The organism is Kibdelosporangium philippinense, assembly GCF_021390435.2.
In the GTDB taxonomy this organism is placed as follows: domain Bacteria; phylum Actinomycetota; class Actinomycetes; order Mycobacteriales; family Pseudonocardiaceae; genus Kibdelosporangium; species Kibdelosporangium philippinense.
The window spans coordinates 285,690-1,208,435 of record NZ_JAJVCN010000001.1; the positions used below are offsets into that span (position 1 = coordinate 285,690).

The window sequence follows — 922,746 nt, forward strand, 5'->3', positions numbered from 1 at the left end:
GATCCAGCCGGGCCACTCGCGGATCTACCATTACCCGAACGACCAGCGCGCCTCAACATTGTGGTACCACGACCACGCCCATCACTTGGAAGCCGAACAGATCTACAAAGGACTCTGCGGCCTCTACCTGATCGAGGACAAGCAAGCGGCGCCGATGTTGCCGCGTGGGCAATTCGACATCCCGCTGATGTTCCGTGACGTGGCGCTCGACGACCACGGCCAACTGCTGTGGGCGATGTTCGACGCCCAGCGCCGCAGCACAGTTCTGGTGAACGGTGTGCCCCAACCAGTTCTGCGAGTCCGGCGCCGCAAGTACCGGCTGCGTTTGGTGAACACGTCGAACGAGCGCATGTTCTCGTTCCGGCTGAGCAACGGCGGCGAATTCGTCCAGGTCGCCACGGACGGAGGCCTGCTCGCCAGGCCGATACGTCGGACGGAGATCTCGCTGTGGCCAGCGGAGCGCGTCGAGGTCGTCGTCGACTTCGCCAAAGCGCAAGGCGGCAGCGAGATCATGCTGCTCAACGCCCAAGGAACGGCGCCGGAGAACACCGAGATCATGCGGTTCGAGGTGATCGACAGCATCCGTAAGGACATGCCGGACTCCGACGACAGCTCGGTGCCGCAGCAGCTCAGCATCCTGCCCGCGATCGGCGCGCCGGTGATGATGACCAGGAAGGTCGTGCTGAGCTTCGACTTCAAGAACCTGGTCTTCCTGATCAACGGCAAAGCCTACGACCCATATCGCACGGACTTCACGGTCAAACGGGGAAGTACGGAAATATGGGAGGTCACCAACGCCGATCCCGATCCGATCCCGCACTCGCTGCACGTGCACGTCGTGCAGTTCCGCGTGCTCGACCGCAACGGCAGGTCGGTGGAGCCGTGGGAGGCGTACCCGAAGGACACGGTGTCGATCGCGTCCGGCGAGACCGTCCGGCTGCTGATCAAGTTCGACGCGCCGTACACCGGCGTCTTCCCGTTCCATTGCCATTTCGTCGACCACTCGTCAGTGGCGATGATGGCGCAGATGAAGATCGTCGCGTGACGGGGTCCAACATGGACTAGGGTTGGGGTGCATGGCGAGGTATTTCGATGTGCACCCCGACAATCCCCAGCGGCGATCCATCCAGCAGGTCGTCGAGTTGTTGCGGCAGGACGGGCTGATCGCCTACCCGACGGACTCCTGTTTCGCCCTCGGCTGCCAGCTGGGAAACAGGGACGGGATCGACCGGATCAGGCAGATAAGGCACCTTGACGACCGCCACCACTTCACCCTGGTGTGCCAGGACTTCGCCCAGCTCGGCCAGTTCGTGTACGTCGACAACGACGTATTCCGCGCGATCAAAGCAGTGACCCCAGGCAGCTACACGTTCATCCTGCCCGCGACGAAGGAAGTCCCGCGCCGCATGCAGCACCCGAAGAAGAAAACGGTCGGAGTGCGCATCCCAGACCACACGGTGGCGCAAGCGCTGCTCGCGGAACTCGGCGAGCCCCTGCTGTCCAGCACGCTCCTGCTGCCCGACCAGGAAGAACCAATGACTCAGGGCTGGGAAATCAAAGAACGCCTTGACAACGTGATCGACGCGGTGATCGACTCCGGCGAATGCGGCACGGTGCCGACAACGGTGATCGACTTCTCGCAGGGTGAGCCGGAGATCATCCGAGAAGGCGCAGGCGACGTCTCCCGCTTCGTGTGAAGCATCACTGACCGAGGAGCTGGTCCAGCTTGTGAGGCCAGTCGGCGTCGGCCAGGTCGGTCGCGACCAGCAGATCCCGCCAGTCGGTCTCGGCGAGCTCGATGGCGCGGTGCGGTGAGCCGCCACCGGCAAGCAGGACGACAGCCGCCTGCAGCCGTTCGCTGCTGAACATCGCATCGCCAGGGTGCCGCGCGGCGAGTTCGGCCAGCAGCTTGAGCACGTGATCGGCGGACGCCCCGAAGTCGCGCCGGATAAGCCTGGTCAACCGCGGTTCGGAAATTGCCACGAGAAGATTCTGGGGCAGAATGTCGAAGGCTGTCAGCGGGCTCCGACTCATCCGTGAAGGTGCCGCAGCCGCGACACCGCCGAGAGGAGTGACCACGTGAAGTACCTGCTGATCATGAACATCAACCCGGCGACGATGGCGACTCTCACCGAGGAGGAGCGCGAGGCGATCGGGGCAGGCCACCAGAAATTCATGGACACGATCACCGAAACCGGCGAGATGATCGTGACCCAAGCCCTGGCGGACCCGTCGAACACCTTGACGGTCCAGACCAAGAATGGCGTCCAGGTCGTCACCGACGGACCGTACATCGAGGCCAAGGAGTTCATGGGTGGCTTCTACCTGGTCGAATGCGAGTCCAAGGAGCGCGCGGTCGAGCTCGCGAAAATGATCCCGGACACCAAGCATGATGGGTTCGGTGTCGAGGTACGCCCGGTGATGTTCTCCCACGGGCTGGAGATGTGACGACAAAGCACGAGGACCTGCTGCGTCAACTGGCGCCGCAGGTCCTCGGCGTGCTTGTGCGCAAATATGCCCAGTTCGACGCGTGCGAGGACGCTGTGCAGGAAGCGTTGCTTGCGGCGAGCGTGCAGTGGAATGAGGTGCCGGACAACCCGAAGGCGTGGTTGATCACAGTCGCTTCCCGCAGGTTGACCGACCAGTGGCGCAGTGAGCAGGCGAGGCGCAAACGCGAGACGCTCGCGGTCACGCAGGAGCCGAGCACGCCGAGCGAAACCCAAGATCAGGATGACACCCTCAAGCTGCTCTTCCTCTGCTGCCACCCGGATCTGTCGCCGTCGTCCCAGGTCGCGTTGACCCTCAGAGCCGTCGGCGGCTTGACCACGGGACAGATCGCGACGGCGTTCATGGTTCCCGAGCCCACGATGGGCCAACGGATCAGTAGGGCCAAACAGAAGATCAAGGACATTCCGGAGCCGGAGTGGACTGAGCGGCTGCCGGTGGTCCTGCACGTGCTCTACCTGATCTTCAACGAGGGCTACACCGCCTCATCCGGCCCTGACCTGCAGAGTGTCGAGCTCACGAGCGAAGCGATCCGGCTGACCAGGACCGTGCACGCGCTCACCAACGACGGCGAAGTAGCGGGGCTGTTGGCGCTGATGCTGCTCACCGATGCCCGCCGCAAAGCCAGGACGGGGCCGGACGGCGAGCTCATCCCGCTGGCCGAGCAGGACCGGGAGCTCTGGAACCAGCAAGAGATCGCCGAGGGCACGAAGCTGATCGACGACGCCATGGCGCAGCACCCGATTGGTCCGTACCAGCTGCAAGCCGCCATCGCCGCGTTGCACGACGAGGCTAAGTCCCCTGAGGACACTGACTGGCCGCAAATCCTTGTCCTCTACAAGATCCTGTCACGGATGCAGCCCAACCCGATGGTCACCTTGAACCACGCGATTGCGTTGTCCATGGTGGACGGACCGGACGAAGCTCTCGCCATGCTGGCTACATTGGACGGAGACACGCGACTGTCCAAACACCACCGACTGGACGCGGTCAAGGCACACCTCAACGAGATGGCAGGCGACCTGGACGCCGCCCACGCGGCATACCTACGGGCCGCCAAGCGCACCAGCAGCATCCCCGAGCAGCGCTACTTGTCAGCCAAAGCCGCGAACTGCTTGAGCAAATCGGCTGTCCTGAAAGGCTCGTCGAACCAGAACAAGTGACTGGCGTCCTGCAACAGTTCCAACCGGGCGCCTGGGATCAGTGAAGCGATGTGCTCCCCGTTGCGCACGGGCATTCCCGCGTCCCCTGTGCCGTGGATGACCTGCACCTTCGCATTCAACGAGGGCAAGCGAGCGCTAGTGTCGTGACGCTGGGCAGCCTCCCATTGCATCAGCACGACAGGAACCGGCACACGCTGCGACAAACTGATCGATACGTAGTCCTCGTACGGCATGACGAACCGTGGCGAGAGATTCATCTCATAGGCGGTCTTCAGCGCGTGGTCCGCGTCCCTTGTGGACATCGCCGCGATGGCGCGCCGGACCGTTTCGCCCAGCGACACGTCTGGACCACCCGCCCAACTACACCCGATCGTGGCGGTACGCACGAGCGCGCCGTGCCGCAGCAGGAGTTCCTGGGTGACCATGCCGCCCATCGAAATGCCGAAGACATGCGCGCTTGACCAGCCGACACCCCTGATCACACCCGCCGCGTCGTCGGCGAGGTCGGACATCGTGAACTGCCCGTCCGCCCAGCTGCTCTCGCCGATCCCTCTGTGGTTGTACGCCACAACATCGAAATGCGGCTCGAGCAGGGAAAGGAACTCCTCGCCCCACATCCCGTTGTGCCCGCTCATCCCTTGGATCAGCAGCAACGGCTCGCCTTGACCGCGCCGGATGTACGAGAACCGGCGCCCGTCGAATTCCACCTTCTGCATAAGCCCACTATGACCGAGCAACCATACAAGTCGCTTGCAACGCGCCCCTTCAGCCAAGCAATGCGGCCATTTCGGTGATGCCCAATCGGGCACCGGCGGTCTGCGCCGCGACACGTTCGGCTGGCGGCAGGATGTCGGCAAGCGGGTCGTCGACCCAGTCGAAACCCTGGCTGAGCATGGCCGACGGTAGCGTCCCGAACAGTGTGGCCTGGTGCAGCACGGCCGACTGCAACTGGATCGCGTCATGTGGACGGCCGAGCCGTGCAAGGGCGAGCGCGCCGAACCTGAAAGCGATCAACGCGTTCGGGATGTCACGTTCCCGCAGCATCACGGTTGCCGCGTGCCGCAACGCATCGAGGACCTCGTCGAGATGCTCGTCGGTGACCCGCAGCCGCACCTCGGCCATGACCAAACTGGACCATCCGGCCGTGAAGGACTGCCCGCCCTTTCTGGCCAAACTGGCCGCTTCGAGCATGGCGGGGAAGTCGCCCAAAGCGTAAGCACGAACAACAAAAGCGACCGCGCGGACTGTTTCGCAAGCCCGAACAAGCCCGGTCAGACCGTGTTCCTCAGCGATCGCAATGCCTTGCGTGGCCGCGTCAGCAGCAAGGTCGTGCTCACCCACCTCGACACCGCAGAACGCCAGATTGCAATACAACTCCGCGACATCAACCGGATCATCGACCGGCATTCGGCCCGACAGTTCGAATGCCTCGGTGACGATCTGGATCGCGCCGTCACGGTCGCCGCCGATGGCGACCAGCGCGGTCTGCGTGACCATCGCGCGCACCCGGTCGAACAGGGGAGCGCCGGGCGCCGCTCGCAACAACTCCCATGCCAGCGCGATGGCTTCCTTCTTGTGGACATATCGGGTGAACAGCAAGGCAAACAAGCCAAAAGTCCGCAACGCGGCATCAGGACAGTGTGTGCTTCCCCTCGTAGCGTGGAGACCTGAACCAAGAGAGATGATCAGGTCGTGGGAGATAAGAGGCGCCGGTTTGATCCGGAGTTTCGGGCGGGTGCGGTGCGCATCGTGTCCGAGACCGGCAAGTCGGTGGCGCAGGTCGCACGGGATCTGGGGATCAGCGCGTACACCCTGCACAACTGGGTACAGGCCGACCGGCGCCAGACCGGGCAGCCCGCAGACGGGTTGAACGAGGCCGAGCGTGCGGAGTTGGCCCGGCTGCGGGCCGAACGAGCACAGTGGGCGAAGGAGAAGGCCGAGTTGGAGATGGAGCGTGATGTGCTCAAGCGCTCCGTGGTCCTGTGGGTGAAGGACGCGATGAACCAGTGATCGTGGCGGAGTTCATCGCGTCCCAGAGGACCAAGCACGGTGTCCCGCATGCGATCGCCTGCCGGGCCTTGGAGGTCTCGCAGTCCTGGTTCTACAAGTGGATCAACCGCAAGCCCACTGCCCGTGATCAGCGGCGGGAGCAGTTGGATGAGCAGATCAGGAGGTTGTTCACTGTTTCGGGTGAGACCTATGGCAGTCCCCGGATCACCCGTGACCTGCGGGAGGCCGGCTGGAAGGTCTCGGAGAACACCGTGGCGGCGCGGATGGTCGAGCTCGGTCTGGCCGGACGACCGCCGAAACGCCGGCGGTCGCTGACCCGGCCGGGGAAACGGCCAGTGGCTCGCGATCTGGTTCGGCGGAACTTCACCGCGGTGGCACCGGATGTGTTGTGGTGCGGGGATGTCACGCAGATCGACACCGATGAGGGGCCGCTGTATCTCGCGACCACTGAGGATCTGTTCTCCCGCCGGATGCTGGGTTACGCGATGTCCGCCCACCATGACGCGGCTGTGGTGGTGGCGTCGCTGCGGATGGCCGCGACCACCCGGGGCGGGGACGTGGACGGGGTGATCTTCCATACCGACCGCGGATCGGAATACACCGCCGCAGCGACCGCGGCGGCCTGCCGGACGCTGGGTGTGGTGCAGTCGATGGGCCGGGTCGGGTCCGCATTGGACAACGCCGCGGCCGAGGCGTTCAACAGCACACTCAAGGTCGAATTCGTACACCGACACCGGTTCACTACCCGAGCTGAGGCGCGGATCAAGGTCGCGACCTGGATCGCGGACTTCTACAACACCACCCGCCGGCACAGCGCCAACGACGGCCTGGCCCCGATCCCGTTCGAGCATCAGATGGCACACGCACGAGCAGTATCAGCGACGCAGGTCAGAACCGAAGTGGCATAAACCGTCTCCACGATCTGAGGGGATTGACAAGTGCTCACGCAGATACGCCAAACCCGCGCGAATGTTCGGCAACTCGCGGCTGACGGCAGGCATGATCTGGCCCGCGCGCCTTGCGCGGACCGCGATCACCCAACGTCCGCCCAAATCCCTGACCCAACGAGCGTGTTCCTGTTGTGCCACAGCAGGATCCGGGTCGATCGACTGGCAGTAGGCACGCACGCTTTGCAACATCAGATACCGAGTGGGCATCTCCCGGGTATCGGCGACCACAACGGACCGAGTGACCAAAGAGGACAATAGCTCCAATGTCGTTTCGCTCTGCCCGGCAGGCCGGACCGCGTCAGCGGCCTCAAGCGTGAACCCGCCTTCGAAGGGCCACAGGCGAAGCAGCAACGAACGGTCCGAATCGGACAGCAGATCCACGCTCCACCCGATCGCCGCCTCAAGGGTCGCGTGCGCGGTCAACGACCCCCGAGGCACCGAACCGAGCACGGCGAACCGATCGTCGAGACGTTCAGCGATCTCGCCAAGTCCGAACATCCGCGCCCGCGCAGCGGCAAGTTCGATCGCCAGCGGCAGCCCGTCCAGCGCCACACTGATCCGGCTCGCCTGCGTCCGTTCGTCGTCGGTCGGCTGCCACCCTGGCCGAACCGCCTGCACCCGATCCACCAGCAACGCCTCGGCAAACTCCAGCGGCAACGGCTGAACCGCGACCGTGACCTCGCCATCCACCCCGAGCGGCGCACGACTCGTCGCCAAAACCCGCAGCTCAGGACAGTGCGGAAGCAACGCGACGACGAGATCGGCCACCGCCTCGACAATGTGCTCGCAGTTGTCCAGAACTAGCAGGCCAGAGCGGTCGCCGATGGCCCGGATGACCGCGGAGACGGGATCGTCCCGAACAGCGACCAGGCCGATCGCATCGGCCACGACACTGGGCAACTCACCAGATTGACGCACATCGGCCAGCCGTGCGAACCACGGATCGTCGGCATATTCGACGGCGAGCCGAGTCTTGCCGACCCCGGCCGGGCCAACCAGGCTGATCAGCCGTTGAGTGTGGAACAGGCCGTCGATGGTGTCGATTTCGGAGTGACGGCCGAGGAAAGAAGTCAGCGGCCGCCCGCTCGGCCGCTTCCGCAGAGATGGATCTTGAGCGAGCACCTGCCGTTCCAAATCCTGCAGCTCAGCGCCCAGATCAACGCCCAATTCCTCGGCAAGCACGGCCCGAGCACGCCGTAGGGCGGCCAACGCATCGCCCTGCCGTCCAACGCGGTACAAAGCGAGCACCAGCAATGCCCACCGCCGCTCCCGCAAAGGCGCCGCGCGCACGAGTTCCTCCAGGTCAGGCACGGCGCCCGTGGCATCACCGCTGGACAATCGAGCCGCAGCGCGCTCCTCAAGTGCCACCTCACGCAACTCAGTCAGGCGACCGCGGGCAGCATCAACCTCGTCCGAATCGGCAAGATCGGCATACGGTTGACCCCGCCACAGCTCCAAAGCCTCGCTCAACCCATGCATCGCCTCACCAGGCGACAACCCACGACTGACCTCGATCAACTCAGCGAACCGGGAAGCATCGACCGAACCGCGCGCGGCGTCGAACCGATAGCCCAAGCCGTCCCGTTCCAGCAGGTCACGGCCCTCAGGACCCAACGAACGACGAAGGCGGGAAACGTAGACCTGAAGTGTCGCGGCAGCTTTCGCCGGAGGCTTCGCACCCCACACCAGCTCAGCCAGCCGATCGTCGGCAACCACCTGCCCACCAGCGGAAACGAGCGCGGCGAGCAGCCTGCGCGGCAGCGAGCCGCCAAGATCCACCCTGGTATCCCCGGCGACGACCTCGATCGGTCCCAGCACCCGAACGGCGAGCACATCAGTAGCTTACGAGGCTGCCCCAATCGGTCTAATCGGTAGTTCCACTGAGTTCTACGCGGATCGCAGGGAACTAAAGTCTGCTGCCAGCCGACTACCTCAGGCGTGAAGGGCCACCACATGTTCAAGCGCATGTCCGCCGCACTGCTGCTCAGCGCGACAGCGCTACTGAGCACCGCCGCCCCTGCGCTCGCGCACACGTCGCTGAAGAGCAGCGATCCGCAGAAGAACTCGTCGATCAATACGGTGCCGTCCCAAATCCAGCTCACGTTCAGCGAGCCGGTCCAGGTCGAACCTGGCGCGGTGTCGGTCGCGGGCCCAGGCGGCGAGCAGTGGACGGTAGGGCAGGTGACGGTCGACAAAGCGGTGGTCACGGCACCAGTCACGCCAATTGGACCGGCAGGCCAGTACACGATCAATTGGCGGGTTATTTCCGGAGACGGTCATCCCCTGACCGGAAAGGTGCCATTCACCCTAACGGTGCCCGCGGCAGCGCCCACTACGACGACCCCGACCACCACCACTTCGCCACCCACGGAGACATCGGCGACCCAACCGGGCCAGAACGGATCAGCGGTAGCAACCGCGACACCAACCCCAGCTGCCCAGGAAAACGAAGACAGCGGTGGAATTCCGGCCTGGGTCTGGATTGTCGGCGCGATTGTGATTATCGGACTGGGTGTATTCGCGGGCATGAGGTTCGGAAAAGGGAAAACGGCGAAGTCCTGAGCGGCCAAGCGCTTGCTCGACACCCCTGTCGAAGGACTGAGTTGACGTTTGGGAGCAACCAAGGCTGCGTTGGCCAGCGGAAACCCGCCGAAGACCGGCCAGGGAGCTGGCCCCCGAACGGCGTGAAAAGCCCAGTCACCCCAAGCGGAGGTGCGGCCGCGGCCGCAGGCCCTGCCCGTATTTTTGGTTCTGCTTTGCGGCTGCTCGAAAAATGGACGCAGTCTCCATCGGGACCACAATGGCAGTAGCCAGGCTGTGTGCTTCACATCAAATCGCATTGTGGGGAGCGGCGCCGGGCCCGGGAATTTCGCCACCGTAGGATTCCGGTCGATGAATCTACGGGGTGAAAAACTCATATAGGGGCACACAATCCCTCATTTTGGCCTCATGGCCCGCTCACTGGTGCGCGCTCCAGCACACTGCGAATCTGGTTCCCATCTGCGGATTACCGGGTTCGTTCGAGTACTGGAGGTCGAGGTGACCAACTTCGCTGCTGTCAGCCTTCCGCGGGAAGATTTCGACTGCCTCGACAGTAACGTGAGCGCTTCCGCGGTGGTGCGGATTCCGATCAGGGCGCTGCGTGTGGCCGGGTCGCCCAGGATCGCGGGTGAGAACCTGGAACACGTCCGCGTCCTCGCCGACACGCCGGACGAACTCCCGCCGATCATCGTGCACCGGCAGACGATGCGCGTGATTGACGGGGTGCATCGCTTGCGGGCAGCCAAACTCCGCAATCAGCACGACATCGCGGTCCGCTTCTTCGACGGCGACGAAGCCGACGCGTTCGTCCTCGCGGTACGCGCGAACGTCTCGCACGGGCTGCCACTGTCCTTAGCGGAACGCAAATCTGCCGCGAAGAACATCGTGCTGAGCCATCCACATTGGTCAGACCGGTTGATCGCGAGTGTGACTGGCTTGTCTGCCAAGACAATCGGCGAGGTGCGGCGCGGTGCCAAGGTTCCGCAGCCGGATAGCCGGATTGGCCAGGATGGCAGGGTCCGCCCGATCAACAGCCTGGAGAAGCGCAGGCAGGCGATGAACCTCATGCGGCAGAACCCAAATCTGTCGCTCCGCCAAGTCGCCAAGGCCGCGGGCATCTCGCCGGAAACGGCACGAGCTGTCCGAGCCAGGTTGTTGCGCGGCGAGGATCCGACGATCCGCAAGCCGAGCAACGTCAAGAAGGTCGAAGAAAAGCGTCAGCCGCAAACCCGTGCGCCGCAACCATTGCCGCTACCGGACCGTGTGACGATCATGCGGTACCTGCGCACCGATCCGACGCTCCGGTTCTCCGAAACCGGTCGGACTTTGCTGCGCCTGCTTGACGTGCACGCGATGAGCAACGACCGATGGGCTTTGCTGGTCCGCAATGTGCCGCCGCACGCCAGGGGAACGATCGCCCAAGCGGCGCTGGAATGCGCGAGGGTCTGGCGCACGGTCGCTGAGCAGTTGGAAAGAACGGCGCCCTAGCAAGGAGAAAACACAATGGTGGGGATTCCCGCGATCGCGCCGTACCCGATGCCTGCGATCGCCGATCTGCCCCCGAACACCGCGACCTGGCTCACCGACCCCGCACGTGCGGTGTTGTTGATCCACGACATGCAGCGCTACTTCCTCCGGCCCTTCCCGGACAGCCTTGCCCACCAACTCGTCGGCAACATCGCGACGCTCGTCGACCGCTGCCGTGAGCTCCAAGTTCCGGTGGCGTACACGGCTCAACCCGGTGGCATGACGCCGCAACAACGCGGGCTGCTCAAGGACTTTTGGGGACCTGGCATGCGGGTCGAGCCGGTCGACCGTGAAGTCGTCGAACCCTTGACGCCGCAACCGGAAGACTGGGTCTTCACCAAGTGGCGCTATAGCGCGTTCCACCGCTCGAACCTGCTGGCCAGAATGCGGGAACAGCGCCGGGATCAGCTGATCATCTGCGGTGTCTACGCGCACGTCGGCGTGTTGATGAGCGCGGTCGACGCCTTCACCAACGACATCCAGGCTTTCATGGTCGCGGACGCGGTCGCTGACTTCAACGAGGACTACCACCGGATGGCCATCACGTACGCCGCCGAGCGGTGCGCGGTCGTGTTGACGACCAAGGAGGTCCTGCCGTAATGGACCTGCTCGACCGGGTACTGGCCGCCGAGCCACCGCCATTCGCTTTGCTGCACCGGCCGTCGACCATCGGCCACGACCGGCTGGACGTCTTGGTCGGCGAGGTGTCCACACCGGACAAACTAGGCGACATCCCACTCGAACCAGCCTCTGAACCCGGCCACGAAGTCCTTGTCGTAGTGCCATACCGGCAGCTGGCCGAGCGTGGATTCGACTTCCTTGACGACGGTTCGCCGTTGATCGCATTGCGGGTGACCGAGCAGGCCGTCATTCCGATGCACGAAGTGCTCGCGCGGATTCCGGTTGTCCCGATCAAGCTCGCCGGTGGACACTTCGACGTTGGCGATGAGACCTACGCCAACACTGTCCGTGCCATTGTCGAGGACGAGATCGGCGAGGGAACCGGCGCGAACTTCGTCATCAAACGTTCCTACATCGCCAACATCACCGGATACCGTGCAGCCAGCGCGCTGACCTTCTTCCGGCGGCTCTGTGAACACGAGTCGGGCGCCTACTGGACGTTCATCGTCCACACTGGAACCCACACTTTCATCGGCGCCACACCGGAAAGGCACGTCAGCTTACATGACGGCGTCGCGGTGATGAACCCGATCAGTGGCACTTATCGTTACCCGCCGACTGGGCCGACACTCGCCGGTTTGATGGAGTTCCTCAGCGATACCAAGGAAAACGACGAACTGCACATGGTCGTCGACGAGGAACTCAAGATGATGGCCCGAATCTGCGACGGTGGTGGCCGGGTCGTCGGCCCGTTCCTCAAGGAAATGGCCCGGCTCGCGCACACCGAGTACTTCATCTCCGGGAAGTCCACACGCGACCCGCGGCAGATCCTGTGGGAGACGATGTTCGCGCCAACTGTGACCGGTAGTCCACTGGAGAGCGCGTGCCGTGTGATCAGCCGGTATGAGCAGCGTGGCCGCGGTTACTACAGCGGTGTGCTCGCGTTGATCGGCCGCAATCCCGGCGGATCAAGGGCGATGGACTCCGCGATCATGATCAGGACCGCGGACATCGAGCACACCGGTCGTGTCAAGATCAGCGTAGGCGCGACGCTTGTCCGGCACTCGGATCCATTGTCCGAAGTGGAGGAAACGCGCGCGAAGGCTGCTGGGCTGCTTGCCGCGTTCGATGTCGGGAAACGTAACCAGTTCAGCGACGATCCCGATGTGCAGGCAGCCTTACAGCAGCGAACCACCGGCCTGGCGGACTTCTGGCTCGACGGAACCCTCGCGGCACTGCCGGATCCAGGTCTGCATGGCCTGGAAGTGCTGGTTGTCGACGCCGAGGACACATTCACCGCGATGATCGCGCACCAGCTGCGCTCGCTCGGCCTTTGTGTGCGGGTCAAACGTTTCGACGAACCGTACACATGGGACAACGCCGACCTCGTCGTGATGGGTCCCGGCCCAGGAGATCCGTTGGACATGGCGCATCCGCGGATCGCTCACCTGCACAACGCGATCGGCCAGCTGCTGACCGAGCGCCGCAAGTTCGTCGCGGTCTGCTTGAGCCATCAGGTACTCAGCCGCCAGCTCGGGCTGAACGTGTATCGCTGTGACGTGTCCAATCAGGGCACTCAGAAGGAGATCGACCTGTTCGGTGACCACGAGGTTGTCGGCTTCTACAACGCCTTCGCTGCCCGAAGCGATGAGGACAAGGTCGGCGAGGTCGAGATCTGCCGCGATGTCAGCACGGGCGAGGTCCATGCCTTGCGCGGACCGCACTTCGCGTCGATGCAGTTCCACGCCGAGTCCGTGCTGACCCTCGACGGGCCGCGCATCCTGGCCACCCGGATCAAGGAGGTGCTCGACCGATGAAAGCGACAATCGCCTGGTGGGACCTGACCCATTCGACCCAGACCATCGACTCCTTGCGGGATTACCTGCGCAACGAAGGCGTCAAACCCTGGGCGGACGTGCCCGGCCTGCGTCTGAAGGTCTGGATCGCCGACCACGCGGGCAACAGGTGGGGCGCGGTGATGTTGTGGGACACCCCACCCGCCCCTGACCAGCAATTACCCCCGCACAAAGCAGCCGAGTTGATCGGCTACCCGCCGACCGAGCGAATCCGGTTCGACGTCGAGGCCAGCGTCGACGGCGGGGTGGTGGAGCTGCCGTGACTGAGTTCGATCACCCACCCGCCGACCCGATGGAGTTGTTCGCCGCCTGGTTCGCAGCGGCGAAGGAGGCAGTCCGCGAGCCGGGCGTGGTGGCCCTGGCCACGGCAAATGCCGACGGCGTGGTGTCCAACCGAATCGTGCAAACGATCAAGCTCACGGACACCGGCTGGGTGTTCACGAGCCACGCAGGCAGCCAAAAAGGCCAGGACATCGCGGCGACCGGGTGGGCATCGGGGGTGTTCTACTGGCGCGAGACGAGCCAGCAACTGATCATTGCCGGGCAGGTGGCCCGACTGTCCGATGAGGACTGCGACGAGCTGTGGTTCGCCCGCGATCCCAGCACGCACCCGATGTCCGTCGCCGCTTCCCAGAGCGCCTTGCTTGAGGACGAGGAGGCCTTGCGGGCCCGCGCCCAGCAGCTGGCCGACAGCGCGCAAACGCTTGCGCGCCCGGTCGAGTGGCTGGGCTACGAGCTGGTCCCATCCATCGTCGAGTTCTGGAAAGGCAGCAAGGACAGGCTGCACCGACGGCTGAGATACGACCGAAACGGCCACGGCTGGACAAGCCGCCGCCTACAGCCCTAGAAGTACCGGCACGTGGCGAACTTCGAACCGCCGTGTCCACCGTTCCGGAACACCGTGTCGACCGTTGCGGAACACCGTGTCGACCATTCCGGAACACCGTGTCGACCATTCCTGCACAGGTCAGCTGATGGCTCCAACTCCGGAGGGAGGGAGCCCGTGCATCGGCGTCACGTCGGCGTCTAGATCAGCATTGTCCCCCGCGCGATCACGACGGCCTGGCCTGACACTTCGACAAGGCCAATCTCGTTCGCGGCGCCAGTTACCTGCGCGTACATCTTCGACGTCCGACCCATCTCAACCCCTTGCTGGACCTCGATCCTCGTCCCGAACGGCACAAGGCCGTGCCTGCCGAGGTGGATCGCGAGCGGTCCGGCGGCCGATCCGGTCGCCGCGTCCTCCGCGACACCGTAAGCGGGGGAGAACATCCGCATCCGCCACTCGGATCCCGCGCCCGCGAAGCAGTTCGCGGCCATGTCCAAGTGGTCGGCCAGCATCAGCAGATCTGGCCGGAGCGCCGACAACGCCCGAACATTGGGCAGACCGACGAATACGTGCCGGGGCCCGTTCCGGTATACCTCAATCGGCAGGGTTGAGGTTTCCAAGCCGAGGGCTTCGAGTAAATGCGGGGCTTTCTCGTACGGCTGCCATTCTGGAATCGGCTGCCGCATTCGTGCCCATTGCACTTTTCCGTCGACTCGATCCAATTCGAACGGGACGAGACCCATGCCGGTTTCCATGATTATGCTGATCTTGTCGGTCAGCTCGCCGATGACGAACGCCGTGCCCATCGTCGGGTGTCCGGCGAACGGCAGCTCGTTGACCGGCGTGAAGATCCGAAGCCGCACGTCGCCGCCACTTTCTGGCGGCATCACGAACACCGTCTCCGACAGGTTCAGCTCGCGTGCGATCCGCTGCATCCGCTCGGCCGGGATATCGGCTGCGTCCAGGAAAACGGCGAGCGGGTTGCCTTCGAGCATGGTGTCGGTGAATACGTCAGCGACCACGTAGTCATGCATTCTTCGACGCTAGCTTCGCGGTCCGGCGCATGTCCAACTCCGTGGTTGGACATGGTTTGACAATTTTACCGGCCAGTCGTTACCAATAGTCCGGAGGTCCGAAATGAATGACACTGAGCTGCGGCGAATCCATCGCGCGGTCGTCGAGGACTACCTGGGCAGGCAGGGCGAGAACCGGCTGACCCGCTACCTGCTCTTCACACCGGACGGCAGCGCCGGACTGTACACAGGGGACACCGGGCAGCCGATCGTGTCGGTCGGCCACGAGAAACTCAAGGCGCACGGCGAATGGTCGCTGCGGATGTTCCCCGACTGGGTCTGGTTCAACATCGAGATCTTCGAAACCCAGGACCCGAACCGGTTCTGGGCCGAATGCGACGGCGAAGGCAAGATCCTCTACCCGGCCTACCCGCCCGGCCACTACCGCAACCACTTCATCCACTCCTTCGACCTGCGTGACGGCAAAATCGCCGTCCAGCGCGAGTTCATGAACCCGTTCAACCAGCTCAGGGCGCTTGGCATCGAGGTACCGGTGATCAACCGCGGCGGCATCCCGACATAGGAGTCTGTTGTGCAGGTCGACTTGAAGGCGGCCACCGAGGCCGTCGAACTGATCACCGGCGGCTGGCGCGCGCAGTGCCTGCACACGGCCGTCAAACTCGGCATCCCTGACCTGATCGAAGACGGCAAGACCACGAATGCCCAGCTCGCCGAGGCCACCGGCGCGGTCGAAGAAGGCATCCACCGGCTGATGCGCCTGCTGGTCGCGGTCGGGGTCTTCGAAGGCGATAGCGTGCAGGGATACCGCAACACTCCGGTGAGCTCGGTGCTGTTGAACAATCCTGACTCGTTGCGGGACATGTGCCTGTTGTATGGCGAGGAGTTCTACACCGCCTGGGGGCATGCCGTTGAGTGCATCAAGACGCTCACTGCCGGGTTCGAGATCGCTTACGGTTCACCGCTTTATACGTATCTCGGCGAGGATCCGGGAGCTACAAAGCGTTTTCAGCTCGCGATGAAGGCCGGGAACCTGTTCTTCGACTACGTCCCAGATGTCGTCGATCTTTCTGGGAAGACCTTTGTGGACGTTGGTGGCGGCCCTGGTCAGCTGACCGCGGCGATTCTGTCCGCGGTTTCGAGCGCGCGGGCGAAGTTGCTGGATCGTGAGCACGTGATTCCGGTGGCACGGCAGAACTTGGCAGCTTTCGACCGGGTCGAGTTGTTCTCCGGCGACATGTTCGCGGCGGTGCCGGAGGGCGGGGACGTGTACTTCCTGTGCCGCGTGCTGGCTGGGTGGAGTGACGACTCGATTGTCGGGGTCTTCGAGAACTGTCGCAAGGTGATGAACCCTGATGGACGGTTGATCATCTTGGAACGGGTCGTTGTGGACTCGGGTTCCACGATGTTGCCCGCTTTGTGGGACTTGCATTTGCTGATGACCAACGGCGGCAGGCATCGGACGGTCGAGAAGTTCACGTCCCTTTTGCAGCGTGCAGGTCTTGAGGTCGAGCGGGTCGCGGACCTGCCGGTGGAGACCACCGCCATCATCGCAAGGCCGCGTTGACATGTGCGGCATCGCGGGCTGGGTTTCCTACACGGCCGACCTCACGACTCGGCGGTCCGTTGTGGACGACATGACGGCCACGATGTCCTGTCGCGGGCCTGATGCATCTGGGACTTGGATTCGGCGGCATGTGGGTCTCGGGCACTGTCGGCTGGCGATCATTGACCTTCCCGGCGGCCAGCAACCGATGACTGTGGACACTCCTCGCGGCGCTGTGACATTGGTGTACAGCGGGGAGACGTACAACTTCACCGAGCTGCGGCGCGCTTTGGAAGGCTTGGGGCACAAGTTCCGGACTTCCAGCGATACCGAGGTTGTGCTGCATGCGTACCTTGAGTGGGACGCTGGTCTGGCGTCGCGGTTGAATGGGATGTACGCGTTCGCCATCTGGGACGAGCGGGATCAGAAGCTGGTGATGGTCCGGGATCGGCTGGGTATCAAGCCGTTCTACTACTATCCGACGCCGGATGGCGTCCTTTTTGGATCCGAACCGAAGGCGATCCTCGCCAACCCGGATGTTCCCCGGATTGTGGACATGGATGGCTTGCGTGAACTCGTTGCTTTCACTCAGGCGCCGCGTTGGGCGCTGTGGAAGGGCATGTACGAGGTCGAGCCTGGCCAGATTCTGACGGTGTCTCGTGCTGGTATCACGGCGCGGACATACTGGCGGCTGGAACCCAAGCCGCACAGTGACTCCCTTGAGGACACTGTCGGGAATGTTCGAGAGCTGCTGACTGACATTGTTGAACGGCAGTTGGTCGCTGACGTGCCGCGGTGTGTCTTGTTGTCAGGTGGTTTGGATTCCAGTGCCATCACCGGTTTGGCTTCGTCCTTTTTGGGCTCCGAACTCCGCACCTTCTCGGTCGACTTCATCGGCAGGGAGGAGACGTTCCGGGCTGATGAGGCTCGTGACACCCCGGACACGCCGTTCATCCGTGACGTCGTTTCGATGGTCAACTCTCAGCACAAGTTCGTCACGCTGTCGTCGGCTTTGCTCTGCGATCCCGGGCTGCGCCGCAAGGTCATCGCGGCAAGGGACATGCCCATCGGTTTCGGCGAGATGGACACTTCGCTGTACCTGCTGTTCGAGTCGATCAGGGCTGAGTCCACTGTGGCCTTGTCTGGCGAGTCGGCTGATGAGGTCTTCGGCGGTTACCGCTGGTTCCACGATCCGTTCGTGGTGGGTACGGACAACTTCCCGTGGCTGGTCTACCAAAGCGCCATGAGTGGCGATCGTGCGGCGCTGATGTGCCCGCATCTCCGCGGTCACCTGGACATTCCCGGCTACATGGCCGCGCAGTACTCGGATGCCGTCGCCGCCGTCGAGCACCTTGACTCGGACTCCGACTTCGAGCGTCGCATGCGGACCATCTCGTACCTGCATCTCACGCGGTTTGTCCGGATGATGCTCGACCGCAAGGACCGGATCTCGATGGCCGTTGGCCTGGAAGTCCGCGTGCCGTTCTGCGATCACCGGCTCGTCGAATACGTCTACAATGCACCGTGGGCGCTGAAGTCCTTCGACGGCAGGGAGAAGAGCCTGCTGCGACACGCCACCTCGCACGTCGTGCCCGGATCGGTCCAGAACAGACTGAAGGCGTCGTACCCGTCCACTCAGGACCCTCGGTACAACACCGAACTGCAGTCCCAGGTCAAGGAAGTGCTCGCTGATCGTGACCACCTGGCGATGTCCTTGATCGACTGGGACTGGCTGACCGACGCGATCGCCATGGACCCTGCTTCGATGCCGAGCAATGTCCGTAGGGGCATCGATCGGATCCTTGATCTGTACCACTGGGCCGACATGTACAACCCGATAATCGATCGCCCCGATTAGTACGCTGGGGGACGTGACCGATCAACTCGAACACATTGAGGACGTTCCGGTATTCGTACTCGGCTCGGACGGCCCACCCGTGGCAGGAGAGAACGACGCGATGGATCTTATCGTCGCCGCTGGGCACTACGGCGCCGACGCCAAGTGGGCGGTCGTGCCGACCAGTCGGCTGTGTTCGGATTTCTTCACCCTGAGCTCCGGGTTCGCCGGGATGATCGCCCAGAAGTTCACCAGCTACGGCGTGGGCCTCGCGATCCTCGGCGACGTGTCGGGGTACGAAAGCAAGCCCTTCCAGGACTGGGTCCGTGAGACCAACAAAGGGCGGCATGTCTGGTTCGTTCGGGACATGGACGAGCTCGCGGGCCTGTTGCGCCGCTGAGGCGACCAGAGGCAGAGTAAGGCGTGGCCCAATGGCACGAGTTCGTCGACCCGGCGGACGTCACCGAACAACAGAGACTGGCGCTGCTCGAGCAGGTCTTCGACCCGATCAGCATCCGTAACCTCGATCGGATCGGAATCCAGCCTTCGTGGTCTTGCCTTGAGGTAGGGGCGGGCGCGGGTTCTATTGCCCGCGCCTTGGCTTCACGTGCCGGTTCGGTCGTGGTGACCGATCTGACCATCGAGTTGTTGACGCCTTTGACGTCGCTGGGGGTCACGGTGCTTCGCCATGACGTGCTGGTCGACGATGCTCCTGGCGAGTTCGACTTCATTCATTGCCGGTATGTGCTTGAGCATCTGCCAGCTCGGCAGAGGGCTTTGGAGCGCATGGTCTCCTGGCTGAAGCCTGGTGGGACGTTGCTGGTTGAGGGTGGCGCTCCGACGCCGTCGTTGTCCAGTCGCACTGTGGTTGGCCGTGCCATGTCCGCAGGGCTGGCCATTTATGGCCGGGGTTTGGGCTCGGAGCCTGAATGGGTTCGTACGCTCCCGCAGCCTTTGATTGCCGCAGGGCTGGTTGATTGCGGCGCTGAACTCTGTGCCCCGCCGGTGTTGGGCGGTACGGCGATGGCCAATTGGGTAAGCGCCACAATGCAACTCACGGACTCGCGAGCCGTCGAGGCTGGGCTGATCACGTGGGAAGAGCTGACTGAAGCTCATGCGGCCTACCGTGACCCATCCTTTGTGGACTACACGTGGCTCGGGATCGCCGCCTGGGGTCAGAAGGGCGGGACGTCGTAGCGCGCCGGACCGGAGATGACGGTCCGATTGGCAGGCGTACGAAAGACAAGGGTGCCGGGTAGCGGTTGGTCTAGTTGCCAGCCGCTGCGCACCCGCATCAGGTTGTGCCGCTTGCAGTGGGTGGCAAGGTTGCCTTCGCCCGTAATTCCTCCGCTGGCGTAGCTTTTCGTGTGGTCGGCTTCGCAGTGTTCAGCGGGGACTTCACAGCCAGGTTGACGGCAGACCTTGTCCCTGGCCTGGATGTGCCGCCGTAGCCCCGGCGTCGGGACACGTTTGCGGCTGACTTCAAGCACTTGCCCGACCGGATCGGTGATGACACGCCGCCATGTGGCATTTTTGGCGAGTTCGCGCGCGTACTCAGCGGAACGAGGACGTTGACGTTGACCGCCGCCCGTTTGCCCGACTTGCCCATGACGAGATCCATGAAAACATCGGCCCGACACTGAGCAAGACTGCGCTCAGGAGTTTTCGCTTGGTTGGCCAGAAGATTGATCTGGTCGTAGGCAGCCTGTGCCTCGTGCGGCTCAAGAATGACGTCCAAGCACGCCATACCGTCCGGTCGGTCGGTACCGATGACGTTGCGATCGGCCTTGGCGAACTGGCGACGTTGCTCGGCATCGGGATCGGCTCGAAGAACCTCGCGCTTGATGCCCAGTTTGAACCGCAGGAGGCTCTCCTGCCTCCCATCATCCAGAACACGCTTTTCAACCTCGCTTGCCTGGTGCAGCTCCAGTTCGGCGGTTGCATCATGCATGGCCTTGGCGCGCATGTAATCGATCTCGCCAGCGGCCAATGCGTCGACAGTGTTGGGTAGCCGAGCCGCCATTGTCTTCGCCTGGCAGAGTTTCCTGGCTGCTGTAGTTGGGCTCATGCACAACTCAAGGGCTATTTCTTCGGCAGCGCCATCGCCTATGTGAATCCCGGGACGCTTTGGTAGCCGAAGTTCGGTGAAGCGGGCCAGGCCCTGGATTAGTTTGCCCTGGGAGCTACATTCGGCTTGATAGTGGTAATTGATGAAATTGAGCAGTTGCTCGTCGTTCATTTCGGCTAGTGGGATGTCTGGAGGTTCTTCCGGTTTTCGAACAAACATCAGAAGTTGTTCGCTCATGTGTTCAGTTTACCGGAAGTTCTGTCAAGAAACGTCGCCAGATTGGGTGAATGCTGGTGGTTGCTTTGCGCTGTTTATCGAATATGACTGTTTGCTTTAGCGCTGCTGGTTACGTTGGAGTTCGGCTTCCAGCTCGATGCTTCGGTTTCAGCGCTGGTTGCCCTGTGTTGGTTACGTTCCAGCCAGGTCAAGGTTGATTTCCAGCGCGAAGAAGTAGGCCGGAAAAAGGAACGTCGAAAAAGGTGGGCACAGAGCGGCGCCGATTTTACATGGGGTAGCGGCGTGCTCAAACTTGCGGTGAGGGGAGGCCCCTCGCGCCACAAAGAAGGGCAGCGGCATTCGGTTGGGGGTCTACACCTTTCCTCCCCGCGCACGCCGCGAGGGGGTCCCGTGTCAAATCGGCGCCGCCCCAGCCAGCTGTACTAGGTACCTGTCGTTACCCGCGCCGCCCGCAAAAGCGAGATCGGCCCACTGTGCCCGTGGCCCCAGCCACTACGTACACAGTGGACCGATCGTGGAATCGCTCCCAGACCTCACTGCCCGGAAAGGTCCAGCACCACCCGGTCACCCCGAGCAAGCACCCGTGTCCGCTCCAAAGGCGTATCCTGATCATCCAAAGCTATCTTGTGCCACGCGAGCATTGGCTGAACCTGGCTCAAGTCCAGCAACCGGGCCTCGGCTGGCGTGGCTGTCGAGAGCTGGATCCGGGTGTCCACCCTGGACGTACGCTCGGAGAACCACCGCAGGGCACTTGGCGCCCCTGGGGTTTCGGACAGCCTGGCGACCGGGATATGCCGCGAAACCAGGCCAAATGGCCTGTGGTCCACCAGCAACAGCCTGCCGATGTTCAGTACCAGATCCCCGGTGTCGATCCCGAGGTCCGCGGCGACGTCTTCTTCCGCTTCGACCACATCCCTGACCACGTGCACGTGCCCGAAGCCCGCTCCAGGGGTCGTTGGATCAAGGTCAAGGCCATCCGGGGTGATCCGGCAGAGCAGCTTCGACTCCGCCACGTACGTCCCGCTTCCCCTTCGGCGCGAGACCTTTCCGGCGAGGGTCAGCTCGTCCACGGCGTGCCGCAACGTCATTCGCGCGATCTCGAGGCGCTCTGACAGGACTCGCTCCGATGGCAGCGCTGATCCTGGTTCAAGGTTGTCGATCAGCGTGACCAGTTCTTTCTTCGCGCGCTCGGCCGCCGACTCCTGTGCGTCTTCGCCTCCGGCCGGGACTGCCTGCAGCAGGGGAACGCGGGCACCATCCCAGGTCATGGCGAGTCTGCGGTTGCCGAGTGGTGCCGAGAGTTTCACGGTTCGGGTCGAACGGACCAGCCGGGCGTCACCTTCTCGTTGCACGCCTATCCGGATCACTTCGACGAGGACTGACCGCGAGTTCTCAGTCACTGAGATATCGGCGATCCGCTCGTTCTGCTTGTGCGGGACGTGCACGACGAGTGTGCGGCCACGGTCGGCGGTCGACCACAGGCCGAGCGCGGGCGGCTGGCCGTGGCCTGTCTGTACCGCACCAGCTGCTTCGGAGAGAGTGAGCGACACGGGGAACTCCTTGGGGGACCTGACGGCTACTCAGGACAGGATTACCTGACCGGTCGGTCTACTGGAATCAGTCTTGCCCGAAAGACTCCCGAGCCGTGCGCGAATCAACGAACTTGTCCACTATGGACTAACAGAACGAGTAAAGCCGGGGTCAAATTGAAATGATCTTGTTGGAGTGAAACGCTTTAAAGGTGCTTCACCTGTGCCATTGAAACTGCGAAAAGTATGGCGCGATCAACCTGCGGTAGGGTTGACCTTGTGCCTCTCGGGATGGAAACGAGTGCACTGGGGGAGCAAGGTCGGTCAACCGGGCCGAGGGTCGAGTTGCTTGGCCCGGTCAGAGTGGTCGACGCCGATACGGAGATCGGGCTTGGGCCCGCTCGGCAACGCGCGGTTTTCGTTGTCCTCGCGATGCGGTCCGGGCAGACGGTGTCCCGTGCTGAGCTGGTCGAAGCGGTGTGGGGCCGCTCCGCGCCTGCCAGCGCCGACGGCAGCGTCTACACGTACATGTCCGGGTTGCGGCGCACCCTTGCTCAGCTTGGCCGCGAACTCATTGTGTCCTCTGGAAACGGTTATTCGTTGCGAGTGGACTCCCATCAGGTCGACGTCACGCTGTTCGACGAGCTCTGCGAGCAGGCGAACACGTTGGCGGCACGGGCAGACCACCGCGGTGTCACCGAAAAGCTCGCTGACGCACTGAAGTTGTGGCGCGGCGAGGCTTTCGCCGGTGTGCCGGGGCCGTTCGCCGAGCAGGAGCGCGCACGCCTGGAACAGGCCAGGTTGCGGGCCGTTGAGACGCTGGCAAGGGCGCGGCTGGAACTGGGCGATCACGTCGAGCTCGCCGCGGACCTCGAAGTCCTGGTTCGTGACCATCCACTGCGGGAGTCGTTGCGGGAACTGCTGATGATCGCGCTGGCTCGCAGCGGGCGACACGCCGAGGCGCTCGACGTCTTCGCCGACGCGCGAGCGACCCTGTTGCGGGAACTGGGAGCGCATCCAGGACCGGACCTGTGCCAGGTGCACGCCGATGTGTTGGCGGGCAATGAGATGTATACGGCCGAGCCGGACGTGCCACGGCTCGATGTCCGGCCATGCACCGTCACACGGGTTGGCAGCCAGCCGTTCGTCGGCAGGCGTGCGGAACTCGAGCAGGTCCGTGAGCGGCTTGCCGGTGTGCGTGAAGGTGTCGGCGGCGCGGTCTGGATCGAAGGTGAGCCGGGGATTGGCAAGTCCGATCTGCTCGGTGCCGCGCTGTGCGACATCGAACCAAGCGACCTGCAGATCGGCTGGGCCGTCGCCGACGAGCTGGCCGGCCGGTTCCCGCTGCAGATCATGCTGGAATGCCTCGGCTTGGACCGCAAGCTGCCCGCTGGTGAGTCCATTGGTTCGATGGTCGAACGAATTTGCGCGACCGGGCCGCTTGTTCTTGTCCTCGATGACATGCAGTGGGCGGACGAAGACACCGTGCAAACATGGCGGCGGCTCTGCGAGGCCACGAACCGGCTGCCGCTGCTGCTGATCTGCGCCGCGAACACCGGCCACGGCCGTGACGATCTGACCGAGCTGCGCCACTACATCGAAAGTGGCGTGGAACGAGGTGGCGCGATCAACGTGCGGCCGCTCTCCTTTGTGGAGAGTGAGACTCTGCTGACCCAACTGGTCGGCGCGCGCCCAGGTCGAGTGCTGCGCCGGATCACCGCCCGTGCCGACGGCAACCCGTTGTACATGCGGCAAGTCGTGAACGCATTGGTGCTCGACGGCGCGGTGGAGATAGTGGACGGCGTCGCCTACATAGACGAGTCCAAAGCGGAGGACGCGCCGCGTTCGCTCGTCGCCGCGGTCGAACGGTCCTCGAAGTCGTTGTCCGACAGTACGAAGGAAATGCTCGTCTGGGTCGCCGTGCTCGGCCCCGAGGCCACGATCGGCAACATCGCCGCGGTCTCCGAGCGTCCAGTGTGGTATCTCGTTCGCGCGGTGACCGATGCGGTGAACGCCAACGTCCTGCTCGAGGACGGTCCAAAGTTGACTTTCCGGCACCAGCTGATGCGCGACACCGTGTACGGCGGCGTCGCCGGGCCGACCCGAGGTGTGCTGCATCGGCAGGCTGCCAAGGTTCTCGCTGACGCCGGCGCGCCACCGCATCGCGTGTCCGAGCAACTGGTTGCTTCGGGTGGGGACGTCGAACCGTGGGTGGCCGGGTGGCTGGCCGAACACGTCAACGAGCTGTCCGGCCGCGCCCCACAGGTCGCCGCCGATCTGATCGAGCAGGTGATCGACACCCTGGACATCGGCGATGCGCACCGGGAAGTGTTGCAGGCAGCGGAAATCCGGGTGCTGTTCCAGCTTTCCCGTGACCCGGAGGCGAAAGCACGGCACGCGCTGGCGATCTGCACGAATCCGGTGCTGGCCGCGGAGGTCCGGCAGTTGCTCGCCGCGATCGTGTACCGGCAAGGCAGGCGGGTCGAGGCGGTCGCGATTCTGACCGAAGTGCCGGTTGATCCACGGTTGCCGGAAGCGTGGCAGTTGCGATACCGGGCTTTGCTGGCATACCTGCGGCGCGACATGAGCAATATCGACACCGCGGAGGTTGCCGCCAAGGACGCGTACGAGGAAGCACTCAGCGCGGGCGACAACTTCTATGCGGCGCACGCGTTGCAGACCAGGTGGCTCGTCGACTCCATGCGACGGGATCACGTCGCGGCGCTGCGGCACGTCGACGAGGCGATCGATCTGATCACCGACCGCAAGGAGTTCGTCGGTCTGCAGTACGACTTGCTGGACAACAAGATCTACACCTTGCAGAACCTTGACCGGCTCGACGAAGCCGACGCGATGCTTGGCATGGCAGCCAGTCTGTCCCCGGTGAACGGATTGCCGATCGGACTGCACGTGACCGCGGCGGTGCACCACTATTGGCGCGGCCGGTGGGACGAGGCGTTGCAGGCGCTCAACACGGTTTCGGGCGACGGGCCATCGATCACGTACGCCGGTCTGATCGACGCGGGCCCGGCGCGGTTGTTGCTGCACGGGCTGTTCTCGTTGATCTCGGGACGCCGTGGCGATCACATCGCCGCGACCGCACACCTTGACGTGGCCGAGCACTATCTGGTGACCACCAAGGCGGAGCTGGAGAATTTCGACTTCGTCCTTGCCGCACGCGCGCTCGTCGCGGTCCAGGTGGGGGACATACGACGGGGGTACGAGGAACTCGCGCCTATCCTGCAGTCGACGTTCGCCGGAATGATGCTGCGCCACCAGTGGTTGCCCGCATTGGTCCGGATCGCCGTCAAGATGGGCGACTGGGAACGGGTCGAGCAGGCCGTCGACGTGCTCGAGCTCGAGGCTGCCAAGGAACCGGTGCCCGCGCGCGGTTTCTGCGCGTTGAACCGATGTACCGCGCTGCTCACGCGAGATCCTGAGCCTGGCCTGGTCGCAGCCGATCACTATCGGCGCGTCGGCAGGCCGGTCGAGCTGGCGTCGACGCTCGGCGACGTTGCCGAGCTGTTCGCCGAACGCGGGCTGATGGCCGATGCCCGCACCGCTTTTGCCGAGGCCGCGGCGATCTTCGCGGAAGTCGGGGCCCACTGGGACCTGGACTTCACGTCGGCCAGACTGGCCGAGCTGGGCATGTAACGCCACGGCCCTTCTGTCCTAGATGACGCCCGCTCGCAGGGCGTACGCCACCGCGTGTGCCCTGTTGCGCAGGTGCAGCCTGCTGGTCATGTTGAAGATGACGTTCTTCACGGTCCGCTCGGAGTACGCCAGTTCCTTGGCGATCTCCTCAGTGCCCCAGCCTTCCGCGATCAGCCGCAACACGTCCACCTCACGAGGTTCGAGGCCGGACGCGCTCAACCCGTTGGGCGCCAGTACTTCCTGCTGCAGGACCTTGATCCGGCGCAGCAGGCTGCCGAGCACATCGCGGGGCATGACGCCGTTGCCTGCGGCAGCGGCCACGATGCAGTCGACAAGCTGGTCTCCGGTGACGGAGTTCTTCGGCAGAATCGCGACGACGTGGCACTCGACCAGAGTCAGCAGTGGCGCGTCACCGAGTTCGCCGGTCATCAGGACGGTCGGCAGCCCCCCGTCGGCTGCCGAATTCCTCAACCGCGCCAACGCTTCCGGCCCCACCCGCTCGGTTGACAGCACCTGGACGTCGGCCTGATCCCGACTCTCCACCACTACGACCTCCGGTCTCTGCTGGAGGTAGCTGGATAGCCCAACGTAGGTGATGGGATCGGTGGCTTGTATGACGACCTTTACCCGTTCCATCGCGCCTTCCCGACATGCTCGCCTGTGGAATGGGATTAAGTCTTGGCCAAAGGCCTTCATAAACTCTTGCCGCGATTTGAACGAACCCGCAAGTAACCTTGACGGCGGTGGTGACAGGGGTCACCCACACGGCGGAATGTCCGGATACATCCGGTTTGGCCTCACACCTGGCTGACGTATTCAAGCTCATCGACGGTCGAAGCAGAAGACGTTTCACCTGTTCGGCGTCTTTTGGACAGCGAGATCTGCCCTCTTGGTCAGGGGGTTGAACCGTCACGCAGCGTCATAAAGTAGTGTGAAAGGCATCACACTAGGGAATTTCACAGGAATCTCATAAAAACTTTCGCATATGCGCCGGGTGTTCCTTTCACGACTTCCGGACTGTGCTGGAATGGGCTACCGCGCGGTATCCTCATGGGTAGATGTCGGGGGTGAGAGATGGCGGCGGAGCCGGTTGAGCCCCTGCGTGTCCAGGTGCTCGGGACAGTGAGTGCGTGGCGGGGCGACGAGCAGCTCGACCTTGGTTCTGGCAGGCAGCGTGCGGTGTTCGCGGCGCTGGCGATGCGCGCGAACCGTGTTGTCTCACGCGAAGATCTGGTCTCGTCGGTGTGGGGGGACAACCCGCCGACCGGTGCCAGCGGCAGTCTCTATACATACGTCTCCCGTCTGCGTCGCGTGCTGGAGCCCGACCGGTCACGGTGGTCCGGCGGTCAGACGCTGGTTTCCGCAGGTTCCGGGTATTCCTTGCAACTGGGCGACGGTCAGCTTGACGTCATTGAGTTCGACCGGCTCAGGGAATCTGCCAACGAGCTGTGGAACCGCCGCGACTTGACCGCGGCGAAGGCCGCGATGGACTCGGCGCTCGCGCTCTGGCACGGCGAGGCGTTGGCCGGCATTCAAGGACCGTCCGCTGCCTTGCACCGCAAGAGGTTGGCCGAGCTCAGGCTGGCCGCGCTTGAGCGCAGGGCCGAGATCATGCTCGGCGCGGGCGATATCAATGGTGCGGTAACAGAGCTTTATCGCCTCGCCAGCGCGCATCCCTTGCGGGAAAGCCTGCGTGGCCTGCTGATGACCGCTTTGCACCGAGGTGGGCGGGATCCCGAGGCGCTGGAGGTCTACGAAGAGACCAAACAAATCTTGATCGAGCAGCTCGGTATCGAGCCAGGTGCCAATCTGCGCCGCGTATATAACGACATCGTCGCCCGGCCGACGGCCAGTGCGCCCGCGACGCGGACACCTTCATTGGCCAAGGTCGCGATGCCGGATGTGTTCGTCGGTCGCGGCAATGAGCTTTCGGTGTTGCGTAATCGGCTTGCTGATGTGCTCCACGGAACAGGAGCCGCGGTATGGGTCGAAGGTGAGTCGGGTATTGGCAAGTCCGCTTTGTTGTCAGCGGCCTTGGGGGACGCGGCCGACCGTGGCGGGCAGCTGCTGTGGGCCGCGGGTGACGAGGTCGGCCGGCGATTCCCGTTGGGCCTGATCACCTCTTGTCTTGGTGTCGAGATCCGGTCGGCCGATCCGCGCCGGGTAGCCGTCGCGGAGTCGTTGCGGGCTGGCGAATCCGGCGCTTCGCAGCAGTGGCATCCCGAGGACTTGCTGCTCGCCGCGGTCGAGCAGCTGATCGACCTCGTCGACCAGCTGTGCGGGGACGGACCGGTAGTCCTGGTTCTTGACGATCTGCAGTGGGCCGACGACGCGAGCCTTTTGGTGTGGCACCGGCTGGTCCGGTTGACTCGTCAACTTCCGTTACTACTTGTCGGGTCCGCGCGGCCGCTGCCGCGCCGTGCCGAGCTTGACCAGCTTCGGTCCGTTGTGTCCACTTGGGGCGGCGACCTGCATTTGCTCGAGCCGCTCGACGAAGCGGGCACGGCCGAGCTGGCTGGCCGGCTGATCGGCGCTGAACCGGGTCCGACTTTGCTTGGACTGACCGACAGCGCCGCGGGCAATCCGGCCTTCATCCGCGAGATCGTGCACGCTTTGGTGCGGGACAAGGCCATTACGATCTCCGACGGCGTCGCCGATGTCGACGATATAGATGCAGAAGGACTGACCACGGCCCAGCCGACGCTGGCGTCGGTCGTCACTCGCCGGACCGGTCACCTCGCGAACCTCACCAAGGACGCGTTGCGGTGGGCCGCGTTGCTCGGTGTCGAGTTCGACCTCGGTGATCTCGCGACAGTGATGACGCGTCCGGCGTCCGAGTTGATCAGGGCGATCGAGGAGGCGACGGCCGCTGGCGTGCTGCGTGAAGCCGGTCAGCGCTTCGCGTTCCGGCACCCGTTGGTGCGTCGCGCTTTGTACGAGGCGATGCCCGAGGCTGTCCGAATCGCCCTACACCGCCAGGCAGCCGAGACACTCGACGAAGCTGGGGCCCAAGTTTCGTTGGTGGCAGCCCAGTTGCAAGGTGCGGGTGTCCCGGTCGACGCGTGGGTCACGCGGTGGCTGCTCGCGAACACGAATGCGGTCGCTCGTCGATCGCCGACCAGTGCGGCTGAACTGCTCGAACGTGCCATCACCAGCCCGGGGCTGCGCGACGAGGCAAGGGAAACGCTCACCGCGCGGCTGGCCAGGGTCAAGTTCTGGCTCGGCCGTAGCCCCGAGGTCGAGGCCCGATCGGTGCTCGCGATGACAAGCGACCCCGAGCGTGCCGCGGAGATGCGCCTGGTTTTGGCCTATTTGGACTATCTCAATCACGACAACGCCCGCGCGATCGAGGCGCTCGACCAAGTGGTCGGCGACCCGGACGTGCCGGAGCACTGGCGAGCCCGGCACCAGGCGCTGCGCTGGATGGTGGTCCGCAGTGGACTCGACGACCCGGCCTCGGCCGAGCAGGACGCGGCGGCCGATTTGGAGGAAGCGCTCAAAGAGAAGGACGCCTTCTCCATCGCGCAGTGGTCGCAGTACATGTGGCTGACAGCTTCCATGTTGCGCAAGCACCCGGAAGCGCTCGAACACATCAACGCGTCGATCGCGGCCATCTCCGGCCAGACCGAACTGGCGGATCTGCTGATCAGCTTCCTCGACAACAAGATGTTCACCCTGCAGAACCTCGACCGGCTCGACGACGCGGGCCAGACGCTGGACGCGGCGCGGCATCTGGTCAGCCGGGTCAATTTGCCGAGCGGCCCGCACATCGCCGCGGCCGTGCACTACTTCTGGCTCGGCCGGTGGGATGAAGCACTGGCTGATTTGGACTCCGTGATGCGGGACGGCCCGGAGATCACGTTCTACGGTCTGCGTCAGCACGGCGTGATCCGGTTGCTGCACGGCACGGCCGCGTTGATCGCCGTACACCGGGATGATTCGGTCAGCCTCGAGCGGCACCTGAAGATGGCGGCGGACCTGACGGATCCGACGCCGGAAGCCAAGGATAACATCGACTTCCTGATGATGGCCCAGGCGCTGGCCGCCGAGCAGCGCGGTAGACCGAGCGAGGCGCTGCAGATCCTGACGCCGGCGCTCAACCACGGCTACTCCCGGATGATGTTGCGCCACCAGTGGTTGCCCAAACTTGTCCGGCTCGCGATCGATTTTGGTGAGCGCGATCTGGCCCAGCAGGCGTTGCAGGTGTGTGAAGCCGAGGCAGAGCTGGAGGTCCGTCCGGCCAGGGCGGCGGCCGCGGTGCAGTGGTGCCGCGGGCTGATCGAACAGGACCCGGGCGCGCTGCTGACCGTGGCGAAGCACTTCTCCGTCGTTGGTCGCAAGGTCGAACACGGCATGGCCGCGGAGGATGCCGCGATCCTGCTGGCCGCCGACCGCAGGCTGGAAGAGGCCCGCGAAGCCTTGCACGACGCCATCATTGTCTACACGGAACTCGGCGCGGCATGGGATATCCGCCGCGCCGAGTCCAGGTTGGCGCCGTTCGGCCTGCGACCGACCACTGTCCCGGTCGGACCGTTGTCCAAAGTGGAGATCAGGATCGCCAGGCTGGTCGCGGCTGGTTGGCCGAACGCGGACATCGCGACCCAGCTTTCCCTGTCCCGCGGCACAGTGCAGATGCACGTGTCACGGATCCTGCGTAAACTGGGCGTGGACTCCAGGCTGGCCATCACCAACGACCTCATTGGACAGAGCTAGGGACGTTGTCCGACTTTGTCCACAATGGCGTAGTTGACCAGTGCGACCGCTGTGCGGTAGCCGAGGTATTGGTACGACTTGGCGTCGACGATGAAGCTGCCGGAGTGCACGTCGGTCTTCCACTCGATCTGGATGCCCCGTCGTCCGACCGCGTCCTTGACACCAGTGACCGCACGCAGGCCAGGGATCTTGCTGACAGCGCCGAACAACGCGGCCCTCGACTCCGGCGCCATGACGGTGCTCTGCAGCAGCCATGAGATGTCCTTGCCGATCGAGTTGATGCTGTCGCCGTTGTTCGCCTTCAGATAGCCGACCATGCCGTCGACGTCCTTGGGCAGATCCGGCCGGTAGGCGGGATCGGGCACGCACTTCTCGGTCTCGCCGGGAAGTGGTTCCTTGCCTTTGACCACCGCCTTGCGGCCGTCGCGGCATCCAGGTATGAGCATCGGGTCCGGCATCAGAATCAGCCCGTCGTGCGTGCCGTCGATGGATGCCCACATTTCCCTTGCGCCGTCGGGCTCCTGCACCTTGGTGTACAGATACTGGTTCGGTGCCGGCGTGATGTCGTACGCCTGCAACGCCGCGGCCGAGGCGTTCCGCAGGACCTGAATGGGATCGGCGGTCGCGGTGTTGTTCTCTTCTGGCGTGATCAAGGTGAACGCGGCGAAAATCGCTGCTGCCATCCCGATCACAGCGCCGCCGTACACGGTGTATCGCTTTGCCCGACGCGGTCTGCGGGCGGCGAGCAGACGGGCACGGGCGGGTGCTAGCTCCTCTGCGGTCGCCAGTGGGATCTCGTCGCCGAGTTCGCGAATCAGCTGCAACTCATCCATGGGGTCTTGATCTCCTCCTCCGCTTGCTGGTCAGGGACTTCCAGTACCGCGCGGACCTGCTTGCGGGCCCGATTCAGTCGTGATCGGACAGTGCCGACCGGAATCCTCAGCGCCACGGCGACTTCGTCGTAGGTGAGCCCTTCCCACGCGATGAGGAGCAGCACATCTCGATCCCCAGTGGACAGTTCTGCGAGCGCGATCCCCAGCAAATTCCCCATTGCCTGTGCGGCCACTTGAGCCACTACACGTTCGGCGTGCGACACTTCATCGGGTTCCGGCGTGACGGCGTTGCGTAGCTTGAACTGTTTCACCTCGTCTCGCCGGTGCTGGCTGACCAGGTTTGTCGCGATCCCGTACAGCCAAGGCCTGGCGTCGGGTCGAGTCGTGTCGTATCGCTTGCGTTTGCCGAATGCGGCCAGGAATGTCTCGGCCACAAGATCGTCCGCGGCCTCGCGGCCCAGCCGTCTGGTGAGGTAGCGGTGCACGTACGGCGCGTGCCGGTCGAAGATCACGGCGAACAGGTCGGGATCCCGCAGCGATGCGAAGATGATCGCCGCGTCATCCCAGTCCTCCCTCTGGTTCAAACGAACCACCCTTCCCGGTATGGACGCTTCACCTGTTATCCGTAGGACGCGCGAAAAGAGTTCACGATGCCCTGCGGAGCAGAACGAAACCGTCTTGTTCCGCCACCGTCCGGTAGTCGGTCTGCCGGAGTCGTTCCAGGTCAGCCGACTGTGCGGCGGATGACTTCGGCCAGTCCGCGTAGTTCGTGTCCACGATCACCCAGTCCGCGTCCGTGCTGATGCGTGGCCGTATGACGGGGAAGAACTGCACGGTGGTGCGGTTGGTGAGATGAGGCGCCAATGTGTTCGACGCGGCGACGGTCACGCCATCCGGGATCATGTCCATCAAGCGATGTGCGGCCGTGATCCGGGAGGTTGTCTGCCATGTCTTCGCATCGGTCAGTTTCCCCAGCGGAAGCGTGGTGAGCCCAAGGACCGACGACACCACGCAGACCGCGACGACCAACCTGGTTGTGTTGCGATAGGCGTGGGCGGGCAGGTTCAGCTTCCCCCTCGCGAGCGCGTCGACCATGGCGATAAAGACGATCGGCATCAGCACGGCGCCGTAGTGGAAACCGGTCTCCCAGTGGGACGGGTTGGTCGACAGCAGTCGCCACAGCAGGGTCGGTACGGCGATCAGGCTCACTGGCGAGAGCAACGCAAGCAGCGCGGTCGGCGCGAACACGGCGACCAGCAGCACAAGTTTCTTGTCGTTGTCGAACAGCCTCCCGGGCAGCTCCGACAAGCTGAAGCCGGTGCCGAGGTCGCCCGTGAAGCCGTACACCCCCGCCGGGTTCATCGCCGGGATCAGGACCTTCAGGATCACCAGGAAACTCAGGACGCTCGCGACCATCACCCACCCGCCCAGCCGCCGTTGGCCCTTGAGGAACAGGTATCCGCCGATCACCGTGACGGTCAACGGCAAGTCCTCCTTGACCAGGATCAGTGGCGCCGCTAAGCACACCGCGGCGGTCCACTGTTCACGCAACAGTCGTTCGATCGCGAACGCCAGCAACGGCACAGCGAAGACGACTTCGTGGAAGTCGAAGTCCACAGTGGTCTGCAGGCCCCACGAGAGCCCGTACGCCACCCCGATCAGCAGGCCGATCCGGCGGTCCACGAGCCTGATCGCGATCCGGGTGACCGGCACGACCGACACCGCGAGCAGACCTGCCTGGGCGAAAAGCAGCGTGATCGGGCTGGGGAAGATCCAGTACAGCGGTGCCAGGGTGGCCAGGATGGGGTGGAAGTGGTCACCCAGCATCACGAAGCCCGGCCCCTTCAGCTCGGACACCGGGGCACGGAACTCGGCGTAAGACCGGACGATCTGCTCGAAAATCCCCAGGTCAAACCCTGTCGTCCGGAGATGGAGGTGGTTGGTCAGGGACAACAGGCCGTAGAGCGTGAAGAATACGAAAGCCAACGGCCAGACACGAAGGGTTACTGAGGTGGGACGAGTGATCAGCACGTCGCCACCCTGGAAACACCGCGCTGAAGCAAACCTGAAGCTCGCTGAAGACGTCTTCAGCGAATCGATCACGGGATGGTTGAGTGGACGGCGATGCGAATACTGGTAGTCGAGGATGAGCGGCGGCTGGCCGCGGCGCTCAAACGCGGCCTTGAGGCGAACGCGTTCACCGTCGACATCGTCCACAATGGCCCGGACGCGGTGTGGATGGCCGAGCAGCGGCCGTATTCCGCGATCGTGCTGGACATCATGCTGCCCGGGATGAACGGCTACCGCGTCTGCGCCGAGTTGCGGCGATCTGGCGTGACCACACCGATCCTGATGCTGACCGCGAAGGACGGTGAGTACGACGAGGCAGAGGGCCTGGACACGGGCGCGGACGACTACCTGACCAAGCCGTTCTCGTACGTCGTGCTGATCGCGCGGATCAGGGCGCTGCTGCGGCGTGGTCACGCGGCACCGGCGAAGTTGTGTGTGGACGATCTCGTCGTCGACCCGGGATCGGGCACGGTTCGCCGTGGCGGCAAGGAGATCAGCCTGACCGCGCGGGAGTTCGCGATCCTGGAATGCCTTGCCCGCAGGCCGAACCTGGTGCTGAGCAAGGACGAGATCCTGCAGCACGTCTGGGACGAACACTATGAGGGGGACGTGAACGTCGTCGAGGTCCACGTCAGCGCGCTACGCAGGAAGATCGACCAGCCATTCGGCCTGCGCACGATCGAGACCGTGCGTGGCATGGGATACCGGTTGGCTGGTCGTGCGATTTAGGAACTGGCCAACGGGTGTGCGCTCGGCGGTCGCCGCCGGGCTGATCGCGCTCGTGCTGTTCACCGCGGGCGCGTTGTGGCTGCGGCTCTCGATCTCAGGTCTGGACGACGACCGGCACACCGCCCAACTCGCGGGTGCACAAGCGATCGCGGACTCGGTGATTCCGATCCTGCGCGCGGGCAAGGACATCGCGACAGGTGAAGGCCAGTACGAAGTCGTGCACAGCGACGGGAGGGTACTGGGCGCGGGTCGCGAGATCAGATCCGTCGAGGACGCGCTCGGGCGCTCAGTGTTCCCGCCGCCGACCTCGGATGCCAGCGGCGGCCAGGTTTTTCGTTTCCCTGGCGTTGTCGCGCAGGACGCATCGACGCCGTACTCCTCGTGGCCGCCGGGGGAGGTCTATCTCAAGACGATCGATGATGACACCGGCAGGATCGCAGTCTACGTCTACCTTGGATACTCCGATCCGGGCATGGCGCTGGACCTGGACACGTGGCTGTGGCCGGGGGTGCCCGCGGGTGCGCTGCTCGTTGCCCTTGTCGCGTGGGCTTCGGCGGCTAGTGCGTTGCGACCGGTGGAGTGGATCCGGGTACAGGCCGCCGACATCAGCACGCACTCGTTGGAACAGCGAGTCGACGTACCGGTCCGGTGGATGGGGATGAGCCGGTTGTCGATCGGCGTGCGCGCTGGGATCGCGGCTGCGCTCATGTCCGCAGGGCCGCTTGTCGCAGGGGTCGTGTGGCTGCGGCATGCCGTTGACGACGTGAACACCGCCAGGTTCATGGCCGAGTCCTCCGCGGCTTACGGAGCCCTTGACGGGATCGAGCTCGGCTTGCGCGCGGACGTTCCGATCGTGCCGACGATCCGGGATTCGAAGGCATACCTGTACGAAGTGGTGTACTCGGACGGGCACACCGATTCCAGCCCGGCCGTCACGTGGGCCGAATCCATCATCGGACGGCCGTTGCTTGCCGCGCCGCTGCCGAACGCGACCGCCATGTACGCCACTGACATCGTCAACTTGACGGAGGAAAACAGGCTCTGGCTCCGGTCGCTGCTGCCGGACGTGGGTGCGCCGGTGAACGTGTGGAAACGTGAGGTGGGTACCGCGCGTGGCACGGCAGCCATCTACACCTTCGAGGTCAACTCGGTCGAAGGAAATCCAGCGGTGGCAATGGATCGCGTGCTGTTCCCAGCAGTCCCGGCATCGATGGCACTGATCGGACTCGCCGCGTGGTCGGGAACCACGCGCTCCTTGCGGCCGGTGGAACGGATCAGGGAACAAGCCGGGGAGATCAGCACCAGCGCGTTGGATCTGCGGGTGCCCGTTCCGGCCACACGCGACGCGATCTCCCGGCTTGCCTTGACGTTGAACGAAATGCTCGACCGTCTGGAGAACTCGGTCAAGGTGCAGCGGCAGTTCATCGCTGACGCCGCGCATGAGCTGCGCAGCCCGATCGCCAGCCTTCGGACAGTGCTTGAGGTGGCACGTGACCACCCCGATCAGGCGGACTGGTTGTCGGTCATCGGCGACGCGGTGACCGACACTCGCCGCCTCGAAGTTCTCGCTGAGGATCTGTTGTTGTTGGCCCGTTTGGACTCTGCGCTGCCTCTGCCGACTGCCTCGGTTGATCTGTCCGAAGTGGCTGATGGCTATCGTGACCGTGCTGAGTTGACTGTGGACGGTTCTGCGTTCGTCAAGGGTGACGTCAAGCAGCTGGATCGACTGCTGCGTAACCTGGTTGACAACGCTGCGAGGCACGCGGTCTCGCGCGTATCGGTGGCGGTCAGGTCTACTGAGGACAAGGAGATCCTCGAAGTGGCCGATGACGGGCCGGGAATCCCGGCGGCGGACCGTGAGCGTGTCTTCGACCGGTTCACCCGGCTCGACGAAGCACGGGACAGTGATGCCGGTGGGGCAGGGTTGGGTCTGGCGATCGCCAGGGAGATCGCTGTCCGGCACGGCGGCACGCTCACGGTCGGCGATCACGCGGTCTTCACGGCTTCCTTCCCCAAGGCCGCATCGAGTTGATCCCGATCAAGCAACCCTTCCCAACGCGCGACCACGAACGTGGCCACACAGTTGCCGAGCAGGTTCGTGAACACGCGCATCGAATCCATGATCCGGTCGGCGCCAAGCAGCAATGACACCGCGGCAGCGGGAATCGACCCGACCGCGGCCAATGTCGCCGACAGGGCGAGGAAAGCCGAACCAGGAACACCGGCCATGCCTTTGGACGTCAGCATGAGCACAAGCACGATGACGATCTGATCACCCAGCGATAGCGGAACACCGACCGCCTGCGCGAGGAAAACAGTTGCTAGAGAAAGATAGATCGAGGCTCCGTCGAGGTTGAAGGAGTAGCCGGTCGGCAGGACAAGCCCGACCGCGGCCTTCTGACAGCCCGCTTGCTCCAATTTGGCCATCATCCTCGGCATCACGGATTCAGAGGACGCGGTGGCCAGCGCCAGTGCGAATTCCTCGCGCGTGAACTGGATGAACTTCCACAGGTTGACGCCAGCGCCCACCTTGGCGATGACGACAAGGACCAGGCAGAACAGAACCGCGGCGCCGTAACACGCGGCGATCAACAACCCGAAAGCGCTCAAAGAGGACAGACCGTATTGCCCGACGATGAACGCCATCGCGCCAAGCGCGCCGAGGGGTGCGAGCTTCATGACGTAGCCGACGATCCGGAAGATGATCTGCGTCAGCTCGTCCAGCATCTTGAGCACAAGCGACGGTCCAGAATGGTCGGCGAACGCGGCCAGCGCGACCCCGAAGAGTACGGAGAAGAGCAGGACCTGCAGCAAACTGTTGGTAGCGAACGCGTTCACCACACTCGACGGAATGATGTTGAGCAGGAACTCGACCGTGCCCGGCAGGTGCGCGCCGCCGGTCTTCTGGTCGATGGCGTTCGGGTCGAGCGTGCTCGGATCGATGTTCATGCCGGTGCCCGGGCCGACGATGTTGGCCACGAGCAGGCCGAGCGCGAGCGCGGCGGTCGTGACGACTTCGAAGTAGATGATCGCCTTCAACCCGATCCTGCCGACCGCCTTGAGGTCGCCGACCTTGGCGATCCCCGTGACGACAACGCAGAAGATGAGGGGAGCGATGATCATCTTGATCAGCTTGATGAACCCGTCGCCGAGAGGTTTGAGATCGGCGCCGAAGCCCGGCCAGATCGCGCCGATCGCCAGCCCGATCACGACCGCGACGAGGACCTGGAAGAACATCGAGCGGTGCAGTCCGCGCATACAGGGTCCTGCCTTTCGTGGAAACTTTCTTCCACGAAAGGGAAACCTGACGGTGTTTCACCGCGGTAACGCGATTGCTACAGGTCGGGCTGGGTACCTGTGATCCATGAGGGTGCTTGGCATCGCCGAAGACCGGTTCGCGGTGGAGATCAGGGCGGGTTCGCAGGTCAGGAGCATCATGGTGACGGTGCCCGACTCGCTGCTCGATGACCTGGTGATCGCTGGTGTTGATCGCGAGGCTGTGGTGGTCGAGGCGGTGAAGTATTTGATCGAGGGCGGTGGCGAGTTACCCGCCGAGGTCGATCTGGTGGCGGTGGAGCACGAGGATCCGGCGTTTGTGGAGGAGTTGAGGTTGAGGATGGGGGCTCGGCCGGTGCCGCCTGAGATCTAGGCCGCTGTGCCCGCTTCGACCTCTGTGTGCGTGGTTCGATCATGCTGTGAAGGTCACCCTCGCGGCGTTAGACGCGCGAGGGTCTCCCTTGACGCGTTGAACGTCAATGCCAGGAATTTGGGGTTCGGAGTTTGATCGAGACTGTGGATGGGCGCGGGCGGTTGACCTGTGCTGATGTGTGGCTGGCGCGGGTGGGACTGGCCGCGCGGGCGAGGAGTGGGCATGACGTGACGTTCAGGGTGCGAAGGCCGAGTTTGGTGCGTTGAACGCCGCCAAGGTGACCTTCACGGCATCCTATCCCGTGCTAGGTGGGGCTGGTGTGGCACGTGTGACTGACGAGGCGATTTCCTGTCCTTAGTGGACCTTGAGGTGCTCGGCAGCGGTCAGCCCGCGGACTTGGTCGAGTTCCTGGCATTGGCGGTAGACGCCGTGAAGGTAAGAAGACCTTCACGGCACATGATCGAGGGAATGGAGCTGGTCCTGAGCGCGTGGCTGGCCGAGGCCATCTCCATCACCCTTCTCCTGCTGGTGTTGGCTTGTGCGGTGGTGCGGCCGTGGGGGTGGCCGGAAGCACTGGTCGCCGTCCCCGCAGCCGCCCTCACCATCGCGATAGGGGCTATCTCCCTGCCAGCGGCCGTCGACGAAACCGAACGCCTGGCCTCAGTCGTCGGGTTTCTAGCCGCAGTCCTGGTCCTGGCACAACTCTGCGCTGACGAAGGACTCTTTCAAGCCTGCGGTGCCTGGCTGGCCCGGGCCGCGGCCGCACGCCCGAAAAGGCTTCTCAAAGGAGTCTTCCTCCTAGCCTCTCTCATCACAGCAGTTCTCAGAGGGCATCTGATCTTAGTTAGGCAAGAATGTCTGCTTTGGGTGGATCGTTTCGCCAGGTTTGGGTGGATTCCCCGGTCAGGGTGCGGCTCATTATGTTAGTCATCGCCCAGTGGACCATCGTGCGCGACCGCTGGGGCAGGGCTTCGTAGTCGCGCGCGAGTCGGCGGTGTTGCATCAGCCAGCCCAGACTGCGCTCCACTACCCACCGCCGGGGCAACACGTGGAATCCCTTGGCAGAAGGGCGTTTGACGACCTCAACCCGGATACCCCGCTGGGCTCCATGACGGATGACTGTGTTGTTGTAGCCACCGTCCACCCATGCCGCCGACACGGTCGGATGCGCAGCGGCGAGATGATCGAGAACCTGTTGCCCGCCAGCGGAATCCTGCACCGACGCCGCGGTCACGATTACCGCCAGCAGCAGGCCGAGCACATCGGTGGCGATGTGCCGTTTGCGGCCCTTGATCTTCTTGCCCGCGTCGATACCCTGACTGGATTCGCTGACATTGCAGGAGGTTTTCACGCTCTGCGAGTCGATGATCGCCGCCGTCGGGGCAGCAGCGCGGCCTTTCGCGACGCGGACTTGGTCACGCAACAGGTCATGCAGCGTTTCCGTTGTGCCATCGGCTTCCCACTTGGCGTAGTAGTCATAAACCGTCTTGCAGGGCGGGAAGTCGTGCGGCAGATACTCCCAGGCGATCCCGGTCCGGCACACGTACAGGATCGCGTTCACGATCTCCCGCAAGTCATGCACGCGCATCACGGTTCCCGGCCCACGCCGGGCAGCACGCCACGCCGTCAGCGTTGGCTCGATCAACGCCCAGCGAGCATCGGACAAGTCGCTGCGGTACGCACGCCGGGACCCCACAAGTTGATCAAGGTATCAGCCGTCACCCGACACAGACATATCGCCCCAACCAAGATCAGATGCCCTCTCAGCCTCGACGCGACGGTTGTCCTGCTGACCCCAGTGGTGTTCGCGACCGCAGCCCGAGCGGGAGTCCGCCCCAAACCCCAGGTGTACGCCTGCACCCACCTCTCCAACACCGCCTCACTCCTACTTCCGGTCTCCAACCTCACCAACCTCTTGGCTTTCGCGGCCAGTGGCCTCAGCTTCACCCGCTTCGCTGGGCTCATGGTGTTGCCATGGCTGGTGGCCATCGCGGTCGAATACCTCGTCTTCCGGAGGTTCTTCGCGGCCGACCTGGAGGCGGGCACGACAGCCCCGCAGAACCCGAACCCACCGAAAATGCCGGTATTCGCCCTGGTCACGGTAGCTCTGACGCTCGTGGGCTTCGTGGTCACGTCGGCCATCGGAATCGACCCGGCCTTCGCCGCCGCGGCCGGAGCCCTAGTCCTCGCCATCAAAACCCGGGCCACCCCGAAAACCATAGTGCGGGCGGCAGCACTGCCGTTTCTGGCGTTCGTGCTTGCCTTGGGGATCGTGGTCCGGGCAGTCGTCGACCACGGCCTCGGGGACTGGCTCGGCCAATTGATCCCCGACGGCACCGGCCTGCTAGCCCTGCTGGCCATCGCGGCCCTGGCCGCCGTCTTGGCGAACGTGATCAACAACCTGCCCGCGGTACTCGTGCTCCTGCCGTTGACAGTCGCGGCCGGGCCAGGAGCCGTGCTCGCAGTCTTGCTCGGCGTGAACATCGGGCCCAACCTCACCTATGCCGGGTCGCTCGCAACCCTGCTCTGGCGGCGGATCGTGCATCAGCACGACCATGATGTCGACCTTGGTGAGTTCACCCGCCTTGGCCTGTTGACTGTTCCGTTGAGCCTGATCTTGTCCGTAGTGGCACTGTGGGGGTCGTTGCACCTGATCGGAGGCTAGGCGATGGCTGTTGTCGTCTGGATTGTCGAAGGAACCTGGCCCGCATGTGTCGACGCCGCCCGCGCGTACGACGACATCACCTTGCTGCACGTGAGCGGCACTGATGTACCAGGCGCGGCGCATGGGGCCTTTGCTGGTTTGTTCGGACGTCAGCCGCCGGAACGTGACCCTGGCACGGCGATGGAGAGCCTCGCCACCACCACGGCCACGGAACTCATGGACGCAGCCGCCGAGCGGCTTGGTAGATCGTGTACCAGGGTTGAACGGACCGGGCGGACCGAACACGAAGTTGTCGCTGCCGCCGAGAATGCCGACCTGTTGGTGCTGGCTAGGGATGGCGACCACGTGGGGCCGCGAAGCCTCGGCCCAGCAAGCCGGTTCGTTGTCGACCACGCGCCCTGCGCGGTGCTGCTTGTCTGGCCATAGTCCACTATGTACATCGTGGATTGCCGACTAATGGCGGAGGGCACGCGCCCGCGGGATCGTTAGAGTCGGCTTGTGGCAACGAGTCTGCGTGACAAGGTCGAGGATGTTCTGGTTGCATGGAACGCCCATGAGATCTCCGTGGGGGCGCCGCCGGTCATCGACTACGACTGCCGTCACAGCAAAGGCGAGGTCGGCAAGCTGAACGGCCGCGTCCATGCGTATCAAGAGTTGTTACGCCTGAAGGCCGAAGCCACCGATGCCCTTGCCGACAGGATCGACTGCCATCTCGCCTATCTTGGTGCTCTGCTTGGCGAACGGATGTCGTTGAATGAGTTCGTCAGACGTACTCAGGGCGTCGAAGTCGCTGCCTGGAGCGGCGAATATGTTACGTGGCGCGGCGAGCAGGCCCGCAAGGCCATGGCGGACTTAGGAATTCCATGGGGCGCGCGGACAAGGCGCGATCTGCTTGACTCCGAAGAAAACCTGACGGCCAGCGAAGTCCCGGAAGCCTTACGCGCCGCGGCGGCCAAGTTCGAGCCGTTGGTCCGAAAGGTAACCGGGACCACAGCGCCGTACAACCTCACCATCGAGACCGCGGACGCTGACGCATATTGGTCCTACTGGCTGGATGGTGAAGGCCAGAACGCCCGGCTGCGCTTGAACATGCGCAACGCCCGGTTCACGGATGTGCAAGCGCGCCAGTTTTCACTACACGAAATCCTGGGGCACGCCTTGCAAAGCGCGAGTTACTCCGCGCGGTGCTGCGTCGAAGATGTGCCGTGGGTGCGGATTCTGTCCGTTCACGCGAACCATCAGGTGTTGCTGGAAGGTCTGGCGCAGGCACTTCCGTTGTTCGTCGCGCCGGATGATGAGGCGCTCATCGCGCACCTCCGGTTGGACTACTACCTTCAGCTGGTCAGTGCCGAGCTGCATCTGGCGATCAACGATGGCGCGAGCGTCTCCGATTGTCTGGACCACGCCAAGCTCCGCGCGCCTTTCCTGCCTGAGGAGACCGTCGGGCGGATGCTCAGCGACCGCAGCACGGACGTCCTCTTGCGGTCGTATCAATGGGCTTATCCAGCGGGAGCGGACTGGTTCATCAAGCTCGCCGAGACCGCCGACAGCCAGACCATCTCGGATGTTTTGCATGCAGCGTACCGCAGTCCGTTGACACCGCAGGACCTCGGGCGTTACGCAGCGGCAATGGAGTGATGTGTGTACGTGCGGTCCGCGAGGTGGGCCGCGACTATGCGGTCGATCATCACGCGCCGGCTGCGCGTGCCAATGCGGACGGCAAGTCCGTTAGCGCCAGGGATGACGCGCCGCAGTGTTTCCCCGACCGAATTCACGGCGGCTGCCGCGATCACGGCTGCCTGGAAGGGTTTACTGCGAGGCGCGCCGAGCTGGTCACCGTTGTGCCCGCCGAGCACCAGCCGGGTGTACGACGTCTGGAAGCGGACCAGAGCGTGGCTGCTCACCCGGAAGACCAGTCCGTCGCGACGCATCCATGGCCCAAGGATCGTTTCGGCTGAGCCGTTGAACAGCGCCTGTGCCAGTCGGCGGGAATCGTTGTCCGGGAAGAACTCCGTGGCCGCCTCCAGCCAGAACAGCCGCCAGTTGTCGACTTCGTCCGATGGCAACAGCCGGGGATCGACCCCGAGCAGCCAGCCGACGTAACGCCAAAGGTGGTACACCGAATGCCGTTCACGCTTGGTGAACCGCAGGCCGATTGCCTGGGATCCGACCAGGAGCCCCAGCGAGAACAGCATCAAGGTGCCGACCGTCTGCACCTGGTTCACGGGGTGATCCCACGTGCTGTAGTCCCAGTCGCGCCGGCGGTTCATCGCGGCACGGACATGCGCGTGCATCACCCGGACCCGCAAAGTGTTGTGGAAGCCGGTGGCGGAGCGTGCCAAGCCGCCTTCGTCCGTGACGTCGACCCACCATTTTGCCGTCTCGGCCAGCCGCCGAGGTGCCATCTGGTCCAGATTTCCCGTACCGACAAGGGTTTTGTCCGCGCGGGATGCCAAGTAACCGCCTGCGAGGGATAGGAACGGCAGCACCAGCAGCATTCCCCACAGCCCGGTTCGCCGGACGACCTTGCTGCCCAACGTCAGCAGATCGCGGTCGAGCCAGTACGGCACCTCCTCGACCGAGGCGAAGAACGCGCGCAACGGCTCCGGCGTGGTCGCGGAGACGCCGTGCTGAATCGCGTGCTCGAAGAGCTCACGGCCGTCCTCGGTCTGACGCATCCACGCGACCAGGGCGTCGGTCAGTGGATCGCCCTGTGTGGCGAACTGGCGGAACTGGTCGAGCTGCTGCTGGGTCGCCGGCGCGTCGCCGGGTGCCAGCAGACGCAGTCCCGCGCCGATTGGGAACCCGCTGAGCTGCGGCGGATGCGGCAGGCGCTGGTCGTCGACGCTCATCGAACCTCCCAATGTGGTGAACCGGTACACCAGAATTACTGGTGAAAGTGTTCACCAGATATCATCGATGGTCAAGTCGGAAAGGTGGTGTGATGGCGCGGGGCTACGGCGGCGTCTCAGCTGAGCAGCGCAGGAGCGAGCGGCGAACGGCTTTGCTGGAAGCCGCGATGGATGTGCTGCCCGACGGGCTCACTGTCCGGGGCGTCTGCGGTCATGCCAAGCTCAATGACCGCTACTTCTACGAGCACTTCCGCGACTGTGCGGAGCTTCTCAAGGCGTTGGCTGAACGAGAGGGTGCGGGAGCGGTCGCTGTGGTGATGGATGTCGCCGCGACGCCGGTACCGGACATGCGGGCCCAGGTCAGACGTATGGTCGAAGCCGCGATCGGGTTCGTCTGTGACGATCCGCGCCGGGGGCGGGTATGGCTGGCGGTGCAGGTCACCGAATCGCTGTATCCGATGCGGTACCAGATGATCCGGCGGCTGGCCGACATCATGGCGGCACACGCGTACGAGCGGCTCGGCGAGCGTGCGCCCGCCGAGCCGGATACCACCATGGCGGCGTTTACGCTGGTCAGTGGCGGGTTCGACCTGTTCTGCTCGTGGCTTCGCGGCGATCTGGACGTCAGCCGCGCGCGACTCACCGACTTCCTCGTCGCCATGATCCTGGCGACCGCCGACCTCACCGACGCGCTGACCGGGTCTGATTAGGCTGGAAGCGTGGTGGCGAATCTGCGGGCCGATGCGGCACGCAACCGTGAGCGGTTGCTCGAGGTTGCGCGGGCCGAGGTCGCCGAGGGCAATGTTTCTTTTCAGCTCAACGAGATCGCGCGGAAAGCGGGCGTCGGCGTCGGCACGGTCTACCGGCATTTCCCGACCCCACATGCGCTGCTCGAAGCCGTCGTCGGGCAGGAGTTGGCGACGATGGTGCAGATCGCCGCGGAGGCGGCGGCGGCCGAGGACATCCGTGAGGGGACGGAGTTCCTCCTGCGCCGCACCCTTGATCTGCAAACGTGCACAGCGGGCGGCTTGGCCGCGGTGATGGCGGCGATCGAGGACGCGGACGAACAGACCACACATGCCAAAGCCGAGCTGCAGCGCCTCGCTGATCTGTTGCTTGAGCGGGCGCGGGCAGAGGGCGTGATCCGGCCGGAGATCACCGGCGAGGATGTCCGCAACCTGATGATCGGCCTGCAGTACGCCGTCCGGCAAGACCCCGGTAGGGCCGATGTCTACCTGTCTGTGCTGCTCAGAGGTCTAAACGGATAGATCATCCGGTTCTGTTACCCTGGCGGATACGCTATCCGTTTAGGGGGCTTCATGGACGGCAAAATCGTCGTGGTGACCGGCGCGAGTGCCGGTATCGGTGCGGCAGGGGCTCGGAAACTGGCTGCTTTGGGCGCGAACGTGGCCGTCGTCGGCCGCTCGAAGGAGAAGACCACCAAGATCGCCAAAGAGATCGGCGGCACCCCGTACTTCGCCGACTTCGCCAAGCTCGACGACGTCCGCAGGGTCGCTGACCAACTGGATTACCCACACATCGACATCCTCGCGAACAACGCGGGGTTGATGAGCGAGAGCAGGGTGCTCACGCCGGATGGCATGGAGATCACGTTCCAGGTCAACCATGTGGCGCCGTTCCTGCTCACGCACCTGCTGACAGACCGGCTCGTGGCCGCGCCCGCGGCACGCGTGATCACCACAGCCAGCGCGGCGCATGGCTGGGCCCGCCTGGACCTCGACGACCTCGCATTCGAGAGCCGCAAGTTCACCACCCAGCGCGCGTACGGCAGCAGTAAGCTCGCCAACATCCTGTTCACGCAAGAACTTGCGCGCCGTCTCGCCGACACGAACGTGACCGCGAGCTCGTTCCACCCAGGTCCGGTCGGCTCAGAGTTCTTCCGTGACAGCAGAATGTACAAGCTGGTGCTGCACTCGCCGATCGGCAAACTCGCGCTGACGCCCGAGCAAGGCGCACAACCGTTGGTGCACTTGGCGACGGTCGCGGACGCGGAGTCGGTCAACGGCAAGTACTTCAGCCGGATGAAACCGCGTAAGCCCAAGGGAACCAGCCCTGAGCTGGCCGCCCGGCTGTGGCGGAAAACCGAGCAGCTACTGGGGATTGGCGACCAGGCGAACCGCTAGCGCGCCGAAGATCGCCGCGGAGGCCCGGTCCATCCAGCGCCGGATGGCCGGGCGCCGCACCAAGAACTCGGACAACGCGCCAGAGGTGAAGCCAACCGTCGCGTCCACCATCAGTCCGACGCAGATCAGGATCGCGCCGAGGACAAGGAACTGCACCCACGCCGGCCAACCGTCCTGGTGGATGAACTGCGGGAAGAACGCGAGGTAGAACAGGATCACCTTCGGGTTCGACAGGTTCGTCAGCACGGCCATCGCGTACATCTTGCGCAAGGAGCGTTGCGGTACAGGAGTTTCAGCCGCTTCAGCCGCTTTACGCGACGCGCGCAGTGTCGCGATGGCCAAGTACACCAGGAACACCGCGCCGAGGATCCGCATGATGTCCAAGGCAACGGGCGCGGCGGCCAGCAAGGCGCCGAGACCGGCGGCGGCAGCCACCGTATGGATCGCGATGCCGGTGGACATGCCCAGTGCGGCGATCACCCCGGCCTTACGGCCCCTGGCGATCCCGTTGGCGATGATGAACATCATGTCGGGGCCCGGTGCGAGGCTGATCAGGGCCGATGCGACGGTGAACGCCAGCAGGACAGACAACTCCATGCTGGCATCCCAGCATCCTCATCTTGTGCTCTGCAAACTCTTTACCCGTGGCTGTTGTGGCGGTGTGTCCTGCGGCACCATCCGGGTCACGCCATGCAGACCATATTCCAGCGGTCCACGCCGGAATCCGATCAGCCACACCGTGGCGAACAGGGCGGAGACCGCGATGAACAACACCAGCACGGTCATCGACACGGTCGGAATTCCTTCTGCTGTCAGGAAAGCGATCGCGAACAGATGTGCCGTGTAGAGCGTCAGCGACATCGTGCCGACCGCCATGATCGGCCGGACGAGCGTGGGTATCCATTCGGCTACGTACAACGAGAACGACAGTACGAACATCGCGACACCGAGCGCGCCGACGATCTCGAACGTCGTGTTGCTGTGCGGCGAGGCTTCCAGTAGCCATTCGAACGAAAGTGGTTGCGGCGCAAAACGGCTGCCGAATTGCCGGATGGCGATCGCTGAACCGCCGTAGCCAGCGATGGCCATCACCGGCCCAAGGGTCAGCAGTGTCATCCGCAGTTTGGCTGAGGTGAGGTCGAGCCTGCCGAGCGCGATTCCGGCGAGGACGTAAGGCATCCATGTCACGGCCGGGTAGTAGCCGGTGAGCAGGAACTGCAGCACCCCTTGGCCGCTGATCTGTTCGAGCGGATCGCCTGCCCATGTCGTCCATGTCTGTTTGGACAAAATGGCGACAAAGGGCCCAATGAGCGCAAGCGCGCCCGCGATACCGAACAGCCAGGACGCGCGCAGTCGCAGGAATGGCATCGCCAGAACGAAAAACGTGCCGTAGTACGCGAGGATCACCGCGATGTTGGTGCCGAGCAATGTCAGATATGTGCCGAGAGCTATCAGGATGACCGCTCTGATCGCGATCTTGAAATAGTCACGGCTGGTGACGTTCGGCTGTTGCCGCCCGGTGATCAAAGCGAGCGAAAGCCCGGCGAGTGTGGCGAAGAGCACGGACGAGCGGCCGTGCGTCGCCTGCATCACATCGCCAAGCAGACCGGACGTTCGGGCGGGGTCCGGTCCGACGTGCACGGCGAACATTCCGAACACCGCGAGACCGCGTGCCAGGTCGATCCCGGCGATCCGTTTGTTCACGCGTTCCAGGCTGACCGACGAACCTGAAAGTTAGCTGGGTGTCACGCTGTCGATCCCGACAGGGTTTGCTTCGCCCGGCGCAGGTGGTCACGTTCCGGTGCGTTCGCGGCACGCTCGATCGCCTGCTCGTAGGCCACTTCGGCCTCAGCGATACGACCGAGCCGGGTGAGCAGATTCGCCCGTATCGCGTGGAAGAGGTGGAACTTGTCCAGTTCGAGTTCGTCCACCAAGGACAGCGCGGCCGCCGGACCGTCCACTTCGGCCACTGCGACGGCCCGGTTCAACGCGACGACCGGAGTCGGCGTGAACGTCAGAAGATGGTCGTACAGCTGGACGATCTGCGTCCAGTCGGTCGGCTCCTCGCTGTGCACGGCATTGATCGCGGCCTGGATCTGGTACGGCCCAGGTTCGTTGCGCCGCAGGCATTCCCGTACGATCTCCCGGCCTTCGGCAAGAAGGTTCTCGTCCCACAACGCCCGGTTCTGGTCGGCGAGAAGGACAAGGTCGCCGTCCGGTGTCGTCCGCGCGGTCCGGCGTGCCTCGATGAACAGCATCAGGGCGAGCAGTCCGCGGACTTCGGGCTCATCTGGCATCAGTTCGCCAAGCACGCGGCCGAGCCGGATGGCTTCGGCGCACAGGTCCTCGCGGACGAGCTGCTCGCCTGAACTGGCCGTGTAGCCCTCGTTGAAGATCAGGTAGACGACCGCGAGCACGGATTTCAGCCGCTCAGGCAGGTTCGCTTCGGACGGTACGCGGTAGGGGATGCCTGCGTCCCGGATCTTGCCCTTGGCCCTGACCAGGCGTTGCGCCATGGTCGCCTCGGGCACGAGGAACGCGTGCGCGATTTCCGGCGTGGTCAGGCCGCCGAGCAGGCGAAGTGTCAACGCGACCTGGGCGGGTTTGGCCAGGGATGGGTGGCAGCAGGTGAAGATCAGCCGTAGCCGGTCGTCTTGAACTGGGCCTTCGTCGAGCGGTTCGTCCTGCGCGTGCAGCAAGGCGGCCTGGGCGTGCTTGTCTTCGCGATAGGACTCACGGCGGAGACGGTCGATTGCCCGGTTGCGGGCCGTGGTGATGATCCATCCGGCCGGGCTGGGTGGCGTGCCCGCGTCCGGCCAGCGCTTGACGGCCTCGGCGAACGCCTCCTGGACCGCTTCCTCGGCGATGTCGATGTCACCGAAAACCCTGACGAGCACCGCGACCGCGCGCCCGTACTCCTCGGCGAAGACCCGCTCGATCTCGGTCACGTGACCAAGTTAGCGCGGCGCGTTCAGGATCCCGTCGAGCATGCCCGGGTACAGCGCGTCGAGGTCGTCGCGACGCAGCCTGGAGATCCGGCTGGTGCCTTCGGGACGCACGTTGATCACGCCAGCCTCGCGCAGCGTACGGACGTGGTGAGTGGTCGTCGACTTGCTGATTGTCAGGTCGAGCGAGCCGCACGCGACGCCTTCGTCGGGAGGGAGCGCGGCGAGTACGCGGACCATCTGCAGGCGCACCGGGTCGGCAAGCGCATGCAGCACCGCCTCGATGCGGATCTCGTCACGCGATGGGTGTGGCAGGTCGGTCATGACCTCAATGGTAATGGAAGTTCGACGAACATCGTAGTTCGATGGATGTCGTAGTACGGTGGTTATCGAACTAGAGCCCACTTGGGGAGAGTCATGTCGCCACGCACCTATCTGCTCGCCGCAGGTGCCTTCGCCGTCGGGACGAGCGGATACATCGTTTCTGGCGTGCTACCTGCGGTCAGCCGGGATCTGAACGTTTCGTCCGCGACGGCGGGGCAGCTCGTGACTGCCTTCGCCATCGCCTACGCGATCGCCTCGCCGCTGATGGCCGCAGCCATGGGACGCTGGGAGCGGCGACGTCTCCTGGTGGTCGCGCTGTTGATCAGCACCCTCGGCAACGCCCTGGCCGCGATCGCGCCCACCTACGAGCTCCTGCTCGCATCTCGCGTGGTCAGCGCGCTGGGCGCGGCCGTGTACACACCGGCTGCCACGGCGGTCGCGACGATGTTGAACCCGCCGGACCACCGTGGCCGGGAGGTCGCGATCGTGTTCGGGGGACTGACGTTCGCTCTGATTCTCGGGGTTCCCGCAGGCAGCCTGATCGGGGCGAGCCTGGGGTACAAGGGCGTCTTCGCACTGGTGGCGGCGGCTTCTTTGCTCGGCGCAGTGGCCGTGCGGCTGGGGATTCCGGCTGTTGCCGCGCCGCCCGCGGTTCGTTTGCGGGACCGGTTCACCATCGCGGCTGACCGTCGGGTGCAGTACGTGCTCGGGATGACCGTGTTCGGGTGCTTGGCTGCGTTCAGCGTGTTCACGTTCATCGCGCCGATCCTTGGCGAGATCGCGGGCGTGCACGGCACGACGATCAGCATCTTGCTGCTGATCTACGGCGTCGGTGGCGCGATCGGGAACAACGTTGGTGGCCGGGTGACCGACAAGTTCGGCAGCCAGAAGCCGTTGTTCGCGATCTTCGTGGTGTTCATCGGAGTGCTTGCGACGCTGCCGTTCACCGCGACTTCGACTGTGGCCGCGGGAATCGTGTTGTTCGTGTGGGGTCTGTTCACGTGGTCGGTCAACCCGCCGATCCAGAACTGGCTGATCGAGCTCTCGCCCGCGAACAGCAGCTTGTTGTTGTCGCTCAACGGATCTGCGATCTACTTGGGTGTCGGGTTGTCCGGCATCTTCGGCGGAGTCGTGATCAACTCGGCTGGGCTGACCGCCTTGCCGCCGATCGCCGCGATCGTCGCCGCCGTGGCGCTGGTGTTCCTGCTGCTGGCCAGTCGTCCGTCCAAATCGGAACGGACGAAGGCGCCGGAGTTCGCGCTGGCCGACTGACTGGCTCCCTTTTCAAGGACCACCTGGTGGCTGGCACGCTGCCAGACTGGCGGGATGGGAGCACCTTCGGTCGGGTTCATCGGGTTGGGCGTCATGGGCACCCCCATGGCGCGCAACCTTGTCAAGGCAGGGTCACCGCTGCTCGTCTGGAGCCGCACACCTGGCAAAGACCTGCCGGGAGCGGAGTTCGCGCCCGATGCGGCGACGCTCTTCAAGCGGTCGGACGTGATCATCCTCATGCTGGCCAACGCTTCGGCTATCGACGCGGTCCTCACCCGGGGCACGCCAGACTTCGCCGACAAGGTTGCCGGACGGATCATCGTCCATATGGGTACGACGGAAACGTCTTATTCCCAAGGGCTTGAGGCTGACATTCGGGCAGCCGGTGGCAGGTATGTCGAGGCGCCGGTTTCGGGATCCCGTGTCCCAGCTGAGAATGGCGAGCTTGTCGCGATGGTTGCGGGTGACCCTGAGGCCGTTGATGTTGTGCGGCAGGTGATCGCGCCCATGTGCCGGGACACTGTGGTCTGTGGGGCGGTGCCCAATGGGCTTCGGATGAAGTTGTCGGTGAACGTGTTCCTGATCGCGACGGTGACTGGGCTGGCGGAGTCCTTCCAGTTCGCCAAGCGGCTTGGGCTCGACCTTGACACGTTCGTCGAAGTGTTGGCCGGTGGGCAGATGTCCAGCCCGATCATGCGGGTCAAAGGGCCAAAGCTGGTGGCTGAGGACTATTCGGTGCAGGCGGCCATCGACGACGTGTGGATGAACACGCGGCTGATCACCGAGGCTGCCAAGGCATCGGGCATTCCCGCGCCGCTGATGGACGTCTGCGAGGAGTTGTTCAGCGAGACATCGGCGCTCGGCTACGCGGACGCCGACATGGCCGCGGTGGTCAAGGCAATCGAGGCGAGATCAGTCGTCGGGGTGGTTGAGCAGCCTTAGATCCGGCGGCACCAATGTCGTGCTTGTCAACAACTCCCGAATCAAATTGTGGTTCAACGAGTTGCCGACCGGCTCGTCCATCTCCTCACGGGTCAAGCCAGCCACACCATCCTTCGACAGCCGGGCACGCACCTTCACCACCAAATGCTCGACCTTCTTCGACGTCCAGTTCGCGTTGGGCTGCAGGTGCGCCAACTGATTCGCGGCCTGCGTCCACGACAACGGCTGCGGCCGAGCCTCATGCAACAGGTATCGCTGGCCCAAAACCACCAGGGCAAGACGTTCGGTCGGCTCAAGGCGCCACGTCTTCGGCGGGTGCGTCGGGTCGAGGTGCCTGGACGCCGGAGTCTGCACGTCCGAGCCGGTCACGTACAGCTCAAGCAGGTGCTCGCGGCCGCCCGATCCGCCGACGAACACCGGTGTGTAGCCCTCGATCAGCGGGATTGGCTCTTCGTTCGTGAACAACAACCGCGAGTTCGGCAGGCGGATCGGGAGCCTGCCCGTATTGCTCACCCACCACTGGTTGTGCTGATGCGTCAGCTGCCCGTGCTGCCTGCTCACCCGGCGGTCGTCCTCGCCGATGCACACGTGCACCTCTGGGCGGTTACGGCCAAACAGGATTGTGCGGCCTTCCCGGGGACCGAACACGATGCCACCGGCGATCGCCAGCGCATAGATCGTGCCGGGGGTCGCGGGCGGGACACCCAAGGCGAGGCTGCTGTGCCCAGGTGCGAGCGTTTCGGTCATGGGTTTGCTCCTTCCAATGACCACAGCTAACCCCTTCCTCGCGGGAGCCCTCCCGAATGCTCAACCAGGCAGTTTGGCCGCGAGCGGTTCGGAGATGTCGTTGACGAGCCGGCACAGCCTGCCGTCCGAAGTTTGCTGGCCGAACACGACCACCAGCAATGCCTCGATGGCTGGACGCGCGTCATCGTTGGTGTACGCGCGGTGCTGGATGTACGACACACACGAGTTGTCGCCATAGCCGTTTTCCTCGACGGCGGCAGGGCGGCCCGCGAAGGTCGTTTGTTTGCCGTCCCTGGCGTTGAGCGGGTCGCGCTGGTCGAAGATGATCATCAGCGTGCTGTTGCTTGTCGTGCTGCGCCAGCGGCATTCCCAGTCGCCGAACGCGGGCTCCGGATTGTTCGCGTCGATGCCGGGAAACAAGGCCAGGATGTCGGCGTTCGGCATGGCGCACGCGTCGACGTTGATCAACGAGTCCGGTGCGGGTGGCAGCATCCGGCGCGGAACGGTGCCCCGAAGCCTGCTCAACGCGGTGCTCACAGCCGACTCAGCGGCCGCGCAGAGATCGACGGGGAACCGGGTCCGGTTGAACTTCGCGGTGATCGAGATGGCGTGACGCTTGTCCGGCATCACCAACGTGCGCATGCACTGGGAGTTGTTGTACGTCGGGTGCCGCACCACTTGAACCAAGCCGACCTGAGAGGTCTGGCCCGGCGGGACCTCGCCGGTCTTGGGCACGAGCTCGAACGTCAGCCGGACGTCGACCTCGCCGGCGCCTTCACGCGGCCGGATGAGCACGTCACAGCGGTTGAAGTTGCCGTAATCCGGATCAAGGTCGGTATTTCCGAAGCGCTTCAGCTCGGCCGAGTCGAGCAAGGAACACGGGTCAGCGGTCCGCGGATCCCCGATGCTAGGACCGGCGGAGGCGGCGGCACTCCCGGACTCGGCCGGAAGACTCAGCACGACCCACGTGGCCACGAGCACGAGCAGGATCGCCGCCCGCGCGAGAATCGGCGGCCGATGGCGGATACCGGTGGCCGCGTTCTGAAGCATCTGTTTCGCCTCGGCGGCGGTTGGACGTTTCCGCGGATCAGGCCGCAACAATGCCGACAACACCGGCCGCAGCGGACTGTGCGATTCGGCGATATCGCCACGAGCCGCACGCCAGACCAAAACCTGTGGATTCGGCGCTTTGCCAACGGGAGAAACGCCTTCGACGGCCGCGAACAATGTGGCACCGAGCGAGAAAATGTCGGACGCACTCGTCGCGTCCTCACCCCTGGCGACCTCGGGTGCGAGATATCCGGGCGTGCCATCAAGTCCGCCGGTACGACTGAGCGTGACATCGTTATGGACACTGCGGGAAACCCCGAAATCACTGAGCTTCGGCCTACCGTCATGCGTCATCAACACATTGCTCGGCTTGACATCCCGATGCAGCACGCCGGCCGCGTGAATGGTGTCCAATGCGTCGGCCAACTGCACGCCGATCCGCGCGACTTGGGCGGCTGGCAATACGCCCTGCTTGGCCAAGGTGTTGGCGGGCAGGTATTCCATCACCAGCCACACTTCGTCGTCCGACGTGACGACGTCGTACACAGTCACCACGTTCGGGTGATTCACGCGGGCAGCCGCTTTGGCTTCGCGTTTCAGCAGCTTCGCGTGCTCACCAAACAGCGGAAGCGCCCGTTTGACCGCGACAACGCGGCCGAGCTCTTCGTCGGTTGCCCGCCAGACCATGCCCATTCCACCGGAACCGAGCTGCTCTTCCAGCCGATAACGACCGGCGATCAACCGACGAGAGCGCACGCGTCAACCATAGGCCACACGGCCTAACACACATCCGCTGTATCAGGAGGCTTCGTCCAGCCTCCTATTTACGTGACACTCGTTGACCAGCAGTGCCGCGATACCTGGGCTTTTGCGCACTCGCGCGAGGCAGCGCTGTCTGGTCGGCCCGATCGCCCCAATTGGCATGCCGAGCCGGACACTGATCTCGGCATACGGAATCGGTGGATCAGCGAACAACAACGACAACAACTGCTGGTCCCGACCGGACAGTCCGTCAATCGCTTCACGCAGCGCGTCGCGCCGCTCGTCCACCAGCAACCGGCTGTCCGGCCCGGGCGCGAGGATGTCTGCCATCTCCTCGGTCTCCCGAGCCACCTGCCGAGTCCGATCGCGCAGCAGCTGCAAGCATTCCCGCCGCGTGGTCGTCACGATCCATCCCGGCAAGGCTTCCGGATCGCGAATCGCCGTCACGTTCGCCACCAGACGAAGCCACACCGTCCCAGCCACGTCGTCGGCGTCGACGCCCATGATGCCGAAATTTCGGCAAATCGCGGACACCAACGGCCGATATCGCCGGACAAGCGTCGTCCACGCCGACGCCTGTCCTCGCGACGCCCCAGCCACCAAAGCCGTCAGAACCATCGTGTCCCCCTGCTCGGCACTTTCCCCGTCGGCTTCACGATTTCGCCACGCCCTGCTCGCGGACCTTGCAGCAACCTTGCGGACCGACAAGCATCGAGAAACATGGAGTTTCGGCTGTTCGGGGAGGTACAGCTGAGGGCGGGAGACTGGCTCGCCGACGTGGGAACGCCGCGCCAGCAAGCCGTGCTCGCCGCCCTGCTTGTCGACGTGGGCAAACCCGTCCCGATCGAGACCCTGATCGACCGCGTCTGGGACGCCGACCCGCCGGTCGAGGCCCGCAACGTGCTCTACTCGCACCTCAGCCGAATCCGGCGGTTGCTCAAAGGAACGGCCACTCTGGAGCGCAGACCTGCTGGCTACGTCCTTGACGTGCCGCCAGACGCGGTGGACATGCACCGGTTCTGGCAGCTGGTCGAGCAGAGTAAGGAACTGCGTGACGCCGACAAGGCCGCGATGCTCACGGACGCGTTGGCGCTGTGGCAGGGCACGCCCCTTGCGGGCATCCCCGGCGAATGGGTCGAGCAGGTCAGGGATCGCTGGTCACGCCGACGCCTCGACGCGATCGTCCAATGGGGTGACACCGAGCTGAAACTCGGGCGCTCGGCCGACGTGATCGACGTTTTCCGGGATCTCGCGACCGAATACCCGCTGGCTGAGCAGTTCGAGCACGTCCTGATCCGGGCATTGCACACGGCAGGCCGGGACGCGGAAGCACTCGACCGGTACACCCTCATCCGGCAGCGGCTCGCCGACGAACTCGGCACGGATCCCGGACCGGAGTTGCAGGCCCTGCACAGCTCGCTGCTGCGCGGTGAACTGCCGAAACCGCTGAAGCCGACCGCGCTGGCACCCGCGCAATTGCCGCCTGACGTCTACGGATTCGCTGGCCGGGAAGAGCAACTAGGACAGTTGGGCAAGCTCGAACGGGCCCGGACCGTCGTGGTCGCGGGGACCGCGGGCGTTGGCAAGACGTCCCTTGTCGTGCACTGGGCGCACCAGGTCCGCGCCGATTTCCCTGATGGCCAGCTGTATTTGAACCTGCGCGGGTTCGATCCAACCGGGACACCGGTCACCCCAGCCGAGGCCGTACGTGGGTTTCTCGATGCCTTCTACGTGCCCCGCGAACGTGTCCCGACCGGATTCGAGGCTCAGGTTGGGTTGTATCGCAGCCTGCTGGCCGACCGGCGCGTGCTGATCGTGCTGGACAACGCACGCGATGCCGAGCAGGTTCGGCCGCTGCTGCCGGGTTCGTCGCAGTGCCTTGTGCTCGTGACCAGCCGGGATCAGCTTGCCGGGCTGGTGGCCGAAGGCGCGTATCCGATGCTGCTCGAACTGCTCGATGCCGCCGAAGCAAGAAGCCTGCTTGCCCAAAGGGTCGGCGCTGAGCGAGTCGAGGCCGAGTCCGCAGCGGTCGACGACATCATCCAGCTCTGCGCGCGCCTTCCGCTGGCGCTGGCAGTGGTTGCCGCACGGGCCGCGACGCACCCCAAGTTCAGCCTTGCCGCGTTGGCTGACGAACTGCGTGACGGCCTTGACGAGTTATCCGGCGCCGATCCAGCCACCGACCCCAGGGCCGTGTTTTCCTGGTCCTACCTGCAGTTGACCGAGACCAGCGCGCGGTTGTTCCGGTTGCTTGGCCTGCATCCCGGCCCTGACTTCAGTGTTCGTGCCGCGGCGAGCATGAGCGGGTTGCCGGTCGCGCAGGTTCGTTCACCGCTGGCGGAGCTGGCTGGTGCGCACCTGGTCGCTGAGGAAACCCCTGGGCGCTACGAGTTCCATGACCTGCTTCGGGCTTACGCCGCCGAACTCGCCCAAGCCGACAGCGACCGGCACGCGGCGAAGCGACGCATGCTTGGCTATTACGTCCACAGTGGAAATATCGCTGACGGCCTGCTCGATCCCTTCAGGGAAGAACCGCCCGAGTTTCCGAAGCTGCCTGCCGGTGTTGCCGTCGAGTCCATTATGGATAAGGCGCGGGCGTTGCGGTGGTTCAATACTGAGCACCGAGTGATGCTCGCGGCGATCAACCAGACCCAGGGCTTCGACGAGGAAGTCTGGTCGCTGGCGTGGACATTGCGCCGGTACTTCACGCGCAGAGGACTGCGGCACGAACAACTCAGTGCGCTGCTGCCCGCGCGTGAAGCGGCCAAGCGGCTGGGCGACCCGGCGAAAGAGGCCTACGCGCAATGCTTCATCGGATCGTCGCACATCCTTTTCGGACGGGTTGACGAGGGCGCGGAGCTGCTTCGACTGGCGCTCGACCTCTACCGCAAGGCCGGTGATCGGTTGGGCGAAGGTCTTGTGCTGCAATGCTTCTGCTGGATGCTGGAACGGGAGAACCGGCATGCGGAGGCGTTGAAGTACGCGCAACACTGCCTTGACGTGTTCCGAGGCGCTGGGCACAAGCCGGGGGAAGGTCGGGCGCTCAACGCCGTCGGATTCCTGTACGCACTGCTCGGTGCGCATGTGGACGCGCTCAACTATTGCCAGAAAGCCATTGACCTGCAACTGAAACTGGGCGACAGTGTGGGCGCGGCGCAGACGTGGGACAGCCTCGGTCTCGCGTACAGCCGTCTCGGCGATCACGAGCGTGCGATCGTGTGCCACCAGTCGTCGGTCGACGTCAACCATGAGCTGGGCAACCGGCATTCCGAAGCCATCGCGCTCACCTCGTTGGGGGATGCGTACGAGAACGCGGGCGACATCGAGTCGGCCCACGTCGCCTGGCAGCGTGCGGTCGAGAGGTTCGAGCAGATCGGGCTTCGGGAAGCTGACGAGGTCAGAGTCAAACTGGGATGAGACAACACACTTTAAGGGGAGAAATGGACGACGTCACCAGCGCGCGGGACTTCACCGAGATGCTGCCGAGAATCGACAAGTTCGCGAGTGGACTGTCCGCTGAGGATCGTGAGCTGTTCGACCGGATGCTCTGCGGGATGGCCGACGCCATCATGACTGGTTTCCGCGCGTACTCGTCGGAGTTCGGCGACGCCTTCGCGCAGGGCAGGACCCAGCTGACGGTCAGCTATGACGCCAATTCGCCTGGTATCACCGGTAAATACAGCTCGCGGTACATCAAGCCGCGGTACATCAAGCCGTAGTCATGCGAACGGTTCTCGTCTCGATGCCGTTCATGCACGCCGATCGCCCGTCCATCCAGTTGGGACTGTTGCGGGCGATCGCCGAGGCGAACGGTTTCCCGGTGCGTACGGTGCATGCCAACCTGGACTTCGCCGCACGTATCGGGATCGAGTACTACCAGCAGCTCGCGGACATGCGCGGCCGGATGATCGGCGACTGGCTGTTCTCTGTGGAGGCGTTCGGCGCGGCCGCGCCAGATCCGGACGCTTTGTTCGCTGAGGAGTTCGAAGCCGAACTGTCCTATTTGGCCGACTCAGGGCGTCGGCTGACGCACACGAGGGATCATGATGTGCCAGCGTTCCTCGACTCCTTGGTTGACGGGTTTCCTTGGCACGAAGCCGAAGTTGTCGGGTTCAGCTGTACGTTCCAGCAGAACACCGCGTCGTTCGCGCTGGCTCGCCGGTTGAAGGAACGGTATCCAGGCATTGTCACGATCTTCGGCGGCGCCAACTTCGACGGGGAGATGGGCCTTGAGCTGGTGCGGTCGGTCGACTGTATCGACTTCGCGGTGATCGGCGAAGGTGACACCGCGTTTCCCCGGCTGCTCAAGGCTTTGTCGGAGGGCACCGATCCGTTGGCGGTACCGGGAGTCGCGAGCCGCAATGGCGCGGCTGCGGCGCAACCGCCACTTGAAGCGCTCGACGACACGCCGGTTCCGGTGTACGACGAGTACTTCGAACGTGCCTCGGCAGTGGGTCTGCTGCCGGAGACCGTGTGGCTTCCGTTCGAATCCGCCCGTGGCTGTTGGTGGGGCGCCAAACACCATTGCACGTTCTGCGGTCTCAACGGCACGACCATGAAGTTCCGCGCCAAGTCCGCGGACCGTGTGCTCGCCGAACTGGCCGGACTGGCGAGGCGATACGGCGTGTTCCGGTTCGAGGCCGTCGACAACATCATGGAACCGCGCTACCTCAAGGAACTCTTTCCTGCTCTGCTTGAAAGCGACTACGAACTGTTCTACGAAGTCAAAGCCAACCTGAGTCGCGCGCAGCTCAAACTCCTCGTCTCGGCCGGCGTCACGCATCTGCAACCAGGCCTGGAATCCTTGAGCTCCAATGTTCTCCGGCTGATGGACAAAGGAGTCCGGGCCGCGCAGAACGTCAATCTCCTGCGCTGGGCGCGGTATTACGGCATCGATGTCGGCTGGAACATCCTGTGGGGCTTCCCCGGTGAAACCGAGGCGGACTACGCTGCGCAAGCAGCCGTCATCCCGCACCTGGTTCACCTGCAACCGCCCGGCAGCGCGGCACGGGTCTGGTTGGAGCGGTTCAGTCCGATGTACACCCGGTTCAAGATGCGGCACCGGGCGCCGGAACGCAGCTATCAGTACGTGTACCCGAAGACGGTCGACCTCGACAAGGTCGCGTACTTCTTCGAGTACGAAATGGACGACACCCTGCCCGCCGAGACTTACACCGACCTGGCTGGTGAAGTGGCTGCGTGGAACACCCTCTGGGAGTCGCCACAACGCCCCATCCTGACCTATTGGTCCTCACCGGGCTACCTGCGGATCTACGACGGCAGGCACGAAGGCCGCGAGGGCACGTACACGTTCCGCGACACGCTCGCCCGCATCTACCTGGCCTGTAGCGACCGTCCGACGACTGCGTCGGTTGTCCGGGACAAACTTGGCCTCGATGTGCCGGTCCGGGCGATCGAGGACGCGTTTGCCCAGTTCCAGGAGCGCGGACTGATGTTCCTTGACGAGTCACTGGCCCTTTCGCTCGCCCTTCCAGCGACGCGTGGGCGTTAATGTGTCGGAGTGACTACCCTGTCCGACGACGAACAGTTCATGGTTCGGACCGTGAAGGAGTTCGTCGACAAAGACGTCAAACCGGTCGTCCGCGAGCTCGAACACGCCAATACCTACCCCGAGGCGCTGATCGAGCGGATGAAGGAACTCGGCATCTTCGGTCTCGCGGTTCCCGAGGAATACGGCGGCACCCCGGTCTCGATGCCCTGCTACGTGCTGATCACCGAGGAACTGGCTCGCGGCTGGATGAGCCTGGCCGGTGCGATGGGCGGGCATACGGTCGTCTGCAAGCTCCTGCTCAAATTCGGGACACCAGAGCAGAAACAGCACTATCTGCCCCGCATGGCCACCGGCTCGGTCCGTGCCACGATGGCACTGACCGAGCCAGGTGGTGGCTCGGATCTGCAGGCCATGCGCACTGTGGCTCGTAAAACCGAAGACGGGTATGTGGTCAACGGGTCGAAGACGTGGATCACGAACTCACGCCGTTCCCAACTCATTGCCTTGCTGTGCAAGACAGATCCTGATGCTCAGCCGGTCCATCACGGCATCTCGATCCTGCTGGCCGAACACGGTCCAGGCCTCACGGTGTCCCGGGACCTGCCCAAGCTCGGCTACAAGGGCGTGGAAAGCTGCGAACTGTCCTTTGAGGACTACCAGGCGCCGTGGGACGCGATTCTCGGTGGCGTCGAGGGCGATGGGTTCGCGCAGATGATGACGGGACTGGAGACCGGCAGGCTGCAGGTCGCGGCGAGGGCCCTTGGTGTCGGCCGGGCGGCGCTGGAGGATTCCCTTGCGTACGCGCAAAGCCGGGAGTCGTTCGGCAAACCGATCTGGCAGCACCAGTCCATCGGCAACTACCTGGCCGACATGGCCACCTCGCTGTCCGCGGCCCGGCAATTGACCTTGCACGCGGCCCGAGAGGCCGACGCGGGGCGCAGGGTGGACATGGAAGCCGGGATGGCGAAGCTATTCGCTTCGGAGACCGCGATGCAGATCGCGTTGACCGCGGTCCGGATTCACGGCGGCTACGGGTACTCGACAGAGTTCGACGTTGAGCGGTATTTCCGGGACGCGCCACTGATGATCGTCGGCGAGGGCACCAACGAGATCCAGCGGAACGTGATCGTGCGTCAGCTCATCGCGCGCGGAGGGCTCGATTCCTGACCTGGTCGGGGCTCGTGAGTGGTTATGCGGGTTAGAACACGGCTAACCACTCACGAGGAGGTTTTCGCCAGCTCTTCCCTTAATCGCCGGACTTCTTCACGCAAGGTCACCAGCTCCACGTGCAGCTCGTCGGTTTCCTGGTGCACTGTCGCCTCGGCCTGCTGAATTCGCTCAAGCAGCCAGGACGCGATCATTCCGGTGATCACACCGAGCAACGCGATGCCGCCGACCATCAGCGTCGCCGCGACGAGCCTGCCTTCCCACGTCGTCGGATAGACATCGCCATAACCAACCGTGGAGATCGTGGTCAGCGTCCACCACAGGGCTTTCGGGAACGAGTCGATTCCGGCATCCGGATTCGCCCGCTCGGCATCCAGGACCGCGATCGCCGACGCGAAACTCACCAGCACGGTCACAATGCCGACATAAATCGCCACCCGGCCACGGAATGCCGTCGACGCCTTACGGTTGAGCACCCGCAACAGCGTGACCACGCGCAACGCGCGCAATTGCCGGACCATCGGCAGCGCCACCGCGAGCAAATCGAACAGGTGCCGCCAGATGAAACGCAGTTTCCGCTCGGCAAGGATCAACCGGGTCACATAGTCGACAGCGAATACCGACCAGATCACCCACAGCGTGATCTCCAGACCGAGATGCACGCCAGCGGGTGCACTGACATGCAGTACCTGCCAGGCATATGCCACAAGGAACGCCATGGCGAGCACACTCAGTGGCCATTCCGTTCGGCGTTCCCAATTGGACAGTCGCTGCTCGTTCACCGCGACACTCTAACCGCGATCAGGCGTCAAACGACCTGGCCAAGAGGGCACAATCAAAGCACGTCCGGCTCAGCGTCCTGGTCGGCAGCGCACAATCAAACCGAGACCGAGCACGATCGCGGCCGGGCCGGTGACCAACGCGTAGACGTAGTCGACCTTGCCGTCCAGCGCGGTGAAGAAGATCGCGACCGTGTAGATGAAGCACAGCACGGCCGACAGCGTGAGTGCCTCTTTCAGCCGTGACCTGGTCTGCATGGTTTGAGAGTAACCCAGCGAACCGCAAACTCATGTTAACTCTTGTTCCCAGAGTTAACATCGGATCATGAGCCGGATCAACGACGTCGGCGGTGTGCAGGGGTTCGGCAAGATCGAACTCGAGCAGGAGGAGCCGCCTTTTCACGCGGACTGGGAGGCGCACGTCTTCGCCCTCAACGGCGCGATGCTCCGGCACGGGATCTATCAGCTCGACGAGTTCCGTGACGCGATCGAACGGCTGTCACCCAGTCAATACCTGGCCGCGTCGTACTACGAGCGGTGGTTTCTGGCGATTCGCACACTCCTGATCGAAAAGGGCGTTTTCTCCGCGGAGGAGCTGGATGACGTTCACCACGGGTGATCAGGTTCGGGCCAAAGCCGTCGACCCGCCGCACCACACCAGGCTGCCGTCCTACATCCGCGGCGCGGTCGGCACGGTCGTCGGAACACAGGGCGCGCATCCGGTTCCTGACGACGTCGCACAGGGAATTTCCGCCCAAGAAGAGCCGGTTTACGCGGTCCGGTTCACCGCGACCGAACTGTTCGGCACAGGCGATCACACGGTGACCGTGAGCCTGTGGGAGAGGTACATGGAGCAGCTGTGAGTGGTGATCATTCCGACGCGCCGATCGCGGCCCGTGTCCGCCAGATGGAACGCCTGCTCGAAGAGCGCGGCTTGGTGATTCCGGGTGCGCTCGACGAAACATTGGCGGCCTTTCTCAACCGTTCGTCACCGGCGAATGGTGCCCGGATCGTGGCAAGGGCATGGGTGGATCCCGAATTCCGGGACCGGCTGCTCGCGGACGCCCCTGCGGCCATCAACGAGCTCGACTTGTCGATGAGCGGCGGATTGCACGTGCAGGACCTGCACGCGGTGGCGAATTCGGACCGTGAGCACAACGTTGTCGTGTGCACGCTGTGCTCTTGTTACCCGCTTGCCCTGCTGGGCCCTTCACCCACTTGGTACAAAAGCGAGAGCTACCGGTCGAGGGTGGTCCGAACCCCACGGGAAGTGTTGCGGGAATTCGGCTTGGACCTGCGCCCCGAAGTCGAAGTCACAGTATGGGACGCCAACGCGGAAACCCGGTACATCGTCATTCCCGTCCGTCCGGCTGGCACCGAGAACCTCACCGAGGAACAGTTGGCCGACCTGGTGACCCGCAACGGACTCATTGGCACGGCACCGGTTTAAAGCTCATCCTCATGCTGCAGCGCCCATTGCGCGAGCCGTAGCCGTGAAGGGATGTCCAGCTTGCGGTAGCTGTTGCGCAGATGGGTCTCGACCGTGCGGGCGCTGAGAAACAGTCGTGTTGCAATGTCTGCATTGGACAGTCCAGTGCCGACAAGGCGGACGATCTCGGCTTCCCGTGCGGTGAGCACGCTTTCGCTCCGCTCGACCCGATGCGTGCGGGCCAACTTGCGTGCCCGCTCGAACCACGGCTGGACGTGTTGGAGCCGTTCCAGGCACTGGAGGATGGTGTCGCGGTCGGGATCGAGCTCTGCCGCTTCCAACAAGGTCTGTGCGGCAAGCAAGGGCGCACCCATTTCCTCGAATTGGCGTGCGGCGGCACGGAGAAGTTCCGCGTCACCCTGCATCAAGCCGTCGTGCCGGTCGGACAGCGCCACGAGCATCGGCGCGTTCGCCTTGGTGGAGTACAGGACCTGCTGAACCCCGGCGGCTGACGCGGCGTCCTTGGCGGCGATCGAGGCTTGGCTCGCGCTGAGCAACCGAAGACAACAGATGGTCGGGTCGCTGAACGGGAAAGCTTCCGCAACGAACTTGGGCGCCTGCGATGGATGGCCGGAGTAGCACGCGATCGCGGCTTCAGCGGTGGCCCAGCCCATGTCCAGCGCGTTGTCACTGACGGCTGGACGGCTCCTGGCGAGCCGCATGCTCTGGTTGGCCTCGTCCAGCCTGCCGAGCTCGGCGAGCAGACAGGCCCGGAACACGTAGAAACGCGCGGTCAGCCGGTACAACCCGGTCTGTGTGCTGCCGTCGATGTCCTCTTCGACCGCGGCCAGGGTGCTGGCGAGATCGCCGCCGAAGTACTGCACGGTCCGCTGCAGCATCCGGATCGAGTAGACCGCGGATGGCAGCATGAAGGCCGCGCTCGCCACCCTCGCGATGTCCGCCTGCCGGGTGGCTGCTGGGAGATCGCCGAGCAACAGTGACACGCCCGGGTGGATCCGGCGTGGCACGAAGGACAACGACGGGAACTTGCTCATGCTGTCCGCGCCTACCTCTTCGGCAGTACGCAAATGCCAGTCCGCGGCCACGAAGTCGCGGTCGAGCATGGCGGGGAAAGACTTGGCGATGTGGAACATCGCTTGCGACGCGGGGTCCGGCCGGCCCTCGAACGCGGTCACCAGCTGCTGATAGGCAACGCGGGCGCTGTCGATCGGCAGGTGCCGGGCGACCATCGCGATCCGCATGCTGGCGTACTCGATGTCATCCTCGCCGCGTAGCCGTGAGATCGCGTCGACGTGGCTGTGCGCGGCGGCGCCGTTCCCGCGTTCGGACTCCAGCATCGCCAGCTGCACGAGCAGCTGGATCTGCCTGGCCTCCTCGACGTTGTTCCGCGCGATCTGCAGACGTTCGTGCCAGACCTCGGCGGCCTCGGCCAGCCGCCCGGTTCCCTGATACGCCAGACCAAGGCAATCCAGCAGCTCCGGCACGATTTCCGGCCGTGCGTCCCTGGCCAGAGCCAGTGCCCGGTCGAGGTACTCGACGGCCTCCTGCGTCGCGACCACGTCCAACGCGCGTTTGCCCGCGGCGGTGAAGATGTCGATGGCTCGTTGGGTGTCGACGAGTTCGCCCGCGCCTCGGTAGTGCGGCGCCGCCGCGAGGATGGTCTCGGATGTGCCGGTGTCGATCGCCGCCGCGAGCTTGGCGTGGAGTTTCCGGCGTTCGCTTTCGGTGAGTTCAGCGTAGGCGACTTCGGCGTAGAGCGGGTGGGTGACGCGGTAGGTGAGTTGGCGTCCGGTCACGTGCTCTTCGATATGGCCTTGCCGCAACAGGTTACGCAGCGCCGGATCGCCTGGCGGCAACGCGAGAACCTCTGCTGTGGCTGCCGTTCCGGCGACCGCGATGAGGTCGAGGATGGCGCGCTCGGGTTCGTCCAGCGCGTGCAGGCGGCTGAGCACGACGTCCCGGACGATCGCGGGCAGCGGTCCTTGGCCTTGTAGCGAAGCCAGTGCCGTGACGAACAAGGGGACGCCCCTCGTACGCGAGGACATCTCCTGCAGCAGGTCCTGTTTCGGCGGCTCACCGAGCAGATCCGCCAGCAGGCTGGCCAGATCCGTGTCGTTGAGTGGCTGCAATGCCAGTTCTGTGCCGTTTCGGCGGACCAGCGTGGCCAAATCGGTCAATCTTCGGCCCGCGGTCGGCGTCCGGCATGTCCCGATCACCACCAGCTGGCTGGTGGCGGTGCCGCGGCCGAGGTAGTGGATGAGTTCGATGGTGCCGTCGTCGGCCCAGTGCAGGTCGTCGATGATCAGCAGCAGGGGAGCACTCATTTTCAGGAGCCGCAGCACTGCTTCGAACATGTGAGTCCGGTTGAGTGCCGGATCGCCGCCGGGCGCGGGCTGCGGTAGCCGTGGGTCGGTGATCAACCTGCCGAGGTCGGGCAGCATTTCGGGGCTAGCAAGCGTGTCCAGGTGCGACCGGAGCGCGGAGACGATCGGGGCGTACGCGAGACCGGCTTGCAGCGGATCTGCTTGGCCGGTCAGGACTGTGAAACCACGATCCCGCGCGACGCCGGCCGCGTACTCGGCGAGCCGGGTTTTGCCGATGCCCGGTTCGCCGGACAGCAGCACGAGCGTCCCCTGTCCGCGCTCGGCTGTCGCCAGCATTTCGGCGATCGCGGCCTGTTCCCGGTCGCGCCCGATCACAGCTCGTCCTCGTGCTGGAGGACCCATTGCGCCAGGCGCACTCGCGACGTGATGTCGAGCTTGCGATAGCTGTTGCGCAGATGAGTTTCCACGGTCCGTGTGCTGAGAAACAGCCGAGTGGCAATGTCCGCATTGGACAGTCCATGGCCGACGAAGCGAACGATCTCGGCTTCCCTTTTCGACAACACTCCATCGGTTTTACCAGCTGGCTGGGTGATGCCGTTGGCACGAGCAAGGCGGCGTGCGCGGTCGATCCACGGCGTCACGCCCGATCGTTGGAACTGGTCAAGGCTTGCCTTGATCGCCTCGCGGTCCGGCACGATCTCCGCAGCTTCCAGCGAAGTCTGGGCGGCGAGCAGCGGCGCGCCCATCTCCTCGAACCGGCGTGCCGCCTGGACAAGGATTTCGTTGTCGGACGTCAGCAAACCGGTGAATCGGTCAGCAAGGACATCGAGCAGCGGGGCCGTCCGGCCGCTCGTCCGCAGCGAGTCCGTGATCGTCTGCGCGGTGGTGACATCCTTCGCGGCGATGGCTGTCTGGCCCGCGACCAGGTTGCGCAACGTGCTGATCAACGGTTCCCGGATCGCGTAGCCCTCGGTGCTCATGTCCGGAGCGTGCTCGGGATGGCCGGATACCAAGGCAATCGCGGCTTTTGCCGTCTGCAGCCCGTGCTCCAGCGCGTTCTCGTGCGTCTTACGCCATTGCGCGGCCTGCTTGACGCACTGCGTGGCCTCGTCGGTCCGGCCCATCTCGGCCAGCAGGTGCGCTTTGTGCGCGAGCATCCTGGCGTGCAGCCGGTTCAGGCCGAGCTCGGCAACGTTCGCGAGGTCGTCGTCCAACGCGGCCAAAGCGCCAGGAAGGTCGCCGGTGAAATACAGCAAGGTGGTGCGGGCCAGCCGTAGCGAGTAGGTCGCAGACGGGAGCACGAAAGCCGCGCTGGTCCTGGTGCCGAACGTGGCCAGTTCCACGGCCTTCGGGATCTGGCCGATCAGCACACAGATCCCGATGTGCACGCGCAACGGGTTGAACGGAACGATCATGCCGACGTCGTCGGCCGACTGCCTGCCGTGCCGTTCGGCGATCAGCAGATCGCGGTGTGCCGCGCTGAAATCACCCTGGTACGCCGCCCGGAAACCGGTTACGCAGTACCTCAGGGCTTGTGCTTGCGGCCTCGGATCGTCCTTGACCGTTGCCTCGGTTTCGTCGAGCAGGCGGCCGATGTCCGCGGGATTCCAGTGCCTTGCCGCGATCGTCACGCGCAACGCGGCCGACTGGACATCGTCGGTCAACCCCATTCGTGCGGTCACGTGCTTGTCCGCGCTTTGCGGGTTGCCGCGCTCGGACTCCAGGACGGCCAATTGCACGCGAAGCGCTGCCTGACGGTCCATGTCACCGTCGGCCTCGGCGATCGCCAGCCGTTTCAGCCAGATGTCCGTGGCCGCGTCGAGATCACCGATGCCCTGGTACGCAAGACCGAGGTTGTCCAGCAGTCCCGGCACCTTGTCGGTTGCGCTGGCCAGGTGCAGGGCGCGGGAGAAGTACTCGACTGCTTCGGGCGCGGCGACCACGTCCAGTGCGCGTTTGCCCGCGGCGGTGAAGATGTCGATGGCTTGTTCGGTGTCGACGAGTTCGCCCGCGCCTCGATAGTGCGGTGCGGCTGCGAGGACGTCGTCGGATCCGATTGCCGCGGCCAGTTTGGCGTGGAGTTTCCGGCGTTCGCTTTCGGTGAGTTCGGCGTAGGCGACTTCGGCGTAGAGCGGGTGGGTGACGCGGTAGGTGAGCTGACGGCCCGTTATGTGCTCTTCGATATGGCCCTGTCTCAGCAAATTGTGCAGAGCAGGGTCGGTCGGGCTGATACCGAGGACTTCTGCCGTTGCCGCGGTCGCGGCGACCGCGATGAGGTCGAGGATGGCGCGCTCGGGTTCGTCGAGTGCGTGCAGGCGGCTGAGCACGACGTCTCGCACGATCGCCGGAAGCGGGCCGCCGTCCGGGAGCACGGGCGCGAGGGCACGGACGAACAACGGCACGCCTTTGGTGCGTGCGGACATTTCCTGGAGCAGATGCTCGTGCGGCCGACTGCCCAGCAGGTCATGCAGGAGGTCCGCGAGGTCGGAGTCGTTGAGCGGCTGGAGAACCAGCTCTGTCCCGTTGCGACGGACGAGCGTCGCCAAGTCTGTCAGGCGTTGCCCGGATTGCGGCGTCCGGCAGGTGCCGAGCACGACGAACTGGCCGTTGCTGGTCCCGCGACCCAGGTAATGGACGAGTTCGATGGTGCCGTCGTCGGCCCAGTGCAGGTCGTCGATGATCAGCAGCAGAGGAGCACTCAGGTGCAGGAGCCTGAGTACCGCTTCGAACATGTGGGTTCGGTTGAGCGCGGGATCACCGCCAGGCGCGGGTTGGGGAAGTCGCGGGTCGGTGATCAGGCGACCGAGATCGGGCAGGCCGCGCAGCATTTCGGTGCTTTCAAGCGAGTCCAGGTGGTTGCGCAGTGCCGAGACGATCGGGGCGTACGCGAGACCGGTCTGCAACGGGTCAGCCTGGCCGGTGAGCACAGCGAAGCCAAGATCACGGGCCGTGTCGGCCGCGTGGTCGGCCAGCCGGGTCTTGCCGATGCCCGCTTCGCCGGAAATCAGCACGAGCTGGCCGTTGCCCTGCTCGGCCTCGGCCAAAATCCCCGCCAATGTGGCTGTTTCCCGGTCCCGGCCGGTCAGCCGTGGCTTCATCCCCTGCGCACCCCCTCACCCGGATGGTAGAGAACTCCCGCGGCCGATCGGCGGCGGGCCAGCAGGTAGTGCACTATCCACAGTGGTGGGTGGAACTGACTAGGAGTGACTATGCGTTACCTGGCGTTGGCCGCGATCGTCCCGGCGGTGGTGCTGCTCGGTGGCAGCGGCTCGGCGGCTGAGATCCCGTCCATGCGGGTGACCACGGCATCCTCGAAGATCTACGCCTACAAACCCAACGCGGGCGGCGTCACCTACAACCCGAAGCTCGCCCCGGCGGGCGCGACCTTGTCCGTGCTGAGCGTCTCCACGCCGCAGGGGTCGACGGTGCTGCTGTCGGTGCAGAGCTTGCTGCCCAAGCGTCAGTACGGCGCGCACGTGCACGTCAAGCCATGTGGCCCGGCGCCCGCGGACTCCGGACCGCACTTCCAGAACAAGAAGGACCCGGTACAGCCGTCGGTCGACCCGGCGTACGCCAATCCCCGCAACGAGGTCTGGCTGGACTTCACCACTGACCGGTTCGGCAACGCTGTCGCGGTCGCGCGCGTGAAGTGGGGCTTCGGCGATCGGGACGCGTCGTCGATCGTGATCCACGAGACCCACACGCACACCGACCCTGGCCACGCGGGCACGGCAGGAGCCCGGCTTGCCTGCCTCAGTGTTGATTTCTAGTGGGCTAAAGTTCTAGCCAGCCTGACGAGTTCCCGGCGGAAGTTGGGACATTCGGTGATGTCCTCGTGGGCGCAGTTCAACGCGGTTTCGACCATTGTGAGTGACGCCTGCAGCTCGGCGATTCGTTCGATCAGCGCTTGCTGATGGTGTCGCATGATCTCCTTGCGCATGGCCGGGTCGGCGACCACGAACATCTCCCGGATCTCCGCGAGACTGAAGCCCGCCTCTTTCGCCTTGCGGATCAGCGCGACCCGGTCAAGATCGCCCTGCCGGTAGCGGCGCCGGTCGCCGTCCCGCTCCGGCTGGAGCAGGCCCTCCGACTCCCAGTGCCGCAGGACATGGGCGGCTAGGCCGAACCGCTCGGCGACCTGCCCGACTCCGAACGTCTCGCTTGACTTCATGTCGACATCAAGTCCCAGCATGGCTGGCATGTCCACTTCCCTCATCGACATCCTTGACGTCTTCGACCAGTTGCCCGAAGCCACCGCACTGCGCGCCCGTACCTATGAACTGCTTGCCTTGCCACCGGGTGCCGCTGTCGTTGACGTCGGGTGCGGAACCGGTCGTGCCGTGGCGGAACTGGCATCGCAGGGTGCGGAGCCCGTCGGTGTCGACCTTGATCCAGAGATGATCGCGGCGGCGAAGACCCGATGGCCGCACGATTTCCGTGTTGGTGACGCGTACGCGCTCCCGGTCGAGAACGTCATGGGATACCGGGCGGACAAGGTGTTGCACGCCGTGCAAGATCCCGCACGGGCACTGGCCGAGGCGCGTCGTGTGCTCGCTCCAGGCGGCCGGATCGTCCTGGTCGGACAGGACTGGGAACACTTCCTGATCGACTCGTCCGACCCGGACCGGACACGGCGGATTCTGCTGGACCGGGCGGCGGCACTGCCCAATCCGTACGTTGCCCGCAGCTATCGGAATCTTCTACTGGACAACGGCTTTGTCAATGCCGCGGTGGAGGTGCATACGATTGCACTCACCGATCCCCGTTTGCTCCCAACAGTCTCCACGTTCACCGACGATCCAGCGTGGCTCGCCGACCAGACCGCACGGGCCCGTGCGGGCAGATTCTTTGTTGCGGTATCTATGTTTCTCGCCAGCGCCACGCGCGGTGGACTGGACACATCGGACAGCATGGCCGGGTGAGTGCGAAGGGGAACCCATCGGTGGTGCGCACGGGCAGGTTTCTTGTTCTCGCGTTGGCTGGCTCGTTTACTGCTCGTGAGTGGTTATCCGTGTTCTAACCCTGATAACCACTCACGAGGGTTTTCCCACCGATGCGAGGAGAGCCTGCATGTCTCCTTCTCTCCAAGACATGGCCGCCGTGCGTAGACGCGTTGCTGAGATCTCGGTCTCGGTGACCGCGCCGCGCAAGGTCGTGACGATCACCGTCGGGCAGCACGGTCAGATCACCGACTTGCAGTTCCCCACGAGCGCCTACCTCGGCCTCTCACCAGCCGACCTCGCCACGACGGTCATGCGGACGTTGCGGCAGGCCCAGGCACAGGCCCGCGAGCGGGTCGCGACCCTGATGGCACCGGTCGTTCCGCCGCACTTCGACCTGTCCGGCCCGCAGCCCGTTGAGGCAGAGGAACCTGATGAAAGTGGCATCTTTCGGAAACTGATCCGCTGACAGTTGGTGTACGCGCTCTCACACCTTGTAGCCTGTCGCTGTGTCGCGGTTACGTGTGCAGTTATTGGGCCAGGTAAGCGCCATCGACGACGAGGTCGAGCTCAAGCTTGGACCGCCACGGCAACGCGCGGTACTCGCGGTCTTGGCTGTTCGCGCTGGTCAGGTGGTGTCACGGGCGGAGCTGATCGAAGCGGTCTGGGGACAGACCGCGCCGCACAGTGCCGCGAGCGCGGTCTACCTGTACGTCTCGAACTTGCGCAAACTCTTGGGCAAGGACGTGCTCGCGTCGGCCGACAACGGTTACACACTGCGACTGCCGCAGGAAGCCGTCGACGTCAAGGTGTACGACGAGCTGGTCGCGCAGGCGAGCAAGCAGTCCGCGGCCGCCGCTACTGTCGCAACGCTCAGTGAAGCTCTCGGGCTGTGGCACGGCGAGGCGCTTGCCGGGATCCCCGGCCCTTTTGCCACAGCCGAACGCACGCGGCTCGAGGAGTCACGGCTTCGTGCGATCGAAGCGGCCGCGCGGGCGCAGCTAGAGCTTGGTCGGTACGCGGAGCTCGCGGCTGAACTCGCCACTTTGGTCCAGGAGCACCCGTTGCGTGAGCCGCTGCGGGAGTTGCTGATGATGGCGCTTGCTCGCAGTGGACGGCACGCCGAGGCCTTGGACGTTTTTCAGGAAACCCGCGAAACGCTGTTGCGGGAGCTTGGGGCCGAGCCTGGCCAAGCTTTGCGTGCCGTGCATGCGCAGATCCTGGCGGGCGAGGACCGTGCCGTGGTGCCGCTGGACGTCATGCCCGCGCACGTCGCGGCCATCGCGCGCAGCGATACGCGGCTGTTCGTCGGTCGTGCCGCGGAAGTGGCGAAGGTCCGTGACCGGGTCACGGATGTGCTCGCCGGCCGTGGTGGCATGCTCTGGATCGAGGGCGACCCGGGGATCGGCAAGTCGGAGCTGCTGATCGAGGCGCTTGGGGGCGTCCGGGACCAGGGCTGCCAGCTCGGCTGGGCGGTCGCGGACGAACCGGACATCCGGTTCCCGCTCCGGCTGATCATGGAATGCCTTGGCATCACGCCGAAATCCCCGGACGCGGATCGTGCCGAGCTGGCCAGGCAGCTGCAGGTGCACACCGGCCGTGACGACGACGACCCGATCTCCGACGCGGTCGACCGAATGCTTGCACTGGTCGACCGGATGTGTGCGCATGGGCCTGTTGTCCTGGTGATTGACGACTTGCAATGGGCCGATGAAGCGAGCGTGCACGTCTGGCGCCGGTTGTCCGCGGCCGTCAAGCAATTGCCTTTGCTGCTCGTGACGTGCTCGCGGACCGGTCATGGTCGTCCCGAGCTTGATCAGTTGCGCTCGCGTGCCTTGCTGGTTTCGGTGGAACCCTTGCTGCCCAGTGATGTTGAGTCATTGACCGGCACTCTGGTCGGCGGCAGACCTGGCAAGCTGCTGCGCCGGGTCACTGATCGGGCTGGCGGAAACCCTTTGTACCTGCGGGAAATGGTCCGCGGATTGGTGCGTGACTCGGCGGTCGACTTGATCGACGGTGTGGCGCACATCGATCAGGCTCAGGTCGAGACCGCGCCTCGCTCGCTTGCCGATGCCGTCGAACGCACCTGTGGCGCGTTGCCACAAAGGACGCATGAGGTTCTGCGGTGGATGGCTGTGCTGGGTCCTGAGGCCACAATGGACAACGTGGTCGCGTTGACCGGGCGCTCGGCGATGGATCTGCGCGTGGCGCTGACCGAAGCGGTCGACGCCAATGTGGTCTTCGGCGAAGGACCTCGACTGGTGTTCAGACATCCGTTGATGCGCGAGGCGATCCTCAGTGGAATCTCCCCGGCCGTTCGGATCGTGCTACATCGTGCCGCCGCGAAAGCCTTGGCGGGCACGGACGCGCCCGCGATCCGGGTGGCCGAACAGCTGGTGGCCGCTGTGTCCAGTGTGGAACCGTGGGTGTCTGGCTGGCTTGTCGATCACGTCACGGAAGTCGCCAACCATGGCCCGTTGATCGCCGCCGACCTGCTGGCTGGCGTGCTCAAGACACTCGATCCGGCCGATCGAGCGCGGGAAATCCTGCTCGCCGCCCAGGTCAAGGTGCTTTTCCGGCTGACAAGGGTCACCGCGGATCAGGTCGAACAAGCACTTGCTGCGTCCACCGACCCGATCCGTACCGAGGAACTGCGCCAGCTGCTCGCCGCGATCATCTACCGCAGCGGTCGCCGTGACGAGTCGATACTGACCCTCACCGCGTCCGAAATGGACGAATCGGTCCCTGACGAATGGCGCCAGCGACGCAAGTTCTTGCTTGCCCACTTGGTCCGTGACGTCAGGGACGTCGACGTCGCCGAAACCATGGCGAAATCGGCATACGAGGAAGCCGTGGCGGACGGCGAAGTCGGTCTGATGGCGCACGCGTTGCAGACACAGTGGATAGTCGACTCTGTCCGCCGGGACCACGAGGCAGCGCTCGACCACATCGACGAGGCCATCGATGTCGTGCGTGGCCAAGCGGAGCTCGCAGGTATGCACTTCAACCTGCTGGACAACCGGCTTTTCACATTGCAGAATCTCGACCGGATGGCTGACGCGGACGAAAACCTGCGTGCCGCCAACGAACTCGTGGTCGAGCACCGGCTGCCGGTCGGCCCTCAAGTTGCCGCGGCTGTGCACTACTACTGGACCGGTCGTTGGGACGAAGCGCTCTACGAGCTGGACGCGATCACTGAAGACGGTCCAGCCATCACGTACGCGGGCTTGATGGACGCCGGTCCCGCGGGATTGTTGCTGCACGGCGTTTCAGCGTTGATCGCGGGCCGCCGGGATGACCGTGCCGCGCTCGCCGCGAACCTCGACGCGGCCGAGCGATACCTGGTGATCACCGACTCGGAACGGGAAAGCCAGGACTTCCTGCTGGCAGCCCGTGCGCTGGCCGCGACCCAACGCGGCGACATCCCTGGCGCGTTGGCTGAGTTCGCGCCCGTGCTCAACCCCGCGTACGCCGAGATGATGCTGCGTCACCAATGGCTGCCGGAGATCATCCGCCTGTCCCAGGCGCTCGACTCGGCCCTGGTGGAGGACGCCATGGCGGTGGCCGAGATGGAGGCAAGCCGCGAACTCGTGCCTGCCCGTGCGTACGCGGCTTTGCACCGCTGCCAGGCCTTGGCGACCGGCGACCCGGAGCCTGCGCGCGTGGCCGTCGACCACTACCGCAAGGTCGGGCGTCCCGTTGAACTAGCGGTTGCTTTGGAAGATATGGCCGTGCTGCTCGCCGTGCGCGGTGCGCGTCCACAAGCGACAACCGCGTACGGCGAAGCACTCAGGATCTACGTGGAACTCGGCGCCAACTGGGACCGCGCCCGCGCGAAAGCCCGGATGAGCGAGTTCGGCATCCGTGAGCCCATGCACGCCGTGCCCGGTGTCGGCGGCAGCGACTGGGACACCCTGTCCGCAGCGGAGCAACAGATCGCGGCGATGGTCTCGAATGGACTGTCCAATCCGGAGATCGCGACCCGGATGTCGTTGCCCCGGCGGATCGTGCAGGCCCACGTCGTGCAGATCATGGCAAAACTCGGCGTGGGCTCGCGGTCGGAGATCCGGCAGGCGTCCTAGATCACGCCAGCGCGCAAGGCGTACGCCACGGCGTGCGCCCGGTTACGCAGGTGCAAACGTGCGGTCATGTTGTAGATGACGTTCTTGACGGTCCGTTCCGAGTACCGCAACTCCTGCGCGATCTCCTCGGTGTCCCACCCGTCAGCGATCAACCGGAGCACGTCAACCTCGCGCGGCTGCAGACCGGACGCGTTCAGACCGTTAGGCGCGAGCACCTCACGCTGCAGCACCTCGACCCGCCGTAAAAGCTTGCCAAGCACGTCACGGGGCATGACCCCGTTGCCCTCGGCGGCGGCGACAACGCTGTCGACAAGCTGCGTACCGGTCGCCGTCTTCTTCGGCAAGATCGCTACGACATGGCACTCGACCACGGTCAACAGCGGAGCCTCGCCAAGGTCGCCGGTCATCAACACGGTCGGCTTGCCGATGTCCGTCGCGGTCTGCCGCAGCCTGGCCATCGCGTCACTGGTCAGATGGTCAGTCGAGAAGACCACCACATCGGGACGGTCCTCGGCGCCGTCGACAACAGTCAGTTCGCGACGAGATCCGAGAAAGCTGGTCAGCCCCACGTGGGTCATCGGGTCCGTTGACTGGACAGCCACGCGCACCTGTTCCATGGACTCCTCCACACGCTGGATCGGTGGGGAGAGTCTGCGCGAGCGGTCTTAACGAAGTCTTGTCGGCGAGAGACCTCGACTCAATGTTTGCCGAACGCTCGCTTGACCACCAGGGGAAAGCCTGGTTAGGAGCACTTTGTCGGGCAAAACTTGCCCGGAAGCACCCAGTACGATCCCCGGGTGTCACAATCCCTGCGCGTCCGGTTGCTGGGTGTGGTCACCGCCAGGCGCGGTGAGACGGAAATAGACCTCGGGCCAGGAAGGCAACGGGCGGTCTTCGCGGTCCTGGCCATGCGTGCGAATCAGATGGTGTCCCGAGAAGCCCTGATGGACGGGGTCTGGGGAGACGACGTGCCCGCGGGAGCGGCGAACAGTCTCTACAGCTACATCTCCCGGTTGCGGTTGGCCCTTGGGCGTTCCAACCAGGTCCTGGTCTCGGAGCGTTCGGGTTATTCGTTGCGGCTCGGGCCCGGAGAGCTGGACGTTCATACATTCGACGACCTGCGGGAGACGGCTCAGGCGGCTTGGAACCGCCGGGATGTCGCAGGGACCCGGGAAGCGTTGGATGCGGCGTTGGCTTTGTGGGACGGGGAGGCGTTGGGTGGGATCGACTCACCCTTTGCTGTGGTTCAGAGGCAGAGGTTGGGGGAGTTGCGGCTGGCGGCTTTGGAGCTGCGTGCGGAAACCTTGATCGCGGCTTCGGACCCGTCGGCCGTGTCCGAGCTGCAGCGGTTGGTCAGGGCGTATCCGCTCCGGGAGTCGTTGACTGGACTGTTGATGTCGGCTTTGGTGCGATTTGGGCGTTCCTCAGAAGCTGTAGCTGTGTTTACGGACATTCAGCAGCGCCTCGTGGACACCTTGGGGATCGAGCCGGGGGCGGCTCTTCGGCGCTTGTATTCCGAGATCGCCGGTGAACGTCGAGCTTCTTCTGCTCCCGCGCGGCCTGCCGTGTTCGTGGGGCGTTCGCGGGAGCTGTCGGTTTTGCGGGGGCGATTGGCGGCTTTGGACCGTGGGGTTGGCGGGACGGTGTGGGTTGAGGGCGGGCCGGGGGTGGGGAAATCCGCGCTGCTGGCAGAGGCTTTTGCGGATGCCGGGGTTCCCGTGGTGTGGGGGTCGCCTTCGGAGGCGGCTGGGGTTAGCGGGCCCGCGGTGGTTGTGGTTGACGACTTGCAGGATTTGGACGAAGCCGGGTTGCTGGCTTGGCACCGGTTGAGCAAGCAGGCCCAGAGCGAGGCGCTGCTTGTGGTTGGGGCTTGTCGGCCGCTTCCCCGGAGGACCGAGGTTGATCGGCTTCGCGCTGGCGTCGGTCCAGGTGGGGGCGACGTTCTTCGGCTCTCTGGCTTGTCCGCTTCGGACGTTGTCGCCTTGGTCGGGTGTGCCGGGAGTTCGTCGGTTGCGCAGGTGACGGCCGGGAATCCTGGGTTTGTGCTCGAGGTTGTCAGTGCCATCCAGGATTCCGGTGCGGCGGGGGATGGAGTTGAGGCCACTGACGCCATTCAGCGTTCTTCGGCTGTGCAGGATGTTGTTCGGCGGTGGTTGGGGTTTCTGTCTGATGAGGCTCAGGTGTTGCTTCGGCAGGGGGCTTTGGTTGGGGAGAGCTTTGACCTTGGTGCGGTCGCGTCGGCTATGGGTGTTCCCGTAACTTCTCTTGTCGGTCCTGTTGAGGAAGCCGTTGACTTCGGGTTCCTTGTGGAGGCTGGGCATCTTTTTCGGTTCCCACATCCGGTGGTCTTCTCGGCTCTTCGCGGATAGGTTTTGCTTCGCCGTCTTTTCTTCCAGCGTGGTTGCTGTGGCTTTGTTCCTGTTCCAGCGTGGTCGCCTGTGGCCCGCCGTGAGGGGCAATGCCATTGACTTGAGAGAGTTTTCGCACTTCAGAGGTGGCCTGCGGGCGTGGGGTGCGAGGTTGATCTTGAGAGGTGCGGAACGCGAGTGGCCGGGCCCGCGAGCACGGCGTACCCGCGCCACCGATGGACGGGACTGTCCACAGTGGCCTTCATGTAGGCCCGGCATGGTCCGTGAGGGGAACCTTTGGCGCGTTGGACGCCGCGAAGGTGACCTTCACGGCACCAACCTGGTTAACAGGAGTGACGTGCGGGGTAAGTGAGACTGATGTGACGATTAATCGTCCATTGTGGACACCAACGCCACCGGCAATCGACCCTGCGCCGGTTGCGACCAGCCAGAATGCTTAAGTCGGTGGCATTGCCGCGAGGGGTTCCCATGTCGAATCGAGCCGCGGTGACCACCGAAACGCTGGAACAGGAACAAAGCCAAGCAACCAGGCTGGAAGCCGAAGCCGAACCGGGTGCCAACCAGGCTGGAAGCCCCAGAACCATCGAGAGCTGAAGCGATAATTCGCTGGCGCGACCTGCTTTCATGAACGTGTGAACGTCACAGCGCTCTGGGTGCGGACCGCGTGGACCAAGAAGTCCCGAGGAGCTGAAGCCGCTACACGCCGAAACGCGGCCCCGGTGACCTTCCCCATGCCAAGCGCAGGCATCCATGAAGTACGGATGGCCGAATGGAACGACTACAAGCCACAGTGGCACGCCGTCGAGTTGTCCAAGGATGAGCTCACGCTCACCGAGGAGGATTCCGGTCGCCTGCGCATCCACCTGATCGACGACAAGTGGGGTATGCCCCATCGCCGCCGCCGCCACCCAGCCGTCCGGATCGCGCCTGGCGAATGGATCCGTTGGCAGATCAACTACCGGTTCCTGCATTTTTCCATAAACAACTGGTGGTATCGCCTGGACACGCTCAACCTCGCATACGGCAACCACGATACGAACGTCTTCCTCGGCACCCCAACTCGGTTTATCGACGAGCGGGCCAGCCTCTTCTAAGGTTTCCGATCCTCGATTAGGTAGCTGCGATCTAATCCTCACCGAGGAGTGATTGCATGTACAGCGCGCGTTTCTCGTCCAGTCGCTGGTGGCGTTCTCGGGCCAGGCTGATGGCGTTGCTGATGTACAGCTTCGCTGCCTCTCGGCGGTCAAGGGCGAGGTGGGCGTACGCCAGCTCTGTCAATGCTTTGGCCTCAAGCAGCAACTGGCCGCCTGCGCGCAACTTGGTCAACGCCTGTTCGCTGTACGTCAGTGCCAACTCGGCGTCGCCGAGCCCTCGATGTGCCGCAGCTAGTCCGATGAGGACAGACATTTCGCCGTAGCGGAAGCCGATTTGCCTGCACAGCCTCAATGCTTCAGTATATCCGGTGATCGCGCGGTGGAACTCGTTGTTTCTGCTGTGGACGGTCGCGATTATTTCTCGTGCGCCTGCTTCACTTCGGCGCTCGCTCAGCTTTGTGCTTAAGGCTATGGCTTTGTGGGCGTGGCTCAGTGCTGTTTCGTAGTTTTCCAGGTCGCATTGGATTTCGGCTAGGCAGACCAGCGTGATTAGTTCGCCGAAGCGTTCGCCGATTTCGTGGCAGTAGTTCAGCACTTCTTGCTGCAGTGCCACCGCTTTGTCTAGTTCGCCTAGGTTCCAGTATGCGATCCCGAGTCCGTTGGTTGCGCGGAAAGCCGCCGTACGGTTTCCGCTCGAATGGCTCAGCGCCAACGATTGCTCGTGCCAACCCAACGCCTTGGCAGGTTGGCCCGCGGATGTCTGCGCGATGCCGATGTAGTTCAGGGCGAGGATCTCAGTGGCCAGGTTTCCGGTCTTACGCGCGGCTTCCAACGCCTGGCGATGATAGTCCTCCGCCAGCTTCGGTTGTCCTTGCTGCATATGGATCCGGCCGAGATTGTGCAGTGCCTGCGCGGCGGCGTCGAGGTCGTTGATTTGCGCGGCGACCGCGAGCGCTCGGTTGTGATAGTCGATCGCTTCCTGATAGTCCGCGAGGTTGTACGACATCAGGCCGAGGACGTCCAGGATCGAGATTTGCGCGGCCGGTTCGCCCGCGTCCTCCGCGGCACGCAAGGCGGCTTCGAAGCCTGTGAGCGCTTCCCGGTCATACCCGCGCGCCTGCAGATACCCTCGCAACACATCGACAAGGCGCCATGCGTAAGGCCGAAGTACGGGATGAGTCGCGGCCCATGTCACGACAGCGACCAAGTTGTGGCGTTCTTCGTCCAACCATCGCAAAGCGGAAGCGTCGGTGAGCGATACCGCGGCGACGCGCGATACGGGCAGCGGCAGCCGGGGCGTTGCCGGATACAACAGGCGTGCGGCGGCATTCGCGGTGTGCAGGTAATAGTCCGCGAGCCGCGTCAACGCGGTGATCGAATCCGTTGGTGTGTCTTGGGAAATGGCGTATTCACGGATCAGGTCGTGGAAGTGGTACCGGCCACCGAATTCCCGGTACATCAAGGCCGCCGCGGTCAGACGGTCGAGCGCACGGTTTGTTTCGCCGAGCGAATCCCCGGCCAGCGCGGCCGCCGCGCCCACGCTGACGTCCGGGCCCGGTGCGGATCCGAGCAACCGGAACAGTTTCTGGTCGCTTTCCCTTAGTCGCAAATAGGAATTGTCGAACGCCACTCGGACGGCCGATGTCTCGTCGCCGTCGATCGCGAGTTCGGCAAGGCGCCCTGATTGCTTCATTTCCGCGACGTAGTCCGCGATCAGGCGGTGTGGGTTGGCCGCGAGGTTCGCACCCGCGATCCGCAACGCCAGCGGCAGGTGTGCGCACGCGTTTGTCAACTCCGCCAACGCATCCGGCTCTGCCTCGGCACGTTCCTCGCCGATCAGCTCGGTCAGTACCGCTTGCGATTCCGGCGCGGTCAGCACGTTCAGCCGCAGATGGTCGGCGCCTGGATTCACCGCGAGGCCACGCAAGTCGCTGCGGCTCGTGATCAACACGCGACAGCCAGCCTCAGCGGGCAACAACGGCCGCACCTGTTCGGCGTCGACAGCGTTGTCAAGCACGACCAGCATCTGCTTACCCGTCAACACACTGCGGAACAGCGCCGCCTGGCCTTCCAGATCGGCCGGGATCTCCTCGCGCGCCACACCGAGCGTTCGCAGGAACCGGTTCAACACCGTCGCCGGAACCAATGGCGGGTCGGAGGCGTAGCCCTGCAGGTTCACGTACAACTGGCCATCCGGGAAATGGTCCCGCAGCCTGTGCGCGACGTGCAGCGTGAACGCCGTCTTGCCGACACCGGGCGGGCCGGACACCACAGTGATCGGGCCGCGCATTGCGCTGAGCGTCTGGACGAGTTCCTCGCGACCCACGAAGTCACGCAGCGCCGCTGGCAGTTGGTTGATCGGCGCGGCCATCATCGGCAGCACTTCACCGCTGAGGTCCGGGCGTTCGGCCAGGAGCGTGCTGTGCACTTGCTGCATCTGTGGACCCGGGTCGATGCCCAGTTCGTCACGAAACTTCCGGTGCACCGTTCGGTACGTGTCCAGCGCGTCCGCGAGCCGGTCCGAACGGTGCAGGGCCTGGATCAGCTGGACCCAGAACTGCTCCTGCCAAGGGTGGTCCTTGGTCAGCTGGACGAGCTCGCTGATCACCTCACGGTGTCTGCCGAGGTCAAGGTGTACCTGGATCCGCCGTTCCTCGGTGCGCAGCTTGTCCTCGGCCAGCTCGGCTACGGCCTCACGCTGCAACGACTCGGATGGCACGTCGCTCAGCGCCGGGCCGCGCCAGCACGCCAGCGCGTCGTTCAGCTTGTTCAGCTCTTCGAGCAGGTCACCGGTTCGGGCGGCTTCCCTGGCGTCGATCGTCAATCGCCGGAACCGCAGGAGATCGACTTGGTCGGCGTCGGCGTTGAGCAAGTAGCCGTCCGGGCGGGTTTCGATCACCGAGTCGTCGCCGATGGCCCGGCGCAGGCGCATCACGTACAGCTGGACGCTCTTGCGCGCGGTCGATGGCGGGCGTTCGCCCCACATCCGCTCGCCGAGCTGGTCCATCGAGACCGTGGCGTTGGCTTGTAGTAGCAGTGTCGCCAGCAGGACGCGCAGTTTGGGGCCGTTGATCGCGACGCGTTTGCCGTCGCGGACGACCTCAAGTGGACCCAGTACCCCATACCGAAGGTCGGTCATCTTCCCCAATATCGTCCTTGACCCGGAAAACCATTCACCACACAGCGTGTTCCTGCATTCGGATGCTAACGGGCGATCACGATGCCGTGCTGTTGCCAGGCTGAAACCGTGATCAGTTCAGCACCGCTCATTCTCAGGTGGTTACGGCAGCCAGCCAGTCCGCTGGAGTCGTCGCTGCCAGTTCGGCCAACTCGCGCGCTTCGGTCCCGTCGATCAGGTGCCGTGCACGCGCCCACTGTTCTTGTGCGGCGGCCGGGTCACCGGTGACGGTCGCGGCTGCGAGGTCTCGCAGGGTCCGCGCCTGCCAGAGCGGCAGATCCAACGCGGCCCACTGGTCCAGCGCCGAGGTCAGCGTGTTCTTCGCGGCAGCCAGATTGCCGGACGCCAGGTGCAGCTCGCCGAGAGTCCGGGTCATCAGCGCCATCCCGAACCGGTCGTGCCTGCTCGTGCACGTTTCCAAGCACGCGTCCAGCACTTCGGCGGTTTCGACGTGATTGCCCATACGCAGCGCGGCCTTCGCCCACGACTGACGCGCGTACGCGGCGCCGAGGTCGTCGCCGAGTCCTTCGAGGATGGTCGCCGCCTGCGTGGCCAACTCCGCGGCTGGCGCGTACTCACCGACGGCACGGTGGCAGAGGCTTAGGCCGCGCAACGACAACGCGGCGCCTCGTTGGTCACCTGCCTTCTGATACACCTCGATGCAGCGCTGGAACTGGGCGGTCGCCGCGGCGATGTCGCCCTTGTCACGGCTGATCGCGCCAAGACCGTAGTTCGCGACCGCGACCACGCCGAGGTGGTTGATCTCCTCGCCGAGGGCAGCCGCGACGGTCAGGTCTATGACGGCAGCGCCCGTGACGGCGAACTCGCGGTGGACTGTTCCCATGCCAACCAACGACGCCGCGAGCGTTGCGTCGTCGCCGATGATCGCGGCGAGCTTGGCGGCCTTACGGAAGTGCTCAAGCGCCGTGGCGAAGTCGTCTTTCTCCGCGTGCAACTGGCCGAGCCCGGCGAGGACGACCGCTTCGGCGTTCTGGTCGCCAACCGCGCTGGTCACTTCGAGCGCGACCTCTTGAGTGCGTTGCCACGCGTCGAACTCGTTGCGTGCCGAGAACGGTGTTGTCAGCACCGACGCCAGGGAGACGATCGTGTTGTAGTTGATCCGCAGCTCGTAGGCACGTTCGACCATGCGCACGACCGCCGCGGACTCCGACTTCAGCCATTCTTCGGGATCGGTGCGGACGTCCTCGATCAACTCGGGGGCGACCGTGATGTCGGGCAATGTCGGCGGGCGCAGAGCCACGGTCACGCGCGGCATGTCGCGGCTGCTCTCGTTGATCAGCAGCATCCACGTGTTCATCGTGCGGGTGACCGCGGCGGGCATGCCGACGCCGGACTCGTGCTGCTCCGCACCGAACAGTTGCACCAGGTCGTGCAGGCGGTACCGGACCCGGCCGATCGCGTCGACGCCCGCGACTTCGAGCAGCCGCAGGTCGACGAGGTGCTCGACGATGTCCTCGGCCTCCTGCGCGGAGACGTCCAGCAGCGGCACAACCGGCCACCACCCGAAGTCCGGCAGGTCGAGGACGGAAAGAAGGTGGAACGCGCGCCGCTGTTTCTCGTCGAGCTCGGCGTAGTTCAGCCCGAGGCTCGACCGGATCGCCAGATCGCCGACCGTCAGCTCGTCCAGCCGCCTGTGCTCGTCGGACAGGCGTACGACCAGCGATTTCAGCGGCCAATGCGGCCTGGCCAGCAGCTTTGCGCCCGCCGCGCGGACCGCGAGCGGCAGCCCGCCGCAAAGTTCGACGATCTGCTCGGCCTCGGCGCGCTGGTTCTGGATCCGCTCGGGCCCGATGATGCGGCTGAGCAGCTCGATCGCCGCATCCATCGCCAGGAAGTTCAGCTCGATCGACTCGGCGTTGTCCAGCCCGGTCAGCCTCGACCGGCTCGTGACCACGACAAGGCTGCTGTGATCGCCGGGCAGCAGGGGCCGCACTTGGTGCTCGCCGCGGGCGTTGTCCAGCACGATGATCATCCGGCGGCCGGCGATGCGGGACCGGTACTGCTCGATCCGCTCGTCCGTGCTGACCGGGACAGCGGGGGCGGGGACACCCAATGCCTGCAGGAACCGGCCGAGGACCTCGTGCGCGTCGACCTCACGGCCCGTCGCACCACGCAGATCGGCGAAGAGCTGGCCGTCCGGGAAGACGTCGGTCAACTTGTGCGCGGCGTGCACCGCGAGCGCGGACTTGCCGACGCCACCGAAGCCGGAGACGACGACCGTTCGCTTGTATGGCTGGGTACCGACCCGCAGGATCGCGGCCACATCCGCGTCGCGACCGGTGAACTCACCGACATCAGGCGGCAGGTTGCGCGGCAGGAGGTTGTCGTCCGGCCGGGTGTCAGTCGGGGTCCCCACTGTGCGTTACCTCAGCCCGTGCTGACTGGTCGAGCGTGTGGACACGGCACTCACGATAGCCCTCCACCGTTCTCGTCGAGCGTGGCGGCTTCATCGAAGATGTGCACGTTGTCATTCCCCCAAGCACGGACCTAACGAAGGATTGTCCCATATCTGCCTGCCACGGCAAGTTCTCGGCAGCCAAGGCCCGGCCCGGTGTGTCCACCTTTCCCGCACATCGTGTCCACCGTTCCGGAACACCGTGTCCACCGTTGCTTGCGACCGTGTCCACCGTTGCTGAAGGTTTTCTTGCTTTCCAGCGGGGCTGGCCACAGTCAGCGGGAGGTGGGCGAACCCCGAGCATCTTCGGCGACGGGCGCGTTTCCCGCGCGTAAACATTGACATTGCGGCTGACGAACCTGCTCCTGTGAGAGCGCTCTCACCGTCCTGACGGGAAAAGCGCACGTCGGCGCCTGGAAGTACCTGCCCCGGTGTTCATGCACCGCCCCTGCAGAGGGCGTCGACGCTCCACGAGGGACCACCCTGAGGAGGAACAGCAGGTGCGCTCAAAACTCGCGGTCTTCGTGGCCGCGGCATCCGTTGCGGCGGGTCTGGTCGCCGTTCCCGCGGCACAGGCCGTGCCCGCGACCATCCCGCTCGTGATCAAGAACAGTTCGGGACGCAGCGGTCCGGTCTACATCTACAACCTCGGCACGCAGCTTTCGTCTGGCAGGCAAGGATGGGCCGATGCCAACGGCACTTTCCACGCATGGCCAGCCGGTGGCAATCCGCCGACGCCGGCGCCGGACGCGTCCATTGTGGGCCCGGCCAACGGCCAGTCACGGACCATCCAGATCCCGAAGTTCTCCGGCCGGATCTACTTCTCGTACGGCCAGAAGCTCGTGTTCAAGCTGACCACCGGCGGTCTTGTCCAGCCGGCTGTGCAGAACCCCAGTGATCCCAACGTGAACATCCTGTTCAACTGGTCGGAGTACACGCTCAACGACTCCGGTATCTGGATCAACAGCACGCAGGTGGACATGTTCTCGGCTCCGTACGCGGTCGGCGTGCGTACAGCCAGCGGGCAGGTCCGCGAGACGGGCCACCTGAAGCCCGGCGGTTACACGGCGGTGTTCAACGGACTGCGTTCCCAGGGTTGGGGAAACCTGATCCGCAACAACGGAATCCGTGCTTTGTCGCCGGGGCACGGTGTGCTTGCCGGTGCGTTGCCGGGCAACGTGATGAGCAACTACATCGACCGCGTCTGGTCGCACTATTCGTCACGGACGTTGACCGTCACGCCGTTCTCCAACCAGCCGAAGGTCAAGTACTTCGGCCGGGTGTCGGGCAACACGATGACGTTCACCAACGCGTCCGGCGGCGTGGCGACGTCGTTCCAGAAACCGGATTCTGACAGCGTTTTCGGTTGTTACAAGCTCCTTGACGCGCCGAACGACCTGGTTCGCGGGCCGATCTCGCGGACGTTGTGCGCCGGGTTCAACCGGTCGACGCTGATCACGAACCCGAACCAGCCGGACGCGAACAACGCCAATTTCTACCGTGACTCCGTGACCAACCACTACTCACGGTTGATCCACGCGCAAATGGTCGATGGCAAGGCTTACGGCTTCGCCTTCGACGATGTCGGCGCGCACGAATCCCTTGTGCACGACGGCAACCCGCAGCAGGCGACGATGACGCTTGATCCGCTGAGCTAATCTGAGGCCATGGATCACTGCTCGGAGTGTGGCTTCACGTACGACCTGACCGAGTACCCAGCGGCGGCGCAGACGATCAGCGCGGGTGTCGCGGACTTCGTGGAGATTCTGCGAAGCGACGCGAACCTGCGCAACCGGCCGAGCCCGGACGTCTGGTCGCCGCTGGAGTACGCCTGTCACGTCCGCGATGTTCTTCTTGTGCAACGGGAACGCGTGCTGCTGGCGCGTCGCACCGAGACTCCGGTCTGCGTCCCAATGGGACGGGACGAGCGGGCCGAGCACGAGGGCTACAACGATCAGGAGCCCGAATCCGTCGCCCGGCAACTCGTCGACTCCGCGGACCTGTTCTGCAACGTTCTCAACCGTTTGGCCGAAGCTGACTGGCAGCGGACGCTCATTTACAGCTATCCAGAACCGGAAACGAAGTCGTTGCAATGGGTTGCCGTGCATACGGTGCACGAGGTCCACCATCACCTATTGGACGTCCGCCGTCAGCTTGCTTAGCGCGTCATTGATCGACTTGACCGCGTCGCGCGGTTCGTCGGCACGGAACCGGATCGTCGTCACTTCGCCGCCGGGAACGGCGATCGGTTCCGACAGCACGAGTACGATATCGGTTTGGTTGCCGATCACGATGCTCAACATGTCGTCATCGAGTTCGATCGTCTTTCCACTGTGGTCTTTGCGATGCACACGAGCCGACGAGATAATCCCAAGTGGAACGCGGACCTCGTACGTCGATCCTTCCCGCAGTACCAACGTTTCCTCGGTCAGATAGTGCGGCCAGGTGACCATCAGCGCGCCGATGCCAAGCACCTGAAGCAATGCGATCACGTCGAGGATGTGGATCCACCACGACGGAATCAGCATGCCGACGACGACCGTCTCGACGGCGAAAATGCCGGTCAGTACGAAGATCATCGGCAGTTGGTCGCGGGCGTAGCCGATCAGCGTGCCGGATCCTTGCCTACGGCCCCTGATCCATAACCACAATGCCGTGAAACCGTGCCACTGCATGACAAGCAGCTTCTTCATGTCGCCCCCTTTCGTATTGCCTGTCTGATCATCTCGGCCTGCGCCGGCTTCAATGACTCGAGGACGGCCTCCGCGAACGAGTTGTCCATGTCGATGTCCGTTGGCATCAGGTCGACGGGGATGCTCCGGGCGATTTCGTGTGCCAGCGGCGTGATTCTCGGGTCGTCGACCGGTGCGTCGCTGAGTTCTTCCAGTCGCCTGGCCAGGTCCGCGCTGACCCCGGGATCGATTGGGTTGGCGCGCAACATGGCCACGACCTCGTCCCGGCCCGGCGTGATGTCCAGCAATGCGAGCAATTCCCGGTCCAGGGTGCCGATTTCTCCGTGCGGTGCGGGCAGATCGGCCAGCAGGCCGGCGAGTTCGACGGAGATCGTCGAGTCGGGCCGCAGTTCGACCTGCGCGATCAGGTCAGCCAGCCTTGCCCTGCGGGCCCGGATGACCTCTTCCTGCTTTTCCAGGTCGCTGTCCAGCGCGATCAGTGCTTCGCGTAGATCGTTGCCATGCTCGTCGGACAGGGCGCCCCGAACCTCGTCGAGGCTCAGGCCGAGCTCGGTCAGCCTGCGGATGCGGGCAAGCAGGATCACGTCACGCAGGCCGTACTCGCGGTAGCCGTTGGCCAGCCGATCAGGCTCGGGCAGCAGGCCACGATGGTGGTAGTGCCTGATCGCCCTTGTCGACAGGCCGATCATGCCGGCGAGTTCCCCGATCCGCATACGTCCAGTTAAAACGTTGACGCCACGTCAAGGTCAAGGGGTTTTGTGGCTGCTGATCTTTGTCTCAAGGCACTAGTGTGATGGGCGTCCATGCACCAACGGAGGTGCCCATGGGATTCTGGCGGCGGAAGGCCAGGGCAGGCGAGTCACGTGCCGAGCTGGCCGGCAGGCTGGCGGCCTTGATCGATCTGGTCGACGAAGGCATCAGGGCCCAGCCGAACGCGGAAGAAGCCATCGCCGAGTGCTGCCGGGCCGGTGCACCGCCCGCGGACGTCGCGCGCCGAGGCGGCCGGATCGTCAGCGAATACGCCAGGCTGCACCAAGCTGCCGTTGATCTCGGCTGCGAACCGGGGTCACTGCGGGAACGCGTCGCGGAGTTGTTGCTCTACCACGCGACCACGGTCGAGGATTGCCTCAAGCTCGCGTTTTCCAAGTTCTGGAGCCCCAACGCGCCTCGGCACGGCCACTCGCATTCGGGCCTCGGCGAGCACGCTCGAACATTGCGTGAATGCCGTGTCGCGCTACAGATGTGGCTCGACGACGTGCGATCCGGTTGACCGCCGGAACTTCGCTGGTGTCTGGCCGGTTGATTCGCGGAAGGCCCGGCTGAACGCGGACTCGGACTTGTATCCGACCCGTCCGGCTACAGTGGCCACCGTGAGGTCAGTGGTGCTGAGCAGTTCCGCCGCCGTCATCAGGCGCACATGCGTGAGAAACGCACCGACCGTCATTCCGGTGGTGCGGGTGAAATGCCGGATGAAGGTCGCACGGGACATCGAAGCGGTCTCCGAGAGCCGGGCGATCGGCCAGTCTTCGCCCGGTGCCGTCACGACTTCGTCGATCGCCGTGCGGATTCGCGGATCGTCCACTGCCGTCCACAGTGGAACAGAATGGTCCGACTGGCGCAGCATCATCGCCAGCAGTGCGCTGGACAGCGCGCCGAGAATGACCGCGGTGCCCGCTCCGGATTCCCTGGCTTCCCTGCGCATGATCGTGGTCAGCATCGCCACGGAGTCGGAAGTGGACAGATTCACGTGCAGTGGATCCGGCAAGGTGCGGAACAGGATCGCGCCAGCACCGGAACCATAGGTGTAGCGACCACAGAACAGATCGATGACATCGTCTTCGGTGTGGCTGCTGCGGATAGTGTCGTACGACTCGCCTGCCGTCTCGACCGTCCCATGTAGACGGCCAGGTCCGTTGGTGCGGACCCGATGCCGCTCACCGTTCGGCACCACAAGCGCCTCGCCCGCTTTGAGGGCAAGCTGACCGCTTGGCAGGTCCACAGTGCACTCGCCATCGAGCAGGACGTGGAACCATGCTTCGCCGTCGCCAGCGTCGGGAACGTCCATCACGGTCGTGCGGCCGAGCAGGCAGCGCTTGTCCACGCTCGCCGCGAGACGAGCGAGGCCGATGAGGCGGCTGACTGTATCCATAGTGAGACGCTCGGGTTGAAAAGTGAGATGGAATAGCCTTGTCGGCTCAATTGTAGCCGACTGAGATGTCTGATCATGGACACTGACGTGCTCGTGATCGGATTCGGCAAGGGCGGCAAGACGGCGGCAGCGGCGTTGGGGCGCCGCCGCAGGCGGGTCGTGCTGGTCGAACAGTCCGACCAGATGTACGGCGGCACATGCCCGAACGTCGGCTGTGTCCCGACGAAAGCCCTCGTGCACCATTCGCGCAACCGTCGGCCGCTCGACTCGGCGCCGGAATGGTACGAGCACGCGGTCGGCGAGGTCCAGGCGTTGACGAGCACATTCCGGGCAGGCAACTACGACGCCCTCAACAACGCCGACACGGTCACTGTGATCACCGGCAAGGCAAGGTTTGTCGACGCCCACACGGTCACGGTCGGCGGAGTCCCGATCACCGCGGAACACATCCTGATCAACACCGGTTCCACACCGGTCATACCGGATATTCCTGGCCTTGCTGCCAGCAAGTACACCGTGACCAGCACGGAGCTCATTCACGAACCCAGCCTGCCGAAGCGGCTGGCGATCGTCGGCGGTGGCTACCTCGGCATCGAGTTCGCCTCGATCTACCGTCAGTTCGGCGCACAGGTGACCATGTTCGAGAGCCAGCCGAGGATCCTGCGGCACGAGGACGACGACATCGCCGCTGTGGCCGAGTCGATCCTGGTCGGCGAAGGTATCGACATCATCGCTGGCGCATCGGTGCGGGAGATCCGCGACGCGACCGTTGTGTACGAAAAGGACGGTCAGGAGTTCACGACCGAAGCCGACGCGATTCTGGCAGCGGCCGGACGTGTCCCGGCGACGGAAGGCCTTGGCCTTGAAGCGGCAGGGGTTCGCGTCACCGAACGCGGTGCTGTTGTGGTAGACGAGTACCTTCGCACGAGCCAGCCGCATATTTTCGCGCTCGGCGATGTGAACGGCGGTCCGCAGTTCACGTACATCTCCTTGGACGACAGTCGAATCGTGCTCGACCAACTCCTCGGTGATGGCAAACGGTCGACGGCCGACCGGGTCGCGATCCCGCATACGCTCTTCATGACGCCGCCGCTCGCGACCGTCGGCCTGACCGAGCGGGAAGCCCGTGCTGCCGGGTATCGGCTGAAGATCGCCAGACAGCCCGTGGCCGAGATTGTCGCGATGCCTCGGGCCTATGTCGTCGAGGAGACGCGCGGCGTGATGAAGTTCGTGCTGGACGCGGACACTGACGAGGTCTTGGGCGCGGCGTTGCTGAGTGTGGACGCGCAGGAACTGATCAACACGGTCGCGCTGGCGATGCGCAACGGCGTACCGGCGAGCCAATTGCGGGATGCGGTTTACACGCACCCGAGTTCGACCGAGGCGTTCAACGAGGTGTTGTTCACGATCGTCCGGGAAGACTGAGGAATTCCGCAGTGCGTGCGGTCCATGTCTGGATCTCTGGCACCGATGACGCCACGTGCAGCTGCGATCCCGGGATCAGCTTGTGCAGTCGTTGTGCGGTGTCGACCGGGTGCAGGGGATCGGTTTCCCACGTCGTGATCAACGTCGGCATGCGGAGTTCCGCAATGAGCTCTTGCGGTGGCAGGTCGGACTGACCGATTCCCCGCAATACCGACGGCAGTAGGTCGTCGGGCACTTCGGGCGTCAGATCGAACTTGGGGTAATCCGCGAAGATCGGCAGCGGATCGGCGTCCGCCCATGCTTTACGCCACGCCGGTCCACCCATCCGTTCGATCTCATCGGCGGTGTCGGAGTACCACTGTCGCGCCTGTTTCGGACCGTCTTCCCAGGCCACCGGCGGGATAATCAGCACGAGACTGCGGAAGCGTTCCGGTTCGATCACCGCGGCGTGCAGCGCCATCGCCGCGCCCAACGACGATCCAGCGAAGTCGATTGGCTCGTCGATTCCGGCTGCGTCCAGCACGCCGAGCAGGTCCAGTGCGACGTTGGCGAAGGTGTAGTCGGTTGTCAGCGGACGTCCGGTCGATTGGCCGTGGCCGCGTTGATCGAAGGTCAGCAGGCTGCGGCCGGCCGACAACGTGTCGAAGTCGAATAATTCCATGCGGCGCACGGCATCCCGGCTCAGGAAGACTCCGTGCGCGTAGCCGAGGGGTGTGCCGGTGCCGGTGTACTCGTAGGCGATTGTGGCGCCGTCTCGGGTGAAGTAACGGTCATCGGACATCGGTTCCTCCCGTATATACCCCGTACCGGTATATGAGCAACATACGGGTAGGGGGTACCGAGGTCAAGTGAGCGAACATCGGTCGAGGCTGGCCATCGCCATCGCTACCACGGCTTCCTTGTCGTGTCGCCACAAACATCCGATGATCATCACGAGGTTTCAGGTATTCATGAAAGGTGATGCGGGCAAAGAGTTGATCATGGGATGGTTGCGGCGCGCGGCTACGCGATGAATATCCACTTGGCGACAGCGAACTTGTCGCCAAGTGGATATCCACGGCCAGGTGTCGATCGCTATCGTTTTCCTTGGCCGGCGCGGGGGATGCCGGTCAACAACTCGGTTTGCGGGGGGACGAGTGCTGCGCATCCATTTCACGGCGGACGATCTGGCCCGGATTCGCGTCCGGGCCGAACCGCATCCGCTGTGGGAAGTGCTCTTGAGCATGCATTTGCTGCAGAGCGGTCACGGTTCGCTGATGTTCGACAACTGGCGCCGCCAGGCACGGTCGTCGATGCGGTCGTCAGCGACCGTGCTCGCGACATTGGCGCCGCCGAAGGGGTATTCACCGGATTTCCTGACGCCCACAGTGGACTCCGCTGACCTCGAAACAGCACTGGAAACCTTGCTCAGTACGGCCAAAACCGTGCTGCGTAGCGACATTGAGCTGCTGGCGGCCGAGACCCGGCTGCCGACGTGGGTCGTCGGCATCGCCGACGGCGACGCGAACGCGATGCGCCAGTTGGCGAACAGCATCAGGCGTTATCACGAAGACGTTCTGCAGCCGCACTGGCAGACGATTCGCGCGCACGTCCGCGCCGACCGCAACAAGCGCGCGGAGCTGACCACAGACTGCGGGATCGAGAGCATGCTCACGATGTTGCATCCGACGATGAAGTGGCGGGCGCCGATTCTGGAGATCGACTACCCGGTCGAGCACGACATCTACCTGCAGGGCCGTGGCCTGACGCTGATGCCGTCGTTCTTCTGCTGGCAGAGCCCGGTCAGCCTGGCCGATCCGGAACGCCAGCCGATTCTCGTCTATCCCGTTGAGCGGGAACTCGGTTGGTGCGGACCGGTCGGCGGCAGCACACAGCGTTCCGCGCCACGGCCGGAGTCGTTGATCGCGCTGCTTGGCCGGACCAGGGCGAACGTGTTGCGCACGATCGCCGAAGCGCCGCGGGTCAACACTTCCGAGCTGGCCAAGGCGATCGGCATTTCCGTTGCGGGCGCGTCACAGCACGCCACTGTGTTGCGCGACGCCGGACTCGTGATCACCCATCGTGCAAACGGGGCCGCGGTACACAAATTGTCCTCGCGTGGCGCCAGCTTGCTGGCCGTGAGCTGACCGACGGACGGATTCACTGGGGGTGTGTCCGTAGGACTTGCGGTACAGCGCGGAGAACCGGCCGAGGTGCGTGAAGCCCCAGCGCATCGCCACCTCGGCCACGGTTCCACGTAGTGCCACGAGGTCCTGGTGCGCGCGGTCGAGGCGGACCCGCTGCAGGTACTCCAGTGGGCTCATCTCCAGCCGGGTCTTGAACAACCGCTGCAACGATCGGACGCCGGTGTGCGCGGCGATGGCGATGTCGGCGATGGAGATCGGGTCGCCCGCCCGTTCCTCGCAGAACGCCATCGCCCGCCGCAGCACCGCGGGCAGGTCCATAGTGCCCGGTTCGGTCAGGTGATCGGTCAACGTGTGCGGCTGGCTGTCCAGCAGGCCTTGGACAAGCAGTTGCTCGAAATGCCCTGCGGCCAAGGGGGACTGGGCGAGCAGTCCGGCTCCGGCGCTCTCACCGAAGATCCGCGCGGCCGCCAGCCATGAGCCGGTCGCGGCGTGGTGCAAGTCGGCGTCGAAGTGGATTGGCGCCGCTGGAATATCGCCGAGTCGCTTGCCGAGCGCCTCATCGACCGCCGCACGGGCGATGCGCAGGATCAGCGTGTCGCTGTCCGCGCTCCACCGCATGTCCAGGCGCTGGCCCGGGCCGATCATGCTGTCCTCGGTCGCGACTTGGCGCCCGTCCACCCAGATGGTGCCGTGCCCGGTGAGCGGGATATGGATGTTGTAGATGTCCGGCAGTTCGCCAGGCCGGATTTCGACGGTCGCGCCGTAACCGAGCGTGAACGCTGAGACCGGGCCGACGTGCGAGGTGACGAACCGGCCGTTGAGTTCACGGTCCTCGATGACCCTCAGCCGGTGCGGGGCGACGTGGGGTGCTCACCACCTCGTGCACTTCCTCGACGTCTTGGCCTTCGAACAGGATCATGGTCACCCCCAGTCGGTTTACGTATATCACCCGATAGGACCAGCGCCTAGTCGTGGGATCTTCGGCCGATTCCAACCGATAGTAAATAGTCCTTACCGAGTTACCCACTTGTGACTGAATACGCCTAGTAGTCGAGTTTTACGGAAACGGCCGTAATGGCACTCCGCCAGCAGGGGCCGGAGACTGCGACAACTCACGTAACCGCCATGCCAGCCGTTGGGGAGTTGCCATCGGAACGGGGACAACGCGGTTTCTCGGAGACCGATCACGATTCCGATGAATGTGCCATCGTCTGATGAACCGAAACCGTCGATTCCGGGCTCGCCGGGACCGCCGCCCACCCCTTACGGCGGTCACCGCGATCCACCTGGCAACCGAGCAGTTCAGCCAACCGGACGGTGTCACGGGCGTGCGGGCGGCGCACTGGTGTCCTGTGAACGACTCCGGCGCTATACGCGTGGCACCATTGACATCTAGGCAGGTATGTCCACTGTGGAGAATAGTTCGAGTTCACTCGCCGACGTCCTTGAACGGGTGCTGGACAAAGGCGTCGTCATCGTCGGGGACATCGCGGTCAACGTCGTCGACATCGAACTGCTGACGCTGCGGGTACGTCTGTTCATCGCGTCCGCGTCCACCGCGAAGGAGCTGGGCATGGACTGGTGGACAGGCGATCCGTTCTTCGCGCCGCGAACCGTCCAGCCAATCGGCGAGCTTGAGCAACTGCGCGGCCGGGTCGCCGAGTTGGAGCGCGCGGCGGCGGAGGGTGCGGCGTGAGCGCTGAGATCGACCTACTCGCCCGGCAACACGCGCCACAGGTTCTCGCCGAAGCCTTGCGGCTGGCCAGGTCCAAGGCGGTCGAAGTATTGTCCGAACGGCTCGTCAACGCGATCATCGCCGAGGCGCTCAAGCCCTACCGGCCACCGCAGCTGGAAAGCGCCGACAAAGGCCTGTGCGTCTACGCGATCACCCGCGAGTGCGAGATCAAACTTCCGGCGCTGCGTACTGCCGTGTCGCCGAGGCTGATCGCCCATGATGGGGTTGGCGCCGTTGTGGCTGACGTGGACCTCGCGCAGTTCACCAATCTCGAAGCCGATCCTGTGGAGGACAGTGCGCTGGCGACGCTCGCTCGTGAACACGACGCCGTTGTGCGGGCTGTGTTCGAGCACGAACCCGTGCTGCCGTTGCGGTTCGGCACGGTCGTGACGGGTGAGCAGGCGGCGTTGGATCTGCTTCGGGAACGTCGGGAGGAGGCGTTGACCTGGCTCGATCGTGTCGCTGGGCATTGCGAGTGGGGTGTGCGGGTCGAGTCGCCTGTCCCTCCGGAGACTTCGTCCGAGGGCCTTTCTGGCACGGAATACCTGCGGCATCGGCAAAGCGCGCTTTCTCGTGACCAGGATCAGGCGAAAGCCGCGCAGTCGATGCACGACAAGCTCCAGCGGCAGGCCACCGACGCGGCTTGTCGTGAGCAGCGGCCGCATACCTTGCTCGATGCCGCGTACCTTGTGCCGCAGGACAACGAGACGTCGTTTCGGGACAGCGTGACTCGGCTTTCCGAGCCGCTGGAACGACTTGGTGCGACCGTGCACACGACCGGGCCGTGGCCACCGTATTCGTTCACCCGGATCGAACTGGCGGTTCAACAGTGAACCAACCTTCCCTGGCGGACTTGCTCGACCGGATCGTCGGCGCGGGCGCGGTGATCACCGGTGACGTGATCATCTCGCTGGCCGGGATCGATGAGTGACGCCGGATCCCAGCCGACGCGGGCCAAGGCCTCGGCAAGCTGGTGGTCGCCGCGCTCGAAGTCATCGCCGAGTTACTCGAACGTCAGGCCATCCGCCGAGTGGCCGCCGGTTCGCTGACCGACGACGACATCGAACGGCCGGGCCAGGCCCTGATGGCGGTGCGTGAACAGCTCGCTGAGCTCCGGTCGGTGCTCGGCGTGTGCGAGTATGTGCTCGCGTCGGTCGCGGATCTGGCCAGGGAGCCGGTCAGTTTACCGGGGACTGCGCGTCGGACCTTCTTGATTCCGTTGGCGGACGTGGAGAAAGCTCGTGCTCTTGTTGCCGGGCTTTCTGCCGAGTTCGTGGCGCCGTTACCCGCGTACAGTTTTCTTACACCTGTCGCCGCGTCGCGGTGGGGCTGGTAGTTCTTTCGAAACCTGCTTTCGAGTCCGCTGTCACCCACAAGTCTCGCGGGTACGCGTTGTAGTGTCGGGTCCTTACCCGCGCTTCGCGTGGGTAAACCACTCGCCTTGATGGTCGTGTTCTTGCTGAGGGTGTCCGTTTTCGTTGTGGTTCTTGGTTGCCGGGTGCCACTCGGTTTGCGGGCGTTGGGTACTCAGTGGACTGTGGACTTCCGAATGATGTCCTTTATAGACACGGAAGGTGAAGGCATGGGACCGCAGGAACTCGTTGGCAGCGACGTGTACGACACCACGGGCGAGCGCGTCGGCCGGGTCGCGACGGTGTACGTGAGCGAGGAATCGCAGCAGCCGGAGTGGGTTACGGTCCACACTGGCCTGTTTGGTCACAAGGAAAGCTTCGTCCCGCTGATGGGTGCGACATCAGGGAACGACGGCCTGCACGTCAACTGGGGCAAGGACAAGATCAAAGATGCCCCGCGGATAGAAGCGGACGGAAGGCTGTCGCCAAAGGAAAGCATGGGTTTGTACGAGTACTACGGCATGCCCACGCAGCGAACCGGCGAGAACGCTCCGCGCCAGGGCGAGCAGGTGATGACCCGGTCGGAAGAGCAGTTGAACGTCGGCACACAGCGGGTCGAGTCAGGCCGGGTGCGGCTGCGCAAGCACGTGGTGACCGAGGAGCAGCAGGTCACGGTACCCGTGTCGCACGAAGAGATCAGGATCGAGCGCGAACCGGTCGACGCCAGCCACGCGGGCAAGGCCAAAATCTCCGAAGAAGAACAGGAAGTCGTGCTGCACGCGGAGAAACCGGTGGTGGCGAAGGAAGCGGTGCCGGTGGAGCAGGTCCGGATGAGGACCGAGGAAGTGACCGAGCAGCAACAGATCCGCGAGAAGGTCCGCAAGGAGCGGATAGACGTGGACAACGACGCGAAACGCCGCGACACGAAGCGCTGACCCAACCCAGCCGTGTCCACCGTTCCAGCACAGTGTGTCCACCGTTCCGACACAATGAAATGCACGTTCCAGAACCATGAAATGCCTGCTCGGCCGCATGGTTGGCCCGTTGCGCCACCATGGATTCGCAGCCTGGGTGCTCCGCCGCAGATGCCGAGTGGTGGACGCGGGGTCAGGCAAAGGTGGACACGGTGTGCTGGAACGGTGGACACGGTGTGTCGGAACGGTGGACACGGTGTGTCGGAATGGTGGACACGGTGTGCCGGAACGGTGGACACGGTGTGCTGGAAGGTGCATTTCTGTGTGTCGGAGTGGTGGACACGGTGTGTTGGAGTGGTGGACACGGCGGGTGGAGTGGTGGGGGTGGGGGTTGGGGTGGTGATATGTCGCTTATTGCAAATGACTGGTTACTAGGCTGAGATGGCCGTATGCGAACGGTCATCGGGTTGGTCTTGCTTGGTGCGCTGGTGGGGACGGGGTGCTCGGTTGCTCGGCAGGGGCCGGCTGGGCCGCCTTCCATTGTCATCGGTGCAGGTCAGGAGCCGGACAACCTCAACCCGATCCTGGGATACGCGCCCGATGGCGCCGCCAAGATCTTCGATGGCCTCCTCGACAGGGACGCCAAGCTCAAACTGACGCCAGGCCTGGCCGTCGAGCTCCCCGAAACATCGGCGGACGGCCTGACATGGACGGCGAAACTCCGGCAAGGAGTCAAGTTCTCCGACGGCGCACCGTTGTCCGCGCAAGACGTGGCGTTCACCTACAAGTCGGTCCTCGACCCCAAGGTCAACTCGACCATCGCCTCCCGTTACGACGCCCTCGCCGATGTCCAGGCAACCGACGACAGCACAGTCGTCTTCAAACTGAAGTACCCCTATGCGCCCTTCGACCAGACGTTGACCCTGGGCATCGTGCCGCGTAAGGCTTTTGATGGCGTGGACATCAATGCGGCGCCGTTCAACACCGCTCCCATCGGGACCGGTCCGTACACGGTGAACCAGTGGCGCAAGGGCGACCGGATGGTCCTCAAGGCCAACGAAACCCACTGGGACACCAAACCGAACATCAAGACCGTCACCTTCGTCTACATCACCGACGACAACGCGCGCGCAACCCGCATGGCCTCCGGCGAGTTCGACGCCACCGTCCTGCCGCCGAGGTTGGCGCAGACCTATCGGGACAAGGCCGGGTACAAGATCGTGCAGAACCCGTCCGCGGATTACCGGGGGCTGGGGATTCCGTCGGAGTTGCCGTTCACGAAGGACCCGAACGTCCGCGTCGCCATCAACACCGGCATCAACCGGCAGGCGATGATCGACACCGTCCTCGCGGGCGCCGGAAAGCCCGCCGCCACACCGATCTCGCCATACCTCGCCGAATGGTACGACCCGGCAGCCAAGTTCGACTTCGACCCGCAGAAAGCTGGCGCGATACTGGACCTGGCCGGGTGGGTAATCGGATCGGACGGCAAGCGCGCCAAGGACGGCCAGCCCGCACGGCTGCCGATCCTGTACCCGGCCGAGGACTCGCTGCGCAAAGACCTCGCGCTCGCGGTCGGCAGTGACCTGGCCAAGCTTGGAATCGACGCACCCGTCGAAGCGACCACGTTCGAGCTGATGTTGCAACGCCAGAAGGAAACCGCGGCTATCTGGGGCGGCGGCGACCCCTATGACCCGGACACGGCGGCCTACACCCTGCTGCACTCGCGCTACAGTGGACAGTCCGGCTATGTCAACATGACGCTATATAAGAACTCTCAGGTGGACACGGCTCTCGACGAAGCCCGGAAGAACCTGGATCGCGCTGCCCGCAAGCAGGCGTACAAGGACTTCCAGAAGGCGTTCGTCGCGGATCCTGGCTGGGCGTTCCTGGTTTTCCTCGACCACACGTATGTCATGCGGGACAAGTGGACCGGGCTCGAAGAGCAGGTCGAACCGCATGACCACGGCATGGTTCACGCGGTCTGGTGGAACATTGAACACTGGTCACCGAAATGAAAACCGGCATGGGCAAGCTGGTTCTGAGGCGCCTTTTGTTCGCTGTCCCGGTTCTGTTGATCGTCAGCTTCGGGCTGTTCCTGCTGGCCAAGGCGTCGCCGTTCGACCCGGTCGAGCGGTATTTCGGGGTACGGATCATCGGCGCCGACCCCGAGCGGGTCGCGCAGATCCGGGAGAACTGGGGCGTCGACAAACCTGTTGTCGAGCAGTACACGGCCTGGCTCGGCAACGCGATCACCGGCGACTTCGGCGACTCCTTGTCCTTGCAGCAACCTGTTTCCCAGGTGATCGGTGACCGTCTTGGCTGGTCAACGCTGCTCTTAGCGGTCGGGTTCGGGATGGCCCTCGTGCTCGGGCTGGTCCTGGGAACGCTCGCCGCGTGGCGGCAGGGCGGCTGGCTGGACCGGGCGATCACGTCCGGCTCCTACGTCCTGGAAGCCGCGCCGGTCTTCTGGCTCGGTCTCGGCGCGTTGTTCATCTTCGCCCAGCAACTGCAGTGGTTACCGGGCGGTGGACTCACCGACGGCGACCAAGCGCTTGATCTCGGCCAGTTGGTCCGGCACATCATCCTTCCTGCCGCGGTACTGGCCATCTCGCAGGCGCCGTGGTTCGCGTTGTTCATCCGGCAGAACCTGATGGAATCGTTGACGCAGGATTACGTGATCGGCGCGCGGGCGCGAGGATTGCCTGACCGGACCGTGGTTCTCGGGCACGCGCTGCGCACATCGCTGTTGCCATTCCTGACCTTGCTTGGCTCACGGTTGCCGGAACTGATCAGTGGCGCCTTGTTGGTGGAGACGGTGTTCTCGTGGCCGGGGATCGCGAAGGCCACTGTGGACGCTGCGTTGAACGTCGACTTCGCGTTGCTCGGCGCGCTGACACTGCTTGCCACTGCGGCGGTGTTGCTGGGCAATCTGATCGCTGACGTGCTCTACGCGTTGACTGACCCGAGGGTGGGGTTCGATGGTTGACACTTCATGGCGCCGGGTTACGCGATCACGCGTCGCGGTCGCCGCGGCGCCGAAATCGCCACGCGTTCGGCTGCTGTCGTCGACCATCATCCTTGGCGTCCTGGCCATCACGGTCATTGTGGTGCCGTTGGTGGTCAACCTGAACGAGCAGTTCGTCGATCTGGCCATCGCCAACCAGGCACCGAGTTTCGCGCACCCGTTCGGCACCGACGAAATGGGCCGGGACGTGTTGCTGCGCGTGATCTACGGACTGCGCGTCTCGTTGATGGTCGGCATCGTGGCCGCGTTGGTGTCGACGGTCCTGGGCACGTTGATCGGCGCGCTTGCCGGGGCTGCGGGCGGCTGGGTGGATCGGCTGCTGATGCGATTGGTCGACACGGTCGCGTCCGTGCCGCACCTGTTGCTAGGCATAGTGATCGTCGCAGTGCTTGGTCCGAGCCTGACGTCCGTTATCATCTCAATTGGACTGACGCACTGGCTTTCGTCGGCACGAATCGTGCGATCGGAGATCCTTTCGTTGCGCGGCAGGCCGTTCATCGACGCCGCGATCGCCGGAGGATCGTCACGGCTGCGCGTGATGGGCAAGCATCTGCTGCCTAACGTGGCTCCGCAGGTTCTGCTGGCCACGACATTGATGATCCCGCATGCGGTGTGGCACGAGACCGCGTTGTCCTTCCTCGGCCTTGGCATGCCGCCGCATATGGCCAGCATTGGCAATATGATCAACGATGCCAAGCGGTCGTTGCTGACCGGCGGCTGGTGGATGTCCTTGGCGCCAGGGCTGATTCTGGTGATCGCGACGCTGGCGATCTCAGGGCTCAGCGGCGTGTGGCGGGACCGGCTCAACCCTCGGCGTCGCTCGGAGTTGTCATGGTAGATCTGGTCGTCGACTCGCTTTCGGTCCGGTTCACGTTGCCGGAGGCCAAGGTTTCCGCGGTCAGCGATGTGTCGTTTTCCATCTCTCCCGGCGAATGCGTGGCATTCGTCGGCGAAAGTGGGTGCGGCAAGTCGGTGCTGGCGAGTGCGCTGCTCGGGTTCCTGCCTGGGAATGCGGAGGTCGCCGGGAGCGCGATGCTCGGCTGCATCGACCTGTTGTCCGCGCCTGATCATGTGCTGAGCCAGCAGGTCCGTGGCAGGCAGATCGGGCTTGTGCCACAGAGCCCGGCCGCGCATCTCACGCCCGTCCGTACGGCCCGTGCGCAACTGGATGAGGCGCTGCGTTTCCTGCATCCGGCGGCGTCGCGGCCGTCCGCGGATTCCATTGCGGCTCGCGCCGGTCTCAAACCCGCTGATTTGGACTTGTATCCGCACCAGCTGTCCGGTGGCATGGCGCAACGGGTGGCTACCGCGTTGGCCTTGGCTGGCGATCCGTGGTTGATCATCGCTGACGAGCCAACGACCGGCCTGGACAGGGCTTTGGTCGACGCCTTGGTGGCCGAATTGCGTGCGCTTGTGGCCGACGGCCGGGCCGTTCTGCTCATCACGCACGACTTGGCGGCTGCCCGGCGCGTGGCCGACCGGATCGCCGTGATGTACGCCGGTCGTTTCATTGAGGTCGGGCCAGCCTCGGAAGTCCTTGACGCACCACGCCATCCGTACGCCCGAGGCCTGGTCGATTCCTTGCCTGACCGGGCTTTCACACCGATCCCAGGACTGCCGCCTGTGCTTACCGACTTGCCGCCTGGCTGCGCGTTCACCCCTCGATGTGACCGCGTGACCGACGAATGCGCCGACCGTCCACAGTTGACCGGAGTCAACGGTCACCTCGTCGCGTGTCACCAGCCATGCTGAGCGCCACGGCCATCACCGCCGGTTATCGCCCTCGCCAGCCGGTGATCGCGGACATTTCGCTGGCAATCTCGCCGGGTGCGACCATTGGTCTCGCTGGGCCGAGCGGTAGCGGCAAATCCACTCTGGCCAGGGTGGTGTCGTTGCTGCACAAGCCTTTCTCGGGAACTGTGACCATTGATGGGTCTGTGGTTGACGGGTTTCGGTATCGCGCGCCACGGGAGTTCCGGACTCGGATAGGCGTGTTGTTCCAGCAGCCTCGGTTGTCCGTCGATCCACGGATGACATTGCGGCAAGTCATCGCCGAGCCTTCTCGTGCCAACGGCAAACCCGATCGGGTGGACGAACTCGCAGACTTTGTGGCGCTGACTCCGGATTTGCTGAACCGGCGTGCCCACGAGGTCAGTGACGGGCAACTGCAGCGCGCTTGTTTGGCGCGTGCTTTGGCTTTGCGGCCAGCATATCTCGTCTGTGACGAGATGACCACGATGCTCGACGCGTCGACAACGGCAGCGTTGGTCGCGGTGATTCGGGACTATCAAAAGGATTCAGCGGCTGGTGTGCTGGCGATCTCGCATGACATGCGGCTGCTTGATCGTTGGGCGGATGAAGTCAGGCAGCTGAATCCGTAATGTGGATTCATGCGCTTGCTGTTCGTCACGCTGACGGGTCAAGGCCATATCACTCCGACGTTGCCGCTTGTCACTGAGCTCGTCCGGCGCGGCCACCAGGTCGAATATGCGACGGAAGAGCCCGTCGGTGCCGGTTCCACGCACGTTCAACTGCCGAAGATGCAGCCGGATTTCCCGGTGGGCGACAACATCCTGGCTGCGTGGCTGAAGCATTTCTTCACTTCGCTGAGCCGGACGTATCCGATCCTGCTGGACCACTGCACGAACCGGAGACCGGACGCGATCATCTACGACACGACCAACTGGCCCGCCCGGTTGGTCGCCGAGAAACTCGGCATTCCGGCCGTGCGGACCGTCCCGCACTTCGCTGCCAACGATGCGTTTCCGTTGCATGAAACAATGATCACGGGCCTGGACACCACGGAAATCGAAGCCATGTGTGACCGGTTCTCGGCCGAACACGGTGTGCCGCTTGACTTCGCAGGCACGTGGGAGGTTCCGCAGCGGCTGAACCTCGTGTTCCTACCACGCGATTTCCAGCCTGCCGTCGACTCGTTCGACGACAGGTTCCGGTTCATCGGACCGCTTCTCGGTGATCGTGCTCAGGAAGAGTGGGCGCCACGCGGGAAACCGTTGCTGTACATCTCACTTGGCTCGGTGTTCACCGATATCGCCTTCTACCGAAGGTGCATCGAGATGTTCGGGGACACCGATTGGCACGTGGCGATGACCGTCGGCGACGCGGAACTTGGCGCTGTTCCGTCGAATTTCGACATCCGGCCACGGTTTCCGCAGGTCGCGGTGCTCAAGCAGGCCAGCGCGTTCGTCACGCATGGCGGCATGAACTCGGTGATGGAGGCCCTGAGCCACGCGGTGCCACTGGTCGTGGTGCCGATGACACCCGAGCAGAAGTCGAACGCGGACCGAGTGGTCGAAATGGGCCTGGGAGCACAGCGCGGCAACGACCTGAAGGCCGCAGTGGCCAAGGTGAGCACAGACCCAGACGTCCGCGCGAATCTGGACCGGATGCGAGCGGTGATAGCCAAAAGCGGAGGGGCCGTAAGAGGCGCTGACGAGATCGAAAGCTACCTCAAAACCCCAGGTCATCCGTCGTGAGTGGTTAGCCGTGTTCTAACCTTGCTAACCACTCACGAGGGGGATCAGCGGGCGTTGTAGTTGGGTGCTTCGACGGTCATCGTGATGTCGTGTGGGTGGCTTTCCTTCAGCCCGGCCGCGGTGATCCGGATCAGCTGCGCGTCCTGCAGCTCCGCGATCGTGTGCGACCCCGTGTAGCCCATGGCCGCACGCAGGCCGCCAACAAGCTGGTGCACCACGTTCTTCAGCGGCCCACGGTAAGGCGTGCGGCCTTCGATGCCCTCAGGCACGAGCTTGTCCTCGGACAGCACGTCATCCTGCGAGTAGCGGTCCTTGGAGTACGACTTCGCCTCACCCCTGGACTGCATCGCGCCCAGCGAACCCATGCCCCGGTAGGTCTTGTACTGCTGGCCGTTGACCAGGATCAGCTCGCCGGGGGACTCGGCCGTGCCCGCGAGCAGGCTGCCGATCATCACTGAGCTGGCGCCAGCTGCGATGGCCTTGGCGATGTCGCCCGAATACTGGATGCCGCCGTCTCCGATCACCGGGATCCCGGCCGGACGGCAAGCCAGCGAGGCCTCGTAAATCGCCGTGATCTGCGGGACGCCGACGCCTGCGACCACACGGGTCGTACAGATCGAGCCGGGCCCGACACCGACCTTCACGCCGTCCGCGCCCGCGTCGACCAGGGCCTGGGCGCCCGCGCGGGTCGCGACGTTGCCGCCGACGATGTCCACGGTGTCGCCGAGTTCCTTCTTCAGGCGGGCGACGGTCTCGGTCACGTTGCGGCCGTGTCCATGCGCGGTGTCGACCATGATCACGTCAACGCCCGCGTCAGCCAGGGCCATGGCGCGCTTCACGCCGTCCTCGCCGACACCGACCGCCGCTCCGCACAGCAGGCGGCCGTCGGGGTCCTTGGTGGACAACGGGTACTGCTCGGTCTTGACGAAGTCCTTCACGGTGATCAGGCCGTGCAGCCTGCCGTCCGCGTCCACGATCGGCAGCTTCTCGATCTTGTGGCGGCGCAGCAACCCCAGCGCCGCGTCGGCCGAGACGCCGACCTGGGCCGTGACCAGCGGGCCCTGCGTCATCACCTCGCGCACCGGGCGGGTGTGGTCCACCTCGAAGCGCATGTCGCGGTTGGTGATGATGCCGATCAGCTTGCCGTTCTCGTCGGTGACCGGCAGGCCGGAAATGCGGTAGCGGGCGCACATCGCGTCCACTTCGGACAGTGTGGCGTCCGGTGAGCACGTCACCGGGTCCGTGACCATGCCGGCTTCCGACCGCTTGACCGTTTCGGCCTGCCTGGCTTGATCTTCGATGGAGAGGTTGCGCTGGAGGATGCCGATGCCGCCCTGGCGGGCCATGGCGATCGCCATCCGTGCCTCGGTCACGGTGTCCATCGCCGCGGACAGCAGCGGGACACGCAGTCGGATGTTGCGCGAGACCTGGGTGGAGGTGTCCACACCGCTCGGCACAACGTCGGATTCGGCGGGCAGTAGCAGAACGTCGTCGAAGGTGAGCCCAAGCGTGGTGAACTTGGCCGGCGCAGCGTCGAAATCGCTGGTCATGGAGCTATGACGCCTTTCTCAGGACGGTGACCCCCATCTTAGCCGCCACGCAGAGCAACCAAGAAAGTGTCAGTGCCCCCAGTGGCGGGCGCCACGCTGCAAACCGATCATTCCGGACACCAGGCGCATCTGTTCGACGTCGCGGATGTCCGCCTGCACGAGCCGCGGCGAACAGATGAGCACAGCAAGCGCCTGCGCACGCGACAAAGCGACGTTCAGCCGGTTGCGCGACAGCAGAAAGTCCAGTCCACGCGGCAGATCGACCGCTGCGGACGACGTCATTGTGACAAGCACCACGGGCGCTTCCTGGCCTTGGAACTTGTCCACCGTGCCGATCCTCGTCTCGGTGAACCCGGCCTCGTCCAGTGCCCGCCGAACGATCCTGACCTGCAAGTTGTACGGCGCCACGACCAGAATGTCGCCGTCGGTCAGCGGCATGCTCTCGCTGCCGTCCACCCAAGTCCGGCCGACCAGCGACTTCACCGCGGTCACCACGGCTTCGGCTTCCTCGGGCGAGCTCGTGATGTTGTGGCTGTGATCGACATACTGCGTGTACAGGCCAGGTTCGATGCCGTCGACGCGTCGCTCCGCGGCCGTCGGGTGCGCGTGCAGCAATCCGGCATACGAAAGTAGGGAAACCGGGTCACACACCCCCGGATGCATACGCCGGGTCTGGTCCATGAAGTAACCGAGATTCGGCGGAATCACGTCAGCGTCACCGAGAAGATGCCCCAGCGCCGACGCGTCCGCGCCCGCCGGATGCGTGCCCTGCACCACCTGCGGCAACTGCTGCGGGTCGCCGAGCAGCACGAGGTTACGGGTGCACGCCGACACCGCGAGCGCGTCAGCGAGGGCGAACTGCCCGGCCTCGTCGATGATCAACACGTCGAACCGCTGTTCCCGCATGGCCGCGTTGGCGAACGTCCACGCCGTGCCGCCGACCAGATGCCCGCTGCCCTGGTCAGACCGCCAGCGCACCAGCGAGTTGTTGTCCTTCGGCTGATCCCATTCGCAATCCTTGGCAGGCATGCCTTTCGCTCGCTTGGCGCACGGAATCGGCACGCCAAGCGCCCGTCCGGCGGCCAGTGCCGAGCTGAGCACGTTCTCGACGGCCTTGTGGCTGTTGGACGTGACCGCGACCGACTTGCCCTTGCGGACCAGGTGCGCGATCAACCGCCCGGCCAGGTACGTCTTGCCAGCGCCCGGCGGGCCCTGCACGGCCAAGGTGGAGCCGTCCAGCGCGTCGACCGCGGAAATCACTGTGGCGACAAGGTCTTCGCCTTGTGGGAGGGCACCGCTGATGGTCTGCGGTGGCAGCCTGCGCAACAGGTCGATGCCCGGATGCGCGGGCAGCATCGGCAGGATCTCGACCACGCCTTCGGCAAGCGAGTAGACCGCTTCGTCTTTCGGCTGCGGCTTCACCGGGTCGCCGGGCAGGACCGCGATCGGCACATCGTTGCTGGTCTCGTCCGGTTTTGCGCTCTCCTCAAGGGTGATCTGCTCGGCCGTCTCCTCGATCACCTTCGCGTTGCGCGTCCAGTTGACCGGAGTTCCCGAGTACAGCACACGCACCTGCTCGTTGGGTGCGAACGGGTGCGGCCGATCCGGGTCGCATCGCGCGTGCAAGAGGCGTTTGGCGTTGCGTACGCGGCCTTTTGGCGCCGTCCAGTCCTCGGCTCTGACGGTAACCGGGACTGTGCAAGCGGTATCGGACTCCAGGTCGGACAAAGGAGCGCCGACTTGACGGAAGAAGTCCCACCAGGCTGGGTTGGTTTCGCGCCGGTGATACCCGACGGCTGCGGCAAGCAATGCCCGTGCCTGCTCGTCTTCCGTTGCCTGGCTTGGGTCTTCGGGCAAGTCGGCCATCAACGGGTCGACCACGGCCGCGATCCGTGCCGCGCGTTCGGCCCGGCGTTCCGCGGCTTCGGCCTCGGCCGTCTCGTTGATCAGAACGTCCATTTCGGACTCTTCTGGCTTGTGCGGATCGATGCCCGCCTCGGTCCGAACCTGGAGTAGGAAGCGATACAACCGGTGCGTGGACACGCAGTCGTACTCGTTGTAGTCCTTGATCCCGTCCAACACCGCTTCGGCTTCCGGGATGTCATTGGCCGCGAGCAGCGTCAGGTATTCCTCGTACGCCTCGATGCTGGACACGGCGTTGACCACGTCACCGTCACGCTTGTCCGGCATGTACAAGGGTTCCAGATATTTGATCGAGTACGACCGCTGCGAGACCCGGAGTCCTTTGCGTACCACGGCATACAGGTCGATCAGTGCGCCCGTCCGCAGCAGCGTGTCCACGGCTTCCTCACGCGTGCCGTGCAAGGCGGCCAAGCGCTTGAGCGCGTTCACTTCGTAGGGCGCGTAATGGTAGATGTGCGAACCGGGATGCTTCACCGTGCGCTCGAGTGCGAAATCGACGAAGTCCTCGAACGCCTGCTTTTCCTGCATCCGGCTGTGCGCCCAGAACGGCCGGAACTCTTCTTGCTCGCCGGTCACGGTCACTGCGCCGAAGAGGTATTCAAGTCCTTGGCCTGCCAAGGCGAACGGGTCGCCTTCCATGTCGAAGAACACATCGCCTTGGGCCGGTTCCGGCAGGGCGGCGAGCACTTCGGGCGAAAGGACCTCGTAGGCCACCTTGCCGACCGGATCGTCCGGTGTGCGTGAAGCGTCCTGGATGACCTGGATCGCGGCCTGTGACCGCAACCCGTTGTAGGTGGCCGCCGACATGGTCGCTGGCCGGTCCATCGCGGTCGCGTTGGCCAGATCGTCGATCGTCGACATGCCCGCCGCGGCAAGCTTGCGGCGCTGATCAGCCCGGATGTTGGCGACCAGTGACAGGTCACGGTCGTTTTCCCTGCCGGACGCGCAGTGCGTGCCGAACTTGCACGTGGCACACGCTGCGCGTTCGTCGGCCCAGAGCTGCTGGGGCAGATGCGCGGGCTTCGCCAGCCGCTCGGCCAGCCTCGCCCGCAGATCGTGCGCCAACGGCAGGAAATCGTTGACACGATAGGAATGCGTGGTCCCGTCACCCAGGATCAGGTGCATATCCGGGCCTGCCGGATATGCCGCGTCCCTGATCGCAGCCGCATAGGTGGTCAGCTGAAGCACAGCCGAAGGCTTCGCGTGCCGGGTGAGTTTCGTGTCGTGCGGCTCGTAACCGCCGTTCTTGTCGCGGATCAGGAAGTCCGCGCGGCCGTAGAACGAGCCGTCGTAGAAAACGGCCTGGTAGATCACGGGTGCACCGGCTTCGACCGCCTGCCGTGTCTGCTCAGCCGCCTTGATCAGGGCGTCCGGCTGCGGCGCGGGCAAATCGATCTTGGTGACCTCGTAGCGGGCTTCGAGTTGCTCGAGAACCGCCTGCTCATGGGCCAAGCCGTGCTTGGCGACCAGGAGATTCTGCGGTTCCGCCGGTTGCGGCGCGCCGTCGAGTTTCATCGCCAGCGCGTGGTCGAGAACGCTGCGATGCTCACATTCCAGCAGGTCGACGAGGTCTCCGGGGGAGATCACCAAACCGGTCGGAGTGACGAGCACCGACGAAGTATTACGCCATTAGTGGCCAAAACCCGGGAGCCCGTGTTCCCCGCGCGTGTCCACCATTCCAGCACACCGTGTCCACCGTTGCTGAAGGCCGTGTCCACCGTTCCGGCACCGCGAGTTGGCCTCCGCGGCACCGGAAGGGCTCACGCGTCAGCGCAAGATGTCGCAGAACCCTGGCAGCGCCTTGGTGATGTCGAAGCTGCCTTCCATCTGCCTGCGGATCGGGTGCGGCCCGGCGGCGAACAGGATCTTGCCAGTCTGCCCGTCGAGCACGATCGGACCGCGATCAACGAGGTGCTGGTCGCCACGCCGGACATTCACGGACGTGCCGGTGATGTAGATCTTCTCGCGGACACCGGTGTCCGGGTTGAAGGTCGACGTCTGCATGAAGTCGACCGGGCTGTCCTTGAGCGTCAAACCAGTGACAGTGTTGCGGATGGTGTTGTCCTCGGTGACATGCTGAACGAGCTTGACGCGTTTTCCATTGTCGTCAAAGAAGGTCCAGTTGACCGCGTGCAGGTCGATGTTCCATTCGACGCCATAGTCACCGCAGGCCACCGGATCGGCCACGGTTCGCTTGACGTCGGTCTCGGTGCGGGTCGGCGGCGTCGCGGCGGCCGCTGGCATGGCAACGGCGGCCAAAGCGGCCGCCGTCAACGCTGTAATCAGTAATCCCCTCATGGGACGAGGATATTGGCTACGTCCAGACCTGCTGCGGGATTCGGTCCATGATGTCGTTACGAAGGTCCAACGCGGGCACCAGTTGGGCCGGGTCGCGGTGGTCGCCGACGACGTCGCCGATCACTTCCAGCTGCTGTCCACGAATCCAGAACCCTTGGAACGACCGGGAATCGTTCAGCATCAGGTCAATCAACTGCGGGCTGAGGACGTCACGAGCGAACTGCTCGTTCTGCGCGGTCACCTGGTAGCGGGCATCGAACTCCGGATGGCCGATCTTCAGGTCGCCCATGCCAAGCGCGGAGCCGACCGCGCTCTGCATCCTTGGCACCGAACGAACATCCAGCGTCGGCCGAGGCGCAGGCGTGTGCACCCAGATCGCGTGGAACCACTTCTCGCCGCCGACTTCGCGGCTGTCCGCTGGTTTGGACGTCCAGAACTTCGCCGCGAGGAACTGCCTGCCGCGGTGCTCGCCGGTCAGGACTTCGTGTGCCTGCAAAGCCGTTGGCGACGCGGCATGCCCGACGATCGGCTCCGAAAGCTTCGGGTAGCGCTCAACATCGTTGAACACGTCGACGTAATCGTCGGCGCGTTCAACGTAATTCCAGCCTCTCCGAGGCGCTTCCTCATTGAGACGGCCGAACGTACCCGCTTCCTCTCTGTCGTTGGTCTTCTTGATCCAGATGAACAGCCAGGCGAGCAGGCCGCCGACCACTATCAGGCCACCGACCACGACCGCGATGATCAGTATCGGGCTTGGGCTCAACGACGCATCCCTTGGTAGATGTCGAATCCGTCCTCGTAGTCGTCGTAACCCGGCCGGGTCGGCGCTGGCGCGGGCGCCGGTGCTCGCCGCAAAGATCCTGGGCCGGGATCCGGGGTCGGCCGGTCGCCGAACACGGTTTCCTCCTCGGCCAAGACCCGGTCGAGCAGCTCTGAACCACCCAGCCCGCGCCGGACCACTTCGGCCTGCGCACGGGCCGCGTTCGCCTGTGCCCTGGCGATGGTGTGCATCACCGTCTTGGACAGCAGGGCCGGGTCCGTCGACCTTGTCGCGTCGCTGAACGTGATGGACTGGACCGACCCGCCAGCTCCGGCGACGACGGTCACCATACCGTCAGGTGACGTCGCGGTGCCGTCGACGCCTTTGAGTTCCTCGGTCATCTGCCGGTACGCCTCGGCGCGCATCCGGTTGTCCGCTGCCGCCTGGTCAATGGATTCGATCCGGCGCGCGAGGCGCTCCGACCACTCGGTCATGCTCACCAGCCCCCGTTGGTGTTCTGTGCCGCCGGATCCGGCCGGACGGTCGTCAGGAACTGCTGGAAGTCGCTGATCACGCGCTCGAACTCGTCGGAGTCCGCGGACAGCACGATGTGCAGCACGGCTTGGCGCCCCGGGTTACGGACGTCGTCCATCCCGATGAACACCTGCAGCTGGGCGACGTCCATCTGCCGCCCGCCCGCCTGGATCAGCACCCGGACGGCCTGGGTCAGGCCAGGGTTTTCGGCAGTACCGTGCTGGCTGCGGTTGCCCACCTTCATCTGTACGACCTGCGCGCGCAGCTTGGCCAGCGCCTCGTCGGCCAGCTGGTCGAGCGGCACGTCCGGCCTGATGTCGCCGGAAATCGTGATGTTCGAGGTGAATCCGTTGACCGCGGGCGGTTTCAGCGCGACGAACGCGACGTGCGGCGAACCGACCTCGTCAGGTGGTGCGGCACGCCATCCGTCCGGCAGCGCGAACTCGATCGGCACCGGGATCGTGGTTGCCATTCGCTTGAATCTCCATCCGCTTTACAGTCCGAAGAAGTCCTTGGCCGCGTTGGCCGCGTTGCTGACCCCCTGGTTGACGGCCTTGCCCGCGCTCTCGACGGTGTTGCCGACGGCGCCCGCGACGTCGCCGACCGTGTCGACGACTTTGCCGGGGTCGACCGAGACGTCGAAGCCGAGCTTGGCGCCGTACCCGAGGCCGACACCGAACGAGCCGCCGACGTGGAACTTGCCGTCGTCGCCCATGCCCAACTGGGCGTCGGCTTCGACGCCCGCACCGGCCCAGGCCTCGCCCTTGACACCAGCGCCGATCCCGCCGACCTCCGCACCGACCTCGCCTTCGACGCGCGCACCGGCGAACGCGCCGACGCTCGCCTCCGCGCCGCCCCAGCCGATGTTGGCCTCTGCCTCGGCTTTCGCGCCGACGAAGACCTCGGCCTTGCCGGACACGCTCGAGTATTCGCTGAGGTTGAGCGTCCCTTCGGCACCTGCCTTGGCAAGATACGCCTCCGCGCTGGCGCCCGCAGTCAGGCCGTCAGGGCCCCACTTGGCGTTGGCCTGCGCCTCGGCGCCGAGCACGTCGACACTCGCCTTACCGGTGCCGCTGAAGAAGCCGGAGTCGAATTTGCCCTCGGCTTCCGTGCCCCACCACTTGGCCGCCGCGTCGGCTTTCCACTCGCCCTCGGGGATCTCGATGCCGAGCCCCTTCAGCACGCCCTGCATGACGCCGCTGAAGATGTCGCCGAGGTTGCCCTGGTTCTGGCTGCCGAACTCGCGAGCGTAACTGCGGTTGATCCCCTTGCCGTGCCAGCCGCGGTTCTGCTGGTGGGCATCGGTGCCGAACGTCTTCTCGTTGCCGACGTCCTTTGTGTACTTGCCTTCGCCGTCCGGCTGGAAGCCGAACATCTCCGCGATCGTGCCGCCTGCCGACGCGAGCTGGTCACGCGCGTTCTGCAGGACCGTTTGCGCATTGCGGAACGCGTCCGCGGCGGGGTCGGTGACCTGCGTGACGAAGTTGCCGTTCGCGACGGCTTCCAAGGCCTGTGCGGCGTGCGCACGGGACGCTGCCATCGCCGAGGTGTACATCTCGATGGCCTTCTGGGCCTCGCCCTGCGCCCAGGTCAGCGTGTCGCCGAAGTCCGCGAGGGCCTCGCCGCCGATGCCCATGTCCTCGACGGCCTGCAGCCATTTCGGCGGTTCCTGGCCGAACATCTCAAGGAACGAGGACGCGGCGTCACCGGTCCACTGCACAACGTCGACGCCGCCGAGGTCACGGCCTACCGAACCGACCTGTTTGATGTTCTCCACAAGGGCTTTGAGGTCGCTGGAGATCGCCTCCGGCATTCCTGGGATGAGCGCCCGCGGATCCATCGTCTGCCCGAGTTCCGCTGCCATCAGAACGCCATCCTTCCTGGCGGAGGCGCGTCAGACGCCAAGCTTGGATTCAACCGCGAGGAGATGCTCGGCGCGATGCCGACCGCGCCGCCGGTCAGGCCGGTGCCGGTGCCCTCGCCTGGCAGGGCCTCGCCGACCTTGCTGAGCAGGCTGCCTGCCTGCGCTTCGGTCTCCACATAGGACTTGGACGCGGTGACAAGGCCGTGGCCGTGGCCGTCTGCCTTGTCTTTCAACGCCTCGATGTTCTTCTTCATCTCCTCGATGAACGCCGACCATCCCTGTTGGACGCCAGGATGGCCGTAATCACCGCTAGGAGGTTGCCAGACCGCGCCGACCACCTTGCCGACAACGTCCCCGATCTTGGTCGCGGCGTTCCGCAGTTCCTCGGGAACGGTTCCAAACCCGTTGGGCATAACGCCCCTCACCCCAGTCGAATCGAATGCCCCAGTGCGTGTGCTCCGACGCGCGCCGCGTGCCCGCGGTTCCATCGAAGTTCCGCCAGTGACGCGTGTTGTTCTACCAGATGGCAGGGGGTGACGATGCTCCTACTGACCGGTAGGCAACCGCCGAATGGGTGCTGACCAGCGGGTTTCAACAGTGCCTGAACCCACTGTCGGCGAATTGTCAGAGGCCTGGTGTAGCAAGAAGAAGTGACGATTCAGCAGGAAAAAGCCGAGAAGTTCGCCGAACTGCACGCCCGTGACCAGGCCTTCATCATCCCCAACCCCTGGGACGTCGGAACCAGCAGAATCCTGGCGCACGTCGGCTTCGAAGCGCTGGCAACCACCGGCGCGGGCTTTGCCTTCTCGGTAGGACGCCGAGACGGAGCGACAAGCAAAGAAGAAATGCTGGCCTACGTGCGGTCCATCGCGCAAGCCACAGACCTGCCGGTCAGCGCGGACCTGGAAGAAGGCTTCGCCGACGACCCGGACGAAGTCGGCGAGTTCATCGTGGAAGCTGCAGGAACCGGCATTGTCGGCGGCTCCATTGAGGACCGAGGCTACGGCCGCGAAAAGGTCGCGCTGGGTGACCGCTACTCCGTCGACGTCGCTGTGGCCAGGATCCAGGCCGCAGTGGACGCGGCGCGCAGCCTGCCGTTCAAGTTCCTGCTCACCGCCCGATGCGACAACTACCTGATGGGCCATCCCGACCTTGACGACACGATTCGCAGGTTGCAGGCGTACCAGGAAGCAGGCGCTGACTGCCTCTACGCACCAGGTCTGACCACAAAGGACGAGATCCGCGCGGTGGTCAGCGCGGTCGACCGGCCCGTGAACGTGGTCATAGGGCTTTCGGGTGAACCGATCTCACTGTCTGAATTGGAGGAAATAGGCGTTCGGCGCGTCAGCCTCGGCAGCACGCTGTCGCGCACCGCGCTCGGCAGCTTCATTACCGCCGCCCGTGAACTCAAGGAGCACGGCACATTCGGCTTCACGAAGGACGCGATCGCCTACGCCGACATCACCGCTATGTTCACCGGATGATCGGAACCGTTGCGGAAGACCTGGGCGGTGGCCTGGATATCGCCTGTGCGTTCCGCGCGGAAGGACTCCGGACGCTGTTTCTGTTCGATGTGCCAGCGAAATCTGTCGAGCTAAGTGACGCGGTTGTGATCGCGGCTGCTGACGCTGTGGAGGCTGTGGACTGGCTGCGCCGCAACGGTTGTAGCCAGATCTACGTCGAATTTGGTTCGGCTTCCGTCCTTGGCGCGGTTGCCGAGGCGATGTCCGTGGATACCGTCCCGATCGTGCCGAGTGCTCCGCATCGACGGCGAGCTGTGTACATGGGGCACTTGTTCGACGGGTCGACCTTGGTGGCGGACCTGCCTCGGGTTCTGCGGGCTTCGCTCGCGGCTTGGGGGCCGCCAAGCCAGGACCATTGAGCCTGTCGTCGAATCCGCCGCTGTCCGGCAAGGCGGCAGTGTTGGCCTGCGGTCCATCCGAGCAGGTCACCGCCATGATCAATGCGGGCAGACCGGATGTCCCGCTGATTCGCTCAACCCCCGAGCGGGTTCCCGAACTCGCGTTGGACCTCGTGGAGCGCGGCTGCCGCCGGTTGGTCGTCGCCGGGACCGAGGCGTCGCACGCGGTCGTAAGTGCACTGGGCATCACCAGCGGAACCATCGGGGAACTGGAAGACGCCGGTGTGCCGTGGATCCATACGCGGGACCTGGCGCTGCTGCTGGTCCCAGATGGCTTCGGGGAACCCGAGTTGTTTGTGGACGCGACGGCTACGTAGTCGTGCGGATCTCGATCTCGGAGTGCAGGGTGCGGTGAACCGGGCACTTGTCGGCGATCTCGAGCAGGCGTTGGCGTTGTTCGGCGGAAAGGTCGCCCTCGATGCGGATTCGCCGGTCGATGCGATCGAGCATGCCTGCCTTGGTCTCGCAGTCCGCGCAGTCCTCGGCGTGGATACGGGTGTGATGCAAGTGCACCGAGACGTTCTTCAGCGGCCATTGCTTGCGGTCTGCGTACATCCGGATCGTCATCGAGGTGCACGCGCCGAGTGCGGCTAGCAACAGGTCGTACGGGGTCGGCCCGCTGTCGTTGCCGACGGGGACCGGCTCGTCGGCGGTGAGGACATGGCGGCCGACCTTGACACGTTGGCCGAACGGGCCGTCGCCGTTCTCGGACACCACAACGCGGCCTTCCTCCGGTTCTGGGGCCTTGACGGCGTAGCGGGCGACCCAGGTGGCGAGGACGTTGGCGACGTAGTCGGCGTCTTCTCGCTTCGTGAGCAGGTGGTTGGCGCCGTCGAGGGCGACGAAGGACTTGGGGTGGTGTGCGGCGTCGAAGATGCGCCGGGCGTTCTCGATTCCCACGTACTCGTCGATTGGCGAGTGCATTACCAACAGTGCTGCTTTGAGCTTGCTGATTCGTTCGGTCTGTGGTTGTTCGGCGATGTCGTCGAGGAACTGCTTGCGGATGCAGAAGGTCCGGCCTGCCAGCACCACGTCGGCTTGGCCCTTGCCGACGATCTCCTCGTGCGAGTCGCCGAGCAGGTGCAGGACGTGGGCGGGGTCGGCTGGCGCGCCAATCGTTGCCACCGCGCGTACTTCGGGAATTCGATGGGCCGCTGCGATTACCGCGGCGCCGCCGAGTGAGTGTCCGATGAGGACCGTCGGTGGTCCGTACGAGGACCGTAGGTGGTCTGCGGCGAGGACCAGGTCTTCGATGTTGGACGAGAAGTTCGTGTTGCCGAAGTCGCCTGCCGAGCCGCCGAGGCCGGTGAAGTCGAACCGCAGCACCGCGATGCCGAACTCGGTGAGCGCACGCGAGATCCGGCTGGCCGCGACCACGTCCTTGCCACACGTGAAGCAGTGCGCGAACAAGGCGTACGTCCAGATGTCGCCGTCGGGCAGCTCCAGCCGGGCGGCCAACTTCTCACCCTGCGACCCGGTGAACTCGATCTTCTGGCTCCGCATAACAACGAATGTACTGCTAAGTCAGCTCAACGTCGGCAGCCCGGGGCGGTGGTGGCGCGTCCTCTCGCTGCTCCGCCGGGCCAGGGCGCCAGCCGCGGCGAAGCCCCCGGCGGACGGCGATTCCACCCAGGGCGGCGACCACGGCGGCGACCGTTATCCCGCCTGCCCAACTCAACGCGGTCAGCAGCACTCCGGCTGGCCCGGTGTTCTCCGGTGGAAGTGGCACAATCTCGACAGATCCGGCAGCCGTCGAGGGCACACGAGCGGGGATCGCCGCGGTCAGCGCCGCGAACGGATCGATCACCCCGGCGCCGATCCGATCTGTGCGTTGGCCTGCGACAGGTGTTGCGGTCGCGGTGATCCGGCGGACCACTTCGGTGACCGGCATGTCTGGATACTTCGACCGGACGAGGGCGGCGACACCAGAGGCCAACGCTGTCGCGAAGCTCGTGCCACTCACCGCGACGTAGCCGCGTCCACCGGACGACGCCGTGGTCAGTTCCTTGCCCGGTGCGGCCACGTCGATCCACTGGCCTTGGTTGGACTCCTTCAACGGCTGGCCGCGCTCGTCCACTGCCGCCACCGCGAGCACACCGTCATACGCGGCCGGATACCACGTCACGCCCGGCTGGTCCTGCTGTTCGTTGCCCGCCGCAGCCACGACCACGGCGCCGCGAGCGATCGCCGCGGCGACGGCGTCCTTGATCACGGGTTTGTCCACAGGGAGCGCGAAGGACAGGTTGAGTACCTGCGCGCGTTCAGCGCCCAGCCGGATTGCCTCGGCAACCATCGCGTCGGTCGCCTGCTGGAAAGGCACGGTGAAACGGATCGGCACGATCTTGGCGCCGGGAGCCACTCCGATGACACGGTCGTCATCGGCATCGCTCCCGGCAATGAGTGCAGCCACTGACGTGCCATGGTTTTCGCAGTCTTCCATGCTGCTGGGCGCTGTGGTGAACCCGCGTGGATCGCCAACGGGGGAGAGTTCGACACCGGGCAGCATCGCGCCGCTCAGTTTGGGATGTCGACCGTCCACACCGGAATCAATCACGGCGACGGTCACGCCAGCGCCGGTCGAGATCTCCCACACCCGTTCAAGACCAAGCCGATCCAGCATCGGATCACGTGGCGCGGTCTTCGGAAGCGAAGGCCCAGGAACGGGATCCTGCCTGCACGCTGCCTGCGCCGTGCCAGGAAACACAGCGAGAGTGGTCAGCAAGGCCACGATGAAAGCCAACCGGGTGACCATCATCCGCCCAAATCCAGCAGCAGGCGGTAGATTCCCCAGACGGCCAGCGCGAGTGGGACGACCGTCAGCAGCAACGTGGTTTCGATGATGTCGAGCAACCGGGACGTACGAGGGTTCGGCGCGTGCCGTCCACTTGCGATACCGACCAAAGTCGCAATGGCCGCGCCGACAAGGAGAATCGGCAGCACGACGCCGAGCAGCATGGTGTTGTTGCCCGCAGCCTGTGCCACGGCGACACCGGCACCCGCGGGCAACGCAAGGACCGCAGCGAGAATCGGGGACGCCACTTGAGGAATTTCCCGGAAAAGCCTGGCACGCAACAGCATCAGCAAGAACAAGACACCCGCCAACGACCACGCCCACGCGTCACCGGCGGCTGCGAGAATGGCGATGCCGACTGCGATAGTCGCGTGACAACCCGCAACCAGGCCGGACAACATGAGCCGCGCGCGACGAACCCGTTGCAGCACAGTGTCGAACTCGACCTGTCCTGGCGTGTTGGCCAGATCGTCCACAGTGCGCGGCAGCTGAGGCCTGGGAAATCTCGAAATCCGCAACGCCAGCACGGGCATCAGTGTCGTCATCGCGAGCGCGAGCGGCGCGACGACCGCGGCGGCGGCAGCTGGGGATCCCGCGTCGAGCACCACGATCAGACTGCCCAAGCAGCCGAACACACCAATCATCGTGAACGCGGCGAACACCGCGTCACCGCCGCCGACAACGACCGGCCCGAGCGCGGACACCAACAGCACCACCGCGAACGCCAGCAGCGCGTGCCCGGCTCCCCACGTCCCACCAAGCAAGCTCGCCGCTGCCACCGCACCCGCCGGGATCGCCAGTGTGGCACCGAGAATTCCCGCCGGAACATCGCCCAAAGCCCTCGACAGCGCACCTCCGCCGAGCAGAAGCAGCACGCACGCCACCGCGGCGAGAATCCCCGGAAGAATTCCCTTCCCGGCAGCCACTGCGGCCAGTCCCCCGAGGACAGACGCGGTGATCAGAACCGCGCACGCTGCCCGGGTTTGCTTTGTCCCCCACGCGGAATCGATGGAGTTCTCGCCGATCACCTCGACCACGTCGTCGTACAGCGGCGGCGGATTGCGGTCGTTGGCCGGGTGCAGGACAAGCAGGTCGCCTTCACGCACACCGGACGCGGTCAGGCTGGCCGCGGGATCGAGTGCGCCGCCGTCGATGGTGCTCAGCGTCCAGCCGCCGGCCTCGCCTTCGTCCTTCTCGTCAACCGCGTGTTTGAGCAACGTCGGCAGCAGTGCCGCCAGTGGAACACCCGACGGAACTGCGAGATCGACGCGTGTACGCGGGCCTGCCAACCTGATCCGGCAGTATCCGCCAGTCGAGTGGTGTGTGGTCGTCACGGTGCTCCCCATCGTCTGCGCCTACCCTAAGGTTATGACCAGTCGCGCACTGTAAGCCTGGTGAACCGGGGAGATCAGCCGTGTCCACGACCTTGTTCCGCCGTCCACCCAGGACGCCACGGCCGGCCGTACCGGAGAACGTCGTCGCTCTCCAACCCCCGCCTGAGCTGGTCAAAGTGGACACTGGGAACACCTGGCTGACGGCGTTGCCGGCGTTGAGCGGTTTGGGATCGGTCGCCTACCTGTTCGCGGGCCCGCCGAACCCGATCACCTACGTCGCCGGATCGTTCTTCCTGTTCTCGTCGCTGGCGATGGTCGGCGGCTCGCTGCTGCGGGCGAGATCCACCCAAAAGGGTGACGCTCAACAGCAGCGTCGCGACTACTTGCGCTACCTGGAGCGGACCCGTGCGCAGGTCCGGCGCGCTGCTGAGGCCCAACGCGCGGCCGCGACCTGGAATTCGCCACCGCCCGACCAGCTGTGGTCGGTCGCAGCCGGACCGCGGCTGTGGGAACGCCGGATCATCGATCCCGACTTCGGCGTTGTGCGCATCGCACTGGGCGCGAAATACCTGGCGACCAAGCTCCAACCGGGAGAGTCAGGTCCGGTCGAGGATCTCGATTCGCTGTGTGTGCTGGCGCTCAAGCGTTTCCTGGTGACCCACTCGGTTGTTCCCGACCTTCCGGTCGAGTTGTCGCTGCGCCGGTTCGCCGCGATCGGTATCAGCGGCGACCGTGACCAAGCGCGTTCGTTGGTGCGCGCATTGATCGCACACGCGGCTACTTTCCAAGCACCACACGACTTGCGAGTCGTCATCTGCACGGATCAACCCGACGGCGAACGATGGTCGTGGGCGAAGTGGTTGCCACACGCCCAACACCCGGACCAGGTCGATCACGCCGGACGGCTGCGGCTCATCCACCCGATGCTCGGCACGCTCGAAGAATGGCTAGGCGCTCAGCTGACCGGGCGCCCGCGGTTCAACCGTTCCGCAGAACCAGATCCCGAAGTTCCGCATATGGTCGTGGTGCTGGACGGCAGCATCGTGCTCGGCAGCGAACTGGTCCTTGATGGATTGCAGGCCGTGACTGTCATCGATCTTGACGGCCGGGCGGCAGACCTGGTCACGCAGCATGGCATGCAGCTCACGGTGGACGACGGCAGGCTTGATGTCCGTGTCGGATCGCAACAGGACCATCTCGGCACGGCCGCGAAGATGGCCGTCCCGGTGGCTGAGGCGCTGGCCCGGCAACTGTCCGGCTACCGCCTCGACGTCGCCACCGCGCAGAGCGAAGATCTGTCCACGGTGGACCAGACGCTGCCCGGTCTGCTCAATGTGGACGACCCCGGCACGCTTGACCTTGAGACGCTGTGGAAACCGCGGCCGTTGAAAGACCGGCTGCGGGTGCCGATCGGCATCTCGGCTGACGGAACCGTGCTGCACCTGGACATCAAGGAGTCCTCGGACGAGGGAATGGGCCCGCACGGCCTGATCATCGGCGCCACCGGCTCCGGTAAGTCCGAACTGCTGCGCACCCTGGTGCTCGGCATGGCGGCCACCCACCCGCCGGTCCAGCTCAACATGGTGCTCGTGGACTTCAAGGGCGGCGTCACGTTCGCGGAGATGGAACGCCTGCCGCACGTCGCCGCCGTGATCTCCAACCTGGAACGCGACCTCAGCATGGTCGACCGCATGCAGGAAGCCCTGTCCGGCGAGCTCAACCGCAGGCAAGAAGTACTGCGCTCGGCCGGAAACCTGGTCTCGGTGCGTGACTACGAGCAGGCACGGCTGCGCGGCGTCCCGCTGGCGCCATTGCCCACATTGTTCATTGTGGTCGACGAGTTTTCGGAGCTGTTGAGCCAGAAACCCGACTTCGCCGACCTGTTCGCCCAGATCGGCCGCCTCGGCCGAGCGCTAGGTGTGCACCTCTTGCTTGCCTCGCAACGCCTTGACGAGGGACGGCTGCGTGGCCTGGAATCCCATCTGTCGTACCGAATCGGCCTGCGCACGTTCTCGGAACAGGAAAGCCGGGCGGTGCTCGGTGTGACTGATGCGGCCGCGTTGCCGAACGCGCCAGGACACGGGTTCTTGAAGGACGACGCCTCGGATCTCAAAAGGTTCCGCGCCGCCTATGTTTCCGGCGCCTATCGTGGCAACGAAGCGGAGGCGGCCTACGTCCTGGCCGGTGCGGCCGACATCAGGCGCTTCCCGGCTGGCTTGCTTCCAGTGCCGGCCCAAATCGAGGTCCCCTCACCAGAACCCGAGGACACCGACGGGACCGAGCTTCCCACGTTGCTGACCGTGATGGTGGAACAGTTGGCGGGCAAGGGGTCTCCCGCGAGGCAGGTGTGGTTGCCGCCGTTGGATGAGCCGGACACATTGGACATTCTGTTCCCTGACCTGCAAGTGCGCGAAGGCAGAGGGCTCGGTGCGGACCCCGACTCGCCGCCGTTGCGCGTGCGGTTGGGCACCGTCGACCGGCCGTATCACCAGCGCCGCGACCCGTTGACCGTCGCACTCGACGGCGCCGGGGGACACGTTGCGATCGTGGGAAGGCCAGGGTCTGGAAAGTCCACTTTGCTCAGAACCTTGATCTCGGCGCTTGCCTTGCGCCACACGCCAGCCGAGGTCCAGTTCTACGCGTTGGACTTCAGCGGCACGCTGTTCGGGATGGCCGGATTGCCGCACGTCGGGCGAGTCGCCGGGCGGCAGGAGGCAGAGGTCGTCCGCCGGGTCATCGGCGAGATCAGCGGTGTCGTGCAGGACCGCGAAGTCCGGTTCCGCGAGCTCGGCGTGGATTCGATGGCCGACTACCGGCGTATGCGGGCGCAGGGCGACGTCACCGACGACAAGTTCGGCGACGTGTTCCTGGTGATCGACGGCTGGTCGACGTTGTGCCGCGAGTACGAGGACCTGGAAACCGGGATCACCGCGCTGATGGGGCGTTCGCTCAGCTATGGCGTGCACGTGATCGTGACCGCCAACCGCTACCTCGATCTGCGGCTTGGCCTGCGTGACCTGGTGGGCACGAAACTGGAGCTCAAGCTCGGCGACTCGCTGGATTCCGAAGTGGACCGCAAGCTGCAGGCGGCTGTGCCCGCGGACCGGCCGGGACGCGGTGTCAGCGCGGCGAAGTACCACTACCTTGCCGCCGTTCCGCGCATCGACGGGCGGCGGAGCGCGGCAGACCTGTCCGTCGGGGTCGCTGACCTGGTCCGACGCGTGTCCGAGGCCTGGAGTGGGCCGCCCGCGCCGCCTGTACGGCTGCTGCCGCAACTGCTGGAGTTCGCCGATCTGCCTGCCGCTGACCAGGGCATCGCGCTCGGCGTGGAAGGGCAGCGGCTCGAGCCGCTGGTCTTCGACCTGCGGCAGGACCGGGGACTGCTGCTGATCGGGGACGCCGAGTCCGGCAAGACCTCGACGTTGCGCATGGTCGCGCGCCAGGTCGTGCAGAACTTCGAGCCGCACGAGGCCAAGCTGATCATCATCGACCACAAGCACACCATGGTCGCCGAGTTCAGCGGCGACTCGGTGCTTGGCTACGCGGCCACCGCGCAGCAGACCAACGAGGTCATCGCCGGCCTGGCCAAGGGCATCACGGACAAACGTTTGCCTGGGCCGGACGTCACCCCCGAACAGCTGCGCAGCCGCAGCTGGTGGACCGGGCCGGAGATCTTCGTCCTCGTCGACGACTACGACCGGGTCGCCACGGGGTCGAATCCGCTGCTCCAGCTCGTCGATTTCCTGCCACAGGCACGGGAGATCGGGCTGCACCTCTACATCGCGCGCCGGGCCGGTGGCGCCGGCAAGGCGATGATGATGGATCCGGTGCTCGGTGCCATGCGTGAACTCGCATTTCCTGGCGTGTTGTTGAGCGCGTCACGGGAGGAAGGCGCGCTTTACGGCGTCCAGCCGCGCAAACAACCTCCTGGTCGCGGCACACTTATCCATCACCGGCTCGGAATGGTCCCCGTGCAGCTGGCCAGAATGGATCCGGTCACATTGGGTAACTGACAACCACGGTTTGGTGAAAACTTCTATCGCATCGGATTTTGGCGATTACAGTGGGACCGAAATCGACTAGGAGGGGAATGTCGTGGGCAGTCCTGGAATGAAGATCGATCTGGCCCAGGTCCAGGCCGCCGAGCAGGTGGTTGCCACCGCGCTGACCGAGATGGAGGGGATTACCAAGCGCATTCTCGCCCAGGCCGGAATGAGCGAGGTCGCGATGAAGGCGCCGGCCGGGCAGATCACCTCGACCACGTTCAACGACCTCGGTGGCGGCGGGCGCGCGCTGGCCGAGACGCTCGACCAGCTCAAGGCTGACCTGGTCAAACTCAGGCACGTGGCGATGGAGGGGTCCGACCAGGCCACGCAGGCGGCCCGAGGTGGCGCGTCCGGCAGCCCGTCCGGCGCGGTATACGACGGAATGTGAGGGGAGCGATTATGACGTACATCGAATTCAAGGACGGCGACATCGCCCGTATCGCCCAGGCGACGCAGGGAAGTCAGCAGGAATGGGACCGCGTCTGGGAAGGTGTGCGCGGCAAACTGACGGCGACTGTTTCCGAGGCGCTCGACGCGCTGACCGGATCGTCGCTTGAGGAGCGCAGCACCCAGTACCACCAGAAAACCCAGCAGTACACCGCCCAGTTGCAGAGCCAGATGAACGCGGTCCGCAACGTCGGGAATATCGCGGTCGACACCAACCAGCAGATGAGCAGGGTAATCCGCGGCTGAGTCGCCAAGGGGGCACGATGGCGAAGTACTCCTATTCCGAGGCCTGCGAAATTCTGGAGAGCGGCCAGCCATATTCGTTGCGCGCGGTTGGCAATGCGTGGCGCAACTTCGCGGCGGCGTGCCGGACGGCGGCGTCCCACACCAAGGGCACCGCCGACGAGGTCACGGCGCAGTACGGCGCGCCGTACCAGAACTTCGGTGCCAGAGCCGTGCCGATCGCGACCTGGCTGGAGACCATCGCGAAACAGGCCGACACGGTGGCTGCCGGGCTGTCCAACGCCGGTGACGTGGGGACCGCCGCGCAGTGGACGAAATCCAAGCAGGAACACGAGTTCAACGCGCGCGTCGACCAGATCGTCGGCCCGGAGGACGCGTTGAGCGGCTCCCGGATGGCCGCGATCAAGCGTGCCGAGGAGCAGGCGGCCGAGGTGCTCAGCGTCGAGATCGACAAGTGGTCGCAGGCGTATGCCGCGTTCAATCCCGGTGATGTGCCGCCGGTTCCCGCGACCAACGGCGGAACGGGCACCACGACGTCCACGGGCTCAACGGGAACCGCTGATTCGACCGGTTCGACTGACGCCGTGCGACCAGTCGTCGGCGATCCGCCGCCGGGATCCACCGACCGGCCGGGCACCGACAACAAGGAACTGCCGGGAAAGACCGACTTTCCTGAGTCCTCTGTGGTCGGCAAGGACGGCGGTGACTTCCAGGGCTGGGTGAAGGACCCGACAACCGGATTCCTCGTGGATCCGGGCAGTGGCAGGGAATTCGACCCGGTCAGCGGGAAATGGATCGACCCGGTCACCGGCAAACCGTTCGGCGACGTGACCCAGTACGCCTCACGCCTGGAAGGACTGGAGGGCGGCGTGAGCACCACCGGTGGCCTGCTTGGCGGTTTCGGCGGCGTGACACCGGCCCTGATGACCAGCGGCGCGGTGGGCAGCCTGTACGGGGGAGTGGTTCCGCCCAGCCTTGCCGCGATGAACCCGGCCGTCGCCCAGCTCGGTGCCAAGGCAGCCAACGACATGGCCGCCAAAGCATTTGCCGCGCAACAGCTTGGCTTGCGGGAGGCCGCGCAAGGTGGCCGTCCGTTCTTCCCGCCGATGCAGGCTGGTGGTGCAGGGGCGGAAGGCGGTGGCGCACGCCGGACACGTGCGCGTTACCTCACCGAGCCGTCGAGCACGTGGGGCGGTCAGGGGAAAGAGGAAGAGAAGCGCAAGATGGTCGAGCGTCCAGAGTGGATGGTCGAGGACGACGTGTGGTCGAGCGGCCAGCCAGCCACCCGGGGCATCCTGGGGGAGGACTAGCCGTGGCCGACATGAAGTACGACACCGGCGAGCTCCGCAACGGAGCCAGACGCAGCAGGCAGTCGGGCGACTCGGCCGAGGAGGTGTCGAACAAGCTGCGTGGAGCCAGCGTCTCCGCGAGCCCGTTCGGTGACGTCCCGATCGCCTCGTCGTTCGCCGGTGCGCTGTCCCAAGCCCAGCAGGATCAGGCGAAAGGAGCCCGTTCAGCGGGACAGGGGCGTGACAACAAGGCCGCGCGTGCCGACTCGGTGGCCAACGCCGGTGACGACCTCACGGTCACCACGACCCAAGTGGCGAATCAGGCAGTGGTGAACGACATCGCCGACCGGATGTGAGTCACCTGACATGCTGGGGGCTATGACCAACCGGGCGACCAAGATCATCGCTGTGCTGTCGGCATGCGTGCTCGCCGGCTGCACCTCAGAGCCGCAGGCCGGACAGCCTGCGCCGGTGTCCACACCGACCACAACAACGAGCACTCCGCCGCCAACGACGACAAAGAGCCGAGTGCCCCGGCAGATCGAACCGCTGCCCGGCGGTAAGAAGATCGCGCCAACGCTGTGTCACCAGGCGCAGTTCTCGATGCATGGCGCGGTCGTTGGCTGGTACGGCGTCGCCACGTCGTTTGTCGAGGCCAACAAGCCGGTTCCGGAGCGGAGCTGGGAAGAGACCTTGCGCGTCGCCCCCACCTTCAAAGAGACCCCGACACGCCAGCGACCGCTGTTGATCCAGGCAGGTGTGCCGGAGACCCACGTGGTGATCAAAGACCTCGACGCCTTCCTTGCCGCCGTTGACGAGGAGCTCGACGTCGCCAGGACCAAAGACGAATCCAGGGTGACGGAGGTCAACCGCAAACTGACCGACGCGCGCGACAACTTCGTCGAGTCGTGCGGCGCGATCCGCAGTTGAAAGGACACGAGAATGGGTGACGCGTACGGCTGGGGTGCCGGAGACCGCCAGGTGTTCGACGCCGAGTTGCTCGAGAAGGCCGCGAGCCGCCTGCGTGAGCAGAAGAAGGACCAGCTCGTGATGGAGCTGCAGCAAGGACTCATGCCCACGGGCGCGTTCGGCCAGATCGCCGGCGCCCAGGAAGCCTCCGGCAGGCTCATCAAGCTGTTCGAGGGGATGGGCAGTGAGCTGACCAAGGCCGGAATCGACCTGGACGACCTGGCCAGCAGGTCCCTCGCCGCCGCCGAGCTTGCCCGTCAGGCAGACGTGCAGACCCAGTCCGCGGCGCGGAACATGCCGCGATAGCTCAACTTCGGTAGTACTCGTAAAAACGACCGGTCTCCGTCGGCACCCGTTCCTCACGCATACCGCTGACCTTGCCGTCCTTGGGCACGTTGTCGCCGTAGAGCAGCACGCGGGCTTGTTCCTCGTTGCTCCACGGCGAGTTTCGAGGCGTGTCCACGTCTTGAGTGCCCGTGGCCCGGTTGCCCCGCTCGACGTCGTAGGCCAGCGTGTCGACGTCCGCGCTGTCGGTGGGAGTCCGATGCGCTGCCTCGTAGGCGTTGACCGCCCGGTGTGACGCCATGCTGAGGTTCTTCTTCTCCTCGCTGCCGTCGATGTCCCCAGGCGCTTGCAGGGTGTAGTTCCCCTGGGCGTCGCGTGAAACGAGTCCTGGCGGCAAATCGGCCGGATCGACGACACCCGCGTTGAGGGCAGCTGAGGTGATCAACAGATCCCGGCGGGTGACGTACTCGGCGCGATCCTGGCGGAACAGTTCGTCCCTCTTACCGGGAAGCTGGGGCTGTGGTGCGGGGTCGTCCATGAAGGCGAAGTTCGCGCCGCCGTTGACCAGCGCGTTGGTCAGGCTGACCGCGGGGCCGACGAGCACAGCGCCCGTACCGGCCGTTCCCACCGTCACGCCAGCCGCCACCAGGGTGGTCGCTACCGAGATGCCGCTCTTGATCGCCGTGTTGCGCATGGATTCCGCTCGGTGCGCGGCTGCCGCTTCCTTGTCCGCTTCCTTGGTGACGTCGAAGGTGTAGTCGAAATTGGCCTGGGTGACCGCGCCGTCCAGCCTGCCCGCCTCGATCAGTGCCTGGTTGACCTTCGTGGCGTCGCCGTGTTTGAACGCCTCGGTGAGCATGACCTGGTTGTACGCGGTGGCTTTGGTGTGGAAGTCCGTCGCGTCGTCGTCGCCGGTGCCGGAAATGAACTGTAGGAACAGGTCCCGGTCACGGGTGGTCAGCTCGAAGCCAGGGCCGACCTTGCGGCCCAGTACGTCGGTGAGGCCGTCCTTGTACTCTGATTTCGGTCCCTCGCGGGTGAACGAGTCCATGTACTGCACGCCGACGTCTTTCACCGCGTCTTCCACACCTTCGCCCATCCGGTGCAGGTAGCCGTCGCGGTCGCTGGCCACTTCCTTGACTACTTCCACCGCTGCCCGCGCTTGCGCTTCGCCGCCACCGCCGTCCTTCGGGTCACGGTCGGTGCCTCCGTGGATCACGGCGGCCGCGCCGCCCTCGTCACGCCAGTTCAAGCCCATCAGGGCTTGACGGGAGTTCTTGTCCAGCAACAGTTGCGCCGAGGCGTCCTCGTTGCGGCCGACCACTTTGAGCATGTCGCTGACACCGCTGTCGGACGTCTGCTCCTTGAGCTTCGCGAACGCCTCCGGACCGCCTTCTCCGCCCGTGGCGTACCGCAAGCCCTCGGTGGTGTTGCCGGAGATCGCGTTGAGTTCCTGCTTGACCCGGATCGCTTCGTTGCCGAGCTGCTTGGTGAACTCCGTTCCACCGTCTATTGTGGACGTCTCCATCAGGTCGGCGAACCCGTTCCACCGGTTCAGCCCCTCGACGTGCATGTCCTTGGTGTTGTTGAGATCCTTGTTCGGCCACAGCAGGCCGGTGTCCTCGTCGCGGTGGCCGACCTTGGTGCCCATCAGGTCCTGGACGGCCTTGGGCATCTGGTCCTTGCCGGGGACCACGTTGTGACCGGCAGAATCTGTGTACGGTTTGGACAGATTCATGATGCCGTCGGCGATCGGGCTGACTACTTCGCGGGTGCGCCCTGGCGCGGCATCGGTGACGTACTTGGGGATCTTCGACAGGTCGTCCGCGCCGACCTTGTCGTACCACGCGTTCATGTACGCGCGTTCCGCCTCGGTGAGCTGATGTCCTGCGGCTACCTTGGCGTTCAGCAGGGCGATCGTGCCCGAACCGTCCTGAATGGCGTCAACGCCTTCGGCACTCGGTGGCTGCTCGCCGAGGCCGTCCTTGGTCTGCTGGCCGTCGGCGTTGGCCGCGTCGACGCTGATATTGACGTCGCCAGGGCCTTCGTCCACATTGTCCGGTGGGATGTAGCCGAGGTCCGCCATAGACTTCAGATGCGTGGCCAGCGTGGTCTCGTAGGAGTCGACCGAGGTCTTGATGGCGTTGCCGTGTTCCCTGACCCGGCCGACGGCCTGCTCGATGTAGGTGTTCAGAGTGGACTGACGGTCGTTGGGATCCATCATGTTGTGGTTCTTGCGCCAGAACTCGCCCCACTGGCCCTCGATGGTCTTGATCTCGCCCTCGAGTGTGGACACCCCGGTCTTCGCGTGGCTGATCCGGCCTTCCAGCTCGTCGGAGATGGAGTCGAGGATCCTGGCGATCTTGCCCATCTTCTCGCCGCCGTCGCCAAGGAGCTTCTTGGTGTCCTGCACGTGCTTCGCCGGGTCGTGCACGGGACTGTTGTCCACTGTGTAGCCCTGAGCGGTGAGCTCGGACGCCTCTTTGGCCAGATCGGTCGACAGCTGCGCCTCGCCACTGGCGTCGGCGAACGTCTTGGCGAGATTGGTGATCTCAGCCGGGTTTCCCGCGGTCAGCTTGTCGCGCAGCTTCCATGGGTCGACGCCTGCCTTAGCGGCGAGCTGTTCGTGTGAAAAACTCATATGTCGCCCCCTGACGATGAATCCAATGGCAGGATAGGCACACCCGACGAAAGGCGGCCAGGTGCGATCACGGCAATTAACCTGTTCGGTGGTTTCGATCGCACTGGTGCTCGCTGCGTGTACATCGGCTGACGAGTCCGGTTCGGAAGGCTGCGCCTGGCCTGCGGATTTGACGTCGATCGGGGTTTTGCAAGCACCCGATGAGGTGATTGCCGTCGACGTCCACTCCGGACAGATCAAGGTCCGCTGCAAGGTGACCGCCACGACGGCGGGCAGTTCGGACGTGCCCTTGGAGGCGGATGGAGTGCGGTACAACCAGTCGACGGCACCCGTCGACTCCATCGTGATGCCGGACCTGTCGCCTGATCTGCGGTCGATCGTCGTCGAGGACGGCGTGGTCGAGCTGGCCGGCCTGCGCCTGACCAAAGTAGGCAACGCGGACTGGAAGCCGGCGTCCCTGCCTGGCAACGGCCGCGTCCTGATGTCCAAGCGGCCGAATGGTGTGCCGAACGCCGCTGACTACATCGTGGCATCCGGATGGTGTCTCCTGCCTGCGTTGGACGCTCCTGCCGAACGGTGTGCGCCGATCAGCGACTCGACCGCGCAAGGCACGCCGGTGATCCACACCGATGGGACGGTCGGCTGGGCAACGTCCACGGGCGTACCTTTCCGCGCCGGCGCGTTGTCCGCCTGGGCGCAGACCGATGGCAAGCGCCTGGTCCGGGCTGAGGTGCTGCCACCGGCCAAGAAGCCCGGGGGTAGTGGCATCTTGCTGGACGCGTCGGGCATGGCCGGGTGGATTGATCCCAGCGATGTCGCCCTCGCGTTCAACGAACGCGTGTCGGACCAGCGTACGAAGCGCATCAGCTGGTTCGTCACGAAGTCCATCGCAGCCGACGGTGTGACGGCGGAGCTGTACCGCTCGCCAGTGACAGACATGCAGCTGGCGGGCGATATTGATAGTGCGTACGGCAACAGCATGGGCCGCGTTTACGGTGTTCGTGTGATGGGTGAGGCGATCGTGCTGACTGTGCAGGTCTCCTCGGACGTCGTGGCGGTCGTCAGAGTCGGTATGGACGGAGCTGTACGCAAGCTCGCCACCCTGCCCGGCAGCGCTCAGGCCAAAATCATCAGCTGGCCAGTGGCCTAACCCGTCCCGCCGAACTCCTTCGCAGCTTCGACCGGATCCAGAACCGGGCCAGTGGGAAGAAGCGACACGAACGGCCAAGGCACGTTCTTCGCGGCAGCCGGGTCGTATCGAAGCCTGCGGACAGCGTCCTCTGTAGGCACTGGATAACGCTGACCAGCGTCCGTCACGAGCGTGTAGACCCCATCCTGACCCGCCGCGGACGCCCCTTTGACCAACGCTCCTGCCCCTGGCGGAATGACCACTTCGGACACAATGCCAGGCACGTCCCCGCTCTTGCTGCCGACAGCGGCGCGACGGGCCACAGTAGACGGAGTGCTGACCCTGACCTGCCACGCCGCATCGCCAGCGGGCTCACCAGGAGTCGTGCTGATACACAACGGATGATCCCGTTCCAGGTCGGTGATCTCAGGCACCTCACCAGGCCAGCCCCGCTGATCCGGAACCGGCCGCCTCGACTGCGGCGCGGAGAAAACAGCGGCGGTCGGCAACGTCAACTTGCGACTGCCACCCGCGGCCAGCAAAAGAAAAGCCGGTTCCGAGATGGGACTCAACCCATCGGACTGCACAACGAAATGCTGCCGATCAGCCTCAGCGACATCACCAATCGCTGCACTCACGGGCAACGTGAAGGAAGGCGCACGATCCCGACCATCCGGCAATCTCGGCTCAGCCAGCTCAGGCCCTTCAGGAATGGTGTTGAGCACCTCGGCGGGAACGCGTGCCGCGGAAGCCCGTTGCAGGCCAAGGACAACCTGGCTGTTGCCAGTGAACTTGAACCTCCGGCCGTGAGCGATGAGCCAATGCTGCCCGTCAGGATCCTGCACGATCGTGCCCGCGTTCTTGCCAAGAACCCCTTCCGCGGGAGCGGAATCCCCAACAGTGAGGGTGACAGCAGGCGGGACCGAAGTGGACTGTGACGGAACAACACACACGGTCCACGCGCCATTGGTCAACTGATCCTTGGTAGGCAAGGCATCCGGTGCGCCAGGAATACCCACCGGCAACCCACGGGGTTTGGTGTCGAGCGCGCGCTGCCGTACCTCGGTGAGATTCCCGCCGCCAACAAGAAGCGCCGAAGCCAGGTTCAGCGCCGGATGAACGCGACCGTCCACAACGACATAGCGATCACCAGAACCCTTGAGAATGACGGCGCCAGCCTCCGGAAGCTCAGGACCGCGCCCACCACCAAGGAATCCAGCGATCCCAAACCCAGCCATCACCAGCACCGCGATGACAATGCTGCCAATCGTGACCCGGTTGATCCGACGCCTCGGGTCGGCGATGGCTTCGTCGGAGCCGACCATCAGGCTGGTGACCTGCCGGCGTCCCTCGTACGTGTAGGCCTCGAGCTGATCCCGCGTGCTTGCCACGGCGTCCGGGTTCCTTCCCTGCGATACTGGCTTCACCTTAGCGGCCCACTTGGTGGTGAGCAGATGAAAGCCCTAGGTCGGGTACTCGCGATAGAAGCGGGAATCGGCGCGATGGTGGCAGGTGCGCTGATGCGTAACCCATTCGGGTGGACCCTGCTAGCTCTTGGCCTGCTCGTCGTAGCTTTTTCGGTGCTCAAAGTGGACAAACGCGCAATAGCGTGGCTGGAAGCGGAAGAACCACTGGCCAAGCCCCAAGTGATCAACGCCCCGAACCGCAACGGCCCACCCGTTGGAGTGATAGGAGACGGCCAAGGCTTCACGGCGGTGTTGGAAATAGACACCGGCACCCCAATCCGCCTGCCCGACCTCACCACATTCGCAGCCACTGACCCCTCAGGCCTAGCGGGAACCCAAGTCCTCATCGAACAGTTCCGCGGCCTAACCCGTCGCGTGTGGATAGTCCTGCGCCACGAACCAATGTGGGCGCAGGAAGCGGTGTTCGAAAGAGGCGGCGGAGCCGAAGGCGCCCGTGCAGCGCTGGTGGCGGCCGCAGCCCGCCTCCAAGTCCTTCTGGGCGACCAAAACCTGAAAGCTTCCCCCTTGAGCAGCGCCGAGCTGTCCACAATGTTCACTGTGAACTCGGCAAGTCATTGCTGCCTGCGTTCGAGTACAGCCGACTGGCAACGTCTATTGCAGGTGACGGCAAGCGCAGCGGAAATCTCCTACATCTCAGTCATCGCAGACGAAGTCACAGTGCGCCTCGTATCGACAGACCCCAGAAGAGCCCGAGACGAACTGCTGGCAAGCGGCATAGCGACAGAAATGGGCCAGCGACTTGGACTAGTGGCGACGCTGCCCTTGGGCGGAGGAGCCCGAAACCTGGTGGGAGCAATAGGATTGGTGCGCCAATGACCCTGGAAATACCGGTGTCCGGTGTCCAACTAGGCTTCGACCAACATGGAGCTGAGATTTTGGTGCCCATGGTCCGTCGTGCGCCAGTCCGCATCGGACTGCTCGGCCCACCACCCCCGGCCCGCCTGCTGGCCCATCGCCTAGCGTCCGCAGGGGTACAGGTCATGGTGGTGACCCGCCGTCAACCAACTTGGAAAGCCTTGCGCACCAACACCCGCTTGACCATCGTCGACAACCCACCACCCTGGCCAGCCAAACCATCAACCCAACCAGGCGGAACCCCAGGCCCACAAGCATTCATCGCAGACCTCCCCAGCCCACCACCCCTATGGCTAGGAGACATGCCCTGGACAACCGTCCTGCACGTCGCAGACCGCATCCCTGCAGGCTCTGATTTCTGGTCTCATGTCGAAGCCGTAGTGGTTAACGCCCCAGGCCACGGCCGCGCCCTAGCCGATCTCTTCGCCCGCCCCGACATAGCCCGCACCGTCGACACCCTTCCACCCGGCCACCTCGCCCTCGTCGACCGCTGGCGCGTCGCCCTCTTCCGCGTATCCCTAACACCAGCAGAAAAAGACCTCATGGCCTGACATCTACCGGTTGCTGTAGTGATCCCGGTGGTAGTCAGCTGGTCGTCATCAATAGCATGCCGCCCATCGACGATGAGTTCCTGAACCTTCTCACCGTTCACCCACACGTGCCGATCACTGTCAATGATCACAGTGTATTCACGGATGTGATGTCGGTGGTGATATGCCGCTGGCTTCGTGGATTTGACTGCGCTCATACGAGAGCCTCGCTCAGCTTCCACAGGCGCTCGACCGACTCGGGGTCGACGGCGTACGGCATCACGCCCCGTTTGGTGAGGGAATCGGCCAGGGTGACACTATCCGCTTGGTCATCGGGCGCGAGCGGCGCGACCTCGACGTCCTCACAGTAGACGCCGCCGAGGCCTTCGAGCCTGGGACTCGTCGCGCACCACACGCTCGTGGCCGCGCCCTGCAGGAGTGTCTTAAGGCCGTGCTGGGGGTCGATGATGGGCGCTCCGTTCTCGTCGATGATGCCGCCGGTCCGCAACGCATCAACAGGGACGTGCTTGCCGAGTCCGGTATTCACGATGCCGCCAGGGTGCAGCGCGAACGCGCGGATGCCGTCGCGCCGGCCACGTTCGTCGACGCCGAGGGCAAAGAGGATATTGGCGCTCCTCGATTGACCGTAGGCCGAGAACGGGGCGTATTTCCGGCGCTCGAAGTTCGGGTCGTCGAAATGCACGTCGGAGTACCGATGCCCCCACGAAGACACCGACACCACCCGGGCACCGTCGGCCCGACGCAGCGCAGGCCAGAGCCGACTCACCAGTTGGAAGTGGCCGAGGTGGTTGGTGGCGAACTGTGACTCGTAGCCGCGAGCATCGAACGTCAGCGGGTTGGCCATGATCCCCGCGCTGTTGACCAGAATGTGCAGCGGACTGCCGGTAGCCAGGAAGGTGCGGGCGAACTCGTCGATGGAGGCTGGGTCGAGCAGATCCATAGTCTCGACCTGGATGCCCTCCATTCCCGCCAATGTCTCGGCGGCCTTCTCGTGGTTGCGAGTCGGCACAATGACGTGAGCGCCGGCAGCGCGCAGGACCCGGACAGTCTCCGTGCCGATGCCTGAGTAGCCGCCAGTAACGATTGCCGTTTTGCCGGTCAGATCGATGCCCTTGATGACGTCTTCGGTGGTGGACGCGGCGGTGAAGCCGGAGCCGATCGGACCTTGCTCTGTAGCCATGGATTCAACGTAGGGCAGCGCCGCCAGGCGTTGATGTCTGCAAATTCGCTTTACTTGTGCGAGCGTACGAACACTCGCCCAAGTACGATGAAGTGGCTATGAGCACTACTTTGTTGCGTCAGAGTTTCGAGGATTTGTTGTCGGCGAGCCTGGAGCGCGTGTCAGCTCGATGCATATTCACCGGCGGGTACCGGGTCGGCGGGGACTGGGCTTTGCGCTTCCCCACTCCGGGGCGGCTCAAAATTGCGGCGCAGGTATCAGGCTCGTGCGTGCTGCGGTGTCAGGGCACAGCCGCTGCGGTGCGTCTCGAGCCCGGCGACATCGCGATACTTGACGGCCGTCACCCGCTCGTCGTCGGCAACCAGGAAGGAATGACGCCTCGGGGCGCCTCGCTCTTGCTCACCGGCCACGACGACCCGATGGTCGATCTGGGCGGGGAGGACACTGTCCAGATCGGGGGACACATTGAGGCCAACTGGGCTGGTACCGCGATGCTGCGCGAGGTGCTGCCGCCGATCCTGCACGTCGGTGCGGACGCGCGGAGCGCGACGGTCCTGCGAGGCCTGGTGGAACAGCTCTTCGCCGAGATGTCCCATCCGAGCGCGGGTTGGATGTACGCGGGAGAGCGGCTGGCCCAGCTCGTGCTCGTCCACGTACTGCGAGAGTTCCTCGCCAGTGCCCCAGACCTGCCGCCGGGCCAGCTGCGGGTGCTTGTGGACCAGCCGCTGGCGCCTGCTGTCCAGCGCATGCACGAAGATCCGGGCCGCCCTGGCGACTCGAGGATCTCGCGCGGTCGGCGGCAATGTCCCGAACTGCTTTCGCGACGCGGTTCCGAGCGGTCGCCGGGCAACCGCCGCTGGCCTACCTAGCCGAGCTGCGGATGCAGCTGGCCGCGCAGCGCCTGCGGGACAGGCAGCTCTCAGTGTCGGAGTCGGCGATAGCCAGCGGCTACTCCTCGGTGAGCGCGTTCAGCACAGCATTCAAGCGAGTCACCGGAAAGTCGCCCAGTCAGGCCCGTGCCGCCACGCTCGACTCAGCCTGAACTAGATAGAGCGACACTATCGCCAACGTTGCGCTTGCCGGAAATGTCATCCATGAACGTCAAGGTGCATGGTGGTATTCGTTGAGGATGCTTGTTGGCGCTCTCTGAAATTCCCCACTCCTGCTCTCTGAAATTCCCCAGTCGGGTGTCCTGTCGGCGCGTCGTTTGCACTGGTCAGCGACCTTCGGGTGACGGTCGCGGTGGTGATCACCGCGTTCGTCGCTGGAGGGTGGATGCTCTCGCTGGAGGAAGACGTGGAGGCGCAGGCGCTGCGCGATCAGGGCTGGTCGATCTCGGCCATCGCCCGGCATTTGGGACGTGACCGCAAGACAATCCGCAGCTACGTATTTGTCCGGCGAACGCGAGCCCGGCCGGCGAAAACCCGCGGGTCCGGACCCGTTCAAGCCGTTTGTCGCCTACTGCCGGGCCCGGTTGGCCGACGATCCGCATCTGTGGGCCTCGACCCTGCTCGAAATCGGCGCACCGTAAGAAGAATCGAGACCGGACGACCGCTCACCGGCCGATCGTCCAATCGACGCTGATAGCGACTATGCACCGTGGACGAACCAGTTCCGCAATCCGGGCAAGCGGCGTCCACCTGCCGTGACCGTGCTCGGATCAGCACCTCGCTGCCGTCTCCGGCAACCTCCTCAACCACCATCCCCGCCAGATGGGGGACACACCACCTTGACCAGCTTCGCCGCAGACACAGCAGAGCATGATCAACAACTGGGATCACCCGCTGTCACCGGGTTCACGCTTTCCGTGCCAGAGCCCCCGTCAGGACGGCAACCGACATCGTGTAGAACGGCACCCGCGCACAAATCGCGGGCACCAGGAGCAACAACACGAGGAACACGACATCGCCGGTCCACCACGAACGAAGAAGAAGCGTCATACCCGGCTGACCTCCGCCCGCCAGTGCAGCAACCCGCCCGACCGAATCAGCAACACCACCAACAACAGCCCATATGTCAGTGTGTCCCTGTACTCACTGGACAGATAGCCGGTTGCGTACGCCTCGACCAAGCCGATCACCACACCGCCTGCAGCCGCGCCCGCCCGTGAGGCCAATCCGCCGATGACCGCCGCCGTGAACCCCTTAAGCCCCAATGCGACCCCGATCGTCGCGTCTGGCAGCCGCAACGGAGCCAGCACGGAACCGGCGGCCGCAGCGAGCGCGGCGGCAATGCTGAAGACAAGCAACCCCATTTGTTCGGCGAGGTACCCGTCAGCTGTGCCGCACCCGGGTCCATCGCACTGGCACACATCGCGGTGCCTGTCGCCGCCCGCGTTAAGAACATCCACAACAACACCATGAGGACAACCGTCACCCCGGCACATCAAGCGTACTGACGCGCCACCGCGACGCCTAATAGCTGGGAGGATCCACCAGGGCTGAACTCCAGCGCGAAGTGCGCGTCCGCGCCGAAGACCAGCAACGCGGCACCTTGAAGCACAATCGAAACGCCAATGGTCAGAATCATCAACCGATGGTGTCCCGCGCGGTGCACCGGAGCGATCACCAGCAGATGGGTCAGCGCCCCGATCACGGTCGTGACACCCACTGCGATCAGCGCGGCGAACGGCGTACCGAAGCCGTTGGCCCGCAACGTGGCGAACATCAAGCCGCTGACCATCACGAAGTCGCCCTGCGCAAAGTTGATCACACCGGTGACCTGGAAGATCAACCCGATGCCCAGGCCGACCAGGGCATAAGTCGTGCCGGTCGCCAACCGGTGAACAGCTCAGCCACGCGTTTCCCAGATACGCCTCGTGCACGCGCGACTGGCGCGGTTAGTTCCTCGTACGCTGGATCTCTCGGCCGATCGCCCTCGCGGCGCTCGCCACGGCGGGCCGCATTGCCGATGTGCACAGTGAACCCACTGGCACGATGACTGACACGGCGGCGACAACTTCTTCCCTGGAACCGACGATCGGCGCCGCAATGGATGCCGTGGGGTCGGACCCCATTCGTTTGTTGAGAGCCACTCCTTCGCGCCGTATCTTCGCAGTGAGGCGGCGGAGATCAACGGTGGCCTCTCTGGCGAATAGCGCCTCTTGTACCTCTGCCGGGGCGTAGGCGAGCAGCACGAGACCGACACCGGTTTGTGGCAAGGGCATCCGGCCACCGATGCGGTATGCCACGTGTACCGCGCCATGCGCCGACAGACGTTCGACTGCCACAGCCTCGGATCCGTCGCGTACCGCGAGCAGTACGTGATGCCCTGTCTCGCGGAGCAGGTCGTCCATGTACGGCAGGGCCACAGCGCGCAATCCGTGCCCTCTGGGAGCCAGTGCGGCGATTTCGAACAGCCGCAAGCCGATGGCATATGTGCCGTCCTCGGCGCGTTCGAGTGCGCCCCACTCGACCAAGCGACGGATCAGCCGGAGCGTCGTGCTCTTCGGCAGTCCGGCTTGTGCGCTGAGAGACGTCAACGACAGACCGGTTTCGTGCCGTTCGAACGAGGACAGAATCCGGAACACGCGGTCGACGACCGGTTCCCCCGTTGCCGGTTTCATTTATGTGAATCTGCCATGTGAACGAGTCCTCAAGGGATCACTTTCCTGAACGTCCTGACACACCCCTGGCGCTGCTGCCGAGATCGGCGGATGTGTTCTACCAGCGTCCTGAGGTTCGCTGTTCCTATTTCATCCACAGCGTCCGAAATGGATGCACGCTTCGCCGAGCGGGCCGGTCGTGCCTTGAAACGGTCGGTGATGGAACTGGGCGGCTACACCCGCTGGTGATCCTCACGGACGCGACTGCGCCTTAAGGATCGCCAAATACACCGCGTTCGGTACAGCCGTCGGTCTGGCCGTCGGCGGTACCACGACGCAGAGCTTCGAACGCGAGGCATAGCCACACGATCGCCGCCATGTGACCGCCGTCGGCGAGCCTGAACGCGCGATCGCGACTTCGGGTGAAGTCAGTACGTTTACTCGATCTTCGGTTTGCCGCCGGAGTAGTAGACCTGAACCGAGTAGGTTCCTTCGTTCAGCAGCCAGAGCCGCACCGTGTAGCTACGTGCCCCGCTGATGTGCATCGGATCGGCCGCGGCCAGTTCAACCGCTGCCGCCATCGAGTTGGCGCGATACATGAAGATTCCCTCACCATCCCATTCAGTGAGGTCATGGTTGGCCAACGGGCCGGCCGCGAACATGATCCCGTCACGCTCGAGCTTGCGTTGGTACTCGACGTGTGTGTCCAGGTTCTCCAGGATCGGGCCGATCCCGTTGGTCGGGTTCGAAAATACGATGAACAACTGTTTGCCGAGCAAGCCCTGTTCCTCACCGTACTTGACCAAGTCGCTCCACAGCATCTTCGCCTGGGACATGGAAATCCTCCTGTCAGTGGTTCTGATTCGCCCGGATCTGAGCTGCCAGCGCGGTCATCATGCTGCGCAGCAGGTCGATGGTGACTTCGTCGACGAGGTGTCCGGCGTCGTCGAAACGCTGGTGTGAGCTGAACATGAACAGCTCCGGTCGTTGCAAGACGCGGCTGTCGGTCGCGACCAACACCTGCCGCAGTGCCAGCTGGGCCCGGATCGTGCCGAAGTTTCCCGGTGACGAACCGGCGACCGCGATGTCCTTGTGCAGCAGGCAAGAGCCGGTGGCGGGGCGCGATGCCCAGTCGAGAGCGTTCTTCAACACCCCCGGCAGCGAGTAGTTGTACTCGGGTGTCACGATCAGCAGGCCGTCCGCTGCCTCGATGCGGGCACGAAGGTCACGCACCGTCGTCGGCAGTACCGCCTCGTCGTCGGCAGTACCGCCTCGTCGTCAAGATCACCGTTGTAGGGAGGCACATCGGCCAACCCCTCGTACTCGGTGATCCTGATCCCCGCGGGGGCGTGTTTGGCTGTCGCCCGCAGCAGCGCCGTGTTCAACGACCTGGCGCGCAGGCTGCCCGAGATTCCCAATATCCTCAAGTCGTCCATCACGGACATTCCTATCTCGCGGACCCAGCTCAGATGCTTCGACTACTACGCGAAGCTAGCATGTTCTATCATACTTTCGAAAGTCGATGATACTATCGAACACTATCGGTTGCGCTTTTGTCAGGAAAATGAACGGTGAACTGGACGGCGGCAGTGTTTCACACGGGGATGATCAGTCGGACCGCGAGTCAACGATGGTCCGCACCGGTGGCCTCACTCCACCGATCTGACTTCCGCTGTCGACGAACCACAGTGCGACGACAGCGATCACCGGCAAGAGTGTGAACTGCCAGAGTGCGGCGTCAGCCCATCCGATCCATTCGACCAGTTCGGCGAACAGGAGCCCGGACGTTGCGGCAGCCGTGTAGTAACTGCCGAGGAACAGGCCGCCACCCCGACCGATGTGGTGTGGCCTTACTGCCCGGGTCATCGCGCTGTTGCAGTTGGGAAAGAGCGCGCCGGAGCCGAACGAGCCCATGAGGAAGGCCAGCAAGTACTGCCATCCAGGCGAGACGGGTCCGTGATAGACGAACCATGCGACCACCGCGACCGTCGTGTACGTGCCGATGAGCAGCGTGCGCTGATCGAAGCGGTCACCAAGCCAACCGAACAGAACGCCCATCGCCGCACCGGCACCGATCAACCCGGTTGCCAGTGCGGTCTGTCCTGGAGTGAATGCCAGTTCGCTCCGCAGGTACGTCGGATATAGGCCCAAGAAGCCGTAGAAGACCAGGCCTCCCATGGCTGAAGCGATGCCCAGCATCAGCGTGTTGCGGTTATACGGGGACTCCGGCACATGCTCGACGTCAGGCGCGGGCTCGCCCGCGCCGCCCGCCGTAGCCTCGGTCAGTCCTCGGTGCACACCGAACACCATCACCAGCATGATCAGCAGGCCGCCGAGTCCGAAGGCGATGAAGGGTGCTCGCCAGTCGTCCCAGGTCGACGCCAGTTGAGAACCGATCAAGGGGCCGAGAAACACGCCGGCACCGAACGCCGCACTCAGTACCCCGAAGGCCAACGTCCTGCGCCGGAAGAAGAAACTCCCCGCAGCGGCGTAGATCGCGGCAGCCTGCAGGCCTTCACCGATGCCGGACACGATTCGGTAGGCCGCCATGTCCGGGAATCCCACCGACAGCGGCAGCAGCAGCGTGCCGACCGAGAAGATCCCGATGCTGACCAGTAGCACCGATTTGCGGGAAGTCCGGTCGACCAGATGACCGCCGAGGATGCCCGCCAACGCCAAGCCGAGAGTGAATCCGGTCGCGAGCAGCCCGCCTTGTCCGAGCGAGAAGCCGAACTCGGTACGGATCTCGGGTAACAACGGGTAGAAGACCTGCCGGTCCATCGCGTTGATCGTGAAGGACACAGCGGTGAACAGGCAGCCCACGATGATGGCGCCCATCGCTGTGGGCCGGGCGTCGGACATCGTTGTCTGGTGCACATCAACCTCTTTCGTCGGTGGTACGCGGAGCGCTGTCGGGAGGAGTTGCGGCGCGCGAGAAGCGGTCGATCTCTCACTTGTAGGCCTCAATGTTCGACAAGTCAAGTAACTTTCGAAAGTTACTTGACTTGCCGAACATTGGGGGTTTACAAAGGAGAGATCGAGTGACAATCGAGGAGACCAGCGTGAGCGAGACCGAGACGACGTCTGCTATCCACTACGGACACTTTGTCGGCGGCGACTGGCGGGCAACGGCCGATGGCACGACTTTCGAAGTTCACGAGCCTTACACGGGTAAGGTGTTTGGCGAGGTGGCCGCGTGTGGTCAAGCCGAAGCCAAGGCGGCGATCGAAGCTGCGAGCGTGGCTTTCCAAGGCTGGGCCGAACTAGCGCCCGCCCGCAAGGCAGCGCTGTTCCTGCGAGCCGCGGAGATCGTCGAGCGGCGTCGCGAGCGCATCGCGGACTTGCTCGCCAGGGAGACCGGCTGCACGGTCTTCTTCGCCAACTTCCAGCAGGACCTGGTCAAGCAGACGCTGCAACATGCGGCAAGCTGGGTTTACCAGCGTAAAGGCGATATCCTGCAGTCCGACGTTCCGGGCACGTACTCCACCGCGGTCCGCAGGCCTCTTGGCGTCGTGGCAAGCTTCACCCCCTGGAACGGGGCCAGCGTCCTGGCGTGGCGCGCGGTGCTGCAGCCGATTGCTGCAGGCAACACCGTGGTGGTCAAGCCGTCCGAACTCGCACCGGTGTCCGCTGGATTGATCGTGGCCGAGATCGCCGCAGAGGCTGGGTTCCCGCCTGGTGTCGTGAACGTGGTGACCCACGCACCCGGCGAGGCCAAGGTGATCGCCGACGAGTTCTTTGAAAATCCCGAGGTTCGGTGCATCAACTTCATCGGCAGCGTGCAGACCGCCCGGATGCTCAGCGAGCGCGCGGGCCGTGTTCTCAAGCGTACGGTGATGGAGTTGGGCGGGTACAACCCGATGATTGTGTTGGAGGATGTCGATATCGACTACGCGGTACGGTGCGCGACGTTCAGCGCGTTCTTCCACCAGGGTCAGATTTGTATGAATGCTCGCAAGATCCTTGTTCAACGCGGCATTTACGACGAGTTCCTGCGCCGGTTCGTCGAGAAAACCAAGACCTTGAGGCGTGGAGATCCGCAGAACCCGGAGACCGTGATCGGGCCGTTGATCACTCCACAAGCGCTTGCTTCGGTCAAGGAACGTGTGGCAGAGGCCATCGAGCTCGGCGGGAAGGCGCTGACCGGCGGCAATCACCAAGGTCAGGTATATGAGCCGACCATCCTTGTCGACGTTCCGCCGGAAGCGACGGTGTGTAACGAGGAGACGTTCGGCCCGGTCACGATCGTCCAGCCGGTCGACACGGTCGAAGAGGCCATCGCGCAGGCCAATCGGACCATGTACGGGCTGACGTCGGCCATCCTGACCGGCGACACCTACCGGGGCTTCGAACTCGCCGCGCAGGTGAAGTCCGGGGCCGTGCACGTGAACATGCCGACGATCGACGACGAGATCCAGGCGCCGATCGGCGGCGTGCGGGACAGCGGCTGGGGCCGCACCGGCCCTTACTCCATCGATGATTTCACCGATCTGATCTGGGTGAACGTCCAGAGTGGACAGCGTAAGCTGCCGATCGCATGACCGACGCGCGTGCGGCGATCACCGAGGTCGTCGACAACTGGGTGATCTGGCGGGATGCCGGGCTCTGGGACGAGCTGCTCTGCGCGTGGCACGAAGGTGGCCGCATGCACACCAGCTGGTTCCGGGGCCCGGCCCCGGAGTTCGTGGAGCGCTGCCGGACAGCCTTCGACACGGGCGTCACCGTCCATCACACGCTCGGCGGGACGTGGACGAAACTCCATGGCACACGGGCGATCGCACAATCCAAAGTCACCATCTCGCAGCGGGTGATGATCCACAACGTGCTCTGCGATGTCGTAGGTATCGGGCGGTTCTACGACTTCTTCGAAGCCCGGGATGGCAACTGGCGGCTGGTGTCGCGGCAGCCGATCTACGAGAAGGATCGGCTCGACTCGGTAGACGGCAGACAATACCCGGATATGGACCACGAATTGCTGGCTGCGTATCCAGCCGGCTGTCGCCATATGCTGTACGCACAGAAGTGCAATGGCGTGCCGGTACTGACCGATCTGCCTGAGCTACGTGGCCCAATCGTGGAAAAGCTCTACAGCGCTGGCCATACGTGGCTGGAGAACGGACCGCTTGCCTTTCACTGAACGTCAGAAACTGGCCTCCACGATACGATCGCGGAGGCCAGTTTGTGACGCTCAGCCAGGTTGGTGGCTGCCGGTCATCAGTGCGGCGAGGTCCTCGGGGTGCAGGAACGAGGGTGGCGGCGGTGGTCCCCAGTTGAACAGGCCCTTCGCGCCTTCGAGTACTTCCGGCGTCCACAACTGGTCGTCGGCGATGCAGTCCATGTCGGAGTAGTACTCCGAGAAGTTGCCTGCCGGGTCTTTGAGGTACCAGAAGAAATTCGAACCCGCGTGATGCCTGCCGAGTCCCCACACGTGCCGTTCCGGATGGCCTTCGAGCATCGCCGAAGCCCCGCGCCCGACCTCGTCGATGTCGTCGACCTGCCAGGAGGTGTGGTGCAGGTAGTTGATCGGCTGGTTGAGCACGAGCAGGTTGTGGTGGTCGGTGGAGCAGCGCAGAAACGCGCCCTCGCCTTTGATCTCGTCACTGACCTTGAAACCTACGCCCTCGGTGAAGAACCGGATTGTGGCCGGGCCGTCGACCGAACCGATGACGGCGTGCCCCAGTTTGCGTGGCTGGACCGGCTCGGTGCGCATGACGCCCGGCGCGCGGCCAACCCGTTCCACACGGCCTGGGCCATTGTACGGCGTAGCTGGAACCGGCAGTTGGACGATTCGCGGCGCGATCTCGACAACCGCTCGAATCCGCGATGCCGGTTCGAACGCGGTGACCGATCGCTCGTCGCCAGTGGTCGCCAACCCGAGACGGTTGATCCGTGAACGGACGGCGGAAAGGTCGTCCGGATGGTCGGCAGCGATCCTGATCTCGACAAGACGCCGGGTCGGTGTTCGGGTGATCAGCAGCTGCCCGCCGCCATCCCGGGTACGCAGCCGGCCGACTTCGCCGTCCGACAGACCGAAGTCCCGGTAGTACGCGATCGTCTCGGCGACGTTCGGCACGCCGATCGTGATCGAAGACAGCCCATGCAGTGACATCTTCGCGGCTCCTGCGCGATCAGGAAGCGACCATGACGTGCCGCATCTCGCCGATGCCGGTGATGTAGCTGACCAGCTCGTCGCCGGGCTTGAGGAAACGCGGTGGTGTGCGGCCTATGCCCACACCGGCTGGAGTGCCCGTGAAGATCACGTCCCCTGGCAGCAACGGTGTGACCGCGGACAGGCGCTCGACCAGTTCAGGCACACTGAAAACCAGGTCGGTCGTCGAACCAGCCTGTACCTTTTCGCCATTGACCAGACAGCCGAGTTCCAATGCGTCCGGGTCCTCCAGCTCGTCCGGCGTGACGACCACCGGCCCCATCGGGCCGAATCCGGGATATGACTTCGCCAAGCTGAACTGTGGTGCCGGTCCCACGCGCTGCAGTACACGTTCCGAAATGTCCTGACCGACGGTGACGCCTGCGATGTGGTCCCATGCTTGTGCGGCGTTGACGCCTTCAGCCCGGCGCCCGATCACCACCACCAGCTCGACCTCCCAGTCGACATCGCCGGCAGGCAGCTTGATCTCGCCGGTCGGACCGGTCAACGAGGTGACGTACTTGGTGAACACCGCGGGACTCTCCGGTACGGCGAACGAGGACTCGGCAGCGTGATCAGCGTAGTTGAGCCCGATCGCGAACACTTGCCGCGGAGCGGGAACCGGGTTGCCGAACTCTTCGCGGCTCACCTGTCGCGTTGGCACCGTGGCGAGGTCCAACGACCGCACGAAATCCAGTAGTCGTGGCCACTGCTCGTAGCCGGACTGCGGATTCGGCCCGAACTGTCCACCACTCGCTTCGGCGAGGTCCACCACCGTCGACGACCAAGTGACCAGGCTCAACCGGCCGCAAATGTTCGCGAAACGCATCAGCCAACTCCCGCTCTTGGCGGACGCTGGGGCGGTCCGCCACTACCCCAGTACACGCGCCTATATTCGGTACGTCAACATACTTTCGAAAGTTTGCTAAGATCTGACCATCTTGGGGTCGTAACACGAGACGCTGTTGAAGACAAGGAGGTACCGTGTGGTGCCTTACATTCGTGAATCAGCCTATGATTCGAAAATGGCAAAACGCACTGGGGGGCCCACCCGTACCGATGCTGTGTACGAACAGCTGCGCTCCGACATCCTCGGCGGTGTGCTGGAGTCCGGCACTCGGTTAAAGTTCCCGGAGCTCTGCGCGAAATACGACACGAGCGTGGGCGTGGCCCGTGAGGCGCTGACCAAGCTCGTATCCGCCGGGCTGGTGCAGTCCGAGCCGCACCTGGGCTTCGTTGTCACCCAGCTCACCCTCGAGGACCTGGCTGAGCTGACCCAGGCTCGCATCGAATTGGAGACGCTGGTCCTCCGGCTGTCCATTCAGGAGGGTGACGTGGACTGGGAGGCGCAGGTGGTCGCCGCTCACCATGTGCTTGAACGGACACCTTTCGTCGACAGTACCTCTGCCACGCAGTCCACCCGCGGCTGGGCTGAAGCGCATGCGGCGTTCCACCTCGCTCTTCTCAACGGGTGCAAGAACCGGCGCCTGGTCGAGATCGCCAGGACGCTGCGCGACGAAGCTGAACTCTACCGGCAGTGGTCGGTCGCGCCTGGTCGCGGCAAAGGCCGTGACGTAGCCAAGGAACATCGCGAGATCATGCAGGCGACTGTCGCCAGGGACGCGGACCGTGCAGTCGAACGGTTGCGCGATCACATCGTCTTGACCACGCAACTGCTCCAACCTCAGGCCGAGCAGGAGCCGAAACCGAAGCGCCGCAAGCGGACCGTGAACAGCGCTTAAGGCGCCTTGGGCCCACTGGCGAGGACGGCAACTGCGCCTCACGTGTGCCATTGAATGAAACTCTTGCGGCGCAAGGGTGTGCTCGGCATTCATAGTCGATGCCATGACAGAGCCACACGTAGTCCTCATCGCGGGAGCCGGTCCAGCCGGCCTGGCCGCGGCCGCCGAGTTGAGTCATCACGGCGTGCCCTGTCTCGTTGTAGAACCACGGGAGACGGTGTCACACAGCAGGCCGCGGGCCAAAACGACTCATGTCCGGACCATGGAGCACTTCCGCCGGTGGGGAATCGCGGAGGACATTCGTTCGGCCGCGCCAGTGCCGGTGTCATGGTCGGACCGGATCCTCTTCTGCGACTCACTCGCGGGTTGCGAGATCGCCAGTTTCCCTGGCGCTCTTGGACTGTCCACCGAACGGGCCGGAACACACGCTGAGAGCGGCCAGTACATCCCACAGCCGGTTGTGGAGGACGTGCTGCGGCAACACCTGAGCCGTCAGGCGAGCGTCAAGTTCGCCTTGGGGTGGTCAGTGACTGACGTCCAGGAACAACCCGGCCACGTCGCCGTGACCATTACCGGCCATAATGGACGGACAAGGCAAGTCGTTGCCGACTATTTGCTCGGCTGCGACGGACCGAACAGTGTGGTGCGCAAGTCGATGGGCATCCGGATGGCAGGACGCTCGGATTCCCGGCCCAACTTCAACGTCGTCTTCCACGCCCCGGATCTGCGGACTGATCTGCCCACGGCGGTGCAGTACTGGGTGGTCGACGGACCGACGCCCGGCTCGATCGGGCGGCTCGACTTGAACGGTATGTGGTGGGCGGTCATCCCGGGTGTCGACGCGGAATACGGCAACGCCAACACCGCACAGCTAATCGCCAACCTGACGGGCCAGACCGTCGATCACACGGTGGTTGCCACCGACCCGTGGACGGCTCGAATGCTAGTGGCAGAACGTTTCCAAACCGAGCGAGTCTTCCTTGTCGGGGAAGCGGCGCATATGAACCCGCCGTGGGGTGGCCACGGCTACAACACGTGTATCGGTGACGGCGTCAACATCGGCTGGAAAATCGCTGCGGTGCACCAGGGGTGGGCCGAATCGGCCCTGCTGGAGAGCTACGAGCCGGAGCGCAGGCCGGTGGTCGAGTGGACGGTGGCGGCGTCGGAGACGAACATGGCGACGCTCGCGGGTGATCTCCCCAATCGAGCTTCCGAGATACTGCGGCTCAAACGGCCGGAGTTTTACAGTCTTGGCCTGGTGATCGGCTACCGCTACACCGATCCGGTCGTCGAGGGGGATCCGGCCACGTACACGCCCTCGGTGTCACCCGGGAGTCGCTTGCCGCACATGTGGCTCGATGACGGCTCGTCGCTGTATGACCACTTGGGACGTGGGTTCACGTTGCTCGGTCCACGGGCAAGTATCGCTACCGTGCGTCCTCCGCACACGGTGTTGGACACACCGCGGGGATACCCATGGCCAGACATGTACTTCCTGGTCCGTCCTGACCAACACATCGCCTGGAGTGGCGCATCGGCCGATGCCGCATACCGGGAATTGGCACGCGGTTGATCCTGTGGGGCGATGGCAGAATGTCGCCTACCTGTGGCTATGTGCATGACGCCGGTTGACAATCGCACTTACTGTAAGGACGTCTTTGAGATCTTGGCCGCTCCCCAGTGCCGCTGATCTCCGGCAAAGTCGGGCGGATGGCACGGGACCGGCGATACCCCTCGGACCTGACCGACGCCGAGTGGGCAGTGGTAGAGCCCTTGCTACCGCCACCGACAGCGCATCCCCGAGGCGGACGCCGGGAGAAGCACCCGCGCCGGGCCATCGTGGACGCGATCTTGTACGTGGTCCGCTCGGGCTGCTCCTGGCGGCAACTGCCGGTCGACTTCCCACCCTGGGAGACCGTGTACTGGTACTTCACCCGCTGGGAACAGCGACGCCTGACCTTCCGTCTGCTCGACGCCCTACGGGCGCAGATCCGCACCGACGCCGGCCGCGATCCCGATCCCAGCGCCGGGCTGATGGACTCCCAGACCGTCAAGGGCGCCGACACCGTCGGCACGGACACCCGCGGCTATGACGCGGGCAAGAAACTCAACGGCCGCAAGCGGTTCATCGTCACCGACACCCTCGGGCTCCTGCTGACCGTAGTGGTACTGCCGGCGTATGTGCAGGACCGGGACGGTGCCAAGCGCCTGCTACTGGAGTTGCACCACCGCCAACACCCGCTGCTGTCGGCCACCCGCCGCCGGACCCGGTACCTGTTCGCCGACGGTGGCTTCGCCGGGGCCTTGGTGGAATGGGCCCATACCACGCTGCGCACCACCATCGAGATCGTCCGCAAACCCGCTGGCCAGAAGGGGTTTGCTGTGATCCCGCGCAGGTGGGCGGTGGAACGCACGCTGGCCTGGCTGACCGGATACCGCCGGCTGGCACGAGACTACGAACGTCATCCCGCCACGTCCGAGGCTTTCATCCGATGGGCCTCGATCGCGACCATGCTTCGCCGCATCGTCCGCCGCGCACCAGCCATCCGCCCAGCCGTCGTCACTTCGGCATCGCAACCTGAAGATCTCAAACATCTTCTTAGCTTGATCTTTAACCTCGATGCGGTGATACCCGCACCCAGTTGATCATGAACGCAGCCCTTGGTTGATCATTCGTCTTGCGACAGTACGAAGATCGATCCAAGGGCTGCGGTGATCAGTGTGCACGATCCCGATCGGGAAGCGGCGTTCGGGGAGTTGGTCAGATTCCGGCAGGAGTTCTACGAGTGTTTGACCGGCCGGGCGGATGCGTTGTTCGAGCTTGCCGACGCGGTGTTGTGCACCGACGGTCCGATCCGGTCGCTGGTGGGTTTGTCACTGGCGCCGGAGCACCGGCGTGGACACGGAGCGCTGTATGACGCGGTGAACTGCGGGCGGATAGATATCGCACGCTTACGGAACCTTGTTGCCGCACAACGGTTACCCAGAGCGGCGGACGACCGCATCGTGCTGGCGGTGGATGTGACGCCGTGGCTGCGGCCGGATGCCAACACCTCACCGGAGCGATCGTTCTGCCATACCTACGGCCGCGGCAAGGACCAGCACCACATGGTCCCCGGCTGGCCATACTCGATCGTGGCGGCCCTGGAGACCGGCCGCGCGTTCGCCACCCTGGCTGCAATGGGAGCTGTCGAGGATTCGGGAGACTTTCCGCCGTTCTGTACCGTAAAGCCGGGCGAACTGCTCGGCAGATCACGTCCCAATGAACTCGAACTGGCCCTCATTGAACAGGTGCTGTCATCCCCGACGCGAGCCAAGCTAGACATCACACAGCTCGACAACCAAGCGGCCGCCGCGATTCCTGATTATCGCGAACTTGCTGAAAACCCGGCTGTCACTTGGCAAACGTTGGCTGACTTGCACGACCGCGGACTGCTTGATGTCTCCGCAGCACCGAGTCGCCGACTCGTGACCGGTCTGCGTGTCATCCAGTCGACGTTGCCGAGAGGATTCCACAAGGAGGTGACTGGCAAGGTGGCTCGCGCGGCCGAAGAGATCCGGCTGCTGTGGGATTTCTTCCAGGACACGACCGTATGTGCCAACCGGAAGTTTGCCGATTACTTCGGCGTCGGCGAGCTACCCGATGAATGCTGTTCGAACGCTGGCAACCGATGCTCGGCGTGCTGGAACGATCCGACATGGCCACCCAGAGAGTCCAGGCCAACAGTCGCTGACGCGTTCGAGACATCACATCCGAAGTCAGCCGGTAGTCCCGTGGATTCCACTCTTCACCGGCGCAGGCTTGACGATCAGGTGCATCGAATGATTTGGGACGTGCGCGCCGGGTTGCACCCGACCGACCTCTACAATGCTCTTCGGGGCGAAGATTCCTACTACCTGGCGAAGAGCCGTCGCCGTGTTACGTTGCGACGGGCGCTGGTCAACAGCCGTTACTTCGGGGCGAATCCGGCTGTGCGAATCGAGGATGTGCATGACTCCGTGGCACGCCTGGCTGACAAGAACCTTGTTGTCCAAGTTGGAAAGGTCTGGCGCAACGTGATGTACGTCCAGCAGGAGCAAGGCGGGACGGGGCGCCAGTGACGGACGATGTGTGGCAGCCGTACGCGGATGAGCCGTTGCTGACCCCAGAGATGACTCTTGGGCCGCACGCGGTTCATCCCATGGATCTCAAGCGGCTTGGGAATTACCTGTCAGCTCTGCTCGAGGTGAGACGAGCGCCGATTCATGTCAACGTCGCGTTCAACGCCGTCTACTTCGGCTACGACCTGTCGAAAGGCGGATACGTCGGCGGCCCGCTCGACCTAGATGCGTTTCCTGTTGTCGCTTTTGGGAAAGCGGCCGATGCCCTACCTGTCGGTGCCATGGTCAACATCGCGACAGGCTCGGAGCCGTTGTTCGCGGAGGTGATCTACAAGGAAGGCAAGCACGACCTATTGAATGACGATGGAACGCTGCCTTCCTGGATATCCGGTGCCCCAGTAGGCGCGACCGGTCCTGGTGAGGCCAGCGACACGGGAACGCCAGCACGAACCGAACGGCTTGTCATCGACGTGGATGCCTTCGGACAAGGGCTGTCTACGACAACATCTCAGTTGGATCGGTTGCGGCGGCGCGGAAAGTGGCTGGACGCGTACGGGCATCTGGTGCTGACAGCAACCTACGCTTCGCCGAGCGATGCGAAACTCGACGACGTCACCTGCTATGCGCGGTACCTGCTCACCAGGGGCAGAAACCAGCTGTTGTCAGCGGCGGCGCCCGCTCCGTTGTCGATGCTCTTGATAGAGACCGCTGGCGAGGAACAGCTCGCGATCGCGCTTACAGGTATTCAACGCACCCTTGCCGCGGTACTGGCATCCGCCGAGGAACTCCGGACGTGGCGCGGATACACATTCACCCGGCGCTCCTTGGCCAGACGGCTACATGACCAGGGCCCTCTGGGGGGAGCCGACATGTCGTCCATCGCGGTTCAGTTGTCCCGCAGCGCTGTTCCGTCCTGCGTCAGCCGATGGAGGTCAAATCCAAGTCCCGCGTATACGGCTATCGGCCCTCGACTGCGCGAAGTCAACGGCGCCCGGGAATCCCTGGCAGGGCTCGGTTACGCCGAGGCGGTCTGTCATGCCAATGCGATCATCAGCGACTACGCGTGCCGCGAAACGAATGAGGAAACCGGGTTGCTATCAGGCAACGTGCATTTGCGCCTGGACGATCCCTGGGAAGGCGGGGGAGTGTGGCGCGCGGAACATCCCACTAGTGATTATCTGGCCGTTGATGTCACCGAGCCGCTTGGGTTGGGCTGGCTGGCGACCCTGCCTGAGCCCGACCTCATCGTCGATCGTCACCACGAGAACGACCCGGTTGACCTCTCGGTGACTGACAGCCAGATCTCTTGGACGCAGCCGCTACGGCTATCCCACATGCTCGACCGCCACACGCCGCTACCTGACAGAGTTGTCTCCCATATCCGTGCGGCTGGGCTCGACAGCGCGCGGATGCGCCTTCTGCTGACCCACGACGGGCGCGAACTTGATCCGTCTGAGACTGTCCAATGTGTTCAGACGCGGTTGGCGGGAAAGCCTCGGCTAGAGGGAATTGACTGGCCGATCGAGTTCTTCCCCGGAATCCTCCTGACATACACGTGGTCCTACGGCGCTGGTGTGCTGCGGGCGACGACGACATTGCTCGACTATCCAGTAACCGTTGACGGGAAACAGATCGAGCATCGGTATGCTCCAGGAATCCTGACCAGGGAGGCAGCCCCTGGATTGGACAGACGTGGGAAGGCTGCGACGTTGGCACAACGGTGCGCTTGCCGAAAATGTCGTCCGTGCAGGTCAAGCGGCGTGGTGGTACTCGTTGAGGATGCCGCCCAAACATGGGTGTCGGCGGATGTCGAGTTGACTGGTCTGAGCCTGCGTGGTGATCGGCATCGGCAGTGGTTGTAGTGGTCGGGCGTTGGCGATGCCTTGGTGTGGCCTGTGGTTGTTGTAGAACTGCTCATACTGACGGAGGGCGTGGAGCAGGTGTCGCTGGTTCCAGATCAAGGTGCGGTCGAGTAGCTCGTGGCGGCAGGTCTGGATCCAGCGTTCCACGATAGAGTTCATCCTCGGCATCTGAACACCGCTGAGGACGACCTGGATACCGGCGTCGGCGAGGATGACATCGAATAGGTGGGGGAATTTGCCGTCTCTGTCGCGGATCAGGAATCGTGCGCTGCAGCCGGCGTGCTCCAGATCCATGACAAGGTTCCGGGCGGCTTGGGTTACCCACTCCGCGGTTGGATGTGGTGTGGTGCCGAGGATGCGGATCCGGCGCTGCGCGTGTTCGATGACCGCCAGTACGTACATGCGGGCGCCGGTGAGGGTGACGGTTTCGAAGAAGTCACAGGCCAGCAGGGCGTCGGATTGGGAGCGGAGGAATTGGGCCCAGGTGCTGGATGCGCGTTGGGGTGCGGGGTCGATGCGTGCGTCAGTGAGGATCTGCCATACTGTGGATGCGGCGATCTTGATGCCGAGGACGAGGAGTTCGCCGTGGATGCGGCGGTAGCCCCAGCTCGGGTTCTCCTTGGCCAGACGCAGAACCAGCACTCGGATGGACAGGATAGTGCGCGGTCGGCCTGGGCGTTTAGGTCGGGATGCCCTGGCGTGGCGTCGGCGGAGTAGATCGCGATGCCAGCGCAGGATCGTATCCGGGCGTACCAGCAGGCGGAGCTGGTGCAAGGTCTGGCGTGGTAGTCGATGTAGGAGCGCCGCGAGTAATGCTCTGTCGGCCGGGCTGAATCGCACCTGCGTGTCGCCGAGTTGTCGTTGCAGCACGGCGATCTGGTGCCGCAACACCAAGATCTCAACGTCTCTGTCCCGGTTGCTCATCGGAAGCAGACGAAGCAGGGCGAAGGTATTGGTCAGACCGAGATAGGTCAGTCGCAGCAGCACGGCCGATCATCCTGCCGTGAGACGCCAGCCGTGAGTGGACGGCGTCGACCTTGCAGGCCTCTATTGAGTGGCAGCACGGTCGAGCACCTTGCTGTGGTGATCGCCAGCCCTGAAACTGGAGGGAGCCCCACGCCGTAGGAAAGGGCGTTGACCGGCACGGATGAGGTTTTCGACAAGCGCAAGGTCAGAAACACGCCGACCTGACAGTTGTCGATCTTGCCCGAGGTGCCGGTGTACTGGCGTTGCACACCCGCGGATTTGGTGCCCTTCTTGATGAATCCGGTCTCGTCGCCGACGAACACCCCACTCGGGTCATCCAGATGCGCCAGCACGTAGCCACGCACATCGTCGCGCACCGCCTCGGCGTCCCAGCGGTAGAAGTTCAGCAGGCGCTGCATGCCGTCCGGGCTGCTCTCCCCGGCGAGCTCCGCCAACGACCAGGAGTTCTTGCGCTCCACACCAGACAGCAGCCCTAGTAGGTACTTCTGAGCACGGGCACGCGAATCGGCCTGCGCGAACCGGCCAGCCACCAGCGCGAACATGTCGTCAAACCCGGCCCGCCAGCGGGCGAAACCCTCGTCTACTACAGTCTCCGACGCGGCCACCGCGTCTTCCTCGAGTCCAATCACACCTCGAAGTTGATCACGCGGTGGCCGCACCCATGATCACGACCCCGCACCAAGATCACACTGTGCTGCTGTCGTATTAGTCGCACTGCGGAGCTGAAACCGGCTTACGCCATCTCCGATGGTGCGATGGTATGAATGCGGCCTCTCGCACTTCGGGTACTGAGCGGCTGACGTGCTGTCACTTGAATTACTTGTTGAGTGACCAGTCTGCGTCGCCGTCTTTGACGCTGGCGTCGTTGTAGCTGCCGGTGGTCGCGTCCGGCCAGTGGCCGCCGGGGAAGGTGCTGTTGTCGATCGCCTCACCGTGCAGGCTGATCATCTGCTGTGCCTGGGTGCCCAGCGCCGCGGTCAATGCGCCGATCGCGCCCCAGATCAGTCCACTGTTGACTGCGGCTTCTTCGACGACGATCGCCGCGCCCGTCCATGAGAACACCGCCGAGCCGAACGCCGCTATCGCGACGACCATTGCGGCGATGAACTTGAGTAGGATTATCCCGATCGCTACGTAGAAGGTCAGCCCGACGCCCGCGCAGATTTGCAGTGCGGTCGACGTCTTGTCCGATACTGTGGCGATCTTGTTCGCGGCGTCGCCTTGCGGCTTGATGACTCCCTTGTAGGCAGTGGCCGCCGAGCCGGTCCAACTGTTGGCCGCCGGCATCGCTTCCGGTTTCAACTGACCGGTCACGCCGTTGGTGATGCCTCGAATGTCTTGCCAGTCAAACGCGTACTTGAAGAAGTAGACCGGTGCGGCGATGCCCCGCATCACTTCTTGGATCTTGTTCCAGATCCAGTTCGCTAGCTCGCAGATCTTCTCGGCACACCACATGATCGCGTCCTTGATGAAGCCCGGGATGTACCAGTGGTCAACCGCCGCGTTCGCGGCTTGCGGCACCTCGCCGATCTTCTTGGACAGGTCGCTCATGCCCTGATTGAGCTTGTTGATCGTCTCGTTGAACTGCGCCTCGCTGAAACCCATGGTCGTTCCCCTAGTAGATGTTCTTCAGCTTGTGCACGTTCGCGGCCTCTTCCTGCTCATAGGTGTCCGCGACCGACCGGAGTGTGTCGGCTACTTCGGTCATCTGCGTCTTTCCCTCGTTCGCCCGGGCGATGACCTGATCGATCACCTGGCTGTAGGTGTCGAAGATGACCTGGAAGAGACCGGCCTCGATGCGATTAAGGCGCAACTCTTCAGCTGCGGTCGCGATGTTGCCTGTCGTATCGGCTTCCTGGTCCCACACGCCGGCTTCTTGCCGGAGCGCTTCGATTGCGACCTTGACTTGGTCCGCGGTAGGGGGTGCCATAGCTGGATGCCTTTCAGTCGGCGAGCCGGCGAGGATCGTGGAGCAATGCCATGGCCTCGGCGAACAGGCGGTCTACGCCGCTCATTGGCTGCGGCTTCTGCGATTTCCGCGACAGGTCCTCTTTGGCCGCGGTCAGTGCCTGACTGAGTGCGTTCATCAACTGTGCCGCGGTTTGTCTGGCGGCCCAGTGTTCGTCCACAGTGCACGATGTCAGTCCGGATGAGGACAAGCTGATCGTGATCTTGCCGGTCCGGTCGGTGCCGCTTGCCCCATCGGACTTCGGTACTGCGGCCAACGCGTCCACGGTGTCGAATGCCTTGAACATGTCTTCGGCGATGTCGCCGATCGGGCGCGGGTTCACCTCTTCGACTGGCTTGCGGAACGCCGCTGGTATCCGTCCCTCGGTCGCCGTGGCCGGGCCTTTGACTTGGTCGACGCGGTCCCGCCAGCCATCCTCGGCGAGCGCGCGGGTCCATGTCTCCATTCGGTCGTTGATCGCGACTTGGAACGCCTCCATCACCGCGCCACCGAATGCGGCGGGGGTGATCTTTCGATCCCAGTCGTTGTCGACCCGGAAAGATGCGGGCAGCCCGTCGGGGCCAAGCGTGATTCGCACGGCACCTGACTTGTCCGCACCTGCGGACTGCCGGGGCGCATGGCTCTGGGCGGCGGTCATCAGGCTGTGCAGGGTTGCCGTGTATTTCTGCATCTGAGCGAACTGCACCGCCAACTCATCGGTCACGATCTACCTCTTCCTGCGTCCATCAGCGCTGGCACGGGTGATTCCCAGAGCAATGGGAATGATCAACGCCCAGCCGGAAACCAGCAGAATTCCTATCCCGGGGTCCTGAAACAACGCCGCCAGCGCCACGACCCCAAGCCCTGCGAACCCCATGACCGTGGCCGCGACAGCCACCTGTAGTGCCGCCCGGCTCAGCCGCCTCGCGACGGCTAGCGCCAGCATCGCTCCCGCGAGCAGCACCATCGCGGCGGTGACAACGGCGAAGGAACCACTGCGGCCCAACGCTTCCCGGCCCAGTGGCTGGGCGCTACCGCCAGACCAGATCACCAGCGTGGTGCCCAGCAGGACTTCCGACATCAGTCCCAAGGTCAACGCGGTAGTGCGTTGGCCACGAGACTTCCGATCTGGTGCGGTCAACATCGACTCCGCTCATTACTCGCCACGACAATCACCTGTTCGACGCACCGAGCGTGATTGCCGTTCCCGCAGGTTCGGCAAGTCGCGTACGCGCTGTGCTGCGCTTGTAAGGCAACGTGATCCCGAATTTGGAGAACGACTGGCCGGGTGATCAGGGACAGGGGTCTCTCCGGCATTTCTACCTTGGTTTTCTTGCTATATGGGAGGATTTCGCTGCTGTGAGCACGGCGCACGCGGACTATCGAACGCGCGCTGGGCGCCGTTCAACGCGTGGGTTCTGCCCAACTTGCGCACATCGTGATGCGCCTCGTCGGCCCCGGCTATGACCTCGTCAGCCACCGACCGCAAGTCCTCCGGTCTGACGCGCACGTGGTCTGCTGGTCCTGACATGTCCACCCCTCTTGCCTGTTACTCCCCGTGAGGCACCGCTCACGATAGGGCTGCACGCATTGCGCCGGGGTGAAACGGCGATGGCTCACTCGTTCGGGCTAGACAAACTCGACGAGCATCGCGTTCATGGCTGGTCGCCAGACTTGAGGGTTCGAAGGAGTAGAGCGCGGGCCTGGTCACCCTCGACCGCGGCCGTCCACAGCCGGTCAGTGAGCTTGTTGTAGAGGGCGATCTCGTCCGGGTCCGTAATGCGGTGCTCGCCGCTCACGCTCTCGAAATGCACTTCGTCGTCCATGATCCAGAAGCCATGGGGAAGCAGGTGCGGGATCGGCCGCCGCATCGGCAGGATGCCGATGCGGACATGAGCCAAACCAATGCTGGAGACCAGCCGGTCGACCTGGCCAGCCAACTCTTCGAATGTGCAGACCGGGTGGCTCAGCGCCGCCTCGGCGAGCAGGATCTCGATGTGCTTGGACCGGTCATAAAGCACCTGCTGACGTGCCATCCGCGCCGCCACTGCGTCCTCAATGTCGTCGTCTGGCACGCCAAGAAGATCCGCCTGCGTTCGAAAGATCGCCCGCGCGTAATCGGGCGTCTGGAGAAGACCTGGCACAGCCATGATGTCTACGGCCCGGATCGTTGTCGCCGACTGAGCGTCGCGGACACCCTGTTGTTGCCGTTCGAGATGGCCTTCGCGGATTTGTCGTCGCCACGTCAGTTGCGCCACCTGAAGGTCGCGCAACTCCGTACGCATCTGCTCAAGCAGCGATTCCGGTGTGTTGGTCGCGCCAAGCCATGCCACGACGTCAGAGTCGCTCGCCGTCTGACGGCCACGCTCGATCTTGCTGACCTTCGACTGCTGCCAGCCCAGGACATTGGCCAGGTCTGTTCCGTTGAGGCCAGCGCTTTCCCGGATCTCGCGCAGCTTGTTTCCGAACGCCAGACGCCGATGCTCGAAGGTGGTCACGGTCTCCTCGTCGTCAGGTCAGCGACGCGAAGGGCACGGCTTCACGTGTCGCCACATCCTGCCAGTCGGCGTACGGGCGTACGCTCGTCGCGTCGGTAATGAGTTCCGCGCCGCTTACGCCGTGATCATCGAACGTCATCAGCACGACCGTATTGTCATCGAACATCCAGAAGTCCTTGTCAGGCGCGCCGAGTTCGGCCGCACGAGCGTGGTGCAGGAACCGGATGTCCTCACCTGCGTCGAGTGCAGGCGGGGTGATCGACAACTCGAATCGTAGGTAGTCGGTGAGCGGGTCGGTGAGCATGCGCACCCGGCCGATCTTCCGACCCGTCGAAACCCATGCTCGTACCCTCTTCGGCCACGCGAACCACGCGTGGTCATCCGCCTCGCCAGCAAGGAATCGCCGGAGCGGCTCCTGTTCCTGCGGCTCGTGATATGTCCCTTGGCATTCCCACCGCCAGGCTGAAGACCAGTCACTGGCGAACAGGCCCTGAAACTCCTGTCGCGACAACATCAGGAAGCTCCCGGGAAGTGGCGCAGCAACTCGGCTGGAATCTCAACCACGGTCTCGTACTCGGGCATGCCGCGACGCCGAAGTTCGGCGAGTGCTTCCGGATCGCTGACCTTCCACCCTTGGACGAGGAACGTGCCGCGGTCGGTGGCGAACGCGCTTGGGCAGCCGGTGTCACCGGACTCGGTGCCGAGATGGGTCAGTTTCATCGTGGTGCTACCTCCTGGATCGGGCGTTGTGTTAGGCGTCGAGACCATCTCATCTCAGGCTAAGCATGGCACGCGCTTGTAGCGCCCATCCGGGTGACATTCAGACATGGTGCTCCATTTATGCTTGCTCTATGCTCAATGTAGGCGCAGGCTATCACTGTGTAGCCCTGTTTCTCCAGGAAGGTGCCGTGACGATGATCTGCCGAGCCCTTCCACGTGACCGTGTACCGATCCTGCGAAGGGATGTGACATGTCGTGTCTGAGCGAGCGCGAGGAGCTCGACGGTTGGCTGGTCTGTTGAGCCGCGCCAGTGGTGTGCACGTAGAAGTCCGTTATGAGCGCGACCTTCGCGCGTATCGAGTGGTCTGGACCGCCGGGCCGGAAGAGCCGGACATGTACACGCAGGCCGCTGCCCACATCGAGAGCTCCCCGTACTTGAGCTGTCCGAACTTCGGTGGTCGCGTCGACTTGCCGTCCATCACTGCGATCAGCGGACGGGACGGGCGTCGTGACGTTCCCGGAGATCGAGGCTGCCCTGCTGGCGTTGGCCGACTCGCGTAACCGGGTCGACACCGACGCAGCTACGCCCGAACAAGTCGACCTTGCCGCAGCGATCCTGCAGTTGGCCAAGCACGCTCCGGCCACCGGGATGCGGATTCATGCCCGCCAGATGACCAACCAGGATTGGCAGCAGGTAGCCACTCGGTACCTGGCGGTCGCCGAGCAGGCGGCGCGGCAAACCCGGACAGTCGAGTCGTCACCCGACATCAGAGACCACGGGGTTTGATGTCATGCTCGGCACGGGTGTGTTTCGGTGTTTGGTGCACGTTGTCGACGACGCGGTCTGTATTCAGTTCGATGGGATTCCGCTGTGGTTTGCTCGGTGTGGCGCCGCATGCGTGCCCCTCGATGGCGAACTCAACCCACACCGAGACCGGTGCATCGCCTGTGCGTCCTACCAGAATCCCGTTGGCACTCCTAGAAAGACCGAAAGTACGCAGCTTATGACCGAGGACTTGCCGCCGGACGTCCCGGTGTTCTGGGGACGCGGCATCATTGAACCCGACCGCGTGCACGTGCGGGAAACTCGTGGCGGGCAACCGGTCGCCGACATCGCGGAGGACGGCGCGATGACCGGGTTTGCGATCTGCGGGTGTCTGCTCATCGCTGATGTCGCCGAAGCAGAACTCTCGTCCGGCTCGTTCCGCCGATGCTCACGGTGCCTGTCATTGTTGTCCGAACGGGAACCTGGCATCGACTATCCACTATGGACCCCGTGACCAGTGGCTACCGGCCGAGTGAACTGTGCGCCTGGTGAAGCCTGGCGACGAGATCACCAGCATTTGCAGGTGCTACAAGCATCTCAGCCTCGCGGCCAACCGTAGTTGCCGCTGTGACGTACCGGCCGACGGCCGTGTCCACGTAGCAGATCGGATCGTTGATGACGTAGTGGCGCCCTACACCGTCGCGAATGGCAACGTACAACTCACCCGCACCGGTCCGTCCCATCCCAGCTATGTGGTGGAAGCGGCGCACTTCCAACGGCACCGGACGCACCGCCACGCCACCATGCGCCCGTTGCCCAGGAGCGAACGCGAGAAGGTCCGACTGCCGGACGGTGAAGGGCTGACCCTGCCCGGCTGGGATGTCCGGCAACTGTGCCACCAACATTCGCGCCAGGTTCTCCAAACGAGTCGAGCGCACCGTCACCCAGCCATCCAGGCAGACCGCCACGACGGCCTGACGGCCAATCGCGCCAGCCAGCACTCCAGCTGTACTGTCGCCGGAAGTAACCCATCCGAAGTACTCGATGGTGGGGCGGCACAACACCGCTAACCCCGCAGCCACATCGACATCCAGCCGCCCGCGCCGATCTAGCCATCCCAGGCGGGAGCATTCCTCGCGTAGCTGGCTGTCCACGGCCGTGTTCTCAGTCTGCGGACGCCATCCGGCGACTGGTGCCAGTACCTTGGACAACTCGCCGAGACCCTCGGTACGCACCAGCCACATAAGCATGTCCAGCGCGATCCGCTTTGGCCGTGGCCACAGCACCCGATCAACCCTTCTCGTGTACGGAATGTGGCCCCAGAATTCGATTTATGGCTGTCCACCGATCACAGGTGGCGCAGTGACTTCGTCCGTGCCGAATACGCTGTCGGGATCAGGCTCCTGCAGGAACGACGCGCGCTGATGCTCCTCATCCTCGCCGCCACTTCCTTTGCCCGCTCCGGCACCCACCGGCATCCCACCGGGACCGCCGCCGCGCCCGGCCACGCCGCCACCTCGTGTGGCGGCATTCTGTCCGGCCACTGGCTCCGCGACTGGACTAGCACCGGGCCGCCCACCAGCGCCACCAGGACCCTGGCCCGCGCCGGAACCTGGGCCACCACTCACACCTGGACCGCGGCCGCCCGCGCCACCGCTCCCGCCAGCTTCGCCACCGGCCCCACCCAGCGGGAAACTCACCCCAGGCAGGCCACCACCGAACCCGGTTGCTTGACCACCCTGAGGTAGACCACCGCCTCCAGGGATGCCCGGACCGATCGGCAGGCCACCACCGAACCCGGTTGCTTGACCACCCTGAGGTAGACCACCGCCTCCAGGGATGCCCGGACCGATCGGCAGGCCACCACCTTGCGTTGGCGGTGGCACGTACCCGCCTGGATTCGTGCCATGTTGGGGCGGAGTGACGCCTTGACCACCGCCGCCACCTGCATCATTGCCGCCACCGAGACCACCAGGTCCCCCTGGGGCGGACGAACCGCCGCCACCCGAGCCAGACTGAACGCTTCCACCTCCACGTCCAGGAAGACGGGGCGGGACAACCGGGCCGGAACCTGGACCAGGTCCCTGGCCACCGCCCCCGCTTCCGCCGCCTTCCCCAGGACCGGGTGGCGGCGTAGGGCTGGCAACGCGGATCTCTGCCTGGTCGCTCACGATCTGCCCATAGGACTGCGGCATGCTCATGTTGTAGACCGACGCGTTCTCGTAGCCGCGCATCACATCCACGTTGTGCTGAGCCGCTGCCTTGTGCGCGTCGAGCTGCTGGCTGTAGGTCACCAGCGCGCCTGGGACCATGAACGCAGCCAACGGATCGACTTTCTCCGGAGCGGGCGGGACCGGAATCACGGCGTTCTTCGCGTCACCGAACGAGCCTGCTTGCCGCGTGGCGAGATCCTGCGCGGTGTGCATCGCGGGCGCCGCCAAGCCATGCTCGACCGCCAACGGCCCAGCGCCGCGCTGCGCAGCCCCGGCAGCGTCGCCTTTCCACACAGCATCCATTCGGGCAACGATCTTCTTAATCCGGTCGCCACGCTCGTGGTAAGCCTTGACCACCTCGTTCATCGTGGCCGCCCCGTCGGCCAAACCCTGAGCGCCGGTCGCGCTGGTGAAGTTGTCGTAGATCGCCTGCCCACCCATGAACATGGTCAGCCTCCCGATCTGATCGTCTGAATCACCATGGAAGCAACCTGCTTCGCCCGATCACACGACGTCAAACCAGCACGACCTTCATCCCATGAGACCCGGAATGTCAGTGTGTCGGAAATGCCTACAGTGATGTTGCATGATCCCTTAGCGCGAAAATCGCTCGGATCGTTGAAGACGGCCGGATATCCTTCGACATTGGTCGGCTCGAAATATCCCTTGAACCTATCGCGACCACGGTAGGTGTCTGACAAACCATTCTTGTTGCCTGACAGAAAACCGAACCCGATTCCAGTTCCCGTGTCGACATTGCTCCATGTACATCCGGGGCCTGATGACCTTGCCAGAGGGCTATCGGTGTCCGGCTTCCCAGAAGCAGGGACATTAAGTGGTTGCAGTTGGGTGACTGTGAGCACGGCGCATGGTTTAGTGAGGAATGGAGTTCCATCCAGCGGGCTGGTCACCCTTGGCGCGCCGTAGTCGTTAGTCGAACTGGGTGTTGTCTCCGACGACGTCTGACCTGTCGCATCCGCAGTCGCGCTGGGGGTACCAGGCTGGGTGTTCGTGCAGCCTGAAGCCACTGCCGTCACTACGCCGACGCCAACCATCGTCTTGAAGAGAACGTTCCGCATCCGCTCAGCCCTGATTCTTCATTTTCGCGGTGTTCACGTCCTCGGTGTGTGAGTACGCCTTGCGTGCAGCCTCCAACTTGTCAATCTCAGCGTTGGCCGCATGCCACATCCGTTGGTTGTGGTCGAGGGCGAGTTGCCACGAGTTGATCGTTGCCTGTGCTTGTAGCTGGCTCATGATGTCCCGCGCCGGTGGCTCGACCAACCCGATCGCTTGCCGGATCTTGTTACCGTCACTGAAGATTCCGTCAAGTTCGAACTTCAGGTCGGCGATGATGCCGTCCAGCTCGGCGAGGCTTGTGAACTCATAGTGACCGCCAGCGCCGCCACCGCCTGATTGGTGTTGGTATTCGCCGCCGAACGTACCCACGATGATCTGGCCGACTTGTGCCACCGCGATCTCTGCGTCCACCTGTTCGGCAGCCGAGCCTGGCTGCTCTCGTTCAAACCCCTCCGCCATAGCGTCTACTCCCCTCGACGGCTACTGTCGCGCAGCGTACCAACCGTTACCGGGCCACTACGACCAGTTCGTCAGACGCGCGAGGCGTCGGAGCCGTTCCTTCAGTGGATGCCATCACTCGAACGGGCTACTGCTTCGCCAGCGCTGCGCCTCAGCCGTCGCTGCCTTGCTTGCTCTGAGTGTGTTGACGTTCTGTCCACAGCTTGCGGACCGCAGGTTGGAAGATGGCCATGAGTAGGTCGCGCTGCCGGGGAGTGAATGGTGGTGCCCCAGCTGCCACCGCTCTGGCTGCTTCCAGCTCGGCATCCGTTAGGACGGTGCGCGGGTCGGTAACCGGCAAGATCTCGGATTCCATGTCCGGCATCGTTTCTTGCGCTTTCGGCGGCGCACTACCCCTGCCAACCGATCGAGTGACCCCTGTTGCCGTGGGACGACGCATACCCGAACTGAACCCACATGGGCCGCAACCAGTCGTCCTGATCTTCGCCGGTTGGATGGGGCTGAAGAACCTCGAATCCTTCGAGATCATCTTCAAGCGCACGCTATATGGGGCACAACAGCGAGTCGCGCGTTGCTCCGATTGGGCACAGTCGTCGTGGATCGTCTCGCTGTCTTTCTCCGCTGGCCTACGTTCCAGAGGGACGCTTGTGCAGGGGATGGGAGTGGCGTGGCGTAGCGATCGGGGCGGTCGTCTGGAGGCGATTGGAAGCGACAGCAGCAGCGGACTGCGGCGTGGGAGGCTGCGGAGCGCAAGCGTGCGGCAAAGGAGAGGGAACGGCAGGCGCAGCAAAATTATTTCGCCGAGCAACAGGAGCGGGCGGCGAGCCTAACGCGCGAAGCGGCCGAGCGGGTGGCTGAGCTGACCGGGATTCTTCATGCTGCGCTGGACGTCAAGGTCGTGTCGTTGGATCTGACTGCAGGCAAGGTCACACCGGATGAGCCGGTGCTCGATCTTGGTACGAATGCGATTCCGTTGCGTGCTCCCGTGTGGGCGGACTTCGAGCCGCGGGAACCAGGCGCGATCGGTCGGATGTTCGGGCGGCACAAGCGGATAGATGAACTGACGGCACTTCGCCGCGAGGAATTCGAGGCGGCTGTCCTGCAGCACCAGGAGGTCGAGCACGCACGCCGGCAGTGGGTGGCCAATGCTCAGGCTCGCCATGCCGAGCAGGTTGCTGCGGCCGAGCGTGACGCGGCGGAGCACAACGCGGCGATCGACCTGCGGCGGGAGCGGGTCTTAGCCGGTGACAGGCTTGCGACCAGCGGTTACTTCCAGCAGGTGCTCGACTCGGTCCGGCTCCCGGACGGCTTTTCGACTGCTCGCCAGGCTGGTTATGTCCCTGAGTCGACGATGCTGGTGGTCGAATGGGATTTTTTCTAGTTCGAGGTTGTGCCCAAGGACAAGGAGTTCCAGTACGTCAAGACCCGTGACGTGGTCGAGCTGGCTCGCGCCCGGCCCATCACCGAGCTGCGCCAGGTCTATCAGGAGCTCACCTCCCAGGTCGCGCTTATGGTGTTGCACACGGTGTTCCGGTCGGATCCCGCTGATCTCGTGCACACTGTCGTGGTGAATGGTGTGGTCGACACCATCAATCCTGCTACCGGTCAGCCGGAACGCACCCACAAGATCACGCTGCGTGCGACCCGGGAACACTTCGAGCGGGTGAACCTACGCCAGGTTAAGCCGATCGCCTGTGTGCGGGAACACTTCGCCGCGCTGATCAGTGGGCACCCTGACGAACTCCAAGCCGTCACACCCATCATCGACTTCGGCATGGCCGACCCGCGCATCGTGGACTCGATCGACGTGATTAGCGATCTGGACCGGCGGCCCAACCTGATCGACTTGACTGCCGAGGAGTTCGAGCACTTCGTGCAGAACCTGTTCACGCGTATGCGTTTCGAGACGCACAAGCTCAAGGCCAGTGGTGATGGCGGTGTTGATGTGATCGCCTACGACCACGATCCGGTCCGCGGCGCAAAGTACGTGATTCAGGCAAAGAAGTACACCCACAAGGTGCAACCCAGCGCGGTACGCGAACTGCACGGCATTGTCCAGCATGAGGGCGCCAACAAGGGAATCCTGGTCACCACCCACGGCTTCACCTCGGGGTGCCATGAATGGGCCAACGGCAAGCCGCTCCAGCTGTACGACGGCACACACCTGCTGGCCCTGTGCCGCCAATTCGGCATCGAAGCGCGAATCGTTCTGCCACCCAAGTAGAAGGACGGGGTAGCCAGGCAGTTGGCGCCTCGCCTTTCACACCCCGTCCGCACCGCTCACGGCTGGTATGGAGGGTTCAGTGTTCCCAGCGGCTCAGCGCGTCGCGGACGTCTTCGTTATGTCCCTTGATCGCTTTGCCCAGTTCCTCCAGGCCGCGCGTAACCGGCAAGGGTTGCTCCGTGGTCAGCCATACTGCCCGCGTGGTCGGGCCAAAGCCTCGTCGTGAGCGTCGATCTGGGCGGCGAATTGCTGCTGACGGCGAGCCAGCAGTTCCTGATGGTCGCCGATCGCGCGCAGCTGGTGATACACCGCGAGCGACGCTTGTACCTGTGCCCGAGCCAGCAGTTGCGACGCGTTCTCGGTTTCTCGGTCGGCTGTTCTGGCCAGCTTCTCGGCGGTCTTGGCCTTGCCGTCGGCGGTTTCCCGATGTTCCCACCATGTCATTTCGTCCGGATCAGGTGGAGCGGGATGTGGGATCGGCCACGGCGCCAGGCTAGGGCACGCCGCCGACGTCGTGCCGTTGGGAATCCGATCTGGTTGGCCTCGGTGTTGCCGCCACGGCAGAAGACCTATGTCACGGGGTCGCGGTTCTCGATTTTGGCGATGAACGCGCGGATGTCGCCGCCCTCGCCGCAGCCGAAACAGTAGAAGGTGTCGAAGGCGGGCCGTACACGAAACGCGGTGGAGCCGCAGAACGGGCACACACCGCGCAGATCATGGCCGCTCAGGGGACGTAGCGCGGTGTGGCGGCTGATGACGTTAGTGATGGTGTCGGGGTCTGGTGACTGCGGATTGGGCACCGCCGCGCGCTAACGCCCGGCACCGACGGTCGCCGTGGTGTGGCGGTTTCGGCGCGTTCAGGTTAGTGCGGATTCGGGGATGTGCAGTAGCAGGCGCTCATTGCCACCGATGTCGACAGGCTCGTCCACAATGGTGTCCGCGTAGCTGGGGCGTCCTTGTTTGAGTTCACGCCAGGGTTGATCGAGCAACCGGCCGAGCGACCACTCGCGCTCCTCATCGTTGTCGAGCACCAGAACCCGGTCGGGCCGGTTGTTCTCGCCGGCGAGTGTGCGCCACCGGACACCGTTGTCCGGTCCGCAGCGAGCCACGTCCTTCCAGAACCGTCTCCACGCCGTCGGTCGCGTGGCCAGCTTCCGGCCGAACAGGCTGGCCCAGACCGGCACCCTGCCGACCATGTGAGAGCCGTTCAGGGCGAACAGCCGCGCCCTCCTCCTGCTCGGCATATTCCAGGCGGACGGTAGCGCCGCAGCTAGAGATCGCGCGGACATCACGTAGAGCCAGTCAAAAAACATGCCGGCCCGACACGTCGTCGCCACCATTCCGGAGGTGCCGTAGCTGCGCCTGTAGGAGCAGTCGGGGCTGTTCCCGACAACGACGTCAGTGGCCGGTCCAGTGTGGGGTCGGGAACACGTAGTAGACCGGCAACGGCGGCCCGAACGGTGGGGTGAGGTACCGGGTCAGCGGGTGGGTGTCGATCTCCAGCACGTGATCGGCGCCGTCCGCCTCGGTCGTTTTCAGCTCCAGTGCAAGCGTCTTGCCCGGTCCGGACGCGGCCAGCCGAGGCAGTTCAGCCAGGACATCCTCACCAGATGCGGGCCACCACAACGCTGCGTTGGGAAACCGGTTCGACAGATAGATGCTTGTCCAGTGCTCCAGCGTCTTCTCCGGGATGGAACGCATACGACCCCCAGTCACGGTTCGAACGACCGGCCGGTGCTGGTCGACATCGGTCACGCCCCGGCCGACCCCGCCGCAGCCGCAGGCGGTGCCACAGCTGAAGCCGCGCCACCGGCACCAGCACCTGTGACTCGGCCGAATACTGACCAGCCAGTCACGCCGCACCCACAACGGCGGCCAGCACCGCAACCGGAGCCAGCGCCGGTGTCGGTGGCGGTCACCGACGTGCAGCGTCGCCAATGGCAGGAGCTGCGGCAGCGGTCCATCGCAGCACGCCGTGCGGGTGACCAGGACGCCTCCCGGGCCGTTGCGGCGGAGCGGCAGGCGCTGGCCCGGCAGCTCGGCCCGGAGCGGGTCGAGGTGCTGCGGCAAGAGACGCGGGCGGCGTTGCGGCGACAGGTCCGGGGACACCAACCAGCGTCTAGAGCGGCAGCGGCTGGTGGCGCAGTGGCAGGCCCGGTCCACGCCAGGTTCGCCGACAGCGACCTCGCCCGTGCCATCTGCCACGCGCAACAGCGGCAGGCCGACCACCAGGCCGCGGCCGACCGCGCCCGCCAGCAGTTGGCCCAGCGGGAACCGGCGGTGACTGCCGGGCGCGGTCCGCGTGTGGCGTGGCTGTACGCCGAGCTGCACCGGCTGCGTGTCAACGCCGAGTTGCAGGGCACGATCGAGGCGCTCGAACGCCGCTGGCAGGACAGCATGACCCAGATCGGCGAGGCGGCCGAGCAGGCGGCGGACAAGCAGTCCGAGGCCGAGCGGACCCGGTGGTGGCAGCCCGGCCGCCGCGAGCGGTTGCAGGCCGAGGCCACCGCCCACCAAGCCCGTGTCGAACGAGCCCAGACCGAGGCAGCCGACCTGGCCCGGCACGCCGCCGACCTTCAGCAGCAGCTCGGCGGCCCTCAGGTGTGGCGGCAGGCCCGTCTGCAGGCCGAACGCGCGGAGGCCAGCTACGCGCGGGACCGCGAGCGCGCCCACGAAGACGACCAGCACGATCTCACGCTGCTGCGTGACCGGGCGGCCAGTCACGAAACCGCCGCGTTCGACGCGGGCACCCGAGGGGACGAGTTGCTGGCCGAGCAGACCTGCGGACCAGCATGCCTGACGGCCAATGCAGCCTCGAACACCAGCTCCGTGCCCCGCCGCCCAACAGCAGCTCGAACAGGCCGCCCTCGAACGGGCTGTCCCTGCAGAAGTCGACTACCTCCAGCGCTCCATCCGCCCCGATATCGACCGGGGCGGCCCCAGTCTCGGCCTCTGATCAAGCAGCGAAGGCGATATGGGATTGGTCTCCATCGCTCTCGCGGTGGTTCACCCGCTCGGTATTAGGTGCCCTCAGCCAGGTTGAGAAACCGTCTAGGTTCCCCCATCAACGTAGAGGCTCCACGGATGTCCATGAGGCGTTCCGCCACGGTGCGTTGCGCGAGATCATCGGGCAGGGCCGCCGAGAACTTGAGGCCGGCTACTGCCCCTCGGTCGACACGCGGTGGGATCAGTTCACACCGGCAGAGCCTCGATGAGATTTCACTAAAGTCGAGGTCTGGAAGCAGCCGCACGAACTGGTCGTTGCTTCGCTGCCGGGGATCTGCGATGCCCGGAAGAGACGTTTGCATGGTGCGGTTAGCTGCCGTACCGGCCCACGTCCACCAGCGAAAGGTGCCAGCAGTGTCTCTCGTGATCAGAGTTGCGTCTGTGGACGCGTACGGCCGAAGGCGCTCTCGTATGTCAGCGAGCGTGGCCTTGGCGCGCTTGGTCAGAGTCACGTCGCGTGGCATGGTGCCCAGCAAGATCGACCGGACGCCTCTGGTGATGTCGAACGAAAGCCCGCCGCCGCGGCTGCTCCACTTAGCCCTGAGTATTCATGGCGATCTTGATTCGGGCGCCGTGTCGGAACAGGGAAAAGTGCTCCTGAGCTGGGAAGATGAGGTTGCTAATGCCTGTTCTTACCCATGAAGCTCTGGAGCACTTTCGACGTGGATGTTACTGGGTGGTCGCGGGATCTGGCGGTAGAAGTCGGTGGGCGTGGCGTGGTCAGTCATGCCGGGACCGCGGCGGTGCGGTTGCTGGCCGACCGCACCGGGTTGACGGAAGGCTTGTCGCGGGCGATGGCGCGGCGTGGGTTCATGCCGGTGCATGACCGTGGCCGGGTGTTCGCCGACACCGCGGTGTTGATCGCTGACGGCGGGCGGGTCCTGTCGGATCTGGCTGTCCTGCGCGATCAGGCCGAACTGTTCGGGCCGGTCGCCTCAGATCCGACGTTGTGGCGCACGTTGGACGCGGTCGGTCAGGTGCAGCGCAACAAGATCGCCCGTGTGCGTGCCCGGATCCGCGAGCATGTGTGGTCGTTGATCGAGCGACGGCACGGCCGGATTCCGCCGTCGCGGGTGGCCGACCGTGATCTGGGCACGACCGTGGTGGTCCGGTTGGATGGTTCGCTGGTGATCGCGCACTCGGACAAACAACTCGCCGCGGGAACCTACAAGGGCAGCTTCGGTCATCATCCGCTGCTGGCCATGTGTGACAACACCGGCGAATCGCTGGCCCTGTTGCTGCGCACAGGAAGCGCCGGATCCAACACGACAGCTGATCACCTCGAGGTCCTCGACGCCGCGATCGCCCAGATCCCGGCGAAACATCGAAGGAACCTTCTAGTCACCGTGGACGGCGCGGGCGCCTCCCACGGTCTCATCAAGTACATCACCGCGCTGAACGCCAAGCCAGGCAGGCAGGCGCACTACAGCGTCGGCTGGGAACTCGGTGCGCGGGAACGAGCCGCGATCGGCCGTGTCCCCGCGAAGGCATGGCAGGCAGTGCTCGATCACCACGGCGATCCTCGGCCGCTGGACAAAGCCGGCGTGGTGGAACTGACCGCGCTACTACGTCACCACCCCGACGGGGACCAACTGGAGAACTGGCCGGCCGATCTGCGGATCATCTGTCGTCGTGAGAAACCCCACCCCGGCGCACAGTTGTCCCTGTTCGAAGAAGCCGACGGCTGGCGCTACCAACTGGTGGCCACCAACACCCCGGGCAGCGGTTCGGGCGCCACCGTCCAGTTCCTGGAAGCCCGTCACCGCCCGCACGCCCGAGTCGAGGACCACGTCCGCTGCGGCAAGCAAACCGGCCTCGGTCACCTGCCCTCCACCAAGATCGAGATCAACCGGGCCTGGTGTCTGGCCGCCACCATCGCCATCGACCTGCTCGCCTGGCTGCGCCTGCTCTGCCTTGAGGGCACCCTCGCCAAAGCCGAACCCAAAACCCTGCGCTACCGGCTACTGCACACCGCCGCCCGCATCGTCCGCGGCCAACGCAAACGCAAGATCAAAATCCCGGAAACCTGGCCCTGGGCCGACCCTCTCGCCGCCTGCCTCCGGGCAGCGCTGGCCCTGCCACCACCAACTCGATGACCCCTGTCCCTGCCCCTCGACCTGAAAGGCCCGCCCCCCAACCCGGCGCCCAGCCAACACCGGCGGCCGGGCTCGAACCCTGACCATCACCACACAGCAACCAACTCAAGATCAACATCCGAACCGGCACAGGCGGACACGTCACCCACGTGAATGATCAAGGCTAGTGTCTGATCGGTCGCGGAGAACCGCGCCGCGGCGACGGCGGAGATGAGATCGACGGGATTCGTCGCATGCAGGACCGTCGTGATAAACCGTGCTGCTTCCTCGGCCACAGTGAGGCGGCCAGGGGCCTGCTGGGGCAGCTTCAGTCGGGTGTAGACGTTCCGAAGCTCGTTGACCAGGGGCGTCACCGATGACGCGGCGACTTTCGCTTGCTCGCGCACCTTCTCGGCAAAGGCGGCGACGTTCGCGCCGGTGAGGTAATTGTTCGCGGCCACACCTAGCAGGTGACCGGCCCGGTCAAGGGCCTTGTTCCAGGCGTCCGGTGTGGGCAGCGGTTCCGGACGCAGCTCGAAGTGATCCTTGAGCTTGCCGATCGCGGGAGTGGGGACCGCGGATCCGGATTCGTACCATGCTCGCTTGCTGTGCAGAGCCCATGCACTGATCACCAGGTCGCATACCTCGGGGCGCAAGCCCCAGTCCTCCTTCACCGCGCGGCGCAACACGGCGACCATGACCGGAGCATGCGGATCGCCCGCTTCGCGGACCACGGCACGGTCGAACTCGCGCGCCCAGTAGGCAAAGGTGTCGTCCCCGAAGAGGAAATGTGTTTCCGTCGGTCTGCCCACCCGTAGCGGGGTGCAGATCCGGCGCAAGGTCTGCCGGTGCTCCGGGCTTACCGGCACCCGCCCATCCGGGTGAGTGGTGGCCTGCTCGACGTAGTCACGCACAACCGTGAGCTGCCGTACGGTCACCTCGGTGTCCCCAGGCTCGAAGTCCGGGTGGGCGGGGTAGCTGGACCGGAACACCTGGTCGATCAGGTTGTCGAAGGCCTGTCCGAGGTTCGCGCCCACGGGTTCGGCCAGGCTGAAATCCCGGGACAGAGTCATCAACACGTCGTGAGGGGAGCTGGTGTCGAGCCCCCCTGGTTCGGGCGCAGCCGCGCCATAGGCCTGTTGCATGACGCGGGTAATGCGCTCTTTGAGCCCCGCGTACTGGCTTTCTAGGATGCCGCGGGCCTGTGCCCGATCGGTCTCGGACAGATGATCGGCGTTGTTCTGCCAGCGCTCGCCGGGTCCGCTGAACAACCAGTGCAGCTTCACCAAGCGAATGAGTTCACGCTGAACCTCCGCGGTGAAGAAATGCGGCAACCACACAACGGTGTGGTAATGCTGCCCGCTGGCCAGCATTCGCTCTACGCGCTGGATGTCCTCGGCGACCGAGTGGTTCTCCTCGTCGAACGGGTAGTCGATGACGAACCGCCAGGTGCCAGGCCGGTGCTTGAAGTGATTGTCAGACAGAAACGTCGTGTCACGGACGTTGCCGAACACCACGTCGATCTCGCGGCGCGAGCCCTTCCAAATGACGGTGCGGGTGACCGCACCGCTGAGATCAGTAGCGCCCATACCGACGCCCAGCGCTTCGTGCACCAGTTCCTTGATGAGCTGACGGCGCCGGCCCGGGTTGTCCTCCCCGCGGATACGGTCGACCACCGACTCATAGTCCACATTGGACAATTGGACGCGGATGACCGGGTCGATGGCGTCAGCGGACGTCTGGATCTCCGGAACATCTCGCTTCCAGGTGTTGATGGCGGCCATCACCATCCGCGCCTCGTTGCCCGGCAGTGGTGACTTGATCGACCCGTGGTTGAGTGACGCCAGCCGCGAGGCGGTCAGCTCTTTCAGCGCCGGCACATTCGGCGCCACCGCCGACAGCAGCAGCGTCTTGGCCAGCCGCTCATGCCCCCGAAAGCCCTGCGGCACGGAGGCAGGGTTGCTCGCCAACTGCTCCTCGGTGACACGATGCTCCCGCAACAGCACCGGCTTGATTTTGTCCTGGTACAGCACCGTGGCGGCGCGGAAGAGATTGGCAGCGTGTGTGTCGAGCGCCTGCTTGCCGTTGACCACGTAGTCGAAGCAGTCACCGACCGGGATTGCGTCGTCGACCGTCAGCGAGTCGCGGCGGTCGACGAGCATCTGCAGCATGACCTTCAGCGCTGTGCGCTCTCGCTGCATCACGCTCGCCAGTGCCCGCAGCGTAGACACCAGTGCCGGTGAGAAGGGGTAGGTCTTGCGGAACTCCGCTTCGGAGGCGCCACGGTGGTCGTCGCTGGTGTTGACACCGTCGAGCAGCACATCCCACACCTGCGGACGCCGATCGAGGCCGTTGAACGCGTCAGCCAACGCAAGTTTGGCCCGGTCGTCGACGGGCTCCAGCAGTCGCTTGTGCGCGACCTCCGCGAGGTTGTCGTCGCCGAGTTCGATGGTGGCGAAACGACCCTCCTGGTGGCGGAACGCCCGGTCAAGGGCTTCCTGTTCCGCGCCTGATGCCCCGGCGTCGGCGAACCACTTGCGCAGGTCCATCTGCCGGGAGATGAACGAGATGATCGGGATCGGCCGTGCGGTGGCCGCAGACTCGACTAGTTTGGTGATCTTCTGGGTCTCGCGGCGGAAGAACTCCGCGTCACGAACACCGAAAGCCAGCCACAGCACCAGCTCGTCGAGAAAGAGCACGACGCCGTCGTAGCCGAGTTCCTTGGCGTGCCGGGAGATCGCCAGCAATCCGGTGTCAATGTCCACATAGGCGGCAAACCTGGTGTATGAGGTGAAGTACTTCTCGGTCAGCGCGGTGACGAGCTGTTGGCGCTCCGGGCTGTCCGGGCTGGCGGCGCGAGCGGCGGCGTAGGTCTCTGCGTTCCAGGTGCCTGCGCCGAGCAGGCCGGACCAGGCGTCCAACGCGCCACCGTCGTCGCCGTTCAAACCACGGAAGAACTCCTCGTCGCCGACCTGGGCACGCCGGTTCTCCGCGTCGACCAGCAGCTGGTCGCTCGTGTGCACAGCGGGAAGCGGTGCATTCGGGTAGTGCTCGCGGATGTGGTCGACATAGCCACGGAAAATGGCTTCCTCAAGGGTGTTGGCACCGAGCAAGTGGTAGGACAGCCGCGTCAGCTTGCGGTCGCTGAGAGCATTGTCGTGTCGGGCGATCACGGGTTGCAGCTCGTCGATCGCCCGCGCGGCAGGTTCGTGGCCAAGCAAAGCGTGCAGCACGGCCATGAAGTGACTCTTACCGGACCCGAACGAGCCGGACAGGAACGCACCGCGACTCTTGTTGTTGCGCAACGCGTCGACGACCAGGCTCAGCGCGGCATCGAAGTTGTCCGCCAGCGAAGGGGTGACGACGTAGTCGGCGAGGGTCTGCGGGATGTGCTCAGCGTCAGTACTCTCGGTGAGCCGGAGCACGTAGTCCTCGGTGCCCGCGCGCTCCGGAATCCGGAAAATGTCGCGGAACAACGTGCTCATCTAGGCTCCCCCTCCGTTCTTCGTGGTGCTACGCCGACTGCGGCCGGTAGCTGCCGGCCGCCAGGCAGCGAGGTCGTCGAGCGTCTTGCCGGCCCGCTGGGCCCGGCCAGCCAGCTCCTCGTCGATGATCGCGGCGAGGCTCACGCCGTAGGTCGGATCGACCTCACCATGCCACTGCCGCACCCACGGCTGCAGCTCGGCAAGACCAGCGATGAGCGGCACTATACGCTCATCGGTCCAGCCTTCCGTCTCGCGCTCATTCATGATGGCGGCCAGAGCCAGGGCCTGCTGCGCGTGGTCCCAGCCAGCCCAGCCGAGCAACGGCGTCGGGTCGGTCTCCCGGTTGGCGTCTGGGTACAGGATGAACCGCTCCTTGGGCACGTCCAGCTTGCCACGGTGCTCCCAGTATGCGGGCTTGGCAAAGTCAGCAGGCTTGTACTTCGGTGGCACCGGAATCGGCGGGTCTGGCAACTTGGTCTTCGGGTCAAGCGGCAGCTCGCCAGCGTCCTCCTTGCGTTGCAGCTCCCAGGTGTGCACCCAGGCCTTGCGCTTCTCCAACCCAGATGGCTTGTACCGGTGGGCGGCGAGGAACGGTACGGCTTGATCAGCCAGCAGGTCCTGAAGTGCGGTAACAGTCGGAACGTCCGGACGCCTAGCCCACAGCTCCAGGACGATCCGAAAGTCCTCATTCCGGGCGAGAACATCGGCGAGCTGGCTGACGCTGCGCGGCTGGGGCCGGCCTTCCCGGTCGAACCACAGCGCCCGGTCTTCGACCCGGTCGAGCAGCCAGTCCTTGAGCGCGGCCTGCACTCGCTTCTCCCACGGCTGGATCGCCCACCGGCGCTTGTACTCCGGCTGTTCTAGGAGGCGAATCTTGTTGTTGCTCGCGATGACGCTGAGGCGGCGCTGTACCAGCTCGCGGTAATCAGTTGGCCAGTGCTCAGGAATCTCACTGGTTGGTGTGGAGTCGTGACGCTCGAACCAGGCCGTCTCCTTACCGCTTTCCGTGGCCCGCGCCAGCACGATTTCGAAAGCCCGCTCGCCGAGCTTGATGCAGGGCAGCACGCCGGAGTAGGTGAGATCCTCGTCGATCAGTCCGTAGAGCCGGTAGATCTCCCAATCCAGTTCTTCCTGATGCGCGATCATCATCGATCGGGTGCACTCGTGCTCAGCCTGGGCAGCATCGAGGGCCTCGTGGGTCGGTACCTCGTTCTGGGCAACAGTCTGAGGGAGGTAGTCGACAAGCCGTTTTGCGAGGGAATCGAGTGCCCGAGAACGATGAGATGGAAGCCTCATCGGCAAAGGGAAATTTTTAAGAGTTGTGCCCGTAAATTCGTAAGTTCGCGCCCAGCGTGCATCAGCCGCGCCTCCTTTCTCCTGACTCTTCTCTTTAAGCCAGAAACACGCAGCTGAAGAATTTAGCAGCCCTAGAAGCGCGAGGTGATCTTCCTCGGAGGCGTCAATACGCAACTTTATGAGTGGCGCCGCGTGATTGAATAGCCTCACCTCCCGATCGAGGATGAAATGGTTGTGCGTGGCAACGAATGCGTAAGCTATTGACATAGGAGAGGTGTCAACATCGCGCGGCAACTGGTGCCACCCATACCAAGGACGCCCTTCAGAGAAGTATGTCCCACCGCTAAAGGTCGCCCGGTTTCCAAGCTCGGTGCGGATCGCCCAGAGTCGTTTCTTAATCGTCGGGTGCAACTCCAAGCTTTCAAGCTTGCGGTCTGTCGAGTACGGAAAGAAGACACGAAGCGATGCAATGAGGTGATCTCAGCGACTTTCACGCGATCTTGCCGTGTTCGAAATGCGTGAGGACAAGGGCGGCTTTGACGATGTCGCCGATCTTGCTGGGGCTGGCGGTGAGATGCCGCAGGCTGCGCCAGCGTCCGGTGAGCAGGGCGAAACCACGTTCGCCCAGACACCGCAGGCCACGCAGCAGAGCGTTGCGTGTGCGGGTGTCCACGTCGAGGACCTGGCCATCGGCAGGCTGTTTGACCGGGGTGTGCACGCCGATGCCGGCACCGTCGTAGCCGCCATCGGCCAGCGTCGGCAGATCAAGGTGCGAGGCGGCCCAGTACAGCGCACCCAGCACATGCTCGCGCGCCACGGTCAAGTCATGGAGTGAACCGGGCTCGACATCCGAGACCCACCACGGAAAACCGTCCGGCGCGCACAGCGCTTGGATGTTGCCGCCGTGCTCGCGGGCTTTGCCGGAGTACCACAGGTCGATCGGCTCGCCTTTCACGCTCAACGTTTTCTCGCTACAGCGATCGGCGGAGAAGACCTTTCCATCGAGGATCACGTAGGCCGTGCCCTCATCCTTGGCCCGCTGCAGGGCCTCATGCAGGTCCGGCGCCTGCTCGGCGAGCACGATGACGACCTCATCCAAGTAGCGGTAGCCGGTGGCGCGGGAGATGCCGTGATCGCGAGCCAGGGCGGGGACGTCGGTGTTCTGCCGGAACCAGCGCAGGCCCAGCACCGCGTGGCGAAAGCAGGTCAACGCCCTGCTGTTCTTGCGGGTGCCGCGTCGGCGGCGTTCGGCGTGCAGCAGCCGGCTGAGGTAGAGGGCCAGTTCACGCGGGACATCGAGCATGGCACGATACGCAATCACGGGGAGCCTTCTGGTCCGGACTTGATCTTCGCAATCCAGTTCTACCAAGGGCTCCCCGCCCATCTTTCCCCGGGTCTCACCACTCCCCAGCACATCGACCAGCGCTCGTCCGAGCAGCTTCGCGGCTCAACAAACGAACCAGAATCTTGGTGAGATTACCTCAATGGCTACATAATGAGGTGATCTCAGCGACTTTCACGCGATCTTGCCGTGTTCGAAATGCGTGAGGACAAGGGCGGCTTTGATGATGTCGCCGATCTTGCTGGGGTTGGCGGTGAGATGCCGCAGGCTGCGCCAGCGTTCGGTGAGTAGGGCGAAACCACGTTCGCCCAGACACCGTAGGCCACGCAGCAGAGCGTTGCGTGTGCGGGTGTCCACGTCGAGGACCTGGCCATCGGCAGGCTGTTTGACCGGGGTGTGCACGCCGATGCCGGCACCGTCGTAGCCGCCATCGGCCAGCGTCGGCAGATCAAGGTGCGAGGCGGCCCAGTACAGCGCACCCAGCACATGCTCGCGCGCCACGGTCAAGTCATGGAGTGAACCGGGCTCGACATCCGAGACCCACCACGGAAAACCGTCCGGCGCGCACAGCGCTTGGATGTTGCCGCCGTGCTCGCGGGCTTTGCCGGAGTACCACAGGTCGATCGGCTCGCCTTTCACGCTCAACGTTTTCTCGCTACAGCGATCGGCGGAGAAGACCTTTCCATCGAGGATCACGTAGGCCGTGCCCTCATCCTTGGCCCGCTGCAGGGCCTCATGCAGGTCCGGCGCCTGCTCGGCGAGCACGATGACGACCTCATCCAAGTAGCGGTAGCCGGTGGCGCGGGAGATGCCGTGATCGCGAGCCAGGGCGGGGACGTCGGTGTTCTGCCGGAACCAGCGCAGGCCCAGCACCGCGTGGCGAAAGCAGGTCAACGCCCTGCTGTTCTTGCGGGTGCCGCGTCGGCGGCGTTCGGCGTGCAGCAGCCGGCTGAGGTAGAGGGCCAGTTCACGCGGGACATCGAGCATGGCACGATACGCAATCACGGGGAGCCTTCTGGTCCGGACTTGATCTTCGCAATCCAGTTCTACCAAGGGCTCCCCGCCCATCTTTCCCCGGGTCTCACCACTCCCCAGCACATCGACCAGCGCTCGTCCGAGCAGCTTCGCGGCTCAACAAACGAACCAGAATCTTGGTGAGATTACCTCAATCCCTCACGTCATCACCGATAATGAAAGGCCTGTAGTCGCAGTCGGCATATCGTATCGAGTCGGCTGTTGGCGCTGGAATCGTCACAGCGTCATCATTTCCGGTTACCCCGAAAAATCCTATTCGAGCCACTCGATCCCCTAGTCTTGATGGCGATATCGACTCCATCGCCTCAGACACCTCGGCAGCCCCGCCGCCTGTCAGACTCCATGGATGCACTGTCAACGAGGTACGATTCAGGTCGGCAACGCTGACCCAGTCGTTTTCGAAGCCCGGATCTTCAATTCGCTCTACGATACTGCGCCAGTAGGGGCCATCGCCCAGGGCTAAAGCAAAGTCGGTTGATCTTGGGAGTGGTGGGGCGGGGTGAGGTTTTCCCTGGTGGGTAAGGAGATGCGGCCCTTCGATGGGACGATGTGAGTTCTCACGCTCTTGATCGTCTGTCGAAAGGCCGCTGGTGTCAGTGTCGCATGCCGTCTGCGTACCCGTCGATGCGTCGGTCATGATGGGCTCGGCTGAGCTAGCCGACTTGGTCGCGTTGCTGGGCAAGGTCGCCGATCCCCGTAAACGCCGGGGGATTCGGCATCACATCGCCACGGTGCTGGCCGTGACGGTGCTGGCGGTATTGGCGGGGGCGAAGAACTACCGGGAGGCCGGTGACCGGGCCGAGGACTTGCCGCAGGAGTTGCTGGAGCTGGTCGGGGCGCGGCGGAGCGTCCTATCGGGACGGCGTGTGGCGCCGAGCGCGGACACGATCCGCCGGGTGGTCGAGTCGGTGGACGCCGAGGCCGCCGACAGGCTGGTGTGCCACTGGCTGGCTGATCGAGCGATGGCCCTGGCCGGCGACGACGGCTGTGCTGGCTTCGACGGGGTGGCCATCGACGGCAAGGCCGTGCGTAATTCCGGTGGTGTGCGCCTGTTCTCGGCGATGCGTCACGGCCAGGCGGTGGTCATCTCGCAGATCCGGGTCCCCGACGAGACGACCGAGACCACGCAGGTCAAGTCGTTGCTCACGGGTATGGATCTGGCGGGTGCGGTGGTCACGGCCGATGCCGCGCACACCCAGCGCGACACCGCGCGGCACCTGGTGTCCGACAAGCAGGCGGACTACGTGCTTGCTGTCAAAGGCAACCAGCCGACCCTGTTGGCCCAGGTCCAAGCCCTGCTGCCGCCTGCTGCCCCAGGGTCGGAGGACCATGTGGACGACGAGCGCAGCCACGGGCGGATCACCCGCCGGGCCATCTGGGCGACCGTCGCCGAGGGCGTCGATTTCCCTCATGCCGCCCAGGTCTTCCGCATCCGCCGGGACGTGTTCAACCTCGCCGGGCAACGCGTCCACAAAGAGATCGCATACGGCGTGACCAGCCTGAACACCGAGCGAGCGTCCGCTCGGGACATTGGTGGCCTGGTACGGGGTCAGTGGGGCATCGAGAACAAAATCCACTGGGTCCGCGACGTCGTGTTCGCTGAGGACCACCAGCACGCCTACACCGGCAACGGTGCTCACGCCATGGCCATGCTCCGCAATCTGGCCATCGGCCTGATCCGCCTGGCTGGACTCACCGAGATCAAACGCACCCTGGAATGGATCGCCGCCGACCGCATGAGAATCCTCCCGCTCCTGGCCGCATCTACCCCCTGAACAGCAACAACGACTTTGCTATTGCCCTGGGCCATCGCCCTCGTTTCCAACATCTCTATTCTCGCGTAGCCCTTTGTTGAGGATCGCTCGGATCGTACTTCCATTGGGGCTGCCGTTTCTAGCAACAAGGATGACCGTCGGTGTGCCATCCATGTTGTGCCCAGGAATCCATGCACCCTCGGAATTGATGACGACCCTCAGGTTGCACCTCGCCAAAAACTCCTCGATCAGCGGTTTCCCAAACTCGCGCTTCATGAAGGAATTGGAAGTGATCTGGGCAACCCAACCCGGCCGTTCGCCACGCGTCGCAAGCCCAAAGAAAAGCTCCATAAAGGGCGCAGTAAGTGAATAGTTTCTGTGACACGTCTTGTATAGCGTCCGGTACGCCGCATTTAGCGCCTTGTCCTTGACCGTAATATATGGAGGGTTCCCGACCACGACGTCATAGGCGACGGGCTCACCGTCGCGCGTCTGAAGCAGACGCTCCAGGGCCTTGCGGTCCTCCGTCGAGTAGGCAAACACGACTTGGTCGAAGCTGAACATGTCGTCCCCTAGGGCCTGCTGGGGGGCGCCGAACAGCAGGGAATCCCCTGCGGCTACGTTGAGCAGGAAGTCAGGCGCCTTTTCCAGCGACCGCTCACTAGTGGCTTTGAGCGCGCCTACGATCAAACGGAAGCGGGCTATGGCGACCGCGAAAGGGTTGATGTCCACGCCGTGCACGCCGTCCAGCGCCCTTTGGACGAGGGTGCGTGAATCCAGATTCGGCGCGTGCTTGGACCAGCGGTCGAGTAGCCGTCGGAACGCGCCCAATAGGAAGTGCCCGGAGCCGCAGGTAGGGTCGATGAGCCGGAAGCCGTCCAGCGGGCGCTCCTTCAGCGCCGGCTCCATGGTTTGGTCGAGAATGAACTCCTCGACGAACTCGGGTGTCTGCAGCAGCGCGTAGGTCTTCTTCGCGTGTTCGGACAGGTCCTGATACAGGTCACCAAGGAACCGAGTGTTGAGCTTGGGGTCATCGAACCGGCGAAGGAGCTGCTCGCCCTCCGCATCCGTTTCCCACCAGAACTCCAGCAGCCGCTGGGCCGCGTCACCGGATGGTGCCACCTGGTGCAGTGGGGAGTACTCGTCAACCAGGCCCGCGGTGGCGCCCATGCCGGCGAAGTAGTCGACGATTGTCGATAGCCAGTGTCGGTCGTTGTGTTCCGGGTTCTCCTGGAAATAGGCACGCCGGGCGTCCAGGGCGAGCTGCCTACGGTCCTTCGTGTGCCCGGCAATCCACACCGGGCGGACCAGCTCGTTGTCTTCGCAGAAGCGGGCGAACACGGCCAGCAACACCCAGGCGACCGCCGCCTGAACCACTCGGTCGTCGCGCCACTCCTGCCACGACGCCGCGGAACGTTCCGCCTTGAGAGCCGCCTCCCATTCGGCGTGCCACCGCTCGTAGACGCCCTCCTGGCGGCCGTGAAGATCGGGTCCGTCCACGCGGGCGCGCAGGTCCTCCTCCAGTGCCTTGACCTGCGCCCGCAGCTCACCGACCAACCTATTCAGCTTTGCCACCAGTCGCCCCTCACACCGTCCGTGTCTCGTTCGCGAAAACCAGGAGGCAACTCTGCCACGGCATACTCCTGGCCAGCAGTCGTTCCATCGACGTTCGCCCACAGCGCGTCACCGTCTGTTACAGCATTGTGAGCGACCTGCTCAGGCCAGGCGCCGAACACTAGCCGGTCACAGCCTCGTGCTGCTCCTGAGCGGCCAGCCATCCCGCGTCTAGTTGGACGAACTGGCCGTTGGACCCGAGCTGCAACGGCTTTCCATCCACGGCGGCGCCACGCATCCATGGCACCTGGGGAACCACCAGCCACACCGGTCGGCTGCGCCGTGCCGCCAGGTCGCTCCAGCGGGCTACCACGCCGAGGTGCCCGTAGCGGGCCAGTGGCGACAGCTCAGTCAGGATCACTGGCTTGCGCTCGTCAGCCTTCGCCTCACCGAGAACTAGGCTGTCAATGTGCTCGGCAACCCGCGGCATGACGCGTTCGACGAGAGCCCGCAGGCCGCGCGCGTCCCGACTGCCCGCAGCCGCCGCGTCCGCGGAACGAACCAGGTTCCATGGCAGGCCCGCCTGCTCGGCTACCGCTCTCATCTCGTCGATTACCACTCCGGTGATGTCGACGACCTGCGCCTCGAATCGCCGGGACAGCGTCGTAACCGCCCTGTCCACCTCGTCCGAGCGCCGAACAGCGACGCCAAGGGCGAGGAAGGACCGCGCGGTGAGACTCTCCGCCAGTAGGCGGTCCAGGTGGTCGCTCCGGCTCAGCGCGAACTCGGTCACTTCCGGCACCACACTCGCCACCCGGCTGGGCAGACCACTTGTGGCTGGCGGAGCGCTCACCTCCGGTCCGTACACACCGTCGGCGAAGCGCAGCCCGATACCGGCTCGCTCGACGATCGCGTCCAGGGCCGGCCGGGCCGGTAGAGGCTCCAGGTCAGGGAATCTGGCCCGCACGCGGTTGACCAGTTCGCCAGGCTTGAGCTTCTCGTGGTGGCCGACACCAGCGAGAGCCAACCGGACGGCGACGTGCTGTGCCAGCCCGAGGGAGTGCAGTTCGCCTCGGGTGGACAAGCCCACATCCGTCGCCGCTTGGGCGGCCAGTCGCACCAGCCGCAGGTCTGTCATCGCCGGTGGCCCGTCGGCGCTACCGCTCGCCGCCCGAAAAGCCGAGTCGAACTGGGTGCGGATCTCCCGCGCGGCGCGCTGCTGCGGCACGACGTCGTCACCGCCAGCAGCTACCAGCTTGCTGGCGACCTCCGCGACCGCGTCGGCCGCGTCCAGCAGCGCTGGATGGGTCGCGACCAGCGCGAGCCTGCCCCCATGCCGACGTTTCGCCAGTGGAGCATGTGACTCCGCTTGCTCGAACTCGACGTAACGGTCCAGGGCGAGCCGCAGCAGGCCAGCGGCCACCCGCCTCGCCTGGTCTCTTTGGCTCGGCGGAACGTCGGGAAGCGTGGCCAGGATCTCGTCTGTGAGCGTCTTGATGGTGGCCACGCCACCGAGTGTGTCCAGCGAAGCGGTGACTACCCGAACCAGCTGATCGAGCAGGTCGCGGCACTGGTCGTTGCGTGCCCAGGCGTCCTGCAGTTCCTTGACCAGTTGGTGCCCCCGAGGGCCGGATCGGCCAACGGCCACTGCGAGCTCCTGCTGGCTGGCGAACGGGTCTAGGCCCTCCGCCAAACCGAGGATCAACTCTGCGGCCTTCTGCCGAGTTTCCGAGCGGGGGTAGCGCGCGGCCTTGGCCAACTCCACGGCGGCACGCACCGGGTCAGGCAGCGTAGTCGGCATTTCCGGTCGCGCCGAATCCCGCCCACGCCTGGCAGCCAACTGGTCAGCGAAGGTTTTTCGCCATTCCCGTACACGGTCGCGAACCTCCGTGCGTGTCGCCTTGGCCTCCTTGCCCACCAGGCGGTTCAGCCGTACCGGATCCAGCATGAGCAGGTCGACAACGGTGGTCACCTCAGATTCGAGAGCCGACACCGCTCTCGCCGACAGACCAGCCTCACCGAGTGTACTGTCCAGCGTGGCCGTGGCTGCGCGTTCCAGATCACCAGACGACTGGCGGCCCAACCGCTCGAAGATGTTCGTCCACGCTCGGCGCATGTCTTCGGCGGTGTCGTGCCGTCTGCTCGCATGGCGCGACAGTGCGGTCGCGAAGAAGGCTTCGAGGTCTTCCCGCACGGCTGGATCGAACGACTCCCCGTCGATCGAGACATCATCCGGCACGCTCGCCGGATCGGCATCAGGATCACGCCCGTAGTGGGGGAGCTTGGCGGTGGCCATCTCGTATAGCACCACCGCCGCGCCGTACAACTCCGCGGCACTGTCATAGGTCAGACGGTCGTCCTGGCCGAGGAACGGGTCGCGGTAGTGCGGCGTGCCAGCCGCGAGCGCACGCAGGTCCGTGCCTGACATGGAGAAGTCAAACAACACCAGGCGGGAGTCCGCCGTTCGGCGGGAACGCCTGTCGTGCGCCTTAATACCCAGGTTTGACGGCTTGATGTCCCGATGGAAGATCCCCACACGGTCGAGCTCGACCAGCGCCGACAGCAGATCGGCCCCCCACCGTTCCAGCAGGTCAAGAGACAGGCGTCCGCGCTTGCGAGCCAGCTCTTCAGCCAGAGTGGCGTCGCCCGCGTACGCGAGCACGAGTACCTGCCGTCCTCCGATCTGGGTGATGTCCAGGAAGTCGACGATGTGATCGTGGTCGAGCGAGCCGAGCGCCTTCGCCTCGGTCTCCAGCCGTGCCTCGGCTGCCGCATCCTTGGCGACCTTGAGCACCCGCTGCTTACCACCGGCGGCCTCGTCAGCCACCAGCAGGCCGACGGCGGTCGACCCGGAGCCGAGCCGACGGAGGAACTTATATCTGCCGCCCAACAGCGCGCCCGGCCCTGCGTCGAGCGGATCCACGTCCTCGCGCAGGGTCGGCGCGAACAACCTCTCCTCGGCGGCGGCCAGCTGCTCAAGGAAGTCTGCGACGCTGGCCGTGCGCTCCGAGGGGCGCGGACTGCTGGCGTCCAGCACGAGCTGGCGGATCGCCGACGGCACCTGGGGCAGCTCGGCAGCCACGTCCAGACCACCGTCCCGACGCAGCCGCTCGACGAGCGCACCGCGGTCCTGGGCGGGAAGCGTCTGGTTGGTCAGGACATAGTAGGCCAGTGCCCCTAGGGCGAACACGTCGAGGCGAATACGGTCGGCGCCCGCGATCCACCTGCCCTCCGGGGCCGCGAACAACTCGTCCTCGTCGGCGAAGTTCCCGGGAAGGCCAGGCGTGACCTCCTCGCTGACAACGGAGGCTGACAGCTGCGTCGCGCTCATGGCGGGTACCGTTCCGGCCGCTTCCCAGTTGCTGACCACGACCGCCAGTCCGCCACCGCTGCGCTCACGCACGGCAACCGCAGACGGTGCCAGCCCTCGGTGTACGACACGGTGTCGGTGCGCGTAGTGCAGTGCCTCGGCGACCTGCCTGATGATGTCGAGCTGCTCGCGCAGCGGCAGTCCGTCTTCCTGCTCGGCGAACCACAGATCAAGCCGACGCAGCCGATGGTCATCGGTATAGACGAGGCCGGTGCCCAGTTCAGCCTTGACCAGGTCACGTGGAGTGAGGACACCGTCGTGCCGCAGCCGTGACAGCAGCCGGTACTCGTACTCAGCACGCCGTTCCACCTTCCGCTCGGCTGCCGACCCGCTGCCCGGTTCCGGGATGTAGAAGCGGATGCGGCACCGGTCGGTCGTCGTGACGCGATGGAATGCAGGCCAGTCCTGCCATCCGTCCCCGTCAGCGAGCGGCTCGTCGTCGATGACCCACGAACCGACTTCACGCTGGCGCCTGGGCACTAGACCGATCTGCTTCATCAGAGCGGCAAAGATCGCCGACTGCCTCGCGCTGATCGGCTCGTGCCGGGCTGGAGCCAACAGCAGCTCAGACAGCGGTTGCAGGCCGGATACGTGTTGCTGGCCTTCGAGTCCGTAGATGCCTCGGCGGGCGTACTCGGGCAGTTCGCACCGCAGGTTGGGGTGGTGCAGGAAAACGGCCTCCTGCACGAACGGGATGTAGTCGCGGAGATCGACGTTGTGCTCTCCCTTCGACCTCAGGTACTCCCGGAACCGCTCCTTGAGGAGGCTGGCGAGGTACTGGGCCTTGCGGTGAGCGAGCTTGAGTGGAGAGTCTTCGGCTGGATGGCCGTCACGCCGCCAGCGGTGGTCGTCGCCGCGCAGGCGTCCGGAGTAGTACTTCAGCTCGATCAAGTACAGCGTATCGCGGCCGAGGACCGCCAGGTCGACCTCATGCCAGCGGCCACGAACGTCACGGAACTCGAAGTTCGACCACGCACGGAACGGTTCGACATCCGGGAGGAGATCCCTGATCAGCCGCAACCCCTCGGCTTCGTGGGTGAACTGGGACGGGCTCACCTCTACCCAGCGGTCCGAGTCCACCTCGCCGTCCTTTCGATCTCATGGCCGATCCACTCTGCCATGACCACCAGCAGATCGCCCCATAGCCTCCCAGCCAAGAGGTACACATGCTTGGAAGCTCTGCGCAATCGCATTAGTCATGCTCTCACTCCTTCCTCGCCGCCCGACCGATGGATGGCGTGCCGCCGCAAACCTGAACAGCGGCGTCACCAGCAGCTCACGGGCGGATGCAAGCTTCGTGCAGATGACTGAACGAGCCGCGTCTCTGAACCCCTGCCCCGTGGCCATCGCGTCTGGTGACGGTGTGTGTACACGGGCGACAGTGTCCAATGTGGTGCTACTGTCGATGATCCAGCGTGTGTACTGGTCGCGGGGTTGCCCGCGCCCCCTGAGGTTCGTGATTGGCCATCACGCTGCGTGAAGGCCGGGTGCCTTCACTGCATTGGAGACACACAGCGAAACAGGGGGGAACATCTCATGGGGGGCCGATCTCGCATCGGACAACGACCCAGACAACCAGTGGGGCGGCGACGCGTCCCTTCTGGGTATTCCGTCGCCGCGTCCCGCACCCGACGACCTCGGGAGTGTGCCGGACATCGGTTCCGGCGACGCGGCATGGTGGTACGACCAACCACAGAAACGCGGACACCACCGCCGCTACACCGGGCACGTCGACCGCATCAGCGGCCCCGAGGGGGACCAGTTGCGCGAGGACCTCGCCGCCGTGATTCGGGACCTGCTCGACTGGGCGAAACAACAAACCGGGACATCCGACACGGATACCGGTGAGGGCGGTACAGCCGATGACACACCCGCGTGACCCGGCCGATCGGCCCCCGCTAACCTGGCCGGGTCAGCAAGTCGGCGGGGCGGTGCCGGAGTCGGGTCCATCGGGCTTGTCGGACTACGCGGTGTCGCCGCTGGGCATGCCGGCCGCGCTGTTGCGCGACGAGGTCCAGGTCCGGGTTGCCGTGCTGGCCCGCACCTCCACCGAGGACCAGCAAGACCCCCGGCAGTCGGTCATGCGGCAGATGAGCACCTGCCGAAGCGCGTTACCCGAGTCCTGGGTGATCGTCGCGGTCTTCTACGACGTCGAGTCCGGCCGGATGGAACTGGACCAGCGCGGCCAGGGCACCAGGTATGAGCGGTTCGGCATTCCGATCGCCCGCGACGGCGGCATCGCCGACCTGCTCGCGGAAGCGCAGCATCCGGGGCGGCGGTTCGATGTGGTGCTCTGCGAATCGATCCCGCGGGTGGCCCGGCGGGCCTTCGAAGGGCTCTCGGTGGAGCGGGCGGAGGTGCCGTTGTTCGCCGCGAACGAGCCGATCACGCTGTCCGGGTCGCGGGCGCAGCGGGTGTTGCAGCGGCGGATCAACCAGTCCGTCGCGGAGTACGAGGTGCTCAACACTCTGGAACAGTCCTGGGGCGGGCTGTGCACCCATGTGCGGGAGGGTGGGAACATCGGCAAACCGCCGTACGGGTACAAGGCCAAGGCCTTTCGGCATCCCGACCCGGCGAAGGCCGCGAAGGGGGCAGACCAAGACCCGGCTGGAGCCGGACGGGGGTGCGCGCGGAGACGGTCAGGCAGATCGCGCTGTGGCGCTACCACGACGGGCTCGGCTGTGACACCATCGCTGACCGCCTCAACCAGGATCTCGTGAAGTACCCGCCGCCGGAGCCGCCAGGGAAACAGCGGGCGCGGGGCGCGTGGGGCAAGTCCAGCGTGTATGAGATCCTGCGGAATCCGAAGTACACCGGGTATCAGGTGTTCAACCGGCGCGCTTCCCGCTCCCGCCACGGGAAGGTCAACGACCCGGTGAAATGGGTGTGGTCACCGCAACCGGTGCATGAGCCGTTGATTCCGAAGTGGATGTACGACGAACTCAACGCCCGCCGACAGGCCAACCGTGGCTCCCGGGACGGCAATGATCCCAACACCCACCCGGAGACGCGGCGGACGTATGTGTTGCGGGGGCTGGTGTTTCACGGGTGTGGGCGGCGGATGTTCGGCAGCCACCGCCACCACTCCGCCTACTACAGCTGTCAGCCGCGCGCCAACAACCGTGGACGGCTGGACAAGTACGCCGGGCACGAGAAGGCCGCCTACATCCGCGAAGACCTGATCCTGCAAGCGGTCTCAGCCTTCTACGCCGACCGCGTCTTCGCCCCCGACCGTCGAGATCTTCTGGCCGCCGATCTCGCCACCGTCGAGGACCACGAGACGAGACGGCGAGACGCCGACCGAGACCGGCTGCAGCGTACTCTCGCCGATCTCGCCCGCAGGCAGAACAACCTCATGCGCCAGGCCCAGGACTGCGAGCCGGACGACCCGTTCGGCCAACAGTTGCGGCAGACTTACAACGACCTCGACGCTGAACGCCGCGCGACTCTCGCCGCGCTGGCAGACTTGGACGCCGCCGAGACCGACGTGCCCGTCCGGCCCACCGGGCAGGACGCCGGGCTGCTGGACGCCCTGCCCTACCTCATCGACAACCTCACCGAGGCACCCGAACAGTTACTCCGGGGCCTGTTGGACACCACCCACCTCGCTGTCCGCCTGCACGCCGACGGTAACGACGTCACCCTCACCATCCGGCTTCCCGCCGACGACCTGCCCCTCATCGCCCCCAACGGTGGGATAACGGCCTGATCACGACTGGTCGGGACGGTGTCCAAAATCGACCGAAAAATCGGCTTTCAGTAGTGCAAGGCTTTTCCCTGGCACAATGGAAGGGATGGTCGATCATGGTCAGCGTTCGCCGAGGATCGACAGCGTGTAGTGGCGTCACCCACAGGGACACACTTTGGTCACGGTTCGGTAACCGCCCGGGATTTTGGGGTCGAAATCCGGAGTTAAGGGGTGCCGGGATCTCCTGGCTCCTCCGGGTGGAAGGCGGTGGTGATCATGACGGGTGGTGCTGACCGCGCTGGTGGTCGTGACGTAGTAGCTGCGGATGGACCGGCGTTTGGCAGCGCGTCTGGCTCGGCGCAGCCCCGGCGTTCTGAATCCGCCAGCCCACACGCCGACGACGCTATCGCTGAAACTGCTGGTCAACGGTGGTATCGGCGGGAGCGGGCGGAAGGCCGACTGAGGAGTAATCCTCACCAATCCACACATCATCGGGGGCGCGCGGGGCGCGGCGGCCGGCGGGTCGGGGAGCCGAACTCGTCGCTGTGGTTCCGACTGGTCGGCCGGGACCGGCGACTGCTGGCGCTGCTGGCCGAGCACAAGGTGCTGACCACCAACCAGATCGCCGCGATCGAGTTCACCTCGGTGCGGCGCGCGCAGGACCGGCTGCGGCAGTTGCGCGAGCTGGGTGTGGTGTTTGCCTTCCGCGAGTCTTATCTGCGCGGCGGGACGAGCCAGACCCGCTACGCGCTGGGCTACCTCGGCGCCCGGCTGATCGCCGCGCAGCGCGCGGAGAAACCGTCCGCGCCCAAGGCGTACACCGAGCGCCTGGAACGACTCGGGCTGTGGCCCAAGCTGGATCACCAGCTCGGCGTCAATGACTTCTTCTGCGCGCTGGCCACGCACCGCAACCCGGCCCGGCTGCGGGAGATGGGCCGCGAGGGTGAGGTGAGCGGGCTGACGCAGTGGTGGCCGGAGAAGCGGTGCACGGAGTTCTTCGTGAAGTACCAGGGCGGCGGGCCTGATATCCGGTTGCGTCCGGATGGCTATGGCTGCTGGGAGGAACACGGCCACGCGGTGCGGTTCTTCCTCGAACACGACACCGGCACCGAATCCCTCACGAAGGTCACGAACAAGATCGACGACTACACGGCCTTCCCAACCGACGCCTTCGGTGTCCTGCTGTTCTCGGTGCACTCCACAAGGCGGGAGATCGCCCTGCGGGCGGCGCTGCGCCGCGACCTGGGCGGCTATGACCCCGGCTTGGTGATCGCGACAGCGGCCCGCGACCACAGCCATGCCAACGGCCCGGCCGGGCCGATCTGGGGCGTGTGGACGCCCCACAGCGGTGACACTGTGCCTCGCCGGTACCGATTGGCCGAACTGCCGGTGCGTGGTCCTTCTGTCGAACACCGCGCCACCAACACCATCCAGCCGTTCAGCGAGGCGGCGTTCGACCCGAACGACCGGGAGATACTGCGCCGCATCGACACACCGCCCGAGCCCGCGGACTCGGCAGGCTGCCCGGACGACGATCACGACCTCGACGAGGTGACGCTCTACGACGACACCGACGCCGATGACGACGCGTACTGCGCGCCGGTAGCTCCCGCGTGGCCGAACACCCAGCAGCCTCGGCGCTGGGCCGCCTGAATCCCTCTATGTGCACCGGCTTCCGCACGCTCCCAGGTACCGGAGGGGATGAACGACGATGACGTGATCCGCCACACGACACCGACGACGGCCCGCCAGGATCGCTCGCCTCGGCCCGCCGTCATTACACAGCGAGGAAATCTGGACCCGCGTGCGCGTCGAACTGTCCACCGTGGTCTCGCTTGCGACGAGACCGCGCCGGGACGCCAACCCGAGACTCCGAGACACCAGCGAGACCACCGAGACACGGAGTCTCGCCCCTGTCTCGCCCCTGTCTCGCCGGTCTCGGCGGCAGTCTCGCCCGGTGTCTCGGGTGGACAGTGATGAGGGTTCAGTCAACCGGTGATCGCTGGCCCCGGCGGTGCTACGGCAGTCGGGGAGTCGAAGCGGCACGGGTTGCGCAGCGTTGACGCCGCCCAGCCTGGAATCGCGCGTGACGGCGCGGCCAAGCGCCCTGATCACGGACCCTCCATGCCGGAGGTGTCAAGGGGATGCTGGTGACCACGGGCTGGCGGGTCTGGCTGATCGACGGTTGCCCTGTGACCGCGACGGCACCCGCGACCTCCCGCCGATGAGCGGGCTCGCGGGTAGGCGGAGGTACCCCATGCACGCCCACAACAACACCCCGGACAACCCAGGCGATGATGACCGGGACGCGGTAGTGGTTCCACTGACGCGAAAACCCTTTGACGGAACAGAGAATCGGCCGGAAACCGGCTCTGGTCAGCCGGTCTGGTGGTATGATCAGAAGCGGAAACGCGGCAGTGACCGCACGTATTCCGGTCAGGTCAACCACATTCACGGCGTCGGAGCCGAACGGTTGCGCGGTGAACTCGCCGACGTGATCCGCGATCTTCTGGACTGGGCTGCTGCTCAACAACAAACCGATGCTGATCAATCCATTGAGGATGGTGAAGCCGCATGACACCTGACCGCGCACCCGATGAGGTGACGGTCAACCCGCCCGCGCCCGCGTTGACCCGGCGGGCCGCGTCGCTGTCGGCGACCGTGCCCGTGTCAGGGCCGTCCGGCCTGTCGGACTATGCCGTCTCGCCGTTGGGAATGTCAGTGGCGTTGCTGCGGGACGAAGTCCGGGTGGCGTTCCTTGGCCGTACGTCCACGGAGGACCAGCAGGACCCACGGCAATCCCTGTTGCGGCAGTTGGGAAACTCCAAGACCGCGATTCCCGAGTCGTGGGTGATCGTGGTCCACTTCTACGACGTCGAATCCGGGCGGATGGAACTGGAGGCACGCGGCCACGGGGACAACTACGAGCGGTTCGACATCCCGATCGCCCGCGACGGCGGAATCGCCGACTTGCTCGACGAAGCCCGGCATCCCGGCCGCCGATTCGACGTGGTGATCTGCGAATCCGTCTCCCGCGTCAGCCGCCGCACCTTCGAAGGCCTGTCGATTGAGCGCGAGCTGGAGCGCGCCGAGGTGCCGCTGTTCGCCGCCAACGAACCCATCACCCTGACCGGAAGCCGGGCACAGCGGATCTTGCAACGGCGGATCAACCAGTCGGTCGCCGAGTACGAAGTCCTCAACACCCTCGAACAGTCCTGGGGCGGCCTGTGCACCCATGTGCGGGAAGGCTGGAACATCGGCAAACCGCCCTACGGCTACAAGGCCAAGACCTTCCGGCACCCCAACCCGACCAAAGCCGCCAAAGGGCAGACCAAGACCCGGCTGGAGCCGGACGGCGTGCGCGGCGAGACCGTCACCCAGATCGCGCTGTGGCGTTACCACGAAGGGCTCGGCTACGACACCATCGCCGAGCGACTCAACGCCGACCCGGTCAAGTACCCGCCCCCAGTGCCGCCCGGCAAGAAACGAGCGCGCGGCGCGTGGGGCAAGACCAGCGTGTACGAGGTGCTGAAGAACCCGAAGTACACCGGCTATCAGGTGTTCAACCGCCGCGCCACCCGCTCCCGGCACGGCAAGGTCAACGACCCGGTGAAGTGGGTGTGGTCCACCGAACCCGCGCACGAGCCACTGATTCCCAAGTGGATGTATGACGAGATGTCCGCCCGCCGCCAAGCCAAACGCGGCTCCCGGGACGGCAACAACAAGAACGCTCACCCCGAGACGCGGCGGACGTATGTGTTGCGGGGGACGGTGTTCTGCGGATGTGGTCGGCGGATGTTCGGCAACCACCGGCACAACCGCGCCTACTACATGTGCTGGCCCCGCAACAACAACCGCGGACGGCCCGACAAATACGTCGGCCACCCCAAAGCCGTCTACATCCGAGAAGACGCCCTGCTGGACGCGGTGTCCCGGTTCTTCGCCGACCGAGTGTTCGGCCCTCACCGCCGCGAGATCCTCGCGGCCGACCTCGCCGGGCTCGACGACCGGGCTGCCCGCGAACGCCAGGCGGAGCGGGAACGGCTGCAACGAGTGATTGCCGACGTGGCGCGGCGCCAGAACTCGATCGTGCGCCAGGCCCAGGAGGGCGACCCCAACGACCCGTTCACCAAGGCCCTACGCGGCACCTACAACGACCTGGACGCCGAGAAGACCGCCGCGCTCGTGGCCATTGCCCAGCTCGACGCCGCCGACGAGGCCGAGCCAGGCCGCCCGAACGCTGCGGACATGGAGCTGCTGGATGCGCTGCCCTACATGGCGCTCAATCTCGCTGAGGCGCCCGAGCTGCTGCTCCGGAAGCTGTTCGAGATCACCCAACTCGCCGTCCACCTGCACGACGACAGAGACCACGTCACCATCACCATTAAGCTGCCCGCAGACCAACTACCCCAGATCGCCCACGCGGCGGAGAGGATCACCGAAACCATGATAACTACACAAGAAACGCCTGCTCAGGCAGCAGGTGCTTGTGTAGATGCTGTACGTGCCCCCGGTGCGACTCGAACGCACACTGGACGGATTTTGAGTCCGCTGCCTCTGCCGATTGGGCTACGGGGGCTGACAGGGGAGAACTTTACGCGATCAGCTTCGGTGGGGTTGGGGGTGGGTGTGTGTCGGATAACTCTCCTGGTTACGGCGCCGTCGGCCGCACCCCGGTACGCTGCTGTTTCGGCTTTCGTACCCCTACAGCGACAGGAGGACCCCGGTGACCGAAGTGGCTACCGAGGCCCGTGTGCAGCGACGCGTGCTCGTCGCTGAGGATGAGGCGCTCATCCGGCTTGATCTCGTCGAGATGCTGAACGAAGAGGGCTACGAGGTCGCGGGCCAGGCCGCGGACGGCGAAGAGGCTGTGCGGATGGCTACCGAGCTCAAGCCTGACCTTGTCATCCTCGACGTCAAGATGCCCAAGATGGACGGCATCGAGGCAGCCTCGAGCATCGTTGGCGACCGCGTTGCCCCCGTTGTCATCCTCACCGCTTTCTCCCAGCGGGAGCTCATCGAACGGGCGCGGGACGCTGGCGCTATGGCTTACCTTGTCAAGCCGTTCGCCAAGCATGATCTTGTTCCGGCTATCGAGCTGGCCGTGAGCCGGTTCTCTGAGATGCAGGCTCTCGAGAATGAGGTCGCCGGACTCACCGACCGACTCGAGACCCGCAAGGTTGTCGAGCGGGCCAAGGGGCTTCTGATGAGCAAGCAGAGCCTGACTGAGCCTGAGGCGTTCCGGTGGATCCAGCGGACCGCCATGGACCGGCGCACCACTATGAAGGCTGTTGCCGAGGCGGTTGTGGAAAACCTCAGTTGAGTAGCTGCACGTCGAAGCGGGCCGAGTAAGGCTGCCTTGTCTGATCTGCCGGGTGCACTCTGACCTCAAGGGTCTGGTCACCCGGCAATTCTTCCGTCGAGCGCACCGTCAGGTGATAGGTTCCGCCGGTCGCTGCTCCTTGAATATCCGTCGGGACCGCTGCTATTCGCCTCTCATTCAGGTAGACCTCGAATCCTCGCATCGGCATCACGTCGTCCGCTTCTCGCTGCGCCAGTTTTGGATCCAGGGTGATTTCCAACTGGAATGGCTTATTCGCCGACGCCGTTTTTCCGAGATCGATTCCGTTCGCGTCCCGTAGCCTTACGGTTACTGTCGGCAGCGCCGCGAACCGGGGCGTCAGCCGGGCGTCGGGCACCCTCCGTTCCGGCGTCGTCCCCGATATCTCCAAATAGGACTCGAGCACCGCTCCTGTCCCTTGGCCTCTGATCACCAAGGGGCTCAACGAAGGCGCTTCACCACCGAACAACTCCGGCGGCAGCGTCGCTTCCAGTGTCACGTCCGAGCCTGGATTCGTTGGTGATCCTGGTGTCGCTGGATGCATTGGCACGGTTCGATCACCGATCTGCAACGACATCCCGTTCGGGTCCGCGCCCGCTCCCAGCGTCACGGTTGTCCGCAGTCGCGCGCTTGTCGCACCGATCAACGGTTGGCGGCTGACGCCCAGACCGGGGGCGTTCTCCTGCGGCCGCAGGACTCGCTGTGTCCCCAGCACAGCACCGAATTCCACCACTTTCTCCTGCGTCGGCACGACCGATGACATCCCCACCGCGTCCAGGTGCAGGCGGGTGCGGCGACCCGGTGGTCCGATCATCCCCACAAGCATCGTCGAGGTCGTCCACTTCGGTACGACCTCGCTCATCGTCACCAGCGAATCGTCTTGGAACACCTGGATTCCCGCCGGTGAGAACACCACGTCGAACTTGTGCAGCACACCGCTTCCACGCTTGGCCGGCTGCACCGTGGCCGGTTCGAACGTGCCGCTGGCGTTGTCCGGTCCGCTGATGACGCGGACGCCACTGTCTGAAATGGATACTCGGATCGCGCCGGGCGGCAGCGGCGGCGAGGGGGTGTTCCTGGCGCCAACCCTGTCTGGATTGCCTGGTACGAAGTCGAAATTCAGGCCTCCGTACGGCCCGGCCGCGTCCGTCACCACCGTTGCCCTGCCCGCACCCCGTACCAACTGGAACGCGGAGCGCGACCGCAGTACGACATCGTCGGCGCCGCACCCCAGTTGCACGATCAACTGGCTTTCTTTGGCGCCTTTTCGCTCCCCATGTCGATACAGCCTTTGTATCCAGACACATGCCATTGCGAACCCTGGACTTCCGTGTGCACGGTGTCGGTGGTGTCGAACTCGTCAACGTAATCAAGGGCGAATCTTGCTTCCCTGGAAGGCATTCCAGTCACCCGGGCGGGCTCCGATCGCCTGCCGAACGGATCGACTGACCGCACTTCGATGTCGTGGTTTCGCATGGACAGCCCGTCCAGTTGGACAGTGGGCTCACTGACCACACGAACTTGGTCGCCCCACCGAACTTCGTAGCCCGTGACGCCGTCAATCGGCTGTCCGCCAGGCAACCCGTCGGCCCACGCGAGTCGCAGCCGGTTCGGCCCTGGCGACAATCGGACTGGTCCAGGCGGCGGTACGGACTGCGCCGGGCGCGGTGGATCTACTGCGTCGACAGTAAAACTGGGAAACCTGTCCGGCTGCGGGTCGTCGGTATCGTTGCGTAACAGGATGATTGCGCCGAGGACAAGACACATACCTAGGACCCCTGCGCTAATGCGGGCGCGTCGAGTCACCTCGGGCAGTCTATGCTAAGCCAACGCCAGCGGTTAGCAGGAACGGCGGAAGTGTCCGCTCAACGTACGCCAACGTTGCGTTCTGGTTACGCTCTCGCAGGGATTGCTGACTGTCGGCTGGTCCATCGCCTAAGTTCCGCCCAGCGCTCCTCGCAGGCGGGGGCGAAATGCGGGTTGCGGATATTACGTAACCCGGCACCGAGGAGGATTGTCTCGTGCGTAAGAAGGTAGCTACAGCTGCTGTACTCGCGGCTGGCGCACTGTTGATTGCGTCGTGCAGCACTAATAAAACGGAAACCCCGGGTGGTAATGCTGCCGGTGGAAATCAGTGCGACACCAGCAAAGGTACTCTGACCATCGGTGTTGTCGTTCCGCTCAGTGGCGAATTGACTGCGCTGGGTGTCGGTATCCGAAACTCCGCGGATCTTGCCGTTAACCAGGCTAACGAAAAGTGCACCGTCAAGGGCTACAAGCTGGTCCTCGACCCGCAGGACGACGAGAAGAACCCGGCAAAGGGCGCGCAGGCCGCGACCAAGCTGTCCTCGGAGCCGAGCGTGGTCGGCGTGATCGGCACCCTGAACTCCTCAGTCGCCCAGACTGTCCAGCCGATCCTCGCCAACAAGAAGATCGCCATGATGTCCCCGGCGAACACCAACCCGTCGCTGACCCGCGGTGAGAACTACAAGACCGCGCCGTCGCGCCAGTTCCAGAACTACTTCCGCGTCTGCACCACCGACGACGCGCAGGGCCCGTTCGCGGCCAACTACCTCGTCAGCAAGGCAGGCAAGAAGAAGATCGCCGTCGTCGCCGACGGTAAGACCTACGGCGAGGGCCTCGCCAACGAGTTCACCGAGAAGGCCAAGGCGCTCGGTGCCGAGATCGTCACCCGCGAGAAGGTCCAGGAGAAGGACACCGACTTCTCCGGCGTGATCGCCAAGATCAAGCCGTTCGCTCCCGACGCTGTCTACTACGGCGGCGAGTACGGCGCCGCTGGTCCGTTCTCCAAGCAGCTCAAGGAAGCCGGTCTGCGGATTCCGCTGATGGGCGGCGACGGCATCGTCGACGACACCTACGGCAAGCTGGCCGGTGCCGCAGCCGAGGGCGACCTGGCCACCTCCGTCGGTGCCCCGGCTGACAAGCTGGCCGAGGCCAAGGCCTTCATCGACGCCTACAACGCCAAGTACCCTAAGGACCAGGGCTACAGCGCATATGGTGCGATGTCCTTCGACGCGACCAACGCCCTGATCGATGGTCTTGCCCGCACGGTCGCCGCTGGTGACTGGAGCGAGTCGCAGCGTGAAGCACTGCTCAAGAACATCGGCAGCACGAAGATCAAGGGTGCCAACGGCGACATCGCGTTCGACCAGTACGGTGACAGCACCAACAAGCTGCTGACCGTTTACCAGATCAGTGGCGGCAAGTTCCAGCCAGTGGAGACCGGAACGCTCACCAACTGAGCTGACAATCGCATAGCGGACTAGCAAGCTCCGCCCGATCGGCGGGGTGGTCTGGCGGGGGTAGGTCAAGAAAAGACCTGCCCCCGCCTTGTTGGAGGTAGATTGTGTCAACGCTGCTACAGCAGCTGGTCTACGGTGTGATCCTTGGTGGGACCGTCGGTCTGATCGCACTCGGGTACACCATGGTGTACGGCATCGTGCAGTTGATCAACTTCGCCCACGGCGAGATCTTCATGGTCGGGGCCTTCGGCGCGCTCGCGACGTTCACCTGGGCCATACCGGAGGGCGTCAAGGGCACGTGGTACATCACGCTGCCACTGATGGTGATCGCTGGTGCGGTCGTCTCCATGGTGCTCGCCCTGATCATCGAGCGGTTGGCGTACAAACCGCTGCGAAACGCCCCGAGGCTCGCACCCCTGATCACCGCACTCGGTGTGTCGGTCGCCCTGAAAGAGGCCGTCCGGATCTTCTACCCGGGTGCCACGGCGCCGTTGCCCTTCCCGAGGGTGTTCCTCGAGGGAAGCGTCGACATCGGCACGCTGGTGATCCCGAAGACCGGGATTCTGCTCGTCGTGGTGACGATCGTGCTCACCGCGCTGCTGCAGATGTACATCAACAAGTCGCGCATGGGCCGGGCCATGCGAGCGACCGCGCAGGACCCGGACATCGCCCGGTTGATGGGTATCAACCCAGACCGCACGATTGTCCTCACGTTCGGAATCGGTGCCGTGCTCGCCGGTGTCGCAGGCGTGCTCTACGGCGTGCACTTCACCAACATCAGCATCGACATCGGTTTCCAGAACGGCATCTTCGCGTTCACCGCCGCCGTGCTCGGCGGTATCGGCAGTATCCGTGGCGCGGTCATCGGCGGGTTCATCATCGGTCTTGTCAAGACCATTGCCGGCCAGTACCTGCCAGGTGGCACGCAATATGACTACGTCTGGATCTTCGTTGTGCTGATCGCAGTGCTGGTCTTCCGGCCGCAGGGCCTGTTCGGTGAGACCGAAAGGGTACGCGCATGAGCGAGACGAAAGCCCTCTTCAGCCCGTCGGTCGCCCGTGTGGTCGGCATCGTCGGCGCGGTACTCGCGATCGTCGGCGCGCTGCTTCCCTGGTCCACGTTCGTGCTCAACAAGGGCGCGTGGCCGGACAAGGCGACACTGCAGTTCTTCGACGCTCCCTTCGAGGTCACCGGCTTCCGGTGGGAGCTGCTGCTCGTCGGCATCGTGGCGGTGCTGTGCGCGGTCATCAAGGTGCCAGGACAGCTTCGTGTCCTTCGTGGACTCGGCATCGGCATCTTCGTCATCGGCCTTGTGCACTTCGCTTTCATCTCAAGCGAAGGCGGCGGCCTCGGTGCTGTCACGGCCGCGGACGGCAGTACGGCCTTCGGTAGCGTCGCCACGATCATCGCCGGTGTCCTGCTGGCGCTCAGCACGAGCGGCCAGCAGCTCGGCGAAGTCCCGAGCTGGAACACCAAGCTGCCGCTGCCGGTGGCCTACCTCGGTCTGCTGGTCTCGTTCGGCGTGCTGCTCTACCTCGTGTCGCTCACGCTGACCGCCGGTGGCCAGGGCGGTGCGGCCAACCCGTACTCGGGCCCGATCTTCCTGTCGTTCCTCGGCTTCGGTGGCGCGTTGATCGCCGCCGCGTCGGGTCTCGGCATCCTGAAGTGGATCTCCAAGCTGTCCGAGCAGCACCGCGCGTTCAGCATCGTCGTGCTGCTGCTGTGCGCGTTCCTGTTGCCGTTCACCGACGCCGGTACCGAGTACTGGATGACGGTCGCGGCCAACATCGGTGTGTACGCGGCGACCGCGATCGGCCTGAACATCGTGGTCGGCCTCGCGGGTCTGCTCGACCTCGGATACGTCGCCTTCCTCGGCATCGGCGCGTTCGTCGCGGCGAACCTGTCCGGTGCCGCCGCGTCGGCACTTGGCGTGCACCTGCCGTTCTACCTCGTGGTGATCATCTCCGCGGCGATCGCGGGTATCTTCGGCGCCATCGTCGGTTCGCCGACGCTGCGGGTGCGTGGTGACTACCTGGCGATCGTGACGCTGGCGTTCGGTGAGATCTTCCAGATCGCCGCGCGCAACAACATCGGCGGGCTGACCGGCGGATCGAACGCGATCCCGAACATCCCGCCGCTGCAGTGGTTCGACGGGACCGCGTACAACGAGTCGATCGTCCTGTTCGGCGTTCAGCTGCCGTCCGGCGTGCTGTACTACTTCCTGATCATCCTGCTGATCGCGGCGGTCATGACCGTGTTTGCGAACCTGAAGAACAGCCGGATGGGCCGGGCGTGGATCGCCATCAGGGAGGACGAAGACGCGGCCCGCGCGATGGGCATCAAGACCGGCAAGGCCAAGATCCTCGCGTTCCTCTGCGGCGCGGTGCTCGCCGGTATCGCCGGTGCGGTGTTCGCGCACAAGACCAGCACGGTCGGCTACGAGAGCTTCCTGTTCATGGAGTCGGTGACGCTGCTCGCGGCGGTCATCCTCGGTGGCATGGGCTCCATCCCAGGCGCCGTGCTCGGTGCGTCGTTGCTGTTCGTGCTGCCTGAGAAGCTGCGGGCGTTCTCCGAATACCGCCTGCTGCTGTTCGGTCTCGCGCTGATCCTGATCATGCGGTTCCGGCCGCAGGGCCTCATTCCAGACCGGCACCGCCGAGCGGAGCTGGCCGGTGAGGACGCCGAAGGCCATGCCATCGACGAGGCAGGACCGCCGGGAGAAGAACCGGAACAGCCTAGGCCGCAGGAGGTACCGGCGCGATGACTGCTCCCATTCTCAGGGCAGAGGGCGTCACGATGATCTTCGGCGGTCTGACCGCGCTGTCGGACGTCTCGCTGACGCTTGACCGTGGCCAGATCGTCGGCCTGATCGGGCCGAACGGCGCGGGCAAGACCACGTTCTTCAACTGCCTAACCGGCCTGTACACCCCGTCAAAGGGCCAGGTGCTGCTGGACGGCAAGCAGTTGCCGAGCGACCCGGCCGCGGTGACCATCTCGGGTATCGCCAGGACGTTCCAGAACATCCGGCTGTTCCCGAACATGACCGCGATCGAGAACGTCATGGTCGGACGGCACGCCCGGATGAAGCAGGGCCCGATCGCCACGATCTTCCGTGGCCCGAGGTTCCGCAAGGGCGAGGCCGATGCCCGCAAGCGGGCACAGGAGTTGCTGGACTTCGCTGGGATCGGGCGCACGGGCGACGAGCTCGCCCGTAACCTGCCCTACGGTGACCAGCGGCGGCTGGAGATCGCCCGCGCGCTGGCGACCGACCCGCAGGTGCTGTTGCTCGACGAGCCGACGGCAGGCATGAACCCGCAGGAGACCGAGGCGACAAGGCAGCTGATCTTCAAGATCCGCGACCTCGGCATCTCGGTCGTGGTGATCGAGCACGACACGAAGTTCATCTTTGGTCTCTGCGACCACGTGTCCGTGCTGGTGCAGGGCAAGCTGCTGGTCGAAGGGCGGCCCGAGGTCGTGCGGGCCGACCCGCACGTGATCGAGGCCTACCTCGGCAAGCCGCCGGAGGAAGTGCAGGCCGAAGTGCAGCACGCGGCCGAGCTGGTCGGCGAGCACGACAAGGGAGTGAACCAGTGAGCCCGTTGCTGGAGGTTCGCAACCTCAGCGTCGCCTACGGTGCCATCGAAGCCGTCCGTGACGTGTCGTTCTTCGTGGAGGAAGGCCAGATCGTCAGCCTCATCGGGGCGAACGGCGCTGGCAAGACCACCACGCTGCGGACCATTTCCGGTCTGCTGCGCCCGACTCGCGGCGACATCCTGTTCAACGGCGAGCCGATCCACCGCAAGGCGGCGCACGAGATCCTGGCCAGCGGGATCGCGCACTGCCCGGAGGGCCGCAGGCTGTTCGGCCGGATGACAGTCGAGGAGAACCTGCAGCTCGGCGCGTACGTGCGGGACGACGAGGCCGGGATCCAAGCGGACATGCAGCGCGTGTACGAGCTGTTCCCGGTGCTCGGCGAGCGGCGGCACAACAAGGCAGGCCTGTTCTCCGGTGGTGAGCAGCAGATGCTGGCGATCGGCCGGGCGATGATGTCCAAGCCGAAGCTGCTGATGCTCGACGAGCCGTCGATGGGCCTTTCGCCGATCATGACCCAGCGGATCTTCGACACCATCAAGGAACTGCAGGCTGGCGGCACGACCATTCTGCTGGTCGAGCAGAACGCGCTGGCGGCATTGGCGTTGTCGGACCGCGGTTACGTGATCGACCTTGGTTCAACCACCCTTGAGGGACCCGGTATCGACCTGCTGGCCGACCAGCGGGTGCGGGCCGCCTACCTCGGCGAGGGATAGCCGATCACAACCGGCGGTTGTGTCCGATCACAACCGCCGGTTGTGCTCACGGCCGTTATGGCTGTTGGACGTACCCCTGACCAGGCTGTTTGCTATAGGCATCAGCCAATCAGGAGGTCGAAGTGAGTGTTGTCGGTTTCGCGGCGGGTGTTCCATTTGTTGCTCTTGAGCCAGCAGGCGTCGATGGACCCGCACCGCTCGTGGTGACGTGGCACTTGATGGACGAACCGCGCACCGATGTGGCGATGGCCGAAGCGGTGCCGATGAACGAGTTGCCCGCGTGGCGCGTCTACTTCGGACTTCCGATGTCCGGCAGGCGGGCTTTGTCTGGTGGCGACGAGGAATTCTACGCGCTGTCGGCGCAGGACGTTGTGCTCAACGTGTTCGGTCCGGTGACCAAGCAAGCCGCTGACGAATTCCCTGCCGCCGTGGCTGAACTGCGTAAGCAACTGTCCATTTCGGATGGACCGGTGTATGTTGCCGGCGGTTCGGCTGGATCGATGGTTGCGTACGAAGTCATTGCCAGGGGCGAGATTCCGATCGCTGCGGGTGCTGTGGTGAGCCCGGTTACCCAACTGTCGCCGGTGATCGCGGCCAACGAACGGCACATGGGGATCACGTACAACTGGTCGGCGGAGTCGCGTCAGGTCGCCCAGTACTACGACTACGTGCAGCGTGCGAACGAGATCGACGTGCCGTTGCTGATTGTGGTCGGTTCGGACGATGACATCGCGGTTCGTGAACCGGCTGCGTTGGGGCACAAGGAAATTCCGGGCTCGGAGCTCGTCACGATCTCGGGCATGCGGCACGAGGTGATCGGTGCGGACGCCAAGCGCGTGGACGCCGAGTTCACGCGCTGGTTCCAGTCGTACATCCAAGGTTGATCGCGGGTCACAACTCCTGGGGGACGTGCCCGCGGTGACCTACTCCCTAGTTTGACAGCATGACTGGGAGAAAGTTCGCCGCAGTGGTCGGCGCAATGGTTGTGGCACTGGGGATTGGCACTTCGGCCAATGCTTCCGGGGATGACTTCGCTCGTATTCTCAAGCAGCAGTACGACGCTTGGTACGAGCAGGACGGGGCCAAGTTCGCGGCCACCTTCCACGAGGACGCGGACATGGTCACGTTCAACGGCGAGCACCTTTCGACCAGGAAAGGGATTGCCGAAGGGATGCAGTACTTCTTCGACAACCACATCCCGAAATCGCGGTTGAAGGTACTCGACTCGCATGTCAGGTACGTGCGCAGGGACTTGGCCGTCATCGTGCGTACCACCTGCATTGTCGAGACGGTGGAATGTCGCGAGGGATCGTTGTCCCGCAACACGAACGTTCTGTCCAAACGGGACGGGAAGTGGTTGCAGGAGTCGTTCCAGAACACCAGGGTCGAGCCGCTCGCGCCTGGTGTCGTGCCGGTTTCGGAGCCCAAGGGCTACCCGGGCTCAATTGAACAGATCCGGCAGCGTCAGGAAGATTCGTGGTACGAGGAGGATGGTGCGAAGTTCGCGTCAACTTTCAGCAAGGACGCCGACGTTGTGACGTTCAACGCCGATCACCTGCGGACCCGCAAGGGGATTGCCGAGCGGATGCAGTTCTACTTCGACAATTACATCAACAAGACGCGATTGAAGACCCTTGGCGAGCGGATTCGGTTCGTCGGCCGTGACTTGGTTTTTGTGGTCCGAACCGGATGTCAGCTGGTTCCACCGGACACAGAATGCCGCCCGGATTCCGTGTCGCGCAACATCAACGTCCTGGTCAAACGGGATGGCAAGTGGACGCAGGAGTCCTTCCAGAACACGCGCTATGTCCCGATCCAGGAGGTTTCCGGGTCGTAGTCGCACCAGCCCTCCGCGCGGCTTGTCCTGCCTGCCAAGGCAAGCAGCTCGCGGAGGGCTGGCCCCTTGTTTTGCCTGTGCCACACGATCGACCACGGGAACAACGGCAAAGGCTTGAACGGCAGGACAATCAGGTTCAGGTCACGCGGAAGTTCCATGTCCGCGCCGACCAACGTGACCCGGGGTTTGCCGTAGCGGGCCTGTTCCAACGTGTGCCGCAGGTCGTAGCTGTTTCCGCTGTCGTCGATCTTCAGCCCGAGATCCTTGCCCAGCTGGTGGATGAAATAGCCCCACTCCGCTGGACCTTTCCGGGAGGGCAGCCACAGACCTTCTTGCGCGAGGTCCTCGATCCGGATCGCGTCTTGACTCGCGAGCGGGTGCTCGGGCGGGAGCAACGCGAGGATCGGTTCCAGCCGGACCAGGCGATGATCGAGTTCTTCCGGCAGCGGCCTGTGCACGAAGCCGAACGCCACGTCGAGCTCGCCGTTTCGTAGCGGCTCGATGGAGTTGTCGATGCCTTGCCGTGCGCTGCGTTCGACCAGCAGGCCTGGATCCTGCTCAGCGAGTTTGCGCAGGATGAACGCGGGCGCGAGCCGGAAGTCGATCAGATCGAGCTTCAGCGGCTGCTCTTGGAAAACAGCCACGGCCGCGTCGGCGACCCTGATCAGTTCACGCGCGTGCGGCAGGAACTTCTGGCCGTCTTCAGTCAGTTCGACCGCGCGGTTGGTGCGCGAGAACAATTGCGTGTTCAGCGATTCCTCAAGCCGCTTGATCCGCTTGGACAACGCCTGCTGGGTCAGGAACAACGCGTCGGCCGCCCGGCTGAAATGCTGCTGGTCAGCCGTGACGACGAATGCCCTGACCTGGGCGAGGTCGAGATCCAACTCAGGAGCCGGGGACGTTCTGCAACACCATGCAAGTAAGCCTGGCCGTGCAGGTGCGGCGGTCAGATTCGTCGGTGATCACGATCTCGACCGTGACCGTGCTGCGGCCCACGTGCAGCGGCGTTGCCACGGCCGTGACCAGTCCTTCACGCACGCCGCGGTGGTGCGTGCACGAGAGCTCCAAACCGACCGTCGGCTTGCCATCTGATTTCAACGCCGCGCAGACCGAACCGACGGCCTCCGCCAGCACCGCGTTGGCTCCGCCGTGCAGCAGTCCGTACGGCTGACGGTTGCCCTTCACAGGCATGGTCGCGACGACGCGATCGGGGGTCCAGTCGGTGACCTCGATACCCATCTTCTCGTTGAGCTGCTCGACTAGCTCCCCCATGAGCGGAACCTCCACTTAAAAGTTTCTGTACGCAACCAGTAGAGGGTATGCAAGGCCGGAGCAAAGTTGTCGGTGGGTCGGCCTAGACTCGCTGGCGTGGCAGACCACCAGCATCGACTCCTCCTGATAGATGGCCACTCGATGGCCTACCGAGCCTTCTACGCCCTGCCGAAGGAGAATTTCCAGACCGGCACAGGGCAGCACACGAATGCCGTTTTCGGCTTCACGTCGATGCTGATCAATCTGCTGCGTGACGAGAAACCAACGCATATCGCGGTCGCGTTCGACCTGTCGCGCAAGACGTTCCGCAGTGAGAAGTACACGGAGTACAAGGCCAACCGGAGCGCCACACCGGACGAGTTCAAAGGCCAGGTCAGCCTGATCGAGGACGTGCTCGGCGCGTTGAAGATCCCGATGCTGACCAAGGAGAACTACGAGGCCGACGACATCATCGCGACCCTCGCCACCCAGGCGGAGGCCGAAGGCGATTTCGACGTATTGATCTGTACGGGCGACCGTGACGCACTGCAGTTGGTTACGCAGCACACGACCGTGCTGTACCCGTCGCGCGGCGTCTCCGAGATGACGCGGTTCACGCCTTCCGCGGTCGAGGCCAAATACGGACTGACCCCCACCCAATACCCGGACTTCGCGGCACTGCGCGGCGACCCCTCGGACAACTTGCCGAAGATCCCCGGTGTGGGTGAGAAGACGATCACCAAGTGGATCCAGGAGTACGGCTCGCTCGACAACCTGATCGACCAGGTCGACAAGGTCAAGGGCAAGGTCGGCGACAACCTCAGGGCGAACCTGTCGTCCGTGGTGCTCAACCGTGAACTCACCCAGTTGGTGCGCGACCTCGACCTGCCAGCCACCCCCGTCGACCTCGCCGCGCAGGCTTGGGACCGGGATGCGGTGCACCGGCTGTTCGACGAGCTGGAATTCCGGGTTCTGCGGGACCGGTTGTTCCAGAGCCTGCAGGCCGCTGAGCCCGAAGCAGAAGCGGGCTTCGAAGTCAAGGCGTCGAACGTGAATGAGGGCGGACTGGGTGCGTGGCTGGCCGAGCACGCACCCGCCGGCAAGCGCACTGGCCTGGCATTTCGCCACACCGGCGGTCCCGGAGCCGTCGATCTTTTGTCCATCACAGTGGCCGGTGTCGACGGGGACGGAACCTTCATCGACGTTGTGTCGTTGCGTGAAGAGGATGAGCGCGCGCTGACCGCCTGGCTCGCAGATCCCGCGGTGCCCAAGGTCGCCCATGCAGTGAAGTTGGCCCTGCACGGCCTCGCCCAACGCGGCTGGACACTCGGCGGCCTCGTGATGGACACCGAGCTCGCCGCCTACCTCGTCCGGCCAGGCCAACGCTCGTTCTCCCTCGACGACCTCGTCCTGCGGCACCTCAAGCGCGAGCTGCGGGTCGAGGAGGTCGAGGGCGAGCAGCAGCTGTCCATGTTCGACGAGGCCGACGAGGGCGAGAAGCTCGCCGCCACCGAGGTCGTCCGCGCCCGAGCCGTCGCCGAACTGGCCGAGGCACTGGCCACCGAGGTCGAATCGACCGGCGGCGCCAAGCTCCTCGCCGAGATGGAGCTGCCCCTGCTCCAAGTGCTCGCCGAGATCGAGGGCATCGGCATCTGCATCGACATGGAGCACCTCGCCTCACTCGAGGCCCACTTCGCCGCCCGGGTCAAGCAGGCGGCGCAGGACGCGTACGGCGTGATCGGCAAGGAGATCAACCTCGGCTCGCCCAAGCAGCTGCAGGTCGTGCTGTTCGACGAGCTGCAGATGCCGAAGACGAAGAAGACCAAGACCGGCTACACGACGGACGCCGACGCGCTGACCACGTTGTTCGAGCAGACCTCGCACCCGTTCCTGCAGCACCTGCTCGAGCACAGGGACGCGACCCGCCTGAAGACCACTGTGGACGGTTTGATCAAGTCGGTCGCCGACGACGGCCGGATCCACACCACGTACAACCAGACCATCGCGGCCACCGGCCGGTTGTCGTCCCAAGAGCCCAACCTGCAGAACATCCCGATCAGGACAGAGGAAGGCCGCCGGATCCGGGACGCGTTCGTCGTTGGCGCGGGGTACTCCGAACTGATGACGGCGGACTACTCACAGATCGAGATGCGCATCATGGCCCACCTCTCGCACGACGAGGGCCTTGTCGAAGCGTTCAACTCCGGCTTCGACTTCCACGCCGCGACCGCCGCCCGCGTGTTCTCCGTCGAACCAACCGAGGTCAGCGGTTCCCAGCGGGCCAAGGTCAAGGCGATGAACTACGGCCTGGCGTACGGCCTGTCCGCCTTCGGCCTCTCGCAACAGCTTCGAATCTCCACCGAAGAAGCGCGTGGCCTGATGGAGGAATATTTCGAGCGCTTCGGCGGGATCCGCGACTACCTCACGTCCGTTGTGGACAAAGCACGCCGCGAGGGCTACACCGAGACGATCTTCGGCCGCCGCCGCTACCTGCCGGACCTCAACTCGGACAACCGCCAGCGCCGCGAGATGGCCGAGCGGATGGCCCTCAACGCACCGATCCAAGGCAGCGCGGCCGACATCATCAAGGTCGCCATGCTCAACGTCCACTCCAAGCTCAAAGATGCCGGCCTGAAATCCCGGATGCTGCTGCAGGTGCACGACGAACTCGTGCTCGAAGTCGTCGCCGACGAGAAGGCGACCGTCGAGGAACTCGTCCGCGACGGCATGGGCAGCGCCTACCACCTGGACGTCCCTCTGGACGTCTCGGTCGGCTTCGGTCGTTCCTGGAACGACGCCGCGCACTGACCCGGCGCCTTGCCCGCCGGGACTTGGTTCACGGCGGGCAAGGTTTGTCAGTGGGGAGCGCCGCGTGACGGCTCTACGGCGAAAGTCCGTGGCGAGATCCTGTGGTGGCGCATGGCCAAGCGGATTGCTATGAACACGCCGATCCAGCTCTGGAAGAGTGGGGACGTCGACCGGCCTCTGCCGCATTCGTGGCGCGGCCAACATCACCATGCTCGCCGCGGGGTTTCGAGGCGCCCTCGTGCCCGAAACCCCGCGGCTACTTCTTCGCCTTGACGAGCACGATGACGAGCAGCACCGAGAAGCTGGCGACGTAGCGGCCTTGTCGAACCGGCGGTACAGAAGGACCACGCCACTGGCCGCCGAAGAACAAAGTCAGCGTCAGCAACACCCCGGACCACCTCCAGCGTCAGGATTTCCGACACTGGTGCCTCCGAAACCGCGCTGAATGGCCAGTTGGACTGTCCGGCCTAGTCAGGCATGGCGCGAGCGTGGACAGCGGCTAGCTCGATCAGCCGCGTCACGCCCGCCGCTGGAATCCCGGAAAGCCGTTGTGCCGGACCGGCTAGCGCGGGAAGTTCGCCGCCTGACCGTTGAACCATGACGATGCTGGTCGCGACGAATCTGTCCATTATGGACAGAATGATCGGGTGGTTCGAGATCAGTGGGCCGATTCCTGATGGGACGCCGGTGAAATCGCTCATCGCCTTGGCGCAGTGAACGTAGAGCCGTGCGGCACCGTTCGACCGGTTCCACAGGGTCTTGCCCTCAGCCGCGAAATACTGGCTCATTTCCTTGAGTTGATCAGGAGTTCGAGGCCGTCGAGGACGCGATCCAATCCGTAGTCGAACGATGTGGCGATGGCCTCCTCGAACGTGCCGGGGGCCATGCTGACCATGTTCGGGTAGTCGCCGGTCGCCAGGATTTGTTCCAGGAATGGCCGGTGCGCTTCCCAATAATCCTCGTCGCTGACGCCGGTTCGCTCGGCTGCTTGTGCTGCTTCGATCACCGATTTGGTCGCGCTGATGACGTACCCGTCGATGAGACCGATCGTGTTGATCTTCTCCGCGTCGGTCAGTGTCGTTTCCGCCATCACGTCGAGGAAATACTCGAAACTGGCCAGCGCGCCCGGACCGAGCAGGCGGCGCACCGGGGACACGTGCAGCAACCAGTTGTGCCGGAGGTAGAGCTCGCGGGAGGCGTGCGCGATCGCGTGCATCTTCTCGCGCCAGCCTTTTCCTTCAAGGCCGGACATGTGGTTGAACGTGTCCTCCGACGCGATCGCCCGGTCGAGCATCACGTCGATCAGTTCGGCCTTGCTCGGTACGTAGCGGTACAGCGACATCGTGCCCACGCCGAGCTTGGCCGCGACGCGTCGCATCGACAGCGCGTCAAGGCCTTCCTCGTCGGCCAGCTCGATGCCGGCGGCGGCGATCTTGTCGACGGTCAGTGACGGCTTCGGGCCGCGGCTCGGCCGTTCGTCCAGTCCCCAGAGCAGCCTGAGGCTGACCGTCACGTCGCCGCCGCTGTATTCGGTGCTCATCTTGCGTAAATAATAGAACTGGGTACAGTGTACGACGTTTAGGGTACGCTGTACCCAGTTAGGGGGTAAGCGAATGAGTCCTGCGGTTCTCGCCGAAGGTCTACGGAAGAACTACAAGAACACGACGGCGCTGGACGGGTTTGACCTGGTCGTTCCCGATGGCACGGTGTGCGGGCTGCTCGGCCCGAACGGTGCGGGCAAGACAACCGCGGTCCGCATATTGAGCACCTTGCTGAAGTTCGACGCCGGGCGTGCCGAAGTCGCCGGGTTCGACGTGGTCAAGCAGTCGGCCGAGGTGCGCTACCGGATCGGCCTCAACAGCCAGGAGGCCGCGGTCGACGAGATCCTCACCGGGCGCGACAACCTGGTGATGTTCGGGCGCCTGTATCACCTCAGCGCGAAGGTCGCTCGTGCTCGCGCGGACGAGCTGCTCGAGCAGTTCAACCTCACGGACGCCGCGAACAAGGCACCGAAGCATTACTCCGGCGGCATGCGTCGCCGGCTGGACCTGGCGGCGAGCTTGATCATGGCGCCACCGGTGCTGTTCCTGGACGAACCGACGACCGGCCTGGATCCGCGTAACCGCAACGAAGTCTGGCGCGCATTGCGGACCCTCGTCGACGGCGGCATGACGCTGCTGCTGACCACACAGTACCTCGACGAGGCCGACCAACTCGCCGATCAGATCGCGGTGATCGACAGCGGCAAGGTGATCGCCGAGGGAACGCCGACGCAGCTGAAGTCCGAGATCGGCGGTGACCAGATCGACGTCGTCCTGCACAACTTCGCCGATATGGCCAAAGCAGCCGAGATACTCGAGCGGATCACCGGCCAGACAGTCGAGATGGACGAGGACGACCGCCGGATCTCCTCGCCGGTGGTCCGTCGCGTACACGCGTTGACCGAGCTGGTCAGCGTGCTGGCTTCGGTCGACATCGAAGCCGAGGACATCTCGATCCGCAGGCCGACGCTCGACGAGGTCTTCCTGCGGCTCACCGGTCATAAGGCGGAGGTGGCGGCATGATTCTGACGCCGGTCATCCCAATGTCGCCGTGGGAACGCATGCGCTGGGGCACGTCGGACGCCTGGGTGATCACGAAACGCGACCTGATGCAGCGGGTCCGTCAGCCCGGGTTGCTGATCGGCGGGTTGACCTTTCCGATCGTGTCGGTGCTGCTGTTCGGTTACGTGTTCGGCAGCGCGATGTCGGTGCCGGGTGGCGGAGACTACCGCGAGTTCCTGATGCCAGGCATGTTCGCGCAGTCGATGATGTTCGGCATCGGCGTCACCATGAGTGCGGTCGTCGCTGACACTGAGCGCGGCATCACCAACAGGTTCCGGTCGATGCCGATGGCGCGCTCGGGCGTGGTTGTCGGCCGCAGTGCCGCGGACATGCTGAACTCGCTGCTGGACCTTGTCGTGCTGGTGCTGTGCGGCCTGGCCGTTGGCTGGACGTGGCGTGGCAGCTTCGGCGCGATGCTTGGCGCACTGGCGCTGTTGTTGCTGCTGCGGTTCGCGGTGATCTGGTTGGGCATCTACATCGGCCTGCTGTTGCCGAACTCGGAGAGCGCGGCGGGTGTCTATGGCCTGCTGTTTCCGATCACGATGATCGCGAACACCTTCGTGGCGCCGGAGATGATGCCGGGCTGGCTCGGCACGATCGCGGAATGGAACCCGTTGTCCGCGACTGTCGGCGCGACGCGTGAGCTCTTCGCCAATCCGGGCTTCGGCGGCGACAGTTGGGCCTCGCAGAACTCGATCCTGCTCGCGCTGGTCTGGCCTGTGGTGTTGATCGCCATCTTCCTGCCGTTGTCGGTCCGCCGATACCGCAAGCTGGGTCGTTAGTGTCCGGACGTGGATTTCTATGAGGTGATCAACCGGCGCCGGGACGTACGGGCCGAGTTCACGGGGGAGCCGGTCGACGACGACGTCCTCCGGCGAGTGCTGGGCGCCGCGCACGCGGCGCCCAGCGTTGGGCTGAGTCAACCATGGGACTTCGTGATCGTGCGCGATCCTGTGACTCGTAAGGCTTTCCAGCATCACGTGGCGTCGGAGCGGGAGACGTTCGCCGATCAGCTCAGCGGAGAACGGGCATCGACCTTCAGTCGTATCAAGATCGAAGGGATTCTTGAATCGACGCTGTCGGTGGTAGTGACGTACAACCCGGCGAAGGGCGCGCCCGCGGTGCTCGGCAGGCACGCGATCGCCGACGCAGGTCTGTACTCGGTGTGCCTGGCGATCCAGAATCTGTGGCTCGCGGCGACCGTGGAAGGACTCGGCGTCGGCTGGGTGAGTTTCTATCGCGAGGATTTCCTGCGTGACCTGCTGAACATTCCCGCGTCGATCCGGCCAGTCGCCTGGCTGTGCCTCGGACCGGTGTCGCGCGTGCACGACGTCCCGGACTTGGAACGGCATGGCTGGCGAAGTCGGCTACCGCTCGAAGCCGTTGTGCACCAAGAGCGTTTTGTCTGATGTTGCCTTTTCATGTCAGCTCGGTAGATTGGGATGATGCCGTCGCAACGTCGCGCGCTGGTCCTGGGTGGGACGGGGATGCTCGCTGGTTGCGTGGAGGCGTTGACCAGCGAGGGCTGGTATGTGGTCTCTCCGAGCCGGCGGCGGCCGTTGGACACCCACGGCGCGGTATGGGTTCAAGCTGACTGGGCTCAGCCGAACGAACTGGCTGAGCGGGCGCACATCGCACTGGGCGGACCGGCGAGTCTGCTGGTCGCCTGGATCCACGGAAGCTTCCGGGTGCCAGTCCTGCGGGCGGTGAGTCCGCTGCTGGAAGAGGACAGCCCGGTGGTCGAGGTGCACGGGAGCGCTTCGGCCAACCCGCTGCAGGGCTGCCCGGAGCCTGTGCTGTCCGGCAACCCGACGCAGCAGGTGGTCCTGGGATTCCGCCGCAACGCGGGCCGGACTCGCTGGCTCACCCACCGCGAGACCGCGGAGGGCGTGATGGCCGGGGTCCGCAGGGCGCTGGATGGCCGGCAGCACGCCGTCCACCAGGTGGGTGAATTCCGGCCCTGGACCGCGCTGCACTGAAGCAAAGGGATCATCGGCAAATCCAGTTATCCACAACCGCCAAGAACCCCACTGTCGATCAACCCCCGCCGATAGACTGGCCTCGGGGTCGCCCCCCCGGGAGTGGCGGGGGCTGCCCGGGGTCGGATGCGGTAGAGGTTCTTTACGTGAGTAAGGCGTCCGTTGCTTCGGTGGCTGGCTAGCCGGTGATCTGCTCTAACCTTGTGCCGCGGCGTTGGCGTAGGACGGTCAAGGTCCACTCGGCTTTTTCCTCGCCGCTGCGGTCTTTGAGGCGGCGGAAGGCGGCCAGGGCTTGGCGTACTTCGACTTCCGCGCGGCCGAAGTCTCCGGATGTTGTGTGCAGGTCGGCCAACCAGTGCAACGCGTACGCTGAGCAAAGGTCGTCGCCGAGGCCGCGCAGGATGTCCAGGGACATTTCCAAGTATCGCACGGCTTTCTTCGTAAACCCTGCGCCGCCGTGCAATCTGCCCAGTTCGCTCAGGACGCGGCCTTCTCGGTGATGGTCGCCTGCCTCGCGCGACAGTGCCAATGCCCGCTCGAGCCAGTTCGCTGCCTCCGTCTGGTTTCCGATGGCCATTTGGGCTTTGCCGATTGCTTGCCGCGCGTAGGCTTCCGCGTGTACGTCGGCTTTGTCGACGAAGATGTTCAGTCCTTTGTGGAAGTACGGCAGTGCTGCCAGTGGTCGGCCGCGGAAATAACGTGTTGCGCCGACGCCGCAGCTCGCGAAGCCTTCGCCCATTGAGTCGCCTGCTTCGATGAACAGGGCGCGCGCCTTGGCGAACATTGCTTCAGCCGTGCTGTACGAATCGCGGTACAGGTGTACCTGGGCCAAGCCGCGCAGCAATGCGGCTTGGCTCAAGGTGTCCTTTGCCGACTTCAATGCTGTTTCGTGCACGCGTTGCCATGAGTCGAAGTGGCAGCGGTGGTCGAAGTAGGGGACCAACGATGTCGCTAGGACGCATGCGAGGGTGTCGAGGCCTTCGCTCGCTGCCAGTTCGATGATCGAGATCAGGGTTTCGTGTTCCGCGTCAAGCCATTGCAAGGGATCCGCTGTGATCGCGTCTACTATGGACTGACTGACCTTGTGTCGTTGTCCGTTGTAGGGCAGTGGGCGGAAGATGCTCACCGGCATTGTGGACAGTGCGGTTTCCACCAGTCCGAGCCAGCCGGAGATCACCCTGCTCAGCTGCTCGCGGGCGTCCGATTCCGCTGCTTCCCGCGCGTATACGCGGATCAGGTCGTGCATCAGGTAACGCGGCTGGTCGATCACGTCCATGCCCGCTATTTCCAGCATGTTCGCGTCAACGAGGACGTCGACCAGATCCGCGCTGTCCTGACGGTCGAGCAGTGCTCCCACTGCCCATTCCGGAATCGTGCTTGAACCGAGCCTGCCCAACAGCCGGAACGCCGCCGCCGCGTCCTCGGGGAGTTGGCGGTAACTCAGATCGAAACTTGCTCGCACCGCCAGTTCGCCGGTTTTCAGTTCGCTCAACCGCTGGGTTTCGTCGGCAAGGCGTCGTTCGAGGACGTTCAGTGTCCAGCCGCGCCTTCCGGCGATACGAGCGCCTGCGATTCGGATCGCCAATGGCAGGTAGCCGCAGGACTGCAGGATCGCTTCGGCCGCTTCGGGTTCGCGGTTCACGCGGTCAAGCCCAGCGATTTTGCCGAGTAGTTCACCGGCTTCCGCGGTAGGCAGCACGTCGAGCTCGATCTGGTGCGACGCGGGCAGCTCCGCCATCCGCTGGCGGCTTGTCACCAGCACGCCCCAGTTGTCCGCGGGCAGCAGACCTTGCACCTGGGCGGCATTGGCTGCGTCGTCGAACAGCACGAGCATCCGGGTTTCCGACGCCAGCGAGCGGTACAGCGTCGCCCGGTCGTGCGCAGTGTCTGGCAACGCGGCGCCAGTCACTCCGAGCGAACGCAGCAAGCTGCCAAGGACTTCCTTGTCGGTCCGCGGCCTGCTGGTGGTTCCGGCTAGGTCCACGTAGAGCTGACCGTCCGGGAATTCGTCCTTCAGCAGATGCGCCACGTGCACGGCCAGCGACGTCTTGCCGACGCCTGGCGAGCCGACGATAGTCGCGACCGATGCGCTGTCGTCGGCTGATGTGAAGACCGCGCGCAGTGCCGCAATGTGCCTGCCGCGTCCGGTGAAATCCGGGACGTCCTGCGGCAACTGGCGGGGCACCGCGCGGACGATGACCGGTTCCTGCTGTGGCGCCTCGCCTTTGAGGATCGCCGCGTGCACTTTCCGCAGTTCCGGCCCTGGCTCCACGCCCAGTTCGTTGACCAGGCGCTTGCGGATCTCGCCATACGTTCGCAGCGCCTCGGCTTGCTGCCCGCTGGCGTTGAGTGCCAGCAGCAGTTGCTGCCAGCCGGATTCGCGGAACGGATGCTCGGCTAGGAACGGGCGTAGTTCGGCGATCGCGTCCTGATAGCGCCCTTCCGCCACGCGCAGGCCGAGCAGATCCTCCGTCGCCACCACTCTGGCCTCGGCCAATGCCGCGAGGCGGTCGCCCCAGGCGTGTACTCCGGGCAGGTCGGCCAGTGGGTCGCCGCGCCACAACGCCAATGCGTGTTCGAGCTGCTCGGCGGCTTCCGCCAGCGCTCCGGCGGCCCGGAACTGACGGGCTCTCGCGACGTGCTCGGTGAATTCGATCAGGTCGAGCTCGCCTTGACCGACCACGATCGAATATCCGAGCCGGTCGGTCCGCATCCGGGAGCTGATCTCCGGTGAGCTGGCGCGCAACGAACTCACGTACGTCCGCAGATTCGCCGCGACCGATCGCGGTCTTCGATTCGGCCACAGCGCGTCGGTCAGCATGTCGTAGGTGACCGTTTGGTTGGCGTTGAGCAGCAACGTCGCCAACAACACCCGCGGCTTCGTACCCCCGAGCTCGGCGTCACCGGCCACCAAAGAGCCGAGCACGCGAAACTTCAACCCCGTTGTCACATCGACCCCCAGTCGGCAACGAACTGGCGCTCAGTTTCGTGCCGCTTAACCGCGCGCACAAGTCCTGGGCTTCTGTGATTCATAACAGGGATGGCGTATGTGACCGTGACCACGCCCGGTCGGCACGCGCGGCGAGGCCGCACACAACCACGCCGGGATGTCTAGGGGAATTGCAGCTTTATCTCCTTCCAGCCGATTCCGTCGTACGAGACCAGGTACTGGCCGCTGGTCGAGCTGTCCGCGCGGATGCCCAGGTAGCCGGTCCGAATCCAGCGCATCTCGGCGGCATGGGCGCTCGGTTCGGCGACGAAGCTCTTCCCGCCGTCGGCACTGGTCCATACCTCGTCCATGACCTTCGGATATTGCGAAATACGCAGCTTTCCATCGGTTCCGGCGACGGGAACGCCCGAGATAATCGTCGGCTGGATGCCGCCGGCCGCCTGCCAGGTCTGTTGCCATGTCCGGCCCGAATCCGTGCTTCGGAAGATCACGACCAGGTTGGCGGGGGAGTCAGGGTTGGTGATTGTCGCGTAGACGGCCGTGGGGGCCGTGATGATCGAAATCGACGGGTAATCCGCGGACGTGATCTGCGACGCCGGTGGTGGTGTGAACGCAGGCAACTCGCTCTGCGTCCATTTCTCGCCGTCCTTGGTCGAGGCGACCGTGGGCTTGCCGGTCGCCGGATCCACCCCTGCGACCCACCAGACCTTGTGCGAATCCGGGTACGGCTGGCACGACCGCACCTCGAACGGCGGCTGATTGGCCAGGTCGACGCTGTGGCCGTTGCCGGTGAGCACCGCACTCACCTTGCCGTTGCGGCATTCCAAGATCGTCGAGACGCCGAACTTGGTGTACGGCATCCGCCCGCTCTGGATCGGCACTTCCTGCCACGTCCTGGCGCCATCGCTGGAGAAGAAGCGCTTGACGGTGTCGTCGGACCGGTAGTCGTCGATGATCAACGTCGAGATGCCGAGCGCGACCAGCCGGTCCGGATGTCTGCTGAAACCCGTCTCGATTGGCGGTGCCGTGCGTTCTTCCCATTCCTTGGCGTTGCCTGTGGCGATGACCAACGGCTCGCAGACTGATTCCTTCTCACACGAGACGCCGAGCGCGAAACCATTCGTCAGATCGTAGAAATCCACCGAGACAACGGAGTTCTGGCCAGTCCGGCTGGTCGGCGTGGCCCCGTCATATTGCATTCCCAGCCGTAGCAACGGGACAGCAGCGACGACGAGCACGACCGTTGCGGCGCTAAGGATCTGGAGGCGCCGACGGCTCGACCGTCGCTCCGCGCGTGTGATCACGTCGCTCACGGGCGGTTGCTGGACGGCGTTGCGCAGGGTGTCGCGCAACCCGTCGAAGTCAGGATCAGGCATTCTCCACCTCCCGGTGCACGCCGAGCGTGGTGGCGAGCGCCGCCCGCGCCCGGGCGAGCCGGGATTTCACTGTGCCCACAGGGATGTCCAGTGTCGCGGCCACCTCGTCGACCGGCATGTCGGCCAGGTAGTGCAACACGACAACCGCCCTGTGCTCGTAGGACAATTTCTTGATCGCCGCGTGCAGCTCAAGGTGTTCACCGGCCCAGCTGTCCGGCGGTTCCGCATGCGGTAGCGGTGTTTCCCGACGTAGCAACCGGTCCAGCGTGTTACGTCGGCGCCAACGCCGCCGCGCGAGGTTGATAGCCACCGTGTACAACCACGCTTCCGGGTTGTCGGTGGCACGCACACGGCGGCGCCGGCTGTAGGCGATAGCGAAGGCTTCCTGCGCCAGTTCCTCCGCCTCACCAAGGTCTCCGACCAGGCCATACGTCGCTACGACGATGCGCCGGTACGACGCCTCGTACAGTTCGGCGAACCACTGGTCGGACAATTCGCCCCCTCTCCTCACCAGACACGAGGCGCGGGTGGGCCGTCAGGTTCCTCCGAGTTTCACTGATTCTGGCCGAGACCCCTGACCAGCAACATCACCGATTCGCGGACTTCGTCGCGAGTGCGTTGCGGCTGGAACACCTGCCAATCGAGCGCGACCACGAGCAACGTGCCGAACAACGCCGATGCGGCCGTGCCGGTTTGCACGCCGTCTGGCAGCCTGCCGCCTTCGGCCAGGCGCTGCATGTGCTGCTTGACGATCGACACGATGTCGTCACGCAGCAGCGTCAACGTGTCGTGCCACTGGCCTGGCGTCCGCCACAGCTCGCTGACCAGCAACTGCGCGAACGCCGGATAGTCGGCGAAGTACGACAGCGCCGCGTCGACGAGATCCTCGACCTCTTCGGCCTTACGCAGCCGGTCGGCCAGCAGGTCGACGCCATAGCGCAGCAGCGCGTCGATCAGGCCGTCCTTGCTGCCGAAGTTGTAGTAGACCGTGCCTTTCGCGACACCGGCCTCGGCCGCGATGTCGTCGACGGTCAGGCCGACCATGCCCTTGGTGTTCGCCAGCCGAAGGGTCGCGTCGAACAACTTCTGTTTCGTTGCCTGGGTTCGCGGGCTCACAACACCAGCTCCGGCTTGAGGCGCGACGGCGTCCACATCCGCTGGCGCCGCGCGGCCAATGTGGACACGAGCAGCCCGCCGGCAAGGTAGGCCACCAGCACGAGCACGTCCTCACCGACGCTGACCATCGATCCACCGTAGAGCAGGTGCCGCATCCCGTCGACCACGTATCCCATGGGCAGCACGGAATGCAACGGGTACAACACGTCCGGCAACGTCTGCCACGGGAACGTGCCACCCGAGCTGATCAGCTGCAGGATCAGCAACACCAGGCCGAGGAACTTGCCGACCGCGCCGAAGAACGCGTTGAGCGCGTGCAGGATCGCGGTGAACGACAGCGATGCCAACGCCAGCAGGCCGAACGCCGCCAGCGGCCGGTGCGCGTCGATCCCGACGATCGTGGTGACCACCGTGAACAGCAGGACGACCTGGAGCAGGCCGAGACCGGCCGCGGGCAGCCAGCCGGCGATCGCCACTCGCCACGCGGGTTGACCGGCCGCGATCGCCCGGCTGGACAACGGTTTGAGCAGCAGGAACAGTACGAAGGCGCCGATCCACGTTGCCAGGCTGAAGAAGAACGGCGCGAGACCGGCGCCATAGCTTCCGGCTTTCACGTTGCTGACCGTGCTGATCGACACGGGGTTGCCGATGGTCTGCGCGGTCGCGGTGCGGGTCGGGTCGTCCGGATGCGGGATCTGGCCAAGGCCTTGGTGCAAGCCGTCGCTGAGCTTGGCCGCGCCGTCGGCGATCTGCTTGTTGCCGTCGGCCAGCTTGACCTGGCCGTCGTAGGCCGTCTTCTCGCCGTTGGCCAGCTCGGCTGCACCGGTGTTGAGTTTCGTGCCGCCCGCGGCGGCCTTGGCGATGCCGTCGGCCAGAGCGGGCGACTGAGCGGCCAGTTGCGCGGCGCCGTCGGACACCTGCTTGGCGCCCGTGGCGAGCTTGTTCAGCTGGGACGCCGCGTTCTGGACCTTGCCGTTGGCGTCGTCGATTGGCTGGCGTGCTTGGCTCAACGCGGTCATCACACGTTGCACCTGCTCCTCGGTGAAGCCCGCGGCTCGCAGTTTCGCCGCGATGTCCCCGTTCAGCTGGTCAAGGCCGCCTACGAACTGCTTGGCCACGTCCGCGATGTGCTGGCCTTGCGTCGCGACCTGCGCGTTCCCGGCCGCTACCTGCGCGGCTCCGTCGGCGAGCTTCTGCGCGTTGGCCGGCAGATCCTTTGTCTTGTCGTGCAACGTGTTCAGGCCAGTGCTGAGCTCACCGAGCCCGCCGGAGATCTGCGTCGCGCCGTCGAGAAGTTTGCGCTGGCCGTCGACCAGCTGTGCGGAGCCGTCACGGGCTTTGCCGGTCGCGTCCGCCAGTTGACCCGCGCCGCCCGCGGCTTTCTGGGTCTCGGAGTAGATCGTGCCGAAGCCGAGCAGGAACTTGTCCGCCGCGGTCTGGCCGACCTCGGAGGTGATCGACTGGCGCACCTCGCTGGACACCTTGTCGGCGATCGTGCCGACCAGGTAGTTGTTGGCGTCGTTGGTGGTCACCGTGATCAGGCCCTGGCGCGGGTGGAAGGCGCTGCTGGAGCTCAGTGCGGCGGAGAAGTCCTTCGGGATCGTCATCGAGAACGAGTACTTGCCGTCCCGCACGCCGGTCTCCGCGTCCTGCGCGCTGACCCGGTTCCATTGGAACGCACCGGAATCCTGCAGCTTCGTGGCGACCTTGTCGCCCGCGTTGCCCAGCTCCGGCGTGCCTTCGTCCGCCATTACCAGCGCGGCCGGGATGTGGTCGAGCCTGCCGTACGGATCGTGGTTGGCGAACAGGTACAACGAGCCGTACAGCAACGGCACGAGGACGAGCGCGAGCACGGCCAGCCTCGGCAGTTTGCCCGCGGTGATGCGGCGGATTTCGTTGCCCGCCAGGCGAAGGGCGCTCATTCTTCGATCACTCCGATGTGGGCGGCCGGGGTGGGCAACGTCTGCGCTGTCGCCGGAGCGCACAGCACGACGACCGCGAGGCCGCGTTCGGCTTGGGAAACGGCTTGTGGCCACCAGTTCTGGGCGTCGCTGACATGCCGGTCCGGCTGGTCGAGCAGCAAAGCCCGCACACCCGGCTTCGAGCTCGCGACCTCGACCAGCAGGCGCGTACGGACCTGTGGCGGGACGTTCTCGACGCGCGCGCCGACGTACTGCTCGGCGTCGTGGGTTCGCAGCCATTGCTGGACGGCTTTGCGGTTCACCCGCTGGCCCGCGTGCATCAGCTCCTCGGCGATCGCGTCGCCGAGTTTCAGGCCGTCTTCCGGCTCGTTGACGCCGGGCGCGTCGACAAGGACGACGTGCTTACGCAGCTTCGTGGCGTCCTGCTCGCCGTTGAGCGTGACCGTGCCGTGGGAGGGGCGGATCCGCCCAGCCAGGGCGAGGGCGAGAGTGGTGTGACCGGCGCCGGGTTCGCCCGTGACGAGCGTGACTTCCCCTTCGCGCACGCTCAGCGAGGTCGGGCGCAGCAACGGCCCGTGCGGACCGTCTACCCCGACTCGCTCGGCTCGGATCTCCACAGCCCTGACCCTTCATTTGAACTGACTGGTCAGTTCAAATACTGGCCCGTGTGTGATCGCCTCGCAAGTCGTGACGGTGTGATACTGGCCGCTCAGACCCGGTACAGCGTGGACCAGATGACGTCGGTGAGCGTGTCGGCGATCTTGACGTGGCTGCTCGGGTCGGTCTGTCGAAGCAGCTGATGCCCGACTCGTTCGATCATCCAGGTGAGTACGGCCGCGGTCTCCTTGGGCTCGACCGGACGCATCACGCCTGCGGCCTGGCCGAGTTCGATCGCCTCCTTGGTCGCCACGATGAGCCGCTGCATGAGGCCGCGAAGCTCCTCGGCGACTGTCGTGTCATAGGCGGCCGCTTGGGAGACGGTCGTGAAGGCGGCGCCACGTCGCTGGTAGACGTTGATGATCGCGTTCACGGCAGTCCGGAGCTGCTCGCGGTCGGCTCGATCGGCCGTCGACCACCAGTCGTTGGACACGCCTTCCAGCTCGGCGATGACGCCCTTGGTCATCCGGCGAGCGAGATCGCCCTTGTCCTCGAAGTGCACGTAGAAGGTCGATCGCGAGATGCCCGCGGCGCTGGCGAGCTGCTCGACGCTCAGTTCGGCGAAGCTCTCGCCCTCCCTGACCAGCTCCTCGGTCGCGACTATGACGCGCTGCTCCATCGCGTCGCGGCGTTCCTTGCGAGCAGTTTTGTTCGACCGGGTCATGGACGGCATGGCTGCATCCTACTTTGCCGGACATGATGTCCGGACTTTATGTCTTGACATTCTGTCCGATTCGGGTTGATGCTTGTGCCCATGGAGAACGTGTTGAAGGGTCTGATCTGGCTGGCGATCGTCGTCAACATCGGCACGATCGCGGGGATGCGCCTGCTTGCCGGGCTGCGCAGACGGAACCGTTCGCCGACAGGGTCCGAGTTCCTGATGATCCTGCCGATCGGGCTGTCGGTGCTGCTCGGTGTTCTCGGCGGGGTGGCCGGTTTCGTGCTGGCAGCCGGAGTCCTGAGCGACGCGCGCGAAGCCCCGTTGTACGCGGCGCTCGGCCTGGGGCTGTGGGCCTATCTCGGTGTGGCCGTGTACCTGACGCGCGTCAAAGCGTGACTACTGGAGGTGTCAGATGAAGGTTTTCAACTTCGGCCTGCGGATCCTGTTGTGGCTGGCGGTGTTCTTCCGGTTCGGCACGATGGCGGGAGTGCTCGCGGCGCGGATCATGGGCAAGAACGACGACAGTGGCGACGGCGAAGAGATCGCCTTGCTGATGTTGATGGTGCCCGCGGAGGTGGCTCATCGGTTAGAACCGCTCGGTATCGCGGCCGGTGCCGTTCTTGCGGCCACAGAGGACAAGTTCGACGATCGCGTCCTGGCTGGCGGACTGAGTGGCGCGATGATGGTCTTGGCTGCCGATCGTGCGATCGCTGAGCGTCGGCGCTATGGCTGACGTGCTCTGGGTTCTACTGTGGACCGGGGTTGCCGCCGTCGCGTGCGTCCTGATCACGGTGGTGGTCGTCGGGTATCGCAGCCGGAACTCGAACAACTGGGCCAAGGCCACGCCGGCTTATCTGGCGCTCTACCTCGCATTGCCTTTGATGGGCGTCGGCGGCGTGGCCGGTCTCGTTCTCGCCGTCGGTTGGGCCGAAGGTGTCGGGGACGGGAGTTTCGCCGCGTGCGTGGGGATTCTGTTGCTGTTTCCCGTTTTCGTCGTTGTCGACAGCAGGCTCCCGCGGTGACTCCGCGGCCAAGGAATAGCAGGTGTCGTGGCTGTTGTGCTGGGGTTCTGATGTTGGTCGGGGTAGGGGGCGCTGTCGCCGTCGGACTCCTGACGAGTCTTGGTTACTGCGAATCCGGATCGTTCGGCCGAGATCAGGGCTGGACGAGAAGCTGGTCCTTCTCTTCGGTGTTGATCTCGGTCGTTGGATTCCTGGTTGTACTTGCCGGTGGCGTGGCTGCTGTCGTGTTCGCCTTGTCGCCGATGGTTCAGCCAACAGCACGCTCGCCGCGTGCATCGGTGCTCCCCTATTGGTGCCTATTCTGATCCTCTTGGTCAACTGGTTCGCACGATGACTGAGTGTTTGCCGCGCGCCTACTGACATGTGCCCGAAATAATGTTGACGGCGCGATGACGATCGGATCGTGCGAATCACCTCTGTGTCGGTGGCTGAGGCCACACCGCTGCTGCGCGACTACTACTTCGACATTGTCGGCAGGTACTACGGCAGGCCGATGACCTCGGCCGAGGTTGACGAGATCATGCTCGATGAACCGAGCGACGATCTGCTGATGCTTGTGGCCACTGTGGACGGTGAGCAGGTTGGTTGTGTCGCCCTGAGACTGTCGGTCAAGCCCTTCGCCGAACTCAAGCGGGTCTATGTGGCTCCTGCCGCACGTGGCCGCGGAGTGGCGCTAGCGCTGCTGGCCCAAGCGGAACTCGTGGCCCGCCAGCATGACGCGGTGACCATGCGCCTCGACGTCCGTGAGGACCTGGTTGAGGCGCGTTCGCTGTACGCCAAGTGCGGCTACGTCGAGGTCGAGCCGTTCAACGACGACGACTACGTGGCCTATTGGCTCGCGAAAGACCTGCTGCACGTCGTTGCGGTCGAGCCGGACGATGTGCGCCTCAAGACCCTCATCGCCGAGTTGGACCGTGACCTCTGGGGCCGGTACAGCGACGAGGCGATCGGCCCGATGCCGATTACGCCGGACGTCCGTTTCATGATCGCGTGCCGTGGCCAGGAACCAGTCGGATGTGTTGCTGTGCAACCGAAGGGCGATGACTTCGAACTCAAGCGCATGTTCGTGATGCCCACCGCGCGTGGCACGGGTGTCGCGCAGCTGTTGATCGAAGCGGCCCATTCGACTGTCCTTGAGGCAGGCGGCCGCCGAGTCATTCTGGAGACCGGGATCCGGCAGCCGGAGGCGATCCGGCTGTATGAGAAGTCCGGGTACACGCGCATCCCGAACTTCCCGCCTTACGACCAGGACCCGCTGTCGGTCTGCTACGCCAGGGAGCTGTCGGCGACCTGATTTCAGCAGCCAGGTCCATCCCCGCTCAGCGGTCGGCTGAGGCCGCCCTAGTTGTCGCGCAGGTGGCGCAGGATCAGCGCGAGTTGCAGACGAAACCGGCCGCTGGGTGTGTCGATCGGAAAGCCCAAGGCGGGCTCCGCCTGAGCGATACGGGCCGGGATCGTGCTGTGGTGGCGGTGGACGGCCGCTGCCGCCTTGCGGTTGGAGTTGGTGCGAACCAGGGCGGTGAGCACAGTCAGCAGTTGCGGATCCAATCCGTCCAATGCGATCACATCCGGCAACGTGGCGATGTGCTCACGGGATAACGACGCGAGCGCGATCTGGCTGCCCAGTTCATCCGCGTGCCCGACCGGACACGCCTGCGACGTGAACCGCAGCACGGTCCGTGCTTCGGCCCATGCGGCTGGGGCGTTGATCGCAGGCACCTGCGCACTGATGCCTACTTCGCCGTCCTGGTCGGGAATTTCGTTCGGCGCCAGTACTGCGTGCAACGAGCCCAGCGCGGCGGACAGGCCCGTCGGCGTGCCTCTCACGGCCAGGACACGCAGCGGGGTCGTCGGCTTCAGTCCGAGCAGGTGCAGCGCGCGGGAACGTTCAGCCTCGCCCGCGCTGTCTGACAGGACAAGCTCCACCAGCGCCGGGTCACCCAACGCGGGCAAGGGAACCCGGCTGAGCTCCAGCGACAGCGCGACCGCGATGGAAAAGCGTTCCAACACCATTTCGTCCAACGGCAACGGCTTGCCGTCACGAGCCAACCAGACCACCGTGCCGTCTTCGAGTTCACGCCTGGTCGCGTGCGCCGGGATTGGACCGCCGACCTGAAGGCCACGGGCCGAGGAGGACACCCCGAGCGGACATTCGGCCAGTGCGCGCGCCTTGCTCACGATCGTGTCGAGGCTGGCGCGGGTGGCGATCAGCCGGTCGAAGAAGCCGATCACCCGCACCGCGTTCTCGGCGTCGGCGTCCAATGACGACAGCCGCAGCAGCAGGCCCTCCATTCTGGCGAGGTTACGCCACCGCCATCTGTCGGGGGAGAATGTCCGAATCGCCGCCAGATGGCTGGTGCGTCACGATATGGCCGTGGCAGAGCCTTGGGATATGAGCAAGTACGCCATCGATCCTGAATTGCTCCCCTGGCTGGACATGTTGCCCCTGTTCGAGGTCCGGGACGCCACATCGCTCGCCGAGGTACGCGCCGGTCTTGACCAGATGCGTGACAAGGTGACTCCCTACGAGCCCACGCACCCGATCGACATTCGAGACGAGGTGGTGCCTGGCCCAGCGGGCGCGCCGGACGTCGCTGTCCGCATATACCGGCGCGCGGACCGGGAAGGCCCCCAGCCGGCGCTGTTCTACATCCACGGCGGCGGATTCATCATGGGCGGGCTGGAGATGGCCGACCTCTACGCCATACCCATCGTGGACAAACTCGGGATCGTCGTGGTGGCGGTGGACTACCGGCTGGCGCCCGAGACGCCGTTCCCCGGCCCGGTCGAGGATTGCTACGCGGCGCTGCTGTGGACCGCCGCCAAGGCCTCGGAGCTTGGCATCGACCCGGCCCGCCTCGCGATCGGCGGGGAGAGCGCGGGCGGTGGGCTGACGGCCGGGACGACTCTGCTTGCCCGAGACCGCGGCGGTCCCGCGCTGTGCTACCAGTACCTGTGGATCCCGGAACTGGACGACCGGCTGGCGACCGAGTGCATGCGGGAATACGTCGACACGCCAATGTGGAACTATCCGAACGCCGTCTTCAGCTGGGATTCGTATCTCGGTGAGGGCAAGCGAGGGACCGAGGATGTTTCACCCTATGCCGCTCCCGCCCGTGCCGCGGATCTGGCGGGTTTGCCGCCGACCGTGGTGACGGTGTGTCAGTTCGACCCGTTGCGCGATGAGGGGTTGGAGTACGCCCGGCGGCTGTCACAGGCCAATGTGCCGACCGAACTGCGGGGCTACGCTGGGAGTTTCCACGGCTCAACGCTGATCGGTGACGCCGCCGTGACCCAGCGGGCCGCCGCTGATCAGCTGGCGGACCTGAGCCGAGGACTGGGGATCTGAGCCAATGACTGAATACGCCATCGACCCAGAAATCGTTCCGTGGCTCGAAGTGTTGCCGAGCCACCCGTTGCGCACGTATGAGGACCTGCTCGCGGCCCGCCCTCGGATATCCGAGATCCGTGCCCGGATGCCGGTATATGAGCCCAGCCAGCCGATCGATGTCCGGGACGAACTCATCCCCGGGGCGGCGGGCGAGCCTGACGTGCGGGTCCGGATTTATGCGCCACCGAATACGCGCGGTACTCGGCCGGGCCTCGTGTACATCCATGGCGGTGGATTCGTGGCCGGCGATGTCGACATGTCCGACAGCGCGTGCCTGAAATACGCCGACGTGCTCGGCATTGTCGTGCTCTCCGTGGACTATCGGTTGGCTCCGGAGACGCCGTTCCCTGGGCCGGTTGAGGACTGCTACGCGGCACTCGTGTGGACTGCCGCCAAGGCGACCGAGCTGGGAATCGACCCAGTGCGGATTGGTGTCGCGGGTGGCAGCGCGGGCGGCGGGCTCGCCGCGGGAACCGTTCTACTGGCTCGTGACCGCGGTGGCCCGGCGGTCGTCTTCCAGCATCTCGGTGTGCCCGAACTGGACGACCGGCTCGAGACCGAATCCATGCGGACGTACGTTGATACTCCGATGTGGAGTCGGCCGTCGGCGGTGTTCAGCTGGGATTCGTATCTCGGTGAAGGAAAACGCGGTACTGCGGGTGTTTCACCGTATGCCGCGCCTGCGCGTGCCGCGGACCTCTCGGGCCTTCCCTCAACGGTTGTGATGGTGTGTCAGTTCGACCCGTTGCGCGACGAGGGGATCGAGTACGCTCGGCGGCTGTCACAAGCCAATGTGCCGACCGAACTGCGCGGTTACCCGGGTACCTTTCACGGCTCCGGGATGGTCACCGATGCCTCGGTGTCCAAGCGGATGGCCGTCGACGAGCTCGAAGACCTGCGCCGCGGTTTGCGGATCACGTCGATATAGGCAGATGCCGTCGTGCGAACCCGACAGGACGGCTGACATGCCTGAGCTTGTAGTTTCGAAGGCATGCGAGCGGGGGTTGTTGTCGAGGTGGCCGTCTGGGCCTGTGTCACCGCGCTGCTCGTGTTCGAAAGCTCGCGCAGCCGCACTCCATGGGAATTGATCGGAGGCCTGGTGGCCATCGCCCTCGTGGTGACGGCCACCAGGCGTTTTCCGCTGGTCGCGGTGAGCGTGGCGGTGGCGTCCGGTGTCGCGATGCTGTTCGACTATGGCGGCCGGGTGCCGATCTGGCCGTTGGCCGTGATGGCGGGCACCGTGTACCTCACGCGACGCCAGTACGTCCTGCGTCGCGCGCAGGAGAACGCCGTACAAGCGCGGTTGAAGGAACGTGCGCGGATCGCCGCCGACATGCATGACTCGCTTGGCCACGAGCTTGCCCTCATTGCCGTGCGGGCGGGGGTTTTGCAGGTGTCGGGTGGGCTCGATGAACTGCAGCGTCAAGCCGTTGCTGAGCTGCGGGAAAGTGCTGCGGCTGAGACCGACAGGCTTCGCGAGATCATCGAAGTCCTGCGCGAACCGGAGAGCATCACTGATCTTGTCGCGCGCAGCGCGGCCTCCGGACTGGCCATCAAGTCCACTGTGGACTCTGTACCAGTGGAGGTCGAGCCGATCGCGTACCGGGTGGTGCAGGAGGCGCTGACCAACGCGGCCAAGCACGCACCCGGAGCGGCGATCGTTGTGGCGGTCACTCCGAATCATGTTTCAGTTTTCAATGAACAGCCCACCGAACCCGCCGGACTCGCCTCCGGCGGTAGTGGTCTCGCGAGTTTGCGAAAACGGGTCGAACAGTTCGGCGGTCACTTCGAAGCCGGGCCACGGCACGGTGGTTTCGCGGTGACAGCGATATTCAAGGGGGAATCGTGATCCGAGTTGTCCTCGCCGATGACGAGACGATGATCCGGGCAGGCATCGCGGCCATCCTGAGCAGCGACGCGGGCATCGAGGTCGTCGCACAGGCCGATGACGGTCGCCAAGCCGTGGATCACGTTCTCAGCACTCGCCCGGACATCGCTGTGCTCGACATCCAGATGCCGGTGCTCGACGGTCTCGCCGCGGCCGAGGAGATCTGGCGTCTTCGGCCGCAGACCGGTGTGGTCATGCTGACCACGTTCGGCGAGGACGAGTACATCGAGCGGGCTCTTGCCGTGGGAGCCAACGGTTTCCTCCTCAAAACAGGTGATCCGGACGAGCTCATCGCCGGGATCAAGGCGGTCGCGGACGGCGCCGCGTTTCTCTCCCCGAAGGTCGCCAAACGGGTCATCGACCAACTGCCCCGCAAGAGCGTCGGTGCTCGCGCCAAAGTCACCACTCTCACTCCCAAGGAAACTGAAGTACTGGCACTAGTGGGTTCTGGGCTGTCCAACGCGGACATCGCCGCCACACTCTTCATCGTCGAGGGGACCGTCAAGGCGCACGTGACCGCGATCCTTGGCAGGCTCGGCGTACGCAACCGCGTTCAGGCCGCGATCCTCGCCTACGAGGCCGGACTCGTTCAGAGCCTCGACTGAAAGAACTCGGTGAGATAGGTGCGGAAGAATCGAACCCATTCGACGGTGTCTCCGGTGCCGTACAGGCGCGACCACGTGTTGGCCGGGATTTTGTCCTTCTGGCCCAACGCGATCGCCAGGTAACCGTTGTCGTTCGACGACGAGTGCCCGCTTTCCGCCAGGTACCTGCGTTCCTTCCAGCCCGTCAGCTGTGGCCATGCGGCATCCCACTCGGTGCCGAACTCCTCCTCACCGACCGGACTGGTGAACAGCGCCAGCGGCTTGGGGATGTCGACGACTGGATAGAACGGCCCGTCCATGTTCACGCCCGCCTTGATCCGTGCGTCCGTGGCTAACGCGTGCACGGTCGCGCCGCCGCCCATGGAGTGCCCAGCCATTCCGATCCGGGACGCGTCCACGCGCGGTGAGTGCCGCTTGAGCACCTCGTCGAGCACGAATTTGACGTCTTGCGCACGGTTGTCCATTGCCGCCTGGTACGGCTTGCCGGCGCTCTGGCAAGCCTGACACTGCAGCAACCGGCCACCAGGGAACTCGACGTTGTACGCCTCATAGGCATGGTCGATCCCTGCGACCACGAATCCCTTCGACGCCAACTGTTCGGCCAGAGTCGTCAACGTGGCACGGGTGTTGCCCATACCAGGGGAGAGCACGACGAGCGGCCAACCGCGGCCAGAGGGTAATGCCGGAGCAGCCTGGCGCGAGTGCACCTTGAGCCGCTGCAAAGCATCATCCGGGAGGTCAAGTTTGAGACCTTTCACGGTGGCGGCCGACTCGGCGGCGGTCATGTATTGAGCGGGCGTGCCTAACGGGAAAGCGGGATACCACAAGGAAACCATGAGTTCTCGGCGTTGATCGGGCATCCAGTGATCGGCTCGGCTGGTGTCGGTCAGGTGCAGAGTTCGTTGCCCGACAGGAAATGTCCCGTCAGGCTTGAGCAGTCCTATGCGTTCCACAGCGGTGGCGGGCACCGCCAGGGCTAGGAGAAGCGTTGTGATCAGGAGGAAGATTCGCATGCTGCCATTTTTCTTGGCGGCTGCGGTTCGCGCATCGGACTACGGTCCAGGGTTGTCTATGACTTTAGGTGGGGGGGTACGTCACCGAAGGGCAGACGCTGGTCTGACTTCCCAGATTGTCCATAGTGGACGGTAGCCCTGGCGTGCCCAGAACACCGTCGACAACGGGTTCGGCGGGTTGAAGTAGAGGAAGGTGCCGATCGTGCCAGCCGCGGCGAGCTCGCGATGCACGACGGAGGCCATCTCCCTGCCGACGCCAGCACCACGGAACGACGGAGCAACTGAGAAGGAGTTGATATAGCCCCAAAGGCCGTGCCGAACACGGGTCTCGCTCCAAGATCCGGTGGTCGACTCGTTGTACCAGCACTCGGCGAGCGCGACCGCGATCCCGTCGCGCTCACCGATCCAGATGGGGTCGTTCTGGTCGATGTGCCTGCTCAGCGCGGCTCGCTTCACCTGCGCCGCGCCAGGACGTAAGACAGTGCTGCCGACCATCGCCGAGTACTCAAGCTCGGCCATTGCGAGCGGCAGGATCGTGTCGATGTCTCGTAACGTCGCGCGGCGCACCTTCAGCGCGCCTGGCGACGGCAGGATCGGCGCGCCGGTCCGGATGGCTAATGTGGACAGTGGGATCAGGCCGTGGTCAAGGAACACCCGTGCCGCGCCGACGTCCCGGCTCGGCCAGGTGATCAGGCAGGACGAGTCGGGGCCGGTTGGCTGGCGGGCCATCGTCCTGCGCCACTGGTCCAGCAACTGGGGCATCCCGTGCTCACCGAGCATCGGGTGTAACTCCCACACCTCCAGCGCGGACCACAGGGTGGGCATCGCGTTCGGAGCCAGCCTCGTCGGTACGAGAACGCCAGCCACTCGAGTGCCGTCCGGTAAAGCAGCGGTGATCACGTTGCCGTCGGGCGGGTGGACCGCGGGCGGCAGCATCGGATCCAGACGGGCGTACCACGCGCTCTGCGTGTCCAGCGCTCCGTCGGTGAACCTCACGTAGCCCTCCGGCAGCAGAAGATCGCTGTGCCAGGGAACAGCTCGCCACGCAGCGGGCTCCACTGGCCCCACTCGCGGGTCTGCTCCTCCGGCCACTCCGGTTCGATCATGTCCTCGATGACGAAACCAGATCCGGTCAGCGCGCGCACGTAGTCGCCGAGCGTCCGGTGGTGTTCGACGTAGGTCGCGCGGCCGTTGCCGTCGACCTCGACGTACGGGGTGCGGTCGAAGTACGAGTTGATCACCCGCAGGCCGTTCGGCCCGGGATCGTCGGGGAAGATCCACCTGATCGGGTGAGTCACGGCGAAGACCCACTTGCCGCCCGGCCGCAGCACCCTGGCGACCTCCTGGAACACCGGCCGCACGTCAGCGACGAAGGGCACCGCACCGAAAGCCGAGCATGCGATGTCGAAGCTTTCGGTGGCGAAAGGCAGCCGTTCGGCGTTCGCCCTGATCAACATGGGAGTGATCCCGGTCACATCGTTGGCGTGCTTCGCGTGCCGCAGCATCCCGGCAGACAGATCGAGCGCGGCCACCCGGGCACCCTGGCTCGTCAGCCACCGCGCGCACGGCGCGGAGCCGCAGCCGACCTCGACGATGTCCTTGCCCTTGACGTCGCCGAGCAGTTCTATGTCGCGTTCCCGCAGGCCCTCGGGGCACCAGAGGAAATTGACGTCGCCGAGGAAGTCGCCGTGCTCGGCGATGTAGTCGTCCGCGTCAGCGTCCCACCACGCGATGTTCGCGCTGATCGACTCGGCCGCGCCAGCGCTTCGGCGAGCGGGACCGACCGTGCCGAGGGTAGTTTGAGCGCCGGCGTACCGGGTGTCGTTGCTGTCCACGCCTGCTCCTTATGGGCATCCGGTTTGCCCGACGATCGCGCGGGCGCGTACGATACCGCCCGCGCGGTGAATTTCGCGCTGCCTGCGGTTCAGGTGAGGAATCTGGGAATCGGGTTGCGCGTATCGGTGTTGAACCCTGTGCATGATCACACACAGCTCAGGGCGCTCGTCGTCACACCGTGCGCCAGAACTCAAGACAACCCAACTACTCCCAATCCGTACCGGAGCAACCCACCTAATGTCCACCGACACCACCATTGTCCCGGCTTCCAACGCGCCCAAGCAGCAGGTCGCAATCAACGACGTCGGGACGGCGGAGGACTTCCTCGCCGCGATCGACGCGACGATCAAGTACTTCAACGACGGCGATATCGTCGAAGGCGTCATCGTCAAGGTCGACCGTGACGAGGTTCTTCTCGACATCGGCTACAAGACCGAGGGTGTCATCCCCTCGCGTGAGCTCTCGATCAAGCACGACGTCGACCCCAATGAGGTCGTCAAGGTCGGCGATGAGGTCGAGGCGCTTGTTCTCCAGAAGGAGGACAAGGAAGGTCGCCTGATCCTGTCCAAGAAGCGCGCTCAGTACGAGCGGGCGTGGGGCACGATCGAGGGTCTCAAGGAGGCCGACGAGCCGGTCCGCGGCACCGTCATCGAGGTGGTCAAGGGTGGTCTGATCCTGGACATCGGCCTGCGGGGCTTCCTGCCGGCGTCCTTGGTCGAGATGCGCCGGGTCCGCGACCTGCAGCCGTACGTCGGCCGCGAGCTCGAGGCCAAGATCATCGAGCTGGACAAGAACCGCAACAACGTGGTCCTTTCCCGCCGTGCGTGGCTGGAGCAGACCCAGTCCGAGGTCCGCAGCGAGTTCCTCAACCAGCTGCAGAAGGGCCAGGTCCGCAAGGGCGTCGTGTCCTCGATCGTCAACTTCGGTGCGTTCGTGGACCTCGGCGGCGTCGACGGCCTCGTGCACGTCTCGGAGCTGTCCTGGAAGCACATCGACCACCCGTCCGAGGTCGTCGAGGTCGGCCAGGAGGTCACGGTCGAGGTCCTGGACGTCGACATGGACCGCGAGCGCGTGTCCCTGTCGCTCAAGGCGACCCAGGAAGACCCGTGGCGCCAGTTCGCCCGTACCCACGCGATCGGCCAGATCGTGCCGGGCAAGGTCACCAAGCTGGTTCCGTTCGGTGCGTTCGTCCGCGTGGACGAGGGCATCGAGGGCCTGGTCCACATCTCCGAGCTGGCCGAGCGCCACGTCGAGATCCCGGAGCAGGTCGTCCAGGTCGGCAACGACGTGATGGTCAAGGTCATCGACATCGACCTCGAGCGTCGCCGGATCTCGCTGTCGCTCAAGCAGGCGAACGAAGGCTTCACGCCGGACACCGAGTTCGACCCGACTCAGTACGGCATGGCCGCTGAGTACGACAACGAGGGTAACTACATCTACCCCGAGGGCTTCGACCCGGACACCCAGGAATGGCAGGAAGGCTTCGACAAGCAGCGTGAGGAGTGGGAGCGCCAGTACGCCGAGGCGCACACCCGCTACGAGCAGCACATGTCGCAGATCCGCAAGGCCGCCGAGGCCGACGCTGCCGCAGCCGCGGGCGAAGGTGCCGAGGCCGCCAGTGGCGACCAGAGCTACTCCTCCGCCGGGTCGGAGACCCAGGCCAAGAGTGGCGGCACGCTTGCCAGCGACGAGCAGCTCGCAGCGCTGCGCGAGAAGCTGTCCGGCGGCGTCTGATCTGATCAGGCTCGCTAGCTAGTTACTTCAGAAGCCCCGCACTTCGGTGTGGGGCTTCTGTGTTGCCCAGCAGTATTTGCGGAGGGCGTTCAATGAGAGTGCCCTGAGGCGAAAGTGTCCGAGCGCAATCAAACCCGCAAGCAATGGTCAACACGGTGTGCCGCAATGGTGGACACGGCCTTCAGGAACGGTGGACACGGCCTTCAGGAACGGTGGACACGGTCGCAAGGAACGGTGGACACGGTGTGCTGGAACGGTGGACACGCGCGGGGGTCGGGTGGGGGACTGGTTGGGTTGATTGAGGTTCAGTGATGGGTTGGGTGTCCTGCGGATGTTGGTAGAGGTGTTGGGGCGATCGGAGTAGTTCGGGCGGCCGAAAGGTTCGTGTTCGTGGCCTTGGGGGTGGGCGACTCGCGAGGGGTGGCGAAAGTTTTCGATGCAATCATCTGGCCGTCGATGATCAAGAAACCGCTGATCATCGCCTCGCGTCCGGGGTACGCGGGGGTAGTTCGCGTTGTGCGTTTGTGACTTTTTGGGGGATCGCGTGTCGTTCACCCATCAGGGGGACTACGGTCTACACCTTGTGAGTGCTAAGGCATGGACACGCAGCGCGTCCGCCGTGGTGCTGATCGCCGGTTTGGCGGGCTGCGCATCCGAGAAACGCACACCCCTCGTAGTCCCCATTCCTACCTTCACCCCGTCGGCGAGTGCTGGCACGTCCGCGCCCGCGCGGATTGTTGGCGCGTTGCCGACCGGGTGCGGGGCGATCGGCTCGGCAGAAGAGATCTCTGAGGCAGTCGGCAAGTCGTTGCCGGGGCAGGCCAAGCCGGTCGACGGTGCCGCCGATACGACCATCGGCCGCACCGACCGCATCGACTGCTACTACGGCCTTGGCGACAGTGAACAGGTCGCCAACGCCCCGGTACGCGTCGGGCTGGCGAGCTACACCGACGCCAGAACGGCGACCGAACGGGTCGGGAAGACCATTGCCGACGAAAAGGCCGCAGGCGCCAAATCCAGCGACGTCACGGTCGGCGTCGACAAAGGCACGCTGCTGGTCGGCAAGAACTCTTCCACCCTCGTCGCCACCCACCAGGCCACGACGGTCGTCGTGATCGCCGCGATCGACACGGTGCCTGCAGCACAGGCGCCGACGGTCCTGGCCAAGATTGCGGATCGCGCGCTCAGCCCGCGCTGACCCGCAACGTCATCCTGATCGTCGTCGGCCCGCCAACCGGGCTGTGCACGGTCATCACGCCGTCAAAGGCGCTCAGCCGTCGCGCGACGCCACGTAGACCCGTCCCGCGTGACACGTCGGCGCCACCGCGTCCGTCATCCCGCACGGTCAGTTCGAGCGTGTCCTCGACAAGGCGGACATCCACTCCCACCGAGGCTGCCTCGGCGTGCTTGCTGACGTTGGTCAGCGCTTCGCTGATCGCGAAGTACGCGGCCGTCTCGATTGGCGGGTCGAGGCGACGGGGTAAGTCCACCTGGACTTTGACGGGTAATGGCGTGTCCAAGGCCAGGGCTCGGACCGCGTCGCCGAGCCCACGGTCGGCAAGGACCGGCGGGTGGATTCCCCGCACGAGGTCACGCAGTTCGGCCAATGCCTGCGCCGAGTTGGATCGCACTTTCGACAGCACCTGTTTGGCACGGTCCGGATCTTGGTCGATCAGGTGCTCAAGCGCGCCCAAACCAAGCCCCATAGCCACGAGGCGAGCCTGGGCGCCGTCATGCAGGTCCTGTTCGATACGTCTGAGCTCGGCCGCTGCAGCGTCGGTCGCATCGGCTCGAGTCTTGGCCAGCTCAAGCACACGCTGTGTCAGGTCATCGGCGGGCGCCAGCATCGTGCGCACCCACTGTCCGTTGAGACGGATCAACGGCGGCGTGATCCACAGCGCCACCGCCGACAGGCCGACGGCGGCGGGAATCGCGAGCCAGTCCGAGCCAGCGAATTGGCCGTACCAGCCGAAGGCCCAGTCGGGTTCGGTTGGCGGTACGAACCAGCGCCAGGTCTGTGGCACCGCCAATCCCCACCCGGCGTAGAGCAACAGCACGAACGGCACGACCGTGGTGAGCACGCCGACAATCGGGTCGAGCGCGAAGAACCGCAGATCACGCCAGGTCGTGCGGGTAGCGGTTGACTGCGCGACCGGAACCCCTGACCACTCGCTCGCGAGCTTGCGACGCGTATTTGCCACCTTCCACGCGCGCGGAAACACGATCAGCATGAACACACTGTTCAGCGACAAGGCGAAGAGCCCGAAACTGTAGCCCCACTTCGTGAAGCGCTTGCTCATCGCGCGCGGCCCAGTCCGAAGCGGCAGGCCGAGTAGTACCCGGCTGCCCGCCGTGTGCAGCCGCAGGAACATCGGCCCGAGCAGGAAACCGAGCATGATCAACAAACCGCCCCACGGCAGTGTCAGAGCACCGTAAATGATCAAGGCGGCTGGTGCCAGCGCGAGCACGTTGCCGATGCTCGCGTTGAGCAGCAGCCAGGCCAGGTCACGCCACGTCGCCCGGTCGTCGAGCATCCAGTCGACTTTCCGGTACAGCATGGGTGTTCGCGGCGAGTTGTACAGGTGCTCCTCGTACAGGTACAGGCCTTCTTCGTCCGGCTCTGGTGGCTCGGGCGCGGGCGAGTAGGGCCACGGGATGTACACGCCGTCCCAGCGCGCGGCGAGCTTGCGCCTTGCCCCCGTCACCCGGCGGCCGAGGCCAATGGCCCATGGCATCAGCATGGCCAGGCCGACTGAGATGGTCAGCAGCAGGACGAGCGCATGCGCCAGCACGGCGACAAGGCCGAGTATCGACAGCCCGGCCAGGACCAGTCCCCTGACCGGTGCGATGGCGATGGTGCTGAACACGCCTCCCAGTCTGCCCGCAGGGTACGACAATCCACATTGCTCGCAGGCCCACTGCGCAGGTGGGCCTAGGCCTACCTACGATCAAGACCATGCTGCGAGTGGGGCTCACGGGCGGGATCGGATCGGGCAAGTCGACGGTGGCCGGCCGGCTGGCCGAACACGGCGCGGTCCTGATCGACGCGGACAAGCTGGCACGCGAGGTCGTCGAGCCGGGCACGCCCGGTCTCAAGGCCATCGCCGAGGCGTTTGGTGAGGAAGTACTGGCCGAGGACGGCTCGCTCGACCGCCCGAAGCTCGCTGCGGTCGTGTTCAACTCCGCTGAGCAGCGGGAACGGCTGAACGGGATCGTGCATCCCTTGGTAGGTCAGCGAACCGCCGAGATGCTCGCCGAAGCCGCGGACGATGCCGTGGTCATCCACGATGTGCCGTTGCTGGTCGAGAAGAACTACGCGCCGATGTACCACCTCGTGGTCGTTGTCGACGCCGACATCGAGGAGCGCGTCCGGCGGCTCACTGAAACACGCGGCATGCCCGAAGCCGACGCCCGCGCCCGCATCGCCGCGCAGGCAACCACTGAGCAGCGTCGTGCGGTCGCTGATGTCTGGCTGGACAACTCCGGAACGCCTGACCGGGTGCTCGCGCAGGCCGACGCTTTGTGGGCGGATCGCCTGGTTCCCTTCGAAGCCAACGTCCGGCTGCATCGCTCGGTCGACTACGGAAACGCCCGCCTGTACGACTACAACCCGGAATGGCCCTTGCAGGCGGCGAGGTTGGCGGCCCGGATCAAGCTCATCACCGGCGGTCTGCGGGTCGACCACGTCGGCTCGACCGCGGTGCCTGGCTTGCCTGCCAAGGACATCATCGACCTGCAGGTCACTGTGTCCTCTTTGGAGCAGGGCGATGCTTTCGCCGAACCGCTGGCCGAAGCGGGATTCCCTGGCGACCGGCGGCACCACTCGGCGGATCCCGGGCGGCTGGCCAACATCCAGTTGCGCCTGGAAGGCAGCACGGACTGGCGGCATGCCTTGTTGTTCCGGGACTGGTTGCGCGCGTCCGAACAGGAGCGTGCGAGTTACCTCGAATTCAAGCAGGGGATAGCGAAGCAGTACACGTCCGGCAGCGCGCCGGAGAACGTCAAGGACGCATGGTTCGACAAAGCCCTGCCCCGCGCCGAATCCTGGGCCCAGCAAACTGCCTGGTCACCCTCGTGAGTGTTTTCGCCGGTCTGGTGTTTTAACGTTCCGGGTGGTTGATCTTTGACATGGAGGCGGCCACCGCTCGATGATCTTGGTTCCTTCCACAGAACTTTGATCACGAAAGCGGTGGCCGTGTCTGGCAGTGTGCCTGATGGATCCCTTGTAGGCCAACTCCGGCGGCTGCGGCGGTTCCGCCGGGCGGTGTATGAGTCGTTCACGAGGTGGCCGGATGTGTTGTTCGAGATGGTGGACGCGTTGTTGTGTCATCCGGGCCGGTTGGAGTCGTTGCCGTATCTAAGCTTGGAGCCGGTGTTGCGGCGTGGGCATGGCAGTGTGTATGCCGCGTTGGATCGGGGCCGGATCGACGCCGCGGTGTTGGCGGGTGTGTTGGCGGGTGTGGTGGATCGGTCCTCGGGGCTGGTGTTCGCGTTGGATTGTTCGCAGTGGCCGCGTCCGGATGCGCCGACCAGCCCGGACCGGACGTTGAACTACGACGCGGGCAAGGATGTTGGCGGTGGCAGCGGGGTGGTGACTCCGGGCTGGTGGTTTCAGTGGCTGGCCGCGACCGGGACGAGCGGTTCGTCGTGGGCGTCGCCGGTGGCGGTGGCGCGTATCGCGGTGGGTGAGAACCACAATGTGGTTGCTGTCGGGCAGATCGAGGCGTTGCTGAAGCAGGTGGCTGCCGACCGGGACCCGGACGGTGGTGATGATGGTGGTGGTCTGGTTCCGATTGTGTGTGCTGACGGGGACTACAGCCCGGTGTATCTGGGTGGCCGGTTGACCGGCGAGCGGGTGCAGATCGTGGTCCGGTTGCGTAAGGACGCGGTGGTGATGGCCGATCCGCCGCCGCGGGAACCAGGCACGATCGGGCGGCCGCGAGTGCACGGGCCAAAGATGAAACTGTCCGATCGCCGTAGCTGGCGTGACCCGGACGAATACCTCGCGGTGCCCGCCGAGCCTGGGCGGGCCGCGGTGAGTGTGTCGGTGTGGCATGGGATGCACCCGCGTGCCTCGGAATCGGCGGCACTGCGGGAACCTGGCTACCGGCCCGGGTACTCCCGCCCGGTGACCCGGGGCAGTGTGGTCTGGGTGTGTTCGGCCGACCCGGCGTACCCGCCGATGTGGTTGTTCTGGACCGGGCCTGAGGGCTCGTTCGATCTTGACCGGGTGTGGCGGGCGTATCTGCGCCGTTACGGCATCGAGCACCTCTTCCGGTTCCTCAAGCAATACCTGGCTTGGACCCGCCCTCGAGTGCGTGGCCCCGAGCAAGCCGAGCGGTGGAGTTGGCTGGTGGCTGTGGCTTATGTTCACCTGGTCCTGGCGCGTGGGCTCATCGCCGATCAGCGACTGTCCTGGGAACGACGCCGGGGACCGCTCAGCCCGCTACGGGTCAAACGCGGGTTTCGTGGGCTTCATCCGCGCCTGGGATCTCCGGCGAAACCGCGAAAACCTTCACGGCCCGGTCCGGGCCGCCCGACAGGGCGTACATCCATCCCCGCGACGCGGCATCGCATCGTCCGTCCAGTGACAAAAACCTAAACCCAGCAACGAAAGCAGGGCCGCCGCTCCGCGACGGCCCTGCCCACCATGCCCTCACAACGTTAAAACACCAGACCGGCGAAAACACTCACGAGGGGGTTTCAGCCGGCGAGGTATTCGGCTGCGGCGATCATGCTCACCTTCGAGCCGCTGAAGGTGTCGATCCGCGGCCGGGAACCCACCTCGACACCAGGGGTGCCGGTTTCGACGTGGATGAAGTCCAGGTCGCCCAACGATTCCAGCAACGCACGGACGTGTGCGTGCCGGTGCGCTTCCCTTGTCACGATCACGACCTGGTCGAATTCCTTCGCCGCGGCAAGGATTTCCTCGGCCGTGGCGTTACGCAGGGACTTGCTGCCCGGCACCCGGTCGACGAGGTATTGGCCTACGCCCCAAGGCATCGGGCCTGCGGCGATGGTCGGCGTCGATTCGACGTCGACCACGAGCGCAGGGCCGGTCAGCCGGGGTTCCCCGTTGACACGGATGGCTTGCCGGGCCGCACGCAGCCCCAACGTCAGATCCACCGGCTTGATCTCGGTGGCAACCGGTGGTTTACGCATCTCGAACGCCCGCGCCGACGCCTCGGCCAGCCGCGACTCCGGCAGTGAGCCGTCACGGACCGCCGCGACGACAGCCGCGGTGATCGCGTCCATCAGTGCCGCGTCGAACTCCTGCCCGCCGATGCACAGCAGGTCGGCTCCGGCGATCAACGCACCGACCGAAGCGGCCGGGATTCCCGCGTTGTTGCCGAAACTGCCGACCACACCGGCCATGTCCAGCGCGTCGGTGACGATCGCGCCCGTGAAACCGAGCTCGCCACGCAGGATGTCCACCAGCGCCTTGGAGTTCAGGGTCGCTGGCTTGTCACCCCATGGGGGCACGACCAGGTGGCCGGACATGATCGCGCGGGTGCCAGCCTTGATCGCAGCGGCGAACGGCACCAGCTCGATGGTCCGCAGCTCCTCCTCGGTTCGCCGCAGCACCGGAAGACTCTTGTGCGAGTCCTCGCCGGCCGCGCCATGCCCGGGGAAGTGCTTGACACACGTGGCCACGCCGAACTTCTGCATGCCCGTCACATAGGCCGCCACGTGTTCGGCGACCTCATTGGGCGACGAGCCGAACGCACGCACACCGATGATCGGGTCGTCCGGTACGAGCGTGAGATCCGCGCACGGCGCCAGGTTCAGCGTGACGCCTGTTGCCGCGAGCCGTTCGCCGAGCGCGGCCGCGACCGACGTCGTCAATGCCGGGTCCCCAGCCGCACCCAGCGCGAGCGGGCCCGGAACGAAGGAGCCGGTGTTGACGTCGAGCCGGGTGACGTCACCGCCTTCCTCGTCGATCGCGATGACCACGTCCTCGCGTTCCGCCCGCAGCTGTGCGGTCAGTGCGCGGACCTGCTCGTCGTCGACCACGTTGCGGCCGAACAGAGTCACACCGCCGAGGCCCTCGCCGAGTCTGCGGAGGATCCAGTCCGGCGCGGTCGTACCGCCGAACGCGGGCAGCAGAACAGATTCGGCCAGTTTTTCCAGTGTGGACACGCGTTATCCCTTCACCGCGCCAGCGGTCAGTCCGGACACCAGCTTGCGTTGCACGATCAGGAAGAAGATCAGCGCGGGCACCGCGTAGAGCACCGACGCGGCCATGATGCCGCCCCAGTCCACGGCGAACGCCGTACGGAACGTCGACAGCCACACCGGGATCGTCTGCTTGTCCTGGTCACGCATGAGCACAAGGGCGAAAAGAAACTCGTTCCACGCGGTGATGAAGCTGAACACCGACGTGGCGACAAGGCCCGGTCCGAGCAGCGGCAGCGTGACCCGGCGGAACGCCTCCCACCGGCCGCAGCCGTCGATCATCGCGGCTTCTTCCAGCTCGATCGGGATGCCGTTGACGAAGCCGTACAACATCCAGCAGGTGAACGGCAGCGTCAGTGCCATGTAGACGAACAGCAGTGACGGCAGCTGGTTGAGCAGCCCCGCGTCCCGCATCAGCAGGTACAGCGGGATCAGCAGCGCCTCGATCGGGGCAAGCTGCGCGATCAAGATCAGGAACAGGAAACCCTTGCGGCCACGGAACTTCATTCTGGCCAATGGAACCGCGGCGAGCACACCCGCGATCAACGCGGTGAGCACCGCGCCGAGCGTGACGATCAGGCTGTTGGTCAGGAATGTGGTGAAACCCGGTTTGCTCAGCGCCGACGCGAAGTTCTCGAACGTGATCGAGAGCGGGATCAGGTCGTAGCGCGGGGAAAGCACCTCGCCCGGTGTCTTGAACGAGGTCGTGATCAGCCAGTAGGTCGGGAACCCGATCAGGATCGCCCCGATGACGCCGATTGTGTTGAGTGCGATCCGCTGGGGCAGGGACTTCCTCACTTCAGGTCCACCTCCTTGGAACGCAGCAGCAGCTGGATGTAGCGGGCCAGCAGGACGACCAGCACCAGCAGCATGATCATGGCGATCGCGCCTGCCGAGCCGAAGTGGCTGCCCGCGATGCCCTTGAGGTACATGTAAACCGGCAGTGTGGTGCTCTCGCCGTCCGGTCCGCCCTGGCGCACCGCCCATACCTGGGTGAAGACCCGGAAGTCCCAGATCACCGACAGGAAGGTGACGATCGTCAGCACCGGCTGGATCGCGGGCCAGCTCACCGCGCGGAACGTCTGGAACGGCCCGGCGCCGTCGATCCCAGCGGCCTCGTACTGCTCGTTCGGCACGCCGATCAGGCCCGCGTACAGGCTGAACGCCACGAATGGCACCGCCTGCCACGTGATCAGCAGGCCGATCACGGTCAGCGTGCTGGCACCGTTGCCGAACCACGAGTGGCCGATGAAGCCCTCGAACCCGAGCAGGTCCAGCGTCTTGTTCAAGATGCCGTACTGCTGGTCGAAGATCCACTGGAAGATCGTGGTGGTCGCGACGGCCGGTGTCGCCCATGCGACGACCAGCGTGACCTGCAGCATCACTCGCACGATCGGGTGCAGCTGCTTCATCAGCAGCGCGATGCCAAGCCCGGCGAGCAGAGTGGCGGCCACGACAAGGCCCATGAACACCAGTGTTCGTACGGTGATCTGCCAGAACTCGGAATCGCCGAGAACCTCGGTGTAGTTGTCGAAACCCACCCAGACCAACTGGCCGGTGACCAGCTCACGCAGGTCCAGCTTGCGGAAGCTGATCAGCACGAGCTGCAAGGTCGGCCAGATCAGCAACGCGCCGATGGCCACGACACCTGGCAGCAGCAACAGATACGGCAACACGGCGTCGCCAAAGCCTTTGCGGCGCCGTGTTCGCAGGGTTGGGACACGCGGCGATGCCGGCGGGGTGGTCCCCGCCGGCATCGCAGCTACGTCCTTCGTCGACGTCATGAACCTGCGAGCAGCTTGTCCAACGCGGCGTTCGCGTCGGTCGTGGCCTGGTCGATGGACTTGGCGCCGGTGATGTACGCGGTCATCATGTCCTTCAACGGGTTCTGACCGGCCTCGACCTCGCCCCACTTCGGACTGGAGGGGACGGCGCGGCCGTTCTGCGCGGCCTTGGCCATGACGCTTGCGTACGGGTCGGAGTCCAGGGCGCTGATGTCAGTCGAGGTGCCCGGCACGAAACCGGTCTTGGCGACCTCGGACATGTACTTCTGCGACGAGAACAGCTTCAGGTATGCCTTGGCGGCCGCGGTGTTCTTGCTGTTGACCGGGATGGCCAGGTTCGAGCCACCGAGGAACACCGGAGCGCTCTTGCCAGCGGTCTTGCCGGGGATGGCGAAGGCGCCGGTCTTGTCCTTGATCGCCGGGTCGGTCTTGGCCGCGGTCGCGACCTCGTTCGGGGTGCCGATGAACATCGCGACCTTGCCGCCGCCGTAGATGCCACCCTGCTGCGGGTTGGACTCGTCGTTGTCCTTCGGTGCCTTGGTCTTGGAGGCGTCGACCAGCTTCTTGTAGAAGTCAAGGCCTGCCTTGGCCTCTGGGCTGTTCAGCGTGCCCTTGAAGTTCTTGCCGTCGGCCTTGGCGATGTCGCCGCCCTCGTCGAAGATGAACGACAGCAGCGCGTACCAGTTCTGGCCGGGCACGTACATCGCCTGGAAGTCGGGATCGCTGCCGTACTTGGCGTTCAGCTTGTCGATCGCGGCGAGCAGTTCCTCGCGCGAGGTCGGCGGGGTGGTGATCCCGGCCTCGGCGAACATGTCCTTGCGGTAGAGCACCTCACGGTTGGCGGCGTAGAACGGCATGCCGTAGACCTTGCCGTCGAACGTCGCGGAGTCCTTGAGACCCTTGAGCCACTGCGAGCCATTAAGGTCGTTGACCGAGTCGGTCAGGTCGGCGAGCACGCCCTCCCCGGCGAACTGCGGGGTCTGGGTATTGCCGATCTCGATCACGTCAGGCGGGGTCTGCGAGGCCAGCGCGGTGGTCAGCTTCTGCTGGATACCGGTCCACTGCTGGATCTCGTACTTGATCTTGACGCCTGGGTTGGCGTCCTGGAACTCCTTGTGCAGTGCGCTGGTGAGGGTTTCCGGCGCGGAGCCGGTCATCAGCCAGACAGTCAACTCGCCGCTGAGCTGCTGCGGGTTGTTGGCGTTGCTAGGGGCGTTGCCTGACCCACCAGAGCCGGCGCAGCCCGCGGTCGCGAGGGAGATGGCGACAGCTCCAGCCGCCAACTTCATCCAGCGCTTCACTCGTGCCGTCCTTTCAAGCCCGGCCACCCCGGGCGCCACAAATGGTGTAGACCAATGCAGAGCAGCGTGGTCCGGACCACACCAACTGTCAAGCCGGTTGCCAAGAAGTTGTAAAAGAACAGGCAGCAGGGGGTGAGTGGCCAGGTTCGGTGTGTAATCGCCCCAAGACGCGACAAACCCCCTGCGAGGAATTGGCGATTCGCAGGGGGTTTGTGGTGAGGATCTGTCTCAGTACGGCGGCCACACCTCGAAAACATGTTGGCCGGTCAGCCAAGCGCTCAGATCGTGCCGGTAGTAGCTCAGCTCTTCGAGCGTCTTGTGCACGGTCCGCAACGCGAGATCCGCGTCACCGGTCCGCAGGACCCGGCCGGCGACCGCGGCGGCGAATTCCTCGCAGCGCACGATCCGTGCGGCCGATCCGGGCACTGACGCAAGGCCGAGCAGAAGATCCGTGGTACGCCACGATGTGCCGTCGCGCGTGATCCGGGCGGAAGTGAGCACGCTCGGACCGGAACGCGCGTGGCGCGATCGGGGGCGTTGGTGGGTGAGCCGGACGTTGATCTCCGGCAGTAGCCACGTCACCTCGGAGTCGAAGAAAGGATCCTCCGGCGTGGGGCATTCCACGCGAAGGCCCCAGCGTTCCTCCTGGCATGTCCGGAGGCGCCGGGTCGTACCGGACGAGTACCTGCGAACCGCGGAAACTGTGTCGACGATGTCGACCAGCTGCGGGGTGATGGTCGTGCCCACGCGGCCGAAGAGTAGTCGGAACGGCGCGTTGCGTGATCACTCGGTCTTCATTCGTTACATCACGGCTTGTGATCGACCGGGTATCGATCTGTGAGCGGTCGACGGTTACCCTGAACGGCGGTTGACAAGATCAAATACCCGCGAGTAGGGATTTCGCCACACTGGTTGAAATCAGTATTTTCGCTGGTCTCGCCACGTCAGATCGATGCCGAGGGATCGCAGCCACGCGCACGTGTCGTAGCCGTGCCGAGTGATGCCTTCGACTGTCCGGTACGTCCTCTCAAGGGTCCGCTGGGCTGTTTCGGCGTCGATCATGCGGTCGCCGAGCGCGGCCAGCAACTCGTCGGAGTCCACGACCTCGAGGCGCTCACCGGTCCACACGTGGATGTCCAGATAGATGTCGACCATGCGCCACACCGGTCCTGGCGCTGCGTCACGAGCGCCGAACTCGGGATCCACGTCGACGAGGTCGATGTAGATGTCCTCGCGCTGCCGCGCGCCGGGGTGCGTGTGCCAGTGACTGACCCGCAGACCCATTTCGGGCAAAAGCCACGATTCGATATATGCGAGCTCGCGGTGGCCGTCCATCTTGCGCGCCATGAACAAGCCGAACGTTTCCACGCGGTATTCGTCGACCGTGCGCCGGAAACCCTTGGGGTCGATGTTCTCCATGGCCTTGACGTCGAACGTTTCCACCTTGGGCGGGTGCACGTGCGGCGCGGTGTCGGGGCTGATCCTCGGGCGGGCAACGGGTAGCGCGTAGTCGAAGCTCACCTGGTCATGGTGCCTACGCCGACTGGATCAACGCACCCTCCGCAGCGGGGGGATTGTGCGTCCGAACGGGTGATAACCGTTAGTATGCCGTCCTTCATGATCTGGGGAGGCATTCATGTTCGGCATCATCCGGCCTTGCCGTCACAGACTTTCGCCCCGGCTGCGCACTTCGTGGCTCGCCCACCTTTGTGGGCTCTGCCTGGCATTACGGGACGATCACGGGCAATTGGCGAGAACCGTCACCAATTACGACGGGCTCGTGGTGTCGGCTTTGGTCGAGGCGCAGTCGCAGGTCTCAGGGCGCCGGACGGCGGGACCTTGCCCGCTTCGGGCGATGCGAACGGCTTCCGTCGCACAGGGTGACGGTGCCCGGTTGGCCGCCTCGGTCTCACTGGTCCTCGCGTCCGCCAAGATCAACGATCATGTTGCGGACCGGGACGGACTGTTCGGCCGTCGCGGCGTTTCCTTGGCGGCACGCAAGGTCGCGGGTCGATGGGCAGCCCAGGGCGCGTCGTCCGGCTCGGCGGTCGGCTTCGACACGGCCGTGCTGTTGGATGCCGTCGCCGAGCAACCCGCTGTCGAGCGTTCAGTCGGTCGTGGGGACTCTTTGCTGCTGGCGACTTCGCCGACCGAGGCCGCGACCGCGGCCGCCTTCGCGCACACGGCTGTGCTGAGCGGCCGTCCGCAGAACGTGGCCGCTCTGTCCGAGGCTGGGCGGCTCTTCGGGCGCGTCGCGCACCTGGTCGACGCGGTCGAGGACATCGAGGAGGACCGGGCGAAGGGCGCGTGGAACCCGTTGCTCGTGACCGGCACCTCGCTCGAGGAGACCCGTCGGATCTGCGACGACGCCGTGCTCGGTGTGCGACTTGCGTTGCGTGAGGCGGACTTCGTGGACGACAAACTCATCCATGCCCTTCTGGCCCACGAGCTTGACCACGCCGTCAAGCGGGCTTTCGGCGACGTGCACGGGCCTTCCTTGGATGAGAAGACGAAACGCAAGGACAAGCGCGAGGACAAGCACGGCGAGTGGCAGAAGAAGGGCTGGGAACGGCCGGATCGCAGTTGGGGTGCCGCGTGCGGCCTGGCCATGGTCATGTTCTGTACGTGCCAGTACTGCTGTGGCGACCCGTATCACGACCCGTGGACTGGTGAGCCGCGCGAAGGATGGTGTCACCGCTGCGATTGCGACTGTTGCGATTGCTGTGACTGCTGCAGTTGCGGCGACGCCTGTGGCTGCGACTGTTCTTGTTAGGACGTTCTCAGCTCGTGGTAGCCGTCCGGGCGGCGGGCTTCGTAGTACCAACGGCCGTCCAGGAACTCCAGGTATCGAACGTCGGCCACCGGGTCGCCGCCTCGGAAGCCGGTGGTTGTCGGGACCGCGATTCCGGTGCGCTCGAACCAGTTCTCCGCTGCTGTGGCTCGCCCGTCGTAGGCCGCGCGGCCGTCCGGCAAGATCGTCGACAGCCGGGCGCCGCGCGCGTCCCAGTGCCCCTTTCGTCCACTGAGGACTGTGCCGTGTGACTGCCAGGTGATGCCGTCCTCGGACGTGGCGTAGGACGTGGACATCCGGTCTTCGGCGCCTTCGATATCAAGGGGGTGCTCGCAGATCCACGCCTGCCAGCCTTGTCCGTACGGCCTGATCACCGGGTCTTTGACCGCGGGCGCGCCGAAGTCCAGTCGCCGGATCGGCGCCTCGGTCAGTGCTTCAAGGGTTGGCGCTTCGAGCAGGCCGATCCACCAGGCTTTCGTGCCTTGCTCTGCGCAGGAAACGTAGATCCGCCAACCGTTTTCCGTCTTTGTGAGCGGTGACTTCTCGACCATCGGGACGGTCAGTGCCTTCGCCGTCAGTTCGGTGACCGTGTCGAACCGGACGCCGTCGTCGGACCTCGCGATGACGACACGGTCGCCGTCACCTCTTGTCCTGTAAGAGAGGTAGGTCGTGTTGCCGACCTTCAGCGCACAGGGGGCGCCTGCCCAGCGCTGACCGCCGGTGCTTGGCGGTTCGGCGACGACTTCGTACGGCCCGTGTCCTGGGAATTCCATGGTTTCCACTGTGCTTGGGGCGCGGCGTCGGCGATACTGGCAGGAAAGACCAGATGTCGGAAGATCCTGCCAATGAAGTCTGTCGTAGCGGTGGTCGGTGACCGGGTCGCCGGGTTTGAACTGGGCATTCTCTGCCAGGTCTTCGGGCTTGACCGGTCCGATGACGGTTTGCCGTGCTACGACTTCACGATCTGCGGGCCGCGTCCCGGGTTGGTGCCGACGACGTCCGGCTTCGCCATGGAAGTCCCGTCCGGCTTGGACCGGGTCGTGTCGGCCGATCTTGTCGCGATCCCGGCATGGCCGGATCTCGAAGCTCCTTTGGATCCCGCGATCGGCGCGGCGATTCGTGCCGCCTATGAGGCGGGGGCCACCTTGTTGTCCATCTGCAGCGGGGCGTTCGCGTTGGCAGGCGCTGGTGTCCTCGACGGCCGCCGGGCGACCACGCATTGGCAGTTCGCTTCTTTGCTACGTAAGAGTTTCCCGTCGGTCGATGTGGTCGAGGACGTGTTGTACGTCAGCGACGGGCCGCTGTTGACCAGCGCGGGCGCGGCTGCCGGGATCGACGCGTGCATGCACCTCGTACGGACCGTGCATGGTTCGGAGGTCGCGAATGCGTTGGCCCGCCGCATGGTTGTGCCCGCGCATCGGGACGGCGGGCAGGCGCAATACGTCGAGATGCCTGTTCCTGTCAGCCCTTCGGGGTTTTCCGCTGTCATGGACTGGGCGGCTTCGAACCTGGACCAGCCGTTGACGGTTGACGTGCTGGCCCGTCGCGCTGGGATGTCTGGGCGCAGCTTTGCCAGGCATTTCAAGGCGACCACTGGCGTGACACCGCATCGATGGCTGCTGGAGCAACGGTTGCAGCGCGCCGAACTGTTGCTGGAGACCACTGATTTGACCGTGGACGTCGTCGCGCATCGGTCAGGGTTCGCCCATCCCGACACGCTTCGGCATCATTTCGCGCGTCGGCGTGGCACGTCGCCGAGCGCTCATCGCCGGGCTTTTCCCCGATAAGGCCGCGTTTGATCGAGGGGGATTGTGATGTTCGGAATCATCAGACCGTGCCGTCATCGGCTGTCCCGCTTACACGCGTCATGGCTTGCCCACCTGTGCGGGCTTTGCCTGGCGCTTCGCGATGACCATGGTCAGCTGGCGAGGACCGTCACCAACTATGACGGCTTGGTGATCTCGGTACTGGTCGAGGCTCAGTCGGAAACGTCTGCCCGGCGTACGGCGGGACGTTGCCCGTTGCGCGCGATGCAGTCCGCTTCCGTTGCCCAAGGCGACGGTGCCAGGTTGGCGGCTTCCGTTTCGTTGGTACTGGCGTCGGTCAAGGTGGCTGACCACGTTGCTGACGGCGATGGGAGGGCAGGCCGCGTGCCTGCTGTGGCGCGACTCGTGGCCGCTCGTTGGGCAGCTCAGGGGGCTTCGTCAGGTTCGGCGGTTGGCTTCGACACGGCTGTTTTGGTGGACGCCGTCTCGCGGCAATCAACCGTCGAGTCGTCGGCTACGGCTTTGTTGGATGTGACTGAACCGGCTGAAACCGCTGCGGCTGCTTCGTTCGCGCATACCGCTGTGGTGAGCGGGCGGCCTGGGAACGCCGTTGCCTTGGCTGAGATAGGTCGGTTGTTCGGGCGGATCGCTCACATCGTCGACGCCGTCGAGGACCAGGCGACGGATGCGTGGAACCCGTTGTCCGTTACCGGAACTTCGTCTGTTGAGGCGCGTGAGCACTGTGACGACGCGTTGCTCGGGATACGGCTTGCGTTGGACGAGGTCGAGTTCGTCGATGACCGGCTTGTCCGTCTCCTGCTGACCGATGAGGTTGAGCGCGCTGTCGATCGGGCGTTCGCGCACGCCTCCGGACGGCGAAAGAAGAAAAAGAAGGACGACGAGGCCCACGGCGGTGGCGACAGTGAGCTCGCGAAACTCGCCTTCGAGGTCACCGCCAAGCAGGTGGGCAAAACCCGCTGCGGCCACTGCGACTGTTGTGACGGTTGTGCCCCCTGACCTGGGCCAATGCAAAACTGTCGGTGGGTGGGCATAGAGTCTTTGTCGTGGCATTCGCGACCGAACACCCAGTGATCGCCCACTCCGAGTTCCGGCCGGTGAGCGACATCCCGCGCACCACTGGCACCTTCCAGGTGGTCAGTGAGTACCAGCCTGCCGGTGACCAGCCCGCGGCCATCGACGAGCTGGAGCGCAGGCTCGGCGCGGGCGAGAAGGACGTGGTGCTGCTCGGCGCGACCGGTACCGGTAAGTCGGCCACCGCGGCCTGGCTGGTCGAGCGCATCCAACGGCCGACGCTGGTGCTCGCGCCGAACAAGACACTGGCCGCCCAGCTGGCCAACGAGCTGCGCGAGTTCTTCCCGCACAACGCGGTCGAGTACTTCGTCAGCTACTACGACTACTACCAGCCAGAGGCGTACATCCCGCAGACGGACACGTACATCGAGAAGGACTCGTCGATCAACGACGACGTGGAGCGGCTGCGCCACTCGGCCACGTCCAACCTGCTCTCCCGGCGTGACGTGATCGTGGTCGCCTCGGTGTCCTGCATCTACGGCCTCGGCACGCCGCAGTCGTATCTCGACCGGTCCATCGAGGTGCGGGTCGGGCAGGAGCTCGAACGCGAGCAGCTGCTGCGGGCGTTGGTCGATGTCCAGTACACGCGCAACGACCTTGCGTTCGCCCGTGGCACGTTCCGGGTGCGCGGCGACACCATCGAGATCATCCCGGCGTACGAGGAACTGGCCGTCCGGATCGAGATGTTCGGCGACGAGGTCGACAAGCTGTACTACCTGCACCCGCTCACCGGCGACATCGTCAGGGAGGTCGACGATCTGCGGATCTTCCCGGCCACCCACTACGTCGCCGGTCCCGAGCGGATGGAGAAGGCGATCGTCGCGATCGAGAAGGAGCTCGAGGAGCGGCTGGCCGAGTTCGAGCGGCAGGGCAAGCTGCTGGAAGCCCAGCGGTTGCGGATGCGGACCACGTACGACATCGAGATGATGCGTCAGGTCGGCTTCTGCTCGGGAATCGAGAACTACTCGCGGCACATCGACGGCCGCGAGGCCGGGTCGGCGCCCGCGACGCTGATCGACTACTTCCCCGAGGACTTCCTGCTGATCATCGACGAGTCGCACGGAACCGTCCCGCAGGTCGGCGGGATGTACGAGGGTGACGCGTCCCGTAAGCGCAACCTGGTCGAGCACGGGTTCCGGCTGCCGTCCGCGCTGGACAACCGGCCGCTGACCTGGGAGGAATTCCAGGACCGGATCGGCCAGACGGTGTATCTCTCGGCGACGCCGGGCCCGTACGAGATGGGGCAGACCGGCGGCGAGTTCGTCGAGCAGGTCATCCGGCCGACAGGTCTCGTCGACCCCGAGGTGATCATCAAGCCGACCAAGGGCCAGATCGACGACCTGGTCGGCGAGATCCGCGAGCGTGCGGAGAAGGACGAGCGCGTCCTGGTCACCACGCTGACCAAGAAGATGGCCGAAGACCTCACCGACTACCTGTTGGAGCTCGGCATCAGGGTGCGCTACCTGCACTCCGAAGTGGACACTCTGCGTCGCGTGGAACTGTTGCGGCAACTGCGAATAGGCGAGTTCGACGTCCTCGTCGGCATCAACCTGCTGCGCGAAGGCCTCGACCTGCCCGAAGTCTCCCTCGTAGCGATCCTCGACGCGGACAAGGAAGGCTTCCTGCGATCAGGAACTAGCCTCATCCAGACCATCGGCCGCGCCGCCCGTAACGTCTCGGGCCAAGTGCACATGTACGCGGACAAGATGACCGCCGCGATGCAGCACGCGATCGACGAGACGAACCGCCGCCGCGCCAAGCAGGTCGCGTACAACGAAGAACGCGGCATCGACCCACAACCACTGCGCAAGAAGATCGCTGACATCCTCGACCGCGTCTACCAAGAAGCAGACGACAACGAGGTGGCTGTCGGCGGCTCCGGCCGCAACGCCTCTCGCGGCAAGAAACCCACCGGAGAGAAGGGCGTCCCCGCAACAGGCGGAAAGAGCTCCGGCGTGAAGTCTGACCGCGACATCAGCAAGATGCCGCGCGCCGAACTCGCCGACCTCGTCGCCCAACTCACCGACCAGATGATGAACGCGGCCCGCGAACTCCAATTCGAACTAGCCGCCCGCCTCCGCGACGAAATCCACGACCTGAAGAAAGAACTCCGAGGCATGGACGCCGCAGGCATCAAGTAAGCAAGGTCGCGTGGCGCGGCAGGCTTTTGCCACCGCGCCACCGCGGACACGCGACTTCCCGGCTGGCAAGGGGAAGTCTCAGGTTGCGCGGGTGGGATACTCCGGTCGGCCGAGGGGAAGCCCTGGGCCGGTCAGACGGACTCTCCGGTCCGGCGGAGAGCTTGGGCATCTGTCGGCGCCGCAGGCGTGTCGGAGTGGAAATTCGGGGAAGAGCTCACAGTTGCGCGTCGTATGACGCGGCCACCTTCTTCGGCACGCACATGCGCCACGCATCCGTGACGAGGTCACGCATCTCGTCCGCGTCTATCGCGTTGAGGTGGACTTGGACCCAGTTGAAGCGGGCGTCGGACTTCGATGGCGGGAAGAACTTCGCGGGCTCCGCTTCAATCAGTGAATCCCGGAGTTCTTTGGGGAAGCCGAAGCCCATTGTTGTCTCGTCCCGCGACAGCGCCACGAACACGATCTGTCCGACGCGGAACTTGATCCGGTCGTACACCACCACTTCATAGGCCCGCGGCAGGGCTGACGCCACCTCGCGGATTTCTTCAACGGTGACCATGCCCGCAAGCTACCCAACGGGTACGACACCCGTTGGGTAGCTGCACGTCAGTCAGTCGTTGCCTTCTTCGAGTGCCGCGTGGTCGAGCAGTTCGGCCTCTTCGGCCGGGACTTCTCCCCGTGAGGCGATTGCTTCCGCTCCGCCTTCGGGCATTTCGCCGATCAGCTCGGTCTGGGTGGATGCGGCGATCAGCATCGTGTGCTGGCTGCCGACCATGCCCAGTCCCGCGTACTGCTCAAGGCGGGCGCGGGAGTCAGCGATGTCGAGGTTCCGCATGGTCAGCTGGCCGATTCGGTCCACCGGGCCGAATGCCGCGTCCTCGGTGCGCTCCATCGACAGCTTGTCCGGGTGGTAGCTGAACGCGGGACCTGAGGTTTCCAGGATCGAGTAGTCCTCGCCGCGCCGCAGCCGCAACGTCACCTCGCCGGTGATGGCCATGCCGACCCAGCGCTGCAGCGACTCACGCATCATCAGCGCCTGCGGGTCGAGCCAGCGGCCTTCGTACATCAGACGGCCGAGTTTGCGGCCTTCGTTGTGGTAGCTGGCAAGGGTGTCCTCGTTGTGGACCGCGTTGACGAGCCGTTCGTACGCGGCGTGCAGCAGCGCCATGCCGGGCGCCTCGTAGATGCCGCGGCTCTTGGCTTCGATGATCCGGTTCTCGATCTGGTCGGACATGCCCATGCCGTGCCGTCCGCCGATCGCGTTGGCCTCAAGCACAAGGTCGACCGGGGTGGCGAACTCCTTGCCGTTGATCGAGACCGGGCGGCCCTGCTCGAAGCCGATCGTCACGTCCTCGGTCGCGATCTGCACGTCCGGGTCCCAGAACCGCACGCCCATGATCGGGTCGACGATCTCGATGCCGGTGTCGAGCTGCTCGAGCGATTTGGCTTCGTGCGTCGCGCCCCAGATGTTCGCGTCAGTGGAGTACGCCTTCTCCGTGCTGTCGCGGTATGGCAGGTTGCGGGCAAGCAGCCACTCGGACATCTCCTTGCGGCCGCCGAGCTCGGTCACGAAGTCCGCGTCCAGCCACGGCTTGTAGATCCGCAGCGACGGGTTGGCCAGCAGACCGTAGCGGTAGAACCGCTCGATGTCGTTGCCCTTGAAGGTCGAGCCGTCGCCCCAGATCTGCACGTCGTCCTCAAGCATCGCGCGCACCAGCAGCGTGCCGGTCACGGCACGACCGAGCGGTGTGGTGTTGAAGTACGTGCGGCCACCGGTGCGGATGTGGAACGCCCCGCACGCGAGCGCGGCGAGACCCTCCTCGACCAGCGCGGCACGGCAGTCGACCAGCCGCGCGACCTCAGCGCCATACGACTGGGCACGACCGGGTACCGAGTCGATGTCGAGCTCGTCGTACTGGCCGATGTCGGCGGTGTAGGTGCAGGGCACCGCGCCCTTTTCGCGCATCCACGCGACAGCTACCGAAGTGTCGAGACCACCAGAGAAGGCGATACCGACACGTTCACCGACAGGCAGAGAAGTGAGCACCTTGGACACAAGCACAATTATGCATGCCGATGTATGGTCATGCAAAACCGGGCCGAGGTGACCTCCGCTACTTGGCCGGTAACAACCGCGCGAAGCCGACACCGCGAGTGACCCACTCCGCGAGCTGCTCGTCGGCATCGACAACGGCCGCGGACACCCGCAGCCAGCCGTCGAGCTCCCGACCGCGCATCACCATCGGCGTGACGTCAGCGTCATCGACCAGCGCGTCCGCCCGCTCAGGATCCATCCGGACAAGTAAGCCGCCCTGTCTGCTGATCGTCACGGACATATTGCCGTTGATCAGGAACGCCAGTCCGCCGAACATCCGCTTCTCGGTCACGCCTGGCTCACCGGCGATCAGTTCGCGGACCCGGTCAGCCAACTCCTTGTCGTAGGCCATGTGGCGATGATGCCTCAGGGGTACGACAAAAAAGTCTGCCGCGCCCCCAACGAACCGGGAGCGCGGCAGACATCGTCGATACCTCTTAGCTGGTGATGTCCTTACGCGTGAACTTGCGGACGGCGAGGAAGCCGAACACTGCCGCGTAACAGACGGCGGAGAAAGCGCCCCGAGTCATCTCCGACCAGTCGATGTCGGTGGAGATCAGGTCCGACCAGGCGAACGCGTAATGCGTCGGCAGGTAGTTACGCAGGTCCTCCAAAGCCGTGATCTGGTCGAGGATCTGCGAAACGATCGCCACCAGCACCGTGCCGCCGACGGCACCCAGAGGCGCGTCCGTCGACACCGACAGGAACATGGCCAGCGCCGCAACCCACAACAGGTTCACCGCTATATAGATCGTCGCCGCGTAAATGGCCATGACACCGTCGGAGAACGACACCGCGTCCCCGGTCGGACTCACGGCTTCCCCCGCGCCGTACCAAATCACGCCGATGAGGAACGAGACGGTCGGCAACAGCAGCAGCGCGAACAGCGACAGGATCCCTGACGAGATCGCCTTCTGCCGGATCAACCGATTCCGGGGAATCGGCATCGCCAGCAAGTACTTCAGGCTCGACCACGAGGCTTCGCTCGCGATCGTGTCGCCGAAGAAGATCGCCACGATCATCGGCAGCAGGAACGTGCCCGACACGAATAGTGCGAACACCACGAAGTTCGGCGCGCTCGCGGTCGCCAGGTCGACGAATCCGCCCTGCCTGCGGTTCGGGTTCGCCTGTCCGATCTCGAACGAGATCACCAGCACGATCGGCAGCAGCACGAGCAGGCCGAGCATCAGTTGGGTCCGTCGCCTGCGCAGCTGCCTGGCCAGCTCGACACGCAGCCGAAGCGTGCGCGACGCCTTGTAGCCGACCACCGAACCGTCGGACTGCACCTGCAGGTGCTCGTGCGACGCTGCTTCCTCCATCGCCCCAATGGCTGTGGGGTCGGTATGAACATTGTTCGTACTCATGCGTACTTCCCGTCGTTCTCGCTTATGTCGCATGAGTACGACACTGTGTTGAATGATTCGCTCGCAAGCTCGCTCATGACTTGTTCTCCCCAACGAGCTCAAGGAACGCGTCCTCGAGACGGCGGCGTGGGCCTGCCTGTTCGACCGCCACACCGGCTGCTACCAGGGCACCTAGGGCCTTGGAGCGTGGTGTGCCGTCGAGGTTGGCGTGCACTTGCTTGCCCTCGATCTCGACGCCGGTGACGCCCGTGAGCTCACCGAGTACCGATGCCGCCTGGTCAGGTTGGTCGACGCGGAACGTCGCCTCGCCGCCGACCGCCGCGATGTCCGCGACCTCACCCGCGGCGACCAGCTTGCCGCGATGCATCACGACCACGTGCGTACAGGCCTGTTCGACCTCGGCGAGCAGGTGGCTGGAGACCAGCACCGTCCTGCCGGTGGCCGCGTAGCGCTTCAGGACCTCACGCATCTGGTGGATCTGGGGCGGGTCGAGTCCGTTGGTCGGCTCGTCCAACACAAGCATGTCCGGCAGGCCGAGCATTGCTTGCGCGATCGCGAGCCGTTGCCGCATACCTTGGCTGTAGGTACGGACCTTGCGGCGCACGGCGTGGCCGAGGCCAGCGATCTCGATGGCCTCGTCGAAGTGCGCGTGCTCAAGCGGACGACCGGTCGCGGCCCAGTAGAGCCGCAGGTTCGCCTCGCCGGACAGGTGCGGGAGGAAGCCCGAACCCTCCACAAAGGAGCCGATACGGGACAGCACCGGCGCACCCGAGTAGATCTTGTGCCCGAAGACCCTGATCGAGCCTTCGGTCGGCTGGATGAGGCCCATCAGCATGCGCAGCGACGTCGTCTTGCCCGCGCCGTTGGGCCCGAGCAGACCGAGCACTTGGCCCTTCTCCACCCGGAACGACAAGCCGTCGACGGCCTTGAGCCCGCCTGGGTACTCCTTGGCCAGCCCCTCGATCACCAGAGGCACGTCGGTCAACGAAGGGTCGACATCATCGGCCCGGCGACGGCGGATCGCCGCGACGATGGCGACCACAATGGCCAGCCCGATCACGACGAAGATGCCAACAAGGGCGAACATCGGCGGCGTCTGCGTCGAACGCGTTCCCGGCACCACCGGCACCTGGACTGTGTTGTCCACCAACGACACCGTGAACGCGGCGGGCTGCGTGGGCACGGAATAAGCCTGGTCGGTCGTGGTCACCGCTACCTCGATGCGGTGATCGGCCTCGATCGGCCGCACGATCCCAGGCAGCGTCACCGTCACCTCGGCAGGCAGTTGCGTGATCCGCAGCGGAGACACGGCCGAACCCGGCAGCGTGCGCTGCTGGCCGTTCCCGGCGACGTCGTAGAGCTTCGCGAACAGCACCACGCCATCAGCGGGCAGCGGCTGACCTGGCACACCTTCCACACGAAGGCGGACCGTGGACGAGCCACTGATCAACAGCTGGCCGGTGAACGGCTCGCTGCGGAATCGCGCCACCTGGCCGGGCATGTCGATGGACAGCCTGCTGGCCAGGCTGTTCGATCCGCTGACCACCGAGCCGAGGCCCGGCATGCTCGTGATCGAGCCGGGGTTGCCGCCCGGCGGGTTCACGACTGTCTGCTGTGGACCGCTCAAGGCGATCGGACGGCGTTCAGTCTGTGTACCAGCCAATCCTGGGTAGCTGGGCGCGGTGATGGTGCGGACGTTCGGGGCGCCTTGGGCACGCAGCGCGCCCTGGATGGCGTACTCGAAGCTTGTGCCGGGATCGGTGCCGCGGTTGCGCAGATGGAAGTCGAACCAGTCGGCGATCTCCGAGCGCAGGCTCGTTCCCGGCCTGCCGCCGTCGTGGCCGCCCGCGTACCAGACCACTTTCACCTTGCCGCCCGCCGCGGCGATCTGCCGTGCGGTGGCGTCGGACTGGTCGAGGCCGAACAGCGTGTCCTGTTCACCTTGGACGATCATCGTTGGCTGGGTGATCCGGTTGGTGACCGAAACCGGTGAAACAGATCGCAGCAGGTCCACAGTGGCCTGGCTGGCCTTGCCGGTGGTGGCGAGTTCGGTGTACGCCGCACAGATCTGCTCGGTGAACCGGCCACAGGGACCCGTGTTCTGTGACGGGCTACGGCCAGGCGGCAACGCGCCCTGCGGAATCCCGCCACCCGCCGCCGCGGCGGCCGGGTTCTGCGCGTCCAGCTGGTCATCGTTGTCGACGCCTGGTTCGGCGGCTTCGGCGTTCGGGTTCGCGAAGCTCGATCCACCCATCCCGGCACCGAAGAACACGCCTGCCCACGACCGCTTGAACACACCGTCCGGAGTGGATGCGTTGGCGGACGGCGTGTTCGGCACGTGTGCGGTGGTCGCGGAGTTCGGGATCAGCGCCTGACCGAGGTCGTTGTACGTGATCACGGGCGCGAGCGCGTCGATACGTTTGTCGTATCCAGCCGCCAGCAACGAGATCGCACCGCCGTAGGAACCGCCGGTGATGCCGACCTTGGGGTCGGCACCATCCTTTTCCACCTCGGGGCGCTGCGCGAGTTCGTCGATCAGCCTGCTCACGTCGGCGACTTCGGCATCCGGCGCGTTCAGCGCGATCTGGCCGGTGCTGCGGCCGAAACCACGAGCCGACCAGGTCAGCACCACAAAGCCCCGCTGGGCAAGTTCACGGGCGTCGCTGTCGACGCTGTCCTTGCTCCCGCCGAACCCGTGCGCGACGAGCACAGCGGGCGCCGGAGTCTGCTCCGGCAGGTAAAGAGTCGTGTCAAGCTGGGCGCCTGGGGTCGCGATCATGCGGTCCTCGGTGACGATCCGAGGCCCGTCCGATCCGCTGTTCACCCAGATCAGGGCTCCGGCCGCGACTATCGCGGCGGCCAGCGTGAGCGCCAGCCAGCGGAGCTGGGTTTTGGACATTCGGGGCACCTGCGAACCGTATTGCAAAGTTGCTGAGAACTCGCTGACGGTGAGCGAACCTGTCGGTGACCGACAGCTATTGGACAGGGCCGATCGGGCGATGTGACCAAGAACAACAACCGGATGGGCGACTCCGTCTGGCGTGATGGCTCACCGATAGGGACAATAAGGGCTGTTGTGGAGGGGAGTATTCCTTCGCGGCGGTGTCGTCAACACGGATCTCGAACCGCTGGACCAGTGGTAATGAGCCCGGCGCCGTCGGTCCGTGCCTTGTTGGGCACTGGCGGAAGAGACCTCCGGTTTGGACGGCTATGCCCGCCTATCCGGAGGTGATCAATGAGTGTGCCCGTGTGGTTGTGGATCGCCACGATCGCAGGACTTCTGATCCTGCTCGCGATCGATCTGGTCATCGTGGATCGAAAACCACATGAGGTGACCATTGGTGAAGCCGCCAGGTGGGTGACGTTCTACGTCGCCTGCGCCGTCGTTTTCGGACTCGGCCTCTGGTACTTCGCCGGTGGTCAGCCAGCGGGAGAGTTCTTCGCCGGTTATATCACCGAGTACTCGTTGTCGGTCGACAACCTCTTCGTGTTCCTGGTGATTATGGGTGCCTTCAAGGTGCCTGCGATCCACCAGCACAAGGTCCTGCTGATCGGTATCTTGCTCGCGCTGGCCATGCGCAGCATCTTCATCCTGCTCGGCGCAGCGGTCATCGCGGAGTTCAGCTGGGTGTTCTACCTGTTCGGCGCGTTCCTGATCTACACCGCCTACACGTTCATCAAGTCGAACCACACCGACGACGAAGACGAATACAAGGAGAACGGCGCGACCAAGCTGGCGCGCAAGTTCCTTCCGGTGACCGACGACTACCACGGCGCGAAGTCGTTCGTGAAGCTCGCCGGCAAGCGGATGGTCACCCCGATGTTCATCGTGATGATCGCGATCGGCACGGCTGACCTGCTCTTCGCGGTCGACTCGATCCCTGCCATCTTCGGCCTGACCAAGGAGCCGTTCCTGGTCTTCGCCGCGAACGCGTTCGCGCTGATGGGTCTGCGGCAGCTGTACTTCCTGCTGGGCGGTCTGCTCAACAAGCTGGTGTACCTGCAGATCGGTCTCGCCGCGATCCTGGCGTTCATCGGCGTGAAGCTGGTGCTGGAAGCACTGCACACGAACGAACTTCCGTTCATCAACGGCGGCGAGCACCTGAACGTGTGGGTGCCGAACATCGCGGTCTCGCTCAGCGTCATCATCGGTGTTCTGGCGATCACCACGGTGGCGAGCCTGATCAAGGCCCGGCGGGACAGGAACAAGGAGTCAGCCGAGGAATCGGTTACGACGTCCAGCTGAAATACGAGTTCAGACGGTCGTAAGCCTCGCTAAGCGTCGGGTAGCGTCGGGCGGGTGCGCCCTGATGACATCGAACTGCTCACGACCACCGACTCGATCAGCTTTCGGGGTGAGTTGCTGCTGGTAGCGGCGACTCACCCCGATTTGTCTCGCAACTCTTACCGTGGCGGCCTGCATCGTGTGGCCCTCGATGGGTCGGGCGCAAAGCCATGGACGCACGGCTATCACGATTTCAGCCCGGCGATCTCGCCGGACGGAAACTGGATCGCGTTTCTGCGCAGGCAATCCGCGGATGCCCGGCCACAGTTGCGTGTTCAACGGGCTGACGGCGGTGATTCCCGTGCGCTGACTGACCTTCCGCTTGGCGTGCAAACCCCGGTGTGGTCACCGGATTCGACCAAGATCGCGTTCGCCGCGCGGGTTGGTGAACAAGGCCGTTACGAGCCGGGCGGCAAGCCCGATGCCGAGTCGTTCCGCCGGATCACGATGATGGACTATCGCCTTGACGACCTCGGTTTCGTGTTCGACCGGCGTACTCGGTTGTTCGTCACCGACTTGGCTGGTGAGCTGACCGAGTTGACCGACGGTGCCTGCGATGTCAGCACACCGGCATGGACGCCGGACAGCGCGCACTTGGTGTTTTCCGCGTCTGCCGGGTGGGGTGCGCGGGAGACAAAGCGCGAAAACATTTATGCTGTACCGGTTTCCGGTGGTTCGCCGGTCGTTGTCGTTGAAACAGCTGGTGATGTCCGGTTCACCACCGTCGGTGACGGTGTTGTGGTGTACACCGGACGCGAGTTCGAGGGCGTGTATGCGGTCGCCGTGAACACCAGCATATGGGTGGCGCCGTTGAATCTGGCTGAGCCGCAGTCGCCACGAAGACTTACTGACCAGGAGACGGTCGACTGCGAGGAAACCATTGCACCGCAGTTGTTTGGTTCGTCGGTGCTTGTGTCGGTGCTCAACCGTGGAGCTTCGGAGCTGCGTCAGGTCCCGTTGTCCGCGTCAGCGATGACCTTGGCGGAGACCACTTTGGTTGCCGGTGCGCGCAGCAAGGTCAAAGCTTTCGCCGTCGACGGAACACGCGTGGTCGCCGCGATGATGACCCCGGACAGCGCCGGGCAGGTCGTTTTCGAAGACAAGGTGCTCGCCGATTTCTCGGCGCCATTGCGGGCCAGCGGTGTGTGCGAGATCCAGGAGCTCACCGGGCAGTCGCCGGACGGCTACGAATCCCATGGCTGGGTTGTGCTTCCCGAAGGGCCCGGCCCGCACCCCGTGCTGCTTGCCGTGCACGGCGGGCCGTTCGCGTATCACGGCTGGGGATTCTTTGACGAAGCCCAGGTGTACGCCTCGGCCGGATACCTTGTCGTACTGCCGAATCCTCGTGGATCCGCGGGATACGGCCAAGCGCACGGTCAAGCCGTCGTGCACGGGCTCGGCACCCTCGACGTGGACGACGTTCTGTCGCTTTTGGACGCGGCGCTGGCGTTGCCGCAGGCTGACGCGTCCAGAGTCGGCGTGATGGGCGGATCGTACGGCGGCTTCATGACCAGTTGGCTCGCCGCCCACCACGGCCAGCGGTTTCGTGCGGCGTGGAGCGAACGTGCCGTCAACGCATGGGATTCCATCGTCGGCACCTCGGACATCGGCTACGCGTTCACCGAGTGTTACGTGGGCAGCGACCGGGAAACGCAGATCAAGACGAGCCCGCTGACCTACGCCGACCAGATCAGGATCCCGTTCGCGGTCGTGCATTCCGAGCAGGACTGGCGGTGCCCGGTCGAGCAGGCGCAACGGATGTTCGTCGCACTGCGCAAACAGGGCACCGAGGTGGAGTTCCTGCTCTTCCCCGGCGAAGGACACGAACTGACCAGGTCAGGCCAGCCGCAGCACCGCAAGCAACGGTTCGACGCGGTGCTGGAGTGGTGGTCGCGGCACCTCAGCTGATGGCCATCAGTTAACTCAACAAGGTGTAGTTCAGCTCTTCGCAGATTCGGCCCAACGGCAGGTCGAGGCCGGGGTGGTCGAGCGGGAGCAGCATGTCCGGCGCGGGCGGGATCGCGGTACCGGCAGGCGGGTCGAACAGGCAGATCGCCGGTTCGCCACCGTCCATTGAGGACCGGTACCAGACGCCGTCAAGCTCGGGATGCGCCGCCCTGATCGCCCTTGCCCACGCCTGGGTCAGCGTCTTTGAGCCGCTGGAGAGCTCCTGCGAGGCGCCCGCGCGCGTTGGCCAAAGGCCGGAGAGATCCAGCAGGCGCAGGGTGCGTTGCGGCCGGAACACCACAAGGTGTGGCCGCCGGGTCGATCTGTCCACAATGGAGGTCGACTGGAACACCTCGGCGAGGCTGGTGCGTACCGAGAGGCCGAAGTACAGCACGCCGTTGCCTGGGCTGTCCGCGGCACGGCCTTCCGGGCCGATCGGGTGCGCGTCGAACCGGCCGTGCGGCAGCGGGCCGGTGTATCGGAAGGAGTTCCACCGCTGACGGTGCGCGCCGCCCGCTGCGAAGATCCGGACCAGTCGTGTGCCGCTGTGCACGGCGACAATGTCCTCGTCTACTCGCAGCAGCGACCTGAGCGCGGCCGGAGTCGGTGGCTGGGGGAGCCGAGCCATACGTTTGGAGTCGTCAGCCTGTCTTTGTCGTCGGCACCGTCACGCGGGGGTTCCAAGGACGGCGGCTAGCGCGGCAACCCTATCTGGATCACCGCCGGCGAGCAGCCACTGCCGTGGCGTACCGGGCTCGCCGCTGATGACGAGGTCTTCCTGTGGCGTGGTCATGAACGCCGCGACCACCAGTGGTGGCTGGTCGATGGGCAACGCGGCCAGCACGGTCTCCAATCCGGGCAACACGCCGGAGCCGGTGAACTGCCACGCGGGCAGCCGCCATCCGCCGCGGTCCTTCCAGCCGACCAAGCGACCGGCCGCGAGCCGGTGGCGGATCCGGCTGGTGTCCACGCCGATGGTCGCCGCCGCATCGGACACCGTCAGCGCGGAATCCCGCAGCACGGCCTGCGCGGCGACGGCGCGCGCACGTGAGTCGACTTCGTCTGGGCGCCTTGGCCGCAGGTCGAGACCGACCTCGGTGAGGGTCTCGCGCTGATCGGCCGAGAAGTACTCGGCTGGATTCGGGTTCGGTGGTGACAACCGTTTCGCGGCGTCCTCGACGAGGCCGAGGAACTCGTTGGGGGTAACTCGCAGCCCCGCTTTGGCCAAAACCGTCTCCAGCGCGATGCTCATGCGCATAGACTAGCGCGGATGTGCGGGTTCGTGCGCCTTTGTGAAGAAATTCACGAGGATGAATACAAATCGCACATACTTCAACACAGTGTGTGCAGCCTTAACCACTATGCCGCGCCGGCAGGACTGTGTCGAGAGGGTAGGGCCATGCTGATCAGGGCAAACGTTCTCAAACAGATCCAGGCGGGCGAGGTCACGCTGGCGTTTCGGCGCTGGCAGGACCTACGGTCAAGGCGGGCGGCACGCTGCGAACGATCGTCGGGGTGCTCGCGGTCGATTCCGTCGAGCGAGTCCCGCTACGGAGAATCACCGCGAAGGATGCCCAGTTGGCGGGATACGACACCCTGGCCGAGCTGCCAACTCCGGAGGAGTCGCGCAGGTTCTGGACAAGCTGCGCCGGATGGACGAACGGAGCAAGCGCGGACCGTGGACGCACACTGTGCTCTCGCTGATCGCGGCGAAGCCAGTCGTGCGCGCGCCCGATCTCCTGACCTGTCTGAGCCGCGAGACTGTGTCGATTGATGTGGCCACGTTCAAAGCGGATGTTCGCAAACTCAAGGAACTAGGTCTGACTGAGAGCCTGGAAGTGGGCTACCGGCTTTCGCCGCGCGGGCAAGCGATTGTTGACGAGCAACGTACTTCTTGATCAACAAGTGGATGCTTGACACGTCGGTAGCCCGACCCTAGCGTCTCGGGTAATCGTTTTCTCGGTGATGGCCCAATGGCGGGTGTGGATGGACAACGGTGTCGCATCACTTGTGGGGCTGGTCCGGATCAGCAAGTCCTACGGCGGTGTTAGGGCTTGCCGCGACGTGGATTTCACGGTCCGGGCCGGCGAGGTGCACGCTCTGCTCGGTGAGAACGGCGCGGGCAAGTCGACGTTGATGCGCGTGCTGTCGGGCGATCTGACTGACTACACCGGCACGATCACTGTTGGCGGCAAGCCGATTCGGTTTCACGGCCCGGCCGATGCCCAGCGCGCCGGGATCGCCATGATCCACCAGGAACTCGACCTCGTGCCCGGCCTGTCGGTCGCGGAGAACATCTTCCTCGGCAGGGAGCCGCGGACACCGGTACGCACGCTCGACCGCCGTGCGATGCTGCGCGAGACCCGGAACCTGTTGCGCCGCACTGGAATCGACCTCGACCCCAGGCGTCAGGTCGGCGAGCTACGGACCGGCGAGCAACAGCTGGTGAGCATCGCCAAGGCGCTGTCGCTCGATGCCAAGGTGCTGATCATGGACGAGCCGACGTCCGCGCTGTCGTCGGCCGAAGTGGACCGGATGTTCACCGTGATCGCCGAGTTGCGCCGCGGTGGTGCCGGGATCGTCTACATCTCACACCGGATGGACGAGATCGGCCGGATCGCCGATCGCGCGACCGTCTTGCGGAACGGCTCTGTCGTGGCGGAATTCGACGCCCGCGACATGACTGCCGACCAAGCCGCCGAAGCCATGATCGGACGGCCGGTGCGCGCGATGTTCACAACGCACGAGACCACCGATACCGGGGAGAAGCTTCTCGAAGTCACGGATCTCGTTGTCACACGGTCAAGGCCCGGTCGCCGTGACCCCGCGGGCATCAGCCTGACGGTCCGGCGCGGCGAGATCGTGGGGCTCGCCGGTTTGCTTGGCTCGGGACGTACCGAGCTGTTGGAGACCTTGTTCGGCGCCGGTGGCCGGTGGCAGGGATCGGTGATCTTCAAGGGCCGGTCTTCGCGGCTGCGTGGGCCGCGGTCGGCGATCCGGCGTGGTGTGGTCTACATGCCGGAGGATCGCCGGATTTCCGGACTGGCGCTCGATCATTCCGTGCTGGCGAACACGGTTTTGTCTATTGTGGACCGAATCGCCCGCTTCGGGGTGGTGTCCCGGCGGCGCGAGGCGGGCGAGGCGACGCGGATCGTGCGGGAGTTGAGTGTGAAGCTGGCTTCGGTGCGTGACCCGGTTTCCACACTATCGGGTGGAAATCAGCAGAAGATCGTGCTTGGTCGCATGTTGCTCACCGAACCGGATCTACTGTTGCTGGACGAACCGACGAGGGGTGTGGACGTCGGTGCGAAGGCAGAGATCTATCAGTTGCTCGGTCAGGCGGCGCAGCGCGGGATGGGGGTGCTGCTCGCGTCCTCGGAACTGGCTGAGCTGGTCGGGGTGTGCGATCGCGTGATTGTGTTGCGTGGCGGGCGAAACGTCGCCGAGCTGCAGACGGCGCAGGCCGGCGAGGCCGAACTGCTCGCGGCATCCATGGGGGAGGTGGTGCAGCTGTGACATCCTTTGGGACGACGGACTTCGTTGACACGAAGCGGGAGAGCGTGCGCTCGATGATCTTCCGCTTCCAGAGCCTGTTCGGGCTCGTCGCGGTGTTCATCGCGGCGATCGTGTTCTCCCCGAGCCGCAACGGGGAACTGCTGTTCCTCACCAGCGACAACCTGTTCAACGTGGTGCGCGCGGTGTCAGAGATCGGGATCATCGCGGTCGGGATGACGTTCGTGATCCTGATCGGCGGGATCGACCTGTCGGTCGGCGCGATGCTCGGCTTGGCGGCCGTCGGCTCCGCGGTTCTTTTGGTGGAAAACGACTTCGGACTCATTCCGACGGTCGTGATCGTGCTGGCCGTCGGTCTGGTGTTCGGGCTGCTGCAAGGCATCGCGTCCGCGTTGTTCAGTATCCAGGCGTTCATCGTGACGCTGGCCGGATTGCAGATCGCCCGTGGGCTGGCCCGGATCTGGTCTGGTGGCCAGGGCGTGGCGATCGCGTATGGCGACGGTCCTGGTGAGGCACCGGTGACGTTCTCACTGTTGGGCGAGCGGACGTTCAACGGCTTGGTGCCGATTCCGGCGTTGATCTTCATCGTGGTGGCGGTGCTCGCGATCCTTTTCTTACGTGGCACCGCGTTCTCGCGGCACGTCTATGCGATCGGTGGCAACGAGAAGGCCGCCAGGCTCTCCGGTGTGCCGGTCACCCGGGTCAAGATCATCGTATTCGGGATCTGCGGGTTACTGGCGGCGCTCGCCGGGATCATTCACGCGGGGCAGCTCAACCAAGGCAGCCCCAACGACGGCCTCGGCTACGAACTCGACGCGATCGCGGCTGTGGTTGTCGGCGGAACGAGCCTTGCGGGTGGGCGCGGCTCGGTGGTCGGGACCGTGGCCGGTGCGCTGCTTCTCGGCGTACTCAACAACATTCTCGCGCTCAACAGCGTGGATACGAACGTCCAGCTCCTGATCAAGGGGCTCGTGATCGTGGTGGCGGCCGGGCTGCAACGGCTCAGGCCGTCCTGAAGACGGAAGGACGAGACATGCGTTTACTGGCGGCGGTCCTCCTACTGGGTTCGCTGGTCGCCTGTGGGACAACGAGCGAGAACCGTCCCGGTGGCCAGCCTCCGGCGAACACGGCGTGCAAAGGCGCTGGCGGCAAGTACGTCATCGGCATGAGCCAGGCCAACGTGGCCGAGCCGTACCGCCAACGAATGGACGACGACATCCGGGCGGCCGCGAAGTCGGTGCCGCAGTTCGAAGTCCGCTTCACCGACGCGCAGCAGGACAACTCCCGCCAGGTCTCGGACGTGGAGAACTTCCTGACCCAGCAGGTCGACCTGCTGATCATCAGCCCGAACGAGGCCAAACCGCTGACCGCGGTGGTGAAGAAGGCCTACGACAAAGGCATTCCGGTGATCGTGCTCGACCGCAAGGTGGAAGGCGACGCGTACACGACCTGGATCGGCGCGGACAACGTGGAAATCGGCCGTCAGGCGGGTAAGTACGTGGCCGAGCAGCTGCTGCCGGGCGGCGGCAAGATCGCCGAGATCCGTGGCCTCGCCGGATCGACCCCGGCGAAGGAACGCGGCGACGGCTTCCGTGAAGCGATACAGGGCAAGAACATCGACATCGCGGTCAGCCAGGACGGCGACTGGCTGCGGGAGAAGGGCCAGGAGAAAGCCGACGCGATCCTGAAGTCCAATCCGGACGTCTCGGTGATCTACGCGCACAACGACCCGATGGCCGAAGGCGCCTATCTGGCCGCACGGGCGACAGGCAAGCAGGACTCGTTGAAGTTCATCGGAATCGACGGCCTGCCGATCCCGTCGGGTGGCCTGAAAGCGGTCGAGGCAGGCAGGCTCTCGGCGACGCTGATCTACCCGACAGCGGGCAAAGAGGCGGTCGAGTCCGCGCGCAAGATCCTGGTCGACTGCCAGCAAACACCCAAGACGCAAACCTTACCGACCCAGCTGATCACCAAGGAGAACGCGGCACAGGTCTACGCGAAGGAAAACCCCGGCGGCTGAAGCCTGTCGTGAGTGGTTATCAGGGTTCTAACCCTGATAACCACTCACGAGGGGCTAGCTGGGACAACACCATATGAGGAGGCAGGATGCGCTTCGGGTCCCTGCTCGCATCCACTGTTATCTCCGCCCTCGTCCTGAGCACGGTCTCGGGCGTGGCCCATGCCGCGCCGAAACCGGTGAGCGCGACGGACAAGGGCCCGATCGGCTGGCAGGTCTATCGCCAGATGGACCAGCTGGCCATGATGAGACCCGGCGCGGTGTCGCGTCAGTTCTCGAGTTTCGACCGGACCGGCGGCAACGACGACGGCTTCGTGGGCACGTATTCCTGTTTGCGCACAACGGCATCGGGCTGCGTGATCGCCGAGCGAACCGGCGCTGGTCAGATCGACTCGATGTGGTTCACCCGTGACTACGGCTCGATGGTGAACAACGGCAGGCTGAAGATCGAGCTCGACGGCCAGGTGGTCCTGGACGACCTGCTGGAAGAAGTCGTCGACGGAAAGCTCGGCGCGCCATGGGTCTGGCCGTTGGTCGGCAACGGCGAAGACACCTCCGGTGCCGGCGTGGTCAAGGTTCCGATGCCTTACCGCGAGTCAATGCGCGTGACGGTCCAAGCGAATCCGCTCTTCTATCACGTGGCCTACCGTGACTTCGCGGACGCGGACGGCGTGCAGACCTTCAACCCCGCCGACCAAGCGCTTGACGTGATCGCCAAGCTGCGGGCGTACGGAATCCGCGACCCCAAGGGTGACGCGGCTTTGAAGGCGCCCGTGTCCAAGGGCGCGATCTCGGCCCGTACATCGAAGAACGTGGCCGCTCTCGCAGGCTCCGGCTGGGTGACGCAGCTCAGGGTGAAGATCCCGCAGATCGTGGCGAGCCCGCGCGTCGGCGACGACGGCAGCGCGTTCGCGATTGGCGGGTCGACGACGTTCAAGGTCGCGGTCGACCCGGAGAACTCCGGCGTCCGCATCACCCGCCGATACGACCCGCAGATAGGAAACCAGCGGGCGCGGCTCTTGGTCGACGGAACCCAGGTCGGCTTCTGGGAAAGCGGCCCACGCGTTCCGGCAGGCGAATGGCGTGATCAGACGATCATGATCCCGCCAGCCCTGACCGCGGGCAAGTCTTCGGTGACGATCCGAAACGAGTACGTAGCGTCCGATTTGGACGTCAACGAGTTCGGCTACACGATCCACAGCAACATCGGCGGCGACTGGCGCCGAACCGACGTGATGGACGTCGGCCCCAACCACCCCGGCGAGCAAGCCGCGCACGGCTACGTGATCAGAGGCCTGAACTGGCAAGGCTACCGCGTCTACCGATACCCGGTCCCAGCAGCCGAAGTAACTCGCTCGGACGCCGTGCTGAGCGGAGTCCGAGTCGTGGTTTCGGTCGACGGCAAGACAACCGTCGACGCCCCACTCGGTGAATTCTTCGGTTCAGGGCTTGGCGAATACGACACGATGACGCTGATGTCGTCGATGGACACAGCACCCGACGGCTGGTACACCTCCTGGTGGCCAATGCCGTACGCCCGTAACGCCACAGTCGTGTTGGTGAACGAAAGCGGCGTCCCACTCGGCGATGTGACCGTCGAGACCGACTACGTGAACGACCCATCGGTCGCAGCCGCGTTGCAATCCGGCAAGATCGGCTACTTTCGCGCGACCAAGGTAGGCGGAAACACGGTGCCCAGCCAGGACTTCACGTTCCTGCAGACCTCGGGCCGCGGCGTGTACTACGGAGTCTCGCACTCGATGAGAGGCGCGATCCCGAACGGAAACATGCGCCTGTACCTCGAAGGCGACGAACGCGTCTATGTCGACGGCGCCGCATCCCCAACGATCTACGGCACCGGAACCGAGGACTTCTACGAATCCGGCTGGTACTTCCGTGACGGAGTCACGTACACAATGCCGCTCGCGGGCAACCCAGCATGGGAACTGAACGGCGACGGCTGTCAGCATGACTGCACAGGCGCGTATCGACTGATGATCGGTGAAGCGGTGTCATTCTCCTCGAATCTCCGCTTCGACATCCAACACGGCCCAGTGAATGACGCACCAGCGAACTACAGCTCAACGTCATACTGGTACGGCCAATCAACACCAGCACTGGCCGAAAGCGACGCACTGGACGTCGCCGATGACGCAAGCCGCGCGGCGCACGGATACCAGTCAACAGGCGAAACCCGCCGAACCCTGCAGTCAACCTTCGAAGGCAAGGACGACAAGGTCAACGTCACCGACGGAGTCGCATCGACAACGGGCGAGATCACCTTCACCCTGAAACTGGCACCAGGTTCATCGGGTGCCCGAATCCTGCGGATGAACGACCAAAGCGAGGCCTACCAGCAGGCAAGCGTTTCCGTAGACGGCATGGCAGCGGGAACATGGCTGCAGCCGTTGGGCAACACTTCGTCGCGATGGCTGGAGGACTCGTTCGACCTGCCAGCGAACTTGGTGGCAGGAAAGAGTTCGGTGACTGTCCGCATCGTCCCGCAGTCCGGCTCACCAGCATGGTCAGCCGCCCGCTACCGAATGCTCACGAAGACCGCATAACCCGGTGGACAGAACTCGTGAGTGGTTAGGCGGGTTAGAACACGCGTAACCACTCACGAGTTCTGACCTGGGCGGTTCCCCGTGACCTCAGCGGACAGAACTCCCCCGGGTGATCAAGGTAGCTTGCAATGTGGTTGTTGTGTAAGGCAAAGAGCTGTCCGTGATCCGGGCCATCAGCAACTGCGCGGCCACTTTGCCGATGTCGTAAGCAGGCTGGGAGACGACCGAGAGCGGAGGATTCACCAGTGGCGCCCACGGAGCGTCATCGAAGGCGACCACGCCGACGTCCGTGCCGAGCCGTAGGTCCAATTTGGAGAGCGCCTCAAGCACCCCGATAGCCATCGTGCTGTTGGCGACCAGCAACGCATCCGGGCGGTCCGAGTCGCTCAGTAGGTCGATCGCGGCCGCGTAAGCCCCATCGGCTCGATACTCCGCACGCCGGGTGAGTTTGGCCGACGTCCGCCGCTTTGCCGCGCGCAGTGCGTCCTTGTAACCCGCCAGCCGATCGTCGGCCGTTTGGACACCCGCTGGGCCCGTGATACAGCCGATTTGCCTGTAGCCTTGGGAGATCAGGTGTGCTGTGGCCTCTTTCGCCGCACTTCTGGTGTCCACAAGAACCATGTCGGCCGCTGCGTCCTGTAGCGGACGGTCGACCGCGACGAGTGGCGTGCTGCGTGCGGTCAGCAGGTCCACATTGGTCGTCGTCCCAGTGGGTGAGAGCACGACTCCGGCGACCCGTTCTTGGATCGCGACGTCGATGTATCGGCGTTCTTTCTCTGGGTTTTCGTCGGAGTTGCACAGGACCACCGAGTAGCCGACCGCTTGCGCGACGTCCTCGACGCCTCTGGCGATCGAGGTGAAGAAGGGATTCTCAACGTCCGAGATGATCAACGCGAGCACCGCGGTTTCCTGCCGACGGAGATTTCTGGCCGGTCCGTTGGGTTGGTAGCCCAGCTCAGCGGCTGCCGCAAGGACTCGCTCGGCCAGCTTTGGGTCCACTGTGGACTTGCCGTTGAGTGCCCGCGACGCGGTCGCGGTTGATACTCCGGCCTTGGTCGCCACGTCGTTGATGGTCGCCACAACCCATCGGCCTCACTCTGCGAACTTGTCCGAATCGATGCCGCGCGCTGAACGCTGCGCCGATGTTGACACTACTCGGCCTGGAGAATAGCGTCACGAGTAATCGATTACTCGGCTAACGCGTTGGAGGACTCGTGGCCCGGATCGGTGTGATCAGTATTTCCGACGGCCGAGACTACGTACACGGCGGAATCGCCGATTTCATCGGCCGGACCGAGGACAAACTCGCCGCCCGGCTGACCGAGGCGGGTCATGAGGTCGTACGAGGTTCGAGCCCGGTCAGCACCAACACGCTCGCGACGTCGGTCGCGCGGGAGATCGCCGCGGCGGACGTCGACCTGACCGTGTTGCACTACGCGGTCTGGGCTTTCCCGCACTTCACGATGCTCGCCGCTGGCGCGATCGATGGGCCGTTGTTGTTGCTGTCCAACATCGATCCGGTGCAGCCGGGCATGGTCGGCATGCTCGCCGCGGGCGGCGCGCTTGACCAGATTGGACGCGAGCACACCCGGTTGTGGGGCGATCCAGACTCGCCCGAATTGATTTCATCGATCGGCGTGCACGCCTCGGCCGCTGCGGCGGTCGCTGGCCTGCGCGGCGCCACCTTCGGCCGGATCGGGGGCCGGCCGATGGGGATGAACACCGCCGTCGCCAACACCGACCAGTGGCAGCGGCTGTTCGGCATCGACGTCGAGGAGATCGACCAATGGGAGATCGTCCGCCGTGCTGAACTGGCCGACGCGAGCGAGAAGGTCAAGGCGCGCGAATGGCTCGAGCGGCACGCCAACGTGCACTACGACGGCAAGAAGCTGACGCCCGAGTTGCTTGAGCGGCAAATCGGGTCGTACATGGCGATGCGTGAACTGATCGACGAGTGGAATCTCGACTTCACCGGGATCAAGGGGCAGCCCGAGCTGACCCAGTACTTCGCGACGATGGACATCGCCGAGGCGTTCCTGAACGACCCGTACGACTGGAACGGCCCGAAAGAGCCGCACGTGTGCGCGACCGAAGCGGACATGGACGGCGCCTTGACGATGCAGTTGTTCAAGCACATCTCGGGCACGCCCGTGCTGTTCGCTGACGTCCGGCACTACCACGGCGACCGGGACATCTGGGACCTCTGCAACTCCGGGCAGCACGCGACCTGGTACGCCGCGCGCAGTTCCGACCCGGCCGAGAACCTCGCGCGCGTGCACCTGTACCCGGAAGTGTTCTTCTTCCCGGCGGGTGGCGCGTCCGTCCATCACCTCGCGGCGCCCGGCGAGATGACGCTCGGCCGCTTGACACGGAAAGACGGCGCGTATCGAATGCAGTTGATGCTCGGCAGCTTCGAGACGTACGACGAGGAGACGAACAAGGCGTTGATGAACCAGTCGACACCGGAATGGCCGCACGCCTTCGCCCGGTTGGACGCGCCGGCGGAAGTGTTCCTGTCCCGGTTCGGAGCCAACCATATTCACGCCATTCCCGGCGATCATCGCGCCACAGTCCGCGCCGCGTGCTCGTTGCTCGGCGTCACACTCGACGAATTCACGCGAGGCTGACACGTGCTGATCGGGATCGACATCGGGACATCGAGCTCGAAAGGCGTGCTCGTCAGTCCGGAGGGGACGATCGTCGCCCGCGCGAGCAGGCCGCATACGGTGTCGACGCTGCGTCCCGGCTGGGTCGAGCATGACGCGGAATCTGTGTGGTGGACCGACTTCGTGTCGATCGCCAGAGAACTGGTCGAGGCTTCGCCTGCGCCGATCACGGGTCTCGGTGTCAGCGGTATCGGCCCGTGCCTGCTGCCCGCGTCCGCAGACGGGACGCCTCTGCGTCCCGCGATTCTGTACGGTGTGGACACTCGGGCCACGGCGGAGATCGCTGAGCTGACCGAGTTGTTCGGCGCCGACACGATCCTGCGACGTGGCGGGACGCCGTTGTCCAGCCAGGCCGTCGGTCCCAAGGTATTGTGGTTGGCGCACAACGAACCTGACGTGTTCGCGCGGACTTCGCTCATGCTGATGGCGAGCTCGTACCTGGTGCTCCGGCTGACCGGACGGTACGTGCTCGACCATCACTCCGCGAGCCAATGCGACCCGATGTACGACATGCAGGCCGCTGACTGGGCACGTGACTGGTGTGCCCAGATCGCGCCTGGCTTGAAGCTGCCGGAGTTGTTCTGGCCCAACGAGATCGTCGGCACGGTCTCTCAAGCCGCAGCCGTCGAGACCGGTCTGCCCGCCGGGCTGCCGGTGATCGCGGGCACGATCGACGCGTGGGCCGAGGCGACCAGTGTCGGCGTGACATCTCCGGGTGACGTGATGGTCATGTACGGCACCACGATGTTCGTGATCCAGGTCGTGGACACGCCTCAGCCGCATGCCGCGCTGTGGACCACCCAAGGCGCCTTTCCTCAGACGTTTTCGCTGGCCGCCGGGATGGCGACGTCCGGCGCGATCACTGACTGGCTGCGGCAACTGTTCGCAGGGTCGTTCAAGGATCTGGTCGAACAGGCAGCTTCGGTGCCCGCGGGCAGCCGCGGGTTGTTGATGTTGCCGTACTTCGCTGGTGAACGGACGCCGATCTTCGACCCGGACGCGCGCGGGATCATCGCGGGGCTGACGTTGAACCACGGGCAACCGGAGATCTACCGTGCCGCGCTGGAAGGCACGGCGTACGGGCTGCGGCACAACCTTGAAGTCATGGGCGGATCAGCGCGGCGCGTGGTCGCCGTGGGCGGTGGGACGCAAGGCGACCTGTGGACACAGATCGTGTCGGATGTGACCGGTGTCCCGCAGGAACTTCCCGCCGAGACCGTGGGTGCGTGCTTTGGGTCCGCGATGTTCGCGGCGACAGCGTTGGGACATTCGGTGAACTCGTGGAACCCCCTGGCGAGGACCGTGACGCCAAATCCTGAGCACACAGCGAAGTATGACGCGTTCTACTCGCAGTATCGAGCGTTGTACCCGGCAACCCGCGATCTCGCGCATTTCCTTGCGGCCGAACAACTCAGCCTTGGCTCGTCGGACGGATAAGGACCTCGTTCACATCCACAGTGTCCGGCTGGGCGATGGCGTAAGCGATCGCGTCGGCGACGGCTTCGGCCGGTAGCCCGATCTGGTCTGTGGCGGCGCGCACGGCCGTGCGAACCTCCTGATCGGTGCCGTGGTCGGCAAGCTCAGTCTTCGTGTAGCCGGGGCTGACGACCGTGACACGGACGTCCTCGTTTTCCTGCCGCAGTCCTTCCGACAGCACGCGGACGGCGAACTTCGTCGCGCAGTAGACAGCGGCAGTCGGGTCGACGCGATGCGCCGCGGTCGAGGCCACGTTGATGATGTGGCCGGACTTCTCGGACCGCATGTGCGGCAGGACTGCCGCGATTCCGTGCAGCGTGCCCCGCAGGTTCACGTCGATCATCTGGTTCCACTCGTCGATCCGCAGCGCCTCGACTCTGGACAGCAGCATCACACCGGCGTTGTTGACCAGCACATCGACGCGGCCGTGCTGCTCGCGCGCCGTGTCCACGAACGCCCGCATGCTGTCGAGACTGGTCACATCCAGCTCGTGATAGTCGGCGTTCTGGATCTCGTCGGCGAGTTTTTTCACCGGTCAACGCGCCGTGCGCCGAGCACAACGTGGTGGCCGTCTTTGGCGAGCCTGCGGGCGGATGCGGCACCGATCCCGCTGCTGGCTCCGGTGATGAGCACGATCTTCGACATGGTGCCAGCGTGCGGGGCACGCCGCAGGCGGAGAAGGCCGTGTCTTCCTGGGTGTGGCACACCCCGTCAGCTGGTGGTGTGCTGTGTCGCCAGGTACGTCAGCGCCTCGGCGCTGCGGCTGCCGGGTTCCGCCGTGCCGACGAGCAGGTACTGGCCGGGAGCGTCCCGCACGTCGAAGGTCTGATAGGGCAGCTCGACCCGGCCGACCACCGGATGCGCGAAGACCTTGAACATCCTGGTCAACCCGCCGACGGCCTGGTCCTGCCACAACTCCGCGAATTCGGGTGACGTCGCGAGCGGATCGTCGACCACGTCCCGGATCTCCGGATCGTCGGGATAGGACGCCCAGTTCAGGCGCAGCGCGTGCACGGTGTTCTCGACGAGCGTCGGCCACTCGACGAAGACGACCTTGGCCTGCGGGTGGTGGAACATGATCCGGACCATGTTGGTCATCCCCGCGAACGGCGAGAGCAGCTCCTTGGCCAGGCCATTGGTGGCCAGCAGCTCGAATGCCGGGCTCAGCACATACGCGGCCGAGTTGGGAAACGAGTCGAGCAACTGCAAGAGCGCCGGATGCACCTGCCTGTCGGCCGCCACAGTCGGGTTCAACCCGGCGAGGCGGAACAGATGGCCGCGTTCGTCGACAGTGAGCCTCAGGGCATTGCCAATCGCACGAAGCACCTGAGCCGAAGGATTCCGCTCGCGCCCCTGCTCAAGCCGGGTGTAGTAGTCCGCGCTGACCCCAGCGAGCACCGCGACTTCCTCCCGGCGCAGCCCAGCGACCCGGCGGTCACCTCCGCCACGCAGGCCCACGTCAGCGGGATCGACCCGACTGCGGTGCGCCCGCAGGAACTCGCCAAGGCTGCTCTTGGACACGTCGATCAGCCTAATCGATCTGCGAGTTTCGGCTAAGTGGTCACAGTGTCCACTTACCGGTATGGTTGAGCGGTGTGAGAGCGGACGCCGTGCGCAACAGGGAGAAAGTGCTCGCCGCGGCTGCGCGGCTGTTCGCTGGTCAGGGTGCTCGCAACGTGACGATGGCGGACATCGCGCAAGCGGCTGGGGTTGGTCGGGCAACGCTGTACCGGCGGTATCCGGATGTGGCCTCGATCGCGACGGCTCTGCTGGACTCGCACGAACGGGAGCTGCAGGAGGAACTGTTGCGGGGTTCGCCGCCGCTGGGGCCTGGGGCTTTGCCGGGTTTGCGGCTGACGGCGTTCTACGCGGCGATGGTTGATTTGTTGGAGCAGCACTACGAGCTTGTGCTGGGTACTGAGGTTGGACAGTCGCGCATGCGGACCGGTGCTTATGGGTTCTGGCGGGCGCACGTGCGGTCGTTGCTGGTCGCGGGCGGTGTGGCGGAGGCTGACGCGCTTGTGGACTCGCTGCTGGCTCCACTCGCGCCGGATGTTTATGCGTATCAACGGAACGAGCTGGGGTTGACGGTGAAGGAGATTGTGGCTGGGCTGGAGCGCTTGGCCCGGGGAGTCTTCGACGGTGGCTGATCGGGCGTAGTGAGCGGCTTGCCTTGATTGGGGTGGCTGGTGTTTGTGCGGGCCTGTGGTGTTTGCGCGAGCGAGTCGTGGTTGCGCGGGCGGTGGTGGTTGCGCGGGCAGCTGGTGTTGTGCCGGTGGCTGGTGGTTCTGAGGCTGCGGTTTTCGTTTGGTTTGGGCTCACTACGGCTGTCTTTGTGAGGCACTGGTGTGAGTGTTTTGTTCGGATCGTGGGTGGCGTGAACGTCAGCCTGCGGGGCTGGGGGTGGGTTATGCCTTGGCTGATTCTTGTTGCTGCTGGGGTTGTTGAGGTTGCGTGGGCGTTGAGTTTGAAGCCCACGGAAGGGTTTACGCGGTTATGGCCGACGGTGATGTCGTTGGTCTTGATGTGTGTGGCCGTGTATCTGTTGACGATCGCAGTGCGGTCGTTGCCAATTGGGACGGCCTATGCGGTCTTCACTGGGATTGGTGCTGTGGGCACCGTCGTCTTCGGCATCTTGGTTGCTGGGGATCCTCCTACGTTCGCGCGGATCGGGCCGATTTTGCTGATCGTTTCAGGGGTTGTGTTGCTTCGCGTTCTTGCTGAGGGCTAGGGCTTTGGCGGTAGTCGGTGTTGTGCACGGCTCAGGCTTTAGTGGTGGTCCGGTGTTGTGGATGGTTCGGCTTTGGTGGCTGATAGCTCGGGCTTTGGTGGTGTGCAGCGTTGTGCCGCTGTTTGGGCCTTTGGTGGTGGGCCGGTGTTGTGTGACTGCTTGGACTTCGGTGAGGGCGAGCGTTGTGCGAGTGCTCGTGAGGTTCGCTGACTCGAATTGTCAGTGGGTTGTTCTGTTCAGGTAGTGCCAGATCGGCGTTGGTGTTGTTTCTGCGGAGGTTGTGGGGGCAGGTGGGACTGAGACGCCGTTGGTGCTGCGGTGTGCGGCTTCGTCGTCGAGGACAAACTCGGGTTTGAGGTGGTCGGTGTCGTAGTAGCGGTGGAATACCGGTGTTTGCGAGCCGCTCATTGGGGGCACGATCCAGCTCCAGTCCGCCGGGCATGTGCGGCCTGCACGTTGTTCCTTCTCAACATGCTTGAGGAATCGGTCGGATTCGGTGTGGTGGTCGGTGATTGTCACGTTCGCTGCCGCGTATGAGTGCAGGACGGCACGGTTGAGTTCAACCATCGCGCGGTCGCGCCAGAGGGTTGTTTCGCTAGTTGTGTCGAGGCCTAGTTTGCGGGCGATCTCGGGGAGTAGGTCATAGCGTTCGGTGTCGGCGAGGTTGCGCGCGCCGATCTCCGTTCCCATGTACCAGCCGTTGAACGGTGCCGCGGGGTATGAGACACCACCGACTACCAGCCGCATGCTGCTGATTGCCGGGACCGCGTGCCAGCGCAGGCCGAGTTCGGCCAGCCACGGCAGTTCTGGGTGCGTGATTGGCACTTCCTGAACCGCGTCGGCGGGCAGCTCATACAGCTGGGCACCGGACTCTGCTGTCTGTATCACCAGCGGCAGCACGTCGAACGCTCCGCGTGGTTCGGCAGGGCGCCAGCCGAGTTTCACCATCGAGTCGGTGAAGCCCAGATAGCGGGGATCGCCCAGGACACCACCGTCCTCTTTTGGGTACGCCGCATAGCGAATCAGTTGCTCGTTCCAGATCCGAGGCGCTGGTCTGCCCGGCGCCTCTGGGGCGAAGACCGACATCAGTGGCCGGATTTTGCCGCCGTTCCATGCTTGCCGTAGGTGCTCGACGCACTGTTCGGCGATGTCATCGGCCGTCCGCACGGCCCGCAGGTCGCGGACACGCAGGCTGCGCCAGTACAACCGGCCGATGCACCGGGCGCTGTTGCGCCAGGCAATCTGGGCACCGAAGGTCAGTTCCGCTGTCGTGTGCTGATAGGTACCGGTCAGGTCGATCTCGGTCATCACCCAGGCCACGCGCCGGTCAGCGTCACCGGCTGCCGGGTTTTCCGCGTAGTACAGCCGAAGGAACTCCTCGGCCTCGGCTGGGTCCACTGGGTCGTCCGTGGCAGGCGGTGGACTGGGGGATAACAGAGTGTCGCTTGGCTGCCACGGACCGGGTCTGTCACCGCTGACGATCATCGCCGCAATCTAACCGTTACCAATATCGTCAGCAACGGATTCCGGCCATGTCACCGTCTTGTGTGTATGGCAGGGAAAGCAGGGTTACCGAGAGTTGGCAAGTCCAGGATCGTCGCCGGGGGCGCGATCGCGGTCGTCATCGGCGGCATCGTCGCCGCGGCCTCGGTCACCTCCACTGCCGATCTGACAGCTTCCACCTCGGATTCTCACTCGGACAAGGTCACGGACCTCCCTTCAGGCGCGATCTCTCTTGTCGCCTTCGACTCGTGTGAAACAGCGTTGTCGGGACTCAGGAAGGCCGCATGGCCATACATTGGCCCGTTCGGTTTCGGGGGCGGTTATGCCCTGTCCACCCGTGGTGGTGGGGCAATCGCCGACTCCATGCCAGCGCCGGCCGCGGCGAACGGATCAGGCGGGATAGCCAAACGTGAGGCACAGGCGCCGCAGGGTTCGGCCGCGGGTCAACAAGGCGGTCAGGGACCGGGCCATTCGTCGACCAACAACCACGAAACCAACGTCGATGAGCCGGACATCGTCAAGACGGACGGCAAACGGATCCTTTCGGTGGTCGACGGCAAGCTGAAGGTCATCGACGTGGCCTCCCGCAAGATCACCGGAACCCTTGACGTACCGGACCTTTACGTCTCCCAGATGCTCATCTTCGGTGACCGTGCGCTGTTCGTGGCAAGCCAGGACCACGTCGTCTATGACATGCCAACGCCGATTCCAGGCGGCAAGCCCACCCCGCCGAACATGTCGCCCGTGCCCACCTTTGGTTCGAAGCTCGTGCTCGTCGATCTCGTTGGTACACCGAAGGTCTTGGGTACCTTGGCGGTAAGCGGTCTGTACGTGGACGCGCGCCAGGTCGGCAGCGTGGCCCGAGTCGTGGTTCGTTCGCAACCGAGACTGAAGTTCTACTACCCGGACGGATCACGGTCAGACACCACCGTTCTGGAGAAGAACCGCGAAATCGCGCTGAAGTCGACGATCGACGACTGGTTGCCGAGCTACCGGCTGGACAGCGAGGGCAAAACCACCGAAGGCAGGCTGGTCGACTGCGCCAAGGTCAGCCATCCCGCCGACTACTCGGGCACCGCGATGCTGAGCGTGCTCACGGTTGATCTGACCAAGGCCCTGGAGAAGGGCGACCCGGTCACGGTGGCTGCGGACGGCGACACCGTTTATGGCACGGACAAGAGCTTGTACGTGGCCGACGACCACTTCAGCCGCATGATGCCGATGCAGCAGCTCCCGCCGGGCAGCACAGACCGACCGACCTCGCCGCCTGCGCCGAGCAAGACTCAGATCCACCGGTTTGACATCGCCGGTAGCGCACCGCCGAAGTACGCTGGATCTGGTGAAGTCGACGGACAGTTGCTCAACCAGTACTCGTTGTCCGAGTTCGACGGGCACCTTCGGGTCGCCACGACTGTGGGCGCGGGTTGGGGCGGGGTGTCTGCCGATGTGCAATCGCAGAGCATGGTCACCGTGCTCGCCCGTGGAGACAAAGGACTGACTCAGGTCGGCAAGGTCGACGGTCTTGGCAAGGGCGAACGCATCTATGCCGTGCGGTTCTTCGGCGCGGTGGGCTATGTGGTCACCTTCCGGCAAGTTGATCCTTTGTACACACTCGACTTGTCTCAACCGGCCAAGCCGCGCGTGGTTGGCGAGTTGAAGATCACGGGATACTCGGCCTACTTGCATCCCGTCGGCCCGGGCAAGGTGCTTGGTGTCGGGCAGGAGGCGACGGACCAGGGGCGGCGGCTTGGCGCGCAGGTGTCGCTGTTCGACGTCAACAACCCGGCTGCGCCGAACCGTCTTGCGCAGCAGCAGATCGACGGCGGATCGTCCGAAGTGGAGTATGACCCGCACGCCTTCCTGTACTGGCCCGAGCGCAATCTTGTTGTGGTGCCGGTGATGAGCAACAAACAGGGCGGTATTCGTGAAGGCGAGTGGCAGACGCTCAACTATGCTCTGGTGTTGCGGCTGGACGGGAATGCGTTGGTCGAGGTTGGGCGCGTCTCGCATCCGACTGGGATGATCAGGCGGTCGATCGTGATCGGCGATGAGTTGTGGACCGTGTCCGACGGTGGCTTCATGGCCAGTGCTCTTGATGGGCTGGGCCAACGGGGTTGGGTACCGCTTCGGTGAGGTTGGTCGCATGCGTTCAGAATAGTTGAACCTGTGTTCGAGTGGCATCACTCGATCGGGTAGCTGTTTTTCCCTTGGGAGAGAAGGGAAAGGGGCTTGAAGGTCGCATTTACCGCGGGGTCGTCACTCAGCGCAGCGGTTGCGAGCAGGATGGCGCCCGCCGTCCATGTGGTCCGCTCTTCCGGCCAGATGACGTGGTTGGCGAACTGGTAACCGGTCCAATAAGAACCGTCTGAATGCCGGAGTACCTCGATATCGGTCAACAGCTGCCGGGCGCGCGCATCTCCTTGTAGGGCAAGGGTGAGCGCGAGCTCGGCGGTTTCGCCGCCGGTCACCCACGGTTGATCGAAGACGCATCGGACTCCGAGGCCGGGGACGACGAACCGGTCCCAGTCGCGGGAAAGTCTTTGGGCCGCTTCGGATCCGGTGATGGCTGCGCAGAGGATGGGGTAGTACCAGTCCATCGAGTGTGGCTTGGCCGCGAACAGTTCCGGTCGAGTGCGGATGACGGTGGCTAGGTCGGCAGCGGCGGAAATCCATTGGGGGCGTGGGGAGTTGACGCGTTTGGCGATCGCGGCTGCGCAGAGCAAGGACTGGTGGATGCTGGAGCAGCCGGTTAGGAGGAAGAGGGGAGGTGGGGGTGCCTCTTGGAGGGGTGTTGGTGGGGTGTGGTTGGGGTGGAGCGGTGTTGATGAGGAGCGGTTCGGTGGTGGCGATGGCAGGGGGAAATGGTTCGGCGGTGGGAACGGCTGCGCGGCGCGCCACTGGATGGCGCCTTCGGGAGAGCGCAACAGGAGGACGAACTCGATGGCCTTTTCCACCGTCGGCCACAGCTCTCTTAAGAAGGACGAGTCTCGCGTGCTCAGGGCGTGGTGCAGGACGCCGACCGCTATGTATGCCGTGAAGTTTGAATCTTTTGCCGGATCCGTCACTTGCCCGTCGCGGTATTCCGCGTACCACGAGCCGTCGGGGTTTTGGGTGTTGGCGAGCCATCGGTAGGCCGCTGCTGCTTCTGTGTGGTGGCCTGCGACGTCTAGGCCCATTGCGGCTTCTATGTGGTTCCATGGATCTAGCTGTCCGCCTGGAAACCAGGGGATGGCGCCGGATGGTTCTTGGACCGAGGCTATCCACGTCATTCTGGCTTCCTCGCGTAGATCACCAGGCTTTTGCCGAGCAGTGGGTTCAGCAGCTTTTCCAGTACTCGGGTCAGCTTGGGTGCTTTGATGATGTCCCACAGGAGAAAGCGGTGGTACAGGCGGACTGTCGCCGCCTCGTTGTCTACTCCCACCGCGCATTTCAGCCACCAGTAGGGTGAATGCAAGGCATGGGCGTGATGGGTCTGGATGGGTTCGAGTCCGGCTTCTCGTAGTTGGTGGAGGAGTTGACGTTTGCGATAGATCCTGACGTGGCCGCCTTCGACTTCGTGATAGGCCTTGGAAAGTGCCCAGCAGATCCGCTCTGGCCACCATCGGGGGACCGTCACCGCCACTGTTCCGCCTGGTTTGAGGACGCGCGCTGTTTCGGCGATCATGCCGATGTCGTCGGGGACGTGTTCAAGGATTTCGGCCGCTATTACTCTGTCAAAACTTGCGTCTGGGAAGGGGAGGGCTAGGCCGGTTGCGCGCACGGCTGCCGTTGCGCCGGTGGATTCTCCTACTTCTTTCATCGCCGCGAACATGTCTCGGACGTCTTTGAGGTCGGCTTCGTTGAGGTCCAAGGCGATTACGTGTGCGCCTTTCTTCGCCGCCTCGAAGGCGTGTCGGCCGCCTCCACAGCCTAGGTCCAGCACTTGATCTCCAGGCTTGATGTGGAGACGACCGAAGTGGACGGTCAGCAACTGAGCAGCTCCTGGTAGCAGGCGACGGTTTCTTCCGCTGTTCTGCGCCAGCTCAACTGTCCGGCACGGGCTAGTCCTCGCTGGCCGAGTTGGGCTCGGCGGGCGGGATTGTCCAGCAGTTCGGTCATGGCTTGGGTCAAGGCTGCCGCATTTGCTGGTGGGACGAGGATTCCGGCGTCTCCGATCACTTCCGGCAGGGCTCCTCCTGTCGTTGCCACTAGTGGGACTCCGCAGGCCATTGCTTCGGCCGCGGGCAGCGAGAAGCCTTCGAACAGGGAAGGGACACACAGGATTTCCGCGCTGGCGATCAGCGCCGCGTACTCCTCGTCCGGGAGATTGGAGACGAACTTGACGCCAGGGGCTGGTTCGGAGCGGCCTATCACTACGAGTTCGCAGTCTCTCCGGACTTCTTTGAATGCGGCTAGAAGATACCGGAGGCCTTTGATCGGGTCGTGTGAGCTGGCGACGCACACAATCCGTCCTGGGACGGGTTTTCCCGGGCGGAACATGGTGTCCGCGCTCAGTGGTGTCACTCGGACGGCTGAGGCTCGAACACCCATCCGGGAAACGATTTCGTCGCGGGATGCGGTGGAGACTGTTAGTGTCAAAGGCAATTGGCGGGCTACTCGGTTTTGCATTCGGGTGAAGGAGTACCAGCGCTCCGAGCCTGGTTTGAGGCCGCTGTCGATCGCGACTGGATGGTGCACGGTTGCCAGCACCGGCTTGCCTAGCCCCAGCAGGCCGTAGCCGAGGCTTTGGTTGTCGTGCACGACGTCGAAATCTCGGGTGGCGAGGTAGTGCCGGACTCGCAAGGAAAACGCCAGTGGTTCGGTGAATCGGCCCGAACGCATGCCTGCGAACTCGATCCAGTCTGGCAGTCGGCGCAGTTCCGCTAGACTCGGTGTGCGGAAAGGGTTTGGCTCCGCGTAAAGGTCGAGCGCGGGTGCGCGGACAAGGTGGACGCCGGGATCGACCACTGGATAGGGCGGTCCGCTGATCACCTCGACGTAATGGCCCATTGCCACGAACTCACGGCTCAGGTGTCTTATGTAGACGCCTTGACCGCCACAATTCTTCTTACCGCGATACGTCAGCAGCGCGACCCGCAGGCTCACTGGTCACCCCATGAGTTCGCGCACCCTCGCTTCGATTTTGAGCGTTTCGCGGTGGTCTTCGCGACCGTACAAGCGTTTGGACCGTTCGATGAATGGCTGGAGACCGGCCACGTCATTCCAGTAGAGGAAGACGCCGACTTCCACCGCGCGCGGGTCATCATCCCTCAGCCCTGCCACGTACTCGATGAGTCGGCGTCGGTTGTCGAAAAACATCGGGGGGGGGGTACGCCGATTCCGAGGTGTAGAAATCGTAGTTCAGGCGGGAGTTGATGGTGACTTCGTTGTCTGGTCCCAGTGCTGCTTCCGCAACCGGGATCAACTCCAGCGACAAACGTGCGGATTCTGTGCCGTCGCCGAGCTTTCCGGTTGCCACGGCGTGGAGGTGGCGGGCGTGCAAGGTCTCCGGGTGGTGTGGGCCGAGCAGACGGGTTGCTTGGTCGATGACCATGCGCAGGTGGGCTTCCGACTCGGTTGGACGGTCCAGTTCGAAGAGCAGGTAACCGATGTTGTTACGGATGCTGAAGATCTCCGGGTCGTCGGCGGACAACGACTTTTCGGCGGTAGGAAGCAATGTCTCGAATGAACTCAACGCTGTTACCGCGTCGCCGATCTTCACTTTCGAGGTCAGATATCGGGCCTGTGCGATGATCGCGACCTTGGCGTGAGTGCCGATGGCGGTTGCGATTCGGCTACTCCACAATTCCCACATGGCATGGTTTTCCGCAGGAACCTTCGAACCGCGCTGTTCCAAGCACTGCAGGACTTCGATCACGCGATTGGCGTGCCAAAGGTGTACGGCCGCCATGGCGTCGGCGTAGACCTGTTCGGGACTGCCTGAAGCCCGGTTAGTGGGCGGCGCCAGTCGTATCAGCGTGTCGGCGATGGCCGAGTGTGCTTGAGTACTACCGGGCGGGAGACTGCCGGTGATGGCGACCGTCTCGCGTGATGTGCCAGCGTCCAAGCGGCGCATGTTGTTCTGCTGCAGCACGAAATCTCGGACCGCGCTCACCGGGAGTCCGCTCGCTTCGATCAGAACCGACGTCGGGACGGGGGCCTTTCCGCAGGCGCGCACCAAGTCCATCAGCTCAGGTGGCGAGATCGGGCCGATGTCGGTGGGCGGGGCTTCCACTTCATCCGGTTCTTCGTTCGGCGGGATCCATGATTTGGTGCCGCCCGGGTCGCCAGTAGGCCGCACATCGGGCTTGATCGGCGCGCCTACCCAGATCTGTGCCTCCGCCGTGATCGGGCTTCCCACCGCCAGCACGATCTGGGCGTTCTCCAGCGCTAGCAAGGCATGGACGAGGCGGTCTCGGGAAACCGTCGGCAGGTCGTCAACGCCGTCCACCGCGATTCGGGCTTTGAGCTGGGAATCGCGCAGTGGCCCGGCGACGGCGCGTTCGAAAGCGTCAGCCAAGTTCCAGGAAGCTTCATCGGCGGACGACTCGAACGTGCGGGCCGCGTCGGCGAAGCCGGGTACGTTCTTGCTGAGCTGACGGGCCAGTTCTGTGGCTATCCGTTCGACTGTGTCCGTTGCGGACACGAATACCACCGCGTCCATCAGCTGAGGCGGGATGACCGCACGGGCAACTGACGGCCGGGCCAAGGCGGCGATCAGGCTGGACTTGTCCGAACCGGCCACTGTGATGGTCCGTGTTCCCATAAGCAGGTGGCCGACCAGGGTCTGGAGTTGTTGCGGGGGAACGTAATCACGGGTCAGGGTGTCGATCAGGTCGGCGGCTGGGTTGTCCGCGGCCTGCGACGAACGCCATGCGTCAGATGTGTTCCTGGCCAGCCACAGGCCTTCGTCACCTGCTGTGATCTCACGTCTGCCGTCGAAGGCCAAGTGGACCGCGGTCTGCGACGGGCACAACCCGGACAACGCCACTTTCATGTCAGGGCAGCGCAATCGGGCACCCAGCTCGGCATGCCCGGACCTCATGATGTTGACCAATTGCTTGCTGAAACAGCCGTTGGCCGCGGCGCGGTCGTCCGACGCCGTGAGCACCTCGAACCGGCGTCCAGCCTGGCCGACGATCTGGATCCAGCGGTCGCCAGCCTGCTGGGCCGCGATTCCCGCGTGGCACGTGTCCAGCAGCAACACCAGGCCGTCCAGCAGCGAATGCTGCCCGAGCAGTTCACGGATCCGCTGCGCCAGCAGGAAAGCCGTGCGGCTGTTTGGCGGGAGAGGAGTGTCTTTCACCAGGAAGTAGAAGTCGTCGAAGGTGTATTCGCCGTGCCCTACCAGGGCGATGAACAGGGTGGCTTCGTCCTCCGACGCACGTTCGAAGGCCGATGTCACTGCTGAATCCAGTTCGGCGGCTGTTGGGTCGACGAGTAACGGAGTGTCAGGCAGGGCCGGTACGCAACCGCCAATCGAGGGATCCAGCAATACTTCGGCGACGTCACGGGCCGCGTTGGGCAGAAACGACAACAGGTTCAGCCCCTCGCACTGGGATGCGATCACCAGCGCCCGACGTTCTCCCACGGTTGTCACGATAGCCTCACGGGCATGGCGGAGGTCGTGCTCGTCCACGGGATCGCGCAGGAGCAGAAGTCGGCGGACGGCCTCGAGGCCGAGTGGCTGCCCAGCCTGGCAGGCGGCGTCCGGGTCGCCGGATATCCCGAGCTCGCCGATCGGCTGTGGCGGACGAGGGAGATCGACGTCCGGATGGCGTTCTACGGCGACCTGTTCCTGGCCAAGGACCAGCAGGGCGGCGCCGAGGAGCTCGACGAGACCGAGCAGGAGTTCGCCGAGCAGCTCGGCCGGGAGTGGCTGAAGCGCGCGGCTGAGGATGCCAGCCGCGAGTCTGACCGGGTCACGGCTCGGCGTGAGCTCGAAGGCCAGACCGGAGAGACCCAGGGCGTCCGCGCGGCTCTCAGGCCCGTGGTCAACAGCCTGGTTCGGCTGAAGCCGTTCGCGCGGTTCGGGGTCGCGCTGGCTGAGCGGATGGTTGTGAAGGCGTTGCGGCAGGTCACGCGGTATCTGACCGATGAGGACGTGCACGCCGAGGTCCAGCGGAGGGTGCTGAGCCTGATCGACGCGGACACCAAGGTCGTCGTGTCGCATTCGCTGGGTTCCGTGGTCGCCTACGAGGCCGCTCACCAGCTGGAACGCCCATTGCCGCTGCTCGTCACCTGCGGCTCGCCACTTGGTCTGCGCACAGTGGTCTACGACCGGCTCCGGCCGCAGCCTCCAGCGGTTCCGCCGCAGGTCAAACGCTGGGTGAACGTGGTCGACCAAGACGACCTGGTCGCCGCCCGGCCGGAACTGGTGTCGATGTTCCCCGGCGCTCAAGGAGTGCTCGAGAGTTCATACACCGTGGACAACGGAGCCAAACCCCACGAAGCGGCCTTCTACCTGGCGAAGAAGCAGATCGGTGGACCGGTCGGGGAAACGATTACTGGACATCACAGCTGGTGACAGGTGTACTCAGACTGCGGTACGGCGGTCTGGGGGTACGCCGTACCGCTCCTTTGTGCTTGACGCCGTGACCGTCCCAGGGGGTACATCTAGGCATGTAAACGTTTTCATTCCGCCGCGTGATCCGAAGGGACCGACATGGCGAATGAGCGTCGCGACTTCCTCAAGATGACCGGCCTGGTCGCGGCCGGGCTGATGCTCCCGGGCACGGCAGAAGCGGCTCCAGCCTCGCCATGGGACCAGGTGCCGCTGATCCTGGCCAGGATCGTCCCGCCGACCTTCCCGGACGCCGCGTTCGACGTCACGGCCTACGGCGCCAAGGGCGACGGCGAGACCAAGAACACCGAGGCCTTCCGTAAGGCGGTCCAGGCCTGCAACCGGGCAGGTGGCGGCAAGGTCGTCGTACCGCAAGGCAGCTTTCTGACCGGCGCGGTGACCCTGCTCTCGAACGTCAACCTGGTCGTCTCGGCCGGGGCCACGGTCAAGTTCAGCACCGATCCGAAGGACTACCCGACGGTGTTCACGCGCTGGCAGGGCATCGAGTGCATGAACTTCTCGCCGTTCATCTACGCCCGCGGCCAGCGCAACGTCGCGATCACCGGGACAGGCACGATCGACGGCCAAGGCCCGTCCGGCCCCTGGTTCGACTACGACGACGAACGCGGCCCGGACTGGGACCGGCTGCAGCAGATGGCCGTGGACAACATGCCGGTCACCAGCCGGACCTTCGGCTCTGGCCACTTCCTCAAGCCGAACATGATCCAGCTCTACGAGTGCCAGAACGTGCTGGTCGAGGGCGTGCACCTGCGCAACCCGGCGATGTGGACGATCCACCCGGTCCTCGCCAGGAACGTGACCGTCCGCAACGTGAAGCTCTACAGCAGAGGCGGCATGGTCGACGGCTGCGACCCCGAATCCAGCTCCGACGTGCACATCACCGGCTGCCAGTTCGACACCGGTGACGACGGCGTCGCGGTGAAGTCCGGAAGGGACACCGACGGCCGCCGGGTCGGCGTGGCGTCCGAGAACATCGTGATCCAGAACTGCACGCACCTCGGCCGCTGGGGCGCGTTGACGGTCGGCAGCGAAATGTCCGGTGGCGTCCGCAATGTGTTCTTTGAGGACTGCACCATCAAGAAGGGCTCGTCCTACAGCGCGTTCCACGTGCTCTACATCAAGACGAACAAGCGCCGCGGCGGCACGGTCGACGGCGTGCACGCTCGCCGGATCAAGGCAAGCGGCGTGCAGCGGGAAGCGATCAGCGTGACGCTGAACTACAGCCTGACCGGGCCGGGTTTCGGGCCGATCGTGAACCCGGCTGTCCGCGACATCACGGTCGAGGACATGACGGTCGACGGCGCGAGCTACGCGTGGAGCCTCGACGGGCTCAGCGAGTCGAAGATCACCGGGATGTCCATCGCGAACAGCACGTTCACCAAGATCACCAACGCCACCCCGAAGGTGAAGAACGCGACGAAGCCGACGTATACGAACGCAAAGGTCAACGGGAAGACCGTGACCTGATGCGCTGATCGCCGGCAAGGACGAATATGTGTGGGTGGCCAACAGCGAACAACCGGACCCGCGGCGGTGGCGCGCGCTCACGGTGACCCAGGGCGTCGGGTTCATGACCTTGCTCGACGTCAGCATCGTGAACGTCGCCCTGCCGTCCATGCAAGTCGGGCTGAACGCCAACGCGGGTGCCGTGCAATGGGTCGTCTCCGGCTACGCGCTGACGTTCGGCCTCGTGCTCGTCGCGGGCGGACGCCTCGGTGACGCGCTCGGCCGCAGGCGGATCTTCCTGCTCGCGTTGGCCGCGTTCGTGCTCACGAGCGCGCTCGCGGGCACGGCCCAGTCGATCGAACTCCTGATCATCGCGCGGCTGTTGCAGGGCGCGTCGGCAGGATTGCTCACGCCGCAGAGTTCCGGGCTGATCCAGAGCATGTTCAGCGGCGCCGAACGAGGCCGGGCGTTCGGGCTGATGGGCGCGACGATCGGGGTGTCGACCGCGGTCGGCCCGATCCTCGGCGGGCTCATCATCGCCGCGTTCGGCGCGGAAACCGGGTGGCGCTGGGTGTTCTATGTGAATGTCCCGATCGGCATCGTCGCACTCATCCTGGCCGCACGCGTGTTGCCGAAGACCGAACGCCGCAAGATCCACGTCTGGTCGGAGATCGACTTCGTCGGCGCCGCATTGCTCGGCGCGGCAGTGGTTTCGTTGCTGTTCCCGGTGGTCCAGGTGGAAAGCGGCCAGCTCGGCAAGTGGTGGTGGCTGTTCCCGATCGCGGTCGTGCTCGGGTATCTGTTCATCCGCTGGGAGAAGCGGACGGTCGAGCAGGGCAGGGCGCCACTGCTCGATCTGCGCTTGTTCACCAGCACACGGGGTTTCGCATCGGGTGCTGGGCTCGGCGCGGTCTACTTTGCCGGGTTTTCCGGGATCTTCGTGGTCCTCGCGATGTTCTTCCAGACCGGACTTGGTTTCACCGCACTGCAATCCGGTTTGGTTGTGACGTCGTTCGCGATCGGTTCCGCGGTGTCGGCGGGGGTTTCGGGACGGTTGGTGGCCAAATGGGGACGCCGGATCACCGTCGTCGCGTTGAGCGTGGTGTCCGTTGGATTGGTGTCGTGCGCCATTGTTGCCTTGGTCAGCCCGCCTGGCCAAGTGGGCTGGTGGTTGACGATTCCGTTGCTGATCTCCGGGATCGGTGGTGGCGCGGTGATTTCACCGAACGTGACGCTGACCCTGGAGAACGTGCCGACCAGTATGGCCGGCGCGGCAGGCGGTGCTTTGCAAACAGGGCAACGGATCGGGACCGCCATCGGGGCAGCGTTGCTGGTGGCGATGTACCACGCGGGAACAAACGCGGGCAACGGCCGGGTCGACGTTGGGGCGGCGTTTGCCCTCGGTACCGCGGCCTTGGCCACGCTTGCCGCATTGGGCCTGGCGCTTCGTGAGCTGCGGACGCGCAAGGCCTGTGCTGTCGACGAAAACTTGTCCCAGCAGTCTGTGATATCTCGTCAGTAACTATTAGTCTCGCTCCTTGCAGCCATTCATGATCATCCGCTCGCGACCCGGGCGGTATTCGAGGCTGCCCGAAATCGAAGGAGCAAGATCGAATGCGGCACATTCTGGGGCGCTCGCTGATCATTTCAGCCGCGGCGCTGATTTTCGGCGCGGGTATCGCTCAAGCTTCCGTGCAGACAAAGGAATCCGACCCGGTCTTCAGCCCGGCGAACGCGGAAAGCGTCACCATCCAAGTCACCAAACTCACCCACGCACAGGCCACAACGCGGTTACGGAATGCCGGAATCACGTGGTCGTCGAGCGGCAACTGCAGTGACCGCGACAACCCCAGCTGCACGTCGCTTGAACAGGTCAACCTCGCGACGATCCAGGGCGCGGAAACCCTCAAGAGTGCCAGCGGATGCTCGTTGAATGTCACCGGCGGCACCGAGGTCGGGCACGCCAGCGGCGAGTTCAGCCACTGGAACGGCTACAAACTGGACTACGGCCTGAACACCTGCATCAACAACTACGTGCGCAACACCTTCACGCCCATCGGCGGCGACAAGTGGCAGTCCGGCTCGGGCAACATCTACTACTACGAGCAGAACCACTGGGACGTCACGTACTACAACTGCGGGGGCTGCTAGCTCTTGAAACGCCCCTCGTGCGTGGTCGACTCGCGCACGAGGGGCGTCACAGCGTTATTACCTACGGCTGCGCAGGCTCCAACCGCCTCCGGTGCGGGCCCGTGCACCGACGCCGGCCAGGTGAAGAGCGACACACAGCAGACCGGCGGTCACGATGGTGCTCGCGGTGACCGTGTCACCAAGGTTGGCGTCAGCGAGATCGAGAATCAGGGCGAGTCCGAACAGAACCGCACCGATGATGGCTAACATGCTGCCTCCCACATCGTTGAGACCTTGGAATACCCGCTGGACCTGGGTTTTATTCACGCGGTCGGACGACTCGAAACCAGTGCGAGTACGGAATGATGGATTCAGTGGGCACCCTGCTGATCTGTTATTCGGTCACCCGTGTGGGGGTGGACGCGCCGGGCGCGGGCCTTGCCCGAATGATCTCTTCCTTAGGGCGCTGGTGGCATCCGGCCGAGAACGTATGGCTGGTGTCCACTGGTTATCACCTCGACGAGGTTCGTGACATTCTGGCTTCCCAGCTCGATCCGGGTGATCAATTGCTTGTGCTTGACGTCAGTGGTCAGCCGTGGGCATGTTCCGGTGTTTACCCGGAAGCCGAAGCGTGGATGCTTGATCACGTCCGTGGCCCCGCTTAGCCCAGGCGTACGTCAACGGGATCGCGGCAACGACCCCGGCCGCGCCAGACAGAGCGATCGCCGCGGAAGCAGCGGACAAGTCAGCCAATACGCCAGCGAGCAACGCCCCGATCCCTTGGGCGGTAAGGGCTGCGGTGGCCAACAGGCCGATTCCTTGTGCACGCACGCTGTCCGGCAGTAACCGTGTCGCGGTTGCGGCACATTGGAGCGTGTAGGCCGTGCTGAACGCGCCCGTCAGTCCGAAAAGGATCATGGAACTGGCCAGGTTGGGCTGGAACGCGCCGAACAGCAGTGGGATCCCGGCAAGGATGCCCATCAGGCCGAGCGTGCGTAGCCGGTTCTCTGCGCTGACAAACCGCGTGTACACGTACGCGCCGATGATGCTGCCGACCGGATGGCTCGCCATGATCAGGCCGACCGCGAGCGCGCCGAGCCCGAGTTCGGCGGCATACGGCGCAGCCAGGCTTTCGGGCGCGATGTAGAACAAGGACAGCCACGAGATCAACGCGATCAGCCGAAGCCGAGGATCACGCCACACCAGACCGAACGCGGTGACACGCACGGGGTCCTTCGAGGCTCGGGTCGCAGGCCGCCAGCGCACCCCGTAACGAATGATCAACGCGGACAAGGCAAAGGTGACAGCGTCCAAACCCAACGCAAGATACGGATCGAGCAAACTGACCAGCAGACCGCCACCCGCGAACCCTGCGACCTGAGACGACTGCACGGTCACGTTGCGAACCGCGAGACCTACGACGTAACGCTTCTCGTCGAGCACATCGGGCAGCAGAGCCAGTTGGGCTGCTTTGAACGGGCCGTTGGCCATCACCACAGCTGTTAACAGGATGCACAGCAGCCACAGTGGAGTGCCCGGTATCGCCATCAGGCCAACGAGTGCGGCGCGCACGATGTCCGAGACGACCAGGACCGTGCGGCGCGGGAACCGGTCGCCGAGGCCGGACAGCAGGATTCCGCCGAGCATCGTCGGCAGGTACGTCAGCGCGAACGTCAGCCCGGTCAGCGCGGCCGAGTTGGTCCGTTGGTAAACCAGGACCGACAGCGCCACCCGGGCCAATTGGTCCCCGGCTTGCGACAGCAACTCGGCGAGCCAAATGGCCCGGAACTCGCGAACGGCGAGCACCGAACGGAAGGTCACCATCGACCGAGGGTATTTCTTCGCGCACGTAGTGTGAATCCTGTATTCGTGGGATCCTTCGCGCCTCTTTTTCGTCACAGTGATGTCGATTGGCATGTCGATCCGGGTGGCCCTGCTTCGACGAATAGGTAGAGACGAGAGAGGGAGCGAGAAATGACCACCACGATCAGCTTCAGGGACCGGGCCGTGCTGCGAGCCGTCGCCGCGGGCCGGTGTGAGATCTCCGGCGTGTGCCTGCGCATCGATGGTCTGAGCTGCTGCGACCAGTTCGCCGCGATGCGGCTGACCCAGGCGGGCCTGATCACCGGATCAGAACGAGAACCAGCGAGACTGACACCGTCTGGACAAGCCCTGCTGGAGGCGGCGTGACTTAGCGTTGCAGGGCGGCCAGGAGGCGCTCGCGGAAGTCGATCCGGATGTTGCCGCTGGGGAACAGCTCCTCGCCGGTGATCTCCTGATACGGCCGGCCGACGTCTTCGCTGATGGCGTGCGCGGTGCTGACCGTGAGCACGTCAAGGGGCACGGCCGCGATCTGCTTGATCACGGTGTCCTCGAAGGTGATCCGCGCCCAGTTCGTGGACCCGCATGACTGACAAACCCACGTTTCGAGCAGTTGGACAGGCTCGTCGTCCGCCGGTTCACGCAGGATCGGGTAGTACACGCGGATCGTGCGCCAGGTGAAGTCCGGGTCGCTCTCGCCGATGGTCCAGAATCCGCCGTCCACCAGCGGAGTCGTCAGCTCGATGGACTCGTCCGCCGCGGACCGCGTGCCACAGACCGGGCAGTCCAGTTCGGCGACGAAGTACGCAGAGGGCATGTTCACAGTCCTACCGGGATCACGAGCAACCTGCGGCCGTTGAGCATTATCTCGAACCCGTTCGGGTTTGCCCGTGCCAGCCTGGTCGCGACGCTCCCGGCTCCGGCGACCGGCGGGTTGACCGACACAGCCCAGCCCGCGAGCCGCTCGAACACCGCGCCGTCCGCGGTCATGAACCGAGCAACGCCACCGCCCTCCACCTGGGCGAACAGGGCGTCGGCCACGACTGTGCGGTCTCTGATTCCTTCCGTCTTGCCCACTGGGGTCGGTGTGGTCGTGCTCGACGGTGTCCACGGCCTGTTCGGCGGGCTTTCCAGATCGGCAAGGACCTGGCGGTACGCGGCGCTGTTGCGGTCGATGTCGACGGCAAGCCCTGCCGGACGTTCGACCGCGCCGAGGTCAGCGGCCGCGCCGCCAAGGGGCTTGTGTACCGCGTTGACGCCGGTTTCGCCCATGACCGTGGCCGGGGCACGCAGGCGGCCCATGATTCCCTCGATCGCGGCGTGATTTGGCGGGACGATCGTGCCGGTCGCGTCGAGTGGCTGTCCGAGGTGGGCGAACAGCTGCTGGATCATGCGCTGTTCGATCGGCTGAAGCGCGCTGTAGTCCACGCCGCCGAGCATGGCGCGCACGGCCGACAGCGTCTGGTTGTCCACGATGATGTCGCCAGCGCCTGCTGCGGCGTAACCCTCGGTTTCGGCTGCTTGCGTTGTGCCACGCAGGAATCGGCGGAGTCGGTCCCAGCTGCCCGCGTCGGCGTACTGGGTGATGATCTGGCGTGCGGCGGCGGTTTCCTGCTGGTCCAGGAACAAGAACAGCTCATGGAAGTCGACCTCTGGGGCGATCCTGAGCAGCAGCCGTTGGTCGAACGCGTCGATCAGTAGGGGCAGCCGGGCAAGCGCGGCCGCGTCGGAACGCTTGTCCACCAACACAAGTAGCTCGTCCACGTTGCGGACCTTGCCGAGCAGGACGATCGCGAGTTCCGCGTCCGAGACCTTGTCCAGCACGCGCAGCACGTGCGCGGCTTCGGCAAGGTCGAGCAGCCGGGCGATCTTCTCAAGGTCCGGCACCTTGTCCACCAGCCGGATCACCAGCATCAGGTTGCCGACCCTGGCCACCAGCGCGCGGAACCTGCCGAGCTGAGCGAACACCTTGAGCCGCGCCAGAATCCCGGTTCCGGCGTACGCCAGCACGGCCTCGAAGATCGCGCGGCCGACGAGCTGACCGCGTTGCCGCCACGTCAGGTCGGGCCGGGTGATCGCCAGGTACAGGAAGTAGATCGCCGCGATCGTCCCGGCGATCACGCCGATGACCAGCAGAACCTTGCCGACGAACGTCAGCACCGCGGCGATTGCCAGCAGTGCTGCCGCGCCCTTGATCACCAGCACGATCACGGCGATCGCGATGACGACGACAACGACCGCGACCACGATCCAGAACAGCGGTGTCTTGACTGCCTCCCAGATTCCCTTGAGCAGCCCGACGAAGCCGTCCCAGATCCCTTCGACCAGTCCGGCGCAGAAGTTCCAGACCGAGTCGAAGAAGCTGCTCTCCTCGACGATGCGGTCGACGCTGACGTCGATGTCGTCGGAGAACCGTTGCACCGCACGGTCTTCGTCGACCAGTGTGTTGTCGACCTCGTCGCGCAACTCCTGGGTGTGCTCGGAAAGCCTTTCGTCCCACCGTGAATCCAGGTCCTCGATGACCCAGTCGAGCTCACGACCGACCTCGTCGGTGACCACGCCCATGCTGTGCGCGCCCTCGTCGGTCGCGTTGTGCATCTCCTGGGCGGTGTTCTGCATGATCTCGCTGATCGGTCCACCGAAGTCGTTGCCAGCTTGCTGAACGGCACTGATCAACGTGTCGGTGTGGTCGTTGACCATGGTTTCGGCGTCATTGGTCGTCTCGTCCAGGCTGCCGAGCAATTGTGTTGCCAGCTCGTCGATCTAGGCTTGGCGCGAGTCCGCCGCGGCCAGCAGTTCGGTGCGGGCCTCCTCGACGAATGGCTGATAGCAGGCGGCATCCTGGTTGTCCTGCGCGAAGCTGGCGAGGTCGTTGGCCAGGGCTTCGGCTGGCTCGGCGAGCTGGGTGATCGTGGTCGCCACGGACTCGTCGATCAATGTGTCGAACAATGCCGCCTGCGCGCGGACGTCCTGGCTGCGCTGCGTGGATTGCTCCTGCAGCGAGGTGCTGAGCTGGCTGGCTTCCGCGGTGATCCGGGCGGTCGCGTTGGCCGCGATCTCGCGCAGGGTGTCCTTGGTGCGGTCGCGGTTTTCCAAGATCTGGGTGCGGGCGTCGCTGCGTGGCTGCTCGAAATCCGTCTGGGCGGCTTCCTTCCGGAAGTGCGCGCCGAGCTCGGTGGACTTGGTGCGGACGCTGCTGGCCACGGCCGTGCCGGTGCGGTTCAGTTCAGCGAGCACGTCACGTTTCGCCGACTCGACGGTGTCCCGGATTTCTTCGGCCTGCTCGTGTGTGCGGTATCGCTCGATCTTGGCGTTGGCTATCTCGTTGACGCGTGTGGTGCGTTCGGTTGTGCCTTCGGTGGCTCGCTGCGCTTGCTCGTCGCCCGCGGTCGTGGCCAGCGTGGCTTTGTCCTCAGCGTGCCGGGTGACTGCGCCATGCTTATCTTCGATAACGCCGTCGAGGCGCAGCAGTTCGGCTTCCGCTGCCGCGTCCACCCGGGCCAGCTCGGCATCTAGGTTGCCTTGGATGGTCTCTTGGGCGGTGGACGCGTGCTGTTGAACGACCCCGAGAGCGGCTGCGTGGGCTTGTTCGACGGCCATCGCCTTGGCGTCTGTGTTCGTACGGAAACGCTGCTTCAGAGCATCCGCGCTTGCCCGGATCTGCTCGGCCTGTGCCGTGCTGTGTGCTTCGATCGCGGCCCGGCGGGCTTCGATTTCTTCAACCAGGGCAAGGAATTCGGGGGAACTCGGCGGTGCGATCGTGACCGGGACCGGGCTCGCCATCATTCGTGACACCGCCGCGTTTCCCGCCATTGCTGCAACGCAAGCAATCCCTCGACCGGCGACGGGCTCCGCGGTCAGGGCCGGACGATCGGGCGGCACATAGCCAAACTATGGCGCGTCAGGCCATTATCACCCGCCCAAACAGGCATCCGTTGGGGTCAAATGCTTCCAGACGGCGTTTCGGACCTGCTCCTCCGACGGAACGTCGTCGGTCAGTTCGGCCAACGACGTCATTGGTACGTCAGGCAATCCGCATGCCGTGAACGAGTCGTACACAGTCAGGTCCGAGGTGATGTTGAGCGCGAATCCGTGACTGGTCACGCCTCTGCGGATGCGCATCCCGATCGACCCGATCTTCCGGTGGTCGGGCGTCCACACACCGACAAGGCTCTGCCCGCCCGGTGGCGTGTCACGGCGGATCATCGTGAAACCCAGCGAATCCAACGCGGCGATAAGGACGTTTTCCAGCCACCGCACGATGTCGCCTGGGCCACGCCGGTTCAGGTCGATGATCAGGTAGCCGATCAGCTGGCCGGGCCCGTGATAGGTCGCCTGCCCGCCACGATCCACCGGGATGACCGGGATATCACCGTGTTTCGGCAGTTCGGCGGGTGGCGTCCGGGCGCCGTAGGTGATGACCGGGGGATGGGTCAGCAGGACGAGACGGTCCTCGATCAGGCCGTTCTGCCGCTGCTCCACCCAGGTCCGCATGTCCTCGATCGCGTCGAGGTACGGCACTTCCCCCAGATCGATCCTCTTCACGTGCTCCAGGTTAGCCCTACCAGGGCAACGGGCCTTCGTCGTTGAAATAGCCGCCGGTCGAGACGTCGGCTTCGAGCGTCGCGAGCTTCACCGCGATCGCCGCGCCTTGGGCGGCCGTGCGGTGTCCTTGATGGTCGTTGAGGTCGGTCGCGCAGAAGCCGGGGGCAGACGGCGTTGACCAGAATGCCCGCTTTGCTCAGGTCCTTGGTGTACTGGACAGTCAAGCTGTTGAGTGCCGTCTTCGAGACCGGGTAGGCCGCCGCGGGTGGCAGGCCGGTGTAGATCCCATCGTTCTGCTGCTGTGCCAGTGAACCGACTCCGCTGGACATGTTGACGATCCGCGCCGCCGCCGACTTCCTGAGCAGGGGCAGCATCGCGTTCGTCACCGTGATCACGCCGAAGGAGTTGGTGTCGAAGACCTTGCGGATCAGCTCGGGCGCGACCTTGCTCGGTTCCTGGCCCCATCCACCGGTGATTCCGGCGTTGTTCACGAGCGCGTCCAACCTCCCGAAGTGTTCGTCGATCCACGCGGCCGCTTTCTCCACGGTCGTCGCGTCCGTCACGTCGAGCGCGACCGACTCGACGCCTAGGGCTTTGGCGGCTTCTTCGCGGCGCCGGTCGTCGCGGGCACCGATGATCACGGTCGCGCCCAGTGTCTTGAGCTGGGCCGCGATCTCGTAACCGATGCCCTTGTTGGCCCCGGTCACCAAAACGATCTTGTTCTCCGTCATGTGTCCAGCTCACCACCGGTTTTCCGTAACACCATGACCGTGTCGGTGCCCGGCGATACCCTAGCGGTATCGATTGGTCAATTTGCGAAACGCCGGTTTAACGCGAGCTTGAAGCCGCTTGCCGCGTTCTGGATCGATCCCTAGCGTGAGTCGTGGTTGGTCGAAAAACCCGCACGGAGGTGCACGATTAACGCGCAGAAGTCTGCTTTCCTCGACAATCTGGAAACCTCGATCTCGGCGACCTCGCAATCGAAGAAACCGGCCAGGTCGATTGGCCGGAAGATGGGTGCGGTAGCGGCCGCGCTCTTCGCCGGTGCGTCGTTCTTCGCCGCGACGGCTGGGGTGGCGAACGCGGCCGCTCCCAGTGCGTCCGAAGCAAGCATCGCGGCTGACTGTCCGGGGCCCGACATGGTCAAGTACACCCACTACAAGGGGTGTGACGGGACCACCCGGAAGTTCGTCTACATCGGCTCGTACAACCCGGTTCCGCATATCCTCTGCTACAAGTTCGACACCTACTGGTTCGCCTGTAACGCGTGGTACTACCAGGGCGTCTCGGAAGCCTGTACGCACTGAGCCGATATGTCCGGTCGTGGGTGCCAGGCGTTCTGGCCCCACGGCCCGCTTTGCCGGAAAAGGAGTGTGATGTCCAGTCGCTGGGTGCGCCGGGTCTATTATGAGGGCGTCATTCCGAAACATACCGGAAGTCAACCGGAAAACACGATCAGTATCGCCATTCTGGCCAAGGATGAAGAGCGCTGTATCGCGCGCTGCTTGGACAGTGTCGTGGGCCGTGGTTTCGATGTCCTGGTAGTGGACACCGGCTCGACCGACAATACTGTGGACATCGTGACCGGGTATGCCGATGTCCGGTTGCTGCACCTGCCGTGGCCGGGCTCGTTTTCGGCGGCCCGGAATTTCGCCATCGATTCCGTGGCGCCGGGGTGGATTGTTTTCATCGACGCCGACGAATGGCTCACCGAGCGCACCGCCGACGAGCTGCCCGCCTGCCTGGAGTCCCTCGGCGATCCGTCGACGAACCTGGTGTATGCGCCCAGGATTCTGGAGGTGGACACGGGCGTCTTCGACGACAGCATCCCTCGGATCTTCCGGACCGACAGCCAGATCAGGTTCCGCGGTCCCGTCCACGAGTATCCCGTGATCACCGGAAACCCGGACACAGCGGTCGGTCTCGTCGGCCTCGACCTCGAGTTCGGGCACGACGGCTACCGGTCCGATGTGGTGCGAGCCAAGGACAAACCCGGCCGGAACCTCGAACTGCTCGACCAGGCAAGGCAGAACGACCCGGAGAACCCGCGGTGGTACTGCTTCACGATCCGCGACGCCTTGCTGATGCTCGACCGGGATCAGATCGTCGCGCTGTGCTCGGCACTGGAACAGCTGCTGGATTCCGTTGTGCCGACCGGGGACGTGCTCGGACCTCGCCACTACTACGGTCTCGGATTGAGTTTCGCCTGCCAGGGCTTAGTCATGCACGGAGATTGGCAGACGGTACACCGCTATTGCGACCGGCTCGACGCTCTGGGCGCGCGGGAGAACCCGGATGCGCACTACTTCCGTACGATGTCTGAAATGCTGCACGGCGTGGTGACCGAGCGCGATCTGCTACGGACCGTCAAATTGCGCAGGGATGAGGAACTCGTTGCGACCGGCAGTGCCATCGATCCGTCCGGCAGGCATCTCGACGCGTTGATCGCCGCGCTCGTCGCGATCTTCCGTGGCGAAGAAGAAGCCGCGACCTACCGCACGATGTGCGCTCCATGGAACGACGTGTTCTTCCAAGCCTCTGTGCTGCGGGTGCAAGCGATACGCTGACGGGCATGGATTGACTGGAGACGCGCGAGCTGGCCTACTTCGTCGCGGTCGCCGAGGAGTTGCACTTCAGCAGGGCGGCCGACCGGCTCAGGATCGCCCAGCCGCCGTTGTCACGTGCGATCCGTCAGCTTGAACAACGGCTTGGCGTGGAGCTGTTCGAGCGTACCAGCCGCAAGGTTTTGCTCACCGAAGCCGGTGACGTTCTGCTGCACGAAGCCGGCAAAGCCCTGGACGCGGTCGCTGCGGCGGCTCGGCGGACCCAGCGTGTCGCTGAGCCGAAGCTGGTGCTGGTCATGAAACCGGGCAGTGGCGGCGGTATGCTGCAGGACATTTTGGACAGACACGCCACCGAGCCGGACGCCCTTCCAGCGGAACTGCTGGTATGCGGAATCGGTGAGCAGGCGCAGATTCTGCGCGACGGCCGGGCCGATGTCGCCGTACTGCACCTGCCCTATGACGACACGTCCGGGTTTGACATCGAGCAGCTACGGGTCGAAGGCGCGGTCGCGATCTTGCCTGCCGGACATCGGTACGCTGACCGGGATCGCCTGTGGATGGCGGATCTGGAGGGTGAACTCCTGCCGCGCTGGCCCGGCATGACCGGGACCGGACCGGAGGTTCGTGATGCCGCGCAACTGATGCAGCTCATCGCCATCGGCCGGGTGATCGCCGTACTGCCCGAATCGGCGCGGATCGGCCTGCGCGGTGACCTGGTTGCTGTGTATGTTGTGGACGGTCCAATTTCGACGATCGCGGTCGGGTGGCCCGAGCGCTCGTCGTCCCGGGCCGTCGCCGCCTCCGTACGGGCGGCTATTGCTGTTGCAGAGTCAGAGATCCGCCCGCCCGTCGCAGGGGCAGCATCGGGGCGGGTTCCGTCGTCAGGAACTCCTCGACCATCCGGGTGACCCGCTCGGGGCGCTCCCAGAACAACAGGTGTGACGTCGCGGGCACGATACCCAGCTGTGCCTTGGGGATTGCTTCGTACATCTCCACGAGGTGCCTGAGGTGGACGATGTCGTCGTCGGCCGCGAGAATCAGCGTCGGGTTCGTCACGCGGGTCGGGTCGAGGGACTCGAGGGCTTCCATTTCGGCGAACTTCCTCACCACCGCAGGAAAGTGGTCGCGGCCGTCGGGTGAGACCTCGGCGTAGCGGTCGACCAGTTGCGGCGGGAATTCGGCGTCTGGGTCAGGCGTGTGGATCCAGCCGTCCGCGCTGTATGCCGTGCACACCAACACGAGCTTGCGGATCAGGTCCGGCCGCCGCACCGCCAACCCCAGCGCGACCAGGCCGCCGGAGCTGTATCCGGCCACGTGCGCGGGTTCACCCACAACCTGCTCGATGAACGCGGCCACGTCATCGGTCAGCATCTCCGAGGTGACCGGGCCTTCGACGTCCGGCGTGTGCCCGTGGCCACGCCGGTCCAGCAGGTAGACCCTGAAACCGGTCAAGGTCAGCAGGTTCCCGTCGAAGTCACGCGAGTCGGAGAAACCGCCGTGCAGCAGCACGAGCGGTTCACCTTCGCCACGCACGTCGTACCAGGAGCGAACGCCGTTCACGGTCACGTAGTCGGCCACAGGAGTCCCTTCGTCAGAGTTGTACAACCTAGGACGACTGGGCGTCGGAAAACTCATCGACCGGCAGCCCGAAAAGCGGAAAAAGGTGCCCGGCCTGCAGGTATGTCGTGGTGTTCGTGATCAGCCCGCCGGAGACCTCGAAGACCTGCAGCGAGAACGGCTTGCCTTCGAGGTACTGGCCGTACACGGGCGCGCCGTTGGCGAATCCGGCCGGTGCGAACGTGGAAATCTGGCAGATCGCCTCCGATCCGGCACCGCGCAGAGCCGCCATGAGCTCGTCGCGGCCACGCATCCACCAGGTGAACGGCGGCATGGTCGACGTTGCGTCCTCGTGCAGCAACGTCACAAGCGTGTCCAGGTCGTAGCGCGTGAAGGCCTGCATGTACCGCTCGATCAGCTGCTGCTGGTCCTCGTCGAGCGGCTTCGCGGACGGCCGCGTCGCCATCGTTGCACGTGCCCGCTGCAGCGCGCTGTTCACCGAAGCAACGCTGGTGTCGAGCAGTTCGGCGACCTCGTCTGCCTTCCACACCAACACTTCGCGCAGGATCAACACCGCGCGTTGCTTGGGTGGCAGGTATTGCAGCGCGGCGACGAACGCCAGCCGGATGGTTTCCCGCTCGGCCACGACATTGGCTGGATCGAGCACGCGGGCGTCCGGAATCGGCTGTATCCAAGAACTTTCCGGCAGGGGTGCGGGGAATTCCGTGCCCGCGCGGGAGGGTTCGGCGACGTCCATCGCGATCACCCTGCGCTGGGCGCTGCGCAGCATGTCGAGGCAGACGTTCGTGGCGATCGCGTACAGCCAGGATTTCAGCTGGCCTTGGCGCTGGTCCTGCTTGCGCCACGCGCGCAGGAACGTTTCTTGCACCGCGTCTTCGGCTTCCGTTGCCGCGCCGAGCATCCGGTAGCAGTAACCGGTCAGTCCGATCCGGTACTGCTCGAGATCGTTCATCGCTCGATGGTGCCATGTCCAGCGAACATGACGTCGGCGACCGTGCGGAACACCTCCGCCGGGTCCTGTTCACCGATGGTCTTGTCCAAGTTGCCTGCCAGTGCGAGCGTGGCGAAACCGTGCGCGGCCGACCATGCGGCAAGCTGTGTGGCACGGGCGTTCTGGTCACCGCCCATCGCTTCGATGGTGCCACGCAACAGTTTGGCGGTCTGTTCTCGCGCGGCGAGCAGCTCGGGCGCGTGGCGGTGGTAGAGATCCGGGCGGTACATCACCTCGAAGTGGCCGGGATGATCCAGTGCGAAGCGCACGTATCGTACGCCGAGATCCTTCAACCGGTCGCGGTCGCCTTCGGCGGCCTGCGCTAGCGATTCGGCCAGCAGCTCGTTACCCTCCACCGCGATCGCCGTCAGCAACCCGGCCTTGTCCTTGAAGTGGTGCGCGGGAGCGGCGTGCGACACGCCTGCCCGGCGGGCGAGGTCCCGGAGGCTGATCGCACTGGGGCCGTCGGTCGCGATGACTTCGAGCGCGGCGTCGAGCACAGCCCGGCGCAGGTCGCCGTGGTGATAGGGCATGCGGGTCACGATACTCCCAATCTTGTCATTGACAAGATGCGGCGTGTGCTCCTATCGTGGCAGGAAATAGATAGTGGAGGTTTCCATGCGGCAGATGTGGCACTTGCTCGAACCGATTCACGCACTCGTCTACTACGCGCCCGAGGTCTTCGACGAGATGGCCAGACTCGGATATGAGGTGGACACGCGCTGGCCCACGTACTTCCCGCTCAGGTCAGCGCCGTTAGGCCCGGCCAGCCCATCGCTTGTATCGGCGACGTTCTACAGCTTCAACCCGGACATGGTCGCCGAACATGTGGCTTGGGACGTCGCGTCGCCCGCGGATGTGGTCGCGGCACGGACCCGCGGGATGGATCGTGCGCTCGGTCGACTGTTGGGGAACATGGACCTGACCGAAGCCGCTGACCTGGCCAAGAAGGTCGCACTGGCGGCCAACACCGCCGGTCGTCCGCTGGCCGCTGCCAATGCGTCGCTTGCGTGGCCGGAGGAGCCGCACCTCGCGTTGTGGCACGCGGCAACGATCGTCCGGGAACACCGCGGCGACGGCCACATCGCAGCGCTGCTCGCGGCAGGCCTGGATCCGGTCGAGTCGCTGGTCTCGTTCGCCGCGATCGGCGCCGCTCCGGTCGAGGTCTTCGCGAGCCGGGGCTGGACTCCGGAGCAATGGGCGGCCGCGCAAGGCAGGCTGCGGGATCGCGGCTGGGTGGATGTCGATGGAAACGGTACCGAGCAAGGGAAGGTGGGCAGGCGAGCGGTTGAGCGGCGTACCGACGAACTCGCCGCGGCACCGTGGTCGGTGATCAATCCCGGCAGGCTGGCCGAGCTGCTGATGCCGGTGACGATGGCGGCCGCCCAGTCGGGCCTCCTTCCTTCCAAGAGCACACTGGGGATCCGCCGCTAGCCTGCGTGACATGACGATTCGACGGGTGGTCCCCAACGTCCGGAGCGGCGATATCGGTGCCAGTGCGAAGTTCTACGGCTTGTTGGGGTTCAAGGAAGTGATGAACCACGGGTGGGTGGTCGGGCTCGCGTCGCCGAGCGACCCGACCGCCCAGGTCCTGTTGACCGACGCGGACCCGTCCGGCCTGCAACCGGACATGTCCATCGAAGTGTCCGATGTGGATGCTGTGCATGCGGCCTTCGCCGATCAGGGCGCCGACATCGTGTACGCCATCCGTGATGAGCCTTGGGGTGTGCGTCGGTTCTTCGTGCGCGATCCCGACGGCCACATCGTCAACGTGCTGACACATTCCTCGTGAGTGTTTTCGCCGGTTCTAACCGGCGAAAACACTCACGAGGCGCACGCTGGGATTCAGCCATTCGTGCGGCCACATCCGCCCGGCTGGCCGTATCCCCGTGCTGCCGTCTGGTGCCACTGTCGGACCTGGTGCTGGTCGACTCGCGATGGGAGTGGGCGCGTTCATGCAGGCATTCACCTTGCCCGATTTCTACATGCCGTACCCGGCCAGGTTGAACCCACATTTGGAGAGCACACGGGCCCACAGCATGGCGTGGGCGGCGCGGATGGGAATGCTCGACGCGCCGAAGCCGGACGGCGGGGTGGTGTGGACCGAGGAGGCGCTCGCCAAGATGGACTACGCGCTGATGTGCGCGTACACCCATCCCGACTGTGACGGCCCGACACTCGATCTGATTACCGACTGGTACGTCTGGGTGTTCTTCTTCGACGACCACTTCCTCGAACACTTCAAGTACTCGCGAGACCTGACCGGTGCCAGGGCGTACCTCGATCAGCTCGAACGGTTCATGACCAGGAAAGGCGAGACCCCACCCGAGCCGTCGAACCCGGCCGAGGCGGGGTTGCAGGATCTGTGGGCACGGACCGTGCCCGCGATGTCGAACGACTGGCGGGAACGGTTCATCCGCAGCACCCACAACCTGATGGTCGAGTCGATGTGGGAGCTCAACAACATCAACATCGGCCGGATCGCCAACCCGATCGAGTACATCCAGATGCGCCGCCGGGTCGGTGGTGCGCCATGGTCGGCCAACCTGGTCGAGTACGCGGCCGCCGCCGAGGTGCCCGACCGGTTCGCCAGAACTCGCCAGTTCGAGGTGCTCACCGACACGTTCTCCGACGCGGTGCACCTGCGCAACGACTTGTTCTCCTACCAGCGGGAAGTGCAGGAGGAAGGCGAGAACTCCAACGCCGTCCTGGTGTTCGAGAAGTTCTTCGACATCGAGACACAGGACGCCGCCGAGATGGTCAACGACCTGCTGACCTCCCGGGTGCAGCAGTTCGAGAACACCGCGCTGGTCGAAGTTCCCGCGGTTTTCCTTGCCATGCAGGCACTTCCGGATGAGGCGGCCCGGTTCGCCGGGTACGTCAAGGGATTGCAGGACTGGCAGTCCGGCGGGCACGAGTGGCACATGCGCTCCAGCCGGTACATGAACGAAGGAGCCGTCACCGAGACGCCGACTGTCCTAGGTGGACCAAACGGCCTGGGGACGGCGGGCATCACGCCAGGACGGATCGGGCTGCAAGTCCGGGCGCGGCAGCATTCGTTCACGCCGTTCCGGCCGGTCGGGCACTTGCCCTTGCCAGAGTTCTACATGCCGTACCCGGTCAAGGTCAGCCCGCACGAGGGCGCGGCGGCGCAGTACCTGATCGAATGGGGCCGCGACACGGGTATCTACGACGAAGGCGTGTGGGGCGAGCGCGAGATGGCGATGAACGACCTCGCGTACTGCGCCGCCAGGATCCATCCTGACGCGGATCTTGAGCAACTGAAGCTCTCGTCCGCCTGGCTAGCCTGGGGTACGTATGCCGACGACTACCTCCCGATCGTCTACGGCGCGCCGCGCAACCTGACCGGTGCCAAGGCAGCCGTCGACCGGCTGAAACTGTTCATGCCATTGGATATGGGCGAGGTTCCCGAGCCCGCGGGCGCGATCGAGCGTGGCCTGGCCGAGTTGTGGCGGCGCAGTGCCACCGACATGCCCGGACCCGCGCGAGCGCAGCTGCGGGCGGCGGTTTCGACCATGTTGGACAGTTGGCTGTGGGAGATGTTCAACCAAGCCGAGAACCGCGTGCCGGATCCCGTCGACTACGTGGAGATGCGGCGGGTCACGTTCGGCTCGGATCTGACCATCGGGCTGGCCAGGATCCCGCACTGGGACGTGATTCCCGAAGAGATCTACCAGACCCGCGTCGTCCGTGAGCTCGAAACGGCCGCGATGGACTATGCCTGTTTCACCAACGACTTGTTCTCCTACCAGAAGGAGATCGAGTTCGAAGGCGAGCTGCACAACATCGTCTTGGTGATCGAGCAGTTCCTCGGCGTGGACCGGTGGAAGGCCCGTGACATCACGGCCGACCTGATGACCGCCCGGGTGGAACAGTTCGAGCACATCCTGGCCAACGACTTCCCGATGCTGTTCGAGGAGTACGGGCTCGACGAGGAAGCTCGCACGATGCTCACCAGCTACGCCGACACGCTCAAGGACTGGATGGCCGGAGTTCTTGCCTGGCACCAGAAAGCCGACCGGTACAAGGAAGCCGAACTACGCCGCCGCCAGAACCCGTCGGCACTGTTGCCAACGGGTCTCGGCACGTCCGCGGCATGGCGCACCGCGCTACGCGTGTGAGCGCGGCTGGATCTGCTGCACCGCCCAGGCATTGCCGTCGGGGTCGGCGAAGAACACGAACGACCCCCACGGCATGTCCGCGATCTCGCTGTCCTCGATCCCGCGCTCGGTCAGCACCTTGTGTGCGGCTTCGATGTCGGTCACCACGACCTGCAGGCCCTTGACCGAGCCCGGTTGCGCGTCGGTGACGCCCTTGCCGATCGCGATCGAGCACGCCGAACCCGGCGGGGTCAGCTGCACGAACCGGATGTCCTCGCTGACCACGTGGTCATGATCGACACTAAAGCCGACCTGCGCGTAGAACTCCTTGGCACGGTCGACATCGGACACCGGGACCGCGATCAGCTCGAGCTTGAAGTCCATCGGAACCACTCCTTTGTTCTTGGTGTGGCACCAGCCTAAGGCCGATACCGGCCACTTTCTGTCCTCAATGGGAGGACTTTGCCTCCTCGCATCCGCGGACAGCCAGCCGGTCGGCTCGTTCGTTGTCCGGATGACCAGCGTGGCCCTTCACCCAATGCCACTCGACGTCATGCTGCTTGGCCGCGGCCTCCAGCTGTTGCCACAGGTCAGCGTTCTTCACGGGCTGCTTGGCCGACGTCTGCCAGCCGTTGGATTTCCACCGTGGCAACCATTGCGTGATGCCGTTGCGGACATAGGAGCTGTCGGTGTACAGGTGCACGACCGACGGCCGGGTCAACGTCTCCAAGGCCTTGATCGGCGCCGTCAGCTCCATCCGGTTGTTCGTCGTGGGCGTCGCTTCACCGCCGTAGAGTTCGCGCTCGTGGCGTCCGTAGCGCAGCAATGCGCCCCATCCGCCCGGTCCGGGATTTCCGCTGCACGCGCCGTCGGTGTAGATCTCCACAACCTGCTGTTCACCCACCCCGGCACAGTACCGACAGCCGTCACAGCATCGATCCTGCCTCGGCGATCAGGTCGAGCTGCCGCAGGATGTCGCTGCCATCGCTGCCGATCCCGAGCTCGTCCAGGCCAGCTTCGGCGTATTCGGCCATCCGCTCAGCGGCCTGTTCCGGGCCGCCCGTGAGCGTGATCTCGGCGATCTGTTCGGGCGTCTTCTGATAGAAGGCGCTCAGCTGCTGGACCATCCGTTCACGGGCGGGTTCGTCGTTCAACGCCGAGTGCAGGCCGAGGTGAATCCGGGGCGCAGGCCTGGCGTACTCGGCCGCGTACAGCTGCAGCTTGGCCTTGGCCTCGGCGACCTCAGCCGGTGTCAGCGCGGCCGTGAGCCAGAAGTCCCCGTACTTCGCGACGCGCCGCAGCGCGGGTTCGATGTTGCCGCCCGCGACGAGCAGCAGTGGCGCGGGTGCGGCGGGCGCCAACGTGACGCCAAGCGCGCTTTCACCCGTGATCAGCTTCGGCAGGATTTCCAGGGCCTGGTCCAGCAGTTGCCCACGGTTTCCGGTTGGCGCGTCGACCGCTTTCCAGAACGGTGTCCCCGGGAAGCCGCCGATCCCGAGGCCGAGCCGGACCCGGTTGCCGGACAGGTGCTGCAAGGTCTGGATCTGGGCTGCCAGCATCGCGACCGGCCGTGTCGGGATCGACAGAACCCCGAAGTCCAGCCAGACGCGTTCGGTCACGGCCGCGACTGTTGACTGGACGACGATGGGTTCCAGCCAGGGTGTGCCGTCACCGATCAGGACATCCGCGGCCGCGACCGAATCGAAGCCCAGCTCCTCCGCGCGCCGCGCGACAGTGACGATGTCCTGGTGAGGCAGTCCGATACCGATTTCCATGACCCAAGGCTCGAACGTGAACCTTGGTTGAAGTCAACTACCGGGCGGGCGGGTGCGGGCCGAACGTGGTCAGGAACTTGTCCCTGAAGTCCTGCATCGGCCACACCGGAGCCTCAAGGCCAGGGTTCAGGCCGTCATGCCAGCCCCAACTCGCGGTCCGCTCAAGCACCGCGGGGTCCTTGGCCACGATCGTCACCGGGACATTGCGCGTCGCCCCATCGCCCGTGATCATCGGCGCAGGCTGGTGGTCACCGAGGAACACGAGCACAAGGTTCTCGTCGCCATAGGTCTGCACGTAGGAGATCAGCGAGTTCAGCGAGTACTGGATGGCCTCGCCGAAAGCAGCGCGGGACTTGCCTGCGTCGTTCCAGATGTCTTCCGGCTTGGTGCCGTTCTCGGCCTGCGGAATGAAGATCGACCCGTCGCCGACCTGGTTCCAGTCGACCATCTTCGGCAGCGGAACGAACGGCGTGTGGCTGGAAACCAAGTCGATCTCGGCCATCACAGGCTTGCGGTAACGCTTGTCCCGCTCGTTGCGCTGGAACGCGGAAAGCGTGTACTGGTCAGGCATCTGGGCGTAGAAGAACGGCTTGCCCTTGTAGCCGGAGGTGTGCGAGTCGTAGTACGAGTCGTAGCCGTAAACCTTGCCTTCCGGCCACGGCTTCATGTTCTGCGGCACAACGCCGACGGTCTTCCAGCCGGCGCGCTCGAACGCCCCACTCAAGGTGAACCGGTCACTGGCGACAAAGGTGTCGTAACGCTTCTGGTTGTTGATGTACACGCCGGACTGCAGCGTCGAATGCGCGAGCCAGCTGCCGCCACCCGACGTCGACGAGGTGATGTACGCACTCTTCGACTCGAACCCGGCGGCCCGCAGTTTGGCGGTGCCCGCGTCGAGGACAGCGTCAACCCCGGGCGAGATAACGGGATCCTGGATCGCGACCTGGCCGTAGCTCTCGATGAACGTGAGGATCACGTCCTTGCCGCGCAACCCGGTCAGCAACTCGCTGCCAGGCACATCCCGGAACGCGTCAACCGAAGCCTCCGCGTGATAAGCGTTGGAATCCTGCAGGCTCGACCCAACCTGCCGCGCGTGGTCGTACGCCAAAGCTGCCGCGCTGTTGCTCGCAAACGGCGCCCCAAACGCAGCCGCCCCAACCCAGATGACCCCGAGCACAGCCAATGCACGCGTCGCCGCCGTCTGCCGCCCAGCGACAACACGGGACAACCGCACCGACGCCAACGCCATCAGCACGATGAGTGCAAGGGCCAGAATGGAGATGCCGATCGCGGCGGCGACCGCGCCACCCTGCCCGATCGCGCCCGCGAGGAACTCAAAGCCCGGCCCGAGGAAACTCCAGTCGAAAACGGGATCGAAGGGACGGGCAAGCGTGGTGTAGAAGCCCATGTCGAAGAGCTTCCAGATGAGCAGAAGACCAAGAAGCGACCCAAGGACCGCGGCGACGATCTTGCGCGGCTTTGGCGGCAACACCAGCATGAGCGCGACGCCGATCAAGCCTTCGAGCGGAATCCGCAGAATCGAAAGCGGCCCAAGCTTGGGCAGCTCATTCGGCACAACCAAGGTGAACAGCACGAACAGGAACGCCAGCGCCGTGATCACCTTTGCCGTGACACGACGCCACTTCGGCACACTGTCCGCACTCATCGACTGCCCTCCGGCTCTTGTCCTGCCTCCGCGGGCAGCCACCATTAGAAGTAACGGACAGCGCCAGAGGGAGGTTCACTCGCGCCGTCAAGTTACCGGTCAGCCAGCGCAGCTGTGTGGCTGGTCACCCCTCGTGAGTGGTTAAGCGTGTTCTAACGCTGCTAACCACTCACGAGGGGTGACCAGGAATTGTGATCTTGGGCCGGAAAATGTTGATCTGATCTCGTGCTCCGTTCGGGTTCATGGTGCTGACACAAAAGTGTCGTCCTGCGTAAGCTGCGTCTCGCTGCCACAGCCGGGGAGGTCGTGTGCTTGATGCCCGGAATCATCAGGGCAAGTTTGGTGAGGACTACGTCCGCGCGCTCGCGTCGGCGGCCGGTTTGCTTGTGTATCAGCATGATCTGGATCTTGACGGTGTTGATCTCGGCTTCCGGATGCCGGGCAGGACGACCGGAGTCGCTTCTCCGTGTGTCGAGGCGCAGATCAAATCGTGGTCGCGCGGCGAAATGAAACAGGGTGTCTCGGAATGGCACTTCAACGGTCTCAATGAAGCTCAGTTCAACCGTATCGCCGGTGATGATTTCACGGTGCCGCGGTTTCTTTTCCTTGTCCGTGTCCCGTCGAACAATATGGATTACGTGGAGTTCACAACCGACGGGATGCTGCTGCGTCACCTGGCTTACTACTGTTCCCTTCAGCTGGAGACGCCGATCGAGAAACCGGACAAGAGCCGCAGACGTCCCGTTCGGGTACCTGTTGCCAACGTCCTGACCGCACGGAGCCTGCTGAACCTGGTGCGCTCAGTCGAACTGGCAGCGCGGAGTACGGCGTGACCAGCTCACTGGGCGTCACCGACATAGCCAGTTACCTGGTCGACAGCGGGTGGCAGCAACGTCAGGAACGTTGGCGCGGCGCCTCCATCTGGGTCTACGACGAGGAGTACGAGGTGCTCGTCCCGGCAAGGGACGGGATGGGCGACGCGGACCTGCGGGTGCGGCAGATCCTGGACACGTTGACCCAGGTCGAGAACCGCCCGAGGGAAGAGATCGTCCTCGATATCCGGTTGCCGTGGTCCGACACCCAGGTGATCAGGATGTTTCCGGACGGGCTGCCGTCGGGCTTCACCACGTTGCACGCGGGCCTGCAAGCCCTGACCGGCGTGGAGGGTGCCCTGCGGGCGGCGGCCCAGTCGGTCCGTGGGGACGTCCCCGCCGATGTCGAACGTCTGCTTGGCCGCGTGCAGCTGGGGCCCGCGCGAGCTGGCAGCTACATCCTACCGGTACGGGTACCTGTGGACGATGCCCTCGGCCGTCAGGTGACCAGACGACTCCACACCGCGGTATCCCTGCTGAGCAACCCGCAACCGGATCCCAATGGCCTCAGGGAAGCCGAGGTTCCCGCGGAGTTGTGCGAATCGGTCAGCCGGTTGGGAAACCGGCCGTTCGAAATCGGATTCCGTTGGGCCAGGGCAATTCCATCGGATTTGCCCTCAGCGGTCTACAACTTCGCCGAAGGGGCGAGCACTGTCATCCGTGCGGCCGCGGAACAACTACGGCGCCTGGACGACCCCGCGACGGTGGCTGTGTCAGGGGTGATCCAGGGACTGCGGGACGACGAATCTCGCGAGGACAGATGGTCGATTGAGATACGGGGCGCAGGGCGTCGCGCGGTCTGGGTCCGGCTGCCTGACCGCGCCACCTACGAAGTCGCGATCGCAGCCCACCGCGCGGGGCGGCAAGTGCGCGTACGCGGCGAGATGAAGACCATCGGCCGCCGGGTGGAACTGCTCGCCGGACCGGACGGATTCCAGCTACTGGAGGACTGACGCATGTCCGAACCGAAACTGGGGCTGCCGCACCGAGCGATCTTGCTGGTGCTGATGGCGGAGGCGAGGCAGGTCTCCAACAAGGAACTGAAAGATCGCTGGAACCTGACGATGACCAAGCCCTACCGCATGGCGCTCCAAGATGCGGACCTCATCGTGACCGACGAAGACACCAAGCCGTTCCGGCACGAGCTGACCGAGCGAGGTTGGAAGTGGTGCGCCGACGAGCTCGCCGCAGACATCCCGGCACGCGCGGGATCAGTGGGTGCGGGGTTGTACGCGGTGCTCGCTGGTGTGCACCGATACCTGGATCGTGCTGGTCTGGCGCTCAGCGACGTGTTCAAGGCGGAGACCGAGATCGTCGATCTGGAGGGTCTGATTCGAGACGCGTACGAGCGGCTGGCTGCTCGTCCCAAGGCGTGGGTGCGTTTGGCTGATCTTCGTCCGTTGCTTGGCAACGTTCCCCGCGACGCAGTGGACGAGACGCTGCGGAATATGGACAGCGACGGTGACGTCACGATCATTCCCGATGCTGATCAGAAGAACCTCACCGTGGAGGACCGGGCGGCTGCCCTGCGGATCGGCAACGAGGACAACCATCAACTGGCCATTGGTCGAGCGTGATCATGGACCAACACAAAGCGTTGGCACAGTTGCAGTTCGAGGCCGCACTGACCGAAGACGACGTATGGCATTCGGCTCAGGCCCATGTGCGGGGTTTGCACAGGGCCGCCCAGCAGATGGTCATGGATCGGGTTCTGGAGGCCAGCCGGAGCACCGGGCCGAGTCCGATCGGCGTCGTGCTCAGCGGCCGTGCCGGTGCGGGCAAGACACACATGCTCGGCTGGGTACGCAGGCAAGTCGCGCACGAGGGCGGCTACTTCTTCCTCAGCAATCTCGGTGACGGCAGCGGGTTCTGGGCGAACGCCTCGGAAGCGATTCTGCAGGGGCTAGGCCACGACGGCGAAGACGGGCTCACACAGCTCGCCACGTTCCTTCGCAGACTCTGTGTCGCCGCGAGGGTTCTTCCGTCGCTTACCGACGCGATCATCGGCAAGGCACCGTTGACGCCTGGCGGACTGGACGACTTCGTCGGCTCATTGCGTGGGCTCAACCGGCAGGTCGCGATGGAGTGTCAGGACGCGGCACGTGCTCTGGCGTTGGCTGCGTCTGTCGATATTCGGGAAGCGAACGTCGGGTACGACTATCTGACCTCGTCGGGTGAGATGCGGGACGAGGACCGGCTCCGCTGGGGCTTTCGGGCAAGGCCACACGAGGCGCGTCGAGTCGTGTCCGACGTGTCCAAATTGCTCGGTCTCACTGGGCCAAGCGTCGTTGCCATCGACCAGATTGACACTCTGGTGAGTCTCGCCGAGAAGTCCGGGGGCGCGCTCGGCAAACAGGTCGCTGAGATCGCGGATGGGCTGATGCATCTGCGTGAGGCGACCAGACGGACATTGACCATCGTGGCGTCGCTACCGCAGTCGTGGACGTTGATCGAGTCGACGGCCACCTCGTCGGTGCCTGATCGGTTCACCGTGGCTCCCGAACTGTCCAGGATCACCGACGTGGAACTGGGCAGGGAACTGGTGGCCGCCCGGCTGGCCCAGGTGTACGAGCGGATCGGTTTCGCCCCGCCGCACCCGACTTGGCCGGTGGCTCCCGCTGCCTTCGACGACGTGAAGTCCTATACCCCTCGCCAGGTGCTGACCACGATCTCCAAGCATGCGCAGGCCTGCGTTCAACGCGGTCAGGTCACCGAACTAACGACGTTCGCCGAGACATTCGCCGAAGAAGTCGTCGCCCGGCCTGCTCCAGCGCTGGATATCGATTACGCGCCGTTCGACACGCGGTTCGCCGAGTTGAAGCAGGAAGCCAACATTCTGGCGCCGCTAAACTCGGACCTGGAGAACCGGGAGATGCCCACACTGTTGTTCGCGGGGCTGACCGCGTGGGTCATCGAGCGCGGACCAGGACAGTCCTGGTCGGTGGATCCGGCGCCGGGCGCGAAACCACCGTTGCACGCGAGGCTGCGTCTTATCCTCGACACGGAGACCGATGACCAGGCGCACTGGTCGTTCCGTGCAGTCGCCCATCCTATTGCCCAGGGCGCGTTCCATCCACTGAAGCACGCTTGTGACGCCGCTGGTGTCAAACTCGGTGTCCCCGGCAGATCACTGGTTCTCATCCGCAACATCGAATGGTCTCGCGGTCAGGGGACGCAGCAGTTGTTGGCCGAGGTGGAGAAGACAGGTGGCGCGTCGGTGCCGATCACCGAGGACGACCTGAGAACGTTCCACGCATTGCGGCAGATGCTGAAGGAAGCGAAACCTGGCCTGTCGGACTGGCTTGTCGCTCGCCGTCCGGCCAGCCGAACAGAGTTGTTCGCGGCGGTACTGCCGGTCGACGTCGAAGCCTTGATCGAGAACGTCACACCCGAGCAGTCCATAGTGGACACGGATGACGCCGCTCGGGTGCCGGTCGGCCGACTGCTCGCCGACCAGTCATCTGTGGGCGTTCCGCTTGAGTCGCTGCGTAAGCACGTCGTGATCTTCGCTGGGTCGGGGTCCGGCAAGACCGTGCTCATCCGGCGATTGGTCGAGGAGTGCGCGCTGCTTGGCGTCTCGTCGATCGTGCTCGATCCGAACAGCGACCTCGCCAGGCTCGGCGATGCGTGGCCCGAGTTGCCTGTCGCCGAGGACAAGGCGAAGGCTGAACAGTATTTGCGGGACACCGATGTGGTGGTCTGGACGCCAGGCCGCCCTGGCGGACGGCCGCTCGCGTTCGAACCGTTGCCGGACTTCGCGAGCGTTATGGACAACCCGGACGAGTTCGAGTTCGCGGTGCGCGAGGCAGCCGCCGCACTCGCACCCAGAGCACGGGTCGAAGGCAACACGGACAAGGCCAAATGGCGCAGGGCCGTGCTCACAGAGGCGATCGAGCACTACGCCCGCAACGGCGGCCGCAGCCTGAGCGGCTTGATTGACATCCTCGCTGACCTGCCGGAGGGCGTGAGCAATCTGGAAGACGCGGCAAGCATCGCCGCGCCACTGGCGCAGAGCCTGCGCGCTGAAATGGTGACCGATCCCTTGCTGGACGACAAGATCGACAAAATCGATCCGGGTGTGTTGCTCGCTCCAGCGGCAGGCAAGCGGGCGAGGGTCTCGGTGATCAACCTCGAAGCACTGGCATCGACAGAACAGAAACAGATCTTCGTGAACCAGTTGCAGCTTGAGCTGTTCAGTTGGGTGAAGCGCAATCCGGCTGGCGACCGGCCGCTCGGTGGGTTGCTGGTGATGGACGAGGCACAGGAACTGGCTCCAGCGACAGGAAAGACAGCGAGCACGGCGAGCAGCATCAGGCTGGCACAGCAGGCCAGGAAGTTCGGTCTTGGCTTGATTCTCGCCACGCAGGCGCCGAAAGCTATCCACAATCAGGTATCTGGCAACGCGACAACCCAGTTCTTCGGCCGCTTGAACCATCCGACGCACATCGAGGCGGCACGGGATCTGGCTCGGGCGAAGGGCCGTGACCTGCCTGATCTCGGGCGGCTGTCGGCGGCGGAGTTCTACGTGACGGGTGAGGGGATCGCCTTCCAGAAGGTGCGCACCCCGTGGTGCCTGACCCACCACCCGCGCAGCGCCCTGACGTCCGACGAGATCATCGAGCGAGCCCGAGGTGACGATGAGTGATGTCACAGGAGGGAATGCACAGGTTGGTGGCGCGTTGACCTTGATGTGACATCGGCCAAATTGTCCATTCTGGACCGCTCGAGCAATCGGGTTGGCAAGAGTGACGCGCAGGCGCTGCGGGATACCGTGCGGTTCGCGCAACAGGCCGAAGCGTTGGGGTATCACCGGTTCTGGGTCTCCGAGCACCACAGTGTGCCCGGTGTCGCCGGGTCGGCGCCGACGGTTTTGGCCGCGGCGATCGCGGCGGCCACGTCGACCATCAGGGTCGGTACGGGCGGGGTGATGCTGCCCAATCATCAGCCGCTCGTGGTCGCTGAGCAGTTCGGCGTGCTTGAGTCGCTGTATCCCGGCCGGATTGACATGGGCCTTGGGCGTTCTGTCGGCTTTACCGATGGTGTCCGGCGGGCTCTTGGTCGGGACAAAGATGCGGCTGAGGACTTCGAAGCCCAGGTCAGGGACCTCTTGGGCTACTTCGTCGGTGGTCACGACGGCGTGCACGCGTACCCAGCGGAAGGCCTGCGGATCCCCGCGTTCATCCTGGCCACGGGCGCGGGCGCCGATATCGCCGCTGACCTTGGCCTGCCGGTAGTCGTCGGTGGTCCGAAGGTTGGGCCGACGGTCGCGCGTTATCGCGAGCGGTCGGCGAATCCCTATGTCGTCGTGGCGGTGAATGTCGCTGTGGCTGAGACCTCTGAGCAGGCGAAACGGCTGCTTCTGCCGGAGGCGTGGTCGATGGTGTACTCACGGACCCACGGCGTTTTTCCGCCCCTCCAGCCCGTCGAGAGCATCGACATGAGCCCTCGTGAGCGGGAACGGCTGGAGCGCGGCCTGCAAGGCCAGATCTATGGCACCGAGGACGAAGTCATCGAGGCCCTTGAGCAGCTGCCCGAAGCCGACGAACTGCTGATCACCCTCAGCACCTTCGACCGGGACGAGATGCTCGATTCGTACGCTCGTCTGATCAATGCAGTGACGCGGGCAGGTCGAACTGCCGGAAGTGTTCCGGCCCGATGAAGGACGTGATCGCGGCGATCTTGCCGTCGCGGATCGCCAACACGTTGATCGACCAGGCCTTGCCGAACAGGTAGGCAGCTACGGCTGGCTGCCCGTTGGCGCTGGTTGCCAGGTGCTGCCACGTCCCGCAGGTGAAAGGCACCTTGATGGCATGGTCCATGGCTGCGGCGATTCCGCTGTACCAAGCCGCGAGGGGCGGCATGGACCATGTGACGTCCTCGGTTAGCAGGGCTACCAGGGCATCGGCGTCGCCGCGCTCCATCGCGCTTGAGTATTTGGCGACAATCTCCTTCAGCGCGGCATCGTCCTGCTGCTCGCTCCGGGAGGGTGCCTTCTCCGCGATGATCTTGCGGGCACGGGCCAGCGCTGAATTCACCGAGGTCGTCGACGTGTCCATGATCTCGGCGATTTCAGCCGCGGAGAACTTCAGCACGTCGAACAGCACCAACGCGGCACGCTGATTGCCCGGCAGGTGCTGCAACGCGGCGACGAACGCCAACTCGACACCCTCGCGCTGCTCGTAACGCAGATCCGGATACGGCTCCAACCAGGCGATCTCCAAGGCATTCTGCTCCAGCACCACGTGCTCGCTCGCCGGGCCGAGATCGACGGGCATCGCTCGCTTGCCTCTGGTTTCCGCGATGTCCAGGCATGCCCTGGTGGCCACGGTGTAGAGCCACGTCCGCAGTGAGCTGCGGCCTTCGAACGAGTCCAGCTTGCGCCAGGCTTTGATGAGCGTGTCCTGCAATGCGTCGTCCGCGTCATGCGTCGAGCCGAGCATGCGGTAGCAGTGCGCGTGCAGCTCTCGGCGCAACGGCTCGATCAGGCGGGTGAAGGCCTGGTCGTCGCCCTGTCTGGCTCGCTCGAGAAAAACTTCGCTCACAACCGACGATTCTGCCGCACAGCCGCTGTCTCACTGGGCATGAAAGAAGATTTGCACCACTACCTGCGGGATATCCGGGCTGCCGTGGTCTGGAAGCTGGATGGGCTGTCGGACTATGACGTCCGCCGCCCGCTCACCCCGACCGGCACCAACCTGCTCGGCCTCGTCAAACATCTGACCACGGTCGAATTGCTCTACTTCGGCTATGCCTTCGAGCGTCATTTCCCCGAGGAAGTGGCGTGGTTCAGCAAGGACGCGGAGCCCAATATGGACATGTGGGCGACGGCTGACGAGTCGCGTTCGTACATTGTCGACCTCTACCACCGTGCTTGTGCCCATGCGGACTCCACGATCGAGGAACTTCCACTAGAGACGGTCGGGCACGTGGAATGGTGGCCTGACGGCAAACCGACGCTGCACCGCGTTCTCATCCACGTGATCGCCGAGTCCAACCGGCACGCTGGACACGCCGACATCGTGCGGGAACTCGTCGACGGGTCCGTGGGTCTGCGGGAAGGCAACGACTTCATGCCACCCGTCGACGAGGCGTGGTGGGCCGACTACCGAGCCAAGGTGGTCAAAGCCGCAGGACCGTAAATTGTCGGTAGTCGGGCATAAGCTGCCGCCCATGCGTCTACTGGTGACCCTGAACGCCCGCCTGCGCCCGCTCGATCGTGGCCACGTGTACGAAGATCCGCTGATGGAAGTCCTGGAAGCGAAGCTGCCGGGAAGCGAAATCAGCGGCGGTGGAACCTTACTGACGCCGACAAAGTGGCCTTCGGTGCGACCGAAGGCCTCGGCCTGTACCTCAACGGAACCGATCTGCCCGACGAGGTCTACTAAACTGCTGACGTCAACGAACTCGTCGGCCAGATCCTTGACCGGCTCGGCACCGAAGGCACGATGCAGTCCTATGGGAAGGACCTGAGGAGACGGCGCTGTACCTCTATGGCCCGTCAGCGGACCGGATGCGCGAGCTGACCGCTGACGTCGTCGCGACGCATCCCCTTGCCGCGCAAAGCAGACTCGAGTTGTTCACAGCGTCCTTAAGAACTCGGTAAGTGTCGTCGCGGGACGGCCGGTGAGACGTTCCACAGTCCTTGTGGTGATGTCGAACCAGCCGTTCTCGATGTCCTGGGTGAGCTGAAGTCCGGCGTCGACCGCGTGCGGCACGGCCGCGATCTCGGCAGGAAGCCTTGCCAGCAAGGAATTCCTGGCTTCCTCGTCGCTACAGCGCTCGTGCCGTATCGGTCGGCCAGTGGCTTCAGTGAGAGCTTTGGCAATTCTCGGATGGTTGATCGGTTCCGGCCCGGTGACGTTCAGGAACTGCCCGGCGAAACCGCCGGCGGCCAGTGCGACGGCTGCGACAGCGGCGCAGTCCGACCGCGTCACGTACGAGACATACGATTCGTCGCCCGCGTTCGTTCGCAGGACGCCTGTGTCGAGAGCTTCCTGCAAGGGCAGGGTGAGCGGCAACATTTCCGACCACATTCCGTAGCGCAGAATGGTGAACGGAATGTCTTTACTTGCAAGGATTCTTTCGGTGTCGCGATGGTCGGAGACCAGGGCGTTCGGGTTTGCCGGATCCCCGGCGCGCAGGACGGAGGTGTAGAGCACGGACCCGACGCACGCCTTGATCGCGGCATCGATGGCGTTGGTGTGTGACGGGACGCTGTTGACGCTGACGAGCAGAACGCGCTCAGCTCCGTCGAAAGCATTGACCAGTCCACCGGGATCGGTGAAATCACCTTGTCGCACAGTGACTCCCAGATCGGCCACAGCGGCCGGATCGCGGGTCACCGCGACGATTTTGGCCGCGTCCACGCGTTCGCGAAGGTGCTGGATGGTGAGCCTGCCATGGTTTCCGGACGCGCCGGTGACGACGAACATGCACTCATCATCACGAGAACCCGGAACCCGCGAAAGAAGGCACATTGATGTGCGTTACCCGATGATTCCCTGTTTGTAGGCGGCGGCAACCGCGGCTGCCCGGTCAGGCACCTCGAGCTTGGCGTAGATGTGCAGCAGGTGCGTCTTGACGGTGGCCTCGCTGATGAACAACGCGGCCGCGGCTTCCCGGTTGGTTTTGCCCTGCGCGATCAGCTCAAGCACCTCACTTTCCCTTGCGCTTAGTTTGACCGCCGTCAGAGGCTGTTGTGGACGGACACGCTTGAGTAAAAGTGCTGCCACGGATGGAGAAAGTACGCTTTCATTTCGTGCTGCTGCTCGGACAGCACGGAAAAGCTCTTCTCGTGGGGCATCTTTGAGGAGGTAGCCGATCGCGCCCGCTTCTACCGCGGGTAACACGTCCGAATCCGTGTCATGCGTGGTCAGCACCAAAACGCGCGCTTTAGGGACCCTTTCCCGCAGCAGGCGGATCAGCATGGCGCCGCTGGGTTCTGGCATGCGCAGGTCCGTCAGCACGACATCGGGTTGGCTCGCCTCGACGACTGTCAACGCCTCGGCGCCGGACGCGGCTTCGTTCACGATCTCGAAGTCCGGTTGTGTGCCGAGCATGCCGCGCAGGCCGTCCCGGACGACGGGATGGTCGTCGACGATCACCAGCCGTATCGGTTTCACTGGTCCACCTCGATCGTCGGCACGCTGACGCTGACCGCTGTTCCCGCCCCTGGCGTCGACTCGATTTCCACTGTCCCGCAGAGGGATCGTGCTCGCTGACGCATTGCGATGAGCCCGAATCCGTTGACCTTCAACGGGTCGAAGCCGGTTCCGTCGTCCCGCACGTCGAGCACGATCACATCCTCCATGTAGGACAGTGTCACGTCCACTCGCTGCGCCTGCGCGTGCCTACCGACATTGGCCAGTGTTTCCTGGACGGCGCGCAGGATCGTGATTTCGACTTCCGCGTGCATTGGCTGTGGTGTTCCCGTCACGGTGAACGTTGCCGGGATGTCGTGCTGCGCGTGCCATGTCGTTACGGCTTGCTCCACCGCGTCGCTAAGGCGTGCGTCGTGCAACGGGCCGGGGCGGAGTGCTTCGATCGACCTGCGGACCTCGACAAGGCTCGTGCGCGCCAACTGCCTCGCGGTGTCGAGGCGGCTGCGCGCGGGCCCTGCTGGCGTTAATGCTTCAGCGGCTTCCAGTTGGGTGACGATCCCAGTCAGTCCTTGAGCGACTGTGTCGTGGATTTCACGGGCCATTCGCGCGCGTTCCTCCACGACACCCGTCTCCTTAGCCCGTTCTACAAGCAATGCGTGCAGTTTGGTGTTCTCCGCGGCCATGGCCACGAGCTTGTCGTTGGTCTCCCGCCGCCGGATCGCTTCCTTCTCTATTGTGCGGATGGACCAACCCAACAACGTGGCGAACGGCGTCAGCACCGCGAAGTTGAGCACTTCAGGGCCGGTCAGCACGAACCATGGCGTGTTCGCGAGGACCGCACCGACGTACGCCCACCAGCCGGGCAACGCGACGAACGCGAGCACGTAACACATCGGTATGAAGAGTTCGAAGCTGTCGCTGCGCAGCACGAGAACAGACGTGAACGCCAGCAACCCGACGAAGTACACCGCCATGATCTTGCGTTCCCACCACTGTGGATGTGCAACGATGAACCACCCGTGCCACAGTGCCAGTCCTATGACGATGGCCACGCTGACCAGCCGATAGGACCAACTGGTCTGGTCGAATGCCAACGACAGGGCGCATGCCACGCCCAGCACCACGTACGGAGCGAGCGCCCAGGCCCGGTTCCATCGTCGTTCCAGTTGGTCCTCCACGCTGTCCAGCTTTTCAGTTCAGCGCCGGTACGTCAGGCGTCGGATCAGAATCTCGGCCGGACCGCGCTTGCCTCTCCGGCGCAATTGGTCAGCCAGCAGCACGGACGCCAGCCATGTGCCAACGGCCACGAACGCGATCTCGGCTGATCCCAGCACGCCGCCCAACCCCAACGTGTACGGCATCAGCAGCGCCACGAACACCACGGACTGGAACAAGTAGCAACTGAGCGAGCGTTCGCCGCACGCGCTGATTGCCCTGACGCCTGGGCCACTGCGTTTGTTGGCCGCGAACAGGCCGATCAGCGCGGCGTAACCAAGTCCACCAGCAACCCCGGTCACCGAATGCAAGGCGGACAGCGCCCACATGAACGCGCCCGAATCCGGCGTCCAGAATCGGCCGACCACAAGGCCCATCGGCAACCCGCCGATCACCGCTGCCGACACTCCGACAATGGCCGTCCTTCTCAGCAACGTTCGGTGCTGTTCAGGCTCGGCCAACACGCCACGGCGCGCCGCCCAGATGCCAACGAGCGCCGCGCTGCCGACGCCGAGAACGCCGAACGGGGTAAGAAGCCATTCCATCGGGCGCAGAAGTAGCGCCGTGACCGGGTCGTCAACCTCGAACGACCAAAAGAACTCACGGTTCTCGCTGTAGGACGTGTCGGTGTAGACGAACCCTTGGATGATCGCGACGAGTACGAGCCACCACGCGGCAACCGTCAGCAACGTGCGGTCCTTGGCGCGCATGACAGCCAGCAGAATGAAGCCCAGAACCCCGTACAGGCCAAGGATGTCCGCCGGGAACAGCAGCGTGGCATGCGCAAATCCGAAGACTATCATCCATTGAAACCGCCTGCGCGCAACACTTTTTCCGTCGTTTACCGGAAGGTGCCGTAACATCTGTACGACGCCGTACGCGAACATGGCGGCGAACATGGGATATCCGCGTAACTCGACGAAAGTCACGTTGAGCATGCTGACGATCCGGTCGAGCATGTCGTGCTCGATCACGTGTTGTCTTGGCCCGTAAGGCCTGCCGTAGAGATAGAACGTCGAGTTCGCCAACGCGACCAAGACCAGCATCGTGCCGCGTGCAAGGTCCGGCGCGAGCGCCCGTTCGGTCTGTTTCAGCAACATGTGCTTCAGCCTGCTGGCTTGGCGGCGGCCGAACATCGATGTGCCGGTTGACCAAGCACATCAGCCGGGGCGTACCGAGAATCAACCGATCGGTGGATACCCCGCTTGCCAAGGCTTTCCTCGACTGCCTCACGCACCTCGTGGTCGGCATCCTCGGCGAGGTGGCGAAGCATCGTGACAGCGGGCCGATCACGGTAGGAAGCGAAGCGGGCGCGGATATCAGCGGCTTTGTACGCTCCAGCCGGGACGCAGCACGCGCACGGTTCCGACCGTGCGCATCCGGCTTGTACCGCCAGCCAGTCACCTGATTGATGTACCTGACCCTGCGGATCTCTTTTCGCGTAACGGCTCTCGGGACCACGATTTCGTACCCGCGCGGGTGGTCCTGCTCCCGCACGACCGCGATCGCCTGGACCACCGTCATTTCCGCAGGCAGAACACGCCCACCCGGCCCTTCTTGATGCCGGTGCACACGATGCTCTTGGCGTTCTTCTCCTGAGTCAGGTGTACCAGTAACGCCATCCAGGCGCACTCCTCTCCTTTGCGGACATTCATGGCGACGGTCCGTGCGTGGGCGCGCAAACGGCTTTCTCGGTCCAACTGGCGTATGTCCACAAAGGACTTAAATTTTGTGGAGTCTGGCCAACCTTTCGGCAACGGGTGGCGTCTGGGAGAGCATGGGGATGATTTCACAACTCGTATCGATAGTCGCCATCGCGGCGGCTGTGGGCCTGGGAACTGGGGGAGCGGCCACCGCGGCCGAGGAGAACATCCAGCTGACCGCGCCCGCAGCCAACGGACTGCCGACGTACGTCGCGATCATCAAGCTGGTGACCGCCGAGCGGTTGGGCAAGAGCTGGCGGGAAGGCTGCCCGGTCGGGCCTGACCAGTTGCGTCTGATCAATCTCAGCGCGCTCGGCTTCGACGGCAAGGTGTACCGCGGCGAACTGATCGTGGACAAGGCGGTCGCCACCGAGATCGGCTGGACATTCGCGGACCTGTACTTCAACCGCTACCCGGTCGAGCGGATGGAGACAGTGGAGAAGTACGACGCCGACGACGACAGGTCCATGGAGGCCAACAACACCTCAGTGTTCAACTGCCGAAAGATCACCGGCGGCACCGGGTGGTCCAACCACTCCTACGGCCGCGCGATCGACATCAACCCGGTTCAGAACCCGTACATTTCAGGTAGCGGCACCGTATACCCGCCCAACGGCGCGCCGTATGTTGACCGCACGCGTAACGACCCCGGCCTGATCCACGCCGACGACGCGACTGTGCGCGCGTTCGAAGGCCGCGGCTGGGACTGGGGCGGCTACTGGACCACCCCGATCGACTACCAACACTTCGAGAAGCCTTGACCATGTCCGGACGGTGAGGCTGTCTGTCCGGCAACGGCGGCCTCACCGCTCATAATGGCGGCCATGATCGCGCCAACTGAATGGGTCGAATCCCTTGGCGGCCCGCTGATTGTCGTCCCTGTCTCCGCGCTGAACTCATGGACTGGCAGCGTAGGCGACGATTATGACCGCGCATGCCAAGTAGACGGCTTCGCTGGCGCGATCCCAGTCGGTGGCGCGCAAGGACTTGTCCTCGCCGACGATCCAGCCACGACGTGCTATCTCCCGGAGTATCACGCCTTTCTGCGTTGGTTGGCCGCTGACTCGGAAGCCGACCTGGTGGCCGCGGCCGAGGCCGCCCTCGCCGATCCCGCAACCGAGTGGGAAGACTGCGGAACCTGGGAGACAGACGGGCCAGCTGTGCTTTTCGATTCCGCGGTATCTGGGGCTGACTTGGCCTCCGGGTGGCCCGCGGGCGGGCACCCTGACCAAGCCTCCGTCGCGATCGCCGCCGGACGTTGGCAGGTCCGTGTCCTCTACCGGGAGGGTGAATCCACGTGGTTCGAACTGGTTCACCTCACCAAAGTGGCCTCCTGAGAAGGTGCCTGCGTACACCCAGCAAGGGGTCACCTTCCAGAACACTGTGGACGGTGAAGCCCGCAACCGGATGATCGACGACTCCGGCCTGATGTTCCGCTGGTACAAGCCGGATGCGGTGCAACGGGTAGTCGCTGTTCGCTCAGGCATGTGACCGAGACGCTTATGCCCGGATCACAATGGCGCGAAGGGCATCGCGAGTCCCTGCCGGATCCAACGAGCTGGCCATCTATGGCGGCCTTGAGGCTTTGCTGAGTATTGGTCGCCCTTGCGGCGCAGGGGGATCTGTATGCCGTGGCTGCATTGGTCAAGGCTGGCGACATGAACGTGCACCCCTGAGCTGCGCAACCGGACCGCGGTGGAGCTCCTCGGCGACCAGTGATCGCCGCCGGACGTTGGCAGGTCCGTGTCCTCTACCGGGAGGGTGAATTGACGTGGTTCGAACTGGTTCACCTCACCAAAGTGGCCTCCTGAGAAGGTAACTGGTTGGCACTTTCACAGTGCCACTCAGCGGGCGAGGGTGGCACTATGACCGTGAAAGAACTCGACGACTCCATCACTGAGCTTGCCTACCCGGCGATGCGGGAACTCCGCCCGCGCACCTCACCGGTCCAGCCGAGTTCGTCGAACGCGTCCGCCAGCAACGCACCGGGGGCTACCGCCTCGTGGAAGCGTTCGATGCGGCCGGAGACGTCGTTGCCGTAGCGGGCTTCCGTGTGGGAAACAACTTGGCATGGGGTCACTTCCTGTACATCGATGACCTCTGCACGCTGCCGCAGGCGCGAGGACAGGGCCAGCCAGCGCTTTGTTGCAGTGGGTCGACGAAGAAGCGTCACGGCTGGGATGCCGCGAGGTGCACCTCGACTCCGCGACCTACCGCCACGACGCGCACCGGCGATACCTCAGCTCCGGCTACGTCATCCCGGCTTTCCACTTCGGCAAAAGCCTCACCTCATCAGATTCTTCGTCATGAACACCCGGCTCGTCCCCTGGCCGGATGGGATCTCGCCGAATCGCTGCCAGCCGTTCCGCTCGTAGAACTCGGGCGCCTGAAAACTGATCGTGTAGACCACGCCGGTCTGGCAACCACGTCGGCGCGCCTCCTCCTCGGCCTGCCGCAGGATCTCGCTGCCAAGCCCCGCACCACGAAGGCCGGGCGGAAGATAGAACAGATCCACGAACAGCAGGCCTAACGAGGTACGGCCGGTCAAGCCGCCGATGACCTCCTGCGTGTCCGGGTCCCTGGCGAGGACGGCGAGATCGCGACGGTCGTTGATGCCCGCCTTGAGAAGGTTGAACTCGTCGAGCCCGTCCGAGATCACCGCCACGTCCTGCGGCGCGGGGGAGTCGGTGACGAAGATGGCGGCCGTTGCCTGTGTCTGATCGATCATGAGACGGACCGTAGCGGCCGGGTCCGACATTTTCTGGACGCTTCCTGAGCGCCTCGGGCCGCCAACTGGTCCGCCCGATCGTTCACCGGATGGCCCGAATGCCCCTTGACCCAGTGCCAATGCACTTCATGGGCAGCGGTCGCATCGTCAAGCTGCTGCCACAGGTCGACATTCTTGACCGGCTGTCTGGCGCTGGTGCGCCAGCCATTCCTCTTCCATCTCGCTAGCCACGAGGTGATGCCGTTCTTCACATACGTGCTGTCGGTGTAGATCCGCACAACCGACGGGCGCAGCAGCGTGTTCAGCGCCTGAATCGGGGCCGTCAGCTCCATACGGTTGTTCGTGGTTTCGTCCGGCTCGCTGCCATACAGCTCCTCCACGTGGCTGCCGTACCTCAACACAGCACCCCACCCGCCCGGCCCTGGATTCCGGATACACGCGCCGTCCGTGTAGATCTCTATTTCTTCGCGATCATCTTGCATACCAACGACGTTATCGGGCTTCGTTCAGCGGGCCGTGAGTTATCCACAGAGTTATCCCCAGCCTCGCGTGAAACCATTAGTCAACGTTGATATGTCGTGCCATTCTGAATGGCCGAGAAAGTGGTCAGCCGATACCGACAGGCTGGCGCTCGGGCTCGATCACGACCACAACGCGCTCTTCCTCCCGGGAACAGGGCGCACCAATGTACTTAGTGGACAGTTGGTCGATGATTTCCCACGCGGCGTCGTCATCGAGCCATTCGACGACCCGGCCACGGATGACAAGCATGCGAGTGCTCCTATCAGCAAGGGTCGAACCGAACCTATGAGTCCAGATCACCACAGTTCTTGAACAAATCGCGCAGGCTCAGACTCGCAGCAACCGCCATTACCTGCCATGCCGACGGTGTCAGCGGTCAACCAATGTGGTCCGTGGTCAACTGAGCTGGCATGAGCCCATGTCCTATCCGGTCGAGCCGCCGTCAGGATCAAGCAGGACCCGTCACCGGCTTTCGGGCCAGCAGGTACGCCTGTGGCGTTTTCTCGTGCGGTGGCTGCGGTTCTCGAACCAACCTGGCTTCCACAGTCAGGCCTGCGGCGATGCACATCTCGGCTATGACGTCCGGCCGCAATCTGTATGCGTCAAGGGAGACCTCGTGGCCGTAACCATGGGTGATGCGGCGGAGCTCATCGCCGACCTGGAACGCCGTCATCAGCCGTCCGCCTGGCGCCAGCACACGCGCCAGTTCCGCCACCACCGACGGCAGCAGCTTCGGTGGTGTGTGGATCAGCGAATACCACGCCAGCGCGCCTGCCAGGCAACCGTCGTCCAGTTCGAGGGCCTCCAGACAACCGACCACAAAGCGCAGCTCTGGATGCGCCCGGCGGGCCGCGTCGACCATGCCGGGGGAGAGATCCACTCCGAACACGTCCAGCCCAAGCGAGGCCAGGTATCCCGTCAACCGCCCAGGGCCACACCCCAGGTCACCGACAGGACCAGTCCCACCGACCAGCTCAGCGAACGTGCCCAGCATCGCCCGGTCCCACGGGCTGGCATCCAGCGCGTTCTGCAGCGACTCGGCGTACGAGTCGGCAACGGTGTCGTAGGCAGTCCGGGTCGTCGTCACGTAGGCAGGTTCGGTCACGAGTCGGAACACTATCCGCGGTCGCTCGCAGCGCCAGCCGTTCGTTGCCTCGGTCCCCGATCGTGTCGCGCGGTGCCAGATGGCTGGCCAGGCTGTCGATGTTGACCGGGTGCCACGGCTCAGCGCCTGTACGGCCGCGCGTACCAGCGGATCCGCCCGCACCGCGGTTCGACAGAGATAGGTCCACAACTGTGCCCTACGGCTGCGTGCCTTCCAGTGCGAGCGCGGTATTGATCTCCCGGAGTCTGAGGAGGAACTTGCGCTCGTCCAGGCGTTTGCGCCGCAACCAGCCGGTGACTTCGGCATTGCATTTGCTTGCGTTGCATGGCCCACATGCCGGGACGATGTTGTCGAGCGTGTACCGCCCGCCTCGCGACAGTGCCTGCACGCAGTCACGCTGGAGCGGGACGTTGGGCGTGCCGCAGTAGGCGCAGCCGCCCCAGGCTGTTTTGAGCGCGCTCCACTGCTCGTCGGACAGGTCGTGCTCGACACTCGCCATCCGCCGCTTGCGCTTCCTCGCGGCTCGTGCCCGCCTGCTGCCGCCAACCGCCACGCACCGACGATACGCCCGTGGGACAGGCGCCAGTTGGCGCCACGCTGGGAGCGGGTCCACTATCCGAGATTCCCATCCGCTCACAGTGAATAAAGTGTCGAGCCACAGGTCTGCGTGAATACGTTCGCCTTCATGGTCACCTTCACCGTCGACGACATATTCCCCGCCACCAATCGCCTGCCGACGCAGCCGCTCGCCGAGCTATATCCCGACGCGCTGGCAATGGGAGGCGATCCCGCGATGCCTGTGATCGTCCCCAATGGAGCGCACCATCTCCTGGACGCGGTCGTACGTCATCGAGCTGTTCGGCAAACTCGTTGCCAGCGAAGCAAATGGCACGGAACTGTTCGAATGCGACTTCACCACGAGCACCGAGACCGAACGAACCGCGGGCAAGGTTGTCCTGTTCGACGCCTATTCGCCGTTCTTCTCAGTGCTTCTCGGCTTCATCTGCGGCATTCCGTCCATCACCTTAACCGGCACAGTCGGTGACTGGCAGAGGATCCGTGAACGGGTCGACGAACTTGAGCGTTTCGGCCTGCGAACCTGCGGCCGATCACCTACCCGTATCCGCACAGCCGCGACGGCGCGGTCGATGTGGCGAACCCGTTGCTGGCGTTGCCCATCGCGGACTTGTGGGAGGCGAAAAGAAGGATTCCCGCGGACCGGGTGCCGCGCACGCTCGCCAAAGCGACCGTCACCATCAACGACGAGGCCGTTGCCCTGTATGGCGGTCTTGTTGCTGTCGCACAAGGAAAAGATGGCGCACTGCGGCCGACCGTTGGCTGGCACCTGACACCGGCCGCAGTTTAGCCGCAACCTCACTCGGTTTTGTCGTCGCGCGTCTCCTCGGGATTCGGCACGTCAGCGGCCGGGGCGACAGGCTGCGCGAGCGCGGCGCTCCTGGTCTCCAGCGCACGCAGCCGCCGTTTGATGTCGCGGATCTCGGTGAGCAGCGAATCGGGTTGATTCACGCGGGTCATGACTGTCCTCCGCTGATTGGTGACACGGTGAGCTGAACCTTTTCCTCGCCCGCGTCGTCGCCGGGCGTCACCTCCAGTGCGACGATCCGGACGCGGAACTGGGTGCCGAAGGGGAAGAAGTCGTCGCGCACCACGATGAGCGCGTGGTCGCCGACGGAGTACGAGCCGAGCATCGGGTCACGGTCGCCCCGCACGATCAACTCCGGCAGCACGACCGGGTCGACCGCGGCTGCCAGCGCCGAACGCGCGTGGGATTGAAGCAACTGCACATCGCTCATGTTGACGAGCGACACCTCGGTCTCGAGCAACGGCCGCGCGGTTGAATTGTCTTGCGCGATACCGACTTGCTGGCCTTCTTCGTTCTCGTCGCCGAGGGCGAATACGCGTGTCGCCATGGACGAGCCGTCGCGTGGCCACGCGTATTCGATCAAGTTGCCGCCGAACTCCCACACGTGCGGGGTGCCCTGCTGACCCAGCTCCGGGGTACCAACCCGCAACCGGTGCACGAGATGCCTGCCCTCGCCGCCGTAGATCACGTCGAACACGAAGTCCGGTCCGTTCTCCAGGTTCGACAGTTCCCGCAGTGCGTCGCCGACGGACTTCAGCTCACGGCCAGGGTAGGTGATCGTGCGCCGGATCTGCGACGTCGCATACGGATCGGACTGGATCCGGATGTCGCCACGCGGATGCCCCTGCGCGGTGGCGATGAGGCTGCGGGCGATCTCCGTCTGATCGACATCCGTATAGGTGACCGTGATGTCGGCGAGGTTGCCTTTCGACGGGTCGAAATCGGACGGCAGGACCCTGCGATGGTCGAAATAGGACAAGAATCCCGCCGCGCCGATCTCGATCGCGCGGCTTGCCGACGAGTACTTGCTCGTCCAGATGATCCCGCCCCACACAACCACACCGTCGCGTTCGACGTACAACGCGGTGTGCGCCGGTCGGGTCAGGAACTCGGGTTCGTGCACGGCGATACGTGGATCGCCGAGCATGAGCTGGCCCTGGAACTCGCCAGCGTCGTTGAGCACCGAGCTGAACGTCACGTCGCGCAACGGCAGTTCCGCGTGTACCTGCCCGGTCCGCAGGTCCGCCACGATGTACCGGTAGCGGCCAGCGAGCCGGCTCCTGTCTTGGTTCGCCATCGACCGCTCAGCCCAGCAGGTAGGACGTGTTCAGGTAAATGGTCTCGCCAACCGGCACGCTGACGTTGTTGTCGGTCCACAAAGCCACTTCGCCGTTACGCTGGAGACTCATATCGAGAAACTGGTGTGCGTTAGCGGGAGGGGCGTGACCAGTGAAGGTGTTGGCGACCCAGTGGTGCGCCAGCGGCGGCCGGAACGCCTGCGGGATCGTCACGATCACCGCGCCATGGCCCGCCGGAGTGGTCCGGCGAGTGGCGGTGCCACGCAGATAGACGACCTGGCCGATTCGGCGCACGTGCACCCCGGAACCGTCTTCGTCGACGCCGGGGCGCTGCGGCAACCAGACGAAGGGGTTCAGGCTCAGCGGCTGCCAGCCCGTGTCATCCTCGATGACCAGCGACTTCCAGCCGCTGCCGTTGAAGAACTCGAGCCTGCCGGTGTCCTGGCGGTGCACGTACAGACCGTTGTACGCGTCGACGGGCCGTTGATCCGCGTTGCGCACAGGCAGAATCCCGCCGACTGCGCACGTGTACGGCCGCAGATCGAGGATGTCGGCCGTGGTGATGCTGGATGTGTTGGCGCGGACCGTGATCTGGGCCAGCTTGAGCACGTCTCCCGGCACGACCGGTTCGGCCGGGCTCGGGTCCGCGGTGCCAGCAACCACCTCGACGGTGAACCGCGATGTGGTGTCGCCGTACTGCGCGTCGGTCTGCCGGGCGACGACCAAGTCGATCCGGCTGTACGAGCCATGCGCGGGCACGTCGAGCACCTTGAGCGTTTTCTGCTCGTCCAAAGTGGTCAGATAGGCGCCCGCGCCCGCGTGCCTTGTGCCCTGGATGACCGCCTGAAACGGTTGCACAGTCACATTTCCCGACGGTGTGCCGGTCGCGCGGACGAGTCCGGGGTCACCGGGCGCCGGACGCAGGCCGGTACGCGACTGCACCGGGCTGCTGGCGGGTGCGGCGAGTGCGGCGGTCGCGAGCCGGGCGTCCTCGGCGTCGACCACGCTGCCGCCGACCCAGCCTGAGTCCCGTTCTGGCATGGTTTCTTCTCTCCTAGCTGGGAATCGCGAGAACGTTGATGGAGTCGTAGGCGCCGCCGTAGCCGGTGTCGACCGTGCCGTTGCCGTCGACGCGATGGATGCCGACTTCGATGGTCATCGCGGTGTTGACAGGCTGGCTGGTGCTCCCGGTGAGATGGGCGGTGAGTATCCCGGCGCCGGGCGGGGTGTTCACCACGGAGATGGCGATCACGGTTCCGTTGGTTCGCAGGACCACGTCGTATCGGTCGGCGGTGCCGTTCGAGTCGACCATCGTGTGCGCCGTGATCAACAGGCTGCGCGGGTAGTACACCGCGGGCACGGTCAACCTGTTGAAATAGCGAAGATCTCCGGCGGACGTACCGCGGATCGGGAAACCAGGGTCTGGAGTTCCGTACACGGCAAGCGAATTGGCCACCGCGGGCTTCCACATGGTGCCCTCGTAGGCCTCGAGCGTCCGCAGGTCCTGGCGATAGACGAGCTGACCGACGTACGGCACGGCAGGCCGGTTCCCTTCGCCGTGCGCAGGCACGACACCGCCGATGGAACTCGTGAAGAAGCGCCGGTCCTGGATCTGCTCGGGAGCGATCGCCGTCGCTTTGGCCGGGACCGAGATCCGGGCCAGCACAATGACGTCACCGGTGACCGTGGGCTCAACCGGCGCTTGCGCGGGGGTTCCGGCGACCAGGCTCACGGTCATCGCCGAGGTGGCGTCGCCGTACTGCGTATCGGTCTGGCGCACCACGATCAGGTCGAACCGGGCGTACGTCGGATGCGCGGGCACGGCGCCGAGCACGTCGATGGTCTTGGCCTGATCAAGGGTGACCAGGTACGCGCCCGCATTCGGCGAGCGGGTGCCCTGGATGACCGCTTGGAAGGCGTTGACCTGAACCTGGCCGGACGGCGTCACGGTCGCGCTGACCCTGCCCGCGCTCGCGGCGGGCCGCAGCCCGGTACGGCTCTGCACCGGGGTGTTGCCCGCGGTCACGAGAGAACCTGTGGCGAGCCGGGCGTCCTCGGCGTCGACGACACCCCCGGACAGCCAGGCGGAATCGCGCTCGGGCATCAGTGGACTCCTCGTGTCGAGATGGTCAGCTCCATGCGTCGCGCCATTCGGCGGTCAACCGCGCGGCCGGATCGAAGGCCGCTGCACGGAACGCGATGTCGATGCCGCCGCGTACCAACGGAAACCACCGCGACTGAGGCAGCAACGCGGACCGCCGGGAAGCCAGACCCTGCAGCAACACAGTCCGCGCGTCGGTGTCGATGACGAGCACCTCGCCCGCGGCCAGCCGGATCTGGAAGGCCAGCTCTTCGCCGGTCTTGGTATTGATGATCACCGGGTCGGCACAGGGGCCGCTGATCTTCCACGTCGGCCAGGTCGCTGCCGTGCCCGCGTTGTCGAGCGCCAGCCGGCCGCCGGTCGCGCCGGGGCCGAAGTCGAGCGGGAAGCTCAGCGGGAACGCCACGCCGCCAGCGGAACTGGGCAACGGACAGGTCGCGGTGCGCAGCTCGGCGGAGTAGCGCAACGGGTCCGGCGCAGTGACCTGCACCGAGAACTCGAAGGCGCCCGCTTTTTTGTCCGACACCTTCGACTCGCTGGACAGCCGGACCATCGCGCGACGCGTCACGTGCGGCTCGGTCACTACGAGGGGCAGCAGCTGCGAGCCGTCGTTGAGCACGGCGGCGAGCCGGTCCTTGGCGCGCTCCTTGCTCATCCGGTCTGGCGCGACCGCCGTGCCCTCCAAGGTGATCACCCTTGGTGAGCGGTAGGACGGGGCGTCGAACGCGCCATCCCGCTCCGGCCGGTCGGTCAGCGTGAGCCGGACGCCGGCGGAGGACGCCCAGCCTTCCTCCTTGGTCACCCACCACTCCACGCCGTCGGCGTCGACGGTGTTGCCCGCCCAGCCGTCGACCGTGAAAACCGGCTGCTGCAACACAGTTCCTGGCGCCCGCATCGCGGTCATCGCTTCCCCGCCCAGGCCAGCTCGCGCGCGGCGATCCGGCCGATCTCGTACTCGGACTGCCGTGCCCTCGGGTGGATGTTGACCGTGACCGGCTTGGTTTCACGGCGGTTGGTGGCCAGGTCGAGCAGTTGCGGCAGCTTCGACAGCGGAATGATCGCCTCGGCGTGCCCGGCCTCGGCGACGTTCACCAGCCGGCCGCCAGGAACCGGTGTGGCGATACCGCCTTCGGCCAGTTGCGGGATCTGCGGCAAGTTGATCCCGAACGTCTTGCCGCCGACGATCGGCACCCAGTCAGGGATGGTCACCTTCACGCTGTTGAGGCCGCGGATGGCCATATTGACAAGGCCGATGATGGCGTTGATCGGACCCTTGACCGCGCCAAAGACCGCCTCGAACGCGGCACGTGCGAAGCCCGCGAGCCCGTCCCACGCGGCGCGCAACGCACCCGTGACGCGGTTCCACACAGCCGGAATGGCCTCGCCGATCCAGTTGATGACCGGCATGATCACGGCCCGGATGCCGTTCCAGGCAGCGGAAACCACTGTGCTGATCACGTTCATGGCCGTGCGGAAGACCGTGGAGATCACGTTCCACACGGTGGAGATGATCGTCTGGATGACGTTCATGACGGTCCGGATCACCGTCATGACAATGGTTATGTACGTCCGGACGTACGTCTCGATCCACGGCCACACGACGCTGATCACCTTGCGGATGACGTCCATCACCGCACTGATGACCTGCCCGATTATTCGGAAGGCCGTCGACACGACTTGTCGCACGCGTTGCGACTGCATGGCCATGTCGACGATCTTGGAAACCAGTGGAAGCAACAGGCTGAGCAGGAAGCCGAGGACGTTGGCCTTCATCGCGGCGTTGAGTCCTCTTTGGGCAGTCGTCGCGGTGCGCAGCCCCTGACTGAACCGGCTGAAAAACCCGCCGCCCGACGCCGCCTGCCGCCCGGCCTGCTGCACCGACCTTGAGGCCTGGTCCGCGGCGGTCTTGAGCTGACGGACCTGGTTGGTGCTCTGGCTGGTGGCATTGCGGAACTGGCCGCCCGCTCCACTGGCCTGCGCCAGCGCCGCGCGGAACCGGCCGATCGCGCCTGTGGCCTGTACCAAGGCATTTCTCATGCTGGCTGGCTTCCTTCGTCTGCGTGGTGATGATCAGCGGAGCGACTGCTCGATCGCGTCGAGTTGCCGTTTGAACTGCTGGGATCCGGGGCCTGCCGCGCGCATTGCGTTGGTCAGATCGCGCACGGCCTGGCGGGTCCGGTCGCCCTCGCGCCGAAGCGCCGCGGCATCCTGACCCCGGCCGCCGCCTTGGCTGCTCTGTTGCCTGCGCTCCAACGTGGTGATTCGGCGGTTGGCCTGATTGAGGTCGCCGCCGACGCGCCGGACTCCTTGCAGGGCAGCGGTTGCGTCCCTGCCGACGGCCGTGACGCGCTGGCTGAGCTGGGTGACCTGGGTCCGCAACGTGTCGGCGCTCTGCTTGACGGGAGCGATCTGGTTGCGGAAGAGCCGCTGCATGGAGGAATTGAGCTCGTTGGCCCTGCGGAGGGAGGTCTGAGCGAGCTGGTGCGCCGAGTCTGCGCGTTTCTTTGCCGAGTCGCCGAGAGCCTTGAGCTGCTCGGGCGCCTCGCCACGAGCCCTTGCTCGGCGCTGCTGGATGATCTCCCAGATCGAGGGCGGCTCCAGCTTGAACGCGGTCCACTCGACCTTGACGAGGTTGAAGGCGTTGGCCAGCCCGTTGATCTCGTGCTTGACGGCGGTGGCCTCGCCTTTGTACCACTCGGGAGGGCTGGTGTAGGCGGCGGCGACCGCGTCCTTGACCATCTTGGTCAATGCCGCTGCCTGCTCAGGCGTCATCGGGGCAGGGCCGGGAGCAGCCGGGTAATAGCCCCCGATGGGTGGCATGGTCACGTCTGTCTCCTAACCGCGCAGGAAGGCGAGGACCTCGCTCGCGTCCGTGCTCTCGGGTTGCGCCTTCGGTGCTTGCTCGCCTGCCGCTTCGGGACCTGGCCGCGGAATAGCCTGCGGGTACGGGATCTCCTCGGCGTTCTCGTCCCGGTTGACCGTGGCGAACATCCAGTTCGACACGGCGAGGTGGTCGACCATCGCGGCCAACAGGTGATCGCTCAGGTGCCACTCCGCTTCCTCGCCGTGCAACGACTTCGCGAACGACGAGTCCCGCGGCAGATGCTCGATGAGCACCTTCAACCGCCGGGACGTCAGCTTTTCCCGGTACCAGTCGAGCAAATCCACGTTGTAGTACCGCAGCAGGTCGGCCTCGAGGGCCTCGGCATGCTCTTCGACGAGCGTGCCGAGGCTCAGCCTTCCCCCAGCGGCAGGCCCGTTTCCTTGCCGTAGGCCTCAAGCAGTGCGGCGACGTCCTGCACGGTGACCGCGTGCTTGTTGAAGCGCTCGTACTGCTCCTCGCCGAGCAGCACTTCGAGCAGGCCGTCGATGTCGTTGTCGTCGATCTGGCTCAGCTGCTTCGCCATGGCGCGCGGGAATTCGCGCGGCAGGCTGAAGACCTCGTCGTCTAGTTCGAACTCCCAGTCGGTGCCGGAAACCTCGAGTCGCTGGGCGCGTGCGGCATTGACGTTGAAGCGGGCCATGATGGCGGTGTCCTTTCAGGGCAGGGCATGGGGCGCGCACCGACGAGGCCGCGCGCCCCTGATCGAGGTGAGATCAGACGGCAGCCGCGTACGCGGAGTCCTTCATCAGGAACGTCACGAGCGGGGCCTTCTCGTCGACGGCCAGCGCCGTGTAGGTGACGCCGAGCTTCAGCGGAGCGGTGCGCACCAGCGCCATCTCCTCGGTCTCGGTGACCTGCCCGCGCGCGACGACAAGGCGGTACTTCACTTCGTTGCCGTCAGTGAACTCCACGCCGAGCATGCGCTCGTCGAACTTCGGCTCGGCGGCCATCTCGTACTTGTAGACACCCGAGGTGCCGACCTGCGAGACGGCGCCACCACCGAAGAAGAACGGCAGCGTGTCCTCGTTGAGCTGCAGCATCTGGAACTTGAACGTCAGGTCGCGGTCGGAGTAGACGAACCGGGCCGGGCTGACGCTCTGCCACGTGTCGATCGGGTCGATCTTGTCCTTCTTGGCGACCTTGACGCCGTCGGTCGTGGTGTAGCCGAGGTCCTTCCAGTCCGCGCCCCACGCCGCGGTGGTGTCCACGGGCGCTGCGGTGCCCAGCGGGGCGACGAGGATGCGGCCGCTGCCGGCGACCCGGATCTCCTTGGCGTTGGAACCAGCCATCAGTGCTTACTCCTTGGTTTGGGACTTGTGAAAGGTCATGCCGGTCGGACGAGCAGCCGCACCGTGGCCAGGTAGCGGCTGGCCGCCGCGTGGTGGTAGTCGGGCAGCCAGCGCGGCCCGTCCATCTCGGCGACGTCGACCACTTGAGCGCCGCCGTAGCCGACTCCGCGCAGCGTGAGGACCGCGGCCCTGGCGAGCAACGACACCCCGTGCGCGGCTGTCTTGTCGGGGCCGTAGCACTCCAGGTCGATCAGCGGCTGGTCCAGGTACTGGTCGTCGATCCACGCGCCACCAACGCGGGAGACGAGCACGACCTTCTGCGTGCCGGTGAAACCGGGCGGTGGCTTGTTGTCCACGACGATCCCGGCGAGCTCCGAGCGGTTCTTGATGGAGTCGACGACCAGCCGCTCGACGTCAGGGAAGACGACCGGACCGGTCACGCCTTGCTCGTCTCGGACTGCTTGCGAGCGGGACGCTCAGTCTCCGCGTCGTCGGTGGCGGGTACCGCGATCCGGCCGATCAACGTGGTCGCGACCTGGTCGTCGACGTCGACAACGGCACCGGGAGCATGGCCGTCCCACCAGTAGGTAAGGCGAATTCTGGGCATGGCTCTCCTAGAACAGCGCTGACAGGCAGCGAAACGCGAGCTGCGCGAATCGGCGCGGGTGCCTTGTTGCGGCACCGCGAATCCGTGCAGAGAGGTGTCGATGAAGAAGACGCGCTAAGTCCACAGTGGACGCAGCGTCGGCGGGTCAGCCGTCGAGTGGGTACACATAGCCCCCCGGAATGTGTGGTAATCCCCAATCCCCATGCGCGCCGCGCGTTGCCCCCGACAATCGACTACCGGCGCTTGAGGCCGAGTATACGCAAATCGGCGCCCGGCTCAACCGGCTCGCCGCCGGACACATGGCGAATTTCCGCTGCGGATCGACGCTCGGTCATCCCGGTTCAAAATGTCCTATGTAGACAGTGGTTATTCGCCGACTCTTCGATGGGCGCGTGTGGATCTGACGACACGGCGCGTGAAACCGGTTTCGAGGTGACGGTTCTTGCCGCACGTCCCTGAAGGTCCAAAAAGGACTCGCTGTGGACAGCGTGTTATCTCCTCGTCTGGTGTGCTGCATTTGTTCGCACGTCAAAGATGCTGAATAAGCTGTTCGGCGAAGCGAGTGGCACGGAACTGTTCGAATGCGACTCCACCGCCAAGCCGCGAACGAATCGCGGACAAGCTTGCGAACCGGCTGTGGCGATCCGGTAAGGTTTCGTCACTGTGAGCGACCTGGATGGGAGGCTGGGTGAGTTCGGATGGGTTCGCAGTCGATCTCGAAGCTCTCAACGCGGCAGGTGACCGGGTAGGTCGATTGGCCGGAGACCTGGCCGAACCGTCCCATGAGGTCCCGAGCGCAAGCGTCTTCGGACATGACCGGCTGGCCGACGCGATCGACAAGTTCGCCGCGCAGGAGGAGGACAGCCGGACGCGGTTGACCGCTGAAGTGGAATCGATCCGCGACCGGCTCGCCGAGACAGTCAGGAGCTACCGACAGGCCGACGAGGACGGCGCTGAACGGTTCAAGGACATCGCGACGTGACGTCGAAGACCGCGAAGGACCTGGTACCAGGCGATCCGGACGAGATCTGGCTGCTCGCGGACTCCTACAACCGGATGGCCCGCACCTGGGAAGAAATCGGCCGAGGTTTCCGCACGATCGACGACGGCGGCTGGTCCGGCCGAGCAGCCGAAGCGTTCCGCGCCCACTTCGAGCAGCAGCCCAAGCGGTACCTGGCCATGGCCGACTCCTACGGCCAAGCCGCGACCGCGCTGGACACTTATGCCTCCGTCCTGGCCTGGGCGCAACGCCAGGCAGGCGAGGTGATCGCGTTGGGCGACAAAGAAGACGCGCCGCCCAACCCAGCAGAACCCGTGAGCTGCACACCTGCCGAACAGGCTGAGCTCACCGGTGTCATCACCGGCACCGACGACCCTCAACCCATTGGCATCGACCAGCACGAACTCGCTCTCTGCACGTACCGTCGGGCCCTTGCCATGCTCGACACCGTCGGCAACGAGTCGGCGACCACGATCATGGCAGCGGCCGAGTTGATGCCCGCGCCGTTCACACAGCCAATCCCGCAGGCCGTCACCCTGACTGTGCGTGCCGTGGTGAGTCCGCAAGAACCTCGAACCTTGTTCGACCCCAAGGCATTGCGCGACGACCTGCAAAGCTGGGCCACGGCTATCAAGGAAATCCGCAAGCGACTGCGCTGGGACGGCCTCGACCGGATGTCCCCGCGCCTGCCCCAGCACATCTTCGACGGCCACTACCGCCCAAGCAGGCAGGAAGACACCGGTTACCACCACCGCGAAGGCGGCGTCGACCGCGGCGCGCTCCGCGTCGTCGAGATCATCGACGGACCAGACGAGCACGGGGTCTATGTCGCCCGCGTATCTGGCCCGCGCACCGCACCCAACAAGGTCAAGACCAGCACGTTCTTCCCAGATTCGTGGTCGCGTGCAAAGGTCCTGCAGGCCGTCCGCCATGCCTTCCGTACCGGCGACTACGACCCCACGAGCCGTCGCTTCCGCGGGGAATACGAAGGCGTACAGATCGTCGGCCACCTCAAACGCGGCCCAGCAGAGCCCCGGCTCTGCGACGTCGTCACGGCGTACCCTCGTGGTGTGCGGAAGCGACCGAAGCGCTCATGAGTAAGGCGACGACACGCGTCCGCTTCACCATCGTCGACGACGAACTGCGCGTGTCGGTGCCGAAAGAGCTGGACACCCTCACCGACTTCTTCGAAACCGAAATAGGCACAAGCGAAGCCATGCTCGGCTTGATCGAGCATCACGTCCGGCACGAACGCACATGGCAGTTCACCGGCAACGCCTGCCACCTATATCTCGACGGCCAAACAGTCACCATCGAGCACGACTATGCCGGTACCCGCACGACCGTCGATCGCGCCGACTTCCGCATCCTGCTCAGCGACCTGCGCGCCGTACTCACCGACCATCGCTGAGCGTTCAGTGGCTACCCGTGTGGCACTCGTGGGCGAGCGACCGGCACGACGGTCAGCAGGTCGTGAAGTCCTTTGAAGTCTTCTGGGTTGGTGGTGAACAAGGGGAGGTCTTCGGCGATCGCGGTGGCGGCGATCATGAGGTCGACCATCCTGCGTCGTGGTTTGCGTCCGCTGGCGATCACTGCCGCGGATACGCGTCCGTATATCCTGGCTGCTTCGGCGTCGAAGGGGACTGGGTCGAACTCGCTTTCGGCGCGCTGCAGTACATCGAGGCGCCTGGCACGTTCGGTGTGTTCGTCGTAGACGTCTTGCTCGTCGTTCCGCCGTACCTCGTGGGGTCCTGCGGAGAGTTCGGCGAGCGTGATCGCGCTGATGGCCATCTCATCGGGCAACTCGGCAGGGTTGATCCAGCGGCGCAAGATCAGGATGTTGGTGTCGAGCAGACCTTGCTTGTGAGCGTTACTGCTCATATGGGTCTCGGGACTCCTGGTCGAGCGCGGCTTTCTGATCGGCGCGGAAGGCGTCGATATCGACATGGGCGGCGTTGCGGGACATGGCGGCGAACTCGGCTCGCGAGACGAAGCGTCGGCGTCGGCGCAGTGGGATCAGTTCGCCGATCTCGTGGCCGTCGCGGGTGACGGTGAACGACCGTCCGCTTTCGACGGCGTCCATGATCTCTTTCGACCTGTTGCGGAGGTCTCGCTGCGTGATCTCAGGCTGCGCAGACATGACACCATTCTAACTGCATGTGGCACCCGGTGCTACATAGTGCCGCGCTGTCTTTCTGTCGAGGGCCCAATCCTTTCCATACGCTGCCGCACGCCTCCGCGCCCAAAGTCCGTCACCGGCCGCGTTCACGCCATTCGTCGATGTGCGGCTTCTGCTCGCCCAAGGTCAAGTCGTCGCCATGTCCCGGGTAGAACCAGGTGTCGTCGGGTAGCGCATCGAACAGGCGCGAGGAGACGTCGTTGACCAACGACGTGAAATCCTTGGGAGAGTTGGTCTTGCCAACTCCACCAGGGAACAGAGATCGCGTCAGCGGGCAACAAGGCTAGCTTCTGTAGCGCATAGGGCTACACGGGGCTACACTTTGGCCATGCGAGTCATCAGCCAGCGAGAGTTTCGCAACAACTCTGCCGCCGTCATGGACGCTGTGGAAGCGGGGGAGACCTACCACGTCACGCGTAACGGGGTCGAGATCGCCGAGTTGCGTCCACTTTCTCGCAGACGACGGTTGACCGCCGAGGAGCTCGTGGAGCGTCATCGACGGTTGCCGCGGGGCGAGCACAAGTTGATGCAGCAGGAAGCCGACGAGTTCTTCGGCACGGAAGATCGCATCGGCGACGGCGATCCTTGGGAGCGTGGTCGTGGCTGAGCGTCCTGAGTCAGGTGTCCTGGACACCTGTGCTTACATCGATCTCGACCTGCTCGACCCGGCGCAGTTGCCTGCGATTCCGGAGATCTCTGCGATCACGATGGCGGAATTGCACCAGGGTGTGGCTATGGCCAAAGACCCTGCGGTCAGGGCGGCGCGGACAGAGAAGCTTGGTGCAGCGATCGCCGATTTCGACCCGTTGCCTTTCGATCGCGACGCGGCTACCCGGTACGGCACGTTGGTCGGACTCGCCTTAGCTGCGAACCGTGATCCCAAACCGCGACGGATGGACCTCATGATTGCTGCGATCGCATCAGCTCACGACTTGCCGCTCTACACGCGCAACGCTGATGACTTCAAGGGCCTGCAAGGCATGCTGACCGTAGTCGCCATCTGAGTGCTTCGGCGAGCCTTCTCGCCGAAGCACTCAGCCCAAACGACCTACCAACCTCGGGAGCGCCATTCGTCGACGTGGGGCTTCTGCTCGCCCAGGGTCGAGTCGTCGCCGTGGCCTGGATAGAACCAGGTGTCGTCCGGGAGTGCATCGAACAGGCGCGAGGAGACGTCGTTGACCAACGACGTGAAATCCTCGGGAGAGTTGGTCTTGCCAACTCCACCAGGGAACAGAGTATCTCCTCAGCGGTGAACAAACTTGTGATTAGCGATGCCCGGTTTCCCAGAGGGCAGAGATGGGGAGGGACAGGAGCCGTTCTCCGAAGTTGACGCTGCCTCGCTTGCCTGTATGCAGCACGATGCCCTGACGGAACTGGTCACCGACCTGATCGCGTAATGCCGCGAGGCCCTGGAAGTCGTCGGCCGTGACTGTGTCTCGTGCCTTGGACTCGATTCCGACGATCTGGCCGTCCTCTCGCTCGAGGACTACGTCCACTTCTGCGCCGCCGCTGATTCGCCAGTGGTGGAGGCGGACCTGGGACTCGCTCCAGGTGGCCTGTTTGGCGAGTTCGTTGACGATGAATGTCTCGATAAGCGCGCCGCGCGCCGGAGCAACGGGCTTGGCGAGTGACTCCGCGGAAACGCCAAGCAGTGCGGTCGCCAGCCCGGTGTCGGTGAGATGCACTTTGGCGTGTTTCACTACCCTCGCGGTTGGGTTCCGTGACCAGGCTGGCAGCCTGTGAATCAGGAAAACTGCTTCCAGTAGTTCGAGGTACCGGTTCACAGTCGTGCGGTGCAGGCCGGTCTTGTTCGAGGTATGGACGCTGTTGTGTTCCTGCGCTGTGATGGAGGCGAGGTAGGACAAGAGCGTGGTGATGGCACTGGGCTCGTTGAGCCGTGTCATCTCCCGGATGTCTCGTTCCGCGATCGCGCGAACGTAACTGCGGAACCAGGTCCGGCGGGCTCTGGCACTGTGCATGAGAGCGGGCTCAGGGAATCCGCCCCGACAGACACGGTCGAAGTAGCCGGTCCGGTCCACTTGCGACGGTGTGAACTCCCGCAGTGAGCCCGGTTCGTCGAACGCGGTGTCGATGAACCGCTCGAACTTGCCCTCAAACTCACCTTGGGAGAAGGGCCAGACGTCGACGACGTCGCCGCGCCCCGCGAGCGACTCGGACAGACTGGGGGTAGACAAGAAGCGGGTCGACCCGGCGAGAACATACCGGCCCGCCCGTGGGTCCGCGTCGACCTCAGCCTTGATCGCTCTGACCAGCGGATCACCGGCCCGCTGGACCTCGTCGATGAGCCTTGGCTCGGTGCCGTTGCCGGCGAACCCGAGTGGGTCGCTGATCGCGGCCTGTAGCAGTTGCTCATCGTCCAGGTTGAGCAATGTGCCCCCAAGCAGAGCACGCACCGCATTGAGCAGAGTGGTCTTGCCCGCTTGCCTTGGCCCGTTGAGAATCACGACACGGAAGGTCGAGAGATACTCTTTGACCAGGTCACAGCATGCGCGGGGCAGGTCCGGCTCGGGCATGACACCTCGGCGGTTCGTCGGATCGGCGAGTGGGAGAAGTGTACATCTCACAGTGAGTTGGACCGACATTCTGCGGTCAGTTGGACCGACATTCGACAGAATGATCCACCGACATTTTGTTGATCTTGATCAGTGATCGGTTGCTTGGCGAGTGATCTCGCCAAGCAACCGCGAGGTCCCACCAGCCGCAGGAGCGCCATTCGTCGATGTGCGGCTTCTGTTCGCCCAGTGTCGAGTCGTCGCCGTGGCCTGGGTAGAACCACGTGTCATCAGGCAGGGCATTGAACAACCGCGAAGACACGTCATCGATCAGCGACGTGAAGTTCTCGGGAGATGACGTCTTGCTACGCCGCCAGGGAACAGAGTATCGCGTCAGCGGTGAACACCTGTGCCGCGACACGTGGTCTGGTGGCGTCTTGCAGTGCTCCACCTGGCTCACGAGAGCGGTTCGGAGGCGACTCCGTGGACCCGCGAAGGCTGGGCTACACGTCCGGCGGCGCTCCGTACGCCATTACGAGGACGAACTCGACAACCACCCGTAGGTGAGCGCTTGTGAATGGTGGGGTTGACATGTCCGATGTTGCCAGCGGAAACGTCGAGCGCAGGGTGTCAGACGGTACAGTTCAACGTGCGTCAGAGTCGTCAACTTAGCCCGACCGGTGCGTCACGCGAGAGGAGCGCCGCTCATGAGTGTCGCAGCAGTGGCGCATTTCACGCTGCCAGACTCGCCTTACGCCATGTGGGTGCGTGACGAGCTTGCTGGTTACCTGCACCTGCCGAAGGACGGCACGCGTGTCGAGGTTGTCGGAGGAGAGATCGTCGTGTCGCCTGGCCCTTCCGTCGATCACAACGGGATGGTCAGGGATATCGAGCGCGGACTGTTCGCTGCGGAGTTGACCGATCCTGCCTTTGTCTGGCGTTCGGTGCAGACGACTGATCTCAACATGTTCGAGATAGGTGACGGCTACATCCCGAACTTGATCGTCATGGACGCTGAGGTCTTGGCGGAGGCGCGCGAGACAAAAGCCAAGCATTTGCTGCCGTATCAAGTGGAGCTTGTCGTCGAGGTCACTTCGCGGTCGAACGCTGCCAGTGATCGGCAACCAGACCGAAAGCGCAAGGTCGGAACCAAGTGGAGCGGATACGCGCACGCGGGTATTCCGTATTATTTGCTTGTCGACCGTGATCCGAAGGCGTGCGTCACCGCGTTGTATGCGAATCCGGACACGCGAGCCGGAACCTACGTCGAGCTGCAGACCTGGGCTTTTGGCGAAACCATCCGCCTGCCGCGTCCGTTCGGCTTCGAGATTTCAACCGAGCAATGGGATCACTGGGACGACTAGGTTACTGACGGCAGGGTCAGTACGGCTCGGCGAGGCCGCCTGGTTCAGACGGCCTCGTGCAGGAACGTCTCATTCACCAGCCGCGTTCACGCCATTCGTCGATGTGTGGCTTCTGTTCGCCGAGCGTCGAGTCGTCACCATGGCCCGGGTAGAACCAGGTGTCGTCGGGTAGAACGTCGAACAGCCGCGACTTCACGTCATTGATCAGCGAAGTGAAGTTCTCGGGTGAAGCCGTTTTTCCCACGCCGCCGGGAACAGCGTATCGCGTCAGCGGTGAACATATTGCCGCGACGCGGTCATGGCGACTCGTGAGGTACCTGTGACCGGCATGAGCAGGGAAGACCTTCGGCGATCGCGGTAGATGAGACCGTCTGGACGATCATGCACCCGTTTCTGCTCCGTCACCTTACGTTCGCGTTGATGCGTCACCCCACCTCGACGTCAGCCATGCCAGGTCGGTCAAGGCCTTGTGCCGCGTGTTCCTGGCGCGCGTGAATAGCTCGTCGGTTTTGGTCAGCACCAGAGTGTATGGCCGCCCTTGCCGCCGGGTCTGGTGCCGCACGGGCAGGCCCGCCGAGTCGATCTGGGCGTGCACATGCCGACGTCCGTCTTTCGCCAGCGGCCACTCGAAGATCCGCTGCGACCGGGAGCCGAGAAACGTTCCCAAGGTGTCACAGAGGCTGCACCCGCACCCGGTCCAGTCGATCGACCAGTCGTCTTCGTCACGCAGTGGCCGCGCGACGATGGTGCCGAGCCGCTGCGCGCAGTCCTGCGCGACCGCGTCGAGCCCGGTCGCCCGCCGTGCTTCCGCCAGACGCAGCGCTGGCATCAGGCACTCCAGTATGTTGTCCCCGCATTCGCGCAGTGCTTCCGTGATCTCGTCGCATAGCTTGTCGTCGGCCGCCTCCAGCAGCCGCACCAACGGCGAGCTCAGCATCTCCAGCTGCGGCTGGCGGACCTCGCTTCGCGCGGTGGTAGTCCAGAGCCGGAGCTGGCTCCCCATCCAGCGCCAGGCTCCGGCGGCCAGGAGCCGCGCCACCTCCGGCCTCCCGGTGGCACGCAGTGCCTCACACAGCCCTGGCAGCGTGTTGTCGATCCACTCTGACAAGTCGGTTCCGAGGTGGTGTCGCGGCCGGAACCATCCGTCGATGACGCTTCGTGTCCAGTTATCGCCGTACTGCCCGGCCGCTGCCGCCAAGCCGCCCGCATGCTCCTGTGTGACTGTCCCCACCCGGAACGGTTCCAGCAGCATCGCCGCTGTTCTGGCGGCGTCCAGGCCTGCTGCCACGTCCAGGGCCGCATCGAGCAGTCCCGGCTGGGCTCCTGTCTTTTTCCAGAATGGCGCGAGTGATTCCGCTGCGGCACGTGCGCTGTCCAGGTCTCCGGCGTCGATGCGGTCTCGGAGCTTGTGGAGAGCCCAGTGCGCTCCGGCTTCGGCGCGCGCCGCGAACGCCCTGTCCTTCGGCCACACGACAACCGCGGCCCGCCGGTACCAGCGGTCCAGCGTGTTGCCGTAGTTGCCCATATAGCCCTCGTACTCGGACTGGTAGGGCTCCAGGTTCGCGCTCGGGGTGGTGGCACACACTTCGTAGTCAGGGACGTGCAGCGAGATCGGCTCGCCGCCGGTGCCGTCCGGGCTGGTCCACCAGCCGAGGGTGATCTCGTCGTCGATCAGCTCGTTGAGCTGAAAGTCGTCAGGATCCTCGCCCGGGTCGCGGTGACCCTCATCCTCATCCTCGTCTTCATAGGAGTCGTAGTCGTCCCATGGGTCGCTGTCGGATGGCAGGGCGTCCCAGGTCTCCTTCACCTCGGCGAGTGCCAGCACCGCCTCGCACCCGGCCTGCCCTGCTGCGGCGCGCACCAGCGCGGCTCGCTGGGCGTCGGTGCCTTTGAGCCGGTGCCAGTTCAGGCCCCGCTGGGTGTACTCGTGGTCGAGCAGGAAGACCAGCCGGTTCGGCGGACTGAGGTCGCGGCCTCCGTATCGAGGGGTGGCCGGCGTGGTGAAGTGCTCGGTCAGGCAGCGCGCCAGTTCGGTGGCGGGGCCAATCTCGGGGGCCGGGTTCTCGGTGCTGGAGAGCAGATTGAACGTGAGCGTCACCCGATACCCGGACCTGACAGGGGTGACCTGGTGACGACAGTCAGCGTAGAACGCGACAAAGGTCAGCTCCTCCTTTGACGCTCGGTAGGAGATGCTCTTCCCCGCGTGGTCGATGACCAGTTCACCACCGGTGTGCGCCGAAGGCAGGGACACGACCAGCGTGCCTACCATCGTGTCGTCTTTCTCCGAGTCCTGGTGAGGGAGAAAGAACTGCCCCTTGCCGTATATCAGCATCGAGTGCAGCTCGGCCCGCAGGCATGAGGTCTGCGGGAGTCCGAGCTCGTCACGAAAGTGTTCCAGCGCGCGGTGCATCAGCGCTGTCCAGCCGGGTCCGCCGAGTGTGATCTGATCCGGAGTGAGCTCCCACGTGTCGCGGACATCGGTGTCGGTCAGCGTCTTCTCTCCTCGCCCGAACATCGCCGACCGAGCCACTGCGATCAGTTTCTTCGCCAGAGGTGCACGGACCGGAAGGCTGACAGGTCCGACGCCGGACACCTCAAGCTGGAGCAGATGCGCCGGTGCCAGCAGTTGAGCACTGACCGACCCGGTCGGCTCGGAATCGTCGAGTAGCCGCGCCAGCCGTTCCCGTGCCGTCTTCGCCATATGTCCTCGCTCGCGCTCGCCATCTCCTCTTGCGGTCAGACTGTAGTGGCGGCGACGGGAATGCAGACGGCGACCGTTCGTCGGCCCACCTGTCTGTCTACAGTAGACCAGATCTAGCTCGGCGAGGCCGCGCCGAAGACGTGATCGTCCATGAGTGCGACGTGGTGATAGTGCCCTGGCTCGGGGCTTTCCGAAGTGGCGAGGCCGGTTGCCTATGCTTCGGCGATGCCCGTGTCTCGGAAACGTAAGAAGAAGCCTGGCAAGTCTGGTCGGTCCCGGGCAGCGGCCCGGGTGGAGCCGCGCGGATCTCGTGCTGATCTAAGAGGGCATCTGATCTTGGTTGGGGCGATATGTCTGTGTCGGGTGACGGCTGATACCTTGATCAACTTGTGGGGTCCCGGCGTGCGTACCGCAGCGACTTGTCCGATGCTCGCTGGGCGTTGATCGAGCCAACGCTGACGGCGTGGCGTGCTGCCCGGCGTGGGCCGGGAACCGTGATGCGCGTGCATGACTTGCGGGAGATCGTGAACGCGATCCTGTACGTGTGCCGGACCGGGATCGCCTGGGAGTATCTGCCGCACGACTTCCCGCCCTGCAAGACGGTTTATGACTACTACGCCAAGTGGGAAGCCGATGGCACAACGGAAACGCTGCATGACCTGTTGCGTGACCAAGTCCGCGTCGCGAAAGGCCGCGCTGCTGCCCCGACGGCGGCGATCATCGACTCGCAGAGCGTGAAAACCTCCTGCAATGTCAGCGAATCCAGTCAGGGTATCGACGCGGGCAAGAAGATCAAGGGCCGCAAACGGCACATCGCCACCGATGTGCTCGGCCTGCTGCTGGCGGTAATCGTGACCGCGGCGTCGGTGCAGGATTCCGCTGGCGGGCAACAGGTTCTCGATCATCTCGCCGCTGCGCATCCGACCGTGTCGGCGGCATGGGTGGACGGTGGCTACAACAACACAGTCATCCGTCATGGAGCCCAGCGGGGTATCCGGGTTGAGGTCGTCAAACGCCCTTCTGCCAAGGGATTCCACGTGTTGCCCCGGCGGTGGGTAGTGGAGCGCAGTCTGGGCTGGCTGATGCAACACCGCCGACTCGCGCGCGACTACGAAGCCCTGCCCCAGCGGTCGCGCACGATGGTCCACTGGGCGATGACTAACATAATGAGCCGCACCCTGACCGGGGAATCCACCCAAACCTGGCGAAACGATCCACCCAAAGCAGACATTCTTGCCTAACTAAGATCAGATGCCCTCTAAGAGAGCCTGATCGCCGTGAGCTCGCGGATGCGTGGCGAGGTTTGGCCGCCTACCGAGAGCAGGTCAAAACGCGGCGGGCGTCACGTGCCGCTGAGATGGCAGCGGATCTGGTCGCGGACCTCGTGGCGGTGGTGGCGAGTCAGCCGGACATGATCTTGGAAGACGCGGTGTGTCTGCGGCTGGGGACGCTGTTGGGCGAGGAGGAGCAGACTCCGGTCGATGACCGACTGGGCCCGCATGATTTGGCCGATGCCATGGTGGCGGCTGCCGTAGCCGCGGTGGAGACGACTACAGGAGAGGCGGACGCGTGGCGCGCTCCGTGGCGGGTGCTCACCGCAGTAGCCGGTATTCTGCCGTACCCGCACAGCGAGGTCGCGGTCGACGCGATCGCTCGGTTGCGGGATACGGCGGGCGGGCGGGTGTTGCCTGCCGCGCCGCCCGGTCCGGTGGCGACCGGGACAGTGCTGTGGAGCCGTGACCGGTATGGCAGCCGGTTTGCCGTCGCCGCGCCGATCACCACTGTGGACCAGCAGGTGCGCTGGTACTTGTGGGATATCGATGCCTGCGGACATCAGGCGTTCACCGTGCACAGTGGCTTCTACCCGACGCCGGACGCGGCGTTGAGTGCATGGCAGGCTGGGGTCGGCCAGATCGCCGCGGCGGATACGGAATTGGCTCAGGTGGATGACCCGTGGCTGTTGGCCGAACTGCTACCCGCCGAGGAGGGACTACTGCGTTCCGGCGGGGAAAGCGTAGAGCAGTTCGCTGAGTACCATCGCAGCAAGCGTTTGGGCGAGGCTGTGAAGCAGGCGGTGCGACCGCAGGGAACCCGGCCCGGTGGCGGTTTGAACGCGGCCACCGCAGCGGTCGAGTTCGCTGGATGGCTGCGTGGCCGCGACGCCGACCGGCAGGAGTTACCGGAGGACATGGACGAACTGGTCACAGAACTGGCCGACTCCTGGTGTATCAACGGCATCGACGCGGTATTCGCAACGTGTTCTCCGCACCGGGTTGCCCTGTGCGTGCTGCACATCCGTGGCTACTACATCGAGGAGTTCGCCGACCAACTGGTTGCTCTGCTACCCGAGTGGACCCGCTGGCTGGCCGCGCGCAACGCCACCCCACCAGAGTTGGCCGATCGCTGCGTGCCCTACGCAGAGGGGAAACCGCACTCCCAGGTCGAGGTGGATGACATCGGACCCGACTACCTCGCTCGTGTCACCGAATAGGCAGGATTCGGCGCGGCGTGTGATCAGACCGAAGGTCGGGCATGGTGACAGCGTGCCGAACGAGCAAAGATCAATGGTCATCTGGCCGATGGATCTCTGGTCGTTTGGCCGCTGACCCCATGGTCAAACAGTCGCAATGCTGGTGGTCATCTGGCTGCTTATGAAACGGTCACCTCACCGGCCAGGCAATGTGCGGACACGAGACGACGGAGCCGCCCTGCGCGATCGGCGGCTCCGTCTCGTGCAAGGCGGGGACTTACCAGCCGCGGGAGCGCCATTCGTCGATGTGGGGCTTCTGCTCGCCCAAGGTCGAGTCGCCGCCGTGGCCTGGGTAGAACCAGGTGTTGTCGGGCAAGACGTCAAAGATCCGCGACGAGACGTCGTTGATCAGCGACTCGAAGTCCGAAGGTGACGTGGTTCGGCCCACCCCTCCAGGAAACAGAGTATCACTTTAGCGGTGAAGAAGTCCGTGTCAGTGATGTCCTGTCGAACCTGGTCCCCGACCAGATCCGTAGCGCTGCAAGGTCATTGAAGTCCTCAGCCGTGGCTGTGGCCCTTGCCTTGGACTCGATGCAGACGATCTGGTCGTCCACCCGTTCGAGGACCACACCTGTGAGCATACGGAAGTAATGAGTGTGTATTTGCGGAAGACAAGGCCTCGTACTTGCGGAAGTTAAGTTGCGTGAATGCGGAAGATCTGACACCCTGTCCGGGTGGATGGAGCGCTGACGGGCCTAGCTGATCGATGGTTGACGGCCGTGCTCGCTGATCGCCTTGCGGAGGAGCCGACTGTGGTCCTTAACGGGCCAAGGACGGTCGGGAAGAGCACGCTGTTGAGTTCTCTGGCACAGCGCCTTGGCAAGGTAGTGGTCGACTGCGACGACCCCGCGACGCGTGCTGCCGTTCGGAACGATCCGGGGCGCTTCGTCGCTGGACCCGGCACGGTGCTGATCGACGAATACCAGCACGTCCCGGAGGTGCTTGATGCGATCAAGGCTGAACTGAACCGTGATCTACGTCCAGGGAGGTATGTCCTTGCCGGTTCCACGAGGTACTCGACACTGCCGCAAGCTGGGCAGTCGCTGACGGGCAGGGTCGACATCCTCGATGTGTTGCCATTGGCCCAGATGGAAATCGACGGGAACGCGAGCGAGCCATTGGTCCATCGGTTGCTTCAGGGCATGACATCGCCGCCCGTTGCCGAGCCGTCCCCAACGACTCGAGACGAGTACGCCCGACGCGTGACGTCGGGAGGTATGCCGGTGGCTTTGCGGCGGCCTCCTGGGCGCTCACGTTCCCGCTGGTTCAGCAACTATCTCGATCTCGTTGTCGAGCGCGATGTGATCGAGTTGAGCCGAGTCCGGCAACGCGAGATGCTGCCCCGACTCCTCAACCAACTGGCCGCCAGGTCTGGGCAGGTGTTGAACATCGCCTCGGCTGCTCAGGCGATCGGGATGGAGAAGAGCAGCGCAGAGAACTACCTGCGCCTCCTGGAAGCGGTATTCCTCATTCAACGCTTGCCCGCTTGGGGTACAACCCTGGGATCGCGGATAGCGCGTCATCCCAAGGTTTATCTTGTCGACGCCGGAGTCATGGCTTGGCTGCTCGGCCTGACTCCAGCGAAAATCTCCCAAGGCGATCCCGCTGTGCTGACCGAGTACGGGCACCTAGTCGAGACCTTTGCGGTGGGTGAGATTCTCAAGCAGGTCAGCTGGTGGGATGCGCCTGTCGCGGTCGGGCACTTTCGCACCGCCGCAGCAGACGAGGTCGATCTTGTCCTGGAACGCGATGATGGCGCGGTTATCGCGTTTGAGATCAAGGCAGGAACCCGTATCCACGGCGAGGATCTGCGTGGGATCCGGGCCTTGCGCAACAGGCTTGGCAATCGCCTCCTGACCGCGGTCATCCTCTACACCGGTGCTTTGTCGTACACCCACGATGACGGGATTTTGGTATTGCCCCTTGACACGTTGTGGACGCCACGTTGGCGGTGAATATCCCCGACACGGCGTTGACGCCAGCAACACAGGCCAGCCGACCCGTCGATGCCGCCTGGGCCCCGGATCTCCGTCCCGCACTCGAACACCACGGCATCCATGTCCGGGACGAGTTGATGCTGTCCGAACTCATCACCGATCTGTCGGCTGCCGCCACCGCTCCCTGAGCCCGAACACTCCGATCCGGTCCTGGCGGGCGTCCGGACTATGTTGGGGCCTGTTCGGCACAGCGATGGGAGATACCACGTGGATCTGTTGGAGCGGGCCGGCGAGCTCAAGGGAATGCTCGTCGACTTCGCCATGTCGCCCCGGTTCGACGTCGAGCTGACGGCGGTGATCTGGCAGAGTTTCCCGGGCGGGGTGGTAACCGACGAGGCCGAGTTCACGATGGTCCTCGACCACTTCGCGTTGCAGCATGAACTCCGGTCGGGCGGCACGGTGGTCGAAGCGTTCGTGACGGCCAACCCTGAACTGCCCGATGTCGAACGCGACATGCTGCTGGACTGGCGGGACGTGGTCGAGGGCATCTTCGAGGTGCGAGGCAAGGACCGTGACGCGGTGCTGTTGTTCAACTTCGTGGACGAGCTGACCTACCGGACCCGGTCGACTCTTGGCCGCAAGGCATTCACGCCGCTGAGGAAAAGCATGATCGTCGTGGGGCGGGTTGTCCGGGTCGACAGCGACTGGGTGGTCAGTGGCAACCTCGCTGCCTTTCCCGCCTCGGCTCGCGACCAGATGCTGGCCGCCGCTGCCCAGGAGGCGATGCGCAATCCGGCAGCTGCCTTCCGTAATCCGGAGAAGTTGGCCGAGGCTCGCCGCCTCATGACCGAGCAACATGACCTGTTCGTCGACCTGTTCGGCGCCGATCTCATCGTCGTGCCCGGCTCCGAGGTGCCTGGCAAGGTCACCGAGTTCTACCACCATGTGGCCCGGCAGGTCCGACCTGACGCTGGGCCGCCCGATCCCGACCGGCTCGGCCTGGACGGTGAGGAACTGCTCAGCGCCGAACACGTCGCGATCCACTTCGTGCCCGGCGAGGGCCTGAGCTTCTACCCCGATTTCCATCTGGTCGAGGAGGCGTTCGTCAACCCTGCGTTGCTCTCACGTCGTCGTTACCGCGAGGCCCTTACCGACTTGCTGCGCGACCCCGACACCTCCCCGGAACCACTTCGGCAGCTCGCGGCACGCGACCAGAGCAGCGCGAACGTCGTGTTCGGGAAACTTCTCAAGCGCAAGGGCTTTCGCTGGGACACCGAAGGAGAGGCCCTCCTACGTCGGCACAAGCCTGGCTACTTCGACGGATCACAGCTGCCCCGAACCGTCCCGCTTTCCAAGACCTTGTCCGACGCCCTCCAACGGTCCCGCCCGTGACCGCACCACCGATCGACTGCCCGACAGGCGTTTGCAGCCACGGACAGTACTGAGCCTGGTCCAGCAATATGGGAGGTCGATAGCCCATTCTATTGCCCCTGCGGCAATGGGGCCGCCTACTGGTTAGACAGCCCCATTCGGATGGTCACCAGCCGCGTTCGCGCCATTCGTCGATGTGCGGTTTCTGCTCGCCCAAAGTCGAGTCGTCGCCGTGGCCCGGGTAGAACCAGGTGTCGTCCGGCAGGACGTCGAACAGGCGCGAAGAAACGTCGTTGATCAAAGACGTGAAGTTCTCCGGTGAGGAAGTTTTTCCAACCCCTCCCGGAAACAGCGTATCGCGTCAGCGGTGAACATATCGACACGACACGGTCATGACGCTCGTGAGGTACCTGTGACCGGTACGAGCAGGGAAGATCTTCGGCGATCGCGGTAGGTGAGACCGTCTGGACGATCATGCACCCCGTTCTGCTCCGTCACCTTACGTTCGCGTTGATGCGTCACCCCAACCTCGACGTCACCCATGCCAGGTCGGTCACGGCCTTGTGTCGCGTGTTCCTGGCGCGCGTGAATAGCTCGTCGGTCTTGGTCAGCACCAGAGTGTATGGCCGCCCTTGCCGCCGGGTCTGGTGCCGCACGGGCAGGCCCGCCGAGTCGATCTGGGTGTGCATGTGCCGGCGTCCGTCTGTTGCCAGCGGCCACTCGAAGATCCGCCGTGACCGTGAGTTGAGAAACGTCCTCAGCGTGTCACAGAGGTCGCACCTGCATCCGGTCCATTCGATCGACCAGTCGTCTTCGTCGCGTTGCGGCCTCGCGATGATCCTGCCGAGCCGCTGCGCGCAATCCCGCGCGACCGTGTCAAACCCTGCCATCCGCCGCGCCTCTGCGAGACGCAGCGCTGGCATCAGACATTCCAGTGCGTTGTCCCCATACTCGCGCAGCGCTGCCGTGATCTCGTCGCATAGCTTGTCGTCGGCCGCTTCCAGTAGCCGCACCAACGGCGAGCTCAGGTTTTCCAGCTGCGGCTGGCGGACCTCGCTTCGCGCGGTGGTGGTCCAGAGCCGGATCTCGCCGTCCAGCCAGCCCCAGGTTTTAGCGGCCAGTAGCCGTGCCACCTCTGGGCTCCCGGCGGTACGCAACGTCCCGCACAGCTCCGGCAGCCCTTCGACCCACTCGGACCGGTCGGTTGCGAAATGGCGCCTCGGCTCGAACCATCCTTCGATGACGTTGCGCGTCCAGTCCTCGCCGTAGCGTCCGGCTGCTGCTGCCAGCCTGCCCGCGTGTTCCTGCGTGATGGACTGCATTCGGAACGGTTCCAGCAGCATCGCCGCTGTCCCGGCGGCGTCCAGGCCCGCCGCGACGTCTAGGGCCGCATCGAGCAGTGCCGGCTGTGCTCCTGCTTTCTTCCAGAATGGCGCGAGCGACTCCGCTGCGGCACGTGCGCCGTCCAGGTCTCCGGCGTCGATGCGGTCGCGGAGCTCGTGGAGAGCCCACTGCGATCCGGCTTCGGCACGCGCCGCGAATGCCCGGTCCCGCGGCCACAAGACGATCGCGGCCCGCCGGTACCATCGGTCCAGCGTGTTGCCGTAGTTGCCCATGTAGCCCTCGTACTCGGACTGGTAGGGCTCCAGGCGCGCACTCGGAGTGGCGGCGCATACCTCGTGGTCAGGGACGTGTAGCGAGATCGGCTCGCCGTCGGCGTCGTCCAGGCTGGTCCACCAGCCGAGGGTGATCTCGTTGTCTATCAGTTCGTTGAGCTGAAAGTCGTCGGGATCCTCGCCCGGGCCGCGCTCTTCCTCGTCTTCGTCCTCGTAGTAGTCGTGGTCGTTCCACGGGTCGCTGTGGGATGGCAGGGCGTCCCAGGTCTCCTTCACCTCCGCGAGTGCCAGCACTGTCTCGCATCCGGCCTGCTGCGCCGCGGCGCGTACCAGCGCGGCCCGCTCCGCGTCGGCGCCTTTGAGCCGGCGCCAGTCCAGGCCCCGCTGGGTGTATTCGTGGTCGAGCAGGAAGACCAGCCGGTTTGGTGTGCCGAGGTCGCGGCCGCCGTACGGCGAGGTGGCGGGCGTGGTGAAGTGCTCGGTCAGGCACTGCACCAGCTCGGTGGCAGGGCCAATCTCCGGAACCGGGGGCTCGGTGGCAGCCAGCAGATTGAACGTGATCGTCACCCGGTATCCGGACCTGACGGGCGTGACCTGGTGGCGGCAGTCGGCGTAGAACGCGACGAAGGTCAGCTCTTCCTTCGAGGCGCGGTAGGCCCTGGTCTCGCCGGCGTGGTCGATGACCAGTTCCCCGCCGGTGTGCGCCGAGGGCAGTGACACCACCAGCGTGCCCACCATGGCGTCGTGCTTTTCTGAGTCCTGGTGGGGAAGGAAGAACTGTCCCTTGCCGTAGACCAGCATTGAGTGCGGCTCGGCCCGCAGCCGTGCCGTCCGCGGGAGCGCGAGCTCGTCACGGAAATGTTCCAGCGCGCGGTCCAGCAGCGCCGCCCAGCCGGGTCCGCCGAGCGTGATCTGATCCGGAGTGAGCTCCCACGTGTCACGCACGCTGGCGTCGGTCAGCGTCTCTTCCCTTCGCCCGAACATCGCCGACCGCGCTACTGCGATCAGCTTCTTCGCCATGGGTGCGCGGACCGGAAGGCTCACCGGGCCTACGCCGGACACCTCAAGCTGGAGCAACTGCGCCTGCGCCAGCAGTTGAGCACTGAACGACCCGGTCGGCTCGGAGTCTCCGAGCAATCGCGCCAGCCGTTCCCGCGCCGTCTTCGCCATGTGTCCTCGCTCGCGTTCGCCGTACTTTTCGCGGCCAGACTGTAGTCGCGGGCGACGGGAATCGGACAGCGACCGTTTTCGGCCGAAGGCCGCGCGGGCGCTTATGGCGGCGGCGGTCTGTGGCGGTGGTCCTTGGGAAGAACACACCGTGGTCGTGGCCACTGCCATCGCCGCTTACGGGTGAATTCAGCAGGCGTACGGAATGCACAACAACGATTCGCCTGTCCTGTCCACAGTGGACCACGTCGAGCTCGGCGAAGCTTACGCCGACGACGGAATCACCCCGTCGACTCAGTAGGTCAGGTCCCTGTTGGCTGCCGCAGCGCACTCTCTTGACTACGCATCCCGGGGTGCATGCATGTCACCACGTCGAATAGTTGCGATGTTAGCAACTCGATGTCATAGTGAGTTGCGAAGGGGAGGAGTGTGGTTATGGCTGAAGGACTGACTGGGTTGGAGGCTCTGGGGCTCGATGAGCTTGCGGAGTCGACTTCTGAAGACTTGAGGTCGGCAGAGGTCGGAGCTCGTGTTGCGGCGGCACGTCATCGGGCTGGAATGACAGGTACAGAGCTCGGCGCCGCGGTCGGGCTTCGGAAGGACCAGATCTCGAAGATCGAATCCGGTAAGCGTCGATTGGATGTTGGTGAGCTTCCCGGTATCGCTGCCGCTCTTGGTGTGACAGTGCGTTACCTGTTGGGTCAGTCGGAGCGTCCTGGTTTGGCAATGGCGGCGCGGCTTGCCGCGGGTGTGGGGCCGGAGGCGACTCGCTCTGCCCGTCGACGTGCCCGGCAGTTGCTTGAACTGGATGATCTCTTAGGGCAGGTGGCGGGCATGCCGCCAGCACGACCAAGCCAGGCAGGAGCGGTGGTGCTGGAACAGGCTCGTTCTGGCTTCACTGTTCGGCCGCGGTCGAAGGTGACCGCACAGGCTCAAGGCTTAGAACTGGCTGAGCTAACGCGCCGTGAACTCGACTTGGGTAGTGACGCGCTCGGTGACCTTGCGGCGCTGTTGGAACAGCACTTTGCCGTTGATGTGGCATTGTCTCCGTTGGGTACAGATGCTGATGGATTGTGCGTACATGGCGAGCATTCTGCGCTTATTCTGGCCAGCAGTGACTTTCCTGATGGGCACCTCCGGTTCACGTTGGCACACGAGCTGGCGCACCACTTGCTCGGTGACCCACGAGAAGTTATCGAGGAGATCGAGCATGACATGTTCGCTGGCAATGCTGAAGAATGGCGGGCGAATGCCTTCGCTGCGCATCTACTGATGCCTGAGCGGGGCATTCGCTCGGTTCTTGAGTGGCTCGGGGCAGGGCAGGGGCAAGTCAGCGAGCGAGCCGTTGTTGCGCTGATGGAGCACTTCGGTGTGTCGATGGCTGCGCTGGTCTATCAGCTGAATACCATCGGGGTAATAGATTACGAGGCTGGGAAGCGGTTGCGTGACCAGAATCGCGTGCGCACATTGATTTCGCGGCATCGCGATGTGGCGCCGACCGAAGCTGCCACAATCGTGCGCAGGGTGCACCGAGCGCCCGAGCGACTGGCTCGGCATGCGTTGGCCGCAGTTCGTGCGCAACGCCTGGGGCTGTCGGTGGTGGCAGCGCTTCTCGAACGTGACGATGACGAACACTTGTGGGAGTCCGTGATGGGCGACATCGTGACGGATGGTGACAATGGAGATGACATCGTTCTGTGAGTGCAACGCCCGTCCCCAGTCCCAAGTCGACATCTGCGCAGGGAGGCGTCGAGCAGGTTTGGTTCTTCGACACGAGTGCGCTGGTCTCCCTTGGTGCGCATCTACCGCTGCAGCAGGCTGTGAGAGAGACACTGTCTGTGCATCGCAGAGTGCTGGCCAATGCTGTTGTAGCTGAACTTGAGGGTTTGGCATCAACGCCTCCGCCAGAGGGGAGGTGGGCAAGGACGGCACTCGGTCAGTTGGACTGGCTCGGCCGGCCCGTTCGGCTGGATGATCCAGTTGGCACGGACCTCGCCTTAGAGATCCAAGAGGAGCTCGCGGCCGGCCGTGGCCTCAAGCACCCTGCGGAGCACTACGGTGAGGCTGCCATTATCGCTCTCGCCAGTCGTGCTCAAACGTTGCGGCCGCTGATGTTGAGTGATGATTACAATGCTCGTGTTGCGGCCAACGTCCGTGGCGTCAGGGCATTAAGCATTCATAAGCTGTTGCATCTCATGATCAAACAGGCAAAGGTTTCCGTGGTAGAAGCTGCTGAATTCGCGGACGCGCTGCATGCTGTCGGCCGATCGCCGGACTATACTGCCGAAGAACTTTCTTCAGGAAGGCTTGGTCGGGTCGGTCAGCCTTAGTCATCAAGAAAACTGTCACAATGTCAGAGACGCACGTCGAGTCGCGAGCTGCCGATCGGTTCGCTGGCCAGGAATCTGAGTGCCGGGCCCGGATCGGTCCGTTATTGGCGTGTCCTGGCGACTTGAAGAAGCGTGCGCCCGAATTATCAGGTGCACGCTTCTTTCGTAATTACCAGCCGCGCGAACGCCATTCGTCGATGTGGGGTTTCTGTTCGCCGAGGGTGGAGTCGTCGCCGTGGCCTGGGTAGAACCAGGTGTCGTCAGGGAGGACGTCGAACAGGCGCGACGAAACGTCGTTGATCAAAGACGTGAAGTCCTCTGGAGAGCCAGTTTTTCCTACGCCTCCAGGAAACAGCGAGTCGCCGGTCCACAGGTGCGGGTGGCCAGAAGGATCGCGGTACAGCAAGGCAATCGAACCCGGTGTGTGCCCGCGAAGATGGATCACCTCAAGTGTGCACTCGCCCACCTCGATGGTGTCCCCGTGTTTGACGAACACGTCCGGGGGTACAGGGAGCGGGTCCGCGTCGAGCGCGTGAGCGACCGTGTTCGCGCCATTCGCGCCGGCGACGGCGCCGAGGGCCTGCCAGTGATCGGGGTGTTGATGGGTTGTCACGATCGTGCGCAACCGCGGCCGGTTGCGGTCGTGTCCGATGAGGTCTTCGATCCTCTCCGGATCGTTCGCCGCGTCGATCAACAGTGCGTCCCTGCTGGCGTTGCACACCAGCAGATATGCGTTGTTGTCCATCGGCCCGACCGAGAGCTTGTTGATGGTCAGTTTGTCAAGTGTTCGCCTGGCTGCCGCGCCGCCTGGTTCCACATGACCGGTGTAGTTCTCGACAACGTCCACGGTCGAGGACAGTAGAGGACCTGCTCAGTGTCCTCACAGGTTCCTTCATTACGCTCCGGTCACGCCACTGTCCTTGTCCGCCGATCACTGCGAGCTCGTGACTACCACTCATTCAGCGTCAACGCGCAAGATCAGCTGGGACATCCTCCGGGTGTTCGCCGTCTTCGCCGTCGTCGTCGAGCACATCACCCACCAGGCCCCGGTCAACCATCCTGAGCTGGGCGGATACCCCTTCTCTTTACCGCTCCAGTTCGGCGCGAGCACCATGCTGGTGATCTCCGCTTTCTTCGTCTGCGTCACCATCGGGCGCCGTCGGTGGTTGTGGAACCGGGTCGCTCGGTTGCTGCCCGCGTACTTCGCTGCCGTGATCGTGACTTATGTCGCCACTCGGATCGCGGTGACCGTTTTCGACCGGCACTCTTACGGGCCTGGTGGCTGGCTTTTCGGTGCTTCGGTGTCCAGTGCTCCCGGCGAGTTTCCGTGGTTGCAGCCTTCTGTCCATGACCTGTTCGGCAACCTGATGATGATGCAGGTGTGGATTCCCGGCTTCCACTGGATCGACGCTTCCTACTGGACCATGCCGGTTCAGCTCGCCGCGTTCGTCGTCGCCGCTTTGTTGTTCCCGCGCAAGTGGTTGACCGCCCGCAATGCCCCGCTTTTGCTGTGGTCGTTGGTGATTGTCCCGGTTGTGCTGCGGTTCACCGCGCGCACCGATGACTCACCCCAATGGGTGAAGTCCATTTTCGACGGTCTCGCGCTCAACCGCGTCCAGCTTTTCGGCGTCGGCGTGGCGATTTGGCTGTGGTCGACCGGGCGCATGCGCGTCTGGCACCTCGGCGTGTACATCGTCGCCGCGCTGGTCGCGCAGGACACGCACGCCTACTTCACCGATACGCCTTCCACCGTCGCGCTCGGCGTTGTCCTCCTCATCGTTTGCTTCGCCGCGGGTGGCAGGGATTGGGACGTGCCGTTCGTACGCAGGCTCGCGCCAGCCATCACGTGGCTGGCCGGGATCTCGTTCGGCGTGTACCTGATCCACCAGCAGCTCGGGTTCATCCTTGCCCGGTCACTGTTGGACCTCGGTGCCACGCCGATCGAACGGTTCGCCGCGTCGTTCGCGCTCGCCGTCGTGCTCGGCTGGCTGCTCACCAAGCTCGTCGAACGGCCCGTTCACCGCCTGCTGACCCAGAAAACTCAGAGCCACGCAGGCAGGTCCGGCAAGTCACCCGCCAACCCTGACCCGTCGCCTCTGCCCATCAGCCAGGCCAACACGGTTGGCGCGGGGCCGCCGACGTCCGGCGAGTCCTTCGCCGCCGCCAACTCCCAGTCGCGCTGACGGCCGTCGGGAAGATCCACGCGCAGCCGGACCGCTGGCACGTCCTTGCGCTTGGTGAACTCGCCGACCACCAGCTCCAGCAGGCGTTCTACGTGCCCGTCCGGCAGGTCGCCGAAGCCGATCCCGGCGTCGAGGTCGATCATGTGCACGGCGGTTTCCTGCCAGCGCAGCCGTGGCACCATGCATGCCGCGATCTGCCTGCCCGTGGCGAGGGTGACCGATTTGCTCCACGAAATGTCATCCATCTGAGTGACAGATTCGAAAAATCTCTCGGTCGCGGCCGTCAGATCTTCCTTCAGCACCGCCGTCATCCGATGGGCGCCTTCTTCGATGTCCGCGTCCCGGTCGGCCTTGCTCGTGTACATCGGGTGCTCGACCCCGGTCCGTGCCCAGGTGAGCAGGTTCACCAGCGCGTCAGCGTTGCGCGCGAGGTGGGTCACCACATGTGCCCTTGTCCAGCTCGGCAGCAGGCTTGGCCGCCGCATCGCGATGTCGTCGAGCCCCTCGACGACACCCGTCAGCAGCACGGTCGTCTGCCTGGCTGCGGCTATGCCCAGTTCGGCGTACTCAGTCGCGGAGAGATCGCTGCGCGGCTCCGGCAGGGAATCGTGTGGCGTGGCGGTTTGTTGCGATACGCGTGATCCAGTCATGTGTCGTAATCCCGACTTCGCAGAGCGACATGGCGCTCACGATGAGCTGATGACGACCAGGGTACGGGTAGATCACCGGCCATGGGGGAGACTCCAAATCGGTTTTGTCGTACCCCCCGCCTAACATGGGTCGCGGCGCCCTTGATCGAACGTGTATTCGATAGCGCTGGCCGAAAGATCAAAGACCGAAGGGACCCCTTGTGGCCGACCGTCTCGTGGTTCGCGGCGCCCGCGAGCACAACTTGCGCAGCGTCGACTTGGACCTGCCCCGCGACAGCCTGATCGTGTTCACCGGGCTGTCCGGATCGGGCAAGTCCAGCCTGGCGTTCGACACCATCTTCGCCGAGGGCCAGCGCAGATACGTCGAGTCGCTGTCGGCGTACGCGCGCCAGTTCCTCGGCCAGATGGACAAACCGGACGTCGACTTCATCGAGGGCCTCTCGCCCGCGGTCTCCATCGACCAGAAGTCGACGAGCCGCAACCCGCGTTCGACCGTCGGCACGGTCACCGAGGTGTACGACTACCTGCGTCTGCTCTACGCGCGGGCGGGCAAGCCGCACTGCCCGATCTGTGGCGAGGCGATCAGCAAGCAGACGCCGCAGCAGATCGTCGACCAGGTCCTCGCGCTGGAGGAGGGCACGCGTTTCCAGGTGCTCGCGCCGGTCATCCGCAGCCGCAAGGGCGAGTACATCGACCTTTTCCAGACGCTGCAGTCGCAGGGTTACTCGCGCGCGCGGGTCGACGGGGTCGTGTACTCGCTCACCGACGTGCCGAAGCTCAAGAAGCAGGAGAAGCACGACATCGCGGTCGTGATCGACCGGTTGACCGTCAAGAAGAGCGCGAAGCAGCGGCTGACCGACTCGGTCGAGACCGCGCTGCGCCTCGCCGACGGCCTTGTCGTGCTGGAGTTCGTCGATCTCGACGAGAACGACCCGCACCGCGACCGCGGCTTCTCCGAGAACCTGGCCTGCCCGAATGGCCACCCGCTGGCGATCGAGGACCTTGAGCCCCGGTCGTTCTCGTTCAACTCGCCGTACGGCGCGTGCACCTCGTGTTCCGGTCTGGGTGTGCGGATGGAGGTCGACCCTGAGCTGGTCGTGCCCGACGACGAGTTGTCACTGGCCGAAGGCGCGATCGCGCCGTGGGCTGGCGGCCAGACCGCCGAGTACTTCGCGCGGTTGCTGACCTCGCTGGCCGAGGCCGTCGGTTTCCGGATGGACACGCCGTGGAAGAAGCTGCCCGCGAAGGCGCAGAAGGCGGTGCTGCACGGTACGGCCGACCAGGTGCACGTGCGCTACAAGAACCGGTATGGCCGTGAGCGCTCGTACTACGCGAGCTACGAAGGCGTGATCCCGTTCCTCGAGCGGCGTCAGGAACAGACCGAGTCCGACGCGATGCGCGAGCGCTACGAGGGCTACATGCGGGAGGTTCCGTGTCCCGCATGCCAAGGCACCCGGTTGAAGCCGGAGATCCTCGCGGTCACCTTGAACCACAAGACCCAGGGCGACCTGTCGATCGCGGACGTCTGCGCGATGAGCGTGGCCGACTGTTCGGAGTTCCTCGAGGGCCTCAAACTCGGCAGGCGCGAGACGATGATCGCGGGCGCCGTGCTCAAGGAGATCCAGGCGCGGCTGCGGTTCCTGCTCGACGTCGGCCTTGACTACCTGTCGCTTGACCGGGGTTCGGCGACGCTGTCCGGTGGCGAGGCGCAGCGGATCCGGCTGGCCACGCAGATCGGTTCTGGTCTGGTCGGCGTGCTGTACGTGCTGGACGAGCCGTCGATCGGCTTGCACCAGCGGGACAACCACCGGCTGATCGAGACCCTCACCCGGCTGCGCGACCTCGGCAACACGCTGATTGTCGTGGAGCACGACGAGGACACGATCCGCACGTCCGACTGGGTCGTGGACATCGGCCCTGGCGCGGGTGAGCACGGCGGCAACGTCGTGCACTCCGGTCCGGTCGCGAAGCTGTTGAAGAACAAGGAGTCGATGACCGGCGCGTACCTCTCAGGGCGCAAGGAGATTCCGGTTCCGGACATCCGCAGGCCGATCGACCGCAAGCGCCAGCTGACCGTGGTCGGCGCGCGCGAGCACAACCTGCGCGGCCTGGATGTGTCTTTCCCGTTGGGGTGCCTGGTTTCCGTGACCGGTGTGTCCGGGTCAGGGAAGTCCACTTTGGTCAACGACATCCTCGCGCAGGTGCTGGCGAACAAGCTCAACGGCGCGCGCCAGGTGCCGGGCAGGCACACCAGGGTCAACGGCCTCGCCCACCTGGACAAGCTGGTCCGGGTGGACCAGTCGCCGATCGGCCGTACCCCGCGGTCCAACCCGGCGACGTACACCGGTGTGTTCGACAACATCCGCAAGCTCTTCGCGGCGACGACCGAGGCGAAGGTGCGCGGTTATCAGCCGGGCCGGTTCTCGTTCAACGTCAAGGGCGGCCGCTGCGAGGCGTGCGCCGGTGACGGCACGATCAAGATCGAGATGAACTTCCTGCCGGATGTGTATGTGCCGTGCGAGGTCTGCAAGGGTGCCCGCTACAACCGGGAAACCCTTGAGGTGCACTACAAGGGCAAGACCATCTCGGAGATCCTCGACATGCCGATCGAGGAAGCGGCCGAGTTCTTCAAGCCGATCAACTCGATCTACCGTCACCTCAAGACCCTGGTGGACGTCGGCCTCGGCTACGTCCGCCTCGGCCAGCCCGCCCCAACCCTGTCCGGCGGTGAAGCACAGCGCGTGAAGCTGGCAAGCGAGTTGCAGAAGCGCTCGACCGGCAAGACCGTCTACATCCTCGACGAGCCAACGACCGGTCTGCACTTCGAAGACATCCGCAAGCTCCTCGGCGTGATCAACGGCTTGGTCGACAAAGGCAACACGGTGATCGTGATCGAGCACAACCTCGACGTGATCAAGAGCTCGGACTGGATCGTCGACATGGGCCCAGAAGGCGGCTCAGGCGGCGGAACAGTGGTAGCCGAAGGCACCCCGGAAGACCTCGCGGACATAACGGAGAGCTACACCGGCCAATTCCTCAAGCAGGTCCTCAAGGTCTAAGCAGGCAAGACCGGTCGAGCCGAAGGCCAAACGCGGCACGGATGGGCCGGGTGGGTTGAAGCGGTCTGAGTGGATGAACGGCCCGGGATGGAGAGTCTCGGGCCTGGCGGATCCTGTGGCTGAAGGTCTCGCGTGGATGGATCGCGCGGGATTGAAGGCTTGGCGCGGGCGGTCGTGCGGGCTGATCGCCGTGGCACGGTGTGGGGCGGCCTGCGGCGACTGGCGCGGTTGGCTCCTTTGCGCTGGGACGTAAAGGTAAGGCGCGCTCGCCATGTGGCGGGCTAGGGTTCCCGCGCATCGGTAGACAGTGGGGGAAACCGTGTCCGATTTCTTTGAGCGCCCTGAGCTGCGTGAGCCTGGCCAGAAGGACCAGCGTCGGCCGTTCTGGCAGCGTCACAGGTCCGCTCTAGCCACAGTGCTCGGCCTTGTCGTGCTGGTTGGGGCGGCGGTCGCCTACAACGTGGCCCCAGGACTGTCGAAGTGCGAGCTCCGGCGACCGCGCCAACCGTCATGGACACCCGGGTCAAGGTCGACCTTGCCAAGCCATTCGTTGGTACGCCAGCTGCGGACTGGAGTGATGGTGAGGCCGGGATCGTGCTGCCCGCCGCAACGGCGGTGAACGATTTTTCCGCTCAGAAGGTGGGCCAGGCGTTGACCACGGCCCGGGAGGCGTTCATTGCCGCGTTCTTGGACCGCCGGGTTATCCAGGACAACAACGTCGAGGTGCTCGCCGCTCTTTATGCGCCCGACGCCCGCCAGGACCAACGGGAGGACCCCGGCAACCGGGTGCGGATCGCTCCAGGGTTCCGTCTGCTCCCTGCCTCGCCGAAGGTCACAGGGAGTATTTCGGTCGAATCGGGCGAAAAGGGCGAATTGAAGATTCGAGCCAACTATTCCATCGCTTACGCGTTCGACATCGATGATCCCAGGCGGATCGAGGATGTCATGGACATCGTCGCCGTCGTCCGATTTGAATGGCAGTTCATCTACCGGGACGGCTCCACCTTCGAACCAAGCAGTCGAGGTCTGTGGAACGGCGACAGCACCAGCCACTACTACTCCATGGCGTGCAAGCCTCTTGAGCAGGACATGCTGGCTCCTTCGTACAGCGAGCGGAATCTGCACGGCCGCGGGGCGAGTGATGAGGATGTGGCTCGGATGTTCGACCCGTCGAAGCCGATGCCGACGTCCGAGGGCAACTGCTGAAAACTCGGACCAATCCGGATGCCGAACTGCTTCGAAATGGGTTGAACCGCTTCTGACATCTCCTCGTGTGTGTGGGTGAACAGGGTCGCCGCGACGGGCGGGGCCACCACAGGAGGTTAGTCATGAAGGGCGCTCGTGTCGGCGTGCTGACTGCCATCGCCGGTTTTGGGCTGCTGGGCCTGACCGCTTGCAGTGGCAACAATCCCGCCCCGAGGGTACAGATTCCGCAAGCGCAGCAACAGGATGAGTTGCCGATCGAAGAGGGGCCACGGCCCAATCTCGTCGCGGCCGAGGTCAGCTCGCTCGGCAAGGTGATGACCAACCAGGCGGGCATGACGCTGTACATGTTCACGAAGGACACAGTCGCGGGCTCGACTTGCTACAACCAATGTGCCACGCAATGGAAACCGTTGATCGCCGAGGGCAAGGAGATCACCTTCACCGGCTTGCCGCAGGAGATGGTCGGCACCACCAAGCGCAAGGACGGGACCCGGCAGATCACCGTCAACAAGATGCCGGTTTACACCTATGCCAAGGATTTGGCGCCTGGTGACGCCAACGGCCAAGGCATGAACTCCCAGTGGTACGCGGTGACTCCGCAAGGAAAGCAGGCACAGGGTCTTGCCACCCAGGCGGAGAAGCCACAGCAGCAGCAACAGCCGAAACCGCAGCAGGCGCCAGCCAATGACTACGGCTCCGGCTACTGATCCGCGAGCGGAGGAGATCACCTCGTGAGCGCCTCACTCGCATTCGTTCCAGGCCCGCGATCACCGGTGCTCCGTCCAAATCCAGTAACCTCCGCAGCGACTCGATCCCCAGCGGAGAGGAACCTGGTGACGACCCCAGGCTGGTGGCCGCGGCGATCGCGGCGCGTTCGTGGCGAAGACCTTGTCCGGTCCTTGTACAACGAGCACGGTGCGAGCCTGCTCGCGTACGCGACCCGGTTGACCAACGACCGGGCGGCGGCCGAAGACATCGTGCAAGAGACGTTGCTGCGCGCGTGGAAGCACTCCGACGCGCTGACCGCTGAAAAAGGGTCAGTCAGGGGTTGGCTGCTCACCGTGGCACGCAACATCGTCACCGACCGGGCGCGGGCACGCGCGGTCCGGCCGCCTGAAGTGGCGGAGGTGACGGAGTCGCCATCGGTCGAACGGGACCACGCCGATCAGGTCGTGGACTCGATGGCCATGCTCGGCGCGTTGGACAGCTTGACTCCTGAGCATCGCGAGGTGCTCGTGGAGATTTATTACAAGGGCCGCACGGTCACCGAAGCCGCACAGGCTTTGGGCATCGCGGCGGGTACCGTGAAATCACGATCTTATTATGCATTGCGTGCCCTACGGGCCGTGATGTCCGGCGGGAAGACAGGGACGGAGGTGCCCCGGTGAGCAACCCACACGTGACCAACCAGCACGACCACTCCTCGCTTGGGGCGTATGCCCTCGGGGTGCTGACCCCACGCGAAGCAACTGAGGTCGAAGCGCACCTGCGGACCTGTCCGGAAGGCCGTCGTGAGGTAGCCGATCTGGTCGGCCTGCGTTCGGTGATGGACTCGGTCCCGCCGGAGGCGTTCATCGACGGTCCACCGCCCGGTGGTGATCTGCTGCTGCAGCGCACGCTGCGCCGCGTTCGCGCCGAGGAGGGCCACCAGGGCGCCGAGCGCCCGTCGATGGGGCGCCGCCTCGCCGCGGTCGCGGCGGCCGTTGTGATCGCCGGTGGGGCATTCGCAGGTGGCCTCGCCATCAACGGGGGCGGCAGCAGTGAGCCCCCAGGCCTTGTCGGTGTGGCCTCGTCAGCCACCGATCAGGCATCGGGCGCCAAGATGGACGTCACGGTCGAGTCGTTGCAGGGCTGGATCAAACTGTCCGCGAAGACCGCTGGCATCAAGCAAGGCGAGCAGTGCCAGCTGATTGTCACCGCGAAGAACGGCACGCAGCGCGTCGCGGGCAGCTGGCTGGTGACTGAGAAAGGCGAGGACGTCGGCACCACGTTGCAGGGTGCCGCGTTGATCGAGCCGAAGGACGTCCAGTCGGTCGACGTGATCACGTTCGATGGCCGCAAGCTCGTGTCTGTGCCGGTGAATCTCTAGATATGACCCCGGTAGGCAGGCCGTGGAGTGACGTGAGAGCCTCACTCCACGGCGCCAACCGCTATCAGTTCAGTAGTGTGTGGACACTGCCGGTCAAGGCCGGCGATGTGTTCGATGTGGTCACTGACCCGGGCACGTATCCCTTGTGGTGGCCCGATATTCACGGCGTCGGGCGGATCGATGACGACACCGCCGAGGTGGTCTGCCGCTCAGTTCTGCCGTACGAGCTGACTTTCCGGTTGCACCGGGCCGAGCAGGACTTGGCTCAAGGCCGGATGCTTGTCGGGATGACCGGGGACCTCGAAGGCTTCTGCCGGTCCACTGTGGTGGCCAGGCCCCGCGGGGTGACGCTGCAGATCACCCAGGAAGTCGTTGTGAACAAACGGTTGTTGAGGATGCTGGCCCCGGTCGCCAGACCGGTGTTCCGCGCCAACCACTGGGCGATGATGCGCCGGGGCCAGCAAGGATTGCGCAGGTTCCTATCGTGAGTGGTTAGCCGCGTTAGAACACGGCTAACCACTCACGAGGGTCTATCAGGCGTTGGCTGGTTCCTTCTTGGTGCCTTCGTCCTCGTCGTCTTCACGCACCGCGTGCTCGTCGACCATTGTGGACTCGTCGAACGGATCCTCACCGGACAGCACGCGCTTGGCCTGATCCCGGTCGAATTCCTTTGTCCACGTACCCAACAGCACGGTGGCGACGGCGTTGCCGGTGAAGTTGGTCAGCGCGCGGGCCTCGGACATGAACCGGTCGATACCGACGATGAAGCCGACACCGCCGACCAGTTCCGGCCGGTGCGACGACAGACCGCCTGCCAGGGTGGCAAGACCAGCGCCGGAGACACCGGCCGCGCCCTTCGAGGCGATCATCATGAACAGCAGCAACGCGATCTGCTCGCCGAAGTTCAGCGGCGCGTTCATCGCTTCGGCGATGAAGATCGTCGCCATCGTCAGGTAGATCATCGTGCCGTCGAGGTTGAACGAGTATCCGGTCGGGACGGTGATACCGACGACCGGACGGCTCACGCCGACGTGCTCCATCTTCGCGATCAGGCGCGGCAGCGCGCTTTCCGAGGAGGAGGTCGAGAAGATCAGCAGGTACTCGCGGGCGAGGTAGCGCATCAGCGAGAACAGGTTGACCCGCGAGACGATCCACAGCAGACCGGCGAGGATGATGCCGATGAACAGGATGCAGGTGATGTAGAAGCCGAGCATGATCACCAGTAGGCTCTTCAACGCCGCCGCGCCGGTCGCGCCGACCACGGCCGCGATGGCGCCGAACGCACCGATCGGTGCGGCCCACATGACCATCGCCAGGACCTTGAAGACCAGGCGCTGGATGTGCGAGATGCCGCGCAGCACCGGCTTGCCCTTTTCGCCGAGTGCCTGCAGCGCGAAGCCGACAAGCAGCGAAATCAGCAGCGTTTCGAGCACGTCACCGCTGGTCAGACCGGATACCAGGGTCGTAGGAATGATGCCGAGGATGAACTGGGTGGTGTTCTCCTGTGCCTTGACCTGCGCGAGGCCGCTCTTCTGCACCTGGTCGGTGATGGCGAGGCCGTCACCGGGGTGCAGGATGTTGCCGACGATCAGGCCGATCGTCAGTGCGACGAACGACATCGCGATGAAGTAGCCGATCGCAAGGCCGCCGACCTTGCCAACCCGTGCGGCCTGCCTGATCGAGCCGATGCCGAGCACCAGCGTGCAGAAGATGATCGGGCTGATCATCATCTTGATCAGTGCGACGAAACCGTCACCGATCGGCTTCAGAGCGACACCCGTCTTGGGGAAGATCAAACCGACGGCGATGCCGAGAATGACCGCGACGACAACCGCGATGTAGAGGTAATGGGTGCGATCCCGGCGGGTGCGCCCCTCAACTGTGGACAAAACGGGCCTCCTGGGAAGGCGGGTATGCGACGTAGGGTCTGGGAATTGGTTGTGCAGACTATCCGTGCCGATATGAGACCGGTCACGGTTGTGTTCATTTCGGTCGTGCGTCGCGGAGGTTAACGGTCATGCGGGAGTGGAGTCTTGCCCGCCAGCTGCTGGTGTTGCAGGTGGTGATCGTAGGTGTGATCGTCGGGGGTGGATCGATACTGGCCTACCTCGACGCGGCCCGAAACACGGAGGACACGGCCCGGCGAGAAGTCGTCGCGGTGGCGAAGTCGGTTGCGGATACGCCGACCCTGATCATGGCGTTGTCCACGCCGAGGCCGACCGACATCCTTCAGCCGTTCGCCGAAGATGTACGTCACGATACGGGTGTTGATTTCATTACGATCATGAATCCGGAGGGCATCAGGTATACCCATCCGAACCCGCAGGAGATAGGGCGGCATTTCATCGGCAACACCAAGGAGGCATTGGAAGGCGGGGTGTTGACCGAGACTTTTGTCGGCACTCTCGGGCCGTCGGTACGAGCCGTAGTCCCGGCATTTTCAGCCGATCGTGTAGTGGCTTTGGTGGCTGTCGGGATCACTGTCGAGGCGATCGCGGATGAATTGTCCGGCCGTCTGGTCGCCGTGATACTCGTCGGCGTTGCCGCGCTTGGCGTCGGCCTGATCGGCACGTACTTCGTCAGTGCCAGGGTGCGCCGCCAGACCCGCGGGATGGGCCCGGCCCGGCTCGGCCGGATGATCGACTACCACGAGTCGATCCTGCACGCGGTGCATGAAGGCCTGCTCCTTCTGGACCGGCGCGGGACCGTGACCTTGTGCAACGACGCGGCCAGAGACCTGCTGGGCGTACCGGAAGACGTCGAAGGCAGGAAACTGTCCACACTGGGCTTGCCATCGTCTCTCGTGGACGGTCTGTTGTCCGACGGTCCTGTCCGCGACGAGATCCACGTGACCGATCGCCGGGTGGTCGTGGTCAACAAGTCCAAGCTCCCGACCCAGGGCGCCGTGGTGACGTTGCGAGACCACACCGACCTGCAGGCGCTGACCGGCGAGCTGGACTCGGTGAAGGGCTTCGCGGAATCGTTGCGGTCGCAGGCGCACGAGGCCGCGAATCGGCTGCACACAGTGGTCTCCCTGATCGAACTGGACCGGGCCGACGAAGCGGTCCAATTCGCCACGGAGGAACTGGAAATCGCGCAGCAGCTGACCGATCGAGTCGTCGCGGCAGTCGGCGAACCCGTGCTTGCCGCGCTGCTTTTGGGCAAGACAGCCGAGGCGAGCGAGCGTGGCGTGGAGCTGGTGATCACTCCGGACACGCACATCGAGGAAACTTCGATGCCTGGCCGGGACTTGGTGACGATTCTGGGCAACCTGATCGACAACGCGCTGGACGCGGCGGTTGACGGGCAGGAAGCGCCGAAAGTCTTTGTCACCGTTCGGAAGACCGGCGACGAACTGTTGCTTCGCGTTGCTGACACCGGTCCAGGGCTTGATGACGAGACCTCACGGGCCGCCTTCACCCGTGGATGGTCTACAAAGGACTCGAATCGTGGGCTGGGATTGGCTCTCGTCGGCCAGACCGTCCGGCGCTACGGCGGCACGATCGAGCTTGGCCAGGAAATTGGCGCGGTGTTCACCGTGCGGCTACCGGCGCAGGCCAGTACCACTCGATCAGGGAGCTGAGTTCTTCTTCTTTGCCTTGTGGCTGGCGATGTCCGCGGGTGTCAGGCGCGAGTGCAGCAGGCGTTGGTAGCGCTGGCGCATGCCTTGCCGGGTGAGCCCGAAGACTTCACCAAGCGACTCAAAGGTTTCCCCTCGGTCCAGGGCCGCCTCGATCAGCTTGGCCTCGATGTTGTCGAGGTCGATGCGGATCTGCGGGACCAGGCTCAGCGCCGCGACCATGTCGGCCGCGGTGACTTCGTCGATCGTGGGCAGACCGGCCTCGCGGCGCGAGTCGTCGTGCTTCGCTGATCCGAATGCGCACGCGCTGACCATCTGGGCCATGTTGAATATGCCCGGATGTCCTTCTTTGTGGCCATTGGGAAGGTAGCGTCGGAGTTGGCTCAGGATTTGCTGCTCACGGTCCCAGGTAAGGCGAGTGTCCGGGTTGATTGGCATGCTGACAACGTTATGTTGTCACGTCTGAAGGGGCAAGGTGTTGGGTCAACTACCCAGGTCGTGGGGGTATTTGCCGCAGACGGTCGTGGGTGAAAGGTGTCGACTGGATGGCTAGGGCACTCAGAGCTGCCGAGCCTTCGGCTATTGTTTTGGCGAGCTTCCCTTTTCGGGGCTCGAGATTTTCGGGCGCTGGAAATGTGTGATGGGCTGGCGAATTGGGCGTCGGCACGCCTCGGGACTGCTCAGCAAGATGGACAATGGCCTTGTGCTGCCGGTGAGTGTCGGTTTGGTTCCGATCAGTGGTAAGGCGCGCCCGGCTACTGATCCGGGGCCCTCGTGGGAGAGACTATTCGGCGGTAGGCCGGACGAGCTGGCCCCGTGAGGCTGTCGAGATGATCAGGGTTTTGGTGGTCGAGGACGACCCTGTAGCTGCTGACGCGCACCGGCTCTACGTCGAGCGGGTGGCGGGCTTCTCGGTGTCCGGAGTCGCCCACACCGGCGCCGAGGCGAAGCGGTTCGTCGAACAGCACCCGATCGACCTGCTCCTGCTGGACCTGTACCTGCCGGACGCGCACGGGCTGCAGATCAGCCGCGCGCTGCGGGCGGCCAATCCGAACATCGATGTCATCGCCGTGACGTCCGCGCGGGACCTGGCGATGGTCCGTGCCGCGGTGTCCGCGGGCGTCGTGCAGTACCTGCTGAAACCCTTCACGTTCGCCACGTTGCGCGACAAGCTGGAGCGGTACGCCGAGTTCCGCGCGGCCGTCATGGCAGCGGGTGAGGCGGCTGGTCAGGCCGATGTCGACCGTGCACTCGCGACGCTGAGGGGGACCGAGGGCATTGGGTTGCCGAAGGGGATGAGCGCGGACACGTTGGACTCTGTCGTGGCCGCGTTGCGGGAGACGCCTGAAGGACTGTCGGCGGTTGGGGCCGCGAGCGTGGTGGGCATTTCCCGCGTCACGGCCCGTCGCTACCTCGAACACCTCGCGGACACCGGCACGGTTGTCCGGCGTCCGCAGTACGGCCAGGTGGGCAGGCCTGAGCTGTTCTACCGCCTGGCGGCCGGTTAGCGGGGCCTGCCGGGCGCTCCTGGACGGGTTTGCCATGGGTGTGGGCCGGTGAGCGGCCGGTACTCCACACCCATGGCATCCAGCCTGGCCAGGTGGTGGTTGACCAGGCGGGTCTCGAATTCCTCGTACGACCGTCCCGCTGGGGACGACCAGACGACCTCGGCGAACGCGGCGAGCCGCGGGTAGACCGCGTAGTCCACGCGCCGGGGGTTGTCCAGGTGCTCGGTCCAGACCTGAGCCTGCGCACCGAGGACGTGCTTGTGGAACTCCGGCGCGAGCGCCGCGGGGATGGGCTCGTAGCCGTAGACGTCTTCCAGGGTGCGCAGGAAGCCGACCGGGATCGGCTCGTCGGGATGCGCGGACTGCCGATGGTCGAGGTAGACGTACTGCTCAGGGCACATCACGACGTCGTGGCCGGACGAGGCCGCCGTGACACCGGCCTCCTCGCCACGCCACGATGCGATGATCGCGTCGTCGGTCAGGCCGCCCGCGTCCAGGATCTCGTCCCAGCCAAGGGATCGGCGGCCGTGCTTGGCCAGGTGATTGGCCAGCTGCGCGATGAACCAGCCGTGCAGCTGAACCTCGGCCGTGAAGCCGAGCTCGGCCATCCGCTGCGCCGCGGCCGGGCTGTCCTTCCATTGGATGGTCGGGACTTCGTCGCCGCCGAGGCAGATCACCGGTCCGTCGAAGATGTCGACGACGTGGTCGAGCACGGTCTTGTAGAAGTCGATCGTGTCGTCCGAGACGTTCAGGATGTTCGGGTTGATGCCCCAGTTACGCAGCACCGGCAGCTGTTCGTCGGTGTTGCCGAGCTTCGGGTACGCCGCGATCGCCGCTTGGCTGTGTCCGGGGACGTCGACCTCCGGCACGATCGTGATGTGCCGTTGTTTGGCGTACGCGACGAGCTCACGCATGTCGTCCGTGGTGTAGAAACCGCCGTGCGGGCGGCCGTCGTGTTCTTTGGTGCCGTCCGGCTGACGGCCGACCCACGAACCCGTGCGCCAGCCGCCGACCTGGGTCAGCAGCGGGTACGCGGGGACCTCGATGCGCCAGCCCTGATCGTCGGTCAGGTGCAGGTGCAGCACGTTGAGCTTGTGCGCGGCCATCTGGTCGATGAACCGGAACACCTCGTACTTCGGCATGAAGTGGCGCGCCACGTCCAGCAGCACGCCACGCCACTTGAACCTCGGCTTGTCCTCGACCGTGCCACAGGGCAGCTCCCACGGTCCTTTGTGGAGCGACGCGGCCCTGAACCGGTCGGCGCCGTAGAGCTGACGCAGGGTTTGCGCGGCGTAGAAGGCACCGGCCTCGTCGGCGGCTTCGGTGGCGACACCTTGCTGCGTAATGGTTATCCGATACCCCTCGCTCGGCAGGGCGTCGGTGAACGTGATCGATGGCTCCGCCGGAGCCGCGCTGGTGAAGGTTCCTTCCGCGGTGGTGACCGAGGAAGGATGGGGCAGAATACCTTCGAAACTCGTCATCCCTTGACCGCTCCCGAGAGTCCGGACGCCAGGTGCCGTTGGACGAAGATGAAGAAGATCAGCACCGGGATCGTCATCAACGTGGCCCCAGCCATGATTCCGCCCCAGTCAAGCTCTTCCGGCTTGTAGAACACCCGCATCGCCTGGGGCAGTGTGCGATTGTCCACGTCCGAGAATATCAGCGTTTGGGCGAACAGGAAGTCGTTCCACGCGTGGATGAACGCGAGCACGCTCGTTGCGACAAGACCGGGCGCCACCAACGGAAACAGCACCTGCCAGGTGAACCGCATCCGGCTGGCGCCGTCCAACGCAGCGGCTTCCTCCAGTTCGGCCGGGACGGCTGCGACGAAACCGCGCAGCATCCAGATCGCGAACGGCAGGCTGAATGCGAGGTTCACCAACACCAAGGGCGCCAACTCGTTCAGCCCGAAGGCAGGTGCGGTTGTGCCGACTTGCTGGACCATGAAGAACAACGGGATGGTGAGTGCCTCGACCGGAACCATCTGGGCGACAAGCAACATCACGAGCAGGACGGTCCGGCCCTTGAACCGGAAGCGCGTCAACGCGACTGCGGAAAGGAACGACAGCAGCATCGACAAAGCGACGACGCAGAGGGCGACGATCGCGCTGTTCATGAAGTATCGCCCAAAGCCTTGGGAATCAAGGACTCGGGAGAAGCTTTCGAAGCTGGGCGCGAAGGTCCACGGCGTCGCGGACTGGATCTCGCCCGCAGGCTTGAAGGCCGAAAGGACCATCCAGTAGAGGGGGACGGCGACAAGGGCCGCGATGACGCAGCACGCGATCTCGGCGATCAGACGGCCAGGGCGGCGGCGCGGCTTCCGCAGGGTCAGGGTTGCCATCCGGTCCTCCGCTGCGTCCGCAAGTACAACACCGTGATCAGCATCAACAACACCGTCATCACCACACCGATGGCCGCGCCCAAGCCGTATTCCTCACCCGCGAACGCCTTCTGGTACGTGTAGACGTTCAGCACGAGGTTCTGCCCGGCGATGCCGCCACCGTTGGTCATCACGTAGATCTGCGTGAAGATCTTGAAGTCCCAGATGATCGACTGGATCGTGGCGATCACGATCAGCGGCCTCAGGATCGGCAGGATCACCTGCGTCGCGGTCCGCCGCCAGCTCGCCCCGTCCAGCTGCGCGGCCTCGATGATCTCCGAGGAGATGTTCTTGATCCCCGCGTACATCGTCATCATCACGAACGGGAACGAGCACCAGATCACCTCGGCCGCCACCAGCCCGAAGGCCGAGAGCCGGTCGAAAGTCCAGGAATGCCCCTGCATCCCGAGAATTTCGTTGACCACACCGAAGTCCGCGTCGAACAGGAACAGCCAGATGTACGATCCGGCCATCGCGGGCGTCGCCCAAGCTCCAAGCGCGGCAAGGAAAAGCAACATCCGGGGCAATGTTCGCACCCGGGTCGCCAGGATTGCCAGCGCCGTCCCGACGAGCAAGCTGCCGACCACGCACACGGCCGCGAACAACACCGTCGACACCAGCACGGACCAGAACTGCTCGTCGCCGAACAGTTCGATGTAGTTGTCAAGGCCGATGAACACCAACGGTTCCGCGCCACTGGCTTGCGGCTGGTTGTACTCGTACAACGAGATCTGGACGAGTTGGTACAGCGGGTATGCCATCAGCGCCAGCAGCAGGATTCCCGCGGGCAGCAGGTACATCACTGCCGCCCGGCCTTCGCGCTTCTTGCGGACAGGCCGCTGCGGCGCCAGAGCAACCTTCGGCGCCGCAGGGGCTAGTTGAGTCGTCATCAGCTACCGAATGCCTTGTTCATCTCGGATGCGGCCGCTTCCGTCGCCGCGTCGACCGACTGGCCACCCGTCGCGACCTGCTGGATCGCGGTCGGGATGATGTTCTGCGCGTCGATCTTGGTCCAGGCCGGGGTCGCCGGGACGAACTTCGTGCCAGCCTGCGCGGTCTTCACGAACGGCTCGACGAACTTGTCCGCACTGGCCACCTGCTCCTGAACGTCCTTGAACGTCGGCAGGTTGCCCATCGCGGTGTACATCTTGTTCTGGTAGTTCTTGCCGCCCAACAGCTTGATGAACTCGAGCGACAGCGTGTGCTTCTTGCTCGCGCCGAACACGCCGAGCAGGTTGCCACCGGCGAAGGCCGGTGCGGTCGAGCCCGCGTCCTTGCCAGGCAACGGAACCACCGCGTACTTGCCCTTCACCGTGCCCGCTTCCACGGCCTTGCGGTTGAAGTCGCCACCGATCGTCATGCCTGCCTTGCCACCGGCGAACTGCGCGACCGACTGGCTACCGGTCAGCTGGGCGCACGCCGCAGGCGGGCAGATGTCGTCCTTCAGCAGCTCGGCGTACTGACGCAAGCCGTCACGAGTTTGCGGGCTCGTCAGTGCCGAGCTCCACTTGTCACCGTCCTGTTTGGCCAGATCGCCGCCGTTTGCCCAGATGTACGGGAAAGCGGCGTAGATGTACTTGCCGCCGACCGCGATGCCGTACAGGTCCGGCTTGGACTGACGGATCTTGCGAGCCGTCTCGGTCAGCTCCGCCAAGGTCTTCGGTGGCTGCAGGCCGAGCTCGGTGAACACGTCGGTCCGGTAGTACAGCGCGCGAGTGCCTGTGTACCAAGGGATTCCGTAGGTCTTGCCCTTCACCTTCGCGGTGTCCACGACAGACGGGATGAGGTCCTTGCTGTCCGCCCATGCCCCCAGATCGGCGGTCAGGTCGGCGAAACCGTTGGACGCGGTGTAGCCCGCGAGGTCCGTGTTGCCGAACTCGGCCACGTCGGGCGAGGAGTTCTTGTCGTTGAAGGCACCGTTGAACCGCGTCGCGCGGCCGTCGACCGGCAGGTACTCGACGGTGACCTTGACACCCTGGTGCGCCGCCTCGAACTCCTGCTTGGCCTCGTTGACCACGGCTTCCTTCGGCGCGTTGTTGGCTTCCTGGAACAGCCACACCTTCAGCTCGCCGGTCATCTCGCCAACCGGCTGGCCCGGGCTGCCCGTTTGCTGCTGCTGGTTGTTCTGCGCCTGCGGCGGTCCACACGCGACGACTAAGGCCCCCACAGCGGCTGCAGCGAGCACACCTTTGATCTTCATTGTTCCTCCGGTTGCGTCTGATGCAACGCGCGTTTCACATGTGGCAATGCCGCGATGCTAGAACGGACAATTGCCCGGCACAAGGGTCTAGACCACCTCCTCGTGAGTGGTTATGCGTGTTAGAACACGCATAACCACTCACGAGGGGTGACCAGGGATTACTTGAAGGAGACGATGCCTACGCTGTTGACCTTGACCGAACCCGCTGAGGTGCCGAGCTTTCCGGTGCCTGGATCGCGCGGCAGCCAGTTGATCGTGTGCGAGTTCTGGTTGGCCACGTACACCCAGTTACCGCCTGGGCCAAGGGTGAAGTGCCGAGGCCAGGTGCCGCCTGTCGGCGTTGTGCTGACGAACGCCAGCGACTTGCCCTGCTCGCCGACGACGAACGTGGCAAGGCTGTCGTGACCACGGTTCGAGGCGTAGACAAACCGCCCGTCCGGCGAGATCTGGATCTCGCCAGGGTAGTTCTCCGGCGGCTTGGCGCCTCCCAAAGTGCTGATCACCTGTCCTGGGGTGAACTTGCCCGCGGTCGCGTCCCAAGCCGCCACGGTCACTTCGGACCGCAGCTCACCAAGGATGTAGGCGAACTTGCCGTTCGGATGGAACGTCAAGTGCCGTGGGCCGAGACCGGAAGGCAGCACCAACTGCTGGTTGAGCTTCAGTTTCCCGGCCGTGTCGATGCTGTAGACGTACACCGAGTCCGTGCCGAGGTCGACAACGACGATCCACCGCCCGCTCGGGTCAGTCACGACCTGATGCGCGTGCGAATTCCGGCTTCCGCCGGTGTGCTTGACGACATCGGTCACGGCACCGACCTTGCCATCCGCCAGCAACGACAGCACCGAAACGCTGCCGCTGCTGTAGTTGGCGGTCAGCAGGTGCTTGCCATGCAGGCTCACGTGCGTCGGCCCGGCGCCGTTGACGTTGGCCGAGTTGAGCACGCGCGGCCGCAGCGGATCGGCGAGGCTGAAGGCCGTGACCTTGCCGGTAGCGGACTCATTGGTCGAGTACAGGATTCGGCCGTCGAGCGAGTACGCGAACCACGACGGATCCACGATCCCGCTCACTCCGCCGGTCAGTGTCAGCTTCCCGGACACGGAGTCGGCCGAGCCGACCACGAAACCAGGGCCGGGTGGCGTGCCCCAGCTGGTGAAGCTGCCGATGTACACAGTGGACACTGCTCTCCCTTGGGCCGATGCCGGGACCCCCGTCGCCAGCATCAGGCCGCCAACGCCCGCGGCGCCGAGAAAGGCGCGCCGATTCAATGAATTCACCTTGTGGAGATCCTCTCTAAGCAGGGGTTAGATGAAGATCATCAAGACCGCGGCCACCGCGAAACCGACCACGGACAAGATGGTTTCCAGCACTGTCCAGGTTTTCAGCGTGTCCTTCACGGAAATGCCGAAATACCTCGACACGATCCAGAACCCGCCGTCGTTGACGTGCGAGGCGATGATCGAACCGGCGCAGATGGCGGCGACGATGAGCGCCAGTTGTGGTTGTGTGTAGCCCGCGTTCGCGATGGTCGGGCCGATGATGGCCGCCGAGGCCGCGATCGCCGCGGTGGCCGAACCCTGCGCGATCCGCAGACCACACGAGATGAGATAAGCCGCCACGAGCACCGGCAAGCCGATGTCCGCGAGCGACGACTGCACGGCCTTGCCGATACCGCTGACGGTCAGCACACGGCCGTAGAACGCACCAGCGCCGACAACAAGCAGGATCATGGCGACCGGCTTGAGCGAGGCGTTGGCGATCGTGGACACCTGGCTGCGGGTCATGCCACGGCGGTAACCGAGCAGCCAGAATGCGAGCAGCACCGAGATGGTCAGCGCGATCGCTGGCGTGCCGAAGAACGTGGCGACACCGGCGGCGAACGACCTCTTCGGCAGCGCGATGCTGCCGAACGTACCGATCAGGATGAGCACCAACGGGATCGCGATGATCGTGACGACCGTGCTCAGCTTCGGCTCGGTCTTCGCAGGCGCGGTCGCGGTGCCCGGCTTGTCCTCGTGTTCCCTGGCCGCGGCCAGCATCTCCTCGGGCACCTCGATGTGCATGCGGTTGCCGATCCAGTTGGCGAACCACAGACCGACGGCCCACGCGGGGATCGCGCAGATCGCGCCGAACAGGATCACCCAGCCGAGCCCGACACCCAGCAGACCAGCCGCGGCCACCGGACCGGGGTGCGGCGGCAGGAACGCGTGCGTGACGGACAGACCGGCAAGCAGCGGCAGGCAGAACAGCAGGATCGAGCGACCGGACTGCTTGGCCACCACGTACACCAGCGGTGCGAGCACGAAGATGCCGATATCGAAGAAGACCGGGATACCGAAGATCAGCCCGGCGAGGCCCATCGCGAGCGGCGCGCGTTTCTCGCCGATAGCCTGCAACAGTTTCCGGGTCAGCACCTGTGCGCCACCGGAAGCCTCGAGGATGGCGCCGAGGAACGTCCCCATCCCGATGATCACGGCGATATGGCCGAGGATGTTGCCGAACCCGGTCTCGATCAGCGAGCCGGAGTTGCTCGACTGAATGGACCCGACCAGCGTCTCCACCGGAATGCCCGCGGCGAGCGCGGTGCCGACACCGACGATCAGCAACGCGATGAAGGGTTCGACCTTCCACACGATGATCATCGCGAGCAGCAGCGCGATTCCGACCGCGGCGAGCGTCAGCAGCCCACCCGTCGTGTGTTGCAACCAGTCCACCATTGGACTGCTCCCTCAGTTTTCAGTGACGCGTGCGGTAGCGACCGCGTCGACGAACTCCCGTGCCCGAGCGGCGATTTCGGCCAGCCGTGAGTCGGCGGCCAATGCGGGGGAGACCACGCCGGAGCCCGCGGTGACCGCGAGCGCGCCGGCTTCCAGGTACTCCGCGGCGTTGGCGGCGTTCAGGCCGCCGGTCGCCACCAGTGGTATGCCCGGGTAAGGGCCGTGCAGGTCCTTGAAGTACGCAGGACCAAGCCTTGCCGCCGGGAACACCTTCACGGCCGTCGCGCCCATGTCCAGCGCGTCAGCCACTTCGGTCGGGGTCATCGCCCCGAGCACGATCGGCACGCCCTGTCGGACGGCCTCCGCGGCCACCTTTGGCCGCAGTCCGGGGGTGAGCAGGAACTTCGCGCCCGCGTTGATCGCGTCGCGGGCGTCCTGCTCGGTCATCACCGTGCCAGCGCCGAGGATCAGACCGTCCACTTTGGCGGCCTGCTCCATCAGCTTCGGCGCGTTCGGCGTGGTGAAGGAGAACTCCACGATCGGCAGTCCCGACTCGACAAGGGTCTTGCCCAGTCCGGCGGGATCGGCGATCTGCGGCGCCCGGATGATGCACAGCGAGTGCCACGCCTTCAGCTCGGCGATGAGATCCATGGTTCAGTCCTAACTGTGTTCTGACAGTGCATGGCTTTGTCGCGCCGGGCGTTTACGCCACGCAACACGCCCGACGCCGCCCTGCCCACGGCGGCAAGCAGCCGCAGCGCGGCGTCGGTCGCGTGGGGCGGGGTGGAAATGCTCGGCTTCCGGCGACAAAGCCCGTCCGAGCGGAGCGAGGACAATCAAACACTGCCTCCTGGGTTACGCAGTGAATGTCCGGGCGTCGCGCCCGTGTGAGAACCGTCGTCGATCACCGGCACGCCGTTGACCAGCACATACGGGATGCCGGTCGCGACTTGCCGTGGGTTGTCGTATGTCGCGGTGTCGGCGACGGTCTCGGGGTCGAACAACACGAGATCAGCGGCGAAGCCCTCCCGGACAAGGCCACGATCGTTCAGGCGCAAGCGATTGGCAGCCCGGCCGGTCAGGTGCGCGACGCACTCCTCCAGTTCGAGAACGCCCAGCTCACGGACATAACGCGCGAGATAGCGCGGGAACGTTCCCCACGAACGCGGATGCGGGCGTTCACCGACGAGGATTCCGTCGCTGCCGCCTGTGTGCGCCGCGTGCTTCATGATCGCCCGGACGTTGTCCTCGTGGCCGACGTGCATCAGGCACGAGCTACCCATTCGCTCGTCGATCAACACGTCGAAGTACAGCTCCGACGGCGGCCTGCCCGCGGTGCGTGCCGACTCGGCGACGCTGTGCCCGACCAGGTGCAGGTTCGCGTCCTTGCGCACACCGTTGATCTCGATGGAGTCCCAGTCAACGGGAACGCCGTGGCAGCCGTCGGATCCGTTCACCTCGAGGTCGACCCGGATCTTCTCCCGAGTGTCCGGATCGGACATTCGCGCGATCGCCGCGTCCGGCCCGCCTTCGGTCGACCAGCTCGGCAGAAGTGCTGACAGGTAGGTCGCGCCGGGCAGATAGGGATACGTGTCCAGGGTGATGTCGCAGCCACCGGCGATCGCATCGTCCAGCAAGGCAAGCAGTTCGACGCCACGGCCCTTGTTGACCGGGAAGTTCATCGTCGCGTGTGCCAGGTGCAGCGGGCAGCCGGAGCGCTGGGACACGTCGACCATCTCGGCGTACGCCTCCAGCGCGCCCGCGCCGTAACTGCGGTGATGGGGGCTGTAGTAGCCGCCGAGCTTGCCCGTGACCTCGCACAATGCCACGAGTTCGGCGGTGTCCGCGTACATGCCTGGCGTGTACGTCAGGCCGGAGGACAGGCCCATCGCGCCTTCCCGCAAGCCCTGGGCCACAACCTCTTTCATCGTGTCCATTTCGGACTCTGTCGGCGGCCGGGCCTCCCACCCGACGACCATCATCCGGATCGTGCCCTGCGGCAGCAGATACGCCGCGTTCACCGCGATGCCCTGGTCCAGCCGGTCGAGGTATTCGCCGACGCTACGCCAGTTCCAGTCGAACCCCGGCGGATCGTCGTTCCACCCGGCCAGTTGTGAGCGCAGCCCGGCCAGGGTCTCGTCGTTGACCGGTGCGTACGACAGGCCGTCCTGGCCGTAGACCTCGCTCGTCACGCCCTGCGAGACCTTGGCCAGATGGTCGGGCTTGGCCAGGACCTGCAGGTCGGAGTGGGAGTGCATATCGATGAACCCCGGCGCGAGGACGAGGCCCTGCGCGTCGATCACGCGGGTGCCGTCCAGTCTTCGCCCGGTCGCGATCTCGGCGATCCGCCCGGCCGATAAGCCGACGTCCGCCTGGTACCGCTGGGCGCCGGTGCCGTCGACCACCGTCGCCCCGCGAAGCACGATGTCCATTTCGGACTCCCTTTAGAAGTAGGTCCGGATGAAGTCGACCACGGTCTCGCCGTCCGCGCCGACCGCGGGAAGCAGTTGCCACTTGTCGAACACCGTGCACGGGTGCGACAGGCCAAGGCCGACCCAGTCACCGACCTGGACGTCCGCGCCTTCGCCGATGGCAAGGAAAGCGTGCTGGTCGTTCATCGCCGTGACCGTGCAGCCGGTCAACGGCTTCGTGCCGTCGGCGGTACGGATCACTTGCGGCTCTGGCAATCCCTCATCGAAGGACGCGTCGCGTTTGCCGATCGTCAGCAACGCCAGGGTGTCCTCGGGTTTGGACGTCACCTGGGCCCAGGCACGCAGCGCGCTGCGGAAGGTGGGCGAGCCGGAGATTCGGGCGTGCTCGCCGAGGGGTGAGATGCCGCGGTAGAAGCCGTCGTCGTGGGTCACGTACGCGCCGCTGCGCAGCACCGGCAGGACATTCATGTCGCCCCAGGGCTGGGTCAGGGCGTCGGCCACGTGATCGAAGTACGCGCTGCCGCCGACGGTCACGATCACCCGATCGGGATCTTCGAACTTGTCCTTCAATGCCACTGCCAGCTCACGAACCGCGGCAAGGTAACCGTCCACTTTGGCCAAAGCCGCCTCGGACGCATCGTGAGCGAGCGCGCCCTCGTAGCCACAGACGCCGACCAAGCGTAGGACCGGGCTCGCGACAACCGCTTCGGCCACGGCGATCGCGGTCGGAATGTCCCGCGCACCGGTACGACCCCCGTGTGCACCCAGTTCGACGGTTACATCGACCGGACGCTTGGCGCCCTGCAGTGCCTCGGTCATCAGCTCGACGCCGCGAACGGAGTCGACCCAGCAGGAGAACTCGAAGCAAGGGTCGGCTTCGAGTTCACCGGCCAGCCAGCGCAGTGCCGACGGGTCGATGAGCTGGTTGGCCAGCAGGATCCGGCTCACGCCGAAGGCCCGGTAGACCCGCAACTGGCTCGCGTTCGCGGTCGTGATCGCCCAAGAACCGGCGTCCAGTTGGCGGCGGAAAAGCTGCGGCGCCATGGTCGTCTTACCGTGCGGAGCCAGCGCGACGCCCTTGGATTCGCACCAACGGCTCATAGTGCTGACGTTGTGATCGATGGCATCGTTGTCCAGAACGACCAATGGGCCGACGAAGCCGTCGGAGAACAGGTTCGGGCGCGTGGCCAGGGCCTCGGCGATGGTTTTGCCGGACAGTGCGTCCGGCAGACCCTTGAAGCGCCAGTCGATCCGCTCCTCGCGCAGGCGGTCCACCGCGTCGGAGTTGATGCTCGCTCCTTCGACCATCTCCCTGCCTCTCATTGCGTATGTTGCAACGGCTATTGCGCGATGTGATGCGGTGGTGTGTAGCATCCCCATCGCCGCCAGGTCAACGTTGCTACTTCGAGGCCCCCACCGCCGCTTGGGGGAAAGGATGGGAAAACCTGTGGAGACCGATGTGCTGTGCCTCGGTGAGTCCATGGCACTGTTCGTGCCGGGCGAACCGGGACCGGTAGACCAGGTCCGCACGTGGATCCGGACCGTCGGCGGCGCCGAGTCCAATGTGGCGTGCAACAGCGCCATGCTGGGCCTGCGGGCGAAGTGGGTCAGCGCGGTCGGCGCGGACGCCTTCGGCAAAGCCGTGGTCAACACGGTCGCGTCGCACGGGGTGGACGTGTCCGGGGTGGTGATCGATCCCGTCCGGCCGACCGGCCTGTACGTCAAGGAAAGCAACGCGGGCGGCAGCCCGGTCCGGTACTACCGGCGCGGTTCGGCCGCGTCCGGCATGGGGCCGTCGCTGCTTTCGCAACTGGACTTGAACGTCCGCGTACTGCACCTGACCGGCATCACGGCCGCGCTTTCGGACTCGTGCCTCGAGCTGACGCGTGCCCTCTTCGCGGCCCCTCGGAACACGTTCCGGCTGTCGTTCGACCTGAACTGGCGGCCCAAACTGTGGACTGATCGGGACACCTCGGTCTTGCGTGAACTCGCCAACTCGGCGGACATCGTGCTGGCAGGGGACGACGAGACGCAGGAAGTCTGGGGCACGAGCGACCCGGCGGAAATCCGCCGCATCCTGCCCGGCCCAGCGACGATCGTGGTCAAGCACGGTTCACGCGGGGCGACCTTGCTCGAAGGGGACGCCTCGGTTTTCCAACCCGCTCTGCGGGTCGATGTGGTCGAACCGGTAGGTGCGGGCGACGCGTTCGCCGCCGGGTTCCTGGCCGCGACCCTGGCCGGTGAGTCGCCGGTCAGACGGTTGCGATCCGGACATTTGCAGGCCGCCACGACATTGCGGACGCATGATGATGTCGGTACACCGCTACCGCCAGAGCTGGTGACATCCCTGCTCGACGCGGACGCGGCTGAGTGGGCGGACGCCCATCTCACCGAGCAGGGAGTCTTAGCATGAGCCAAAGCCTCGATCGGGCACTCACGCTTCTGGACGGTTTGGCCGAGGGGCCGCGCACGTTGGACCAGCTCGCCGAGACCATCGGCGTGCACAAATCGACGGTTTTGAGGCTGCTGCGGACCCTCGAATCGCATCGGTTCGTGCAACGTGAGGGCGTCCGCTACTACCGGCTCGGGACGGCCCTGTTTGACCTGGCTCACCGGTCGCTTGAGGACCGGGACGTACGCCGGAGCGTCGAACCCGCGTTGCGCGAGCTGAATGCTCAAACCGGACACACCGTGCACCTGGCTTCGTATGAGGACGGCGAAGTCGTGTACATCGACAAGTTCGAGAGCCGCCACCAAGTCCGGATGTACTCCCGGATCGGCAAACGGGCCCTGCTGCACTGCACGGCCGTCGCCAAGATCCTGGTCGCCGCGTTCCCCGAAGACCGCCGCCGCGAGATCGCATTCGGGATCAACTATGAGAAGAAGACCGAGAACACGATCCTGACTCCCGAGGCGTACCTCTCAGAACTGGCAACCGTTGCCGCACGCGGCTACGCCGTCGACAACTCCGAGCACGAGGACTTCATCCACTGTGTGGCCGCACCGATCCGCGGCCCCCGTGGCGAAGTTCTCGCCGCGATGTCGTTGTCGGTCCCGAAGGTACTGTTGGATCTTGACGGGTTGCTCGCGCTCGTTCCAGACCTGCTGCGCGCGGCGGAGAAAGCGTCCGCCGAATGCGGATATCACCGATAGGAGAGGAAGAACATGGCCAGGACCTTCATCCACCCCGAGGGCACCGTGAAGCCGGCGGTGCCGCTGAACCACGGGGTGCGGAAGGGCAACATCCTTCAGGTGGCCGGCCAGGTCGCGTTCAACGAGCAGGGTGAGGTCGTCGGCACCACCGTTGCCGAGCAGACCCGCCAGGTGCTCACGAACGTCAAGCGCGTCCTGGAAGCAGGCGGCGCCTCGTTGGACGACGTGGTGATGCTGCGCGCGTACCTGACCGACGTGTCCCACTTCGCCGAGTTCAATGAGGCGTACGCGGAGTTCCTCGGCGGCGACTTCCCCGCGCGGACAACGGTTTACGTCGGCCTGCCGCCCGGCCTGCTCGTCGAGATCGACGGCTTGGCAGTGGTGGACTGAGTGCCCAACAACCTCGTGAGTGGTTACGTGAGTTCTAACGCGGCTAACCACTCACGAGGTCAGTTTCGCGACCAGCTCGCCACGACTGCGCACATCGACCTTGCCGAACACGGACTTCAAGTGATCCTGGACGGTGTGCGCGGTGATGGCGAGCCTGGCCGCGATGTCCGAAGTGGACCGCCCAGCGATCACCTCGCGGCAAATGTCCCGTTCCCTTGTGGTCAAACCATAAGCGGCGAACAACACCCCGAGCAGCTCCATACCGGACGCGCGATCGAACGTCACGACAGTCTCGGCGAGGTCCGCGTCGGAGATGAGTTTGCTGCCCTGCACCAAGATCCAGCCCCCGGACGCGTCCCGGATCCGAGCACGGAACGTCCCCTGAGCCTGAGCGCCCACGGCAACCGCACGCAACATCACCAAGAACCGGCCGGGAGCGATCGTGTCCAATTCGGCCTGCCACTGCTGAGCCGCGGCCGTCACAGCCCTCGGCACACCCTGCGAGTCCACGACAACGATCGCGGCCTCCCCACCGCCACTTGGGCTGCATCGAGCGGCAACCCGGGTCGCGGCGGCCAGAGCGGGCGCGATCGAAGCCATGAACTCCACCTCGCGGTCGCTGAACGGATGAGTCCGGACCATCCCCGCAGCGCCCCAATAGGTGCCGTCGACGCGGAACATCGTCCGTAGCTCCGAATTCAAGCCCAACGGACGCCAGACCTCGTTGAACCGGCCGCTGTGCGACGTGTCCTCCAGCCGGGCGACCGGCTCGCTGCGTTGGGCGAGTTGGGCGAAGGTGTTCGGCTCATGGCCGTCGTACTCGAAGCTTGCGAGCAATGGCTCGTATTGTCCGGGGATTCGGTTCACGCCACTGGTCATCGAGCTGATCGCGGCGGTGTCCGGATCGAGGGAAGCCCAGCAGGCCAGCTCGACGGGGACAACCCGGTCGACCACGGCGATCGCCGCCGTGTGCAGCTCCGCGACACCGAGACCCGTCTTGACGAGTGCGGCGATGTCGCGTTTCGCGCCATCCGCGCGGCCTTCCCACATGTCTGGAAGTATGCGCCTGCCCGTGTGCACCCGATATCCCACAATTCCGGGATTTCATCGAAAACGGCCGGTTCATACCGTCGCTTCATGACTCACTTCAGCACAGCGGGTGAAGGACTGGAACTGTCCGCACCCGACGCACAGGTCACCGTCAAAATCGACGCGTCACACACCGGCGGCGCGTACGAGGTGTTCGAAATTGACGCACCCCGCGGCCCGGTGACACCACCTCACGGCACACCGTGGCCGAAGTCGTACTACGTGTTGCACGGGCGGATGGCCGTGCTCGTTTCGGGCGAGATCTATGACATGGGACCGGGTTCGTCGATCACGATCCCGCCGAACGCGATCCACACCTTCACTGTCCACACGCCATCGGTCCGGTTTCTGGCGCTCAGCATCACCGATGCCATGGGAAAGTTCTTCCGTGAATTGTCCACAGCGGAGAACCCTTACGAGGTAGCCGGTAAGCACGGCATCAAGGTGGAGTCATGACTCTCATCGCCACGGTTTTCGCCGGTATCGCCGCACTCGTGCACATCATCGCCTTCGCATGGGAGACAGTCCTTTTCCGCAGGGAAGGCGTGCACTGGGGCGTTTTCAAGATTCGCTCGGAGGATGTGCCAGCGGTACTGCTCTGGTCGTTCAACCAAGGCTTCTACAACCTGTTCCTTGCCGCGGGCACGGTCTTCGGACTGGTCTCTGTGCACAGTGGAAACGTGGAACTCGGGCGCGCGTTCGTGTTCTACACGTGTGGCTTCATGGTGTTGTCGGGAACCATGCTGTTCATCTCCAACCGTCTCGGCCTCGGCCGCGAAAAGGACGCCGACGTTTGGGGCCCGTTCGGTCAGGGCGTGCCGCCACTCGTCGCAATCATCGCGATGCTCGCCTGAGGCAACCCCGTACGGCCACCGAAGTGACCGTACGGGGAACGGCGAACTATTCCCGGGGGACCTCGGCTGGCACTTTGACCGAGCCGAAGACCCGGGAGATCTCCATGCTGTAGCGCATCACGATCGGACCGACCTCACGCACGCGGGCCGGTTTCATCCGGGATGCGAGTGACGACACCGAAAGCGCACCGATCACTTCGTCGCTGTGGTCGAAGATCGGTGCGGCGATACATCGCACTTCCTCCTCGTTCTCCCGGTCGTCGATGGCGTAGCCGCGGCGCCGGATGCGTTGCAGATCCGCGCGTAGTTCGGCGGGTTCGGCGAGCGTCCGATCGGTCACCGGCTGCAGGCCACGATCTATCGCCGCCTGAACCGCCTCTTCGGGCAGCCAGGCGAGGATCGCTTTTCCCACCGCTGTCCGATATGCGGGCACTCGGTTGCCTATCCGGGAAGCCATCCGTACCTGATGGTCGTTCTCGACCTTGTCGATGTAGACAACATCCGGCGGCTCGTACACGACCAAATGACAGGTCTCGCCAAGCGTGCGTTGCATGCGCCGCAACGGCTCCGCCGCCACGGTACGCAGATCCAACGACGCGAGGTAGGCCTGGCCGAGGCGCAAAGCGCCGTGGCCTAGCCGGAACCAGCCGGTTTGCCGGTCCCGGATGAGCAGATTTGTGTCGAGCAGGGGAGTTGTCAGGCGCAGCACGCTGCTCTTGCTGATCTTCAAGTCCTCGGCGATACGTGACAGCGGGACCCCGCGGGTCGCGTTCGCCCGGTCGGACACGTACTGGAGTACCGAAAGCGCGCGTCGTAGGGACGACGACTGGTTTCGCGAACTGGGCTGACTGGACACAGTGTGAAGCATGACACGTGGTCTGGACCTGTTACGCCGACAACACGACATTTTGCACTGCACAACAACCTGATCAACTCATGGCACGTCTGACCTGGGCGGTGGTCGTCTGGAAGGCGCTGGGGGTTGCACGCTTCAAAGGGGTGACAATCCAAATGAGTGAGGTCGGACGCCGCCGTTTTCTGGCGGGAGCCGGTGCCGCCGCGGTGGGGGTCGCGGTGACGAGCACGACCGCGGCGGCACAGGAAGCGGAGGCTGGGGTCAGCCTTCCGGCCACCACAGTGCGGCCGGGCGACGCGAGATACATCGACATGGTCCGTGGCACCAACCCACGGTGGATCGGCTCGCCGGAAGCCGTCCGCGTGGTCAACTCCACCGCGCAAGTCGTTGCCGCGGTGCAGGAGGCGGTGACCGCGGGCAAGCAGATCGGGATCAGGAGCGGTGGTCACTGCTACGAAGACTTTGTTTACAGTGGGAAGCAAGTAGTTCTCGATTTGTCCGAGTTGGACGATATCGGCTACGACCCGGCAGTGAACGCCATCTCGGTCGGTGCTGGTGCGAATCTTTTTCAGGTTTACGAGGCGCTGTACCGGGTTTGGGGTGTCATCATCCCGGGCGGCTCGTGCGCGACCGTCGGCGCGGGCGGGCACATCACGGGCGGTGGCTACGGTCTGAACTCCCGGCAGTTCGGGCTGACCGTCGACTATCTGTACGGCGTCGAGGTTGTCGTGGTCGACGCGACCGGCAAGGCACGGTCGGTCATCGCGACCCGCGAGGCCAACGACCCGAACCGGGAACTCTGGTGGGCGCACACCGGCGGTGGCGGCGGCAACTTCGGTGTCGTCACACGGTTCCTGCTGAAGTCCCGCACGGCGACCGGGACCGACCCGGCGACCTTCCTGCCCAAGCCGCCGTCCGAGATCTTCCTGCATTCGGTCGCGGTGAACTGGAAGGACCTTACCGAGGCGGAATTCGCCACGATCGTCGGCAACTTCGGCAAGTGGCACGAGCAGAACAGTGCGCCGGACTCGCCGTACGCCGGGCTGTTCGGTTTGCTCAAGCTGAACAAGCGGACACAGGACCCGATCACCAAAGAGATCGGCGGCCAGGTCGCGATGACCACGCAGGCCGACGCGACCGTGCCCAACGCCCGCAAGCTGCTGGACGACTTCGTGGCGTACGTCTTCAACGGCGTGCAGGCGTCACGAACGGCCAACATCACGCGGGCCGGTCACTTCGCGGCATTGCCGCAATTCGAAGAGCCGCAGCGGTTGCCGTGGCTCAACGGCACCTTTGCCTTGAGCGGCGGCGGATGGGAGTTCCGCGGCGACTACAAGTCGGCGTATATGCGGAAAGCGCACACCTCCGAGCAGATCGCGGCGATGTACAAGGCGTTGACGGCTGAGTACAACAACCCCAACGCCTTGGTGCAGATCGACTCGTACGGCTGCAAAATCAACTCGGTGGCGTCGACGGACACCGCTGTGCCGCAGCGGGACTCGATCATGAAGTTGCAGTATCAGGTGTACTGGAAGGATCCGGCGGAGGACGCGCGACACCTCCAGTGGTTCCGCGACTTCTACTCGTCGGTGTACGCCTCGACCGGTGGTGTGCCGGTGCCCAACGCGGTGACCGACGGGTGTTACGTGAACTATCCGGACATCGACTTGCAGGATCCGACGTTCAACAAGTCCGGCGTGCCGTGGTCGACCTTGTACTACAAGGGAAGCTACCCGCGCCTGCGTCAGGTGAAGGCGAAGTACGACCCACGTAACGTCTTCCGGCACCGCCAGTCGATCGAGCCTTAGCCAACACCCGCGGCGGCCATCCGGGCGGTGTCCTGATATTCGCGCCAGTGCACGACTTTGCCGTTGCGCACGGTCAGGACGCCGATGAACCGGGCCGAGTGCCGTTCTCCGGTGGCGTTCACGATGCCAGCCAGTTCGTACTCCACCACGATGACATCGGGCTCGATGGTGTCGTGGATGGCGATGGTCGTGCATTCGGTGAGCGTCACCGGCAGAGCGGCCCGGCCCGCCCTGGCGATCTCGCGAAAGTTCTCCGCGCCGCGGATCCGCTTCGTCACGCCGAAGGGCGTCTCCACAACGAGATCCGGCGCCCAGATGTAGTGCTCGGTTCCGGTCAGCCAGAAGTCCCGCATCTTCTCGAACGCCTCGCGAGGTGTCATCGACCCTCCAGGGTTAAGATGAGTAGTGACTCACTTTCGACGATAGTGAGTGACGACTCATCTTGTCAAAGGGGAGCCATGCGTGCCGACGCCCTGCGCAACCGGGCCAAGATCCTCGCCGCCGCCGAGGAAGTCTTCGTCGAGTCCGGCGCCGATGCGTCCACAGAGGAGGTAGCCAGGCGCGCTGGCGTCGCCATCGGCACTGTCTTCCGGCACTTCCCGACCAAGAACGACCTGCTCGCCGCGATGATGAAGGAACTGGCGGCCCGGCTGGCCCGCGACGCGGAAACGCTTGCCGCCGAAGGCGATCCGGAAACAGCGTTCTTCACATTCTTCACCCAGGCCGTGGAACAGGCCGCTGGCAGGAAAACCGTGGTCGAACTGTTGGGTGTGGACATAGAGGTCGGCAGTCAGGCACAGCTCCTGCGCGCTGCGATCGGCACGCTTCTGGTGAACGCACAGGAAGTTGGCGCGGTCCGTGACGACGTGCGACTCGACGAAGTCATGGCCTTGTTCACCGCCGCCGCGCACGGGGCGCTGCACGCGGGCTGGAGCCGTGACCTTCGCGCGCGCACCCTCAGCATCGTTTTCGCTGGCCTGAGGCCGTTCTAAAAAATTCTCAGATCCGCCTGAACCGCTGTCGGGGGTCAGCTCGTGTTGTGGGTGAGCGACCACCGCCCCGCAGAGATGCGACAGGGGCATCAGCGGGAGAAGGGATCCTAGTCATGGCATCAGCTCGGGTGAGGCACATCCTTGCCACCGCGGCAGCTGTCGGCGCCGTGCTGGCCACCGCGGCGTGCGGGGCGAGCCCCACAGCGACGCCAGCGGCCAATCAGCGGCAGCTCCAGCAGCAACCGCCGACCGTCGCAGCGCCGACCGGGACGGTGCCCGTCGACGACGCGCCAACCGGGAACGCGGCAGGCACTTCTGGTTTGAAGGCAACGGAATCCGGTGCGCTCGGCACGATTCTGACCGACGCCGAAGGCAAAGCGATCTACCGCTTCGACAAGGACACCCCCAAGCCGCCGAAGTCGAACTGTGCGGACGCGTGTGAGAAGGCGTGGCCGATCGTCGCCTTCAACGAGAACATGACGCTCGAAGGCGTCGAGAAGGCACAGATCGGTTCGATCGACCGTCCCGACGGCAAGAAGCAGCTGACCGTCGCGGGCTGGCCCGCGTACTACTACGAGAAGGACACCAAGGCTGGCGACGTGACCGGTGAAGCGGTCGGCGGCGTCTGGTGGACGATGGCCCCCAACGGCACCCGCGCCAAGGACAAGGTGAAGGCTGCCGCGCCGGGAACGACCGTGGTGCGTGCGATGGACGTCAAGCCGTTCGGCAAGGTGCTGACCGATGACAAGGGCTTCACGCTCTACATCTTCGACAAGGACACCAAGGATCCGTCGGCGTCGAACTGCGACGGCGACTGCGCCAAGGCATGGCCGCCGCTGAAGGCCGAGGACAACATCATCGCCGAGGGCGTCGACAAGAGCCTGATCGGTTCGGTCACCCGTAAGGACGGCACCAAGCAGGTGACGGTCGCGGGTTCCCCGGTCTACCGCTTCGCCAAGGACACCGCGCCGTGCCAGGCCAACGGTGAAGGCGTGCAGGGTGTCTGGTTCGTGGCCGGCACGGACGGCAAGAAGGCCAAGGACAAGCTGAAGAAGTAGTCCCCACAGATCATGTGATCCGGCGCTGGCCTCCCCTCCTGCGCCTCACCGGCGCCGGGTCACAGTTGGGTCCGACCCCCAACACATATGCGGCCCCCGGGACCTCCCGGGGGCCGTTTTCGCAGGTAGCTCCTCGTGAGTGGTTAGGCGTGTTAGAACACGCCTAACCACTCACGAGGGTTTTTCAGTAGACGGGGCCGGTGTATTTCTCGCCCGGACCGGCGCCTGGCTCGTCCGGGAACGCGGAGCCTTCGCGGAACGCTCGTTGCAGGGACTGCAGGCCCTCGCGCAGGGGCCCGGCGTGCGGGCCGAGATACTCGACGGAAGCGGTCACCAGGCCGGCGAGGGCCGTGATCAGGCGGCGGGCTTCGTCAAGGTCGCGGCGAGGGGACTCGTCCGGATCCGGGTCCGCGAGGCCGAGGCGCTCGGCGGCGGCCGACATGAGCATCACAGCTGCCCGGCTGATCACCTCAACACTGGGAATGTCGCCTAGGTCACGAGCGTTGTCACTGGTGGCAGGGTCTGCGGCGGGGTCGTTCACAGTCTGGTACCCTTCCACGTGCGACCAGCCCCTGTACCCACGGGGGCGGCAAGTGGAGCCCCGCTCCCACCCGCGTCACCGCTTGAGGTGTCCGGGTCCGGTCTTTATCGCAGCAGCGTGAGCTTGCTGCGGCGCGACGTGCGTGCATGTCGTGGATCGGTGTAGGCAGCGGGCCCCGCGTCAGAAATGACGGCGGGGCCTGACGCGTTACTGGGGTCACACCGCAGGCCGCAGCGTAGAGACACAAAGAGACTTTGTACTCGGGAAAGAGGAGGCACCATCAGCTCCGAGTCACGTATTAACGACCGCATCCGGGTGCCGGAGGTCCGCCTTGTCGGGCCGAACGGCGAGCAGGTCGGGATCGTCCGTATCGAGGACGCGCTCCGCCTCGCTCAGGAGGCGGATCTCGACCTCGTCGAGGTGGCCCCGCAGGCCCGCCCGCCTGTCTGCAAGCTCATGGACTACGGCAAGTTCAAGTACGAGAGCGCGCAGAAGGCTCGCGAGTCCCGGCGCAACCAGGTACTCACGGTGATCAAGGAGCAGAAGCTCCGGCCGAAGATCGACCCGCACGACTACGAGACCAAGAAGCGCGCGGTTGTCCGCTTCCTCGAGCACGGCAACAAGGTCAAGATCACCATCATGTTCCGTGGCCGTGAGCAGTCCCGCCCGGAGCTCGGATACCGGTTGTTGCAGCGGTTGGCCGACGACGTGGCCGAGTTGGGGGTCATCGAGTCCTCACCGAAGCAAGACGGCCGAAACATGATCATGGTTCTGGCGCCGCACAAGAACGCCAAGCCGAAGACGAAGGCGACGACGCCGCAGGAGCCAGACCCCGCCGAGTAAGTACTCGGGGTCACCTGAAGTAGACAGCGCTTCCGCCCGGGAATCCACGGGCGGAAGCACCTAGATGAGGACGACCATGCCTAAGAACAAGACGCACAAGGGCACTGCCAAGCGCTTTCGCGTGACCGCCAAGGGCAAGCTGAAGCGCGAGCAGGCCGGCCGGCGGCACATCCTGGAGAAGAAGCCCAGCAAGCTGACCCGTCGCCTTGAGGGCACGACCGACGTCTCCCAGAACGACGAGAAGCGCGTCAAGCGCCTCCTCGGCATCTGAGCAGTCCCTGACCACTAGGGGCAGCCCCGAAAGCCCCATCGAGATAAACAGGATGGACCCGTGGCACGCGTCAAGCGGGCAGTCAACGCCCAGAAGAAGCGCCGCACGACCCTTGAGCTGGCCAGTGGCTACCGCGGCCAGCGCTCGCGGCTGTACCGCAAGGCCAAGGAGCAGGTGCTCCACTCGCTGAACTACGCATACCGCGACCGCCGCGCCCGCAAGGGTGACTTCCGGCAGCTGTGGATCACGCGTATCAACGCGGCAGCCCGCCAGAACGGCATGACCTACAACCGCTTCATCCAGGGCCTGAAGGTCGCTGGTATCGAGGTTGACCGCAAGATCCTCGCCGAGCTCGCGGTGAGTGACCCGGCCGCGTTCACCGCGCTGGTCGAGGTGTCCCGCGCGAACGTTCCGGCGCAGGAGAAGGCCTGAGCAAGAACATACAGCGACCCGGGGCAGCAGAGCTCTTCACCGAGCGAACGCCCCGGGTCGCTGCTGCGCGTCAACTGACCAAACGCGCGGGCAGGGAAAAGGCTGGCCGGTTCCTTGCCGAAGGCGCGCAGGCAGTCCGGGAAGCGTTGCGGTACGGCCAAGTCTACGAGGTCTTCGTGACCGAGGTAGCCGCCAGCCGGAACGCTGAGCTCGTCGACGAGGCCCGTGCCGCGGGCATCGTAGTGTCCACTGTGACCGATCGAGCCGCTGACGGGCTCTCGGAAACCGTGACACCGCAAGGCATTGTCGCGGTCTGCGAACTGCTTGACGTGCCGCTGGACGAGGCGCTCGTCGAACCGAAGCTGGTCGCGGTGCTCGTTGGCGTGTCCGATCCGGGCAATGCGGGCACGGTCACCAGGGTCGCTGATGCGGCTGGCGCATCCGCCGTGATTTTCGCCGGTGACACCGTCGATCCACACAACGGCAAGTGCGTACGTGCTTCCACCGGCAGTGTTTTCCACCTGCCGCTGGCGCGTTCCCGCAACACCGCAGCGGTTTTCGATGCCTGCCGGAAAGCCGGGTTGCGGCTGGTCGCGGCCGACGGGCATGCCAAGACGGATCTCACGCGGGTGGACTTGAGCCAGCCGACCGCGTGGGTGTTCGGCAGTGAGGCGCACGGGCTGGATGCCGAGGTGCTCGCGGCCGTCGACGACGTGGTGAATGTCCCGATCTTCGGGAAGGCGGAGAGTTTGAACCTGGCAACCGCCGCCGCGGTCTGTCTTTACGCCGGGCACTTACGGTAAACAACTTCCCAACTGCTCCGGAAGGAGATCGTGTTGGGACGCGTACTCGCAGCCGCCCTTGTTTTGACGTTGCTCCCGGTCCTCGCGCCAACCGCCGCGAGTGAACCGGCAACCGACGAGATCACCTTGATCACGGGTGATCGGGTGCTGCTGAGAGCGGGCGCGGTCTCGCCCATGCCAGGCAAAGGCCGCCAAGGTATGGGCTTTCGGACGTACGAAGTCGCAGGTCACCGCTATGTCATCCCGCTCGATGCGCTGGAGCGGGTCTCGGCGGGAAAACTGGACCGGCGACTGTTCGACGTCACGTCCCTCAAAGCCTTCGGCTACGCCAAAACCCCGAGTGTGCCGTTGATCATCGAGGGCAACGCCATGACGGCCATGAAAGGCCAGTCATGGCCGAGCCTGCAGACCAGTCCGGACAAGGTCTGGCTGGACGGCAAACGCGAACTCTCGCTTGCTGAGAGCGTCCCGCAGATCGGGGCACCGGCGGCCTGGCAATCCGGATTCACCGGCAAAGGCGTGACGGTCGCGGTGCTGGACACCGGAATCGACGCTACGCACAAGGATTTCACCGGGCGCATCGCGGACAGGCGCGACTTCACCGATGACAAAGACAAAGAAGCCGATGACAAGGACGGCCACGGAACCCACGTGGCCTCAACGATCGCGGGCAGTGGAGCCGCGTCGAACGGCAAGTACAAGGGCGTGGCGCCGGACGCGACCCTGGTGGTCGGCAAGGTCTGCGGCGCCGACGGCTGCCCGGAAAGCGCCATTCTGAAAGGCATGGAGTGGGCCGCGCGTGAGAAGAAAGCGCAGGTTGTGAACCTGAGCCTGGGTGGACCGGACGCCGAGGAGATCGACCCGCTCGAAGCCGCGATCAACAAGCTCAGCGCCGAAACCGGCGCCCTTTTCGTTGTCGCTGCTGGCAACAAAGGCCCGCGCCGCGAGACAGTCAGCTCACCAAGCACGGCCGACGCGGCGCTTTCCGTTGGCGCAGTGGACAAGAAGGACGATGAAGCCTTCTACTCCAGCCGTGGCCCACGCGGCGACGGCGCGATCAAACCCGAGATCGCCGCGCCGGGGACATCCATCGTCGCCGCACTGGCCCGCAACAGCGAATCCGAGCCGGTCGACAAGTTCTACACCCGCAACAGCGGCACCTCGATGGCCACGCCACACGTCTCTGGTGCCGCGGCTTTGCTTGCCCAGCAACGACCTGGCATCAAATCGGCCGAGCTGAAGTCCACTTTGGTCTCCTCGGCGGCACCGCTGAAGTTCGACGCGCACGCCATCGGCGCGGGCAGGCTGGACGTTGCCCGAGCGATGAAGCAGACCGTGGTGGCCGTGAACAACTCGGTCAACCTTGGCCTGCAACGCTGGCCACACGATGACGACAAACCCGTCAGCGGCACGGTCACCTATCGCAACACCGGAACTTCCCCAGTCACGTTAACCCTGACAACTGCCGCGCCTTACAGTGCCTCGCCGGAACTCACGGTCCCGGCAGGCGGCGAAGCCACGGCGACCGTCACCGCGGACACCAGGACCGGGCCGGACGGGCACATCACCGGCCTGCTCACCGCGACCGCCGGTGAAACCAGGGTTGTCACGCCGTTGACAGTGAACAAAGAGGTCGAGAGTTACGACCTGCGGATGACCCAGATCGGGCGCGACGGCAAAGCCGCGCCGATCGTCTCGGCCGTGCTGCTCGGAATGGACAACGGACAGACGTACTACCCGTTCGACCTCGACGGCTCGGTCGTACAGCGCCGTCCCAAAGGCAGGTACATTGTGGACAGCCACGTGCCTGCGAAGGACAGCTACAGCCACATCATCGTGCCGACGCTGACGCTGGACCGCGACCAAGATCTCACCCTGGATGCCCGTCAGGCCAAGCTCGTCAAGCCTGCCGTGCCGAACACAGGAGTCGGTGCGGCCCTGCTCGATGTTGGGTTGATCCGGTCCTTTGCCGTGAACGGCGGACGCGGCGGCCTGTTGACCGGCGCGATTCTGTATGACGGAATCCCGTTCTACAGCTTCTACCAAGGTGAGCCATTGCCGCCGGAAGATCTCGAAGCTTGGATGGCGTTCAAAATCGCAGAGCCCGACAAGGAAGGCGACTTCACGAAGTCGCCGGTCATGTATCACCTGCTGTGGCAGGACCACGGCGTTTACCCGACCGGGTTCGAGCCTGTGGTGAAACAGGAAGAACTGGCCGAGGTCCGGCAGCACTATCACGCGACCGAGGCCGGCAAGTACGCGTACACCTGGACTCTCGGGTATCTCGAAGGCCTCGGTCACACGGCCGCGGGCGGTCCGATCGGCGTGAATCTGCCCTTCCAGCGCACGGATTACTTCCAGACCGGACGGACCTGGGAGCAGAGTCTCGCGCAGTATCAGGACAAGGACGCCGATCGCGAGATCAGCAACCTCTACAGCCGCCGCGAAGTCCTCAAGCCAGGCACGAGCGTTGTCCGGCACTGGAACAGGGCCGTGTTCACGCCTGGTTTCGACACGGTCGACGCGCCCGCGTCCTACCGGTCGACCAGGACCGGCGACAAGATGAACATCTTCGCCGCGCCCTATGTGGACTCGACGACCGGCCGTACCGGCTACCCGATGAGCGGCGAACGCAAGAGCCGCATAGCTTTGTACCGGGACGGCGTCCTGGTCGCCGAGAAGCCCGACATGTTCCAGAGCCTGTTCGAGGGCTTGCCGGAAGCCGAGGCGACCTATCGGGCCGAGTTGTCCATGCAGCTGGATCCGAAGTTGTTCCCGTTGTCCACCAAGACGAACACCGAATGGACGTTCCGCTCGGCCGCGACCAAGGAGACAGAGGCGTTGCCTCTGATGAACGTCCGGATCGCGCCCAACGTGGACGCGAACAACGCCGCCAAGGTGAACCAGCTGCTGGTCATTCCCGTGACCCTGCGACGCAATCCTGGCAGCGCGCCGGCCAAGGTGACCGATGTGGGCATCGAGGTGTCGTTCGACGACGGCGCGTCATGGCGGGAAATCCCAGTCTATCCAGGAAATGACATCTGGTACGGCCTCGAGGCCAACCAAGTGTCCAACAGCTACGCGTCGCTGCGCGTGACCGCGACCGATGAGGCAGGGAACAAAGTCCAACAGACAGTTCTGCACGCGTACCGAGTTATCTAGTTCGCGACTTACGGACCTAGGCAACACCTTCGCGCCTTCATACCTTTTGCGTACACACTCGCTGAAGGAGTTGGTGTTGAGAATCCACGCCTTGGTCACAGCCGGCTTGATAGCCGGACTATTACCCGCTCTGCCAACGGAAGCAGTCGCGGCACCCGAACAGCCGAAGACCCTCACGCTGGTGACCGGGGACCGGATCGCCGTACAGGGCAAGGACGTCCAGCCGCTGCCCACGCCGGGCCGCGCGGGCGTCGTCTTCCACAGCTACGAACTCGCTGGTCACAAGTACGTCGTGCCGATGGACGCGGCGGAACCGATCGCGGCGGGCCGTCTCGACCGAAGGCTCTTCGATGTGACGTCCCTGCTGGAGTTCGGCTACGCCGACACCGCGGACCTCCCGGTGATCGTCGAGGGCCAGCGGATGCAGGCCAAGCGCGTGCCGAAAGGCCAGGCCTGGCAGGAGTTGAAGACCAGTCAGGACAAGGTCTGGCTGGACGGCAAGCGCAAGCTCAGCCTGAAGGAAAGTGTCCCGCAGATCGGCACGCCCGCCGCGTGGCAGGCGGGTTTCACCGGCAAGGGCGTGACGGTCGCGGTGCTGGACACCGGGATCGACGCGACCCATCCTGACTTCAAAGGCCGGATCGCGGACGCCAAGGACTTCACCACCGACCAGAATCCCGACGACACCTTCGGGCACGGCACGCACGTCGCGTCCACGATCGCGGGCGAGGGCAAATACCGTGGCGTGGCACCGGAAGCGACGCTCGTGGTCGGCAAGGTCTGCCTGCCGACCGGTTGCCCGGACAGCGCGATCCTCGAAGCGATGGAATGGGCCGCGAAGGAGAAGAAGGCTCAGATCATCAACATGAGCCTGGGCGGCCAGAACGGCCCGGACGTCGACCCGCTCGAAGCCGCCGTCGACCGGCTGACCGCTGAGACCGGCGCCCTGTTCGTGATCGCCGCGGGCAACCAGGCTTACCGTCCCGAATCGGTCAGCTCGCCCAGCACCGCCGACGCGGCGCTTTCCGTTGGCGCGGTGAGCAAGCAGAACGCCATCGAGGCGTACTCCAATGAAGGTCCACGGGCAGGCGACGGCGCGATCAAGCCCGAGGTAGCCGCACCGGGCACCAACATCGTCGCGGCTCGTGCGACCAACAGTGGGCTGCCGCCGGTCGACGAGATCTACACGATGGCCAGCGGCACCTCGATGGCCACGCCGCACGTGGCAGGCGTGGCTGCTTTGCTGCTCCAGCAACGGCCGACCCTCAAGGCAGCCGAACTGAAGTCGCTGCTGATCGGCTCGTCGACCGGTGAAGGCGCGGTGTACTCGGTCGGTTCCGGCCGCGTGGACGTCGCCCGCGCGATCAAGCAGGACCTGACGGCCACCAACTCGGTGAACTTCGGTGCGCAGCCGCACAACAGCTCCGAGCCGATCCGCAAGACCGTGACGTACCAGAACTCTGGTACGGCCCCGAAGACGCTGTCCCTGAGCACCACGGAGTCCGTGTTCTCCGTCGAGCCGAAGGAGATCACGGTCCCAGCGGGCGGCACGGCCGAGGTCACGGTCGTCGCCCAGACGACCACGGCCGGGCACGTCAGCGGACGCTTGGTCGCGACCGCGGGCGAGGCCAGGGTCATCACGCCGATGACCGTGAACAAGGAAACTGAGAGCTACAACCTGACGATCACGCAGATCGGCCGGGACGGAAAGCCCGCCCCGATCGAAGCGATGTCGGTGGTCAACACGTACACCATGGCCGCGGACTTCCCGAACAACGAGTCCGGCACGGTGACACTGCGCCGCCCCAAGGGCAAGTACATGGTGGACGCGGTGATCATGACTGACACCGAGATCTCGCACGTTCCGTACCTGTCGCTCGACCTCGACCGCGACACCCAGATCACGTTGGACGCCAGGGCAGCCAAGCTGGTCCGGCCGTCGGTGCGGGGCGTGCAGGGCGAGCTGGCGCTGCAGGACGTCGGTTACTACCGCTACTTCGACTCCCAGCATGGCCGGATCGCGCTGGGTTCGGGCATCCAGCAGTTCGGCTTCGGCGAGAAGGTGACGCCGTTCTACACCACGCAGTTCGGCCCGGCGGTGCCGAAGGAGGACCTGGAAGCGTGGGTGAACGTCAAGGTCGCCGACCCGATGAAGGACATCTCGTACATCAACAGTCCGTACGTCTACCACATGTTCTGGGGTATGCGAGGCACGTACCCGACCGGCTTCGCACCCGAGACGAAGCAGCGTGAATACGCTGCCGTCAAACAGAACTACGCGAGGATGACACCCGGGAAGTACGGCTACACGTGGTCGTTCGGCTCATCGCCTGAGGTGGACCGGCGCAGCGCCGTGCCACTGCAGATGACGTTGCCGTTCTCGCGGACCGAGTACTACCTGGCCGATGGTCCCCAGTGGTACCAGAGCTTCCACCAGGGGACTGAGCCGTTGTCCTTCCCGGACGTCAGCAATGTCGAGGAGAAGTCGAAGCAGAAGCTGGTTGCCGGGCAGACGACCGTGAAGAACTGGAACAAGGGAGTGTTCGGGCCGTCGTTCGCGCCGGAAGGCTCACCGCTGAACTACAGCTCGGTCCGCGTCGGCGACACGATGTGGATTCACGCACCCGGCTACTCGGACGGAACCCCCGGCCGCATGGGCTATCCGATGAAGTCCAAGTCCAGCAAGATCGCGCTGTACCGGGACGGAAAGCTGGTGTCCGAACGGGACAGTCTGTTCTCCAACCGGTTCGACGCGCTGCCCCAGCAGCAGACGACCTACCGTGCCGAGGTCACGCTGGAGCTGCAGCCGGACTTCCTGCCGTTGTCCAGCAAGACGCACACGGCGTGGACGTTCAAGTCGGCAACGGTCGAGAAGGCCCAGCTGCCGTTGTTCACGGCTCGCATCTCGCCCAACTTGGACATGACCAACACTGCCAAGGCGAACTGCCTGCTGATGCTGCCGATCAAGTTCGAGCACAACCCCGGCAGCGTCGCGTCTCCGGTGAAGTCGGTGACCCTTGAAGCTTCGTTCGACGGAAAGAACTGGCACAAGGTCCCGGTCATCCACGCCGGTGACACGTGGTACGGCCTGGAAATGAACAACACCAAGGCCAAGTTCGCGTCCCTGCGGCTGACAGCGACCGACAAGGCGGGCACGAAGGTCGAACAGACCTTCACCAACGCCTACCGAATCGGTTAAAACCTCGTGAGTGGTTATTCGTGTTCTAACACGAATAACCACTCACGACAGGCATTAGCCCCGCAAACGCGCGGTAAGGGTTCGGGCAGTGGGGTCGCTGGAAACGGGCTTGGATTGGGCGTCCAGGGCGCGGGTCAGCACGTCCAGTACTCGGGCGATGATGCTTGGAGGCGTGTCCTCGGAGATCAGGGCGACCGAGTCGCGGGCGAGTTGCTCGGCCACCGCGGGCGCGTCCAGGCCCATGTGGTTACGGGCGGCCCGGACCATCAGGAAGATCTCCCAGTCGGGTTCGCCGAGGTCCCGGACGATCGAAGCGGCCCGAAGGTTGTCGGCCAACGACTCCGAGTGCCGGGATAGCTGGGTGTACGTGTATCCCCGAAGCTCCAGCATCTCCGCGGTCAGCCGGTCAGCGAGTTCGCCGCCGATGTGCGTCGAAGCCCGTTCCAAGGCCTCAAGTGCCACGTCAGGCGAGGAGTCGGCGATCGCGGCCGCTGTCTTGATCCACGCGCGGCAGGCCTCGACGGGAAGTTCTGCTTCTTCCCAGAGTTCCGCGGAACGCCGGTGACAGCGTTCGGCCTCCTCGAAGGAGTCCAGCGCGTGGTTGGTCGAGCCGAGACCCGCCCACACCATCGCCTGGGAAGCCGAGGGAGCGTCGGCCACCAAGTCGAGCATCGCCTGGAAATGCCTGCGACCCTCAGCGTGCTCACCCAACTCCGCGCAGACCGAGCCAAGGCGGAACCGGATGCGCAACGTGGCGTCCTCTTCGGCCTCGACAGGCAGCAGGCGCAACGCTTCCTCAAGCGCCTCCGCAGCTTCGACCAGCCGCCCATGTGCCAGATACCCTGAAGACAGCACGTAACACGCATGTGCTGTCTCCAAAGGAGTTCCCTCGGTCCGGCAAACCGCAACCGTGTCCACGAGGTCCCGCAAATGGGCACCCGCGCGATCGAGGTTGTCCACCATGGACGCTCGGTGCAGCAATACGTCCGGACGCCAAGGACCCGGGTAGTTACGCACGAACTCCACGAGCTCGGACGAAGTCTGCAAAGCCAGATCGACGTCCCCGCGGACCTCGGCGATCGCCATCCGGGCCCGCAAAGCGTGGAACCGGTCGCCTGGGCACAAGCCGGGTGTCGTCAGCACCTGGTCCATGATCTTGTCTGCGTCGTCCAGGTTTCCTTGGCGTGCCTCATGGTCGGCCTGTTCCAACAGGACGGACATGACCCGTTCCGAAGCGGTTTCCCGCGCCAGTTCCAAGGCTTCGTCCAGCAACTCCGAAGACCGAGTGTGCTCGTGCCGGTTGTCCAGAAGTTCACACAGGATCAGCCGGACCAGGATCCGGCCGACCGATGACGAATGCGCCTCAGCCTGAACAAGCGCTTGTTCAACGATAGCGATCCCGCCATCCAGATCCCCGGCCTCGGCCTGGAGCATGCCGAATCGAGCGTGGAACCGAGCGGCCTGATCAAGGTCGCCAACCGCGGCCAACCGATCGATCCCCAACGGCAGCAGCGAAAGCACGTCCGGCCCGGGGAACACGACAAGCCGCCTGGCCGCCAACTGGGCAGCGAGTTTGCTTGGCAGCAAAGGATCCAAGTCCGCGGGCAACGACTTCAGCAGCCGATGCCCAGTAAGAAAATCGTTCTCCTCATACGCCAGGTGCGCCTGGTAAGCCAGCTCGACCGGATCCGCAGTCACCAGCGGCGGCGAAGCCGCAGGATTCGGGACAGCCAAAGGAACATGCACGGCATCGGCGGCTTCCAAAATGGACCGAATCCGCGAAGACTGCCGAGAGCTCCCATTCCGCGCGTCGAACTCCAAAGCCAGTTCCTGAGCCCGGGAAGTCAGGTACGAGCGCAACTGTCCAGCTGTCGTCCGGGAAACCTCGCCACCCGGCATAGGCACCGCGAGCTCAACCCGATCGGAATCCAAGCGGCTCAGCAGCAAAGCCGCACTGGCCGCGAAGTTCATCGTCCCGATAGGACTGGTCGCGTGATGGACCTGGTCGAGGTGTCGACGCAACAACTCCATGCCACGCGGCACGTTCCCGGTCACGGCGCAGAACTCCAAGTGCAGCCCCACGTAACCCTGGCTCGCCTGCTCACGAGACTGCCGATACGCCACCAGATGCGCGTCCCGAGCCCGTTCAACCTCGCCAAGAGCTGTCAACGCGGGCAGCAAAGCCGTCAGAACACCCTGTGGCTGCGTGCTGCACGTGAACCGCCCAGCCAATGCGGGTTCCGCATGGCGTAGCGCTTCCTCATACCGTCCACGCATGACCAGGTGCTCGACCTGTTCCTCTACAACACAACCCGCGCAGTCGGACATGTCATCCCGCTCGGTCCCGATGAACCGCGCGAAGTGTTCGTCGGCCAACTCGAAATCGCCGACATGCGCCGCGGTCAAAGCACGCTGGCCCCACACCGGTTGCAGCGAGAAGCCGAAACGCTTGTAGCGCGTCTCCAACGAGTCAGTGACCGAATCGATCTGCGCGAGAGTGAACCGGGGATCGCGCCGCAACCCCACCGGGATCCACTTGTGCGCCCAGTTCAGGCTGCGCATGTCGCTGTCGCTGAATACCGACGGGTCGCGTTTCTCGGCGTTGTGGCACCACGCGATCGGCGCGAGGATCAGGTCGTACCGGTTGAGGTAATAGCAGGACTCGATCAACGCGAGGCGGCAGGCCGCGGGCAGGTGCTTGTCGCCGCTCGTGTCCGCGGCGCGCGCGGCCCGCTCGAGCGCCTCGTGCTTGGCCATCCCGGTTGGCATGTCCAAGGCTTCGGTGAACAGCCGCAACGGATCGGTCATCGGCGCACCGCCCTGTCGAGCAGGTCGAGGAAGGAGCGGTTGAGCGCGGCGGTGTCCTTCGGTCGCATCGGCCGCCTTGACTGCAGCAGCGCGTGCACATACAAGGATTCCACGGTCAGCTCGGCGAGCTTCTTGTCGGTCAGCTCGGAAAGCCTTTGCACCAGAGGATTACGTGTGTTCAGCACGAGTTGCTGGCTCGCGGTCGACGCCGGTTCGGCGAGCTGCCCGAGCAACTCCGCCCACAGCGGGTCGGCCTCCGCGCTGATCTCCGCGGTGTCACGCTGCCGTTCCCGGTCGGCATCCGTGATCAACAAGGCGGGCAACGAAACCGGGTCGAACTCCCGCGGCACGGCCTCGCAGTCGTGCCTGTCCAGCACGCCCTGCGCGAGCTGCAGGCTGGTCCGCAACTCGGCCTCGATCGCCGGATCCGGCCGGTCCATGGTCGCGAGCAGCTCGCTGGGCACGACCCGGCGCGTCGTGGCAGGACCGTCGACCTCGCTGAGACGCCGCATCAACTCCGAGTCGTACGCGTACCCGGCGTTCAACAAGCCAAGACCCTGCGCCTGGGCAACCGGAGCGAGCTGACGGAACTCGTCCACATCTGAGGTGAACAAAATGGTGTTGTAGCGACGGCGGAACTGACGCAACGTCACGTTCCCGTCAGTGGTCTCGAACGGCAGCCAGTGCTCGACGAGCCGGAGCAGCTCGTCGTCGACCAGGGCCACCGACTTCATCCCCAGCTGGTGTTTGGCCAGCAACGCGGCGGCCCGGTCCGGCTCGGTCGCGCCGAGCCGCACGAGCCAGTCCTTCAACACAGTGCCGAGTTCGTCGCGGATCGCGAGCAACGTCTCATCCTGGTAGAGCGACTCACGGCTCGCGGTCGGCCGCAGCGCCGAGGAATTCACCGCACAGCGCACGAAATACGCCCAGTCGGGGAGCAGTCCTTCGACTGAATCGCCGACAAGCATGCGCTTCAAGTAGATCCGGTGTGCCTGCCGGGAACCGGGATAGGCCGCGTCCGGCATCACGAACGCGGCGCCGGTCAAACCGGCCGCGGGGATGTCCAGCGGCAAGATCTCGAACGGACGGAAGCCGAACGTGCGCTCGCAGTACTCGGTCATCCGCTCGGTGTAGTCGGCGCCAAGCGTCCACGGCAGCGACGGTTGCGTCAGAAGCTGGTCGCCGATCAGCACATCGACCGGCAACAGTTCGCCGAATTCCCGTGCCAGCGCCAAGACCATGTCGTGCTGCAGCCAGTGCTCGGCGTCCTTGCGCGGCACCAGAGTCACGGTCGTGCCGACCTCGTCGCGGGCTGTGTCGTCGGCCACTACTTCATAGGTGCCGGATGAGTCCGCGGTCCACCGCGCCGCTGGGCCACCCTTGGCCGAGCGGCTGACCAGCCGGATCTCGTCGGCGACCAGAAAACACGAGAGCAGCCCGACACCGAACTGGCCGAGGAAGTTCTGCCGTGCGAAGCCAAGCTCGTCACGCTTGGAGGTACGACCGAGCGTGGACAACAAGGTGTGCACCTCGTCCTCGGTCAGTCCTACGCCGCTGTCGGAAATCCGCAGTGTGCCGTCACCGGTTTGCTCGGCCGGTTCGATCGCGATCCACGCCGGACCGCCGTCCCGCGCGGTGATCGCGTCCATCGCGTTCTGCAGCAGTTCCCGGATGTAGACCCGAGGGCTGGAATAGAGATGCTGGCTGAGCAGCTCGATGATGCCTCGGAGATCGACGCCGAACGATCTGGACATGAGTGGTAATTGACCTCGGAATGCCGTGGGATCCACGCGATTGTCGCGCGCGTCACTCTATCGGGCGAGTGTTCGGCCCGTTACCCAAGGCGGTGTTTGACTGTCCTCGCTTCGCTCGGACGGGCTTGGTCGCCAGAACCAGACTGTTTACATTCCGACCCCCGCGGGGGCCGCCCACCCCCAACCGTGGGTCCACCCCGTCCCACGCAACCGACACCGCTGGCTGCTGGCTTGCCGCCGTGGCTGGGGCGGCGTCGGGCGCGTTGCGTGGCGTAAACGACCGGCGCGACCAAGCCGATGATTGGCCCCATGTGTGACCTATTGAGTTGCGCGAAGTGATGGTCGCCTACGATCGTTGGGCTACCGATGTTGCCTATTTGGCATACCCACGCTTGTGGACCCGAGGAGATGTCCAGCACCGATGTCCGGAGCCAACGACCCCTACGACCCTAAAGAGGTCGCGGCGCTAGCGCCAGAGACGCTTCAGCAGGCGGTCGACAAGGCTAAGGCCGAGTTTTCCGCCGCTGACAGCCTCGACGCCCTCGCCGGAGTCAAGCCAGCTCACCTCGGTGACAAGTCGCCCTTGCTGGTGGCCCGCCGGGAGGTTGGCGCCCTGCCGCCCAAGGCTCGTTCCGAGGCAGGCAAGCGCGTCAACGAGGCTCAGAACGCGATCAAGGCCGCGTTCGAGGAGCGCCGCGCGCAGCTGGAGATCGAGCGCGACGAGCGCGTCCTGCGCGACGAGACCGTCGACGTCACGCTGCCGTGGGACCGAGTACCGCGTGGCGCGCGTCACCCCGTCAGCACGCTGTCCGAGCTGATCGCGGACGTGTTCGTCGGCATGGGCTACGAGGTCGCGGAAGGGCCCGAGGTCGAGGCCGAGTGGTTCAACTTCGACGCGCTGAACTTCCTACCGGACCACCCGGCCCGCACGATGTCGGACACCTTCTACATAGCGCCCGCCGACTCGGGTCTTGTGCTGCGCACGCACACCTCGCCGGTGCAGATCCGCTCCTTGCTGGACCGTGAGCTGCCGGTTTACGTGGTCTGCCCTGGCCGCACGTACCGGACCGACGAGATCGACGCCACCCACCTTCCGGTCTTCAACCAGATCGAGGGCCTCGCGGTGGACAAGGGCATCACGATGGCGCACCTGAAGGGCACGCTCGACCACTTCGCCCGTGCCATGTTCGGTCCGGAGTCCAAGACCCGCTTCCGGCCGAACTTCTTCCCGTTCACCGAGCCGTCCGCCGAGGTGGACGTGTGGTTCCCGGAGAAGAAGGGTGGCGCTGGCTGGGTCGAGTGGGGCGGCTGCGGGATGGTCGACCCCAACGTGCTGCGCGCCTGTGGCGTGGACACGGACGTCTACTCCGGTTTCGCGTTCGGAATGGGCATCGATCGGACATTGCAGTTCCGAAACGGCATTCCGGACATGCGCGACATGGTTGAAGGGGACGTCCGGTTCACCACGGCGTTCGGAACGGAGGCGGAGTGAAGATCCCACTCAGCTGGCTCAAGGCGTACGTCGACCTGCCAGAAGGGCTGACTTCCGAGCGGATCTCCGAAGCCCTTGTCGACCTCGGTTTCGAGGTCGACGAGATGCACTCGCTGGACACCGTGACCGGTCCGCTCGTGGTCGGCCGGGTCGTGGAGATCGAAGAACTCAAGGAGTTCAAGAAGCCGATCCGCTACTGCCAGGTCGACGTCGGCGACGGCGAGGATGACGACGACGTCCAGACCCGGGGGATCATCTGCGGCGCCCCGAACTTCGTCGAGGGTGACCTGGTCGTTGTCGCACTGCCTGGCGCGGTGCTGCCCGGCGGGTTCGCGATCTCCGCGCGCAAGACGTACGGCAAGACGTCCAACGGCATGATCTGTTCGGTCCGTGAGCTGGGCATCGGCGACGACCACTCGGGCATCCTGGTGCTGCCGAGCGGCGAGGCCAGCCCGGGTGACGACGCGTCGCCGCTGCTCGGGCTCGATGACACCGTTATCGACCTTGAGATCACGCCGGACCGCGGTTACGCGATGTCCGTGCGCGGTCTGGCGCGTGAGCTGGCGATCGCGTTCGAGACCACGCTGGTCGACCCGGCCGCGATCGCGGTGCCTGGTGCCGAAGGCGAGGCACGCAGCCTGCACATCGAGGACCAGCAGGGCTGCTCGCGGTTCGTGTTCCGCCGGGTGACCGGCCTCGACCCGACCTCGCCGACGCCGTGGTTCATCCGCAGGCGGCTGATGCTGGCCGGGATCCGCAGCATCTCGCTCGCGGTCGACGTGACGAACTACGTGATGCTCGAGACCGGGCAGCCGATGCACGCGTTCGACACCTCGTCGGTCAAGGGCAACCTGGTCGTCCGGCGCGCGCAGGCGGGCGAGAAACTGACCACTTTGGACGATGTGGAGCGCGCGCTCGACCCGGACGACATCGTGATCGCCGACGAGACCGGCCCGATCTCGCTCGCCGGTGTGATGGGTGGCGCGTCGACCGAGGTCCGCTCGGACTCCACGGACATCCTGCTGGAAGCGGCCGTCTGGGATCCGGCGTCGATCGCGCGCGCGGTCCGCAGGCACAAGCTGCCAAGCGAGGCCTCCAAGCGCTTCGAGCGTTCGGTCGACCCGGCGTTGGCCCCGGCCGCGGCGGAGCTGGCCGCGAAGTTGTTGCGTGAGCACGGCGAAGCGCGCATCCAGCCCGGCCGTACCGACGTCGGACGGCCTGAGCTGCCCGGCCCGGTGCTGATGGAGATCGACCTGCCGGACCGCGTCGCGGGCATCAACTACCCGCGTGGCGTGACGGCGCGGCGGTTGAGCCAGATCGGCTGCAACGTCGAGGTGACGGCCACGGAAGCCGGTCGTGCCGCGGTGATCGCGACGCCGCCGACGTGGCGCCCCGACCTGACCCGCCCGGCGGACTTGGTCGAGGAAGTCCTGCGGTTGCAGGGGTATCACACGATTCCGTCCGTGCTGCCCGCCGCGCCCGCAGGCCGTGGCCTGACGCCTTCGCAGCGTCGCCGTCGTGCCGTGTCCCGCACGCTGGCCGATGTCGGCTACGTCGAGGTCATGCCGATGACGTTCGTGTCGCCGTCCACGTGGGACGCCTTCGGGCTGCCCGAGGACGACGTGCGTCGGCAGACCGTCAAGGTGATCAACCCGCTTGAGGCCGACCGCAACGAGATGACATCGACGTTGCTGCCAGGTCTGCTGGAAGCGTTGGGCCGCAACGTTTCCCGTGGCATGCGGGACGTGTCGCTCTATCACGTCGGCCAGGTCGTGCTGCCCAAGGCGCAGCAGGTCCCAATGCCGTCGGTCGCAACGGACCACCGGCCGACCGACGCGGAGATCGCCACCCTGAAGGCCGCCCTTCCGGCGCAGCCGCTGCACGTCGCGGTCGTCCTGGCAGGCAACCGTCAACGCCCAGGCTGGTGGGGCAAGGGCGAACCGGCCACGTGGGCGGACGCGATCCAAGCCGGGCATGACGTTGCGGCCGCCGCTGGCGTGGAGTTGACGGTCCAGGCAGGCTCGCTGATGCCGTGGCACCCTGGCCGGTGCGCGGAGCTTCGCGTCGGCGACTTCCCGGTCGGGCACGCGGGCGAACTGCACCCGAAGGTCATCGAGGCCTTGGGACTGCCGAAGCGAACCTGCGCGATGGAGCTGGACCTGGATCTGCTGCCGATCCAGAAACACCGTCCGGCACCGAAGATTTCGCCATACCCGCCGGTGCTGCTCGACGCGGCGCTCGTGCTCGACGCTTCAGTCCCGGTGGCCGAGGTCACCGAGGCACTGCAGTCGGGCGGCGGCGACCTGTTGGAAGAACTGCACCTGTTCGACGTCTACACCGGTGAGCAGCTCGGCGAAGGAAAGCGTTCGCTGGCTTACTCTCTGCGCTTCCGTGCGCCGGACAAGACGTTGACCGTCGAGGAAGCCACTGCCGCGAAGGAAGCGGCGGTGGCCGTAGTGGCCGAGCGGTTCGGCGCGACTTTGCGCTGAGCCGCCGTGTAGTGATCAGGCGAGGTCAACGGGGCCTCGCCTGATCGCTTGTCCCAGTCCAGGTTTCAGTCCAGGTGGGCCGGGCTGTGGCCATCCATCGGCCCACCTTCGATCACAGCGCTTGACGATGCTGCCCGTCGCTGAATTCGGCTCTGTCTCAGGAAGATTGCTGGACCGGGGCGGTGTGCCGCATCCCGGAGTCCGGCTGGATCTGACTGATCCGAAAGGGACTTCCGGGTCGGGCTCGGTCTTCACCGACAACAGCGGCGCTTCCGGTTTTCCCAACGGCGACCGGGTGATTACCTGATCCGGTTCTTCTGGCGGGACCAGACCACTCAGTGGTACGCGGGCCAGCTCAAGCGGTCGCTTGCCAAGATCGTGACTGTCCGCGCGAGCGAGGATGCCGGACGGGGTCGCGACTTTCCGTACGCTCCGGGCCTGGGGCTGGGAGTTTTTCGTCAACCAACCAGAGGGCGGCTACATCGGCCACGACCTCTTCCCAGGCCCGATGACCAGCGTGGCGACGACGTTGACCCCGAAGTAGTCTGCGGGCATGAGCACTTTGGTCGACGCGGTCCGGACAGAGCTCAAGCGCGCGGCTGATCCGGCGAAGGCGCCGGAGATGCAGCGGTACATGAAGTCCGAAATGCCGTTTCGTGGCGTGGCCAAGCCGGAACGGGCCGCGTTGGCCAAGAAACTCTTCGCTTCGTACGTCATGTCCGATGTGGACGAACTGCGGGCCACCGCTCTTGAGCTGTGGCGCGACGCGGAGTACCGCGAAGAGCGCTATGTCGCCATCGACCTGACCGGCGACCGCCGGTACAAGCAGTGGCAGACCAAGGATTTGCTGCCGATGTACGACGAGATGATCGTGACCGGCGCGTGGTGGGATTTCGTCGACGAGGTCGCGATCCGGCGTGTCGGGCCGATCTTGCTCATGCAGTGGGACGAGGTCGTGCCGATCATCCGGGCGTGGGCGACCGACGAGGATCTCTGGCGGCGCCGGACATCGGTCATCTGTCAGGTCGGCGCGAAGACCGAAGTGGACACCGAGCTGCTCGCCGAGACCATCGAGGCGAACATCAACGACAAGGATTTCTTCCTGCGCAAGGGAATTGGCTGGGCGCTGCGTCAGCATTCCAAAGTGGACACGGCCTGGGTGCGCACGTTCGTCAGCACGCACCCAGACCTTTCACCGTTGTCCAGGAAAGAGGCAGCTAAGTACCTCTAGGCCCGGTGAGCGCGTACGCCGCCAAGCCGACCGTGCCGAGCACTGAAGCCATCACAACCGCAGGGGTGGAGTCCGCGCTCTGGGCGAGCCACATCAAGGCCTCGTTGTCCGGTTGGCCGACTATGCACACAGCGACCCAGAGGGCGGGTAACGTCCATGCCAGCTGATTACCCAGCACCGCCGTGGCCAAACCTGTCAATCCGGCGAGTCCCGCTGTGTCGCGCAACACCACGGACATGTCCCACAGATCGACCGCTGTGACCAGCCCAAACACCGCCAAACCGACCATGACGAGGTGCGTTGCACGCCACAGCGGCCACGGAATGGCCCCGGTGCGGTCGAGCTGAACGTCCGCCCCGGCAAGTCCGGCGGACGTCACGGCCACACCCATTGCCACGGTGAGCAGCAGGATTTCCACAGCACGGCTGTCCAACGCCCATACACCGACCGTGACCAGCACGAGCGTTGCCAACGCGGCGGGCACACCACGACTCCGCAAATACAGAACGAGCACGTCAGCACTCCTGCGCGGAGGCGCGCAGTTCGGCGACACGAGCCGGTTGTTGGTCGGCGGGCAATGCGTGCAGGTCGTCCCAGACTCGTTTCGCGATGGCTTCGCCGTTGGGATACGACATGTTCGTGAGCACCGTGGGCGCCAGTTCGCCGTCGAACCACGACGCCACGACCACTCGTTTGGCCTGGGACATGGCCGCTCGTTCCAAGTCACCGCATCGCATGGGTTGGCTGCCCGCGAGAACGGCTCGCTTGCTGTTTCGGTGGAACGCCGGGTCGTCGAAATGGAAGTAGACGACACCGGGTCGCTGCGGCAAGGAAGACATGTGGATCAGGCGGACCGGGGCTTCTTCGACCGTGGTCGGTGCGTCCGGCAGCTTTGTCAGTTGCGTCAACGCTTCCCGGAACGGGCCTTCGATCTCAGCCCGTCGATGTTCGTGCATCTTGGTGATGCACAAGCGATCTTCACACTGCAAGGCGGCCGCTGAGGAGTTCAGTGTGAACGTATCCACACTGGACGACGGTAGAAGTGGATAGACGATCGCCAACGCGGCAACCGCGGGCAGAAGTGCGAGCAGCCGCGCTTTGGTGCTGATCAATGCCAGCAAGCCGAATCCAGTCGTGGCCAATGCCAGGAACCACAGGCCCTGCAGCAGGTTCACCCGGGTCGACAGTTGCGTGAAAATGTCAGGTTGATCGCCGAACGCTGGCACAAGCAGCGTGTACTGATGCGACACCATGCCCTGCAGGACGCTGCCTTCTGTCTCCGGGCCGCCGACGATGCCGAACGCCATCGCGAGGATGCCGAGGACACCGAGGATTGGCGCGGTCAGCAGGGACGGCAGGAGCCTGCCGATGCCCATTCCGACGAGCACCGCGGCGTTGAGCGACAGGATGCCGACCAGCGTGACCGGAACCCAACTGATGTCCATATAGGACGAGTTCACGAAGACCTGAACCGCGCCGAGCACAAAGAAAGCCAGATAGGCACCGGTCACTCCGACACACATGGCCAGCGTGGGCGGAGCGGCCCGCGTCAACGCCTGTTTGGGCATTGTGGACAACAGTTCGTCCATTGTGGCCCGCCTGTTGCGCCTGCCTTGCCACGCACCGGCAGCCAACGCGAACGGCCACGTCAGGTGGAGAGTGAAGCGCTGCCACATGGCAAGCGCGGTCCACTCCGCGGTCCACGCGTCGGTACCCCAACTCCACGGGCCTTGCAGTAGGTAGAAGTAGGCGAGGCTGATCAACAGGATCAGCAGACCTGTCCACAGCGCCGCCGAGCGACGAAGTTCGATGCGAAGAGCCCTCATCGCGCACGCCCCAGCAAAGCCGAGTAACCGCGCTCGGTCGGGCTGTCGCCGACATCGGAGTCGCCACCGGCCGCGGCCAAAGTCTCCGGAGTCCCTTGGAAAACCAGCTTTCCGTCGGCCATCAACACGACATCGGTGCACGCGGCGGCGACGTCTTCGACCAGATGTGTCGACACGACGACACACGTGTCCCCGCTCAACGACCGCAGGAGTTCGCGGAACTGGATGCGCTGCGCGGGATCCAGGCCAGCGGTCGGCTCGTCCAGCAACAGAATCCGCGGGTCGTTGACAATGGCCTGCGCGATGCCCGCACGCCGGATCATGCCGCCGGACAACGTCTTCATCTTGTCATCGGCACGGGAAGCCAGATCGGTTCGGTCGATCGCACGCTGTACAGCGCCAGGAATCTCATTCTTCGGCATCTCCTTGAGCCACGCCATGTATTCGACGAACTCACGCACGGTGAACCGCGGATAGAAGCCGAACTGCTGTGGCAGATAACCGATTTCCCGCCTGATCGGCCGAAGATCGCGCCCACTCGGCGTGGTTCCCATCAGTTCGAGCGACCCACCAGCCGGACTGAGAACAGTTGCCAGCGCACGGATCAGCGTCGTCTTACCAGCGCCATTCGGCCCAAGAATGCCGTGCACGCCAATGCCCATGGACAGATCCATCCCATTGACCGCCATTCGGCGCCCAGCCCGCACCCGCAGGCCGGAGGTGTGGATCTCCCATGCGTACGTCGTCGGCGCGGTCTCCGCCGTCTTCACAACGCGACTCAATATTCTCCCCTCAACGCAGCAATCGTGCGTACGCATCGCTGCGCAGCGACAAAACGGCAACGCACCCGGCAATGGACAACGCCCAGAAGGGCAAACTGGCAGGCTGCAGCACCACCGGCAATTGATCCTCAACCACACTCGGGCCAGCGACAACCAAGACCCACAGCGCGCCAAGAACGATCGCGGCCCGCGTAACCCCGATCATCAGCCCGAAAGCCAGCGCGCCGGTCGTGAAAGCCAAGCACGGCAACAACCACAGCGCAGGTGAGGCGTTAACTGGCAATCCAGCAAGGAAAAGCGCGGGAATCACAAGGAGAAGAACTGAAGACGTCCGTCGCAGGATCAGCTCTATGCCCGCGCGAGGCGTTCCCGCGACGAGTTCGTGCATCGAATCGACGCTCTTGTTCCACGATGCCGCCACCCCGACGAGAGGAGCGATCGGCGCGAACAGGAGCACAAGTGAGGTACTGAGCGGCGCTACGAGGTCGAGCAACATCGCCACCGCCGCCACCAGGATCGTCATCCCAATCCACGGCAAACCCGCGGGCGCGACGCGAAAACTGCGCCGACGCTTCGCGGGCACCTCGGCGGGCGTGAGTCCGGCCCATATCGTGTCGAGCAATGGCGTGACGTGCTTAGCGTGTGAGGCCAGGACCTGACGGCAGGGCGCGCACGTTTCCATGTGCGCTTCCAAAGCCCACGCCTGGTCCGCAGGGATGTCCGTATCCCCATTGGCGTACCTGCGGACCAGGTCCTCCGACACGTGACTCATGACAGCGCCTCCCTAAGCAGGGTCCGCGCTCGACGCGCTCGGGTCTTCACGGTTCCTTCTGGCACTCCGAGCAGCACCGACGTCTCACGGACGGTCAGCCCGTCGAGCACCATCGCCTGTAGGACGTCACGCAGCTCGGGCGCCAGCCTGTCCAGCGCGGCTCCCAGCTCAGTTCCGACCGTCCCCGCCAGCGCCTCTTCTTCGGCGGCTGGCGACTCGTGCCGGACTTCGTGCCGAATCTCGGCTTGCTTCTTCTGCTTGCGGAATGCGTCTACAAGCCTGTGTGCCGCGATGGTCCACAACCACCCGACCGCGCTGCCGTCGACCGCCGCGCCCGCGAAACCACCCGCCGCCCGCCACACCGCGAGGTACGTCTCCTGCATGACCTCGGCGACGACCTGGTCGTCTGGGCACCGGCGGCGCAACCGTACTGCCAACCACGGTGACGTCCGGCGGTAAAGCTCTTCGAAGGCCGCCCGGTCGCCTTTGGCGATCCGGCGGACCAACGCCGCCTCGTCATCCGTCATGCCCAGCTAGACGCTGGTGGATCTGGTTCGGTTTTGGTTTTCGGGATTTTCTTCGAAGCCAAGCGTGGCCCATGCCGCGTCCACCGCGACTTTCCGCAGCTCATCCTGGGGCACGTTGGCGAATTCGACCGTGCAGTCCTGTAGGCCGCCCAACGCGATCGTCGCCCTCACGGAGTCGGCGAGGGTCGGCTCCGGGCCAAGCAGCATCGCCGCGACCCGTCCGCGCCAAGCGAGCACGAGCTCGATCACGCCGAGCTCGCTGAGCGTGCTCAGCTCCTGGACGAACAGGATGATGTCTTTGCGGTGGACGTAATGGAAGTCGAAGTAGCCGTCGAGCAGGGCACGCTTGTCCACTGGTGTCTTGGCTTCGTACTGCAGCAGGAACTGCTCGCCCCCGTCCAGCACCGGCTGGATGATGCTGCGGACCAGGTCTTCGCGGGACGAGAAGTGGTAGTACAGGGCCGGTTTGCTGATGCCCAGCCGGTCGGCGATTTCTCGCAGGCTGGTCTTCTGCACGCCTTGGGCCGCGAAGAGGTCGCGAGCGGCGTCCAGAATGCGTTGTTTCGTATCGGCCACGGAAGAAGAGTAAGTGACCTACCGGCAGGTCAGCCGCCCGGATACCGCTCGTGAGTGGTTAGCCGTGTTCTAACCCTGTTAACCACTCACGAGGGCTGACCTGCGGGTCAGTGTGCGTCGGGCTTGCGTGACACATCCGCCGCGCTGGCCAACTGACTTACCGATAGGTCAGATTTATGCTAACCTGACTTACCGGTAAGTCAGGAGGGGTGATATGAAGGTGCTGATCTCCGGGGCGAGCATTTCCGGTCCGGTTCTCGCATATTGGCTGGCCAGATACGATTTCGAGGTCACGGTCGTCGAGCGTTCACCTGTCCTGCGCAAGACGGGCGGGCACGCGATCGACCTCTTCCGCCCGGCGATGGACATCACCGAGAAAATGGGCGTCCTGCCGGAAGTCGAGAAGCGCATCACCGGCATCGACCGGCTGAGGCTGTATCGGCGCGGGGTGGTCAGGCCGACCAAGGTCAATCTCGGCAAGATCTACCAGGCCGCGTCTGACCGGCACGTCGAGATCATGCGGGACGACCTCAGCGAGATCTACTACGAAGCGACAGCCAACGAAGTCGACTACATCTTCGGTGACTCGATCACCGGGATCGGCGAAGACGGCAAGGTCACGTTCGAGAACTCCGCGCCACGCAAGTTCGACATAGTCGTCGGAGCGGACGGCCTGCATTCGAACGTACGCAAGCTGACGTTCGGCGAAGTCCCCAACGACTTCCTCGGTGCGTACCTTGCCGTCGCGACGATGCCGAAGGACTTCGGGCCTGAGGGCGAATTCCTGAACTACGTCGACGTCGGCCGGATGGCCGGTATCTACAGCGCGACCCACCTCGAGGACGCGCGTGCGGTCTTCCTGTTCCGCAGCCAGCCGCTCGACTATCACTACCGGGACGTGCCGCGGCAGAAAGAACTGCTCAAGCAAGCGTTCCAGCGGCTGCACCCGGAGGTGAGCCGTTGGCTCGAGGAGCTCGACCGGTCGCCAGCGTTCTACTTCGACTCGATCACGCAGTTGAAGCTGGAAACCTGGTCACGAGGGCGCGTCACCCTCGTCGGGGACGCGGGTTACTGCCCAGGTCCAGCGGTCGGTGGCAGCACGAGCCTGGCGGTGGTCGGTGCCTACGTGCTGGCGGGGGAGTTGGCCACGGCGAAAGGTGACTACGAGCGTGCGTTCACGGCCTATGAGCGGGAGATGGCTGGGTACGTGCAGGGCAGTAGGCAGGTTGCGTTGCTGGGGACCAAGACGCTGATCCCGACCAGTCCCTTTGGGGTGTGGGCGCTGGCCAATGGGGCGCGGGCGATCTCCGCGTTGCCTGTGTCGGTAAGTCGCCTATTGTCCAAGCTCAACAAAATTGGCACACGCTTGCACGATGAGTTCGTGGTCAAGAACTACGACGATCTGCGTACCGGATGAGCCGCTCCCTGCAATTGGAGATCAACGGACGTACCGTGGTCTCCAGCGGACCATCGTGGCAGCTCACCGAGGGTCGACGGTGCACGGCGCCGTGCTCGCGGGTGAGACCTACGACGCCCGGCGTGCTCTTGCGGGGTGGGCACTGCCGGGACTGCTCGCAACATCCTGCGGGGTCGGCCAGATGTCGGCCGCTACGGCTGGACGAGCGCGACACAACCGATGCTGTACCACTTCGGACTGGCGGCGTTGTTCGACAATTGGCTGGAGGCTATGCGTGTCAGCCAAGGCGCACCTCGACACTGCTGTGGGCGTGTCCATGGCGCCGGACCAGCGTCGAAGTCGAGGTGCCGGTGAACTCGACAGCCGAGGTGATCCTGCCGTCCGGCGTCAAGCACGTGTTTGGGTCGGGCAAGCACCTCGTCCGGATGGCTGAGGCCCGCTGACCCGGATCTAGCCAGAAGCATGAGCCGCAGTGGCCGTGATCTGCCTACGGTTGAGGCCATGCGAAAGCTCATGATCACGACCATGGCAGCAGCGGTAACAGGTCTGGGAACGCCTGGCTGGGCGCACTGTCTTCACCACGCCCAGCCAGGCGCCTAGATCAGAATCGGCTCGAACGACCGGCGAGTTCGAGACGCTGTTGCGTTCCGCCGGGTTGCGACCAACTCGGACGGCCCCAATTGGTGGCTCGTACCAAGTCATCGAAGCCACGCAGTGAACTTCACGCGATCCAGACCACGATCGCTTCGTCGGCATTGGCGGCGGCCTGGAAGAACGGCAGCAGGTCCGCGTAGTTGTCCGCCACGTACTCAAGGCAGTCGTCGGAAGCCCAATCCCAGCCAGGGTAGATCTCAGCCGCGGTCAGCGCTGCCGGGTCGACGCCTTCGACCAGCGCGGCGAACGGTAACTCCGACAGGGCGTGCGCGGCTTCTTTGACGTGCTGTGCGGTCAGGTATTTGGGCGGTCCGTAGACCCACTCCAGCTGGGTGAATTCGACTTCGCCGTACACGATGTCGACAGGGAAGTTCCTTCTTTCCAGGAGGAATGCGATGGCGTGCCAAGCTTTGTCGGTATCCCACACCCGCGCTTCGGACGCCGAGTCGTACTCGGCCTCCATGGCCTCTCCGGCATGCTCGATGCCCCATTCCGGGTCATCGATCACCTTCGCCAGCTCGGCCGCCGACACACGCAGATACGAACCAATCATGCCCATGCCGTGACCGTAGCGGGACCCACCGACAGTTTTAGGCGCGCTCCGCCAAGCTGCGCTCGACGCAGAACTCGTTGCCCTCCGGATCCGCGAGAACGACCCAGCCCGTGCCGTCAGTGCGCCGGAAGTCTTCGAGAACCGAGGCGCCAAGGCCGACAAGGCGAGCCACTTCCTCGTCCCGCGTGGTATCCGGCTGCAGGCAGATGTGCATTCGATTGCGCACCGACTTGCCCTCCGGCACCTGCTGGAAGAACATGTTCATTCCGCCGCCCAAGGCGATCGCCACTTCGTCGTCGCCTGGCTGGTCGCCCGCGTCGATCGGCTTGTCGTACACGGCCGACCAGAACTGGGCAAGGCCGTACGCGTCCAGCGCGTTCAGCGACACGTTATGGATTGTGGATGGCATCGGTTACCAGCCGGGCAGATCGTCGACGGGTTTCGCGTTCGCCTCAAGCCTGGCGATCGTGCCTTCCAGAGCGACAGACAGGTCCACGCCGGTCTGATCGGCCAGGTTGATCACGGTGAACGCCAGGTCGGCAAGCCGCTGCTCCCAGCCTTCCGTCGGGCGGAACGGGCGGCGGCCGTTCGCGGTGGCGGCAAGGACTTCGTCGGACAACCGACCGATTTCCGACAGCAGGGTCAGTGTCAGGCTTGGCGCGTTCGCGTGCAGGCCGAGTTTGTCAGCGACCTGGGCGACCTTCTGCTGGACTTCTCGCACCCGTCAGACACTAGTGGTCAATACCGCCAACGATCTACCGGTCGTAACCACCGGTGGTCCAGTCGCGATTCATCGCCTCCTCGAGCAGGGTTTCCACGATCTTGCTTTCCGGCACCGTGCGAACCACTTGTCCCCGAACGAAAATCTGGCCCTTCCCGTTTCCTGACGACACGCCGAGGTCGGCTTCCCGTGCCTCACCTGGCCCGTTCACTACGCACCCCATCACCGCGACCCGAAGTGGCACGGGGAAACCGTCGAATGCGGCGGTGACCTCTTCAGCCAGCTTGTAGACGTCGACTTGCGCACGTCCGCACGATGGGCACGACACGATCTCCAGCCTGCGTGGTCGCAGCCCCAATGACTCAAGGATCTGGGCGCCTACCTTGACTTCCTCGACCGGTGGCGCGGACAGCGAGACCCTGATGGTGTCGCCTATTCCTTCGGCGAGCAGGACACCGAAGGCCACCGACGACTTAATCGTGCCCTGGAACCGTGGCCCGGCTTCGGTCACGCCGAGATGCAGCGGATAGTCGCAGCGCGCGGCCAATTTTCGGTACGCCTCGATCATCACCAACGGATCGTGGTGCTTCACCGAGATCTTGATGTCGGTGAACCCGTGTTCCTCGAACAACGAACATTCCCACAGCGCCGACTCGACCAGTGCGTCCGGCGTGGCCTTGCCGTATTTCTCGAGAAGGCGTTTGTCCAACGAGCCCGCGTTGACGCCGATCCGGATCGGCACTCCGGCCGACGAGGCAGCCTGGGAAATCTCGCGGACCTTGTCGTCGAACTGCCTGATGTTGCCGGGATTGACCCGTACAGCGGCACATCCGGCGTCGATCGCGGCGAAGACGTACTTCGGCTGGAAATGAATGTCCGCGATCACCGGGATGGGCGACTTCTTGGCAATCGCTGGCAGTGCCTCGGCATCGTCCTGCGACGGCACGGCCACCCGGATGATCTGGCAACCTGCCGCGGTCAGCTCCGCGATCTGCTGCAACGTGCTGTCCACATCGGACGTCACGGTCGTCGTCATCGATTGCACGCTCACCGGCGCGTTCCCGCCCACCGGAACGTCGCCGACGAGCACTTGACGGGACTTCCGGCGCACCCGAGGCGGGCCGAGTTGAACCAGGGTCAAGACAGTGCCTCCAGGCGTTTGAGCACGGTGGTGGTGATTCCGGCCGCGTCGAGGCCGTGTGCGCGCAGGATCTCCGAGCGGGACGCGTGCGGCAGAAACCGTGGCGGCAGCGCGAATGTCGCCGCGCACGTGTCCGAGCCGTTGGCCGACAACGCTTGCGCGATCCGTCCGCCGAGGGCGCCAGGGGTCGTGGTGTCCTCGACGGCGACCACAAGCCGGTGCGCGCCTGCGAGTTTCAGCAGGCCAGGGTCGATCGGCGCGATCCAGCGTGGGTCCACCACGGTCGCCGGGACGCCCTGGGCGCAGAGTTCATCCGCCGCCGCAAGGCAAGCCGGGGCCAATGGGCCCACCGCGACCAGCAAGACCTGGGCGCCAGGGCTATCCAGCAGCACGTCACAATGCCCGCTTCGGCGCACGGCCGGGATGTCGTCGGTGGCAGTCGCCTTGGGATAGCGCACAACCGTAGGCCCGTCGTTGACATCGACGGCTTCTCTGAGCAGTTCCCGCAACCTGGCCGGGTCTCGCGGGCAGGCAAGCCGAAGACCAGGCACGACAGGCAAAATCGACGAATCCCACACGCCGTGGTGGCTCGGCCCGTCCGGTCCGGTGATCCCGGCACGGTCGAGCACGAACGTGACCGGCTGCCGGTGTAGTGCCACGTCCATCAGCAACTGGTCGACCGCACGGTTCAGGAACGTCGAATAGATCGCCACCACCGGGTGCATTCCAGCCATGGCAAGGCCTGCCGCGGAGGTCACGGCGTGCTGCTCGGCTATCCCGACATCGAACATCCGGTCGGGAAAGCGCGCCGCGAAGCCAGCCAAGCCAGCTGGTTCGGCCATAGCAGCCGTGATACAGACGACGTCTGGACGAGCGGCTCCGATCGCGGTGATCTCGTCGGCGAACACCGAAGTCCACGTTGGCTTCTTAGCCGCACCAATGGGTCCGATCGCGTGCAGCCGGTCGGCATCGTCCTGTTCGGCTGGTAGATAGCCTTTTCCCTTACGCGTCAGGCAATGCACGACCACCGGCTTGTTCATCCGAACCGCCCGGCGCAAAGCGTGCTCAAGATCGGCGATGTCGTGCCCGTCCACCGGGCCGATGTACGCCAGCCCAAGGTCCTCGAAGACGTTGCGATTGCCCTCGTAGCGCAGCACGGCCAAATGGCTGGCGATTCCGCCGACGGTCGGTGCGTAAGAACGGCCATTGTCGTTCAACACAATGACCACGGGACGCTGAGGCGCGGAACCGATGTTGTTCAACGCCTCCCACGCCATCCCGCCGGTCAACGCGCCGTCGCCGATCACCGCGACCGCTCGGCGCGTCGACTCCTGCAACGCGAAAGCCTTGGCAAACCCGTCCGCATAGGACAGTGCGGTGGACGCGTGCGAGTTCTCGATCACGTCATGCTCGGACTCGGACCTGGACGGATAACCGGACAGCCCACCGGCTTGACGCAACGAGTCGAAATCGGACTCACGTCCGGTCAGGATCTTGTGCACGTAGGCCTGGTGTCCAGTGTCGAACAGCAGAACATCGTGCGGTGAATGGAAAACCCGATGCAGCGCGATCGTCAGCTCGACCGCACCGAGGTTCGGTCCGAGATGCCCGCCTGTCCTGGACACCTTGTGGATCAGGAAATCGCGGATCTCATCGGCCACAATGGCCAGTTCCGTGGTCGACTTCGATGCCAGATCGGCAGGGTCCGAGATCATGATGACCGCCTCGCGGCCGGAGGCAGGGTGAACTGGATGGTTTCCCTGACGACTTCGCGATTCTCCACGCTGACCGGGTCCAACGCGGCGACCACTTCGTCCACTAGACCTGGTGGTGCCGAAGCTCCCGCGGTGATCCCGACGACCCGCACACCCGAAAGCCATGTGGCCTTGATCTCGCTGACATCGTCGATCAGATACGCGGGCGTGCCATGGCGTTGCGCCAGTTCGACCAGCCGCACCGAATTGGACGAGTTGGTCGAGCCGACCACAAGGACCACGTCTGCCTCCTCGGCGATCGCGTTCAACGCGTTCTGCCGATTGGTTGTGGCGTAACAGATGTCGTCCGAAGCTGGACCGCGCAGATCCGGATACCGTGCCCGCAGAGCCGCGACCACCTCAGCGGCTTCGTCGACCGCCAATGTGGTCTGCATCAGGTATGAAATCCGGGACGGATCGGGAATGTCCAGCTTCTGGACGTCCTCCGGGGTTTCCACCAGCACAGTCCGGTCTGGTGCCTCGCCGAGCGTGCCTTCCACCTCCTCATGCCCGGCGTGTCCGACCAGCACCACCGTGTCGCCTCGGGTGGCGAAGCGACGGGCTTCGGTATGGACCTTCTGTACCAATGGGCAGGTCGCGTCGATCACGGTCAACCGGCGCCGTTCGGCTTCTTCACGCACGGCAGGTGAGACCCCGTGCGCCGAAAAGATCACAGTCGCGCCATCCGGGACGGCGTCGAGCTCGTCGACGAACACCGCACCACGGTCAGCCAAGTCAGCAACCACATGCTTGTTGTGCACGATCTGTTTACGGACGTAGACGGGAGGTTTTCGGTGCCGCAGCACCTCTTCGACGATCTCGATGGCGCGTTCCACCCCGGCACAGAACGACCGAGGCGACGCGAGCAACACCTTGACCTGCATGGCTTCCCTCTCCTCCTCGTGAGTGGTTAGCAGGGTTAGAACACGGCTAACCACTCACGAGGGAAAGTCAGTGGTCGCGATGTGTGACCAGGCCGGCCAGCCCGGCCAGTTCGGCGGCCGCACCGGCTACCGGGTCGGCCGAGCGGAGCCGGTGGATCGCCCTGGCCAGCCGGTCGTCCGCCTGTGCCTGGCACCACTCCCGGCCACCGGCAAGGTCGATCAGCTCGGCGGCCCGTTCGACGTCGGTGCCCGACAGTGGCCGGTCGGAGTGGTACAGCTCATGCAGTTCCTGTGCCGCAATGGTTCGTGACCCCAAAGCGACCACAACCGGCAGGGATTTCTTGCGGTTGTAGAGATCGGAGTACACCGGCTTGCCCGTCACCGCCGGATCACCCCAAATGCCAAGCAGATCGTCGACCAGCTGGAACGCCAGGCCAAGCTCCTCGCCGAAGAGAAGCATATGCTCGACCTGAGCCGATCTGCCGCCGCCGAACAGCGCGCCGATCGCGCAGGCCGCGCTGATCAACGCCCCGGTTTTGCCGCGCGCCATCGTCACACATTCGGCCAGCTCGATGTCCTGACGATCCTCGAACGCCACATCGAGACTCTGACCTTCCACAAGGGACTGTACCGCCGCGCTGAGGATCCGCATACCTTCGCGGGAATCGGGATGCCCGCTCTCCGCGAGGAGGTCGAAAGCCAGCGTCAGCAGGGAGTCACCGGCCAGGATCGCCGCACTGCGGCCGAATATGCTCCAGGCCGTCGGGCGATGCCTGCGCGTGACGTCACCGTCGATCACATCGTCGTGCAGCAGCGAGAAGTTGTGCACCAACTCGATCGCGATCGCGGCTGGTATGGCGGCCGACGCGACACCGCCGACCGCCTCAGCTGCGAGCAAGGTGAGCGTGGGACGTAACGCCTTGCCACCGGAAGCCTCGGTCGGTGTGCCGTTCTCGTCCCACCAGCCATAGTGATAGCCAGCGACCTGTCGCATCGACGCGGGCAGCGTGTCGAACGCGGCCCGCGTCGCGGGCGCGACCATGTCTCTGCTCCACGCCAGCACCTCGCCCGGCTGACGGCTTTCCGTTGTCACCTCGCGCAGTGTCATGACGTCAACGCCCGAGTTCTACGCCTTCGAGGATGCCGAGTGCGTCCGGCACCATCACCGCGACCGAGTAGTAGGCACTGACCAAATAGGACATGATGGCCTTGTCGTCGATGCCCATGAACCGGACGTTCAGGCCGGGCTCGACCTCGTCCGGCAGCCCGGCGTGGTGCAGGCCGATCACGCCCTGGTTCTTCTCGCCGGTCCGCATCGCGATGAACGAGGTCCGGCCGGTCTCGCTGACCGGGATCTTGTCGCACGGCAGCAGCGGGATGTTGCGCCAGGTGCGGACGACCTTGCCGTCGAGTTCCTTGGTGTTCGGGTAGATCCCCCTGCTGTTGCACTCCCGGCCGAACGCGGCGATCGCCCGAGGGTGCGCGAGGATGAACTGGGTCTTGCGCCTGCGCGTGATCAGCTCGTCCATGTCGTCGGGGGTCGGCGGCCCGGAGTGGGTGTGGATGCGCTGCTTGAGGTCCGCGTTGTAGATCAGCCCGATGTCCCTGTTGTTGATCATCTCGTACTCTTGGCGCTCGCGCAGCGCCTCGACGGTCAGCCGCAGCTGTTGCTCGGTCTGGTTCATCGGCTGGTTGTACAGATCCGCGACCCTGGTGTGGATCCGCAGCACCGTCTGCGTCACGCTCATCTCGTACTCACGTGGCGACAGTTCGTAGTCCACAAAGGTCGACGGCAGCTGGTATTCGCCGGCCTGCCCGGAAGCCAGTTCGATCTCGGCCTCGCCTTTGTGGTTGCTTGCCTTGCCGCGCAATGAGATGAACTCGGCGAGGTGCGCCTGTAGCTGCTCGGACTGTTCAGTGATCCGGTCGAACGTTTCACGGGACAACGACATCGTGATGACCCGCGTCTTGGCCTTGACCGTGAAGCTCCACTCGTTGCGCTGTCCGGTCAGCGCCTGCTCGCCGAAGTACTCGCCTTCGCCGAGTGTGTCGAGGACGGTGTCGGTGCCGTACTCGCCTTGGCCGATCTTGCTCGCTTTTCCGTGTGCCATCAGGACGAGCCGGTCGGCGGGTTGTCCTTTTTGGATGACCAGCTCGCCGGGTTCGAACTCCTGCTGTTCGAACCGACTGGCCAGTGCGGCAAGCGTGTCCTCGTCCTCGAACGTACGCAGCAGCGCAAGTTCGCGCAGTTCCGGTGGTACCACCTGGATCCGTCCGGCGGCGCTGGTGAAACTGACCAACCCGTCGCCGATGGCGTACGTCAGGCGCCGGTTGACTCGGTAGGTGCCGCCTTCGGCCTGTACCCATGGCAGGACCCGCAGCAACCACCGTGGCGTGATCCCCTGCATCTGCGGTACGGACTTGGTCGTCGTCGCCAGATTTCGCGCGGCGGCGGTGCCGAGGCTCATCTGCTGCGACTGGGGGTTCTCGACCTGTGTCACGTGTTCGACCGCCTGTTCTGAGTTGATCTATGGAGAAGGTGGGGATTCACTGGGATTCGACGCTGGCCGATGCCGATCCGCGTCGGAGGCCCCGAGATGGAGAGCCGTACATCGGCCAGCGCCCGCTCGACCACCTTGACTCGCCCTTGTCCGAAGAGGGCACCACGCTGTTGTCTTTTTTCTCGTCCGCTGGGAGCGCCGACGGCCGAACGAGAGTTCAGGCGTGGCAACGGCCAAGGTCCAAGGTCTGGTGGTCGAGGGGATGGTGGGTGTCAGTCAGTACGGCCCAACTCGACGTTCTCCAGCACGCCGAGGGCGTCCGGTACCAGGATCGCCGCCGAGTAGTAGGCGCTGACCAGGTACGAGAGGATCGCCTTCTCGTTGATGTTCATGAACCGCACCGAAAGGCCCGGCTGGTACTCGTCCGGCAGGCCGGTCTGGTGCAGGCCGATCACACCTTGGTTCTGCTCGCCGGTCCGCATCGCGATGATCTGCGTCGTCCGCGTGTTGGTGATCGGGATCTTGTTGCACGGCAACACAGGGATGCCGCGCCACGACGGAACCTGGTTGCCGTTGAGGTCGATGCTCGCCGGGTAGAGGCCTCGCTTGTTGCATTCCTGGCCGAACGCGGCGATCGCACGCGGGTGGGCGAGGATGACGCTCGGGTCCTTCCACACGGTGGCCAGCAGTTCGTCCATGTCGTCCGGGGTTGGCGGGCCGGAGCGGGTCGGGATGCGCTGCTTGAGGTCGGCGTTGGCCAGCAGGCCGAAGTCGCCGCTGTTGATCAGCTCGTGTTCCTGGCGTTCGCGCAGTGCCTCGATGGTCAACCGGAGCTGTTGCTCCGTCTGGTTCATCGGCTGGTTGTACAGGTCGGCGACCCTGGTGTGCACGCGCAACACTGTTTGCGCGACGCTCAGTTCGTATTCACGTGGCGATAGTTCGTAGTCGACGAACGTACTCGGCAGTTCCGGTTCACCATCGTGGCCGGACGCGAGTTCGATCTCTGCTTCACCGTGAACGTTTTGTGCTTTTTTTGGGCTGTTCCGGTACTCGGTGACGTGTGCGCGCAGTGCCTCGGATTGATCTTGCAATTCCTGGAATGCCTGCTTTGGCAATGCGAGAATGGTTGTCGGCGTGACCGCCTTCGCGGTGAACTCCCAGATACTTTGATCTTGAACGAGCGCCTGGTCGCCGAAATAGTCACCGTCGACCATCGTGCTCAGCACGGTTTGATCACCGTACTCACCGGTGCCGATCCGGTTCACTTTGCCGTGCGCGACAACGTAGAGGTAGTTGGCCTCGTGCCCGAACTCGGCGATCACCGCGCCGGGTTCATACTCCTGCTGCTCGAACCGGCCGGCGAGCGCGTTGAGCGCGTCCTCGTCTTCGAAGGTGCGCAACAGCGCCAGTTCGACCAGGTCAGGGCCGACAACGTGGACCCGGGAACCGGTGTTGGACACGGCGATCCGGCCGTCGCCGACGGTGTAGCTCAGCCGCCGGTTGACCCGGTACACACCACCTTGTGCCTGCACCCACGGCAGGACTCGCAACAGCCAGCGCGAGGTGATGCTCTGCATCTGCGGGACGGATTTGGTGGTCGTCGCCAAATTCCGCGCGGCCGCGGTGGCCAGGCTCTGCTGTTGCTGGCCGTTCTCTACGCCAAGATTCGACTCCACCGTGTCGGTCACAACGTGCCGCCATTCTTCCTAGTCGGGTTCGTGGAAAAAAGACATGGGGAATTGGCTTGAGACAATGGTGGGACAGCCCGTTGGTGCCCCAGCTGAATGATCCAGTTCGGACGGTGCCAAGACGTGAGGCTAGCACCACGTTTCGAACGTGCGCAGTCACCCAAAAGGCTTGCCCGGCCAGTGGAAAACAATCATGGGACGATTCACGCTTTTACCGCTGGCGTGTAGAATAAATGAACCGAAAGTGTTTTGGCTGGAAACGCCGTTCACTCTCCAGTAGCAAGAGACTGCGACGAACGTGTGTCGGTGGCGGGCGGCGCTCTGGCCGTCGCTAGTCCATCCGGGTCAGCGCGACCTGATCCAACGAGGCGAGGATCAACGCCGCCATCTTCGCGGGGTCGCCTTGCTCCGGTCGCAGTACCAGCTCCGGCTGCGCGGGTGCCTCGTATGGGTCGTCCACCCCGGTGAATCCGCTGATCTCGCCCGCCCTGGCTTTCGCGTACATCCCCTTGGGGTCGCGGGCCTCGCACACCTCGATAGGAGTGTCCACAAAGACCTCGAGGAAAGGCAAGCCCGCCTGGTCATGCGCGGCCCGTACGCGATCACGGTCAGCCTGATAAGGACTGATCAGCGACACCACGGCGACAACGCCAGCATCGGCGAACAGCTTCGCCACCTCGCCGACCCTGCGTACGTTCTCCGCGCGATCGGCCGAGCTGAACCCCAAGTCGGCGTTCAGGCCGTGGCGCAGATTGTCGCCGTCCAGAAGGTAAGCCGGTCGCCCCGAAGCCACAAGTCGGCGCTCCAACTCCACCGCCACGGTCGACTTTCCGGATGCCGAAAGACCGGTCAGCCACACAGTGGCGCCGGTCGTGCCGCGTTCCGTACGCTGGACCGCGGTGGAATGCCAGACCACGGCCTGGCTCGGTCCGGTGATCATTCCGGCCGCGACAGTGTTATTGGTGGTCTCGTCGACCAGGATGAAGCTGCCGCACGCCCGGTTGCGGCGATACGCGTCGAACAGCAGCGGCTGCTGGGTGCGTAGCTTGACGCGGCCGATCTCGTTGAGCGACAAGGATCGCGCGGTCTCGTCGCGGTGCAGTGTGGTGATGTCCAGCCGGTAGTCCAGCGACTTGACCACGGCTTTCGTCGCCCGCGTGGTGTTGAGGACGGTGTACTTCGCGTCCGGGTTCAGTTCGCCGCGTTCGGTCAGCCAACAAACAATCGCGTCAACGTCCTGGCCGACGTGTGGCCGGTTGTTGGGGCGGCAGATCAGGTCGCCGCGGCTCACGTCCAGCTCGTCCGCCAGTTCCAGGGTGACCGCCTGCGGTGGGAAGGCTTCCATCACGGGTTGCCCGCCGAGGCCCCAGATCTTTGCCACGGTCGTGGTGAATCCGGACGGCAGGACAAGGACTTCGTCGCCCGGCTTGAACACGCCGCCCGCGATCGTTCCGGCGTAACCACGGAAGTCCTTGGTGCGGATCACGTACTGCACAGGGAACCGCGCGTCGATCAGGTTGCGGTCCGAGCTGATGTGCACCTCTTCGAGGTGGTGCAGCAGGGAAGTTCCTTCGTACCAAGGCATCGAGGCGCTGCGGTGGACGATGTTGTCGCCGTGCAGCGCCGAGACCGGGATGAACGTCAGGTCGGGAATCGTCAGCTTCATGGAGAACTGCCGGAACTCCTCGCGGATCTCCTCGAAGCGTTCCCGCGACCAGTCGACCAGGTCCATCTTGTTGACACACACCACAAGGTGCGGGATTCCCAGCAGGCTGGCGAGAAACGCGTGCCTGCGTGACTGTTCGAGAATCCCTTTGCGAGCGTCCACAAGGACCAGTGCGAGGTCTGCTGTGGACGCTCCGGTGACCATGTTGCGGGTGTACTGGATGTGTCCAGGGGTGTCCGCGATGATGAATTTCCGCTTGGGCGTGGCGAAGTAGCGGTAGGCAACGTCGATCGTGATGCCCTGCTCGCGTTCCGCGCGCAGCCCGTCGGTGAGCAGCGCCAGGTTCGGGTAGTCCTCGCCGCGGTCCCTGCTGGTGCGTTCGATCGCGGCGAGCTGGTCTTCGAAGATGGTCTTGGAGTCGAAGAGCAGCCTGCCGATCAATGTGGACTTGCCGTCGTCGACGCTGCCCGCGGTGGCAAGACGGAGTAGTTGGCTCATCAGAAGTAGCCCTCCTTCTTGCGGTCCTCCATACCTGCTTCGGAGATCCGGTCGTCCGCCCTGGTCGCGCCGCGTTCGGTCACGCGTGTCGCGGCGACTTCGGCGACGACCTCTTCCGGTGTGGTGGCTGTGGATTCGACGCAGCCGGTACAGGTCGCGTCGCCGACTGTCCGGAACCGCACCGAGGCCTCGAAGGGCTCTTCACCCGGCAACAGTGTCACGAACCTGGTATGTGCAAGGAGCATTCCGTCGCGCTGGAAAACTTGGCGGCGATGTGCGTAGTAGATCTCGGGAAGCTCGATGCGTTCGTCCCGGATGTACTGCCAGATATCCAATTCGGTCCAGTTGGACAGTGGGAAGACTCGGATGTGCTCGCCGCGGCTGTGCCGTCCGTTGTAGAGGTTCCAGAGTTCCGGGCGTTGGTTTCGGGGATCCCATTGGCCGAACTCGTCACGGAAGCTGAACACGCGCTCCTTGGCCCGTGCCTTCTCTTCGTCTCGACGGGCGCCGCCGAACACCGCGTCGAACCGGTTTTCGGTGATCGCCCGGAGCAAAGTCGTGGTCTGTAAGCGGTTGCGGCTCGCCCGTGGCCCGGTCTCCTCGACGGCACGGCCCGCGTCGATGTCGTCCTGAACCTGGCTGACGATCAGCCGCACGCCCGCGGATTCGACCGCGCGGTCCCGGAATTCGATGACCTCGTCGAAGTTGTGCCCGGTGTCCACGTGCATCACGGGAAAGGGCGGTGGCGCGGGCCAGAACGCCTTGGCCGCGAGGTGCAGCATCACCACGGAGTCCTTGCCGCCGGAGAAGAGCAGCACTGGTCGCTCGAACGTCGCCGCGACCTCGCGCAGCACGTGCGCGGATTCCGCTTCGAGCGCACGCGGATTGGACAGCTCGTACGTGGTGGCCACGATCAAAAACTAGAACAGGTTATTGCACTGGTCAATGGTTAGGGGTTAGCTGGTCGGCATGGACTTGATCGCGCTTGAGGAAATCCGCCGGCTGAAGCACCGCTACCTGCGCTCGGTCGACCAGAAGAGCTGGGACGAACTGGAGAGTTCGCTGACCGAGGACGCCGTCGCCGACTACGGCACCCGAACGATGGGCAAGCCGCTCGTGCTCACCGGCCGCGCCGAGATCATGCAGTTCATGCGGGACAACCTCGGCGGCGAGGAGATCCTGACGTTCCACTTCTGCGGCCAGCCGGAGATCGACATCGACGGTGATGAGGCCAATGGGACCTGGGCGTTCGAGGATACCGTGATCATCAAGGAATCGCGCCTGGTCATCAAGGGTGCGGCGTACTACGTGGAGCAGTACGTCCGCTCGCCCGAGCACGGCTGGCGGATCAAACACATCACCTACAACCGCGTCTACGAGGTGATGATGTCCATGGACGACCTGCCGAGCCTGAAGTTCCTGGCTGGTGGGACCTCGTGAGTGGTTAGCCACGTTAGAACGCGGCTAACCACTCACGAGGGTGTTTGACCGGATGTTAGAACACGTTCTAGCCTAGGTCGGTGCTCACCGAGTCATTCGCCGCCGCGGTCGCCGAGGCCGAGAAGCTGATCACGGACGCGCCGCACGTGCGGACCGACCAAGACCTGATCGAGGGCTACGACTACCTCGCCGGCAGCATCCGGGCGTCGCTGCAGATGGCGTGGGCGTATGACCGGGAGTTCCCGTACTTCGTCCAGTCCACTGGGCCGTACACCAAGATGGGCTTGGACAACCCGGACACGCTGTATTTCCACGCGTACATCCGCGAGGACGCCGAATATGTGGTGACCGGTAAGCGGGGCAGTACGGCGGACTTGAGCTTCCAGGTGCTCAACGGTGACTACTCGCCGGTGGATGTCCCTGACAGTTTGACCGCGTTCGATGACCGCGAGTTCGACATCGCCGAGGACGGTTCGTTCGAGATCCGGTTCGGGCCGGGCAAAGCCGGGCGCAACTACTTCACTCTCGGCGGCGGCGCGGCGATGCTGATCGTGCGTGAGGTCTACAACGACTGGACCGGCGAAGAGCGCGGAATGATCAAGATCCGCCGTGCGGACACGACCGGTTCGGCGCCCGCGCCGCTGACGCAAGACCTGATGGCCAAGCGATACACCGTGGCAGGCAAGATCCTTGTCGGGCGGATCAAGACTTTCCTCGCGTTCCCGAAGTGGTTCTACTTGAAGCTGCCGGTGAACACGATGACCGAGCCTCGGCTCACGCCCGGCGGGCTGGCCACCCAGTTCTCCTCGGTCGGTCACTACGACCTCGCCGACTCGGACGCGATGATCATCACGGTGCCCGCGTCCGAGGCGCCCTATCAGGGGTTCCAGCTGGGCAGTATGTGGTACGTCTCGTTGGACTACATCAACCACCAGACCAGCCTGACCGCCGATCAAGCCAGGATCGACCCGGACGGCAAGATCAGATACGTGGTCAGTGAACGCGATCCAGGTGTGGTGAACTGGATCGAGCGCACTGGTCATTCGCGTGGATATCTGCAGATCCGGTGGCAGCGGCTGTCCCGTGAGCTGAAACCTTCTGACGGTCCTGTCGTGGAAGTCGTTCAGTGCTCGGAACTCGCACAACGGCTGCCGTTCTATGACGAAGCTCGGATCACTTCTTCTCAGTACGCGGACCGGATTGCCGTGCGCCAAGCGGCCGTAGCGACCAGGATGGTGGGCTGATGTTGTTGCAGGACAAGGTCGTCGTGGTGTCCGGGATTGGACCGGGACTCGGCCGGTCGATCGCTTTGCGGTGCGCGCAGCAGGGTGCGGACATCGTCCTGGCGGCCCGGACCGAGTCTCGCCTCACTGAAGTGGCCAAAGAGGTCACGGACCTGGGGCGGCGCGCGGTGACCGTGCCGACCGACATCGCCTCGGAGGAAGACGCGGCTCGCCTTGCGGAAACCGCTCTTTCTTCGTTCGGCCGCGTGGACACGTTGGTGAACAACGCTTTCGCGATGCCGCCGATGCGTAGCTTCGACCGTGCCCCGTTCGATGGGATACGCAACGGCTTCGAGACCAACGTGCTTGGCGCGTTGCGTCTGGTGAACCTGTTCCGCCCGGCCCTCGAAGCTAGCCGTGGGTCCATTGTGATGGTCAGCTCGATGGTGATCAGGCATTCGCAGCTGACTTTCGGTCCGTACAAGATGACCAAGTCCGCGTTGCTGGCGATGGCGCAGAGTCTGTCGACGGAGTTGGGTCCCAAGGGCGTGCGGGTCAACACGATCGCGCCAGGGTACATCTGGGCGGACAACGTGAAGGCGCATTTCTCCTATCAGGCCAACAAACGCGGTATCACCACGCAGGAGGTCTACGACGAGGTGGCCGCCTCGATCGATCTCCGCAAACTGCCGGAGCCGGACGAGGTCGCCGACACCATCGTATTCCTGGCTTCGTCGATGGCCAGCGCGGTGACCGGTCAGTGCCTTGACGTGAACGGCGGCGAGTACCACCACTAGGAGTCGATTGTGGACATCGAGTCTCTGCACGCGTCGGCGACGAAGATCACCGGGCTGACGGATTTCGGGGATTCCGGCTACCTTGAGGGGGTGTCGGTCCTGCTGGACTCGTACCAGCGCGAGGCCGGGCTGACGGAGTTGGGGGAGCGGGTCAAGTGGGCCGGGCTGCGCTCGGCTTTGGTGGCCCGGTTGTTGAGCGAGGCCGCTTGGCAGCGGCTTCCTTCGTATTCCTCAATTCCTGTTTCGCGGCCGATCTTCGTGACTGGCCTGCCGCGGACGGGGACGACGGCTTTGCATCGGCTGCTGGTTGAGGATCCCGCGCACCAGGGTTTGGAGCTGTGGCTGACGGATGTGCCGCAGCCACGCCCGCCTCGCGAGACGTGGGATGAAAACCCTATGTACCAACGGATTCAGGCTGGGTACGAGAAGCATCACGTCGAGCATCCCGAGTTCATGGGGCTGCACTACATCACGGCCGATATGGCCGAGGAGTGCTGGCGGCTGCTTCGGCAGTCCATGATGTCTCTGTCGTTCGAGTGCCTTGCTTACGTGCCAACGTATTCCTCGTGGCTGGCTGAACAGGACTGGGGCCCGGCTTACCGGCGGCACCGGCGTAACCTGCAGCTGATCGGTATGCCGGACTCGGGCAAGCGCTGGGTTTTGAAGAACCCGAGTCATCTGTTCGCGCTCGATGCGTTGCTTGAGGCGTATCCGGATGCTTTGGTGATTCAGACCCATCGGGCGCCGAGCACGATCATCGCGTCGATGTGCAGTCTTGCCGAGCAAGCCTCGCACGGGTGGTCCACAGTTTTCAGTGGCTCGGTCATCGGATCGACGCAGCTGGAGTTGTGGGCGCGAGGCCTGGAGAAATTCAATACCGACCGGGCGAAGCACAATCCCGCGCAGTTCTATGACGTGCAGTATGACGATTTCGTGGCCGATCCGTTGGGGGTGGTGACGGATATCTATGGCCATTTCGGCTTGGACATCTCCGACGAGGTCCTTGATGGGATGAAGGCCGTGCACACGTCCGGGGACCGGCGCCGGTCACACAAGTATGACCTGGCTGATTTCGGGCTGACGGTGGAACAAGCGGACGAGAGATTCGGCGCTGTTTCGCGGTGAGGCGTTCAGGCCTTTGTCGCCGTCACTGCCACCGTATTGAAATGCATCGTGAAGCTGCCACCAGCGGCATCGATCGCGTTACCCACCGCCGTCAGCACAGCGGCGGTGTCCTCCGGGGAGAACGTGCTCCATCCGCCGTGGGTCGGCAGGCGGTCGAGCCAGTCTGCCTTCGTATATTCACGCTCCCACGTGAACCGCCACTCATCCTGCCCATGAAACTCACCCGACGCTTCGATCCCCTCAGCCGCCCGGTCGGACAGCATCGAGTACGGATCCGAGCCGGTAACCCGGGCCGAGAACGAGTCGGGGATCAAGCGGCGGTAGATCGCCGTGAACTCCTCGGCCAACTCGGGCTGCGGACGGTCGACGTTCCAGAACACAGCCATCAACCCGCCGGGCCGCAGGACCTGGGCTGCCTTGACCGCACCCGCCACCGGGGCCACCCAGTGCCAGCACTGCGCCGCGACCACAGCATCGAATGTCCGGCACGCGGACTCCCAGGCCTCGAAAGTCGACACCTCGACATCAAGCCCACGATCCCGCGCGAAAGAAGCCATCCGCGCGTCGGGCTCCACTCCAAGCACCTTCAACCCCGCCGCCTGGAGCTGCCGGGAGGCGATACCGGTGCCACAGCCGACCTCCACGACCTCCGGACCTGGGCTGACCGTGGCGATCCGGTCGATGAGCTCCGCGGGATAGCGCGGCCGCGACCGGTCGTAGCGTTCAGCGTCGATACCGAACGACTCCGCGACGTGCCTGACCTGATGGGGCTCGGACATGAGCCCCACCCTAGTTCCAGAATCTGGACCAGGGTGCGGGTGGTCGGGACTCCGTCAGTACGTATTCACGGAATGCCTCCACCACAGCCGGGTGGTAGTGATCCGGGCACCAGCCAACACCGATTGTCCTGGCACAGCGGGGTTCTGAGATCGGCAACTCGACGGCGTCCGGCAAAGGTCCAGGCGCGGGAGCGAGCAACGACACACCACACCCGGCACCGACCAGGCCACGCAGCATCGTCGGGTCTTCGCCCTCGAAAGCGATCCGTGGCGTGAACCCGACGCTGGCGCACAACTGCTCGGTGATCGGGCGCAGCCCGTAGCCGTGCGCGAACGTCACGAACGGCTCGTCCTTGACCTCGATCAACCGGACTCTCCGCCGTTTGGCCAACCGATGCCCAACAGGAACGACCAGGGCGAGCGGTTCGTCCAGCACCGGCTGCCAGGTGATGCCCGGTTGGTCGGACGGCTGCGCCGCAAGGATCATGTCCACCTCGCCGTTGAGCAGGCTCTGCTCGTTACGACTCGTCCCGTCTTGCCGCAACAGGAACTCGACCTTGGGGTAGCGAGCGCGAAAACCGCTGAGCAGCGCCGGAACCAGCATGGTGCCCAGGGTGTTGAGGAACGCGAACCGGACCGTGCCGTGCGTCGGGTCGGCGGCGGTCCCGATTGTCCTGACCGCGCTGTCGATGGAGCTCAACGCGCGCTTGGCCGCTTCGAGCAGCGTGTGACCATTGCTGTTGAGCCTGAGCACGCGGCCGACCCGGTCGAACAGGGGCGCGCCGATCTCCTGCTCAAGACGTGCGAGACCACGGGACAACGCAGGCTGTGACACATGCAACTGCTCCGCCGAGGCGGTCACCGTACGGCCTTCGGCGACCATCACGAACCACCTGAGCTGGTCAATCTCCATATCGATGCATGATACGCATGGATTTCATCGCTGGCGTTCATTGGACGCATGAGTGTGGTTCGGGCGAAAGTAATTCACGTGGACTTGATCGTGGTCGCAGCGGTGGGGCTGCTTGCCGGTGTGATCAACACCGTCGCCGGCGCCGGGGCGTTGGTGACGTTCCCAGTGTTCCTGGCGATGGGAATGACGCCACTTCAGGCCAACGTGGCCAACTGTATCGGTGTGGTGCCGGGCAACGTCGCGTCGATGGTGACGTTCCGCAAAGAGCTCAAGACGCAGAAACCGTTGCTGCGTAAGATCGTCCTGCCAGCCGCGGTCGGTTCGCTGATCGGCGGGATCGTGCTTTTCCTGCTGCCCGAACGAGTCTTCACCTATCTTGTGCCCGCGTTGCTGGGGCTCGGCGCGCTGCTCGTGCTGATCCAGCCACTCGTGGCGAAGAAATTGCGGGCCGCCAAGAAGCATCGTGGGCCGATCAAGTCTCTTGTCTTCGGGACTTCGGTGTATGGCGGCTACTTCGGCACCGGGATCGGCGTGATCTTCTTCGCCGTCCTCGGCCTTTTCGCCAAGGGCACCACGCATCAGCTCAACGCCGTCAAGGTTGTCCTGCAAGGGATCGCGAACGGCGTGGCGGGCGTTTTGTTCTGTTTCATCGCGCCAGTGCCGTGGCCGCAAACCCTGATTTTCGGCGCCACCACGATGATCGCGGGCCCGATCGGCGTCTACCTGTCCCGCAAGATCCCGCCAGCGCCGCTGCGCTACATCATCGGAACCCTAGGCCTAGTAGCCGCAATCCGCCTAGCCATCGCCTAATAGCCAAACCCCACGCCGTGTCCACCGTTCCTGAAGGCCGTGTCCACCGTTGCTGAAGCGTGTGTCCACCGTTGCTTGCGACCGTGTCCACCGTTCCGTCACACCGTGTTGACCGTTGCTCGCTTCGATCAAACCGGACAGGAGATCCGTCCCCGGGTCTGCCCACCCCCGACAAGCGTGGCAGGCCCAGAGATGGCGGCCGTGCACACGATCTGCTGAGCGGCCAGTGTGGACAGTGTGGACACGTCGATCGGCAGGCGGACCGTCGAACCGGTCACGGTCATCGGCCCCGCGTTGCGGGGAACCTCGTTGCGGTAGCCGACCGCCGGTTCGATCTGGGTATTGGTCAGGATGTCCAGTGCGGCTTCGATCTTGGTGTCGAACCGGGCCGGTTGCAGGATCGGCGCAAGGGTGCCGTCGTATGTCCTGACCAGGTAGATGAGCGCACCGGTGGCGTGCGATCCTGGAATCGGGCTGGACGGTTGAACGCCGCATCCGGCCACGATAAGGGCGAGTGCGAGGAGGGCGCGTTTCACTGTGAACCTCCTGTGGGCAGATGCAAAGTGAACACGGCACCGCCGTGTGGCCCGTTGTCCGCAGTCAGCGCGCCGTGGTGCAGCTTGGCGTTCTCCCAGGCGATCGCCAGGCCGAGGCCGCTGCCTTCGGAACGAGTCCGCGCCGTGTCGGCTTTGTAGAAGCGGTCGAAAACCCTCGGCAGCACCGCGGGATCCAGCCCAGGCCCATTGTCGGTGACCTGGACGAAGATCCAGCCAGGCCCGCCGCGCAAGGTGACTGACACCGGCGGGGCGCCGTGCCGCAAAGCGTTGCCGACCAGGTTCGCGACGATCACGTCCAACCGTCGTGGATCCACGCGCGCGATCACCGGAGGCAGGTCAGTGACCACTTCGGACCAACGCCGTGCGCGCAGCGTGGCCCGGATCGCCTCGGCGACGTCGATCTCCTCAAGCACGAGCGCGGCCGCGCCGGAGTCGAACCGGCTGATCTCCATGAGGTCGTTGACCAGCCGCGTCAGGTTGCGCGTCTCCCTGCTGACCAGGCTCGCCGCTTTGCCTGCGTCGGGGGTCAGGTGCGGCGCTTCCTCGTCGAGCACGTCCGTGACCGCGGTCATCGCGGCCAGGGGCGTCCGCAGCTCGTGCGATACGTCGGCAACGAACCGACGCGCGTCGGCGACCTGCTTCTCGAGAGCCTCCGCGGTGACGTTAAACGTTTGCGCCACCCCGGCGAGCTCATCGGCGCCACGGACCTGAACGCGAGTAGTCAGATCGCCTTCACCCAGCCGCTGCGCTGCCGCACGCAGCTCACGCACGGGACGCAGCACGCTATTGGCCGCGAACCACGCCAGAAAGCCGCTGAGCACAAGCGAACCGATCCCGATCGTCCACGCGGTCAGCGCCAGCAGGTTGATGCTCTTGGCCTCGGCCGCCAAGCCCCGCGACTGGTAGAACTCCATTTCGGACACTCGCATGCCGATGATCAGCTTGATCTGACCGTTGAGCTCGACGCGCTGCCACGCGACGACGCCAGTCGCCACCTCGTCCCGCAACGCCCGTGGGACATCCGCGGGGCTCAGGCCGACAGTGCCAAGTGGCTGTCCTCTGTAGAGGATCAGACCGCTGGTGTTCCGATCGGACAGTGCGCCCGCGTCCGGAATCGCCATATTGGCGACCTTGTCGGTGAACAACTCGACGTACGCGTCCTGCGCCTGCTTGAGCACCGTTGTGCGGGCCTGCACGTACGACGCGCCGGACACGGCAGCCGCTGTGATGCCGGTGAGCAGGGCGAACGCGACAAGTAGCCGAGTACGCAAGCTCCTCACAACGGGCCGAACCGGTATCCGAACCCGCGCACGGTCTGGATGTAGCGCGGTGCCGCCGGATCCGACTCGATCTTGGCCCGCAGCCGCTGCACACACGCGTCGACCAGCCGTGAATCGCCGAGATAGCCGTGTTCCCACACCGATTCCAGCAGTTGCTGGCGACTGAGCACCCGACCTGGCGCGCTGGACAGTTCGAGCAACAGCCGCATCTCGGTCGGGGCAAGGCTGATCGGCTCGCCATCCTTGCGGACCACAAGGCTCGCGCGATCGATGGTCAGCGCGCCGTATTCCTCGGCGTCGGTCTGCTGCGTGGGTTCGCCCACGCGACGCAGCACCGCGCGGATCCGCGCTTCGAGCACGCGCGGCTGGACCGGCTTGACCACGTAGTCGTCCGCGCCCGCTTCCAGGCCAGCGACGACGTCCATATCGTCGCTGCGTGCGGTGAGCATGATGATCGGCAGGTTGCCGGTCGCCCTGATTCTGCGGCAGACCTCGAACCCGTCCATCCCCGGCAACATCAGGTCGAGCACGACGACATCCGTGCCCGCCAGCTTGCCGAGCCCCTGCTCGCCGGTCTCCACTGCGCGTACCGCGTGCCCTTGCCTGGTCAATGCCAGTTCGAGACCGTCACGTACGGCTTGGTCGTCTTCGATCAACAGCACCCGAGACATACCGCCAACCATCGCAGGGCCGGTCGAAGTTCGCCTGTCCACCCCTCCCATGATGCATTTCGCGGTTCCGCGCGGCATTCGGGAAATGTCATGGTTGTGTCACAGAAACGCCAGGACATAGCTGTTACAGAGCAAGGACGGGACAACGACACTGTCCGTCAACAGTGGAATGTATGACGACACGAGACCGAGTGATGGAACTGGCGGCGAAAGCGCTTGCCAGGGTCATGCTGCCGCTGGCCCACCTGAACGCGCCAGGGCACGCCCGGCACGTCACGTGCCAGTGGGCGCTGGGTCTGCGCTTCCCCAATGAAGACCTGACCGGGCTGACCCCGGCCACGTACGCGGCGTTCACGACGGCCCGTACCGAGGCGTTCTGGAAGGACGGCCAGCTGATCGGCCTGACCTCAGGGCATCGCGACGCGGCCGTGCAGCACCGGATGTACATCGAGAGCTTGCACAAGCCGGGCAAGCCCGTGCTGCACCCAGCCGAGTCAGGGCACGTGCGAGGAACGGCGCTGGATGTGCGGCCGATGGAAGGCGCGCGGTGGCTCGAGGAAAACGGTGAGCGTTACAACCTGTATCGGACGTATGACAATGAGTGGTGGCACTTCGAGTACCGGCTGCGTCGCCCGGAGCGGCTGCCGTATCCCGGTGCCGTGCGCGCCTACAGGTAGTCCAGGTGGACGTTGTCGATCGACCAGAGCCGCGTCCGGTCGCCGTTGTGGGCGTTCAGCAGTGCGGGGAAGTACTCGCTCAGCGCTTGCTCGTAGCTCACGGCGCCGTCCCGCAGTTCACCGGCGGCGGTGATGATCCGGTCGAGGTCGGCGACGATCCGGGCCTTGGTCATGCTCGGCGTGCGTGGCCCGTCCTCGCTGTCGATCACTGGCAGCTCGTTGAACGTGGTGTAACTCGGGAACCGGTCGGTGTCGGGGATGATCGATCGGAACGGGACACCATTGAAGAAGTACTCGAACCACCGGCCGCCGGACAGTGTCAGCCATGGCGTGCCCGCGGCCAACACGGCCATACCGAAACCGGTGTGCGGCGAGAGGAAGACGTCACTCGCCTTGATGACGCTGAGTTGTTCGATGAGACCTCGGTCGAAGCAGTTCCACGGCTTGGATCGGTGATCGAGCAAGCGCTTGAGGTCCGCTTCGGTGATCGAAGTGGACGTTTGGTTGGTCTTGGCCAGCTTGCCGACCAGCACCAGTTGTGCGTCCGGGTAGGCGTCGGCGAGGGCGTCCATGATCAGCAGCCACGAATCGGCTGACGGGTACAACGCGGGTTCGCTCGATCCGCCCGGCATGATCGTGATGGTTCGCCGGTCCTGCTTGGCTCTCGGCAAGTCGAGCCGGAGGTGCTGGCGGCGCAGGTATCCAGGTTTCGGGCTGGTGACGACCGTGCGGCCCTTGCTTGGCTTGAGATGCTGGTCGGTGGCGGCGTAGTAGTCCTTGAGACCGGGGAACATCTCGAGCTGGAAGTCTTGGTACCGGCGGGATTCGTCGATCACCCAGTCCCATTCCCTCGGCAGGTGCGCGACCCGGCTCGCCGAGTCGTTCGTCGAGGTCAGCAACGGATGATCGACGACGTACTTCGCTGAGACGAACGGGCAGAAGTCGGCGAGCTCGGCTGCGGTGGCCGCGTTGAGCGCGACCGCGATCTCGCGGTCAGGGTTGGCTGCGTGATGACCGTTGGCGTAGTACAGCGCTTCGATCGCGTGACCAACCGGGTGGCAGTAGAAGAAATTGACCAGCACGCGCTCCATGCGCGAGTTTCTACCGTGCCTGTGGCCGCTCCGAAACTTGTTTTAGTCCAGGCCCACGAGCAGATGGGTGACGTCCAAGCCGCTCTCCAGATACTGCTCGAACAAGCTGTTGTGCAACGCCCACGGTGAACGCTTGCGCCGGATCAGCAGAATCGCGCTGCGTGCGTCGTAGCCGAGGTGCATCAGCGCCTGCGCGGCCACCAAACCCGACCGGTTGTAGCCCGCATGGCATCGGACCAGCACGTTCCGGCCTTCGGTTATCGCTTGCGCGGTGACTTCCGCCAGTTTCCGGACCCGGCCGATCTGATCGGCGGTCAACGGGCCGTCCGGCATCGTGGCGACGTGGTGCTCGACGCCGTCGGCCGGGCCGTGCCCGTCCTTGCTGTACAGGCTGACGACCATGTCGAACTGGTCGCCGACCACGGCGAACTGCAACTCGCCCGATTCGTCCGTCCAGTAGTGCCCGCCCATCCACAGGCCGAGCCTGATCTGATTCCACGGTGCTCTTGGTGCGGGGACGTCTCGGTCCCGTTGGCGAGTGCGCACGCGGCCTCCCTTAGGTCATGTGCCGGAAACGCGCACGATGGCGGCAGGGTTCCCAGGCTACGCCCGCGCTTTCAGCCCAGCGAGATCCGGTCCAAGTCCGGTGCACCTGACTGGTCGTTGAAGAACTTGATGCTGTTGGCTCCCGCGTTCAGCGTGACCGGGATGGTCGTCACGTACGGAGTGTTGTTGCCGACGCCATCGACTTTCACCTCTGTCGGCTGCCCGCCGTTCACGGACACGAAGTAGGAGCGCGGCCCGTTGACCGTGAAGTCGATGTACAGCTTGTACTGACCGGCAGTGTCCACAGTGACGTCGTCGAACTGCACGAAGGCGTCGGGCGATCCGCCGATGTTGCGGACCTTCTCGCCGCCCGAGCAAGGTCCGCAGCCGGTCAGGCCTGTGCTGCCGAAGTCGTTGCGTGAATCCTCGGCTTCGCGCATGAAGACTCGGTCCGTGGGGCGTGGCTTGATGTCCACAGTGGTCGTGACTTGCTTGGCTCTGTTGAGAACATGGAACTTCGCGGTCACCGGAGCCGTCGCGGCCTGAGCGGGCCCAGTCAGCGTCCATTCGCCACTCAGGATCTGGCCAAGCCGTAGGGTTTGGACAGTCGCAGGCGGACCCTGCACGGACCAGCCCTCGGGCGCCGTCGGCGTCAGTTCGACGTTGTTGAGCTGGTCGTCGACGTCAAGCCGGAGTTTCGCGGTCACCTTGATCGCCTGCTGGCCAGGCCCGACCCACTGCACGCCATGGGGTTCGACCGTCATCGTGGTCGTTGGCGTGTACTGCGCGGGCGGCAGGGGAGCGATCGAGATCCGGTCGATTCCTGGGCCGCGCGAGGCATTGCTGGACAAGGAGATTGTGTTTTCTCCAGCTTTCAACGGGACGGAAACCGCGGTATCGCTGGGCACGTCCGGCCGGTCCGCGGGTATTGCGACCTCGGTTGCCACACCGTTGACGGTCACGGTCAGCGAGGTTGCTTCGGCTGAAGTCGTGTGCAGCTCAAGCCTTTGGTCCCCGGCGGCTTGAACCGTGTTGTACGTGACGGAATTACGTGCGCCGCCGCCGAGACCGATCACTTGGGACACTCCGGAGCACGCCACGCAGATCTGCCTGCGCGCGACTCCCTTGAGGCTGGCGTTCTCGGCCTCAAGTGGTGTCTTGGCGCGCTGGGACAACGGATAACCGTTGCCCACCTTGATCTCGTCGATCTGCAGTTCGCCGAAGTATCTCGGCGCCTGCGGCCCGCCCCACGTGTTCAGCACGTCCAGTTTGATGTACCGGGTGTTCTGCTGGCCGATGTCGATGAACTGGGTGCCGCGGGCGCTGGGCATCGCGCCTGTCCTGGCCACCTGCCATCGCACGCCGTCGTCACTCACCGACACCTTGTAGTCCTTGATACGCGCGGAGTCTTCCGGGCGGCCGAAGGAAACTCGGGCGTACGTGGGGGACCATTCGCGCTGGTTCACCGCTAGGCCGTGTTTCATAAGTGCGGTCGTAGCCAGATGTTGATCGCAGCGATGTGGATGGTCGCTTCGTAGCGCACGGCCAGCTTGTCGTAGCGCGTGGCCACGGCCCGGTGCTGTTTGAGTTGGCTGATGCCGCACTCCACGGCATGCCGCCGCTTGTAGGCCTGTGGGTCGAATGCCGGTGGCCGCCCACCTCGCGAGCCCTTCTTGCGGCGGTGGGCGGCCTGGTCGTCCTTGACCGGGATGACTGCGGTGATCCCACGTCGCCGCAGATAGGCCCGATTGCCCTTCGAGCTGTAGGCCTTGTCCGCCAGCACCCGGTCGGGGCGGGTGCGCGCCCGTCCCGGACCCAGACGGGGTACCCGGATCCGGCCGAGCACCGCCATGAACTGCGGGCTGTCGCCACGCTGGCCCGCGGTGACCACCAATGACAGCAGCTTGCGGCCCTGCTCACAGGCCAGGTGCACCTTGGTGGTCCACCCACCTCGTGAGCGGCCCAGCCCGTGATCGTCCGGCTCGGCGCCACCGGTCTCGGTGCTCGGCGGTTCGGCCTGCAGATCGCCTCTTGTCCGCGCACCTGCAGCATGCTGATGCGCCCGCGCGACCGTGGAATCGACGCTCACATCCCAGACGATCTCGCCCTCGGCGTCCGCGATGGCCTGCAACGCGGTCAGGATGCGCTGCCACACTCCGGCGCGCTGCCAACGCCGGAACAACCCGTACACGGTCTGCCACGAGCCATACGCCGGTGGCACATCCCGCCACGGTGCACCAACCCGGATCCGCCACCGAATCCCGTCGATGAGCTGTCGTTTCGTCCATTTCGGCGGGCGACCAGGCTTACGTCCAACGGGCAACAGCACTGCCAGCACGGCCCACTGAGCGTCAGTCAAGTCCGCTCGCCCCGTCACCGCTAGGGTGGCCACGAGGTCTCCGGTGTCATCGATTGTCTTGGTCGAGAATCGATCTACCCCGAGACCTCGCCTATTCGATCAACGACACGCCGCGACAGCGATCACCCAGCAACGCACCAGCTCCCAGCTTTGAAACACGGCCTAGCGGTGAACCAGCGCGAATGGTCCCCCACGTACGCCCGAGTTTCCTTCGGCCGCCCGGAAGACTCCGCGCGTATCAAGGACTACAAGGTGTCGGTGAGTGACGACGGCGTGCGATGGCAGGTGGCCAGGACAGGCGCGATGCCCAGCGCCCGCGGCACCCAGTTCATCGACATCGGCCAGCAGAACACCCGGTACATCAAACTGGACGTGCTGAACACGTGGGGCGGGCCGCAGGCGCCGAGATACTTCGGCGAACTGCAGATCGACGAGATCAAGGTGGGCAACGGTTATCCGTTGTCCCAGCGCGCCAAGACACCACTTGAGGCCGAGAACGCCAGCCTCAAGGGAGTCGCGCGCAGGCAGATCTGCGTGGCGTGCTCCGGAGTGTCCCAAGTGATCGGTCTCGGCGGCGGCGCACGTAATTCCGTCACGTACAACACGGTTCAAGCCGCCGGGGACCAAAGGCTTGAGCTGCACACGACTTCAGCCGAAGCAACCTCGCTGACCGTGACCGTCAACGGTGTGGCAACCGAGGTCGCAATACCCGCGGACCGGCCGGACGTGCCCAGCGATACCGCGGTTTCCGTCCCGTTGAAAGCTGGAGAAAACACAATCTCCTTGTCCAGCAATGCCTCGCGCGGCCCAGGAATCGACCGGATCTCGATCGCTCCCCTGCCGCCCGCGCAGTACACGCCAACGACCACGATGACGGTCGAACCCCATGGCGTGCAGTGGGTCGGGCCTGGCCAGCAGGCGATCAAGGTGACCGCGAAACTCCGGCTTGACGTCGACGACCAGCTCAACAACGTCGAACTGACGCCGACGGCGCCCGAGGGCTGGTCCGTGCAGGGTCCGCCTGCGACTGTCCAAACCCTACGGCTTGGCCAGATCCTGAGTGGCGAATGGACGCTGACTGGGCCCGCTCAGGCCGCGACGGCTCCGGTGACCGCGAAGTTCCATGTTCTCAACAGAGCCAAGCAAGTCACGACCACTGTGGACATCAAGCCACGCCCCACGGACCGAGTCTTCATGCGCGAAGCCGAGGATTCACGCAACGACTTCGGCAGCACAGGCCTGACCGGCTGCGGACCTTGCTCGGGCGGCGAGAAGGTCCGCAACATCGGCGGATCGCCCGACGCCTTCGTGCAGTTCGACGACGTCACTGTGGACACTGCCGGTCAGTACAAGCTGTACATCGACTTCACGGTCAACGGGCCGCGCTCCTACTTCGTGTCCGTGAACGGCGGGCAGCCGACAGAGGTGAAAGTCGATGGCGTCGGCAACAACACTCCGTACGTGACGACCATCCCGGTCACGCTGAACGCGGGAGCCAACAGCATCAAGTTCTTCAACGACCAGTCAGGTGCACCGGACTTGGACCGGATCTCGCTGGGCTGAAAGCGCGGGCGTAGCCTGGGAACCCTGCCGCCATCGTGCGCGTTTCCGGCACATGGCCTAAGCTTGATCTTTAACCTGTTCGCCTTGGTTTGGTGCCCTTCTTGTGGTGGGGAGGGCGTTGGTATGCCTCGCCGGTGGCCAGGATGCGCCCGACGTCGTGGCGTGTGGCGGAATGCCGGTTCTTGGAGCCTGGTGGCCGTCCGGGGCCTGGATGGGAGGGTTTCGGCGCATTCGTTGGAGATGTGGTCTTCGCGCGGATGTTCCGGAACCCTCTGCGGACTCGGGCTGGTGTGAGCTTGTCCGTGGGAACGGGCTTCTCCCATGGCCGGCGCAGGTCGACGACGAGGCGACGGGCGAGGCGGAGTTGGGTGTGGGTGGCGATGATGAGCCAGGTCCAGCGATCAGCCGCCTGCGGGTCTCGGAGTTTCGGGGTGGTCCACCCGAGGGTCTGTTTGAACAAGCGGAATGTGTGCTCGATGTCGAAGCGGCGTAGGAACATCTGCCAGCAGCGGTCGACATCGCTGTCAGTCGCATCCACTTTGGACCACCATAGCCAGACCGGTTTCGGCTCGCCGCCGCTGGGCAGGTGGTCGACCCGTAACCGGATCACGGTGCCGGTGATGATCGGCAGCGGCCCGGCATGGTCGGCCCAGGCTGCGCGGCGGGTCAGGCGTGGGTGCAGCCGGTCCCACGCTTGCGCGGTCGCCGTGCCGTAGAGGCGGGTGTCGGCGCTGGTCACGGCCTGCTCGGCGCCCCAGGTGGCCGGGGCACCGAAGACGAACTCGCCACCATGCTTGGGTGGTCTGCCGTTGGTGCCGGGCATCCGCGGTGGTGCGGGCCTGCGCAGGACGCGGTCGGAGCGCATCCGGCCGAGGATCTGCACCGGCAGGTCACACAACAGGTGCGCGATGCGTGGGGCGTCGTAGCCGGCGTCCAGCACCACGAGGATCTCCGGATCGCCCTCTCGCCACTGGCCTGTGGTGATGAGGCGTTCGACGACCTCGTGAATCTGGGCGGTGGTCACCGCCGCGACGTCCGCGCCGGGCTGCAGCCGGACCGCATCCAGCAGGGCCGTCCAAGAGGTGCGGCCGGTCTCCAGGGCCGCCACGATCGAGTATGGCCAGCCGGGGACCATGTGGTGCTGGTCCTTGCCGCGGCCGTAGGTATGGCAGAACGATCGCTCCGGTGAGGTGTTGGCGTCCGGACGCAGCCACGGCGTCACATCCGCCGCCAGCACGATGCGGTCGTCCGCTGCTCTGGGTAACCGTTGTGCGGCAACCAGATTCCGTAAACGTGCAATATCGACCCGGCCGCTGTTCACCGCGTCATACAGCGCTCCGTGTCCACGCCCGTGCTCCGGCGCCAGTGACAACCCCACCAGCGACCGGATCGGACCGTCGGTGCACAGCACCGCGTCGGCAAGCTCGAACAACGCATCTGCCCGGCGGGTCAAACACTCGTAGAACTTCTGGCGGAATCTGACCAACTCCCCGAGCGCCGCTTCCCGATCGGGATCGTGCACACTGATCACCGCAGCCCTTGGATCGATCTTCGTACTGTCGCAAGACGAATGATCAACCAAGGGCTGCGTTCATGATCAACTGGGTGCGGGTATCACCGCATCGAGGTTAAAGATCAAGCTCAACACCGTCCACAAAAGCGTCCGTGCACGGGTCGAACACGCCCTGGCACACATGAAGTCCTGGAACATCCTGCGCAACTGCCGCCGTAAACGCGACGGCGTCTGGCACGCCACCCTCGGCGTCGCCCAGATGCGCAACCTGGCCATGACCGCCTGACCGGTCGCCCATCCACACATACCGCCGCCACTCCCCATACCCACCAACACTCTTGACCATTACGGGACAACCTTTAGGGTCTCGGGCAGATCACGGTCGTTGTCGGCGAAGGTGTGACCAATCGACTCGGTCACACCGCTGTGGCCGTGCCGGTTGTCGACAGTCCGCCGATCTCGGTTTTGCTGGCGTGGCCGCGTGGCATTCCGTTCGAGGCTCGCAACGCCTTTGTCAAAACGGCTCAGAAGCTAGTGACTGCACCACGTAATGGTCTCGGTCACGCCGCCGTCAACGGTTAGTTCGGTGCCGGTGATGTAGCTGCTCTCCGAGGACGCCAGGAAAAGCGCGGCCGAGGCTTGTTCTTCTGGCTGGGCCATTCGCCGGAGACTGGCATTGGACGTTTGCTTGGCCTTCCACTCTTGAACAGCGTCCTCGCTGTCGATGCCGTTCTGCTTGAGCACCGCGTCCATCGCGGGTGTGTCGGTGCTGCCGGGCGCGAGGGCGTTCACCCTGATGTGCCGGTCCTTGAGCTCGTTCGCCCAGGTCCTGGCAAAGCTCCGGACGGCGGCCTTCGACGCGGCGTAGGTCCCGAGTCCTTCCTGGCCGCCGCGGCCGGCCATCGAGGTCACCAGGACGATCGAGGCGTGGTCGGCGAGCTTCGGCAGGGCTTTCCTGACCGTGTACACCGTGCCTTTCACGTTGATGTCGAAGATCCGCTGGTAATGTTCGTCGGTGACGTCTTCGAGCCGGACGAATTCCCCGAAACCGACGTTCGCGACCACGACGTCGATATTCCCGTCGACGGCTGCGTACAGCCGGTCCATGTCCTCGGAACTCGTCGCGTCGGCCTGGACACCGATCGCGCCGTGACCGACCTTCGCGACAGCCGAATCCAATTCCTGCTTACGCCGGCCGGTCATATACACGCGGGCACCTTCGTCAGCGAATCGCTGTGCGATCGCCAATCCGATTCCATCGCTTGCGCCGGTGACTATCGCGTCTTTGTTGTCTAACGACCTCGTGCATGGTTGCCGTTGAGGCGTGACTAGCTGTGTCAGGGGCAGGCGTTACATGGTTGTTCCGGCTGGCAGTGCGGCGACGGGTTGCCGGGTTGGTTGGGTGTGTTGGTGGTCGGAGAGCAGTCCGGCGACGGCGCGGATGGTGTCGTCGAGGGTGTCGCGGCGGCCGAGGTGTCGGGTCAGGCTGCGCCAGTTCTTCATGTGGGCGATGGTGTGCTCGACACGGACTCGTCGGCGAGCATGTGATTTCCGTTGTGCGTCACGGAGTTCTGCGATGCCCGGCATCCGTTCAAGTCGCTTCTTCTGATGTTTCAGGGTCGGTGTGACGACTTGCCCGAAGGTCTGAGCGCCAAGTCCTTGGTAGCCGGCGTCGGTGAGGATTTCGACGCGGAGCGTGTGCTCGAGCCAGTCGGCCACGCCTGCTTGGCGGGCTTGGGTGATGTCGGCGGTGCTGCCCCGGCAGGACGCTCCACTGAACAGCACACGCCCGCGAGCATCGCTGATCACAAGGCTTTCATCGCGTTCTGCCGAGACTTGCCGGAGATGAACTGATGCCGCCCGGCCCGCTTCACGGTCGGGCGGCGCACCCGGATTTCCGTGGCGTCCATCAATCCGGTCAGTCTGGTGTGATCAAGATAGGTGACCACATCGGCGATCGTCTTGAGCCTCACCCCAGACTCGATGCAGCAGCCACGATCTGCCAGGAGCGGTCGGATCTCGTTGATAGCACGGGTGATCGTGGACCGATCCACGCGAAACCAAGCCGCCAGAACATCATGTGTGGTTGCGTGCCGCAAATGCACCAGCGTGGCCAGTAACCGGTCGACGAACACCAGCTTGTGCTTCGCGCCCGCACCCACGGCCCGCTGGCGCGTGCGTTGCTCCCGGCGGGCGTCCTGCCGTGCCTGCCACACCGGCCCGACCTCGGCCACCAAGTCCGCGATCACCCGAGCGGACAACCCTGTCACCCGACGACTTGAACCGCACCGGGATCGATAGAGGCTACCTCGATATCGTCTTGGCTACCGTATCAGATGTTTCTTGGGCGTAGTAGAGGGTCTCGTATTCGGCTGGCGGGATGTTGCCGATCGCGCTGTGCAAACGCCGATGATTGAACCAGTCAACCCACTCAAGAGTGGCGATTTCCAGTTCGTCCACGGTCTTCCATGGTCCCTTCCTTCGGACCAGTTCGGTCTTGTACAGTCCGATCGCTGACTCGGCGAGAGCGTTGTCATAGGAATCGCCGGTTGTGCCGACCGAACACTCAGCACCGGCCTCAACGAGCCGCTCGGTGTAGCGAATTGACGTGTATTGCGTGCCACGGTCGGAGTGGTGCACAAGCGTGTCAAGCCGGTCATTACGTGCCCAGATCGCCATGTCCAGCGCGTCCAACGGCAGATCTGTGGTCATGGACGTCGAGGTGCGCCAGCCGACAATCCGCCGCGAATAGACGTCGATGACGAACGCGGTATACACGGTGCCGGCCCACGTGGCGCAGTAGGTGAAATCCGCGACCCACAACCGGTTCGGCGCGGCTGCGGTGAAGTCGCGTTTGACCAGGTCCGGAGCCCGTCGGGTGCTCGGGTCGGCGACCGTCGTCCGGCGGGTTTTCCCGCGCACCGCACCGGACATCCCCAGCGTGCCCATCAGCCGCTCGACCGTGCACCGGGCGACCGTGATGCCCTCGCGGTTGAGCTGGCTCCAGATCTTCCGGGCGCCGTAGACGCAGTAGTTTTCCTCGTAGACGCGGCGGATCTCGCGTGCCAGCTTCTCGTCGCGGACCGATCGGGCAGACGCTGGCCGGGTGAGCGCGGCATAGTACGTTGACGGAGCGACCTGTAATTCACGACAGATCGGCTCGACTCCGAATTCGTTCTTGTGACCGTCGATGAATTCGACTAGCGTGGCGGTCGCGGGTCGAGCTCCCGCGCGAAGAAAGCAGACGCGGCTTTCAAAATCTCGTTAGAGCGTCGGAGCTCTCGGTTCTCACGCTCCAGCTCGGCGAGTCGCTGCGCATCCGCAGTCGACGTACCCGGCCGACCACCGTCATCAATTTCAGCCTGCTTTACCCACGCCCGAAGCGATTGGTCACCGATCCCCAAACGAGCGGCGACCTCAGGGATCACACCATGCGAGCTACCACGTTCACGACGGATCTCGAACACCAAACGAACCGCACGCTCACGCAACTCGTTCGGGTACTTCTTGGGCGCAGACATGATCTAATTCTCCCATAGGATCAGAGTCTCCATCGATCCCGGGGTGGTTCAGTTTCGACACGTCCGCAACGATTCACTCGCGTTCGTCTTCCTGGTCCCCACCTGACACCTCACGGGTGCCTTTCCCTCATCGCTCACCACGACGGTCTTCAGCCAACGCAGCATGAGGTGGTTTGAAGCCTCCCTCCGCAGGGCGACTCCGAAGGGCCAAACCTTCATCATCCGTGCAGCACCGCTTCAAGGACTCGACCTACACCGACTCCCTTCCACGTTCAGGACACACCAAACGACAGATGTTCGGACGAGCCAGCTTTCCCTTGCTACGCAAGCGAATACTGCGCACAACCTAGCCGCTACTCGCTCCGTCGCGCACTAGTTGATCACGCAATCTACGACAGAACCTGGGCGGCACCCACGCCAACGCCAGCTGGCCGGGCGTGACAGCTTGCTGTTCGGCGATCACGCGGACACGGTCGGCAAGTGCGAGGTTGTGCGCGAAGTTCTCGCCGTTGAATCGGGGTGCGGTGCGACGGAAGTCATTGTCCGGCAGGTCCTCAAGCGACCGCAGCCGGCCAGTCAGGAAACCGCGCCCCAGCGGCGCGTAGGCGACGAACCCGATGCCCAGCGCCCGCACGGTGTCGAGCACGCCGTTGACCTCGACAGTGCGCGTGAACAACGAATACTCGGTCTGCACGGCGGAAAGCGGAGCTGCGGCATTGGATGCGCGAATGGTCTCGGCGCACGCCTCACTGATGCCGAGATACCGAACCTTTCCTTCAGCGACCAGTTCACCCAGCGTGCCGAACGTCTCGGCCACCGGCACAAGCGGGTCGACGCGGTGCTGGTAGTACAGGTCGATGCGGTCCGTACCGAGACGACGCAGCGACCCTTCCACCGCGGCTCGCACGTACTCAGGCCGGCCGTTCGGCCCGCCGACGATCTTGCCTGTCTCGTCGAGTGTCATCCCGCCGAACTTGGTGGCGAGCACGACCTGGTCCCGATACGGCGCTATCGCGCGGCCGAGCAGTTCCTCACCGGTGAACGGACCGTACATGTCCGCGGTGTCGAACAACGTGATCCCGAGTTCGACCGCCCGGTGAATGGTCGCGATCGACTCCGCATCGTCCGGAGTGCCGTACATCGCGGTCATCCCCATCGTGCCGAGTCCTTCGACCGATGTCGTCAGGCCGTGGATGCCGACGCGGTGTGTTTTGATGTTCATACGACCAAGCCTGGATCGGGCGGCGACTTCGTAGAACGTCCACTTCAGACCCGTCTGCCGAGGACGACGCTAATCGCGTGACCTTGACGATCGCGCCCGGATCATGGATCACTAGTCTCCTTGCACGGTTTCCGGCGTCTGGTCGAATTCGAGGGGAGTCGCCGATGCGGCAGGTGCTCAGGGGCGTGGTGGTGTTCCTGTTGCTGGTGATCGCCATGCCAACAGGGGCAGCGTCGGCCCAAAACAACGAGGCACAGCCCGTGGTGCGGGTCGGTACCGAGGGGACGTATCCGCCGTTCTCGTTCCACGATCCGCGGACGCAGGAGCTCACCGGGTACGACATCGAGGTGATCAAGGCGATCGCCGCCAAGGCCGGGTGGCGGATCGAGTTCGTCGAGACGCAGTGGGACGCGATCTTCCCCGCGCTGGATTCCGGCCGGATCGACCTGATCGCCAACCAGGTCACCGTCAACGACGAGCGCAAAGCCAAATACGGCATATCGACGACCTACACCTACTCCCACGGCGTGATCGTCCGGCGCACGGGCGACGAGAGCATCAAGACGCTCGCCGACATCAAGGGCAAGACAACGGCACAGTCGACCACGAGTACCTGGGCGAAGGTCGCGCGCGACGCCGGTGCGAACGTCGAGGCGGTCGAGGGATTCGCGCAGGCCGCCGCGTTGCTCTCGCAAGGCAGGGTCGACGCGATCGTCAACGACAACATCGCCGTGCTCGACTACCTGGCGACGACCGGCTCCAAGGATGTCGAGATCGCCGGAAACGCCGGGAACGAGACCAGCGACCAGGCGCTTGCCTTCCGTAAGACCGACGAGTCGCTGCTCGCCCAGGCAAACCAGGCGATCGCCGACCTCAAGGCCGACGGGACGCTGCGCGGCATCTCGGAGAAGTACTTCAAGGCGGACGTCTCAGTGCCCGACGGCGGAAGCGCGGATCTCTCCGGCGGACGCGGCCAACGCAGCATCTGGGAGGTGGTTGGCAACACGGCGTGGCCGATGTTCATCGGCTTGGTCAAGGTGACGATCCCGCTGACGGCGCTGAGTTTCGCGATCGGGCTCGTGCTCGCGTTGTTCGTCGCCCTCGCCCGGATTTCCAGTTACAAGGTTCTCGCTGGCCTGGCTCGCGCGTTCATCTCGATCATCCGTGGCACTCCGCTGCTGTTGCAGCTGTTCATCGTGTTCTACGGGCTGCCGCAAATCGGGCTGAAGTTCCCGCCGTTCACCGCGGCCGTGATCGCGTTCAGCCTCAATGTGGCTGGTTACGCGGCTGAGGTCGTCCGGTCGGCGATCCTGGCGGTGCCGAGAGGCCAGTTCGAGGCGGCGGCCACGATCGGCCTCGACTACGCACGCACGCTGCGCCGGATCATTTTGCCGCAGGCAGCGAGAACCGCGGTGCCGCCGTTGTCCAACACGCTTCTGTCGCTGCTGAAGGACACGTCACTGGGATCAGTGGTGCTGTTGACCGAGCTCTTCCGTGAATCGCAGCTGGCGGCGGCCGAAAGCAACGAGTTCCTTGCCCTGTACGCCTTCGCGGGGCTGTATTACTGGGTGATCTGCGTCGGGCTCTCCGCCGCGCAGAAACGACTGGAGACCAGACTGAGCAGGTACGTGATCGCATGACTGAGACCACCGAGCCCACCCGTATCCAGGTGCGCGGGCTGGCGAAATCCTTTGGCGACCATCAGGTCCTGCGCGGCATCGACTTCGAGTCCCGGCGTGGGACGTCGACCGTCCTGATCGGGCCGTCCGGGTCGGGCAAGACGACCGTGCTGCGCTCGCTCAACGTCCTGGAGACCCCGGACTGCGGCGTCGTCAGGATCGACGACGTCGAAGTCGACTTCGCCAAGCTGCCACCGGGCAAAGCCGGCCGCAAGGAAGGCGCTCGGCTGCGTGCACAGAGCGGAATGGTGTTCCAGACCCACAACCTGTTCCCGCACCGCACGGTGTTGGAGAACATCATCGAGGGTCCGGTGGTCGCACAAGGGCGTCCACGAGAGGAAGCCGTCGCCGACGCGAAAGTCCTGCTTGACCAGGTAGGACTCGGCGACCGGGTCGACGCCTACCCGTCGCAGCTGTCGGGCGGGCAGCAGCAGCGTGTCGGGATCGCGCGGGCGCTGGCGCTCAAGCCGCGTGTGGTGCTGTTCGACGAGCCGACGTCCGCGCTGGACCCCGAACTGGTCGGCGAAGTCCTTGCCGTGATCAAGGACCTGGCCGCGACGGGCTGGACGATGGTGATCGTCACCCACGAGATCCGCTTCGCCGAGCAAGTCGCCGACCAGGTGCTTTTCCTGGACAGCGGAGTGATCGTGGAGTACGGCACGAGCGCTCAGGTGATCGGCGACCCGCAGGAGGAGCGCACCCAGCGTTTCCTCAAACGGATCCTGGACCCCGGCTGATCCCGCCTTGGATGACGTGGCGGAAGTGTTTGGGCTCGGCCAGCACTTCGAGGTCGGCCAGCGGATCGCCGTCCACCACAAGAAGGTCGGCGTGCGCGCCCACGGCCAGCGTGCCGATCTGGCCCGTCATGTTCAGCAGCTCGGCGGCCGTCGACGTCGCCGAGCGGATGACCTCCAGGGGCGGCTGAACCTCGCCGCGCAGGCGGAACTCGTGGTTCTGGTGACGGTGCATGCCTGCGAGCAGGTCCGTGCCGTAAACCAGCTTCACGCCGCCGCGGGCCGCGCGCTCCAGCGCGGCCAAGCCCGCGTTCAGAACCTCGTCGACCTTGCGCCAGCTCGACTCCGGCAACCCATGCTCGCGGCCTTCCTCTTTCAGCGCCCAGTACGTCACCAGGGTCGGAACCAAAAACGCCTCGTGCTCGACGAACAGAGGAATGCTGGTGTCGTCGAGCAGGTTCCCGTGCTCGATCGAGCGGACACCGAGTTCTAGCGCCCGGTTCACGGCACGCGCGGTGTACGCGTGCGCGGCGACGTACCGGTTCGCAGCCGACGCTTCCTCGACGATCGCGCTCAGCTCCTCGGCCGAGTACTGCGTCGAGTCGATGCGGTCGGTCGGGGACGCGACGCCGCCGGACGCCATCACCTTGATGTGGTGCGCGCCCTTACGCAGCTCGTCACGCGCGGCGGTCCGAACGGCGTCCACGCCGTCGGCAACCCGCCCAAGGCCCGCGCAGCACGGGTGATCTTCCTTCGCGTACGCGCCGCGGGTGCGACTGTCGCCGTGGCCGCCGGTCTGGCTCAGTGCCCGTCCGCAGAACAGCAACCGCGGCCCGCGAAAGAGCCCTTCCGCCTGTGCATCGGCGAGGCCGAAGTCGGCGCCCGACGCGTCACGGACCGTCGTGAACCCGCGGTCGAGCATCCGGCTCATCGTGCGGGCGGCATGCGCGGCCACATAGGACGGTGACGACGAGGGCAGCGACCCCAGATCCGCCGTCAACGCGGTGACGTGGACGTGCGCGTCAACCAACCCGGGCAACACGACCGCGCCCCGCACGTCGAGCGTCGGCACGTCAGCCGCCCTCAATCCTGGGCCCACTTCAGCTATGCGGCCGTCGACGCACCGCAGGTCGCCCTCGGTGTACTCCCCCGACAGCGGGTCGAGCAGCCGAGCGTTGCGCAGCACAAGCGATCCGTTCACAGTTCCACCTTCTGCAAGACCCTTTCCTCCACAATGGACAAACTCACTTGGTCATCTCCTTCGCGACGGCCACCGGCTCGCCCTGTTCGGTCAGTTCTTCCAGCGAACGGCCCGCGGTGGACAGGCCGAATACGAGCACGCACAGCACCCCGGCCGTGAGCACGGCTGTCGTCATACCGAACACGCCCGCGAACCCGAGGCTTGCGGCGAACAGGCCGATGATCGTCGGCGCGAGGATGCTGCCAACCCTGCCAAACGCGCTGGACAAGCCGGTGCCGCTGGCACGGATCCAGGTCGGGAACACCTCGGGCGTGTAGGAGTAGACGCCCGCGTAGGTGCCGTTGAGGAAGAACGAAAGCACCGCCCCGGCAAGCGTGATCGCCCACGGCGTGCTCGTCTGGCTCAGCCAGAACGCGCTCACGGCCGACCCTGCCAGGTAAAGCGCGATGGTGTGCTTGCGGTCGAGGCGTTCGGACAGCCAGGCGGCGGAGAAGTATCCGGGCACCTGCGCCAGATAGATGATGATCGAGAACTCGAAGCTCTTCGTCACGGTGATGCCACGTTCGACGAGCAGCGTCGGGATCCACGAGAAGAAGCCGTAGTACGAGAACGTGATGACGAACCAGACGGTCCAGATCACCGCCGTCCGGCGCCGCATAGCGTTGCTCCACAAGAACTTCAGCGCGCTGACGAGGTTGACCTTCGGCGTCTCGGTCGTCGGCCCGGCCGCGGCGGCGGGCACCGGCGGAAGGGCCGCGCCGGTCGCCTTCTCGACGTCACGTTCGATCTTGGCGACAACCTTCTCGGCCTCAGCGCCACGCCCCTGGGCGAGCAGAAACCGCGGGGACTCAGGCAGAGATCGCCGCCACCACAGCAGCATCACGATCGGCAACGCGGTGATCAGCTGTGCCACCCGCCAGCCTTCGTCGAACGACGGCACGACAAACCGCCCAATCAACGCGGCCCCGACGAACCCGAAGGAGAAAAACCCGGCGAGCGCGCCAACGAACCAGCCGCGCCGCTTGGCTGGCACGAACTCGGCCAAGAACGGCGCGATGATCGCACTTTCCGCGCCAGCGCCAGCCCCGGCCAGCACCCGGGCGCCAAGGAAGATCTCGTAATTGGGCGAAAAGGCGGCGACGACGGAGAACACCGCGTAGAACGCCAGCGCGTACATCATGACTTTCTTGCGGCCGACGCGGTCACCGAGCAAGCCAGCGGCGATCGCGCCGAACAGGAAGCCGAACGGCGTTGCCGAGCCGATCAACCCGAGCTGGCCGTTGTCGAGCTGCCACACGGCCCTGACGCTGGGCAGCAGGAAGGCGACGACGGCTGAGTCCATGCCATCGAAGGTGTAGCCGAGCCCGCCGATGAGCAGCAGTTTGTAGTGGGGCCGGCTCAGCGGGAGCCGGTCAAGTCGCGCAAGCAGGGTCACTAGTGCACTCGCTTTCGTGCAGGTGTCCTCCGAGCAGAGACCGACAACATATACTGCACTTTCTTACTTTTGCAACATTCATTGCAAAGCCGCGTTCCTGGGTTAAGGTTCCGTGAGCGCAAGGAGGGCACGCGGGTGGACGACGGTTTCGAGGACTGGCTGCGAGACCGGCTGCCCGAGCGCGGTTTGCGACCGAAGTCGGCCGCGGTGCTGGAAGTGCTTGTCTCCCAGCCAAGGCGGGCCTCGTTCGGCTCAACGGCCGAACTGGCGCAGCTCGCCGGTGTCAACGTCGCGACCGTGACCCGCACGGCGCAAGCACTCGGCTTCGCGGGCTGGCCAGCGTTGCAACAAGAGCTGCGGGCCAGGTACATGTCATCGCTGAGCGCGCCACAGGTCGCGGAGGAACATCGCGGCGTCGGCTCGCCGGGGGCAGCGTCGATACGCCGAGACCTCGACAGCCTGGCCATCCTGAACCGGCGGTTCGACGAGAAAGTCATCAGCGACGTCGCCCAAGCGATCGCGGCAGCCCGCCGAACACTCGTGATCGCGGACGGCAGTTACGCGGCGGTCGGCATCGCCTTCGCGCACAACGCACGCCTCGCAGGCTACGACGTCCACGCGGTACAGACAGGCGACGCGGAACTCGCGAACCAGACGGCAAAACTGACCTCAGACGACGTACTGGTAGCGATCAGCTTCTGGCGCCTGTACGAGAGCACGGTCCTAGCAGCGGATGAAGCGAAACGCCGCGGCGCTCGCGTCTTCGCCATCACCGACGCGGCCAGCCCCGCGCTGGCGGACGCGGCCGAGCACGTGCTGATGGTGCCCACGGAGGGCGTGACGTTCTTCCCGTCACTGACCGCGGGCATGGCGCTCGTCCAGGCAATCGTCGCGCAACTGGCAGCTGTCGACCCGGAGCGGACGAACGAGTCGATCGAGGCCGCGGAAGCGATGTGGACCCGTTTCGATCTGCTGCACCGCCGCCCGACCGGCAAGCCTCGTACGTGAGTCCTACGACCGCGAGCAGGTCCACGACCGACCGGTCTAGACCACGTAGGTAACCAACAACTCTGTCGACCGCGTCACGCTCCACACAGGGCTGTTCAGCCGACCAGATGTACGCCCGTTCGGGCAGGCAGCGGCGATCATTGGCCGATTGAACCGCCAAACAGCTGCTTAACCCCGTTAGCTGCAAGTAATGTGCCCCAGCCAACCAACTCTGTTGACCAAAGGCACACGAAAGATCGCCCAAGCATTGGCGGCAACAAAATCCCGCCATGGGCACAGCTCTGCTCATGACCGACAGGAAAACCCAGTGACCACATACACGACCAGCACCACGCGAATGACCGGCGCCGCAGTCGGATTCGCAGCGGTTGTCTGCGCCGTAGCCAGACTCCTAGTCTCCGGCGACGGATTCGACCGCGTCTGGGCCGAAGACGGCGCAGTGTTCCTCTCAGACACCCGCGCCTACGGTCTTGGCTCAGTGGTCGCTGAATACAGCGGATACGGCCACCTCGTCCCCCGACTGCTCGCGCTCATCGGCTCATGGCTGCCGTTGGGGTACTACGCCTTATTCACCGTGCTGGCCTCATCCATCGTGGTCGGCCTGCTCGCGTGGTACGTCTTCACCGCCGCGAAGCGTGTCACGTCCAGCTCGGTCTGGGCCTTCATTGCCGCCATAGCCCTGGTGCTCACACCGGCCTACCGGGCCGAGGCACTCGGCAACTTGGCCAACCTGCAATGGTTCCTGATGCCCGCAGCCCTATGGGCAATCGTCGATCCCCACCGAACCCACGTCGCTGCCATTCTCATCGCCGCCGCGGCCGCGACCACCAGCCCACTGTCAATCCTCCTACTGCCAGCTCTCCTCATCATCCACGGCCGCACAGCATGGCGCACCCCAGTCGCTGCCGCCTTAGCCGCAGGCCTGGCGTACCAAGCAATTGTCCGGCTGATCGGCATGCACTCCGTTGCCAACCCAGCACCCCGCTCCCCTGGTGCCTACGTAGGCATGGTCTTCGACATCCTCAAGCAGGCAAGCAGCACACCATGGGCGCCCTTGGTGGCAGGCGCCATTCTCATCGCCGTCATCTTGTCGGCATGGTTCATCGGAGCACGAAAGGACGCACGCGCGGCCGCGTTCGTCGTAACATCAGCCTTGTTCGTCGCAGTCCCGACCGTCCTCAATGGATCACCACAACCGCGATACATCGCCTGCGGATTCGTCATCCTGATCTGGGCCGCATGCCTCGCCGCGCCCGCGCTGCAACGGATCCACGCAATCGTGCTAGCAACAGTCCTTGTCGTCTCAGCACTTGTCACGTTCCCCGCCGACCCATACCGCCTATCCGGCCCCTCCTGGACCAGCGAAACCAACTCCGCCTGCACCACCGGCACCCGCGAAGTCGAACTCAGCCCCGAAGGCTGGGGCTCGATTCGACTGCCTTGCTGATTCCCGGGCTGACCTGGCCTGGCTGCGTGTTCCGGGATAATGCCCCAGGCGTCGGCGACAAGGCCACTCAACGGCGCTTCTGGCGATGGTTCCCTCGCGCACGGTGGGCGACCGATTCATGAAGGGCTTTCACGATGCCGCCCTCGGGGCATTTGCCTCGAGATCTTGATGCCACCCCGGCTGGCGAATGCGCGTCGCTGAGTTTGAAGAATCTTCAGGTCTCGATTTTCATACATGAAATACCTGCTTGACGAGACCATAGAACGCGTCGGCGAGCTGCCGGGTCTTTTCGACGCCCAAAGAGGCTTCACGATCGCGGCAGGGAGTTTCGGGCACATCCTTTTACCTGATTGCGCCCTCCGATACCGGACTGACCAGTGCGATCGAAGTCGCGGGCGCCGATCTGCCGGTGGCACGAAAATGTCACGTGCGCGGTAGTCATGGACACCTTCACAATCGTCCACCAGAATCCGCCATGTCGCTCCCCGGGAACGCACGGTGCACAACGCACAAGTCGGCCGTTCTCTGTCTGCTGACATGAGTTTCTGACAGTGGCGCCCAGTTGGGCTCGAATGTGAAATCGGGTTCCCGCAGTGTCCGGGAGCTCCGCTCCTTGAGGAGATGCTTTGGCGAAAAAGATTCCGGTCCTTGCCGCACTCGTTGTCGCGGGCAGCCTGGTACTGGCCCCTGCCGCGTCGGCACAAGACAAGCAGACGCGTGGCTGCGGTTCCATCTCGGGCAATACGTTCAAGTTGACCTGCAATCGGCTTGGTAGTGCCGGTGACGATCGCGCCGAGTTGCGCTATCCCAACTACAGCAGCGGCACGCACACGTTCGAAGCCCGTGTCTCGGTCAACGGCGGCAGCGGAATCAGCCTCGTGCAGACCTTCCGCGGCGACGCATGGTTCATGCTCGCAGCTGGCGGCGGCCAGGTCTACGTGGTCCACGATTCGAGCAAGCGCAGGTCAGTCGACCTGCGGGGTGGATTCCAGGTCAAGACCGTGCACCGGGTTGGTGGCGCCCACGTCACGTACATCAACGGCTCGGAGTTGCACCGCCTGAACGGCCCGCAGGGCAGCTATTACCACAAGCACGGTGCGTACGCCACGGACAGCGGCCGGGGTCCGACCACCGTCGTGTTCTCCAACGTCCGGTACTCATAGCCATGATCCGCTGGATTGGTTTGGTTTCGCTCGTGGTACTGGCCGGATGCTCGGCCGGTCCCACGGGCGATGCCCCAGTTGCCGACGTCAAGAACGCCGCGACGCTGCGGGCCACTCTGGCCTCGCCGACGGATATCGATCTGGTGTGGACGATCACGGATCCGGCGGCCAGCGGGCAGGTCGTTGAGTATTCGAACGAGGAAAACGGCCAGTACACGATACTTGCGTATCTGCCACCGACCAGCACGACGTTCCGGCACCCGGACCTGATTCCGCAAACGCCGTTCTACTACCGGATCCGGACGTTCCACGGCCCCGCGTCATCCACAGTGGACACCGCGCTGCCGCCGGGCGCGTCCGGCACAGAACCGCAGGGCGACGAGGAATGGATGCGGGCAACCACCCTTCCCGGCGGGCCGGTGCGGCAGGGATCTGTGCGCGACCCGGGCAACGCACCCACCGACTTCACCGCCACCGTGGTGCAGACCAACGGGCTCGCGTTCAAGTGGACGGACAACACGAGCGACGAGGAAGGTTTCCTGCTGGAGGTCAAGCCAGACGGCGCGCCGGACTTCACTGTCGCGACCAGCGTCGACGTGAACGTGAATTCCTTCGGCATGATCCCCACCGATGATGAGCGGAAAGCGACCTATCGGGTACGCCCCTACCGGTTCGGTCCACCAACGAACACCGCGCACCAAACGACCGGGGGCACCGCCTGACAGCGAATGCGGATTGGCGGCAGTCGGTGTCGGGAAGAGCTTCTCAAGGGCTTGTTTCAGCGTTCTGACTTTCCGGTTGGCGCCCGCGCGCCCGGCCAATCTTCTCCAACGTCGAGCGCAGCCGCTCCGACCACCGGCCATACCGCCGTGTCACACCAATGCCAGAAACTTAGGGTTCGGGGTTTGGTCGGTGTTTGGGGCGTGCGCGAGCCGTTGACCTGCGGAGATTTGTGGCGGGTGCGGGTGGGTTGCTGCTGGGACTGGGTGCCGTGGCGAGGGCGCAGGGCGGTTGCGTCGCGTTGAGGGGTATGAGGGCCGAGTTTGCTGCGTTGAGTGCAGTCAAGGTGGCCTTCGCGGCATCAGGTTCCGTCGCGGGTGGGGCTGGTGTTACAGGTGTGACTGACGAGGTGAATTTCTGTCCTTAATGGACCTTGGGATGCTCGAAAGCGCCAGTCCACGGGCTTGGTTAAGTTCCTGGCATTGCCGTGTCACACCGGATGGTCGCACGTAGCTCCACAGGCACGATCTGAAGAGCAGTCACCACCACATCGACCAAGCCCAGCAACAACGTCCCCGCGCACGAATCCAGCTCAGAACACACGACCCGAACGATGTCGATCACGCTGCTAAGAGCGTGTCTCACGTGGTTGCTTTTCGGAGTTTCTTGTAGCAGGTGAGTGTGGCGGCGAGGGTGAGGAAGGCGCAGAAGTGGTTGGCGTAGCGTTCGTATCGGATGCTGAGCCGGTGGTAGCCGAACAGCCAGGCGATGGATCGTTCGATCACCCAACGGTGTTTGCCCAACTTGGTGCTCGATTCGATCCCTTTGCGCGCGATGCGTACGGCGATGCCCTGCTCACGCACCCAGTGCCGCAAGTCGATCTGGTCATAGGCCTTGTCGCCGTGGAGCTTGGCCGGTTTGCGGCGGCGAGGGCCGCGTCGGGACTTGATCGCGGGGATGGCCATGACCAGAGGCTTGAGAGCGTAAGAGTCGTTGGTGTTCGCGGCGGACACCGCCACCGACAACGGGATTCCGGCACGGTCGGACAGCACGTGGATCTTCGAACCGGCTTTGCCACGGTCGACCGGGTTCGGCCCGGTCATGGGTCCCCCTTTTTGGCCCGGACGGATGCTCCATCCAGCACCGCACGCGACCAGTCGATCAGGCCTTGGCTGCCCAACTCATCCAGCACCACGCGATGCAACCGACGCCACAGACCGGCCTTGGTCCAGTCGGTGAACCGGCGATGCGCCGTGGGGACGGTGACCCCGAACGATGGCGGCAGGTATCGCCAGGCACAACCGCTGGTCAACACGAACACGATCGCGGTGAACACCGCACGGTCGTCCACCGGTGCCGTCCCGCCACCCTGCGGACGTGGATCAAACCCCGGAATCAACGGCTGCGCCAACGCCCACAACTCGTCCGGCACCAACCGCCGCGACAGATCATCAACCACGTGGTTGATCATGACAGACCATGATCAACCACGTGAGACACCCTCTAAGCCGACGTGATCTTGCCGCGGCACACGACGCAATGCGTTACCGGACCACAAAACTGAGCCAGAGCCCCTGATGTGGGACAACGGCGACGACTGGCTGACCCTCCACTTGGGCCTCAAACTCCGGGGCGTTGGGTGCCGCGTATCGTGACCAACTCGGCCAAGGGTGATCAAGTCTGAAATAAAAACCGTCGCGACATCACCGCGTCCGAACCTCTTCGCGGTGATGTCGCGACGGGTGTCCAACGACAGAGCCTATTTCAGCCCCCTGGTTGGACGACTCCGTTCGCGGTCAACTGGTACGGCGCGTACTGGCTGAGCTTCCCGGTCGGTTCGTCGTAGGTCACGATGGCGACTACCTTCGGGAATGCGGAGAACTGCGCCAGTTGGTACCGGTTGATCTGGACCGAGGATGTGCCGTTGAACTCCTTTTGCAGCGCGGTGTTCTTCTGCTCGTCGAGTCCGACGAGTCGCAGGTTCCAGTTGTTCACCGGCGTCTGTTTGATCTGGGTCGGCGATTTGAACGGTGTCACGTTCGAGCCGTCGCTGATTGTCGTGCCGCCGATGGTGACATCGTCGACAAGCAGTCCGCCTTCGTTCACGCCGGGGTCGGAGACGTACTGCAGTCCCAGCAGCACGTTCTGGCCGGCATATGCTGAGAGGTCGTAACTACGTGCTTCGAACCCGGTGGTTTTGCCGGTCAGGCCAGGACCGAGCGGCCCGTCGACGGTCTTGTCTCCCGCGATCGGTTTGTAGGTCGCGCCGCCGTCGGTGGACACGGTCACGTACGCGTAGTCGTAGCCCTCTTCGGCGCCGTACTTCGCGAGGAAGCGCAGGGTGGGATCGGTCGTCGGCACCGTAACGGGGGTGATCGCGGCGGAGTTGAGGTTGCCTTCGTTGCCGGAGAACAACACGGGATTGTCTGCGCGGTCCGGGTCGTTGCTCACGACTGTCCACGTGAGTGGGAGCGATGGCAGCACTTTCGCGCCTTCGAAGGTCAGCGAGGTGAGGTCGCGTCCCTTGAGGACGGTGCCGCCGGGACCCTGTAGCTGGACGTAGTCCGCGCCGTTCGGGGCCGCGCCGGGGGTGGCGTTGGCGGCGGGGTTGGCGAGGTTCACTGTGGACCGGACGCTGGCTGAAGTGACTTTCTTGCCGTCCGCGCCGAACATTTTGCCGTTCTCGACGAACCGGTCGACCAGGACGGAGGTCTGGTAGTTGTGCAGCACTTTGGCGAGGTCGTTCTCGCCGACGGCTTTCAGTTGGGTCGCAACGCTGTCCAGGCCGTGGTGCTCGGCATCGCGGTGCAGGCGGGAAATGATATCGGCGCCGTAGTGGTCGTAGAGGTACAGCATGAACTGGTAGGCGTTGCCGTAATCGGCGAGGACGCTCGCATTCCGCCCGCCTTCCCAGAGGTTCAGCGAGTTCTCCGGGCCGCCACACTCACGCGGGTTCGGGTTGGCGTCGGTTTTCACCGTCGCGAAGCCCTGGAAGCAGGTCAGATGGCCGTCCTGCGCCTGGTCGTCGACCGTCGCCTTACTGTCGACATATCCCGTCAGTGTCTGGGCGAAGTCGGACATGCCCTCGTTGAGCCACGTGTCCTCGGAGGTCCCGTCGATGTAGTCCAATAGCAGGTGCTGCCACTCGTGGGCGAACGTGCTCTCGTAGCTGAACGGGCGCGCGGGCCGGCTGGTACACGGGTCGTCGGTCGGCTCGTTCGGCGGTGTGGCCGTCGTGCGGTGCTGCCAGTCGAACACGTCGATGGTCATCACGTTGCGGTCGAACTCCTGGTTGAACGCAGGCATGTAGAACCCGCCAAGGTAGGTTCGCTCGGCCGGGAAGTTGTAGTAGTTGGCGTCCCGGACGTTGTCGAGCAGGGCAACGGTCTTGTCCCCGTCACCGGTGTAGACGCCGCCGTTGCCGTTGGCATCCGGCTCGTATGTCGCATGTGTACCATCGCGGTCCTTCGGCGTGGAGAAGGTCGCGGTTTCCTTGGGATACATGTTGTTGTCGAACTCGGAGATGAGCTCGTTCACCTGAGCGTCGGTGATGTCGGTGCTGCCAGGGATCTGGTTGCGGCAGTCACCGGCGGGGAAGGCGCGGTCGTTGGCCACCCAGACCTCGATCTTCTTGCCGACCCCGCGCAACGTGTAGTCCTTGCGGTAGACGTTCTGCTTGGTGTCGTCGAGGCCGAGCCACTGGCGGACCGTGCCGACCGCCGGGGTAGCCGCCGGTGGGATGCGGGCGGGTTCGTCGCTGCGGGACGCCTCGGCGGCATTCGGCACCTCGATCCTGCGGCCGTCGAACCGATAGTCGGTGTGCCTCAGCCCGGTGATGATCCTGCCGGCGTCTTGGTCCGATGATTGCGGCGCGGCCGTCGCGTGCCCAGGCACGAATAGCAGTACCAGCGGTATAACGAGTGTGGCGGCGGCCCGGACTGCGCGGGAGCGTGCCATGGATGGCTCCTTGCACCGTGTCGGTTGAAAAGAATGAACGCCATATTCAAGCATCCGGTTATCGGCGGCGCGTGGCATAATTTCGCCCTACACCCGATCGAGAAGAATCCATTCTAAACTTACTGGCTGACCGCGTTTTGACCGATTCGCTGACAGGGTCCGATCAGGACTCGGACAAGTCCGGTGATGAACTCGTCAACGTATCCAGTGTTCCACACGAGTGGCGGCCGGACCTTCAGCACGTTTCCGTGTGGACCGGTCGCGCCGACGGGATGCCCTGTGCTGCCGACTTGCCCAGCAGCTTCCTGGTCGTCACCCGATCGCCAAGAACATCGACGCCAGCGAGCAAGCCGGTGCCACGTACCGAACCAGCAGTGGCGATTCGGCCGCGACTTGGCTGAGCCGCTGGCGAAGATAGTCACCGACGTTGACCGCCATAGCGGGCAATCCGGTCAGCTCAAGGATGTCCAGAACGGAGTGACCGGCCGCGGCGGCTGCCGGAGTTGCGGCGAATGTCGAGACGTACTCGTAGCGGGAGGCCAGTACGTCGGCGATCTCGCGCCGGGTGATCGAATATCCGGCACCCATCGGTTTGCCGAGCGTGACGAAATCCGGCGTGATCCCGGCGAGCAGGAACCGCCAGAGTTGCAGGCCGCTGCGGCCGTACCCGGACTGCACCTCATCTGCCAGGTACAGCGCACCGGCACGATGGGCCTCCGCGACGATTCCGGCCGGGAACGCGGCGGGCACGTCGAGGATGCCTTCGGAGGTGAACTGCGAGTCAACGAGGACAAGCGCCGGGCGGTGGCCCTCGGCGCGCAACTGGTCCGCGAAAAGTGCGAACCGTGGCGGATCGGCCTGCCTGGAAAGTGCCGACGCGGTTCGGTTTATGGCTTGGCAACCATTCATTGGAGCTCAAGTCCGCCATCCATTTAGGCGAGCCGTCGTACGCGTGCTCGGCGATGATCGCACCGGAGCCGCCGATGTACTCGGTCGCCATCCGCCAGGCGAGCTCGTTGGCTTCGATGCCGGAGGTGGTGAACAGACACGTGTCCAATGAGGACGGCATGGTGGCCAGGATCCGTTCGGCCAGTTCGACGATGGCGGGGTGCAGGTAGCGGGAGTGCGTGTTCAGATCACCGACCAGAAACGCGCACCCGCCCAGGACTGGGCGGCGCTCGCACACGACCTCCGCTTGGTGACCTTCGCCGAACTCGCTCCCCGTATGGAAAAGGGCTCTGGACGGCCACCTTGATGATACGAGGCCGAAGGCTCCTTCCGATCGGACGCACGAAATGCTCATACGGATCGCTCAGGACACTGACGCGAGTGTGGCTCGTCTGATCGCCACACGTTCAGAACCACGGCCAACATCGAACGGCTGACCGTGAGACCACGACTCACTGCTGGGTTGACGCAACGGCTTCATGAATACGATAATGACGATCGTTTCCAACTAGCGTGAGGAACCGATCGTGAAGCGAGTGGCCCTGTTAGCCATGGGTGTGCTGGTCGTGGGTTGCTCGACCCCAGTGGCCGAAGGCGGTCCGGCCACCGCACAGCAAACGACGATCGACCGGACGGTCCAGCCATTGCGGCCAAGCCTCACGGTCACGGCCGCAGGCAGTACGTTGACCTTGCCCCAAGCGCCCGAACGCATCGTCTGCCTCAATGGGTTGTGCGACGACGTCCTCACTGAGCTGGGAATTGTTCCGGCTGGGACCAGCAACCCGACCCTGCTTGGCCACCCGGCACTGCTCGGCGAGCGTGGCACGGCCGTACCAGTGGTCAAGGGGACGTTCGGGTCCGAGGATGTCGAGAGTGTCGCCGCCCTCAGGCCGGACCTGGTGATCGGCCTGCCGGGTGTGCACGACGGACTCCGCCCGGCGATCGAGAAGTTCGCGCCCTTGTGGCTGGTCGAACCGACGAAGTGGCAGGAGTCGGTCGAATCCTTGCGTGCCATCGGGGCGTTGACCAACAGGACCGATGCGGCGACCAACGCCGAGCAACGTTTCCGGGACAAACTCGCGTCTGCCGTGGCCACCACGCACCAGAACGGCCAAGCACAGCGGAAGGCGCTGCTGATGTACGGCAGTGTCGACTCGATCGGCGTCGACACCAGCGCCTCGCTCAAGGGCAACCTGCTTGGCCTGCTGTTCACGTATCCCTTCCCAGCCAAAGGCACGGACGCCACGACGGCAAGCACCTACAGCGTCGAGGAACTCCTCGCCAAGCAGCCGGATGTCGTGTTCGTGTACTCCCTGCTGTTTTCCAGCAATGACCGCACATTGAGCGCGCAGCTGGCCGACAATCCGATCTGGAAGCGGATTCCGGCCGTCCAACAGGGACACGTCTACGAAACGCATACGAAACTGTGGGGCTCTGGCCGTGGGACACGCAGTCTGAGCGCGGTCATCGACGAAGCCGTTGCCAAGGTCGCGGCGAGTTGATCCGAGGGACCGTACTCGTCGCCTTCCTCCTGCTCGTCCTCGGCTCGCTCATGCTGGGCACGCCGTTTGTCGGGATCAACCGTCTCTTCGTAGCGTCGGGCGTCGAGTACGTCATTGTCGCCGAGTTGCGCTCACCGCGGCTCGTCTTCGGCCTGCTGGCGGGTGGTGCGCTCGGTGTTGCCGGTTTGATGCTGCAGGAATCGCTGCGAAACCCCTTGGCTGTGCCGGAACTGCTTGGTGTGTCGAGTGGTTCTTCGGCCGCGGTGGCGATCTGCGTTGTCACCGGGCTGACCGTGCCTGGCGCGCCGCTCGTTCCGGCGCTTTTCGGGGCGGCCGTCGGCGCGGCGTTGACGCTCGTGGCCGTCAAAGGCGCCGTAGGGCCGGAAGCGACGCTGCTGATCGGGGCGGCAGTGAGCGCCGCGTTACAGGCTGTGTTGCTGGCGGCCGCGGCATTCACGGATTCGCGTGACCAAGGTGTGCTGGTCCGTTACCTGCTGGGCTCTTTGTCGGGAATCAGTTGGGATGACGTTACGGTTGCGGGAATCGCATTGGCTGTCGTCATGCCGTTAGCTGTGCTTTGCCTTCCTGCGTTGAAGGTTCTGGCACTAGGTGACGAGACGGCCGCGTCCGCCGGATTGAATGCCGGACGCGCCAGGGTCCGGGTGCTCACCGTCGCCAGCCTGTTGATCGCGGTGATCGTGGGGTTCTGCGGCCCCATCGGATGGATTGGGTTCCTCGCACCGCAACTCGCCCGTTTGATGGACGCGGCCAGGGTGTGGTGGTCGCTGGTCTTCGGCGCATTGCTCGTCGTTGCCGCGGATCTGGCCGCACGGACTGTGCTGTATCCGGTGGAGCTTCCCGTCGGTGGTCTGACCGCGGTGGTCGGTGTTGGAGTCGGTGTCCTTTTGCTGGTACGAAAGCGCGTGCGCGCATGAGGTGGATAGTCATCCTGATTCCGCTCGCGGTTGTTCTCGCGTTCGTCCAGCTGCTGACCGGGTCCTCGATGTCCGCGCCCGAAGCACTGGCGGCGCTGTTCGGGGACAACAGGATCATCGTCGAGCTGCGGGCGCCACGAGTCGTTGTCGGACTGGCCGCGGGTGCGTGTTTGGGCGTCGCGGGGATGATCCTGCAGTCCACGCTCCGCAATCCGTTGGCATCACCGGAAGTCACGGGCGTCGGATCCGGTGCGATCCTTGGCGCGGTCGTGGCCACGACCATCGGAGCCACCACGTCCACCGAAATGGTGCTCCTGGCTCTGCTGGGCGGATTACTCGGCGGCGGCATTCTCTGGGCAATGGCATCGACGCGCGGCTCCGATCCGCTGAGGCTCGCGGTGATTGGTGTACTGCTGTCAGCGACGCTCGCGAGCGCGACGCTCATCCTGTTGACCGCACGTCCCCAACTCGCGGGCGCCATGACCCAGTGGCTCGTCGGCAGCCTGAACGGTCGAACCTGGGAACACTGGCGAGCACTGTGGCCGTGTCTAGCCATCGGATTTGGCGGCGCGTTCTTGGTGACGGCCGTCCTCAGTGTCCTGTCGGTAGACGACGATCACGCCAAAGCCGTTGGTATCGCGGTAACCCCGTGGCGGATCACAGTTCTGATGCTCTCGGTGCTGACAACCTCGGCAGCCGCGGCGACAACCGGCGCACTCGTGTTCGTGGGCATGCTGGCGCCCCACGCGGCACGAGCTCTGGTCGGCAGCGATCAACGTGTCGCGCTGCCGCTGTCGGCCATCATTGGCGCCGCAACGGTTGCGGCAGCGGACATCGCGGCTCAGCACGCGAATCTCCCAGCAGGGGCGATCACGGCGATAGCAGGTGCGATTGTCCTGATCAAAGTGGCGAAGCGGATGTCAGCGGCGACAGTGGGAGGCAGCCGATGATCGAAGCGGCAGACATCACGGTCCGTTTCGGCGAGAAAACCGTGCTCGACAAGGTCTCGATCACGGTGCACCACGGCGAATGGCTGGCATTGGTCGGCCGCAACGGGTGTGGCAAATCGACCGCGCTCCGCGTGATGGCTGGTTTGCTCGAACCCGCGCAAGGGAGCGTAACCATCGCAGGTGGTCCACTGAACGCCTTGTCTCGTAGGGAAATTGCTCGCCGCGTCGCGATTCTTTCGCAGTCGATGCCTCCTGTCGGCGCGATGACGGTCAAACAGCTTGTCCGGCAAGGACGATACGCCACACGTGGACCGCTGGGCATGCTGAGCAATGGTCAGGACGCCGCCGAACGCACGGCGATGGCCGACGCTTCGGTGCTCGAATTGGCTGACGCGCAGGTGGATCGGTTGTCCGGCGGGGAAAGGCAGCGTGCGCGGCTGGCATTGGCGCTGGCGCAGGACGTGCCGGTACTGCTGCTTGACGAGCCGACGACGTACCTTGACGTGCGGCACCAACTGGAAGTGCTGGAGTTGGTACGGCGTCTGCAGCGAGAACGTGGCCTGACTGTGGTCACAGTCCTGCACGACCTCAGCCAAGCCGCGAAGTACGCGGACCGGATCGTCGCGTTGCGAGACGGAGTCGTGCACACACAAGGGCCCGCCGGCGAAGTCGTCGACGCCGACCTGCTTCACTCGGTGTTCGGCGTGAAAGGCCGGGTGTGGCTGGACGACCTCACCGGCAAGCCGATGTGCTCCTACGACGCGGCCGCGAACTGACGCAGGGTCTCGGCGTCACGCAGCACGGCGTCAACGGAGTCGTCCTGGACGAACTCCAGCATGACCTCCGCATCACGCAGGAGACCGAAAAGCGGGCGCCACAGATCTTCCCTCGCGCCCAATGCAAGCCGTTCGGTGTAGCCATCGGGTCCCCACGAGAACGCGTGCACCGCCGCGAGTTTCGGCAACAGTGCACGCACTTCGGCCAAGCACTGATCGGTGTCCGGGTCCTCCCGCGGCTGCCAATGCGCGACCAGGTTGTCCCAACCGGCCTCGCCGTACATAGAGGATGATCTTGACGTCCTTGGCTTTGCCCGCTTTGACCAGCTCACCAAGGAGATCGCGCTTGGTGCTGCAACTGCCCGGGATCGCCGACGGCCATGGGCGCGCATAGCCAAGCCTGCTGTGGAACGTGGCCAGGACGATGTAGGAGGCGCCCAGCTTGCGGGCCTCGTCGACCCAGTAGTCGGCACTCCAGCCGCCACCGGTGACGTCACGTTCCCATTCCGCGCAGTCGAGGTGCTTCGGCGCGGTGAACATGCCCCAGTGCAGGAAAAGCCCGGCCGTTGACGCCCGTAACCACTGTTGTCTCGGATGCTCGACCTCGGCATTCGCAGTCGGCGTGAGCAACGCGAGCAGGACGATGACGACGCTCAGCAGGATGCGACGGTGCATGACCTCTGCCCTCCTGTGCCGCGGCTAGAACCTCGTGAGTGATTACGCGCGTTCTAACCTGGATTCACCGTTGATCTTGGGTTGTGGTCGTGGTGGTGGGTGGTTGTGGTGGTGGGCCGGTGGTGTGTGGTGTGGTCGTGTGGGAGTTGCTGGTCTGCCCAGCTTTTCCACTGTGGTCTTTCGGGTTGGGCCCTGGTCAGGCGGGTGGGTAGGGGGTCAGGCGGGGTGGGGTGGGGCGTGGATGGTGGTGAACAGCCGGGTGAAGTCGTGGGCCCAGGGCCAGTCTTGTGGTAGTCGCAGGGTGATGTGGCGGGCGGTGCGGGTGACGCGGGCGGCGATGGTGATCAACCGGCGGCGCAGGGTGGTCAGCCGTGTTCGGGCGTGGGCGGGGCCGGCCAGGCAGGCGGTGGCGCGCAGGAGGTTGTGGGTCAGGGCGGCCAGGGAGAGCCAGGCGGCGTTGGCGGCGAACAGTCCGGACGGGAAGTGGGCCAGCGGGCCGGCCGCGAGTTCGGCGAAGACGTGTTCGATCGCGCCGCTGCGTTGGTCGTGCAGACGCCAGGCGGTGGCCGTGTCGAAGCCGGCCGTGTCGGGCTCGGTGGTGGCGGGCCTGGTGGTGGCGGGCCTGGTGGTGTCGGGCCTGGTGGTGTCGGGCCTGGTGGTGGCGGGTGGGAGGTTGGTGAACACCGCGTGGTAGCGCCAGGCTGGGAACAACTCGCCCTGCTCGTCGCGGGTGGTGATCCGGGTCCGGCGGACCAGTAGCCGGGCGGTGGTTTTCTGGCCGGGGTTGACGGTCGGGTTGGTGAACGCGGTATGGCTGGTCTCGGCGATCTGGGCGGTGTGGATCAGCTGCCCGGTGTGCGGGTCGAGGACCGGGTCGCGGTAGGTGTGCTGCTGCCAGGCGTGCTCGCTGATCGCGTCGATCGCCTCCCGGATCGCGGAATGTTGTGGGGCGGTGATGGAGAACCAGACCCCCTTCCCGCACCAGCATCGTGATCAATTCCCCGACATAGAACCCGGAATCGCCGCGTACCAGCAGCGGCCCGGTCGCGCCCGCGGCGCGGGCGGTGCCCAGCGCGCGCCGGGCCAGCGAGCTCACCGCGCGGCGGGTATCGGCGTTGCCACCCCGTAACCGGGTCGCCACGATCACCGGCCTGCCCGCCGCTGTGGTCAGGGTCGCGGCCAGCGTGTTCAACCCCAACACCCCGGTATAGCCGAACGCGGCCCCGTCTTTGCCCCGCCCGTAGACCTGGCTGATTTTCGAGTCCAGATCCAGCAACCCCAACCGGTCGGCCCCCGCCAGCAGCGGCGTCAGCTCCGCCAAGCGGGCCAGCAGCCGGGCGGAGAGTTTCTCCAGTTGAGCGACATGACCCATGCTGAACCAGCGCAGGAACGTGCCCACAGTGGACGGTGCGCGGATCCCGGTGAACAACCCCGCCATGCCACCATGCCGCACCAGGTCCAGATCACTGATCGAGTCCGCGCCCGCGGCCATCCCGGCCACGATCGTGCTGATCTTCGCGCCCGCGTTCGCCCCGACCGAACCACCCAGCCGGACCAGCTCACCGGCCAGATCCGACAACCCCGCGTCCTCGGCCAGCCGCATCACCGGCACCAGCCCCGCGTGCGACACCAATCCCGGATCGTCGAACCTCACCGACACCGCGCCACGCGTATGCGATGCTTTCACTCAGCAGATGCCCTCTCACTCGGACCGATATGTTTCTCTCGTAAGAACAATCGTCCCAAGTCAGAGGGCATCTGCCCGTCCACGACACGACCAACCCACCAAGATCTTCGGTGAATCCAGGTTCTAACCCTCCTAACCACTCACGAGGTGGTCCCGGAAGCGACGAACGCCAGGATCGTGACGAGCGTCGACTCGGCTAGTGGCACCAAAACTGCTGCAGGCACCGCGTACGCGGCCATCAACGTGATCTGCGCGCACTCGGGGGAGGCCTCGCCAAGGTGGGATGGTCGCGAGCGCAAGCACCGCGACAAGCACGAAGAGCGGGATCGTGAGACAATGAGTCCATCTTGGACGCGCTGGCGGCCGGCGCGAGCGGTTATCTCACCAAGGAAGCCGACCGGGCGAAGATCGAGCAGGCCGTGCGCAGCGCCGCGGCAGGGCAAGCCGTTCTCGCACAGGAAGTGCGGCGCAGATTGCTGACGCTGGCCCACCCGACACGCTCGGCCCGCTCCGGCGAAGTTCACCCTGACCGCCCGTGAACAGGTGATCTCGGACCTGATCGGTGCGGGGCTGCGTAACCCGGAGATCGCGCAGCGCCTGGTGATCAGCGAGGCGACCGTCAAAACGCACATCAACAACCTCTTCGCCAAGGCGGGCTTTCATTCGCGGGCGGACGCCGTGCGGTATGTGTTGAGCCTGATGCCCTAGGGGTATCACAGGCGGCGAAACAGGTCTTGGACGCCGTTCACGAACCTGATGAGACTCGATTTCGGGGATGACACAACGAAAGGACCCAGAAATGAAGGTCTTCATCACCGGTGGCTCCGGCTATCTCGGCCGCAGCACGATCCCGGCTCTGGTGCGTGCCGGGCACGAGGTGTCGGCCCTGGCGCGCAGCGATGCCTCCGCCGCGGCCGTGTCCGAACTCGGGGCAAAACCCGTGCACGGCTCGATGTCGTCGCTGGACGTGTTGCGTGACGCCGCTGCTGCCGCGGACGGCGTGATCCACCTTGGCTTCGACGGGACTTCGGACGCGGCTCAGGCCGATCTCGCGGCGGCTACTGCGATGCAGGAAGGCACGCGCGGGGTTTACGTGCACACAGGCGGTGTTTGGGTCTACGGCAACACCGATGGCGTGGCTACTGAGGAATCGCCGCAGAATCCGCCGCAGATCACCGCTTGGCGTGCCGCCAATGAGGCTCAGGTGCTTTCGCGTGGGCACGCCGTGCTGGTCATGCCCGGGGTGGTCTTCGGGCGCGATGGCGGGTTGCTCCCGCACTTCTTCCGTGGCTCGATCATCGGCGATGGTTCGAACCACTGGGCGCTTGTGCACGTCGACGACATTGCGGACTTGTACGTGCGCGCGTTGACCGCGCCCGCGGGCTCGACGTACATCGGTGTGAGTTTCAACATGCATGTCGCCGACTTTTTCACTGGCAAGCCTTCGATGAGTTATGCGGAGGCTTTGGATCAGATGGGACCCATTGCGGAGGCGTTCGCACTCGACCAGCAGTTGAGCGGGGACAAGGCACGGCGTGAACTCGGCTGGGCGCCCCGGCACCTAGCCGACAATCTCGGCGAAGTCGTGGATCAGCGGTGACCGGCGGGGGGCGATCCACGCGAGACAGACGTGGTTCGGGCCGATGTCGCCGACCGGGACCTGCGTGACATCCGGGCGCCGGTAGTACTCCGAAGTGGACTTCGGGATGATCGCGATCCCTTGTCCGGACGCGACATCCTCAAGTTTCTCTTCGATGCTGGTGTACCCGCGGGCGGGCGGCGCGGTGCCGTCACGAAGCTGGACGGAGATGTCACGCCATTCGGGGACGGCGCCGGGCTCGTTCAGCAGATGCTCGGCCGCGAGATCAACGATCTCAATGGACTCCTTGCCCGCCAACCGATGATCTGCGGGCAGGACGGCGACGCGCGGCTCAGTGAACATCGGCCGGACCTTCAGGCCGCGTTGATCGATCGGCAACCGCACGATACTGACGTCGACGCGGCCGTCGCGCAGCACGTCGACCTGGTTGTTCCAAGTGGTCCGGACGAGTTCGACCTCGACATCCGGATGTTGTGTGCCGAACGCACGTACCCAGTCAGTGACCGTGATGCCCGGCATGAACCCGACGCTGAACGTCGTGGTGCCTCTCGCGGCCTGCGCCACCCGGCGCTTGAGCGCCTCGGCCGCGGCGAGCAGGGGTTTTCCGTCGTCGAGCAGTTGCCTGCCAGCGGCCGTGAGCTCGGTCGATCGTTTGTCCCGGACGAACAGTCGGACGTGCAGTTCGTCCTCAAGCGCCCGGATCTGCCGTGACAGAACGGGCTGCGCGATGTGCAACCGCCCCGCGGCCCGGCCGAAGTTCAACTCCTCGGCCAGTACGACGAAGTACCGGAGCTTGCGCAGGTCGAGGTCCACAAAGGAACACTGTAGTCAGGAAAAAAGCCCGGCCCCTGAAGTGGGACCGGGCTTGGTTCGCGTGGGCAATACTGGGATCGAACCAGTGACCTCTCCGGTGTGAACGGAGCGCTCTCCCGCTGAGCTAATCACCCTCTTGCCTAACAGAGAGAAAGCTTACAGCAGGCCGCGACCGGTTTGTAACCACCCCCCGTATCCCGGCTGACCTGGGGATGTTCGCCCGATGTGACAAGCGAGCCATAACGTCATGCAGAAGATTCACGCATTGGCGCTACCAAGTTCGGGACGAACCCAGCAGTATGTACGCGTAGGTCCATCAGGTGATTACAGGGCGGAGTCAATCGATCGCATAGTGTCGACCCAGGGGGCCCGAACGGGTGAAGATCGGCCGAAATGCTATCGACGGGCGGTGCTACGGCGTCACAGGACTGGGACTCAGTCGTTCCATGGCTGGGAAGGGAGTAGAAGGGTAGCGACGATGCGCAACGATCACGTGACGCTCCGCTCGACAGCGGTCTTTGACCTGCTTGCGCCGCGCACACCGGCCGTGCCGGTGAAGGTCGAGCTGCGCTATGACACCCGCGACCCGTATGCGGTCGTCGCGGCGTTCCGTACCGGCAGGGCAGGCTGGGTGGAATGGGTCTTCGCACGCGACCTTCTCGCCGACGGGCTGATCGCGGAGGCGGGAGACGGCGACGTCCGAATCCGGCCAGCGGTGGACGACCCAGAGGTAGTGGTGATCGAACTCAGCTCGCCGTCCGGCCACGCGGTCTTCGAAGCCTCGGCACAAGAACTGGCGGACTTCCTCGACCGGACGTACGACGTAGTGGTGCCAGGAAACGAGCACACCTGGGTCAACGTCGACGAGGCGCTGACGCACTTGATCTCCAACGACCTGACCTGAGCAAACATCGAAACCGACCCCCGGTTTGAAACCCGTTGAGCCGGTCGGATAAAGTTCTCCACGTACCACCGAGGCGGGCCGAAAAGTCCGCCAAGCTGGGGCAGGCGGACGTAGCGCAGCTGGTAGCGCATCACCTTGCCAAGGTGAGGGTTGCGGGTTCGAGTCCCGTCGTCCGCTCGGCGTCGGCCCCTCGGGTCGGACTCCTGGGCAATTGACAGGAAACTGGCGCAGTGGCCGAGTGGCTTAGGCAAGGGCCTGCAAAGCCCTGTACGCGGGTTCGATTCCCGCCTGCGCCTCGGGCGATTAGCTCAGTGGGAGAGCACTACCTTGACACGGTAGGGGTCACTGGTTCAATCCCAGTATCGCCCACCCGATAAGTGCAGTTCAGAGGCCTTGTTGACGTTCGTCGTTGGCAAGGCCTTTGGCTTTTGACCGTCATTTGACCGTGGCTGTCGCCGTGACACGGACGGTTTCGGTCGTTGCGGAAGTCTGAGTTTCGGTGACTTCTGGTCGGTTTGGCCGTGTGGGGCGTCGTCGGGTCCTTGATCATCTGACCGTCTGTTGACCGTGATTCTCGCCTCAGGCTGTGGCGTGTCGAGCCTGGCGTGGTGGTCAGTCGGTTCGGAGGTGTCGGTGGTTACGGACACGTTCGAAGGCTTTGAGAGCGTGTTCGTCTGATGCGGCGAGGGTGTGCAGGTATCGCTCCGTGGCGCGCAGGCTGGAGTGTCCCAGTCGTTCGCGGACGGTTTGGATGTCTGCTCTGCCGGCCAGTAGCCACGAGGCGTGTGTGTGGCGCAGGTCGTGCATCCGGATTCGTCGGGTGATTCCGGCTGCGGTGAGCGCGGGTTTCCAGATGTGTTTGAGGTGCCAATTACGCGGTATGTGCCCGTCGGTGTCCAACGAGCGTCCGTGTGCGGGCCGGTCTTTGCCCTGAGCGCGGCGAGCCGATCGGTAGGGGGCGTACGCGCAGCGGCATGAGGCGCAGCGGCAGCCGTACGTTGAGTAGCAGGTCAGTGTGCCGTGTGGACGGTTGGGCCTGACCCGTTTTGACGGACATCTCTGATCAGGGGTGCGAACCCTTGGGAAGGATGTTCATCATGGAGCCTGTGGGCAAGAAGAAGCGGCGGCCTCGGCGGGCGTTCACGCCGGAGTTCAAGGCCGAGATCGTCGAGTTGTGCCAGCGCGGGGATCGGTCGTTGGGGCAGGTCGCGCGGGATTTCGACCTGACCGAGACCGCGGTGCGGGGCTGGGTCAAGCAGGTCGAACTGGACGCCGGAACGCGCACTGACGGGTTGACCAGCGCGGAGCGCGACGAGTTGGCGGCGTTGCGGGCGGAAAACCGCCGACTGCGTGAGGACAACGAGATCCTCAAGCGCGCCACGATTTTCTTCGCCAAGGAGACCCGGTGAACGTGTCCCCGTTCATCGAGGCGGAGAACATCAGCACCACCGGCAACGTCAAACGTGCGTGTGCGCTGCTTAAAGTCTCCCGTGCCGCCTACTATGCCCACCGCACCGGCCAACCATTCCAGCGGGCCCGCGACGATGCCGAGTTGACTGAGCGGATCACCGAGATCCACGCTGAGTCCAACGGCACCTACGGGGCACCTCGGGTGCGTGCTGAACTGGCTGCCAGCGGCCGAGGGCATTCACGCAAGCGAGTGGCTCGGTTGATGCGCGCGGCGGGACTCGTGGGCAAGACACCGAAACGGTGGCGGACCACCACCGTGCCGGATCCGGCCGCGGTCCTGCCCGACGATCTGATCCGCAGGGATTTCGCCTGTGCGGCAACGGATCTCAACAGTCGCTGGTGCGGTGACATCACCTATATCCACACGGGGGAGGGCTGGTTGTATCTGGCCATGGTGATCGATATCGCCTCTCGGCGCGTGGTGGGCTGGGCCACCGCCGACCATCTGCGGACTGACCTGGTCGACCAGGCCTTGCGTGTCGCGATCACCCCACGTCGACCCGGGCCAGGCGTGATCTTTCATGCCGATCGCGGCTGTCAGTACACCTCCGGTCAGTACGCCCGCCTCGCGCGCGATGCCGGAGTGCGGCTGTCGGTGGGCCGGAAAGGACAGTGCTGGGACAACGCGGTCGCCGAGTCGTTCTTCGCCACCATCAAGACTGAACTGCTCGACCGGCAGGCCTGGCCGACGAAAGCGTTGGCGCACAAGGCAATCTTCGAATATGTGGAAGGCTGGTACAACACCCGCCGGCGGCATTCCAGCCTCGGCTTCCTCAGCCCGGCCGCCTACGAAGCAGCCCAGCAAACCGCTACCGAGCTTGCGGTAGCCTGATCACATATCGACCTTGTCTGTCGAATCGGGTCAAGCCCAGAGACGCTCTGGCTGACGGTCGGGCGTGAGCCGAATGAGTTGTGGCTCACGAACTACTATGAAGAAGGCACGCGGAGGCTCTCGCAGAGCATTGTCGATCGCGCTACGTCGAGCGACTTCCGGATCTCGGATCGCAGCCTCACCTACGATGCCACCGGCAACATCACCCGGATCGCGGACAAGTCCGACGTGCAATGCTTCGCGTACGACTATCTGCGGCGTTTGACACAAGGATTCACCCCGTCGACAGGAGATTGCTCCGCTGCACCGTCCGTTGCGGGCCTTGGTGGTACGGCGCCGTATTGGTCGGAGTTCGGCTATGACGCCATCGGAAACCGCACGTCCGAAGTCCAACATCGCGTCCAGGGCGACACGCGGCGTACCTACACGTATGGTCGCCCGAGGTGCGGGCGCACCTCGAGGAAGAGGCTGACCGGGTGTTCCACGGCGACGTCGACTTGGCCGAACTTCGCGTCACCGAAGCGTTCGTACTGGAGAACCTGCGCCTGCACCATCCACTGTGGATGCTCATGCGGCGAGCAGTGCGCCCCGTCACGGTCGGCGGCGTACACCTGGAGGCGGGCACCGAGGTGATCTACAGCCCTGCCGCCATGCACCGTGACCCGGACATTTTCCCGGACCCACTGCGGATCCGCCCGGAACGCTGGCTCGGCGCCGGGCCCACCCCCGAGATGCAGCGCGCGTTCGTGCCCTTCGGCCTCGGCCGGCGACAGTGCATGGGTGACGCGTTCGCGATGATCCAGATGAAGATCAGCGTCGCCGCCATCGCGGCGAATCGCCGGCTGAGCCTCCCCGCCGGGTTCCGCCCGAAGACCGTGACCACGAGCGTCGTGCGCCTCGCCGAGCTTCCGATGATCGTGGGTGCCCGGTGACAGGACTGCTCACAGGCAAGGCAGTGCTCGTCACCGGTGCCGGCTCGGGTATCGGCCGCAGCGCCGCCGAGGTGCTGGCCGGGCACGGCGCCGATCTGGTGCTGGCCGACATCAACGGCGACACCTGCCACGAGACCGCGGAATCCGTCAGGCAATGCAGTGCTAGTGGTAGCCGACGTGTCCCGAGAAGACGATGCCGACGCGATGGTCGAGGCCGCGATCCGCGCCTACGGCCGACTCGATGGCGCGTTCAACAACGCCGGCATCGACGGCGCGTTCGAGTCGGTCGCCGAGTCCACTGTGGAGAATTGGGACCGCGTCACGGACGTCAACCTCAAGGGCGTCTGGCTGTGCCTGCGGGCGGAGATCCGCCGGATGCTCACCTCCGGCGGCGGGTCGGTCGTGAACACCTCGTCGACCGGCGACCTGGTCGGGATGGGTATCGGCTTGTCCGCCTACGTGGCGGCCAAGCACGGCGTGGTGACCGAAGACCAGATCGCGGCGATGCAACCGATCAACCGGCCGGCCGACCCGGCCGAGATCGCCGAAGCCGTCGCCTGGCTGCTGTCCGACCGCGCGTCCTTCGCCACCGGCCAGGCCTGGGCGGTCGACGGCGGACTCGTCGCCAGTAGTCCCCGTCGACAGTCCCCTTTTCGACGCCTAAACCGAACCGTGACCGCGTTGCCCGTTACGGTGGGATCGGCGCCGATCGACTCCAGGAGAGCACAACCATGACCCCACTGCGGGTAGCAGTGGTGGGCGGCGGGATCGGCGGACTCACCGCTGCCCTCGCGCTACTGCGCCGCGGCCTCGACGTCCGCCTCTACGAGCAGGCCCCGGCCTTCACCGAAGTCGGCGCCGGCGTCGGCCTCACCCCGAACGGCCACCGCCTGCTCAACCGCCTCGGCCTGCGGCTGGGCCACTGCGGCACCCCCTTGCTCGACGGCCTGTTCTGCCAAGCCGACGGCACCACCATCACCAAACTGACCGTCGGCGAAGACGCCGCCAACCCCACCATCGGCCTGCACCGCGCCGACCTCATCGCGGCGCTCTCGGCCGAGCTACCCGGCGACGTGGTGCACACCGGCTACCGCTGTGTCGGCGTCACCGAGCACGACCACCACATCACCGCGCACTTCGCGCATGGCCCCAGCGTGGCCGCCGACGTGATCATCGCCGCCGACGGCATCCACTCATCCCTCCAGCGATTCGTCACCACCCCGACGCCGCCGGTCTTCTCCGGCAGCGTCGCCTACCGCGGCGTCATTTCCAGCGAGCGGGTACCGCAGTGGCCCCGCAACGCCACCCGCAACTGGCTGGGCGCTCACAAGCACTTCCTGGTCTATCCGATCCGTGCCGGCCACCTGCTGAACTACGTCGCCTTCGTCCCGGCCGGCGACCACTCACGGGATTCCACATGTGTCCTGGGCGTTCGTTCACGCGAATCCCGACACGCCCCCGCCGCTCGTCCTCACGAGTCATGGTCCGCCCCCGGCAACCCGTCCACCCTCCGCAGAGAATTCGCCGGCTGGGACCCCCTGGTCTCGGCCGTACTCGCTCAGGTCGACACCACGTTCCGCTGGGGCCTCTACGACCGCACCCCCTTGTCCCACTGGACCTCCGGCCACCTCACCCTTCTCGGCGACGCCGCCCACCCCATGCTTCCCCACTTGGGTCAAGGCGCCAACCAGTCCATTGAGGACGCCTACACCCTCGCCCTCCTCCTGGCCGACGCGACCCGAGCAGACATCCCCGCCGCACTCGCGTTCTACGAGTCGCTACGCCGCCCCCGCACCACACGCGTCCAACACCACTCCCGCGTGGCTGGCGCCCTCTATGACGCCACCGACCCCGTCTCGACGCGCAACACCCAACTACGCAACCACTCCGACACTCTCTCCTGGCTCCACAACTACGACGCCGAAGCCGAAGCACTCGCGGCATTGGAAGTGCCACGTGCTCTCAGGCATGTCCCTGCGCCGCACCGCCCCTCTAGGAGACGTTTCGGGCAGTAGTGTTGACGCCCTGATGCCGGCGAGGTCGTGCGAGGGCTCGGTGGACATGACCGGAAGCTGTGGGGCCGTCATGGCACAGTGGAACGGACTGCGAGGAGGTGCTTGTGACCGTCGATCACATTCAACTCCGCGAGATCTGCTGGCGGACGCCGCGCTAGTCCGGCGTCGTCCTGCACGCGAACAGGCCATGACGGTTTGGCCTGTACAGGCCGTGATGTCGTGTGCCCCGGACCTTCGCCGACATACGGCATGTGCGAGTTCGTTCAGGCCTGGAACAGGACCTCGACCGTGCTCAGGCAGAGCGGAGGTTCATAGCCGACGACCTCCGACCTCGATGCACAGCCGGCGCATTCACGCGGTGGCGAACCGGATCACCTACGTCGCCTCCGCCCGAGCCACTGCGACCGCCGGGGCCCCAGGCGCCGCGGCGGATCGCGAATTCGATCGGCCCGTGCCAAGCACGTCGGTCACACCCCGGTGTTCGAGGCTTCATCGGGTTCGAGCAGCCCGGAGTCGTGTCGAGGTCGTCGCTCACCGCGGGGCTCCTGCCGAGAGAGGCACACGCACCGACTGTGTCCCACGCAAGTCCAGCCGTGCATCGGTTGGAGTGCGAACGAGGCGAGCGAGGACCGACGTGCATTTGCGACAGCGAGATGTCGTAGATGCGGTCGCCGTCTGACATCGTGCTCCGCTTGCTCCGAAACGTTCGTTCAGTCCGGATGGTGTCGGGGTTCTGTCCTTGAGCCAGGAGGAGTTCGGAACCCGTCTCGACGAACCTGGTTGGGCCACAGATGTTAGGTGCGTGCGTCCATTCCGGACGGACGTGCCACGGCGAGGTCGTCCGATCCGATCCGACCCGCCGGGCGGTTGGTGCCGAACGCTTTCCGGCTGAACAGAATCGTGACGTCAAAACTGGGACGAGATTGCAGCTCGGCGTCGTAGTAGATGTCGGCCGGGGTGCGTATGGAGTAGAGAAGAGTGAACGGTGGCGGGTCGGTGACGCGCGCCCGTTGCCGGACCATGGCCATGATCGGAACGATGCCTGAGCACGGCCGACGTGCCGATCTACGCTGCCCCGGCCCGAGCCACCGACCTCAAAGGCCTTCCACCCGCATATATCTCGGTCAAGGAGTTCGACCCTTTGCGTGACGAAGCCATTGCCTACGCGCAGGGCCTTTTCGCCGCCCACGTGCCAACGGAGTTGCACCTCTTCCCCGGCACTCTCCATGATTCCGGCTTGATCCGCACCGCGCGAATCACCCGTCGGGAGGTCGCGGAGGCTCACGCGGTACTGGCGCGTGCGTTGGGCGTGGACTGAATAATGTCCTTTGTGGACATTGTTTAGCGAACGTGCTTACTTTGCGGCTCGGTGTGCTCGGTAGGTGCCTCGGCGGGCTTGGCGACGTTGCGCAGCAACACCTTCACCGCGATGGCCGCCGCGATCGCCACTGTCGCGCTGATGGCGCCAACCACGTTGAATCCGGTGACGAACGCGTCTCTGGCCACTGCCAGGTCGGTGACCAGCAACACAGGGGGGTGTCATTCCCGCGGACATGGCCACCATCGCGGCCACCAGTTCCCAGTGGCTCGCTCCGGGACCAACCAGGGCGAGCTGGATGTATCCCACGGCCGCGAGGACCAGGGTGCCCGCCAACAACCAGTCGCGCCGCACTTTCGCCGCGATGGCCGGGGCGATCATGGCGACCGCCGCGAAGACGATGGTGCCGGGCAGCAGCCGAAGCCCAGCCTGAGCGGTGTCTCACCGAGCACCAACTGGAAGAACTGGGGCAGCAGGAACAATATGCCGCGGATCGCGAACTGGCCGAGCAGCAATGCACCCAGCGACACGCTGAACGATCGGTTGCGGAACAGCCACAAATCCAGCAGCGGGCTCTCCAACCGGTACTGCCTGCGGACGAACAGTACGGTGAGGCCGGCTCCGGCCACGATGCTGATCAATATCGCGACGGATGGGCCGTAACTGGCCAGTTCCTTGAAGCCGTAGGTGATCGGCAGGATGGACACCAGCGAAAGGCCCCACGCTGGGCAGGTCGAGCTTGCCTGGCTGGGTTTCCTCGTCCCCGGCCAGCAGCATCGGCGCGACCAGCAGGACCAGCACTATCACCGGGACGGCGATGACGAACACCGCGCCCCACCAGAAGCGTTCGCTGCTTACCTTCCAGTAGCCGACGCTAGACATTGTTTCCAAGTGGGACCGGCTCGGCGTGGAGCGGGACCAATGCCGGCTGAGTTGAGGATCTCCCACACCGTCGACGCCGCGATCTGATGTCCGAGTCCGGCTGGATCCTCCGATGTCCCCAACGCGGGTTCTCGTGGACCAGGTGGAGGACGAGCAATGCAGCGGCGCACTTGCACCATTCGATGATCACCGGGCATCATTGCGTCATGCCGCAGTGCGCTCCGCGATTTAGCCGCCCCCGAGGTTCTCGGGGGTAGCGCGCGCAGCCTGGGTCAGCCCCCACAGCCGCCTCCCCACCGCCTCGGGGGGAAGCGACAGGAATCGCCTCCGGCTCCGCGCCCGCGGAAGTCGCTTAGACGATGGGGAACCCTTGTGAGCACGCCATACGGCGGCACCACGATGCTTGATCGCGTCCAGGAAGCTTTGGCCAAAGCGCGCGCGGACTTGGCCGCGGCCAGCACATCCGCTGACTTGGCCGCGATCCGCCGCGAACAGCTGGGCAAATCGGGTGCGCTGCCCGCATTGCGCCGCGCGCTCGGCGGGATGGACGTGGACACGCGCAAGACCGCGGGTGCCGCGCTGCACGCCGCCCAGCAGGACATCACGGCCGCGCTGGCTGAGAAGGAACGCGAACTGCTCGACGCCGAGCCCGCGCTGGCACACCCGTTCGACGTCACCGTCCCCGGGCTGTCTCCCAGCGGTGGTCGGCTGCACCCGACCACTCAGCTCGCCTACGACCTCAACGACGCGTTCGCCGCGTTGAACTTCGAGGTGTACGAAGGTCCGGAGATCAGCTCGGAGCTGTTCGAGTTCGACCACATGAACTTCCCACCCGACCATCCGGCGCGGGAGAGCATGGACACCTACTGGCTGACCGGCACCGCCGACCAGCGCGGCGCGGAGCGGCTGTGTCTGCGGCCGCACCTCACCGGGGCCAGCATCCGCTACATGAGCGAGCACGAGCCGCCGTTCCGGTTTGTCTACCCCGGCCGGGTGTACCGCAACGAGAGCACCGACGCCCGGCACGAACGTGCGTTCTTCCAGTACGAAGTGCTGCTCGTCGACGAGGACGTCCCGCTGACGACGGGCAAGTTCCTGGTCGACACCATCCTCGACACCGTGTTCGGCACACCGGTGCTGACCCGCATGCGCACGGGCTTCTTCCCGTTCGTGGAACCCGGGTTCGAGGTCGACATGCAGTGCCAGGTGTGCGGCGGCAAGGGCTGCCGCACCTGCGGCCGGGTCGGGTGGATCGAGGTGATGCCCGGCGGCAGCCCGCACCCGAACGTGCTTCTGGCCGCCGGTCTCGACCCCGAGCGGTGGACCGGCTGCTACGTCAACGTCGGTCTCGACCGGCTGGTGATGATGCGCTACGGCATCGACGACGTCCGCCTCATGCACAGCGCCGACCTGCGCTTCCTCACCCAGTTCGCTTAGGAGACACCGGTGAAGGTTTCCCTGGAGTGGCTCTCCGACTTCGTCGAGCTGCCCGCCGAATCGACCCCCGCGCGGCTCGCCCACGACCTGACCCTGAAGGCCGTCGAGGTCGATGGCTTCACCGAGGTCGACGGTGACGTCGTGCTGGAGATCGACAACAAGTCGCTGACCAACCGGCCCGACCTGTGGGGCCACTACGGCATCGCGCGCGAGTTCGCCGTCATCTACGACCGCCCGCTCGCGCCGCTGCCGACTTGCCCGCCAGCGCCGTCGGCGACACACATAGTCGGCACGCTCGACGCCGAGCTGTGCGGGCGCTTCTCGGCCACCGAGTTCACTGTGGACGGTTCGGTGCCGACGCCGGCCGTGGTGCGGGACCGGTTGGCACGCATCGGAGAGCAGAGCATCAACCTCTGCGTCGACCTCAGCAACTACGTCATGTTCACCGTCGGCCAGCCCACCCACGTCTACGACGCCGACCGCGTGCGGCTCCCGCTTTCAGCGGACTTCGCCGAGCGGCCTGGGGTGCTGGAGTTGCTGGTCGGTCGCACGATCGACGTGATAACAGGCATGCCGGTCATCCGGGATGCGGACGGCGTGGTGGCGGCCGCTGGCGTGATGGGTGGTGCGTCCTCGGCGGTGTCGGGGTCGTCCCAGCGGTTCGTGCTGGAAGCGGCGGCTTTCCGTGCCGGGCAAGTTCGGCGCTCGGTGCAGCGGCTCGGGCTGCGCACCGAGGCTTCGGCGCGCTACGAGAAGGAACTGGACACGCAGCGGGTGGACGACGCTGTCGGGTTGTTCCTTGACCTGCTTGTCACCGCCGCCCCCGACGCGCGGATCACCGCCGCCCAGGACGTCGTCGTCCGGCCGACCGAGCGCCAGCGGATCGACGTCGGCCTGCCGTTCCTGGCGCGCCGCATCGGAACCCGGTTGCCGGACAAGGAGATCCTGGCGATCCTCGGCGCGCTTGGCTTCGAGTGCCAGATATCCGAGGATGTTCTGTCCGTGGTGGCCCCGACGTGGCGTTCGACGGGGGATGTGTCGCTGCCGCACGACATTGTCGAGGAGATCGCGCGGATACACGGCTATGACCGGCTGCCCGCGGTTCGGCCCACAGTGGCTCTGAACCCGGTGCGCTCGCTCAACCGCAAGCCGCTCGGCCGCTCGGTACGCGAACAGCTGGCCGGGCGCGGTGGGCTCACCGAGGTGTTGACCTATCCGTGGTCGGCTGATCACCTGCTCGCCGTATGCGGGTTGGACAAGGCCGCTACCGTACGGATCGACGGTGCTCCTGCGCCTGACCGAGACTCACTGCGCCCATCCCTGGTGCCGAATCTGCTGGAGGCGGTCGCGGACAACCTCCGCTACCGCAAGGAATTCGGGGTGTTCGAGGTCGGCGAGGTCTTCTCCGGCGCCGAACGCGTGCTGTACGACAGCAGCGGGGAATCGCTGCCCGGGCAGACGACCGCGCTCGGCATCGCATTGGCGGGAACGGATGGCGTCACGCTGTTCCGGCGGGTCAAGGGCCTGCTGGAGATGCTGTACAGGCATTGTCACGTTATAGAGCTAACACTTTCGGGTGAACCGGACGAGGCGTGGGCGGACCCGTCCGCGCGCCTGGCCGTGAGCGCGGGCGGCGTCCCGGTCGGGGCGCTCGGGCTGGTGCGACCGCGGGTGTGCCGGGCGGCAGGGATCGAGGAGACCCTGGTCGCCTGCGCTGAGCTGCGTCTTGCCGGGCTGTCCGCGCACCGGTCAAGAGACAATCGGTACGCGGCGCTGCCCGAGCTGCCTGAGTCCGACTTCGACCTGTCGGTCGTGGTCGCTGACTCGGTGCCGTGGCAGACCGTCGAAGCCGTTGTGTTGCAGGGACACGAACTGGTCAGTGCCGTGTCGTACATCGGGGAGTACAACGGTTCGTGGGTGCCGAGCGGGCACCGGTCGCTCACCCTGCGGGTCATCTTGCGGCCGCGCGGGACCACGCTCACCGCGGCGGACATCGGCGTCGCCCGTGCGCAAGTGCTCGAAGCGCTGGCCGAGCAGACGGGTGCGCGCCTGCGGTGACGGGATTGCGCGCAGGTCATGTCCGCTGACCAGAACAGCGAAATGAACAATTTACAAAAAAGTTCTGTCTGACCCGGTGAATGCAGTCACTGTTTTGGTTCTGGAAGTATGTGTGGCTGGCTCACGTTTTAGTTTCACGTTCAACCGATAACGTGCCGGTTGATGCAAGCCGGTGTTTTATAAGGCGCCACCCGCTTGGAGTCTATCGACACTGATGGATCATTGTGCTAACTTCCGGTCATCGCCACAGTTAAGGTGGTAGTGTGGTGACTGCAGCAAGTGAAACAAAGTCACTTTGAGGGGAGTGGCAACGGCTGGGGAGAAGCAGAGTTGCGTGTGCAACCAGGCTTATCGGGGGCTGGGGATCATAGGATGATATTGGTCGTCTGACCGCTGCCGCAGCGCTGCCGTAATACAACCGTCAGGTTGTGTTGCTGTGACGCGGGGCGCTGTTTCGGCATGCGCGGTGCGTGAGCAGTGTCGCTCGCGCGCCGGAATGCGTCATGCATTCGCGATTCCTCGCGTCGTAAATCGTCGATAAGAGCCGTGGTGTACCGGTGCCGCACATTCGGTATCGCCGGCGGCCTTATTTGGCGTGCATAGGGAACGATTTAGCGGGAGCTGATGACTGCGCGGGCCGCAGTCTGCTTCCGCTGGATAAATCTGCCCGCAATTGGCGGTGGATGTCGCAATTCGACGGTATGTTGGAGGACGGGTGAACATCTTTCTGTCGGGCCGCGGTGCCTTCGCGGTCCAGATGGCCGAGGCATTCGGCGAGGCCGGGCATTCCATTGTCGGCGTCGCGTCGCCCCGGACGAGGAAAGGGCACACCGACGACGAGAACGCATTGTCCTGGGACCGCGTGCGCGCGTGGGCCTATCCACGCCAGGTGGCCTGGACGGACGCCGCCGAACTGCGTGCCATGCACATACCCGACAAGACCGAAGTGATCGTCGCGGCCCATTCGCACGCGTTCATCGGCCGCAAGACCAGGGCGAAAGCGTCGGTCGCCGCGATCGGCTACCACCCGAGCCTGCTGCCGCTGCACCGTGGCCGCGACGCGATCCGCTGGACGATCCGCGACGGCGACCGGGTGACCGGCGGCACCGTCTACCACCTCAGCGAGCGCACGGACGGCGGTCCGATCGCCGCCCAGGAACACGTACTCGTCCCGCGCAAGGCCACCGCGGAGAGCCTGTGGCGGGAGCACCTCGCCCCGCTCGGCGTACGACTGCTGCTGCGGGTGGTCGACGACCTGGCCTCCGGCAGGCGCGTCGAGGTCGAACAGGACGAGTCGCTGGCCACGTGGGAGCCGTCGCTGGACTCGGCCCCGCTGTTCAAGCCCGAGCTGATCGAGCTCCCCTCCGCGAGCTCCGAGCCGGTGATCGGGGACCGGTGGGCGCTGATCGACCACTGACCGCGCTGAGACCACCTCCCCCTCGGACCGGCCGCACATCCATGAGATCTGGTGAAAGGGAAGGCAAGATGTCGATCGATTCCAAGCTCGCGACCGTCAGCGCGCTCGACGCCGAGGTGCTCACCGCCTTGTTCGCGGGCACCTACATCGCGGTTCGCGTGCCGAACTTCTACGACGCGCAGTACTGCAAGAACCTGGTCGAGCCGCTGTACGAGAAGATCGACAACGATGCCGCGACGGGCGGCATCTACGAGAGCGACATCGACTCGTTCTGGAACGTCATGAACGACGAGACCCGGCGCGAGCGGTACCTCGACGCGGCCCTGCCCGTCCAGCAGCGGCTGCGGACGATGAGCGCGCCCTACCCGTCGCCGGTGGACCAGTTACGGCTTGCCCTCGACGAGGCGTGGCCCGGTGGCGCGACGCTGATGACGATGGCCGAGCGCAAGATGCCCTTCGGCATCACGCGGCTGTGGCGCAGCGGCAAGGAGGCGCTGCCGCACCAGGACCTGCTGTGGCGCGAGGTCGACCCGGACCGGTTGTCGGTCAAGCTGATCGGCCAGCTCGGCGTCAACATCTACCTCGACACCGCCGACGAGGGCGGCGAGCTGGAGACGTGGGACCGGTACATCACCGACACGGAGTACGAGCCGCTGCGGGAGACCTACCCGGGCAGCTACGGCTACTCGCGGGACCTGCTGCCCGCTGAGTCACTGCTGATCTCGCCGGAGGTCGGCGACCTGGTCATGGTCAACACCACCAGGGCACACGCCGTCCGCAAGATCACCACGGGCAGGCGGATGACCGTGTCCGGATTCGTCGGCAACGCCGGCACCGACCAGCCGCTGCGCTGCTGGAGCTGAGGGAAGACCATGACGATCGCGCACACCTCGTCCGAGCTGTCCCCTGAGCTGCTGAACAGGCTCGACGCCATCGAGCTGACCGACCCGCTGGGGTTCAGCAAGGTGATGGCACCGGTCATGGCCGTCGCGTACTACCGCGACGGTGCGTGGGAGACGCCGCGCCTGACCGGTCTCGAGCCGATGGATCTGTGGCCGCACACCCAGGCCCTGCACTACGGCCAGGCCCTGTTCGAGGGCATGAAGGCCTACCGCAACCTCGGTGACGCGGTCCCAGGCGCGTCCGCGCTGCTGTTCCGCCCGTTCGAGCACGCGCGGCGGATGAACCGCACCGCGCTGCGGCTGGGGATGCCCGAACTGCCCGAGCAGGTCTACGTCGAGACGCTGGAGCGGCTGGTCTCCGCTGTGGACAAGCTGGTGCCCAACCGGCAGGGCCAGTCGCTGTACCTGCGGCCGACCATGTTCGGCGCGACCGCGGACCTGTCCGTCGTGCCGTCGACCGAGTTCTGCTTCGTCGTGCTGGCCACTCCGTCCGACGCGTTCTTCACCGCGCCCATCTCGGCGTGGATCGAGCGGCTGTTCAGCCGGGCAGGGCCGGGCGGCACCGGCAACGTGAAGGCGGCGGGCAACTACGCGGCCAGCTTCGCCGCCGCGGCCAAGCTCGGCGAGAAAGGCTTCCACCAGCTGCTGTGGCTTGACGCGGCGACGCACACGCAGCTCGAGGAGTTCACCGCGATGAACGTGTTCGTCCGCCGGGGCGACCGCCTGCTGACCCCGCCGCTGTCGGACACGATCCTCGCCGGCATCACCCGCGACAGCCTGCTGCGGCTGGGACCGACGCTGGGCCTGGACATGCGCGAGGAGCCGGTCGCCGTCGACGAGGTGATCGACGCGGTCCGCTCGGGCGAGGAAGTGGAGCTGTTCGGCTGCGGCACGGGTGCGGTGGTGGCCCCGGTCGAGCTGCTCGGCGACGACTCCGGCCTGCGGCTGCCGCTGCCCGGCCGGGAGGTCGCCAGCAGGCTGCGCCAGCACATGCTCGACCTGCAGCACGGCCTGATCCCCGGCCCGGAGGGCTGGCAGTGGCCGGTCCCCAAGTCCTGACCGGACGTACCCGACACAGTTTGGACACACCAGCGATGAGTGAGCAGTCGTACGTCGTCGTGGTCAACGACGAGGAGCAGTACTCGATCTGGCCAGCGCACCGGGATCTGCCCGCCGGGTGGTCCACCCGCAACGGCCCGGCGGACCGCGAGTCGTGCCTGGCCTACATCCAGGAGTACTGGGTCGACATGCGGCCGCGCAGCCTTCGCGACCGGGCTGCGTCGTGATCCTGTTCTGCGTGCCGTACGCGGGCGGTGGCAAGGAGGTCTTCGACGGCGTCGACGACCTCCTCGGCCCTGGTGTGCAGGTCCGCGTGGCGGACCTGCCCGGCCGCGGCGCCCGCTACGGCGAACCGCTCGACCAGGACATGCCGGCGCTGGTCGAGCGGCTGGCGGAGCAGACGGAACAGTTCGCGGGCGAACCGTACGCGCTGTTCGGCTACAGCTTCGGCGCCGTGGTCGCGTACGCGCTCGCCGTCGAGCTGGAGGGGCGGGGGCACGCGCCACGCAGGCTGTTCGCGGGCGCGGCCCGTGCGCCGCACCTCGGTCAGGGCGACCCGGTGCTGCACGAGATGTCCGACGCCGAGCTGGTCGAGGAGCTGCACAACTTCGAGGGCACGACCTACGAGGTGCTCTCCAGCCCGGAACTGATGTCGGTCTACCTGCCGATCATCCGCGCCGACTCGCGGGTGATGGAGACCTACCAGCCCGCACCGCACCAGCTGAGCTGCCCGGTGACGGCGTTCGGCGGCACCAGCGACCACCGCGTTGCCGTCGCCGACCTGGCCGCCTGGATGCACCTGGGCAGCCAGGGCAGCGAGACGCGCGTGTACGAGGGCGGGCATTTCGTCCTGCACTCGCGGCGCGCACGGCTCTGGCGCGCGGTGCGCGCGGACCTGCAACTCGACGCGGTCACCACGGTGGCCTGACCGAACTCCCTGCCTGACCACGAGGAACCCGAGGAACCGCGCGATGAACTCTGGCTCCATCCCGACCCGTCCCGAGGCGGACCGCTTCGCCGCGTCCGCCGCGCAGCAGCGGCTGTGGTTTCTGCAGCATCGCCACCCGGCCAGTCGGGCGTACACCGTCACCGAGGCGATTTGGCTGCGCGGACCGCTCGACGCCGAGGCGCTGGAGCGTTCGCTCGCCGCGCTCGTCGAGCGGCACGCCCAGCTGCGCGTCGTCTTCGACTACCGCGACGGTGGGCTGTGGCAGCGGGTGCTGCCCGCCGGGGCACACCCGGTGGAGCTGCGCAGAGCCACTGTCGACCGCGACGAGGTTGACGCGTGGTTGGGCAGGCAGGCCGAGGAGGGTTTCGACCTGAGGACCGGGCCGCTGTTCCGGGCCGTGCTGGCGGAGCTGGGGCCAGACGAGCGGGTGTTCGCGTTCCTCGTGCACCACATCGTCACCGACGGCTGGGCGTCGCAGGTGTTCTTCGCCGAGCTGGGCGCGGCCTACCAGGCCGAGCTGGCCGGGACGCGTCCGGAGTGGACGGAACCGGCCGGGGACTACCGCGCGGCGGTCGACCGGGAGCGGGCACGGCTGGCGGCGCCGGAATTCGACACGCGGGTGGCGTCGGCGGCCGAGCCGGTGCGCTCGGCGTCCTTCGGTATCGATCTGCCTCGCGACGCGGCGGCGACCGAGCCCGCCCAGGCGGGGACCCTGCGCGAGCGACTGCCCGACGACCTGGTCAAGGGCGCGGAGACGGTCGCCGCCGCGCACGGCGCGACGCAGGCCATGTTCTACGCGGCGTCCTTCGCCGCGCTGCTGGCCCGCCACAGCGGGCAAGAACAGGTGGTCATCGGCCTGCCGGTGGCGGGCCGTGACCCGGAGGCGGCCAGTTGCTACGGGTTGTTCGTCAACACGATCCCGCTGCCTGTCACCGTGCGTGGTGATGACAGCTGGTCGGACCTGCTGGCCAGCGTGCGGGACGCCGCGGTGGTCGCGTACTCCCACGCCGACGTCCCGCTGGACCGCCTCGCCGCGCACCTCGGCGGCGCGCCGCTGGCGGCGATGCTGGTCGTACAGCCTGACGACGAGCCGTTGCCGGAGCTGACTGGTGTACGGGCGGCGCGGTACTTCCCGATGAACCGGCACACCAAGTTCGACGTCGTGCTCCAGCTCGACCGGGCGCTCGCGGTTGCGCCCGGCGGTTCGGAGCCCGAGTCCGGCCTGTGGGCGGCGCTGGAATACCCCGCCGAGTCGTGGACACGCGCCCGCGCTGAGCGGCTGCTGGCGCACTGGCGGCTGGTCGTCGCGGCGATGAGCGCCGACCCAGCCGCCCGGGTGGCCGACCTCGACCTGGTCACCCCGGCCGAGCAGGAGCTGCGGGCGGGCGGGCGCAGGCTGGCCGAGGCCGTGCCCGCACTGGACCCGGTCGAGGGGTTCGCGCGGGTGGTCACCGAGCAGCCCGAAGCGCCCGCCGTGTGGCAGGACGGCCGCGTGCTCAGCTACGCCGGGCTGGCCGCCCGCGTCGGCGCGATCCAGTCCGCGCTGCTCGACGCCGGGATCGCTCCGGGCGACTCCGTCGGGGTCTGCCTGCGGCGCACGCCTGACCTCGTGGCCGCACTGCACGCGATCCTGCGCAGCGGTGCGACGTACGTGCCGTTGGACCCGGCCTACCCGCGCGAGCGGCTGGCGTTCATCGCCGACGACGCCGACTGCGCGCTCATCCTGGTCGAGCCGGACACCCGCGAGGTGCTGCCCGGCGGGGGAACGCCCACTTTGGACACCGCGGCCCTCGCCGACGCCGACCTGCCCGCCGCCGCGCCCACCGACCCCGAGCACGTGGCGTACCTGATCTACACCTCCGGCTCCACCGGGCGGCCCAAGGGCGTGGCGATCCCGCACCGGGCCATGCGCGCGTTCCTCGGCTGGGCGCGGGCGCACTTCCCGGCCGACGAGGGCGCCGTCGTGCTCGCCAGCACGTCGGTCTGCTTCGACCTGTCGGTGTTCGAGCTGTTCCTGCCGCTGTCGCTGGGCGGCTCGGTGCGGCTGGTCGGGACCGCGCTGGAGCTGGCCGAGCGGCCGGACCCGGCGCCGACGCTGATCAACACCGTGCCCTCGGCGATGGCCGAACTGCTGCGCGCGGACGCTTTGCCGGCGCGGACCCGGGTCGTCAACCTCGCTGGCGAGGCACTGCCCAGGGCGCTTGTGGACCTCGTGCACGCGGCGTCGCCGTCGGTGCGTGTGTTCAACCTCTACGGCCCGTCCGAGGACACCACGTACTCGACCTGGTGCGAGGTGCCCAGGGGCAGCGCGGAGGAGCCGACGATCGGCTTCCCGGTCGAGGGCACCAACGCGTACGTGCTCGACGCGGCGCTCGCCCCGGTTCCGGTCGGTGTGGACGGTGAGCTGTTCCTCGGCGGCCTCGGCGTCGCGCAGGGCTACCTCGGCAGGCCGGAGCTGACCGCCGAGCGCTTCCTGCCCGACCCGTTCACCACCGAGCCTGGCGCGCGCATGTACCGCACCGGCGACCGGGTGCGGCTGACCGACACCGGCGAGCTGCGCTACCTCGGCCGCTACGACCACCAGGTCAAGCTGCGTGGCTTCCGCATCGAGACCGGCGAGATCGAGAGCCGCGCCGCCGAACTTGACGGCGTCGACCAGGCGGTCGTGACCGTGCGAACCGTGGCGGGCACGGACCACCTCGTCTGCTACTGGACCGGCGGCGCCGATGCGGACGCGCTGCGCGCCGCGCTCGCCGAGGCCCTGCCGGAGTACATGGTGCCCCGGTACTGGGTGCCGCTGAAGGCGTTCCCGCTCAACCCCAACGGCAAGACCGATCGTGCCGCCCTGCCTGAGCCCGCCCGCGACACTGGCGGGTCGACCGCGCCCGCCACCGACACCGAGCGTGCCCTGGCCGAACTGGTCGCCGAGCTCACCGCGAGCGGGCCGCTGGGCGCCGACGCGGAGTTCTTCGAGCTCGGCGGGCACTCGCTAATGGCCATGCAGCTGGTAGTCGTCGTGCGCGAGCGGCTGGGCGCGGAGATCACCCTGGCCGACGTCTTCGCCGACCGGACCGTCCGCGCGCTGGCTGAGCGCGTCGACCGCGCCACCGCTAACCAGATCGTTCTGCCGCCGCTTCGGCCACGATCCGGCGCGGGCCCCGCACCGCTGGCGTACGCCCAGGAACGCATGTGGCTGGTTGACCAGCTACGGCCCGGGACCGCGATGCTCAACATCGGCATGGCGGTGCGGTTCACCGGCGACCTCGACCGTGACCTGCTACGCCGTGCGCTGCAGGGCCTCACCGACCGGCACGACGCGCTGCGGCTGCGGGTGGGCCGCGGACCGGACGGGAAGCTGCGCCAGCAGGCTGTGGCGAACCAGACGGTGGCGCCGCAGGTGTTGGCCTCGGCGGGCGAGAAGGCGACCGACCGGCTGCTGCGGTCGGCGGTGGCGACCCCGTTTGACGTCGCCACCGAGCCGCCCGCGCGCTGGGTGCTCGTCAACGAGCCCGGGGCTGCGGTGCTGTGCCTGGTGATCCACCACGTGGTCGCGGATGCACCGTCGCTGCGCGTGCTGTTCGACGAGCTGCTCGCCGACTACGCCGCGCTGCGCGAGCGCGCCCCGCTGACCCAGGCCCCTGCTGTGTCGGTGCTGGACTACGGCGAGTGGCAGCGCCACGCGCTGGACCACTCCATCGCCGTCCGCCGGGACCTGGCGTACTGGCGCGAGCGACTCGCCGACCTACCCGACCGGCTCCGGCTGGCGTTCGACCGCGACCCCGCCGCCGCGACGGCGTTCAGCGGATCGCGGGTGACCCGCAAGCTCCCGGACGCCGCTGTCGACGCGCTGCTGGCGGTCGGCCGGTCGGCCGGTGCGACGCCGTTCGCGGCGCTGCTGGCGGCGTACCAGGGGCTGATGGGCAGGCTGTCCGGGCAGGACGACATCGTGGTCGGCACACCGATCGCCGACCGGGACCAGTCCGGGACTGAGCGGCTGGTCGGGTGCCTGCTCAACACGCTCGCGCTGCGCGCCGACCTGTCGGGCGCGCTCTCGTACGCCGAGCTGCTCGCGCAGACCCGGCAGCGGTGCCTGGAGGCGTTCGCCCACCAGCAGACGCCGTTCGAGTTGGTGGTCGGCGCGCTGGACGTCGAGCGCGCGGTCGATCACACGCCGGTGTTCCAGACGATGTTCGTCCTGCACGGCGACCAGCAGCCGCTGCCGGCGCCCGCGGGCTTGGGCTGCTCGGTGGTCGAGGTCGAGCCGGTGGCCACGCAGTTCGACGTCACCGTGATGGTCAGTCGCGACGAGCGCGGCTGGGTGGCCGAGTGGGACTACCGCACTGATCTGTTCGACGCCGCCACCGTCGAGCGTTTCGCCGACTGCTTCGCGGCCATGATCGCAGCCGCGGCGCGGGAACCGGCGCTGCCGCTGACGCACCTGCGGTTGGGGCAGACGGAACTGCCCGCGAGCGGTCGTCCGGCAGCCACCCCGGTCCCGGCCACACTGCCCGAGCTGTTCGCCGCGCACGCCCACCGGGACGAGCCCGCCGTACGCGACGACGACGGCACGCTGACGTACCGCGAACTCGACGCCGCCGCCAATCGGCTGGCCCGTCGGCTCGCCGGGCGCGGGGTCGGCCAGGACGACCTGGTGGCCATCGTGCTGCCGCGCACTCGCGCCGCGGTGACCGCCGTGCTGGGCGTGGCGAAGGCGGGCGCGGCGTTCCTGTGCCTCGACCCGGCATTGCCCGCCGAGCGGATGGCCTGGATCGCCCGGGACGCGGGTGTCCGGCTGCAGATCACCGACGCCTCGCTGGCCGGCAGGCTGGACGCGGTGCCCGAGCTGCGCCTGGACGGTGAACGCCCTGGCGAGCCGGTCGCCGACCCCGACTTGCACCGCCTGACCACCGACCACCTTTGCTACGCGATCTACACCTCCGGGTCGACCGGAACACCGAAGGGTGTGCTCCTGCCGCACAGCGGCTTGGCGCAGCTGCGCGACCTGCACCGCGACCGGTTCGACGCAGGCCCCGGATCGCACGTGCTGCAGTACGCGCCGCACTCGTTCGACGCGTGGGTGTGGGAGTGCGCCATGGCGCTGCTGACGGGCGCCTGCCTGCACATGACGGCCGCCGACGCCCTGCTGCCTGGCGGCCCGCTCGAGTCGGCGCTGGCCGCGCGCGGGATCACGCACCTGACCATGCCGCCGTCGAACCTGGCGATGGTCACGGCCCTGCCGGACTCCCTGCGGCACCTGGTGCTCGCAGGCGAGGCCCTGCCCGCCGACCTCGTGACACGCTGGGGCGGCCGGGTGCACATGTGGAACGCGTACGGCCCGAGCGAAGCCACCGTGTGCGGCACCATCCGCGACTGCACGGACCTGCCTGCCGGGCAGGCACCCACGATCGGGACCGCGTTCGCCGGGGCACAGGCGTACGTGCTGGACGAGGCGCTCAACCCGGTCCCCGCGGGCGTACCGGGCGAGCTGTGCCTCGGTGGCCAGGGCCTGGGCCGTGGGTACCTCGGCCGTCCTGAGTTGACCGCGTCCGTGTTCGTGCCGCACCCGGACCCGGCCCGCCCAGGCGAGCGCCTGTACCGCACCGGCGATCGGGCCCGGCTGACGGCCGACGGGGAAATCGAGTTCCTCGGCCGCGCCGACGACCAGGTCAAGCTCCGTGGCATCCGGGTCGAGCTGGGTGAGATCGAACGCGCGCTGGCGGCCGGCCCCCGGGTCGGTGGCGCGGTGGTGCTGGTCGCGGGCACGGGCGGGGAACAGCACCTCGTCGGGTTCGTCACCGGACCGGCCGATCTTGACGTCGAGGAACTGCGCGGACAGCTCACCACGACGTTGCCCGCGTACATGGTCCCCGCGTGGGTCGACCGGCTTGAGGCGTTCCCGTTGACCGGCAACGGCAAGCTCGACCGCCGGGCTCTGGCGGCTCGCGCCGCCACCCGCAGGCCGGTGCGGCGGGCGTCGGCTCCGCCGCGGGGGCCGGTGGAGACCGAGATCACCGCGATCTGGCGGGAACTGCTGCCCGACGCGGAGATCGGCCGCGAGGACAGCTTCTTCGCCCTCGGCGGCACGTCGCTGACCTTGACCCGGCTGCACGAGCGGTTGGACGCCCGCTACCGCGGCGCGCTCAAACTCGTCGACCTGTTCCGCCTGACCACCGTGGCGGCGATCGCCACGGCGCTGGAGAACACCGGCGCCGTCGAGCCCGCCGCGTCCGCCGATCTGAGCTTCCGACTGTAGGGGCGGTTGATGCAGAGCATTGGGATTGAGCCGGCGACCGTCGCGTTTCAGCCGGTTGCCATCGTGGGCGTCGCCGCCGAGTTGCCAGGGGCCGGCGATCTCGACGCGCTCGCTGCCTTGGTGGAGCAGCGCCGGGACCTTGTCGGGGTGGTGCCGCCGGAGCGGCGGGCCGACGCCGGGATGACGGTGGACGAGCCGTTGGCCGAGTGTGCGTTGCTGGACCGGGTTGACGCGTTCGACCACGCCTTCTTCGGATTGTCGCTGCGGGAAGCGCGGCAGATGGATCCCCAGCAGCGAGCCCTGCTGGAGCTGAGTTGCCGGGCCATTTGGGACGGTGGGCGGTCGCTGACGCAGTTGCGTGGCAGCCGGACCGCTGTGGTGTTCGGCGCCGCCGCCGAGGAGTACTCGACGCTGCTTGATCCGGCCGCCCAGCCGATGGTGACGGGGCTGCTGCCTGCGGCTCAGGCCGGGCGGGTGGCGCACGCGTTGGATCTGCGGGGGCCTGCCGCGGCCGTCGACACCGCTTGTTCCTCCAGTCTGTCCGCGGTGCTCGATGCCTGCCGGAGGCTGGGGGCAGGCGAGGTCGAGTGGGCGCTGGCAGGCGGGGTTCGGCTGTTCCCGGTTCCGCCGTCGGCCAATGAGCCTGGTGCGGAGAGCATCGTCTCGCCGGGTGGGCGCTCGCGCAGCTTCGACGCTGCCGCCGACGGGACCGGGCTGGGCGAGGGCGGGGCGGTGTTCCTGCTGAAGTTGCTCTCCCACGCCCAGGCCGACGGCGACCCTGTGCACGCGGTGATCATCGGTGGCGCGTCGAACCACGACGGTGGACGCAGCAACGGGTTCGCTGCGCCCAGTGCGGAGGCGCAAGAGGAACTGCTGCTGACCGCGTGGCAGTCCGCAGGCGTGCACCCGAACTCGGTCGGCTTCATCGAGGCACACGGGACGGGAACCCGCCTGGGTGACCCGATTGAGTTCCAGGCGTTGACGGCGGCGTTCGTGCGGCGTACCGGCCGGACCGGGTTCTGCGTGCTCAGTTCGGTCAAGTCGAACCTCGGGCATCTCGACTCGGCGGCGGGTGCCGCCGGGCTGGCGAAGGCCATCGTGGCGCTGCGGGAAGGGCGACGTTACGCCTCGGCACACTTCACGACGCCGAATCCGTTGCTGGAGACCGGGAATTCGGCGCTGGTCCTGTCGTCGGCCACCGAATCTTGGGAGACATCGGCGCAGCGGCGGGCGGGGGTCAGCTCGTTCGGGCTCACCGGCACCAACGTCCACCTGGTTGTCGAGCAGGCGCCGCCGGTATGGCGGGAGGACGCGCCTGCCGTGGGCGAGCTGGTGATCCCGGTCGCCGCGCGTAGCGCCGCCGGGCTTCGTTCGCACGCGCGAGTGCTGGCCGATCACCTGCGCGCCCATCCTGAGCGGTTCGCCGACGCCGCGGCGGTGCAGGCGCTGGGGCGTGACCACGAGCGGGTCCGGGCCTGCGTGCGGGCCGCGACTGCCGAGGAGGCGGTCGCTGCGCTGGATCGGATCGCCGACGGGGACGACATTGCCGAGACCACGCCAGCGGTGCCGGTGCTCCTGCTCCCGCATGAGGACGTCCCGGTCGACGCCGCCGCATGGGCGACAGCCTTTCCGGCGCTCGGCGGGCCCAGTCACCCGATGGCCGACCGGCTCGCCCCGGTCCGCGCCCTGATCCACGCGGGCGTCTCCGATCGGATCGTCATCGGCAGTGGCAGCGGCAACCTGCTGCTCGACATCCTGCGCGGCGAGACCGACGCGGCCACCGCCGCCGCGAACGCTGCCTCGCTGGGCGTGGTCGCTCCGCCCGACGCCGCTCGCGTGGACGCCGCGATGACGACGATCGCCGCGCAGGGCAGGCCGGTCTGCGTCACGCCGTGGCGCGGTGGGCTGGTCGACGTGATGGGCGCCGTCGTGCCGCGGCACGACGGCGAGAGTTTCGCGTTCGACGCCGACGCTGCCCCGCGCACCGCGCTCGCCGACTTGATCGCCGCGCTGTACCGGACCGGTGTGGACATCGACTGGGCGAAGTGCGTCGACTTCCTCGGCGGATACGGCAGGCGCAGCTCCGTGCCCACCGCCCTGTTCGAACGCACCCGCTGCTGGGTCGAGAAGCCCTACAACGGCCGCGCGACAGCCAGGCCCGCCGAACCGGTGGCCGAAGCGGTGCCCGTGCACCGGCTCAAGGAAGACGACGGCACGCCGGCCGAGATCGCACTGGCGGCGATCTGGTGCGACGTGCTCGAAACCGAGTCGGTCAGCCGCGACGACGACTTCTTCGACCTCGGCGGCGACTCGCTCATGCAGGTCCAGTTGGAGAACGCCATCCAGGCCGACTTCGGCATCGAGATCGCCTTCGACGCCTTCTACGACCACACCACCCTGCGTGAGCTGGCCGCCCACATCGCCGCGCTCGCGCCGGTGACCGACGCCGGCGGCCCCACCCACGACCCGGGCCGCGACCGCGCCCCGGCCACCCACTCGCAGCGCCGGATGTGGCTGCTCCAGCAGCTGGCTCCGGATTCCGGCGCTTACAACGTCGCCGCGGCGTACGAACTCGACGGCCCGGTCGATGTGGACACGTTGCGCGCCGCGCTCGACGCGCTCGCCGCCCGGCACGGCGTGCTGCGCACCCGATTGGTGCTGGAGGACGGCGAGCTGGTGCAGCGGGTGGAGCCGCCCGCGCCGTTCGACCTCACCGTGGCGACCCTCGCGCCGGGGTCTGAGGCTGCCGACGAACTGCGCGCGCACGCGGCGCGACCGTTCGACCTGGCCGCCGCGGGCGCGGCCCGAGGCCTGCTGCTGCGCGACGGCGACCGCGCCTGGCTTCAACTCGTGCTGCACCACGCGATCTGTGACGAGCAGTCGATGGGCCTACTGCTCGACGACCTCGTCGCGCACTACGCCGCACTGCGCGACGACACGCCGCCACCTGCCGCGCCAGCGCTCCAGTTCGTCGACTGGGCCGCATGGGAGCACGGCCAGGAGCGCGCGCAGGACGCCGACTACTGGTTGGAGCGGCTGCGCGGCGCGCCGACCGAGCTGCCGTTGCCCACCGATTTCCCCTACGGCGCCCAGCAGGACTACCGCGGGGCCTGGCTGGACCTTGAGGTGCCCGCCGAACTGGTCAAGCGCGTCCGCGAAGAGGCACGCACCCGCAACGGCACGCTGTTCACCTGGCTGATGACGGCCTACGCCGCATGGCTGGCGCGGCTGACCCAGGCCGAGGATTTCATCGTCGGGGTGCCGATCGCCGGCCGCCACCGGGTTGAGGCGGAGAACCTGCCCGGCTGCTTCATCAACACCCTCGCCCTGCGCGTGGACGCCAGCGGCGACCCGAGTTTCACCACGCTGTTCGACCGCGTCCGGGCTGGGCTCGTCGGTGCATTCGCCCACCAGCGTCACCCGTTCGACGTGCTGGTCGAACAGGTCGGTGCGGGCGGCGATGCGGCCAGGCCGCCGCTGGTGCAGACACTGCTGTCGCTGCAGGGCGCGGGCGGCGACGCCGAACGGCGGCTGGGCGAGGCCGCCATGAGCCCGGTGCAGGTCGACACCGCGACCTCGTGGTTCGACCTGTCCGCGGTGCTGTGGGAGGAGCCCGCGGGCGGCCTCGGCGGCATCCTCGCCTACTGCACCGCGCTGTTCGAACAAGCCACCGCGGCGGCATTCCGACGGGACTGGCTCGCCCTGATCGAGGCCGGTCTCACCGAGCCGCACGAATCGATCCACACACTGCTGGAGGAAGACTCATGGTGAGTCCGGAGCACATTCCCGGGGACGGCAGCCACATCGGCCGGTACCTCGGGCACGGGATCGGCGCCCTCCGGCAGGAGGACCCCGACCTGTACCGGCTGCTGGAGCTGGAGCACGACCGGCAGCGGCAGACGCTGTCGCTGGTCGCCTCCTGCGGCATCACCGATCCGTCCGTGCTCGCGGTCACCGGGGCCAGCATCGTCAACGTCACCGCCGAGGGCTATCCCGGAAACCGCTACCACGCGGGCTGCCGCTACGTCGACGAGGTGGAGCGCCTGGCCATCGAGCGCACCAAGCAGGTCTTCGGCGCGAAGTACGTCAACGTGCAGCCGCACTGCGCCAGCTTCGCCAACCACACCGTCATGCAGGCAGTCCTGGACCCGGGCGACACCATCGTCGGGATGGCGCTCGACCAGGGCGGTCACCTCACCCACGGCTCGCCGGTCAACCTCAGCGGCAAGCTGTTCACCGTCCACGCGTACGGCCTCGACGAGCACGGCGTGATCGACTACACGCACATGGCCGAGCTGGCGCGGACCCACCGGCCCAAGCTGATCGTCTGCGGTACGACGTCCTACCCACGCACCATCGACTTCGACCGTATCCGGGCCATCGCCGACAGCGTCGGCGCGTACGTGCTCGCCGACGTCACCCACATCGCCGGGCTCATCGCCGCCGGCCTGCACGCCAGCCCGATCGACGCCGCGCACTTCACCACCACCTGCACCTTCAAGCAGCTGTACGGGCCGCGCGGTGGACTGATCATGATGGGCCGCGACGCCGAGGCGCTCGCGGCCGACGGCAAGCGCACCCTGTCGCAGCGCATCCAGAGCGCGGTGTTCCCGATGATGCAGGGCTCGCCAGAGGTGCACACCATCGCGGCCAAGGCACGCGCGATGGGCAGGCTGCTCGACCCCGCCTTCCGTGAGCTGGCCGAGCGCATCCAGGCCAACGCGTCCGCGCTCGCCAGAGCGCTCACCGCACATGGTTACGACGTCATCGGCGGCGGCACCGACAACCACATCGTGCTGTTCCGCGCGCCCGAGAAGCTCAACGGGCTCATCGCCGAACGCGCGCTGGAAGCCTGCGACATCCTCGTCAACAAGAACAAGATCCCGGGCGACACCCGGTCGGCCACCGTCGCCAGCGGCGTGCGGCTGGGCAGCAACACGGTGGCGTTGCGCGGACTCGGACCGTCCGAGATGGACACCTGTGCCGAATTGCTGCACGCGGTGCTCGACGCGGTCGAACCCGGCGACGGCGGCGCCTTCCACCTCGACGACGCGGTGCGCACGCAGGTGTCCGCCGAGGTGCGCAGGCTCTGCCGGGACTTCCCGCTGCCCTACGACCCGGCCCCATCGGCGGACCTCGTCGGCGCGGGCACCGAGCACTGAGGGGATCTGCAATGGCCAACAACGTCGAAGCGGTCTACCCGCTGTCCCCGCTGCAGCAGGGCCTGCTGTTCCACACGCTGAGCAGGCCGGGCGAGCCGACCTACTTCGAGCAGATCCGCTGCGCCATCGAGGGCCCTCTCGCCCTGGCCGCGTTCGAGCAGGCGTGGAACTGGGTCGTGGCGCGCCACACGGTGCTGCGCACCGCGTTCGCGTCGCAGCGGCTCAAGGAGCCCGTGCAGGTGGTGGGCCGCAAGTCCGTCGTCCCGGTGGACTGGCAGGACTGGCGCGGCCGGACCGACCCGGACGCCGACTGGGAGGAGCTGCTGCGCCAGGACCGGGCCCGCGGCTTCGACATGGCCAGGGCGCCGCTGATGCGCCTGACCTTGCGCCAGGTCGCCGACGAGCGGCACCTGTTCGTCTGGAGCCACCACCACATCCTGCTCGACGGGTGGAGCTTTGGGATCGTGCTCAACGAGGCGCTGCAGTGCTACGCCGACCTCATCACGCACGGCCGGACCACCGACGCCGCCCCGGTGCGCCCGTTCGGCGACTTCATCTCCTTCCTCGGCGACCGTGACACCGCGGCTGACGAGCGCTTCTGGCAGGAGTACCTGGCGGGCGTCGGCGCACCCACCAGGCTCGCCGTGGACCGCGGCGAGGGAGTGCACGAAGGCGGCGCGGGCACCGAGATCACCCTCTCGGCGACCCTCGACGCGGACGTGAGCGCCGCCGTGCAGGCCGAGTGCGCGCGGCTCGGCGTGTCGCTGAGCGCGCTCGTGCACGGCGCGTGGGCCCGGCTGCTCAGCGCCTACAGCGGCGAGCGTGAAGTGCTGTTCGGCTCCACCACGGCGGGCAGGCCGCCGGAGCTGTCGGGCGTCGAGCAGATGGTCGGCCTGTTCATCAACGCCGTACCGCTGCGGGTGCGCATCGATCCCGAACAGCGTGTCGGCGACTGGCTGCGCGGCATCCAGCGCGACCTGTTCCAGGTGCAGAACCACCAGTTCACCGGGCTGTCCCGGGTGCAGGAACTGTCCGATGTGGAGCGTGGCAAACCACTGTTCGAGACCCTGTTGAGCTACCAGAACTACCCGCTCGACGACGGCCACACCGAGAGCTGGGCAGGCATCCGCCTCGTCGACTACGGCTGGACCGGCCCGACCAACTACCCGGTCGCTGTGCGCGCGTTTCCCGGCGAGCAGATCATGCTGGTGCTCACCTACTACGAGCACCGCGTCGACGGCGCCGTCGCCGAGGCGATGATCGACCAGTTCCGGCTGCTGGTCGAGCGCCTTGGCGTCGGACCGGACCGCGGCCTGTGGGAGATCGAGCCCGTCGCCGGGCCGCACGCCGACCGCGTGCTGCGCGAGTGGAACGCCACCGACAAGCCCTTCGATCTCGACCGCACCCTGCACGGGCTCGCCGAGTGGCAGGCCGCGGTGCGCCCGGACGCGCCCGCCATCGTCGCTGTCGACGGCAGGCTCACCTACGCCGAACTCGACGCCCGCGCCAACCAGCTCGCGCACGCCCTGGTCGGCCTCAGCGTGCGCCGGGGCGACCGGGTCGGGCTCTGCACCGAGAAGTCCACCGCCACCGTCGTGGCGATGCTCGCGGTGATGAAGGCGGGCGCGGCCTACGTCCCACTCGACCCGGCCTACCCGGCAGGCCGCATCGCCGCGATGATCGACGACGCCCGGCCTGCCGCACTGCTCACCTGGGGCCGCGGGGCCGAGGCCACCGCGGGCATCGACGTGCCGCGGCTGGCGCTGGACGGCGACTGGGCCAAGATCGCCGAGCACACCACGACGCCGCTGGAGCTGGAGGTCGGCCCGGACGAGCTGGCCTACGTGATCTACACGTCGGGGTCGTCGGGCAAGCCCAAGGGCGTCATGCTCGACCACCGCGGCCGGGTCAACAACGTCGAGGACTACTGCGACCGCTTCGGCATGGGGCCAGACGACCGGACGCTGTGTGTGTCGTCGCTCAGCTTCGACATCTCGGTGTGCGACCTGTTCTGCAGCCTCAACGCGGGTGGCTGCCTGGTGTTCCCGGACGCGGGCCGGGAGAAGGACCCCGAGCACTGGCTCGACCTGATCGGCACCGAGGCAATCACCCTGTGGCACTCCGCGCCCGCCCTGATGGACGCGATGCTCGATGTGGCCGCCGAGCGCCCGTACCGGGCCGACACGCTGCGGCTGGCGGTCCTCGACGGCGACTGGATCCCCTTGACCCAGCCCGACCGGGTCCGCGCCGCCTTCCCCGGCGTGCAGTTCGTCAGTGCGGGCGGCGCGACTGAGCTTTCGGTCGACTCCGTGCTCTATCTCCTCGGCGCGGTCGACCCGGCTTGGCGCAGCATCCCGTACGGCACGCCCATGGCCAACCAGACCGCGTACGTCCTCGACGAGGACCTGCGGATCGCGCCCGTCGGCGTGCCCGGCGAGCTGCACCTCGGCGGAGTCGGGGTGGCCGCGGGCTATCTCGACCGGCCGGAGCTGACCGCGGAAAAGTTCATCCCGCACCCGTGGCCGACCCGGCCGGGCGAGCGGCTCTACCGCACAGGCGACCTGGCTCGCTTCGGCCATGACGGCGTGATCGAGCTACTTGGCCGGATCGACTTCCAGGTCAAGATCCGCGGTATCCGCATCGAGCTCGGCGAGATCGAGGCCGTGCTGCGTGAGCACCCGGCGGTCGACGCGTGCCTGGTGGCCGCGCCGACCGACGCCGCGGGCGACCGGAGGCTCGCCGCGTACATCGTGCCCACCCAGCCCGGCGTCGGCGACGAGCTCGCGGCTGAGCTGCGGTCGTGGCTGCGGGCCCGGCTGCCCGAGCAGCTGGTGCCCGAGGCGTACGTATGGCTGGAGCGGCTGCCGCTGACCGCCAACGGCAAGGTCAACCGGCGCGACCTGCCTGCCCCGCAGTTCGCCGCGGCCGCGGCCACCCGGGTGCCGCCGGAGGGCGAGCTGGAGACGCGGCTGGCCGAGCACTGGGCGAAGGTTCTTGACGTCGATGTCGCCACCATCGACGTCGAGACCAGCTTCTTCGACCTCGGCGGCAACTCGCTCAAGGCACTGCGTGCCTGCCGGGTGCCTGACCTGCCGGTCGCGATCAGCGACCTCTACCGGTACTCGTCGGTGCGGGCGCTGGCCGAGCACCTGTCCCGCAGCGACGGCTCGCGCGGGCCGCTGGTCCGGCTCAGCGCCGCCGACCCGGCGCCCGTGGTCATCTGCGTGCCGTACGGCGGCGGGCACGCAGGCGTCTACCAGCCGGTCGCCGACGCACTCGGTGACCGGGTCGCGCTGTACGCGGTGCGTCTGCCTGGTCACGAGCACGACGGCCGCGACGAGCAGTTGCAGCCGGTGGACGCCGTCGCCCGCGCGGTAGCCGAGGCGGCTGCCGCGTTCGCGGGCAGGCCTATGGTGGTCTACGGCCACTGCGGCGGCGTCGCCCTGGCCACCGAGGTCGCCACCCTGCTTGAACGGGCGGGGGCGGACCTGCGCGGCCTGATGGTCGGCGCGTCCTACCCGCCCAACAACGCGGACGCGTTCGACGACGACCCGTTCGCCCCGGTCGACGACGTCGAGCTGGCCGGGCAGTTCGCCAAGCTCGGCGGCTTCGGCGGCCTCAGCGCCGAGGAGGCCAAGACCATCGGCCGCCTGCTGCGCCACGACGGCACCGAGGCCCGCCGCTACTTCCGGCGGGCACTGGAGAACGGGCGCACCCGCCTACGCGCGCCGCTGACCTGCCTCATCGGCGCCGACGACCCGCTGACCACCGACTACGCCGACGGCTGGCTGAGCTGGGGCCGATTCGCCGTCGACCACGAGCTGGTGGTCCTGCCGGGTGACCACTACTTCATCCGCGAACACGCCACACACGTCGCGCGCCACCTGCTGGCGGCGCTCGACGCCACAACCCCTTCCGAGGTGACTGCCCGATGACCCGTTTCCGTCTCGCCGTGCTCAACGTGATGCCCCAGGCCGAGGTCTACCTCGACTACATCGGCGACGTGGTGCCGCCGGGCACCGACATCGAATGGCTCCGGCTGCGCGACCACCCGTACCGCAGCAGCGACCAGGAGATCCTGGCCCGCACGCACAAGTTCTACGACGATGCCGCCATCGACTCCTGCGACGCGCTGCTGATCAGCGGGTCCGTGATGGACAAGAACCCCGACTTCACCGCGGCCCACTACTGGGACGAGGTGGTCGAGACGCTGCGGGACGCCAGTACCCGGGTCGGCTCGGTCGCGGGCGTCTGCTGGGGCGCGCAGGTGGTGGCGAAGGTGTTCTTCGACATCGACAAGCAGCACTTCCCCGAGAAGCTGTCCGGCGTCTACGAGATGACCAACCTGCGCCCCGACCACGAGCTGATGCGTGGCCTGGATGACTCGTACTGGCTGCCGCAGAGCCGGTACGCCGAGATGGAGCCGCAGGCGTACACCGCGGCTGTCGAGTCCGGCGCGCTCGTGCCGCTGGACTGGTGCGTCAACGGCGGCCACGCCACGGTCGTGTCGGCCGACGGCGCCTACCTGATGCTCCAGGGCCACCAGGACTACCCGACCGGCAGGCTAGCGCTGGAGTACCACAACGCGGTGGCCCGCGGGGAGAACCCGCCGGTGCCGGCCAACTACGACCCGGAGCGCCCGGTGAACCGCTGGCGCGCCAACAACCGGGCGTTCATCGCCGCATGGCTGCGACTCGCGGCCGAGCGCAAGGCCGCGAGGCGCGAACCCGCCATGGCGTCCACTTCGCAGTCCTGACCCACCCGTCCGAGGAGCCTGCCGTGCAGTCCAACCTGTTCGCATCCCACGATCCGGCCGAGGTCGCCAAGCGCGTCCACGCGGTCCTGCACGACCGCGCCGACCGGCCGGCGGTGTCCGGCCACTCCGGCACGCAGCTGGCCGCGCGGATCGACGCGGCCGTCACCGCGCTGGCCGGCCCCGCGCCGGGCGAAGCGGTGCCGGTGACCGCCGCCGAACCGGTGGACGTGCTGGTCGGCTGCCTGGCCGCCTGGCTGGCCGGGGCGACCCCGTGGGTCGGCCCGGACGCTGCCGCCGCCGGCTCGGTCGTCAGCCCGGACGCCCTGGTGGTTGCCGAGCCGCTGGTCGGGTGTGTCGCTTACCCGGCGGGTTGGCTGGGCGGGCTGGACCTGCCCGAGACCGCCGAGCGGGTTGTGGCGCACGCCGACTGGCGGGTGGACGCATGGCTGCCGGTGGTTTGCGCCGCGCTGCTGGCGGGTGTGCCCCGGATCGACTTGGCATCCGCGGGTTCGGCAACTGACGGACGCGGCGTCCTCGCTTTCCCGGGGCACGCCCTTCCGGCCGGAGCCGACGGCTTCGACGTGTGGCTGACGTGGGGTGCGGTCCCGCCCAGTGGGGGACCCGTGCACCGGCACGGCTTCGGCGACCACTTCGTCATCGCCGACCTCGACCCTGAGACGCCCGGCCAGGGTCCGCGCGGGCGCGTGCCGGGCCGCCACCGGGTGCTCAACCCAGCAGGCCGGCCCATCCCGGACAACGCGTGGGGCAGGCTCGGCTTGGCGGGCGTGCTGCCGCTCGTCGCCGACACCCCCGCCGAGCTGGTCGCCACGGACCGGGGCGAGCAGACCTGGATCACCGACTACCGGGCGCGCAAGCGTAGCGACGGCACCATCGAGTTCGATCTCGCGGAAACCGACACACTGCGCTTCGCGGGCCGCAGGCTCTCGCCCGCGTTGGTGCGCCGCGCGCTGGCCGACGCCGGGCTCGCCGACGCCGCCCTGCTCGCCCGCGACCAGGGCACCGACCGCGCGCGGCTCGTGCTGCACGTCGCCGAGGGCGCCGACACCGGGCGGCTGGCCGAGGTGCTGCCTGACTGGGCCCACCCGCTCGGCGTCGCCGTGCTGCCCGCACTGCCACGCACCGACAGTGGTTCGGTCGACTACGCCGCCCTGACCGATCTGGCTCTGCCCGACGACTGGCTGCTCGCCCACGCCGAGCGCGTCCTCGCCGACGCACACGGCGGCCCCGTGCGGCTGCGCGCGCTGACGACCCCGCCGGAGCCCGCGACTCGCCTGCTGCCCGCGGAGTTCGAGGCCAACGGCGGCCACTACCCGGACGACCGGCTCGCTGAGCTGGCTGGCGCCGTACTGGAACCGCCCGTCGACAGCCTCGCCGACCGGCTGCGCGCCGCCGCCGACAGCGGCCGCGGCATCCTCCTAGTCGACGGCGACGGCACCGAGCGGGAACTGCCGTACCGCGCCCTGCTCGACGACGCTGCCCGCATCGCCGCGTTCCTGAAGGCCCGCGGGCTCGGCGAGGGCGACGAGGTGATCGTCCACTGCGCCGATCCCGCCGACCTGCTCGCGGGCATCTGGGCCTGTGTGCTGTCCGGTGTGCTGGCCGTGCCGATCACCCCAGCCTCGCCGTATGACGGCGCGGGCAACCCGATGTGGCATCTTCTCGGGCCGGACACCATGCTCACGCGCGACCTCGTGCTCACCACTGCCACCCAGGCCAAGGCCACCGAGGCGGCACTGGCCGATCGCGGGCTGGCCGCGCGCACGCTGCTCCTGGAGGACGCCCGCGGCCACGAGCCGCTGGCCGACGCCGGCTGGACCATCGGCAGGCACGCCGTCATGCTGCTGACATCCGGCAGCACGGGCGCCCCGAAAGGCGTCCCGCTCTCGCACCGCAACCTGGTGTCGCTGGCCGAGGCGGTCTGCCGTGAGTTCGCGTTCGACCGCGGTGCCGAGGTGTCGCTGAACTGGCTGGCCGTGGACCACGTCGGCGGGCTGGTCCAGCACCACATCCGCGACCTCTGCCTGGCCAACCGACAGATCCACGTCGACACCGCCTACGTCATGGCCAAGCCGACCCGCATGCTCGACCTGATGGCCAAGCACCGGGTTACACTGGCCTGGCAGGCCAACTTCGGCTTCAACATGCTCAACGAGCAGGCCGCCGAGATCACTCGCGGAAGCTGGGACCTGAGCCCGGTGAAGCTGTGGGAGAACGGCGGCGAGGCCGTCACCCACGACGGCAACCAGCGCTTCCTCGGCCTGCTGGCCCCGCACGGCCTGCGTCCTGACGTGATCAAGCCGGTGTTCGGCATGACCGAGACCAGCTCGGCGATCATCGCCGCGCACAACCTGGTCGCGGGCCGCCACGACAACGTGCACTGGCTGTCCGACAGCGGCCTGGACCACCGCGTGGTGCGCGCCCTGCCCGGTGGCGGCAGCGCCTTCGTCGAGGTCGGCACCCCGATGGCGGGCGTGGCCATGCGCGTGGTCGACGCCGAGGGCAAGGTGTGCCCGGAAGGCGTCATTGGCCGCATCGAGGTCAGCGGCCTGCAGATCTTCGACGGCTACTACCGCAACCCCGCCGCCAACGCCGACACGTTCAGCCCGGACGGCTGGCTGCGCATGGGTGACTGCGGCTTCATGGTCGACGGCAGCCTCGTGGTCACCGGCCGCGAGAAGGACGTCATCATCGTCAACGGCCTCAACTTCGCCGCCCGCGCGCTCGAAGGCGCCGTCGAGACGGTGCCCGGCGTCCGGCAGGGCTGCTGCGCCGCGGTGTCCGTGCGCAGGCCGGACGCGGTCACCGATGACCTGGTCGTCTTCGTCAGCTCGGCCGACGACGCCGCCGCGGACCCGGCGGCCGTCGAAGCCGCCCTGCTCAGTGAGTTCAGCCTGCGCCCGATCGCGGTGGTTGAGCTGGACCCGGCGCAGTGGCCGCGGACCGCCATCGGCAAGATCCGCAGGCCGCCGCTGGCTCAAGGGTTCCTGGCCGGCGAGTTCGCCGACCGGATCGTGCTCCAGCGTGACAGCGGCGTCGGTGAACCGGCCAGCCTGCCCGAGTTCCATTTCGTTCAGCGCTGGCTGCCCGCGTCCGCCGCGCCGCGCGTCGACCGGCGGGTGCTGTGGCTCGGCGGCCCGGCTCCGGCGGATGTGCCGCTGGCCGCGGCGGAAGGCGCGGCGTACGCCGGATTCGACGCTGACGGCCGCGCCCGCTACCGCTCCGACCACCACGCCGACATTGCCGCGCTACTGGTCGACGCTGCGCGTCGACTGGGTGGACTCGACGCGGTCGTTGACACCGCTGTGCGTGCGGTCCCCGAAACCGCCGACGCGGCCGATCGTGCGGTCGCCGCGCTGGAACGTGCGCATGCCCGCTGGGGCGCGCTGTGCCGGGCTGCGGCAGGCCAGGACGCCCCGCCCGCGCTCGTCCTCGTGGTGGACGAGGCGTTCACCGTCACAGGGACCGAGGCGGGCATCGGCAACGCCGCGCTCCCCGGCTTGGCCGAGAGCTTCGCCCAGTCGCACCCACAGCTGTCGATCAAGGTCGTCGACGGCGCCGTTGACGAGGAGCTGCTCGCCGAGCAGGCAGCGACGCCGGGCCAGACCCGGGTCGCCTACCGCGACGGCACGCGCCTGGTCGCCACCCTGGAGCCGCTGACCGCGAGCGATATCCCCGCCACCCCCGCCCGAGTGCTCACTGAAGGTGGGCACTACCTGGTCATCGGCGGCCTTGGCGGTGTCGGCGCGCTGCTCTGCCAGCACCTGCTGCAGCGCTTCGGTGCGCGGCTGACCGTGATCGGCCGTGGCCCGGCCGACGCGGGCGGATCCCGTGCCCAGACGCTGGACTACCTGGCGGCCCAAGCGGCGGCCAGTTCCGGCGCTCGCTTCGACTACCACCCGGTCGATGCCACCGACCCGGCCGCGCTCACCGCCGTGGTCGAGGCCGCCGACGCCCCGTTCGACGCCGTGTTCGCGCTGCTCGGCGAGGGCTCGGTGGTCGAGCAGATCGACGCGCTGATGACAGGCGGGCAGGTCGACGACGTGCGGGCGCTGCGCCGTGCGGGCGACCGCATCCGGCTCTGCCACAGCCTCGACACCGCACTCGCCACGCGCCCCGCTCCGGTGGTGATGTTCAGTTCGGTCAACGGGTTCTTCGGCGGCGCGGGCTTCGCGCACTATGCGGGCGCCTGCGCCTACCAGGCCGCGCACGCCGTGCGCTCCGAGCGCGGAGACATATGCCTGGATTGGGGCATGTGGCAGCAGGTCGGTATGGCGGCGGGCGCGCCCGCCGAGTTGACCGCGCTGGCCGAGCGGCGCGGGTTCGCCCGGATGACGCCCGCGCAGGGCCTGGCCGCGCTGCACGTGGCGCTGGACGCGCCCGACCGGCGCGTGCTGATCGGCTTGCTCGCCGGGGGCAGCGCCGTGGCGCCGCTCCTGCCCGCTGACCTGTTCGGGCACGCGGTGTCGGCCGACGGCCCGGTCGACGCGGCCGATGTCGCCACGGTGCTGGGCATTCCGGCGGAGCGGGTGCACACCGTGCGCCGCAGCTCGCAGGCCGAGCGGGCGCTGTCCAGCCCGCACATGGCCAGCCTCCTCGAGGTGTTCCGCGGGGTGCTCGCCGCCCCCGACGTGGACGGCGACGACAACTTCTTCGCCGTCGGCGGCGACTCGATCCGGGCCATCCAGGTCGTCACCCGCGCCGCCGAGCGCGGCATCCGGTTCAGTGCACTGGACCTGTTCGAGCACAAGACCGTCGCCGCGCTGCTCGCCCACCTCGCCGGCACCGGCCAGCTCTCCGCGCTGCCCGACCCGGTCGACGACATCGACGCGACCGCGCCCGTTGAACTGCCTCCGGTGTTCGACTGGTGGCTGGAGACTGCGGACCGCATCGACGTACGCGCGCACCTGACCATGGGCATGCGCTACGAACTCGACCACCGCATCGAGCCCGACGCGGTCGAAGCGGCGCTGCTGGCCCTCATCGCCCAGCACGACGCCTTGCGGCTGCGGCTGACCGAAACCCCCGACGGCCCGCGGCTGGTCGCGGCCGGGGACCCCGCGGACAGCCTCGGTTTCGAGGTGCACTCGGTCACCGGTGACGGTGAGGTCCACGCCGTCGAGTCCGCGCTGCACCGCGGCGTCGACCCGGCCGACGGGCCGATCGTCCGGGCGGCGCTGCTGCGCTTCGCCGACCAGTCGCGCGCCCAGCTGGCGCTGGTCATCCACCACGCCGCCGTTGACGGCGTGTCGTGGCGGATCATCGAGGACGACCTTGTGCTGCTGCTCGCGGACGGTGGCGGCGAACTGCCTGCCCGCACCATGGGCTTCTTCGACTGGGCTCACCGTGTTGTCCGCCGCGCGCAGCTGGTCGACGGGACAGCGCTGGCCGACGCCTGGCTGGCCCGGCTGGGCGACTCCGGCGACGTGTTCGCCGACGTACCGGACAAGCGGCCCCGCGAAGGCGACTCGATCGTGCTCAACCGCACGGTCTGCGCGCCCGCGCCGCGCGGCGGGGAGGCCAGCGTCAACGAAGTCCTGCTGGCCGCGGTCGGCTGGAGCCTGTCGCGCTGGACCGGCCACGAGTCCTTCGCCATCGACGTCGAGGGCCACGGCAGGCTGGAGCGTGAACTGCCGGTCGACCTGTCCCGCACCATCGGCTGGTTCACCGCGATCGCGCCGCTGCGCCTGGACATCGCCGGGTGCGGGCGGCCCGCCGACGCGGTGCCGCGGGTGCGCCGCGCGCTGGACGACACCCGGGGCAGGCACCTGGAGTGGGGCCTGCTGCGCCACCTCGGCGCTTGCCCGCCCGAGCACCCGCTGCATGACGTGCCCGAGCGCCAGGTCAGCTTCAACTATCTCGGCGTGTTCGACGCGGGCGGCGAGGCGAACCCGCTGCTGTCGGCGGTGCCGGGATCCTTGAGCGCCGAGCAGAGCCCGGACAGCCCGCGCCGCTACCTGATCGACATCGCGGCGCAGGTCAGCGCGGGCGACCTGGAGATCGCGGTGAAGTTCTCGCCGGACGTGCACCAGCGCGCCGACGTCGAGCGCTGGCTGGACGAGTGCGTCACCGTGGTCACCGGACTGCTGGCCGCCGAGCCGGAGCCGGTCGTCCTTGCCGACCTCGACCAGGACGAACTGGCCATGGCCCTGCAGGAAGTCGGCTTCGGCCTTGACGACTGACCCCAGGCGCACGCCTGGGACCACCAGAGGAGGGAAACCGCCCGTATGACCGCCAACACCCTGACTGAGCGCGGACGCTGGATCGCGCTGTCGGTGCTGTGCCTGGGTGAGCTGATGATCCTGCTCGACGCGACGATCGTGAACGTCGCGCTGGACAGCATCCGCCAGGACCTCGGCTTCGAGCAGAGCGCGCTGGCCTGGGTGGTGAACGGATACCTGATCGCCTTCGGCGGCCTGCTGATGCTGGCGGGCCGCGTCGGCGACCTGCTCGGCAAACGCCGCGTCTACCTGGTGGGCCTCACCGTGTTCACCCTCGCCTCGGTGGTGTGCGCGGTGTCGCAGACGCAGCTGATGCTCGTCGGGGCGCGCTTCTTCCAAGGCGTCGGCGGGGCGCTGACCTCGGCGGTCATCCTCGGCATGATCGTCACGATGTTCCCGGAGCCGGACAGACAGGCGAAGGCGATCGGGACGTACGGGTTCATCACCGCTTCGGGCGGCTCCCTCGGCCTGGTGCTCGGCGGCGCGCTGACCGACGGCCTGAACTGGCACTGGATCTTCCTGATCAACCTGCCGATCGGGCTGCTCACGCTGCTGCTGAGCCTGCGCTACGTGCCGAACCAGAGCGGCATCGGGCTGGGCCGGGGCGCCGACGGGCTGGGCGCGGTGCTGCTCACTGCGGGCCTGATGCTCGCGGTCTACACCATCCTGGAGGTCGGCAAGAGCGGCTGGACGTCGGCCCAGACGCTGGCGACCGGCACGGGCGCCGTGGTCCTGGTCGCCGCCTTCCTGGTACGTCAGGCCCGTGTCCGCAACCCGTTGGTGCCGCTCGGGTTGTTGCGCTCACGCGCCGTCGCCACCGCCAACGCCATCCAGTTGCTCATGGTGGCGGCCATGTTCGCGGTCTTCTTCTTCGGCGCGCTGTACCTACAGCAGGCGCTGGGGTTCGGCCCGCTGGAGGTGGGCCTGTCGTTCCTGCCCGCCGCGCTGACCATGGGTATCACCGCGCTGCGGCTGTCCGGTCCCTGCCTGATGAGGTTTGGGCCGCGGACCACCATCATCGCCGGGCTGTGCTCGATTCTGCTGTGCTTGCTGCTGTTCGCCCGCACGCCCGCTGACGGCAGCTATCCACTGGACGTGCTGCCCGCGCTGATCCTGTTCGGGCTCGGTGGTGGTCTGGTGTTCCCGGCGATGATGGGCCTGGCCATGTCCGGTGCGACCGACGACGACGCGGGCCTGACCTCCGGCCTGCTCAGCACCACCTACCAGGTCGGCGGGGCCATCGGCTTGGCCGCGCTGAGCAGCATCGCCGCCGCACGCACCGCCGGTGACCCGTCCCCGGCTGCGGTGACCGCGGGCTTCAGCTTCAGCTACCTCGTCGCCGCGGTGCTCGTGTTCGGCGCGATCGTCGTCGGCATCGCGTTCGTACGGGCCCCGAAGCCAGCCGCGGAACCGGAGACCCAGGCCGAGCCCGACCGTGCCTGACCGGAGCGCGGAACGACACCCGCTTAGCCTGCGGTTTCCTGTGGGATGTCAAAAGTCGGCCCCGCAGCGTGACGTGGACGTCGAGTGGCAGGAGTTTGTATCGCAATGGCATCTGGCCTCGAATAAAGGGTGACAAGGCGATGGGTGTGTACGGGAGGGCCACATGACAGCCTCAGCGTGGATGGTCAGGGCAGGGCAGCATGGGGAACGGGCGGAGCAGGCCGTTGGCGAGGGACTGGCAACCGTCGGGTGGACTGGGCTGCCGGACTTGCGTACCTGCCGAACGCGGCAGGACTTGCGCCGACTGCTGGGCGAGACCTTCCCGAATCGCACCAACTACGGCGACCGCCCACCGGTGTTCGACCGCACTGTCTATCGACGGCGCACCATGGTCGAACGCTGTTTCCAGCGTCTGAAGCAGTTCCATGCGATCGCCGCTCGCTACGACAAGATCGCACTGTCCTACTGAGGGATGATCGACCTGGCCACGCTCGCGCTCGGCGAAAGCCCTCAGCCTGCCCCTGCGGTTCCCGCCACCAACGGCAAACCGCTGGCGCCATTGACCCGCCGGGAGCGGCAGGTCGCCGAGCTGGTCGCCGAGGGTCTGTCCAACAAGGACATCGCCGCGCGGCTGGTGATCGCCCAGCGCACCGCTGAAGGCCACGTGGACCGCATCCTGACCAAACTCGGCTTCAGCACACGCACCCAGCTCGCCGTCTGGATCAACGAACAAGGGAGAGACCGAAACCCATGACAGCGCATACCAGGCCGCGTCGGCTGGTGGGCGGTCTTCCCGCCGAGGTGACGAGTTTCGTGGACCGTCGTAGGGAGGTCTCCGAGACGAAGCGGTTGTTGTGTGGCGCCGAGGATGCGGATCCGGCGATGGGCGTGTTCGATCACCGCCAGCACGTACATGACCGGCGTCGGTGAGGATCTGCCACACGGTAGATGCGGCGACCTTGATGCCGAGAACGGGGAGTTCGCCGTGGATCCGGCGGTAGCCCCAGTTCGGGTTCTCCTTCGCGAGGAGCCAGCGCCACATCTGACGAACAAAACCACGAGGTGAAGCGGTGGGTGCAAGCCTTGGGCGTCACGTCACCTGATCAGGCGGTTCCGGGTGTCTCCGCAAGCGGAGTCGTTCTGCGCGGTCGAGCATGGCCGTCATGATCACCAAGTTCGCACGGATCCTCGTAGTCGCCTGCGCGGCACTGGGTCTGTTCGCCACGCCTGCTGTCGCGCTGGCGGCTACCGCGCCGATGGCCAAGCCGACAACGCTCACGTTGGATGCTGGCGGCACACAGGTCAAGCTGAAGAAGGGCAACAATCTCTCGGTCAAGGGCAAGCTCGGCACTCAAGGCGAGTCGCGTGAGTTGACGCTCGGCCTGGACGTCTTCGCGCAGATCAAGATCGGCGCGTCGGGTTGGGCGGATCTGACTTCCAAGTCCTGTCAGCCGAACTCGACGTTCAACCTGAAGCTGAGTGTTGAGGTCTCCGCGGACTTGCGGCTGTACTTCCCGGGCACGGACCTGTACGCCTCGGCCACGTCGAACGTCGTTGGCGTCGTCGTCATCTAGCGACAGAACGGGCGAGCAGCATCCGGGCTCAGCCGGAATATGCGGTAAGTGTGTCGAATTCCCCTGAAGTGCAGGGGACCGCACCTGGTTGACGTCGATTTTCTTTGTTCGCGCTCGTCAAAGTCCTTTGTAGACACCCTTGGGTCAGGGGGCGCGTTCGGGCGTTCTCCGAGGTTGGGAGCACGGGAGCAGAATGGGAGCAATCCGATGCGTTGGACTGCTCCCACCTGCGATGAACGGCTGTCACCGGACCTGTCATGACATGCGGAAGTCATGTTTCCGCAGGTCACGCTCGATAACGTCGTACGTTGACACGGTAGGGGTCACTGGTTCAATCCCTTTGGAAGTCCGTGTTGGTTCATGCCTGCCGCGGCGAAGATGTGGTCACGGACATAGGCGCAGATGGACGGCCGGAAGCCGTTGCCACGATCGCGCCAAGCGTGTGAGGCCCGGAAAGCTCACCCTCAGCAGATGAGGCAGCCGGAAGCACAGGGCGTGCACCCTTTGCCACAGGCGTTGTGCCACGGCGACCACTTCCGTGGAATGGAGGGAAGACAATGACAATCGGGCCCGTGCAGTTGGTCGTGCTGGGATTCCCGGAGCCGAACCTCCACGGCCGCGTCATCGAAGAACTGGAACGTCTGCGGGAGAGCGACATCATTCGCGTCATCGACGCGCTCGCGGTCCACAAGCACCGCGACGGAGCCATCGAGGTCGCCCATCTGAGCAACATCAGCGACGAGGAGGCGATCCAACTCGGCAGCAAGATCGCTGCGCTGACAGGCCTTGGAATCGCGGGCGAGGAAGGTGCGATGGCCAGTGCGGAGGTGGCCGTGGAAGGTCTGGAGGTGTTCTCCGACGAAGACGCGTGGGATGTGCTTGAGGAGATCCCGAACGGCTCGGCCGGGGTGTTGCTTCTGCTTGAGCACCGGTGGGCCATCCCATTGCGCGACGCGGTCGCGGCGGCCGGCGGGTTTCGTGTCAGCGATGGTTTCGTCAGCCCGCTGGACCTGATCGGCGTCGATCTGGTCTCGGCGGAGGAAGCGAAGGAGCTGCACGCGTTGGAAACGGCGGCGGGCAGCCACAAGTGACGTGCCGATGATCTTCGGGAGGTAGGACATGTTCGGGTCACGGAGGATCGCCCGTCGCACGGCGCGGCGCACCGCGCGGCGCGTCAGCCGCCGGCGAAACTGACCGCCGCGTCCGCGTGCACCGGCACGAAGGCCGATCCGTCGACTCCTGGTCGGAGGCGAGCTGATGGACGTCCACACCGGTCCGGCGAACGCTTCGCCGGCACAGCGGCCATCACCCCGGCGGCGGGTGGCCGCCGCAGTCGCGTTGATCACGCTCGTGGCCGCTGTCGTGGTGGTGGCCTGGCGCCTCGTTCAGTACCCCGTCCAGCTGCCGTTGGCGGTACTGTTGATCTTGTTCGCGGTGGTTGCTGCGTGGACTGCGCTGGTGCGTCACGGGATCCGCCGGGTGCTCGCGGCGATCGGCGTGGTCGTGACGCTGGCCGCGACCATCGCGTTGCCCGACGTGCGCTCATTCGCGTTGTTGGCGGTCGTAATCGGGCTGATCGCGATCTCCACGGCGGCGCTGAAGGTGGCGGTCGCCCACGATCTGGCCCCGGCCACCGCCACCCGGTCGGTCGGTCCGGCGAGCTACGGCGTACTACTGATGAACCCCTGGTCCGGTGGCGGAAAGGTGAAACGCTTCGGGCTAGAGGAGAAGGCACGCGAGCTCGGGATCACCCCTGTCGTACTCCAGCGCGGCGACGACCTGCTGGTCCTGGCCGAACATGCCGTGGCCGAGGGCGCCGACGTGATCGGCATGGCTGGCGGTGACGGGTCGCAAGCTCTGGTCGCTGACGTCGCCCGGCGACACCACATCCCGTTCGTCTGCGTACCGGCCGGGACTCGCAACCACTTCGCGCTCGACCTCGGACTGGACCGGGCCGATGTGACGGCCGCGCTCGGTGCCTTCGGCGATGCCCTGGAACGGCGCGTCGACCTCGCCATGCTCGGCGATCGCGTGTTCGTGAACAACGTCTCGCTCGGTGTGTACGCCGCCATCGTGCACTCCGGTGGCTACCGTGACGCCAAGCTGGCCACTGCCGAGGAACTCCTCCCTGACCTGCTCGGCCCGGACGCACCGGGCTTCGACCTGCGCTTCGCCCGCTCGGACGGGGCGATCGTGCGGAGCGCTGACATCGTGCTCGTGTCGAACGGCGTCTATCGCCTCAACAGCCACAAAGGCTTCGGCACCAGGAGCCGTCTGGACGCCGGCGTGCTCGGCATCGTCACCCTGACGGTGAATCGCGCTTGGGATCTGCCTGCGCTCATAGCGGCCGAAGTCAGCGGGCACCTCGACCGTTTCCCCGGCTACCAGGAATGGACCACGCGCGAGTTCGAGGTCGATTCCGGTCAGCCTCTGGTCGAGGTTGGTGTCGACGGTGAGGCCCTGCGGCTGCCACCTCCCTTGCGATTCCGTTCGCTTCCCGGCGCGCTTCGCGTGCGCACTCCCATCGACGCGCCGAACACCGCGCCCGCGGCCGCGACCCCGGTCGGCATCCGACAGGTGGTCACGGCCTCGTTCCGAGTGCTCGCCGGGCATCCGGCGCGCTGAACATCGCCAGCGGCGCGCGGCCTACGCCCGCCGCCTGTCGAGGGCTTGCAACGGGTGCTTGCTCCTTCCCGGCAACGCGTCGGCACCAACCGTCGGCACCGTCGGATTCATCAACCCGGCGTCGGCATCACCTGAGCCGATTGGCAGAGCATCACGACGTCCCGCATGACGGCTAGATCACCTGCTGAGCGGTATCGATCGCGCCCGACGCGGTCATTTCACGACCTGCTGACTCGTCACTCGATCGCGTGCCGCACGTGCCGTGCGATGAGCTTGCCGACCTCCCAGCACACCAGCAGCCCAACGGCCGGCGTGAGGGCCAGCAGGAACTGGGTCAGGTTGATCTGGGTGGTCCCGAGAAGTCGATTGAAGACGTCCATCTGCGTGACCAGCACAGCCAGCGCGGCCTCGATGAGGAGCGCCTTGTTCATCTGCTTGCTGTCGAATGTGGACGTCGTGAGCACGGTCTCGGTGCCGCTGCGGCATTCGAGTGCGGCGACGATCAGACAAAGGGCGAAGGCTGTGAAGGCGATGGACTGGCCGATCTCGAGGCTTCCGAAAGCCCGTTCGCCGACGACGATCAGGGTGAGCAGTGCGACGCTGATGAACAGCCCGACAAGCCCGACCGTGGTGACCAGACCCGGTGTCAGCACCGACTGGCCACGCGGCCGCGGGCGTTGTCGCATCAGCCCGGGTGTTTCCCGGTCGAAGCCGAGCGCGAACCCGAACGCGGCGTTGACGAAGAAGTGGATCCAGAGGACCTGGGCCGGGCTGAACGGCTCACCAGCGGCGATGTTGAACAGGCTGGCGCCGAGGAACGTCAGGACGAAGACGACGAGCAGGATCAGCACGAAGCGGATGTACTTCGTCAGGTTGTCGAAGATCTTGCGACCTTGCTCGACCGCGAAGACGATCGTCGCGAAGTTGTCGTCGGACAGGATCATCCGGCTGGCGTTCTTGGCCACCTCGGTGCCACTGCCCATGGCGATACCGATGTCGGCCGCCTTGATCGCGGGGGCGTCGTTGACCCCGTCCCCGGTCATCGCGACGACGTCCCCGTTCTTCTTCAGCGTGTCGGCGAAGAGGACCTTGTGCTCGGGAGCCACCCGGCCAAGGACGCCGATCTCGTCGATGCGCGCGAGCCGGACGCTCTCCGACAGTGCGGCGAAATCGGCGCCGGAGATGACGGTGCCGGGGATCCCGAGCTGGGAGGCGATCGTCGCACCCGTGGTGATGTCGTCGCCGGTGACCATCCGGACCCGGATATTGGCGGCCTGCGCCTTCGCGACCGCTGCCTTCGACTCGTCGCGGGGCGGATCGACCATGCCGACCAGGCTGGTCACCTGCAGGTCGGTGACGTACCCGAGCAGGTCACCGTCGGGGTCGAAGTCCGCCGCGTCGAGATCGCGGACGGCGGCCGCCATCACCCGCAGACCTCCGCTCGCCATCCGCTCGAGGTGGGCGACGGCCAGGTTCTCCACTTCGGTGTCCCACGGGATCGGGCCTTCGTCGGTCAGGGCGGCGGATGCGCGGCTCATCACCGCCGACGCGGCGCCCTTCACGAAGCACCGGACAAGCTGCCGCCCGCTGCTGTCAGTGGCGGCGTTGAACGTGGCCATGAGCTTGTAGGCCGGGTCGAACGGAAGCGTGGCCAGGCGCGGGAACTTCTTCCGGGTCGCCCCGACGTCGAGTCCCGCCTTGTGGCCGAGGACCAGGAGAGCGCCTTCGGTGGGGTCGCCAACGACCTGGCCGTCGGTCAACTGTGCGTCGCTCGCGACGACGTAGGGCAGGATCGCGCCGTCGACGGACGGCGACGTGCCCACGTCGTGGTGCACCCTGCCCTCCAGACCGTAGCCGGTGCCCGAGATTGTGTAGCGGTTGCCCGTCGTCACGATCTCGACCGCTGTCATCTGGTTCATGGTGAGCGTGCCGGTCTTGTCGGAGTTGATCGCCGACGTGAAGGCCAGCGTCTCGACGGACGGGAGTTCCTTGACGATCGCGTTGCGCTTGGCGAGGTCGATTCCGCCGAGGGACAGGATCGTCTGGGACACGGTGGGGAGCGCCTCGGGGATGGCCGCGATCGCGAGGGCGACAGCGCTGACGAACAGCACGTCCCAGGCCTCACCGCGGCTGCGGCCCAGCACGAACATCACGATCATGGTGATGCCGGCCGCCGCCGCGATCGACAGGGTCAGCCGGTCGAGTTCCTTGGTCAGGGGCGACTTCTCCCACCTTCGGCGAGCCCGAGGTCCTCAAGGAAGTCGAGGTGGAACGGCCCGAGCCGATCGGCAACGAGATCCTCGTCGCCGTCCATGCCGCTGGCCTCAACCCCACCGACTGGAAGCATCGCGCGGGGTTGATGCGCTTCGGCGAGCCCCCGTTCACGCTGGGTTGGGACGTGTCCGGCGTGGTCGAGGCGGTCGGCGCAGGCGTCACGCGACACCAGCCGGGTGATGAGGTATTCGGGATGCTGCCTTACCCGAACGGGCACGGCGCCCACGCCGAATACGTGACTGCCCCCGCCCGTGCCTTCGTGCCCAAGCCTGCCGGTCTCAGCCACGTACAGGCCGCCGCGCTGCCGCTGGCATCGATGACCGCCTGGCAGGCGCTCGTCGACACCGCCCAGGTGCAACCCGGGCAGCGGGTTCTGATCCACGGGGCGGCCGGCGGTGTCGGGCATCTCGCGACGCAGATCGCCAAGGCACGCGGAGCCTACGTCATCGCCACGGCGTCCAAACGCGACTTCGTCCTGTCCCTCGGCGCTGACGAGGTGATCGACTACCGCACCCAGGACTTCGTGGCCGACGCCCGCGACATCGACGTGGTCCTCGAACCATTCCTCGGCAAGGACCGGCTGCGCTCGCTGCAGACCCTGCGGCCGGGCGGCCTGCTGGTGTCGATCCTGCCCGTCGACTTCGCAGAAGTGCAGACGCGCGCGGCCGAGTTGGGCGTGCGCGCCACGGCCATGCAGGTCGAGTACGACCACACGGGGATCGCAGGCATCGCCGCGCTGGCGGAGTCAGGACAGTTGCGACCGCACGTGTCCGGCACGTACCCGCTGGCGCAAGCCGCCAAGGCACACGCGTTGGGCGAAACGGGCCGGGTGACCGGGAAGCTGGTGCTGACAGTGAGGGACCCCAAGTGAAAATGCGCCTCGAACCGATCCCTGCCGACAAGCTGGGCGAAGACAACCGTGCTCTCGACGCGCGCATCCGTGCCGTGGTGGACCGCGGGTTGCCGGGCTTCACCAGCGTGGATGAGGACGGTGCTCTGCTCGGCCCGTTCCCGGCCTTCCTGCATTTCCCCAAGTTCGGCGAACCGCTGTTCGGCTGGAGCGAGGCGCTGTTCACCGACTCGGCACTGACACCTCGGGTGCGTGAGGTCGTGATCCTCACCATCGGCGCGCGGCTCAACGCCGCCTTCGAGCTCTACGCTCACAGCCGGGTGGGGCGGTCGGTCGGGCTGCCCGCGACCGCCGTCGCCGACCTGGTCGTCGGTCAGCGCCCTGTCGAGCTTTCGCGTGAGGAACTCGTCGCGCATGACGTGGCCACGGCGCTGTACCAGGGCAGACCACTGCCGGGGGAGAACTACGCCGAGGCCGTGGCGGCGTTCGGCGAGACCGGCGTGGCGGAACTGGTGCATCTCGCTGCCCACTACGTTGCCATCTCCATGCTCCTGAACGCCTATACCGTTCCCGTGCCTCCCGACGGCATCTGAAATATGCGGATGCGGCCGCGCGGGCGGCATGAACGGCACCGGACCGCGACCCCGCTGGAACTGTTCTTCGATCTCTGCGTCGTCGTCGCCGTCGCCCAGGCTGGCTCGCAGCTCGCGCACGCACTGGGCGACGGCCATATCCAGCAGGGCATCGCGGGCTACCTTGTCGTGTTCTTCTCCATCTGGTGGGCGTGGATGAACTTCACCTGGTTCGCCTCCGCCTACGACACCGACGACGTCCCCTACCGGATCACCACCTTCGTCGTCATCGCCGGGGCGCTGATCATGGCCGCCGGCGTACCGGACGCCTTTGCCAGCTCTGACCTGACCGTCGCCGTGGCCGGCTATGTGGTGATGCGCTTCGCGATGGCGGCCCAGTGGTTTCGGGCGGCGGCCGCCACCACAGGCAAACAACGGACCGTCGCCCTGCGCTACGCCGTCGGAATGCTTCTGGTCCAGCTGTACTGGGTGCTCTGGGTGACCTGGATCCCTGTCGGGGCAAGGAGCTGGACCTACTTCATCGGACCGATCGCCGACCTCGCCGTGCCGGTGGTGGCCGAGCGAGTGGCCGAGATCGGCTGGCATCCGGGCCACATCGCCGATCGCTACGGCTCCTTCACACTCATCGTGCTGGGCGAGTCGGTCGCGGCCACCACCATCGCCGTCCAGTCCGCAGTGGACGGCCACGAGGCGTTGCGCCAGTTGTGGCCGATCGCCGCAGGTGGACTGCTCATCTGCTTCGCCGCGTGGTGGATCTACTTCGCCAACTCGGCCGAGCAGCATCTGCGCTCCAACCGCCAGGCCTTCGTCTGGGGCTACGGCCACTACGTCGTCTTCCTTGCCGTCGCGGCGATCGGCGCCGGCCTTGAGGTGGCCGTCAAGCACTCGGTGGGAAGCATCCACATCTCGCAAACCGCCGCCACACTCGGCGTGACGATCCCAGCTGCCCTCTACTTCTTCGCCGTCTGGATGCTGCACGCACGTCACACCAGACAGGGCGCAGCCGCATGGGTCCTGCCGCTGGCCGCCGTTGCGGTGCTCGCCTCGCCCAGCGTGCTCGTCGCTGGGCTGGTCTGCGCGGCCGCTGTCGCAGCCGGGCTGGGTGTTGGCCGGGCACGGTTCGCGACCCGGGCGCGGGGATGAGGCCCGGCCTGTGCATCTTTCCACTTGTGAGAGTCCTTTGTGGACATATCAAGGGGACGCGGGTTTTGGCTCTCTCCGCAATCGGGAGCGCGAGATGGGAGCAGATGGGGAGCAATCCGCTGAGTTGGACCGCCCCAACCGCGTTCAACGGACCTGTCGTGACATGCCGAAGTCGCGTTATCGCAGGTCGGGCGTTTGGGTGTCGTGCGTTTGCAGGAGCTGGAAATTCTCAAGGCGCGCAACACATTGATGGAACGGTGTCTCGCCAGTCACGGCATCACCTACACCTTGCCGATGATCGATCCTGAACGGGACGCTGCCAAACTGCGGCGGCACGGATTGGTCGACGCCGGGGAGGCGGCCAAATACGGATACCGCGACCCGGCAGTGTTCGCCACGAGTGACGTCAAAGCCAAGTCGGTCGCCGACCAGCCGCCGCCGGATGTCGTCGCGGTCATCACGGGCACACGCGACGGTAAGGTCGGCGGGCGCGAAGTGTCGCCTGAAGGTTGTGCGGGCGAAGCCAATCAGACGCTCGTGCCTGACGCGCGGCCGGGCCAGGAGCCGGTGAGTTTCGAGCTGAGCATGCGTAGTCACGAGGTCACCCGCACCGCTCCGCCAGTCATCGCGGCCGCGGGGGCGTGGTCACGATGCATGGCGGAAGCGGGTTTCGACTACAGCGATCCGGACGCGGCCATCAAAGATCCCGCATTCAGCTCCGGGCGGGCGTCCGAACATGAGATTGCTGTCGCCACTCAGGATGTGCGGTGCAAGCAACGCGCCAAGTGGGTCAGGACGTGGGTGGCGGTCGAACGCGTCGTGCAGGACATGCTCGCTCGACGGCGTGCGGACGATCTAGCTCGCGAGCGGGAACACAACCAGCGGCAGCTTGCTGTCGCACGTGATGTGAACGGTGGTTAACCGATGAACCCGGTGTGTGACCATCTATCCATCGCTGTCACGAAGGAATGCCTTGTGTCCGCAGTCGCCGTGTGTGATTGAGTCCGTGTTGCGACTGGACTGCGGGATCGTTCGCCACCCGGTTCGCTGGGTGTGTTGCATTGTGGCGACGTCAGCGTGTCGTAGATCACCATGGCTGATGGCGGCCGGGGTTACTCAGGTCGTGGGCATGGTCGGTCAGCCAGGCTCGTGATCGGCGGTTCATCCCTTCGTAGCCGTCAGCCCACATCCTCGCGAAGCCGGGGTGGCCGGACTCGGCGCGCCAACGGGTGCTGCGCAACGCGTTGTCCAGGAAGCCAAGCAGCATGCTGATCACCTGTTCGCGTTGTGCGGCATTGAGGTGGTGAGCGCCGGCGAGCAGCCGGAAGCGGCCGATCAGATCGGTGGAAGCGCGGGCGTCGGCGATGTCGACCGGATCGCGCAGCGGGATCCAGTGGCGGGCCGCGATCGCGATGTCGAACAGTGGGTGGGCTGGTGTCGCCAGATCGAAGTCGATGAACGCCGCGGCATGGCCGTCGCGGACGACGACGTTCTCCAGACACAGGTCGGTGTGGCAAACCAGATCGCCTTGTGCTCCAGGGGGAAGCTGACGAGAAGGCCAGTGCATTCCCGCGGGCAATCGGAAACCTGCGGCGGCCCTGTGTAGTTCACGTTGCAGCAGCGCGACGCTGATCAGTAGATCCTCATCCGCCGCCCAATCCGGGAACGGGGGCACTGCGACCTGGCCGTCGAGGTAGTCGAGTATTTCGCGGTCGTGTTCGTCCAGGCCGTGAAACCGTGGGGCGCCGGTGAAGCCCACGTCGTCCAGGTAGGTCAGGAAGAAGCGGACTTGGGTCGCGGCGGGACCCCCAGGTCGGCGCACGGTGTCCTCGACGCGGACGACTGCGCCGGCGTGGTCGACTCCGCCTGCCAGTGGTTGTTCTCTCGCCTGGGGGTCCATGCGGCCATCCTCCCTTTGTTGCGGTGGCTGTGTCGATTCATAGCTGGGCCTGTGGCTGAGGGTTAGCTGCAGGAGCCGATGGTCGCCGCTCGGCGTGGTAGTCGCGGGATGCGGCTGGCCGCGGTGACGGATGCCCGCAAGCGGGTGATCTCGTCGTGTTGGGCGGCGAGTTGGGCGAGGTCTTGGGTCCGGAAGTCGGTGAGTTCGGCGATGGTGCTGGCCGACTGGGTGAGGCGCTGCTTGAGTGCGGTGACCTCGTTGTGACCTCGGCCGCGGCGGAGGCCACGACCTCGGGCTCGTAGCGGTCGAGAATCTGGTGAATGCGTTGCGCGTAGGCCCCGAACACGGCCATGAACTGGGCAGCGGGCATCACTCGCCATTGCCGGGTGAAGAACGCTTTGAGCCGCAACAAGTTCATCGCATGGTGGGGAGCGAAGACGGCCAACGGGCAGAGCAGACAACTGAGAAAGGTGAACTCCTGCAACCGCAAGCCAGTGGCCACCGCCAACCCACCGATCGCACCATTGCGAGCCAGCTCACGGCCGCGATAGCCCGCGTCCTCCCCGCCGCGGCTGGCCACGCCCCTCTTTGTCAGGATCGTGTGAGACACCCGGTGTGAGTACCGGGGTTCCTGACCAAGGGCGGGATCGGAGATCCTTGTGTACGTGTCCACTCCCGCTGACGACCAGCCCATCCCGTCGACACCGGCGGGCGATCCCGCGCCGCGTCCGTCCCGGCGGGTGTTCAGCCCGGAGTACAAGCTGGCGATCGTCACCGAGTACGAGAACGCCCCCAACGGCGAGAAAGGCGCGATCCTGCGCCGGGAAGGCCTGTATTCCTCGCACATCATCGAGTGGACACGCGCCCGCGACGCGGCCGCCCTGACCAGCGGCCCGGCGGACCCGTCGACACCGGCGAAACGCTCGAAGAAATCAGCCGAGCAGATCGAGCTGGAGAAACTCCGCCGCCAGAACGAGAAACTGCGATCCGACCTGGCGAAAACCCGGATAGCGCTGGACATCATGGGAAAAGCACACGCGCTCTTGGAAGGACTCTCCGAGAGCGCGGAGAACGACGAGCCGCCGAGGACGTCATGACGGCCGCGTTCACCGAACTACGCGCAGCCGAGGTCTCGGTGCAGCAGTCGTGCGCGCTGACCGGGATCTCCCGCGCGACCTACTACCGGCGCGCCAACCCGCCGCCGGCCAAGCACGGTCCGTGGCTACCGCGCCAACCACCGCCCTCGGCGTTGACCGACACCGAACGCACAGCCGTGCTGGCCTTGCTAACCAGCCCGACCTACGCGGATCTGGCGATCCCACAGGTCTGGGCCCGCGAGCTGGACGAGGGCCGATATCACTGCTCGATCTCCACCATGTACCGCATCGCCCGCGCGGCTGGGCAGGTGTCCGAACGCCGCCGGCTGGCCACCCATCCACCCCGGGTCCGCCCGGAGCTGATCGCCCGCGGCCCCAGCGAGGTGTGGTCCTGGGACATCACCGCGTTGAAAGGACCGGTCAAAGGCGTCTGGTACAAGTGCTATGTCGTGCTGGACATCTTCTCCCGCTATGTGACGGGCTGGCTGGTCGCCGCGGCCGAGGACGCGGTCGTGGCCAAGGATTTCCTCGCTGACGCGGTCGCCCGCAACGGGGTCGAGCCGCACACCATCCACGCCGACCGCGGCGGGGCGATGGTCTCCAAACCAGTGTCCGACCTCCTGGTCGATCTCGGCGTGCTGCGGTCGCATTCCCGCCCCCGAACCTCGAACGACAACCCGTACTCCGAAGCCCAGTTCAAGACGATGAAGTACGTGCCGGATTTTCCCGACCGGTTCGGGTCACTGGCCGACGCCCGCGCGTTCTGCGAGAGCTTCTTCCTGGCCTACAACCACGAACACCGGCATTCCGGGATCGGGATGCACACCCCGGCCTCGGTCCACTTCGGCACCGCCGAGCAGATCCAGACCCAACGCCAAACCACCCTCAACCGGGCCTACGCCGCACACCCCGAACGCTTCACCCGCCGACCCCGGCCACCCAAACTGCCCGAGGCAGTCTGGATCAACCAACCCATTCCACAGTCACAACCAGCCCTGTAGACACAAACCGTCTCAATTGGACTTGACAACTACCGCGCCACGCAAACCGTTGAGGAACAACGTAGTGAACTCCGGCTCCAGGTAGCGGATGGTCACATGAGGGCGCGGCGTACGCCTGACCGCCAGATTCACCCGAACTTCCCGACCGGTACCCGCGAACAACGCCCGCGCGGACTTGTAGGAAAACGGCTCGGCCACCCGGCGAGTGGTGATCATCGGAACCGGGGCACTTACATGAGATCAGATTTGCCTGCCAACAGCGAAAAGCATCGCGGGGAAGGCAGTCTCGTCGAGCGAGAGCAGATCGGTCACCACGGCGTCGTCGTAACCGGCGATGGCGCAACCGGCGAGGTCGAGCGCGGTCGACACGAGATACAGGTTCTGTACCAGGATTCCGGCGTCGACGTGCAACGTCCGGTAGTGCCGGACCGGATACTTGACCAACGTCGTGTCCAGGCGGGCGACGATGACAACAACCGCTGCGGCGCGGTCGGCGAACTCGGGCTGGAGCAGCGCGGAACGTAACGCGGGGGCGGGATCGCCCTGCAGCAGCAGGGAAAGCGTCCCTTGTGAATATCTGTGCACACCTTGTCGGACGCCGCTGATATCGCGGGCGATGACGTACATGTCGAGGGAGGGTAGGCCGCCCGCGGACGGCGCCATGCTGAATTGGTGGTCACGAACCATCCGCTGTGGCCCGGCCGCCCAGCTCAGCAACGTTCCCAAGTCCTCAGTGGACATCCGGCCGTATCGGTAACTGGACTTCCTGTGCGTCAGCACTTCGGCGAGTGACATGTCGAAGGACTGACTCGCACTCAACAAAACTGTCCCGTTGGCGGGGGTGAGACCCGTCCTGTCAAGACAGCGCGTGGCAGGACCGTTCAGAAAGTCTTGGACTTCGGCCAGGTTCATGCGTTACGCCGGAGCACAGGCGTGATCCACGCGGCCGCGACACCCACCGTCAGCACGCAAAGACCAGCGGCAAGCCCGCCACGTGGCCCGGCCGCGACCGACACGGCCCCAGCCAAGGCGGCTCCCGCCGGTTGCCCGATGCCCCACGACAACATCCGGCACGTGGTGTTGACCCTGGACTGCAGTTCGTCCGGGATCTCTTGCTGGCGATACGTGATCGCGTTGAGCACGACCGTTGAGTGCGTGGCGCCCCACAGCACCGCCGCGGGAAGCGCGATCAGCCAATGCGTGCTGACGAGGACAAGAGCTCCGCATGCCAGCGACGCGGGCAGCGCTGTCAATGTCACCCACGCGGGGCTGAACCGTCGGCCCAGCACTGGCACTAGACGTGATGCGGCGAGTCCGCCAACGCCCCAGCAGCTGAACAGCGCGGCGAGCCGGGCGTCGCCGGATGGCGCGATGCCGAGAACCTTGTCGGCCCATGGTACGAGCATCGCCACCCAGGCTCCGCCAGCCACGGCGTGAGTCGTGCCCACGAACGTCAGCGTGCGAACAATCTTGTTCTCCCAGAGGAACTTCAGCCCAGTGACGATGTCCACTTTGGCGGTGGGGGTGGTGGACAACGGAGCACGGATACCGGCGATCAGCAACGCCGCGGCTACCGCGGTGATCACGTTGACGCTGATCATGGCCGCGGGAGCCACTGATGCCACGGCCAATCCGGCCAGCGCGGGGACGAACAACTGGACCGAGGTCGTCGCCCCGTAGAGCGTTGCGAACGCGGACGTGAGTTTCTCCTTGCCCACAAGTGTCGGCAGGGCACCGAAATTGGCCGCGTCGAAGAACACGAAGCAGGTCTGGACAACGAACCCGACGATGATCACCTGAGTGGCGCTCAGAACCCCGCTGTACCAGGCGATCGGGATGCTGGCCAGTGCGATCCCGGTGACGATCTCGAGCCGCACCATGAGTTCCCTGCGCCGTACCCGGTCGGCCACCGCACCGGCCAGCAGGCCGAACAGCAGGTACGGCGCGGCCTCGACCGCGGCAACCGCGGCGGTCCAGCCGGAGGAGCCAGTGAGCTGGTAAACGAGCACCGGCAGGGCGACGACCGACACCAGGCTGCCGATCAGGGACGTCACGCGGGCGGCGAGGTAGTGCCGGAGATCCCGGTCTGTCCGTAGGTCCACGTGGGTCACGATCGTGGAGCTTATCGACAACAGTTACCGTTTTCATCTGTGTCGTGAGTCACGATAGGGTATCTATTGAAAATGGTTATCATTTGTGGCTAGCTGGAAGGGACGGGAAGGCCCAAGCTGACAGGAGGTGACACATGAAGGACATCTTTGTGAACGTCGAGGCGGAGTGGGCGCTGCCGCACAACTCGGCCAGCCACAGCAACGCGTTGGTGGAGAACCCATTCGACGACGACAACGAGTGATTGACTGCCGTGCCGCCCCGCGGGGCGGCACGGCAGCCTAGAAGGGGTGCCGATGCCTTCCGGTGACAGCAACAGATTAAGTCCAGGTGCCGCACTGTTCTTCAGTCCCCGCAACGGAATGGCGTTGCGAGACGCGAACGGCAACCTGTTCGACCTTGCGTTGGACGACGGCACATCGGCCGCCGTGCGTGCCGCGCTGGCCGGGAATGGCAAGGCACCGGACGAGCTAGCAGCGTTCCGGGAGGCTGGGCACCTCGGCGCGCGGCGATACTGGCCTGCCGAACGTGCCAAGATCGGCGTACTCGCCGACGCCGAGATCGCGGTGACACTGACCGCCCAGTTGCGCCAGGCGGGCGCGAGCCCGGTGGCTGTCACAGCCAACGCTCTTGAAGCGTCAAGCGTGCACGCGGTATGCGCGGTCCACGATGGACCAGCGCCCAGTTGGTGGGTCGAGCTGGACAACCGGATCGTTTGGCAGCGCGTGTATCGAGAAGGACGGCATGTCCTTTTCGAACCTGTCACAGCCGATCTGCGGCATGCCGACGTTCGGGCACGGAGGCTGGCTGCGGCCGGATCCGGCTTCGAACACCTGGAGACCTACTGGTCCAGTTGCGCGACCGGGGAAGCCGTACTCGGCGAAGAACATCTGACGGCCGCTGAAATCGCTCTGGTGTGCGCGATGGCAGTGAACGACCTGGCGCGTTGGGCGCGGGGTACCGCGGATCGCACGAGTGCGTTCGTGCCTGGCGCGCTTCCCGCGTCACGCCGGGTGCGGGTCATCGACTTGGATACGTCCGCGATCAGTGATCATCCAGTTCTGCCGGTACCTGCGTGCGCACCGTGACCGAGCTCGCGCTGACCGTCGTCCAGGCGGCGAAACCCGGCCCGGTTGTCCTGATCAGGACGCCGTACGGCAGGCAGAACCATCTCGCCGAGGCGGAAGGCTGGGCGCGGCGGGGTTTTTCGTGTGTGGTTGGCGATGTACGCGGCCGGTTCGAGTCCACGGGAGACTTCCGGCCGTATGTCCATGAGCGATCCGATGGCGCCACGGTAGTCGATTGGATTGTCCGGCAACAGTTCTACGACGGTGGCGTGCTTCTTGTCGGTGGGTCGTATGCCGCCTACTGCGCGATCACGGCCGCGCTTGCCCGGCCTGAGGTCGCCATCGGGGTTATCGCGGCGGTTCCCGCATTGGGACAGGGCGAAACGGTCCGCGAGCCAGGTGGTGCGGCGCGGTTGGAGTGCCGTGTCGGTTGGTGGTCGGAACATGGCGACACCCGGATCCCCCGGCCTGCCGCCAGCTTCCAGCACCTGCTGACGCAGAAACCCATCAGGGACATTCACTCCGATTTGGCGGGCTGGAACGAGGTTTGGGCCGCACCCCGGCGCGCACCGGAACTCTGGGACGAGATCGGCAAGGCCAGAATGCCCTTGCTCGCGGTCGGCGGGCTTGCCGACCCATTCGCTGCCGACACGATCGAACTGGCGAGATCCTGGGGCGCGAGCGCCAGGCTTCTGCTGGGGCCGTGGGGTCACGAGCTGGGACGTGGGATCGGCCGCGTGTACGTCGACTGGGCGCGGGCGCTTGGCAGGCTGACCGGGTACAAGGAACTGATCTCGGTCGCGGACGGGGAATGGCGTGCGATCGCGCCGGTGCGAACCCGGATCGAGATGACGGTTGAGCAGGGTGACTTCGTTGCCGATCCAGACTGTCCTTACCCGACACATCGGTCCGGCAGTTTCGCCGTGCTGAAAGCAGTTGTGCCGCAGGGGGAGATTCGCGGCCAATTCGCCGTCGAACTGTGTGCTCATGCTGACTGTGCCGACGCCGATTGGGTTGTGCACGCGTGGCTCGACGATGTCTATTTGGGACACGGGATTCGGCGTGTTTGTGGCTCTCGGAAGTTCATTGTGGACTGCACGCCTGCTGGTGTGATCGTTGCCAAGCGGGCCGAGTTGCGGATCGAGGTCGCCGGCCACAACTGGCCGAGGCACGCACGCAACCCGCATACCGGAGAAGATCCGTTCACCGCGGACACATTGCTGCCCAGTAAGAGAATTGTGCTTGCCGCCACGGCTGTTCTGGCCTGGGCGGCCGGGGACACCGGCCGCGCGCGAGTCGAGGAGATCACAGCATGACGTTGACCACCGATGCCCTGATCGATCCGCTCACCGGCATCGTCCGGCGGCTCGTGGACGTCGAACCGGTTGCTGGCATCCCGTCGAGCTACGTGGGTGTCACGGCCGAGGTGTCCGATGCCCGCAGGCTTGGCGCGTGGCCTGCCGACCGGGTCAGCCTCGGCACCAGTTTCGGCGACATCGACACCGCTCGTGCGGCCGCGTTGGGCGAGGCCGTGGAACGCTACTGCGGAAACCGTGTGCCACTTGGTCTTCGCGTCGCCACCGCGCGGGATCTGCTGGCCGGGGGGCAGAAGGTTCTAGGGCCCGCGGACCTGCCGTTCTTTGACAAGTGGCAATACGACAGCGAGAGGTTCCCGTACCGGCCCTTCGCCGATGATGTGGAAATCGCCTGGGCGCAGGGGATTGAAGGGGGAGAACCGTGTTTCGCGCCGGCGTCCTGGGTGTATCTCAACTACCACACCGCGTCCAGGCGTGCGGAGCCTCGGCTGCATCACCTGAACTACGCGGGCATCGCGACTGGGCTGGGGGAGCGGGACGCGTTCGAGCGCGGCCTGCTTGAGCTCATCGAACGCGATGCCCTCGAACTGTGGTGGCATCTCGGCGGGCCGACGACCGGAATCGATATCGCGTCGGTTCCCTGGCTTGCCGAGCGGCTTGCTGGCTCACGCTTGCAGGTACACCTGGTGCAGTTGCCAAGCGAGTACCCGGTTTCGGTGGTCGCGGCCGTGGTGATCGACCCGGAGACCGGGATTGTCGGTGGTGGCGGCGCCGCGCGGTTCGATCCGGCACATGCCTGCACCAAGGCCGTACTGGAAGCCATCCATACTTGGGTTTTCACGCTCGGTTTGCTGGATCCCGCCGGCTGGGTGTTCAAGGCGATCGAAGCCGGTGTCCTCGCCGAGGGACTTTATCTGTCCCATCGGGACGATCGCGCGTACCTCGCCGACGCGGGTGACAACTTCCGGCGGGTACGGGACCTCGGCGCACAGGTGCAGATCTGGCTCGACCCGGCTGTTCAAGATCAGTGGTCGCACCGGTTCACCGCGCCAACGTCCATTGTGCACTGCGGCGACCTGCCTGCCGGAGATCTTGACGCGCTGACAACGAGTCTCGCGGGCAACAGGATCGCCACCTTCGACCTGACAACGCCGGACGTCGCGGAAACTCCGTTGCGGGTCGTCCGAGTCTGTGCGACCGGTCTTGTCCCCAACGCTCCCGCCGCGTTCCGGTATCTCGGGCTGCCCCGCTGGCAGCAGGCGATCGACGCTCGCGGCTGGGACAACGGCGTCATTTTCGTTCCACCACCGTTCCTGTAGCAGAAAGGCTGGTCATGATCGAGGTTGGACTGGCATCGGTGACACTGCGGCACATGTCCGTGTCCGAAGTGGTCGCCATTGCCGCTGATGCCGGGCTTGGCATCGTGGAATGGGGTGGCGACATCCATGTCCCTGCTGGCGATTTCGCCGCTGCACAGCAGGCACGCAAGCTCTGCGACGAGCGTGGTCTTGCCATCGGAACGTATGGGACTTACCACAAGCTTGGTGACAGCGATCCAGATGCTTTCGCTGAATTGGTGCGGACCGCGAGTGAGCTCGGTGCGCGGCGAATCCGTGTCTGGGCAGGCACTCGGGCTTCTGCCGACGCGTCACCGCAGTACCGGAACGAGATTTCCGCAGCCTTGCGGCGATGCGCTGATCTCGCTGCTGAACAAGGGATTCCGGTCACGGTTGAGTACCATGTGGAATCCCTGACCGACGATCTGTCCTCCGCGCTCGCGATATATGACAGACGACCCGCAGTGGCACAGCGAGCAAGGCAAGCAAATGCTCGATTCGGCCGCGTACTCCGCCTACAAGGGCCAGCAGGTCGATCTGACCACGCGGCGCGGGTTCGGCATGTACAGCTACGACCTGTTCTTCGAGGTGATGCGGAACTACGCGGACCTCGCCGGGTTCTGGATCGACAACGACAACGAGTACTGGGAGCAGAACAAGCTCTACGAACAAGTCCGCGCGCTAAGGCCGTCCTGGTTGCTGAGCAACAACAACGAGGACACGCCGATCATGGACACGGTCAGCAACGAGCAGAAAACCGGCATGACCCCGTCCTACGACTACCCACAGGCCGCGTGGACGCCGATGCCGAGGCTGGTCGAGGCCGACTACAAGCTGCCGACCACCGGCGACTGGTGGTACGACGGCCGCGATCACCCGGTCGACACAAGGCTTTCCACTGGCCGGTACATCGCCAACGCGGGCTCGGCGATGAAGTCGTTGATGGCCGAGACCCCGATGGTGAACGGAAAGTTCCCGCCGAGCCAGGAGAAGTTCAACAACTTCATGGCCGAATGGGTGCCGCCGATCCGAGAATCCCTGTCCGGCACCGAAGGCGGCGGCTACATGCATGGTGGCATGCAGCCCGGTTTCTGGAACGATGGCGCGCACGGCGTGATCGCGGTCAAACAAAACACGCAGTACATTCACGTGGTAACCAGGCCAACCACGAACATGCTTCGACTGCGGGACAACGGTTACTGGGTCACTGGCGTGACGGATGTCCGAACCGGTGAACGCCTGAAGTTCAACCAGTCCGGCGGCTACCTGTCCATCATGAACATCCGGAACTGGGACGCCTACGACACCGTGTTCAAAGTAGACACAGCGATGCAGATCGGCTATTACAAAGACGTCACCGCGACCGCGACTTCTACCCGCGCGGGGTTCCCGGCGAGCAACCTCACAGACGGCAACTTCGAGTCCTACTGGGACGCCAACGACAAACTTCCCGTCAGCGTCACGTTGGACCTCAAGCACCGCAAGCACGCCACGCACCTAGGCCGTGTTTCAAAGCTGGGAGCTGGTGCGTTGCTGGGTGATCGCTGTCGCGGCGTGTCGTTGATCGAATAGGCGAGGTCTCGGGGTAGATCGATTCTCGACCAAGACAATCGATGACACCGGAGACCTCGTGGCCACCCTAGCGGTGACGGGGCGAGCGGACTTGACTGACGCTCAGTGGGCCGTGCTGGCAGTGCTGTTGCCCGTTGGACGTAAGCCTGGTCGCCCGCCGAAATGGACGAAACGACAGCTCATCGACGGGATTCGGTGGCGGATCCGGGTTGGTGCACCGTGGCGGGATGTGCCACCGGCGTATGGCTCGTGGCAGACCGTGTACGGGTTGTTCCGGCGTTGGCAGCGCGCCGGAGTGTGGCAGCGCATCCTGACCGCGTTGCAGGCCATCGCGGACGCCGAGGGCGAGATCGTCTGGGATGTGAGCGTCGATTCCACGGTCGCGCGGGCGCATCAGCATGCTGCAGGTGCGCGGACAAGAGGCGATCTGCAGGCCGAACCGCCGAGCACCGAGACCGGTGGCGCCGAGCCGGACGATCACGGGCTGGGCCGCTCACGAGGTGGGTGGACCACCAAGGTGCACCTGGCCTGTGAGCAGGGCCGCAAGCTGCTGTCATTGGTGGTCACCGCGGGCCAGCGTGGCGACAGCCCGCAGTTCATGGCGGTGCTCGGCCGGATCCGGGTACCCCGTCTGGGTCCGGGACGGGCGCGCACCCGCCCCGACCGGGTGCTGGCGGACAAGGCCTACAGCTCGAAGGGCAATCGGGCCTATCTGCGGCGACGTGGGATCACCGCAGTCATCCCGGTCAAGGACGACCAGGCCGCCCACCGCCGCAAGAAGGGCTCGCGAGGTGGGCGGCCACCGGCATTCGACCCACAGGCCTACAAGCGGCGGCATGCCGTGGAGTGCGGCATCAGCCAACTCAAACAGCACCGGGCCGTGGCCACGCGCTACGACAAGCTGGCCGTGCGCTACGAAGCGACCATCCACATCGCTGCGATCAACATCTGGCTACGACCGCACTTATGAAACACGGCCTAGCGGCAACTCGGTGCTCGTGGGAGTGGTCTCTCGCATCTTTTCGGCGATCGTTCGGAACTGTGACATACGTCTCGCCGTCTATATGGGCAGTTCGAGATGTATTTATGGGCACTGTTGCGGCCGATGCATTGAGGTGATCTCAGCGACTTTCACGCGATCTTGCCGTGTTCGAAATGCGTGAGGACAAGGGCGGCTTTGATGATGTCGCCGATCTTGCTGGGGTTGGCGGTGAGATGCCGCAGGCTGCGCCAGCGTTCGGTGAGTAGGGCGAAACCACGTTCGCCCAGACACCGTAGGCCACGCAGCAGAGCGTTGCGTGTGCGGGTGTCCACGTCGAGGACCTGGCCATCGGCAGGCTGTTTGACCGGGGTGTGCACGCCGATGCCGGCACCGTCGTAGCCGCCATCGGCCAGCGTCGGCAGATCAAGGTGCGAGGCGGCCCAGTACAGCGCACCCAGCACATGCTCGCGCGCCACGGTCAAGTCATGGAGTGAACCGGGCTCGACATCCGAGACCCACCACGGAAAACCGTCCGGCGCGCACAGCGCTTGGATGTTGCCGCCGTGCTCGCGGGCTTTGCCGGAGTACCACAGGTCGATCGGCTCGCCTTTCACGCTCAACGTTTTCTCGCTACAGCGATCGGCGGAGAAGACCTTTCCATCGAGGATCACGTAGGCCGTGCCCTCATCCTTGGCCCGCTGCAGGGCCTCATGCAGGTCCGGCGCCTGCTCGGCGAGCACGATGACGACCTCATCCAAGTAGCGGTAGCCGGTGGCGCGGGAGATGCCGTGATCGCGAGCCAGGGCGGGGACGTCGGTGTTCTGCCGGAACCAGCGCAGGCCCAGCACCGCGTGGCGAAAGCAGGTCAACGCCCTGCTGTTCTTGCGGGTGCCGCGTCGGCGGCGTTCGGCGTGCAGCAGCCGGCTGAGGTAGAGGGCCAGTTCACGCGGGACATCGAGCATGGCACGATACGCAATCACGGGGAGCCTTCTGGTCCGGACTTGATCTTCGCAAATCCAGTTCTACCAAGGGCTCCCCGCCCATCTTTCCCCGGGTCTCACCACTCCCCAGCACATCGACCAGCGCTCGTCCGAGCAGCTTCGCGGCTCAACAAACGAACCAGAATCTTGGTGAGATTACCTCAGTGTGTTCTGTTCCTGCCGCACGTGCACCCAAGCCTTGCGCTCAAGGTCGCCCTGAAAAAAAGTCGGAAACATCTTCGTCGTCAACGGAAATCTCGCTTGACTCGATCTTATTGATGCTGATGACACCCGAATCTGCGTCAAGGTCATTTTGTCGTGTTGGGAGTTCGCGCAACTCTGTCGCCAAAAGATCGAGGTTCGAGGGGGCGTACCCCGGCACGGAAACGTAGAGCTCCGTGTGCTCGCGGATGGGCTCTGCATCCAACGCTTTTCGCTTCGGCAGAGGATGTTCAGCTAGGTCTTGAAGAGTAAGGATCTCGCGCCGAAGCCGGCTCATCGAAGGTTCAGTTGACAGGTGGATGGGGCCGTTCTTCAGATTATTGACCCCTTGGAAGAACTTCGGGCCTCGATCCGCATGAGCTCTGGCGTACTCGAGCACTGCCTGCATGTCACGTAGCCGCGCAAGTAGCAGGTCAAGCGCTTCCTCGTAGAGCGTTATTCATGAGGGTTACCAGCCGAGTCGATAGAACTCGAGCGATGTGATGATCCGGATGATGTTGGGGAGCTCGGAAAGGCGTCCTCGATAGCCGGTCGCAATCATCTTCCAGTTCTTGATATGCGCGATGCATCGCTCGACGGCGGATCGAAGTGAGGAGATGAATTTATTGTTCACCTTGTCGCCAGCCGAGAGCTCGCCGCCCTTTGGCTTTTTGCGAGGCGTAATCGTGTGAGTGCCCTGATAGGCAGGGTCACCGATGACTGAGGTCTCGGCCAGAAGATCTTCCCAGTCACACTCGGCGAACGCTTTCCGGTCATGCATCGAGCCAGGCAGAGGGGCGGATATTCCCAGCAGGCCTCCCTCCGTATCGGCGGCGACCTGGATGTTCAGCCCCGCGCGGCGCCGCTTGCCGGAGAAGTTGTCTTCGTGACCAGCACGGTTGCCGGTCGGGACATCGGTTCCGTCGACCAGGACGAGCCGGCCGCGGATGGCCTCCTTGAGGTTTGGAATGTGCAGGCACAGGGCCTGCCCAATCAATGGGAGAATGCCTCGATAGATCCGCGATACGGTCGACTGACTGACGCCGAACAGATCGCCCACGGCCGCCTGGTTCAGATTCTGTCGGACGTACACCAAAGTGATCACGACAGCGCGATACAGTCCCACGGTCGGAGGCCACGCTTGGTTCTCATGGCATTGGATGATCTGCCAGATGCGCGCGACAAGCTCCTGGATCTGGTCAGCAGCAAGCCCTGTAGTAGTCTGATAACGCAACGACCCCGCCTGTAAGTTGTCTTCTGTGAGAGGAAAACGATCTTACTTGCCTGGGGTCGTTGTCCTATTTTGAGGTGATCAAGTCGCCAGAATAACGCTCGTAGTCTCCGTATTCCGGTGAATCTTGGCGAAGAGCGTGGCGTGGCGCGCAAGCCAACAGGACGCAGATGCGCTCATCGAGATCTGCCTTCAGCCAGGTTCTGCACTCGGGTCCAGTATCTCCACGGATCCACATGTGCCCATAGTGGCATAGGGCACCGACAAAACTCCTGTTGTCTGAACGTACTCTCATACCCGCTGAATGAGCATTTTCGACGTCCCCTCATGTCGAAGGCGGGTGGGGACAGGGCATGATTGTGCGAGGTTACTGGACACGCTGCGTATCAAGTTCGGACGTATTGATAGTTCCGACGCGCCGAACACGGCGAATGACCGAGCGGATCAGCTCGCGCTATCCGCGGGCATGCGGGCTCTTCGAATTTGACCGGGGTTTGAAGGCTCTTCGAATTTGACCGGGGTTTGAACTGGTCGTGATGTTGCTGGGGGCAGCCAGTGGCAAGGGCCCGTGACTCTGTGAGTGATCATGTCTGTTGTCGAAGCAGAACGATCACAACAGAAGAGCCACGGGCATGGTCAACGATACGACCCGTCTGCTGGGCCTTGCCGGTCTGGCTGTCGTTCGGGTCGAGGACGCAGTACATGATGGGCCGGTCGTGCACCTGGTTACCGCGGACGAGCAGGCTTGTATCTGCCCGGGATGTGGAGTGCGGGCGAGGCGGGTCAAGGGGTGGGTGACGACCAGCCCGAGAGATCTGCCGGTGGCCGGCCGGCCTGTCGAGCTGCGGTGGTGTAAGCGTCGGTGGCACTGTGACCAGCAGGGATGCGACAGGAAGACGTTCACCGAGGCGATCGGGGAGATTCCGGCTCGAGCCCGGGTGACCACTCGGTTGCGGCAGGCGGCCGGTGCGGCGGTGGCCGATGGTGGGCGCACGATCGTGCAAGCCGCGCGTGATCACGGCCTGTCCTGGCCGGTGGTCTCGGCCGCGTTCACCGCACACGCCACGGCGGTGCTGCCGGACAAGCCGCAACCGGTGGCGGTGCTGGGGATCGACGAGATCCGCCGGGGCCGTCCACAATGGACCTGGAACGACGAACAGCAGTGCTGGGAGATCACGGTGGATCGCTGGCATGTCGGGTTCGTGGACCTGGCGGGCGGGCAGGGGCTGCTCGGGCAGGTCGAGGGCCGCACCAGTGTGGCCGTGCGGGACTGGCTCACCCAGTGGGATGAGGCCTGGCGTCAGGGCGTCCGGGTCGTGGCGATCGATATGTGCACGGTTTTCAAGGCCGCGGCCCGTGCCGCGTTACCGCAGGTGTCGGCGTATCCGGTGATGTGTCCAGGTGAGTACGAACTGATGTGTCCAGGTGTCAAGCGACGGTGGCGGTGTCCGTGATGGCGGCGAGTCGGTTCTTCAGCCGGTAGCTGGGGCCGTTGATGGGGATGACGTCGCAGTGGTGCAGGAGCCGGTCGAGGATCGCGGTGGCGAGGACCTCGTCGCTGAAGACTTGGGCCCATTCCCCGAAGTTCTTATTCGAGGTCAGAATGACGGAGCCTTTCTCGTAGCGCTTCGAAATAACCTGGAAGACCAGGTTGGCTTCGGCGCGTTCGAGGGGCTGATAGCCCACCTCGTCGATCACGAGGACGTTGGGCCGTAGGTAGGTGCGCAGAGTGCTGGTGAGCCGTCCGATCGCGTCGGCGGCTTTCAGGCGGCGGACCATGTCGTCCAGGGTGGTGAAGTAGACGGTGTAGCCGGCGCGGCAGGCAGCGACCGCGAGAGCGACGGCGATGTGTGTTTTCCCGACTCCGGGCGGCCCGAGCAGAGCGGCGTTGCCTTTGTCCTCAATGAACGAGAGCGTGGCCAAGTCTTTGATCTTCCGCGGATCCAGCTCGGGCTGGAAGGAGAAGTCGTAGTCGTCCAGGGTCTTGTGGTGCGGCAGTTTCGACAGGCGCAGGGCGCTGCGGAAGCGGCGTTCGTCGCGGACGGCGGCTTCCTCTTCCAGGACCAGGTCGAGGAACTCGAGGTATCCCATCTGGTTGTCCTCGGCGCGGCGGGCGAAGGTGTCGAGCTGGCTGGGCAGGTGGTTCAGGCCGAGCCGGGTGGCGGTGGAGCGGATGCGGGTGGTGACCAGCTCGTTCAACGGTGATCCTTCGTCTGCGGTAGTGCTGTGGTCCTGCTGGGTCCGGTGCCGGTGAGTTGTTCATAGACCGACAGCGGGCGGTGTTCGACCTTGATCTGTGCGGCGGCGGTGCGGGTGAGCAGCGCCTCCAGTGACCGGGGCCACGACTGTTCAGGCGCGGTATTGGGCCGCAGCGGGATGACCTTCCCGTCGTGGTCGTCGTCCTCGATGCTGGTGGTAACCGCGCGGGTGTGGCCGTCGGGCAGACCGTCCCAATGGGTTTCGTCGACGACCCGCTGGCCTCTGGTCGTGGCCCGGGGATGGACGGCCAGCAGGGTGCCGTCGGCTAGGTTGCCGGTCGTGGCCGCGTCGATGGATGTGGCATGCAGGCTGATGGTGTCGGCGGTGGCGCGGATCTCGACCAGCTGGCGGTGACGGACCTTGCGGGCAGGAACTGAGTAAAGGCTGGCGTCGAACGCGACCAGGCAGTCCTTGCCGACGTGCCGCAGATGCCGCTGCGTGACCAGATACGGACTGACTGGGATTGGGTGCAGGGCCGAGTGGTCACGGGCGGCGCGGTGGCCGATGACCTCGCCGTGCGTGCTGTGGACGCGCTTGCGCCGCAACGGGACCCAGGCGGTGAACGCCGAGTCCATCTCCTCCAGGCTGGCGAACCCACGACCGGCCAGGACGTGATCGCGCACGATCGCGACTTGGCGCTCGACCCGGCCCTTGCCGGTCGGGCGGTATGCGGCCAGCACGTCGATGTCGAAGTCGTAGTGCCCGGCGAACGCCACGGCTTCCGGATGCAACGGAACGGCCTTGCCTGGGGCGACATGCCGACGCACCACGGTCTTGGTGCGGTCGTAGACGATCGCCCGAGGCACCCCGCCGAAGTGCTCGAACGCCCGGCGATGGCAGGCGAAGAAGGTCTCCAGGTCCTGACTGGTGGTAAAGCAGCAGAACGGGTCGCGTGAATAGGACAAGGTCATGTGGAACGAGTAGACCTTCGGAATGCCGACATGCGCGAGGATCTGACCCTCGTCCCCCCAGTCCACTTGGGCCTGCGCGCCTGGGATCACCTCGAACCGGCGGTGCAGGAGCCCCAGCTCGTCCGGGGCGATACCCAGCTCGGCCGCGATCCTGGGACGGGCCTCCTGCAAATACAGCTTGACGCGCTGATAGTTGCCGGTGAACCCGTACTGCTCGACCAGCCGCTCGTGAATAACCGTGCCTTTCAGCAGCAGCTCTGAGCGCAGCCACGCATCGATCACCGGCGCCATCGCGGCGATCACCGGCGTGCGGGTCCCCTTGCGGCTGCTGCCTCGCGGCGGTCCTGGCCGCGCGTCGCTGGCCAGGTATTTGCGGACAGTCTGCCGGTGCAGCCCGGTCTCCCGCGCGATCGCAGAGATGCTCATCGCGCCGGACTCATACAAGCCACGGAAGCGACGCAGCTCCGCCCACCGCTCCTCGTCCAAGATCACCAGTGCCGTCCCTATACACACCCGCCAGGTCGCACGACAGCTTGACGATCACCAGCGCGTACCGACACCCCGACACGCTACAAAGTGGACACATTAACCCGTACGTGGCTGGTCACATGAGTCCGTACGCCGACAGCAGGCCAGGCTGGTCGTGGACCACTTTCATCTCGTGCAGTTGGCCAACCAGGCCCTCACCGAGGTACGTCGCAGGGTCACCCTGCAGGTGCGGGGCAGGCGAGGACGGAAAGGCAACCGCGAATGGGAACTGCGCAACCGGCTGACCCGCTCCGCCGCCCGGATGCACGAGCAGCACCTGGACCCCATGATCGACGATCTTCGCGCGCTGCCCGCGGTAATCGGGACGCCGATCCTGGCCGCGTGGAACGCCAAGGAAGACCTGCTCGATCTGCTTGCCCTGGCCCGCACCCACCCGGACCGGGCCACGATCTGGGCCCGATTGTCCCGGTTCTACGAGCGGTGCGCCGCCTCGGGCCTACCCGAACTGGAGCGTCTGGCCGGCACGGTCTCGGCCTGGTGGCCCGAAATCCTCGCCTTCCTCGACACCGACATCACCAACGCCGGATCCGAAGGCACCAACCGTGTCATCAAAACCGTCGCCCGCGACGCCTACGGTTTCCGCAACCCCGCCAGCCAGCGACTCCGCACCCGTTGCGCCACCACCCGCAAAGCCCGAGGATGCCTCAACCCCGCATAACTTCGAAGAGCCGGCATCTCCCGCGCCACCGGCTACCGCTACTTGGATGAGGTCGTCATCGTGCTCGCCGAGCAGGCGCCGGACCTGCATGAGGCCCTGCAGCGGGCCAAGGATGAGGGCACGGCCTACGTGATCCTCGATGGAAAGGTCTTCTCCGCCGATCGCTGTAGCGAGAAAACGTTGAGCGTGAAAGGCGAGCCGATCGACCTGTGGTACTCCGGCAAAGCCCGCGAGCACGGCGGCAACATCCAAGCGCTGTGCGCGCCGGACGGTTTTCCGTGGTGGGTCTCGGATGTCGAGCCCGGTTCACTCCATGACTTGACCGTGGCGCGCGAGCATGTGCTGGGTGCGCTGTACTGGGCCGCCTCGCACCTTGATCTGCCGACGCTGGCCGATGGCGGCTACGACGGTGCCGGCATCGGCGTGCACACCCCGGTCAAACAGCCTGCCGATGGCCAGGTCCTCGACGTGGACACCCGCACACGCAACGCTCTGCTGCGTGGCCTGCGGTGTCTGGGCGAACGTGGTTTCGCCCTACTCACCGGACGCTGGCGCAGCCTGCGGCATCTCACCGCCAACCCCAGCAAGATCGGCGACATCGTCAAAGCCGCGCCTTTGTCCGACCCGCACCAGCTTCCGGAACGCGCACTGACAAGTCCGTGAACACCGGCACCCACTCCGGCCGGTCCGCATTGATCACTTGCCCCACACCAAGATCATCGATCTTGACACGACACCTTACGGGACAACCTTTAAATCATCGGCAGGTGATTGTGAACGACGAGATCATGTTGTCGATTGACATAATGGCCGCGTTCTGCTCTTTCTCACGCACGTGGGCGAGGGGATCCCGTTGCCCGAGGCTGTCGTACAAGTCCAGTACGCAGATGCGGTCAAAAGCCCATGACGAGACCTGGTTGTCGGAACTCTCACCATTCAGGAAAGGGAGACGACTCATGTCCCAGTTGAGACTTGTTCTGTTAGATGGAAGTGGAACGATCGCCTTTGTCCCTCGACCGTCGCTGTGCTTCCACATGCACAGCGAGTTACTCGGACACCCTGACCAGGATGAGTTCGCAGCCGACGTAGCGGGCGCAAGCGTCACACCCAAGGCAATCAACCCTGCCACAACGACGCCAATAAACCGCTTTTTCGTCATGGCCACGATTCTACAATCTTTGCGACCAACTTCATTGGCCAATCATTGTCAACATTATGAAACCTTTCCTGGCCGAAGTTCAATATCCTAGGGCTTCTAGCCTTGATCATTCACGTGGGTGACGTGTCCGCCTGTGCCGGTTCGGATGTTGATCTTGAGTTGGTTGCTGTGTGGTGATGGTCAGGGTTCGAGCCCGGCCGCCGGTGTTGGCTGGGCGCCGGGTTGGGGGGCGGGCCTTTCAGGTCGAGGGGCAGGGACAGGGGTCATCGAGTTGGTGGTGGCAGGGCCAGCGCTGCCCGGAGGCAGGCGGCGAGAGGGTCGGCCCAGGGCCAGGTTTCCGGGATTTTGATCTTGCGTTTGCGTTGGCCGCGGACGATGCGGGCGGCGGTGTGCAGTAGCCGGTAGCGCAGGGTTTTGGGTTCGGCTTTGGCGAGGGTGCCCTCAAGGCAGAGCAGGCGCAGCCAGGCGAGCAGGTCGATGGCGATGGTGGCGGCCAGACACCAGGCCCGGTTGATCTCGATCTTGGTGGAGGGCAGGTGACCGAGGCCGGTTTGCTTGCCGCAGCGGACGTGGTCCTCGACTCGGGCGTGCGGGCGGTGACGGGCTTCCAGGAACTGGACGGTGGCGCCCGAACCGCTGCCCGGGGTGTTGGTGGCCACCAGTTGGTAGCGCCAGCCGTCGGCTTCTTCGAACAGGGACAACTGTGCGCCGGGGTGGGGTTTCTCACGACGACAGATGATCCGCAGATCGGCCGGCCAGTTCTCCAGTTGGTCCCCGTCGGGGTGGTGACGTAGTAGCGCGGTCAGTTCCACCACGCCGGCTTTGTCCAGCGGCCGAGGATCGCCGTGGTGATCGAGCACTGCCTGCCATGCCTTCGCGGGGACACGGCCGATCGCGGCTCGTTCCCGCGCACCGAGTTCCCAGCCGACGCTGTAGTGCGCCTGCCTGCCTGGCTTGGCGTTCAGCGCGGTGATGTACTTGATGAGACCGTGGGAGGCGCCCGCGCCGTCCACGGTGACTAGAAGGTTCCTTCGATGTTTCGCCGGGATCTGGGCGATCGCGGCGTCGAGGACCTCGAGGTGATCAGCTGTCGTGTTGGATCCGGCGCTTCCTGTGCGCAGCAACAGGGCCAGCGATTCGCCGGTGTTGTCACACATGGCCAGCAGCGGATGATGACCGAAGCTGCCCTTGTAGGTTCCCGCGGCGAGTTGTTTGTCCGAGTGCGCGATCACCAGCGAACCATCCAACCGGACCACCACGGTCGTGCCCAGATCACGGTCGGCCACCCGCGACGGCGGAATCCGGCCGTGCCGTCGCTCGATCAACGACCACACATGCTCGCGGATCCGGGCACGCACACGGGCGATCTTGTTGCGCTGCACCTGACCGACCGCGTCCAACGTGCGCCACAACGTCGGATCTGAGGCGACCGGCCCGAACAGTTCGGCCTGATCGCGCAGGACAGCCAGATCCGACAGGACCCGCCCGCCGTCAGCGATCAACACCGCGGTGTCGGCGAACACCCGGCCACGGTCATGCACCGGCATGAACCCACGCCGCGCCATCGCCCGCGACAAGCCTTCCGTCAACCCGGTGCGGTCGGCCAGCAACCGCACCGCCGCGGTCCCGGCATGACTGACCACGCCACGCCCACCGACTTCTACCGCCAGATCCCGCGACCACCCAGTAACATCCACGTCGAAAGTGCTCCAGAGCTTCATGGGTAAGAACAGGCATTAGCAACCTCATCTTCCCAGCTCAGGAGCACTTTTCCCTGTTCCGACACGGCGCCCGAATCAAGATCGCCATGAATACTCAGGGCTAGCATGCCCGGCTCGAGATCATCCAGAATGCGCGTCAGCAACTCGCGCTCATAGACCCGCCACGAGTCGATCGCCGCGGCCACGATCGCATGGGTGCCGCACTCGCCCAAGCCGACGACGCGCACCTGCGGGAACGGGCTTTCCCCACCACCATGCGATTTCTTACCGAACACCGCGACGTTGTCATCAGTATCCGGCACGTCCAGCACCAGCCCATCCACGGCCATCACCCGCCACCCGTGAAACCAGGCTCCCTTCGTGCCTGGCCGAGCCATCGGCACCGCGACCCGCTCGAACAAGACCTGCAACGGTTCCGCACCCAGCCGTTGGCGTGCTTGGGAAAGCGCACTCGTGGTCGGCACATGCCAGTCATCCCGCCAGGTACCCAGAAACCGCAGACCGTTGACCAGCTTGCGCATCACCTCTTCATAACTGTCTTCGAAGAACAGGCATAGCGCCAACACCCAATAGACAACCACCCTGGCTGGCAGCAACCGTGTTCGCTTCTCCCGTCGACCCGTGTCGGCCAGCACCTCGTCCACCAGATCACGATCCAACAAACGTGTGAGAACACCGATACTGATCCCGTCGGTGAAGCGCCGGGATGGTGTGGCGGGCACGGTCACATGAGCAACGTATACGCCACTATTTCCATGCGCTACAAGGGGTTTTCTCCGAAGCCGTACACGTCATCGATCCACAGGAGACAGAAATATTTCATGTCTCCGCACCACTCACCACCCGCTTAACTAAGCGGCATTGGTCTCTAGCTAGACCGATGGACGAGTGGAGGACACGTGCAGTACATGCTGCTGATCTACAACTGCAACCGGCCTGAACCCAGCGACCCGGGCTTCGCCGAGGCGCTGGCCAGAGTGAACGCGTTCGCTGAGGAATGCCGTCGCCGGGGTGCGCTGGTGGCTGGTGACGCGCTGCAGCCGGAGAGCACCGCGACGACGGTGAGCGTGCGGGAGGGCAAGACGCTGATCACCGACGGGCCGTTCGTGGAGACCCACGAGCATCTCGGTGGCTACTACGTTCTTGACTGCCGAAACCTTGACGAGGCCCTCGATCTCGCGGCGATGTGCCCGATGGCAGAGCAAGGGTCTATCGAGGTACGGCCGATCGTCGGAGTGCCGGGGATCGACCACACGCCAGCGAACTTTGCCGCCCGCAGCGAATGACTGTCTCAGCCGCGCCGGTGGTGGAGCAGGTCTACCGCGAGCACCGGGCGCGGATGCTGGCCGCGCTGGTGCGCACGCTGGGCGACTTCGAGCTTGCCGAAGACTCGCTGCAAGAGGCGTGCGCGCTGGCGTTGGGCCGCTGGTCTGACACGGTGCCCGACGACCCGATGGCCTGGCTGCTCACCGTGGCTCGCAACCACGCGATCGACCGGGTCCGGCGGGCGAGGGTCGGCAGAGAGAAACAGGAACAGGTCGATGCTGAGGTCCAGCGGACGGCGAGGATGACCGACTTCGGTGAAGAACGGCTGCTCAGCATCGGCGACGAGCGGTTGAGCCTGATCTTCACGTGCTGCCATCCGGCACTGGCCGAGCAGGCTCGGGTGGCGTTGACCTTGCAGGCGGTGGTCGGGTTGTCAGCCGGACAGATCGCGCGAGCGTTTCTGGTTGGCGAGTCGACGCTGGCGCAGCGGCTGGTGCGGGCGAAACGCAAGATCCGGGACGCGGGCATCGGCTTCGAGGTGCCTGCCGATCACCTGCTGCCTGAACGGCTGTCTGGGGTGCTCGCGGTGGTGTATCTGATCTTCACGCAGGGGTACACCACGCCGGAGCACGCGCACTTGCGTGCGGAGGGTATCCGGTTGGCGAAGTTGATCGCCGCGCTGATGCCTGACGAACCTGAAGCGCTTGGCCTGGTCGCGTTGTTACTGCTGCACGACTCTCGTGCCGCCGCCCGCCACAACGCGGCCGGGGACATCGTGTTGCTGGAAGACCAAGACCGATCCCGCTGGGACTACAACGAAATCGCTGAAGCCATCCCGGTGCTGGACCGAGCGTTGCGCCACGAAACACTGGGGCCGTATCAGCTGCAAGCCGCGATCGCAGTGCTGCATGCCCAAGCCGTGAGCACCGAACAGACCGACTGGCCGGGCATCGCGGCCCTTTATGCACAACTGCTGTCGATGACGTCGTCTCCGGTCGTCGCGCTGAATCATGCCGTGGCCGTCGCGATGGCCATCACACCCGCCGAAGGCCTCGCATTGATCGACAACATCGACGGACTACAGCAGTACCACCTCATGCATGCAGCTCGGGCTGATCTGCTGCGCAGGCTCGGCCGAGCCGATGAAGCCGCGGCGGCGTATCGGCGCGCGCACGAACTCGCCGCTAGCCCAGCTGACCGGTGCTTCCTCGCCAGCCGCTTGCTCGCCCTCGACACCACGGAGTCCATATGAGACTGTCCATTCTCGATCGCGGACATCGCACACGTGCCATGCTGTTCCTGAAAATGACCGCGATCATGTCCCGTGTGGACAACCCGGACATCGTCAAAACTCTTCTCTGCCGGCCAGGTTTCCTCACTCGCGCCCTGCTGGACCTGACCGTCCCGGCGATGCGCGGCCCGTCCTACTGGACCGCGGGCGAACGTGAATACCTGGCGATGACCACGGCACAACGCTACGAATGCTCGTTCTGCTTCGTCACCCACACCGAACTCGTCCGCATCGCCGCCCACGGCGAGATCGACCCCGACCAACCCGACTCGGCGCGACCAGAGCTCCAGTCGATCCGCCGGTTCCTCGACGCGCCGGACAACGCCGACCTCGTCGCCGGGCTGCCTGCACAAGCGGTGCTGGAAGCGCTGCATGTCGGTGTGGTGTGGAACGTCGTCAACAGGCTCGCTCTCGCCTTCGGGTTCGAACTACAGGAAGGCCAATTGCAGAGCGGAACCCGCGCCCTGCACCGGTTCGGCTACCGGTTCCCCGCGTTCCTGCTCGCCGAAGGTCTTCACATCGATCGCGGCGGCCTGATCGAGAACCTACGTCACGCGGTCCTCGACGCACCAGCCACGACGTCACCGGCGCTGCGTACATCTGCAGCAACCGGTGGGTCGCTACCCGAACCATGGCAGTCCTACACCGCGCTGGTTCGCGACACCCCCAGCCGAATCACCGACGACACGATCAAGCAGTTGCTTGCTACTGGGCATTTCGAAGACGAGGTCTTCGAAATGACTGCCGCGGCGGCGGTCGGTGCCGCTCTGCACGAGTTCGACACCGGCCGCCGTGCGATCCCCAGCGGTCGCTAGGCCGCCACCGGCTGCCACGCTGCCCGCCCCAAGAAGGCCAGCATCCGGGTCTGCTCGTTTGCGTCGGCCGGAGGTGTCAGTTCTGGCCCGAAGAAGCCTGGCCGCCGCACCACATTGGCCCGTGCCCAGTCAAATGCCACCCCGACGAGCTCGGGGCCCAGTTCGGCATCAATGCCCAAGCCATGCGCGATATCCCAGGTGTGCGCCACCTGGTCGGTGATCAGCAACGTCACCACCGCGGCCAGCGGGACCTCACCGATGCCGGTAATCGATGTCATGCGCGCCAACGCCTCTTCGGTCAATGTCGCCACCGATTCCTTACGCGCCGCCCGCCACGTCGCGACAGGATCGTCACCAGCCATCACAGCCGGATGCGGAGAACCGGGCGCACCGTCCATCTGCACCTGCTGCCGGTCTGTTGCCCACGCACGCATCTGCTGCTGTCCCCAGATCACATGCCCGGCGACGTCCCGAACCGTCCACTCAGTACACGCCGACGGCGCGTCCCAACGGTCGGCGGGCACCTTCGCCAGCACAACGTCGAAACCATCCTGCGCCCGCCGGTACAGCTCCATGGTGTCCATTCGGCAATCCCTTTCCTCGGACTTGAGTCACCCCAAGGACGAACGGACCACGCCAAACTCGACACCAGTACGAGAATCAGTCAGGCGTCGAGTGCTTGGGTCAGGTCGGCGATGAGGTCCTCGGCGTCTTCGAGTCCGATGGACAGGCGGACGATGCTGTCGGTGATGCCTCGGCGGGCACGGTCGGCGGGGTCGAGGCCGTGGTGGGTGGTGGTGATGGGCTGGGTGACAAGGCTTTCAGCACCACCGAGGCTGGCGGCGATGCTGAACACGCGCAGCCGGTCGACCACGTCCGCGGTGATCGCAGCGTCGCCATCGACGAGGAAGCTGAGCATGCCGCCATGCCCGCGCATCTGGGTTTTGACGATGGCGGCCTGTTCCCCGGTCGCTAGGCCCGGGTAGCTGACCTTGGTCACGCGAGGGTGCTCGGCCAGGAACTCCGCGACAGCGGTGGCCGCGATGTTCTGCGCGCGGACACGGACAACGAACGTGCGGATGCTGTGGGCAAGCAGTGACGCGATCTCAGGCGCGATGACTTGACCGAGGTTCTTGCGCCACGTCGCGATCGGGGCGAGTAGATCGGCTGGGCCGGCGACGGCTTTTTCCCACGAGGTTACGCAGTCGCCGGACATGGTGCTTGAGCATCAGCGGGCAAAGATATTGCCGATTGTGTTTGCGCTCGATGGTGACATCGGGCAGTCGAGAAGGAACTGGCGAGGGTGGGAGATTCAGGCGATGTCTATGCCGAATCTTATCGTGGTTTTGCGAGCAAGTTCATTAATCGGTTCTTGTCCCGAGCACCTTCGGTTGTGCCGACGTCGGGCTTGCCCCGGTGACCGCTTGCTGCAGTAGTGTTTCGCACGGGAAGCGATAGGCTCGACTGCCAAGTTTGCTTACGCCCCAACGGCTGACCGCCCCGTCCGATCCCGACTAATGGTCGTGGAGCAGGACCAGGCCATGCGGCCCGCGAAGCCAATCACCATCCAACCCAGAACGAGACGATCAGCAACGGCCACGTTCGATCGACTCGAGGCGGCGTGAATAGCCGGAACTAATCCGTAGGCCTCGTGGATTACCTGCGCTTCAGTTTGGAGTCGCGTGCGGCACGCGCCGCCGTGTAGTGAAGCGGGGGTGTCGTGGGCGTAGGCTCGGTTTTGGAGGTCTCTGGCCCGGCCACCGCGACATCGGACGCCGCTGCGGCACTCGGTTGCCTTTGATGGCTGAATATTCAATATCCCTACTCGACTGCGAGAGGGGCAGTGATGGACCCGAAGATCGACATGCTGACCGTGCAGCGGGGCCAGCACAAGATGCACGCCGAGATGGTTGCCGGGAGCGGGGTGCCGATCGTGCTGATGCACGGTTTTCCCGACAACACCCACCTCTACGATCACCTCCTCCCACACTTGGCCGGGCGCCAGCCCGTGGTGCGCTTCGATTTCCTCGGCTGGGGCCGCTCGGACAAGCCAGCGGGCTACCCGTACACCGCAGCGAATCAGGTAGGCGACCTGGCCGCCGTCGTCGACGCCATCAGCGAGCACGTAGACACCCACCAGTTGACACTGGTGGCTCACGACGCCTCGGGACCGCCGGCGATCGACTGGGCGCTGGCCAACCCCGGGCGGGTCGCGATGCTGGTGCTGCTCAACACCTATTACCACTGGACCCCGAGCCTGCGTCGCCCGCCAGCCATCGCCTTGTATTCCACACCGTTGATCCGCGACATCGCCCGTGCCCTCGTGCGCCGATGGCCCCAGCTGGACTGGCGCCTGTATACCTGGCAGGTTGGCGCGTTCATCCACGATGCCGAGGTACGCGGCCCACTTGTCGCACAGCTTTACGAGCAATTCATCCCGGCTCGGCCGGCGTTTTGGCGGCTGAACGATGACCTGCTGGGCACGGTGCTGACCCATCGGCGTCGTATCCCGGATCTGCGCCGTTTCACTCCGCCCGTTCGGGTAATTTTCGGGGTCCGCGACCGCTATCTCAATCCCCGGGTCGCACGGGAGTTCGCCGCGCTGTTCCCCCATAGCGAACTGCATTTGCTCGACGACGCCGGACACTTCGTCCAGGTCGACCGCGCCCAGCAGGTAGCCGATCTCATCCTGGCCGAGTGAAACCGAAAGCCCACCAACCACACATCTGGAGGTGAAAATCCACCAACCGCTGTGTGAACGTGAACGAGTCGCAGGCTGATCATCTTCTGGTGGCGGAAGGATGACCACACCACGGACCTCGATGATCACACCGCAAGAGTGAGCACCTCACCGGCGAGAGTTCCTGTGACCCAGCCGTGTCTCGTCAGCGCACACTCACGCCGCTGCCCCACCGACCTCGAGCCGGGCGCAGTCGCATGGAGAAGGCATTGCGGGTGTACCTAAGCACTCCATTGTCTATCTGCAGGCGATCTAATCAACCGTCATTGGCGAGTGCCCCAAGCTGCATGGTGGTGCTTGGGGCACAGAAAACTGCCGTCAGATTGGGGCTACAGATCTTGAAAGGCCAGGATTACGGCGGTTGTGGTTCGAGGTTCAGTCTGGTGTGGGCGAAGAACGCGTCGATCAGCCCGGGTCGGTACTGGATGCGTTTGAGTCGGTTCTTCACGATGGCGGTGAGCTGGTCGATGCCGTGCACGATGAGGTTTCCGAGGTTGCGTTTGACGTGGGACCACACGTGCTCGGTCGGGTTGAGGTCCGGGGTGTAGGGCGGGAGTTGGATCACGTGTAGCCAGTCGCGGGCCGCGACCAGTTTGCGCATCGCGTGACTGGTGTGCGTGTTGAGGTTGTCCCAGATCAACACGATCGGGGCGCCGAGCTGCTGGTGTGCGGCGTCCAGCAGGGCGGCGTAGTCGGTTTCGGCGAAGCTGCGCCGTTCCCCCTTGCGGCCGCGGTGGGTCCGGACACGGTAGATCAACCGGGGCCGGTGTCCGGGCCGGACGCATACCAGCCCGGCGACCGATACCCGGCCCGAACCCTTGCCCGACACCGGGATCTGTGGTGTCTGGCCCCGGCGGCCCCAGGTGCGGGCTTTCGGCGGGCGCAGCGTTTGCCCGGCCTCGTCCTCGAAACACAGCCAAGCACCTTGCTGCGCCGCTACCGTTTTCCCGCCGGCCATACCTCCCGCCGCCAGGTGGCGATCGCCTGCTCGTCGCGCTCGATCGCGCGGTGGGCGGGTACTTGTGGCGAGAACCCCATGCGGTGCAGCAGATACGACACCCCGCGCAGCGTGTAGCGGGTGTGAAACAGCCGGGCGATCAGATCGGCGACCCGAGCCAGGGTCCAGCGCTGATCCTCGCCGAACCCATGCACGGCTGGGCCTTGTTCCACAGCCTGGGCCAGCCTGTCCAGTCGTGGCTGGTCCAGCCGGCAGGACGATCCGCCCGGTCCCTTCGACGCCAGCCCTGCCTCACCCTCGGCACGCCATCGACGCCGCCAGGTATAGACCGCGTTGGTGGATACCCGCAGTCTGCGGGCGATCTCGGCGGCCGGCACGTCCTGGGCGAACCATTGGGCCGCCTGCAACCGGACAGCTTCGCGTGTGGCCCTGCCCCGCTCGGAAAGGCCACCTCCATCCGCGTACCTCATCCATCCCTGCGTAGATCATGAATCGATCAGGATCCGGGAGGACACGCCGCCCAAGGACAAGATCAACCCTGGCCTTTCATGATCTGTAGCTGTTGCTGGCTGGTGCGATCGTGTAGCGCTTGGGGCGCTCACTGGTCCTCACTGCGTAGCCGTCACAGACCAGCTTCTCCAAAGCGTTGTGTACTGCGCCTGCAGACCTGTGGGTGCCCGAAACTCGGCCGCTCTATGCGACCTGCCGGTATTCGTGGATGGCTCCGCCGAGTCGGTCCCGTCTGATGACCTTGATGTCCACGGCTGCCGGCGCGGAGAGTGGTCGTAGCGGCGCGGCGTGGGCAAGAGATCGGTGTGGCCGGTGGACTTGATGATCTTGATGCCGTCTGACACACGGTCGTTGAGGCTCAGGAGGAGATTACGTGCTTGCTGGGCAACCCAGTCTGCGGTGGGGTGTTCGGTCACGCTGAGTACGTGCACCCGGCGGGTCGCGTGCTCGACGACCGCGAAGCAGTACAGCCGTGTGAGCATCACGGTGTCGCAATGGAAAAATTCGCAAGCCAGAATCTCTCGTGCTTGGGAACGCAGGAATTCTGCCCAGGTCGGGCCCGAGCGCCGGGGACATGGATCTATCCCGGACCGTTTGAGGATTGCCCAGACCGTGGAGGCACCGACCTTGCGGCCCATGCCGGCGAGTTCTCCGGTGATGCGCCGGTATCCCCACCCAGGATTCTCTTGGGCCATGCGCAGGATCAACTCGCGAGTTGAGGGCCGTGTGGGTGGTCGTCCTGGTCGTCGACGCTGGTAAGTCCAGCGTCGCTTGATCAGGTCGGCGTGCCAGCGTAAGGAGCGTGCTTGGGGTGACGAACAAGTGCCGACGGCGCGCGGTGGACAGCAATCTGGCCAGCGCACTGATGACGGCCCGGTCCGCCCAGGACGGCCGCGGACGCGCGACCTGCCGACGCAGGACTGCCAGTTGATGGCGTAGTACGAGAATCTCCACGTCCTTGGCGGTGTCCGAGCGGACGAGCAGGGCTGTCCCGGACAGGAGTCGATAGAAGATCAGGTATACGAGTCGCAACGCCACGGCCGTCGATCATGCCGAACGCGATCCGCCTGCCATCACCCCTGCTCGACGCCATGGCCGAGTATCGGGCACCCACAGGACCTGCGCATGGGCAGCGCAGCGGGATCCGTGGCCGCCGTGGTCTGCATCTCGCTCATACCACCAGGTCTGCTTCGATGCGCTTGAGCTGATGCCGAGCCAGTGCAAGGTTCGCCCGTTCCCGTTCCCGTTCCCGTTTCCCGTCCAGGACCAGAAACAGAAACCGCGTCGAGGTGCCCTTAGCCGGTTGCAGCAACCGATCAGGTAATACTGGCGGTGCAGGGTGACCAAGGACGTCCTCGATACCGTTGTTGAGCCCGAGGGTGGACATCACACGCAGTTTCGACCGCACCACCTCGGTATTGCCGGCCGCGGCCACCTCCAGATGCAACCAGTCACGCCTGCCCCGCGTGCCCAGCGACATCCCACTTTCGTAGTCGACCAACGCGGCACGCACCGCGCCGACAACGGACATCGTCTCTTTCAGCGCCGTGTCGATATTCATCACGAAACTCTCTCCTCGTATTCGTTCTGGCACGCGCCGAACGGCGTGCCTGGCGATGTCCCATGCGCATCTGGTTTCGTTGCTGTACCGGTAGTTCGTTTGTGTGTCCTGTGTGGAATAGGTTGGGCGGGCGGCGGCTGGCGGAGACAGCCGCCGCCCGCCCTCGGGCGGCGACCCTTGTGCAACGGGACTACCGAACGGTCGCCACAGATCCGGGAGAGCAAGAGTGGGTCAGCGGCTGGGACGTGGTGACGGTGGCACGACTTCGGGTTTGCCGGTCGGGTGTGCCGCACCGGGCCCGGTGGGGTGCGTGGTGGGCTTTCCCGCCGAAGTCGCGGATTGTCCGGGCTGGTTGGCGAGCAGGTCGGTGCAGTACGCGGGAACCTTGTCCTTCCCGCCGGCGGTCGTGATCAAGACGGTGAATGCGGGATTGTCCAGCGCCTTGCCCTGCTCCGCCCCGGCACCGGCGGTGTAGGCCTGACAGAGACCCACCAGGGAAGGAGACGGCGCGCCGCTGCCGCTGGTGGTCTTGTCAGCGGCGTTGTTGTCAGTGGGGTTCTTGCCGGTGGCGTTCTTGTCAGCGGCGTCCGACGCCTGGCTCGAGACGATGGACGGGGTTGGGGTCGCCGGGCCGGTCATGGACGACACCGCGCCCATGGGCGGAACCGTCGGGCTGTCACCACGCTGGGTGGGCAGGTTGCCGGTCACGGCGGCGACCGCGACCCCACCGGCGGCGACCGCCGTGACGGCGGTGGCCGCGACCTTGACCGTGAGCAGTTTCGCTAGCGCGGTCTTGATGAGCATCGAACGTCTCCGTAGTTGAGTGACAGGAGCGAGATGAGCCGCGCGGAATGCCGCCAGCGCGGCCTGCTCACCGGCCAGCTCGGCCTCGTGCGCCGGGGCGGACGCCGCCGCGAGCAGGCCGCTCAAAGCATCCGATCCGGCAGCCTGCTCGCGGTCCGGTTCGCCGCGAAGCAGGTGCTCGGCGGTGCGCCGGTCGATCCGGCGGGAACGGTGCGCGCTCATCTCATGTCCTTCAGCGTCAACGCCTTCGATTGTGTCACTCCAGCCGGCGAACTCTGTCCAGCCAGGATCCTTCATGCTGTGCCCGACCGATGGTGCCGAACCACGGGTAGCCCATCACCAGGGCAATCTGCAAACGGTCTCACTGCTGGCTCGGCAGCGGCTAACGAAGTGGTCATGCACCCACGTCGTTCGCGACGAAGAGGTACCAGCGGACCGTTGTCCTATTCGGCCAATGGCCATTATTGGACAGCGAGGGGCGGTCAGCGCTCGGTCGGCTGAGGGCATGATCGCAACATGGCGATTCTCTTGGTGGAGTGGGGACAGCTAGGCGTCCCTTGCGTGCGCGATGGTGCTACGGCGTTGGCGTCGAGTCCCACGACGGCGCCCAAGCCGATCGAACCGCATGCGCCAAGCGGATCGATGCGGGCGTGCTCGACCTGACTGTCCGCTTCTCCTTCTCCTGGCTCATGGCTCGGTCCCTGGAAAACTCGCTCCGGCCGCGCTCATCTTCTGCGACAGCACAGTTGTGTGTCTTGATGTCCTTGGTCGCAGAAGCCTTAGTCCAAAAGCGACGGTCTTTTGGCGACATGCGGCTGATCTGCGCAAGACCCGTGAGCGGGTTCTGGCCCGACCTGTCCGGGGAATGTGTTCGTCACTTGCCGACCCGTCGTCAATCCTGTGTGGATTTGACATTCCGGTAGGGGTTTCGTCCGGCCGACAGATGGATCAGGATGTCGCGGGTGCACAGTGCGGCAGCATTTGGCTGATGGTGGTGATGTTTCTGGTGTCGTTATGTTACGGCGAGGCCGGACAGTTGGTCTGTCTATAATGGACATATTGGAGGAAGTCCTGATCAGACCGAGGCAGGCGCCCGCCGGCGCCGGGGACTTGGCAGCCGCTTTGCCGGCGGCGCAGCGTGGTAGCGAGGACGCGTTTCGGGTGCTGTACCGGTCTGTTCAGCCGGTTCTGCTGCGGTACGTGCGGGTGCTGGTGGGGGAGGATGCCGAGGACGTGGCGTCCGAGGCGTGGCTGCAGATCGCGCGGGATCTAACGTCTTTTCGTGGGGATGGCGACGGGTTTCGTGGCTGGGCTACGACGATTGCCCGGCATCGTGCGATGGATCATCTGCGTCGTCAGCGGCGGCGGCCGGTCGTGACCGGGCGGGTCGAGGAGTTGACCGATCGGTCCGGGCCGGAGGACACCGCCGAATCCGCGGTGGACGCGGTGGGCACCGATGCGGCGCTGGCGTTGATCGCGAGGTTGCCGCGGGATCAGGCCGAGGCGGTGCTGTTGCGTGCGATGGTGGGGCTGGACGTGAAGGCCGCCGCCCGGGTGCTGGGCAAGCGCCCGGGCGCGGTGCGCACGGCGGCCTACCGCGGACTGCGCAAGCTCGCCGAATACCTCGAGCATTCCGCCTGACCAGCATGAAGGATCCTGGCTGGACAGAGTTCGCCGGCTGGAGTGACACAATCGAAGGCGTTGACGCTGAAGGACATGAGATGAGCGCGCACCGTTCCCGCCGGATCGACCGGCGCACCGCCGAGCACCTGCTTCGCGGCGAACCGGACCGCGAGCAGGCTGCCGGATCGGATGCTTTGAGCGGCCTGCTCGCGGCGGCGTCCGCCCCGGCGCACGAGGCCGAGCTGGCCGGTGAGCAGGCCGCGCTGGCGGCATTCCGCGCGGCTCATCTCGCTCCTGTCACTCAACTACGGAGACGTTCGATGCTCATCAAGACCGCGCTAGCGAAACTGCTCACGGTCAAGGTCGCGGCCACCGCCGTCACGGCGGTCGCCGCCGGTGGGGTCGCGGTCGCCGCCGTGACCGGCAACCTGCCCACCCAGCGTGGTGACAGCCCGACGGTTCCGCCCATGGGCGCGGTGTCGTCCATGACCGGCCCGGCGACCCCAACCCCGTCCATCGTCTCGAGCCAGGCGTCGGACGCCGCTGACAAGAACGCCACCGGCAAGAACCCCACTGACAACAACGCCGCTGACAAGACCACCAGCGGCAGCGGCGCGCCGTCTCCTTCCCTGGTGGGTCTCTGTCAGGCCTACACCGCCGGTGCCGGGGCGGAGCAGGGCAAGGCGCTGGACAATCCCGCATTCACCGTCTTGATCACGACCGCCGGCGGGAAGGACAAGGTTCCCGCGTACTGCACCGACCTGCTCGCCAACCAGCCCGGACAATCCGCGACTTCGGCGGGAAAGCCCACCACGCACCCCACCGGGCCCGGTGCGGCACACCCGACCGGCAAACCCGAAGTCGTGCCACCGTCACCACGTCCCAGCCGCTGACCCACTCTTGCTCTCCCGGATCTGTGGCGACCGTTCGGTAGTCCCGTTGCACAAGGGTCGCCGCCCGAGGGCGGGCGGCGGCTGTCTCCGCCAGCCGCCGCCCGCCCAACCTATTCCACACAGGACACACAAACGAACTACCGGTACAGCAACGAAACCAGATGCGCATGGGCGAAAGTATGAGGAGGAGGTGCCGTGACACACGCATGCCTGTACACCGTCACGGTCGGCGCTTACTTACTCGGAGCGCTCTGCGCGCAGGAGAACGACGAGTTCCGCAGGCACGCGGAGGTGTGCCCGTCCTGCGAGCGGGAGATCGCTGAGCTGACACCGACCGTGCGCCTCCTGGAAAAACTCAAGACAGAGACGCACCCAGTCGATGGACACGCGTGCTCCGGGCTGGCGCGTGAGGAGTAACAGCGACAGGTTGTTCCATCGTCCACTTAGGATCAATACCAGACTGCCGCCGCGTTCGAGACTGTTGAACATCTACTCGCGCTGCTGAGTGCGTGACATGATTGCTTGTTGACCCCGCTACATCGAGGCCGGAATCCTTTTGCTTGCTTTCTTTCTGACAGAGGGAAGTTTGGCGGGATCAGCGAGGAGTCGCATGTAGACAACATCCGGGAAGGCGTCATCGCCGGGCATCGTCGGGTGACCGTTTGGCTGGCGTACAGGCAGTGACTCACCTTCAGCCCCAGGCGGTATTGGACGATAGTGTGGTTCGCCTCAACAGAATCCGCGTTGGGTACACCTGCTATGCTGCTTGTGCACGAGCGCGTGCGCAAGCACGTTGATCGGCGGGTCTCGGCTACGCCCGGCAAGTCCACAGTGGCCTGTCCGCGAGAGCCGCTGATCCCACCTCCGGCCGTGAACCGCTCGGTATGGATGTCCAGTCGGAGTGAGACGGGCGAGGCCTCATCGGAATCCGTGCTCGCTGCACCAAGGTCGAGCGCTCCGATCGGCGCGAAAGCGGGCGACGGATCAGGTTCTCGGCTGGTGCTCTGGAGAGTACTGTTTCGGTCTTCGGAATCGAGGTTTGTCATGATCCGAGCACGGGCCTTCACCGGCAACGTGGTCCACTTGTGGATGCCAGACTCGGGTACCGCGTCCGGTCGTGCGTTGTGCGGTGTAGCCGGTCCGGCCATCGGGGACCAGGCTGGTCCGTTATGTGCAGCATGCTGGCGCGCCCACGGCGGCTCGCTCGGTTTGGCGTTTGCGCGGCGACCTTTGCGCGGCCCCGGTGAGCGGTGCCTGGCCTGTTCTGAATACCCCAGTCGGTAACTGTTCGAGTCCCGATGTTGCGCTTGCCGAAAATGTCGTCCGTGCAGGTTAGGCGGCGTGGTGGTACTCGTTGAGGATGCCGCCCGAGCGTGGGCGTCGGCGGATGTCGAGTTGGTTGATTTGGGTTGGCTCGGCGATCGGCTGTGGCGGTGGTTGTGATGGTCGGGTGTTGGCGATGCCTTGGTGGGGTCGGTGGTTGTTGTAGAAGCGCTCGTATTCGCGGAGTGCGTGGAGTAGATGGCGGTGGTTCCAGATCAGAGTGCGGTCGAGCAGTTCGTGGCGGCAGCTCTGGATCCACCGCTCGACGAGCGAGTTCATCCTCGGCATGTGGATGCCGCTGAGGATGACCTGGATGCCGGCGTCAGCGAGGATGGCGTCGAGCAGGGGAGGGAACTTCCCGTCTCTGTCACGGATCGAGAAGCGCGCTCGGCAGTTGGTGTATTCGAGGTCCATGACGAGGTTGCGGGTGACTTGGGTGACCCATGCCGCGGTCGGATGTGATGTAGCGCCGAGGATGTGGATTCTGCGGTGGGCGTGTTCGATCACGACTAGGACGTACATGCGGGCGCCGGTGAGGATCTGCCATACGGTGGAGGCGGCAACTTTGATGCCGAGGACGAGGAGTTCGCCGTGGATTCGCCGGTAGCCCCAACTCTGGTTCTCCTTGGCCAGGCGCAGAACCAGGACGCGAATAGACCGGATGGTGTGGGGCCGACCGGGACGTTTCGGTCGGGATGCCTTGGCGTGGCGTCGGCGGAGTAGGTCGCGGTGCCAGCGCAGGATCGTGTCGGGGCGTACCAGCAGGCGGAGTCTGTGCAAGGTCCGGTGTGGTAGTCGATGCAGGAGCGCAGCGAGTAATGCCCTGTCGGCTGGACTAAATCGCACCCTGGTATCGCCGAATTGCGGTTGCAGCAGTGCGATCTGTGCCGCAACACCAAGATCTCGATGGTCCTGTGTCATCGGCTGGCGAATCGGCCGGAAAATGACGAAATATGGCCAATGTCGCCAAACGTCCACTGTGTGCTTCCCGTCACTGGACGCACCGGCTGCTGTACTAACCGGAATTCGAGGATCGAGCCGGGATTCCGCAGCTTGTTCGTGGGTTTCCCGGAAGGGTCCTTGGTGTTACCGGCGCTGTCGGTGGCGACGTAGACCCGTTTGTTATCGGGGCTGATCGCGGTGTCGCGGTACCGGTTGGTGGTCCGCCACAGCGGCTTGACGGAAGTCACCTTCTTGCCGTCCGGGCTGAGAGCCAACCGATAAACCGTGCCTTCCTTCAGCACAGGCATGAGCAGTGAGCCGGAGACGTAGTCGAGGCTGGCAGGAGCGACTGTGGGCCAGCAGAGGTACCAGATCTTGCTTTCGGCACACTTCGGGTCTTTGAAGTCGTGGTCACTGGGCACGGTGTGGAACGTCCTAATAGGACCTGCGAAGTCCCGGCTGTGCCAGTCGGTTTCCTTGTTCTGCGGCACCGACGGCGGGATCGTGTAGTCGTCGAATGCCAGCTCCTCGCAGTCCGGCGCCGCTGACCAGTTGCCGTAGACGTAGGCTTTGTCGTCACGGAAACCAGCGACATGAGGCCAGCCGTAGTTCGTGCCACGGCTGATGATGTTGACCTCGTCGTCGGTCTTGGGCCCGTGCTCGCTGGAGTACAGGGTTGCGTTGGAGCCGAAGACAAGGCCTTGCGCGTTGCGATGGCCGTAGCTGAAGACGTGGCTGCGGACGCCGGCGAGAACTGGGTTGTCGGCCGGAATCGAGCCGTCCTGGTTGAGCCGCAGGACCTTTCCTTGGTAGGCAGTCCAGTCGCGAGCCTGCACCTCCGCGGCGGTCGGCAGTCGCTGCGCGAGGTTCGGCTCGCACTTGGCCGCGAACTGGTTCGCGCCCTGGTCGCCGATGGTGTAGTACAGCTTGCCGTCCGGGCCCAGCACGAGCCGGGCCGACTGGTGGTCGACGCCGCCAGGCAGCCCGATGATCACGCCGCCCGGGCGGACTAGCCGCTGCGACTGGATGTCGTAGGTGTAGCGTGCGATCTTGGTCCGGCGCACGACATCTGGGCCGGGGTCGGCATCATAAGTGTACGCGACGAAAACGAAATCCTCCCCGTGGAGCAGACCGGGATGCAACGCCATGCCCAGAACCCCATCCTGGGCCGAGTGGATCGCGTCGGGAATCGTCACCGCGGTTTTCTGCGCACCCGTCCGGGGGGCGATCCGCACCACCCGCAGGCCGCTTTTCTCAGTGGCCCAAATGAATCCGTCCGGTCCCCAGGTGATCTCGTACGGGTCGGCAAGCCCGGACGTCACGACTCTGCCGACAGCGGCGTCGCCGGTTTCCGCGGCAACAGCGGCAACCGGCGACGCCGCAAGGATCAATATCAACGCGAAAGCGAGGCTTCTCACGCGCCCTCCCAGATTGTTCGACGGGAATGTACTACTGTGTCGCGTGCCGGCGGGACAAGGTAGTACAGAATGATCAACAATTCTCCAGGACCGACGTCGATTCCGAAGCGACCGACTGGCGAGTCTTGCGCAGCGCGATCATTCCGATCACGGCGAACACCACGACAATCGTGGCGCCGACCCACAACGGCGCAGTCCGAGGTGAACGCTTCCCGAGCCGTGACAAGCAAACCGTTGGTCAATAAGCCGGGAAGCGTGCTGGCCTCGCGCACCGCGCCCGCGATGCTGTCGGCAGCGCGGTACCGCTGCCTCGGCAGAAACCCTGAGGGGACAGTGATCAGGTCGCGGTAGGCGGCCGTGCCGATCATGCCGAATACGCGATTCCCATAGCAATCCTTGGCGACACCGAACACGGCGCTGGTCTCGGACATCGCCGACGCGGCACCCCTCCATCTGGTCGAAGGCTCGGGCTCGACATATCCGTCCACTTTGAACGCCTGGGTCGATTTTGCCGAGTGCCACGCTCGGAAACGTGCGCTATAGCGTGTTCATGGCCCCAATCCCCTCGCAATGAGATACGGCTTCATCGAAGAACTCCAGTACCACATATCGAGCCTTGCACTCTGGGATGAGCAGGTGAAGGGGAAACCAGCGGCGCACGCGCGCCGTTGTCGACATCACGCCGGGCTGATCAGGAGCAGGGTGCAACTCATTCGGCGGGACTCGAACTTGTATTCCCGTTTCCAGAGGGCGGTACAGACCGTAGTCAACGACCTTGTACCGCTCGAAAAGTCATCGCCGCAGGTCATGCGGCGTATCGGTATTCGTTGATGAGTCCATTGAGGACGGGAGCGCGTAGCAACGTGCGGACGTTGTTTTCGTCCGCTCGGTCGGTCTGGTGGTGACGTTCGGGTGGTTGCTGTTCTCGGGTTTGGTGGGGCCGGTGCTGGTTGTAGTGCCGTTGGTATGTGGCGTCGCGCAGGACCGCGGTTCGCTTCTGCCATTCGTTGCAGCACACCATCTCTCGGATGTCCTGGATCAGTGGGACGGTCCGTGCGCGTTTCCCTTTGGTGGCCTTGTCCATGAGGCCACCCGGCGAGGGAGTGGTTTGTCGTCCACTCGTCAGTGTTGAGGTCTTTGACGCGGCATCCGGAGACTTCACCGATACGGGCCGCGGCAGGATCTCGCTGCGGCGACTGCCGGGCTCACCCTGCCGTGGAACAATGGCCCTGCCGAGGGAGCGGTCAATAGAGCGAAAATGCTGAAAAGACAATGCTTTGGGCGCGCGAAGCTGGACCTGCTCTGCAAGCGAATCCTCCTCACGCCATGATCGACATCATCGTCACACGATCACACAGACCCCTGTCACGTTGGAAAGTTGATCACTCAAACTGCGCCAGAGCCCGTGCTCATGGCGAACAAGCGCTCAACTGGTCCCATGCTCGTGGCAGGCGACACTCTCAGTAATATCCTATCTGTCTTCCTCAAAGGCTGGATGAACGGCGAGTCCTAACTCCACTTTACGAGAATGTCGAGATATGTCGATGAAGTGCAGTTTTCGAGTAGTTCTGTGAAATGAGGTGCGGGGACACGAATTTATTTGATGGCGCCTACGGTGATATGGCTGGTTTTAAACTTGCTACCAGGCGTAGTGTCATGATGATCCCGATGTCCTTTATCTGGGCTTTATTGTTCAGCTTGGTTGCCGTACGACGCTCTCCCGGTGGTTGTGTCCACTGAGGTGGTGTACGACGTTTCCGCTGGTTGGCGGCGTGGCGTCTCCATAAGGGACGGCCACCGCGTGATCCTTTCGAGTACCGACCAAGGAACTCAGAGGAAGGATCACCACGATGGCCGCAGTCGAGGGTATCGACCCGACCGGCTGGTTGGATGACCAACTCGCCGCGGCGAGTCCGGATCTGTTGCGCAGCATGGTCAAGACGTTCGCTGAGGCGGTGATGTCGGCCGAGGCCGACCAGCGGTGCGGGGCCGAGTACGGCACCCGTAGCCCGGAGCGGGTCAACTCCCGCAAGGGCTACCGGACCCGGGACTGGGACACGCGGGCCGGGACGGTGGAGCTGGCGATCCCGAAACTCCGCTCGGGCTCCTACTTCCCCGAGTGGCTGCTGCAGCACCGTCGGCGGGCCGAGCAGGCCCTGGTCACCGTGGTGGCCACCAGCTACCTGCTGGGCGTGTCGACCCGGCGGGTGGAAAAGCTGGCCGAGCAGCTGGGCGTGAAGAGCCTGTCGAAGTCCCAGGTCAGCGAGATGGCCACGCACCTGGACGCGCAGGTCAAAGCATTCCGGGAACGCCCACTGGATGCCGGGCCCTACACCTTCGTGGCGATGGACCTGGATTCACCGTTGATCTTGGGTTGTGGTTGTGGTGGTGGGTGGTTGTGGTGGTGGGCTGGTGGTGTGTGGTGTGGTCGTGTGGGAGTTGCTGGTCTGCCCAGCTTTTCCACTGTGGTCTTTCGGGTTGGGCCTGGTCAGGCGGGTGGTTAGGGGTTCAGGCGGGGTGGGGTGGGGCGTGGATGGTGGTGAACAGGTGGGTGAAGTCGGTGGCCCAGGGCCAGTCTTGTGGTAGTCGCAGGGTGATGTGGCGGGCGGTGCGGGTGACGCGGGCGGCGATGGTGATCAACCGGCGGCGCAGGGTGGTCAGCCGTGTTCGGGCGTGGGCAGGGCCGGCCAGGCAGGCGGTGGCGCGCAGGAGGTTGTGGGTCAGGGCGGCCAGGGACAGCCAGGCGGCGTTGGCGGCGAACAGTCCGGACGGGAAGTGGGCCAGCGGGCCGGCCGCGAGTTCGGCGAAGACGTGTTCGATCGCGCCACTGCGTTGGTCGTGCAGACGCCAGGCGGTGGCCGTGTCGAAGCCGGCCGTGTCGGGCTCGGTGGTGTCGGGCTCGGTGGTGGCGGGCCTGGTGGTGGTGGGTGGGAGGTTGGTGAACACCGCGTGGTAGCGCCAGGCTGGGAACAACTCGCCCTGCTCGTCGCGGGTGGTGATCCGGGTCCGGCGGACCAGTAGCCGGGCGGTGGTTTTCTGGCCGGGATTGACGGTCGGGTTGGTGAACGCGGTATGGCTGGTCTCGGCGATCTGGGCGGTGTGGATCAGTTGCCCGGTGTGCGGGTCGAGGACCGGGTCGCGGTAGGTGTGCTGCTGCCAGGCGTGCTCGGTGATCGCGTCGATCGCCTCCCGGATCGCGGAATGTTGTGGGGCGGTGATGGAGAACCAGGCCCCTTCCCGCGCCAGCATCGTGATCAATTCCCCGACATAGAACCCGGAATCGCCGCGTGCCAGCAGCGGCCCGGTCGCGCCCGCGGCGCGGGCGGTGCCCAGCGCGCGGCGGGCCAGCGAGCTCACCGCGCGGCGGGTATCGGCGTTGCCGCCCCGTAACCGGGTCGCCACGATCACCGGCCTGCCCGCCGCTGTGGTCAGGGTCGCGGCCAGCGTGTTCAACCCCAACACCCCGGTATAGCCGAACGCGGCCCCGTCTTTGCCCCGCCCGTAGACCTGGCTGATTTTCGAGTCCAGATCCAGCAACCCCAACCGGTCGGCCCCCGCCAGCAGCGGCGTCAGCTCCGCCAAGCGGGCCAGCAGCCGGGCGGAGAGTTTCTCCAGTTGAGCGACATGACCCATGCTGAACCAGCGCAGGAACGTGCCCACAGTGGACGGTGCGCGGATCCCGGTGAACAACCCCGCCATGCCACCATGCCGCACCAGGTCCAGATCACTGATCGAGTCCGCGCCCGCGGCCATCCCGGCCACGATCGTGCTGATCTTCGCGCCCGCGTTCGCCCCGACCGAACCACCCAGCCGGACCAGCTCACCGGCCAGATCCGACAACCCCGCGTCCTCGGCCAGCCGCATCACCGCCACCAGGCCCGCGTGCGACACCAATCCCGGATCGTCGAACCTCACCGACACCGCGCCACGCGTATGCGATGCTTTCACTCAGCAGATGCCCTCTCACTCGGACCGATATGTTTCTGTCACAAGAACAATCGTCCCAAGTCAGAGGGCATCTGCCCGTTCACGACACGACCAACCCACCAAGATCTTCGGTGAATCCAGGATGGACGCGTTGACGATGAAAGTCCGGGAGAACGGGCGGATCGTCAACGTGCACGCCCTGATCGCCACCGGGGTGAACAACGACGGGCACCGCGAGGTGCTTGGCCTGGACGTGGCCTCGCAGGAGGACGGCGCCGGGTGGCTGGCGTTCCTGCGCGGGCTGGTGGCCCGTGGCCTGACCGGGGTCTCGCTGGTCACCAGCGACGCGCACACCGGGCTGACCGCCGCGGTGGCCTCGGCGCTGCCGGGCGCGTCCTGGCAGCGGTGCCGCACTCACTACCTGCGTAATCTGCTGACCAAGGTGCCGAAGTCGGCGCAGCCGGGCGTGGCCACGCTGGTGCGCACGATCTTCGATCAGGCCGACGCTCAGACAGTGCGTGAGCAGTTTGGCAAGGTCGCCGATTCGCTGGCCGACAAGCTGCCGGCCGCGGCCGAGCATCTGGACGCCGCCCGGGACGAGTTGCTGGCATTCACTGTGTTTCCGCGTGAGTTGTGGAAACAGCTCTGGTCCAACAACCCGCAGGAGCGGCTGAACAAGGAGATCCGCCGCCGCACCGATGTGGTCGGGATCTTCCCGAACCGCGCGGCGATCATCCGTCTGGTCGGCGCGGTGCTGGCCGAACAGACCGACGAATGGGCCGAAGGACACCGCTACATCGGGCCGGAGTTGTTGTCCCGCAGCAGAATGCACCTGCTACCCAACGACGACACGGCCACGGAAACCAAAGAAATCATGGCCACCGAGACCATGACCGCCTAAAGTCCACACTGGATCACGCGGAGCCTTCTCTTACACCACTCCGCAGGGCATGACCCTCCCGGTTCGAACGTAACGATCGCTTGAAAAACGTGGTCATGTAGGATCGGCCGCTCCGGCCCCGTCACTTTACGACCTGACTCTGGGAAGGATCGACCCGCAGGAGCTGCGCCGAACTGATTCGCAGGGTCCGCCTGCGCTGAGCTTGGGTAGACCGTGAGCCTCAAGCACGCATCCCGGGGCTTGCGACCGAGCCAGACTTTCACTGAGGACCGTACGCTCGACGAACTTGCGGCCGGGATGCTTCGCCCGGGGTGGCGCATCCTGCAAGGCGTAGGTCCTCAGCTCAGTTGTGGTATCACGTCGGTGATCAGTTGTTCTAGCTGCTCGTGCTCGTCGAACATGGGGTTGAGCACGATGCTCTCTGCGCCAGCGTCGGCGACTTCGCCTAGCCCTCGGATCACGTCATGGGCGGTGCCGTAAACCGCGACCGAGGTGATGTCGCCGCGGTTGTAGAAGGACTCGAGCATCTCGCCCGTGCGGGCGTGGGCGCGTTCGACGTTGTCGTCAAGGGCCACATACACCCGCTTGGCGAACTTGAAGTCGGGGCGGTCGAACTCGACCATCGCCTCGCGGGCGATCTTGACAAGGTCCACGAACCGGGCGGTGGTCGCGGATCCGGCGCCGATGAAGCCGTCGCCCAGCTTGACCGCGCGGCGCACGGCGTTCGGGTGGTTGGCGCCGAACCAAATGGGCGGGTACGGCCGCTGCACCGGCTTCGGCTCCATCTGCCCGTCTTCAAGCTGCCAGAATTTGCCGTCGAAGGTGACCGACGGCTCCGTCCGCAGCCGCTTCATCACCTCAAGGCCCTCGGTGAAGCGGGTGACCAGATGTTCCGGGCTGGAGTCGAAGGCCGCGAACGGCTGTTTCTTGCCACCGATCCCCACGCCGACGTCGATCCGGCCGCCGCTGAGCTGGTCCAGCGAGGAAATGCTCTTGGCCAGGTGCACCGGGTTGCGCAGCGGCGTCACGAACACCGCGCAGCCGAGCCGGATCCGCTCGGTACAGGCCGCGGCGTACGCGAGCAGTTCGAGCGGGCTGATCACCGGCTTGGCGCCGATAACCGACTTGCTGCCAAGGATCTGCTCCTGCGTCCACGCGCACTCGAAACCCAGATCTTCGGCACGGTGGAGGAAGCGGCGCACCTCATGCGGGTCGGTCGCGAATTGCGGAATGGCGACAGAGAAGCGCATACGTTACCTCTCAACATGTAGCTCTGTGGGAAGTATGGCGACCGGGTTTGGTTCTAGCCTGTCCCTGCTGGTATTACCCAACTCCGAGTACCGCGGTGGCGTGGGCCGCGAGGGTGAGTCCCATGCCGTGCACGAGCGACACGGACGCGTCCTGCCTTTGCCGCGCACCGGCTTCGCCACGCAACTGGCGGACGGCTTCGGTGATCAGGAACATGCCGAGCATGCCCGGGTGCGTGTACGAGAGGCCGCCGCCGTTGGTGTTGAGGGCGAGCGAGCCACCCGGTGCGATGTTGCCGTCCTGGACGTACCGGCCGCCTTCGCCTTTGGGACAGAAGCCGAGATCTTCCAACAGGATAAGCAAGCTGATGGTGAACGCGTCATACACGTGCGCCGTGTCGATGTCGGCGTGGGTGACCCCGGCCATCCGCATAGCGCGTTCCGCGCTTCGGGTCGCCTCAGTGGTTGTGAGGTCCGGCATCTGCGAGATGTTGCGGTGGTTCGAGGCTTCGCCGGTACCGAGCAGGTACACAGGCGGTTTCGGCAAGTCACGCGCCCGTTCGGCTGACGTGAGGACCACGGCCGCCCCGCCGTCGGTGACCAAGCAACAGTCGAGCTTGTGGAGTGGGCTGGCGATCAGGGGAGAGCCGAGTACGTCGTCGACGGTCAGTGGTTTCGGGTATGGCGCGTCCGGGTTGAGCAGCGCCCAACTCCGGGCGGCCACGGCGATCTGGGCGAGTTGCTCGCTGGTTGTGCCGTATTGGGCCATGTGCCGGTGCGCGATGAGACCGAAGCTCCCAACGGGATGCAACAAGCCATACGGTTGCTCGTAAGCGAGCCAGTCGGCGTTGCTGACCAGTTTCCCGTGATCGCTGCGCTGGGTGCTTCCGTAGCAGACCAATGCGACATCACAGAGTCCCGCCTCGATGGCCGCGGCGGCGTGCCCGAGATGGGCGACGAAGGAGCAGCCGCCGAGCGCCGTCGAGTCGGTGAACCTCGGCTTGATCCCGAGGTGTTCGCTCATCGTCAGGGTCGGCATCGCGTAGTACGACGACGTGGTGAACAGACCGTCCACATCGGACAATTTCAGTCCGGCGTCGTCGAGGGCCCGTTTCGAGGCCACCGCGGCGAGGCTGGCCGGTGAGCGCCCATCGGTCTGGAACGTGTCCACTTCAGCGATGCCCGTGATGGCGGTCTTTCCGCGAATGCTCATTTCGACTCCCTCACCCGGCGAAAATGTGGAACCGTGAAGTCGTCCAGTTCCTTGAACACCGCTTCGACGCGCATCCCGATCGTCACGTCGTCCGCGTCGGTAAGGTCGGCCAGCAGCCGGAATCCTTCGTCGAGATCGACAAGGACGAGCGTCATCGGTGTCCTGTCAGCAAAGTACGGGTGACCAGCCCGGTGCTGGACCGTGTAGCTGTAGACCTTGCCAACGCCGGCGGAGTCGCGCAGCCGGAGAGTCTCGCTGCCGCAGATCGGGCATACCGCACGCAAATAGAAAACCGTTGACCCGCACGTGTCGCAGGTCTGGTATGTCAGCCGGTTCTCCTTCGCGGCTTGGAAGTAGACCTGTTCCTCACCGCGCGGAGTGGGGTTCGGCGCCGTCACTTGATCGCCATCGGGTTCACGGGTGAGCCGACCGCGCGGCTGAACGGCAACGGCGGTGCGCAGAAGAAGAACTCGTATTGCCCGTCTTCGGCGCAGTCGTCGGCAAGGGTCTCCAGATCGAAGATCTCACCGATGTACAGACCCATGCCAACCAGCATGATGCAGTGCAGCGGCTGGAAGACGTCCGGTGTCTCGTTCGGCAGCACTTCCATGCCCCATGTGTCGGTGGCGAGTCCGGCGATCTCGTGCTCGGCCACCCATGGCACGCTGGAAAGTCCCATCCCGGGAGCGGGTCCGCCGGCGTAGTCGCCCCAGTTGCCACGCCGTGCTTGCAGTTGTCCTGTTCGGACAAGCACGAAATCGCCCGTGCCCACCTCGACTCCCTGGCTGCTGGCACAGGCTTCGAGGTCCTCGGCGGTGATCGCGTAGCCGGGCTCGAGCGCATCGACGCCCTTCGCCCGTGCGATGTCCAGCAGCACGCCACGTCCGGCGATACGGTCCGCGGCCTGTGCGATGTCGTTGCGCGTTGCGCCTTTACTGGTGACGTCGGTTGGCGAGTAGCCGTTGTACATCTTGCCGTCGAACATGATGTGCGCCAACGCGTCCCACTGGGTGCCCGACTGCAGTGGCATGATGATGAGGTCGTCGGTGCCGCGACAGTATCGGTCATTGCCGCCGTAGAAGTCGTCGACGATGGTTCCGGTGGCGATATCGTTGCCATCGCGGAACATCAGGTGCATCGGGTTGAATCTGCCCATGCCGCCGCGCTGGGGCCCGTTGGAGTCAAAGGGCAGCGCGAGCGAGAACCGCTTGCCTGACTTGATTGTCGACGCCGCGCGCGCGACGAGTTCCGGCGTGACGTGGTTGAGCGTGCCGACCTGGTCGTCGGCTCCCCAGCGTCCCCAGTTGCTGTGTTTGGCGAACAGTGCGCGCACGGTCTCGACGTCCGGCGTGGTCACGGTGGTCATGCTTCCTCCGAGCTACGGGATGCGGACAGCCGGGTGGCGGCCTCGCCGATGTCAAAGCGTTCGCCGCGGGCGTAGTCGCCGCTGCGGAGCCGGTGTTTTTCGATCTTGGCGGTCGGGGTCATCGGAATCTCGGTGACGAACTCGATGTAACGCGGAACCTTGAAGCGGGCCAGCCGTTGCGTGCACCACTCGATGAGTTCGGCGGCGGTCGGTGTCGTGCCGGGCTGCGCGACGACAATCGCGCAGATGTCCTCGTCGAGCAGGTCGGAGGGCACACCGATCACCGCGGCCTGCCGGACGGCCGGGTGCGCGTCGAGCGTCTGCTCGACTTCAAGGGAGGAGACGTTCTCACCACGCCTGCGGATGATGTCCTTCACCCGGTCGACGAAGTAGAACCAGCCGTCCTCGTCACGCCAGGCACTGTCCCCTGTGTACAGCCAGCCGTCTCGCAGCGCTTCCGCGGTGCGTTCGGGATCCCTGAAGTACCCACGCATCATCGCGGCGTTCCGCACGATCAGTTCGCCCACTTCGCGCGGGCCGACCTCGTTGCCGTTCTTGTCGACGACACGCGCTTCGGTCCTGGGCACCGACGGGTCGGGGTGGTGCCGGGGGATGCCCATCGTGCCCGGCTTGCGTGGTACGTCACGGGGTTCGAGCAGGCCGTATGTCGTCTCACTCATCCCGAAACCGGAAACGCAGTCCAGCTTGAATCGCTGCTCCACCTCTTCCCGGACGTGCTGGGGGAGTGCTGGCACGCCGTACGCGACGCGCACCTCATTGTCCGAATCAGACGGTGACGGCTCGCTCTTGCTCATGATCACGGCCATGGCGCCGATGAAGTTGAAGACGGTGACCCGGTGCCTGCGCACCTCCGGCCAGAACCCGCTGGCGCTGAACCGAGGCGCGAGGACGATGGCGCCCTCCGCGCCGATGGCGCCCATGGTGGAGTACGCCTGCGAGTTGATGTGGAACAACGGCAGGCAGGCGTAAATGCGGTCGCCTTTGTTCATGCCCATCCAGTACGGATACGCCTGGCCGGTCAGCACGTAGTTGCGGTGCGTCTGCATGACGCCCTTGGGCCTGCCGGTGGTGCCTGAGGTGTAGATGAGCGAGATGACGTCGTCGCCGGCCAGGTCCACTGTGGCACCCGGGGCACGGTCGACCTGGGCCATGGCCGTGGTGAAATCGCTGAACCCGCCGTCGGCCGCGCCAAGGGTGGATACGGTCCGCAGTGACGGCGCGGTCTGCTGGATCGTGTTGAAGAACCCGGTGTGTCGCGGGTCGACGAGCGCGGCGACCGCTTCGGAATGCTCGACAAGATAACCGGCCTCGGCCAGCTTGAACCCGGTGTTGATCGCGACAAGGATGCCGCCGATCTTGGCGAGGCCGAGCCAGGCGTGCAGGAATCCTGGCGAGTTGTCGGCCATGAAGGCGACGCGGTCCCCCTTGCGCACGCCCAGCTCCCGCCAGACTGCCGCGGCGGCGTCGACCTCGGCGACGAAGTCCGCGTAGGTCTGTTCCTGGTCCTGCCAGATCAGGTACGGCTGGTCCGGGTTGCGTGCGGCGGCCTCCTCAAGGAAGTCGCGGACGTTGAGTTTGTCGAGATCCACCACGCCTCCATGTGTCTCGAACAGCAAGACTGTGTCTCGAAAATTGCATGATGCTCTCGCCATGTCAAGGCTCTAAGTGAGACACTGTCTGGCATACGTTCGACAGGGAGAGGAAGTCACGTGACAGTTGAGGAGAGTGGTGCCGCAGTGCGCGACCGGTCGGACGACAACCGGGCGGGCCCAGGTCGTCCCGGTGTCCTTGACCGTGCGGTCGTGCTGCTTGAGCTGGTCGCGGAGCACGAAGGGGGAGTCGGTGTCCGGGAAGCGGCCCGGCTGACCGGGATCGATCGCAGCGCTGTCAGCCGGATCCTTGCCCAGCTCGAAGAACTCGGCTGGGTCGAACAGACCGGCGAGCGAGGCGTGTACTCGACAGGGCACCGCCTGTTCTCGCTGGTGGCGGTGCTGCGCGACCGGGACAGCCTGTCGAACGCGGCAAAGCCGATCATGCAAGAGCTCGTCGACACGTACAACGAGTCGTGCTACCTCGCCGTCCGGCAGCACCACCGGCTGGTCTTCCGGGACAAGATCGACTGCGACCAGACCATCAGGTACGTGCTTGAACTGGGCAAACCGTTTCGGCTGACCACCGGCTCCGCGGGTGCCGCGATCCTGGCGGGGATGCCGCAGAGCGAGGTCGAACTCGTCTTTGCCGAGGGTCTCGAGCGCTACACGCCGAGCAGCATCACCGATATCGGCGAATACCGCGAGACGCTCAAGCGTGACCGTGAGCTGGGCTATTCGGTCAGTCACGGGCGCTGGATACGCAACGGCGCCGGCATCGCGGCCCCGTTCTTCGACGCGAGCGGGTCTTGCGCTGGTGCGGTGACGTTGAGCCTGCCCGGGTACCGGCTTGATCTGCTGCCCATCGACAAGGTCGGTCACGCGGTCGCTGATGGTGCGCGGCGGCTGTCTCGGCGTCTCGGCTATCTTGGGTGACGATAATGAGACAGTGTCTTGACATTGCCAAGGGCGTTCCTGACACTACGAGGGCGCTTGGGGCCTAGCCCGCACGATCGCGAGGGACTTGTCCCCATGGGCCAGCCGAGCGGCTAACCACTTGACCTGCTCGCCAGGAGGTGTGCCCATGACCGCGTCAGCGTCGACGCCGCTACACCGGGGAGAACCACGTGCGATGCGGCGCATCGCGGTGGCCGGGGTAGCTGCGACGACAGCCGAATGGCTGGACTTTTATATCTACACAACGGCCGCCGCTCTCGTGCTCGGTCCCCTGTTCTTCCCGGCACAGAACGCGGCGATCGGCACCATCGCGGCTTTTGGGACGCTCGCAGTCGGTTTCCTGGCCCGGCCAATCGGCGGGATCATCGCTGGTCACCTCGGTGACCGCTGGGGCAGGCGCCCGACGTTGGTACTGGCCATGGTGGTCATGGGCGCCGCGACCACGCTGATCGGTGTGCTGCCCACGTACGCTTCGGCGGGAGTGCTTGCCCCGGTGTTGTTGGTGGTGCTTCGGCTCATCCAAGGACTGGCGGTCGGTGCCCAGTGGGCTGGCAGCGTGCTGCTGCTGACCGAACACGCCCCCGTGCGACGACGAGGTTTCTACGGCAGCCTTACCCAGTTGGGTCTGTGTCTCGGTGCCGCGCTGGCCAATGGCATCTTCCTGTTGATGTCCGCCCTGCTGTCCGATGAGGACTTCCGGTCGTGGGGCTGGCGGATTCCGTTCCTCGGCGGGTTCATCGTTGTCCTGTTCGGCATGTACGTGCAGCGCCGGATCGAGGAAAGCCCTGTCTTCCTTCATATGCGGGCCGCGAGCGGCGCCAAGTCCATGGCTGTCCGCAAGCCACTGGTCGAGGTGTTCAGAATACACCGCAAGGCAGTAATCCAGGCTGCGGGCGCGTTCCTCGTTGGCAGCGCGGCGTATTACGCGCTCACCACCGGGATGGTCGACTATGCCAGCCGCGTAGTCGGGCTGCCTCGCAGTACCGTGCTTGCGCTCGTGATGGGCGCGGGGTTCATCCAGGTCATCACTCTGCCGTTGTTCGGTCTACTCAGTGACCACATTGGACGAAAGAAGCTGTTCCTGACCGGGACCGTCGCCATGGGAATCTGGGTGTTCCCGGCGTTCCTCCTGGCCGATACGGGAAACAAGTGGTTGCTCGGCCTCGGTCTGGTGATCGCGTACGTGATCCACTCCTCGATGTATGGTCCGCTCGGCGCGATGTTCGTCGAGATGTTCCCCGCGGAGGTGCGCTTCTCCGGCGCCAGCCTCGGCTACCAGATCGCCTCGGTGGTGGCAGGCGGGTTCGCGCCGACGATCATGGCGGCACTGGTGCTGGCAACCGGGCAAAGCTGGCCAGTGGCCACCTACCTCGCCGTGCTCGCGGTGATCAGCTTCTTCGCCGTCCGCACGATCACCGATTCCTTCCAGCGTGATCTCTTTGCCACCGGTCCCACTGTTGCCGTTGAGCCGCAAGACGTTGCGAACAAGTAAAAGGAGAAATCCCCATGGGGAAGCAGGAAACAGCCGGGGTAACGACGTCAGCCGACGGCCGGGCCAGGCTGATCGGCCCGTACAGCAAGATCGCCGACACCGCGGCCGATCTGGTCTTCATCGGCGGCATCACCCCGCACCTTCCGTCAGGTGCGCTGGTCCGGTCGTTCGACCAGGTCGCGGCCGACGGTAAGAGTGTCTGGCACAACCAGATGCTCATCGACGTGCCCGAGGAGCCCGCCGCGGCGCAGGCGTACCACATCTTCGACGAACTCGGTGCGGTGCTTGGCAGTTACGGCCTCGACATCCGATCGCTCGCGCGGCTGCGGTTGTTCGTCGCCGAACGCGAGAATGTCGCTGTCATCAACCGTGTCGTGCGGGAGCGTCTTGACGGGCACCGGCCGGCGATCAGCGTGGTCCTGGTTTCCTCCAGCGGATTGGACGAGCAGGTCGAGGTCTATCTTGACGCCGTCGCGTACACCGGTGCGAGCGGAGTCGAATACGTCGACGACGGAAACGGCAACACCGCGGCACGCGCCGGTGACTACGTCTTCGTCCCCAACACCACTGGCGCCGAGCCGTTGGAGATACGGTCCCGGCTCGGCCAGTTGCCCGAACACCTCGCCGGACTGGAATTCAGTACTCCCAAGGGAGCTGAGGTGCTGCACCAGTCGTGGACGCTGTTTCAACGGATGGACGCGGCACTCGAGGCGGCCGGCGGCGGCATCGAGGATGTGTTGAAGGTCAACGGCTGGCTGGCGGATTCGATGCGCAACTACGGTCCCGCGGTGCTCGTGCGCAACGCGTTGTCGGAGCAAAACGAGAAGCGGCTGGTGGCCAGTACCGGCCTGAGCATCGGCGGACTTACCGAGCCGGGAGCGCACGTCGGATACGAAAGCGTCGCCTATTCGCCACGCGGCCACGGCGGCGTGAAGGAAGTCCGGTTGCCACAGGCGGACATCGCCCGCTTTTACGTCGGCGCCGTGCAGGGCGGCGACTTGGTGTTCACCTCGGGCGAGGTTCCCATCGACGGGGCCGACCGGCGGCTGATCGACCACAACACGGGTCTGTCCGACGAAGGTCTCCGGCTGTCCTTCGGGCACGTGGAAAAAGACACCGGAATGCGCGCGAGGGCCTGGTACGTCTATCAGTTGCACACCGAGTACCTCAAGGCGTACGAACTTGATCTGACGGACGTGATCCACCAGACCGTGTACCTGAAGGACGCCAGCGAGATGGCGACAGTCGAACGAGTCGGCACGATGTTCTTCGGCTCAATCCTGCCGCCGACCACATTCGTGCCGATCATTGACACGTCACCGTTCCGCGAGGCGGCGATCGAGATCGAAGTCGTTGCCAGGCAGCGATGACGCAGACATCCAGCTCGAAGATCGGGTACGACGTCACCACGTTGACACCGCACCAGAACTACAAGTTGCTGTGCGGCAGCGTGGTGCCACGCCCGATCGCATGGGTGTCGTGCCGATCGCTGGAAGGCATGTCCAACATCGCGCCGTTCAGCTTCTTCAACATCGTCTGCACTGACCCGCCGATGCTGGCGTTCTCGGTGTCGAAACCATTGGTCCAAGGCAAGGCCGTCAAGGACACGTTGGCGTTCGTGCGGCGCAGCCGTGAGTTCGTGGTGAACATACCCACGGCGGAGTTGATCGACGAGCTGGTTCTGACCTCTATCGAGTACGAGCCGGACGTCGACGAGTTCGACGCCGCCGGACTCACCGCGCTGCCGTGCCACCGAGTCGCGGCGCCGCGGATCGGCGAAGCGCCGGTGAGTTTCGAATGCGTCCTGCATTCGGCCATCGATCTCGGCGCCAGCACACTGGTGCTCGGCAGGGTCGTCTACGCGCATTTCCGTGACGGGCTGGTGGCCGAGGACTGCAAGCCGGACCCGCGCAAGCTGCGTCCACTCGGGCGAATGCCAGGACCGAGGTTCAGCACCGAGATGAACATCGTCCTGCGTGCGGCCGCACTGTCCGATCCGGACGCCGGCATCCACTCGACCGTCGTGTGGCACAGGGACGAATCGCGATGAACCAGTGCAAGCGCGCGGCCTTCGGCAGCCTGGCAGGCACCACGATCGAGTGGTACGACTTCTTCATCTACGGTCAGGCCGCCGTACTGGTCTTCGACAAGCTGTACTTCCCAGGTCTTGACCCGTCGACTGCCACGCTCGTGTCACTCGGGACGCTCGGCGTCGGATTCCTGGCGCGGCCGGTCGGTGGCGTGTTGTTCGGTCACTTCGGTGACCGGGTTGGGCGCAAGAGCGTCCTGATCGTCACCCTGCTGCTGATGGGCGTCGCGACCGCCCTGGTCGGACTGCTGCCCACGGCAGCCACGATCGGGGTATGGGCGCCGATTTTGCTCGTCTTGCTCCGGTTGGTGCAGGGCATCGCCGCCGGCGGCGAGTGGGGTGGCGCGGTGTTGATGGCCGTCGAGCATGCGCCGGAAGGGCGGCGTGGCTTGTACGAGAGCCTCCCGCAGCTGGGCGTCCCATTAGGACTCATCGCCTCGACCGGTGTCTTCGCACTGCTGTCCGGCACCATGTCCGACGAGGCGTTACTGGCCTGGGGATGGCGTATCGCGTTCCTTGCCAGCATCGTGGTTGTCCTCGTTGGGCTATTCATCCGGCTCGGCGTCGAAGAATCACCTTCATTCGTCTGGGTGAAGCAACGGTCCGAGCAGGCACGTGTTCCACTCCTCGAGGTTTTCAAGCACGCCAAGTGGACCACACTCCTCACAATCGGCAGCCAGGCCCTGCTGAGCATCGCGTTCTACGTCACCACCGTGTACGTGCTGACGTACGCGCGGGACACCGTGGGCATCTCTCGCACGGAGAGTCTGGCCGCGTTGCTGATCGCGGCGACGCTCGACCTGATAGCCATCCCGTGCTGGGCGGCGATATCGGACCGGACCGGGCGACGTCAGGTCTTCCTTGACGGTGCCATCTGCGCGGCCATGCTGGTGTACCCGATGTTCTGGCTCGTCGACACCGGCGATTTCGGTTCGGTGACGGCTGGGATCAGCTTGATGCTGGTGTGCGGGCACGCGCCGATGCACGCGACGCTGGCATCCTTCCTCGCCGAACAGTTCGTCACCCGGATGAGGTACAGCGCGATTTCCCTGAGTTATCAGATCTCCGGCGCGTTGTGGAGCGGGCCCGCGCCTCTCGTCGCGGCGGCATTACTCGCCGCGACGAGAGGCGTCGAAATACTGGTCGGCATTATGTTTTGCGCGCTCGGGTTGACCGCTGTAAGCGTGCGCGGCCTGCAGGAAACGTACCGTAATCGGCTCGACGACGCGCAACAGTCAGCCGTCGCCGGGTAAGTGTATGTCCAACAGGGACAGGATGAACACGGATCACTGAATCACACTCTTCATGTGCCCTCCCGATACGCCTATCGCACTGTACGGGAGCCCCAACCGGCACGCTGCCCTGTAAGGAGTGGACGATGAGTTTCGTTACGATCAATCCGGCCACCGGTGAGCTCGTCACCGAATTCCCGCTGCAATCCGATGACGAGCTCACCGGTGGCCGGATTGATTGTCGTGAACTTCACTGTCCACTCCTTACCAAGCATCGGATTGCGATAGGTGTTAGCTGGTTGCTTTCGAGGCGCTTTGCCGGAAGTGCGACGCGACGAGTTCGACCTCGTCGAACGCCGTCTGTGGTTCGAAGTAGTCGCCAAGGGCCCGGACGGTGTCGATGTTGTCGCGGATGTCTTCGGGCGTGTGGTCGGGGTTGATGTAACCTTCACCGACCACAATGGCCACGCGGGCGGTTTTTCCTGACGAGGAGCTGTAAATCTCGCCGTTGACCTTTGTGGACCGATGGGCAAGCCACAGCGCTGTTGGCGCTACAGCCGCGGGTGGGGCGACGGGTGTGCGGCCTTCACGGATGTCGGCCTGCCAGTCGTCTGTGGTCACGGCGTCCTTGTCCAGGAAGGCATCGCGGTTGAATCGGGGTCACGGCGAGGGGCGCGATCGCGTTCACGCGGATGTCGAGGTCCGCGGTCTCGTGCGCGAGTCCTTTGGTGAAGCCCGCGACACCCATCTTCATAGCGCCGTACGGCACGGCCGTCGGCATGCCGACGTAGCCGACGTTGGAGGTGGTGTTGATCATCCGGCCGTACCGGTTGGCCAGGAAGATCGGCCACACCGCGTCGGCCATGTAGTACGTGCCATCCAGCGTGACAGCCTCCATGCGTTTCCATTGCTCGACAGTCACGTCCGCGAACGGAGTGTTGTCCATGATGCCCGCGTTGTTCACCAGCACGGTGACCGTGCCGAACGCGGACACCGCTGCGGCGACAGTGCTTTTCGCGCCTTCTTCGTCGGCGACGCTGCGTGCGTGGGCAATGGCGCTGCCGCCGGCTGCACGGATCTCGTCGACGACAGCCTGTGTTGCTGCCGCGTCCAGGCCGTTGACCACGACCTTCGCCCCTCGTGCGGCGAACGCCAATGCGTACTCACGGCCAAGGCCGCGTGCCGCACCGGTGACGATGACGACGTCGTCGTCGAAGCGCATTTCCTGCTGTGCCATCAACTGCCCCTTCCTGCGAGGTTGATTCGTGCTGTCCCGATGAGAAAAGCGCCGAGCAGGTACAAACCCCACCGGTGACCAGCGCGCTGAGCAGTCCGATGTGGTCGGTGAGCAACCCGCCAACGAGTGCGCCGGTACCAAGCCCGGCATGAGCGAGACAGCCGAACGCGGCGGTGACGCTCTCCGGGTGATCAGGGACAGCATCGAACATGAGGGTCTGCATCGCGATCGGGAGCACACCCCACGTGAATCCCCACGCCATCACCGAAACGATCGCGACCGCCGGATTCGACCCGGCCAGAACGAGCACCGCGGCACCGAGCAGACTCGCGCTCCCGGCAACCGCGCCACGCACGGCACGCTGAATCGCCCATCCGCTGACCATCGCCCCGACGAATCCCGCGATGCCGTAAGCAAGCAGGACCGCGCTCAGCTCCGCGCCCTCGATGTGCGCCGAGGTGGCAAGCATTGGCGCGGTGTAGGTGTACGCGGCGAAGTTCCCGCCCCAACCGAGAAAAGTCGCGATGAGTCCGATGTAGACCACTCGTAGCACGCGTGGCACTGCGCGGATTCCTGAGCCTGGCTGTGCCGGGATCGGCGGCAGGAAGACCAGGCGCGCCGCTACGACCCCAACCGCGAGAACGGGCGTCGCCACGAATGCCAGACGCCAGCCCGCAATGTTGCCGGGCAGAGCGCCTGCGGGTAGGCCTGCGACCGCACCTGCGGAGATTTCCGGGTAGATGATCGATGTCGCCCGAACAACCTCCGGCCGCAGCCGCGGGCCGAGCGAACCGCCCACGGCACAGAATCCGCTGACGCCGATCCCGAGCAGGACCCGGCCGGCCAGCAGTCCCTCGAACGCGAACCCGGTCGCGCGGTCGCCGCGACACCACTCGACGCCAGCAGCGATCCCATCAGGACACACAGCACGATCCGCCGACCCATCCGGCCAGGCGAGAGCGATGATGGCCGGCGCGGCCGATGCTGCGGTCAGCCCGGGGACCTTCACCATGAGGCCGGTTTGCCCTGTGGTCACGCCGATGTCCGCTGAGATCCGTGGAAGCAGGGCCAGGGGAAGGAACTCCGTGGTCACCAGAGCGAACACGTCGACCGCGACCGTGACGGCGGCTACATAGGGCGCTGAAGATTCTCGCATGACTGTCTCTCTCGCGGCGAACTGCTCTCCCGAGATTGCTGCAGACATGCGGCATTTATCCAGAGTCCGCTTTGCATACTACTGGCAGGGACACGCTGCCGCATCGCATTCCGAAGACACATTGCATCGTAGACGCAATGGCGGGACTGGATCGAGTGGTGTAACTCCTGATCTTGGAGATGCACCTGATGAGCGACATGATGTCCGGCGTGCCGAACGCTGAGGATGCCGAGAACCTGAAGCCTGCTGCTGGGCTGGATGGGGTGGACGAGCAGTTGATCAATCAGCTGGTCGGCCGGGCGAAGGCCGGTGGGCTGCAGCTGATCGGTGAGGGCGGGGGTGCTGCAGCAGCTGACGAAACGGTTGCTGGAGTCGGCGCTGGACGGGGAGATGACCGATCACCTCGGCTATGACAAGCACGACCCGGCCGGTCGTAATACCGGTAACTCCCGCAACGGCACTCGGTCGAAGACGGTGCTGACCGATGTCTGGCCGGTCGAGATCACCGTGCCGCGTGACCGCAATGCCAGTTTCGAGCCCAAGATCGTCGGTAAGCGGCAGAAACGGCTGACCGGGGTGGACGAGATGGTGATCTCGCTGGCCGCTAAAGGCCTGACCACCGGGGAGATCTCCGCGCATCTGGCCGAGGTGTACGGCGCGGAAGTGTCTCGGCAGACTATTTCCACGATCACCGACAAGGTGATCGAGGGCATGGTCGAGTGGCAGAACCGGCCCCTCGACCCGGTCTATCCCGTGGTCTTCATCGATGCCATCCATGTCAAGGTGCGCGACGGGCAGGTGGCCAACCGGCCGATCTACGTCGCGCTGGCGGTCACCTGCGAGGGACGCCGCGACATCCTCGAGCTGTGCACAATCCGCGACAGAAAGTAGCGCTGGCGGTGTTGACGTCGCGTCAGTTGCTGGTGCAAGGTAATTGCTGAATGGAACGAGGCGGTTGCGACGCTGTTCGCTGCGGTGATCGTTGTAAGCGTCCTGACGGGCACCAACTTGTAGCTGCTCGTGCGCTACACCGGGGCGGAGGTAAAACCCCGGGCGCTCCGCATCACTCTGGGGATATCGGCCAATCGGCTCGACTCCGCGTTGGTGGCGATGCTAGGCCTGCTGGGATTACGGGCGTTCGAAACCCGCGCTGCAGACTTCAGCGACATCGGCGATGTGTCCGGTAGGCTGCTTCGCTACTGCACTCGGGGCCAGCCTGCGCTGTGGTAAGGCAAGGCGACTGTTGAGAGTGGACAACGTTGCGTCCGGCTGTGGTGGCGGAGCGGGAGTCAAATGGGTGCTCGTTTGATAAGTCCATTGAGGACGGTAGTGCGACGTGACTTGATGGCAACGGCTTCACGCCTCGTGCCGGGACACTGGTGGGAATCGGGTGATCGTTGTTCTCGGGCTTGGTGGGGCCAGCGCTGGTTGTAGTGTTGCTGGTACTCGGCTCGGCGATATGCACTACTTGCCAGGGCGCGGCGTGTGGCCGCTCGGGTCCGGAGTTGCGGTTGATCGACAGCAAGGGTGATCACGTCGGCCATGGTGGCGTCGGCCAGCCGAATAGCGTCGTGACCGAGCCGTGGTTGCAGCCGTCGGCACGCCTTGGAAGGCCCAATGCGGCGGCCGTCATATGACCTCCTACCGCGCGACGAAGGTGAGCCCGATGGCTGACCCTGCTACACTTTGGCGCGGTATTCATTCCAGTGAACGTGGGGACTGGAGTTGGACATCTCATGAGGTCGGCAGATCACGGCTCGGTCGCTGCCAAGATCAACGCCTTGATTGAAGAGCGGTGGCGCAGCGCGTCCAAACCGCCTGGCAACGCGGCGATCGCCAAGGCGATCCGCGACGAGACGGGGCTGTCCATCTCCACCGGCTACCTGTGGATGTTGCGCACCGGTCAGCGGGCAAACCCGACCGGCCCGCGCCTGCAGGCGTTGGCGAAATTCTTCGGCAAGCCGCCGGCCTATTTCCTCGATCACGAGGTCACCAACGAGGACATGGAGCTCGCCGCCGCACTCCGGGCCCGGGGTGTTCGTATGATCGCTCTGCGGTCCGACGGGCTGTCCGAGAAGAGCCAGCGGGCTATTCTTGAAATGGTCGAACGAGCCCGTGAGATCGAGAAACTCGACTCTGGCGATGGCGCGGAGCCGGCGTAATCCGGGCTTTGCCCGTTGTCACGTGATGGGACCGGGTGAGGAGCCCTCGGTGATGAGACAGCGCCAGCTGCGCGGCCAGTGCCTGCGACTGCTCCGCGGGATCCCGATACCGACGCCGTTCTCCGCGGAGGCCATGTGCGAGGTGATCGCCGAACATCGCGGCCGTCGGCTGTACCTGCATCCCATGCCCGAGTTGGATGACGTGGAAGGCGCGCCGTGCGGGATGTGGCTGGCGACTGACGTCGCCGACCACATCTTCGTTGAGCGGCAAACCAGCCCGTTCCACCAGGAACACATCATCTTGCACGAGATCGGCCACATGCTGTGTGGCCATGCGATGCCGGCGCTGTCGGAAACCGCGGTGTCCGCGGAGCCGGGCGATCCCGTCGATCCCGCCATCGTGCACGGTGCGCTGACCCGCACCAGCTATACCAACTACCAGGAAAGGGAAGCAGAGATGGTCGCCACGCTGGTGCTCGAGTCGATCGGCCGGTTGCCTGCCCCGACACCCTTCACCGGCATGCTCGCCGGGCTGGAGCAAGGGATCGGTTACCACCGCACCGGGCACTAGGGCGTGTTTCAAATGCCCGATCGCGATAGCCAGGCCGGATGCGGCCCCTGACGCCACCGCGGCAACGCCCAAAGACAACCAGTATTCGCGGCGTCACCGCGGCGTCGCCAGGAACCACCCCGATCCTGCCTCTCATCGACCGGGACATTCGAAACACGCCCTAGCGCAGGTACGACGCGCCGTTGAGGTCCAGGACGGTACCGCTGGCGAACTCCGCTTGTGGGGAAGCCAGATACAGCACGGCTTCGGCTACTTCCTCGGCGGTGCCGACCCGGCCCAACGGGCTCTGCGCGCGCAGTGACTCACCGGCAGGCCCGTCGAGCACGGGCAGCGCCATGCCAGCATCGACGATGCCGGGTGCGACTGCCGTGACGGCGATGCCACGGTCGCCGAGAGCTACGGCTAGCGACTGCCCGAAGGCTTGCAGGGCCGCCTTGGTCGCGGCGTAAGCCGGAACCGTTGGCATGCCGCGAAAGGCCGCCCTCGACCCCACGTTGATGATCCGTCCACCCTGGTCGCGCATGTGTTGAACGGCGCAGTAGGTGACGTTGGCCGGTCCGATCAGGTTGACCGCGACAATCTGCTGCCAGCCCGCCTGCCACTGTTCATACGAGCAATCGAGGATCGGATGCAGGGGCACGGCGATCCCGGCGTTGTTGACAAGGACGTCCACCCCGCCCAACTGCTCCACCGTCGCCTCGACCAGGGCGCGCGCCTGGTCCGCGTCGGTGAGGTCGGCCCCGTACAGCTGATGTCCGGCACCGGGCAATTCGGCCACGGTGGCCTCCGCGCGCTCCTGGCTCGCCGCGTAGTGCACCATCACACGATCGCCGTTGGTAGCAAAGGCATGCGCGATGGCGGCGCCGATTCCGCCGGAGGCACCGGTTACAAGTACAGCACGACTGTTCACGCTATGAGTATGCTTGGCTGGCTTTCGGTCCCGATCAAAAGGGCGCTTGATGACTCTGGAAGTCTTCGGCATCGCTTGCATGTACGTCGTCACGGTTCTTCGCGCACCGCAAGCGCTGCGGCACCGGCAGCAGCGTGCACTGTGGTTCGCGATGGCGGCGATCGCGATCGCGATGACCCTGCGGCTGGACGACGTCATAGCAGTGCTGCAACACATTGTCGGCAATGCCCACACGGTGGACGTGATCCGCCAGTTGTTCGCCACCTTCGATTCCGCCGCGGTGCTGTACTTCGTCCTGTCCGCCGCGGAGTACCGGCGGTACCAGCGGTGGATTTTCGTCCTCGCCCCCGCGGTCATGGCGGCGTTGCTGGTGCTCGACGTGACGGCGCCGCCGCACACCCGCAACACCGTCACCCTCCCGGGACCACCGGCCGCGTACTGGGCTATCTACTTCGGATTCCTGTTCTTCACGGGCGTGCTTTCCGCCGTGGTGTGCCTGCGCTACAGCCGGCGAGCCGACCGGCGACCCTTGCGCGCCGGGTTGTTCATGTTCGGGCTGGGCATGGGTCTCGCCAGCGTCTTGTGGATCCTGTTCGTCACCTATCTGGCCACCGGCTCGCAGGTTGCCCTGTCGCTGCTGTCACCGGTGACCGGTGTCGAGGCGCTCTGCTTGGCGGCCGGCGTCGCGCTGCCCGCGTACGGCACGATCACCCGGCCGATCAGCGACCGGACGACGTTCTGGCGGCTATGGCCGCTGTGGCGGGACATGGTCGGCGCGGTGCCGAAGGTCGCGCTGAATGAACCCCGCGGCCGGCTGGCCGACACGATCATCGCCCTTTCCGTCCCGGTTCGCCTCTACCGGGCCGTCGTGGAGATCCGGGACGCCATGCTTGTCTTGCGCCACTACCTGTCGCCGGAGGACCAGCAGGCGGCCCGCGAGCACGTGGCCGTGCAACGGACTCCCGACCATCTGGCCGAACCCGCGGTCACCGCCTACCTGATCGCAAGGTCGTTGCGCCGTAGGCGAAGTGGCGATTCTCCGCAAGAACAACCGCTGGCCGAGTTGACCGAACTCGGCGGCGACGATGTGCACGCGGAAATCCGGTTCTTCCGCCAGGTGGCGCGCTTCTACCGCACCTCGACGCCGGCAGCCTGACACTGCCGGACGGCGTCTTCGCACAAACCGACGCGTTGTTGTAACGGTGTTTCTGTTCATATTGGTTGACACCGCACGCCGTCTCTGCCAGGTTCAAGAACCGCGTGTCATTCACTGAAATGAACAATGCGCCAGGCGAGAACCTTGGGGGTGTTCTCGCCTGGCCTCACGGGCGTCGTGAGTGGTTTGACCGGTAGGATCGGCCAAACCACCACGGGGCTGACCAGGTGCGATGCTCCCGCGCGGGTCGCTCCGCTTCCCCTAGCGCGGATTCGCGGCAGATGGAGGACACAGGCGGCGAAGCGCCGTCCAGCAGAGTCAGCTGTCCGGTTTTCCTGGGCCCCAGCCATGTGGCGCCACCAGACGGCCGCACCCGTGGTGCGTGGTGTGCCTTGTCCATTCCCATGAACAGCAGCAGGATCACCCCGTTCCTGGCGCCAGCGGAGACGAAGTCTTCGCTGGCAGCGAGCGGAACGAAGCCGCCATGGCTGAACGGGAGGCCAGTGTCCGGATCGCCAACGTCGTTCCCTTTGGCGATCCGGAAGTAGATCATCGGGCTTCGGATGCTGCGGATGGCGTGATCCCATGAGGAGCCAGCCGTACTGTGGAGTGGTTACGCGAGGAAGTACCGGCAGTCCACGATCGCGTCCGGTAGGTAGGAGTTCTGGGTGTACTGGGCTTGTCCCGGCGGGACGGTCTGCATGCTGTAAAGGGTGCCGCGGTCCCAGTAGGCGACGCACATGTCACGGTCGGTCTTGTTGGAAAACCGGGTCAGGTTGTCGTGGAACTCCGCTGGCAGGTCTCGGTACCAGGCGTAGTAGTCCCCGCCGATGGCGCCGGACCGGCTGAGGTAGGAGTACTGCCCGCTGTCCGCGTGCGCTGCGGCCGGCATGCTCACGGCGACGCCCGCTGCGACCGCGATGGTGGCGAGGACGGCTCGCACTCGGTTTACCCCCATCGCCAAGAAACTCACCTCGTGTCGAATCGGATCGATGTCGACACTTACCGTGTCCGTGTCCTTGCTCCACTGTCAACTTGCTTCAGCTATGCCTGAAGCCCTTTGTGTTCACGACGTTCGCACTCCAGTTTCCCTCCTGCTCCACCATGTGTGGTCAGGATCGCCGGAGGTTCTGTTGCACGGCAAGCAGACCTTTCATCGCGCTATGGTTCGGGTGTTTCGGGGCGGCTCGCTGGCGATGCTTTTGCTGGTGTCGAGAGGTTCCCGCCACCTGGCGAACCCAGGGGCACCACAACACGCCGCTGGGTGCGTGGACGACTGTCCTGGTCGAAATCTCGGTTACCGGTTCTGACCTGGACTTTCACGCGGCGGGCCGGTACTCGTTGAGCAGTCCGCCGAGACGCCGTCGGCGTCGGATCGTGTCGATCCGAGCAGGCTGTCGGCCTGGCGCGTAGGAAGGTCCGCCAGGTGTCGTCGTGGTGGGTCGATGGTGGGATCTGGCTGGCGCGCAGGATCTTGCGGATGGTAGAGGCGGCGACCCGATGACCGAGGCGCCGCAGCTCGCCTTGGATACGAACCGCGCCCCAGGTCCGGTTCTACATCGCCAGGCGCAGGATGAACGTGACCAGTTCGTCGCCGATCGGCGGATGGCCAGGCGGTTTGCTGTCGCCACCGCGCGGCGATCAGCCTGCGGTGCCAGCGCAACAACGTTTCCGGCGTGACCATCCGGTGGGCGCGTAGTGCCCTCGGAAGCATTCGGGCGAGCCGAGCCAAGACCGCGCGATCCGGCCATGACAGGCGAGGTCTCGGGTTGTTGCGTCGCAGCACAGCGATCTCGTGCCGCAAGGCGAGTATCTCCGCGTCCTTCGACGCCAACGACCGAACGAACAGGGCAGGCCAGGACAGGCCATGAGTGCGGGTGGAGCGGCTGTCGGTCGAACCGTGCTTGATCAGGACGGATGGGGTTTGCGGCAGGCGCAGTGTTCCGCGCGCTTCAACTGGGAGCATTGAGACGAGGACCGAGCCACGTGCTTTCCAGGACATCGTCGGTATATCCGACACCGTAGGGATACGGCTTGAACGCGGGCATGTAATAGACGGCGTACTCGCCCTTGTCCGGATCGGGCAGCCTGTCGGCGTCAAGCAGCCTCGTGAAGTCGGGCACGACAATGTCCGGTAAATCACCAACGGACAAGTGGTGACGGGCAATACGCCGGACAAGGTCGCTGGCGAGTTCGCCGCTGTCGACATCTTTGTCGAAGCGGACCGTGAGACGGTTGAAGTGGTCGAGGCCTTCGGATACTTCCTGCTGCGTTTCGATGACGATTTCGCAATCGTTGAGAAAACTCTGCTTCGGCCGGAACCCGACCGAGCAGATCCACGGATACCTCAGGTGTCCCGCGAAGCTCCGGCCGTCTTTGAGAGGCCGACTGGCGACCATGACCAATCGCGTGTCCGTCAGGACCAGGTTCATGGAACTGACGCGCCACTCGGTTTCGCTGTGCAGACGCAATGCTTCGGGGATGAGGACGCTGATGTTCCAGGTCGCGCCTTGCACGGCGATCGGCCCGGTCAGCCGTCCGTCCGCGGAGTGGAATTCGACGCTCCCGTCCGGCAGGACGTTCGGCGAGAGCCGATCATCCTTTCCCGCTTGGTCGTGCGTATGCCGGGCCAGCATCCTGAACTGGGGATGGAAAACGCGAGGCGCCGGGAGAATCGCGTCGAGGGACTGTGCCTGCTTGTCGGCGGCACGCGGTTCAGGTTCCCGGGCGACAGTCACCACGCGTTCGAAGGCGCGAGTGAAAGACCGGACATTGGCGCCGTGGGTCACGGCAGCACCCAGCCCGACGTACACGTAGGCGAGGAACACCGCAGGCAACGAACCGTCTCCGCTCTCCCAGCGCCGAAGTTCCGCCAGCTGCGTCGCCCGTAGAGCCCAAGCCGGATCGATGTTGTGCCGCATGGCATCCACGAGTGCGAGGTCGATGCGTTGGGTGTGCGGACCGTCGATGACCGGGAACAGCGTGCACAACACGTGGTGCGCGCCACCGTAAACCACGGCCGCACCGAGGCCAAGCCATTCTGGTGCGTCCACAAGAGACAACATGCGCCCTTGCGGGGCCTCACCGTAAACGCCCAGGCTGGCGCAGCCTGCCAGTACGACTCTGTCGGGCATCCGATAGAGAGGGATGGCGTCGCGATCTGTTGTGTAGAAGTCACGCAGGCCGAACAGTTCCCTCTCGGCCAAGCGGAATCCGGCTCCGCCGGGCTCACCGTCCGGCGACGGATCGACGTGCCCGGACAGGAACAGGACCGAATCGTGGGCACGGCGACGCGCGAGCAACACGGCAAGATCGGCTTTGCGCACCGGTCCGGTGACGACTTCCGCGCGTGGCGGAACGCTCGACGCCGCATAGGGCAGGTCTTGGCGCCAAGGGTCGTTCGGTGCCCGGTGCGGTGCGAGGATCGCCACCACCCGATCGGACAATTTTCTTGGACTGGGCTCCTGCTCCATCGCGAGTCGCCGTCGGTGCGCCAGCAGCGCGATCGACGGAACGTGGGATACCGCCGCGATGTCGGCAACCCGGCGCAGCGGGCTGATCCGCAGAGCCCAGACCGGTATCACCATCAGCGAAGCGGTCGGCGCGACGGCGAGCGACACAGGACGGCCGGCGGTGGTCAGCCCGGCGGAAAGCACCTCGGGGATCAGACTGAAGCCGAGGTTGTCCAGGATCCGGGTCCACACCTGTTTCGCTGTGGCGGTACCCGCGTCCACCTCGTCACCGGGATGTTCCGCCACGAGCCCGGTGCCCAGTAGTCTGGTCTTGGCCTCCTCTGCGCCCGGTACCTCGACAGGCAAGTGCAGGACGAGGTCACGAAACGCCTCAGCGAACGGACCGTGCGGTTGCCGGTGAGCTGACCACTTCCCGTGGGGGCTGCGCACGGCATGGTAGATCCAGTCGCCGACACGGGCGAAGCTCCAATACCAGCCACCGGGCGCCATCGTGGTCAACTCATGATCCAGATCGAGAGCTGTGGCCTGGTCACCGCCGATCCATGAGGCCTGGTCGACCAAGATGGTGACGTCGGTTCGCAGCGGGTCAGTCGGGACAGGATCGCGATCCGCGTCTTCGCCGACGCGGTCAACGTCATACATCCCGTCAGCGCGATCATCACGGTCGAACCACCCCGCCATGGACTCGGGCGATCGCATCTCGTCGACTGTGCGTGAGCTCTGTGCCCTTGCCTCTGTTAGCTCCTCCCCGTTCCATGTAACGCCAGCGACGACACTGCCAGGGACATGTGTGGTCGCGACGAGAGAGTCGAACACCGAACGCAGAAGGTTGCCCTCCAAACCCGCTTCGACCGGAACAGCTTGGGCGCGCACGGCCTCCAGCAATTCGGCGACAAGTGCCGGATCACTATCAGCCGCGAGCTGCAGGGCGAGCGCATAGGTGTGCGCGTGCGCGGCCACCCATCGAGCGCGCCATCCGCTCGTCGGCAGTTGGTAGCGCACGCGCTGAACGACATTGAGACTTTCCAACGCGTTGCCCAAAGCGTCGGCCGACAGCCCGGTCGCTGCCTGGACACGGGCGAGAACAGCGTAAGCCTGGGCTTGCAGTACGGGTTCCGTCGCCCGGCTCAAGTGTCGCAGGGCTTCATCCATGAGCGTGGCCGCATGGTGGTAGCGAGTGCGCTGCCCTGCTTCGTCCACCCGCGTCGTGTCCGGATACCGCTCGGGATTCTCCACGATATCGAGATACAGGGTCGCCAGTAGCAGGGCCCGCGCCGCATAGTCGGCGACCCGGTCCCCGATCGGTACCAGTCCTTCGTCGTACTCGCGTTGCCGTGTCAGATGTTCGACGACCCCGACCGCGTTGCCGGCTTGGTTCATCAAGCGCAACAAATACATCTCTGTCTTGTCCAGCAAAGGCAAATCGCCGTCGCGCACCGCGCCGACACGTACCCGGTAGAGCCGTCGCAGCCCACCCAGACATCGTTCGGTGTCCGTCAACTCGGCGGTGAGTGACTCGATCACGCGCAGATCGACCTGAATCGCCCAGTACCGGGCGTTGGGCCGATTGTGAAGCAGACGGTATGCCTCACGCCATCGCGCTTGTGCGGCATGGTGTTGCCCTGCCTCCATCAACACATCCCCAGACTGCAACGAACACCAACCACGGATCTCGGCCGGCGCACCGGCACCAAGGACACGGGCCTCTTCCGAAAGCACCATCGCTTCTTGGAACTCCAGTCTGCCCAATGCCTCCAGCGCCTTGCACTGAACCAGAACCGGTCGCAGGTGCGCGGGTACATCGGTCAGCACGTCGTCAACGAACACCCCGGCCCGTGCACGATCGTCGTGCGTCGCCTTGTCCACAGCCAGCACCACAGAGCTGGCCGCGCGATTCCACAATGCCCGCAACAGGAACCTGCGGCCCAGGAACCGCACCGGGCTGGTCAGGACCTTCCGTGACAACAGTCCGGTGCTCAACATCGGCAGTGCCAAGCGCACTAGGGCCTGTTTCACAAGTTGATCAAGGTTTGAGATGATCTTGATTCGTGGGGCGTGGTGATCTGACCAACGAGCAGTGGGCGAAGCTGGAACCCTTGCTGCCCAGGGGCAAGAAGCCTGGCAGGCCGCCGAAGCATGCGAAGCGGAAGCTTATTGACGGGATCCGGTTTCGGGTTCGAACCGGTGTGCCGTGGCGGGATCTGCCGGAGCGTTACGGCCCGTGGGAGACGGTGTATGGCTTGTTCCGGCGGTGGCAACGGGATGGCACGTGGAAGAGGATTCTGGTCGCGTTGCAGGCGGACGCGGACGCTGCGGGCCTGATCACCTGGGATGTCAGCGTGGACTCCACGGTGGCTCGTGCGCACCAGCACGCGGCTGGTGCGCGTCAAAAGGGGATCTCCAGAAGGAGTCTCCGGGCGGGGTCGAGGTCGAACCGGCCGATCACGGGCTGGGGCGCTCCCGAGGCGGGTTGACGACCAAGACTCACCTGGCGGTCGAGCAGGGACAAAAGCCCTTATCAATCGTGATCACCGCTGGCCAGCGAGGTGACTCGCCCCAGTTTCAGGTGGTGCTCGACCGTATCCGGGTACCCCGGCGGGATCGCGGTCGGCCGCGCTGCCGCCCGAATCGGGTGCTCGGCGACAAAGCCTACGGGTCCCGCGCCAACCGCGCCTACCTGCGCAGGCGCGGTATCCGCTGCACCATCCCGGACAAGGCCGACCAGGTCCGCAACCGCAAGAACAAGGGCTCACACGGAGGACGACCACCCGCATTCGACAAGGAGATCTACAAGCAACGGCACGCTGTCGAGTGCGGGATCAACCGTCTCAAACGAAACCGAGCCGTCGCCACCAGATACGACAAGCTCGCCGTTCGCTACGAAACCACGGTCACCATCGCAGCGATCAACGAGTGGCTCCCATGACTTTCGAAACAGACCCTAGAACCATGAGCAGCGACAAGGGCGCCCACAGCAACGCCAGTGGTAACTGAAACCACACGACGAGCGCCGACGCGATCCCAAGGAGAGGAAAGGCGAACCGTCCACGCCAGCCGGTCGTGGTCCACGCCATCACGCCGAACAGCACAGACATCCAGGTCGGCACCGCCATGAGCAAACTGATCAGCACAGCCAACGCCACGGTTGCAGCCCGGATGACCAACGTCGGCCAAAACTGAGCGCGGTCCAGGATTGTGATCATGTCGCACTCGTGCAACCCGATCTTGCCGCCGCCTGAACGGTAGGCGCGTGTCATTCGCCAAGACGGCACAAGTCGTGCGATCGCACGCAGCTTCATGCTGATCGCCACGCCATCTGTAACCATGCCCGATGACGGGATGACATAGTCGAGCACGGCCTGGTCGACCGCAAGATCGTTGCGATGGCGCAGCCAGTCACGAAGTTCCTGATCAGAGACCGGGCGAAACGGGTCGAAAGTGGACACGGTCATCGGGTGCTCAACTCTCGCCGCAGTTTCAACACACTGTAGAACCGAGCCCCACGCGCGTTGACACGTCGATCCGCTCGGATGTCCTTTTCAGACAGTCGAGGCTCCGCCGCCTCACCGCGCAACTCGAGCAGTCCCAGCCTTCCCTCGAAGACGTCAAGCCCGCGATGCAGAACCGCGAGAATCGTCAGCCACCACGGCAGGCCCAGTGGGATCGACATGACAATCAACGCCACGTCGATCACGAGTCGAGCCGAGATCGGCAGCAGCGCTCGCCGGCCGACCTGGCCTGCCAGCCACGACAACGCCCACCAACTGACCGTCAACGCCGCATGTGCGATCGCGATCAGCATGAGCAGCGAAGCCAAGCTCAGTGCGATCAGCGTCGCCACATGCAGCTGAGTGATGTGGAACTGGACTCTTGAGTTCAGTCCTGTCGTATTGGCTGTCTGCGAGCGGAAATTGAAGTGCCGCGGCTTGCGGGGGCCGAAGTCCGACTGGCGCTTCGCGACAAACTGATACGACGGCGGCCGATTGTGTCGTCGCGCCGACAGAATCGGCCCTCGGACCCGCAGCTGCCGGTCCGCCGGGGAGACACGATGGCGCACAGTGATCGATGCACGCACGATGTCGCGTGAGGTGACTCCCGCTTGCGTCAGCTCATCGGGCCGACTTTCCAGACATGCCGCCAACAAGTGAGCTGTGTCCGCGGTGTGATCACCGGTCCGGACGGTCCAATGAACAAGCCTGCCCAGGACTTTCTCGGCATCCTGGCTCCATGGAGCGCCCGGCCGCGGAGATCGCGCGAACACCCGCGCCACTTCGTCGTACGTCTCATCCGTGAAGAAGTGGTGTGCGCCCAACTGTTTCAGCGCAAGTCGCGACCTGGAATCGGGGTCATCGTTGAACATCACGGCGAGCAACAGGTGCTCGACCCCGACCGGCTCCCCGTCGCCGGACGCCATCGACTGTGCGATGTCCAAACATTTGTTGAGGTAGTCGGTCCTACCGGCGACTCCGGTCATTCGGTCGGCCACGCGTCACCCCAACGAGCCTGCGGGAACGTCGTCCCAGCCGACAGCCGCCAGTTCCAGGTCGAGATCGTCATCTCCGCCCCGGAAAACGAGTTCACGCCTGCCGAGCACACGGCGTCGCATCTGCGAGGCCCGGAACAGTGGGGTCGATCCTTCGTCTGCCAGCACGCTCACGGCCAAGCCCGATTTCGCGGTCATCACAAAGTTGCCCGCGGCTTTGGCAAGAGGCAGAGGCGTCCCCAACCCGTCCGCGTTCAGCGCGAGCTCCACTCGCGTGTCACCACGGCTTGAGATCAGGATCATCGTGGGGCCGGTGGACACCAACCTGGTCACCACCACATAGTCTGGGTGCCAAGTACCGTTGTGACACAACGGCATGAGCGCTGTCTGCAGCTGTGCCAGATTCTCAATCGCCTGCTCGCGGCATTCGCTTGCCTGGAAGTAGGTCGCACCTTCCCTGGCGAATGTGATCGAGACCGATGCCAGTGGAGTGCTCTTCACGACTCCCAGCGCGCCATCGGTGGTGACGCTCACGGCGCCACTCGACGAGTACTCCAGATCGGCTCGCGGACTGGATACACCCGACTGGAACGCGACTCCCAACTCGGACAGGGTGGTCACCTTGTCGAAGCGATGTCCGGAGAAGGTACCGACGTCCCCGAGCTCTACCCGCGTGGATGGCAACCAAGTGGCAAAGTAGCCGTACTTTTCGTACATCTCTCGCGTGTACTGCTCGTGAATCGCTACCATGCCCCGATGCATCGCCAGATCATCGGAAAGGTTACGCGACCAGACCGATCCGGCCGCACCATCACTCGTCAGGGCCAGCATCATCACAAAATCGGGTAGCGAGGATTGCGAGTGCATCTCGGCGCTTGCTAAGGAGCTGGAGTTCGCGGTTAGCGCCCGGTTGTGCCGCCGATCAGTTCGCGGAAGATGTCGGTGTGGCCCGCCTGCCTTTCTGTCTGCTCGATCATGTGGGTCAGGGCCCAGTGAGTGCTGGTGCGTCCCAGTCGTCGGAGAGGCACGGCGAGTCCACCTCCGAATTGATTCAAGAGTGTTGTCGGATGAACTGTGGGATCCGAATGGAGATGACCAGCACCACCGCCCATCGTGGGCCTTGCCCCCTCCGACCGCGCTCGTCGGGGCGCTGACAGCATGGTCTGGCTGTCTCTCGGACTTGAAGAGGTGTGGAGCCAGTTCTGGCGTGGCAGAGTCGGTCCATGACAGACAGGTTGAACGACGCAATTACGCAGCAGGTCATTCCCGATCTGAACGCGCGACGGGCTAATGGGAGAGCCTGTGCGTGTGGTGCGGCGCGGAGTTGTCCTCCCGGCGACAACGAGTTCACGTTGGCCAGTCGGTTACCGGCTCGGAAGTCTTCGCATGTCCAACATGTCCGGGCGCAGACCGCCCACAGACGCTGCGACAACCGTGGTGCCGAGCAGATCGGCGGCAGGTAATCGCGGTTAGGCGATACGACAGGAGCATCGCGATCGCGCACGCCAAGATCGTGCCCGACGAGACAATGTTGCCGCTAAGTCCTCGCGCCCGTGCATTGATCTACTTCAACCCCAACAGCCGCCAGGCCTTGATTCTGTGCGCGGATCAGGTGAGGAAACTCGGTCAGTGGTTGGCGCGGCTGGCAGGCGAACTGGCTGGCATCGATGCCGAGGGCAAGGACGAAACGAAGGGGTAGTGGCCGCCGGCGACGGACGTTGCGTCTTCTGCGCCCGGACCCGGTCGATGAACAGGAGGCTCAACTGGTCGATGGTGAGTTCGTTGGAAAACTCGATGACTCACTCCTTCAGGCTAGTTCTGGACTGTCTACGGTCTTTGATGTCGATGGAGTTGCCGTGACGGGACGAGGTCGAGCCGAGATGGGAGCGGGAGCCAAATGGGACGATTGAATGGGCTGTAGCCGTCCTAGACTGCACTGAAGTGCACGGAACGGCACCCGCTTAGCCTGCGGTTTCTAGGCTTCCGCATGTCATTGTCCTTTGTGGACCTGCCTGGGGGCGAAGGGGCGCAGGTTCGAATCCTGCCGTCCGCTTGTCGATCTTAACTTGGTCGCGAAATGGTCGCGAATTGATCTTGAAGGCCTCCGGGGTCACCCGGCGACACAGGTGTCCGTGGCCAGTGAAAAATCCCCATAGGCGGCCAGTTACCGCCCCATAGGTGGCCAGCGATCTCCCCGCTGGTGGCCAGATATCTCCCCGGTGATCAGTCCGGGATGCCGGTCGGCGAGGGTCGGCCGGTGAAGACGAGCAGGGAGATCATGGAGATCCTTGAGGCATACGACCTCACGGGCAGTTACCGTGCTGCGGCCGAGCTTGCGGGGTGTGACCACCACACGGTGGCTCGGTATGTGCAGTTGCGGGAGGCCGGGCAGAGCCCGGTGGCCCGGGAGCATCGTGCTCGTCCGATCGACGAGTATCTGGAGAAGATCGAGGAGTTGGTGGTCCGCTCGGGTGGTCGGGTCCGCGCGGATGTGGTGCATCGTCGGATTACCGCGATGGGTTTCACCGGTGGGGAACGCACGACCCGTCGGGCGGTCGCGGAGGTGAAGCAGCGGTTCCAAGCCGGGCAGCGGCGGGTGTTCCGGCCGTGGATCACCGAGCCGGGATTGTGGCTGCAGTGGGACTGGGGTGAGGGCCCACGGATCAGGGGTCGACGCACGAGTCTGTGGTGTGCGTGGCTGGCGTGGTCACGGTTCCGGGTGGTGATCCCGGTATGGGACAAGACAATGCCCACGATCGTGTCGTGTTTGGACACGACACTGCGCAGGTTGGGTGGAGTGCCGACGTATGCGTTGACTGACAACGAGAAGACCGTGTCGATCGACCATGTGGCTCGGATCGCGGTGCGCAACCCGGAGATCGTCGAGGTTGGCCGGCACTACGGGATGACCATCCGGACCTGTGTCCCGGCCGACCCGCAAACCAAGGGCGGCTCGGAAGCGACCGTGCGGATCGCCAAGGCCGACTTGGTGCCCACGGACGCGAACCTGCTCGAGGAGTACCGGACGTTCGGCGACTTGGAGGCGGCCTGCCGAGGGTTCTGTGAGCAGGTCAACGACCGGCCGCACCGCGAGACTCGCCGCCGCCCGACCGAGGCGCTGGCCGAGGAGCGCACGAGGCTGCATCCGTTGCCCGGTCAGGCTTTCACGGTCGCCTTCGGCACTACCCGGCGGGTGAACTGGGACTGCACGATCTCGGTGGAGGGAGTGCGTTACTCGGTCCCGCACCGACTGGTCGATACTCGCGTCTGGGCTCGTTTCCACGGTGATGAACTGGTCGTGACCGCGGTCGGCGAGCACGGCCCGGCCGAAGTCGCCCGCCACCCGCGCTCCACCCCCGGAACCCCGGTAATCCGCGAGGAGCACTATCCGCCGCGGGAAAACAAGGACGGCGACCGCACACCGAGTGCGACCTCAGCCGAGGAGGCGGCGTTTCTCGCGCTTGGGCCAGGAGCCGCGGCCTGGCTGGTCGAGGCCGCGGCGGCTGGGGCACGGCGGATCCGGCCGAAGATGGCCGAGGCGGTCGCGCTGGCCAAGCTGCACCCGGCCACCGAAGTCGACCAAGCACTGGGCACAGCGGCGATCGCCGGCCGGTTCGCCGAGAACGACCTGATCCGCATCCTGACCCACCAATCCGGTCGTGACCAGGCCGCACCGACCAGGGCCGGAGAGGCACACAGCCTGCAACCGGGAACCTCGGCCTGGTCCAACTTCGGCCTGACCGCCGCCGTTGGCGATGAGGGAGAGGAGCTGTGATGGCAAGTTCGCCGCGCACCGTCGCAGGCTCGGCCGGTGACCCGCTGGCCGAGGCGATCGAGCTGACCAAACGCCTGAAACTGCCTTACATCCGGCGATCGTTGACCGATCTGATCCCGACCGCCAAGGCCCAGCGCTGGGACCCCGCGGAGGTCGTGCGGGTCCTGCTGGCCGAGGAGGCCGCCGGGCGGGACACGGCCAACCTGCGCACTCGCCGCAAACGCGCGGCCTTCCCGGCGGGCAAGACCTTCGGCGACTGGGACGAACAGGCCTCCACCATCCCGCGCCCGACCCAGGACGCACTGAAAACCTTGGAATGGGTGCAGCGCAAGGAGAATCTCTGTATCTGCGGTCCATCTGGGACTGGCAAATCACATTTCTGCGAAGCGCTGGGCCAAGCCGCGGTCGAAGCCGGGATGACGGTGGCCTGGTTCACCATCGAGGACCTCGGCGTCCTGGTCCGCCGTCACCGCGCCGACGACTCGATCACCCGAGCCCTCACGAGACTCATCCGCACCGATCTGATCATCATTGACCTATCCCGACCCCGCGACTATGCCGAGCCAGCGATGGCGTGACAGCGGAACCCGTTGCGGTGGAGGTGATCTGGAGAGTCGGATGAGTGTGGCGGTCGGCATAGTCACAGGCTTTCGAGGAAGGCCAACAGCTTGTCGCCGGGCTGGTAGCGGCCCGGCGCCATGGACGGTGGTGTCGTGGCATCCAAGGCGCGTTGTTTGATGGTCATGTCGGCATGCAGGTAGATGCTGGTGGAACGCGGGTCCGCGTGACCTAGCCAAAGCGCGATCACGGCCGTGTCGACCCCGGCCTGCAGCAGCGACATCGCGCAACTGTGCCGCAGCACGTGGGGGTGAAGCTGCTCCGGCCGGATGGTGGGGCATGTCCGTGCGGCGGTGGCAGCGTGCAGGCGGACAAGGCGTTCCACGGCATCAACGCTGAGCCGCCGCTTGGCGCGGGTCGGGAACAACGGCTGGTCGTTGCGACCGTTGCGTTCGGCAATCCAGCCGTGCAGGACGGCCTGGGTGGCTGTGGTCAGGGGAACGGCCCGGTGCTTTCGGCCTTTGCCGAGGCATCGGACGCTGGCTCCGTCGCCGAATGTCACGTCACCGCAGTCGAGTCCGATCAGTTCGGACACTCGCAGTCCGGTTTGGACGGCCACCAACAGCAAGGCGCGGTCTCGACGGCCTTCCCAGCGACCGGTGTCCGGGGCGTCGATGAGGACGTCGATCTCGGACGCGGTGAGGAACGCGATGAGCTGCTTGTCGAACCGTTTGGCCGGAACCGCCAAGACTCTCTGGATCAGTTCGGCATGCTCGGGGTGGCGCAGTGCGGCGAACGCGAACAGCGATCGGATGGCGGTCAGCCGCAGGTTGCGGGTGCGCGGGCTGTTGTGCCGGTGGTTCTCGAGATGGTCGAGAAACGCCGTGACCAGTTCCGCGTCGAGGTCGGCCCAGTCCAGGGTGGTCGGTGGCTTGCCCGTCTGCTGCTGCGCGAATCCGAGCAGCAGCTTGAGCGAATCGCGATAGGAGGCAATCGTGCGAGGGCTGACCTGCCGCTGAGTGACCAGCCGCTGAGTGAAGAACGCTTGCAGCGTGGGCGCGATCGGACTCATCGAGTGGTCACCTCCCGTCCGGACTCGAGCCGGCGTGCCGCCAGGGCGAGCAGTTCCGGCGCGGCCGATAAGTACCAGTAGGTCCATCGCGGGTCGCGATGGCCGAGATAGGTCGACAACACAGGCAACCGGGCATCGACGTCTTCTCCGGCCCGATACCAGCCAAGGAGGGTTCGGACCGCGAATGTGTGGCGTAGATCGTGAATGCGTGGTCGGCAGGTCGCACTGGTTCCGATTTCTGCGCTGTCGCAAAGGTTTCGGAACACCGCGTGGATCGTGGGATAGACCATCCTGTTGCCGCGGATCGAGACGAAGAAGCTCACGGTCGTGGGCTCGCGGTGCACCGCGTCGCGCAAACGGGCGTAGCGGTGCAAGGCGGCCAGCACTGACGGCTGCACTGGAACCAGCCGGGATTTACCGAACTTCGACTCGCGGATCGTCAACACCGCGTCCGTCTCGTCGAGATCGCTGCGGTCGAGCCGGATTGCTTCGCCGACCCGCATGCCGGTGGTCGCGAGCAGTCCGATCAGCGTGTGGTGGGTCGCCGACGCGAACCGGGTCCGCAGGCTCTGCGCACCAGTCAGCAGCGCGTCGACGTCCGCCGGGCTGAAGATGAACGGCTCGTGGCGGTGTCGCCGGGAGGCGACCAGCCCGAACGGTGGGATCTCGGTGCGCGGGTCCAGCCCTGCCATGTGCCGGGCGAATCCACGGGCGATCGTCATCCGCCGTGCCGCCATCGTGGTCGACGGGTCCACCTCGGGCGCGTTCGCCCACTCCAGCGCGGCGGCAATGGTGACTGTCGGGAGACAGGCGTCGTCGAGGAAGGCGACGAAGCGCGGCAACAGCCGGTGGTATTCGGCCAGGTCGTGGCCCAGGCGATTGCGCAGCCGCAGGTAGTCCGCCGCGGCGTCGGACAGGGCGCTCATCGCTGCTCTCCCGGCCAGGGCAGAGCGATCGACCGCAATGTTGCGAGGTCGACCTTGGCATAGAGTGCGGTGGTGGCTAGGTCGCGGTGGCGCAGCACCTGGCCGATATCGACGAGCTTCACGCCCCGACGCAGCATCTCGGTGGCCAGTGTGTGTCGCAGCCGATGCGCGCCAGCTCGGGGCAGCTTGGCTCGGTCACATGCGCGACGTGTCACGTCGCTGACCAGGTCCGGCCTGATTCCCCTCCTCGGTGCCTTGCAGGAGAGGAACACCGGGCGCAGCGAGGTCGCTGGCCGGACATCGGCGAGGTAGTCGGCCAGCGCTTGACCGACGTCGGCCGGCAGCGGCATCCCGTCTTCGCGGGATGCCTTGCCGCGCAGGATGATCCGGCCATCGCGCCAGTCGATATCGCCCAGCTCCAGCCGCGCCACCTCGATCGAGCGCAGCCCCAACCGCGCCACCAGGATCAGGATCGCGTAGTCGCGCGCTTGCACCGGATCGCTTCGGTCGCAGCTGTCCAGCAGCCGCTGCACCTGACCGGCGGGTAGTGCCTTGGGAATGCTCGTGTCGCGCCATCCAGCCACGGGAGGAACCGCTGTGGTCAGCAGATGCGGCGTCAAGCCGCGCACATACAAGAACTTCAGCAGCGACCGCAGTTCGGCCACCCGGCCCTTGGCCGAGCCGACGCTGACGCGTTCGCTCTCGTGCAGCAAGAATGACACCACCTGCGCCCCGCTCAACGCCTCGAACTCGAGGCGGCCGTCGGTCAGGTTCTGCTGGAGGAACCGGCGGGCGAGATTCTCGTATCGGATGATCGTCATCTCGGCCAGGCCCCGCTCCGCGGCGAGCCACCGACGGTAGTCGACCAGCAGCCGCTCCAGCGCCGATTCCGGCGCGGGCGGGTCGCCGATCACTCCTTCGCCGTGCAGGAACCGCAGCAATGGTGCGAAGCACTTGACGCTCGGCACCTTGCGCCGCCCCGCGGCAAGGCAATCGCTGCGGAGGTCGGCGATCACCGCCGGAGACAGTTGGCTGGGCTGCACGTCGTGTTCCTGCATCCACCGGCCCAACGCACCCATGTCCGTCAGCATGTTGCCGACCGCCAGGGCCGAATATCCCTGCTCCGACAAACTCGTTCGGAAACCCGAGACAAACGGTCCCATCCGACCAGGCTTCCTCCTCGTCCCCGACATGGCCTCGCCTCCGTCCCGGAGCACCCTGCTCCGACACCAGAAGCGTCCCTCTCCGACGGAACTATGCCGACCAACCGGCAAGGCCAAGTTCAGTCACGCAGGGGATTTCGCTGTCACACCACAAGATCCTCGGCATAGTCGCGGGGTCGGGATAGGTCGATCTATGCCGAACTCGGCATAGGTCGATGACATTGGGCTGCTGCCGGTCAGCCCGGATGCCGCCGAAGGCTTCTACAGGCTGGTCGATGCCGCCTACGAACGACGAGCCCTCGCTGTCAGCTCGAACCTGCACCCGTCCGGGTTCGACGAAATCATGCCCAAAACCCTGGCCACCGCGACGGTCGACCGGCTGCTGCACCACGCCCACGTCGTGGTCACCCAAGGTGACAGCTTCCGGCTCGCCCAGGCCACCTCCGGCAAAGGGGTGACGCCCTTGACCTGATCCCAGCCCCAACCAAAGGCGGGGAAATATCTGGCCGCCGTTGGGGAGAACAGGTGGCCACCAGCGGGGAGAACTCCAGGCCGTCTATGGGGAAAACTGAAAGGCCATTGACACACAGGGCTTCGGCGTGGTCGGGTCGCGTCCGATTTGTGTTCAAGCGTGGCTGACTTCGACAAGATCAAGACGGTTCGCGCGAACGTCATGCCATGGGAGGGGTGGCGACGTCCCGTCAAGGTGTCAGGCCGCCGTCCGCCCTTCGCTACAACCTTTGCTCAACCTATCGAGTTGCGATAGATTCTCATCGCGACTCGATAGGAAGGTGGATCATGGGGAAGCTGACAATGCATGCGCTGCGCGCCGTGCTGGTGTTGATGCTCGCTGGCACCTTGTTCGTACAGGCGTTGATGGTGTGGGTGTTGATCAGCGGGAGCGACCCAGAGGACGGGATGCTCCCGCTGACCCCGCTGCGCGTGATCACGATCCTGGGCATCGGGACGGTCCAGGTCATCGGGGTCTGCGTATGGCGGCTGGTGACGATGGTGCGACGCGGCACCGTGTTCTCCCACGCCGCCTTCCGCTACGTGGACATCATCATCGGCGCGGTCGTGGCGGCTGCCCTCGTGTGGTTCGCGGTCACGGCCATCAACGCGCCGGGCCAGCGGGACGACCCGGGCGTCACCCTCATCATGGGCGGGATCGGCGTCGCCATCCTGGGAGTCGCGCTCATCGTGCTCGTACTGCGGATGCTGCTCGCCCAGGCCGTCGCGCGCGACGTCGAAGCGTCGCAGATGCGGGCCGAGTTGGACGAGGTGATCTGATGCCAATCGCCGTCGTCGACAGCGGCGTCGGCGGGCGCGACCGCAGTGGTGGCCAGCAGTGTCGCGCTGGCGAACGCCGCCATCAGGTGGGAGCGTGGACGAGTCATGATCGATCCTCCTCGGGCCGTGATGCCTTGTGCCCACTCCACGAACGGCAAGATCATGCCCAAACGTCATACGCCTCCACACTTGTCAGCCCTGCGGGATGGCAGCAAGGAGCCATGCCGGGGCACGCACCTGGACGAATCCATGGACGTCCGCAGACGCCATGTCGACCGCGAATACCAGCAGCGGCGCCAGGTTCATGGCTGGATGCCAGTCCGTTGATGGGACGAGGGATCGGTTCCTGGGTCCGGTGCGATCACTTCGGCTGAAGGTGTGGCCGCCCAGATTGGGGCACACTGACCGGATGACGGGACGGGAAACGTGACCTTCGGAGACGCCGAGACGGAGCCGCCGAGCGGTGTGCACGACGAGCTGTACGGAAGGGAAGCTGAGCGGTCCACATTAGAGCGAATGCTCGCCGTGGCAAGAACTGGCCGCGGCAGTGCGGCGGTACTGTGGGGTGATCCGGGCATAGGCAAGACAGCGTTGCTGGACTACGCCACCAGGTGCGCGGATGGTTTCCGGGTACTGACGTGCCGGGGCACGCGTCTGGAGTCGGCGACGGCGTTCGCGGCGTTGCACGCGCTGCTGTGGCCGGTGATGGACCGGATCGGCAACTTGCCTTCCCCGCAAGCGACAGCGCTGCGTGCCGCGCTCGGGCTTGTCGACGCGCCGGCCCAGGCGTTCCTGATCGGGGCGGCGGTGCTGACCCTGCTGTCCGATTTGGCCGAGGAAGAACCCGTTTTGGTGGTCGCGGACGACGCGCAGTGGCTTGACCCGCCGTCGGCTGAATGTCTGTCTTTCGTGGCGCGGCGGGTAGAGAGCGAACGGATCGTGCTGCTGTCGACCGCGCACGACGATCCAGCGGGCTCCGTCCATGACCGGCCGGTCCGCCTGCACATCGAGGGGCTTGCGGAAGACAGCGCGCGCCGCGTGATCGAATCACGGGGTCTTGGGCTCAACGCGGCGCGTACGAGGACAATGCTGCAGATAGCGCAGGGCAATCCCTTGGCACTGCGAGAACTCGCGGGCACGGAGCTCGCTCCGGTCGAGTCTGGCCGGGTCCCGGTCGGTCCCCGGTTGCGCCACGCTTTCGAAGCCCGGATCGCGTCGCTTCCGAGTGAGGTGCGGACCCTGCTGCTGATCGTGGCGGCCGAGGACTGCGGAGATCTCAGTGTGGTACGTGCGGTGGCTGGAACGTACGGCGTCCCGGCGGAGGCGTGGGACCGGGCACTCGGTTCCGGACTGCTGCGACTGGGCGACGGCCGGGTCGAGCTGCGCCATCCGGTGGTGCGGGCGGTTGTCTACGACCAGGCACCGGCCGACGTGCGCCGGGAAGTTCATCGAGCGCTGGCCGAGCAGCTCAGTGGAACCGACGACGCCGACCGCAGGGCGTGGCAGCTCGCCTCCGCGGCCGAGGGACCGGACGAGGACGTCGCCGCGTTACTTGATGTTTCGGCGGCTCGGGCCTGGCTGCGCGGCGGCTGCCTCGCGTCCGCCCGGACCCTTCGCCGCGCCGCTGCCTTGTCACCGGAGCCCGAGCGCGCGGCGTTCCGGCTCGCCCGAGCAGCCCGGGCGGCGTGGGAGGGAGGCGATGTCGAGTCGGCCCGTGAGCTGCTGACGGCCGCCGCGGAGCGGACGACAGGCCCGGCCGTGGCGGCGGCGAGCGGCGGCCTTGAGGGACTGATCGAATTCGTGCACGGTGACCCGGATCGCGCTCGGCGGCTGCTGCTGCGGGACGCGGACGATGACGAGGCCTTGCGGGCGCTCGCTTCGAGGGCGAGCTGGTCCGCCGGGCTGCAGGAGGGGTGTCCCTGGAGCAAACGCGGGGTGGCGCTGCCCTCCGGCGACGGCGACGCCAATGCCTGGATGCTGCCGCCGGCGCCACTGGCGCTCGTCTGGGGCCTGGGCCGGCAGGCGCGCGAGGCGTACGTGCGAGCGGCGGCCGAGCTGCGCGCGCGGGGTGCCGTGACGGGCCTGGCCTTCACGGTGTCGCAGTCGGCCACGATGGGAATTGTCAGCGGCCGGTGGGACGACGCCGCCGTGGATGCCACGGAGGCACTGCGGCTTGCCGAGGAGAGCGGCGCGGACAACGCCGCCGCACAATGCCTGAACTCGTTGGTCTGGCTGGCCGCGATGCGTGGCGACGAACACGCGGCCACGGAGTTGGCAGAGCGGTCGCTGCGGCTTTCGCGACGGCGCAAGGTTCGAGCGCTGATCGCCGCGACCTACTGGCACCTCGGAGTGAGCGCGCTGGGAGCAGGCAAGGCGGAGACCGCACTTGACCGGCTGGAAAAGATGATCGTCCCCGGGCACGACGCCGACCATCCGACCTTCGCCGTGCTGGCCGCGTCCGACGCGGTCGAGGCCGCGGTCCGGGTTGGACGGCTCGATCAGGCCCGGGCGCACCTGGCGCTGCTCACCGACTGGGTGAAGCGCTCGGGTGCTCGGTGGGCGGAAGCCTCGTCGTACCACTGTCAGGCATTGCTGGCCGAGGACGCGCACGCCGAGGACCTGTTCACCCGGGCGTTGGCCACCTCGGACGCGGCCGATCACCCCTTCGCCCACGCCAGGACCGAATTGCTCTACGGCGAGTGGTTGCGGCGCATGCGCCGACGCGCCGAGGCCCGGGTGCGGCTCGCCGCCGCACGCGAGACGTTCGACCGGCTGGGCGCGCGACCATGGGCGGACCGGGCCAGCCAGGAGCTGGCGCTGTGCGGGGACCGGACGACCGGTTCGGCGGGCAGGGACGAGCGGGATCTGCTGACGCCGCAGGAACTGCGGATCGCCCGGCTCGCCGCCGAGAGCCTGACCAACCGGGAGATCGCCGCACAGCTGTTCATCAGCCCCCGCACGGTAGGACACCACCTTTCGCGCGTGTTCGCGAAGCTGGGCCTGCTGACCCGCGCCGAACTGGTCACAGTGGACTTCGAGAACGGAATGCGGTTCACGCGGTAGCGGGATACCTATTCAGCGACCGATGCGGTGGGCGCCGCGCGATCTCTAGCGTCTGACGGCGGCAGATACGGATGGGTGCCGTCAGCGGACGGCACTCCGACGCACAGGGACGAGCAAGCGTGACCACAATCGGCATTGCCGGCGCGGGAACAATGGGGACCTCCATCGCGAGGCATTTGGCAGGAGCGGGCCATGACATTCTCTTGGCCGGGCGGGACATGGAGAAGGTCAAGGCGGCCGCGGCGACGGCAGGGGAGCGTGTACGGGCGGTCGACGTCGCCGAGGCCGCGGACGCGGAGATGTTCCTGCCCGCGCTGTGGTACCCCGGCACGGTGGACCTGGCGCGCGAGCACGCCGCCGCACTGGCCGGGAAGATCGTGATCGACATCGCGAACCCGCTGGACGAGACCTTCACCGGGCTCTCCTTGGCCCCCACGACCAGTGCCGCGGAGGAGCTGGTGCGCGGCGTCGACGGAATCCGCGTGGTGAAGGCGTTCAACACCGTTCCCGGGCCGGTGATGTCGGCGGGGAGCTTCAAGGGCACCACGCCGCTGGACGTGTTCGTCGCCAGTGATGATGCCGAGGCCAAGCAGCAGGTGCTGGCGCTGTTGGGCGGCAGCGTGTTCCGCGGCGTGGACGCGGGCTCACTGGCCAACGCCCGGTTGCTGGAACGGATGTGTGCGTTCGGGATCGAGCTCAGCCAGCGGTACGACCTCGGGTTCGAGTTCGCCTTCAAGTTCCTCCCGGAACAGCTGTGACCCGGTCGGCCCGGCACCCCGGAACGAGGAGTACCGCCCTTGTCCACACCAGGCGCGTTGATCCCTGCTGGAGTGCGTGATGCGGAAGGCGACCGCGGCCGTCGTTGAACGGACCGACGGCCCGTTCACCCTCACGGACATCGTCCTCGACGAGCCCCGCACGACCGAACTGCTGGTGCGGATCACCGCGGTGGGCATGTGCCACACCGATCTCTCGGTGCGGGCGGGGGCGACCCCGTTCCCGCTGCCGGGAGTGCTCGGCCACGAGGGTGCGGGAGTCGTGGAGGCAGTCGGCGACGGGGTCACCAAGGTGGCTCCAGGCGACCAGGTCCTCATCAGTTTCACCTCGTGCGGGAAGTGCGTGCGCTGCCTCACCGGACGCCCCTCGACGTGCGTGCTGTGGCCTTCGCTCAACCTGCTCGGTGGCATGCGACCCGACGGGTCCGCGCCCCTGCACCGCTGCCGCGGCGGAGCCCCACTGCACGGGCACTTCTTCGGCCAGTCGTCCTTCGCCAGCCACGCGCTGACCAATGAACGGAACGTGGTCAAGGTCGCCGCAGCCGCACCGCTGGAGCTGTTGGCGCCACTCGGGTGCGGCGTACAGACCGGGGCCGGTTCGGTGTTCAACGTTCTGCGCCCGCAAGCCGGCGGTTCGCTCGCGGTGTTCGGGGCGGGCGCGGTGGGTTTGTCCGCCGTGCTCGCCGCCGCCAACACACCGGTGACCCGGATCATCGTCGTCGACCTCAACGACTCCCGGTTGGCGTTGGCCCGGCGACTCGGCGCCACCGAACTGGTGAACGGCCGGGACGTTGACGTGGTCCAGGCCATCCGGGACATCACCGGTGACGGAGTCCACTACGCACTGGAGACGACCGGCAGCACCCAGGTGCTGCGGCAGGCCGTCGACGCGTTGTCCGTCGGGGGCACGTGCGGGGTGGTCGGCGCGCCGCCCTTCGGCAGCGAGGTGCGCCTGGACGTGCCGCAGATGCTCGTCCGCAACCCGAAGATCGTCGGCATCAACCAGGGCAACGCTGTGCCCGACGAGTTTCTGCCGACGCTGATGACACTGCACGCACTGGGCAAACTGCCCGTCGACGAGCTGATCAGTCCTTTCCCGTTCCACGACATCGAAACCGCGGCCGAGGCCATGCGCCACGGCGACGTCATCAAGCCGGTGCTCCGGCTTGCCTGAAGATCGGTACGAAAGCAACCATGCTCGGCAAAATCGCACTCGAAGAACACGTCACCACGCCGGCGAACAACGAGCTCTGGGACTCCAGCGGCGAGGCGGCACGCAACGGCAAGGCGTACATGGACGAAGTGGACCGTAGGCTCCTCGATGTCGACGAACGCGTCGAACTGATGGACCGGCACGGGATCGACGTGACGGTCCTTTCGCTCACCTCACCTGGAATCCAGTCCATCACCGAACCAGAAACCGCGATCGCGACGGCGCGGCAGACCAATGACTACTTGCGGGAAGAGTACGTCGACCGCCATCCGAGCCGATTGCGCGTTTTCGCCGCCGTCGCTCTGCAAGATCCCGCGAGCGCGGCCGATGAACTGGAGCGCGCCGTGACCCAGCTCGGCGCCGTCGGTGCCCTCGTCAACGGGTACACCAACATCGGCGGCCCCGACGAGGCACGCTACCTGGACGCCGAGGAGAACTTCGTGTTCTGGGAACGGGTGGCCGCACTCAACGTGCCGGTATACCTGCACCCACGGGAGCCGTTGCCGAGCCAGACCAAGATCTACCAGGGGTATTCCTCATTGGTCGGCTCGGCGTGGGGGTTCGGCCACGAAACGAGCACGCACGCCGTCCGGCTCATGCTCAGCGGCTTGTTCGACCGGCTTCCCCGGCTGCGGATCATCCTGGGGCACCTGGGGGAGGGACTGCCCTTCCTCCTGCCGCGTCTGCAACATCGGCTGGAGAAGCAACACGATGGCACCGGGTTGGGGAAGGCCGAACGCCGGGTGAGCGAGTACTTCAGCGAGAACTTCTACGTGACCACCAGCGGTCACTTTCACACCAAGCCCTTGCTCGACGCGGTGAGCGAAATCGGTTCTGACCGCGTCATGTTCTCGGTGGACTACCCGTACGAGTCGATGGCGGAGGCGGCCGCCTGGTTCGACTCCGCGCTCATCGCTGAGAACGACCGCGCGAAGATCGGCCGGCACAATGCCGAACGCCTCTTCGGACTGTGAAAACACCGCACGAACCCCCGAGGAGAACGTGATGGCCACGGCAACGATGTCCGTTGCGAGACACTGGATCGACGGCGAGTGGGTCGATTCGGGTGAACACCGGAATTCGGTCAACCCGGCTACCGGAGAGGTGATCGGCTCGTTCGCGATGGCCGGGGCCCAAGAAGCGCAGACGGCGATCGACGTCGCCCACCGTGCTTTCCGTGAATCCGGCTGGCGGACCGATCGGCTGCTGCGAGCGCGAGTGCTCAACCGGATGGCCGACCGGTTCGAGCAGCGCACGGACGAGCTCGTCGAGCTGCTCGGGCGCGAGAACGGGAAGACGCACGACCAAGGCAGGCTGGAGGTGGCGTTCGCGCCGGAGACGCTCCGGTTCAACGCCGCGCTGGCGCTGACGGACCTGGGCACCAACAGCCAGGTGACCGACGGCGAGTTCAGCCTGGTGGTGCGCCAGCCCATGGGGGTGGCCGGGATCATCGCGCCATGGAATTCGCCGGTCGCGCTCGGAATCCGGTCACTGGGTCCGGCGCTCGCGGCAGGCTGCACCGCCGTGATGAACCTTCCGTACCAGACCGCCCAGATCAACTCCCTGATCGCCGAAATCGTCGGTGGCACCGAAGAACTTCCGCCGGGCGTGGTGAACACGATCACTGGCGGTCACGTGAGCGGTGACGTCCTGGTGCGCTCCCCGGATGTACCGACGATCAGCTTCACGGGCAGCACCGCCACCGGCAAGCAGATCAGCGCCACGGCAGCCGCGAACCTCAAGCGGCTCGGGCTGGAGCTGGGCGGCAAGACACCGCTGATCCTGTTCGAGGACGCCGACCTCGACCACGCGCTACCGATCGTGGTGAACGCGTTGATCGTCTTCGCCGGCCAGTTCTGCATGACCGGCAGCAGGCTCCTGGTGCACGAGCGCATCGCCGACCACGTCCGGACCGAGCTCGCCGCGCGGCTGGAAGTAGTGAAGGTCGGGCCTGCGGCCGACCCAGCGAGCGAGATGGGCCCGATCATCGACAAGGCCAACGTCGAACGCATCGACAAGCTCGTGCGGGACGCCATCGACCAAGGTGCGAAGGTGATCGTCCGCGGCGGACCGATCTCCGAGGGTCCGCTGGCGGCGGGGGCGTTCTACCGACCGACGCTGCTGGAGGTCGAGGACAGCTCGATGCCGATCGTGCAGGAGGAGGTGTTCGGCCCGGTGTTGACGATGCAGACGTTCGCGACCGAGGCCGAAGCGATCGCGCTGGCCAACGACTCGCAATACGGGCTCAGCGCGAGCGTCTTCTCGCGTGACGTCGACGTGCCGATGCGTGTCGCTTTCGCGCTGGAATCGGGCTCCGTATGGGTCAACGACTGGGCAAAGCTGCACGACCAGTTCGAGGAGGGCGGATTCAAGGCCAGCGGCGTCGGGCGCATGCGCGGGCTGATGGCGATCGAGGACTTTGTCGAAGCGAAGCACATCAGGCTCCAGCCAGGCGTGACACCGGTCGGCTGAGTAGGGTGAACGAAGATGCACGCGAAGGTGAAGCCGCTGTTGGCAGATCTTTGCCCGGCATCGTGCACCAATGCGACTCAGTCTCTTGATTGTCAGTGCTTCGCTGGGCTTTCTCGCCGCGTGTTCGGGCAGTCCCGAAACGCAGGCCAGCACACAAAGTCGCGTCGATCGATACTGGTGGGGCCACTTCAATGGCGACGCCGAGCCGCAAGCCCTCGGTCAATGAACGTGTTCGGGAGCGGATCGTGGACTGAGTGCCAGAGACAAGACAACGTCGGCCACTCCTGCGACCACGGGAGCCTGGGGCAGGCGCGGATGCGCGTTGGCGCTATCTGGCCAGGTATGGCCCTTTGTGCGCGGGTTGCCACGGTCATACCGTGGCAACCTCAGGGGCCTTGTCCTTCGTCGTGGCCCGGGTGATGCGGGACCGTGGAAGCGGGTGGTCATGTAGGCCCGATCTGTCCATTGTGGACATAATTCGAGAGGGGGTCGTCTCGTCATGGCGGACATCGCCGATCCCACGTTCTACCGGACCCCGTCCGACGCGATGACGGCCGCGCCGGAGTCACTCGCGTATGTGGTTGCGTTCGATCCGGCCGGCCGGGCCAGAGACGCACTCACCGTTGTGGACTGCGACGAAACGTCCTCGACGTTCGGCCAGGTGCGACAGCCCTCTGGATCAATGCCCACCTCGCCAGCCTGCAAGGTGACCACCCCGCGGCCATAGCCATGGTGCATGAGTGTCGTGGCTGGGCCCAGCTGCGGGGCGACACACGCGTGCTGGCCTACGCCATGTTCATGCAGGGAATCGTTGCATGGCTGGGTGGCGACCTACCGTACGCGCAGGCTTTGCTGGAGGACGCCTTGGCGCGCTTCGACGCCCTCGGCGAACTGAACAGCACCGTGGTCCTGGCCCAAGCCATGCTGGCCGCCACAGCCATTTCCCAACGAAACCTCGACCGCGCAGTCGCCCTCTCCAGACAGGCTTGCGCGATCGGCGAGCGGTACGGCGAGCAATCGACACGGGCCCATGCCCTCTCGCTTCTCGCCCTGGCGCAGTGGCATCGAGGCGACGTGGTGCAGGCAAGCACGCATGCCAAGGACAGCCTCCGGATCATGCGTACCTTCAACGACACCTTCGGCACGGTGTTGCTCGTCGAGCGGCTGGCGTGGATCGCGGGGACGGCCGGTGAGGCTGAGCGGGCCGCCGTCCTGCTCGGCGTGGCGCGGCGACTTTGGCCCCTGCTCGGCGGCCAGCCCCTGCTTGGCTCCGACCAGTGGCTCGACCCCCACGAGAGGTGCGAGCGGCAGGTCCGAAGCGTCCTCGGCGGCGCCGCGTTCCAAGCCGCCTTCGACCGTGGCGCGGCACTCGACCACGCTCAGGCCATCGCCTACGCCCTGGGCGAAAGCCCGCCGAACGGCCCTGCGACTCACGTCGGCGAACCGTTGGTGCCGCTGACCCGCAGGGAGCTACAGGTCGCCGAACTGGTCGCCGAGGGGCTGTCCAATCGGGAGATCGGGGCCCGGCTGGTGATCGCCCAACGTACCGCCGAAGGCCATGTCGACCACATCCTGGGAAAGCTCGGGTTGACCAACCGCACCCAAATCGCCCGATGGGTCGCCGAACAACGAGAAGGTCGAAACCCGTGATGGCGCTCAGGGATCGCTGCGCGGCAACAGAGGAAGCACCATGAGTGCTGACGAACGTCCCGATCTCGACTCGATCATCAACCGTGCCAGGACATCCCGCTTTCAGACCCTCGTGATCGCCCTCTGCGTCGCGGTAGTGGTGTTGGACGGGTTCGACACCCTGGCGATCTCCTTCGCCGCGCCCGGCATCGCCGCCGCCTGGCACATCTCGCCTTCCAGCTTCGGCTTCGTCTTCGGCATCGGCCTGTTCGGCGGGCTGGTCGGCGCGATCTGTACCGGCGTGGTCGCCGACCGGATCGGTCGCAAACCGACTCTGGTGATCACCACACTTCTTTTCGGCGTGGTCTCTTTCGCCACCCCCTTAGCCGATTCGATGACCTCATTGAGCCTCATCCGGTTCGTCACCGGCCTCGGCGTCGGCGGCGCGTTGCCGGGGGCCATCGCGATCGCGACCGAATACGCCCCGAAGCGGGCGCGGGCAGGCGTCGCGGCGGTGACCTTCTGCGGCCTTCCGCTGGGCGCCGCGCTCGGCAGCGTACTGGCCGCGTACCTGATTCCCCGATATGGCTGGGAAAGCATCTTCATCGTCGGCGGAGTCCTTCCGCTGCTGCTCGTCCCCTTCATCGTCGTTCTCGTGCCGGAGTCCATCGGTTTCCTCTCCCTGCGAGGCGACGTTGGCGCGATCGCGAAGCTCCTCGCTCGGATGGGCGTCGACGAGGAGGAGCGGGCCAACGTGGAGATCAGACCGGAGATTGGCCCCCGGTGCCCTTCGGTGTGGAGTCTGTTCACCGAGGGACGGGCACTGGGGACCGCGCTGTTGTCGGCTGCCGTATTCCTGACGCTGCTGATGGCCTCCTTGCTCGTCAATTGGATTCCCACGCTGGCCATACGGGCGGGCATCGGAACGTCGGCGGCGATCCTCGCAGCGGCGTCGCTCAACATCGGCGGCATCCTCGGCAGCCTCGTCATCAGCAAGCTGTCCGGCCGGTGGGCCCCCGGAGTGGTGGTCAGCCTCTCCTATGCCCTGGGTGCCGTCACCATTGCCTGCGTCGGGCAGGTCGGCACGTCGGGCTCGTGGCTGCTGGGCTCTGCCTTCGTGGCGGGCTTCCTCGCCATCGGCGCCCAGATGTGCACGATCTCGCTGGTCGCCACCTACTACGACACCCGGCTGCGAGCCACCGGCGTCGGCTGGGCAATAGGCTGCGGCCGCGTCGGCGGGATCCTCGGCCCGGTCATCGGCGGCTGGCTGATCGGCGCCTCGGTCAGCATGGGCGCGATCTTCGTCATCGCCGGACTCGTCTGCGTGGCGTGCGCCGTCACAGTCTTCGCGATCGGCCGCCTCGTGCCGTACGCACCGGCGGACCGGTGAATCCGCAGAACGGATTCTTTGGCGTCGCACCGGGAACCGGGTGGAAGACCAACCCGAACGCGATGCGCACCGTCTACAAAGGAGACTCGATCTTCACCACTGGTCGATCCGTAGATCGGGTTGGTCTGACGGGTTTGCGGCGTGGCGCGGGGTCGATTCCGGCGGCATGCAGGATCTTCCAGACGGTGGATGCGGCGACGGTATGGCCGAGCCGGACGAGCTCGCCGTGGATCCTGCGGTGTCAGGACAATAGGGTCGCCGGTGTGACGGGAAAGATCAACGTCCACCGACGGCGAGGGATGAGCCTGGACAGGGCGCTGAGCCAGATAGACATGCGTGACGACGGTCGTCTGATCACAGGCCGGTGATCATGAGGTCGTCGATGTCGTAGCGCAGGTTGTTGCGGACTGCGACCACGCCAGGGATGTGGTGTGCGGCAACGCCGGCGCGTTGGACGGCGCTGTGCAGGGTGAGTGTGCCGTCGAGGGTGACGACGCCGTCGGTGACGTGCACGGTGACCTGGTTGGGCCGGCGTGTTTTGGTGGTGATCACGCGTTCGATGTCAGCCTCGATGGCGCTGTCGCCGCGGACGAACAGGTGCAGCGCGTCGCGGCGGGCCAGCATGCCGATCAGGTGACCGCTGCAGGCCACGACGCAGATCTGGCGTATCCGCATGCGGGCCATCAGGTGTATCGCGGTGCTGACCGGGGTGCCCGGGGTTGTGGTGATCGGTGGCGTCGTCATCAGGTCGGCCGCGTGCAGGGCGAGGGATTTGTACCACCGGGAGCGGCAACGGGGGCCGGCGAACATGGGAGTGGGGTCGGCGCCGCCGTGGAATTCCAGTTTGGTGAGGACGTCGGCTTCGCTCACCACACCGAGTGGCCTGCCGTCGATGTCGATGACGGGTAGTACGTCGATGCCATGCGCGAGCATGGCGCCAGCCAGTTCTTTGAACGGAGTGTCAGGTACCGCAGTGATCACCTGGCGGGTCATCACCTCGGCCACGGCTGGTTCGCCCATGGTCTGCCTCGTTGCGCCGTACCCTTACGGACTTGCTAAGATTAGCAACTGTTGAACCATGCGGCTAGGGATGTCGTCTTTGCTCCAAAGGAGGATCGCCGGATGAGCACGACAGGTCGGCATGGCGCGGATGAGGAGGGGTGCCGGTGAGCAGGCCCTTTACCAGTTGAAGACGGAGTTTCTTCAAGACGCTGGGGCACCCGGCGCGGATTCGGGTGCCGGAGTTGATGAGCACGCGGTCGCGGAGATGCTGCCCGAGGTGGGCATCGAGTCGGCCAACCTGTCACAGCAGTTGGCGGTGTTGCGCCGGGCCGGGCTGGTGACCACCCGCAAGGAGGGCTCGAACGTCTACTACTCGTTGGCCAGTCCGTTGTTCGCGGAGTTGCTGGCTGTTGCCCGGCGGATTCTGACCGGGGTGTTGTCCGAGCAGGTGGAGTTGCTGGAAGACCTCAAGACGCCGGCGGTGGTGCCCGGGGCGCTGGCGCACCTTTGTGATCCGATGTGCAGGAGTGTCGAGTGCTGGGTTTGTGGCGCAAGATCCGCCGGACCGGGCGGGTCGCGCAGTCCGCGCCGCCGCGGCCGGAGGGCGATCGCCCGGTGGCCGCGATGGGGCTGGGCGGTTCGGTGCAGATCCGTCATGTGGATGCCGGGTCGTGCAACGGCTGCGAGGTGGAGATCGGCTCGGCGTTCGGGCCGGTCTACGACGCCGAACGCTACGGCGCCCGGTTGGTCGCCTCACCACGGCATGCCGACGCGTTGGTGGTGACCGGACCGGTCACCCGCAACATGGCCGAGCCGTTACGGCGGACCTTTGACGCGGTGCCTGGTCCGAAACTGGTTGTCGCGGTGGGAGATTGCGCCCGTAACTGTGGCGTGTTCGCGGGCGCCTACGGCGTGACCGGTGCGGCGTCGGATGTGGTACCCGTCGACGTGGAGATCGCCGGGTGCCCGCCACGGCCGGAGGCGATCGTCGAGGGATTGCGAAAGCTGACTGGGCGATGACCGCGCTGAGCTTCGGCATTGCCGTGGCACTCGGTGCGGTGGCCACGGTCGGCGCCGTGGCCGTGCCGGTCGCCATACGGTCCATAGTGGTCGGTTGGGGGACGGCGCTGGCTGGTGCGGCTGGTGTCGTGGCCGGTGCCGGCGCCATGTCCGGCGGGTCGTTCTCCCTTGTGCTGCCAGGGTTGTTGCCCTTGTCCGGTGTCATGTTCACTGTGGACGCGCTGAGTGGGTTGTTCATCGCGGTGATCGGTGGTGTGTCGGTCGCGGCGGGGGTGTACGGGATCTCTTATGCCCACAACGGTGTCCAGGCGCGTCCGGTACAGGCGGCGCTCCCGTTGTTCGTGGTGGCGATGCTGCTGGTCGCAGCGGCCGGCAGCGTGGGCACGTTCCTGATGTGCTGGGAACTGATGGCGTTGACCTCGCTGCTTTTGGTCCTGGCGGAGCATCGCCTGCGGGCTGAGGTCACGCAGGCGGGCCGTTGGTACGCGGTCATGACGCATCTCGGGTTCGCGGCGGTCCTGGGTGGACTGCTGGTGTTCGTGGCACACGCTCCGGTTGACTCGTTCGCGGCGTTGCGAGCGGCGGCCGTGTCGCCGGGCGTGGCTGGTGTGGTGTTCGGCGTGACGCTGGCCGGGTTCGCCTCCAAGGCGGGGATTGTGCCGTTACACGCGTGGTTGCCGCGCGCGCATCCAGAGGCGCCGAGCCATGTGTCGGCGTTGATGTCCGCGGCGATGGTGACTCTTGGCGTGTACGGGATCGTGCGGGTCGGGCTCGATCTGCTGGGCGGGGGAGAGCGCTGGTGGTGGTTGCTGGTGCTCGCGCTGGGCGCGGTGTCCGCGGTGTACGGGATCTTGCAGGCGGCGATGAGCACCGACCTCAAGCGCCTGCTGGGCCAGTCCACAACGGAGAACATGGGCCTGGTGCTGGTCGGTGTGGGTGCGGCCGGGCTGTTCGCGTCGTCGGGCAACCGGGTGCTGGCCGGATTGGCCCTAGCGGCGGCGTTGTTACATGTGATCAACCATGCGGCGGTCAAGACACTGCTGTTCCTGGCCGCTGGCTCAGTGCTGAGCGCCACGCACAGCCGGGATCTGGACACGTTGGGTGGGCTGCGGCCCCGGATGCCGGTGACCACGGCGGCGTTCGGTCTGGGTGCGCTGGCAGCGTCGGCGTTGCCGCCGGGCACGGCGTTCGTGTCCGAGTGGCTGTTGTTGCAGGCGTTGATTCACGGGCTTCCAGCATCCGGGGTGGCTGCGGCGATTGCCATGCCGGTCGCGGTGGCAGCGGTGGCGCTGACCGCAGGGCTCGCGGTGGCGACGTTCGTAAAGGCCTTTGGTGTGGGGTTTCTCGCAAAGCCCCGTAGCGCAGCCGCTGCGCACGCACGCGAGAGTCCACCGAGCATGCTCGCCGCCATGGCGCTGGCCGGTGGTGCGTGTGTGGTGCTGGCGTTGCTGCCGACTCTGGTTCTGCCCGCCGTCGCAACGGCGACGGGTATTGCTTTGGGGACAGGCGATTCGGCCGTGTCTGGAGCGGTGACCCTGCAGCTCGTGGGCGTCGCCGGGGCATTGTCGCCGTTGATGCTCGCGCTCGCTTTGGCCTCCGGTGTCGTTGTCGTGGTTGGCATTCTGCGGTTTGTCGCGGTGCGGCGGGCACGCCGTGAAGCGCGGCTCTGGGACTGTGGCGGTGGGCCGATGTCGGCGCGGATGGAATACACGGCCACCTCGTTCGCCGAGCCGTTGCAGCGGGTGTTCGACGACGTGGTTCAGCCGGAGACCGATGTGGACGTCAGTCACCACGAGGAGTCTCGATATCTGGTGCAGGCCGTCGAGTATCGGCGTCAGGTGCCGGACCGGATCGAACGACGGCTCTACGAACCGGTGCTCACTGCTGTGTCCGCGTGGGGCCGGATAGGCCGTCGGCTGGCGACGGGGAGCGTGCATCGTTATCTCGGGTACGGCTTCTACACCGTGTGCGCGGCCTTGATTCTGTTGGCGGTGACGCGGTGAACGCGCTCGGCATTGTGGGCGGGATCGTCCAGCCGGTGGTCATCGTGGCCGGGGCTCCGCTGCTGCTCGGGGTGATGCGGCAGGTCCGTGCGAAGCTGGAAGGCCGTGCGGGCGCTGGTGTTCTGCAGCCATGGCGGGATCTGCGCAAGCTGTTCGGCAAGGAACGCATTGCTCCGCGGGGGACCAGCGAAGTGTTCCGGATCGCGCCGCTGATCCTGGTGGCTACCACACTGGTGGTCACGGTGGTGGCGCCGTTCGTGACCACCGCGTCGGCGATCGATCCGGTCGCTGACCTGTTCGCTGTGGTCGCGTTGCTGGCCTTAGGTGCGGTGGCGCTTGCGTTGGCCGGGCTGGACACCGGGACGGCGTTCGGAGGCATGGGATCCAGCCGGGAGGTGACGATTCTCGCGCTGGTCGAGCCGACCCTGCTGGTGGCGATCTTCGCACTCTCGGTCCGGGCAGGGTCGACCAACCTCGGTGCGATCGTGTCGTCCACATTGGATGATCCAGCGCGGGTGATCTCGCCGGTCAGCCTGCTGGCCGTGGTCGCGTTGATCATGGTGATCGTCGCGGAGACCGGGCGGCTACCGGTGGACAACCCGTCCACGCACCTGGAATTGACGATGGTGCACGAGGCGATGGTGCTCGAGTACGCCGGGCCTGACCTGGCGCTGGTCGAGTTGGCCTCGGCGATGCGGCTGTCAGTGTTCCTCGGCCTATTGACGAATCTGTTTCTGCCGTGGGGGATCGCCACGTCGGCCGTCCCACTCGCCGTCGTGGTCGGTGTACTGGCACTGGTGATCAAAGTCGGTGTGCTTGGCATGGTGCTCGCGGCGGGCGAGGTGTTCCTGGCCAAGCTGCGGCTGTTCCGCGTACCCGAGCTGCTGGCCGGATCGTTCCTGCTCGCTCTGCTGTCCGTCGCTGCCTCGTTCTTCCTGGCCTGAAAGAGAATCGTGATGGGCGAGAGCTTGTACGTGCAGCTGCTGGACCTGGCGTGCGGCGGGTTGCTGTTGACCTCGGTGCTGGTGCTGTGGCGTCGTGAGCTGGCGGTGATCATCCGGGTGTTCGCGCTGCAAGGCCTGGCGCTCGCAATCCTGGTCGGTGTCCTTGCCGCACACGAGAACTCCCTTGACCTGTGGGTCGTCGCGATCGGTGTGCTGGTGTTGCGCGCCGGTGTGCTGCCCTATTTGCTCCGGCGGGCGTTGGCCAGCGCGGGTGAGTCCAGAAGAGAGACCCGGCCGTTGGTGAACGTGGCCGCGTCGTTGCTCGCCGCCGCCGTGCTGACGCTGCTGGCGTACGCGGTGTCCCAGCCGTTGGTGCGGCTGGCGCCATCTGCGGCGACGCAGGCGATCCCGGTCGGGATGACCGTCGTGTTGATCGGGTTTTTCGTCCTGGTCACGCGGCGTCGCGCGTTGTCGCAGCTGGTCGGTTTCCTGTTGATGGACAACGGGATCACCGCGGTCGGGTTTCTGACCACCGCCGAGGTCAGTCTCATCGTCGAGCTCGGCGTCTCGCTGGACGTGTTGCTGGCCGCGCTGGTTCTGCAGGTCCTCACCGCACGGATGCGGGAGACCTTCGGCGATACCGACCTGGATGAGCTGCGGGAGTTGCGTGACTGATGATTATCCTTCTCCCTCTTGTGGTTCCCCTGCTCGGCGCGCTGGGCTACGCCGTCGTCGGGTGGCGCCGAGCCACGGCCTGGATGAGTGCGGTGAGCGCCGCCGCGATGCTCACCTCAGCCATCATTCTCGTCGGCTCCGAACCACGCACCGCTCTCGCCGGTCTACTGCGGGTGGATGCGCTCGCGGCGTACATGCTCGTGGTGATCGGTGCGGTGGCACTGCTGGCCACTGTCGCCACTCCGGCGTACTTCATGACCGAGTTCGCGGCGAAGCGTGCTACCGAACGCACTGCGACCCGGCACAGTGTGCTGGTTCAGCTGTTCCTGGCTGCGATGGCCTTGGCGGTGCTCGCCGCGAACCTCGGCGTGTTGTGGATAGCCATCGAGGCCACCACCATCGTGACCGCGTTCCTGGTCGGGCAACGTCGCACCAAGGCGGCGGTTGAGGCGGCGTGGAAGTACGTGGTGATCTGCTCGGCGGGCATCGCGCTGGCGCTGCTGGGCACGATCGTGCTCAACTTCGCCTCCTCGCGCGCGCCCGGCGCGGCCGGTCTGGACTTGACGGCATTGGCGGCCACCGCGTCCAATCTGGATCCTGGAGTCACCCGGATCGCGGTGGTGTTGCTGATTCTCGGGTTCGGCACCAAGGCAGGGCTGGCACCGCTGCACGCGTGGCTGCCCGACGCGCACAGCCAAGCGCCCGCGCCGGTGTCGGCCCTGATGTCCGGAGTGCTGCTGTCGGTGGCGTTCTACGCGATCCTGCGGGTGAAAGTGATCGCCGACGGCGCGTTGGGCACCGGGTTCACCCGCATGCTGCTCGCGGTGATGGCAGTGGCGTCGTTGGTGCTCGCGGCTTCTTTGCTGCTGGCGCAACAGGATTACAAGCGGATGCTGGCCTATTCGAGTATCGAGCACCTTGGCCTGGTCGCGCTTGGCGCGGCGATCGGCAGCCCGCTCGCGCTGACCGCGGTTCTGCTGCACGTTCTAGGTCATGGGCTGGCCAAGGGTGTGCTGTTCCTTGGTGCCGGGCGGATCCTGCAGGTGACTGGCACCAGCCGGATCGACGGGGTACGTGGCTTGGCCGGGCCTCATCCGGTCCTGGCCGGTGGGATCGGGTTCGGCGTCTTGGCGCTGATTGGCTTGCCGCCGTTCAGCCTGTTCGCCAGTGAACTGGGCCTGTTTCGCGCCGGATTCGCCTCCGGCCTGGGTTGGCTGGCCGCGATCGCGCTGGTCCTTGTGCTGATCATCGCCGCGGCTCTGGTCACGCACACCAGCCGGATGCTGCTGGGCGCCACCCCGGATGGCCCGGGAACGGCTACCGGGACTCGCCAGGTACCAGTGCCTACCGCGTTCGCCCTGATCGGCGGGCTGCTGGTGTGCGCGGCACTGGGCATTACGGCCGGGCCGCTGGCCGCCCTGCTGGATTCGGCCGTCGACACTCTGGTGGGGGCACGATGAGCACTCTAGGTGAACCGGTCGGTCGGCGCCGTACCGCACTGACCGTCGCTCCGGGCGAACTGATGCAGCAGGCGCGTTCCTTGGTGGACAACGGATATCGGGTGGCGCTGGTCGCCGGTCACGACGATGGCGACCGGCTTCGCGCGGTGTACTTGTTCACCGCCGTCAACCCGGACAGGCGTGTGGATGTGCATGTCCCACTGGACCGCGAAGCCCCACAGGTGCCGAGCCTGGCCGGCTTGTCCTTCGCCGCCGGGCGCTTCGAGCGGGAGATGCGCGACCTGTTCGGGATCGTGCCCGCCGATCACCCCTTGCCGAGGCGCCTCGTCCGGCATTTCCATTGGCCGCGGGGCTGGTATCCGATGCTCGCCGACGCGGGCGAACCGCCGGAGTTCGGTGGCGTCGACGGCCCTTATCCATTCAGGACAGTGGAAGGGCCCGGGGTGTACGAGATCCCGGTCGGCCCGGTACACGCCGGGATGATCGGTCCTGGCCATTTCCGGTTCTCCGTGGTGGGTGAGACGATTCTCAACCTCAAGGCCCGGTTGTGGTTCGTCCACAGAGGACTTGAGAAACTGTTCAACGGCCGCAGGCCCGAGCACGCGATCGAGCTGGCCGAGCGGGTCAGCGGCGACACCACCGTCGGGCACACGCTGGCCTTCTGCCAGGCGATCGAAGACGCCAACCAACACGAGGTTTCCCCCGACACGCGACGGATCCGGGCGATCCTGCTGGAACTGGAACGCCTCTACAACCACATCACCGACATCGGCGCGCTGTGCAACGACGTTGGCTACGGCATTCTCAACACACACGCGGGGCGCGTCCGCGAACAGCTGTTGCGGATCAACGACACAGTGGCCGGCCACCGGCTGCTGCGCGGAGCCATCCATCCGGGCGGTGTCACCATCGCTGCCCTACCCGACGTCGCCCGGCTACGTGCCATTGGTGCGGACATCGCTGAGATCGTCGCGCTCGCGCTCAGCAACACCGTCGTGGCCGACCGGTTCACCGGCACTGCCGTGCTCACCCGTGAACAATCCACCGATCTCGGCACCCTCGGTTATGTCGCCCGCGCCAGTGGCCTCACCACCGACGCTCGCTACGACCACCCCGCCCTCGATGCGGACATTCCGCGCGTTCAGCACACTCACACCGATGGTGACGTCCTGTCCCGATTCCTCGTTCGCGCCGAGGAAGTCGCCGCGTCCATCGACATGATCGACACACTGGCCGGTGCGGCGGGCGGCACACCGGTGTCACCGCTCGGCTCCGCCGCCGGTGCGTCCGGGGTGGGGATCGTCGAGGGGTGGCGGGGGACGATCGTGCACCGTGTCGAACTCGCCCGGGACGGCACGCTGACCCGGGTCAAGATCGTCGACCCGAGCTTCTTCAACTGGCCTGCCCTGCCGGTCGCGCTGGCCGACACGATCGTCCCGGACTTCCCACTGACCAACAAAAGCTTCAACCTGTCCTACGCTGGCAACGATCTCTGACCATGTGACGTACCAGTTCGATCTAAGAGTTGCGAATTTCTTTAACTGCGTAGATGATGTACTCCATTGTCGGTGTCTGCATGGCATAACGAGGGTGGGGATGATGAAGGAGTTCACGACGACCTTGCGCAGCCAGGTCGATCAGGCCAAGCAGGCAATGACGGTGGCCCGGCGAGTCGGCCACGACTATGAGGTTCACCTGCACGGCGCGCGGATCCGCGACCTGCTCGACGTGGCCGCCCGGCACGGCATCGACGCCACCGGCTGGGTGGACCGCACGATGCTGGACGACGCGAAGCTCGGGGCCTCGTGACATCCAGCAGCCGCCTGGTGGCAGTGGTCAGCGACGGCAGCGCCTTCACCGACCAGGACATCCCGGTAGAACCCTTGCTGCGCGGGTACGCGGCGCTGATCCACGAGTCGTCCGGTCTGCCGACCCTCGTGCGACCTCTTGGCGTCGGCGCCCCGCAGCATTTGCAGGCCACGCTCGGCGCCCTGTCAAAGACGGTCGGCGCGGTCCTGTTGCCACACGTCACACCGGATCGCGCCCACGCCGTGCGCCGCGCGGTCAGCGACATGCCGATTGTCACTGAGCACGACACCACCGCGATCGCACTGACCGCCGCGCTGATGACCACCCTCACCCGCGGCGGTCACCCGCTGACCTCCAGCCGCGTCGTGATCGCGGGCGCGAACACCATGCCGTTGCTGTCCCCGCTGCTGGTGACCGCGGGGATCGGCGACATCACCACCTGGAACCGTGCGGACGCCGTCGCGTTTCCCTTGCACCGCGTCGCCGCCGGAGCCCACGCCGTGATCGACCTGCTCGGCGGGCTCGCCACGGAATTCGACGCCCTCGTCGAACCTGTCGTGCTCACCCGCCGTGACCCACGCATCCCGCTGCTCGCCCTGCCAGGCCTGCTGCGCGCACTCACAAAGGCCCCGAATACGAGGCTGGACGTCGAGGTCTACCACGCCTGCGCCCTGGCCCTCGTGATGGCCACGCCGCCTGACGAACGGTTACCCCTCGGTCCGGACCGCGCCCTCACCCGTCGGGTCGCCGACGCCGCGACTCAGGCGCTTCACCAGCCAGCTCAGTAGGAGACTCCGAGCGCTGCCGGGCAAGCGGCGGACATGATGGTTTCCGGCTTCGTGTTGACCAACGAACGCCGGAACCTGTCCTATGCTGGCCACGAGCAGTGGCTGGATCAGAATCCGCTGGTCATGAGGTGCGAAGCCGTGGCCATCGCGTCCCGACGGAGGTCGCGATGCGGTCGTGGACCGCAAGCTTTGCAAGTTTGCTAAGATTGGCAATTGCTGAACTATGCGGCCAGGAGCTGTGTCCTGCCGTTGTCGCACCAGGAAGGATCGGTGGCATGACGACGAGCAATGGCCATCGCGACTCGGCTGTCACCAGGGGGACCACGTGAGCAGGCCGCTCTACCAGCTTAAAGCCGAGTTCTTCAAAACACTCGGGCACCCAGCGCGGATTCGTGTGCTCGAACTGCTCAGCCAGCGTGAACACGCGGTCTCCGAGATGCTGCCTGAAGTGGGGATCGAGGCTGCGAACCTGTCACAGCAGCTGGCTGTGCTGCGCCGGGCGGGTCTGGTGACGACCCGTAAGGAAGGCTCGACCGTCTACTACAGGCTGACCAGCCCGATTGTCGCGGAACTGCTCGCCGTCGCACGCAAGATCCTTACCGAGGTGCTGTCTGGGCAGGTCGAACTGCTGGAAGATCTCCGCGAACCGGCGTCCACGGTTCCCGTACCGAGCCGTACGACGCGGCGCAAGTCGCGGCAGTAGGTCTGCACACTGAGCCGTCGCGTGACGGCGTGCCCAGGCGATGATGCTGTGTGCTTGGGCGGTAAGGAATTCTCGCCATGTCGGGCCTGGTGGCGTGCGTCGGGCCGTGTAGTTCCGTGTCTCAGGACCAGAAGTTCGGCGTCTCTGCTGGTTTCCGTGAGCGATCTCAGCCGGTGCTTGGTGAATTCCGGGGTGAGCATGCGGCGCAACGCTTTCGTGATCACCTGGAACCTCGGGTCGTTCGATGTTGGCAGATCGGTGCGCTAGGCGTACGCACTGTCGAGCATTTCGTAGCCAGTCACGATTTCCGGATCGATGCGGATCACATAGTCCATCTGCTGCCGCACCCAGGGATGCAGCATCTGCTCGTAGCGCACCACCTGGCCAGAATCCGTGACGAGTCGGGCGACACCTGTCACGACCACGCTCCACCCCAGACGTGTCCGCACGTCGATCGCGTCCGCCTCGTAGGCCACCACCATGCCGACCGTGCCCAGCACGGCTGCCCGCAGATGAGTGCGCACAAGGACCGCGCCGTCGTCGACAACATGGTTCAACAGCCGGATCGCTGGCAGCGCATGCTGATTGAACACCATCCGGCCGATGGACACGCTACCGAGCAGACGAAGCGATTGCTCCCTCGGCAATTCCTTCAGCCACCGCGGCTCACTGTCCATCGTGGACCTTCTTCGTCTCGGACCGTTCCTGATCGATGGGGCTGGAGTCAGCGGGCCGTAGTCGCCGTCGTAGTGCCGATAGAGCACCGCGCCCTGACCGGTGGCGCGGTCACGGAAGAACTGGTACGGCATCTCGGTCATGGTCAGCCGATGCACTGCCTGCTTCGCGGTGGCCTCCGGCACGGGCTGGAGGTTGATCGTCAACGGCACTCTAATCGGCGTCGAGGGCGCCACCCCGGACACCACGATGTCCTCAGTGAGCACCTTGCTACACCTCCTTGCCGCCACAGCTCCGCCGACTAAGAATCTATAGAGTCAATAGTTATGAAATCATGCAACTCTTGAGGCTTGAGCCGATAGGGTCCAAAGTCCTGAACATCCCGTAGTCGCCCCAGCGAGCGTCAGCACAGCTGCGGTTGTCGTTGTGTGGCGCCCAGTTCGGTGACCTGCTGCTCTCGGAAGGCAAGCGGCGCCAGCGGTCGCAAAGTCGCAGTGCGGCGTTTCGGAACCTCGCGAACATGCGGACGCCGGTGCGGCGCTTCGTCTCGCGCGTGCGTGTTCTCGCACGACCTAGCAGTTGCAAAAATGCTTAAGTGTGAACATAATGCATCGGTCACTGACACGGGTAGCCGTTGCCCACGTGCCGGACGGGTGTAGGGATGATGAGCGAGTTCGAAGCAGTCGTGCGCAGCCAAACCGACCAGGCCAAGCGAACGCTGACGGTCGCGCGGCGAGCTGGTCATGACTATGAGGTCCATCTAGACGCGGCACAGATTCGGGATCGGCTTGACGTGGCGGCCGGGCACGGGCGTCGGCAGAGCGGCCGGGTTGACCCGGTACTGCGATCGGCGACGTTGGGAGAGTGACCGTTGGCGTGTCGGTGTATCGGGCGAAGTTCGCATTGTCTCGCGTCGTGGCGGACGACGGCCGGAAACCTGGTGTGCCAATGGTCGGACGCGATTGGGACGCCGCGGCTGTTGGAGCACACCCCGTGACCGCGGACGGTCCGGTGGTCGCCGTCGTCAGTGATGGCAGCGCGCCCGCCGGTCAGGCCACGATGCTGGAGCCGCCGGCGACAAACCGCTCACCGCCCTGCACGACGAATTGGCCTCGCTCCGCCACCGGCTCGACACAACATCTGCCAATCGTCCGTCGTGTCCTTTCAAGGTAGCGCGTTCCGCCACGGCTGCGGCTAAATCGGCTGACGACAGTTCTGCGACCTCGCCGGACTACGACTGCTGCTCCTCTCTTTTAGTCATGCGCAAACGAAGAAACAGTCAGATTTGTGGTCGAGGTAAGACGTCAGCGATGAGCCGTATGTCCAATTTTTGGTTACCCGAACTGAAATGTTCACACGATCGGGTAAATCCGAACGTGAGTGTGCCCTGTGGGAAGTAACGATGGCTGTAGATTTCCGATGAAAGAGAAGAACCCTAATCGGGTGATCGGTTCGCAAGGCACCCCGTTTGTAGATCCAAGCTCACGCAGTGTGACCTCGATGAAGTTGTCTGCATGGAGATGTGCCTGGGCGTAGTTGAGGCTACTGGTAATCAGCCACGGCCATATTGTCTCGATCGTCAGTTGATATGAGGAAGTGATGTTTGATGAACATCGATACAGCGTTGAAAGAAGCCATGTCCATCGGTGGTGCCGTCGGTGCTGCCTTGGTCGACTATGAGAGTGGAATGTCGCTCGGTACCAACGGCGGAGGTGATTGGCTGAACCTGGAGATTGCGGCGGCTGGAAACACCGAGGTCGTTCGATCGAAACTTCGAGTGATGTCCGTGCTCGCACTCAATGACAACATCGAGGATTTTCTGATCACGTTGCATCGCCAGTACCACCTGATCCGGTTGCTGGACGCCGTGAAGTCCAAGACGTCACTGTTTCTGTATTTGGTCCTGGAAAGAGAGCTGGCCAACCTCGCATTGGCGCGGCACCACCTCAAGCGCATCGAATCCAGCCTGCAGATCTAAGGGGCATTCGCTTTGCGGAACCCCCCAAGTGCTGGTTGTGTATTGACGGAACAACCTGTTCGCCGCCTGGGACAACGCTGAAGCCGTCGGCGTGTAACGCGACAACGACCGCGAAGCGCGGCACCTTGTCGATGGGTTGGATTCATGCGGCAAACAGCCGCAACCGGAGCCCATACAATTGTTTTCGCGATGTCGTTTCCGTGCTCGGATACGGCAGAACACCCTTTGCCGCTGGCCAGGTCGAGCACAGTCGGCGTGCGTGGCGCGCCGCTGGTGCGGGTATGGGTCGCCCGTAACCGGCGGTGCGATCACGCTGGTCGTCAGGATGCTGGGTCGGATCCTGGCGGGTCAGAGGCGAGGTGGCCACGAAGCAAGGCACGTCACGTGTCGCGACTGGCATGCTGCCGTTGAGTATGGAGCACTTCGCTGGCGGTACCTGTCAGACCTCTACTTCGGACACAGCGACTGCCGGGCAGCGACCACGATCTTCTGCGCTTTCACCAGGTCGACGTTATTCGGGCCGAGGCTAATCAGACCGCATCCAATCGGTGCTCGTTGATAAGTCCATTGAGGACACGAGTGACCACTGTGGGCGCATGCTGTGCGCGCATCGCTGATGAAGTCATAGCCCGGCAGGACATTCGCGCACTGGTCCTTGGTCGACGAGATCGTGCACCTGAACCGCGACGACACGACGCGCGCCGGTCAAACACCTAGTGTCGACACTAGCTGTCGGATGCATCGAATCGGCACGAGCGCTTCCATGGTAAGGCCTGTTCAGTATTGACATGGTCGACCTGTGAGAGTCAAACTCCCTTGAGAAGTGTCGACACTATCGACACTCTTGATGGAGCGATCTGGCAAAGGAGCCGTCGTGAGTGATCAACCCTTCCGGGGCGCACTCCACCAGACGCCGAGCGCGGGAGCGGCCCATGCGTAACGTCGCCTTGGTGGCAAAGGGACTGCGGCTGGGGCATCGGTCCCGGCGTGGCGGCGGGTTCACCCTGGCGTGCGCCGATCTGGATTTGCACATCGACGAACGCGAGTTCGTCGTCATCGTCGGGCCGAGCGGGTGCGGCAAGACCACCTTTCTCGAGGCGGTCGCCGGGCTGGTCCCGGTCGCGGGCGGTTCGCTTGAGCTGCACGGCAAACGCATCAACGGCCCAGGGCCGGAACGCTCGTTGGTGTTCCAGCAGGCGTCGTTGTACCCGTGGCGCGATGTGCTCTCCAATGTCCTGTTCGGACTGGAGATGCAGGGAAGGCTCACCGGGCAGAGCACGCAGCGCGCACACGACCTGCTCGAGGTAGCTGGTCTGGCCCACGTCAAACAGAAGTATCCACACGAGCTTTCCGGCGGTATGCGGCAGCGGGTCAACCTGGCCAGGGCACTGGCGACCGACCCCGCGCTGCTGCTGCTCGACGAGCCGTTCAGCGCGCTGGACGCGCAGAACCGCGAGATCCTGCAGGACGAGCTGCTGCGGATCTGGCAGTCCGACGAGGCGCGCAAGACCGCGCTGTTCGTCACCCACGACGTGAACGAGGCTGTGTTGCTGGCCGACCGTGTCCTGGTGTTCTCGTCGTCACCAGGCCGGGTCGCGCTGGAGATCACCATCGACGCGCCGCGCCCGCGTGACGCCGCCTGGCGGCGCAGCGCGGAGTTCATCGCATACGGCGACAAGATCATCGAGGCGCTGCGCAGCCCGCACACCGAATCGAGGACCGATGACGACGATGTCACTGCCGGCGACGCTGGCCAAACCAACAACAACGGAAAAGTCCACATGGGCGCGACGACACCGTAGTGCCCTGCTCGGTGTCGCCGGCATGGTCGTCGTGCTGGTCTGCTGGCAGCTGTCGACCGCACTGGGCATTGTGGACGTCAACTTCAGCAGCAACCCGGTGCGCACCTTCAATGCGGGCGTCGAGCTGTTCAGCACCGGCGCGATGTGGAAGCCGCTCGGCGTGACCGGCTACGAGCTGTTGTGGGGCCTGGGAATCACGTTCCTTGCCGGTATCCCGATCGGTCTTGTGCTCGGCCGCAGCCGAGTCCTGTTCGACATGACCGAGCCGATCGTCAACGTGCTGTACTCCGTGCCGTACGTGATGTTCCTGCCGATCATCATCTTCTGGTTCGGCTTGGAGAACACCTCACGGGTGATCGTCATCGTGTGGGCGGCGATCCTGCCGTTGATCATCAACATCACCGCGGGTGTCCGCAACCTCAACAACGACTACTCGCGTGTGGCGACGGTCTTCTGCACACCGAAGCTGAAGTTCTTCTACGCCATCGCCTTGCCAGCCACGCTGCCGTACATCCTCGCGGGTGTCCGGCTGGCGGTTGGCCGCGGCCTGGTCGGTGCGATCGTCGCCGAGCTGTTTCTCGCCAGCGAGGGCCTTGGCTACTTCGTGCAGACCCAGACCGCCAACTTCAACATCGACTCGGCGATGGCCGGGATCGTCCTCCTCGCCGCGATCGCGTTGCTGCTCAACGGAGCGGTGCGACTCATCGAGCGGCGGTTCGTCCACTGGGCAGGTGCGCAATGAAGCTCAAACTGACCGTTCTCGCCTCGATCCTCGCGTTATCCGCCTGTGCGGGCAACAACGCCAACCAAGCCGTGCAGGCCAACGCGCAAGGCGAACTGCCGTTGAAGATCGGGTACACCGCACCCGGCGCCGGCTACGCCGACCTGTACGTCTCGGCCGACCACGGGATCTTCAAGAAGCACGGCCTGAACGTCGAACTGGTGCGCCTCAACGACAGTTCCCAGCTGGTCGCCGGTTTGACCAGCGGCAGCGTGCAGGTCGGCGTCGGTGTCGGCCAGGACACCGCGGCAGCCATCATGAAGGGCACCGACCTGCGCTACGTCGCGATGTCCGAAGCGCACTACAACCTCGAGCTCTGGGCGACGCCGGACATCACCAAGGTCGAGGACCTCAAGGGCAAGAAGGTCGCGATCACCTCACCCGGTTCGCAGAGCGACTTCGGCCTGACCGCGTTGCTGGAGAAGCACGGCTTGACCCGCAACGACGTCACGGGTGTGTTCGTCAAGAGCATCCCGGCCGAGGTCGCGGCGCTGCAGAGTGGCGCTGTGTCGGCACTGCTGACCCAGCCGCCGCAGGGCACCGAGACCCGGGAGAAGGGCGCGGTTCGCGTGGCCACGCTGACCGACCTGGAGTTCCCGCTGGGCATGTACACCGTGCAGGGCAAGTTCCTCGACTCCAACCGCGAAGCCGTCCGCCGGTTCGTCCAAGCCGAGGCCGACGCGCTGAAGTTCCTGCGCGGCAACGAGAAGGAAACGCTGCAGAGCATCCAGAAGTACACCGGGATCGCCAAGCCGGACCTGGCGAAGTACGCCTACGACTTCTTCCTCGGCGTCTGGCAGGACTCACCGGAGGTGGACGAGAAGATCGTCCGGATGGCCTTTGAGGAGGCCGCGGAGATCGCGAAGACGCAGCCGCCGCAGGACGTCGGCAAGTACATCGACAACAAACTACTGGGTGGTGCCTAGTGACAGCCGATCTGCGCGCCTGGCTCGTCGAGGCCGAGAAAGCGGGCGAGTTGCAGGACGTGCGCGGCGCGAGCTGGGATTTGGAGATCGGCGCGCTGTCGCAGGTGAACTACCGGCGTTCGGTGCCCAAAGCCCTGGTCTTCGACGACATCCCCGGCTACGTGACGGGTCTGCGGGTGCTCAGCGGCAGCGTCAGCAACCCGCGTCTGCTGGGTTCGGTGCTGGGTATGGGCTGGAACCACACCGACGACACGCTGATGGCGGAGCTGGCCACAGCACCGGGTGAGTGGATCAGAAAGGCGGCCGACTTCCCCGCCGAGACAGTCGAAAACGGACCATTGCTGGCCAATGTGGACAGCAAGCCGGACATCGATCTGTTGACGTTCCCGGTGCCGCGCTGGCACGAAGGGGATGGCGGCCGGTACATCGGCACCGGGTGCGCCGTGGTCACGAGGGACTACGACACCGGCCGGATCAACCTCGGCGCGTACCGGATGCAGGTGCAGGACTATGGCCGTACGGCGACTGTGAACATCGAGGCGGGTAAGCACGGAGCCCAGCACCTGCGGCGCTGGTTCGAGGCGGAAGGCCGTGCCCCGATCGCGGCGAGTCTCGGTATGCACCCCGCCTACCTGGTCGCGGCCGGTGTCGAGGTGCCCGCCGACGTCGCCGAGTACTCCTACGTCGGCGCGATGCTCGGCTCCCCGGTACGGACGATCGCCGGTCAGGTGACGGGCCTGCCGTTGCCGTACGACGCGGAGATCGCGCTGGAAGGGTGGGTCACGCCGGACGACAAACGCCCGGAAGGCCCGTTCGGCGAATGGACCGGGTACTACTCGGGCTCCCGCGACCCGATCCTGAACATCGACGTCGAACGGGTCTACTACCGGGACGACCCGATCCTGCTCGGTGCACCGCCCGGAAAACCACCGCACGACTACTCGTACATGCGGACCGTGATGAAGTCCGCGATCATCACGGATGCCTTGCGCCGCGCGGGTTTGCCCGGTCTGCGTGGGGTATGGGCGCACGAGGTCGGCGGCGGCCGCTCGTTGCTGATCGTCTCGATCGAACAGCGGTACCCGGGTCATGCACGGCAGGCCGCGTACCTGGCCGCCCAGTTGCCGAACGCGGCGTACATGAACAGGTTCACGATCGTGGTCGACAGCGACGTCAACCCACGTGACCTCGGTGAGGTCATGTGGGCGGCGACCGGTCGATGCGATCCGGAGACCGACATCGAGGTCATGAAGCGCACTTGGGGCAGCCGGGTCGACCCGCTCACGCTGCCCGGTGCGCTGGCGTTCAACAGCCGGGCCGTGATCGACGCGTGCCGGCCGTATGAACGGCTCGCGGACTTCCCGGTGGTGGCCGAGTCCAGTCCGGAGCTGGTGGCGGACGTGTCCCGGCGCTGGCCGGAAGTGGCGGGTTGATGACCGCCGAGGTCACCGCACAGGGATCCGATCTTGCCCGCCTGCGGCAGGAGCTGCTCTTCAGCGCGCTGCGCGGGGTGGAGGGCAGCTCCTCGCTGGCGTTTGTGATCTTCCAGGAGCTGGCGGTGGCCATAGTGGAAGGCCGGCTGCCACCCGGCCACGAGGTCAACTCCGCCGACCTCGCCCGGCGGTTCGACACCTCCCGGACCCCGGTCCGGGAAGCCCTGCTGCTGCTGGAACGTGAAGGCCTGGTGATCGTGCCGCCCCGACGCAGGCCTTACGTCTCACCGGTGGCGTTGTCCCAGGTCAGAGAGATTTACGAGATCCGAGGCAGCCTGTACACGCTGGTCTGCGAGCTGGTCGTCGAGCGCGCCACCGACGAGGAGATCGCCGCTCTCGGGGCCTGGCAGCAGATGCTCGAGCGAGACGCCGCGTGCGGCGACGTGGACGCGTATTTCTGGCACAACGTGGGCTTCCGCAACCACGAAGCCAGGTTGTCGCGGAATCGGGAGCTGCAACGCCGACTCAGTTCGCTCGGTCTGCAGATGCACCGGTTCCGGCACTTGAGCCTGTCACTGCCCGGCCGGTTGAAGCACTCGGTCGCCGACCACGAGCGTCTGGTCCGGGCGTACGCCGACCGCGACGTCGCGTTGGCGTCGGCAGTGAGCAAGTCTCTTGTGTTGCGGGGGTATCGGGCGCTGGAACGGTCAGGCAAGTTCAGCGTTGCGCCTCCACCCAGCCTGAACCCTCGATCGCCTTCAACCCGTTCATGATGATCGACTTCGTGATGGCCACGGCCAGGTGGGCGTCGCCGTCGCGGTAGGCCAGCAGTAGCCGGTCGTGGTCACTGACCGACCTGTCCAGCCTGCCAGGCAGCGACAGGCTCACGTGCCGCCACTGTAGGGTGCGCAGGCCAAGCGAACTGAGTGTTCTGGCGAGCTGGGCATTGCCCGCGACCTCGGCCTCGGCTTGGCGGAACGCGACGTTGTGCCAGAAGTACGAGTCCACGTCGTCGCGCTCGGCATCGGCGACCAGCTTGGCCTGCCAACTCCACAGCACGTCCAGGTCCGGTGCCTTGCGCACGATCAGCTCGCTGACCAGGCCATGCAGGTTGGCCCTGACCTCGTAGACGTCCCGGATCTGGTTCGCGGTCACCGGAGCGACTCGCGGCCTGCGCCGCGCCGGGATCTCGACGAGGCCTTCGCGCTGCAAGGTCAACAGGGCCTCGCGGACGGGTGTGCGGCTGGTCGCGTACCGCTTTGCCAACTCGACGGAGTTCACGTCCGCGCCGGGCACCAGCGTGCCGTCGATGATCTGCATGGCCAGGTCCTCGACGATCCGGTCGACCAGCGAACCGCCGCCGCCCTGCCCGAGCATCTGGCGCAGCATCCGCGCGCCCGTTGCGTTCTGAGTCATTCTTCCGCTGTCACATTTCCCCGGTAGCCACGTCCCGCAATACTTCCAGCAACTGCAGGGCCGCGGCGGAGTGCTCCACGTCTTTCCTGCGTACGGCGGCGATGCGGCGGTACGGCTTGATGCCGCCGATCGGCACCGCGGCCACGTCCGGGCGCAACGCGACCAGCGCGAGCCGCGGCACCGCCGTGACTCCGATCCCGGCCGCGACAAGGCCTTGCGCGGACAGGTAGTCCTCGGTCACGAACCCGATCTGGGGCTCGAATCCGGCAAGGCGGCACATGGTGGCGAAGGCCTGCTCGTAGGGCGGTTCGTGGCCACGGACCACCCACGTCTCGCCCGCGAGCTCAACCAGGTCCACTTCGGACTCCGCGGCGAGCGGGTGCTGCGCGGGCACCAGGACGCACAGCGGGTCGTCGACGAGCGGCAGCCGTTCGATGTCCGCGGGAATCGTGCGGGGCAGGAAGTCGTAGTCCCAGATCAGTCCCAGTTGGATCTCGCCGTCACGCAGCGCGGCGGGGATGTCGGTGGCGTGGGCGGAGCGCAGTCGCACACGGATATCCGGATGGCGGCGCTGGAATTCCTTCACAACGCGGGGAATCAAATCCGCCGCCGCCGTCGGGAACACGCCGAGCCGGACGTGGGTCTGCTGCTTGGTCAGGTCCCGCATCTCCTGCTCGATCGCCGCGATACTGCCCAGCACGCTCGCGCTGCGGTCGGCCAGCAGGCGCCCGGCCTCGGTCAGTTCCACGCCACGCGGCCCGCGCACCATCAGCGGGATGCCGAGTTGCCGTTCCAGCAGGGCCATCTGCTGGGAGACCGCGGAGTGCGTCATGTACAGCGCCTCAGCCGCGGCGGTGAACGAGCCGCGCTCGGCCACCGCCGCGAAGATCTGCAGCCGCCGTACCTCGAGCACAACTCTCCTTCTACTTCGGGCCGGCCAGGTCGCCTTCCCATGGCGCGGGGGCCAGTTCCCATAGTCCCACCCGAGACAGTGCCCGGCGAGCGGTGTGGTCGATCAGGTCGTCGATCGACTTCGGCTGAGGATAGAACGCGGGCACGGGCGGGGCGATGATCGCGCCCGCCTCCGTCACCGCGACCATGGAGCGCAGGTGGCCGAGGTGCAGCGGGGTCTCGCGGACCATCAGCAGCAGCGGCCTGCCCTCTTTCAGGCACACGTCCGCCGCGCGGGTCACCAGGTCGTCGGTGTAGCCCGTGGCCACGGCCGACATCGTCTTGATCGAACACGGGACCACGAGCATCGCGTGCACGGGGAACGATCCGGACGCGATGCTGGCGCCGATGTCCGCGGACGGGTGGACCACGTCGGCCATCGCGCGGATGTCCCGCGGGGTCAGGCCGCACTCGTGCCGGAGCGTGATCATGCCCGCCTTGGACACCACCAGGTGGATCTCGACGTCCTCGATCTCGCGCAGCAGGGCCAGCACTCGTACGCCGATGGCCGTGCCGCTCGCGCCGGTGATGGCGACAACGATCCGCCTTCGTAAAGAACCCATGACCCATCGGAACACGCGAACCGGCACGAAAGCCATAGCCGGGCTGTCAGGTCTGCTTACCGCAGGGGAAAGGAAAGCTCGCTGGTCCTGCGGTGTCGGGAAACCTAGCGTCAGAGCCATGAACGAGGTCATCGACGCGCACGCACACATAGTGCCCGAGTCGTTGCTCACCGATTCCGCGTTCCGCCGGACCGACAAGGGCTGGGTGTTCTCGGCGCCCGGGATCGGCGAGACCCGGCCGATCGGCCCTCGGATGACCAATGTGGACGCTCGCAGATCATGGCTCGCCGACACCGGCGTGACCAGACAGATCCTGTCGCCGTGGCTGGACATCCAGGAGAACGGCCGTGACTGGGCGTTGCGGCTCAACGACGCCATGTGTGAATCGGCCGACGAGCTCGGCACAGCCGCACTGGCCAGTGTGGACACCACTGATGCCGACCAGGCCGCACAGGACCTCGTCGATGCGATCAACGTGCCGCAGCTGGTCGGCCTGATGCTCAGCACGGATCCGTTGAACGGCCCGCCGCTGCACTCGGACCATTACGCTCCACTGTGGATGGCAGCGGTCGAGCACCAGGCGCCGATCATGCTGCACCCGTCGACGTGCGGACCGCATGGTGGGCTTGGCAACGTCCACGGCCGTCTGGTCGACAACACACTCGCGCTGGGCAACCTGATCCTGAACGGTGTGTTCGACCGATTCCCCGGCTTGCAGCTGCTCGCTGTGCACGGCGGCGGTTTCCTTCCGTACCAGGCAGGCAGGCTCGACGGCGGCTATCGCACCGGCGAGACCAAGGTCGCTGATCTGGAGCGCGGCCAGCCTTCGGCATACCTGCAGGACTTCTACTACGACACCGTGGCGCTCACCGCGCCCGCGATCGCATTCCTCACCGAGAACGTCGCACCCGGCCGCGTCATGCTGGGCAGCGACTACCCATTCGCCATCGGCGACCCACAACCCGCCACCACTGTGCGGAACGCCGCGCTTACCGAGCACTTGACCGACTCGGTGATGCGCGGCGCCGCCGTCGACCTCTTCGGGAAGATCTCATGAGCCCGCCGCTGAGGCTTTCCGCAGCCACGAAAACCGGCCAACTATCCGTATTGCGTTGGGGCGCGGGAGAACCGCTGGTTCTGCTGCACCCGTTGGCGAGTGCGGGCGAGCTGTGGCAACCCGTTGCCGATCGACTGGCCGGGCATGCCGTGTATGCGCCTGACTTGCGTGGTCACGGTTTCAGCAGCTGGGACGGTGAGCCGTTCGCCATCGCGGACATGGCTGACGACCTGGCCCAAGCCATGGACACCCTGGCGCTGCCCACGGTGAACCTGCTCGGCATGTCGATGGGTGGCAGTGTCGCGGTCACGTTCGCGGGCATGTACCCGGACCGGGTTCGTTCGTTGATCCTGGCTGACGCGACCGCGTGGTACGGCGCGGACGCACCGGAGGTCTGGGCCGAACGGGCACGCAAGGCGAAAGCCGTGCCGCGGGCCGACCAGATCCCGTTCCAGCTGGATCGCTGGTTCTCCCCGCAGTTCGCGGACACGCCGGAGGCCAAGCGCGCCGCCGACATCTTCCTGAAGCAGAACAGCGATGCGCACGCCGCGGCGTGCATCGCCATGGGAGCCATGGATTCCCGGCCACTGCTGTCCTCGATCACAGCGCCGACGCTGATCATGGTCGGTGAGCACGACTACGCCACTCCGCCGGAGATGTCGGCCGAGTTGCACGAGAACATCGCAGGCTCCACCCTGCGGATCCTGCCGGGACTACGGCACATGACGTTCATCGAGCAGCCGGAGCTGGCTGATGTCGTTGCCAGGGAGGCGTTGTGAAACCGGCCCCGTTCACGTACCACGCGCCGCGTTCGCTTGACGAGGCCCTGTCGCTGTTGTCCGACCTCGGTGACGATGCCAAGGTGCTTGCCGGTGGGCAGAGTCTGATGCCCATCCTGAACTTCCGGCTGACCCGATTCGAGCACCTGATCGACATCAACCGGATCGGCGCGGAGTTCAGCCGGCCCAAGGACAACGGCGACACGGTCACGATCCCCGCGCTCGTCCGGCAACGGACCGCCGAGCGTTCCCCGGAGATCGCCATGGCCACGCCGATCTTCGGTCAGGCGCTCAAGCAGGTCGCGCATCCGCAGATCCGCAACCGTGGCACGGTCTGCGGCAGCCTCGCCCACGCCGACCCCGCCGCGGAGTTGCCGAGTGTCGTGTCCGTTTTGGACAGCACGTTCACTCTCGCCTCCGCCCGCAGGACCCGTGAGGTCGATGTCGCGGACTTCTTCCAGTTCCACCTGACCACGGCGATCGAGCCGGACGAGATGCTCACCGGAGTGACCTTCCGCAGGCCCAAACCGGGTACCCACACGGCATTCCACGAGTTCGCCACCCGCAAAGGCGACTTCGCGCTCGCGGGTGTCGCCGTCGCGGCAACTGTGGACACTTCAGGCGCGGTCACCGACTGTCGGATCGCCGCGGCCGGAGTCGCTCCGACGCCGCAGCGACTGACCGAGGCCGAGAACCTGCTGATCGGTTCCACATTGGACTCCCAGGCGCGTGCCGCCGCCGCTGAGGCCGCTCGCGCCACAGTCGATCCGACCGGCGACATCCACGCGTCCGCGGAACACCGGCGGCGGCTGACCGGAGTGCTCGTCCTGCGTGCGCTGGTCGATGTCGCCAGGCAAGGAGGCAAGCCATGACCCACCCGATCAAGGTGACGGTGAACGGAACGACCCATCACGACGAGGTCGACAGCCGTCTCACCCTGGCTGACTTCCTGCGTGAGCGTCTGCGGCTGACCGGGACCCACCTTGGTTGCGAACACGGCGTTTGCGGGGCGTGCACGGTGATCCTGGACGGGGCCGCGGTCCGCTCCTGCCTGATGCTTGCCGTTCAGGCTGACGGCAGCGAGCTGGAGACGGTGGAGAGCCTTGCGTCCGAGGACGGTGAGCTCGGCACGCTCCAGCAGGCCTTCAAGGACAACTACGCGCTGCAGTGCGGGTTCTGCACGTCAGGCTTCCTGATGAGCGTGACCGCGGCGTTGCGGGAAGGCCCGGTGCGCGACGAGGTGACCGCAAGGGAGGTGCTCAGCGGCAACATCTGCCGCTGCACCGGCTACCAGGGACTTGTGCGAGCAGTATTGGACGCGAGCGGATGACCATGATCGGAGCGGGCATCCCCCGCCGTGAAGACGACCGGCTGCTGACCGGCCGCGGCCGCTACCTCGACGACCTCGACATCCCCGGCGCACTGGCGGCCGCGTTCTTACGTTCACCGCACGCCCACGCCCGGATCAACGGCATGGACCTCACCGTCGCTCGTGCAGCGCCCGGTGTGGTCGCGGTGTTCAGCGGCGCGGACCTGATGGAAATTCAGAAACCGTTGGCGCCCAAGGTGTTGCACCCGGACCTGGACGACCGGCCACGGCTGCCGATGCCGCCGGAGGAGGTGCACTACGTCGGCGAGCCAGTCGCGGTCGTGATCGCCGAGAGCCGATACCTGGCCGAGGACGCGGTTGACCTGATTGAGGTGGACTACGAGGTCCTGCCTGCGGTCGCGTCGACCGCCGCAGCGCTCGCCGAGGGCGCGCCAACCGCGCACTCGACCGCGTCCAGCAACGTCGCTGTCCGGATCAAGCAACGGTCCGGCGACGCCGAGCGTGCACTCGCCGAGGCGCCGCACACGTTGTCCGAGGAGTTCTTCGTGATGCGCGGTGGTGCGCACTCGATGGAACCTCGTGCGGTCGCGGCCAGATTCGACCCGTCGATCAGCCAGGTGACCATCTGGGACACCACGCAGGCACCGCACTACGCGCGCCAGCAGCTGTCGATGATCTACGACATGGCCGAGGATGACATCCGGGTCATCGCCCCGCCGGACGTCGGCGGCGGGTTCGGCCCGAAAGCCCAGTTCTACGGCGAGGAAGTCGTCGTGCCGTGGGTCGCGATCAAGCTGGGCCGCACGGTCAAATGGGTCGAGGACCGGCAGGAGAACATGGTGAGCGCGATGATGGAGCGTTCGCAGACGCACCACATCGAGGTCGGTTTCGACAGCGACGGCAAGCTGCTGGCTCTGCGGGACTACGTGGAGCACGACCAGGGCGCTTACTGCGCGGGCTTGCAGGTCCCCTCGATCACGACCGCGACCGTGCCGGGGCCGTACAAGATCCCGAACATCTCGATCGACCTCGTCGCGTGCTACACCAATATGGTTCCGACGTCGTCGGTGCGTGGCGCGGGCCGCCCGCAGGCGGTGTTCGCGATGGAACGGATGATGGACCGGATCGCCGAGTACCTGGACATCGACCCAGCCGAGGTCCGCGCCCGCAACTTGATCAAGGCGGACGAGTTTCCGTACCAGGTGGGCATCATGTTCCGCGACGGTAGCCCGCTGACGTACGACAGCGGAGACTTCCCGGCGTTGCTGTCCGGCACTTTGGAGCGGCTCGACTACGCGGAGGCAAAGGCGTTCAGGGAAGGTGCCCGTGCCGAGGGACGTCACGTCGGCATCGGCCTCGCGGTATACGTCGAAGGATGCGGCCTGGGGCCATATGAGGGCGCCAAGATCCGGCTGACCAACCGGGGCAAGCTTCTCGTGACGATTGCCGCCGCGCCTCAGGGCCAGGGCTACGAGACGGTGTACGCCCAGATCGCCGCGGATGCGATCGGGATCGGGATGGAGCACATCTCGGTCGTCACCGGTGACACGTCCCGGATTCCGTTCGGGCAGGGCACATTCGCCTCCCGGATCACCGCGACGTGCGGTCCTGCCGTCTATCAGGCGGGTCAGCAGATGCGCGAAAGGCTGCTCGACACGGCGTCGAAGATCCTCGGTTCGGACGCACTCAGACTGGAGGGCGATCGGATCTCGCTGGATGGCGGCGACCAGGAGAAGTCAGTGTCCCTTTTGGACATCGCAAGGGTGGCCAATATCGGCAAGCACGGCATCACCCTGCCTGCCGGAATCAAGCCCGGTATCGAGACATCCAGCTACTTCGCCCCGGCCAGGGCCGCTTACGCCAGTGGTGCGCACGCGGCCATGGTAGAAGTCGACCCGGACACCGGCGGTGTGACTGTGCTGAGATACGTCATCGGGCACGACTGTGGGACCGTGATCAACCCGCGCCTGGTGGACGGTCAGGTGATCGGCGGGTTCGCGCACGGCATCGGCAACGCGCTGTACGAGGACACGGTCTACGACGCCGAAGGGCAGCCCCAGACCGCGAGTTACTTGGACTATCCGCTGGTGTCGGCGGTGGAGGTGCCGCCGGTGGAACTGTTTCACATCCAGTCGCCCAGCCCGTTGAACCCGCTGGGCGCCAAAGGCGCGGGGGAGGGCGGCACGATCCCGGCCCCGGCCGCCATCGCCGGGGCCATCGAGGACGCGCTGCGGCCGTTGCGGGCCCGCATCAACTGTGCCCCGGCAACGCCCGGCCGGGTGATGGACGCGGTACTCGCCGCGCTGGAAGGAAATCCCCGATGCTGATCGAGAACTCGTTTGACATAAGCGCTTCACCAGACCGGGTCTTCGAGTTCCTGCAGGACCCGCACAACGTGGCCGCGTGTTTCCCGGGTGCGGAGCTGACCGAGGACCTGGGCGGAGACTCGTACCGCGGCAAGGTCAAGATCAAGGTGGGGCCGCTGTCCGCGGCTTACGCGGGCACCGCCACGATCGTCTCCTGTGACCCCGCGACCCGGGTTGCCGTCCTGCTCGCCGAGGGGAAGGACGCCCGTGGTTCCGGCTCGGCGCGGGCGGAGGCGAAGATGCAGGTCAGGGCGAAGGAGGGCGGTTCGACCGTCACCTTTGCCACCGAGCTGACCATCTCGGGTAAATTGGCTCAGTTCGGCCGCGGCATCATGGCCGACGTCTCCAACCGGATGATCGCCGAGTTGGCCGAGCAGGTCCGAACCCGGATAGACACCGCTCAGTTGCCCCATGAAGCCGAGGCTGTGTCCGCTCCACCGTCGCCCCCGCCAATGAAGGCGTCCAGCATCATCAAGGCGATGATCGCCGGGTGGTTCGGCCGGCTGCGCGGCAGGTTCCGGTCGAAGTCCGGTTCGCCCCAGGCGTGACAATGACGCAGGCCTGGCGTTTGACCGTGCGCTAGCTGATCGCCAGCCGTGAGCTGACGGCGTGGACGTTATCGCGAGCAGCGTCTGGCCGCAGTCACGAAGTCCACATCGGACGGTCCAAGTCCGGCCAGTTCAGTCGGCCACGGCCGGTCCGACAATGTCGTCGCGGCGGTACGGGTTGCCGATTCCTATGACCACTGTGGACTTATTGGTCGTGCCGCAGGTGTCCTGAACTGCACTGAAGTGCTTGGAGTGGAACCGGTTTTGACGTCGGGGTTCTCTGTCCTGCTGATAACGGTCCTTTGTGGACTAGGCTGGGGGGCAAGGGGGCGCGGGTTCAAATCCTGTCGTTCCGACGGTCGCAAGAAAGCCCTCTGGCTTGGTGGAAAACCAGGTCAGAGGGTTTCTTTCGTTCGGTGACTGGATCATGACCGAGATCGTTTGTGGACCTTTTGCAATGTCAGTCACGGGTGTGAGAGTGCCCACATCGTCATTCCACGGCTGTATGCCGTGGCCGTGACGGCCAGCCCGATAGCGAGCAATGGCAATGGAACCCCGTTAGGGCGAGACAGCGGCAGCCATACGAACCCGAGACCGGCACAGGTCGCCCTGACGTTCCCAACAAGAGAACCGCGGAACTTTGTCAGCGTTGGCCGTGCTGAACCTCGGCAACATCGGTTTGGCGCGCTCCCTGGTCATTCTTGGCACGGGGAAGCCATGCACAGCCATGGCCTGTGAACCGGAAGACGAGCCGTTCGTCGATGCGTGGTCAAGGTATGAGAATCAGGCGGACTGGATTGTTCACCTTTTCCGCTAGTTGGTGTACCGCATTGGGTGCCGGTCGTCGACTGCCTGTGAACGGAGCCACGCCACCCGATCGTAGCCGCATTGTCCTGCCGGGCACTATCATTCCGACTCTGCCTGGGTAGAAGTCCGCGCGGTCCCAATCGCGGCCGTTCCACGATTCGATGACCGTGCTGCCGTGCGTCACAAGCACCACCGTGAGGCGATCCGTGACCGACACGTCGAATCGTCCGGCTGTCGAATCGTTCAGATGAGTTCATGCGAAACTGCCGCGCCGGAAGCGCGTTGTCCGGTTCCTGTTGTACGTACTTCTATCATGGACAGGTGCCGACGCGTCTTAGCCCTTGCGCTGCAACGACTTTGCTGAAATTGCCGAAGAGTCCAGCAATTCAGCGCATGCGGATGGCGACTTGTCGTCAGCGGGCTGGCTCGGCCATGGCCACCGCCCTACCATTCCGTCACGGTCGTAGACACGTCAACTGGCGCGTGTGTGCGATTCATGTGAAGGAGGTTCATTTGTCACACCAACAGGGCGACGAAGTTTCGCTCAACGTGGTGCGCGGTGTTCTTGGCAATCTTGTCGAATGGTACGACTGGTTCGTTTACGCTTCCTTCAGCATCTATTTCGCGGCCAGTTTCTTTCCGGCTGGAAATCTTACCGCCCAGTTGCTGTCCACGGCTGTGGTGTTCGCGGTCGGATTCCTGATGCGCCCGCTCGGCGGCTGGCTGCTTGGCCGGTACGCGGATCGGTTCGGTCGACGATCGGCGTTGACGTTGTCGGTGACGCTGATGAGCGTCGGCTCGTTGGCGATCGCGGTGACGCCGGGATACCAGACCATCGGCGTGCTCGCGCCGATCATTCTCGTTCTCGCGCGCCTGACCCAGGGCCTGTCGGTCGGTGGCGAGTTCGGATCCAGTGCGGCCTATCTGTCCGAGATCGCTCCGGCTGGCCGCCGAGGCTTCTACTCGAGCTTCCAGTATGTCTCGATCACCCTTGGCCAGCTCGCTGCGCTGTTTGTCATGATCATTATGCAGGCTTGGCTGACCGAGCAGCAGATGAGCGACTGGGGGTGGCGGGTGCCGTTCGCCATCGGCGCCATTGGCGGTCTGATCGTCATGTACCTGCGGCGCACGATGACCGAGTCTCGATATTTCGAAGAGGAAACGGCAAGCCGCTCAACGGACCGCGGCCGAGGCGGCCTGTCAACGTTGCTGACCGGGTACTGGCGGAGACTGATCGCCGTGTTCGGGCTCGCCATTGGCGGGACGGTAGCGTTTTACACATTCACAACATACCTGCAGAAATACATGGTCAACACCGCGGGCATCGCGAAGTCCACGGTGTCGGTCATCGGTTTCGCGGCACTATTCCTTTTCATGCTCATGCAGCCCGTCGTCGGCGCTCTGTCCGACCGGTGGGGCCGCAAACCGATCATGCTCGGCTTTTCGATCAGCGGAATGGTGCTGACCGTCCCGATCATGACCATCCTCGGCACCACCAGGAATCCGTGGATCGCCTTTCTGCTGATGACAACCGGACTGACGTTTCTCACTGGATACACCGCGCTGGCTGCGATCATCAAGGCCGAGATGTTCCCGACAAGTGTCCGTGCGCTCGGTGTCGGGCTGCCACACGCTCTGGTCGCCGCGACCTTTGGCGGAATGGCCGAGCCGATCGCGCTGGCGCTCAAGCAGATCGGCCATGAGAGCCTGTTCTTCTGGTGGGTTACCGGCTGCATTGCGCTGACCTTCATCGCCGCTGTCGTCGTTTCCGAACCCTCACGCAACTCCGCACTCGACACTCATCCATCCTTTTCGGACTCACCAGTGGGTCTTACTCCAGAAAAACACGGCAAGCCACAGCGTTAGCGCGCGGCGTGCTCCATGTGGCTATTGAGCACGTGGACTCAGCTCTTCGTTGTGCCTGGCGTCGCAGAAAGTCAGCAGTATCCACAAAAGTCACTACGAGATCGAGGATCTGCTCACGTTGAGTTCGCTGTGTTGCGTTGGGCTCGGGGAGACGGCTGGGCTTACCCAACCAGGGCTTTCACGAGGATCGTCGCTCAAGTCAGTGGCATTGGGTTCGATCCCCCGACCGGCGCCTGTTCGCCACACGTGGGAGCTTCGTCGCGCGAGCTATGTCAAGGTCTGGGCAGCGGCCGCGATCGGCATCAATGCCGAGCCGGAACTGCTGATCCAGAGCGACCGTGACGCTCTTTGGCGGCGCCGACCGTCCACATTGGCCTGGATCAAGGTCGGCACGCCGATTTGGGGGCGAAAACTCCAGTCTCATTTCGGCGCGACCTCGTACGCCAGGGTGATCGCACCCTACTTGGACATGGAGAGGCTCAGCGTTCAGGGCCTGGCCGACCCGTAACCTCGGCGTACGTGCCGGTGTTGAAAACCCTGTTCCACACCGCGCCGCTGGACGTCGGCGGGTGGCTGCTCATCCTTGCCGTGAGCGTGGCCGCGTTCGTCGTGGTCGAGGTGGACAAGCTGATCTGGCGGCGGCCGAAGGGGACTTTCGGCCCTATGTCGTGAGTCGATAGTCACTGAACTGGGCACGTTCTTTTCCGTCACAGTGCTGGTATGCGTGCGATGACGGTGAATCCGGGTTCGTCGAGCCTCAAGCTGTCCGGCTCGGTGGATCCCGGATTGCTCGTGTATTTGCTGGAACAGAAGATCATCAGTGCCGTGCACACCAGGAACAGGCCGAAATCGCGGTGGCCCGGATCAAGAAGGGAGTGGCGGCATGACATCTCCCCAGTGGCAGGACGCGCTGGAGGCGGCGATTCTGGCGCCGTCCCCGCACAACACGCAGCCGTGGCGATTCGAGGTCACCGGCGACCAGGTTGACGTTCTGCTGGACGAATCGCGTGTCTTGGCGGTCGCCGACCCAGGTGGTCGTGAGGCGCGGATGTCCTGTGGTGCCGCGCTGTTCAACTTGCGGATGGCGCTGCGGTCGCAGGGGCTTCCAGTACACGTTTGGCTCACGCCGGACGCTGACCGGCGAGATCTGTTGGCGCGGGTGCGAGTCAGCGGGCATCTCGCGGCAAGGGCTGACGAACTGGTGCTGTACAAGGCGATCCCGCGGCGGCGTACCAACAGGCGGCCGTTCCGGGACGACCCGGTGGGCGGCGACGTACAGATGGCTTTGCGGCAAGCGGCTTTGCATGAAGGTGCTCGGCTGGTTCTGTTGGTTCGGCCGCAACGATACGACGCGGTGTCCACGCTCTTGCGGTTCGCCGAGAACTCGCAGCGGCAGGACGTCGGCTTCCAGGATGAACTGTTGGCGTGGGTTGCCGAGGATCCGGACCGACTCGATGGGGTTCCGCCGTTGGCCAGCGGCCCGCCGCCACTCATCGAGCCGTTGGTTCTGCTGCGGCACTATGGTTCTGACGGTGACAAGCGGCCTAGGGAATACGAGCAGGAGCCGTTGCTGGGAGTGCTGTTGACCCATCGAGACGACGCTCGTGACCACATGCGCGCCGGCCAGGCCCTGCAACGGGTTCTGCTCACGGCCACGGCCGGTGAAGTCAGTACGTCGTTTTTGTCCGCGGCGGTCGAGAGGTCGGCGAGTCGCTCCGCGTTGACGTCCGTGCTCGGTGAGGAGGGCTATCCGCAGGCGGTCCTGCGTTTTGGCTACGGCTACCTGCCGCCGCACACCCGTCGTCGGCCGGTCGACGAAGTCAGCACTTGTTTGTGAGCACTGGAACAGGCCGAAAGGCCCGAGTTGGACAGGGCGCTCGGCAGTATCGGCGCCCTACGCCGTGCGGGCAGCGTTGGTGGCAAGCAACTTTTGACGGAAGGCACCTGATGACCGCCCAACCCCAGCTCACCGAGACGCGGTCGGTGACCGACACGATGCGCCGGATCGACGCCTGGTGGCGAGCGGCCAATTACCTGTCAGTCGGCCAGATCTACTTGATGGACAACCCGTTGCTGCGTGTGCCGCTCCAGCCGGAACATGTCAAACCGCGGCTGCTGGGGCACTGGGGGACGGTGCCGGGCATCACCCTGACCTACGCACACCTTAACCACCTGATCATGCGCGACGACGTCAACGCGCTACTTGTGACCGGGCCGGGACATGGTGCCGCGGGCCTCAATGCGGCCGCGTGGCTGGAGGGCACCTACTCCGAGCTGTACCCGCACGTCAGCCAGGACGAGGCGGGGATGCGGGAGTTGTTCCGTCAGTTCTCGTTCCCGGGCGGGGTGCCCAGCCACGCCTCGGCACACTTGCCTGGCTCGATCCACGAGGGCGGCGAACTCGGGTACGCCCTCGCGCACGCGACGGGAGCCGCGCTCGACAACCCGGAGCTGATCGTCGCGTGCGTCATCGGCGACGGCGAAGCCGAAACCGGGCCGCTGGCCACGAGTTGGCATGCGCCCGCCTTCCTCAACCCGGCGACCGACGGGGCGGTGTTGCCGATCCTGCACCTGAACGGCTACAAGATCGCCAACCCGACCGTGCTTTCCCGCCTGCCCAAGGATGACCTGGCGGCAATGCTGCGCGGCCACGGCTGGCGTGCGGTTGAAGTTTCCGGATCGGACCCGTTCGAGGTGCACGAGGCGTACGCCGAGGCGTTGGCGCAGTGTCTGGCCGACATCCGGCAGATCCAAAGCGACGCGCACCGCGGCATCCGCAGCCGGGCGACAGCGTGGCCCGTGCTCGTGCTGCGCACGCCCAAGGGGTGGACCGGGCCGCGGACCGTGGGCGGGCGCCAGGTTGAGGGATCGTGGCGGTCGCATCAGGTTCCGATCACTGACATCCGATCCGACCCGCATCGGCTGGCCCAACTGGAAAGCTGGCTGCGGTCCTACCAACCTGGCGAGCTGTTTGAAACCGACGGCACGCCCGCGCCGCTGGTGCGGCACTGGCACCCGTTGGGCGCCAGGCGGATGAGCGCCAATCCGATCGCACACGGCCAGGTGCAGCGTGATCTCAACTTGCCGGACTGGCATCGGTACACGGTGGACGTCGGCAAGACCGCTGAGTCGACCCGCGCTCTTGGCGGCTATCTCCGTGATGCGATGGTTCTCAATGTGGACAGCCTGCTGTACTTCGCGCCGGATGAGCACGCGTCCAACCGCCTGGGAGACGTTTTGGACGTGACGGGCCGCCGGTGGCAGTTGCCGATCGAACCGAACGATGAACACCTGGCTCGTGACGGCCGCGTTTTCGAGGTGCTGTCTGAGCACTTGTGCCAGGGTTGGCTGGAGGGTTACCTGCTGACCGGCAGGCATGGCTTGCTGTCGAGCTACGAGGCGTTCACGCACATCGTGGACTCGATGGTCGCGCAGCACGCCAAGTGGCTGCACACGTCCATGGACATTCCGTGGCGTCGTCCGGTACCGAGTCTGAACTACCTGCTGACCTCGCATGTGTGGCGACAGGACCACAATGGGGCGTCCCATCAGGATCCTGGGTTCATCGATCACGTCCTGAGCAAGCGCCCCGAGGTCGCCAGGGTCTACCTGCCGCCGGACGCCAATTCGCTGCTGACCGTGGCCGACCACTGCTTGCGGACACGCGGCCTGGTCAACGTGATCGTCGCCGGGAAGCAACCGGCACACCAGTACCTCACAGCGGATGAGGCACGCGCACACTGCGAGCAGGGTCTCGGCGTCTGGAGCTGGGCAAGCACCGATATCGATGGTGGCACTGATGTCGTGCTGGCTTGTGCCGGTGACGTGCCGACCCAGGAAACCCTTGCCGCCAAGGACGTTCTGCTCGAACTGGTGCCGGATCTGCGGATCCGCGTGGTGAACGTGGTCGATCTCGGCAGGTTGTTCTCGCCCGAGCAGCATCCGCACGGGATCAGCGACCGGGAGTACGGCGAGATCTTCACCCGGGACAAGCCGGTGATCTTCGCGTTCCACGGCTACCCGTGGCTGATCCACCGGCTGGCCTACCGTCGCCCTGGCCACGACAACCTGCACGTGTGGGGCTTCCACGACTACGGCACCACCACGACCCCGTTCGACATGTGCGTGCTCAACGAGCTCGACCGCTATCACCTCGCACTGGCCGCGCTGGAGCGTGTGCCGCGGCTGGACGGCCGGATCGGCCACCTGCGTCAAGAACTTCTCGGGCGCCTGGCCAAGCACCACGACCACATCCGCCGCACGGGTGAGGACCTGCCGGAGATCCGCGACTGGAAGCCGAGGAGGACAGAATGAGCGAGGTCCTGCTCACGGATGGGGCGATGGTGACGGTCCGGCAGTTGACCGCCGCCGATCACGACCAGGTTGTCGCGCTGCACAAGGCGATGCCGGACGAGGATCGCTACCTTCGGTTCTTCAGCATGTCCGTGCCGCCCATCGACATCTTCGTCACGAAGGTGCTCGATGAGAACGCCGGAGTCGGCGCGTTCGACGGTCACGTCTTGCTCGGTATGGCCGCGTACGTGGTGATCCAGGGAAGCGCACCGGTCACGGCCGATGTGGCGTTGGTGGTCGCGCATCAGGTGCAGCACCACGGGATCGGCACGCTCCTGCTTGAACATCTCGGCTCGCTCGCGCGTAGCCACGGCGTTCAGCGGTTCACAGCGGACGTGTTGCCGGGCAACTGGCGGATGCTCCGGGTGTTCTCGGACATGGGGCTGGCTGTCAGTACCAGGCCGAATTTCGACGTGATCAAGGTGGACATCGACCTCGTGCCGGGCGAGGGCTATCTCGACGCGGTCGCGGTGCGCGAACGGGTCGCGGCCACTGCGAGCCTACAACCCTTGTTCTGCCCCGATTCGGTCACGGTGATCGGGGCGGGTCGTAAGCCGGAATCCATCGGGCACGCCGTGCTGTCCAACATCCTGGCGGGCGGTTTCACCGGGATGGTCACCGCGGTCAATCCCCATGCTCGTGAAGTGCTGGGCGTTGCGTGCTATCCATCGGTCTCGGCGATACCGAACGCTCCCGATCTGGCAGTGACCTGTGTGCCCGCGGCCGCTGTCGCGGATGTGGCCGCCGAGTGTGGCCAGGTTGGTGTGCGGGCACTACTGGTAATCAGCTCCGGCTTGTCGACCAATCCGGTACAGGCCAAGCGGCTGCTGGACACCGTGCGTCAATACGGGATGCGGATGGTCGGTCCGAACTGCCTTGGCGTGGTGAACAGCGAAGTGCGGCTCGATGCGAGCTTCGCCGCCGGTGGTCTGAGCGCGGGCGAGGTCGGGGTGGTGACCCAGTCCGGCGGCATCGCGATCGCTTTGCTGGAGCAGTTGCGTCGGCTGGGGCTTGGTGTGTCGACCTTGGTGTCCACAGGTGACAAGTACGACGTGAGCGGCAACGACCTGCTGCACTGGTGGGAAAGCGATATTAGGACCAAGGTTGCCGTGCTGTACTTGGAATCCTTCGGCAATCCTCGAAAGTTCTCGCGACTGGCACGGCACTTGGCGCGCAGCAAACCGGTGTTGGCCATCCGTGCGGGCAGCACGGAAGCCGGTCAGCGCGCTGCCGCATCGCACACCGCGGCAACCGCGACGCCAGCAGTGCTGCGTGAGGCGCTGTTCCGGCAAGCCGGTGTGATCGCGGTGGATCGACTGTCCGAGCTGACCGGGACAATAGCGCTCTTGTCACGCCAGCCATTGCCGAACGGAAACCGCGTCGCCGTAATCAGCAATGCCGGTGGCGCAGGCGTGCTGGCTGCGGACGCATGCGTCCAGAATGGACTCATCATGCCCGCGCTTTCCGAGCGGACGCGCGGGGAACTCAAGAAGGTACTACCCGCGCTGGCGAGTGTGCACAACCCGGTGGACACGACCGCGGTGGTCGCCGACGAAATCTTCAACCAGGCGTTGCAGATCGTGCTTGACGATGACCAGGTCGACGCGGTGATCGCGATCGCCGCTCCAACCGCACTGGGTGATCCGTCGAGCGCGATCACTGCCGAGACGGACAAAACGCTGATCGCTGTGCGTCTCGACCAAGGCAACGTCGTGGACTGGCTGAACGGTCTGCCGTGCTTCGCCGATCCCGGAGCTGCCGCTGTCGCGTTGGGCCATGCCGCTGAACGGGCCACCTGGTTGCGTCGTCCGGCCGGACGAGTGCCTGATCTGCCTGCCGTGGACGCGACTGCCGCCCGGAAGGTGGTTCGAGACCACCTCGCGACTCATTCCCACGGCGAGTGGCTTGAGCCAGAACAGGTTGTGGCGTTGTTGCGCGCCTTTGGACTTCCGGTTCTCGGCGAGATGTTCGCACCGGACATGGAGACCGCGGTCGCCGCGCAGCGCGAGTTCGATGGCCCAGTCGCGATGAAAGCGGTGGCAGCTGGACTCTTGCACAAGAGTCGTGGTGGTGGAGTGCGCCTTGGACTGGCTGGTTCGGCGGAAGTCCGTGCCGCTTTCGAGGAGTTCTCTGGCCGTTTCGGGCCCGCGTTGCACGGTGTTGTGGTCCAGCCGATGGTCCAACCGGGACGGGAGCTGCTGATCGGCGTGACCAGTGATCCGACATTCGGCCCGCTGGTGGTTTTCGGATTGGGCGGCGTGGACACCGACATGCTCGACGACCGCACGGCCCGGCTGGTTCCGGTGACCGATGTGGACGCGGACGAGATGCTCGGTGCGATCCGCTCGGCGCGTGGTGTGTTCACGTCCGATGTGGACAAACAGCTGGTTCGTGATGTCCTGCTGCGAGTGGCAAGGCTGGCCGAGTTGCTGCCGGAGGTCGCGGAGCTCGACATCAACCCGCTGGTCGTCGGCCGGGATGGTGGCATCGTCGTCGATGCCCGTGTCCGGATCGAGCCGGTGCGGTACACGGATCCGTACCTGAGGAGGTTGCGATGACCAGTCGACGCTGGTGTCCTATTCGGATTGGTGTAGTCGGCGGCCGGAAATGGTCTCGATGCTCATCCGGAGGTAGAACTCCTTGACGCCCGGAGCCCACGAGCGCAGATCGAGATGGCGAGCGGCGTCAAGGTCCGCCGGGGCCGACACTCGAGTAGCGATTCCCACCGCCACGACACTCCACGCGTCGCGGATGGGGGAAGGTGTGGAATTCGTCCACCTCGAACGCCACCACGGTATTGATACCCGCGATGGCGAGCCTGGTGCGGGCGCCTGTCCTGATCACAAGAGTGCGCCCAAGGACGGCGAAATTCACTGGCAGGACGGCTGGCAGCGCTCGATCGTTGAACACGATCCGGCCGACCGGGGCGCCGGCCAGCAGCTGGAAGCACTCGGCTTCGTTCAGCACTTCCAGCCCCGCGGAGTCGACCATGGGCTTACAGTCCTGGCACCCGCCAGGACCCCGATAGGGCCTAAAGACCTGTCGCGTAGGGGCATTTGGTAGGTATGACCGCGACCGGGCAACTCGCCGTGCGGATCAGCGCCCGGCTCACCGATCCCAGCAGCAGACCGGATTTGGCTCCGCGCCCGTGTGTCCCGACCACGAGCAACTGGGCTTGCGTGGACTCGTCGCGCAGGACATCTCGTGCGTTGCCGATCGTGCAGACGACCCATGCGAGCACTGTGGGATGGCGGTCGTGGGCGTCGGCTAATGCTTCGGCGGCGACGTACAGGTGCGCACGTCGCTGCGCGGGAAGGGCGCCAGAGCCAGGCAGCGAGCTGCGACGCCAGGTGTGTATCGCACGCACACCGGCCGTGTGCTTTGCGGCGTAGTCGAAAGCGAAGGCCGCAGCCGCTTTGGAGACCAGCGAACCGTCCACTCCGAGTACGACCGGCGTGTGTTTCGACGGCACGGCACGTGCGATGATCACCGGGCATCGTGCCCGGGCCGCGACCTTGGCGCCGACCGAGCTCCGCAGCGGTGAGCGTCCGCGATTGCCGACGACGAGCATGAGCGCCTCGGCTGACCATCTGATCAGTACGTCGGCCGGGGCGCCGGGAGCGATGACCGACGAGACGAAGATGTCCTTGTTCATCGCCTGGACGACGGCGATCGCCTTGTCGACAAGGGCCTTGCCGGACGTTCGCGTCGTCTGCAGCAGCGGACCCCTGCCCACCGCACGCATCGGTGCGACCTCGCCTGCGTGCAGGATCAGCAGCGGGACCGCGCGGTGCGCGGCCTCCGCGATCGCCCATTCCAGTGCGATGTCGCTGTTTGGCTGACCGTTGACGCCGACCACGATCGGTTTGCTCATCGCATCAGGCTCGCCCAACACCGGATGCGCGGACAGGGCCGAACGGCACGTCCGGTCCGGGCGTTGGCCCCTATCGATCGTGGCCGCGCGACCGCGACAGTGGCAGCGGAACTTCAGGGAGAGGTGAGACGGAAATGGTTGAGCAGAACGGAACCCTGCCGATCGTGGTCGGCGTCGACGATTCGGATGCCGCGCGGCGGGCCCTCGCCTGGGCGATCGACGAGGCCGTCATCCGGCGCTGCCCGGTACACGCGGTGACGGTGTGGTCCGTCGACCCTGCGACGGACTTCGTCTGGACGCCCAGTGAGCAGAAGCGCGAGATCGCCGAGGAGAAGCTGTCCAGCACCGTTCGGCTTGCTGTCCAAGGGCGTGCCGAGGTGCCGACGATCGTCGAGCGCGCTGTCGAAGGTCCGCCGGCCAAGGCGCTCGTCGAGGCCGCTGAGGATGCCGCGATGCTCGTCGTCGCGACACACCGCGGTGAGCGCCTGCGCAAGGCATTGCTGGGGTCTGTCAGCGCTGCCTGCGTGCGTCACTCGGACGTTCCTGTGGTCGTGGTGCGTCCAGATCAGGGAGGAGCATGACATGCGCGCACGTGACGTGATGAGCACCGACTTGGTCACCGTCAAACCGTCCACGTCGGCCAAACAAGCCGCGAAACTTATGGTGGACAACGGTTTCACGACCCTGCCGGTAGTCGGCGCGGACGGTCGGATGGTCGGTGTGGTCACCGAGATCGACCTGTTGCGCGACCGGATCGGCGTTGATCCACGCGCGCTGATCCATCCCGATTGGCCGGTGCACGCAGTCGGACACGCAGTCGCGCGCACTGTTGACGCCGTCATGACGACAGAGGTGCTCACCAGAGGACCGAACGCCGACGCCGCGCAACTGGCCCGGGACATGCTGGATCACCACCTGCGTACGATCCCGATCGAGGACGAGGGCAAGCTGGTCGGCATCGTCACCCGCCGGGACCTTCTGCGTACGGTTGCCAGAGACGACGAGACGATTGTCCGGGATGTCCGGCGCCACCTGTGCCGAGCTTTCCGGCGCGGCGACTGGTCGGCCTCAGTCGTCGATGGAGTCGCGACTCTGATCGACGACTATGACAACGCCGCCGACCGGCACATCGCCGAAGTCATCGCGGGCGCGGTCCCCGGTGTGCTCGAAGTCCACGTGCGGGCCAGGTCCAATGCCGTGGTCCCGTAGGACTTCTGGCCCTGCTCGTCGGTAGGGGGCGGCTGAGGTCGGCACCTGGTTCGACGAGAGGGGCCACCGTCATGACTTGTTCTCGTCCCGCCGCCGGGTCGCGTAGACAGCGGCCTCGGTACGGCGTACGAACCCCAGCTTGTGCAGCAGCGAGGACACGTAGTTCTTCACCGTCTTCTCGGCGAGATACAGCTGTGCGGCGATTTGCCGGTTCGTCATGCCTTCGGCGATCAGGTCCAGGATGCGGCGCTCCTGCGGGCTGAGCGTCGCGTAGCGGGGGTCTTCCTCCTTGTCCTCGCCTTTGCGCAACCGGTTGAGCACCATCGCGGTGACGCCCGCGTCGAGCAGCGATCCACCGCTCGCGATGGTTCGGATCGCGCCGACCAAGTCGTTGCCGCTGACTTGCTTCAACATGTATCCGGCGGCACCCGCCATGATCGCGCTGAAGAGCGCCTCGTCGTCGGCATGCGAGGTCAGCATCAGACACGCTGGCGGCGGTTCGACAGCGGCCCGTATGTCGCGACAGACCGTGACGCCATCCCCATCCGGCAACCGCACGTCGAGCAGGGCCACATCGGGGCGCAGTGCGGGGATGCGGGCAACCGCCTGTGCGGCGGTTCCCGCTTCGCCAATGACTTCGATGTCGGGCTCGGCTTCCAGAAGCTGTCCCAGTCCGCGGCGAACGATCTCGTGGTCGTCGAGCAGGAACACCTTGATGGTCATCACCAACTCCTCCACGTCGCATCGCCGAGGCTACTCCGGAAGGCGGTACCGCCGAAGTAGGGCCGATCGGCCCTATCCGGGTGGGCCGGTGAGCACTGCCCAGACGGGTGCGCGACAGGGGAAGGTTTCACCAAGAGATGCCAACCGTCCTATATGGAGGAAGCGATGGCCACCGTGTTCGACCACCACCGGCCGATCATCGTCGGCATCGACGGCTCGGCGGCAGCGCTGGCCGCGGTTCGTTGGGCGGCGCGGGAAGCATCGGCACGCAAGCTGCCATTGACCCTCGTACACGTGCAACCCGGCCCGAGCCGGTACCACGACGCGAAAGTAGCGGCGGCGATGCGCCCGGTCCTGCGTGAGCAGGCGAAGAAGTGGTTGCACGAGGCGCTCGACGCGGCCTGTGCGGAAGTACCCGATCTGAATCCGACCATTGAGCTGCGAGACGCGGAGGTGGTCGCAGCGCTGCTCGAGATGTCCGCCGACGCGGCCATGGTCGTGCTCGGTGCGCGCGGCACCGGCGGGTTCACCGGCATGCTGGTGGGGTCGACCGCGACTTCCGTGGTCGCAGCCGCCTCTTGCCCGGTCACGGTCGTCCGCACACCCCAACTGGGCTCGTCGAAGACAGGCGGTCCGGTCGTGGTTGGTGTCGACGGGTCCCCGGCGAGCGAGGCGGCGATCAAGTTCGCCTTCGAGGAAGCCTCGCTGCGTGGTGCCTCGTTGATCGCGGTGCACACGTGGACCGAGGTGTACCTCGATCCCGAGCTGAACGTGGACCGGATCGCGTTCGACACGACGCTTCTTGAGGAGCGTGAGCACGAGCTGTTGGCTCAGCGGCTGGCTGGGTGGCAGGAGAAGTACCCGGACGTGCTGGTGACCCGTGTGGTCACGAAGGGCAGGCCGGTGCGGGCGCTGCTGGGCTACGACGAGCACGCTCAGCTGATCGTCGTCGGCAGCCGCGGCCTTGGCGGTTATCACGGAATGTTGCTCGGTTCCACGAGCCAAGCCCTCATGCACTACGCCCTGACGCCGCTCGCCGTCGTCCGTTGCTGAAGGAGAGAGTCCATGACCAAGCCCATTGTCGTCGGGATCGACGGCTCCGGCTCCGCGCAGCAGGCAGTCCGCTGGGCCGCGCACGAGGCTGCCTCTCGCAAAGCGCCACTGCGGCTCGTCCACGCGTGCATGGTGGTCTCGCATTACACCCTGATGACGTCGCCGAAGTCGGTGTCCGACGTCCTGGCTGACGAAGGCCGCGAGTGGTTGCGGTCGGCGTCTCAGATCGCGACCGGGGTAGCACCCCAGATCGAGGTGTCGCGCATCCTCGAGCACCAGGATCCGGCGACCGCGTTGATCGACGAGTCGGCGACGGCGCAACTGATGGTCCTCGGCTCACGCGGATTGGGCGGATTCACGGGCCTGCTGGTCGGGTCGGTTGCCACCAAGGTCGCTCAGCGCGGCGCGTGCCCGGTCGTCGTGGTCCGTGGCGAGGAGACGGACCGCACCGGCAAACCGATCGTGGTCGGCGTCGACGGCTCACCTGCCAGCGAGGCCGCCATCGAGTTCGGCTATGCGGAGGCCGCCCGGTTGAGTGCACCGCTGGTCGCTGTGCACGCCTGGAGCGACATGCTTCCGGTGTCGGCCTTCGCGATGGTGCCGCACGCGTTCGACTGGCCGGAGATCCAGACCGCGGAACTCGCGGTGCTCGGCGAGCGGCTGGCCAGGTGGCAGGAGAAGTACCCGGAGGTGTCCGTCGACCGGATCGTCGCCCAGGACCGGCCCGCGCACAGCCTGATCGAACAGGCACGGGACGCTCAGCTGGTGGTCGTCGGTTCGCGCGGCCGTGGTGGACTCGCGGGCTTGCTGCTCGGGTCGACCAGCCAGGCGCTGCTGCAGCACGCGCCCTGCCCGGTCGTCGTGGTCCGGCCTTAGAGGGCATCTGATCTTAGTTAGGCAAGAATGTCTGCTTTGGGTGGATCGTTTCGCCAGGTTTGGGTGGATTCCCCGGTCAGGGTGCGGCTCATTATGTTAGTCATCGCCCAGTGGACCATCGTGCGCGACCGCTGGGGCAGGGCTTCGTAGTCGCGCGCGAGTCGGCGGTGTTGCATCAGCCAGCCCAGACTGCGCTCCACTACCCACCGCCGGGGCAACACGTGGAATCCCTTGGCAGAAGGGCGTTTGACGACCTCAACCCGGATACCCCGCTGGGCTCCATGACGGATGACTGTGTTGTTGTAGCCGCCGTCCACCCATGCCGCCGACACGGTCGGATGCGCAGCGGCGAGATGATCGAGAACCTGTTGCCCGCCAGCGGAATCCTGCACCGACGCCGCGGTCACGATTACCGCCAGCAGCAGGCCGAGCACATCGGTGGCGATGTGCCGTTTGCGGCCCTTGATCTTCTTGCCCGCGTCGATACCCTGACTGGATTCGCTGACATTGCAGGAGGTTTTCACGCTCTGCGAGTCGATGATCGCCGCCGTCGGGGCAGCAGCGCGGCCTTTCGCGACGCGGACTTGGTCACGCAACAGGTCATGCAGCGTTTCCGTTGTGCCATCGGCTTCCCACTTGGCGTAGTAGTCATAAACCGTCTTGCAGGGCGGGAAGTCGTGCGGCAGATACTCCCAGGCGATCCCGGTCCGGCACACGTACAGGATCGCGTTCACGATCTCCCGCAAGTCATGCACGCGCATCACGGTTCCCGGCCCACGCCGGGCAGCACGCCACGCCGTCAGCGTTGGCTCGATCAACGCCCAGCGAGTATCGGACAAGTCGCTGCGGTACGCACGCCGGGACCCCACAAGTTGATCAAGGTATCAGCCGTCACCCGACACAGACATATCGCCCCAACCAAGATCAGATGCCCTCTTAGTGGTCACGATCGGAAGTCTGTCGGGGGTCTCGACGGCCCAGCTTCCCGCTAGGAGGCCGCTGAATAATCGGCGTGTCGCCCCAGGATGTGGGTTTGAGCTGGGAGAATCGTTTCATGCAGGGTGTGGAGCGTGGTGATCGGGAGCTGCTGGACGCGGAGGCGCTGGTCGGTCATCTGGTCCCGGCGGGGAGCATGTTCGCGTTCCTGGCCGGGCATCGCCGGAATCTGTTCCCCGATGGAGAGTTCGAGGATCTGTTCCCCTCGGGCAAGGGACGGCCCTCGATCCCGGCGTCGGTGATGGCCTCCATCCTGGTGTTGCAGACCCTGCATGATCTCTCGGATCGGGAGACCGCTGAGGCGGCCCGGTGTGACCTGCGGTGGAAGGTCGCGACCGGGATGGCATTGGACGACAAGGGATTCGACCCCTCGACGCTGGTGTACTGGCGCAAACGACTGGCCACCTCGGGGCGGCCGCATCGGATCAACGACGCGGTGCGCACGGTCGTCGAGGAGACCGGGATCCTGCGTGGCCGCCGCAAGCGGGCGGTGGATTCCACGATCCTGGCCGACGCGGTCGCCACCCAGGACACCATCACCCAGCTGATCTCGGCGATCCGGCGGGTGGATCGGCAGGTGCCCGGCGCGGCGGGGCAGATCGCGAAGGTGTGTACCGGCCATGACTACAGTCGGCCGGACAAGCCGAGGATCGACTGGGACGACCCGGCCGCCAAGGACGCGCTGGTCTCCGCGCTGGTCAACGATGCGAACGCGCTGGTGGCGGCGCTGGCCGATACCGAACTGGAAGGCGACGCGGAGTTCGCGTTGGCGTTGCTGGCGTTGGTCGCCGGTCAGGATGTCGAGCCCGCCGAGGGCAGTGACGGCACTGATGGGCGGTGGCGGATCGCCCGCAAGGTCGCCCCGGACCGGGTGGTGTCCACAGTGGATCCGGATGCGCGGCATACCCGCAAGTCCCCGGAGAACCGGCGGGACGGGTATCGGGCGCACGTGGCGGCCGAGCCCGAGACCGGGATCGTCACCGACGAGAAGGTGACCACGGCCGCCGGCACGGAGAACTCCGACCCCGCTGTGGCCGAGGAGTTCCTCGACGCCGAGGACGGCAAGCGCGCGTGGCACGGCGATTCCGCCTATGGCACAGGGGATCTACGCGGTGGGATCGACGATGCCGGGCATGAGGCGGTGATCAAGCCCAAGCCGCTGCGGGCTCCGGTCGAGGGCGGATTCACCGTGGACGACTTCACCGTGGACGACTTCACCGTGGACGAGCAAGCGGGCACGGTCACCTGCCCCAACGACATCACCCGCCCGATCAGCCGGACCCGGGTCGCCACCTTTGGCGCTCTCTGTCGTGCCTGCTCACTGCGTGCACAGTGCACCACGTCCAAGACCGGCCGTAAAATCGTTCTGCACCCACGAGATGACCTGCTGCGCCAAGCCCGACGCGACTGGGCGGACAAGCCCGAACTGCGCGAGAGCTACAGGACGTTCCGCCCCAACGTGGAACGGGTCATCTCCCAGATCGCCAGCCGCGGTGGCCGACGTCTCAAACTCCGATATCTAGGCACCGGCAAGAACAACGCCTGGCTCAAACGCCGCACCGCAGCCTTGAACCTCCGCAACCTCATCGGTCGCGGCCTGACCCATACGGCGGGCGCTTGGACCCTGGCTACCTGAGGGAAACCACGGCCCAACCCCCAGTCTTGGGGATTGTGAACCTCGTCGAGCAACCGCCCTGGGCTCCCTGAACGCCCAGCATCACCCATGAATCAGCAAGGCCCAGGTCCTCGCCTGCCATCACTCGGTGACAACCAACCCGCAAACCACCCTAATTCAGCGGCCTCCTAGCCAGATTTTCCTCTGGGCAGCACCGGCCGAAGGCGCCGGTACAACACCGGTACCGGCCCCTTCGCCCGGCACACTCAGCGAAAACCTGGATCCGCCGAATACCCCCAACGTACTAACGATCGTGACCACTAATCGTCCGTCGGCAGCGGAACTTCCCAGGTGACGGTGGTCCCGCTGCCCGGCGCGGTCTCGATGTCGCACGTGCCGTGCCAGCGGCTGGCGCGTTCGGCGATGTTGGCCAGCCCGCTCTGCCGTGGGAGATCCTCCGGGATGCCTTTGCCGTCGTCACGCACGGCCAGCTTCAGGCCTTTGCCCTGCCGGTCGGCGTTGACGGTGATCAGGACCGTGTTCGCCTCCGCGTGCCGCGCGGCGTTGGACAGGGTCTCCCGCAGTGTGGCCAGCACGTCGGGCCGTAGGTCGTCGGGGACGAGGCTGTCCAGGGGGCCGTCCATGTTCACGGTCGGCTCGAAACCCAACGCGTTGGCACCGTCCTGGATCACTCTGAGCAACTCGCCGCGCAGGCTGACCGGCCCGGAGCCGGGTTCTTCCTGCAGCGAGAAGATGCTCCGGCGGATCTCCCGGATGGTCTGGTCGATCTCCTCGACGAACCCGGTGACCCGACGGCCGATCTCGGGTTTGGCGATCAGCCGGGACAGTCCCTCCAGGCCGAGCCCGATCGCGAACAGCCGCTGGATCACCTGGTCGTGCAGTTCACGGGCGATCCGGTCACGGTCTTCGAACACCACCAGCCGCTGCCGGTCCTCCTGCGCGCGGGCGTACTCGATGGCCAGCGCCGCATGGCCGGCGAACGTCTTCACCATCTGCAGGTCGCTGTCCCAGAAAGGCGCCTGGCCACGCTGATTGGCGATGACAAGCACACCGAGCACGTTCTCACCGGCCGCCAACGGCACCAGCACCGCCGAACCCAGCTCCTCGAGCACCTCGGGAGCGTCGACCGCCCAGCCCGCGGCCGACAGTTTGTGCACAATGCGGGCTTCGCCGGTGGTGTACACCTCGCCGAGCTGGCTGCCGCGGACCTCGATGTGCTGGCCGACCAGACCGGCCGAGCCGGAGTGCTCGACCACCTCGAACGTGAGCTGCTCGCCGTCGTCATCCGACAGCACGATCGCGGCGAACGGGGCATTGGAGACCTCGACAGCGCGGTGCGCCACCAGCTTGAGCGCACCGGACGTGGTTTGTCCGGACAACAGGGCGCTGTTGAGCTCGTTGGACGCACGCAGCCAGGTTTCCCGTTGCTGGCTTTGGGCGAACAGCCGGGCGTTCTCGATCGCGATACCCGCCGCGGCGGCCAGCGCGATGACAACGGTCTGGTCTTGTTCGGTGAACTCGTTGCTACCTTTTTTCTCCGTGAGGTAAAGGTTTCCGAACACCGCGCCGCGCACTCGGACTGGTACGCCGAGGAAGGAGTTCATCGGCGGGTGGTTGGGCGGGAAACCGTACGACTGCGGGTGTTCGTGCAGGTCCGGGATCCGGATCGGTTCCGGGTGATTGATCAGCAGACCGAGGATTCCCTTGCCGTGCGGCAGATCGCCGATCAGCTCGCGCTGCTGGTCGTCGATGCCGATGTAGATGAACTCCTGCAGGCTGGTGCCCTCCGGCGCCAAGACACCCATCGCCGCGTAGCGGGCACCGACCAGGTCGATGGACGACTGCACGATCCGGCGCAATACGTCCGGCAGCGACAGGTCACTGGCCACCGAGACCACGGCGTCGAGCAGGCGGTGGATCCGGTCCTGGGATTCGAGCACCTCGGCTGCCCGATCCATCAGCTCGCGCAGCAGCGTGTCCAGCCGCAACTGCTTCAGATCGGGAAACGCCCGATCACCAGATCCGTCACTCACTAGCCGTCTCACCTTGTTTGGGCCGGGATGTACCTTGCCTCCGGCGAGGCTATCGCCCGCCGGGGCAGTTGGCGACCCACTGGAGCTCATTCGTGGCGGGCACGAAGTGGTTGGCACGAAAATCATCGGCTATCGCGTTGCGCCAAGGGGACACGCAGTGTGCGTCCTGATGCCCTGGCGTGCCAGGTCTTTGGCCCCTATCGACACCGTAAAGCCTTCCTCGACAGTGGGATCACAACTCCTCGAGGAGGATTCGATGCGCGGGAACTCGCTCGCCGCGGTGTCCGGCGACTGTTCGTCGTGGACGATCACGAGGTGCTCGGTGTGGTTTCACGCCGTGACCTCCGGCCGCTTGGTCCCCAAGATCCCCGGCGTGATCGAGGTCCGCGACCGGATGAGCTGTGCGTGGGACGATATGGCGGGATGGGCGCTCGTGATCAGGCAGGCCGTGGCTGGGCGGCGTCCGCGATGTACAGCCGGCGCCCAGTCACTTTCTCGGCCTCGATCCGGATGAAGTGGTCTCGTCGGCCACTCACCCACGGCTGCAAGCAGATTCCCGACATCTCAACGAGTTCGTCCGTGTCGCGGATCAGGTTCGCATGGCCGACAACGGTCACACTCCACCCCTCGCGCAGGTCCGGGTCCAGCTCGTCGGCCTGGAAGCCGACGACGGCGTTTCCGGTGGCTGACCGCAGTTTCCCGCCGCCCGCGACCCGGATGACGATATCATCCAGATACAGACGGAAGTTGACCGGCTGCACCGCGGGCAATGCCTCCTCGGTGAACACCAGACGCCCCACCCGTACCGTGTGCAACAGGTCCAGGGACTGCTCGCGGTCCAGGGCCTCGAGTTCTCGTCGCACTGTCATCGTCTGCTCCAGCCATGAATGTGTTTCGCACTTCGGCACAGGATGCGAGGCCCGCTGTCGGAGGACATAGGGGCGGAAGTCCCGCGCGGAGCAGCCGAGTGGCATCAGGGGGCGAAGGGCCTCATCCGCCCCTGTCCAAAGCCTCTGCTTACGGTGATCAGCTGAGGCACAGGATCCAAACATGACATCATCTCCCGCGATCGCGGCCCGGAGCCGTCGGTGACGTATCCGGTGCACGGCGAACGGGAAGCATCAACAGCGCTTGCCGAACGACTGCGAAGCGAGTACGCCGTGGTTCCACGCGACGGCGAACGAGTCCTGGTGTAGCGCCATGGACATCACGACTGCCTTGGCACATCTGGCCACAGCACTCGCGATCGGGCTGTTGTTCGGCCTCGAACGGGAGCATGACACGGCCGCGGACCGGATCCGGCCAGCGGGTTCGCGGACGTTTCCGTTGATCGCGTTGGCTGGTGGCGTCGCTGCCGCGTTATCACCGGTTGCGCTGGGAGTCGGGCTCGCCGCCGTGGCAGCACTCGTGGTGGCCTGGTATCTGCAAGGAGCACGTAGCGAGCATGCTGATATCGGTGCGACGACTGAGATCGCGGCGATAGCGGCCTATCTGCTCGGTGCCCTGGCTTGGGTTCGCCCTGAACTCGCGGTGCCAGCGGGAGTGGTCGCCGCGGCATTGCTGGCGGCCAAGCGGCCGTTGCACAGGTTCGCCACCCGGTTGGTCACCGATCGCGATGTGACGGATGCGATGACGTTGTTCGTGGTCGCTTTCGTGGTGCTGCCGTTGCTTCCTGACCGTCCGCTTGGGCCTTACGGTGTGTTGAACCCGGCGAGGATTTGGGTGTTGGTCATCGCGATCACACTGATCGGGTGGGCTGGCTACCTTGGTACCCGTTGGTTCGGCCAGCGGTGGGGGCTGATCGTGGCGGGCTTTGCTGGTGGTTTCGTCTCCGGGTCGGCGACGACTGCTGTGCTCGCACGGAAATCTGCCACGGGTGGTGCGTCGCTGATGCCGGGATTGCTGGCCGTCAACATCGCGACACTCGTTCAGATGGTGGCGGTCACGGCCGTCGCGAGTCCCGCTGTCGCGCTTCGTTTCTTGCCTGCCGCCGCTGCCGGGATACTTGTGTTGCTAGCTGAAATAGGGTGGCTGGTGTGGCGTCAACGGCCCGAGAACGAGGACGGTGACACTGATCCGCTGCTGACCCGGCCGATGTCGTTGAAGTCGGCACTGGTGCTCGCTGCAGTACTGGTGATCCTCTTGGTCACGACCAGAGCCGCGGCGGACTGGCTCGGCGGCGGGGGAGCACTGGCCGCTGCCGCGGCAGGTGGCCTCGCCGACGCGCATGCGTCCGCAGTCGCGGCCGCTTCACTTGTGCCCCAGGCCATCACCGTTGGTACGGCAGTGCTCGCGTGTGCACTGGCCTTGGCCACGAACACAGTCGTGAAATTGAGCTTGGCTGGTGGACTCGGCGGTGGACGCTTTGCCCTGCGTCTGGCGGCGTGGTTGGCGGCGCCGGTGGTCGCGGTGGCGGTAGCCGTGTTCTTCCTGGTCTGATCAACTTGATGCCGAGTCGCATTGTCGTGGTTTCCTCCGCTGTCTGAAGTGGTCACAGTGGTTTCACCACCAACACTGGGCACGGGGCCATGTGCAGGGCGGATGAGGTGATCACGGACAACGTCCCGGGGTTGCCGCCAGGACCGATCACGAGCAAGTCGCTCCGGTCGCAGGCCCTGGCGGCTTCATGTGGCTGGCTGCGGATGAGGCGCAGACTGGGAATCAGATCGGATGCTGTCGCACGAACGAGGTCATATCCACGTTGAAGGACTTCGGCCGGGTCCGTCCGTACAGCTACGGTGTGCGTACCGGGCAACGGAGCCGCGTGGATGAGCCTGAGCTTGCTTCTGGTTCGGACGGCGAACTGGACCGCTCGGTGGATGACGAGCTCGTCGTGCTGACCGCCAAGGGCAGCAGTGATCCACCTGTGTTCGCCTTGTACCGCTCGGGTTTCGCCGCGGATGACTACGGTGTCGCAATGGGACTCGGTCACGACCGGCAGAACTGAGCGGCCAACGCCGAACGGGCCGCGTCGGCGGCCTCGGTAGCCGATGACCAGGGTGTCGTGGTCGATACTGGCATCGAGGAGTGACTTGACCGGCGAGTCCGGTGACACAGTGACTGTGCTGAACAGCCAGGGGTACGCGGCGAGGCGTCGGGTGATGGCTTGGTCGTCCGAGGACTCCGCGGCGAACACGTCGACCGATGCGTTCTGTGTGGCGGCCTGCCGGAGCGCCCAGTCCAACGCCGCGTCGCCCCACGGCGTTCCGTCTGTTCCGACCGCGATGCGTGGCCGACGGACGTGCGGCTGGCGGGGGATAAGGCTCGGCTCGGTTGTGCGGGTCATCGTTCCTCCACTACGTCTGCACGCTCCACTCCACAGTCGTCGCGCTGTGAGGCCTGCGGATAGGGGCACCCGCCACGCGGAAAGAGGCCGAAAGACCTGAATTGGTCGGGGCGCCTGGCTGTATCGCGGCGCACGCAACACGGGGACCGTTGGCGCCGAAGAGATCCGAGGAGGACATCATGAGCAAGCGGATAAGGACGTCCACATCGACCGGGTGCTGGTGGTGGGCAGTCACGGCTACAGCCGGTTGCACGAAGCCCTGTTGGGCTCCGGTGACCGAGGCGGCAGAGAACACACAACTGACCGTGGGCCCGCTGTACTGACATTGGGGTGAGCAGTCATGTCCTTCTGGGCGCCCGGCGAGGTCCGTCTGATGTTCCAGGCGGTGACGCAAGCCCCATCGGTGCACAACATTCAGCCGTGGGTGCTGGAGTTGCACGAACGCAGCGTGCAGGTGTTCGAGCGCTGGGATGACGCGATCCCGCGCCACGACCCGAAAGACCGGGACAGGCTGATCTCCTGCGGTGCCGCGGTGACCAACCTCGAACTGGCGGTGCGCCACCTCGGCTGGGAGACCACCACGACACCGTTTCCCGACCACGGGCACCCAGACCTGGTCGCCAGTGTGACCGCAGTCCGGCCATACGTTCCGACCAGCTCGGAACGAGACCTGTACCGGGCCATTCCGTACCGGCGTAGCCACCGGTTCGGGTTCGATGGTGATCCCCTGTCGGAAGACGAGATCCGCGCCGTGAAGCATGCCCTTGTCGGCGAACGTGTCAGCTATCACCGCGTCACCGGGCGCGAGGAAGCGGAGACGGTGGCCGCGCTGACCCAGCACGCTGTCCAAGTCCTCCGGCACGATCACCGTTATCTGCGCGAACTGCAGGCGTTGACGGTCGACCGGGGCAAGGTACGGCTGGGTATCCCGGCCGACCGGATCGGGCACGGTCTGTTCGGAGGCCTCGTGCACAGCGGCGACCCGGCACCCGACCATGAGACGCTGACGTCGTTGATCACCAAGGAATGCGTCTTCGTCGTGGAAACGATCGACGACACCAGGTGGGATCATGTGCTTGCCGGACAGGCGATTCAACGAGCCTGGCTGACCGCTACCCGACTCGGACTCGCCGCCTCGCTGATCACCCAGTCGCTACAAGTGCCCGAAGTCCGAGCCGGACTGGGCGAGAAGTTGCAGCTGCCTGGTTTCCCGCACGCGTTGATGCGGTTCGGCCGCGCGACTCGCGTGCCGAAGCCAAGCCCACGACGGACGTTCGTCGATGTCGTCAGGCAGTCGTGATGAACAAGGCCGTTGTCGTAGGAGTCGATGGTTCGAGGTCTGCTGTACGCGCGGCGCGATGGAGCACGCCGATCGGATGGCGGCGGCGAGAAGCACCCAGGTGCCTACTCGCCCCGCCGGTTCCTTACTCCTTCTTGTCGATCTGGACCTGAATCCCCTTGCTCTCCGAGGATTCGTTGAGCGGCACCGTTACCTCGAGGATGCCTGTGTCATACCGTGCGGTGACTTTCTCGACAACGGCCGCCTTCGGCAGGTGCACCCTCCGGGCGAACGATCCGTACGAGAACTCGCTGTGCGTGTCGTCGTGCTTCTCGACGGTCCGCTCAGCCTTGATCAACAGTTCGCTGCCCTCGACGGTGATCGCGATGTCCTTCTCGGGGTCCATTCCCGGCAGTTCCGCACGCACCACGTAGTTGCCGTCGTCCCGGTAGTCCTCGATCCGGACCGTGCGGCGTCCGCTGAACGGCACGAACGGCAACCCGCTCTCCAGGAACCGGACCATGTCAGGGAAGAAGCTTCCACGTGGAATCATGCTCGTCATCTTTTCCTCCTTTCATCGTCACCCTCAACGCAACTCCTGTGCGCAGCGCGGGTACAGGGCCACAAGACCCACTTTCGCCAGGCCGTTAAGATCCTGTCCATAAGCGACAGACGGGAGTCGCCGGTGTCCTCAACTGCGCTGAAGTTCTTGGAACCCAACGTGTTTGACGTCCAGGTTCTCTCAGGAAACTCGCCTTCACCAAACGGATGGCGTCGTCATCGAGAGGTGGCGCAAGAAGGTCAGTGACGACATTGTGCCGAAGTACACGGTGGAGGATTCCAGTCCGTTTAGTTTCGCCGTAGTTCGAGTGCGCAGGCGATGGCGTCGTCGGTGGTGAGGCGGGTTCCTTCGCGGAATGCGACAGTGAAGGTGTCGTCTCCGAGTGACTGGCGGGATTGTTGCTCGCATTGGTCGTGCGACGGCGCCAGATACCTGAGCACGGTCAGTCGCACGCCGGTCGATCGCCACAGGTTGTCGGCTGCGCCGAGCAATCGTGCGGCACGTCTGTACCGGCCCTCGGCGGCCGCGATCCAGCCCAGTATCTCGATACTGTGCGCCAGGCCCCACCGGTTGGTGAACGGTTGGTTGATGCGCAGGCCATCGCGAATCAATCTGTCTGCCGCCTGCCAGTCGCCGGCCAACCAGCGGCCGATACCGAGCGCCCACAGTGCCCAGGACCTGGACAGGTGGGCGCGGGGATCCGACAGGGCCAGACACGCCTGGCCGTAGGCGACGGCCCGTTCGGGTTGGGCAAAAATCACGGCCAGCTGGAACAGGGTGAGCCAGAGGCCGCCATGATCCCCAGCCGCTTGAAGACAGGTGATCGTGTCCTTGTGGAGCTGGATTCCGCTGGGGACGTCGTTCTGGAAGAACGTGGCCACGCCAGTGACTCGGGCGGCATGGGCGAGGGCCGATTCGTCGCCGAGCCGCTGTGCCAAGCCGCGGCATTCCTCGACCATCGACAGTCCCGCGGCGATGTCAGCCTGGAAAATGGCGAGTTCGCCATTGACCCACAGGGCTTTGGCGCGTGCCGGACTCGGTTCCGGATTCGCCGCCAGTGCCCGATCGAGCCAGTAGCGGCCTTCGGTATGGGAGCAGGAGAGGAACCAGTAGAGCCACGACACGGCCGCGATCTCGAGGCCGCGCCGCTCCTCGCCGGGTTCAGTCAGGCAGAACTCCAGCGCGGCGCGCAGGTTGGCGTGGTCGCGCCGAAGCTGGCCGAACCGCTCCACCTCGTTCGGGCCCAGCCAGTCCCGCTCGGCCCGCTCGGTCAGGCGCTGGTAGTGGTCGCGGTGCTGGGTCCGTACGGTCGTTCGGTGACCGGACGAGGCCAGTCGTTCCTGGCCGTACTGGCGGATGGGTTCCAGCATCCGCCAGCGCACTGTGGCTCCATCCCGGTTCGTCCGTGTCAGGATGGACTTGTCGACCAGTCCGTCGACGAGGTCGAGAACGCCATCGCTGGCGATGCCTTCGCCCGCGCAGACGGCGTGGGCCGCGTCCAGGTCGAATTCGCCGATGAATTCGGATGCCCGTGCCCACATGTCCTGTTCCTCGACCGAGCACAGGTCGAAGCTCCAGTCGATCGTCGCATGCAGTGTTTGCAGGCGGGGGATCGAGGTTCGGCTTCCTTCGGCGAGGAACTCGAAGTAGTCGTCCAGTCTGCGCAGAATCTGGTGGACCGGCAGCGCCCGCACCCGGACCGCGGCCAGTTCGATGGCCAGCGGGATGCCGTCCAGCCGATGGCAGATCCCTGCGACGGTGTCGCGGTTCGCCGCGTCCACCCGGAAACCCGGCAGCGCGGCGGCGGCACGCTCCCCGAACAGGCACACCGCCGCATAGCGCTTCCGTGGGCTGCTTGCGCGGTCCGGGTCTGGAATGGGAAGCGGGCGCACCTCCAGGAGGTGTTCGCCGGTCGTGCGCAGCGCATGCCGGCTGGTGGCCAGGATCCGCAGTCCCGGCGCCGCGCGCAGCAGCCTGTCCGCCAGCGTCACGCAGGTGTCCACCAGATGCTCGCAGTTGTCCAGCACCAGCAGCAGCCGTTTGTCGGCAAGGTAGTCCGAGACGGTGTCCAGCAACGGCCGAACCGACCGATCCTGAATCCCCAGAACATCAGCGACCGCCTGGGTCAGCAGCTTGTCATCGGTCAGCGCCGCCAACTCGACCAACCACACACCGTCCGGAAACCCCTTATGAACCTCCGCGGCCACACGCAACGCCAGCCGAGTCTTACCGATCCCGCCAACCCCGGTCAGAGTCACCAGTCGAGCACTGGACAACAGGCGCTTGGTTACAGTGATCTCTCGCCGCCGACCGAGGAAACTGGTGATCTCGGCCGGGAGATTGCCTTTCAGCCCACGCGACTTGATACGGGTCATGTCATGGCCTCGTGGTCGCCGACGGGTAAACGGCCACGAGGAGCGAGACACATTCGGCCCGAACGCCTCCCCACCAGTCGAACCGCCCACACCATAGTGTCCCTTGTGGACAGTCTGCGGACGATGACAGCCGAAACCGACCACGGTGCCGGGTACGCAGACACGACACTAAGGATGCTGTGCCCCCACCTCACCCGTCACTAGCTGTCGTCGGCGGAGTCTCGCCACTGGCTACCAGTGGCCATCGCGCACCGTTGTGGATGCTGTCTGTGCAAGGGGTTGGCGCCCTACCTGAAGGGATAGGGAGCCGGGCTTGAATCAGGTCAGCCAGTGGTTGCCGCGGACGAAGCCGAGATCGGCCCACTTGCGGCCGAAACCCCACGTGTTGCCCGCGTAAGTCACCGCGGCGACGATCAGCACGATGGCGTAGATGATGTGGTAGTCGATGATCGGGTTGGTGGACATACTGGGTTGACCAGCTTCGGTGAAGCGGTCGGGCGGCCACTCGGCGACCCACATCATCAGCATCATGACGGTGCCCGCGATCGCGGAGATCCGCAGACCGATGCCGAGTGTGACGGCGACGCCGATGCCGAACAGGCCGAGCATCAACAGCCAGTCAGCCAGCCAGCCACCTGCCCAGCCGCGCAAGGTATCGGCAAACGGCCCGACGTCGACGCGGCTGAGGAATCCCTTGGTGGGCGAGCCGCCGTTGATCCACGCGTTCGCGGAACCGGTGGTGTAGCCGAAGCCGAACATCTTGTCCAGAAACGCCCACAGGAACAGTAGTCCGGTGCCGATTCGCAGCACAGCCGTCCATTTGCTCGCGGTCGTGGTCATCACGGCACCGTGTGCCGGTGCGCTGGCCGCGGCCTGGTGCGGGGTGACTTCAAAGGCCTTGTTCGGGATGTCGTGAACGGACATCGAAACCTCCTTCTCGCTGGATCTGGCTCAATCCTGTTGGCTGGGCGCGGTTCTCCGCTTGGGGCGAAAGACCCTGCGCGATACGGGCCTTGGGCAGCAGGTCGAGAAGCAACACGTTGCCGAGTACGACAGCGTCGTAGTGTTCGTTATCTTCAGGCATCCTGAGCGGGAAGTACGCTGACTTCACAGCGCGCCGACTCGATCTGATCGCCGATGACTTCGGCGATCTCGCGGGTGAAGGACCGGACAGGGCCGAACGGCACTGCCATTCCCGGGAATAGCCCCAATGCCACTGACTTAAATTAGATTGAGAGAGTTCTCGCACTTCAGAGGTGGTCTGCAGGCGTGCGGCGCGAGGTTGATCTCCAGAGGTGCGCAACGCGGGTGGCCCGGCCTGCAAGCAAGGTGTGGCCGCGTCACTGACGCACACCGGACTGTCCACAGTGGCCTTAATTGAGGCCCGCGACGGTTCGTGAGGGGAACTTCTGGTGCGTTGGATGCCGTGAAGGTGACCTTCACGGCACCAACTCGGGTAACAGGAGTGGTGTGTGGGGCAAGTGGGACTTACGTGACGGTTAATCGTCCATTGTGGACATTAAACGTCACCGGCAGTCGACCCTGCGCTGCTCGGGCAGGTCCCAACCGGCCAGAACACGTCCAACACTCGGCTACCAGGAGAGAACCGGGCAGGCGGGCATCGTCGATGCCCGGATCGCCGCGGCGGATCACCGTGTGCCGCAGGTGGTCGCGCCATTTACCACCCACGCCGCACGGATGGCTACGGCGAACTCCGAATACTGGATGACCAGTCGTGGCGCGAACATCATGCCTCCTTTCGTCGCGCCCACGGTGAGGCGTGCGCCGTGCCGGCATCAGGGCCAGGTGCTCCACCGATCTCGGGACTTTCGCCCTTGTCCGCCAGGGCAGGCGGCCCTAACCGGTGCGTGCCTGCTGGTGGGAACCTCGGGAGGTAAGTAGCGAGGAGGAAATCTGAAGGCGTTGGTCCACCACGGCCCTGGCCGCCGAACCTGGGAAGACGTCCCGAAGCCGGAGTCGCGCGACCCCACCGACGCGATCATCAAGGTGGACGCCGTGCCGATCTGCGGCACGGACTTGCACATCCTCGAGGGTGACGTGCCGGAAGGTCGAGCCGGGCAGGGTCCTTGGCCATGAGGCCGTCGGTGCTGGGCCGATCGGGTTGACGGCGATCCAGACCGCGCGGTTCTACAGCCCGAGCCATATCCTGGCGGTCGACTTCGCCGCTTCCCGGCTGGACGCGGTACTAGTACTCGAACTTGATCTTTGATGGTTGGCAGAAGATAGTCCATCCGCAATGGACTGTCCTTACAGGACCAGATGGTCACCGGCGACGGCGCTGCGGAGGAGGCGCCAGGTCTCTGGGATGTTCCTGTTCATGGCCGGGGAGCACTGTCTGGTATCCGCTGCCTGATGGCCTGCTCGGCCGGTGTCATGGAAACCGGGTCTACGTCGATTCGAGGAAGCCGCAGCGCCCCGGATTGCCGGGGGGTGGGTCGGAGCGCTGCGGCCTGCCCGCGCTGGATGGACGCGCGGGCACGCGGTGGACTCGAGTGCGAGCCGGTCAGGGCATCCGGCTGGTCCGACCGCGAGTTCGTGGGCGCTGGTCAGAAGTCGCGCATGTCGTTCACGTCTCTCTCGCCGCGTTGCCGGATGCGGTGGCGACCAGGGCGCGTTGAACGAGTGCTGGATCGCCGGGTGTCCAGTCGGTGCGGTTTGGAGTTATCCACCACTTGACTAGGTTGCCGTCCATCCGCGTCGGGGGTGCCGGCACCACCGACAGCGGCTCGGCCAGCACCACCCGCGGCCAGCGGGGCAGTTCTACGTGCAATGTTGCCGGGACGGTGACCAGAAAATGCGCCATCCGCTCGGGCGTGACGATCATCGGGGCGGGATCGTGACGGAGCATCGAATGTTTGGCCGCACTGATTCCCCAGGACATCGGCACCGAGATCACGTCGAACGCCTTCCCGGTGACCAACAGCACCGCGTGTGGCAGGGTCTGCCACCAAGCTCGCACCTGCTGGCGGTCGACAGTGGCGTGCTGGCGTGGCACAACTGGCGTCAGGCCGTTGGTGCTCGCGTTGGTGATGGCGTTGTAGTAGCGAGATTGCCGCCAGACCGAACCCGGCAGCACCGGCCAGCCGTGTTGACTTGCGGAAAGCGCGGCGTCCCGCAGCGAGATCAGCCGACGAGCGGCGGGTGTGGAAGAGCCGCATGGTGTGACTCTGAGCCGGGCGGATACTCGCTCAGACAACGACATCCCCTTTTCTCGGCGGCTGCCAGCCGCATTGGCCGTGTGGGCATTGAGAGTTGCGGAAGCGCCGAGGTGAGGTGAGGGGATAACTACCCGACTACCTACCTGAACCCGGCCGAGGCCGCTGATTGCTGACGAGGTGTCGTGGCGAGTGAGGCCCGGATGTGGTCGGGTAGTGCCTATTCCGGCAGCGGGATAAGAGCTCCTCGGTGCGGTTATGGGGGAGCACATGAGGTTGCCTGTCGACAACGCCGACTTGACGCGGGCGTCGTGGAATCCCGCTTGATTCTCTCGACCACGGCCGCGCGGCGGGAAATGGGTGGATAGATACCCTCGATGACGTCCGCCCGGTTTTCCTGATAAGGCCGGCCGGTGGTGCGGGGACACGTCGCTTTGGGTGGTTCGTGGTCCGACTGAACGGTCTTCTGGCCGCCGGATCGTTGAGCGGAATCCACGTACGCCTCGCTGATCCTGATCACCGCCGGTCGTGACCACTGATTCCGGCGCGGCTCCGCGAGAGTGGGCAGCCTTCGGGGAGGCGAATGGACGACGGTGGCGATAGTGCGCCACCGTCTGTTGTTTTACCGCTGCGATGGATGGGCCATTGTGCGGTGACGGGAGGTTGCTCCCAGCGTCAGCACCCCAGCGAAGGGGCAGTGGGCAGGGCATTGTCCTGATGGGGCGGACGGGAGGCAGCTTCTCGAGGGCGGGAGTGGGGGACGCCCCTAGGCGCCCATTCCCGCCCGACCAGCCGGGCCGGTCAGGTTCCCCTCGAGCAGGCAAGGCTGATCCGGCGGCGCAGCCGGTACACGGCGGAGTACGTGCTTTGTGGGGTGGTCCCCAGTTCGTCGGCGATTTCCTTGGGGGCACGGCCTGTTGTCAACAGCGACAGCAGTCTGCGATCGCTTGGCGAGAGGCCTGCCGACCTGTCCGCGAGCCAACGAGCCTCCGCCCTGTCACACGCGAGTTCGGCGGGATCCTCGGACGCGGGCGGCAGGAGCCGGGGGTGCATGCCCAGCCGTCCGGCCACTGCCCTGCGACGTGCTTCGTCGACGCACAACCGTTGGATCACCGTGACGAGAAACGGTCGCAGTGACTTGAGTTCCAGGTGGCGGGCCTGCGCGCCGCGGAGGAACGCCTCCTGCACGATGTCCTCAGGGTCGAGGATGCCCTGGCAGCGCGACGCAGCAATCCTGAGCAACGATGGACGGAGGTTGACGCATTCCTGCCAATAAGAATCATCAGGCGCTCGGCGGTATCTGTGTGTGTCCATGACAAGAGGAAACGTACTCCACCCCGCCGGTTTCAGGTAGGCGCTTAGGTACTTCTCCCGTATCGCATTCCGGTCATGTTGGCCGACCCTTCCGGATCACGGCTTGGCTACCGGTCAACCCATCAACGATCCGCCAACGAGGGCAACGGAGAAGACGAACCTGCCGCAGATCGTGCCGAGCATCCGTTACGGCCAATTGTGGACATTGACGAAACTACGCCGACGATCTCCTGGTGCCAGGGGCCACTCCTGGCGTCATTCTTTACAGCACTAAGTGGCATAACCGGTCAAGCTGACAATGCCGGAGTAAGCGAGGACAACAGAGGACAGAGCGCGAACGGAGGAAGTGGTTCACGTCCTCCGTATCGGCAGAAATTACCTGTAGTCCACAGAGATGAGGACCTATGCGCGCACAACTGACCCGTCACCAGAATGGCCTATTACACGCTCGGTATGGCTTACGCGGGCTCGTGCTCGGCGTAGTGTTCGCGATTTCGGCAGTACCCGAAGCGCATGCCGAGTACGCATTGAATGACAGCCATCAAACGGTCGCACCTGGTGGTCAATCAAGTACAAGCAGTGAACAGCGGCATCGGGTAACGCTGTTGACCGGTGACGTGGTCACCTATACCGAACGAAACGGTGGACAAACGACGCTGTCGATCGAGGCGGCACCCCGATCCGGCCCGCGACCGGTTTTCGAGACCAGCAGTAGCCCGGACGGCTATTTCGTGGTCCCGTCCGATGCCGCGCCTTACCTGGCGTCGGGTGCTGTGGACCCGGAATTGTTCGATGTCAAGGAGTTGGTCAAGGAAGGTCTCGGTGACGCGGCCAGCGACAAGCTGCCTGTGATCGTGAGCTACGACCGGAACGTGCCCGCCGATGCGGTCACCCGTCAGACAGATGATCTGCCGGGTAGCGACCGGACAGTGACCTTGCCGACCGTGAACGCGGCCGCGGTGCGGGTGAAGCGAACTGACGCGAACGAGTTCTGGCGGGCTCTGGCCGGAGAGGTGGGGGGCGATCGAGCAGGCAAGCGCGCACTCGGTGGCGGCGTCGCAAAGCTCCGGCTTGACCGCAAGGTCAAGGCCAGCCTCGACAAGAGTGTGTCGCAGGTCGGTGCGCCTGAGGCGTGGAAGACCGGGCTGGACGGTCAGGGAGTGACGGTCGCGGTGCTGGACACCGGCATCGACGCCCAGCACCCCGATCTGGCCGGCAGGATCGCCGACTCGCGCAATTTCACGGCAGATCCGGACACCGGTGACGGTTACGGCCACGGAACCCACGTCGCGTCCATCATCGCCGGATCAGGGGCAGCCTCGGGTGGCAAGTACCGAGGAGTGGCCAGCGGCGCACGGCTGCTCAACGGCAAGGTGCTCAACCACTTTGGTTCCGGTGAGCTCTCACAGGTCATGGCCGGCATGGAATGGGCGGTGCACGCTGGCGCGCGCGTGGTCAACATGAGTCTCGGCGGGGGCCCCTCCGCGGGCGACGACGTACTCAGTGAGTTGGTCAACAAGCTCACCACGGAAACAGGCGCGCTGTTCGTGGCCGCGGCAGGCAATTCCGGTGGCATCACAGCGGTGGAGACACCGGCAGTGGCCAGTTCCGCGCTCGCGGTCGGAGCCGTGGACAAGTCCGATCGCCTCGCCGCCTTCTCCGCGCGTGGACCGCGGTTGGGCGACGCCATGGTGAAACCGGAGATCGTGGCGCCCGGTGTGAACATCGTCGCCGCCCGCGCCGCCGGGACCAACCTCGGTCCGGTGGTTGGTGAGAAGTACACCCAGTTGTCGGGGACATCCATGGCGACGCCGCACGTGGCCGGCGCGGCCGCGCTGCTCGCCCAGAAACATCCCAGTTGGCGATCCGGTGAGCTGAAGGCGTTGCTCACCACGAGCGCCAAGGACGTCGGCGCTTCGTGGTACGAGCAAGGCTCCGGGCGACTCAACATCCCCGGGATGTTGGCCGACAAGGTTGTCGGGCCGTCGTCGGTCGGGTTCGGTCGATTGTCCTATCCGGACGGACAGATCGCGACGACACGGACGGTGACTTACACCAACGTCACCGAACGGGATGTGTCCCTCTCGCTGACCGCGTCGGCAACGGTGTGGACCGGCGGCGCAGCGCCCGGCGGTGTGGTGTCGCTGGACAAGAGCACCGTCGTCGTGCCTGCCAAGGGGCAGGCCACGATCGGGGTGCGGATCGACCCCACGATCGGCCCGGCGGGAGCCTACGGCGGGTTGATCACAGCCATCGACAAGACGGACGGTATCGCCATCCGGACGCCGATCAGCTTCTACGACGAAGCCGAGCACTTTCCCCTCACTGTGAAGATGACGGACTCTCGCGGGAACGCGCCTCCTTCGCGCCCGCTGACGGTCGTCCGTGACGACTATGACTGGGCAAACGCCAGGAACAACGATCCCTTCGTCCCTGCGACGTTCGATATGTGGTTGGACAACGGAACCGGCACCGTCAGCGTGCCGAAAGGCAAGTACTCGACCGTCGCATCCGTTGTCGAACCGGCGCTCGACGTTCGACGCGCCACCCTGATGGCCGCCGCCGCGGTCGCTGTGGACGCGCCGAGCACCATCGCGTTGGACGCGCGTGCGGCCGTGCCCATGCAGGTGGAGACCCGGGAGCCGACCGACATCAGGGAGCGGTACACCGCAGTGCGGCGCTACCTGCCAGGAGCGTTCACGGCCTTCGCGAGCGGTGTGCTCACGTCAGGATCCGGCTGGCAGACGTACATCACGCCCAGTGCCGCGGCTGGGCACGGAACAGTGGGCTCGCAGGACCACCTGACGCTGGGACAAGCCCTGGTGGACCTCCGCGTCCGCGCACCACAGCAGCTGGCGCTGCACCCGCTGTACGACGCGGTCACCATCGCTGGCGGACTCGCCGGCCACCGGGAGTTGCAGGTCGTCTCCGTCGACTCGGCCAAGCCGGCGGACTTCCAGGCGGCCAAGGACAAGGTGGCGCTGGTCCGGCTCGGCGTTCCCGCCGGAATCAACGGCGCCGACCTGCCGGAGCATGCTGTGCGAGCTGCGCAGACCGCGGTGGCCCAGGCCAGACAAGCCGGCGCGGTGGCGACCCTGACCTTCCTCGATATGCCAGGTGCACTGCCCATCCAGGGAGTGGCTCATGACGCACAACCGCACCTGTCGTTGAGCAGTGAGGAAGGCGCGCGGTTGCGTGAGCTGTCCAAGCGCGGCGACACCACACTCTCGATCGCTGTCCGCAGCAAGCCGGAGTACATGTACAACCTGTACTTCCGCGATCGCAATGGAGTGCCTGCCAGGCATCTCAACAAGGTCGACCCTGCCACGCTGGTCGCGGTCGACACCCGCTACCACGGTGACAAGCCCGACACCATATTCAGCAAGAGGTGGTTCGCGCTGCCCACCGACACCCCGTCCAGCGTCGCGCTCAACGGAACCCAGTTCCAGGGGCCGTCCCAGTGGAAGGAATACATCGGACCAGCCGACGACAAGGTGTTCTGGAAGCGTTTCGTGTCCCAGATGGCACCGGGCCAAGGCGGAGCGCCCGACTGGTCCACGACGTTCAACATGCTGTCTGAAGACGTGTTCCGCACAGCGGGCACACGGCCTCAGGAGCGCTGGTTCCAGGCACCGATTCGCGGCGGCGCGGCCACTCACACGTACGGTGCCTTCCCCCGGCTGTGCTCGCCGTGCCGGAGCGACACGGGCGATTTACTGCCGGACGTCCATTTGAAGGACTCCCACCGCGGACACTTCATCGAACCGTGGCAGTCGGGCAAGTACCTCAGCAAGGTCCGGGTGTACCGCCGTGGCCAGGAGATTCCAGGACAGACCAGTCCGCTGCGCGTGCCACTGTTCCGCCTCGACGAGCGGCCGGACATCTACCGGCTCGAGATCGACGACGAGTGGCCGGCTAAGCCCGTGTACGGCTGGCCCAACGGGGCGATCAACCGGCTGACACCTCGGGTCAACACAGTGGCGACCTTCCGTTCGGCGCCACCGACCGGCACGATGCCGCCCGGCTATACCTGCCTGGGCTTGTGGGCCAAGTGTGCCTATCAGCCCGTCATCCAGATCGACTACCAACTCGGGCTCGACCTGCTCAACCAAGCGCCTGCTGGCCGCGTGTACACCTTCGATGTCGTTGCCGGACATCATGAGGGCGCGCAACCGGCTGGCCGCATCATCGAGTTCCGGCTGTGGTACTCGACCAACGATGGTCGCGACTGGCAGCGCGCCCAGGTGGTCCCCAGGGAAGGTGGCCGGTACGCGGTTCCGATCGCACACCCGGCGCTCGGCCAGACAAACGGATTCGTCTCGCTGCACGTCGAAGTGTTGGATTCCGCCGGCAACCGCACGGACCAAACCATGCAGCGTGCGTACGCGCTGACAGAGAATCCCGTGCAGTGACGACAACGGACTGTGCCCGCGCAACGTGGTCACGCGCGTTGCGCGGCACAGACCAAACGAACCAGGACGCTGGAAAACTTAGAAGCCGAACACCAGCCCGGTGCTCGCCATCATCTTGCAGGCATTGCGATAGCTCTGTGCGAAGCGCACCGGGATACCCCGCCATTCGCCGAGCGCGGTCACGCTCACTGGCTTGTACACACCACTGCACACCTTGCCCGGTACGCCTGGAAGCCGGGCAAGGTCGCCTTCGGCGACTGCCAAGTCATGGCACGCGGTGTCGGGATACGGATGATCTCCACTCGGCGGATCACACCTCAGCTTCCTCGCTCGCGTCATGGTTCCCGACACGAGATCTTCGGATTCGGAGATCGTTAAGTCCAGCTCGGTGGACAGTTGCGGCGCTTGCGGCGATTGGTTCACGGTCGCGGCGCGACCTGGTGACACGAATCCGCAGAGCGCCATCGCAGTTGTCACCGTAACCAGTTTGAAAGCGCATTTGATGGTCAATTCGAAACTCCGTGTTCCACTGTGTGGTCATCGTTATGACTTTTCGGACGCAGGTCGACTCAAGAATTGGCGGAGAGTCGCCATATGGCCACATTTCGCCAACTTGCGCTTCTGGTGGATCCATATGTTGTTCGGATGGGTGGAGTGTTTCTGGCCGCGTTTCACCCGGATGTCTCACACAGTTTCACTCGAATAGCTGTAGTCGTCGCTTTCTGTCTGCGGCGGAGTGTGGTCGGGGCCAAGTGATCGGTACGCCGACGGCCCATGCTGGCCAGTTCCGTCGGTGTCACCGCCGCAGCAAGTACGGGCTCCCGCACCGAGATCCGGCATGTCGTCCGAAGTCTCGACCTCGAGACCCTGCAGGCTCAAGATGAGGTTCATGAGGTCTCCTGTCGTGGGATAGGGCAACGCAGTCACTTCGCCGGGGCGCTCGCGTCCAGGAACGGCAGCAAGGCACCGGACCGATCCGCCGCGACGGTCAAGGCCCGGAGCACACCAGCTGTGCCTGTGGCGAAGTCCATGGACAGACGCAGTGACTTGTTGCCGGGGAAGGCGAGTTCGCCGCGGTAGCGCACCACGTGCCAGCCCAGTCGTGCCAGGTGGCGCGTGAGCGCGCGCTCGTCGTCGAAGTCCGCGTGTCCGCGTTGCAGTGTGGCGAGCGCGCCGAGGAGTCCGGCCCTACCCGCGAACAATCCGGATTGGGCCACGAATTCCGGGTAGCAGGCGCGCCGCAAGGCCGGCAACGCGGTCGCGCACTGCGTGTCCGGTACATGCCGGACGAGTTCCTGGACGACCAACGCGATCCCGGCAGCGCCGACGCCAAGGTGCGGTAGCGGTTGTCCGCCCTCACCGGGGACCTGCAGTGAGCCGTCCGGTCGTGCGACGCATTCGTCGAGATCCCGTTGCACAGCACACGCGGCTAGGTCGAGCCAGGAACGGTCACTCGTGTGCTCGTACAGCCTGACGAAGAACAGTCCGGGACCGGACCAGCCGCGCAAAAGGCCCGCTGTGGCATAAGGTCCACGCCGACCGGCGGTGAGGTGTGGCTTTTCGGCCAACCGGTCGCCGATGGACAACGCCTGTGCCAGGTACGTCCCTGACTGCAGGACCTGACCGAAATGCAGGAGGTTGAGACCGATCCCGGCCAGGCCGCTGTGCAGCCCGTGATCATGTAGTTGCCCCACCAGTGGCGCCGACTCGTCGATCAACGCGACCGCTTCGTGGACATAACCGAAGTCCCGCAACACGTATGCGATGCCGTGCGAGCCGTCGTAGAAACCCGGCCGGTGGGGGCGTTCCCGGCGGACCGAGTTCAACAGCCAACGCTCGTGCTCCATGTAGCGGCCGCCACCACTGACCGCGAGTGCGTGCAGCACGCCGGCCGCACCAAAGGCGAAACACGCGCCCCCGACAGTGAATTGCTCGATGTCGCCGGGAAACAGCCGATCCTGGCGGTCCGGCGTCGCGCTGAGCAAGATGGCTTCGATCAGTGACCCGCAGACCGCGTGCCAGTCGGGCCGTGCCGCATCGAACTCCACCGCTGTCGGGGTCTTGTCGCGTCCGACGTTCATCGTCGTGCGGGACCTCGCCTGCGGCTGGACGTTCACAACCGATCCGCTCGTCGGCGCGAGCTCGGCGAGCACGACCTTGCCGAACTCGTCGGGAACGGGAAAGCGCTCCTGGATGGCTTCCATGTAGAGATTCACCTTGTCGGGCTGGAACCGCATCATGCGTGTCAACGGCAGGAACATGTGCAGCCGCAGTGCGGCGAGTGCGTAGTCGTCGATCGCCTGCCCGGTCCGGTCGTCCGGCGCGCTGAACCCGGGAGCCGCGGGGACGGGGCGGCCGTCCGATTCGTCGATCAGGAACGCGAGTTCGAAGTCCACCAGCGAGACCGAGTCGTCCTCGCCGAGGAGAATGTTGCCGGGATGCAGGTCGGCGAAGACGACTCCGCGTTTGTGGATCGAGCGGACCAGCTTCTCGACCTGGTCGAGCACGCCCAGCGCACGCCGTGTGTAGGCGGCGACGTCGGCCTGCTCGGAATCACACGTGGCCAGCGGGTAGTTGGCGGCCACCCACCGGTCGAGGCGGCGGCCCGGCAGGTACTCCATCATCAAGTAGTGGTGTTCCCATACGGTGAACCAGTCGTACAGCACCGGCACGCCTGGCACGCCCTGCAACCGCTGAAGGGAATTTCGTTCACGGTGCAGCCGCGCGACGGCGTCCGTTCCGTCAAGGTCGAGACCGGCATGCGGCCGCGCTTCCTTCAGCACCACCAATTCGTCGCCCATGTCGCGCCTGGCGAGGTACACCCCGCCGCCGTTGGAAAAGTGCAGTGCGCGTTCCACCAGATGCGGAAAACGCGATTCATGTGGACGGTCGCGCCGTGCGAGGTGTGGCGCCAGGACCTCGGGCACTTCGGCCCAGTCGGGAAAACCGAAGACCGGACTGCACTGCTCGGCAACGAGAGTTCCGTCGGGACGTTCGATCGCCGGAACGAACTGGCCCTCGTCATCGGCCAGCCACCGTTCGGTGAACGCGCCGTACCGTACGTAGAGCGGTCCTGTTCCGTACCGTAGGTCCGACAGGATGTATGGCCCGTGCTCACCGGCCAATTCGGCGGACAGGTCCACAAGAAGCCGTTCGAGCTCCGCGTAGTCCGCGGGGTAGATCGTGACGAACTTTCCGCTGTCCTCGCGGGGTGCGTACTTGGCGTTCTTGGTCAACAAGATCTTCTTGCTGTGCAGGAACTTGAAGCTGATTCCCCGGGGGAAGCAGTAGTCACACACCGCCTTCAGTATGCGCTCTGCGTTGTCCAACCTGGCGGAGACGTGCACCTTCCAGCCCTGTCTCGGCAGAGTCCGGCCGCGGCAGCTCATTGCCACCCAGATGCCGCGCCGGGTGCACTCCCATCCCATGGGCAGGGGACGCCACACGTGGTCGAACGAGTCGGCGTCGGTGCCCAACCTGGCCGGTGTGTCGTAAAACCAAGGGTCTGCCAGGCAGAACTCCTCGTAACGCATGTCCAACTCGAAGCGCCTCTCTACTACTACCAGGTCTTCACACATGGCGTGAGAATTGAAGCGGCGGCACCCATGTGGCGACTGTTCTTCAATTGCATTTTGATCAGGCCGAAGCCGATGTCGTATTCCCCGTGTCCTGCGCCGTTTCGCGGCTGGCGGCTCACGAATCTCAGGTGAGCTCCTCCGGTCGGTCTCAATCTCGCATCATTGCTGCCGGCTGCGCGTTTGCTGCTGACGATGTCGCGGTCGACGGAACGTGCTGAACCTTTTCAGACCCAATTCTCCTAGCGCGCCAGCCGTACGGGTGGATCGGCGCCAGATCCAAATGGACGTCACCCGGGCGCAGCAGTAAGATCGTCATATCGCTGATGCCCCAACCGAAAGTAATTTGGGAATTAGCTCAAACGGGTGCCCCGGGCGTCACACGTCTGGTCCTTGCGGACTGTATGGTGTCCCGACAAAGTGGTCTAGGTTCGCTGACGATGCGCTGGATGGGGCAAGAAGTAGAGGCGGTTCGGAGGAGTCCTTTGGCTCGCCTCGGCGCCGTTCCGCTCATCCGCTTGGCCTACTCCCCGACTGGAGTAAATATGCATGGGTGATCCCCACTTTCAGCATGAGGCGCTACCGCGTCTGACCACAGGAGATGCAAAAACTTCGTGAGCACTCAAGTGACCCATCGGATTCACCGTCGGCGCGCGAAGAAGGATCTGACGGATATGGACGAATGGACATCAGCGCGACTCAACTCTTGGATCCAACGGCTGGACCGGAAGTGTCCGTCGCGCGAAGAGATCCGCCTCGGGCGGACGTCGAAGTGCGTCGGACACGGCCGATCGCACTCGTCACCGGTGCGACTGACGGAATCGGCCGAGCGGTATCGCAGCGCTTGGCCGGCCTCGTTGACACACTTCTGGTGCACGGCCGACGTTCGGAGTCGCTGACGACGCTGGCCGCTACGCTGGCACCCGCGAACCCGGGCACCAGCGTCGTTCCGATCGTGGCTGACTTTGGGCGGTTCGCTGATGTCGAGCGCCTGATCCGGCGGGTTCGCACGATCTACGGTCACCTCGACATTCTCGTGAACAACGCGGCGACGGTCGGTCAGTATTCGCACACGCTGACCGAGGATGGGCATGAGCAGGCCTTTCAGGTGAATTACCTGGCTCCGGCTTTTCTGACCGCTGGGCTGTTCGATCTGCTGCTGGTGGCCAGGCGTGGTCGGATCGTCAATGTCGTCTGCGACGCCTACCGCGACGTCACGACGTTTGATCAAGATCCGCTTGGCAACCGCTGCTATCACCCTGCGGTGGCGTATGCGCAATCCAAATTCGCCCTGGTCGCGCATACCGCCTCACTGGTCGCTGCCTGTTCTGGGACTCGGCTCGCCGCGGTCTGCGTCGATCCTGGCTTCACTGAAACGAAATTGCAACGTCAGTCATTCCGCTGGCCGGGTGGGCCGGTCAGCGCGGCGGCCGACAACGTGCTCTACGCCGTGACAAAGCCGGTCCATGACAGGGAGTTCTACGTGCAAGGGAAGGAGATCGTCCAGCCGCAGTCCGAAGTGCTCCAAATTCCCGTGCAGCGGCAACTCGACAAGGTCACGGGGGAGGCGTTGGACATGAGCCTGCCGTGGGCAGCGACGGGCTTGCTTCGTATGGGCGCCTAGTGGTCACGACTAGTTTCGTAGACGGGACTTCTGGCACAGGACACTCATATCCGCAGCCCGCGATATCGGCGGCGGGAGTGCTGACCGCAGGAGCCTACCGGCCGCGCGGCAGTCGACTCCCGCCTGATTTTCCCGTCGCGAACACTGGCGCCGATCGGGCCAAGCGAACGCCGGTATCGCCACGTTGTCCCGCCGACCCGCGATGGTGAAGGAATCCAATGGTTGAAAGCGTGGCGGATGCTGGACAGTGGCGATTGCTCGCCGAAGTTCGTCCTTACTCCGACCGATGTGCAGCAAGAGGATCACCTCATGCTTGAGATAGTTGGTCTTGATAGCACCGCGCAGACCGTTTACGAGTTGGTCATCGATAACCCGCCGGCCTCGTTCGACGAGATATGCAGACGGCTCGAGATAGATGACGCATGCCTGCGTAAGGTGCTCGAGAAGCTGTTGTCACTCGGGCTTCTGAAGAGCACGGCGTCGGTACCGCCCAAGTTCACCGCCACCGCACCGGACGTCGCGCTGGAGGTGCTGCTTCTCGAGCAGCAAGAGCAAATCAAGCGTGCTCGGCTGTATGTCGAACAACTCGCTGGTCGTTATATCCGTACGGCGGCAGGACGAGAGCCGGCCGAACTGGTCGAGGTCGTCTCCGGTCAGCAAGCGGTCGCTCAGCTCGTGGAACAGATCGTTCGGAGTACCAGCAACGAGATTCGTTTCATCGACAAACATCCGTACGCCGTTGCCCCGGCCGTGCTCGCCCCGGTCGAGGCGGAGATGCTACGGCGAGGGATCGCCTATCGCGCGCTGTACGACATCGCGGGGCTCGCGACCCGCAGCGTCCAGGCTGAGATAGAACCGGCGATCGCCATGGGTGAAGAGGCGCGAGTGATACCGGAAGCGCCGCTTAAGTTGATCTTGTCGGATCGTCGTCTCGCATTGCTGCCGCTGCAGTCCAATCCCACGATGATCGACAGTGTCGTCGCCGTCCATCCCTCCGCGATGCTCGACGCTCTCAGCGCGTTGTTCGAGGCTCTGTGGCGGACAGCGCTGCCGATACTCTCGCCAACGGCGACGTCGGCAGGTGCTCGTTCGCTCACCCCCGAGGACGCCCGGCTCATCGCGTTGCTGACGGCGGGACTCCCGGATCAGGCGGTGGCTCGGCAGCTCGGCCTGTCCTACCGGACGTTTCAGCGCAGACTGGGTGCGCTGATCGAACACCTCGGCGTCCGGACCCGGTTCCAAGCCGGGCTCCAGGCCGCGTTTCGCGGGCTGGTCCCCGCCCCGTCGCCGCCCGCGGACCAGCCGGAGGCCCAGGCGCCACGCGAATCGGGGGCCGACGGGGAACAACGCCCGGCACCGAGAACACCGGATGAGCGGCCAGGCCGGGGGGCCAGCTGACTGGCCGCTTTTCGCCACTGGCCGGTCGAGGCACGATCAACGCAGCGATCCTGTGCGCGGTCATCGATTCGCGGGTGTTTCGCGCCATGGTGAGCTCCTCCTGGAGCCAACCGGGAGAGGGTGTTGATCAGCGGTTCCCAGTGCACCAACACCATCTCGTTCGTCAGCTGCCTGGCGGTCGTGTGCACTGGCACGGCCGGCCGAGGAGTTCTGGATGACCACGAATGTGCGTCGTGTAATCGGTATAGATGACGTACCCGCCATCACCAAGCGAGGTGGCGACATTCGCTTGCTGCTCACACCCGGCACGGTCGGGGCGGCGACCGGCTTTCTCGGCGTCGCGATCCTCAAGCCGGGCGAGCGGATCACCGAGCACTACCACCCGTACTCCGACGAGTTCCAATACGTGGTCTGCGGTGATGTGGCACTGGACCTCGACGACGAGCCGATCACTTTGTGCGCTGGCCAGGGCGTACTGGTGCCACGCAACGTCCGGCACCGCCTGCGCAACGTCGGTGAGGTGGAGGCGCGCGTCGTGTTCCACCTCAGCCCACTCGCGCCGAGAGCAGACCTCGGTCACGTGGACACCGAGGAGATACCGTGACCAACTCGGTCCCTCGGAATCCGTTGCCTGGGGCGGACAACGACTATCGTGTCCAATTTGGACATACGGTCTAGTGCGCCGGGTCGCGTGACGGACCACCGGGTATTTGCCGGGACGGCTTGGTTCGACGTGGTTTTCCCGTCGAACCAAGCCGTCCCGTTTTTCCGCGGATCATTCAGTGGGCCTGCACGAGGTCCCGTACGAAGGCGACGACTGTGAGGGCGACCCTCTCGGGGTCCTCCGCGTGCGGATAGTGGCCTGCGTCCGGCACCACGAGCACGGTCGCCGGGCCGCCAAGTCGATCGGCTGTGGCGACTGCCTCCGCGGCGGGATCCGGACAGTCCGGGTCACGGTCGCCGATGACCACCAGTGCGGGACAGGTGGCGTCGGGGAGTGCCTGCTCGGCGATGTGATCACTCTTGAGCATTTCGCGGACTGGCTCGAACCGGCCCGGTCCGGTCAGACTGTCAGCCAGTTCGTGGCGCCGCTGCTCGAAGTTGGCTGGTTTCGTGGCGAACAGCGTTGGCCAGTGGGACATCCACAACGTCCGGCCAAGCCCCGGCACCGCGGCCAGGCTCGTCATCGCCCTTGCCATGGGGTTGTACGGTGTGCCCTTGACGAACGCCCGGCTCAGGACGATCCCGGCAACGGAGTCAGGTGCTTTGGCCGCCGCCATGACCGCGGCCTGACCGCTGAAGTTGCTGCCCAGCAACACTGCCGGGCGGTCGTCCAGCTCTTTCGACAGCGCGAGCAGGTCATCCGCCACGTCGCTTTCCGTGTAGGACGGCCAGTCGGTGCTCGACTCCCCGTGGCCCCGCAATTCGACTGTCGCCACCTGGAGGCCGCCCGCGACGAGTAGGCGAGCCAGGTCGGTGAAAGTGCTTCTGAGATCACCAACCCCAGGAGAACAAATGACAAGTGGTCCTGCTCCGGCGACGGAGTAGGCGAGCGTCCCCCCGGGTCGCTCCAGAAACTGGGTGCCGCTCATGGTGCCCTTTCCCGTTCGCCGATGGGTAACGGCCGGCACGTCGACTGCTTGCGGCCGACACCCATCGGTCGAAGCCGCGCTGGGTTGTCCGTGTTCTAGTGGTGTGTCTCGGAATGTTGCTGGGTTTATTCGGCGGATCCAGGTTTTCGCTGGGCGTGCCGGACGAAGGTGCCTGTACCGGGTTGTACCGGCGCCTTTGGCCGGTGCGTCCAGCGGGAAGCTGGGCCGTCGAGAAACCCGGCGAACGTTTCGAGACGCGCCATTAGGGTCGTCAGCAGCCGATACTGGCGCTCTGCTTGATTCCGAGGTGTTTGTCGGAGAACCACTGGGACACGCCATGGCGATCGACGTGGATCCCCGCACGCATACCGTCGACCCGGAAGTCGAGATGCAGGCTCGACGCCACCGGCTGCGGCGGACGCGATTCCGCATTCGCCTGCGCCGCGGCGACGAGGGGGATGGCCACTACGGCCATTGACGTGAGGACGACCCTTGCAATTCGAGGCACGCTGGTTTCTGCCTTTCGTTGTTGTTCTTGGCTCGGTGATTCTGGAGAAGATGGCGCCATCGCCGAAAGGGGCCGGACGGCTGGCTCCTGCGTTACTGCGACCGGGTCGCGTCCGGATGGGTGACATTCCCAAGGAGTGCGAACACTTCGGATCGCAACCCGGAATTCTCGTCCGATACCAGGAACGTGTTCGCCGCCGAACACATGAATCGCACATGGCAGTGAGGCTCGTCGCGATACGAATGTGCGAGACGTGGATCTTCGTTTTGGCATGCCGTCGTCACGGCCGGAAGGCCGAAGCGCCACCACCGGCGTGCGGGACGCACACCAGCGTCGGTGTCCGCGAGCTCAAGTCACATCCCTTCGAGGGCGACGGCGGTCTTGATCCACTTGCTCGGTTCGATCGCGATCGCGATCGCCCGCTCCTCGGCGACTATCCGATCGTGTAGCCGGTCGAGCTGGAAGAACGGCAGCGCGTTACCGGCGTTGCCGACGTCCGCGACGCAGCTGATCTCTGTCACATCCGTCAGACCGAGCGCGTTGGCCACGCGCTGCGGCAGGCGGCCAGACAGTTGCGGCGGCAGCAGGTACGACACGGATGCCTGATACCAGCCGGCCATTCCCAGCACCTCCCGCATGGCCTGCCGGGCAAGGAGCGGCACTCGTTGCGCGATGGCCTTGTGGTCCTGTTCGACGGGTTGTTCCGGCTGGGTGAGGTCGGCCGCGCCGAACCAGCGGACGACCTGACCGGGAGTTCGGCTGAGCCCGCTGTACCGGTTGAGCACTCGGCGCACCGCGATGGAACCGGGCACCAGTTCGGACGCCAGCACCGCCGCACCGGCACCGTCGCCGAAGAGAACATGGCTGGCCGGCCTGACCGAATTCGTTTTCTGGTCCAGCACAAGGTGTTTGACACAGACGTCGGCTCCGACGACCACGCCGATCAGGTGCTCCTCGTCCAGTAGCCGGCAGGCGAGGTCGAGCGCCTGCAGCGCACCCGCGCACCCCGACTGCAGCTGGTAGGTGGACACCTGGTCGATCCCAAGCCGATCGGCGATCAGGTTCACCGTCGCGGGCATGAGCGCGTCCGGAGATGACGTGCCGAGCACGAGGAAATCCACGTCTCGCGGTTCCAGATCGGCCCTGGCCATGGCTTGCGCGCAAGCCTGCGCACCGAGGTCGGCCAGGGTGTGTGTGACCTGACCGGTGTTCAGGTCCACAGCGAAGTGTCGTTGCCTGGTGCCGATGAACGCCTCGGCCCAGTTGGCATCCGTGCCGAACTTGCGGGCGATGGATTCGTTGTCGACGGGCTCACCCGGAAGCGCGGTGCCCGTGGACACGATATGGGCGTGAGAAGACACAGCGGTCCTTTCACCAGCTGGCGTTCGAGGAAGCAGGTCCGCGGAAAATCCTTTCCAGTCACATGACCTTGGTCAGTGTGCTGACCCGACGGAAGCACTGAAAGTGGCCAATCGCGCGGCCCTGAACTGCGGTTGTTTTCCGCGACGCGGCACTGTGCCAATGGTGTTCGGGAGGGGGCCAGCTGCGTGGCCACTTTTTCAGGCCCCCGGTCGCCACGCAAACTGTGTCGTCATGATCCCGGATATTCCGACGATAATTGGAGTGGACTTGGTCTCGACGGCGCGAAAGAAATGCGGAGACGATGTCCAAGAAACCGGCTCGATTGTCTCGGCATTTCGGCGGCTATGCGAATCCGATCCTGAGGCGGTTCTCTTCACTTTCGTCGATGACAAGGGCAGGGATCACGAGACGCTCACCGTCGGCGAACTCGCCGCGGCCGCCGACGGGATCGGCAAGTCGCTGCGGTCGTGGGGCGTCCAGGCGGGAGACCGCGCGGTGCTCGTCTACATGCCCTCGTTGGACTTCGTAAAGGCGTTTCTCGGGTGTCTGGCAGCGGGCGTGCTCCCGGTTCCGGTGTGCCCGCCCAATCCGTTCAAGCTCAAGCACGACATGGCCACCCTCCGCACAATCGTGGACAGTTGCGCCGCCAGGGTCGTCCTGTCCAACACCGACCTTGATCGGGCGCTGAGCCTGGCTGACGCGACCGGCGAGGTTCGCTGGCCCGAGATCCCGTGGTACCAGACCGATCGCTGCCAACCGGGCTCAGCCACGCCGGCAGCCTGGCACACGCCCGCGACCGCCGACACTCCCGCGTTCCTGCAGTACACCTCCGGGTCCACCGGGTCCGCGAAGGGAGTGATCATCACCCACGGCAACCTCTGGCACGAGATGCGGGCCAACGCCGTGGATCTCGACCTGGGACCGGATACCCGAGGGGTGTTCTGGCTGCCGCACTTCCACGATCTCGGTCTGATCACCGTCATCCTCAACACCGTTGTGGGCAACGGCCTGAACACCCATCTGATGTCGCCGCTGACCTTCATGAAGCGGCCGGCGATCTGGTTCGAGGTGATCTCACGGATCCAGGCGACCCACACGGCGGCCCCCAACTTCGCGTACGAGTTGCTGGTCCGCAAGACCTCGCCGGAGCAGCGGCGGAGCTGGGATCTGAGCTCGCTGCGGCTGGTCGGTTCGGCCGGCGAGCAGGTACGCCCGGCGACGGTTCGTACCTTCCTGGATGCCTTCGCCGACAGCAAGCTGCGGCCGGACGCGTTCTATGCCGGGTACGGGCTGGCGGAGTGTTCGGTGTCGGTGTCCGTGGGTGGCAGAACCGTTTTGAGACTGGACAAACAACAACTCGAGGAGGCCGGCTGTGCCGTGCCGCTCGACGATGCCTCGGATCGACCCTCGGCCAGCTACTTCAGCTGTGGGCGAGTCACCAAGCCGGGGGCGTACACGCGCATCGTGGACCCGGACACCTGTCGGCCGTGCCCGCCCGGGCACGTCGGTGAGATCTGGGTCGACTCCCCGACCAACGCGGCCGGCTACTGGGGATTGATCGACGAGACCGACGAAGTCTTCCGGGCCAGGTGCCATGGCGAGCACCCACCGCGCGAATACCTGCGGACTGGTGACCTCGGATTCTTCTTCGACGGTGAACTGTTCGTGACCGGCCGCCACAAGGACCTGATCATCGTGCGGGGCCATAACCGGTACTCGCAGGACATCGAGGACAGCGCGCGCGAGGCGCATCCCTTTGTCCGGCCGGGCGGGCTCGCCGCGTTCTCGGTCCCGCCGGATGACGACGATTCGTCGGACGAGCGGCTCGTGCTGTTCGTCGAGGTTCGCCAGGGGCGGCTGGACGCGGAGGATCTGGAGGCGATCCTGTGCGGGGTTCGCCGGCGTGTCCAGGAGGATCACCAGATCACCTGTCACGCGGTTGTCCTCGGCACAGCGGGCACGGTCAAGAAGACCACCAGCGGTAAGATTCGCCGTTCGGCATGCCGTCGTGCCTACCTCAGCGGCGAGATCCACGCGGCCAAGACGACAATCGGGGTGTTCCCGACGGCCCGGCAGGACGTGCGTGGCATGGATGCCGCGCGGTGACCGGCTTCGCGACTATCGAGCAAGCACAGGTAGACCGCCAGCCCACCGGTGGACCGAGGGCGCAGTTCAGTCCTGAGGGGATTGCCGCGGCGGTGGCGAAGATCCGCGAGCCGCTGCACATCGTGGCGGACACCTCCGCCGCGTGTGTGGGTGTCGCTCTGGGGGATCCGCCGGTGCTTGATGATCGGCAGGAGATCGTCGGCATGCTGCCGCCGTTGTATCCGGAGTGGCTCGGCAGCCAGTCCTTCTGTACCACGCACGGTACGCGCTTTCCCTATGTGGCAGGGGAGATGGCCAACGGCATCGCCACAACGCGGATGGTGATCGAGATGGCCCGCGCGGAGATGCTCGGCTTCTTCGGTGCCGCGGGCTTGGACCTCGCACGTGTCGACCGGGCCGTCAACGAGCTCGTCGACGAGGTGGGCGGCGGTTCGAACTGGGGTGTGAACCTGATCCACTCGCCGGGCGAGCCGCAATTCGAGGAGCGGGTCGCCGACCTGCTCGTGCGCCGCGGAGTTCCACGGATCTCAGCGTCGGCGTTCATGGGGCTGACCCTTGCTGTGGTGCGGTGTGCGGCAACCGGCCTCCGGGCCGACCATAGTGGACGGATCGAACGTCGCACCCAGCTGTTCGCCAAGGTTTCCCGCCTCGAAGTCGCCGAGCGGTTCATGTCGCCCGCGCCAGCCGAACTGCTCGACGTGCTGGTGGCGCGAGGACAGTTGACGCAGGACGAAGCCAAGCTGGCGGCGCGAGTGCCGGTTGCCGAAGACGTCACCGTTGAAGCCGATAGCGGGGGACACACCGACAACCGACCGTTGATGACGGTGCTGCCGGCGATTGTCTCGCTGCGAGACCAACTGGCCCGTCGGTATCGCTATGCCCGCCCGATCAGGGTCGGCGCCGCGGGCGGCCTCGGCTCACCCGACAGTGTCGCGGCCGCGTTCGCCCTCGGTGCCGCGTACGTCGTGACCGGCTCGGTGAACCAGGCGTCGGTCGAGGCCGGGCTGTCGGACGATGCCAAGGGCATGCTCGCCAAGGCGGACCTGGCCGACGTGGGCATGGCGCCGGCCGCGGACATGTTCGAGCTGGGTATCCGGCTGCAGGTGCTGCGCCGCGGCACCCTGTTCGCCAGCCGTGCCGCCCAGCTCTACGAGATCTACCGAAACCATCCCAGTCTTGAGCGGATCCCGGCGGAAATCCGCAGCAAGCTCGAACGGGACATCCTGCGGGCTCCCATGGCCGAGATCTGGGCGGAAACAGCCGGTTTCTGGCAGCGGCGTGATCCCGCGGAGCTGGCCAAGGCCGAGCGTGATCCCAAACACCGGATGGCACTGCTTTTCCGTTGGTATCTGGGCAAGTCCAGTCGTTGGGCCATCGATGGCGAGCTGTCCCGCCGTACCGACTACCAGATCTGGTGTGGTCCGGCGATGGGCGCGTTCAACCGGTGGACCGCCGGCAGTTTCCTGGCCGAGCCGGCGAACCGATCTGTCGTGCAGATCGCCCGCAACCTCCTCGAAGGGGCCGCGGTGATCACTCGCGCACATCAGTTGCGTACTTACGGCGTTCCCATGCCGGCGGCCGCGTTCGCGTTCACACCGCGCCCGCTTGCCTGAACCGGTACACCCACTTCCCGAGGTGACTATGAAGATGAGGTCCGGCGACAGTGCCGATGCTCGACCCTGCGAGCAGGTCTTCGACGCCGATGCTCGACCCTGCGAGCAGGTCTTCGGTCATGTCCGGCAGCAGCCCATCGCCATCGTAGGAGTCGGCTCCCTGATGCCGGGCTCAACGGACGTCGGAGGTTTCTGGCGTAGCGTGCTGGAAGGGCGTGACCTGCTCACCGATGTCCCACCTACACATTGGCTGGTCGAGGACTACTACGATCCGGACCCGGCAGCCCCCGACAAGACCTACAGCCGTCGAGGGGCTTTCCTCCCACCGATCGACTTCGACCCGGTCGCGTACGGCATACCACCGAACACCGTGGCGGCCACCGACACAAGCCAGTTGCTCGCGCTCATGGTGGCCGAGCAGGTGCTGACCGACGCGACCGGCGGCGACCTCGCCGCGATGAACCGCGAACGAGTGAGCGTCATCCTCGGCCTCGGCGCGCTGGAACTGCTCACCACGATGGCCGCTCGGCTCGAACGTCCGGTGTGGCTCAAGGCGTTGCGGGAAAGTGGTGTCGAGGAATCCGAGGCACAGGCGATCTGCGATCGGATCGCCAGCCATTACGTGCCGTGGCAGGAAGCGACTTTTCCCGGGCTGCTCGGCAATGTCGTCGCGGGCCGGATCGCCAACAAGTTCGACCTGCGCGGCACCAACTTCACCGCGGACGCCGCGTGCGCGAGCTCGTTCGCCGCGGTGGCCAGTGCCGTGAACGAACTCGCCCTCGGCCGGTCCGACCTGGTGATCACCGGTGGCGTCGACGCGTTCAACGACATCTCGATGTACATGTGCTTCAGCAAGACACCGGCGCTCTCGCCGACCGGAGACTGCCGGCCGTTCTCGGATGCCGCGGACGGCACGATACTGGGCGAGGGCCTGGTCATGTTCGCGCTCAAGCGATTGGAGGACGCCGAACGGGACAATGACCGCATCTACGCGGTCGTTCGCGGCATCGGCTCGTCCTCGGACGGCCGTGCGACCGCGGTCTACGCGCCGTTGCCGGAGGGACAGGCCAGGGCGCTGCGCCGGACGTACGAGGTGGCCGGGTACGGCCCGGAAACCGTCGAGCTCGTCGAGGCACACGGCACGGGTACCAAAGCGGGCGACGCGGCCGAGTTCGCCGCCCTGCGCGCGACGTTCGAACAGACCGGCCGGGCAGGCCGGTGGTGCGCGCTCGGATCGGTGAAATCCCAGGTCGGCCATACCAAAGGCGCGGCCGGTGCGGCTGGCATGCTGAAAGCCGTGCTCGCCTTGCAGCACAAGGTGTTTCCGCCGACGCTCAAGGTCGAGCGCCCGAATCCCGAGCTGGGCATGGAAAGCAGTCCGTTGTATCTCAACACGCATGCCCGCCCGTGGGTACGCGGCTCGACGCATCCACGCCGGGCCTCGGTGTCCAGCTTCGGCTTCGGTGGCACCAACTTCCATGTGACGCTTGAGGAATACCTCCCCGGAACCAGGAGTGGGGGTGGCGTCCCGGCGTCACGCACCCGCACGATGCCCGCTGAACTCGTGCTCATCAGTGCGCCCACTGTCACGGAACTCGTGAACCGTGCTCGTGGCATCGGCAACGGCGATCTTCGGCAGCACGACTTGGCTTGGGTCGCGCGGGAGACACAGCGGACGTTCCACCACGACGATCACGTCAGACTGGCAGTGGTCGCAACCGATACCGCGGAACTCGCGAGCAGGCTCGAGCAAGCTGTCATGCTGATCGAGAACAACCCGGGCGCTTCCTTCTCCACACTGAGTGGACTGCACTACGGAGCCGGCCCCACGGCACTCGGCGATATCGCGTTCTTGTTTCCCGGTCAGGGCAGCCAGTACACCGGTATGGGTGCCGACGTCGCAATGCACTTCCCCGCGGCGGGCGCCGTCTGGGACTGGGCGGCCGCGATCGGCATCGGCGACCGGCCGTTGCACGAGGTGGTCTTCCCGATTCCCGCCTTCACCGATCTCGAACGGGAGGCGCAGGAACGGCTGCTGACGGCGACCGAGTGGGCTCAACCGGCCCTTGCGGTGTCGAGCTTGGCGTTGCTCAATGTGCTGAGCGGGCTTGGGCTGGCGTCGGATTGCGTGGCAGGGCACAGCTTTGGCGAGTTGGTCGGGTTGTACGTCGCGGGGGCGTTCGACGAGGAAACCCTGGTACGGCTGGCCCGACGCCGGGGTGAGCTGATGCGTGACGCGGCGGCCGTCCCCGGTATGATGGTGGCCGTTTCCGGATCTCGCGAAGATGTCGAGGCGGTCATCGCCAGCTGTGGTGATGAGAAACTGTGGGTGGCCAACGACAACGCGCCGCGACAGGTCGTCGTGTCGGGCACTGCTTCGGCGGTTGAGATCTTCGAGGGTAAGCTCGCCAAGGCAGGGCTGTTGGCGAAGCGACTCAACGCCGCGACCGGTTTTCACAGCCCGTTGGTCATGGCGGCGAGTGGCCCGTTGCGGCATTTTTTGTCCGATGTGGACATCCGTGGTCCGCAGATCGACGTGTACGGCAACGCGGATGCCGCCAAGTACCCGTCGGATCCGGACGCCGTGCGCCACCGCATCGCGGATCACCTAGCGTCCGGTGTGCGGTTCGTCGACCAGATCGAAGCGATGTACTGCCGTGGGGTGCGCACGTTCATCGAGATCGGCGCGGGTTCCGCGGTCACCCGACTGGTCGGCCAGATACTCGGTGACCGCCAGCACACGGCGGTGAGTCTCGATCGCAAGGGCGGCAACGGTGTCACGAGCCTCTACGACGCATTGGGACTGCTCTGCGCGCGAGGCATGGCGATGAATCTGGACGCGTTGTGGGCTGGCTACGCGCCGCCTGTGCGACGTCAGGAAGCGCCGAAGTCCAAGGCGGTGGTGAAGATCTCGGGTGCCAACTTCGATCGCCGATATCCCCCGGCCGACGGTGCGGATGCGCTGCCTCCGCCGAATCCGCCACGGTCCACCGAAGACCCGCTTGCGGGGTCGAGCATCGGCACCGAAGACCCGCTTGCGGGGTCGAGCATCGGCACCGAAGACCTGCTTGCGGGGTCTGAAGGCCAGTTCGCGGGGTCGAGCATCGGCACTGTAGGTCCGTTTGCCGGGTCGAGCAATGGCACCGACGTCGTTGGTGATGGGTGGCTGCGTGTTCATGAGGATCTCGCGCGCCGGACGATGGACGCGCATGCCGCGTATCAGCGGGCGATGGCCGACAGCCACGTCGCCTTCCTGAAACTTGCCGACACATGGGCAGGAGGTCTCGGCGCGGCAGTCACAGCGAACGAGAAGTCGCCCGACCGGGTGCCGCAGACGTCAAACGATCTGCTCGCCGGGCCGGGCACCGAAGATCCGCTTGTGGGGTCGAGCATCGGCGCCGATGACCTGCTTGCAGGATCGAGTATGAGCACCGATTCGTCCGTGCCGGATTTCGCGATCACGCCACCGGTGCAACCGATGCGGGCCGCGCCAACCGGAAATTTCACGGCTCCGGATCCCGTGACCCCAGTGGACACAGTGGACGCCGAAGCGGTGGACCTCGGGTCGGTGCTGCTGTCGGTGGTCGCGGACAAGACGGGCTATCCGCCGGAGATCCTCGATGCCGGGATGGAGTTGGAAGCCGATCTGGGGATCGATTCGATCAAGCGGGTGGAGATCCTGTCGGCGTTGCGGGAGAAGGTGCCGGGCCTGCCCGATGTGGACGCCATGGAGCTCGGCAAGTTGCGCACGATCGGCCAGATCGTCGACAAGCTCAAGGAAGCCACCCACACCGATGGTGTGTCGTCGCTCGACCGGACCGTTGTGCGGACGGTGGTCGCCGAGGCATCGGGTTTGGCGATGGCCGGGCTGGGCGATGGCCCGCTGGCCGTCACCGATGACGGTGGCGGTATCGCGCACCTGGTGGTGGAGCGGCTCACCGCACACGGCTTGTCCGCCCGTGTCGTCACCGATGTCGCCCCGGATGTCGCCGGTGTGATCTTCCTCGGTGGCCTGCGAGATGTCGGTTCCGAGGAGCAGGCTCTCGCGGTCAACGTCGAAGCGTTCCGCACCGCGTCGGCGGTGGCGCGGTGTTTCGAGGAGTTCGGTGGCGTGTTCGTGACCGTGCAGGACACCGGCGGGGACTTCGGGCTCGGCGGTCTACAGCCGACCCGTGCTTGGCTCGGTGGCGTTGCCGCGCTCGCCAAGACCGTTGCTCAGGAATGGACGACCGCCAGCGTGAAGGCGATCGACTGTGAGCGCGGCGGCCGGACGGCTTCGGCGATCGCGGAGGACATCGTGCGCGAACTCCTCGCCGGTGGGTCGACGCTGGAGGTGGGCCTGCGTGCGGACGGCACCAGGACCACTGTGGAACTTGTCAAGACACGCGTCGAATCCGTTGGCACGCCAAGGATCGGGCCGGAATCCGTGATCGTGGCGACCGGTGGCGGGCGTGGGGTGACGGCCGCGTCGTTGCGTGCCCTCGCCGAGAGGTACCAGCCGCGACTTGTCCTCATCGGACGCACGCCGTTGCTCGACGAGCCCGACGAGTTGCGCGGCGTCACGGACGACGCCTCGCTCAAGCAGATCGTGACCGAACTCGAGCTGCGACGGACCGGGCAGCGGCCGGCTCCTGCCTACGTGGGTTCGCTGGTCGAGGCGCTCAGGTCCGCGCGTGAGATCCGGGGCACGCTCGCGGCCTTGGCGCGAGCAGGATCGGAAGTGCGGTACGTCCCGGTGGATGTCAGGGACGGCAAGGCATTGGCCGTGGCGCTCGATGAGGTACGGCAGAGTTGGGGACCGATCACCGGCGTCATCCATGGAGCCGGTGTCCTCGCGGACAAACGTGTCGTGGACAAGACCGTGCGGCAGTTCGAGCAAGTCTTCGGCACGAAAGTCGTCGGCCTGCTTACGCTGCTGGACGCGACGGAGAACGATCCGCTCGACGTGCTGTGCGTGTTCTCTTCGGTGGTGGCACGCTATGGCAACCCCGGCCAGAGCGACTACGCGATGGCGAACGAGGTGCTCAACCAGGTCGCGAGTGCTGAGGCGGTGAAACGGCCGGGCAGTGTGGTCCGGTCGATCGCGTGGGGACCGTGGCATGGCGGCATGGTCACGCCGGAGGTTGAGCGCCACTTCCGCGGCCTTCAGGTGCCGTTGGTCCCGGTTGCCGCCGGAACGCAGGCGTTCGTCGCCGAACTCGGTGGCCAACCGGGCGAGGCCCAGGTTGTCATCGCGCCTGGTGACACTGACGGCCAGTTGTTGGGGGCTGCCCGTCAGCGTGCCATGGAGGCAGAGATCCGGCTGAGCGCGCGGACGCATTCGTACCTGGCCGACCACACCATCGCGGGTGCACCGGTCGTACCGGTGGCCATGGTGATGGAGTGGTTCGCGGCAGCGGCACGGGAGTCACGCCCACGGGAGCACACGGCGATGATTCGCGACATCAGTGTGTTGCGCAAGATCAGCCTGAACCGCTTCGAAGACAGCGGCACACGTCTCGCTGTGCGCTGCACCGCTGACGGCCCGAAGCTGAGGATGGAACTGCTTGGCGAGGATGGCAGGTCGCACTACCGGGCGACCGTGCACCTTGGCGGTGTGGACGCCGGGCCGATGACCGCCTGGGCCGCTCCACCAGATCTCCAACCGGTCGACCAGACGGAGATCTACGACGGGCGCGTCCTGTTCCATGGCCCACGTTTCCAGGCGATCCGTTCGCTGCACGGCGTCTCGCGCTTGGGAGCGATCGCTGACGTCGTAGGCCTGGAGGCGTTGGGCTGGACCGGCTTGACCGGCACGGTGTGGCGGACTGACCCCGCGGCCACGGACGCCTGCCTCCAGCTGTCGCTGCTCTGGGCCGAAAAGGTCCTTGGCGGCGCCGCGCTGCCGATGTCCGTCGGCGAATACCGGTTGCACCGAGAAGGTCCGGCGAGTGGGCCGATGCGGTGCGTCGTCCGGGCCAAACAGGTCCACATCGACCATGCCAAATGCGACATCGGACTGGTTGACGCCGATGGTTCACCGCGGGCGGAACTGCTCGACGTGAACCTCGTGCTGCGCCCGGAATGACGCTGATGGTCATCGGAAAGGTGAGGCAGTCCACATGGGATTCGGACCGACCGCGGCCGACAGCGGCCGAAACGTTCCGCTCCGCATGCACGTTTACTCCGGCGGGGATCGTCACGACGTACTGGAGGCGCTGGCGGCGAGCCGTGAATCCGGTCAGGGACCGGCGCGCCTGGTGATCCTCGCCGCGGGATCGGCACAGCACGCCGCACGCGCGGCAGCCGCCCGCCGGTGGCTGACAGGTGCTGGGCGGCGACCCGAGGGTGTGGCCTTCCACGAGACTCCGGCAAAGGGCGAGATCGCGTTCGTCTTCACCAACGGTGCCGCCGCCTACCAGGGCATGGGCAAGGAGTTGATGCTCGCGTTCCCCGAGATCATGGCCGCCATCGAGGCACGCTGCGGCTCGCTGGAAGCCGCCGGATGGGCGTACACGGACACCAAAGTGGACAGTGTGCCGGCCCTCGACCGGATCTGGGGAGCCGGCTTGCTTGCCCAGGTGCACACCGAGATCAACCGGGATCTGCTTGGTATCTCGCCGAACGCGGTCATCGGCTACTCGTCCGGCGAATCCAATGCGCTCGTGGCCATGCGGGCGTGGCGGGATGTCCCGGCGCTGGTCGCGGACGCACAGGGTTCCGCGCTGTTCACCAACGCACTGGTGGGTGAGTTCGAGGCGGTGCGTCGCGTGTGGCGTCGCCTCGGGATCGAAGGCGACCGGTGGACGAACCACCTCGTCAACGCGCCAGTGGAAGACGTTCGCGCGGCGCTCGACGGTGAGCCCGCGGTGCACTTGGTGGCGATCAACGCGCCTGACTCGTGCGTCGTGGGCGGCGAGGCGGCGGGGTGTGAACGAGTCATCAGCCGGCTCGGACCGGGACGTGCGCTGCCCCTCGACTACGAGATCGCGGTGCACGCGCACGAGTTGACCGAGGTGCGGGAGCAGTGGTGGCAGTTGCACCACTGGCCGACTTTCGAAGTACCGGACGTCCGGTTCTACTCCTGCGCCACTGTGGACTGGTACACACCGACGCCCGAAGCTGTGGCGGACGCGCTCACCGCGCAGGCGGTGACCACGGTTGATTTCGCCGCGACGGTCGAGCGCGCGTGGGCTGACGGAGTGCGCGTGTTCATCGAACACGGTCCGCAGGCGCTGTGTACGGGATGGATTCGCCGGATCCTGGGCGACCGTGAGTATCTCGCCGTTGCCATGGACGGTCCCGGCGTACACCACCTCGTCGACACTGTGGCGGAGCTTGTCGCCGCGGGCGTCCCGATGCGCACCGATCGATTGTTCGACCACCTGGCGCGGAACTGCGCATCAGCCTCGGAAAGCACCCACCAGCGGACAACGCCGCGTGCCCAGTCGGTCGCCGAAGCATCGACTGGCGTCACACCGGCCGACGTACCCCCTCGGACGGCGCTGACCGTGGCGGGCGACCTCTATCAGCGGATCTCCGCGCGGCACAACGAATTCCTGGCGCTCCAGGCGGCAGTCCACCAGAGGTTCCTGCTTTCCCCGCAGTGCACGCAATCCGTGTTCCGCGACACCATGCGGCGTGACAAGGTTTGTGTGGCGCAGCCGCTCGTTGAGCAAGTCCAGCCACCCCAAGCAGGTCAAATTGTGCCCAGTCAAAGTCTGCGCGGCGCTGCCGACACTCCTCCGCCCGGCAAGGGCGAGCGGTTCCACCGGCTGCTCAGTGCCAAGTTGACCTTCCACGGCAGCTCACCGCATCTCGGCGAGCCGATTCGCGGCGAGACTCACGTCGACGGGTACGGCGACCACAACGGTGTGCGTCTGTCGTTCTTTCGCGGCACCTGGTACGTCGGTGACGAACCCTGCATGACAGCCCGCGACTGCGTTGCCGGCTATTTTACCGAGACGGAGTTCGCCGCGCTCGGCGGAGTGCACTGGGATCCGGCGTCCGAGGTGATCAGCGACTCCGGGCCGGTCGATCCGCCGGCTGTCGTCTGCTCGGTTCGCCGATTCGGTCCCGACGCGGTACGCGCGTTCGGGGATGGCCGTCCGGCTGACTGTTTCGGACCCGGGTGGGAGCGAACGCGGTGCCACATCCGTAGTCCACGGCTGTCGGACGGCCGGACGCCGCTGATCAACGAGGTGACCGAGTTCGATCCGGCGGGTGGACCGTGGCGGCGGGGCTATCTGCGAGCCGAAACACCAGTCGCGCAAGGGGACTGGCTCTTCGAGGCCGAGCACACCGGGGATCCGTTCGTGCCCGGCTCGCTGATGCTCGACGGATGTGTGCAGGCATCGGCTTTCTACCTGGCGGCCATGGGATATACCGTCGACCGCGACGGCTGGCGGTTCGAGCCAGTGCCCGAGCAGGTCTACCACATGCGCAACCACGGCCGGGTGGTCCCGGGCAGTCGCGACCTGAGGGTCGAGGTGTTCGTCCGCGAGGTCTCGGCCGGTCCGCAGCCCACACTGTTCGCCGACGTACTGTGCACAGTGGACGGAACCAAGGTGTTTCACGTTCGTCGCCTTGGTCTGCGGCTCGTGCCGGACTGGCCGCTGTCGTACTGGCGGCAGCTCGGTCCTCCCGCTGTTCAGACGACGGGTGAGCCGGTGGCGCCGGCAGAACTCGCTGGGCTGCGGGGGTACCACGAGAGCAAGCCGGTAGCCGAAGTGGACGGTTTTCGTTTCGACTACGCGTCGCTGCTGGCCCTCGCATGGGGTAAGCCGTCCGATGCTTTCGGCCCCATCTATGAAGTCTTCGACGGCCCGCAGCGGATCGCTCGGATGCCTGGACCGCCTTACGGTTTCATGAGCCGGGTGGCGTCGGTCGGCGGCCCGTTCCTCGCGATGAAAACCGGTACTTGGGCCGAGGTCGAGTACGACGTTCCTGAGGAAGTCTGGTACTTCGAGCAGAACGGCTACCCAGCCATGCCGTTCGGGGTTCTCCTGGAGGTTGTCCTGCAGACCTGCGGCTGGGTCTGCTTGTACGCCGGCAGTTCGCTGGCGGGCGGCGACACGGACCTGTTGATGCGCAACCTTGACGGCGCGGGCACCGTGACGGGTGAGATCCGGCCGGGGACACGCACGCTGCGCACTCGTGCTGAGCTGACCCGCGTCTCGCGGGCTGCCGGCGTGATCCTCATGTCCTTCGACGTCGAATGTTTTGCCGACGGGCAACCGGTCTGCACAGTGTCCAGCGGGTTCGGGCTCTTCGCGCCGGAGGCCTTCGAGAGCCAGGTCGGCCTGCCCGCGTCTGATGCGGAACGTGCCCGGCTCAAGGCATCCAGTGACCTCGTCGTCGACCTCACGCAGCGGCCGGACCGCTACTTCGGTGGTTCGCTGCGGCTGGCCGGACCGATGCTGCTCATGCTCGATCGGGTCACCGGCTACTGGCCGGACGGCGGCGAGGCCGGGCTCGGCCGGTTGCGGGCCGAAAAGGACGTCGACGCGGGGGAGTGGTTCTTCAAGGCCCACTTCTTCCAGGATCCCGTGCAGCCGGGCTCGCTGGGGGTGGAGAGCATGTGCCAGCTGCTGCAGTTCTACCTCATCGAGCGCGACTTCGGCGCGGGACTGCGCAATCCGCGATTCGAACCCGTGCTACCCGGCCGTCAGGTGACGTGGACGTATCGCGGTCAGGTCGTGCCGACGAACAAACGCGTCACGGTCGAGATGGACATCATCGAGGTCGGCGAGCACGACCGCCACGCGGTCGCGCATGCCTGGCTGTGGGTGGACGGCAAGCGCATCTACCACGTGAAGAACCTGGGAATGCGTGTGGTGGAGGATACGAGCGGCGGGAAGGTGACAAGCTCGGGGACTTCGACACACGACCTGGATCCCGCGGTCGACACCTGGTTGCTCGATCACTGTCCTACTTTCACGGTGCCGGCGCTGCCGATGATGTCCACGCTCGATCTGCTCGCCCGCGCGGCCACTGTCTACTCGGGCCGCACCGTCACGGCCATCCACGACGTGCGGTTGCGGCGGTGGGTGCCGGTCTGGAAACCGGTTCGTCTGCGCACAGAGGTGAGTGGATTGGGCAACGAGTTGGACGTGACGCTGCTGGTGTGGCGTGAGGCGGCAACCCAGGCACTGTCCCGTTTCGAGCCGGTCGTCAGCGCCACCGTGCGAGTCGGCAGGCAGCCGGCCGAATGCCGCGCGCCCGAACCACTGGCCGGTGCCGAGCCCGCGGATGATCCGTACCGCACTGGAGTGGTCTTCCACGGGCCAAGCTTCCAGTACCTCGTGTCACTGCGGATGGGGACCGGCGGAGCGTCGGGTATCCTCGACGCCAGCCGGGGCAGTGTCCCGCGTGGACTGCTCAACCAGGGACTGCTCGACGCTGCCACGCACGTCATTCCGCACGATCGGCTCTGGCGGTGGTCCGGTGAGATCGGCCGGGAGGGGGTCGGTTTCCCGCACGAGATCACGACGTTCCAGTCGTTCGCGCCACTGCCGGACACCGGGATGGTGTACGTCGAAGCACGCTTCGCCGGATTCCACCGCGGCAACAGGATGCGGCCGGTCTTCGACCTGTGGCTGTCGGACGAGCGGCGGTTGCTGGCCACCGTCCGTCTGGTTGACGCATTGATGCCCAAGGGTAGTCTTGGCATGGCCGAACCCGGTGACCGGCGGGCGTTTCTGCGGGACCGGCGCTACGTGGCGGGTCTCGGCATCTGCGTGGCCGACGGAGACGTGACCAGGGTGTCCACTGCGGACGTTGACCGGTTCGACTGGCTGGTGGGAACCGTCGCGCAGCTCTACGGCCTGCCGCCAGGCGCAAGGGGCGCTGACCACCTGCCGTTGATCGCGATACGGGATCACGTGGCACGACTTGCCCGTGTGCATCCGTCGGCTGTCGAGGTGGATCTCCTTCAGCATCGGGCTTGGCCGAAGGCTAGGCCCGGCGAGATCCACCAGTTGCACGTCGAGCAGACGGCCGATCGCGTGACGGTACGCGGCATCGTCCCGCCCAGCTGATACTCTCATGCTGGCGTTCCATGTTTTTGTTGTACAGCAACCTGTTCGGCGGATTGTCGACTGCCTGAGCCAGTAGCGGACCACACATCGCCACCGGTCACGTAGACCAGTCAAGCGGCCCCTTTCACAACGCGCACGCAAAGCGTGAAACTGACAACGGCTCGCCGCACCCAGTGATGCCCTTCTGGCAGCGCAGCACCGAATCCGCCGACGAGATCCCGCACATCGAGCACGACCCACCATGTGACCACTCAGCGCAACAAAGAGCACCTCTGTGGACGGAGAAGGAAAAAGCTATGACGCAGCCTGTTATCACTCGCGAAGACATCTTCGCTGTCATCAAGAAAAACATCGCGACCGTCATCGAAGGAACTGAAGGTCTAGTGGTCACCGAGACGGCCAGCATGAAGGACTTTGGCGCGGACTCGCTGGAGATGGTCGAAGTGGTGTCGCGCTCGATGAAGGAGTTGCGGATCAAGGTCCCCCGCACCGAGCTGTCGAAAGCGTCGAACCTCAAGGAACTGGTGGACATCTTCGAACGCTTTGCCGTAGCCGCTTGAGGTGCACGATGGAACGAACTTCTGATCAGCGTGTCGTGATCACTGGCTTGGGTGTCGTGACGTGTCTCGCGGACAGTGTTCCCGAGTTCTGGGCGGGGCTTGTCGCCGGACGGTCGGGGATCACGAACTGGAAAAGCATGGACGAGAGGGTGGAGTGCCGGGTTGCGGGCGACTTGAGCGACTTCGACTACAACGATCATCTGGACCGCGTGGGTCGAGGGTATGACGCCGAGCTGACGAAAGCGGCGAGGAAACTCTTTCGCGTCACGCCACTTTCCGGGCGAGCGACAGCGTCGGCCGCGGCTCAGGCATACGTCGACGCCGGGCTGGATCCCAGCAAGGTCGATCCTGATCGAGTCGGGCACGTGCTGGCCGGTCAGAACTTGAACACGCCGCTGATCACGGAGAACAGCCGTATCTTCGCTGAAGACCCTGAGTACATGGCCCCCTTGTTGGGAATGGTGGCCCTGGACACCGACGTTGTGGGTGTGGTCTGCGAACTGTTGCACCTGCGTGGGCCGAGCATGATGGTCGGCGGCGCATGCGCGAGCGGCAATTTGGCTGTCCTCAGTGGATTGGACATGATTCGGGCCGGCCGAGCGGACGCGGTTGTCGTCACAGGCGGCGCGGTCGCCATGGATGCCGCGATTGTCCAGGCGTGGGTGGAGATCGAGGCGTTGACCTTCAGGTCGTTCAACGATGATCCGGCTCGCGCCAGCCGGCCGTTCGACGCTCAACGGGAAGGCTTCGTGCCCAGTGAGGGCGCGGCCGCCGTGGTGATCGAGACGATGGCGAGCGCCCGGCGACGCGGCGCCACCGTGTACGCGGAAGTTCTTGGTGGCGCGGCGGCGTCGGATGCTTCCCGGCTGCCCCGGCCACACCAGGATGGGCAGGAACGTGCGATGCGGAACGCACTGCGGGACGCGCGTGTCTGCCCGGAGCAGGTTGACTACGTCAATGCCCACGCGACGTCAACTCCGTTGGGTGATGCGGTCGAGGTCGCCGCGGTCAAGGCCGTCCTTGGCGACCGGGCGCTCAGTGTTCCCATGAACGCGACGAAATCGATGATCGGACACAGCCTCACCTCGGCCGGAGTCATCGAACTGGTCGCCACGACGCTGCAGATCCAGCATGGCGTACTGCACCCGACGATCAACCAGGAGGAAAAGGACCCGGAGCTCGATCTGGACTTCGTCCCGAACGAGGCCCGTGAGCACGCCATCACCGTGGGAATCTCGAACTCGTTCGGGTTCGGTGGGATCAACTCGTGCTTGGTCGTGGGACGCCCAGGATGACCGCACTGCTGTTCGCAGGGCAAGGCAGCGAGCGGGTCGGCATGGGTGCTGAGCTGACCGCTGCCTGTGCCGGCTGCCGGGACGTGTTCGCCGCCGCGGACGAGGCATTGAGCCGGCCGTTGTCGCGCTGGATCGCGCAGGGGCCAGAGGATGTTTTGCGCAGCACTGAGATCGCACAACCCGCGCTGCTGACAGTCGGTGTCGCGCAAGGGCAACACCTGCTGGCGCTTGGCATCAAGCCGGTGGCACTCGTGGGACACAGCCTCGGCCAATACACCGCCTTGGTGACGGCAGGGGCGCTGAATTTCAGCGATGCGGTGCGTCTCGTCGCGGCACGTGGGCAGTTGATGCAGCAGACTGTCCCGCGCGGAGCCGGCGCGATGGTGGCTGTCTCGGGTTTGTCCAGGGAAAACCTTGAGGTGGCGTGCAAACTCGGCAACGAGCATGGTGTGGTTGGGGTGGCCTGCTTCAACGCACCCGACAGGGCCGTTCTCTCCGGAGAGACAAACGCCGTCGCGGTCGCTGCCGACGTCTGCGAGGACGCTGGCGGCGGTGTCGTCGCTCTACCGGTGAGCGCGCCGTTTCACAGCGCGCTCCTTGCTCCGATGGTGCCGAAGTTCGCTCGACTGGTGGCCGAAACACCAGTACAGGCGCCGAGGATCCCGGTGGTGGACAACGTCACGGCGCAGCCGTTGGGTGACGCCGACGCGGTCCGAAAGTCTCTTGTGGACCATATCGAAAGGCCGGTGCTGTTCGATGACAGCCTGCGCACCCTGGCAGAGCTGGGCGTTCAGCGCTTGATCGGATGCGGACCAGGGATCGCGGGGCTCACTTTCGCATCACGAACCATCCCGGACGTCCCGCGCGTGACATTCGAGGAGACTGCGGCTGCGCCGTGGAATATGGGAGGTGCACATGCAGGGCCGGTTTAACGGCAAGGGTTTTGTTGTCACCGGAGGTACTCGTGGCATCGGCCGGGCGATCGTGCTCGGCGCTGCCGCTGACGGTGCCCGCGTGGTGTTCTGCGGCCGCAGCGAATCCGCGTCTGTCGGCGCCGAGGTCGAGGCTGCTGCTCGTGCGGCGGGTGGCGAGGCGCGGTTTGTCCCGGCGGATGTCGCCGTCGAGGCTGATGTCGAGCGGTTGTTCGACGTCGCTGTCGAATGGCTGGACGAAGTTCACGTCGTGGTGAACAACGCGGGCGTCGCTCGTGACTCGTTGCTCGTGCAGACCACCCTCGAAGACTGGCGGCACGTACTGGACGTCAACCTTCGCGGTCCGTTCCTGACCTGCCGTCGCGCGGTGGAGGAGATGCTGTCCCATGGCGGCGGTGGCCGGATCGTGAACGTGGCTTCGTTCACGGCAAACGGTCTCGCCGGAGCGGTGAGCTATGCGGCATCCAAGGCTGCTTTGCTGTCGCTGACCCGCAGTGTGGCCAAGGAGTACGGCCGCCGCCGGATTTTCTGCAACGCGGTCGTTCCAGGGTTCGTCGAGACCGACATGACCACCGGATATCCCGCTGCCGCGCGGGCCGCACTGGCTCAGCTCTCGCCCTACGCGCGGTTCGGGCTCGCAGAGGAAGTCGCCGGGACGGTCCTCTTCCTGGCATCGGATGAGGCGTCGTTCGTGACGGGCGACGCCGTCTATGTGGCAGGAGCGGTACGTGACGTGCCGCGGATAACGGCATGACGTCGAAGGAAACATCTATGCGGCTGGCAGTCGGTATCGACGACCTCACTCTCTACGGCAGCACACTGGCTGTGGACGCCGCCGGGCTCGCGTCGGCCCGTGGCACCGCCGAGCGTGAGATCCGGAGTCTGGAACTGGTGCGCCGATCTTTGCCGCCGAGCTTCGAGGACCCGGTCACCTTGGCGGTGAACGCCGCGCGCCCGCTCACTGATCCCGACGACCCGGAACGTTACGGCCTACTGGTGGTCGCCACCGAGTCCGGTGTGGACTATGCCAAACCGCTGAGCTCCTATGTGCACAAGTACCTCGAGCTCTCACACCGCTGTCGGCATCTCGAAGTCAAGCACGCGTGCTACGCCGGCACGGCCGCGCTGCGGCTCGCAAGCGCGTGGGTCCACTGCAATCCCACGCGCCGAGCGCTCGTGATCACGACCGACATGGCCCGGCGACTGTTCCATGACCCCGCAGAGCCCGCCGAGGGGGCGGGCGCTGCCGCCATGGTTGTCGCGGCCGAGCCGCGGGTGCTCGCGTTGGAGCCGGCGAGCGGCGTGGCCGCGCGGGAGGTCTACGACGTGATGCGGCCGACCCCGTCCTTGGAGACCATCCACTCCGGACTTTCCCTGGGCGCGTATCTCGATCTGCTTGAACTGGCTTGGGATGGCTATCGCGAAGACGCGGGCGCCGACGTGTTCGACACGTTCAGCCATGTCATCTATCACACGCCGATCACTTCACTCGTCCGGCAGGCGCACGGACTCGTCGTGGAAGCCCATCGGCCGGATGTGGAACCGAGCGTCGTCGCCGAGAGCTTCGAGCGAATGGTTCGGCCGTCGCTGAAGTACTGCCAGGAACTGGGCAACACGTACTCCGGGAGTTTGTGGGCAGCACTGGCCGCGTTGGTCGATCACGCGCCGTCGGTCGCGGCAGGCGAGCGGATCGGCTTGTACTCGTACGGTTCTGGGTCCTGTGCCGAGTTCTTCAGTGGCCGGTTCGGCACAGCCGCACGGGAAACCGTTGGCCGCCACCAGATCGGCCAGCACCTCGCCAGCCGCAGGCTCGTGGATGTGGCCGACTACGAAAGGATTGTGCTGGACACCGAACGGAGTCTGACCGCGGCACATTTCAAACCTGACACATCACTCGTACCGGGACTTCTCGATGAGGCTTACACCGGACGGGCGCTGTTGGTCCTCGAGGACGTGCGTGACTACTACCGGACGTACGGCTGGAGCTGAGGCGTGAACGAACGACTTCGGATCAAGTTGTCGGCCGCCTCCGGCCGACCCACGATCACCGGCCCGCTGATCGAACACATCACGACTAGCGTGACCCAGGCGAGGGCTCGCTACATCACCATCGAAGGCGAAGAAGGCGCGTTCTGCGAAGGCTTCGACCTGGACCTCCTGTCGGACTCAACCGAGGATCAGACGGACAGCCTGCGTGACTACGCGGCTATGCTGCGGGCACTCGAACGCGCTGCGTGCCCGATCGTCGCCCTGGTCGACGGTGTCGTGCTCGGCGGCGGACTCGGGATTGTGGGCGCGGGTGATCTGGTGATCGCGACGCCAAGGTCCACCTTCGGGTTTCCCGAAGTCCTGATCGGACTCATTCCCGCGGTGGCGCTGCCGTTCCTCGCCCGGCGCGTTGGTGTGGCCAAGGCCCGGCTACTCGCACTTGACGGCGTGGCTATCGACGCGCCTACCGCACTGCGGATCGGCCTGGTCGACGAGATAACCGACGACCTCGACACCGCGGTCGCCCGGCACGCACGCCGGTGGCTGCGGACGGATGCTCGCGCACAGCAGGAAGTCAAGGCGGAGATCGCGGAGATGAACGCACCGGATGCCGAGGCCGAGGCATTGCGCCGGTTCGCGAAGCTGCTCACCACAGCCGAAACACAGAGACGAATCGTACGGATGGCGGCCGGCGAGCCACCATGGCTTGACGACAGCGAAGGAGAGCTGTGACTGCTGATGGAACCATGCACGACAAGGTCGTGGTCGTCACGGGTGGATCTCGCGGCATCGGCCGTGCGATCGTGCTCGCGGCTGCCGCGGCGGGTGCACGGGTGGCTTTCTGCGCACGCAAGCTTGGTTCTGCGACTGATGAGGTCATCACCCAGGTCGAGAGCCTGGCCGGCGAGGACCGTGCTCTCGCGGTCGCCGCGGATGTGGCCAGCGAGTCCGATGTCGAGGACTTGTTCGACGCGGTCGTCAACCGGTTCGGCCGAGTGGATGTCGTGATCAACAATGCCGGGATCAATCGAGACGCACTGCTGGTGCACACCACGACCGAGGCGTTCGACGATGTCATCGCCACGAATCTGACCGGCGCTTTTCTGGTGTGCCGTCGAGCTGTCCATGAGTTCCTCGCGCAGGGTGGCGGTGGGCGGATCGTGTCGATCAGTTCGTTGTCGCAGCACGGTGCGACATCACAGGCGGCGTACGCGGCGAGCAAGGGTGGACTGCTCGGGCTCACCCGGACGATCGCGAAAGAGTACGGCCACAAGTCCGTCGTCGCGAACCTGGTGACGGTGGGATACGTGGAAACGGAGCTCACCCAGCACTTCGATGAGAGGATGCGCCGACTACTACTGGAGGCGACCCCCTTGCGGCGCAACGGAAATCCGGAAGAGATCGCCGCGGCGGTACTGTTCCTGGCCTCGGCACGTGCCGGATACATCAACGGTGAAGCCGTATCGGCCACTGGTGGCTTGGCCGAGGTGGCGATGTGACTGTCGCACTGTACGGACTTGACCGAACCGTTGACGGCGTAGCCACCTTGCGGATCACCACCGATGAAACTCCCCACGTCGGCGACGCTGCGCTGACAGCACTGGCGGATGCTGTCGATGTCATCAAGGGTGACCCGTCCATCCGTGCCTTGGTGCTCGAAGGTGGCGAGCAGCACTTCTGTAGCGGGGCGACCCGCGACACGCTGCTCGGTGCCGACGCGCCAAGGGTCATCGCGCGGCTGATGGGTGGTCTTCCACGACTGCTGTTGAGCCTGGAGATCCCGACGCTGGCGATGATGACCGGGCACGCGATCGGCGGCGGTCTGATGCTCGGACTGTGGTGTGATGTCGCCGTACTGGCCATGGAGTCGCTCTACGGAGCCAATTTCCTCGCTCTTGGCTTCACGCCGGGGATGGGTTCGACGGTACTGCTCGAAGAGGTCTTCGGGACGCCGCTCGCCCGGGATCTCCTGCTCACCGGACGAATGATCAAAGGTCGAGAGATCCGCGAAGCGCGGGTACCGCTGTCGCATGCCGTAGTGCCCCGGCGTGAAGTCCGAGACCACACGTACGCGCTCGCCAGTGAGATGGCTCAGGCACCCCGAGCGGCGATGGCACTGGTCAAACGACACATCTCGACGCGACGCCGCGCCCTGCTCGAGCGTGCGATCGAAATCGAATTCGCCATGCATACGGCGGTGTTCAGCCATCCGGAGACCCGCACGAGCATCGACGAGAGCTACCCAACGCCGGTCGTCGCCCATCACGGAAAAGAGACAGCATGATCCTGCCAGACTTCGCCGGCCGGGCAACTCTGGTAACCGGAGGCACTCGCGGCCTTGGCAAGGCCATAGCCATGGAGTTCGCGCGTGCCAACGCGACTGTGTTCGTCACGCACCGATGGGGCAGCGTCAAGGACGACGAACTCGCTGATGAGTTCGATGCCGCGGGACTGCCGACACCGGTCGTCATCGAGGCCGACGTGAGCGACCGGGCCGCGACGCGCGAACTGATGGCCGAGATCAAGTCACAGGTCAGTCAGCTGCACACCGTGGTCAGCAATGTGTCCTTCGCGAAGTCCGTCAACGACGTGGATGACCTGAAGAGATCCAGCATGGAGCTGTCACTCGGCTATTCGGCGTGGCCCGTCGTCGACTTGGTGCAAAGCTCACATGCCGTGTTCGGCTCGTACCCACGATATGTCATGGCGATATCGAGCGACGGTGTCGAAGTCTGCCACGATGGCTACGACCTCGCGGGTGTGTCCAAAGCCGCCCTCGAAATGCTCTGCCGATACCTCGCGGTGCGGCTCAAACCGCATGGCGTCCGGGTGAATATCCTGCGTCCCGGCTATTTCGACACGCTCAGCGCTCGGGCGATCATGGGCGACATCCTGAAATCGGTCGAGGACCGCCCCGGCATCTGGATGGACCCAGCTGATGTCGGCCGCGCATGCGTGGCGTTGTCGTCCGGGCTGCTCGACGCGGTCACCGGGCAGGTCTTGAAGGTCGATGAGGGCATGTCGCTGCTCGGCCCAACGGCTCTTCTCCTCGGTCGCGGTGAACGGTTCGCGTTCCCCGGCGATGACGCGGTAGTAGCCGCCGACCATGGTGCGGAGGCCTGATGATCGTCACGATGACCGACGAGATCGCGGTTTTGTACCGGCACGCCGAGAAAAACCGGCTGGTCGACCACCGGCCGACAGCGACTGTGCTCGACCGCGCCGCGATCGAAGCGGTGTTGCCGCATCGGGACCCGTTCCTGCTCGTGGATCGCGTGACCATGCTGGACAGCGAACGCGACATCGTGATCGCTCGTTACGACCTGGCGCGAGCACGAGAGATATTCACCGGGCACTTCCCGGATCGGCCGGTATACCCGGGGGTACTGCAGATCGAGACCGTCGCGCAGACAGGCCTCATCGCCGGCGGCATCCGCAACGGCGGGGTCAAGGGCGTCGCTGTGACGCATGTACTGGCTGCGCGGTTCATGTGGCCGGTACCGCCCGACGGAGAGATCGAAGTCATCGCGCGGATCGTCGAGGACGGCCTCTTCATGACGATCGTTGGGCAGGTCCTGCACGGCGACAAGATCTGCTCGGTCTCGGCGATATCAGGCCTGAGCGGAGAGTGAACAAAGCGGGATGCCGTGAAGGTCTTCTTACCTTGACGGCGTTGAACGCCCCGAATCTTCCCCTCGCAACGGCCCACCGCTCGCACGGCGCCGCAGTCGCGGGCGTGACCAGCGCCGGACGACACAGGAGGCGGCCCTCCCGCCGAGGACATGCCTCATTCGGGGTCACTCGGACCACCTCGGATTGATCCGCGCTAGCGGAGACCCAATGCCACTGACTTAAGCATTCCAGCTGGTCGAACGCGGCGCAAGGTTGACTGTCGGTAACATTTTATGTCCACAATGGACAATTAACCATCGCGTAAGTCCCACTTGCCACGCGCGTCACGCCTGTTACCTGGGTTGGTGCCGTGAAGGTCACCTTCACGGCGTTCAATCCAACGCACCAAAAGTTCCCCTCACGAACCGTCGCGGGCCTGAATGAAGGCCACTGTGGACAGTCCGCCGTGTGTCAGTGGCATGGCCACACCTTGCTTGCAGGCCGGGCCACTCGCGTTCCGCACCTCTGCAGACCAACCCCACGCCCCACGCCTACAGGTCACCTCTGAAGTGCGAGAACTCTCTTAAGTCAGTGGCATTGAGCGGAGACCGGCTCCGCCGAATAAACGCGGCAACGTCCCGAGACACACCACTGCCGTGAACGGCGTGTTTTGGTCGGCAGCCGACCGTCAGGTCACCGTGATACGGCCGCATGCCTTGTGGGTACTGGGATTTCAGAACCGCACGAGCATCGATTCCACGGTGAGTCCCGGGCCGAACGCCATGAACACGCCGTACTCGCCGGGCCGCGCCTGCCCCGAGGCCATGATCTGCTGAAGGATGAGCAGAATAGTGGCAGACGCGCAGTTGCCGAACTCCGCGAGCACATGCCGCGACGGCTGCAACTGCTCCTCGGACAAGTTCAGCCTGCGCCCGAGCAGGTTGACGATCTTCGGGCCGCCCGGATGGATTCCCCAATGCCGCACGTCGGCGGCGGTCAGGCCGACCGGGGTCAGAAGACGTTCCAGGAACGGCCTGACCACCTGGAGGAGCAGGCGGGGCACCCCCGGCGAGAGAGTCATCCGGAAACAGTCGTCGTGTATCCGCAATGTTAGCATCGCCGAGGCGTCGTAATGCGTTTCGGTGTGCGTCCGCACGATGGCCGGACCAACCGCGACCGGGTCCGCGGAGATCACGATCATCGCGCCCGCGTCACCGAACAACGAGTGCACCACCGCCTGTTCGGTGGTGGCCTCATCCCGCAGGTGCAACGAGCTGAGCTCGACGCAACCGACCACGGCCAGTTGGTCCGGGCGCACGGCCACCGCGTCCATGGCCAGCTTGATCGCGTTGAAGGCCGCGTAACAGCCCATATGGCCGATGAACGTTCGACGCAGATCGTTCCGTAGCCCGAACTCTTTGGCCAGCGTCACATCAGGCCCAGGGTTGGTGTACCCGGTGCTGCTCGCGATCACCAATGTCCCGATGTGATCGCGGTCGACCCGTTCGAGCGTTGCCGACATCAGGTCCCGGCCCAACTCCAGCACGTGACGCTCCCATGCCTGCATCCGCTCGCCGATCATCGGGTAGCCGCTGGCGGGCAGCTCGCTCCAGTCCCACACGCAATGGCGTTTGCGGACATTGCTCCGCGAGAATGTGGCCGCGCCATGGGACTCGCCGCCGCGGACGCGCCCGGCATATGACGCAAGAACCTGCTCCTGCTCGACGTATCGCGACGGCACCGCCGTCTCCACGGCGACGATCGCGGCCCTCGCAGACCCAGTCGTGTCGGTTGACAAGCTGGCACCGTCCACAATGATCACACCTCTGATTCGATTGATTCGATGCGCAGGTATCCGGAACGTTCTGCCCAGCTTGATCATGCGAATATCGCCTTGCGAGCCGTCGTTGCCAACGAACCAGCAATGCGATCCGTCCACCTGAAGAAAAGTGGAAGAGTGTGGGTAAAATCAAGCGTGCACGCACCACATCGGTTGGTGTAAGAGGCCAATTTCGTGGCCCTTGGGCGATCGGGTATTGAAACCTGAGGACTGCGGTAAAGAAACCAGGGCAACGTCAATAGGTTATAGCGAGGACACCACGGGCTGGTCGGTCAAGAAATTCGTCACGTGATCCGGGTGTCGGCTTTCAGCGGTCCCGGCATTCTCGTTGTTCGATGAACCATGCGGCGAGTTGGACGCGGGTGGTGAAATCCAGCTTGGTCAGGATGTGCCCGATGTGGGCCTCGGCGGTGCGCTGGGCGATCATCAGCTGGGCGGCGATGTCCTTGTTGGACAGTCCGTCCGCGACCAGTTCGGCGACTTGCTGCTCCCGGGGAGTCAACGGGCTCGCCACGGTTTTCGTCGCGGTGGCGGGGATGGCGGACGCGGGTTTCTCGTCGAGCGCGTATGCGACGGCCTGGTCGAGCTCAAGGGTGGTGCCGCGGTCGAACGCGGCCTGGAAGGCGTGGTCGCCGAGGGTGCGGCGGGCCTGCTGTTCGCAGGCTTCGCGAGCGGCGAGGAAGGGCGGCGAGCCCATCAGGGGCTTGGTGCCGGTCAAGGGCCAGATCCGATGGGCCACGCCGAGCAGCACCGCCGCCCGCTCGGCCTCGCCGGCCGCCCCGTGGACCCACGCCAGCTGCTCGACGAACATCGCCATGCCGAAGATGTCGTTGAAGGCGTGCACGATCCGCATACTTTCCTTGGCGTACGCAATGGCCCGTGCCACCTTGCCGAGACGCCATTCGGCGACAGTGACACCGTAGAGCGTGTAGGCCCGGGCCCACTGCTCGCCATGCCGCTCGCTGATCGCCAGGGCCCGTCGGCCCAGCGCGAGGCCACGCGCGAAGTCCCCCGCGAACACGGCTGCCACGATCAGCATGGAATGGCCGAGGAGCACGGTGGTGTTCAGTTCACCGAGAGTATCGAAGCGCGCCAGAGCATCTTCCGCCAGCGCCAACCCGTCCGGGAAGTCGCCGCTGAGCCAGGCAGCGGCTCCCCGTGCGAAGACGGCGTAGGCCAGCACGGTCTGATCGTCCTGCTGCTGGGCCCAGTCATGGCACTCCTCGGTCATGGCAAAAGAAGCGGCGAAGTCGCCCTGCACGAGGGCAATGTGCGCGCTTGTCCACAGGGCGGTGGCCCGCGTGCGGCCTGGCTGTGTGTCCAACGCCAGTGCCTGGTCCAGCCAGTGGCGTCCCTCGGCAAGGAAGCCGCAGCTGTACCAGTAGAAGTGCAGGACCGCGGCCAGGTGCAGGCCAGTCTGGGATTCGCCGGGGGTGGTCAGGCAATACTCCAAGGCCAAGCGCAGGTTGGCATGCGCGGCCCGGGAGCGGGCGAACACCGCCAACTGGGCAGGCCCGAACCAATCGGCTTTGCCTCGTTCGGCCACATCCAGGTAGTAATCCCGGTGCCGCCGACGCAGCACCGGCTCTTCCCCAGTCGCGCGCAGCGTGTCGCGGCCGTAGTGGCGGAGGGTGTCCAGCAGCCGGTACCGCGCCTCGGGGCCGCCGTGCTGGTCTTGGCGGATGACGATCGACTTGTCCACCAACCCGGCCATCAGCTCGAACAGCTGATCCCGGTCGATGCCGTCCCCGGCGCAGACCGCCTCCACGGCATCCAGATCGAACCCACCGGCGAACACCGACACCCGAGCCCACAACTGCTGCTCCAGCGGCGAGCACAGCTCAAAGCTCCAATCCACCACCGTCCGCAGTGTCTGATGGCGCGGCAACACCGCCCGGTCGCCCGCGTGCAGCAGACGGAACCGGTCGTCCAGCCGGTGCAGGATCTGCTCCGGCGACAGCGCCCGTAGCCGCGCCGCGGCCAGCTCGATCGCCAGCGGCAACCCGTCCAGCCGACGGCAGATCCGCGCGATCGTCGCGTAATTGTCCGCAGCCACCTCGAAGCCAGGCCGCACCAGCACGGAGCGCTCGGCGAACAGCCGGATCGCCTCGTTGCCGAGGTGCTCGCCCCGAGGCATCCGATCGGGGTCCGGCAGCAGCAGCGGTGGGACCGCGTGAATGTGCTCGCCCGGTGTGGACAGTGCGTGTCGGCTGGTGGCCAGGATCCGGAGTCCCGGCGCCGCCGGCAGCAACTGAGCCGCCAGCCCCGCGCACCGGTCGGCAAGGTGCTCACAGTTGTCCAGCACCAACAGCACCTGCTTGCCCCGCAAGTGACCGACCAGCACCTCCCGGGGTGACCGCGCGGACCGATCCTGTACCCCCACCGCGTCCACGACCGTCTGTTCCAGCAGCGTGCGGTCCTGTAGCGCGGCCAACTCCACCAGCCACACCCCATCGGCGAACGCCCGCCGGACCGTGGCCGCGACCCGCAAGGCCAGCCGCGTCTTGCCGACCCCACCGATCCCGGTCAACGTCAGCAGCCGGCTGGACGTCAGCTGCCGCCTGGTCTCGGAGAGTTCCCCGCCACGGCCCACAAAACTCGTGACCTCCGCGGGAAGATTGCCACGTCGCTGCCCCGCCCTGGTGCCTGCCATCACAGGTTGCGTTTCGGTGGTGTCATCCAGGTCGTGAGGCCAACAGCAGCCAGGACGTGTTCACGATGACCTTCTCTGCCGCACTGCTTCGCACCTCCGGACAAGTACACAACCCGGGTAGTAGACAACCCAGGGTTTCGAAAATACGGCGGCAGCCCGGTCGGATGGAATGTCAGCAATAGACGTGATCTCGACAATGGCCACTACACGCCGTACCGGATCCGCCGGAGTCGCGGCGTGGTCGTGCCGATCGAGGGCCTGGCCGCCTATGTCGCAATGGTGACGTGGTTACGGCCAGTTGGTTGAATTCCTCTTCGTGCTTTTGTATGTGGATTTCGGATTCAGAAAGAAATCGCCAATCACGAATGGGTGCGGCCATCTGGTGTGTATGCGGAGTTGTCTGCAACATGTGTTGGATGCGCGGAGCGGCTCACCGATTTTTTTCGGACCGGGGGCCAGTCGAGTGGCCTCCTGTGTCCGTCGGCGAGGAGGCTTAAGGTGGAAGCATTCTTCGCACATAACGGGCCCAGGATTTCGTTCTACCGTTCCGCCCGGTTCAGCGCTGTGCGAATGACGTGACTTGATGACATTCCCGAAGGAGCATATGGAATGCTTAGGGCCGCAGTGTGAACGATATCGCCATCGTCGGACTTGCCTGCAGATTCCCGGGCGCGGCCAACACAGACCAGTACTGGCAGACGATTCTCAAGGCGGCACGCCAGTTCCGTTCGGTTCCCCCTGGTCGCTGGCGGCATGAGAAGTATTACGACCCGGACAAGTGGGGCGACCCGTTCAAGGCGTACACCGACAAGGTGTCCTTCCTCGAAGGTGTGGATCAGTTCGATCCGCTGCACTACGGCATACCGCCGCTGCGAGCGCAAGCCATGGATCCACAACACCGGTTGCTTGTCGATCTTGCCAGGGAAGCACTCCAGGACGCCGGCTGGGAGCGCCGTCCGTTTGATCGTGCGCGCACCGGTGTTTTCATCGGCATGAGCCAGTCGGACTATCAGGACCTGCTGGCGACGCCGCTACGGGCGAGGTTGCTCGCCGACGGTTCGCTGCACGCGGGACACTCCGACGCCGACTTGCTCGCCGCGATCGACGACGCGACTGCCGAGGCACTCGCTCCCGGCCAGGCGTACTCACTGCCTGGAACCCTGCTGAACATGGGCGCCTGCGCGGTCAGTTCGGCGTTCAGACTGGGTGGGCCGTCGTTCGTCATCGATGCCGCTTGCTCGTCGGCGCTGGTCGCGCTGCAGGAGGCGGTGCACCACCTTCGATCGGGCAGTTGCACAGCGGCCCTCGTCGGAGGTGTCTTTCTCAACCTCACGCCTGACGCTCTCCTCGGGTTCTGTCTGGTGGGCGCGGTGTCAGCGCACGGTGTGTGCCGGCCGTTCGATGAGCGTGCGGACGGGTTCGTGCTCGGTGAAGGTGGCGGCCTTGTCGTCCTGCGACCGCTTGATGACGCGTTGCGTGCCGGTGATCGTGTCTACGCGGTGATCAAAGGGGTGGGAGTGTCGAACGACGCTGCGGCCCAAGGCCCGCTGACGCCACGTGCCGAAGGTCAAATCGCTGCCCTTCGTACCGCTTACCAGGACGCTGGAGTACACCCCGGCACGATCGAGTTCATCGAGGCGCACGGCACCGCCACAACTGTCGGAGACCGTGTCGAGGTCGAGGCTCTTCGTACTGTGCGGGCGGAAAGCCTCGGGGCCGAGACGGCAGACTGCTATCTCTCCTCGGTCAAGGCGTTGATCGGGCACACACTGCCCGCGGCCGGTGTCGCGGGACTGGTCAAGGCCTCGCTCGCACTGCATCGCGCGACCATCCCGCCGCAGCCCGAGACCGCCCCTGACCCGCACCTGTCGTTGGCCGAGGCGGGATTCCGGATCTCTGAGCAGGCGCTCGCGTGGGACGCTCCGGCCGACCATCCGCGGCGCGCGGCGGTGAGTTCGTTCGGCTTCGGCGGTACCAACGTTCACGTAGTGCTGGAGGAGGCACCGGAGCGGCGGATCTCCCGGGTGACCACCGCGGCCGGCGTCGAGGTCGGCGAGAAGCCGTGGCTCTTCGTGCTCTCGGCCGGATCGCCTCAACTGCTTGCCGAACACGCCGCCGCGGTCCGGGAGACGATCGCTACGAACCCCGATCTGACACCGGCGTCGGTCGCCTACACCCTCGCGACCCGTTCACCGCTGCCGATCCGCCTGACTCTCGTCGCGGCGACCCGAGACGAGTTGATCGATCGCCTGGGTACGGCTGCCGTGGCGCTGCGATCAGGGGCCAGTGGTGATCTCGGCGCCGGCATCCGGGTGGCAGCGGCGCCCTCGGAGAAGGATCGGCCGAAGGTCGTGTTCCTCTACCCCGGCCAAGGCGTTCAGCGAGTCGGCATGCTCGGTGACCTCCGCCGTCGTTTCCCGTCCTTCCACGAGACGGTGGCGCGGCTCGAGGCAGGGGTCAACGGCGGGATCGGCAATTCGCTGACCAGCCTGGTCTGGCCCGCGCAGCCCGCGGACCAGGACGCTGAGCTGGCACTGACCGAGACGAGGATCTGTCAGCCGGTACTGGGTGTGCTGGGTATCGCGATGTCTTCGCTGCTCGCTGATTGTGGAGTTCGCCCCGACATCGTGCTCGGCCACAGTGTGGGCGAGTTTCCGGCCGCTGTCGCCGCGGGTGCGCTGGATGCCGGGGACGCGGCCGACTTCCTCACCCACCGAGGGGCGGCCATGGCCGCCGTCGGCGACACCGGGTTCGGGGGCATGCTCGCCGTTCAGGCGACCGAAGAGCAGTTCGCCGAACTGGTCACCGACATCGACTGGGTGTGGCCCGGCTGCTTCAACCAGCCCGGCCAGGTGGTCGCGAGCGGGATGACTGACGCGCTCGCCCAACTCGCCGAGCGCTGTGCGCAGATCGGTGTCCCGGCCACCCCGCTGCGTGTCTCACACCCTTTCCATTCTCCCCTTGTGGCAAAGGCTGACACGCGGGTCGCCGAGCAGTTGGCCCGGCTCCCACTGCGCCAACTCGACCGCGTCTTCGTCTCCACGGTGAGTGGCCAGGTGTGCGTGGACCCAGACGAGCTGCGCAGCTGTTGGCGACGGCATTGCTCGTCGCCGGTACGGTTCGGCGCGGCCATCAGGGTGGCTGCCGAGAGCGGCAACCGTGTGTTCGTCCAGGCGTTCGGAGGAAACGGGCTGCTCGCTATGGCGCGACGGTCTGTTCCCGATCCCGCCTCCCACCACTTCGTCAGCCTGTCAGGCGCGGAGCCGGATGAGGGGCGCACGTTCCTCTTGGGGCTCGGCCGGCTCGTAGCGCTCGGGATACCAGTGGATCTGCTGCCGCTGTTCGAAGAAGCCGAACGCGACCTGGTGACCCTGCCGGCCAGCCCGCTGGTGACACAGCCCTACACGATTCGCAAGGCCGAGCCGGGCCGGCCCGCACGCCGTTGTTCTTCGCAACCGGAGGTTGGCATGAACGATGTCGTCCAGTTTCTTCGTGACCAGCTCGACGTCCTGCGCGCCGCCACCGGTGCCAACGGCATCTCGGTCACCGAGCTTGCCCCATCACCCGCAGTCAGCCGGGCGGTCGTGGCCGAGCCAGATCAGGACATCGCGTCACAACGCCTGCCAGGCGCTGATTCGATGCCCGTCCCGGCCACAGCGGAGCAGGACATCCGGGACAGGGTGTTCGGCGCGGTCGCCAAGATCAGCGCGTACCCGTTCGAGTATCTGCGGGGCGACCACGCGGTGGTCGGCGATCTCGGCTTCGACTCGATCATGATCGCCGACCTGCTGGCCGCGTTCCAGCAGCACTGGCCGGGGCTCACGGTGGACGCGAGCGACATGCACGCCGTCTCCACCATCGATGACTTCGTGCAGGCCATCGCTACGCGGGTCGGCGTTCGGACACCCGGCGTGGCCGTGCGGCGCGATCCGGAGCTTCTCGACCCGCCCGCGCGCCAGCGGGAATTCGGTGGCGGGCCGGAACTCACTGACATGGCAGCGTTTCCGGAGATCCTGCAGCATCAGGAGCGCTATCGTCTGCTGGCGGACAACGGGCTGGCCAACCCGTACTTCCTGACCCATGAAGGCACCGCGCGTGATCTCACCCGGGTCGCGGGCAAGGACCTGATCTCCTTCGCCAGCTACAACTATCTCGGGCTGTCCGGTCATCCCGCCGTCAGCGCGGCGGCGAAACAGGCGACCGATCTGTACGGCACGTCGGTGTCCGCGGCCAGGTTGCTCTCCGGGGATCGTCCGCTGCATCGTGAGCTGGACATGGCGCTCGCCGATCTGCTCAAGACCGAGGACGCGCTCGGGCTCGTCAGCGGCCACGCCACCAATGTCACTGTGATCGGACACCTGTTCGGGCCGGGCGACCTCATCGTGCACGACGCGCTCGCCCACGACAGCATTCTCCAGGGTTGCAAGCTGTCCGGCGCGACACGCAGGCCGTTCGCGCACAACGACATCGCCGCGCTCGACGAGCTGCTCACCCGGATTCGGAGCCAGTTCCGGCGCGTGCTCATCGTTGTCGAGGGTGTCTACAGCATGGACGGCGACATCCCGGATCTGCCCGAGCTGATTCGGATCAAGAAGCGGCACGGCGCACTGCTCATGATCGACGAAGCGCACAGCATCGGTGTCCTCGGGGCCACCGGCGGTGGCATCGGCGAGCACTTCGGGGTGGAACGCGCCGACGTGGACCTGTGGATGGGCACGCTGTCTAAAGCCTTCGCAGGCTGCGGTGGGTACATCGCCGGTGGCCGCGGCATCATCGACTACCTGAAATACACGTTGCCGGGGTTCGTCTACAGCGTCGGCTTGACGCCACCCAACGCGGCGGCCAGTCTTGCCGCGATACGTCAGATGCGTGTCGAGCCCGAGCGGCTGGTCCGGCTGCACGAGCGCGCTCAGTTGTTTCTCCAGCTGGCCAAACAGGCGGGCATCGACACCGCGGACAGTGCGGGCACTCCGGTGATCCCTTGCGTCATCGGCGATTCCTTGCGCTGTGTACAGCTGGCCAACGCGTTGTTCGAGCGTGGCATCAGCGTCTGCCCGATCCTGTACCCGGCTGTCGAAGAAAAACTGGCCCGGTTGCGGTTCTTCGTCACGAGCGAGCACACACCCGAGCAGATCACGCGGACGGTGGACATCCTCGCCGAGGAACTCCACCGCCTCGAAGCCGGCCACGCGGCCAAGACGGCGTAGATCCAGGTCCAGCTCCGGGTAGTGAGGTAAATCCAGTGGTAGATGGTACGGAGAACACCGCCGATCTTCGCCCAGTGGCAACAAAGGCCCGCCTGCCCGCCAGTCCGCCGGTCAATCGGTTGTTGCGCCTGACGCTCGCCAGGCCGAAGAGAATCCTGGTCCTGACCTTCTTGCTCGCCGTGGGCATGGGTGTCTTCGGGATCGGTGCCATGAGCGAGCTCAAGACCGGGGGGTACGACGCCCCGGGGGCCGAGTCGGTCCGCGGCCAGGAGATCCTCGCCGAGCGGTTTCCGCACGCCAATCCCAATCTGGTTCTCCTGGTCGCCAACCCTGGTGGCAGTGTGGTGGATCCGGACGTCATCGAGATCGGGCGAGATCTGTCCCGACGGCTGGCAGCGACGCCCGATGTCACCGTCGGAGCGTCCTATTGGGACACTCCGGTCGCCGAACTCCGTAGCGACAGCGGTGACGCCGGCCTGATCCTGGCCAGAGTCGATGGCGACGAGGACCACGTCGCCATCGTGACGAAGCAACTGCACGACAAGCTGGCAGGGTGGCAGGGGCCGGTTCGGGTGCGGTTCGGCGGCTTGGCCCAGGTCAACAACGACCTCACCGCACAGGCCGCGGCCGACCTCGTCAAGGCCGAGGCAGTCGCCATTCCGCTGACACTTGTGTTGCTGCTGTTCGTTTTCGGTACGGTCGTCGCAGCCGGTGTGCCGCTGCTGATCGGTCTGTTGGCGATCGCCGGGACGCTCGGCGTTCTGCGAGCGCTGGCCTCGGTCGTCGATGTTTCGGTGTTCTCGGTGAACCTCGCCGCCGCCCTGAGCCTTGGGCTCGCGGTCGACTACAGCTTGCTGTTCGTCTCCCGTTACCGCGAGGAGCGCCGCCGGTACCTGAATACCACGGCCGCGCTCGCGGCGACCATGCGCACCGCTGGCCGCACCATTGTGTTCTCGGCGGCGACCGTGGCTGTCGCGCTGTGTTGTCTTTTGGTTTTCCAGCAGTACTTCCTGCGCTCGTTCGCCTACGCGGGCGTCGCCGTGGTCGGCGTGACCGTGGTGGTTGCCACGATCGTCCTGCCCGCGCTGTTGGTCCTCGTGGGCGACCGAATCGACTCCTTCGCGTTGCCCCGTAGGAGGATCCGTCGTCACCGGGAACCTTTCTGGGGTCGCGTCGCGCAATTGGTACTGCGTCATCCTGTTCTCACCGCGGCGCCGGTGGTCGCTCTGTTCCTGGTGCTGAGCGCACCGGTCTCGCATATCCAGTTCGGGATGGCGGACGACCGGGTGCTTCCCCACTCGGCGGAAAGCCGGGAAGTCACCGAGCGAGTACGTGACGACTTCGGCATGACCGGCAGTGGGTCGCTCGCGGTCGTTGGTGAACACTGGGGGAGCACCGTCGACGCGAAGGAAGCCATTGCCGAGTACGGGCGACAATTGTCTCTCGTGCCGGGTGTGACCCGTGTGGACAGTGCGGCTGGCTCATTCGCCCGCGGTGATTTGGTGCAGCCGCCGATGCCGGGCGGGGAGCTGCAATTCCATTCCGGCGACGTGATGTGGTTGTCCGTCCTCAGCGGGATCGAGCCGTACTCGTCGGAGGGCGCGCAACTCGCGCGCGATGTGCGTGCCGTTCCGGTGCCCGAGGACCGTCGCGTCCTCGTCACCGGGCAGGGCGCCCAACTTGCCGACGTGACCGAGTCGATCGCCGACCGTCTTCCGTACGCGCTTGCCCTGATCGCCCTGAGCACCTTCGTGCTCCTCTTCATGATGACGGGAAGTCTGCTGTTGCCGGTGAGCGCACTGGTGCTCAACGTGCTGGGCCTTGGTGCGGTATTCGGGGCGATGGTGTGGGTCTTCCAGGACGGGCACTTGTCCGGACTGCTCGAGTTCACCCCGACCCCGCTCGCGGTCGTGATCCCTGTGCTGCTGTTCTGCGTCATATTCGGGATATCAACGGACTATCAGGTCTTCGTCCTCGCCAGGATCAAGGAACAGCACGACGCGGGTGCGGATCTCAAGGCGGCGGTCGTCCACGGGCAGTCGCGCAGCGGACCGGTGATCGTTGCCGCCGCGGCGATCCTCTGCGTGTCCCTACTCGCCATGCTCGCCTCGAGAGTGTCGCTTATCCAACTCCTGGGGCTTGGTGCGAGTCTGGCCGTGCTGCTTGACGCGCTTCTCATCCGGCCTGTCCTGGTGACGGCCATCATGCGAATGGCGGGCAGATGGAACTGGTGGGCACCCAAGCCGTTGCGCGCCTTGCACAACCGGTTCGGATTGCGCGAGTGACAACCACTGAGGCGCATGTGCGACGATGACCTCAATGTGACATCCCCCAATGCCACGATACGGGTGCGTGGCCTCTTACCTTGTCCCGACACCGGAGGCCAGAATTCCGTTGATGGAGGGTTGATCGCGCAGATAGGAAAACCATGTCCCCGAACGCCACCACAAGTACTTTCCACGAGCTGCTGCAGACGCAGATTCGCAACGAGTTCACCGCGTCGCAGCAGTACATCGCGCTCGCCGTCTGGTTCGACGACCAGGATCTGCCCCGCCTGGCCGCGCTCTTCTACCGCCAGTCGGTTGAGGAACGCAACCACGCCATGAAGATCGTGCAGTACTTCCTGGACAACGATCTTCCGGTGGCCATCCCGGGCGCCGACGAGGTCCGCAACGACTTCAAGAGCGCACACGACCTCGTGGCACTGGCACTGCACCAGGAGCAGGAGGTCACCGAGCAGGTCACCAGGCTCGCGAGCGCCGCCCGCGACGAGGGAGACTACCTCGGTGAGCAGTTCATGCACTGGTTCCTCTCCGAACAGGTGGAGGAAGTCGCCCGGATGAACAGGCTGGTGCACGTCGTGGAACGCGCGGGCGAGAACCTCTTCCACGTAGAGGACTTCCTGGCCCGCGAGAGCGACGGACTCGCGGGTCGTCGCGACGGTTCCACTGGCCTTCCCACAGCGGGCGGCGCAGTCAAGTGAGCGCGACAGCGCGCTAGTTGTACTGCCCAGGCAGGTTGCCGGGTATGTTCGGCGGTTCCGGATTCCGCTAGCCAAGATCAATCTGAGCTGGGCAGGGTGACCCGAACGGGCTCGTCCTCGACGGGAGGACTGCCTCACATGGTGATTGACGCTCTGGTCACGTCCGCGACTGTTCGTGAGAGCCTGTTTGGGGCGTTGGACGCCAATGCCAGGAGGTTCAGGCTTGCTGATCGGGCGTTGCTGGACCGGTGTTCGGGTCGGTGACCTGCGGGTTTCCCTGGTGACACAGCGTGGAGGCTGCCGTGGCCGCGGTCACGCCGGCGTGCTGCGGCGCCGTGCGGGCGGTGGGCCGTTGCGAGGGGAAGATTCGGGGCGTTCAACGCCGTCAAGGTAAGAAGACCTTCACGGCACTCGATCCTGTCACAGGTGGGGAGAGTGTGGCAGGTGTGACAGTTGATCATCCATTGCGGACCGTCCGAATCAGCCAAGAGCGTCCCGACTGCCGACGCCCCCTCGGGGACTGGTTCAGGTGGCTCTGCCTCGCCGCACTGCCTTCGCCCTATTCCGCGCTTCACTCAGTCCCGTACACTGACTGTCGATCCGTTCTTACGGAATGTGATCATCGGGAGGGGTTGCGGCACGGAGGGAGGAGCCGTGCCCGCATGCTCAAACGCTTCTTAGCCTGGCTTGAGGATTATGTCGCGGACGCCGGCGTGATCGGCTTGTCCGGCGCAGTGCTCGGCATCCTCGCCTTCGGCGGGACCTTGAGCGCCGTGTTCGGCAACTCCGGAATCCGAGCGGCCACGTTCACCGCGGCGATCCTCGCCATCGCCGGGTTGTTCGCATGGCTTGCGGCCAGCCGCAAGTACTGGCATGACCGCGCCCAGCGGGACCAGCGCCTGCTCGCGCACTACTGCAATATTTTGCACGACCGGTTCAACTACTGGCGGATCAAGGATTGGGACGAAACTGTCGTTGTTGACGAAAGAGGAAACGCCAAGCAGTTGGTGAAGGCCAGGGTGCTCGTTGAAAGCGACGACCTCGACTTCTTCAGGGTCCGGTTAGGCAGTCATTGGAAGCAACCGGTCGCGGACCGCAAACGAGTCAAGGTCAAAGTCCGCAGCCTCGAGCACGACGGCATCGGCGGAACCCGTTCGGACACAACGACTTCCTGGCTGCACGACGGCCGGCTGGAGGTGCTCACACACTTCAACTCGCCGTTGGAGAAGAACGACATCGTCAACCTCGCGATCGAACTCGACTGGCCAAGGAAATGCTTTCCGTTGATGCACGGCGAACCCGACGACTTTGTGATGCGGTTCGCCAGGCACATCGAGAAAGCGACATGGACGATAATCCTTCCTGCCGGTACGAAGGTCTACGTAGATCCCGTCGGCCTGCGCCCGGAAGAAGACAGCTACGAAGTCAGACAGAGGGTCAACGCGGCGGGCGACTCGGAACTCCGCCTCAGCGTGAAGGACATAGAGCCCTATCGCCGTTTCGGCGTGCGCCTTGACCAAAAATAGGCGTGGTGCGCCTTACCGGGCGCACCACCCGTACTCAACGCCGACTACGCGTCACCACTCTCGCCGCCGCCCCCACCCAAAACCGCGCAACCGACGTTCACCATTGCGATGCCTCCAAACGATGTTGATCAGACAAACAAGGAGGCCCAGACTAGTAGAAACGCTGTTCACGCTGGTCTACCGACGCTAGATCAGCAGGAGCCCTGCCTTCGACCTCGGCTCTGTCCACACCGCACTCGCCACTAGTTCGCCAGCTGGTCAGTTACCTGGTAGACGGCTTGCTGAAGTCCCGGATCGGTCGGCATCTCGTCGACGAAATCCCACCAGTACCCGCCGCCGACGCTGCGCGGGTAACCCAATGCGGCACTGTAGTAGTACGCGGCCAGCTCTCGCCGGGCACTGGCAACGTCGAGGGGATCGAAGGCCCAGTACAACCTCGAGGTGCTCGCCAACCAGTAGCCGAGTTCGCCCAGTCCGACTTTCTTGCCGGGGAACTCGTCCAGCAGCGTTGTCATCACCTGGTCGAAGGCCAGGCCAAGGGGAGCGTCCTCCACCCAGGTCGACAGCAGCACTGTGTCGATGTCCCGCCGGATCTGCGGGGTCAGATTCGCCCTGGCCCAGTTGAAGGTCGACCACTCCGGGCTGTCGGTGCCGATCTGCCAGTAAAGGGTGAGCACCACCATGGCATCCGGTCGTTGCTCGTGTACGTATCGCGCTGCCTGTTCGATCTTGTTGATGATGCGGTCCTCGTGGGGGACCTCCTGCTGCGTGCATGTGCCCTGGTCGTCGGTCTTGCGATCGAGCCAGCAGCCGTTCACCTCGTTGCCGACCTCCCAGGCGTCTATCTGCGGGAAGGCGTTCACATACGCTCGCACCCGGGTCAGATACCCCTCGGTGGTGTACCGGTTCGCGAAGTAGGAGTCCACCGGCTGGCCGAGGATCTTCAACCCGGCGGCCTTGGCCGTTTCGACCGCCTGCCGATAGACCTCGGGATCAGGTTGCCCGCGGCCCTCCTCGTCGTCCACCGCGGGGTCGAACACGATCCGGACCCAGCCGTACGACCCGCTGACGCGCTGCGCGAGCGTCGACCACTCGGCAGCCTTGTCGATCTTGTCGATGGTCACGCCGATCTGCGGGTCGGTGCCGCGACTCTTGGCGTACTGGGGTCCGTATTCGGCCAGTAACGTGTCCGTGGCCAGGTGGATCGAGTCGAGTGCGAGCTGGCCGTACTTGCCGCGGTCGCTGTCGGTGCCCGCTTGCCTGGCCAGGTTGAGGTTCGATTCGGCTGCCGCGTACGCGGCGGCCCACTCATTTGAGCGGTGGTAGTCCGGCCGAGCGTCCAGCGCCGCGTTCAGCCGCCGCATGGCATCGACCGCGGCCTGGTAGTTGAACACGACCGTCCGTCCCGCCCGGAAACCAGCGCCGCCGTCGTCGAGGACCACGAACGAGAACCCGCGCCTGGTCGGCCAGTTGACCGCGAAGGCGACCGGACGGTCGGGGATGTCGAACTGCCACCGTCCCGGCATGCCCTTCTTGTACAACGGGTGCATCGCGAGATCCTGCATGGTGGCCGGGTCGAGCAGCGTGTCGCTGTCGTTTTCGCCGTTGCCGTGGATCACCGACTTCGCCTCGTCGGCGGACAGTTCGGTGCCGGAGCCTTGAGCATCGTAGAACTTCAGCGTGACGGTGTTGTCGATACTCGGAGCCGCGCTGGAGACCACCATGCTCAGGACAAGAACTCCGACACAAAGGCAAGCGCAAACGCGTGCGAGACGATTGATCATCTTTGACATGACCGATCACGCGTCGCCAGTCGAATCACGTCAGCAGCCTGGCATTCCCGGATGCGATGGGTGAAGGGCTGTTGGTGGCGCGGAATACCCGCTGTCGTGATTACGCCAATGCTGTGGTGATCACTGGCCCCACGGCCACCTTCATGAGACTCCTGGATGTGTGCAGCGCTTGTGCCTGGCGAGCCGGGCGGTTACTTCCGCGGCGGTCGCGCCGAACACGTAGGTGCCACATCCGCCGATCGGGCAAGGCAGGGTGAGCCGAGACCCCAGGGGGAGAAGAACCTGTTGCGGCGCTTCGGATCGGAATCGGAACGGCCGGGACTCGAAGGCCGTCATCGCGCCCCCGGCGTCGAGCGTCTGTCGCGGGCATGCAGTTTGCGAGTCTTCGGTTGTGACTGAGGGTGATTACGGTGCCATCGGTAAACCGATCGACCTGCCCAGAACACCAACCCGGCGACCCACAGGGCGAGCATCAGCGTCAAGTACCAGTCAGCGGCGAGGACTTCTGCTAGCTCGGCTATTGTCACTCCTTCGTCCGTCTTCGCCCCACTCAGGTGTGGCGATGCGCGGCCAGCTCTCACCCCCGACGTTTCCGGAAACTGTGCCACGATTCCGGAAACATTCATACTCTGTGTCACCCAAATGGAGGCACTCATGCCGCGGAAAAGTCCGGGAGCCAAAGCCAAGGGTCTCGGCACGGAGTTGCGGATCCTGCGTGAGCGAGCCAAGAAGAAGCAGGCCGACGCCGCTCGTGCGCTCGGTGTGTCGGTGCAGGTCATCTCCCGGCTGGAAACCGGCAACCGCAACATTTCCGAGGAGGAGGTGCTGGTCCTGCTCACCGTGTACGAGGTCGCCATCACCAGCCCCAAGTGGGAGCAGCTGGTGACGATGGCCCGTACTTTGGACGACCCTGGCTGGTGGGAGCACGAAATGCCAGGCTTGACCCAGGAATCGACGACCCTCGCCGACTACGAGGAGCGTGCCCACCGGATCACCAGTTGGGCGCCACTGCTCATCCCTGGCCTGCTGCAGACCATGGCCTACTCGCGGGCGTACATGCTTGACGACGGGATCGCCCCGTCCGACGTCGAGAGCCGGCTGACCGCGCGGCTTCGTCGGCAGCATCGGCTGACGCGTCCGGACGTGAAGTACGTGGCGATCATCGGCGAACCCGCACTGTCCGGCCTTGACTGTGCCCTTGCCGTCGAGCAGTACGCCGCATTGCTCGACGCATGCGCCCGGCCGAACATCTCGATCAGGGTCGTGCCGATAGACCGGTTGAAGCACGCCGGTCGGCTCGGCGGGTTCCTCGCGCTCGAGCTGGCGAACGAGGAGCCGGTGGTGCACGTCGAGCTGGCCCGCTCCGGTGTTTTCCTGGACGAGCCGTCCCTGACCGGGCCGTACTTCGCCACCCTTGCCGGGGTATCGGAAGTTGCGCTGAGTGAGACAGAATCGAGTCAGTGGATCTCCCACAGAAAGGGCGGGATGGAGAGCTGACTATGGATTTATCTGCGGCAACGTGGCGCAAGTCGTCGCGAAGCGGCTCGCAGTCCGACTGCGTGGAAGTTGCGATGACGGAGAATCTCGAGGCGATCCGGGACAGCAAGAACCCCGAGTGCGTGCTTACCGTGGACGTACGCATGTTCGTCAGACTGGTGCGCGCCGGCCGGTTTGACCGCTGACGTGCACCAGAACGGCCCCCGGTAGCCATAACACCGGGGGCCGTTCCGCTGCGCTCGATCACGTCAGCGCAGTGCTCGGGCATTGGTCCATCGCCAAGTCCCGTGAGTTCGTCCGCCGCTTTGCGAACTGCCGAATTACTTGATTGCTTGAAAGTATGCGGCCATCGGTGCCGTCCGGCAGTGAACTCGGATGGCGCGGAGTGGTCATTGCGGCTATTTGCCAGAGTTCTGTTCTTCTTTACGAGCAAAAGGTCGCTTTGCTGCTCGGCCGGCGTGGCGATAACCCATCGCTGACCTTCGGGGCCGTGTTGGTGGCCCCTTTCTCTGGCTGGAGTCCTGGGGCAGTATTTGTTGCGGAAGGTGTACGACGACCCCGAACGAGGTTTTGTCGTCGAGTATTTTCCGTATCCGCAGTCCTGATTCTTTGCGTATCGGGCCTGTTTCGACCGTTACGAAAAGGAGAATCGCGTGAAACGCATTCTTTCGGCTCTTGCCGCGGCGGCCAGTATTGCTGGGTTGGCGCTGGGAGCCGCGGGCACCGCGCAAGCGGCGCCCCCGCCACCGAAGCCTCTCATCATCACCGAGGTCGCCACCGGCACCTTCAACACTCCCCTCCGGGACTTCATCGAGATCGTGCCCAGCGGCGGACCGGTGAGTTTCACCTATGATGTGGCCGTCCTGGCGACTTTCGCAGGCCAGACGCATCCGCTTGGTGTGATCCCGGCGGGCACCATCCTGACCCCCGGCATGGTGTACACCGTTGCCAACATCGGCTCCGGTGTGGCGTGCGCCCAGCAGTTCTTCAATGTCAACCTCCCCGCGAACATTCCCATCGAAGTAAGGCTGGTCCCGGCACCGCTGCCGCTGGCCCCGGTGGACGCCGGCTTCATTCTCCAGACTTTCCCGCTGAGTGTGGGCGAGTCGTACCACCGGACGTGGGTGACCCCCAGCACCTTCGCTCCGGGGCCGGAGACTCCCTGCGTGCCCCCGGTGGTCGGGCCCGAGCTGTAATCCGCTGACGCAAGGTTGATCACTTAACCCGATGCCTTCCTCAGTCCTGTCGCGCTCAACCTTTCTCTAGATGAATGAATGAACAGCGAAGCTCGGGTCGCGTTGGTGGCCCGAGCTTCGTCGTTTTCCGGAATGCCCGCGCGCACGCTGCGCTTGGTCAGGATCAGTTTCTTTCCTGATGGCGCACCGGGGCGGGGTCTTTGCGGGAAAATCGACGACAAAGAACGTTCGTTCACGTTCACCGAGAACCTTTTCCATGCGCAGTCCGGATTGTTTGCGCATGGGGCCTGTTGTGACCGTTATGAAAAGGAGAATCGCGTGAAACGCATTCTTTCGGCTCTTGCCGCGGCGGCCAGTATTGCTGGGTTGGCGCTGGGAGCCGCGGGCACCGCGCAAGCGGCGCCCCCGCCACCGAGGCCTCTCATCGTCAGCGAGATCGCCACCGGCACCGTCAACACTCCGCTGCGGGACTTCATCGAGATCGTGCCAACCGGCGGACCGGTGATGTTCCCCTTCGACGTGGCCGTCCTGGCGACCTTCGCGGGCCAGACGCATTCGCTTGGCGTGATCCCCGCGTACGTCACCATCGCTCCGGGCATGGCGTACACCATGGCCCACATCGGCTCCGGTCTGGCGTGCGCCCAGCAGTTCTTCAATGTCAACCTCCCCGCGAACATTCCCATCGAAGTGCGGCTGGTTCAGGCGACGTACCCACCCAACGTGATGGACAGCGCGTTCATTTCTCAGACTTTCCCCCTGTTTTTGGGGCAGTCGTACCACCGGACGTGGGTGACCCCCAGTACCTTCACCCGGGCCCCGGAGACTCCGTGTGTGCCCCCAGCGTTCACGCCGTAATCCGCTCTGACGCGGGGTTGATCACATAGCCGATATCTTCGGTACCGGCTTCACGTTCATACGGCTTGGATTGATCATGCTGCGAGGTCGGCGGTTGACCAGGTTGATGGTTGGTGACCCGGCGTGTCGGTTTTCCGGCATCGCCGGGTCGCTTGGTTTCGGGCTACATATCAACGTCCTGTCACCGGCAAACCTGCAGACTGCCGTTGTCTTTCAGGTTGCTGTCCTTCACCCAACCGGTCACTCCTGTCCGCACATTGCGCAAGTAAGTCCAGTTGCCACGCTGGCCAGGTTTAAAACAATGGTAGTCGACCGGGTCGCTGGTTCGAAGCACGCCAAAGATCGGGCAGGCGGTGCTCGGCCCGCTGCGTATGTTGGACAAAGTCTTGGCCCGTGGGCGCCACCCAGTGGCATCCCTGTCGTTGTACTGGTCGCCGCAGCGCACGGCGATGTCGACGTCACCTTGCTCGGCGCTTACGGGCGTGACACCCGTCGCCATCAGCACCTCAAAGGATGCTTGCGACTGTGCGGCGTTCGCGGTAGCGGCAACGCCTGACCCGAGAATCACGGTGATTGCCGCTGTGATGGCGACTGACATACACCTCATAACATTCTCCCTCTTGGACAGTAATGACAAATTCGGGTTCACGATGTCAAATTTCGAGGGTCACCAATTACGTCTGATCGATATCCACAGTGGGGCCCTCGCCAACGACGGCGAAGATTCGGCGCCGACGCGCCAGTCGCTCGGCTGTGACCATCAACTCGTCCAGATCGAAGGTCATCGGGGGCTCGTCGACGACGGCTGATCGCAGGCTGTCCCGCAGTTCCTGCTCACTCAAAATGGGTTCGCGCCACCTCATGGCCAAGCCATTCAGCTCTACGGCCCTGCTGGGCCGACATGTATTTGCCGTGAAGATTCGGGCCAACTCGTGATAAGTAGACCCGTAGGTCGACTCAGTCAAGGTAAAACGCGACATTGGCCGTTACCCGCCATGGCCGGCACGGGGAATAGTCAATAGGCGGCTGAAGAACATTTCTCCAAGTAAGGGCACCGTGTTCGGCACCGAGCAGCCCTGATGTAGTAGCCCCGCGGACCTGGCAGTACGTCGAAGCAGCTACCCCACGAAACGGCGAAGCTCGGGTCACGTCGGTGACCCGAGCTTCTACGTCGTCCGGACGGGACGGCCGTACTGGGTTCGCCATCTGCTCGGAGCAAGGTCGCACAACGCGGTGGAGCTCGGGCCGAGGGGCGGCCCGAGCTCCGATGCGGTTGGAGGTGTCGCTGATGCACTCGGCGACATGTGCGAGGTGCCTCGATCGCATGCTCCAGCCCGTTGCGCAACGCTGTGTCAAACCATTCCAGCAGGATCGTTCTTCACGAAAGTGGCCATTGATATCGCTTCGGTCGTACTGATCTGCCGTCATCTCGCCGGTCTTCAGCAACATCGCCTGAATTTCGTTCAGGCTTGTGTCGTGGCTCGACATGCCATGGCGGCCGTTGGAGCACCGCGGCCATCAACCGGTACTTCCTGGCGACGGTCGCGGCTTGCCGCAGGCTGGCCAGCGGTATTTGGAGCACGCGGCTCAGCCAGTACAGCCAATGACCCGTTGGGATACGTTTTCCGCGTTCCCACCTGGATATGTCGGAACGTGTAACCGTATCTCGGCCGGAGGCCTCGATCAACGCGTCGGCGAGCTCGCGCTGGCTGAGCTTGTGCCTGTGCCGAGCCGACCTGAGCAGCTCAGAAATTGACTCAGGTGGCTCTCGATCATGCACGTTCAGTGTCCTGTCCCGATTGATTGTCCGGCTAGGGCGTGTTTCGAATTTCCCGGCTATCGCGATCGGGCGTTTGAAACACGCCCTAAAGCTCGTTTCATGCCTGGTTCATCGACAGCAGTCGAGGTCGGCAGGACTCGTGAATGTGAAGCCCATTTCCTCGATACCGTCGACCACCTCGCCGAGGCGTGACGTGCCCAGGTATGGGTGGTAGAAGAAGCTCGCCACGCCGTCACGCACGACCGCGACACGGCGCGCGGTCGCCAGGATCTGGGCGGGCAACCCGTTGCGGTGGTCATCGGACTCCGTCAGGTCGACGTAGCCGAGTGACTCGGGTATCACCACGGATCCATAGATGTCGCGTACCAGGAACGGAAAGCTCTGGCCGTAGATCCGTGAGTAGTCGGGAATACCGGAACCGCAGTCGCCGTTGCGGCACCACCCGGCGGCGTACAGGCCATTGTCGTAGCGTGCCGCGAACCGGTCGTTGACCACTGTGTAGTCGATGGCGGAGCCGGCATAGTGCGGGAATTCGAAGATCTCCGGTACTTCGAGGCCTACCGCCCGGAACTCCCGCTCGGCCGCACGTATCCGGCCGGTTGCCCAAGATCGCGAGTCTTCGGGCACCGGACCGACGTAGACCAACTCGCCCTCGTCGTTGATGCGCACCCGGTAGAACTCGTAATCATCAGCACTGGCGCCGTTGTGCGGATTGGCGGTGTTGCCGTACTGGTGGGTGTAGCCATGCATGATCAACGTGCCGCCCTTGTCCTGCATGTACCGCAACGCCGCGACGACATTGGGCGCATCGGCCAGGGACCGGTCCGTCGGCTTGCCGTCGTGGTAAACGCCGTGTGGGTCCCGATATCGCGGATACACCGCCACCGAGAACGGCACTCGGCGGTCTGCCAGGTAGCTCGCGATCTTGCGCAACTGCGCCGGGTCGTCGTCCGGGCCCACGTCCTCGATGCGCACGAGAGCGCGTTTGCGATCCGGGGCGACGGGATCGGCGTGCCGCGACAGCACGTCCGCCGCGGCGAGATAGCGGTCATCCGGTCCGGTGTACGTGAACGGAACTTCGCCGAAGTAGGTCAGGTGCTTCGAGCGCACGATCCACGGGAAGCTGTTGCCATCCGACCGGACTGCCTCCGCGACCGTACGCACCTTGTCTTCGTCGTCGATGTCGGCACGCACGATGCCCGCGGGAATGGCGGCGCGGTCACGGGTGAAGTCCACGTCTCGGTAGCGGACCGTCGTCACTTCGGTTGTGTCGACGCGGCCTGGCCGCCATCCGAACCGGGCCGCGAAGTTCGCATCGCGTTCGGCGAGACGCCAGATGCTGTCGAACATCCACGCGACAGGCGTGCCGCCGGCCAGCACGTCGTCAAGGAACGCGTTCGGCAACGGTTCGTCGGAGGTGGAGCCGATGTATATCACCGAGGTATAGCCGGACATCTCGCCAGCCCGGTACGAACGGACGGGATGCATGGTCCAAGAGCTGCTGTGGGACACGAGGTTTCCGGCCATCACGGCGTAGGACTCGCCCAGCCAGCCGTACATTCCACCCGTGTCGTACAGCACGAGTGTCCGTCGGCTGGGATCGGCTCCAGGAGCGGACGGGTAGGTTCGCGCGTGCGGCGGGGAGTCTGTTGCCGCCGCACTTGTCGTGGTGCTCTTGGGATCGGGCCGGGTCGCGGGTGGTGGGGCCGGCAGAACGGGCCACTGCCAGCCACCTGACACGCGGACCGGCCGCGGACGGTGGTTCTCCGGTGTCGCAGTGGTCCCTGGCGCGCTGGGGGCCGCGTCGGCCATGCCGGTGAACGTGATACTCAGCGCGAGGAAGATGGCCGACAGCCGACGAACGGGACGGCGAATTGTCATAGGTACTCCTGTGAGGGGGTGACGGCACCAGGCTTGGCTCACCCGACCACTCGTGTCTGAACCAGACAGTCGAGTGTGGACTTGAGATCAGCCTTTACTGGCGTCGGAGAGGGGTACGAACTGGTAACCGGCGGTCGTTATGCCGTCGATGACCCGATCGAGTGCCTCGGTGCCCAGATACGGGTGGTAGAAGAAGCTCGCGATTCCGTCGTTGACCACACGAAGCGCCTTGGCGGCTGAAACGACTTCCCCGATGCGATGATCGAGTTCACCCGCGTCGGACCACGGCGGGATGTAGCCGAGGTTTTCCGGCACGACGACCGCGCCGTAGACGTCACGCACAAGGTAGGGGAACGCCTGCGTGAAGATCCCCGCCGGGTCCGCTCGCGCGATGTCGCCGCACGTCGTCGAGCACCAGCCCGGGAAGTAGCTTCCCCGGTCGTACCGGACGCCGAAAGTCTCCTTCGCGGCCTGGTATCCGGCGGCGGACGCCGTGTAGTGCGGGAATTCGAACGCCTCCGGATCAGGCAGCCCGACCTGCGCCAGTTCGCCGAGGGCACGGGCGAACCGCTCGTTCGCCCACTGCATGGAGTCGCCGGGCACGGGCCCGACGAGCTCGACCGCCTTCTGGTCGTTCAACCGCGCCCGGTAGAACTCGAAGTCCGGGCCGCTGACTCCGTACGGGTTGGGTTCGTCGTCCAACTGGTGGGTGTAACCGTGCAGCACAATCGTTCCACCACGGTCGATCATGTATCGCAGTGCTCGCACCACTTCCGGGCGGTCCGCGAGCCGCAACTCCGTAGGTGTCCCCGAGTTGGCGATCCCCTTTGGATCGCGGTAGTACGGGTAGAGGGCGATCGAGAAGGGCACGCCCCTGCTGTGCAGCCGGTCCGCGATCTGCGTGAGCTGCACGGGATTCGCGGTCGGTCCCACGTCCTCCAGCCGCACCAGCGCGCGTGCCGGCCGCGGCGGCGACTGTGAAAGCGTCACCCGGATCAGGTCCGCCGCGGCGAGGTACCTGTCCGTCGGCCCCACGTAGGCGAAGGGTATTTCGGCCACGTAGGTCAACGTTCCCGAGCGCACCGCCCACGGGGTCCGAGTGCCGTCGTCGTGGATGCTTTCCGCGACAACGCTGGCCTTCGCGGTATCCAGCAGGCGGGTACGCACGGACGTGCCCGCTCGCGGGTCACGGCTCAATCGTTCCTGTTTGTAGTCCACCCCGACGATGGCTCGCTCGGCCCAGCCGTCTGGCGACCAGCCGATCCTCGCCGCGTATCCGCTGTCACCGTCGAACAGGCGGTTGACGTCGTATCCCAGCCACAGCACGGGTGTGTGGCCCGCGCGGACATCGGCCAGGAACGCGTCCGGAAGCGGGCCGCCATCCATGGGGCCCACATAGACGACGGCAGAGAAACCCGTCATGTCGCCCGGCTGGTACTTCGCGGCCTGACGCAGTTCGAAAGCGCTGCTGTGCGAGACGAGATTGGCGGCATATGTCCCGTTGACCTCGCCGCTGGAGACCGGGCCGGTAACGGAGGTGTTGTACAGCACCAGTGTCCGGTGGTCGGCGGGGGCACCAGGAGCCGGATCGCCCGGGTTGCCGGCGAGCGATGCCGAGGGCACCGGGCCCCATCTCGGTTCGGCTGGCTGCGACACCGGTACCGCCGGGATCGAAGTCGTGACCACTATGGCGCAGATGACTGTCAGCACGCAGAACAGCAACCGCAGCCATGCAGGTCCCCACACGGTGTTGGTGGATGACCGCATCATTCACCTCCGGCGGCCGCGGTCCGGAGTACCGGCGGTGCCATCGAATCGGCGCTCTCCAAGCCGAGCAGGCTGGCGATCGCGTGCTCGGTCCGGTAGGCGGCGAGCCCGTCGCCGAAGGGGTTGACCGGCCTGTTCTCCGGCGGTAGCGGCGGTATGTTCAACAGCCGCGTCGCGTGGTGCGCGATCGCAAGGGGATCGGTCCCGACGAGCATCGAGCAGCCCGCCTCCACGGCTTCCATCCGCTCGGTGACGTCCCTCAGCACCAGGACCGGAACGCCGAAACTGGGAGCTTCCTCCTGTACGCCACCGGAATCGGATGCGACCAGCTGGGCTATCGAGAGCAGCCGGCAGAACTCGAGGTAGTTCAGCGGCGCGGTGAGGTGTATCCGGTCCACTCCGGACACTCCGGCCATGATCTGCTTGCGTATCTCGGGATTCGGGTGGACGGGCAGCACGACCTCGACATCCTCGTGGCGTTCGAGGACATCCCGCACACTCGCCAGAATGCCTGCCAACGGCGGGCCCCATGACTCCCGGCGGTGCACTGTGACCAGCATCAGGCGGCTCTGTTTGGACCGCACCCGGTTCTCCAATGCGGCCAGTCTCGAGTCGCTGTATGTCATGGGACGGCCGGCGATCGACAGCACGGCGTCGACCACAGTGTTCCCGGTCAGCACTACGCTCGGTCCGGTGATGCCCTCCGCCAGCAGGTTCTGCACGGCGCGCTTCGTCGGAGCAAGGTGCAACGAGCTGATTTGAGCGATCAGCTTGCGATTGGCCTCCTCCGGAAACGGAGCGTGCAGATCGCGTGACCGCAGCCCCGCTTCGATGTGCGCGACCGGCACCTTGCGCCAGAAGGCGCTCAGCGCGCCGGCCAGGGCCGTCGTCGTGTCGCCTTGAACCACGACCATCGAAGGATTCCGCTGTATGAGTTGCCGGTCGAGCACTCGCACGAGCTCGCCAAGCAACTCGGGCTGGCTTCCGGTCGAGCGTTCGATGTTCAAGCGGACATCGGGACGAATACCGAACGCGTCGAGAGCTTGCTCGAACATCGTCTCGTGCTGACCGCTCGCCACCAGAACAGGGCGGATTCGGCCACACGTCAGCATCGCTTCCGCCACGGGCGCCAGCTTGACCGCCTCTGGCCGAGTCCCGCCGAGAAGCATTACTTCCGGTTTGTGTGTGGCAGCGGCTGTGACAGGACGGGGATTCTCCATAAGAGTGATCCCTGGCCTGCTCCGAACAGCGCAGTCCATTATTACTCCCGCTCAGTGATTCTTGCGTGAAGTCATCGAGAAGAGTTGCTCGAGACCGTGCAAGGAGGTTGAGTAGTAGCGGTACGTAGAGCTTGCCATGCTCTCTGAATCGACGCAGCAAGTTATCCACTCACTAAAAGGATTGTCAAGATGTCGACTGCTTTGGTCAGTCGGGTAGGAACTCCGGTATCTCTTGGATTCGCTTTTTCGGCAGGCGCTTGTCCGGGTTACATCATCGGGCAGGTCGTGCTCATTGTCACGACCTTGCTGGTCCTGCGCAGGTTGTCCCTGCGGTTGGGCGGCGAGAGGGCGAATAAATAGAAAATGAACCTTCCCGCATTGATGCTCGGGCTTTTGCTCGCCTGGCCTCTATACAATCTCGTCCTTTCTGTTCTGGGCTTGAGAACTCCTCGGCCGAGTTCGGCGACGGCAACAGAACAATCGTGTTTCTGGCTCGTGGTACCGGCGCTCAATGAAGAGTTGGTCATCGCACGCACCGTCCGGTCACTACTCGCTCTCGAGGCGGCGGATGTTCGGTTACGCGTCCTGGTGGTCGACGACGGCAGCACGGACGGGACATCGACGGCGCTGGCCGCCATCGACGACGAACGTCTGGTCGTGTTGCGGCGCGAGCCTCCCGACGCGCGCAAGGGCAAAGGACCTGCGCTCAACGCCGCGTATCGGTTGATCCGAGAGGTCGCGCGACGAGAGGGCGCGATCGACCGCACGGTCATCGGAGTCATCGACGCGGACGGCAGGGCCAGTTCCGGCATCCTCTCGGAGGTGAGCCGCTACCTGGCCGATCCCGCTGTCGGGGCAGTGCAGTGCCGGGTGCGTATCCGCAACCGCCACACCCGTCTCGGCCTGCTGCAGGACGTCGAGTTCGGCTGTATCGCCGACTCCGCCCAGGTGCTGCGCGATGCCATCGGCAGTGTCGGGCTTGGCGGCAACGGCCAGTTCACCAAGCTGTCCGCGTTGATGCTGTTCGGAGACTCGCCATGGTCGTCCTGCCTGGTCGAGGACGTCGAGTTGGGCCTACGCCTGCACCGGGCGGGTATCCGTATCCGCTATGTCAGGCAGGCGAACGTGTCCCAGCAGGCCGTGGTCGACGTCCGTCGCCTTGTGCGGCAGCGTGGCCGTTGGGCGCAGGGAAACCTCCAGTGCCTCCGGCACGTGCCCGGTCTGCTCGGCTCGCAGCGCGTCACCAGTCTCGGACTGCTCGACTTCCTGCACTACTTGATCACTCCGTGGCTGGTGCCGCCGGTCTCGGTGGTCGCGTTGATCCTGCTCGGCCTGAGCGTCTACGGCCAGTTCGGTGGGCTGGTCCCGACTCCGCTCGTCGCGAGCGAGGCGGATATGCCGGTGTCATTGGCCCTCGGAGTGACCGCGCTGTTGCTGCCCGGGGCGATCTGGGGCTTGGCGCACTGGTTGCGGTTGCGAGACGAACCGCTGGGACGCTGCCTGCTCATTTCACTGAGTTACCCAGTGTTTCTCCTGCTCGGCGCCGCCGGGAGTTGTCAGGGGATCGTCCGGCACCTCGCACGTCGCCACGACTGGGCGAAGACCGAGCGCCTTGCCGAGGAAGCATGACGTCTCCGCAGATCAAGCGGGTATTCCCGCCATGAGTGCACACGTATGGTGTCAATCCCCTCAGATCGTGGAGACGGTTTATGCCACTTCGGTTCTGACCTGCGTCGCTGATACTGCTCGTGCGTGTGCCATCTGATGCTCGAACGGGATCGGGGCCAGGCCGTCGTTGGCGCTGTGCCGGCGGGTGGTGTTGTAGAAGTCCGCGATCCAGGTCGCGACCTTGATCCGCGCCTCAGCTCGGGTAGTGAACCGGTGTCGGTGTACGAATTCGACCTTGAGTGTGCTGTTGAACGCCTCGGCCGCGGCGTTGTCCAATGCGGACCCGACCCGGCCCATCGACTGCACCACACCCAGCGTCCGGCAGGCCGCCGCGGTCGCTGCGGCGGTGTATTCCGATCCGCGGTCGGTATGGAAGATCACCCCGTCCACGTCCCCGCCCCGGGTGGTCGCGGCCATCCGCAGCGACGCCACCACCACAGCCGCGTCATGGTGGGCGGACATCGCGTAACCCAGCATCCGGCGGGAGAACAGATCCTCAGTGGTCGCGAGATACAGCGGCCCCTCATCGGTGTCGATCTGCGTGACATCCCCGCACCACAACACATCCGGTGCCACCGCGGTGAAGTTCCGCCGAACCAGATCGCGAGCCACTGGCCGTTTCCCCGGCCGGGTCAGCGACCGCCGGCGTTTCGGCGGTCGTCCGGCCAGACCGAGCTCGACCATCCGCGCCGCCACGGTGTTCTCCGAGACCTTCCAGCCGGCCTCCCGCAGGTCACGGGTGATCCGGGGACTGCCATAGGTCTCACCCGAAACAGTGAACAACCTCCTGATCTGCTCATCCAACTGCTCCCGCCGCTGATCACGGGCAGTGGGCTTGCGGTTGATCCACTTGTAGAACCAGGACTGCGAGACCTCCAAGGCCCGGCAGGCGATCGCATGCGGGACACCGTGCTTGGTCCTCTGGGACGCGATGAACTCCGCCACGATCACTGGTTCATCGCGTCCTTCACCCACAGGACCACGGAGCGCTTGAGCACATCACGCTCCATCTCCAACTCGGCCTTCTCCTTCGCCCACTGTGCTCGTTCGGCCCGCAGCCGGGCCAACTCCGCACGCTCGGCCTCGTTCAACCCGTCTGCGGGCTGCCCGGTCTGGCGCCGGTCGGCCTGTACCCAGTTGTGCAGGGTGTACGCGCTGATCCCCAGATCCCGTGCGACCTGCGCCACCGACTTGCCGGTCTCGGACACGATGCGCACCGCACCCGCCCGAAACTCCGGATCAAACCGGCGCCTCTTATCTCCCACGACCTGATCATCTCTCTTGGTTCAGGTCTCCACGCTACGAGGGGAAGCACAATGGAGAGCCCCGGCCCAGCAGCCGGGGCTCTTGTACAGATTGGAGTTCAGATGACCAGGATGAGGCTGGCGTCACGTGGTATCGGCCTGGTGGTTGGCGCCATGGTGGCCTGCGTGGTGATGAACTGCTCGGCACGGCCATCGCCTACCGGCCCGCGGCTCGACGGCTGGTTCGTCACCGTCTATTACACAGCTGTCGAGAAATATCACGTCGAGCCCGCGGAATCTGTTCGTGGGTGCCCGCGATCCGAGTGTGAGCGCGGCGACGCTCCGCTGGGCGAATATCCCAAGGGCTTCGTCGATGCCGTACAGGCGGAAGGCACCGGACGTATTACGAGTGGCCCGAACGCCGGGCGTTACCTGAACTGGTCGCACGATCTCGGCTACTGGTTGGACGATGCCCCGCGAGATTCTCGTGGTGGGCGGCTCGAACCATTCGCCAGTGCGGCGGCCGACCCAAGCGTACTGGCAGCCGGTACGAATTTCACGATCGCGGACTGCGGCACACTTGATTCTGGAGAAAAGCTATCCGACGAGCAGTGTGACCGAATCCGGTCGGCTCACTGGACGGTACGGGACGAGTTCACTCCCGGCTTGGGTGGGCCGCAGCACATCGATATCTACATCGGTGAGGAACAAGGCCCCGATTTCACATCGAGCCCGTGGTACTTGTCGCTCAAGAATGCCGTCCTCGCGCTGGGTTGATGCCGTGAAGGTCTTCTCTTCTCACCCTCACGGCATCCATAACGCCCTACTGCCGAATCGCGCGGTGAATCGTGCGAAGGCCGGTCACACACACGTCGCAGAGTTCGCCGGTCCGGGGCGAGTCCCGCGACGGGAAGCCACCGAGCGCGCGGAACGGCACTGCTTGCGCTCCGCACAACGTTGGAGACGCCTCGCCGGTCAGTGGTTCGTCGAGGTGGGTCCGCCCCTGAATGATCACTACGTGGAGGATTGGCGATTCATCCGTGCCCAGCGCCCACACGAGTTCGGACAGTTGCGGGACCCGGTTCCCGTCAGGCATGCTGTTTTCCTCTCAACGTCCACTGTGGAACGTGGTGTCTGCGGCTGTCGTCGCGTTGCCTGGTCGCATGCTGAACACCTGTTGCGGTCGATGCCCAGGTTGTCGTCGATCAGCACGCACACCGCGCCGCAGCGGGCGAACCACAACGGGACGCCGTCGAACTGGATCGAAGGCGCGTCGGGATCCACAATGTGGGTCAGTTGCCGGAACACACCCGCGCCGAGCATCGCGTCAGTCCCCCTACGCCGAATAGATGAAAAGTCGGGAAGCGATCTGCCGGGTTGATCAGCGCGCACCACACATCGATGAGCTCGAAGCGGACCGGGTGGCCGCCAAGACGGCTGTCCACGGTGGCAGCTCGCGGCCGACCGTCGGTCCACTCGCCCACCGGGCCACGCCGCTGCCCACCCGTGAGGGAGGCAGCGGGATGAAGGCTCCTGGCTTCTGCAAACGAATGCCGAGATGGCTCAGGGCAGTCAGCGTTCTTGTACTGATCGAAGTGGCCGGCCCGGTCAGGAATATCCACTCCGGACGGTCGCCGGGCAGCGCGATCACCGGGCCGGCGAGCATCTGCTGGGACAGCAGCGATTGAGTCTCCATCCCAAGCTCGGCCCGCATGCCGATGGCGTTCACGTTCTCCGAAACGGCGAGCACGAGACGCTTGGTCGCGGGATCGACGCCGGTCGGCCAGTCGTAGAGATGCTGGTACGCCATGGCTCTTGCCACCACACCGTCCAGAAGGGACGTTTGTTCGAAGTGAGAGATACTGCCACGCACAGCGAGCCACCTTCCTCGTCTTCTTGTTCGCTGGCGTCGTTCTCGTCAGCGGTTACCGTGGGACCGGCTGCTGTGGAACCCGGCGGGGACAGGAGGCAGCGAGCCCCACCGCAGCCGGCACCGGACGGCTCGGCGGAGCAAGTCACGCCGTCCGGTGGCTTTCAAGTGCCGACTTCGAGGACACCTCCGCCTGGACGTTCGTCCGCGTCTGGTCCAGACCGAGCTGACGTGTGCTCGCTGTCTCCAATGCCAGACGTAGTACGGGGTCTGGCGGGTGTCCGCGGGGACGTCGATGCGCCGCCGTGGTTTCCGTGGCGGACCGTCCGCTGAGACGGTTGGCGATCACACGCGACGCGACGCCTATGCCGACCACGCTGACCGTGCCGGCGATGACGTAGTCGAACACCACCTAATCCCCTAGTGGGGGTTGGGGTGCGGTGAGGCCAGGGATCCGCGCCAACCCGGCCTCACCGCCGTTGAGATGCCGGGCGGCGACAGACGACACCTGAGGGGAGGAGACGCCGCTGTGCCGCCCGGCCGCATCGGTGTCGGCCTTGGGGGAGAAGGTGATCCCGGCACCGGAGGTTTTTCCACACTTGCGTGTGTTGCTCGCTTTTCGAATCGCGATGTGCAGCTGGCGAGCCTGTGCGATCGTGAAGTAGGCGATCTCGCCGTGCGGTAGGGCCAACGCGATCATTCCGTCGATACTCGTCACCCGTACGGAGCTGCGTCGTCCGACGGTGTCCCGACAGTTGGCCGCCCACTCGATCCGAATCATCATGCACTCTTTCGTGCTTTTCGTGCGATATGAATGTCAATACGAAGGCAATGGAAAACGGTCATCCGAGGGGTTGCCCGGATGACGCAACGTCGTGAAACGTCTGTGCCCTCGGCCGCTATTCGGCCGGTTGATTGGTGCTGTCGTACAGTGTGTCTTGGAATGTACGACGCTGTACATCGCCCATGCGTGTTGTCGCAGCATTAGCCTGACTGGACCTATCGCAAGTGAGCACGTCTGGTGGAAGCTCCGCACGTCGAGAGGAGTGACCAGGTGACATCCATCTACAGCCCCACTGTTCGGCGTAGGCGGCTCGACGCCGAACTACGACGTCATCGGGAGATGTCTGGTAAGAAGATCGAGGAAGTCGCCGAGTACCTTGGTTGCAAGCATCCAAAGATATCCCGCATCGAGAATGGACATGGCAATATCAGTCCTGGCGATGTCCGTCTAATGTTGGATTTCTACGGAGTGCACGGGCCGGAAGTCGAACGCCTGATCCAGCTCGCCAAGGATGCACGCGTGAAGGGCTGGTGGTACGGCTACGGCGACGTCCTACCGGAGTGGTTCGCGACCTACGTCGGGTTAGAGGCGGAAGCCTCCGCGAGTCATGTGTATGAGGGTGAGGTGGTTACTGGACTCCTCCAGACACAGGAATATGCTCGGGTGGTCACCCTTGCGACCGTGAACGGAATGTCGGCTGACGAAGTCGACCGGCGGGTGAACCTGCGGATGAAGCGTCAGGACAGGCTGCACGACCAGCGGCCGATCGAACTGTGGGCAGTGCAGAGTGAGGCGGCTCTGCGACGCCCGGTTGGCGGTAGTGTCGTGATGCGGAATCAGCTTCACCACCTCTTGGAACTCGCGGAGCTGCCGCACGTCAAAATGCAGGTGCTACCCTTTTCCGTCGGTGAGCATCCAGCGATGACCGGCCCTTTCACGATCCTCAAGTTCCGTGAGGATGCCGATCCTGACGTCGTCTATCTCGACACCCCTGTCGGTGGTCTCTATCTGGAGAAGGACAACGAAATAACGTACTACACGCGCATATTCGACCAGCTTCGCGCGCTGGCGACGGACCCGGCGGCTACTATCAGTTTCATCCACCAGATCGCCAAGGAGTTGTAGTTGATCAATCAAGAAACCGTGATACCGAAGGACACGACCTGGCGAAAGGCCAGCCGTAGCGTTGGTCAAGGCGCCTGTGTCGAGGTCGGGCTGTTTCCTGGCCATGCCGCGACGCGGGATTCCAAGAATGCTTCCGGTCCCGCGCTGGTGTTCGGTGAAGGCGAGTGGACCGTGTTCCTCGAGTCCGTGAAGCGTGGTCCCTTCAGCTAGGTGTCGCGTCAATCCTCTGGGGCGTTGTCGAGCCGCGGAGAATAGTGTTTGCCCGGCGCGGGGACAGGACCCGCTCAGGCGTGTAGTGGCGCCGGGCACTACGACACTGATCAGCTATCAACCGCAAAACCGAAAGTGGTGGCTTGGCCGTCCGCATCGGCACCGAAGGCCCCGATGCCGCTGACTTCAAGCATTCCAGCTGGTCGCGCGCGGCACAGGGCCGACTGCCGGTGACACTTAATGTCCACAATGGACGATCGACGGTCACATAGGTCCCACTTGTCAAGCGTGTTACCCGGGTTGGATGCCGTGAAGGTCTTCTCACCTTCACGGCATCCAACGCCAATGCTGGGAGTCTCAGGGCTGCGCGTGTGGTGTGGAGGTATTCGAGAGTCCATTGTGGACACCAGATCACCTCGCCAGTCACACCTGTCACTCCCTCTCCACCTGTGGCAGGACCGAGTGCCGTGAAGGTCTTCTCACCTTCACGGGGTTGAACGCGCCGAATCTTCCCCTCGCAACGGCCTATCGCCCGTCGCAGGCCTGAATGAAGGCTACTGTGGACAGTCCTTTCGCGACGAGTTCGGCGCCCGTTTGTTCCCTGCGGGCAGCGGTGTTCTCGTGGCGTCCGCTGGGGTGGCGGGTTTCTCGCCGAGGGCGTAGGCGATGGCCTGATCCAGGTCGAGTTTCGCGCCACGCCGAAAGGCGATCTGGAACGCGGTTGCCGACGGCATGGCGAGCCCACCGCTCGCCGTGCCGTTCGCAGAGCTGCAAGCACCGCAGGCACAGTGCGGTCGCGCGGGGAGCCCGCGAACCAGGCCGCGGATCCCAGACTGTGCTTGGCGAAGGCCAATACAGACAGTTAGCCTCATCGCCCAGCCGTAACCCGGTCTGGTGATGCGCCGGGGGTGGTCACCACACACCAGCCAGACAACCTACCGGGACGTGTCTTTGTCGGTCGTGTCGTCGGCTGTGTTGTTCCGCAGGGTGGACCGAACCTTCTTGAGTATGGTGCGAATCTCGTCGGGTGACCTGTTCTCCACGGTGCGAAAACCGGGCCGTGACTCGCCGCTCTGTCGCTCGTGGGTGCGTTTCACCAGACCGTTGTGGGGGATCTGAGCGATCGCGGGCCCGGCAGCGAGGTGTTCCTGCTGTGCATCCGGCGTTGTCGCGATGATGGCGGTCGAGCTGTTGCCGGCTGGGATGTCAGTTTCGGGCGCGGGCCCGTGACTCTGGCCCGCATGGTCCGTGTCACTCTCTGGTCGCGGCGCGGACGGGTCGGCGAGCATGGTCTCGGGTAGCAGTAGCTGGGCAGTGATTCCGCTGGTCGGCGACTGGGTCAGTTCGGCCTCGACGCCGAGCCGCCTGGCCAACCGGCCGGCCACGTGGTGCCCGAGGAATTGGGTCGGTGCCACGGTGAAATCCTCCGTGCCGCGCAACCGGGCGTTGGCCGTGGCCAGCTGCGCGGGGGACATTCCGGGGCCGTGGTCGACCACACTGAGCGCATACCGGACGCCGGTCCGCTCACCGTGGATCTCCACCGGCAGGAGTGGCGCGGAGAACGACAGCGCATTGTCGATCAGCTCGGCAAGCAGGTGCGCGAGTTCGCCGACCATCGCGCCGGTCACGTGCACATCGTCGACACCCCGCAACGAGACTCGCCGGTAGTCGGCTACCTCGGAGATTCCGGCGCGGATGACGTCCGTGATGGCGAGGGGTTCCGCACTGCGTCGCGGACTCGGCTTGCCGGCCAGGACCAGCAGGCTCTCGGCGTTGCGGCGCATGCGGGTGGCCATGTGGTCCAGCTCGAACAGGTTCGCCAGCGCCTTCGGATCCAGTTCCGCGTGTTCCAACTCGCTGATGAAGCCGAGCTGGCGGTGCACCAGGTGCTGGTTGCGGCGGCCAAGGTTGGCCAGCGACTCGGTGGTGTTGCGGCGCAACAGAGCCTGCTTGCCCGCCAGTTCGAAGGCTGTGCTCTGCACGCGGTCCAATGCGTGCGCGGCCGACGCGATCTCGGTAGCTGCTCGGGCGGGCGCGCGCACCGGCTCCGGCGGGTTCAGCTGGTCCGCGCCCGGCGCGTGCAAGGCGGCCGCCGAAGACGGCAGCCGGCGAGTGGCGACGTCATGCGCCTGCGCGGTCAGCGCCGCCAGCGGCCGGACGATCGATCGCAGGCAGCCCACCACCAGGGCGATCTCCAGGCCAATCGCGAGCAATGCCAAGAACAGGAACGCGACCAGCCCGCCTGCGGCATCGGTGCGCAGTTCTCTCGCGCCCTGCCGCAGGTCCTCGCCGAGCGCGCGCTGTACTGCCCACATCTGGTCGAGCACCGACGTCATCTGCGTTCGCCAGACGGCCGGATCGATCCGGTACGCGAGCCGGTCCGCTACCGACGAGGTCGCCACCCGCTCGGCGGCGGCCGCCTGCTCCGCGGCCTGCGACTCGAGACTTGTGTCCAGCTGGATTCGCCGGGCCATGGTCGCGTCGTCCCGGAACGCCGCGATGCCTGCCAGTCTGGCTGCTCGGATCTCGGTGAAGCGGATGTACTCACCAGCGCGGAAGTGGCCTGCGTCGAAGACACTGGTGAGAAACTCGCGTTCTTGCGCCGTGGCCTCGTTGGCCGCGCTGAGCGCACTCAGCGCTCGCAGGCCCTTGCGCAGCTCGGGGTCCCGCGCCTGGTCCATCCCGGGCTCGACCTCGTTCAGCGCGGCGATAGCGGCGGTGTACCACTGGCCCGTGGAACTTCGGTCGGCTCGGTCGGTATCGACGTTCCACCTCGTCGAGATCACCGCGGTAAGCCGATCGAGCGCGTCACGGACCTCACGGGCTCCGGGGGTGTCCTCCGCCGCGACTGCCTTGTTCAGCTCGGCGAGCGCCCGGTCGGTGTTTGTCCTTTGCCGCAGGATCGACGTGGTGACAGGGGGCTCGTCGTAGGTCAAACCACGTTCCTGCTGCAACTCGCGGATCAGATCCTGCACGGTGAGCGCGAGCGACACGGCTTTCTCGGTGTCGTCGGCCTGCGAGTAGTCGCTGTGCCTGCCGACGATGATGATCCCGAGCAGGACGAGCGCGAGGGTCACCGAGACCAGCAGGATCCGCATCAGCCGGTGGCGGATCGTGCGTGGCATGAGCAGTCGGTGGACGAGTCGCCGGTCTCTCTCGTTTCCCGGTGCGTCACCGTCAGGCACAGACTGATGGCATACGAGCACTGCTCCTCCGATTCACGGAATAAATTTCAATTTCGACGCCTGGCGAATGTGCTCGACGAAATCGAGTCTTTAGTGACATCGACCCCGGCCGGGCCACGCGACAAGATTTCACGAGGCCATACTCGCGTCAATGACACGATTGGTGGGAGTTAAGCCCATTCGGTGCTACTCCGCGTGATGGGTGCGCCGATGGTGAATCGGTGGTTCATCGAAGTAGCAGGCCAGAGTCGCATTTCAGGCGATTTCCGTTGATCGGGTCGGAGGAGAAAATAGGTGAATCGTAAATTGTTGACAGTTTGACGGATGGCTCGACCGGGGCCGTCAAAAATACATGCGCTGAACCAAATCGTAGCCCGAAAAATCTCCACGAAGATCGACTAACGGCGCCATTAGGCCAGCTGGTCGAGCAAGAGCGCGGCGCCGAGTAGCCCGCCGTTGTCGCCGAGCTCGGTCGCGACGACGCGGGCGGTCTCGCTCCCTGGTTGCAGCGCGGACTGCCGCACCGCCGCATTCGCTTGCGCGATCCAGCACGGCTCGCCCATCGCGACACTACCGCCCAGTACTACCCGCTGCGGATTGAAGACGTTGACGATGTCGACGACGCTGGAGACCACGGCCGCTCCGGCGGCGGCCAGGATCTCGCACGCGTCAGGATCGCCGTTCAGTGCGGCGGCGCCGACGTGGTGGCCTCGCAAGGGAGTTCCGCCGAGCGAGTCGCGCAGCAGGGCCAGGCCGGATCCGGGGTTGGCCAACGCGTGCCGGTCCGCGGCCCGGCCGATCGCCGGTCCGGACGCGACCGCTTCGAGGCAGCCACGTCGGCCGCAGTCACACATCGGCCCATCCGGCGCGACCACCACATGACCGAGTTCCCCGGCAGCACCGTCGGTGCCACGCAACAGCTCGCCGTCGGCGATGACCGCGGCGCCGATACCCGTCGAGATCGTGAGGTACACGAAGTCGGTGTGGCCTCGGGCCGCGCCGAAACGCTGTTCGGCGAGTGCCGCCGCGTTGACGTCCCGGTCCACGGCCACCGTCAGGCCCAATTGTTCTCGCAGGTAAGGGCCGAGAGGCAGGCCGGAGAATCCGGCTGGTGTGTTCGGCGGGTCGTACAGGATGCCGGTCCGCGGATTGACTGGTCCGGTCGTGCTCACCCCAAGTCCATACGGTGGCACGGGGCTGGCGGTCCGCGCCTCATCGGCCAGTTGCGCACACAACCTCAAGATCTCCGACGGGGAACCGGAGGTCGGGGTCGCCTGCTTGTGCGCACCGAGCAACTGTCCGTCGTGGGTGACCGTGGCGGCACGAATCCACGTGCCACCGATGTCCAACGCGAGCGTGGGGTGGTTCTTGGCCATCGTTCGTCCCTTCGGTCGATCACAGCACTCTTGTGACCTTTTCCAGGTGGCGGAACACGCCTGGCTCGATGCCGGCGCGCTCGGCGAGAACGACGCTGAGCAACTGCAGCGGGAGTATCTCCGCGACGTGCCGCGCCACCCCGCGGCAGGCCGCAAGGGGGAGGGCGTCCGGGTCGGGCACTGTCTGGCCAAGCCAGACAACTCGTCCGCCGTACCGGCGAATGTCGTCGGCCAGTCGTTGGCTGAGTGGCGCGGTGGGGCGGTCGCCTTCGAACAGCACGGCGGTGACGCCCTCGGTGACCATCTCCAGCGGGCCGTGCCGGAACTGGCTCGTGCTCAGCGCTTCCGCGGGGTACTTCGCGGCTTCTTTGATGATCAGTGCCCCGGTGCCCGCCGCGGCGCGTGAGGCTCCCCGAGCGAGGATGACCAGGGTGTCGGGTGTGGATATCGCGTCGCCGATCGCGTCGGCATGCGCACGCCAGTCGTCAAGGTAGCGCTGCACGGCGCCGACCGCGGTGAAGAGGTCGGTGCTCTCGGGCTCACCGAGGGCGACGCGAACGGCAAGCGCTGACGCGACGAGCGTGTTGACGTACGTTCGGGTGCTGACCGCCCTCTCCTCGCCGGCATGCAGTTGGATGAGAACATCGGCCGACTGGGCCAACACGCTGTCGGTGTTGTTCACGATGCCCAGCACGGTTGGCCGAGGGTTGACGCACTGTTCGAGCTGTTCGAGCAGCGCATGGACCTCCGCCGACTCACCGGACTGCGACGCCACCCACACCAGCGAGCGGCCAGTGATCAGTTCGGGCACGTCATGCAGCAACTCCCCGGTCTCCACGAACCAGACCGGCAGGCCGGCCTTGGCCAGGCGCAGGTAGCTCGGGTAGCTCGCGTACAGCGAGGCGCCCATCCCGGTGATCAGGATCCGGTCGAAGCCCGCGAGCCCTTGGGACAGGAAGGTGGTCGCCGTCGAGCCCAGCCCCATGCTCAGCAGGTCACGCAGGGCCAGTGGCTGCCCAAGGATGTCCAGGACGTAGTGGGGCAACTGCTGGAGAGACCGCTCAGGGGAATCGGACACAGCGTTGTTCTCCTTCTGGCGCATCGGAAGACAAACGGACGCACGAACGGAGAGTCGCACAGGTTCGATCGCAGAAACAACCTATTCGAACAGATTTTTTGTTCGAACTGATTGCAAACCGCTGTTCGGATGGGTACTTTTCGTCCCACTATCGACCGAGGACGCGAGGAGACAGGATGGCGAGTCCACCGGCACTGCTTGAGGCTCGCGGCATCAGGAAGAGCTTCGGGCGCGTCGAAGCGTTACGCGGAGCCGACTTCGAGGTGCACGAGGGTGAGGTGGTCGCCCTCATGGGAGACAACGGAGCGGGGAAGAGCACCCTCATCAAGACGCTCGCCGGCGTGCTGACCCCGGACGCCGGCGAGATCTGGTTCGACGGCGAACGCATCACGCTGTCGTCCGCACAGGACGCGCGCAGGCGCGGAATCGAGACCGTCTACCAGGATCTCGCACTGGCCGACACCCTCGACCCGCCCGCGAACCTGTTCCTCGGGCGGGAGATGGTACGCAAAGGGCTGTGGGGACGGATCGGTTTTCTTGACCACGCCGCCATGCGGGCACAGGCCAGCGAGGCCTTCGAACGGCTCGGGGTCACCGTGCGCGCGGAGCACGGTGCGGTGGGGTCCTTATCCGGCGGCCAACGTCAAGGCGTCGCAGTATGCCGAGCGGTGATGTGGGCCAGCCGGGTGATCTTCATGGACGAGCCGACGGCCGCCCTCGGGATCGCCCAGACCCACAACGTGCTGGGACTCATCGAGCGCGTCCGAGCCTCCGGGGTGGCGGTGGTGCTCATCAGCCACAGCGTTCCCGAAGTGCTCGCGGTCGCGGACCGGATCGAGGTGATGCGCCTCGGCAGGCGGGTCGCCCGGCTTCGAGCCGCCGACGCGACAACCGAAGCCGTCGTCGCCGCCATTACCGGGGCTGAAACCGAGGACCTGCCGGACAGGCAGAACACAGTGGACGGAGGCCAGCGGTGAGTCGACTTCGGCAAGCGCGGCGGGTAAGACATGCCGCCCCGGCGCCCTCCGCGTCCGTGTCCCGGCTGCGGCGGCTGGCTACTCGACAGACCAGCATGATCCTCCTTGTCCTTGTGTTCACTGCCTTGATCTTCGCAGTGCTTTCTCCCGCCGAGTTCGCCACCACTGGCAACGCAAGGAACGTCGCGCTCGACGCCTCGGTGCTTCTGGTGCTCGCGGTCGGCTCGACCTTCGTGATCATCACCGCGGGCATCGACCTGTCCGTGGGATCGGTGCTGGTGTTCTCCGGGGTGGTGTGCGCCGAAGCGATGGGCGCGATGGGCGGCAATGGCTGGGGCACCGCACTCGTCGGCCTGGTCGTGGCGGTGGTCAGCGGCGTGGCCTGGGGGATGTTCAACGGCGTGCTCGTCGCACGCGCGAAGATCCCGTCATTCGTCGTCACCCTCGGCACACTGGGTGCCGCGCTCGGCCTCGCCTACATCATGACCGACGGTCTTGACGTTCGGACGGTCCCTGAAGCGCTGGTGGAGATGGGGATCGGTCGGGTGGCCGGTGTCCCTTGGCTCGTGCTGATCGCCCTCGCGGTGGCGATCGTGTTCGGCGTCCTGCTCGCGCAGACCCGATTCGGCCGGCACACCTACGCCATCGGCGCGAACATGCAAGCGGCCGAGCGGGCGACCATCAACGTCAAATCACATCTGATCACTGTGTACGCCATCGCCGGGGCACTGGGCGGCATCGCGGGTTACCTGTCGCTGGCGCGGTTCGGAACGACAACCATCGCCGGACACGCCACCGACAACCTGCAGGTGATCACCGCTGTGGTCATCGGCGGCACGAGTCTGTTCGGGGGGATCGGCACGATCCTCGGCACGTGTATCGGTGTCCTCATCCCAGTCGTGCTGCAGAACGGTTTTGTGATCATGGGACTGGTCCCGTACTGGCAGCAGGTCGCCGTGGGAGCCGTACTCATCATCGCCGTGTTGGTCGACCAGTTGCGTCGCGCACGGGCCTCCGGTTGACCCGCGTTACGGAAGGAGCACACCATCATGCGTACGAAGCTCACAGCCCTTTCCGCGGTGGCGTTAACTCTGGCCGTCAGCGTCGGCGGATGCGGCGGCCCCTCTGGCGGAGCACCTGCCCAGCCCAAGATGACCCTGATCGTGGGGAATCAAGGCGACGACTTCTACAAGGCGATGGAATGTGGCGCCAAGGCGGCGGCAGCACGCCTCGGCGTACGGCTGGACCCACAAGGTCCCCGCGCCTTCGACACGTCGTTGCAAGTCCAGATCGTCAACTCGGTGGCCGCGAAACGCCCGAACGCGCTGTTGATCGCGCCAACGGACGACACTGCCCTGTACCCGCCGCTGCAACAGATCCACGCCGAGGACACCAAGATCGTGACGGTCGACACCACGTTGAAGAACAGGGACATCGTCAGCGCGGCCGTCGGATCGGACTACGTGCAACTCGGCGCCGAGGCCGCCAAGCGGCTCAACGCCCTGGTGAACGGCCGGGGCAAGATCCTGGTCATCGCGAGTCCGCCCGGCGTGACCACCAGCGACCTCAGCCGTCAGGGACTGACCGACGCATTGGTTCGATATCCCGGACTCGAGCTGGTTCCCACCCAGTTCAGCGGGGGTGACGCCGCGAAGTCGGCGAGCCTGGTCGCGGCCACGCTGTCCGTGCACCCCGATCTGGCGGCGGTGTTCACCCTCAACGGCGGTGACGCACAGGGCGTCGTGACCGCGCTTCGCGAGGCCGGAAAGCAGAACCAGGTGAAGTTCATCTCCGGTGACGCGCAGCCGTTCCAGGTGGACGAGCTGAAGAAGGGCGAAGTCGCCGAGTTGTTGCTGCACAAGCCCTTCGAGATCGGCGAAAAGGGCGTGGAGCAGGCACTGGCCGCGGTAAGGGGCCAACCCGTCCAGCCGGAGTCGACGACGTCGATCGTGGTGGCCACCGCGGCGAACGTCGATGATCCCGATGTCGCCAAGTACCTCTACCGGCCGTGCTAGACCGTCAGAACTCGTGAGTGGTTACGCGTGTTCTAACCCGCATAACCACTCACGAGTTCTGAACTGCCGGTTACCATTCGCGAACACGTCGCACCCTGGTCAGCGAGGATCCCGAAACCGATGAGCAAACAGAATCGCCACCAGCTGATCATGGATCTGGTGCAGACCAAGGGAAACGTCCAGGTGTCGGAACTCGCCGCCCGGATCGGCGTGTCGGAGATGACGATTCGCCGTGACCTCGAGGCGCTGGAACTCCTCGGCGCGGTGACTCGGGTGCACGGCGGTGCCGCCGCCCCGCCGTCCCGCAGCTACGAACCGGCCTACCACGCGCGCCGCCTGCAGTGCGCCGACGAGAAACAGCGGATCGGCCAAGCGGCCGCCGAACTGATCCACGACGGCGAGACAGTCATCATCGATGCCGGAACCACCACGCTCGAGGTGGCAAGGGCGTTGCGCGGACGGCGAAATCTGCGCGTGCTCGTACTGAGCCTGCGGATCGCGGACCTGCTCGCCGACGAGCCGGGCCTCACCGTGATGATCCCCGGTGGCATCACCAGACCAGGCGAGCGCTCGATCATCGGCACGATGGCGCAACGGGCGTTCACCGACCTGTACTTCGACACGGTGGTGCTCTCTGCGGGCGGGGTGGATCCCGAAGCCGGTGTCACGGAATACATCCCCGAGGACGCCGCGGTGAAACAGGCCGCCGCGGCCAGCGCCCGGCGCAAGATCGTGGTGGCCGACAGCACCAAGATCGGCACGATCGCGTTCGCCAGAGTCTGCGGCGTCGAGCAGCTCGACACCGTGGTCACCGACAAGAACGTCGACTCCGCGCTGGCACACGCGATAACCGAACGCGGCCCGGAAGTCCTGACCGTCTGACCGCGTGGTCTGTCTACGAGTCGGGGCTGTCCCAGGTCACAATGGCCGAGTCGTAGGCCTCCAACCTGACCCTGTCCCTTCCACTCGGCAGCACGAGGTCGAACTCCACTCGTTCGGGGCTGTGATTGGTCAACGCGACCAACCCGCCACGGTCACCGAGCAGGACCCCGCTGGTGACATCGGGGTGGTCGGCCCAAGCGTCCTCCCGGGCATTGCTCAGGTCGGCCAAACCGGCGTACAAGCCATACCAGTCCGCGTGCCGCCGGTGCGCGTCGGGAATGCGCGCCAGGAGCAACTCGATTGGGTAAGCGCAGGTCACGGTGTGTCCGTTGGCTCGGTCGGCCACCACGAGGGCCGGGTGGCCGTGCTCGTCGACCGCGACTGTGCGGGCGTCAACGACGTCGAGCAGGACCCCTCGAGTGGACTGGTCGTCGTCGAAGGCCGGCATCTCGATGGTGTCGTCCGGACTGAACGGTCCCCACGGCTCGACGAACGTCAGCCGCACGGCCTGGTCCGCGGGTTCCCGGTCGAGGATCCGGCATCCGGCCAGCTCGATCATCTCCGGAATGGCACTGTCGGCTGACAGCGACAGGTAGACCGTTCCGCCAGCGGCGTGGAAGGCCGGTGCGTTCTGCCAGAAGGTGGTCCGCATGTGCCACAGCGTCGTTGAGGTGGTCGTCAGCGGTGCCGGTAGCAGCAATAGGCGTAGCTCCGGCCAGCGGTCGTCCTGCGGTCGTTCCCGGGGGAACTGGACCGCGATGCCGGCGCGGGCGGCCAGGACGAACGCGTTCAGCCACCCGCGTACGAGAGGCACGACACCCGGTGCGGGATTCCACACCGGCTCGGCGGGGGTGTAGATGCCCGATTTCTCGTCCAGACCGAAGAATCTCTGGTCGTAGGGCCGCACATACTCGTAGGGCACCATGATGCCGGCTCGCGGATCCGGCCCGCACCCGGCGTAACCGTCGAGGTCGAGCTGGCGGACGGCGTCCGCGAACTCGGCCAGCACCTGCCCACGTGGCCGCAACGCGCCGGAGGCATCGGTGAAGCCGAACTGGGTCTCGTGCGGCCACCGCACGTACGGCACGCGCCGATAGGCCTCCAGCTCGGCATCCGACCAGCACCAGGACAGAAACCCGATGGCGCCGCGGCCGAAACTCGACCAGAGGAACAACCGGTCGTAGGCCGCGATCCGCTCAGGGTGGTACTGCGCGGAGGAGGCACCGAACTCCTGCAGCATCACCGGCCGGCCCGCACCCGCCGTCAGTGCCGTCTCGAACGCCGCGGAGTGCGTCATCCGGGGGTCGAGCAACCCGTCCGGAAACAGGTCCGGCGCATAGATCGGATACGGGTGCACACAGGTGAAGTCGAGCAGATCGGCCACCACGTCGGCGCGGAACGGGCCGCCCCGCACCTCCTGCGACGCCGTGCCGATGGTGATCAGGTGCTCCGGGTCCTCGCCGCGCAATGCCGTGACCAGGTCCCCGGTCCAGCCGCGCGCCTCGGCATCGGTCGTTCCGGCGATGATCCAGTACGGCGGCTCATCGGTGAGATCCCAGCCGAGCACGCCGGGATCGCCGCGCCAGCGCTCCGCCAGCATCCGCGCCTGCGCGACTTGCGCCCGCAGCAGCTCGACGTCAGTGTGCGGGTTGCGCCCGTTGCGCCACGGTATGTCCCAGAACGCGTCTCCGACCTCACCGCCGACGAACAGGCAGGGATGCAGCAGCACGCCGTGCCTGCGAGCAGCGGCGAGAATCTCGTCGAGGACCGCGAGATGCGCCTCGTCGTACTGTCCCGGCGCAGGCTCCACCGCCGCCCACAACACATCGATCCGCGCCGTGTCCAGGCCGAGCGAGGCGAGTTGGGCGAATGCCTCGTCGAACGCCTCAACACCCACCCGCTTTGCCCAGTCAGGACCCGATCTCGGCACGATATGTGTGCCCACCGGTACGAACGCCCGGCCATCACGACAAAGGAAGTGCCGCCCCCTGCGCACCGGTTTGCCGCCGCCGGTGGATTCTGTGCTTGTGCCGACCATTCTCCAGTCACTCCCGAGCTGCGCCGCGACAAGCCCGCAATCCGATTATGGAACCGGGGGCTGGACTACTAATTCCAGCGTGCTTTGGATGTCATTCTCGGGCAAGGGGCCGATTACTCGGCCACTGCCGGCGGCCGCGTAGTCGGTGGACCATTCGTGTGGTACCGACATGACGATCGGAGGCGGTAGAAATGTCTCTGCGGCAGGTATGGATCAATATACGACCTCTGCGGCGGCACGTGCTGAGGAGTCGGCTGAGCGTGATCATCGGAATAATGACTCTTGTCGTGCTGTGCGGTATCAGTCCGCCGCCGGCATTCGGTGAGCCGTCACCGCAAGAGGCCACTTATTTTCCGCTCGGCCCGCCGACCACCGTGCTGACCCAGTCTGGTTGGGAAACCGAAGCGCCGCACACGTTGAGCGTGGTCGAACCCGGCCGAGGCGGATTCCGGTATTGGGGTTATTACGGCCTCCAGGAATGCGGTGGCATCGGCCGGGCGTGGAGCAATGATCTCGTTAACTGGGTGAAGGATCCCGTCCCCCTGTTTCACGAGCACGGTGAGCGATGGCCATCCGTTCTGCTGATCAGGGACGAATTCCGCATGGTGCACACCGTGGACTACTGCCGCGACAGCTACATCGTGACGCGGACGAGTCGCGATGGCCTGAACTTCACCGAACCGGCCACGCTCGTTCCGCCAGAGAAGGGGTGGCGAAATCAGAATCCCAACCTCTTCAAAGATCCGCGAAGCGGGCGGTACTACCTCTACTGGTATCGCGGAGATGACACCAATCGGTGGGAGATCCGGGTGAAGTCGGCGAGGTCCATCCGCGGTCTGCTGAACAGTCCCGCTGAGGTACTCATGTCCGCGAACTCCACTCTGGCCGCGCCGAACGTTCTTTATTATCGCGGTACGTACTATCTCGCCGTCGAAGTCCTTCGGCAAGGGATATGGGAGACCAACGTCCTGACCAGTGTTTTTCCGGACCGCTCTTTCCGCGAGATCAGTCATAATCCGGTGCTCGGTGCCGGCTCCGCGTGTCTCTTTCAGCATATTTTTCAGGACAAGCTCCATGTGTACTACTGCAAGTTGACCGGCGAAGTGTGGACAGTAGAGCACCGGGCGGCGAACTTGACCGAGTTCGGCCGGGGCCGCGCGAATGGCCCCCTGCATTTTTCAGGCGGCCGCCCCTAATATTGGGGACCTGCCGCAGTATGGCGCCAATTTCGCGGTGACCAGCTTTCGCTTTACTCACCCGCACACCGGAGAGGGTTAGATGAGTAAATTCTGGTTGTACACGGTCGGATTCACGGCGACGTTCGGTATTTCACTGACGTGTTTCACAGGTCAAGGGCACGCAACCCCCGCATCGCAGGGCCACGTGGAGGAGGTTGTGGTCAGCACGCACAGCGATGTGACCGCGGCGCAAGAAGCCAACTGCGGCAACTTCAAAATCGACAAGCCCTGGGGATCCGCTGAGGGCACGGTCTGTTGGAACGGCGGGCAGTCCAAGGGCAGGGTGCTCGACAAGAAAGATGACGGGAAATGCGTCTGGGTACGGCTGTGGTACACGATGCAGGACGGCAGCACCAAGATGCTTGAGTCCCCGAAGGCATGTGGCAAGGGTGCCGTCAAGACCGTCGTGAACTCTTCGCCGAAGAAGTCCGTCTCGGTCCGGGGCAACCTTGTGCACGGCTGAGTAGTGGTGTGTCTCGGAACACGTTGCTGGGTTTATTCGGCGGATCCAGGTTTTCGTTGGGGGTGCCGGACGAAGGTGCCTGTACCGGGTGTACCGGCGCCTTTGGCCGGTGCTGCCCAGAGGAAAATCTGGCTAGCGGGAAGCTGGGCCGTCGAGAAACCCGGCGAACGTTTCGAGACACACCACTGGCTGGACACCCGGTGAACCGGGCCGACCGGCCCTGTTCACCGGGCTCGATCCGCTCGCCCATCGCGATGCGATCGCCACGCGGCCAGACTCTGCAGGCACGCCCGCGTGATCTGGCGGCTGGCCAGCGTCGTCGGGACTTCACCGCAGCAGGGGCACCACATCGACACCGTCCCGTCGATCTCGTCGATCGCGATCAAGTGCGCGCACTCGCACCGACGGCACCAGCGGTGCCCGGTCACCGGGATGACATGCAACGGTGAACTCACGCACTGGTGAACCCATCTGCGGTGGACTGGGCACGAGAGCCGTTCATGAGGAGACAGCTGTCCGAGTTCCTCGTCGCGGTTCTCGCGGTCAAGCACAGCGCCGAACTGCTCCGCTGCCTCGCTGATGCTGGTGACTGACATCGTGATCGCCTCGCCTCGAGCTGAGAAGACCTTCACCGGTTCGCACCAACAGTGCATTCAGGCGAGCTTTCAGCACAGCGTGACAACTACCTGATTGTGGCTACCGAGATACGCATGCGGCCGACCGTCCGTGTCCTTCGCGTGGACAAAGGGGCCCGGCACGGTCGGACCTACCTTGGCGGACCGAAATCCGCGAGAGTGAGGTACGACCATGGCGTCAGAACCCGGCCTTCGGCGCTATCGCGTCCACCTCATCCAGGTCGGCAGGGCCGAGAATGTCACCGCGGTCGCCACCCCGCTCGACGGCCCTCGCGTCGACGAGCCGCGGAACATCAGCAGTCCGGCGACATTGCAGACATTCTTGCAACAACCGGACTTCGAGATTCCCGACGGCACACCCATCGTCCGCCTTGACCTCACCGGGGACGCCGAGTTCTGGCGACACTTCCGCCAAGGCCCCCATCTGAACAACACGCTGCCACTGGGCACAGTTTCGCCGCCCGGCTCCACCGCACCCAGCTCGTACACCGGACAGACGCCCATCGAGCTGCACGGCTGGTGGGTCGCGGCCGATGTCTACGGCCAGCTGGTCGAGCAGGCAGGTCTCGTCGTCGAACGCACCAATCCGAAACCATCGGGTTAGCCCTCCCGCTTCGGTCTCAGCAACGGATGGTGGCTGGTGTCGCCGTCGTCATCGAGGGCGTAGTCGACGGCCTGGTCGGGGGTGAGTCGGGTGCCGTGCTGGAAGGCCGCGGTGAACTGTTGGTCCCCGAGTACGGTGCGAACCTGGTGTTCGCAGCGGTTGTGGAAGAGCGCAAGGTAGCGCGGGCCGGATGGTGGCGTCCCGGTTGAGCGCCAGACCGAGTGGGCCGCGCCGAGCAGCCGGGCGGCGCGGGCGTGCTGGTCGTCGGCTTCCGCGATGAAGGCCAGCGTCTCCAGGTGGTGCGCGAGGACCCACCGATCGTCGATGTGCCGTGTGGCGGGCAGGCCGTCTCGGATCAGCCTGTGGGCCTGCTGCCGGTCGCCGGACAGCCACCAACCGAGACTGAGCACCCACAACGCGTAGGTCCTTGACGAGGACGCACCTCGGCTGTCGCACAGGGCCAGGCATTGCTCGCCGAAGGCCACGGCGCGATCAGGCTCGCCGAGGACCGCGGTGGTCATGGTCAGATAGATCAAGGCGAGCCAGACACCCACCGGGTCGTCAAGCGCCCGATGGTGGGCGAGGGCGTTCTCAAGCAGCGTGACCGCGCGGTGCAGATCGTCCTGGAAAAACGCGACCACGCCGAAGCCCAGCGTGGTGTACGCGGTAGCGAGCTCGTCCCCCAGCCGGCGCGCCAGCACACGGGCCCGCTCCAGTAGGGACCGCGCGGCGGCCAAGTCGGCCTGCAGCAGGGCGAGCCAGCTGCCGGTCTTCAGGGCCGTGACTAGTTGCGGGCTGGGCTCCGGGGCCAGCGCCATGGCCCGGTCGAGCCAGTAGCGGCCCTCCACATGTGTGCAGGAGCGGACCCAGTAGTGCCACATGGCGGCGGCGATCTCCAGGCCGGTCAGTGCCTGGCCTGGTTCGGTCAGGCAGAACTCCAGCGCGGCCCGCAGGTTGGGGTGCTCGCGCCGCAGCCGGGCGAACGACGGCAGCTCGTTGGGCCCCAGCCACTCCTGCTCCGCCCGGGCGGCCTGGAAACGGTAGTGGTCGCGGTGGCGGGCTTGCATGGCCGTCAGCCGACCGCTCTCGACCAGCTGTTCGTGGCCGTAATGGCGGATGGCTTCCAGCATCTGGTAGCGCGCGGGGGTGTCGGTGTCATCGTGTGTTCGGGTCAGGATGGACTTGTCCACGAGCCCGGCCACCAGGTCGAAGACGTCCCGCTTGGCGATGCCTGCCCCGCTGCAGACCGTTTCGGCGGCGTCCAGGTCGAAGCCGCCGGCGAACACCGATGCCCGGGCCCACAGTTGCTGCTCCTGCCGCGTGCACAGTCCGTAGCTCCAGGCGATCGTGGCCCGCAGCGTCCGCAACCGGGGCGTCGCGATCCTGCTACCCGCGGCCAGGAACTCCAGGTAATCGTCCAGCCCGAGGAGGATCTTGGTGACCGGCATCGCCCGCACCCGCTGCGCTGCCAGCTCGATGGCCAGCGGGATGCCGTCCAGCCGGTGACAGATCCGCGTAATCGTCGCGCGGTTGTCGGCGTCGACGGTGAACCCGGGCCGGGCGAGCGCGGCTCGCGCGACGAACAGCCGCACTGCCTCCCCCCGCGCGCCGGCACGCGGGGACACTGGTTGCCCAGGATCCGGCAGCGGCAACGGAGGGACTTCCAGCAGGTGCTCCCCGGTCGTGCCCAGGGCTTGCCGGCTGGTGGCCAGGATCCGCAGCCGCGCCGCGGCCGCCAGCAGCCGGCTGGCCAACACCGCGCTCGCGTCCACCAGATGCTCGCAGTTGTCCAGCACCAGCAACAACTGCTTGGCGGCCAGGTGGTCGGTCAACGCATCCATGGACGCGACGGTGAGCCGGTTTTGGATGCCCAGAACGTTCGCGACGGTAGGAACCAGCAGCGTGTCCTTCGTGAGTGCGGCCAGTTCGACCAGCCACACGCCATCCGGAAAGGCTTCGCGCACGTGGGCGGCCACCCGCAATGCCAGCCGGGTCTTACCAACCCCGGCCACCCCGGTCAGTGTGAGCAGCCGCGCCCGCCGCACCAGCCGCGCGGCATGAGCGGTCTCACGACGGCGACCGACAAAACTCGTCAGTTCGCCCGGCAGATTCCCCGCCGGCCGACTCGATCCGACACTGGTCATCACCGGTCCCAGGTTTCTCGTTGCTCGGCGACCCATGTCGCGAGCCGGGTGCGTTTCGTGATGCCGAGCTCGGCCTGCATCCGCTTCACCTCGCCCATCCCGCGACGACGCCCGATGATGTTGTTCATGTCGGCCGGCAGATTGTCCTGCTGCCGCTGGGAGACCACGGCGTCTCAGCCTAGTTCCGCTCGCGGACACCAACACCGCATCGCCACTCACGCCGGCTGGCGATGTGTCGTCGAAGTCCACTTCTGGCCACCGAATCACTGACAGGCCGGGCTTCCGGCTCTGCGCGTTGCCGAAAAATCAGTGCTCGTCGTAGTGGTCTCGGTGAGCGGCATGGCGGTGGCCGTCGTGCACATAGTCGATGTGATCACCATGGGGCACCGCGACGTGTCCGCAATTCTCGCCGTGCTCATGATCATGGCCTTGATGCGAAGCGTGTTCGGTCGCCTCGCACTCGTCGTAGTGACCCGCGTGGCCACGGTGAAAGTGGCCGTCGTGCACGTAGTCGACATGATCACCGTGCGGAATGGCGACATGACCGCAGTCTTCACCGTGCACGTGGTGGTGGCCGGGATGCTCGATGTGAGCGATTGTCAGAAACACCCAACTACCCCGCGTGCGTGTCATGATTCGCCCTTTCCCGTGATCGCGTGTACGCCTGAATGTCGTGTCCCACGATGGGATGTCTACCCCTGTACCCCGCGTCACCTTTTCCCTATTTCGTAGATCGTGCAAGCGTGTAGCTCCAGGAGCGTTCGGCGGATCCTCGCCAACGTCGTAATCTGGCCTCGACGAGTCCCGTACCGGTTCGATGCCGCGGCGATCATGGCCAATGACGGTCAATGGGAAACTCCGCCAAGGGTGGTAAAAGCGTTTCCCGTTCGCGGTTCATCATTCTTGCCCTGACATCCGGTGTCTGGCGTGGGTGCCCACGCGGAGGAGCAGAAGGGCGAACCACGTGTACCTGTCCACCGTTGCCCGCCGCTGCAACCGCGGCACGGTGTCCCGGTGCAAGCTTCGCGCTGTCGGTTCGAACGTCGTCGCGCTGGGCGCTGTCAGCCTGGTCACCGACATCTCCGCCGAGATGGTCACCGCGATCCTGCCGATGTACCTGGTGCTCGGCCTGCATCTGAGCCCTGTGGTCTACGGGCTGGTCGACGGCCTCTATACCGGAGCGACCGCGCTGCTCCGGCTGATCGGCGGCTATCTCGCTGACCGGGTGCGCAAGCGCAAGACTGTCGCGGGCATCGGCTATGCGCTGTCCGCGGCCGCGAAGCTGGGCATGGTGGCGGCTGGCGGGTCAGTGGCCGCGATCGGCGCCGTACTCACCGTCGACCGGGCCGGCAAAGGGCTGCGTACGGCACCGCGCGACGCGCTGATCACCTTGTCCGTGCCGGAATCCATGCTCGGCCGAGCCTTCGGAGTGCACCGCGCGATGGACAGCGCGGGCGCGTTCGCCGGTCCGCTGGTCGCGCTCGGCATACTCGCCGTGGTCGGCTCGTCCGTGAGCCTCGACGCGTTCAACGCCGTGTTCGTAAGCAGTTTCTGCGTCGCCGCGATCGGCGTGCTGCTGCTCGTGCTGTTCGTCCGCGACGATCAGGCCGCACGTCCGGCCGTCGGAACCGTGTCACCGCGCGCTGCTCTCTCCCTCCTGCGCGCCGCCGGGGTGCGTCGGCTGTTCATCGCCGCCTGCGTGCTCGGGATGGTGGCCATCGGCGATGGATTCGTGTACTTGTTGTTGCAGCGCAAGGAAGAAATCGCCACCGTGTGGTTTCCGTTGTTCGCCGTCGGCACCAATCTCGCCTACCTGGTGCTGGCCGCGCCGCTCGGCGCATTGGCTGACCGGTTCGGCCGGCTCCCGGTGGTGCTCTGCGGATATGGCGCCTTGACCATGGTCTATCTGCTGCTCGCGGGCCCGGTTTCGGGCTGGCCGGTGCTTGTGATCACGCTCGGGTTGTACGGCGCCTTCTACGCCGCCACCGACGGAGTGCTGATGGCGCTCGCCGGCCCGGTCCTGCCGGAGGCATTGCGCGCCACCGGGATCGCGCTCATCCAAACCGGGCAAGCGGTCGCTTATTTCGTCTCGTCCGTCCTCTTCGGACTTGCCTGGCAGGCATGCGGCACCGCCGTGGCGATTGGAGCGGCCGCGTGCGCTGCGGTGTTCGCGATCGTCATCACTCTGGTGCTGCTGGTCCCGCGTCGGCAATGAAGGAGACCCGGCATTGACCACCCGAATCCTGATCGCGATCGTCGGCGTCGTGGCGCTCGCCACGGGCGCTGCCGTCTACATAGGACTAGCCGCGGCACGTAACCAGGACGCGGCCGCCGTCGGCACTGCCGGCTCGGTGACCCTCACCTCCGGTCCGAGGCTGCTTGCCCGGAGCACCGCGGACGCGGATCGCGGACACCTGGTCACCGTTTCCGCGACCGACCCGAGCGGTCCACGCGCTGTGTCGCCGGTGTCCTGCACCCGTGTTCACGTTGCCGGCGGCACCGGAATCTGTCTGCGCCAGGACAGTGACCTCACGACCGAGGGCGTCGTCCTCGACCAGCGGCTCGAGCGGAAGCGGGAAGTCCCGTTGTTCGGGTTGCCAAGCCGGGCCAGGGTTTCACCAAGTGGCCGGATGGTCGCATGGACCGTGTTCGTCACCGGAGACTCCTACAGCGGGGGGAGGTACTTCTCCACCCGCACCGGCATTCTGGACACGAAAACGGGCGACGGTACACGTACGCTGGAGGACTACGCGGTGACTGTGAACGGCGAGCCTTATTCGGCGGCAGACGTGAACTTCTGGGGTGTCACCTTCGCCAAGGACGACAATCGTTTCTTCGCGACCATGTCGACCGGCGGCCGCCGTTATCTCGTCGATGGTGATTTCGCCGCGCGCACCGTCCGTACGGTGCGGGAGAACGTCGAGTGCCCGTCGCTCTCCCCGGACGGTACGCGCCTGGCGTTCAAGTCCGCTGTGGACGGTGACCCAGCGAGGGGATGGCGGCTGTCAGTGCTCGACCTCGCCACCGCCGCCGTGACAGCACTCGCGGAAACACGCGACGTCGACGACCAGGCTGTCTGGATCGACGATCGCACTGTTGCGTATTCGATTCCCCGCGGTACCGGGCATTCCGACGTCTGGTCGGTACCCGCTGACGGTTCCGGAACGCCACGACTGGTGCTCGTCGACGGGGAATCTCCGGCGGTGCTGCGTTGAAGCCAGCCCCGACCCGCCTGCCGCATCCGGTCGCTCACCGGACGGGCACGCGACAGAGTCACGTGAGACACGGCCGCGTTCAATCCTGGTTCACGCGGTGCGGGGTGGGTCGACCAGTTCGATGCCTAGGGCGACGACGCCGAGGGCTTCGCGTTCGGGAGGGTAGATCTGCCGGATGTTCGCGAGTTGCTCGTCGCGAGTGGCCAGGGGGTTGACCGAGGCGACTTCCTCGTGGTCGAACATCTCGTCGAACGTGTCGTAGCGAGTTACCCGCGTGACACGGGTGACAACCTCGTCGCCCTGGCAGCGGAACCGGATCAGCGAGCCTTCCTTGATCTTGCGGCGGCTGGAGTCGTTGACGCGGATCTCGGTGGTCTTGCGGCCGGCGGCGATGAGGTCGAAGTAGCGCTTGTAGATGCCCATCTCATGGGCGCGGACGACGGGTTCTGCGGGACGTTGCGTCATGAGACGGCCGAGTTCCTTGACGGTGAACGAGCGGAAAAAGTGCTTGGGGTCGGTCAGCAGTTCGCTGACCATCCAGACCAGCGAGTCGACGTAGTTGTCGATCGAGCCGGGCCAGGCGGTGGTGTCGAGCATCCAGGGTTCGACATCGGCGGGCAGGGCACCCTTACCCTGCTCGCGCAACAGAGACTTGGACAGCTTCGCCCCAGTCGGGGCGAGCACCTGCGGCGTGAAGATCCGGATCGGTATGTGCGCGGGCGGGGTGTTGAGCGCGCCGAGCGCGCCGTCGACGAGTTGGCACCCGAAGGCCCAGTCGCCCCCTTTCATCATCACATGCAGGGTCTGGCCGTCTCGGCCGACAGTTCGTTCCTTGACCAGGTTGCGATAGAGGGTGGCCAGATCGAGGTACGGCTGGTCATCCTCGGGGTCGATGTGCACCTCGTAGGTGCCGTGGTCGAAGCAGACCGCGGTGAAGGTGGCGCCATCCTCGTCGAGGTGAGCGAGTTTGGTGCGGTCGGCGCGTTTCTCCGCCCAGCCGCAGTACGGGCAGGGGACGCGGATGTGGATGACGCCGTGGGAGGGCGCCATCCACCAGCGGATGTCCTCCAGGCGTTCCAGGGTGCGTAGGAACTCGGCCCGGAAGCCCGGGGTGGCTTGCTGGTCGGTGTAGGTCTCCACCTTGTAGTCGGTGTCGGTGGCCTGTGATAGCGAGGTGAAGAACGCGTGGTACTAGCTGTCGATCAGCTCGCTGATCTTGTCCTTGCCCAGTGCGTGGTAGTAGGTCTGCTGGTAGGCGGTGTGCGTTTCCGGGTCGAGCACTACCTCGTGGGGTGCGTTGTCCAGGGCGCCGAACCGCACGCCAGTGTCGATGGAGAACTCCCGCCGGGCGATCTTGGCGAGCAGGAACGCTGCGGTCTGGACCAGGTTCGTGCCCAGGTGCGGCGCGCCGTTGATTTGGGTCCCAACCACGAATTCGATCCGCGAGGGCCGCGTGGCCAGGACACGGGGGCGCAGGATGTCGATCGAGCGCAGCAGCGCGTTGGCCAGCACACTGTTGGGCGAGATCAGCAACGACGGTTTCCCGTTGCGGCTCAACGAGATCACGCTCCTCGGCCGGGTTTGGGCAGGCGCAGGTTGGCGCAGATGAAGTCCAGCCGCGCGTCGGCGGAGTCGGGGGCGACGAACACCGGTTCGTAGCCGGCGTCGTAGTAGCCCTGCACGATCAACTCGTGCACACGGCGGATCTCGCGGTCTTTGGCCCAGACGATGTCGTCGGGATCCTCGAAGGTGTCCAGCGGGTCGAGCACGAAGATCGCGTCGTAGCGGTAGCGCCGGGTGGCTTGCTCCAACTGCGGGGCCGGTCGCAGCCCGAAGAACCCTTCCCAGCCGTAGCCGTCCGGGATTCCCCTGTTATAGAAGCGAATTCCGCTTGTGTGCGCGGTGTATTCGGTGATGAACGCGTCGAGGACTTCCAAGGAGTACTCGCGGCGGTCCTCCTTGAGCAGGTGTCGGCCCAGTCGTTCGCGGTGCTTGCGGTAGATCTCTCGGCCGGGTTCCTCGGCCATGCAAGGGATCCCGGCGGCGTGGACCGCCTCGATCAGGTCGTCCTTGCCGGACGAGGGGCCGCCGGTGATGACGTAGCGGCGCGGGTCGCCGGTCGACGCCGCCTGCAGGGCGGCGGCCAAGGCCGGGTTGGTGGTGGTCACGACAGTTGTCCGTTCTGTTCATCGGGGGTGTTCTCGGGGGATGCGGGGCGGGCGAGGAAGCCGTGGGTCCAGACGTTGCCCAGCCCGGTTTCGCCGTGCAGGGCGGCGACGAACTGCTCGCGGCTGGCTCCGCCGGTGGCGGCCTCAGTCAGCCGCGATGCCTGCGCCGAGGTCAGGGCCGGGGTCCAGCCGGCCAGAGCGACTAGTTCGTCTGCTGAGGACTCCAGGTCGGGGGCGAACGCGGTGGTGTAGCTGATCGCCTCGGCGCGGGCCGCTGCCCATCGCCAGGCGGCGGTCACTGCCGTGCACAGGATGTCCATCCGGTCGGCCCGCAGGCTGATCAGTCGCTCGACGGCGAGCAGTTCGGCGCGGGCGGCGTAGATGGCCGACCACAGCCTGCTCAGCTGCTCCTCATGTTCGGCGACTTCCCAGGCGAACGGATCCGCCTGCACCGGCTGCCGCCCGGTGGCCGGCGCGAGCCGGGGCGCGATCATCACCGAGCGGGTGAATCGTTCGGCGTCGGCCAGCAGCTCCCAGGCGATCTTCTCGATCAGCTTGGGCTCGACTCGCTTGCGGAAGTGGTGGATCTCGTGTCCGGCCTGTTCGGCCGCAAGGTTCCGGCGAATGGTCAGGTTCTGGCCTGGCTCGGCCGGCGGCAGTCCGAACAACGCCCGCGCCGCCGAGGCGTAGCGGGTGTCCGGGAACCTGGCCAGCAGGCCGCGCAGGGTGCCGTCCAGCGCCGCGGTGCGGCTGGCCTCATCAGCGGGGTCGGCCGCCCTGGCGACAATCCCGCGCAGGTCGAGCAGGGCCGCATCCGCGGTGGCCGGGGTGACCGGCAGCCCGCGCCGCAGCAGCCGCCTGACCGAGGCGACCACCTCGTCCTCTACTGGGCTTTTTTTGGGCATGGGTTGAGTGAAGCACAATGCCCAGAAAAAGCCCAGTCTGTGCTCGGGTGTTGGGCGGACGCTGGCGCGATCAGCCCGCCGTCGACGACCCGCCCCCGTTGATGCCGTGAAGGTCTTCTTACCTTGACGGCGTTGAACCTGGATTCACCGTTGATCTTGGGTTGTGGTTGTGGTGGTGGGTGGTTGTGGTGGTGGGCTGGTGGTGTGTGGTGTGGTCGTGTGGGAGTTGCTGGTCTGCCCAGCTTTTCCACTGTGGTCTTTCGGGTTGGGCCTGGTCAGGCGGGTGGTTAGGGGTCAGGCGGGGTGGGGTGGGGCGTGGATGGTGGTGAACAGGTGGGTGAAGTCGTGGGCCCAGGGCCAGTCTTGTGGTAGTCGCAGGGTGATGTGGCGGGCGGTGCGGGTGACGCGGGCGGCGATGGTGATCAACCGGCGGCGCAGGGTGGTCAGCCGTGTTCGGGCGTGGGCGGGGCCGGCCAGGGTTGCGGTGGCGCGTAGGAGGTTGTGGGTCAGGGCGGCCAGGGAGAGCCAGGCGGCGTTGGCGGCGAACAGTCCGGACGGGAAGTGGGCCAGTGGGCCGGCCGCGAGTTCGGCGAAGACGTGTTCGATCGCGCCACTGCGTTGGTCGTGCAGACGCCAGGCGGTGGCCGTGTCGAAGCCGGCCGCGTCGGGCTCGGTGGTGGCGGGCCTGGTGGTGGCGGGCCTGGTGGTGTCGGGCTCGGTGGTGGCGGGCGGGAGGTTGGTGAACACCGCGTGGTAGCGCCAGGCTGGGAACAACTCGCCCTGCTCGTCGCGGGTGGTGATCCGGGTCCGGCGGACCAGTAGCCGGGCGGTGGTTTTCTGGCCGGGGTTGACGGTCGGGTTGGTGAACGCGGTGTGGCTGGTCTCGGCGATCTGGGCGGTGTGGATCAGCTGTCCGGTGTGCGGGTCGAGGACCGGGTCGCGGTAGGTGTGCTGTTGCCAGGCGTGCTCGGTGATCGCGTGGATCGCCGTGCGGATCGCGGAATGTTGTGGGGCGGTGATGGAGAACCAGGCCCCTTCGAGCGTGTCAGATGGTCTGTGTATGAGATCAACTTGTTGAAGGAGTACACAGGTGACCGTGACTGATGATCAGCTGCCGCCGGCTCGTCAGGCGATCAACGAGATGATCGATGCCGGGCTGTTGGACGATGTGATGTCCAAGGTGGACCAGGAAGGTCTGGCGCTGACCGGGACGGGCGGGTTTCTGCCCGAGCTGGTCAAAGCCGTGCTGGAGCGTGGGTTGCAGGGCGAGATGACCGGGCATCTCGGTTATGAGAAAGGCGATCCGGCCGGGCGCGGTTCGGGCAACTCCCGCAACGGCTCAAGCGGCAAAACCCTGTCCACCGAGGTCGGTGACATCGATCTGAGCGTGCCGCGGGACCGGGCCGGGAGCTTCGAGCCCCGTCTGGTGCCCAAGGGCTCGCGACGGGCCGGCGGTCTGGACGACATGATCATCTCGTTGTATGCGGGTGGGATGACCGTGCGCGATATCCAGCATCACCTGGCTCGCACGCTGGGCACGGAGCTGTCGCACGACACCATCTCCACCATCACCGACGCGGTGCTGGAGGAGGTCAAGGCCTGGCAGAGCAGGCCGTTGGAGGAGATCTATCCGATCATCTACATGGACGCGCTGGTGGTGAAGGTCCGCGATTGTCGGCGTATCCGGTGATGTGTCCAGGTGAGTACGAACTGATGTGTCCAGGTGTCAAGCGACGGTGGCGGTGTCCGTGATGGCGGCGAGTCGGTTCTTCAGCCGGTAGCTGGGGCCGTTGATGGGGATGACGTCGCAGTGGTGCAGGAGCCGGTCGAGGATCGCGGTGGCGAGGACCTCGTCGCTGAAGACTTGGGCCCATTCCCCGAAGTTCTTATTCGAGGTCAGAATGACGGAGCCTTTCTCGTAGCGCTTCGAAATAACCTGGAAGACCAGGTTGGCTTCGGCGCGTTCGAGGGGCTGATAGCCCACCTCGTCGATCACGAGGACGTTGGGCCGTAGGTAGGTGCGCAGAGTGCTGGTGAGCCGTCCGATCGCGTCGGCGGCTTTCAGGCGGCGGACCATGTCGTCCAGGGTGGTGAAGTAGACGGTGTAGCCGGCGCGGCAGGCAGCGACCGCGAGAGCGACGGCGATGTGTGTTTTCCCGACTCCGGGCGGCCCGAGCAGAGCGGCGTTGCCTTTGTCCTCAATGAACGAGAGCGTGGCCAAGTCTTTGATCTTCCGCGGATCCAGCTCGGGCTGGAAGGAGAAGTCGTAGTCGTCCAGGGTCTTGTGGTGCGGCAGTTTCGACAGGCGCAGGGCGCTGCGGAAGCGGCGTTCGTCGCGGACGGCGGCTTCCTCTTCCAGGACCAGGTCGAGGAACTCGAGGTATCCCATCTGGTTGTCCTCGGCGCGGCGGGCGAAGGTGTCGAGCTGGCTGGGCAGGTGGTTCAGGCCGAGCCGGGTGGCGGTGGAGCGGATGCGGGTGGTGACCAGCTCGTTCAACGGTGATCCTTCGTCTGCGGTAGTGCTGTGGTCCTGCTGGGTCCGGTGCCGGTGAGTTGTTCATAGACCGACAGCGGGCGGTGTTCGACCTTGATCTGTGCGGCGGCGGTGCGGGTGAGCAGCGCCTCCAGTGACCGGGGCCACGACTGTTCAGGCGCGGTATTGGGCCGCAGCGGGATGACCTTCCCGTCGTGGTCGTCGTCCTCGATGCTGGTGGTAACCGCGCGGGTGTGGCCGTCGGGCAGACCGTCCCAATGGGTTTCGTCGACGACCCGCTGGCCTCTGGTCGTGGCCCGGGGATGGACGGCCAGCAGGGTGCCGTCGGCTAGGTTGCCGGTCGTGGCCGCGTCGATGGATGTGGCATGCAGGCTGATGGTGTCGGCGGTGGCGCGGATCTCGACCAGCTGGCGGTGACGGACCTTGCGGGCAGGAACTGAGTAAAGGCTGGCGTCGAACGCGACCAGGCAGTCCTTGCCGACGTGCCGCAGATGCCGCTGCGTGACCAGATACGGACTGACTGGGATTGGGTGCAGGGCCGAGTGGTCACGGGCGGCGCGGTGGCCGATGACCTCGCCGTGCGTGCTGTGGACGCGCTTGCGCCGCAACGGGACCCAGGCGGTGAACGCCGAGTCCATCTCCTCCAGGCTGGCGAACCCACGACCGGCCAGGACGTGATCGCGCACGATCGCGACTTGGCGCTCGACCCGGCCCTTGCCGGTCGGGCGGTATGCGGCCAGCACGTCGATGTCGAAGTCGTAGTGCCCGGCGAACGCCACGGCTTCCGGATGCAACGGAACGGCCTTGCCTGGGGCGACATGCCGACGCACCACGGTCTTGGTGCGGTCGTAGACGATCGCCCGAGGCACCCCGCCGAAGTGCTCGAACGCCCGGCGATGGCAGGCGAAGAAGGTCTCCAGGTCCTGACTGGTGGTAAAGCAGCAGAACGGGTCGCGTGAATAGGACAAGGTCATGTGGAACGAGTAGACCTTCGGAATGCCGACATGCGCGAGGATCTGACCCTCGTCCCCCCAGTCCACTTGGGCCTGCGCGCCTGGGATCACCTCGAACCGGCGGTGCAGGAGCCCCAGCTCGTCCGGGGCGATACCCAGCTCGGCCGCGATCCTGGGACGGGCCTCCTGCAAATACAGCTTGACGCGCTGATAGTTGCCGGTGAACCCGTACTGCTCGACCAGCCGCTCGTGAATAACCGTGCCTTTCAGCAGCAGCTCTGAGCGCAGCCACGCATCGATCACCGGCGCCATCGCGGCGATCACCGGCGTGCGGGTCCCCTTGCGGCTGCTGCCTCGCGGCGGTCCTGGCCGCGCGTCGCTGGCCAGGTATTTGCGGACAGTCTGCCGGTGCAGCCCGGTCTCCCGCGCGATCGCAGAGATGCTCATCGCGCCGGACTCATACAAGCCACGGAAGCGACGCAGCTCCGCCCACCGCTCCTCGTCCAAGATCACCAGTGCCGTCCCTATACACACCCGCCAGGTCGCACGACAGCTTGACGATCACCAGCGCGTACCGACACCCCGACACGCTACAAAGTGGACACATTAACCCGTACGTGGCTGGTCACATGAGTCCGTACGCCGACAGCGATGGCCATCAGGTGCGCAACAAGGCCGCGCACATCGCCATCGGCGTGGATCTCGACGGCGTGAAACACGTGCTCGGGATCTGGGTGCAGGCCACGGAGGGCGCGAAGTTCTGGGCCGACGGTGTTGACGTGGGAGAACGCGTGGGACCGATTCGTGCCGTTCCTGGCGTTCCCGCCGGAGCTCCGCAAGATCATCTACACCACGAACGCGATCGAGTCGTTGAACTACCAGCTCCGCAAGATCATCAAGAACCGGGGGCATTTCCCGACCGATGACGCGGTGATCAAACTGTTGTGGCTGGCCATCCGCGACATCGAGGACAAACGCGCCCGGCAACGCCAGAAAGAGAAAGGCAAGCCCCGAGACCAACGCAAAGCCCCCGCACGGCTCGTCGAGGGAGCAACAGTCAGCGGCTGGAAACAAGCCCTCGGCGCCCTTGTGCTGCACTACCCCGACCGGCTAACCCACCACATCAACTAACCCTGAGTATTCATGGCGATCTTGATTCGGGCGCCGTGTCGGAACAGGGAAAAGTGCTCCTGAGCTGGGAAGATGAGGTTGCTAATGCCTGTTCTTACCTATGAAGCTCTGGAGCACTTTCGACGTGGATGTTACTGGGTGGTCGCGGGATCTGGCGGTAGAAGTCGGTGGGCGTGGCGTGGTCAGTCATGCCGGGACCGCGGCGGTGCGGTTGCTGGCCGACCGCACCGGGTTGACGGAAGGCTTGTCGCGGGCGATGGCGCGGCGTGGGTTCATGCCGGTGCATGACCGTGGCCGGGTGTTCGCCGACACCGCGGTGTTGATCGCTGACGGCGGGCGGGTCCTGTCGGATCTGGCTGTCCTGCGCGATCAGGCCGAACTGTTCGGGCCGGTCGCCTCAGATCCGACGTTGTGGCGCACGTTGGACGCGGTCGGTCAGGTGCAGCGCAACAAGATCGCCCGTGTGCGTGCCCGGATCCGCGAGCATGTGTGGTCGTTGATCGAGCGACGGCACGGCCGGATTCCGCCGTCGCGGGTGGCCGACCGTGATCTGGGCACGACCGTGGTGGTCCGGTTGGATGGTTCGCTGGTGATCGCGCACTCGGACAAACAACTCGCCGCGGGAACCTACAAGGGCAGCTTCGGTCATCATCCGCTGCTGGCCATGTGTGACAACACCGGCGAATCGCTGGCCCTGTTGCTGCGCACAGGAAGCGCCGGATCCAACACGACAGCTGATCACCTCGAGGTCCTCGACGCCGCGATCGCCCAGATCCCGGCGAAACATCGAAGGAACCTTCTAGTCACCGTGGACGGCGCGGGCGCCTCCCACGGTCTCATCAAGTACATCACCGCGCTGAACGCCAAGCCAGGCAGGCAGGCGCACTACAGCGTCGGCTGGGAACTCGGTGCGCGGGAACGAGCCGCGATCGGCCGTGTCCCCGCGAAGGCATGGCAGGCAGTGCTCGATCACCACGGCGATCCTCGGCCGCTGGACAAAGCCGGCGTGGTGGAACTGACCGCGCTACTACGTCACCACCCCGACGGGGACCAACTGGAGAACTGGCCGGCCGATCTGCGGATCATCTGTCGTCGTGAGAAACCCCACCCCGGCGCACAGTTGTCCCTGTTCGAAGAAGCCGACGGCTGGCGCTACCAACTGGTGGCCACCAACACCCCGGGCAGCGGTTCGGGCGCCACCGTCCAGTTCCTGGAAGCCCGTCACCGCCCGCACGCCCGAGTCGAGGACCACGTCCGCTGCGGCAAGCAAACCGGCCTCGGTCACCTGCCCTCCACCAAGATCGAGATCAACCGGGCCTGGTGTCTGGCCGCCACCATCGCCATCGACCTGCTCGCCTGGCTGCGCCTGCTCTGCCTTGAGGGCACCCTCGCCAAAGCCGAACCCAAAACCCTGCGCTACCGGCTACTGCACACCGCCGCCCGCATCGTCCGCGGCCAACGCAAACGCAAGATCAAAATCCCGGAAACCTGGCCCTGGGCCGACCCTCTCGCCGCCTGCCTCCGGGCAGCGCTGGCCCTGCCACCACCAACTCGATGACCCCTGTCCCTGCCCCTCGACCTGAAAGGCCCGCCCCCCAACCCGGCGCCCAGCCAACACCGGCGGCCGGGCTCGAACCCTGACCATCACCACACAGCAACCAACTCAAGATCAACATCCGAACCGGCACAGGCGGACACGTCACCCACGTGAATGATCAAGGCTAACCCAATTTACGATCACTTACACAGAAAACTTGACAAGCTCTGGAGAACCAGACCCCCTCCCGCACCAGCATCGTGATCAATTCCCCGACATAGAACCCGGAATCGCCGCGTACCAGCAGCGGCCCGGTCGCGCCCGCGGCGCGGGCGGTGCCCAGCGCGCGCCGGGCCAGCGAGCTCACCGCCCGGCGGGTATCGGCGTTGCCGCCCCGTAACCGGGTCGCCACGATCACCGGCCTGCCCGCCGCTGTGGTCAGGGTCGCGGCCAGCGTGTTCAACCCCAGCACCCCGGTGTAGCCGAACGCGGCCCCGTCTTTGCCCCGCCCGTAGACCTGGCTGATTTTCGAGTCCAGATCCAGCAACCCTAACCGGTCGGCCCCCGCCAGCAGCGGCGTCAGCTCCGCCAAGCGGGCCAGCAGCCGGGCGGAGAGTTTCTCCAGTTGAGCGACATGACCCATGCTGAACCAGCGCAGGAACGTGCCCACTGTGGACGGTGCGCGGATCCCGGTGAACAACCCCGCCATGCCGCCATGCCGCCATGCCGCACCAGGTCCAGATCACTGATCGAGTCCGCGCCCGCGGCCATCCCGGCCACGATCGTGCTGATCTTCGCGCCCGCGTTCGCCCCGACCGAACCACCCAGCCGGACCAGCTCATCGGCCAGCTCCGACAACCCCGCGTCCTCGGCCAGCCGCATCACCGGCACCAGGCCCGCGTGCGACACCAATCCCGGATCGTCGAACCTCACCGACACCGCGCCACGCGTATGCGATGCTTTCACTCAGCAGATGCCCTCTCACTCGGTCCGATATGTTTCTGTCACAAGAACAATCGTCCCAAGTCAGAGGGCATCTGCCCGTTCACGACACGACCAACCCACCAAGATCTTCGGTGAATCCAGGTTGAACGCCGTAAATCTTCCCCTCGCGCCGGCCTACCGCCCCGCACGGCGCGGCAAGCCTGAAACTCCTGGCATTGGCGTTGGACGCCCCTCGCGGGCGTGACCAGCGCCGGACACCACTGGTCAGGGGCTGATTCTGGCCGCGGCTACGGGGTGCTTGCGCACCGGGACGATCTGGTCGCTGATCACGCTCCATCGGTACCCGGCGAACGTGTGATCCTTGGTGTTGGCGTAGAAGACCATGTGGCCGTACCCGGCGCCGGTTTCTTCCGTGCTCGCGGTGATCCGGGTGTCCCGGTAGGCATTGCCTTGGCCGACGATGCCGTGCGCGGCCTTGGTGGTGTCGATGACCTCCAGCACGTACGCCGAGGCGCCGTCAAGGGCTGGGCCGTTCTGCTCGCGGCCGATGATCTTACGTACCAGCACGACGTGGCCGGTGAAGTCGTCCGCCTCCGGGTACTTGATCGCGATGAGGTCGCCAGGGCGAAGACCGGTGACCTTCGTGACCCTCTTGAAGTGTGGTATCGGTTTGTTGCCCGCGATCGCGTCGTGGTAGTCGCGGGCGAACGGGCTGGCATCGCCGAAATGGGTGCGGAAAAAGCGGGGGATGGCCCAGTCCGAGTACGTGTGTTTCAGCGTTTCGGTGACGAATGAGGCGCACCGCGAGACGTTTGTGTAGGTGGCGGGCAGGCCTGGCTGTCCCCACCGCACGGTGGTCTCCTCCCGCCCCTGCCGGTACCGGTTGTACTTCCTTTCCGCGGGCCAGCCGATGGTGTTGAGGTGGTCGATCAACTCCTCAGCGGCCACTTGGTGCGCAACGGCAGACTGCTGATGGCCGGTCACAAGGGTGTAGGTGTGCGAAGCCGGAGCGGTGGCGCCAGCCACCACGACCGTGACAGTGGTCGACAGGAGACTCAGGCGCAGTGTCGCGGCGAACATGACGGAGATGCTTTTCACCGTTCCTCCAAGCTCGGGAAACCACATGAGTGCTGCGCAACGCCGTGTTGGCGTTGCGCAGCCGAAGGTCAGCAGGGCTTCCCGGGCGCAGCTGTGTCAGACTGGTTGGCAGGCTTGGGGCCTACTGCGTCCGTGACTTCCTTGAGTGCCGCGCACAGGCTGGTTTCGGTGTTGCGCGGGAACATCTCCTGCAGCGCGTACCAGTAGAAGCCGCCGCCGATACCGTGGTCGGTGGCCAGTGCCGCCCGGGTGTACTGGTTTACCATGTAGGACTGAGCCGCGGCGATGCTCGCGTTGTCCAGAGCGCCCATCGGCCACACGCGGTTCATGTCCGCACACCACTCGTACACCGATGCTGCCCGGCGCCCGTCGCTTCCGCACCAGTAGCCCAGTTCGCCGATGCCCACCCGCACTTGCTTCTTGGACATCGTGGCCAGTTCGGACACTCTTCTGTCCAGAGTGGACATCACTCGATCGATGGAGATGCCAAGCGGGGCGTTGTCGGTGAAGATCGACAACAGCACGACGTCAACATCGGCCAGCAGGTCGCGTTCGACCCCGTCACGATCCGTCCACTTGAGATTGCCGGAGCCGGGGGCGATCCAGTTGAACGGTGAGTACATCCATGGTTTGGCGGACGGTTCCCCCGCACCGAACTCCCAGAACAGCGTCAGCACGACGGGTGTGGACGGGCTGTTCTGCTTGACCTCCCGAGCAGCGGCGCCGGCCTTGACGTGAATACGGTCACCTGGGCGCACCGGCGCACCACAGTTCTTGTTGTCGACCCAGCAACCGTTGACCTCGTTGCCGACCTCCCACGCGTCGATCCGCAGCTCAGGGTCGGCTGAACGCCCGTAGTGCTCGAGCAGGTTCCGTGTCCGTGTCACGTACTGCGGCGTGGTCAGCTCGGCCGCGGCGGACGAGTCGGTGATCTCGCCCATCACCCGCAGGCCCGCCTTGTGGGCGTTCCTGATGGCCGTGTCGTACTTGCTGAAGTCGACGGTCGTTCCGTTGTCGAGCTCGAACACGATCCGCACCCAGCCGTAGCCTGCCTGCTTGCCCAGCGGGGTGGTGGCCGCGACCATCCGGCGCCAGACCTTGTCATAGAACGGCACCGAACTCGACTCGACGATGGTGGTGCCCAGCCACGGCCGTGCGTCCTGGCCGGGCGGAGCCGTAGCCATCCGCTGTCGGGCGACGCGTGGCCCGTAGTCGGCCGTGAAGGCGTCATACGCGGTGTGCAGGGCACTGAGCGCGCGTTCGCCGTGTCGTCCTTGAACGGGCGGAGACAGGGAATTCCCCACCTTGCCGAGCTCGCTCGTGGCCTGTGCCAACGCGTTGGTGTATGCGGCCGGTGGCTTGTAGCCGGGGACGGCTGCCACTCGTGCCCGCAGGTGGCTGTCGATGTCCTTGGCCGCCTGGTAGTTGAACACCACCGGCTTGCTCGGGGCCTGGGCGTACCCTTTGCCACCGTTGTCCATGATCACGTAGGAATAGCCTTTGCCGGTCGGCCAGGCCAGCGCCAGCGCCGGTCCCTTGCCTGACCGCAGTTTCCGCGCGGTGAACGCCAGCCGCAGGTGACCGCTGCCGTCATTGGTCAACCGAACCTGGTTCTCCTCGCCGGGAAGCGCCTCCAGAGTGTCCGGGTCGAGAAGGACCTCGCTCCAGCGCTCGTCACCCGGGTCCTTCGCCGAGGTGTGGTGGATCACTTTGCGGCCGTCGCCGACGCTCAGCCGCACCGGCGCCCCCGACTTGTCGAGTACGTAGAAATCCACCAGGACTTGGTTGTCGGCCGCCTTGGCTTCTCCTGTGATCAGCGCGGCTGTTGCCATCGCTGTCGTCAGGACGGTCATCAGTTTGCGTCTTGTGGACATCGGATTCACGCCTTTCGTCCGCGTCCCGCGGGGATCTGCCCTGGGACAACGGGAACGTCGCATGTAGATCATGAAAGGACGATGAAGGGGCGGCGAGTGCCTCGGAGGATGGCGGAGTCGTGGTGATACTGGGCGAGTGCGGTTGTTGGTGGTCGAAGACGACGCGGCGTTGGCCGCTGTCCTCCTGCGGGGACTACGTGATGAAAGACACGCGGTCGACCACGTCAGCACGTTGACAGCGGCGGAGGAGACGTGCTTGTTCACGGACTACGCACTCGTCATATTGGACTTGGGCCTGCCGGACGGGGACGGGCTCGCGTTGTGCCGGCAGCTCAAGACCGAGGGCCGAACCCGGGTGTTCGTGCTGACCGCCCGTGACGGGTTGACCGACAAGGTGCGTGGGCTGGATGCGGGAGCGGACGACTACCTCACGAAGCCCTTTGACTTTCCGGAATTCGCGGCGCGGGTCCGGGCGTTGCTGCGACGCCCGGTGACCGTGGGCGGCACCACCATCGAGGCCGGAGAGGTACGCATGGACGTGGCGGTACACCGTGTGTGGCGCTCGGGCGTCCTCGTTCCGTTGACACCCAAGGAGTTCGCCCTTCTCCGGTATCTGATGGTCCGGATGGGACAGGTGGTGACCCGTACCGAGTTGCTCGAACAGGTGTGGGACATGCACTACAACGGAATGTCCAATGTCGTGGATGTGCACGTGGCGAGTTTGCGCCGCAAGCTCGATCTCTCGACCTCCCACGTACGGTTGGAAACGGTGCGTCGGGTGGGTTACCTGTTATATGTCCGCTGAATGCCCGATGCCAGGAGTCGATGGTGTACCTGCGACGCCTGCGGGCGCGACTCGCGTTGATCACGGGGTTACTCGTTGTGCTCGTACTCGGTGGCGCGGCGGTCTACGTCACCTACCAGGCGACGGAAGGCCTCTACCGCAAGGACTGGATGGGTGTTGTCGAGAAGCTCGGCAACCTTGTCGCCAGAGCGGATCACCTCGATGTCACAACGGAACGGAACGTCTGGAGCATCGCGCCAGATGGGACGATCACCGATTCCGGCGACAATGACTATGTTCCACCGCTGCTTTCGCTCGCCAGGGTCGCCAGGGTCGAAGGTTCGGACTTTCGTCGGATCGTCGACCGAGGTGATGACTACTTCGTGACCGCGCAGGCGCTCAGTGACGGGCGGGTGATCGTCGCGGCTGGCGACCTTGGTGAGACGGATGTGGTGGTCAGCCCGCCATGGTGGGTCATCGCCGCCGTCGTGGCCGCCGTCGCAGCCATGCTGGTGCTGGCCGTCTGGTTGATCACCGGCTGGATGATGCGGCCCGTGGTGCTCGGTCAGCGGTTCCAGCGCGACTTCCTGGCCGATGCGGCGCATGAGCTGCGTACGCCCCTTGCGGTCATTCAGGCGTCCGTGAGCCATGCTCTGTCCAGGCCGAAGGATGCCGTGGACTACGTGTCCGCGCTCAGCGAGATCCGCGTGGCTGCCGAGCGTGCCAGCACCGGTGTCCTGTTGTTGCTCGACCTCAGCCGGATCGAGACCGGCTCGGTCGAGCTGGTCCGTGCTCCGCTGCGGTTGGATCTGCTCGTCGAGGAGGTCGTCGCTTCGGCTGTCGCCGGCGGGGCTTCGGTCGAACAGGTCTCCGTCACTCCTGCCGTGGTCGACGCGGACTACGCGTTACTGCGCCATGCCATGGACAATGTGGTGCGCAACGCGGTCGACCGTGCCGACCGCGTCGGGGTTACCGTGACCACAAAGGACCGTGCGGCTGTGATCACGGTTTCCGACGACGGACCGGGTTTCCACCCGAATCTGCTGCCGCACATCTTCCGGCGCTTCACCAGAGGGGACGCCAGGGGCCACGGCATCGGCCTGGCTCTTGTCCGGTCGGTCCTCGTCCTGCACGGCGGACGGGTCGAGGCCGCCAATCGGCCGGAGGGTGGGGCCGACGTCCGCCTCCTGCTCCCGTTGAGCGACGCGCCCTAGCGTCGTCCATCTGTCCAATTAGGTCAGTGGCACCGCGCCGTTCCGGAGTCGGTGAACGGTGTCTCCGTGGCCGCGACGAAAGCCCAGTCATAGCTCGCCGGACGCAGCGTGAGCTTCAGGACGCCGAAGACATTGCTCTTGCGTACCAGGCTGTTCGGCATGACCGTCGCGAATCCGCTGTAGAACGAGCCACCCGTACCGACAACGATCTCGCGGATCCCGCGGACGTCGTCCCGTATTCCTGACGGGTTTTGCGGCGCGAACCGTTCATAGCTGTGCGCATGCCCGGCCAGCAGTAGATCCACACCGTGCTTGTACATGACGTCCACCAGCGGTGCCACGTCCGCGCTGGCGAAGCTGTTGGAACTCCACCGTGGCCGGTGTTGCAGTACCACGGTGCACTTGGCCGGATGCGCCGCGAGGTCGGCGCCAAGCCATTGCTGCTGCGGTGACCCGACAGCGCATCCCGTGCCGTCGCTGATCTTCGTGCACTCGGAGTTCAGCACCACCACGTGCCATTGGCCCACGTCGAAGCTGTACCAGCCTTCGCAGTCGCGCACACACCCCGGCTGCCGTGGAGTCGCGGCGTTGCCGAAGTAGGTGAAGTACCCGCCGCCACCGGGCGTGCCGTACTCGTGGTTGCCGATCACCGGGCGAGTGATCGGCTTCAACCGGCCCCACGACGGGGCATAGCCGGCGTTGAAGTCGGCGAGCGAACCGCTGTTGTACTGGGTGTCACCGAGCGCGAATACGGAGGTCGGGGCGATCCCGAGGACGAGATCCGACGTGGCCTTCATGCGACAGCGTCCTGGCGTGCCAAGACCGTTGTTGAAGTTCGGATCGGACGGCGTGCATGCGATGTCGCCCGCTGCGACGACCACCGGGTCGGGCGGCGGACCACCCAGAGCGTGTGGAGGGGCTACGACACTCGTGAGCCCGAGCACGAGAAGGACGGCGGACAAGGCCGCGATGCGGGATTCAGTGGCCACCGTGATCTCCGTGCAAGAGCTGGTCCAGCGTGTCCTGTGCTTCGGCGCGAAGCGTTGTTCCGTCGTCGATCCGATGGCGCATCAGGGGCAAGTCACCTGCCAGGCACGCCTGTGCGGCTTGGGCGAACTGCGCGATGCCGACGTTGGCGGCTGTGTTGAGCTGGGGGTGCGGTGCACGGCTGCCGTGCAGCAGTTGCCCGGACACACGAGCCAACTGCTCGCAAGTCGTCGTCGCCTGGCGGGACGACGTAGTCAGTTGTCTTGCCTTGACCAGCGTGTTGTTGAGCTCGATCTGAGGCGCCTCCCGGTCGCCGAGCCACTGCTGGATGCTGAGATGTTCGCCTGCCACCGCCTGCGGCGGCGCGTCCGACGTCGGCCAGCGAACACCGCCCAGCAGCATGCCGGCGACGGCTAACGCGGCCAGGCCTAAGTGCGTTTTTCTCATCAACCCGTACCTCCAGCGTCCTGCGCCTGAAACTCGTCGGCGGAGTGGGCGAACGTCTCGATACGTGAGCGTTCGGTCGACCAAAGAGTTTCTCGCAGATCAAGATGGACGTCGAGGTGTACGGGAACGTACCGGTTGGTTTTCGGAGAGGAAACACAAGGAGCCCCTTGCGCGAACCAAAGGTCACCTCAGGTCACCGTGCCCGCCGGCGGGATGCCCCCATGTTTCATCGGGGGCAGGCACAGAGTGATGCATGTGCCACAAGGGGCCTGCGAGGCATTCGACAGTCCACTGTGGACGCTGGAGCACCTCATCCGCCACACCTGCCACATCCTCCCCACCTGTGACAGGATCGGATGCCGTGAAGGCCACCTTCACGGCGCTGAACGCGCCAAAAGTTCCCCTCACGGACCGTCGCGGGCCTGAATGAAGGCCACTGTGGACAGTCTGCCGACCATCAGTGGCGCGGCCACACTTGCTTGCGTGCCGGGCCACCCGCGTTGGGCGCCTCCGGAGATCAACCTCGCGCCCCACGCCTGCAGGCCATCTCTGAAGTGCGAGAACTCTCTTAAGTCAGTGGCATTGCCCTACCGTCACCTTTCCTTGACCTGCTTACCTACCACCGGCAATGCGGGCAGCAGATCCACCGCGAGTGAGCCTTTCGAACCGCCTCCAGCACGGCAAAAACCTCAGTTTCGAAGGCGCCATCACCTACGCCCTTGGCGAACAACCCCGACGGCACCAACATCCGCCGACGCGAACGACAAGTCGCCAACCTCATCGCCCAAGGCCTCACCAGCAAAGAAGTCGCCCCCGACTGGTCATCGTCCAACGCGCCGCCGAAGCCCACGTCGTCCTCTGGATCACCCAGCGGGAAACCGGCGACCCGGACTCCGGATCACCGCCGAGTACCACAAATACCCACTAAACTCGGCGCCGGATCACCAGTGCGAGCAGGATGGCGAGGAGCAGAACCAAGCCACCCGTCACCACGAGGCCGGTCGGGAACCCGCTTGGATCGGCCTCATTGCTGGAGTCCTCGGCCAGCGGGTTGAGGGTGGGCGCGGGTGTGCGTGTGATGGCTCGCAGCACGTCCAGGTAGCGGTCGCCGTAGGTGACGCTGGGTTCGACGTGGGAGTTCTCGCTGAACTCGTTCCAGCTGATCAGACCGAGGGCGTCAGGGGACGACGAGATCGCGTCCGCGTACTGGCGTCGCAGCGTCTCACCGTCCTGCCGGTCGACCACACGTTTGCCGTCGATGACCCGTGCGTCGAATCCCGGTGCGAACGGTGCGATCCACAGCCCTTTGTGCCGGTGCACGACCGTGCTCATGGCGGCGAGCTTGGCTGCCGCGTGCTTGTCGCGCCGAGGGTCGACGGATGACCAGTAGTACGCGTTACCGTCCACTGTGGACGCGATGCGCTCGTAGCCCGCGGGACTCTTCTCCGAGCCGAGGACCAGCAGCCTGTCCCGCACCGGCCCGGTGGCGCCGGCGATGTCGTCGAGAGCGAACTTCCACGTCCCCGACCAGATCACGAGCGGTTTGCCGAACGCGGCGAACACCGGGTCGGCCGCATGGCGCTCCTCGAACCGCAGCAGGTCGGCGGCCACCCGGTCGGCCGGCAGCGGGTTGCGGTCGAAGTCCAGCGCTTGGTAGATGACCGACAGCTTGAAGGCTTGCGCCCGCGCCACGTCGATCAGGGTCGCCAGTCTGCGATCAAGGGTGGGAGTGGACTTCCAGCTGACGATGAACCCGGTGATGCCGGCGTTCTTGGCCGCCCGGATGTGCTGACGCATCACGTCGGCATCGTCGCTGGAGTAGCGGCCCAGGCTTGGATAGTCCGTCTTCGCCCGGTTCCACGAGGTTTCGTCGTACCAGATGTAGTAGTACGCCAGCACTGGCGGGCCGGCATTCGTGCCGGCCGCCTGCGGGGGCAGCAGGACCGAGATCAGCAGGGCCAGCAGGGCGCACAGTCGTATCACGCGGCAGTCCTCGATCGCTTGCGCAGCCGCCGTCTGCCCACCACGACGAGCACGGTCAGCGTTATCGACGCGGTGACGGCCAGCGTTGCGATGTCCACATAGGTCACTACCGGAATTTCGACGTACTGACTGCGGGACAACGTGATCTCCTGGGGCTGGGCATAGCCGGGCCCGGACGCCTTGACCCGGTAGGTGCCACGGGCGAGGTCCGCAAGCGGCACGTCACCGTCCAAGCCGGCGGAGAACCGTTCGGCGCGACCGTCCGGATAGGTCAGTTCGATTCCATTGGGCAGCCGGTGGCCGAACAACCAGTCGCGGATCTGGAATCGCACGGACCGCAGCAGCACAACGAACCTGGTGTCCGCCGTCTGGTTGGGGACAAGCCGCTGTTCCCCCGCGTTGACCACGTTCGTGCCGTCGATGACGACGCTCTGCAGGTAGTAGGTCACCTCTTTGGCGATCGCGGAACCGGCCTGGAGAACCGGCCGGACCGCGGTCAGCCGGACCGGCCGGACACCGTCAAGGGTCAGCTGCTGACCGGAGTCACCGCGGATGGTCAACGACGTGATCCGGTCCGGTGCGACCGGTTGGCGAGCCTGGTCGACGAAGCCGTAGCGGACGGTTCGGGTGGTCTGGAACGTGGCCTGGATCCGGGTTCTGCGCCCGATCACGATTGCGTCCAGTGAGGGGGTGAACACCTGGTTGGCGTCACCGCGTCCGGCCCACCGGACGAAGTCGGCGGTTCCGTCGGGCATGTCCAGGTGCGGTGTGAGCAGTCGAAGTTGGTGCTTGTCCCGGCTGCGCCGTACGGTCGCGCGTGCCACACCTTTGTGGTCGGTCGCGATCGGTTTACCGTCCACTGTGAACTTGGCGGACGGCAACGGCGGCACGGTGACCACTTCGAGGACGTTTTGTGAAGACTGCCGTTCCGCCAGGACTGTCGATGGGAAGCCAGCCATGAGGATGGTCGCGAGCGTGATGAGACCGATCGATCTGACCATCGTCATTGGACACTCTCCCTTGTGGAGTGCCGCCTGCGGGCAAGCCATCGGCCGATGGGCGCGACGCAGAAGCAACTCAGCAGTGCGAGCACAACGGCGCCGCCATAGCTGAGGTAGACAACCGTCGCCGGGGTGCGTGCCGGCGGCACGGTGGCGCGATCGGTGCTGAGCAGCTCTGGTGGCCTTGGCGGCGAGGTGAAGTCGAAGGCACCGTCGATCCCCGCCGAGCGGGCGTCCCGTTCGCCCAGCGGTGCCACACGCCAGTTGTCCTCGATGAACTTGAGCACCGCGGTGTGATCGAGTTGCGTGTGCTCGATGTGCCCTCGCCGGGAGTAGGCGCTGACCAGCAGGGCGGGCACTCGGAAGCCGAGCCCGTCCTTGTCCACTGTGGGCGGTGGGACGTGGTCGTACCAGCCGCCCCAGCTGTCGTAGGTCCACATGAACGCCGAACTCGACCAGTAGCGGCTCTTCGCCAGCTCCGTGGTCATCTCGCGGACGAGGGCCTGTCCGGCCCGCACCCGGCTCGGCGGGTTCTCATTCGACCCTGACGATGCGACGTAGGCCACCGCGGGCAGGGTGCCGTCCCGCAGGTCCGTGTAGTACCGGCTCAGGTCGACGATCTTGCCGGACAGCCGGGGATCGTCGATGAACCGGGCGTAGTTCACCAGTGGCACCCGGGTCGTCTGTCCCGCCTTCGGCCCGGTGCCCGGGGTGCGGAAAGTGATCTTCGGGTCGTAGTTCTCCACGTAGAACTTCCACGACACACCGGCCTGGTCGAGCCGGTCGAAGATCGTCGGGATGTCGCCGTAGCCGCCTGGCGGTACGCGTTCGCTGCTGCCCGGTGTAGGCACGCCGGCGACCCAATAGAAACGGTTGCGGCGGCTGCCGCTGCTGGCGGAGCTGAAGAATCGGTCGAAGAGCGTGTAGTTCTCGGCGACGTTCCAGTAGTAGGGCAGGTCATTCGCGTCGTAGTAGCCCATCGCCTTGGCACCGTCGAGACCCCTTTCCCGATATGCCGAGACGAAACCGTCCATCCTGCCCTCCGCGTACTGGGCGCGCTGAGTGGCCGGGCCGGGATCAAGGTGGTGCGGCGACTCAGCGTCCAGCCGGAACGGACGGACGCAGCCGTCCATGCTGGGTTTGTCCTTGCTCAGTCGCATACACGTGCCGGCGGGAATGCCGTCCGCACCGGGGTAGGTGCCGAAGTAGTTGTCGAAGGAGTGGTTGGACTGCATGAGCACCACGAAGTGCTTGATCGGCGTGCTGGTGACGCGCGCCGGTTCGCCGGCGGCCGACCCGGCCACCGGCACCAACGTGGCCAGGATGACGAGCACCGCCAGTACGTTTGTCAGGCGCCTGGTCAAGGCCGCACCTCATAGATGATGATCACGGCTTTCGGTGTGGTCCTGCCGTCGGCCCCGGTCACTTCGACCGTTTCCGTGTGGACGGCCACACCGTTGTACTTGTGCACGTAGCGCATCAACCGATCGCCGAAGAACGGTGCCCGGGCGGCTGAGAACGCGTCCCACACCACGTACTGCAGGTCGCCGTTGCGCAGTTCCCGGTCCGGATTGTCGATCGGCTCGTAGGATGGATTGCGGGACAACGGGTTAGGGCTCACAGACAACCCGAAGGCCGTACGGCGCCCGTAGAACCGCACCAGGTTCGCCATCGACGGGCCGACCGTCATCAACCGGCTGCCACGGGGCAGGTTGGCCTCGATCCACCTGCCTGCCTCCCTGCCCGCCGGCACACCGCCGGAACCGGCCAGGAACGTGGTGCTCGGTGCCGGGTTCACGGCCAGCCAAGCCGGCACCGCCAGGCTTGCGCCGACAGCGAGGACGACGGCAGCCCGCAACCAGCGGGCCGCCGCTGGACGGTGATCTGACAGCCAGGGCACGGCCACATGGACTACTGCTCTCGCCGCGAGCACTGCCAGGACGGGAGCGATCGGCAAGAGGTACTGGTATCCCTTTACCGGCCACAGATGGAAAAACACGAGTGGCACGACAATCCAGCAGACCAACAGCCACTCACGCCACGTGCTTTGCCTGCGCAGCAGCCAGAGGCCGCCCGCCGCGAGCACGATCATCGTGAGCCCGACCGCTGGGGACACGGTCTCGCCGTAGAACGAGATCCCATGGTTGGCGCGCCGGAACAGCTGCCACACCAAGTAGTTCTGCCCAGTAGCGGTCCGGCCGGACAGACCGAGCGACAGTGGGTACGCGACGACGACCGCGGCCAGGATGACGAGCGCGACCAGCAAGTCGCGTAGCCGGATGCGGACATCCCGGCGAAGTACGAAGAACACGAGCAGAGCGAGCACCAGAATGGCCGCGCTCTCCTTGGTCAGCAGGGTGAGTCCCATGACGCCTGCGGCGGAGTAGAGCCAGCGCGGGGTCCGCTCGGTGTTGAACCGCGCTATGCAGTACAGGGCGATCACTGCGAAGAACGTCTCCGCCCCATCGAGCAGCACCTGGCGGGTGACCACCACGTGATACGGCATGACTGCCAGGAGAAACGCCGCGACCAGCCCGGTCTTCCGGCCGTAGAGCTGTTCGCCGAGCAAGTACACCGCGACTACTGTGGACAGTCCGAAAGCGACGGACAACAGCCTGGCGCCGGTGTCGCTCACGCCGGCGGAGAACCCGATCGACAGCATTGTCTGGAACAGCAACGGATGCGCTCGGAAGACCGGGAACAGACCGGTCAGTGTGGGATCACCGGCCAGCGCGGCAGCCTGCCCGGCGTAAACGGCCTCGTCGCTGTTGAAGCCGACCTCGCTCAGTGCCCACACGCGTAGGAAGCCACCGGCCCCCACGATGAGCACCATTGCCGGTACTAGGGCGTTTCTCAACGGCCCAGTCCGCGGCGGCCGTTGATACCGCGGACGGGCGGCGGCACTGGACGCCGTGTCCGACGTTGCCGGTACCGCCATCACGCATGCCAGCGAGGCGTGAGCCGGCCGTTGGCCGGGCGGGGGACCAGCAGCCTGGGAATCTCGTCCGCCCAGCTGAAGTCGGGTGTGGCCAGCGACCGTGCCCTGATCCGGCCGAGTGCGGAGGCCAGGATCTCGCGTTCCTTCTCCCGCAGCGCCAAGTGGTCGTCCTCACCGATCACAATGGACGGTGTGACCTGGTGGAACGGCGGGAACTGATAGGCGTCGTCGGTGTTGGTGAGCAACGCGCTCATCGCGTCGCACGGTGACAGGTCACTGATCGCGTGCGGTCCCCGCTCGATCACGAACAGTTCGGTCAGCTTGCTCTCCGGCACGATCTCGCAGGGCAGCAGCCGGTCCACCGCGTACTTCGGCGGCGGAACGATCCGCTGGGTGAGCGCGTTCGTGCCCATGATCGGCACGTTGAGGTGGCTGAGGCTCAACCCGAGCTGGCGGCCTTGCCGCGAGTGCAGCAGGCTCTGCGGCCACAACCGCCGCCACTCCCTGCGGGTCAGTTCGTCGGACCGCACCGCGCGCAGGGTGTGATTGCTGATCGTCAGCGGCTTGGGGAAGCAGCCGACCCGGCCGTCACCGTGCAGCACGATCATGTCGTCGGAGAGGAACTTCGCGCCGTGCTCCCGGACCAGCCGGAGCACAGTGCCGGTCTTGCCCGTGTCGGTTCTGGCAGAGATCAGCATGCCGGCGCCGTCGAGCTCCAGGCATGCCGAGTGCAGCAGCATCACGCCGCGCGACACCGCGACGAACCGCAGCAGCGCTTCGAGGACGTTCGTGTAGACCACGTGCGGCGACCGGCCGAGGCTGGGGGAGACGACCACCTCGATCGGGTCGTCGAGCGAGATCCGGAAGTTGGCTCCGAACCGGCCGAGGTGCTCGGCGTACTCGATCGTGAGAGGGCTGGCGGACTGGGTGACGACCGCGCGCGGCAGCGGGTGCCTGCTGCCGACCGGGCCGACCCTGATCTGAATCTCGGTGTCGTTGTCGAGCCACTGCGCGCGGAAGTAGTCGAGTTCCGCCAGCCGCACTTGCGATCCGATCGTCGCCACTTTCGGAATGCAGTAGCGGTACGGCAGGTACCGCGCCAGGCCGGACGAGCGCTTCGAAGCGACACCCGTTGAGGCACTCGCGGAGCCCGCCACATCGACGACGACCCGAATGGCTCCGCGCGCGGGTTCTCCGGCCACAGGTTCGGCTTGGCGGTAGATGGCCGAGTCGGTCGCCAGAAGCCGCACCACGAACAACAGGCCGAGGGTGACCGCGTTGGACAGCAGCACGCCAAGCCCGAGGCCGTCCACGAGCAGTGCGAGCATCGGCAGCCGCAATACCAGCAGCACATGGTTAAGCAGGAAGAACCGGATTGCCCGGGAGGCCGTCGTGCCTGGTTTCGCACGCCGGTAGATGAGCGTCTCGGTGAGCACGAACAGCCAGGTCGTGGACGCCTCGGTGGCCAGTGCGGCGGCCAGCATGTAATGCAGGCCGAACAGGTGCTCGTGCAGCAACCAAAGCACGGCCGTGTTGACCAGCAGCCCGGACAGTCCGACCAGCCCGAATGCCCCGGCATGCACCAGCCATCTCTTGCCCGACGAGGTCGCGCGGCGGCTGGATGGCGACGTCCGCAGCCGGACCAGATGCCGTACGAACGTCATGCCTTCGCGCGGCAAGGCCTTGCGGCGCCCGGCAGGCCGTGGCTGCGTCGAGAACGGGACCTCCACTGTGCGTAGACCTGGGTGCCGGACCAGGATCTCCATCAGGATCTTGCGCCCGGCAGGCCGCAACCGGTCGAGGTCGAGCGCGGCGCGGCGGATGGCGAAGAAGCCGCTCAGCGGGTCCCTCGGCTGGCCGAGCCTGCGCGGGAAAGTGGCCTTGGCGACAGCAGTGGACAGAATGGACACCAGCTGCCGCGAGGTGGCTATCACCACGTCCACGTCCCGTGATCGGCCGATCTCGGCCAGCCGGGGCGCGAGCGCAGGCGGGTGCCGTAGGTCGCCATCCATCACCACGGCCCACATGCCGCGGGCCTGCGCCAGACCGGCGAGCACCGCGCCACCGAACCCACCGTGCCGTTCACCCGGGCCGCGATGGATCAGCCGCATCGGGACGGACGACAGCGCGGCCATGGAAAGCACGACATCTCCGGCGCCATCGTCGCTGTCGTCGACGAAAAGGATTTCCATCGACGGTCCGGAATGTTCTACGGAAAGTTGCCGCAACACGATAGCGAGATCGTCGGTATTGGCGCGTGCCGAAATGATGACGCTGATCTCGGGTGGTTGACGTCCGCGTGTCGGCCTGATGTCGAGTGGTGCGCTGTCCGGATCGACCTCGCCTGTTTTTTTCGTGTTTTCTTGCACAGCTTCCCTTTCGCACCTCGCGCGGACCGGCAGCCAGCTCGACGAGGGAAAGGTGAAGGGCAACAACCGGAGTGCACCGTTGTCACGAGCATGACCAAGTTTGGTCGGGATCTCAACTCGTCTTGCTTTTCCCCCCAGTTCTTGACGTGGAATCAGTCTGCTGTCCGGGGATTGAAAAGAACAGGTGGCCATTCGTCCGGCCCCGCCCAGCTATCGATTGCGGGGGCCGGAAATGAGGCTACTTGTGGCCGCGTGTATGCGGATTCCACAATAGGGCCCGCTCAGCTGAGCATACTTCTTTTCGAGATATTCGGGAGAACTATCATGGCGAATTCGCTTGTCCGTCGCTCGCTGGCCGTGGCAGGTGCGGCGCTTTTTGCGTCCGGACTTCTGTCCGGCGCCGCCTCCGCCGCTGAAGCGGTCAATGGAACCGGTGTGGCGGTGCAGCAGTTGCGGTGTAGCACCTATGTGGAAACCCCGTCGCGGGACGATGACATCATAGCCGCGAGTGCCGGAACTACCTGCGGTCGCCGGGTAGACGTGGTCAGGGTGCGGGTACACCTGGAGAAATTCGAGGACGGCGAATGGCGGAACGTCGCGGAAGGGCGTAACCGGCAGCAGGACGCTTACCAGGCTGAAGCCATCGCCGAAATCCAGTGCCAGCGAGGCCGATACCGGGCGGTGTCCGTGCACTTCGCGAGCGAGGGCACGGACACCAACAGCGAACGTCATGAAAGCGAGGCTGCCCAGATCTTCTGCCGCTGACCTTGTGCTCGATGTCCACAAAGGACGCTTCTGGTAATGGCGAGACAGTCGCGGCGCCGCGGTTCGCGTCGCGGTACCGCGACTTTTCGCCATCGGCCAATCGACCAAGAATGCCCATTTCGGTCCCTCTGAAGGCGGGAAGGTCCTTGTTCGCCCGATGCATGAAATTCTGTGGTGTGGTGCTGAGCTGTGTCCTTGCCATTGTCGTGTTGCTGACCGGCAACGCCTCGGCGATCGAGGGAGGCGCCGAGATAGCCGATGGCAAGTACCCCTGGCATGTGAAAGTCGGTAATCCGGCCGACGGGTACTGTTCCGGTTCGCTCGTATCGGCAAGGCACATACTGACCGCCGCACACTGTGTCGCCAAAGAGGTCCACACCCCGGACTGGATGTTCGCCCATTTCCTTGGACTACCCCCACCCTTCACTGGATTCCGAGTCAGGGTGGTTCGGACCGAGCGACATCCCGCAGGCGTAAATGACGCCCGCAAGGCGGACATCGCCCTGCTCACACTCGAATACCCGGTGATCGTACGGCCCGTCAGTCTGGTCGCCTCCGGCGACAGTCTTCATACCAGGCCCGGCAGTAAGGTCACGGTCGCCGGCTACGGTGAGACCGGAGAGCAATCGGAGACTGGTCGCAGCGCCCGCGAACTGGTCTTCAAGGCGACGGACACCTGTGCCAGAACCGGACGGCAGTGGTTCTGTGCCGACGCTCCCAGCCGGGACTCCGGCATCCGGCCTGGGGACAGCGGCGGCCCGGCCTTCACCGAGACGACCGAGAACGGCGAGGTTCGGTACGTCCTGCTGGGAACGTCCAGTAACCACCGTGGTGCCAACACATGGTTCGCCAACCTGTCGTTGCCCGTGTTCAACGACTGGATCCGCGATGTGAGCGGGACCAGTGCCATGTGATCCCATTGCCCAATTTGATGCCGTGCAGGTTTTCTTATCTCGCTAGTGGAGACCGGCTCTGCCGAATAAACGCGGCAACCTTACGAGACAAGCCGCTAAATCATGAGAGCTGTCGTTTCCGGGGCCGGAAAAGTGGCTACTTGTGGTGGCTCTCATTGCGGTCTGATGATGGATTTGTTGATCCTTCTTTTTCTCTCTGTGTATAGGGGAATTGTGATGGCGAATTCATTGATCAGACGCTCGGTGGCCGTAGCTGGTGTGACGCTCTTCCTGTCGGGTCTGCTGACTGGGGTCGCCTCCAGCGCGGAGGCGGTCACCGGGACCGATGAGGCAGTGCAGCAGTTGCGATGCCGCAGTCGGGTGGAAGCTCCGAGGGTGGACAACGACACCATCCGTGCGGTTGCCGCGACCTTCTGCAGGGACGAGGTGGACGTCGTCGGGGTGCGGGTGTGGCTGCAGAAATTTGATCGCGACGATCGCGAGTGGAAGGACGTCGACAGCGACGCCGACACGAACAGGAATGCTCGCCGGGCGGCGGCCAGGGCCGAAGCTCGGTGTGAGCGGGGTCGGTACCGGACGGTGGCCGAGAACTTCGCGCGCGACCGCGGCGAGAGCTTCAGAGATCGTGAAGAGAGCGAGCAGGTCCGTATCCGCTGCCGCTGACCCGTTGCCGGCAGCTGCGTGACGACTCGATCGAACACCCCACTGTCCACAAAGGATGCCTTTGGTAGTGAGGATACAGTCGTGACACCGCGAGGGCACCCGCGGTGTCACGACGTGTCCACAATCAGCCAATCGACCAAACACGCCACCATTGTTCTTAGTGGACTTCGGGAGTGTCGGGTGCTGGGTCGGGTACTGTGTGCATCGAGACGACGTGGAGTCCGAGATTCTGGAACATTGCCAGGATTCCGTACAGGTATGAATCATCGACCACGTCGCCGTAAATGATCGTTTCGGGTGCGGCGGGAACGATGCGCATGTCACCGAACTCACCGAAGGCGTGTCGAACGCGTTCCGACACGCGGCCAGTCACGCGGAACTCATAGCGCGTCCGCGACATGGGTACCACCTGCTTAGGGGCGACGATGTGTGGCTGGCTATCAGCTTCGTTCGCCGATGCGCGTTTCCTCGTCATAGGCGACTTCGCTGTGGACGACGACGGCCCAGATGATCAGCACGTTCAGCGCGATGACGATGGTCGTCCAGACGGGAGCGACGGCCACGAACGCCAGTTGACTGACGGCGTTGACGCTGACCAGGATGACCGCGACGACTCGGGCCCATGCGGCACCGGTGAACAACCCGATCCCGGTGACCACCGCGCACGCCCCGATGACGAGGTGGATCCAGCCCCATGTGGTCATGTCGAACACCAAGAGGCCGATACCGCTGAAGACGTAGTACTCGTTTCTGAACAGGGCGACGATGCCCTCGATCGCGGTGAAGAGCCCGGTGATGATCAAGATGATCGCGGCGAACCAGATCCAGCCCGACCACATCGAGCGAGTGTCCACATGCATCGTTCCTCCCTGCGCCACCGTCGGATATCGCCGACGTCGAGATCGCCGACGTCGAAATCACCGTCCTAGGTACGGACCGAGTCCACTTCACCCGCATGAGGTGAGATGGGTCGCCGAGTGGCCCCGTCCGTGCGCCGCAATGCGATGACAGACTGATGAGACGCATATTCCTGAGCCGGAAAGCAGCGGGGGATGCCGGACGGGCGATCAGATTGGGTTCGGCCGCGGGTGCCGCGGACCAAGATCGTTGTGCCGGAACTGCCGGCGCGGCTGGTCTTCCGTTCGCGGTTGTCGGCCGAGTTGGATCGAGCGAAGGACTCCGCGGTCACCCTGGTCCAGGCTCCCGCGGGGTTCGGCAAGACGCTGCTGCTGGCGGAATGGATCCGGCGAGGACACTCGGCGGATACGGCATGGGTGTCGTTGGACTCCGATGACAACGACGACCGGCGCTTCTGGTCGGCGGTGCTGGCCGCGTTGGCTGCCTGTCCTGGCGTTCGGGTCGACAATCTGTTGCGGGAGTTGACATTGGCGACCCGGCCGAGCGTCGATCCGGGCTTTCTCGCCGAGATCGTCGATGTGCTGGACGACCTTCCGTCGCCGGTGCGGCTGGTGCTCGACGATCTGCACGAGCTCACAGCCAGGGAACCGTTGCAGGGATTGGAAACGCTCATTCGCTTCCAACCAGCCGGACTCAGGCTGGTGTTGCTGACCAGGTTCGGCCCCCCGCTGGGGCTGACGCGGTTGCGATTGTCCGGTCAACTGCTGGAAATACCCGCCGACAGGCTGAAGTTCACAATGGAGGAAGCCGATGCCCTGCTCGGGGCGGCCTCTGCCGGATTGCCTGCCGGACAGATACGGCAACTCGTGCGGCACACCGAGGGGTGGGCGGCCGCTTTGCGGCTGGTCGCCCAGGCACTGGACGAAACCGATGCCCCGGAGCGGTTTCTGGCCGATTCGGCCGGGATCGACCGAGCCGTGGCTGGCTACCTCGCCGACGAGGTCCTGTCCGGTATCCCGGCCGCGACGCGGGATTTCCTGCGCGCGATCAGCGGATGCGAGGAGGTGTCGGCCTCGCTGGCCGCAGTGGTGTCCGGCCGGGCCGACGCCGGTGAGATGCTGTGCCGTCTCGAGCAGGAGACCACGTTGGTCGTCAGCACCGGGAGCGGACGACGTTGGTACCGCGTACATCCGCTGCTTCGCTCGCACCTGTACACCGAACTCCAGCGGCAAGCTTCCGGTCGTGCCGCGACCTTGCACTGCCGGGCGGCCGACTGGCTCGCGGCGAGCCATCGCCCGTCGCAGGCGATCGCGCACGCCTGTCTCGCAGGAGACCGTGAGCGCGTCGGCGCCCTGCTCCGGCACAACGCATTGCCGCTGATCTTGTCCGGCGACCACGTGGTGTTGCGCCGTGCTGTCGCTGTGCTGGGCGACGAATCGACCGTCGGCGGGCCGTGGCCGGGGCTGATCTCCGCGTTGTTGCACCTGGAGTCCGGTGAGCGGGCCGCGGCCTTGGCTGATCTGGCGCGCGCGGAAGCACTTTCGCCGGGGGAGGAGACACCTGAGCTCAAGTCCTTGCGGCAGTTCGTCCGTTCATATCTTGCCCAGTTCGCCGACGGGATCGACGACATGGTGCGGATCACGGAGAGGCCCGGTTCGACAGCCGGGAACGTGCCGGCTGTCGATGCGCTGGCAAAGCTGCACCAGGGCATCGCCCTGTTGGTCGCCGGCAAGCGGGTCCGGGCGCGTGAACAGACGCACGCCGCACTCGCGATCGCACGGGACAACGGCTACGAATACCTGTCGGCGCAATGCCTGACGATCCTCGGTCGTATCGCCGCGACAGAAGGCGACTTCCAGCTGATGAGCGACCTGGCAACGTCGGTCGACGCACTGATCGCGGGCGGACTGCCCGCGAGGACGGCAGGCATGGCGGCGCGTCTGCTGCTCGCGTACGACGCGTTCCTGAGGGCGGAACCCGCTGAGTGCCTGCACCAGACGGCACGGGCGGGTGGGCTGTTCGACACCGGGGTTCCAGTGCCGAGCCAAAGCCTGAGCCTGCTCATGCGCACCCTGCGAGGCGCCGCCCGGTTCGACACCGGTGATCGTGCGGCAGGGCTGCGGCAGATGCGCGAAGCCAGGCTGAACGCGGTAGATGGTCACTTCGCACCGGCCGACGTCGCGCTCGCCGTCGTCCTGGAACACAGGGCGGCGACGCTGCTCGGGTGGACCGGCGTCACCAGTGCCGTGGTGCGCTGGGCGAAAGAGGTGATTCCGGCTTCGGGTGAAGTGCTGCTGATCCGTGCCCGCGGGCACTTGGCACTCCATCGGCACGGCCCTGCCCGGACTGTTCTCAAGCCGTTGCTGGACGGATCTGTCGGCCCAGTGCTCCCGTGGTCGACCGTCGAGGCGTGGTTGATCGAGACGGAGATCGCGCTCCGCGAATCACAGGCTTCTCAGGCGCACCGCGCACTGCGCACCGCGTTGTCGCTCGCCGCACCGATGAATGCGATGTACCCCGTCGTGTACGCCTCGCCCGAAGTGATCGCGCTGCTCACCCGGCAGATGGGCAAGCTCGGTGCGGTCGACGAGTTCGCGAGCCGCGTACTCGCCGTCCGGAGCTCGATCGACACTTCGCCGGCGCCGGTATCGCTGACCGAGCGGGAACGCGGTGTGTTGCGCCTGTTGCCGACACAACGTTCGTTCGCGGAGATCGCACAGGATCTGACGCTGTCGCCGAACACAGTCAAGACACACGTGCGGGCGATCTACACGAAACTCGGCGTGGGTACTCGCCGCGACGCACTGGCGGTCGCCGTCGACCGGGGACTTCTCGAAGACACGCAGCGTCAGATGCCAATGTCACAGGACCGAGTGCCGTGAAGGTCACCTTGACCGCGTTGAACGCCCCGAATCTTCCCCTCGCAACGGCCTACCGCCCGCGACCGGGACTACTGCCGTGAGGGCCACCTTCGCGGCGTTGGACGCCCATGCCGGGAGTTTAAGGGCTGTGCGTGTGGTGTGTGTGTGGGTCGTGAGCTGTCATCGGGTGCTCGGCTGCTGGCGGGATGCCCCACTGCTTTATCGGGGCACGTGCAGAGTGATGCATGTGCCACAAGGGGCCTGCGAGGCATTCAGGAGTCTACTGTGGACGCCGGATCGCCTCACCAGTCACACCTGTCACACGCGCCACGCCTGTGACAGGACCGAGTGCCGTGAAGGTCACCTTGACGGCGTTGAACGCCCCGATTCTTCCCCTCGCAATGGCCTACCGCCCGCATGGCGCTGTGGCACGCCAGGGTGACCGTGGCCATGGCAGCCTCCGCGGTGTGTCACCAAAGAAACCTGCAGGTCACCGACCTGAACACCGGTTCAGCAACGCCCGATCGGCAAGCCTGAAACTCCTGGCATTGGCCATCCAACGACCGTAACGCGACCCTCGCGGCACCCTGTTCCGTTACCGGTGGGCCAGGTGTGACACATGTCTACCGAGGCCACCGGTAGTCCATAATGGACAACGTTGGTCGCGATGGCTGGCGGGGACGGACCTTCGCGGCATCGAACCGGGTAACAGGTCTGTTCGCGTGTGACACCTGATTGTCCATTGTGGAAAGGCGCACGGTTCCGACGGCGTCTAGTGGCCAGTGACGAGACCGCGTCAGCTCCTGAGGGTTCTGTCATGCCGCGCCGCTGCCGCATTCTTGATGCCCCTGAGCCGGAGTTTGTCGGCTGTCCCAGCAACGAACGTGAGACTGCATGTCTGGCAACGGATCGCCGCACCAGGATGGCAATCTTCCCGCCGAAAGCACCAGTTTCGTGGATCGCCGAAGGGAGATCTTCAAGGCAAGGCAGGTTCTGTCCACGGCAAGGCTGGTGACGTTGACCGGTGTCGGTGGGGTGGGTAAGACGCGGCTGGCGTTGCGGGTGGCGGCGGGGCTGCGGCGGGCGTTCGCCGACGGGGTGTGGCTGGTCGACTTGGCCGCGCTGCAGGACCGCACGCTGCTGGAGCAGACGGTCGTCGACACGGTGGGACTGAGTGACTGCTCCGGGCAGCCGCCGCTGCGGGTCTTGGTGAGCCACCTGCGGGACAGACAGTTGCTGCTGGTGCTGGACAACTGCGAGCACCTGGTGGCCGGCTGCGCGGGACTGGCGAGGGAACTGCTCCCGGCGGCGCCTGGCTTGCGGATCCTGGCCACCAGCCGGCACGCCCTTTCCACGCCGGGCGAACACATCCTGGCTCTACCACCATTACCTCTGCCGGACCCGGATGAGGTGCGTCCGCAGGCTGGGAAACCGCTCTGCAACGAGGCAGTACGTCTGTTCGTGGAGCGAGCGGCTCTCGTCCGGCCCGGCTTCGCGGTCACTGCCGACACTTACGTGCCGATTGCCCGGATCTGCCGTCGGCTGGATGGGCTGCCGTTGGCGATCGAACTGGCCGCGGCGCGGCTGCGGGTGCTTTCGCCGGAGCAGATCCTCCGCCGGCTTGATGACAGGTTCCGTCTCCTGCGTGGGGGCAGTGGTGTGGTGTTGCTCCGCCATCAGACGCTACGGGCGGTGGTCGACTGGAGCTATGAGCTGTGCTCGCCGGCGGAGCAGATGCTCTGGGCGCGGGCGTCGGTGTTCGCGGGCGGGTTCGACCTGGACGCGGCCGAGGAGGTCTGCGCTGGGGACAGCATCGATCGGGACCGGGTGATCGATCTGGTGGCAGGGCTGGTCGACAAGTCGATCCTGATCCGGGAGGGCCAGGAACACGGTCCGTGGGCGCGGTATCGGCTGTTGGACACCCTCCGCCACTACGGGCGCGACGTCTTGCGGGCGGCTGGTACGGAGATGTCGTTGCGGCAGCGGCATAGGGACTACTACCTGAGTCTTGCCGAACGAAGTGTGGCCGAGTGGTTCGGCCCCACTCAGGTGGAGGTGGCCGTCCGCACTCGGCGTGAGCACACCAACCTGCGGGTCGCCCTCAAGTTCTGCCTTGGCACGCCTGGTGAATCCCAGGCTGGCCTGCGTCTGGCCGCGATCCTGTACTTCTACTGGGTCAGCTGTGGCTCCGTTGCCGAGGGCCGGCACTGGCTGGACCGGATGTTGGCGCTGGACACCGAGGCGAGTTGGGCGCGGGGGACAGCCCTGTGGAGCAACGCCCACCTCGCTCTCCTGCAGGGGAATATCCCCGCGGCTACAGCCATGGTCCGGGAGTGCCGCGACTTGGCCCGGCTGACGGGTGACACAAGCGTGCTGGCGTATGCCATCTTCGTTCAGGGAATCGCCGCATGGCATAGCGGCGACTTACCGCAGGCACAGGCGCTGATGGAGGACGCCTTGGCGCGCTTCGATGCACTCGGCGAACTGAACAGCACCGTGCTCCTGGCCCGGACTCTGCTAGCCGGCACCGCCATTTCCCAAGGGGACATCGACCGCGCTATCACCCTGACCAGGCAAGCTTGCGCGATCGGCGAGCTGCACGGCGAGCAATCGACCCGGGCCCACGCCCTCTACTTTCTCGCCCAAGCGGAGTGGCATCGGGACGAGTTGGCGCGGGCGAGCGCGCATGCCAAAGAAAGCCTCCTGGTCATGCGCGTCTTCAACGACACCCTCGGCACTGCGGTGCTGGTCGAGCTGCTGGCCTGGATCGCGGAGACGACAGGCGAATGCGAGCGGGCCGCCGTGCTGCTCGGCGTGGCCCACCAGATCTGGCTCCTGGTCGGCGGCAAGCCCCGGTTCAGTTCCGCGCACTGGATCAGCCGGCACGAGACGTGCGAGCAGCGGACCCGCCACGTCCTCGGCGAACGCGCGTTCCAGGCCGCCTTCAGTCGTGGCGCGGGATTCGACCTGGATCAGGCTGTCACCTACGCCCTCGGGGAGAAACCGGAGGACGCCGCTCCGGCCGGTACTGGAACGGGCGCCGCGAGCATCCCCCTGACCCGCAGGGAACAACAGGTCGCCGAACTCGTCGCCAAGGGGCTGTCCAACAAGGCCATCGCCGCGCAGCTGATGATCGCCCAACGCACCGCTGAGGCCCATGTGGAACACATCCTGACCAAGCTGGGTTTCACCAACCGCACCAAGCTGGCCGCATGGGTCGCCAGGCAGCGAGAACGCCGAGACCTGTGATGGCAGGCCGGATCACACTGCGAGATTTACGTCCAGGCCGGCGTCACATCGGTCCTGCCGCGAACGAAGAGCCTGCTCTGTTGTGTCAACACGGCGGCGTGTCAGGATTCGCTGTCGGTCGATTTCGACTCGATGGACGTGAGGTTGTGGGCAGATCCGGGTTGTCGTGTGTTGCCGACCTTCCCGCGGAGAGGACCAGCTTTGTTGGCCGGCGACAGGAGTTGGCGGATGCGAGGCGACTGCTCTCGGTCAGCAGGTTGGTGACGCTGACCGGCGTTGGCGGGGTTGGCAAGACCCGCCTGGTGATGCGGGTGGCGAGCCAGCTTTCGCGTGCGTTTCCCGATGGTGTGTGGTTGGTGTCCCTGGCCACGATCGAGGATGGCGCGCTGGTGCCGCATGCCGTCGCCAACGTCCTTGGAATCCGTGACGTCACGGGCGGCGAGACACTCGATGTCGTCGTCGAGTACCTGCGGGAGCGGCAGCTGTTGCTGGTGCTGGACAATTGCGAGCATCTGCTCGACGCCTGCGCGGCACTGGTGGCCGCGATCCTGCCCAACGCGGCCGGGATACGGATCCTGACCACCAGCCGGCACCGGCTCAATCTCAGTGCGGAGCAGTTGCTGGAGGTGTCGCCGCTGCGAGTCCCGACGTCGGAAGAACTGACTCGGGGTTTGGTCGCCGCCAAGGCCTTCCCTGCCCTCGAGCTGTTCGCCGATCGTGCCGCCGCGGTGGTCCCGTCGTTCAAGATGACCGCAGGGGATCAGGACCACGTGGCTCGGCTGTGCCACCGGCTCGACGGCCTGCCGCTCGCGATCGAGCTTGCCGCCGCCCGGTTGCGATCCCACAGCATCGAGCAACTCGTCCAGCGGGTGGAGGACCGTTACCGGCTGCTCACCGGTGACAGCCACGTCGCTCTGCCTCGCCACCAGACGCTACGCGCCACGATGGATTGGAGCTACGAACTGTGTACCCCTCGGGAGCAGCGGATCTGGGCGCTGCTTTCGGTGTTCGCCGGCAGCATCGACCTGAGCGCGGCGGAAGCGGTCTGCGCTGAAGAGGACATCGAGCCCGCCGACATCCTCGACACTGTCGCCGCTCTGGTGGACAAGTCCATCCTGGTCAGCGAGCACGACGGCGGAACGGTCCGATATCGGCTGCTGAGCTCGCTACGAGAATATGGTCTTGAGAAGTTGATCGGGCTGGGCAAGCTGTCCGTCGCCCGCTCCCGGCATCGGGACCACTACCTGCGCGTGGCCGAGGAGTACGAGAAGAAGTGGTTCGGCCCGGGTCAGCTGGAGATCGTCGAGAGTTTGCGTACGGAGCTGGACAACTTCCGTGCTGCCTTGACCTTCTGCCTCACCACTCCAGGCCAGGCACAGCACGGCCTGCGCCTGACCGGGACCCTGTGGTGCTACTGGACTCCGTATATGGCGCGGGAGGAAATGCGGTATTGGCTCGAGCAGTTCTTCAGCAGAGGCGGGAAGCCGAGTGGTGCCGGGGCCAAGGGGTCCTGGGCGGCATCCTTGATGATGCTGATCCACAGCCGCTCTACCGCCGTGCTGCACGCGGGTTCTTCGATTGCCCAGCCCGCGCAGGCACACGAGGACCTGCCGGTTGTCACGCCTGTGGCTGATCACATTCCCGGCTGGCAGCACGACAAAGGCGAGCTGATGAGCTTCGTTGTGCTCAACCGGATCGAGCTCGCGTGCACCCTCGTCTTCCGGGCAAGCCCCGCCCAGGCCGTGCCGCTGTGTATCGAGGCCCTTGCCATCTGCGAGGCCTACGACGAGCAGTGGGCCCGTTCGTACACGCTGCGCACTCTCGCCCTGGCGAGATGGGTGATGGGTGACTACGACAGTGCCACCACACATGCTCGCGAATGCCTGCGGCTCGAGTACGTCGTACACGACGGGCAAAGTCTGGCCATGACACTCGACCTGCTGGCCGCGGTCGCAGGCAGTATGGGCGATGCCGAACGCGCTGCCGTACTGCAGGGCGCAGCCGAGCGGATCTGGCACGACACCGGCCGCGACCCGCTGCGGCAGACAGGCCGGATCCGGGCGAGTGAGCGGCTGTCTCGCGCGGTCCTTGGCGACTCCGGCTTCGAGCGGGCTTGCCGACGCGGCGGCGAACTCTCGCGAGATGACGTCGCCGTCTACGCCCTGCAGGACCGTTCCGGGATTCCCGGCTGGCGCGAATTGGCGAGGACGTCATCGGCGCACCGCGATGAGTCGTCGGCTACCTGGCTGACGCAGCGCGAGAAGCAAGTCGCCGAGCTGGTCGTCCAAGGCCTGACGGACAAGCAGATCGCCGCCGCACTGGTGATCGCCCAACGCACCGCCGAGGGGCACGTACAGCACATCCTGACCAAGCTGGGATTCGCCAACCGCGCCCAACTGGCAGCCTGGCTCGCCTCGAAACAGCCGCAAGGCGAACAGCCAGGGCCGCGGTAGTGCCCCGGCCTTCGAGCCACGGCAGGCAGCTCTCGCTCATGGTTCCTCCGCCACGTTGAGCTCCAGCTGGGACACGGTGTCGGAGCCGAGGCCGCGCAGCACCAGGTCAAGCAGCGGTCCACAGTGGACGACAACCTTGCTGCTCTCCGGGAGTGCGGCGGCCAAGCTGATCAGCTGCCAAGCGCAGTGTGCCTCCATGAAGCACAAGTCGGTCATGTCCAGTTCGAAGTGGAAGGGACTCCCGGTATCCGGCTGCTTCAGCGCCGCGGACAGTGCCTCGGTGAACTCTTCACGGCTGGACGACTCCGCGGACCCCGCGATTCGCCAGCCGCTCGGAGTCCGGGTGATGCTGACCGCGTCAAGGCGTTCCATGACCTGAACCGGATGGACCTCGCGTGCCGCGGCCACCCAGTAGCTGCTGAATCGCCGCCGGTCGTACCAACAGATCCCGGTCACGCCAGGAATCGTCACTATCGGACCAATGGACACTTCGAAATCTATGACCTCATCCAGGTCGACACCTGGCCGCAGTGCCCAGGTCATGTCCGACGCGGCCCGTAACCCGTGCCAGCCCTCACGCTGGACGTCTTCGATGATGGGGGCGGCCACCGCCAACTGGCGGTCCTTGTCGAAGCGACCGTCCGGCAAGTAGAGGGATGTACTGCGTGTGATCACCAGTTGGCCGCTGGCCCGGGCAGCCTCCACATAATTGCCGGCGCCGTCCATGCGTGCCACGGCATCATCGTCGCTGAGATCGCTGGGATCCAGGACGAGCAGCACCTTCTCTCTCCTGGCCAGACCGGTCCGGGTATAGGCGGTGAGCACCTGCCAGCGGGCCTCGACGTCGGTGAACGCCACAAATGAGTGATCACCCGGCCTCAGCCGTTGCACCGGAACGGTCCGGGGAGATTCGTCCTCAGGTCTGCTCACCATGTCAGCGGCGTGGCGGCGTAGTGGCAGGATCTTCGTTGAGCGCGTATGCGATGGCTTCGTCGAGGGTGTACGCCATGCCGCTGTGCACGGCGGCGTCGAACCCGGTGTCGCCGAGGGTGTAGCGGACGCTTGTCTCGCACTGCAGGTGCGGAGCGCCGAAGTACTTGGAACCGAACAGGGGAAAGCCGACCGACGGCCAGATCTCCGCGGCGGCGCCGAGCAGGACACCGGCTCGGTACGACGTTCCCTGTGCGGCGGCGGTCCACGCCAGCACTTCGATGGCGACGGCGATTCCCAGCAGGTCGTTGAAGGATCGCTTGATGCGCAAGCAATCGCGCCCAAAGGAGGTCGCCTGGTCATACTCGCCGCGGCTCAGCGCGGCCACGGCTTGTGTGTAGATCGCGTAGGCGTAGGCCCACTGTTCGCCGTGTTCCCTCCCGATCGCACAGGCTTCCTGGCAGATCGCGTCGGCCAGATCGAAGTCTCCGCGGAAGACCATGGTGATCGCCAGTTCGACCCACGCCATCATCACGTTGCTGTTCATCTCGCCGAGATGCAGATACTGCGTCTGGGCTTCCTCGAAAAGTTCCTGTGCGGTGTGCAGGTCGTCGCCGACGAGCGCGTTGCAGCCCAGCCGATGGGTGGCGTAAGCCAGTGCGACCTCGTCACCCGCCTCCAGGGCGTAGGCCCGGCACTCCTTCAACATCGTGACCGCCGACGTCCCGTCACCCTGCACCGTCGACACGTATCCGTTGACCCACAACGCCTTGGCGCGTTCCTGGCTCGGCCGTGTGTCCGTGCTCAATGCCCGATCCAGCCAATACCTTCCCTCACCAAGCACCCCACACCCGGCCCAGTAGAACCACAACGTTGCCGCCAGGCGCAGACCGACCCGTGTCTCACCCGGGCAACTCAGGCAGAATTCCAACGCGGCACGAAGATTCGCGTGCTCGAATCGGGTCCGCTCGAAGATATCCGGCTGGCCAGGACCGAACCACTCCCGCTCGTTGCGCTCAGCCAAACTCAAGTAGTAGTCCCGATGCCTGCGGCACAACTCCGCCCTGTGCCCGATGGACGACAGGTAATCGAGGCCGTAGTGCCGGACGGTGTCCAACATCCGGAACCGAGCCCTTGCGCCATGCCACTCCCGGACCAGCACCGACTTGTCCACCAACTCGCCAACCAGATCCATCACGCGGTCCGGCTCGATGCCATCCCCCGCGCACACCGCTTCCGCGGCCTCGAGATCAAACCCTCCGGCGAACACCGACACCCGCGCCCACAAAACCTGCTCATCCGGACTGCATAACGCATAACTCCAGTCAATCGCGGCGCGCAACGTCTGATGACGGGGTAGTTCCGAACGGCTGCCCCCTACCAGAAGCTGGAAACGATCATCCAGCCGCCGCAGAAGCTCTTCCGGCGTCGACAAGTGCAACCGCGCCGCCGCCATCTCAATGGCCAACGGAAGCCCATCCAGCCGATGGCAGATCAGCGCGGCCATTGCCCGGCTGTCAGCATCGACGCGCAACTGCGGCGCCGCGGCTCTTGCCCGCTCCACGAACAGACTCACCGCGTCGTTACACGCCAGAGCATCGCCAAGCGGCCCATTGTGCAAAGCCGGCAACGGCAACGGCGCCACCGGGAAAATATGCTCGCCCTGGATACGCAACGCATGGCGACTGGTCGCCAGCACGATCAACCCAGGGACCGCGGCCAGCAACTTCGCCACCAACTCGGCACACTCGTCCAGCACGTGCTCGCAACTGTCCAACACCAGCAACAACTGCTTGTCCAAGAGATTGTCCACCAGGACGGACAGTGGGGAGCGAGCGGAATGATCGCGGACCCTCAACGCGTCGGCCACGGTCAGTGCCAGCAACGCCGAATCCTGCAACGCCGCCAACTCCACGAACCACACACCATCCACAAACCCCCGCCGCACCTGCTCGGCCACCCGCATGGCCAACCTCGTCTTACCCACACCACCAACACCGGTCAACGTCACCAACCGCGCATCGGACATCATCAGATTCGTGGCCGCGGCGATCTCCGATCGACGCCCGACAAAGCTGCTCGTCTCTGGTCGCAGATTGCTCTTCTGCGTCCGTGCCACCGTTGCCTCCCGTTACCACCCATGGCGAAAGTAAGTAGGCGTCACGCATGCTCCTCATTGTGTGCATCGCCTGGTGTCCGGTGAACGTGGAGCCGCGACGCGTTCGCGCCAGCGGCGATTACACGCCAAGGGGTGCGCCTACGGCTACTGATCTTCCGGTGGTTGCGGGTGTGTGGCGATCCATGCGGCGAGTTGTGTGCGTGTGGTGAGGCCGAGTTTGGTCAGGATGTGTTCGACGTGGCCTTCGGCGGTGCGTTGGGCGATCACCAGCCGGGCGGCGATGTCCTTGTTGGACAGTCCTTGCGCGACGAGGTCGGCGACTTGTTGTTCCCTGGGGGTCAGCGGTGTTCTCGTGGCGTCCGCCGGGGTGGCGGGCGGGGGTTGCTCGCCGAGGGCGTAGCCGATGGCCTGATCCATGTCGAGTTTCGTGCCACGATCGAAGGCGGCCTGGAACGCGCGGTCGCCGAGGGCACGGCGGGCCTGTTGTTCGCACGCCTCGTGCGTGGCGAGGTAGTGCCGGGAGCCCAATACGGGCGCGCCGCCGACCAGGGGCCAGATCTGGTGGACCGCGCCGAACAGCACCACGGCCCGATCGCACTCGGCGGCTCCCACCGCGACCCAGGCCAGCAATTCGATGAGCATCGCTGTGCCGTAGGTGTCGTTCACCGTTCGCATCCCCTGCAGAGCCTCCCTGCCGTGCATGCTGGCCTGTGCCACTCCGCCCGTTACCCATTCGGCGAGAGACAGGGCGTAGAGCACGTTGGCCCGCCCCCATTGCTCGCCGTATCTCTCGCAGAGCGCGCGGGCGTGCTGGCCCAGCGTGACGGCGCGCGCGAGGTCCCCCTGGAAAACAGCCACCACGACAAGGATTCCGTAGGCTGTGACTACAGTACTGCTCAGTTCGCCGAGGGCCTCGAAGCGCGCAAGAGCGTCCTCCAACAGGGCCTGCGCGTGCGGTAGGTCGCCGCTGAACCAGGCGATGCTTCCCTGGATACAGATGGCGTACGCCAGTGTGGTTGGCTCGCTCCGCGACTGGGCCCAGTTCCAGCACTCTTGCGCCATGGCCGTGGCGGCGGGCAGGTCTCCTTGCAGGACGGCGAGATGGGCGTTGGTCCACAGCGCGGTAGCCCGTGTCCTGCTGGGCTCGGTGTCCAGGATCAGTGCCCGGTCAAGCCACTGGCGCCCTTCGGCGAGGAAGCCGCAGCTGCGCCAGTAGAAGTGCAGTGCCCCGGCCAGGCGTAACCCGGCCTGGGATTCGCCAGGTGTGCTCAGACAGAACTCCAAGGCTGCCCGCAGGTTGGCGTGCTCACGGCGGGTACGGGCGAACACCTCCGGCTGGGCAGGGCCGAACCATTCGGCCTTGCCGCGTTCGGCCAGATCCAGGTAGTAGTCCCGGTGTCGCTGACGCAGCACCAGCTGTTCCCCAGTCGCGCGCAGTGCGTCGAGTCCGTAGTGGCGGATGGTGTTCAGCAGCCGGTACCGCGCCTCGGCGGAATGATCCTGGTCGTGCCTGGCCAGGATCGACTTGTCCACCAGCCCGGCCATCAGCTCGAACACCTGGTCGCGGTCGATGCCGTCGTCGGCACAGACCGCTTCCAAGGCGTCAAGGTCGAACCCGTCGGCGAACACCGACGCCCGAGCCCACAGCGTCTGCTCCAGCGGCGAGCACAGCTCGTAGCTCCAGTCCACCACCGCCCGCAGCGTCTGATGACGGGGCAACACCGCATGGCTCTCTTCGTGCAGCAGACGGAACCGGTCGTCCAGCCGGTGCAGGATCTGCTCTGGCGAGATCGTGCGCAGCCGCGCCGCGGCCAGCTCGATCGCCAGCGGCAGCCCGTCCAGCCGACGGCAGATCCGGGCAATCGTCGGGTAATTGTTCGCGGTGACCTTGAAGCTGGGCCGCACGAGAGCCGCTCGCTCCGCGAACAGCCGGATCGCCTCGTTGCCGACTTGCTTGCCCTGCGGCGTCCGGTCCAGGTCCGGCAGCGGCAGCGGCGGTATCGCGTGAATATGTTCGCCGGGTGTGGACAGCGCGTGTCGGCTGGTGGCCAGGATCCGCAGTCCCGGCGCGGCAGGGAGCAGTTGGGCCGCCAGCCCCGCGCACCGGTCGACCAGGTGCTCGCAGTTGTCCAGTACCAACAACAGTTGCTTGTCCCGCAGATAACCCACCAGAACTTCCAGCGGCGACCGCGCGGACCGATCACGAATCCCCACAGCGTCCGCGACCGTCCGTTCCAGTAGCGTCCGGTCCTGCAACGCGGCCAGTTCGACCAGCCACACCCCGTCGGCGAACGCCCGGCGCAACCTGGCCGCCACCCGCAACCCCAGCCGGGTTTTACCAACGCCCCCCACGCCGGTCAACGTCACCACGCGCGAGGAGGACAACGCCTGCCTGACGTCGGCGATTTCACGTCGACGCCCGACGAAACTGGTCTGTTCCTTGGGCAGGTGCCCACTCTTGCTCCGCTCGGCGGCCGGCATACCGTCCTCACACCGGAACTTCGACGTCGATGGCACGCCATCCGAGATCATCCACGGTAACGTCGGCGGGCTCAGCGAGCGCGGTGCGCGATGGCAGCTGGTAGCCAGTGGCGAGACTCCGCCAACGACGGCTACCGCCTCGTCCGGCGTTACTCGGACCATCGTCGATGCCGAGCCGCCTTCCCCAACCTGGGTGGGTAGTGGTGTCGGATCGGCGTGTTAGGTTGGCGCCACGGGTGGCCGGACTTCCTCGTGTGCAACGAGGTCCGTGTGCCGGGAGGCTGATCGGTGATGGCCCCGCTCGGATTGTTACCCGCTGAGTCGACGAGTTTTGTCGGGCGGCGTGAAGAACTCGCGCAGGCGCGCGATTTGCTGACGGCTGGCCGGTTGTTGACGTTGATCGGACCTGGTGGTGTGGGCAAGACCCGGCTGGCGTTGCGGGCTGCCCGGACGGTGATGCGGGCGTTTTCCGATGGGGCGCACGTGGTGCAGTTGGAGGAGTTGCGGGATCCCGGTCTGCTGCCGCAGACGGTAGCCGCGGAGTTGGGGCTGCGTGATGTGGGGCCTGAGCCCATGGCCAGGGTGGTGGAGTTTCTTCGCGACAGGTCGTTGCTGCTGGTGATGGACAACTGTGAGCATCTCGTTCGGCCTTGTGGGCAGCTGGTCAGCAGGGTGCTGACGGCTGCTGCCGGGGTGCGGGTGCTGGCCACCAGCCGTGATGTGCTGCGGGTGTACGGGGAGCATTTGCTTGCGGTCCGGCCGTTGCCGGTGCCGGAACCGTCGGCGACGCGGGTGGCGGATGCTGATGACGCGGTCACGTTGCTGGCGCATCGGGCGGCGGCGGTCGATCCGGGGTTCGAGGTGGGGCCAGCCAACCTGGCGGTCGTGACGGCGATCTGTCAGCTGCTTGAGGGGATACCGCTGGCGATTGAACTGGTCGCGGCACGCGTGCGGACCTTGTCGGTGGAACACATCCTGCGGCGCCTCGATGACAGGTTCGAGTTGCTGCGCAATGGGCATTCCGGGCGGCCGTCGCGGCAGCGGACGCTGCTGGCGGCGGTGGAGTGGAGTCACGAGCTGTGTTCGCCCGCGGAGCAGGCGATGTGGGCGCGGTTGTCGGTGTTCAGGGGTGGGTTCACGCTCGACGCGGCCGAAGCGGTGGCCGGGGAGGTGTCGCTGGCGGACGAGCCGTTGGACGTGGTCCACAGCCTGATGGACAAGTCCATTCTGATTTGCGAGGACAACGGGTCGTTGGTGCGGTACCGGATGTTGGAGACGCTCCGCGAGTTCGGGATGGCCAAGCTGGTCGAGGCGGGCGAGAAGCCGGTGTTCCGGCGCAGGCACCAGCACTATTTCCTCGGGGTGGCTGAGCGATTCGCCGAGGACTGGACGGGGCACGGACCAACCGCGGGTGTTCGCAACGACCCGACTCGAGCACGCGAATTTGCGTTCCGCTCTGGAGTTCAGCCTGAGCGACCCCCAGGGCGCGGACATCGCGGCGCGATTTGCCATTGCGCTGCAATACTATTGGCATTTTGGCTTCAACAGTGAAGGGCACCGGTGGCTCCAGCGAGTGCTGGCGATCGGCTCACTCACCGCGGCGGACCGGATCGAGTTGTTGTGGACCGGAACTCTCCTGGCGGTCGTCTGCGCAGACCTGTCCCTCGCTGCCATCCGAAGCCGGAAAGCCATGGCTCTGGCGCGGTATCTGGACGACGACTACCTGCTGGGGACAGCCTTACTGACCAAGGCGACTATCGCGTTCAACAGCAATGACCCGGCCAATGCCGACGTCTACTTCACCAGATGCGTTGAGCTCTTCGAGCGATCCGGGCGGCAGGATACGAAAACGATCATGGCGTACTGCATGCACGCGCAGGCCACGACACTCGCCGGCGATGCGGGACGAGCGGTCGAGTTGGCACAGCAGGCCGTCCAGATCGCGGACACCCAGCGCGAACCGGCCATCCGAGGCTTTGCCTGGTACACGCTGGCCATGGCGGAATGGCTTGCCGGGCATTTGGTGGAGGCCACCGGCCACGCGATGGCGAGCCTCCGCGTCAAACTTGGGCATGACGAAGAGAGCAGCGGACGGGCCTTGCTCGTGGAACTGCTGGCTTGGATCGCCGGTTCACAGCACGCGGACGAGCGCGCTGCCTGGCTGCTCGGGCTCGCCAGCCGGGCGTGGCGGGACGCGGGCGTGAAGGTGCTGTTCGGCTCCGAAAGCTGGCTGCAGCCGCATCAGGCCTGTGTCCGGCAGGCACTGCGGACGCTTGGCGCGCAGGCATTTCAGGTCGCCTTCGAGTCGGGGGCAGCCCGTAACGTCGATCTCGACCAGACACTGACGGACCTGGTGAACGAGCAGGCACCCGCCACCGCCCCAGCCGGGGTGGCAGCCGATACCCGCGCCGGTCAGCAGGCGTTGACACCCGGGAGCTCCAGGTCGCCGAGTTGATCGCGCAAGGCCTGACGAACAAGGAGATCGCCGCCAGACTGCTCATCGCCCAACGCACGGCCGAAGGCCACGTCGAACGCATCCTGGCCAAACTAGGCCTCACCACTCGAACCCACATCGCGGTGTGGATCACCCAGCAACGCGGACAAGACCAAGACTGAACCGGTCTCTTGCGCTTCCGGACCGGCCAGTCGCGGCCTGGCGCGTCAGGTGTGGACGCGTCAATTACGTGACCGAGTTGATCCAGTCGATGACGGCGGCGTGCACCAGCGCGGTGTCCGGGTTGAGATTGATCGAGTGTCCAGCGGTCGGCAGTACGTAGGTGTGCAGCGACGGTGCCGACGGGTAATACGCTTTCTCTCGTACTGCCAGCGCCACTTGCGAGCAGACGGGAAGCAAGAGTCCGCAGAAGTAAGGATCGCGCTCACCGATGGCGATGAGCACGGGCACACGGATCAGCGCTGAATATGGTGTGACGACTCCGAGCGCGACGAAGTCTGGTACTTCGGAGTACGACGCGGTGTCCCGCAGTGCCTCGTCAGTCGCTGCCACCCGCGGGTCCACTGTGTCCGGTGAATGGAAGGCCTTGGTGCGCATTCCGGGCACTGTCGTGAAGTAGCCGGGGTCATGGTCCGGGAACCTGGAATCCAGCGCCACCGAATGTGTGTACACCGAGAACAGCAGGAACGTGTTGACGATGTTGACCATGTGCGACAGGCCGGTGACGAGCAGTGCGTCGACGTCGTGGTAGGTCGCCGCTTCGATGATCGCGATGCCGGAGCCGAGCGAGTGTCCGCCGATGACGACCTCGTCGAAGGAAGTATCAGCGACATCTCCCGCCCGCAGTGCCTTGATCACGCCGTGCACGGCTTGGGCTTCGATCAGCGCGGTCACTTGGACGCTGAGCGGCCGGGTGCTTCTGCCGGTGCCAAGGCGGTCGAGGGAGAACGTCGCATAGCCGGCGTTGGTCATCGCCTTGGCGAAGGAATAGATCTCCGGTGCGGTGGGAAAGTCCCAATAGGACGAGTTGTAGGTGGCGCCCGGCACCAGCACCAGCACTGTGTTGGGAGCAGGTCCCGCAGGCAGGCACAGCCTGCCGTGAATGGCGCCGGTGACGGTCGACGTGGTCACCGGGACGTCAGCCTCGTGACACGTCTGCCCCATTCCAGCGACCGCGGTGCTGCTGGGTTGCAGGAATGCCGCTACGGCAACCAACACTGTGATGCGTGTGGACATGGCTCTCGAGGTTTTGCTCACGAGCCTCCGCTTCCTTCCTTGCTTGGTTGAACAGTCGCACGGCACCACGACGATGGCGGTGACGTTTCAGGCAGTGGGGAGTGTCCGTTCGACGGCCCACACGGCGATCTGGGTGCGTGAGGACAGACCGAGTTTGGTGAGAATGCGTGGGACACAGGCCGAAGCTCCAGTCGATGGTCGCCCGCAGGGTGCGGTGGCGCGGTGGGGCGGATCCGCTGCTGTTGGCGAGTACCAGAATCCAGTCGTCCAGCCGTTCCAGAAGGCACTCGGCGGACAGCGTCCGCATTCGTGCGGCGGCCAGTTCGATGGCGAGCGGGAGCCCGTCGAGCCGTCGGCAGATGTCGACAACCGTGACGAGGCTGCCGGGGTCGGCGGTGAAGGTCGGGCAGGCCGTCGCCGCGCGCTCGGTGAACAGCGTGATGGCGTCGTAGTCGGAGACCTTCGAGAGTTGTGGTGTGTGGCCGGGCGCGGGCAGTGACAGCGAGGGCACCCGCAGGATGTGTTCACCCGGAATGCCCAGCGATTGTCTGCTGGTCACCAGGATTCGCAGCCCTGCGGCCGTGGGCAGCAGCTGACCGATCAAGGCGGTGCACGCGTCCATGAGATGTTCGCAGTTGTCCAGTACCAACAGCATCTGCTTGTCCGCAAGGTAACGGACCAGCACGTCGAGCGGCGGACGGCGCGTGCGATCGCGGATTCCCAGCGTGGCAGCCGTGACCTGGGTAAGCAGTTCAGGTTGTGCCAGTGCTGCCAGCTCTACCAGCCACACACCGTCCTCGTACGCCCGGCGCACCTGCTGGGCGATGCGTAGCGCCAGCCGGGTTTTCCCGACCCCGCCCGCACCGGTCAAGGTCAGCAGCCGCGTCTCCGACAGCATCCTTCTCGCCGCGTCGATCTGGCTTCGGCGACCCATGAAGCTCGAGACGTCGGCTGGCAAGTTGCCCTGTTCTCGTCCTGGAACCATGTTCGCTTCCTCGGTCCGCCGCTGGGGAGGACCATCGTCGTTCCCAGCCACCGCATCGCGGCCTACTGCCTGGCGAAGGCGAGATGTGTCGTCCTCGGGCCGGTGGCAACCGCGCTGTTTTGGCTTAGTGCGATGGGACGATCACCCCGCATGCCACCCGGCCACCGGAGTCTCCGGTTGCCAAGGTCTCGGCGTCTGGGCCGGTAGCTGAGTAGCGAGTGGGGATTCTGGCGAAGTTGTCCGGCAGTGCGTGAATGATGATCGCGCTGCCGTCGGCGTCGAAGAGCGCTGCCGCGGTGAGTCTGTCGTTCTCGGTGGCGGTTGTGGCCGTGCCGTTGGCGGAAACGTAGAGCGATGGCAAATCGCCAGTGTGCCGGGGGTGGCCAACGTGTTCGACGTCGAGGTGCCTGCCGGCCGACAGATATGGCACGACGACGCCGCTGGGATCGGTGGCGTTCGGGTCGCAGATACCCACGGCGTGCACATGGAACCCGTGGAATCCATGGGAAAGCCCGGTCAGCTTGCCGCCGACGAAGGTCTTGCTGTGGAACAGGTGAAACCTGACGGTGCCAAGCACTTCGCCAGTGACATCGTGGACGATGGCCTCGGCGTCGGTACTGCCCGAGCGCTCGGGGGTACTCGCTGAGGCGGCCGCTCCAGCGGCGATGGTGGCGAAAATGGCAAGCACGGCGATGATTCGTGAAGATGGCGGTTGGCGCATGCTGTCTCCTGAAGGAGTAGACGAGTGATCGTCGCGGACATGTGGCGCCGTCCGTGTCGGGCCTATCGACTGGGCCCTGAGGCGGGCGGGATGTTCTGGTTGATGTGGAACACGTTGTCCGGGTCGTAGCGGTCCTTGATCTGGGCGAGCCGGTCGTAGTTGCCGCCGTATGACGCTGTGACGCGGTCTTGTCCCTCGTTCATCAGGAAATTGACATACGCGCCACCGGCCGAGGTCGGGTGCAGCTCCTGCCAGTAGTCCCGGGCCCACTGCGAGATGACGCCGGCATTGGCCGGGTCCGGATCGACACCCACGATGACCCCGGCCCAGCCGCCGTCCCGGTAGGCGAACGCGGTCGCGTCGCCAGGCACACGGCTGGCGGCACCGTCGATGGGATAGAGGTGCATGGTGGAGTGGCCGGTCGGCAGTCGCTCGCCGTACTTGAGGTGCACGTCGATCGCGGCGTCGGAGATCTCGTTGAAGAAGTCCGCCCGCCAGTACCATTGCAGCCCGGCAGGGTAGAGGCCGTCGAACGCGCTCTGCAGCACGGTGAACGGCATGTCGTGCAGGCCGACCAGCAGCGGTGAGCCGTACGTCCTGATCGGCTCGAGCACTTCGCTGGCGTGAACGTGTGATCCGGTGTAGCACCAGACGACGGCACAGGACTTGCGGCCCCAGAGCTCCTCGGGGAACGGTTCAACGGGCGGGATGGTCAGCAGCGCGAGCCAGCCGCTGAGCTCCTCCGGCAGCGATGGCAGTAGCTCTCGGTACCAGCGCATCACCTCGGCCGCGTCGGCGAAGTCGTAAAGCACGGGACCACCGATGATCGTGCCGTGTTCACCGATGTCGTGGCAGCGGAAGGTGAACGACGTGACGACGCCGAAATTCCCGCCGCCGCCGCGCAAGGCCCAGAACAGGTCGCTGTGCGAGCTGTCGCTGGCCGTCACGAAAGTGCCGTCGGCGAGCACCACGTCCGCGGCGAGAAGATTGTCGACGGTCAGCCCGAAGCGCCGGGAGAGATAGCCGACGCCGCCTCCCAGCGTCAGCCCGGCCACACCGGTGGACGAGAGGAAACCGGAGGGAGTCGCTATGCCGAACCCGACGGTCGCGTGGTCTACATCGCCCCAAGTACATCCCGCGTCGGCGCGGACGGTGTGCTTCTCGGGGTCGACCGTGGTGCTGCGAAGCATCGAAAGGTCGATGACCAGGGCATCGTCCGCGACGCCGAGGCCCGCGGCGTTGTGACCGCCGCCCCGTACCGCGATCTCGAGGTCGTGTTCACGGCCGAAACGTATACAGGCGATGACATCGACAGCGTCTCGGCAGCGGGCGACGACGGCGGGGCGCTTGTCGATCATGCCGTTGTAGACGGCCCGCGCCTCGTCGTACCCGAGGTCGCCCGGCGTGATGAGATCGCCACGCAGAGCGGCCGCCAGGCCTTCGTACGGCGTGTTGACGACGCCGGCTGGTGTGGTGCTCATCTGATCCGCCTTCCCATACGGCGCTCGACCGGGATGGCATTACCGTCAAACGCGCGCACCACCGAAGGTAAGCACTATCCGCGATCTCCGGAGAACGTTCACTAAACGCTCTAACAAATAACTCGGGTCGTCATGATTCGACCCCATTCGTCTATTCTTCACACCACTACCACTACTGAAGAAGTGGCGATCATACCGTCAGGACTAGTGCACAGGAAGCGATTGGCTGGCGAGTCCGCGTCAATGACAGAAATGGGCCACTACACGTGGGTCATTGGTCAGGTGAGAATGTGCGCTCGGTGGCGCGACCGGGTACCCCGATCTGCGACGATTCTTGCTCACTAGTGTCGGGTGATGGGAACTAATGGCGGTATGCCAACGGATTCGGCGAACTACTTTCGTGGGGATGAGGCAGACTGCGCGAGTTGGTGAACTGTCCCGACGTACGCGGTGGTGTGTTCCTCGCACCAAGATCGCGGTACCGCGGGTGCCCGCCAGTTTCATCCGGCGAGAGCCGTTGCGGCACTTGCTTGACCAGGCGGGCGCAGTGCCCGTCACTGTCGTGTGCGCGCCGGCCGGCTATGGAAAGACGCTTGCGCTCGCGGACTGGGTCGCGGATACCACTGCGGCCTGGGTATCCCTCGACCGCTACGACAACGACGCTGGCCGGTTCTGGTCGGCTGTGCTCAGCGCCATGGCCGAATGCGTGCCCGACGACAGCCCGCTGCGGGACCTTGGCCGACCGGCGGTGGCCGACGAGCCGGGATTTCTCGCCGAGATCGTCGACGCCCTCGACGCGCTGGACGGTCCGCGACTGCTGGTGCTGGATGACGTGCACGAGATCGTGGAACCGCGGACACTGCGTGGCGTCGAGGCGCTCATCCGATATGCGCCCAAGGGACTGCGGCTGGTGCTGTCCACTCGGCTCGACCCGCCGCTCCCGTTGGCTCGGTTGCGCGCGCAGGGCAACCTGGTCGAGATCCGGGCGAACCGGTTGCGGTTCGGTCTCGACGACGCCGCCGCGATGCTTCGCGCGGTGGGGATCGAACTCGAGGACGAACAGTTGCGGCTGCTCGTCGGCCAGACCGAGGGGTGGGCGGCCGGGCTGCGGCTTGCCGCCCTTTCGCTGCGAGACGCGGCCGACTGCGACGAGTTCCTCGCGGACTTCGCCGCCGATGACCGATCGGTGGCCGACTACCTCGTCGGCGAGGTGTTGACGCGTCTGCCCGGACGGACCGGGGAGTTCCTGCGGGTGATCAGCATCTGCGACGAAGTGTCGCCATCACTGGCGGCGACGCTGTCCGGGCTGGATGACGCAGGCGTGCTCCTCGATGTGCTGGAGCGGGAGAGTTCGCTGGTGACGAGCGTCGACGTACGCGGGCAACGGTACCGGATCCACGCCTTGCTGCGTTCTTATCTGAGAGCTGACCTCAACCGGCACCAGCCGGAGCGGACTGTCGAACTGCACGGTATCGCCGCGAAATGGTTCGCTGCCGAACAGCGCGTGCCGGAAGCGCTCGATCACGCTGGGCAGGCAAGGGACCTGGCCATGGTCGCGGTCCTCCTGCGCCGGTATGCCGTCACGTTGCTGCTCATGGGCGAGCACCACGCGGTCACCAGGGCACTGGCGCTGGTCGGCCACGATACGGTGACTGAGGATCCCTCGCTTGCCCTGATATCCGCGTTCACGCACCTCGCAGGCGGTGACCTGGCCGCGGCGGAGACGGATTTCGCTGGCAGTCAGGCCATCTGGCCTGCCACGTGCAGCACCGATATGGCGTTGCTCCGCTGGCTCGTGGGAGCACATCTCGCGCTCATCCGGGGCAAACCCTCGGCCGCGCTGTTGATGGGGGAGTATCCGGACGGGTTGCGGTCGATGGGCGCTGCGCTCGAGGCGTGGACGCGTATGGCTGTCGGCTGGACTTCGCTGTATGTCGCGGATCTGGCCACCGCCAGGCGAGAACTGCGGGAAGCTCTCCGGCTCGCCCGCGGCAAGGGCTTCGATCACCTTGTCATGCAATGCCATACGGTCCTCGGCGCGGCCTGTGCTCTTGGTGGCGACTATCCCGCGATGGCGGAGGCGTCGGCGGCGGCCATCGACCTGGCCAGTGAGCGAGGCTGGTGCCGGGCGCCCTGGCTGGTGACCGACTACCTGGTGCTCGCCTTCGCGCGCCTGCTGAACCTCGATCCGGCTGGTGCGATGCGATATGCGACGCAGGCCGAACGGGCGAACCACCTGGCGCCCGACCCGAGGCTGCGATTCCTGATCAGTTTCGTCGAGGGGGCCGCCCGTTTCGACGCTGGTGACCGCTCGACCGGGTCGCACCGGATGAGGCAGGCACGCCAGCAGCTCGGTGACGTGGTCCTGTTGCCTGAACTGGTCGCCACCGTCGCGCTCCTTGAGCACCCTTGTGCACTCGCGCTCGGGCACTATGCCCACGCACGGGAGATCTTTGACTGGACGCGGGCCCGGATCGGCGACACGGCCGAGGTATCCCTGCTGCGGGCGTGGTCGCTGGCCGAGACCGGGCGTGCGGGTGCGTCCCGGGTGCTGACCGGTGCTTTGGACAGTGCCCGGGCCGGACTGTCTCCGATTACTCGCGTCGCGGCCCTGCTGCTGGAGACGGCGATCGAGCTTCGCGCGGGGCGGCGGACCAAGGCGCGATGTGCGCTCCAGAGCGCACTGGCGCTTGCCGAGCCGGTGCGGTTGATCCGGCCGTTCGGCGAAGCCGGGCCGGTGGTGCGGCGGCTGCTGGCTGATCAACAGGGTGGCTTCGGGCCGCTGGACGACTTCGCCAGCCGGGTCTGCGAAGCGGTCACCGGTTTGCACGGCGTATGCGGACGCGGCGTTCTGACCCGGCGTGAGCGGGCGGTACTGACCAGACTTCCGTCACTGTGGTCGCTCGACGAGATCGCGTCGGACCTCGCCTTGTCCGTGAACACAGTGAAGACGCATGTGCGCTCGGTCTACGCGAAACTCGGCGTGCGCAGCCGGCGCGCGGCGGTGGTCGCGGCTCGCGAGCTCGGCTTGATCTGATCGATCGGCATCGCGGATCTTCGGTGCGTCAAACCGGACTGCTCCGGTCGCGTGTCGTGGTCTTGGGACGCACGAGCCTCACCCGTTGAGGATGAGATCGCCGCAGTGGGGTGGGTGCCGGCCGTCGAACGGCACGTCTCGGGCATGGGAATTCGTCGCTTCGTGCAGCCCGGTGCGCGGGCCATCCCACCTTCATGAGGTGACGTCCGGCCCAGCGAGTCCGCGCACACTCGGGTGCCCCAACGTGTGATGGCAGGAGGAGAAGACAATGGCCACGCTGACCATTTGGCGGTTCGACACTCCCGACGGCGCAAGGCAGGCGGTGCGTACGCTCGAGTCCTTGGCCGCGTCGGGTCTGATCAAGCTGCACGACGCGGCGATCGTGTCGTGGGCGGAAGGTGCGAAGAAGCCGGCGACAAAGCAGTTGCACAACCTCGCGGGCCGGGGTGCGCTCGGCGGAATGTTCTGGGGCATGCTGTTCGGGCTGATTTTCTTCGTGCCTCTGCTCGGAGCGGCGATCGGGGCGGCGACCGGCGCGCTGGTGGGAGTGTTCTCCGATGTCGGCATCGACGACAGGCTGATCGCCCGGGTTCGTGAGCAAGTCACCCCGGGCACGTCGGCGTTGTTCCTGTACAGCTCGGATGCCGTGCTGGACAAGATAAAGGAGGCGATGGCCGGTCACGACCAGCCCGAATTGCTGTTCACCAACCTGTCCAACGAACAGGAAGAAGCCTTGCGAGCGGCATTCGCCGAGGAACCCGACCCGCCGGTGAAGTGAGAATCCGGTGAACCGCTACCCGCCGATCGCCGACCACGGCATGGTCGGTGATCTTCAGACTGCCGCACTGGTGTCCGCACAGGGAACGGTCGACTGGTGGTGCACGCCGCGCTTCGATTCCCCCAGTGTCTTCGCCTCGCTGCTCGACAGCGATCGCGGGGGCTACTGCCGCCTGGCCGCGGATTTGACGGGGGACGACAATGCGACTGTCCGCCAGCTCTATCTCTCGGACACAGCCGTCCTCGTCACACGGTTCATGGCCCCGGGCGGGGTCGGCGAGGTCGCGGACTTCATGGAGCCGATCCCCACCGCCACGCCGACCGATCGGCATCGCCTGGTGCGGGCCGTCCGGGTGGTCCGGGGCAGCCTGCCTTTCACGCTCACCTGCCGCCCACGGTTCGACTACGGGCGTGCTCCGCACACCCTCGTCTTGAGCGATGACCGCTCGGCGGTCTTCCGGGGCCCCGGAACGGATCTGCATCTCCAGGCCACCGAACCCGTCACACTGCGAGCCGACGACGGCGACATCGTGGCGCGCTTCACCCTCGCGGCCGGACAAACAGCGGCGGTCGTCTTGACCAGCGTCGCGGGCGACGGCCCCGCCTCACCCGCGCCGTCACTGAACGGCATCGTCGACGAACTGGAGGCGTGCCGCGCCTTCTGGCTCTCGTGGCTGCGGTCATCCACTTACCGCGGACGCTGGCAGGACATGGTCCACCGCTCGGCGATCACGCTCAAGCTGCTCACCTACGCTCCGACTGGGGCGCCGATCGCCGCGGCCACCATGGGACTGCCTGAACAGTTCGGTGGCGAGCGCAACTGGGACTACCGGTACACGTGGATCCGCGACGCTTCCCTGTCGGTCCGTGCCTTGATCGACCTCGGCTTCGCCGAGGAGGCCCACGCCTTCCGTCGATGGCTACGCGACCGCCTCGACGCGGGCGGCACCGCCTCGGGCGAGCCGTTGCAGATCATGTATCGGATAGACGGCGACCCCAACCTGACAGAGGAGATCCTCACGCACCTGGAGGGTTACCGGGGATCAGCGCCGGTACGGGTGGGCAACGCGGCCGCGGACCAGATCCAGCTCGACATCTACGGTGAGGCCGCCGAAGCTTTGACCCAGGCAGGCGACATGGGTGCCATCCGGGGCTGGCAGGCCTTCACGAACGTGCTGGACTGGCTCGCCGAGAACTGGGACCGGCCCGACGAGGGCATCTGGGAAACGCGCGGTGGCCGCAAGGACTTCACCTACAGCCGCCTGATGACCTGGGTCGCCTTCGACAGAGGCATCCGCGCGGCAACGAACTACTCCCGTCCCGCCGACGTCGCCCGCTGGGCCCAGGTCCGCGACGTCGTCTTCAAACAGATCGTCGAGCGTGGCTGGAGTCCGAATCGGCGAGCGTTCGTCCAACACTACGACACCGAGGTTCTGGACGCCTCGCTTCTGCTGATGCCCCGGGTGGGCTTCATCTCTCCGCACGACCCGGCGTGGTTGAGCACTCTCGACGCCATGGACCAGGAACTGGTGAGTGACAGCCTCGTCTACCGGTACGACCCCGAGGCATCCCCGGACGGCTTGCGCGGCAGCGAGGGAACCTTCAACCTGTGCAGCTTTCTCTATGTCGAGGCACTCGCCCGCGCCGGCCGGCTCCAGCAGGCCCGGTACGCCTTCGACAAGATGCTCACCTACGCCAACCACGTCGGCCTGTTCGCCGAGGAGATCGGCCCCTCCGGCGAGCAGCTCGGCAACTTCCCCCAGGCGTTCACGCACCTGGCCCTGGTCGCCGCCGCCATGGCACTCGATGACGAGCTCGCCCTGGCCGAATCCCGGCCATTCCTGAATCCCACCGCGAGGCCTCGTGGTGAAAGTGGCGCCGATGGCTGAAGCACGTACCTACACCGCACCGCGAGGGGTACTCGTCCCGCTCGCCCTCGCACAGTTCATCTGCAGCTTCGCCGGCTCGAACATGAATGTCATGCTCAAGGACATCAGCAGGGACCTGAATACGACCGTGCAGGGCGTGCAGGTCACGATCACGATCTTTCTGCTGGTCATGGCCGCACTGATGATTCCCGGCGGCAAGGTGACCGACCGATACGGCCGCAAGCGGTGCTTCATGGCAGGTCTCGCCCTGTACGGCGTCGGCGCGGTGCTGAGTGCGGCCTCGCCGGGGCTGGGCGTGCTCATTCTCGGCAACTCGATCCTCGAAGGCGTCGGTACGGCGATGCTCATCCCGCCGGTCTACATCCTCACGACGCTCCTGTTCACGGACGTGCCTTCCCGCGCCCGCGCGTTCGGGGCCATCATGGCGGCGGGTGGCGTCGGTGCCGCGGCAGGACCGCTGATCGGCGGGCTCATCACCTCGGCGATCAGCTGGCGCGCGGCCTTCGTGTTCCAGGCTCTGGTGATAGTGCTGATCATTCTGCTCGGCCGCCGGATCAAAGACCCACTGCCGCCGGACCCGGCGCGCTCCTTCGACATCCGCGGAGCGGTCCTGTCCGCGGTCGGCATGGTCCTTTTCGTCATGGGAATCCTGGCGGCCGACGACAACGTCGCGCTGATGCTCATCCTGCTCGTCCTCGGCGCACTCGTGCTGGAGTGGTCTTTCCGGTCGATGCGCGCCAAAGAGCGGGCCGGCGGCGAGCCACTGGTGTCGACGAGCGTGTTCCGCAATCACATTTCCAATCTCGGTCTTGTCACGCAGCTGACGCAGTGGCTGTTGCTCATGGGCACGTCGTTCGTGGTGGCGGCGTACCTCCAGGTCGTGCGCGGGTACGACGCGGTCGAGACCGGTGTGATATTCACGGCGGCCACGCTGGGGCTGCTCGTGTCGTCACTGCTGGCCGAGCGCCTGGCGAAGCGGCGCGCCCAACGAACCCTCATCATCGCCGGCTTCGTCGCGACGATCGCCGGCATAGGCGTCCTGCTCGCCATCGCGAGCGTCCACCCGAGTTTTTGGGCCTCCCTTCCCGGACTCCTGCTGATCGGACTGGGAGTGGGTGTGATGCTGACCCCGTCGGTCAACGTCGTGCAGTCGAGCTTCGGCGAGGACCAGCAGGGCGAGATCTCTGGCCTTTCGCGCTGTGTGTCGAACCTCGGCTCCTCGCTCGGTACGGCCATCGCGGGCACGATCCTCGTCGCCAGCTTCACGTCCCATGCGTACGCCGCCGCGATGATCACGCTGGCGGCCATCGGGCTCGTCGGACTCGCCGCCGCGATGTTCCTCCCCAGGGGCCTGGCGGCCGCGGGCATCCCGCCTACGGCGCCGCGTGAGTCCGGCTGAATCGGGATTGCTCTCCTTTTCTTTGCCGCCCTGTGTTGTTTGCCGAGCCCCGCCGCGGAAAAGCCTCGGAGTGTGCTGGCCTCTTGTGGAAACCGAAAGCAGCGGCAAAACTGTGGTTGTCCACTCGTTCCTGACGAGCCGCGCGATGCCGTTGCCGCAGTCGAGGCCGCAGTCGAGGGGTGGGTGGGAATCGCTCTAGGAATGGCCGCACACCTCGATACCCGGAGCTGTGATGACACGCGCCGGTTCGCGTGACGTGATGATGGGCAATCTTCCCGCCGAGGTCACTAGTTTTGTCGGTCGTCGACGAGAAGTGGCTGCGGCGAAGCGGCTGTTGCGTCGGCATCGGCTGGTTACGTTGACCGGTGGTGCGGGGGTGGGCAAGACCCGGCTTGCCTTGCGGACAGCCGGGCAGTTGATGGACGTGTTCCCTGGTGGGGTGTGGTTGGTTGAGGTGGCCGCACTGGAGGATGACAAGTTCCTGGTCCAGACGGTCGCTGACGTGCTTGGCGTCCGTGATCACTCCGGTCGGCCGCCGATGGTCGTGCTGACGGAGTTTCTTGAGGACAAGGAATTGTTGTTGGTGCTGGACAATTGCGAGCATTTGGTGGATGCGTGCGCGATGTTGGTGAGCGATATGTTGCGGGCGGCGCCGGGGTTGCGGGTGTTGGCGACGAGTCGGCAGGTGTTGCGGTCTGGCGGCGAGGCTTTGTTGGAGGTACCGCCGTTGCCGGTGCCTCAGGCTGAGCGGCCGGTAACGGCTCAGCTGGTGGCGCGGAATGCGGCGGTGCGGTTGTTCGCTGAGCGGGCTGCGGTCGCCCGGCCGGGTTTCAGGGTTGATGCGGGTAATCGTGCCGCGGTTGTTCGGGTGTGCCGCCGGTTGGAGGGGATACCGCTGGCGATCGAGTTGACCGCGGTCCGGGTGCGGGCGTTGTCTCTTGATCAGATTTTGGAGCGGTTGGAGAGTTGTTACTTCGAGTTGTTGGCGGAGGGCAGCCGGGCAGCGGTGCCGAGGGTGCGGACGTTGCGGGCGGCGATCGCGTCGAGTTTCGAGCTCTGTTCGGAGCAGGAGCGCACAGTGTGGTTGCGGGCGTCGGTGTTCACTGGTGCGTTCGACCTGGGGGCCGCGGAGGAAGTCTGTGCTGACACCGGTATCGCGGGCGAGGACGTGCTCGAGCTGGTGGCTGGGTTGGTGGACAAGTCCGTTCTGGTTCGGACTGACGGCTCTGTGGCGCGGTTTCGGATGTTGGAGGCTATTCGTCAGTTTGGTGAGCAGGGTCTTGCGTCATCTGGTCGTCAGAGTGTTGTGCGGTTGCGGCATCGGGATTATTACGCTCGGCTTGCCGAGGTGGCGGAGCGGGAATGGGTGGGGCCGAACGAGTTGGTGTGGTTCGCGTGGTTCCGGCGTGAGCGCGCCAACTTGCGGACCGCGTTGGAGTTCTGTCTGACCGAGCTCGGCCAGGCGCGTGCCGGGTTGGCGATCGCAGCCTCGCTGTGGAGTTACTGGTGCATCTCGGGTTGGTTCAGCGAGGCTCGCCACTGGCTCGAAAGCGCGCTGAACCTGGAAAGGGAGTCGAGCCCGGCGCGGGCCAAGGCCCTGTGGGTCAACGGGTTGTTTGCCTTCATGCAGGGCGACTCGGCCGCGGGGTGGTCGATGGAGCGGGAGTGTCAGGCCCTGGCAAGGCGTCTGGGCGACGAGCACTCCTTCGCGTACGCCAAGCGGCTTTCCGGGACCGCCGCGTTCGTCCGTCTTGACTTCCCGCGCTCGTTGGCGCTGTTCGAGGACGCGCTGACTGGTCTGGCGGACCGCGCCGCGATCTGGATCATCCTGCTGCAGATGTCAGCCACCCCGTCCATTGCCGGCGAAGATCGTGCTGCGGCCTTCGGTGAACAGTGCCTGAATCTGGTGAACAACCGCGGCGGACCGATGTCCAAGTCGTGGGCGCTGTGGGTGCATGGTCTCGGGCGGTGGACCGCGGGCCATCGGCAGCTGGCCGATCGGCTGATTCGGGAAGCGCTGCGCACCGGACGCCCCTTGGATGATCAGTGGGGTACCGCTCACTGCCTGGAAATACTGGCGTGGAACGCGGCAGCGGAACGAAACGCCGAGCGCGCCGCACGGTTGCTCGGGGCCGCCAGCAGGCTCTGGCAGGCGACCGGGACATCACCGGCCGAACTGCCGCACATCGCCCCGGACCACGCACTCTACGGACGGCGAATCCAACAGGCGCTGGGAAATGAGGCCCGCACCACCCACTTCAGCGAAGGCGCCAAACTCACCAGCGAGCAGGCCATCGCCTACGCCCTGAGCCACGAGGCGTGAACGCCGGCGGTCTCTGGCGCCACCGCCGAAACGCCCGAAGACAACCAGTATTCGCGGTGCCCCGGCGGCGCCGCCGACAATGCCACTGACTTGAGCATTCTAGCTGGTCGCAAGTGGCGCAGGGTCGACTGCCGGTGACGCTTAATGTCCACAATGGACGATTGATCGTCACATCAATCCCGCTTGCGCCACGCGTCACTCCTGTTACCGGGGTTGGTGCCGTGAAGGTCACCTTCACGGCATCCAATCCAACGCACCAAAAGCCAACGCACCAAAAGTTCCCCTCACGAACCGTCGCGGGCCTGAATGAAGGCCACTGTGGACAGTCCGCCGTGTGTCAGTGGCGCGGGCACGCCTTGCTTGCGGGCCGGGCCACTCGCGTTGCGCACCTCTGGAGATCAACCTCGCGCCGCACGCCTGCAGGCCACCTCTGAAGTGCGAGAACTCTCCTAAGTCAGTGGCATTGGCGACGCCGAGTCCCGGCTCCGGCCACAGGCAGTCTCTCATCGAACGGGGACGACTAGCGGATCGTGGCTCCGTAGAACTGCAAGGAACCCATCGGGCTACCACCCACCGGCCGCAGCAAGGGAGCCCACCACACGATCCGTGAGCTGTGCTCTTTCGGCGCGTGCGGGCTGCAGTCCGCCGTGTCGAGCACGCCGGCGCTGATCGTGCCGCGCCCGGTCACACCCGCACCGGAGTAGTGGTACACCGGACCGCCGCTGTCCCCCCGGGCCGCCGCGCAGCCGGCGACGAGCTCGCCCCGGGTCAGCGGGAACGAGCCGATGGCGACCTGATTGACGTGTGTCACGGCAATATTGCAGTGCTCGCCGGTCCGGGCGCCGCCGGTGCAGACAAGGTTGCCAACGAAGTCGGCGGTCGCGCCGATCACGTTCACCGAGGAGCCACTGCGGGGACCGCGAGTGAAGATGGCACCCCCCGAGCGCGTGTTGATCATCAGATTGTCGCGGGCGTTGTTGTCGTTGATGATGACGCCCATCGTGTCGACCGCGGGGTTGCCGCCGCCGTCAATCGCGGTCTGGCCATTGTTTCCGCAATGGCCGGCGCTGAGCATGCGGCTCGACCCACCCCAGAGGATCGCGAAGCCGGTGCTGCAACCACCCACTGGGGTGGTGTAACGGGCACCGCCAAAGTACGGGGCGATGTCGTTCTGGCGATTGAACAGCGGCTCCGGCGCGGATTCGCGCTGCACGCGCAGTGGCACCTTCGCGGTGCCTACCGTCCCGGCGCCGGACCGGATGGCCGCAAGGCCGGCGCCGGTGACAGTGATGGTCAGGCCGCTGCCGTCGACCTCGGGTCCCACCGACCGGACTTCGGGGTCGGTGGCGAGACGGCTGGTCTCCGCGAGCAGCTCACGTTCGGTGAACGTCGCGGGCCGGAACCTGACCGGTACCCCCAGCCCACCGGCGAACTCGCGCAGTGTCTGCGACACCTCGCCCTTCCAGTACACGATCAGCTCGCGGTTCGTCGGCGCGGCGATGATGCCGGCGTACCCGTCGCCCCTCGTCGCGACGATCTTTTCGGCGGCGGCGTTCAACCTGTCCTGCATCGCGAACGTCTCGGCCCACGTTTCGAACCCGGCAGGGACCGGGGCGGCGGGCTGTACCGAAGCGGGCGCCAGCGACCGCTTGCCAGCGTCGTCGGCTGGTGTGGCGCCGGCCGGTGCGATGCTGGTTCCGATGGCGAGCAGGACGGCGGACACCACGACCGCGCGGCGCGCCGGACAGTTGATGAGGATCTTCCTCATGTGGGAACCTCCAGGTCTCCCAGTCGGATGGGGCACGGACACGGGGACGGGCTGCCACCACCGCCCGTGATTCCGTGACCGGTGATGGCACGCCATTCGGTGAGACCTGAAACCATCCTTGAATTGATCTCTCCCGGTCGGCGTCCATTTATCGGGCATGGTTCATGGACAAGACAAAAGCTCACGATTACCAAGGAGTGGACTCTGAATCGCCGTGACGATCGACTTTTCCCAATTCGCGCAGCCGCTATCCACTATGGATACTCGAACTACGTGGTTCTTGCGCCGTCCACGGCAATTTCACGATCATGGTCAGATTTTCGGTGTGAACTTGAGTTTCCGCTGACACCTCCGACGAACGCAAGGGGCCATTGCCCGGCCCGCAATTGATCCAAATTGATGCCTGACTCGGCCCTCATGAACAGTCGCGGGCGTGACCAGTGCCGGACGACGCAGGCGGCTACTTCGCTCGGTGGGCGGTCTGGGGGATGGTGAGCGGGCGTTCGTCGGCAGCGTCGAGCGCGGCCAGTGTGCGCAGGTAGCGGGGGACTTCGCAGGTGGGGACGGGACTGTTGATCGCGGTACGCGACGTCCTTGCCTCGCTCAACAGGTGGGCCGCGTCGTCCCAGCGGCGCTCGTTGCAGGCGATCGCGGCCAACGCCTCGAGCACGCTGGCCATCCGCCACTGGTCCCCGAGCTTGCGGTGCAGGGTAAGACTCTGTTCGAGCAGCGTGCGGGCTTCGTCCGAGCCGGTTTCGTTGTGTACCAGGCCGAGCAGGTTGAGCGTCCAGGCGATTCCTTCAAGGCATCCGGTGTGCCCGGAAATCGCGTTGGCCTTGGTGAGCAGCTGGAGTGCCTGCGTGTTGTCGCCTCGGTAATGCGCCACCGCGCCGAGGTGCATGAGGGCGCTGGCGATGGATTCGGCGTCGCCGAGGTTCTCGAAGCGACGCAGGCTCATCCGCGCCCACGTGGCGGCCGAGTCGAAGTCGCCACGCAGCCACGCGGTGAAAGCGCACAACTGCAGGGCTCGCGCGATGCCCGGAGCGTCGTCCATGGCTTGGAAGGCCTCAAGAGCGGACCGGTGGTAGTCCATGGCCTGCTGATAGCTGGCGTGCTCCCGGCAGATCGAGCCGAGCAGCAGGCGGGTGCTGGCGACTCCGTGCATGTCTCCCAGCGACTGGTACAGGTCCAGATTCTGCTCGGCCAACTGTACGGCCTTCTCGTACTCGCATTGCAGGAACGTGAGGGTGACAGCACCGGAAAACGCCTTGGCCCGCAGGTCGTCGGGGGCTCGCGCGCCGTGATCCAGCGCGTCCGCCAGCCATTTCCGGCCATCGCCGTAGTGTCCGCGCAGCCTGCAGTACCGGAAGAGTGAGCCGGCCAGTCGCAGGGCGAGCGTGGCGTCGGGAGCGGTGATCGCCCAAGCGACGGCGGCCCGGAAGTTCTCGTGCTCGCCTGCCAGCCGGTCAAGCCATTCCACCGCGTCCGCCCCGTCGAGGCGTTCTTCTGCCTGCTCGGCCAGCGCTAAGTGGAATTCGGCATGTCGTCGCCGCGCGTCGGCCAGTTCGTCTCCCACGAGCTGAGCGGCGGCGAACTTGTGGATCGTGTCGAGCAAACGGTAATGCGGGGCAGTGGTTTCCTTGATCACCAATGACTTCTCGACCAGCCGGCCCAAGAGATCGGCCGCGTGGTCGTCGTGCGGCCACAGTGCCGTGACGGCGGGTAGCCCGAAATCCCCCGCGAACACGGCGAGCCGCCGGAACAGTGCGCGTTCGTCGGGATTGAGCAGGTCGTAGCTCCACTTGATGGTCGTGTGCAGTGCTCGATGCTGGGGACGTGCGACGTGGCTGCCCGAGAACAGCGTGTGTAGACGATCGTGCAGGTGTGCGGCGATCTGGCGGACGGGAAGCGCTGCCGTGCGGGCCGCCGCCAGTTCGAGAGCGAGCGGCAGTCCGTCCAGGCGCGCGCAGATCAAGGCCAACTCGTGCGCGGTGCCCTCGTCCGTGCCGATCTGGGCGCCGGAATCCTGCGCCCGGTCGAGGAAGAGTTGGATCGCGTCGTAGCGGAGAAGGCTCTGGTAGGAATGCGCGGTGTCAGGGTCCGGGGTGGCCAAGGGCCGCAGAGCGTGCACGGTTTCACCCGGCACATGCAGTGGCTCTCGGCTCGTGGCCAGGATCTGTAGCTCAGGGCAATTGGGGAGCAGCGCACAGGCTAGCTGTGCGCAGGTGCCGACGAGGTGTTCGCCGTTGTCGAGGACCAGAAGCAGCGCTTGATCCGCAAGATGGTCGGCCAGGCTGTCGATGACACCGCGGCCGCGCTGCTCGCTCAGGCAGAGAGCGTCGGCGACCGCCTGCGGTACGAGGTGGGATTCGGTCAGCGGGGCCAGATCCACGAAACAGACGGGTTTGTCGTACTGCGCAGCTATGGCAATGGCCAGCCGCGTCTTGCCACAGCCTCCGGGGCCGGTGAGCGTCACCAGACGTCGCTGAGCCAGCGTCTGCCGCATCGTTGCGATGTCCGTGTCCCGGCCGACAAGGCGAGTGAGCGGCACCGGCAGGCGGCCTCTGAGACGGTGACCGGTCACGGTCGGTCCCGGTATGACCGACTGATCGAGCGAGGGATCGGCGGTGAGTATGGCTGTTTCGAGCCGGCGTAACTTGGGGCCGGGTTCGATTCCCAGCTCCTCGATCAAAGTGGCGCGGGCGCGTTGGAAGGCGGCCAACGCGTCGGCTTGTCTGCCCGACCGGTACAGCGCAAGGATCAGCAGTTCCCACAGCTGTTCCCGGAATGGGTGCTGGATGACGAGGAACTCCAGTTCGCCGATGGCGGTGACGTGTTCGCCAAGGGCGAGGCGGGCGCTGATCAAATCCTCGGTGGTGGCGACTCTGGCCTCGTTGAGCCGGATTGTCTCGGCCTGCCGCCATTCGCTTGACCGGCAGCCGGTCAATGCCTCGCCACGCCATATCGTCAACGCGCTCCGCAGCCACTCCGTTGCCGCCTTGGGGTCACCGGCAGCCAATGCGTTCCGCCCCCGCACGGAGAAGGTCTCGAAGCGGGTGACGTCGACCGCGTCCTCGGGGACGCGCAGCAGATAGCCGGAATCCCGGGTGGCGATCAGATCCGTGAGACCGGCCTCGCGAAGCCGGCGGCGCAGGTGAGCCAGGTGACTGTGCAGGGTCTTCGGGGCAGCTGGTGGACCCGCGTCATCCCACAACGCGTTGATCAGCGCCGGACGAGTCACCGCCCGGTCCGGCGGTAATGCCATGCGGGCGATCAGAGTGCGCTGGCCGCTCCCGTGCAACTCAACCATTCCGTCGGGCCCCGTTATCTCTGTCGGTCCCAACAGACAGATCTTGACGCTGTTCGGCATCCCCACCCCACCCCACCTGCGTCCCCATACCGCAGGTCCGACATGAATTTGAGAATCACCGATGTTATCCGCTCGCCCGAGTGAGAAAAGGGCTGAGCATGGCCAAGTAGCGCCATTGTCGCACATCCGGCAAAGCTGGTGATCGCAACCACTCGTGGCTTGTCTCGTAAGGGTTGCCAGGTTTATTCGGCGGATCTGGATTCCGCTTGCCAAGATCGATCTGAGCTGGGGCCAGGTGGCCAGCGATGCCACTGACTTAAGAGAGTTCTCGCATTTCAGACGTGGCCTGCGGGTGTGTGGCGCGAGGTTGATCTTGAGAGGTGTGGAACGCGAGTGGCCTCGGCCCGCAAGCACGGCGTACCCGCGCCACAGGTGGACGGGACTGTCCACAGTGGCCTTCATTCAGGCCCGCCACGGTCCGTGAGGGGAACCTTTGGCGCGTTGGACGCCGCGAAGGTGACCTTCACGGCACCAACCCTGGTAACAGGAGTAACGCGCGGGGTACGTGAGATTGACGTGACGATCAATCGTCCATTGTGGACTACCGACGTCAATGTCAGGAGCTCAGGGGTGCACGCATGTGCCACAAGGGCCTGTGAGACACCCGGGATTCCACTGTGGACACAAGGATGCTCCGTCAGTCACACCTGCCCATGCACCACACCTGTAACGGGATCCCATGCCGTCAAGGTCTTCTTACCTTGATGGCGTTGAACGCGCCAAATCTTCCCCTCGCGCCGACCCTGCGACCCGCGCCGAGTTCGACCACGCCCCGCACTACGGACCCGGCAGTCTCCGTGCGGCCAGGCACACCCGCAGGTCCTCGACCCGAACACCGATCCAGCCACGGCCGACCGGCAAACCTGAAAATCCAGGCATTGGCGTCGAATGCCGTGAAGGTAAGGAGACCCTCCCGGCTTCAACCAGGTAACAGTAGTCACTGAAGTCTGGTGTCACTCGGCTAGTTCGCGCTCGACCTCGTCCAGACTTTCGACGACCGACACCCGGTCGGGGGCGTACGTGGCTTCGCCCGCTTTCACCTCCCGGCCCGTGATCAGGAGAACCACGGTTTCCAACCGACTCGCCAGGCCGCGGTCGACCGCACTTTCCAGCCCGGCGAGGGCTGCCGCCCCGGCGGGCTCGGCGCCAACGCCAGCACGCCCGGCCAATGTGGCGACCGCGCTCAGCAGCGCGTCATCGGTGACCGACACCATTGCTCCGCCGCTCCTGCGAACAACCTCCAGTACGGCGTCACCGATGGCCGGGCGGATCACTGCGATGCCATCGGCGACCGTGGCACGGGGATCCAGCTCTGTCGGCCGGGCGGGCTCACCGTGCCATGCTCGCACCAACGGCTGGCAGCGTTCGGCCTGCACGCCGATCAGGCGTGGCCGCCGCGTGGCGAGGCCACAGCTGATGAGTTCGGTGAAGCCCTTTTCGAGCGCTACCAATGTGGGACCGTCTCCGACCGGGACGATCACCACGTCCGGGAGTCGGCGGTCGAGTTGTTCCCACACCTCGAATGCCACTGTTTTCTTCGCTTCGATGGTGAACGGATTGGCGCCGGTGTTGCGGTCGAGCCAGCCGAACGTGCGAGCGGCTGTCCGGGAAAGGTCGACAGCGGCCGCGTAGCCCTCGCGCACCTGGAAGACCCACGCACCTGCCTGCGTCATGAGCGCGAGCTTCTCCGGCAAGCAGTCGGTGGACACGAAGATGACGGCCCGCATCCCGGCTGCCGCGGCACCGAACGCGGTGGCCACAGCCGCATTGCCGGTGGACGCGGTCGTGATCGTTCCCACTCCGCGCCGCAGCCCGTCTTCGATCACCAGTGCGGTGGCACGGTCCTTATTGGACGCGCTCGGGTTACGCGTCTCGTCTTTGATCCACAGGTACGGCGTGCCCAACGTCTGTCTCAAAGCAGGCGCGTGCAGCAGCGGTGTGCCGCCGATCGGCACCGGATATCGCATCGGGCCGTCGGGAATCGGCAGCAACTCCCGGTATCGCCACATGGTGAACAGGTCTGGCCGGTCCCGCGCCATCCGCGCGGGACCGTAGTCGTACCGCAGCCATTCACACCCCGCCAGATCGACCGACCCGGTCACGCTGCCCATGGTGTGACCACCCTCCGCATCTCAGACTGACCCGGAACCGGCGGTCAGCTCGCCGGCGCCGATCACGTCCTCGCCGTAGACGCCCTGCAGCCAGTTGGTTTGGTAAACGGTGTCGAGGTAGCGCTCGCCGAGGTCCGGGGCGATGGCGACCGCGGTGAGTTCATGCGCGTCATGCCGGTCCAGCCAGCCCATCGCGCCACTGACCACGGAGCCGGTCGACCCACCGAACAGGAATCCGCTTCTGGCCAGACGATGGCAGGCGCGGATCGTATCGGTTTCCTCGACGCGCACGATATCGTCCACATAGGACTCGTCGAGCAGTGGTGGGCGGACGCTGGTGCCCAGGCCGGGAATCATCCGGGGGCCCGGTGCGCCACCGAAGGTCACCGAGCCGACGCTGTCGACCGCGACGATCCGTACCGGCCGGTGCCGTTCCCGGAAGTAGCGTGCGCAGCCCATCAGGGTTCCTGTGGTGCCCGCTCCGACGAACAGGACGTCCAGTAGCGGGAACGCGGCCGCGATCGCGGGTGCGGTCCGGTGGTAGTGCGCCTTCCAGTTGCCGGGGTTGGCGTATTGGTTGAGCCATACGTATCGGTTGTCGGAGGCGCAGAGCGCGCGGACGTGTGCGATGCGTGCGCCGAGGAAGCCGCCGTTGGCGTCCGGTTCGGTGATGATGTGGACCTGGCTGCCCAGCGCTTCCATCAGTCGTCTGGTGGAGAGGTTGCAGCGGGAGTCGGTCACGCACAGGAACTGGTAGCCCTTGCTGGCCGCGATCATGCTCAGTGCCACGCCGAGGTTTCCGGAGGAGGATTCGACCAGGAACGATCCGGGGGCCAGGATTCCGTCCCGTTCGGCGGCCGCGACCATCTCCGCCGCGGCCTTCAGCTTGATCGAGCCGGCGAAGTTGAAGCCTTCACACTTCAGGAAGAGCGAGTGCTCGAAGATCGACCGGAGGTCGACGTAGAGCTCATCGGAGTTGAAGTCCTGTGGAACCGAGATGACTGGCACCCTTGCCTCTTTCGCTTGTGCGGCAGCGACTCTGCTGCTCATCCGTACCGGCTTAGCTCGTGGAAGAAGTTGTCGATGACGTACGCCTCGCCGGTGTGGATCACTTCGTCGTAGACGTACTTGCCCACGGCGAGGTCGAGTACTCCGAGGCCGAACGGGGAGAACACCAGTGGCTGGTTGGCCGGCACGCTCACTCGCCCGGCCATGACGTCGTCGAGCGTGCCGTGCAGGAAGTCGCGGTTGCCGGTGAGTTGTTCGGCCAGATGCGGCGAGGTGTCGGCCTTGAGGCAGTGCTCGATGTCGTCGACGATGTTGGTCGAGGCGAGCAGGATCTGGGGTGCGAGGTCGCGCAGCGAGATGTGGAGTACCAAGGGATTGTGTTCGAACCAGGACATCTCGCTGACATGCGGCTGACCGGCGACGGTCGCGAAGATGACCAGGTCGCTGGAGCGGATCACCCGCTCGGCGCTGTCGTGCACGGTGATCCGGCCGGCGGTGCCCGACGTCTCCAGGTAGCCGCGGAAGCCAGCGGTGCTGTCGGCGGACAGGTCGTGCACGCCGATCTCGTCGAACGACCAGCCGGTGCCTGCCAGGAACGTGTGGATGTAGCGAGCGATCAGGCCCGTGCCGATGAAACCGGCGCGCTTCGGGCGCGACCGGCCGCGGGAGAGCCAGTCGGTTGCCGAGGCCGCGAGCGCGGCAGTCCTGGTGGCGCTGATGATGGAGCTTTCCAGGCAGGCGAACGGGTAGCCGGTGTCGTGGTCGTTGAGGATCAGGACGGCCGAGGCTCGCGGGATGCCCGCGGTCACGTTCCGAGGGAAGCTGGAGATCCACTTCAGACCGGCGAGGTGGACCTGGCCGCCGAGCGCGGCGGGCAGCGCGATGATCCGGGCGGACGGGCGGTCCGGGAAACGCAGGAAACAGGACGGGGGGTTCACCGAATGACCGGCGCTGTGCAGCCGGTAGGTGGCCTCGACCAACCCCACAATCAGGTTCTCGCGCCCCTGTAGCGCACGTTGTACCTGGGCACCGGAGATCACCGTGAACGGCGGCACGGTTGCCGACGGTGGGGGGATCGGTTCGGACGTCGCGGACTGCGTCGCGGCGGAATTGTTCGTGTTCATCCAGTGATCACCTCGACAGTCGGCGAGCAGTCGGTCAGGCGCACGGGGTCGGTCATGGCGACGAGCACTTCGCGTGGTCCTTCGTAGGGTTCTCTGCTGTGTGCGGTGCGGATGTTGTCGACGAGCAACAGGTCACCGGCGTGCCATGGTTCGCGGGCGGTGTTGGTCTCGTAGATGGTGTTGAGCAGGTGCACGATGTCCTGGCTGATCGGGTCGCCGTTGCCGAAGTGGGTGTTGAACGGCAGTGCGTCCGGGCCGTAGACCTCGACCAGGTATTCGCGTACCTCGGGGTCGAGTGTCCACTGGTTGAGGAATGCGATCTGGTTGAACCAGCAGCGTTGGCGGGTGACTGGGTGGCGGACCACGGCGCTGCGGCGTTGTCTGGTGCGTAGTTCGCCGCCGGGCTGCCAGTCGTACTCGATCGCGTTGGCCCGGCAGTAGTTCTCGATGGCGGCGCGGTCGGCGGTGCCGAACGCCTCGGTGAGCGACGCGCCGATCTCGTCGTTGTAGGTGCGGGTGAGTAGCCAGCCGTCCCGCTCGAACCGCTCGACCAGTTCGCCGGGCAGCGCGTCGAGTACTGCCTGTGAGTCGGCTACCCCGGTCGCGCCGCCTTGTGTGGGGGCGCGGAGGCACGCGAACAGCATGAGGCCGGGGAACTCAAGCCGGTAGCTGTGTTCGTGGTGCATGCACATGGGCTGGTTCGCAGGCCACGCCGACGACGAGTACACACCAGCGGAATAGGTCCGCCGGGATGCGAAGGCCTCCGTCTCAGCCATCAACCCGCTGCCCAGCCGCCGGAAAACAGCAGCGATTTCGGCCGTGTCCCGCAGATCGAGGCCGCGGACCAGTACCGAAGCGTGCTCGGCGACGACAGCTCGTAGCGCGTCGGAGTGCGCGGCCGCCCAACCTGGCGCGTCGCCAGCGGCATCAGCCCGGAGTATCGGAGGTTTGCCGGGACACAGTCGCACACCGGGCAGCAACGCCCGGGATGAGGACGACATCGGGATGTCCTTTCAGTTGCTAGGGCGTGTTTCGAATGTCCCGGTCGATGAGAGCCGACCCCGGCCGGAGGCCGGCATTGGGATGCAGTGGGGTGGTTCATGGCGACGCCGCGGTGACGCCGCGAATACTGGTTGTCTTTGGGCGTTGCCGCGGTGACGCCAGGGGCCACATCCGGCCTGGCTATCGCGATCGGGCATTTGAAACACGACCTAGTTCGTAGAGGCCAGTGATTCGGCGGCGCCTTGCCCGGACTTGCCGTCGAGCACCCCGGCCAGATCGGCGAGGACCGGGTGACGGGTGATGTCGGTGAGAGACAGGGCGTGGTCAAGGCTGATCGCCAGCCTCACCGCGGACAGCGAGGTGCCACCCCGCTCGAAGAAGTGGTCCCGCCGGCCGATCTGATCCGGTGGGACGCCGAGTGCTGTCGCCCATGCGGCCGCCAGGCGCCGCTCGGCGGGCGTGCTCGGTGGCTGGAAGCCGTTCTCGACGATGCCGAGTTCTCCGGCGAGCGTGGTCAGCGTCGTCCTGTCGATCTTGCCGTTGGCGGTCAGCGGCAGCCGTTCCCGCCAGTGGCAGGCCGACGGGACCATGTACTCGGGCACCAGTTCGGTCAGCCGGTCGGCCACGACGCCGTCGTCGAGCGGCTGCGGGCCCGAATAGAAGGCCACGAGGCGCTTGCCCCGGTCGGTGTCGCCGGTGACCACCGCAGCCGCGTCGCGGACACCGGGGACCCGCAGCAGGGCGTTCTCTATCTCGCCGAGCTCGACCCGGAAACCCCGGATCTTGACCTGGTTGTCCCGGCGGCCGAGGAACTCCAGCTTGCCGTCCGGCCGCCAGCGGCCATAGTCCCCGGTCCGGCACAACCGCTGACCCGGACGATGCGGATCGGCCATGAAGAGCAGACGGGTGCGCGCGGGGTCGTTGACATATCCCCGACCAACACACACCCCGGAGAACACGATCACACCAGGCGCACCCAACGGCACGGGCCACAGGTTCTCGTCGACGACATAGACGTGCACGTTGTGAATGGGTCGGCCGAGCGGGACCCGGTCGCAGTCCGGCACCCGGTCCATCACCTCGTGCACGGCGTCGTCCGAGGTCTCGGTCAGCCCGTAGGTGTTGACCAGCGGGATCCCGGGCTGGGCGGCGAACCAGCGCTGCACGAGCTCCTTTTTCAGGAAATCGCCCGTGGGCGACACGGTGTGCAGGTCCGGCAGCTCGCGGGGATGGTGCTCCAGATAGGACACGATCACGTCCAGATAGGACGGCACGACCTGCAACACGCCCGCCCGGGCGTCGACGATGGTGTCGACCAACCGCTCGACGTCCAGGATCACCTCCCGATCCACCAGCAGCGTCCGCCCGCCCACCAGCAGCGCGGCAACCACCTGCCACACCGAGATGTCGAAACACTGCGGCCCGGTCTGCGGAATCACCTCACCCTCACGCACCCCCAGATCGGCGATCTTGGCGAAGATGTGGTTCAGCATGCCCGCGTGCTCGCACATCGCACCCTTGGGCTCCCCCGTCGAACCGGACGTGAACAGGATGTACGCCAGCTGATCCGGCCCGACATCCACACCCAGATTCCCCTCCGCGTGGTCCTCCGCGTAGGCAGCCTCGACATGCAGCAGCCGGACTCCCGGCGTCTGAACCCGGGACAGGATGTCGATGGCCGCCTCAAGCCTGGTGGTGCTGCCGCGCTCGCTCAGCACCAGCCCGCACCCGGCCCGCGACAGCGCGGTCGCGATACGGTCGGCCGGAAAGTCCGGCTCCACAGGCAGGTACACGCCACCAGCCTTGAAAATCGCCAACACAGCCGCCATCCAGTCCAGGTTGCGCTCCATCACAACCGCCACAACACCTTCACGGCGCAAGCCACGCGCCAACAAAGCCCGCCCCAACCGGTTGGCACGCGCGTTGAGCTCCCGGTAAGTCCACTGCCGATCCCCATGCACGGCCGCGACCGCATCCGGGTGTGCCGCCACACGCTGCTCGAACAACTCGTGCACCCGGTGATCCGGCAACTCCCGGCGAGGACCGGCAAGCCGGTCGAGCTGGAAGAGCAGTTCCTCGGTGGACAGCAGGCTTTGCCGACTGTGTTCGGCATCCGGATAGGCGGCGATCAGCGCGAGCGCGGCGAGGTGATAACCGGTGATCCGGGCGGCGTAGCCCGCGTCGATCGCGCTGGTCCGGTACCGCAGCCGCAGCACGAGTTGCCAGCCGTGCCATGAGGTTCCCATTGACATCACGGTGTTCTCGGACAGGACCGTGCCGCCGGTCAGATCGACAACGGTTTCGAACGACGGTTCGGTCAGACCCAGCTCGCGCCTCAGTTGGTCGACCGGGAAGTCCTTGTGCGACAACAGTTCCGACTCGGCTCGATGGGCGTCCACCAGCAACGTCCGCCACGAGCCGGGTTCAGTCGTCAACCGGCAGGGCAACGGAGGTCCGCCCACCGCGGGCACGTAGCCGGTCGTGACTTCGCGCTCACCAGACAGCGCGGCCAGCACTTTGGCGTGCGCGGCCAGCAGCACCGAGCTCAGTGGTACCGCCAATTCGTCCGCCAGCCGCCGCAATGCCGCCACATCCTCGCCGGGAACTGGCACCTCGTGCTCGGCGGTACCCGGCGACCGGTCGAGAGTCCACCGTGGGATCGCGGTGAACCCACCGGCGAGGAGCGTGCCGCGCCAGAATTCCCGGTCGGCTTCCGCTGGTGTATCCATCGAGGCTTTTCTCCCCTCCCACCGCGCCGAGGCGCTGCTTCTCATCGAGTTGCGGACGTGACCACGGTGGCGTTGTCGTCTCGGCGAATCCGCGAACTGACGACGTGGTCGCGCATTTCCCTTGCCGGGTTTCCGCCCCATCGCGCGTGCGGCGGCATTTCCTCGCCCTTCATCAGGAAGGAGTCGGGCGCCAGCACCGCGTTGTCGCCCATCGTCACGCCGTAGTGGACCAGCGCGCCGATCCCGATGGTGCAGCCGGAACCGATCGTGATCCGGTCGGACTTGAGTGCGAAGTCCTCAAGGGAGTGGCACTGGATCGAACTTCCCGCGTTGAATGTGCAGTCGTCGCCGATCGTCACCATGTCCTTCTCCGCCATGGTGCAGCCGTCGTCGAAGAGCCTCCGGCCGAGCCGGACACCCAGCAGCCGCCAGGCCACGTTCTTCAGCGGGGTGCCGTTGAGTGCTCTGTGCATGTGCCCGGTCATCTTGAGGAAACGCTCTCGTCGCCAGCAATCAAGCTGGTAGATCGAGCAGGACGTCGGCGCGGTGCCCCGGAATCCCGTGGCAGCGCGTTCCACCAGCGCGAAATAGCCCACGCCGAACAGCAGGGAGAACACGGAGAACAGCGCGATCGCCAACGCTCCCCATGAGTCGTAGAAGTCCATAGTCCACAACCCGATCAGGGTGAGCACGAACGTATAGCACCACCGCGACAACAGAAACCACCCGATCGTCCGAGCGTTGTGGCCGTTCTTGGCCGCGAGGCGACGGGGCAGCCCCTCCCCGCTCGCCAGGTGGTGGAACCTGCTGTCCCGCTCGACCGTGCGCGGGATCTCGAAGCTGGGCGAACCCAGCAGCCCGACACCTTCACGGGTGTGCCCGTCGATCGGGACCAAGACCTTCGTGCCCAGCAGGCAGTTCTCACCGGTCCTGCCCTGCGCGGGATAGACGATGTCGTTGCCGAGGAAATTGCGCGCCCCGATCGAGACTCGCGACACCCGGAACGAAGTGCTGGAGAACTCGGCGTTGACGATCGACAGCCCGTCGGCGATCACTGTGCCGACGCCGACCGAGACCAGATACGGGGTCTCGTGCTTGACCTGCTTGCCGAAGTTCGCCCCGGTCTGCACGACCGGAGCCAGGCGATACCCCAGGCCACGCAGGTAGCCGACGATGTAGGAACTGTCACCGAGCAACTCGATGAAGAACTTCCGGTTGGTCAGGCGCGCGATCATCCGATGCAGGGCGAAGTGGATCCCATACAGGCGATAGACCTTGCCCGGCTTGATGGCGAGGTTGAGTACGCGCGGGACCGTGACCACGACGAGCAAACCGACGAGCGCCGAGCCGAAGAACAGCACGAGGGAGGTCACCAACGCGGTGGCGTAGAACATCCAGCTCGTGAAGGCCAGAGTCTGCGGGTCAATGAGGGCGGCGAACTGCGGGACCCCAGCGAACAACAGGTCGATGGCGCCGAAAGCCAGCGGAACGTACAACAACAGCATGCTTGCCAGCTGCGAGAATGCGTATGCGGCTCTTCTAGCGGTGCCGCAATCGGCCGGTTCGACCGCACGGTAGTCCGCCTTGGTCGGCTGCGCCGGCGATCCGTGCCAGTGCTGGCCGTCGGGCACGGCCTGCCCGGCGTGCAGTGAGGAGGCATGGCCGAGCTGGGCCCCGTCACCGAGCGAGGTCTCGATGTCGAGCACTGCCTTCTCGCCGACGAACACGTCCCGTCCCATCGTGATCGCGCCGGTCTGGATCCAGCCTGCGGCGGCTCGGTAGCAGTTGAGGTACGTGTCCTTGCGGATGACCGTGTTGTCGCCGATCGTGAGCAGGTCGGTGCACACGGGTGCGTGCCGGGAGAAGATCACGACCCCGCGCCCGACCCTGGCCCCCAATGCCCTCAGGTAGAGCACGTAGAGCGGCGAACCAGCGAACAAGACCAGCGGGCTCAGCGAAACGAGCGTTTTGACTGTCCAGAAGCGGACGTAGGCCAGACTCCATACCCGGATCCGCTGGGGCCGCCACCGGCCGACAAGCGCCCACTTCGCCACGATCGGCAGAGCGCACAAGCCTAGGAAACCCGCGCCGCCGACCAGCGCCATCCGCAGGTAGTCCTCGATCAGGCTCCCCCCAGCGGAAATCCAGTCGATGCCTCGTTCGATGGCGAGCGCGGCGAGCAAGGCGTACCCGAGGAGGATCAGGACCTGCAGCGCTCCACAAAGGACGTATTGCCGCGTGCTGGCAGGCGCCGCCTCGACCGGCGCTGGGGCCGGCTCGGCATGGGTACTGCCCGATGACGCCAGTGCGGAAGCGAGGCCTCTGATCGAGGGGTGCTCGTATATGTCCTTTATGGACACTGAGGGCAGATTCGGTTGTTTCCTTATGCGGGCGCAGAACTTTGCCATCACCATCGAGTCGGCGCCGAGGTCGTCGAAGAAGTGGCTGTCGGCGGGAACCCGTTCGACTTCGACGCGCAGGACGCCAGCCAGCACCTCGGCGAGGATCCACTCGACGCCATTCGCGCCGACGCCATCGAGGTCTTCGCGGTCCACCACCATCTCGCGCCTCCTTTGAGCGTTCGCCGGGGAGTGGTCGCGCGCGGCCACGGCGAACGCGCAGGCGTCCCGCGCCAGCGACCCTTCTCAAGCGCGCAGGATTTCCACATTACAAACAACAGCGCGCTGAGGGAGGAGCCACTGACGGCCTTGGCGGCCAAGACTTGTTCCGGCGAATACCCCCGACCGCAACCACTAGAGCGTTCACGGCTTGCGGTGGGCTTGCGGCAGCCGCAGCCGCAGCGCAACCGTGAGCGGCGATGATGGATCCGCATGGCAGCGCCGTCCCCGGCCGGGAGTGGTGCCGGGGACGGCACTGAACATGGGGAGCGCACAGGAATTCGGGGGCGTCACTGCGCGCTCCCCTTGCCGGTCACCCCGCCGATGGCAGGTAGGAGGCAGCGGCGTGCCGGCTAGTCGTAAATGTGCTGGGAGTGTCGATGACGATCAGGTTCTTGTGCGCGGTCGTCCATACCGAACACGGGTGTGGCCGACGACGGCGCCATCCGCCACACGCCCGGCAGCGGCCGCGGTCATCGGGTTCGTGATTGGCCAGCAGAGTCCGCCATGCGGCCGTCAGGCGGGCGATCTCGGTATCGGCGAGCGAGGCACGGGAAGGCAGGTCGGCCTCATTGACCAATCTGTCCAAATAGTCCAGTCGCTCGTAGACCGCCTTACGCAGGGTCGAGGCCAGGACCTCGTTCATCAGACTGTTCCTCCTGTGGCCAGAGGGGTTGAGTGTGGTCGTTTCCACGAGGGCTGGACCGAGTCGGCAGTCGAGGCGACACCGGCCATAACCGGGGATGCAGGTGGGGCGGTACCAGCTCCGCGATCCACAGCCGGGCCGCGTGGATGTGCAGGGCTGCCGCGTAGAACCCGTGGCACGGCCAAGACTGTTCCGGGCACAGCGGACACTCTTGTGGCTCCCGCGGTGATGGTAAGTGCGCGGTCAGTTTGTCGACCGCCTTGACAGCACGCCCTAATGGGCTGTCCATGGCGACGACGACAGCAACGATGCCTTGTGTGTCGTCCGGTGTGCTCATCTCGGTGCCGCCCACCTCGTCGCGTGCGGCGCGCCGGGCCTGCTCAGCACCGCATGCCGGTGTCTGAAAGCAGTGTTGTCGGATAGGAGCAAGGGACTCTCGCGTTTGGTCGCGATGGTCACGTAAAGCCGACCTCCTCGTCGGAAGGACCACACAAGTGGGTCTTTGGCGTGGTGCCTGCGTCCGCTCACCAGCCTGGTACCAGTGGCGGGCGTTTCGGTTCCGGTGCGAGCGGGAACTTTTCCTCGGCTGTTGGCTCTCGCCTGAGCTGGGCGAATAACCCGAATGACGGTGCGAGAACTTCCGGCGTGTGCGTCTCGCCGAACTCGCAGTGCGATCAATCTCCGGGCTACCATCCGTAGCAAGTTCGATACTCCACTCGCGCAGGCCCAGTACTCCACCCGCCTGAATAAGGGGTAGGACATGCCACGGAAGTCCGGGGTTTCCCACAAGGCAGAGCGTGACCAGCTCCGCGACCGCATGCGCGGCCTCGGGTGTTCGGCCGCCCAGATGGCCGCCGAGATGGCTCGCCGGTTCAACCTGCGGCCGCGCGTGGCTTGGCGGCATGCCGTGGGATGGACGCAGTGGAAGCTGGCGCAGCAATACAACACCGCACACCCAGGGGCGAGGCTTTCAGACAGTCGTGTCAGTGAGTACGAGAGCTGGCCGCATGGCGGTGTTCAGCCCAGTGTGCGCTACCTGGCCAACCTCGCAGTCGTGTTCGGCCACGGATGCACGCTGTCCCAGCTCGTCGATGCCGACGACCTCGAACAGTTCGGCCCGGCCGATCGCATCCTGTTCACCACATCCCTGAGCGGGAACCTGCGTGGATTGCCGGGCACGGCCGTGACTCCCACCCCGGTCGTCTCGTACGGCTCTCGAAGCGACAGCGGCCACTTCGATCTTGTGCCCACGCACCAGGATGTCGCCCCGCTTCCCTTTCGGGGCCCCCGTCGTGTCGTGCGTTGTGACGCGCACGGTCTGCCTATCCGTGAGGAGGTTGTCATGGCAGCCAATGAGTCAGCCCAGTTCCGACGCTGGAGTGCCACCACCAACGTTGACGACGATGTGCTGGAACAGATGGCCGCCGACGTTGCTGATATCGCCACGCGCTATCTCATCGACCCGCCGGGCGCGCTGTTCACCACGTTGCTGAGTGCCCGTGATGACGTGTTCGGATTGATCGCCGGGCGTCAGCAACCGAAGCACACAATGGACCTGTACAAGGTCGGCGGGCAGATATGTGCGTTGCTCGCGCACGCCACAGCCGACCTGGGACACGGCCACGCCGCGCACACCCATGCTCGTACCGCGCTGCATTGCGCCGAGCAGGCGGGTTATCCCAAGCTGAGGGTCTACGTCCGCTGGGTACAGTCCAATGTCGCGTACTGGGACGGCCGCTTCCATGAGGCCGCACAGCTGGTTGAAGCCGCGCTTCCGGACGCGACCAGCGGCACCGCGCTACTGCGGCTGGCCAGCCAGCAGGCACGCATCAATGCCGCTCGCCGTCGGCCAGCTGAAGTCAGACGAGCGTTGAAGATCGCCGAGTCCGCCGCCACGGAACCGAGCGCCGACGAGCCCGGAGTTCTTGCCTTCGCCTCCGGCAAGGCCGCCTACTACGCCAGCGAGGCCCACCGCGAACTCGGCGGCACCGAACACATGGACGCCGCAGTCGCCTGGGCTGCCAGCGCTGTCGAGCAGTTCACGGCTGAGTCCCAGCCGAACGCGCAGTTCGTCGCGGCCGCGCGGATGGACCTCGCCCGTGCTCACTTGGCCCGTGGCGATCTCGACGCGGTCGGGGAACACCTCAGTCCGACGCTGCGTTCGACTGTCGCCGAACATCGCACCGTTCCGGTGCTGAGCCGCGCCCGCTCGTTGAGCACTCTGCTGGAGAATCGGTCCGATCAGGGCTCGCTCACCGTGGCCTCCCTGAGGGATGATCTCGCTGACTTCTGCGCCCATCCAGCCGTCGGCCCGGTCGAACTCGAGTCCGGCCAGGCCGGCTGATCAACTCACGGAAGGGGACCTGAAGTGCCTTTACAGGTAGCTGTCTGCGGACCCCGCCACTGCACCGAGGATGACAAGAGCCACGCCTACGAGGTCGGCATTCTGCTCGCGCGGGCGGGAGCGGTCGTGATCTGCGGTGGCGGCACCGGCGTCATGGCCGCTGTCGCCGCCGGAGTGCGTGCCGGCAGCGGCCTTGTCATCGGCGTCCGTCCCAACGACACCGCCGCGGATGCCAGCCCTGATCTCTCGGCGGTGATCGTCACCAACCTCGGCGAGGCACGCAACGCGATCATCGTGTGGTCCGCCGACGCCGTGATCGCGATCGGTGGCTCATGGGGCACTCTGTCCGAGATCGCCTTGGCGAAACGACGCGGCGGCATCCCGGTCATCACCCTTGGCAGCTGGACCATTCTCGACCGCGACGGCAACCCGTTGCCGGAGTCCGTGGCAGTCGCCAGCAGCCCCCGGCAAGCCGTCGACCTCGCTCTGGCCATCCGTCAGGCGAGGCACCAGGAAACCATTTGATTTTCAATGCTCCGTCCTCTTCGCCAGAAGGCCAGGTAAACGGCCCCTTTGCCGCTGGGCAGCCGCTCGCCAGTCTTGGCATCCGGCGTTCACGAACAAAGGAGGACGATGAAACCCACGCCTTGTCTGGCCATCGCAGGCCTGGTCGGCGCGCTCATGCTGCCGATGTCCGGCATCGCCTACGCAGCCTCTCCAACGCAGGCGATACCAGCCCATTCGTCGTTCGGACCGTCACACACGGGCTCCGACACCGGCGGGTTGATCGGCGTATCAGGCCATGATCGGATGTTCCTCACGAAGATACATCTGGACAACCTCGTACAGATCAAGGCGGGACGGCTGGCATTGCAGAAGGGGCGGTGTGCGACGGTGAGGCGGATCGCCGGCGTGTTCATCCAGGACCACTTCCGAATAGACAAGGACGTCCTGTCGCTGGCGGCCAAGTTCGATGTCAGGCTGCCGGATGCCCCGGATGCCGAAGCGCGAAAGCGGCTTGCCGAACTGGCGGCACTGTCCGGGTACGAGTTCGACGTCGCCTGGCTGCGACTGCAGGATGCCGGGCTTCGCGAAGCGATCAAACTGGGCAAGCAGCAACTGCTGCTCGGCCGCTCGCCAGAGGTGAAGGCGCTGGCGACCGCGGCCACTCCGGTCGTCGTGCGCCACCTGAGACTGCTCAACGAGGCCAAGCGCTACTGCTGACATTCGCCTGCCGCGCATCAGTGGCGATAGTCTGTCCAAAGTGGACATCCAGTTATCGAGTGTGCGCGTTCGTATGCTCGATGACCGCGGTTTACGAGCTACCGAGGTAAAAACTCGGCGGTGATCGCATCGATAACGGCCGTTCGTCGTTCGGTGTCTTCCCGGACGGATCGGCTGGCCTCGACATGGAGGTACGGGCTGTCGAATGCCGCGGCCGTCCTGCCTTGCGCGTTTCGGGTCGCGCTCAGCCGTCCGCATTCCTCCCGCCATACCAGGCAGATGACGAGTCCTGCTCGCTCGAGTCGCAGAGCGGTGTGTTCGGCGATCACGCCGGGTCTGCCGATGCTGGCGGAGAGCACCAGATCCCGTCCCGGCAGGGTCGCGTCGCCGAAGCCGTGCAGCTGTACCTGGGGCAGGCCGCGGTCGGCGAAGCGGGTCGCCACGATGTGGAAGATCGAATCCTTGCGATGGGCCACATCCGCGGCCTTGTCGGCAGCGTCGCGGTGCGCTCCGGCGACCATCAGGATCGACCCCGGGATACGCCGGAACAGTTCGAGTCCCATCTGTTCGGTCCTGAGGTCCGAGTTCGGGTGCGGCACCTCGATCGCCAGCCGCACGGCGGCGGACAGGTCGATCATGTACATCCCCCAGGCGCGTTCCGAACCGGGTTCGTTCACGATCGCCAGGTACGGGCGCCCAGTCGCGGTGTCGACCCCGTGCTCGACCGAGAAACCGAGCGATCTGAGGTGGCCGGTGGCGAACCAGGGGACCAGACCGGCGAGCAGCGACGCGAAGCCGAGCTCGGCGATGTCACGTTCTTCGCTTGTCGGGGCCCGGTAGGGACCGTCCGGCCGAAGTCCACTGGTGAACTCCGCGAGGAGCTCGGCCGGCCGGGAAACCGGGCGCTCGCCGTTCTGTTCCGGCCACTCGCCGACCATGATGATCACCGTTGCCGCCAGCACAGTGGCGGCAACGAGAGCGCGGAGCCTTGGGCTTGCCGATCTGTCGTGTCTGTCGTCCACTTCGGTCAACTCTAGTCGGATCCGCTTGACGTTTCCCGGTTTGGTTAGGGGCCAGTTGAGTGGCCTCTGGTCCGCCAAGATCATGCGCGGCCAAGATGTCCAAGTCCGGCAAAGCCGTTATCCGGCTCTGGGGCGTGTCCCGACCATCGCGTGCGAGATCCGTCGGGGCATGCCCTTGTCCAGTTCGAACGAAGGCTCGAAATTCCTTGCGATGGTTGAGTCCCACGCGGACGCGCATCAGGCCCGTGGTGGGCAGGCGATGACGACACTGTGGATCGGCCGACGGCAGAACCGGCTCGAGAAACAACTTGTCGAGACACGATTTCCCGGAGGCGTGGGGGTGCCTTCCGGTGTCGGGCTGGCACTGTCGTTGTTACTGGCCGTCTTCTGTGCGTTCTATCTCCAGCAACCGGCCACACAATCGGTCGCCGAGGCCGTTGTCGAACCGCAGGAACGGTTCACCGCGTCGATCGCGCGAACCCTCGCCGCGTCGGTGGCCAAGGAGGTGACGAACCTGCGCGCGGCGGTGACGCCGCCCGCCGCGGGACTCGCACACGACCCCGATGATCTGCTCGGCGAGCTCGGCGCGGGCTATCCGCGGTGGCGGGGGATGGCCTTGGTAGAAGGGGCGGGCGAACGGATAGTCGCCGCACGGGGCGAACCGGTACCACTGGGCGAACTGGATCGCACATCGTTGCCCGCGGCTACTGTCCGGCCGCTTTCGCTTGCCGGACACGGAGTGCTGCTGGTGGTGACCATCCCGCTGGGCGGTGACCACGAAGGACGGCGTCTGGTGGCCTGTATGGACTTGTCCGGTTCGGAGTTTCCTCTCGACGAACGGCTGGGCCAGAGCGTGCTGCTGGTGACGGCGACCGGCGCCGTCGTCGACTCCTACGGCCCTGCACCGAAAATCGGTGACCAAGTGCTTTCTCCGCTGATCCGTGCGGCTGCCGCTGCCGCGGCTGCGGGCCGCACCGGCAGTGAAGTGGGTTCGCCCTACCCGGACGGCTCGACAGATGAAGCCACTGTGGTGCCCGTGGTCGCCTATGCGCCACTGACGGTTGCTGAGATGTCCGGGACCCTCGGGCTCAGTGTGATCTCGGTGAGCAGTGCGTCGATCGATCGCGACGAGTCGCAGTGGTATCCGCTTCTGCCGTCCGGGTTGCTGGTCGTTGTGGCCGTTCTCGGATTCGCCTCGGTCCGGGTGGCACTGGTCAAGCCGGTCCGCAGGCTGCGAGCCGACGCCATCGCGGTCGCGTCCGGAGTTCTCGACCGGACCGTCCGGATCTCGAGGTTCGTCGAGATCCGGCGGATCGCGGTGGCGATCGACCACTGCAGGGCCGAGTTGCGAGGCGAACCCGCCCGGCCGAACAGGCGCTCAGCGTGGGGATTGTCCGTCCGGCATGCCGTCATCCTCAGCACTGTCGCGCTGTTCGGGTGGTCGGTGTTCCTCGCCACGGCCGTGGGCGTCTCCGTCCCCGAGGTGCCCGAAGCCGCCGTCCTGCAACGAGGTGTGGAGGTTTCGTGGATCGCCGACTCGGTGCGCCGCAGCCTCGACGAGGGCTTGTCCGACCTGAAGGTGCTCAGCCGGTTCGGCGCGAGGAACGAGGAACCGGCATTGCGAACATCGATGGAGCGACTGGCCGGGCGGGAGGCCAGGTACCGAAGTGTCTACCTCACCGACACCACCGGGCAGGTGAGCATCCATTTTGGACGACAGCCGTTACGTGCCGAGGAGCGGCTGCCCCCTGACGAGGAAGGCCTGCACCAGGCCAACACCAGTGGCCGGTTGCCGGTGGTCTTCGCGTACCGCGCGCTGGCGGACGGGCAGCGTGCCGTCGTGGCCGAGTTCGACATCGAGCACATCTCCGGGCTGCTCAGGCAGTCCGTCGGCCGGGCCAGGATCGTCGACTCCGGGCTGCGCACGATCGCCGACACCGAAGGGTACCTGGCATTCCAGGAACTGTCCGACGACTCCTTGCGACGGAGCGTGGGTGAGGCGCGGACAAGAACTCCCGGCGCGATCCTCGACGCGAGCGTCATGGACAGTTCCGCGGGCCCTTCCATTGTCGCCTCGGTGGCGATCGGCGGTTCCCGCGCGGCGACGGCGCTCGACTGGGTCGTGGTCGCGCAACAGCCCGTCGCCGAGCTGAACCTGCCGGAGAACGCGCTCTGGCGGAGAGCTCTTGTGGTGGCGCTGCTCGGCGCGATCATCGCGCTGCTCCACTGCATATGGCACGAACTCATGTTCGTCCGGCCGCTGCGCCGGACCGCGGCCGCCAGCGAGCGGCTGGTGGACGGAGACATCAAGTCCGTGATCTACCCGGTCCGCCAGGACCACGTCGGAACGATCACGTCCTGTCTGGAGATCTGCCGTCAAGCCCTCGCCGATGGCACTCACCGGCTGGGTGATGTCCGCCGCCCGCGTGGCAGGCCCGCCCAGATCTCCTCCCGGCGATCCCCGAAACACGCCCTCATCCGACGAGAGAGCTGAAATGTTGTTCTGTTACGTCGTGTACCTCATTGGCTGCGTGCTGACCTTGGCCGCCGGGGTGGTCGAGCAACGCCGCCACTACGCCAACCTGCACGACATCCCCGTCCGGATTCTCGTCAACGGCACGCGGGGAAAGAGCACGATCACCAGACTGTGTGCCGGGGCGCTGCGCGGCGGTGGTGTGGTCACCGTCGCCAAGACGACCGGGACAGCCGCGCGGTTCATTCACCCGGATGGCAGCGAGGAACCGGTCTATCGGAAATTCGACATCGCGAACGTCGTCGAGCAGGTGGGCATTGTCCGCCGGGCCGCGGCTTACCACCCTGGGGCGTTGGTCGTCGAGTGCATGGCCGTGATGCCCGACTTGCAGGAAATCAGCCAGACCAAACTCATCCAGTCCAACATCGGCGTGATCTCCAATGTCCGGATGGACCACATCACCGAGATGGGGCCGACCGCGGAGGACATCGCCCGCTCGCTGAGCCGCTCCATGCCGGTCGGCGGAGTCTGCGTCACCGCCGAGCGGGAACGCCTCGCTGTGCTCGCAAAGGAGGCCGAGCGGAGGAACTGTGAGCTCATCGTGGTCGATCCGACGTCCGTCACGGACGAGGAAATGCGTGGCTTTCGCTGCATCACGTTCCGGGAGAACGTGGCGATCGCGCTCGCTGTGGCCGAGCAGCTCGGAGTGGATCGAAGATCGGCCCTGGCCGGCATGTGGTCGGCCGCGCCGGATCCTGGTGCGCTTCGCGTCGAGGAATACCGGGTGGCCGGAAAGCACCTGTGGTTCGCCAATCTGTTCGCCGCCAACGATCCGGAATCAACTCTCATGAACATCGAAGAACTACTCGCCGGAGGACTGATCTCCCGGCCACTGCACATGGTCATCGGCTGCCGTCCCGATCGGATCGAACGCAACGGCCAGATCGGTTCACTGGTCGGCGAGGTCGACCCCGAGCGCGTGGTGCTGATCGGCGAGCCGACCCGCAGTGCGCGGGTGGCCATCCCGGCAGGATGGCAGGACCGGACAGTCGACCTCGGTGGGGACCGCCACCCGACCGAGCTGTTCGACGGGATCCTCGCGGGTATCGATCACTACGGCTCGGTCGTCGCGGTCGGCAGCATCCACGGCCAGGGTGAGCGGTTGCTGGAGCAGCTCGAGACCGTGCAACGCGTCGGGAGCAGCCAGTGACGACACGCTTTCTCGCGGCGGAGGTCGCGACGATCGGGCTGGCCATCGGCCTGTTGCTGGCCCTGATCTGTGTACTGGTCGCGAATCTGTCTCCCGGTGGGATGATCAGTCCCGGCTGGCTCGCGCTGACCCTGATCGAGGACTACCGCCGCGCCGCGATCATCGTGCTGATGACCGCACTCACCTATGGGGGCACCAAGGTGATGCGGCGCTTCGCCATCCTGTACGGCAAGCGCTTGTTCGCGGCGATCGTCTTGCTGGCCGTGCTGCTGCAGAGTTCGCTGTTCCTGCTGATCCAGCACGACTATCCGCTCCTGTTCGCCCATCAGACATTGGGTTTCGTCGTCCCGGGACTGATCGCTTACCAACTTGTGCGGCAACCTCCTGTCGCGACGCTGCTGGTGACGTCGGCGGTCAGCCTGGCCACCTGTGGCGTGCTCGTCAGTGGTGTGCTGGTCGGACTCGTGCCAACGATCTAGTGCGGCACTAGATCGTTTCAAATGCCCGATCGCGATAGAGGAAACAGGTGGATTCGCTGATGTCATTGGCCAGGTTCGAACTCCGGAAACACTGGAGCCGGGCGACTCGCGTCACCGCGCTGCTGGTCGTGGTCGGCTTGTCCGTGACCGCCACGCTCTACTTTGGACACAATCCGTCCGGTGCGGGAACCCCGGCATCGATCAACGCCTTCGAGATTCAGGATGCCGCTGTTCCGGTCGCGTCGGAGTACCGCTACGAACGGCTGGCCCGTCCGGCGCGGACGGTGGTGCGGGACAAGGCGGGTGTGGTGGTAGCCACGTTCACCGATGGCGCTCGCACGGTTGCCCTCACCGGACACACGCGGACATTTCGAGAGCCGCGGACGACCCGGGCCACCGTCACCTCCAATGTCTGGGTGCGGCTCATCCCGCACGAGTGGCGGGAGGGCGAGGAGCGGACAGCCTGGGTCCGGTCCTGGCTGGATTCCGCGCTGCGCGACCGAAGCCCGGATGTTCTCGGTGTCGCCATGGAATACCTCGATGGCGCGCCGAGCGGGACGAACGAGAAGAACGTGCGCTTCCGGGGCGACGCGTCGTCCGTTCCGTCCGAAGTGGATGATCGGAAGGCGACGGCGTCCGCCGACTTCTACGACTATCTCGGCCTGCGGTGGACGTTCCCGGGCGGGGTGCACAGAAAACCCGCGGAGGGCACCTATGGCGTCGTCGACTGCTCGGGTTTCCTGCGGCTGGTGTACGGCTACCGGCTCGGCTACCCGATGCTCGGCTCGAACACGCGCGGCGCGGGGCTTCCGCGCAGTGCCCATGCGATGTACGAAGTCGGCTCCGGTGTACCGGTCATCCCTGGCGACGGCACGCGCTCGCACGCGTACAACCTGCTGCAGCCCGGTGATCTCGTATTTTTCGATCTCGACGCCGAGGGCGGCAGGCAGATCGATTTCGCTGGTATTTATCTCGGGATGGACAACGGTCATCATCATCGGTTCATTTCGAGCCGGTCGGCCGCCAATGGACCCACGTTCGGCGATTTCGGGGGTGCGTCGCTTCTTGATGGAGGCGGCCGTTTCTCCGAAGGATTCCGTGCTGCCAAACGGATCTGACCTGCTCCGTGAGCCATACCTCTGGCCACTGTGTTCGCTGTGATCTCCTGATACGGTAAGTATGTACGCCTTATCTTTGGGTGTGTGCCTTGCGGCTATCGAGCTAGGCGTCGGAGAATATGCGAAAGCCGGGGCGCTTGCGGTCGCGGGCGTCCGCGGAATCAAAGGGGTAGATCATGATGTTCCGCCTTCTTGGGCCATTGGAGGTTTACGGTCCGGACGGCGCGTCGTTGCAGATAACGCAACACAAGCAACGGGCGTTGCTCTCGCTGTTGCTGCTCACCCCCGGTAATTGGGTGAGCGCGGACCTCATCCATGCGACGCTATGGGTGGGTAATTCGCCACGAAACGCGTTCGGCAGTATGAAGACATATGTGTCACAGCTCCGCCGAAAACTGGCTGACGCCAATGATCCAGAAAATCGGATCGAAAGCCGGGTCGGTGGCTACCGGGTGTTCGCCGACCGGCAGGAACTCGACGTGTTCCTGTTCGAGGAAGTGGCGCGCCGCGGTCGGGACGCGCTGCGCGACGGCGACCCTGGCAGGGCCGTCGAACACCTCAAGGCGGCGCTCGAACTGTGGCGCGGTGAACCCTTCGAGGAATTGCCCGAGGATGTCAGGAAGGCCGAGAACGTCAGGTTGGAGGAACAGCGCTGGGCCGTGCGTGAGGACTTGATCGATGCCCACGTCGCACTCGGCCAGCCGCATGTCGTTATTCCGACGCTACGCGCCCTGACAATGGAGGATCCCACGCGAGAACACCTGTGGTACAGATTGCTGGTTGCCCTGTGTCATTCCGGGCGGCGTGCCGAGGCGCTGGCCGCTTACCAGACAGCATATCGGTTCCTTGTCGATGAGCTCGGCATTGAGCCGGGTGCTGAACTGAGGCAACTGCACCAACAGATGTTGGCCGGTGAAGCGGTGACCGTGCCGTTCCACCGAGACCTGCGTAAGATCCGCTGAGAATGTCTGTGCGCGCCTATACCCGCCATGAACCGGAAATGAACCGTAGTAGGGCAGACTGGGTATGGCCGACGAAACTGTTCGGCTTTTCGCAGATCGGTGGCGGAATTCGCGTCACCGAGGCGGGGAAAACGCGTGTGGCGGTGACGGTGTGCGGGCACGATCACCGTCACACGCCTGACCTGGAGTAAAACGATGATCAGGCTGCGCGAGCGTGTCGACTTCGCTGAGACGGACTACGGAACGGCCCTGTTCGACGAGCTGAGTGGGCTGTACTGGCTGGTCAATTCGACGGGTGTGCTGGCATTACGCGTGCTGTTCGAAGGCGGCGACATCGACCAGGCGATCACCGCGGTGCTCGATCGCTACCTGGTGGATCGGGACACGGCGACCAGGGACTTGCACAACTTGCTCGCACGGCTGCGCGAAGCGGGGCTGCTGACTGTCTGAGCGCATCCCTGGCGTGTGTCCGTCAATGGCCACTTTTTCCTGGTCTGTTCGTCAATGTCAACATACTGTGACACGGTATGCGAAGGGTTGCGGATGCCCCGACGACCCGGGAGCGTTTTTGCAGGAGCTTAGGAGGCGATCTTCCCGCTGAGGTATCGAGTTTCATCGGGCGCCGGCACCAGATCGCCGAGGCCAAGAGGCTGTTGTCGGATAGCCGTCTGCTCACGCTGACCGGCGTCGGCGGGGTAGGCAAGACACGGCTGGCTGTGCGTGTCGCAGCCGGGATGAGGCGGCGGTTTTCCGCTGGCGTCCGGTTTGCCGAACTGGCCGCGTACCAGGATCCGGGATCGCCGGCCGCTGTCGTCGCCGCAGCCGTCGGGGCACCGGGTGCGGCGGACCGGCTGGTGACCGAAGTGTTGTCCAACCACCTGCGAGACAAGCAAATCCTGCTGGTTCTGGACAATTGCGAGCACCTGGTGGACGCGTGCGCGGCACTCGTCGGGCAACTGCTGACACAGGCACCTGGGCTGCGGATACTGGCCACAAGCCGGCAACCTCTCGGGCTTGACTGCGAACAAGTCCTGCGCGTCCCGCCGTTGTGTGTACCGGACTTCGAACAAATGCCGCGGTCCGGCGATTTCGGCTGCTACGACGCGGTCAGGCTGTTCACCGAGCGAACTTTCGCCGCCGCACCGGATTTCGTGATCGGGCCGGACAACCGGGTCGCGGTTGCCAGGGCCTGCCAGCTGTTGGAGGGTATCCCGCTGGCCATCGAACTCGCCGCGATGCGGCTGCGTGCCTTGTCCATCGAGCAGCTGCTGGAGCGGCTCGACGATCGCTACCGGTTGCTCACCGGCGGCAGCCGCTCGTCTCGACCCCGCCATCAGAGTCTGCGGGCCGCGATGGACTGGAGTTTCGGCCTCTGTTCGCCTGCGGAACAACGGTTGTGGGTCCGGGCGTCGGTGTTCACCCGAGAGTTCGACAAGACGGCCGCCGAGGAGGTCTGCACCGACAACGATCTGCCAAGGCGAGAAGTGGCCGGCCTGCTCGCCAGGCTGGTTGACAAGTCGGTACTGACCAGTCGGGAAGACCACTTCCACATGCTCGACACAATCCGCGACTATGGACAGGACAGGCTCCATGGAGCCGATGAAAGGGCAGGACTGCGTCGACGGCACCGGGACTGGTCCCTGCGCCGGGCCGCACGTCCGGATCACGCCTTCGAAGCGAGCGTGCCGCACTCGATACCGGCCATCGTCGACGCGCCAACGGACAACGCCGAACTGGTGGCGCACCAGGCCAAGCGCGCACGTCCGCCGGACGCGTCCCCGTTGACCCTCAGGGAACAGCAAGTCGCCCGCTTGGTCGCCGATGGCCTGTCGAACAAGGCGATCGCGGCGACGCAAAGCATCGCGCTGCGTACTGCCGAGGGACATGTTCAGCGAGTGCTGACAAAGCTGGGGTTCACCTCCCGGAACCAGATCGCGGCGTGGTTCGCCGGCCGGCAGCCCGGACGTGACTCGTGAAGCACATCATGTGGCCAAGGGTGGCCATTGGCGGGGATGCCGTGTTCCAACTGGCTGTGAAAGCGGCATTCTTGTGCGATGCGGATAACTGATCTCATCCACGACCGGGATCGATGAACACGCCATGGTCGATGTCGCTGTCGTCACCGGCGCGGGCCGGGGCTTGGGCGCCGCGATCGCCGAGCGGCTGGCGCGGCGGGGAATGCACGTCGTGGTCACCGACAAGGACGAAGTGGCCGCTCAGTCTACTGTGGATAGTTTGGCTGGATCGGGCGTGGCGCTCCGGATGGACGTCACCGATCCCGAATCGAATCGGGAGGTCGCGCGGCATGCGGCCCAGTTCGGCTCCCTGCGGGTGTGGATCTGCAATGCCGGCGTCCTGTTCACTGGCGGCGCCGGCGAAATCACCGACGAGGAGGTGCGACGCCAGGTTGAGGTAAACCTGCTCGGTGTGGTCTACGGCTGCCGCGCGGCCTTTGAGGTCATGCGGAAGGGAGACTTGTTGTGCCTGGCGTCGTTGGCCGCGCACGGTCCGGTGCCGGGCCTCGCGGTGTACGCGGCAACCAAGGCAGCCGTCCTGAGCTTCTGCCACAGTGTCAACGTAGAGATGCGGGCCGCAGGCAAGGACATCCATGCGCGGGCACTGTGTCCGGACACGACTGACACCCCAATGGTGCGGCAGGTGGCCGGAAGCCCTTCGTCGGCGATGTTGTTCACCGGCATGCGCTTGCTATCCGCCAGGGACGTGGCCGACGCCGCAGTGGGCATGCTCGATTCTCCGCGCGTTGTGCGCACCCTGCCCGTGTGGCGGGGTTTACTGCTGCGGACCAGCGCTCTGGTTCCACGCCTGGCCGAACGAGCTGTACCGCTGCTGTGCGAGTACGGCGAGCGGAGACGTAGGCGGTTGCAGTCAGGCCGTGTCTCAAAGCCCCGTCCGCGATAGCCGACACGACCTAAGGGAACTCGCTCGTCCGGCCGGTACGGCTGGACGTCGCCAGGGGTGACAGGAGGCAAGCGTTGGTGAAGGGCGCTGAGGGCAATCTGCCTGCCGAGGTGAGCAGTCTTGTCGGGCGTCATCGCGAAGTGGTCGAGGTCAAACGGCTGTTGTCCGCCGCTCGGTTGGTGACTTTGACCGGTGTGGGCGGGGTCGGCAAGACGCGACTGGCGATACGGGTGGCTCAACAGGTCCGGCGGGCGTACGTGAATGGAGTGTGGTTGGTCGAGTTCGCGGCGTTGCAGGACTCGGTCTTGGTGGCGCGCACGGTGGTCGACGCGTTGGGGATATGTGATCGGTCTACCCGACTGCCGCTGGCGACGCTGGCGGAGAGTCTGGCGGACAAGCAACTGTTGTTGGTGCTGGACAACTGCGAGCATGTGGTTGAACCGTGTGCCGAACTGGTGACGACGGTGTTGGCGGCCGCTCCTGGGGTGCGGGTTCTGGCCACCAGTCGTCATGCGTTGCGTAGTGAGGGCGAACATATATTTCGGGTGTCTCCGTTGCCCTTGCCGGATTTGCGTGATGGCGTCGTCGATGGCGAGTTGGGGCGCAACGACGCGATGAGTTTGTTTGTGCAACGGGCGCGGGCTGTGGTGCCGGATTTGCGTGTCGATGGCAACGGTCAGTCGGTGATTGCGCGGATTTGTTGTCGGCTGGAAGGACTTCCGCTGGCGATCGAGATGGCGGCGGCCCGCGTTCGCGTGGTGACGGCGGAGCAGATCCTGCGGCGATTGGACGATCGTTTTCGGTTTTTGGTTGGTGGCTGTCGTTCGGTGTTGCCGCGTCATCAAACCTTGGCGGCTGTGATCGGGTGGAGTTACGCGTTGTGCACTCCGGCTGAGCAGGTGTTGTGGGCGCGGATGTCGGTGTTCGCAGGCGGGTTTGACCTCACGGCAGCGCAGACGGTGTGTGCCGGTGACGGTATCGAACCGGATCAGGTGATCGACCTGGTCGACGGGTTGGTGGACAAGTCGGTGCTGACCAGGGAGCTGCACGGCACCCGAGCACGATTTCGGATGTTGGACGCGCTTCGCGAGTACGGCAGGCACGAACTCCGTGAACTGGGGGAGGTAGCGGAGTTGTGCCGTCGGCATCGGGACTATTACTTGAGGTTGGCTGAGCGAAACGAGCAGGAGTGGTTTGGTCCTGGACAGGCGGATATTTTCGAGCGGACTCGGCTCGAGCATGCGAATCTTCGGGCCGCGTTGGAGTTCTGCCTGAGTGGTCCTGGACAGGCGCGGATCGGTTTATGCCTGGCCGGGACGTTGTGGTTCTACTGGGCTGGATGTGGAATATTGGGCGAGGGGCGGCATTGGCTCGACTGGGCTTTGAGCGCGGACACGCGGCCGAGCCAGGAGCGGGCGAAGGCGTTGTGGGTCAACGGCTATGTGTCCACGTTGCAGGGTGACGTGACATCAGCCGTGAAAATGTTGGAGGAATGCCGCGACTACGCACTGCAGGTAGGTGATGAAGTCGCGTTGGCCTATGCCACCCATCGGCTGGGCTGCAACGCACTGGTCCGCGATGACCTGGTCGTAGCGCGGGAACTGTTCGAGGAAGCGCAGGCGCAGTATCTGCGTCTTGGCGAGATGAACAGCAATGTGCTGATGGCGTGGGCTGAGCTGGCTGTCACCGCGGTTTTTCGTGCTGACCTCGACGGGGCCGCCGCCATCTGCCAGGAGGCGTGTGCGATCGGGGACAAATATGGCGAGCGGTGGGCCAACGCCTACGTGAAGTACGCACAGGCCGTGATCGCGTTGAGCCGTGGGAAGCATGCTGAGGCAACCAGCCACGGCCGCCACTGTTTACAAACCCTGCGCACCTTCGACGACCTGCTAGGCATCGCGCTGGCCATCGAGGTCCTCGCGTGGAGCGCCGCCGCACAGGGCATGCCGGACCGTGCCGGTGTCCTGCTCGGCGCCGCTGCCAGGATCTGGCCGTCGGTCGGCTACCCCATGTTCGGTTCCAAGTCCTTCGGCGCCCCGCACCAGCAATGTATGGCCGCCACCCGCCGTGCCCTCGGTGATGCCGAGTTCGATGCCGCTTTCGGCAGGGGCAAGGCGTTCACCATCGACGAAGCCATCACCTACACCCTCGACGAGGACACCCCGCCCCAGGCGCGCACGCCGGCACCCCAGCTGGCCGCCTCGCTCACCCGCCGGGAACACCAGGTCGCCGAATTGATCGCCGAAGGCCAGTCCAACAAGGAGATCGCCGCCACGCTCGTGATCGCCCTGCGCACTGCCGAAGGCCATGTCCAACGTGTCCTCGCCAAACTCGGGTTCACCAACCGTGCTCAGCTCGCGTCCTGGGTCGTCGAACAACGACACGGACGGACTGCCGGAGGTGGCTGAGAGGCGGTGCTCTGAAAACAAGCGCCACCTCCGGCTGCCGCCACGAACACCGTCCTGGCGTGAGGGGCTTACCCGGGGAACCTCCCTCGAACTCCCCGTGTCAGGCCGGTGTTGTGGATCGTGACGTCGCGGAGCGTTTCCTCACCCGCCCTACACGTCGGCATCGCAGATGTTGAGCACGGCCTGTGCCGCGCGGATGGGACGAGATCTACGACAGCTCACGGTCGTTCGGCTCCTTGGCTGGCTGGCGGATCTTGGCCGCGGATCTCTGTCGCGGCATTGGTGGTGAGGTCCCGCAAGACGACCGAAAACGACCGGATGGCCGCCAGGGTGCAGTTCAAGCCTTGTGCCGTTGGGAGATGCACCGACAAGTCGAGGTCACGGACGCCCCGCACCGATCCGTCGTCCGCCGCTGTGTAGCCGGGAGCGTCTTCCGCCGTCCCGGTGGCGCGTACGGACATCACGATGTTGCCTGCCCGCTGGCACACCGCGTTGACCGTGCCACGTGCCTTTATCGCGATAGTCGTCGTCGCGCCAGGCTCGAGACCTGCCTCCCGGAAGCTCACGGTGAGCACATCGCCTCGCCACCTGGCTTTGGCTTCGACAAAGCCAGCCGAGGCGTCAGCCGGGCCGCCGGTCGCCGTGACCGTCGCGAGCACAACCGGAACCGCGGCCAGTCGCCGCAACCATGTCATAGCCATGGTCTTCCCCTCCCTTCGTTGGATGGTTCGCGCATTCATCCGGCCCGGGGGCTGTACTCCTGGTGCGACAGCGTGATCACGTGTTCACAATGGACGGACGTTGTCCCGCCCGTCCCGATGCATGGTTGGTTCCGTTGCCTCCGCTCTCGAACCCGATGCCCTCGTCGGTGTCCATGAGCCGGATGAGGCGACAACGACGGCCAAGAATTGCGGGCATGTCATCACCTTCCTTCGGTGTGGCCTGTGAGCCGCCACGCGTGCTCGCAGGCCACAGTGGACACAGGTTAGGTGGCCGGCAGGTAGTTCACGCAGCCGGCGACCCGGTGGCGGTGGCGCTTGCTCCATTTCGCGCGTGACTTCGCGTAGTCGACACAACCGCTGAAAGTGCCCCACCGGAAAAACGACCTTCTCTCTGAAGAGAATCAACAAAGTTCGTGCACTCGCGTACGAACAAGATTAAAAACCGTGGTGACCGGCTGTGCGGTCACCACCTCCCAGTCGTCTCGCGGCTGAGTTCCGCGCGTCAACACTTTTACCTCGATACCGGCTTTCGGCAATATTGAGCGGTGGCGTAACGCGGCAGTGGCGACAATGTGCCACGCGCCGCCTCGGTGTGCTTTCACAGCATTGCGAGCACAGGTTGTGGCTGGAAGGCGACATTGGCCATATACGTCGGCGACGACGAAAGGCCTGAGTACCGCGCCGCAGCGTCGGCGGAGTTGGTCAGGCCGAGTGCCAGTCGCAGTAGCACGACCGGTCTGCTTGCCAGTGCGGTGACAAGCAGACCTTTCACACTCGCTGGTCGGATCAGAGGTAGGGAGACAGCTTCAGCAGCGATCGGCGGATGAGCGGACGGACGATCGGTATGACCATTCTGGACACTCGGGAGTAGGAGAACCGGGTTACGTAGTCCATGATTTCGTCGAAGGAGTGCCGTTGGTATCGCAGCACTTCCTCACTTTCCCTGGTGTCAAGCCAATCTGCCGGGAACGGCACGTCGGTGAAAGCCTCGTCCGGGAGTGCTCCGATACCAAGCGGGGCGAGTGAGCCTTCCACGAGATCCCGATAGCGGATCTGACACCGCACGCCGCCACCGATCAACCATGTCCGGCCCCAGATCGGCGCGCCGCCGACGCCGTTGGCGATGGCGAGTCCGACGTCGTCGACATGGGCCAACTCCATGCGGTTGGCCAACGGGATCTCGTACATCAACGGCACCGGCTTCTGACGGTACTTCGGCGGCACGTCAGCGAACCGGAAGATGGCCCACGGAACCGCGGCCTTGCGTACCAGCTGTTCGCAGGTGATCTTGTGCTGCGAGTACTCGTTCGTCACGGCGACGGGATCGCGGCCGCTCCGTGGCGGATTCAGGTGCTGGGTCCGGCCGAAGACGCTCAATGTCGATGCGAACACGATCCTCGCCGAATGCCTGCCGGCCGCCTGGAGCACGTTCACGGTGCCATCGACGTTGACCGCGCGGGCCGAGACCGGGTCTTCGTCGAGAACCGGTGGCAGGACGAATGCCAAGTGCACAACCACATCTTGGCCGCGGACCGCGGCGTCGACGGTGTTCCGGTCACGGACGTCGCCCCACACGACATCGGTCCGTCCCTTGAACGTGTGCGCTCTCTTGCGGTTCACCGGCGTGGGCAAGTCCAGACAACGCACGGTGTTTCCGTGGGAGAGAAGGCTTTGCACCGCGCTGCACCCGATGTTGCCCAACCCGCCGGTCACCAACACGTTCACTTAGTTTGTCCCGGCTGGATACGGTCCGGTACGGAAGTCTTGGTCCAGCTGGCGAATCGACTTCGGCAACCACTGCGCGGCCAACCGGGCGACGGTCGAGTGGGGCAGTGCTGGGCTCACTGTCCGGGTGTTCGGCCTGGCGACGGCGAACACGGCCCACGAGAACGCTACCAGCGGGCTGATCCGCGCCCAGCGGGCAGCGTCGATGCCCAGCATCATCATCGCCCGCTGATACACGTACCAGGCGTGATAGGCATATGCTCCGTCCATTGTGTGCACCTCAGCCTTCGCCTCGGCCCGGCGCGGGTCGAACAGCACACCCTGGCCGAAGTACGAGAAGGCGTCGACGAGTCCACGGCTGCCCGGCCGGTAGAACTTGTCGATGACGTCGAGCTGGGTGCGGGAGATCAGTCGCAGCGGGTCCCGGAGGGGAGCGACGTACTCGGCGAAGTTGCGCGGATATTCCGGTGTGGCGACCAGCTGGAACCACTTTTCCATCAGCGGGTAGGGGAAGCCGCCGGTGTGATCGCGGATCTGCTGGTAGGCCGCCTCCAATTCGGCGGTCGACGTGAACATCACGGCGTTGTCGTACTCGTACCAGAACTCGTTGGCTCTGCGGTCGCCCAACATCCCGGGCACGTCCGGGAAGGATTGGTAGGACGGATTGGCGTAGGCAACGCCGGGCAGCAACAGCCCGGTGACGACTGTTGCCGTCGAGGCGCGCAGCAGTGTTCGGCGATCCATGAGGGGCTCCTTGGGTAAGTGGATTCGCGGCAGTACAGCCAGTTGACGTGTCTACAACCGTGGCGGAATGGTAGGGTGGCGACCATGGCCGAGCCAGTACGGTGACGACAAATTGCCACCGACATTCCCTGGATTGCTGGGATCTTTCGCAATTTCAGCAAAGTCGTTGCGGCGCACAGAGTAGACGTACCAGCGTGCGGCGATCCCGTCCCTGCCAGTAGTACGCGCAGCGGGTGCTGGACAACGGCCAGTAGGCGCGGCGGTTTTCGGATGAATTCATCCGGACGCTTCGCGCGGAGCCTCGAATGTGACATTGGCCGACGCCACGCGCGGCGGCGGTACGGTCATCGAGTCGTGGAATAGCCGCGATTGGGGCCGCGCGGACTACTGTCCAGGCCGGGGCGGAATGACGGCGCCCGGCAAGCCAACGCTGCTGCGTTGGTGCGGCTCCGTTCATGACCACGCATGTGTTGCTCGGTCGCGGATTCCTACCTGCGCCCGATCCTTGGACCGTCCGAATTAGACAGTTTGACCCGGGAGAATGCCGCATTGCACGGCCGTCCCCGCACCGGGCTCGGGTTGGCTTTGGTGGACCAACAGGCCCATGTGCGCGGCGGTCGGCTGGATCTTGGCGCAGCGCCGAGCGGCGGCTTGCTCGCCACGATTGTTCTTCCAGTCCCACAAACGGGTTGACACACCGACGTGAAACCGGTCAGCCGAGCGGCGCGCCGGTACCAGGGGTGCGGGCGAACCGTGGATGCTCGCGCTCCGACTGTCCACAATGGTCTAACAAGCGGACGATGAATTCCTGGCCCAGGCCTGTGAGCCTGGGCCAGGAGCGTTCAGTTACCAGCGCAGGCCGATGTTGGACGGTCCTGCGGGGCCGGAGACACTGGCTTGGAGATGGCCAGCGGGAACGTTGTTGCACACCCACGACCGCGGCGGATCGCCGGCAGCGAAGTTGGTCCGGCAAGCGAGCCGGTCGCCGGAGAACACTACCCATTCGGCCCCACCGCTGCCGTGCACGTCGGCGTCGACGGACAACGTGCCACCCGGGAACCCGCTCGCCTCGACAGAGCATGAGCTGCCGGAGCAGGTGTTCGAGTTCCCGCCCGCGAATGCGGCCAGCGGTGTCATGACGAACGCGGCTGCAGCGACTGTCCCCAGTACAGCCGCGCGCTTCACCAAGTGTTGCATTGTGCTTCCCTCCCAGTTGAAGGCCTCGCCCGCTGAACCGGTCCACGATGAGGCCTTGCCGAAAATCCCGGTGAACCGATCGTTCCGAAGCCCGACTTCACGCCGGCAACAGCGCGGCTTCAGCGGCTGATCGGTCTGTTACCCGTTTGCGGCAGGGGCGCTCGCATGGGTATCGGCAACGAGCGGTGCAGTTCGCGTTCCCAATAAGACCAGGCATGGGTGCCCACGCGATAGCCGATGCCGGTCTCGGGACCGGCGAAGCCGAACGATTCAACAGTCCTTTTTGGACTTGACTGGCGGGACTTCTCCTCAGCTGTCGAGGTTGGTGCGGCTGTTGGTCAGGGCAGGGATGTACCGTGAGTTCAGCTAATTGACCTGCAAGCCAACGCCGACCGCTCTGAGCACATGAGCGCGTGCCCCGTCCGCACGTTCGTCCGCGCAGACGACCAAAACTACGTCCGCCCGGCCCCGCGCTATGAGCCGGTGCGCGTAGTCGTCGGCGATGGAAGCGGAGTCCGCGCCGGAGGTGATCGCCGACAGCGGGCCCTTGATGTCGAGCATCTGGCACACGTATCCAGCGGTCACGCTCGCGACGATGTTGGGTGCCGTCACGGGGCTGACGAGTCGTAGTTCATCGCGATCCCGCAACGCGAACAGCTCCTCGATCGTGCCGATTGGGCCTGCGGCGGTGGCGAAGACCAAACCAACCCGCTCAGCGTCAGTGGTGCATCCGGCATCCGTCCACGCGGCGCTGCCTGCGGCCATGGCGAGCGCGCCGAGCTCTCCGACTCGGCCCGCGTACGCTCGCGGGATCAAGGCCAGCGCGGCGTCGAGATCAGCAACTCTCGCCGAGCCGCACACCTCCACGGCCCGCGCGGGATGGGTGTCAGCCACGCGGCGGGGTCGGCGGCCTAGCACGACTACGCCGTTGGCGCCGCCGAACGCGAGCGAGTTCGTGACGGCCACGTCAATCCGTGCCGGCCGCGAATGGTTGGGCACGACGTCCCAGTCGCTGACGGGCGCGACGTTGGCTGTAGGCGGCAGCAGTTGGTCACGGATGGCCAACGCGGTGAGCGCGGCTTCGACCACACCGGCGGCGCCGAGTGTGTGGCCGACCTGGGGCTTGGAGCTGCTGATGGGTGGGGCGTGCGGGCCGAACGCCGCGCGCATCGCCGCCAGTTCGGCCGTGTCGTTTGCCGGGGTGCCGGTGCCGTGCCCGTTCACGTAGTCCACTTCGGACGGTGCGATTCCCGCATCCCGCAACGCTATCCGCAACGCGCGGAGCAATCCCTCGCCGTCGCGCGGCGGGGCCGTCACGTGGAAGGCGTCGGAGGTGAGGCCGTAGCCGTTGACATAGGCGACGACGTCCTCGGCCTTCGGGTCGGCCTCCAGCACCAGCACCGCGGCGCCCTCGCCGAGGTTCACCCCGCCGCTGCCGCCGTATGGCCGCGACGGCGCGGGGTCGAGCGCCTTCCAGCTGCGGAACGTCGCCATCGTGGTCACGGTGAGGGTCTCCACACCGATCACGACCATGGTCCGCGCCAACCTCGCGCGCAGGACGTCGACCGCGTAACACAACGCGTTGGTGCCCGCGACGCAGCCGGTGCCGAAGACGACCCTGGGCCCGTGCGCACCGAGCGAGTCGGCAACGTCGTCGAGCACGGCATAGGGCTTGCCGCTCAACCACGCCGCCTCGGGCGCGCCGTTGGTGCCGATCGCCACGCCGGTGTCAGGTGGCAGGCCGTCCGGCGCGATCGAGGACACCAACGACGCCAGCACATCCGGACCGTCTATTTTGGACACGTAAGTGCCGTCGGTGCTGCGGACCGCGCTGGCACCGGCCATGACCTGGCGCCAGGTCTCCTCGGCGTCGGTGCCGAACCCGGTGGCGAGCGCGAGCCGCGTGATGGCGACGTCGGGCGTCATCGGCGCAGTTTCCCCATCTCGCTTCTCTCGATGCTGGACACGATCAGCACGTCGTGCGGTGCGAGACCCCAGGCCTTGAGAGCAACGCGGACCGACGTCGGCAGGGAAGGCGGCTCGGACGCGTCAGGGACGACGAGCACGGTGAAACTCTCACCGCGTACTGGGTCATCCACCGCCACGCACGCGAGGTCAGCGCACGGCACGGCGGCGCGCAGCCGGTGGTCGACGTCGTCAAGGTCAACCCGGACACCGTTGATCTTGCGCAGCCGGGTACGCCTGCCGTGGAACCGGAAGTGCCGCTCGTCGACCACTTCCACGAAGTCATCGGTGCACCACGTCGTCAGCCCGGCGGCGAGCCGGGGCCCGGACACCACGAGCGGCACCTCGCCGGTCTCCTCCTCGACAAGGGTTACGTCGTCGAAGAGGGTCCACGGCCCCTCGCGCCCCTGGCGGTGCGCGATGCCCCCGCTCTCGGTGGAGCCGAAGACCTCGATGACGCGCGCACCGAGTCCGGCGGCGACCTCGTCGGCCCCAGGCGGAAGGGTGGCGGTGCTGTGCATGATCGTGATCTCGGCGGCGGCCGAGAGGAGTTCCTGATCGCGTTGCAGGATCCGGAATGTCCACGGGATCGCCGTCACCCCGACCACCCGGCCGGCCACGTCGGCCGACAGCGCGTCGAGTCCTGGCTGGTAGTGCACTGGCACGCCCAGCACGGCGGGCAGCACAAGGGTTGTGAGCAGTCCGTAGAGATGCGGCGGAGGTGCGAACGCCAGCGTCAGGTCGACTGGGCTGTCATGCCAGAGTCCGGCCAGCAGAGCGGCCTCGTCCAGCAACTTCTCACGCGATCGCGACCACTCGCCGGGTGTGCCGGTGGCGCCGGAGGTCCGGACCACTACGGTGTCCGGCACCTCGGAACGCAGCATCGCCTCGCGATCCGGGACCAAGTCCCAGCGCACCCGCCACGGGCCGGAGGGCACCAGCGGGTCGGGTTCGCGCAGGTAGTGGCGCAGCACCCGCTCGGGCGCGAGTTCGATGCTCACTACGCACGCCTGCCGTCGAGCTTGCGCAGGACCCACTCGGTGAGCGCGGTGATGGTGTCCAACGTTCCCGCCTGCTCGTCGAGGGGCAGCGGGCCGGAGTCGAGCTCGAGTTCCAGCCTGCCGACGGCGTCGAGCTTCGCCAGGCTGTCGTACATCCCGTCCGGCACGTCGGTCAGCGGCTTGTCAGCTGGCCAGTCGTCGAGCGGGACACGCATCGCGTGCGCCACCGCCGCCCTGACCCGTGCTTCGATCTCCATTCGCCCACCGTTCGTTTCATTGGACCCGATACAACAGAAAATTGCTACGGAATAGCTGAAAGTTGCTATGCGGCGAGACGCTATCTTGTCAAAATCGAACCCGTGAACCGTGCTAACAACACGTCAAGCGCAACGAAAGAGCACTCGGACGATCATCCACATTAGACATTTCGAGCACGAAGACGCACACTTTTGGACACGCCGATTTCGCGCTACAGTAAAGGTGGACCCGTGGACGGGGATGGGTTTGTGGACGTTGAACCGGACGGTATGAGTTATCCCCTGGTCGCCCAGCTCGGGGCTGTGGAAATCATGCAGTGACCGCACTGGAATCCCGTATTGGGGAGTGAGTTCGACGTGCGCTCGATATCGGCGTTATACATTCCAGGGCGACTCGAATCCATCTTTCTGGAACGGGCAGCGCGGCCGATCGAAGTGATACTGAACGATGAGGTGATTGGCCGGGTCGCGGCCTGTCACAGATTCGTGCACGACATCCTCGCGACCGACGGATCGATCTACGGAATGACGACCGGATTCGGTCCATTGGTGTCGTTCGCGGGCCGTGCGGAGTTATCCGACCAAGCCGAGAACACCCTCAACCACCTGTCGACGGGCCACGGTCCAGACCTCGATCCCGCGGTGGTCAGGGCCGCTCTGTTGACGCGGCTGTGGTCGTTGACGCAGGGCCGCTCAGGGGTGTCCGTGCCGGTGGTCGATGCGCTGGCCACGATGCTGCGGACCGACTTCGCCCCCGCAGTCCCACGACTGGGCTCGGTCGGCGCCAGCGGCGACCTCGTGCCGCTCGCGCACGCGGTGCAGGCGTTGCGCGGCAACGGTTTCGCCTATGTCGGCGGCGTCAGGACGCCTGCGGACGCGGCATTGCGCGCGGCCGGGTTGGCACCGTTGGAGCTCGATGGGCGTGACGCGCTCGGCCTGGTCAACGGGACCTCGCTGACCGCCGCGGCCGCTGGGCTCGCGGTCGCTTCGGTGGCCAGATCGCTCGTCGTCGCGCAGCTGCTGTCGGCGCTCATGGCCGACTTGTTGGGCTGCGCGCCAACGTATTTGTCCGAGCGCCTGATCACCGCCTTCGGCCACGACGCTGCGAGCTCAGTCGCTCGCCGGATGCGCCACCTGCTCGCCGGGTCGACGCCCAGCAGCACCCGCGGGCTCCAGGAGCCCTACAGCATTCGCTGTGTGCCGCAGCTGCTTGGCGCTGTCGCTGGGGCGGTGGACCACGTGACGGCGGTCGTCGACGCCGATCTCAACGGGGTCAGCGACAACCCGTTGTTCTTCCCCGAGCACGGCGAAGTGGTGCACGGCGGCAACTTCTTCGGCCAGCCGGTCGCCTTCGCGGCGGACCTGCTGACCACCGCGGCCGTGCAGATGGGCAACCTCGCCGAACGGCAACTCGACCTGATGGTGGACCCGCACCGCAACGGCGGCCTGCCACCGATGCTGGCAACTGTGCCCGGCGAACAGCATGGTGTGCAGGGCGTACAGATCGCCGCGACCGCGACAGTCGACATGCGCCGAAACGCGACCCCAGCGTCGATGCAGAGCCTGCCGACGAACTTGCACAACCAGGACGTCGTCCCGTTCGGCACGCAGACGGCGCTCAACGCACTGGACCAGTCCCGTTCACTGCGCTGGCTGCACGGCGCGCTCGCCGTGGCGCTGCGGCAGGCGGTGCACGTGGGCGTCCGCCGCCCAACTTCGCAAGCGTGCGCCGCGGTGCTCGACCGGCTGGTGAACGTGGTGCCAGCCATCGACCCCGACCGTCCACTGCAGACCGACGTGGCACGGGCCGCGGAGCTGCTCGATCGGATGGCCGACGAGCAAGCGCTTGTGCCGTAAGTCCATTACTCCCATAGGAGCGCTGTTGATGCTGAACGACGCCCTGTCGACGCGAAGCCAGGTGGTCATCGTCGGTGGCGGGATAGCCGGAGCTTGGCTGGCATACCGGCTCGCCCAACGCGAAGTTCGCACGGTCCTGATCGCCGATGACGACCGGGCACAACCGCTGTCCCGCGCGGCAGCGGGACTGATCATGCAGGACGCCATTCACTGCACTGATCGCACGGCGCCATCCGTGTTCGCCGACAGCTCCACCACCCAGGATCCTCGTTATCAGGCCAGGATGATCGAGCGTGCCCGAGCTGAGTTCGACGCGCTTGCCCGGATCGTGCCGTACGGGCCGGTCGGCGACTTCGTCTGTCCGCTCGGCCCGACCCCTGGTATCCGCCTTGGCGCGGGCGATGACGTGGTGCGTCAGGTGTTGGCGAGGTTCGAGGAACACGGCGGCACCCGGTTGCGCGGACGGGCCACGGACTTCGTCGTTACCGGCGGCACGTGCCTCGGCGTGCGCTACGAGCACGAAGGCCAGCCCGGCAAGGTGCTCGCTGCCGATGTCGTTCTCGCGTCCGGTGGGTTCACCGGGTTGTTCGAAGACGGCCTCGGCTCCGGCACCGGTTACCTCCTGGGCACCTACGCCCGGCGTGGCGGCTGTCTGGCCAACCTCGAACTGTTCAACCGGTTCGCGCTTGGCGATCTCGACCATAGGCGCCCGCTCTACCCGTTCGTCCTCGAAGGTGCTCACCTGCTGCGGTCGGGCGAGCCCGCGACCGAGTTGGCGGGTGACTCGAACGACTTGGACGTGTTCACCCGTTACTGGATCGACAACCTCGACGTTCCGCACACGGTGGAGCTCGCCAACGGCGCCACAGCGCGACTCGGGCCCGTCAAGGGATTCTCCATGGGCGGCATCGCGAGCGCATCGGAACCGAGCAACATCCACGCCACCGGTGAGGCCGAGTACGGCATGTCCCTTGATTCGGTCGCAGGCAAACCGTTCTTGTCCTTCCTCGCCAGAGGCGCCGAACTCGCCGAAACGCTGGCACGGCGTGCGACTGGCGTGTCCACCGAGGACTTCGATGCCGGACCACCGGCGCCCCCGCCGGACAATGCGCTGCCCGCCGCGATTCAACGTCGGATAGCCACCTTGCAGGACAACAGGTTCTCCGTCGAGCGTGCCCATACCTTCCTCCAGTGGTGCGCACGTGAACGCGTACAACACTTTGCAGACACGGAATCCGTAGACCTGCTCATCCTCGCCGAGGCGTACACACGTGCGGTCTTGGCCCGACGCGAGTCCCGCGGTTTCTTCTACCGCCCCGACTTTCCCACGATCGATCCGGAGCTGGACAACCAGATAACCCATTGCCGGTATGACACCGACGAAGACACGGTGCACGTGAGCCTGTCACCAGTCGGGGCGGCCAAGGTATGACAAGGCCAACCTGGGATTTGACCGACGAGGGCATGACTCTGATCATGTACGGGGCCGTCGCATTCGAAATGCTGCACGCCGGACAGGGCTTGGGGCTCTTTTCTCACTTGTCGAAGCACCCTGGCTGCACCGCACGCGAACTGGCCGCCGCGATCACTGTGGACAGTTACCCGTTCGATGTTCTGCTTACCGGACTGCGCGGGTTGAAACTGGTTCTGGGCAACGATTCCGGCCTCCGCAACCACCCGTTGGTCGAACAGCGCATTGTTCAGGGCAGTGAAGCACTGCACCTGTCGTTCGTGCACACCATCGTCAACCCTGGGATCAGTGACTTCGCCGATTCGCTGAGGCGGAGCACGAACGTCGGCCTTCGTCATTTTCCCGGCCGTGGTGACACTCTCTACCGGCGGCTGGAGAACGATCAAGGCAAGCTGCGGGACCTGCACGACCACCTGCACGCGATCTCCGACAGCGCCATCACCGGCCTGATCGGGACCGGCGCCCTGGATGACTGCCGTCACCTGCTGGACGTGGCGGGCGGTACCGGCCGTGAGGCAATCGCGCTCGCCAAGCACTACCCAGACCTGAAAATCACGCTCGTTGATCTGCCTCCTGTCGCCGAGGCGGCATCGAGGAACATCGCCGCCCATGGCTTGACGGAACGGATCACCCCGGTGGCGTGCGACGTGTTCACCGACCCCCTGCCCACAGGGCCCGACAGTGCGCTCATCACGCACATGCTGCCGCTCTGGCCAGCGGAGACCAACATAGAGCTGTTGCGAAAGGTTCGGACGATCCTCCCGGAAAACGGGACTGTTCTGCTGTTCGACGCCATGCAGAACGATTCCCGTGACGGTCCACTGGCGACAGTGTTGTTCCCGGCGTACTTCCTGTCCGTCGCAACAGGACACGGCAACTTCTACCCGCAGTCGGCTTACGCGGAGTGGCTGAGCAAGGCCGGATTTGACCACATAGGACGATTCGGGGAACTCCCCGGAGACCATTGCCTCCACACGGGAGTGAAGTGACCGAGATCTTCTCGATGGAGTACTACGCGGATCCGTTCCCGACGCTGGCGCGACTGCGTGAGCACGAGCCGGTGGCGCGGGTGTCGCCGCCGTTCGCCGACGTCGACCTGTGGCTGGTGAGCCGCTACGACGACATCCGCGCTCTGTCCACGGACCGACGGCTCAGCGTCGACACGCAGTTGGCGAGCGAGCGGTTCCGCACGTCCGGGCTGGCCATGGGTATCGGCACGGCCTGGGAGAAGGCGTTCGTGGTGAACCCGGCGGACAACGTCCGTCAGCGGCGACTGGTCGGCGCCACACTCACACCGCGGATCGTCGAGGGCTGGACGGCGGTGATCACCGAGACCGTGTCGACTCTGCTGGACAACCTGGACTCGGATCTGGTGCAGGAATTCGGTTACCCGCTCGCCGTGACGACGATCGGCACCGTGCTGGGCATCCGGCAGTCCGACCACGAACTGTTGCGGGGCTGGGCCGACACCGCGACCAGCCCCGACCGTGCGGCGTCCACGCAGGCGTTGACGGACGCCCTCGCCTACATCGGCGAGCAGATCGAGATCAAGCGCAAGCGGCCCGCCGACGACCTGTTGTCGTTGCTGCTCAACGCATCCGACGGCGACGAACGACTGGACGAGGAGGAAGTCACGGCTATCGCGGGGAACCTGCTCATCGCGGCCACCGACACCACCGCGAACTTCTTCCCCAACGCCGTGGTCGCACTACTGGACCACCCCGGCCAACTCGCCCTGCTGCGCGAGGACCCGACGCTCGTCGATCGCGCGGTCGAGGAGGTGCTGCGCTACTCGAACCCGGTCGTGCTGTCCCCGGGGTTCCGGTTCGCCCTCGAGCCGATCGAGCTGCACGGCACGGTCATCCCGGCCGGGGGTACGGTCGGCTTTTTCCTCGCGGCGGCCAACCGCGACCCCCTGGCCTACGACGAGCCGGACGCGCTGCGGATCACCAGGGCGACCACCACTCACGTCGGCTTTGGCCACGGGCCAAACCACTGCGTGGGCTCAGCCCTGGCGCGATTGCAAGGCCGGATCGGGCTGACCGGCCTGCTGGAGCGATATCCGCGGTTCGGCATCGCAATCGACCGTGCTGAGCTGCGCCACCGCGTCTCGCCGTTCATGTACGGCTTCGACCGGCTACCGCTGATCCTTGGTTAGCGGCGTCAAATTGGACCGCGGCGGGAACCAATGAACTGCTGAGCGAAGGACTGTCGGGCGCTGCACATCCAGCGCCAGTACAAGGATAAGCAACGCCCTGTGCGCCGCCCGTGATTCCGAAGATCGCACCCACCGCCAGTACGGCACCCGCCAGGACCATTCGTGTTCTCATGCGGCCATCCTGGGACGTCCTCGTCCCGTCCGAAAGGGACCGTAGGCCCAGCGAGCCGGGAACGCCACCCGACTTGGATGTCATGAACGGCATCAAGAGGTGAGTGTCTCCCGGATGCGTGTCCGGTCGGTCCACAGGGCGGACAGCGGACGGCCTGCCGAAACACCGCCGTCGACACCGATGTCTTGGCCCGTGACCAGCCTGCTCGCGTCGCTGGCGAACCAGAGCACCGCCGCGGCGACGTCGTCTGTGGTGACGATTTCCTCGATAGGCTGAACTCCGGCTGTCAGCGTTGTCGTGCCTGCCGCGAGTTTCTCCGCTGTCGTGTCCGCCATCGAAGGATCGAGGCCGCCGCCTTTGGCGAAGATGCCAGTGGGCACGAAACCTGGCGAGACGCTGTTGACGCGCACAGCATGCTGAGCCAGATCGACGGCAGCGCACCGGGTGAGATGAATGACCGCCGCCTTGGCGGTGGAATAGTCCAAACCGGACCAACCCGCTGCTTTCCCGCCATGCTGCCCATGTTGATGATGCTGCCGGACCGCTGGGAGGCCATCTGGCGCCTGGCGTGTTCCTTCGGACACGAACAGTTCGGCGACGCGGGCGCCGATGCCGCTGGTGGCGCCAGTGATGACCGCGACCTTGCCGGGAAGACTCGTCATCGGTTACCACCGAATACAAGCTCTGTACGACTCACGGTGTCGAGTCAACCACATCGCGTCCGTTGAAAATTAGTGGTGTGTCCCGTAAGGTTGCCGCGTTTATTCGGCGGAGCCGGTGTCCGCTAGCGAGGATCGATCCGAGGTGGTCCGAGTGGCCCCGGATGCGGCATGTCCTCGGTGGAGAGTCGCCTTCTGCGTTGTCCCGTATTGGTCACGCTCGCGTCTGTTCGCGAGGGGCGTCTCACGCCAGTGCCAGGAGTTTCAGGAGTGGTGATCGGGCGTCGTTGGACCGGTGTTCAGGTCGGTGACCTGCACGTTTCCCTGGTGACACAGCGCGGAGGCCGTCATGGCCGCGGTCACCCTGGTGTCCTGCGGCGCCGTGCGGGCGGTAGGCCTGCGCGAGGGGAAGATTCGGTGCGTTCAACGCCGTCAAGGTGACCTTCACGGCATCAACATGGGGCACAGGTGTGGTAGGTGTGGCAGGTGTGACGCATGTGGCGATTGACCGTCTATTATGGACCGCCTGGAGGCTCGATTACCTGGTCAACGATTTGAGACGAGCCATTAGCTGGACGTTGTCAATCAGCACTGTCGCGATAGGACACAGAGTGATCGACTGGCGGACTTGTGCCGTCGACTGGCGGCAATGGGCAGAGGGGCGTGCAATGGCGGTGGACGACTGATCGAAGGAACACGATATGGGTGCTCTCACCTTGCCGACAGGCATCGGGTACACCGCCATGATCGCCGCGTACGCCCGTGCCCAAGAGGCCAAACAGGACAATCCACTGTTCGTCGATCCCTTGGCCGACCTGTTCGTCGCCGCGGCCACCGGCCTGGTGCCCGGCACGAATCTGCCGAGGTTGGGTCCAATCCGGATCGACGACGAGTCGCTGCTCTGGGATTTCCTCTCAGCGCTGTTCTGCGGCCGGACGCCGTTCTTCGACGCGCACATCAAGCAGCACGTCGGCGCTGGAATTCGGCAGATCGTGATCCTTGCCGCCGGACTGGACACCCGGGCGTTCCGGATGAATCTTCCAGCTACGACAACGGTGTACGAGATCGACACACCGGAGGTACTGGACTTCAAAGCCGCTGTGCTGGCCGATGAACAACCGACCGCCACCCGCGTCGCGGTGCCCGCCGACCTGCGTGAGGATTGGGCAGGCGCGTTGACCGCTGCCGGATTCCGCCCGAATGTTCGGACTCTGTGGCTTGTCGAGGGTTTGCTGATGTATTTCGACGCGGCCGCCGCGGACAACCTGCTTGCGACCATCAGTTCGTTGAGCTTGCCAGCGAACGGACTACTTACCGAGACCATCATCCGCAAGCCCGTGATGCAGGACGTGCCTGAAATCGTCGGCAGCGAGGATGAGGCAGTCACCCGCCTGTTCATGGAAGCCTTCCGAACACCTCCGTACCGCAATGTGGGCGACTGGATGTCGAGTCAGCGGTGGAGGTGCGATGAGGCGGTGACGCTCGCCGAGCAGCTCACGAGGGTGAACCGCCCTATTCCCGAGATAGTGCGCCGCTGTGCCGCTGACCCGTTCGGAACCGTGCTCGCGAGCTCCGTGAAGTTGCAGGATTGAGGAGCTACCTACTGCCAAGTAGGCGCAGTTCGCGGCCACGGTGGACCGCCGCGCCGCGGTCGGTGGCGCCGAGCTTGGCGTAGATCCTGCGGATATGTGTGTTGACCGTGTTGAGAGAGATCGACAGTTCTCCGGCTATCTCCTGACGGGTGAGGTTGGTCGGCAGGTAGCGAAGTACCCGAAGCTCGCTGCGGCTGAGGGCCTCGGTGGGAAAACGGGCTGACGCAGCCGGAGAGCCACTGCGGGCCGCGTCGAGGATGTCGGCGACGAGCGCGGCATGTGTGGTTTCCCAGGCAGGCAACGACTCAAGGAGCTCCCACGCTCCGGTCATGAGGAACGGAAGGATCAGCCGGTCCTGCTCCGCGAGGTCGAACGCCTGCTCGAGGGCGGCCGTGGCGCTGCGTTGGTCACCGAGGTCATGACACGCGATGGCGGTCAGCAGGCTGGCTTCGGTCTGGGTGAAGACGTCGCGTTCGATGGAAAGCTCGAGGTCGCGGCGGGCGGCGGCGGGATTGTGCTCGGCGAGCCGGATGACCGCCGCGGCAGTGCCGATCTCACCGGCAGCGGCGAGCGCCGTGCGGGCTTCGCCGATCATTCCGGCGCGGGCTTGGGTGGCGATCGTCCAGGCGACCACTCGATTCTTCAGTGCGTGCTCGCCGGCCATGGTCGCCTGGATCTTCTGCGCGGCGGCGAACTCGGTCACCGCGTTGCGGTGCTGGCCGCGTCCTGCCGCCATGAGCGCGGCAACCACGTGCACCAACAGTCGGATGCCTGGTTCGCCGTCAGACCGCACGCGGTCGAGCCATCGCTGGGCATCGTCGAACTCGCCGGTCCACACCAGAATCCAGGCGAGGGTGGCCTGTGCGGGCGCGATGACCGGTTCGGTGTCCCAGCCGTGCCGTGCGGCCAGCGCGATCGCGTCCTCGCAGCGTTGGCGGGCCAGGGCGAAGGACTGTCCGGTTGACGCGAAACCGAGGTACGCGAGACACGCCACCTCAAGGTACGGATGGTTGATGTCCCGAGCGAGGGCGGCGCCTTCCAGCAGGTGGCGTTCACTGTCGGCCAGCCGCCGTGACCACGCCTCGGTCACGGCGAGATTCAACAGGACAAAGGCACGCAGGTCCGTGTTGGCGGCAGGCAGCGCGTCCGCGTGCGCGGCCACGCAGTCGAAATGACCGCGCAGCCTGGCCAGCAGCAAGTCCAACGCGGTGACCGTCATCGGATGCTCGCCGGTGGATCGGGCGATCTCCAAGTGTCGCGCCGCCTCGTCGAGACGCATCGTGCCGAGCTCGTCCATCGCGTGGACGAGCGCGAGTGAGTCGTCGGGATTCGGAAACGATCTCAGCAGCGCCCGTACGGTTTCCGCCTGGCCGTCGAGGGTCAAGCTGAGCGCGTGGTCGGTCAGCAAGCCGGCCGCTTCGATCCAGTCCCCGGCGTTCTGCAGGTGCCGAATCGCGTCGACCGGCTGCGCGTGTCCCGCGAACCACCGGGCGGCGAGCCGGTGCAGTGCAGGGATCTCCTCGGCCTGGGTGCGGCGCAGTTCGAGCCGCAACAGCCCGGCGAACAGGCGGTGATAACGGAACCAGGTGCGCTCGGAGTCGAGTGGGGCGACGAACGCGTTGGCGTCCGCCAGATCCAGCAGGATCCGTTCGGACCCGGACGAGCCGGTGAGCAGATCGGCAAGCTCGCCGTTCACCCTGTCTACAAAGGACGTGCGCAGCAGCAGTCGCTGCACGTCGGCAGGCTGCCGCTCCAGCATCTCGGCCATCAGGTATTCCGCGACGGTCCGGTCACTGCCGGAGAACTCGGCCACGAACCGTTCCGGATCGGGATTGCCTGCCAGCGAAAGCACGGCGAGCCGCAGTCCGGCCGCCCAGCCCTCGGTCCGTTGCCGCAGCAGGTCGATCACGTGATCGGGCAGCGTGATCCCGGCAGCGGCCACCAGCTTCTTGGTCTCCGCGAACGTGAAACGCAGTTGGCAGCCGCGGATCTCGGCCAGCTTCCCGGCCAGTCGCATCTTGTGCAGGCGCAGCGGCAAATCGCGCCGGGTGGCCACGATCGCGTGCGCGAGCGGCGGAAGGTTCGTCAGCAGCACGGTCAGCGGCTCGACGGAACTCAGTTCGTGCGCGTCATCGATGATCAGGACGAACGGTTCGTCGATCGCGTTGATCTCGGACAGCACCTTGTCGCGACCGTTGCAGCCGGGTGCCGCGAACGGCGGCTCCGCTCCACAGGCGGCACGGATCTCGCTGAGCACGGTGAACCAGAACGTGTGCGCGTCCTGCTGGCCGGGACGGATCGACACGAACGCGATTCGGCGGTCCTGTTCCGGGCGGTCGGCCCATAGCCGCAGCAACGACGTCTTCCCACTGCCCGCGGGCGCTGAGATGAGCGTCACCTTCCTGCCGACAGCACTGTCCAGTGTGGAGATCAGGTCAAGGCGATCGATCAGCCCGGGCACGGCACCAGTGTAGTCGCTGAATCACCGGAATCCGGTGATGGCAAGTCACCCGGCAGGTGACGAACCTGATGGCATGACCAACGACTCTGAACTGCCGGACTACGCGCCGGTACCGTCATCCGCGCTGGGACCCGCCGTCAACGAGCAGGGCTACTTCGTAGGGCGCGTCGAGAAGAACCTCTACTGGGTCACCGACAGCGGCTATCAAGCGGCGTTCATGACCACGCGTGACGGCGTGGTGTTGTTCGACGCGCCACCGACCATCGGGCACAACCTGAAGCGCGCCATCGACGAGATCGCCTCGGCCAACGGCGTGTCCAACAAGGTGACGCACATCGTCTACTCGCATCACCATGCCGACCACATTGGAGCTTCGTCACTGTTCGGCCGTGACGTGGTGCGGGTCGGCCACGCCGAGACCAAGCGGCTGCTGCAACGCGCCAACGACCCGGCGCGACCGGTACCCGACGTCACCTTCGAGCAGAACCACACGCTGGACATCGGCGGGGAACGCGTCAACTTGGCCTGGCACGGAACCAACCACACACCGGACAACATCTACATCCACCTGCCCGACCACGACACGCTGATGCTCATTGACGTCGTCGTGCCTGGCTGGGGGTCGTTCGCCGCCTTCAACGTCAACGCGGACGTCCCCGGCTCCATCGCGGCCCCGGCCGAGGCCCTTTCCTACGACTGGAAGCACTTCATCGGCGGCCATCTCGGCCGGTTGGGCACGCGCGATGACGTTGTCCTGCACCAGGAGTACATCGCCGACATCGCCGAAAGCGCGCGGAAGACGCTGGCCACAGTGGACCCGATGCCGTTCTACGCCAAGTACGGCAACAACATCTGGGCCGCGGTCAAGGCCTACCTGGACACGGCGGCCGAGCACGCGGCAGCGCCGGTGGTCAAGAAGTACACCGGGGTGCTCGCGGCCGCCGACGTCTTCATCGTCAGCACCGCGTTCGTCATCCTCGAGTCGCTGCGTCTCGACCAAGGAGTGGAGCTACCGATGCACCCATAACGCACGAAGACGTACTTCTATTTGAGGACGGCCATGATCGAGGCGATCGTCTACGACGGAGTCGATCACGGCGGGACACGCGGAACGATCTCGATCGAGGGATCCGGGCCGCAGCGGGGGTCGTCGTGAATGGCTCCTGTCGCGCATACCACACCTGTTGCCCACTTTGATGCCGTGAAGGTCACCTTGACGGCGTTCAACGCCGCTAACTCGGCCCTCGCGAACAGTTTCGGGCGTGACGAGCGCTAGGGACATGCCTGGTTCGGGGTCACTCGGACCACCTCGGATTGATCCTGGCTAGCGGAGACGGGCTCCGCCGAACAAACGCGGCAACCTTCCGAGACACCCCACCAGTCCCGCCTGACTTTCCTCGATCAGGCCTCCAAAGCCCACATCAGGGTCAAGGAGGCGTCGGTGCGCGGCAGCATCCGGTGCGTGCCATACGAACGCAGGTGGTAGGTCAGCGGTTCGCCGCCGGAGGTGTCCGCGCCCCGGACGAGTCCGAACAGGACAGTGTGGTCCCCGCCATCGACTTCCTGCCAGACGTCGCACGCCACCCAGCCGGGTGCCCCGGTCAGCCGTGGCAAGCCTTCGTCCATCATCCACGGCACGCCCGCGAACTTCTCACTGGGTCGCCGCCGGGTGGCGAACCCGGTGGCGAGCCGGGAATGCGCGCTGCCGAGGATGTTGAGGCCGAATCGGCCGGACGACCGGATCGCAGGCAGCAGCCCGGAGGTCCGGAACAATGAGACCAGGACCATCGGCGGTTCCATGGACAGTGAAGCGAAAGCGCTCACCGTGCTGCCGTACGGCTGGCCGTCGGCGACCGTGGTGACGACCGAGACCGGCGTGGCCACCTGGGCCATCGCCTCGCGGAACTGGTTCTGCAGTTCGGTTGGCATGGTGTCTCCTTTAGAGGGCATCTGATCTTGGTTGGGGCGATATGTCTGTGTCGGGTGACGGCTGATACCTTGATCAACTTGTGGGGTCCCGGCGTGCGTACCGCAGCGACTTGTCCGATGCTCGCTGGGCGTTGATCGAGCCAACGCTGACGGCGTGGCGTGCTGCCCGGCGTGGGCCGGGAACCGTGATGCGCGTGCATGACTTGCGGGAGATCGTGAACGCGATCCTGTACGTGTGCCGGACCGGGATCGCCTGGGAGTATCTGCCGCACGACTTCCCGCCCTGCAAGACGGTTTATGACTACTACGCCAAGTGGGAAGCCGATGGCACAACGGAAACGCTGCATGACCTGTTGCGTGACCAAGTCCGCGTCGCGAAAGGCCGCGCTGCTGCCCCGACGGCGGCGATCATCGACTCGCAGAGCGTGAAAACCTCCTGCAATGTCAGCGAATCCAGTCAGGGTATCGACGCGGGCAAGAAGATCAAGGGCCGCAAACGGCACATCGCCACCGATGTGCTCGGCCTGCTGCTGGCGGTAATCGTGACCGCGGCGTCGGTGCAGGATTCCGCTGGCGGGCAACAGGTTCTCGATCATCTCGCCGCTGCGCATCCGACCGTGTCGGCGGCATGGGTGGACGGTGGCTACAACAACACAGTCATCCGTCATGGAGCCCAGCGGGGTATCCGGGTTGAGGTCGTCAAACGCCCTTCTGCCAAGGGATTCCACGTGTTGCCCCGGCGGTGGGTAGTGGAGCGCAGTCTGGGCTGGCTGATGCAACACCGCCGACTCGCGCGCGACTACGAAGCCCTGCCCCAGCGGTCGCGCACGATGGTCCACTGGGCGATGACTAACATAATGAGCCGCACCCTGACCGGGGAATCCACCCAAACCTGGCGAAACGATCCACCCAAAGCAGACATTCTTGCCTAACTAAGATCAGATGCCCTCTTAGAGTTCCTAACAGAAGGTTTTGACGTGTCGGTAGCAGATCACGCATGTGGCCAGACCGAGGAACGCCTCGTGGATGTCGGCGCGGCGTTCCCATCGGATACGCAGGCGCCGCATCCCGTGGTACCACGCGATTGTGCGCTCCACGACCCACCTGATCGCGCCGAGCCCGGAGCCGTGTTCCCTTCCACGCTCGGCGATCTGTGGGTCGATGCCCATACCGCGCAACTCACCACGGTGTTGGGCAGAGTCATAGGCGCGGTCGGCGTAGAGCTCGTCGGGGCGGCGGCGAGGACGCCCGCGCCTGCCCCGCACTGGCGGGATTGCCTCGACCAGCGGGAGGAGTTGAGTGACGTCATTGACGTTGCCACCGGTCAGGCCGACGGCCAGCGGGATGCCGCCGCCCTCGGTGATCACGTGGTGCTTGGAGCCTGGCCGGGCGCGATCGACCGGGCTCGGCCCGCTTTTGGGCCGCGGCGCGCCGCCCGCGCGTGCGAGCTGTCGATCACCGCTCGCGACCAGTCCAGCCTCCCGGCCGCGTTCAGCTCGGCCAAAAGCGCCTCGTGCAGCCGTTGCCACACCCCGGCATCGTTCCACTCCGCCAGGCGCCGCCAGCAGGTCATCCCTGACCCGAACCCCAGCTCCTGGGGCAGGAACTCCCACTGGATACCGGTGTGCAGCACGAACAAGATGCCTTGCAGGACGAGACGATCCGGCAGCCGCTTGGGGCCTGGCCGGGACAACGCGTACTCCCAGCGCGGCAACAGTGGCTCGATTCGTTCCCACAGGTCGTCGGGGACGATCCATGGCGGCTGCTCACCTTTCCTCACTCGTTTCATGATCAACGATCACGAACCTTCAGGCACCACAAGTGATCAACTTGTTAGGAACTCTTAGAGGGCATCTGATCTTAGTTAGGCAAGAATGTCTGCTTTGGGTGGATCGTTTCGCCAGGTTTGGGTGGATTCCCCGGTCAGGGTGCGGCTCATTATGTTAGTCATCGCCCAGTGGACCATCGTGCGCGACCGCTGGGGCAGGGCTTCGTAGTCGCGCGCGAGTCGGCGGTGTTGCATCAGCCAGCCCAGACTGCGCTCCACTACCCACCGCCGGGGCAACACGTGGAATCCCTTGGCAGAAGGGCGTTTGACGACCTCAACCCGGATACCCCGCTGGGCTCCATGACGGATGACTGTGTTGTTGTAGCCACCGTCCACCCATGCCGCCGACACGGTCGGATGCGCAGCGGCGAGATGATCGAGAACCTGTTGCCCGCCAGCGGAATCCTGCACCGACGCCGCGGTCACGATTACCGCCAGCAGCAGGCCGAGCACATCGGTGGCGATGTGCCGTTTGCGGCCCTTGATCTTCTTGCCCGCGTCGATACCCTGACTGGATTCGCTGACATTGCAGGAGGTTTTCACGCTCTGCGAGTCGATGATCGCCGCCGTCGGGGCAGCAGCGCGGCCTTTCGCGACGCGGACTTGGTCACGCAACAGGTCATGCAGCGTTTCCGTTGTGCCATCGGCTTCCCACTTGGCGTAGTAGTCATAAACCGTCTTGCAGGGCGGGAAGTCGTGCGGCAGATACTCCCAGGCGATCCCGGTCCGGCACACGTACAGGATCGCGTTCACGATCTCCCGCAAGTCATGCACGCGCATCACGGTTCCCGGCCCACGCCGGGCAGCACGCCACGCCGTCAGCGTTGGCTCGATCAACGCCCAGCGAGCATCGGACAAGTCGCTGCGGTACGCACGCCGGGACCCCACAAGTTGATCAAGGTATCAGCCGTCACCCGACACAGACATATCGCCCCAACCAAGATCAGATGCCCTCTTAGGTCATGGCGGGATTGCCCTGCCCTGCCTCATAACGGCGGCGGGCCTGGTCGTCGATCTCGGTCCATGGACTGTCCGGTGCGGTGCCCCGGATCCAGTCCCGTGCACGGGAAACTGCCTCGCGCAAGGCGGGCAGGTCGACGTTGAGCGGAACACCTTCACGCACAACGGGAACGCCGCCGACATAGACCGCTTTGATGTCCCTGGCTGTGCTTTGGAAAACGACGTGGTCGGCCGCGTCCGCGTCGCCGAGTCCGAACGGGCCAGTCCAGATCACGAGAAGATCGGCCAGCTTGCCGGGCGTGAGGCTCCCGATCTCCGCGCCCATCCCCAACGCCTTCGCGCCGCCGATGGTCGCCATCCGCAGCAGCCGTCGGGCGTCGAGACGCGGCCGCTCGCCAGTCTGTGCGGCGAGCAGATGTTCCAGCGCGTGACTCGTGCGCAGCTGGCTGAGCATGCTGCCGTTGAACGCGGCGGGCACGTCCGTTCCGAACACTACTGGGACACCGTGCCGCAGCGCCCGGCCGACGATCGGGTTGACGCCCATCTGCGCGGCCTCGGTTTCCGGCGTCGCCACAACGAAACCGCCCTGTGATGACAGGGAATCCAGTTCCTCGTCGCTGATTTGGCCACAGTGGACCCAGAGGATGTCTGGACCGGGCAAGGACTGACTCACCTGGTTGGGCAGGTTCGAATGCAAGGACGCCCGTAGGCCCAACGCGCGGACTGCACGCACCTCGGCCGCGTGCTGTTCGGGTGAGACATGGTCGATGTTGTTGAGTGCAACCGCGACTCGCACTCTTTCGTCCCTTGTGGACAGATCTTGTAGGGTCGCGATGTGGTCTTGGAGGCTGCGGTCGTATTGCGGGCCGGCTTCGGGCCGGGCACGCAGACTGTAGCCGAACAGGGCGCGGATTCCGGACTCGGTCAGGCCGTTGATGGCCGCCTCGGCGTGCTCCTCGGAGCTGACTGTGTGGCAGAAATCGAAGGCGGTCGTGACGCCGTGGGTGAGCAGTTCGGTGGCGCCTGCCAGTTCGGCGGTTCGCAGATCCGGCGGGCGGATCCGGCCGGACAGTGGATGGACAAGGCCGAAGTACTCGCGGCCCCAGCACCCCGAGGCGATGCCGCGGATCAGCGACTGCCAGACGTGCACGTGACAGTCGACCAGGCCGGGCAGCACGATGTGATCCCGGTAGTCGACGACTTCGTCCGCCACCGTGGTGATCCGGGGTGCGACTTCGGCGATCCGGCCGTCCGCGATCAGCACATCGCCGTCGAATTCACCGGCGGAATCGTCCATGCTGAGAATTCGGGCGCCGCGCAGCAGGAGTTTTCCGGACATTTGATCCTCGCTGGATTGTGGCCTAGATTGGCTGTCCATGAATCCCGAACCCGCATTCGAAGTGATCGGCGATACTGAGCGTATTTACGGTCTCAGCGGCCTGCCCTTTGTGCCTGCTGTCCGCGTTCCCGCTGGTCGTGACCTAGTGTTTTTATCCGGCGTGCTCGGTGGGGCGACCCCGGATGACGATGCGTCCGACATTCGTTCCGAAACGCACAGGTTGTTTCGGAATATGGCACGCGTGCTCGCTGAAGCGGGCGCGGAGTTTACCGATATCGTGTCGGTGACCAAATTCCTGGTCGACATCGAACGGGACAATTCCGCGGTTGTCGAGGTGATGCGGCAGTATTTCCCGGTGTTTCCAACCCAGGTGTTTCATGTGATCCCGGGATGATCTTGTGTTGAGTCTGGTTGATCTCGCGGCGAGCGATTCGAGAGATAGGCGCGAGCATGCCGCCGACCTGCTGTCGTGTCGGCCGCTCCGGGGTCTTTCGGGTCGTCGGGACAGGGTGGACGGGTCAGGTGAACGCGGCACGGATCCTCAACCACGCCTCGGCGATGGCATCGGCGTATTTCCAGGTCCGGTCGATACGGAGGCGGACCTGCCGGGCGCTGCGGGTGATGCGGGCGGCCACGTGCAACACCAGATTGCGGAAGGTGGCGATCTCGGCATGCGCCAACTCCGGTGTGCCGGTGAACCCGAGCAGTTTGGCCCAGCACACCAGATCCGTGGCTGCCAGCAGGGTTTCCAGCCAGGCGACGTTCTCATCCCACCCCCGGCAGGGAAGGTTACGCAGCCCGGCGGCTTTGCCTTCCCGGATGCGGTCTTCGACCCGGGCGTGCTGGCGGTGGTCAAGCTCCAGCCCGGCGTTCTGACCGGGGATCACCCGCTCGGGAATGTCGGTGATGAACGCGGTGATCCGGTGCCCGTCGACGTCGGTGAACCGCAACTGCGCACCGGGATGGGGACGTTCGGCGCGCAGCAGCACCCGGGAGCCTTCCGGCCAGGCTGTCAGGTCCAGCAGGCCGGTGACCTCGGCGACCCAGGCGCCGTCCCGGATCCCGCCATCCGACTCGATCGCGGATTGCCAGCACTGGTCGGGCACCTCATCCACGATGGCCTGGATGCGGGCGTCCACGGGGAACCCGAAGGAGAACCACACCCCACGATCCCGGCACGCCGTCGCGAAGGCGTGGGTGGCGCCGGCGGAGTCCGAGCGGGCCACCACCCGCACCGTGTCCGGGTCACCCGGCCGAGGCCGGGCGTGCTCGGGCAGGGCGGCCAACGCCTGCTCCAGCACGGTGACATGATCGGCGGCGGTGTTGCTGCCCGCGTTGCCCGGACGCAGCAACCCGGCCAGGGCCTCGCCGCCGGAGACCTCCGGGCGGTCCAGAAACGCCAGCAACGGGTGAAACCCGAACGTGCGTTTCCAGGTTTTCGCCGCGTTTTGCTTGGTCTCCGCGTGCGAGATCGTGACTGTGGCGTCGAAATCGATCCGCAGCAGCTGTGTCAGGTCCGGGGTGGCGCCGGCGGCCCAGGCCCGTTCCCGTGCCGCTGCCCGCGCGGCACGCACCCTGGACAGATGGGCCGGGTCAACGCGGTCCAGCATCCGCCAGGTGGTCGGCATCGACGCGACCGGCCCGCATACCTCGTGCCGGTCGCCGAACACCTCGATGTGGGAGACACAGTCGCCGCCATCTGCGATCGCGACCGCCAGGTCGGTGAACACCCGGCCTGGCGCGTGCTGCCACCGTCCGGCATAGGTGTCGGCCAGCGCAGTGCTGATCCCGCTCACCAGCCCGGTATCCCAGGCCAGTTCCCGCAGCATTCCGACCCCGGCATGCGACACGACACCCGTACCGTCCGCGCTGACCTTGACCCGGCGGGACCGTTCGATACGCTTCATCCGCGAAGTGCCTTCCCGTTCGAGAACCTGGACCCTAGACAAGTCCCAGTTTCCCTTACAGGGCAGGCACTTCGTTCTATCTACGGCTCGTGTCGCGGCTATCCGCGTGAAACACCTGGGCCAACTTCGACCACCGTCGAGGTCGCCCGGCTGGTGCCTGCCGGGTTACGGTTGGAGGTGAGCGCGATCGCCGTACTGCCGTCCCGGTGAAGTGAGTTCTGGTTCCCGGGGGTGCCCGGGAACCAGGCGAGCCGGTCACGCGCTCATCCGCGCGCTGATCACCCGGGCGGCCTCGGTCACCGCGGCGCGGGCGGACGGGGTGAACGCGTTTGCTGGGCCTGCTACCGAAACGCCGCCGAGCGGCCGATTGCGACCGTCCACAATGGCGGCGGCGAGCGACATGCGGTTACCAGGCAATGCCTGTGCCGACAGATGTCCGTCACGCCTTGCCTGGTACAGCTCGTCGTGCAGCGCGCTCAGGTCCGGCTGGGGTACGCCACGTTCGGCGCAGCACCGGGCCACCTGTTCGGCGACTTCCCTGAAGGGCAACCAGGATAACGCCGCCTTGCCGCAAGTGGTCAGGTGTGCGGGCACTCGTCGTCCGATCTCGGACTTGCGGGGACCGGAGTTGCGAGCGAGGTACACGACCCAGCCCTGGGTGAACTGACCGAGATGAGCTTCCTGCGCAGGCGTGCGGACAAGACGGTCGAGCACTCCACCGGCTGCTCGGACCAGGCTGGTGCGGCGGACGGCGTGCCCGCCGAGTTCGAGGGCGAGCGGCCCGAGCTGGTAGCCCTCGTCGGATGTCCGCAACATTCCTGCTGTGACAAGGGTTCGGCACAGTTCGTGCGCGGTGCTGCGCGGGATGCCCGTGCGCTCGGCGACCTGCCGTACGGACAGCACGCCGACGCTGGGGCTGAAGGCGCGCAACACGGTGCACGCCTTCAGCACCGAGGCCACTCCACGCTGAGTGGTGTCGTTGCTCACCCGGCCAACATAAGCGCCGTACGCTGGGCGTCCACGCTTCTGTCCGGCCAAGCCGGACGCCGGTGACGACAGCCATCATGGTGCTACTGAGAGTCACTTTCCGGTCTGCAATCGATTGCTTTCGCTTGCGCCGTAGAGTGTCCGACACTGCTGGACAGAAGGGAGAAAGAAGAGTGCAAAGGATTGCCGCCAGCTGGATCGTGAGCTGATACTCGCCGTCATGAGCACTTCACTCCACGACGAGCTGGTCGGGCGCGCCGCGGCGTTGCGGGGCCAGCTTCAGCAGGACGCCGCCGACCACGACCGGGACCGCCGCCTCACCGATCGAACGGTGACGGCTTTGCGAGACAACGGAATGCTGCGGCTCCTGGTGCCCAAGGCGCTAGGCGGTCATCAGGTCGGCATGCGCACATTCGTCGACGTGACGGCCGAACTGGGCCGCGGTTGCACGTCGACGGCCTGGGTCACCGCCGTGGTCAACACCGGCAACTTCCTCATCGGACTGTTCACGGAGCGGGCGCGCAAGGAAGTCTGGAGCGATAACCCGAGTGCTTGTGCCGCAGGCATTCTCGCGCCGACAGCGACCGTGGAACCGGTGGCCGGTGGCATCAAGGTGTCTGGAAAGTGGCCCTACGCGTCGGGTTCGCAGATCTGCGACTGGGCCGTGGTTGGTGTCCCGCACGGTGAAGTTTCCCTCGCACTGCTGCCGATGAGCGAACTGACCGTCGAGGACACATGGCATGTCATGGGAATGCGTGGCACTGCGAGCAACACCATTGTGGCGCAGGGCGTTTTCGTCCCCGATCATCGGTTGCTGCCGCTCGGTCCGGTGATGGGCGGCGCGAACGCCACCGAGTTCCCCAGCGAGCCGCTCTACCGGACCAGCGTGACCGGCGTTCTGCTGTTGTCCTTGCTTGGCGCGCAATTGGGCACGGCCGTCACCGCTCGGGACTTCGTCGTCGAGAAGGCGCCGAAGCGGGCGATCAGCACCACGTCCTACCCGGCACAGACGCAGTCCGTTGCGTTCCAGATGGACGTCGCGCACGCGACGGCCAAGATCGACACCGCGCACTTGCACGTCCACCGGATCGCCGAGATGCTCGACGATCACGCCAGGCGTGGTGTGCTGCCGGACCTGACCACGCGCTCGCGCACCCGGATGGACGCCGCCTACGCGAGCCTGCAGGTCAAGGAGGCGGTTGACCTGCTGGTGTCCGCGCACGGGACCGCGTCCTTCGCGGATTTCAGCCCGCTGCAACGGATCTTCCGGGACGTCAACGTCGCCAGCAGGCACGCGGGCACCGGAATCCGGATCCCGCAAGAGATCTACGGCCGGGCCCTGCTCGGACTCGACCCCTACGTCGTCAGTACTCTGATCTGAAAGAGGCGCCCCCATGACAGATCCGTCCGCGCTCAACGTCCTGGCGATCTGCGGCAGCCTGCGTGCCGGGTCGTTCAACGCGGGCCTGGTGCGTGCCCTGACCGCCGACGCGCCGCCCGCGATGAAGATCGACGTCCTGGACGCATGGCACGAGCTGCCACCGTTGAACAACGACCTCGTCGTCGGAGGCGTGTTACCAGGCCCAGTCCAGCACATCAGCGACCGGATCCGGGCCGCAGACGCGGTGATCATCGCGACGCCCGAATACTGCTACGGAGTGCCGGGAACGTTGAAGAACCTGCTGGACTGGATGTCGTTTCCGCCCCCGGTCAACTGTTTCCGGTTCAAGCCGGTCGGAGTGCTCGGTGCCTCCGCGGGCGCGTTCGGGACAGTGCGCGCGCAGCTCGCGCTCCGGCAGACGCTGATGTTCCTCGATGCCACCGTGATGACCAAACCCGAGGTCTACGTGACCGATGCCGCGTCGAAGTACGACAGTGGTGTGCTGGCCGATCAGCCGACCATCAAGCTGTTGCGGCATTTCCTCGACAGCTTTGAGGAGTTCGTACGGGTGTGCCAGGCTCGCGGACTCGACCCGGCGACGCGTGAGTTCCTGTTCACGTAACGGCTTGTTGGGGCCCTCCCACGATTCCCGGCACCATCGTCCGTGCCGCGTTCCTCGACCGCGAGGCGGGCTGCGCTCAGTGAAGGGAGGCGTCGGCGTCCGAAGTGCGTACTCGCTCACATCGCGATCGCCGAGGTCAAACCCGGATGGTCACATTTTCGACCAGTGAAGGTACCTGGAGTCGGGGTCGCTGAACTCCAGGCTGTTTTCGTCGAGACCGTTGGAGATGGTCACTTGTCCGTCAGCGAATGCGAAGCTAACGGCGACCATGCCGTCGGCCATGTCCCCACCGACGTATTCGAGCAGGTCGACCGCCTGGAGTCGTTGGCCTTGCAGAGCGGCCAACTCCGCTTGGGCATCGTGCCGCCAAGCGAGCTGTGAGGCGCGGTCGTCGGGATGACCCCAGTCGCCGTAGGTCCAGGCCGGCTGTCCCTCTGGGTCGACGGTATTCCAAGTGATGGACAGGTCGTCGAACTTCTGATGGTTGATCTCGACCTGCTCGTGGTCGAAGTCCAGCAGGACTGGGCCGTCGGCGATCCACTCGTCGGCGTCAAGGTCCCAGAGCAGCCAGGCGTGGCTCAGGTGGCGGCCGACCATTGAATGAAGCCGCGGGCCATGCGCGACGGCAATCGCCGACAAGCCGTTGAGCCATTGAGGCTGGTGGCCCTGGATATCGAAGTAGGACACCCGAGGATTGTCCGTGACCCGGTGCACTCAGGCGTCGGGTTTTCGAGGTCTTGCTGCGAATCCATAGGCCGCGTGGCAAGAGTGTGCCAGTGGCCACGCATCACGGACTGGCTACATTCTCCGTTCGTCTACATCGCACTTGACGAACAGTGCTGGTAGTGAGTTCGAACACTAGTCGGCGAAGTCGTGACAAACCCGAGAGGGTGCGAACCGTCGGCTTGTCTATGACCAAGGTTGGTCACAACCTTCGTGGTGCGCGCACTATGCTGAAGCCCTCACAACCGGAGGGACGTTTTGATGATCACGCGGATCATGGCTCTGCTTGCGGTGATCGGCTTGGTCACGCCGAGTTCAGTTCACGCCCGGCCACCGCTGATGGAGATACAAAGCCTGGATGGCAGCGGGAACAACCTTGTTCATCCCGACTGGGGCAAAGCCGGTACGCCGTATAGCCGTCTCGCACCGGCCCGCTACGCCGACGGCATAGGCGCCGAAGTGACCGGACCAGCCCCTCGGTACATCAGCAACCGGATCTTCAACGACACTGGGCAGCCGCTGTTCTCCAGCAGGCACACCAGCCAGTGGATCGTCGCGTGGGGGCAGTTCGTCGACCACACCTTCGCACTTCGAGCCGACTCGGATAAACGCGAGGGCATCACGTTCGACAACGCCGACCCGATGGAGTCCTTCCATTCGGACGCACCATCAATTCCCTTCGCGCGCAGCCGGTACACCGGCGGTGAGACGACTCCGCGAGAACAGATCAACACGCTCAACTCGTACATCGACGCCTATGCCGTCTATGGCGACGACAACCGGCGTCTGGAATGGATGCGCGAAGGTCCGGTCGACGGCAACATGGCCAACAACTCGGCCAAACTATTGCTGTCAAATGGGTTTCTCCCGCGACGCACCTTCCGCGGTGACCCCGATTCCGCGCCGGTGATGGACAACACGACCGTGGAAGGATTGGACCGCCTCGCCGTCGCGGGTGACTTCCGGGCGAACGAGAACACCGGCCTGCTCGCCGTGCAGACGCTGTTTGCCAGGGAGCACAACAGAATCGTTGACCTGCTGCCGAAAGGGCTGTCCGAGGAGGAGAAGTTCCAGATCGCCAGGCGGGTCGTGATCGCGACCCAGCAGTACATCACGTACAACGAGTTCCTGCCGACGCTGGGTATCCGGCTCCCGGGGTATCGCGGCTACAACCCAGCGGTCAACCCGAGTCTGGCGACGGAATTCGCCACGGCCGCCTACCGAATCCACAGCATGGTGCCCAGTGACTTCACGGTCGAAGCCGAAGCGGGCAAGTACTCCGAAGCCCAGCTGAACGCGTGGCGCGCACAAGGTGTGACCGTGGCTCGGCAAGGCACTCGGATCAGGCTCGGCGTTCCGCCGTCGCTGGTCATGTTCAACCCGGACCTCGTCGAGCAACTGGACCTCGGCCCCATTCTAGTGGGGCTCAACAAACCCGTGCAGCGCCGCAACGACGAGATGATCGACAACCTGCTCCGCAGCCTGCCGATCTCGCTTGGCCCAACCACCGTGATCTTCGACATCACGTCGATCGACATTCAACGCGGTCGCGACCATGGTCTGCCCAGCTACAACGACCTGCGTCGGGCCGTCGGACTGCCTGCGAAGCCGGACTTCCGTTCCATCACGGGCGAGGCGACCGAAGCGTTCCCCACCGACCCGTTGCTCACCCCTGGCAAGGAGATCGACGATCCCAACAGCCTCGACTTCCTGAGCCTGCGTGACATCAACGGCAAACCCATCCCGCTGACCAGTCCCGAGGCCAAGACGTCCGCGGTCGCAGGCCAGCGGCGCACCACGACAGCCGCGCGCCTCAAGGCGATCTACGGTGACGTGTCCACAGTGGATGCTTTCGTCGGCATGATCTCCGAGCCGTTGGTGCCGGGCACCGAGTTCGGCGAACTGCAGCTGGCCATCTGGCAACGCCAGTTCGGCGCGTTGCGCGACGGCGACCGGTTCTTCTACCTCAACGATCCGGCGCTTGCGATGATCCGCGCGAAGTTCGGCATTGACTACCGCCGCTCACTCGGCGACGTGATCGCCGCGAACACCGGGATCCGACGCTCGCAGCTCACGTCGAACGTCTTCCTGACGAGTGGCTCGTCTTAAATCGTTGACCAATGTTGATGCCGTGAAGGCCACCTTGACGGCGTTCAACGCGCCTAACTCGGCCCTCGCGAACAGTCGCGGGCGTGACCGGCGCCGGACGACGCGGGAGGCGGCCCTCCCGCCAGGGAATGCCTCATTCGGGGTCACTCGGACCACCTCGGATTGATCCTGGCCAGCGGAGACCGGCTCCGCCGGATAAACGCGGCAACCTTACGAGACAAGCACTAGGTAGTCGGTCATTCCGTACGAATGACTTCGAGGTCAAAGAGCGAATAGCTCCACTGCGTGGCACAGGCCCGATGTCCAGCGATCGTCCGACGCATGGATGGATAGCTGGAGGCCAGTCGGGGCCAACCTTGACAACGCCGACTCCCTTCAGCTGACTCTGCCATTCGACGAAGACATCGGCAGTGCGCTCGACACAGTGCTGGATAACGTGCACGACAAAGTTCGGTTCGTCGGCGGTGACGCGCGCGGTTCTGTTTGGCCGTGATCCGGGAATTTCGTGCTGCTGTTACCGGCGCGAAGCCGAATTGAATGGACGAAAATACCGACAATGCGATATTCCGTCACTGTCCGCCTATTGGGCGATTTCTGGCCATTCCGCAAGCGTAACGTGAGCTTATCCGGATCGCGGTCAATGGTCAGAGTGTCACAGCGTGGTTGCTCTGAGCCTTGATGGGAAGCCGTTTACCAGGCATTTCGCACTGAACGTTTCTCGCGCCGCGCCTGCGGGCGGTTGCGACTACGCGTCGTCGTTCATGGGGTGGGGCTGCTCCAGGTGCTTGGGTACGAACTTTCGGGTGGTTCACAAATTAATCGGCACAGTGCAGAATCCCGGGCACTGAGTGATCATTAGGAAAATGAGAGGGACTGTGGCCGTGAAAAGAATCGTGGTGACGGTTGTCGCCGCCGGTCTGGCGCTGTCCGGCGCGAGCGTGGTGAACGCCGCCCCGAAATCGCCAGGTTTTCAGCCGAAACCGATCTCATGGGGTCAGTGCGCCGACGCTCGGCTGCAGGGAATCGGCGCCCTGTGTGGCCTGCTGGAGGTGCCGCTCGACTACGCGAAGCCGGACGGCAAGAAGATCAAGATCGCTGTCTCGCGGCTTAAGCACAAGGTGCCGGACGGTCAGTACCAGGGATCGCTGCTGGTCAACCCGGGCGGACCGGGTGCCTCAGGGCTCACCATGCCGCTTTTGGCACCGCGCGTCCCGAACGGCGTCGGCGACGCGTACGACTGGATCGGCTTCGACCCGCGCGGTGTCGGATCGAGCGAGCCGCAGGTGTCCTGTGACAGCACCTACTTCGCGCCCGTCCGGCCAGCCTACGTGCCAGACAACCGCGGAATCGAACAGGCATGGCTCAAGCGCGCCAAGGACTACGCCAACGCATGCACCGCCAAGAACGGCGAGTTGCTCAACCACCTCAAGACGACCGACACCGCCAACGACATGGAGAGCATCCGCAAAGCACTGGGCCAGGAGAAGATCAACTACTACGGCTTCTCCTACGGCACCTACCTCGGCCAGGTGTACAGCACGCTGTTTCCTGACCGGGTGCGCCGGATGGTCTTCGACAGCGCGATCGACCCGCGTGGCGTCTGGTACGACGGGAACCTCGACCAGGACATCGGGTTCAACAGGAGCATCAAGATCTTCTTCGACTGGGTCGCGAAGAACGAGGCGGTCTACCAGCTGGGCAAGACCGGCGCGGAGGTGGAGAAGGCCTATTACGCCAAGCTGGCCGAGGTGACCAAGAAGCCGAGCGTGATCGGCGCGGCCGAGTGGACCGACGCCTTTATGCAGGCCGGCTACCGCGTTACCCGCTGGGCGGACGTCGCGTCGGCCTTGGCCGCGGCCGTCCACAATGGAGATCTCGCGCCCGCAAAGGCGTTGTCCGAGGTCGCTAACGGTCAAAGCCCCGGCGCGGACAACTTTTACGCCATCTACCTCGCCACCATGTGCACCGACGTGAAATGGCCGAAGAGCTGGGTCAAGTGGCAGATCGACAACTGGTCCACGCACTACCGCGCGCCCTTCAGCACCTGGGGCAACGCCTGGTTCAACGCGCCGTGCCTGAACTGGAGCGGCGACGCGGGCACGCCGGTGAAGATCGACGGCCGCAAGGTGCAGAGCCTGCTGCTGATCACCGAGACCTACGACGCGGGAACGCCTGTGGACAGCGGCCTCGAAGTGCGCAGCCTGTACCCGAACTCGGCATTGATCGAGGGCGTCGGCGGCAGCTCGCACTCCACTTCGCTCAGGGGTGTCGCGTGCACGGACAACGCCATCGCCGACTACCTGGCGACCGGCAAACTCCCCGCACGCAAGGACGGCCGCCAGTCGGACCTGCAGTGTGACCCGCTGCCCGCACCGAACCCCACTATTGCGGCGAAAACGTCCGCCTCGGCGGGTGCCAGCCGCCTGCTGATCCGCGACTGATTTACGCTTCCACCGCAGTGTCCAATACCATCAATCTGCCCGCCGAGGCCACTGTGCTCACTGTCTACCACGCGTGACCGGTGAGTTCTTGGTCGGATTGTCGCTGGTAGTGGGCTTGTTGGGCTCGATAATTGGTGTTGTCGCCGCCATCTGGACCAGGCCTCGGTGTCTACGACGGTACGGGCTGGTTCGACCACGAGTCTGATGTAGGGGCGCCTGAGCTCGTTGAGTGTCAACGAGCTCAGGCCTTCAACGGTCGAGGCGGCGCGGATCTGGCAGCGCTCACGGCTAGGAAGGCGTAGGCGATGGCCTGTTGACGGCGCAGGGCCGGGACATTGGTGTCCTTGTCAGTGTTGCTTGTCGGCAGCAGCCGGATCAGCGCGATTACGCCGGTAGGGGCGGGGTAGGGGAGTCGCGGCACGACGACGCATCCTGGTGCGTGCGCTACTGGCGATACCCAGTGGTGTAGAAGTCGCATGTCAGTGTCTGTGGATGTGGTTTTCGGCACTCACAGGATTATGTATTCCAGGGTCCTGACGGCGTAGTCCGCACCCGCTCAGTTTCCGGTTGCGCACACAGGCATTGCTCGCAAGCGGCGACAAAGGTGCGGATCTCCGTGCGCTTGTCGCCGATCCGCCACACCACCGCCAGTTCGGCTGGCGGCAAACTGTGGACCGGGCGCGACGCGATGTCCGTGCGTTTTGGCTCTCGGCATTGCCCGCCGCCAACAGCGTGATTCCGAGGCCGGAGGCGACAGCTTCGAATGCTTCCTCGGCGGTCCGCACTTCGGCGGCGACCCGGCGTTCGATGTTACCGAGCCAGAATTCGCGCTGCGCACCAGCCGATTCCGGCAGTGCGACAAAGGGTTCACTGGCGAGCTCAACGGCGGCGTGGGCATCGTGTTCGCTGATGCCCGGCGCGTAATCGCCACGCTCGCCCTCGATCTCGACGCCACCGGCCGCATCGCCGCCATCCACAACGTCGCCAACCCCGACAAGCTTGGCGCCGTCACCGCCAGGGTCGTCCGAGAGGTCTCAGGTCACTGCGCTCAACACGGCGAAGGCGGATGTCAGCGGAAGTCCTCAACGTGATCACGCGCCCACACGGCATATGTGCGGCCGGTTTTCCCTGTCGCAAGGCCGAAATCGGGCAGCGGCTTCATGAGGTCGGAGTAGCCCTCGTCGCCGGAGCCTTCGCCGCCGTCGTAGTCGACGAAGCCGAGCGGTAGGTCGGCGCTCTCGGCGGCGAAACCGCCCATCGCTTTGAGGATGTCATGGGCGTCCTCGCGCGTGACCTCCTCGTAGCGCACCTCTTCGCCGAGCGCGTCCGCGATCGCCTGCACCTGGCCGCGCACGGTCCGTGACTCCTTGATCATCGGGCCCCAGATCTGCAGCATGTTCGTCATGAACCCCCCCGGGCCGCACGTGGGTCCACTCGAGCCCGGATTCCTCGACCGCGCGCTCGACGCGGACGTGGTAGTCGACGTCGAAGCCGAGGTCACGGCAGCGGCGGACAGCACGACGATGCGCCGCGCGCCCGCCTGCTTCGCGAGGTCGACGACCTCGGCGGCGGTTTCCGGCTGCGGGAAAGGAAAAGTTTCCGCACCCCTTCTAGCGCGGGTACGGCCGACGCGGGATCCAGGAGGTCACCTTGGCAGACCTCGACGCCCTCAGGCAACCTGGCCTTCGCCTGGTCGCGGGTCAGCGCCCGCACCGACTCGCCCGCCTGCACGAGCTGGCCCACGACGTGCCTGCCGACCAGTCCCGTCGCGCCGGTTACCAAGATCGTCATAGCCCCTACTCCTCGCCTTGTGTGCTGGTCAACCCAAGGTAGAAACAACCTAGGTCACTTTCTGACCGCTATTGACACCGAACGGGAGGTCTTTCGGCCCGCCCACGAGGAAAGTCGGCGGGCCGCAGGTCATGACCTCAAGCGGCAGGCCAGGGCACAGTCGCGGCCGAGCGAGACAAGGCGGGATCGGATGCGCATCAGCGGCTGGCAGGCTACGGACGAGATCAGCCCAGCACGATCATGCTTCAACTGTCCACTGTGGCCTGAATCAGGATTGACAGGCCGAGCAGGCAAGCGGCGTTTCACCGTCGCACACGACGGACAGCCGGGCTGACCACGCGGCTGTGTCAGTTCTCATTGACCACGATGACCGGTTTTCCACCGCCACGGCGTCCCGAATTGAACGCTGCCGGTGCGTCGGCAAGCGGGTACAGCGATCCGACCAGAACGCGCAGACTTCCCTCGCGGACGAGCTTCGCCAGCTCGGCCAGCCGAACTCGGTCCGCTTCGACGACGAAAAAGATCGTGCGGCCGTCGCGTGGCCTGGCCTCTGTGGGTTCGCTGATGGTGACCAGGGTGCCGCCTGCGCGGACCACCCCGGCTGAGCGTTGCAGAATCTCTCCTCCGAACACGTCTAGGACCGCGTCGACTTCGCCGATATCCTCAAGGCGCTCGGTTTCCAGGTCGACGAAGGCGTGGGCGCCCAGATCGAGTGCGGTGTCGCGATTTCCGGCGCGGCCGGTGCCGATGACCCTTGCGCCCGCTTGGTATGCGAGTTGCACCGCGATCGATCCCACGCCGCCCGCTGCGCCGTGGATCAGGACGGTCTGTCCGGGCTTGAGCTGGGCGTGGTCGAACAGTGCCTGCCACGCGGTCAGGCCGGAGATCGGCAGGGCGGCGCCGACGGTGTGGTCGACATCTGCCGGGAGCGGTGCGAGGTTGCGGGCCTCGACGGCGGTGAATTCGGCGAGCGATCCGTCCCGGGTCCAGTCGACGAGCCCGAACACCCGCTGTCCGACCGTGAGTCCGGTGGTGCCGTATCCGAGTTCCGCCACGACGCCGGACACCTCGTGACCGGGCACGCTGGGAGTCCGATCGCGGCCGGCGCGGTTTGTCCAGGTTCCCGGCCAGTCCAGTTCGCCGGGGGTGAAGCCGGCCGCGCACACCCGCACGATGACGTCGTTCTCCGCCGCGTGCGGGTAGGGGTGGTCGGTCAGGGTCAAACCACCGAGACCGGCCGCCTGGTCTTTGACGGTGATGGCTTTCATGTCGAGTCCTTGCGATGTGGGGTCAGCTCGAGTGCTTGCGGGCGCTGGGGTGCCGGAGGTGGTCGCGCGAGACGATCACGCTTCGCCTGCCAGGTCGGTGACCTTCGTGTTTCCGGCAGCCAACATGGCCCACACGCTAACCCGGTTTCGGCTCGGAATCTGGGTCCACTTGGCATCCGGGATCGGGAACCAATCGGCCCAATGCCACTGGTTTAAGAGAGTTCTCGCACTTCAGAGGTGGCCTGCGGGCGTGGGGTGCGAGGTTGATCTTGAGAGGTGCGGGACGCGAGTGGCCCGGCCCGCGAGCACGGCGTACCCGCGCCACCGATGGACGGGACTGTCCACAGTGGCCTTCATGCAGGCTCGCCATGGTCCGTGAGGGGAACCTTTGGCGCGTTGGACGCCGCGAAGGTGACCTTCACGGCACCAACCCGGGCAACAGGAGTAACGCGCGGGGCAAGTGAGATTGATGTGACGATCAATCGTCCATGATGGACATCAACGCCACCGGCAATCGACCCTGCGCCGGTTGCGACCAGCCAGAATGCTTAAGTCAGTGGCATTGCCAATCGGCCGGGCGTTCACCGGAGAGTGCGCACCAACGCGTCCAGCGCGCCTGACCAGGCGCTGGGAGAAGGCGCGGAGAATCCGATGACCGCGCCGTCGCGGTCCGATGTGGATCCAGGGTGCCGGAACCGGTCGAGGGGCTCGATCGCCAGCTGTTGGCGGGCAGCTCGGCGCACGAGTTCGGCGCCCGTTCGACCGGGTTGTTCGAGAAGGACATGCAGTCCGGCAGACATCCCGGTCACGTGCGCGGTGGGCAGGTGGCGGCTGATCGTCTCGACCAGCTGACGACGTCGTCGGTGATATTGCACGCGCATCGCGCGGATGTGCCGGTCGTACGCTCCCGACTCGATGAATTCCGTCATCGCCAATTGGTTGACGAACCCGACGGTCTCCTCCGTTTCTCCTTTCTGCGCGGCGATCGTGCCGACCACGTGGTCCGGAACGACGAGCCAGCCGAGGCGCAGTCCGGGCGCCAGGGACTTGCTCGCGGTGCCCAGGTAGATCACGTGGTCGTGATCCAGCCCCTGCAACGCGCCCACGGGAGACCGGTCGTAACGAAACTCGCCGTCGTAGTCGTCCTCGATGATCAGCGCGCCCCGCCGACGAGCCCAGTCGACGACCGCTGCCCGCCGGTCGGAGCGAAGCGCTCCGCCCATCGGGAACTGGTGTGACGGCGTGAGCAAAACCGCTCCCGGGTGCGGCGCGTGGTCCAGCACCGATACGTCGGCACCGTCAGCGTCAACCGGGATCGGGACGGCTTCGATCCCAGCGTTCAGCAACGCATCGCGCTGGGTGTGCAGGCCGAACTCCTCGACGGCTACTTTCGTGACTCCTGCCCCCGCGAGCGCGGCGGCGACGAGCCGCAAGCCTTCCGCAGCCCCGCTGCACACGATGACGTTGTCGGCCCGTGCGCGCAGTCCGCGGGCCCGAGCGAGATAGCGGGCGATGACATCACGCAGTTCACTCCTGCCGTGCGGATCGGTGTACCCGAAGGCATCGGACGGCGCGATGCTGACCGTCCGCTTCACCGCGCGAATCCACTCGTCGCGCGGGAAGGACGACAGGTCCGGATGCCCGGGCCGTAGATCGTGCACCGGCTGTGGGCGTGCCGCTGGCTTCCGGGGGCGTGCTCGTTCGCCGACGAGCTCGGCCGCACGCTGCGACACTTCAGTGCCGGAACCGTGAAGCCCGGTGAGCCATCCTTCGTTGATCAGCTCCGAGTAGACGCGGACCACGGTGTTGCGGCCCAGCCCGAGGTCGGTGGCCAGCACGCGGCTCGATGGCAAACGTGTCCCCGGCGCCAACCGGCCGGTGCGGATCGCCTCACGGAACGCGTCCATGAGGCTGGCGCGGACATTCCGGCCGATGTGGCCAATGTGCAGGTCAAGGCCTGACGTCCGGGCCTCTTGATCAGTCACGTCGAAGAACGATACGGACCCGCGCATTCCTTGGCAGCGAGGGCGGCGAGAGCGCGTACCGACCGGTGGATCACGTCCCGCTGGGTGTCCAGACGATGGGTTTCGGCGTCGGGGATCTCGACGTGTACGTCGATCGCCGTGCCGCCGTCGACCACGCGCAGCCGCCACTCGAACACCAGGTCCGACACCAGGCAGGAGATCGTGACGTTGCCCTGTCGCCGATCGCCGCGCAGCAGTTGTGGCATCGGAAAATCCGGGTAGCCGTCCGGGTACATGGTGTAGGACTCACCGTCCTGAGTAGACGGTTCGACCGTGCCGACCCCGGCCCACCACTCCGGGAAGCGGCTCGGGTCGTACAGCAGCTTCCACACCTCTTCCGGTGGCGCGGCGCTGTGTGCGGTCTCAGCGAACGTCGGCATCGATGCTCCTCAGGTCGGCGGTGACGGCGGCCAGCTCGCGGTCGGGCTCCACCAGCGCGGTCAGCGGCGGGCGGCCCAGGTCGATCAGCGCGGCGACATAGCCCTGGCCTGTGTGCCCGGCGCGTCGCTGCCACCCGCGTACTGCCTCGCTCAGCCGTCGCCTGGCCAGTTCGGGATCGTTCCGGCGGGCCGCGATCAGGCCCTGGACTGCTGACATGCGGGCGACAAGCGTGTCAGGGAAGTCAGCGGGCGACACCGGTTCCTGCGTGACCGCGCGCAGTTCGGCCTCCGCGTCAGCCGTCCTGCCCGCGCGTGCCAGTGCGTCGGCGCGGTACAGGCGGGCCAGTGCGCGACCGACCGGGGCGTTCATGCCGATCACGGCGGCGCGCTCGCCGGCGGCGCGCTCCCAGTCGCCGGTGGCGCGGGCAATGGTGGCCCGGTCGTGGTGGACGAGACCTACCAGATCGGTCAGGCTCAGCCGCTCCGCCAACACGGCCTCCTGGTCGCAGCTCGCGGCGGCCTCACCGACCCGGCCCAGTCGGCACAACACGGACACCTGCGCCGAATGCGCGTAGACACCTAGGCGCAGCAGTCCGTTAGGTGCCGCGAGCGGCACGCCGCGGTCGATGAAGTCAAGGGCGCGGTCGAACGCGCCGAGGCAGGCGGCGGCCGACGCGGCGTTGAGCAGGCTTGGAAAGGCCAGGTCGGGCCGCCCAGCCCGGTTGGCAGCCGCGGCGGCGGCGATCAGTGGCGCGTAGCTGTCGGCGAACCGGCCCGCCCGCAGCAGGGTGTGCGCGCGGGCGACGCTGATGTCGTGCGCCAGCAGATCCCCGACCGGCTTGCGCTGGGTGAGTGCATCGACCGCTACCAGCAGTTCCTCCGCGGCGGCCGCGCCGCCGGCCACAGCCTCCGCCCATGCCATGCCGGCGAGCGCCTCGATCCGCGCGGGCGGGTCGGCGTCGGGGTCGCTATCGAGCACGTCCAGCGCGGCGGCGTAGGAGCGGCGGCACTCGCGCGGGATGCACAGCCCACCGCGCAGCCACCGCCCTAGATGACTGATTCCGTGAAGATCACGTGAAGTGAGGCCGGGGCGCGGACATGAGAGGAGGGTGTTCAAGATCAATGTGTGACGAAAGAACTGAACACCCTCCTGACCGCACTCTACGTGCTCATCGACGATCACGTGGTACCACCCCGCGCCGGACGCGGCCGTCGGCCGTTGCTGTCCGACAGCGAGCTGATCACCCTGGCCGTGGCTCAGGTGCTGCTGCGGTACCCCAGCGAGCGGCGCTGGATCCGGCATATCCGCTCCAGCGCCGAGTGGCAGGTCATGTTCCCGTACCTGCCGGAGCAGTCCGGCTACCACAAGCGGCTCAAGAACGTCCATCCGTTGCTGTGCAAGGCGGTTCTTGTCCTGGCTGCGTGTTGCCCGTCCTGGTTCGACGATGTGTGGATCGCCGACGCCACCCCCGTTCCGTGCGGCATGTCGCGCGAGACGGTGAAACGCTCGGACCTGGCCGGGCACGCCGGCTACGGCTACTGCGCCGCGCATTCCCGGTTCTACTGGGGCCTGAAACTCTACCTGGTCTGCGCGGGCGACGGGATGCCGATCATGTGGTGCCTGGCCAACCCGAAGCTCGGCGAGCGCGAGGTACTCGCCGCATTGCTGGAGCGCAACCACCACCTCATCCGTTCCGGGCAGATCCTGCTGGCCGACAAAGGCTTCGCCGGCAAGCACTTCCACGAGTTGACCGCGGCGCTGGGCCTGCGACTGCTGCGCCCGGACCGCCGCGACGAGACCTACCGCCACGGCAACCTCGGCCACGTGCGCCAGTGGATCGAATCGGTCAACCAAACCCTCAAAGGCCAGCTCGACCTGGAGCACCACGGCGCCCGCACTCCAGCCGGGGTGTTCACCCGCGTCGCCCAGCGGCTATTGGCCATGGCCGCCGGGATCTGGCAGAACTGGGAAACCGGCGTGACCAGCAAGCGGTCACTGATCGCGTTCGATCACTGAACACCAATTTCACGGAATCAGTCATCTAGACCGTGTCGTGGTTACCGGCGACCACGTCGCGTACATGGAGTCTTGCCGCTATCCCGACGGCACCCGGGTGCTGTGCGCCGTGGTGCTCGACTTGGCAGGGGGATTCCCAATGAAGTTGTCAAGTAGTTGGGAGCTGCGGTGGTGAGGGGGTCACGCTGCCGTTGCGGCGGGGGTTGCTTGGTAGGTGGTGCCGTCGCGCAGCAGTGCCCACAAGACGTTCAGCCGGCGGCGTGCCAGGGCGAGGACGGCCTGGGTGTGTCGTTTGCCTTCGGCTCGTTTGCGGTCGTAGTAGGTCCGCGAGGCGGGGCAACAGCGGATGCTGACCATGGCGGAAAGGTAGAACACGCGCAGCAGGCGTCTGCTGTAGCGGCGGGGGCGGTGCAGGTTGCCGTTGACCCGGCCGGAATCGCGGGGTACTGGTGCGAGTCCGGCGACGCCGGCCAGCCGGTTGGGACTGCCGAAAGCGGTCATGTCGCCGCCGGTGTAGGCGAGGAACTCGGCGGCGAGCTGGATGCCGAAGCCGGGCAGGCTGAGGATCACGTCGGCGTGTTTGTGCTGGCGAAACCGGCTCTCGATCAAGGTGTCGATCTCGCTGATCTCCTCGTCGAGAGTCATCACCCCCTTCGCCAGCCGCGCGACCATCGCGGCGGCCAGGTCTTGTCCGGTGATGGTGGTGTGTTGCGCGTTGGCGGCGTTCAGCGCGGTCTGGGCGACGGTGCTGGGGTTGCGGACTTTTCGGTTGCGCAGCCAGGTTTCCAAGCGGTTGGCACCGATTCGTCGCAATGCCGCAGGGGTTTGGTAGGCGGTCAGCAGCACCAGGGCGGCTTTGGAGGTGCTGTAGTCGAAGGCGCGTTCCAGGGCCGGGAAGTAGTCCAGCAGTTGCGCGCGCAGCCGGTTGATGGTGCGGGTGCGGTCGGCGACCAGATCGGCCCGGCGGCTGGTCAGGATCCGCAGTTCGACGCTGACCGGGTCGCCGGTGTGCACGACGTGCAGATCGTGGCGCATCCGGGCCTGGTCGGCGATCACGGCGGCGTCCTTGGCGTCGGTTTTGCCGTCTCCGCGGTACATGCCGGCCGCGTAGTGGACGGTGCGCCCGGGGATGTAAAGCAACCGCTGGTCGTGGTTGACCAGCAAGGCGATCAGCAACGCCGCCCCGCCGGAGTTGAGATCGACCGCCCAGGTCAGCTCTCCATCCAACTCGTCTGCCAGCGCGGTGACCTCGCCGACCAACTCCAGCAGCGGAGCCTCGTCGTTGGCCACCCGCCGCGACAACAGCCGCTTGCCGGCGGCGTCGATCACCACGCAGTGGTGATGGGTCTTGCCGGCATCGATGCCTGCCCATACTCCGGGCACGAGCGTCACCTTCCTGTTCGTCAGGTTCATGGTCCCAGCAAACGACCACGCCGTCGTGTCCTTACACAGCGATTTGTTCGCGCATCCCAATTAGCGGTCGGGTCGTCGTGGGGTGCTGGGCGGCCAATCCCCTGGGCCATCCACGGCGGACGCATGGAAGCCATACCCAGCACCCCTGGGTCGTCGGAACCCTACGACCAGCCCCGATCGACACAGGAAGAAGGTAAGGACGCATCAGCCGCCAAGTCGGCGTGCAGGCATGGGAAGGTGCGCGATGACCACGTTCGACCACCGCGACTTCGACAAGCCCGACGAGGTCCGCGATTTCGACTATGGGCGCATGGAACTGCTGCGCTTCGACGACGTTCGGGAGATCGGCAGGCTGACTCTCAGACCGGGCTGGCGCTGGTCCGCGCACGTCAAGCCGATCGCGGGCACTGACCTCTGCCAGGCGCCGCATTTCCAGTACCACGTGTCGGGCACGCTGCGGATACGGATGGCCGACGGCACCGAGTTCGACGCTACCCCCGGCCAGTTCACGAGCCTGCCCGAGGGACACGACGCATGGGTGGTCGGCGACGAGGACGTCGTCGTCGTGGACTGGTGGGGTGCGACCCACTACGCCGAACGCTCGTAGTCGCACCGAGCTGGGAGCGGGCGGTCACAACCGCTCCCGCTCGCGGTTAGCAGGTCGGCGACCTCCGCGAGGTCGACGACGCGCGCGATCCAGCGGGCAACCTCGGCCGGGGGGCGCGTCCGGCGGTGCCAGCTCGGTCCTGACCTGCTCCATCAATCCGGCGTGCATGTCGGCAGGGCTGGTGCGGCGGGTGAACGAGGCCGCCACGAGGATCGTGGTGTCTACGTCGAACCCGGTGAGCTCGGCGGCGTAGCCGACCGCGAGGGACTCCGCGGCCTTCCCAACGACGTACGGCGCGAGGTACGGCGAGGTCCGGCCACGGGTCGACCCCACCCACACGACGAGACCGTCCCGCTGGGCCCGCAAATGCGGCAGAACCGCGCGGTGGACGGACGCGGACTGTTCAGCTGTGGGACCCACATGGCCGGCGTTGTGGACGACGGCGTCGATCCCGCCGGACGTGGCCACCACGTGCGCGATCGCGTCGTCCACCGACGCCTGGTCCGACACGTCCAGTTCGATGGGGCACAGGTTGACGCCATGTTCGGTCGCGTATGCCCGCATGGCGGCTGTGGTGCCGCACATTCCCGCGTACACGGTGTGGCCCGCGTCGGCCAGCGCGCGGGCCGTCGACGCGCCGAGCCCGCTCGACGCGCCAGTGATGACGATCGTCTTGGACATGGTTGCTCCAGGTCTCGAAGAGCTCACGCGGCTTCGCCGTCCGGGGGAAGGAGGTGGTCGTAGAACCAGTGGGCCGGGCCGACGACGACCTCGGCGATGTCGTCGGACGGCGCCAGGGGGACGGTCTGCCGCTCGCCGACGAGGTACAGCAGGGGCGCCGTGACGCTGGCCAATCGCGGACCTTCTGGAATGGACACGGTGGTTCCTTCCGGTTGTCTGGACTGTCGAAACCCTCGCTGGAACGTCGTGGGCTGGGCATCAGCCATCGCACTGGTCATTCGACGGGCAAGGCATCTACGTCATCCCGGCCAGGACGGCCCCTGAGGCCTTTGTGTCAGTCGAGCGACTGACACAAAGGCGCCCTGACCGGCACATCAGTCGGACTAATGCGTCATGTGAGTCAAACGACGGATGCACGAGCCCGCGGCGAAGCGACAGAGTGGCCCTCGTGGCACAAGAGCGCGAACCCCGGTTCCGGGTGGACGCGGCGCTGATCCGGGACCGAGCACTGCTCGACCTGCTCGACGGCGCCGTGACTCCGGCCCACGTGGTTACCGTCCAGGCGCTGCTCGACCAGCTCACGGCCACGGCAGCACTCGACCTGCTCCGCCTGGAGCAACACGCGGCCACGGCGGCGGCCGCGGGTCCGCGTGAGGTGTACGAGGTGCTGGTGGCGGCGGCCGACGCCGAACTGGTGGCGTTGCGGTTGCTGGAACAGCGCGCGATCGAGTTGGGCGGCCTGCCCGATCTCAACCCCGCGACGCTGACCCGCCGTTCGCTGACCGCCCACCGCGGCTACGGCCGGACCGAGCTCCTCGCCCTGCTCCGGGAGAACCTGTTCGCGAAGCGCGTGGTGATCCAGGTGTACCTGGAGGCCGTCAGGTGGGTCGGTGACGGCGATCCGACGACCCGGCGGCTGGTGGAGCGGCTGCTCGAGTCCGCCGAGCGCACCGCCACGGCCTTCGCGGCCGTGCTGGAGCGTCAGGAGTGAGGTTCGCCTTCGAGGAGGTCGAGCGCGTCGCGCAGGGCCGCCCGCGAGGTGACGCCAAGTTTCGGGAACACCTTGTACAGGTGGGAGCCCACCGTGCGGTGGGACACGAACAGCTTCGCGGCGATCTCCTTGTTCGACAGCCCGCGCGCCGCCAGCTGGGCGATCTCCCGCTCCTGTGCCGTCAACTGGCCGGTGGCGTCCTTGGCCGCTCGCGGGGTCTTGTGGCCCGCGGCGCGCAGTTCGGTTTGGACGCGCGCTGCCCACGGGTGCGCGCCCAGCCGCTGGAACACCTCCAGCGAGGCCAACAGCGGCTCCCTGGCCTCCACGGGCAGCGGTGCCCGCCGCAGCCGCTCGCCGTGGGCGAGCTGGATCCGGGCCCGCTCGAACGGCCACGACGAGGAGGAAGGCGTGTTCAGCGCCGTGCGGAACAACTCAGACGCTTCCTCGTCGGGGGCTACGAGTGCCGTCGCGCCCCGTTGCAGCATCAGCAGTCGCGGGGAGATGGCGCCGACGTCGGCTGCCCGCATGGCCTCCACGTGCGCCACCGCCTCCACCGTGCGACCGAGCCTCGCGGCCACCTCCACGAAGTCGTACATCACCCATGTCGCGTGCGGCACGTGCGAGGCCAGGACACCGGGCGGGCTCACAGCCGCGGCGTGATCGTAGGCGCGCTCCAGGTCGCCACCCGCCAGCGCGGAGAGCCCCGCGACGTGGTGGGCGAACACCTCGGCGTTGCGGACACCGCGCGGCGCCGCCCACGTCATGGTCCGCTCAGCCCATTGCGCCGCGGCGTCGTGCTCACCGCGCAGCGCGGCGACAAGTCCCTTGTGGTACCAGAAGTACCAGCCGAAGAAGGAGAAATCTCCGGAAGCACACACGTCGAGCGCCTCGTCGGCCAGCGCGTCCTCCTCGTCCCACCGGCCGCTGACGTACGCGTCGAGGCACAGGTGCTTGAGAGCCCCGAGGTGACGTCGCGCGGGCCCGCCGTCGCGGCCGTGGCGCACGCTCGCCCACGACCGTTCGCGGAGGTCGGCCAGCCGGTCGACGTAGACCGAGGCGGTGCCGATGCGCTGCACCCGCGTGGGGTCGGCGTCGGGGGTCAGGCTGGCGTAGATCGCCGGGGCGTCAGGCAGGGCCGTGGCGGCGGTCCGGACTGGGTCCGCGAAGGTCTTGCGGGCGTACGCGAGCACGTCGGGAGGTTCGGGCACGATCCGGTCGAACGCCCGGTAGAACGGCTCCCACAGTTCCGGCCGTCCCCCGAACCAGCACAGCAGCTGCAGGGTGTGCATCGCTTCCCCGAGCGGCCCGTCCGAGGCGGCGTAGCCGTGGTCGCCGTGCTCGATCGCGGCGACCAGGAGCCGGTGCGCAGTCGTGACGTCGCCGTCCTCGTTGAGGATGAGGAATACCGCAGCGCAGGCGGCCGACAGCGAGGCGGACAGATCGGGCTCGATGCGCCGCGCGTCCGCCAGGAGGGTCTGCGCGGCCTGCAGGTCGCCGTTGATCTCGGCGCCGATGTAGGCGGCCTCGGCCAGCCGGCTGCTGCGGTCGCGGCCTTCCGGGCTGAGTTCCGCGGATCGCGTCAGCGTGGACACCGCGCCGACCGCGTCCCCGCGCCGGAGCATGTCCCGCGCGGCATTGTGCAGGAGCGCGGCGACCGACTCGTCCGGCCCGATGGCAGCCTCGGCAAGGTGCCAGGCCCGTCGTTCGACGTCGTCGCGCAGGGCGTCGGCCAACCGTTCGTGCGCCTGCCTGCGCTCGGCGTGGGTGGACGCTTCGATGAGCGCGGACCGGATGAGCGGGTGCCGGAACGCCAGCCGCGCGGTCGGATCGTCGACGGCGATGAGCTGGGCGCGTTCCGCGTCGTCGAGATCACCCGCGGCCATCGCACCGGGATAGGCCCGCTCCAGCACCCGCAGGTCGCCCGTGCCATCGAGAACGGCCACCAGCAGGAGCCTGCGCGTCACGGCGGACAGCACGCCGATGCGCGACGCGAACAGGGCTTGCAGCCTCGTGGTCAGCGGCACGACACCCGCCGTGCCAGGTCTGGTGACGGAGGGCCCCGTCGAGGCGGCGCTTGGCAGTTCGAGGATGGCGAGCGGGTTGCCCTGAGCCTCAGCGAGCAGCCGCTGGCGCAGCCGTGGCCGCAGGGCGGGGAAGCGGCTGTCCATCAGGTCGGACGACGCCGCCTCGTCCAGCGGTTCGAGCACGAGCGACGGCAACTCGAAGGGCTCGAACAGCCTGCCGATCTCGGTGCGCAACGCCGTCAGGAAACCGATCCTGGTGCCCTTGAGCCGCCGTGCGACGAAAGTGAGGACGGCGGTGCTCACCCGGTCGACCCACTGGAGGTCGTCGAGGACGACCAGCACCGGGCGCTCGGCCGCCACCGCGCGCAGCAGGCTGAGCGTGGCGTTGCACACCACCAGCCGTTGGGGAGCCGTGCCCGCGCCGAATCCGAGTGCGACGCGCAGCGGGTCGGCCAGCTGGGGTGGGAGCCGGTCAAGGTGGTCCAGCACGGGCAGCAGGGCCTGGTTGAGGCACGAGAAGCTGACATCGGCCTCGTACTCGACTCCCGAGGCGTGCAGGACGAGGAACCCGTCGGTCTCGGCGCGGCCCGCCGCGTCGGACAGCAGCGCGCTCTTGCCGATGCCCGGCTCGCCCGAAACCATCAGGCTCGCGCCGCCGTCACGCACCTGGTCGAGGAAAACCCGCAAGCGCTGCCGTTCGTGCTCCCGCCCCAGCAGGTCCGAGCCGTCCTGCTCCGCCACCCCCACCGTCCGCCTCTCCGCGAGTCATGTCGCCGAACGCTAGAAAGACCGGTTTTCCATTGTCAACGTCGGCGGAGACACCTGACATCAACATGTCAGGACCGGGCCTCGGGGCTCTGACCACTCTCGGCTTCTACAACTGTGCGCCGCCAACACTCAGCAGGCGTTTCTTCGTGTTCTGCCGATAGACGCTTGGTGACATCCCGAGTTCCCGCCGGAAGACGGTCGCGAACCGAGACGCGGAGGTGAAGCCGCAGAGCTTCGCGATGTCGGCCATTGAGAGATCACCACGTTCCAGGTAGCGGCGGGCGTGGTCCAGCCTGACGTTGTTGAGATAGCGATGCGGGGTCTCGCCGGTCGCATCTTTGAACAGCCGGAGGAAGTGGAAGTGGGTCAAGGTGGCGACAGCAGCGATGTCATTGACCGTGAGGGGCAAGTGATAGTTGCCCTTGATGAACGAGATGGCCTTGCGTATCCGCATGTCCTCGCCTTTGACACGGCGGGGCTCGGGCCAAGTGCTGTGCCTCGTCAAAAGATGGGTGGCCAGGTAGCTTGCGGCGGTGTCCGCGTAGAGTTGGTCCATTCCGTCCTCTACGGAACGGCCAAGTGCGTCGATCACCGCAGCCAGTACGGGATCGTCGATCGCCAGCGCGTCCTGCCACACCACTTGTGCCGCGGCTGACCCTAGTAGATCGGCTGCTGTGTGTTCGAGCAAGCTGTTGGGCAGCAACACATGCGTTGTCAGGAACGGGGTCGCGCCGCGCCACCTCAGCCGCGTTGGCTTACCAGGAGGGGTCACCCTTATCCGGCCTGGGTAGTAGTCAGCGCGGTCCCAGCCGCTGCCGTGCCACGACTCGATGGTCGTCTGTCCTTTTGTGACCAGGACCAAGGCGAGCTCGTCGATGGCGGGCAGATCCACGTGTTCGACTACCGAATCGTTCTCTACCAGTTGGACAACAGGGGTCTGCCAGCCTTTGTCCCATTGGCTGGACAGTCGCAATCGAGCGACGGCACTCTGCTCGTCGGACACGACAGCTCCCTCAGTTTGATGGCCAGTAGTCCGTATGGACCCGAACCTGCTATGCCATGCGGCCGTTATCCAGATCGCGCTTTACGTACTACTGGCAGGGGCAGGCTAGTGGTGTGTCTCGGCACGTTGCTGGGTTTATTCGGCGGATCCAGGTTTTCGCTGGGCGTGCCGGACAAAGGTGCCTGTACCGGGTGTACCGGCGCCTTTGGTCGGTGCTGCCCAGAGGAAAATCTGGCTAGGAGGCCGCTGAATAATCGGCGTGTCGCCCCAGGATGTGGGTTTGAGCTGGGAGAATCGTTTCATGCAGGGTGTGGAGCGTGGTGATCGGGAGCTGCTGGACGCGGAGGCGCTGGTCGGTCATCTGGTCCCGGCGGGGAGCATGTTCGCGTTCCTGGCCGGGCATCGCCGGAATCTGTTCCCCGATGGAGAGTTCGAGGATCTGTTCCCCTCGGGCAAGGGACGGCCCTCGATCCCGGCGTCGGTGATGGCCTCCATCCTGGTGTTGCAGACCCTGCATGATCTCTCGGATCGGGAGACCGCTGAGGCGGCCCGGTGTGACCTGCGGTGGAAGGTCGCGACCGGGATGGCATTGGACGACAAGGGATTCGACCCCTCGACGCTGGTGTACTGGCGCAAACGACTGGCCACCTCGGGGCGGCCGCATCGGATCAACGACGCGGTGCGCACGGTCGTCGAGGAGACCGGGATCCTGCGTGGCCGCCGCAAGCGGGCGGTGGATTCCACGATCCTGGCCGACGCGGTCGCCACCCAGGACACCATCACCCAGCTGATCTCGGCGATCCGGCGGGTGGATCGGCAGGTGCCCGGCGCGGCGGGGCAGATCGCGAAGGTGTGTACCGGCCATGACTACAGTCGGCCGGACAAGCCGAGGATCGACTGGGACGACCCGGCCGCCAGGGACGCGCTGGTCTCCGCGCTGGTCAACGATGCGAACGCGCTGGTGGCGGCGCTGGCCGATACCGAACTGGAAGGCGACGCGGAGTTCGCGTTGGCGTTGCTGGCGTTGGTCGCCGGTCAGGATGTCGAGCCCGCCGAGGGCAGTGACGGCACTGATGGGCGGTGGCGGATCGCCCGCAAGGTCGCCCCGGACCGGGTGGTGTCCACAGTGGATCCGGATGCGCGGCATACCCGCAAGTCCCCGGAGAACCGGCGGGACGGGTATCGGGCGCACGTGGCGGCCGAGCCCGAGACCGGGATCGTCACCGACGAGAAGGTGACCACGGCCGCCGGCACGGAGAACTCCGACCCCGCTGTGGCCGAGGAGTTCCTCGACGCCGAGGACGGCAAGCGCGCGTGGTACGGCGATTCCGCCTATGGCACAGGGGATCTACGCGGTGGGATCGACGATGCCGGGCATGAGGCGGTGATCAAGCCCAAGCCGCTGCGGGCTCCGGTCGAGGGCGGATTCACCGTGGACGACTTCACCGTGGACGAGCAAGCGGGCACGGTCACCTGCCCCAACGACATCACCCGCCCGATCAGCCGGACCCGGGTCGCCACCTTTGGCGCTCTCTGTCGTGCCTGCTCACTGCGTGCACAGTGCACCACGTCCAAGACCGGCCGTAAAATCGTTCTGCACCCACGAGATGACCTGCTGCGCCAAGCCCGACGCGACTGGGCGGACAAGCCCGAACTGCGCGAGAGCTACAGGACGTTCCGCCCCAACGTGGAACGGGTCATCTCCCAGATCGCCAGCCGCGGTGGCCGACGTCTCAAACTCCGATATCTAGGCACCGGCAAGAACAACGCCTGGCTCAAACGCCGCACCGCAGCCTTGAACCTCCGCAACCTCATCGGTCGCGGCCTGACCCATGCGGCGGGCGCTTGGACCCTGGCTACCTGAGGGAAACCACGGCCCAACCCCCAGTCTTGGGGGTTGTGAACCTCGTCGAGCAACCGCCCTGGGCTCCCTGAACGCCCAGCATCGCCCATGAATCAGCAAGGCCCAGGTCCTCGCCTGCCATCACTCGGTGACAACCAACCCGCAAACCACCCTAATTCAGCGGCCTCCTAGTCACAAGCGACGCAGGGTCGACTATGGCCGGCACTTCGGGGCCACAATGGACGATTAGTTGTCACATGAGTCCCACTTGCCACGCACATCACACCTATCACCCAGGTTGATGCCGTGAAGGTCACCTTCGCGGCGTTGGACGCGCGAAGGCCTCCCTTGACGCGTTCAACGCCAATGCCACCAGACTAAGGGCCGCGCGTGTCCAGGGTGCGCGTGTTGACCGTGAGTCACAAGGGGTCTGCGAGGCAGGTGGGATTCCACTATGGACACCAAATCGCCCCATCAGTCACACCTGCCTCGTCCTCCACACCTGTGACGGGATCCCATGCCGTGAAGGTCTTCTTACCTTGACGGCGTTGAACGCCCCGAATCTTCCCCTCGCACCGGCTCCACGACCCGGGCCGAGCTCGGGCACGCCCCTCACCAGGGGCGGCGCTAGTAACCGTGCCGTTTCACCACGCAAACTCCCAGATCATCGACCCGAACGCAGGTCCAGCCACGCCCGATCAGCAAACCTGAAAACTCCCGGCATTGGCGTTCAACGCCCCTAACTCGGCCTCACGAACCGTCGCGAGCCCGAGCGAAGGCCACTGTGGACAGTGAGCCGACCATCGACACCGCGACCACACCCCTGCCAGCCGCGTTCCGCACCCGCTCTCCCGCCAACGTCGTTCCGCACGCCTGCAGGCGACCTCCGAGGTGGGAAAACTCTCTCAGGTCAATGGCATTGCGGTTATCGCGGCTTCGCCCCGTCGCCCGGCAGTTCCCCCTCGATCACAAGGCGAACACCCAGCCCGGACCGGCAACCGCAAGCTCAACCGTACGTTCTTGCTTGCCGCTTTCGTGGCGCGGTCCGTGGCTGCCAGCCGGGTTCCAGCGACGCACGACAGGTCCTCCAGTCCACGCCGCCACGATCGGGTGCCCCGGTCCGGGATGCCGAGGACAGCAAGTCGCCTGACCACCCGATCCGACTCCTTTGAGGACAGCGCCATGCAATCACGACAGCTGGCCGTTGCCGGAGCGTACGAGTTCCGGCCTCAGATCTTCACCGACGAGCGTGGGCTCTTCGTTTCGCCGTATCAGGAGACCGCTGTGTCCGAAGCACTGGGGCACCCGTTGTTCCCGGTGGCGCAGACCAACCACAGCATGTCGCGCCGCGGCTCGATCCGCGGCGCGCATTACACCCTCACCCCGCCTGGCATCGCCAAGTACGTGTACTGCCCGCGCGGGCGGGCGCTGGACATCGTCGTCGACATCCGGGCCGGATCGCCGACCTACGGCCGGTTCGACGCGGTGGAGCTGGATCCGCACGAGTTCCGGGCGGTCTACTTCCCGGTGGGAGTCGCGCACGCCTTCGTCGCGCTCGAGGACGACACCGTGATGAGCTACATGCTCTCGGGGACGTACGTCAAGGAGAACGAACTCGCTCTCTCCGTCTTCGATCCCGTGCTGGGGCTGCCGATCCCGGACGTCGGCAACGTGGTGATGAGTGAGCGGGACCGCAACGCGCCGACCCTCGCCGAGATCGTGGCCAGCGGCACGCTGCCCGACTACGCCCAGTGCCAGCAACTGGACGCGCAATTCCAGCCGGACGAGCGATGACCCCGCGTACGGTCGCCGTTCTTGGCGCCACCGGATGCGTGGGCGGCAGCGTCAGCGCGGCCTTGGCGGAGGCCGGGAACCGAGTCGTTGGGGTGGCACGGCGCCAACCGAGCGGACCGCACCACGGATTGGACGCGTTCACGTCACTGGACATCACCACGGTTGATCCCGGTGTGCTGGCAAAGGTGCTGTCCGCGTTCGACGTCAAGGCCGTCGTCAACGCCACCGGCGGCTGGCTCGACGACGAGGACGCCTACGAACGCCACCACGTCCACCTGGTCGCCAATTTGCTGACGGCGCTGCGCCGGATGCCGAGCCCGCCTCGCCTGGTGCAGGTTGGGTCGATCCACGAGTACGGCCCGGTCGCCGCGGGCACAGCGATCAGCGAGACGACCCCACCGCGGCCAACCACCACGTACGCCCGCACCAAGCTGGCCGGATCAGAGGCGGTGCTGCGTGCGGCCGAGATACCGGGGATCGTCCTGCGGTGCGTGAACGTTTGCGGGCCGGGCACTCCGCCTGCGAGCTTCCTCGGTTCTGTCGTCGAACGTCTCGCCGACACCCGGCCGGTCCGCGTGACGGTCGCGCCGGGCCGCCGTGACTACCTGGATGTACGGGATCTGGCCGACGCGGTGGTCCGGGCATCCGCGGCAAGCGCCACCGGCGTGGTCAACATCGGCAGCGGTACGGCGCGTTCCATCCCGGAGCTGCTCGACCTGCTGCTCGAAGCGGCCGGTCTGCCATCCAGCGCGATCGAGACCACGCGAGGCGCGGTGCAGTCCAAGGGTGGTGACTGGACGCTGGCCGACATCCGCCGCGCCGCGACCGAACTGCAATGGCGGCCACGCATCACGCTGGCCGATTCGATGCGCGCGATGTGGGCGCGTGCACGGGAGGTCGCGGTATGAGCGGCTCGTTGTTTCCAGTCCGGCTCGCCGACACGGAGTTCACCGGCGCCGAGCACGACGACGTGCACGCCTGGCTTGAGCGCTGCCGGGAGCGGGTTTTCGTCGACGTACGGCGGATCCCGCTCGACGAGCTCGTCGGATGGCACACCGACCCGGACACCGGCAACCTGGTCCACGGGTCAGGGAAGTTCTTCACGATCGAGGGCATCGACGTGACGATCAACCCTGGCCCGGTGCCGCACTGGCGGCAGCCGATCATCGACCAGCCAGAGGTCGGGATTCTCGGCATCCTGATGCGTGAGATCAACGGAACGCCGCACCTGCTGATGCAGGCCAAGGTGGAACCGGGCAACGTCAACGGAATCCAGCTGTCGCCCACGGTGCAAGCCACCCGCAGCAACTACACCCGGGTGCACGGCGGGCGGCAGGTGCCGTACCTCGACTACTTCCTGCGTCCAGGGCGGCGACGGGTCGTCGCCGACGTCCGGCAGTCCGAGCAAGGCTCGGCATTCCGCAGCAAGCGCAACCGCAACATCGTGGTCAAGGTGACGGAAGAAGTCCCGGCCATGGAAGGGTTCCGGTGGATGACGCTTGGCCAGGTGCACCGGCTGCTCGCCGAGGACGACCTGATCAATATGGACGCCAGGACCGTACTCGCGTGCCTTCCGGTGGCCGATCTGGACATGTCCGCGATGCTCGGCAGCGCGCCTGACCGTTTCCAGACCGCACTGACCGCCTCCCTCGATCCGGCTCGCGGCGCGCGGCACACGATGCCGGAACTGCTCAGCTGGATCACCGAGGCACGTATCCGCACCGAGGTTGGTATCCGGCGGGTGCCCTTGCGGGACTTGCCAGGCTGGCGGCGTACGGCCGAGAAGATCAGCCACGAGACCGGCGCGTTCTTCGACGTGATCGGGGTCGACGTGACCGCGGGCGGCCGCGAGGTGGCGCACTGGACTCAACCGATGGTCGAGCCGTACTCGACCGGCGTGGTGGCGTTCGCCGTCCGGGAATTCGACGGAGTACTGCACGTCCTGATGAACACGCGGGTTGAAGCGGGTTTGCTTGACGTGGCAGAGTTGGCGCCGACCGTGCAGTGCACACCAGGCAACTACGAGCATCTGCCAGCCTCGGCGCGCCCGCCGTTCCTCGACGAAGTGCTGCGGCTCGACCCGGCACAGATCCGGTACTCGGCTGTTCTGTCCGAAGAGGGCGGACGATTCTTCCACGCCCGCAACCGATACCTGATCGCCGAGATGGATCTCGAAGTCAGCCCCGATCACCCCGATTACCGCTGGGTGGCCGTACACCAGCTGGCGGAACTGTTGCGGCACAGTCACTACGTCAACATCCAGGCGCGGAGCATGATCGCCTGCCTGCACAGCCTGATGAGCCCAAGATGATCGACGCGAGGAGGGTGTCCAGTGAACACCCTCCTTGCCGCACTCAGCTGACCTTGGCGAGCACCTCGCGCACCGCGTCGATCACCCGGTCCTGTAGGTCCGTCGGCAACGACGGGTACATCGGAAGGGAGAAGATCTGCCCGGCGAGGTCCTCGGTCACCGGCAGCGAACCTGTGCCGTACCCGAGATGCGCGAAGCCGGTCATCGTGTGCACCGGCCACGGGTAGCTGATGTTGAGCGCGATGCCCTGCTTGCGCAGTTCCGCCATGATGGCGTCCCGGCGGGGATGGCGGACCACGTAGACGTAGTAGACGTGGGTGTTGTGCTCGTTGACGGCGGGCAGCACCAGATCGGTGTCACCCAGACCTTCGGCGTAGCGCCGAGCCACGGCGCGCCGGTTGTCGACGTACTCGTCGAGGCGGGAAAGCTTGCGCCGCAGGATTTCCGCCTGGACCTCGTCGAGGCGGCTGTTGTGCCCGGGCGTTTCGACCACGTAGTAGCGCTCGGCCATGCCGTAGTAGCGCAGTCGGCGCAGGGCGGCGTCGACTTTCTCGTCCGGGGTGACGACCGCGCCGCCGTCGCCATAAGCGCCGAGCACTTTGGTCGGATAGAAGGAGAACGCCGCCGCGTCGCCCATGGTGCCTGCGAGCCGTCCGTGATGCCGTGCGCCGTGTGCCTGTGCGCAGTCCTCAAGAACGGCGATGCCGTGGCGGGTGGCGAGGTCTCGCAGCGGTGCCATGTCGACGCATTGCCCGTACAGGTGGACGGGCAGCAGGCACCGGGTCCGATCGGTGATCACGTCGGCGACCTGATCGACGTTCATCAGGTAGTCCTCCGGGCGCACGTCGACGAAGACCGGCTTCGCGCCGACAGCGTCGATCGCCACCACGGTCGGCGCCGCGGTGTTGGACACCGTGACGACTTCGTCGCCCGGCCCGACGCCAAGGGCCTGCAGCGCAAGTTTCACCGCGTTCGTGCCGTTGTCAACGCCGGTGCAGTGCGGCAGGCCGTGGTAGGCGGCGAACTCTTCCTCGAATCCCCGGACACTGCGGCCAAGGACCAGCTGACCTGACTGAAATACCGTTTCTACCGCGTCAAGAATGTCGTGACGCTCTTTGGAATATTCCTCGAGGTAGTCCCAAACATGAATATCCATGCGCTGTCGTGTCCCCGTTCGAATTTTTTCACGAGCACAGTCCGCGCAGCTCGCACCGCTCTCGAAGACCGCTGAAGTCGCTGTTCGAAGCCTGTCTCGTGCCGCGTTTGCGGTCGATGAACGACAACAGCGGCTCCCCCCGGCGGCAATGCCACTGACTTAAGCATTCCAGCTGGTCGCAAGCGGTGGAGGGTCGACTGCCGGTGGCATTTAATGTCCACAATGGACGATTGGCTGTCACGTAAGTCCCACTTGCCCCGCGCGTCACGCCTGTTATCCGGGTTGGTGCCGTGAAGGCCACCCTCGCGGCGTTCAACGCCAATGCCAGGAACTTAACCAAGTCCACGTGGGCTGCTTTCGAGCATTTCAGGGTCCACTATGGACAAAGAGTCGCCTCTTCAGTCACCTGCGTCACAATAGCCCCACCTATCACGGAATGCGATGCCGCGAAGGCCACCTTGACTGCACTCAACGCGCTCAACTCGGCCCTCACACCCTCCAACGCCGCGCCTGTGCCACGGCAGCCGGTCCCCAGCGCCGACCTACCCGTGCCAACTACAGATATTCGCAGGTCAACGGACCGAACCTGTCTCAGTCTCGACTAACTCCGAACTTTAAGTTCCTGGCATTGGCGTTCAACGCCCCAAAAGTTCCCCTCACGGACCGTCGCGGGCCTGCATGAAGGCCACTGTGGACAGTCCGCCGACTATCAGTGGCGCGGTCACACCTTGCTTGCGGGCCGGGCCACCCGCGTTCCGCACCTCTGGAGATCACCCTCGCGCCCCACGCCTGCAGGCCACCTCTGAGGTGCGAGAACTCTCTTAAGTCAGTGGCATTGCCCCCGCGGTCCACCGCGATGTGGTCGGCTCAGGCGCCGGGCGTCGACGGTCCTCGCCGACACTCGCGCAATCCTCGAGCCGGACTTGAGATCGGCTGGTGGGACAGCCTTTGTGACCCGACCGGTCCGTTCTGGTGGACCGATGGATCCCACCCGGTATCCTTCTGATCGTCCCTCTTGTCCGTTTTCCGGCTTCTCGGTAACGTCGTTGTTCGACGAACTAGTCATCATCCACGACGCTTGGGGGCATCTGTGGAATTTCGCGTTCTTGGGCCGATGGGGATCTACGGCAGCGAATTAGGCGTCAACGTCGCGCCGACCGCACCCAAACCGCGGCAAGTCATCTCGTTGCTGATGCTTCGTCGCAATGCGCTTGTGCGGGTCGACGAGCTGATCGACGAGCTGTGGGCTGGGGGGCCGCCGACGAGCGCGATGACCACTCTGCAGACCTACATCTACAAGGTCCGCAAGATTCTGCAGCGGCAGAACGCCAATGAGATTCTCGAAACCCGGCCGGGTGGCTACTCGCTGCGCGTCGAGGACTCCGCGATCGACCTGTTCCACTTCGAGCAGGAAGCCAGGACCGGACAAGACCTTCTCGAGGCCGGTGATCCCACACAGGCGTCACGGACGCTGCGAGGCGCGCTCGAGCGGTGGCGCGGGCAGGCGCTTGCCGACGTCGAGCGCGGTCCGCTGCTGGAGTCCTACGTGACGCGCATGGAGGAGCTGCGCGTCCGCACGCTGGAGCTGAGGATCAACGCGGACCTGCAACGCGGCCGTCATCACGAGCTGGTGAGTGAGCTGCGTTCGCTGGTGCTCACCCAGCCGCTGCACGAGCACCTCAACGCCTCGTTGATGATCGCACTGCGCCGGTCCTGCCGTCGGCACGAAGCGCTCGAGGTCTACCGCACCCTGCGTACCAACATGATCGACGAACTCGGGCTCGAACCGGGCCGGGAGTTGCAGCAGCTCCACCAGGCGCTGCTCGCCGACGACGAGCAACTCGGCCCGCTCGATCCGGTCCTTGAGGCGTCGCCGCTCACCACTCTCACGGCGGCAGGGCAAGAAAAGCCGGTCACCGAGGTCCCGCGGCCACGGCGGCGAGTGCACTTGTCGAACCCGCCAGAGGCCGAAGGCGACCTCACCTGGCGTCCCGAAGTCCTTGACCAGATCCGCGCAGACCTGCCATCGGACGGTGGCGGCCCAACGGTCGTGGTCATCCACGGCGGACCTGGCTTGGGCAAAACCACACTGGCCATGCACGAGGCCCGCAGGCTGCAGAGCCGGTACGCGGGCAGGCAGATCTACGCGACGCTGCACGGTTCCCGGTCGAAGGCGCGCAGCGCGGCCGACGTATTACCGGACCTCCTGCTCGGCATCGGAGTACCGGCCGCCGACATCCTGGCGGCCGGGCCAGACCAAGCGGCGCTGTATCAGTCGATCACGGCCGATCTCGAGATACTGGTGGTCCTGGATGACGTGGCGGACGCGGACCAGGTTCGGGCGCTGCTGCCCGCAGGCCCCCGCGGCGCCGCGTTGATCACCAGCCGATACCGCCTGCCAGAGCTTGACGGGGCAAGGCACGTCTGGCTCCGCCCACTGACGCCGTCCGAAGGAGCGGACATGCTCGGCCACATCGTCGGCTGGCCCCGCCTCGGGCATGACCGGACGAAGGTCGAAGGGCTCGTCGAACTGATCGACGGCCTGCCGCAAGCGGTGCAATGCCTGGCGTACCGGCTGATGTTGCAGCCCGCACTGCAGATCGACGAGCTGGCAGAGCAGCTGCAGGTATCGCCGTTCGAGGTGCTGCGGATCGGCGACCTGGACGTGCGTGCCTCACTGGAGCGCGGCTACCGCAGGCTGGACCGCCTGAGCCAAGGCGTATACCGGCTGCTGAGCTTATTGCCGTCCCGAGGCTTCACGGCGCGAGCGGTCGGTGACTTGCTCGGCTGGGACAGCGGTGCGGCACACCGGATCCTGAGCGACCTGGCCGCGTCCCACCTGCTGCTGGAGTGTCGAACGTCGACCGACATCGAGGACGCGACCTACCGCTTCACCCGGTTGGCCTTGAATTACGCGCGGGAACAGTTGAGCTGCACGCTGATCGACGCATCCGGCTTCAACTCACTGGAATGGGAGCCCGTCGGCGCCGCCGCCTGGACAGGCGCGGACTAACGACCAGCCCGGACAGGTGGGCGGCCGTCCGCTGTCGCGTACGGCCGCGCCACCCGAGTGGTTAGTGCTTCAGTTCGTCAGGTGCCATTGACCGCCGCGGACTTCCAGGACAGCGAGTGCCGACGGCTGCAGGCCGGAATGGTTCTGCGCGCTGTTCTGGATCCTGCCTGACGCGCCGTCGATTCCCATTGTCTCCAACGCATTCCGCAGCGCCTTCCCGTCAGTGCCGCCGGTCTGCTGGATCGCGTTGACGATCATCTGCAAGGCGTCCGCGGCGAAGGAGGAGAAGCCGGAGTAGTTCTGGTACGCGGCCGTGTAGTCCTGGTACCACTTCTTCTGCACGGCGACCGCTGGGGAATCGCCGGGAATGTCGTTTGCGGCAAGGGTGCTTGGGAAGACCATGTGGGTTCCTTCCGCCGCGTCCCGTGCGCCTTGGATGTAGAGCTCCGCGCCTGCGCCCGCGTCCAGATAGACGCCGCCGGTGAAGCCGACGTTCTTGGCGTTCTGCGCGATGATTCCCGCGGCTGGGGACACTGCCCACACCACGAGTGCTTGCGGGTTCTTGGCTTTGATGTTGTTCAGCTGGACCGTCATATCTTTGTCGGTCTCGCCGAATTGTTCCGCCTGCGCGATTTCGATGCCTTGCTTGGCTGCCTCGTCGGTCACGGATTTGCGGCCGTCCTGGCCGTAGACGTTGTTGACGTTGAGCAGGCCGATTCGGGTGATGCCTTGCCGCTTCAGCGATCCGAGCAGCACTACGGCGTCTTCGCTGGGGTTGGGCGATATTTTGAAGGTGTATTGCCGTTGGTCCACCGGGTTGGTGACCGCGCTTGCCGATGCGAGGGCGATCGCGGGTACTTGGTGGTCCTCGATCGTCTTGGCCGCCGCGACCGCGCAGGCGCTGCAGCCGCCTTCGATGAGGGCGTTCACCTTGTCGTTGTTCAGGAAACCGTTGACGTTCTTGATGCCTTCGTCCGGTTTGGTCTGGTTGTCGCGCACGATCAGTTCGATCTTGCGACCGTTCAGTACGTTCGCGTCGTTGAGCTGCTTGACTTTCAGCTCGAGCGCGTTGCGGTACGCCGTGCCGATGCTCGCGGTCGGGCCGGAGAGCTCAAGGCTGGCACCGATTTTGATGTCACCGCCGGTGGATTGCGTTTCCGTGGCGGCGCAACCGGCCGTGGCCAGTATGGCGATCAGGCCCGCCGTCATCCATCGAATACTCTGCACGACTTTTCCTTTCACTTCGACCGATTCCGGATCAGCCCTGCGACGCCGTTGGGCAGGAAGAGGACGACGAGAACCAGAACGGCCCCGTAGACCACGATCTCGTAGTTGCCGGACGCACCGGGAATCAGGTGCGGCAGCAGTGTTTTGGTCGCCTCGGACAAACTCAGCACGACCAGTGCGCCCAGCGGCGCGCCCCACACCGTGCGCAGACCACCGACCACGGCGACGACCAACAGTTGCACGGAGTTGAGCAGCCCGAGCATGCTCGGATCGGCATACGAGGTCCAATGCACGTACAGGCCCCCGCCCAGCGCCGCCAATGCCGCGGCGAGAGCGAAGGTTCCCCTGCGCAGCGCGGAGATCGACACCCCGCTGGCCGCGGCCGCGACCGGGCTGTCGCCGACGGCGGTCAATGCCCGGCCGACCGGGGAGCGCAGCAATGTGTCCACAAGCACAACCGCGATCAGGAGCACGGCGGCGACCAGATAGTACGTGTCCACATCGGACGTGAACTGGAAGCCGAACAGCGACATCGATGGCACGCTGGTGATTCCGCTTGTGGCTCCGGTCAATGGCAGCTGAGCGAACAGGAATCCCAGCATCAGGCCGAAGGACAACGTGGCCAGTGCGAGATAGTGCCCCTGAACCCGGAACAGCAACCGTCCGAGCAACCACGCCACACCTGCGGCCAGCACGACCCCGGCCAACACACCCAGCGCCGGTGCGAGGCCCACGCGGGTTGTCAGCAACGCTGAGGTGTACCCGCCGATGCCGTAGAACGCCGCCTGGCCGAGGGAAATCAGCCTGCCGTGCCCGGTCAATGGCACGAGCCCGAGTGCGGTGATCGCCTGGAGTCCCATGAGGACAGCGACGGACATGGTGTAGAACGGCACTCGCGTGAAAATCGCAGGCACCAGGAGCAACACGACAAGGAACGCGGCGTAGCCGGTCCACCGTGACCGAAGAAGGAGCGTCATACCCGGCTGACCTCCGCACGTCGGCGCAGCAGTCCGCCCGGCCGGACCAGCAACACCACCAACAGCAGCCCGTAGGTCAGCGTGTCTTTGTACTCACTGGACAGATACCCGGTGGCGTACGCCTCGACCAAACCGATCACCAGGCCGCCCGCGGCCGCGCCCGCTGGTGAGGACAGTCCACCGATGACCGCAGCGGTGAACCCCTTCAATCCCAACGCGACCCCGATCGTCGCGTCTGGCGGCTGCAATGGCGCGAGCACCGACCCTGCCGCCGCGGCGAGTGCCGCGGCCAGGCTAAAGACCAGCAGTCCCATCCGTTTCGGCGAGATGCCAGTCAGCTGGGCCGCGCCTGGATCCATCGCACTGGCACGCATCGCGGTTCCCGTCACCGTGCGGGTCAGAAACAACCACAGCAACACCACGAGGACAACCGTCACCCCAGCGCACCAGAGGTATTGACGCGGCACCGCGACCCCAAGCAGCCGCAATGGTTCGCCAGCGCTGAATTCCGGAGCGAAACGCGCGTCCGCGCCGAAAACCAGCAACGCGGCACCCTGCAGCACGATCGAGACACCGATGGTCAGGATCATCAACCGGTCATGGCCAGCGCGGTGTGCCGGAGCGATCACCAGCAGGTGGGTCAACGCGCCGATCGCGGTCGTGCTGGCCACGGCGATCACCACCGCGAGCGGAGTGCTGAAGCCGTTGGCACGCAACGTCGCGAACACGAGTCCACTGACCATCACGAAATCGCCCTGCGCGAAGTTGATCACCCCGGTGACCTGGAAGATCAGGGCGATACCGAGACCGACCAACGCGTAGGTCATGCCGGTAGCCAACCCGGTGAACAGTTCAGCCACGCGACTCTCCCAAGTAGACCTCGTGCACGCGCGGGTCGTCGCGTAGCTCCTCGACTGGGCCGTCGGCCACGATCTCACCGCGGTCGAGCAGATAGCCGCGTGCGGCGACCCCGAAGGCGACGGCCGCGTTCTGCTCGACCAGCGCGACGGTGACACCGGCGCGAACCAGCTGGGTCAAGGCGCCAGCCACCTCCCGAACGGCCAGCGGGGCGAGGCCGAGTGACGGCTCGTCGAGTAGAAGCAACCGTGGACGGCCCATCAACGCCCGGCCGATAGCGAGCATCTGCTGTTCACCGCCGGAGAGCAGGCCCGCGCCCTGGCGTCTGCGTTCTGCCAGCCGTGGAAAGAGGTCGAACACTTCGGCAACCCGTGCGGTGACGTCTTTGCCACGAGCTCGCCGGTACGCGCCGAGCCGGAGGTTCTCCTCGACGGTCAGACCAGCGAACACCCGCCTGCCCTCAGGGACCAAGGTCAATCCGGCCAGCGCACGTCGTTGCGCGGACCAGCGGGTGACATCGTGGCCGTCGAACACCACCTGTCCGCTCCACGGCCGAAGCAGGCCGGAGATCACGCCGAACAAGGTGCTCTTGCCCGCACCGTTCGGTCCGACCAGCGTCACCGCCTCATGCTCCGCCACCGACAGGTCGACTCCGTGCAGCGCTTCGATCACCCCGTACCCGGCGACAATGGTGTGGACCTGAAGCATCTCAGTCCACCTCGCCGAGGTACGCGCGCCGCACGGCGGGGTCTGTGACGACTTCGTCCGGTGTTCCAGTCGCCAGCACAGTGCCGTGGTCAAGCACGACAACATGGTTGGAGACCGCTAACACGCTGCGTACGTCATGCTCGACCAGGACAACGGTGATGCCGTCCTCGGCCAGTTCGGCGAACAGCCGTGTGGCGCGCTCGCCCTCCACATGCGACAAACCGGCCAATGGCTCGTCCAGCAACAGCAACTCAGGCTCGACAGCGAGCGCCCGCGCGAGTTCCACCCTGCGCTGCAGACCGTAGGCGAGTGTGCCAGCGAGCCGGTCGGCGTGTTCGGCGATTCCTACCCGCTCCAGCACCGTCAGCCCGGATCCGCGGTCAGCGGCTTTACGCCCATGCAGTGCCCACCGCGGCACGAGCACGTTGTCCAGCACCGACAGGGAATCGAACACCTGAAGGTTCTGGAACGTCCTCGCCACGCCGAGCCTGGCGATCTTCTCGGCGCCGAGCCGGGCGATGTCGGTGCCCGACAGCGTGATTGTGCCGGAGTCCAATCGCGACACACCGGACAAGACGTTCAGCAAGGTGGTCTTTCCGGCACCATTCGGACCTATCAGGCCAAGCACACCGCCCCCGGCGTAACGGAAACTGAGGTCGTCAACGGCACGCACACCACCAAACCGCACGGTCGCGTGCGCCACCTCGATGTCCATTCAGGTCAAACCTCCCAGGTCCATCTAACGGCCCAAGATCGCGATATCAAACCGAACGGTGAAGAATGACCCGAACGGTCAACGTGCGATGCCCGAATTACTAGATGGGTCTATTGTGGACGCGCGTGTCACGTCAGTCCGTGGGCCAGTCTGCCGGTTCGGGACGGACCCGGATCGCGAGTTGCCCGAGATTGCCGCCCGACATCATTTCGACAAGGGCCTGCGGAGCGGCTTCGAGTCCGTTACGGATGTCCTCAAGCACGTGCACGTCCCCGTTGGACGCCATCGCCTGCAGATCCTGGAAAGCCACGGCCCAGCGGTCGGTCAAGTCGGTCGACCGGAAGCCTTCAAGCTGCAGCCTCTTGGTGAAGACCTGGAAGGCGAGGTCGGGCGGGCTTGGCGTTGACTGGCCGCTGTCGTGGCGCGAGCTCGTACCGATCAGTGCGACCCTGGCCTGCTGTGTGAGCAAGGGCAAGACAGCGTTGAGCACGTCGCCGCCAACGGTGTCGAGGAAGGCGTCAACTCCGTCCGGACACGCCGCTTGCAGGTCTTCGGCGACTGTGTCGGAGGTGCGGTTCACCGCCGCGGCAAACCCCAACTGGTCCACGAGCATCGCGTTCTTGCGGTCCGAACTGGTGATGCCCACGACGCGGGCGCCGTGCACGCGGGCGATCTGTCCGGCGAGATGGCCGACTCCGCCTGCCGCACCGGATACCACGACCGTGTCGCCCGCGTGCACTGAAGCGACGGCGCGCACGCTGAAGTAGGCTGTCAACCCGTTGAAACCGAGCAGGCCGAGGTGACGCGAGAGGGGCCTGAACTTCGGCAGCGGGCGGACCTCGGACGGGGACGCGAGCGAATACTCCTGCCACCCACCGTTCCCGACGGCGACCATGGTTCCCGGCGCGGGGCCGCCGGATGGTGACGCGACCACCTCGCTGATGGCGGAGCTGGGGATCACTTCACCCACTGTCAGTTGTGGACGATAACTCGGGCTCCGCATGACAGCACGCGCGCCAGGAGCTACGGAAACGTAGACGGCACGGAGGAGCACCTGGTCTCCGCCTCGGGTGGGGACTGGGGCGGTCTCCGTCCTGAAATGACGCAGCTCCACTGGCCCGGATGGCCGCTCTGCCATGACGATCCGCAATTGCTCAGGGTATTCCGGCATTTCATGACCTCTTTGGACTGTTCTGGTGCCGACGACGATATGCGTCCCTGGATCTCACGGCAGGCTGAATGGCGGCAATCCGCCATGTGAGACAGGTCGGTCCGAGCTGATCGGGTGGAAGCGGCGGATGTGCGGAACGTCGACAGACAAGCCGGTGGGCATCCACCAGCTGGAGCGGCTGGAAGGCGGGATCACGATTGGCACGCTGCCCCGGGCAGGGAGTGGCCCGACCGGGCTGGGGCCAAGTGGCTTTGTATGTCATTTAGACGATCGTTTGTTTACCGTCAAACACAATCCGCCGGTTACGTCGGATCACCCTTGAGGGGTAGTGATATTCGGCCATGCCTCGGGATTCAATACGAGGCAACCCAGGCTGGGGCTGGGATCGTCGACTAGTTGGGGGATAGTGCTGTGTCTGACTCCTGTGCGCGACACCATGATTTACCGATCTTCGAGATCCAGCAACCTAGTTCGCTTCCGGTAGGCAAGTATCAACCTTATGTTCCGGTCGGTCTTGCCGATCGCACGTGGCCAGATCGGGTGCAGCGCCGGGCACCGATCTGGTGCAGTGTCGACCTTCGGGATGGCAATCAGGCTTTGCTTGAGCCGATGAGTATGGCCAGTCGGCAGGAGATGTTCCGGCTGCTGGTACGTATGGGGTTCAAGGAGATCGAGGTCGGCATGCCGGTCTCTTGCCGTGCCGACGCCGAGTTTCTGCGCTGGCTTGTTCGCAGTGACGCTGTTCCTGACGATGTGACGGTTCAGGTGCTTGTTCCGATGCGGCCCGAGTTGATCGTTGAGACCGTCAATATGTTGTGGGGCTTGCGAAGGGCCGTACTGCAGGTTTTTCATCCGGCTTCTCCCGCGCAGCGCCGGATGGTTCTTGGGCTCAGCCGCGAGGAGATGTTGCGGTTGGCTGTGGCCGGCGCGGATCTCGCTATGCGGCTGCGGGATGGGATGCCGTGCGAGATCCTGCTGCAGTACGCTCCCGAGTCGTTCACCCAGACTGAGCCGGAATACGCGCTCGACTTGTGCAATGCGGTGCTGGAACGGTGGCAGCCAACGGCGGCCGATGGGGTACGGGTGAATTTGCCCGCGACCGTCGAGACCTTTCCGCCTCATGAATTCGCGGACCGCATTGAATGGTTTCATCGGCGGTTGGCGTTTCGTGACAAGGTTTTGCTCAGTGTTCACCCGCACAATGACCGCGGTACCGCCGTCGCGGCCGCTGAATCGGCGGTACTCGCCGGGGCCGACCGGGTTGAGGGCACATTGTTCGGAAACGGCGAGCGAAGTGGGAACGTTTGCCTTGTCACGCTTGCGATGAATTTGTTCTCTCAGGGCGTCGATCCGATGCTGGAGCTTGGCGACCTTGACGACATTCGCCGGACGGTCGCGCGGTGTACCAAGATGCCCATCGGCCCGCGCCAGCCATGGGCCGGGGAGCTGGTCTACACCTCGCTGGCTGGGTCGCACCAGGACGCGATCGCCAAGGGCCTGCGTGAACGGGAGCGGTCCGGACAACCCTGCTGGGAGGTGCCGTATCTGGCGATCGACCCGCACGACATCGGCCGGGACTACCAGGCGCTGATCCGGCTGAGCAACCAGTCCGGCAAGGGCGGCCTCGCGTACGTCATGCGCGCCGACCACAACGTCGATTTGCCGCGTGGCGTCCAGATCGAACTGGCCGAAGCCGCCAAGCGGGAGATGGACGAAGGCAGGGACCTCGACTCCGGCGGGGTGTGGTCGCTGTTCGAACGGCAGTACCTGCGGCAAGCTTCGGCCGAGCTGGAGGCCTCGGTCGCGGTGGGTTCGTGCCAGCCCGACGACCTCGTCGCGATGGTCAGTCACCGGCTTGGCTGCCCGGCCCGGCTGGTGGATCTCGTTGAGCAGCCCCGAGGCGCCGAGACGGTGTGCTTTTGCCAGGTCGCGTGCGGCACGGTGACCCGCTGGGGCGTGGGGATCGCCGCGACCAAACAACGCGCGCGGCTCTCCGCGGTCTACAGCGGCCTTGTCCGGCTGGCCGCCGCCAGCGTCCGCGATCGCGCGAGTTGACCTGAGAAGGGCGCCTGCCCCGGGAAAACCCGGAGCAGGCGCCCTTTCCTATGGTCAGCTGACGTCGCGTTCGCGGGCGGACGTGACCATCGTCAGACCGCGGTTGCGGGGCATGGGCATCACCTGGGCGAGCTCCTCGCGCATCGCCGCACTCGCCTGGTCCTGGCGCAGCTCGCCGCGCATCGCCTGGACGTAGACCCACTCGGTCTGCGAGCTCGGCCGCACACCCAGCTCGTCGCGCAGGCGGCGCGTGCAGATGTCGTGCCAGCGGCGGACCGTGCCCAGCTCGCCGAACTTGCCGTGCACGGTCATCAGCAGCTGGTAGGTCTCTTCGCGGTACGGGTCAAGCTCGACGATCCGGCGGCACCAGCGCGCCACGTCCGCGATGTCTCCGCAGCCGAGCGACTCCGTGGTGAGCCGGTCGAGCGCGCGCAGGGCCAGCGACTTGCACCACTGGCGCTGCTCGACGATCCAGTCGGCCGAGTCGCCTGCAAGGAAGTCGCCCTGGTAAAGGTGCATCGCCTGGCTGTAGGCGGCCATCGCGGCCGTGGTGTCGCCTGCCCGGTCGGCGTCGCGGCCCCGGTCGATCAGCCGCTCGAACTGGTCGACGTCCACCCACATGTTCTCGGCGTGCAGGACGTAGCCGAAGTCCTGGTGCACGATCCGCACGCCGTGCTCGCCGTTGCCGTCCGGCCGGATCCGCAGGATCTGCCGCAGCGCGTGCATGGCCACCTTCAGCGAGCTGGAATTCGGCGACCACTCGCCTTGTGGCCACAGCACCTCGTACAGCTTGTCCCGGAGAATGACACGGTCGGAGTGCATGAGCAGATATTGGAAAAGGCTGCGGGCCTTGCCTGCCCGCCATTTCTGAACGGGCGAGCCGTCGATGTGCACCGAGAAGGCGCCGAACAGCCTGACGTAGACGGTCGCAGTGGCAGCGTTGGTGGTGGACATCGGCGATTTCCCTTCGGCCTGTCGAGCTGCTTCGCGCCGTTGATGGCGACCGCCCCCTCGGGCGCCGGGCAACTCGTACAGGTTCGAAGTTATCCCCTGCTCAGGGCCATACCAAGGTAGCTGCGACCGCCGTCCGGCAAGACACATCCAAGGTGGTGGCGGCAATGTGACAAAGGTAGTAGAGAGATGGGTTGTTGGAGTGATACCAATCACACGGGGGTGTGAGAAAACAAGGTATGACTATTAATTCTTACCTACTGCCCCCTACTTCTTACGAGAGTGTCGCGGTCGGTCGTGACAATGCGTCCACAAGTGGTCGCACATTGTATTGGCTCGGGTTACTCGCCAAAGAAGCCCGTGTTGTCGTCCAAGTCATGTATGCGCTGCGTTTCCTCGTCGGCGTCTCGATGACCGTGCCGGTGACCGGTTTATGGAACTTATCGACACTAACCGGACTGGCCGCATGGGTGCCGGTGGTCGCCGCGATATATCTGATCAACGGCATCGCGGACATCGAAGGCGACCAGCGCAACGGCTCCAAGCGGCCGATCGCGACCGGTGCGCTGAGTGTGGAGGCCGCGTGGCGCGCGGTCGGTTGGCTGGTTTTGTTCGGCCTTTCGGCGGCCGCATTGGTGTCGTACGAGATGGTTGCGCTCTCATTGGTAATGCTTGCCGTCGGCTGGGCCTACTCGTGCGGTCCGTGGCCATTGAAAAACACTGTCGCCGGCGTTCTCATCGGTGGCTCCGTATTGGGGTTCTTGACCTATCTGGCCGGATTCGTGGCCACGCCAGGTGGCGTCCTTTCGGTTGATTTTTTGGTGCTGGCGGGTGGGTTGTCGCTGTGGATGGGCGTGGTCGGCGGATTCACCAAAGACCTCAAGGACGTGCCAGGAGACCGTGCCGCGGGCCGTCGCACGCTGCCGGTACGCCTCGGTGTGCGGCGTGCCGCGGTTGTCGCCGCTGTGGTGGCTGTCGTTTTCGCGCTGCTCTATGCTGGCTTGGTCAGCTCGGTGGCGGTTGCGCTGGTGCCGCACTCGATCGGTCTGTTCCTCGGTGCGCTCGCCGTTGCCGCCATCGCTGGGCAGCCGCCTGGGGAGGGCAGGACGGTACCGAAGTGGCCATATCGCGCGTTCATGATCACGCAATACTTCGCGAATCTGCTCGCTGTGTGGTCATGACCGGGCGCTGGGGCGGACAATTGAAAAGTTATCCAGACCGGTGCGAGGGGGATCGGATGATGGGATCCGACTCGGTGGGCGACACGGATGGCCTGGTAGAACTGATATCCGCGGCCCGGGAGAACATTCTCGTGGCTTATCGTGAAGCGTTGACTACGCTGGAGAGTCATATTGTCGACGACACCGCGTGGCTCGAGCAGGCGATCCGGCAGGCGGGCGCGATTCTCGACGAGATCAAATGCGTGGATCTGTCGGTCGAAACGACCCCTTCGGTCAGTGATTTTCTGCCTGACCAACTGAGTTCCGAAATCGGCGAGACCAGAGCGAGCCACGGTGTGCACCCGGCCGAGTCGCTGCGCGCGGCGACGATCCTCTTCGACATCGTGCTGCGGGAACTGCACCTGAGTGACCATGCGGACGTCGAGCTGACGGTCGCGTTGAGCCGGGCGCTGCACCGGGCGATCATGCGCCGAATCGGGGTCGCCTCCGTGTCGTACGCGAGCCTGCTGCTGGAAAAGGTGCACAGTTCGCACTTGGCCGAACGGCACCGGATGGCCAGGGAGCTGCACGACCGGGCGGCGCACGCGATCGGCGTCGGCCTGCAGAACCTGCAGCTGCACGACATCTATGTCGGCGGTCAGCCGGAGCTCTCGGCCCGCAAGCTCGAGACGGCAAGAGTCGCATTGGGCGAGGCACTGCACACCGTCCGGGCGTTGTCTGCGGAACTGGGCAGCGCACTGGGGGCGGACCGGCTTGAAGTCGCGTTGCGCAAATACCTGGCGATCAGTGTCTCCCCGGCCATCAAGGTCAAGTTCACCGTCGCAGGCGACGACGGGGTGGTGCCCGCGCCGTTCGCGGAGGAGCTCTACCTTGTCCTCCGGGAAGCGGTACGCAATTCGCTGCTGCATGGTGACCCTGGACAGATTGAGATAGCCGTCGACATCGTCGATGGTCATTTCAACGGCGTGGTGCGCGATGACGGCACGGGATTCGACGTCACGCGCGTCCTGCGAGAGGGAAGCGGGGTCGGATTGACGTCCATGCGGGAACGCGTCGAGCTGCTCGGCGGATCGCTCAAGGTGGTCAGCGGCAACACGGGCACGGTCGTGTCGGTGTGGGTCCATCTGCCGGGCGGGCCGTCATGACCGAGGCAACGCCAGTACGTCTTGTGGTCGTCGACGATCACACGCTCTTCCGTGAAGGCGTCAGGGAGATGCTGCAGACCGCGCCGAACTTCCAGGTGGTCGGCGAGGGGGAGTCCGGCGCGCAGGCCATCACGCTGGCCGGGGAGCTGCAGCCGGACGTTGTCCTGCTTGACGTGGAGATGCCCGGCCCCGGCGTCGCGGTGACCATCAAACAGATCCGGTTCACGGCCCCGTTCACCAAGATCGTCATCCTGACCATGCACGACGACCCGGTGCTGGTGCACGATTTGCTCGAGTTGGGAGCGTCGGCTTACCTGGTGAAGACCGTCGGCAAGGACGAACTCGTCGCGGCGGTCCGTTCGGTCGCCCGTGGCGACGGCAACGTGCTGCTGTCGGTGTCCCGGATGACCATCGAAGGTCTCGACCGCCAGCACGAAAGCAAGATCATCTCAGGCCGTGAGCTCGAGGTGCTGCGCCTGCTGGCGAAGGCGAAGAGCAACGCACAGATCGCGGCGGAGCTGTACATCGCGCCAGGCACGGTCAAACGTCACCTGACGAACATCTACGCCAAGCTGGGCGCGGTGTCCCGGATGGACGCGGTCCGCAAAGCCGTGGCCGCCCGGTTGATCAAAGGCGTAGAAGACTAGGGTCTGTTTCGAAAGTCATGGGAGCCACTCGTTGATCGCTGCGATGGTGACCGTGGTTTCGTAGCGAACGGCGAGCTTGTCGTATCTGGTGGCGACGGCTCGGTTTCGTTTGAGACGGTTGATCCCGCACTCGACAGCGTGCCGTTGCTTGTAGATCTCCTTGTCGAATGCGGGTGGTCGTCCTCCGTGTGAGCCCTTGTTCTTGCGGTTGCGGACCTGGTCGGCCTTGTCCGGGATGGTGCAGCGGATACCGCGCCTGCGCAGGTAGGCGCGGTTGGCGCGGGACCCGTAGGCTTTGTCGCCGAGCACCCGATTCGGGCGGCAGCGCGGCCGACCGCGATCCCGCCGGGGTACCCGGATACGGTCGAGCACCACCTGAAACTGGGGCGAGTCACCTCGCTGGCCAGCGGTGATCACGATTGATAAGGGCTTTTGTCCCTGCTCGACCGCCAGGTGAGTCTTGGTCGTCAACCCGCCTCGGGAGCGCCCCAGCCCGTGATCGGCCGGTTCGACCTCGACCCCGCCCGGAGACTCCTTCTGGAGATCCCCTTTTGACGCGCACCAGCCGCGTGCTGGTGCGCACGAGCCACCGTGGAGTCCACGCTGACATCCCAGGTGATCAGGCCCGCAGCGTCCGCGTCCGCCTGCAACGCGACCAGAATCCTCTTCCACGTGCCATCCCGTTGCCACCGCCGGAACAAGCCATACACCGTCTCCCACGGGCCGTAACGCTCCGGCAGATCCCGCCACGGCACACCGGTTCGAACCCGAAACCGGATCCCGTCAATAAGCTTCCGCTTCGCATGCTTCGGCGGCCTGCCAGGCTTCTTGCCCCTGGGCAGCAAGGGTTCCAGCTTCGCCCACTGCTCGTTGGTCAGATCACCACGCCCCACGAATCAAGATCATCTCAAACCTTGATCAACTTGTGAAACAGGCCCTAGAAGCCAGACCTCGTGAGTGGTTATGCGGGTTAGAACGCGCATAACCACTCACGAGGTGGCGGACGCGTGGCTTTAGCCCGCCAGTTGGGGACTGGCGGGTTCAGGAGTGACCCTCAGACGGCTAGGCGGGCATGCTGCCAGCCTGGTCTCCCTGCGGGCGCGGAAAGGCGTTTGCCACCAGCGGTCGCGGCGAACCGTAGCCGTTGCATCAGCTCGGGCAGGTCTTCAACCGGCAACGCCTGTTTGCCGTCACACAGCGCGGATGCGGGATCGCAGTGGGATTCCACGATAATGCCATCGGCCCCACAAGCAGCCGCCGCCAGCGCCAGCGGGATGACCCGGTCGGTCGCACCGGCCGCGTGGCTCGGGTCGACGATCACCGGCAGATGGGTACGCTCCCGGAACACCGTCACCGCCGTCAGGTCGAGCGCGAAGCGGTAGCCGGACTCGAAGGCGCGGATTCCACGTTCGCACAACACAACTTGCGAGTTGCCGCCGTCAAGCAAGTACTCGGCTGCCATCAAGGTCTCGTCGATCGTCGCCGCGAGGCCGCGTTTGAGCAGGACCGGGATGCGGGTGGCCCCGACCTCGCGCAACAGCGCGTAGTTCTGCATGTTTCGCGCGCCGATCTGGAGCATGTCGACGTTCTCGGCGAGGATCTCCACGTCGCGGACGTCCACGACCTCGGTGACGAACGGTAGCCCAGTTTCCTCACGGGCGACCTGCGCGAGGTCAAGGCCTGCCCGGCCAAGGCCTTGGAACGCATAGGGCGAGGTGCGCGGCTTGAACACGCCGCCGCGCAACGCATGCGCGCCTGCCTGCTGTACGGCCCGGGCGGTTTTGCTTAGCTGGGACTGGGTTTCCACCGAGCACGGCCCGGCGATCACCGTGAACTCCTCGCTGCCGATCAGTGCCTCGCCGAGCTTCACCATCGACCCGCCGTCCCGCGCGGCTTTCGCCGCTTGGGGGTAGTCGGCGCTCAGCTTGGCCACTTCGGCCACTTGGTCGAGGTCCGCCAGCGCGGCTTTGACGGCGTCGAGCGAACCGGGCGCGGACACCATGGTCGGGGTGTGCACCCGTGGCACAACCCCGGTCCGGCTGGTTCGTTCGACCACTTCGGACCGCTGTGCGTCCGTCGCGGTCTGCTGTAACCGGATCACGATCGTCATGACAGAGCTCCTTCAACCCCAGTACGGCAGATCATCGGTCGTCCCTGAGTGCGGGCACATCGTCGATGCCGTGTGCCTGATTGAACAGATCCGCGCCGATCCACCACGCAGATTCGTCGGTCGCGTACCGGACCAGCCGCTGCCGGTGGTCGGCGAGCAGCGCCAGCGCCTGCTCCGATGGCGTGCCGGGCGGGAAGGACCAGTGCAGGCGCAGCGCCTCGTCGTCCAGCACGACCTGGACATCAGCCACGCCGTACGGCCCAGTTGACCAGACCGCGCGGACGATCTCGGCGGGCACGTCGCCGTGGATCACGGTGTTGATCAGAACGCTGAGCAGGACCGCGGCCCTGGCGGGACGGCCAGCCCGGGACCCGGTCGCACGGGCGCGTTCGGCGAACGTCGGCAGGCCGCGGTCGTCGGCGGGTCTGGCCACGCTGAAGAACCCGGCCAGGTCGGCGACCTGCTTGTGGACGGCCGAGCGTTCGAACGTGCGCACGGCGAGCAGCGGCAACCCGGTGGCACCGGGCAGCCATGACAGCTTCGTGTCGTCCAGCGTCTCGTACAGCGCGGCGGCGATGGCGCCCTCGGCGGTGGCCGCGGCCGCGTCGCACCGGGCGAGGAGCGCGGTGTAGGTGCGGATGTCGATCTCGGTGGAGACAATGATCGGTTCGGCCGGGTCGGCCGCGATGAGCAAGGTGTCTTCGGTGACGGCGTCGGCCCGGTCGTTCTCGGCCCACCGGCCGAAGGAGCTCTGCGCGTAGTCCCGGAACGTGATCCCTGGTTCGGCCAGCGTGCTGAGATCTTCGTACCCGGCAGCCAGTTGGGGCAGCAGAATCCGGTGCACGGTGTCCGGGTCGACGGTCAGCGGGGACACCGCCAGCTGGATCTCGGCGGTGTCGTCCGGCAGCAACGTCACCCGCAGGGTGTGCGAGTGGGTCGAGCCCCGCAGGTCGGCCCGACCCGCCGCCACCCGGTCCCGCGCCTCCTGCTCGCCGAGGTCACGCAGGTCGACGATCTCGGGATCGGGGCCTTCACACAGCACCACCTGCTCACCGTCCGGTTGTACGACCGTGCGAAGCGCGTCGTGCCGTTCGACGAGCACGAGCCAGGTGTGCACGAACCGGTCGATGTCGAGCCAGGTGCGTTGCCATTCGTACAGATCCGCCGGTCCTTGCCGGTTGCCCTGCGCACGCCAGAGCAACTGCTGCGGCGTCGTCAGCGGGAACGGCCGGTATCGGCTGGCGGCGTCGTGCACGATGGTTTCGTTGTCGCACAACCGGGCCTGTTCGACCGCGCTGGCGATTCCGTCCAAGGTCGGTGACTTGTACAGGTCGGCCATGGTCAGCTCGACGCCGTACTCGTCCCGCAGCCCGGACAGCAGCCGGATCGCGCGCAACGAGTCGCCGCCGAGCTCGAAGAAGTCGTCGAGAGTGCCGATCTCGTCGATCCCGATGACCTCGGACAGCAGCGTCGCGATGCCGCGTTCGAGCGGGGAAGTTGGCTCAAGGTAAGGCGTTTCGAGGTCCGGCCGGGTGCGTGGCGGCGGCTGGAGCGCGGCACGGTCGATCTTGCCGTTGGCCGTCGTTGGCAAGTCGTCAACCACGTACGCCGACGGCAGCATGTACGGCGGCAAGCGGCGAGCGAGCTCGCTACGCAGCCTGCGGACCGTCGGTGGGTTGCCCGGATCGGGTTCGACGTACGCGACGAGCCGCCGGTACGCGGGTATGTCTTCCCACGCGAGCACGGCGCATTGCCGTACGCCGGGCTGTGCGGCCAAAACGCTCTCGACCTCGCCGAGATGCACGCGGTAGCCGCGGATCTTCGTCTCGTTGTCGAACCGGCCGACGATCTCGATGACCCCGTCCGGCCAGTGCCGAGCCACGTCACCGCTGCGGTACAACACCGGATACGGGTCGTCCGCGAGGGGATTGTCCAGGAACTTCGTCCGGTTGGCCTCTGGCCGGTTGAGGTAGCCGCGGGACAGGCTGTCGCCGGAGATGTACAGCTCGCCGAGCACATTGGGCGGAACCGGCTCCAGCCGTTCGTCCAGCACGTACGTCCGGACGTTGGCGACGGGCCTGCCGATCGGTGGCATCCTCGCCACCCGCTCGTCACTCGTCAGCCTGGCGGCCATCGCGGTGAGGTCACAGGTCGCGACGACGTTGGCTTCCGCGGAGCCGTACACGTTCAACACGGTGAAGGGCAGCTCGGGCGGCGGCCACGCGCGGACCCGTTCGCCCGCGATCCGCATCGACTTCAGCGGGGTCTCAGCAGGCCACGCCAGCGTCCACAGCCGTTCGGCCATCGCGGTCAGCTGAAGGGTGTGCGTGATCTGGTTCTCGATAAGCCAGTCCCGCTGCTGTTCCGGTGAGGCGGCGATCGCTGGCGGCGGGATGTACACCGCCGCGCCTGCCGCGAGCACCGGGAAGCAGTCCACCTCGACAAGACCGAAACCTGGTGAGCAGAGCCAGGTTCCGCGTGACTCCGCGGTGATCTCGCACTCCAGCCGCAGCACGTGCATGGTGTTGCGCAACGGGCCGTGGCGCAGCATGACCGCTTTCGGCACCCCGGTCGAGCCGGAGGTGTACGCGACGTGGCTGACGCTCTCGTCGGTGATTTCGCCGCGCGGGTCGAAGTCCGGCCGCGCCTGCCAGGTGATCGCGTGCGCGTCGGCGAGTACGACCGGGCAGCCTTCCTCGGCCAGCGGCAGGATCGAGGCGAGGTGCTGCTTGGTGACCACGGCGACGGCCGACGAGTCGGAAAGCATGAAGGCGAGCCGATCGGTCGGGTACTCCGGATCGAGTAGCACCGCCGTCGCGCCCGCCTTAAAGATCGCCAGCTGCACGATCAGGCTTTCCGCGCAGCGTTCCATGAACACGCCGACGTTGTCGCCTGGATTGGTGCCCAGCACGATCAGGTGGTTGGCCATCCGGTTCGCGCTGGCGTCCAGTTCGCCGAAAGTCGTTGTCACGCCTTCGTAAATCACCGCCGGAGCGTCCGGTGTGGACTCCGCGACGGCGGCGATCAGCTCGTGCACGTGTTGCGGGGGAACGGGTTGGGCCGTGCGGTTCCATTCGACGAGGATCTGGCGGCGCTCTTCGGCATTGAGTAGCGGGACCTCGCCGATCTGCTCGTCGGCGCGACCGGCGATGAACGCGGCCATCAGCCCGCCGACGTGGTTGGCGAGCCGTTCGATGGTCGTGCGTTCGTACAGGGTCGCGTTGCCGACGAGCGCGGCTTTTGGCTCGCCATGGACGTTCTGCAGCACGATGACCAGGTCTGCGTAGCGAAGCTCGTTGTCGTTGGCCGGTCCGTCGCCACGGATCGCGATCAGGCCGTGACACGGCGCCTGGCTGGTGGCGCCGTCGGCGGTGCTGATGCGCAACAACTCCCCGCCATCCACCGCGCCGACTCGCTCCGCATCGGCGATCGACTCCACTGTGGACGATCGAAGGGCGCACAGCGTGTCGGAGTTCTGCAGCCGCAACCGGGTCACGGTCAGCTGCTTGTCCAGGATGCCGACGAGCAGGTCGGTTTCCCCGGTGTAGCGCAGGATCAACGTCGCCAGCGCGGCGAGCGGCAGCTCGGTCGCGAACTCACCGCCCGGTTTGGCGAGGACGGCGGCCATGTCGGCGGTCAGCGGGATCGCGCACACCAGCGGTTCGATGGCGCGGGGCGACCTCGGCAGCCGGTCGGTCGGCACCGGCTTGACCATCGGCGCACCGGCAAGGTGTTGTTGCCAAGCCTGGTGGTCCTCTTGGCGCTCGCGCACTGTTCTCTCCTCTCGCGGGCGCCGTGTCGCGTTGGCGGCGCCAGGTCGCTGTCCCAGCCCGGTCATGCCGACAGGGCTTCGGACAACGTGCCGTTCTTGGTGGATCCGGGGGACGCTTGCGGCCGTAGGCGGGCGAACGAGCGGCGCTGGTGCCAAGCCGGGGACGAAGCGCAGCCGCGCACGAAGTTCTTGATCATGAGAAGGCCGTTCTGGGTGCAGATGCTCTCCGGGTGGAACTGCACGGACTCGATCGGCAGCCACCGGTGGCGCAGTCCCATCACGTACCGGTCGTCGCAGGACCACGCGGTGACCTGAAGGCAGTCCGGCACGGTGTTCTGCACGACCACGAGCGAGTGGTAGCGGGTCGCGGAGAAGTCCTCTGGCATACCGGCGAACAGGCCGG

The 922,746-nt window shown here is 65.3% G+C and carries 816 protein-coding genes, 5 tRNA genes, 28 pseudogenes and 1 other annotated feature (2 of these 850 running past the window's edge); of the genes and pseudogenes, 436 read left to right on the top strand and 413 right to left on the bottom strand.

The window, feature by feature from the left end:
• Together LWC34_RS01365 and LWC34_RS01370 are read left to right on the top strand one after the other, a co-directional pair.
• On the top strand, positions 1-1,045 hold the 3' portion of the coding sequence (locus LWC34_RS01365; protein WP_233722561.1) for a multicopper oxidase family protein. It extends 395 nt beyond the left edge of the window; 1,045 of the gene's 1,440 nt are visible here — the last part of the coding sequence; its start codon lies beyond the left edge, outside the window; its stop codon occupies positions 1,043-1,045.
• Between the two features lie 31 nt (positions 1,046-1,076).
• Positions 1,077-1,697 (top strand): L-threonylcarbamoyladenylate synthase, encoded by a 621-nt coding sequence (locus LWC34_RS01370; RefSeq protein ID WP_233722562.1) that lies wholly within the window; start codon positions 1,077-1,079, stop codon positions 1,695-1,697.
• A gap of 4 nt (positions 1,698-1,701) precedes the next feature.
• Here the strand turns inward: LWC34_RS01370 and LWC34_RS01375 are convergent, their stop codons facing one another.
• Positions 1,702-1,983 carry a hypothetical protein gene (locus tag LWC34_RS01375; RefSeq protein ID WP_233722563.1) on the bottom strand — a complete coding sequence of 94 codons (282 nt, stop codon included), beginning with the start codon at positions 1,981-1,983 and terminating at the stop codon, positions 1,702-1,704.
• Between the two features lie 96 nt (positions 1,984-2,079).
• On the opposite strand from LWC34_RS01375, the gene LWC34_RS01380 reads away from it, so the two are divergent.
• Positions 2,080-2,448, top strand: a complete 369-nt coding sequence (locus LWC34_RS01380) for a YciI family protein (RefSeq protein WP_233722564.1) — start codon at positions 2,080-2,082, stop codon at positions 2,446-2,448.
• Positions 2,445-3,668 carry an RNA polymerase sigma factor gene (locus tag LWC34_RS01385; protein WP_233722565.1) on the top strand — a complete coding sequence of 408 codons (1,224 nt, stop codon included), beginning with the start codon at positions 2,445-2,447 and terminating at the stop codon, positions 3,666-3,668. Before LWC34_RS01380 ends, LWC34_RS01385 begins: the two co-directional genes overlap by 4 nt.
• On the opposite strand, the gene LWC34_RS01390 is transcribed toward LWC34_RS01385, so the two are convergent.
• Entirely contained in the window at positions 3,593-4,384 is a 792-nt protein-coding gene (locus LWC34_RS01390) for an alpha/beta fold hydrolase (RefSeq protein ID WP_233722566.1), read from the bottom strand. The two genes, LWC34_RS01385 and LWC34_RS01390, sit on opposite strands and share 76 nt — an antisense overlap.
• 49 nt (positions 4,385-4,433) lie before the next feature.
• Positions 4,434-5,276: a hypothetical protein gene (locus LWC34_RS01395; protein WP_233722567.1), complete on the bottom strand. Its 843-nt coding sequence runs from the start codon at positions 5,274-5,276 to the stop codon at positions 4,434-4,436.
• 84 nt (positions 5,277-5,360) lie between these two features.
• On the opposite strand from LWC34_RS01395, the gene LWC34_RS01400 reads away from it, so the two are divergent.
• Both LWC34_RS01400 and LWC34_RS01405 read left to right on the top strand, forming a co-directional pair.
• Positions 5,361-5,678, top strand: a complete 318-nt coding sequence (locus LWC34_RS01400) for a transposase (RefSeq protein ID WP_233722568.1) — start codon at positions 5,361-5,363, stop codon at positions 5,676-5,678.
• Positions 5,675-6,586 (top strand): IS3 family transposase, encoded by a 912-nt coding sequence (locus tag LWC34_RS01405; RefSeq protein ID WP_233722569.1) that lies wholly within the window; start codon positions 5,675-5,677, stop codon positions 6,584-6,586. Before LWC34_RS01400 ends, LWC34_RS01405 begins: the two co-directional genes overlap by 4 nt.
• On the opposite strand, the gene LWC34_RS01410 is transcribed toward LWC34_RS01405, so the two are convergent.
• Positions 6,554-8,461 carry an AfsR/SARP family transcriptional regulator gene (locus LWC34_RS01410; protein WP_233722570.1) on the bottom strand — a complete coding sequence of 636 codons (1,908 nt, stop codon included), beginning with the start codon at positions 8,459-8,461 and terminating at the stop codon, positions 6,554-6,556. The two genes, LWC34_RS01405 and LWC34_RS01410, sit on opposite strands and share 33 nt — an antisense overlap.
• Positions 8,462-8,593: 132 nt before the next feature.
• Here LWC34_RS01410 and LWC34_RS01415 point away from each other — a divergent pair, with 132 nt between their 5' ends.
• The 6 genes from LWC34_RS01415 (at position 8,594) to phzG (ending at position 14,020) form a co-directional block, all read left to right on the top strand.
• Complete coding sequence (locus tag LWC34_RS01415) at positions 8,594-9,190, top strand: copper resistance CopC family protein (protein WP_233722571.1); 597 nt, start codon at positions 8,594-8,596, stop codon at positions 9,188-9,190.
• Between the two features lie 477 nt (positions 9,191-9,667).
• Positions 9,668-10,657, top strand: coding sequence for a ParB/RepB/Spo0J family partition protein (locus tag LWC34_RS01420; protein ID WP_233722572.1), 990 nt, complete (start codon positions 9,668-9,670; stop codon positions 10,655-10,657).
• Between the two features lie 15 nt (positions 10,658-10,672).
• Positions 10,673-11,296 carry an isochorismatase family protein gene (locus LWC34_RS01425; RefSeq protein WP_233722573.1) on the top strand — a complete coding sequence of 208 codons (624 nt, stop codon included), beginning with the start codon at positions 10,673-10,675 and terminating at the stop codon, positions 11,294-11,296.
• Positions 11,296-13,134: an anthranilate synthase family protein gene (locus LWC34_RS01430; protein WP_233722574.1), complete on the top strand. Its 1,839-nt coding sequence runs from the start codon at positions 11,296-11,298 to the stop codon at positions 13,132-13,134. The genes LWC34_RS01425 and LWC34_RS01430 overlap by 1 nt, the downstream gene beginning before the upstream one ends.
• Positions 13,131-13,436, top strand: a complete 306-nt coding sequence (locus tag LWC34_RS01435) for a hypothetical protein (RefSeq protein ID WP_233722575.1) — start codon at positions 13,131-13,133, stop codon at positions 13,434-13,436. The genes LWC34_RS01430 and LWC34_RS01435 overlap by 4 nt, the downstream gene beginning before the upstream one ends.
• Positions 13,433-14,020, top strand: coding sequence for a phenazine biosynthesis FMN-dependent oxidase PhzG (phzG, locus tag LWC34_RS01440; RefSeq protein ID WP_233722576.1), 588 nt, complete (start codon positions 13,433-13,435; stop codon positions 14,018-14,020). The genes LWC34_RS01435 and phzG overlap by 4 nt, the downstream gene beginning before the upstream one ends.
• A 179-nt stretch (positions 14,021-14,199) precedes the next feature.
• Here phzG and LWC34_RS01445 read toward each other — a convergent pair whose 3' ends face one another.
• On the bottom strand, positions 14,200-15,036 hold the full coding sequence (locus tag LWC34_RS01445) for a PhzF family phenazine biosynthesis protein (protein WP_233722577.1): 837 nt from the start codon (positions 15,034-15,036) through the stop codon (positions 14,200-14,202).
• Positions 15,037-15,139: 103 nt separating this feature from the next.
• Here LWC34_RS01445 and LWC34_RS01450 point away from each other — a divergent pair, with 103 nt between their 5' ends.
• The 5 genes from LWC34_RS01450 to LWC34_RS01470 are packed head-to-tail and all read left to right on the top strand — an operon-like array spanning position 15,140 to position 19,613.
• Complete coding sequence (locus LWC34_RS01450; protein WP_233722578.1) at positions 15,140-15,598, top strand: PhzA/PhzB family protein; 459 nt, start codon at positions 15,140-15,142, stop codon at positions 15,596-15,598.
• Between the two features lie 9 nt (positions 15,599-15,607).
• Entirely contained in the window at positions 15,608-16,600 is a 993-nt protein-coding gene (locus tag LWC34_RS01455) for a methyltransferase (protein WP_233722579.1), read from the top strand.
• 1 nt (position 16,601) lies between these two features.
• On the top strand, positions 16,602-18,437 hold the full coding sequence (asnB, locus tag LWC34_RS01460; protein ID WP_233722580.1) for an asparagine synthase (glutamine-hydrolyzing): 1,836 nt from the start codon (positions 16,602-16,604) through the stop codon (positions 18,435-18,437).
• A 13-nt stretch (positions 18,438-18,450) separates the two neighbouring features.
• Positions 18,451-18,816, top strand: coding sequence for a DUF4180 domain-containing protein (locus tag LWC34_RS01465; protein WP_233722581.1), 366 nt, complete (start codon positions 18,451-18,453; stop codon positions 18,814-18,816).
• 23 nt (positions 18,817-18,839) lie between these two features.
• Positions 18,840-19,613: a class I SAM-dependent methyltransferase gene (locus LWC34_RS01470; protein WP_233722582.1), complete on the top strand. Its 774-nt coding sequence runs from the start codon at positions 18,840-18,842 to the stop codon at positions 19,611-19,613.
• Between the two features lie 97 nt (positions 19,614-19,710).
• Here LWC34_RS01470 and LWC34_RS01475 read toward each other — a convergent pair whose 3' ends face one another.
• Positions 19,711-20,721 carry a DUF222 domain-containing protein gene (locus LWC34_RS01475; protein ID WP_233722583.1) on the bottom strand — a complete coding sequence of 337 codons (1,011 nt, stop codon included), beginning with the start codon at positions 20,719-20,721 and terminating at the stop codon, positions 19,711-19,713.
• Between the two features lie 533 nt (positions 20,722-21,254).
• Positions 21,255-22,271, bottom strand: coding sequence for a GntR family transcriptional regulator (locus LWC34_RS01480; RefSeq protein ID WP_233722584.1), 1,017 nt, complete (start codon positions 22,269-22,271; stop codon positions 21,255-21,257).
• A gap of 258 nt (positions 22,272-22,529) precedes the next feature.
• On the opposite strand from LWC34_RS01480, the gene LWC34_RS01485 reads away from it, so the two are divergent.
• Entirely contained in the window at positions 22,530-25,904 is a 3,375-nt protein-coding gene (locus LWC34_RS01485) for an ATP-binding protein (RefSeq protein WP_233722585.1), read from the top strand.
• Positions 25,905-25,922: 18 nt separating this feature from the next.
• Here the strand turns inward: LWC34_RS01485 and LWC34_RS01490 are convergent, their stop codons facing one another.
• Positions 25,923-26,447: a helix-turn-helix transcriptional regulator gene (locus LWC34_RS01490; RefSeq protein ID WP_308199947.1), complete on the bottom strand. Its 525-nt coding sequence runs from the start codon at positions 26,445-26,447 to the stop codon at positions 25,923-25,925.
• Positions 26,448-27,026: 579 nt separating this feature from the next.
• Here LWC34_RS01490 and LWC34_RS01495 point away from each other — a divergent pair.
• Positions 27,027-30,617, top strand: a complete 3,591-nt coding sequence (locus LWC34_RS01495; protein WP_233722587.1) for a BTAD domain-containing putative transcriptional regulator — start codon at positions 27,027-27,029, stop codon at positions 30,615-30,617.
• Here the strand turns inward: LWC34_RS01495 and LWC34_RS01500 are convergent.
• The 3 genes from LWC34_RS01500 to LWC34_RS01510 form a co-directional block, all read right to left on the bottom strand.
• Positions 30,614-31,450, bottom strand: coding sequence for a CU044_5270 family protein (locus LWC34_RS01500; RefSeq protein WP_233722588.1), 837 nt, complete (start codon positions 31,448-31,450; stop codon positions 30,614-30,616). The genes LWC34_RS01495 and LWC34_RS01500 overlap by 4 nt on opposite strands.
• Complete coding sequence (locus LWC34_RS01505) at positions 31,432-32,034, bottom strand: RNA polymerase sigma factor (protein WP_233722589.1); 603 nt, start codon at positions 32,032-32,034, stop codon at positions 31,432-31,434. Before LWC34_RS01505 ends, LWC34_RS01500 begins: the two co-directional genes overlap by 19 nt.
• Positions 32,035-32,095: 61 nt before the next feature.
• Positions 32,096-33,481 carry a DUF2079 domain-containing protein gene (locus LWC34_RS01510; RefSeq protein WP_233722590.1) on the bottom strand — a complete coding sequence of 462 codons (1,386 nt, stop codon included), beginning with the start codon at positions 33,479-33,481 and terminating at the stop codon, positions 32,096-32,098.
• A 93-nt stretch (positions 33,482-33,574) separates the two neighbouring features.
• On the opposite strand from LWC34_RS01510, the gene LWC34_RS01515 reads away from it, so the two are divergent.
• Both LWC34_RS01515 and LWC34_RS57865 read left to right on the top strand, forming a co-directional pair.
• Positions 33,575-34,249 carry a response regulator transcription factor gene (locus LWC34_RS01515; protein ID WP_233722591.1) on the top strand — a complete coding sequence of 225 codons (675 nt, stop codon included), beginning with the start codon at positions 33,575-33,577 and terminating at the stop codon, positions 34,247-34,249.
• Positions 34,239-36,281, top strand: coding sequence for a sensor histidine kinase (locus tag LWC34_RS57865; RefSeq protein ID WP_233722592.1), 2,043 nt, complete (start codon positions 34,239-34,241; stop codon positions 36,279-36,281). The genes LWC34_RS01515 and LWC34_RS57865 overlap by 11 nt, the downstream gene beginning before the upstream one ends.
• On the opposite strand, the gene dctA is transcribed toward LWC34_RS57865, so the two are convergent.
• Positions 36,236-37,507: a C4-dicarboxylate transporter DctA gene (gene dctA / locus LWC34_RS01525; RefSeq protein WP_233722593.1), complete on the bottom strand. Its 1,272-nt coding sequence runs from the start codon at positions 37,505-37,507 to the stop codon at positions 36,236-36,238. The two genes, LWC34_RS57865 and dctA, sit on opposite strands and share 46 nt — an antisense overlap.
• Before the next feature lie 106 nt (positions 37,508-37,613).
• Here dctA and LWC34_RS01530 point away from each other — a divergent pair, with 106 nt between their 5' ends.
• Positions 37,614-37,898 (top strand): hypothetical protein, encoded by a 285-nt coding sequence (locus LWC34_RS01530; protein ID WP_233722594.1) that lies wholly within the window; start codon positions 37,614-37,616, stop codon positions 37,896-37,898.
• An 844-nt stretch (positions 37,899-38,742) separates the two neighbouring features.
• On the opposite strand, the gene LWC34_RS01535 is transcribed toward LWC34_RS01530, so the two are convergent.
• Positions 38,743-39,594, bottom strand: coding sequence for an IS5 family transposase (locus tag LWC34_RS01535; RefSeq protein ID WP_233722595.1), 852 nt, complete (start codon positions 39,592-39,594; stop codon positions 38,743-38,745).
• Between LWC34_RS01535 and LWC34_RS01540 the strand changes: the two genes are divergently transcribed.
• The 3 genes from LWC34_RS01540 to LWC34_RS01550 all read left to right on the top strand — a co-directional run bounded on the left by LWC34_RS01540 (position 39,475) and on the right by LWC34_RS01550 (position 42,201).
• Complete coding sequence (locus LWC34_RS01540; RefSeq protein WP_308199948.1) at positions 39,475-40,563, top strand: SLC13 family permease; 1,089 nt, start codon at positions 39,475-39,477, stop codon at positions 40,561-40,563. The two genes, LWC34_RS01535 and LWC34_RS01540, sit on opposite strands and share 120 nt — an antisense overlap.
• 3 nt (positions 40,564-40,566) lie before the next feature.
• Positions 40,567-40,989, top strand: a complete 423-nt coding sequence (locus LWC34_RS01545) for a universal stress protein (protein WP_233722596.1) — start codon at positions 40,567-40,569, stop codon at positions 40,987-40,989.
• Between the two features lie 72 nt (positions 40,990-41,061).
• Complete coding sequence (locus LWC34_RS01550) at positions 41,062-42,201, top strand: peptidase MATCAP family protein (protein ID WP_233722597.1); 1,140 nt, start codon at positions 41,062-41,064, stop codon at positions 42,199-42,201.
• Here LWC34_RS01550 and LWC34_RS01555 read toward each other — a convergent pair.
• On the bottom strand, positions 42,180-43,415 hold the full coding sequence (locus tag LWC34_RS01555) for an oxygenase MpaB family protein (protein WP_233722598.1): 1,236 nt from the start codon (positions 43,413-43,415) through the stop codon (positions 42,180-42,182). The two genes, LWC34_RS01550 and LWC34_RS01555, sit on opposite strands and share 22 nt — an antisense overlap.
• A gap of 92 nt (positions 43,416-43,507) precedes the next feature.
• Between LWC34_RS01555 and LWC34_RS01560 the strand changes: the two genes are divergently transcribed.
• Genes LWC34_RS01560 through LWC34_RS01570 form a run of 3 tightly spaced genes read left to right on the top strand, consistent with a single transcriptional unit; the run spans position 43,508 to position 45,559 of the window.
• On the top strand, positions 43,508-44,125 hold the full coding sequence (locus tag LWC34_RS01560; RefSeq protein WP_233722599.1) for a TetR/AcrR family transcriptional regulator: 618 nt from the start codon (positions 43,508-43,510) through the stop codon (positions 44,123-44,125).
• 9 nt (positions 44,126-44,134) lie between these two features.
• Positions 44,135-44,683, top strand: coding sequence for a TetR/AcrR family transcriptional regulator (locus LWC34_RS01565; protein ID WP_233722600.1), 549 nt, complete (start codon positions 44,135-44,137; stop codon positions 44,681-44,683).
• A gap of 51 nt (positions 44,684-44,734) precedes the next feature.
• On the top strand, positions 44,735-45,559 hold the full coding sequence (locus LWC34_RS01570; protein ID WP_233722601.1) for an SDR family NAD(P)-dependent oxidoreductase: 825 nt from the start codon (positions 44,735-44,737) through the stop codon (positions 45,557-45,559).
• Here LWC34_RS01570 and LWC34_RS01575 read toward each other — a convergent pair.
• Genes LWC34_RS01575 through LWC34_RS01590 form a run of 4 tightly spaced genes read right to left on the bottom strand, consistent with a single transcriptional unit; the run spans position 45,527 to position 48,828 of the window.
• The gene (locus LWC34_RS01575; protein ID WP_233722602.1) at positions 45,527-46,156 is read right to left on the bottom strand and encodes a LysE family translocator; all 630 of its coding nucleotides are present in this window, start codon (positions 46,154-46,156) and stop codon (positions 45,527-45,529) included. The two genes, LWC34_RS01570 and LWC34_RS01575, sit on opposite strands and share 33 nt — an antisense overlap.
• Positions 46,157-46,174: 18 nt before the next feature.
• A complete protein-coding gene (locus tag LWC34_RS01580) occupies positions 46,175-47,263 on the bottom strand; it encodes a heparan-alpha-glucosaminide N-acetyltransferase domain-containing protein (protein ID WP_233722603.1) in 1,089 nt (362 codons plus the stop codon).
• Positions 47,264-47,304: 41 nt separating this feature from the next.
• Positions 47,305-48,507 (bottom strand): RNA polymerase sigma factor, encoded by a 1,203-nt coding sequence (locus LWC34_RS01585; protein WP_233722604.1) that lies wholly within the window; start codon positions 48,505-48,507, stop codon positions 47,305-47,307.
• 9 nt (positions 48,508-48,516) lie between these two features.
• The gene (locus tag LWC34_RS01590; RefSeq protein WP_233722605.1) at positions 48,517-48,828 is read right to left on the bottom strand and encodes an ArsR/SmtB family transcription factor; all 312 of its coding nucleotides are present in this window, start codon (positions 48,826-48,828) and stop codon (positions 48,517-48,519) included.
• A gap of 93 nt (positions 48,829-48,921) precedes the next feature.
• Here LWC34_RS01590 and LWC34_RS01595 point away from each other — a divergent pair, with 93 nt between their 5' ends.
• A complete protein-coding gene (locus LWC34_RS01595) occupies positions 48,922-50,100 on the top strand; it encodes an MFS transporter (protein WP_233722606.1) in 1,179 nt (392 codons plus the stop codon).
• Between the two features lie 54 nt (positions 50,101-50,154).
• A complete protein-coding gene (locus LWC34_RS01600) occupies positions 50,155-51,042 on the top strand; it encodes an NAD(P)-dependent oxidoreductase (protein ID WP_233722607.1) in 888 nt (295 codons plus the stop codon).
• Here LWC34_RS01600 and LWC34_RS01605 read toward each other — a convergent pair.
• The 3 genes from LWC34_RS01605 to LWC34_RS01615 are packed head-to-tail and all read right to left on the bottom strand — an operon-like array spanning position 51,013 to position 54,219.
• The gene (locus LWC34_RS01605) at positions 51,013-51,789 is read right to left on the bottom strand and encodes an FHA domain-containing protein (protein ID WP_233722608.1); all 777 of its coding nucleotides are present in this window, start codon (positions 51,787-51,789) and stop codon (positions 51,013-51,015) included. The genes LWC34_RS01600 and LWC34_RS01605 overlap by 30 nt on opposite strands.
• Positions 51,790-51,849: 60 nt before the next feature.
• A complete protein-coding gene (locus LWC34_RS01610; protein ID WP_233722609.1) occupies positions 51,850-53,595 on the bottom strand; it encodes a serine/threonine-protein kinase in 1,746 nt (581 codons plus the stop codon).
• A 42-nt stretch (positions 53,596-53,637) separates the two neighbouring features.
• Entirely contained in the window at positions 53,638-54,219 is a 582-nt protein-coding gene (locus LWC34_RS01615) for an RNA polymerase sigma factor (RefSeq protein WP_233722610.1), read from the bottom strand.
• A 102-nt stretch (positions 54,220-54,321) separates the two neighbouring features.
• Here LWC34_RS01615 and LWC34_RS01620 point away from each other — a divergent pair, with 102 nt between their 5' ends.
• From LWC34_RS01620 to LWC34_RS01635, 4 genes are read left to right on the top strand one after another with little or no spacing between them, the layout of a single operon-like run.
• Positions 54,322-57,018, top strand: coding sequence for an AfsR/SARP family transcriptional regulator (locus tag LWC34_RS01620; RefSeq protein ID WP_233722611.1), 2,697 nt, complete (start codon positions 54,322-54,324; stop codon positions 57,016-57,018).
• 23 nt (positions 57,019-57,041) lie between these two features.
• Positions 57,042-57,320: a hypothetical protein gene (locus LWC34_RS01625; protein ID WP_233722612.1), complete on the top strand. Its 279-nt coding sequence runs from the start codon at positions 57,042-57,044 to the stop codon at positions 57,318-57,320.
• A 2-nt stretch (positions 57,321-57,322) separates the two neighbouring features.
• Positions 57,323-59,113 (top strand): RiPP maturation radical SAM C-methyltransferase, encoded by a 1,791-nt coding sequence (locus tag LWC34_RS01630; protein ID WP_233722613.1) that lies wholly within the window; start codon positions 57,323-57,325, stop codon positions 59,111-59,113.
• A gap of 9 nt (positions 59,114-59,122) precedes the next feature.
• Positions 59,123-60,280 (top strand): acyl-CoA dehydrogenase family protein, encoded by a 1,158-nt coding sequence (locus tag LWC34_RS01635; RefSeq protein ID WP_233722614.1) that lies wholly within the window; start codon positions 59,123-59,125, stop codon positions 60,278-60,280.
• A 50-nt stretch (positions 60,281-60,330) separates the two neighbouring features.
• Here LWC34_RS01635 and LWC34_RS01640 read toward each other — a convergent pair whose 3' ends face one another.
• Both LWC34_RS01640 and LWC34_RS01645 read right to left on the bottom strand, forming a co-directional pair.
• The gene (locus tag LWC34_RS01640; RefSeq protein ID WP_233722615.1) at positions 60,331-61,062 is read right to left on the bottom strand and encodes a potassium channel family protein; all 732 of its coding nucleotides are present in this window, start codon (positions 61,060-61,062) and stop codon (positions 60,331-60,333) included.
• Positions 61,063-61,131: 69 nt separating this feature from the next.
• A complete protein-coding gene (locus LWC34_RS01645; protein ID WP_233722616.1) occupies positions 61,132-61,317 on the bottom strand; it encodes a hypothetical protein in 186 nt (61 codons plus the stop codon).
• A gap of 67 nt (positions 61,318-61,384) precedes the next feature.
• Between LWC34_RS01645 and LWC34_RS58640 the strand changes: the two genes are divergently transcribed.
• From LWC34_RS58640 to nthA, 3 genes are read left to right on the top strand one after another with little or no spacing between them, the layout of a single operon-like run.
• Positions 61,385-61,678 carry a hypothetical protein gene (locus LWC34_RS58640; protein WP_372496415.1) on the top strand — a complete coding sequence of 98 codons (294 nt, stop codon included), beginning with the start codon at positions 61,385-61,387 and terminating at the stop codon, positions 61,676-61,678.
• A complete protein-coding gene (locus LWC34_RS58645; RefSeq protein ID WP_372496416.1) occupies positions 61,659-61,922 on the top strand; it encodes an SH3-like domain-containing protein in 264 nt (87 codons plus the stop codon). The genes LWC34_RS58640 and LWC34_RS58645 overlap by 20 nt, the downstream gene beginning before the upstream one ends.
• The gene (gene nthA / locus LWC34_RS01655; protein ID WP_233722617.1) at positions 61,919-62,509 is read left to right on the top strand and encodes a nitrile hydratase subunit alpha; all 591 of its coding nucleotides are present in this window, start codon (positions 61,919-61,921) and stop codon (positions 62,507-62,509) included. The genes LWC34_RS58645 and nthA overlap by 4 nt, the downstream gene beginning before the upstream one ends.
• Here the strand turns inward: nthA and LWC34_RS01660 are convergent.
• Positions 62,506-65,208 (bottom strand): ATP-binding protein, encoded by a 2,703-nt coding sequence (locus LWC34_RS01660; RefSeq protein WP_233722618.1) that lies wholly within the window; start codon positions 65,206-65,208, stop codon positions 62,506-62,508. The two genes, nthA and LWC34_RS01660, sit on opposite strands and share 4 nt — an antisense overlap.
• The gene (locus LWC34_RS01665; RefSeq protein WP_233722619.1) at positions 65,205-67,931 is read right to left on the bottom strand and encodes an ATP-binding protein; all 2,727 of its coding nucleotides are present in this window, start codon (positions 67,929-67,931) and stop codon (positions 65,205-65,207) included. The genes LWC34_RS01660 and LWC34_RS01665 overlap by 4 nt, the downstream gene beginning before the upstream one ends.
• Before the next feature lie 111 nt (positions 67,932-68,042).
• Between LWC34_RS01665 and LWC34_RS01670 the strand changes: the two genes are divergently transcribed.
• The gene (locus tag LWC34_RS01670) at positions 68,043-68,603 is read left to right on the top strand and encodes a superoxide dismutase family protein (RefSeq protein ID WP_233722620.1); all 561 of its coding nucleotides are present in this window, start codon (positions 68,043-68,045) and stop codon (positions 68,601-68,603) included.
• Here the strand turns inward: LWC34_RS01670 and LWC34_RS01675 are convergent.
• A complete protein-coding gene (locus LWC34_RS01675; RefSeq protein ID WP_233722621.1) occupies positions 68,600-69,049 on the bottom strand; it encodes a helix-turn-helix domain-containing protein in 450 nt (149 codons plus the stop codon). The two genes, LWC34_RS01670 and LWC34_RS01675, sit on opposite strands and share 4 nt — an antisense overlap.
• Between LWC34_RS01675 and LWC34_RS01680 the strand changes: the two genes are divergently transcribed.
• The 3 genes from LWC34_RS01680 (at position 69,033) to LWC34_RS01690 (ending at position 73,855) form a co-directional block, all read left to right on the top strand.
• Positions 69,033-69,755 (top strand): methyltransferase domain-containing protein, encoded by a 723-nt coding sequence (locus LWC34_RS01680; protein ID WP_233722622.1) that lies wholly within the window; start codon positions 69,033-69,035, stop codon positions 69,753-69,755. The two genes, LWC34_RS01675 and LWC34_RS01680, sit on opposite strands and share 17 nt — an antisense overlap.
• 148 nt (positions 69,756-69,903) lie before the next feature.
• Positions 69,904-70,242: a YbaB/EbfC family nucleoid-associated protein gene (locus LWC34_RS01685; RefSeq protein ID WP_233722623.1), complete on the top strand. Its 339-nt coding sequence runs from the start codon at positions 69,904-69,906 to the stop codon at positions 70,240-70,242.
• 40 nt (positions 70,243-70,282) lie between these two features.
• Positions 70,283-73,855, top strand: coding sequence for a BTAD domain-containing putative transcriptional regulator (locus LWC34_RS01690; protein WP_233722624.1), 3,573 nt, complete (start codon positions 70,283-70,285; stop codon positions 73,853-73,855).
• Here the strand turns inward: LWC34_RS01690 and LWC34_RS01695 are convergent.
• The gene (locus LWC34_RS01695) at positions 73,852-74,472 is read right to left on the bottom strand and encodes a helix-turn-helix transcriptional regulator (RefSeq protein ID WP_233722625.1); all 621 of its coding nucleotides are present in this window, start codon (positions 74,470-74,472) and stop codon (positions 73,852-73,854) included. The two genes, LWC34_RS01690 and LWC34_RS01695, sit on opposite strands and share 4 nt — an antisense overlap.
• A 180-nt stretch (positions 74,473-74,652) precedes the next feature.
• Between LWC34_RS01695 and LWC34_RS01700 the strand changes: the two genes are divergently transcribed.
• Together LWC34_RS01700 and LWC34_RS01705 are read left to right on the top strand one after the other, a co-directional pair.
• Positions 74,653-76,224 carry an ATP-binding protein gene (locus LWC34_RS01700; protein ID WP_233722626.1) on the top strand — a complete coding sequence of 524 codons (1,572 nt, stop codon included), beginning with the start codon at positions 74,653-74,655 and terminating at the stop codon, positions 76,222-76,224.
• 632 nt (positions 76,225-76,856) lie between these two features.
• The gene (locus LWC34_RS01705; protein ID WP_233722627.1) at positions 76,857-77,318 is read left to right on the top strand and encodes a hypothetical protein; all 462 of its coding nucleotides are present in this window, start codon (positions 76,857-76,859) and stop codon (positions 77,316-77,318) included.
• Positions 77,319-77,349: 31 nt separating this feature from the next.
• Here LWC34_RS01705 and LWC34_RS01710 read toward each other — a convergent pair whose 3' ends face one another.
• Together LWC34_RS01710 and LWC34_RS01715 are read right to left on the bottom strand one after the other, a co-directional pair.
• Entirely contained in the window at positions 77,350-80,457 is a 3,108-nt protein-coding gene (locus LWC34_RS01710) for an AfsR/SARP family transcriptional regulator (RefSeq protein ID WP_233722628.1), read from the bottom strand.
• A 133-nt stretch (positions 80,458-80,590) separates the two neighbouring features.
• Positions 80,591-82,873 (bottom strand): tetratricopeptide repeat protein, encoded by a 2,283-nt coding sequence (locus LWC34_RS01715; RefSeq protein ID WP_233722629.1) that lies wholly within the window; start codon positions 82,871-82,873, stop codon positions 80,591-80,593.
• A 539-nt stretch (positions 82,874-83,412) separates the two neighbouring features.
• On the opposite strand from LWC34_RS01715, the gene LWC34_RS01720 reads away from it, so the two are divergent.
• Complete coding sequence (locus LWC34_RS01720) at positions 83,413-84,570, top strand: glycoside hydrolase family 64 protein (protein ID WP_233722630.1); 1,158 nt, start codon at positions 83,413-83,415, stop codon at positions 84,568-84,570.
• Between the two features lie 9 nt (positions 84,571-84,579).
• Complete coding sequence (locus LWC34_RS01725) at positions 84,580-85,074, top strand: DinB family protein (protein ID WP_233722631.1); 495 nt, start codon at positions 84,580-84,582, stop codon at positions 85,072-85,074.
• On the opposite strand, the gene LWC34_RS01730 is transcribed toward LWC34_RS01725, so the two are convergent.
• Together LWC34_RS01730 and LWC34_RS01735 are read right to left on the bottom strand one after the other, a co-directional pair.
• Positions 85,045-85,605, bottom strand: coding sequence for a hypothetical protein (locus tag LWC34_RS01730; RefSeq protein ID WP_233722632.1), 561 nt, complete (start codon positions 85,603-85,605; stop codon positions 85,045-85,047). The two genes, LWC34_RS01725 and LWC34_RS01730, sit on opposite strands and share 30 nt — an antisense overlap.
• Positions 85,602-86,318: a MerR family transcriptional regulator gene (locus LWC34_RS01735; protein WP_233722633.1), complete on the bottom strand. Its 717-nt coding sequence runs from the start codon at positions 86,316-86,318 to the stop codon at positions 85,602-85,604. The genes LWC34_RS01730 and LWC34_RS01735 overlap by 4 nt, the downstream gene beginning before the upstream one ends.
• 110 nt (positions 86,319-86,428) lie before the next feature.
• Between LWC34_RS01735 and LWC34_RS01740 the strand changes: the two genes are divergently transcribed.
• Positions 86,429-86,875, top strand: a complete 447-nt coding sequence (locus LWC34_RS01740) for a hypothetical protein (RefSeq protein WP_233722634.1) — start codon at positions 86,429-86,431, stop codon at positions 86,873-86,875.
• Here the strand turns inward: LWC34_RS01740 and LWC34_RS01745 are convergent.
• On the bottom strand, positions 86,840-87,754 hold the full coding sequence (locus tag LWC34_RS01745; RefSeq protein WP_233722635.1) for an AraC family transcriptional regulator: 915 nt from the start codon (positions 87,752-87,754) through the stop codon (positions 86,840-86,842). The two genes, LWC34_RS01740 and LWC34_RS01745, sit on opposite strands and share 36 nt — an antisense overlap.
• 75 nt (positions 87,755-87,829) lie before the next feature.
• Here LWC34_RS01745 and LWC34_RS01750 point away from each other — a divergent pair, with 75 nt between their 5' ends.
• Positions 87,830-89,179, top strand: a complete 1,350-nt coding sequence (locus LWC34_RS01750) for an FAD-dependent oxidoreductase (RefSeq protein ID WP_233722636.1) — start codon at positions 87,830-87,832, stop codon at positions 89,177-89,179.
• Here LWC34_RS01750 and LWC34_RS01755 read toward each other — a convergent pair.
• Positions 89,157-89,960 (bottom strand): alpha/beta fold hydrolase, encoded by an 804-nt coding sequence (locus tag LWC34_RS01755; protein WP_233722637.1) that lies wholly within the window; start codon positions 89,958-89,960, stop codon positions 89,157-89,159. The two genes, LWC34_RS01750 and LWC34_RS01755, sit on opposite strands and share 23 nt — an antisense overlap.
• Positions 89,961-90,315: 355 nt before the next feature.
• Here LWC34_RS01755 and LWC34_RS01760 point away from each other — a divergent pair, with 355 nt between their 5' ends.
• Positions 90,316-91,305 (top strand): winged helix-turn-helix domain-containing protein, encoded by a 990-nt coding sequence (locus tag LWC34_RS01760; protein WP_233722638.1) that lies wholly within the window; start codon positions 90,316-90,318, stop codon positions 91,303-91,305.
• On the opposite strand, the gene LWC34_RS58650 is transcribed toward LWC34_RS01760, so the two are convergent.
• Positions 91,192-92,151, bottom strand: coding sequence for an AraC family transcriptional regulator (locus LWC34_RS58650; RefSeq protein ID WP_235728907.1), 960 nt, complete (start codon positions 92,149-92,151; stop codon positions 91,192-91,194). The two genes, LWC34_RS01760 and LWC34_RS58650, sit on opposite strands and share 114 nt — an antisense overlap.
• Positions 92,152-92,707: 556 nt before the next feature.
• Between LWC34_RS58650 and LWC34_RS01770 the strand changes: the two genes are divergently transcribed.
• The 11 genes from LWC34_RS01770 (at position 92,708) to LWC34_RS01820 (ending at position 101,831) form a co-directional block, all read left to right on the top strand.
• Complete coding sequence (locus tag LWC34_RS01770; RefSeq protein WP_233722639.1) at positions 92,708-93,001, top strand: gas vesicle protein; 294 nt, start codon at positions 92,708-92,710, stop codon at positions 92,999-93,001.
• Entirely contained in the window at positions 92,998-93,873 is an 876-nt protein-coding gene (locus tag LWC34_RS01775; RefSeq protein ID WP_233722640.1) for a GvpL/GvpF family gas vesicle protein, read from the top strand. Before LWC34_RS01770 ends, LWC34_RS01775 begins: the two co-directional genes overlap by 4 nt.
• On the top strand, positions 93,870-93,971 hold the full coding sequence (gene gvpJ / locus LWC34_RS01780) for a gas vesicle protein GvpJ (RefSeq protein WP_233722641.1): 102 nt from the start codon (positions 93,870-93,872) through the stop codon (positions 93,969-93,971). The genes LWC34_RS01775 and gvpJ overlap by 4 nt, the downstream gene beginning before the upstream one ends.
• Before the next feature lie 6 nt (positions 93,972-93,977).
• Positions 93,978-94,376, top strand: a complete 399-nt coding sequence (locus tag LWC34_RS01785; RefSeq protein WP_308200076.1) for a gas vesicle protein K — start codon at positions 93,978-93,980, stop codon at positions 94,374-94,376.
• A 246-nt stretch (positions 94,377-94,622) separates the two neighbouring features.
• Entirely contained in the window at positions 94,623-95,327 is a 705-nt protein-coding gene (locus LWC34_RS01790) for a DUF2382 domain-containing protein (RefSeq protein ID WP_233722643.1), read from the top strand.
• Positions 95,328-95,755: 428 nt separating this feature from the next.
• Positions 95,756-97,324, top strand: a complete 1,569-nt coding sequence (locus LWC34_RS01795) for an ABC transporter substrate-binding protein (protein ID WP_233722644.1) — start codon at positions 95,756-95,758, stop codon at positions 97,322-97,324.
• Positions 97,325-97,332: 8 nt separating this feature from the next.
• Positions 97,333-98,295: an ABC transporter permease gene (locus LWC34_RS01800; RefSeq protein ID WP_233722645.1), complete on the top strand. Its 963-nt coding sequence runs from the start codon at positions 97,333-97,335 to the stop codon at positions 98,293-98,295.
• The gene (locus tag LWC34_RS01805) at positions 98,288-99,172 is read left to right on the top strand and encodes an ABC transporter permease (RefSeq protein ID WP_233722646.1); all 885 of its coding nucleotides are present in this window, start codon (positions 98,288-98,290) and stop codon (positions 99,170-99,172) included. The genes LWC34_RS01800 and LWC34_RS01805 overlap by 8 nt, the downstream gene beginning before the upstream one ends.
• A complete protein-coding gene (locus LWC34_RS01810) occupies positions 99,166-100,086 on the top strand; it encodes an ABC transporter ATP-binding protein (RefSeq protein WP_233722647.1) in 921 nt (306 codons plus the stop codon). Before LWC34_RS01805 ends, LWC34_RS01810 begins: the two co-directional genes overlap by 7 nt.
• On the top strand, positions 100,068-100,715 hold the full coding sequence (locus LWC34_RS01815) for an ABC transporter ATP-binding protein (protein ID WP_233722648.1): 648 nt from the start codon (positions 100,068-100,070) through the stop codon (positions 100,713-100,715). The genes LWC34_RS01810 and LWC34_RS01815 overlap by 19 nt, the downstream gene beginning before the upstream one ends.
• A gap of 9 nt (positions 100,716-100,724) precedes the next feature.
• Complete coding sequence (locus LWC34_RS01820; RefSeq protein WP_233722649.1) at positions 100,725-101,831, top strand: macrolide family glycosyltransferase; 1,107 nt, start codon at positions 100,725-100,727, stop codon at positions 101,829-101,831.
• A 44-nt stretch (positions 101,832-101,875) separates the two neighbouring features.
• Here the strand turns inward: LWC34_RS01820 and guaB are convergent, their stop codons facing one another.
• From guaB to LWC34_RS01860, 8 genes are all read right to left on the bottom strand, one after another.
• Entirely contained in the window at positions 101,876-103,381 is a 1,506-nt protein-coding gene (gene guaB, locus LWC34_RS01825) for an IMP dehydrogenase (protein WP_233722650.1), read from the bottom strand.
• Positions 103,382-103,450: 69 nt separating this feature from the next.
• Positions 103,451-106,891, bottom strand: coding sequence for a TM0106 family RecB-like putative nuclease (locus tag LWC34_RS01830; protein ID WP_233726345.1), 3,441 nt, complete (start codon positions 106,889-106,891; stop codon positions 103,451-103,453).
• Between the two features lie 180 nt (positions 106,892-107,071).
• Entirely contained in the window at positions 107,072-107,602 is a 531-nt protein-coding gene (locus tag LWC34_RS01835; RefSeq protein WP_233722651.1) for a hypothetical protein, read from the bottom strand.
• A 16-nt stretch (positions 107,603-107,618) separates the two neighbouring features.
• On the bottom strand, positions 107,619-108,365 hold the full coding sequence (locus LWC34_RS01840; protein WP_233722652.1) for a DUF3137 domain-containing protein: 747 nt from the start codon (positions 108,363-108,365) through the stop codon (positions 107,619-107,621).
• Positions 108,362-108,856, bottom strand: a complete 495-nt coding sequence (locus LWC34_RS01845; RefSeq protein WP_233722653.1) for a YbaB/EbfC family nucleoid-associated protein — start codon at positions 108,854-108,856, stop codon at positions 108,362-108,364. Before LWC34_RS01845 ends, LWC34_RS01840 begins: the two co-directional genes overlap by 4 nt.
• A 2-nt stretch (positions 108,857-108,858) precedes the next feature.
• Positions 108,859-109,368 carry a hypothetical protein gene (locus tag LWC34_RS01850; protein WP_233722654.1) on the bottom strand — a complete coding sequence of 170 codons (510 nt, stop codon included), beginning with the start codon at positions 109,366-109,368 and terminating at the stop codon, positions 108,859-108,861.
• Positions 109,369-109,389: 21 nt separating this feature from the next.
• A complete protein-coding gene (locus tag LWC34_RS01855; protein ID WP_233722655.1) occupies positions 109,390-110,760 on the bottom strand; it encodes a putative T7SS-secreted protein in 1,371 nt (456 codons plus the stop codon).
• On the bottom strand, positions 110,760-111,173 hold the full coding sequence (locus LWC34_RS01860; RefSeq protein WP_233722656.1) for a hypothetical protein: 414 nt from the start codon (positions 111,171-111,173) through the stop codon (positions 110,760-110,762). Before LWC34_RS01860 ends, LWC34_RS01855 begins: the two co-directional genes overlap by 1 nt.
• Before the next feature lie 237 nt (positions 111,174-111,410).
• Between LWC34_RS01860 and LWC34_RS01865 the strand changes: the two genes are divergently transcribed.
• The 3 genes from LWC34_RS01865 to LWC34_RS01875 are packed head-to-tail and all read left to right on the top strand — an operon-like array spanning position 111,411 to position 112,998.
• Positions 111,411-112,244, top strand: a complete 834-nt coding sequence (locus tag LWC34_RS01865; RefSeq protein WP_233722657.1) for an isocitrate lyase/PEP mutase family protein — start codon at positions 111,411-111,413, stop codon at positions 112,242-112,244.
• A complete protein-coding gene (locus tag LWC34_RS01870) occupies positions 112,241-112,642 on the top strand; it encodes a four-carbon acid sugar kinase family protein (RefSeq protein WP_233722658.1) in 402 nt (133 codons plus the stop codon). The genes LWC34_RS01865 and LWC34_RS01870 overlap by 4 nt, the downstream gene beginning before the upstream one ends.
• Complete coding sequence (locus tag LWC34_RS01875) at positions 112,639-112,998, top strand: nucleotide-binding domain containing protein (protein ID WP_233722659.1); 360 nt, start codon at positions 112,639-112,641, stop codon at positions 112,996-112,998. The genes LWC34_RS01870 and LWC34_RS01875 overlap by 4 nt, the downstream gene beginning before the upstream one ends.
• Here the strand turns inward: LWC34_RS01875 and LWC34_RS01880 are convergent.
• Genes LWC34_RS01880 through eccD form a run of 3 tightly spaced genes read right to left on the bottom strand, consistent with a single transcriptional unit; the run spans position 112,991 to position 116,806 of the window.
• A complete protein-coding gene (locus LWC34_RS01880; RefSeq protein ID WP_233722660.1) occupies positions 112,991-114,184 on the bottom strand; it encodes a bifunctional alpha/beta hydrolase/OsmC family protein in 1,194 nt (397 codons plus the stop codon). The genes LWC34_RS01875 and LWC34_RS01880 overlap by 8 nt on opposite strands.
• A 16-nt stretch (positions 114,185-114,200) precedes the next feature.
• The gene (gene mycP / locus LWC34_RS01885) at positions 114,201-115,421 is read right to left on the bottom strand and encodes a type VII secretion-associated serine protease mycosin (RefSeq protein WP_233722661.1); all 1,221 of its coding nucleotides are present in this window, start codon (positions 115,419-115,421) and stop codon (positions 114,201-114,203) included.
• A gap of 11 nt (positions 115,422-115,432) precedes the next feature.
• Entirely contained in the window at positions 115,433-116,806 is a 1,374-nt protein-coding gene (gene eccD / locus LWC34_RS01890) for a type VII secretion integral membrane protein EccD (protein WP_233722662.1), read from the bottom strand.
• Between the two features lie 80 nt (positions 116,807-116,886).
• Here eccD and eccCa point away from each other — a divergent pair, with 80 nt between their 5' ends.
• The 7 genes from eccCa (at position 116,887) to LWC34_RS01925 (ending at position 124,106) form a co-directional block, all read left to right on the top strand.
• On the top strand, positions 116,887-120,819 hold the full coding sequence (eccCa, locus tag LWC34_RS01895) for a type VII secretion protein EccCa (RefSeq protein WP_233722663.1): 3,933 nt from the start codon (positions 116,887-116,889) through the stop codon (positions 120,817-120,819).
• Between the two features lie 82 nt (positions 120,820-120,901).
• Positions 120,902-121,240 (top strand): hypothetical protein, encoded by a 339-nt coding sequence (locus tag LWC34_RS01900; RefSeq protein WP_233722664.1) that lies wholly within the window; start codon positions 120,902-120,904, stop codon positions 121,238-121,240.
• Between the two features lie 11 nt (positions 121,241-121,251).
• Positions 121,252-121,545, top strand: a complete 294-nt coding sequence (locus tag LWC34_RS01905; protein WP_233722665.1) for a hypothetical protein — start codon at positions 121,252-121,254, stop codon at positions 121,543-121,545.
• Between the two features lie 17 nt (positions 121,546-121,562).
• Complete coding sequence (locus LWC34_RS01910) at positions 121,563-122,852, top strand: hypothetical protein (protein WP_233722666.1); 1,290 nt, start codon at positions 121,563-121,565, stop codon at positions 122,850-122,852.
• 11 nt (positions 122,853-122,863) lie between these two features.
• Positions 122,864-123,187 carry a DUF2563 family protein gene (locus LWC34_RS01915; RefSeq protein ID WP_233726346.1) on the top strand — a complete coding sequence of 108 codons (324 nt, stop codon included), beginning with the start codon at positions 122,864-122,866 and terminating at the stop codon, positions 123,185-123,187.
• Between the two features lie 22 nt (positions 123,188-123,209).
• On the top strand, positions 123,210-123,761 hold the full coding sequence (locus LWC34_RS01920) for a hypothetical protein (protein ID WP_233722667.1): 552 nt from the start codon (positions 123,210-123,212) through the stop codon (positions 123,759-123,761).
• A gap of 12 nt (positions 123,762-123,773) precedes the next feature.
• A complete protein-coding gene (locus tag LWC34_RS01925) occupies positions 123,774-124,106 on the top strand; it encodes a hypothetical protein (protein ID WP_233722668.1) in 333 nt (110 codons plus the stop codon).
• Between the two features lies 1 nt (position 124,107).
• Here LWC34_RS01925 and LWC34_RS01930 read toward each other — a convergent pair whose 3' ends face one another.
• Complete coding sequence (locus tag LWC34_RS01930) at positions 124,108-126,726, bottom strand: putative alpha/beta hydrolase (RefSeq protein ID WP_233722669.1); 2,619 nt, start codon at positions 126,724-126,726, stop codon at positions 124,108-124,110.
• Between the two features lie 88 nt (positions 126,727-126,814).
• On the opposite strand from LWC34_RS01930, the gene LWC34_RS01935 reads away from it, so the two are divergent.
• The gene (locus LWC34_RS01935) at positions 126,815-127,876 is read left to right on the top strand and encodes a hypothetical protein (protein WP_233722670.1); all 1,062 of its coding nucleotides are present in this window, start codon (positions 126,815-126,817) and stop codon (positions 127,874-127,876) included.
• Here LWC34_RS01935 and eccB read toward each other — a convergent pair.
• Entirely contained in the window at positions 127,873-129,246 is a 1,374-nt protein-coding gene (gene eccB / locus LWC34_RS01940; protein ID WP_233722671.1) for a type VII secretion protein EccB, read from the bottom strand. The genes LWC34_RS01935 and eccB overlap by 4 nt on opposite strands.
• A gap of 63 nt (positions 129,247-129,309) precedes the next feature.
• Between eccB and LWC34_RS01945 the strand changes: the two genes are divergently transcribed.
• Positions 129,310-130,158, top strand: coding sequence for a type VII secretion protein EccE (locus LWC34_RS01945; RefSeq protein ID WP_233722672.1), 849 nt, complete (start codon positions 129,310-129,312; stop codon positions 130,156-130,158).
• 783 nt (positions 130,159-130,941) lie between these two features.
• Here the strand turns inward: LWC34_RS01945 and LWC34_RS01950 are convergent.
• The gene (locus LWC34_RS01950; RefSeq protein WP_233722673.1) at positions 130,942-131,928 is read right to left on the bottom strand and encodes an SDR family NAD(P)-dependent oxidoreductase; all 987 of its coding nucleotides are present in this window, start codon (positions 131,926-131,928) and stop codon (positions 130,942-130,944) included.
• Between the two features lie 98 nt (positions 131,929-132,026).
• Between LWC34_RS01950 and LWC34_RS01955 the strand changes: the two genes are divergently transcribed.
• The 4 genes and pseudogenes from LWC34_RS01955 to LWC34_RS01970 all read left to right on the top strand — a co-directional run bounded on the left by LWC34_RS01955 (position 132,027) and on the right by LWC34_RS01970 (position 133,459).
• Positions 132,027-132,797: a cupin domain-containing protein gene (locus LWC34_RS01955; protein ID WP_233722674.1), complete on the top strand. Its 771-nt coding sequence runs from the start codon at positions 132,027-132,029 to the stop codon at positions 132,795-132,797.
• Positions 132,731-132,970, top strand: a complete 240-nt coding sequence (locus LWC34_RS01960) for a helix-turn-helix transcriptional regulator (RefSeq protein WP_233722675.1) — start codon at positions 132,731-132,733, stop codon at positions 132,968-132,970. Before LWC34_RS01955 ends, LWC34_RS01960 begins: the two co-directional genes overlap by 67 nt.
• 233 nt (positions 132,971-133,203) lie before the next feature.
• Positions 133,204-133,287 (top strand): annotated as a pseudogene (locus LWC34_RS01965) (hypothetical protein); the annotation flags it as partial.
• A gap of 1 nt (position 133,288) precedes the next feature.
• Entirely contained in the window at positions 133,289-133,459 is a 171-nt protein-coding gene (locus tag LWC34_RS01970) for a hypothetical protein (RefSeq protein ID WP_233726474.1), read from the top strand.
• A 37-nt stretch (positions 133,460-133,496) separates the two neighbouring features.
• On the opposite strand, the pseudogene LWC34_RS58655 reads toward LWC34_RS01970, so the two are convergent.
• The 9 genes and pseudogenes from LWC34_RS58655 to LWC34_RS02015 all read right to left on the bottom strand — a co-directional run.
• Positions 133,497-133,631: pseudogene (locus tag LWC34_RS58655) on the bottom strand (hypothetical protein); the annotation flags it as partial.
• A 93-nt stretch (positions 133,632-133,724) separates the two neighbouring features.
• On the bottom strand, positions 133,725-133,868 hold the full coding sequence (locus LWC34_RS01980) for a hypothetical protein (RefSeq protein WP_233722676.1): 144 nt from the start codon (positions 133,866-133,868) through the stop codon (positions 133,725-133,727).
• Entirely contained in the window at positions 133,865-134,278 is a 414-nt protein-coding gene (locus tag LWC34_RS01985; RefSeq protein ID WP_233722677.1) for an ABC transporter permease subunit, read from the bottom strand. The genes LWC34_RS01980 and LWC34_RS01985 overlap by 4 nt, the downstream gene beginning before the upstream one ends.
• A 35-nt stretch (positions 134,279-134,313) precedes the next feature.
• On the bottom strand, positions 134,314-134,706 hold the full coding sequence (locus LWC34_RS01990) for an ABC transporter permease subunit (protein WP_233722678.1): 393 nt from the start codon (positions 134,704-134,706) through the stop codon (positions 134,314-134,316).
• A 61-nt stretch (positions 134,707-134,767) separates the two neighbouring features.
• Positions 134,768-135,493 (bottom strand): IclR family transcriptional regulator, encoded by a 726-nt coding sequence (locus tag LWC34_RS01995; protein WP_233722679.1) that lies wholly within the window; start codon positions 135,491-135,493, stop codon positions 134,768-134,770.
• A gap of 416 nt (positions 135,494-135,909) precedes the next feature.
• Positions 135,910-136,308: a YciI family protein gene (locus tag LWC34_RS02000; protein WP_233722680.1), complete on the bottom strand. Its 399-nt coding sequence runs from the start codon at positions 136,306-136,308 to the stop codon at positions 135,910-135,912.
• A 13-nt stretch (positions 136,309-136,321) separates the two neighbouring features.
• Positions 136,322-136,705: an NADPH-dependent FMN reductase gene (locus tag LWC34_RS02005; RefSeq protein ID WP_233722681.1), complete on the bottom strand. Its 384-nt coding sequence runs from the start codon at positions 136,703-136,705 to the stop codon at positions 136,322-136,324.
• Positions 136,660-136,908 (bottom strand): NADPH-dependent FMN reductase, encoded by a 249-nt coding sequence (locus tag LWC34_RS02010; RefSeq protein ID WP_233722682.1) that lies wholly within the window; start codon positions 136,906-136,908, stop codon positions 136,660-136,662. The genes LWC34_RS02005 and LWC34_RS02010 overlap by 46 nt, the downstream gene beginning before the upstream one ends.
• Before the next feature lie 172 nt (positions 136,909-137,080).
• Positions 137,081-138,349: an MFS transporter gene (locus LWC34_RS02015; RefSeq protein ID WP_233722683.1), complete on the bottom strand. Its 1,269-nt coding sequence runs from the start codon at positions 138,347-138,349 to the stop codon at positions 137,081-137,083.
• Positions 138,350-138,513: 164 nt separating this feature from the next.
• Between LWC34_RS02015 and LWC34_RS02020 the strand changes: the two genes are divergently transcribed.
• Positions 138,514-140,013 (top strand): aldehyde dehydrogenase family protein, encoded by a 1,500-nt coding sequence (locus LWC34_RS02020; protein WP_233722684.1) that lies wholly within the window; start codon positions 138,514-138,516, stop codon positions 140,011-140,013.
• Positions 140,010-140,609: a nuclear transport factor 2 family protein gene (locus LWC34_RS02025; protein ID WP_233722685.1), complete on the top strand. Its 600-nt coding sequence runs from the start codon at positions 140,010-140,012 to the stop codon at positions 140,607-140,609. Before LWC34_RS02020 ends, LWC34_RS02025 begins: the two co-directional genes overlap by 4 nt.
• A 51-nt stretch (positions 140,610-140,660) precedes the next feature.
• Here the strand turns inward: LWC34_RS02025 and LWC34_RS02030 are convergent, their stop codons facing one another.
• Entirely contained in the window at positions 140,661-141,581 is a 921-nt protein-coding gene (locus tag LWC34_RS02030; protein WP_233722686.1) for a VOC family protein, read from the bottom strand.
• 19 nt (positions 141,582-141,600) lie between these two features.
• A complete protein-coding gene (locus tag LWC34_RS02035; protein ID WP_233722687.1) occupies positions 141,601-142,449 on the bottom strand; it encodes a fumarylacetoacetate hydrolase family protein in 849 nt (282 codons plus the stop codon).
• 196 nt (positions 142,450-142,645) lie between these two features.
• Between LWC34_RS02035 and LWC34_RS02040 the strand changes: the two genes are divergently transcribed.
• The 5 genes from LWC34_RS02040 to LWC34_RS02060 all read left to right on the top strand — a co-directional run bounded on the left by LWC34_RS02040 (position 142,646) and on the right by LWC34_RS02060 (position 149,325).
• Complete coding sequence (locus LWC34_RS02040; protein ID WP_233722688.1) at positions 142,646-143,362, top strand: GntR family transcriptional regulator; 717 nt, start codon at positions 142,646-142,648, stop codon at positions 143,360-143,362.
• A gap of 103 nt (positions 143,363-143,465) precedes the next feature.
• The gene (locus LWC34_RS02045; RefSeq protein WP_233722689.1) at positions 143,466-144,935 is read left to right on the top strand and encodes an FAD-dependent monooxygenase; all 1,470 of its coding nucleotides are present in this window, start codon (positions 143,466-143,468) and stop codon (positions 144,933-144,935) included.
• A 137-nt stretch (positions 144,936-145,072) separates the two neighbouring features.
• Positions 145,073-146,008, top strand: coding sequence for an IS5 family transposase (locus LWC34_RS02050; protein ID WP_233722690.1), 936 nt, complete (start codon positions 145,073-145,075; stop codon positions 146,006-146,008).
• A 75-nt stretch (positions 146,009-146,083) separates the two neighbouring features.
• Positions 146,084-147,463 carry a transposase gene (locus tag LWC34_RS02055; protein WP_308199950.1) on the top strand — a complete coding sequence of 460 codons (1,380 nt, stop codon included), beginning with the start codon at positions 146,084-146,086 and terminating at the stop codon, positions 147,461-147,463.
• Complete coding sequence (locus LWC34_RS02060) at positions 147,460-149,325, top strand: hypothetical protein (protein WP_233722691.1); 1,866 nt, start codon at positions 147,460-147,462, stop codon at positions 149,323-149,325. Before LWC34_RS02055 ends, LWC34_RS02060 begins: the two co-directional genes overlap by 4 nt.
• Here LWC34_RS02060 and LWC34_RS02065 read toward each other — a convergent pair.
• The 9 genes from LWC34_RS02065 to LWC34_RS02105 all read right to left on the bottom strand — a co-directional run bounded on the left by LWC34_RS02065 (position 149,215) and on the right by LWC34_RS02105 (position 155,478).
• A complete protein-coding gene (locus LWC34_RS02065; RefSeq protein WP_233722692.1) occupies positions 149,215-150,312 on the bottom strand; it encodes an integrase core domain-containing protein in 1,098 nt (365 codons plus the stop codon). The genes LWC34_RS02060 and LWC34_RS02065 overlap by 111 nt on opposite strands.
• Positions 150,297-150,854 carry an IS701 family transposase gene (locus tag LWC34_RS56570; protein ID WP_284051477.1) on the bottom strand — a complete coding sequence of 186 codons (558 nt, stop codon included), beginning with the start codon at positions 150,852-150,854 and terminating at the stop codon, positions 150,297-150,299. The genes LWC34_RS02065 and LWC34_RS56570 overlap by 16 nt, the downstream gene beginning before the upstream one ends.
• 274 nt (positions 150,855-151,128) lie before the next feature.
• Positions 151,129-151,917, bottom strand: coding sequence for a hypothetical protein (locus LWC34_RS02075; RefSeq protein WP_233722693.1), 789 nt, complete (start codon positions 151,915-151,917; stop codon positions 151,129-151,131).
• Positions 151,918-151,927: 10 nt separating this feature from the next.
• A complete protein-coding gene (locus tag LWC34_RS02080) occupies positions 151,928-152,242 on the bottom strand; it encodes a type VII secretion target (RefSeq protein WP_233722694.1) in 315 nt (104 codons plus the stop codon).
• Positions 152,243-152,255: 13 nt separating this feature from the next.
• Positions 152,256-152,984: a hypothetical protein gene (locus LWC34_RS02085; RefSeq protein WP_233722695.1), complete on the bottom strand. Its 729-nt coding sequence runs from the start codon at positions 152,982-152,984 to the stop codon at positions 152,256-152,258.
• Between the two features lie 3 nt (positions 152,985-152,987).
• Complete coding sequence (locus tag LWC34_RS02090) at positions 152,988-153,341, bottom strand: hypothetical protein (protein WP_233722696.1); 354 nt, start codon at positions 153,339-153,341, stop codon at positions 152,988-152,990.
• 574 nt (positions 153,342-153,915) lie between these two features.
• On the bottom strand, positions 153,916-154,758 hold the full coding sequence (locus LWC34_RS02095) for a helix-turn-helix domain-containing protein (RefSeq protein WP_233722697.1): 843 nt from the start codon (positions 154,756-154,758) through the stop codon (positions 153,916-153,918).
• Between the two features lie 13 nt (positions 154,759-154,771).
• Positions 154,772-155,272, bottom strand: a complete 501-nt coding sequence (locus tag LWC34_RS02100) for a DUF6879 family protein (protein WP_233722698.1) — start codon at positions 155,270-155,272, stop codon at positions 154,772-154,774.
• Positions 155,272-155,478 carry a hypothetical protein gene (locus LWC34_RS02105; RefSeq protein ID WP_233722699.1) on the bottom strand — a complete coding sequence of 69 codons (207 nt, stop codon included), beginning with the start codon at positions 155,476-155,478 and terminating at the stop codon, positions 155,272-155,274. Before LWC34_RS02105 ends, LWC34_RS02100 begins: the two co-directional genes overlap by 1 nt.
• Before the next feature lie 508 nt (positions 155,479-155,986).
• Between LWC34_RS02105 and LWC34_RS02110 the strand changes: the two genes are divergently transcribed.
• Positions 155,987-156,265 carry a hypothetical protein gene (locus LWC34_RS02110; RefSeq protein WP_233722700.1) on the top strand — a complete coding sequence of 93 codons (279 nt, stop codon included), beginning with the start codon at positions 155,987-155,989 and terminating at the stop codon, positions 156,263-156,265.
• Positions 156,266-156,482: 217 nt separating this feature from the next.
• A complete protein-coding gene (locus LWC34_RS02115; RefSeq protein ID WP_233722701.1) occupies positions 156,483-156,758 on the top strand; it encodes a hypothetical protein in 276 nt (91 codons plus the stop codon).
• 7 nt (positions 156,759-156,765) lie between these two features.
• Here LWC34_RS02115 and LWC34_RS02120 read toward each other — a convergent pair whose 3' ends face one another.
• From LWC34_RS02120 to LWC34_RS02145, 5 genes are all read right to left on the bottom strand, one after another.
• Positions 156,766-157,530 (bottom strand): ESX secretion-associated protein EspG, encoded by a 765-nt coding sequence (locus tag LWC34_RS02120; RefSeq protein ID WP_233722702.1) that lies wholly within the window; start codon positions 157,528-157,530, stop codon positions 156,766-156,768.
• Positions 157,531-157,575: 45 nt separating this feature from the next.
• Positions 157,576-158,904 (bottom strand): hypothetical protein, encoded by a 1,329-nt coding sequence (locus LWC34_RS56575; protein WP_284051406.1) that lies wholly within the window; start codon positions 158,902-158,904, stop codon positions 157,576-157,578.
• Between the two features lie 2 nt (positions 158,905-158,906).
• Positions 158,907-159,536, bottom strand: coding sequence for a DUF3558 domain-containing protein (locus tag LWC34_RS58660; RefSeq protein WP_372496417.1), 630 nt, complete (start codon positions 159,534-159,536; stop codon positions 158,907-158,909).
• Between the two features lie 4 nt (positions 159,537-159,540).
• The gene (locus LWC34_RS02140; RefSeq protein ID WP_233722706.1) at positions 159,541-159,993 is read right to left on the bottom strand and encodes a hypothetical protein; all 453 of its coding nucleotides are present in this window, start codon (positions 159,991-159,993) and stop codon (positions 159,541-159,543) included.
• A 151-nt stretch (positions 159,994-160,144) separates the two neighbouring features.
• Positions 160,145-160,348 (bottom strand): hypothetical protein, encoded by a 204-nt coding sequence (locus tag LWC34_RS02145; RefSeq protein ID WP_233722707.1) that lies wholly within the window; start codon positions 160,346-160,348, stop codon positions 160,145-160,147.
• A 495-nt stretch (positions 160,349-160,843) separates the two neighbouring features.
• On the opposite strand from LWC34_RS02145, the gene LWC34_RS02150 reads away from it, so the two are divergent.
• Complete coding sequence (locus tag LWC34_RS02150; protein WP_233722708.1) at positions 160,844-161,374, top strand: hypothetical protein; 531 nt, start codon at positions 160,844-160,846, stop codon at positions 161,372-161,374.
• Positions 161,375-161,383: 9 nt separating this feature from the next.
• Positions 161,384-162,217: a restriction endonuclease gene (locus LWC34_RS57870; RefSeq protein WP_233722709.1), complete on the top strand. Its 834-nt coding sequence runs from the start codon at positions 161,384-161,386 to the stop codon at positions 162,215-162,217.
• A gap of 183 nt (positions 162,218-162,400) precedes the next feature.
• On the opposite strand, the gene LWC34_RS02160 is transcribed toward LWC34_RS57870, so the two are convergent.
• From LWC34_RS02160 to LWC34_RS02175, 4 genes are all read right to left on the bottom strand, one after another.
• Entirely contained in the window at positions 162,401-162,661 is a 261-nt protein-coding gene (locus LWC34_RS02160) for a hypothetical protein (protein WP_233722710.1), read from the bottom strand.
• A 125-nt stretch (positions 162,662-162,786) separates the two neighbouring features.
• Positions 162,787-163,017: a CHC2 zinc finger domain-containing protein gene (locus LWC34_RS02165; RefSeq protein WP_233722711.1), complete on the bottom strand. Its 231-nt coding sequence runs from the start codon at positions 163,015-163,017 to the stop codon at positions 162,787-162,789.
• Positions 163,018-163,074: 57 nt separating this feature from the next.
• Positions 163,075-163,401: a hypothetical protein gene (locus LWC34_RS02170; RefSeq protein WP_233722712.1), complete on the bottom strand. Its 327-nt coding sequence runs from the start codon at positions 163,399-163,401 to the stop codon at positions 163,075-163,077.
• 214 nt (positions 163,402-163,615) lie between these two features.
• A complete protein-coding gene (locus tag LWC34_RS02175) occupies positions 163,616-164,941 on the bottom strand; it encodes a hypothetical protein (RefSeq protein ID WP_233722713.1) in 1,326 nt (441 codons plus the stop codon).
• A 920-nt stretch (positions 164,942-165,861) separates the two neighbouring features.
• On the opposite strand from LWC34_RS02175, the gene LWC34_RS02180 reads away from it, so the two are divergent.
• Positions 165,862-167,319 (top strand): IS1380 family transposase, encoded by a 1,458-nt coding sequence (locus tag LWC34_RS02180; RefSeq protein ID WP_233722402.1) that lies wholly within the window; start codon positions 165,862-165,864, stop codon positions 167,317-167,319.
• Between the two features lie 86 nt (positions 167,320-167,405).
• Here LWC34_RS02180 and LWC34_RS02185 read toward each other — a convergent pair whose 3' ends face one another.
• From LWC34_RS02185 to LWC34_RS02200, 4 genes are all read right to left on the bottom strand, one after another.
• Positions 167,406-170,783 carry a DUF6079 family protein gene (locus LWC34_RS02185; protein WP_233722714.1) on the bottom strand — a complete coding sequence of 1,126 codons (3,378 nt, stop codon included), beginning with the start codon at positions 170,781-170,783 and terminating at the stop codon, positions 167,406-167,408.
• The gene (gene pglX, locus LWC34_RS02190) at positions 170,784-172,550 is read right to left on the bottom strand and encodes a BREX-2 system adenine-specific DNA-methyltransferase PglX (protein ID WP_308200077.1); all 1,767 of its coding nucleotides are present in this window, start codon (positions 172,548-172,550) and stop codon (positions 170,784-170,786) included.
• A gap of 19 nt (positions 172,551-172,569) precedes the next feature.
• The gene (locus LWC34_RS02195; RefSeq protein WP_233722715.1) at positions 172,570-173,400 is read right to left on the bottom strand and encodes a transposase family protein; all 831 of its coding nucleotides are present in this window, start codon (positions 173,398-173,400) and stop codon (positions 172,570-172,572) included.
• A gap of 195 nt (positions 173,401-173,595) precedes the next feature.
• The gene (locus tag LWC34_RS02200) at positions 173,596-174,426 is read right to left on the bottom strand and encodes a transposase family protein (RefSeq protein WP_233722716.1); all 831 of its coding nucleotides are present in this window, start codon (positions 174,424-174,426) and stop codon (positions 173,596-173,598) included.
• A gap of 620 nt (positions 174,427-175,046) precedes the next feature.
• On the opposite strand from LWC34_RS02200, the gene LWC34_RS02205 reads away from it, so the two are divergent.
• On the top strand, positions 175,047-176,231 hold the full coding sequence (locus LWC34_RS02205) for an ISAs1 family transposase (RefSeq protein WP_233722717.1): 1,185 nt from the start codon (positions 175,047-175,049) through the stop codon (positions 176,229-176,231).
• Positions 176,232-176,249: 18 nt separating this feature from the next.
• On the opposite strand, the gene pglX (LWC34_RS02210) is transcribed toward LWC34_RS02205, so the two are convergent.
• Together pglX (LWC34_RS02210) and pglW are read right to left on the bottom strand one after the other, a co-directional pair.
• Entirely contained in the window at positions 176,250-177,785 is a 1,536-nt protein-coding gene (pglX, locus tag LWC34_RS02210) for a BREX-2 system adenine-specific DNA-methyltransferase PglX (protein ID WP_233722718.1), read from the bottom strand.
• A gap of 160 nt (positions 177,786-177,945) precedes the next feature.
• Entirely contained in the window at positions 177,946-182,214 is a 4,269-nt protein-coding gene (gene pglW / locus LWC34_RS02215; RefSeq protein WP_233722719.1) for a BREX system serine/threonine kinase PglW, read from the bottom strand.
• A 421-nt stretch (positions 182,215-182,635) separates the two neighbouring features.
• On the opposite strand from pglW, the gene LWC34_RS02220 reads away from it, so the two are divergent.
• The 6 genes and pseudogenes from LWC34_RS02220 to LWC34_RS58665 all read left to right on the top strand — a co-directional run.
• Positions 182,636-183,013, top strand: a complete 378-nt coding sequence (locus LWC34_RS02220; protein WP_233722720.1) for a hypothetical protein — start codon at positions 182,636-182,638, stop codon at positions 183,011-183,013.
• Entirely contained in the window at positions 182,997-183,854 is an 858-nt protein-coding gene (locus tag LWC34_RS02225) for a serine integrase family protein (RefSeq protein ID WP_233722721.1), read from the top strand. The genes LWC34_RS02220 and LWC34_RS02225 overlap by 17 nt, the downstream gene beginning before the upstream one ends.
• Complete coding sequence (locus tag LWC34_RS02230; RefSeq protein WP_233722722.1) at positions 183,758-184,843, top strand: recombinase family protein; 1,086 nt, start codon at positions 183,758-183,760, stop codon at positions 184,841-184,843. Before LWC34_RS02225 ends, LWC34_RS02230 begins: the two co-directional genes overlap by 97 nt.
• Before the next feature lie 255 nt (positions 184,844-185,098).
• On the top strand, positions 185,099-186,475 hold the full coding sequence (locus LWC34_RS02235; protein WP_233722723.1) for a replication-relaxation family protein: 1,377 nt from the start codon (positions 185,099-185,101) through the stop codon (positions 186,473-186,475).
• A 604-nt stretch (positions 186,476-187,079) separates the two neighbouring features.
• Positions 187,080-187,400, top strand: coding sequence for a hypothetical protein (locus LWC34_RS02240; protein ID WP_233722724.1), 321 nt, complete (start codon positions 187,080-187,082; stop codon positions 187,398-187,400).
• 311 nt (positions 187,401-187,711) lie between these two features.
• Positions 187,712-188,695 (top strand): annotated as a pseudogene (locus LWC34_RS58665) (recombinase family protein); the annotation flags it as partial.
• 264 nt (positions 188,696-188,959) lie between these two features.
• Here LWC34_RS58665 and LWC34_RS02250 read toward each other — a convergent pair.
• Together LWC34_RS02250 and LWC34_RS02255 are read right to left on the bottom strand one after the other, a co-directional pair.
• Positions 188,960-189,193 carry a hypothetical protein gene (locus LWC34_RS02250; protein ID WP_233722726.1) on the bottom strand — a complete coding sequence of 78 codons (234 nt, stop codon included), beginning with the start codon at positions 189,191-189,193 and terminating at the stop codon, positions 188,960-188,962.
• A 134-nt stretch (positions 189,194-189,327) separates the two neighbouring features.
• A tRNA-Leu gene (locus LWC34_RS02255) sits at positions 189,328-189,401 on the bottom strand.
• A 147-nt stretch (positions 189,402-189,548) separates the two neighbouring features.
• On the opposite strand from LWC34_RS02255, the gene LWC34_RS02260 reads away from it, so the two are divergent.
• The gene (locus LWC34_RS02260) at positions 189,549-190,145 is read left to right on the top strand and encodes an ANTAR domain-containing response regulator (RefSeq protein WP_233722727.1); all 597 of its coding nucleotides are present in this window, start codon (positions 189,549-189,551) and stop codon (positions 190,143-190,145) included.
• Here the strand turns inward: LWC34_RS02260 and LWC34_RS02265 are convergent.
• Both LWC34_RS02265 and LWC34_RS02270 read right to left on the bottom strand, forming a co-directional pair.
• Entirely contained in the window at positions 190,138-191,409 is a 1,272-nt protein-coding gene (locus tag LWC34_RS02265) for a hypothetical protein (RefSeq protein WP_233722728.1), read from the bottom strand. The two genes, LWC34_RS02260 and LWC34_RS02265, sit on opposite strands and share 8 nt — an antisense overlap.
• Positions 191,406-191,969 (bottom strand): hypothetical protein, encoded by a 564-nt coding sequence (locus tag LWC34_RS02270; protein WP_233722729.1) that lies wholly within the window; start codon positions 191,967-191,969, stop codon positions 191,406-191,408. Before LWC34_RS02270 ends, LWC34_RS02265 begins: the two co-directional genes overlap by 4 nt.
• A gap of 215 nt (positions 191,970-192,184) precedes the next feature.
• Between LWC34_RS02270 and LWC34_RS02275 the strand changes: the two genes are divergently transcribed.
• The 7 genes from LWC34_RS02275 to LWC34_RS02305 all read left to right on the top strand — a co-directional run bounded on the left by LWC34_RS02275 (position 192,185) and on the right by LWC34_RS02305 (position 199,570).
• Entirely contained in the window at positions 192,185-193,426 is a 1,242-nt protein-coding gene (locus LWC34_RS02275; RefSeq protein ID WP_308199951.1) for a branched-chain amino acid ABC transporter substrate-binding protein, read from the top strand.
• A gap of 104 nt (positions 193,427-193,530) precedes the next feature.
• Complete coding sequence (locus LWC34_RS02280) at positions 193,531-194,448, top strand: branched-chain amino acid ABC transporter permease (protein ID WP_233722731.1); 918 nt, start codon at positions 193,531-193,533, stop codon at positions 194,446-194,448.
• Complete coding sequence (locus LWC34_RS02285; protein WP_233722732.1) at positions 194,445-196,190, top strand: branched-chain amino acid ABC transporter permease; 1,746 nt, start codon at positions 194,445-194,447, stop codon at positions 196,188-196,190. The genes LWC34_RS02280 and LWC34_RS02285 overlap by 4 nt, the downstream gene beginning before the upstream one ends.
• Positions 196,187-197,020 (top strand): ABC transporter ATP-binding protein, encoded by an 834-nt coding sequence (locus tag LWC34_RS02290; RefSeq protein ID WP_233722733.1) that lies wholly within the window; start codon positions 196,187-196,189, stop codon positions 197,018-197,020. Before LWC34_RS02285 ends, LWC34_RS02290 begins: the two co-directional genes overlap by 4 nt.
• Entirely contained in the window at positions 197,017-197,733 is a 717-nt protein-coding gene (locus LWC34_RS02295; protein ID WP_233722734.1) for an ABC transporter ATP-binding protein, read from the top strand. The genes LWC34_RS02290 and LWC34_RS02295 overlap by 4 nt, the downstream gene beginning before the upstream one ends.
• 122 nt (positions 197,734-197,855) lie before the next feature.
• A complete protein-coding gene (locus tag LWC34_RS02300; protein WP_233722735.1) occupies positions 197,856-198,617 on the top strand; it encodes an alpha/beta hydrolase family protein in 762 nt (253 codons plus the stop codon).
• A 59-nt stretch (positions 198,618-198,676) separates the two neighbouring features.
• Complete coding sequence (locus tag LWC34_RS02305; protein ID WP_233722736.1) at positions 198,677-199,570, top strand: SgcJ/EcaC family oxidoreductase; 894 nt, start codon at positions 198,677-198,679, stop codon at positions 199,568-199,570.
• Here the strand turns inward: LWC34_RS02305 and LWC34_RS02310 are convergent.
• Positions 199,537-200,454 (bottom strand): LysR family transcriptional regulator, encoded by a 918-nt coding sequence (locus tag LWC34_RS02310; RefSeq protein WP_233722737.1) that lies wholly within the window; start codon positions 200,452-200,454, stop codon positions 199,537-199,539. The two genes, LWC34_RS02305 and LWC34_RS02310, sit on opposite strands and share 34 nt — an antisense overlap.
• Position 200,455: 1 nt before the next feature.
• Positions 200,456-200,842, bottom strand: a complete 387-nt coding sequence (locus tag LWC34_RS02315) for a PaaI family thioesterase (protein ID WP_233722738.1) — start codon at positions 200,840-200,842, stop codon at positions 200,456-200,458.
• A 72-nt stretch (positions 200,843-200,914) separates the two neighbouring features.
• On the opposite strand from LWC34_RS02315, the gene polA reads away from it, so the two are divergent.
• Positions 200,915-203,629: a DNA polymerase I gene (gene polA / locus LWC34_RS02320; RefSeq protein WP_308199952.1), complete on the top strand. Its 2,715-nt coding sequence runs from the start codon at positions 200,915-200,917 to the stop codon at positions 203,627-203,629.
• Positions 203,630-203,885: 256 nt separating this feature from the next.
• On the opposite strand, the gene LWC34_RS56585 is transcribed toward polA, so the two are convergent.
• The 3 genes from LWC34_RS56585 to LWC34_RS02330 all read right to left on the bottom strand — a co-directional run bounded on the left by LWC34_RS56585 (position 203,886) and on the right by LWC34_RS02330 (position 205,169).
• Positions 203,886-204,017 carry a hypothetical protein gene (locus LWC34_RS56585; RefSeq protein ID WP_284051408.1) on the bottom strand — a complete coding sequence of 44 codons (132 nt, stop codon included), beginning with the start codon at positions 204,015-204,017 and terminating at the stop codon, positions 203,886-203,888.
• 79 nt (positions 204,018-204,096) lie between these two features.
• Positions 204,097-204,417 (bottom strand): DUF6086 family protein, encoded by a 321-nt coding sequence (locus LWC34_RS02325; protein WP_233722740.1) that lies wholly within the window; start codon positions 204,415-204,417, stop codon positions 204,097-204,099.
• A complete protein-coding gene (locus tag LWC34_RS02330; RefSeq protein ID WP_233722741.1) occupies positions 204,414-205,169 on the bottom strand; it encodes a TetR/AcrR family transcriptional regulator in 756 nt (251 codons plus the stop codon). Before LWC34_RS02330 ends, LWC34_RS02325 begins: the two co-directional genes overlap by 4 nt.
• A gap of 73 nt (positions 205,170-205,242) precedes the next feature.
• Here LWC34_RS02330 and LWC34_RS02335 point away from each other — a divergent pair, with 73 nt between their 5' ends.
• From LWC34_RS02335 to LWC34_RS02350, 4 genes are read left to right on the top strand one after another with little or no spacing between them, the layout of a single operon-like run.
• Positions 205,243-206,193 (top strand): ATP-binding cassette domain-containing protein, encoded by a 951-nt coding sequence (locus tag LWC34_RS02335; RefSeq protein WP_233722742.1) that lies wholly within the window; start codon positions 205,243-205,245, stop codon positions 206,191-206,193.
• Positions 206,190-207,014, top strand: coding sequence for an ABC transporter permease (locus tag LWC34_RS02340; protein WP_233722743.1), 825 nt, complete (start codon positions 206,190-206,192; stop codon positions 207,012-207,014). The genes LWC34_RS02335 and LWC34_RS02340 overlap by 4 nt, the downstream gene beginning before the upstream one ends.
• 9 nt (positions 207,015-207,023) lie before the next feature.
• Entirely contained in the window at positions 207,024-207,641 is a 618-nt protein-coding gene (gene bluB, locus LWC34_RS02345) for a 5,6-dimethylbenzimidazole synthase (RefSeq protein WP_233722744.1), read from the top strand.
• A gap of 36 nt (positions 207,642-207,677) precedes the next feature.
• Positions 207,678-208,211 carry a Rossmann-fold NAD(P)-binding domain-containing protein gene (locus LWC34_RS02350; protein ID WP_233722745.1) on the top strand — a complete coding sequence of 178 codons (534 nt, stop codon included), beginning with the start codon at positions 207,678-207,680 and terminating at the stop codon, positions 208,209-208,211.
• Positions 208,212-208,389: 178 nt separating this feature from the next.
• On the opposite strand, the gene LWC34_RS02355 is transcribed toward LWC34_RS02350, so the two are convergent.
• The 7 genes from LWC34_RS02355 to LWC34_RS02385 all read right to left on the bottom strand — a co-directional run bounded on the left by LWC34_RS02355 (position 208,390) and on the right by LWC34_RS02385 (position 216,905).
• Entirely contained in the window at positions 208,390-211,161 is a 2,772-nt protein-coding gene (locus LWC34_RS02355; protein ID WP_233722746.1) for an AfsR/SARP family transcriptional regulator, read from the bottom strand.
• A 161-nt stretch (positions 211,162-211,322) separates the two neighbouring features.
• Complete coding sequence (locus LWC34_RS02360; protein ID WP_233722747.1) at positions 211,323-212,537, bottom strand: beta propeller repeat protein; 1,215 nt, start codon at positions 212,535-212,537, stop codon at positions 211,323-211,325.
• Complete coding sequence (locus LWC34_RS02365; RefSeq protein WP_233722748.1) at positions 212,530-213,030, bottom strand: SigE family RNA polymerase sigma factor; 501 nt, start codon at positions 213,028-213,030, stop codon at positions 212,530-212,532. Before LWC34_RS02365 ends, LWC34_RS02360 begins: the two co-directional genes overlap by 8 nt.
• A 59-nt stretch (positions 213,031-213,089) precedes the next feature.
• The gene (locus LWC34_RS02370) at positions 213,090-213,653 is read right to left on the bottom strand and encodes a TetR/AcrR family transcriptional regulator (protein ID WP_233722749.1); all 564 of its coding nucleotides are present in this window, start codon (positions 213,651-213,653) and stop codon (positions 213,090-213,092) included.
• Positions 213,650-215,575, bottom strand: a complete 1,926-nt coding sequence (locus LWC34_RS02375; RefSeq protein ID WP_233722750.1) for a YhgE/Pip domain-containing protein — start codon at positions 215,573-215,575, stop codon at positions 213,650-213,652. Before LWC34_RS02375 ends, LWC34_RS02370 begins: the two co-directional genes overlap by 4 nt.
• The gene (locus LWC34_RS02380; protein ID WP_233722751.1) at positions 215,572-216,192 is read right to left on the bottom strand and encodes an ATP-binding cassette domain-containing protein; all 621 of its coding nucleotides are present in this window, start codon (positions 216,190-216,192) and stop codon (positions 215,572-215,574) included. The genes LWC34_RS02375 and LWC34_RS02380 overlap by 4 nt, the downstream gene beginning before the upstream one ends.
• Positions 216,193-216,284: 92 nt before the next feature.
• Complete coding sequence (locus LWC34_RS02385; protein WP_233722752.1) at positions 216,285-216,905, bottom strand: TetR/AcrR family transcriptional regulator; 621 nt, start codon at positions 216,903-216,905, stop codon at positions 216,285-216,287.
• A gap of 81 nt (positions 216,906-216,986) precedes the next feature.
• Here LWC34_RS02385 and LWC34_RS02390 point away from each other — a divergent pair, with 81 nt between their 5' ends.
• The 4 genes from LWC34_RS02390 to LWC34_RS02405 all read left to right on the top strand — a co-directional run bounded on the left by LWC34_RS02390 (position 216,987) and on the right by LWC34_RS02405 (position 219,209).
• Positions 216,987-217,289 (top strand): hypothetical protein, encoded by a 303-nt coding sequence (locus LWC34_RS02390; protein WP_233722753.1) that lies wholly within the window; start codon positions 216,987-216,989, stop codon positions 217,287-217,289.
• A 16-nt stretch (positions 217,290-217,305) separates the two neighbouring features.
• The gene (locus tag LWC34_RS02395; protein WP_233722754.1) at positions 217,306-217,626 is read left to right on the top strand and encodes a hypothetical protein; all 321 of its coding nucleotides are present in this window, start codon (positions 217,306-217,308) and stop codon (positions 217,624-217,626) included.
• Complete coding sequence (locus LWC34_RS02400) at positions 217,619-217,915, top strand: hypothetical protein (protein ID WP_233722755.1); 297 nt, start codon at positions 217,619-217,621, stop codon at positions 217,913-217,915. The genes LWC34_RS02395 and LWC34_RS02400 overlap by 8 nt, the downstream gene beginning before the upstream one ends.
• A 403-nt stretch (positions 217,916-218,318) precedes the next feature.
• The gene (locus LWC34_RS02405; protein ID WP_233722756.1) at positions 218,319-219,209 is read left to right on the top strand and encodes a GNAT family N-acetyltransferase; all 891 of its coding nucleotides are present in this window, start codon (positions 218,319-218,321) and stop codon (positions 219,207-219,209) included.
• 47 nt (positions 219,210-219,256) lie between these two features.
• Here LWC34_RS02405 and LWC34_RS02410 read toward each other — a convergent pair whose 3' ends face one another.
• The gene (locus LWC34_RS02410) at positions 219,257-220,207 is read right to left on the bottom strand and encodes a helix-turn-helix domain-containing protein (RefSeq protein ID WP_233722757.1); all 951 of its coding nucleotides are present in this window, start codon (positions 220,205-220,207) and stop codon (positions 219,257-219,259) included.
• A 100-nt stretch (positions 220,208-220,307) separates the two neighbouring features.
• Here LWC34_RS02410 and LWC34_RS02415 point away from each other — a divergent pair, with 100 nt between their 5' ends.
• The 4 genes from LWC34_RS02415 (at position 220,308) to LWC34_RS02430 (ending at position 223,799) form a co-directional block, all read left to right on the top strand.
• Complete coding sequence (locus tag LWC34_RS02415; protein WP_233722758.1) at positions 220,308-221,264, top strand: alpha/beta hydrolase; 957 nt, start codon at positions 220,308-220,310, stop codon at positions 221,262-221,264.
• A 4-nt stretch (positions 221,265-221,268) separates the two neighbouring features.
• Positions 221,269-222,234, top strand: a complete 966-nt coding sequence (locus LWC34_RS02420; protein ID WP_233722759.1) for an alpha/beta hydrolase — start codon at positions 221,269-221,271, stop codon at positions 222,232-222,234.
• A gap of 63 nt (positions 222,235-222,297) precedes the next feature.
• Entirely contained in the window at positions 222,298-223,155 is an 858-nt protein-coding gene (locus LWC34_RS02425; RefSeq protein WP_233722760.1) for a sensor histidine kinase, read from the top strand.
• Positions 223,152-223,799, top strand: coding sequence for a response regulator transcription factor (locus LWC34_RS02430; RefSeq protein ID WP_233722761.1), 648 nt, complete (start codon positions 223,152-223,154; stop codon positions 223,797-223,799). The genes LWC34_RS02425 and LWC34_RS02430 overlap by 4 nt, the downstream gene beginning before the upstream one ends.
• On the opposite strand, the gene LWC34_RS02435 is transcribed toward LWC34_RS02430, so the two are convergent.
• The 3 genes from LWC34_RS02435 to LWC34_RS02445 form a co-directional block, all read right to left on the bottom strand.
• A complete protein-coding gene (locus LWC34_RS02435; protein WP_233722762.1) occupies positions 223,784-224,812 on the bottom strand; it encodes an alpha/beta hydrolase family protein in 1,029 nt (342 codons plus the stop codon). The two genes, LWC34_RS02430 and LWC34_RS02435, sit on opposite strands and share 16 nt — an antisense overlap.
• Positions 224,813-224,893: 81 nt before the next feature.
• A complete protein-coding gene (locus tag LWC34_RS02440) occupies positions 224,894-225,808 on the bottom strand; it encodes a GNAT family N-acetyltransferase (protein ID WP_233722763.1) in 915 nt (304 codons plus the stop codon).
• Complete coding sequence (locus LWC34_RS02445) at positions 225,805-226,647, bottom strand: class I SAM-dependent methyltransferase (protein WP_233722764.1); 843 nt, start codon at positions 226,645-226,647, stop codon at positions 225,805-225,807. Before LWC34_RS02445 ends, LWC34_RS02440 begins: the two co-directional genes overlap by 4 nt.
• Before the next feature lie 238 nt (positions 226,648-226,885).
• Between LWC34_RS02445 and rpsA the strand changes: the two genes are divergently transcribed.
• Both rpsA and LWC34_RS02455 read left to right on the top strand, forming a co-directional pair.
• Positions 226,886-228,382, top strand: a complete 1,497-nt coding sequence (gene rpsA, locus LWC34_RS02450; protein WP_233722765.1) for a 30S ribosomal protein S1 — start codon at positions 226,886-226,888, stop codon at positions 228,380-228,382.
• Positions 228,383-228,965: 583 nt separating this feature from the next.
• Complete coding sequence (locus LWC34_RS02455) at positions 228,966-229,580, top strand: hypothetical protein (RefSeq protein ID WP_233722766.1); 615 nt, start codon at positions 228,966-228,968, stop codon at positions 229,578-229,580.
• Here LWC34_RS02455 and LWC34_RS02460 read toward each other — a convergent pair.
• Complete coding sequence (locus LWC34_RS02460; RefSeq protein WP_233722767.1) at positions 229,567-231,249, bottom strand: sensor histidine kinase; 1,683 nt, start codon at positions 231,247-231,249, stop codon at positions 229,567-229,569. The genes LWC34_RS02455 and LWC34_RS02460 overlap by 14 nt on opposite strands.
• Before the next feature lie 89 nt (positions 231,250-231,338).
• Here LWC34_RS02460 and coaE point away from each other — a divergent pair, with 89 nt between their 5' ends.
• Entirely contained in the window at positions 231,339-232,460 is a 1,122-nt protein-coding gene (coaE, locus tag LWC34_RS02465; protein WP_233722768.1) for a dephospho-CoA kinase, read from the top strand.
• 186 nt (positions 232,461-232,646) lie between these two features.
• Complete coding sequence (locus LWC34_RS02470; protein ID WP_372496514.1) at positions 232,647-233,984, top strand: transposase; 1,338 nt, start codon at positions 232,647-232,649, stop codon at positions 233,982-233,984.
• A gap of 101 nt (positions 233,985-234,085) precedes the next feature.
• On the opposite strand, the gene LWC34_RS02475 is transcribed toward LWC34_RS02470, so the two are convergent.
• The 6 genes from LWC34_RS02475 to LWC34_RS02500 all read right to left on the bottom strand — a co-directional run bounded on the left by LWC34_RS02475 (position 234,086) and on the right by LWC34_RS02500 (position 240,164).
• Positions 234,086-235,522, bottom strand: coding sequence for a glycoside hydrolase family 3 protein (locus LWC34_RS02475; RefSeq protein ID WP_233722770.1), 1,437 nt, complete (start codon positions 235,520-235,522; stop codon positions 234,086-234,088).
• A gap of 3 nt (positions 235,523-235,525) precedes the next feature.
• Positions 235,526-236,356: a carbohydrate ABC transporter permease gene (locus LWC34_RS02480; protein WP_233722771.1), complete on the bottom strand. Its 831-nt coding sequence runs from the start codon at positions 236,354-236,356 to the stop codon at positions 235,526-235,528.
• A complete protein-coding gene (locus LWC34_RS02485; protein WP_233722772.1) occupies positions 236,353-237,342 on the bottom strand; it encodes a carbohydrate ABC transporter permease in 990 nt (329 codons plus the stop codon). Before LWC34_RS02485 ends, LWC34_RS02480 begins: the two co-directional genes overlap by 4 nt.
• The gene (locus LWC34_RS02490; RefSeq protein ID WP_233722773.1) at positions 237,339-238,643 is read right to left on the bottom strand and encodes a sugar ABC transporter substrate-binding protein; all 1,305 of its coding nucleotides are present in this window, start codon (positions 238,641-238,643) and stop codon (positions 237,339-237,341) included. The genes LWC34_RS02485 and LWC34_RS02490 overlap by 4 nt, the downstream gene beginning before the upstream one ends.
• A gap of 228 nt (positions 238,644-238,871) precedes the next feature.
• A complete protein-coding gene (locus tag LWC34_RS02495; RefSeq protein WP_233722774.1) occupies positions 238,872-239,390 on the bottom strand; it encodes a ribonuclease FAU-1 family protein in 519 nt (172 codons plus the stop codon).
• Positions 239,391-239,561: 171 nt separating this feature from the next.
• Positions 239,562-240,164, bottom strand: a complete 603-nt coding sequence (locus tag LWC34_RS02500; RefSeq protein ID WP_233722775.1) for a ribonuclease FAU-1 family protein — start codon at positions 240,162-240,164, stop codon at positions 239,562-239,564.
• Between the two features lie 115 nt (positions 240,165-240,279).
• Between LWC34_RS02500 and LWC34_RS02505 the strand changes: the two genes are divergently transcribed.
• Positions 240,280-241,416 carry a DUF5685 family protein gene (locus tag LWC34_RS02505; protein WP_233722776.1) on the top strand — a complete coding sequence of 379 codons (1,137 nt, stop codon included), beginning with the start codon at positions 240,280-240,282 and terminating at the stop codon, positions 241,414-241,416.
• Here LWC34_RS02505 and LWC34_RS02510 read toward each other — a convergent pair.
• Positions 241,413-242,207: a hypothetical protein gene (locus LWC34_RS02510; protein WP_233722777.1), complete on the bottom strand. Its 795-nt coding sequence runs from the start codon at positions 242,205-242,207 to the stop codon at positions 241,413-241,415. The two genes, LWC34_RS02505 and LWC34_RS02510, sit on opposite strands and share 4 nt — an antisense overlap.
• A 72-nt stretch (positions 242,208-242,279) precedes the next feature.
• Between LWC34_RS02510 and LWC34_RS02515 the strand changes: the two genes are divergently transcribed.
• The 3 genes and pseudogenes from LWC34_RS02515 (at position 242,280) to uvrB (ending at position 246,433) form a co-directional block, all read left to right on the top strand.
• A complete protein-coding gene (locus LWC34_RS02515) occupies positions 242,280-243,221 on the top strand; it encodes a helix-turn-helix domain-containing protein (RefSeq protein WP_233722778.1) in 942 nt (313 codons plus the stop codon).
• A 27-nt stretch (positions 243,222-243,248) separates the two neighbouring features.
• A pseudogene (locus LWC34_RS02520) lies at positions 243,249-244,070 on the top strand (DUF5685 family protein); the annotation flags it as partial.
• Positions 244,071-244,264: 194 nt separating this feature from the next.
• Entirely contained in the window at positions 244,265-246,433 is a 2,169-nt protein-coding gene (gene uvrB / locus LWC34_RS02525) for an excinuclease ABC subunit UvrB (RefSeq protein WP_308199953.1), read from the top strand.
• Positions 246,434-246,647: 214 nt separating this feature from the next.
• On the opposite strand, the gene LWC34_RS02530 is transcribed toward uvrB, so the two are convergent.
• From LWC34_RS02530 to LWC34_RS02550, 5 genes are all read right to left on the bottom strand, one after another.
• Positions 246,648-246,992 (bottom strand): MmcQ/YjbR family DNA-binding protein, encoded by a 345-nt coding sequence (locus LWC34_RS02530; RefSeq protein WP_233722779.1) that lies wholly within the window; start codon positions 246,990-246,992, stop codon positions 246,648-246,650.
• A gap of 51 nt (positions 246,993-247,043) precedes the next feature.
• Positions 247,044-248,489 (bottom strand): argininosuccinate synthase, encoded by a 1,446-nt coding sequence (gene argG / locus LWC34_RS02535; RefSeq protein WP_233722780.1) that lies wholly within the window; start codon positions 248,487-248,489, stop codon positions 247,044-247,046.
• A gap of 58 nt (positions 248,490-248,547) precedes the next feature.
• Positions 248,548-248,880, bottom strand: a complete 333-nt coding sequence (locus LWC34_RS02540) for a TfoX/Sxy family protein (RefSeq protein WP_233722781.1) — start codon at positions 248,878-248,880, stop codon at positions 248,548-248,550.
• A gap of 85 nt (positions 248,881-248,965) precedes the next feature.
• Positions 248,966-249,892 carry an ABC transporter permease gene (locus tag LWC34_RS02545; RefSeq protein ID WP_233722782.1) on the bottom strand — a complete coding sequence of 309 codons (927 nt, stop codon included), beginning with the start codon at positions 249,890-249,892 and terminating at the stop codon, positions 248,966-248,968.
• Positions 249,893-249,965: 73 nt separating this feature from the next.
• Entirely contained in the window at positions 249,966-252,791 is a 2,826-nt protein-coding gene (locus LWC34_RS02550; protein ID WP_233722783.1) for an alpha/beta fold hydrolase, read from the bottom strand.
• 336 nt (positions 252,792-253,127) lie between these two features.
• On the opposite strand from LWC34_RS02550, the gene LWC34_RS02555 reads away from it, so the two are divergent.
• Complete coding sequence (locus tag LWC34_RS02555) at positions 253,128-254,138, top strand: TerC family protein (protein WP_233722784.1); 1,011 nt, start codon at positions 253,128-253,130, stop codon at positions 254,136-254,138.
• Positions 254,139-254,192: 54 nt separating this feature from the next.
• Entirely contained in the window at positions 254,193-256,085 is a 1,893-nt protein-coding gene (locus LWC34_RS02560) for a S9 family peptidase (protein WP_233722785.1), read from the top strand.
• 10 nt (positions 256,086-256,095) lie between these two features.
• Here LWC34_RS02560 and LWC34_RS02565 read toward each other — a convergent pair whose 3' ends face one another.
• Both LWC34_RS02565 and LWC34_RS02570 read right to left on the bottom strand, forming a co-directional pair.
• Positions 256,096-256,752: an RES family NAD+ phosphorylase gene (locus LWC34_RS02565; protein WP_233722786.1), complete on the bottom strand. Its 657-nt coding sequence runs from the start codon at positions 256,750-256,752 to the stop codon at positions 256,096-256,098.
• Between the two features lie 39 nt (positions 256,753-256,791).
• On the bottom strand, positions 256,792-257,376 hold the full coding sequence (locus tag LWC34_RS02570) for a DNA-binding protein (protein ID WP_233722787.1): 585 nt from the start codon (positions 257,374-257,376) through the stop codon (positions 256,792-256,794).
• Positions 257,377-257,776: 400 nt separating this feature from the next.
• Between LWC34_RS02570 and LWC34_RS02575 the strand changes: the two genes are divergently transcribed.
• The 5 genes from LWC34_RS02575 (at position 257,777) to LWC34_RS02595 (ending at position 264,218) form a co-directional block, all read left to right on the top strand.
• Positions 257,777-258,022 (top strand): hypothetical protein, encoded by a 246-nt coding sequence (locus LWC34_RS02575; protein ID WP_233722788.1) that lies wholly within the window; start codon positions 257,777-257,779, stop codon positions 258,020-258,022.
• An 88-nt stretch (positions 258,023-258,110) separates the two neighbouring features.
• Positions 258,111-259,640: a sugar ABC transporter ATP-binding protein gene (locus LWC34_RS02580; protein ID WP_233722789.1), complete on the top strand. Its 1,530-nt coding sequence runs from the start codon at positions 258,111-258,113 to the stop codon at positions 259,638-259,640.
• A gap of 53 nt (positions 259,641-259,693) precedes the next feature.
• Positions 259,694-260,653, top strand: coding sequence for an ABC transporter permease (locus tag LWC34_RS02585; RefSeq protein ID WP_233722790.1), 960 nt, complete (start codon positions 259,694-259,696; stop codon positions 260,651-260,653).
• A 17-nt stretch (positions 260,654-260,670) separates the two neighbouring features.
• Positions 260,671-261,657: a substrate-binding domain-containing protein gene (locus tag LWC34_RS02590; protein WP_233722791.1), complete on the top strand. Its 987-nt coding sequence runs from the start codon at positions 260,671-260,673 to the stop codon at positions 261,655-261,657.
• Between the two features lie 86 nt (positions 261,658-261,743).
• Positions 261,744-264,218 carry a glycoside hydrolase family 172 protein gene (locus tag LWC34_RS02595; RefSeq protein ID WP_233722792.1) on the top strand — a complete coding sequence of 825 codons (2,475 nt, stop codon included), beginning with the start codon at positions 261,744-261,746 and terminating at the stop codon, positions 264,216-264,218.
• Between the two features lie 87 nt (positions 264,219-264,305).
• On the opposite strand, the gene LWC34_RS02600 is transcribed toward LWC34_RS02595, so the two are convergent.
• A complete protein-coding gene (locus LWC34_RS02600; RefSeq protein ID WP_233722793.1) occupies positions 264,306-265,298 on the bottom strand; it encodes a LacI family DNA-binding transcriptional regulator in 993 nt (330 codons plus the stop codon).
• Positions 265,299-265,432: 134 nt separating this feature from the next.
• Between LWC34_RS02600 and LWC34_RS02605 the strand changes: the two genes are divergently transcribed.
• Positions 265,433-266,845 (top strand): L-fucose/L-arabinose isomerase family protein, encoded by a 1,413-nt coding sequence (locus tag LWC34_RS02605; protein ID WP_233722794.1) that lies wholly within the window; start codon positions 265,433-265,435, stop codon positions 266,843-266,845.
• Positions 266,846-266,848: 3 nt separating this feature from the next.
• Positions 266,849-268,321, top strand: coding sequence for an FGGY-family carbohydrate kinase (locus LWC34_RS02610; protein ID WP_233722795.1), 1,473 nt, complete (start codon positions 266,849-266,851; stop codon positions 268,319-268,321).
• On the opposite strand, the gene LWC34_RS02615 is transcribed toward LWC34_RS02610, so the two are convergent.
• The 3 genes from LWC34_RS02615 to LWC34_RS02620 form a co-directional block, all read right to left on the bottom strand.
• A complete protein-coding gene (locus tag LWC34_RS02615) occupies positions 268,296-268,892 on the bottom strand; it encodes an SDR family oxidoreductase (protein ID WP_308199954.1) in 597 nt (198 codons plus the stop codon). The genes LWC34_RS02610 and LWC34_RS02615 overlap by 26 nt on opposite strands.
• On the bottom strand, positions 268,889-269,005 hold the full coding sequence (locus tag LWC34_RS57875; protein ID WP_308199955.1) for an SDR family NAD(P)-dependent oxidoreductase: 117 nt from the start codon (positions 269,003-269,005) through the stop codon (positions 268,889-268,891). The genes LWC34_RS02615 and LWC34_RS57875 overlap by 4 nt, the downstream gene beginning before the upstream one ends.
• Before the next feature lie 66 nt (positions 269,006-269,071).
• The gene (locus tag LWC34_RS02620) at positions 269,072-269,881 is read right to left on the bottom strand and encodes a helix-turn-helix transcriptional regulator (protein ID WP_233722796.1); all 810 of its coding nucleotides are present in this window, start codon (positions 269,879-269,881) and stop codon (positions 269,072-269,074) included.
• 74 nt (positions 269,882-269,955) lie between these two features.
• On the opposite strand from LWC34_RS02620, the gene LWC34_RS02625 reads away from it, so the two are divergent.
• Complete coding sequence (locus LWC34_RS02625; protein WP_308199956.1) at positions 269,956-270,510, top strand: TetR/AcrR family transcriptional regulator; 555 nt, start codon at positions 269,956-269,958, stop codon at positions 270,508-270,510.
• 227 nt (positions 270,511-270,737) lie between these two features.
• Positions 270,738-271,091: a DMT family transporter gene (locus LWC34_RS02630; RefSeq protein ID WP_233722798.1), complete on the top strand. Its 354-nt coding sequence runs from the start codon at positions 270,738-270,740 to the stop codon at positions 271,089-271,091.
• Between the two features lie 219 nt (positions 271,092-271,310).
• On the opposite strand, the gene LWC34_RS02635 is transcribed toward LWC34_RS02630, so the two are convergent.
• Positions 271,311-272,576, bottom strand: coding sequence for a nitric oxide synthase oxygenase (locus tag LWC34_RS02635; RefSeq protein WP_233722799.1), 1,266 nt, complete (start codon positions 272,574-272,576; stop codon positions 271,311-271,313).
• Positions 272,577-272,642: 66 nt separating this feature from the next.
• Here LWC34_RS02635 and LWC34_RS02640 point away from each other — a divergent pair, with 66 nt between their 5' ends.
• Positions 272,643-274,727 (top strand): beta-propeller domain-containing protein, encoded by a 2,085-nt coding sequence (locus tag LWC34_RS02640; RefSeq protein ID WP_233722800.1) that lies wholly within the window; start codon positions 272,643-272,645, stop codon positions 274,725-274,727.
• A gap of 47 nt (positions 274,728-274,774) precedes the next feature.
• Here the strand turns inward: LWC34_RS02640 and LWC34_RS02645 are convergent, their stop codons facing one another.
• From LWC34_RS02645 to LWC34_RS02660, 4 genes are all read right to left on the bottom strand, one after another.
• On the bottom strand, positions 274,775-275,659 hold the full coding sequence (locus LWC34_RS02645) for a hypothetical protein (protein ID WP_233722801.1): 885 nt from the start codon (positions 275,657-275,659) through the stop codon (positions 274,775-274,777).
• Between the two features lie 200 nt (positions 275,660-275,859).
• Positions 275,860-276,564 carry a class I SAM-dependent methyltransferase gene (locus tag LWC34_RS02650; RefSeq protein WP_233722802.1) on the bottom strand — a complete coding sequence of 235 codons (705 nt, stop codon included), beginning with the start codon at positions 276,562-276,564 and terminating at the stop codon, positions 275,860-275,862.
• On the bottom strand, positions 276,558-277,679 hold the full coding sequence (locus tag LWC34_RS02655) for a glycosyltransferase family 4 protein (protein WP_233722803.1): 1,122 nt from the start codon (positions 277,677-277,679) through the stop codon (positions 276,558-276,560). Before LWC34_RS02655 ends, LWC34_RS02650 begins: the two co-directional genes overlap by 7 nt.
• 157 nt (positions 277,680-277,836) lie before the next feature.
• Positions 277,837-280,164, bottom strand: coding sequence for a tetratricopeptide repeat protein (locus LWC34_RS02660; protein WP_233722804.1), 2,328 nt, complete (start codon positions 280,162-280,164; stop codon positions 277,837-277,839).
• 24 nt (positions 280,165-280,188) lie between these two features.
• Between LWC34_RS02660 and LWC34_RS02665 the strand changes: the two genes are divergently transcribed.
• The 4 genes from LWC34_RS02665 to LWC34_RS02680 all read left to right on the top strand — a co-directional run bounded on the left by LWC34_RS02665 (position 280,189) and on the right by LWC34_RS02680 (position 284,754).
• Complete coding sequence (locus LWC34_RS02665) at positions 280,189-281,100, top strand: hypothetical protein (RefSeq protein WP_233722805.1); 912 nt, start codon at positions 280,189-280,191, stop codon at positions 281,098-281,100.
• Between the two features lie 138 nt (positions 281,101-281,238).
• Positions 281,239-282,624, top strand: a complete 1,386-nt coding sequence (locus tag LWC34_RS02670; protein ID WP_233722806.1) for a glycoside hydrolase family 28 protein — start codon at positions 281,239-281,241, stop codon at positions 282,622-282,624.
• Positions 282,625-282,658: 34 nt separating this feature from the next.
• Positions 282,659-284,125 carry an MFS transporter gene (locus tag LWC34_RS02675; protein WP_233722807.1) on the top strand — a complete coding sequence of 489 codons (1,467 nt, stop codon included), beginning with the start codon at positions 282,659-282,661 and terminating at the stop codon, positions 284,123-284,125.
• Between the two features lie 92 nt (positions 284,126-284,217).
• On the top strand, positions 284,218-284,754 hold the full coding sequence (locus LWC34_RS02680; RefSeq protein ID WP_233722808.1) for a hypothetical protein: 537 nt from the start codon (positions 284,218-284,220) through the stop codon (positions 284,752-284,754).
• A 57-nt stretch (positions 284,755-284,811) separates the two neighbouring features.
• Here LWC34_RS02680 and LWC34_RS02685 read toward each other — a convergent pair whose 3' ends face one another.
• Positions 284,812-285,003 carry a hypothetical protein gene (locus LWC34_RS02685; RefSeq protein WP_233722809.1) on the bottom strand — a complete coding sequence of 64 codons (192 nt, stop codon included), beginning with the start codon at positions 285,001-285,003 and terminating at the stop codon, positions 284,812-284,814.
• A 312-nt stretch (positions 285,004-285,315) separates the two neighbouring features.
• Positions 285,316-286,557: an MFS transporter gene (locus tag LWC34_RS02690; protein WP_233722810.1), complete on the bottom strand. Its 1,242-nt coding sequence runs from the start codon at positions 286,555-286,557 to the stop codon at positions 285,316-285,318.
• A 150-nt stretch (positions 286,558-286,707) separates the two neighbouring features.
• On the opposite strand from LWC34_RS02690, the gene LWC34_RS02695 reads away from it, so the two are divergent.
• Positions 286,708-286,923 (top strand): hypothetical protein, encoded by a 216-nt coding sequence (locus LWC34_RS02695; RefSeq protein ID WP_233722811.1) that lies wholly within the window; start codon positions 286,708-286,710, stop codon positions 286,921-286,923.
• A 1-nt stretch (position 286,924) separates the two neighbouring features.
• On the opposite strand, the gene LWC34_RS02700 is transcribed toward LWC34_RS02695, so the two are convergent.
• The 5 genes from LWC34_RS02700 to LWC34_RS02720 form a co-directional block, all read right to left on the bottom strand.
• Positions 286,925-287,371: a hypothetical protein gene (locus LWC34_RS02700; protein WP_233722812.1), complete on the bottom strand. Its 447-nt coding sequence runs from the start codon at positions 287,369-287,371 to the stop codon at positions 286,925-286,927.
• Positions 287,372-287,373: 2 nt separating this feature from the next.
• On the bottom strand, positions 287,374-289,296 hold the full coding sequence (locus tag LWC34_RS02705; RefSeq protein WP_233722813.1) for a hypothetical protein: 1,923 nt from the start codon (positions 289,294-289,296) through the stop codon (positions 287,374-287,376).
• 21 nt (positions 289,297-289,317) lie between these two features.
• On the bottom strand, positions 289,318-290,367 hold the full coding sequence (locus LWC34_RS02710) for a coiled-coil domain-containing protein (protein WP_233722814.1): 1,050 nt from the start codon (positions 290,365-290,367) through the stop codon (positions 289,318-289,320).
• A gap of 99 nt (positions 290,368-290,466) precedes the next feature.
• A complete protein-coding gene (gene lipB / locus LWC34_RS02715) occupies positions 290,467-291,099 on the bottom strand; it encodes a lipoyl(octanoyl) transferase LipB (RefSeq protein ID WP_233722815.1) in 633 nt (210 codons plus the stop codon).
• Positions 291,096-291,830: an SDR family NAD(P)-dependent oxidoreductase gene (locus LWC34_RS02720; protein ID WP_308199957.1), complete on the bottom strand. Its 735-nt coding sequence runs from the start codon at positions 291,828-291,830 to the stop codon at positions 291,096-291,098. Before LWC34_RS02720 ends, lipB begins: the two co-directional genes overlap by 4 nt.
• Before the next feature lie 282 nt (positions 291,831-292,112).
• Between LWC34_RS02720 and LWC34_RS02725 the strand changes: the two genes are divergently transcribed.
• The 3 genes from LWC34_RS02725 (at position 292,113) to LWC34_RS56590 (ending at position 294,571) form a co-directional block, all read left to right on the top strand.
• A complete protein-coding gene (locus LWC34_RS02725; RefSeq protein WP_233722816.1) occupies positions 292,113-292,406 on the top strand; it encodes a hypothetical protein in 294 nt (97 codons plus the stop codon).
• A gap of 69 nt (positions 292,407-292,475) precedes the next feature.
• Positions 292,476-293,666, top strand: coding sequence for a glycosyltransferase (locus LWC34_RS02730; protein ID WP_233722817.1), 1,191 nt, complete (start codon positions 292,476-292,478; stop codon positions 293,664-293,666).
• A gap of 29 nt (positions 293,667-293,695) precedes the next feature.
• A complete protein-coding gene (locus LWC34_RS56590) occupies positions 293,696-294,571 on the top strand; it encodes a LysR family transcriptional regulator (protein WP_284051484.1) in 876 nt (291 codons plus the stop codon).
• Here LWC34_RS56590 and LWC34_RS02740 read toward each other — a convergent pair.
• From LWC34_RS02740 to LWC34_RS02750, 3 genes are read right to left on the bottom strand one after another with little or no spacing between them, the layout of a single operon-like run.
• Entirely contained in the window at positions 294,477-295,241 is a 765-nt protein-coding gene (locus LWC34_RS02740) for an alpha/beta fold hydrolase (RefSeq protein WP_233722818.1), read from the bottom strand. The two genes, LWC34_RS56590 and LWC34_RS02740, sit on opposite strands and share 95 nt — an antisense overlap.
• Before the next feature lie 28 nt (positions 295,242-295,269).
• Positions 295,270-296,193 (bottom strand): sigma-70 family RNA polymerase sigma factor, encoded by a 924-nt coding sequence (locus tag LWC34_RS02745; RefSeq protein WP_233722819.1) that lies wholly within the window; start codon positions 296,191-296,193, stop codon positions 295,270-295,272.
• Complete coding sequence (locus tag LWC34_RS02750; protein WP_233722820.1) at positions 296,190-296,765, bottom strand: TetR/AcrR family transcriptional regulator; 576 nt, start codon at positions 296,763-296,765, stop codon at positions 296,190-296,192. The genes LWC34_RS02745 and LWC34_RS02750 overlap by 4 nt, the downstream gene beginning before the upstream one ends.
• Positions 296,766-296,850: 85 nt before the next feature.
• On the opposite strand from LWC34_RS02750, the gene LWC34_RS02755 reads away from it, so the two are divergent.
• The 3 genes from LWC34_RS02755 to LWC34_RS02765 all read left to right on the top strand — a co-directional run bounded on the left by LWC34_RS02755 (position 296,851) and on the right by LWC34_RS02765 (position 300,374).
• Complete coding sequence (locus LWC34_RS02755) at positions 296,851-297,666, top strand: SCO6745 family protein (RefSeq protein WP_233722821.1); 816 nt, start codon at positions 296,851-296,853, stop codon at positions 297,664-297,666.
• Between the two features lie 10 nt (positions 297,667-297,676).
• Positions 297,677-298,024, top strand: coding sequence for a VOC family protein (locus LWC34_RS02760; protein ID WP_233722822.1), 348 nt, complete (start codon positions 297,677-297,679; stop codon positions 298,022-298,024).
• Between the two features lie 163 nt (positions 298,025-298,187).
• Positions 298,188-300,374 carry a terpene synthase family protein gene (locus tag LWC34_RS02765; protein ID WP_233722823.1) on the top strand — a complete coding sequence of 729 codons (2,187 nt, stop codon included), beginning with the start codon at positions 298,188-298,190 and terminating at the stop codon, positions 300,372-300,374.
• Here LWC34_RS02765 and LWC34_RS02770 read toward each other — a convergent pair.
• The 4 genes from LWC34_RS02770 to LWC34_RS02785 form a co-directional block, all read right to left on the bottom strand.
• Positions 300,363-300,737, bottom strand: coding sequence for a glyoxalase superfamily protein (locus LWC34_RS02770; RefSeq protein ID WP_233722824.1), 375 nt, complete (start codon positions 300,735-300,737; stop codon positions 300,363-300,365). The two genes, LWC34_RS02765 and LWC34_RS02770, sit on opposite strands and share 12 nt — an antisense overlap.
• 64 nt (positions 300,738-300,801) lie before the next feature.
• Positions 300,802-301,257, bottom strand: coding sequence for a ribonuclease HI (gene rnhA, locus LWC34_RS02775; protein WP_233722825.1), 456 nt, complete (start codon positions 301,255-301,257; stop codon positions 300,802-300,804).
• Positions 301,258-301,279: 22 nt separating this feature from the next.
• Positions 301,280-302,128 (bottom strand): LLM class flavin-dependent oxidoreductase, encoded by an 849-nt coding sequence (locus LWC34_RS02780; RefSeq protein WP_233722826.1) that lies wholly within the window; start codon positions 302,126-302,128, stop codon positions 301,280-301,282.
• 37 nt (positions 302,129-302,165) lie between these two features.
• Entirely contained in the window at positions 302,166-303,794 is a 1,629-nt protein-coding gene (locus tag LWC34_RS02785) for an alkaline phosphatase family protein (protein WP_233722827.1), read from the bottom strand.
• Positions 303,795-304,102: 308 nt separating this feature from the next.
• Here LWC34_RS02785 and LWC34_RS02790 point away from each other — a divergent pair, with 308 nt between their 5' ends.
• Genes LWC34_RS02790 through LWC34_RS02810 form a run of 5 tightly spaced genes read left to right on the top strand, consistent with a single transcriptional unit; the run spans position 304,103 to position 310,325 of the window.
• Complete coding sequence (locus LWC34_RS02790; RefSeq protein WP_233722828.1) at positions 304,103-304,627, top strand: DUF4365 domain-containing protein; 525 nt, start codon at positions 304,103-304,105, stop codon at positions 304,625-304,627.
• Entirely contained in the window at positions 304,624-305,619 is a 996-nt protein-coding gene (locus LWC34_RS02795; RefSeq protein WP_233722829.1) for a hypothetical protein, read from the top strand. The genes LWC34_RS02790 and LWC34_RS02795 overlap by 4 nt, the downstream gene beginning before the upstream one ends.
• A gap of 3 nt (positions 305,620-305,622) precedes the next feature.
• The gene (locus tag LWC34_RS02800; RefSeq protein WP_233722830.1) at positions 305,623-306,243 is read left to right on the top strand and encodes a hypothetical protein; all 621 of its coding nucleotides are present in this window, start codon (positions 305,623-305,625) and stop codon (positions 306,241-306,243) included.
• A gap of 2 nt (positions 306,244-306,245) precedes the next feature.
• A complete protein-coding gene (locus tag LWC34_RS02805; protein ID WP_233722831.1) occupies positions 306,246-309,311 on the top strand; it encodes an ATP-binding protein in 3,066 nt (1,021 codons plus the stop codon).
• A 45-nt stretch (positions 309,312-309,356) separates the two neighbouring features.
• The gene (locus LWC34_RS02810; protein ID WP_233722832.1) at positions 309,357-310,325 is read left to right on the top strand and encodes an MsnO8 family LLM class oxidoreductase; all 969 of its coding nucleotides are present in this window, start codon (positions 309,357-309,359) and stop codon (positions 310,323-310,325) included.
• Here the strand turns inward: LWC34_RS02810 and LWC34_RS02815 are convergent.
• Complete coding sequence (locus LWC34_RS02815) at positions 310,273-311,208, bottom strand: sigma-70 family RNA polymerase sigma factor (RefSeq protein WP_233722833.1); 936 nt, start codon at positions 311,206-311,208, stop codon at positions 310,273-310,275. The two genes, LWC34_RS02810 and LWC34_RS02815, sit on opposite strands and share 53 nt — an antisense overlap.
• Before the next feature lie 39 nt (positions 311,209-311,247).
• Between LWC34_RS02815 and LWC34_RS02820 the strand changes: the two genes are divergently transcribed.
• On the top strand, positions 311,248-311,805 hold the full coding sequence (locus LWC34_RS02820; protein WP_233722834.1) for a DinB family protein: 558 nt from the start codon (positions 311,248-311,250) through the stop codon (positions 311,803-311,805).
• A gap of 438 nt (positions 311,806-312,243) precedes the next feature.
• Here LWC34_RS02820 and LWC34_RS02825 read toward each other — a convergent pair whose 3' ends face one another.
• Genes LWC34_RS02825 through LWC34_RS02840 form a run of 4 tightly spaced genes read right to left on the bottom strand, consistent with a single transcriptional unit; the run spans position 312,244 to position 316,082 of the window.
• On the bottom strand, positions 312,244-313,098 hold the full coding sequence (locus tag LWC34_RS02825) for an NAD(P)H-binding protein (RefSeq protein ID WP_233722835.1): 855 nt from the start codon (positions 313,096-313,098) through the stop codon (positions 312,244-312,246).
• A gap of 54 nt (positions 313,099-313,152) precedes the next feature.
• Positions 313,153-313,788 (bottom strand): response regulator, encoded by a 636-nt coding sequence (locus LWC34_RS02830; RefSeq protein WP_308199958.1) that lies wholly within the window; start codon positions 313,786-313,788, stop codon positions 313,153-313,155.
• Complete coding sequence (locus LWC34_RS57880; protein WP_233722836.1) at positions 313,785-314,945, bottom strand: sensor histidine kinase; 1,161 nt, start codon at positions 314,943-314,945, stop codon at positions 313,785-313,787. Before LWC34_RS57880 ends, LWC34_RS02830 begins: the two co-directional genes overlap by 4 nt.
• 18 nt (positions 314,946-314,963) lie before the next feature.
• Positions 314,964-316,082: a DUF418 domain-containing protein gene (locus LWC34_RS02840; protein ID WP_233722837.1), complete on the bottom strand. Its 1,119-nt coding sequence runs from the start codon at positions 316,080-316,082 to the stop codon at positions 314,964-314,966.
• Positions 316,083-316,765: 683 nt separating this feature from the next.
• Here LWC34_RS02840 and LWC34_RS02845 point away from each other — a divergent pair.
• From LWC34_RS02845 to LWC34_RS02860, 4 genes are all read left to right on the top strand, one after another.
• Positions 316,766-317,446, top strand: a complete 681-nt coding sequence (locus tag LWC34_RS02845; protein ID WP_233722838.1) for a M15 family metallopeptidase — start codon at positions 316,766-316,768, stop codon at positions 317,444-317,446.
• 63 nt (positions 317,447-317,509) lie between these two features.
• Complete coding sequence (locus tag LWC34_RS02850) at positions 317,510-318,022, top strand: Imm21 family immunity protein (protein ID WP_233722839.1); 513 nt, start codon at positions 317,510-317,512, stop codon at positions 318,020-318,022.
• 4 nt (positions 318,023-318,026) lie between these two features.
• Positions 318,027-318,176: a hypothetical protein gene (locus LWC34_RS02855; RefSeq protein ID WP_233722840.1), complete on the top strand. Its 150-nt coding sequence runs from the start codon at positions 318,027-318,029 to the stop codon at positions 318,174-318,176.
• 374 nt (positions 318,177-318,550) lie between these two features.
• Positions 318,551-318,727: a hypothetical protein gene (locus tag LWC34_RS02860; RefSeq protein ID WP_233722841.1), complete on the top strand. Its 177-nt coding sequence runs from the start codon at positions 318,551-318,553 to the stop codon at positions 318,725-318,727.
• Positions 318,728-318,969: 242 nt separating this feature from the next.
• Here LWC34_RS02860 and LWC34_RS02865 read toward each other — a convergent pair whose 3' ends face one another.
• The 5 genes from LWC34_RS02865 to LWC34_RS02885 form a co-directional block, all read right to left on the bottom strand.
• A complete protein-coding gene (locus tag LWC34_RS02865; protein ID WP_233722842.1) occupies positions 318,970-319,413 on the bottom strand; it encodes a GNAT family N-acetyltransferase in 444 nt (147 codons plus the stop codon).
• Positions 319,410-319,895, bottom strand: coding sequence for a ribonuclease HI (rnhA, locus tag LWC34_RS02870; protein WP_233722843.1), 486 nt, complete (start codon positions 319,893-319,895; stop codon positions 319,410-319,412). The genes LWC34_RS02865 and rnhA (LWC34_RS02870) overlap by 4 nt, the downstream gene beginning before the upstream one ends.
• Positions 319,896-320,019: 124 nt before the next feature.
• The gene (locus LWC34_RS02875; protein WP_233722844.1) at positions 320,020-320,184 is read right to left on the bottom strand and encodes a hypothetical protein; all 165 of its coding nucleotides are present in this window, start codon (positions 320,182-320,184) and stop codon (positions 320,020-320,022) included.
• Between the two features lie 199 nt (positions 320,185-320,383).
• Positions 320,384-321,040: a class I SAM-dependent DNA methyltransferase gene (locus LWC34_RS02880; RefSeq protein WP_233722845.1), complete on the bottom strand. Its 657-nt coding sequence runs from the start codon at positions 321,038-321,040 to the stop codon at positions 320,384-320,386.
• A gap of 196 nt (positions 321,041-321,236) precedes the next feature.
• Positions 321,237-321,593 (bottom strand): HNH endonuclease, encoded by a 357-nt coding sequence (locus tag LWC34_RS02885; RefSeq protein WP_233722846.1) that lies wholly within the window; start codon positions 321,591-321,593, stop codon positions 321,237-321,239.
• 259 nt (positions 321,594-321,852) lie between these two features.
• On the opposite strand from LWC34_RS02885, the pseudogene LWC34_RS58670 reads away from it, so the two are divergent.
• Positions 321,853-322,119 (top strand): annotated as a pseudogene (locus LWC34_RS58670) (DUF4419 domain-containing protein); the annotation flags it as partial.
• Positions 322,120-322,190: 71 nt separating this feature from the next.
• A complete protein-coding gene (locus tag LWC34_RS02890) occupies positions 322,191-322,406 on the top strand; it encodes a DUF4419 domain-containing protein (protein ID WP_233722847.1) in 216 nt (71 codons plus the stop codon).
• An 8-nt stretch (positions 322,407-322,414) separates the two neighbouring features.
• Here LWC34_RS02890 and LWC34_RS02895 read toward each other — a convergent pair whose 3' ends face one another.
• The 12 genes from LWC34_RS02895 to LWC34_RS02950 all read right to left on the bottom strand — a co-directional run bounded on the left by LWC34_RS02895 (position 322,415) and on the right by LWC34_RS02950 (position 330,603).
• Complete coding sequence (locus LWC34_RS02895; RefSeq protein ID WP_233722848.1) at positions 322,415-322,576, bottom strand: hypothetical protein; 162 nt, start codon at positions 322,574-322,576, stop codon at positions 322,415-322,417.
• Positions 322,573-323,721, bottom strand: a complete 1,149-nt coding sequence (locus LWC34_RS02900) for a hypothetical protein (RefSeq protein ID WP_233722849.1) — start codon at positions 323,719-323,721, stop codon at positions 322,573-322,575. The genes LWC34_RS02895 and LWC34_RS02900 overlap by 4 nt, the downstream gene beginning before the upstream one ends.
• Before the next feature lie 7 nt (positions 323,722-323,728).
• Positions 323,729-324,763 carry a hypothetical protein gene (locus LWC34_RS02905; RefSeq protein ID WP_233722850.1) on the bottom strand — a complete coding sequence of 345 codons (1,035 nt, stop codon included), beginning with the start codon at positions 324,761-324,763 and terminating at the stop codon, positions 323,729-323,731.
• Between the two features lie 13 nt (positions 324,764-324,776).
• On the bottom strand, positions 324,777-325,826 hold the full coding sequence (locus LWC34_RS02910) for a hypothetical protein (RefSeq protein ID WP_233722851.1): 1,050 nt from the start codon (positions 325,824-325,826) through the stop codon (positions 324,777-324,779).
• A gap of 25 nt (positions 325,827-325,851) precedes the next feature.
• Positions 325,852-326,727 (bottom strand): phage distal tail protein, encoded by an 876-nt coding sequence (locus LWC34_RS02915; RefSeq protein WP_233722852.1) that lies wholly within the window; start codon positions 326,725-326,727, stop codon positions 325,852-325,854.
• On the bottom strand, positions 326,724-327,860 hold the full coding sequence (locus LWC34_RS02920; RefSeq protein ID WP_233722853.1) for a phage tail protein: 1,137 nt from the start codon (positions 327,858-327,860) through the stop codon (positions 326,724-326,726). The genes LWC34_RS02915 and LWC34_RS02920 overlap by 4 nt, the downstream gene beginning before the upstream one ends.
• Before the next feature lie 33 nt (positions 327,861-327,893).
• On the bottom strand, positions 327,894-328,649 hold the full coding sequence (locus LWC34_RS02925) for a hypothetical protein (protein ID WP_233722854.1): 756 nt from the start codon (positions 328,647-328,649) through the stop codon (positions 327,894-327,896).
• A gap of 9 nt (positions 328,650-328,658) precedes the next feature.
• Positions 328,659-328,991 (bottom strand): hypothetical protein, encoded by a 333-nt coding sequence (locus LWC34_RS02930; RefSeq protein WP_233722855.1) that lies wholly within the window; start codon positions 328,989-328,991, stop codon positions 328,659-328,661.
• A 65-nt stretch (positions 328,992-329,056) separates the two neighbouring features.
• Positions 329,057-329,347 carry a hypothetical protein gene (locus tag LWC34_RS02935; protein WP_233722856.1) on the bottom strand — a complete coding sequence of 97 codons (291 nt, stop codon included), beginning with the start codon at positions 329,345-329,347 and terminating at the stop codon, positions 329,057-329,059.
• 73 nt (positions 329,348-329,420) lie between these two features.
• Positions 329,421-329,996, bottom strand: a complete 576-nt coding sequence (locus tag LWC34_RS02940; protein WP_233722857.1) for a phage tail tube protein — start codon at positions 329,994-329,996, stop codon at positions 329,421-329,423.
• A gap of 35 nt (positions 329,997-330,031) precedes the next feature.
• The gene (locus tag LWC34_RS02945) at positions 330,032-330,436 is read right to left on the bottom strand and encodes a hypothetical protein (protein ID WP_233722858.1); all 405 of its coding nucleotides are present in this window, start codon (positions 330,434-330,436) and stop codon (positions 330,032-330,034) included.
• Positions 330,433-330,603, bottom strand: a complete 171-nt coding sequence (locus LWC34_RS02950; RefSeq protein WP_233722859.1) for a hypothetical protein — start codon at positions 330,601-330,603, stop codon at positions 330,433-330,435. Before LWC34_RS02950 ends, LWC34_RS02945 begins: the two co-directional genes overlap by 4 nt.
• Before the next feature lie 688 nt (positions 330,604-331,291).
• On the opposite strand from LWC34_RS02950, the gene LWC34_RS02955 reads away from it, so the two are divergent.
• The 3 genes from LWC34_RS02955 to LWC34_RS02965 are packed head-to-tail and all read left to right on the top strand — an operon-like array spanning position 331,292 to position 333,014.
• Positions 331,292-331,585, top strand: coding sequence for a DUF6317 family protein (locus LWC34_RS02955; protein WP_233722860.1), 294 nt, complete (start codon positions 331,292-331,294; stop codon positions 331,583-331,585).
• Positions 331,582-332,700, top strand: coding sequence for a putative T7SS-secreted protein (locus tag LWC34_RS57885; protein ID WP_233722861.1), 1,119 nt, complete (start codon positions 331,582-331,584; stop codon positions 332,698-332,700). Before LWC34_RS02955 ends, LWC34_RS57885 begins: the two co-directional genes overlap by 4 nt.
• Positions 332,697-333,014 (top strand): hypothetical protein, encoded by a 318-nt coding sequence (locus tag LWC34_RS02965; protein WP_233722862.1) that lies wholly within the window; start codon positions 332,697-332,699, stop codon positions 333,012-333,014. Before LWC34_RS57885 ends, LWC34_RS02965 begins: the two co-directional genes overlap by 4 nt.
• A gap of 11 nt (positions 333,015-333,025) precedes the next feature.
• Here the strand turns inward: LWC34_RS02965 and LWC34_RS02970 are convergent, their stop codons facing one another.
• The 3 genes and pseudogenes from LWC34_RS02970 to LWC34_RS02980 form a co-directional block, all read right to left on the bottom strand.
• A complete protein-coding gene (locus tag LWC34_RS02970; protein ID WP_233722863.1) occupies positions 333,026-333,484 on the bottom strand; it encodes a type II toxin-antitoxin system VapC family toxin in 459 nt (152 codons plus the stop codon).
• Positions 333,474-333,743, bottom strand: coding sequence for a type II toxin-antitoxin system Phd/YefM family antitoxin (locus tag LWC34_RS02975; protein WP_233722864.1), 270 nt, complete (start codon positions 333,741-333,743; stop codon positions 333,474-333,476). The genes LWC34_RS02970 and LWC34_RS02975 overlap by 11 nt, the downstream gene beginning before the upstream one ends.
• A 112-nt stretch (positions 333,744-333,855) precedes the next feature.
• Positions 333,856-334,044 (bottom strand): annotated as a pseudogene (locus LWC34_RS02980) (MBL fold metallo-hydrolase); the annotation flags it as partial.
• Between the two features lie 66 nt (positions 334,045-334,110).
• Between LWC34_RS02980 and LWC34_RS02985 the strand changes: the two are divergent.
• Positions 334,111-334,389, top strand: coding sequence for a type II toxin-antitoxin system Phd/YefM family antitoxin (locus LWC34_RS02985; RefSeq protein WP_233722865.1), 279 nt, complete (start codon positions 334,111-334,113; stop codon positions 334,387-334,389).
• Entirely contained in the window at positions 334,382-334,786 is a 405-nt protein-coding gene (locus tag LWC34_RS02990) for a type II toxin-antitoxin system VapC family toxin (protein WP_233722866.1), read from the top strand. Before LWC34_RS02985 ends, LWC34_RS02990 begins: the two co-directional genes overlap by 8 nt.
• 44 nt (positions 334,787-334,830) lie before the next feature.
• Here the strand turns inward: LWC34_RS02990 and LWC34_RS02995 are convergent.
• The 3 genes and pseudogenes from LWC34_RS02995 to LWC34_RS03005 all read right to left on the bottom strand — a co-directional run.
• Positions 334,831-335,025: pseudogene (locus tag LWC34_RS02995) on the bottom strand (MBL fold metallo-hydrolase); the annotation flags it as partial.
• Positions 335,026-335,047: 22 nt separating this feature from the next.
• Positions 335,048-336,316 (bottom strand): ATP-binding protein, encoded by a 1,269-nt coding sequence (locus LWC34_RS03000; protein ID WP_233722867.1) that lies wholly within the window; start codon positions 336,314-336,316, stop codon positions 335,048-335,050.
• Between the two features lie 181 nt (positions 336,317-336,497).
• Positions 336,498-336,685 (bottom strand): annotated as a pseudogene (locus tag LWC34_RS03005) (MBL fold metallo-hydrolase); the annotation flags it as partial.
• Between the two features lie 317 nt (positions 336,686-337,002).
• Here LWC34_RS03005 and LWC34_RS03010 point away from each other — a divergent pair.
• A complete protein-coding gene (locus LWC34_RS03010; protein WP_233722868.1) occupies positions 337,003-337,659 on the top strand; it encodes a Uma2 family endonuclease in 657 nt (218 codons plus the stop codon).
• A gap of 73 nt (positions 337,660-337,732) precedes the next feature.
• On the opposite strand, the pseudogene LWC34_RS03015 reads toward LWC34_RS03010, so the two are convergent.
• Both LWC34_RS03015 and LWC34_RS03020 read right to left on the bottom strand, forming a co-directional pair.
• Positions 337,733-337,912: pseudogene (locus LWC34_RS03015) on the bottom strand (MBL fold metallo-hydrolase); the annotation flags it as partial.
• Positions 337,913-338,065: 153 nt separating this feature from the next.
• Positions 338,066-340,360 carry a 2OG-Fe(II) oxygenase gene (locus tag LWC34_RS03020; protein WP_233722869.1) on the bottom strand — a complete coding sequence of 765 codons (2,295 nt, stop codon included), beginning with the start codon at positions 340,358-340,360 and terminating at the stop codon, positions 338,066-338,068.
• 389 nt (positions 340,361-340,749) lie between these two features.
• Between LWC34_RS03020 and LWC34_RS03025 the strand changes: the two genes are divergently transcribed.
• Positions 340,750-341,601 carry an IS5 family transposase gene (locus LWC34_RS03025; RefSeq protein WP_233722595.1) on the top strand — a complete coding sequence of 284 codons (852 nt, stop codon included), beginning with the start codon at positions 340,750-340,752 and terminating at the stop codon, positions 341,599-341,601.
• 62 nt (positions 341,602-341,663) lie between these two features.
• A complete protein-coding gene (locus tag LWC34_RS03030; protein ID WP_233722870.1) occupies positions 341,664-342,851 on the top strand; it encodes a hypothetical protein in 1,188 nt (395 codons plus the stop codon).
• A 256-nt stretch (positions 342,852-343,107) separates the two neighbouring features.
• Here LWC34_RS03030 and LWC34_RS03035 read toward each other — a convergent pair.
• Positions 343,108-343,299: pseudogene (locus LWC34_RS03035) on the bottom strand (MBL fold metallo-hydrolase); the annotation flags it as partial.
• Positions 343,300-343,642: 343 nt separating this feature from the next.
• Here LWC34_RS03035 and LWC34_RS03040 point away from each other — a divergent pair.
• From LWC34_RS03040 to LWC34_RS03050, 3 genes are all read left to right on the top strand, one after another.
• Entirely contained in the window at positions 343,643-344,845 is a 1,203-nt protein-coding gene (locus LWC34_RS03040; protein ID WP_308200078.1) for an ATP-binding protein, read from the top strand.
• Complete coding sequence (locus LWC34_RS03045) at positions 344,842-345,015, top strand: DUF2399 domain-containing protein (protein WP_233726351.1); 174 nt, start codon at positions 344,842-344,844, stop codon at positions 345,013-345,015. Before LWC34_RS03040 ends, LWC34_RS03045 begins: the two co-directional genes overlap by 4 nt.
• Positions 345,016-345,094: 79 nt before the next feature.
• Entirely contained in the window at positions 345,095-346,219 is a 1,125-nt protein-coding gene (locus LWC34_RS03050; RefSeq protein WP_233722872.1) for a hypothetical protein, read from the top strand.
• A 145-nt stretch (positions 346,220-346,364) separates the two neighbouring features.
• Here the strand turns inward: LWC34_RS03050 and LWC34_RS03055 are convergent.
• Positions 346,365-346,556, bottom strand: a pseudogene (locus tag LWC34_RS03055) (MBL fold metallo-hydrolase); the annotation flags it as partial.
• A 160-nt stretch (positions 346,557-346,716) separates the two neighbouring features.
• A complete protein-coding gene (locus tag LWC34_RS03060; RefSeq protein WP_233722873.1) occupies positions 346,717-348,984 on the bottom strand; it encodes a 2OG-Fe(II) oxygenase in 2,268 nt (755 codons plus the stop codon).
• A 432-nt stretch (positions 348,985-349,416) separates the two neighbouring features.
• Between LWC34_RS03060 and LWC34_RS03065 the strand changes: the two genes are divergently transcribed.
• Together LWC34_RS03065 and LWC34_RS03070 are read left to right on the top strand one after the other, a co-directional pair.
• A complete protein-coding gene (locus tag LWC34_RS03065; protein ID WP_233722874.1) occupies positions 349,417-350,682 on the top strand; it encodes a helix-turn-helix domain-containing protein in 1,266 nt (421 codons plus the stop codon).
• 239 nt (positions 350,683-350,921) lie between these two features.
• Positions 350,922-351,311 (top strand): hypothetical protein, encoded by a 390-nt coding sequence (locus tag LWC34_RS03070; protein ID WP_233722875.1) that lies wholly within the window; start codon positions 350,922-350,924, stop codon positions 351,309-351,311.
• A gap of 169 nt (positions 351,312-351,480) precedes the next feature.
• On the opposite strand, the gene LWC34_RS03075 is transcribed toward LWC34_RS03070, so the two are convergent.
• A complete protein-coding gene (locus LWC34_RS03075; protein WP_233722876.1) occupies positions 351,481-352,158 on the bottom strand; it encodes an MBL fold metallo-hydrolase in 678 nt (225 codons plus the stop codon).
• Between the two features lie 97 nt (positions 352,159-352,255).
• Here LWC34_RS03075 and LWC34_RS03080 point away from each other — a divergent pair, with 97 nt between their 5' ends.
• Entirely contained in the window at positions 352,256-353,494 is a 1,239-nt protein-coding gene (locus LWC34_RS03080) for an acyltransferase family protein (RefSeq protein WP_233722877.1), read from the top strand.
• Here the strand turns inward: LWC34_RS03080 and LWC34_RS03085 are convergent.
• Positions 353,467-354,144: pseudogene (locus LWC34_RS03085) on the bottom strand (maleylpyruvate isomerase family mycothiol-dependent enzyme); the annotation flags it as partial. The gene LWC34_RS03080 and the pseudogene LWC34_RS03085 overlap by 28 nt on opposite strands.
• 200 nt (positions 354,145-354,344) lie before the next feature.
• On the opposite strand from LWC34_RS03085, the gene uvrA reads away from it, so the two are divergent.
• From uvrA to LWC34_RS03115, 6 genes are all read left to right on the top strand, one after another.
• A complete protein-coding gene (uvrA, locus tag LWC34_RS03090; protein ID WP_233722878.1) occupies positions 354,345-357,203 on the top strand; it encodes an excinuclease ABC subunit UvrA in 2,859 nt (952 codons plus the stop codon).
• Positions 357,204-357,683: 480 nt separating this feature from the next.
• Positions 357,684-358,409, top strand: a complete 726-nt coding sequence (locus LWC34_RS03095; RefSeq protein ID WP_233722879.1) for a hypothetical protein — start codon at positions 357,684-357,686, stop codon at positions 358,407-358,409.
• Between the two features lie 122 nt (positions 358,410-358,531).
• The gene (locus LWC34_RS03100; protein ID WP_233722880.1) at positions 358,532-359,116 is read left to right on the top strand and encodes a COG4315 family predicted lipoprotein; all 585 of its coding nucleotides are present in this window, start codon (positions 358,532-358,534) and stop codon (positions 359,114-359,116) included.
• Between the two features lie 126 nt (positions 359,117-359,242).
• Positions 359,243-359,797: a sigma-70 family RNA polymerase sigma factor gene (locus LWC34_RS03105; protein ID WP_233722881.1), complete on the top strand. Its 555-nt coding sequence runs from the start codon at positions 359,243-359,245 to the stop codon at positions 359,795-359,797.
• Complete coding sequence (locus tag LWC34_RS03110; protein WP_233722882.1) at positions 359,794-360,498, top strand: anti-sigma factor family protein; 705 nt, start codon at positions 359,794-359,796, stop codon at positions 360,496-360,498. Before LWC34_RS03105 ends, LWC34_RS03110 begins: the two co-directional genes overlap by 4 nt.
• 32 nt (positions 360,499-360,530) lie before the next feature.
• The gene (locus LWC34_RS03115) at positions 360,531-360,986 is read left to right on the top strand and encodes an SRPBCC family protein (RefSeq protein WP_233722883.1); all 456 of its coding nucleotides are present in this window, start codon (positions 360,531-360,533) and stop codon (positions 360,984-360,986) included.
• A 45-nt stretch (positions 360,987-361,031) separates the two neighbouring features.
• On the opposite strand, the gene LWC34_RS03120 is transcribed toward LWC34_RS03115, so the two are convergent.
• Positions 361,032-362,387 carry a cation:dicarboxylate symporter family transporter gene (locus LWC34_RS03120; protein WP_233722884.1) on the bottom strand — a complete coding sequence of 452 codons (1,356 nt, stop codon included), beginning with the start codon at positions 362,385-362,387 and terminating at the stop codon, positions 361,032-361,034.
• A gap of 128 nt (positions 362,388-362,515) precedes the next feature.
• Between LWC34_RS03120 and LWC34_RS03125 the strand changes: the two genes are divergently transcribed.
• Positions 362,516-364,081: an ATP-binding protein gene (locus tag LWC34_RS03125; protein WP_233722885.1), complete on the top strand. Its 1,566-nt coding sequence runs from the start codon at positions 362,516-362,518 to the stop codon at positions 364,079-364,081.
• On the opposite strand, the gene LWC34_RS03130 is transcribed toward LWC34_RS03125, so the two are convergent.
• Positions 364,070-364,516 carry a hypothetical protein gene (locus LWC34_RS03130; RefSeq protein ID WP_233722886.1) on the bottom strand — a complete coding sequence of 149 codons (447 nt, stop codon included), beginning with the start codon at positions 364,514-364,516 and terminating at the stop codon, positions 364,070-364,072. The two genes, LWC34_RS03125 and LWC34_RS03130, sit on opposite strands and share 12 nt — an antisense overlap.
• A gap of 392 nt (positions 364,517-364,908) precedes the next feature.
• On the opposite strand from LWC34_RS03130, the gene LWC34_RS03135 reads away from it, so the two are divergent.
• The gene (locus LWC34_RS03135; RefSeq protein ID WP_233722887.1) at positions 364,909-365,586 is read left to right on the top strand and encodes a response regulator; all 678 of its coding nucleotides are present in this window, start codon (positions 364,909-364,911) and stop codon (positions 365,584-365,586) included.
• Here the strand turns inward: LWC34_RS03135 and LWC34_RS03140 are convergent.
• The 9 genes from LWC34_RS03140 to LWC34_RS03180 all read right to left on the bottom strand — a co-directional run bounded on the left by LWC34_RS03140 (position 365,583) and on the right by LWC34_RS03180 (position 376,620).
• Positions 365,583-367,067: a beta-N-acetylhexosaminidase gene (locus LWC34_RS03140; RefSeq protein ID WP_233722888.1), complete on the bottom strand. Its 1,485-nt coding sequence runs from the start codon at positions 367,065-367,067 to the stop codon at positions 365,583-365,585. The genes LWC34_RS03135 and LWC34_RS03140 overlap by 4 nt on opposite strands.
• Entirely contained in the window at positions 367,064-367,927 is an 864-nt protein-coding gene (locus LWC34_RS03145) for a carbohydrate ABC transporter permease (RefSeq protein ID WP_233722889.1), read from the bottom strand. The genes LWC34_RS03140 and LWC34_RS03145 overlap by 4 nt, the downstream gene beginning before the upstream one ends.
• Positions 367,915-368,856, bottom strand: a complete 942-nt coding sequence (locus tag LWC34_RS03150; protein ID WP_233722890.1) for a carbohydrate ABC transporter permease — start codon at positions 368,854-368,856, stop codon at positions 367,915-367,917. The genes LWC34_RS03145 and LWC34_RS03150 overlap by 13 nt, the downstream gene beginning before the upstream one ends.
• The gene (locus LWC34_RS03155) at positions 368,856-370,166 is read right to left on the bottom strand and encodes an extracellular solute-binding protein (RefSeq protein ID WP_233722891.1); all 1,311 of its coding nucleotides are present in this window, start codon (positions 370,164-370,166) and stop codon (positions 368,856-368,858) included. Before LWC34_RS03155 ends, LWC34_RS03150 begins: the two co-directional genes overlap by 1 nt.
• A 158-nt stretch (positions 370,167-370,324) precedes the next feature.
• Complete coding sequence (locus LWC34_RS03160; RefSeq protein WP_233722892.1) at positions 370,325-371,440, bottom strand: lactonase family protein; 1,116 nt, start codon at positions 371,438-371,440, stop codon at positions 370,325-370,327.
• A gap of 27 nt (positions 371,441-371,467) precedes the next feature.
• Positions 371,468-372,880, bottom strand: coding sequence for a GntP family permease (locus tag LWC34_RS03165; RefSeq protein ID WP_233722893.1), 1,413 nt, complete (start codon positions 372,878-372,880; stop codon positions 371,468-371,470).
• A gap of 12 nt (positions 372,881-372,892) precedes the next feature.
• Positions 372,893-373,531, bottom strand: coding sequence for a bifunctional 4-hydroxy-2-oxoglutarate aldolase/2-dehydro-3-deoxy-phosphogluconate aldolase (locus LWC34_RS03170; protein ID WP_233722894.1), 639 nt, complete (start codon positions 373,529-373,531; stop codon positions 372,893-372,895).
• A gap of 185 nt (positions 373,532-373,716) precedes the next feature.
• On the bottom strand, positions 373,717-375,312 hold the full coding sequence (locus LWC34_RS03175) for an N-acyl-D-amino-acid deacylase family protein (protein ID WP_233722895.1): 1,596 nt from the start codon (positions 375,310-375,312) through the stop codon (positions 373,717-373,719).
• A 12-nt stretch (positions 375,313-375,324) separates the two neighbouring features.
• A complete protein-coding gene (locus tag LWC34_RS03180) occupies positions 375,325-376,620 on the bottom strand; it encodes an amino acid deaminase (RefSeq protein ID WP_233726352.1) in 1,296 nt (431 codons plus the stop codon).
• A 127-nt stretch (positions 376,621-376,747) separates the two neighbouring features.
• Between LWC34_RS03180 and LWC34_RS03185 the strand changes: the two genes are divergently transcribed.
• The 3 genes from LWC34_RS03185 to LWC34_RS03195 are packed head-to-tail and all read left to right on the top strand — an operon-like array spanning position 376,748 to position 378,855.
• Complete coding sequence (locus LWC34_RS03185; RefSeq protein ID WP_233722896.1) at positions 376,748-377,725, top strand: sugar kinase; 978 nt, start codon at positions 376,748-376,750, stop codon at positions 377,723-377,725.
• Positions 377,722-378,465: an IclR family transcriptional regulator gene (locus LWC34_RS03190; RefSeq protein WP_233722897.1), complete on the top strand. Its 744-nt coding sequence runs from the start codon at positions 377,722-377,724 to the stop codon at positions 378,463-378,465. Before LWC34_RS03185 ends, LWC34_RS03190 begins: the two co-directional genes overlap by 4 nt.
• A 12-nt stretch (positions 378,466-378,477) precedes the next feature.
• A complete protein-coding gene (locus LWC34_RS03195; RefSeq protein ID WP_233722898.1) occupies positions 378,478-378,855 on the top strand; it encodes a RidA family protein in 378 nt (125 codons plus the stop codon).
• A 51-nt stretch (positions 378,856-378,906) separates the two neighbouring features.
• Here LWC34_RS03195 and LWC34_RS03200 read toward each other — a convergent pair whose 3' ends face one another.
• Positions 378,907-379,905: a helix-turn-helix transcriptional regulator gene (locus LWC34_RS03200; protein ID WP_233722899.1), complete on the bottom strand. Its 999-nt coding sequence runs from the start codon at positions 379,903-379,905 to the stop codon at positions 378,907-378,909.
• 87 nt (positions 379,906-379,992) lie between these two features.
• Between LWC34_RS03200 and LWC34_RS03205 the strand changes: the two genes are divergently transcribed.
• Together LWC34_RS03205 and LWC34_RS03210 are read left to right on the top strand one after the other, a co-directional pair.
• Positions 379,993-380,400: a cupin domain-containing protein gene (locus LWC34_RS03205; protein WP_233722900.1), complete on the top strand. Its 408-nt coding sequence runs from the start codon at positions 379,993-379,995 to the stop codon at positions 380,398-380,400.
• Positions 380,397-380,798 carry a DUF1304 domain-containing protein gene (locus LWC34_RS03210; RefSeq protein ID WP_233722901.1) on the top strand — a complete coding sequence of 134 codons (402 nt, stop codon included), beginning with the start codon at positions 380,397-380,399 and terminating at the stop codon, positions 380,796-380,798. Before LWC34_RS03205 ends, LWC34_RS03210 begins: the two co-directional genes overlap by 4 nt.
• A gap of 46 nt (positions 380,799-380,844) precedes the next feature.
• Here LWC34_RS03210 and LWC34_RS03215 read toward each other — a convergent pair whose 3' ends face one another.
• Positions 380,845-381,654 (bottom strand): IclR family transcriptional regulator, encoded by an 810-nt coding sequence (locus LWC34_RS03215; RefSeq protein ID WP_233722902.1) that lies wholly within the window; start codon positions 381,652-381,654, stop codon positions 380,845-380,847.
• Between the two features lie 155 nt (positions 381,655-381,809).
• Here LWC34_RS03215 and LWC34_RS03220 point away from each other — a divergent pair, with 155 nt between their 5' ends.
• Positions 381,810-383,462, top strand: a complete 1,653-nt coding sequence (locus LWC34_RS03220; RefSeq protein ID WP_233722903.1) for an FAD-binding oxidoreductase — start codon at positions 381,810-381,812, stop codon at positions 383,460-383,462.
• Here LWC34_RS03220 and LWC34_RS03225 read toward each other — a convergent pair.
• Positions 383,459-383,842: a nuclear transport factor 2 family protein gene (locus LWC34_RS03225; RefSeq protein ID WP_233722904.1), complete on the bottom strand. Its 384-nt coding sequence runs from the start codon at positions 383,840-383,842 to the stop codon at positions 383,459-383,461. The two genes, LWC34_RS03220 and LWC34_RS03225, sit on opposite strands and share 4 nt — an antisense overlap.
• A gap of 78 nt (positions 383,843-383,920) precedes the next feature.
• On the opposite strand from LWC34_RS03225, the gene LWC34_RS03230 reads away from it, so the two are divergent.
• Both LWC34_RS03230 and LWC34_RS03235 read left to right on the top strand, forming a co-directional pair.
• Entirely contained in the window at positions 383,921-384,454 is a 534-nt protein-coding gene (locus tag LWC34_RS03230; protein ID WP_233722905.1) for a TetR/AcrR family transcriptional regulator, read from the top strand.
• Between the two features lie 113 nt (positions 384,455-384,567).
• Entirely contained in the window at positions 384,568-385,512 is a 945-nt protein-coding gene (locus LWC34_RS03235; RefSeq protein WP_233722906.1) for a hypothetical protein, read from the top strand.
• A 184-nt stretch (positions 385,513-385,696) separates the two neighbouring features.
• Here LWC34_RS03235 and LWC34_RS03240 read toward each other — a convergent pair whose 3' ends face one another.
• Positions 385,697-386,053 (bottom strand): DUF1844 domain-containing protein, encoded by a 357-nt coding sequence (locus LWC34_RS03240; protein ID WP_233722907.1) that lies wholly within the window; start codon positions 386,051-386,053, stop codon positions 385,697-385,699.
• A 279-nt stretch (positions 386,054-386,332) separates the two neighbouring features.
• Between LWC34_RS03240 and infC the strand changes: the two genes are divergently transcribed.
• The 6 genes from infC (at position 386,333) to LWC34_RS03270 (ending at position 394,763) form a co-directional block, all read left to right on the top strand.
• Positions 386,333-386,896, top strand: a complete 564-nt coding sequence (gene infC / locus LWC34_RS03245; RefSeq protein WP_443667750.1) for a translation initiation factor IF-3 — start codon at positions 386,333-386,335, stop codon at positions 386,894-386,896.
• A 76-nt stretch (positions 386,897-386,972) separates the two neighbouring features.
• The gene (gene rpmI, locus LWC34_RS03250) at positions 386,973-387,167 is read left to right on the top strand and encodes a 50S ribosomal protein L35 (RefSeq protein WP_233722909.1); all 195 of its coding nucleotides are present in this window, start codon (positions 386,973-386,975) and stop codon (positions 387,165-387,167) included.
• Between the two features lie 60 nt (positions 387,168-387,227).
• Positions 387,228-387,599 carry a 50S ribosomal protein L20 gene (gene rplT, locus LWC34_RS03255; RefSeq protein WP_233722910.1) on the top strand — a complete coding sequence of 124 codons (372 nt, stop codon included), beginning with the start codon at positions 387,228-387,230 and terminating at the stop codon, positions 387,597-387,599.
• Positions 387,596-388,402, top strand: a complete 807-nt coding sequence (locus tag LWC34_RS03260; RefSeq protein ID WP_233726353.1) for a TrmH family RNA methyltransferase — start codon at positions 387,596-387,598, stop codon at positions 388,400-388,402. Before rplT ends, LWC34_RS03260 begins: the two co-directional genes overlap by 4 nt.
• A gap of 33 nt (positions 388,403-388,435) precedes the next feature.
• Positions 388,436-391,564: a S8 family peptidase gene (locus LWC34_RS03265; RefSeq protein ID WP_233722911.1), complete on the top strand. Its 3,129-nt coding sequence runs from the start codon at positions 388,436-388,438 to the stop codon at positions 391,562-391,564.
• A 76-nt stretch (positions 391,565-391,640) separates the two neighbouring features.
• The gene (locus LWC34_RS03270; protein ID WP_233722912.1) at positions 391,641-394,763 is read left to right on the top strand and encodes a S8 family peptidase; all 3,123 of its coding nucleotides are present in this window, start codon (positions 391,641-391,643) and stop codon (positions 394,761-394,763) included.
• Between the two features lie 54 nt (positions 394,764-394,817).
• Here the strand turns inward: LWC34_RS03270 and LWC34_RS03275 are convergent, their stop codons facing one another.
• Complete coding sequence (locus LWC34_RS03275) at positions 394,818-397,571, bottom strand: tetratricopeptide repeat protein (RefSeq protein ID WP_233722913.1); 2,754 nt, start codon at positions 397,569-397,571, stop codon at positions 394,818-394,820.
• Positions 397,568-399,325: an HSP90 family protein gene (locus tag LWC34_RS03280; RefSeq protein WP_233722914.1), complete on the bottom strand. Its 1,758-nt coding sequence runs from the start codon at positions 399,323-399,325 to the stop codon at positions 397,568-397,570. Before LWC34_RS03280 ends, LWC34_RS03275 begins: the two co-directional genes overlap by 4 nt.
• A 421-nt stretch (positions 399,326-399,746) precedes the next feature.
• Between LWC34_RS03280 and pheS the strand changes: the two genes are divergently transcribed.
• From pheS to LWC34_RS03305, 5 genes are all read left to right on the top strand, one after another.
• Entirely contained in the window at positions 399,747-400,817 is a 1,071-nt protein-coding gene (gene pheS / locus LWC34_RS03285) for a phenylalanine--tRNA ligase subunit alpha (protein ID WP_233722915.1), read from the top strand.
• Positions 400,814-403,306 (top strand): phenylalanine--tRNA ligase subunit beta, encoded by a 2,493-nt coding sequence (gene pheT, locus LWC34_RS03290; RefSeq protein WP_233722916.1) that lies wholly within the window; start codon positions 400,814-400,816, stop codon positions 403,304-403,306. The genes pheS and pheT overlap by 4 nt, the downstream gene beginning before the upstream one ends.
• A 121-nt stretch (positions 403,307-403,427) precedes the next feature.
• Positions 403,428-403,613 carry a hypothetical protein gene (locus tag LWC34_RS03295; RefSeq protein WP_233722917.1) on the top strand — a complete coding sequence of 62 codons (186 nt, stop codon included), beginning with the start codon at positions 403,428-403,430 and terminating at the stop codon, positions 403,611-403,613.
• Between the two features lie 93 nt (positions 403,614-403,706).
• The gene (locus LWC34_RS03300; RefSeq protein WP_233722918.1) at positions 403,707-403,850 is read left to right on the top strand and encodes a hypothetical protein; all 144 of its coding nucleotides are present in this window, start codon (positions 403,707-403,709) and stop codon (positions 403,848-403,850) included.
• A 9-nt stretch (positions 403,851-403,859) separates the two neighbouring features.
• The gene (locus LWC34_RS03305) at positions 403,860-404,537 is read left to right on the top strand and encodes a DNA alkylation repair protein (protein WP_233722919.1); all 678 of its coding nucleotides are present in this window, start codon (positions 403,860-403,862) and stop codon (positions 404,535-404,537) included.
• On the opposite strand, the gene LWC34_RS03310 is transcribed toward LWC34_RS03305, so the two are convergent.
• From LWC34_RS03310 to LWC34_RS03335, 6 genes are read right to left on the bottom strand one after another with little or no spacing between them, the layout of a single operon-like run.
• On the bottom strand, positions 404,524-405,051 hold the full coding sequence (locus LWC34_RS03310; RefSeq protein WP_233722920.1) for a hypothetical protein: 528 nt from the start codon (positions 405,049-405,051) through the stop codon (positions 404,524-404,526). The genes LWC34_RS03305 and LWC34_RS03310 overlap by 14 nt on opposite strands.
• A gap of 1 nt (position 405,052) precedes the next feature.
• A complete protein-coding gene (locus tag LWC34_RS03315) occupies positions 405,053-406,363 on the bottom strand; it encodes a hypothetical protein (protein WP_233722921.1) in 1,311 nt (436 codons plus the stop codon).
• Entirely contained in the window at positions 406,360-407,181 is an 822-nt protein-coding gene (locus LWC34_RS03320; protein WP_233722922.1) for an ABC transporter ATP-binding protein, read from the bottom strand. The genes LWC34_RS03315 and LWC34_RS03320 overlap by 4 nt, the downstream gene beginning before the upstream one ends.
• A complete protein-coding gene (locus LWC34_RS03325) occupies positions 407,156-407,917 on the bottom strand; it encodes a zf-HC2 domain-containing protein (RefSeq protein WP_233722923.1) in 762 nt (253 codons plus the stop codon). The genes LWC34_RS03320 and LWC34_RS03325 overlap by 26 nt, the downstream gene beginning before the upstream one ends.
• Positions 407,914-408,444: an RNA polymerase sigma factor gene (locus LWC34_RS03330; RefSeq protein ID WP_233722924.1), complete on the bottom strand. Its 531-nt coding sequence runs from the start codon at positions 408,442-408,444 to the stop codon at positions 407,914-407,916. The genes LWC34_RS03325 and LWC34_RS03330 overlap by 4 nt, the downstream gene beginning before the upstream one ends.
• A gap of 6 nt (positions 408,445-408,450) precedes the next feature.
• Entirely contained in the window at positions 408,451-409,020 is a 570-nt protein-coding gene (locus tag LWC34_RS03335; protein ID WP_233722925.1) for a TetR/AcrR family transcriptional regulator, read from the bottom strand.
• 214 nt (positions 409,021-409,234) lie between these two features.
• On the opposite strand from LWC34_RS03335, the gene LWC34_RS03340 reads away from it, so the two are divergent.
• Positions 409,235-410,437, top strand: coding sequence for an FAD-dependent monooxygenase (locus LWC34_RS03340; RefSeq protein WP_233722926.1), 1,203 nt, complete (start codon positions 409,235-409,237; stop codon positions 410,435-410,437).
• A 721-nt stretch (positions 410,438-411,158) separates the two neighbouring features.
• Here the strand turns inward: LWC34_RS03340 and LWC34_RS03345 are convergent.
• From LWC34_RS03345 to cysD, 11 genes are all read right to left on the bottom strand, one after another.
• Entirely contained in the window at positions 411,159-411,650 is a 492-nt protein-coding gene (locus tag LWC34_RS03345) for a YfbM family protein (RefSeq protein WP_233722927.1), read from the bottom strand.
• 31 nt (positions 411,651-411,681) lie between these two features.
• Positions 411,682-412,053: a VOC family protein gene (locus LWC34_RS03350; protein WP_233722928.1), complete on the bottom strand. Its 372-nt coding sequence runs from the start codon at positions 412,051-412,053 to the stop codon at positions 411,682-411,684.
• 3 nt (positions 412,054-412,056) lie between these two features.
• Entirely contained in the window at positions 412,057-412,365 is a 309-nt protein-coding gene (locus LWC34_RS03355; protein WP_233722929.1) for a hypothetical protein, read from the bottom strand.
• Positions 412,366-412,399: 34 nt separating this feature from the next.
• Positions 412,400-413,506, bottom strand: coding sequence for a flavodoxin-dependent (E)-4-hydroxy-3-methylbut-2-enyl-diphosphate synthase (gene ispG / locus LWC34_RS03360; RefSeq protein WP_233722930.1), 1,107 nt, complete (start codon positions 413,504-413,506; stop codon positions 412,400-412,402).
• Complete coding sequence (locus LWC34_RS03365; RefSeq protein ID WP_233722931.1) at positions 413,503-415,221, bottom strand: 1-deoxy-D-xylulose-5-phosphate synthase; 1,719 nt, start codon at positions 415,219-415,221, stop codon at positions 413,503-413,505. The genes ispG and LWC34_RS03365 overlap by 4 nt, the downstream gene beginning before the upstream one ends.
• A complete protein-coding gene (gene ispH / locus LWC34_RS03370) occupies positions 415,218-416,144 on the bottom strand; it encodes a 4-hydroxy-3-methylbut-2-enyl diphosphate reductase (protein ID WP_233722932.1) in 927 nt (308 codons plus the stop codon). Before ispH ends, LWC34_RS03365 begins: the two co-directional genes overlap by 4 nt.
• Positions 416,145-416,211: 67 nt before the next feature.
• Positions 416,212-417,252: a family 2 encapsulin nanocompartment cargo protein polyprenyl transferase gene (locus tag LWC34_RS03375; RefSeq protein ID WP_233722933.1), complete on the bottom strand. Its 1,041-nt coding sequence runs from the start codon at positions 417,250-417,252 to the stop codon at positions 416,212-416,214.
• Positions 417,253-417,256: 4 nt separating this feature from the next.
• Positions 417,257-418,645, bottom strand: a complete 1,389-nt coding sequence (locus tag LWC34_RS03380) for a family 2B encapsulin nanocompartment shell protein (protein WP_372496418.1) — start codon at positions 418,643-418,645, stop codon at positions 417,257-417,259.
• Positions 418,646-418,917: 272 nt separating this feature from the next.
• Positions 418,918-420,333, bottom strand: coding sequence for a family 2B encapsulin nanocompartment shell protein (locus LWC34_RS03385; RefSeq protein ID WP_233722934.1), 1,416 nt, complete (start codon positions 420,331-420,333; stop codon positions 418,918-418,920).
• A gap of 331 nt (positions 420,334-420,664) precedes the next feature.
• Entirely contained in the window at positions 420,665-422,497 is a 1,833-nt protein-coding gene (gene cysC / locus LWC34_RS03390; RefSeq protein WP_233722935.1) for an adenylyl-sulfate kinase, read from the bottom strand.
• Complete coding sequence (gene cysD, locus LWC34_RS03395) at positions 422,497-423,411, bottom strand: sulfate adenylyltransferase subunit CysD (RefSeq protein ID WP_233726355.1); 915 nt, start codon at positions 423,409-423,411, stop codon at positions 422,497-422,499. Before cysD ends, cysC begins: the two co-directional genes overlap by 1 nt.
• Positions 423,412-423,466: 55 nt before the next feature.
• On the opposite strand from cysD, the gene LWC34_RS03400 reads away from it, so the two are divergent.
• The 4 genes from LWC34_RS03400 to LWC34_RS03415 all read left to right on the top strand — a co-directional run bounded on the left by LWC34_RS03400 (position 423,467) and on the right by LWC34_RS03415 (position 427,082).
• A complete protein-coding gene (locus LWC34_RS03400; RefSeq protein WP_233722936.1) occupies positions 423,467-423,937 on the top strand; it encodes a nuclear transport factor 2 family protein in 471 nt (156 codons plus the stop codon).
• A gap of 80 nt (positions 423,938-424,017) precedes the next feature.
• The gene (locus tag LWC34_RS03405) at positions 424,018-425,181 is read left to right on the top strand and encodes a hypothetical protein (protein WP_233722937.1); all 1,164 of its coding nucleotides are present in this window, start codon (positions 424,018-424,020) and stop codon (positions 425,179-425,181) included.
• Complete coding sequence (locus LWC34_RS03410) at positions 425,181-425,957, top strand: SDR family oxidoreductase (RefSeq protein WP_233722938.1); 777 nt, start codon at positions 425,181-425,183, stop codon at positions 425,955-425,957. Before LWC34_RS03405 ends, LWC34_RS03410 begins: the two co-directional genes overlap by 1 nt.
• Positions 425,958-425,966: 9 nt before the next feature.
• Positions 425,967-427,082, top strand: coding sequence for a sulfotransferase family protein (locus tag LWC34_RS03415; protein WP_308199959.1), 1,116 nt, complete (start codon positions 425,967-425,969; stop codon positions 427,080-427,082).
• 5 nt (positions 427,083-427,087) lie between these two features.
• Here the strand turns inward: LWC34_RS03415 and LWC34_RS03420 are convergent, their stop codons facing one another.
• Positions 427,088-427,861 (bottom strand): class I SAM-dependent methyltransferase, encoded by a 774-nt coding sequence (locus tag LWC34_RS03420; RefSeq protein WP_233722939.1) that lies wholly within the window; start codon positions 427,859-427,861, stop codon positions 427,088-427,090.
• Positions 427,862-427,871: 10 nt separating this feature from the next.
• Positions 427,872-428,774: a LysR family transcriptional regulator gene (locus LWC34_RS03425; protein WP_233722940.1), complete on the bottom strand. Its 903-nt coding sequence runs from the start codon at positions 428,772-428,774 to the stop codon at positions 427,872-427,874.
• 78 nt (positions 428,775-428,852) lie between these two features.
• On the opposite strand from LWC34_RS03425, the gene LWC34_RS03430 reads away from it, so the two are divergent.
• Positions 428,853-429,584, top strand: a complete 732-nt coding sequence (locus tag LWC34_RS03430) for a sulfite exporter TauE/SafE family protein (protein ID WP_233722941.1) — start codon at positions 428,853-428,855, stop codon at positions 429,582-429,584.
• Between the two features lie 128 nt (positions 429,585-429,712).
• Here LWC34_RS03430 and LWC34_RS03435 read toward each other — a convergent pair whose 3' ends face one another.
• From LWC34_RS03435 to LWC34_RS03445, 3 genes are read right to left on the bottom strand one after another with little or no spacing between them, the layout of a single operon-like run.
• Positions 429,713-430,120: a hypothetical protein gene (locus tag LWC34_RS03435; protein WP_233722942.1), complete on the bottom strand. Its 408-nt coding sequence runs from the start codon at positions 430,118-430,120 to the stop codon at positions 429,713-429,715.
• The gene (locus tag LWC34_RS03440; protein WP_233722943.1) at positions 430,117-431,421 is read right to left on the bottom strand and encodes an ATP-binding protein; all 1,305 of its coding nucleotides are present in this window, start codon (positions 431,419-431,421) and stop codon (positions 430,117-430,119) included. Before LWC34_RS03440 ends, LWC34_RS03435 begins: the two co-directional genes overlap by 4 nt.
• A complete protein-coding gene (locus tag LWC34_RS03445; RefSeq protein WP_233722944.1) occupies positions 431,418-432,092 on the bottom strand; it encodes a response regulator in 675 nt (224 codons plus the stop codon). Before LWC34_RS03445 ends, LWC34_RS03440 begins: the two co-directional genes overlap by 4 nt.
• 173 nt (positions 432,093-432,265) lie before the next feature.
• Here LWC34_RS03445 and LWC34_RS03450 point away from each other — a divergent pair, with 173 nt between their 5' ends.
• Complete coding sequence (locus LWC34_RS03450; RefSeq protein WP_233722945.1) at positions 432,266-432,769, top strand: M15 family metallopeptidase domain-containing protein; 504 nt, start codon at positions 432,266-432,268, stop codon at positions 432,767-432,769.
• Here LWC34_RS03450 and LWC34_RS03455 read toward each other — a convergent pair.
• The 4 genes from LWC34_RS03455 to LWC34_RS03470 form a co-directional block, all read right to left on the bottom strand.
• Positions 432,760-433,860, bottom strand: a complete 1,101-nt coding sequence (locus LWC34_RS03455; RefSeq protein ID WP_233722946.1) for a hypothetical protein — start codon at positions 433,858-433,860, stop codon at positions 432,760-432,762. The two genes, LWC34_RS03450 and LWC34_RS03455, sit on opposite strands and share 10 nt — an antisense overlap.
• Positions 433,861-433,902: 42 nt before the next feature.
• Entirely contained in the window at positions 433,903-434,406 is a 504-nt protein-coding gene (locus LWC34_RS57890; RefSeq protein WP_233722947.1) for a protein-tyrosine phosphatase family protein, read from the bottom strand.
• 71 nt (positions 434,407-434,477) lie between these two features.
• Positions 434,478-435,890 (bottom strand): CBM35 domain-containing protein, encoded by a 1,413-nt coding sequence (locus LWC34_RS03465; RefSeq protein WP_233722948.1) that lies wholly within the window; start codon positions 435,888-435,890, stop codon positions 434,478-434,480.
• Positions 435,887-436,783 carry an IS5 family transposase gene (locus tag LWC34_RS03470; protein WP_233726357.1) on the bottom strand — a complete coding sequence of 299 codons (897 nt, stop codon included), beginning with the start codon at positions 436,781-436,783 and terminating at the stop codon, positions 435,887-435,889. Before LWC34_RS03470 ends, LWC34_RS03465 begins: the two co-directional genes overlap by 4 nt.
• 150 nt (positions 436,784-436,933) lie before the next feature.
• Between LWC34_RS03470 and LWC34_RS57895 the strand changes: the two genes are divergently transcribed.
• Entirely contained in the window at positions 436,934-438,328 is a 1,395-nt protein-coding gene (locus LWC34_RS57895) for a CBM35 domain-containing protein (RefSeq protein ID WP_233722949.1), read from the top strand.
• Between the two features lie 70 nt (positions 438,329-438,398).
• On the opposite strand, the gene LWC34_RS03480 is transcribed toward LWC34_RS57895, so the two are convergent.
• Positions 438,399-439,850, bottom strand: coding sequence for an NF041680 family putative transposase (locus LWC34_RS03480; RefSeq protein WP_233722950.1), 1,452 nt, complete (start codon positions 439,848-439,850; stop codon positions 438,399-438,401).
• 79 nt (positions 439,851-439,929) lie between these two features.
• On the opposite strand from LWC34_RS03480, the gene LWC34_RS03485 reads away from it, so the two are divergent.
• Positions 439,930-440,127 (top strand): transposase, encoded by a 198-nt coding sequence (locus LWC34_RS03485; protein WP_372496515.1) that lies wholly within the window; start codon positions 439,930-439,932, stop codon positions 440,125-440,127.
• Positions 440,128-440,372: 245 nt separating this feature from the next.
• Here the strand turns inward: LWC34_RS03485 and LWC34_RS03490 are convergent, their stop codons facing one another.
• From LWC34_RS03490 to LWC34_RS03510, 5 genes are all read right to left on the bottom strand, one after another.
• Complete coding sequence (locus tag LWC34_RS03490; RefSeq protein WP_308200080.1) at positions 440,373-441,188, bottom strand: SDR family NAD(P)-dependent oxidoreductase; 816 nt, start codon at positions 441,186-441,188, stop codon at positions 440,373-440,375.
• Positions 441,189-441,191: 3 nt separating this feature from the next.
• Positions 441,192-441,650, bottom strand: coding sequence for a transposase family protein (locus tag LWC34_RS03495; RefSeq protein WP_233722952.1), 459 nt, complete (start codon positions 441,648-441,650; stop codon positions 441,192-441,194).
• Complete coding sequence (locus LWC34_RS03500) at positions 441,647-442,111, bottom strand: helix-turn-helix domain-containing protein (protein WP_233722953.1); 465 nt, start codon at positions 442,109-442,111, stop codon at positions 441,647-441,649. Before LWC34_RS03500 ends, LWC34_RS03495 begins: the two co-directional genes overlap by 4 nt.
• Positions 442,112-442,145: 34 nt before the next feature.
• A protein-coding gene (locus tag LWC34_RS03505; protein ID WP_233722954.1) for an IS3 family transposase occupies positions 442,146-443,362 on the bottom strand; the annotation gives its coding sequence in 2 pieces (ribosomal slippage) (positions 442,146-443,083 and positions 443,083-443,362; 1,218 coding nt in all).
• Positions 442,971-443,084 (bottom strand) — a sequence feature (AL1L pseudoknot). (Overlaps the previous gene by 114 nt.)
• A 346-nt stretch (positions 443,363-443,708) precedes the next feature.
• Entirely contained in the window at positions 443,709-444,584 is an 876-nt protein-coding gene (locus LWC34_RS03510; protein WP_233722955.1) for an aldo/keto reductase, read from the bottom strand.
• Between the two features lie 164 nt (positions 444,585-444,748).
• Here LWC34_RS03510 and LWC34_RS03515 point away from each other — a divergent pair, with 164 nt between their 5' ends.
• Together LWC34_RS03515 and LWC34_RS03520 are read left to right on the top strand one after the other, a co-directional pair.
• Positions 444,749-446,224 carry an ABC transporter substrate-binding protein/permease gene (locus LWC34_RS03515; RefSeq protein WP_233722956.1) on the top strand — a complete coding sequence of 492 codons (1,476 nt, stop codon included), beginning with the start codon at positions 444,749-444,751 and terminating at the stop codon, positions 446,222-446,224.
• On the top strand, positions 446,221-447,000 hold the full coding sequence (locus tag LWC34_RS03520; protein WP_233722957.1) for an amino acid ABC transporter ATP-binding protein: 780 nt from the start codon (positions 446,221-446,223) through the stop codon (positions 446,998-447,000). The genes LWC34_RS03515 and LWC34_RS03520 overlap by 4 nt, the downstream gene beginning before the upstream one ends.
• On the opposite strand, the gene LWC34_RS03525 is transcribed toward LWC34_RS03520, so the two are convergent.
• The gene (locus tag LWC34_RS03525) at positions 446,975-448,198 is read right to left on the bottom strand and encodes a metal-dependent hydrolase family protein (protein ID WP_233722958.1); all 1,224 of its coding nucleotides are present in this window, start codon (positions 448,196-448,198) and stop codon (positions 446,975-446,977) included. The two genes, LWC34_RS03520 and LWC34_RS03525, sit on opposite strands and share 26 nt — an antisense overlap.
• Before the next feature lie 43 nt (positions 448,199-448,241).
• The gene (locus LWC34_RS03530) at positions 448,242-449,633 is read right to left on the bottom strand and encodes an MFS transporter (RefSeq protein ID WP_233722959.1); all 1,392 of its coding nucleotides are present in this window, start codon (positions 449,631-449,633) and stop codon (positions 448,242-448,244) included.
• Between the two features lie 135 nt (positions 449,634-449,768).
• Here LWC34_RS03530 and LWC34_RS03535 point away from each other — a divergent pair, with 135 nt between their 5' ends.
• The 4 genes from LWC34_RS03535 to LWC34_RS03550 all read left to right on the top strand — a co-directional run bounded on the left by LWC34_RS03535 (position 449,769) and on the right by LWC34_RS03550 (position 453,973).
• Positions 449,769-450,641 (top strand): MurR/RpiR family transcriptional regulator, encoded by an 873-nt coding sequence (locus LWC34_RS03535; protein WP_233722960.1) that lies wholly within the window; start codon positions 449,769-449,771, stop codon positions 450,639-450,641.
• A gap of 307 nt (positions 450,642-450,948) precedes the next feature.
• Positions 450,949-452,088: a hypothetical protein gene (locus LWC34_RS03540; RefSeq protein WP_233722961.1), complete on the top strand. Its 1,140-nt coding sequence runs from the start codon at positions 450,949-450,951 to the stop codon at positions 452,086-452,088.
• A 626-nt stretch (positions 452,089-452,714) separates the two neighbouring features.
• Positions 452,715-453,251: a hypothetical protein gene (locus tag LWC34_RS03545; RefSeq protein WP_233722962.1), complete on the top strand. Its 537-nt coding sequence runs from the start codon at positions 452,715-452,717 to the stop codon at positions 453,249-453,251.
• A 2-nt stretch (positions 453,252-453,253) separates the two neighbouring features.
• Complete coding sequence (locus LWC34_RS03550; RefSeq protein ID WP_233722963.1) at positions 453,254-453,973, top strand: fibronectin type III domain-containing protein; 720 nt, start codon at positions 453,254-453,256, stop codon at positions 453,971-453,973.
• Between the two features lie 639 nt (positions 453,974-454,612).
• On the opposite strand, the gene LWC34_RS03555 is transcribed toward LWC34_RS03550, so the two are convergent.
• The 4 genes from LWC34_RS03555 to LWC34_RS03570 all read right to left on the bottom strand — a co-directional run bounded on the left by LWC34_RS03555 (position 454,613) and on the right by LWC34_RS03570 (position 459,114).
• Positions 454,613-455,442 (bottom strand): IS5 family transposase gene (locus tag LWC34_RS03555; protein ID WP_233722964.1). Its coding sequence is split into 2 segments (ribosomal slippage): positions 454,613-455,088 and positions 455,088-455,442, totalling 831 coding nucleotides; the frame shifts between segments, so codons are not numbered across the junction.
• Between the two features lie 293 nt (positions 455,443-455,735).
• The gene (locus LWC34_RS03560) at positions 455,736-457,928 is read right to left on the bottom strand and encodes an immune inhibitor A domain-containing protein (protein ID WP_233722965.1); all 2,193 of its coding nucleotides are present in this window, start codon (positions 457,926-457,928) and stop codon (positions 455,736-455,738) included.
• Positions 457,929-458,240: 312 nt separating this feature from the next.
• A complete protein-coding gene (locus LWC34_RS03565) occupies positions 458,241-458,750 on the bottom strand; it encodes an aminotransferase class III-fold pyridoxal phosphate-dependent enzyme (RefSeq protein WP_233722966.1) in 510 nt (169 codons plus the stop codon).
• Entirely contained in the window at positions 458,710-459,114 is a 405-nt protein-coding gene (locus tag LWC34_RS03570; RefSeq protein ID WP_233722967.1) for a hypothetical protein, read from the bottom strand. Before LWC34_RS03570 ends, LWC34_RS03565 begins: the two co-directional genes overlap by 41 nt.
• A 289-nt stretch (positions 459,115-459,403) precedes the next feature.
• Here LWC34_RS03570 and LWC34_RS03575 point away from each other — a divergent pair, with 289 nt between their 5' ends.
• Genes LWC34_RS03575 through LWC34_RS03590 form a run of 4 tightly spaced genes read left to right on the top strand, consistent with a single transcriptional unit; the run spans position 459,404 to position 463,039 of the window.
• Positions 459,404-460,378, top strand: coding sequence for an ABC transporter substrate-binding protein (locus LWC34_RS03575; protein ID WP_233722968.1), 975 nt, complete (start codon positions 459,404-459,406; stop codon positions 460,376-460,378).
• Complete coding sequence (locus LWC34_RS03580; RefSeq protein ID WP_233722969.1) at positions 460,375-461,313, top strand: FecCD family ABC transporter permease; 939 nt, start codon at positions 460,375-460,377, stop codon at positions 461,311-461,313. The genes LWC34_RS03575 and LWC34_RS03580 overlap by 4 nt, the downstream gene beginning before the upstream one ends.
• On the top strand, positions 461,310-462,263 hold the full coding sequence (locus LWC34_RS03585) for a FecCD family ABC transporter permease (protein ID WP_233722970.1): 954 nt from the start codon (positions 461,310-461,312) through the stop codon (positions 462,261-462,263). The genes LWC34_RS03580 and LWC34_RS03585 overlap by 4 nt, the downstream gene beginning before the upstream one ends.
• A complete protein-coding gene (locus tag LWC34_RS03590) occupies positions 462,260-463,039 on the top strand; it encodes an ABC transporter ATP-binding protein (protein ID WP_233722971.1) in 780 nt (259 codons plus the stop codon). The genes LWC34_RS03585 and LWC34_RS03590 overlap by 4 nt, the downstream gene beginning before the upstream one ends.
• 279 nt (positions 463,040-463,318) lie before the next feature.
• Here LWC34_RS03590 and LWC34_RS03595 read toward each other — a convergent pair.
• Both LWC34_RS03595 and LWC34_RS03600 read right to left on the bottom strand, forming a co-directional pair.
• Positions 463,319-463,714: pseudogene (locus tag LWC34_RS03595) on the bottom strand (alpha-L-fucosidase); the annotation flags it as partial.
• A 216-nt stretch (positions 463,715-463,930) separates the two neighbouring features.
• Positions 463,931-464,425 (bottom strand): transposase, encoded by a 495-nt coding sequence (locus tag LWC34_RS03600; protein WP_284051409.1) that lies wholly within the window; start codon positions 464,423-464,425, stop codon positions 463,931-463,933.
• 99 nt (positions 464,426-464,524) lie between these two features.
• Here LWC34_RS03600 and LWC34_RS03605 point away from each other — a divergent pair, with 99 nt between their 5' ends.
• Positions 464,525-464,707, top strand: a complete 183-nt coding sequence (locus LWC34_RS03605) for a hypothetical protein (protein ID WP_233722972.1) — start codon at positions 464,525-464,527, stop codon at positions 464,705-464,707.
• A 40-nt stretch (positions 464,708-464,747) separates the two neighbouring features.
• Here LWC34_RS03605 and LWC34_RS58675 read toward each other — a convergent pair.
• Positions 464,748-465,401 (bottom strand): annotated as a pseudogene (locus tag LWC34_RS58675) (transposase family protein); the annotation flags it as partial.
• A 347-nt stretch (positions 465,402-465,748) separates the two neighbouring features.
• Here LWC34_RS58675 and LWC34_RS03620 point away from each other — a divergent pair.
• From LWC34_RS03620 to LWC34_RS03630, 3 genes are all read left to right on the top strand, one after another.
• A complete protein-coding gene (locus tag LWC34_RS03620) occupies positions 465,749-465,940 on the top strand; it encodes a response regulator (protein WP_233722975.1) in 192 nt (63 codons plus the stop codon).
• A 4-nt stretch (positions 465,941-465,944) separates the two neighbouring features.
• Positions 465,945-466,109, top strand: coding sequence for a response regulator transcription factor (locus tag LWC34_RS03625; RefSeq protein WP_233722976.1), 165 nt, complete (start codon positions 465,945-465,947; stop codon positions 466,107-466,109).
• A 91-nt stretch (positions 466,110-466,200) separates the two neighbouring features.
• A complete protein-coding gene (locus LWC34_RS03630) occupies positions 466,201-467,001 on the top strand; it encodes an NAD-dependent epimerase/dehydratase family protein (RefSeq protein WP_233722977.1) in 801 nt (266 codons plus the stop codon).
• Here LWC34_RS03630 and LWC34_RS03635 read toward each other — a convergent pair.
• Entirely contained in the window at positions 466,963-467,814 is an 852-nt protein-coding gene (locus tag LWC34_RS03635; protein WP_233722978.1) for a LysR family transcriptional regulator, read from the bottom strand. The two genes, LWC34_RS03630 and LWC34_RS03635, sit on opposite strands and share 39 nt — an antisense overlap.
• Positions 467,815-467,876: 62 nt before the next feature.
• Positions 467,877-467,948, bottom strand: a tRNA-Val gene (locus tag LWC34_RS03640).
• A 344-nt stretch (positions 467,949-468,292) separates the two neighbouring features.
• Here LWC34_RS03640 and LWC34_RS03645 point away from each other — a divergent pair.
• From LWC34_RS03645 to LWC34_RS03660, 4 genes are all read left to right on the top strand, one after another.
• On the top strand, positions 468,293-468,718 hold the full coding sequence (locus tag LWC34_RS03645; RefSeq protein WP_033393736.1) for an SsgA family sporulation/cell division regulator: 426 nt from the start codon (positions 468,293-468,295) through the stop codon (positions 468,716-468,718).
• 104 nt (positions 468,719-468,822) lie between these two features.
• Positions 468,823-468,895, top strand: a tRNA-Gly gene (locus LWC34_RS03650).
• 47 nt (positions 468,896-468,942) lie between these two features.
• Positions 468,943-469,014: transfer RNA gene (locus LWC34_RS03655), tRNA-Cys, on the top strand.
• 1 nt (position 469,015) lies between these two features.
• Positions 469,016-469,087 (top strand) — tRNA-Val (locus LWC34_RS03660).
• Positions 469,088-469,330: 243 nt separating this feature from the next.
• Here LWC34_RS03660 and LWC34_RS03665 read toward each other — a convergent pair.
• Complete coding sequence (locus tag LWC34_RS03665) at positions 469,331-469,618, bottom strand: tyrosine-type recombinase/integrase (protein ID WP_233722979.1); 288 nt, start codon at positions 469,616-469,618, stop codon at positions 469,331-469,333.
• A 197-nt stretch (positions 469,619-469,815) separates the two neighbouring features.
• On the opposite strand from LWC34_RS03665, the gene LWC34_RS03670 reads away from it, so the two are divergent.
• The 5 genes and pseudogenes from LWC34_RS03670 (at position 469,816) to LWC34_RS03690 (ending at position 473,967) form a co-directional block, all read left to right on the top strand.
• The gene (locus LWC34_RS03670; protein ID WP_233722980.1) at positions 469,816-470,127 is read left to right on the top strand and encodes a transposase; all 312 of its coding nucleotides are present in this window, start codon (positions 469,816-469,818) and stop codon (positions 470,125-470,127) included.
• On the top strand, positions 470,124-471,020 hold the full coding sequence (locus LWC34_RS03675; RefSeq protein ID WP_233722981.1) for an IS3 family transposase: 897 nt from the start codon (positions 470,124-470,126) through the stop codon (positions 471,018-471,020). Before LWC34_RS03670 ends, LWC34_RS03675 begins: the two co-directional genes overlap by 4 nt.
• Before the next feature lie 443 nt (positions 471,021-471,463).
• Positions 471,464-471,952, top strand: coding sequence for a cytochrome P450 (locus LWC34_RS03680; protein ID WP_233722982.1), 489 nt, complete (start codon positions 471,464-471,466; stop codon positions 471,950-471,952).
• A gap of 71 nt (positions 471,953-472,023) precedes the next feature.
• Positions 472,024-472,687, top strand: a pseudogene (locus LWC34_RS03685) (SDR family NAD(P)-dependent oxidoreductase).
• A complete protein-coding gene (locus tag LWC34_RS03690; RefSeq protein ID WP_233722983.1) occupies positions 472,684-473,967 on the top strand; it encodes an FAD-dependent oxidoreductase in 1,284 nt (427 codons plus the stop codon). The pseudogene LWC34_RS03685 and the gene LWC34_RS03690 overlap by 4 nt, the downstream one beginning before the upstream one ends.
• A gap of 531 nt (positions 473,968-474,498) precedes the next feature.
• Here LWC34_RS03690 and LWC34_RS58680 read toward each other — a convergent pair.
• Together LWC34_RS58680 and LWC34_RS03695 are read right to left on the bottom strand one after the other, a co-directional pair.
• Complete coding sequence (locus tag LWC34_RS58680; RefSeq protein WP_372496419.1) at positions 474,499-474,756, bottom strand: DUF6510 family protein; 258 nt, start codon at positions 474,754-474,756, stop codon at positions 474,499-474,501.
• Between the two features lie 5 nt (positions 474,757-474,761).
• Positions 474,762-474,995: a ferredoxin reductase domain-containing protein gene (locus LWC34_RS03695; protein ID WP_233722984.1), complete on the bottom strand. Its 234-nt coding sequence runs from the start codon at positions 474,993-474,995 to the stop codon at positions 474,762-474,764.
• A 29-nt stretch (positions 474,996-475,024) separates the two neighbouring features.
• Here LWC34_RS03695 and LWC34_RS03700 point away from each other — a divergent pair, with 29 nt between their 5' ends.
• Positions 475,025-475,285: an alpha/beta hydrolase fold domain-containing protein gene (locus LWC34_RS03700; protein ID WP_233722985.1), complete on the top strand. Its 261-nt coding sequence runs from the start codon at positions 475,025-475,027 to the stop codon at positions 475,283-475,285.
• Positions 475,286-475,308: 23 nt separating this feature from the next.
• Here the strand turns inward: LWC34_RS03700 and LWC34_RS03705 are convergent, their stop codons facing one another.
• The gene (locus tag LWC34_RS03705) at positions 475,309-475,497 is read right to left on the bottom strand and encodes a hypothetical protein (RefSeq protein ID WP_250109431.1); all 189 of its coding nucleotides are present in this window, start codon (positions 475,495-475,497) and stop codon (positions 475,309-475,311) included.
• A 165-nt stretch (positions 475,498-475,662) separates the two neighbouring features.
• Positions 475,663-475,992 carry a hypothetical protein gene (locus LWC34_RS03710; protein WP_233722987.1) on the bottom strand — a complete coding sequence of 110 codons (330 nt, stop codon included), beginning with the start codon at positions 475,990-475,992 and terminating at the stop codon, positions 475,663-475,665.
• A 547-nt stretch (positions 475,993-476,539) separates the two neighbouring features.
• Here LWC34_RS03710 and LWC34_RS03715 point away from each other — a divergent pair.
• The 20 genes and pseudogenes from LWC34_RS03715 to LWC34_RS03810 all read left to right on the top strand — a co-directional run bounded on the left by LWC34_RS03715 (position 476,540) and on the right by LWC34_RS03810 (position 512,041).
• Positions 476,540-477,604, top strand: coding sequence for a phenylalanine--tRNA ligase subunit alpha (locus LWC34_RS03715; protein WP_233722988.1), 1,065 nt, complete (start codon positions 476,540-476,542; stop codon positions 477,602-477,604).
• A 9-nt stretch (positions 477,605-477,613) separates the two neighbouring features.
• On the top strand, positions 477,614-479,662 hold the full coding sequence (locus LWC34_RS03720) for a phenylalanine--tRNA ligase subunit beta (RefSeq protein ID WP_233722989.1): 2,049 nt from the start codon (positions 477,614-477,616) through the stop codon (positions 479,660-479,662).
• Positions 479,663-480,377: 715 nt separating this feature from the next.
• A complete protein-coding gene (locus tag LWC34_RS03725; protein ID WP_233722990.1) occupies positions 480,378-481,079 on the top strand; it encodes a formyltransferase family protein in 702 nt (233 codons plus the stop codon).
• A gap of 68 nt (positions 481,080-481,147) precedes the next feature.
• Positions 481,148-481,942, top strand: coding sequence for a 2OG-Fe(II)-dependent halogenase WelO5 family protein (locus LWC34_RS03730; RefSeq protein WP_233722991.1), 795 nt, complete (start codon positions 481,148-481,150; stop codon positions 481,940-481,942).
• 9 nt (positions 481,943-481,951) lie between these two features.
• Complete coding sequence (locus LWC34_RS03735) at positions 481,952-483,040, top strand: branched-chain amino acid aminotransferase (RefSeq protein WP_233722992.1); 1,089 nt, start codon at positions 481,952-481,954, stop codon at positions 483,038-483,040.
• A gap of 35 nt (positions 483,041-483,075) precedes the next feature.
• Positions 483,076-483,267, top strand: coding sequence for an MbtH family protein (locus LWC34_RS03740; protein WP_233722993.1), 192 nt, complete (start codon positions 483,076-483,078; stop codon positions 483,265-483,267).
• The gene (locus tag LWC34_RS03745; RefSeq protein WP_233722994.1) at positions 483,195-483,968 is read left to right on the top strand and encodes a thioesterase II family protein; all 774 of its coding nucleotides are present in this window, start codon (positions 483,195-483,197) and stop codon (positions 483,966-483,968) included. The genes LWC34_RS03740 and LWC34_RS03745 overlap by 73 nt, the downstream gene beginning before the upstream one ends.
• Before the next feature lie 43 nt (positions 483,969-484,011).
• Positions 484,012-490,242 carry a non-ribosomal peptide synthetase gene (locus tag LWC34_RS03750; protein ID WP_233722995.1) on the top strand — a complete coding sequence of 2,077 codons (6,231 nt, stop codon included), beginning with the start codon at positions 484,012-484,014 and terminating at the stop codon, positions 490,240-490,242.
• Positions 490,243-490,251: 9 nt separating this feature from the next.
• Positions 490,252-494,013, top strand: coding sequence for a condensation domain-containing protein (locus LWC34_RS03755; RefSeq protein WP_233722996.1), 3,762 nt, complete (start codon positions 490,252-490,254; stop codon positions 494,011-494,013).
• The gene (gene glyA, locus LWC34_RS03760) at positions 494,007-495,404 is read left to right on the top strand and encodes a serine hydroxymethyltransferase (protein WP_233722997.1); all 1,398 of its coding nucleotides are present in this window, start codon (positions 494,007-494,009) and stop codon (positions 495,402-495,404) included. The genes LWC34_RS03755 and glyA overlap by 7 nt, the downstream gene beginning before the upstream one ends.
• An 11-nt stretch (positions 495,405-495,415) precedes the next feature.
• Positions 495,416-499,339 carry a non-ribosomal peptide synthetase gene (locus tag LWC34_RS03765; RefSeq protein WP_233722998.1) on the top strand — a complete coding sequence of 1,308 codons (3,924 nt, stop codon included), beginning with the start codon at positions 495,416-495,418 and terminating at the stop codon, positions 499,337-499,339.
• The gene (locus LWC34_RS03770) at positions 499,336-500,160 is read left to right on the top strand and encodes a homoserine O-acetyltransferase/O-succinyltransferase family protein (protein WP_233722999.1); all 825 of its coding nucleotides are present in this window, start codon (positions 499,336-499,338) and stop codon (positions 500,158-500,160) included. The genes LWC34_RS03765 and LWC34_RS03770 overlap by 4 nt, the downstream gene beginning before the upstream one ends.
• Positions 500,088-506,360 (top strand): AMP-binding protein, encoded by a 6,273-nt coding sequence (locus LWC34_RS03775; protein WP_233723000.1) that lies wholly within the window; start codon positions 500,088-500,090, stop codon positions 506,358-506,360. The genes LWC34_RS03770 and LWC34_RS03775 overlap by 73 nt, the downstream gene beginning before the upstream one ends.
• Positions 506,361-506,405: 45 nt before the next feature.
• On the top strand, positions 506,406-507,842 hold the full coding sequence (locus LWC34_RS03780; protein ID WP_233723001.1) for an MFS transporter: 1,437 nt from the start codon (positions 506,406-506,408) through the stop codon (positions 507,840-507,842).
• A 361-nt stretch (positions 507,843-508,203) separates the two neighbouring features.
• Positions 508,204-508,311, top strand: a pseudogene (locus LWC34_RS03785) (IS5/IS1182 family transposase); the annotation flags it as partial.
• 3 nt (positions 508,312-508,314) lie between these two features.
• Positions 508,315-508,596, top strand: a complete 282-nt coding sequence (locus LWC34_RS03790; RefSeq protein WP_233723002.1) for a response regulator transcription factor — start codon at positions 508,315-508,317, stop codon at positions 508,594-508,596.
• Positions 508,593-508,772, top strand: a complete 180-nt coding sequence (locus LWC34_RS03795) for a hypothetical protein (RefSeq protein WP_233723003.1) — start codon at positions 508,593-508,595, stop codon at positions 508,770-508,772. The genes LWC34_RS03790 and LWC34_RS03795 overlap by 4 nt, the downstream gene beginning before the upstream one ends.
• Positions 508,773-509,005: 233 nt before the next feature.
• The gene (locus LWC34_RS03800) at positions 509,006-509,416 is read left to right on the top strand and encodes a hypothetical protein (protein WP_233723004.1); all 411 of its coding nucleotides are present in this window, start codon (positions 509,006-509,008) and stop codon (positions 509,414-509,416) included.
• 557 nt (positions 509,417-509,973) lie between these two features.
• Positions 509,974-510,507 (top strand): hypothetical protein, encoded by a 534-nt coding sequence (locus tag LWC34_RS03805; RefSeq protein WP_233723005.1) that lies wholly within the window; start codon positions 509,974-509,976, stop codon positions 510,505-510,507.
• A 166-nt stretch (positions 510,508-510,673) separates the two neighbouring features.
• Entirely contained in the window at positions 510,674-512,041 is a 1,368-nt protein-coding gene (locus tag LWC34_RS03810; RefSeq protein ID WP_233723006.1) for a diacylglycerol/lipid kinase family protein, read from the top strand.
• A 236-nt stretch (positions 512,042-512,277) separates the two neighbouring features.
• On the opposite strand, the gene LWC34_RS03815 is transcribed toward LWC34_RS03810, so the two are convergent.
• Positions 512,278-514,257, bottom strand: a complete 1,980-nt coding sequence (locus LWC34_RS03815) for a cation-translocating P-type ATPase (RefSeq protein WP_284051491.1) — start codon at positions 514,255-514,257, stop codon at positions 512,278-512,280.
• A 50-nt stretch (positions 514,258-514,307) separates the two neighbouring features.
• Between LWC34_RS03815 and LWC34_RS03820 the strand changes: the two genes are divergently transcribed.
• The 4 genes from LWC34_RS03820 to LWC34_RS03835 all read left to right on the top strand — a co-directional run bounded on the left by LWC34_RS03820 (position 514,308) and on the right by LWC34_RS03835 (position 517,822).
• A complete protein-coding gene (locus LWC34_RS03820; protein ID WP_233723007.1) occupies positions 514,308-515,186 on the top strand; it encodes an NADP-dependent oxidoreductase in 879 nt (292 codons plus the stop codon).
• A 2-nt stretch (positions 515,187-515,188) separates the two neighbouring features.
• Complete coding sequence (locus tag LWC34_RS03825) at positions 515,189-515,758, top strand: carboxymuconolactone decarboxylase family protein (RefSeq protein WP_233723008.1); 570 nt, start codon at positions 515,189-515,191, stop codon at positions 515,756-515,758.
• A 9-nt stretch (positions 515,759-515,767) separates the two neighbouring features.
• The gene (locus LWC34_RS03830) at positions 515,768-516,901 is read left to right on the top strand and encodes a low temperature requirement protein A (protein ID WP_233723009.1); all 1,134 of its coding nucleotides are present in this window, start codon (positions 515,768-515,770) and stop codon (positions 516,899-516,901) included.
• Between the two features lie 204 nt (positions 516,902-517,105).
• A complete protein-coding gene (locus LWC34_RS03835) occupies positions 517,106-517,822 on the top strand; it encodes a hypothetical protein (protein WP_233723010.1) in 717 nt (238 codons plus the stop codon).
• A 166-nt stretch (positions 517,823-517,988) separates the two neighbouring features.
• On the opposite strand, the gene LWC34_RS03840 is transcribed toward LWC34_RS03835, so the two are convergent.
• Both LWC34_RS03840 and LWC34_RS03845 read right to left on the bottom strand, forming a co-directional pair.
• Positions 517,989-518,801, bottom strand: a complete 813-nt coding sequence (locus tag LWC34_RS03840) for a phosphotransferase (RefSeq protein ID WP_233723011.1) — start codon at positions 518,799-518,801, stop codon at positions 517,989-517,991.
• Between the two features lie 37 nt (positions 518,802-518,838).
• Positions 518,839-519,411 (bottom strand): hypothetical protein, encoded by a 573-nt coding sequence (locus tag LWC34_RS03845; RefSeq protein WP_233723012.1) that lies wholly within the window; start codon positions 519,409-519,411, stop codon positions 518,839-518,841.
• Positions 519,412-519,466: 55 nt separating this feature from the next.
• Between LWC34_RS03845 and LWC34_RS03850 the strand changes: the two genes are divergently transcribed.
• On the top strand, positions 519,467-519,898 hold the full coding sequence (locus LWC34_RS03850) for a hypothetical protein (RefSeq protein WP_233723013.1): 432 nt from the start codon (positions 519,467-519,469) through the stop codon (positions 519,896-519,898).
• Positions 519,895-520,899, top strand: a complete 1,005-nt coding sequence (locus tag LWC34_RS03855) for an IS3 family transposase (RefSeq protein ID WP_233723014.1) — start codon at positions 519,895-519,897, stop codon at positions 520,897-520,899. Before LWC34_RS03850 ends, LWC34_RS03855 begins: the two co-directional genes overlap by 4 nt.
• A 12-nt stretch (positions 520,900-520,911) precedes the next feature.
• Here LWC34_RS03855 and LWC34_RS03860 read toward each other — a convergent pair whose 3' ends face one another.
• The 3 genes from LWC34_RS03860 to LWC34_RS03870 all read right to left on the bottom strand — a co-directional run bounded on the left by LWC34_RS03860 (position 520,912) and on the right by LWC34_RS03870 (position 523,010).
• Entirely contained in the window at positions 520,912-521,115 is a 204-nt protein-coding gene (locus LWC34_RS03860; RefSeq protein ID WP_233723015.1) for a hypothetical protein, read from the bottom strand.
• Between the two features lie 24 nt (positions 521,116-521,139).
• Complete coding sequence (locus LWC34_RS03865) at positions 521,140-521,694, bottom strand: SagB family peptide dehydrogenase (protein ID WP_233723016.1); 555 nt, start codon at positions 521,692-521,694, stop codon at positions 521,140-521,142.
• 113 nt (positions 521,695-521,807) lie between these two features.
• A complete protein-coding gene (locus tag LWC34_RS03870; RefSeq protein WP_233723017.1) occupies positions 521,808-523,010 on the bottom strand; it encodes an MFS transporter in 1,203 nt (400 codons plus the stop codon).
• Between the two features lie 134 nt (positions 523,011-523,144).
• Here LWC34_RS03870 and amiA point away from each other — a divergent pair, with 134 nt between their 5' ends.
• From amiA to LWC34_RS03900, 7 genes and pseudogenes are all read left to right on the top strand, one after another.
• The gene (amiA, locus tag LWC34_RS03875; protein ID WP_250109432.1) at positions 523,145-523,252 is read left to right on the top strand and encodes a streptamidine family RiPP; all 108 of its coding nucleotides are present in this window, start codon (positions 523,145-523,147) and stop codon (positions 523,250-523,252) included.
• Between the two features lie 52 nt (positions 523,253-523,304).
• Positions 523,305-524,096, top strand: a complete 792-nt coding sequence (locus tag LWC34_RS03880) for a hypothetical protein (RefSeq protein WP_233723018.1) — start codon at positions 523,305-523,307, stop codon at positions 524,094-524,096.
• Positions 524,093-525,391 (top strand): CocE/NonD family hydrolase, encoded by a 1,299-nt coding sequence (locus LWC34_RS03885; protein WP_233723019.1) that lies wholly within the window; start codon positions 524,093-524,095, stop codon positions 525,389-525,391. Before LWC34_RS03880 ends, LWC34_RS03885 begins: the two co-directional genes overlap by 4 nt.
• Positions 525,388-526,710: a YcaO-like family protein gene (locus LWC34_RS03890; protein WP_233723020.1), complete on the top strand. Its 1,323-nt coding sequence runs from the start codon at positions 525,388-525,390 to the stop codon at positions 526,708-526,710. The genes LWC34_RS03885 and LWC34_RS03890 overlap by 4 nt, the downstream gene beginning before the upstream one ends.
• Positions 526,711-526,763: 53 nt before the next feature.
• A pseudogene (locus tag LWC34_RS58685) lies at positions 526,764-527,120 on the top strand (sugar phosphate isomerase/epimerase family protein); the annotation flags it as partial.
• 55 nt (positions 527,121-527,175) lie between these two features.
• A complete protein-coding gene (locus LWC34_RS03895; protein ID WP_233723021.1) occupies positions 527,176-528,300 on the top strand; it encodes a hypothetical protein in 1,125 nt (374 codons plus the stop codon).
• Between the two features lie 73 nt (positions 528,301-528,373).
• A complete protein-coding gene (locus LWC34_RS03900; protein ID WP_233726357.1) occupies positions 528,374-529,270 on the top strand; it encodes an IS5 family transposase in 897 nt (298 codons plus the stop codon).
• Between the two features lie 161 nt (positions 529,271-529,431).
• Here LWC34_RS03900 and LWC34_RS03905 read toward each other — a convergent pair whose 3' ends face one another.
• From LWC34_RS03905 to LWC34_RS03915, 3 genes are all read right to left on the bottom strand, one after another.
• Positions 529,432-530,262 (bottom strand): transposase family protein, encoded by an 831-nt coding sequence (locus LWC34_RS03905; protein ID WP_233722716.1) that lies wholly within the window; start codon positions 530,260-530,262, stop codon positions 529,432-529,434.
• 205 nt (positions 530,263-530,467) lie between these two features.
• On the bottom strand, positions 530,468-530,872 hold the full coding sequence (locus LWC34_RS03910) for a hypothetical protein (RefSeq protein ID WP_233723022.1): 405 nt from the start codon (positions 530,870-530,872) through the stop codon (positions 530,468-530,470).
• A gap of 60 nt (positions 530,873-530,932) precedes the next feature.
• On the bottom strand, positions 530,933-531,697 hold the full coding sequence (locus tag LWC34_RS03915) for a transposase family protein (RefSeq protein ID WP_233723023.1): 765 nt from the start codon (positions 531,695-531,697) through the stop codon (positions 530,933-530,935).
• Positions 531,698-532,326: 629 nt separating this feature from the next.
• On the opposite strand from LWC34_RS03915, the gene LWC34_RS03920 reads away from it, so the two are divergent.
• Positions 532,327-533,148: a transposase family protein gene (locus tag LWC34_RS03920; protein ID WP_233723024.1), complete on the top strand. Its 822-nt coding sequence runs from the start codon at positions 532,327-532,329 to the stop codon at positions 533,146-533,148.
• Here LWC34_RS03920 and istB (LWC34_RS03925) read toward each other — a convergent pair.
• Together istB (LWC34_RS03925) and istA (LWC34_RS03930) are read right to left on the bottom strand one after the other, a co-directional pair.
• Positions 533,123-533,893, bottom strand: coding sequence for an IS21-like element helper ATPase IstB (gene istB / locus LWC34_RS03925; RefSeq protein WP_233723025.1), 771 nt, complete (start codon positions 533,891-533,893; stop codon positions 533,123-533,125). The genes LWC34_RS03920 and istB (LWC34_RS03925) overlap by 26 nt on opposite strands.
• Positions 533,890-535,356: an IS21 family transposase gene (gene istA, locus LWC34_RS03930; protein ID WP_233723026.1), complete on the bottom strand. Its 1,467-nt coding sequence runs from the start codon at positions 535,354-535,356 to the stop codon at positions 533,890-533,892. The genes istB (LWC34_RS03925) and istA (LWC34_RS03930) overlap by 4 nt, the downstream gene beginning before the upstream one ends.
• A 145-nt stretch (positions 535,357-535,501) precedes the next feature.
• Between istA (LWC34_RS03930) and LWC34_RS03935 the strand changes: the two genes are divergently transcribed.
• A complete protein-coding gene (locus LWC34_RS03935) occupies positions 535,502-536,071 on the top strand; it encodes a transposase (protein WP_284051493.1) in 570 nt (189 codons plus the stop codon).
• A 42-nt stretch (positions 536,072-536,113) separates the two neighbouring features.
• On the top strand, positions 536,114-536,734 hold the full coding sequence (locus LWC34_RS03940) for a transposase family protein (RefSeq protein ID WP_233723028.1): 621 nt from the start codon (positions 536,114-536,116) through the stop codon (positions 536,732-536,734).
• 94 nt (positions 536,735-536,828) lie between these two features.
• Here the strand turns inward: LWC34_RS03940 and LWC34_RS03945 are convergent, their stop codons facing one another.
• The 3 genes and pseudogenes from LWC34_RS03945 to LWC34_RS03955 form a co-directional block, all read right to left on the bottom strand.
• Positions 536,829-537,230 (bottom strand): peptidase inhibitor family I36 protein, encoded by a 402-nt coding sequence (locus LWC34_RS03945; protein ID WP_233723029.1) that lies wholly within the window; start codon positions 537,228-537,230, stop codon positions 536,829-536,831.
• A 263-nt stretch (positions 537,231-537,493) separates the two neighbouring features.
• Positions 537,494-538,951 carry an IS1380 family transposase gene (locus LWC34_RS03950; protein ID WP_233722402.1) on the bottom strand — a complete coding sequence of 486 codons (1,458 nt, stop codon included), beginning with the start codon at positions 538,949-538,951 and terminating at the stop codon, positions 537,494-537,496.
• 101 nt (positions 538,952-539,052) lie between these two features.
• A pseudogene (locus tag LWC34_RS03955) lies at positions 539,053-539,679 on the bottom strand (transposase domain-containing protein); the annotation flags it as partial.
• 171 nt (positions 539,680-539,850) lie between these two features.
• Here LWC34_RS03955 and LWC34_RS03960 point away from each other — a divergent pair.
• The 3 genes from LWC34_RS03960 to LWC34_RS03970 are packed head-to-tail and all read left to right on the top strand — an operon-like array spanning position 539,851 to position 542,323.
• On the top strand, positions 539,851-540,237 hold the full coding sequence (locus tag LWC34_RS03960; RefSeq protein ID WP_308199961.1) for a YciI family protein: 387 nt from the start codon (positions 539,851-539,853) through the stop codon (positions 540,235-540,237).
• Entirely contained in the window at positions 540,234-541,469 is a 1,236-nt protein-coding gene (locus tag LWC34_RS03965) for an RNA polymerase sigma factor (protein WP_233723031.1), read from the top strand. The genes LWC34_RS03960 and LWC34_RS03965 overlap by 4 nt, the downstream gene beginning before the upstream one ends.
• Complete coding sequence (locus LWC34_RS03970) at positions 541,466-542,323, top strand: carboxymuconolactone decarboxylase family protein (RefSeq protein WP_233723032.1); 858 nt, start codon at positions 541,466-541,468, stop codon at positions 542,321-542,323. The genes LWC34_RS03965 and LWC34_RS03970 overlap by 4 nt, the downstream gene beginning before the upstream one ends.
• On the opposite strand, the gene LWC34_RS03975 is transcribed toward LWC34_RS03970, so the two are convergent.
• Together LWC34_RS03975 and LWC34_RS03980 are read right to left on the bottom strand one after the other, a co-directional pair.
• Positions 542,320-542,907 carry a TIGR03086 family metal-binding protein gene (locus LWC34_RS03975; RefSeq protein ID WP_233723033.1) on the bottom strand — a complete coding sequence of 196 codons (588 nt, stop codon included), beginning with the start codon at positions 542,905-542,907 and terminating at the stop codon, positions 542,320-542,322. The genes LWC34_RS03970 and LWC34_RS03975 overlap by 4 nt on opposite strands.
• Before the next feature lie 80 nt (positions 542,908-542,987).
• Positions 542,988-543,539 (bottom strand): PLP-dependent transferase, encoded by a 552-nt coding sequence (locus LWC34_RS03980; protein ID WP_233723034.1) that lies wholly within the window; start codon positions 543,537-543,539, stop codon positions 542,988-542,990.
• Positions 543,540-544,169: 630 nt separating this feature from the next.
• On the opposite strand from LWC34_RS03980, the gene LWC34_RS03985 reads away from it, so the two are divergent.
• Entirely contained in the window at positions 544,170-545,024 is an 855-nt protein-coding gene (locus tag LWC34_RS03985; RefSeq protein ID WP_233723035.1) for an alpha/beta fold hydrolase, read from the top strand.
• A 391-nt stretch (positions 545,025-545,415) separates the two neighbouring features.
• On the opposite strand, the gene LWC34_RS03990 is transcribed toward LWC34_RS03985, so the two are convergent.
• The 5 genes and pseudogenes from LWC34_RS03990 to LWC34_RS04010 form a co-directional block, all read right to left on the bottom strand.
• Positions 545,416-546,021 carry an IS630 family transposase gene (locus LWC34_RS03990; protein WP_233723036.1) on the bottom strand — a complete coding sequence of 202 codons (606 nt, stop codon included), beginning with the start codon at positions 546,019-546,021 and terminating at the stop codon, positions 545,416-545,418.
• Positions 546,000-546,491, bottom strand: a complete 492-nt coding sequence (locus LWC34_RS03995; RefSeq protein WP_233723037.1) for a winged helix-turn-helix domain-containing protein — start codon at positions 546,489-546,491, stop codon at positions 546,000-546,002. The genes LWC34_RS03990 and LWC34_RS03995 overlap by 22 nt, the downstream gene beginning before the upstream one ends.
• Positions 546,492-546,629: 138 nt before the next feature.
• On the bottom strand, positions 546,630-547,238 hold the full coding sequence (locus tag LWC34_RS04000) for a hypothetical protein (protein ID WP_233723038.1): 609 nt from the start codon (positions 547,236-547,238) through the stop codon (positions 546,630-546,632).
• Between the two features lie 464 nt (positions 547,239-547,702).
• Positions 547,703-548,092, bottom strand: a pseudogene (locus tag LWC34_RS04005) (hypothetical protein).
• A 231-nt stretch (positions 548,093-548,323) separates the two neighbouring features.
• On the bottom strand, positions 548,324-549,118 hold the full coding sequence (locus tag LWC34_RS04010; RefSeq protein WP_233723040.1) for a hypothetical protein: 795 nt from the start codon (positions 549,116-549,118) through the stop codon (positions 548,324-548,326).
• Between the two features lie 828 nt (positions 549,119-549,946).
• Here LWC34_RS04010 and LWC34_RS04015 point away from each other — a divergent pair.
• From LWC34_RS04015 to LWC34_RS04025, 3 genes are all read left to right on the top strand, one after another.
• On the top strand, positions 549,947-550,537 hold the full coding sequence (locus LWC34_RS04015; protein WP_233723041.1) for an RNA polymerase sigma factor: 591 nt from the start codon (positions 549,947-549,949) through the stop codon (positions 550,535-550,537).
• 80 nt (positions 550,538-550,617) lie between these two features.
• The gene (locus LWC34_RS04020; protein WP_233723040.1) at positions 550,618-551,412 is read left to right on the top strand and encodes a hypothetical protein; all 795 of its coding nucleotides are present in this window, start codon (positions 550,618-550,620) and stop codon (positions 551,410-551,412) included.
• Positions 551,413-551,607: 195 nt separating this feature from the next.
• Positions 551,608-551,829: an anti-sigma factor family protein gene (locus tag LWC34_RS04025; protein ID WP_233723042.1), complete on the top strand. Its 222-nt coding sequence runs from the start codon at positions 551,608-551,610 to the stop codon at positions 551,827-551,829.
• 915 nt (positions 551,830-552,744) lie between these two features.
• Here the strand turns inward: LWC34_RS04025 and LWC34_RS04030 are convergent.
• The 4 genes from LWC34_RS04030 to LWC34_RS04045 all read right to left on the bottom strand — a co-directional run bounded on the left by LWC34_RS04030 (position 552,745) and on the right by LWC34_RS04045 (position 556,179).
• Positions 552,745-553,515 carry an integrase core domain-containing protein gene (locus LWC34_RS04030; RefSeq protein ID WP_233723043.1) on the bottom strand — a complete coding sequence of 257 codons (771 nt, stop codon included), beginning with the start codon at positions 553,513-553,515 and terminating at the stop codon, positions 552,745-552,747.
• A 137-nt stretch (positions 553,516-553,652) separates the two neighbouring features.
• Positions 553,653-555,095 (bottom strand): glucose/sorbosone family PQQ-dependent dehydrogenase, encoded by a 1,443-nt coding sequence (locus LWC34_RS04035; protein ID WP_233723044.1) that lies wholly within the window; start codon positions 555,093-555,095, stop codon positions 553,653-553,655.
• A complete protein-coding gene (locus tag LWC34_RS04040) occupies positions 555,092-555,526 on the bottom strand; it encodes a hypothetical protein (RefSeq protein ID WP_233723045.1) in 435 nt (144 codons plus the stop codon). The genes LWC34_RS04035 and LWC34_RS04040 overlap by 4 nt, the downstream gene beginning before the upstream one ends.
• A 374-nt stretch (positions 555,527-555,900) precedes the next feature.
• Entirely contained in the window at positions 555,901-556,179 is a 279-nt protein-coding gene (locus tag LWC34_RS04045) for a hypothetical protein (RefSeq protein ID WP_233723046.1), read from the bottom strand.
• Between the two features lie 766 nt (positions 556,180-556,945).
• On the opposite strand from LWC34_RS04045, the pseudogene LWC34_RS04050 reads away from it, so the two are divergent.
• A pseudogene (locus tag LWC34_RS04050) lies at positions 556,946-557,446 on the top strand (transposase); the annotation flags it as partial.
• 157 nt (positions 557,447-557,603) lie between these two features.
• Here LWC34_RS04050 and LWC34_RS04055 read toward each other — a convergent pair.
• Positions 557,604-559,043 carry an IS1380 family transposase gene (locus LWC34_RS04055; RefSeq protein ID WP_233723047.1) on the bottom strand — a complete coding sequence of 480 codons (1,440 nt, stop codon included), beginning with the start codon at positions 559,041-559,043 and terminating at the stop codon, positions 557,604-557,606.
• Positions 559,044-559,167: 124 nt separating this feature from the next.
• Between LWC34_RS04055 and LWC34_RS04060 the strand changes: the two are divergent.
• A pseudogene (locus tag LWC34_RS04060) lies at positions 559,168-559,923 on the top strand (IS256 family transposase); the annotation flags it as partial.
• A 338-nt stretch (positions 559,924-560,261) separates the two neighbouring features.
• On the opposite strand, the gene LWC34_RS04065 reads toward LWC34_RS04060, so the two are convergent.
• The 5 genes from LWC34_RS04065 to LWC34_RS04085 all read right to left on the bottom strand — a co-directional run bounded on the left by LWC34_RS04065 (position 560,262) and on the right by LWC34_RS04085 (position 565,359).
• Positions 560,262-561,173 carry an LLM class flavin-dependent oxidoreductase gene (locus LWC34_RS04065; RefSeq protein ID WP_233723048.1) on the bottom strand — a complete coding sequence of 304 codons (912 nt, stop codon included), beginning with the start codon at positions 561,171-561,173 and terminating at the stop codon, positions 560,262-560,264.
• Between the two features lie 73 nt (positions 561,174-561,246).
• Positions 561,247-562,383: an acetyl-CoA acetyltransferase gene (locus LWC34_RS04070; RefSeq protein ID WP_233723049.1), complete on the bottom strand. Its 1,137-nt coding sequence runs from the start codon at positions 562,381-562,383 to the stop codon at positions 561,247-561,249.
• A complete protein-coding gene (locus LWC34_RS04075) occupies positions 562,380-562,781 on the bottom strand; it encodes a Zn-ribbon domain-containing OB-fold protein (protein ID WP_233723050.1) in 402 nt (133 codons plus the stop codon). Before LWC34_RS04075 ends, LWC34_RS04070 begins: the two co-directional genes overlap by 4 nt.
• Positions 562,778-563,749 carry a cyclase family protein gene (locus tag LWC34_RS04080; protein WP_233723051.1) on the bottom strand — a complete coding sequence of 324 codons (972 nt, stop codon included), beginning with the start codon at positions 563,747-563,749 and terminating at the stop codon, positions 562,778-562,780. Before LWC34_RS04080 ends, LWC34_RS04075 begins: the two co-directional genes overlap by 4 nt.
• On the bottom strand, positions 563,746-565,359 hold the full coding sequence (locus LWC34_RS04085) for an AMP-binding protein (protein WP_233723052.1): 1,614 nt from the start codon (positions 565,357-565,359) through the stop codon (positions 563,746-563,748). The genes LWC34_RS04080 and LWC34_RS04085 overlap by 4 nt, the downstream gene beginning before the upstream one ends.
• Before the next feature lie 120 nt (positions 565,360-565,479).
• Here LWC34_RS04085 and LWC34_RS04090 point away from each other — a divergent pair, with 120 nt between their 5' ends.
• The 5 genes from LWC34_RS04090 (at position 565,480) to LWC34_RS04110 (ending at position 571,150) form a co-directional block, all read left to right on the top strand.
• Complete coding sequence (locus LWC34_RS04090) at positions 565,480-566,295, top strand: IclR family transcriptional regulator (RefSeq protein ID WP_233723053.1); 816 nt, start codon at positions 565,480-565,482, stop codon at positions 566,293-566,295.
• 148 nt (positions 566,296-566,443) lie between these two features.
• Positions 566,444-567,808, top strand: a complete 1,365-nt coding sequence (locus LWC34_RS04095; RefSeq protein ID WP_233723054.1) for an MFS transporter — start codon at positions 566,444-566,446, stop codon at positions 567,806-567,808.
• A 14-nt stretch (positions 567,809-567,822) separates the two neighbouring features.
• A complete protein-coding gene (locus LWC34_RS04100; protein WP_233723055.1) occupies positions 567,823-569,178 on the top strand; it encodes a RidA family protein in 1,356 nt (451 codons plus the stop codon).
• Positions 569,175-569,858 carry a flavin reductase family protein gene (locus LWC34_RS04105; RefSeq protein WP_233723056.1) on the top strand — a complete coding sequence of 228 codons (684 nt, stop codon included), beginning with the start codon at positions 569,175-569,177 and terminating at the stop codon, positions 569,856-569,858. Before LWC34_RS04100 ends, LWC34_RS04105 begins: the two co-directional genes overlap by 4 nt.
• Positions 569,855-571,150 (top strand): MFS transporter, encoded by a 1,296-nt coding sequence (locus tag LWC34_RS04110; protein ID WP_233723057.1) that lies wholly within the window; start codon positions 569,855-569,857, stop codon positions 571,148-571,150. Before LWC34_RS04105 ends, LWC34_RS04110 begins: the two co-directional genes overlap by 4 nt.
• Before the next feature lie 270 nt (positions 571,151-571,420).
• On the opposite strand, the gene LWC34_RS04115 is transcribed toward LWC34_RS04110, so the two are convergent.
• Genes LWC34_RS04115 through LWC34_RS04125 form a run of 3 tightly spaced genes read right to left on the bottom strand, consistent with a single transcriptional unit; the run spans position 571,421 to position 573,522 of the window.
• A complete protein-coding gene (locus tag LWC34_RS04115; RefSeq protein WP_233723058.1) occupies positions 571,421-571,750 on the bottom strand; it encodes a hypothetical protein in 330 nt (109 codons plus the stop codon).
• A complete protein-coding gene (locus LWC34_RS04120; protein ID WP_233723059.1) occupies positions 571,716-572,366 on the bottom strand; it encodes an SDR family NAD(P)-dependent oxidoreductase in 651 nt (216 codons plus the stop codon). The genes LWC34_RS04115 and LWC34_RS04120 overlap by 35 nt, the downstream gene beginning before the upstream one ends.
• Entirely contained in the window at positions 572,293-573,522 is a 1,230-nt protein-coding gene (locus LWC34_RS04125) for an MFS transporter (protein WP_233723060.1), read from the bottom strand. Before LWC34_RS04125 ends, LWC34_RS04120 begins: the two co-directional genes overlap by 74 nt.
• A 188-nt stretch (positions 573,523-573,710) precedes the next feature.
• On the opposite strand from LWC34_RS04125, the pseudogene LWC34_RS04130 reads away from it, so the two are divergent.
• From LWC34_RS04130 to LWC34_RS04140, 3 genes and pseudogenes are all read left to right on the top strand, one after another.
• Positions 573,711-574,389 (top strand): annotated as a pseudogene (locus LWC34_RS04130) (IS256 family transposase); the annotation flags it as partial.
• 869 nt (positions 574,390-575,258) lie between these two features.
• A complete protein-coding gene (locus tag LWC34_RS04135; RefSeq protein ID WP_233723061.1) occupies positions 575,259-575,684 on the top strand; it encodes an XRE family transcriptional regulator in 426 nt (141 codons plus the stop codon).
• Positions 575,685-575,736: 52 nt separating this feature from the next.
• Complete coding sequence (locus LWC34_RS04140; RefSeq protein WP_233723062.1) at positions 575,737-576,255, top strand: hypothetical protein; 519 nt, start codon at positions 575,737-575,739, stop codon at positions 576,253-576,255.
• 160 nt (positions 576,256-576,415) lie between these two features.
• On the opposite strand, the gene LWC34_RS04145 is transcribed toward LWC34_RS04140, so the two are convergent.
• The gene (locus tag LWC34_RS04145; RefSeq protein ID WP_233723063.1) at positions 576,416-577,165 is read right to left on the bottom strand and encodes an SDR family NAD(P)-dependent oxidoreductase; all 750 of its coding nucleotides are present in this window, start codon (positions 577,163-577,165) and stop codon (positions 576,416-576,418) included.
• A gap of 49 nt (positions 577,166-577,214) precedes the next feature.
• On the opposite strand from LWC34_RS04145, the gene LWC34_RS04150 reads away from it, so the two are divergent.
• Positions 577,215-578,321, top strand: coding sequence for an MAB_1171c family putative transporter (locus LWC34_RS04150; protein WP_233723064.1), 1,107 nt, complete (start codon positions 577,215-577,217; stop codon positions 578,319-578,321).
• 613 nt (positions 578,322-578,934) lie between these two features.
• On the opposite strand, the gene LWC34_RS04155 is transcribed toward LWC34_RS04150, so the two are convergent.
• From LWC34_RS04155 to LWC34_RS57900, 3 genes are all read right to left on the bottom strand, one after another.
• Entirely contained in the window at positions 578,935-579,285 is a 351-nt protein-coding gene (locus LWC34_RS04155) for a hypothetical protein (RefSeq protein ID WP_233723065.1), read from the bottom strand.
• A gap of 333 nt (positions 579,286-579,618) precedes the next feature.
• A complete protein-coding gene (locus LWC34_RS04160) occupies positions 579,619-580,287 on the bottom strand; it encodes a hypothetical protein (protein WP_233723066.1) in 669 nt (222 codons plus the stop codon).
• Positions 580,274-583,810 carry a CHAT domain-containing protein gene (locus tag LWC34_RS57900; protein WP_233723067.1) on the bottom strand — a complete coding sequence of 1,179 codons (3,537 nt, stop codon included), beginning with the start codon at positions 583,808-583,810 and terminating at the stop codon, positions 580,274-580,276. Before LWC34_RS57900 ends, LWC34_RS04160 begins: the two co-directional genes overlap by 14 nt.
• A gap of 32 nt (positions 583,811-583,842) precedes the next feature.
• On the opposite strand from LWC34_RS57900, the gene LWC34_RS04170 reads away from it, so the two are divergent.
• A protein-coding gene (locus tag LWC34_RS04170) for an IS5 family transposase (RefSeq protein WP_233723324.1) occupies positions 583,843-584,720 on the top strand; the annotation gives its coding sequence in 2 pieces (ribosomal slippage) (positions 583,843-584,181 and positions 584,184-584,720; 876 coding nt in all).
• Here the strand turns inward: LWC34_RS04170 and LWC34_RS04175 are convergent.
• The 4 genes from LWC34_RS04175 to LWC34_RS58690 form a co-directional block, all read right to left on the bottom strand.
• The gene (locus LWC34_RS04175; protein ID WP_233723068.1) at positions 584,701-585,246 is read right to left on the bottom strand and encodes a hypothetical protein; all 546 of its coding nucleotides are present in this window, start codon (positions 585,244-585,246) and stop codon (positions 584,701-584,703) included. The genes LWC34_RS04170 and LWC34_RS04175 overlap by 20 nt on opposite strands.
• Positions 585,243-586,280 carry a Clp protease N-terminal domain-containing protein gene (locus LWC34_RS04180; RefSeq protein ID WP_233723069.1) on the bottom strand — a complete coding sequence of 346 codons (1,038 nt, stop codon included), beginning with the start codon at positions 586,278-586,280 and terminating at the stop codon, positions 585,243-585,245. Before LWC34_RS04180 ends, LWC34_RS04175 begins: the two co-directional genes overlap by 4 nt.
• Positions 586,281-586,283: 3 nt before the next feature.
• Positions 586,284-587,039 (bottom strand): hypothetical protein, encoded by a 756-nt coding sequence (locus LWC34_RS04185; RefSeq protein WP_233723070.1) that lies wholly within the window; start codon positions 587,037-587,039, stop codon positions 586,284-586,286.
• A gap of 137 nt (positions 587,040-587,176) precedes the next feature.
• The gene (locus tag LWC34_RS58690; RefSeq protein WP_372496420.1) at positions 587,177-587,437 is read right to left on the bottom strand and encodes a mycothiol transferase; all 261 of its coding nucleotides are present in this window, start codon (positions 587,435-587,437) and stop codon (positions 587,177-587,179) included.
• 353 nt (positions 587,438-587,790) lie between these two features.
• On the opposite strand from LWC34_RS58690, the gene LWC34_RS04195 reads away from it, so the two are divergent.
• The 3 genes from LWC34_RS04195 to LWC34_RS04205 all read left to right on the top strand — a co-directional run bounded on the left by LWC34_RS04195 (position 587,791) and on the right by LWC34_RS04205 (position 590,630).
• Complete coding sequence (locus tag LWC34_RS04195; RefSeq protein ID WP_233723071.1) at positions 587,791-587,976, top strand: hypothetical protein; 186 nt, start codon at positions 587,791-587,793, stop codon at positions 587,974-587,976.
• Between the two features lie 558 nt (positions 587,977-588,534).
• Complete coding sequence (istA, locus tag LWC34_RS04200; RefSeq protein ID WP_233726361.1) at positions 588,535-590,052, top strand: IS21 family transposase; 1,518 nt, start codon at positions 588,535-588,537, stop codon at positions 590,050-590,052.
• Positions 590,052-590,630 carry an ATP-binding protein gene (locus LWC34_RS04205; protein ID WP_284051410.1) on the top strand — a complete coding sequence of 193 codons (579 nt, stop codon included), beginning with the start codon at positions 590,052-590,054 and terminating at the stop codon, positions 590,628-590,630. Before istA (LWC34_RS04200) ends, LWC34_RS04205 begins: the two co-directional genes overlap by 1 nt.
• A 62-nt stretch (positions 590,631-590,692) precedes the next feature.
• Here the strand turns inward: LWC34_RS04205 and LWC34_RS04210 are convergent, their stop codons facing one another.
• Genes LWC34_RS04210 through LWC34_RS04220 form a run of 3 tightly spaced genes read right to left on the bottom strand, consistent with a single transcriptional unit; the run spans position 590,693 to position 593,771 of the window.
• Positions 590,693-591,682, bottom strand: a complete 990-nt coding sequence (locus LWC34_RS04210; protein ID WP_233723072.1) for a tyrosine-type recombinase/integrase — start codon at positions 591,680-591,682, stop codon at positions 590,693-590,695.
• On the bottom strand, positions 591,679-592,608 hold the full coding sequence (locus LWC34_RS04215) for a tyrosine-type recombinase/integrase (protein WP_233723073.1): 930 nt from the start codon (positions 592,606-592,608) through the stop codon (positions 591,679-591,681). The genes LWC34_RS04210 and LWC34_RS04215 overlap by 4 nt, the downstream gene beginning before the upstream one ends.
• A complete protein-coding gene (locus tag LWC34_RS04220) occupies positions 592,605-593,771 on the bottom strand; it encodes a site-specific integrase (RefSeq protein WP_233723074.1) in 1,167 nt (388 codons plus the stop codon). Before LWC34_RS04220 ends, LWC34_RS04215 begins: the two co-directional genes overlap by 4 nt.
• 211 nt (positions 593,772-593,982) lie before the next feature.
• On the opposite strand from LWC34_RS04220, the pseudogene LWC34_RS04225 reads away from it, so the two are divergent.
• The 11 genes and pseudogenes from LWC34_RS04225 to LWC34_RS04275 all read left to right on the top strand — a co-directional run.
• Positions 593,983-594,243 (top strand): annotated as a pseudogene (locus tag LWC34_RS04225) (ATP-binding protein); the annotation flags it as partial.
• Positions 594,244-594,569: 326 nt separating this feature from the next.
• Positions 594,570-595,061, top strand: a complete 492-nt coding sequence (locus LWC34_RS04230; protein WP_233723075.1) for a DUF2975 domain-containing protein — start codon at positions 594,570-594,572, stop codon at positions 595,059-595,061.
• A gap of 426 nt (positions 595,062-595,487) precedes the next feature.
• Positions 595,488-598,124 carry an AAA family ATPase gene (locus LWC34_RS04235; RefSeq protein ID WP_233723076.1) on the top strand — a complete coding sequence of 879 codons (2,637 nt, stop codon included), beginning with the start codon at positions 595,488-595,490 and terminating at the stop codon, positions 598,122-598,124.
• 119 nt (positions 598,125-598,243) lie between these two features.
• Positions 598,244-598,882, top strand: a complete 639-nt coding sequence (locus LWC34_RS04240; protein WP_233723077.1) for an NADPH-dependent F420 reductase — start codon at positions 598,244-598,246, stop codon at positions 598,880-598,882.
• 79 nt (positions 598,883-598,961) lie between these two features.
• Complete coding sequence (locus LWC34_RS04245) at positions 598,962-600,074, top strand: NAD(P)-dependent alcohol dehydrogenase (protein ID WP_233723078.1); 1,113 nt, start codon at positions 598,962-598,964, stop codon at positions 600,072-600,074.
• Positions 600,075-600,094: 20 nt separating this feature from the next.
• Complete coding sequence (locus LWC34_RS04250; protein ID WP_233723079.1) at positions 600,095-601,087, top strand: amidohydrolase family protein; 993 nt, start codon at positions 600,095-600,097, stop codon at positions 601,085-601,087.
• A gap of 31 nt (positions 601,088-601,118) precedes the next feature.
• A complete protein-coding gene (locus LWC34_RS04255; RefSeq protein ID WP_233723080.1) occupies positions 601,119-602,585 on the top strand; it encodes an aldehyde dehydrogenase family protein in 1,467 nt (488 codons plus the stop codon).
• Between the two features lie 499 nt (positions 602,586-603,084).
• A complete protein-coding gene (locus tag LWC34_RS04260; RefSeq protein ID WP_233723081.1) occupies positions 603,085-603,312 on the top strand; it encodes a selenium-binding protein SBP56-related protein in 228 nt (75 codons plus the stop codon).
• A 71-nt stretch (positions 603,313-603,383) separates the two neighbouring features.
• Positions 603,384-604,235, top strand: a complete 852-nt coding sequence (locus LWC34_RS04265) for a helix-turn-helix transcriptional regulator (RefSeq protein ID WP_233723082.1) — start codon at positions 603,384-603,386, stop codon at positions 604,233-604,235.
• Between the two features lie 40 nt (positions 604,236-604,275).
• Positions 604,276-605,604, top strand: a complete 1,329-nt coding sequence (locus LWC34_RS04270; RefSeq protein ID WP_233723083.1) for an MFS transporter — start codon at positions 604,276-604,278, stop codon at positions 605,602-605,604.
• Positions 605,601-605,702 (top strand): annotated as a pseudogene (locus LWC34_RS04275) (phosphoenolpyruvate carboxykinase domain-containing protein); the annotation flags it as partial. The gene LWC34_RS04270 and the pseudogene LWC34_RS04275, both read left to right, overlap by 4 nt.
• A 256-nt stretch (positions 605,703-605,958) precedes the next feature.
• Here LWC34_RS04275 and LWC34_RS04280 read toward each other — a convergent pair.
• The gene (locus tag LWC34_RS04280; RefSeq protein WP_233723084.1) at positions 605,959-606,624 is read right to left on the bottom strand and encodes a CBS domain-containing protein; all 666 of its coding nucleotides are present in this window, start codon (positions 606,622-606,624) and stop codon (positions 605,959-605,961) included.
• A gap of 130 nt (positions 606,625-606,754) precedes the next feature.
• Between LWC34_RS04280 and LWC34_RS04285 the strand changes: the two are divergent.
• The 10 genes and pseudogenes from LWC34_RS04285 to LWC34_RS04330 all read left to right on the top strand — a co-directional run.
• A pseudogene (locus tag LWC34_RS04285) lies at positions 606,755-607,081 on the top strand (ArsR/SmtB family transcription factor); the annotation flags it as partial.
• A gap of 59 nt (positions 607,082-607,140) precedes the next feature.
• Entirely contained in the window at positions 607,141-607,626 is a 486-nt protein-coding gene (locus LWC34_RS04290; RefSeq protein WP_233723085.1) for an NADH-quinone oxidoreductase subunit B family protein, read from the top strand.
• Positions 607,623-609,629, top strand: coding sequence for a proton-conducting transporter transmembrane domain-containing protein (locus LWC34_RS04295; RefSeq protein WP_233723086.1), 2,007 nt, complete (start codon positions 607,623-607,625; stop codon positions 609,627-609,629). The genes LWC34_RS04290 and LWC34_RS04295 overlap by 4 nt, the downstream gene beginning before the upstream one ends.
• The gene (locus LWC34_RS04300) at positions 609,626-610,573 is read left to right on the top strand and encodes a respiratory chain complex I subunit 1 family protein (RefSeq protein ID WP_233723087.1); all 948 of its coding nucleotides are present in this window, start codon (positions 609,626-609,628) and stop codon (positions 610,571-610,573) included. The genes LWC34_RS04295 and LWC34_RS04300 overlap by 4 nt, the downstream gene beginning before the upstream one ends.
• A gap of 12 nt (positions 610,574-610,585) precedes the next feature.
• Entirely contained in the window at positions 610,586-611,248 is a 663-nt protein-coding gene (locus LWC34_RS04305) for a hypothetical protein (protein ID WP_233723088.1), read from the top strand.
• Positions 611,248-612,708 carry a proton-conducting transporter transmembrane domain-containing protein gene (locus tag LWC34_RS04310; RefSeq protein WP_233723089.1) on the top strand — a complete coding sequence of 487 codons (1,461 nt, stop codon included), beginning with the start codon at positions 611,248-611,250 and terminating at the stop codon, positions 612,706-612,708. Before LWC34_RS04305 ends, LWC34_RS04310 begins: the two co-directional genes overlap by 1 nt.
• Complete coding sequence (locus tag LWC34_RS04315) at positions 612,705-614,204, top strand: hydrogenase large subunit (RefSeq protein WP_233723090.1); 1,500 nt, start codon at positions 612,705-612,707, stop codon at positions 614,202-614,204. Before LWC34_RS04310 ends, LWC34_RS04315 begins: the two co-directional genes overlap by 4 nt.
• A gap of 103 nt (positions 614,205-614,307) precedes the next feature.
• Positions 614,308-614,517, top strand: coding sequence for a hypothetical protein (locus LWC34_RS04320; RefSeq protein ID WP_233723091.1), 210 nt, complete (start codon positions 614,308-614,310; stop codon positions 614,515-614,517).
• 17 nt (positions 614,518-614,534) lie between these two features.
• Positions 614,535-615,305, top strand: coding sequence for a hypothetical protein (locus LWC34_RS04325; protein WP_233723092.1), 771 nt, complete (start codon positions 614,535-614,537; stop codon positions 615,303-615,305).
• Positions 615,306-615,630: 325 nt separating this feature from the next.
• A complete protein-coding gene (locus LWC34_RS04330; protein WP_233723093.1) occupies positions 615,631-616,008 on the top strand; it encodes an ArsR/SmtB family transcription factor in 378 nt (125 codons plus the stop codon).
• Positions 616,009-616,271: 263 nt separating this feature from the next.
• Here LWC34_RS04330 and LWC34_RS57905 read toward each other — a convergent pair whose 3' ends face one another.
• Positions 616,272-616,949 carry a pyridoxamine 5'-phosphate oxidase family protein gene (locus LWC34_RS57905; RefSeq protein ID WP_233723094.1) on the bottom strand — a complete coding sequence of 226 codons (678 nt, stop codon included), beginning with the start codon at positions 616,947-616,949 and terminating at the stop codon, positions 616,272-616,274.
• A 398-nt stretch (positions 616,950-617,347) separates the two neighbouring features.
• Between LWC34_RS57905 and LWC34_RS04340 the strand changes: the two genes are divergently transcribed.
• The 7 genes from LWC34_RS04340 (at position 617,348) to LWC34_RS04370 (ending at position 624,376) form a co-directional block, all read left to right on the top strand.
• Entirely contained in the window at positions 617,348-617,551 is a 204-nt protein-coding gene (locus LWC34_RS04340) for a hypothetical protein (protein WP_233723095.1), read from the top strand.
• Between the two features lie 738 nt (positions 617,552-618,289).
• Complete coding sequence (locus LWC34_RS04345; RefSeq protein WP_233723096.1) at positions 618,290-618,661, top strand: hypothetical protein; 372 nt, start codon at positions 618,290-618,292, stop codon at positions 618,659-618,661.
• 932 nt (positions 618,662-619,593) lie between these two features.
• Positions 619,594-620,463 carry an ABC transporter ATP-binding protein gene (locus tag LWC34_RS04350; RefSeq protein ID WP_233723097.1) on the top strand — a complete coding sequence of 290 codons (870 nt, stop codon included), beginning with the start codon at positions 619,594-619,596 and terminating at the stop codon, positions 620,461-620,463.
• Between the two features lie 22 nt (positions 620,464-620,485).
• Positions 620,486-621,205 (top strand): ABC transporter permease, encoded by a 720-nt coding sequence (locus tag LWC34_RS04355; protein ID WP_233723098.1) that lies wholly within the window; start codon positions 620,486-620,488, stop codon positions 621,203-621,205.
• On the top strand, positions 621,202-622,170 hold the full coding sequence (locus LWC34_RS04360) for an ABC transporter substrate-binding protein (protein ID WP_233723099.1): 969 nt from the start codon (positions 621,202-621,204) through the stop codon (positions 622,168-622,170). The genes LWC34_RS04355 and LWC34_RS04360 overlap by 4 nt, the downstream gene beginning before the upstream one ends.
• Entirely contained in the window at positions 622,170-623,603 is a 1,434-nt protein-coding gene (locus tag LWC34_RS04365; protein ID WP_233723100.1) for a UbiD family decarboxylase, read from the top strand. The genes LWC34_RS04360 and LWC34_RS04365 overlap by 1 nt, the downstream gene beginning before the upstream one ends.
• Entirely contained in the window at positions 623,603-624,376 is a 774-nt protein-coding gene (locus LWC34_RS04370; RefSeq protein WP_233723101.1) for a GntR family transcriptional regulator, read from the top strand. The genes LWC34_RS04365 and LWC34_RS04370 overlap by 1 nt, the downstream gene beginning before the upstream one ends.
• Here the strand turns inward: LWC34_RS04370 and LWC34_RS04375 are convergent.
• Genes LWC34_RS04375 through LWC34_RS04385 form a run of 3 tightly spaced genes read right to left on the bottom strand, consistent with a single transcriptional unit; the run spans position 624,321 to position 626,533 of the window.
• Complete coding sequence (locus LWC34_RS04375; RefSeq protein WP_233723102.1) at positions 624,321-625,019, bottom strand: GntR family transcriptional regulator; 699 nt, start codon at positions 625,017-625,019, stop codon at positions 624,321-624,323. The genes LWC34_RS04370 and LWC34_RS04375 overlap by 56 nt on opposite strands.
• 10 nt (positions 625,020-625,029) lie before the next feature.
• Positions 625,030-625,932, bottom strand: a complete 903-nt coding sequence (locus tag LWC34_RS04380; protein ID WP_233723103.1) for a LysR family transcriptional regulator — start codon at positions 625,930-625,932, stop codon at positions 625,030-625,032.
• Between the two features lie 10 nt (positions 625,933-625,942).
• A complete protein-coding gene (locus LWC34_RS04385) occupies positions 625,943-626,533 on the bottom strand; it encodes a UbiX family flavin prenyltransferase (protein WP_233723104.1) in 591 nt (196 codons plus the stop codon).
• A gap of 118 nt (positions 626,534-626,651) precedes the next feature.
• Between LWC34_RS04385 and LWC34_RS04390 the strand changes: the two genes are divergently transcribed.
• The 12 genes from LWC34_RS04390 to LWC34_RS04445 all read left to right on the top strand — a co-directional run bounded on the left by LWC34_RS04390 (position 626,652) and on the right by LWC34_RS04445 (position 642,197).
• The gene (locus tag LWC34_RS04390; protein WP_233723105.1) at positions 626,652-627,590 is read left to right on the top strand and encodes an amidohydrolase family protein; all 939 of its coding nucleotides are present in this window, start codon (positions 626,652-626,654) and stop codon (positions 627,588-627,590) included.
• Positions 627,587-628,369: an alpha/beta fold hydrolase gene (locus tag LWC34_RS04395; protein ID WP_233723106.1), complete on the top strand. Its 783-nt coding sequence runs from the start codon at positions 627,587-627,589 to the stop codon at positions 628,367-628,369. Before LWC34_RS04390 ends, LWC34_RS04395 begins: the two co-directional genes overlap by 4 nt.
• The gene (locus tag LWC34_RS57910) at positions 628,366-629,241 is read left to right on the top strand and encodes an FAD binding domain-containing protein (RefSeq protein ID WP_233723107.1); all 876 of its coding nucleotides are present in this window, start codon (positions 628,366-628,368) and stop codon (positions 629,239-629,241) included. Before LWC34_RS04395 ends, LWC34_RS57910 begins: the two co-directional genes overlap by 4 nt.
• The gene (locus tag LWC34_RS04405) at positions 629,238-629,699 is read left to right on the top strand and encodes a (2Fe-2S)-binding protein (RefSeq protein ID WP_233723108.1); all 462 of its coding nucleotides are present in this window, start codon (positions 629,238-629,240) and stop codon (positions 629,697-629,699) included. Before LWC34_RS57910 ends, LWC34_RS04405 begins: the two co-directional genes overlap by 4 nt.
• Positions 629,696-632,026, top strand: coding sequence for a xanthine dehydrogenase family protein molybdopterin-binding subunit (locus LWC34_RS04410; RefSeq protein WP_233723109.1), 2,331 nt, complete (start codon positions 629,696-629,698; stop codon positions 632,024-632,026). The genes LWC34_RS04405 and LWC34_RS04410 overlap by 4 nt, the downstream gene beginning before the upstream one ends.
• Positions 632,020-632,613, top strand: coding sequence for an SRPBCC family protein (locus tag LWC34_RS04415; protein WP_233723110.1), 594 nt, complete (start codon positions 632,020-632,022; stop codon positions 632,611-632,613). Before LWC34_RS04410 ends, LWC34_RS04415 begins: the two co-directional genes overlap by 7 nt.
• Before the next feature lie 1,320 nt (positions 632,614-633,933).
• Positions 633,934-635,286, top strand: coding sequence for an MFS transporter (locus tag LWC34_RS04420; protein ID WP_233723111.1), 1,353 nt, complete (start codon positions 633,934-633,936; stop codon positions 635,284-635,286).
• A gap of 202 nt (positions 635,287-635,488) precedes the next feature.
• The gene (locus LWC34_RS04425; RefSeq protein WP_233723112.1) at positions 635,489-635,794 is read left to right on the top strand and encodes a hypothetical protein; all 306 of its coding nucleotides are present in this window, start codon (positions 635,489-635,491) and stop codon (positions 635,792-635,794) included.
• 11 nt (positions 635,795-635,805) lie between these two features.
• Positions 635,806-635,958 (top strand): cation transporting ATPase C-terminal domain-containing protein, encoded by a 153-nt coding sequence (locus tag LWC34_RS57915; protein ID WP_233723113.1) that lies wholly within the window; start codon positions 635,806-635,808, stop codon positions 635,956-635,958.
• 211 nt (positions 635,959-636,169) lie between these two features.
• Positions 636,170-637,123: an Acg family FMN-binding oxidoreductase gene (locus LWC34_RS04435; protein WP_233723114.1), complete on the top strand. Its 954-nt coding sequence runs from the start codon at positions 636,170-636,172 to the stop codon at positions 637,121-637,123.
• Between the two features lie 110 nt (positions 637,124-637,233).
• Positions 637,234-639,600, top strand: a complete 2,367-nt coding sequence (locus LWC34_RS04440) for a phosphoketolase family protein (protein ID WP_233723115.1) — start codon at positions 637,234-637,236, stop codon at positions 639,598-639,600.
• Positions 639,597-642,197, top strand: coding sequence for a bifunctional acetate--CoA ligase family protein/GNAT family N-acetyltransferase (locus tag LWC34_RS04445; RefSeq protein WP_233723116.1), 2,601 nt, complete (start codon positions 639,597-639,599; stop codon positions 642,195-642,197). Before LWC34_RS04440 ends, LWC34_RS04445 begins: the two co-directional genes overlap by 4 nt.
• A gap of 127 nt (positions 642,198-642,324) precedes the next feature.
• Here the strand turns inward: LWC34_RS04445 and LWC34_RS04450 are convergent, their stop codons facing one another.
• Both LWC34_RS04450 and LWC34_RS04455 read right to left on the bottom strand, forming a co-directional pair.
• Positions 642,325-642,630 carry a pyridoxamine 5'-phosphate oxidase family protein gene (locus LWC34_RS04450; RefSeq protein ID WP_233723117.1) on the bottom strand — a complete coding sequence of 102 codons (306 nt, stop codon included), beginning with the start codon at positions 642,628-642,630 and terminating at the stop codon, positions 642,325-642,327.
• A gap of 40 nt (positions 642,631-642,670) precedes the next feature.
• The gene (locus tag LWC34_RS04455; protein ID WP_233723118.1) at positions 642,671-643,513 is read right to left on the bottom strand and encodes a universal stress protein; all 843 of its coding nucleotides are present in this window, start codon (positions 643,511-643,513) and stop codon (positions 642,671-642,673) included.
• Positions 643,514-643,647: 134 nt separating this feature from the next.
• On the opposite strand from LWC34_RS04455, the gene LWC34_RS04460 reads away from it, so the two are divergent.
• Together LWC34_RS04460 and LWC34_RS04465 are read left to right on the top strand one after the other, a co-directional pair.
• Positions 643,648-644,094 (top strand): universal stress protein, encoded by a 447-nt coding sequence (locus LWC34_RS04460; protein ID WP_233723119.1) that lies wholly within the window; start codon positions 643,648-643,650, stop codon positions 644,092-644,094.
• Between the two features lies 1 nt (position 644,095).
• Positions 644,096-644,722 (top strand): CBS domain-containing protein, encoded by a 627-nt coding sequence (locus LWC34_RS04465; protein WP_233723120.1) that lies wholly within the window; start codon positions 644,096-644,098, stop codon positions 644,720-644,722.
• A 69-nt stretch (positions 644,723-644,791) separates the two neighbouring features.
• Here the strand turns inward: LWC34_RS04465 and LWC34_RS04470 are convergent, their stop codons facing one another.
• On the bottom strand, positions 644,792-645,445 hold the full coding sequence (locus LWC34_RS04470; RefSeq protein ID WP_233723121.1) for a response regulator: 654 nt from the start codon (positions 645,443-645,445) through the stop codon (positions 644,792-644,794).
• A 165-nt stretch (positions 645,446-645,610) separates the two neighbouring features.
• Between LWC34_RS04470 and LWC34_RS04475 the strand changes: the two genes are divergently transcribed.
• Together LWC34_RS04475 and LWC34_RS04480 are read left to right on the top strand one after the other, a co-directional pair.
• The gene (locus LWC34_RS04475; RefSeq protein WP_233723122.1) at positions 645,611-646,498 is read left to right on the top strand and encodes a universal stress protein; all 888 of its coding nucleotides are present in this window, start codon (positions 645,611-645,613) and stop codon (positions 646,496-646,498) included.
• Between the two features lie 12 nt (positions 646,499-646,510).
• On the top strand, positions 646,511-647,374 hold the full coding sequence (locus LWC34_RS04480) for a universal stress protein (RefSeq protein WP_233723123.1): 864 nt from the start codon (positions 646,511-646,513) through the stop codon (positions 647,372-647,374).
• A 17-nt stretch (positions 647,375-647,391) separates the two neighbouring features.
• On the opposite strand, the gene LWC34_RS04485 is transcribed toward LWC34_RS04480, so the two are convergent.
• A complete protein-coding gene (locus LWC34_RS04485; protein WP_233723124.1) occupies positions 647,392-648,243 on the bottom strand; it encodes an IS5 family transposase in 852 nt (283 codons plus the stop codon).
• A 185-nt stretch (positions 648,244-648,428) separates the two neighbouring features.
• Here LWC34_RS04485 and LWC34_RS04490 point away from each other — a divergent pair, with 185 nt between their 5' ends.
• The gene (locus tag LWC34_RS04490; protein WP_233723125.1) at positions 648,429-650,006 is read left to right on the top strand and encodes an IS1182 family transposase; all 1,578 of its coding nucleotides are present in this window, start codon (positions 648,429-648,431) and stop codon (positions 650,004-650,006) included.
• A gap of 299 nt (positions 650,007-650,305) precedes the next feature.
• Here LWC34_RS04490 and LWC34_RS04495 read toward each other — a convergent pair whose 3' ends face one another.
• Positions 650,306-652,039 (bottom strand): GAF domain-containing sensor histidine kinase, encoded by a 1,734-nt coding sequence (locus LWC34_RS04495; protein ID WP_233723126.1) that lies wholly within the window; start codon positions 652,037-652,039, stop codon positions 650,306-650,308.
• Between the two features lie 27 nt (positions 652,040-652,066).
• On the opposite strand from LWC34_RS04495, the pseudogene LWC34_RS04500 reads away from it, so the two are divergent.
• Positions 652,067-652,375: pseudogene (locus LWC34_RS04500) on the top strand (hypothetical protein); the annotation flags it as partial.
• A gap of 101 nt (positions 652,376-652,476) precedes the next feature.
• On the opposite strand, the gene LWC34_RS04505 reads toward LWC34_RS04500, so the two are convergent.
• Entirely contained in the window at positions 652,477-652,908 is a 432-nt protein-coding gene (locus LWC34_RS04505; protein ID WP_233723127.1) for a pyridoxamine 5'-phosphate oxidase family protein, read from the bottom strand.
• A gap of 189 nt (positions 652,909-653,097) precedes the next feature.
• Between LWC34_RS04505 and LWC34_RS04510 the strand changes: the two genes are divergently transcribed.
• Positions 653,098-653,235, top strand: a complete 138-nt coding sequence (locus LWC34_RS04510; protein WP_372496516.1) for an MBL fold metallo-hydrolase RNA specificity domain-containing protein — start codon at positions 653,098-653,100, stop codon at positions 653,233-653,235.
• 4 nt (positions 653,236-653,239) lie between these two features.
• Positions 653,240-654,478, top strand: a complete 1,239-nt coding sequence (locus LWC34_RS04515) for an MgtC/SapB family protein (RefSeq protein WP_233723129.1) — start codon at positions 653,240-653,242, stop codon at positions 654,476-654,478.
• 52 nt (positions 654,479-654,530) lie between these two features.
• Here LWC34_RS04515 and LWC34_RS04520 read toward each other — a convergent pair whose 3' ends face one another.
• A complete protein-coding gene (locus LWC34_RS04520; RefSeq protein ID WP_233723130.1) occupies positions 654,531-655,325 on the bottom strand; it encodes a putative universal stress family protein in 795 nt (264 codons plus the stop codon).
• A 340-nt stretch (positions 655,326-655,665) separates the two neighbouring features.
• Between LWC34_RS04520 and LWC34_RS04525 the strand changes: the two genes are divergently transcribed.
• Entirely contained in the window at positions 655,666-656,625 is a 960-nt protein-coding gene (locus tag LWC34_RS04525) for an Acg family FMN-binding oxidoreductase (protein WP_233723131.1), read from the top strand.
• 124 nt (positions 656,626-656,749) lie between these two features.
• On the opposite strand, the gene LWC34_RS04530 is transcribed toward LWC34_RS04525, so the two are convergent.
• The 5 genes from LWC34_RS04530 to LWC34_RS04550 form a co-directional block, all read right to left on the bottom strand.
• The gene (locus LWC34_RS04530; protein WP_233723132.1) at positions 656,750-657,166 is read right to left on the bottom strand and encodes an Hsp20/alpha crystallin family protein; all 417 of its coding nucleotides are present in this window, start codon (positions 657,164-657,166) and stop codon (positions 656,750-656,752) included.
• Positions 657,167-657,453: 287 nt separating this feature from the next.
• On the bottom strand, positions 657,454-659,541 hold the full coding sequence (locus LWC34_RS04535) for an ATP-binding protein (RefSeq protein ID WP_233723133.1): 2,088 nt from the start codon (positions 659,539-659,541) through the stop codon (positions 657,454-657,456).
• A gap of 318 nt (positions 659,542-659,859) precedes the next feature.
• Complete coding sequence (locus tag LWC34_RS04540) at positions 659,860-660,465, bottom strand: DoxX family protein (RefSeq protein WP_372496422.1); 606 nt, start codon at positions 660,463-660,465, stop codon at positions 659,860-659,862.
• A complete protein-coding gene (locus LWC34_RS04545) occupies positions 660,431-660,625 on the bottom strand; it encodes a hypothetical protein (RefSeq protein ID WP_233723134.1) in 195 nt (64 codons plus the stop codon). The genes LWC34_RS04540 and LWC34_RS04545 overlap by 35 nt, the downstream gene beginning before the upstream one ends.
• A complete protein-coding gene (locus LWC34_RS04550; RefSeq protein WP_233723135.1) occupies positions 660,618-660,758 on the bottom strand; it encodes a hypothetical protein in 141 nt (46 codons plus the stop codon). Before LWC34_RS04550 ends, LWC34_RS04545 begins: the two co-directional genes overlap by 8 nt.
• Before the next feature lie 836 nt (positions 660,759-661,594).
• Between LWC34_RS04550 and LWC34_RS04555 the strand changes: the two genes are divergently transcribed.
• Entirely contained in the window at positions 661,595-661,771 is a 177-nt protein-coding gene (locus LWC34_RS04555) for a hypothetical protein (protein ID WP_233723136.1), read from the top strand.
• 357 nt (positions 661,772-662,128) lie between these two features.
• Here LWC34_RS04555 and LWC34_RS04560 read toward each other — a convergent pair whose 3' ends face one another.
• Both LWC34_RS04560 and LWC34_RS04565 read right to left on the bottom strand, forming a co-directional pair.
• A complete protein-coding gene (locus LWC34_RS04560) occupies positions 662,129-662,758 on the bottom strand; it encodes a bifunctional DNA primase/polymerase (protein ID WP_233723137.1) in 630 nt (209 codons plus the stop codon).
• Between the two features lie 760 nt (positions 662,759-663,518).
• Positions 663,519-664,031: an RNA polymerase sigma factor gene (locus LWC34_RS04565; protein WP_233723138.1), complete on the bottom strand. Its 513-nt coding sequence runs from the start codon at positions 664,029-664,031 to the stop codon at positions 663,519-663,521.
• Positions 664,032-664,636: 605 nt separating this feature from the next.
• On the opposite strand from LWC34_RS04565, the gene LWC34_RS04570 reads away from it, so the two are divergent.
• A complete protein-coding gene (locus LWC34_RS04570) occupies positions 664,637-668,443 on the top strand; it encodes a S8 family peptidase (protein ID WP_233723139.1) in 3,807 nt (1,268 codons plus the stop codon).
• Between the two features lie 78 nt (positions 668,444-668,521).
• Here the strand turns inward: LWC34_RS04570 and LWC34_RS04575 are convergent, their stop codons facing one another.
• From LWC34_RS04575 to lanKC, 3 genes are all read right to left on the bottom strand, one after another.
• Positions 668,522-668,920 (bottom strand): SSI family serine proteinase inhibitor, encoded by a 399-nt coding sequence (locus LWC34_RS04575; RefSeq protein WP_233723140.1) that lies wholly within the window; start codon positions 668,918-668,920, stop codon positions 668,522-668,524.
• Between the two features lie 207 nt (positions 668,921-669,127).
• Entirely contained in the window at positions 669,128-669,334 is a 207-nt protein-coding gene (locus LWC34_RS04580; protein ID WP_233723141.1) for a hypothetical protein, read from the bottom strand.
• Positions 669,335-669,366: 32 nt separating this feature from the next.
• Positions 669,367-671,976 (bottom strand): class III lanthionine synthetase LanKC, encoded by a 2,610-nt coding sequence (gene lanKC, locus LWC34_RS04585; protein WP_233723142.1) that lies wholly within the window; start codon positions 671,974-671,976, stop codon positions 669,367-669,369.
• 814 nt (positions 671,977-672,790) lie between these two features.
• Between lanKC and LWC34_RS04590 the strand changes: the two genes are divergently transcribed.
• The 3 genes from LWC34_RS04590 to LWC34_RS04600 all read left to right on the top strand — a co-directional run bounded on the left by LWC34_RS04590 (position 672,791) and on the right by LWC34_RS04600 (position 675,644).
• Positions 672,791-673,642, top strand: a complete 852-nt coding sequence (locus tag LWC34_RS04590; protein ID WP_233723143.1) for an SDR family NAD(P)-dependent oxidoreductase — start codon at positions 672,791-672,793, stop codon at positions 673,640-673,642.
• 309 nt (positions 673,643-673,951) lie between these two features.
• Complete coding sequence (locus LWC34_RS04595) at positions 673,952-675,040, top strand: helix-turn-helix domain-containing protein (RefSeq protein WP_233723144.1); 1,089 nt, start codon at positions 673,952-673,954, stop codon at positions 675,038-675,040.
• 214 nt (positions 675,041-675,254) lie between these two features.
• On the top strand, positions 675,255-675,644 hold the full coding sequence (locus LWC34_RS04600; protein ID WP_233723145.1) for a cupin domain-containing protein: 390 nt from the start codon (positions 675,255-675,257) through the stop codon (positions 675,642-675,644).
• A gap of 175 nt (positions 675,645-675,819) precedes the next feature.
• On the opposite strand, the gene LWC34_RS04605 is transcribed toward LWC34_RS04600, so the two are convergent.
• From LWC34_RS04605 to LWC34_RS04615, 3 genes are all read right to left on the bottom strand, one after another.
• Positions 675,820-676,971 carry an alpha/beta fold hydrolase gene (locus LWC34_RS04605; RefSeq protein WP_308199964.1) on the bottom strand — a complete coding sequence of 384 codons (1,152 nt, stop codon included), beginning with the start codon at positions 676,969-676,971 and terminating at the stop codon, positions 675,820-675,822.
• A complete protein-coding gene (locus tag LWC34_RS04610; RefSeq protein WP_233723147.1) occupies positions 676,904-677,107 on the bottom strand; it encodes a hypothetical protein in 204 nt (67 codons plus the stop codon). The genes LWC34_RS04605 and LWC34_RS04610 overlap by 68 nt, the downstream gene beginning before the upstream one ends.
• 386 nt (positions 677,108-677,493) lie before the next feature.
• Complete coding sequence (locus LWC34_RS04615) at positions 677,494-678,480, bottom strand: 3-oxoacyl-ACP synthase III family protein (protein WP_233723148.1); 987 nt, start codon at positions 678,478-678,480, stop codon at positions 677,494-677,496.
• A 283-nt stretch (positions 678,481-678,763) separates the two neighbouring features.
• Here LWC34_RS04615 and LWC34_RS04620 point away from each other — a divergent pair, with 283 nt between their 5' ends.
• The 14 genes from LWC34_RS04620 to LWC34_RS04685 all read left to right on the top strand — a co-directional run bounded on the left by LWC34_RS04620 (position 678,764) and on the right by LWC34_RS04685 (position 701,647).
• Positions 678,764-680,608, top strand: a complete 1,845-nt coding sequence (locus LWC34_RS04620) for a fatty acyl-AMP ligase (protein WP_233723149.1) — start codon at positions 678,764-678,766, stop codon at positions 680,606-680,608.
• Complete coding sequence (locus LWC34_RS04625; RefSeq protein ID WP_233723150.1) at positions 680,605-682,221, top strand: PfaD family polyunsaturated fatty acid/polyketide biosynthesis protein; 1,617 nt, start codon at positions 680,605-680,607, stop codon at positions 682,219-682,221. The genes LWC34_RS04620 and LWC34_RS04625 overlap by 4 nt, the downstream gene beginning before the upstream one ends.
• 34 nt (positions 682,222-682,255) lie before the next feature.
• Positions 682,256-688,288 carry a type I polyketide synthase gene (locus LWC34_RS04630; RefSeq protein WP_250109433.1) on the top strand — a complete coding sequence of 2,011 codons (6,033 nt, stop codon included), beginning with the start codon at positions 682,256-682,258 and terminating at the stop codon, positions 688,286-688,288.
• A gap of 34 nt (positions 688,289-688,322) precedes the next feature.
• A complete protein-coding gene (locus tag LWC34_RS04635) occupies positions 688,323-693,239 on the top strand; it encodes an acyltransferase domain-containing protein (protein ID WP_233723153.1) in 4,917 nt (1,638 codons plus the stop codon).
• A gap of 176 nt (positions 693,240-693,415) precedes the next feature.
• Positions 693,416-693,799 (top strand): phosphopantetheine-binding protein, encoded by a 384-nt coding sequence (locus LWC34_RS04640; protein ID WP_233723154.1) that lies wholly within the window; start codon positions 693,416-693,418, stop codon positions 693,797-693,799.
• Between the two features lie 8 nt (positions 693,800-693,807).
• A complete protein-coding gene (locus LWC34_RS04645; RefSeq protein ID WP_233723155.1) occupies positions 693,808-695,094 on the top strand; it encodes a beta-ketoacyl-[acyl-carrier-protein] synthase family protein in 1,287 nt (428 codons plus the stop codon).
• A complete protein-coding gene (locus LWC34_RS04650) occupies positions 695,091-696,026 on the top strand; it encodes an ACP S-malonyltransferase (protein ID WP_233723156.1) in 936 nt (311 codons plus the stop codon). Before LWC34_RS04645 ends, LWC34_RS04650 begins: the two co-directional genes overlap by 4 nt.
• On the top strand, positions 696,010-696,780 hold the full coding sequence (locus LWC34_RS04655) for an SDR family NAD(P)-dependent oxidoreductase (protein WP_233723157.1): 771 nt from the start codon (positions 696,010-696,012) through the stop codon (positions 696,778-696,780). The genes LWC34_RS04650 and LWC34_RS04655 overlap by 17 nt, the downstream gene beginning before the upstream one ends.
• Before the next feature lie 17 nt (positions 696,781-696,797).
• Entirely contained in the window at positions 696,798-698,015 is a 1,218-nt protein-coding gene (locus LWC34_RS04660; protein ID WP_233723158.1) for a hydroxymethylglutaryl-CoA synthase family protein, read from the top strand.
• Positions 698,016-698,018: 3 nt separating this feature from the next.
• A complete protein-coding gene (locus tag LWC34_RS04665) occupies positions 698,019-698,747 on the top strand; it encodes an enoyl-CoA hydratase/isomerase family protein (protein WP_233723159.1) in 729 nt (242 codons plus the stop codon).
• Positions 698,744-699,514, top strand: coding sequence for an SDR family NAD(P)-dependent oxidoreductase (locus tag LWC34_RS04670; protein ID WP_233723160.1), 771 nt, complete (start codon positions 698,744-698,746; stop codon positions 699,512-699,514). Before LWC34_RS04665 ends, LWC34_RS04670 begins: the two co-directional genes overlap by 4 nt.
• Entirely contained in the window at positions 699,511-700,299 is a 789-nt protein-coding gene (locus tag LWC34_RS04675) for a polyketide synthase (protein WP_233723161.1), read from the top strand. Before LWC34_RS04670 ends, LWC34_RS04675 begins: the two co-directional genes overlap by 4 nt.
• A complete protein-coding gene (locus tag LWC34_RS04680; protein WP_233723162.1) occupies positions 700,296-701,138 on the top strand; it encodes an SDR family NAD(P)-dependent oxidoreductase in 843 nt (280 codons plus the stop codon). The genes LWC34_RS04675 and LWC34_RS04680 overlap by 4 nt, the downstream gene beginning before the upstream one ends.
• On the top strand, positions 701,138-701,647 hold the full coding sequence (locus tag LWC34_RS04685) for a 3-hydroxyacyl-ACP dehydratase FabZ family protein (protein ID WP_233723163.1): 510 nt from the start codon (positions 701,138-701,140) through the stop codon (positions 701,645-701,647). The genes LWC34_RS04680 and LWC34_RS04685 overlap by 1 nt, the downstream gene beginning before the upstream one ends.
• Positions 701,648-702,360: 713 nt before the next feature.
• On the opposite strand, the gene LWC34_RS04690 is transcribed toward LWC34_RS04685, so the two are convergent.
• Both LWC34_RS04690 and LWC34_RS04695 read right to left on the bottom strand, forming a co-directional pair.
• Positions 702,361-703,425: a type III polyketide synthase gene (locus LWC34_RS04690; RefSeq protein ID WP_233723164.1), complete on the bottom strand. Its 1,065-nt coding sequence runs from the start codon at positions 703,423-703,425 to the stop codon at positions 702,361-702,363.
• A 349-nt stretch (positions 703,426-703,774) separates the two neighbouring features.
• The gene (locus LWC34_RS04695; protein ID WP_233723165.1) at positions 703,775-706,120 is read right to left on the bottom strand and encodes an ATP-binding protein; all 2,346 of its coding nucleotides are present in this window, start codon (positions 706,118-706,120) and stop codon (positions 703,775-703,777) included.
• A gap of 626 nt (positions 706,121-706,746) precedes the next feature.
• On the opposite strand from LWC34_RS04695, the gene LWC34_RS04700 reads away from it, so the two are divergent.
• The 4 genes from LWC34_RS04700 to LWC34_RS04715 all read left to right on the top strand — a co-directional run bounded on the left by LWC34_RS04700 (position 706,747) and on the right by LWC34_RS04715 (position 715,836).
• Positions 706,747-711,327, top strand: a complete 4,581-nt coding sequence (locus LWC34_RS04700; RefSeq protein ID WP_233723166.1) for a type I polyketide synthase — start codon at positions 706,747-706,749, stop codon at positions 711,325-711,327.
• A 35-nt stretch (positions 711,328-711,362) separates the two neighbouring features.
• Positions 711,363-713,612, top strand: a complete 2,250-nt coding sequence (locus tag LWC34_RS04705; protein ID WP_233723167.1) for an MMPL family transporter — start codon at positions 711,363-711,365, stop codon at positions 713,610-713,612.
• A gap of 143 nt (positions 713,613-713,755) precedes the next feature.
• Complete coding sequence (locus LWC34_RS04710; protein ID WP_233723168.1) at positions 713,756-714,310, top strand: ferritin; 555 nt, start codon at positions 713,756-713,758, stop codon at positions 714,308-714,310.
• A gap of 662 nt (positions 714,311-714,972) precedes the next feature.
• A complete protein-coding gene (locus LWC34_RS04715; RefSeq protein ID WP_233723169.1) occupies positions 714,973-715,836 on the top strand; it encodes a hypothetical protein in 864 nt (287 codons plus the stop codon).
• Positions 715,837-716,078: 242 nt separating this feature from the next.
• Here the strand turns inward: LWC34_RS04715 and LWC34_RS04720 are convergent, their stop codons facing one another.
• Entirely contained in the window at positions 716,079-717,560 is a 1,482-nt protein-coding gene (locus LWC34_RS04720; RefSeq protein WP_233723170.1) for a hypothetical protein, read from the bottom strand.
• Between the two features lie 723 nt (positions 717,561-718,283).
• Here LWC34_RS04720 and LWC34_RS04725 point away from each other — a divergent pair.
• From LWC34_RS04725 to LWC34_RS04740, 4 genes are all read left to right on the top strand, one after another.
• On the top strand, positions 718,284-719,126 hold the full coding sequence (locus LWC34_RS04725) for a helix-turn-helix domain-containing protein (protein ID WP_233723171.1): 843 nt from the start codon (positions 718,284-718,286) through the stop codon (positions 719,124-719,126).
• A 2-nt stretch (positions 719,127-719,128) separates the two neighbouring features.
• Positions 719,129-719,311 (top strand): DUF397 domain-containing protein, encoded by a 183-nt coding sequence (locus LWC34_RS04730; protein WP_233723172.1) that lies wholly within the window; start codon positions 719,129-719,131, stop codon positions 719,309-719,311.
• A gap of 468 nt (positions 719,312-719,779) precedes the next feature.
• Entirely contained in the window at positions 719,780-720,322 is a 543-nt protein-coding gene (locus tag LWC34_RS04735; RefSeq protein ID WP_233723173.1) for a hypothetical protein, read from the top strand.
• Between the two features lie 318 nt (positions 720,323-720,640).
• Entirely contained in the window at positions 720,641-721,177 is a 537-nt protein-coding gene (locus LWC34_RS04740) for a hypothetical protein (protein WP_233723174.1), read from the top strand.
• 181 nt (positions 721,178-721,358) lie between these two features.
• Here the strand turns inward: LWC34_RS04740 and LWC34_RS04745 are convergent, their stop codons facing one another.
• From LWC34_RS04745 to wecB, 6 genes are all read right to left on the bottom strand, one after another.
• Positions 721,359-721,775 carry an SH3 domain-containing protein gene (locus tag LWC34_RS04745; protein ID WP_233723175.1) on the bottom strand — a complete coding sequence of 139 codons (417 nt, stop codon included), beginning with the start codon at positions 721,773-721,775 and terminating at the stop codon, positions 721,359-721,361.
• Between the two features lie 76 nt (positions 721,776-721,851).
• Positions 721,852-722,019 carry a hypothetical protein gene (locus LWC34_RS04750; protein ID WP_233723176.1) on the bottom strand — a complete coding sequence of 56 codons (168 nt, stop codon included), beginning with the start codon at positions 722,017-722,019 and terminating at the stop codon, positions 721,852-721,854.
• Between the two features lie 536 nt (positions 722,020-722,555).
• Positions 722,556-722,957: a helix-turn-helix domain-containing protein gene (locus LWC34_RS04755; RefSeq protein ID WP_233723177.1), complete on the bottom strand. Its 402-nt coding sequence runs from the start codon at positions 722,955-722,957 to the stop codon at positions 722,556-722,558.
• Positions 722,958-723,065: 108 nt separating this feature from the next.
• On the bottom strand, positions 723,066-724,838 hold the full coding sequence (locus tag LWC34_RS04760; protein WP_233723178.1) for a DUF2334 domain-containing protein: 1,773 nt from the start codon (positions 724,836-724,838) through the stop codon (positions 723,066-723,068).
• Between the two features lie 87 nt (positions 724,839-724,925).
• On the bottom strand, positions 724,926-726,605 hold the full coding sequence (locus LWC34_RS04765; RefSeq protein ID WP_233723179.1) for a polysaccharide deacetylase family protein: 1,680 nt from the start codon (positions 726,603-726,605) through the stop codon (positions 724,926-724,928).
• Positions 726,605-727,825 (bottom strand): non-hydrolyzing UDP-N-acetylglucosamine 2-epimerase, encoded by a 1,221-nt coding sequence (wecB, locus tag LWC34_RS04770; protein ID WP_284051413.1) that lies wholly within the window; start codon positions 727,823-727,825, stop codon positions 726,605-726,607. The genes LWC34_RS04765 and wecB overlap by 1 nt, the downstream gene beginning before the upstream one ends.
• A gap of 381 nt (positions 727,826-728,206) precedes the next feature.
• Here wecB and LWC34_RS04775 point away from each other — a divergent pair, with 381 nt between their 5' ends.
• On the top strand, positions 728,207-729,454 hold the full coding sequence (locus LWC34_RS04775; protein WP_284051503.1) for a glycosyltransferase family 2 protein: 1,248 nt from the start codon (positions 728,207-728,209) through the stop codon (positions 729,452-729,454).
• A gap of 78 nt (positions 729,455-729,532) precedes the next feature.
• Here LWC34_RS04775 and LWC34_RS04780 read toward each other — a convergent pair whose 3' ends face one another.
• Together LWC34_RS04780 and LWC34_RS04785 are read right to left on the bottom strand one after the other, a co-directional pair.
• Positions 729,533-730,444 (bottom strand): IS3 family transposase, encoded by a 912-nt coding sequence (locus LWC34_RS04780; RefSeq protein WP_233722569.1) that lies wholly within the window; start codon positions 730,442-730,444, stop codon positions 729,533-729,535.
• A complete protein-coding gene (locus tag LWC34_RS04785) occupies positions 730,441-730,758 on the bottom strand; it encodes a transposase (protein WP_233722568.1) in 318 nt (105 codons plus the stop codon). The genes LWC34_RS04780 and LWC34_RS04785 overlap by 4 nt, the downstream gene beginning before the upstream one ends.
• A gap of 102 nt (positions 730,759-730,860) precedes the next feature.
• On the opposite strand from LWC34_RS04785, the gene LWC34_RS04790 reads away from it, so the two are divergent.
• On the top strand, positions 730,861-731,514 hold the full coding sequence (locus LWC34_RS04790) for an RlpA-like double-psi beta-barrel domain-containing protein (protein ID WP_233723182.1): 654 nt from the start codon (positions 730,861-730,863) through the stop codon (positions 731,512-731,514).
• Positions 731,515-731,560: 46 nt separating this feature from the next.
• Here the strand turns inward: LWC34_RS04790 and LWC34_RS04795 are convergent, their stop codons facing one another.
• From LWC34_RS04795 to LWC34_RS04810, 4 genes are all read right to left on the bottom strand, one after another.
• Positions 731,561-731,833 (bottom strand): hypothetical protein, encoded by a 273-nt coding sequence (locus tag LWC34_RS04795; RefSeq protein ID WP_233723183.1) that lies wholly within the window; start codon positions 731,831-731,833, stop codon positions 731,561-731,563.
• Positions 731,834-732,118: 285 nt separating this feature from the next.
• Positions 732,119-732,547, bottom strand: a complete 429-nt coding sequence (locus tag LWC34_RS04800) for a bifunctional DNA primase/polymerase (RefSeq protein ID WP_233723184.1) — start codon at positions 732,545-732,547, stop codon at positions 732,119-732,121.
• 205 nt (positions 732,548-732,752) lie between these two features.
• The gene (locus tag LWC34_RS04805) at positions 732,753-733,016 is read right to left on the bottom strand and encodes a hypothetical protein (RefSeq protein WP_233723185.1); all 264 of its coding nucleotides are present in this window, start codon (positions 733,014-733,016) and stop codon (positions 732,753-732,755) included.
• Positions 733,017-733,019: 3 nt separating this feature from the next.
• Positions 733,020-733,388 (bottom strand): hypothetical protein, encoded by a 369-nt coding sequence (locus LWC34_RS04810; protein WP_233723186.1) that lies wholly within the window; start codon positions 733,386-733,388, stop codon positions 733,020-733,022.
• A gap of 273 nt (positions 733,389-733,661) precedes the next feature.
• Between LWC34_RS04810 and LWC34_RS04815 the strand changes: the two genes are divergently transcribed.
• Positions 733,662-734,516 (top strand): helix-turn-helix domain-containing protein, encoded by an 855-nt coding sequence (locus tag LWC34_RS04815; RefSeq protein WP_233723187.1) that lies wholly within the window; start codon positions 733,662-733,664, stop codon positions 734,514-734,516.
• On the top strand, positions 734,517-734,726 hold the full coding sequence (locus tag LWC34_RS04820; protein WP_233723188.1) for a DUF397 domain-containing protein: 210 nt from the start codon (positions 734,517-734,519) through the stop codon (positions 734,724-734,726).
• A gap of 554 nt (positions 734,727-735,280) precedes the next feature.
• On the opposite strand, the gene LWC34_RS04825 is transcribed toward LWC34_RS04820, so the two are convergent.
• The 4 genes from LWC34_RS04825 to LWC34_RS04840 form a co-directional block, all read right to left on the bottom strand.
• Entirely contained in the window at positions 735,281-735,460 is a 180-nt protein-coding gene (locus LWC34_RS04825; RefSeq protein ID WP_233723189.1) for a hypothetical protein, read from the bottom strand.
• A gap of 201 nt (positions 735,461-735,661) precedes the next feature.
• Entirely contained in the window at positions 735,662-737,851 is a 2,190-nt protein-coding gene (locus LWC34_RS04830; protein WP_233723190.1) for a sensor histidine kinase, read from the bottom strand.
• A 470-nt stretch (positions 737,852-738,321) separates the two neighbouring features.
• Positions 738,322-739,287, bottom strand: coding sequence for an ROK family protein (locus LWC34_RS04835; protein WP_233723191.1), 966 nt, complete (start codon positions 739,285-739,287; stop codon positions 738,322-738,324).
• A gap of 19 nt (positions 739,288-739,306) precedes the next feature.
• On the bottom strand, positions 739,307-740,365 hold the full coding sequence (locus LWC34_RS04840) for an SIS domain-containing protein (protein WP_233723192.1): 1,059 nt from the start codon (positions 740,363-740,365) through the stop codon (positions 739,307-739,309).
• Positions 740,366-740,541: 176 nt separating this feature from the next.
• Here LWC34_RS04840 and LWC34_RS04845 point away from each other — a divergent pair, with 176 nt between their 5' ends.
• The 4 genes from LWC34_RS04845 to LWC34_RS04860 all read left to right on the top strand — a co-directional run bounded on the left by LWC34_RS04845 (position 740,542) and on the right by LWC34_RS04860 (position 744,239).
• Entirely contained in the window at positions 740,542-741,342 is an 801-nt protein-coding gene (locus LWC34_RS04845; protein ID WP_233723193.1) for an ATP-binding cassette domain-containing protein, read from the top strand.
• Positions 741,339-742,364: an ABC transporter permease gene (locus LWC34_RS04850; RefSeq protein WP_233723194.1), complete on the top strand. Its 1,026-nt coding sequence runs from the start codon at positions 741,339-741,341 to the stop codon at positions 742,362-742,364. The genes LWC34_RS04845 and LWC34_RS04850 overlap by 4 nt, the downstream gene beginning before the upstream one ends.
• Before the next feature lie 27 nt (positions 742,365-742,391).
• Positions 742,392-743,357, top strand: coding sequence for an ABC transporter substrate-binding protein (locus LWC34_RS04855; RefSeq protein WP_233723195.1), 966 nt, complete (start codon positions 742,392-742,394; stop codon positions 743,355-743,357).
• 120 nt (positions 743,358-743,477) lie between these two features.
• Positions 743,478-744,239, top strand: coding sequence for a DeoR/GlpR family DNA-binding transcription regulator (locus LWC34_RS04860; protein WP_233723196.1), 762 nt, complete (start codon positions 743,478-743,480; stop codon positions 744,237-744,239).
• A gap of 13 nt (positions 744,240-744,252) precedes the next feature.
• Here LWC34_RS04860 and LWC34_RS04865 read toward each other — a convergent pair whose 3' ends face one another.
• The gene (locus tag LWC34_RS04865; RefSeq protein ID WP_233723197.1) at positions 744,253-746,136 is read right to left on the bottom strand and encodes a glycoside hydrolase 5 family protein; all 1,884 of its coding nucleotides are present in this window, start codon (positions 746,134-746,136) and stop codon (positions 744,253-744,255) included.
• Positions 746,137-746,552: 416 nt separating this feature from the next.
• Here LWC34_RS04865 and LWC34_RS04870 point away from each other — a divergent pair, with 416 nt between their 5' ends.
• The gene (locus tag LWC34_RS04870) at positions 746,553-747,473 is read left to right on the top strand and encodes a glycoside hydrolase family protein (protein WP_233723198.1); all 921 of its coding nucleotides are present in this window, start codon (positions 746,553-746,555) and stop codon (positions 747,471-747,473) included.
• 82 nt (positions 747,474-747,555) lie between these two features.
• The gene (locus LWC34_RS04875) at positions 747,556-747,978 is read left to right on the top strand and encodes a hypothetical protein (protein WP_233723199.1); all 423 of its coding nucleotides are present in this window, start codon (positions 747,556-747,558) and stop codon (positions 747,976-747,978) included.
• A gap of 224 nt (positions 747,979-748,202) precedes the next feature.
• Here LWC34_RS04875 and LWC34_RS04880 read toward each other — a convergent pair whose 3' ends face one another.
• A complete protein-coding gene (locus LWC34_RS04880; protein WP_233723200.1) occupies positions 748,203-748,574 on the bottom strand; it encodes a hypothetical protein in 372 nt (123 codons plus the stop codon).
• Positions 748,575-748,785: 211 nt separating this feature from the next.
• Here LWC34_RS04880 and LWC34_RS04885 point away from each other — a divergent pair, with 211 nt between their 5' ends.
• Positions 748,786-749,217, top strand: coding sequence for a hypothetical protein (locus tag LWC34_RS04885; protein ID WP_233723201.1), 432 nt, complete (start codon positions 748,786-748,788; stop codon positions 749,215-749,217).
• Here the strand turns inward: LWC34_RS04885 and LWC34_RS04890 are convergent.
• From LWC34_RS04890 to LWC34_RS04900, 3 genes are all read right to left on the bottom strand, one after another.
• Complete coding sequence (locus tag LWC34_RS04890) at positions 749,214-751,361, bottom strand: ATP-binding protein (protein WP_233723202.1); 2,148 nt, start codon at positions 751,359-751,361, stop codon at positions 749,214-749,216. The genes LWC34_RS04885 and LWC34_RS04890 overlap by 4 nt on opposite strands.
• Positions 751,361-751,528, bottom strand: coding sequence for a hypothetical protein (locus LWC34_RS04895; protein ID WP_233723203.1), 168 nt, complete (start codon positions 751,526-751,528; stop codon positions 751,361-751,363). The genes LWC34_RS04890 and LWC34_RS04895 overlap by 1 nt, the downstream gene beginning before the upstream one ends.
• Before the next feature lie 139 nt (positions 751,529-751,667).
• Positions 751,668-751,964: a hypothetical protein gene (locus LWC34_RS04900; protein ID WP_233726363.1), complete on the bottom strand. Its 297-nt coding sequence runs from the start codon at positions 751,962-751,964 to the stop codon at positions 751,668-751,670.
• 361 nt (positions 751,965-752,325) lie between these two features.
• On the opposite strand from LWC34_RS04900, the gene LWC34_RS04905 reads away from it, so the two are divergent.
• Positions 752,326-753,576, top strand: coding sequence for an MFS transporter (locus LWC34_RS04905; RefSeq protein WP_233723204.1), 1,251 nt, complete (start codon positions 752,326-752,328; stop codon positions 753,574-753,576).
• Between the two features lie 13 nt (positions 753,577-753,589).
• Complete coding sequence (locus LWC34_RS04910) at positions 753,590-754,576, top strand: TolB-like translocation protein (protein WP_233723205.1); 987 nt, start codon at positions 753,590-753,592, stop codon at positions 754,574-754,576.
• A gap of 90 nt (positions 754,577-754,666) precedes the next feature.
• Here the strand turns inward: LWC34_RS04910 and LWC34_RS57920 are convergent, their stop codons facing one another.
• The 5 genes from LWC34_RS57920 to LWC34_RS04935 form a co-directional block, all read right to left on the bottom strand.
• Positions 754,667-755,716, bottom strand: a complete 1,050-nt coding sequence (locus LWC34_RS57920) for an ASCH domain-containing protein (protein WP_233723206.1) — start codon at positions 755,714-755,716, stop codon at positions 754,667-754,669.
• A 51-nt stretch (positions 755,717-755,767) separates the two neighbouring features.
• Positions 755,768-756,142: a hypothetical protein gene (locus LWC34_RS04920; protein ID WP_233723207.1), complete on the bottom strand. Its 375-nt coding sequence runs from the start codon at positions 756,140-756,142 to the stop codon at positions 755,768-755,770.
• The gene (locus tag LWC34_RS04925; RefSeq protein ID WP_233723208.1) at positions 756,139-756,744 is read right to left on the bottom strand and encodes an AAA family ATPase; all 606 of its coding nucleotides are present in this window, start codon (positions 756,742-756,744) and stop codon (positions 756,139-756,141) included. The genes LWC34_RS04920 and LWC34_RS04925 overlap by 4 nt, the downstream gene beginning before the upstream one ends.
• Entirely contained in the window at positions 756,741-757,649 is a 909-nt protein-coding gene (locus LWC34_RS04930) for an SDR family oxidoreductase (protein ID WP_233723209.1), read from the bottom strand. Before LWC34_RS04930 ends, LWC34_RS04925 begins: the two co-directional genes overlap by 4 nt.
• A gap of 294 nt (positions 757,650-757,943) precedes the next feature.
• A complete protein-coding gene (locus tag LWC34_RS04935) occupies positions 757,944-758,423 on the bottom strand; it encodes a transposase (protein ID WP_284051414.1) in 480 nt (159 codons plus the stop codon).
• A 99-nt stretch (positions 758,424-758,522) separates the two neighbouring features.
• On the opposite strand from LWC34_RS04935, the gene LWC34_RS04940 reads away from it, so the two are divergent.
• Both LWC34_RS04940 and LWC34_RS04945 read left to right on the top strand, forming a co-directional pair.
• Entirely contained in the window at positions 758,523-758,753 is a 231-nt protein-coding gene (locus LWC34_RS04940) for a hypothetical protein (protein WP_233723210.1), read from the top strand.
• 37 nt (positions 758,754-758,790) lie between these two features.
• Positions 758,791-759,336: pseudogene (locus LWC34_RS04945) on the top strand (transposase); the annotation flags it as partial.
• 39 nt (positions 759,337-759,375) lie between these two features.
• Here LWC34_RS04945 and istB (LWC34_RS04950) read toward each other — a convergent pair.
• Entirely contained in the window at positions 759,376-760,146 is a 771-nt protein-coding gene (gene istB, locus LWC34_RS04950) for an IS21-like element helper ATPase IstB (RefSeq protein WP_233723025.1), read from the bottom strand.
• Positions 760,143-761,609, bottom strand: a complete 1,467-nt coding sequence (gene istA / locus LWC34_RS04955) for an IS21 family transposase (RefSeq protein WP_233723026.1) — start codon at positions 761,607-761,609, stop codon at positions 760,143-760,145. Before istA (LWC34_RS04955) ends, istB (LWC34_RS04950) begins: the two co-directional genes overlap by 4 nt.
• 137 nt (positions 761,610-761,746) lie before the next feature.
• Between istA (LWC34_RS04955) and LWC34_RS04960 the strand changes: the two are divergent.
• Both LWC34_RS04960 and LWC34_RS04965 read left to right on the top strand, forming a co-directional pair.
• Positions 761,747-762,227: pseudogene (locus LWC34_RS04960) on the top strand (transposase); the annotation flags it as partial.
• A 100-nt stretch (positions 762,228-762,327) separates the two neighbouring features.
• On the top strand, positions 762,328-763,785 hold the full coding sequence (locus LWC34_RS04965) for an IS1380 family transposase (protein WP_233722402.1): 1,458 nt from the start codon (positions 762,328-762,330) through the stop codon (positions 763,783-763,785).
• Between the two features lie 163 nt (positions 763,786-763,948).
• Here LWC34_RS04965 and LWC34_RS04970 read toward each other — a convergent pair whose 3' ends face one another.
• From LWC34_RS04970 to LWC34_RS04985, 4 genes are all read right to left on the bottom strand, one after another.
• Complete coding sequence (locus LWC34_RS04970) at positions 763,949-764,407, bottom strand: hypothetical protein (RefSeq protein ID WP_233723211.1); 459 nt, start codon at positions 764,405-764,407, stop codon at positions 763,949-763,951.
• Positions 764,344-764,730 carry a hypothetical protein gene (locus tag LWC34_RS04975; protein WP_233723212.1) on the bottom strand — a complete coding sequence of 129 codons (387 nt, stop codon included), beginning with the start codon at positions 764,728-764,730 and terminating at the stop codon, positions 764,344-764,346. The genes LWC34_RS04970 and LWC34_RS04975 overlap by 64 nt, the downstream gene beginning before the upstream one ends.
• Before the next feature lie 243 nt (positions 764,731-764,973).
• Complete coding sequence (locus LWC34_RS04980; protein WP_233723213.1) at positions 764,974-765,807, bottom strand: hypothetical protein; 834 nt, start codon at positions 765,805-765,807, stop codon at positions 764,974-764,976.
• A 68-nt stretch (positions 765,808-765,875) separates the two neighbouring features.
• On the bottom strand, positions 765,876-767,681 hold the full coding sequence (locus LWC34_RS04985; protein WP_233723214.1) for a hypothetical protein: 1,806 nt from the start codon (positions 767,679-767,681) through the stop codon (positions 765,876-765,878).
• Between the two features lie 136 nt (positions 767,682-767,817).
• Between LWC34_RS04985 and LWC34_RS04990 the strand changes: the two genes are divergently transcribed.
• Both LWC34_RS04990 and LWC34_RS04995 read left to right on the top strand, forming a co-directional pair.
• Positions 767,818-768,486, top strand: coding sequence for a winged helix-turn-helix domain-containing protein (locus LWC34_RS04990; RefSeq protein WP_233723215.1), 669 nt, complete (start codon positions 767,818-767,820; stop codon positions 768,484-768,486).
• A 23-nt stretch (positions 768,487-768,509) separates the two neighbouring features.
• Positions 768,510-769,679 (top strand): sensor histidine kinase, encoded by a 1,170-nt coding sequence (locus LWC34_RS04995; RefSeq protein WP_233723216.1) that lies wholly within the window; start codon positions 768,510-768,512, stop codon positions 769,677-769,679.
• A 23-nt stretch (positions 769,680-769,702) separates the two neighbouring features.
• Here LWC34_RS04995 and LWC34_RS05000 read toward each other — a convergent pair whose 3' ends face one another.
• From LWC34_RS05000 to LWC34_RS05030, 7 genes are all read right to left on the bottom strand, one after another.
• A complete protein-coding gene (locus LWC34_RS05000) occupies positions 769,703-770,668 on the bottom strand; it encodes a metallophosphoesterase (RefSeq protein ID WP_233723217.1) in 966 nt (321 codons plus the stop codon).
• Positions 770,658-771,113, bottom strand: a complete 456-nt coding sequence (locus tag LWC34_RS05005) for a hypothetical protein (RefSeq protein WP_233723218.1) — start codon at positions 771,111-771,113, stop codon at positions 770,658-770,660. The genes LWC34_RS05000 and LWC34_RS05005 overlap by 11 nt, the downstream gene beginning before the upstream one ends.
• A gap of 924 nt (positions 771,114-772,037) precedes the next feature.
• The gene (locus LWC34_RS05010; protein WP_233723219.1) at positions 772,038-773,096 is read right to left on the bottom strand and encodes a glycoside hydrolase family 71/99 protein; all 1,059 of its coding nucleotides are present in this window, start codon (positions 773,094-773,096) and stop codon (positions 772,038-772,040) included.
• The gene (locus LWC34_RS05015) at positions 773,093-774,103 is read right to left on the bottom strand and encodes a hypothetical protein (protein WP_233723220.1); all 1,011 of its coding nucleotides are present in this window, start codon (positions 774,101-774,103) and stop codon (positions 773,093-773,095) included. Before LWC34_RS05015 ends, LWC34_RS05010 begins: the two co-directional genes overlap by 4 nt.
• Positions 774,100-775,461 (bottom strand): alkaline phosphatase family protein, encoded by a 1,362-nt coding sequence (locus tag LWC34_RS05020; protein ID WP_233723221.1) that lies wholly within the window; start codon positions 775,459-775,461, stop codon positions 774,100-774,102. Before LWC34_RS05020 ends, LWC34_RS05015 begins: the two co-directional genes overlap by 4 nt.
• On the bottom strand, positions 775,458-776,918 hold the full coding sequence (locus LWC34_RS05025; protein WP_233723222.1) for an ArnT family glycosyltransferase: 1,461 nt from the start codon (positions 776,916-776,918) through the stop codon (positions 775,458-775,460). The genes LWC34_RS05020 and LWC34_RS05025 overlap by 4 nt, the downstream gene beginning before the upstream one ends.
• A gap of 116 nt (positions 776,919-777,034) precedes the next feature.
• Positions 777,035-779,404 carry a GtrA family protein gene (locus LWC34_RS05030; RefSeq protein ID WP_233723223.1) on the bottom strand — a complete coding sequence of 790 codons (2,370 nt, stop codon included), beginning with the start codon at positions 779,402-779,404 and terminating at the stop codon, positions 777,035-777,037.
• A 324-nt stretch (positions 779,405-779,728) separates the two neighbouring features.
• On the opposite strand from LWC34_RS05030, the gene LWC34_RS05035 reads away from it, so the two are divergent.
• The 3 genes from LWC34_RS05035 to LWC34_RS05045 all read left to right on the top strand — a co-directional run bounded on the left by LWC34_RS05035 (position 779,729) and on the right by LWC34_RS05045 (position 781,746).
• On the top strand, positions 779,729-780,169 hold the full coding sequence (locus LWC34_RS05035) for a hypothetical protein (protein ID WP_233723224.1): 441 nt from the start codon (positions 779,729-779,731) through the stop codon (positions 780,167-780,169).
• 161 nt (positions 780,170-780,330) lie between these two features.
• Complete coding sequence (locus LWC34_RS05040) at positions 780,331-781,083, top strand: S1 family peptidase (RefSeq protein WP_233723225.1); 753 nt, start codon at positions 780,331-780,333, stop codon at positions 781,081-781,083.
• Between the two features lie 216 nt (positions 781,084-781,299).
• Positions 781,300-781,746: a hypothetical protein gene (locus LWC34_RS05045; protein ID WP_233723226.1), complete on the top strand. Its 447-nt coding sequence runs from the start codon at positions 781,300-781,302 to the stop codon at positions 781,744-781,746.
• A gap of 157 nt (positions 781,747-781,903) precedes the next feature.
• Here the strand turns inward: LWC34_RS05045 and LWC34_RS05050 are convergent, their stop codons facing one another.
• Both LWC34_RS05050 and LWC34_RS05055 read right to left on the bottom strand, forming a co-directional pair.
• Positions 781,904-782,146, bottom strand: coding sequence for a DUF8691 family protein (locus LWC34_RS05050; RefSeq protein WP_233723227.1), 243 nt, complete (start codon positions 782,144-782,146; stop codon positions 781,904-781,906).
• 40 nt (positions 782,147-782,186) lie between these two features.
• The gene (locus tag LWC34_RS05055) at positions 782,187-782,606 is read right to left on the bottom strand and encodes a DUF7144 family membrane protein (protein ID WP_233723228.1); all 420 of its coding nucleotides are present in this window, start codon (positions 782,604-782,606) and stop codon (positions 782,187-782,189) included.
• A 228-nt stretch (positions 782,607-782,834) separates the two neighbouring features.
• On the opposite strand from LWC34_RS05055, the gene LWC34_RS57925 reads away from it, so the two are divergent.
• The 3 genes from LWC34_RS57925 (at position 782,835) to LWC34_RS05070 (ending at position 791,167) form a co-directional block, all read left to right on the top strand.
• Complete coding sequence (locus tag LWC34_RS57925) at positions 782,835-785,486, top strand: winged helix-turn-helix domain-containing protein (RefSeq protein WP_233723229.1); 2,652 nt, start codon at positions 782,835-782,837, stop codon at positions 785,484-785,486.
• A gap of 873 nt (positions 785,487-786,359) precedes the next feature.
• On the top strand, positions 786,360-788,714 hold the full coding sequence (locus tag LWC34_RS05065) for an ATP-binding protein (protein WP_233723230.1): 2,355 nt from the start codon (positions 786,360-786,362) through the stop codon (positions 788,712-788,714).
• A gap of 221 nt (positions 788,715-788,935) precedes the next feature.
• Complete coding sequence (locus LWC34_RS05070) at positions 788,936-791,167, top strand: ATP-binding protein (protein ID WP_233723231.1); 2,232 nt, start codon at positions 788,936-788,938, stop codon at positions 791,165-791,167.
• A gap of 36 nt (positions 791,168-791,203) precedes the next feature.
• Here the strand turns inward: LWC34_RS05070 and LWC34_RS05075 are convergent, their stop codons facing one another.
• The 3 genes from LWC34_RS05075 to LWC34_RS05085 form a co-directional block, all read right to left on the bottom strand.
• Complete coding sequence (locus LWC34_RS05075; protein WP_233723232.1) at positions 791,204-792,100, bottom strand: MEDS domain-containing protein; 897 nt, start codon at positions 792,098-792,100, stop codon at positions 791,204-791,206.
• 1 nt (position 792,101) lies between these two features.
• Positions 792,102-794,216, bottom strand: a complete 2,115-nt coding sequence (locus LWC34_RS05080; protein ID WP_233723233.1) for an ATP-binding protein — start codon at positions 794,214-794,216, stop codon at positions 792,102-792,104.
• A gap of 144 nt (positions 794,217-794,360) precedes the next feature.
• Complete coding sequence (locus LWC34_RS05085) at positions 794,361-796,748, bottom strand: ATP-binding protein (RefSeq protein ID WP_233723234.1); 2,388 nt, start codon at positions 796,746-796,748, stop codon at positions 794,361-794,363.
• 240 nt (positions 796,749-796,988) lie between these two features.
• Between LWC34_RS05085 and LWC34_RS05090 the strand changes: the two genes are divergently transcribed.
• Genes LWC34_RS05090 through LWC34_RS05100 form a run of 3 tightly spaced genes read left to right on the top strand, consistent with a single transcriptional unit; the run spans position 796,989 to position 799,313 of the window.
• Positions 796,989-798,248, top strand: coding sequence for an ATP-binding protein (locus LWC34_RS05090; protein WP_233723235.1), 1,260 nt, complete (start codon positions 796,989-796,991; stop codon positions 798,246-798,248).
• Positions 798,249-798,270: 22 nt separating this feature from the next.
• The gene (locus LWC34_RS05095) at positions 798,271-799,152 is read left to right on the top strand and encodes a hypothetical protein (protein WP_233723236.1); all 882 of its coding nucleotides are present in this window, start codon (positions 798,271-798,273) and stop codon (positions 799,150-799,152) included.
• Positions 799,149-799,313: a response regulator transcription factor gene (locus tag LWC34_RS05100; protein WP_233723237.1), complete on the top strand. Its 165-nt coding sequence runs from the start codon at positions 799,149-799,151 to the stop codon at positions 799,311-799,313. The genes LWC34_RS05095 and LWC34_RS05100 overlap by 4 nt, the downstream gene beginning before the upstream one ends.
• 64 nt (positions 799,314-799,377) lie before the next feature.
• On the opposite strand, the gene LWC34_RS05105 is transcribed toward LWC34_RS05100, so the two are convergent.
• The 4 genes from LWC34_RS05105 to LWC34_RS05120 all read right to left on the bottom strand — a co-directional run bounded on the left by LWC34_RS05105 (position 799,378) and on the right by LWC34_RS05120 (position 803,575).
• On the bottom strand, positions 799,378-800,388 hold the full coding sequence (locus LWC34_RS05105; protein WP_233723238.1) for an alpha/beta hydrolase: 1,011 nt from the start codon (positions 800,386-800,388) through the stop codon (positions 799,378-799,380).
• Entirely contained in the window at positions 800,291-801,373 is a 1,083-nt protein-coding gene (locus tag LWC34_RS05110) for an ATP-binding protein (RefSeq protein WP_233723239.1), read from the bottom strand. Before LWC34_RS05110 ends, LWC34_RS05105 begins: the two co-directional genes overlap by 98 nt.
• 124 nt (positions 801,374-801,497) lie before the next feature.
• Complete coding sequence (locus tag LWC34_RS05115) at positions 801,498-802,094, bottom strand: superoxide dismutase family protein (RefSeq protein WP_233723240.1); 597 nt, start codon at positions 802,092-802,094, stop codon at positions 801,498-801,500.
• A 62-nt stretch (positions 802,095-802,156) separates the two neighbouring features.
• Positions 802,157-803,575: an FAD-binding oxidoreductase gene (locus LWC34_RS05120; protein ID WP_233723241.1), complete on the bottom strand. Its 1,419-nt coding sequence runs from the start codon at positions 803,573-803,575 to the stop codon at positions 802,157-802,159.
• 487 nt (positions 803,576-804,062) lie between these two features.
• On the opposite strand from LWC34_RS05120, the gene LWC34_RS57930 reads away from it, so the two are divergent.
• From LWC34_RS57930 to LWC34_RS05145, 5 genes are all read left to right on the top strand, one after another.
• The gene (locus tag LWC34_RS57930; protein ID WP_233723242.1) at positions 804,063-806,612 is read left to right on the top strand and encodes a winged helix-turn-helix domain-containing protein; all 2,550 of its coding nucleotides are present in this window, start codon (positions 804,063-804,065) and stop codon (positions 806,610-806,612) included.
• 268 nt (positions 806,613-806,880) lie between these two features.
• Positions 806,881-807,390 carry a DUF1269 domain-containing protein gene (locus LWC34_RS05130; RefSeq protein WP_233723243.1) on the top strand — a complete coding sequence of 170 codons (510 nt, stop codon included), beginning with the start codon at positions 806,881-806,883 and terminating at the stop codon, positions 807,388-807,390.
• A 40-nt stretch (positions 807,391-807,430) separates the two neighbouring features.
• Positions 807,431-809,278, top strand: coding sequence for a glycoside hydrolase family 15 protein (locus tag LWC34_RS05135; RefSeq protein WP_233726365.1), 1,848 nt, complete (start codon positions 807,431-807,433; stop codon positions 809,276-809,278).
• The gene (locus LWC34_RS05140; RefSeq protein ID WP_233723244.1) at positions 809,271-810,677 is read left to right on the top strand and encodes an MFS transporter; all 1,407 of its coding nucleotides are present in this window, start codon (positions 809,271-809,273) and stop codon (positions 810,675-810,677) included. Before LWC34_RS05135 ends, LWC34_RS05140 begins: the two co-directional genes overlap by 8 nt.
• A 232-nt stretch (positions 810,678-810,909) precedes the next feature.
• On the top strand, positions 810,910-813,000 hold the full coding sequence (locus LWC34_RS05145; RefSeq protein ID WP_233723245.1) for an ATP-binding protein: 2,091 nt from the start codon (positions 810,910-810,912) through the stop codon (positions 812,998-813,000).
• A 520-nt stretch (positions 813,001-813,520) separates the two neighbouring features.
• Here LWC34_RS05145 and LWC34_RS05150 read toward each other — a convergent pair.
• The 9 genes from LWC34_RS05150 to LWC34_RS05190 form a co-directional block, all read right to left on the bottom strand.
• Positions 813,521-814,768 (bottom strand): chymotrypsin family serine protease, encoded by a 1,248-nt coding sequence (locus tag LWC34_RS05150; RefSeq protein ID WP_233723246.1) that lies wholly within the window; start codon positions 814,766-814,768, stop codon positions 813,521-813,523.
• Positions 814,769-815,228: 460 nt separating this feature from the next.
• The gene (locus LWC34_RS05155) at positions 815,229-818,540 is read right to left on the bottom strand and encodes an AfsR/SARP family transcriptional regulator (protein ID WP_308199969.1); all 3,312 of its coding nucleotides are present in this window, start codon (positions 818,538-818,540) and stop codon (positions 815,229-815,231) included.
• Between the two features lie 551 nt (positions 818,541-819,091).
• Entirely contained in the window at positions 819,092-820,249 is a 1,158-nt protein-coding gene (locus tag LWC34_RS05160) for a pyridoxal-phosphate dependent enzyme (RefSeq protein WP_233723248.1), read from the bottom strand.
• Between the two features lie 21 nt (positions 820,250-820,270).
• The gene (gene sbnA, locus LWC34_RS05165; RefSeq protein ID WP_233726366.1) at positions 820,271-821,257 is read right to left on the bottom strand and encodes a 2,3-diaminopropionate biosynthesis protein SbnA; all 987 of its coding nucleotides are present in this window, start codon (positions 821,255-821,257) and stop codon (positions 820,271-820,273) included.
• 38 nt (positions 821,258-821,295) lie between these two features.
• On the bottom strand, positions 821,296-822,381 hold the full coding sequence (gene sbnB, locus LWC34_RS05170) for a 2,3-diaminopropionate biosynthesis protein SbnB (RefSeq protein ID WP_233723249.1): 1,086 nt from the start codon (positions 822,379-822,381) through the stop codon (positions 821,296-821,298).
• Positions 822,378-823,382 carry a TauD/TfdA family dioxygenase gene (locus tag LWC34_RS05175; protein WP_233723250.1) on the bottom strand — a complete coding sequence of 335 codons (1,005 nt, stop codon included), beginning with the start codon at positions 823,380-823,382 and terminating at the stop codon, positions 822,378-822,380. Before LWC34_RS05175 ends, sbnB begins: the two co-directional genes overlap by 4 nt.
• Positions 823,383-823,592: 210 nt before the next feature.
• A complete protein-coding gene (locus LWC34_RS05180) occupies positions 823,593-826,112 on the bottom strand; it encodes a non-ribosomal peptide synthetase (protein WP_233723251.1) in 2,520 nt (839 codons plus the stop codon).
• 41 nt (positions 826,113-826,153) lie between these two features.
• Complete coding sequence (locus LWC34_RS05185; RefSeq protein WP_233723252.1) at positions 826,154-828,673, bottom strand: Pls/PosA family non-ribosomal peptide synthetase; 2,520 nt, start codon at positions 828,671-828,673, stop codon at positions 826,154-826,156.
• A 370-nt stretch (positions 828,674-829,043) separates the two neighbouring features.
• On the bottom strand, positions 829,044-829,376 hold the full coding sequence (locus tag LWC34_RS05190; RefSeq protein ID WP_233723253.1) for a hypothetical protein: 333 nt from the start codon (positions 829,374-829,376) through the stop codon (positions 829,044-829,046).
• Positions 829,377-830,136: 760 nt separating this feature from the next.
• On the opposite strand from LWC34_RS05190, the gene LWC34_RS05195 reads away from it, so the two are divergent.
• From LWC34_RS05195 to LWC34_RS05205, 3 genes are all read left to right on the top strand, one after another.
• Positions 830,137-831,720: an NsdA family TPR-like regulatory protein gene (locus LWC34_RS05195; protein ID WP_233723254.1), complete on the top strand. Its 1,584-nt coding sequence runs from the start codon at positions 830,137-830,139 to the stop codon at positions 831,718-831,720.
• Positions 831,721-831,744: 24 nt separating this feature from the next.
• Positions 831,745-832,245, top strand: a complete 501-nt coding sequence (locus LWC34_RS05200) for an SLOG cluster 4 domain-containing protein (RefSeq protein WP_233723255.1) — start codon at positions 831,745-831,747, stop codon at positions 832,243-832,245.
• 108 nt (positions 832,246-832,353) lie between these two features.
• Positions 832,354-832,944 (top strand): DUF4142 domain-containing protein, encoded by a 591-nt coding sequence (locus LWC34_RS05205; RefSeq protein ID WP_233723256.1) that lies wholly within the window; start codon positions 832,354-832,356, stop codon positions 832,942-832,944.
• A 98-nt stretch (positions 832,945-833,042) separates the two neighbouring features.
• Here the strand turns inward: LWC34_RS05205 and LWC34_RS05210 are convergent, their stop codons facing one another.
• The gene (locus LWC34_RS05210; RefSeq protein ID WP_233723257.1) at positions 833,043-833,966 is read right to left on the bottom strand and encodes a hypothetical protein; all 924 of its coding nucleotides are present in this window, start codon (positions 833,964-833,966) and stop codon (positions 833,043-833,045) included.
• A 55-nt stretch (positions 833,967-834,021) separates the two neighbouring features.
• On the opposite strand from LWC34_RS05210, the gene LWC34_RS05215 reads away from it, so the two are divergent.
• From LWC34_RS05215 to LWC34_RS05255, 9 genes are all read left to right on the top strand, one after another.
• Positions 834,022-836,460, top strand: a complete 2,439-nt coding sequence (locus tag LWC34_RS05215) for a HAMP domain-containing protein (RefSeq protein WP_233723258.1) — start codon at positions 834,022-834,024, stop codon at positions 836,458-836,460.
• A 1-nt stretch (position 836,461) separates the two neighbouring features.
• Positions 836,462-837,649 carry a poly-gamma-glutamate synthase PgsB gene (pgsB, locus tag LWC34_RS05220; RefSeq protein WP_233723259.1) on the top strand — a complete coding sequence of 396 codons (1,188 nt, stop codon included), beginning with the start codon at positions 836,462-836,464 and terminating at the stop codon, positions 837,647-837,649.
• Positions 837,646-838,128 (top strand): poly-gamma-glutamate biosynthesis protein PgsC/CapC, encoded by a 483-nt coding sequence (locus LWC34_RS05225; protein WP_233723260.1) that lies wholly within the window; start codon positions 837,646-837,648, stop codon positions 838,126-838,128. The genes pgsB and LWC34_RS05225 overlap by 4 nt, the downstream gene beginning before the upstream one ends.
• A gap of 59 nt (positions 838,129-838,187) precedes the next feature.
• Positions 838,188-839,246, top strand: a complete 1,059-nt coding sequence (locus LWC34_RS05230; protein WP_250109434.1) for an NlpC/P60 family protein — start codon at positions 838,188-838,190, stop codon at positions 839,244-839,246.
• A gap of 176 nt (positions 839,247-839,422) precedes the next feature.
• Complete coding sequence (locus tag LWC34_RS05235; RefSeq protein WP_233723262.1) at positions 839,423-840,208, top strand: AfsR/SARP family transcriptional regulator; 786 nt, start codon at positions 839,423-839,425, stop codon at positions 840,206-840,208.
• A gap of 195 nt (positions 840,209-840,403) precedes the next feature.
• A complete protein-coding gene (locus tag LWC34_RS05240) occupies positions 840,404-840,658 on the top strand; it encodes a lasso peptide biosynthesis PqqD family chaperone (RefSeq protein ID WP_233723263.1) in 255 nt (84 codons plus the stop codon).
• Positions 840,659-840,861: 203 nt separating this feature from the next.
• Positions 840,862-842,184 carry a helix-turn-helix transcriptional regulator gene (locus tag LWC34_RS05245; RefSeq protein WP_233723264.1) on the top strand — a complete coding sequence of 441 codons (1,323 nt, stop codon included), beginning with the start codon at positions 840,862-840,864 and terminating at the stop codon, positions 842,182-842,184.
• 124 nt (positions 842,185-842,308) lie between these two features.
• Positions 842,309-843,127, top strand: a complete 819-nt coding sequence (locus LWC34_RS05250; RefSeq protein WP_233723265.1) for an SDR family oxidoreductase — start codon at positions 842,309-842,311, stop codon at positions 843,125-843,127.
• A gap of 77 nt (positions 843,128-843,204) precedes the next feature.
• Positions 843,205-845,535 carry an ATP-binding protein gene (locus tag LWC34_RS05255; protein WP_233723266.1) on the top strand — a complete coding sequence of 777 codons (2,331 nt, stop codon included), beginning with the start codon at positions 843,205-843,207 and terminating at the stop codon, positions 845,533-845,535.
• A gap of 218 nt (positions 845,536-845,753) precedes the next feature.
• Here LWC34_RS05255 and LWC34_RS05260 read toward each other — a convergent pair whose 3' ends face one another.
• From LWC34_RS05260 to LWC34_RS05290, 8 genes are all read right to left on the bottom strand, one after another.
• Positions 845,754-846,236 carry a hypothetical protein gene (locus tag LWC34_RS05260; protein WP_233723267.1) on the bottom strand — a complete coding sequence of 161 codons (483 nt, stop codon included), beginning with the start codon at positions 846,234-846,236 and terminating at the stop codon, positions 845,754-845,756.
• Positions 846,237-846,855: 619 nt separating this feature from the next.
• On the bottom strand, positions 846,856-846,987 hold the full coding sequence (locus LWC34_RS56660) for a hypothetical protein (protein WP_284051416.1): 132 nt from the start codon (positions 846,985-846,987) through the stop codon (positions 846,856-846,858).
• A gap of 56 nt (positions 846,988-847,043) precedes the next feature.
• Positions 847,044-847,982 (bottom strand): NAD-dependent epimerase/dehydratase family protein, encoded by a 939-nt coding sequence (locus tag LWC34_RS05265; RefSeq protein WP_308199971.1) that lies wholly within the window; start codon positions 847,980-847,982, stop codon positions 847,044-847,046.
• On the bottom strand, positions 847,983-848,726 hold the full coding sequence (locus tag LWC34_RS05270) for a hypothetical protein (RefSeq protein ID WP_233723268.1): 744 nt from the start codon (positions 848,724-848,726) through the stop codon (positions 847,983-847,985). It lies immediately after the preceding gene.
• Between the two features lie 846 nt (positions 848,727-849,572).
• The gene (locus tag LWC34_RS05275) at positions 849,573-849,923 is read right to left on the bottom strand and encodes a hypothetical protein (RefSeq protein WP_233723269.1); all 351 of its coding nucleotides are present in this window, start codon (positions 849,921-849,923) and stop codon (positions 849,573-849,575) included.
• A 366-nt stretch (positions 849,924-850,289) separates the two neighbouring features.
• On the bottom strand, positions 850,290-851,849 hold the full coding sequence (locus tag LWC34_RS05280) for a beta-ketoacyl synthase N-terminal-like domain-containing protein (protein WP_233723270.1): 1,560 nt from the start codon (positions 851,847-851,849) through the stop codon (positions 850,290-850,292).
• Positions 851,846-852,889, bottom strand: a complete 1,044-nt coding sequence (locus tag LWC34_RS05285; protein WP_233723271.1) for a class I adenylate-forming enzyme family protein — start codon at positions 852,887-852,889, stop codon at positions 851,846-851,848. Before LWC34_RS05285 ends, LWC34_RS05280 begins: the two co-directional genes overlap by 4 nt.
• Positions 852,889-853,146: a hypothetical protein gene (locus LWC34_RS05290; protein ID WP_233723272.1), complete on the bottom strand. Its 258-nt coding sequence runs from the start codon at positions 853,144-853,146 to the stop codon at positions 852,889-852,891. Before LWC34_RS05290 ends, LWC34_RS05285 begins: the two co-directional genes overlap by 1 nt.
• Positions 853,147-853,503: 357 nt before the next feature.
• On the opposite strand from LWC34_RS05290, the gene LWC34_RS05295 reads away from it, so the two are divergent.
• The 4 genes from LWC34_RS05295 to LWC34_RS05310 are packed head-to-tail and all read left to right on the top strand — an operon-like array spanning position 853,504 to position 858,632.
• Positions 853,504-855,003 (top strand): aromatic amino acid ammonia-lyase, encoded by a 1,500-nt coding sequence (locus LWC34_RS05295; RefSeq protein ID WP_372496424.1) that lies wholly within the window; start codon positions 853,504-853,506, stop codon positions 855,001-855,003.
• A 28-nt stretch (positions 855,004-855,031) separates the two neighbouring features.
• A complete protein-coding gene (locus tag LWC34_RS05300) occupies positions 855,032-856,435 on the top strand; it encodes an FAD-dependent oxidoreductase (protein WP_233723274.1) in 1,404 nt (467 codons plus the stop codon).
• Entirely contained in the window at positions 856,432-857,463 is a 1,032-nt protein-coding gene (locus LWC34_RS05305) for a methyltransferase (protein ID WP_233723275.1), read from the top strand. The genes LWC34_RS05300 and LWC34_RS05305 overlap by 4 nt, the downstream gene beginning before the upstream one ends.
• Entirely contained in the window at positions 857,460-858,632 is a 1,173-nt protein-coding gene (locus LWC34_RS05310; protein WP_233723276.1) for a cytochrome P450, read from the top strand. The genes LWC34_RS05305 and LWC34_RS05310 overlap by 4 nt, the downstream gene beginning before the upstream one ends.
• A gap of 264 nt (positions 858,633-858,896) precedes the next feature.
• On the opposite strand, the gene LWC34_RS05315 is transcribed toward LWC34_RS05310, so the two are convergent.
• Positions 858,897-859,466, bottom strand: coding sequence for an SDR family oxidoreductase (locus tag LWC34_RS05315; protein ID WP_233723277.1), 570 nt, complete (start codon positions 859,464-859,466; stop codon positions 858,897-858,899).
• A 698-nt stretch (positions 859,467-860,164) separates the two neighbouring features.
• Between LWC34_RS05315 and LWC34_RS05320 the strand changes: the two genes are divergently transcribed.
• Entirely contained in the window at positions 860,165-861,055 is an 891-nt protein-coding gene (locus tag LWC34_RS05320; RefSeq protein ID WP_233723278.1) for an SAM-dependent methyltransferase, read from the top strand.
• A gap of 4 nt (positions 861,056-861,059) precedes the next feature.
• On the opposite strand, the gene LWC34_RS05325 is transcribed toward LWC34_RS05320, so the two are convergent.
• Complete coding sequence (locus LWC34_RS05325) at positions 861,060-863,516, bottom strand: winged helix-turn-helix domain-containing protein (protein ID WP_233723279.1); 2,457 nt, start codon at positions 863,514-863,516, stop codon at positions 861,060-861,062.
• Positions 863,517-863,589: 73 nt separating this feature from the next.
• Between LWC34_RS05325 and LWC34_RS05330 the strand changes: the two genes are divergently transcribed.
• Positions 863,590-864,543, top strand: coding sequence for an MBL fold metallo-hydrolase (locus LWC34_RS05330; RefSeq protein WP_233723280.1), 954 nt, complete (start codon positions 863,590-863,592; stop codon positions 864,541-864,543).
• A 374-nt stretch (positions 864,544-864,917) separates the two neighbouring features.
• On the opposite strand, the gene LWC34_RS05335 is transcribed toward LWC34_RS05330, so the two are convergent.
• On the bottom strand, positions 864,918-865,445 hold the full coding sequence (locus LWC34_RS05335) for a flavin reductase family protein (protein WP_233723281.1): 528 nt from the start codon (positions 865,443-865,445) through the stop codon (positions 864,918-864,920).
• Positions 865,446-865,525: 80 nt separating this feature from the next.
• On the opposite strand from LWC34_RS05335, the gene LWC34_RS05340 reads away from it, so the two are divergent.
• Positions 865,526-866,377 carry an IS5 family transposase gene (locus LWC34_RS05340; RefSeq protein WP_233722595.1) on the top strand — a complete coding sequence of 284 codons (852 nt, stop codon included), beginning with the start codon at positions 865,526-865,528 and terminating at the stop codon, positions 866,375-866,377.
• Positions 866,378-866,404: 27 nt separating this feature from the next.
• Here LWC34_RS05340 and LWC34_RS05345 read toward each other — a convergent pair.
• From LWC34_RS05345 to LWC34_RS05355, 3 genes are all read right to left on the bottom strand, one after another.
• A protein-coding gene (locus LWC34_RS05345; protein WP_233723282.1) for an IS5 family transposase occupies positions 866,405-867,234 on the bottom strand; the annotation gives its coding sequence in 2 pieces (ribosomal slippage) (positions 866,405-866,862 and positions 866,862-867,234; 831 coding nt in all).
• Positions 867,235-867,309: 75 nt separating this feature from the next.
• The gene (locus LWC34_RS05350) at positions 867,310-868,161 is read right to left on the bottom strand and encodes an IS5 family transposase (RefSeq protein ID WP_233722595.1); all 852 of its coding nucleotides are present in this window, start codon (positions 868,159-868,161) and stop codon (positions 867,310-867,312) included.
• A gap of 67 nt (positions 868,162-868,228) precedes the next feature.
• Positions 868,229-869,572, bottom strand: a complete 1,344-nt coding sequence (locus LWC34_RS05355; RefSeq protein WP_233723283.1) for an amidohydrolase family protein — start codon at positions 869,570-869,572, stop codon at positions 868,229-868,231.
• A 37-nt stretch (positions 869,573-869,609) separates the two neighbouring features.
• On the opposite strand from LWC34_RS05355, the gene LWC34_RS05360 reads away from it, so the two are divergent.
• Positions 869,610-869,966, top strand: coding sequence for a RidA family protein (locus LWC34_RS05360; RefSeq protein ID WP_233723284.1), 357 nt, complete (start codon positions 869,610-869,612; stop codon positions 869,964-869,966).
• A gap of 124 nt (positions 869,967-870,090) precedes the next feature.
• Here LWC34_RS05360 and LWC34_RS05365 read toward each other — a convergent pair whose 3' ends face one another.
• Both LWC34_RS05365 and LWC34_RS05370 read right to left on the bottom strand, forming a co-directional pair.
• Entirely contained in the window at positions 870,091-871,479 is a 1,389-nt protein-coding gene (locus LWC34_RS05365) for an IS1380 family transposase (RefSeq protein WP_233723285.1), read from the bottom strand.
• 255 nt (positions 871,480-871,734) lie between these two features.
• Positions 871,735-872,466, bottom strand: coding sequence for an IclR family transcriptional regulator (locus LWC34_RS05370; protein WP_233723286.1), 732 nt, complete (start codon positions 872,464-872,466; stop codon positions 871,735-871,737).
• A 220-nt stretch (positions 872,467-872,686) separates the two neighbouring features.
• Between LWC34_RS05370 and LWC34_RS05375 the strand changes: the two genes are divergently transcribed.
• On the top strand, positions 872,687-873,847 hold the full coding sequence (locus LWC34_RS05375) for an acyl-CoA dehydrogenase family protein (protein WP_233723287.1): 1,161 nt from the start codon (positions 872,687-872,689) through the stop codon (positions 873,845-873,847).
• Positions 873,848-873,860: 13 nt separating this feature from the next.
• A complete protein-coding gene (locus tag LWC34_RS05380) occupies positions 873,861-874,469 on the top strand; it encodes an NAD(P)H-dependent oxidoreductase (RefSeq protein WP_233723288.1) in 609 nt (202 codons plus the stop codon).
• Between the two features lie 150 nt (positions 874,470-874,619).
• On the opposite strand, the gene LWC34_RS05385 is transcribed toward LWC34_RS05380, so the two are convergent.
• The gene (locus LWC34_RS05385) at positions 874,620-875,156 is read right to left on the bottom strand and encodes a hypothetical protein (RefSeq protein ID WP_233723289.1); all 537 of its coding nucleotides are present in this window, start codon (positions 875,154-875,156) and stop codon (positions 874,620-874,622) included.
• A 297-nt stretch (positions 875,157-875,453) separates the two neighbouring features.
• Here LWC34_RS05385 and LWC34_RS05390 point away from each other — a divergent pair, with 297 nt between their 5' ends.
• Together LWC34_RS05390 and LWC34_RS05395 are read left to right on the top strand one after the other, a co-directional pair.
• On the top strand, positions 875,454-877,301 hold the full coding sequence (locus LWC34_RS05390) for a peroxidase family protein (RefSeq protein WP_233723290.1): 1,848 nt from the start codon (positions 875,454-875,456) through the stop codon (positions 877,299-877,301).
• 881 nt (positions 877,302-878,182) lie between these two features.
• Positions 878,183-879,742: an alpha/beta fold hydrolase gene (locus LWC34_RS05395; protein ID WP_233723291.1), complete on the top strand. Its 1,560-nt coding sequence runs from the start codon at positions 878,183-878,185 to the stop codon at positions 879,740-879,742.
• 241 nt (positions 879,743-879,983) lie between these two features.
• Here the strand turns inward: LWC34_RS05395 and LWC34_RS05400 are convergent, their stop codons facing one another.
• Positions 879,984-880,163: a hypothetical protein gene (locus LWC34_RS05400; protein WP_233723292.1), complete on the bottom strand. Its 180-nt coding sequence runs from the start codon at positions 880,161-880,163 to the stop codon at positions 879,984-879,986.
• A gap of 280 nt (positions 880,164-880,443) precedes the next feature.
• Here LWC34_RS05400 and LWC34_RS05405 point away from each other — a divergent pair, with 280 nt between their 5' ends.
• Positions 880,444-880,833 (top strand): hypothetical protein, encoded by a 390-nt coding sequence (locus LWC34_RS05405; RefSeq protein ID WP_233723293.1) that lies wholly within the window; start codon positions 880,444-880,446, stop codon positions 880,831-880,833.
• On the opposite strand, the gene LWC34_RS05410 is transcribed toward LWC34_RS05405, so the two are convergent.
• From LWC34_RS05410 to LWC34_RS05435, 6 genes are all read right to left on the bottom strand, one after another.
• A complete protein-coding gene (locus LWC34_RS05410; protein WP_233723294.1) occupies positions 880,812-881,147 on the bottom strand; it encodes a hypothetical protein in 336 nt (111 codons plus the stop codon). The two genes, LWC34_RS05405 and LWC34_RS05410, sit on opposite strands and share 22 nt — an antisense overlap.
• A gap of 92 nt (positions 881,148-881,239) precedes the next feature.
• Positions 881,240-881,533, bottom strand: coding sequence for an SDR family oxidoreductase (locus LWC34_RS05415; protein ID WP_233723295.1), 294 nt, complete (start codon positions 881,531-881,533; stop codon positions 881,240-881,242).
• 347 nt (positions 881,534-881,880) lie between these two features.
• Positions 881,881-882,801 carry an NADP-dependent oxidoreductase gene (locus LWC34_RS05420; RefSeq protein ID WP_233723296.1) on the bottom strand — a complete coding sequence of 307 codons (921 nt, stop codon included), beginning with the start codon at positions 882,799-882,801 and terminating at the stop codon, positions 881,881-881,883.
• A gap of 581 nt (positions 882,802-883,382) precedes the next feature.
• Complete coding sequence (gene pdxR, locus LWC34_RS05425) at positions 883,383-884,786, bottom strand: MocR-like pyridoxine biosynthesis transcription factor PdxR (protein ID WP_233723297.1); 1,404 nt, start codon at positions 884,784-884,786, stop codon at positions 883,383-883,385.
• A complete protein-coding gene (locus tag LWC34_RS05430; protein ID WP_233723298.1) occupies positions 884,783-885,205 on the bottom strand; it encodes an SRPBCC family protein in 423 nt (140 codons plus the stop codon). Before LWC34_RS05430 ends, pdxR begins: the two co-directional genes overlap by 4 nt.
• Entirely contained in the window at positions 885,189-886,127 is a 939-nt protein-coding gene (locus LWC34_RS05435; protein ID WP_233723299.1) for a hypothetical protein, read from the bottom strand. The genes LWC34_RS05430 and LWC34_RS05435 overlap by 17 nt, the downstream gene beginning before the upstream one ends.
• Before the next feature lie 204 nt (positions 886,128-886,331).
• On the opposite strand from LWC34_RS05435, the gene LWC34_RS05440 reads away from it, so the two are divergent.
• Positions 886,332-887,222: an IS982 family transposase gene (locus LWC34_RS05440; protein WP_233723300.1), complete on the top strand. Its 891-nt coding sequence runs from the start codon at positions 886,332-886,334 to the stop codon at positions 887,220-887,222.
• A 180-nt stretch (positions 887,223-887,402) separates the two neighbouring features.
• Here LWC34_RS05440 and LWC34_RS05445 read toward each other — a convergent pair whose 3' ends face one another.
• Positions 887,403-888,635 (bottom strand): IS110 family RNA-guided transposase, encoded by a 1,233-nt coding sequence (locus tag LWC34_RS05445; RefSeq protein ID WP_233723301.1) that lies wholly within the window; start codon positions 888,633-888,635, stop codon positions 887,403-887,405.
• Between the two features lie 244 nt (positions 888,636-888,879).
• Here LWC34_RS05445 and LWC34_RS05450 point away from each other — a divergent pair, with 244 nt between their 5' ends.
• Positions 888,880-889,242: a cupin domain-containing protein gene (locus tag LWC34_RS05450; protein WP_233723302.1), complete on the top strand. Its 363-nt coding sequence runs from the start codon at positions 888,880-888,882 to the stop codon at positions 889,240-889,242.
• 24 nt (positions 889,243-889,266) lie between these two features.
• Here LWC34_RS05450 and LWC34_RS05455 read toward each other — a convergent pair whose 3' ends face one another.
• Both LWC34_RS05455 and LWC34_RS05460 read right to left on the bottom strand, forming a co-directional pair.
• Positions 889,267-889,923 carry an SDR family NAD(P)-dependent oxidoreductase gene (locus tag LWC34_RS05455; protein ID WP_233723303.1) on the bottom strand — a complete coding sequence of 219 codons (657 nt, stop codon included), beginning with the start codon at positions 889,921-889,923 and terminating at the stop codon, positions 889,267-889,269.
• Between the two features lie 23 nt (positions 889,924-889,946).
• Entirely contained in the window at positions 889,947-890,120 is a 174-nt protein-coding gene (locus LWC34_RS05460; RefSeq protein WP_233723304.1) for a hypothetical protein, read from the bottom strand.
• A 251-nt stretch (positions 890,121-890,371) separates the two neighbouring features.
• Here LWC34_RS05460 and LWC34_RS05465 point away from each other — a divergent pair, with 251 nt between their 5' ends.
• Positions 890,372-890,914: a ferritin-like domain-containing protein gene (locus tag LWC34_RS05465; protein WP_233723305.1), complete on the top strand. Its 543-nt coding sequence runs from the start codon at positions 890,372-890,374 to the stop codon at positions 890,912-890,914.
• On the opposite strand, the gene LWC34_RS05470 is transcribed toward LWC34_RS05465, so the two are convergent.
• Positions 890,905-893,685: a helix-turn-helix transcriptional regulator gene (locus LWC34_RS05470; protein ID WP_233723306.1), complete on the bottom strand. Its 2,781-nt coding sequence runs from the start codon at positions 893,683-893,685 to the stop codon at positions 890,905-890,907. The genes LWC34_RS05465 and LWC34_RS05470 overlap by 10 nt on opposite strands.
• Positions 893,686-893,812: 127 nt before the next feature.
• Positions 893,813-894,709, bottom strand: coding sequence for a helix-turn-helix domain-containing protein (locus LWC34_RS57935; protein ID WP_233723307.1), 897 nt, complete (start codon positions 894,707-894,709; stop codon positions 893,813-893,815).
• A 301-nt stretch (positions 894,710-895,010) separates the two neighbouring features.
• On the opposite strand from LWC34_RS57935, the gene LWC34_RS05480 reads away from it, so the two are divergent.
• The 4 genes from LWC34_RS05480 to LWC34_RS05495 all read left to right on the top strand — a co-directional run bounded on the left by LWC34_RS05480 (position 895,011) and on the right by LWC34_RS05495 (position 900,657).
• On the top strand, positions 895,011-896,573 hold the full coding sequence (locus LWC34_RS05480) for an IS1182 family transposase (RefSeq protein WP_233723308.1): 1,563 nt from the start codon (positions 895,011-895,013) through the stop codon (positions 896,571-896,573).
• 1,161 nt (positions 896,574-897,734) lie between these two features.
• A complete protein-coding gene (locus LWC34_RS05485; protein ID WP_233723309.1) occupies positions 897,735-898,346 on the top strand; it encodes a dTDP-4-dehydrorhamnose 3,5-epimerase family protein in 612 nt (203 codons plus the stop codon).
• Complete coding sequence (locus LWC34_RS05490) at positions 898,343-899,254, top strand: NAD-dependent epimerase/dehydratase family protein (RefSeq protein ID WP_233723310.1); 912 nt, start codon at positions 898,343-898,345, stop codon at positions 899,252-899,254. Before LWC34_RS05485 ends, LWC34_RS05490 begins: the two co-directional genes overlap by 4 nt.
• Complete coding sequence (locus LWC34_RS05495) at positions 899,251-900,657, top strand: NDP-hexose 2,3-dehydratase family protein (protein WP_233723311.1); 1,407 nt, start codon at positions 899,251-899,253, stop codon at positions 900,655-900,657. Before LWC34_RS05490 ends, LWC34_RS05495 begins: the two co-directional genes overlap by 4 nt.
• 43 nt (positions 900,658-900,700) lie before the next feature.
• On the opposite strand, the gene LWC34_RS05500 is transcribed toward LWC34_RS05495, so the two are convergent.
• A complete protein-coding gene (locus LWC34_RS05500) occupies positions 900,701-901,813 on the bottom strand; it encodes a DegT/DnrJ/EryC1/StrS family aminotransferase (RefSeq protein ID WP_233723312.1) in 1,113 nt (370 codons plus the stop codon).
• A gap of 1,090 nt (positions 901,814-902,903) precedes the next feature.
• On the opposite strand from LWC34_RS05500, the gene LWC34_RS05505 reads away from it, so the two are divergent.
• Entirely contained in the window at positions 902,904-904,826 is a 1,923-nt protein-coding gene (locus tag LWC34_RS05505; protein WP_233723313.1) for an AfsR/SARP family transcriptional regulator, read from the top strand.
• 69 nt (positions 904,827-904,895) lie between these two features.
• On the opposite strand, the gene LWC34_RS05510 is transcribed toward LWC34_RS05505, so the two are convergent.
• From LWC34_RS05510 to LWC34_RS05535, 6 genes are all read right to left on the bottom strand, one after another.
• The gene (locus LWC34_RS05510; protein ID WP_233723314.1) at positions 904,896-906,053 is read right to left on the bottom strand and encodes an ABC transporter substrate-binding protein; all 1,158 of its coding nucleotides are present in this window, start codon (positions 906,051-906,053) and stop codon (positions 904,896-904,898) included.
• A gap of 11 nt (positions 906,054-906,064) precedes the next feature.
• Entirely contained in the window at positions 906,065-907,030 is a 966-nt protein-coding gene (locus LWC34_RS05515) for a branched-chain amino acid ABC transporter permease (RefSeq protein ID WP_233723315.1), read from the bottom strand.
• Positions 907,027-907,890: a branched-chain amino acid ABC transporter permease gene (locus LWC34_RS05520; protein ID WP_233723316.1), complete on the bottom strand. Its 864-nt coding sequence runs from the start codon at positions 907,888-907,890 to the stop codon at positions 907,027-907,029. Before LWC34_RS05520 ends, LWC34_RS05515 begins: the two co-directional genes overlap by 4 nt.
• Positions 907,883-908,596 (bottom strand): ABC transporter ATP-binding protein, encoded by a 714-nt coding sequence (locus LWC34_RS05525; protein WP_233723317.1) that lies wholly within the window; start codon positions 908,594-908,596, stop codon positions 907,883-907,885. The genes LWC34_RS05520 and LWC34_RS05525 overlap by 8 nt, the downstream gene beginning before the upstream one ends.
• Position 908,597: 1 nt before the next feature.
• The gene (locus LWC34_RS05530) at positions 908,598-909,311 is read right to left on the bottom strand and encodes an ABC transporter ATP-binding protein (protein WP_233723318.1); all 714 of its coding nucleotides are present in this window, start codon (positions 909,309-909,311) and stop codon (positions 908,598-908,600) included.
• A gap of 133 nt (positions 909,312-909,444) precedes the next feature.
• Positions 909,445-910,482 carry a zinc-binding dehydrogenase gene (locus LWC34_RS05535; RefSeq protein ID WP_308199972.1) on the bottom strand — a complete coding sequence of 346 codons (1,038 nt, stop codon included), beginning with the start codon at positions 910,480-910,482 and terminating at the stop codon, positions 909,445-909,447.
• A gap of 411 nt (positions 910,483-910,893) precedes the next feature.
• On the opposite strand from LWC34_RS05535, the gene LWC34_RS05540 reads away from it, so the two are divergent.
• On the top strand, positions 910,894-912,537 hold the full coding sequence (locus LWC34_RS05540) for a 2-isopropylmalate synthase (protein WP_308199973.1): 1,644 nt from the start codon (positions 910,894-910,896) through the stop codon (positions 912,535-912,537).
• A gap of 54 nt (positions 912,538-912,591) precedes the next feature.
• Here the strand turns inward: LWC34_RS05540 and LWC34_RS05545 are convergent, their stop codons facing one another.
• Entirely contained in the window at positions 912,592-913,491 is a 900-nt protein-coding gene (locus LWC34_RS05545) for an AfsR/SARP family transcriptional regulator (RefSeq protein ID WP_233723320.1), read from the bottom strand.
• Positions 913,492-913,865: 374 nt separating this feature from the next.
• On the opposite strand from LWC34_RS05545, the gene LWC34_RS05550 reads away from it, so the two are divergent.
• From LWC34_RS05550 to LWC34_RS05560, 3 genes are all read left to right on the top strand, one after another.
• On the top strand, positions 913,866-914,669 hold the full coding sequence (locus LWC34_RS05550; protein ID WP_233723321.1) for a UbiA family prenyltransferase: 804 nt from the start codon (positions 913,866-913,868) through the stop codon (positions 914,667-914,669).
• Positions 914,670-914,818: 149 nt separating this feature from the next.
• The gene (locus tag LWC34_RS05555) at positions 914,819-915,814 is read left to right on the top strand and encodes a sensor histidine kinase (protein WP_233723322.1); all 996 of its coding nucleotides are present in this window, start codon (positions 914,819-914,821) and stop codon (positions 915,812-915,814) included.
• Positions 915,811-916,461: a response regulator gene (locus tag LWC34_RS05560; protein ID WP_233723323.1), complete on the top strand. Its 651-nt coding sequence runs from the start codon at positions 915,811-915,813 to the stop codon at positions 916,459-916,461. The genes LWC34_RS05555 and LWC34_RS05560 overlap by 4 nt, the downstream gene beginning before the upstream one ends.
• Positions 916,462-916,476: 15 nt before the next feature.
• Here LWC34_RS05560 and LWC34_RS05565 read toward each other — a convergent pair.
• From LWC34_RS05565 to LWC34_RS05580, 4 genes are all read right to left on the bottom strand, one after another.
• Positions 916,477-917,354 (bottom strand): IS5 family transposase gene (locus LWC34_RS05565; protein WP_417448663.1). Its coding sequence is split into 2 segments (ribosomal slippage): positions 916,477-916,961 and positions 916,961-917,354, totalling 879 coding nucleotides; the frame shifts between segments, so codons are not numbered across the junction.
• A gap of 161 nt (positions 917,355-917,515) precedes the next feature.
• Positions 917,516-918,571 carry a 3-deoxy-7-phosphoheptulonate synthase gene (aroF, locus tag LWC34_RS05570; RefSeq protein ID WP_233723325.1) on the bottom strand — a complete coding sequence of 352 codons (1,056 nt, stop codon included), beginning with the start codon at positions 918,569-918,571 and terminating at the stop codon, positions 917,516-917,518.
• 31 nt (positions 918,572-918,602) lie between these two features.
• Positions 918,603-922,343, bottom strand: coding sequence for an amino acid adenylation domain-containing protein (locus tag LWC34_RS05575; protein WP_233723326.1), 3,741 nt, complete (start codon positions 922,341-922,343; stop codon positions 918,603-918,605).
• 62 nt (positions 922,344-922,405) lie between these two features.
• Positions 922,406-922,746, bottom strand: the 3' end of a protein-coding gene (locus LWC34_RS05580; RefSeq protein ID WP_233723327.1) for an anthranilate synthase component II. 346 nt of this gene lie beyond the right edge of the window; only the last 341 of its 687 coding nucleotides appear in the window; the start codon falls outside the window, past its right edge; it ends in the stop codon at positions 922,406-922,408.

Coding starts and splice junctions, on each gene's coding strand:
- LWC34_RS01370 (WP_233722562.1), top strand. CDS start 1,077: ATGGCGAGGTATTTCGATGTGCACCCCGACAATCCCCAGCGGCGATCC.
- LWC34_RS01390 (WP_233722566.1), bottom strand. CDS start 4,384: ATGCAGAAGGTGGAATTCGACGGGCGCCGGTTCTCGTACATCCGGCGC.
- LWC34_RS01415 (WP_233722571.1), top strand. CDS start 8,594: ATGTCCGCCGCACTGCTGCTCAGCGCGACAGCGCTACTGAGCACCGCC.
- LWC34_RS01425 (WP_233722573.1), top strand. CDS start 10,673: ATGGTGGGGATTCCCGCGATCGCGCCGTACCCGATGCCTGCGATCGCC.
- LWC34_RS01430 (WP_233722574.1), top strand. CDS start 11,296: ATGGACCTGCTCGACCGGGTACTGGCCGCCGAGCCACCGCCATTCGCT.
- LWC34_RS01435 (WP_233722575.1), top strand. CDS start 13,131: ATGAAAGCGACAATCGCCTGGTGGGACCTGACCCATTCGACCCAGACC.
- LWC34_RS01445 (WP_233722577.1), bottom strand. CDS start 15,036: ATGCATGACTACGTGGTCGCTGACGTATTCACCGACACCATGCTCGAA.
- LWC34_RS01450 (WP_233722578.1), top strand. CDS start 15,140: ATGAATGACACTGAGCTGCGGCGAATCCATCGCGCGGTCGTCGAGGAC.
- asnB (WP_233722580.1), top strand. CDS start 16,602: ATGTGCGGCATCGCGGGCTGGGTTTCCTACACGGCCGACCTCACGACT.
- LWC34_RS01475 (WP_233722583.1), bottom strand. CDS start 20,721: ATGAGCGAACAACTTCTGATGTTTGTTCGAAAACCGGAAGAACCTCCA.
- LWC34_RS01500 (WP_233722588.1), bottom strand. CDS start 31,450: ATGGATGAGTTGCAGCTGATTCGCGAACTCGGCGACGAGATCCCACTG.
- LWC34_RS01515 (WP_233722591.1), top strand. CDS start 33,575: ATGCGAATACTGGTAGTCGAGGATGAGCGGCGGCTGGCCGCGGCGCTC.
- dctA (WP_233722593.1), bottom strand. CDS start 37,507: ATGCGCGGACTGCACCGCTCGATGTTCTTCCAGGTCCTCGTCGCGGTC.
- LWC34_RS01530 (WP_233722594.1), top strand. CDS start 37,614: ATGAGGGTGCTTGGCATCGCCGAAGACCGGTTCGCGGTGGAGATCAGG.
- LWC34_RS01540 (WP_308199948.1), top strand. CDS start 39,475: ATGCACGCGCATCACGGTTCCCGGCCCACGCCGGGCAGCACGCCACGC.
- LWC34_RS01545 (WP_233722596.1), top strand. CDS start 40,567: ATGGCTGTTGTCGTCTGGATTGTCGAAGGAACCTGGCCCGCATGTGTC.
- LWC34_RS01555 (WP_233722598.1), bottom strand. CDS start 43,415: ATGAGCGTCGACGACCAGCGCCTGCCGCATCCGCCGCAGCTCAGCGGG.
- LWC34_RS01560 (WP_233722599.1), top strand. CDS start 43,508: ATGGCGCGGGGCTACGGCGGCGTCTCAGCTGAGCAGCGCAGGAGCGAG.
- LWC34_RS01570 (WP_233722601.1), top strand. CDS start 44,735: ATGGACGGCAAAATCGTCGTGGTGACCGGCGCGAGTGCCGGTATCGGT.
- LWC34_RS01575 (WP_233722602.1), bottom strand. CDS start 46,156: ATGGAGTTGTCTGTCCTGCTGGCGTTCACCGTCGCATCGGCCCTGATC.
- LWC34_RS01590 (WP_233722605.1), bottom strand. CDS start 48,828: ATGACCGACCTGCCACACCCATCGCGTGACGAGATCCGCATCGAGGCG.
- LWC34_RS01595 (WP_233722606.1), top strand. CDS start 48,922: ATGTCGCCACGCACCTATCTGCTCGCCGCAGGTGCCTTCGCCGTCGGG.
- LWC34_RS01600 (WP_233722607.1), top strand. CDS start 50,155: ATGGGAGCACCTTCGGTCGGGTTCATCGGGTTGGGCGTCATGGGCACC.
- LWC34_RS01605 (WP_233722608.1), bottom strand. CDS start 51,789: ATGACCGAAACGCTCGCACCTGGGCACAGCAGCCTCGCCTTGGGTGTC.
- LWC34_RS01615 (WP_233722610.1), bottom strand. CDS start 54,219: ATGGTTCTGACGGCTTTGGTGGCTGGGGCGTCGCGAGGACAGGCGTCG.
- LWC34_RS01620 (WP_233722611.1), top strand. CDS start 54,322: ATGGAGTTTCGGCTGTTCGGGGAGGTACAGCTGAGGGCGGGAGACTGG.
- LWC34_RS01625 (WP_233722612.1), top strand. CDS start 57,042: ATGGACGACGTCACCAGCGCGCGGGACTTCACCGAGATGCTGCCGAGA.
- LWC34_RS01630 (WP_233722613.1), top strand. CDS start 57,323: ATGCGAACGGTTCTCGTCTCGATGCCGTTCATGCACGCCGATCGCCCG.
- LWC34_RS01645 (WP_233722616.1), bottom strand. CDS start 61,317: ATGCAGACCAGGTCACGGCTGAAAGAGGCACTCACGCTGTCGGCCGTG.
- LWC34_RS58640 (WP_372496415.1), top strand. CDS start 61,385: ATGAGCCGGATCAACGACGTCGGCGGTGTGCAGGGGTTCGGCAAGATC.
- LWC34_RS58645 (WP_372496416.1), top strand. CDS start 61,659: ATGACGTTCACCACGGGTGATCAGGTTCGGGCCAAAGCCGTCGACCCG.
- LWC34_RS01665 (WP_233722619.1), bottom strand. CDS start 67,931: ATGAAGCCACGGCTGACCGGCCGGGACCGGGAAACAGCCACATTGGCG.
- LWC34_RS01670 (WP_233722620.1), top strand. CDS start 68,043: ATGCGTTACCTGGCGTTGGCCGCGATCGTCCCGGCGGTGGTGCTGCTC.
- LWC34_RS01680 (WP_233722622.1), top strand. CDS start 69,033: ATGTCCACTTCCCTCATCGACATCCTTGACGTCTTCGACCAGTTGCCC.
- LWC34_RS01675 (WP_233722621.1), bottom strand. CDS start 69,049: ATGAGGGAAGTGGACATGCCAGCCATGCTGGGACTTGATGTCGACATG.
- LWC34_RS01685 (WP_233722623.1), top strand. CDS start 69,904: ATGTCTCCTTCTCTCCAAGACATGGCCGCCGTGCGTAGACGCGTTGCT.
- LWC34_RS01695 (WP_233722625.1), bottom strand. CDS start 74,472: ATGGAACAGGTGCGCGTGGCTGTCCAGTCAACGGACCCGATGACCCAC.
- LWC34_RS01710 (WP_233722628.1), bottom strand. CDS start 80,457: ATGACCGACCTTCGGTATGGGGTACTGGGTCCACTTGAGGTCGTCCGC.
- LWC34_RS01725 (WP_233722631.1), top strand. CDS start 84,580: ATGGATCACTGCTCGGAGTGTGGCTTCACGTACGACCTGACCGAGTAC.
- LWC34_RS01730 (WP_233722632.1), bottom strand. CDS start 85,605: ATGAAGAAGCTGCTTGTCATGCAGTGGCACGGTTTCACGGCATTGTGG.
- LWC34_RS01735 (WP_233722633.1), bottom strand. CDS start 86,318: ATGCGGATCGGGGAACTCGCCGGCATGATCGGCCTGTCGACAAGGGCG.
- LWC34_RS01740 (WP_233722634.1), top strand. CDS start 86,429: ATGGGATTCTGGCGGCGGAAGGCCAGGGCAGGCGAGTCACGTGCCGAG.
- LWC34_RS01745 (WP_233722635.1), bottom strand. CDS start 87,754: ATGGATACAGTCAGCCGCCTCATCGGCCTCGCTCGTCTCGCGGCGAGC.
- LWC34_RS01750 (WP_233722636.1), top strand. CDS start 87,830: ATGGACACTGACGTGCTCGTGATCGGATTCGGCAAGGGCGGCAAGACG.
- LWC34_RS01755 (WP_233722637.1), bottom strand. CDS start 89,960: ATGTCCGATGACCGTTACTTCACCCGAGACGGCGCCACAATCGCCTAC.
- LWC34_RS01770 (WP_233722639.1), top strand. CDS start 92,708: ATGTCCACTGTGGAGAATAGTTCGAGTTCACTCGCCGACGTCCTTGAA.
- LWC34_RS01790 (WP_233722643.1), top strand. CDS start 94,623: ATGGGACCGCAGGAACTCGTTGGCAGCGACGTGTACGACACCACGGGC.
- LWC34_RS01795 (WP_233722644.1), top strand. CDS start 95,756: ATGCGAACGGTCATCGGGTTGGTCTTGCTTGGTGCGCTGGTGGGGACG.
- LWC34_RS01800 (WP_233722645.1), top strand. CDS start 97,333: ATGGGCAAGCTGGTTCTGAGGCGCCTTTTGTTCGCTGTCCCGGTTCTG.
- LWC34_RS01805 (WP_233722646.1), top strand. CDS start 98,288: ATGGTTGACACTTCATGGCGCCGGGTTACGCGATCACGCGTCGCGGTC.
- LWC34_RS01810 (WP_233722647.1), top strand. CDS start 99,166: ATGGTAGATCTGGTCGTCGACTCGCTTTCGGTCCGGTTCACGTTGCCG.
- LWC34_RS01820 (WP_233722649.1), top strand. CDS start 100,725: ATGCGCTTGCTGTTCGTCACGCTGACGGGTCAAGGCCATATCACTCCG.
- guaB (WP_233722650.1), bottom strand. CDS start 103,381: ATGACCAGCGATTTCGACGCTGCGCCGGCCAAGTTCACCACGCTTGGG.
- LWC34_RS01835 (WP_233722651.1), bottom strand. CDS start 107,602: ATGAGGGGATTACTGATTACAGCGTTGACGGCGGCCGCTTTGGCCGCC.
- LWC34_RS01845 (WP_233722653.1), bottom strand. CDS start 108,856: ATGACCGAGTGGTCGGAGCGCCTCGCGCGCCGGATCGAATCCATTGAC.
- LWC34_RS01850 (WP_233722654.1), bottom strand. CDS start 109,368: ATGGCAACCACGATCCCGGTGCCGATCGAGTTCGCGCTGCCGGACGGA.
- LWC34_RS01855 (WP_233722655.1), bottom strand. CDS start 110,760: ATGGCAGCGGAACTCGGGCAGACGATGGATCCGCGGGCGCTCATCCCA.
- LWC34_RS01860 (WP_233722656.1), bottom strand. CDS start 111,173: ATGCCCAACGGGTTTGGAACCGTTCCCGAGGAACTGCGGAACGCCGCG.
- LWC34_RS01870 (WP_233722658.1), top strand. CDS start 112,241: ATGATCGGAACCGTTGCGGAAGACCTGGGCGGTGGCCTGGATATCGCC.
- LWC34_RS01880 (WP_233722660.1), bottom strand. CDS start 114,184: ATGCGGAGCCAGAAGATCGAGTTCACCGGGTCGCAGGGTGAGAAGTTG.
- LWC34_RS01905 (WP_233722665.1), top strand. CDS start 121,252: ATGACGTACATCGAATTCAAGGACGGCGACATCGCCCGTATCGCCCAG.
- LWC34_RS01910 (WP_233722666.1), top strand. CDS start 121,563: ATGGCGAAGTACTCCTATTCCGAGGCCTGCGAAATTCTGGAGAGCGGC.
- LWC34_RS01915 (WP_233726346.1), top strand. CDS start 122,864: ATGAAGTACGACACCGGCGAGCTCCGCAACGGAGCCAGACGCAGCAGG.
- LWC34_RS01920 (WP_233722667.1), top strand. CDS start 123,210: ATGACCAACCGGGCGACCAAGATCATCGCTGTGCTGTCGGCATGCGTG.
- LWC34_RS01925 (WP_233722668.1), top strand. CDS start 123,774: ATGGGTGACGCGTACGGCTGGGGTGCCGGAGACCGCCAGGTGTTCGAC.
- LWC34_RS01930 (WP_233722669.1), bottom strand. CDS start 126,726: ATGAGTTTTTCACACGAACAGCTCGCCGCTAAGGCAGGCGTCGACCCA.
- LWC34_RS01945 (WP_233722672.1), top strand. CDS start 129,310: ATGAAAGCCCTAGGTCGGGTACTCGCGATAGAAGCGGGAATCGGCGCG.
- LWC34_RS01950 (WP_233722673.1), bottom strand. CDS start 131,928: ATGGCTACAGAGCAAGGTCCGATCGGCTCCGGCTTCACCGCCGCGTCC.
- LWC34_RS01955 (WP_233722674.1), top strand. CDS start 132,027: ATGAGCACTACTTTGTTGCGTCAGAGTTTCGAGGATTTGTTGTCGGCG.
- LWC34_RS01960 (WP_233722675.1), top strand. CDS start 132,731: ATGTCCCGAACTGCTTTCGCGACGCGGTTCCGAGCGGTCGCCGGGCAA.
- LWC34_RS01980 (WP_233722676.1), bottom strand. CDS start 133,868: ATGACGCTTCTTCTTCGTTCGTGGTGGACCGGCGATGTCGTGTTCCTC.
- LWC34_RS01995 (WP_233722679.1), bottom strand. CDS start 135,493: ATGAAACCGGCAACGGGGGAACCGGTCGTCGACCGCGTGTTCCGGATT.
- LWC34_RS02000 (WP_233722680.1), bottom strand. CDS start 136,308: ATGTCCCAGGCGAAGATGCTGTGGAGCGACTTGGTCAAGTACGGTGAG.
- LWC34_RS02010 (WP_233722682.1), bottom strand. CDS start 136,908: ATGGACGACTTGAGGATATTGGGAATCTCGGGCAGCCTGCGCGCCAGG.
- LWC34_RS02025 (WP_233722685.1), top strand. CDS start 140,010: ATGACCGACGCGCGTGCGGCGATCACCGAGGTCGTCGACAACTGGGTG.
- LWC34_RS02030 (WP_233722686.1), bottom strand. CDS start 141,581: ATGTCACTGCATGGGCTGTCTTCGATCACGATCGGCGTGCCGAACGTC.
- LWC34_RS02035 (WP_233722687.1), bottom strand. CDS start 142,449: ATGCGTTTCGCGAACATTTGCGGCCGGTTGAGCCTGGTCACTTGGTCG.
- LWC34_RS02040 (WP_233722688.1), top strand. CDS start 142,646: ATGGCAAAACGCACTGGGGGGCCCACCCGTACCGATGCTGTGTACGAA.
- LWC34_RS02045 (WP_233722689.1), top strand. CDS start 143,466: ATGACAGAGCCACACGTAGTCCTCATCGCGGGAGCCGGTCCAGCCGGC.
- LWC34_RS02050 (WP_233722690.1), top strand. CDS start 145,073: ATGGCACGGGACCGGCGATACCCCTCGGACCTGACCGACGCCGAGTGG.
- LWC34_RS56570 (WP_284051477.1), bottom strand. CDS start 150,854: ATGTTCGCGCTGGTGGCTGGCCGGTTCGCGCAGGCCGATTCGCGTGCC.
- LWC34_RS02075 (WP_233722693.1), bottom strand. CDS start 151,917: ATGGGTTTCAGCGAGGCGCAGTTCAACGAGACGATCAACAAGCTCAAT.
- LWC34_RS02080 (WP_233722694.1), bottom strand. CDS start 152,242: ATGGCACCCCCTACCGCGGACCAAGTCAAGGTCGCAATCGAAGCGCTC.
- LWC34_RS02090 (WP_233722696.1), bottom strand. CDS start 153,341: ATGTCGGAAGTCCTGCTGGGCACCACGCTGGTGATCTGGTCTGGCGGT.
- LWC34_RS02100 (WP_233722698.1), bottom strand. CDS start 155,272: ATGTTGTCGCGACAGGAGTTTCAGGGCCTGTTCGCCAGTGACTGGTCT.
- LWC34_RS02105 (WP_233722699.1), bottom strand. CDS start 155,478: ATGAAACTGACCCATCTCGGCACCGAGTCCGGTGACACCGGCTGCCCA.
- LWC34_RS02115 (WP_233722701.1), top strand. CDS start 156,483: ATGACCGAGGACTTGCCGCCGGACGTCCCGGTGTTCTGGGGACGCGGC.
- LWC34_RS56575 (WP_284051406.1), bottom strand. CDS start 158,904: ATGTTCATGGGTGGGCAGGCGATCTACGACAACTTCACCAGCGCGACC.
- LWC34_RS58660 (WP_372496417.1), bottom strand. CDS start 159,536: ATGCGGAACGTTCTCTTCAAGACGATGGTTGGCGTCGGCGTAGTGACG.
- LWC34_RS02140 (WP_233722706.1), bottom strand. CDS start 159,993: ATGGCGGAGGGGTTTGAACGAGAGCAGCCAGGCTCGGCTGCCGAACAG.
- LWC34_RS02145 (WP_233722707.1), bottom strand. CDS start 160,348: ATGGAATCCGAGATCTTGCCGGTTACCGACCCGCGCACCGTCCTAACG.
- LWC34_RS02160 (WP_233722710.1), bottom strand. CDS start 162,661: ATGACATGGTGGGAACATCGGGAAACCGCCGACGGCAAGGCCAAGACC.
- LWC34_RS02180 (WP_233722402.1), top strand. CDS start 165,862: ATGAAGCTCTGGAGCACTTTCGACGTGGATGTTACTGGGTGGTCGCGG.
- LWC34_RS02185 (WP_233722714.1), bottom strand. CDS start 170,783: ATGAGCACGTTGTTCCGCGACATTTTCCGGATTCCGGAGCGCGCGGGC.
- LWC34_RS02225 (WP_233722721.1), top strand. CDS start 182,997: ATGACACACCCGCGTGACCCGGCCGATCGGCCCCCGCTAACCTGGCCG.
- LWC34_RS02235 (WP_233722723.1), top strand. CDS start 185,099: ATGACGGGTGGTGCTGACCGCGCTGGTGGTCGTGACGTAGTAGCTGCG.
- LWC34_RS02240 (WP_233722724.1), top strand. CDS start 187,080: ATGCACGCCCACAACAACACCCCGGACAACCCAGGCGATGATGACCGG.
- LWC34_RS02285 (WP_233722732.1), top strand. CDS start 194,445: ATGAGCGAGACGAAAGCCCTCTTCAGCCCGTCGGTCGCCCGTGTGGTC.
- LWC34_RS02290 (WP_233722733.1), top strand. CDS start 196,187: ATGACTGCTCCCATTCTCAGGGCAGAGGGCGTCACGATGATCTTCGGC.
- LWC34_RS02305 (WP_233722736.1), top strand. CDS start 198,677: ATGACTGGGAGAAAGTTCGCCGCAGTGGTCGGCGCAATGGTTGTGGCA.
- LWC34_RS02315 (WP_233722738.1), bottom strand. CDS start 200,842: ATGGGGGAGCTAGTCGAGCAGCTCAACGAGAAGATGGGTATCGAGGTC.
- LWC34_RS02325 (WP_233722740.1), bottom strand. CDS start 204,417: ATGAGCCAGTATTTCGCGGCTGAGGGCAAGACCCTGTGGAACCGGTCG.
- LWC34_RS02330 (WP_233722741.1), bottom strand. CDS start 205,169: ATGAGCACCGAATACAGCGGCGGCGACGTGACGGTCAGCCTCAGGCTG.
- LWC34_RS02335 (WP_233722742.1), top strand. CDS start 205,243: ATGAGTCCTGCGGTTCTCGCCGAAGGTCTACGGAAGAACTACAAGAAC.
- LWC34_RS02340 (WP_233722743.1), top strand. CDS start 206,190: ATGATTCTGACGCCGGTCATCCCAATGTCGCCGTGGGAACGCATGCGC.
- LWC34_RS02350 (WP_233722745.1), top strand. CDS start 207,678: ATGCCGTCGCAACGTCGCGCGCTGGTCCTGGGTGGGACGGGGATGCTC.
- LWC34_RS02360 (WP_233722747.1), bottom strand. CDS start 212,537: ATGCCTGATCCTGACTTCGACGGGTTGCGCGACACCCTGCGCAACGCC.
- LWC34_RS02375 (WP_233722750.1), bottom strand. CDS start 215,575: ATGAGCGCCCTTCGCCTGGCGGGCAACGAAATCCGCCGCATCACCGCG.
- LWC34_RS02385 (WP_233722752.1), bottom strand. CDS start 216,905: ATGCCGTCCATGACCCGGTCGAACAAAACTGCTCGCAAGGAACGCCGC.
- LWC34_RS02390 (WP_233722753.1), top strand. CDS start 216,987: ATGGAGAACGTGTTGAAGGGTCTGATCTGGCTGGCGATCGTCGTCAAC.
- LWC34_RS02395 (WP_233722754.1), top strand. CDS start 217,306: ATGAAGGTTTTCAACTTCGGCCTGCGGATCCTGTTGTGGCTGGCGGTG.
- LWC34_RS02400 (WP_233722755.1), top strand. CDS start 217,619: ATGGCTGACGTGCTCTGGGTTCTACTGTGGACCGGGGTTGCCGCCGTC.
- LWC34_RS02410 (WP_233722757.1), bottom strand. CDS start 220,207: ATGGAGGGCCTGCTGCTGCGGCTGTCGTCATTGGACGCCGACGCCGAG.
- LWC34_RS02415 (WP_233722758.1), top strand. CDS start 220,308: ATGAGCAAGTACGCCATCGATCCTGAATTGCTCCCCTGGCTGGACATG.
- LWC34_RS02420 (WP_233722759.1), top strand. CDS start 221,269: ATGACTGAATACGCCATCGACCCAGAAATCGTTCCGTGGCTCGAAGTG.
- LWC34_RS02425 (WP_233722760.1), top strand. CDS start 222,298: ATGCGAGCGGGGGTTGTTGTCGAGGTGGCCGTCTGGGCCTGTGTCACC.
- LWC34_RS02435 (WP_233722762.1), bottom strand. CDS start 224,812: ATGCGAATCTTCCTCCTGATCACAACGCTTCTCCTAGCCCTGGCGGTG.
- rpsA (WP_233722765.1), top strand. CDS start 226,886: ATGTCCACCGACACCACCATTGTCCCGGCTTCCAACGCGCCCAAGCAG.
- coaE (WP_233722768.1), top strand. CDS start 231,339: ATGCTGCGAGTGGGGCTCACGGGCGGGATCGGATCGGGCAAGTCGACG.
- LWC34_RS02485 (WP_233722772.1), bottom strand. CDS start 237,342: ATGACGTCGACGAAGGACGTAGCTGCGATGCCGGCGGGGACCACCCCG.
- LWC34_RS02505 (WP_233722776.1), top strand. CDS start 240,280: ATGTTCGGCATCATCCGGCCTTGCCGTCACAGACTTTCGCCCCGGCTG.
- LWC34_RS02510 (WP_233722777.1), bottom strand. CDS start 242,207: ATGGAATTCCCAGGACACGGGCCGTACGAAGTCGTCGCCGAACCGCCA.
- LWC34_RS02515 (WP_233722778.1), top strand. CDS start 242,280: ATGAAGTCTGTCGTAGCGGTGGTCGGTGACCGGGTCGCCGGGTTTGAA.
- LWC34_RS02530 (WP_233722779.1), bottom strand. CDS start 246,992: ATGGTCACCGTTGAAGAAATCCGCGAGGTGGCGTCAGCCCTGCCGCGG.
- LWC34_RS02540 (WP_233722781.1), bottom strand. CDS start 248,880: ATGGCCTACGACAAGGAGTTGGCTGACCGGGTCCGCGAACTGATCGCC.
- LWC34_RS02545 (WP_233722782.1), bottom strand. CDS start 249,892: ATGAGTACGAACAATGTTCATACCGACCCCACAGCCATTGGGGCGATG.
- LWC34_RS02550 (WP_233722783.1), bottom strand. CDS start 252,791: ATGTCCAAAACCCAGCTCCGCTGGCTGGCGCTCACGCTGGCCGCCGCG.
- LWC34_RS02555 (WP_233722784.1), top strand. CDS start 253,128: ATGAGTGTGCCCGTGTGGTTGTGGATCGCCACGATCGCAGGACTTCTG.
- LWC34_RS02565 (WP_233722786.1), bottom strand. CDS start 256,752: ATGGCTCGGCTCCCCCAGCCACCGACTCCGGCCGCGCTCAGGTCGCTG.
- LWC34_RS02570 (WP_233722787.1), bottom strand. CDS start 257,376: ATGAGCATCGCGCTGGAGACGGTTTTGGCCAAAGCGGGGCTGCGAGTT.
- LWC34_RS02575 (WP_233722788.1), top strand. CDS start 257,777: ATGGACGAACGGAGCAAGCGCGGACCGTGGACGCACACTGTGCTCTCG.
- LWC34_RS02580 (WP_233722789.1), top strand. CDS start 258,111: ATGGACAACGGTGTCGCATCACTTGTGGGGCTGGTCCGGATCAGCAAG.
- LWC34_RS02585 (WP_233722790.1), top strand. CDS start 259,694: ATGATCTTCCGCTTCCAGAGCCTGTTCGGGCTCGTCGCGGTGTTCATC.
- LWC34_RS02590 (WP_233722791.1), top strand. CDS start 260,671: ATGCGTTTACTGGCGGCGGTCCTCCTACTGGGTTCGCTGGTCGCCTGT.
- LWC34_RS02595 (WP_233722792.1), top strand. CDS start 261,744: ATGCGCTTCGGGTCCCTGCTCGCATCCACTGTTATCTCCGCCCTCGTC.
- LWC34_RS57875 (WP_308199955.1), bottom strand. CDS start 269,005: ATGTCGAAGATCGTGCTCATCACCGGAGCCAGCAGCGGGATCGGTGCC.
- LWC34_RS02635 (WP_233722799.1), bottom strand. CDS start 272,576: ATGATCGTCAGCGGTGACAGACCCGGTCCGTGGCAGCCAAGCGACACT.
- LWC34_RS02640 (WP_233722800.1), top strand. CDS start 272,643: ATGGCAGGGAAAGCAGGGTTACCGAGAGTTGGCAAGTCCAGGATCGTC.
- LWC34_RS02665 (WP_233722805.1), top strand. CDS start 280,189: ATGGCGGAGGTCGTGCTCGTCCACGGGATCGCGCAGGAGCAGAAGTCG.
- LWC34_RS02670 (WP_233722806.1), top strand. CDS start 281,239: ATGGCGAATGAGCGTCGCGACTTCCTCAAGATGACCGGCCTGGTCGCG.
- LWC34_RS02680 (WP_233722808.1), top strand. CDS start 284,218: ATGCGGCACATTCTGGGGCGCTCGCTGATCATTTCAGCCGCGGCGCTG.
- LWC34_RS02685 (WP_233722809.1), bottom strand. CDS start 285,003: ATGTTAGCCATCATCGGTGCGGTTCTGTTCGGACTCGCCCTGATTCTC.
- LWC34_RS02690 (WP_233722810.1), bottom strand. CDS start 286,557: ATGGTGACCTTCCGTTCGGTGCTCGCCGTTCGCGAGTTCCGGGCCATT.
- LWC34_RS02695 (WP_233722811.1), top strand. CDS start 286,708: ATGACCACCACGATCAGCTTCAGGGACCGGGCCGTGCTGCGAGCCGTC.
- LWC34_RS02700 (WP_233722812.1), bottom strand. CDS start 287,371: ATGCCCTCTGCGTACTTCGTCGCCGAACTGGACTGCCCGGTCTGTGGC.
- LWC34_RS02710 (WP_233722814.1), bottom strand. CDS start 290,367: ATGGCGGGAAACGCGGCGGTGTCACGAATGATGGCGAGCCCGGTCCCG.
- LWC34_RS02720 (WP_308199957.1), bottom strand. CDS start 291,830: ATGACGGAGAACAAGATCGTTTTGGTGACCGGGGCCAACAAGGGCATC.
- LWC34_RS02725 (WP_233722816.1), top strand. CDS start 292,113: ATGGGTGCGGTAGCGGCCGCGCTCTTCGCCGGTGCGTCGTTCTTCGCC.
- LWC34_RS02730 (WP_233722817.1), top strand. CDS start 292,476: ATGTCCAGTCGCTGGGTGCGCCGGGTCTATTATGAGGGCGTCATTCCG.
- LWC34_RS02745 (WP_233722819.1), bottom strand. CDS start 296,193: ATGAACGATCTCGAGCAGTACCGGATCGGACTGACCGGTTACTGCTAC.
- LWC34_RS02750 (WP_233722820.1), bottom strand. CDS start 296,765: ATGCCCTATCACCACGGCGACCTGCGCCGGGCTGTGCTCGACGCCGCG.
- LWC34_RS02755 (WP_233722821.1), top strand. CDS start 296,851: ATGCGGCAGATGTGGCACTTGCTCGAACCGATTCACGCACTCGTCTAC.
- LWC34_RS02760 (WP_233722822.1), top strand. CDS start 297,677: ATGACGATTCGACGGGTGGTCCCCAACGTCCGGAGCGGCGATATCGGT.
- LWC34_RS02765 (WP_233722823.1), top strand. CDS start 298,188: ATGCAGGCATTCACCTTGCCCGATTTCTACATGCCGTACCCGGCCAGG.
- LWC34_RS02770 (WP_233722824.1), bottom strand. CDS start 300,737: ATGGACTTCAAGCTCGAGCTGATCGCGGTCCCGGTGTCCGATGTCGAC.
- LWC34_RS02780 (WP_233722826.1), bottom strand. CDS start 302,128: ATGGAAATCGGTATCGGACTGCCTCACCAGGACATCGTCACTGTCGCG.
- LWC34_RS02785 (WP_233722827.1), bottom strand. CDS start 303,794: ATGAGTGCGGACAGTGTGCCGAAGTGGCGTCGTGTCACGGCAAAGGTG.
- LWC34_RS02800 (WP_233722830.1), top strand. CDS start 305,623: ATGTCCGAACCGAAACTGGGGCTGCCGCACCGAGCGATCTTGCTGGTG.
- LWC34_RS02805 (WP_233722831.1), top strand. CDS start 306,246: ATGGACCAACACAAAGCGTTGGCACAGTTGCAGTTCGAGGCCGCACTG.
- LWC34_RS02820 (WP_233722834.1), top strand. CDS start 311,248: ATGAAAGAAGATTTGCACCACTACCTGCGGGATATCCGGGCTGCCGTG.
- LWC34_RS02825 (WP_233722835.1), bottom strand. CDS start 313,098: ATGTTCGTCGTCACCGGCGCGTCCGGAAACCATGGCAGGCTCACCATC.
- LWC34_RS02840 (WP_233722837.1), bottom strand. CDS start 316,082: ATGTTGCTGAAACAGACCGAACGGGCGCTCGCGCCGGACCTTGCACGC.
- LWC34_RS02845 (WP_233722838.1), top strand. CDS start 316,766: ATGATTTCACAACTCGTATCGATAGTCGCCATCGCGGCGGCTGTGGGC.
- LWC34_RS02850 (WP_233722839.1), top strand. CDS start 317,510: ATGATCGCGCCAACTGAATGGGTCGAATCCCTTGGCGGCCCGCTGATT.
- LWC34_RS02860 (WP_233722841.1), top strand. CDS start 318,551: ATGACCGTGAAAGAACTCGACGACTCCATCACTGAGCTTGCCTACCCG.
- LWC34_RS02865 (WP_233722842.1), bottom strand. CDS start 319,413: ATGATCGATCAGACACAGGCAACGGCCGCCATCTTCGTCACCGACTCC.
- rnhA (WP_233722843.1), bottom strand. CDS start 319,895: ATGCAAGATGATCGCGAAGAAATAGAGATCTACACGGACGGCGCGTGT.
- LWC34_RS02875 (WP_233722844.1), bottom strand. CDS start 320,184: ATGCTTGTCATCCGTGGCCGGGTCGTCGAATGGCTCGATGACGACGCC.
- LWC34_RS02895 (WP_233722848.1), bottom strand. CDS start 322,576: ATGACCCGCGTGAATCAACCCGATTCGCTGCTCACCGAGATCCGCGAC.
- LWC34_RS02900 (WP_233722849.1), bottom strand. CDS start 323,721: ATGGCGAACCAAGACAGGAGCCGGCTCGCTGGCCGCTACCGGTACATC.
- LWC34_RS02905 (WP_233722850.1), bottom strand. CDS start 324,763: ATGCCAGAACGGGACTCAGGCTGGGTCGGCGGCAGCGTGGTCGACGCC.
- LWC34_RS02910 (WP_233722851.1), bottom strand. CDS start 325,826: ATGCCCGAGCGCGATTCCGCCTGGCTGTCCGGGGGTGTCGTCGACGCC.
- LWC34_RS02915 (WP_233722852.1), bottom strand. CDS start 326,727: ATGACCGCGATGCGGGCGCCAGGAACTGTGTTGCAGCAGCCGGTTTTC.
- LWC34_RS02920 (WP_233722853.1), bottom strand. CDS start 327,860: ATGAGAAATGCCTTGGTACAGGCCACAGGCGCGATCGGCCGGTTCCGC.
- LWC34_RS02935 (WP_233722856.1), bottom strand. CDS start 329,347: ATGGCCCGCTTCAACGTCAATGCCGCACGCGCCCAGCGACTCGAGGTT.
- LWC34_RS02940 (WP_233722857.1), bottom strand. CDS start 329,996: ATGGCTGGTTCCAACGCCAAGGAGATCCGGGTCGCCGGCAGCGGCCGC.
- LWC34_RS02950 (WP_233722859.1), bottom strand. CDS start 330,603: ATGCCCAGAATTCGCCTTACCTACTGGTGGGACGGCCATGCTCCCGGT.
- LWC34_RS02965 (WP_233722862.1), top strand. CDS start 332,697: ATGAGTAAGGCGACGACACGCGTCCGCTTCACCATCGTCGACGACGAA.
- LWC34_RS02970 (WP_233722863.1), bottom strand. CDS start 333,484: ATGAGCAGTAACGCTCACAAGCAAGGTCTGCTCGACACCAACATCCTG.
- LWC34_RS02975 (WP_233722864.1), bottom strand. CDS start 333,743: ATGTCTGCGCAGCCTGAGATCACGCAGCGAGACCTCCGCAACAGGTCG.
- LWC34_RS02985 (WP_233722865.1), top strand. CDS start 334,111: ATGCGAGTCATCAGCCAGCGAGAGTTTCGCAACAACTCTGCCGCCGTC.
- LWC34_RS03000 (WP_233722867.1), bottom strand. CDS start 336,316: ATGCCCGAGCCGGACCTGCCCCGCGCATGCTGTGACCTGGTCAAAGAG.
- LWC34_RS03010 (WP_233722868.1), top strand. CDS start 337,003: ATGAGTGTCGCAGCAGTGGCGCATTTCACGCTGCCAGACTCGCCTTAC.
- LWC34_RS03020 (WP_233722869.1), bottom strand. CDS start 340,360: ATGGCGAAGACGGCACGGGAACGGCTGGCGCGGCTACTCGACGATTCC.
- LWC34_RS03060 (WP_233722873.1), bottom strand. CDS start 348,984: ATGGCGAAGACGGCGCGGGAACGGCTGGCGCGATTGCTCGGAGACTCC.
- LWC34_RS03065 (WP_233722874.1), top strand. CDS start 349,417: ATGGCTGAAGGACTGACTGGGTTGGAGGCTCTGGGGCTCGATGAGCTT.
- LWC34_RS03100 (WP_233722880.1), top strand. CDS start 358,532: ATGAAGGGCGCTCGTGTCGGCGTGCTGACTGCCATCGCCGGTTTTGGG.
- LWC34_RS03125 (WP_233722885.1), top strand. CDS start 362,516: ATGCGGGAGTGGAGTCTTGCCCGCCAGCTGCTGGTGTTGCAGGTGGTG.
- LWC34_RS03130 (WP_233722886.1), bottom strand. CDS start 364,516: ATGCCAATCAACCCGGACACTCGCCTTACCTGGGACCGTGAGCAGCAA.
- LWC34_RS03135 (WP_233722887.1), top strand. CDS start 364,909: ATGATCAGGGTTTTGGTGGTCGAGGACGACCCTGTAGCTGCTGACGCG.
- LWC34_RS03140 (WP_233722888.1), bottom strand. CDS start 367,067: ATGACGAGTTTCGAAGGTATTCTGCCCCATCCTTCCTCGGTCACCACC.
- LWC34_RS03145 (WP_233722889.1), bottom strand. CDS start 367,927: ATGGCAACCCTGACCCTGCGGAAGCCGCGCCGCCGCCCTGGCCGTCTG.
- LWC34_RS03150 (WP_233722890.1), bottom strand. CDS start 368,856: ATGACGACTCAACTAGCCCCTGCGGCGCCGAAGGTTGCTCTGGCGCCG.
- LWC34_RS03155 (WP_233722891.1), bottom strand. CDS start 370,166: ATGAAGATCAAAGGTGTGCTCGCTGCAGCCGCTGTGGGGGCCTTAGTC.
- LWC34_RS03165 (WP_233722893.1), bottom strand. CDS start 372,880: ATGGTGGACTGGTTGCAACACACGACGGGTGGGCTGCTGACGCTCGCC.
- LWC34_RS03170 (WP_233722894.1), bottom strand. CDS start 373,531: ATGGATCTCATCGCCGAGCTGAAGGCGTGGCACTCGCTGTGCATCATC.
- LWC34_RS03175 (WP_233722895.1), bottom strand. CDS start 375,312: ATGGACATCGTGCTTCGCGGGGCGACGGTGGTCGACGGCACCGGCGCC.
- LWC34_RS03180 (WP_233726352.1), bottom strand. CDS start 376,620: ATGGTCGAAGGAGCGAGCATCAACTCCGACGCGGTGGACCGCCTGCGC.
- LWC34_RS03185 (WP_233722896.1), top strand. CDS start 376,748: ATGGGAAAACCTGTGGAGACCGATGTGCTGTGCCTCGGTGAGTCCATG.
- LWC34_RS03190 (WP_233722897.1), top strand. CDS start 377,722: ATGAGCCAAAGCCTCGATCGGGCACTCACGCTTCTGGACGGTTTGGCC.
- LWC34_RS03195 (WP_233722898.1), top strand. CDS start 378,478: ATGGCCAGGACCTTCATCCACCCCGAGGGCACCGTGAAGCCGGCGGTG.
- LWC34_RS03200 (WP_233722899.1), bottom strand. CDS start 379,905: ATGTGGGAAGGCCGCGCGGATGGCGCGAAACGCGACATCGCCGCACTC.
- LWC34_RS03205 (WP_233722900.1), top strand. CDS start 379,993: ATGACTCACTTCAGCACAGCGGGTGAAGGACTGGAACTGTCCGCACCC.
- LWC34_RS03210 (WP_233722901.1), top strand. CDS start 380,397: ATGACTCTCATCGCCACGGTTTTCGCCGGTATCGCCGCACTCGTGCAC.
- LWC34_RS03220 (WP_233722903.1), top strand. CDS start 381,810: ATGAGTGAGGTCGGACGCCGCCGTTTTCTGGCGGGAGCCGGTGCCGCC.
- LWC34_RS03225 (WP_233722904.1), bottom strand. CDS start 383,842: ATGACACCTCGCGAGGCGTTCGAGAAGATGCGGGACTTCTGGCTGACC.
- LWC34_RS03230 (WP_233722905.1), top strand. CDS start 383,921: ATGCGTGCCGACGCCCTGCGCAACCGGGCCAAGATCCTCGCCGCCGCC.
- LWC34_RS03235 (WP_233722906.1), top strand. CDS start 384,568: ATGGCATCAGCTCGGGTGAGGCACATCCTTGCCACCGCGGCAGCTGTC.
- rpmI (WP_233722909.1), top strand. CDS start 386,973: ATGCCTAAGAACAAGACGCACAAGGGCACTGCCAAGCGCTTTCGCGTG.
- LWC34_RS03275 (WP_233722913.1), bottom strand. CDS start 397,571: ATGACCGATCCGTTGCGGCTGTTCACCGAAGCCTTGGACATGCCAACC.
- LWC34_RS03280 (WP_233722914.1), bottom strand. CDS start 399,325: ATGTCCAGATCGTTCGGCGTCGATCTCCGAGGCATCATCGAGCTGCTC.
- pheS (WP_233722915.1), top strand. CDS start 399,747: ATGTCCGGAGCCAACGACCCCTACGACCCTAAAGAGGTCGCGGCGCTA.
- LWC34_RS03300 (WP_233722918.1), top strand. CDS start 403,707: ATGCCGGACGGGGTCGCGACTTTCCGTACGCTCCGGGCCTGGGGCTGG.
- LWC34_RS03305 (WP_233722919.1), top strand. CDS start 403,860: ATGAGCACTTTGGTCGACGCGGTCCGGACAGAGCTCAAGCGCGCGGCT.
- LWC34_RS03315 (WP_233722921.1), bottom strand. CDS start 406,363: ATGAGGGCTCTTCGCATCGAACTTCGTCGCTCGGCGGCGCTGTGGACA.
- LWC34_RS03320 (WP_233722922.1), bottom strand. CDS start 407,181: ATGCGTACGCACGATTGCTGCGTTGAGGGGAGAATATTGAGTCGCGTT.
- LWC34_RS03325 (WP_233722923.1), bottom strand. CDS start 407,917: ATGAGTCACGTGTCGGAGGACCTGGTCCGCAGGTACGCCAATGGGGAT.
- LWC34_RS03330 (WP_233722924.1), bottom strand. CDS start 408,444: ATGACGGATGACGAGGCGGCGTTGGTCCGCCGGATCGCCAAAGGCGAC.
- LWC34_RS03340 (WP_233722926.1), top strand. CDS start 409,235: ATGAAGGTGCTGATCTCCGGGGCGAGCATTTCCGGTCCGGTTCTCGCA.
- LWC34_RS03345 (WP_233722927.1), bottom strand. CDS start 411,650: ATGGGCATGATTGGTTCGTATCTGCGTGTGTCGGCGGCCGAGCTGGCG.
- LWC34_RS03350 (WP_233722928.1), bottom strand. CDS start 412,053: ATGCCATCCACAATCCATAACGTGTCGCTGAACGCGCTGGACGCGTAC.
- LWC34_RS03365 (WP_233722931.1), bottom strand. CDS start 415,221: ATGATCTCGGACCCTGCCGATCTGGCATCGAAGTCGACCACGGAACTG.
- ispH (WP_233722932.1), bottom strand. CDS start 416,144: ATGCAGGTCAAGGTGTTGCTCGCGTCGCCTCGGTCGTTCTGTGCCGGG.
- LWC34_RS03375 (WP_233722933.1), bottom strand. CDS start 417,252: ATGACACTGCGCGAGGTGACAACGGAAAGCCGTCAGCCGGGCGAGGTG.
- cysC (WP_233722935.1), bottom strand. CDS start 422,497: ATGAGCCAACTACTCCGTCTTGCCACCGCGGGCAGCGTCGACGACGGC.
- LWC34_RS03400 (WP_233722936.1), top strand. CDS start 423,467: ATGGACTTGATCGCGCTTGAGGAAATCCGCCGGCTGAAGCACCGCTAC.
- LWC34_RS03410 (WP_233722938.1), top strand. CDS start 425,181: ATGTTGTTGCAGGACAAGGTCGTCGTGGTGTCCGGGATTGGACCGGGA.
- LWC34_RS03420 (WP_233722939.1), bottom strand. CDS start 427,861: ATGTCCGAGCCCCATCAGGTCAGGCACGTCGCGGAGTCGTTCGGTATC.
- LWC34_RS03425 (WP_233722940.1), bottom strand. CDS start 428,774: ATGGAGATTGACCAGCTCAGGTGGTTCGTGATGGTCGCCGAAGGCCGT.
- LWC34_RS03445 (WP_233722944.1), bottom strand. CDS start 432,092: ATGTCTCGGGTGCTGTTGATCGAAGACGACCAAGCCGTACGTGACGGT.
- LWC34_RS03450 (WP_233722945.1), top strand. CDS start 432,266: ATGACGACACGAGACCGAGTGATGGAACTGGCGGCGAAAGCGCTTGCC.
- LWC34_RS03455 (WP_233722946.1), bottom strand. CDS start 433,860: ATGGAGCGCGTGCTGGTCAATTTCTTCTACTGCCACCCGGTTGGTCAC.
- LWC34_RS03465 (WP_233722948.1), bottom strand. CDS start 435,890: ATGAAACACGGCCTAGCGGTGAACCAGCGCGAATGGTCCCCCACGTAC.
- LWC34_RS03510 (WP_233722955.1), bottom strand. CDS start 444,584: ATGAACATCAAAACACACCGCGTCGGCATCCACGGCCTGACGACATCG.
- LWC34_RS03515 (WP_233722956.1), top strand. CDS start 444,749: ATGCGGCAGGTGCTCAGGGGCGTGGTGGTGTTCCTGTTGCTGGTGATC.
- LWC34_RS03520 (WP_233722957.1), top strand. CDS start 446,221: ATGACTGAGACCACCGAGCCCACCCGTATCCAGGTGCGCGGGCTGGCG.
- LWC34_RS03550 (WP_233722963.1), top strand. CDS start 453,254: ATGATCCGCTGGATTGGTTTGGTTTCGCTCGTGGTACTGGCCGGATGC.
- LWC34_RS03560 (WP_233722965.1), bottom strand. CDS start 457,928: ATGGCACGCTCCCGCGCAGTCCGGGCCGCCGCCACACTCGTTATACCG.
- LWC34_RS03585 (WP_233722970.1), top strand. CDS start 461,310: ATGAGGTGGATAGTCATCCTGATTCCGCTCGCGGTTGTTCTCGCGTTC.
- LWC34_RS03590 (WP_233722971.1), top strand. CDS start 462,260: ATGATCGAAGCGGCAGACATCACGGTCCGTTTCGGCGAGAAAACCGTG.
- LWC34_RS03605 (WP_233722972.1), top strand. CDS start 464,525: ATGGCTGGTCTCGGCGATCTGGGCGGTGTGGATCAGCTGCCCGGTGTG.
- LWC34_RS03630 (WP_233722977.1), top strand. CDS start 466,201: ATGAAGGTCTTCATCACCGGTGGCTCCGGCTATCTCGGCCGCAGCACG.
- LWC34_RS03645 (WP_033393736.1), top strand. CDS start 468,293: ATGCGCAACGATCACGTGACGCTCCGCTCGACAGCGGTCTTTGACCTG.
- LWC34_RS03670 (WP_233722980.1), top strand. CDS start 469,816: ATGGAGCCTGTGGGCAAGAAGAAGCGGCGGCCTCGGCGGGCGTTCACG.
- LWC34_RS03690 (WP_233722983.1), top strand. CDS start 472,684: ATGACCCCACTGCGGGTAGCAGTGGTGGGCGGCGGGATCGGCGGACTC.
- LWC34_RS03695 (WP_233722984.1), bottom strand. CDS start 474,995: ATGGCCATGGTCCGGCAACGGGCGCGCGTCACCGACCCGCCACCGTTC.
- LWC34_RS03730 (WP_233722991.1), top strand. CDS start 481,148: ATGTCGATCGATTCCAAGCTCGCGACCGTCAGCGCGCTCGACGCCGAG.
- LWC34_RS03735 (WP_233722992.1), top strand. CDS start 481,952: ATGACGATCGCGCACACCTCGTCCGAGCTGTCCCCTGAGCTGCTGAAC.
- LWC34_RS03740 (WP_233722993.1), top strand. CDS start 483,076: ATGAGTGAGCAGTCGTACGTCGTCGTGGTCAACGACGAGGAGCAGTAC.
- LWC34_RS03750 (WP_233722995.1), top strand. CDS start 484,012: ATGAACTCTGGCTCCATCCCGACCCGTCCCGAGGCGGACCGCTTCGCC.
- LWC34_RS03755 (WP_233722996.1), top strand. CDS start 490,252: ATGCAGAGCATTGGGATTGAGCCGGCGACCGTCGCGTTTCAGCCGGTT.
- glyA (WP_233722997.1), top strand. CDS start 494,007: ATGGTGAGTCCGGAGCACATTCCCGGGGACGGCAGCCACATCGGCCGG.
- LWC34_RS03765 (WP_233722998.1), top strand. CDS start 495,416: ATGGCCAACAACGTCGAAGCGGTCTACCCGCTGTCCCCGCTGCAGCAG.
- LWC34_RS03770 (WP_233722999.1), top strand. CDS start 499,336: ATGACCCGTTTCCGTCTCGCCGTGCTCAACGTGATGCCCCAGGCCGAG.
- LWC34_RS03775 (WP_233723000.1), top strand. CDS start 500,088: ATGGCTGCGACTCGCGGCCGAGCGCAAGGCCGCGAGGCGCGAACCCGC.
- LWC34_RS03780 (WP_233723001.1), top strand. CDS start 506,406: ATGACCGCCAACACCCTGACTGAGCGCGGACGCTGGATCGCGCTGTCG.
- LWC34_RS03790 (WP_233723002.1), top strand. CDS start 508,315: ATGATCGACCTGGCCACGCTCGCGCTCGGCGAAAGCCCTCAGCCTGCC.
- LWC34_RS03795 (WP_233723003.1), top strand. CDS start 508,593: ATGACAGCGCATACCAGGCCGCGTCGGCTGGTGGGCGGTCTTCCCGCC.
- LWC34_RS03800 (WP_233723004.1), top strand. CDS start 509,006: ATGATCACCAAGTTCGCACGGATCCTCGTAGTCGCCTGCGCGGCACTG.
- LWC34_RS03805 (WP_233723005.1), top strand. CDS start 509,974: ATGACAATCGGGCCCGTGCAGTTGGTCGTGCTGGGATTCCCGGAGCCG.
- LWC34_RS03810 (WP_233723006.1), top strand. CDS start 510,674: ATGGACGTCCACACCGGTCCGGCGAACGCTTCGCCGGCACAGCGGCCA.
- LWC34_RS03825 (WP_233723008.1), top strand. CDS start 515,189: ATGCGCCTCGAACCGATCCCTGCCGACAAGCTGGGCGAAGACAACCGT.
- LWC34_RS03830 (WP_233723009.1), top strand. CDS start 515,768: ATGCGGCCGCGCGGGCGGCATGAACGGCACCGGACCGCGACCCCGCTG.
- LWC34_RS03840 (WP_233723011.1), bottom strand. CDS start 518,801: ATGGACCCCCAGGCGAGAGAACAACCACTGGCAGGCGGAGTCGACCAC.
- LWC34_RS03855 (WP_233723014.1), top strand. CDS start 519,895: ATGACGGCCGCGTTCACCGAACTACGCGCAGCCGAGGTCTCGGTGCAG.
- LWC34_RS03860 (WP_233723015.1), bottom strand. CDS start 521,115: ATGATCACCACTCGCCGGGTGGCCGAGCCGTTTTCCTACAAGTCCGCG.
- LWC34_RS03865 (WP_233723016.1), bottom strand. CDS start 521,694: ATGTCACTCGCCGAAGTGCTGACGCACAGGAAGTCCAGTTACCGATAC.
- amiA (WP_250109432.1), top strand. CDS start 523,145: ATGAAGGACATCTTTGTGAACGTCGAGGCGGAGTGGGCGCTGCCGCAC.
- LWC34_RS03880 (WP_233723018.1), top strand. CDS start 523,305: ATGCCTTCCGGTGACAGCAACAGATTAAGTCCAGGTGCCGCACTGTTC.
- LWC34_RS03890 (WP_233723020.1), top strand. CDS start 525,388: ATGACGTTGACCACCGATGCCCTGATCGATCCGCTCACCGGCATCGTC.
- LWC34_RS03895 (WP_233723021.1), top strand. CDS start 527,176: ATGACAGACGACCCGCAGTGGCACAGCGAGCAAGGCAAGCAAATGCTC.
- LWC34_RS03910 (WP_233723022.1), bottom strand. CDS start 530,872: ATGCAGGCAGTGCTCGAGTACGCCAGAGCTCATGCGGATCGAGGCCCG.
- LWC34_RS03920 (WP_233723024.1), top strand. CDS start 532,327: ATGGTCAACGATACGACCCGTCTGCTGGGCCTTGCCGGTCTGGCTGTC.
- LWC34_RS03945 (WP_233723029.1), bottom strand. CDS start 537,230: ATGACGAAAAAGCGGTTTATTGGCGTCGTTGTGGCAGGGTTGATTGCC.
- LWC34_RS03950 (WP_233722402.1), bottom strand. CDS start 538,951: ATGAAGCTCTGGAGCACTTTCGACGTGGATGTTACTGGGTGGTCGCGG.
- LWC34_RS03965 (WP_233723031.1), top strand. CDS start 540,234: ATGACTGTCTCAGCCGCGCCGGTGGTGGAGCAGGTCTACCGCGAGCAC.
- LWC34_RS03970 (WP_233723032.1), top strand. CDS start 541,466: ATGAGACTGTCCATTCTCGATCGCGGACATCGCACACGTGCCATGCTG.
- LWC34_RS03975 (WP_233723033.1), bottom strand. CDS start 542,907: ATGGACACCATGGAGCTGTACCGGCGGGCGCAGGATGGTTTCGACGTT.
- LWC34_RS03980 (WP_233723034.1), bottom strand. CDS start 543,539: ATGTCCGGCGACTGCGTAACCTCGTGGGAAAAAGCCGTCGCCGGCCCA.
- LWC34_RS03985 (WP_233723035.1), top strand. CDS start 544,170: ATGGACCCGAAGATCGACATGCTGACCGTGCAGCGGGGCCAGCACAAG.
- LWC34_RS03990 (WP_233723036.1), bottom strand. CDS start 546,021: ATGGCCGGCGGGAAAACGGTAGCGGCGCAGCAAGGTGCTTGGCTGTGT.
- LWC34_RS03995 (WP_233723037.1), bottom strand. CDS start 546,491: ATGAGGTACGCGGATGGAGGTGGCCTTTCCGAGCGGGGCAGGGCCACA.
- LWC34_RS04010 (WP_233723040.1), bottom strand. CDS start 549,118: ATGAGCGCGCACCGTTCCCGCCGGATCGACCGGCGCACCGCCGAGCAC.
- LWC34_RS04015 (WP_233723041.1), top strand. CDS start 549,947: ATGGACATATTGGAGGAAGTCCTGATCAGACCGAGGCAGGCGCCCGCC.
- LWC34_RS04020 (WP_233723040.1), top strand. CDS start 550,618: ATGAGCGCGCACCGTTCCCGCCGGATCGACCGGCGCACCGCCGAGCAC.
- LWC34_RS04040 (WP_233723045.1), bottom strand. CDS start 555,526: ATGTCCGAGACCAGCGCCGTGTTCGGTGTCGCCAAGGATTGCTATGGG.
- LWC34_RS04045 (WP_233723046.1), bottom strand. CDS start 556,179: ATGGACAAGGCCACCAAAGGGAAACGCGCACGGACCGTCCCACTGATC.
- LWC34_RS04065 (WP_233723048.1), bottom strand. CDS start 561,173: ATGCGCTTCTCTGTCGCCATTCCGCAATTCGCGACCGACCCGCATGAG.
- LWC34_RS04070 (WP_233723049.1), bottom strand. CDS start 562,383: ATGAGCATTCGCGGAAAGACCGCCATCACGGGCATCGCTGAAGTGGAC.
- LWC34_RS04080 (WP_233723051.1), bottom strand. CDS start 563,749: ATGACCACCGTGACCACGCCGGACGTCGAGACCGTGCGCGCACTGTTC.
- LWC34_RS04095 (WP_233723054.1), top strand. CDS start 566,444: ATGACCGCGTCAGCGTCGACGCCGCTACACCGGGGAGAACCACGTGCG.
- LWC34_RS04100 (WP_233723055.1), top strand. CDS start 567,823: ATGGGGAAGCAGGAAACAGCCGGGGTAACGACGTCAGCCGACGGCCGG.
- LWC34_RS04105 (WP_233723056.1), top strand. CDS start 569,175: ATGACGCAGACATCCAGCTCGAAGATCGGGTACGACGTCACCACGTTG.
- LWC34_RS04110 (WP_233723057.1), top strand. CDS start 569,855: ATGAACCAGTGCAAGCGCGCGGCCTTCGGCAGCCTGGCAGGCACCACG.
- LWC34_RS04120 (WP_233723059.1), bottom strand. CDS start 572,366: ATGGCACAGCAGGAAATGCGCTTCGACGACGACGTCGTCATCGTCACC.
- LWC34_RS04125 (WP_233723060.1), bottom strand. CDS start 573,522: ATGCGAGAATCTTCAGCGCCCTATGTAGCCGCCGTCACGGTCGCGGTC.
- LWC34_RS04135 (WP_233723061.1), top strand. CDS start 575,259: ATGAGGTCGGCAGATCACGGCTCGGTCGCTGCCAAGATCAACGCCTTG.
- LWC34_RS04140 (WP_233723062.1), top strand. CDS start 575,737: ATGAGACAGCGCCAGCTGCGCGGCCAGTGCCTGCGACTGCTCCGCGGG.
- LWC34_RS04150 (WP_233723064.1), top strand. CDS start 577,215: ATGACTCTGGAAGTCTTCGGCATCGCTTGCATGTACGTCGTCACGGTT.
- LWC34_RS04160 (WP_233723066.1), bottom strand. CDS start 580,287: ATGCTCCCAGTTGAAGCGCGCGGAACACTGCGCCTGCCGCAAACCCCA.
- LWC34_RS04175 (WP_233723068.1), bottom strand. CDS start 585,246: ATGACCGTGTCCACTTTCGACCCGTTTCGCCCGGTCTCTGATCAGGAA.
- LWC34_RS04185 (WP_233723070.1), bottom strand. CDS start 587,039: ATGCATCGGGGCATGGTAGCGATTCACGAGCAGTACACGCGAGAGATG.
- LWC34_RS58690 (WP_372496420.1), bottom strand. CDS start 587,437: ATGCTGTCAGCGCCCCGACGAGCGCGGTCGGAGGGGGCAAGGCCCACG.
- LWC34_RS04205 (WP_284051410.1), top strand. CDS start 590,052: ATGGCAAGTTCGCCGCGCACCGTCGCAGGCTCGGCCGGTGACCCGCTG.
- LWC34_RS04210 (WP_233723072.1), bottom strand. CDS start 591,682: ATGAGTCCGATCGCGCCCACGCTGCAAGCGTTCTTCACTCAGCGGCTG.
- LWC34_RS04215 (WP_233723073.1), bottom strand. CDS start 592,608: ATGAGCGCCCTGTCCGACGCCGCGGCGGACTACCTGCGGCTGCGCAAT.
- LWC34_RS04220 (WP_233723074.1), bottom strand. CDS start 593,771: ATGGGACCGTTTGTCTCGGGTTTCCGAACGAGTTTGTCGGAGCAGGGA.
- LWC34_RS04230 (WP_233723075.1), top strand. CDS start 594,570: ATGGGGAAGCTGACAATGCATGCGCTGCGCGCCGTGCTGGTGTTGATG.
- LWC34_RS04245 (WP_233723078.1), top strand. CDS start 598,962: ATGCGGAAGGCGACCGCGGCCGTCGTTGAACGGACCGACGGCCCGTTC.
- LWC34_RS04250 (WP_233723079.1), top strand. CDS start 600,095: ATGCTCGGCAAAATCGCACTCGAAGAACACGTCACCACGCCGGCGAAC.
- LWC34_RS04255 (WP_233723080.1), top strand. CDS start 601,119: ATGGCCACGGCAACGATGTCCGTTGCGAGACACTGGATCGACGGCGAG.
- LWC34_RS04260 (WP_233723081.1), top strand. CDS start 603,085: ATGGCGGACATCGCCGATCCCACGTTCTACCGGACCCCGTCCGACGCG.
- LWC34_RS04265 (WP_233723082.1), top strand. CDS start 603,384: ATGCAGGGAATCGTTGCATGGCTGGGTGGCGACCTACCGTACGCGCAG.
- LWC34_RS04270 (WP_233723083.1), top strand. CDS start 604,276: ATGAGTGCTGACGAACGTCCCGATCTCGACTCGATCATCAACCGTGCC.
- LWC34_RS04280 (WP_233723084.1), bottom strand. CDS start 606,624: ATGGGCGAACCAGCCGTGGCCGAGGTGATGACCCGCCAGGTGATCACT.
- LWC34_RS04295 (WP_233723086.1), top strand. CDS start 607,623: ATGACCGCGCTGAGCTTCGGCATTGCCGTGGCACTCGGTGCGGTGGCC.
- LWC34_RS04305 (WP_233723088.1), top strand. CDS start 610,586: ATGGGCGAGAGCTTGTACGTGCAGCTGCTGGACCTGGCGTGCGGCGGG.
- LWC34_RS04310 (WP_233723089.1), top strand. CDS start 611,248: ATGATTATCCTTCTCCCTCTTGTGGTTCCCCTGCTCGGCGCGCTGGGC.
- LWC34_RS04315 (WP_233723090.1), top strand. CDS start 612,705: ATGAGCACTCTAGGTGAACCGGTCGGTCGGCGCCGTACCGCACTGACC.
- LWC34_RS04320 (WP_233723091.1), top strand. CDS start 614,308: ATGAAGGAGTTCACGACGACCTTGCGCAGCCAGGTCGATCAGGCCAAG.
- LWC34_RS04340 (WP_233723095.1), top strand. CDS start 617,348: ATGAGCGAGTTCGAAGCAGTCGTGCGCAGCCAAACCGACCAGGCCAAG.
- LWC34_RS04345 (WP_233723096.1), top strand. CDS start 618,290: ATGAACATCGATACAGCGTTGAAAGAAGCCATGTCCATCGGTGGTGCC.
- LWC34_RS04350 (WP_233723097.1), top strand. CDS start 619,594: ATGCGTAACGTCGCCTTGGTGGCAAAGGGACTGCGGCTGGGGCATCGG.
- LWC34_RS04355 (WP_233723098.1), top strand. CDS start 620,486: ATGGTCGTCGTGCTGGTCTGCTGGCAGCTGTCGACCGCACTGGGCATT.
- LWC34_RS04360 (WP_233723099.1), top strand. CDS start 621,202: ATGAAGCTCAAACTGACCGTTCTCGCCTCGATCCTCGCGTTATCCGCC.
- LWC34_RS04370 (WP_233723101.1), top strand. CDS start 623,603: ATGACCGCCGAGGTCACCGCACAGGGATCCGATCTTGCCCGCCTGCGG.
- LWC34_RS04375 (WP_233723102.1), bottom strand. CDS start 625,019: ATGACTCAGAACGCAACGGGCGCGCGGATGCTGCGCCAGATGCTCGGG.
- LWC34_RS04385 (WP_233723104.1), bottom strand. CDS start 626,533: ATGGGTTCTTTACGAAGGCGGATCGTTGTCGCCATCACCGGCGCGAGC.
- LWC34_RS04390 (WP_233723105.1), top strand. CDS start 626,652: ATGAACGAGGTCATCGACGCGCACGCACACATAGTGCCCGAGTCGTTG.
- LWC34_RS04395 (WP_233723106.1), top strand. CDS start 627,587: ATGAGCCCGCCGCTGAGGCTTTCCGCAGCCACGAAAACCGGCCAACTA.
- LWC34_RS04405 (WP_233723108.1), top strand. CDS start 629,238: ATGACCCACCCGATCAAGGTGACGGTGAACGGAACGACCCATCACGAC.
- LWC34_RS04410 (WP_233723109.1), top strand. CDS start 629,696: ATGACCATGATCGGAGCGGGCATCCCCCGCCGTGAAGACGACCGGCTG.
- LWC34_RS04415 (WP_233723110.1), top strand. CDS start 632,020: ATGCTGATCGAGAACTCGTTTGACATAAGCGCTTCACCAGACCGGGTC.
- LWC34_RS04435 (WP_233723114.1), top strand. CDS start 636,170: ATGACATCTCCCCAGTGGCAGGACGCGCTGGAGGCGGCGATTCTGGCG.
- LWC34_RS04440 (WP_233723115.1), top strand. CDS start 637,234: ATGACCGCCCAACCCCAGCTCACCGAGACGCGGTCGGTGACCGACACG.
- LWC34_RS04445 (WP_233723116.1), top strand. CDS start 639,597: ATGAGCGAGGTCCTGCTCACGGATGGGGCGATGGTGACGGTCCGGCAG.
- LWC34_RS04450 (WP_233723117.1), bottom strand. CDS start 642,630: ATGGTCGACTCCGCGGGGCTGGAAGTGCTGAACGAAGCCGAGTGCTTC.
- LWC34_RS04455 (WP_233723118.1), bottom strand. CDS start 643,513: ATGAGCAAACCGATCGTGGTCGGCGTCAACGGTCAGCCAAACAGCGAC.
- LWC34_RS04460 (WP_233723119.1), top strand. CDS start 643,648: ATGGTTGAGCAGAACGGAACCCTGCCGATCGTGGTCGGCGTCGACGAT.
- LWC34_RS04465 (WP_233723120.1), top strand. CDS start 644,096: ATGCGCGCACGTGACGTGATGAGCACCGACTTGGTCACCGTCAAACCG.
- LWC34_RS04470 (WP_233723121.1), bottom strand. CDS start 645,445: ATGACCATCAAGGTGTTCCTGCTCGACGACCACGAGATCGTTCGCCGC.
- LWC34_RS04475 (WP_233723122.1), top strand. CDS start 645,611: ATGGCCACCGTGTTCGACCACCACCGGCCGATCATCGTCGGCATCGAC.
- LWC34_RS04480 (WP_233723123.1), top strand. CDS start 646,511: ATGACCAAGCCCATTGTCGTCGGGATCGACGGCTCCGGCTCCGCGCAG.
- LWC34_RS04490 (WP_233723125.1), top strand. CDS start 648,429: ATGCAGGGTGTGGAGCGTGGTGATCGGGAGCTGCTGGACGCGGAGGCG.
- LWC34_RS04505 (WP_233723127.1), bottom strand. CDS start 652,908: ATGACAGTGCGACGAGAACTCGAGGCCCTGGACCGCGAGCAGTCCCTG.
- LWC34_RS04515 (WP_233723129.1), top strand. CDS start 653,240: ATGGACATCACGACTGCCTTGGCACATCTGGCCACAGCACTCGCGATC.
- LWC34_RS04520 (WP_233723130.1), bottom strand. CDS start 655,325: ATGACCCGCACAACCGAGCCGAGCCTTATCCCCCGCCAGCCGCACGTC.
- LWC34_RS04525 (WP_233723131.1), top strand. CDS start 655,666: ATGTCCTTCTGGGCGCCCGGCGAGGTCCGTCTGATGTTCCAGGCGGTG.
- LWC34_RS04530 (WP_233723132.1), bottom strand. CDS start 657,166: ATGACGAGCATGATTCCACGTGGAAGCTTCTTCCCTGACATGGTCCGG.
- LWC34_RS04535 (WP_233723133.1), bottom strand. CDS start 659,541: ATGACCCGTATCAAGTCGCGTGGGCTGAAAGGCAATCTCCCGGCCGAG.
- LWC34_RS04540 (WP_372496422.1), bottom strand. CDS start 660,465: ATGTCCGTTCACGACATCCCGAACAAGGCCTTTGAAGTCACCCCGCAC.
- LWC34_RS04545 (WP_233723134.1), bottom strand. CDS start 660,625: ATGCCTGAAGATAACGAACACTACGACGCTGTCGTACTCGGCAACGTG.
- LWC34_RS04565 (WP_233723138.1), bottom strand. CDS start 664,031: ATGGACACACACAGATACCGCCGAGCGCCTGATGATTCTTATTGGCAG.
- LWC34_RS04580 (WP_233723141.1), bottom strand. CDS start 669,334: ATGAACCTCATCTTGAGCCTGCAGGGTCTCGAGGTCGAGACTTCGGAC.
- lanKC (WP_233723142.1), bottom strand. CDS start 671,976: ATGCGTTACGAGGAGTTCTGCCTGGCAGACCCTTGGTTTTACGACACA.
- LWC34_RS04595 (WP_233723144.1), top strand. CDS start 673,952: ATGCTTGAGATAGTTGGTCTTGATAGCACCGCGCAGACCGTTTACGAG.
- LWC34_RS04600 (WP_233723145.1), top strand. CDS start 675,255: ATGACCACGAATGTGCGTCGTGTAATCGGTATAGATGACGTACCCGCC.
- LWC34_RS04605 (WP_308199964.1), bottom strand. CDS start 676,971: ATGGCGTGTCCCAGTGGTTCTCCGACAAACACCTCGGAATCAAGCAGA.
- LWC34_RS04610 (WP_233723147.1), bottom strand. CDS start 677,107: ATGGCCGTAGTGGCCATCCCCCTCGTCGCCGCGGCGCAGGCGAATGCG.
- LWC34_RS04630 (WP_250109433.1), top strand. CDS start 682,256: ATGAGGTCCGGCGACAGTGCCGATGCTCGACCCTGCGAGCAGGTCTTC.
- LWC34_RS04635 (WP_233723153.1), top strand. CDS start 688,323: ATGGGATTCGGACCGACCGCGGCCGACAGCGGCCGAAACGTTCCGCTC.
- LWC34_RS04640 (WP_233723154.1), top strand. CDS start 693,416: ATGCCCTTCTGGCAGCGCAGCACCGAATCCGCCGACGAGATCCCGCAC.
- LWC34_RS04645 (WP_233723155.1), top strand. CDS start 693,808: ATGGAACGAACTTCTGATCAGCGTGTCGTGATCACTGGCTTGGGTGTC.
- LWC34_RS04650 (WP_233723156.1), top strand. CDS start 695,091: ATGACCGCACTGCTGTTCGCAGGGCAAGGCAGCGAGCGGGTCGGCATG.
- LWC34_RS04655 (WP_233723157.1), top strand. CDS start 696,010: ATGCAGGGCCGGTTTAACGGCAAGGGTTTTGTTGTCACCGGAGGTACT.
- LWC34_RS04660 (WP_233723158.1), top strand. CDS start 696,798: ATGCGGCTGGCAGTCGGTATCGACGACCTCACTCTCTACGGCAGCACA.
- LWC34_RS04680 (WP_233723162.1), top strand. CDS start 700,296: ATGATCCTGCCAGACTTCGCCGGCCGGGCAACTCTGGTAACCGGAGGC.
- LWC34_RS04685 (WP_233723163.1), top strand. CDS start 701,138: ATGATCGTCACGATGACCGACGAGATCGCGGTTTTGTACCGGCACGCC.
- LWC34_RS04695 (WP_233723165.1), bottom strand. CDS start 706,120: ATGGCAGGCACCAGGGCGGGGCAGCGACGTGGCAATCTTCCCGCGGAG.
- LWC34_RS04710 (WP_233723168.1), top strand. CDS start 713,756: ATGTCCCCGAACGCCACCACAAGTACTTTCCACGAGCTGCTGCAGACG.
- LWC34_RS04715 (WP_233723169.1), top strand. CDS start 714,973: ATGCTCAAACGCTTCTTAGCCTGGCTTGAGGATTATGTCGCGGACGCC.
- LWC34_RS04720 (WP_233723170.1), bottom strand. CDS start 717,560: ATGGTGGTCTCCAGCGCGGCTCCGAGTATCGACAACACCGTCACGCTG.
- LWC34_RS04725 (WP_233723171.1), top strand. CDS start 718,284: ATGCCGCGGAAAAGTCCGGGAGCCAAAGCCAAGGGTCTCGGCACGGAG.
- LWC34_RS04730 (WP_233723172.1), top strand. CDS start 719,129: ATGGATTTATCTGCGGCAACGTGGCGCAAGTCGTCGCGAAGCGGCTCG.
- LWC34_RS04745 (WP_233723175.1), bottom strand. CDS start 721,775: ATGTCAGTCGCCATCACAGCGGCAATCACCGTGATTCTCGGGTCAGGC.
- LWC34_RS04760 (WP_233723178.1), bottom strand. CDS start 724,838: ATGACAATTCGCCGTCCCGTTCGTCGGCTGTCGGCCATCTTCCTCGCG.
- LWC34_RS04765 (WP_233723179.1), bottom strand. CDS start 726,605: ATGCGGTCATCCACCAACACCGTGTGGGGACCTGCATGGCTGCGGTTG.
- wecB (WP_284051413.1), bottom strand. CDS start 727,825: ATGGAGAATCCCCGTCCTGTCACAGCCGCTGCCACACACAAACCGGAA.
- LWC34_RS04775 (WP_284051503.1), top strand. CDS start 728,207: ATGCTCGGGCTTTTGCTCGCCTGGCCTCTATACAATCTCGTCCTTTCT.
- LWC34_RS04790 (WP_233723182.1), top strand. CDS start 730,861: ATGACCAGGATGAGGCTGGCGTCACGTGGTATCGGCCTGGTGGTTGGC.
- LWC34_RS04795 (WP_233723183.1), bottom strand. CDS start 731,833: ATGCCTGACGGGAACCGGGTCCCGCAACTGTCCGAACTCGTGTGGGCG.
- LWC34_RS04800 (WP_233723184.1), bottom strand. CDS start 732,547: ATGGCGTACCAGCATCTCTACGACTGGCCGACCGGCGTCGATCCCGCG.
- LWC34_RS04810 (WP_233723186.1), bottom strand. CDS start 733,388: ATGATTCGGATCGAGTGGGCGGCCAACTGTCGGGACACCGTCGGACGA.
- LWC34_RS04825 (WP_233723189.1), bottom strand. CDS start 735,460: ATGCCGTCGGCAACCGCGTTCCAGATCGCCTTTCGGCGTGGCGCGAAA.
- LWC34_RS04830 (WP_233723190.1), bottom strand. CDS start 737,851: ATGCCACGCACGATCCGCCACCGGCTGATGCGGATCCTGCTGGTCTCG.
- LWC34_RS04835 (WP_233723191.1), bottom strand. CDS start 739,287: ATGGCCAAGAACCACCCCACGCTCGCGTTGGACATCGGTGGCACGTGG.
- LWC34_RS04845 (WP_233723193.1), top strand. CDS start 740,542: ATGGCGAGTCCACCGGCACTGCTTGAGGCTCGCGGCATCAGGAAGAGC.
- LWC34_RS04855 (WP_233723195.1), top strand. CDS start 742,392: ATGCGTACGAAGCTCACAGCCCTTTCCGCGGTGGCGTTAACTCTGGCC.
- LWC34_RS04860 (WP_233723196.1), top strand. CDS start 743,478: ATGAGCAAACAGAATCGCCACCAGCTGATCATGGATCTGGTGCAGACC.
- LWC34_RS04870 (WP_233723198.1), top strand. CDS start 746,553: ATGACTCTTGTCGTGCTGTGCGGTATCAGTCCGCCGCCGGCATTCGGT.
- LWC34_RS04875 (WP_233723199.1), top strand. CDS start 747,556: ATGAGTAAATTCTGGTTGTACACGGTCGGATTCACGGCGACGTTCGGT.
- LWC34_RS04880 (WP_233723200.1), bottom strand. CDS start 748,574: ATGTCAGTCACCAGCATCAGCGAGGCAGCGGAGCAGTTCGGCGCTGTG.
- LWC34_RS04885 (WP_233723201.1), top strand. CDS start 748,786: ATGGCGTCAGAACCCGGCCTTCGGCGCTATCGCGTCCACCTCATCCAG.
- LWC34_RS04890 (WP_233723202.1), bottom strand. CDS start 751,361: ATGACCAGTGTCGGATCGAGTCGGCCGGCGGGGAATCTGCCGGGCGAA.
- LWC34_RS04930 (WP_233723209.1), bottom strand. CDS start 757,649: ATGCCCAAAAAAAGCCCAGTAGAGGACGAGGTGGTCGCCTCGGTCAGG.
- LWC34_RS04965 (WP_233722402.1), top strand. CDS start 762,328: ATGAAGCTCTGGAGCACTTTCGACGTGGATGTTACTGGGTGGTCGCGG.
- LWC34_RS04970 (WP_233723211.1), bottom strand. CDS start 764,407: ATGGGTCATGTCGCTCAACTGGAGAAACTCTCCGCCCGGCTGCTGGCC.
- LWC34_RS04985 (WP_233723214.1), bottom strand. CDS start 767,681: ATGTCCACAAGACGCAAACTGATGACCGTCCTGACGACAGCGATGGCA.
- LWC34_RS05005 (WP_233723218.1), bottom strand. CDS start 771,113: ATGAGAAAAACGCACTTAGGCCTGGCCGCGTTAGCCGTCGCCGGCATG.
- LWC34_RS05015 (WP_233723220.1), bottom strand. CDS start 774,103: ATGACGATGGTCAGATCGATCGGTCTCATCACGCTCGCGACCATCCTC.
- LWC34_RS05035 (WP_233723224.1), top strand. CDS start 779,729: ATGGCGAATTCGCTTGTCCGTCGCTCGCTGGCCGTGGCAGGTGCGGCG.
- LWC34_RS05040 (WP_233723225.1), top strand. CDS start 780,331: ATGAAATTCTGTGGTGTGGTGCTGAGCTGTGTCCTTGCCATTGTCGTG.
- LWC34_RS05045 (WP_233723226.1), top strand. CDS start 781,300: ATGGCGAATTCATTGATCAGACGCTCGGTGGCCGTAGCTGGTGTGACG.
- LWC34_RS05050 (WP_233723227.1), bottom strand. CDS start 782,146: ATGTCGCGGACGCGCTATGAGTTCCGCGTGACTGGCCGCGTGTCGGAA.
- LWC34_RS05055 (WP_233723228.1), bottom strand. CDS start 782,606: ATGCATGTGGACACTCGCTCGATGTGGTCGGGCTGGATCTGGTTCGCC.
- LWC34_RS05065 (WP_233723230.1), top strand. CDS start 786,360: ATGTCTGGCAACGGATCGCCGCACCAGGATGGCAATCTTCCCGCCGAA.
- LWC34_RS05075 (WP_233723232.1), bottom strand. CDS start 792,100: ATGGTGAGCAGACCTGAGGACGAATCTCCCCGGACCGTTCCGGTGCAA.
- LWC34_RS05085 (WP_233723234.1), bottom strand. CDS start 796,748: ATGATCTCGGATGGCGTGCCATCGACGTCGAAGTTCCGGTGTGAGGAC.
- LWC34_RS05090 (WP_233723235.1), top strand. CDS start 796,989: ATGGCCCCGCTCGGATTGTTACCCGCTGAGTCGACGAGTTTTGTCGGG.
- LWC34_RS05105 (WP_233723238.1), bottom strand. CDS start 800,388: ATGTCCACACGCATCACAGTGTTGGTTGCCGTAGCGGCATTCCTGCAA.
- LWC34_RS05110 (WP_233723239.1), bottom strand. CDS start 801,373: ATGGTTCCAGGACGAGAACAGGGCAACTTGCCAGCCGACGTCTCGAGC.
- LWC34_RS05115 (WP_233723240.1), bottom strand. CDS start 802,094: ATGCGCCAACCGCCATCTTCACGAATCATCGCCGTGCTTGCCATTTTC.
- LWC34_RS05120 (WP_233723241.1), bottom strand. CDS start 803,575: ATGAGCACCACACCAGCCGGCGTCGTCAACACGCCGTACGAAGGCCTG.
- LWC34_RS05130 (WP_233723243.1), top strand. CDS start 806,881: ATGGCCACGCTGACCATTTGGCGGTTCGACACTCCCGACGGCGCAAGG.
- LWC34_RS05135 (WP_233726365.1), top strand. CDS start 807,431: ATGGTCGGTGATCTTCAGACTGCCGCACTGGTGTCCGCACAGGGAACG.
- LWC34_RS05140 (WP_233723244.1), top strand. CDS start 809,271: ATGGCTGAAGCACGTACCTACACCGCACCGCGAGGGGTACTCGTCCCG.
- LWC34_RS05145 (WP_233723245.1), top strand. CDS start 810,910: ATGACACGCGCCGGTTCGCGTGACGTGATGATGGGCAATCTTCCCGCC.
- LWC34_RS05150 (WP_233723246.1), bottom strand. CDS start 814,768: ATGAGGAAGATCCTCATCAACTGTCCGGCGCGCCGCGCGGTCGTGGTG.
- LWC34_RS05155 (WP_308199969.1), bottom strand. CDS start 818,540: ATGAAGGCCACTGTGGACAGTCCCGTCCACCTGTGGCGCGGGTACGCC.
- LWC34_RS05160 (WP_233723248.1), bottom strand. CDS start 820,249: ATGGGCAGCGTGACCGGGTCGGTCGATCTGGCGGGGTGTGAATGGCTG.
- sbnB (WP_233723249.1), bottom strand. CDS start 822,381: ATGAACACGAACAATTCCGCCGCGACGCAGTCCGCGACGTCCGAACCG.
- LWC34_RS05175 (WP_233723250.1), bottom strand. CDS start 823,382: ATGTCGTCCTCATCCCGGGCGTTGCTGCCCGGTGTGCGACTGTGTCCC.
- LWC34_RS05180 (WP_233723251.1), bottom strand. CDS start 826,112: ATGGATACACCAGCGGAAGCCGACCGGGAATTCTGGCGCGGCACGCTC.
- LWC34_RS05185 (WP_233723252.1), bottom strand. CDS start 828,673: ATGGTGGTGGACCGCGAAGACCTCGATGGCGTCGGCGCGAATGGCGTC.
- LWC34_RS05190 (WP_233723253.1), bottom strand. CDS start 829,376: ATGAACGAGGTCCTGGCCTCGACCCTGCGTAAGGCGGTCTACGAGCGA.
- LWC34_RS05195 (WP_233723254.1), top strand. CDS start 830,137: ATGCCACGGAAGTCCGGGGTTTCCCACAAGGCAGAGCGTGACCAGCTC.
- LWC34_RS05205 (WP_233723256.1), top strand. CDS start 832,354: ATGAAACCCACGCCTTGTCTGGCCATCGCAGGCCTGGTCGGCGCGCTC.
- pgsB (WP_233723259.1), top strand. CDS start 836,462: ATGTTGTTCTGTTACGTCGTGTACCTCATTGGCTGCGTGCTGACCTTG.
- LWC34_RS05230 (WP_250109434.1), top strand. CDS start 838,188: ATGTCATTGGCCAGGTTCGAACTCCGGAAACACTGGAGCCGGGCGACT.
- LWC34_RS05235 (WP_233723262.1), top strand. CDS start 839,423: ATGATGTTCCGCCTTCTTGGGCCATTGGAGGTTTACGGTCCGGACGGC.
- LWC34_RS05240 (WP_233723263.1), top strand. CDS start 840,404: ATGATCAGGCTGCGCGAGCGTGTCGACTTCGCTGAGACGGACTACGGA.
- LWC34_RS05250 (WP_233723265.1), top strand. CDS start 842,309: ATGGTCGATGTCGCTGTCGTCACCGGCGCGGGCCGGGGCTTGGGCGCC.
- LWC34_RS05260 (WP_233723267.1), bottom strand. CDS start 846,236: ATGGCTATGACATGGTTGCGGCGACTGGCCGCGGTTCCGGTTGTGCTC.
- LWC34_RS05270 (WP_233723268.1), bottom strand. CDS start 848,726: ATGGATCGCCGAACACTGCTGCGCGCCTCGACGGCAACAGTCGTCACC.
- LWC34_RS05275 (WP_233723269.1), bottom strand. CDS start 849,923: ATGCAACACTTGGTGAAGCGCGCGGCTGTACTGGGGACAGTCGCTGCA.
- LWC34_RS05280 (WP_233723270.1), bottom strand. CDS start 851,849: ATGACGCCCGACGTCGCCATCACGCGGCTCGCGCTCGCCACCGGGTTC.
- LWC34_RS05290 (WP_233723272.1), bottom strand. CDS start 853,146: ATGGAGATCGAAGCACGGGTCAGGGCGGCGGTGGCGCACGCGATGCGT.
- LWC34_RS05300 (WP_233723274.1), top strand. CDS start 855,032: ATGCTGAACGACGCCCTGTCGACGCGAAGCCAGGTGGTCATCGTCGGT.
- LWC34_RS05305 (WP_233723275.1), top strand. CDS start 856,432: ATGACAAGGCCAACCTGGGATTTGACCGACGAGGGCATGACTCTGATC.
- LWC34_RS05315 (WP_233723277.1), bottom strand. CDS start 859,466: ATGACGAGTCTTCCCGGCAAGGTCGCGGTCATCACTGGCGCCACCAGC.
- LWC34_RS05320 (WP_233723278.1), top strand. CDS start 860,165: ATGGGTGCTCTCACCTTGCCGACAGGCATCGGGTACACCGCCATGATC.
- LWC34_RS05330 (WP_233723280.1), top strand. CDS start 863,590: ATGACCAACGACTCTGAACTGCCGGACTACGCGCCGGTACCGTCATCC.
- LWC34_RS05335 (WP_233723281.1), bottom strand. CDS start 865,445: ATGCCAACCGAACTGCAGAACCAGTTCCGCGAGGCGATGGCCCAGGTG.
- LWC34_RS05355 (WP_233723283.1), bottom strand. CDS start 869,572: ATGTCCGGAAAACTCCTGCTGCGCGGCGCCCGAATTCTCAGCATGGAC.
- LWC34_RS05360 (WP_233723284.1), top strand. CDS start 869,610: ATGAATCCCGAACCCGCATTCGAAGTGATCGGCGATACTGAGCGTATT.
- LWC34_RS05365 (WP_233723285.1), bottom strand. CDS start 871,479: ATGAAGCGTATCGAACGGTCCCGCCGGGTCAAGGTCAGCGCGGACGGT.
- LWC34_RS05375 (WP_233723287.1), top strand. CDS start 872,687: ATGAGCACTTCACTCCACGACGAGCTGGTCGGGCGCGCCGCGGCGTTG.
- LWC34_RS05380 (WP_233723288.1), top strand. CDS start 873,861: ATGACAGATCCGTCCGCGCTCAACGTCCTGGCGATCTGCGGCAGCCTG.
- LWC34_RS05390 (WP_233723290.1), top strand. CDS start 875,454: ATGATCACGCGGATCATGGCTCTGCTTGCGGTGATCGGCTTGGTCACG.
- LWC34_RS05410 (WP_233723294.1), bottom strand. CDS start 881,147: ATGACGAACATGCTGCAGATCTGGGGCCCGATGATCAAGGAGTCACGG.
- LWC34_RS05415 (WP_233723295.1), bottom strand. CDS start 881,533: ATGACGATCTTGGTAACCGGCGCGACGGGACTGGTCGGCAGGCACGTC.
- LWC34_RS05420 (WP_233723296.1), bottom strand. CDS start 882,801: ATGAAAGCCATCACCGTCAAAGACCAGGCGGCCGGTCTCGGTGGTTTG.
- LWC34_RS05430 (WP_233723298.1), bottom strand. CDS start 885,205: ATGCCGACGTTCGCTGAGACCGCACACAGCGCCGCGCCACCGGAAGAG.
- LWC34_RS05435 (WP_233723299.1), bottom strand. CDS start 886,127: ATGGCATGGGCGGAGGCTGTGGCCGGCGGCGCGGCCGCCGCGGAGGAA.
- LWC34_RS05445 (WP_233723301.1), bottom strand. CDS start 888,635: ATGAACCTGACGAACAGGAAGGTGACGCTCGTGCCCGGAGTATGGGCA.
- LWC34_RS05450 (WP_233723302.1), top strand. CDS start 888,880: ATGACCACGTTCGACCACCGCGACTTCGACAAGCCCGACGAGGTCCGC.
- LWC34_RS05455 (WP_233723303.1), bottom strand. CDS start 889,923: ATGTCCAAGACGATCGTCATCACTGGCGCGTCGAGCGGGCTCGGCGCG.
- LWC34_RS05480 (WP_233723308.1), top strand. CDS start 895,011: ATGCAGGGTGTGGAGCGTGGTGATCGGGAGCTGCTGGACGCGGAGGCG.
- LWC34_RS05485 (WP_233723309.1), top strand. CDS start 897,735: ATGCAATCACGACAGCTGGCCGTTGCCGGAGCGTACGAGTTCCGGCCT.
- LWC34_RS05490 (WP_233723310.1), top strand. CDS start 898,343: ATGACCCCGCGTACGGTCGCCGTTCTTGGCGCCACCGGATGCGTGGGC.
- LWC34_RS05495 (WP_233723311.1), top strand. CDS start 899,251: ATGAGCGGCTCGTTGTTTCCAGTCCGGCTCGCCGACACGGAGTTCACC.
- LWC34_RS05500 (WP_233723312.1), bottom strand. CDS start 901,813: ATGGATATTCATGTTTGGGACTACCTCGAGGAATATTCCAAAGAGCGT.
- LWC34_RS05515 (WP_233723315.1), bottom strand. CDS start 907,030: ATGACGCTCCTTCTTCGGTCACGGTGGACCGGCTACGCCGCGTTCCTT.
- LWC34_RS05525 (WP_233723317.1), bottom strand. CDS start 908,596: ATGCTTCAGGTCCACACCATTGTCGCCGGGTACGGGGTGATCGAAGCG.
- LWC34_RS05530 (WP_233723318.1), bottom strand. CDS start 909,311: ATGGACATCGAGGTGGCGCACGCGACCGTGCGGTTTGGTGGTGTGCGT.
- LWC34_RS05535 (WP_308199972.1), bottom strand. CDS start 910,482: ATGCCGGAATACCCTGAGCAATTGCGGATCGTCATGGCAGAGCGGCCA.
- LWC34_RS05545 (WP_233723320.1), bottom strand. CDS start 913,491: ATGTCCACCACCAACGCTGCCACTGCGACCGTCTACGTCAGGCTGTTC.
- LWC34_RS05550 (WP_233723321.1), top strand. CDS start 913,866: ATGTATGCGCTGCGTTTCCTCGTCGGCGTCTCGATGACCGTGCCGGTG.
- LWC34_RS05560 (WP_233723323.1), top strand. CDS start 915,811: ATGACCGAGGCAACGCCAGTACGTCTTGTGGTCGTCGACGATCACACG.
- aroF (WP_233723325.1), bottom strand. CDS start 918,571: ATGACGATCGTGATCCGGTTACAGCAGACCGCGACGGACGCACAGCGG.